This is a genomic window from Pigmentiphaga aceris, assembly GCF_008119665.1.
In the GTDB taxonomy this organism is placed as follows: Bacteria; Pseudomonadota; Gammaproteobacteria; order Burkholderiales; family Burkholderiaceae_B; genus Pigmentiphaga; species Pigmentiphaga aceris.
The window spans coordinates 2,129,827-3,045,366 of sequence record NZ_CP043046.1; the positions used below are offsets into that span (position 1 = coordinate 2,129,827).

Sequence of the window (915,540 nt, forward strand, 5' to 3'; positions counted from 1 at the left end):
GCATCTGGACGATTTCCTGGGCTTGCCCTTCATCGCGCTGGACGACGAAAGCCCCTTGGGCATGCTGGTGCAACAGCGGCTGCGCGATGCCGGGGTAGACGCCGTATCGCGCCTGGAAGTGCAGACCTATTCCCTGGCTCGTGCACTGGTGGAAAGCGGGGCAGGGGTGGCAATCGTCGATCAGAACACGGCGGTCAGCGGGGCCTTCGATGCCTTGACGCTATATGCCATTGAACCACCGCTACGCTTCGATGTGGTGATGCTGCGCGCCGCCCACCGCCCCAGTTCGGTCCTGTCGGACAGCCTGGGCGAATGCCTGCGTGATGCCCAGGCCAAGTTGGATGCCCGCTTGCCACAGGTGATCGATTCGACACCGGTTGCCTGGGAAGCGGCCCCACGCGCCGCATCCGGTCTGACGCAAGACGAATAGTCGGGTTCGGAAAAAAGACGTCAGGCCGCCACGCGTGTCAGCACGTCTGCCAGGTCATCGATCAGCCTGACACGGTCGCTTGGCCAATGCGTGCCAGGCGTATCGATGCGATAAGCCAGCACGTGCACGCCTGCGGCGATGCCTGCTTCCACGCCGGCAACACTGTCCTCGACCAGCAGGCAGCGTTCGGGCGGCAGATCGAACAAGGCGCAGGCTGCCAGCACCAGGGCCGGGTCAGGTTTCCAGGCACCGACTTCATAGGCGCTGACAATCCGGTCTTGGAAATGCGACAGCATGCCGGTGATTTCCAGGCAGGCTTCGATCTTGGCGCGTGGGGCGTTGGAGGCCACACACATCGGCAAGTGCAATGCTTCCACCAGAGCAACCGCACCAGCAATGGGTTGCAAGTGTTGGCGGAAGGTATGCAAGGTACGCGTGCGGAAATCTTCGATGAAGTCATCGGCCACCGCATGGGGGTATGCAGCGCGCAGTTCGTCCACGATCCGCGCAAACTGGCGGCCCCGGTTGCGGGCAAGCATGTCTTCGTAATCGAGCACCACACCATGCTCGGCAAGCATGTCCAGGGCTACCTTGGCAGACAAGGTTTCACTGTCGACCAAGGTGCCGTCGCAGTCGAAAATCACCGCGTCAATGCGGTCAGGGGCAGTATTTGAACTCATGGCATAGGTCCTGGTTCACAGACCGAGGACTATGCCATAGGCGCATGACAGCTTCAGTTTGTCCGCGACAGGTCCGTTGGCTGAGCCTGCGCCGTGCGCGGCAGCCGCACGGTAATGCTGGCTCCACCGGCTGCCGATCGGCCCACCTGCACATCACCGCCTTGTTGGGTGCTGAGCATTTTTACGATGGTCAACCCAAGCCCTGAACCACCGGTACCACGCGATCGTGAAGAATCAGATCGATGGAAGCGCTCGAACAGATGCGCCATCACATCGGGCGGCAAGCCCGGGCCGTTGTCGCTGACGGTCAGTGTGGACCAGTTGCTGTCGGCACGCAGTGCAACTTCCAGGCGGGTAGCACCGGTTGCGTAACGCAGTGCGTTTTCGATCAGGTTGACCAGAATCTGCCGCAGCCGGTCGGCATCTGCCCACGCCACCACATTGTTTGACGAGGTAATCAACACCGCTTCCAGCGCAGACTCGTCAAAACGGTTCTGGTAGTCGGCCAGTACACGGCGGGTGAACTGGGTCAGGTTCAGATTTTCAGGGTGCAGCGACAGGCGTCCGGCATCTGCCAGCGACAAGGTGTGCACGTCATCGACCAGGCGTCCCAGGTGTTCCACCTGTTGCAGCAGCCGGGCAAATTCTTCCGGCGTGGCGGGAATCACATCATCGCAAAGCGCATGCAGCCGCGCGCGCAGTACCGTCAGTGGCGTACGCAATTCGTGAGACATGGCTGCGGCGGTGCTTCGTCGCTCACGTTCCAGCCCTTGCAGCGAATCGGTCATCTGGTTGAAGTCGGATACCAGCTCTGCCAGCTCGCCGCGCGACTGCCCGATGTGGGCGCGAACCGCAAAGTTTCCGCGCGCCACTTCGCGTGCCGCCTGCGCAATCGACCCCAAAGGTTTGGTGACGATGCGCGACAGCCAGAAGCCTGCGCCCAGCCCGAAGGGAATGCAGATCACCAGGCCCATGACCAGTGACCACTTTTCGCCGAACCACAGGTCTTCGCGCCAGTAGTGGCCGTAGATTTCGTAGGCGCGCGGGCTGTCTTCCTGGTCGCTGGCCTTCAACTGGTCGAGTTCCGCGCGCACGTCGCTGGGCAGGCTGTCGTAGAACTCGCGGTATTGCGAATCGGTGAAGAAAAAGACACTGGATGCCAGGATGGCGATGGTGGCGACCACCACAATTGCCATCTGGACGCCAAAGCGTACCCAGATCCGGTCTAGAACGCGGGCCATGTCAGGACTCGGGCCATAAACGGTATCCGATGCCCCGCACGGTCTCGATCAGGTCACCACAGCCGGCCAGCTGCAACTTGCGGCGCAATTTGCTCAGGTGCGAATCCACCACTCGATCCAGCGCATCGCTTTCGGGCATGCAGGCGGTGATCAATTCCGCACGTGAAAAGCAGCGCCGTGGCTGCCGTGCCAAATGGGCCAGCAACCGATATTCGGTCAACGTCAGGGCCAGGGGCTGGGCCACGCCCGCTTCGTCATAAGCCGATGCCGCGTGCGCGGTCTCGTCGATTTCGATGCGGCCGACGCGAATGGTCGCAATTGCCGTATCTACCGGAGAACTGCGCCGCAATACCGCGCGCACCCGTGCCACGACTTCGGCCGGGTTGAAGGGCTTGGCGATGTAATCGTCCGCGCCCATACGCAGACCCAGCAGCTTGTCCACGTCGTCGGTCATGGCCGTGACCATGATGACAGGGGTCAGGCTTTCGGCGCGGATGTCGCGCAGCACGTCCACCCCATCGGCACCGGGCAGACGAATGTCGAGCAAAACCAGGTCTGGGCGCAACTGACGGAACAGTTGCAGGGCGGCGGGGCCGCTGGCGGCGTGATGAGTTCGCAGGCCGTCTCGTTTCAGATAAGCCAGCAGGATGTCCGCGATACCGGGTTCGTCTTCCACGACCAGCACCAGCGGCACGGGGCGGTGCGCATCGTTATGCATGAGTGTCCTTTCTGGCGCAGTACGCATGAATGCCTTGGCTGCATGTACCAGCGTTTGTCTTCTGCGCCTATCTGCGCATTATGCCGATTTTGTCCGGGTTTCAAGCTTGCCCTGGGCAAAGCCATGAGGAGTCGTGGCGCGCTTGCCGCGTTGTTGCACGGCGGCTGCGTGTCTACACGCAGTCTCCACAAAACGTGCACCGCTGCACAAGCTTCGATCGTGAAAATCGCTGCAATGCTGGGTCGATGCTGCGTACGCTGCGGGTGCCTCCGATGATTTCCGGCGCTGTGTCCGGTTTCCCCGGGTGAGTTTGCCTCAGACCGTTTTCTTTCAGATCGCTTGATCGGCCCAATTCTTTCAGCCCAGTTCTTTCAGCCCGATTTCTCCCGCCCCTTCAAGAGCCATCGCCTTGTCTGCCGCCCGTCTCTTGCTCGCTTCGATCGCCGCCGTCGGCCTGTCGGCGCTGGGGGCGTGCGCCAGTGTAGAGCCGGTGGTGCTGCCCAACACCGTGCCCGCTGTCTACCAGCAAGGCGGGGCAGCCAGCCTGAGCGCCGAGCCTGCGCCCGATTTGCGCAGCTGGTGGCAGAGCTTCCACGACCCGGTGCTCGATGGCCTGGTGTCCCAGGCCCTGGAACAGAATCTGGGCCTGGCCCAGGCACGCAGCCGCTTGCGCCAGGCGCGTCAACTGGCTACGCGTGCCAACGTGGGTTATCTGCCGGGCGTCAGCTTCAATACCCGCAATGCGCAGGACGCCTCTGCCATCGACACCTTCTTCCAGGCCAGCCTGGACGCCGTGTGGGAATTGGGCTTGTTCGGTGCGCGCGAAGCCACCCAGATGCAAGGCGAGGGTGCTATTGCAGGCGTCTTGGCCGATACGCAGGCGGCCCGTGTGTCGGTGGTGGCGGAAGTGGTGCGCAATTATCTCGATCTGCGTGCTGCGCAACAACGGCTGGACGGTATCGATCGGCTGCGCGCATTGGAAACCCGGGCGCTGAGCTTGGAAGACGTGCGTGTACGCACCGGCCAGGCTCCGGCCAGCGAGCGCGCGCAGGTGCAGTCACGTCTGGCGCAGCTGGATGCCGAATCTGCCGAGCCACGTGCGGCCATTCACGCAGCCGCACAAGGGCTTGCGGTCTTGCTAGGGCGAACCGCGCCCGATGCGCAGTGGTTCGACACTGCTTCCTTGCCGCAGCTGTCCACGCCGTCGCTTACGCAGGTGCCCGCCGATCTGCTGCGCACACGGCCTGAAATCCGCAAAGCCGAAGCCCATGTGCTGGAAACCGCCGGCGACCTGGGCTTGGCACGTTCGGCGCTGTATCCGCGTGTGGTGCTGGGCGCGTCCTACCTGTATTCCTACAACGTCACTCAGAACCGTCCGGCGCGATTCAACAATCTGCCGATCATCGGCCCGGTGATCGACGTACCTTTGTTCGATTGGGGACGCCGCCGCAGCAACGTGGACGCACAGCAAGCTGCGCTGGACGCTGCCCTGCTGGCCTATCGCGAAGCCTTGGTGGTGGGCGTGGGCGAAACCGAAACCGCGCTGTCTGCATTCGATCAGCAAAGCCGTCGTCTGGCGGATCGCGAACGCGCACTGTCGGTACTGGATGCTGGCGTTGCCTCGCAACGCGTGTTGCAGCGCCAGGGGCTGTCCAGTGAGTTCGATGGGCTGTCTTTGCAGCGTGCGCGTCGTCAGGCCGAAATGGACTTGACCGGCGCGCTGGCCTCGCGCGCGCTGGCCTTTGTTGCCTTGTACAAGGCGCTGGGTGGTGCGCCCTTGCCAAGCGATGCGGACATGGCCGATGTGACCCCGGTAAATACGAACCACCAGCTCGCCACTTCCCAGACTGCAAGCGCCGAGGCAACACCATGATCGCACTCGGCCGCAAAACGCTGATCTACGAATGGCGTCGGTTCCTGCCGGCCGTGTTGGCGGTGGGATTCTGCGGCGTCTTGCTGGCGGTTCAGGCTGCATTGGTGCTGGGAATTTTTGGCAGTGCGGCAATTTATGTCACCGGTTCGTCGGGCGACTTGTGGGCAGGTTACCCAGGCACGCAAAGCGTGAACTTCGGACGCCCGATCGGCCCCGATGTGGAAATGCGACTGCGCATGGACCCGGAAGTCAGCCGCGTCGAACCCTATGTCTGGGTCGATGGCGACTGGCGCGACCGCAGCAATGCGCACGGTGGCGTGTCGGTATTTGTGTCCGGCATCGACACGGCACCTGATGCATCCATGTTCTCGCGTTTCCTGTCCGCTGGCAGCCGCGAACTGCTGCGTGTGCCCGGCACCGTCATCGTCGATCGCGCCGATCTTGAACAGCTTGGCGTCGGACTCGACGGTGTGGGCTGGGTCAATGGTGCCCGGGTGCGGGTGGTGGGTGTGGTCAATGGCCTGCGGGCCTTGGGCGGGGTGAATGTGCTGGCGTCGCTGGACACGGCGCGCGGCATGGTCAGCGGTCCGGCCCCGGCCGACCTGGCCACGTACTTCGTCGCCCGGCTGCGTGACCCGCGTCGTGCCGAAGAAGTGCGCGCCCGCATGCACGCCGATTCCGCATTCGGTCCCTTCGAAGTCTGGACCGCGCGTGAATTCGCGCGTCGCTCGCAGCATTACTGGTTGTTCGGCACTGGTGCAGGTGTTGCCGTGATGTTCATGGCCGGCATCGTATGCCTGGTCGGGGCGGTGATCACCAGCCAGTCCTTGATGGCCATGGTGTTGGCATCTACCCGTGAATACGCCACCTTGAACGCCCTGGGTGCGAGCTTTGCCGCACTCAGCCGCGTGGTGCTTGAACAATCGGTATGGGTGGGAGGCCTGGGAGTGATCGTGGCCACCGCGGCCAGCGCCTTGCTGCTTGCCGTGGCAGCTGGGCGCGATGTACCCGTGGCCATGTCTTTGCAGGTCGGTTTGATCTGCGGCGGTCTGGTGCTTGGCCTGGCGCTGGTGTCCGGGCTGATTGCCGTGCGTGGTTTATGGCGCGCCGATCCGGCGATGTTGCTGCGATGAGTCCCGTGTCGCAACCCGCATTCGGCCACGCCCGGCAAGGTTCACGCGCCGAACCTGTGCTTGCCGCGTCGGTCCTCGCGCCGTTTGCCGATCAGCCGCCTGCGGCCAGCCTGGAAGCGGTGGGCATCAGCAAGTCCTTCGTCGCTGGCGTGGTGCAGGTGAAGGTGCTGCAAAAGCTGTCCGTCGCCATTTTGCCGGCCGAGTTGACCTTGGTGTCTGGGCCTTCTGGCTGCGGCAAGAGCACCTTGTTGTCTTTGCTGAGTGGCCTGCAAGCCCCCGACATGGGCACGGTCGAGGCGTTGGGTCAGTCGCTGTGTGATCTGAACAAACGGGCGCTGGAGCGGTTTCGCCTGCAACACACGGGTTTTGTCTTCCAGGGCTTCAACCTGTTCCCTGCCTTGACGGCGGTGGAACAGGTGCAGTTACCGCTGGGCTATCTGGGTATGTCTGACCGGCAGGCGCTGGAACGTGCCATGTCTGCACTGGATGAGGTTGGCATGACACATCGGGCGCAACTGCGTCCTGCGCAATTGTCGGGCGGCGAGAAGCAGCGCATTGCGATTGCGCGCGCACTAGCCAAGGAACCGCAGCTGCTGTTTGCTGACGAGCCAACCAGCGCGCTCGATGCGGAAAACGGGCAGAACGTGATCGACATTCTGCATCGCATTGCGCGCCGGCATGGCACGACCGTGGTGTGTGTCAGCCATGACCCGCGACTGGTGCGGCACGCCGATCGCGTGCTGAGCATGGAAGACGGTGCAATCCGCAGCGACTGGCGGCCGGGCATGCCGGGCAATCCAGTGGCTTATCCAATGACGCCGATGTCGCCGATGCCTGGCAATGGCGCATTGAATGTGGTTGGGCATTCGTCGGTTGATGCACCGCCATCCACCCAATACCACTCTGACAAAGGCCGTCAGGCATGAAGTCACTATTTTTGCGACTCGGTTTGCGACTCGGCACAGTACCCCTGGCGCTGCTTGCGGCGGCGGTGCTGACCGGCTGCTTCGACGGGGCGGGTGCACGCAACGCACGCGCTGCCGTGCCCACGGCCGCTGCGCCCGTTGCCTACGCGGCGGTTGCGCGTGGCAAGGTCGATGTCGAAGGTGGCTTGCTGGAACTCGGCACGACCGAAGAAGGACAAGTGGAAAGCGTGGCGGTGAAAGAGGGTGCGCGGGTTGCGAAGGGCGATGTCCTGTTCCACCTGGGTACCCAGGACGCACAGCTGGAAGTCGACCTGGCCCAGGCCGAACTGCGCCGCACCGAAGCCGCCTTGCGGGTACAGGGTGCCGGCATGCCCGCCGCCCGCCAGACTGCGCAGCGCCTGGGCGAAGCCGCGCGCGCGGGTGCCAGCGACCAGCAGCGTGCCGACGACGCAACGCGCCATGTGCAGGAAATTGCTGAATCCGTGACGCTTGCGCAGGCCGATGTCGCGATTGCCCGTCAGCGTCTGAGCCTGGCGCGTCATCGTCTGGAACGCCGCACGGTGCGGGCTCCGCAGGCAGGCACCGTGCTGTCGCTGTATGTGCAGCCCGGCAGCATGGTGGGCACGCGCGCCAGCCGTCCCTTGATGGTGTTGTTGCCAGACCGGCCGCTGATCGTGCGCGCTGAGGTCAACGAGAGTTTTGTCGGACGACTGAAACCGGGCATGCGTGCCGAGGTGGCAGTGGTGTCGGACACGCGTGGTGCCCCCATTGCCGGCCAATTGGCGCGGGTCGGGCAGACCTTTTCCCCAAGCCGCCTGGATGACGACGCCGCCTTGCGCGCCAACGTCCGGGTAGTCGAAAGCGTCGTGGTGTTTACCGGGCCTGCCGCATTGCGCATCGGCCAGAACGTACAGGTGACTTTTTATGATTGAACAAACACTCTCCCGCATGAACCCGGCCGCGACGCCCGTGCAACTGGACGCCGATTCCCCGTGGATCGTGCAATGCGACTTCGACGGCACGATCAGCCTGCGTGACGTGACCGACACCTTGCTGCAACGCTTTGCCAAGCCCGGCTGGGAAGACCTGGAAGCCGCCTGGGAGCTGGGTGAGATCGGGTCGCGCGAATGCATGGCCGGGCAGATTGCCCTGCTGGACATGAGTGCCGAAGAGATGGAAGCCCATTTGCAAGGCATCGCCATCGACCCGCACTTTGCCGACTTCGTGGCCTTGGCGCGCAAGCTGGGTGCGCCGGTGCAGGTGGTCAGCGACGGCATGGACCTGGTGATCCGTTACCTGCTGGGCCTGATCGGCCTGGACGATCTGCCGGTGATCGCCAATCGTCTGGTGCAAGTGGGCGAACGCAGCTGGCGGCTGGACTTCCCGTATGCGTCGGAAGACTGCAAGCGGGCCAGCGGCAACTGCAAGTGCGAGCGTCTGGCCGAGCAACTGCAGCACCATGAACACGTGCTGTTCGTGGGCGACAGCACCTCGGATTTCTGCGTGTCTGGCCAAGCCAGCTTTGTGCTTGCCAAGTACCGCCTGATCGATCACTGCGTGGACAACGACATCGACCACGCGCCCATTCAGGGCTTCGACGACGCGATTCGTCTGCTGCCTGCCCTGATTGCTCACGAGCGAGTCACAGCATGAGCATCGTCGACAACGAATTTGTGCTGGAAGGCGGCCGTACCGGCGTGATGCTGATCCACGGCCTGACCGGCACGCCCAACGAGATGCGTGTGGTGGCCAAGGGCCTGCACCGCGCGGGGTTCACGGTGTATTGCGTGCAACTGGCCGGGCATTGCGGCACAGAAGAAGACCTGTTGGCCACCACTTGGCGCGACTGGTATGCCAGCGTCGAAGCCGGAGCAGAGCGCCTGAAAAAACGGGTCGACAACCTGTTCGTCGGTGGTCTGTCGATGGGGGCCTTGCTGGCCTTGCGGCTGGCCGCGCAACGGCCCGACCTGGTTGATGGCGTGGCGGCTTACGCCACCATGTTCCGCCACGACGGCTGGAGCATGCCCGCGTTCACGCGCCTGGCATTCCTGCTGCCGGTGTTCCGCGCACTGGGCATCGGACGGCACCGCAGCTTCCTGGAACAGCCACCTTACGGCATCAAGGACGAAAACCTGCGCAAGCGCATCGTGGCGCAGATGCAGTCGGGCGACAGCAGCGCGGCCGGACTGCCGGGCAACCCCTGGTGGGCCGTGGCCGAGATGAGCGTGTTGTCGTCAACGGTACGACGCCAGCTGCGCGACATTCAGTCGCCATGCCTGGTGGTCCATGCCACGGAAGACGACGTGGCCAGCCTGCGCAATGCGGAATTGATCGCGCGACGTGTCACGCAGGCACCGGTGGAAATGCTGTTGTTGAAAGACAGTTATCACATGGTCACCATCGACCGCGAGCGGCGCACCGTGATCAATAAGACCATTGAGTTCATCAACCGCATCGTCGACGAAAAAGGCAAGGCCATGGGGGCGGCGGCATGAGCACTGAGTTGAGCACCGGCATGCCGGCCATCGCCATCGTGCTGTGGATTGCCAACGTGCTGGTCGACAGTGGCGGGCAGCTTGCCTTCAAGGCGGCTGCCGGTGACCCCGATGCAGGGGCAGGTGTGGCGCGCTGGAAGTGGATGTTGGCGCGGCGTTGGATCTGGGTTGGCATTGCCTGCTATGTGGCCGAGTTCGTGCTGTGGTTGTCCTTCCTGTCGCTGGTGCCGCTGTCTGAAGGCGTGCTGTTGGGTTCGATCAACATCGTGGCCATCATGATCGCCGGGCGCTACTGGTTTGCCGAAAAACTGACGCGCCTGCGGGTGGCGGGCATGGTGTTGATTTCAATCGGTGTTGCCGTCGTGGGGCTTCAGTAATGCGCCGTTTTTACCTGCTTGGTTTTCTGGCGCTGATGGCTTTCGATACCCTGGCCCAGATCAGCTTCAAATACGCTGCTACCCAGGCCTTGCCGCTTGAATTCTCGGCCGACTGGTTGCTGCGTGTGTTTGGCCAGCCCTGGATTTACGGTGCCTTCGTGGGCTACATCGGCGCGTTCTTCGCGTGGATGACGCTGCTTCAGCACGCCCCCATCGGGCCTGCGTTTGCTGCGTCCCACCTGGAACTGGTGTCGGTCATGCTGCTGTCCGTCTACCTGTTCGATGAACGTATCGGGCCGTGGCAAGTGGTTGGCGCATTGACGATCATCGCCGGCATTGTCTGCCTGGCCTTGGGTGAGGCCGAGCTTGGCGGCGAAGCAGGCGACAGCGTGCCGCCAGCCCCTGCCCACGGAACCAGTTCACGTACCCATGCCGACGGTCACGCCCACTAGACCGGGTTTCGACCTGCCCCCGACTGCGGGGCTGCCGCTGACGCTGAGTGATTTGTTGCCCGGCGGGGCGTCGTCCTGGACCGGCGAGCGAGGTGCCGACAGCCTGGAAGATGGGTTGGTGGACATGCTTGGGCTGCCAAATGTGCAGATCACCTGTTCGGGTACGGCCGCGTTGGTGATTGCATTGACGGCGCTGAGACGCCTTGGGGCGCGACCTGAGGCCTGGTCTAACTCACGGTCTCATTCACGCCCCCAATCACGGCATGGCGTACTCCAGCAAGAGTCTGAAACCGGCCCGCATGCTGGGTTTGCTGCCGCATCTACAGGCGTTATGCATCAGGACAGTGAGCGACGCGTCGTCGTTGTGCCTGCCTACACCTGTCCGCTGGTAGCCTTGGCAGTGGCCCATTGCGGACTCGAATTGCGTGTGTGTGAACTGTTGCCAGACAGTCTGGACATGGACCCGGCGCACTTGTCCCAGCTGTGTGATGCCAACACGCTGGCGGTGATTCCCACCCACTTGGCGGGGCGCATTGCCGATGTGCCTACGGCTTGTCGAATTGCCCACGCGTTTGATGCGTGGGTCATCGAAGACGCTGCGCAGGCCCTGGGTGCCACGGTGGAAGGGCGATCAGTCGGCCTGCAGGGCGACGTGGCATTTTTCAGTCTTGCCGTCGGCAAAGGACTGACCATGTTCGAAGGCGGCGTGCTGTTCACGGCGCACGATGCCCTGCGTGCGCCTTTGCATAACGCGGCGTCTACAGAAGCGCCTGCACGTATTGGCTGGGAGCTGCGCCGAAGCGTGGAATTGCTGGGCTATGCCGCCTTGTATCGGCCAGCCGGTTTGCGTCTGGCTTATGGCCGACCCTTGCGGCGTGACCTGGCGCGACATGACTGGATTGCGGCGGCGGGCGACGAATTCGATCTGGATATTCCACTGCATCGCCCCGGCGCATGGCGGCAATCCGTGGCGCGTCGGGCATTGATGCGTTTGCCTGGCTTCCTGGTGCAGACGGCGCAAGGTGCAGCACGATGGCGTGCGTGTCTGCAAAATATCGCCGGACTGACGTGCATGGGTGACGCAGCGGGGCAGGGCGTCTGGCCCGTGATGCTGGTATTGCTGCCTGACCAGACGGTGCGCGATGCCGTGTTGAATCGTCTGTGGGGCAGTGGCTATGGGCTGAGCCTGCCCTTTGTCCATACCTTGCCTGATTATGCGTATCTGCGAGCCGTGGTGCCTGCCGCTGAATCTGACGCGCTGCCTAACGCGCGCGCTTTGGCCGGACGTTTGCTGGCGATCGGCAACAGCCCGTGGGTGACGGATGCCGATCGAACGGTGGTGTGCGAGGTGCTGAAAGAAGCGCTGGCAGCGGCTGTGCGCGGATAATCTTTGCGTCAGCCCTTGGCCAGATTACTGGCCAAGTCTGCGGCCAATAGCGCGTGTTATGCACTTCCCGCTGTTGCCAATAAGACGCATCTGGCGACGGCCTTCGACGTTCACGCCATCGAACACCTGCGTCGGCGAGTTCGCTTCCTGAAGGGCGACCGGAGTCAACATCAATCGGTTGCAAAGGGCGTTTGCAACCGACTATATCTTTCGTTTTCACGCTGAAAACTGAAAATAAAGTCTGTCGCGCAGACCTCAGATTTTTTGCGCCAGATCCCAAATAAACCCGAACGGATCCTGAACTCGCGCTCTCAGATCTCCCCAGAACATTTCCTCTGGCTCGTTCAGCATCGTCGATCCTGCTTGCACCATCTCGCCAGCGAGCGACACCACGTCATCAACATACACATAGAATATGAATGGCGTCGGCGAGCCCGATGTTTGTGGTGCCTTCAGGTCTGAATACCACCCTTCTTTGTTGATAGTGAGGTTCGTTCCGCGATAGCGAATCCGGGCGAACAATAAGTCGCCGTCGTCTCCCTCCATTTCGGCGATTGATGCCATGCCCATTACATCGGTATAAAAATCAAGGGCGGCTCTGACATCGCGAACGTTTAGCGCGGTCGTCAGCCAGGTGATACCCAAACCTTCCCATGGATGAGTCCGGTTTTCGACGTTGTTGAACCAAGTCAATTTTTTCATCATGTGTCCCTCTAGGATCGGGTCTCGTAAAGCGACGAGACGCTGACCGTAACTATACAGGATAGAATGTATAGTTTGAAGCCTTGTTAGAGGCCACTTTTTGCTTGGTCTTTCCTCTTCCGGTTGAGGGTCGCTTGTTAAGCCTGCAAGGTGGGAGCTGGGGATCCCTGACGCGGCACCACAAGCTTGACATCAATCTCACAGCCCATTCCTTCAAGCGAAAGACGGGGAGTAGGAACTAACGTGTTGCAATGCTGGTGATCCCAAATAGTCGCTGACTCTCGGAAGCGATGAGGCTTGCATACTCCCGCTGATCATCGGCGACCAGGACTCAATGAAGTCCGGACGAGGGCGGCGTTTTTTTCCTGGTTCGCTTTGACGTTTGCACCGTGTCTTCGGCCTTAGTTCCATCGGAAGGCGCTGCGCTTGTTTCGAGAACTTTTTCCAGTTCCTTGCCCAAATGCTGGCGAAGCTTTACGTCCATAGGACGCCCAGAGATATAGTCATACGCCCAGAGCCCGTCAGCCGCTAAACGGAGCATGAATCGGGTGAATGCCTGCGGGTCATCTGAAATTTGTGGCTCTGGCGGGGCCCAACGATCAATGATTCGCAGCCACGGCTCGCTCAATGACGGATTTTTGGAAAATTCCAGCAGAAAAAGCAGTTCGGCGCGTGTTGCGGCGCGAGTTCCAACACGAATATATGCCCCTAGTCGTTCGTCGGCCGTTGTTTGCTCGAACGGCTTGCCAGCGCTCTTCTCCAGGTTTTCTTCCCATTGGTTGGCTAGATACTGGTTAAGACCCTGAATCAACTCATCACGGGATGCGAAGTGATAAAGCATGCCGCCTCGTGTCAACGCCGCTTCGGCTGCCACCGAATCGAAGGTGACGGCGGTGACACCTTCACGGTTGATTACTCGGATGGCGGCGTCAAGAATGTTCGTACGCTTGCTCTGGCGCATGGCGGTCTCCTGAGATCGGTGCGTTGCGGACCGCAAGTGTATCGGCCTTGGGCTATGCAGTCGCACATGCTTGAACCCGACGCCTGTCAGATAGGCTTACAGTCGGGTGGGACCACCTGAGCGCTTGTGCGAGGTGTCAATGAAAAGAAAATAGACAGTCTGGAATGTTTAGTTTCAGGGGCCATGAAGCGCGTGCCCTCATCGAATCTCAGCTAGGAAGCGGTCTATCAAGTCAGCCCTTGGCCGAATCACCTGTCAGGTCCTCAGCCAATAGCGCATAAAGCAGGAAGTCGCGCGGCTCATCTCTGACCATGCGATATTGGCGCAGTGTGCCTTCCAGCTGAAAACCGCATTTCTCCAACACCCGAATCGACCGCGTGTTGGTGTCCAGCACATGGGCGTGGATACGGTTCAATCCCATGCAGCTGATTCCCCACTGCACGACCGCCATGCACGCATGTCCCGCCAAACCTTGGCCCCAATAGCCGGGTGCCAGGTCATAGGCAATCTCTGCATGTCGATGTGCCTGCACCACCCCGTTGAAACCAACCGTCCCGACCAGCTTGTCACTGGACAGCGCCACCAACGCAAACCGGATTGGATGATCCACCACTGTGCTCAGATATTGCGCACGAATCTGCGCTTCAAGCTGCGCCTCGCCGCCCAGATTCCAGCTCGTGTGCTGGACCACATCAGGTTCACGCAGATAGTCGTACCAGGCAGTGGCGTCGGTCGCGCAGATCGGGCGCAAGGCGTAGTGCTCAGCCACGGTGGCCGGGAGAATAGGATGGTCCAAACAAGGCTCCGCAGTCGGTGAAGGCTTGACCATATCACCCGGGAGCGTTGGAGTCGGAATCAAGGGGCAATCACGCAGCCCGTGCGCGCGCCAGCCAGTCGATCAACCGCAAGTTCATGGTGTGCTGAGCTGGCCGCCATGCCTCGACCTGCGCATCGCTTAAATCCGCGTCCTGGCCATCGCCCGCGCTGACCCAGCGCTTCCACGCGGTGCTGTAAGTATGGCGCGAAACTTCGCCGGTGATATCGCTTGCTACCACCCGGCCTCGCAGCGCGGCGATCACCGCATCGACATGATTTGCCCGCATCACGCCCTGGTCCCAGTTGGTGCGCAAGACCTCAGTGCTGAACACGTCCTTGTCCACCGACACATAGGCCGGTTCCGATGATCTTCCCAGATCATTCACCAAGGCCTGAACCAGCGCGTCAGCATCGGGAAAGCCGCAGAACGCGCGGCTTGCGCCTACCCAGCGTGACCATCGGGTATCGACACCGATGCTCCAATAGCGCAGCTTGCCCGACCACAGCGGCCGCAAATAGTTTTCCCAGGCATGCGATGCGCCGATGTCCTGGGACGTGATGCCCACCACATCCACCCGGCTTACAAACGGCAAGGCGGTCACGCGTCGCACCCACGAGCCGCAGTGCACGCCGCCGATGAAACGCATGTTGTCAGGGTGGTTGTCGAACACCAGCACGCGCATCTGGCCATGCTGATTCTGCCGCGCGATCAGCGGCCAGCTCAGGTGATGAAAGTCGCCGCTGCCAAGCATGACGGTGTCGGCTGATGCGGGTGCCATGCGGTCAAGCTTGTCCGTCAGCCAGCGCATGCGGGGCAGTGAGCACCCCAGACGCAGCGTTTCATGATGTTCACGCAGATCCAGCCGGTGTGCGTCGGGCAGGTCGCCGACGGAACTGTCGATGTCGAGAATGACGGGTGCAGGTATCACCGGTGTGGACACGACAGCAGACAGGGGCACGGACAAAGGCGATGACACGTTCAGGCTCACGCAGATTCCACCGTGCTTTTTCCCGCAGTTTCTTTCCCCGCCGCTTCCCGTGCATCGCGCCACGCACGATCACTTTCGAAGTGCGACGCGAAACGCTTGGTCAATACACGCAACAGCCGGTTGCGCGGCAGCACCGCGTGCCGCGTGAACGTGAACTGTGCCCCCAACGATGCCTTGACCTCGGGGTCAGTCCAGCCTGCTACATAGAAGCGGCAGCCGTGCGCCAATGCGTATTCCAGGTTGACCATCCAGCTGACGAAGTAAAGGTTGTGGTCGCGCGCTTGCGGGTAAGTGAAGCCCACATATTTGTCGACCAGATTGCCACCGTACTCAAAGCATAGATTGAAGCCGATCAACAGCCCGTCGTGGCGGTACTCGAACACCACGCCGCCGTTGTCGCCATCTTGCAAGATGGCCTCGAAAAACGGCCGGGACAACTGATCGAAGTGCAGCTCGCTTTGCGCGTATACCTCCAGGTATCGCGCATAGTACTGGTCGATCACTGCGGAGTCGTTGAATTGCGCATCACCGGTGCGCACGGTGCTGATCTGCAAGTCTTCGCGTGAACGCAGCTTGCGACGCAGGTTCTTGCGCCGTGATGAAGAAAGCCGGGCCAGATACGTGTCAGTGCTGTCGAAATCGATCGGCACATAAGCCAGCGCCTGGCCTTCCACCATCACCATGCCGGCATCGCGGCATGCGCTTGTCAGTGCCGCTGCATGCGCGCGTTCAGCGGCATCCAGCAATGGCGAATCGTCAGGAATGTCTTTGACGATCAGCAGCCGCTGCTTGCTTGCCGGGCCGTTCATTATCGTGCGCACCCACTCCGCAGCGTGCATCTGTTTCGCGGGTGCAAGCAGATACTCAGAAACCGTCGTGCCCACAAAAGCCGTGCGAATGCGCAGCCACGCAGACCACACACGCGACCCGGGCAACCGCGCAATGCGCGCTTTCAGCGCCGGATCGGCCGTGGTCAGCAAATCGAACGGAGCGATGAATCCCGGCGTGCCCGGGGCCATCTCTTGCGCGACAAAACCCGCAGGCGGGTGCAGGGCAAAGGCCCGTACCAGTCCTGCGGGTTCAAGTTGATTGGCGTGTGAAGCGTCGTCCTCCACACGCACAACTTCTGAGGCAGTCACCGTGTTGCGATCAGCTTTCGCGTTTGGCGCGCGTCAGCAGCTGATCAAGCAAGGTCATTGCCTGATCGATCTCGGCATACGAGATTTCCAGCGACGGGGCAAAGGTGATCACGTTCTTGTAATAACCACCCACGTCCAGCACCAGCCCCGTCTTGCGACCTTCGTATTCCAGCGTGCCCGACAGACCGATGTCGACCATCTTGTCCAGCAGCGCACGATTGGGCGTGAAGCCATCGTCGGTGCAGATCTCGGCGCGCAGTGCCAAGCCCAGACCATCCACGTCGCCGATTTCCTTGTGACGCTTTTGCAGCTGCTTCAAGCCGTCCAGGAAGTAAGCGCCGCGATCGCACACCTGCTTGCCGTAGTCGATCTCGGCGGTCATCTTCAGCACTTCCAGGCCCAGCGCAGTACCGAGCGGGTTCGATGCGAAGGTGGAATGCGTCGAGCCAGGCGGGAACACCGTCGGGTTGATCAGCTCTTCACGTGCCCACAGACCGCTCAGCGCATTCAGGCCGTTGGTCAATGCCTTGGCGAACACCAGAATGTCCGGCGTGACACCGAAGTTCTCGATCGACCACAGCTTGCCGGTACGCCAGAAGCCCATCTGGATTTCATCGACCACCATCAGAATGCCGTGGTCATCCAGCACCTTCTTCAAACCAGTGAAGAAGTTGGCCGGCGGCACTACGTAGCCACCCGTGCCTTGAATCGGCTCGACGTAGAACGCGGCGTATTCGCACTGGTTGGTCTTCGGGTCCCAGATCGCGTGGTATTCGTTTTCGAACTTGCGTCGGAATTCCTTGACGATCGAATCCGAATACTCTTCGGCCGTCATGCCCTTGGGGCGACGGAAGGGGTAGGGGAAGGGGATGAACTGCGCGCGGTCGCTGAAGTGGCCGAAGCGGCGACGATAGCGGTAGCTCGACGTAATAGCCGATGCACCCAGCGTACGGCCGTGGTAGCCGCCTTCGAAAGCGAACATCAGGCTCTTGCCGTTGCTGGCGTTGCGAACCACCTTCAGCGAATCTTCAATGGCTTGCGCGCCCCCAACGTTGAAGTGCACGCGGCCTTCCTTGCCCCACTTGGCGTGGGCGTCCTGCGCAATCCACTTGGCGAGTTCGATCTTGGTCGGGTGCAGATACTGGCTGGCCACCTGCGGCAGCACGTCAAGCTGCTTGCGCATGACTTCGTCGAGCCGCTTGTTCTTGTAGCCGAAGTTCACGGCCGAGTACCACATCTGCAAGTCCAGATACGGCGTGCCCTCGTCGTCGAACATATAGCTGCCTTCGCAGCCCGTGAAAATCTTCGGCGGATTCACATAGTGAACCGTGTCACCGAAAGAGCAGTATTTGGCTTCGTCGGCCAGCAACTGTGCGCGAATATCAGCGCTCATTTCCCACACCCCATATCAGATCGAATCGCGTCGCCGGGTGCACGGTGCGCACGAAGCAGCGACGGAGTGGATTGTGTCCAGGCAAGTTGCCGTATTGATCGACGAAGTGTGTGGAATGTGTGGAGAGGGCAGGGCGCATGCGGATGCCGCTTTTGCTGCATGCGCCCATAATGCCGACTCGACCCAATCCCTTGATGGAGTTGTATTCATGTCCAAGAAGATCGCGCTGGTGACCGGCGCAGGCCGTGGTATTGGCAAAGCCGTGTCGGAAGCGCTGCTGGCAGACGGCTATACCGTGGTGCTGGCTGGTCGCAACGTGGAGTTGCTGAACGCCGTGGCCGATGCGGCTGCGAAGGCGGGTCAATCTGCATTGGCGGTTCAGACCGACGTGACCGATGCGGCCAGCGTCGAGAATCTGTTTGCGCAGATCCAGTCCAACTATGGCCGGCTCGACGTGTTGTTCAACAACGCCGGTATTGGCGCGCCCGCGGTAGACATTGACGAGCTGCCCATCGAAACCTGGAAGGCCGTGGTCGACACGAACCTGACCGGCATGTTCCTGTGCATCCGGGCTGCCTTCGGCATGATGAAGCGCCAGTCGCCCCAAGGTGGCCGGATCATCAACAACGGCTCGATCTCGGCGCATGACCCGCGTCCCAACAGCATTGCCTACACCTCGACCAAGCATGCCGTTACTGGCTTGACCAAGAGCGTGTCGCTGGATGGCCGTCCGTATGACATTGCGTGCAGCCAGATCGACATCGGCAACGCCTTGACCGACATGGCCGCGCGCATGGCCAAGGGTGTCAAGCAGGCCAACGGCACCATCGCGCCGGAACCGTTGATGGATGTCGCCCACGTGGCCAGCGCCGTGAAGTACATGGCCAGCCTGCCGCTGGATGCCAACGTGCAGTTCATGACGGTGATGGCAACCAAGATGCCCTTCGTTGGTCGTGGCTGATGTAATAGTCTGATTGACCGGGTTTTCGCCTCGCTTTCGTGCGCGGGGCGAAAACTCGGCGTGCGTTTCCCAAGCAGTATTCTGTCAAGTGACGGTGTAATTTCAGCTGCTTGGGCATGAAAAGTGCTAAAGCCGCGTTTTGCCACCCGTCGCATCTCTTGTGGCCTGGTCTTTTCTGCGAGCACCCAATGAAAATTCTGATCGTCCTGACTTCCCACGACCGTCTTGGTGATACCGACAAGAAAACTGGCTTCTGGCTGGAAGAATTCACCGCGCCTTATTACGTCTTTCTTGATGCCGGTGCCACCATCTCGATTGCGTCGCCGCGTGGCGGGCAGGTGCCGCTCGATCCCAAAAGCGACGAGCCGGACGCCCAGACCGAGACCACCGCGCGCTTCCGTCAAGACGAAGTCGCCCGTTATGCGCTGGATCACACCTACCCGCTGGCCGATATGCGGCCCGAAGATTACGACGCGGTGTTCTATGCGGGCGGACACGGCCCGCTGTGGGATCTGGCCGAAAGTCGCACGTCCACTGCATTGATCGAATCTTTCTATCGCACAGGCAATCCGGTTGCGGCGGTCTGCCACGGTCCGGCGGTGCTGCGTCACGCCATGTACGAAGGCCGCCCCCTGGTGCAGGGAAAATCGGTAACCGGGTTCAGCAACTCGGAGGAAGCGGCGGTTGGCTTGACGGATGTGGTGCCTTTCCTGCTCGAAGACGAACTCAAGCGTCTGGGTGGTGAGTACTCGAAGGGCGAGGACTGGAAAAGCTATGTGCTGGTCGACGGCAAGCTGATCACCGGGCAGAACCCGGCGTCATCGACCGAGGCTGCGCAAGCGGTATTGCGTCTGTTGAAACCCTGATCTGCGATCGGGATTCAAAAACAAGATTCAATAACCAGATTCAAGAACGATTCATTACTTCGAACTTTCCGAATACACCGTCTTCGGACGGTAGAATCCTTCCTATCGCGGCATTCGCCGCGCGCCCCTTTTCGGAGCAGCAAGGCCGGCCTCACGGCCGGGCCTGCACATCATGACTCAGAACTCCCTGCACGACCGCGTTTTCCTGCTGCTGCTCGCCCTTGTCACCGTTGCCTTTTGCTGGATACTCGCGCCCTTTGCCGGTGCCGTATTCTGGGGCGCGATCACGGCCATCATCTTTGCGCCGGTGAATCGCTGGATTCTTGCCAAGGTCGGCCGGCGTCCTTCTCTGGCGGCGTTGCTGACGCTGCTGCTGGTGCTGGTCATGGTGATTCTGCCGATGATGGCGATCACCGGTGGCCTGGTGCAAGAAGGTGGTGCCCTGTATCAGCGCCTGCGCTCAGGTCAGCTTGATGTCGGTGCGTTCCTGCAGCAGACCTTTGACGCCTTGCCGCCCTGGATACACGAGATGCTGGGCCGCTATGGCTTGCCTGACCTGGCCAGCGTTCAGGAACGCCTGTCTGACGGCGCGCTGCAAGCCAGTCAGTTCATTGCCTCACAAGCGGTCAATATCGGCCAGAACACCTTCCAGTTCATCGTCAGCTTCGGTGTGATGCTGTATCTGATGTTCTTCCTGTTGCGTGATGGAGCCGCGTTGTCGCGCCGCATCCGTCAGGCCATTCCGCTGTCGGAGAACAACAAGGTTCACCTGCTGCAGAAGTTCATGGCCGTGGTGCGTGCAACGGTCAAGGGCAACGTGGTCGTGGCAATCACGCAGGGCCTGTTGGGCGGTCTGATCTTCTGGATTCTCGGCATTCAGGGCGTGCTGCTGTGGACCGTGTTGATGGCCTTCCTGTCGCTGTTGCCGGCCATCGGTGCCGGCCTGGTCTGGGGGCCGGTTGCCGTCTATTTCCTGGTCAGCGGTTCCTTGTGGCAAGGGCTGGTGCTGATTGCGTACGGCGTGTTGGTGATCGGCCTGGTAGACAACATTCTGCGCCCCATCCTGGTGGGCAAGGACACGCGTATGCCCGACTGGGTGATCCTGATTTCCACCCTGGGCGGCATGGCTTTGTTTGGCATCAGCGGCTTTGTGATCGGTCCGTTGGTCGCCGCGTTGTTCATGTCGGCGTGGGATCTGTTCGCAACCAGCGAAAATAACTCAAGTCGGTAATTTTTCGCCGTGGCAGCAGGAGAGGGGAGTTTGGCGATGGGTAAACGGGTGTTGTATGCAGAATTTCTGCACGAGACCAATACCTTCAGCATTCGTCGTACGGGCGAGCAGGAGTTTCGGCAAGGCCGTTTCAACGTAGGCACGGAAGTACCCCGGATCTACACCGGCACGCATACGGCCGCCGGTGCCGCGTTGGAAGCGGCTGCCCGTTACGGCTGGACGCTGGACACCCCGGTGTCTGCCGAGGCCACGCCCTCCGGGCGTGTGTTGCAGAGCTTTTTTGACGCCACCGTGGCGCGCATCGTCGATGCCGCCCACGCGGCACCGGTCAGCGGTGTGCTCATGCATTTGCATGGATCGATGGTTACCGAAGAACTCGAAGATGGCGACGGCGAATTGCTGGCCCGCCTGCGTGCGGCCGTCGGGCCATCGGTGCCGATCATGGTGGTGGTGGATGTTCACGCCACGGTGACCGAGCTGATGGCCAATCATGCCAATGGCCTGATTTCCTATCGCACGTACCCCCACGTCGATATGTACGACCGCACCTGGCAGGCCGCGCATCTGCTTGAACGCGCGATGGCCGGCACAATCCACCCGCAGATCACGGTAGGGCGTGCGCCGCTGCTGTTCGGATGCGACGGTGGGCGTACGCTGAACGGCAGCCCCATGAACCAGCTGCTGGACCGCGCGAACCAGGCAGAACAGTCGGGCGAAGCCTTGGTCGTCAGCATTCAAGCCGGTTTTTCGTCGATGGACGTGCCTGATATCGGGCCTTCGGTGGCGGTGACTACCGATGGCGACCCGGCCACCGGTCAGCGGCTGGCGCAGGTGTTCAGCGAACTGATCTGGGCCACCCGCGATTTCAGCAGCATTTCCTTTACCCCGCTGGACGAAGCCGTAACGCTCGCGCGCGCCGGTGAAGGGGCGGGCAGGCCGTTGATCATTGCGGATTTTGCAGACAACCCGGGCGCAGGTGCCTATGGCGATGGCACGGCCCTGCTGGCTGCCATGCTGCGGGGCGGTTTGCGCAATGCCATCTTGCATGCGATTTACGATCCGGCCGTGGTGAAGACGGCGATCGATGCCGGCATTGGCAGCCAGATCGATGTCGAGCTGGGCGGCAAGACCGACCCCAGTCTGGGCGGCGGGCCGCTGCGTGTGCAGGGCATGGTCACGCGCATCTCCAACGGATGTTTCATTGCCTATGGGCCAATGGGTGGCGGGGCCCCGCGCAACGAAGGCCCCACGGTGGTGCTGCGGATTGGCGACATCGATGTGGTGGTGGCCAGCAGCAACAACCAGGCGAACGATCTGGGCCAGATTTCTTCCGTCGGACTGGACCCGATGCGTGCGTGGACCATCGCAGTGAAGTCCATGAACCACTATCGGGCGGCATTTGCGCCCATCAGCCGGGCGATTCTCGAAGTCGATACCGGTGCGCTGTGCACGCGCAACTTCCTGGCGCGTCCCTATCAGCATATTCGCCGCCCAATCTACCCGTTCGACAGCGTGGAATATGGCGAACAGCACGGTGCGCAATACGGCGAACCCCACGCAGAGCAATGAGCGGCGATCATACTGAACCGCCAGATGCGGTCATGTACAATCGGAGGGCCCTTGCGACGAAGAGCCCGCAGCCTGTCCTGGCGGGCTTTTTTCGCTTCTTTATCTCAGCAAGGGTTTTCCGGATCGACGCATGCTGATTCTCGTTTCCAATGACGACGGTTATTACGCGCCTGGCCTTGCGGCGCTGGCAGACGCGTTGCGTCCGCTCGCCGAAGTGGTGGTGGTTGCACCCGAGGTCAATCAAAGCGGGTCATCCAATTCGCTGACGCTGCGACGCCCCCTGGCCGTACGCAACGCGGCGAACGGCATCCGTTATGTGGATGGCACGCCGTCGGACTGTGTGCACGTTGCGCTCACCGGCTTGATGGATCGGCGTCCCGACCTGGTCGTGTCCGGTATCAATAATGGCGCGAACATGGGCGACGACACCTTGTATTCGGGTACCGTTGCCGCTGCGACCGAAGCCTATCTGTTTGGCATTCCGTCGATCGCGTTCTCGCTGGTCGATCGCAATTGGCAGCATCTCGATGCTGCAGCGGCCGTGGCGCGTCGCATTGTCGAGGGTTTCATCGCCAATCCCTTGCCCGATCGCATGCTGCTCAACGTCAATATTCCCAGCCGGCCGCTGTCGGCGCTGACCGAGATCCGCACCACGCGGCTTGGCAAGCGTCACCCGTCCGAGCCGGTCGTGCGCTCGACCACGCCTTATGGCGAGTCGGTTTATTGGATCGGCGCGGTGGGCGGCGAGTTCGATGGCACGCCTGGCACCGATTTTCACGCGATCTCCGAAGGTGCGGTGTCGATTACGCCGCTGCGCCTGGATCTCACGCATGTCGAGCAGCTCGACACGGTGCGATCCTGGACCGCACAAGCCTGGAATACCGGTCGTTGACATCGTCCAAGTCCTCCTCTGGCAAGCCATCGGGCGCAACCGGTGGCCACACCCCCGGCACGACCGGCTCGGGGCGTTCGTCCACGACCATCACCACCAGCAACAGCAATACGCGGATTGCTGCCGGTCGTATTGCCAGCACGAACAAGGCAAGTGGCCTGCGTGTGGAAACGCCTGCGCGCGCCACCAACAGCAATACGCGCGTGTTGACGCGCACTGGCGTAGTCGCGCAGCCCGTGGTGCGCAGCACCGACAATCCAGGCATGAATTCCGAGCGTCTGCGTGACGCCATGGTGGCGCGGCTGCGCAAGGCCGGCATCAGCGACGAGCTGGTGCTGTCGGCCATGCACGCCGTCCCGCGTCATCACTTCATCGATGAAGCGCTGGCCAGCCGTGCCTACGAAGACGCCTCGTTGCCGATCGGCCACGGACAGACTATCTCGCAGCCCTGGATCGTGGCGCGGATGATCCAGACCGCGCGGGCCAACCGTACGCTTACGCGTGTGCTGGAAGTCGGTACCGGCTGCGGTTATCAGGCGGCGGTGCTGGCGGGCGTGGCACAAGAGGTGTATTCGATCGAGCGTATCCGTGGACTGCACGATGTGGCGCGGGATCGCCTGCGGCCGCTGCGTCTGTCGCGCGTGCGCCTGGCGCTGGGCGATGGCATGCTGGGTCTGCCCAGCGCCGCGCCCTTCGATGCGATTGTGGTCGCGGCGGCAGGCATGGCGATTCCGGATGCGCTGTCAGAACAATTGGCCATCGGCGGGCGGCTTGTCGCCCCCGAAGGCACTACCGAACAACGTTTGATATTGATAGAGCGCACCGGTGCGCGCAACTGGAAGCGGTCCGAACTGGAATCAGTTCGCTTCGTTCCCTTGCGCCCTGGCGTGATCTGGTAATAAGTCTCAGAGGGAGATGCAGGATGCTGAATCGGCGTACGCCTGGTCAGAAGCACGAAACCAAGCCGGCAACGGCACGGCTGGCCGGACTGGTGTATCGGGGCGCAGTCTGCGGCCTGGCCGCACTTGCGTTGGCAGCTTGCACGACGCCGCCCCGCCGTACAGCTGCGCCGGTTGTCGAACACACGGGTTCCAGCCCGGTGATGAGCGCACCGGACACCTCGTCCGGCAGCGCGGCAGCCGCAACCCCGTCCACCGGTGGCGTCTATGTCGTCAAACCGGGCGATTCGCTGCGTCGCATTGCGACGGCTTACGGCGTGGACTGGCGTGACCTGCAGCAGTGGAACAACCTGCCAGATCCCAATCACCTGGTACCCGGGCAGGAGCTTCGCTTGCATGGCGCAGGCGGAACGGCGCCGGTCGCATCAGGCCCGGTGCCTGCTGCACCGCCAGCCGGTACGGTGCAGACCAACCCCATCGGCGGTGGTGGCGCGAGCCAGTCCCGTCCGCTGGACGCCGCGCCTGGAACGGGCGTGAGCGACGGTGCTCCTGCGCCCGCAACCGCCACCAAGCCGCCGGCACCCTCCGCACCGGTGGTGCGTGGCGATGGCCCTGATGAACGCATCGACTGGGCCTGGCCTGCCAATGGCAAGCTGATCGAAGGCTTCAACGAGGCGCGCAACAAGGGCCTGGATATTGGTGGCAACCTGGGTGACCCGGTGCTGGCTGCGGCCGATGGCAAGGTGGTGTACAGCGGCAGTGGCCTGCGTGGCTACGGCAATCTGATCATCATCAAGCACAACAACACCTACCTGTCTGCATACGCGCATAACCGCGCGCTGCTGGTCAAGGAAGGTCAGGAAATCAAGCGCGGCCAGCGTATTGCGGAATTGGGCCAGACCGACGCCGCCACGCCGCGTGTGCACTTCGAAATCCGTCGCCAAGGCAAACCAGTCGATCCGGCCGGTTTCCTGCCGGCACGCTGATCTTTGCTGTGCATTGCTGCTTGAATTTCTCTGGCACGAGTCGTTTCTCATGACGCCGATCCTCATTTTCGACCTGGAAACCATCCCGGACGTCGAGGGTCTGCGCCTGCTTAACGGCTGGTCGCCAGACGTGCCCGATGCCGAGGTGGTCGAACGCGCCTTTGCGGCGCGGCGCGAGGCAGTGGGGCACGACTTCCTGCCGCTGCATCTGCAGAAGATTGCGGTGGTGGGCTGCGCGTTTCGCGACAACGATGGATTCCGGGTGCGCTGCATCGGTGGTCCGGATGACAGCGAAGCCATGCGCATCTCGGGTTTTTTCAAGACCATCGAGCGCTACACCCCCCAGCTTGTCAGCTGGAACGGGTCCGGCTTCGATCTGCCGGTCTTGCACTACCGTGGCCTGATTCACGGCGTGGCCGCTCCCCGTTACTGGGATATGGGCGAAGATGACCGTGATTTTCGCTACAGCAACTACATCAGCCGCTACCATCAGCGCCACGTTGACCTGATGGACCTGCTGGCGAAATACAATGGCCGGGCGAACGCACCGCTCGATCAACTGGCCAAGCTTTGCGGGTTTCCTGGCAAGCTGGGCATGGATGGCAGCCAGGTCTACACCGCCTGGACCGACGGCCGGGCCAACGAAGTACGCGCTTACTGCGAAACTGACGTAGTCAACACCTGGTTGGTGTATTGCCGGTTCCGCCTGATGCGGGGTGTGCTTACCCGCGAGCAATACGACGACGAGATCGCACTGGTCCGTAACACGCTGGCGGCCATCGATGAGCCGCACTGGCGCGAATATCTTGCGGCCTGGCCCGACGCTGGTCAGCCCGCACCCTGAACGACACTGTCCCCACACACCGGCCTGGCCGGTGTGGTGCGCGACACGGCACACTCTCATGACTCACGTACACGACGATTCTTCCGCCAGCCTCATTGCGTCTGGCATGCCTGATGATGACGACACGCCTTTCGCTGCGCGCGAAGGCGGTGCGTCACGCCGTGCAGATGCCATGGCCGAGGTCGCCATCTCGCGCCTGGACGCGCCTGATGCATCCTGTCCGCCGCCCGCTCCGCCGGCCGACGGCAGCATCCTGATCGAATCGCTGGATCAGGATGGCCGAGGGGTAGGGCGGCGCGATGGCAAGGTGATCTTTGTCGAAGGTGCGCTGGCCGGGGAGCGCGTCAGCATCAACGTGTTCCGCAGCAAGTCGTCTTACGAGGTTGCCAACGTCGTTGAGGTGCATCACAGTTCGCCGCTGCGTGTCGAACCGCGTTGCCCGCACTTCAAGGTCTGCGGCGGCTGTGCGATGCAACACGTCGATGCCGGCGCGCAGGTTGCGATCAAGCAGCGCGTGCTGGAAGACACCTTCTGGCACCTGGGCAAGCTTCGCCCCGAACACATGCTGCCGCCGATTCACGGCCCGTACTGGGGCTATCGTCATCGCGCTCGTTTGTCGGTGCGGGCGCTGCCCAAGCCGCGCGGCGTGTATGTGGGCTTCCGGGAAAAGAAGAGCAGCCATGTGGCGGACGTGCGCGAATGCCATATCTTGCCGCCGCATGTGAACGACCTGCTGATGCCGCTGCGCACGCTGATCGCTGCCATGTCCAAGCCCGACCGCCTGCCGCAGATCGAAGTGGCCGTGGGCGATGACGTGACCGTGCTGGTGCTGCGTCACCTAGTGCCCTTGATCAAGCGCGACCTGATCCTGCTGGCCGATTTTGCCGAGAAGCACAAGATTCAGTGGTGGCTGCAGCCCGACGGCCCGGAAACCCTGCATCCGCTGTTGCGTGCCGACCGGGAAGGCCTGTCGTACACCTTGCCGGAATTCGGCCTGCGCATGCCGTACCGGCCGTCCGACTTCACCCAGGTCAATCCTGGCATCAATCGGGTGCTGGTGTCGCGTGCCTTGCAACTGCTGGATGCGCAGCCCACCGACCGCGTGGCCGATATGTTCTGTGGCCTGGGCAACTTCACCTTGCCGCTGGCGACGCAATGTCGTGAAGTGGTGGGTGTCGAAGGTCTGGAGAAGCTTACGCAGCGTGCCCAAGACGCCGCGCGCCGTCACGGCCTGGACGGGCATACGGCGTTTTCCACGCTGAACCTGTTTGAAGTCGATGCGCGCTGGTTGCGTAGCCTGGGGCATTTCGACCGCATGCTGATCGACCCGCCGCGTGAAGGTGCGCATGCGCTGGCGCAGGCCTTGGCTGCCATTGGCAGTGACGGCCCGAAGCGGATCGTCTACGTATCCTGCAATCCGTCTACGCTGGCTCGCGATGCGGCAATTCTGGTGCACGAAGGTGGGTACGTGATCCGCAGTGCGGGTGTGGTCAACATGTTCCCGCACACCGGGCACGTGGAGTCGATTGCCGTGTTCGAGCCGGGTCCGCGATTGTTGGGTGCGCCGGCTTCCTGATCCAGCGGAGCTAACTTGTGGATGAGGCGACGACGCTTACCGGTCGTCTCGCCGAGTCGCAAGGCGCTGGTGCCTGGTGATCCTGCGCAATGGGTGGAGCCAGGCATTTTCATCTGCGACAGGATCCTATATATTAGAATATTCTAATGTTCGAATAAAAATCATGCATTGGTCTCAAGCCTTGCTGGGTGGCATGTTGATCGGCGGTGCAGCAGTCTTGTTGATGGCGGGGCTGGGGCGTATTGCGGGTATCAGCGGTATTGCCCGCCAGGCATTCGGTCGCGGTAAAGGCGATGGCCGTGAAGATCGAGGCTGGCGACTGGCTTTTCTGGCCGGCCTATGGTGTGCGGCCTTGCTATGGCAGCTTGTGCGTGGCGGCGTGAGCCTGGGCGTGCCGCAGGTATCCACGCCTGTGTTGCTGCTGGCGGGCTTGCTGGTCGGGGTCGGGACGGCTTTGGGTGGTGGTTGCACCAGTGGTCACGGGGTGTGCGGCATCGCGCGCTTGTCGCCACGGTCCCTGTTGGCGACGGCGGTCTTCATGTCATTCGGTTTTCTCACCGTCTATGTGCTTCGCCACGGTTTGCCGGGAGCCTTGTCATGAGGCTGGCAATCGGTTTTGTGGCGGGCCTGTTGTTCGGCTTCGGGCTGATCATCGGAGGCATGACCGACCCTGCCCGGGTGCTTGGTTTTCTGGATCTCGCAGGCGCCTGGGATCCAAGCCTGATTTTCGTGATGCTGGGGGCAGTCGTCACTACGGCGCTGGGCTATCGCCTGGTGCTGGCGCGCGCGCATCCCGTGTGTGACACGGGCTTCCATTTACCCGCCGCCAAGCGCGTTGATCGACGCTTGTTGCTGGGCGCGGCGCTGTTCGGGACGGGCTGGGGGCTTGCCGGGTATTGTCCTGGTCCCGTCATTGTGTCCCTTGCCAGTGCACAGAGCGGTGTGTGGATCATGTTCGTGGCAATGCTTGCCGGCTGGTTGCTGGTGGATCGCGTTGTCGCAGCGTCTTGAACAGGGAGGTGTCATGACATATCCGGTCGAAAACCAAGCACCGCAGGTGCAGAGTTTCTTCCACGAGCCAACGTCAAGCTTCAGCCATATTGTGTCTGACCCGGCAAGCGGCCGGGCCGCGATATTCGAGGCCGTGCTCGACTACGACCCGGTCTGCGGCCGCACCTCGCGAAGCTTCGCCGATCAACTGGTGGCGGCTGTGCTGGAGCGTGCCTTGACGGTCGATTGGATCATTGAGACGCATGTGCATGCCGACCACCTGTCGGCGGCACCGTATTTGCGGCAACGCCTGGGCGGACAAATGGCGATCGGCAGCCGAATCACCCGTGTTCAGCAGATATTTGGTGAGCTGTTCAACGCAGAAGATGATTTTCCTCGTGACGGAAGCCAGTTCGATCGACTGTTCGACGATGGGGATACGTACAAGATCGGCCACTTGCAGGCGCGTGTGATGCATACGCCCGGTCATACGCCGGCCTGCACGACGCACCTTGTCGGCGATGCAGCGTTGGTGGGCGATACGCTGTTCATGCCCGACTACGGCACGGCCCGCTGCGATTTTCCTGGCGGCGATGCACGCGCTTTATATCGGTCTATTCAGCAGATTCTTGCCTTGCCGGACGAGACGCGTCTGTTTCTTTGTCATGACTACAAAACCGAGGGCCGGGAGGGTGTCTGTGGCCAGACGACTGTCGGTGCCCAGCGTGCCGCGAATATCCATGTCAGCGGGGCGGCCGATGAGGAGAGCTTTGTGCGTATGCGCCAGGCCCGCGACGCAACCCTGGGCCAGCCCCGCCTGATCCTGCCGTCGGTGCAAGTCAATATGCGGGCAGGGCGCATGCCGCCGCCGGAGTCCAATGGGGTGCGTTATCTGAAGGTGCCGATCGATGTCTTCTGAGATAACCGTGGATACGCCGCAGGTGGGCCTGTTGGTCAAGGCGCCATCTGCCGCGATGCCGCTGGACGTGATGCGGCAGCGTGCCGACGAGGCAGTGGCCCTGCTCAGGTCGGTGGGCAGCACCAACCGGCTGATGATTCTCTGCCAGCTGGTCGAGGAAGAGCGTTCCGTGAGTCAACTGGTTGACGCGCTGGGGCAGTCGCAAAGCGTGGTTTCGCAGCATCTGGCGGTGTTGCGCCGCGAGGCGATGGTAGTGGGGCGTCGCGATGGGCAGTCCATTCACTACCGGATTGCCGATGATCGCGTCCGCGTGTTGATGCAGACATTGTTCCAGTTGTTCTGCCATCCCGACGACAAGGTCTGAGATCAGGCGACACAAAAAAAGCGGACCCCGAAGGGCCCGCTTTTTTTCCGTCAGGCCTTGCGGCCCAGGTTTCTATCCTTACTCGCGATCGCCGCTGGTGATGCCAAGAATGGCCAACAGGCTGGAGAAAACGTTGTACAGCGACAGGTATACGCCCAGCGTCGCCGACACGTAGTTGGTTTCGCTGCCGTTCTTCACGCGCTGCAGATCGACCAGGATGAAGGCCGAGAAGATACCGACTGCCAGCACCGAGATGGTCAGGGTGAGCGCCGGAATCTGCAGGAAGATATTGCCCACGGCAGCGACCATCAGCATGATCGCGCCGATGAACAAGAACTTGTTCATGTTCGACAGGTCACGCTTGATGGTGCTCGACAGCACAGCCATCGTGCCGAAGACTGCTGCGGTGCCGCCGAAGGCGAGCGTGATCAGCGACGCGCCGTTGGACATGCCCAGCACGAAGCCGAGCATGCGCGACAGCATGATGCCCATGAAGAACGTAAACGCCAGCAGCAGGCCTACACCGACTGCGCTTTCCCGATTCTTTTCGATCAGGAACATCATGCCGAAAGCGCCCACCAGGAACACGATGGAGCTTAAGCCCGGACTGGCACCCATGATCTGGGCGATACCGGTGTTCAATCCGACAACCGCGCCGAGCACGGTGGGGATCATGGAAATTGCGAGCAGCCAATATGTATTGCGCAGTACACGATTTTGTACCGCGACCTGCCGGCTTTCACCGGCGGTGCTGACAGATGCCGTGCGGAACTCGTTCATGGAGACCGACTCCTATTGTTTTGTGGCGTTGTCAAAAGTTGCCCCCGCGAGGATGGCATGAGGTTCAGACCCCAAGTATGCATCAGGGTTCCCGTGTGTGCCTAACGGCGTATCTGCCTGCATCGGCCTGTGATCGCCCTTTTTGTCCGGTCGAAAGCGGAACCCTCCCGTTGCGCGATGGCGAATCATGCGTCGGTGTCTGCCTTGCGAAACGACAGCGTGATACAATTTAGGGTTGAGGTAATCCCGAAGCGTAAACTAGAAGTACTTGTTTTTATTGGAGTTTTTATGGCAATTGAACGCACCCTGTCGATCATCAAGCCTGATGCCGTTGCAAAGAACGTTATCGGCCAGATCGTTACCCGTTTCGAGTCGGCTGGCCTGAAGGTCGTTGCTGCTCGTCTGACCCAGCTGTCGCGTGCCGACGCTGAGCGTTTCTACGCTGTGCACTCGGCTCGTCCTTTCTTCAAGGACCTGGTTGAGTTCATGATCTCGGGCCCGGTGTTCGTGCAAGCGCTGGAAGGCGAAGGCGCAATCCTGAAGAACCGCGACCTGATGGGCGCGACCGATCCGAAGAAGGCTGACAAGGGCACCATCCGCGCCGACTTCGCTGACAGCATCGACGCCAACGCCGTTCACGGCTCGGACGCGCCGGAAACCGCTGCTGTCGAGATCGCGTTCTTCTTCCCGGAAATCAACGTCTACTCGCGTTGATCCAGGGAGAGGCTGACGCCTCTCGTTCGACCTGCCGGGACCCGGTCGGCGCATGCCGCCGGGTCTTTGTGCAAGATCGAAAAAGTGTTTGAAGCAACTGTTCGACGCAAGTGCTCGACGCAAGTTGTGTAGAAGTACGTGTTTTGAAAAACCGCTGCGAAGCCTGCAGCACCTCCCAACCGATCAAGGAGAACGCCATGGAGAGGACAGAAACGGGGACGTCCCCGGCGCCGCTCGATACGCGCATCAACCTGCTCGGCATGGATGGTGCGGCACTCGGCGCATTGGTGGCATCGTGGGGCGACAAGCCCTTCCGTGCCAAACAGCTGCAGCGCTGGATTCATCAGCGCGGCGCTGGCGATTTCGAGGTCATGACCGACCTCGCGAAGTCTTTCCGCGCCACCCTGGCCGAGCGTTGCGACATACGCAGCCCCGGTGTGATCGCGGACCATCTTTCTGCCGACGGCACGCGCAAGTGGTTGCTTGACGTCGGTCGTGGCAATGCGATCGAAACCGTGTTCATTCCGGAAGACGATCGCGGCACGCTGTGCATTTCCACCCAGGCCGGCTGTACCGTGGCCTGCCCGTTCTGCTCGACCGGCTACCAGGGTTTCAATCGCAACCTGGGTGTGGACGAGATCATCGGGCAGCTGTGGTGGGCCAAGCGCACGCTGGAAGCCGCGCGCGCCGACATGCCCCCGCGTGCGGCCGATGCCGATCCGCGTGTGATCAGCAACGTCGTGATGATGGGCATGGGCGAACCCCTGCTCAATTACGACGCCACGGTCAGTGCACTGAAGCTGATGCTTGACGACAATGCCTATGGCCTGTCGCGCAGGCGTGTCACGCTGTCCACGTCAGGCGTGGTGCCGATGATGGACCGCCTGTCACAGGACTGCCCAGTGGCCCTGGCGGTGTCGCTGCACGCGCCGAATGACGCGCTGCGCGACGAGTTGGTGCCGCTGAACAAGAAGTACCCGTTGCGCGAGCTGATTGCCGCATGCCAGCGTTATCTGGAATATGCGCCGCGTGACTTCATCACCTTTGAATACATCATGCTGGATGGCATCAACGATGCCGACCAGCATGCGGACGAATTGATCGACATCGCACGGCAGGTCTCGTGCAAGTTCAACCTTATTCCGTACAACCCGTTCCCGCAGTCAGGGCTCAAGCGCTCTTCGTCGGCACGTATCAAGGTATTTGCGCAACGTCTGATCGACGCAGGTATCGTTACGACTGTACGCAAGACGCGCGGCGATGACATCGATGCGGCCTGTGGACAGCTTGCCGGCGAGGTGCAGGATCGCACTCGCCTGAAGGCCCGGCAGGAAATGAACAGCAAGTTCGGACGGATCGTAGAGGTTCATGGATGACGTACCCCGGTGACAACGCGACTGCGCCTGGCGCAGCCGATGCATTTTCGTCTGTTGGTCACGCCTTGCGCGAATTGCGCACGCAGCGTGGCTGGTCGATCTTCGACGTATCGGCGCGCCTGAAGTTTGCGCCGCGCCAGATCGAAGCGCTCGAAAACGAAGAATGGAGCGAACTGCCGCGCGGCTCCTCGTTGCGTGGTTTCTTGCGCAATTACGCGCGCTTGCTTGAAATCGATCCCGAACCGCTGCTGACGGCAGTGGAAGGTCCGGCCCATGCTGCTGCCGCGCCGCGTGTGACCGATGCCGTTGCCAGTGCGGTGGCTGCCGTGTCGTCGGCGGTGCCGGTGTCCTCATCGCGTCGTCGGTCCACGATCGGCCAGCAGCGCCGCCGTGGTGTTGGCGTCTTCAGCATCGTGCTGGTGCTGATCGCTGCGGGCGCTGCTTACGCCGTGGTGCAGGAGCGTCTGCCCGAGCAATGGCGCATTGCGCGCATGCTGCGTAACGACAATGGCAATGCGATCACGCCGCCTGCCACGATTTCCGGCGCACCCGGCACTATTTCGAGCAATGCCCCGATTGCAGCGGCAAATCAGCCCGAAGTGCGCGTACCGCATCCGCTTGAGCCTGCTCCTGCGGCCAATGGCTCAGCAACGCCGTCGTCTTCGTCGGGTACCAGCACGACTACCACGACTACCACGGTGATTCCGCCGTTGAGTCCGACGGCCAATACGTCGTTGACGCCAGCTGCGCCCACACCGGCACCCGGTGCGATCACGCCGCCGGCAACCACGCCTGCACCGACCGCAGCACTGGTTACGCCGCCGGCTGCGACGCCTGCCAGCCCGGCAGCAACTGCTGCGGCAACAGCTGCGCCGCGCGCGGCAGCACCGGCTGGCAGTTCGCCCCTGGTCTTGCGTGTGGTCAACGACAGCTGGGTTGAACTCAAGGCAACCAACGGCACGCTGGTGTCGAAGGTGTTGCCGGCCGGTAGCGAGCACAGCTTCGATGTGGTGCCGCCCGGACGCCTGGTTGTCGGCAATGCCGGTGGTGCCACGGTGTCCTGGCAGGGCAAGCCGATGGACGTGCGCAGCGCACAGCGTGACAACGTGGCGCGTCTGACCTTGCAGTGAAGCAATGGCGTGCTGGAATGGAGTTTTTGACGCTGGGCCGCGCCAAGTCAAAAAAGCGCCCCGTTGGGGGCGTGGCGCGGTAAGCGTGGAAACTTTTCTTCCGGTGGTGAACTTGCATGGATGAGCGGATGAGTACGGAGTCGACCGAATCTACGACGCAGACTGGCTCGTGTCCCGAGCCGCTTCCTTTTCCGGTTGGCCCTGATTTCCGTCGTGTGACGCGACAGGTTGCAGTGCGCTGGGGCAACCGCACGGTCATGATCGGCGGCGATGCCCCGGTTGCCGTGCAGTCGATGACCAACACCGACACAGTCGATGCCATCGCCACGGCCATCCAGGTCAAGGAGTTGTCCTTGGCTGGGTCGGAAATGGTCCGCATCACTGTCAACACGCCGGAAGCTGCCCGTGAAGTGGCAGCCATCCGCGAACAGCTTGACCGCATGGGTGTGGATACGCCGCTGATCGGCGACTTCCACTACAACGGCCACAAGCTGCTGACCCAATACCCGGATTGCGCGCAAGCCTTGTCCAAGTACCGGATCAACCCCGGCAACATGGGCAATGGCAAGCGTCGCGACGACAATTTTGCGCAGATGATCGAAGTCGCCTGCCGCCACGACAAGCCAGTTCGCATCGGCGTGAACTGGGGCAGCCTTGACCAAGACCTGCTGGCGCGCAAGATGGATGAAAACAGCCAGCGCTCGAAGCCGTGGACCGCGCAGGCGGTGATGCGCGACGTGCTGGTGCTGTCTGCCGTGGAAAACGCGCAGCGTGCCGAACAGCTTGGCCTGCCTGGCAACCGCATCGTGTTGTCGTGCAAGGTAAGCCACGTACAGGACTTGGTCTCGGTGTATCGCGACCTGTCGCAACGCTGTGACTATCCCCTGCACCTGGGGCTTACCGAAGCCGGCATGGGCAGCAAGGGCATCGTGGCATCGACCGCGGGCCTGGCGCTGCTGCTGCAAGGCGGCATCGGCGACACTATTCGCATTTCGCTTACCCCCGAACCGGGTGGTGACCGTGCGAAGGAAGTTGTCGTCGGTCAGGAAATTCTGCAAAGCCTGGGCCTGCGCGCCTTCGCACCTGTGGTGGTGGCTTGCCCGGGTTGCGGTCGTACCAGCAGCACGGTCTTCCAGGAATTGGCGTCCAGCATCCAGGAATTCCTGCGCGCACAGATGCCGGTCTGGCGCTTGAAGTACCCGGGCGTCGAAAGCATGAACGTCGCGGTCATGGGCTGTGTGGTCAACGGTCCGGGCGAGAGCAAACATGCCGACATCGGCATCAGTTTGCCCGGCACTGGCGAGACCCCGATTGCACCGGTGTTCGTCGACGGCCAGCGTGTGGTCACGCTGAAGGGCGACAACATCGCCGAGACTTTCCAGGGCATGGTGGAAAGCTACGTGCAGCGCCGTTATGGTGCTGCGGAAACGGTGGATGCCTGAACGGCCCGCCGCACAACGATAAAAAGATGGCAGAAAACTTTCAAAAGCTCACCGCGATTCGCGGTATGAACGACTTGCTCCCCGCCGATTCGGCTCGTTGGGAGCGCCTGGAACGCCTGGCCCGCGACTGGCTGCGCAGCTACGGTTATCGCAATATCCGCACCCCGGTGCTGGAGTTCACGCGTCTGTTCACGCGCGGCATCGGCGAAGTCACCGACATCGTCGAAAAAGAGATGTACAGCTTCACCGATTCGCTCAATGGCGACTTGCTGGCCATGCGTCCCGAGTTCACCGCAGGCACCGTGCGTGCCGCGATCGAACACAATTTGCTGTATGACCGTCCGCAGCGTCTGTTCTCGATGGGACCGGTGTTCCGTCACGAGCGTCCGCAGCGCGGTCGTTATCGCCAGTTCCACCAGATCAGTGTCGAAGCCATGGGTTTTGCGGGTCCTGATGTGGACGCCGAACTGATCGTGATGCTGGCGCGTCTGTGGCAGATTCTTGGCCTGACCGACATCCGTCTGGAACTGAACTCCCTGGGTGCGTCTGAAGAGCGCGCAGCGCATCGCGACGCCTTGATCGCCTATCTGGAAGGTTTCAAAGACCAGCTGGACGAAGACGGCAAGCGCCGCATGTACACCAACCCGCTGCGCGTGCTGGATACCAAGAATCCGGCCCTGCAAGAGATGGCCAACGGCGCACCGCGCCTGCTGGACTTCCTGGGTGCCGAATCGCTGGCGCACTTCGAAGGCGTAAAGCAACGCCTGGACGATGCCGGCATTGCCTACACCATCAACCCGCGCCTGGTGCGTGGCTTGGACTACTACAACCTGACCGTGTTCGAGTGGGTGACCGATCGCCTGGGCGCGCAAGGTACGGTTTGCGGCGGCGGTCGCTACGACGGCCTGATCGGTCTGCTGGGCGGCAAGCCTGCACCCGCAGTCGGCTTTGCCATCGGCATGGAACGCCTGCTTGATCTCTGGTCGCAAGGTGATGCAGCGGAAGCGGAACCTGAGTGCGACGTCTATGTCGTACACCAGGGCGATGCGGCGGCGCGTCGTGCTCAACGCATCGGCGAACAATTGCGCGACGCTGGGTTGGATGTGATCGTCCACGCCGGCAGCGCCAGCTTCAAGTCGCAGATGAAGCGCGCCGACGGCAGTGGTGCCGAGATCGCCGTCATTCTCGGTGACGACGAACTTGCTGCCGGCGAAGCCAGCGTCAAGACCTTGCGCAGCCAGGCAGATGGCAGTCCTGGCACCCAGCGTCGGGTTGCACTCGACGCACTGGCCGACACCTTGATCCAGAGCTTCGACAGCGACGTCGACTGACACAATACGCGACGGCCGGGGCGCGATCCGTTAAGCTGCGCCCCGGTTGCTCCATCGCGCGATTTCCGGATCGGCGCACGCTTTCTTCTTTCCATCTCGCGTTTTAACCGGGACATGCATGGCCTACGATTTTGAAGAACAGGAAAAGCTCGACGCGTTGAAAGCGTGGTGGGCGAAATACGGAACCCCGATCCTTGCCGTGCTGGCACTGGTGTTGATGGGCTTCGCTGCCTGGAACGGCTGGAACTGGTATCAACGTCGCGAAGCCGCGACTGCGATGGTGCATTACGAAGCGCTTGAAAAAGCCGCGCGTGAAGGCAACGTCAACCAGGTGCGTGATGCCTCCGGCACCTTGCTCGACAAGTACGGCCGTACCGCGTATGCGCCGCGCGCAGCACTGCTGGCCGCGCATGCTTTCCTGCAAGCTGGCGACACCAAGGCTGCGACCGAACAACTGCTGTGGGTCGTCGACAAGAGCAAGGACGATGCGCTGATTCCAGTGGCGCGTCTGCGCCTGGCCGGCATCAAGCTGGACGACAAGCAATATGACGACGCACTTGCTCAACTGAAAGATGCGCCTGCCGCCTTTGCAGGCCTTTTCGCCGATCGTCGTGGCGACATCCTGGTTGCGCAAGGCAAGACCGATGACGCGCGTGCCGCCTACAAGTCGGCGCTCGCTACACTCGATCCGGGCAGCGCCTTGCGTCCGGTGGTTCAACTCAAGCTTGACGCCCTGGGTGGCGTGTGACGGGAGTTCGTATGCGTGAATCGATTGTGCGGGGCCGCAGCCTGGCCTTGCGTTCGGCAGCCGTGGTTGGCATGACCATGGTGCTCGGCGGCTGCGCGTGGTTCAGCAGCGAAAAGCCGCGTAACGTGCCGGCAGCGCTGACCGAATTCGCGCCGTCGCTCGCTGCGCGCACCAGCTGGACCGCCTCGACCGGTGGCCAAGCCGGCCTTGGTTTCCAACCGGTCGTGGTGGGCAATGCGGTCTATGCCGCAGACGCAGACGGCAACGTCGGCAAGTTCGATCTGGCCAGCGGCCGCGAAGTCTGGAAGACCTCGGTCAAGACCAAGCTCGCAGCTGGTGTGGGCAGTGACGGCAACATCACTGCCGTGGCAACCACGCGCGGCGAAGTGATCGCGCTGGACGACAGCGGCGCAATCAAGTGGCGTTCGCAGGCAACCAGCGAGATCACCATTCCGCCGGTCGTGGGTGGTGGCATGGTGGTGGTCCGCAGCGGTGACTATCGCGTCCAGGCCTTCGAGATTGAAGGCGGCAAACGTCGCTGGAGCGTGCAGCGCCCCGGCCCCGCCCTGGCACTGCGCTCGGTTGCTGAATTGCTCGTGTCGGGCGGTTATGTCTTCACCGGCTTGCCCGGCGGCAAGGTCATTGCGATCTCGCTCGAAAACGGGGCAGTCCGTTGGGAAGGTACGGTTGCCGTACCGCGCGGCACCAGCGAACTTGAACGTGTCGCCGATGTGGTCGGCGCGCCTGTGATTTCGGGCCGCGAACTGTGCGCAGTAACCTATCAGGGCCGCATTGGCTGCTTCGACGTCGGTTCGGGCAATTCCACCTGGGCGCGTGACTTCTCCGGCGTGTCCGGCGTTGCCGCCGATGTGCGTTTCGCCTTTGCACCCAATGACCAGAGCGTGGTCTTCGGCTTTGCCATCGACTCCGGCGCAAACGTCTGGAAGCAAGACGCCTTGCAGCACCGCAAGCTTTCCGGTCCCGTGTCCATCGGCCGCGCTGTCGCGCTGGGCGATTACCAGGGCTATGTGCATTTCCTTGGCCGTGAAGATGGTCGTCTGCTGGCGCGCGTAGCGACCGATGGCAGCCCGATCGTTACCCGGCCGCTCGCAATCCCCCAAGGCGTGGTGGCTCAGACCTCACGCGGAACGCTGACCCTGATCGGTGTCGGCGAATAAGGCACTTTCGATGAAACCCGCAGTTTTCAAACCCGTGGTTGTACTGGTTGGCCGTCCCAACGTGGGCAAGTCAACCTTGTTCAATCGTCTTACCCGTTCGCGCGATGCGCTGGTGGCCGATCTTCCTGGCCTGACGCGTGATCGTCACTACGGGGAAGGGCGGGTCGGCGACCATCCTTATATCGTCGTGGATACCGGCGGGTTCGAACCCATCGTCAAGGAAGGCATCCTGGCGCAGATGGCCAAGCAGACGATGCAGGCCGTGGCCGAAGCCGACGCGATCATCTTCCTGGTCGATGGCCGCGTCGGTCTGACCGGCCATGACCGTGAAATCGCCGATCGGCTGCGCAAGTCGGGTCGCAGTGTGCTGCTGGCCGTGAACAAGGCCGAAGGCATGCAGCACGCATCCGCCTCGGCTGAGTTCTACAAGCTCGGCTTGGGTGAACCGCACCCGATTTCGTCTGCGCACGGTGACGGTGTGGTTGACCTCATCAATGAGGCCTTGCTTGAGTTCTATCCGGAAGAGCCGGAAGAAGAAGTGCCGGAGAACGGCTACATCATCGAACCGGAAGCCCCTGCGCCCGATCTCGACGGCGAAAAGGACTTCCGTCCCGCTATCGAGCACCGCGTGCGTCTGGCGATTGTCGGCCGTCCGAACGTAGGCAAGTCCACCCTGGTGAACACCTTGCTGGGCGAAGAGCGTGTCATCGCCTTCGACCAGCCGGGCACCACGCGCGACGCCATTGAAATCGAATTCGAACGCGGTGGCCGCCAGTACACCTTGATCGACACCGCTGGCCTGCGTCGTCGCGGCAAGGTCTTCGAGGCAGTCGAGAAGTTCTCCGTCATCAAGACCTTGCAGGCCGTCGAGGCCAGCAACGTAGTCTTGCTGATGCTGGATGCCCAGACCGAAATTTCGGATCAGGACGCGCACATTGCCGGCTTCGTGCTGGAAACCGGCCGGGCGCTGGTGGTGGGCGTGAACAAATGGGACGATCTGGATTCCGACCAGCGCGACCAGATCAAGCGTGATTTCGAGCGCAAGCTGCGTTTCCTGTCGTTTGCCAAGGTGCACTTCATCTCGGCGCTGAAAAACGAAGGCGTGGGCCCGCTGCTGAAGTCGGTCAACATGGCGCACGCTGCGGCATTTGCCCGTCTGTCGACGCCGAAACTGACACGCGCGCTGCAACTCGCGCTGCAAAAACAACAACCGCCGCGCAAGGGCATTTTCCGTCCGAAGATGCGTTATGCCCACCAAGGCGGGCAGAATCCGCCGCTGATCGTGATTCACGGATCGGCGTTGGACCAGATCCCGGATTCGTATCGCCGTTATCTGGAAACCACTTTCCGCAACGAGTTTTCGCTGGCAGGTACACCGCTGCGCATCGAATTCCGCGCGTCGAAAAATCCGTACAGCTCCAAGGATTGATATTGCGTGCCGCCGCCCCAAGCTGTTGAGCAAGGGGAGCGGGCACGGATTGTGCAGTGGTCACGTAGTCTCGTCCGGGAAAACCCGGTAGAGTAATCGGGCTGGCGTCCGCCAAAAACAACATACATAGGAGCCCACACGATGAGCAATAAAGGGCAATTGCTACAAGACCCGTTCCTCAACGCACTGCGTAAAGAGCATGTGCCGGTATCGATCTACCTGGTGAACGGCATCAAGCTGCAAGGTCAGATCGAGTCTTTCGATCAATACGTCGTCCTGTTGCGCAACACGGTGACCCAGATGGTTTACAAGCACGCCATCTCGACCGTCGTTCCGGCACGTCCGGTCAACTTCCAGGTAGACGCTCCTGCTGAATAATTTCGCTTGCCCGCCGCCGACCGGGGTGACGCCGGCGGCGACTGTCGAGGGCATATCATGCGTGCTGTAGTTGTCAGTATCGATTTCGGCAAGCCCGACTTCGAACCGCAAACCGAAGAATTCATCATGCTGGCAAAAGGGGCTGGCGCCGAGATCGTCGATACGATCATCGCGCGCCGTCCGCGGCCGGACGCCAAGTTGTTCGTGGGTACCGGCAAGGCCGATGAAATCGGTCTTGCCGTGCAGGCGCATGATGCCGAGATCGTGCTGGTCAATCATGCCCTGTCGCCCGGTCAGCAGCGCAATCTCGAGCGTGTATTCAATGTGCGCGTGGTCGATCGCGTGGCACTCATCCTCGACATCTTCGCGCTGCGTGCGCAAAGCCACGAAGGCAAGCTGCAGGTCGAGCTGGCCCAGCTTCAGCATCTGATGACCCGCCTGACCCGCATGTGGTCCCACCTGGAACGCCAGCGCGGCGGTATCGGCATGCGCGGTCCGGGTGAATCGCAGCTGGAAATGGACAAGCGAATCATCGGCGACAAAGTCAAGCGGCTGCACGAGCGCCTTGAACTGTTGACGCGTCAGCGCCATACCCAGCGTCGGGCGCGCGCGCGCAGCGGCACCTTGTCGGTGTCGCTGGTCGGCTATACGAATGCCGGCAAGTCGACGCTGTTCAACGCGTTCACGCGCGCTGACGTCTACGCAGCCGACCAGCTGTTCGCCACGCTCGACACCACCAGCCGGCGTATCTGGGTGGATGGGGCAGGGCAGGTCGTGGTGTCCGACACCGTCGGATTCATCCGCGAGCTTCCCCACATGCTGGTCGCCGCGTTCAAGGCGACGCTCGAGGAGACCATCAATGCCGATCTGCTGCTGCACGTGGTCGACCATTCAAGCCCGCAGCGTGACGAACAGATCTCCGAAGTGAACAAAGTGCTGAAGGAAATCGGGGCCGATCACGTGCCCTGCATTCTGGTCTATAACAAGATCGACATGGCCGGTCTCGATCCCGCAGTGGAAAGAGACGAGCATGGTACGATTTCGCGGGTATTTGTCAGCGCAAGCGAGCGCTCCGGACTCGATTTATTGCGCGGGGCAATGGTCGAGTTCAGTCAGCGCGCGGCCGTCGCCGAGGTTCCCGAAGAGGACCCGCGGTTCGACGCACGCCGTTCATCCATCAGCCCCCCCTAGTGGGGTCCGTTCCTGAGGGCGGGATTCCCGTCCGCCTCTCTGCGTACAAGAAAAGATGCTTCTGACTTCGATTTCAAGACTATTCAATCTGAACGATTCGAACTGGGGCCGCGGTGGCTCCGGCGGCAATTCCGGCAATGAACCGCCGCGTCGCCCTCCGGGCGGCGGTGGTAATAACAATAACGGCGGACCGCCGGATCTCGACGAACTCTGGCGCGATTTCAATCGCAAGCTGGGTGGCATGTTCGGCCGTAAAGGCGGTGGCAACGGGAATGGTGATGGCTCCGGCGGATCGCCGCGCTATGCGCCGCCTTCGCCGCGTCGCGCGCGTCTGGGCCTGGGTCTGGTGTTGCTGGTCATTGCCCTGATGTGGCTGGGCAGCGGCTTCTTCATCGTCCAGGAAGGTCAGGTTGCTGTCATTACGCAATTCGGCAAGTACGAGCGCACCACGCGTTCGGGCTTCCAATGGCGTCTGCCGTATCCGATCCAGGCTCACGAAACCGTGAACCTGTCGCAGTTGCGCACCATCGAAGTCGGTTTCCGCAACAACGCCCGTACCAAGGTCGGCCGTGAAGCGCTGATGCTGACCGATGACGAAAACATCGTCGATCTGCAGTTCGTGGTCCAGTACCGCCTGCGTGAAGATGGCGCACGTGCGTATCTGTTCGACCACCGCGCGCCTGACGAAGCCGTGATGCAAGCGGCCGAAACCGCCATGCGTGAAGTCGTTGGCAAGAAGCCCATGGACTTCGTGCTGTACGAAGGCCGTACCCAGGTTGCCGCTGAAGCCGTCGCACTGATGCAGCAGATCATGGATCTGTATCGCACTGGTGTGCTGATCAGCAGCGTGGCCATCCAGAATGCCCAGCCGCCGGAACAAGTGCAGGCAGCGTTCGATGACGCGGTCAAGGCCGGTCAGGATCGTGAGCGTCAGATCAACGAAGGTCAGGCTTACGCCAACGACGTCGTGCCGCGTGCCCGAGGCATGGCCTCGCGTCTGCTGCAGGAAGCCGATGGCTACAAGCAACGTGTGGTGGAAACCGCAGAGGGTGATGCAGCTCGCTTCGGCCTGGTGCTGACCGAATACCGCAAAGCCCCGCAGATCATGCGTGACCGTCTGTACCTGGACACCATGCAGCAGATCTTCACGCACACCAGCAAGATCATGGTTGATTCGCGCAGCGCCAACAATCTGTTGTATCTGCCGCTCGACAAGATCATGCAGCAAGCATCTCAGGAGTCCCTGTCCGCGGTCCGTGGCACGGGTTCGGCAAGCGTTCCGGCTCCCAGCCCATCGCTTCCGTCTACCAACGCGCCCGCACCCGAGAGCAATCGCATGCTCGACGGCCTGCGTAATCGCGACCGTACCCGCTGATAAGGAACGCCAATCATGGATCGTCTGATTCCCGCTGTAATCGGCCTGCTTATCGCGCTGGCCGCGTTGTCCTCTTGCATGTTTGTCGTCAAGGAACGCGACTACGCTGTCGTGTTCGCGCTGGGCGAGATCAAGGAAGTGATTCGCGAACCGGGCTTGTACTTCAAGCTGCCGCCGCCGTTCCAGAACATCGTCTATTTCGACAAACGCATTCTCACCATCGACAATCCGGATGCCGAACGTATCCAGACCTCGGAAAAGAAAAACTTGCTGATCGACTCGTTCGTGAAGTGGCGTATTTCCGATCCGCGCACCTTCTACGTCACCTTCGGTGGCAACGAGCGTAGCGCGCAAGAGCGTCTGTCGGCCCTGGTACGTGATGCCATGAACGCGTCGATCAATCGTCGTACCGTCAACGACGTGACCTCGAAAGAACGCGACAAGATCATGCAGGAAATCCGTACCAACGTTTCCGTACCGGCCAAGGCGCTGGGTGTGGAAATCATGGATGTGCGTCTGAAGCGTGTGGACTTCGTGCCGGAAATTTCGGAATCGGTCTATCGCCGCATGGAAGCCGAGCGCAAGCGCGTGGCCAACGAGCAGCGTTCGATCGGTGCCGCAGAAGGCGAGAAGATTCGCGCCGATGCCGACCGCCAACGTGAAGTCATCCTGGCGGAAGCTTATCGTCAAGCCCAGCAAGCCAAGGGTGAGGGCGACGGCGCTGCCTCGTCGATCTACGCCAATGCATTCGGCCAGGATCGTGATTTCTACAACTTCTACAAGAGCCTGGAAGCCTATCGGGAATCCTTCGCCAACAAGAGCGATGTCCTGGTGGTCGATCCTAGCTCGGAGTTCTTCAAGTACTTCAAGGCCCCGGGCGCAAGCTCGGCAGCACCTGCGCGTTAAGGCATGACGCTGCTTTACTGGCTCGGCGCTGCGCTGGGCCTGATGCTGGTGTTGGAAGGTTTACTGCCGTTTGCTGCGCCATCCCGGTGGCGCAGCGCGGTCAGACGCTTGGCGGAGTGCAGCGACGCACAGATCCGTTTTGGTGGTCTGACCGCCATCTTGGGAGGCCTCTTGATTTTGTGGCTTTTCGAGTAGACAATAGCGTGTAAGCCAAGGCTTGGGATTTTGCTCGCGTGTTTAGACCGCGCAGCAACCCGATCAGGCGGTTGGATGGGCTTGCACTCGATGCACCCTCACAACCGCTTTTTTTTCGTCCGCGTGTTTTGAAGCGCGGTTCCAGGTTTCTGTTTTGTACGGTTTTTACCCCGTACGCGAACACCCTTTTTCTCCAGGATATCGGTCCCGACTATGGGCAAATGGCTGTTGCCTGAAAGCTTGGCAGACATACTGCCGGCCGAGGCACGACGCATCGAAGAGTTGCGCCGTCTGCTGCTCGATCTGTATCGCACGTATGGCTATGAAATGGTCATGCCGCCGCTCGTCGAGTATCTCGATTCGTTGTTGTCGGGCAGCACCCGACACGATCTGGATCTGCGTACCTTCAAGCTGGTCGATCAATTGTCCGGTCGCTCGCTTGGCGTGCGTGCCGACATGACGCCGCAGGTCACGCGCATCGACGCGCACTTGTTGAATCGTTCGGGCGTCACGCGCCTGAGCTACTGCGGCAGTGTGCTGCATACGCGTCCGCGTGGTCTGTTCTCCACCCGCGAACCCCTGCAGATCGGCGCCGAAATCTACGGCCACGTCGGCCCCCAGGCCGATATCGAAGTCGTGCAGTTGGCGCTCGAAAGTGTCAGCCGGGCCGGCATCATTGGCGCGCGACTCGATCTGGGTCATCCGGGCGTTGTGCGCGCCTTGCTCGACGACGATCCGGCTGCCGCACCGCTGGCAGAAGACGTGTTCTCGCTGCTGCGGGACAAGGATGTCCCGGGCCTGGAACGACTGGTTGCCGCGTTGCGCCCGGACACCGCTGCCGCGTTGCTCGCGCTGCCCACCTTGTACGGTGGGCGCGAAGTGATCGTCCAGGCGCGTGCCAAGCTGCCGGCGCTGACGCGTGTGGCAGAAGCGCTGGATGCGCTGGAAGCCGTCGCGCTTGCGTTGCCAGGCGTGGATGCCGGCATCGACCTGGCCGACGTGGGTGGTTATGGCTATCACTCCGGTGTGATGTTTGCCGTGTATTGCGATGGCTGGCCCGACGCCGTGGTGCGTGGCGGCCGCTATGACGATGTGGGACGCGCCTTCGGACGTGCGCGGCCTGCGACTGGATTCAGCCTGGACTTGCGGGTGTTGGCGGGCTTGTTGCCGCCGCCCAGTATTGGCCGGGCAGTTCGTGCGCCGTGGGGGCAGGATGCCGCCTTGGCGAGCGCTGTGGCGGCATTGCGCGCGCAGGGCGAAATTGTTGTGCAGGCATTGCCGGGGCACGACAACGACCAGCAGGAATTCATCTGCGATCGTGAGCTGGTGCTGATCGACGGCACCTGGCAGCTGACGACGCTTAACTGACAGGTTCGCCGGCAGGGTGCTGGTTGACCACGACTTGTAAACGCGCAGATTGCGCGCCGACATCGGGCAGGAATATGGCTAAGAACGTAGTAGTAATCGGCACCCAGTGGGGTGACGAAGGCAAGGGCAAGATCGTCGATTGGCTGGGTGAGTCGGTCAAGGGCGTCGTGCGCTTCCAGGGCGGCCACAATGCCGGCCACACCCTGTGGATCAACGGCAAGAAGACCATTCTTCGCCTGATTCCCTCGGGCATCATGCACCCGTCGCTCACCTGCTACATCGGCAACGGTGTGGTGTTGTCGCCGGAAGCGCTGCTGAAGGAAATTTCGGAACTCGAAGCCGCTGGCATCGAAGTGCGCTCGCGTCTGCGCGTGTCCGAAGCCTGCCCGCTGATCCTGCCTTACCACGTTGCCATCGACCAGGCACGTGAAGCCAAGAAGGGCGATGCAAAGATCGGCACGACCGGTCGCGGCATCGGCCCGGCCTACGAAGACAAGGTTGCCCGCCGCGCCCTGCGCGTGCAGGACATGTACGACATGGCTCGCTTCGATGAGAAGCTGGCCGAAGTGCTGGACTATCACAACTTCGTGCTGACCCAGTACCTGGGCGCAGCCCCGATCGACGCCGCCATGGTGCGCGAGCAAGTGCTGGCGCTGGCCCCGCTGCTCAAGCCGATGGTCGCCGACGTGGCCGAAGAGCTGTATGCCGTGCAAGCCAATGGCGGCAACCTGCTGTTCGAAGGCGCACAAGGCGCACTGCTCGACGTCGACCACGGCACCTACCCCTTCGTCACCAGCAGCAACTGCGTGGCCGGTGCTGCGTCGGCTGGCGCAGGCGTTGCGCCGCAATCGCTGCACTACGTGCTGGGCATCACCAAGGCCTACACCACGCGCGTCGGTTCGGGCCCGTTCCCGACCGAACTGATGGACGAGACCGGTACTCACCTGGCTACGGTCGGCAAGGAATTCGGTTCGGTCACCGGCCGTCCGCGTCGCTGCGGCTGGTTTGACGGCGCTGCCCTGAAGCGCTCGGTTCGCCTGAACGGCGTGTCGGGCCTGTGCATTACCAAGCTCGACGTGCTTGACGGTCTGGAAACCCTGCGCATTGGCGTGGGCTACCGTGATGGCGATACCGTCCGTGAAGTGCTGCCCTATGGTTCGTGCGCAGTGGCGGCCTGCGAGCCGGTGTTCGAAGAAATGCCGGGTTGGAGTGAATCCACCGTTGGCGTGACCGAATTCGACAAGTTGCCGGTCAACGCCCAGCGTTACCTGAACCGTCTGGCTGAAGTCACCGGCGTGCCGATCGCCATGGTGTCGACCGGCCCGGATCGCAACGAAACGATCTTGCTGCAGCACCCCTTCAAGGACTGAAGCAAGCGCAGCGGCCCCGGTCGCTGCTGAAAAAAACCTGCCCTGGGGTCATTCCCTTCGGCAGGTTTTTTTTCGTCGTGTCAGTGCCCTCGTTGCGGCGTAGCATCGCTGTGCCAACGCCGATGCACATAGTGTTTTCAGCAGAATTTCCGCAGGGTAGTATGCCCAACCATTGATCGATATTGTTATGCCACCCACGAAGCGAAATCATGAGCGCCATTGAACTGCCGCGTAACGACGTGCTGCTCGGCCATCTTTACGACTCCGTGATGGCGCCGGGTGGCTTCGACAGCTTCATCGCCTTGTTCTGTGAAGCCTTCATGCTCAAGTCGGCCACGCTGATGGTCCGCAACGCACAGACCCAGGAAATGACGGGCTTGTGGATTCACGGCATCGAGGTGAAATGGCTGGAAAGCTATGCCCTGGACTTTGCGACCGAGGACATTCTTGCCCACCATATCGTGACGCAGCCGATTGCGCTCTTCTACGCCAGCAATCTCGATCTGCCGCATCCAGAGCATTTTGCTGACTCGCGCTTCTTCCGCGAGTGGGTGCAGCCGCAGGGGGTGGCATATGCTGCCGGCGGCATTGTGTTGCGCGAAGGTGCGTGGATGACGCAGCTGATCATGCAGCGTTCTCCCGAGCAGCCTCCGTTTGATCGCGCCGAGATGAATCGCTTGAACGAGCTGGTGCCGCATCTGCAGCGCGCGATCCAGATGCGGCAGCGTTTTGCTGAACTGCAGCTGGGGCAGAATTTCATGGCCGGCAGCCTGGACGTGCTTGCCATGCCCACGCTGTTGTTCGATGAAAACAGTCGTGTGATCCACACCAACAGCAGCGCCACGGCTTTGCTTGGTCAGTCTGGCAGTCTGTGGCTGGACAACAAGTACCTGCTTGCCCGTGATCCGCAGGTCACCCGCAATCTCAATCTGGAACTGAGCAATGCGATTCGTTCCAGCCGGGGGAAGGGAGGCGAGCCCACTGGCGTGGTGCTGTTGCCGCGAGTCGGTCGCATGCCCTTGATGCTGATGATTGCACCCTTGTCCCTGAGCGGTGCTTCCGCGCAGGGAGCCGCCTTGCTGTTTGTGTTCGATCCAGAGACCGTGCCGGCGATAACGCATGACCTGATCCGCAAGCTTTTCGGATTGACCGAAGCCGAGGCCGAACTGGCCGTGGCCTTGTGCAGCGGCAAGACCCTGGACGATGCCGCTACCGAGCGCGGCACCTCGGTTCACACCACCCGCAGTCAGCTCAAAAGCATTTTCGGCAAGACCGGTACCAAGCGCCAGGCCGACCTGGTGTCGTTGCTGTTGGCCAGCCCGGCGTACTTTCTTGCGCAGGCTCCGACGGTTGAGCAGTAGGGTTTGCTGCCGACGGGCCTGTTTTAGCCTTTGAGGGCTGGCCCGGCTGCGGCAATGCTTGGTTATGCTGTGAGTTCTTCCCAGCTTCGCGAGGCCTTGCCCGATGTCGACATTGCACAACCGCTTCAAACAAGATTTGCTTGATGGCAAGCCGCAGATTGGCTTGTGGATGGGGCTGGGCAATGCCTATTGCGCAGAGATTTGTGCTGGTGCAGGTTTCAACTGGCTGGTGATCGACGGAGAACACAGCCCCAACACCCTGACCACGGTGCTGTCGCAATTGCAGGCAGTGGCTGCCTATCCTGATGTCGAACCCGTGGTGCGCGTGGCGTGGAACGATTCGGTGCTGCTCAAACAAGTGCTGGATGTCGGTGCGAAGACGGTGTTGGTGCCCATGGTGCAATCGGCCGAAGAGGCGCGTGCGGCAGTGGCTGCTGTGCGTTATCCGCCGAATGGGGTTCGGGGTGTGGGCAGTGCCTTGGCCAGGGCTTCACGCTGGAATCGCATTCCCGATTACCTGACGCGTGCCGATGCGCAGATGTGTCTGCTGGTGCAGATCGAGACACCAGCCGGCCTGGCGGCACTGGATGAGATCCTGGCCGTGGAGGGGGTGGACGGCGTGTTCATCGGCCCGGCTGACTTGTCTGCCAGCATGGGGTATCTCGATCAGCCAGGTCATCCGGTTGTACAAGCTGCCATCGAAGACGCCATCAAGCGGATTCGCGCGGCAGGCAAGGCCCCTGGCATTCTGTACAGCGACAAGACACGCGCGCAGCACTATCTGTCCCTGGGGGCCTTGTTCGTGGCGGTAGGCGTCGATACCAGCGTCTTTGTGGCGGGCCTGGATGCCTTGGCGTCGAGTTTCAGGCCTGATGCGCAGGGCGGGGCGACTATACAAAAAGAACGTGGGCCGTATTGAGATCGGTGGCGGGGCCGGACGTGGATCGCATCCGGGTCGCATCGGGGTCGCATCGGGGTCGCGTCAGTACGGCATCCTCATCGTCCCTCGGCTTGCACCCCCGAGTTTCCACCCCGGCTTACAATCCGCCTTTATGTTTTTTTGCGCCGCGCGCTGAGTGCGGCGAAGCCAGGCCATGCCTCAATCCACTGACAAAGACCTTTGGGTCAACTGGGACGATTACCATCGTCTGATCGAAAAACTCGCGCTCACCGTGCATGAGTCGGGCTGGAAATTTGACCAGATCGTCTGTCTGGCGCGAGGCGGTGTACGAGTCGGCGATGTGTTGTCACGCATCTGGGATGTGCCGCTGGGCATCCTGGCCACCAGCAGCTACCGCGAGGCCGCGGGCACGCAGCAAGGTGAATTGGACATCGCGCAGTTCATCACCATCACCCGTGGCAGCCTGGGTGGACGGGTTTTGCTGGTCGACGACATGGTCGATACCGGCATGACCTATGACCGTGTGCGCAAACACCTGATTTCGCAATTCCCGGCGATTACCGAATTGCGCACAGCTGTGCTGTGGTTCAAGTCGCATTCAACGGTGGTGCCCGACTACTACGTCGACAAGCTGACGACCAACCCTTGGATTCATCAGCCTTTCGAGGACTATGACAGCTTGCGCCCGGCGCAGCTGGATGCCTGGGTGCGCAGAGGGCAGGGCTGAGGGGTAAAAAGCTGGGGCGCAAGGCTAGTGCGCAATGCCAATGGGGCAAGGCCAAATGACCTGACTAAAAACCAGGCGGGCCGCCCCGGCAATCTGAGCACCTGATTCCGAGCGCCCAATGCAAAACGGGGAACACTGTTTCCAGTATTCCCCGCTTCGTCTTAATTGGTGCCCAGAAGAGGACTCGAACCTCCACACCTTGCGGCACACGGACCTGAACCGTGCGCGTCTACCAATTCCGCCATCTGGGCTTAGCCTGCTAAAGGCCGGTACTGCTTTGCTGATCGCTATGTTTCCGCGTCAGCAGGTTTGTATTATATACACAAACCGAGACTTACTTTCTTGCGTCTTCGTACATTTTGCTTTTTCTGAGTTTTTCAAATCAGGGAAAACAAACTGCTTTTTGGTCAAATCTCTTGATCAAATCGGACTGCTGTTTCCGGCAATTCGCTTTGTCTTGATTGGTGCCCAGAAGAGGACTCGAACCTCCACACCTTTCGGCACACGGACCTGAACCGTGCGCGTCTACCAATTCCGCCATCTGGGCTTTGTCTTGCTGGCCTTGCTTTTTCTTCTCTTGCTTTGCTGCGTCGCTTTGTTTTCGCGTCAGCAGCCCTGCATTATAGGATAAAAATGAAGCTTGTGCAGTGAATCAGGGTAAATCCGACTAAAATTCTCTTCGACCGGTCGATCTGATGATTGCTGGACCGGTCTGGGCGAAAACTTACGTAGAATTTGCCCAAGGCGGCATCTATACATGCAGCCAATGGTTGATGGCAGGCAAGGGCCTGTTCCCGTTGGTGGTGTGGGTGGTGCTGCCAGATCTGTCGTCCGGGGTTGTTGGTTTGTCCCGATGATTTGATCTGCGGTGGTCGTTCCGGTCTTTGAAGCATCCTTGACGGTCTTTCAAAGCCATCTGCCGCTGCTATCCCGCTTTCGCCCCGTCGGCTGGCATGACAAGCCATGCGCATGGTCGCGATTGTGGATGTAATAAACCGGTGTACTAATGGGCATAGCAATCCCAGTCCCCGGTTCTAACCCCTCGGCGGGTGTGCGAACCTTGTGGAAAGCACTGGCAGTTTTCCACAGGGTTTGCACACGGTGTTGGTTGTACTGCGTGTCCCCCAGGTTGCGTGTCGATGGACAGCAGCGTGGTGTGGTCAGGCAGATTGTGTGGGCGGTTCACCGCATGTCGCGTATTGGCGTGTAGCCAGCGCGCGCAAGCCAATTGCCCACCACGCGCACCGAAGGTCGTTTGCTGCAGCCGCTTAAAAAATTCCGCGGCCAGCAGTGACTCGTTGAGGTTCCACCCTTGTTCAAAGGCCACCAGATGAAATCGACGCTTTTGCGTTCAAAGCAGGCAAGAAAAAACGGGGCACCGCTTTCGCAGTACCCCGTCTCTTGTCTTGCATTCTGGTGCCCAGAAGAGGACTCGAACCTCCACACCTTGCGGCACACGGACCTGAACCGTGCGCGTCTACCAATTCCGCCATCTGGGCCCCGTCGCGTTGACCGCGACAGAAGCTGCGCATCTTAAAGAGAAAAAACCCTTTTGGCAACTCGATCCAATAATAACGCTCCGGGCACTCCGCCCGATTACGATCCCGACGTCCCCAGCCGGGAAGAAATTCTTGCGGCGCTTCGCAAAGCCGACAAGCCCTTGTCGCCGGACGAACTGGCCGACGTGATGGGCGTTACCCGCGACGCCACCTTGATCGGCTTTGACCGCCGACTCAATGCGATGGAACGCGACGGGCAATTGCTGCCCAACCGCAAGGGCGTCCTGCTGCTTGCGACCAAACTTGATTTCATCGCTGGCCGGGTGCAAGGGCACCGTGACGGCTTCGGTTTCCTGATCCGCGACGATGGCGGTCAGGATGTGTTCCTGTCGCCCAAGGAAATGCAGAAAGTGCTGCATGGCGACCGGGTGCTGTTGAAGCTGTCCGGTGGCGACTACCGTGGCAAGCCTGACGGCATGATCGTGGAAGTGATCGAGCGTCGCACCAACAAGCTGGTGGGGCGCTTCCTGAATGAGCGCGGCGTGTTCATCGTCGTGCCTGAAGACCAGCGTATCAAGCACGACATCCTGGTGCCGCCGGGCGAGCAGGGCGATGCTGAACACGGTCAGGTCGTGTCCGTGGAAATCGTCACGCAGCCCACGCGCCATTCGCAGCCCTTGGGCCGTGTGGTTGAAGTGCTGGGTGAGATCGATGATCCCGGCATGGAAATCGAAATTGCGGTGCGCAAGTTCGACGTGCCGCACGAGTTCTCGCAAGCCGCGCTGGACCAGGCTGCCCGCTTGCCCGATGCCGTGCGCCGCGCCGATTTGAAAGGCCGCATCGACCTGCGCGACGTGCCGTTGATCACCATTGATGGTGAAGACGCTCGCGATTTCGACGATGCTGTGTATTGCGAACCGGTTGAACTTGGCACTGGCACGCGCAAGCGTCCGGGCTGGCGGCTGATCGTCGCCATTGCCGACGTCAGCCACTACGTCACGCCCGGCGATGCGCTGGATCACGATGCGGTCGAGCGCAGCACCAGCGTGTACTTCCCGCGCCGCGTGATTCCGATGCTGCCCGAAAAGCTGTCCAACGGGCTGTGCTCGATCAACCCTGAAGTCGACCGCCTGGTGCTGGTCTGCGACATGGTGATTCCGGCCACTGGTTCCAAGGCGGGCACGGTGCAGGCCTACCAGTTCTACAACGCCGTGATGTATTCACATGCCCGCACTACCTATAACGAGGTATGGGGCGCGTTGCAGCAACCGGGTGGTCCGGCTGCCCGCAAGCACAATCATGTGCTGCCGCAGATCCACAACCTGTACTCGCTGTATCAGTTGCTGGCGGCGGCGCGCAAAACGCGTGGTGCCATCGACTTCGATACGGTCGAAACCAAGATCGTCTGCAATGAACTCGGCAAGATCGAACGCATCGTCGCGCACACGCGCAACGATGCGCACAAGGTGATTGAAGAGTGCATGCTGGCGGCCAACACCTGCGCGGCGGACTTCACCGAGCGCAGCAAGCACCCCGGCCTGTATCGCATTCACGAAGGTCCGACGATCGAGAAGCTGCAATCCTTGCGCACCTTCCTGAAGACGATCGGCCTGACGCTGGGTGGTGGCGAGAAGCCCACGGCGGCAGACTATTCGGCCTTCCTGGACAGCATTCGCGGTCGTCCCGACCACGCGCTGTTGCAGACCATGTGTCTGCGGTCCATGCAACAGGCCATGTACAGCCCCGACAACGTCGGTCACTTCGGTTTGGCCTACCCGGCCTATGCGCACTTCACGTCGCCGATCCGTCGTTATCCCGACTTGCTGACGCACCGTGCGATCAAGGCCTTGCTGGTCGGCCGTCGCTATGTGCCCGAGCCTGTCGGCGATACGACGATCACGTCCAAGAACATGAAGGAACACGAACACGGCATCTGGGAACGCCTGGGTCTGCAGTGCTCGTCCAACGAGCGTCGCGCCGACGATGCATCGCGTGACGTGGAAGCGTGGTTGAAGTGCTGGTTCGTGCGCGAGCGCGTGGGCGAGACCTTCACGGGTACCGTCACTGGCGTGGCTACCTTTGGTGTGTTCATCACCCTTGACGAGCTGTATGTCGAAGGCCTGGTGCATGTGTCCGAGCTTGGCACCGACTACTTCCAGTTCAACGATTCGCTGCATGAATTGCGCGGCGAGCGTACCGGCATCCGTTATCGCCTGACCGACAAGGTTCAGGTGCAGGTTGCCCGGGTCGATCTGGAAGCGCGCCGCATCGAGTTCAAGCTGGTGCAAGGGGTCAGCTACGACGGTCTGCGCAAGCAAGCCCAGCGTGAAAGCGAACCCGAGCATCGCGTGCGCAAGGCGGCAGGTGCAAAGCCGGATCGTGGGCAGCTGGGTTATGGCGGCGAAGCGCGCAGCGCCAAGACTGGCAAGCGTGCTGCTGCATCCAAGCGCTCGGCGCGCAAAAACCGTTAAGCCAAGTGGCGGCTTGTGCAATCGCGCCGTGCTGTCAGACAGCGTGGTGCGATGCACGACCGGCATGTCTTTGTCGTAAAGATCCGCCGCTGACATCAGCGGCGGTTTCATTTGTGCAAGCGCGCTCGCGGGCGCATTGCGCAAGCAAACAAGCAATTGCGGTTTAATGTCGGATTCCCGACCCGCACTGAAAAAAGGACTTCCTATGGCTGCCAGCCAGGTACTCGCCGGTTTCCACGCCGTGGCCGCGCGTCTTCGCCACGCGCCGGCATCGATCAAAGATATTTACGTTGAAGCCTCCCGGCGCGATCGCCGCATGCTGACCCTGATCGAGCAGGCTGAACAAGCTGGCCGTCGCGTGCATCCGGTCGAAACCATGCGCCTGGACGGTATCGCGCGTGGCCAGCGTCACCAAGGCGTCGTGGCCCTTGCCGAGCAAGTCGAACTCGCCGTCGATCTGGACGAGATGCTCGATGACGCGACCGATGTGCCGTTCCTGCTGATCCTCGACAGCATCACCGATCCGCATAATCTGGGCGCGTGCCTGCGTACCGCCGATGCCGCTGGCGTGAACGCCGTGGTCGCTCCGCGTGACCGCGCCGTCGGCCTGAATGCCACGGTGCAACGTGTCTCGTGCGGCGCTGCCGACTCGATCGCCTACATCACGGTCACCAATCTGGCACGCACGCTGCGCGCGCTGAAAGAGCGTGACATCTGGGTCGTCGGTACTGACGACCAGGCAGAAAAGACCGTGCACGACATCGACTGCACCCGCCCCATCGCTTGGGTCATGGGTGCCGAAGGCGAGGGCATGCGTCGCCTGACCCGCGAAACCTGCGACGAGCTGGTTCGCATCCCGATGCTGGGTTCGGTGGAAAGCCTGAACGTCAGCGTGGCATCTGCCGTCTGCCTGTACGAAACCGTGCGCCAGCGCACTGCCAAGAAGGCTTGATGCGATGATTTTCGGCAGCGACAACATGCTGGGCGCATCCCAGCAGGTGCTGGATGCAATCGTGCGCGCCAATGCCGGCCTGGCGGCCTCTTATGGTGCGGACGACTGGTGCGCGCAGGCCACTGCACGCATCGCCGAGCTGTTCGAGTGCCCGGTGGAAGTGTTCTATGTGTCCACCGGCACCGTTGCCAATTCGCTGGCGCTGTCGGCGCTGGTACCGCCCTGGGGCTCGGTGCTGTGCCACCACCAGGCGCACATCGTCAACGATGAATCGAGCGCGCCTGAATTGTTCAGTGGCGGTGCCCGGCTGGTACCGATTGTCGATGCCAGCGGCAAGCTGGGGCCGGCTGCCTTGTCGCAAGCCTTGGCGACAGCACCGCATCCGCCACACAACGTGGTGCCTCGTGCGCTCAGTCTGACCCAGGCCACGGAATGCGGACTGGTCTACACGCCTGCCGAGATTTCGGCGTTGACCAAACTGGCGCATGAAAACGATTTGTACGTTCACATGGATGGCGCGCGTTTTGCCAACGCCGTCGCATCGCTGGGTTGTTCCCCTGCGGATGTGACCTGGCGCGCTGGTGTCGATGTGCTGTGTCTGGGGGCGTCGAAGAATGGCGCGCTGATGGCCGAGGCAATCGTTTTCTTCGATACCGCACTGGCCGAAGATTTCGCCTTCCGCGTCAAGCGGGCAGGGCAGATGGCCGCCAAGGGCCGCTTGTTCGGTGCGCAGTTCTGTGGCTGGCTGGAAAACGGCCATTGGCTGGACCTGGCACGCCACGCCAATCACATGGCGCGTGACCTGTCTGCGGCACTGAACCATGTGCCGGGCGTAGGTACCGTATGGCCGGTCGATGCCAACGAAGTATTCGTGGTCATGCCGCATGCACTCGCCACGCGCCTGCGTGTCGATGGCGCGGTGTTCTACGACTGGCATCCTTCGGCATTGCCAGCAGGCAAGACCTTGGTTGCCGGTGAGGTGTTCGTGCGACTGGTCTGCGGCTTCGGTACCCAACCCGAACAGATCGCAGCGCTGATTGAAGCGGCGTCAAAGCACGGGGTTTGAGCCTGGTGTGCGGTTGATGGGTGCGGTTGATGTGTTCGGTTGATACGTTCAGGCGGGATCGTTTGCCAGGGCGCTTCCGTTCAACGGGGTGCCCGATCAGCGTTCCTGATTGAACCGTCAATCTGCATTTCAAGCGCGTGCTGCCTGATGATGCTGCACCCTCACGGTGCAGCATGACAAATTTCGTCCCGAAAACACTAAAGTCCTGACGATTCCTGCCGTAAGCATGGAGGTCCTGGACTTTATTTTGCGGTCGCGCCTGACTTTATTGTCCGGCCGGATTTACCGCATGCCTCGGGGGGCTGTTTGCATCGCGCTGTGCCGAACTTGGCAAACCACGTTTTTGTAGTGCCGGCCTTATTGGCCGCGCTGATTTTGCTGCTCTTGCCGGCGACCGCGTCTGCGGGTGCCTTCTACCAGACACTGTTGGCCGTGCTCGCCTGTGTGGCGGGTGGCTTGGCCCTGCTGTATGGCCGTCTGCGCATTCTTTTCATGGTGCTTGTCACCTATCTGGGTTTCCTGCTGCTGAGCGGGCAGACCGACGCCTACTTGCGCGATGGTCGTTTTGCGCCGCACGCGTCGCTGGTGTTCAACGGCGCATCGGTGTGGCTGCCGATGATGTTTGTGCTCAATGGCGTGTGGCACGAGCGCGGTCAACCGATCGTCGACGTCATCAAACGCGCGCTGTATCAGACCGTGGCCCTGGGTGTGTTCCTGCTGCTGGCCGCCTGGCGACCCGATCACATGGTCGCGCTGGTTGCTGGCGCGCACCTGCCCACCATGCCCTTGCAATGGAGTTCGTTGCCGGCATTGCCAACGTTGTCGATCTACGCTGCCGTGATGGTGTTGGGCATTCAGGCTGTGTGGACGCCGCGCACGGAGCACACTGCCATGTTGCTGGCAGCCGTGTGTCTGGCGGTGATGTTGCCGCGCGCTTTTCTGGATGCGGCGGTGGTCCCGGTGGGATGCAGTTTCATCCTGCTGCTGTTTGCTGGTTCCATCGTGCAGGAAACCTTCCGCATGGCTTTCCGTGACGAGCTGACGGGCTTGCGGGGGCGTCGTGCCTTGAACGATGTGCTGACGCGGCTGGACGGTAACTACAGCATTGCGATGGTCGATATCGATCACTTCAAGGCGTTCAACGACACTCATGGTCATCAGACGGGTGATCAGGTGTTGCGTCTGGTGGCGGCGCGTCTGAATCGGGCGGGTGGTGGCAGTCGTGCGTATCGGTACGGTGGCGAAGAGTTTGCGTTGGTATTTTTCGGCAAACTGGCGCACGAGTGTCTGGAGACGCTTGAGGGCGTGCGCATGGTAATTGAGTCGTCGCGCATGCGTTTGCGTGATGAGGCGAGTCGTCCGCAGTCTGAGGCGCAGGGGCGGGCGAAGCGCGGCAGTGGTGGTGAGCGGCCGGGCCTGCGGGTGACGGTGAGTATTGGTGTGTCGGATAGCCGGTTGTCGCCTGATGGTCCGGTGGCGGTGATTGCGGATGCGGATACGGCGTTGTATGCGGCGAAGGGGGCGGGGCGCAATCAGGTGAAGAGTGTGGTGCCGCCGAAGAATGCGCGGGTGAAGGCGGCGGAGGCGAAGGCTGCTGCGGCCAAGGCGGCGTCGGCGAAGCCGCGTGAGCCGGAGGCGAAGGTGTTCAGAACTCGGGCGACGCGTCAGCCTGCTGAGTGATTTTTGGTTTTTGCGTTGGGGTTAGTCGCGGTTTGCTCGTAACGGTGCTTGGTGCTTTTGCCAGTCGCGGGTGCCGGGGGCGCGTCGCCTGCCCCGCTGGACTTACGCGTCGGGTCTCCCGCCCTCCACGTCGCCCAGAAGGGCAGCCGCCACGCCCCCGGCACCCACGCCTTCAAAGCGGCTTGGTTAAAAGCGAATCCCGCCTTTGGGTGGGCTGCAATTCTCTGGCTGCTTGGTGCTGGAATCGGTTCTCGGCATTTGATCGTCACCATCCTTGATCGTCACGCGGCTGGCTATGGGGACTGGCTGCCCAGGTCGCCACGAAGCGATCTCTCCGGCTCACGGTTCGGTTGGTTCTTCAGCGGCCTTTTACGGCAGCGCCACTCAAGGAAATTCGCGCGCCTGCTTGGTGGTGGGGTGACACGGAAGCGGGTGGCCGCGCACCAGGTAATGCGACGAAAAAGCGGGACGTTGAAGGATGGCGTTTTGAAGGCTGCGCATTGAACGTTCGAAGCGATGAAGAACGGTGTGAGCGGTGATAAATACTGATTGCAAGGCGCGTCCAACAGATCCCCGGCACGCCGTTGAGCGCAATGGGCCGCGGACGTCCTGGTGGTGTCGCTCTCGCGCAAAACAAGCGCCTCGACTAACACGCAGCACAAGCGTTTTCACGAGATCAGCCGCCAGCGCCACGATTGTCGCCGCTGCTCTCTGCATGCCGTGACGCGGCGGCCACCCGCTTCGGTGTCACCCCACCGCTAAGCAGACGCACAAATTTTCTTGAGTGGCGTTGCCGTAAAAGGCTGCTGAAGAACCCACCAAATCGTGAGCCGGAGAAATCGCTTCGTGGCGACCTGGCCAGCCAGTCCCCAAAGCCAGCCGCGTGGCGGTCAAGACTGGTGGCCATCGCATGCCGAGAACCGCATACAGCACTTGGCAGCCAGAAGAATGCAGGCCATCCAAAGGCGGGATTGGCTTTTAACCAAACGACTTTGAAGGCGTGGGTGGTGGGGCCGGGTTGGCTGCCCTTCTGGACAAGGTGGAGGGCGGAGACCCGACGCCTAGGTCAAGCGGGGCAGCCGAGCCGGCCCCACCACCCGCGACTGGCAAAAGAACACAAACACCCGTCACAAAAAACCGAACTCAACCATCAGCCCGCCGCCGCCGAGTAACTGCTTTCGAGCGAACCAGCGTATCCACATACTCAGGGCCGCGCTGCAACGCCACGCCCACTGCCAGAATGTCGCATACCGCCAGATGCCCAATGCGAGACCGCATCGGCGTATAGACATCCGGGTCTTCATTCACATCTACCCCGATCGCCACCGTCGCCAAACCCGCCAACGGCGAATGACTGCGCGTGATCGCAATCACCGTCGCCCCCGCCGCACGCGCCAGATTTGCCGCCTCCAGCATCTCGCGACTACGTCCCGTGTTCGAAATGGCCACCACCGCATCGCCCGGCCCCAACAGCGTCGCCGACACGCAATACACATGCGGGTCCACATAGGCCACGGTTGGCATGCCCAGACGGAAAAACTTGTGCTGCACATCGTGCGCCACCAAGCCTGATCCACCCGCGCCGTAAAACTCGATGCGCCGTGCCTGCGCCAGCAACGCAATGGCCTCACCCACGGCGTCTGAAGACAGCGAATCACGCACGCTCTGCAAGGCCGCAATAGTGCGATCGATCACCTTGCCTGCAATGCCCGATACCGACTCGTCGGCCTGCACATCCTCGTGCACATACGCCACGCCTGCCGGCAGGCTCTGCGCCAGACGAATCTTGAACTCCTTGAAGCCGGACAAACCCAGTGCCTTGCACAGACGTGCAATCGTCGGCTGACTCGACTCGGCGCGTTCGGCCAGTTCGGTCATGTTCAGGTGAACCACCTCACGCGGCGCGGCCAGCACGTAGTCGGCCAGACGCCGCTCGGAAGGGCGCAGATGCGGCAGGACGGATTGCAGGCTGGTGATCATGGTGGTCCGCAGACGGGCTTAATGGGGCAGGGCGGAACGCTTGTTGCAGGCGGTTGCCTGCCAAGAGATGGTCTGGCGCGATACTGGTCAGCTTGATCCAACGCGCCACTTTCTTCAACGGACGTCAGGGGCTTGTAAACAAATAAGGGCTACAGACAAGGCTAGGCTGGTAAGTCAGACAGCACTCGTGCCTAAGACGCTTGCATGCAAACGCCTACGCCTACCCATACACAGGCCCGCATGTCAGTCTCCGATTGTACAAAAACTACGGCGTCTTTGTAGTTTTTCTACTAAACTAACCTCAATCGACTTTGCAGGTGATATCAATGAGCACGTTACATGCCGTCCTAGATCGCGTCACCAACCGGGTGATCGAACGCAGCCGCCAGTCGCGTGCGCTGTATCTCACTCGCATCGAGCACGCGCGTGCACAGCATGCGCCGGTACGCACGGTGCTTTCCTGTGCCAATCTGGCACACGGTTTTGCTGCCGCCCCGGCCAATGACAAGCTGGTCATCAAGGAATTGCGCAAGCCGAACATCGGCATCGTGACGTCCTACAACGACATGCTGTCGGCGCATCAGCCCTACGAACGTTTCCCTGAACTGATCCGCGCTGCCGCGCGCCGTGTCGGTGCGACCGCCCAGGTGGCTGGCGGCGTGCCGGCCATGTGTGACGGGGTCACGCAGGGCAATCCGGGCATGGAGATGTCGCTCTTCTCGCGTGAAGTGATCGCGATGAGTACGGCGGTTGCGCTGTCGCACAACATGTTCGATGCCGCGCTGATGCTTGGTGTGTGCGACAAGATCGTGCCGGGTCTGTTGATCGGTGCGCTGCAATTCGGTCACTTGCCCGTCATTTTTGTGCCGGCCGGCCCGATGACCAGCGGCCTGTCCAATGACGACAAGGCACGCATCCGTCAGCAGTTCGCCAAGGGCGAAGTGGGCCGTGATGCTCTGCTGGAGGCTGAATCGCAGGCCTATCACGGTGCGGGTACCTGTACCTTCTACGGCACGGCCAACAGCAATCAGTTGTTGATGGAAGTCATGGGCCTGCATCTGCCGGGCGCAGCCTTCATCCATCCGAATACTCCCTTGCGTGATGCGCTGACCGCCCGGGCGGCAGAGCGGGTGCTGGAACTGTCGGCGATGGGCAATGAGTACACGCCGATTGGTCATGTGATCGACGAACGCGCCATCGTCAACGGCATTGTCGGCTTGCTGGCCACGGGTGGCTCGACCAATCACACGCTGCACCTGGTGGCTGCTGCACGCGCCGCAGGCATCGTGATCGACTGGACTGATTTCGACGACCTGTCTGCGGTGGTGCCGCTGCTTGCACGCATCTACCCGAACGGCAAGGCTGACGTGAATCACTTCCACGCGGCAGGTGGTCTGGCGTTCCTGATCCGTGAATTGATTCAAGGTGGTTTGTTGCACGAAGACGTGCGCACCGTGGCGGGCAATGGGTTGTCCCATTACGCCGAAGAACCGCGCCTGCTGGAAGATAAACTTTCGTGGGTGCCGGCAACTGCACAGACGCTGGACGACAAGGTGCTGCGTCCGCGCGCCACGCCGTTTGCCGCAGATGGTGGCTTGCGTCTGGTCGAGGGCAATCTCGGGCGTGGTGTGATCAAGATTTCTGCGGTGGCGTCGCAGCATCGCAAGGTGCACGCACCGGCCATCGTGTTTGACGATCAGGAAGCCGTGCAGCGTGCCTTCGATGCAGGCGAATTGAACCGCGACTTCGTAGCCGTCGTCCGCTTCCAGGGCGCGCGTGCCAACGGCATGCCGGAACTGCATCGCCTGACGCCGCTGCTGGGTGTGGCGCAAGACGCTGGTTTCCATGTTGCCTTGGTCACCGACGGCCGTATGTCGGGCGCGTCGGGCAAGGTGCCTGCCGTCATTCACTTGTCGCCGGAAGTGCTGGCGGGTGGCCCGCTTGGCCGCGTGCGCACTGGCGACATGATCGAACTCGACGCCGATGCGGGTATTCTTCGCGCCCACGTGCCGGACGAAGTCTGGGCAACGCGCGACATTCATGCCATGCAGGACGAAGCATCCACCTGGGGCTTTGGCCGCGAGCTGTTCGCGGTGTTCCGCCAGGCAGCCGGGCCGGCAGAAGAGGGCGCGTCGGTATTTGGCATGTATCCTGCCGCAGCCCACGTGGCCACAAGCCCTGAAATCACCCCATCATCCATCAAGGAACAAGCATGAGCATGCTCGACATCGATCACGTAGCCGCACTCGGACCCGTCATTCCGGTACTGCAGTTCGACTCGGTCGAGCAGGGCGAACAGACTGCACGCGCGCTGTATGAAGGCGGCGTGCGCGTGCTGGAAATCACCCTGCGCACCCCCGCTGGCCTGGGCGTGATCGAACGCATGGCTAAGTTTGCCGACGACCTGGTGGTCGGTGTCGGCACGCTGACGCGCCCCGAGCAAGTTGCTGCCGCCGTATCCGCTGGCGCACGTTTCGGCGTGTCGCCTGGTCTGACTGACGCCCTGGCCAATGCCGCCAAACAGCAAGGCCTGGCGCTGTTGCCCGGTGTTGCCACCTCGTCGGAAATCCTGATCGCGCTGGAACACGGCTACAAGACCGTCAAGTTCTTCCCGGCTGAACAAGCGGGCGGCGTGGCAATGCTGAAGGCATTCGGCGGCCCGTTCGGCGACGTGCGTTTCTGCCCCACGGGCGGCGTCACTGCGGCTACGGCACCGAATTACCTGGCCCTGCCGAATGTGGTGTGCGTCGGTGGCTCGTGGCTCACCCCCGCTGCCATGATGCGTGCCGGTGACTGGGCTGGCATTACCCGCTTGGCACGTGAAGCCAGCGCGCTGCGCCCAGCCCAATAACGTCGACCCCATTCCGTCAGATAAAGGAAAGGCACATGATCCTTGTACTCATGGGCGTGTCGGGCTGCGGCAAGACGACCATCGGTGAACACGTGGCGCAACGGCTGGCCTGCGAGTACCAGGATGCGGACAGCTTCCACAGTCAGGCCAACATCGACAAGATGCATCGCGGGATGCCGCTTGACGATGACGACCGTGCGCCGTGGCTGGCGGCCATCCGCCAGGAAATCGAAGCCTGTCATCGCGACGGCCGCACGCATGTGTTCGGCTGTTCGGCCTTGCGCCAGCGCTATCGCGACGTGTTGTCGGATCACGGTCGCGATCGCGCCGTGGTCTTTGTGCACCTTGCCGGTTCGTTTGAATTGATTCGCGACCGGCTTGCTGCCAGAACCGATCACTTCTTCGATGCCAAATTGCTGCGCAGCCAGTTTGATGCGCTGGAAGTGCCGGCAGATGCCATCACGGTCAGCATCGATCAATCCGTCGAAGACATCGTGAATGAGATCCTGCGTCGCCTGCCCGCTGCGGATCAGGATCACGCTGGCGGGTTTACCCGCAGCGACGTTTAGATCGATCTAAATTACAGTGCGTGGCATTGCGTATAAGTGGCAGGAAATTCATTCATGAGCCAGGTTTCTGGACCCGGTCGTCGCACAGCGGTGACGCTCGAAGCGGTTGCCAAGCACGTCCAGGTATCACGCGCCACCGTATCGCTGGTCTTGCGCGGCAGCCCGCTGGTTGCTGCCGCCACGCGCGAGCGTGTGCAGGCCGCCATGGCCGAGCTGGGCTACATCTACAACCGTGGTGCAGCCAAGCTGCGGGCGTCCAGCAGCAAGGTAATCGGCGTGCTGATCGCCGATTTGAGCAACCCGTTTTTCGGCGAAATGACAGCGGGCGTGGACAATGCCTTGTCGGGGGCGGACTGGGCAGTCTTTCTTGCCAACACCGACGAATCGGTGGCCAAGCAAGACAGCATGTTGCGCCGCATGCGCGAACACGGGGTCGATGGCGTGATCCTGTGTCCGGCTGCAGGCTCTGACGAACGCCTGATCCACCAGCTTGCCGACTGGGGCCTGCCTTGCGTGCAGGCATCGCGTTACGTGTCGCTCGATGCCAGTGACTGCGTGACGACGGACTATGCGCGCGGCATGCGTGAGGCAACCGAACATCTGATCGGTCTGGGGCACCGCCGCATTGCCTTGATCGGCGGTGATCGCCAGCACTCGGCGACTTCGGCGCGTTGCGAGGGTTACCAAGCCGCCATGCGCCATGCAGGTCTGGCTGACGATCTGATCATCGGCGTGGCGACAACACGGCAGGCAGGGGCCGATGCCTTGAACGCATTGCTCGATTCACCGGAAGCGCCCACGGCTGCGGTTTGTTATAACGACTTTGTTGCGCACGGGGCCATCACCGCGCTGTCGGACCGGGGCATGCTTGCCGGCCGGGACTTTGCGCTGGTGGGGTTCGACGACATGAACGAGGCGTCGTTCTGCCGCCCCCCGCTCACGACGGTCAAGACCCGACCCTACGAAATCGGTGAACGGGCAGGGCAGATGTTGCTGGCTCGCATGGCCAACCCCGATCGGCCCATCGACCGTGTGGTGTTCCCGGCAGAACTGGTCGTGCGGGCGTCCTGCGGTGCGGCACTTGGCGTGAACCTGGCCAACGCGCACAATGCTCGCCAATCCGTCGGGGCATAGGCGCTCAGCCTTGCGTGCACACGCTTTTCGATTATCAGCTGTTTTTCCGGAACGTTCTCATGACTTCTTCCGCTTTCGCCAGCCAGCCCACCGCTGGCTTCGATCCCGCCGCCACCGCTGCCGTGCTGGCAGCCGCACGAACCGGCCTGCGTCCGTTGGAGTTATCGACGGACCTGCGCCCGCCTACCTTGGCTGACGCTTACCTGGCGCAAGACATCGTGGTGCTTGGCCGTGGCGAAGTGGCAGGCTGGAAAGTCGGTGCCGATACACCCGAAGCCGAACCCCTGCGAGGCGCACTGGCTACCGATTCGGTCTTTCAAGGCCGTGCTGTGCGGCTCGATGCCAATACCTTCAACGTCATCGGCGTCGAAGCTGAATTGGTCTATCTGGTGGGCAAAGACCTGCCGCCACGCGCAACGCCTTACACCGAAGCGGAAGTGCTGGACGCTATCGCGTCGGTGCACGCCGGTATCGAAATCGTCGACACCCGCTTTGCCGAATGGGGCAAGCAGGACAAGTGGAGCCGTACCGCCGATCAGGCCAACCACGGTGCATTGATCGTCGGTGAAGGCCACGCGAACGTGCGCGCCATCACCTCGACTGCGCAACCGGTTCGTCTGCTGATCGATGGCGAAGTTGCCGCCGAACACGTGGGCGGCAATTCCGCCGGCGATACTGTCCGCCTGTTGGTCTGGATGGCCAACTTGGGTGCGGTCAGTCTGGGTGGTCTGCGGGCAGGCCAGTACATCACCTCGGGCTCGACCACGGGCAGCATTTTTGTTGCGCAAGGCGCGCAGGTTATCGCCGAATTCCCGGGCGTCGGTCGCGCAGAACTGCTGCTGACCTGAATCAAAAAATCCGCGTAGTGACTTGAAAACCCTAGGTTGGCGCACACCAACCTAGGGTTTTCCTTATTGTGAAATTAGATCGATCTAATCACAATGCGGCCAGCCTGCTTCATGCAGGATTTTTTCTGGTACGTGACTGTTTATCCAAACGGTCAGCATTTCAAAGCGACTGGCGCAGCGCCGGCGTGCGCGGGGGAGCAGGTTGAATTACACCTTTCAGTTCGGCGACGTATTCGCCGCTTGGCCGGATCTGTTGCAGGGCGCATGGCTGACGATTCGCCTTTCGCTGTACGCAATGGTCCTGGGTCTGCTGGTAGCCATTACCTGTGCGGTGGGCAAGACGGGCGGGCCACGTCCCATTCGCTGGTTGATCAACGCCTACATTGAAGTCGTGCGCAACACGCCTTTCCTGGTTCAGATCTTCTTTGTCTATTTCGGATTGCCCGCTGCAGGCATCCGCGTGTCGGCTGACACGGCTGCCCTGATTGCCATGGTGGTCAACGTCGGTGCATACGCAACCGAAATCATCCGCGCCGGTATCGAATCGATCAGCCGTGGTCAGATCGAAGCCGGTCTTGCGTTGAATCTCAGCAAGTTCAAGGTATTCCGCCACATCGTGCTCAAGCCCGCCTTGCGCACCGTGTATCCGGCACTCACCAGCCAGTTCATTCTGCTGATGCTGACCTCTGCCGTGGTGTCCGCCATTTCCGCAGACGACCTGACCTCGGTCGCAGCCAACCTGCAATCGACGACCTTCCGCAGCTTCGAGATCTATATCGTGGTGACCGGCATTTACCTGCTGATGGCCATGGCGTTTTCTTTTTTGTTTCGCGTCATTTACCGGATCAGTTTCAACTATCCGGACCGGCGATAAGGAGCGACGGGCATGATTCGCGAATTTGGTATTAACGAAGTCTGGTTCATCGTCGCGGCAGTTCGCTGGACGCTGCTGCTGTCAATCATCGCCTTTGCTGGTGGCATCGTCGGTGGCCTGGTGATTGCGCTGTCGCGCACCTCCGAGATCAAGGCGTTGCGTGTGGCCGCCATGGCGTTCATCCAGGTGTTCCAGGGCACGCCCTTGCTGATGCAGCTGTTCCTGGTGTTCTTCGGTGCACCGCTGCTGGGCTGGGACCTGAACCCGTGGGTGGCTGCTGCCATTGCACTGATGCTGAACGCCAGTGCATTCCTGGGCGAAATCTGGCGCGGTTGCATTCAGGCTGTGCCGCGTGGTCAGTGGGAAGCGGCTGAAGCGCTGGGTCTGCATTACAAGTCGCGCATGCGTTTTGTGGTGCTGCCGCAAGCCTTCAAGATCGCGTTGCCGCCGACGGTTGGTTTCTTGGTGCAACTGATCAAGGGCACGTCGCTTGCAGCCATCATTGGTTTCGTCGAGCTGACGCGCGCCGGCCAGATCATCAATAACGCGACATTCGAGCCGTTCCTGGTGTTCGGTCTGGTCGCAGCGGTTTATTTTGTGTTGTGCTGGCCCCTGTCACTGCTGGCTGCCCGTATGGAACGGCGCTACGCAGCGGCCTTGGCTCGCTGACCCTTTTATCCGAGGCGCATGCCGCTGGCTGCGCCGCCTTCACGCTGTTCTACGCAGTTAAAAGGAATTTCATGGCTATCTCGTTTTCGCGACGTTCGTTTGCGCGCATGATCGCAGTGGCAGGTGTTGCCGCCGCTGTCACGCTGCCCCTGTCGGTATCGGCACAAAGCGTTGCCGACATCACCAAGAAGGGTGAATTGGTCGTCGGCATGTTGGTCGACTTCCCGCCCTACGGCATTCTCAACACCAGCAACGAACCCGATGGCTACGATGCCGACGTGGCACGCCTGCTGGCCAAGGATCTGGGCGTGAAGCTCAAGATCGTGCCGGTTGCCGGCCCGAACCGCATTCCCTTCCTGTTGACCAACAAGGTCGACATGCTGATCGCATCGCTGGCCACCACGCCCGAGCGCGCCAAGCAGGTTGATTTCTCGGAAGCCTACGCCGGTGCCAGCATCGTGCTGTACGCACCGAAGGCCAAGGCCATCAAGGCACCGGCTGACCTGAAGGGTGTTGCTGTTGCCGTTACCCGTGCCAGCACCCAGGACTTGGCAGTGACCGCGATTGCACCGGAAGGCACGCAGATCCGTCGTTTCGACGATGACGCCACCGCCACGCAAGCGCTGCTGTCGGGCCAGGTTGACGCTATCGGCGCCTCGACCCTGGTCGTGGCACAGATCGCCAAGATCGCCGGCAAAGACAAGTTCGAAACCAAGTTCCTGCTGCGCCAGCAATATCACGGCATCGCCCTGCGTCCGGGTCAGACCGAACTGCTGGCTCGCGTGAACAAGTTCGTGGCCGACAACAAGGCCAATGGCGAGCTGAACAAGCTGCACCAAAAGTGGTTGGGCGTGGATCTGCCCAACCTGAAGCAACCCTGATTTTTTGAGGTAGGCGGATCATGAGTACAGTCCAGCCCAACGGATCTGTCCCCGAGCGTGGGCAAGACCAGACCATCATCCGCATGGAGGGGGTCCAGAAGTGGTACGGCGACTTCCAGGTGTTGAAAGACATCAACCTCGATGTGCGGGCCGGTGAGCGTATCGTCGTGTGCGGGCCGTCGGGCTCGGGCAAGTCCACGCTCATCCGCTGCATCAACCATCTGGAAAAATTCCAGAAGGGCAAGGTGGTGGTCGACGGTATCGAGTTGAACGACAAGGCCAACAATGTCGATGCGATCCGTCGCGAAGTCGGCATGGTGTTCCAGCAGTTCAACCTGTTCCCGCACCTGACGATCCTGGAAAACTGCACGCTCGCACCGATCCAGGCGCGTGGCGTGTCGAAAGAGGAAGCCGAAGCCACGGCAATGAAGTATCTGACCCGTGTGCGGATTCCCGACCAGGCCAAGAAGTACCCGAGCCAGTTGTCGGGTGGCCAGCAGCAACGTGTGGCAATCGCCCGCGCGCTGTGCATGACTCCGAAGATCATGTTGTTCGATGAGCCGACCTCGGCGCTTGACCCGGAAATGGTGAAGGAAGTGCTGGACACCATGATCGGCTTGGCCGAAGACGGCATGACCATGCTGTGCGTGACCCACGAAATGGGCTTCGCCCGCAAGGTCGCCGACCGCGTGATCTTCATGGCGGATGGCCGGATCGTCGAGCAGGCACCGCCTGAGACCTTCTTCAGCAACCCGCAGCACGAGATGACCCGGAATTTCCTGGGCCAGATCCTGACGTCGGGTCACTGATCGGCACAATGGGCTCGCGCAAGCGGGCCCGCGATGTTTTCGGGGGAGCGACGTTTCGACGTGCGCTCCCTTTTTGTTTTTGGGCTTGGCCGCGTGACGGTGTGACGGATGCGTCTGAACCGGCGTGTGCCTGGTCAGTTTTTGGAAAGAGATGACGATGACAATGACGAATGCAGATGCTGGTAAGCCCGAGATCATTCTGGTCGAAGCGATGATGCCGCAGGTTGAATCCGCGCTGGACGCCGCTTACGTGGTGCATCGCGCTTTCAAGGAAGACGACAAGGACGCCTTCCTGGCGCGCGTGGGTGCCAACGTGCGCGCCGTGGTGACGGGTGGTGGATCGGGCATGAAGGCATCGTGGTTCGATGCGCTGCCCAAGCTGGGCCTGATCGCCATCAACGGTGTCGGCACCGACGCTGTTGATCTGGTGCAGGCAAAGGCCCGTGGCGTGCGCGTGACGACCACGCCGGGTGTGTTGACCGACGACGTGGCCGATATCGGCATGGGGTTGATTCTGTCGACCTTGCGCAAGTTGGCGCAGGGCGATCGTTTTGTGCGCGCCGGGCAGTGGGGCAAGCGCCCGTTCCCGCTGGGCAGCAAGGTAACGGGCAAGAAGCTTGGCATCTTCGGCATGGGCCAGATTGGCGGTGCAATTGCCAAGCGTGCGGCAGGCTTCGACATGCCGGTTGCCTATAGCAATCGCAAGCCGGTGGAAGGCAGTTCGCACCAGTTCTTCGCATCGTTGACCGAGCTGGCGGCGTGGTCTGACATTCTGGTGATCGCGGCGTCGGCCAGCCCGGCGACGCGGGGTGTGGTGAATGCCGAGGTGATGGATGCGTTGGGCCCGCAGGGTGTGCTGGTCAATGTGGGTCGTGGCGCGATCATTGACGAGCCGGAGTTGATGAAGGCGCTGGCTACGGGTCGTATTGCTGGTGCGGGCCTGGATGTGTTCACGAACGAGCCGAATGTGCCTGCAGAATTGTTCCCGCTGGACAATGTTGTGCTGCTGCCGCATCAAGCTAGCGCGACGCTGGAGACACGTCTGGCGATGGGTGATCTGGTGGTGCGAAATGTGCAGGCGTTTTTTGCGGGTGAAGAGGTGTTGACGCCTGTGGTTTGAGGGTTTTGGTGCTTGGCCGGTGAGGTGTGGCGTTCTTGAGGCAGTCGCTTCTTGGCTATGACGACTTGGTCGTTCGTGACCGTGTTTCGTGTTTTAGCCAGTCGCGGGTGGTGGGGCCGGGTCGTCTGCCCCGCTTGACTTTGGTGTCGGGACTCCCGCCCTCCACCTCGTCCAGAAGGGCAGCCAACCCGGCCCCACCACCCACGCCTTCACGCTTTCTTGGTTAACCGCACATGCCGCCTTTTGGCGGCTTTTGTGTTTCTGGCTACTTGGTGCTGGACTTGGTTCTCGGCATTCGTTGGCCGCCGTCCTTGATCGCCACGCGGCTGGCCTTGGGGACTGGCTGGCCAGGTCGCCACGAAGCGATTTCTCCGGCTCACGATTTGGTGGGTTCTTCAGCAGCCTTTTACGTCAGCGACACCCACCGAAATCGCGCTCCTGCTTGATGGTGGGGTGACACCGAAGCGGGTGGCCGCCGCGTCACGGCATGCGGAGAAGGGTCGCGGCAAGCGTGGCGCTAGCGGCTGAATGTGGAAGTTGAAAGCTGAATGTGGACGTCGATTGCTCACCTGAAATTGACGAACGCGCTTGGCCAGCAAGGCATGGTGGTAATCGAACGAGATGGCCCCAGTGCTGAGGACGTGTTCGAGTTTTTGTGGGCGGGGCGTATCGGAAACGAGTTTTGCACTCGTCCTTGCCAGTGAAGCGCTTGCCGAAGAGGATGGCGAACCTGCTCATGGCAGATTTCCAATCGTAGGCGGCGCGTATTTCTTTGGCCAGCACGTTTCGTAGCGCGAGCCACAGCGGGCCCGTCACGATGTTCTGCCAGCAGCAGCTCGCTGCCAAGAGCGTGTCCGTCAGGATGCCTCCGTACTCAAGCCGCCGCCCGCCCGATCACTGCAAAACCTAAAAAGCACAGCTCGCCGACGCCCCGCCTTTTCGTCGCATTACCTGGTGCGCGGCCACCCGCTTCCAAGTCACCCCACCACCAAACAAACGCGCAATTTCCTTGCGTGGCGCTGCCGTAAAAGGCCACTGAAAGACGGCCTGAAACGTGAGCCGCTGAGTCGCTTCGTGGCGACCTGGCCAGCCAGTCCCCAGGGCCAGCCGTGTGGCGATCAAGAATAGTGACCAACGCATGCCGAGAACCTCGTCCAGCACCAAGCAGCCAGAAAATTGCAGATCGTCCACAGGCGGGATCAGCTTTTAACCAAGCCGCTTTGAAGGCGTGGGTGGCGGGGGCGTGGCGCATGCCCTTCTGGACGACGTGGAGGGCGGGAGTCCCGACGCGTAAGTCCAGCGGGGCAGGCGACGCGCCCCCGCCACCCGCGACTGGCTCCATAGCGCCAAACCGTCGCGAGTAAACACGACCAGCAACGCACAAACACTGAGTAACGAAACCCTCAATATTCACCAGCCCCAACAAATAAGCCCTGTGGTTTTTTCGCCCATCAAGCATATTCGAACAAGCTCAAAACCCCCGCCCACCGGGCTTTCCAGCGCGTAATGTTTGACTTTCCTCCGCGATCCCGGAAAATGGCGACACGGCGTATTCGCCGTCCCTCCAAAGGGGAGTAGTTCGCGGGGTCAGCCCGTGCATGCAATCGTCAATACGTGGGGCACACAGCCCCTCCGGTTGCATGGACCGTCATCTAACGGTTGAACAAGACCTTTGCAGCCTGGTTCCATGGCTTGCATCGGTTGCTCCCGCATCCCGTACGCCATGTTGCCAGCCGAGGTTCAACCGTCTGGAGACCAATATGGAATGGATGTCCGCGCTAGCCGCCGAAGTTTTCACTACACAGTTTTTCTTTGCCCTCATGGCGATCGTAATGATCGACATCGTGCTGGCCGGCGACAACGCGATCGTCATTGCCTTGGCCGCCCGTAACCTTCCGCCCGACCTGCAGAAAAAAGCCGTGCTCTGGGGCACGGTTGGCGCAATCGTCGTTCGTACCCTCATGACCATCGTTGTGGTCTGGCTGCTGAAGATCCCCGGTCTGCTGCTGGTGGGTGGCTTGGCACTGCTGTGGATCGCGTACCGTCTGCTGACGTCTGACGACGATGGTCACGGTGATCATGGCGGTCAGGCAAGCTTCGCAGCTGCCATCAAGACCATCGTGATTGCAGATGCGGTCATGGGCGTGGACAACGTGCTGGCTGTTGCCGGTGCCGCCAACGGCAGCTTCCTGCTGGTGGTCCTGGGCCTGCTGATCAGCGTGCCGGTGATGGTGTGGGGTAGCCGCCTGGTGCTGAAGCTGATGGAACGTTATAGCTTCATCATCTACATCGGCTCGGCTGTGCTGGTCGTCACCGCTGCCAAGATGGTACTGAGCGAGCAACTGCTGAAGGGCTGGATCACGGATAACAGCTGGATCGTGTGGCTGGTCTACCCGGTCGCACTGATCGGCGTACTGGGCTCTGCATGGCTGGTTCGCAAGTCCACGGAAGCCCGCAAAACCAAGACCACTGGTGAAGCGGTGTTGGTGAAGTAAGCGGACTGATGTTGATCGCCGGATGCCTGCCTCGGGCATCCGGTCACGCTGCCTCCGACGGTTTTTTTCCTGCCTGCCACGCATCCCCGCAGATGTTTGGCAGGCAGTTGTCTTTGGCAAACCGCATTTAGCGCGCTGCATTTAACAGCCCGCAATGCACAAACTGCGCTTGGCAAGCCACGATCAGAAATCCATCGCCGCCAGTGGCTTGAATGTACGCACTGAATCCAGCGCCAAGCTGGATTCGCAGGGTCAAGCCAACAGACTCAAACTGCTGCGCGTCGCAAAGTGAAGGGCCACGGCGAGCGCATTTTCATGCGTGAGGGCACAATCGGCGCGGTCTGAGCGCTGGGGGCCTTGGCCTGGACGCTGGTACCAGCATCATCTTCAACCGGTCTTGCATCGATGCGGTCAAGCGGCAACTGCGGCACAACAATGCCGGGGCGCAGCGCGATATCGCGCGAGACGGCGATGCGTCGTGCTGCACGCACCAGCAAGGTCATTTGCAGGCGTTCGGCACCATCGGCCTGCATGATGACGCGCAACGCAGCAGGGCTAGCATCACGGGCAGCCGACAGCGGGCGGAACAGCAGGCAGATGCCTTGTGACTGGCGCATGGCACGGTCAAGCCGATGCATGGCTTGATCGTTGGTGTCTGCCGGTGCCCAGGCAACCAGCGCGCCAAAGTCGTCACGCGCTGCTGCTTGTTCGATTGCCCACAATTGTTCCGAGGCGCGATTGCCGCCAATGACCAGCAGACGTGAGCGTGCCACGCCCATTTTTGCCAAGGCAGAGACGCAATCGCCGGGTGGGTTGAGCAACAACACGGTGCGGCTGCTGCGTGTGAGCATGTGCAGTACGGGCACTACTGCATGCAATTCAGCCAGGCCGTCGTCGGGGACCAGCAGTTCGCTCAGGCGCGACACCGGCCACCCGCCACCGGGCAGCTCACGATCAAGTTCGTCATGGCCGGTGGCCAGACAACGATTGCCCGAAGGATCTACCCGCGACTGCGGATTGGTTTCGACAAAGGGACGGAAGGCCGGCGCGGCCGATGTATGTGCAAAAGCGGCAACACTCATGGCGACACTCATCATCGTTCTCCTTAATGGATCAGGCCGGCGCGGATCAGGCCGACAGCTATGCCTTCCAGTGCGAAGTCGTCACGGTCGCCCACGACGATTGGCTGGAAATCCGGATTTTCGGGAAGCAGTTCCACCCCGCCGGGCAGCAGACGCAGACGCTTCACCGTGACTTCATCGCCCAGGCGCGCCACCACGATCTGGCCGTCACGGGCGACGGTGGCTTTGCGCACTGCCAGCAGATCGCCTTCGAGAATGCCGATGTCGCGCATGCTCAGGCCGCGTACCTTCAACAGGTAGTCCGGGCGTTCGTTGCCGAACAGGATCGGATCGACCCCGATGTGGGCGTCGATATGTTCAGTGGCAAGAATGGGGCTGCCCGCTGCCACGCGGCCGACCAGCGGCAACATCCATTGGGTGGTGGCTGGATGGGGCAGGTCGGCCGGAACATCGGGGATACGCGTGGTGGGTTGTACGGCAGACCCAGCCGGGCGCGTATCGGGTGCGGGGGCTTTGATGCGGATACCGCGTGAGGTGCCGGCAGTGAGTTCAATGGCGCCTTTGCGCGCCAGGGCCTTCAGATGTTCTTCCGCAGCGTTGGGCGATCGAAACCCCAGCGCCTGGGCGATTTCTGCGCGCGTCGGCGGCATGCCGTTGCTTGCAATGGAATCGCGGATCAGGTCAAAGATTTGCTGTTGTCGCTCGGTAAGCTTTTGCATGGGGGCTCCATCGCTTGATTGACTGTATTTTTATACAGTATTCGATCCCTGGCAAGCACTGGTTGAAATGCGCCTTTATGATTGCGCACCAACCTAACTGCGGACCTTTCCATGCCCGTCTCCCTGCGTGTCCTTGCCACTGGTGGAACCATTGCCGGCGTTGCGTCGTCGTCTGCATCCAGCACCGACTACCAGCCCGCCGCCCTGGGTATCGACACCTTGCTCGACGCCGTGCCGGCGCTGCGAGATGTGGCCCAGGTAGACGGTCGGCAGATAGCCGCCATCGATAGCCGCAATGCGTCACCGGAATTCTGGAAAGTGGTCGGTCGCGCCGTGCAGGACGCGTTGGATGATCCTGCCATCGATGGGGTGGTGGTCACGCATGGCACCGATACGGTGGAAGAAACAGCGTGGTACCTGCACCTGACGCTCAAGAGCAACAAACCCGTGGTGATGGTCGCGGCCATGCGCCCCGCAAGCTCTTTGTCTGCCGACGGTCCGCTGAATCTGTTGAACGCGGCACGTGTCGCTGCTGATCCGCGCGCGGCCGGGCGAGGTGTGATGCTGGTGTTGAACCACCAGATTTTCGGCGCACGCGGCACACGTAAAACCCACACCATGCGACCTGACGCATTCAGTTCCGTCGATGGCGTGTTGGGGCAGGTGCATGACGAGGTGATCGACTGGACGATCCGCAGCGAATATCCGCACACTATGGCCACGCCGTTTTCCATCGACACCCCCTTGGTCGATGTCGAGATACTGATGGCCTATACCGGGGCCAGCCCGGCACTGATCGATGCAGTGCGCACCAGCGGGGCAGGGGGGCTGATCTGGGCAGGGTCGGGCAACGGCAGTGCCAGTGACGATGCGCTGGTCGGGCTGCGTCGGGCGGCCTCGGCTGGCCTGGTGGTGGTGCGCGCCAGCCGTACCGGAGATGGTCCGGTGCACAAGCAGGAAAACGATGTACCCGAGGCAGAGCGTCTGCTCAATGCCGGGACCTTGAATCCGATACAAGCGCGCATTCTGTTGATGCTGGCGCTGGGGCATGGCATGTCAGCTGCCGAGGCATTCACAAAATTTTGAATGATCGTGTTCAGCCGGCGCGTAGCGCGTCGGCTTGAATGGGCGACCACCTGCAGATCAACTGCGACAAGGTGCTGCTCCCTGGCACCACACCTGGGTCGACGCTTCCGGGTATCGCATTCCAGATGCCCAGCCTCTCTGACAAAAAGCATGGTTTCCCGCCACAAACTTGATCCCACTTTGCTTTTTTGCTAGGGGCCGTGCATAATCACTGGCTAAGCCCAAATTTTCCCTTGCCCGATCCCGGTTAGACGCCTGGGCGGGTTTACATCGGCTTAAGACCATTCCTTTTTGCGCTTCGTTGGAAGTGTTGGGGAATGGGAATGGGGGCCGGTTAGTATCCATAAGGAGCATCAATGCGTCACTACGAAGTAGTTTTCATCGTCCACCCGGACCAGAGCGAGCAGGTTCCGGCAATGGTCGAGCGTTACAAGACGCTCATCACCAGCCAAGGCGGCGTTATTCACCGCTTTGAAGACTGGGGCCGTCGTCAACTGGCATACCCGATCCAGAAGCTGGTGAAGGCGCACTATGTTGCGTTCAACATCGAAGCTGGTCAGCCGACCATGGACGAACTCGAGCACGCTTTCCGCTTTAACGACGCCGTGCTGCGCCATCTGGTCATCAAGCTCAAGAAGGCTGAAACCGCTGCTTCGCCGATGATGAAAATCGTCGAACGCGAAGAGGCTCGCAAGGCTGCGCCCGAAGCGGGCACCGCTACGCCGGCTAACGCGACCGCCATCTGAGTTTCTGGCCATCAGTAATACCCACCTGGCCGTAGCATCGTGGCTTGCTTGACTGCAAGACGCGCCAAGCGGCTTCCCAAGGTGTTGAAGTGAACCGAATCGAATTGATCGCGCAAGCGGTCGAGTGCACACCACTCAGATTCACGCCTGCAGGAATGCCGGTGCTGGAAATGACACTGGCACACGAGTCGGAGGTAATCGAGGCAGGCAGAAGTCGCCGTGTCGAGATGACCATCGCTGCCATCGCCATGGGAGACCTCGCCAGAATGCTGGAGCGCACAAGCCTCGGCAAACGGATGAAGGTCACGGGATTCCTGGCGGCCACCAGAAAAGGTTCCAGCCGACTGAGGTTGCATATTCAGGCTTTTGCCGCAGTGTCCGACGCTAACGACACGCCAACTGTCTGAAACGCCACAGTCGTCATATAACGGATTGAATTCGAGGTAAATCATGGCCGCATTCGGCAAACGCAAGGAAAAGAAGAAGTTTGGTCAGCAAAACCCGCTGTTCAAGCGTCGCAAGTTCTGCCGCTTCAGCGCTGCAGGCGTTGACCAGATCGATTACAAGGATGTCGACGTGCTGCGCGACTTCATCCAGGAAAACGGCAAGATCATCCCGGCTCGTCTGACCGGCACCAAGGCGCACTACCAACGCCAGCTGGACACCGCGATCAAGCGTGCGCGTTTCCTGGCGCTGCTGCCCTACACCGACAACCACAACTGATTGCCGGGAGCTAAATAACATGCAAATCATCCTGCTTGAAAAAGTCATCAATCTCGGCAACCTCGGTGAAGTCGTTCGTGTGCGTGATGGTTACGCCCGCAACTTCCTGATTCCCCAGAAGAAGGCACGTCGCGCTACCAAGCGTGCCCTGGAAGAATTCGAAGTCAAGCGCGCCGAACTCGAAGCCGCCCAAGCTGAAAAGCTGGCAGCCGCTCAAGCGGTTGGCGAGCGCCTGGAAGGCCAAACCATCCGTGTCTCGCAAAAAGCGGGCGTGGACGGCCGTCTGTTCGGCTCGGTCACCACTTTCGACATCGCTGACGCGCTGAAGAAAGCTGGCTTCGAAACCGTCGAAAAAGCCTTCGTGCGTCTGCCCAACGGCCCGCTGAAGACTGTCGGCGAATTCCCGGTCGAAATCGCACTGCACACCGACGTTCTGGCCAACATCTCGGTCATCGTCGTCGGCGAAACCGCCTAAGCTTTTTCTGTCGGGCCGGTTCGCCGGCCTGAAAGACTCAGCTTGGTGGCTACCGCAGCCGCGAACAACCCCCGTCCTTCTCTGAAGGTCGGGGGTTGTTTCATTTTGGATTGCCTGATGACGGGCAGCTGCCATACCAGGCAGCCAAGCCGTCAACGGCCTCAGACACTTTAGCCGCTAAATTTTTCAGACCGGGCAGATACGATAAACTGCCTGTCCCAACTGCCGACCGCCAGCTTGTCCCCTGCGCCGCATGCGCCCATGCTCTTGCATGGTGCGGGCAATCGCTTAGGTTGCGCCTCGCTTCACACAGGTCCGCCATGAACGCCCCCCTAGATCCCCAATTGGAATCCCTGCGCGTCCCGCCGCATTCGGTCGAGGCCGAGCAGTCGGTGCTGGGCGGTCTGCTGCTCGACAACGCTGCCTGGGACCGGATTGCCGATGTGGTGAAAGAAGACGACTTCTATCGCTTCGATCATCGGGTGATCTACCACCACATTGCGCGCCTGATTGGCTTGGCCCGGCCGGCTGACGTGGTGACGGTGTATGAGTCCTTGCAGACAGCAGGCAAGGCCGATGACACCGGGGGCTTGGCCTATCTGAATTCCCTGGCGCGCAATACGCCGTCTGCTGCGAACATCCGGCGCTATGCGGAAATCGTGCGCGACCGAGGTGTGCTGCGCAAGCTGGTGACCGTGGCCGACGAGATCTCATCGGGCGCGTTCAACCCACAGGGCAAGGACACGCGCCAACTGCTGGATGAGGCCGAGTCACGCATCTTCCAGATTGCGGAGGAGGGCTCGCGCGGCATGGCGGGTTTCCAAGTGATCCAGCCGCTGCTCACACAGGTGGTCGAGCGTATCGACGAGCTGTATCACCGCGACAGTGATTCCGAGGTTACCGGCGTGCCGACCGGCTTTGCCGACCTGGATCGCATGACTTCAGGTTTGCAAGCCGGTGACTTGGTGATCGTGGCAGGCCGCCCGTCCATGGGTAAAACCGCGTTCTCGATGAACATCGGCGAACACGTGGCGGTGGAAGAGGGTTTGCCGGTTGCCGTGTTTTCCATGGAAATGGGTGCGGTGCAACTGGCCATGCGTATGCTGGGTTCGGTCGGTCAGCTTGATCAGCACCGCATGCGTACCGGCAAGCTGACCGACGAAGACTGGCCGCACCTGACCCATGCCATCCAGAAGATGCAGGATGCCCAGGTCTACATCGACGAGACGCCCGCGCTCAGTTCCATGGAACTGCGTGCGCGCGCACGTCGCTTGGCGCGGCAATGCGGCCAGCTTGGCCTGATCGTGATCGACTACATCCAGCTGATGGCAGGTAACTCTGGTGGCGAAAACCGTGCGACTGAAATCTCGGAAATCAGCCGGTCGCTGAAGGGCTTGGCGAAAGAATTGCAATGTCCGGTGATCGCACTGTCCCAGCTGAATCGAAGCCTGGAGCAACGCCCGAACAAGCGTCCGGTGATGAGCGACTTGCGGGAATCGGGCGCAATCGAGCAGGACGCGGATGTGATCCTGTTCATCTACCGGGACGAGGTCTACAACCCCGACACCCCGGACAAAGGCTCGGCCGAAATCATCATCGGCAAGCAGCGTAACGGCCCGATCGGTACTGTGCGCCTGACCTTCCAGGGCGCGTACACCAAGTTCCAGAACTTCTCGTCAGCGCAGTACTGACTACTGAAGCGGCTCCATCAGACGCGACCGTATCGCCCATGCCACCAGAAGTCTGATTCCACACCGTTCTGTGGCGTATTCGCAGCCTATTTGCGGCATATGCAACGACCAGCAGACACCAGCCGGAAGGCTGGTGCCGCTCTGCTAAACTCGCGCCTTCAAAAATATGTCATGTCATCGTATTGTCACGTTGGCGTCACATATGAAACGAGGATTCGATGTTTTCACGTCTGATGCCCAAAGGGGCGCGATTTTTCGACCTGTTCAACGCCCATGCAGCGCTGGCCAAGGAATGTAGCCGCCACGTGGTAGCGCTGTTGAGCAACATGAACGAGCGCGAAGCCCTGGTGGCCGCCATCGAGTCGTGCGAAAAGAAGGCCGACAAGGTCACGCACGACACGGTCGAACTGCTGCATCGTTCGTTCATCACGCCGCTGGATCGTGACCAGATCCACAAGCTGATCATCACCATGGACGACATCCTCGACCTGATGGAAGACGTCGCCCAGTCCCTGCACCTGTATGACATCCGCACGGTGACGCCGGAAGCGCGTCAGCTCGCCGAGATCGGTGTGCAGTGTTGCGACCGTCTGGGCATGGTGGTCGGCATGATGCATGACCTGAGCGATACCGCCGGCATCATGAAGATCTGCGGCGAAATCGACCAGCTTGAATCCGACGCCGACCGTGTGATGCGTTCCGCCATGGCGCGCCTGTTCCGTGACGAAGCCGACACCCGCCAACTGATCAAGATGAAAGCGGTGTACGAAATGCTGGAAGAGATCACCGACCGTTGTGAAGACGTCGCCAACCTGATCGAAGGCATCGTCCTCGAGAACGCCTGACATGAACACCTTGACGATGAGCATGACCGTCCTGGTCGGGCTGGTGGCGCTTGCGCTGCTGTTCGATTTCATGAACGGCTTCCATGACGCCGCCAACTCGATCGCCACGGTGGTATCGACGGGCGTGCTCAAGCCCCATCAAGCGGTGGCCTTCGCCGCTTTCTTCAACCTGCTGGCCCTGTTCGTGTTCCACCTGAAGGTGGCATCTACCGTGGGCACAGGCATCATCGACGTGTCCCTGGTCGATCATTACTTGATCTTCGGTGCCTTGGTCGGGGCGATAACCTGGAGTGTGATTACCTGGTACTTCGGCATCCCGTCGTCGTCCTCCCACGCCCTGATCGGTGGTCTGGTCGGTGCCGCGCTTGCCAGCGCAGGCCCGGGCGCGCTGATCAGCTCCGGTCTGATCTGGATCGTTGCGTTCATCGTGATTTCGCCAGTGCTCGGTTTCCTGCTGGGCGGATTGATGATGCTGGCGGTGTCGTGGATCTTCGTGAGTGTTCGGCCGCTGAAGGTCGACAAGTGGTTCCGTCGCCTGCAACTGGTGTCGGCCGCGCTGTACAGCCTGGGTCACGGTGGCAACGACGCACAGAAAACCATCGGTATCATCTGGCTGCTGTTGATCGCTGCCAACGTGCCCGGTGCCCGTGAACAGGTGCCCGCGTGGGTGGTGGTCAGCTGCTACGTGGCGATTGCGGCAGGCACCATGTTCGGGGGCTGGCGGATTGTGAAGACCATGGGTCAACGCATCACCAAGCTGAAGCCGGTTGGCGGTTTCTGCGCCGAAACGGGCGGCGCGATGACGCTCTTCCTGGCAACCATTCTGGGTGTGCCGGTGTCGACGACCCACACCATTACCGGCGCGATCGTCGGCGTGGGTGCCAGCCGCAAATTCAGCGCAGTGCGTTGGGGCCTGGCGGGCAGCATCGTGTGGGCCTGGGTGTTCACGATTCCGGCCTCGGCGATAGTGGCTGCGATTGCGTGGTGGATCGGCAAGCTGATTTTCTGATCTGATTGTTTCGTCAGGTCTGCCAGATGGGCAGTCCGGCTTTGATCGCCGGGCTGCCCATGTTTTTTTTGGAACCAGGCCGCAAGGCCTGTTACTCAACCAGGACCGGATTTCCCGGACAGGAGAGTAAGCATGAGCAGCCCGCAAGACGGCGTAATCGTCGATGTCAGCACCCCGGAAGGACTGGTTGACGCGTTCGTGAACCACGGTGTGACCTTGGCAGCGCTTAAGGGTGTGAGCGAAGCACAGCTTGAGGCCTTGTACACCGTGGCCCACGGACATCTGTCCGAAGGTCGTGTCGACGAGGCGCTGGATGACTTGCTGCTCCTGGTCACCAACAACCCGTGGGATCGCCGTTTCCAGTTTGCCTTTGCGCTGGCCCTGCAAATGTCGGGTCAGTACAAAGAAGCGGGCGAACACTATTCGCAGGCGCTGCTGCTCGACGCCACCGATGCCGCGTGCGTGATGCGCATGGGCGAATGCCTGGAAGCCACGGGCAATGCCACGGAAGCTGAAGATGCCTTCCGGGCATGTATTCAACTGAGCTATCTCAAACCCGAATATCACGACGTGCGCGCCCATGCCGAGGCGCGCCTGGCCGCTTTGAGTGGAGGTGCAGCATGAGCAGCATTCCTGTTGGGGGTGGCGCATCGCCCATCTCTGCCTCCTTTTTGCACGATGCCGCTCCAAGCGGCGTAGCCGCCGAATCGGCTACGGTATCCACGCAAGCCCCTATCTCGCTGACCTTGCCGGCACCGGCATCAGAGAGTGCCGTGGGTGGTCTGGTTCACGACCCGGCGAGTGGCGACATCCGCGAAACGGCATCGGCGGCCCGCACTGCGCTTGCTGGACCGGTCACCGTTTCATCGACGCCCTCACGCGCTGCCGATCGCACAGAAACCTTGAATGACGCAGCGCAGTCTTTGCAGACCAGCAAGGACGTTGGCGTAGACACCTCCAAGCGATCTTTCTTCACCAAGCTGGCCGGCGCGGTCGTCAGCGGGGTGGTGGTCGGGCTTGCAGCGGCGTTGACGGCAGTCACGGCCGGTGCTGCCGCACCGCTGCTTGCCGTGGCATGCGTGAACCTCGCTGTGTCGGTCGGTGACGCAGGATGTGCGTACAACAACCTTCAGCATGCCAAGGAAGTGGCGCGCGGGGACAATCCACCGAAGCATTCTCTGATGCCGATGGGCAACAGCTGCGTCGACAATTTCATTCATGGCACCTTGACGCGTTGCGGCGTCAGCGCAGACACGGCAAAAACTGCCGCCACCTGGGTCGGCCGCGCCGTGAGTCTGGGCATTGGTATTGCAGGCGTCCTCGTCAGCGGTGGCGCATCGCAGATCGGCTCGGCACTCGAGATTGCCAGCACGGCGACCAAGGCGGTGGGCGCAGGCATCAAGCTCGGCGTGGCAGGCGGCGGTGCGATCATGGACAAGGTGCTGGGTGACGAAGTGGTTCGTCAGCAGAAGCTTGAAAAAGAAGAATCCCGGCATGCGGCTTTCTTGCGTGATCCGGCAGGTGCCAGGATGGCCGATCAACTGGAGGCCGCGGTATCTGGCACGGCAAGCAAGACGCCGCTTCCGCACGAGACGGCTGCCGATCAGGCCGGACTGATCAAGACTGGTTTGGCGGGCGCGTTTTCGGTTGCCAAGATGACGGGCGTCGTGTCCATGGCCGCGACTGCCAGCATGGACTTGTTTCACGCGATGCGGGGCTGATCTGCGCCGACGGCATGCGGTGTGCCCGCCTTGATGGCGGCGCACGCATAAAAAAGGCTGGGTCCGATCTGGACCCAGCCTTTTTTGTTTGTTGCCAGTGCGCCTCCGCGCACGCGTGTTTGCGTGTGCGGGGGGGACGGTTTACAGCGCGTCTGCCGCGTAATCCGCCAGCCTTGAACGCTCACCGCGCTGCAAGGTGATGTGGCCCGAATGCGCCCAGCCCTTGAAGCGGTCGACCACGTAGGTCAGGCCCGAACTGCCTTCCGTCAGGTAAGGCGTATCGATCTGCGCAATATTGCCCAGGCAGACCACCTTGGTGCCGGGACCGGCACGGGTGATCAGCGTCTTCATCTGCTTGGGCGTCAAATTCTGCGCTTCGTCGATGATCAGGAACTTGTTCAGGAAGGTACGGCCGCGCATGAAGTTCAGCGACTTGACCTTGATGCGTGAGCGGATCAGGTCCATGGTGGCCGCGCGACCCCAGTCGCCGCCGCTTCCGCTGCCGCTGCTGTGTTCGCTGTCACCCATGTTGAGCACGTCGAGGTTGTCTTCCAGCGCGCCCATCCAGGGCAGCATCTTTTCTTCTTCGGTACCTGGCAGGAAACCGATGTCTTCGCCCACCGGCACCGTGACACGGGTCATGATGATCTCGGTATAGCGTTTGGTTTCCAGTACCTGCGTCAGCCCCGCCGCCAGCGCCAGCAGCGTCTTGCCTGTACCCGCCTGACCCAGCAGCGAGATGAAGTCGCATTCCGGGTTCATCAGCAGGTTCAGCGCGAAGTTCTGTTCGCGATTGCGGGCGGTGATGCCCCACACATTGTTCTTGTTGTGGGTGAAGTCACGCAGGGTTTGCAGCACGGCGGTCTTGCCGACCACTTCGCGCACCTGCGCGTACAAGGGCATGCTGCCCTCGAAGTACACGAACTGGTTCACTGCAAATTGCGCGCACAGCGGGCCGGTTACCCGGTAGAAGGTGCTGCCGCTTTGCTGCCAGGACTCGATGCCCTTGCCGTGCTTGTCCCAGAAGTCGTCCGGCAATTGCAGCATGCCGGTATACAGCAGGTCTGAGTCTTCCAGCACCTGGTCGTTGAAGTAGTCCTCGGCCAGCAGGCCAAGTGCACGCGCCTTCAGGCGCATGTTGATGTCTTTCGACACCAGTACCACTTCGCGGTCCGGGTATTTGATCTTGACGGCGCTGACGACACCCAGAATCTGGTTGTCGGCCTTGCCCACCGGCAGGCTGTCGGGCAGTTCGCCGGTCATGCTGGTGGTCTGCAACAGCAGGCGGCCCAGCGCATCGCGGTTGCCCAGCTTGTCGAGCGGAATACCGTCGTCGATCTGCTCGCTGTTGACCACCAGCTGGTCAAGCAGGCGGCTGACCTGGCGGGCGTTGCGTGCGACTTCCGACACGCCTTTCTTGTGGTCGTCGAGTTCTTCCAGCGTGATCATCGGCAGGAAGACGTCGTGCTCGGCAAAGCGGAAGAACGAGCTGGGATCGTGCAACAGCACGTTGGTGTCCAGCACGAAGATGCGTTTGGCATCGGCGTGCGCACGCGCCGCGCGGCGTGTGGTTTCGACGCTCGGACGGCTGCGCGCCGCCGGGCGTGCCGTGGCGGTGGGTGCCACGGCGGCAACAGCTTGCTGTGCGTCGGCTGCCGGTGCGGCTTTGCCAGCTGCTTTGGTCTTGGGTGTTTTTTCCGCAACGGCAACGGGTGCGGCGACTTCTTTGGCAACCCGCGCAGACTTGCGCGCCGGTGCGGAAGGCGCGTCGACCGGCAGCGCAGCTGCGGTCTGAGCCAGGGGCTGGGCAACCGCGGGAGCAGCGGGTGCTGCGCGCTTCGCTGCGCTGGACAGCAACACGGCATCGCTGCCGCGTTTCGGACGTGCGGACTTGGCCGGCGTGGCACGCATGCCTGTCAATTCGGGCTGTACAAGAGGAGGGGAGGGGGGAACAACAACTTCCGGCTCGGTTGCAGCCGGCTTGCGTTTGGCGCGCGTCACGGCTGCTGCAGGTTCACCGTCCGACGCACTCAGGATCGAGGCGGGGCGGGTGGGCATCTTGGGAAGCGGCATGAATACAGGTCTCCTCGTCAGGAGCCTTAACGATACTGCACTTCCATGGCGGATTTATGGAGCAAGACCGTGCTTAGGTTGGATTTGGCAACCAGCATTGTCGTAATTCATCAGTCGGCCAACTATTAAGCTTTGATTAAGCTTGCCGTTAGTCACGCATTGCGTACGCCGGGGCGATCATTGCCGGAAGTATTGCCACGCGCAAGGCGCTTCTTTTGGAGGACGTGCATGGCTATCCAGACATCCAATATTGCCAATAGCAACACCAGCAGCACCACCCATCCCGACGCCACCAGCGCGTCGGCCTCCGCCAAGCCCGCGCCAACCGCTACCGAAGCGATGGCGCGCAACAAGGCACAAGTGAATACGCAGATCGTGCAAGCGTCGTTGACGGTGTCGATCAGCGCTGGAAACGAGTCGCAGCAGCTGGTGCTGCGCAATGTGGTCGACAAGCTCAATGAACTGCTGGACGACGGCAGCGGCATTCCTGCGCTGCAAACCGCGTCTCAGCAAGACAATTCACCCGAGGGTACGGCTGGGCGGATTGTGAGTCTGGCGACTGGTTTCTACGAGGCTTTCGCCAAGAAACATCCCAATGCAGACGAATCCGAGACGGCCGCGGCCTTCATGGAGACGATTCGCAGCGGGATCGAGCAGGGCTTCAAAGACGCGCGTGGCATTCTCGAAGGCCTGAGCGCGCTGCAAGGCGATGTGGCCAGCAACGTGGACAAGACCTACGAGCTGGTGATGAAGGGGCTTGACGAGTTCATGGCGAAATTCCAGCCCAAGGAGTCTACTGAGGCGGGTGCTCAGGCAGGTACTCCGACCGAAGCAAAGGCTGGCGTTCAGTCTGACAGCACCAAACCCGCAGCTTGAGGGTGACAAGGGCAGGGCTCGTCGCCTGAATACGGAAACGTTTCTGCCCTTGGCCACAAGGCTTTGTCGATCATGTTCTTTGATCGTGCTGTACGTCAGCCGGGTACGTCAGGCGGGTCTGCGGACCCGCCTGTTTTACGTCTGGACCTATATATATTCAGCCCAGTGCCTGCACGGCTGACAGCACCTCGTTCACATGGCCCGGCACCTTCAGGCCACGCCAGTCCTGCACCAGCAGACCCTCGGCGTTGATCAGGAACGTGCTGCGTTCAATGCCACGCACCTGCTTGCCGTACATGTTCTTCAGCTTCATCACGTCATAGGCCAGGCACACGGCCTCGTCCGGATCGGACACCAGCGTGAATTCCAATTCCTGCTTCAGACGGAAGTTTTCGTGCGACTTGATGCTGTCGCGCGACACGCCCAGCACCACCGCACCTGCTGCCTTGAACGCCTCGGCCTGGTCACGGAAGTTCTGTGCCTGGGTGGTGCAGCCCGGTGTGCTGTCCTTGGGATAGAAATACAGCACCACGGGTTTGCCGAGGAAATCGCTCAGGCTGATTTCGCCCTGGGTGCTGGCGGCGGTGAAGCCCGGCGCGGGACGGCCGACGAGGGGACGCATGCAGATTCCTGTGTGTAAGTCAGTGTGTAAATGAGGGTCTGGGAAGGGGATGGGCGGACTACGCATCCTGCTCGGGAATCAGCGCGATGCGAACACGCCGTCCCTCGGCAACCAGGATGTTGAAGGTGCGTGCTGCCGCCTGGGTAGTCATGACTTCAACGCCGATGCCGGCCTTCAGCAAGGGCTTGATCAGCGGCCCGGTCAGGAAGCGCTGGCGTGAACCTGTGCCGATCAACAACACTTCCGGCTGGTCTTTGGACGCCTGTGCAAGCGCGTCGGCGTTGATGTCGTCGACAGACGTCACGGGCCAGCGCTCGACCGTGCCGCTGGTGCCGAAGGTCACCGCGTAGTCGTGGCGCACCTTGTTGATGTCCAGATAGCCGGAACCATAGGCAGTGATGGTATTGGCGTTGGGATTGGAGTCGACGTGCAGTCTCATGCTGAATTCCGCAAAGAATGACGGGAAATGGCGGTATGTGGCGGTGCGGCGATTTGCCGGGGCCAAGGGCTTCCGATAGATTATAGGGTTAGCCTCGCAAGGTATCTGCGTGGCTGTTCCGCAAGGACGGGCGGCTGCCCACAGGATTGTCGCGGGGACGGACCCCGCGATCCCATTTTTGCGGAATCGGTGAAAGCTGGTTCCGCCGTGTGATTCAAAGCTTACGGAAAGTCAGATGGAACCCATTCGAGTCGGCCTGCTGGGCCTTGGTGTAGTTGGCGGCGGTACCTTCAAAGTGCTGGCACGCAATGCCGAAGAAATCGCGCGTCGCGCCGGACGCCGCATCGTGGTCACCAAGGTCTCCGCACGTGACCTGACTCGCGCCAAGGAACGTGTCGGCAATGACGCCGAGGTCGTCACCGATCCGTTCGAGATCGTGCGCGATCCGTCTATCGACATCGTGGTCGAACTGATTGGCGGCACCGGCATTGCCCGTGACCTGGTGCTGGAAGCGCTGGCTCAGGGCAAGCACGTGGTCACGGCCAACAAGGCCCTGCTGGCCAAGCATGGCAACGAAATCTTTGCGTTGGCCAGCAGCAAGGGCCTGATGGTGTCCTTCGAAGCGGCAGTTGCCGGTGGCATCCCGATCATCAAGGCCATTCGCGAAGGCCTGACCGCCAATCGCATCGAATGGGTTGCCGGCATCATCAACGGCACCACCAATTTCATCCTGTCGGAAATGCGCGACCGTGGCCTGCCGTTTGCCGACGTGCTGAAAGAAGCACAGGCACTCGGTTACGCCGAAGCCGACCCGACCTTCGACGTCGAAGGTGTGGACGCTGCGCACAAGCTGACCTTGCTGGCATCGATTGCCTTCGGCATTCCGGTGCAGTTCGACCGTGCCCACATCGAAGGCATCAGCCAGTTGTCGGCCGTGGACATCAAGTACGCCGAAGAACTGGGCTATCGCATCAAACTGCTGGGCATCACCAAGCGTCGTGCCGATGGCATCGAGCTGCGCGTGCACCCGACGCTGGTGCCCAGCAAGCGCCTGATCGCCAACGTCGAAGGTGCGATGAATGCCGTGCTGGTGAAGGGCGACGCCGTCGGCGACACGCTTTACTACGGCAAGGGCGCGGGCGAAGAGCCCACCGCATCGGCCGTGGTGGCCGACCTGGTCGACGTGACCCGTCTGCACACCGCCGACCCGGAACACCGTGTGCCGCATCTGGCCTTCCAGCCGGATTCGATCTCGGATGCACCCATCCTGTCGATCGATGATGTCAGCACGTCTTACTACCTGCGTGTGGAAGTCCAGGACGCCCCTGGCGTGCTGGCCGATCTCGCCCGCATTCTGGCCGATGCCTCGATCTCTATCGGTTCGATGATCCAGAAGCCAAGCGCCGATGCCCCCCCGCGTGCCGAGATCATCTTCCTGACGCACGAAGCCGTCGAGCGCAACGTCAATTCCGCTATCGCACTGATCGAGGCCCTGCCTACCGTGAGCTCGAAAGTCACGCGTCTGCGCCTTGAAAACCTGGGCTGATTCTTACCATGCGTTATCTCTCGACCCGCGGCGGCATGGCCCCGCAAGCGTTCACCGACATCCTGCTGGAAGGCCTGGCGCCTGACGGCGGTCTGGCGATTCCGGAAACCATTCCCCAGGTCACCGGTGCCCAGCTGACTGCCTGGCGTTCGCTGTCGTATGCCGACCTGGCCTACGAAATCCTGCGTTTGTTCGTCACCGACATTCCGGCCGATGACCTGCGTGCGCTGACGCGTGCTGCGTATCGTGCCGAGGTCTTCGGCAACGAAGCCATCGTGCCGCTCAAGCCTATCGATGGCGGCGTGTCGCTGCTGGGACTGTCGGAAGGCCCGACGCTGGCCTTCAAGGACATGGCCATGCAGCTGCTGGGCCACTTGTTCGAATACACGCTGACCAAGCGCGGCACCAGCATCAACATCCTGGGCGCAACCTCTGGCGACACCGGCTCGGCAGCCGAATACGCCATGCGTGGCAAGCAGGGCGTATCGGTCTTCATGCTGTCGCCGCAAGGCCGCATGAGCGCCTTCCAGCGTGCGCAAATGTACTCGCTGCAAGACGCCAACATCCACAACCTGACCGTGCCCGGCGTGTTTGACGACTGCCAGGACATCGTCAAGGAACTGGCGAGCGACCTGGACTTCAAGGCCAAGTACCGCATCGGTGCCGTGAATTCCATCAACTGGGCGCGCATTGCTGCCCAGGTCGTGTACTACTTCCACGGCTGGCGCATCGCCACCCGCAGCGAGAACGAGCAGGTGTCGTTCACCGTGCCCTCGGGCAACTTCGGCAATATTCTGGCTGGCCACATCGCCCGTCAGATGGGCCTGCCGATCAAGCGCCTGGTGCTGGCCACCAACGAGAACAACGTGCTGGAAGAGTTCTTCCGTACTGGTATCTACCGCCCGCGCGGTGCTGCCGAAACGCATCTGACCTCCAGCCCGTCGATGGACATCTCCAAGGCGTCGAACTTCGAGCGCTTTGTGTTTGATCTGGTCGGCCGCGACGCCGCCCGCGTCAAGGCCTTGTGGGAATCGCTGGCCAAGGACGGCCAGTTCGATCTGTCCGCCCAGCATGACGAATTCGCCGGCAAGTTCGGCTTTGGCTGGGGCACCAGCAACCACGCCGAGCGCATTGCCACCATCCGTGCCGTGCATGCGGCAACCGGCGTGGTGATCGATCCGCACACGGCCGATGGCGTAAAGGTTGCCCGTGACTTCGTCGAAGAAGGCGTGCCCATGCTGGTGCTGGAAACCGCCTTGCCAGTGAAGTTCGGGGAGACCATCGAAGAAGCCCTGGGCATCGTGGCACCGCGTCCGGCAGCGCTGGAAGGCATCGAGCAACTGCCGCAACGTGTATCGCCGGTCGAGCCCACGGCAGCCGCCGTCAAGGCCTTCCTGATTGCACATCAGGGCAGCCCGGCATGAGCCCGCTGCTGCGCGTCCTGCTGGTGGTTGGCGGCGTTGCCGCGGGCGTGCTGGCCGTGGGCGCGCGTGCAGCTTCCGAGCCTGCGCCGGGTGACCGGCCGCGCGTGGTGTTCGATGCAGCAGGCAAGCCGAAATTCATCGGCATGGCTGGCTGGGTCGAACTGTCGCGCACCGAGCAAGACGGCCGGCAGGTCGTCGAGTATCGATTCCCGCAGCCGGGCACCAACGGCCAGGAAGGCATTCTGCGGGTGATGTTGCAGACGGTCGCGCGGTCCACCAGGTTCGCAGACCTGAGCCCCGATGAACGAATCGCCGTCGAGGCTTCGCGTGACGCGGCCGTTCAGCACATGATGGATGAAATCGATGCCATGCCCGGTGTCGACTTCCTGTCTGGTGGTACGCAGTTCACGTTCACGGCGCTGGACGACGCCAAGCGCTACTACTACGTGCATCACTTCGCCATGAAAGGCATCGATCAGCCAGGCAACAAGCTTCGTCCGGCGGTGACCATCGATTTCCGTTGCCGGAATGCCATCGAGGTAGCAACGCCGGGCTACGACACGTCGATCGAGCCGTTCGAAGAGTTCTGTCGAGACGCACTACTGGACATCAACAAGCCCGATTGAGCGCTTTTGATTGACTGCTTTTCTTATTGAAGATCGCCTGTGAAAACCATCAGCAAATCGAGCAAGCTGGCCAATGTTCTGTATGACATCCGCGGACCCATCATGGATCGGGCCAAGCAGATGGAAGACGAAGGCCAGAAACTCATCAAGCTCAATATCGGCAACCTGGCGGTATTTGGCTTCGATGCCCCCGAGGAAGTCCAGCGCGACATGATCCGCAACCTGCCCAATTCGGCCGGCTACTCGGACAGCAAGGGCATCTTTGCCGCGCGCAAGGCGGTCATGCACTACACCCAGGCGCAGGGTGTGCAGGGCGTGACGCTGGAAGACATCTACCTGGGCAATGGTGCGTCCGACCTGATTGCGATGTCGGTCAATGCGCTGCTCGAAGACGGCGACGAACTGTTGTTGCCGGCACCCGATTATCCGCTGTGGACGGCGGTGGCGAGCCTGTCGGGCGGTACACCGGTGCACTATCTGTGCAACGAAGCCAAAGGCTGGTTGCCCGACCTGGACGATATCCGTGCCAAGGTCACGCCGCGCACCAAAGCGATCGTGATCATCAACCCGAACAACCCGACGGGCGTGCTTTATCCCGACGAGGTACTGCTGGGCATCATCGCCATCGCACGTGAATTCGGGCTGGTCATTCTGGCCGATGAGGTCTACGACAAGGTGCTGTACGACGGCATCAAGCACACCGCCATCGCAAGCCTGTCTACCGATGTGCTGACGCTGACCTTCAATTCGCTGTCCAAGAGCTACCGTGCCTGCGGTTTTCGTGCGGGCTGGCTGGTGGTGTCGGGCGACAAGCCCGCCGCACAGGACTACATCGAAGGCCTGAACATGTTGGCCAACATGCGGCTGTGCGCCAATGTGCCGGGCCAGTGGGCAATCCAGACTGCGCTGGGGGGCTACCAGAGCATCAACGAATTGGTTGGCGAGGGTGGACGCTTGCGCCGCCAGCGCGATCTGGCCTATGAGCTGATCACCGCAATTCCAGGTGTTACCTGTGTCAAGCCGCAGGCCGCGTTGTACATGTTCCCCAGGCTCGACCCCGAGGTGTATCCCATTGCAGACGACCGACAGTTCTTCCTGCAATTGCTGGAGTCAACCCGGGTGATGCTGGTGCAGGGCACGGGCTTCAACTGGCCGCAGCCCGATCACTTCCGTATCGTATTTTTGCCGCATGAACCGGATCTGCGCGAGGCCATCAACCGCATTGCCAAGTTCCTGGAGGAGTACCGCATCAAGCACCGCCGCAAACCGGCGGAGCCGTTTGATGACGGCGCGGAGAACCTGCCTGCTGTGGTGCCTACCTAGCTCGCGGTAGACGTGGTGTCACGCGGCTGGCTGGCCCGCGTGAGCCAGCGCCGGGGCATCCATCGGCCCCGGTACCTTGGGCTGCCAGCCTCGCGATTGTTCGGCGATTGTTCCGCGATCGCTTCGTGACTGGCTCGTGGTCGCCGGTGGCAGTCTGCATGCCGAAGAAATGCCCATCACCCCAGCACATGCCCGTCACGGGTATCGATCCAGGCTTAGAACATCCCGTTCGCGTGCGCCATGGTTTCCGGGATGGCTTGCGCCACATCCCAGTGCTCGACGATCTTGCCGCCTTCAAGCTTGAAGATGTCCACAATCGCGGTGCCGCGCGTACCCGGTTCGCGCACAGCATGCACATGAAGAATCACCGTGTCACCGTCCACGAATGACGCCTTGATCTCGCTGCGTGATTGCGGGAATTTGTCCTTCAGGAAACTGACGAATTTGCGGAAACCCTCGGGGCCATCGGCTGCATTCGGGTTGTGCTGCACATACCGATTGCCAACATACTTCAGCGCCTCATCGGCATTCTTCTGATTGATCCCTTTTTCGTAGAACGCGAGTACCGTCTGACGATTGGCTTCTTCTTGCGCCGTGTGGGCAGGTGCCTGCGCGAAGGCGGGCGACAGGCCCATCAAGGCGGTGGCGGCAAGGGCAACGAGCAGACGTTTTGACATGATGGTCCTGGCGAAAAATGCGGGAAGGCGATTGGAAGCTTGGGTGTGCCGACATGCGGAACATCCTGATGTACACAGCGAACATAGCCCGCAGCTTAGTGCGCAAAAAATGAACAAAAAATGTCGATTTCGGTCATAGTTTGTTGCGCAAATCGTTATAAACCCAGCGCCGCCGTGCGCGCACTTCGCTCCCATCATGGATCGCATCACTGCCATGCAAGTCTTCGTCACCGTGGTCGATCTCGGCAGCCAGTCCGCAGCTGCCGAACGGCTGGATCTATCGCGGCCGGCCGTATCGCGTTACCTGGCGGAATTGGAAGCGTGGGCAGGGGCACGGCTGATGCACCGGACCACCCGCAAGCTGGGGCTGACTGCGGCGGGCGAGGAAATGTTGCCCCGCTGTCGCCAAGTCTTGGAAACCATATCGGACATGCGCACCGCCGTCGCGGGGCCGCCCGATGTGCCGCACGGCCTGCTGCGCATCTCGGTCAGCAGTTCCTTCGGGCAGGCGCAGTTGGCGCAGGTGGTCGCCGACTACCTGCGGTTATACCCACGCGTGACGATCGATCTGATGCTGTTGGATCGTGCCGTGAATCTGGTCGATGAGCGGGTCGATCTGGCGATTCGCATTACCAACGAACTGGATCCGAATCTGATCGCCAAGCGCTTGTCGGTGTGTCGTTCGGTGCTGTGCGCATCGCCCGCCTACCTGCATGAGCACGGCACGCCGCGCAGCCTGGAAGACCTGAGTCAGCACAACTGCCTGACCCATTCCTATCATGGCAAAAGTCTGTGGCACTTCACACGAGATGGCGAGCCCACGACGGTGGCGGTTGGCGGCAATATCAGCGCCAACGAGACGCCCTCGCTGGTACAGGCGGCGCTGGCTGGTGCCGGGGTGGCAATGCTGCCGACCTTCCTGGCCATGGACCTGGTTCGTGAAGGGCGGCTGATTGCACTGCTGCCCGAGGCCACGCCGCGCGAATTGGCCATCTACGCGGTGTACACCTCACGCAAGCACATGACCGCTGCATTGCGCACCATGCTGGACTTCCTTGCCTCCCGGTTCCCGTCCGAGCCGGTGTGGGATCAGCAGGGCTGAACGTCCATTCGCCCATAAAAAATCCGACATCAGCGCGGTCTGCGCCAATGTCGGACAGGTCTTGCTCGGACAGGTCTTGCTGGGCTGAAGCTGGCGGGTCGAACTACAGGGTTGAAAACATCTCTCGACCCTGTACGCCCAAGCTCAGAAGCCCGAACTTACTGCATTCAAGCCGCGCCGCGCTTGGCGTCCAGGCTCCACACGCCGCCGCCGGCGACCGCGAAGTACAGGAACACGAAGCAGAACAGCACTGCCGATTCGCCGCCGTTCATCATCGGCGACCACACGAAGCCCTTGCCAGCGTGGCCGATGAAGTAAGCGAAGGCCAGCAGGCCCGACAGCACGAAGGCAACCGGACGGGTGAACAGGCCGATCAACAGCAGCACGCCACCAACCAGTTCCAGGATGCCGGCAACGCCGATCAGCGAGAAGATTTCCAGGTTGGCGAAGAAGGGCACCACGGGGAATTTCAGCAGCTTGGCGGTGCCGTGCTGGATCAGCATGAACGCCGACACAATGCGCAAGATGGACAGAACGCGCTGGGCGAGGAGCGGAGAGGCGGTGAAGGACATGATTGGCCGTTTGAAGAAGAATCGAAAGAGGGCAGGATGCCGGCAAAATATGGCATCCCTGTTAGCGCGAAGCTTAATTGCTATGGCGCAAGGAACAAAGCTGAAAAAACAGGATGGTTTGTTTCATTAATCGATCCAATACACGCTTCGATTACGAGAACTTTTATTGCGTGGCCGAGGTCGTGGGGGCTTCGGGGTGGTGCTTCCAGGTAGTGTTTCCAGTTGGTGCTTCATGCTGCAGTTCGTCACTCGGCTGACTTAAGCTGTCGCCCTGACTGATCTTCGCTTTTCCCTTCTCCTTTCTCTTTCCTTTTCTTCTTCATATGGCTTTGTCTGTGCTGCCTACCTCTGACGTGCGTACCCTGTGGTTCACCGGCTTGTCCGGCGCTGGCAAAACGACGCTTGCTCAAGGGCTGCTGGCGCGTTATCAGGCCGCTGGCCGACCAGCCCTGGTGCTCGACGGCGATCAGATGCGGCAAGGTCTGAATCGTGACCTTGGTTTTGCCCGCGAAGACCGGCTTGAAAACGCACGCCGCCTGGCGGAAGTCGCCAAGCTGTTGAATGCCGCAGGCGTGACGGCCATCGTCGCCATCATTTCGCCCTATGCTGATGACCGCGCCATGGCACGCAAGATCGTGGGCGCACCGTTTGCGGAAATTCATCTGGATGCATCGATCCAGGTATGCGCCGCGCGTGACGTGAAAGGCTGGTACGCGCGGGCTGCGGCGGGGGATCTGCCAGGGTTCACCGGCGTGTCGGCACCTTACGAACCGCCGTCGCAACCCGACCTGGTCGTGCACACGGGTGGAGATTCCGTTGACGCTTGCTTGGCAACCTTGGGCGGTTTCCTGCGGGTGTAAGGCGGGCAGCTAAGGCAGGCTGGGAAGGCAGGCAGCTAAGGCGGACTGCCCAAGCCCTGCACACGGACCGCCTTTACAGCGCCGTCATCATGATGCGGCGTGGTGTCGATTGAGCCGCTGGCATCGTGTCTGCCGCCCCCTGGTAATGCCAGGCGCGCGGTACGCGCATCAACAGGCCGTCACCAAAGTCATCCACAAAAGGCAGGTCGCGCCGTTGCGCATAACCGATGTAGCAGTCGCACATGCGGCGACGGCAACTGCGTTCGTTCAGCAGCTCGGCGATCGGTTGTTCGTACAGGTTGCCCAATACCTGCGGCAGAAAATGGCAGCGGCGCACGCTGCCGTCACCATCCACGCTGATGGCGTCGCTGCCTGCACGACAGGGTCTGCCCGCACTGCGTGAAGGATGGGCATTGAAATCGAACCAGGGGTCGATGCGCTGCAGCCAGGCCTGTTCGTCGTCGCTGTAGTAGCCCGGGCCCAGATCGTTGTAAGCATTGAGCCAAAGATAGACATCAGCCGGCAGCGCCGCGCGCAGCGCACGAATCTCGTCGAAGTGCTGGCGCAAGGCCACCACGCCCACACTGTAGCGGGCACCACTGGCCGATACGCGGGCGCAGCGCTCGACAAAGCGCGCCAAGGTGGTCTCGCCTGGATGGTAAGTGCACCACAGCCCGATCTTGCCTGGCGGCGCGTCGTGCAACCACTCGGTCGGGCCGCTCAGGTTGGTCTGAATTGATACCGTGCGCACGTGCGCGCTGGCGGCCAGGGTCAGCATGGCCTGTCGGTACGGCTTGCGGATCATGGCCTCGCCCCAGGGCGTGAACAGCACCTGCAAGGGGCGGGTCTGTGCCAGCGCCCACGCGACGAAGCGTTGCAAGTCGGCGGCGTCGCGCGCCAGCGCTTCGCGCGAATCACGGCGCTTGGCAAACGGGCAGTAGCCACACGCGTAGTTGCAGCTTGCCAAGCGGCCGCGATACAGCACGGAAAGCACGGGCGTCGGAAGTGCAGAAGTTGGAAGTGCAGGCGTTGGAATTGCGGCGGATGAAATGGGTGTCGAAGCGGTTGTTGATGCGGGCATTGACGCATGGATTGACGCAGGCATTGAAACCACAGCCGTAGAAAACCCCGGCGATTCAACATCCGCCAACGCCTCACCCCGCACCGCCTCAAGGACTTTCATGCCGCCTCGTAGGCCTGCATCAAAGCACCCGCTCGTGCAGAAATCAGCCACGGGCCGATTACATCGGCCGCCGCCATGCCTTCAGCGGTCAAGGCCAGCAGGTCACCGTCGAAGGCGGCAAGCTTCAGGCTCAGCAACTCGTCGAGCTGCGGCATGGTCGCCAGCACATCGTCACCAAAACGCGCGTGATACGCCGACAGGCTCAGCCCTGGCCACGTCAGTAAAGACTGAATGACAAAGCGTCGGCGCTGGTCTTCCTCGTCAAGCGCATAGCCATACGAGGCATAGGCGAAGTCTTTTGGGTCGCGGGTGTTGTAGGCCTGCAGGATGTCGTTGATGCGCATGCGGCCAACGCCGTATTCCTCGGAATAATGCACGCTGCGGGTGTACGACCGCGCACCGCAACCCACGCCGATCATGCCGTCGTCCTGGCAACAGTATTCCGGTCCGTTCTGGGCCGGTGCATGGGGCGCGCGGAACATGCGCATCGACACCTGCTCGTAACCTTGTTCGACCAGGAAATCGCGCGCGGCGCGATACAGGGCAGGGCGCGGGTCGCCGGCCTGCATCAGCGGGATCGTGCCGCGCCGTTGGCGTTTGTCCAGGCCGGTCAGCTCGCGAACGTACAGGGGATACAGGTACAGCTCTTCGGGGGCATAGGCCAGTGCCGTCTTCAATGACGCGATCAGGCTTTCCACGGTCTGGCCGGCAATGCCGTAGATCAAATCAAGATTCAGGGTCGGGAATTCATTCTTGCGGATCAAGGCAATGGCGTCTTCGACCTGCCGATTCTGCTGGGGTCGTACCAGGGCCGAGGTCTCGTGCGGCAGGAAGCTCTGCACACCCATGCTGACCCGATCGATGCCTGCCGCGCGACAGACCTCCATGCGGTCGGCCGTCACGGTTTCGGGCGAGACTTCAATACCTGCTGGAATCTCGTTGGGCGCACGCCGGGTGAGACGTCGGGCACCTTCGAACAGGCGTTCCAGCTGGGCGGCTTCCAGGAAGGTCGGCGTGCCGCCGCCCACCGCAAACCGCGAGAACTGGCGCTCCCCCAGTACCTCGTCCAGCACACCCATCTGCGCGATCATCTGATCGACATAGCGGTTAACCATGTCGTCGCGCGGCTGGGCCAAGGCGAACAGGTTGCAGAAGCCGCAACGCATCGTACAGAAGGGTACGTGCAGGTATAAAAACAGCGAGCTGCGATCTTCCTGCGCCCACAGCGGCGCGAGCGGGCGCGGCGGAGTCAGGCTGCGATACGCAGTCTTGTGCGGATACGAGTACGAGTAGGCCTCGTACGGGTTCTGCGACAGTCGTTGAGAAAGTGACAAGGGCATCAGCGGCCTACAAAAAAGTGGGTGTAGGGCACGGTCCAGACGGTGTCGTGCGCAATGCGGTGACCGCGATAACCGTCTTCACCGTACGCGCCACCGTGGTCGGCGCAAACGATGAACAAGGTGGGCGCACGCCGCGCGCAGGTATCCAACAAGGGCGCAAGCGCAGCGTCCACATATCGCAAGGCAGCCGCGTGGCTGGCCAGCGAGTCCTGTGTGCCACGCTCGCCCGCAGCTTGAAAGATTCGATTGGGCGAATGGATGGCAGACACGTTCAGGAACAGCATGACGCGCTGTTCAAGCGCGGCCAGGCGTTCACAGGCCAGGGAAACCTGCACCTCGGTCGAGTGACGGCCTTGCACGCCCATTGCAGGTGACCAGTGCGATTCCTGGAACAGCGCGGGAAGCACACGGCCTAGCGCGGTTTCAGGATTGAAGAAGCCAACACCACCAATGCAGATCGTGCGATACGCCCGTGCAGCCAGCCCTTCGATGAAGCTGGCTTCGTCGAAGACGGCGGTATGCGACACGGTGGTTTCACTGCCGCCAAATGCCGTGGCGAACAGGCGTGGGTGGCGGCCAGGCTCAGCAGGCGTCGGCAGGAAGCCGGCAAAGAAAGCGTGGTGCGCGGCGTAGGTGAAGCTGCCCGGCGTGTGGCGACGTTCCCAGCCTTCAGGCGGCAGGTGGGCTTGCAATACAGGCAATCGCCCGGCATTGAATTCGGCTTGCGCAACGTCGTAGCGCAAGGTGTCCAGCGTGATGAACACGATGTCGTGGCTGCCCACCACCTGACGCATGTCGGGGATGCGGCTCATGACGATGCTGCGGGCGTGGGTCGGGGCTGGACCTGTGATGGTGCGACAGGCAATATTGGATGCTGCGGGGCTGGAATCTGCTGATCCTGATTGCGCTGCACATGCTTCGGAAAAAGCGCGTGCAATTGCGCGTCGTAGGTATCCCGGCCTTGCCAGTGCAGGCGCGGCAACAAGTCCCCAAAGGCATTCGCTTCCAGCACCCAGGCGCGCTCGCCGCGCACCACGATGTCCAGGCCCATCATGCGGCTGCGCGGGAAGGTGCGTGCCGCTGCGCGGGCCGTATCCACCAAGGCTTGCAGGGCCACATCGTTCAGCAGGTCTTCTGCCTGCGCGCGCTGTGCGTCCAGATGCAGATTGGTCATTGGGGCGTTGTTGACGCGTGCCACCCGATGCTGCGGTTCACCATCCAGGGTGACGACGCGGAAGTCATACCCGCCGCCCTGGGTGCGGGGTTTGGGAATCCACGCTTCGGCGTAGGCCTGATCGGCAGCCAAGGTGTCGATCAGGGCTGCAATCTCTTGCGTGTTCGTATATCGACGCATGCGCTTGGCATTGAAGTGCTGCCCGTTTGCGCTGTGCACGGTGCTGACGGCCAGTTCATTGCCACGACGGTTGCGGCGATAGGCCACCACACCCGCTGCCGACGAGCCATAACGCGGTTTGATGAACGCGTTGTCCACGCCCGCCTGGTCGAGCAAAGCAAGCAGATGGCCGTAGCCCGAGACCGCACCAAGCAAGGGCGGAATAGCCACGCCATGTGAGCGAAGATGTTGCTGGCAATTCAGCTTGTCGGTCATCAACAAGATGTCTTCGACTGGCGACAGCGGCGCGGCGGTTTGTGGTATCGCACGCAGGAATTGCGCAAAGCCGGCATACCAGTCGCGCGTGGGCATGAGTTCACCCTTGGCGACGGGTTTGGGCGGTAGCACAGTGGTGCTTATCGTTGGACTGGCGGCGGTGCAGTCATGGGTGATGTCATCAGAGCCTTTGCCACCGGACACCACGTTATCGGGCATCGGCTTTTCAGCCATGCCCGAACCCGCTTCCCATCCACGCAGGCACAACTGGTGTTGCACCCAGGCATCGTCGCCAGGTGAATCTATTTTCAGCGCCATGCCCGTGGCGGCCATGGCGTGCAGGGCAGTCGGGTCGCGCATTGCGTCGGCGTAATCGACGCAATGCAATACCACGTCACCGTGCCGCTGGGCGGCGTCCTGCAGCCCGCGCATGCGCTTGCCGCCAGCCACGCCGAGCACCAGCAGCGAGTGCACGTTTACTCCGACACGGCGACGTAACGGTCGCCATCCTCGTCGGCTTCTTGCGGGTCGCTCAAGTCCACCGCCAGGGGCAGGGCTTTCAGCTTGGCTTGCACAGCCGGGCTGATGTAGTGATGCGACAGCTTGAGTTCAGCCAGTTCGCGGATATACGGGCTGGCTGCCAGCGCTTCGGCACCTTCATCGCCCAGCGTGCCCATGGACAGATCAAGCGTGTCCAGTTCGGCCACCCAGGGCGTAGCTGCCAGCCACACGGCCAGCTCGTCTGCGATCTCGGAATCGACCAGGCCCAGCGAGCGCAGGGCTGCCGGCTTGCCGTTGGCGAACAATTCATCGCGGAACAAGGCCACATTGCCGTCGAAACCGTAGCCGTCTTCGCCCAGCCACAGTTCCAGATGTTCCAGTGCAGGCAGGATCGACATCGCCACATTGCGCACGATCTGGCTCGGCAGGCCACCGGTCTGCACGGTCAGACGCTTCAGGTGCTCATGCTTGAAGGGGCCAAGATCCAGGTCCGTGCCGCCGCGAACCACCAGCTCTTCCAGCTTGGGGTACGCATTCATCAGGCCGTCGTAGTTGCCTTGCACGATCCACGAAATTTCGCAGTCTTCCACCGTCATGTCGCCCACGAACAATGCGCGCAGGTTCACCAGGGTGTCGGCCTTGGCGGCCAGTGCATCGAGCACGTGCTGGGCCGAGGCGTCGAAGGGTTCGTTCCAGGCACCGATCACCAATGCATCGACGCTTGCCGGATCTGCCTCTGCCAGGAACTGGTCCAGCAGCGCATCCATGCCGGTTTCGCTGTCGTACTCGACGACCAGACGATAGGCATACTGGCTTGCATCGACCGGTTCGCCGGGTGTGTATTCCTTGACGGGTTTACCTGCGAAACGTTCGGAGTGATCGGAGATGGTCATTAGTGGGTCCTGGTTGCATGTCAGCCCCGCGAGGGTAGCAAAGCTTGCATGACGTCTCTTCATTCAAGCGTTTGATTTGCCTGCCTAAATTGCGACCTATCGTTTCATCCGTAGATGGTCTGATACAGCGATTGACCCATCCATGAAATCTCTGCTTTGCTGCCTTCGCCGCCGCACCGCGTTCCGCCACCCACCTGCGCGCGGCCCAAGGAAGCTTCATGATCATCGGTATCGATCTCGGCACGACCAATAGCCTTGCGGCGGTCTGGAAAGATGGCCGCCCGCATCTGGTGCTGAATGCGCTGGGTGCCTATCTGACACCATCGGTCATCAGCATCGACGAAGATGGCAGCGTGCTGGTCGGCCAGGCCGCCCGCGATCGCCTGCAGACTCATCCCTCGCTGACCGCATCGCTGTTCAAGCGCTACATGGGCAGCGACAAGACTTTTCAGCTCGGGGCGCGTCAGTTCCGTGCCGAGGAACTGTCATCGCTGGTATTGCGGGCGTTGAAAGAAGACGCTGAAGCCATGCTGGGCGAACCGGTGACCGAGGCTGTGATCACCGTGCCCGCCTATTTTTCGGACAGCCAGCGACGCGCCACCCGCGTGGCCGGGCAACTGGCCGGGTTGACGGTGGAGCGTCTGGTCAACGAACCCACGGCCGCGGCGCTTGCCTACGGGCTGCATCAGGACGAAGATGCGACCCAGTTTCTGGTGTTCGACTTGGGCGGCGGCACCTTCGATGTGTCGATTCTTGAGATGTTCGATGGCGTGATGGAAGTGCGCGCCACCGCGGGCGACAATTTCCTGGGTGGCGAAGACTTCGTCAACCAGATCGTTGATCTGTTCTTCACCGAATCCGGCTTGCCCGCGCATGCACGCGATGACGGCGCGTTCATGCAGCAACTGGTGGCCCGTGCGGAGACGGCCAAACGACTGCTGTCGATGGCAGATGTGGCCAACATCGTGGTGGTCTGGCAAGGCACCGAGCACCGCTTCGAGCTGACCCAGGAGCGGTTCCGCAGTATTTGTGAGCCCTTGCTGGCGCGGCTGCGTTCGCCGGTGGAACGCGCGCTGCGCGACGCCAGCATCCGGGCCAACGAGATCGACAATATCGTGCTGGCGGGCGGGGCCACCCGTTCGCCCATCGTGCGGCAGATGGTCACGCGCATGTTCGGTCGCTTCCCGGCGATGGAGTTGAACCCCGACGAAGTGGTGGCGCTTGGCGCAGCCGTCATGGCCGGGCTGAAGGCGCGCGATGAAGACCTGAAAGAAGTTGTGATGACCGATGTCTGTCCCTATACCCTGGGTGTGGAGACGATGCATCGCATGCCCAATGGCGGACGGGTAGATGGCTATTTCTCGCCGATCATCGAACGCAATACCGTGGTACCTGCGAGTCGGGTGAAGGGGTATGTGCCGGTCGAGCCGGGCCAGCGTGTGTTGGGCCTGGAGGTCTATCAGGGCGAAGCGCGCCTGGTGCGTGACAACATCAAGCTCGGTGAGCTGGAAGTGCCCTTGCCGGGCCTGCTCAATGGCGATGCCGGCGTGGATGTGCGATTCACCTACGACGTGAACGGCTTGCTGGAAGTGGAAGCGACTGTGCGTGCCACCCAGGATGTGCATCGCCTGGTGATCCAGGGCAACAGCGGTGTGTTGAGCGAACTTGAAATTGCTGCCCGGCTGGCTGCCTTGGCCGAACTGAAAATACACCCTCGCGAGAAGGCCGAGAATCGTGCGTTGATGGCGCAGTCCGAGCGCTTGTATCAACAACTGCGAGGCGAGCCGCGCGATCAGTTGGGTGAAGAGATTTCGCGCTTTGAGCAGGCATTGGAAAAGCAGGAGGATCGTGAGATTCGCACAGCTCGCGAGCGTTTGCGCAAGGCTGTCGGATTCTTCGAGCACGACAGCTTCTTCGATCCTGATTTCGTCTTCTGAGTGTTGAGCCAACATGCCTGCACCCTGGTTCTTTGATCGCCTTGGCATTGCGCCGACGCGCGACGCCAAGCAGATCAAACGCGCTTACGCATTGGCCTTGAAAGCCATCGATCAACAGACTGAACGCGAAGCGTTCGAGACCTTGCGCTCGGCGTATGAGGCGGCGCTGTCGTGGGCGCGTGAGGCAGGGCGGTATGATGATTCAGCTGACTTGGTGTCCGTGCCAGGATCGAACCAGGTTGTGCCTGGTGCGGGGGCACCTGTTCACGAAGGTGCTGGTCCGGTTCCGCATGATGTGGAAGCAGGTTCAGCGGGTTTGCATGTCGATCCTGGCGAGCCGCGACTTGATTCCGACACTATCCTGCCGCCCGGGGGGCAGGTGGGCCCAGGCGTAGGGGCATCGGTGGAGTCACCAGCCGGGTCAGAATCGGGACCACACTCGGGACCACAGACTGACTCGCAGAACGAGTCAAAGGCCGACCCAAACGTCGACCCAAACGTCGACCCAAACGTCGACCCAAACGTCGACCCAAACGTCGACCCAAACGTCGACCCAAACGCTGACCCACAAGCGTCCTTGCCAGTGGCCTCACAAGCCGCTTCACAGACTGTCTTGCAAACCGCCGCCCCCGTTGACGGCACGCCTGTACCCGCGCCCCCGGTTGACAACCCAACAAGTCCATCGCCGGCACCGGCTGCAAGCACGCTTATTTCCAACGAGTCTTATGGCGCGAGCCGAGTAGCCATCCGGCAGTGGATCAAGCGCCTGTTCAATCCGCAGCAGACACCGTTGGCCGACATATTCGATCAGGCCCTGAACGATCCGCGCCTGACGCATCTGGACAGCAGAACGCAGCTTGAAGCCCAGCTTATCGAAGCCTTGTATCGCGACCGGCCTGGTCACGCAGACCTGTTCATGCTTGCTGCCGAGCGCTTTGGCTGGGCGGAACGCAATGCGCGGCCTGCCGGATCGGCGCGTGAGGCAGAGTGGGTGTATCGCGTCGTCAACCATCAGTTGTCGTGGGCCTTGCAGCCAGCAGAGCTGATTGCCCCACAGCAGGCGGCCATCGACGCTGCGATTGCCAGCGCCACACCCACGCGCCAACAGGCGTTCAACCACTACGAGGCCTTGCAGGAATTCAACGAAGGTTTCAGCGGCTGGGCAGAGTTGGTCTTGCCTGCCGGGCGCGTCGATATCTGGCGTCAGGCCTACGACAAACTGTCTGAAGGCTGGCTGCGGGCTGCACGGGTACGTCAGCAGTTACCTCGCAATTTTTCGCGCTTCGCCGCGACACTGGCGCTGCTGATCGTCGTGGGCAGCCTGGTATATGGCATGTTGAAGCCGACGCGCGTTGCCGCGCCAAGCGAACCGCCATCCTTGGCGGCAGAAGTGCAGGCAGCGATGTCCAAACCACCGCCACCAGGAAGTGGTCCGGTGCTGGCCTATGAATTTCTGGGTGCCATCACCAAAGACAGTTGCGACACCGCGCATGAGTTCATGCACGAGTCGAACTGGCTGCAGGTCAATGATGCCGATGCAGTGGCCTTGCTCAGCACACGCGCCTTCCTGTGTCAGGACCACAAGCTGTGGCCGCAAGCCAAAGACCCCTTGATGGACTGCTTGCGTGCCGAGCGCGGTGCGGCCTTCACGGCCGGACGCCCCGAGCTGCCTGCGGCCTGCGAAGCAAAGCAGTCCGCCGGGAAATAGACAGCAGCGAATAGATAAAAGGACAGGGCACGTGTTGCCCGACGCGCATGCATTCACCTTGGTTTTTTGACCTGCTTGGCATTTCCGCCACCTCAGATGACAAACAGATCAAACGCGCTTATGCGCAGTCCCTGAAGACGATTGATCAGCAGCATCAACGCGAGGCCTTCGAGCGCCTGCGCATGGCCTATGAGCAGGCGCTGGCCTGGGCCAATAATGTGCGTGCAAACAACGCATCGAATGCGTCGATCGATTCGGCCAACGTAATCGTCACCTGCCACCGGCACAACTCAACCGACGTAAACACCGGTACACGTGTCACGCACGACCCGCATGCCCGCGCCAGATCGGCCTTGCATCGATGGGTGGCAAGGTTGATGAACCCCTTGGATTGGCCAGACGGCAGCCCGTCGGCACCGTTGTCCGCGCCGTCGCGTGAACAATTGATGGATCAGGCGCTGAGTGATCCTGATCTGTCGCACCTGGACGCCAGACAGGAATTTTCGATGCTGCTTGCCAACGCCCTGTACCGCGCTCCGTTGGGGCAGCGCGAGCTGTTCGCGGTGGCGTCAGCGCGGTTTGGCTGGGCATCGCAAAAAGCGTTTTCCCGACAAAATGACCCCCAGACAAGCTGGGTGTCGCAGTTGATCGATCAGTCCTTGTCCATGGCTGCGCTGCCTGCGGCAGCGGCGGCTGGTTATGCTGACGCGGTCGCAGCTGCCTCAGCCACTGAGCGGCCTATGCACGCACAGGCGTACACCCATTACACCGCCCTGAGCACGCTGGCCCGGGACTTTCCGGCATGGTCCAGCCTGTGGCTGCCATCCGGGCGCATTGATGCCTGGCGAGCCGCCTACGACGGTTTGCCCGCCGATTACGTGTGGCGAAGGCGTGCCAGAGGGACCATTATTGCAGGCGCGAAGTGGGTGGGGCGCAGCCTGTTCGCGGTGCTCAAATTTGTGATCGGGCTGTTCGATAACTGGATCTCCCGGCTGATGATCGGCATTGTGGGGCTCTCGCTCATCGTGACCGCATTCACGGGTCAAGACCCCCGATCTGCTGCGCAGCGGGTGTCGGACAATGTGATGCTGCTGGCGTATGCAAACGCCCAGCGTTCCGCTGCGTTGCCATCACAAGCCGTCGGGACGGAAGCTGGGCAAGTTCCGGTGCCGCTGTACGAACTGCCGGGCAGGATCAACACGAAATACTGCACCGCCACGCACCAGGTGCTTCACGAGCGCGAGGCGCGTGTGTTTGATGATCCCGCACTCATTGCCTCCTTAGGCACGCATGCCATGCTGTGTGTGGCGCAAAATCGTTGGCCGGCGCTCAGCGATCCGATCGTTCGTTGTCTGCAGGACGAAACCTGGGCGGCCAATAGTCAAAATCGGCCGCAGAACAATGCGCACTGCGCAAAGGCGGTGGCATCTAAATAGCCGTCATGCGGGCACGCCCTTTGCAGCGGCTGCCCATTGCCGGAATCGGCCGGCATTCCTCGTCGAGGTCCGCTGTGAGCAGACTCAAGATCGCCACGTTCAACATCAATGGCATTCGTGCACGGCTGCCTGCGTTGCTGGCATGGCTGGCGCGTGAATCACCGGACATTGCCTGCTTGCAGGAACTGAAAGCGGCACAGTCGGAATTTCCCATCGACGAGATTCGCGCCGCAGGTTACGGGGCCATCTGGCACGGGCAGAAGTCCTGGAATGGGGTGGCGATTCTGGCGAAGGGGGCTGAGCCGCTGGAAGTGCGACGAGCGTTGCCCGGATTCGAAGCCGATTCGCACAGCCGTTATCTGGAAGCTGCTGTGCATGGCGTGCTGGTTGCGTGCTTGTACCTGCCAAACGGCAACCCGCAGCCGGGGCCGAAATTCGACTACAAGCTGGTGTGGTTCGAGCACTTCATCAAGCATGCGGCCAGCTTGTTTGAAACCGGCCATCCGGTCGTGCTGGCCGGGGACTACAACGTGGTGCCCACCGATGAAGACATCTACAACCCGCGTTCCTGGTTGAAAGATGCGTTGCTGCAACCTGAAAGCCGGGACGCTTATCAACGCCTGTTGGCGCAGGGGTGGACCGATGCGCTGCGCGCGCAATATCCCGACGAACGCATCTACACCTTCTGGGATTATTTCCGCCAGCATTGGCAGAAGAATTCAGGGCTGCGAATCGATCATCTGCTGTTGAGCAAGGCGCTTTCCCCAACCCTGATGGATGCGGGCGTGGACCGCTGGGTGCGTGGTGAGCCGCATGCCAGTGACCATGCGCCCACGTGGATCATGCTTGAGCAAGGGGTGGCTGAAAAAGCGACTCGCAAGAAAGCGCCCGCCAAGCAAGCGACTCCCAAGAAAGTCACTTCAAAGAAGGCTACCCCTTCAAAACCCTAGTCTGAATCTGCTGAACAACAGAACAGCCAACACACTGCAACCACCACGCGTCTACACCGGCTCCATTGCCCGATACGGCAATTTGGGCAGTTTCACGATGATCCGGTCGCCCGCCTTGATCTCGCCCGCTGCGCTGACAATACCCATGACGCCCGCCTTGCGTATCAGCTTGCCGTCGGGGGTGTGATCCAGCACTGCCTTCATCAGCCCTCGCTTGAAGCGGTCGATCTGCACGCAGGGGTTGCGCAGGCCAGTGAGCGTCACGACCGCATGTTTGCCCAGTCGCAGCCGGGTGCCGGCGGGCAGGGCGAGCAAGTCGATGCCTTGCGTGGTGATGTTCTCGCCCAGGTCGCCGGGCAATACGTCGAATCCCTGGCTCGCTAATTCGTCAAAAAGTTCTGCGTGGATCAGGTGCACCTGCCGCAAGTTGGGCTGGAATGGATCGCGTGCGACGCGCGAGCGGTGTTTCACCGTGACGCCACAATGCGCATCACCTTCCACGCCCAACCCGTCGAGCAGCTTGATGCTGGGCGCGGTGTCTTTGGAAAAACCGTGTTGTGGATTGACATGCACGGCCACCACACTGGCGGCGCGTGCGCACGATGCTGCCATTTTTGGGGGCGTGTCGATACGGCTCCTGGCACCTGACGCGGCAGTTGGATCGCGGTCAGCACCAAGGTCAGCACCAACGTTCAGTGCTGCGTCCGGCTCAGGAAGTAGTCCAGCACTCAGCTCAGTATCCAAACCTGATTTCAGTACGATCTTCGCTCCTACCTTTGGCCCCATCACCGGTCTCCCTTGAAGATGACCAATCCTACGCCACCCACAGTCATGACCAGGGTCGCCACTTCACGCACGCCCAGGGGTTCGCCCAGCCCGGCAACACCTCGGGCGAACAACGGAGGCAGTTCCAGCATCAACTGCTTCATGGCCGGCCAATTCAGGCCCCACCCGACGGCAGTGACCAACAGGCAGGCAATGCCGGTGCCGTAAGCGTTGGGCTTATTCATGTGACAAGGGAGGTAATGCGAGAGGCAATGCGGAAGGCGATACAGAAAGCAGCAATACAGGACGGCAAAGGGGGCAAAACACCGGGCAGAACACCGGACAACACAAAACGCGACACATTGGCGATCAAACCCGGCCCAAGAAAAATTCCGCCCGGGAAATGCTTCATTAATTGAGACGGCTGCAAAACTGACGCACAGAACCGACAGATCAGCGTCGAGGATAATCGACCCACGCCGGAGTTTTTGCCATCGACGCACGATATGGTCCATATTGGAGCCAATCTTGTCTATCGACTGTCCGCGCATCCCGATTGCCCTGCATATCGGCGGCCGGCTTGCCGTGGAATTTTCCAGTTGTTCTTGATCTCGTTCCTGCTTTCTCTCCAGCCCTCCTTGCTTCGCCGACGCTTGGCATCGGTGCATCGGCGGTGCTTGCTCGGTATCTCGATACTGGCGATTTCGCTGTGTGCCACAAATGCCAGGGCACAGGATATTGCCCTGGTTCAACCGTCGCTAATCGAGCAGCAGACCGCTGCGGTCAAGGACGTTGTGCTGGGCCTGCTCAGCTACGTGCGGTGGCCGACCGAACCTGCCGGTATCCAGCTTTGTGTGGTGGGGCCCACGTCTTATGCCGACGGCGTCATGCGTGGCATGGTGCAGGCCACCGGCCGCAAGGTACTGGCGCAACGTCTGTCTTTCGATGACGCGCGGCTGGGCGAACGATGCAATGCGGTCTATCTGGGTCTGCTGACCGATGCCGAGCGCCTGGCCTTGTTTCACGCGCTGGAAGGGCATGCGGTGCTGTCGATCAGCGAACGTGACCTGGGTTGCAGCGTGGGCAGCGTGTTCTGCTTGAATGTAGGCACCCCGCGCGTCAGTTTCGAGGTCAATCTCGACTCCATGGCGCGCAGCGGCCTGCGCGTGCATCCCAGCGTGTTGCAGCTGGCCAAGCGAAGCGCCAGGCCCTGATCATGTGGCACTGGTCTCTTCGCAAACCTCAGTTCAGGCTGCCGCTGCGGCAGGTGCTGTATCGCGGCCATCTTGGCATGGCGCTGGTGGCGATCTTCCTGGCCGGGCTGACGGTCAGTCTGGTGTGTCTGTTCACCTTGCGCGCCTACACCGAACACAACCTGGCGCTGACCGCGCGCTCGCTGACATTCACGGTGGAAGCTGCCGTGGTGTTCGGGGACGATAGCGCGGCGTTCGATGCGCTCAAGCTGATCGTCTCGGGCGATGAAGTGGCCCGCGTGGCGGTTTACAACGACCAGGGGCGACGCATGGCGAGCTGGTCGCGCCCTACCGATGGCGCACGTGGCCGGCTCGAACAACTGGTGGCAACCTGGCTGCTGCCGCCCGAAAACATCGAACCGATCTTGCACGACGGTACCAAGGTTGGCGAAGTGCGGTTAAGTGGTTCCGGCGGGCCGCTTACCCGTTTCCTGCTGGCCGGGCTTGCTGGCATGTGTGTCAGTCTGGCCCTGACGGCGCTGGGTGCGCTGTACTTATCGCGGCGGATGGTGAGCGACATCGTTGGCCCGCTGGAGCGCCTGGCGCAGGTTGCCCACGCCGTGCGCCGTGACCGTGACTTTGCCCAGCGTGTGCCGTTTGCGCCTATCACTGAACTCGATGAGCTTGGCAAAGACTTCAACGTGCTGCTTGACGAGCTTGCGTCCTGGCAAACCCATTTGAAGACCGAAAATGAAACCCTGGCACACAAGGCCAGCCACGACAGCCTGACGCATTTGTCCAACCGCGCCGCCTTCGAGCAAAGCCTGAGCATCGCCTTGCGCAATGCGGCGGAAGATAATCGGCTGGTGGCGGTGCTGTTCCTGGACGGGGATCATTTCAAGGCGATCAATGACCAGCACGGTCATGCGGCAGGAGACGTGGTGCTGATCGAAACCGCCGCACGTATCCGCAGCCAGCTCCGCGGCAAGGGTGTGGGTGCCCGCTTCGGTGGCGACGAGTTCGCCGTCTTGTTGGCGCCGTTGTCCGAAGTGGGGGATGCAGCCCGCATTGCCGACGATATTCTGGGCAGCATGGCCCAGCCGATTTACTTGCCTGATGGAACAAGCGTCGTCATGTCGCTGACCGTCGGCATCGCGGTCTATCCTGACCACGCCCGTAGCCCGGAGGCGCTGTTGAAGCGTGCCGACCAGGCTATGTATCACGCCAAGCGACAGTCCCGGGGGACGCGTAGCCTGGCAGACCAGACAGAGGGCAAAGACCCTCGCCAACAGGAGATTGCGCTTGTCTCAGACCCCCTGGTTCTCGACCCGACTGCTCGCACCGTGTTTGTCGGGCCTGGCCCTGGCTCTGACCTTGAGCGCATGCCGGGCTCCGGTGCCGCAGCCGCCGCTCACCTCGATGGCAGTACCCCCGAAAAATTTGTCGCAGGATCAGATCGAGCTTCTTAAAGACCAGGGGTTTGCGCTGAAGGAAGAGGGCTGGACTTTCGATATCTCCAGCAAGGTCTTGTTCGAAACCGATAGCCTGCATCTGACGCCGGCCAGCCGGCCTGCGCTCGAACGGGTGGGCAAGGCCTTGATGCGTGTCGGCATCAACCGGTTGCGGCTGGAAGGGCATACCGACAGCCAGGGCAATGTCGATTACAACCGCAGGTTGTCGGTGGCTCGTGCCCAGTCGGTGGCCGAAGCGCTGATTGCGGTCGGTATCAACCGGGATCACATCACCGCGCGCGGGCTGGGCATGAGCCGGCCGGTGGCCGACAACCGCACCGCAGCAGGGCGGGCCGAGAACCGGCGTGTTGCCATCATCGTGGCATCGGAATAAACGCAGCGGTCTGGCGGCAGACCGCCTTCAGGCAAACAGCGCCACCCGCAGGCCCAGGGCGATGAAGGTCACCCCGGCCAGGCGATCCAGCCAGACACCGGTACGCGGTCTGCGCTTGAGCCAGGTGCCGATCATGCCGGCACCCAGGCCAATCGAGGCAAAGACAGCAAACGCCTGCAGCATGAAGATGCCGCCGAGTGCGAACATCTGCAGCATGACGCTGCTACCGCTTTCTGTGTTGATGAACTGGGGCAGGAACACGATGAAGAACAGGGTGACCTTGGGATTCAGCATGTTGCCCACCACGCTCTGCCAGAACACCGACGACAGCTTCTGTTCGTTGCCGGCGTGTGCACTGCCTATTCCCTTGCTGCGCAGCGCCTTGAAGCCGATCCAGATCAGGTAGAGCGCCCCGGCGATCTTGACGATCTCGAAGGCCAGCGGCGACGACTTGATCACGGCCGCCACGCCAAGCGCTGCCAGCGTGGTGTGGAACAGCACGCCCGCGGCAAACCCGGCCGCTGCCGTTACCCCGGCCGCGCGTCCTTGCGAAATGCCACGCGCCAGCACCTGAAGATTGTCCGGGCCGGGCGCAATGGTGATGGCCAGCGATGCAAGCAGAAAAAGGAAGAAATCGGGCATGTCTGGCGGGGTGGGGTCTCGGTCTTCAGGTGTTGAGGGTCAGGTTTCAGGCAAACGCGCAGACAGCATCACGGGGAAAAAACCTTGGTCTTGGTTCTTGGGCTTAATCCTGGGTCTTACTCCTTGGCCTCAATCATCGCCATTGCGCAGCTCGTGTTCACCGCGCAGCCGCGCTTCTTCTTCCAGACGCGCATCTTCGATGTCCTGCATCAGCTCGTCCAGATCCACCGGCGTGTCATCAACGGCGACGATGCCCGTGAGCGGTGAATCAAGCGTCAGCGTGCCGGCTTCGTACAACCCCCAGATTTCCTTGCCGTAGTTCAATTCCAGCAACTTGGGCGCAAAGCGGCCGAAGTAGGCTGCCAGATTGTCGACGTCGCGTTCCAGCATGACGGCGGCTTCGCTGTTGCCGGCTGCGTCCACCGCCTGCGGCAGGTCGATGATCATCGGGCCGTCGCCGGCCAGCAAGATGTTGTATTCGGACAAGTCACCGTGGATCATGCCGGCCAGCAGCATGCGCACCACCTGGCCCAGCAACATGGCGTGCAACTCGACCGCCTGTTCCTCGCTCATGTCCACGTCGTTCAAGCGCGGCGCAACGTTGCCGTCCTCGTCAGTGACAAGGTCCATCAACAGCACGCCGTCCGTACAGATGTAGGGCTGCGGCACGCGCACGCCGGCGTTGGCCATGCGGAACAAGGCGTCCACCTCGGCGTTCTGCCACATCTCTTCCTGCATCTGCCGACCGTAACGTGTGCCTTTTTCCATGGCACGCGCCTGACGGCTGTTCTTGACCTTGCGGCCATCCAGGTAAGACGTGGCTTGCTTGAAGCTGCGCTGCTTGGCGTCTTTGTAGACCTTGGCGCACCGTTTTTCGTCGCCGCAACGCACCACATATACGGTGGCTTCCTTGCCGCTCATCAACTGGCCAAGCACTTCGTCGATCAGTCCTTCCTCAAGCAAAGGCTCAAGCCGCTTGGGTACCTTCATGCGAACACCGGTTGCGCGGTGGCACAGAGACAGGTGGGCAGGGCGCGGGGCGTATGACGCAGCGCGGCGCAAAATGCGGCTGGGGAATGTGAAAAGCTCATTACCCGATTATAAGGAGCCACGGCCGAGCTGCGGATACCCCGGGTTTTCGACAGCGCGGCACTTGGTGATTGGATCAGAGTTCTACCAAAGTCTTGAAACCGCCGAAGAACATGCGCTTTCCATCGAAGGGCATGTTTTTGGGGTCCATCATCGAGGCCAGCCGTGGATCGTTCATGACCTTGGCATTGATTTCATCCCGCTTTTCGCGCGACTCATAAACGATCCAGGAAAACACCACGACCTCATCTTCCTGCAACTGCACACTTTGCGGGAACGATGTGAGCTTGCCCGGTTTCACATCGTCGGCCACACACTCGATGTATTCGAGTGCGCCATGTTCCATCCAGATCCGTCCCGCCTGCTCGGCCATCTGTCGATAGGCGTCCAGATTGGCGCTCGGCACGGGAAGCACAAAACCATCAACGTAACGCGACATGATCGATCTCCTGACTGGTTCGCAAGGTATACGGATGTGTGTTGCGGGGCGGGAATCGTCGGCGCACCGCACGTGTTGTCTGCGTGCTCAGGATAGCCCTCCTGATGGCAATAGCCGATATCAGCAATAATTCCTTTCTATCGCGGACTGCACCACGCAGGAGAAGCAGATGAAAGTATTCGGCGTTGCTGGTTACAGCAACTCGGGCAAGACCACCTTGATCGAACAACTGATTCCGCGCGCGGTTGCACGCGGACTGCGCGTGTCGCTGATCAAGCACGCGCACCACGAGTTCGATGTAGATCAACCCGGCAAGGATTCCTGGCGTCACCGCAAGGCGGGTGCTGCCGAAGTGATGGTAGTGTCAGGCAAGCGCTGGGCGCTGATGCACGAGCTCCGCGGCGCGGACGAGCCCGCGCTCGATGAATTGATCGCCAAGCTGGCACCCTGTGATCTGGTGCTGGTCGAAGGCTACAAGGCATCGCCCATCCCCAAGCTTGAGGTCTGGCGCGCTGAAAATGGCAAACCGCGTCTGCCCGACGACGACGCGCACATTGTGGCGTTGGTGACCGATTCCCCGGCTGCGGCGGACGAATCCCGCCTGCCTGTGCTCGACCTTGACGATCCTGACGCGGTGCTTGCCTGGATTCTCGATTATCTGGCGTGGCCCGAAGATGGTGCCGAATCGCTATTACGGAGTGCTTTATGAGTTTGATGTCCTTGGACGATGCCCTGGTCCGCCTGCTGGCCGGCGCGGATGCCTATCTGCAGACCGTGCCCCATGCTGCGCGGGTGCCGGCGTCGGTACCGCTGTCCGATGCACTGGGCCGGGTGCTGGCAACGGATATCGCGTCGTCCATGTCCGTGCCTTCGGTCGAGAACTCGGCCATGGATGGATACGCATTGCGAGCCGCCGATGTGGTGGCGGGTGGCCCTGGCTTGGCGATATCGCAGCGTGTCGCGGCTGGTCAGGTGCCGACCCCGCTGACCCCGGGAACGGTGGCCCGCATCTTCACTGGCGCGCAACTGCCCGAAGGCGCAGACACCGTCGTGATGCAGGAAGACGTGCGTCTGGTTGACGGTTTGGCCTGCTTCGATGCCGTGCCGCAGGCAGGCGCGCACGTGCGCGGCATTGGCTGCGACATCATGGAAGGCAGCGTCATCCTGAAAGCCGGCGACCGGCTTGGCCCCGCCCACATTGCGCTGGCTGCGTCCACCGGGCTGGATCGCCTGCCGGTGTGGCCGCGTGTGCGGGTGGCTACGTTTTCCACCGGTGATGAACTGGTGATGCCGGGCGAGCCGCTGGTGCCGGGCAAGATCTACAACTCCAATCGCTTCCTGTTGCGCGGTCTGCTGGCCGGGCTGGATGTGCTGCATACCGATCTGGGCATTGTCGAAGACTCCCTCGACGCGACCCGCGAGGTATTGCGCCGGGCGGCGGCCGATCATGACTTGATCGTCACCACCGGTGGCGTGTCGGTGGGCGAAGAAGACCACGTGCGTCCGGCCGTCGAAGCCGAAGGCCGCATCGATCTGTGGGCGCTGGCCATCAAGCCGGGCAAACCGCTGGCCTTTGGTGCCATTCGTCGTGAGGATGGTGCCGAAGCCTTGTTCATCGGCCTGCCCGGCAATCCGGTATCGAGCCTGATCACCTTTGCGCTGTGCGTGCGGCCCGTCTTGCTGCGCCTGGCCGGGATGGCAGACGTTGCCCCGGTACGGATTGCATCGCGTGCCGATTTCTCGTGGCCGCGTGGCGACCGCCGGCGCGAATTCCTGCGCGCGCGACGCAATGCACAAGGCGGGCTGGACCTGTTCTCCAATCAGTTGTCGGCCGTGCTGACGTCGACGGTGTGGGCAGACGGCATTGTCGACAACCCATCGGGTCAGACTATTGCGCCGGGCGACACCGTGCAATTCATCGCGTTTTCGGATCTGCTGTCATGAAGCTCGAACTGCGCTTTTTTGCTTCGGTACGCGAGGCTTTGTCTTGCGATGCCGAATCGGTTGATGTCCCCGCCGAGGTCGGCACGGTTGGTGCATTGCGCGACTGGCTGGCGGCACGTGGTGACACCTGGTCGCGCGCATTGGGCGCGGGCAAGTCTGTGCGTGCAGCAGTCGATCTGGACATGGTCGGTGCCGATGCCCCTTTGCACGAAGGTGCAGAAGTGGCGTTCTTCCCGCCCGTGACGGGGGGGTAATGACAGCCATGACGACCCGTGTTTCCATCAGCGTCCAATCGGAGGACTTCGACGTGTCAGCCGAGCTTGTCGCACTGCGGGCAGACGACACTTCTATTGGCGCGGTCGTGAATTTCGTCGGCTTGGTGCGTGATCGCAATGACGGTGCGCAGGTATCCGCCATGACGCTGGAACACTATCCCGGCATGACCGAACGGGCGCTGGAAAAGATCGTGGCCGAGGCTGCTCAGCGCTGGTCGCTGGCGGCGGTGCGGGTGATTCATCGCGTCGGCACCTTGCGCGCACCCGATCAGATCGTGCTGGTTGCCACTGCCAGCATGCATCGTGGTGATGCGTTCGAAGCCTGTGCGTTCATCATGGATTACTTGAAGACGCGTGCGCCGTTCTGGAAGCGCGAAGACACGCCAGCGGGATCGCGCTGGGTGGAGGCGCGGGAGTCCGATGATGATGCGGCGGCGCGCTGGGATACGCCTGGCACCAACGCTTGATGGCGCTTGGATAGTGTCTAGGGCATGAAGCCCGACCCGGGTCGGGTGGCTGCCTGTACCAGCGCGTCCACCACCACGCGCAGCTTGGGGTGGATGTATCTGGACTTCGGCCAGACCACATGGATCGGCATTTCCGAGCCGGCGAACTGATCCAGCACAGTGGCCAAGGCACCGGATTGCAGTTGCCCACCGACAAGCCAGGTGGGCAGCTGGCACAGTCCGCATCCGGCCAGCACCGCGGCCACCATCGCATCGCCATCGCTGAATTCATGGCGAACGTTCACTTCCTGCGCGTAGCTGCGGCCGTCCTTTTCTTTCAGCAGCCAGGTCGGACGTGCCTTCCGACGCCAGCCAATGATGCAGTCACGGGTCAACAGCTCTGACGCCGCTTGCGGGTGGCCGTGTTGGTCAAGGTAGGCAGGCGATGCGCAGATGACGAGTTTCTGGGTGCCCAGTTTGCGTGCCACCAGGTCTGCATCGTCGTCCAGGCTGCCGATGCGCACCGCCACGTCCGCCCCTTCATCAACGACGTCGATGGTGCGCTCGCTGAACATGACCTTGAAATGCAAGCCGGCATGTTCGCGGGCCAGGGCGGTCAGCAGCGGCATGACGTGGCGTCGCCCAAACGCGGCGGGCAGATCGATGCGTACTTTGCCGACCACCGCATTGCGGCCACTTGCCAGATTTTTCTCGGCACCATCGAGCTGTCCGAGAACCGCCAGACACGTCTCCAGGTAAGCCTCGCCTTCGTTGGTAAGCGTGAGCCTGCGAGTGGTGCGGTGAAGCAGCTTGGTGCCGACCCGTGCTTCAAGGCGTGACACGCTTTTTCCGACTGCCGATGGGGTCAGCTGCAATATCGCGCCTGCCGCAGTGAAGCTGCCTGCGCGCGCTGTCTCTACAAATTCGGCAAGTCCGTCAAAGCGTTGAGATAGGTCTGACATTCTGGAATCTCAGGATCGAATGATTGGAATTTTAGGTGGATTATCAATTCCAGGCTAAGTAATTAGCATGTCAGCTTCACATGCAAAGAAGCTGAGCAATGACCCTGATTTTTGATTCCTACGACCTGGCCGGTTTGCAGTTGCCTAACCGCATCGTCATGGCACCCATGACCCGGGCCCGCGCCCCCGAGGGCATCCCGGACGATATGACAGTGCTGTACTACCGTCAGCGGGCCAGTGCCGGACTCATCATCAGCGAAGGCGCGCCGGTATCCACGGAAGGGCGTGGATACCTGTTCAATCCTGCGCTGCATACCGCCGAGCAGGCGGCAGGGTGGCGGCGCGTGACCGATGGGGTGCACAGCGAAGGCGGGCGCATTTTTGCTCAGCTTTGGCATGTGGGCCGCCTGTCGCATACGTCTTTGCAGGTGGATGGGCGTGCACCCGTATCGTCAACGGCAACCCGCTCGGCAACCGCCAAGGCCTTCGCCTACGACGAGAACGGCGCGCCCGCCATGGTGCCCGTGAGCGCACCTCGTGCTTTGGCGACTGATGAGATTGCACGTGTTACGCAGGACTTCGTTCGGGCGGCACAGCTGGCGATCGATGCCGGCTTCGATGGTGTCGAAATTCACGGCGCAAACGGTTATCTGTTCGAGCAATTTCTTAACGGCGGTGTCAACGACCGAACCGACCGATACGGTGGCTCGATCCCCAATCGCTTGCGCTTTTTGCTTGAAACCTTCGATGCGATTGCCGCTGCAATCGGTTCGCATCGTGTAGGCATTCGCATCTCGCCGTTCGGACGGCTGTACGACATGCCTGCTTTTGAGGGCGAGGCCGATACGTGGCTGGCCCTGGCCGAAGCCCTGGCACCACGCAAGCTGGCCTACGTGCATCTCAGCGACCAGCTTTCGCTGGGCTGCGAAAAGATTCCGAGCGACTTCAGTGCGGCATTCCGGCGCGCCTATCCGGGTACCCTGATCGCAGCGGGCAACTTCGATAAAGCGTCTGGCGAACGCGCGCTGCAGTCGGGCGAGCTTGATCTGATCGCCTTCGGCCGACCGTTCATCTCAAACCCGGACCTGGTCGAACGCATGAGGCACGATTGGCCAATCGCACCCGCAGACCGCGCAACGTTCTACGGCAGCAGCGGTGCAAAAGGCTATACCGATTACCCGCGTTATCAGCCTGCGGCACTGCCCCAAGATGCGGATGTTTCCTTGGTGAACCCGGCATGATGCAAACACATCAACGCTTGGATGCCGGGGCGGACGACAAGCTGAAGGCGGTGCTTGACCGAGAGGAAATCCGCAATCTGCGCAGCCTGTACGCCCACTTCCTGGACGGCAATCTGCTGGACCGTCTGGACGACATCTTCACGGTGGATGCGGTGGCAGATACGGGCCGTGGTCAGTGGAACGGGCGGCAAGAGATTCGCGATGGATTGCGCGCCGCTTTTCAGGAGTACGACCGTGATGGCCAGGGTCGTTATCCGTTCATGCACGCCGTGACCAATCACTGGATCGAGATACTGGGGCCGGATATCGCCGAGGGGCGTTGCTACCTGATCGATTTCGAGACCGCGTCCAAGCCTGATCCCAATCCGCTTTTGCTGCTTGGCATCTACGCCGACGAGTACAAGCGCGTCGATGGCAACTGGCGCATCAGCCGGTCTCGTCTCGAACACATCTGGCCGCAGCGCAATGGCGGGGGCGGCACGCCAGGAGACGGGTTGGTCCTTCCTGAGTAGAAGGCTGGGTGTTTGTTGGGGCGAACATATCTGGCAGAGGTGCCGCCAGATATGCCCCGACACCTCAAGCCTTCAACGTGCTGATCCTGTCAGCCCGCCCTGACCAAACTCGCGTGCCCCGCACCCAGGGGCGCGCGGCGCGTGTACAGGTGCACGTGCAAGTTGCCCTGGGCAAGCGCGGCCAACTGGTCGGCGCGCAACGACACCTCGCCGCTGGCAGCCTGCTTACCGGCCTTCAGCAAGGTCAGCTGCACGGGGCCGGCGTGTCCGTCTGTCCAGCGCTGCAAGGTCAGTGCAATCACGGCATCGTCATCGGCGTGGTTGACGGCGGCATTGAAGCGCATCACTCCTGTGGTGGGGTCGATGTCGTAACGCAGGCTGGCCGATGCACCGCCTGCGGTGGTGGCGTCGATCTGCGCAATCCCGCTGCGTGATCGTGGCGCGCGGCCATTAACCAAGGGCGGGGTCGAGAACGGTGCGCGGCGCGGCTGGATCGCGCGTTCCCAGTGCAAGGCATAGTTCAACAGGTCTTGCTCGGCATAGGCCTTGCCCAGCATGTCGATGCCAACGGGCACGTAGTCAGCCGTGAACCCCGCCGGCATGCACAGCGCGGGCAAGCCGCTGCCCGGGCTGAGCGGGCAATTCAGTTCCGACTGGATCTCGCCGATGATCACGGGTTTTTTGCGCAGCATCGGGTACACCAGCACCTCGACACCATTAGTCTGCATGGCCTCGTCGACCGCATGGCGCAGTTCGATGCGTTTGGCCAGGCCGGCCTGATAGGCTGCCTCGTCGCGCTGCGATGCCACATTGCGGCGGCGGAAAATGCCATCCAATTGTTCTTGGTTCAAGCCCAGATCCAGAATCTGCGTAAGTGAACCGACAGGGGCGTCTTCGTGCCTCGCCAGATAATCCGCCAGGTCGAATTTGAATTCGTGATGAATCACGTTGCTGTCGCGCATCAACGCCATCAGGTTCGGAATATGCACGTCTACCGCAATCGCCCCCAGGGCTTCCATGCTGCGGATTGCACGGCGGACGATGGTCGATACTTCGTCTTCATCAGCATGTTCACCGAAAAAATCATGCAGCACGCCGATACGCAAGCCAACCAGCGCGTTGTCGCGCAGACCATCCAGATAAGAAGGCGGGATATGGGCGTCGGCATCCAGGGTAGAAGCATCGTCCGGGTCGCCGCCAACGGTTGCATCAAGTACTGCTGCCAGATCGTGCACACAGCGCGCCATCGGGCCGGCGCTGTCCATGGTGCTGGACAGCGGAATGACGCCCGCGCGGCTGGATAAGCCACGCGTGACACGAATGCCCACCAGGTTCTGATTGGCAGCCGGCACGCGGATCGACCCGCTGGTGTCGCTGCCCATGCCGGCCGCAGCGAACGAGGCGGCCACCGCTGCGCCAGTGCCACCGCTTGAACCACCCGGCACGCGGCGCAGATCGTAGGGATTGCGGGTCGGGCCGGTCAGCGACGATGCGTTGGTAATGCCAGCCGCCAGTTCGTGCATGGTGGTCTTGCCCAGAATCACCGCGCCGGCCTTGCGCAACTTGGCAACCTGGAAGGCATCCCGGGCGGGTTGCAGGCTTGCCAGCGCCAACGAGCCGCCTGAGGTCGGCATGTCGGCGGTGTCGTAGTTGTCCTTGATCAGCAGGGGAATGCCATGCAGCGGGCCACGCGGGCCGCTGGTCTGGCGCTCGGCATCCAGCGCATCGGCAATGGCCTGGGCCTGGGGATTCACGGTAACGATGGCGTTGATGCCAGGCCCGTGCTGGTCGTAGGCGTTGATACGAGCCAAGTAGGCATCTACCAGTTCGCGCGATGTGGTGCGTCCGCTGCGCATGGCATCTTGCAATGCCGCAATCGAGGCTTCGTGAACGTTTATCTTGTTGCCGTCCCGGGACGCATCTGCTGCATCGTGATCGGCCGTGAGGAAAACGTCGGGCAGGGCGGGGAAAGCGGCAGAGGTCATGGGCGGCAATAAGCTGTTCAATGATGCGATGGACTTAAGTTATGCGCACGGGCTGCCGACATTATGAAAGGGGCGGACTTATCGTGTGGGCACTTCTTGCACAGGTACGTGTGGCTTACCTGCCTGCTATGTAAGTGCCAGAACCGAATATGCCGTCAAAACATCATTGCGGATTTCCGGGGCTGGTCGGCGCGGCGGCGCGCTGGCATCATCGTCTCAGGAAAGGCCGATAACCGTGGGCTAGCAGCTTGGTTTCGACACCGCCAGACAATGGCCGCTGATTGTTTTTCTTCACGCATCGCTGCGCCATGACCTATCCGCACAAACACGCCGATCTGTTGGCACACGCGCAGGCCTTGCTTCAGGCGGGCCAGGGCGAGGATGCATTGTCCAGTGCGCATGCCGCGCTGGAACAAGCTTGCGAGTCTGGCAAGATCCAGTCCCAGGCCGAGGCCATGCTGTGTCTGGCTTCCATCGAATTACGCCTGTTCGGCCGGTTTGCGCATGCGCTCGATTGGGCGCAGAACGCGGGCAGGGCGTTCGAACGGGCAGGTTTGGTCAGCGGCGAGTGCCAGGCCTTGTCTACCCAGGCGGTGGCCGCTGCACGGCTGGGGCACTACGGCCGTGCAATCGAAAACGCGCTGCTGGCGGTGCGTCTGGCGCGCTGGCAAGGCCTGGGGCGTGAGCAACTGCAGGCGTATCGGGCGGTGGGGTTGGCGGCCTTCAACGCGCGCAATTTCGACGAGGCACGCAACGCATACACGCTGGCGATCCAGCTTGCGCTACGCTGCGATCCGTCCATCAGCCCTTTCGAGCTGCACGTCGGACTGGCCGCCAATGCGGCGGCGCATTATTTCTGTGAACGCAGCCTGGGTGCGCAGGGGCCGCTGCAACCTATCCTCGATTCGTTGGCGCGCCATGTCGGCGATTGCCGCAGCCTGCTGGCTGCCGACGATGGTGACATCAGCCTGACGCCTGGCAGTCATGCCAACAATCTGATACTTGTGGCGACTACCGAGGCGCAGTTGCGGATCTGGCAGAACCGCCTGCCGCAGGCGCATGAATCGATGGCCGAGATGCTGACCCTGACCCGTCGCTTCGCGTTGCCGTGGCTGGCGGCTAGCGTGCAGTGGGTGCAGGCGGAATTGTTCCTGGCTGAAAACAAGCTGGTGCAGGCACGTGGCGCTGCCGCCAGCATGATCGAAGCGGCCAAAGCGCATGACTACGAATCCCTGACCTGGATCGGGCTGCAGCTTGCCAGCCACATCGACCACGTGCGTCAGGACGACAGCGCTGCCTTGCGTGCCTTGCAGGAATTGCTGCGCCGCGAGCAGTCCGCCCGTGCACGCAGCCTGGAAACACGTATTGAAGTCATCGACTGGCAGCTGGAATTGCGTCAAAGTCGTCTGAATCTGGCGCAGGCGGAAACCGATTCACGCTTGTTCGAACGCTTGGCCATGGAAGACCCACTGACGGGCCTGCCGAATCGACGCCACATTGAAAAAGCCTTGACCACCTGTCTGGCGGCGGCCAATGCGCCGCTGTGCGTCGCGCTGGTCGATGTGGATCGCTTCAAGCGGGTCAACGACGATTATTCCCATACCGTGGGCGACGCCGTGCTCAAGGCGATTGCTGGTTTGCTGCAAGGCGCGCTCAGGGAATGCGACTTTGTCGGGCGTTTGGGTGGGGATGAATTTGTGTTGCTGCTCGATGGCATCAGCATCGATGCCGCGCAGGACATCTGTTCGCGTATCGATCAGTCTGTTCGCACCCACGGCTGGGAGACCTTGGCGGCGGGTCTGAAGGTGACCTTGAGCATCGGGTTGACCGAGGCTTGCGCTGGCGACACCGCAGAGCACGTGCTGGCACGCAGCGATGATCAGATGTATGCGGTGAAACGGCGGGGCAGAGAACTGCACTAAGGGGTACACAGAAGGGATGACGTTGGCGCAGAACCTGCTGTGGCCGACGCTTTGGCAAACTGCCAGGACATCCGTTCGTGCCCCTTATCAGATTCCAGTCCGATCAGGCGGCACGAACGGTATGAACGACACGAACGGCACGAACGGCAAGAACGTGGCGTCGCGACCTTATTGCAGGCGCGACAGCGTCTTCTGCGCGGCTTTCACACCACTGCGCACCGCGCCTTCCAGTACCGACGGGTAACCGGTATCGGTCCAATCACCGGCAAACATGATGCGTTCCCATGGGCTGGCGACCCCTGGTCGGGCCAGGCCACGCACCGCAGCAAAGGTGGCGCGCTTGTCCACGAACAGCTCATAGGCGGCAATGGCAGGCAGCGGTTTGGCCGAGCGCGCCGCCCACTGTTCTCCCAACTGCGCCAGCAGCCCGTTGATGACCTCTTCACGTGACAGGCTGATCAGCTGTTCGCGTGCGCTGACGACAATGGTGAATTCGCCGTTGACCGGCGGCAGGCCCAGCAACGCACCGCGATCGAACACCCACTGCCCAAGATGCTGGCGCGCGGGATTTTCGTGCAGCATCATCATCGGTAGCGGCAGGCGTACCGGTGATGCAAAGCGCACATTCAGCGTTGCAATCGGCAGGTACTGGAAGGCATTGAGCTGTTCCAGCAGGTAGTCGACGTCCTGCATGTCGGCCAGCATGCGGCGCGTGGCCGATGGTGGTGTGGCCACGATCACCGCGTCGTGGCCGACGTAGTCCACGCCTTCGGCGGTCACGGTTTCCACCGCCACGCCACCTTCGATCAAATGCAGCTTCTGCACTTTCACGCCATAACGCATGTTGCAGCGTTTGACGGCGGCATCTGCCCACAGCGCCGACAGGTCGGTACGCGGGATCAGCAAGTCGCTGTTTTCAGTTGCGCCATCCAAACTGTCACGCAGCACCCGCGCAAAGATCACGGCGCTGGCCTGGGTGGCCGGCGTGTTCAGCGCGGCCAGGCACAGCGGTTCCCACAGCAACTGCATGCTGCGCGGCGTCTGGCCCAGGCTGCGCATCAGGTCGGCCACGGTATGGGTGTTGTCGACCGCCCAACTGCGTTGGCGCAGTCTGGCCATGCCGATGATCGCCTTCAGACGATCGCCCACGCCCAGTCCCTGCGCCGTAGCCAAGGCCATCACGCCGTGCCAGGGAGCATTCATGCGCGGGGCGTGCAGGCGAAAGCGCCCGTCGAGCGCCTGAAGCGTCAGCGGAATGCGGCGCAGCAGCTTGTCGGGGTTCTGCCCCAGACGGCGCATCAGCGCCAGGGTCTGGGTGTAGGCACCCAGCATCAGGTGCTGGCCGTTGTCCATCGGGCGCACACTGGCATTGCTGTGGTTGTCGACCCGCCGCGCGCGGCCGCCTGGGGTATGGCTGGCCTCGTAGACGGTGACCTCGATGCCTGCGTCGCACAGGTCGGATGCCGCCGCCAGCCCGGCCCAGCCTGCGCCGATGATGCCAACGCTGACGGCGCGATGGCCGTTGTCTTCTTCCGCTGGCGGTGGGGCTTCTGGTTCTGGCTCGGGCTCAGATTCCGGTGTGGCCGGTACTGCGTTGGGATCGCTTGCGCCCGCATCGGACATCCGCGCCAGAATGGCGAGGTCCTCATCGGTCATGTCGGCGTTGTGGCGGTTCATCCTCGCAGCTTCCTTACCAGCGGCCTGCCGCCGCTTACATAGGTTTTCCAGGCCAGCCACAGCTTGCGCACCGGCGTAAGCGATATGCGCTGATGCAACACCTGATAGTTGTCACGCTCGATCTCGTCGAGCAGGGCGTAATAGATCGCGGCCATCATCAGACCGGTGCGCTGCGCGCGAATATCGGCGTCGGGCAGGGCACGCATCGCGTCGCGATAGGCGTCGCGGGCACGCGCCACCTGGAAACGCATCAGGTCCGGGAAACCATCGGCATACCGGGCGTTGAGAATGTCGGCGGCTTTGACGTTGAACTGCTGCAACTCGTTGACCGGCAGATAGATGCGGCCACGGCGCGCATCGTCGCCCACGTCGCGAATCACGTTGGTCAGCTGGAACGCCAGGCCCAGCTTGTCGGCGAATTCCAGGGTGCGCGGATCGGTGTAGCCAAAAATGCTGGCCGACAGTTCACCCACCACACCAGCCACGTGCCAGCAGTACTTGCGCAGCGCCGGGTAATCCAGATAACGGCTCTGGCTCAAATCCATTTCCATGCCATCGATGATGGCTTGCAGACGTGTGCGCGTCATGTCACAGGACACGATGTGCGGCTGCATGGCCTTGGTCACCGGGTGGGTGGGCGCGCCTTCGAACATGCGGTCGATCTCGCTGCGCCACCAGGCCAGCTTGATATGGGCGACCGATTCGTCGCTGACTTCGTCGACCACATCGTCGACTTCGCGGCAAAAGGCGTACAGCGCGGTGATCGCACGGCGACGTTCGGGGGGCAGGAACAGGAAGCTGTAATAGAAGCTCGATCCGCTCTTGGCGGCCTTGTCCTGGCAGTACTCATCAGGCGTCATGGTTGTGGCGTCTTGAACGTCTCGGGGGCGTCAGTCAGAGGCCGTGCGGGCAACCAGCGCCACGCATGCCAGATTATCCAGGCCCAGTCACGGGGGCCAAGCGTCGGGCGGGCGCGGAACACGTCGTAATCCGCGCGTTCGATGCGGTGGAGAATCCGCAAGCCGCCCATCACCACCAGGCGCAACTCCCAGCCAATTCGGCCCGGAAGCCGCCGCGCCAGTGGGGCGCCGCAGTGTAACAGTGCCCGGGCGCGCGAGACCTCGAATTGCATCAATGCGCGCCATCGATCGTCAACCTGTTGCGCGGCGATATCGGACTCGGAAACACCGAAGCGCGCCAGGTCTTCCTGTGGCAGATAAACCCGCTGTTTGTCCCAGTCGATGGCCACGTCCTGCCAGAAGTTCACCAGTTGCAGGCCGGTGCAGATAGCTGACGATTCCGCCAGGTTCTGCGGCGTGGCGGCACCGTATAAGTGCAGCATCAGTTCGCCAACCGGGTCGGCAGAGCGCGCGCAGTAGTCTTTCAGCGTGGCGAAGTCGGCGTAGCGAGTCTTCACCACGTCTTGACTGAAGGCCGACAACAACGCGTGCATCGGGGCAACCGGCAGGGCGTAATCACGTACTACCTGCGCCAGCGGATAGAAAACCGGGGCCAATGCACTGGCCTGATCCACTGGCAGCTGCCTCGCTTCAAGATTTCTTAATGCCCTGGTGTAATCATCCAGCGCCGCCAGCCGCGTTGCGGCATCTGCATCACCTTCGTCGGCAATGTCGTCGGCACTTCGCGCGAAGCGATACAAGGCGACCACGGCCGGACGCAGCCGTGCTGGCATCAGGACGGAAGCAACCGGGAAATTCTCGTAATGATCGACGGCCATGGAACATTGCTGGACAGGGGAAAGCGATGATACTGGCTCGATGCTGCATGGCGGCGAATTCCTTGCAGTATCACGCGCATGTTCACTTGGATGTTCAGTTAATGACTCGTCGGTCAGTTATAATCCTTGGGTTCAGAGCGGTGCGTGTATGAGTGCGTTCGTGGCGTATGTCGTCACCAACCGCGACATGCTGATTCCCTTGTCACCAGGTTCTCTTTCAGTACAGAACCCAGTAAGTGGTGCCACCCGCCCACGCGTTCATTCCACCTCATACCCATGACCCCCATGCCGCCCCGATTTGCGATTCCCGAACCCCATCAACATGGTTTTTCTGGAAGACACGGGGTGCGCGGCGTCGTCGCCGTGCTGGCCTTGATCGTGCTTGCTGCATGCAGTCGTGAGACGCCTGTTGCACCGGAACCACCGCGTCCGTTGCGCACCTTGGTGTTGCATGCGCAGCAAATCAACTTGGTTGGTGAATTTCCTGGGCAGGTGCAGCCGCGCGTTGAATCAGGCCTGGGCTTCCAGGTGGCGGGCCGAATCGTGGCGCGATCGGTACAACTGGGCCAACGCGTGAAGCGGGGAGACATCCTGGCGCGCATCGATCCGGCCGATCTGCGCCTGGCGGAAAACTCGGCGCGTGCGCAGCTGTCCGCTGCAGAAGTGGATCGCAAACAAGCACAGGCCGACCTGGTGCGCTACCGCGAACTGCGCGATCGCGGGTTCATCAGCGCGGCCGAGTTCGAGCGCCGCCAGGCTACGGTCGATGCCGCCATTGCCCGGTCTGCACAAGCAACGGCCGGTCTGGATGCGCAGCGCAATCAGTCTGCCTACACCAGCTTGAAAGCCACGGCCGATGGCGTAGTCACCGGTATCGATGCCGAGGCAGGGCAGGTGGTCAGTGCCGGCCAAGTGGTGGTGCGCATTGCTGAAACCGCCGACAAGGAAATCGCGTTCCAGATTCCCGAGAACCGCCTGGCCCAGATCCAGGCGATTGGTACAGGCGAGGTCCAGTTGTGGTCTGGCGGCGCGCCGCTGCGGGGCAATTTGCGCGAAGTGTCGCCGTCGGCTGACCCTGCCACCCGCAGTTTTGCCGCGCGTCTGAGCTTGCCGCAGGCCCCTGCCGATCTGGGGTTCGGCATGACGGCCACCGTGCGTTTCAGCGCCCGCAATGCACAGCCTGCGTCGCGGATTCCTTTGTCGGCGCTGTTGCGCGCAGAAGATCAGACCTGGGTCTGGACGCTGGATGGCAAGGACATGAGCGTGCATCGCCGGCCCGTGCGGGTAGCCACCGTCGGTGACACCGACGTAGTGCTGGCCGAGGCACTGCCCGACGGCATCGAGATTGCCACTGCCGGGGTGCATTTGTTGCATGAAGGCCAGGTCGTGCGTCGTCTGTCGTCGGCGACGCAAGATGCCAACGCGCCGGCAGCGCCCGCTGCGTCCCTGATGCCGCCTGCCGGGAATGCCGCTGCGGCAGCCCCCGCCACGGCACCTTGAACGGGCGGCCTCGATGACTGAACGTAATTCCGAAGCGGGCAAAGGCACGCCAGACACCGCTGAAACATCTACTACCAGCACCCGTCGCAGCAGCTTCAATCTGTCCCGCTGGGCACTGGAACATCAGCCGCTGGTGCGTTACCTGATGGTGGTGTTGCTGCTGGCCGGCGTCTTTTCCTACTTTCAGCTTGGTCAGGACGAAGACCCACCATTCACCTTCCGGGCGATGGTGGTGCGCGCTTACTGGCCGGGGGCCACGGCACAGCAGGTTGCCGAACAGGTCAGCGACCGCATCGAACGCGCCTTGCAGGACGTGCCTTACGCCGACAAGATCCGCACCTACGCCAAGCCCGGCGAAACCTTCGTGGTCATGCAGCTGAAAGAATCCTCGAAGGCAAGCGAGGTGGGGCAGAGCTGGTACCAGGCACGCAAGAAGGTCGGTGACATCGCCGGCACCTTGCCGGCCGGAGTGATCGGGCCGTACTTCAACGACGAGTTCGGCGACACCTTCGGCGTGATGTTCGCGTTCTCGGCCGACGGCTTCACCTATGGCGAATTGAAGGACTACGTTGACGACGTGCGCCAGCAGTTGTTGCGCGTTAAAGACGTCGCCAAAGTCGAATTGTTCGGCGTGCAGGACGAGAAAATCTATATAGAGATGTCCAGCCGCCAGATGGCGCAGCTTGGCGTGTCTGTCGATCAGATCGCCGCGCAGATCAATGCGCAGAACGCCATCGGTGCGTCCGGCACGCTGACCTTGCCCGCTGAAACGCTATGGGTACGGGTCACTGGCGAGGTCACTCAGCTGGACACGCTGCGTGACCTGCCCATTCATGCCAACTCGGGCAATGTGCGCCTGGGTGACATCGCAAAGATCAGCCGTGGTTTTGTCGACCCGCCGCTCAGCAAAATGCGCTTTGGCACCTCGGCCGGCAGCCAGGAGGTCATCGGTCTGGGCGTGTCTATGGCACGCGGTGGTGACGTGATCGGCTTGGGCAAGAACCTGGATGCCGCCGAAAAACGCATCAACACCGGCCTGCCGGTAGGCATCCAGATGCGCAAGATTTCCGACCAGCCGCGCACGGTGGCCTCGTCGGTCAATGAATTTGTGCAGACGCTGATCGAAGCCGTGGTGATCGTGCTGGCCGTCAGTTTCCTGGCGCTGGGCATGCACACCAAACCCTTCCGCATCGATATCCGTCCGGGCCTGGTGGTGGGTCTGACGATTCCGCTGGTGCTGGCCGTGACCTTCCTGTTCATGTCGGTCATGGGCATCAACCTGCACAAGATTTCTCTGGGGGCGCTGATCATCGCGCTTGGCCTGCTGGTCGACGACGCGATCATTGCGGTCGAGATGATGGTGCGCAAGATGGAAGAGGGCATGGACCGCGTGTCTGCCGCCAGCTTCACCTACGAGTCCACCGCGTTTCCGATGCTGACCGGCACCTTGATCACGGTGGCGGGTTTCTTGCCGATTGCGCTGGCGAAATCGACGGCGGGCGAATACACCTTCTCGATTTTTGCGGTCACGGCGCTTGCGCTGATCCTGTCCTGGCTCGCAGCGGTGATTTTTGTGCCCTACCTGGGTTACCTGTTGCTGCGGGTCAAGCCCCATACCCCAGGCGATCACAGTCAGGACGTGTTCGATACCCGCTTCTACCGGGGCCTGCGTCGAACGGTGGATTGGTGTGTGCGTTTTCGCTGGATCACCATCGGCGTGACCGTCGTCGCACTGGCGCTGGGGGCCTTCAGCTTCAAGTTCATCGAGCAGCAATTCTTCCCCGATTCCAACCGGCCCGAGCTGGTCGTAGACCTGTGGCTGCCCGAAGGTTCCAGCTTTGCGGCAACGGAAGCTGAAGCCAAGCGCCTGGAAACCTGGCTGTCGGCGCAGCCGGAATTGGAGGGCTACATCAGCTGGCTGGGCGTCGGCACACCGCGCTTCTACCTGCCCTTGGATCAGCAGTTCAATCAGCTGAATCTGGCCCAGCTGGTGGTGACGCCGCACGACCTGAAAGCGCGCGACATTCTGCGTGCCAAGCTGGAAAAGCTGTTCCAGGAAGACTTTCCCAATCTGCGCGGCCGGGTGAAGCTCTTGTCCAGCGGCCCGCCAGTGCCTTACGCGGTGCAATTCCGCGTGCAAGGCCCGGACATGGCGGTGGTGCGCAAGATGGCCGATCGTGTGAAGCAGGTCATGTACGACAACCCGAACACCGTGGGTGTGAACGACAACTGGAACGAGCCGGTGAAGGTCTTGCGCCTGGATATCGACCAGGACAAGGCGCGTGCGCTTGGCGTGACCACGCAGTCCTTGCAGCGCACGGCGCAGACGCTGTTGTCGGGCGCGCCGATTGGCACCTTCCGCGAAAACGACAAGCTGATCGACATCGTCATCCGCCAGCCGGCTGACGAACGTGCCGCCATGACCCGCCTGGCAGATGCCAGCGTGCCCACATCCAATGGCCGTTTTGTGTCGCTGACCCAGGTGGCCAGCATCAAGCTGGTATGGGAACCGGGCGTGATCTGGCGGCAGAATCGCGATTACGCGGTCACGGTGCAAAGCGAGGTTCGCCAGGGCATCCAAGGGCCGACCGTCACCGCACAGATCAATCCCAAGCTTGACGCCCTGCGTGCTGAACTGCCGGACGGCTACCAGATTGCGGTGGCGGGTGCGACGGAAGAGTCCAGCAACGCCCAGGCGTCCATCGTGGCCAACGTGCCTTTGATGCTGTTCATCGTGCTGACCTTGCTGATGCTTCAGCTGCACAGCTTCTCGCGCGCACTGATGGTTTATCTGACCGGGCCGCTGGGCATCATCGGGGCAGCGCTTGCACTGCTGCTGTTGCGCGCGCCTTTCGGTTTTGTCGCTCAGCTTGGGGTGATCGCCTTGCTGGGCATGATTATCCGCAACTCGGTGATTCTGGTTGACCAGATCGAGCAGCACGTGCGCGAAGGCGAACATGTCTGGCATGCGATTGTGGAATCCGCCGTGCGGCGCGCCCGACCGATCATCTTGACGGCCGCTGCTGCCGTACTGGCCATGATTCCGCTGTCGCGCAGCATTTTCTGGGGACCGATGGCGGTGGCCATCATGGGTGGCTTGATCGTGGCCACCTTGTTGACGCTGCTGTTCCTGCCTGCCTTGTATGCGGCTTGGTTCCGGGTAAAACGCCCGACCGAGGCGGAGACGGCGTAAACCAATAGGCATCTACCGAAACCCGCCGAATCAACACCACGCGAATCAGGACAAACTGAACCAGACGATCCGAAGCAAAGACGGCGTAAACTTCTCGACCATGCCTCGTCCCATATCCGCCTCCATTTCGCGTGCCGCATTTGCGCACAATCTTGCGACCGTCCGTCGCCATCTTGCGGCCGCTGCCGCCACTGCCGGGAACGCGCCGCCGCGTATCTGGTCGGTGATCAAGGCCAATGCCTACGGGCATGGCATCGAGCGCGCCGTCGCGGGCTTCTCCGAGTCAGACGGGCTGGCCATGCTGGATTTGAACGAAGCGGTACGGTGCCGCGAAGCTGGCTGGGTCGGTCCCATCTTGCTGCTGGAAGGTTTCTTCCAGCCGGCCGATCTGGACTTGGTCAGCCGTTACCACCTGACTGTGTCGATCCATTGCGACGAACAACTGCGCATGCTGGAAGCCGCCCGCTTCAGCCGCCCGGTCGATGTGTTCGTGAAGCTCAACAGCGGCATGAACCGGCTTGGCTTCAAAGGCGGCTATTTCCTGGCGGCCCACCGTCGCCTGAGCGCCTTGCAGCAAAGTGGTGTGGTCGGTTCAGTAGGGTCGATGACGCACTTCGCCACGGCCGACGGCCCGGAAGGCATTGCCGATCAGGCCACCCGTTTCCGTGCGGCGGTCTCTGGTCTCGAAGGCCCCTTGAGCCTGTGCAATTCTGCCGCCACGCTGCGTTTCCCTGAATATGCGGCTGACTGGGTACGACCCGGTGTCGCCTTGTACGGCGCGTCTCCCTTCAATGACCAGACTGCCGAGCAGTTCGGTCTGCGCCCGGTCATGACGCTGCGTTCCGAATTGATCGGCACGCAGACGCTGGACGCTGGCGAAGCCGTGGGCTACGGCCATCGCTATCGTGCCGAACGCGGTACGCGGATCGGGGTGGTGGCCTGCGGTTATGCCGACGGGTATCCGCGCCACGCACCCACCGGCACACCGATCGTGGTGGGCGGCGTGCGCACGCAAACCATCGGACGTGTGTCGATGGACATGCTGGCGGTGGACCTGAGCAATGTGCCTGACGCCGTGGTGGGAACGCCTGTCGTTTTGTGGGGCGAGGGTGGCCCGTCGGTAGACGAGGTGGCACAGGCCGCCGACACCATTGGCTATGAACTGCTTTGCGCCCTGGCTCCGCGCGTCCCCGTGCACGGGGTGGATTGATTCATGGCCAAGGCAAAAACGGTATACACCTGCACCGAGTGCGGTGGCACCAACCCGAAATGGGAAGGCAAGTGCCCGCACTGCGGTTCCTGGAACACCCTGGTCGAAGGGATTGCAGAAGCATCGGGCGCGGGTGCCGCGCATCGTTACGCACCGCTGGCAGCCAGTGCCCCGGTCCGCAAGCTGTCCGAAATCACGGCCCGCGAAGAGCCGCGCTTCTCCACCGGCATCGATGAGTTCGATCGGGTGCTGGGCGGCGGCATGGTGGCCGGTGCAGTGATCCTGATCGGCGGCGATCCGGGCATTGGCAAGTCGACACTGCTGCTGCAAGCCGTGGCTGCCTTGTCGGCCAGCCGTAAGGTTTTGTATGTCACGGGTGAAGAGTCTGCAGACCAGGTGGCTTTGCGCGCCACGCGCCTTGGTCTGGACAGCGGCGATGTGGCCTTGCTGCCCGAAATTCGCCTGGAAGCCATCCAGGCGGCGCTGACAGCAGAAGCGCCCTCAGTGGCCGTGATCGACTCGATCCAGACCATTTATTCCGACCAACTGACTTCTGCCCCCGGTTCCGTCTCGCAAGTACGTGAATGCGCGGCGCAACTGACCCGCATCGCCAAGCAAACCGGCACATCCATGGTGCTGATCGGCCACGTGACGAAGGAAGGCGCGCTGGCTGGTCCCCGTGTGCTGGAACACATCGTTGATACCGTGCTGTATTTCGAAGGCGATACGCATTCGTCCTACCGCTTGGTGCGCGCCATCAAGAACCGTTTTGGTGCCGTCAACGAGTTGGGCGTGTTCGCCATGACCGACCGGGGTTTGCGCGGCGTGGCGAACCCGTCGGCACTGTTCCTGTCGCAGCACGAAGAGCAGGTGCCGGGTTCCTGCGTGATGGTCACCCAAGAGGGCACGCGTCCGCTGCTGGTTGAAGTGCAGGCCTTGGTGGATACGGCCAACATGCCGAATCCGCGTCGTTTGTCGGTTGGCCTGGAAGGCAATCGACTGGCCATGTTGCTGGCGGTGCTGCATCGTCATGCGGGCGTGTCGGCTGCCGACCAAGACGTGTTCGTGAACGCCGTGGGTGGCGTTCGCATCAGCGAGCCGGCATCCGACCTGGCGGTGCTGGCGGCGATTGTTTCGTCCCTGCGCAACAAGCCTTTGCCGCGTGGCTTGATCGCGTTTGGTGAAGTCGGCCTGGCGGGAGAAATCCGCCCGGCACCGCGCGGCCAGGAACGTCTGCGTGAGGCGGCCAAACTGGGCTTCAGCATTGCGCTCATCCCCAAGGCAAACGCGCCGCGCACGCCGATCGAAGGGCTGGAAATATGGGCGGTGGATCGCCTGGATGCCGCGCTGGACAGACTGCGCGGCTGACCGGCCTGCACTACTGATCAATGCAGCAGTAGTGAAGGCCAAAGAATGATCAAGGGTGCTTCGGCACCCTTTTTTGTAGCCGCGTGCCTGGTGTTTCGATGCACCTTTGCTTGCCCTGTGGGCTTAATGGCTTGTCAGCCGCAGCTCAATCGAAGCGATGCTCATGCAGCGCGGCGTCTACCTGCTGGACAACACCCGCCCAGTCGCCGGGTGCCTGCTGGCGGAACAGTCGCAGGTGCGGATACCAGATGCTGCGGTCCTTAAGGCGTTCCAGCCAGCGCCAATCCGCATCCCATTCCAGCATGATCCAGGCAGGTTTGCCCATTGCACCAGCGAGGTTGGCGATGCCGGTGCAGGTGGTAATAAGCAAGTCCATTTGGTCGAGCACGCAGGCCGTGGCGGCCCAATCGTCGAGTGCTGAACCAAGCGCGGCGATGGGAGCTTGTGCAGCTGACATTTCGCCAGCCAGGGAAGCGGACAGGTCACCGCACAACTGCACTTCGGCGGCTCCTTTCTGCAGTGAATACCAAGCAATATCCTGCTGGGCGAGCAGGGGCTGGACTTGTGCAAACCGCATCGAGCGCTGCGCATCGCCGGCGTAGTCCGGGTTGCCGGCCCACACCAAACCCACGCGCGGGCGTTTGTCAGTACGCGCTGGCAAAATTGGCATCACCTCGCGTGGCGTGCGTAGGTAAGCCGTGGCGGGCAGATTGTCCGCACGTGTGCCCAGCCGATAAGGCAGTGACCCGATGGGGATATGCAGATCAAAGGCAGGCAGCGCATCACCGCGCCGCACGACTGCGTCAGCCATGCCTTGTGCCGCGATCAAGCCATGCAAGGCGTTATGCACTTCCACAATGACGCGTGCACCCAGTGCCCGCAGCTGCGGCAGAAAACGCAGAAACAGAACCTGATCGCCCTGGCCTTGCTCGGCATGAACAAACAAGGTCTTTCCCGCCAGCGGCTCTCCTGTCCATGCAGGTTGGTCAAAGCGCCGTGCCTTGGTCGGAAAGCCGGTGTGACGCCAGCGCCATTCGTATTCTCGAAAGCCCGCAATCAAGTCGCCTTGTGTCAGCAGCGAGCGGGCCAGGTTCCAGCGCGCAGTGCCGTTCTGCGGCTCGCGTGCAATGGTCTCGCCGTAGTCGTGCACCGCCTCATTCAGTCGGCCCATGAACTTCAGCAGGTTGGCGCGGTTGTAATGCGCCGCCGCCCGCGTTGGTTCCAACGCAATCGCCTGGTCATAAGCCGCAAGCGATGCATCGAAACGACCCAGGCGACGCAGGATTACGCCTCGGTTCACGTGGGCATTTGCGTGGGTCGGTGCCGCTACCGCAGCGCGCTCGCAGGCGGCCAGCGCGTCTTCCGCGCGGCCTACCGACAGCAGCAGCTTGCTCAGTTCCAGCAGGGCAGATTCGTTGGCGGGGCAGCGCGCGATGGCGGCATTGGTCAAGGCTTGGCAGCGTGCCGTATCGCCTTGCGCATGCAGCAAGACCGCCAAGTGTTGTTGAGCCTGCCTGTTGCCAGGAGCCAGATTCAAGACCGCCTCAAAGGCGAGCGCGGCCTCGGCAGGCCTGCGCTGCGCACGCAGAATTTCGCCACGTTCCATGTACAAATCGGCGAAGGTGCCGGGCATGGCCAGCCCTTGGTCGATCCATGACAAGGCCTGTTCAAGATCGCCGCGCCGCCGTGCACAAATCGCCAGTGCCCGGAAGCACCACGGATTGCCAGCACCTTGATCCAGCACGAGACGCGCCGCTGCTTCTGCGTCGGCCAGCATGCCGGCTGCAACGGCATAGCGGGCCACTCGTGCCACCACCTTCAGGTTGCCCGGCTGACGCGCGTAAACACTTTGCACCAAGGCATAAGCCGCTGCGTGTTTGTCCGCGCGAGCAAGCGCGTGCAATTGCCGGTCAAGCTCGTTCAGGTCGTGGGGTAGTGGGGGCGCTTGCACATGACTCGCGGACACGCCTGGTGGATGGTTGGCCGCGCCATTTTCCTGCGCCACCACAGGATGTGGTTCGTGGCTGCCGCGCATCGTCATGAGGTACTCGCCAGCGATATCGTCTCGGTGTCACGCGGGGGCAGTGCACCCGTTGCCAAGTCTTCCAGCAGCCGGCACAAGGTCGGCACGCATTGTCGCTGGTCGTAAGCCGACACAATGGTCGCCCTTGCCGCCGCCCGTAGCGGTCGTAATGCCTCGCGATTTTTCAAGGCATCTGCCAGCGTATCCGCCAGTGCGTTGGCATCGAAAAAGTCCGTCAGCAGCCCGTTTTCGCCATGACGAATCAGTTCACACACCGGTGCCGTATCACTGCCGATGACCAGGCAACCGGTGCTCATGGCTTCGGTCATCGACCACGACAGCACGAAGGGAATGGTCAGGTACATGTGCGCAGAAGACACCTGCAAGGCCCTCAGATAGTCGTCGTAGCCAAGCCTGCCGAGGAAGTGCGTGCGCAGCGGATCGAGATCGATTTCTTCCAGCAGCGTCTCTTTCCAGCTTCGCCCGTCGTCGGGCAAGCTGCCGTAACCCTTGCCATCGCCGCCGATGATGAGCACACGTGCCGACGCCCGCAAACCTTGCAGACGCGCGGCTGCACGCAGTGCGGTGGGTGTGCCGCGATAGGTATCCAGGTTGCGCGCCACATAGGTCACCACCTCGTCCTCGGGTGTCAGCACGATGCCGTTCGGCAAGGTGAAGCACGCTTGCGAGTCGGGCTTGAACATGTCGGTATCGATGCCCTCGTGCACCACGGAAATTCGGGCTTGCGCCTCGGCCGGGTACAAGGACTTCTGCCAGAAGGTGGGCGACACCCCCCAGTCCATCGCCGCCAGCGCAACATGCAGCCCCGTGTTGCGCGCACGAATCGCCATGCTGCTTTCGAGCGATGCCGGTTCCAGAAATCCGTGGTCTGCGCCGTGCGTGCGGTAGAAGTATTCGCAGTGGTGCAGCAAGGGTACGTGGGGAAACACGTCTTTGGCGAACATCGATTCGCCCCACGCCGGATGCGCGGCGATCACATCGGGTATGAAACCTTCCTGCTTCAACTGTTGCAAGACACGAGCCACCGCCAGGCCGTGGGCGACGAAGTTTGCGTACGCCTCGGCCGATGGTGCCGAATCACCCCGTTCGTGCTTGGCGTCCACGGTGTAGACCCGGAATTCCGCGCCAGGGATCTCGGCACGCCGATGCTTGCCGATGAGAATGACGCGGTGTAGCCCGCTTGCCGCAAGATGCCGCGCCACATGCCGCCACTGCCCCGGCGCGTTTTGGTGAATGAAGACGATATTCACGGGCTGTCCCGATATAGAGTTCGTCGTGCGCCGGGGAGCAGGGCTGGGGTGTCAGCCCCGGTTCCAGGTTTGGGTCCAGGTCCAGGTCCAGATCCAGATCCAGGTCCTTATGCGGGTGCAGAAACGGGGCTGACTTCTGCCGCCGCATCTTTCTTGATCACCGCATAGATCACTCCCGTGACCACGCTGCCTGCCGCGATTGCAGCCAGGTACAGCAAGGCAGGGGTGATCGCGCCCGGAATCAGCAACACGAACATGCCACCGTGCGGTGCGACAAGCTTGCAGCCGAAAAACATGCTCAGGGCACCCGTCAGGCCGCCGCCGATCAGGCTGGCGGGGATCACGCGCATCGGGTCCTTGGCGGCAAACGGAATCGCTGCTTCCGAGATGAAACACATGCCCAAGACCAGTGCCGCCTTGCCCGCATCACGCTCGCTCTGTGCGAACTTGCGGCGCGCCAGCAGGGTAGCGATGCCCATGCCGATCGGCGGCACCATGCCACCGGCCATCGCGGCAGCCATCGGGGAATAGCTCTGCGACGCCAGCAGGCCTACCGAGAACGCATAGGCGGCCTTGTTGATCGGTCCACCCAGGTCCACGCACATCATTGCGCCCAGCAACAGGCCCAACAACACGGCGTTCGACGTACCCATGGTGTCCAGGAAAGTTGTCAGGCCAGCCAGCGCTGCGGCTACCGGCTTGCCAACGATGTAGATCATCACCAGACCGGTGAACAGACTGGCCACCAGCGGGATGATCAAAATCGGTTTGAGCGCTTCCAGGCTGGTCGGCAGGCGCACCCAGCGGGTGATCGCAAGCGTCGCATAACCGGCAATGAAACCGGCTGCAATGCCGCCCAGGAAACCTGCGGCCAAGGTGCTGGCCAGCATGCCACCGATCATGCCCGGTGCCAGACCCGGACGGTCTGCGATGGAATACGCGATGTAACCCGCCAGCATCGGCACCATCAGCTTGAAAGCCGTGTCGCCGCCGATCTGCATCAGCGCGGCGGGCAGGGTGCCGGCTTCCTTGAAGGCTTCGATACCAAACACAAAGGACAGTGCAATCAGCAGGCCGCCTGCCACCACCATCGGCAGCATGAAGGACACGCCGGTCAGCAAGTGCTTGTAGACGCCGCGTTTCTCGCTGCTGGCACCGCTTGCCGCAGCGCTGCTCGTGCTGGATGCGCCAGCGCTTTCCTGCACCTTGGCTTCAAGCAGCGCGCGTTCAATCGTCTGCTTGGGCTGCTTGAGCGCCACGCTGGTGCCGCAGCGGAACACCCGCTTGCCTTTGAAGCGCGACAGGTCAACTTCGATGTCGGTTGCCAGCAGCACGATATCGGCGGCGGCAATGGTGGCCGCATCCAATACATTGCGGGCACCCACGGAGCCTTGCGTCTCGACCGAGATATCAACGCCCATCTGCCCGGCAGTGTGCTGCAAGGCTTCGGCCGCCATGAAGGTGTGCGCAACGCCCGTGGGGCATGCGGTCACGGCCACGATGCGGGGTGCCACAGCAGAGGCCGCTGGTGTTGCGGGTGCTCCGGTACTTGCCGATGCCTCTTCCTGCCACACCTTTGCGTCGCGGTCGGCGTTCTGCAAAAACGCCGCAGGGTCGGCAAGAGCTTCGGCCGGCGTGGCACGGTGTACGCGTTTGCCTTGGAAACGGGTCAACGGCAACGCGCCGGTATGCACGGCGACGACCAGATCGGCGTCGGCAATCTGCGCATCCGACAACAGGCCGTTGCCTTGTCCCGAGCCGTGGGTTTCCACATCTGCTCGCCAGCCAAGCCGCGTGGCGGCGGCAGCGAGCAAGCGGGCGCTCAAAATGGAAGTCACCTTGCCGTTTGGGCAAGATGTGATGATGACGACGTGCATGGACGACCTCTGCGTGAGGGATTCGGACTGGCGATCAGGCGGGGTGTCAGGGAAGCTCATGGGCGGCTCGCATGGGCATCGCGCGCCAGCGGCCGTACTTCCACCTGCTGTTCGAGTTCAGTAATCTTGGAAACATCGCGCACGCCGACACCCACCTGGGTGACGGCATGGGCGGCAATTGCAGTGGCCAGGGCCAGCGCGCGTTCGGGGGGCATGTCGGATAGCAGACCGTGCACCATGCCGGCCAGCAGCGAATCGCCTGCGCCCACGGTGCTCAGCACTGTCACACGAGGTGGCTTGGCGCTGAGCGCCAAGCCATCGCCAAACCAGCACACGCCTTGCGCCCCTTGCGACGCCACCACGTGCTGAATGCCCAGTGCGCGCAGTTGCGCAGCCAGCGTGTGCAGGCTGCTTTCATCTTCCGCGGGCTGGCCCAGTGCATGCGCCAGTTCCTCGGCGTTAGGCTTGACCAACCAAGGCTTGGCCCGCAGCGCCGCTTGCAAGGCCGCGCCGCTGGTATCGACTGCAACCCGCAGGCCCAGCTGACCAAGTTCCGTAATCAATGCAGCCAGCCAGACGGGTTCCACACCACGCGGCAGGCTGCCCGCGATCACCACGGCATCGTGGCCCGGGGCAATGGCCTGCAATTGCTTGCGCAGTGCCGCCTGCATGGTCTCGTCGATCTGCGGGCCGGGACCGTTCACGTCGGTGACACGGCCGCTGTCCTCGGCGATCTTGATATTGCTGCGGGTCTCGCCGGGCACGCGGACAAACGCATCGGTCATCCGGTATTCAGCGAACAAGGCTTCGAACGGCCCGGCGTTGTCCTGTCCCAGGAAGCCCGACACCGTTACCGTGTGGCCCAAGTCAGCCAGCACACGTGCCACGTTGATGCCCTTGCCAGCCGGATGCGTGCTCACGGCGCTCGACCGGTTGACCTCGCCCGGCTCCATCACCGGCAGGCGAATGGTCACGTCAAATGCGGGGTTGAGCGTGATTGTCAGAATGCGCGCCATCAGTCGAATGCCTCCACCAGTGCACGCACGTCGCCAGGCCCGGCCATGTCCAGTGCCTGCTGGGCAAGTGCCCGGGTCTTGGTCATATCCAGCTCGCGCACACGGGCCTTCACCAGCGGCACACTGCGCGCCGATACGCTCAGCTCGTCAACATCCAGTCCCACCAGAATCGGCACCGCATGCGGGTCTGCGGCCAGCTCACCGCACACGCCCACCCATTTACCGTGGGCATGCGCAGCCTTCACGGTCATGTCGATCAGCTTCAATACTGCTGGGTGCAAGCCATCGGCCTGCGCCGACAGCACCGGGTGGCCTCGGTCGATGGCCAATGTGTATTGCGTCAGGTCGTTGGTGCCGACGCTGAAGAAGTCCACCTCGGCCGCCAGCACCGGGGCCAGCAGGGCAGCGGAAGGCACTTCCACCATGATGCCCAGCTGCAAGTCTTTTACTGGTGTATCCAGCGCCACCCGACGCGCCATGTCACGTGCCTGTCGCCATTCCGTCACGCTGCCCACCATTGGGAACATGATGCGCAAGGGCCGTGAGTCGGCAGCTCGCATCAGCGCACGCAGCTGGGTCTCCATGATCTCGGGGCGTTGCAGCGTCAATCGCACGCCACGCAAGCCCAGGTAAGGATTTTCTTCCGCAGGGATCGGCCAGTAGGGCAGGGGCTTGTCGCCACCCACGTCAAGCGTGCGAACCACCAGCGGCCGGCCTTCCAGTGCATCCATCACCTGACGGTAATCGGCTTCCTGCGCGGCCAGATCGGGGGCCTTGGCGTGTGCCATGAACAGGAACTCGGTGCGCAACAAGCCAATGCCTTCAGCACCGTAGGCGATGGCAGCCGGGGTGCCTTTGATGTCGCCCTGGTTTGCAAACACCTCTACCGCGTGGCCGTCCAGCGTAATGGCCGGTTCCATGCAACGGGCATCCGCCGCCTGCTGACGAGCCACCCGCGCCGCGCGTTCTTCCTGCGCGCGGGCCAGGGTGGCCGCGTCTGGCGCAACGCGCAACATGCCCCGGTCGCCGTCCAGCAGCAAGGGCGTACCGGCTGCCAGTGACAGCACCCCCGCACCCGCACCGACGAGCGCCGGAATACCAAGGGCGCGCGCCACGATTGCACTGTGCGAGGTGGCCCCGCCGCGTGCCGTCAGAATGCCGGCGACCCGTGCGGTGTCCAGCTTCGCCACATCTGACGGCCCGACTTCGTCCGTCACCAGAATGTAGGCGTTGTCGGGTTCAATCGCGTCTTCAGCCCCGCACAGGCGAGCCAGCACACGTCGTCCCACGTCGCGCAGGTCGGCGGCGCGCTCCGCAAGCAGCGCGTCTTCCAGGGCTTCCTGGGTGCTGGCAGCCTCGTTGATGGTTGCCATCCAGCCAGCCTCGGCGCTGGCACCTTGTGCCAGGCGGGCGTCTGTGTCTTCGACCAGCGACGGGTCTTCCAGCATTTCCTGGTGGGTGACAAAAATCTCGCGAATGGCTTTGACCGGGCTGCGATGAATCAGCGAACCCAGTTCCGCGCGTGAGGCATGGATGGCATCACGCAGACGCGTACGCTCGACCTCTGGCGACACGCCGTGGTCGGCGTAGGTGAAGCTGCGTACCGTGTGCAGATAAGCCGGTCCCACCGCAATGCCAGGCGAGGCTGCGACGGCGTGCCAGGTGCTGCCAGCGGGCGGCGGCGGCACGGCTTCAATCGCGCTGGGGGTGTCGTCCACCAAGGCCTCGATCGGATCGCTGGTCACCGCATCGGCCCGCGCCAGGTCTTGCTCGGTCAATGGCTCCACCGGCTCGCCCAGGCCGCTTTGCACGGCAGCCAGCAGGGCGGGCAAGGCCTCTTGTGCCACCAGCGGTTCGGCCAGGAATTCCAGCGTCTGGGCGCGGCGTGCACCCAGGCTCAGCAACTTGCTCAGGCTTTTCACCGACACCGGGGCTGCGTCGCTGCCTGCAATGCGCACCCGAATATCGCCATCAAAACGCTTGGCAATCTGCGTCAGCACTTGTGCCGGGCGGGCATGCAGCCCGTGCGCGTTGGCTAGCGGCACGGTTGCGCTCGGCCAATCGGGTGCTGCTTCTGCACCCAGGGCAGCAAGGATCTGGGCCACGGTCATGCCACCGGCAAGCGCGGCACCGTGTCCGGCCGCAAGCAACTCGCATACACGTTCCAGCAAAGCCTCATGGCCCTCGCCACCCGTGGCCAGGCAGAACAGACCCTTCACCGGCTGGCCTTCATGGCTCAGCACGGTCGCAGGCGTCACGAATGCCAGCCCAGGGCGCTTCACGCGGCGCAGGCCATGCACCCACCACAAACCATCACCCAGCGGCAGCGGAGCCGCGTCATACAGTGCACCTGCAAACCCCTCGGCAGCGCAATCTGCCTGTCGCAGGCGGCGCGCCGCAATGGCAATCAGATCGTCCAGGTCTTCAGCCGGCTGCGCCAATGCAATCAACTGCGGCTCGACCACGATGGACTGCGGCGTGCGCTGAAGAATCGCCAACACGTGCTCGGAGGTGCTTGCCTCGCGCAGCGAAGCTTCCAGCGAATCTTCGCCCAGCACCCGCGTCAGTGCCTGCAGCAGGCTCAGATGTTCGTCCGACTTGGCTGCAATGCCAACCGCCAGGTACACCCGTTGGCCATTGCCCCAATCCACCCCTTCCGGGAACTGCAACAGTCGAATGCCCGTCTGCCTCACCGCGTCTCGGGTATCAGGCGTACCGTGGGGGATGGCAATCCCCTGGCCCAGATAAGTGGAACCCTGCGCCTCGCGCGCCTGCATGCCGGCCAGGTAACCCTTGTCGACAAGGCCCTCTTCAAGCAGGAATCCGCCCATCAACGCCAGCGCTTCAGCCTTGTCGGCGGCTCGTTGCCCCATTTTCACCTGGCGGGTGTCCAACTCCAGCATAAGTTCTCCTGTACTGCGATCGGCACTGCCGGCCGTCGCACGTTGCCTTCCGATATTGCCCGAAGGCCCGTCCTGCATGTTGCGCATTTGCGTCACCGCTTGAAACGACAAAAGGGTGCCCGCATGTCATGACTATCGGACCGATAGCGGTCCCCTTCTTACTGACTCATTACTCACCGGGAAATCATGCGATTCGACCGTCTCACTACCAAGTTCCAGCAGGCACTGGGAGATGCCCAGAGCCTGGCCGCCCGCCGCGACAACCCCTATATGGAAGGCGTCCACGTGCTGGCCGCCATGCTGGCCGACGCTGACAGCGGCGCGCCCAGCCTGCTGGCCCACGCCGGCGTGGCCGTGCCCAAGCTTCAGGCTGCCGTCGAGTCGGCCATGGCGGGCCTGCCGCAAGTGCAGGGCGGCGAGGCTAACATCCAACCCAGCCGCGACCTCGTGTCTTTGTTCAATAAAACGGATAAAGAAGCTGCCCAGCGTGGCGACACCTACATTGCAGGCGAATTGTTCCTGCTTGCGCTTGCCGACGACAAAGGTCCGGCAGGCACCGCACTGCGCAACGCCGGCCTGCAACGCAAGGCCCTGGAAACGGCCATCGAGGCCGTACGTGGGGGCGGTAACGTCGATTCCCAGGAGGGCGACGCAAATCGTGAGTCGCTGAAGAAGTACACGCTTGATCTGACCGAGCGCGCACGCCAGGGCAAACTCGACCCGGTGATCGGCCGCGACGACGAAATCCGTCGTGCGATCCAGATCTTGCAGCGTCGTACCAAGAACAACCCAGTGCTGATCGGTGAGCCTGGTGTCGGCAAGACCGCCATCGTGGAAGGCCTGGCCCAGCGCATCGTCAACGACGAAGTCCCGGAAAGCCTGAAAGGCAAACGTGTGCTGTCGCTCGACATGGCTGCGTTGCTGGCGGGTGCCAAGTTCCGTGGTGAATTCGAAGAGCGCCTGAAGGCTGTCCTGAAAGAGCTGTCGCAAGATGCTGGCCGCAGCATTGTCTTCATTGACGAGTTGCACACCATGGTGGGTGCTGGCAAGGCCGAAGGTGCGATGGACGCCGGCAACATGCTCAAGCCCGCGCTTGCGCGTGGCGAACTGCATTGCATCGGTGCCACCACGCTGGACGAATACCGCAAGTACATCGAGAAAGACGCCGCGCTCGAACGTCGCTTCCAGAAAGTGCTGGTGGACGAACCCTCGGTGGAATCGACCATCGCCATTCTGCGTGGCCTGCGTGAACGCTACGAACTGCACCACGGTGTCGACATCACCGACCCGGCGATTGTGGCCGCGGCCGAGCTGTCGCATCGCTACATCACCGATCGCTTCCTGCCCGACAAGGCCATCGACCTGATTGACGAAGCCGCTGCGCGCATCCGCATGGAAATCGATTCCAAGCCGGAAGTGATGGATCGTCTCGACCGTCGCATCATCCAGCTGAAGATCGAACGGGAAGCCGTGCGCAAGGAAACCGACGAAGCCTCGCGTCGTCGCTTCCAGCTGATCGAAGACGAACTGGCCAAACTGGAACGCGAATACAACGACTTCGAAGAAATCTGGAAGGCTGAAAAATCGGCGGTGCAAGGCTCGCAGTCGATCAAGGAAGAGATCGAACGCGTGCGTGCCGACATGCTCGACCTGCAACGCAAAGGTCAATTCGACAAATTGGCCGAGCTGCAATACGGCAAGCTGCCCGAACTGGAAGCACGCCTGAAGTCGGCTGAAAGCGGCAAGGAAAACGTCGAGAAGACCGCAACGGAACGTCCGCGCCTGCTGCGCACCAGTGTCGGCACCGAAGAAATTGCCGAAGTCGTTTCGCGCGCCACCGGTATTCCGGTGTCGAAAATGCTGCAAGGCGAACGCGGCAAGCTGCTGAAAATGGAAGAAAACCTGCACAAGCGCGTGGTCGGGCAAGACGAAGCCGTGCGCCTGGTTTCTGACGCCATCCGCCGTTCGCGTGCAGGCCTGGGTGACCCCCAGCGCCCCTACGGTTCGTTCCTGTTCCTGGGCCCCACCGGCGTAGGCAAGACCGAACTGACCAAGGCTCTGGCCAACTTCCTGTTCGACGCCGACGACCGCATGGTGCGCATCGACATGAGCGAATTCATGGAGAAGCACTCGGTATCGCGCCTGATCGGCGCGCCACCGGGATATGTCGGCTACGAAGAAGGTGGCTACCTGACCGAAGCCGTGCGCCGCCGCCCGTACAGTGTGATCTTGCTGGACGAAGTGGAAAAGGCACACCCGGACGTCTTCAACGTCCTGCTGCAAGTGCTGGACGATGGTCGTCTGACCGACGGCCAAGGTCGTACTGTGGACTTCCGCAACACCGTGATCGTGATGACCTCGAACCTCGGTTCCAGCCACATCCAGACCATGGCCGGCCAGCCCTACGACGCGATCAAGGACGTGGTGTGGGAAGAGGTGAAACAACACTTCCGCCCGGAATTCCTGAACCGTATCGACGAAGTGGTGGTGTTCCACGCGCTGGATGTGAAGAACATCGAAGCGATTGCCGGCATTCAGTTGCAGCGCCTGGCTGCGCGGGTCGAACAGATGGACATGCGCCTGGAAGTGACCGACGCCGCCGTCACGCAGATTGCACGTGCCGGTTTCGACCCCGTGTTCGGTGCGCGGCCGCTCAAGCGCGCCATCCAGCAGGAGATCGAAAACCCAGTGTCCAAGCTGCTGCTGGAAGGCACCTTCGGACCAAAGGACGTCATCCCGGTGGACTGGCGCGACGGACACTTCGTGTTCGAACGAACCCTGCAGTAAGCGCAGGGGAGGGCCGCCAGCGTGCGACCTCGCAAGGCTTAGAAGGCGCGCAGAGAAATTTTCTGCGCGCCTTTTTGACAGCACGATTTCAACTTGCTATAGTTTTGGTCTTGCAGCGACAAACACCGAACGCGGTGTCGGCGCAGTGGAGACACCACCGCGCAAGGTCAAGGCAGCAGTTTTAAGCAGTGCGAGTTTTGCCAGGGTTCCTGAGAAGGAATTGTTGGGGAAATTCAAAAACGTGATTAAAAACAGCAACCTAGATCAAAACGACGAGCGAAAAATCGGATAGAATGTCGACATCGCTTGCAGCGAAACACGCAGCAGGCGAGCAAGAAAAAGGGCGTTAAGTAGCAAGGCAGTTGCCCACTGCGTACCAAAAGTTGCGGCGAATTTGATAAAATTCAGTCACGACAAATGCGGGAATAGCTCAGTTGGTAGAGCGCCACCTTGCCAAGGTGGAGGTCGCGAGTTCGAGCCTCGTTTCCCGCTCCAAATTCGAAGGGAAGCTACAAATCAGCTTCCCTTCTTGCTTTCTGGCGGAATGGCAGAGTGGTTATGCAGCGGATTGCAAATCCGTGTACGTCGGTTCGATTCCGGCTTTCGCCTCCAGAATTGTCCTTGTAGATCAAGGAATAAAAAAACGCGCCTCGGCGCGTTTTTTCGTTTCTGGCGTCAGATCAGATGGCTACCAGTCCTGAGAAATAGTGAGCCTCGGCGGAGCGTCGAATTCACTGGCAGTGTCGGCAACGGAAGGGGCCTGCTCACTTACAAGCCGCGATTTTCCTTCGCCTTCTCTTCAGCGTTGCATTGCTGCACATTCATGAAGTGGTACCCAAGCCCGATTTGTGCAACTACGGGGCTTTTTGCTGCGGCCGAAAGTCTCACGCTGTACAGCGAAGCGGGCAAGGGTTTGGTTTTCGAAGATTCCCAGAGTGTGTCCAGCATGCGTTCCTCGTTAAGCAGGCCCATCATGAAGTCCTCGGGATTCTTCCAGATGCTGCCACGCCGCACCCCGTCGATGTGCATTTCCGGTTTGCCATATCTTGCGGTTAACGCGTCTTTCAGCTTCGTAAAATCCTGGTGCAGCGATTCGCCGAACGAATCTGTCCTCTTTTCGTGGCCGATAGCTATGACGGAGCAGAGGCCGTGTGTGGCTGAAATTTTGAGAAGGTAACGGGAGAACGCAGAGTGTGGGACGGGAAGGGTGTCGGTCGAATAACTGAGCGAATCCCTAATGCGTTCGAGCTTCACCAGCTTTTCAATCTCGGCCTTTGTCATGCCTTGCCTCAGACCGAACGGACCACTCGTTTCTTGCGCGCCAGCAGCGTTTGCAAATACCGCAAAGACAAGGGTTGCGACGACATGCGCCACGATAATGGGTGCACGGCGCATGGTGCCTGGGTGTGACTGCATTTGTTGTATGGGCCTGAAATGGCCGGCACATGGCCAGCTTGGATAATCGAAGGATTACCAGCGGGGCCAGCCCGTGTCGGCAAATCCTTCCGATCAAGACAACCCACCCGCGATACGTGGGCCGCGCTCACCTTCCAAGCGTGGATTGTATGACGTGAGAAATGACCGATGGCGGGCGATCCGCGCAGCGTGGCTGATACGCGCGCGTAGCCGATGATGACTTGCTTCCAAGCAGTCCAGAACTTCAGCAATCGCACTATCGCGCCTGAATCGAAAACCCCATGAAAGTTGGTTCATGTTTGCCGGCATTCTGCAGTGCTTCCAGCGTCTTTGCGCTTACCAGCAAGCGTTCAAGCGGCTCCAAGCCTTCCTTGGCCGCAGCAGTGCGCAACAGATCGACCTGCGTCTTGAGCGCTTCGGGGTCCAGATCCTGGGCAGACAAATCGAGTGTTTTCATGGCGTGTCCTGGGTCGGTGCGAAATGTGATCATCCCGCTCAAAGCAAGCGACGCGCCAGCGACAAATAGCAGCTGAAGTAAAACTCAGTTGAGTATGCCCGTCACCAGCAATCGGTCTGCATGGTTGCTGCACATCCCCATGGTCAGCCTGAATGCATCGTCGTCGAACGATGCAATATCGCGTGCACCCAATAAACCGTAGTCCATCAATACCATTCGCACGCGGCCTTCCTCGCGCATGATCCTGCCGGCTACACATTGGCAGGCGCTGGTGGCCGTGCGTTGCGCGTGGTTCATGTCCAGCGTGGCGCGGGTCAGTTCGTGGGCGGGGGCGGCTTCCAGTGCGCGTCGGTAGGCAGTGTTGGTGCCGGTCACGCAACCGTCGACGACGGCTTGCTGGGTTTTCGGGGCGGCGACACTGATGGCCATGAAAGCTGCCATGGCCATCAGGCCGAAGGTACCCAATACGTTGCCGGTTTGCATGGTGACGCCTCCGAAAGGGGAAGCGCCAGTATCCGGCAAGGGCTGCGCAAGTCTGTGCTTGCGTTAGCCCTTGTTGACCTTCTGTGTCGACTTGGTGCCGATGTGAAATGACTTACTTGATCCCGACGAAGGGCATGGCCGCACCGGGAATCTGGGTCGTCGGCAGCTTGCCGTCCCACTTGTCGATGGCATTCAGGTTGACCAGGTTGGTGTTGGTCGCCAGCGCTTCCGCACGCGCACGAATTGCGGTTGCCTCGGCTTCACCACGCAGCTTGATACCGTCGGCTTCAGCCGTGAATTGCGCGCGCAGGGCATCGGCATCCGCCTGGGCACGCAGCACCTGGATTTCAGCGTTGATGACGGCGGTGTCTTTCTGCTGGCGCGTGGTTTCGATCTGCACCTGCGCAAGCATGCGCTGTTCGATCGACTGCTCGTAGGCGGTCGAGAATCCGACTTCTTCAATCTGCACGCCAGCAATCACCACAGGCGTTTCGCCCATGGAAGTACGCACTGCGGTGTTCACATCCACGCCCAGTTTTTCGCGGTTTTGAATCGCGCTCACGGCAGTGAACTTGCCAAAGACGTTCTTGACCGCATCGAAGGTGCGTCGCTCAAGCACGCGGCTTTGCAGATTTTCAAGCGTGCCGTATTCCGAGTAGAGGTCGTCTACGCGGGCTTCCGGCACGCGGTAGGTGACCGACACGCGCAGCGTGGCCGGTTGCTGGTCGTAGCTGTAGGCTTCCAGCTTGTCGAAGGTGAAGGTGTGTTCGCGTACCGACACAGTCTTTACGCTGTCGATGAATGGCACCTTGAAGCCCAAGCCTGGTGCGGCAATGCCGACCAGTTTGCCGTTGCGCAGCACCACGCCACGTTCACCCTGATCGACCTGGAACCAGGAACTCATGGCGCACATGATCAGGACAAGAAAGACTACGCCAGCAGCGGCAAAAGTTGTGGTCGACTTATTCATTTGAGTTTTTTGTTTTCCTGGGTTTGGCGGCGTTCGGCCCGGACTGCTTGGAATCCCTTGACGATCAGGTACGCGACTACCGCGGCCCCAACGATGATCAGCATGGTTCTCATGGCGTTTCGACTCCTTGCGTGGGCGCTCTGATTTACGTTTGAACAATGGCTTACTGCTCGCTGAAACAAAGCGGTCCAGCAGTTTAAGGCACAGGCATTGCTCCTATCTGTTTCTGAACCGTTTCTAATCCGTTTTCGAATGACAGGGGCGACTTATGACACGTGCTCAACGTGATTTCAGTTATCCAGGAACTGGTGGTGCCACTTACGGCGTGCGGGTCATTCTGGACCGCAATGCCGAGACGGGCATGTATAGCGGCCATGCAGAAATCTATCGAGGGGAGGTCGAGAACAGTGCGTTTTTAAGCAATGACGTCACGATTTCGCCTTTCGTGGCTGCGTCGCGAGACCATGCGCTCAATCTGGCTTATGAAGGCGCGTGTGCCCAAATCGACCAATTCGAATGGATTGCTCGGGACGTTAACGTCTAAGACCCAGGCGCAAGACGACCGGGCGTATCATCAAGTTCGCCACTCACTTTGCGCGAGCGCCATGCTATCCAGGTTTTCCCATTGGGCTGACAGCCGACGGATTGCTCACGACGATGCGCGCTTGGGCGTGTGCCTGGCTTTTGTGGCCGGTGCTGCCAACGCAGGTGGATTCCTGGCAGTAGGGCAGTACACCTCGCACATGACGGGTATGGTCTCTGGTATGGCTGACCATCTGATCCTGTCGAATACGCGCTTGGCGCTTGCAGGCTTGGCGGCAGTCAGTGCATTCACTGCAGGTGCAATGGTCACCGCAATTCTGGTCAACTTTGCACGCCGACAACGTCTTCACGCACGTTTTTCCATTCCACTGTTGGTGGAAGCTGGCCTGCTGCTGATGTTCGGCCTGATGGGTGCACAGCTGGCGGCGCATACGGGCTTGCTGTTGCCGCTTACCGTGCTGCTGTTGTGCTTCCTGATGGGGCTGCAAAACGCGGTGATCACCAAGGTGTCACGCGCAGTGATCCGCACCACACACACCACTGGCCTTATTACCGATATTGGTATCGAGCTCGGCAAGCTGGTCTACGTTAATCGGCACCAACGGGGCGCGACGGAACCCGTGCTTGCCAACCGCAAGAAGCTGCAACTGCACAGCATGCTGTTGGCCGCGTTTTTCAGTGGCGGACTGATCGGCGCGGCGGGCTTTCAATGGATTGGCTATGCGGCAACGATACCGCTGGCAGTATTGCTGCTGTTGATCGCCATGCCGCCCCTGGGCCGAGACGTGCGCGCACGGCTCAGGCTGCGCCGGCGTATCGCTGCCAAATGAGTATGGGACGTACTTGAGCAACTGAAGTACGTGGCCGACCCGGTTGGCCTACCTGAATCGGCTTACCTGATTCGGCTTACCTGCTAGGTCACTGATATCAGCGCAGGGTGATCTGAATCATCGCAGCAAAGAAGGCAAAAGCTACACCTACCGCGATGAAGACCACCCAACCCATACCAAGTGGCTCGCATTCCTTGACGGTGCTTCGCCTGCGCATCTTGGCGACACGCTTACGGGGGATCCAATGGCCGTGGCCGGCGTGGACGTGACTGGCGTGGGTGCCGTGTGAAGCGTTCATGCGTCTGTACATGGTGTACCTCCGACTGACGCTTATTTTGTATCACCGCTGCACGCGCTTTCAAACGGTGTTTATACCGAGACAGCTGGCATGGAATTCGCTCCCGATCATTCTTGTTCAGCAGGAGCGCACACATGCAGATCGAACCCGATGCAAGACACGACATGGTCCTGATCGACGGCGGCGAGGGCGTTGGCCTGACACTGCACATCGCAGGCCTTGGCCCGCAGCAATTCTTCATCACGCGAGCTGCACTCGTTGGTCGGCTGGGTGCCGTTTCGTCTGATGAGGGCTTGCTTGCCGCTTGTCGTCGCGGCATCGTTGATATCGAAGCAGCAGCCGAGATGAAGATCGGCACGTCCATCGGCGACGTTACCGTACTGGACGTCGCCGACTTTCCTCAGCGTTAGTTCAGGTCGGCGCGTTCATGCACGAGGGTTTTCGTTTGACTGCTGGTGCCGTCCCAGCATGGCCCCAAATCTGACCGCAGTCATGAACACCGTGCCGACCACAATCGCAAGTGCGCCCAAGGCCAGCAAGCTGGGGGCGGGCTCAGCCTTGCGGCCTGGGTTGGGCGGATTGCCAAGCAGTGTCTGACGCTTGGCAATCCACTCGGGACTGCCGATTTCAAGTTGCGCAAGGGATTTGTTGGACATGGTTTGGCTCCAGTTGAGACCAACGACATGAGCAATAAACGTGCTTGTTCTGGTACCTGCTTTGGCACCTGGGAACCGCCGATCGGCATTCACCACGCCCGTTTTATGGAACACGGCTTGCTGTTGCCGATGCATGTGCTTCCAAGCTGAAGGACACGTTCACGATCATTCAAGGGGTTCACCATGAAGACGACATCTTCCGCCACAAGTCAGGCAAGCAAGCAGCACAACGAACATGGCAAGGACTCGCTTCCAACTTATCAAGAATCTTTGGATGAGGCCTTGGACGAGACGTTTCTCGCGAGTGACCCAATTTCTCCGAGCGCGGCGCTTCATGCGGAGGAGCGTATTCAGACCGCCAAGGATGAGGTCGATTGGAAGACCAAGCCAGGAGCCAAGTCAGCGCAGACAAAGCCCGGCAGCAAGCCGTAGTAGTGGTCGAGGTATCAGGCAGGTAAGTTTCCAGAGCTCAGTGATCCACAGCGCAATGATTCACAGTCTGACGACCCATCGAGGACGAAGTGATGCCTGACGAAGATTCGGACAGCCCGTACGGCGACGGCCTGGTCGTCAGAATTTACGCGCGGATAACCGGCGGTGGTTATCGTGGTGCGGTGGGGATACGACGTGCCACCGACGACGACACGCTCGAGCTGGCTTGTGAGCTGCCTGAGATTTTTTCGCGCTCTGAGCTTGCTTGCCAGGCTGCTGCCGAATTCCTTGGGCGAGCGAGTATTTCTGGCGTGCTGTTGCATATGCTGGAGAGCTGGGAGGGCGTCGATCCTGGTGCAATCAGAAGCCCGTAAAAAAAGCCGCTACCCGAAAAAGTAGCGGCTTTTTGCATCGGCTTTCGATTCCCGGCTGGAGGCTTCCAGCCGGTCGTTCTACTCAACTTCGAGCGATGTCCAGAGTGGCCAGACTCAACGACCGCCGGCGGGACCGCCGTATCGATCACCAACCGGCCTTGCTCCATCGGCATACACCGACGGAATTGGCTGCTGAGCCGGTGCCTGAACTGTCTGCAGGGGCTGCTGATATTGTGGGTCTTGATACTGAGGCGTCTGATACCGCTGGTTGTTCTGCTGAGCACGCGGAGGCGCATCCTGCCGTTGAGCGTAATTGGGCTGTTCGTTGTAATAGCCCGACGACGGCTGCGGGGCAGGCTCACGGTAGACAGCGGGCGGGGGTGCATAACCAAGCGAATCGCACCGCACATACACGCCACGGTAGCTGTCATAGCAAGAAGCAGGTTCAACGTAGACCCGAGCAGGCTCTACGTAAACGGGCGCGGGCTCTACATAGACCGGCCGCTCGACCACAACTTCGCGGTTGTTTGCGTTGCTGATGATGGACCCCGCGACGACGCCCAGAATGGCACCACCAAACAGCGCGGCAGCAACATTTCCGCCACCGCCGCCGTGATAGTAACCACGGCCGCCATGGTAGCCGCCGCCATAGCCGTAGCGTCCGCCCGGGCCAGCCAATGCTTGGCCTGCCACTGCAAGGCTGCCAACAGCAAATATCACTAACGCAATGCGCCGCATGTCCTTCTCCACGCCCCACGAAGGGGGCAAACCTGCCTGATGCATGAGCTTGATGCTGAAAAGAGCATCTTCCTGGACTCATGCGTACTGCAATGTTGCTTGAGGGTGCCTGAGATCAAGCACCAGTTATCCGAATTCTGCGCCTGTCAGGTGCAGCAATGATGGCGTGCCCGTAAGCAGATATGACAGCTTACGTTGTGGACGAGCTTTTACGGGCCGCAGTGTTCGTTGGGTGTCACTTGGACGGGTGTTGTCAGCCAGATGTTGCGCAAGCGGCCTGATCTGCTGTGCTCAATTGAAAAAATATCAAACTGAGCCAAAAAACAAAAAAGCCCGACAACGTAATCACGTATCGGGCTTATTTGAGCCAGGCTTGTTCAAGTTATTACTTGAACTTGCTGCTCGGACTTGCATCTTGCGGTTGTGCTTTGCTGTTTATTGACTCGCAACTTAAGCGTCTAAAACTACAAAACATCTGAAACTGGTTGCGGGGGCAGGATTTGAACCTACGACCTTCGGGTTATGAGCCCGACGAGCTGCCAGACTGCTCCACCCCGCGTCTGAGAAATGAATCATACACCAGATTCATCTTGCTTGTCATCTGAATGTTCCAAATCGTGCAGTTTGGGTGCCTGCTTGGGCAAGCAATGAATCAAGCGGCCGAGATAATCCAAGATAAGCACGCGGCCGCCTGAGAAAAGCGGATTTATTTAAGCAAGCTGTAAGTTGCCATGCTTGTTGGGTATTTCAACCGCAATGGAAAGGACAGGGCAGGGCAGGGCAGGACTTCGTCGTGCGGCAGGTTCAACGCGCAAACCTTCTGAGCAAAACAAAAAGCCCGACAGCGTTTTCGCGTATCGGGCTTATGTCTGGCGTATTTCTTCTTGGACTTGCTGCGCTGCCTTGCGATTCACAGGAATAAAACTACTTGTGCGCCTGCAAACTACAAAACATCTGAAATTGGTTGCGGGGGCAGGATTTGAACCTACGACCTTCGGGTTATGAGCCCGACGAGCTGCCAGACTGCTCCACCCCGCGTCTGAGAAATGAATCATACACCAAAATGGGGCGAAATGCCTAGCTACTGACCGGTCAGCCACGACAAATAAAACAGCACTTCACTGCAAACGCGTCAGCAGGTGCGAATCAGACACTGAGCCAAGCATCGATCAATGCGTAAACCAAACCGGTTGCCAAGGCGAAGCCAACCAATATGGCGATGCCGGACAACAGTTGTTCCGGGCTTAACCCGCCGTCCTCTTGGGCGTCAGGAGAGTGGCTATCGTGCATGGGCAGGCGATGGTGGGTGCGCAGCATGATTGAACTCCGTTTGTCAGGCAGTGGTTGGCGGGTTGGGAAGGTGGTTGGCGCTGGGCCAGAGATGTCGATGGGTTTCCAGCGCCTTGGCAATTTCGGTGGCTGCACCAAGCAGCTCGTAACGAGACAATTCATCCGCAGATTCCTGGGCGGCTGCCAGCAGTTCGCGGGTAGCAAGCAGTGCCGCCTGATGGGCGGCGATGAGGTGAACCGAAATGATGGATTGCATGGCAATTCCGAAAGGCTGTTTGAACGCCAATCAGCAGGTTCTGTGCCTGCTTGAGCAGGCGGGAAAACGGCTGAAAAACGCGCGCACAGCGCTGCACGTAAGCGCTACCTTCGCGGGTGTGGTCTTTGCTGTGTTCTGCCCAGACTTAGCGCAACAACCGTCGGGTATTTCCAACTAAACGCTGAAAATCCTGGCGGCGCGCCATGATGCGGCACACTGCTTTCAAGCTTGGTTCTATCTTGCATCAGGTGCTGCGCCCTCAAATACGCCCACATTCATTTGTTTTGAAAGGAGCTTTCATGACTTCCACAGGCTTGAATCCGGCTTCGGCCCAGACCCATCACTCCACTATCTATGTGAGTGGTGACGGCCGTGTGTTGGCGCGAAAAATTGATGGCACGCTTGTCGAATTGGGCGTCATGAAGCCTGATGCCGATGGCTTGGCCTATCAGCTGCATGTCGAGGGCCTGTATGGGCTTGGCCTGCCGACAGCCGAAAGGCTGTTGCAGGACGTGGCGGCCAAGCTGGCGGATGTCGATCTTGACGCCTTGTACGATGCGCTGCCTCGGTACACCGGGCATGCAGCGGTAGATCTGGAATTGGATCCGCATCTGGAAGTCTGGACTGGTCCGCTGACCGACAGGCAGTGAACACAGCCAGGGCCGTGACCAGGCGCTGAACATGCGTTGAACATGCGTTGAACAAGCAGCGCCCATCTGCTGAACGCCCGCTGAACATGACTCATGTTGCGGGGCAGTAAGAATCTGCGGCTGCCAAGGGTTTTTCACGATAACCCTTATTAAGATTTCGGGCATCCGTTGATGCGCTGCGTCTAAGTAAAAACCCAGGCTTATCGTAGCGAGGCGCGACCTATAGTCTCGTATGACCACCGCTGTATCTGGATGTTTCACGTGGGTGAAAGCGGATATTGCGGTGCATCGAGGTTATCAATCCATGTCCGCCTTTGCCGGTCTGTCCCGCAAGCCCCTGTCTCGTCAGGTGCTCTATGTTGCGATCGGTGTCACCTTGCTGGTGACTTGCGCAATCATCGCAATCATGTCGGTCTTGGTGCTGAACGAGGCAAAACGCAGCACGGCATCCGACATGAGGTCCGTGCTGAATCTTGTGTCTGGCCAGCTACAGGAAAACGTGGCGGCGGCCACCGCTCGCTCGGAACGTCAGCTGCCGATTTTCATGAAGATTTTAGGCGGCAAACCCGAGCTGGATGGCTCTCGCACCGAGACCGGCCCGGCTGGCGAAGTGCCCACGCTGCTGGCGGGCGGCTTTGCAGTGAACGGCGACTTGCTGTCGCTCAAGACCATGAAGGACATGACCGGCGTCGAGGCTGCCATCATCGTTCGTGACGGTGATCGCTGGGTACGCGTATCGACGCTGTTGTCGGATGCCTCGGGCAATTCGATGGTGGGCAGTGTGGTGCCGCCCCAGGATTATCTGGCGCGCACGCTGGACGCCAACAATGGCGGAACGGGCATTGTCCAGCGGGCAGGGCGTTGGAGCACGATCAGCGTGCTGCCGTTCAAGGATGCGAGCGGCAAGACCTACGCAGCGGTTACTGCCCGCAGCGACATTTCGGAAGACCTGCAGCGCACCATTGCCCGTCTGAGCGATGTGCGGGTCAGCGATGTGGCGCGCCTGATGATCATTGCCCCCGATGCTGCCGGCAAACGCTCGGTGCTGTTGCACCCCGACCCCGCGTTGATGGGCAAGACACTGGATGCCGCATTCACCAATCCACAAGACCTGGCTTTCTTCAATGGCCTGGCCACGGGTGAAGGAGTGGTGCCTGTCAAATTGAGCGGCAGCGAGTCGACCGCATTGGTGGGATATCGCCAGGTGCCGGGCTGGGACTGGACCTTGATCGCAACGGGTCTGGAAAGTGGTCTTTATGCTGAGCAATATAGCCAGCTCGCGATTCTGGTCGGTCTGATGGCCTTGGGTGGTTTGGTAACGACCGTGCTGATGGTGTGGCGCACGTCGGCCGCGCTGCGCCCGGTGCGCGGTGCCTTGGACGGAATTTCCCGTTTGGGCAATGGCGACCTGACCAGCGACGTGCCGGCAGGCCCGGCCGGGTCGACCAATGAAATCCATCGTATGGGCGAGCAGATCAACGTGACGCGTTCGCGTATTGCCGATCTGGCCCGCCAGATGAGCAGCACCGGCGCGCAGGTATCCAGCGCCAGCAACCAGACCTTGGAGGCCCTGCATCAGATCGACCGCAGTACCGACGTGCAGGCGCAGGCCGCAAGCGGCGTGGCGGCGGCGGTCGAGCAGATGTCTGTGTCGATTTCGCAGATTGCCGACAGCACCAATGAAGCGCGTAATTACTCGCGTGAGTCCAGCGGGGCAGCAGCCGAAGGCGTCGACGTGGTCGATGCCACGGTGCGTGACATTGAACGCATGGCCGAACGTGTGGCGAATTCTGCAAACGTGGTGCAGGAGCTTGAATCGTCTTCGCGAGAGATTTCCGAAGTGGTGAAAACCATTCAGGAGATTGCCGAGCAGACCAACTTGCTGGCGCTCAATGCTGCAATCGAGGCTGCACGCGCAGGCGAAGAAGGCCGGGGCTTTTCGGTGGTGGCCGACGAGGTGCGTCGCCTTGCCGAACGTACCAAGACCTCGACGGGCTTGATCGCATCGGTGATCGCGTCGGTGCAGCAACGCACCAGCCAGGCTGCACAGGCCATGCATGCCGTGAACGGCGACATGCAGGCATCGGCGCAGACGGCGCGTCAGGCCGGCACGGTGCTGGAAAAGATCCGCGTGGCAACGAACAAGACGGCAGACATCATTGCCGACATCGCCAATGCATCGGTCGAGCAGAAGTCTGCGTCTGAACAGATTGCCAGCCGCGTGGAACAGATCGCGCAACACACGGAACAATCGGCTGCAGCTGTACAGCAGTCGGTGGTCGCCGCCAGCAGCCTGCGTGAGCAGGCTGGCATGCTCGATGAAACCATTCGGGCGTTGAAGACCTGATCGTCGTGTAATCAGGTAGGAAGGGGCAGGCCAAGAAAACGCTTGGCCTGCGTCGGGTGGGGAATCTGCGCTGGGGTACTGACGGGTGGTGCCGGTGCGCATATCTGCGTCGATCGCGCTTCGCATCAAGTGGGTATTCGCTGAATCCAGCGTCAACGACGCTAAGATTCGCTTGCCACCTTCCCACCCAGGAATTCCATGTTTGCTCGTTCATCACGCACGGTGTTCAGCACCGTTCTTGCACTCGCGTTGACGGCATGCGCCGCACCGACCACCCCCACCCAGCAAGCTACCGCTACCGCTACCGTGCCTGGTGCAAGCGCATCGGTGCAGCCGATTTCGCAATTGGCCAGCTGGAATGCCGGCAGCAATCGAGATCGGATCGTTGATTTCGTTCGCCGTGTGACCACACCGGGTTCGCCGGATTTCGTCGCACCTGTGGACAGGCTTGCAGTCTTTGATAACGACGGCACCTTGTGGGCGGAAAAGCCCCAATATCCGTCTGTGTTCTTCTACTTCGACCGCATTCGTGAACTGGCACCAGCCAACCCCACTTGGCGCGACGACAAGGTGCTGCGCGCGATCATTGATCGTGACGATGCCGCGCTTGCCAACATCTCCATTCCCGACATCTTGCGCATTGCAACGCTTGCAGAAACCGGCGTGTCGCAAGAAGAATTTCGGGCTTATGCCACGCGCTGGCTTGCGACAGCAAAGCACCCCGTGCTGGGGCGTCCGTATACCCAGTTGGTGTACCAGCCCATGCTTGAGCTGCTGGACTACCTGCGCGCCAATGGCTTCAAGACCTATATCAGCACCGGTGCATTTGAAGAGCTGACGCGCGTGTTGGCACCGGTGTACGGCATTGCGCCAGAGCAGGTGATTGCATCGCGCTGGAAGATGCGTTTCGAGACTACTTCGGAAGGCACGCGTGTGGTTCGTCTACCCGAGGTCGATTTCTACAACAACACGGCAAACAAGCCCGTCAGCATCGAACAGTTTCTTGGTCGCCGGCCGATATTGACTGTAGGAAATTCAGATGGTGACCTGGGCATGATGGCCTACACGGCAGATCGGAAGGGGCCGTCGCTGGCGATCTTGATCGATCACGATGACGCTGCGCGTGAATACCAGTACACGGCAGGTGCCGAACGTGTGGTGACTCAGGCCACACAACGTGGCTGGGTCACGGTCAGCATGCGCCGCGACTGGCGTACGGTGTATCCGCCTGCACGCTGAGTCAGCTGGTCGCGCATCCCACAACTGACTCGGATACTGTTCAAGCGCGACGGCCACGACTCACAATCTGGATCATCGCGCCGGGCATCGAATCACCGCGTGTATTTCATCAACCGTTGTTGATCGAGGTACGCGCGGTTTTTTTATGCGGATCGGCGTCAGGAGAGTCCGCCCAGCTGGTTGTGTTGCCACGTGGATCGCTCAGGTCCGGGACATCTGCAGGCTTGGCGACTGGGGCAGGCATGCGTGGCACGTCAACCGGGCTGTCTGGCGGAAGAATCTTCGCACCCATCGGAACCTCTGCGGATGTAGCCTGCGCGGTGTCCCTGGCTGGCGGTTTGCCGGCATGGGTTGCCGGCTTGGACGATTTGTCTGATGAAGAATGCTGCATGTTTCGCTCCAGATAAAATTAAGGGGACGTTTCTGCGCGTTTCAGAGGGTAAGACCCATCGCTTCCACAGCAAGGTGACAGGATGATGAACCTCCTTCTTCACATTGCCGAGGTAAGTGGTATGTCAACCGAATTGGCTAAGGAAACTCCGCCCACCGTCGTTGGAGACGCGATTCGCTTCAATGCGCGTTTCGAAGGTCGTGCGACACAGCAATTCGAAATCTCAGGCGATGCCTTGGTCGAATACTTCGGCGCCAAGGCGCGTACGCAAGATGCGCTGTTATCGGCCTTCAAGCACGGCAAGGCTGCGATCATCGATGCAGCAGAAAAGTCCCAAGGCATGCCGGTCAACGATGTGGTGCTGCTCGGCACCGGTGATTTTCCACAAGGATAAGACTGCGTGGCGGCGTGATCTGCGCGATCCGCGTGATCGCGCCGCCTTGGTCCCTCTCGTTTTTCACGCCTGATTTTCAGGCTTTCCAATGCCGGCCATGTGCCGGCTTTTTGTTGAGCTTGCGGTGCTGGGTGAGTCTGATTTCACCGCACCAGCGCGTGCCGCCTTGTCGTCAGACACCAGCGGCGCTTCAGGTGACGCAGTGGATACGCGAGCATCTGCTTGGTCGGATGAGGGCGCAGGAGACTCAAGCACATGCCCAGCCAGGCTTGGCAAGTCGCTGCTTTTAAGCTCTGAAGGTTCACCCGCATCATCCATGCGTTCGCTTTGTGGCACGTTCAGCAGCGCTTCGCTAGGCGTAGACCAGCTCGGTTTTTCAGTGGCCGTTGTCATCACATCCTCCGAGTTGTAGGCAAGGCTTGGTGAAGCCTCAAGACAACGGTTCGCAGCAAAGCCTGTGCCATTCCCCAAGGTGTTCAAGATCGGTAAGCGCGATGGATGAAGTCACGGATGCCATCGACAAATGCTCCAGGTGAAAGCCCGATCAGTGAAAACGTGAGCGCCGTGCGAGTCAGCATGGGCACACGCATTGCTGAAGGGTAGGTTCCAAACAAGCACTGTCAGGAGCACCACATGAACACCACCCAAGCCATCAAGACGACTCTTTTCGCCGCTGCGCTCGCTGTGGGCGCATCGACTGCTTTCGCACAAAGCACCACCACGCCGCCCGTTGGCACGCCGAACCCCACCGAGAAGGGGCCGGGTAGCCAAGGTAATCAGAACCCGGGCACGCCGCTGCCGGGTCAATCGGGCGCTGGTCCGAAGGCCGGTACCACGCAAGGTGGTATGACCCAGGGTGGAATGACCCAAGGCGGCATGAACCACAGCAGCGGTTCCACCATGCACAACAAGACCGATCGCACTTCGGGTGACGCATCGCCGTCGTCGGAAACGCGTGGCGTGCCTGACTCGGAATCCAAGAGCACGCCGATTCCGTCGGCTCAGCCCGGCAAGCGTTGATGAATAGCCGATCCGCCCCATTACGGGGCTGATTGGCGGCCAGGCAGGCGGGAGTCAGATCGACATGCGCAATTCGCGTGTCGGACTGACTTCCGTTTTTCTATGGCTGGGCGATTGCGCTAGTGGCGCGACGGAGCTGATGTATGAGCGTATGGCAGGAAGTCGTATCGACCGTCCAGCAAGAGTTTTCCGACATTCCCGATGTGTCGGACCTTACTCGTATCGTGCTTCGCCTGACGATGGCCATCGTGCTCGGCGGCATCTTGGGATATGAGCGCGAGACACGTGGCATGGCTGCGGGCTTGCGCACACATATGCTGGTTGCGCTGGGGGCTGCCATGTTTGTGATGGTGCCCGCTCAGGCAGGCATGGATGTGGCAGACATGAGCCGTGTCTTGCAAGGGGTCATTGCCGGCATCGGTTTTCTGGGTGCGGGCGCAATCATCAAACTGCGCAACGAACACGAGATTCGCGGGTTGACCACGGCCGCCAGCATCTGGCTGACGGCGGCAATCGGCATTGCCGCCGGCATGGGGCGCGAAGCCACTGCCGTGCTGAGCACCTTGATGGCGCTAGTGATTCTGAGCATGTTGCGCCGCTTCAGTCTGCATCGAGACATGATGCTGGAAAGAGCCAAAGACCAGGCTGCTGCAGACAAGGCCGAATAAGAAGGTCCGATAAGACAAGGTCCAGTGAGTACTGGCTGAGCAGTGCCTGCCCTGGAGGGCAGGCACTGCTTCAGAAGCCCAGCTTGCGCGTGTTGCGCGCCAGCGCCTGCGAGGCACCGTCCACAATGGCTTGTCGTTCTGTCGGGGTAGTGGGTGCCGCGTCGTACCACACGAAGTCGTACAGGATTTCGCCGTTGTCCAACTCCAGGTGGAAGCCGAGCAGGGCAGAAGCGTCGTCATCTACATCGACTTTGCAAATAAAGCGCGGTGCGCCGACATGCACCAGGTATTCGAACTGGCTGTCGGTACCTTCGCCGATGATCCAGCGATCGGTACGAACGCTATCTGTGACGACAACAGCGTCTTCTTCAGCCGTGTCTGCAAAGTGAGGAAGTTTGGACATGAGCTTTCCTTGTTGCCGATGAGGGCGTCAGATGAAAAACGTATTCTAATGTGCTAGAATCTTTTTCTTCGCTGCAAAAACAGCACTTCGCAAACAACGAAGTGAGTGGCGGAGTAGCAAGAAGCTGAAAGTAGCTATGCAGGAAAAGCTAAATGCAGCTAAGTAACTTGGTTGGACTATCGGTGGTTATCGTTTAACCAAGCGTTTAGTTAAACCACACTGTTAAAGAGTTAGTGATTTGAACTGCCGTTCTATATGAGTCAGTTTCAGCATTAATTCCAGGTGGGTAAATATCCGGGTTGCTGGTGCAGCAAATAGTTTGCAAAGCTGGCTTGCAGATGAATAGAAAGCGTGTAGAATTCGCCGCCTTGAAGGGAGAGCCACTTAAGTGGAAACCCCAAAAGCAGATTTGAAGAATGTCGATAAGTTTTCGATGTTCGGGTAAATCAAAATGTTGATGTATAATGATCAACGTTGCTTTGAGAGGCAAGAAAGCGAAAGCAAATTTCGAATTCAAAGCTTCTTGGTAAGGCAAGCAAGAAAAGAAATAATGCTGTAAAATTTACGGCAAGCAAGACAAAGCGGGAATAGCTCAGTTGGTAGAGCGCCACCTTGCCAAGGTGGAGGTCGCGAGTTCGAGCCTCGTTTCCCGCTCCAAATTCAGAAAAGCCCTTGATGATTATCAAGGGCTTTTTCCATTTCAAATAGCCTCGATCCGTCGAGGCTATTTTGCGTTTGTTGACGCATCAGGCCTCAGCCTCGCTTGCATGCCCTGAATCGCGTCATCCGCGCCACTCACTGATAGCAGCGGCAGATGAGCACGGCAAGTTGTCAGTGTTTCAGATTGGCGAAGCCAAGGTTGGCAACGCAAGATGCGCGCGCAATGTGTCGCCAGCGTAGGCGGTTCGATACACACCGCGCTTTTGCAGCGCTGGCACCACCAGATTGACGAAATCTTCCAATCCGCCAGGCAAGTGTGGCCACATGATCGCGTAACCATCCACCAGGCCGGCATCGAACCATTCCAGCAATTGATCGGCTACCTGTTGCGGATCGCCGACCACCACGCGATGCCCGGCTGCACTGGCTACGCGCTCGATCACCTGTCCAAGATTCATCCCTTCTCGTTTCGCCATGTCGTGCAGTAATTCGTAGCGGCTTTTGATGCCTGGAATACTGGCAGGATCAAGGGTCGGGAAAGGGCCGTCGAGCGGCCATGCCGACAAGTCCACGCCAATCAATTCATACAGGAAAGCCAGGCCTGCCTGCCGGTCGATCAGTTGTCCCAGCGCTGCCTGTTTTTCAAGAGCCTGTGTTTCAGTCTCGGCAACAATGACCAGCACGCCGGGCAGAAGTCGAACATGGTCGGGTGAGCGGCCGTGCGTCTGTGCCAGGCGCTTGATGTCCGCACCGATCCGCTTTGCTTCTGCCGCCGTTTGTGCGGCGAAGAACACGGCGTCTGCCGTCTGGGCGGCGAAACTGCGGCCAATATCAGAGGCTCCAGCCTGGAACAGCACCGGATGACCTTGCGGCGGCCGGGGCACGTTGAGCGGTCCTTCAACATCGAAGTACTTGCCGTGGTGGTGAATGGCCCGCACCCGCGATGCATCGACATAACGTGCGCCTGCCTTGTCGTCGATGATCGCGTCGTCCTGCCAGCTGTCCCAGAGTTTGCGGACTACGTCGACGTACTCCTCGGCGCGGGCATAACGTGCTTCGTGCGCTGCCAGGGAAACGCCGAAGTTGCGTGACTCGGCTTCGCTGGCAGTGGTGACGATGTTCCATCCCATCCGCCCATTGCTCAGGTGGTCCAGCCAGGCAAAGGTACGGGCTACGTTGAACGGCTGGGTGTGGGCGGTGGACACCGTGCCTACCAGGCCGATATGTTCGGTCACACCCGCAATCAGTGCCAGCGTGCTGATCGGTTCAGCCCGGAATGGGATATTGCTGGAAATTTGCTGAAACCCGACATCGTTTCTGTCTTGGGCGACAGCAAGCACATCAGGGAAGAAGATCAGGTCGAACAAGCCACGTTCAGCCAGCCTGGCGAATTCCTTGAAGTAGGCCGCAGTCAGGACCTGGGCCGAGGCGGTGGCAGGATGGCGCCAAGAGGCAGTGTGGTTGCCTCCCAGCGCGCCGAAGGCTGCCAAATGCAGCTGGCGTTGAGCAGTCATACATCAATCCTTGGGATGGGGGGCTTAGCCGACGGTCAGCGGCGATTCGTGGATGTCATGCGGCTTGGGTCTTTTCCCGGAAATGCGGGAAGACACCCAGGCGATGAAAGACTGCAGCAGGTCACTGACGACGTAATAGAACGCAGCAATCAGCGCGTAACAATGCAGTGGGGCGATCACCCGGTTGTTGATCAGAACGGACGTCCGGAAAAAGTCAGTAATGCCCAGTGGGTACAACAAGGTAGACAGCTTGAAAACGACGATGGATATCGCACCCAGAGCCGGCACACATGAAACCAGGGCTTGCGGCAGCACGATGCGCGTGAACACGACACGGCGCGAAAGCCCGGTGATATCTGCTGCGTCCACCTGCAAGCGTTCAACTCCTGCAATCGCGCTGCGCAGCGCTTCGCAGTAGTAGCTGCCGCCAATCATGGCCAGTGCAAATACGGCGGCCTGTGCGGGCGTGACCCGAAAGGGCAGAATTTCGGGCGATACCAGATATGCTGCGCTGATGATGAACAGGGGTGGCACGGCCTGCGTTGCGGCAACGAGGGTGCTGCTGGCAAACGCCGCTACGCCTCCCGCCAGTCGCAAGGCCGCCAGGCAACCGCCCATCATCAGCCCAAGTGCCACGCCAATGGTGGAATAAACGGCCGTGGTCTGTAAGCCTTTCAAAAAAAACGGCCACGAGGGCGCAAGTTCTATCCAGATGGGATCGACGCACATCCAGATGCCAAAGGTGCCAAGGATCAGCAACAGACGATATCGGCGCAAGGTTTCAAGCCAGCGTTTCATGCATACCTCCTGAGCCTGTGCTCCATCCAGTGACCTGCTGCCATCAAGGGAAGGGTCAGCACCGCATAACATGCCGTGGCTGCGCAGAAACCACTCAGGTATTCGAAAGTCTGAGATTGAAGCGTTTCAGCGGCTCCGGTCAGTTCGACAATACCGATCAAGGACACGATCGACGTGTTCTTGACGATTTCGGCTGTCTGCAAGACCAGGGACGGAGCTACCAGTCGCAGTGCTTCCGGAACCCGGATCGACAGCGCAATGCGCCACGGCTGCAACCCGGTGCTGATCGCGGCGTCCTCGTATTCCGACGGCACAGCAGCAAGGCCACCTTTCAGAATCTCGGCGCAGTAACCTGCCTGATGCAGCACCAGCGCAATCACGCCGCAAGCCGATGGGTTCAATCGCAGCAGGTAAAAGCAGATGAACAGCTTGACGATCAGCGGGATCTTCATCGAGAGATCGACGTAGGCGCGTACCCACATCGACCTGCCGTGCAGTGCGAGCGCAAGTGGCGTGCTTGCTGCTGCCGTAAGGAGCAGGCTGACGCCGGCCAGCAGCAGCGTCGTCACGAAAGCCGACGCGAACTGCGCGCCCGCTTCGTTCAGAAACCAAGTCATTTTTCGATACCCGGCTGAAGTCGGGCATCGGACCACAGCTTGAATTCCGGCTTGTAGCCGAAGTTCTTTTCGTACAGGGCGGCGAATTCGCCGCGTGCCCAGATACGTTGCAGGGTGTGGTTCAGGAAGTTGCGCCAACGTGAATCGTTTTGGCGAACCACAATTGCCTGGGGGTCGGTAAAGAACGCTTCGCCTACCTGCAGGCTGTCGCCATAACGTTTGGTGTAAGCCTTGGCCGAAAAACTGTTCAGCAATACCGCATCGGCTTGATTGGCACGCAGTGCATCGACCGAGTCACTGTAGTTGTCGAAGAACACCACCTGTCCGGTTGGAACCAGGTCTTTGAACAATTGCGCGGCGTAGTTGTTCTTGGAGGTGGCCACGCGTTTGGGCGGCGTGTAGGTCTTGATGTCTCCACTGTCCCCCTTCCTGACAAGTGGAACCACATAATCCCAGTTGTAGACGATGGTGAAATCGAGCACGTCTTCCCGCTTTACGGTGGGCGTGGTTGAGCCGAACATCGCGTCGATATCGCCGTTCTTGATGGACGGAATTTGAATCGTGCCGGTAATCGGTTTGAATTCGATGGCAACGTTCAACTCCTTGGCGACGACACGCGCCAGGTCGGGGGCGAAGCCGGTGGCTTGGCCGTTTGCATCGAGCTGGGCCATGGGCGGGGCGCTGGGATCTACGCCAATCACCAGCTTTCCACGCTGTTTGACTTGATCCAGTATCGATACGGGGTCGGCGGCAAATGCCGGCGTGGTAGCCAGTGAGGCGACGGCAAGCGCTGCAGCCAAGACACGCTTGTGCACGAACATATTTGGTTGATGCTTCATAGGTGGATGGAATTGATCAGGGGTGAAGAATGCTTTCGATGAAACGCGCCGCACGCGGGCTTCGAGGGCTGCGGAAGAAATCTCTGGTGGCTTGGGTTTCGATGTTTCTGCCTTGGTCGAAAAACGCCACGTCATGCGCAACTTCACTGGCAAAGCCCAGTTCGTGCGTGGCTACGGCCATGGTGGTGCCGCCGTGTGCAAGCGTGCGAAGCACTTCCAGTACTTCGTGAACAAGCTCCGGGTCGAGGGCAGAGGTGGGTTCGTCCAGCAGCAGTACTTCGGGCTCAAGCGCCAAGGCACGGGCAATCGAGGCACGTTGTGCCTGGCCGCCTGACAGCGTCGAGGGCCATGCATGAATCTGGTCTGCCAGATGCACCTTGTGCAGCATGTCGTACGCTTTTTCTTCCGCTTGTCTGCGGCTGAGCTTTTTCACCTCGACAAGTGCAAGCGTGATGTTTTCCAGTACGCGCATATTTGGATACAAGGCCGGGCGCTGAAAAACGAACCCGATTCTTCCCCGAATACTGGGATGCCGCAGCGCCTTTCTATTGATTGCTGTGCCGTTCAGCTCGACAGTACCCTTGCTGGGCGCTTCCAGGCCGCTGATGATTCTGAGCAAGGTGCTCTTGCCACATCCGCTGGGACCGCAAAGCGCAAGCACCTTGCCTTTCTTCAATGTCAGGTGAATATCCTCAAGGACCTGCTTCTTGTCGAAAGTCTTGTGTATTCCACTGGCGCGAATGACGTCTCCAGACGCTGCGGATGATGAATCAGAGGTCAATTTTTTTCTCGTGCGAATAGCGGTGCTTATCTGAATCCTTATTTTAATGATTATGTTTTTGTGTCAGAAAGACATTAAAATAATATTCTTAGCAATATTTTTCTGCCAACCTGTAAGGCAATTTTACGTTTTCGGAGAAGAACGCCTTTCTGCGCAAGAGCGCGCTGCCAGATCATGGAATATGATTGCGGCAGTACTGGTGCTAGTCAAATCAGGCAGTTTTGACCAGCCGGTAAGGTTGGTGGGTGTTGGCGTTTCGATAGTTGAGATCTCTACGTGATGATGGGCGGAAAAATGTCAGGGGTGAATGGCGTGGTTGAGGAAATTCATCAGGTCTTTGATGAGTTTTCTGAGAGCGGCCAGGTTATTCCGATGGAGAATTTCAAATATTTTCATGAGCTCGATCTGGTCTGGGATCTATTCTCAGTCCTTGTGGACGAGGGTGAAGTTTCGCTGGCGATTTATGACGATGAAAAATTGGTGGTAATTCGTGGTTCAGGCCATGTCCCGGATTCGCTGCCGTCAAGCCCGAATAATCAGATTGAACCGGTGCGCGTGCAAGCTGATAGCGGGCTACTGCTGATATGGCGACGCAGCGTTCATACACGTAGTTTGGCGCTGCTTGTATCCATACCTGACGACGGGATGGCCAGGCAAAACGATAAAGCTCTGCTGGCGCTGGGTAAGACGGGCATTCATTTGGTGGCGCAGGCGTTCTACGTCCATTGGCTGTCCAGACGTGTACGCCAGTCTGTTCGAGAACGTGACGTGGTCAGCGGGCTTATCGGAGATGGATTGCTGGTATTGGACCAATCAGGGTTTCTCAGGTATATCAACGATCTGGGAAAGAAAATTCTGCGAATCGATGACGAGCGCCAGAAATTTCGAGACTTGCTTGGCTTCGAACCCGTCATCAGCGACGTTTTTCAGCGGCGTGAGGGTTATGTTGACAGAAAGGTCATCATTCCAGTCAAAGGCGTGAACACCTCATTGACAGACACTGCCATTCCGATCATGGACGATCACGGTGCGATTGTGTCGGTGGTCAATATATTCAGAAAGTTGGCACCGGAACAGGCGTTGGCAGAACAGTCCATCAAGAAAGAAATGGGCGTTCGAATTGTTGCCATCATGGGCGAGTCCGATACGGTAAAAAACATGAAGGACTACGCGCTGCAAGTCGCGAGGTCCACTGAGAACGTGCTGATATACGGCGAGCCAGGTACCGGTAAAAGTCTGCTGGCCAAGGCTATTCATGGCGAGAGTGCCAACAAAGAGCGGCACATGATGGTAGTGGACTGTGCCAGATTGTCTGTGCACGAGTTTGAGAGCCATGTGCTCAGTTCACGTGCCGTACGGGGTGAGCCGGGCTGGGTATTAAACTCGGATATATCGGGTGCCAGCGATGTAGCCACCTTGCTGTTTGAGGGAATAGATTTTTTACCTATTTCCACGCAGCTGCGCCTGTTTTCGGCACTGGTGGCGTATCGCCAGTTGGAACAGCCTGCGGGGGTGTCCGGCCCACCTAGGCTAAGAATCATGGCATCGGTTAGCGACGCCATTGGCGTGATCATTCAAGAGCAGCGTCTGCACCCGAAGTTGCATGGTTTTTTAAGTGAGATGAACATATTGGCCCCTCCGTTGCGAAGTCGGGAGGGCGATCTTCCTCGGTACGTGGCGTCCTTCCTGCAACAGGAAGCCGCAGGTGCAGCCGAGTCCGCAGTGTCTGGCAAGCTGTTGAGGTTTCTTGGCAAGCAGGCTTGGGTTGGAAATCTGGTGCAATTGAGATTTGTCGTGCGTGAATTGCTCAGAAGCAATGCGGGGTCGGAATCCGACAGAAGAATGATCGGGAAAGTGGAAGAGATTATGGGTGTTTCCCATATTCCATTCCATTTTTCAGTGCAGAATTTCGAACGCCTGTCGATGAGCGAGGCGGAAAAGCAGGCGATATATCTTGCGTTGCAGGCTATGGACTTCAATTTGTCCAGGGCTGCGCAGGTGCTGGGAATCAGTCGGCCAACGCTTTATTCTAAGATGAAGAAGTATAAGCTGGGTCAATGACTGTGATTGCGCATTCATTATGTGCGCTGGTGAATTAATGCTTGTCTATGGTAGCGTGAAATATGATGGAATTGATTGAGTGGAATGATTTTGCCAAGGTGGAACTTCGCGTAGGAAAAATAATTGAGGCGGAGCCATTCCCCAAGGCACGCAAGCCTGCCTATGTTCTGCATGTTGATTTCGGACCGGAAATCGGTATCAGGAAGTCCAGCGCGCAAATCACTGATCTATATACTCCGGAAAATCTGATCGGAAAATTGGTGGTTGCTGTCGTTAATTTTCCGAAGAAGCAGATTGGGCCTTTGCAGTCCGAGTGTCTGGTTACAGGGTTTCACGACGAAGCGGGGCGAGTAGCTTTGTGCGTTCCTGATCAATCCGTGCCTTTGGGAACAAAACTTTTATAAGTAGATAGATGTGAACCCGCAAATTTTGCAAATTGTGCCCGTTCAAGGGCGGGGCCATCGGCTCTGTTAATGTCTTGCCATCCGTTGAATCGCTGTGGAGATAGTGATGGAAGACTGGCTTGACCTGCTCCAATGGCCAGCCATGGCAGCATCGTTGATCGCCGCTTACCTGGTTGCGTCGCGTGGCACAAACAAGCGCAACACAGGTTTCTGGATTTTCTTGTCAAGCAACGTCTTGTGGGTGGTGTGGGGTTGGCATACCCAGTCGTACGCGTTGATTGCATTGCAATTTGGCTTGGCTGTGTTGAATTTCAGAGGGGTGTCGAAGACGGACGAACATGAGTGATGCGTCCCCACCCGGGCATGGAACTATCTGAAATCGCGCGCATACCCCGAGGTCCATAGTGGTTTGACGCACCTTCCAGTGCCGTCAAACCAGTGGCGCTGGATCAGCCTCATTTCGCCTTGGGTCCTTCCCGTTTTTCCAGTATCTGCGGTATGTCGTCCTGCGGCTCAAAAGTGCCGGGATTAGGCTCGTTACGATCGGTTTCGCCAGAGCCATCATATTGAGTAGCTGGGCGACGCATTGGTTTGTCAGGCGTCGGCTCGGTTGCCGGCGCGCTACCGGGTACCAGGTCGGGTGGTGGCGCAAGAGCGTCTGGATTCAGATCGGTGCGGTCGTTACGGGTCATGGCGTTGCTCCCAGGAGTGTTGCTCCATTAGTCGGATGAATGTTTGAGCAGGCGTAGTTGCCCGGTTGGGTAGTCATACAGTTGGCAACCAGCAGATACGACGTTGTCAGCTACGCTGGTCAGATCAAGCAAACTACGTTCCGCATGGCAGGGCTGGCCAAGCTGGCACCGCTTTACGGACGGCCTGCAATTTGCTGACCCACGTGACCTGTTTTCATGGATGAGAAATATGCCCACCAGTCCCACTCGGCAGTTCACCTTGTATGCGTCGCAGGGGCGCGTTTATGCAGAAAATTCCGCCGGAAAGTTGATTGATCTGGGTGCCGTGCGCAAGGAAGGCAATGTATTCACGTATCGCCTGGATGCTGATGGGGTGTCAGGCGAGGTGAGCGAGAGCATTGCGCGTGCACTGGCGGATATCGAAAATCAGGTGACAGACGTCTATCTGGACGGGCAGTTCATTGCTTTGCCGGATCTGAAGGACAGCATCACGCTGGCGGATGACGTGCCCAAAGCGGTCATCTCACTGGCGGATTCAGTGTCGCCACCGACGAGCAACGGCGACACCCCGCACATTTTTTGACTCGGTACGCGAACGCGACTGATGGGGTCACACGAGTTGTCGCTTCACAGAAATCGTTGATTCACACCAGTCGCCCAGCCGGTCAAATACATCAGACCGGCTTGTTGCGTGCAGCATCGCCAGGCCGGTGGCCGGGCAGCTTGCTGGTGTCTGCAGGTTGGTCAATCTCGCTGCCCGGGTCTTCGCTGCCCGTGGATTCCGTTTGAACGTGCACCTCGTCAATGGTCGAGTCGGCAGGAGATGCTTCCGGATCAGACAAGGGCGGGGTGGTAGGGTTGGTGTCGTGATGGCTTGGCATGATGAATTCCTGATCTGAACGCGCAAAGGGGTGGTAAAGCTTCGCCAGTGCACGTTCGCAAGCTTTGTGCCGTGTGGCCACCACAGCCCTGGCACCACGGCTGCCATCAGGAACCGCCTGCTCGTAACCCATACAATCAGCTTGGTATTTTGCTCATCCGTTTGGTGGCGTCATGTAGTGATGTCATGCAGCAAAATCAGGCAACAGCGTTATATGCGGTGGCAGTCCCTGACGCTGCCCGCTTGCGCGGCTCAAAGGAGTATCGATGCGAGCATATGTCCAACGATTCGGTCGCAATCTTCATGGGCGCGATATTGCCGTTGGCGATATTCACGGGCATTTCCTACGCTTGGAATCTGCGTTGGCAAAGATCTCATTCGATCCACGCCAGGACCGCTTGTTCAGCGTAGGCGATCTCATCGACCGAGGACCCGATTCCATCGCCGCGTTGGAATGGTTGTCCAGGCCCTGGTTCCACGCCGTGCGCGGCAACCATGAAGATTACGCAGTCCGGTATGAAACGGTGGACGTGGATAACTGGGCCATCAACGGTGGGGCGTGGTTTCAGCTTTTGAGCGATGTACAAAAAAGGCAGGTTGCTGATGCATTTGCCGCTTTACCGTATGCAATGGAGATAGAGACGGCAGCAGGGCTTGTCGGCGTGGTACACGCGGATTGCCCCAGCGTGGATTGGCAAGATCTGGCCACGGTGCTGATGCAGCGCCGCAAACGAGTCCAATGCATCTGGTCGCGCGACCGAATTACCGCTGGCGACGCTACTGAAGTCGCTGGTGTGCGTGCCGTCGTGGTTGGGCACACGCCGCTGATATCGCCGGTCACCTTGGGAAATGTCTATCACATAGACACTGGCGGCTGGACCCCGCATGGGCATTTCAGCCTGCTGAACCTGTCAACCATGACAGTCGAGGTTTGACTCGCAGGTATACCGATTGGAAAGCCTTGCTTGGTCTTTTTTTCTCTGTCAGGCTGATCGACACGTCTTGTAGAAGCTGTACTCGGGCGCGGGCGTTTCGGGATTTTCACGCCAAAGCAGGGGTAATCTGTGCGCGCCTATGAGCTAGCCGAAGTACGAGCTGCCAAGACCATGAATGTTCTACACACGGCTGAGCGCGCACACCGCTTTGACTTGCGATATGCGGGCGTCGAACTACGGAGTCGTTCCACGCCGTACTTTTACGACGTACTTACGCAATTGATTCAGGTGGCGGCCGATGTCCAGCGCGCGGGTGGCGTTCCGCGCATTGCGTTGCGACGTAACGCAGCTGTGTCACCGCGCATACTGCTTGACGTGCGCATTCATGGCCGTGACTTTGAATTTGCATCGGTTGTCGATCTCGAAGGACAAGCCTATGCCGTCTGCCATGAGTCAGGTGCTGCGCGCAGAATTCCATGGATCAAGCGTTGGGCCCTGGGTTGTTTCGACTCGCCAGCCGCCGTACAGGCACATCGCGTCGCGTTGGCAGAATTCAATGCAGAAATGCAGCTGAGTGTGGCGATGCCAACATTGACGAAGCACCAGTGATCGTTCGTTTTACGGCATATGCGTTGTCACCTGAGGTAGCACCTGAGGTAGCACCTGGGTTAGCACCACTACGCCATCGGAATCGATGACAACAAATTCGCCTGCGCGGATGACAATGCCCCCAATGGATAGGTCGACACCGACTTCTCCGCTTCCATCACCGGTACCGCGCACAGGTACCACCGAAGGATTGCCAAGCTGCGACGCACACTCGGGCAAGGGGTTCCTGGTCACACAAGTCGGCCGTACGCATCGACATCAGTTTCTTAGTCCAAGGTTGCGCCGGACTGCTTGACCAGCTTCTGGTGCTTGTCCAATTCAGACTGGAAGAAAGCGGTAGCCTCTTTCGGCCCGATGTTCAGCACCATCAGTCCCTGACCAGAGATCACGTTTTTTGCCTCGGGTGAATCCATGGCGGTTCTGATTGCAGTGGCGTAGTTGTCCACGCTTTCCTTCGGCAGTCCGGCAGGTCCGACCACGGCGATCCACGCATCGAAGTCGTATTTCGGTACGCCGGCTTCTGCCAGGGTTGGCAAGTCGGGCAGGGCGGTCGAGCGTTTTGTCGTGGACAGGGCAAGCGCGCGTAAGGAACCCGCCTTTACGTGCGACATCACTTGAGAGATCGAGACAAAGCCCATCTGCACCTCCCCGCTGAGCAGGTCGATGACCAGTTGGCCGGTTCCTCGATACGGCACGTGCTTGATGTCGATGCCGGTCTGGTTGACCAGCAGTTCACCGGCCAGATGCAGGGTGCTGCCATTGCCTGCCGACCCGTAATTCAGCTTGCCCGGATTTGCTTTGGCGTAGGCAAGCAATTCCTTCACATCCTTGGCCGGCACCTTGGGATTCACCACCAGGACCAGGGGTACCGTGGCCACGACAACAATCGGTGTGATGTCTTTCAAGGTGTCGTAGGGGACGTGTTTGTAGATGCCGGGATTGATCACGTGGTTGGACGAGATCATGCCTATGGTCAAACCGTCTGGGGCCGCTTTGACAAGCTGAGTGGTGCCGGGAATACCGCCCGCACCCGCAAGATTCTCGACGATGAACTGGTGCCCGGTTGCGCGTGCCAGCCCGGGGGCAATCGATCGTGCAACGGCATCGACAGTCGAGCCAGCGGCAAGGGGTACGACCATTCGCACGTTCTTGTCGTTGGCGGGTTGGGCGATGGTGCTGATGGGCAGCGCGGCCATCGATATGAACGCCGCGTAGATGGAAAGGCGTGTGATTCGGGAGATATTCATGGGGTGTCTCCTGCTTTTATGGGTGTTTCTTTTTATGGGTACTGCTGTCCAGCTTCTTTTGATCTTCACTTCTTCAAGCGTGCTTCTGCTTGAGTTCTGCGAAGCTCGTCAGCTGACCTGCGATGGCGCTGGCCGCCACCGTGGGCGGGCTGGCCAGCCACACGTTTCCGGGGCCGCCGCGACCGGGGAAGTTGCGATTGATGGCGCTGACCGTGACCTGATCGGCACGGGATGAGCCGCCTGGCCCGCAGTTGCCACATGCGCCGCAAGACGGCTGAAGCAGGCGCGCACCGACGCGCTCGAAGGCATCGAGATACCCGGCGGCAATGCAGTAGTCGCGCACGGCAGTGGTGCCGAACTGAAGGAATAGCTGAACGCCCGGTGCAATACGCAGGCCGCGGTCGGCTGCCCAGCGCAGCACCTCGTGATAATGGTCGAAGTCTTCGCGCTTGCCCGCCGTACAGGAGCCGCCGTAGGCAATGTCCACGCTTGTGCGGTGCTCGACCTGGTCAAGGGCAATGCCGTTGCCTGGGTCGCCGGGTGCGGCCACCATCGCCGGCACTGCCGAACAATCGATGCGGATGGTTTCGGCGTAGCTGGCACCGGCATCGCTTTGCATCCACGCTTCAATCTGGAAGTCGATGCCTCGGCGTTCTTTCAGGAATCGAACCGTCTCGGCATCAGGTGCCACAATGCCCGTGAAGCCGCCCAGTTCCGCGCACATATTGGTGAAGGTGGCGCGTTCGTCGGTGCTCAGATGGGCAACAGCAGGTCCTGCGAATTCGAATACCTTGCCCACGCCACCGCCCGATCGGATGTACGGCTGGGCAAGCAGGTGCAACACCACATCCTTGGCCGTGATACCCGTCTCAATCCGCCCGTCCAGGATGACCAGCAGACTGGGCGGAACCGTCAGGCGCACCGCACCGGTGACAAAGGCGTTGGCCATGTCGGTCGTGCCCACGCCAAAGGCCGCACAGCCCAGCGCGCCGCTGTGCGTGGTGTGCGAATCCGTGCCGACGACAAGCTGTCCGGGCAGAGCGTAATGCTCGGCCATCATGGCGTGAGAAATGCCCGCCACGTTGCTGCCGTCGTCCAGGCGCGCTTCGGCTTCGGTCAGGGTGCGATGGGTGCGCAAGCGGTAGTCGCTGGCGAAGTTGCGCTGCGCCTGCACCATCCGGTGCACATTGGGGATCAGGCCGCCGATGACGTGCGCGGGGCTTTCTTCGACGTACGAGGTGTGGTCCTCGAAGACGATGATCGATTCGGGTTCTTTCAGCGTCAGCGGTTTGCCGAAGGCTGCATGCAGCATGTGCGCGGCCATACCGGTGTAGTACTCATGAATGAAGCGCCAGTCCGCGCGCACAAACGCGCCATCGCCAATGGCAGGTGACGCCGATGTCACCGTTGTGCTCAACGCATGTCTGGCGACAATCTTCTCGAACAAGGTCTGGGGTGTTGTTGCCGTGGCTGTGTGCGCCGGGGCGACGTTGCTTAAATGTGCTTTCCCGAAAGCAAGCAGGCCACCACCGCGAAGAATGGCAGCGGCCAGTGCATCGCGCCCGGCAACCAGTTCTTCCAGGTTGATGGTTTCACCGGCCCGGATACGATCCACCAGGCTGAAGTCGGTTGAAGTCAGCAGGCCGATGTTGTCGGCGTTCTGGCGATAGATGCGCTCGAAGCTTTTTGCGATCACCAAACGCACGCCGGCAAGCCGTTCGGCTGCCGGACTGTGCTCACGGGACGACCCCTTGCCATAACGCTTGCCCGCCACCACGACCTCGATGTCGCTGGCGCGGATGGCATCAACAGGAATAGGCGTCTGACCCGCCACCCGGAACCCCGTGTAGGGGTACGCACCCAGCTTCTCGTCGAAGTGGGTCAGGATCGCAATCGGGGTGATTTCGTCAGTGGAAACGTCGTCGCGCAAAGGCTGCGCGTCTTCCAGGGCAAGGGCTTGGCCGCTCAACGCCGCAGTAATGACCTCGGGCGTCTGGCTCAGGTACAGAATATGGGGCGAAAAAAGAATCGTGGGGGTAATGGCATGCATACCCCATGATCGGCCCGACTGAGGGCACCGAGAAGCGCTAAGTCGGCACAGGGGGTCACGCCACAGGCGCGATCCGGGTTTACGTGTCCGTGATTTCCAGCACCTCGATCAGCGCCTGCACCGCGCGGGGTTGGGGATGGCGTCGCAAGGCATACAACATCAGCGTGCGTTCGGCCCAGGGTTCAGCCAGCGGACAGTGGATGAAGAAAGGCTTGCCGCCAGCGGCTGGTATGGCACTCAGCGGAACCACGGCAATGCCCAATCCCGCCTCGACCATACGGTGCACGGCATCGAAACTATTGACCGTTACCTCGGGCACAAAATGCTGGTGGATCGCCGCCGCGCGATCATGCAGCAGACGGTCAAGCGCGCCGCCCTGATGGACGCCGATCACGGGATAGTGCAGCACCTGGGAATAGGTGACAGAGGTCTCGCCCGCCAGCGGATGGTCCACCGGAAACACCACTTGCAAAGGATCAGTGGCGAAAACCCACGTATCCATGCCCGGCGGCACATCCGACTGCACGCCGATGCCCAGATCGGCGCGGTCATCCAGGCAGGCCCGGATCACATCCTTGGTATCCGCTTCATGCAGCGCCACGCGTACGCTTGGATAGGCCTTCTTGAACCGCCGCAAACGTTCCGGCAGCGCACCAACGACTGACGACATATTGGCGTACAGCCTGACAGTGCCCGCCAGCTCGTCACCCTGGCTTTGTATCAGTCGAACCAGCCCCTGCAGTTCATCGTCGATGCGCGCCCCTTGCTCGAAGAGCAGGCGTCCTGCATCGGTCAAGGTGACGCCGCGCGGGGATCGCACCAGCAAGGCGGTGCCGAACGTCCGTTCCAAGTCTGCCAGGCGCCTGCTGAGCGCAGACGCCGCGATGTTTTCCTCAGTGGCCGCACGCACGATCGAACCTGCTCGGGCTACCGCCACGAACAAGTGCACGTTGTAGGAATCGATTCGTTTGGTCACGATGACACCGTTACCCGTGTGGAAAGTGGGCGGGGATCACGGGGGAGAAGAACATGAGGATGGAATTCGTGGTGCGTCCGGCCGGAATCGAACCGGCATGCCTTACGGCGGCGGATTTTCTTACCTGCTACTGCTCGCGCAGCCAGACGTGGCGGCTGCCACCTCTGTTTGGGGTCTGGACTCTGTCTTGACCGTCCCGAACATGCCGTTCCCGGTTGGAACGTTGAATACATGTTTGGCTTAGGTCCTCGCCGTCGAGTCTCTACACACGCCTGGCCTTGCAATGCCGATGCTGCATTGCAAGTTGAGATCGACCGCTCGATCTCTGCCTGCTTGGCTCGGCGTTCCCGTGCCAGGGGTTCACCGAATTTGACGAGTTCTACTCCCGGCCTTTCGCCCGGGGCACTCCGTTTACCTGGAAGTCCGCTACGTCTACCAATTTCGTCACGGACGCACTGGGCGGCATTGTCGCACAGCCGCTCGTCGGAAACGCCTCATTTCGACAGCTTCGATGCCGCATCGCGCAACGCCGTGCGCAATGCTTCTTCGATGGTGGGGTGGTAGAAGGGCATGGCAAGCAAGTCGGCCACCGTCTGGCCTTGCTGGATCGCCCATGCAAGCAGGTGCGCCAGGTGTTCGGCATCCGGCCCCATGCCTTCTGCGCCCAGCAACTTGCCGTCTTTGCGGGCGATGTAAACATGCAACAAGCCGCGGTTCTTGAGCATGATTCGACTGCGTCCCTGGGTCTCGAAGCTGACGCGGCCAGTCACGAAGGTGTCCGCCTCCAAGTCGGAATAAGGCTTGCCAGCTTGAATCAATTGCGGTTCGCAGAACACGATCGACAAGGGCGTTACGTGTTGAGCTGCTTGCAGCGTTGGGAAATTGCCTGCGTTGGTGCCGGCAGTCAGCCCGTGCTCGTGCGCCACGTGCAGCAGGGGCAGCATGTCGTTGGCGTCACCGGCAACGAAGATGGGGGTCGTGCCCGCCTGCAAGGTGTCGGGGTCAACGATAGGAGTGCCGTGCTTGTCCACGGGCACCTGGGTATGTTCCAGGCCCAGCTGGTCCACATTGGGAACGCGGCCCGTGGCCACCAGCGCGATATCGAAATGTTCGGTGCTGGTCTTGCCCGCGCTGTCTTTCCAGGTGATCTCGATGCCGTCATCCTGGCGCTGTGCGTTCACCACTTCCACGCCCAGACTTAATGGGAATTCTTCTGCCAGCGCTTGTGCCGCGTATTTCTGAATGGCAGGGTCTTGCAGCAGGCTGATGCTGGGTTTTTCACCGAACAGGTGAATGCTGACGCCCAGGCGATGCAGGGCCTGACCAAGCTCCAGCCCGATGGGGCCGGGGCCGAAGACCGCGACACGTTTGGGCAAGCCTGACCATTCAAAGATGTCGTCGCTGGTTTGCAGGCGGTCTCCCAACGGTTTGAACACGTCGGGAATCAGCGGGCGTGCACCGGTGGCTATTACCACGCTGCGTGCCTGCACCTCGGTGTCGTCGCCGACTTGAAGCACGGTGTTGCTCAGGAAGCGTGCGTGACCGCGCAGACGATTTTCCGCAGGAATCTCGTGGACTTCCTTCAGCACAAAGCTCTCGAAATGGTCGCGCTCCTGCCGCACGCGCGCAAAGACGGCGGCGGCATCCACATGGACCTCGCCAACCTGCACACCAAAGTCCTTGGCGCGTCGTGCTTCGTGCGCTGCGTTGGCCGCCACAATCAACAGCTTTGACGGCATGCAACCGACTTTCACGCACGTGGTTCCATACGTGCCGCCTTCGATCAGCACCGCATGTCTGCCGGTCTTGGTAGCGGCGCGATAGGCGGCCAGACCGGCCGTGCCCGCACCGATGATGGCAACGTCCACGGAGAGTTTTTTCATGAAAACCTTTTGATTTGACGATGCCGAAGCCTTGCTCGTGGCCTGCGTCACTGCAACTGCGTTCGTCTGTGAAAACGACGAAGACAGCCGCAGTGTTACTGCTTACCGCAACGTGTACTGCAACTTATTTGATGACCGCGCAGCCAACGCGCGCGCCTGCGCCGCCAATCGGCTGCGTGTGGTGGTCGTCTGCGTTGGCGTGGATGATCAGCGCCGAGCCATCGGCATCCTGCAAGCCCTTCGCCCCCTTCAACAGCGTCGGCGACGATACTTCGGCGTTGACCGAGCCATCGGCGGCAGCAAAGACATTGGGCAAGTCACCCTCGTCCGGGCCATCCGGGTTGAGCAGACCGTGTTTTTTCTGCGAATGGTTCACGTGCGATTTGGATGCCTCGAACTTTGCGGTATCTGCGCAATCACCCACCGAATGGAAATGGATACCATGCCAGCCCGGCGTGAGCGCACCTGCCTGCAATGCGATACGCACCACGGTGCCGTGTGCACCGCCCTGGAAGTTTGCCGTGCCGATGGTCTGGCCTTGGTTGCCCACGACAGGAGCGGAAAGCGTGGCGATGTCGGGGGCCTGGGCCATGGCACCTGCGCTCAGACCAAGAGTGAGTGCAAGGGCGGCGATTTTATGAATGGACATGCAAGACTCCTGTAAGTGGAAGATCGAGAGCTAATCTAGCTTATCTGTGGGTGCCCGGATGACCAGCAGCAGATGTAAGCAGACAATGCCCGGGAGGCGCATCCTCACGTCTGGTCCCCAAATACCAGACGGGAACCAACTGTGGCTGTGACGACTTGGTCATTTCGGGAAACTTTTCGAGCGACAAGGCATGAGAATTCTGCTGGTGGAAGATGACGCCATGATCGGCGAGGCGGTGAAAGATGTGCTGCGGTCCGAACATTACGCAGTCGATTGGGCGCGCGATGGCGACGCGGCAGATACGCATTTGCGCACCGCCACCTACGATCTGGTTCTGCTGGACTTGGGCCTTCCCCGACGAGACGGGCTGGCGGTGCTGAGTGCCTTGCGGGCTCGCGCCGATCGCACCCCTGTCGTGATTGCCACCGCACGTGATGCCGTCGCCGATCGGATTGCCGGGCTGGATGCCGGTGCGGACGATTACGTGGTCAAACCCTACGACGTGAACGAATTGCTGGCGCGCATCCGGGCCCTGGTGCGACGCAGCGTGGGGCGGGCCGAGCCGGTGTACGTGTTGGGTAACGTGGCGATCAAGCCAGCCACTCGCGAGGTGAGTGTGGATGGCATGGCCGTCACCCTGTCGGCGCGTGAATGGGCGGTGCTGGAACCCTTGGTCGCGCGCCCTGGTGCGGTGATGTCGCGTGCGCAATTGGAGGAGAAGTTGTATGGCTGGGACGAGGAGGTAAACAGCAATGCCGTCGAGGTCTACATTCACGGGCTGCGACGCAAGCTGGGTGCTGGCCTGATTCAGAACGTGCGGGGCGTGGGTTATGTGGTGCCGAAATCTGTGGTGCCGAAATCATGAATATGCTTCGTTCGGTTCGCGCGCGTCTGCTGGTGTTTCTGCTTGCCGCGATCGTGTTGTTTGCCATCGTGCAGGCCGTGGTGGCCTATCGCAGTGCCTTGTCGCAGGCCGACGAGATGTTCGACAACCACTTGCAGCGCACGGCAGTGTCGCTGGCGCGGGGGGCACCCATGTCGCCTGCCTTGGCCGGCGAAGAAGCAGGGGCCAATGACGAAGACCTGCTGATTCAGATCTGGAGCGCGGAAGGGGTGCGCATCTACCGTTCTACCCGCCGTATCGTGTTGCCCGAGCAGATCGTGTTGGGCATGTCGACGGTGACGACCGCGCAGGCCAGTTATCGGATGTATTCGGTCGCCACGCCAACCCGCATCATTCAGGTGGGACAGGATCTTGCCGTGCGTCAGCGCCTGGCGGGTGGATTTGCCTGGCGAGCCGTGCTGCCCACCGCGGCGATGGCACCGCTGCTGATGATCATCGTCTGGTGGGTGGTCGGGTCGTCGCTCGCCCCGGTGGATCGGGTGCGACGGCAGCTTGCGCAGCGTCAACCGGGCGACTTGCCGGGGATCGACGAAGGCGATGTGCCCGACGAAGTGCGACCGATGATCGCCGAGATGAATCTGCTGTTCGCCCGGGTGGACCGCGCATTCAGTGCGCAGCGGCAGTTTGTTGGCGACGCGGCGCACGAACTTCGGACCCCGCTGACTGCGCTGAAATTGCAGATTGATGCCTTGTCGCGAGCGCCGGATGAGGCGGCCCGCGCGCGGGCCGTGGCGCGGCTGGAAGAGGGCGTTGAACGTGCCCGGCGACTGGTCGAACAATTGCTGTCGCTTGCTCGGCAAGAGGCCGCGCCGGTCGGCACTGTGGTGGCTGCAAATATCTCGCTGACAGATGCGGTTCGCTTGGCGATTGCCGACGCGGTGCCGCTGGCGCAGGCCCGCGACATCGATCTGGGCATGGTGCGTGACGATGCTGCGGTGGCGGCAATCGCCCCGGACGCCTTGCGCATGTTGCTGAGCAATCTGCTGGACAACGCGATCAAGTACACCTCGGCTGGTGGGCGCGTTGACGTTGGCGTGGCCAATGAGCCGGGCGCTTGCCGGGTATGGGTCGAAGATTCTGGGCCGGGCATTCCGGTTCGGGATCGCGCCCGGGTGTTCGAACGTTTTGTGCGCCTGGATGGCACCTCGGGCGAGGGGACCGGGCTGGGGCTTGCCATCGTCAAGGCGATTGCCGATCGCGAGGGCATTGTGGTGACGCTGGATGAGTCGGAGGCGCTGGGAGGCTTGCGCATCACGCTGCGTTTTGCGGCGCATGGTGCGTCTCCACCTGGTCAAGCTGCACTTGGTTAAGCGGGCGTGATTCATTCCACTGACACCATTGGATACCAGTCGCCAAGGCTGACGTGGCTGTCTTAAGTTTCGGCTAAGTCTCCGGGGAGAGGATGCGTTCATCGAACTGAACTTACCCCCGGAGACCCACATGAAAACGCTTTCGCTTACTCGTACCCGTCTGATGGCCGCGCTGGCGACAGCGGGTATTGTCGGTGCCGCTGGCACGGCAATGCTGCAACACGACGTGCACGCCCAGGCTGCACCCGCACCGTTGGTACAGACCAGCCCCTCGGTCGCCTTGCCCGACTTCGCTCAGCTTGCCCAGCGTGTCGGCCCTGCTGTGGTGAATATCCGCGTCAGCGGTGTCACCAAGATCAGCCGCGAAGAGGCCGCCCAGGAAGACCCGTTTGCGCAATTCTTCGGCCGCATGCCTGGTCAGCAGGCACCGCGCGAACGTCAGATGCGTGGCCAGGGCTCGGGCTTCATCGTTGCCAACGACGGCGTCATTCTGACCAACGCGCACGTGGTCAAGGGTGCTAAAGAAGTCGTGGTCAAACTGACCGATCGCCGCGAATTCCAGGCCAAGGTGCTGGGTATCGATGAGAAGACTGACATTGCCGTGCTGAAGATCGATGCCAAGAATCTGCCGGTGGTGCAGATTGGCAAGGTATCTGACGTGCAGGTGGGTCAGTGGGTGGTGGCCATCGGCTCGCCCTACGGCCTGGAAAACACCTTGACTGCCGGGGTGGTCAGCGCCACCGGCCGTTCCTTGCCCGATGACAGCGCCGTGCCGTTCATCCAGACCGACGTGGCGGTGAACCCGGGTAATTCGGGTGGCCCCTTGTTCAACCTGCGCGGCGAAGTGGTGGGCATCAATTCGCAGATCTACAGCCAGACGGGTGGATTCCAGGGCCTGTCCTTCTCGATCCCGATCGATGTGGCCTCGCGCGTTCAGACGCAGATCCAGCAGAACGGTCATGCATCCCATGCTCGCATGGGGGTGACAGTGCAAGAGGTCGATCAGACCCTGGCCGAATCCTTCGGTCTGGATCGTCCGACGGGTGCGCTGATTTCGTCGGTGGAACCGGACAGCCCGGCATCCAAGGCCGGCTTGCGCTCGGGTGACATCGTGCTGGAAGCCGGTGGCAAACCGGTGACCTCGTCGGGCAGTTTGCCGGTGCTGGTTACGCAGGCTACGCCGGGCGAAAAGCTGCCGTTGCGCATCTGGCGTGAAGGCAGTGCCAAAGATGTGCAGGTAGTGCTGGCCGATGCGGCCACCCCGGCCGAGAAAAAGGCCAGTGCCGGTGCGGCCAGCCAGGGGCGTCTGGGCTTGGCGCTGCAAGCCTTGCCACCGGGTGCATCGGAAGAAGGTGGCTTGCTGATCGCCGGCGTGGCAGGTGCTGCGGCACAGGCGGGCGTGCAGCCTGGCGACGTGTTGCTGTCGATCAACGGCGTGCCCGTGAAAGATACTGCGCAGGTCCGTGGCCTGATCACCAAAGCAGGGAGTTCGGTGGCATTGCTGATCCAGCGTGATGACGCCAAGATCTTCGTGCCGGTGCGCTTGGGCAAGGAAGTGGGTTGAACGGCTGGGGCACTGGGCTGATCGAATCACCCCTCGGTGAAATACGGCATCAGGTCCGGCAATCCAGGACTTGATGTGCGAAGCGGCGGTGCGATATCCCGCCGCTTCGGCGCTACACTTCCGGGCATGCCGCTCAAAGTATTCGACCTTCAGTGCACCCATCACCATGTTTTCGAGGGCTGGTTCCAGTCGCGCGAAGAATTCGATTCGCAACTCGAACGCAAGGAGATCGCGTGCCCGGTTTGCGGTGATACGGGCATTGAACGAAAGTTGTCGGCTCCCCGTTTGAACATTGGCCATCTGCAAGCGCCGTCGCCCGGCAATATCGATCCGGCCATCGCGCGCCGCGAACTGATGCGCCAGGTGCGCGAAGTCATCAAACAGACCGAAGACGTGGGCGAAAATTTCGCCGACGAGGCGCGCCGCATTCATCACGGCGTGGTGCCGGAACGGGCAATTCGTGGTGTGACGACTCCAGACGAACGCGAGGCCTTGGCCGACGAAGGCATCGAAGTCGTATCGCTGCCCAATATCGTGGACGACGACAAGCTGCATTGATGCGCATGAACGCACTCGACAGGCTGTCACAACACGCGCCCGATCTCAGCTTTGAATTGCCGGATGGAAAGCCGGTGGTCAAGCTTGGCCTGATCCTGACGCTGTACTTCAAAAACGGCTACACACGCGACACCAAGGAACGGCTGCTGGCCTGCTTTCGGCGTTTTCACGAGGCTTATCGGCCGGCGCTCAACTGCTTGATCTACAGGCGTCATCAGAAGCTGACCGACCCAGCATTTGAGAAAGCTTGCGACGCCATTCTGAAGCTTGGCGGCCATGAGGAATTCAGCCTGTGCCTGAGCAGCGCCGCCGATGACACCCAGGCAGCCGACTATTCGCTGACCGCCTTGAACTCTGCCGAGATACACGGCGATGGGTTGCGTTCCTTTATCAAGATGGTGATGCCTTGGCACATGCTTGCCGACCTCGATGGTCGGGCGACATTTCTGGCCTGGGCGCAATATCTGTGTGATCAGGTCAAGGCCGAGCACGGCTACGGCGGGCTATCGAGCGTTCTGCCCCATGACTATCACGGCTATCTTCCCGCCGAGTATCAACTGGCCCAGCAGTATTCAGGGCTGGAAGTCGATTCCATGCCGCATGCATCAAGCATCGAACTGCTTGATGCCGTGAAAGGAGTGAACTGGTTGACCGTGCTGGGACAGGACTTTTTGCAGCGCGTGGGTGGGGAACATGCAATTGCTCAGGCGCTGCATGACCATGAAGATAGCGACGTGCTGACTTACTGCAATGGGTTGATCGTGCAGGCAGGGGGCTACCCCGAACTTGGACGGGACGAACTTCCTGCCGCCTATGTTGCTGTGAACAAAGTGGTCCGACCGATACGAATCAAGCAGCCAGATCAGCTGCATTTCGATACTACGGGCGGAAAAAGCTTTGACCAGGCAGACACTACGAAATGGTATGCACGCTTTGACCAAGACGATGCACGACAGGACTGAAAGCGGCCAGCGCATGCTGGAAAATCTGCTTGCTCACGCGCCGAACCTGGAATTCACGCTGCCGGATGGCACCCCGGTGGTCAGGCTTGGCCTGATCGCGACAATCTACTTCAAAGAAGGTTATTCGCATGAAAGCAAAGCACGGGTAGTGGCTTGTTTTCAGCGTTTCAAGGACGAGTTTGGCGCGCACTTGCATGCGCATTTTGATGGACGTTATCGGGTCTTGACCGATGCCGGTTTCAACAAGACCGCGCAGCAGATTCTAGGTACCCACGCCAACGAACAATACGAGTGGCACGTGTCTAGCGCGCCGGCAGCAACCCAGGCTGCTGAATACAGCTTGTCTGTGTTGAATTCTGTCGAGGTGCACGGCGATCGCAAGCGGTCGTATCTGAAGATCAGTTTGCCCTGGACGCTGTTGCAAACTCCTGATGGGGTGGCACGGTTTCAGGACTGGCTGCTCTATCTATGCGATCAGGTGAAGGCAGAGCATGGGTACGGCGGTCTTTCCAGCGTGTTGCCCTATGATTTCGACGCCTACATGCCGACGGAATATCAGCTCGCCCAGCAATTTTCGGGGCTTGAGGTAGATTCCATGCTGCCCAACTTCAAGCGAGAGCTGCTGAACCATATCAAGGGAGTGAACTGGTACACCGTGCTGGGTGAGCGCTTTGTCACGCAGCTTTATGGCGAAGCGGAATTACGGCACAGGCTGGGGCAGGGCGATGTCCCAGGCGACGTGGCAGTGCTGCCTTACGCGCACGGATTGATCATTCGTGCAGGTGGGCTGCCGCAGTTGGGCGCGCAATACGAACCGCTTCCTGCCCAATATGTAGCGGTCAACCGGGTGGTTCGCGCTGTGCGTATTCCCCATCCCGATCCGCTGCACACGTATTCGCCGTATGGCGATTGCTTCGACGCGGAAAGCACGGCCAAGTGGTATGCGCGGTTCGATCAGCCTGAGTGATGCGTTGATAGTGATGTCTTGAATGACATCCTGAATGAAGAACAGCCGGCATGTGCCGGCTGTTCTTCATTAAAAAGCCTTGATATATAAGGCTTCTGTCTTGCTGTGCTTAGCGAACGCGGCTGCGGTATTCAGCAGTGCGCGTGTCGATTTCGATCTTGTCGCCGATTTCGCAGAACAGCGGCACGGGGAGTTCCCAGCCGGTGTTGATCTTGGCGGGCTTCATGACCTTGCCCGAGGTGTCGCCACGGACAGCGGGTTCGGTGTAGATGATTTCGCGAACGAGCATGGTCGGCAGGTCGACCGAGATTGCCTTCTCGTTGTAGAACACCACTTCGACGGGCATGCCTTCTTCGAGGTAGTTCAGTGCGTCGCCCATGCCTTCGGCTTCGACTTCGTACTGGTTGTACTCGGCGTCCATGAAGACGTACAGCGGATCGGCGAAGTACGAGTAGGTGCACTCCTTGCGATCGAGTTGCACGACTTCGAACTTTTCGTCAGCCTTGTAGACAGCTTCCGTGCCCGACTCGGTGAGCAGGTTCTTCAGCTTCATCTTGACCACAGCCGCATTGCGACCGGACTTGTTGTATTCGGTCTTCAGCACGACGAGCGGGTCTTTGCCGACCATGATCACGTTGCCGACGCGGAGTTCCTGGGCGTTCTTCATGTGGGACTAACCTAACTGTTGGATTTCGAGGATGTTGCGCGGGGATGTTGATGGCCTTGCGCAGAAAACCGCACAAGGCTTGCCCCACACACGCTGACTACGGGTTGAATCCCGGTTGAATCAATGACCAACCATGTAGGCAGATCCAAGATCCATGAGTGCAGCAAAACGAACTATTGTATACGCATGGCGCTTGCAGATCGATTGCGGGCAAAAGTCATCAGCCGATCGGCAAGGTCGGGCTGTTGTGCCAGCGCCTCAGTGAAGCCTTTTGTCGCCGTGGTCCATGCCGTGTGCAAAGGCTCGGAAAGCGCGTTGGCAAGCCCGTTTGCAAGCCCGTTCGCAAGCCCCTTTGCGAACGAGTCTGCCGCAGATGCCTGCTGCGTCACCAGACCGTTCCAGCTGCGATTCAATACTTCGATTTCTGCGGGCATGCCGGCATGCGACAACCATGCGTCAAGCTTGGCCCAGTGCGCATCTTCGTCCTGCGGATAGATCTGCCACAGCATCGGCCGACCCGCCCAGTGTGCACGTACAAACGAATCTTCTCCGCGCACCAGGTTCAGATCGGCCGTCCACAACAGCCGATCGAAATCTTCCTGCGGCACGAGCGGGTAGCGGGCTACCGTAACGTTGTTGAAGCGGCCCGCCGTCAGACTGGGGGCAGCACCTTGGGGGACTGCGAGCAAGGTTTCACCCGGCGCATCGGCCAAGCCTGCCAGCAAGGCATCGACAGGTGCTTGCGGATAGCAGAACAGCGTGACCAAGCGGGTGTCCGGTGTGCGGGCGGGCAAACCCAGGCGGGCGAGCAACTCGGCCTGGGCGGCAGGGTTCTGTTGCCACGCGTCGCGTTCCGCAATCAGGCCCGGTTCGCGCAACAGGCCACCGGTACGCGGGGTGAAGCCGGGGAAGAAAAAGTACTTCAGCGTGCCATCGGGCCGGTGCGAGGGCAGGGCGTGACAGTCTTCGATCCAATTTTCTGCGCTCAGATATTCCAGATTGAGCCAGATCGGCTGCGGACTGGCCGCGCGCAGCCGGTCGACGAAGCGCGGTGGCGGGTCGCAGGCAAAGGCTTCGATGACCATGTCGCCAGGCAGCAAATCGGGCGCATCTGCCGTCCAATGCACAACATCAATGCCTGCTACCTGCTGTTGGACCGTGCCAACATCCACCCCGGGCTGAATGCGGGAAAAACTCGCCAGATCGTCGACCCACAGGCGCACACTGGCCCCGTGGTCGTGCGCCAGCCTGCGGGCAAGCCGCCAGCACACGCCGATGTCGCCATAATTGTCGACAACGCGACAGAACAGATCGATCTGCAAATCACCACTCCGTAAGACCCGTTGTGCGGGCGGGTGCCTAGGATAACCGCCCGCCCTGGATGAGCGCATTGCTGCCTATGGATTGCGGTATTTTTGCCGTTTCGTAGCTTTCGTGCTGCTTTCCACTGCTACCGAAGCTAATTGTGGGGAAATATTGGAAATGCCCATGCATATTGTTGCAGCGCGGAACCCAAGCGCGCTGGTTACAGTCTTATTGCTATGAACACCGCCACCTCGCCCATGAAAAAGATCATTGCTCGTCCTCGACGCTGGATAGCGGCGGCGATTGTTGCCGTGCTGGGCGTGACCGGATGTAATTCGTTCGATGCCTGGCAGCGCAAGACCATCTTCTCGGTAGCGACTGACAGTCGCTGGTACCAAGAGCCCACGCGTGGCACGGAAGAGTTCAACATTCCCCTGGCCAATGGCGATCAGGTGCATGCCTGGTACTGGAAGAATCCCGATCCCAAGGCTGCCACGGTCCTGTACCTGCACGGTGCCCGCTGGAACCTGAATGGCAGCGCCTTCCGCTTCGATAACTGGACCGAGATGGGCTTCTCGGTGCTGGCCATCGACTATCGCGGTTTCGGTAAATCGACCAACCGGTTGCCCTCGGAAGATACCGCCTACGAAGACGGTCTGGCAGCCTTGAAAGAACTGGCCAGGCGCGAGCCGGACCCGGCCAAGCGCTTCGTCTACGGCCATAGCCTGGGTGGCGCGGTGGCGGTTCACCTGGCGGCCTACAACGTCAAGGCCGAGCCCTTTGCCGGGCTGATCGTGGAGTCGAGTTTCACCAGCATTGCCGACATGGTGCGCACGCTGCGCTGGGGCTGGATTCCCGGTCTGCCTGCGCTGGTAACGCAGCAGTTCGATTCGCGCAGCAAGCTCTCGCGTGTCGATACGCCCTTGCTGCTGCTTCACGGTACGGCCGATGGGTTTGTTCCGCTGCGAATGAGCGAAGAACTGCTGAAAGCCGCAACCTCGGTGCCGGATGGCTACCGCCGTCTGGTGAAGATCGAGGGCGGCAACCATTCCGGCAGGCGCGGGATCGGCGATCAGTTCTATCGTGATCCGATCCGCACCTTCGTGCGCGACGCGGGCGCTCGCTACAGCGCCACGGCGGCTACGTCAGGCTGAGCGCCTGGAACATCTCGCTGGGCCGTATCAGCTGATCCTGTGCGGCCACCAGCGGCAGGTCCCGCTTGCCTGGCAGGGTGCGCGACACCAGCGCATACAGGCTGCTGACGCCAAGCGCAGCGGCCTGTTCAATCGGCCGACCGTTCACCACGTGCCCCAGCACCACCGCCGAGAACACGTCGCCCATGCCATTGGGCAGCGGATCGAGGTCGATGAACGGGGTATGTATCACCCACGCGTGATCGGCCGTAACCACCAGTGTGCTCAACTGATCTGACGGCAGGTCCGCAGTGCGCAGGCTGGTGATGATGACGGTCTGCGGCCCCGGATTGCGGGGGTTACCCAGCAATTCGCGCGCAGCATCGACAGCCGCCTGGGTCGACTCGATGGAGGTGCCGTGCAGCAGTTCGAACTCGTAGTGGTTCGGCGTGATGATGCTGGCGTATTGCAAGGCCCGGCTGCGCAGGAAGTCCGGGATGCCTGGACGCACGAACACACCACGGCCCACATCGCCCATGACCGGGTCGCACAGGTAGACCAGCTCGGGCCGCTGCTTGCGGATTTCCTGGACGGCCGACAGGATCACTTCTCCGATCGCGGCATCGCCCAAGTAGCCCGACAACACGGCCTGGCAACGTTCCAACACGCCACGCGCACGTAGTCCATCGAGCACATCGTTGATGTGCTCGGCAGAAAACACCTGTCCCTTGAATTCGCCGTAACCGGTGTGGTTGGAGAACTGCACCGTATGAACGGCCACCGGCTGCGCACCCAGCAATTGCAGTGGCAACATGGCCGCTGCGTTGCCAACGTGGCCGTAAGCCACATGCGATTGAATCGACAGCACCAACGGCGGGGTCACAATGGCGCTCATCGTTTTTGGTATTGCTGTGCGCCGAACAGGGCTTCGCGGGCCTTGTCGTCGGTGATCGGGCGGCGCAGCTCTGCCAGCACGGCCACGCCACGCTGCACAGCCGGGCGTGCGGCAATGGTTTCGAACCAGCGTTTCACGTTCGGGAATTCTTCCAGCACGATGCCTTGGTTCTCGTAAGAACGAACCCACGGCCACGCCGCGATGTCGGCGATGGTGTATTCATCGCAGCCCAAAAATTCGCTTTCGCCCAGGCGCTTGTCCAGCACGTTGTACAGGCGCTTGGTTTCGTTGGTGTAGCGGTTGATCGCGTACTCGATTTTTTCGGGCGCGTAGTTGCGGAAATGGTGCGTCTGACCAAGCATCGGGCCAAGCCCGCCCATCTGGAACATCAGCCACTGCAAGACGGTGAAGCGTTCTGCATCGGTCTCGCCCAGGAACTGGTTGGTCTTGCTGGCCAGATACAGCAGGATCGCGCCCGATTCGAACAGCGCGAACGGCTCGCCATCGGGGCCATTCGGATCGAGGATCGCCGGGATCTTGTTGTTCGGGCTGAGCGCCAGGAAGTCGGGGTCGAACTGGTCGCCCGCGCCGATATCGATGGCGTTCACGCTATAGGGCATGTCCAGCTCTTCCAGCAGGATGTGCACCTTGTGACCATTGGGGGTGGGCCACGAAAACAGCAGCACTGGCAGCTCGTCAGCACCGTTGAGGATTTGCTTGCGTTGAGATTTCTTGGACATCGGGTCTCCGGCTAAACGGATGGTGGCTGCCACGGCAGCCCGGGTTATTCCTGATTATGTGCCAAACCTTCGCAGGCGGGAAACCCGTGAAACGGGCGGCATAATCGGTCGAGACCAATTTTGTCCAGGAGCAGCAATGCAGGCGATCGTATGCAAGGCGTGGGGCCCACCCGAAGATCTGGTGTTGGAATCGGTGGTTCTGCCGGCTTTGCAGCCCGGCCAGGTGCGCATTCGTGTGCGTGCAGCTGGCGTGAATTTCCCGGACGTGCTGATCGTGCAGAAGAAGTACCAGCAGCAACCGGCCTTGCCCTTTACCCCTGGCAACGAAGTTGCGGGTGAGGTGATCGAGGTTGCGTCCGATGTGGTGCACCTGCGCCCGGGTGACGCGGTGGTGTCCTTCTGCAATCTGGGTGGGTTTGCCGAGGAGGTCATTGCGCCTGCTGACGCGACGCATGCAATGGCGCCAGGATTGAGTTTCGAGACGGCTGCGGCATTTACGTTGACCTACGGCACGTCGTGGCACGCGCTGTGTGATCGCGCTGCATTGAAAGCGGGCGAGACGGTGTTGGTGTTGGGGGCCTCAGGCGGCGTGGGCTTGGCTGCGATCGAGATTGCGCGCGCGGTGGGTGCTCGGGTGATTGCGGCGGCGTCGAGTGCTGACAAACTGGCGCTGTGTCGTGAGCACGGGGCCGATGCGTTGATCAATTACGAGGAAGAGGATTTGCGCGAGGCGATCAAGCGCCATACGAATGGGCGTGGGCCGGATGTGGTGTTCGATCCGGTGGGCGGCAAGTATGCGGAGCCTGCTTTCCGCAGTATTGCGTGGCGGGGGCGGTATTTGGTGGTGGGCTTTGCGAATGGGCAGATTCCGGCAGTACCGTGGAATTTGGCTCTCTTGAAGAGTGCGTCGTTGGTGGGTGTGTTCTGGGGCGAGTTTGTGCGCCGTGAGCCGTTGGCGCATGAGGCGGGGATGGCTAGCTTGTTGGGCTGGCTGTCGGAAGGGAGGTTGCGGCCGCATGTGTCGCGGACGTATACGCTGGCGGAAACGGCTCAGGCTTTGATTGATCTGCGGGATCGGCGGGCGACGGGGAAACTGGTGATTGTTCCCTGAGTTGGGGTTTGTTTGTGACGGTGTGGTTGTTCTTCTGCCAGTCGCGTTTTTTCTTGCGACAGCGTGGTCGTTCTTGAGCCAGTCGCGGGTGGTGGGGCCGGCTCGTCTGCCCCGCTGGACTTTGGCGTCGGGGCTCCCGCCCTCCACCTTGTCCAGAAGGGCAGCCAATCCGGCCCCACCACCCACGCCTTCAAGACGGCTTGGTTAAAAGCAAATCCCGCCTTTGGGCGTTTGCCGTTTTGCTGGCTGCTTGGTGCTGGACTTGGCTCTCGGCGTTAGCTGGCCACGATTCTTTAACCACCACCCGGCTGGCCTTGGGGACTGGCTGGCCAGGTCGCCACGAAGCGGTTTCTCCGGCTCACGATTCGGTGGGTTCTTCAGCAGCCTTTTACCGCAGCGCCACTCAAGAAAATTTGCGCGTCTGCTTGGTGGTGGGGTGACTTGGAAGCGGGTGGCCGCGCATCAGGTAATGCGACGAAAAGGCGGGGCGTTGAAGGTCAGCGTATTAAAGGCTGCGCACTGAACGTTCGAGGCAGTGAAAAAAGTTCGGAACGATGCAGAACGGTAGTAAACGCTGATGCTGCTAAGCGTGTGCGAAAGCCTTCGTACGTCCGTTGAACGCATGTATCAAATCAGCCGCCAGCGCCACGATCGTCGCTGCCGCTCTATGCATGCCGTGACGCGGCGGCCACCCGCTTCGGTGTCACCCCACCACCAAGCAGAGGCGCAAATTTTCTTCAGTGGCGCTGTCGTAAAAGGCAGCTGAAGAACCTACCGAATCGTGAGCCGGAGAAATCGCTTCGTGGCGACTTGGCCAGCCATTCCCCGGCGCCGGCCGTTTGGCTTGCAGGAATGGTGGCCGATGTATGCCGAGAACCGCTTCCAGCACCAAGCAGCCAGAAAAACAGAAGCCGCCCAAAGGCGGCATACGTTTTTTCACCAAGAAAGCTTGAAGGCGCGGGTGGTGGGGCCGGGTTGGCTGCCCTTCTGGACAAGGTGGAGGGCGGAGACCCGACGCCTAAGTCAAGCGGGGCAGCCAATCCGGCCCCACCACCCGCGACTGACTCAAGAACGACCACACCGTCACAAGCAAAAACGCGGCTGGCAAAAGAACGCGAAAACCGTCACAACCAAAACCGCAATCAATGAAAATGCGTAGGCGCCGTATCCGCTTCCTGCGGCATCTCCGCGTGCACCAGCTCCCCCGTCGGATCCGGGAAAAACGGCACGCCGCAATCGTCACAAAACTCAGGCCGCAACAGCTCACCAATCCGGCGAACATCAGACACGCCCAAGGAATTTAGCAACTCCACAATCTCATCCTGCGGATCCGCGTCAGGCGCAGCATCGTCCTCGCGACCGTACACCGGCCACACCGTCCCATACACCACCTCATTACGATTGCGAGCCGTAAACCCAATCCGGTACTCCTCGACCTGCGACTCCCCGCAGCCCGCAATCACCGCCCGAATCTGCGACGCCTCAAGCGTCAACGCACCCGCCAACCACGCCACCGCCGCCCGCACCGACAGCGGACGCACACGACGATCCGCCTCGCGGTTGCTCACGTAATACGCGTCCGGCAACAGAACCTCGATGCCGCAACCCGGCAGCAAACTCGCAAACGTCGGCTCTGCCTGCGCCACCCAGGCAGCCAGGCAACTTTCCCGATTCGCCTCACGCCCCATGTTCTCCTGCCAGCGGAAGAACGCACCGCCTTCCTTCACCGCAATCGCACCCACCACATAACGCGTATCCGCCAACAGATTGGCGATCTCCTCGTTACCGGAGCGCAAGGACGTGAAGGGCAGGCCCAGGGCTTCAGAGCCCAGTTGCTTCAACCACTGGCGCGTGGTGCCGAAATTGCGCGGCATCTGATCGATGCTGTAGAGCGTCGGTGCCAAGGCCAGCGACACGTCGGCGGCCAGAATGTGACCGTGCAACTGCGCGCGCAGGGCATCCAGGGCATCGCTGCGAATCGGGCCGACCGGGATGGTGTAACGCGTCCAGGCTGCCACGGGAGCCACGATCAGCAGCACGTCGTAGCGCTCGCCATCACGCTCCAACACAATCGACTCGGACAGCGTCTCGGCGATTTCGACCAGCATTTCGTAGCCGCCCGGGTGCTTGGGCAACAGGTGGTCCAGCGCCTGATCGAGAGCGCCGTCTTGCTCGGACTGCAACTGCTTGGTCACCAGGGATTCGAGTTCACGCTCCCAGAACCGGTCTTCGACACGACTGCCAGAGCCGTCGAGCGCGAGGGCCAGTGCGATAAGGCGTTCGGCATCGCGGCCGAGACGGGGACGAACGGGATTGCGGGAACGGGCCATGAAGGTCAGGCTGCTTTGATTGAAAATTCGGCCTCCAGTTTACCGCGCTCGCCCCCTGCCTACGCCCGTACTTACGCCGCATCGGCCGCAAGCTTGCGCCAGTTGTCCCAGTCGGGGCTTGGTCCGAATGCTTGCGTCAGGAAATCCAGCAGCACGCGCAGTTTGGCCGACATATGGCGGCGGCTCGGGTAAATCGCGTAGATGCCCATTTCCGGCATTTCCCAGCCGGGCAGCACCTCCACCAGCTTGCCCGCCGCCAGGTCGGTGCCGACCAGAAAAGAAGGCTGCGCGATGATGCCCTGGCCAGCAAGTGCAGCGGCGCGCAAGGTGTCGCCGTTATTTGCATGCACGCGCCCGGTAACCCGCACCTTCTGGGCTTCGCCTTGTCGACACAGCGTCCAGTCGTCTCCGGGCGTCATATAACTGTTCGACATGCACAGATGCTCGGTCAGATCTGCCACCACGCTTGGCGTGCCGTAGCGGGCCAGATAGGCGGGCGAGGCGCAGACCACCATGCGTGCAGGGGCCAGTTTGCGGGCGACCAGGCTGGAGTCGATCAGGCGGCCCACCCGTATGGCGGCATCGAAGCCGTCTTCAAGCAGATCGACCAGGCGATCGGTAACGCTCAGTTCCAGGAAGATATCTGGGTGGCGCGACAGGAAGTCGGGCCAACGCGGGGCCAGGTGATGAATGCCGAAGCTGACCGGCACGCTCAGCTTGATGACACCTTTCGGCTGCACGGCCGCAGCACCTACTTCTGAGTCTGCATCGGCCAGGTCTTCCAGAATCTGCCGGCAGCGGGCGTAATAGGCGCTGCCTCCTTCGGTCAACGACAGTTTGCGCGAACTGCGCTGAATCAGGCGGATGCCCAGACGTTCTTCCAGATGCGCCACGTACCGGGTCACGCTGGCGACTGAGGTACTCAGGTTCCGCGACGCGGCTGAAAAGCTGCCGGCATCGACTGCCTGCACAAAAATCTCCATCGCACGTATTCGATCCATTGCTTGTTCCGCCCTTGCTTTGCCAACCCATCAACCGTTCAAAAGCATGAACGCCGCCGGTATTGAGCCTGTAAACCGCCAGCAAGTTCGTGGCGCTTTTGCAGGATTTGCAACAAAGCTCGCGAGTTCGGGGCAAGTTCTACGGTAGCGTCACATTTGGCTAAAACCTGGACCGTGTCTTGGCACAAATCGGCACACTACAATGATGCCGTGCCCATGCTGCGGGGGGCGCATCGGGCGATTGCCATCTTTGCCGCATGCGTTGGGGCAGTCCGTGAGTCAAATCCGCTTTCGAAAAATGCACGGTCTGGGCAATGATTTCATCATCATCGACGCGCGTGTTCAGCTCGTCGATGCGCTGACGCCTGACGTGATCGCCGCTGTGTCTGACCGTCAGCGGGGTATTGGCGGCGACCAGGTGGTGGTGCTGGAAAGCGCCATGCGTTCAGACGCAGATGTGTTCATGCGCATCTACAACCCCGACGGTCGGGAATGCGAAGCCTGCGGCAATGCCACACGCTGCGTCGGTGCCCTGATGCTTGCCGAAACCGGTCGTGATCGCGTGGCCATCCAGACCGTGGCGGGCATGCTCTACGCCTGGCGACAGGGCACGCATTACGCGGTTGACATGGGTGTGCCGCAGACGCAATGGGATGCCATTCCGCTTGCTCAGGCTACCGACACGCTTCATGTGGACGTGGCCCTCGGCCCCTTGGCCGACCCGGTCGCCACCAGCATGGGCAATCCCCATGTCACCTTCTTTGTTCCTGATCTTGCCGCCATCGATATGACGGCGCTGGGCGCACCGCTTGAGCGACATCCCATGTTTCCGCAGCGTGCCAATATTGGCGTGGCCCAAGTGCTGGCTTCTGACCGGCTGCGATTGCGCGTCTGGGAGCGTGGTCCGGGGTTGACGCTTGCTTGCGGCACGGGTTCGTGTGCGGCTTTGGTGGCGGCGCATCGCCGCGGCCTGACTGATCGCCGCGCGACGGTTGAACTGGATGGCGGCGCGCTTGTGATCGAGTGGCTGGACAATGGCAGGGTAGAGTCCACGGGACCGGTGTCTTACGCATTCGAAGGCGTGTTCGAGACAGCCGACTATGTGGTGCAGCGCGAGGCCTTGGCCGTAGCGTGAAGCCAGCCTTGTTGAATTGCCGTATATGGTTTGGGTGCTTGGAAACTGACGGAAACGCAAATCAAAAACGGACGGGCGATACGAACAGGAAATATGGTCAGGAACATTTTTTGCTGCTTTGCTTCCTTTTGTTTAACCGCTCCGTCAATAGTTTTACGCTCCAGTAAGTTCGCTAGAATGTCAGGCTTTGCGACGTTTATCTCATCACGCGATTGCTGTGTCTTGCGTGGATCAGCGCCCGTGCCACCGCCTTGGGCATTCGCCCGCTTCATCCATTTTTCTTCGGGAAATCATGCTTTCTGACGACGCCATCGCGCAGCTCGAAGCAAATTGCGCGCGGGAGCCGATCCAGATTCCAGGTGCGATCCAGCCCCATGGATTTCTGATTGCCTTTGTCGAACGCGATGGAGTGGTGCGGCACGTCAGCGGCAATTTATCCACGTTTCTGGCGGTGACGCCAGAAAACCTGATCGGCCAATCGGTGGCGGTATTACGCGGAGAGCTGGGCGCGTCGCTGAAAGATGCGGCCGAGCAATTGCTGGCTGCCGCAGATGGCCCGATGCATGCCGGATCGATCAACCTGCTGGGGGCAAGCGGGCTGCGTGAGCGGTTCGAGTTGCTGTTGCATCGGCGTGGTGACCTGATCATTGCCGAGCTGGAGCCAGCGGCAGCGCCCTCGCAGGCGCAGTTTGCGTCGATGTACCCGGTCGTGAATGCCTTTGTGTCGCGCATTCAGGCAGCGCAGACTGTGGACGCCATCTGTGCCACGGCGGCGGAAGAGGTCAAACGCCTGACCGGTTATGGCCGCGTGGTGACCTACAGCTTCGATGCCGATGGCCACGGCTACGTCAATGCCGAAGTGATCGATGAGGGCTACGAATCTTTCCTGGGATTGCGGTTTCCCGCGTCGGACATTCCGACGCAGGCACGCGCGCTGTATTTGAGTAACCGCATCCGGGTGATCCACGACGCTGACTACGTGCCGTCTCCCATCGTGCCTGCCCATGACCCGGACACGAGTCTGCCGCTGGACATGAGTCTGTGTGGCTTGCGCAGTGTGTCACCGGTGCATTTGCAGTACATGCGCAACATGGGCACGCTTGCGTCGATGTCGGTTTCCATCATCGTCGAAGGACGTTTGTGGGGCTTGATTTCCTGCCATCACGCCACGCCGAAACCGGTGTCCATGCACACCCGTTCTGCATGTGATGTGCTGGGTCGCATGCTGTCTCTGCAGGTCGAAGCCAAAGAGGCCAACAGCGATGCGCTGCGCCGCCTGGAATTGCGCAACATCATGGTGCGCATGCTGTCGGCCATGTCTGACCGTGATCGTCTGGGCATTGGTCTTACGCGCTCGTACCAGCCCATTCTGGAATTTGCGCGTGCCGGCGGCGCTGCCGTGGTCTACGGTGCCGATTGCGATATGGCCGGTGCAACGCCTGCTCGCGAGGTGGTGGTAGATATTGCTCGCTGGTTGTTCGAACGTGGCGAACGCGAGGTGTTTCACACTGACAGCTTCCCCCGGATCGCACCGGAATTCGCAGCGTCTGCCGACGTGGCAAGCGGTCTGCTGGCAATCTCGATCTCGGAACGCCACCCGAACTATGTGATGTGGTTCCGCCCCGAGGTGCAGCGAACCGTCAACTGGGCAGGTCGGCCGGAAAAGAACGCCGATGATCTGGGCAGGCTGTCGCCGCGCACCAGCTTCACGCTGTGGGAAGAGATTCTTCGCGAACGGTCTTTGGCCTGGCAACGTGCCGAGATCGATGCCGCTGCCGAGATGCGCACCACGGTGCTTAGCGTGGTGCTGCGCCGCGCTGAAGAACTTGCAGAACTGGCGCTGGAACTGGGGCGGCTGAACAAGGAGCTGGAGGCGTTTTCCTACAGTGTGTCGCACGACTTGCGTGCCCCGTTGCGCCATATCGCCGGTTATGCTGAATTGCTGAGCGAGATGGAAGGCGACAAGCTGGCTGACCGGTCGGCGCGCTACCTTGAACACATCAACGAGGCTGCGCAGTTCGCTGGCCTGCTGGTAGACGGGCTGTTGACCTTCTCGCAGATGGGCCGATCAGCCCTGACCATGCGTGAGGTCGATGTCGACGCCCTGGTGCAGCAGGTGATTCGTGAACTTGCACCCGATACCCAGGGTCGTAATATTGAATGGGTGATCGGTGAGCTGCCCAATATGTATGGGGACGGCTCATTCCTGCATCTTGCCTTGCGCAATCTGCTGTCGAACGCGATCAAGTACACCCGCACCCGGCAGCAGGCACGTATCGAGATCGGCAGCAGTGCTACCGATTTCGAGCAGGTGATGTATGTGAAAGATAACGGCGTGGGTTTCGACCCCCGCTTTGTGGGAAAGCTGTTCGGCGTATTCCAGCGTCTACATCGCATGGAAGATTTCGAAGGCACCGGCATCGGGTTGGCAAATGTTCGGCGTATTGTCGAACGCCACGGTGGACGGGTGTGGGCCGAAAGCGAAGAAGGCATGTCCGCCACGTTTTACCTGGCATTGCCGAATGCCGAGACGGCGCAGGCCTTGGCCAAAGACGAAACTTTACCGAACTGATTATGCTGAAACCGATATTGCTCGTCGAAGACAACCCAAAGGACCTGGAGCTGACCTTGCTTGCGCTGGAGCGCAGTCAGTTGGCCAATGAAGTGATCGTGGTGCGCGATGGCGCAGATGCGCTGGATTGCCTGCTGCGTCGCGGCGCGTTCGAAAGCTGGCTGGATGGCAATCCAGCCGTGATCCTGCTTGATCTCAAGCTGCCCAAGGTCGACGGCCTGGAGGTTTTGCGGACGATTCGCGAGCACGCGAACCTGCGCAGCATTCCTGTCGTCATGCTCACGTCTTCGCAGGAAGAATCCGATCTGGTGCAGGCGTACGAATTGGGCGTCAATGCATACGTGGTCAAGCCTGTCAGCTTCCCTGATTTTGTTGCAGCGATCTCCGAGATCGGTGTGTTCTGGGCCGTTGTGAACGAGCCGCCACCGGGCTCGATGCGCTTGCTGCGCGACGCCAGACAATAGGAGAAGGAATGTTGTTGCCTTCTGGCGATCCGGGCGAGATGTCTGGTGCTGCTTCCGTGAAGACCCGTTTGTTGATGGTCGAAGACGATGCGCGTGACGCCGAACTGGCGTTGTTCAAGCTTGAGCGCGCTGGTCTGGATATTGATGCAACCACGGTAGACAACGAAGCAGCCTTCCGTGCTGCCTTGTCGAACGACCGGTACGACATCATCGTGTCGGACTTCCATCTGCCTTCCTTTACCGGCGCAGCTGCGCTGCATATTGCCCAGACCCTGGCACCACAAACCCCGTTCATCGTGGTTTCTGGCATGTTGGGCGAAGAGCGTGCCGTGGACATGGTGCGCAGTGGGGCGACCGATTACGTGCTGAAGCAGCGCCTGGAGCGCTTGCCGATGGTGGTCACCCGGGCGCTGGCCGAGGCGCAGGAGCGCAGTCGCCGTGCGCTGGCTGAAGCTCGCCTGTCCGACCGGGAAAGCTACTTTTCCCAGCTGGTTGAAACCCTGCGCGACTTCTCGGTGTCATCGCTGAATGAAGTTGGCGTCATCACCAGCTGGAACGCCGCTTCGGAACGGATCTTTGGTTATTCGGCAGTCGAGGTGGCAGGCCAGACCTGTGACCTGTTCGAAGTGCCTGACAGTACCGACATCAGCCCGCGCGACGAAATGCAGGCGGCGACCGACGCCGGCAGTATCTCCAGCGACCGCTGGTTGCGTCGCCAGGATGGCACCCTTTTTCACGCAGCGATTGTCACGACTGCCATCGTGGTCGACGGCAAGCCCCGGGGATACTCGCGCATTGTTCGTGACACCACGGATGCGCGGCTTGCCGCGGATTTGCTGGTGGCCGCCAAAGAGCAGGCCGAGATCGCCAATCGTGCCAAGGACCGCTTCCTGGCCGTGTTGTCGCACGAGTTGCGCAGCCCCTTGAATGCGATCTCTGCGGCGGTCGGCATTCTGGCTTTCGACGGTAGTCTGTCGGAGATCAACCGACGCTCGGTAGAGCTGATTCAGCGCAATGTGCGGGCCGAGGCCCGTCTGTTCGATGACCTGCTGGACATTTCGCGCATCGTCAACGACAAGCTGCCGATTACGCTCGATGTGGTTGATCTCTCGACCCTGTTGCGCAATACCGCCGACAGCTTCCGGCCGGAAGCGCTGGCAGCGGGCATCACCATGCGCGTGGCGGCCGATACGGGGGTGATCAATGTGTGGGCCGACGCGCTGCGCCTGCAGCAAATCCTGTCCAATCTGCTGAAGAACGCGATCAAGTTTTCGTCACGTGGTGACCGTGTTGACGCCAGCCTGACAGTTCAGGGCGACGAAGTGCAGGTGCGCATTACCGACACCGGCATTGGTATTTCCGAGTCGGATTTCTCGCGCATTTTTGTGGCGTTCGAACAAGGCGAAGAAGACCCCCAGCGCCAGCGGGGCGGTCTTGGGCTGGGCCTGGCCATTGCCGATTCCCTGGCACGCCAACACCGGGGTCGCCTGAGTGTCAGCAGCCCGGGCATTGGCCGTGGGTCCAGCTTCACGCTGGTGCTGCCGGTCTACGACAAGCAGATTTCTGAATTGCAAGACGAGGCCTCAAACGTGCAACAGTCCCAGGGCAACCTACGCATTCTGCTGGTGGAAGACAGCGAAGATGCGGCCGAAATGATGAACGAGTTGCTGTCGTTGATGGGCTATGAATGCACCGTTGCCAGCCGCGTGAGCATTGCGAAGCGCGTGCTGTCGCAACAGGATTTCGACGTCTTGCTGTGCGACATGGGCTTGCCCGATGGCGACGGCATCGACGTGTTGAAAGACTTCGACATGACGCTGGGTCAGACGGCAATTGCCATCACCGGCTACGGCATGCAGCAGGATATTCAGCGCAGCATTGCGGCAGGTTTTTCGGAACACATGACCAAGCCGATCGACTTCGACCGGCTGGAGCGGGCATTGATGTCGGCAAAGCGCATCGAGCGCCGGAATCTGGCATGAGTGATGTGAAGGCAGAAGAGCAGGTTTCCGCGCTGGAAGCGCTGCGTGCAGGCACCAGCAGCAACCACGCAACGCTGGACGCGTCGCTTGATCTGATGCGTGACGATTATCGGCCCGAGGAATACCTGCGCACGCTGGCGGCCTTCTACGGCTTTGTTGCAGCCTGGGAGGCTCAGGTACTGCCGCAGGCCGTTGAAGCCGGCCTGAGCCTGCAGGCGCAGGCCGGCAAGCTGCGACAAGACCTTGAGGCCTTGGGTGTGGATGCCGATCTGCTGCCGCTTGCGAGCGGCGATGCGCTGCCCGACACGCATACCCGTGCAGGGCTCTACGGCAGCAGCTACGTGATGATTGGTTCGCGCCTGGGCGCGCGCATCATCGGCCCGCGTCTGATGAAGCATTTCAACATCGACGAGAACAGTGGCTGCGCCTACTTCGGTGGCGACATTGAAGCCACAGGCCCGGCCTGGCGACTGTTCCGTCAGCAGCTGGAAGCCGCGCTGCAACCGCATGAACATGCAGTTGCAGTAGCTGCCGCCCGTGCAACCTTTTCGCGATTCCACCAGTGGTTGGTCAGCCACGGCGCAGCGCGAGCCGCTCAGCCGGTGTGAATTCTGGATTGGCGCAGGCGTTTCAAGATGTCTGCGCCGATACGGTGTGATCCTTCTCAGACCCCGTAGAACCATGCTGCTGCGTTGGGCAGCAGCCACGGCGTAAGCACAGCAGTCAGCACGCCGTTCAGGCCCATGCCCAGTCCGGCAAACGCTCCCATCTCTGCGTTCACCTGAAAAGCCCGTGCGGTGCCAATGCCGTGAGATGCCACGCCCAATGCAAAGCCCCGAATTTCGGGCGTGCGTACGCGCAAGGCGTTGAAAAGGAAGCGGGCCGTGATCGCACCAAAAATGCCGGTGCTGATGACCAGCACGGCAGTCAGAGCCGGCAGACCGTCAAATTGTTCCGCAACAGCCATCGCAATCGGCGTGGTGGCGGATTTCGGTGCGGCCGACACCGCCAACTGCCGCCCACCACCTAGAAACGCCACGATGCTGACCGACGACAGGATGGCAGTCGCCGAGCCCGCCAGCAGGCCTGCCATCAGCGCAATGAAATTGCGGCGTAGACGTTTGATCTGGCGTGCCAGCGGAATCGCCAGGGCCACCGTGGCCGGCCCGAGCAGGAAGTGGACAAACTGAGCACCGGAAAAGTAAGACTGATAGGACGTGCCAGTCAGGCTCAGGATGGCCACGATGATGGCGATTGCAATCGCCACGGGATTGGCCAGCGGAGAAAAGCGCAGGCGTCGATAAATCGAAAAAGCGATGACGTAGGCGCACAAGGTCAGCGTCAAGCCCATCAGGGGCGATGCCGACAGGTAGACCCAGATCGAGGAAAGTTCGTAGAAGTGCGGCATGGTCAGGGGGCTTGTGTGGGCGTAACCGCGTTACCGACAGCCTTGGTCACGGTCGGTCGGGCAGAGGCTGATGGTGCCTCGCCAGAGGAAGCCGTACTTGAGAATCCTGCCGATGATTGAGCATCGCCCACAGCGCCCTCAGTCGGCGTATCGCGCCACAACAGCCGCAACACCAGCGCCGTGACAGTCAGGGTCAGCGTCGTCCCCAAGATCAGCGACGCCAACACAGCCAGCCAGTGCCCCTGCACGCTGCTAGCGGCCGCCACAATGCCGACCCCTGCCGGGACAAACAGCAAGGACAAATGGCTGAGCAAGGCATTGCCCGTGGCCTCCATGCGCTCCATCAATGCGGGTGAGGCGAGCAGGGCAATGAACAGCAGCAACATCCCGATCACAGGCCCTGGAACAGGCAGCGCAAGGGCGTGGCTGATGCCTTCGCCCAGGCACTGGAAGATCAGCAGGGTGGCAAACGCGGCGAGCATGAAACGGGTCTCCGTGGTGGGCTAACGCAGTTCTGAGCGGATCCGTATGAGGATGTCTGTCGCTCAATAAAAAATATTCGCTGTCGAGTCTCAGGCCAAGTGTGCTCACGCACCCTTCCACGCTGCAACACCAATCCCGATACATCATGGGGCCTCATAGATTGGCACGCATTGCCATCGACGTGGCGCATTTTGCATGTTTCCAATTATCGTGCGGCGCTAAGCTTGTCCCTTGCCAGATCCGCGTCTGGTCATCATCGTTTCCAGGGGCATTCGCATGGCACGCAAGCTCACCTTTGCATTGAACATCGGCTGGCGCACGCTGCTGACAGACTTCGGCATGAAGCATGAGCATGTGCTGCGCAAGGCCGCGCTGCCCGAAGACCTGTTCTCTCACTCGGAGCGCGGTCTTGATACGGAGGAGTATTTCCGCTTCTGGCGTGCATTGGAGCAGGAAGCGGGAGATCCCATGTTTCCGCTACACCTGGTCGACAAGGTGTCGGCCGAGGTATTCGTCCGCCCCTGTTCGCCGCCTTGTGCAGCGCCAACCTGATGCAGGCAGTGCAACGCCTTGCCAAATACAAGCAACTCGTAGCGCCCATGAGTCTGGAGGTGGACGTGAACGGGGAAGGATCACTTACCGTGTCGCCGCGCTGGCTGTCGGTGCAGACCGAGGTGCCGTACTCGCTGCAGGTGGCCGAAGTGGCGTTCTTTTTGCGCCTTGTACGGATGGCGACGCGCGAGCCGGTCGAGGCGCTGCGTGTGGAACTACCGCAACTTGCGCCCAGCTCCTGCGCACGTCGCTACGACAGCTTTTTCGGTGTCCCCGTGCAGCGCGGAGATGTCCCCAGCATCCGCTTTGCCGCAGCGGATGCGCTTCGACCATTCCTTACCGTGAATGAGGGCATGTGGCGCGTGTTCGAACCCGACCTGCGCCGTCGGCTCAGCGAGCTGAATGCGACAGCTACCACGGGCGAGCGCGTGCGCGCAGTACTGCTGGAGCTGCTCCCTGGCAACACGGCCACCGTCGAAAAAGCCGCCGAGCGCTTGGGGATGAGTAAGCGCACCTTGCAGCGCCGCCTTGAAGACGAGGGGGAGAACTTCCGCGCCCTCGTCAACACCACACGGGAAAGTCTGGCTCGCCACTATCTCGGGAGCACCACGATGACTGGCGGTGAAATCGCTTTCCTGCTGGGCTTCGAAGATCCCAACTCCTTCTACCGCGCTTTCCTGGAATGGACTGGTCAGACCCCAGACACCGCTCGCAGCGCCATGCGCCTGAACTGAGGACTACCCAATCACACGGCAAGAGCCGCCTCGCAAAGTGCGGCTGACCAACCAGGCGGTCGGGGCCTCATCTATGGAACCCTCAAGGCCCTGCGTGGGCATCTGCAACGCGGTCACGGAGCTGGTACGGAGAGAAAGATTGGCGCAGTCTGCTGGAAGTCTGGCGCGACTTGCTGGTTTCCTGGCGTCTCTTGCGTCCTACAGTGGGAAGCACAGAAAGCGAACCTTATCCGGGTCGCCATGCGCTTCAACCCATCGAACCAAGGATTTCCGACATGACCACCCCAGTTGCCCTCGTCACAGGCGCGTCTTCCGGCATTGGCGAAGCCACCGCGCTGAAGCTCCAATCTCTCGGCTACACGGTATATGCCGCGGCCCGTCGGGTAAGCCGCATGCAGTCCTTGGTGACGGCGGGCATCCATGTGCTGCCGATGGACGTCACGGATGACGACTCGATACAGGCCGGCATCCAGCAGATCATCGCCCGATCGGGTCGCATCGACGTGCTGGTCAACAACGCTGGCTACGGCTCCTATGGTGCCGTCGAGGATGTCTCCGTCGACGAGGCCCGTGCACAGTTTGACGTAAACGTCTTTGGTGCGGTGCGCCTCACGCAGTTGGCGCTTCCACACATGCGCAAGCAACGCTCAGGCACCATCGTCAATATCACCTCCATGGGCGGGAAGATCCATACTCCGCTGGGTGCCTGGTACCACGGAACCAAGTTCGCTCTGGAGGCAATCAGCGACTGCCTGCGACTGGAAGTAGAGCCCTTCGGCATCAATGTGGTAGTGATCGAGCCCGGTGGCATTAAGACCGAGTGGGCGGGTATCGCTGCAGACAAGTTGCGCGAGACCTCGGGCCAGGGTGCCTATGCCAGCCAAGCCAACACGATGGCTGAAGCGATGGTGGGCGAGGCTAGCCGCAAGCGCCAGTCGCCGCCTCAGTTGATCGCGGATACGATCGGCAAGGCCGTCAGTGCCCGCCGGCCCAAGACGCGCTATGCCGTCGGCTTCGGTGCCAAACCCATGATCTTCATGCGCCGCTTGCTTTCCGACCGGGCCTTCGACGGTTTCATCCGCATGGCGACAGGGATTTCTCGCAAGGCTGCTTGAGCTGCTGCATTGTCGAACACCGGTCGAGTTCTCTCTGCGCAGTCTCATCGCCGAGAAACGCGACGGATGTTCGGGACCCATCCGTTCCTTCATCGTCACCACGGCGCGCAGGTGAAATGAAAAAGGCCTTCCCGAAGGAAGGCCTCTCAGCTTACTGCTTCATCTGGTGGTGGATCTCAACGACTGACCTGATCCACTGAGTCCACCACCGACACCTGCGCACGGGGCGCAGGTGCCTTGGCAGCAAGCTTATGCAGCAGCCAGCAACTGACGCAGCACGAAGGGCAGAATGCCGCCGTGTTGGTAGTAATCGACTTCGATCGGGGTGTCGATGCGCAGCAGAACCTGGATGCGCTTCTCGGTACCGTCGTTGGCGCGAACCACCAGCGTCACGTCCTGTTGGGGCTTGATGCCGTCTTCCAGGCCGATGATGTCGTAGGTCTCTTGACCAGTGATGCCGTGGGTCTGCACGCTTTCGCCTGCCTTGAACTGCAGGGGCAGCACGCCCATGCCGACCAGGTTGCTGCGGTGAATACGTTCGAAGCTGCGAGCGATCACAGCCTTCACGCCCAGCAGCTGGGTGCCCTTGGCAGCCCAGTCACGCGACGAGCCCGTGCCGTACTCTTCGCCGCCGAACACGACGGTAGCCGTGCCTTCTGCCACGTACTTCATGGCGGCGTCATAGATCGACATCAGTTCGCCGGTGGGCTGGAACAGGGTGTCGCCGCCTTCCACGCGCGAACCGTCGGCCTTGGCCGGGATCAGCAGGTTCTTGATACGTACGTTGGCGAAGGTGCCGCGCATCATGATTTCGTGGTTGCCGCGACGCGAGCCGTAGCTGTTGAAGTCAGCCTTCAGCACGCCGTTGGCCGACAGCCACTTGCCTGCGGGCGACGAATCCTTGATCGAACCGGCCGGCGAGATGTGGTCGGTGGTGATCGAGTCGCCGAACAGACCCAGGGCACGTGCGTTGCGCACTTGCGGCATGGTCTTGGGTTCCATGCCGAAGTCTTCGAAGAAGGGCGGCTCGGCGATGTAGGTCGAATCGGGCCAGTTGTATACCTGACCGCTCACGCCCTTGACCTTCTCCCACAGCTTGCCCGGGTTGTCCTTGACCTGTGCGTAGTTTTCCTTGAACACCTTCGGGTCCAGGGCGAACTTCAGCAGCGCATTGACTTCTTCCGAGGTCGGCCAGATGTCGCCCAGGTACACGTCGCCGTTCTTGCCGCGGCCGACCGGTTCGGTCATCAGGTCGCGGGTGATCGTGCCGGCGATGGCGTAAGCCACGACCAGCGGGGGCGAGGCCAGGAAGTTGGCCTTGATGTTCGGGTGAATACGGGCTTCGAAGTTGCGGTTGCCCGACAGGACGGCCGCGCAGATCAGTTCGTTCTGGCTGATTGCTTCGTTGATTTCCGGGGTCAGGTCGCCAGCGTTACCGATGCAAGTCGTGCAGCCGTAGGCAGCCACGTCGAAACCGAGCTTTTCCAGGTAGGGCAGCAGACCGGCCTTTTGCAGGTATTCGGTCACCACGCGGGATCCAGGAGCCAGCGAGGTCTTGATGTGCTTCTTGACCGTCAGACCGGCTTCCACAGCCTTCTTGGCCACCAGACCGGCTGCCAGCAGCACGCTGGGGTTCGAGGTGTTGGTACAAGAGGTGATGGCTGCAATCAGCACGTCGCCGTTCTGGATGTCGGCACCGGTGCTGGTCTTGAAGACCTGACCGAGTTTTTCCGGGGCTTGCGAGAAGCCGTTTTCAGCAACCGGCTTGCTGAACAGGTCAGCGAAGTTGGTCTTGACGTTGCCGATTTCGATACGGTCTTGCGGGCGCTTCGGGCCTGCCAGCGACGGGGCAACGGTGCTCAGGTCGAGCGTCACCAGCTTGGTGAAGTCGATATCTGCAGCGTTGGCCACGCCGTACATGTTCTGGGCGCGGAAGTAGGCTTCGAACGCAGCGATTTCTTCAGCGGTACGACCCGTGCCCTTGAAGTATTCGATGGTGCGGTCGTCGACCGGGAAGAAGCCCATGGTGGCGCCGTATTCCGGTGCCATGTTGCCGATGGTTGCGCGATCGGGCAGCGACAGGGTCGCGGTGCCCTCGCCACAGAACTCGACGAACTTGCCGACAACCTTTTCCTTGCGCAGCATTTCCGTGATGGTCAGCACCAGGTCGGTAGCGGTGACGCCTTCACGCAGCTTGCCCTTCAGTTCCACGCCGACGACGTCGGGGGTCAGGAAGTACACGGGCTGGCCAAGCATGCCGGCTTCAGCTTCGATACCGCCCACGCCCCAGCCAACGACGCCAATGCCGTTGATCATGGTGGTGTGGCTATCGGTACCCACCAGCGAGTCCGGATAGTAGACGTTTTCCTTCTTGTGCACGCCGCGAGCCAGGTATTCCAGGTTCACTTGGTGGACGATGCCGAAGCCCGGGGGCACGACGCCGAAGGTATCGAAGGCTTGCATGCCCCACTTCATGAACTGATAGCGTTCCTGATTGCGCTGGAACTCGAGCTTCATGTTCAGGTCGAGGGCTTTCTGCGAACCGAAGTAGTCGATCATCACCGAGTGGTCAACCACCAGGTCCACCGGCACCAGCGGCTCGATGGTCTTGGGGTTCTTGCCCATGGCTTGTGCGACGTTGCGCATGGCGGCCAGGTCGGCCAGCAGCGGAACGCCGGTGAAGTCCTGCAGCACGACGCGAGCGACGATGAACGGGATTTCGTTTTCACGTGCAGCGGTGGGCTTCCACGCGGCGAGTTCGCGGACGTGTTCCTCGGTGACCTTCTTGCCGTCGACGTTGCGCAGCACTGCTTCGAGCACAATCCGGATCGACACCGGCAGGCGCTCGACCGCGACGCCAAGCGCCTTGCCCAGTTCGGGCAGCGAGTAGTACTGACCGGTTTTCTTGCCGATCTTGAATTCTTGCAATGTATTGAAGCTGTTATGCGGCATGAAAGCCTCCGTAGGAATTTCCGCTGATATTTCAAGCAACCGATTTGCGTCGGTAGCCCATAAGTCGACGTGGCCGGCGTGCGGGGCGCCGGCCACGTGGGGAAGTCAAATTACGTACAGGTCGACGTATTCGTGCACCGGGGTGTTCTCCAGTGCCTGTTGGTCGAGCGACACCTTCAGAATGGCGTCCTGTTGTTTGGTCGGGAAGCTGCGCGCCAGATTGGTACGGAACTTCGCTTCCAGCAACGGAATGCCATCGTGACGACGACGTTTATGGCCGATCGGATATTCGACAACGATTTCGTCCAACTTGCTGCCGTCCTTGAATTCGACAGTCAGCGCATTGGCAATCGAGCGTTTTTCCGGGTCGTGGTAATCGGTCGTGAATGCGGGGTCTTCCACACACACGATTTTCTCACGCAAGGCGTCGATACGCGGATCAACGGCCACTGCATCTTCATAATCTGCTGCAGTCAGACGGCCAAACAACACTGGCACGGCAACCATGTACTGAATGCAGTGATCGCGGTCGGCCGGATTATCCAGCGGGCCTTGCTTGTCGATGATGCGGATGCACGCTTCGTGGGTACGAATGGTGATCTTGGCAATGTCTTGCGCCGAGCGCCCCATCGCAGCCAACTTTTCGTGGATGCTGATCGCGGCTTCGACGGCGGTCTGCGAATGGAATTCCGCCGGGAACGAGATCTTGAACAGCACGTGTTCCATCACGTAGCTGCCGTAGGGACGCTGAAACTTGAAGGCATTGCCCTTGAACAGCACGTCGTAGAAGCCCCAGGTCTTGGCAGACAGCACAGACGGGTAGCCCATCTCGCCGGTCTTGGCGATCAATGCCAGGCGCACGGCGCGACTGGTGGCGTCGCCGGCTGCCCAGCTCTTGCGTGAACCGGTATTGGGGGCGTGACGATAAGTGCGCAGCGCCTGGCCGTCAACCCAGGCCAGCGATACCGCATTGATGGTTTCTTCGCGGGTCAGGCCCAGCAACTGGGAAACCACTGCGGTAGATGCCACCTTGACCAGCAGCACATGGTCCAGGCCCACCCGGTTGAACGAGTTTTCCAGCGCAATCACGCCCTGGATTTCATGGGCCTTGATCATGGCCGTGAGCACGTCGCGCATCAGCAGCGGCTTTTTGCCTGCTGCGACCGCGTTGCGTGACAGCCAGTCGGCGGTTGCCAGAATGCCGCCCAGATTGTCCGAAGGATGACCCCATTCGGCGGCCAGCCAGGTGTCGTTGAAGTCCAGCCAACGGATCATCGCGCCGATATTGAACGCGGCCTGGATGGGATCGAGCTGGAATTGGGTACCCGGCACCTTGGCACCATTGGGCACCACGGTGCCAGGCACAACCGGGCCAAGCAGCTTGGTGCAAGCTGGATATTCCAGCGCCTCAAGCCCGCAGCCAAGCGTGTCGATCAGGCAATTGCGCGCAGTTGCATAGGCGAGTTCGCTCCCGATCTCGTAGTCGAGAACATAGTCGACGATGTCGACCAGCACCTGATCGGCTTCTGGGCGGATATTCGACACGGGGGCGGACATGCTGTGGCTCTCCTAGCGGTTGCGCGTTGATGGCCAGCGTCGTCTGGGTGGCGGGGCAGTTGATGCCCCGCCGGCTGACGCTGCCTTGGCTGTTGCCTGAGTCTTTTTGCCTGCTTGCTTGCGTTATTTCCTGTACTTACTTGCGTTCGCCGATCGGCACGAACTTCAGATCTTCCGGGCCGGTGTAGTTGGCGCTCGGGCGGATGATCTTGTTGTCGATGCGTTGCTCGATGATGTGCGCCGACCAGCCGGCCGTACGCGCAATCACGAACAGCGGGGTGAACATGGCGGTGGGCACGCCCATCATGTGATAGCTGACCGCGCTGAACCAGTCCAGGTTCGGGAACATCTTCTTGATTTCCCACATGACCGTCTCAAGGCGCTCGGCAATGTCGTACATCTTGGTGCTGCCCGCTTCGTCCGACAGCTCCTTGGCGACTTCCTTGATGACCTTGTTGCGCGGGTCGGAAACGGTATAGACCGGGTGACCGAAGCCGATCACGACTTCCTTCTTTTCCACGCGCGCACGAATGTCGGCTTCGGCTTCGTCAGGCGTGTCATAACGCTTCTGGATGTCGAAGGCCACTTCGTTGGCACCACCGTGCTTCGGGCCGCGCAGCGCGCCGATGCCACCGGTGATGGCGGAATAAATGTCCGAACCTGTGCCAGCGATCACGCGGCTGGTGAAGGTCGATGCATTGAATTCGTGTTCTGCGTACAGGATCAGCGAGGTGTGCATCGCCTTGACCCAGCTTTCCTGCGGCGTCTTGCCATGCAGCAGCGACAGGAAATGACCGCCGATGCTGTCGTCGTCGGTTTCGACGTCGATGCGGGTGCCGTTATGGCTGAAGTGATACCAGTAGAGCAGGGCGGAGCCCAGCGATGCCAGCAGACGGTCGGCGATGTCGCGCGCGCCGGGGACGCTGTGATCGTCCTTCTCGGGCAGCACGCAACCCAGCACGGACACCGCGGTGCGCATCACGTCCATCGGGTGGCTGGCGGCGGGCAGGGCTTCCAAGGCGAGCATCAGGCTGGCAGGCAGACCGCGCAGGCTGCGCAGCTTTGCCTTGTAGCCGCGCAACTCGGCCTCGGTCGGCAGCTTGCCGTGGACCAGCAGGTAGGCAATTTCTTCGAATTCGCTGGTGTTGGCGATGTCGAGAATGTCGTAGCCGCGATAGTGCAGGTCGTTGCCGCTGCGACCGACGCTACACAGCGCGGTATTGCCAGCGGTGACACCAGACAACGCAACGGATTTCTTGGGTTTGAAGCCAGCGGGTTGTTCGTTTTTTTGTTCGCTCATACTTGTCTCTCCTGGGTGATCGTTATTCGTCTTGCTTGATACGATGCTTGGTCGATGACGATGCGTGCTGCCGGACTGATCCCGCTTCAGCCGTGCTTCTGGGCGTACAGGGCGTCCAGATGAGATTCGAACTCGTGATAGCCGATACGTTCATACAATTCTTCGCGCGTCTGCATCTGGCCGACCACATTTTTCTGATGGCCGTCCAGACGGATCGCGGTGTAGACGGCTTCGGCAGCCTTGTTGGCAGCACGGAACGCCGACAGCGGATACAGCACGATAGACACGCCTGAACCGGCCAGCTCCTGCACCGAGAACAGCGGCGTCTTGCCGAATTCGGTGATGTTGGCCAGCACCGGCACCTTCACGGCATCAACAAACTTGCGGTAGCTGTCCAAGTCGTAGGCGGCCTCGGCGAAGATCGAATCGGCACCGGCTTCCACATAGGCCAGCGAGCGTTCGATCGCGGCGTCCAAACCTTCGCTGGCGATGGCATCCGTACGAGCAATCAGGAAGAAGTCCGGATCGGTCTTGGCATCTGCCGCAGCCTTCACGCGGTCAACCATTTCCTGCTTGCTGACAATTTCCTTGCCCGGACGATGGCCGCAGCGCTTGGCACCGGCCTGGTCTTCGATGTGGCAGGCGGCAGCACCGGCCTTGATCAGGCTTTTGACCGTGCGCGCAATATTGAATGCCGACGGGCCGAAACCGGTGTCGATATCGACCAGCAACGGGGTATCGCAGACATCGGTGATGCGGCGCACGTCGATCAGCACGTCGTCCAGCGTATTGATGCCCAAGTCAGGCAATCCCAGCGAGCCAGCGGCAACCCCGCCACCCGACAGGTAGATCGCCTTGTAGCCGGCACGCTTGGCGAGCAGGGCGTGGTTGGCGTTGATGGCCCCGATGACTTGCAGGGGCTGCTCGGCGACCAGCGCCTCGCGGAAACGTTTGCCGGCTGACATGGTTCAAATCTCCTGGAAGAACTTGTTATTGATATTCGAGGACAGGGCAATGCCGGCCGCGCGAGCGCGGCGTAGCACATCCCAGTAATAGCGGTAGCTGGCGCGGTCATGCAGCCGCGAGGCCTGGCCCGACGCATCGCTGTCGCGGATCGGGCCCCAATCGGCTTCAAGCGCTGCCAGCAAGATGCGTTCAGCATCCGCCACGTCTTGCGACGAGGGCGAAAACGCCGACACGATCGGAGCAATCTGTGCCGGATGGATACTCCACATCCGGGTGAAGCCGAACTGGGCATGTGCCTGTTGTGCGGCCGTGGCAAGCAGATCGGGCTGGTCAAGTTCCATCACGACATTGTGTGAGGGCACTTTGCCATAGGCATGACAGGCGGCAGCGATCTCTGCCTTGGCACGTGCAACCAGCGTGTGCGAGAACTGGCCTTGCGCCGTCAGCGCGGCAGCGGGAATCGCGCCACGATGAGACGATACGAAGTCCATCAGCCCGAACGACAGGCTTTCGACGCGTGGGTGCGCGGCGATACGGAACACTTCGCGCAAGGCACCGTGCGTTTCGATCAGTACATGGACGGGCAGGGGCGTTGTGCGCCCGGCGACCATGCTGAGGTGGTCTACCGCATCGACGGCACTGGTCACGTCGCTTGCAGTATTGACCTTGGGAATCATGATGTAGGCTAGGCGGTTGGCCGCCAGGCCCAGGATGACCTTCAGGTCTTCCATGAATGCGGGGTGGTGCACGCTGTGCACCCGGACGCCAACGCGTCCGAACTTATTGGCGTCGCTGGCGGCAAGCTCACCGACCAGCGACGCGTGCTCGCGTTCCAGGCCCACGGCCGCCCCGTCCTCACAGTCGAGCGTGACATCGAAGTCCGGCGTGCCGGATTTCGCGCCGCGCTCGGCCTGCAGGGCGAGGCTCTTGCGCATCAGTTTCTCGGAGCCAGCATAGTGGTCGCACACTGGCAGCACGACCGGCTGCCGGCCTGCTTCATGCAGTACCTTGGAGGGATGCGTCATCGTGGGCCGCGCGCCTTAACCGAGCAGGTGCTTGACGCCGTCGCGCTCTTCGAGCAGCTCGTTCAGCGTGAAGTCCAGACGTTCGCGCGAGAAGCTGTCGATTTCCAGATCCTTGATGCGCGTGTACTTGCCGTTCTCGGTCGTGACCGGCACGCCGTAGATGATGCCTTCGGGGATGCCGTAGGAACCATCGGACGGAACGCCCATGGTGACCCACTCACCGTTGCTGCCCAGCACCCAGTCGCGGATGTGGTCGATGGCGGCGTTGGCAGCCGAAGCAGCCGACGACAGGCCACGGGCTTCGATGATGGCTGCGCCACGCTTGCCAACGGTCGGCAGGAAGGTGTCGCGGTTCCAGGCTTCGTCGTTCACCAGGGTCTTGGCGTCCTGGCCGTCGATCGAGGCGAAACGGTAGTCGGGGTACATCGTGGGCGAGTGGTTGCCCCAGACGACCAGCTTCTTGATCGACGCCACCGGCTTGCCAGTCTTGGCGGCCAGTTGCGACAGTGCGCGGTTGTGATCCAGACGCAGCATCGCGGTGAAGTTCTCGGCCGGCAGGTCCGGTGCCGATTGCTGGGCGATGTAGGCGTTGGTGTTGGCCGGGTTGCCGACCACGAGCACCTTGACGTCACGGCTGGCGACGGCGTTCAGTGCCTTGCCTTGAGCGGTGAAAATCTGTGCGTTGACGGTCAGCAGGTCCTTGCGTTCCATGCCGGGGCCGCGCGGACGGGCACCGACCAGCAGGGCAATGTCTGCGTCCTTGAAGGCGGTCAGCGGATCGCCGTGTGCAGTGACTTCCTGCAGCAGCGGGAAAGCGCAGTCATCCAGCTCCATGATCACGCCCTTGAGCGCCTTTTGCGCCTTTTCGTCGGGGATTTCGAGGAGTTGGAGAATGACCGGCTGGTCCTTGCCGAGCATTTCGCCGGAGGCGATGCGGAACAGCAGGGCGTAGCCGATCTGGCCGGCGGCGCCGGTTACGGCGACGCGCACAGCGGGCTTGGTCATGTATATCTCCGAAGCGGGAAGAAGGGGGTGGGGGTCAAAGTGTACTGCCGTGACCATGCCGCAGACGAGTCAGCGGGGGTATCGCGGCAGATGGGGGAATAATGTAGATCAGGGGACGCGCCGCCGGCGCTGGGGAATAGGTCGCCCTCGTGAGGGCACGCCTGGGAAAAGGCGTAACGCAAGGTGGCTCGGCGGGCATTCATGAACATGGCTACCCAGTGTAGGAAAAGAGCCTGGGGGCGTCAATATTTATATCTTATGTCTTATGTAAGACATGGGTCTGAATGGACACTTTGATGCCGGCTGTGACACAATCGCTGCATGTCAGCAATCCGTACTCCCCACGCCGCCTCCCGCCGAGCACGCGGCCAGGACGCCCGCGCACCACGCGCTGGAAGCGCCACGGGAGCCGCATTCAGCCCGCTTTACCGTCAGATCAAGGCCCTTATCCTGCAGGGACTCGACCGTGGCGAGTGGAAGCCAGGCGAGGCAATCCCTTCCGAGATGGATCTGGCAGCCCGATTCCAAGTCAGCCAGGGCACCGTCCGCAAGGCGGTCGATGAGCTGGCTGCCGATAATATCCTGGTCCGTCGGCAAGGCAAGGGCACGTTCGTTGCAACGCACCATGAAGAGCAGGTGCGTTTCCGTTTCCTGCGTCTGGCTCCCGACAACGGCAACCCGTCACCTGCGTCCAGTCGCGTCCTGGAATGCCGCCGTCTGCGTGCGCCGGCAGACGTTGCACGCATGCTTGAGCTGCGGGCGGGCGACAGCGTGGTACAAGTTCGCCGCGTGCTGTCGTTCAACGACGTGCCGACCATTCTCGACGAAATCTGGCTGCCCGGTACCTTGTTCAAGGGTCTGAGCTACGAACGCCTGTCTGTGTACCGCGGGCCGATGTACGGATTGTTCGAGACCGAATTCGGCATCAGCATGATCCGTGCTGAAGAAAAGATCCGTGCGGTAGCCGCCTCTGACGCCGATGCAAGCGTGCTTGGCGTTGCCGCCGGGCTGCCGTTGCTGTCGGTCGAGCGCGTCTCCTACACCTATGGCGACCGTCCGGTCGAGCTTCGTCGTGGCTTGTACATCACGGCGGATCATTACTACCGGAATAGTCTGAATTGATACGCCAGGATGTGCCGCGGATGAAACGATTTGATGCAAGGGGGGCGATGCGCGAAAATAGCGCGTTTTTCTGAATTCGGTCGCCCGCCAACGTTGGAATCATGCGATTCCTGCGTATGGGCTGCAGCCTGCTGCTGCGCAATGTAACGGGAAGCGTGCATCATGCGCACGCCGATGGTGTCAGGTGTTTCTGTCTGTGCCATGTGTCTGTCCATCCCGCCCGCAGCCGGCACCAAGCTTGTCACTTTCTCTGAGGTCGTAATGTCCGACTCCGCTGCAAAACCCCGTCCGCAGTTCCGCAATCTGTCGCTAACGCAATTGGCGTCGTACCGCTTGCCGCTCGCCGGCAAGGTGTCGATTCTTCATCGCATCAGCGGCATCGGTCTGTTCCTGGCTCTGCCCATCATCCTGTTGCCCCTGTTCGAGAAGAGCGTGCTGTCCGAGACGTCCTTCATGCAGTTCCGCGACATCGTGTCATACCCCCTCGTCAAGCTCGTGGCCCTCTGTTTGATCTGGGCGTATCTGCATCACTTCTGTGCAGGTATCCGTTTCCTGGTGCTCGACATGCACATCGGAACCGAAAAGTACGCCGCGCAAAAGAGTGCCGCTTCGGTGCTGGTGGCCAGCCTGCTGCTGACCCTGGTATTCGGTCTCAAGTTGTTCGGAGTGTTCTGATGTCTGCGAAAAATTTTGGTTCCAAGCGCCTCGTCGTCGGTGCGCACTACGGTCTGACGGACTGGATCGCCCAGCGCGTCACCGCCATCATCATGGCGGTCTACACCCTGGTTCTGCTGGTCGCCGTGCTGATCATGCCGGAATTCACCTACTCGAACTGGGTACGTGTTTTCAATTTCACCGTGCTGAGCTTCCCGCTCGGCAAGATGCTCGCGTTCCTGACCTTCGTGTCGCTCGCTTATCACGCCTGGGTTGGCGTGCGTGACATCTGGATGGACTACGTTCGCCACCTGGGCCTGCGTCTGTTCCTGACGGTGTTGACCGTTCTCTGGCTGGTGGCGTCTGTCATCTATGCCGCACAAATTCTCTGGAGTATCTGAGCCGTGGCCGCAGTCAAGAAATCTCTCCCGCGCCGCCAGTTCGATGTGGTGGTAGTCGGTGCCGGCGGCTCCGGCATGCGTTGCTCGCTGCAACTCGCCCAGGCTGGCCTGAATGTCGCCGTGCTGTCCAAAGTCTTCCCGACGCGCTCGCATACCGTTGCCGCGCAGGGTGGTGTGGGTGCATCGCTGGGCAACATGAGCGAAGACAACTGGTACTGGCACATGTTCGACACCGTCAAGGGGTCGGATTGGCTGGGTGACCAGGACGCCATCGAATACATGTGCCGTGAAGCCACCAATGCAGTCTACGAGCTTGAGCACTTCGGCATGCCGTTCGACCGCAACCCGGATGGCACCATCTACCAGCGTCCGTTCGGTGGGCACACCGCGAACTTCGGCGAAAAGCCGGTGCAACGCGCCTGTGCTGCTGCTGACCGTACCGGCCACGCACTGCTGCACACGCTGTATCAGCGCAACGTCGCTGCGCGCACCCAGTTCTTCGTGGAATGGATGGCGCTCGACCTGATCCGCAATCAGGCCGGCGACGTGCTGGGCGTGACCGCGCTGGAAATGGAAACCGGCGAGATCTACATCTTCGAAGCCAAGACCACGGTGCTGGCCACCGGCGGTGCAGGCCGCATCTGGCAAGCCTCGACCAACGCCTTCATCAACACTGGTGACGGCCTGGGCATGGCGGCACGTGCAGGTCTGCCGCTGGAAGACATGGAATTCTGGCAATTCCACCCGACCGGCGTGGCCGGCGCGGGCGTGCTGATTACCGAAGGCGTGCGTGGCGAAGGCGGCATCCTGTTGAACAAGGATGGCGAACGCTTCATGGAGCGCTATGCGCCCACGCTGAAGGACCTGGCACCGCGTGACTTCGTGTCGCGCTCGATGGACCAGGAAATCAAGGAAGGTCGCGGTGCAGGCCCCAACGGTGACTACGTGCTGCTGAAGCTCGATCACCTGGGTGCCGACGTGATCCAGAAGCGTCTGCCGTCGATCCGCGAAATCGCGATCAAGTTCGGCAACGTCGATCCGATCAAGGAACCGATTCCGGTCGTCCCGACCATTCACTACCAGATGGGCGGCGTGCCGACCAACATTCACGCCCAGGTGGTCACGACCATCAATGGCGAGAACAAGGTGGTCAACGGTCTGTATGCAATCGGCGAATGCGCCTGCGTGTCGGTCCACGGCGCAAACCGCCTGGGTACCAACTCGCTGCTCGACCTGATCGTCTTCGGTCGTGCTGCAGGCAACCACATCGTCAAGTCCGAAGCCGTTCATGCGCATGCGCATCAGCCGCTGCCGGGCGACGCCGCCGACTTCACGCTGGGCCGCACCTCGCGCCTGGAATCGCGTACCAGCGGCGAAAAGACGCAGCTGGTCGCTGGCGACATCCGCAAGTCGATGCAATACCACTGCGGCGTGTTCCGCACCCAGGAATTGCTCGACAAGGGTGTGAAGGACATCTACGAAATCACGGCTCGCGCTGCCGACATCTACATCGACGACAAGTCGAAGGTGTTCAACACCGCCCGCGTGGAAGCGCTGGAAGTCGACAACCTGATCGAAGTGGCCAAGGCAACCATCACCTCGGCAGCTGCACGTGACGAAAGCCGTGGCGCACATGCGCACCGCGACTTCCCGAACCGTGACGACCAGAAGTGGCTGCGCCACACCCTGTGGTACTCGGAGAACAACCGTCTCGACTACAAGCCGGTGCAAATGCAGCCGCTGACCGTCGAATCGTTCCCGCCGAAGGCCCGTACGTTCTAAGCGCAACGACTTTCCTGGCCGCGGACGGACACCGTCCGCGGTTCAACTCGCAGTTCAAATAATTCCTGTCGAGCCGGCCTCATCGGGCCGGACGACAACGCAGGGGCAGCCATGAGCACCAAACGTGTCATGAAGTTTGAGATCTACCGCTACGATCCGGACAAGGACGAGCGTCCGTACATGCAAAAGCTCGAAGTCACCCTCGAGCCGACCGACAAGATGTTGCTCGACGCACTGGTGCGCATCAAGGCCGACGTGGACGACAGCCTGGCGCTGCGTCGCTCGTGCCGTGAAGGCGTGTGCGGTTCCGACGCCATGAACATCAATGGCAAGAACGGCCTCGCCTGCATTACCAACCTGCTCGAACTGAAAGAGCCGGTTGTATTGCGTCCGCTGCCGGGTCTGCCGGTCATTCGCGACCTGATCGTCGACATGACCCACTTCTTCAACCAGTACCACTCGGTGAAGCCCTTCCTGATCAACGATTCCATCGCGCCCGAGAAAGAGCGCCTGCAATCGCCGGAAGCGCGCGAGGAACTCGACGGCCTGTACGAGTGCATTCTCTGTGCCTGCTGCTCGACGTCCTGCCCGTCGTTCTGGTGGAACCCGGACAAGTTCGTGGGCCCGGCCGGCCTGCTGCAAGCCTATCGTTTCATCGCGGACAGCCGCGACGAAGCCACTGGCCAGCGCCTGGACAACCTGGAAGATCCGTACCGCCTCTTCCGCTGCCACACCATCATGAATTGCGTCGACGTCTGTCCCAAGGGTCTGAATCCGACCCGTGCGATCGGCAAGATCAAGGAATTGATGGTCCGGCGGGCTGTCTGATGATTGATATGGAAGGCGTCAAGCCTACCGACCGCGTGCGTTTGCGCTGGCGTTCACGCCGCGGTTTGCTCGAAAACGACTTGATCATCACCCGGTTTCTGGACGCCCACGAAGCGTCCTTGACCCAGGATGACGTCGTCGCGCTCAGTCAGCTGCTCGACCTGACCGACACCGATTTGCTCGATTACATCCTGGGCAAAAAAGAGTTGCCGGTCGGGGAATATGATGCGGCTGCCCGAGCCATGCTTGACCGATTGCGCCAGGCCTGACCGATTCGCCGACGCATGGGTGCGCCCCGCGACCCTATCCGGGCAGGGGCGTTCCGTAACCACACTATTCGCGAGAAGGAAGTATCGATGAAACTGTCCGACAAAAAAGCCACCCTGAGCTTTTCAGATGGAAGTCCCAGCGTCGAGTTTCCCGTCTACCAGGGTACGGTTGGCCCGGACGTCATGGACATCCGCAAGCTGTACGGCGCGACGGGTATGTTCACGTTCGACCCCGGCTTCATGTCGACCGCTGCGTGCGAATCCGCCATTACCTACATTGACGGTGACAAGGGCGAGCTGCTGTATCGCGGCTACCCGATCGAACAACTGGCCACCAACTGCGACTTCCTCGAAACCTGCTATCTGATTCTGAACGGCGAACTGCCGAACGCAGAACAGAAGGCTGATTTCGACAAGCAAGTCACGCAGCACACGATGGTCAACGAGCAGCTGCAGTTCTTCCTGCGCGGCTTTCGTCGTGACGCACACCCGATGGCCGTGTTGACCGGCCTGGTGGGTGCACTGTCGGCTTTCTATCACGACTCGCTGGACATCACCAAGGCAAGCCACCGTCACATCTCGGCAATCCGTCTGATTGCCAAGCTGCCGACCCTGGTCGCCATGGCGTACAAGTACTCGATCGGCCAGCCCTTCGTGTACCCCAAGAACGACCTGAGCTACACCGCCAACTTCGTGCGCATGATGTTCGCAACCCCTTGCGAAGATTACGTGCCGAACGACGTGGTGGTCCGTGCACTGGACCGCATCTTCATCCTGCACGCTGACCACGAGCAAAACGCGTCGACCTCGACCGTTCGCTTGTGCGGCTCGTCGGGTACCAACCCGTTCGCAGCCATCGCCGCTGGTGTTGCTTGCCTGTGGGGCCCCGCACACGGTGGCGCCAACGAAGCTTGCCTGCAGATGCTGGAAGAGCTGCAAGCTGCTGGCGGCGTGGCCGTTGTCGGCGAGTTCATGGAGAAGGTCAAGGACAAGAACTCGGGCGTTCGTCTGATGGGCTTCGGTCACCGCGTCTACAAGAACTACGACCCGCGTGCCAAGCTGATGCAGGAAACCTGCAAGGAAGTGCTGGAAGCCCTGGGCCTGGAAAACGACCCGCTGTTCAAGCTGGCCATGGAACTGGAACGCATCGCTTTGTCCGATCCGTACTTCGTCCAACGCAAGCTGTACCCGAACGTCGACTTCTACTCGGGTATCGTTCAGCGCGCCATCGGCATCCCGACCTCGCTGTTCACCGCGATCTTCGCGCTGGCTCGTACCACCGGCTGGATTGCCCAGTGGAACGAAATGATCTCGGACCCGGATTACAAGATCGGCCGTCCGCGTCAGCTGTTCACGGGTCACGAAACCCGCGACGTGAAGCCGGTTGCTCAGCGTTGATATGGAAGGTGGCTGCTAAGCGATCACTGGCAATTGCCGGCGTGACTTAACAATCGCCAAAGCGCTTTTCGAAGCGCATCCATGATGAGAAAGCCTCCTTCGGGAGGCTTTCTCTTTTTTTGTGCTTCTTTAAGCCATCTTTTTCAGTTCATCTTTCGAGAAACTCGAAAACTGATTTGCTCGCCCGGCTGATTATCGCCGGCAGGACCGCGCTGCATACTTTTGTCCATCAACCTGAATGGACAAAGGACGGTGCCATGAAAATCGATTTCACAGGCAAGCTTGTTTTAGTCACCGGATCGACCAGTGGTATAGGGTTCGCCGCCGCTTCCGGCTTTCTTTCTGCTGGCGCAAATGTCGTGATCAACGGCCGCAGCGCGGCAAGTGTGGAAGACGCCTTGGCCAGATTGCGTCAGCGCAATGCAGGCGTGCCCAGCGCCAATGTTCAAGGCTTTGTTGGCGACCTGGGCAAGCCAGACGCCTGCGACCGCCTGATCGCGCAACACCCCGCATTCGACGTAGTTGTGAACAACATCGGTGTCTACGGTCCGCAAGATTTCTTCGATATACCCGACGACGAGTGGGAACGCTTCTTCCAGACCAACGTGATGTCGGGCGTCAGAGTCGCGCGTGCCTACGCGCGCGCAATGGCTGAAAAAGGCTGGGGCCGGATCGTGTTCGTGTCCTCGGAATCCGCGCTGAACATTCCCGCCGACATGATCCATTACGGTTTCACCAAGACCGCGCAGCTTGCCATCTCACGTGGCTTGGCGAAACGCCTTGCTGGCACCGGGGTGACCGTCAACGCGGTCTTGCCGGGGCCGACGCTTTCCGAGGGTGTGGCTGCCATGTTGCAGTCGGGCGATGTGCACCCAGGCAGCAGCGTCGAGAAACTGGCCGTTGATTTCATTGCGGAAAACCGTCCCACCTCGATCATTCAGCGCGCATCGACCGTGGAGGAAGTGGCAAACATGATCGTGTATGTCAGCTCCGAGCAGGCCTCGGCCACCATGGGTGCCGCATTACGCGTAGATGGCGGTGTGGTCGACACCATTGCGTGAGCGGCTGCACTGACAGCCACCACGAATCGCTTTCCCTTCATTCACATCCACGGAAAACGCATGCCCCATCCGATCATCACCGCGATTGAAGAACGCCGCACTACCGTCCTGTTTGACGCATCACGCCACCTCAGCGATGAGCAAATTGCTGAATTGATTCAACTGGCGACCCGTGCACCCACCGCATTTAATCTGCAAAACTGGCGCTTCATCGCCGTGCGCACCCCCGAAGCCAAGGCGCGGCTGCGCGCCTTCGCATGGGATCAAGAGAAGGTCACCGCAGCGGCAGTCACCTTCATCATCTGCGGTCAGTTGGCAGATGCCCAGACCTTGCCCGCCCGCCTGGCTCCTGCCGTAGACGTTGGCATCATGCCTGCTCAGATGGTCGACGGCTGGGTGGCCGGTGCGTCTGGTCTGTACGACGGCCAGCCCTGGCGTCAGCGCGATGAGGCCGTGCGTTCGGCAGCATTCGGCGCAACCACGCTTTTCTATGCCGCCCACGCCATGGGCTTGGGCGCTGGGCCGATGATCGGTTTCGACGATGCTGCCGTCGCCCGTGAGTTCGGTTTGGCTGCCGACGAAATACCGGTGCTGCTGGTGGCCGTGGGCTACGGCAAGCCGGATAATTGGCCGCAGAAGCCTCGCCGCCCGCTGCAGGAAGTGTTGAGCTTCGTGTAGCCCGGCCGGCAGGGCAGGGGTAGAGGCTCTACAGGAAAAGCAAAAGCATGGACCGCATCGACGCACTGCGCTTGCTGCTGGATATCGCTGACGCGGGAAGTTTCTCCCGCGTGGCAAGACAACGTGCCATGGCAACGTCCACCGTCGCGCTGGCCGTCAGTCAGCTGGAAGACGAATTCGGCGCACGCTTGATGACTCGATCAACGCGCAAACTTGTCTTCACGCACGAAGGCGAAACGCTGCTGGCGGACGCGCGTCGCATTGTTGCCGAGTGGGATGCGGCCTTGAACGGTTTCCGTGAAGACGGCCCGCTGGCCGGGCCGATCAGAATCACCGCCACGAATGATTTCGGGCGCACACATCTTCGTCCCTTGCTGGACGCGTTTCAGACGCGTCACCCTGGCATCCACATTACCTTGCTGCTTGGCGACAACGCGCTCGACCTGATTGAACATCACATCGATCTGGCGATTCGTAGCGGGCCGCTGCCAGATTCCACGCTACGAGCGCGCTTGCTTGTGAAGGGACACCGCTTGGTGTGTGCGTCTCCGGCATACTGGGACAGGGCAGGGCGGCCCAAGCATCCGCAAGATTTGATGCGGCACAACTGCATCATTCTGGCGCGTCCGGGTGCTCCGCTTGCACCGTGGCCTTTTCGCGAAGCAAACAAGTCGTTCAGCGTAAAAGTGCGTGGCGATCGTGAGACCAGCGAAGGTGACCTGTTGCGCCAATGGGCGCTGGAAGGTCACGGCGTGATCCTCAAGAACCAATGGGACATCCGGCAAGATCTTGATGCCGGACGACTGGAAACCGTGCTGGACGAATTTTCTGCCGGTCAGGTCGATTTGTTCGCCGTGTATACCAATGGTCCGACCAGCCGTCGCCTGGCTGCGCTGGTGGATTTTCTTGTCAGTGCGCTGGACGCGCCGCAGCCAGCCTAGGCAACCGGGTTGGGGATGTCGGTGCGGCTGGTGCAGGCGTTCACCCCAAAAAACGCGTCGTGCATCTTGAAGGGATGGGCGTAGCTGGCCGGGTCGATCAACGCGCGCTTCAGTGCGTCGACAGTCGCGGCACCGCTGGCATCAACCAGGAAGCGTACGTAGTCCGACTGCGGCAGCAAACTGCACAACCAGTGCAGCAGCAGAAAGCGATGCACGTTGTCGTCGTCCGTATCGATGCTTGGCTTGGCGAAGCGGTAAACCGCTTCACCCAGCGACTGTTCCAGACGCGCTGCGATCGTGCGCATGCGATTGCGCCAGGCATTGAACTGACGCGTGTTGGCTTCCAGATCGCCTTGGTATTCCCAGGCCGGCGCGGGTACGAACTCGATCATGGCGGTCGGCGGGGGTAGGGCGGGCAGACTGTTCAGCGTCCAGGGCACACCGTGGTCGTCCAGCCCGGTGAAGCGCACGCTGGCTGGAATGGCATTGATGGTCGTTCCCATGAAGCTCATCAAGGCTGCTGGCACTGCGCCTGTGCGGTTCAAGAAATTCAGCAGGGCAGACGCCGGTACGCACAAGGGGCTGTTCGGTTCCATGTTGTCGTAGAACCGGGTCTTGTCTGACGCGGGAAGCTCGGCATACAGCGTCTGGCTGTCGGCCCTGGCGCGGGTCGATGCAGTTTCAGCAGATTGGCCCAGGTGACGGTAGAGCACGCTCAGGGTGCGAACTGGGTCCATGAAAACTTCGCGCTGACCGGCTGGCGGCTCCAGCAACCAGATGCTGCTGGGTTCGTAGGGAAGCCAGTCAGCAATGCCGTGCGCAAATCCGTCGATGATCCCCATCAGTTGTGGACTCAGTCCGCTCACCGGTTGGGTGCGCAACAAGGCTGTCATATCAAGCACCGCGATGTCCTCCTGATGGGTCGAAACAAAATGTTCAGTTCTGCTGATTGTGTAGCGACGCATGACGCATCGCCGTTCAGCATCGATAATGAATGCTGACTACCAACTGAATGGAGTATCGATGAAGCAGTTTCTGATTGCACTAGCGTTCCTGTCGCCGGCAGGCGTTGCCTTGGCTGCACCCGTTCACTACGACATCGATCCCGATCATACCTACCCAAGCTTTGCCGCCGATCACATGGGCGGTCTGTCTACCTGGCGCGGCAAGTTCACCAAGACCGCCGGCACGATCATGCTTGATCGGGCAGCCAAGACCGGTTCGGTCGACATTACCGTAGATACAACGTCGATCGACTTCGGTCACGCAGAGATGAACAAGCACGCGAAGGCTGCCGACATGTTCAATGTTGCCAAATTCCCCACGGCAACCTATCGCGGCAAGATCACCGAGTTCAAGGGTGATGTTCCCAGCAAAGTGGAAGGCGACTTCACGCTGATGGGCGTGACCAAACCCCTTGTATTGACGATAAATAGCTTCAAATGCATGGAAAACCCGATGACGAAGGCACCTACTTGCGGTGCTGATGCCACCGGCAATTTCAACCGTGGCGATTTTGGTTTGAACTTTGCGTTGAACATGGGGTTCAAACCCGAGGTCGCGCTCAACATCCAGATCGAAGCGACGCAGAAAAAATAGGGTAATTCCTGTCGTTTCGCGTATAAAAAGGCCCGACGTCTACATGCGATAGCCCTTGGTCGGTGCTATCCTTGTCGGCGTTTTAGACGCCTGGCCAAAAACACTGGCTTTATAAGTCACGCCGCCTTCTGCAACACCTGCGATCCGCTATCCGGCTAAGCCGTGCCGCGGAAGGTCCATCCTGCATCTACCGGGTGAAACACCCGTCACGGTGAAGCGCAATTCATGACACATGCTCTAGATCCTTCCTCATACCTTTTCGGAAGTAATGCGCCCTACGTAGAAGAACTCTACGACGCGTATCTCGACAATCCTGGTTCGGTGCCCGACAACTGGCGCGCCTACTTCGATCAGCTTCAGCATTCCCCCGCCGTTGACGGCAACGAGTCGACCCGTGACCAGGCCCACGCGCCCGTCATCGAATCGTTTGTTCAACGCGCTCGCGCCAATACCCTCCTGACCCGTCCCGCCGCTGAAACCGATCTGTCGGTTGCCAGCCAGCAGGTGCACGTGCAGTCGATCATTGCCGCCTACCGTTTCCTCGGTAGCCGCTGGGCGGTGCTCGACCCCTTGCAACGTCAGGAACGTCCGATGTTGCCGGAACTGGAGCCGTCGTTCTACGGCCTGACCGAAGCCGACATGGACAAGGTTTTCTCGGCAACGAACACCTACTTCACCACCGCCGAGCACATGACGCTGCGCGACATGGTGAAGGCGTTGCGCCAGACCTACTGTGCCTCTATCGGCGCAGAGTTCATGCACATCTCCGATCCGTCGGTGAAGCGCTGGATCCAGCAACGTCTGGAAAGCACGCTGGCCACCCCGGCCTTCGATGCAGACAAGAAAAAGCACATTCTCGGCCGCGTGACCGCAGCCGAAGGCCTTGAGCGTTACTTGCACACCAAGTACGTCGGCCAGAAGCGTTTCTCGCTGGAAGGCGGCGAAAGCTTCATCGCGTCCATGGACGCCCTGATCCAGCACGCCGGTACGCGTGGCGTGCAGGAAGTCATCATCGGCATGGCTCACCGTGGCCGTCTGAACGTGCTGGTGAACACCCTGGGCAAGATGCCCAAGGACCTGTTTGCAGAATTCGAAGGCAAGTACGACGAAACGCTGGCCGCTGGTGACGTGAAGTACCACAAAGGCTTCTCCAGCGACGTGTCGACCCCGGGAGGCCCGGTCCACCTGTCGCTCGCGTTCAACCCGTCTCACCTGGAAATCGTGAACCCGGTGGTCGAGGGCAGCGTGAAGGCACGTCAGGAACGTCGCGGCGACGCCGTCGGCGCACAAGTGCTGCCGGTGCAAGTGCACGGTGACGCGGCCTTCGCAGGCCAGGGCGTCGTGATGGAAACGCTGAACCTGGCACAGACCCGCGGCTACGGCACGGGCGGCACGGTTCACATCGTCATCAACAACCAGATCGGTTTCACCACTTCCGATCCGCGCGATTCGCGTTCGACGCTGTATTGCTCGGACGTGGTCAAGATGATCGAAGCGCCTGTGTTCCACGTGAACGGCGACGATCCGGAAGCCGTGGTGCTGGCAACAGAACTGGCGCTCGACTTCCGTCAGGAATTCCGCAAGGACGTGGTTGTGGACATCGTCTGCTTCCGCAAGCTGGGCCACAACGAGCAAGACACCCCCGCACTGACCCAGCCGCTGATGTACAAGCGCATCGGTCAGCATCCGGGCACGCGCAAGCTGTACGCCGACAAGCTGGCCACGCAAGGCGTGATCGCTGCTGACGGCGGCGACGAGTACGTGAAGGAATACCGCGCGGCAATGGACGAAGGTCGTCACACTGTCGACCCGGTCCTGACCGACTACAAGAGCAAGTTCGCCATCGACTGGTCGCAGTTCCTGAACCGCAAGTGGACCGACGCGGCCGATACCGCGATTCCGCTGGCTGAACTCAAGCGCCTGGGCGAACGCATCACGACCGTGCCGGAAGATTTCAAGCCGCACTCGATCGTTGAAAAAGTGCTGGCCGACCGTCGCAAGATGGCACTCGGCGAAATCAACCTCGACTGGGGCATGGGCGAGCATCTGGCCTTCGCCAGCCTGGTGGCATCGGGCTACCCGATCCGTCTGACCGGTCAGGATTCGGGCCGTGGCACCTTCACCCACCGCCATGCCGTGCTGCACGACCAGAAGCGCGAGCGTTGGGATGATGGCGTGTATATCCCGCTGCAGAACATCTCCGAAGGTCAGGCACCGTTCGTGGTGATCGACTCGGTGCTGTCGGAAGAAGCCGTGATGGGCTTCGAGTACGGTTACTCGGCCGCTGATCCGAACACCCTGGTCATCTGGGAAGCCCAGTTCGGCGACTTCGCCAACGGTGCCCAGGTCGTGATCGACCAGTTCATCAGCTCGGGCGAAGCCAAGTGGGGCCGTCAGTCCGGCCTGACCTTGATGCTGCCGCACGGCTACGAAGGCCAAGGCCCGGAGCACTCGTCGGCACGTATCGAGCGCTTCCTGCAGCTGTGCGCCGACAACAACATGCAAGTGGTCCAGCCGACCAATGCCGCGCAGATCTTCCACCTGATCCGCCGTCAGATGATCCGCCCGTTCCGCAAGCCGCTGGTGATCTTCACGCCGAAGTCGCTGCTGCGTGCCAAGGACGCTGGTTCGCCGCTGTCCGAACTGGCCAACGGCCACTTCCAGACCGTCATCGGCGAAACCGACGACACGATCGCCGCGGACCGCGTCAAGCGCGTGCTGCTGTGCTCGGGCAAGGTGTACTACGACATCGTCAACTCGCGTCGTGAACGCGCCATCGACGACGTCGCGGTCATCCGCCTCGAACAGATGTACCCGTTCCCGCACAAGGCCATCGCCACCGAGCTGAAGAAGTATCCGAAGCTGGCGGAAGTGGTCTGGGTGCAGGACGAGCCGCAGAATCAGGGCCCCTGGTTCTACGTGCAGCATCACCTGCTCGAAAACATGGCAGATGGTCAGAAGCTTGCATACGCCGGACGCGCAGCGTCGGCGTCGCCGGCAGTCGGCTACATGTCGAAGCACCAAGAGCAGCAGAAGGCCTTGCTTGAAGCAGCCTTCGGCCGCCTCAAGGGCTTTGTGCTCACCAAGTAATGACGCCTGCATCGTCCCGCCTGGTCCATTGACTGGCGGACGATGCCCCGGAAGGGCCGGTTTGCAAGCATTGCGCCGGCCCCGTCTCGATTGAATATCTCGCGGAAGAAACAGACATGGCATTGATCGACGTTGTAGTCCCCCAGCTCTCCGAATCCATCGAAGAAGCGACCCTGCTGACCTGGAAGAAGAAGCCGGGCGAAGCCATTGCAATCGACGAAATCCTGATCGAAGTCGAAACCGACAAGGTCGTGCTGGAAGTGCCGGCACCGGCCGCTGGCGTGCTGTCGGAAATCGTTCAAGGTGACGGCGCAACCGTGACCTCGGGCCAGGTCCTGGCGCGCATCGACACCGCCGCTACCGCAGGCGCTGCTGCTCCGGCCGCCGCCGCACCGGCTCCCGCTGCTGCTGCCCCGGCACCGGCTGCTGCCGCCGCTGCACCCGCACCCGCCACCTCGATCGCCATGCCCGCTGCTGCCAAGCTGCTGGCCGACAAGGGCATCGACCCAGCATCGGTCGACGGCACCGGCAAGGGCGGCCGCATCCTGAAGGGTGACGTGCTGGCCGCTGGTTCCGCACCGGCTCCGGCTGCTGCCAAGGCTGCTGCGCCCTCCGTTGACGCCACGACCCTGGTCGATGGCCGTCCGGAACAGCGCGTGCCGATGACCCGTCTGCGCGCTCGCGTGGCAGAGCGTCTGCTGCAATCGCAAGCCGAAAACGCCATCCTGACCACCTTCAACGAAGTGAACATGAAGGCGGTCATCGACCTGCGCAATTCGTACAAAGACAAGTTCGAAAAAGAACACGGCGTGAAGCTCGGCTTCATGTCCTTCTTCGTCAAGGCCGCCGTTGCTGCCCTGAAGAAGTTCCCGCTGCTGAACGCATCGGTCGACGGCAAGGACATCGTCTACCACGGCTACTTCGACATCGGCATCGCAGTAAGCAGCCCGCGTGGCCTGGTTGTGCCGATCCTGCGCAATGCTGACCAGCTGTCGCTGGCCGGCATCGAAAAGAAGATCGCTGAATTTGGCCAGAAGGCCAAGGAAGGCAAGCTGGGTCTGGATGACCTGACCGGCGGCACCTTCTCGATCTCCAACGGTGGCGTGTTCGGTTCGTTCTTCTCGACCCCGATCATCAACCCGCCGCAATCGGCCATCCTGGGCGTGCACGCCACCAAGGATCGCCCGGTTGTCGAAAACGGCCAGATCGTCATCCGCCCGATCAACTACCTGGCACTGTCGTATGACCACCGCATCATCGACGGCCGCGAAGCCGTCCTGGGCCTGGTCGCAATGAAGGAAGCCCTGGAAGATCCGCAACGTCTGTTGCTCGAGATCTAAGGGGATAAGGACATCATGGCAAAGCAATTTGACGTAGTCGTCATCGGCGCAGGTCCTGGCGGTTATGTAGCCGCGATCCGCGCAGCCCAACTCGGCCAGACGGTCGCCATCGTCGACGCTTGGCAAAATGCCAAGGGCGGCCCGGCACCCGGCGGCACTTGCACCAACGTCGGCTGCATTCCGTCGAAGGCACTGCTGCAATCGTCGGAACACGTCGAGCAGGCACAACACCACTTCGCCGACCACGGTATCTCGGTTGGTGACGTGTCGGTCGATCTGGCCAAGATGGTTGGCCGCAAGGCCACCGTCGTGAAGCAGAACAACGATGGCATCCTGTTCCTGTTCAAAAAGAACAAGATCACCTTCTTCCACGGCCTGGCATCGTTCACGGCACAGGTTGAAGGCGGTTGGGGCATCAAGGTTGACGGCGCAGCACCGGAAGAACTGGTTGCCAAGCACGTCATCGTGGCCACCGGTTCGAACGCACGTGCCCTGCCGGGCGCAGCCTTCGACGAGAAGGTGATCCTGTCGAACGATGGTGCACTGAACCTGTCGGAAGTGCCGAAGCGCCTGGGCGTGATCGGCGCGGGCGTGATCGGTCTGGAGCTCGGCAGCGTGTGGCGTCGTCTGGGCGCGGAAGTGACCATCCTCGAAGCACTACCGGCCTTCCTGGCTGCAGTGGACGAGCAGGTCGCCAAGGAAGCCCAGAAGCAGCTGACCAAGCAAGGTCTGAAGATCAACCTGGGTGTGAAGATCGGCGAGATCAAGCCGTCGGAATCGTCTGTGACGGTGGACTACACCGACGCAGCCGGTGCCGCGCAATCCGCTACCTTCGACCGCCTGATCGTGTCGATCGGCCGCGTGCCGAACACCAACGGTCTGGGCGCTGACACGGTTGGCCTGAAGCTCGACGAACGCGGTTTCATCGCCGTTGACGAAGACAACAAGACCAACCTGCCGAACGTCTGGGCAGTGGGCGACGTGGTTCGTGGCCCGATGCTGGCACACAAGGCCGAAGAAGAAGGCGTGGCGGTTGCCGAGCGTATCGTGGGCCAACACGGCCACGTGAACTTCAACACCGTGCCGTGGGTGATCTACACCAGCCCCGAGATCGCGTGGGTCGGTCAGACCGAACAAGCCCTGAAGGCTTCGGGTCGTGCCTACAAGGCCGGCAACTTCCCGTTCCTGGCCAACGGTCGTGCGCGCGCGCTGGGTGACACCACCGGCTTCGTGAAAGTGCTGGCTGATGCCACCACCGACGAAATCCTGGGCGTGCACATCATCGGCCCGCAAGCATCTGAATTGATCGCAGAAGCCGTGGTCGCGATGGAATTCCGTGCATCGTCGGAAGACATCGGTCGTATCTGCCACGCGCATCCTTCTTTGTCGGAATCGATGAAAGAAGCGGCGCTGGCCGTTGAAAAGCGGTCGCTGAACTTCTAAGCGCCGAAGGCTGCGATCCCGGGGCAGGTACCCGGGCGCGGCTTTTGCAGACCCCGGTGCGTCGCGCCGGGGTCTTTTCAATTCGGCCTTCCTTTTTTCTTGCGTCGTCGATCAGTCGCCATTCAATGACTGGCAGTCGTCGATGACGGCGCATCGCTCGAACTCCTCCCGAGTGCATTCAAAGAGTCGCCCATGAACGTACGCGAGTACTACGAGAACATGCTGGCCGAACGTGGCTTCCAGCAGGACGAGGCCCAGCGTGCCGCCATCGAGCGCTTGCAGCGCTTCTACGAGGAATGGGTTGCCTACCAAGGCCAGCAGAAAAGCCTGATGCGCTTTCTGCGCAGCAAACCCGAATCGCCACGGGGCGTGTACCTGTGGGGCGGGGTAGGGCGCGGCAAGAGCTTCCTGATGGACTCGTTCTACGCCACGGTGCCGATCGATCGCAAGACGCGTGTGCACTTCCACGAATTCATGCGCAGCGTTCATCGTGAACTTGATGAGGTCAAGGGCACGCAAGACCCGCTGGATGAAGTCGCGCGCCGTCTGGCCGAGCGTTATCAACTGGTCTGTTTTGACGAATTCCATGTGTCCGACGTGGCCGACGCCATGATTCTGCACCGCTTGCTGCAGGGCATGTTCCAGCATGGCGTGTCGTTCGTGATGACGTCCAACTACGAACCGTCGCTGCTGTACACCGATGGATTGCACCGTGACCGCATCTTGCCCGCGATTGCGCTGATCAAGGCAAAGATGGATGTGCTGAACGTAGACGCAGGCGTGGACTACCGACGTCGTGCGCTGGAGCAGGTGCAGCTGTATCACACGCCGCTGAATGCCGAAGCAGATGCTGCTTTGCAGACCGCCTTCAACCAGCTTGCCGACACCGCGCCGCAGGAACCGATTCTGCACGTCGAACATCGCGAGATTCACGCGCATGCCTTGGCAGGCAGTGTGGTGTGGTTCGATTTCGCCACCTTGTGCGGTGGCCCGCGTTCACAGAACGATTACCTGGAATTGGCCAGCCGCTTCCAGACCGTGATCTTGTCGGGTGTACCGCGCATGGGGCCGCGCCAGGCGTCTGAAGCACGACGCTTCACCTGGCTGATCGACGTGTTCTATGACCACAAGGTCAAGCTGATCATGTCGGCAGAGTGCGAACCCGAGGAGCTGTACACCGAGGGTGCCCTGGCCAATGAGTTCCACCGAACGGTGTCGCGCATTCTGGAAATGCAATCGCGTGAGTATCTGGACGCGCAGCGCCGCGACGCCACGTCCTTGTGATGTCCATGCAAGATCACTGCGCAGCCGTCTGACCCAAGCGCACTGATCGCTGCCCGTCGCTGGGCTGTTCTACCTGTGCCCAGCGACGATTCGCGTTGGTTTTCACGCCCAACGTCGCTTTCAAGAGACAAAGAGCAACAAAGACCCTGACGACAATCTGACTATTCTTTAGTTCCGTATTGATAGTAATTATCATTGCGGAAATCATTAACGATTAGTTAATGCCTTGTCGATCTGTCTTTGGAGATAGTCTTTTGTTCCCGTCCTCTATCGAGCAAGCACGCATGCCGCTTTCCAGCGGTGCCCGTGCACTTGCCATTGCCCTGTCAGCCTGGGCTGCCGTTGCTGCCGCACCCGCCGCACACGCGCAGACTGCACCCCCGGCAACCACCAACCGCGCAAGCACCTTGCCGGTTGTGACGGTAGAGGACACCGCCGAGACGGCAACCGCGCCTACCGTGGGCTACGTGGTTCGCAACAGCAGCTCTGGCACCAAGACGGACACGCCGATCGTAGAGACCGCACAATCGATCTCCACCGTGACGCGCGACCAGATCCGCGAACAGAACGCACAAAGCCTGAACCAGATGCTGCGCTACACCCCGGGTGTTGCCGTGGAAACGCGTGGCGCAACCGCCACCCGCCTGGACCAGTTCACCGTGCGTGGTTTCAGCGCCAGCTCTTATCTGGATGGCCTGCGCAACCCGGGCAGCCGCGACGCGCTGCCCCAGGTGGACGGCTACCGCCTTGAACGCATCGACGTGCTCAAGGGCCCGTCGTCGGTGATGTACGGCCAGGGTGGCCCCGGCGGTATCGTCAACATGATCAGCAAGCGTCCGACGGAAGACGGCGTGCGCGAAATCCAGTTCGGTCTGGGTAACTACAGCAACCGTTCCTTGGGCTTTGACTACGGCGATCGTCTGGACAAGGAAGGCAAGCTGCTGTTCCGCGTCACCGGCCTGGCCTATGCCGCCGATGGTCAGATCGACCACACCAAAGAACGCCGCTACTTCATCGCCCCGTCGTTCACGTGGAAGGCCACGCCCGACACCACGCTGACCGTGCTGGCCAACTTCCAGCGCGATCCCGACATGGGTTCGTACGGCGCAGTGCCTGGTGTGCGCAGCCTGTACCGCGCGCCCGATGGCTATTACCTGCCGTCGAGCTTCTACGACGGCGATGCCAATTTCGAAAAAAGCGATCGCAAGAACGCATCGATCGGTTATCAGTTCGATCACCGCTTCAACGACACCTTCAGCTTCCACCAAGGCCTGCGCTACCAGAAGGCTGAAGGTATCTACCGCAGCATCTACAGCGGTGGTTACGCCGATGGTGCCCCGAACTATTCGCTGATTCGCCGCTCGGCCATTGCCACCAATGTGGAAATCGATGCATTCACCATCGATCAGAACCTGCAAGCCAAGTTCGCCACCGGCCCGCTGTCGCACACCGCCTTGGTAGGCTTTGACTACCAGCGCACCGAGACCTCGACGCTGTCGGGCAGCGGTGTCAACGGTGGTGCACCGGCGCTGAATGTCTTCCGTCCGAACAACTTCATGCAGATCCCGGTCCCGGCCTTCACCGCCGACGCACTGGCCAAGGCTTTCCAAAGCGGCCTGTACGTGCAAGACCAGATGAAGTTCGGTCGCCTGACGGCAACCCTGGGTGGCCGTTATGACTGGTCCACCACCAGCAACACCACGCGCACGATCGCAAACAACCGCGTCACCAGCACCGGCCTGAAGCAAGAAGCCTTCAGCGGTCGCGCCAGCCTGTTGTACCTGTTCGATAACGGCATTGCGCCATACGCCAGCTACAGCGAATCGTTCGAACCGCAAAGCGGCACCGGCTTCAACGGCCAGCCGTTCGAACCGATCCGTGGCAAGCAGAACGAAATTGGCGTGAAGTATCAGCCGGTTGGTTCGCGTTCCCTGTTCACGGCCGCGCTGTATGACGTGCGCCGCAAGAACACCACGACCACCGATCCGGACCCCACCCACCTGTGCAATGGTGCGCGCTGCAACATCGCAGCCGGTGAAGTGCGCACGCGTGGCCTGGAGCTGGAAGCGCGTACCGAACCGGTTCGCGGCCTGAGCCTGATTGCCGGTTACTCGTACAGCGACAACGTCTACACCAAAGACAATTCTGCCGTTGCTGGCGTGAATCTGGAAGGCAAGACCCCTGGTTCGCTGCCGACCCACCAGGCATCTGCATGGGCACGCTACCAAGTGCAGGAAGGCCCGCTGGCAGGTGTTGGCTTCGGTGCCGGCCTGCGTTATGTCGGTTCCACCTACACCAGCACCTCGAACCTGTACAAGACGCCGAGCCGTGTGCTGGTCGATGCCTTGCTGGACGTAGACCTGGGCCGTGTGAATCCGCAGCTGAAGGGCTGGAACGCGTCGCTGAACATCAGCAACCTGTTCGACAAGACCCACGTGGCATCTTGCCTGGGTGACTTCGACTGGTGCTACTACGGTTATCAGCGCGCTGTGAAAGCGAACGTGCGCTACACCTTCTAAATCGGTGTCGGGTCAGTGTGAAGCGCTGGCCCAGCTGATGGGAAAAAAACGCAGTGCTGGACGCGAGTCCGGCGCTGCGTTTTTGCATGTGGCGAAGCTGTCAGGTCACCGACTGACGATCATCGGTCATTGCATAATCGACGGATGCCAATAGCAACGATCAACTCAACCCCCGTGTATCTGCTTGATGACGCCAGGCAGAAGACGCGCGTCCGCGCCATTCTGACGCAGCGCGGTCTGGCGTCACACATGAACAATACGAAGTGGCGCGAACTCTGTGTGGGTATGCGTGCGCTGCCTTTTCCGCCTGCGTACCAAAGCAAGGATGTATTCAACGACCTGCCTTGTCCGGTGAATTTTCCCCACGCGCCTGACTATTGGGGCGATTGGGCTTGCACGCCGGAGGCGAGTTTGGGCTTGCATATCGAGTGGCTGAAGATCGCACCCCGATTCAGACGCAACCGGGGCCGCTTGATTGCCCCAGAGATACTGGACTGCGCTGGTGAAGTGATCGCACTGCTGAAGCAGGTCGGTCTTCCGGTGATCGAACAAGATGGTTTTTTTGTGCTGTACGGACACAGCTCGGGATCGATGTCGGCTTGATCCCGGTGTGATCTTGATTCGATTTTCATCCAGTGGCGGGCGACACGTTTGCGCGCTTGCGCAACGAACCGCGCTTGGAACACGACGGGGCGCACGCTGCTGGGTGGTGCGACAACCTGAGGCGTAACGCGGGTCGATAGTCAGCGCAGCATGGCGATTGCCGCCGCGTCCTGCATGGCCCGACCGAGCTGCTGCAAGGTGCTGGAACGCACGGCGGCATGCTGCCAATAAAGTGGCAGGTCCAGCCATCGCGCGGCATCGATGTTCACCACCGTCTGCGCTGCCAGCGCATGTTCGATCAGCGATTCCGGTGCCAGACACCAGCCCAGACCACGTGCGGCGGCCTCGACAAAGCCGGTCGCCGACGGAAGGTAATGCACGGGCGGTGTGATCCGGGCGCGAGTAATGCGTCGCACGAAACGCCATTGCAATGCATCTTTGCGGTTAAAAACGATCATCGGTGCATGGGCCAGCGCAGCCGCATTCACCCCTTCCGGGAAATGGCGCGCGACAAACGCTGGTGAAGCAATGGCGCGATAACGCATGGTGCCAAGCAACTGCGCATTGCAGCCTTGCAATGCTGTGGCTTCGGCGGTCACCGCACCCAACACCGCACCGCTACGCAGCAGTTCAAGCGTGTGATCCTGATCGTCGACATACACGTCGAACAGGTAGCCGTGTTCTTCGTGCAGGCGCGCCAGTGCGGCGACGAACCAGGTGTGCAGCGAGTCGTCATTCACTGCAATCGGAATGGTGCGTGCGGAGGCCGCAGGCGCGTCGGGCAGAAAGTCGGCAAGGGCTTCGGCTTCCAGCGCCTGCATGGGGCGCACGCGCCGCAGCAAGCGTTCACCGGCAGGTGTCGGTCGGCAGGGCGTCTGCCGCACGACAAGTACCTGCCCCAAGCGGTCTTCCAGCGACTTGATGCGCTGGGAAATTGCCGACGGCGTCACCGACAACCGCTGGGACGCTGCTTCGAAGCTGCCTTCTTCCAGCACGGCGGAAAAGGCGGCAAGTTGGGGATGGATGAGGTCCATGAATACCTTTCGATCAGGTGCCTGGGCAAGGTCGCAGACCAACTTGGCGATGGGGTGACTTCGTGGTCTGGCGTCGTTTGCTGAGGTCTGTTTGCGTACTTCTTATGAGTACGTTTTATGAGCACGCCTTATGTGCAGCGTCCTTGTTGGCAGCGTCTTCTGGATAGCGGCTCCGCCAAGCATGCCATTGAATATCGCGGTCACAAGAACAGTTTTGCTTAACTGACCAAAGAATAATTAGTTTGTCTTGATCGTTGTCGGCAGCCAGCATAAGCCCGATTCTTCATTTTTCTTCGGCAATCAGTTATGTATTTCGCAGCCAGCGCCGCCGGTTTCGTTGCCGGTGGCGGTCTCATCTTTGCCATCGGTTCACAAAACGCCTTTGTGTTGCGCCAAGGCTTGCAGCGCCATCATGTCGGGCGAGTGGTGCTGATCTGCGCGTTGGGAGACATCACACTGATCCTGGCAGGTGTCGGTGGGGCGGGCGTGGTTGTGCAGCAATGGCCTGGGCTATTACAAGTCTTGCGCTGGGCAGGTGCGGCCTTCCTGGCTACCTACGGGTTGATGGCAGCGCGCCGGGCCTGGCAGGGTACCGGGGCATTGGATCCGACTGCTGACCAACAGAAGGGCGCGCGCCACGTCATCCTGGCTTGCCTGGCCTTTACCTTTCTGAACCCGCATGTCTACCTGGACACCATGGTGCTGCTGGGCAGCCTGTCTACCCGTTATGCGGGGCTTGCGCGCTGGGCATTTGCGCTGGGCGCGTGTTGCGCCAGCGTGCTGTGGTTTACGTCTTTGGGGTACGGCGCGCGGCTGCTGTTGCCCGTGTTTCGCAACCCGCGTGCATGGCGGGTGCTGGACGCACTGATTGCCATGTTCATGCTGGTGCTTGCACTGGGCCTGGTGTTTCATCGCGGCTGAAGCACCGGTCCTCAACGAGCCTCAGTGTTCCTTGCGTCGCCGACGGGTCGCCCATGCTGCGATTGCCGTGAACGCCAGCACAATGTTCACCACGATCCAGAAGCCATGTTCGTGCTGTGCCAAGGGAATGCCGCCCACATTCATGCCAAACAGGCCAGCAAGAATATTGATGGGCAATGCGAGCACCGTCACCACCGTCAGCACGTACAAGCTGCGATTGTTTTCCTCGTTCACGTAGGCGGCGATTTCTTCCTGCAGCAGTTTGATCCGTTCCTGCAGCGCGCCCATGTCACGCAAGACAACAGAAAATTCCTCGGTCGAGCCACGCAGCGTCACCACATCGGATTCGACCATCCACGGCGGTGGATTCTGCAGCAGGCGAAACAGCGCTGCCGGTTCGGGTGCCAGCAGGCGTTGCAGCCTGACCAGCACACGGCGCAGCACGCCCAGCCGACGCGGGCTGTGCCCACGTTTATCTGCAAGCAGATCGTCTTCGATCACATCGACCTGTGCGGTCACGCCACGCACGATGTTCACCAACACGTCCGCCTGATCGCGCAGCAGATGCGCCAGCAAGTCGGTGGTCGAGCAGGGCGCATCACCTGCTCGAACGGCGGTGCGCAGGGCATCGACCGAGCGCAGCGCCTTGGTGCGTGCCGTGACCACCACGCGTGGCCCCAGGCTGATCCACAAGGTGGCAATCTTGGCCGGATCGAAGTCGAAGTCAAAGTGCACGTCGTTGATCACCGCGATCAGCGCATCTTCGGTGCTTTCACGGTGCTTGCCATCGCCACGGGTGTTGATGCGCTCGATCTGGGTTGATCGGGTGCCTTCATGCAGGGTTTCAAAGAACTCGTCGGGCAAGTGGGCGTGGGCATGCAACCAGCGTTCGGCCTGGGCATGGCTGAGGTTGAAATGCAGCCACAGGTATGCGCTGTTTGGCGCGCCGTCCGCCCGGTTTTTTGTGATGCCATCTTGCCCCGTAGCCGGGTCTTGGTGTGTCGCCAGCCAGGCTGCTGCCTGCACCGAATCGACCGCGCGGGCGGGGTCTGGCGCATCGGCGTCGAAGATATAACCGCAGATCAGACCGGCCTCGTCACTACCATAGGCGTTGCCGGGCAAGTCGTGCGGTGAATGGTTGGAAGCGGGCGTGGCGGGGGCGCTCATGGGTCACACATGACAAGATGGCAACGGGTCATGGTGAGCTTGTCATATGGCTGTTTTGTGACCGATTGACGTGGTCCCATGTCTTGTCATCGGACTGTCATGGTCTTGTCATGAAAGCCGCTTAGCGTTCGGGTTTTCTTCTGCCTTTTACCCACCATGAGCAATCTCGACGCGTTCAGCAGCCAGGGCATCGACCGCGATGCCGATATCCGGCGATTCATGCACGACTTGGTCGACAGTTACGACGAAGAGCTGGAACTGGAGATTGACGACGGTGAGTCTGGCGGTCTGGTCGACCGCGAAGCGCGCCGCCTGTATTTCCGCGAGCTGTTCCGCCTGCAGGGTGAACTGGTCAAGCTGCAGGACTGGGTGCAGCATACCAAGCAGAAGGTGGTGATTCTGTTTGAGGGGCGCGATGCGGCAGGCAAGGGTGGCGTGATCAAGCGTATTACGCAGCGGCTGAACCCGCGTGTGGTGCGCGTGGCAGCCTTGCCGGCACCGAACGATCGTGAGCGCACGCAGTGGTATTTCCAGCGGTATATCGCGCACCTGCCGGCTGCGGGCGAGATGGTCTTGTTCGATCGCAGTTGGTACAACCGCGCGGGTGTCGAGCGGGTGATGGGGTTTTGTTCGGACGAGGAATATGAAGAGTTCTTCCGTACCGTGCCGGACTTTGAACGCATGCTGGTTCGTTCGGGCACGGTGCTGATCAAGTATTGGTTCTCGATCACGGATGAGGAACAGCATGCGCGTTTCCTGGGGCGTATTCATGATCCGCTGAAGCAGTGGAAACTCAGCCCGATGGATTTGGAGTCGAGGCGTCGGTGGGAGGAGTACACCAAGGCGAAGGAGATCATGCTGGAGCGCACGCATATTCCGGAGGCTCCCTGGTGGGTGGTGCAGGCGGTGGACAAGAAGAAGGCGCGGCTGAACTGCATCAGCCATTTGCTGGATCAGCTTCCTTATGCGGAAGTGCCGCACGATCCGGTGTTGTTGCCGGCGCGGGTGCGCAATGCAGACTATTTCCGGCATCCGGTGCCGGCGGAGATGTATGTGCCGGAGAAGTATTGATTTTCTTGGGCAGGTTTTTTCGGCAGGTTTTTTAGCGGGACGGTTTTTGTTGGGGTTCTTGCTGTGTGTTTTTAAGTCAGTCGCGGGTGGTGGGGCCGCGTCGTCTGCCCCGCTGGACCTACGCGTCGGGTCTCCCGCCCTCCACGTCGTCCAGAAGGGCAGCCGTCACGGCCCCACCACCCACGCCTTCAGAACTGCTCGGGTTAAAAGCTAATCCCGCCTATGGGCGTTTGCCGTTTCTCTGGCTGCCAGGTGCTGTACGCGGTTCTCGGCATGCGATGGCCACCATTCTTGAGTGCCATGCGGCCGGCCCCGGAGATTGGCTGGCCAGGTCGCCACGAAGCGGCTCAGCGGCTCACGCATCGGGCCGTTCTTCAGCAGCCTTTTACCGCAGCGCCACTCAAGAAAATTTGCGCTTCTGCTTGGTGGTGGGGTGACTTGGAAGCGGGTGGCCGCGCACCAGGTAATGCGACGAAAAGGCGGGGCGTTGATGGTTGGCGCTTTGAAGGCTATGCATTGAACGTTCGAAGCGGTGAAGACCATTCGGAGCGATGAAGAACGGTAATGAATGGTGGTAACGCTGATGCTGCTGCTGGGCGTTTCCTAAAATCATTACACGTCCGCTGAGCGCATGTATCAAATCAGCCGCCAGCGCCACAATTGTCACGGTCGCTCTCCGCATGCTGTGACGCGGCGGCCATCCGCTTCGGTGTCACCCCACCATCAAGCAGAAGCGCAAATTTTCATGAGTGGCGTTGCCGTAAAAGGCAGCTGAAGAACCCACCGAATCGTGAGCCAGAGATACCGCTTCGTGGCGACCTGGCCAGCCAATCCCCAAGGCCAGCCGCGTAGCGATCAAGATTGGTGGCCCACGCATGCCGAGAACCGCGTCCAGCACCAAGCAGCCAGCAAAACGGCAAACGCCCACAGGCGGGATTCGCTTTTAACCAAACGTCTTTGAAGGCGTGGGTGGTGGGGCCGGATTGGCTGCCCTTCTGGACGACGTGGAGGGCGGGAGTCCCGACGCGAAAGTCCAGCGGGGCAGACTAGCCGGCCCCACCACCCGCGACTGACTAAAGCACACCCACACCGTCACAACAAAAAAGCCAGCCGCATCAAAAAAACGCAACTGGCTTCAGTACTTCACTTGGCTATAGAACCAGCCTCAAGCAGCCTTGGCTTCATCCAGCGTCGGGTAGTCCGTATACCCGTGCTCACCGCCACCGTAGAAGGTGCTTTGGTCCGGCGTATTCAGCGGTGCCTTCTCCTTCAGGCGACGCACCAAATCCGGGTTGGCAATGAACGCCTTGCCGAAAGCAACCGCATCCACCTTGCCATCCGCCACCGCCTTCTCAGCCAGTTCACGGTCATAGTCATTGTTGCCAATCCATGCCGCCGCACCACCAGCCTTGGTATACGCAGTCCGCAACGCCGCGTAATCAAACGGCACATCGCCTTGCTGGAAATCACGCGGGCCGCCAGTTGCACCCTCGATGATGTGCACAAACGCCAGCTTGTGCGCCGCCAGCTTCTCCACCACATGCGTGAACAGCGCCTGCGCATCCAGATCGCTTGCGTCGTTGGCTGGCGTCACGGGCGAAATACGGATACCAGTGCGGCCCGCGCCAATCTCGGCCACGATGGCATTCACCACCTCACCCAACAAACGGGCACGGTTCTCGATGCTGCCACCGTAAGCATCAGTCCGCACGTTGCTGCCGCTGCGCAAGAACTGGTCGATCAGGTAGCCATTGGCCGCATGGATTTCCACGCCGTCAAAGCCTGCATCGATCGCAGCACGCGCAGCGCGGCGGTAGTCTTCGACAATGCCGGGCAGCTCGGACAATTCCAGCGCACGCGGGGCCGAGGTCGGCACAAAATCACCGGAACCGTCTTCCTTCAAGATGAAGGTCTTGGCCTTGGCGGTGATCGCTGACGGGGCAACCGGTGCGCCGCCATTCGGCTGCAAGGACGTGTGCGAAATACGGCCCACATGCCACATCTGCACGACGATCTTGCCGCCTGCAGCATGCACGGCGTCGGTGACCTGTTTCCAGCCTGCCAGCTGTTCTTCCGAATACAAGCCCGGCACATCGGCGTAGCCCTGGCCTTGATGCGAGATTGCAGTTGCTTCCGTGATCAGCAAGCCGGCCGTGGCGCGCTGCGCGTAGTAGGTGGCGGTGATCGGCAGCGGCACGGCGCGCGGGGAGCGGTTGCGGGTCAGGGGCGCCATCACGACGCGATTGGCCAGGTGCAGGTCACCGGCAACCAGGGGATCGTAGAGCGTAGTCATGAAGCAGTTATCTCCCAAGGAAACGAAAGGTCGGCTGACAGAGGTCATCGACGAGTAATTCAGAACGTAGTGAAGGCCCGGTCAACGCGTTCAACCGACCGTCCACCCTGCGTGTCATTCAGCAGTTCAATCCATCACGGGCGTAAGCGCCGCCGTGCCGCGCGAGCGTGAGGTCAGCACCGCTGCGCCAACACCCAGCAACGCGAGTGCCGCACCGACCAGCGGAATGGCATCCAGGCCAAAGCCACGTTGCAGCACCAGGCCACCCAACCACGCGCCCAGCGCATAGACCGTGACCAGCCAGCCCGCGCCGGGAATCGACACACCCAGGTCGAGCGCCACCTCGGGCAGCAAGCCCATGATGACAAATTCGGTAGTGCCGATCGCAAAAGCGCTGAGCGCCAGAACTAGCATTGGAAAAGGCATGTTGCTCACATTTTCGGAGGGGCAGGGCGTGTTTGGTGTGGAGGATCAGCAGTGTTGAACTGAAGAAACGCAGTTCAAAGATCCCGATCCAGATGCTTCACAAACGCCTCGATGGTCGGTTCATTGCGCTTGTAGAACACCCATTGCCCGATGCGCCGCGTGATCACCAGGTCTGCCCGCTGCAATACCGCCAGGTGAGAAGACACGGTGGATTGCGACAGACCGCAGCGCTCGAAACTGCCGGCGCATACGCCCACTTCAAGCGGATGATCCTGCTGCGAGAAATGCTGATCCGGCTCTTTGAGCCAGCGCAGCATGTCGCGTCGAACGGGGTTGGCAAGCGCCTTCAGAATTTCGTCGGGGTCCATGGCAGCAGCAGAAAAAAGGGTGTTGTCGATGTAGAACCATGCAAGGACTGTCAGCCTGCAACGGATTTCATCGATTCAAATATCGTGATTTCACGAATCATAGATCGAAAATATTCGATATGAAAGGGGTTAACCCGTAACTCTTTTCACCCGACGTTATGCAAATCTTGCATAACTGGATGCACCGACAGCATTGGGCAAAGTGGCCTGGTGTCGCTAAGCTCTCGCCATTCGTCAACTCCGCGAGTCACCATGAACGCCCCCAGCGTACCGGCCAAAACCATTGCCGATCCCAACGCACTGCCGTCCTACCTCAACGCCGACAACCTCGGGCCTTGGGGCAACTATTTGCAGCAGGTCGATCGGGTAGCTCCTTACCTGGGGTCACTGGCGCGCTGGATCGAAACGCTCAAGCGCCCGAAACGCGCGCTGATCGTTGATGTGCCGATCGAACTCGACAACGGCACCGTGGCCCACTTCGAGGGCTACCGCGTGCAGCACAACCTGTCGCGCGGTCCGGGCAAGGGGGGGGTGCGTTTCCACCAGGACGTCACGCTGTCTGAAGTGATGGCACTGTCGGCCTGGATGTCGGTGAAGAACGCCGCCGTGAACGTGCCTTACGGCGGTGCCAAGGGCGGCATCCGTGTCGATCCGAAGCTGCTGTCGCGTGCCGAACTGGAACGCCTGACCCGTCGCTACACCAGCGAAATCGGCTTCATCATCGGCCCGAACAAAGACATTCCCGCGCCCGACGTCAACACCAACGAACAGGTGATGGCATGGATGATGGACACCTACTCGATGAACTCGGGCAGCACCTCCACCGGCGTGGTCACCGGCAAGCCGATCTCGCTGGGCGGTAGCCTGGGTCGCAAGGAAGCCACCGGCCGCGGCGTGTTCGTGGTGGGTACCGAAGCAGCCAAGCACCTGAACATCGACATCGTCGGTGCGCGTGTGGTGGTGCAGGGCCTGGGCAACGTGGGTGGCGTCGCCGCCAAGCTGTTCCATGAAGCCGGTGCACGCGTGATTTCCGCGCAAGACCACAAGGGCATCGTCTACGCCCCCAATGGCATCGATGTGCCGGCACTGCTGGAACACGTGTCGCGCCACGGCAGCGTCGAAGGCTACCCGACCGAACCGCTGGATTCGGACGCGTTCTGGGCACTGGAATGCGAATTCCTGATCCCCGCCGCGCTGGAATCGCAGATCACGGAAAAGAACGCCCCGTTCGTGCGTGCCCGCATGGTCATCGAAGGTGCCAACGGCCCGACCACGCCGGCCGCCGATGACATCTTGCGCGAGCGCAACATCCTGGTCGCCCCGGACGTGATCGCCAATGCTGGCGGCGTGACCGTGTCGTACTTCGAGTGGGTGCAGGATTTCTCCAGCTTCTTCTGGAGCGAAGACGAGATCAACCAGCGCCTGGTTCGCATCATGCAAGAGGCCTTCGGTGCCGTCTGGCAAGTCGCCCAGGACAACCGCGTGACCTTGCGTACCGCCACCTTCATCGTGGCTTGCACGCGCATTCTGCAAGCGCGTGAAATGCGCGGTCTGTATCCCTGATTGTGAATTTGATCGGGGCGGGACATGTTCCCGCCCGGTAGTCATGCAAAAGGCAGCTTTCGGGCTGCCTTTTTCTTTTTGCGATACGTATTTCCGCCTGGCATCCGGCGCTTGCGAACCTTGAACGCTCTGGCACACTTCACCAAAATCAATCTTTTCGCCAGACCTATATATGGGGCTTTTGCAATGGACCTGAGAGATCTTCGCTACTTCGAGACCATTGCCGAGTTACAGCATCTGGGACAAGCATCAGTCAGGTTGCATCGGACTCAGCCTGCGCTGACGAGCAGTATCCGTCGTCTGGAGGCTGATTGCGGCACCGCGCTGTTCGAGAAGGCAGGTCGTGGTATCAAGCTGACCGAGGCGGGCAAGGTGCTGCTGAAGTGGGCGCAGCGCATGCGCTTTGATGTCGAAGACGCCAAGCATGAAATCGAGACGATTGGCTTGGGCTTGGCGGGCCATGTGCGCCTTGGCATCGTGCCCACGGCTGCCCAGTTTCTGCTTCCCTCCGTTGCCCGTGATCTGTTGCGACAAGCACCCGAGGTGACCCTGCGTACCGAGGTCGGACTTGTCGACACGCTGATTCCGCATCTGCGTGCAGGCGAGCTGGATATGGTCGTTGGCTCCGAGGGCACCAGCGAGGCAGGTTATGTGTCGCGCTTGCTGGCCGAAGACGTCATCGTCGTCGCGGCGAGCGAACACCATGAAGTGTTGGGCCGCTCCGTCACGCTGAAAGACCTGACGGCGTATCGGTGGGCGCTTCAGCCGCCTGGTGCGCCCACGCGAGACTGGCTTGATCAGACCTTCGAACGAAAGGGGTTGCCGCGTCCGAAGGTGCAGGTCGAGACAACCATGTTGCTCATGCTGCCCGACTTGGTCGCCCAGACCGGCCTGCTCAGCTTTGTCTCGCGGCATCACCTTGAAGGGCGTGCTCGCTTGCTGGGACTGAAAGAGGTGTCTGTCAAAGGTGCCTCCATGCGGCGGCGCATTGTCGTCACTTATCGCGCCAACAGTTTCCTGTCGCCCGCTGCGCGTCGTCTGATCGATCTGTTCATACAGGCCGCCCCAAACGCCTGACGCGCACATCCACCCCGGCGTAGGCATGTCGCTGGTGGCATGTCGCCATGCTGTCTTCTGTTTGCTCAGCTTTCTCTCGGTGTTCACCGCGGTGCGAAGGTGCTGAAACTTCGACCATATTCAGCGCGTATTAAGTATTTATTCAGTGCATATTCAGTATTAATTCAGCTTATATTCAGAGTGCGAATCGGGTATTAACTTTTCCATGCATTGCAGCTGTTTTTCGGCGCTAGGGGATTCCCTAGTTCTTGCTGATGCTCAATATGCAAGCGGCACATGGTGCATCTGCGTAAAGCCCTTCTGGCAGTTGGGTTGAACTGCAAAGCGCTGCATGACCGCAAAAGTTTCATTGATGGATTTTCAGAAATTATCGATTGGACCGCGAATTTCCGGACGCCAATACTGAAATCACAACAACGACAAGCAGATCGAGTTGCCCCAGCAGCTCAAGGAGATTTTCCAATGTGCGGTCCCCCGCATTGATGACCGAGCTCGTGATATCGAGCCTGGTCGACGCCGACATGCGCAACGCCTGGGCATAACGCCAAGCCCGCACCTCGGACCGCATGCCTTTCTGCTGCGCTGAATATAAAACCCCCGTTTGTCAAAACCCGCTTGTTCAAAGCGGGGTCACTACCTGTCAATGGATTAACCATGCAAACTGCCCAACACGAGGTATCTGCCTTGGAAAAGGAAACGATGCGCCGCGTGACGCTGCGCCTTATTCCTTTTCTGATGCTGTGCTATTTCTTCGCGCTGCTGGACCGGGTGAATGTCGGTTTTGCCTCGCTGCAAATGAACCAGGACCTTGGCCTGTCGGCCTCAGTATTCGGGCTTGGCAGCAGCCTGTTTTTCGTTGCGTATTTCCTGGTCGAGGTGCCCAGCAATCTGGCGCTTGAGAAATTCGGTGCACGACGCTGGATCGCACGCATCATGATTACCTGGGGCCTGATCTCGGCGGGCATGGCTTTGGTGGTCGGCCCATACTCCTTCTACGCAATGCGGCTGTTGCTGGGTGCTGCCGAGGCTGGGTTCTTCCCTGGTGTGCTGCTGTACCTGACCTACTGGCTGCCCGGTGCTTACCGTGGCCGCATCATCGCCATCCTCATGGTGTCTGTGCCGGTGGCGAGTTTCATTGGATCGCCGTTGTCTGCCATGCTGCTTCAGCTGGATGGCTTGTATGGCCTCCACGGCTGGCAATGGTTGTTCATTGTCGAAGGCTTGCCAGCCGTGCTGCTGGGTATGGCCTGCTTGCGTGTGATGACCGATCGCCCCGCCTCAGCGCAGTGGCTGTCTGCTGAACAGCGCGAGTGGTTGAGCCAGCGCATTGCAACGGAAGGTGCGAAGAAAGTGGCAATCGGTCATCTGACCATCTGGCAGCTGCTTCGCAACAAGCAGTTTCTGGCCATGGCAATGATCTGCGCGGGTGCATCGGCAACGGGTTCTGCACTCGCCGTCTGGCAGCCCCAGCTGTTGAAGAGCTTCGGTCTGAGCACCATGCAGACAGGTTTTGTGAACTCCGTTCCTTATGGCATTGCAGCCGTGCTGATGGTGTTTTGGGGCCGACACTCGGATCGTACCGGCGAGCGTCGCTGGCACACCGCCTTGACGCTGTGGCTGATTGCAGGTGCGCTGGCAATTCTGGCCATTGCGCAGGGCAATCTGGTGATGACGGTGGGTCTGTTGTCGTGCTGCCTGATTGGGGCTTACTCGTTCAAAGGACCGTTCTGGGCGCTGTCTTCGACATGGATGTCGCCGAAGACTGTGGCAGCCGGTCTGGCGGGTATCAATGCCATCGCCAACCTGATGGGGGGCGGCGCGATCTCGCTGATCGGCTGGGTCAAGCAGACGACGGGAAGCTTCACCTTGGGCTTGCTGCCTTTGATGCTTCTGACCCTGATGGGGGGTGCCGCCGTGCTGTTGCTGGCTCGTCAGACGGCTGCGCCAACTGCCCCGATCAACGCAAGCACCACTCCGTCTGTCTGACGGCCAGTGCTGGGTTCGCGGGCTCAGGGAAGAAAAAAGCGTAGATGGTGGGCTGCTTGGTGCAATGGGTTGTGCCAAGCGGCAGATCGCTTATGCGGTATGGGCATGTACATATGCAAGGTCGACGCTTTACGATAGTCGTTCGGCCGCGCTCTAATTGTGCTTTCCATATGTTTGATGCGCGTTTGATGCGCGGGCCGATGTTTGGCCCCGATCCGCCTCAAACTTTCGACAAGGCCCCACCCATGACCCGCTACAAACTCCTGCTTGGCGCAGCCGCGCTGTGTGCTTTTGGTCAAACCGCCGTCGCCGGCCCCACGCTGGACTCGGTCCGCGCCAAGGGCTTCGTGCAATGCGGCACGACCACGGGCTTTGCTGGGTTCTCTGCGCCTGACAGCAAGGGCGAGTGGAAGGGCCTGGACATCGACCTGTGCCGCGCCATTGCCGCGACCGTGTTCGGTGACGCCACCAAATTCAAGGCCAGCCCGCTGAACGCCCAGCAGCGCTTCACCGCGCTGCAATCCGGCGAAGTGGACGTGCTGACCCGCAACACCACCGTGACCCAGCAACGCGACACCGCGCTGGGCTTGCTGGGTGCCGGCATCAACTACTACGACGGCCAGGGTTTCATGGTCCCGAAGAAGTTGAATGTGAAAAGCGCCAAGGACCTGAACGGTGCCACCATCTGCTTGCAGACCGGTACGTCCAACGAAGCCAACGTGGCTGACTGGGCGCGCGCCAACAAGGTCGAGTACAAGCCGGTCGTGATCGAGAAGTTCGACGAAGTCGTGCGTGCTTTCATCGCCGGCCGTTGCGACGCCTTCAGTACCGATGCGTCTGGCCTGGCATCGATCCGTTCCTCGCAGACCACCGCGCCGGACGACTACGTGATCCTGCCGGAAATCATCTCGAAAGAGCCGCTCGGCCCGCTGGTGCGCCAGGGCGATGACCAGTGGCTGAACATCGTCAAATGGTCCTTGTTCGCGATGATCGAAGCCGAGGAATACGGCATCACCAGCGCCAACGTGGATGAGCAGACGAAAAGCGCCAACCCCAACATTCAGCGCATCCTGGGTGTGACGGCAGGTGGCGGCAAGAACCTGGGTGTGGACGAGAAGTGGGCCTACAACATCGTCAAGCAAGTGGGCAACTACGGCGAAAGCTTCGAGCGCAACGTCGGCAAGGGCAGCCCGCTGAAGCTGGAGCGTGGTTTGAACGCGCAGTGGAACAAGGGCGGTCTGTTGTACGCGCTGCCGATCCGCTGATTGGGGTGTTGATGGCGAGATGACCGCCATCGCGATGAATACGAAACAGCCCGGAGGCCTGTGTCTCCGGGCTGTTTTTTTTTATTCAGGTGGCAGAATTCGGGTTCTATTCGACGATTGCGGCGAAGACGGCTGCCTCGATGAATCGCATCATCGCTAAGAATCGTGCCCTCGACGCTCAAACGTGCGTCTTTGCAGACGAAAGAACCGCCGCGCACTTGCGCGGCATCTCGAAAGGAAAATGTAGATGACGGCTCATGACTACGATCTGTTCGTGATCGGCGGTGGATCGGGTGGGGTCAGGGCAGGGCGTGTGGCTGCCTCATTGGGCAAGCGCGTCGCCATTGCCGAAGAACATCGTTTTGGCGGCACCTGTGTGATTCGTGGTTGTGTGCCGAAGAAGCTGTTTGTCTACGCGTCTCAGTTTCACGAACACTTCGAAGATGCTGTCGGCTACGGGTGGCAGGTTGGCCCGACCAGCTTCGATTGGCCCACCTTGATGGCAGCCAAGGACCGTGAAATCGCTCGGCTTGAAGGCTTGTATCGCCGAGGGTTGGAAAACAACGGCGCAGAGATCATCGACAGCCGTGCAGAACTGATCGATGCGAATACCGTGCGCCTGGTGTCATCCGGCAAGACCGTCACGGCGGAGAAGATCCTTATCGCCACGGGTGGCACACCGAACCCGCACGTAGCATTGCCAGGCCATGAGCTGTGCATCTCGTCCAACGAGGCATTCACGCTGCCCGCGCTGCCGCGCTCGATCCTGATTGCAGGCGGCGGCTATATCGCGGTCGAATTCGCCAACGTCTTCCACGGGCTGGGTGTGGACGTAACGCTGATCTATCGCGGCAAGGAAATCCTGTCGCGCTTCGATCTTGATCTGCGGCAGGGTCTGCACCAAGCCATGGTCGACAAGGGCATTCGGATCATCCTGACCGATGTGATCGAACAGGTGACCGAGACGGCTGATGGCGGGCGTCTGGCGAAGACGATGTGCGGCGAGTCCATTTCTGTCGACACGATTTTGCTGGCGCTGGGCCGTGAGCCGAATACGCGCGGCCTGGGGCTGGAAGCGGCGGGCGTTGAGTCAGACGAGCTTGGTGCGATCATCGTGGACGATTATTCGCGCACCAACGTGCCCAGCATTTTCGCGCTGGGCGACGTGACCAACCGCGTGCAACTGACCCCGGTCGCCATCCACGAAGCCATGTGTTTCATCGACACCGAGTACCGCGATACGCCGACTTCGCCCGATCATGAACTGATTCCCACGGCAGTGTTTTCGCAGCCGGAAATCGGCACGGTGGGCTTGTCGGAAGAAGAGGCAGGCAAGCAGTACGCCGACGTCGAGGTCTATCGCGCGCAGTTCCGGCCGATGAAGGCCACGCTGTCCGGCCGCACGGAAAAGATGATCATGAAGCTGGTCGTTGATGCCCGCAGCCGCAAGGTGCTTGGCGCGCACATTCTTGGCCACGATGCGGGCGAGATGATCCAGCTGCTTGGCGTGAGCCTGAAAGCGGGTGTCACCAAAGATGATTTCGACCGCACCATGGCGGTTCACCCCACTGCGGCGGAAGAGCTGGTGACGATGTATCAGCCCAGTTACCGGCTGCGTAATGGTGATCGGGTCTGAGTTCATCGTCTGGGTTCAGTCAGGCGAGCAGTATCTTGACGCCAACCCGTAAGACCAAGAACAACCTGACCTCACATGCGTTCGCAATGACAAACGGCCCAGCGCTTTACACGGTGGGCCGTTTGTCATTGTCAGTACCGATCTTTGATCGGGTATTTCACGCGCATTGCGCTGCGCGGCTTCAAACCAGTTCTGCTTCCTTGATGCCCGCAACTTCCGCGATGATCTCGAATGACTTCAGGCGCTTTTCCTGGTCATACACGTCCGACACCACCATCAGCTCGTCGGCACCGGTGCGGTTCAGCAGCGACTGCATGCCTGCACGCACAGTTTCCCGGCTGCCGATGATGCTGCACGCAAGCATCTGCGACGCCTGGGTCTTCTCCTGCGGGCTCCAATAGCTATCGATGTCCTGAATCGGCGGCTGGGTCAGACGGCGCTTGCCACGGAACATGTCGGCAAACGACATCTGCTGCGATGTCGCCAGCACACGCGCTTCTTCATCGGTATCGGCCGCGATGATGTTCACGCCCACCAAGGCGTAGGGCTTGGCCAGTTGCGCCGACGGCTTGAAACGGTCGCGGTAGATGCGCAGCGCGCCGTCCAGGGCTTGGGGTGCAAAGTGCGAAGCAAAGCCATAGGGCAGGCCAAATTCTGCCGCCAACTGCGCACCGAACAGGCTCGAACCCAGAATCCACAGCGGCACATTGCTGCCAGAACCCGGTATGGCCTCGATGCGTTGTCCTTCCACGGCTGGGGCCAGGAAGGCCTGCAATTCACGCACGTCCTGCGGGAAGTGCTCGGCGTTGTTCGGGTCACGGCGCAAGGCCTGCAAAGTCAGCTGGTCGGTGCCGGGTGCGCGTCCCAGACCCAGGTCGATACGACCGGGGAAGAGGGTGTCCAGCGTGCCGAACTGTTCGGCGATCACATAGGGCGCATGGTTCGGGAGCATGATGCCGCCCGCGCCCACACGAATGGTTTTGGTGCCGGCCGCGATGTGCTGGATCACCAGCGATGTAGCTGCTGTGCTGACGCCCACCATGTTGTGGTGTTCCGCCACCCACAGGCGGCTATAGCCCCAGGCTTCTGCATGGCGGCCAAGATTGCGTGCATCGTCCAGCGCCGCACGTCGGTCGGCACCTTGTCGAACACGTCCAAGTTCAAGAATCGATAAAGGAATCATCTGATCTACCCCGCAAGGTTTTTTCTAATCATACACTTCTGTATGAATATGTCTATGCATAGGTAGATAAGTGGTTCAGTTGGCGGTCGTTGCCTGTCTGTGTGATGGGCTTACGTCAAAGGAATCGATCAACTGGTTGATGCAGGCAGCCCCCACCGAGCACACGTCAAAACGTTCCGGGGCGCGCAGCCATTGGTCCAACAGGCCCATCAAGGTGCTGTAAAGCGTGGTCGCGGCAACCGGCGGCGTCCACGCGGGAGACAGCCTTCCCGCCGAGGCGGCACGTTCCAGCAAGCGCTGGTAGGCATAGCTGGACCGGCAGATCTCGTCGCGGCGTTCCTGTGCAAGCGGCTCCAGGTCGCCCAGGGCGTCACGTCGCTGCATGACGATGCCGAACATGCGCTGACGCAGCCGGTCTTCGACAAAGCGTTCCAGCACGCCCAGGCAAAAGGCGCGCAAGACGGCGAGCGCATCGGCATCATCACCATCTTCGCTGCTGGGCAGATCGACTTCACGCGCGCGTGCACGCGCCAGCAGCGCTTCGAAAACCGCTGCTTTGTCTTTGAAGTGGTAGTAAAACGCGCCGCGTGTCAGCCCTGCGGTGCGGGCAATGTCGAGCACCGAGGTGTTGACCGCGCCTTGTTCCCAGAACAGCGTTTCTGCCGCGTCGAGCAAGGTCTCGCGCGTCTGTTCCATCTCGGCTTTAGTCTGGCGCATGGTGTGTTTGTGTCGTACTCATGCCCGCATCTTGCCGGGCGAGCGGGTGAAACGCAAAAAGGGGCGGTCACTGGGTGACTGTTGCCGGGTGGCCAGGTTGGTGCTGACGCTGACCGACTGCTTGGTCACGAACTGTGGAAGCCTTGTCTTTTTCATTGGCAACTGGCGTATCTTCCTTGTGATGCAGGCGGCTTTTGCCGCTGTGATCAGTCAGGGGAAACCTGTGAAACTTGTGCTCAATGTGCTTGGCGTCCTGCTCGTGATCGTCGGCGTCGTGTGGTTCCTGCAAGGCATCAACGTGTTGCCGGGAAGCTTCATGACGGGGCAGACGAAGTGGGCGATCAATGGTGGGATCGCGTTTGCTGTGGGGCTGGGGATGTTGGTGGCGTCTCGGCGAATTCAGCGGCCTTGAGGCGACCTGAATTTGACTGGCTTGACGCATCACAGGCAGTCTTTTTTGTCCCACGAAATCAGCGCCCAACGAAGCGGCCGTCCGGCGCGTTGCGCGGGTGTTGCTGCATCGAACCAGTTACGCAAGCGATCACGTTCCTCGTCGCTCAAGCCGCGCGCAGATTTGTCTACGCGCTGGGCAAGGGTCTCGAAATCAGGCGCGGTCGCTGGTCCCGTCTCTGCGTCGATGTAGTCCAGCTTTGGCTGAACCCCCATCGCATGCAGCACATTCACCAGATAGATATAGTCCGGCAGCGCGGGCAGGCGTCGGCCAATGGCCCGTTGAATGGCAGGGTCAAGAAAATGTCCGCCGACCAGGTGCGTGACATAAACACGCTGGCGCGCCTTGGCATGCAGACGCGCCAGCGCATCCCCGATATCCACGACCAGCGACGCGCGTGAAGCGACCACGATGTCGCATTCAGGTACGTCGCGCCAGTCGTCATCCCAGGCGCGTTCAATCGTGTCAACGTTGCTCAATCCTGCTGCGTTTGCATTGGCACGCAGCGCGGCCAACATGCCAGCGCTGTAGTCCAACCCGATGACACGCTGCAAGCGGTCCGCCACGTTCAGACAGATCGTGCCGGCCCCGCAGCCGACATCCAGCAATGAGTCCGCACCGTCGAAATCCATGCGTGCGATGACCGCGTCTGCATAGTCGCTGCGCAGCGACTTGCCGACCAACCGTGCCGCCTGCGCGTCCCAATCGCTGGCCGGTTTGGGCGGGCGTCCAGACGCAACCATGTGCGAGCGCCACAGCGCCGAGAAATCGATGTCGTCGATGGTGTTCATGGGTGTCGCTGCCGAGCAAAGTACGTGATGATATTGGTGCCAGCCAGCCATTGCAGTGTTAGCGCGTTTCCCGCTCAGATGGTTGTTGCGGGGCGCGCTCGGACAGGAATTCATTGCTTACGGTAGGACCACCCAGGAAAAAGCTGTCCCAAGTCTGGCCAATCGGCGTGATGATGCGCTCATTGCCTCTTACGCGCACTTCCACCTTGAGAACACCCGTTGTAAAATGCGCATCCTGCGGCAGTCGAACTGCCTGGATGCTGTTCTCGATGAAAACAGTGCCTATAGACATTAAAAGCCTCTGAAAGAAATTTCGTGGCTATTGTTTATAGCCCGCTAGTCGGCACCAGGGTGCCATTGTCAGTGGCTTGTTGATACACGCTTGATCTGCCGTTGAACGCCTCTGCGTAGTCGCTGCTGATTGATTCGCCAGCCATGCCCCCTGCGCATCCCAGTCGCCGGCTAGTGTGGTCGGGCGTGTAAACGACGCCATGTGCGAGCGCCAGAGCGCAGAGAAATCGGCGTGTTCGACAACCAGCGCTTACAGATATTGGCGATAAAAACTGGTGAGCTTTGCGGTGGCAGGCACGACAAACTGTGGCTTGTCATACATGTCCATGTGCGTGGCACCCTTCACCACAAACAGCTCTTTGGGCTCCTGCGCCTTGGCCAGCACTTCGTCACTCCAGAACTTGGTGTCGGCCAGTTCGCCAGCAATCATCAAGATCGGACGCGGCGAGATCGTTTCGACCTGATCGAACGGGAAGAATGCCATCTGCAGCGGCAGGCTGGAGAACGCGTACCGATTCGGTGAGTTCGGGTGTTTTGCCCGTGCTGTCACGTAGTATTCGTGCCCTTGTCGATACAGGTCCGGTGTCTTGTCCGTGAACTCAGCCGCTGATTCAGGTACCACCGGCACCAGGCGAACCGGTTCACCACGCGCCTCTTTGCTGCGTTGTTCGGACGCGTCTTTCAGGCGTTTGATCCGTTCTTCGTATGAAAGCAGGCCCATGGCGTTGCGGCGCGCGTCACCCAGGTTGAACATGCTGACCGTGGCAATGGCTTTTACGCGCAGTTCGGTCTGGGCGTTGCCCATGGCATAGCTGCCCCCCGCGCAGATGCCCAAGGACCCGATGCGTGCGGCATCCACGTAGGCTTGTTGGGCCAGGAAGTCGATGGCGCAACTGATGTCGTCCAGGCGCTGTGCCGGAACTTCCATCAGGCGTGGCTCACCGCCGCTCTCACCTTGGTAGGACGCGTCGTATGCCAGGGTGACAAAGCCTTGTTCGGCCAAGTGCATGGCATATAGGCCTGCGGTCTGTTCTTTCACGCCGCCAAACGGGTGGGTCACCACGATTGCTGCATAGGTCTTGCGCTGGTCGAAACCAGCAGGTTTGAACACGTTGGCAATAATGCTCGTGCCCATGTTCCGGGCAGGGTAGGTCACGCGTTCTATCTGCACGCCTTTGGTGTTGGGATATCCGATCACCGCAGGTTCTTTGACGTTGCCGCCAGGCTGCGCTGCAGATGCCTGGGCTGATGCGATCAGGCCTGTGCCGGCCACCGCCACGCCTGATGCCGCAGCCATCGATGCGCCAAGGAATCGGCGGCGGTTGTTGAAGAGGTTCATGTTGCTGATTTCCTGTTTTCAATGGAAAAGGGCGGTTCTCGGCCTGCGGCAGGGTTTGCCGGGCCTGAGAACGTCCGTGCTTTGTCTGTTGACGTGTCAGTCGAGTTTTTTGTCGGCCAGGAAGGCAGACACCAGGTCTGCAATCTGAACGTTGTTCAGATCGGAGAACGGGAAGTGCGTGTTGCCCTTGATGCCGATTTCCGGCAGATGCACCAGGGTCACGTCCCCACCATGCTTGTTCACGGTGTCGCGCCACAGACGCGCCATTTGCAGGCGGGCGCGCCACGCATCCTGCGTCGGCAGGGACACGGGCTGCGCCGGGATGTTGTCGCCGTACACGACCAGGATCGGAATCCGCGTCAAGGCCATGAATTGCTGCATGGCCACCGGTGCGCCTTGCACCGTGTCAAAGGCGTTGACGATGGGCGGGGGCACTTCGTTTTCAGGAAAAATGAAGTTGCTGCCGGGCTCAAACGCCACAATGGCTTTCACCTGTGGGTTCTTGATCGAGGTCAGCCAGCCGGGGCCACCGCTTTGTGAATGGGTGAACAGAATTCCCGGACCTACGCGATCAAAGACAGCAGACACGCCATCAGACACAACGTCCATGTCGAACGGCCCGGTGTTCGGGGTCATCGCCCGGAAATACTGATTCAGGGTTTCGGGTTTGCGATCAAATTGCACGCCATCGAAGTAGTCTGGCCATACGCCAACGCGAAACTGGTTGAACCAGAACTGTTCGTCCGGCATCGGTTTGATCGTCGCCTCGAGCATGCTGCGACCGGCGTTGCCACGTCGCGGCTGGTCAATCAGGTAAACGCCGAAATGGCGACGCAGGAAAATGTTCTGAAAGCCCTCGCGGCCATTGGCAGTGGTCTTCCAGGTCTTCGAGAACTGTCCCGCGCCGTGCCACATCACGATCGGCAGCGTTCGTGCATTCACCGGGATCTGGTACGACGCGTAAGCATGGTCACCGTGGAAGCTCTGTCCGGCAGGGGCCAGGGGCTTGGCGGGATCGAAGCTGCCCGCAGCAAGCACGACCTTGCCGCCTGCGGCGAAGCTACCTTGTTCCTGAATCATCAAGGGGGTGCTGGAATGCGTCGAGTTGACGGGTGTGTTGCTGGACGTGCTGACGCAGCCGGCAAGCACGGCCGTCAGCACAAGGGCAAACAAAGGCGTGATACGCATCATGGTCAACGCCCCGCAAGCTGTGCCAGTGCTTGTGTCAGCGCAAGGCTGGCACGTGCGCCTGCTTGCGCATCGCCGTGTTCGTCCAGCACTTGTGCCAGTTGACGAAGTTGCGCGGCGCTCAGACCCACTCGCATGCTCGCGCGCATGTGCGAACGCAGTTGCGCCTCAGCCTCGGGCGTTGCGGCCAGCGCACCGACCGTTGCCAGCTCGCGGCTTTGCCAGTCCAGATTGTTGCGCGCGAAAATATCGCCGAACAAATGGGCTTGCAGGAACTGATTGATGACGGGTGCAAAGTCGAACAAGGGGCCTTGCACCGGCCCACCCGAAATGCGGGTCTGAGTGTCCTTGCCTGCGGCAATCAACGCCTCCCCGATGGGCACCTGACTCGTCGATTCAGGGCCGGTGACGTCTTGGATGCCGCGCTGCGCGCGTGCATCCACCACTTTCTTCAACTCGCCCAGCGCATTCAGGCTGCGCGGGAAACCTGCATACGCGTAAAGCTGAACCAGCACTTCTTTTGCTTCGTTGATGCTCAAGCCCGCATCCAGCGCGTCGTTCAAGGCGACGTTCAGCCTTGGCATATCGCTCGCGGCCATGAAGGACGCAATCAAGGGAATGGACTGCTGTCGCGCAGTCAGCGTCTCCGAGATTGCCGGGGGGCTGCTCATGCTTTGCGGTCCCACGATCTGTTGCGTGGCATGGGCCGACGGCATGGCCAAGCCAATACCCAGTGCGAGGGCTGCGCCCGCAAAACCCGCGCTGCGGTATCTGGCGAAATTTGCGTCGATCATCCGGGACCTGCTCCATTCATTGAGTGCCTCAACCAACCCGTATGGATGCGGTCAGAGAATCACTGCGATTGCTGAAGGTAGGAAACGATGTCGTTGCCGGTAATCGCCCCGTTCCTTACAAGAAAATGAATGGTATGGGCGCAGAAGAATTTGAATAAGCCCATAAATCTGCAATTACTGCTGAGGCGTATTCATATATAAGGGTGCGACGTTGCCTCACGGTCGACCGGGATAGGGCCGACCTTGAGCAGCTTCAGCTGCGGTGACGCAAGGCGTCGATCACAACCGTCAAGGCGCGCGACGACTGGCGACGGCTGGGGTAATAGAGGTAATAGCCCGCGTAAGGCTTGCACCAGTCATCGAGCACACGCACCAGTTTTCCCGCTGCAATGTGCGCCAGCACCATGTCTTCCGGCACAAAGGCAATGCCGTAGCCTGCCAGGCAGGCCCTGACAATCGGCGAGCTGCTGTTGAACACCCATTGGCCTGCCGGCCGGATCTTTATCGTCTGACCGTCTTTTTCGAAATCCCACGGAAGCAGGCCGCCATGCGTGGGCAAGCGCAGGTTGATGCAGCTGTGCTGAGCAAGGTCTTGCGGTACGTCTGGGGGGCTTCGGTTGGCGAAGTAGTCGGGCGACGCGACGACGGCAATACGCAGGTCCGGGCTGATGCGAACCGCGATCATGTCCTTGGCGACCTGGTCGCCCAGCCGCACGCCTGCGTCGTAGCGGCCCGCGACGATATCGGACATCGTGTAGTCCACTGTCACCTCGACATTGATGTCGGGGTAGCGATGCAATAGCTCGGACAGTTTGGGCCAGAGCACGCTGTTGGCCGCATGTTCGGCCGAGGTGATGCGGACGGTTCCCACCGGCTGGTCATGCAACTCTTCGACGGCAGCGATTTCGGCATCTATCTCGTCGAAGCGCGGCGCGACGCTCAGGTAAAGCCTTTGCCCGGCGTCAGTGGTGGCAATGCTGCGTGTGGTGCGCGTCAGCAATTGCACATCCAAGCGGGTTTCAAGGCCCCGAACGGCGTGGCTTACTGCCGATGGTGATACGCCAAGTGCCGCTGCCGCTCGCGTAAAACTGCCTTCCCGCACGACGTGGACGAAGGCCAGCAGGTCGTTGAAGCTTTCTATTGCCATGTGTGGCCTGGATTCATTCGTGGCTCGGATTCATTCGTCCAGTGACGCATCGGTGTGACGCAATGCGTCGATCAACACCGTCATGGCGCGCGATAACTGTTTGCTGCTTGGATAGTAGAGGTGGTAGCCGGGAAAGGTGGGGCACCAGTCTTCCAGCACCTGCGTCAGCTGTCCGGTGCTGATGTACGGACGGGCAAGTTCCAGCGGCACATAGCTCAGGCCAAAGCCTGCAAGCGCCGCATGCAGCATGGGCCTTGTCCCATTGAAGACGAGCTGCCCTTCGACACGCGCCTTTATCTGCTGACCGTCTTTCGCGAACTCCCAGGCGTACAGATCCCCGTGGCTCATCAGGCGGAGATTCACGCACTCGTGATCGAGCAGGTCCTGGGGTTTTATGGGTGCAGCATGTGTTGCCAGATAGCCCGGTGACCCCACTACGGCAAACCGCATATCGGGGCTGATGCGCACCGCGACCATGTCCTTGGCAACATCATCGCCAAGGCGAACGCCCATGTCGTAGCGTTCCGCAACGATATCCACCATCCGGGGTTCGACGGTGACTTCGACCTTGATCTGCGGATAGTCGGGAAGCAAGGCCACCAGCTTCGGCCAGACCACCGTTTCAGCAGCGTTTTCCGAGGCCGTGATACGGATGGTGCCTGCGGGTTTGTTTCGAAGTTCGCCGACTGCAGCCAGTTCCGCTTCAATCTCCTGGAAGCGCGGGGCGACGTTTTGCAGCAGTCGCTGCCCCATTTCTGTCGGGGACACGCTGCGCGTGGTGCGCGTCAGCAGACGCACGCCCATCTTGGCTTCCAGCGCGTTGACCGAATGGCTCAAGGCTGACTGCGACACGCCAAGTTGTGCGGCCGCGCGGGTAAAGCTCTGTTCGCGGGCCACTGCCAGGAAAGCCATCAGGTCGCTATAGCGTTCTCTTGCCATTTATGAGTGCACCTCACAAGTTCTTGCCGATCCTACCATCTAGTTGCATGAGTCCGTGATCGCTACAGTGATTTCCAAGGGATTTGCAGCGCATGCCGCCAGCAAAAAGCCATGCCATTGAAGGCGCAACTGTGTTGGCGCTTTTGCATCCGCGATGCAGCCTTCGCCAACTACCTGGGTAAATCATGAAAATGCGCAAACTTGGAAGCGGTCTGAGCGTCTCGTCCATCGGACTTGGCTGCATGAGCATGACTTCCGTGTATGGGCCGGCTGCCAACAAGCAGGACATGCTCACACTGATTCGCAGTGCATACGATCGGGGCGTCACCTTCTTCGACACTGCTGAGTCCTACGGTCCTTTCGTCAACGAATCTCCTGTCGGAGAAGCCGTCGCGCCGTTTCGCGACCAGGTTGTCATCGCCACCAAATTCGGCTTTGACATCGACTTGAAGAGCGGTGAACGCGGCAGCGGTCTGAACAGTCGGCCGGACCACATCAAGGCGGCGACCGATGCCTGTCTCAAGCGACTGGGGACTGATCACATCGATGTGCTTTATCAGCATCGCGTTGATCCCGCTGTGCCGATTGAAGAGGTTGCCGGTGCCGTTGGGGACTTGATCGCGGCGGGCAAGGTGAAGCACTTCGGCTTGTCTGAGGCGGGTGTCGAGACGATCCGCCGTGCGCACGCCGTGCAGCCGCTGGCTGTGGTGCAAAGCGAATATTCGCTTTTCTGGCGTGGCCCCGAAGCAGATCTGTTGCCTGTTCTTGAATCGTTGGGGATTGGCTTTGTGCCTTTCAGCCCCTTGGGTGCGGGTTTTCTGACCGGCCAGATCGACGAAACCACCCAGTTCGATGCAAGCGACTTCCGCAATGCCGTGCCACGTTTCTCTCCCGAGGCGCGCAAGGCCAATCTGGCATTGGTGGATGTGGTCAAAACTGTTGCCGCGCGCAAGCACGCCACACCTGCGCAAGTTGCCTTGGCATGGCTGCTTGCACAGAGGCCCTGGATCGTGCCGATTCCCGGCACCACAAAACGCCATCGCATGGAAGAAAACCTGGGTGCCGTCAACCTTGAGCTGAGCGCGTCGGATCTTGCAGACATCAATCAGCAGATGTCCAAGATTGACGTCCAGGGCGAACGTCTGCCTGAAGGTGCGCTGCAGATGACGGGGCGATGATGCGGATCACCATGCGTTCGTTGCTTCGCCTGGCGGTCATGGGCTGGCTGGTGCTGTTGGGTGGACAGGTGTCGGCCGAAAGCAATCGTGTGCAGTTTCCTGACCTGAGCAAGCAGGTGCACTACACCACGGTCAAGCGCGGCGAGGTGACTGAACACATCTCCACCACCCGCGAAGCCATCGAGGCAATGCAGAACAAACAGCCGATTCCGAATGGCACGCAGTTTGTCCTGGCCGACTATCGCAACGGCAATATTCACCGCTATTTCGTCATGGAAAAGGGGCAGGGGTGGGGCGACGATTTCGACGAACGCACACGCACTGACGACTGGCAATTCCAATGGTTCTGGCCCGACCAGCAAATCAATCTGAAGGAAAACACCACGCGATGCATGTCGTGTCATCGTGCGCAACGCGAGCGAGGTTATCTGTTCACCGGCGGCCGTATTCTGGACTTCCGTGGCACACCGGTCGAGTAGGCCCGTGACCGCGCGCCGAAGGCACGCACCTTTGTGCTTCGTCTGATCGTTGTGGGCATTGCGCTGGCGGGCATCGACGCATGGTCTGCGCTGGGCGTAGGCGCAAAGCTCACACTTGAACTCAGCTTGGACTGGTGGAATTTCGAGGAGTCGGCAATCGGTTTTTTTGCCTACTGCTTTGCTTTCCTGGGGCTGGGGGTGGGGCTGGTCTACTACGCGATGCAGGTGTTCTCTTCTCGGAAGCCGCAACTTGGCGAGAGTACGTCTGACCAGACGCTACGCGTGCCTGCGCGTGAATGATGAGGCGATCTGACAATGCCATCTGACAGGCGTTGAAAAGCAATAAGCCACCTTGCGGTGGCCTATTGCTTGGTTCACATCACAGTGTTCAGCGTTTCAACTTCGCAAACGCTGCTGCCATCGCACCATCAGCCGCTGGCGGTGCACCACGACCAGCAGGTGCCGATCCACGACGCTGGCCATTGTTGTTGCCACCGCCGTTCGAGCGCGGCGCATCACCGCTGCGACGCGCCGGCGCACTGTCATCCTTCAAGCGCATGGTCAGCGCAATGCGCTTGCGGTCCAGATCGACTTCCTGAACCTTGACCTGCACCGTCTGGCCAACCCGCACCACATCGCGCGGGTCTTTCACGAAGGTTTCCGACAGGGCCGATACGTGCACCAGACCATCCTGATGTACGCCGATGTCCACGAAGGCACCGAAGGCGGCGACGTTGGTGACCACGCCTTCCAGAATCATGCCGACCTGCAGGTCTTTCAGATTCTCGACGCCGTCGGCGAACTTGGCCGTCTTGAATTCCGGGCGCGGATCGCGGCCGGGCTTTTCCAGTTCGGCAAAGATGTCCTTGACCGTGGGCAGGCCGAAACGCTCGTCGGTGAATGCCGTGGGCGACACGCCTTTCAACGCGTCCTTGTTGCCCATCACGGCAGGCAGATCGGCCTTGATCTGCGCCAGGATGCGTTCAACTACCGGGTAGGCTTCCGGGTGAACCGAGGAACGGTCCAGCGGGTTCACGCCATCAGGAATGCGCAGGAAACCTGCGGCCTGTTCGAAGGCTTTTTCACCGAAGCGCGGCACGTCTTTCAGGTTCTTGCGTGACGGGAATGCGCCGTTGGCGTCGCGATAGCTGACGATGTTCTTGGCCAGCGTGGCGTTCAATCCCGACACGCGCGTCAGCAGCGCAGCAGACGCGGTGTTCACGTCCACGCCCACCGCGTTCACGCAGTCTTCCACCACCGCGTCCACGCTGCGAGCCAGCTCGCGCTGGTTCAGGTCGTGCTGGTATTGGCCAACGCCGATGGACTTCGGGTCGATCTTCACCAATTCGGCCAGCGGGTCTTGCAGGCGGCGTGCAATCGATACGGCACCACGCAGGCTTACGTCCAGATCGGGGAATTCCAGCGCGGCCAGTTCCGATGCGGAATACACCGATGCGCCGGCTTCCGACACGACGATGCGGGTCAGGTCCAGGTCGGGGTAGCGCTTGCTCATGTCGGCGACCAGGCGCTCGGTTTCACGCGAGGCCGTGCCGTTGCCAATGGCAACCAGCTTGATCGAATGACGACGAACAATGCGGGCCAGGGCTTCGATCGAACCGTCCCAGTCGCGGCGCGGCTCGTGCGGGAAGACGGTGGACGTTTCCACCATCTTGCCGGTGGCGTCGATGGCGGCAACCTTCACGCCGGTGCGAATGCCCGGGTCCAGGCCCAGCACGGCTTTGGGGCCGGCAGGCGCGGCCAGCAACAGGTCTTTCAGGTTCATCGCAAAGACCTTGATGGCCTCGGTTTCTGCGATATAACGCAGACGACCCATCAATTCGGTCTCGAAGCCCGGCAAGAGCTTCACGCGCCAAGTCCAGCGGCACACGTCGGCCAACCAGCGGGCGCGTTGGCTCACGGTCAGGTCGAACAGGTTGCCCAGTTCCAGCACGTCGGCAATGCGGCGCACGCAGGGGTGCGGCAGCATGGCTTCCAGTTCGGCATCCACGCCCACGCGCAAGTCCAGCACGCCTTGCTGGCGGCCGCGCATCAAGGCCAGAATGCGGTGCGAGGGCAGGGAGCGCAGGGCTTCGTTGAAGTCGAACCAGTCGCGGAAGTTCGCGCCTTCGGTTTCCTTGCCTTCGGCCACTTTTGCGTACAGCAGGCCGGTGCTCCACAGGTGCTCGCGCAGGTCGGCCAGCACTTCGGCGCTTTCGGCAAAGCGTTCCGACAAGATGTCGCGCGCGCCGTCCAGCGCTGCCTTCAGGTCAGCCACGCCGCCCTCGGGGTTGACGTACTCGCCAGCCAGGGTCTGCGGGTCGGCGTTGACATCGTCCAGCAGACGATTTGCCAAGGGTTCCAGCCCGGCTTCACGCGCGATCATCGCGCGGGTGCGGCGTTTCACCTTGTACGGGGTGTACAAGTCTTCAAGACGCTGCTTGGTGTCGGCTGCCTGAATATCGGCAGCAAGTGCCTCGGTCAGCTTGCCTTGCTCGGAAATCGACGCAAGGATGGCTGCGCGACGACTTTCCAGGTCGCGCAGGTATTCCAGGCGCACCTCAAGATTGCGCAACACGGTGTCGTCGAGACCGCCCGTCACTTCCTTGCGGTAGCGCGCAATGAACGGAACCGTTGCGCCGCTATCCAACAACTCAACCGCCGCGGCAATTTGCGCCGGGCGTGCACCGAGTTCTTGGGTCAACTGAGCGATAATGCGGGATTGGGCTTGCGCCTCGGGCGCTGATGATGCGCGCCAATCCTGGCCGTCGACCGTCGTCATAGGATCTGTCCTGCCTTGAAAGGAAGCCGCGGATTTTGCCACAAGCTATCTTGAGTTCTGAAATCGCCGCCGGGCAGGCATCTGCCGCCCACGCCGTGAATCTGTCTACCTCCGTGCAAGTGCGCGGCGGCAGCCGTGCCCTGCGCGCACGTATCGTCTGTGCCGTGCTGGCGCTGGGCGGCTCGGTGCTGCTTGCGCCAGCATTTGCCCAGGATCTGCCTACTACCTGGAACTCGGTTCCAGAAGCCAAGGCCACCAGCGAAGCTGTTACCGCACGTATCAGCGAGCTTGATGCTCGTTACGATGCCGACGAAGCGGCTTGCATGAAGACCTTCTTTGCCAACGCCTGCGCCAACCGCGCGCGCGAAGCGTATATGAAGCAGAAGGCCGACCTGCAGCGGATCAAGCAGGGTGCCGAGCTGTATCAGCGTGTCGATGCCGACAATCAACGGCGCGCCCGCGTCGCGGCCAATCTGGCGGAAGCAAAGGAAGACCTGGCCCGCCGCCAGTCGGCCGCGCCAACTGAGCCCAAAGCGCCGAAACCGCAAAAGACGCCCACGCCGCCCAGCAAGCCGTCCGCCACGCCTTCCGCTCCCGTCGGTGAGCCAGGCTCATCGCCGCTGACCGATCTGGGTCCGATGCCCACGCTGCCTACGGAAAGCCGCCAGCCGGCCCCGCTGGTTCGCACGCCGCCCGCGCCCAAACCCGACGACAGCGCACAACGTGCCGCCAATCGGGAGACCTTCGAGCGCAAGACGGAAGAAGCGCGTCGTTATGCCGAACAGCACGAGCCGCGTGCCGCCAAGGCGGCTGCTGATCGTGAACGCCGTCGCGCCGCGCGCGAAGCCGAAGCCAAGCGTCTGGAGGGCAACGCCCCGCCCGCCGGCCCGGCCGTGGTCGCCCCGGCGGGATCGACACGATGAGCGACTTCATCAAGCCGGTCAACGGTCAGCCCGTGGCAGACGGCAGCAACGTCGAAGTTGTGGATTTCACGGAGCGAGACGCGTCGGCAGCTGCCGGTGACACTGCCCGCGAACCTTTGCGCGACGTATCTGCCGACGCCGGTGGCCAGCCCTTGCCGGCCCCGGACCACGACGCGCGTCAGGCTGCAATCGATGCCCCCAAACGCGAGCGCATTGCCGAGTTGCAGCTTGAACACCGTGACTTGGACGATGTGATCGAGCGCCTGGCAGACCAGCCTGGTGTGGACGACCTGCGCCTGCGTCGGTTGAAGAAGCGCAAGCTGCAGATTCGTGACAGCCTTGAACGCCTGCAAATGAGCATCACGCCGGACATTCCGGCATGAGTGTGGAAGATGATGTGGCGGTGGACGCGGCAATCGACGCGCCGCTGCCAACCGCAGTAAGCACTTCTATCATGGCCGTGTTCGCCCAGGGCGGACCCTTGCAGCGCGCCATGCCCGGTTACTCGCCACGCGCGCAGCAACTGGAACTGTCCTGTTGCATCGGCGAGGCAATCGCCGAGCGCGGCACCTTGGTGGCAGAAGCGGGCACGGGTACCGGCAAGACCTTCGCGTATCTGGTGCCCGCCTTGCTGCACGGTGGCAAGGTATTGATCTCCACCGGCACCAAGACCTTGCAAGACCAGCTGTTTACGCGGGACTTGCCCTCTTTGCGCGCCGCACTTGCGTTGCCGGTTACGGTGGCTTTGCTGAAAGGGCGGGGCAACTATGTTTGCCATCATCACCTTGAGATGACCTTGCACGACAGCCGCCTGGCGTCGCGTACCGAGGTTGCCCAGCTGCGCAAGATCGAGGTCTTTTCCAAGCAGACCCGGCGTGGTGACAAGGCCGACTTGGCCGACGTGCCCGAAAACGCCGAAATCTGGAACCGTGTCACGTCCACCCGCGACAACTGTCTGGGCTCGGAGTGCAGTTTCTATCGTGACTGCTTCGTGATGCGCGCGCGCAAAGAGGCGCTGGAAGCCGATGTGGTGGTGGTCAACCACGCCTTGTTCCTGGCCGACTTGGCGCTGCGTGATGAAGGCATTTCGGATCTGCTGCCGGCTGCCGATACCGTGGTGTTTGACGAGGCCCATCAATTGCCTGCTGCCGCCACGCGCTTCCTGGGCGACTCGGTGTCCTCGCACCAGTTGTTGGACTACGCCCGAGACGCCACCGTTGCCGGCCTGAGCCATGCTCGCGAAAGCGCCGACTGGGTCGCGCTGGGTCAGGCGGTCGAGCAGTCTGCGCGCATCTTGCGCCTGGCCTGCGCCGCGGTTGAAAAAATGCCTGGGCAACGTTGCAGCATCGATGCCTTGCCCAATCGTGGCGAATTCGGCACCTCGGTGCAGGGCGTGGTCGACAGCATCCACAAGCTTGGCCGCATTGCGGCAGCCGCAGGCAGTCGCCACCCGGACCTGGAAGCCATTGGCCGCCGTGGCCCGGAACTGATTGGCCGCTTGGCGCGCTGGTTGGCCGGTGGTGTGCCCACCGCGATGACCGCGCCGCACACGTCAGACGCCGCCGACGGTACGGCTAGCGATGCAGAAGGTGGTCAGGCGCTGGCTGCCAACGTGCAAGCCACTGGCCAAAGCGCGCTGTTGATGGATCACCCGCCGATTGCGCCTGCTGCCGAGTCGGCTTGGCCCGATACGCCCGCAGCAAGCCCTGCGTCGACGGATGAAGCGGCTGACCCCGATGACGAATGGGTCCGCTGGGTGGAAGTCGGTGCCAACTTCATGCGCCTGCATGCCGCGCCGCTGTCGGTCGCCAAGCTGTTTTCGCAGCATCGACGGGTCGGCCAGGCCTGGATCATGACCTCGGCAACCTTGTCGGTACATGGCGATTTCACCCATTTCACGCGGCAATTGGGTCTGTACGACGCGCAGACGGGTTGCTGGGAATCGCCGTTCGACTACGCGAATCAAAGCCTGTTGTACGTGCCGCACGGGGTACCCGCGCCGCAAGATCCGGCTTTCCTTGACGGGTTTGTCGACGCCTTGTTGCCGCTGCTTGAAGCCAGCCAGGGTTCGGCGCTGATCCTCTGCACGACCTTGCGCGCAGTGGACCGCATCGCCGCCCGGCTTCAGCAGGTCTTTGAGGATCGTGGCTGGGAGTGGCCCTTGTTCCGCCAGGGCGAGCGTTCACGGCGCGAATTGCTCGACCGCTTCCGCGCCAGCCCGCATGCGGTGTTGGTGGGCAGCACCAGCTTCTGGGAAGGCATTGACGTGCCCGGCGACGCGCTGACTTTAGTCGCCATCGACAAACTGCCTTTCGCGCCGCCGGATGACCCGGTCATCGACGCCCGCATCAAGGCCAGCAAGTCGCGCGGTGGCAATCCGTTCTTTGAATACCAATTGCCGGAAGCCGCCATCGCACTGAAGCAGGGTGCTGGTCGCCTGATTCGTACCGAGCGTGATTGGGGCGTATTGATGGTGGGCGACCGCCGTCTGGTCGAAAAGCCTTACGGCAAGCGCCTGTGGCGGGGACTGCCGCCGTTCCGTCGCACGCGCAGCGAAGATGATGCGGTGGGATTTTTTGCTGCGAATCGTCCGCTGGATGAGGCTGACGACAAGGGCTGAGTGCGGATCGGTCGGTTATGTACGTGGCCGGCATCGAACGACCATAAAAAACAGGAGCCCGCAGGCCCCTGTTTTTTTATTGCGGCGCGTTCACAGCACTGATCATGACGATCAGAAGATCTGCCACCACGGCTTGGCCCGTTCGTCGAAGCCACGCTGCACAAAGCGGCTATTCGGGAAGTTCAAGGTCAGCACGCGACGTGCATCGTCACGCAGGTCGTTCATGCCAAGCTTGTCGTAAGCCAGCGTCTGGATGTAGAGCGACTCCTCGACAGCCGGCGTACCTTGGAAGTCACGCACCACGGTCTGCGCACGGTTGATGGCAGCCAGATGGGCGTTGCGCTCGTAGTAGAAACGAGCAACGTGCACTTCGTTTTGCGCAATGCCATTGACCAGATAGGTCAGACGTTGGCGGGCGTCGGGCGCGTACTTGCTGTCCGGGAAGCGGGTAACCAGTTCCTTGAAGGCGTCGAAGGATTCACGCGCGCCCTTCGGATCACGTTCGCTGGGGTCTTGGCCTGCCAGGCTGGCCAGGAAGGGTGAGTCGCGATAGAAATTGATCACGCCCTTCAGGTACAGCATGTAGTCCAGGTTCGGATGGCTGGGGTGCAGGCGCTGGAAGCGCTCGATAGCCGCCAGGGCCTCGGCCGGATTGCCGTCTTTCCAGTTCACGTACGCGATATCGATCTGTGCCTGCTGGGCGTAGACGCCGAACGGGAAGCGCGATTCAAGACGCTGCAACTGTTTGAGCGCCTGCGGCCAGTTGGACGCACCCATCTCGTCCTTGGCATCGCGATACAGGCGTTCCACCGTCCAGTTGGTGGTCGGGTCATATTCTTTGGCGGGGCTGGCGCAGCCTGCCACCACCACGGCCAGCATCGCAAAAGCGACGCCAACTGCCAGGCGCCGGGTTGCGGCGGTCCAGACTGAGATCAACTGCATTGGGAAATCCTCACCTATCGGAGCGTCGATTATATCGGCCCGGCCGCATCGCGGGTGGCTCGCGGCGCGATATGCTCGGGGAATCTTCAACTTGCCGCTGGTCCCGCCTCTTCCTGATGTCGTTTATCCCCGATTCCCCGCTCGACCACGATGCCTCCGAGCCCGCCGAACCCGCAGAATTCGCTGATGCGCCCGAAGCGGTGGTGCACGAATTTGTGCTGCCCGAGACGCTGAAGCCCGATCGTCTGGACAAAATCCTGGCGCAATTGATGCCTGAACACTCCCGTGGACGCCTGCAGGGCTGGATCGAACGGGAGCACGTCAAGGTCAACGGTGTGGTGGCGTCTGGCGTGCGGCACAAGATCTGGCCCGGCGACAAACTGACCGTTACCGAAGAAGAACCGCCAGAATCGCGCGCGTTCAGCCCGGAACCGGTGGATTTCCCAGTGGTTGCTGAAAGCGACGACTGGCTGGTGGTCGACAAACCGGTCGGCCTGGTCGTCCATCCGGGGGCCGGCAATTGGTCGGGCACCTTGCTGAACGGCTTGCTTCACCGTTATCCGACCTTAAGCCAGGTGCCACGTGCCGGCATCGTGCACCGTCTGGACAAGGACACTTCTGGCTTGATGGTGGTGGCGCGCACGATCCAGGCCCAGACCAATCTGGTGCGGCAACTGCAGGCGCGCACCGTCGGACGTCGCTATGTGGCACTGGTCATGGGGCATGTGATGCAAGGCGGCCGCGTCGATCTGCCGATTGGCCGCGATGCCCGCGTGCCGGTGCGTATGAGCGTGGACCGTGCAATTGCGCCCAAACCGGCCATCACGCATTACCAGCCGCAGCGCTTCGGGGTGCTCAATGGCGTGAACGTGACGGAAGTCATGTGCAAGCTGGAAACCGGGCGCACTCACCAGATTCGCGTTCATATGGCCAGTCTGGGGCACCCCCTGCTGGCAGACACCTTGTACGGCGGCAAGGCCATTGCACCGGCCGCACGGCAGATGCTGCACGCCCGTGCCTTGCGTTTCCAAGACCCAAGCGACGATCAGGACAGGGAATTCACCGCAGGCCTGCCGGCCGACATGCAGGCAGCCATGGATTCAATCGAGTGGATCGATCTGTCGGCGGAACGGGAATGAGTATGCCGACTGAGGGGCGAACAGCAGACAAGGTCGACACAGCCATGCTGCCTGCCTTCGCGAAGTGGGCCGGGCCATCCTGGCCGGGTGTCAGCGCCTTTTGCAGCGAGCGGGCAGGGGGTGTCAGCCAAGCACCGTATGCCGGAATGAATCTTGGCATTCATGTGGGTGATGACCCATCTGCGGTGGCGGAAAATCGTGCTCGTCTGCGCACCCAGTTGCCCGCAGACCCGTGCTGGTTGGATCAGGTGCATGGCACGGAGGTCTTCGATGCAGATGCGTCATCTGAAGCCCAGCAAAGCACACTGGTCAACGACTCGGTATCGGTCTGGCACCCGCCTCGTGCCGATGCTGCGATCACCCAGACGCCCGGCCGTGTCCTTGCCATTCTCACCGCCGATTGCCTGCCCGTCGTGATCGTCGACGAGGCCGCGACCATCATCGGCGCTGCACACGCCGGCTGGCGTGGTCTGGTCGGTGGCGTGCTGGAATCGACCCTGACCCGCATGGCGCAGGCCACTGGCGCATCGTCTTCATGGAAAGCCTGGATCGGCCCGGCCATTGGTCCGCAGGCCTTTGAAGTGGGTGCCGACGTGCGCGATGCGTTCCTGGCTGACGATGCCGGCAATGACGCGTGTTTCGTGCCTCGCCTTGATGTCCCGGGCAAATGGTGGGCAGACTTGCCCGAGCTGGCGGCCAGACGCTTGCGCAGGGCAGGGGTGGCACAGGTCGAGCTTAGCGGCCGTTGCACCGTCAGCGAGCCTTCGCGCTATTTCTCTTACCGGCGCGATGGCACGACCGGGCGGATTGCGACGCTTGCCTGGCTGAATGCCTGAGTTTGGATAATCATCGCCATCCTTCGCCGCCTACGGGTTTGATGATTGTTTGGCTTCCTCGGCTGCGCCCGCTTCGCGGGCAGCCGCATCGGCGGCAGCTTCCCGGGCGATGCGGCGACGGCGGCGCAGTGGTGCGGTCATGATGTACATCAAGATCCCGGTCGGCAGCAGACCATAAAACAGCAGGGTGGCAATGGCAGCCAACACGGTCGGCTGAGACGCTGCCATGAGTACCGTGACATACAGCCAGCCGATAGCGACGATGATTGCGATGGACATGCTTTGTGAATTTCCAAATTGACACACATGCCACCGACTATGCACTATCTCTAGACGAAGCCCAGCCACAAGGTGTCGAGCGTGAGTCAGCAGTTTTTCAAGCCGGTCCTGCCAGATCTATCCGCGGCGTTCGCCCCGCTGCTTCAACCGGCCGCTGTGCCGGATGGCGTTGCGCTGTCACCCGAGCGTGTCTCGGCGATCCAGCATTCTTTCAACGAAGACTGGAAGCGCCTGTGCGAAACCGCCGCGCGCGGCCAGCTGGCGCCGGTCACTGATCGTCGTTTCTCATCGCCCGCATGGCGCGACAGCCAGCCGCATCTGTTCATGGCACATGCGTATCTCAACACTGCCAATGCCATGCGCCAACTGGCAGACAGCGTTGAGGCCACACCGCACGTACAGCAGTGCATTCGCTTTGCCGTAGACCAGTGGATCGACGCCACCGCGCCGTCCAACTTCCTGGCCTTCAACCCCGATGCCCAGCGCACGCTGATCGAAAGCAAGGGTGCCAGCCTGCAAGCCGGCATCACCAACATGCTTGACGACATGCGTCGCGGGCGTATTTCACAGACCGACGAAAGCGGTTTCCATGTCGGTGAAAACCTGGCCACCACGCCAGGCAGCGTAATTTTCGAAAACCGGCTGATTCAGCTGATCCAATACGCACCCACCACGCCGAACGTATATACGCGTCCGCTGCTGGTCGTGCCGCCTTGCATCAACAAGTTCTACATTCTTGATCTGCAAGCGGGCAACTCCTTCGTGCGTCATGCGGTCGAGGCTGGCTTTACCGTCTTCATCGTGTCCTGGCGCAACCCCTTGCCCAGCGATACCGATGGCATCTTGCAAGCCACCTGGGACGACTACTTGTCCGAAGGCGTGCTGGAAGCGATTCGTGTCGCCGGCGAAGTATCCGGTCAGAAGCAGATAAACGCCCTGGGCTTCTGCGTAGGCGGCACCTTGCTGGCATCGGCGCTGGCCGTGGCCCGCGCACGGGGTGACGATCCAGTCGCCAGCCTGACCTTGCTGACGACGCTGCTTGATTTTTCCAACACGGGTGTGCTTGACGTCTTCATCGACGAAACCCACGTTCGCATGCGCGAACAGCAGCTTGGTGCGGGTGGCCTGTTGACTGCCGGTGAACTGGCTTCCACTTTCTCGTTCCTGCGTCCCAACGAGCTGGTCTGGAACTATGTCGTCGGCAACTACCTGAAAGGCGAGAAGCCACAGGCATTCGACCTGCTGTACTGGAACGCTGACAGCACCAACTTGCCCGGCCCGCTGTTCACCTGGTATTTGCGCAATACCTATCTGGAAAACAAGCTGCGACGCCCGGACTGCCTGGTCTCTTGCGGACAGTCCATCGACCTGGGGCGTCTGGACATGCCCAGCTACATCTACGGATCGCGCGACGATCACATCGTGCCTTGGCAGGCGGCATACGCCTCCACGGAAATCGTCGGTGGCGACGCGCGTTTTGTGCTCGGTGCATCCGGGCATATTGCAGGCGTGGTCAACCCGCCCGCCAAGAAAAAACGCAGCCACTGGCTGCTCGATACCCCAGACGCCGCGTTGCCGGAAAGCGCCGACGACTGGCTTGCCAGCGCCACGGAATACCCTGGCAGCTGGTGGGACGATTGGACGACCTGGCTCGCCAGCCATGCCGGTCGCAAGAAAAAGGCATCTGCCACCCAGGGGAGCACTGCTTATCCCGTGATAGAACCCGCACCGGGACGATACGTTCAGGTGCGTGCCATCTAGCGCAGAAAGGAGTTTTACCCCCACAATAAGCCCTGTCCCACTGAAGGCTCAGGCACGTACCAGGAGAAGCAACAATGGCAGGCAAAGTAGCGTATGTAACCGGTGGTATGGGCGGTATCGGCAGCACGATTTGCCGACGTTTGGCGAATGATGGGTATACCGTGGTGGCGGGCTGCGGCCCCAGCCGCGACTGGAAGCGCTGGATCGAAGAGCAGGCGGCGGAAGGCTTCACCTTCCATGCATCGGTTGGCAACGTCGGCGACTGGGAGTCCACCCAGGAAGCCTTTGCCAAGGTCAAGGCAGAGCACGGTCCGGTGTCTGTGCTGGTGAACAATGCGGGTATCACCCGCGACGGCTTGTTCCGCAAAATGTCGCTGGAAGACTGGCGTGCGGTGATCGACACCAACCTGAACAGCATGTTCAACGTGACCAAGCAGGTCATCGATGACATGGTGGCAGCCAATTGGGGTCGCATCATCAACATCAGCTCGGTCAACGGACAGAAAGGCCAGTTCGGTCAGACCAACTACTCCACTGCCAAGGCGGGCCTGCACGGCTTCACCATGGCATTGGCACAGGAAGTCGCCAGCAAGGGCGTGACCGTGAATACCGTGTCGCCGGGTTATATCGGCACTGACATGGTTCGTGCGGTCAAGCCGGAAGTGCTGGAAAAGATCGTTGCCTCGATTCCGGTGCGCCGTCTGGGCACGCCTGAAGAAATCGCGTCGATCGTCAGTTGGCTGGCGTCGGAAGAGTCCGGCTTCTCCACCGGTGCCGACTTCTCGGTCAATGGTGGCTTGCACATGGGGTAAGTGTGTAGGCAGTCCGCTCGGGAAAGCCCCATGCCCGGGCGGGCGTATGCAAGCATGCCATGCACTACACTCGAAGCAGGTGTTCGCCGTAACGGCGACACCTGCGGCTACCCCACCACGCGAGGACGACCCCCATGGCACAGCAACCGGGAACCGGTCAGGGCCTTCGGCTGATCAAGAAATACCCGAATCGCCGGCTCTACGATACCGAGACCAGCACCTACATCACGCTGGCCGACGTCAAGCAACTCGTGCTCGACAACGAACCTTTCCAGGTCCTCGACGCAAAAAACGGCGAAGAATTGACCCGCAGCATTCTGCTGCAAATCATCCTTGAAGAAGAAACCGTCGGTTCGCCGATGTTCACGGCCCCCATGCTGGCGCAAGTCATCCGTTTCTATGGTCATGCCATGCAAGGCATCATGGGTTCCTACCTGGAAAAGAACATCCAGGTCTTCATCGACATTCAAAGCAAGCTTGCCGAACAGTCCAAGGGCATGTACGGCTCGCAGCAGTTCGGTCCTGAGGTCTGGGCGCAGTTCATGAACGGCCAGACGCCCATGCTGCAAAGTGTGATGAGCAACTACATCGAACAAAGCAAGAACCTGTTCGTGCAGATGCAGGATCAGATGCAGAACCAGACGAAGAACATGTTCACGACCTTCCCGTTCCCGAATACACCGGGTAACGAGCGGAAGTAAACGACCAGAAGTAAACGAACCGAAGTAAACGAACAGGCCGATGCGGGTAAGCAGCGAATAAGAAACGCACTACGCGCAAAGACTGCATCGCAGGCAAAGACCGCATTAAAACGGGCCGGCATCAAGCGTCGGCCCGAATTCATTTACTCAGTCGACTATATGATCTATCGCCACATCATCGGTGCCTGTTTCCTGCTGGGCGTTGGAAACGCGGCCCATGCATACGACATCCGCACGTACTGCAAGAGTGTCTCGAACGCCGTAGGCGGAAGCTACCAGATCGAAGAAATGTGCCGGACCATGGAGCAGACTTCCCGCGACAATCTCGGGCGTGTCGTGCTTCCCGAGCGCATCGAGAAGTATTGCGAAGACGTCGGAAAAGCGGTGGGCGGAAGCTACCAGATCAAAGAGTCCTGCGCCAAGCAGGAACTGCAGGCCAGAAGCCGATTGCAGTAAGTGATGCCATGCGCCATGCAATGCATGGCTTAGCTTGATTTTGATCTGGTGATTGCTTCTCACCACCCATCAAAGCGCAAAGGCTTCACAGCTTCACGCCGTTGACCTTGTGTGCTTCGATTACATGCCCCGTGCCTGTAATCAGCGGCTTCGCCGGCCCCTTGGCTTTTACAGTGTCGCCAATCTTCAGGCCCAGCCCATCGAAGCCGCCCGGCTTGGTGTGAATGAAATCGCCGTTGTCGAGCACAACGCCATTCACAGCACCATGCTTGGCGTAATTGAAGCGGACCACCACACCGGTGGAACTGTCAGGGCGGCGCGGTGCCTTGGGCGGCTCGCCATCGACGGACGCGACGCGTTCGAACGCATACACCACATGCGCAGGCTCGCCCTTGGGTGAGGGGTCTGCCAGACAGCCTTCCAGCACCAGCGCTTGACCGGGTTTCAGGCCAGCAAACTGTTCGGTTGTGCTCGGATCGTTAGGGTCCAGCACGAACTGTGTGGGCACCCCGTCGGTGTCGATCAACACGCCTTCAATGGCTCCTTTGGGGCTGAAAATCAGCTGCGAGAAGCGGCCCTCAACAGACCAGACGTCGATTTCTTCATGAGAATTTGGCATGGCTGCTGCGTCAAAAAATGTGATGAATACAGCTGCCAATATGCCTGATCCGGCCTGATAAAGCCCTGACTTTTCCAGACTGAATACAGAACAACTGCTACGACTCATGACGGCGCGATTCGGTCGATGTCGGGCCTTGCCCGCTCGCCTGCGCCTGGCTGCTAGAGCGGCGGCACCACGCCTTCCGTCAAAGTCTTCAGCAGGCGCGCACGCCGCCGCTCCAGGTCGGCAATCTGGCGCTCGATATCGGCCAGCCGCTTGCGCTGCGCGTCGGTGGTTTCCGGGCACATGGCGGCACCTTCCAAAAGCAGCATGCAGTCGGGGAAGGCACGGATTTCGGCCAGGCTGAAGCCGGTGGCGATCATGCGTTGAATCTGCTTGACCTGTGTTACCGCTGTCTCGGCGAAAGTTCGGTAGCCATTGCTGGCGCGCTGCGAGCTAAGCAAACCGTGTTCGTCGTAATGACGGATGGACCGGACGCTTGCGCCGGTCTTGCTGGCAAGTGTGCCAATGCTCAGGGGCGTGCATTGTGCAGTGGGTGAGGGCGCGCGCTGAACTGTGCGTTTGCTGATCGGCGCAGCAGCTTGCTCAGCGGCCAGCTTATTGGGCTGCTCAGGGGTGCGTTCTACAGGATGCGAAATAGCGTCAGTCATCAAAAAAGCATAACGCGTTTTTTCGCTTGACCCTCACGCCAATGTGAGGCTCGACGCTGGTGGAACTTCTTCAACCAGAGTTCGTGATGTCTATCTCAATACCCATGTTCAAACGCGCAATTTCCGCGTTGTTGTTCTCTGCCGGCTTGTTGCTTGTGTCGCCATTCGCCTCTGCACAAAACAAGGCCTACACCGTGACATCCTCGGACGGCGTGCCCATCGCTGTCCAGGAATCCGGTAATCCTGACGGCCCGCCGATCATCTTCATTCATGGCCTGCTGGGCAGTCGTCTGAATTGGGACGCCCAGGTACAAAGCACGCAGCTTCAGCGATTCAGGCTGATTACTTACGACATGCGCGGTCATGGGCTGTCAGGCAAGCCGGTGGATGCCGCGTCTTACACAGACGGCAGACGCTGGGCAGATGACTTGGCCGCGGTCATCGACGCTGCTCAGGCGGGTGGTCAGGCCGAAGTTCAGTCCAGTACTCAATCCATTACTCAGCCGGGTGGTCTAGTGGGTGACCAAGCCCGCAATCAGGCCCGCGACCAGCCCCATCATCAGGCACATGCTCAGGCCCACGATCAGTCGACCAAGCACCCCAGCAAACCCGTGCTGGTCGGCTGGTCGCTCGGTGGAGTCGTGATCTCCAACTACCTGGCCAAGTACGGCGATGGCCGTATTGCGGGTGCCATGTATGTGAACGGTGTGATCGAGATGAAACCGGACCAGATCGTGTCTCACCCGACCATCTATCGCGATCTGGTATCCCCAGACCTGAAAACCCATCTCGACACCGTGCGCGATTTCCTTCGCCTGTGCTTCCACACCCAGCCCGATGCACCCCTCTTCGAACGCCTGCTGGCCAATGCCGCGATGGCCTCTTGGGACATGCAGCGTGCCGTCATGTCTATATCTGTAGAAGCTGCCGAAGGTTTGGGGAACGCGCGCGTGCCACTCTTGTTGCTGTACGGCGAGCGTGACGCGCTGGTGCAGGCAAGGCCGGCCATTGCTCGCGCCCAGCAATTGCGCCCCGGCATTCAGAGCGAGCTGTACGCAGAATCGGGCCATGCGCCGTTCCTGGAAGAGGCCACCCGGTTCAATGCTGATCTGTCTGCATTCGTCGATGCCATCCGCTGAACACATTCTTTTGCAGCGCTGAAGCCCCCGCAAGCTTCATCAGATACCATCGCGCACCTTGGGTGCCGCAGGCAGGCATCCGTCATTACGCCGTCGGATGGGCATATGTGTTCATTGCTCAGCCGGACGGCCAGTCAAGGAAGCAATCTGGTGTCTGGTGAAATCATCCTGATGCGGCATGGCAAGCCGGCTCTTGGTCCGATCAGCAAGGTGTCGGCACGGGACATGAAGCAATGGATCGAGCAGTACGACCTGGCTGGGATCGTGGATGAATCGGTCCCTCAAGCAAGCCAGGCACTGGCCCGCCGGGCCAATATTGTAGTGTCGAGCAGCGCCCCGCGCGCGCTTGCGTCGGTCGCGGCGCTGGGCTTGTCGCCCAGCTTGATCGACGCAGTGTTCTGCGAGGCGCAACTACCGCACGGGCGATGGACGCAGCCCCGCCTGTCGCCGTTCACCTGGGCCTTCATGCTTCGAATGGCATGGCTGGGCGGTTTTGCTCCGACGGTCGAGTCTGCGCGAGATGCCGGCTTGCGTGCCGATCAGGCCATGCAACAACTGCAGACGCTTGCGGGCGAAGAAAACGTGCTTTTGCTTGGGCATGGATTCATGAATCGCATGATCGGTAAACGTCTGGAACGAGCCGGATGGGCTCGTCACGAAAGCAGCGGCAGCCGTTACTGGAGCGCGAGCACGTATCGAAAGCCCGAGCCCAAATAAGCTTGGCGAAGGCTGTGTCACAACCCGTACAAGCCAAGACGATAATCGCGAGCCTTATGCGGCATATGCGTTCACGCCGGATCGCGGCGTGCCGACAGCTAAACTAGCGGGTTGTGAGCAGCCAGATCAGACTGCCGCGCAGGACTCGGTGAGATAGTTGGACATAGTGGAAAAATCAGTGATGCATGCCCATCTCCGTGATGGCAAGGCGCTTCGCATGGCGTCGTTCAAGCTGGGTGTTCGCAGTATCTGCAACAGCAATTCAGGCACCGTGTTCGCATGAGCAAGTTGTTTCTCGCCCCGATGGAGGGGTTGGCTGACTGTGTGATGCGCGACGTGCTGACCAACACAGGCGGGCTTGACGGGTGCGTATCGGAATTCGTGCGCGTAACGGGTTCGGTCCTGCCGCAAAGCGTGTACGAACGAGACACGCCCGAAGTGCTGCACGGTGGCTACACCCCCAGCGGCACGCCGATGGTGATCCAGCTGCTGGGCAGCGATCCGGAATGGATGGCAGTCAACGCCGTCCATGCGGCCAAGCTGTCGCCGCACGGTATCGATCTGAACTTCGGTTGCCCCGCCAAGGTCGTCAATCGGCACGGCGGCGGTGCCATGCTGCTGGCGCACCCGGACAAGCTCTACAGCATCGTTTCTGCGGTTCGCATGGCGGTTCCTGCCCACATTCCCGTTACGGCAAAGATGCGTCTTGGTGTCTCAGACACCTCGCGTGCCTTGGACTGTGCACGCGCGCTGACCGAGGGCGGCGCGGCCAGCTTGGTCGTACATGCCAGAACCCGCGAAGACGGCTACAAACCGCCCGCTCATTGGGAATGGATTGCCCACATCGATGCGGCGGTGGATGTGCCGGTGATGGCCAACGGCGACGTCTGGACGGTGGAAGACTGGGAGCGGTGCAGGGCGGTCAGCGGCTGTGAAGACGTGATGATCGGCCGCGGGGCGGTGTCAGACCCGTTCCTGGCTTTGCGTATCCGGGGGCTGATGGCGCGGACCCCGTCCAGCGAGGAATGGCCGGCTGTGCTGGCGCAGCTTGCCGATTACCTGAAGAAACTGAAGATTCGTGTCGCGGTCCGCCACGAACATGGTCGCGTCAAAATGTGGCTCAGTTATCTGAAGCGCACTTGGCCGCAGGCGGTCGAGTTGCACGACGCCATTCGTCGCCTGCACGATTCGCACGAAATTCTTGAAGTGATCGAGCGCGCACAGGCAAGCTGCGGTTTGGCACCACTTCCGTTTCCCCCCGGCAACGAACCCGCATAGGCGGCGCGACACGAGCATGGCCAAACCGGTAAAATCCGCGTTTTCCCTTTGATGGTGCCGCGGTAGTGCGACGGTGCCTGCCGCAGATGTCATCAGTTGTCGCCCCGCCGTCCCAGCCGTACTTGTCAGCACCCAAAGTGGGATTTGTCTCACTTGGATGCCCAAAAGCACTCACGGATTCGGAACAAATCCTGACCCAGCTGCGTGCAGAAGGGTACGAAACCTCGCCCAGCTACGAGGGTGCAGACCTCGTCATCGTGAATACCTGTGGGTTCATTGACGACGCCGTGCGCGAAAGCCTGGACGCCATCGGCGAGGCGCTGAACAAGAACGGCAAGGTCATCGTCACAGGCTGTCTGGGGGCCAAGGCTGGCCCAACCGGCGGCAACCTGATCGAACACGTGCACCCCAGCGTGCTGGCTGTAACCGGCCCTCACGCCACGACCGAAGTCATGCAGGCGGTGCACGAACACCTGCCCAAGCCGCACGACCCGTTCATCGACCTGGTGCCGGACCACGGTATTCGCCTGACGCCCAAGCATTACGCCTATCTGAAGATCTCGGAAGGCTGTAATCACCGCTGCACCTTCTGCATCATCCCGTCGATGCGCGGTGACCTGGTGTCGCGCCCCATCCATGACGTGGTGCGCGAAGCCGAAAACCTGGCCAAGGCCGGTGTGAAAGAACTGTTGGTGATCTCGCAAGACACCAGCGCCTATGGCGTGGACGTCAAATACCGCACCGGTTTTGTGAACGGCCGTGCCGTGCGTACGCGCATGACCGACATGGTCCGCGAACTGGCGACGCTGGGCATGTGGGTGCGCCTGCACTATGTCTACCCGTATCCCAGCGTGGACGAAGTCATTCCGCTGATGAACGAAACCCATGCCAGCGGCGGCCGTGTCTTGCCGTATCTGGACGTGCCGTTCCAGCACGCGAACCAACGCATTCTGAAGCTGATGAAGCGTCCGGCTTCCAGCGAACGCAATCTGGATCGCATCCGCGCTTGGCGCGAGGCCTGTCCGGAACTCACCATCCGCAGCACCTTCATCGCTGGCTTCCCGGGCGAAACCGAAGAAGAATTCCAGGAACTGCTGGACTTCCTGGTGGAAGCCCAGCTCGACCGCGTGGGCTGTTTTGCCTACTCGCCGGTGGAAGGTGCTACCGCCAATGAATTGCCCGATCCGGTGCCGGAAGACATCCGCAACGAACGCGTTGCGCGTTTCATGGCGGTTCAGGAAAGCATCTCGCGCAAGCGTCTGGCCAAGAAGGTTGGCAAGGTCGTGAAGTGCCTGGTGGACGAAGTCAACGCCGACGGCGGCATTGCGCGCTCGATGGCTGATGCACCGGAAATCGACGGCAGCGTCTTCATCTCGCCGGCTGAAAAGCCCTGGAAGCGCTACAAGGTGGGCGACATCGTGTCGGTGCGCATCACCGGCTCGGACTCGCATGATTTGTGGGGCGACGTGGCCTGACGCGGGTTAATCCGCAGGTCTGTCTGCTCGTGTGAAAGGGGTGGCTACGCTATCGTATCCACCACCTAAAACGAGGAGACAGGCATGCGTGATGTTGTCGTGGTGGCGGGCGCTCGCACCGCAATTGGTAGCTTTGGCGCGAGTCTGAAAGACTTCACGCCCAGCCAGCTGGCTACCATCGTCACCAAGGAAGTCTTGTCGCGCGCCGGGCTTGGCGGCGACGAGGTCGGACACGTGGTGTTCGGCAATGTCGTGCAGACCGACCCGCGCGACATGTACCTGGCCCGGGTAGCGGCCATCGACGCGGGCATTGCCGTTCACACGCCTGCGCTTACCGTCAATCGTCTGTGCGGATCTGGCCTGCAGGCCATCGTATCGGCAGCGCAGGGCATCTTGCTTGGCGAGTACGACACAGCCATTGCTGGCGGCTCGGAAGTCATGAGCCGCGCGCCATACCACCTGCCCAGCCACCGCTTTGGTGCACGCATGGGCGACACCAAGGTCGTCGACATGTTGCTCGGCACCTTGCATGACCCGTTCCACGGCATCCACATGGGTGTCACGGCAGAGAACGTGGCGGCAGAAAACCAGATCACCCGTGAAGACCAGGACCAGTTGGCATTCCTGTCGCATCGGCGTGCCGCCGCAGCCATTGCGGCCGGCTACTTCAAAGACCAGATCGTTCCTATCAGCATCAAGAGCCGCAAGGGCGAGGTCATCTTCGACACCGACGAGAACCCGCGCGCCGACATTTCGCTGGAAGAACTGGCGAAGCTGCGCGCGGTGTTCCAGAAAGAAAACGGCACCGTCACGGCGGGTAATGCGTCCAGCATCAACGACGGGGCGGCGGCCATCGTGCTGATGGAAGCAGAGGAAGCCAAGCGGCGTGGCAGCAAGGTGCTGGGCCGACTGGTCGGCTATGCCCACGCGGGGGTGGACCCGCGCACCATGGGCATTGGCCCGGTACCGGCCACCCGCAAGGTATTGGAGCGTACCGGCATTCGTCTTGATCAGATTGACGTGATCGAGGCCAATGAGGCCTTTGCGGCCCAGGCGTGCGCGGTGACGCGTCAGTTGGGCTTGGATACTGCGAAGGTGAACCCGAACGGCAGCGGCATTTCGCTGGGTCATCCGGTGGGTGCGACCGGAGCCATCGTGACGGTGAAGGCGCTGTACGAACTGGAACGCATTGGCGGCCGTTATGCGCTGGTCACGATGTGCATCGGCGGCGGGCAGGGGATCGCGGCGATCTTCGAGCGGGCATAAGCGGGCAGATACGGTCCGATGAGGCCTGATGCGGCCCGAATCGCGCGCCACGCTATCGATTGATGAACATCGTGGCGCGCAGCGACTCGGCGTCGACAAAGACGTAGCACGTGCCGTCCGAGCAGAAGTTGCCGAAGCTCACATCATGTTCGGCATCTTCGACCTCCAGAAACTGATCGATCTGCAGCAGGTAGGCAAACGGTGCATTGGGCACCTGCTGCGGCCCGTTTCCCGTCCACCAGGGCACGCCACCCAGCTTCGTCCGATGCGTTGCTGGAAACAGCATGTCGTCAGTGAAATCGTTGAGCCAGCGGATCGGATCGTTGACCGCTTCCGCCAGCTCTGGCGGTACCGGGTCTTCAAACGGCTTCCAGCCGGTCACCCATAGCTCCGGCAAGATTTCCGTCGTGCTCTCGGGAGCAGCGGTGTAACCCTCACGCAGGTCATTGCGCGACAGGAAGAAGGCGGCATTGGTGCCGATATCCGGGTTCCAGAAGCTGCAGACATCTTCACCTTCGCACTTGAACAGATGCAGCACCAGATCGCTCAGCTCGCTTTGGCCTGCCAGCGGTCCCAACTGGTCCAGTGCATCCCGCACCGGCAGTTGCGCCACCAGACTCATGGCCTGTCCGCATTCCTTGCAGACAGGCCAGAGCGAAGTCGATAAACCCCAAGGCAGTCCCCCCAGTTTGGGTGCCAGGCCGGTAGACGTGGCCGGGCGGGTGACGTGCAGGGTGGGAATCAAGCTACGCATGCAGAAAGGCTCCTTGGAAAACACAGGGTTGGCGCGCCCGAGCATGCCATGCAATAAGTGCCTGTGTTCGGCTGGAAAACCCAGCTTTCCGATTCAAACGTTTGGTCACGCCCGGGCTTTCGACTCGGCCTTTTGAGATAGGTCGTCACGACCAGAACATCCAAGTCGCATACCAAACGTGCAATACCTGCATGGTGCTCCGCATCAAAATTCGGCATGGCACGTTGTCGCGTGAAGCCATGAGCATCAAGGGTTTCGGACCGTCGCCTGCCCGGCACCGTCCATCCGGTCGCTCGCCTTGAAGCAACACGCTGAACCCGTCGGAATACATCATGACAAACGCTGATTTGCCCACCGCCTTCGAGCAGGACCGGCGAAAGCTGCTTCTCGCTGGCGCGGGAACCCTGGCTATCGCAGGTCTGCCGTTCGCAGCACACGCTGCCGGCTCAAACACGCACCGCGCATCCGCGCACCCTCAGAAAGGACAGTACGCTATGAACACGATCACCACCAAGGACGGCGTAGAAATCTTCTACAAGGATTGGGGCCCGAAGAATGGCCAGCCGATCATGTTCCACCACGGTTGGCCGCTGTCCAGCGATGACTGGGATGCGCAGATGCTGTTCTTCGTCAGCCAGGGCTATCGCGTCATTGCGCATGACCGTCGTGGCCACGGTCGCTCGGCCCAGGTGAGCGAGGGTCATGACATGGACCACTACGCCGCTGACGCGTTCGCGGTGGTCGAAGCGCTGAACCTGACCAAGGTGTTCCACGTCGGTCATTCGACCGGTGGCGGTGAAGTGGCACGTTATGTGGCCAAGTTCGGCCAGCCCAGCGGCCGCGCCGCCAAGGCCGTGCTGGTCAGCGCAGTTCCCCCGCTGATGCTGAAGACCGCGAACAACCCGGAAGGCTTGCCGATGGAAGTGTTCGATGGCTTCCGTGCAGGCGTTGCTGGCAATCGTGCCCAGATGTTCCTCGACGTGCCCGCCGGCCCGTTCTACGGCTTCAATCGCGAAGGGGCCAAGGTTTATCCGGGCGTGATTCAGAACTGGTGGCGTCAGGGCATGATGGGCAGCGCCAAGGCCCATTACGAGGGCATCAAGGCATTCTCGGAAACCGATCAGACCGCTGACCTGCAAGCGATCACCATCCCGACCCTGGTGTTGCATGGCGACGATGACCAGATCGTGCCGATTGCCGATGCCGCGCTGAAGGCAATCAAGCTGCTGAAGAATGGCTCGTTGAAGGTGTACAAGGGCTATTCGCACGGCATGCTGACCGTCAATGCCGAGGTGCTGAACGCTGACCTGTTGGCCTTCTTCAAAAGCTAAGTAGACCAACTGACAGACGTCAAGCAGACAGACGTCAGGCCGACAAATGCAAACGCCGCCTTCCGTGGATACGGAAGGCGGCGTTTCTCATGGTTCACGGTTGCGGCATGCGGCGCGGCCCTTCGGTCTCGGTACGCTGCACCTGGCGGTCTGCTTCGTTCTCGTCGTGGGTCGAATCCGCCGGTTGGGCCTCGGCGTCCTTACCAGAAGCAGGCGTGGGCTTGGGTCTATCCTTATCAGCCGTATCGGGCTGATTCGGGTCTGGGATCGTGGTCATGATGGGCCTGTAAACGAGTGGTTTCAGGCCCGATTACCGCAATTTCCGTTCCCCTTGAGGCAGACAATCCATGCTTCAAGAACGACGACAGGCTTATGCCTTCCGACGCACCTTGTCGATCAGGAAGTCGGTCACGGCCAATGCCTGGGGATGACCACCTGCCGTGGCAGGTGAGGTCAGGAACTCACCTTGCACAATGAACGTGGGCGTGGAATCCACCCCGTAATCGGTCAGCATTTTCTTTGCGCGAACCATGCTGTTCTGCACGCCGAAAGACTTCGTGGCGGCCAGAAACGCCTGCTTGTCGCCACCGTTTTTCTCGACCAGTGCGGCGACTTCATCCGGGGTTGCCAAGCGTTGCCGGTTCACGTTCATTGCGGTGAACATCGGGGCAGTCATCTTGTCGACAATGCCCAGCGACTCGAACGCAAAATAGCTGCGCATCAGGTTGTCGGCGCTGGCCAGGAAGGGCACCGGGATGCGCTTGAAGCTCACATCTGCAGGCAGCTTTTTGGCCCAAGGCTCAAGATAGGTTTCCAACGCGAAGCAGTGCGGGCAGGCATAGGAGAAAAATTCCAGAACTTCGATCTTGCCCGGCACTGACACCGGCTGCGGTGTAGCCAGTTTCACGTACTGCGTGCCCTCGGCGGGTTGGCTGCCCTGGGCTGAAACGGAAGCGGTCCAGGCAGACAGGGCGGTCACGCCCGCTGCGGTGCCAGCAAGTTTGCCCAGGAAGGCGCGTCGATCTACTTTCATCATGGTGTCTGCTGCACGAAGTCGATAAAGGTGGCGACCGTATTCCGGTCGGTGGTCCGGGGTCGCATACAGACTACGACCATGCGAAGGCGAAAAGCGTTCCGCTTATGTTGCGTTGATCGCGTCGCACAGGAATGATCAGCGCACGATGAAACGGTCGTCAATCGTCCGATACGCATATTCGCGCACGTGGGTGATGAAGGCCTGCAGCAGCAAAGACGGTTTTCTGTCGATGGGTGTCAGTACCGAGAAATTCGCCTTCATCGCGGGTTCGAAAGGAATGAACCGCACCTTGTCCCCCTTGTAGACCGATGCGGTGATCGCTTCCACCAGCGATACGCCCAAGCCTGCTTCCACGAAGTGACAGATCGACATCGACACCTGGCATTCGATCCGTGACTGAAGCTCTACGCCGTGAGCGGCAAACATGGAATCGGTTTCCAGGCGGGTGTGAATCGTCTTGGGGTGAGCAATGAAGGACTCTCCCACGAAGTCGTGGGGATAGATCACCTCACGGTCACACAGGCGGTGGTTGGCAGGGACCGCACAGACCAGGCGAGCGGCGAACAGCAGCTCTCCGTGGGTACTGCTCATGTCCAGAGACAGGATAGGGAAGCCGACATCGCAGCGCTGGCCCTGCACCATGTCCACCACGGTTCGCGAACTGTGCATCAGCAGCGAGATGTTCGCGTCCGGCCGGGTGGCGACGAATTCGGCAATCGCGTGGGGCAGCAGGGAAATCGCGATGGCGGGTGCCGCCGCGATTTGCAGGCTGCCACGCTGCTGAGTGCGAATGTCCTCTGCGGCGCGCGCGATGCGCTCCACCCCCACCAGTGAACGCAGGACTTCCTCGTATAACGACTCTGCCTCTGGCGTGGGATACAGTCTTCCACGGGCACGAAGAAATAAAGGAAAGCCGACGCTTTCTTCCAGGTCGGCAATCAGGCGCGTAGTGGCGGGCTGTGAGATGTGCAGCGCCTCGGCCGCACGCGTGACGGTCTGGTATGCCATGACGGCGCGAAAGGCTTCGAGCTGGCGGATTTTCATGCAGATTCCTTGGCGGATGCGTGCAACGGTACCCGCATTGGTGCATAGGCGTCATGCAGGGTTGAATGTAACGACCCTATGCGAAATAGGCATTGAAACGCCAAAAAAAAGCATTATTCCTTAAAGTCGAATGCCCCTACGCTAGTCGCAGGTATGAGTTTTTCTGAACATCCGGTAGCCCAGCAACACAACAAAGGGACCGGGAGTTCTTAACCAGCGTTCACGGAGGGGACTACGATGAAACGCAATGTACTGAGCGCGGCAGTGCTTTTGGCAGCAACCCTGGCAGCAAGCGGTGCGGCAGTGGCGCAGACGCCCACGCTGTACCTGGGTTCTTACGGCGGTTCGACCGAAAAGCTGTTCAAGGAAAAAATCATCCCGGCCTTCGAGGCCAAGCACAAAGCCAAGATCGTCTACGTGGCAGGCAACTCCACCGACACGCTGGCCAAGCTGCAAGCGCAGAAGGCTGCACCGGAACTCGACGTGGTGCTGGTCGATGACGGCCCGATGTACCAGGCCATGCAATTTGGCTTCTGTGACAAGGTTGCCGACGCCCCGATCTACAAAGACCTGTACCCCTTCGCCAAGCTGGGCGACACCGCAACCGCCGTTGGTGTGGTCGCCACCGGCCTGATGTACAACACCGAAGCGTTCAAGAAGCTGGGCCTGCCGGCACCGGATTCCTGGACCATCCTGACCGACAAGAAGTTCTCGCAAAAGATCGTCATTCCGCCGATCTCGAACACCTATGGTCTGCAGACCCTGGTGAAGTTTGCCGAGCTGAACGGCGGCAATGCGAAGAACATCGATCCGGGTTTCAACGCCATCATCAAGCAGGTGAACCCGAATGTGCTGGCCTGGGAACCCTCGCCGGGCAAGATGACCGAACTGCTGCAAAACGGTGATGCCATCCTGGGCGTCTGGGGCAGCGGCCGTGTGCAGGCGCTGAAGGAAACCGGTTTCCCGGTTGAATTCGTATTCCCGAAGGAAGGCGCACCGGCGCTGATGATCGCGGCTTGCCCAGTCGTGAAAAGCGATGTGCCGGAACTGTCGCAGCAATTCATCCAGTATTTGCTGACGCCTGAAGTCCAGGCCGATCTGGCCGCAAGCCAGGGCTTCGGTCCGGTCAACCGCACTGCCAAGCTGGAACCGGCGGTCGCGGCCAAGGTGCCTTACGGTGAAGCACAGGTGAGCAAGCTGCAGGCGTCCGACTGGGACACCATCAATACGCAGCGTACTGACTGGACCAACCGCTGGAACCGCACGGTCGAACGGTAATCCGTTCAGGCGGGGTCGCAAGCCAACCCCGCCCGTCGTCCCATCCCCCCACTTGGGTTCCACGCAGCACATGCTGCTGCGCGTGGACGACCGACGTGCAACGCGTCGCCTTTGAACAGCAAATCGGATGTGAATATGAGCTTTCTGAAACTGGAAGGGCTCGCCAAGTCTTTTGGCGATTTCAACGCGGTCCAAGGACTGAGCCTGGCCGTCGAGCGCGGCGAGTTCATTGCCTTGCTCGGCCCCTCGGGCTGTGGCAAGACGACCACCCTGCAAATGGTCGCCGGGTTTGTCGACCCGTCAGCCGGCAAGGTCATTCTGAACGGGCGTGACATTACCGATGTGCGTCCGGAAAAACGCGGCATGGGCGTGGTGTTCCAAAGCTACGCGCTGTTCCCGCACATGACCGTGGGCCAGAACATCGGCTTCGGTCTGGAAATGCGCGGCATGGGCCGCAGCGAGCGCGACAAACGAATCTCGGAAACCTTGTCGCTGGTTCGTCTGGACGGACTGGGCGAACGGTATCCACGTGAACTGTCGGGCGGTCAACGCCAGCGCGTCGCCATTGCACGCGCCTTGGCGATCCGTCCCGAAGTGCTGCTGCTGGACGAGCCGATGTCCAATCTGGATGCCAAGCTGCGCGAAGAAATGCACATTGAACTGCGCGCGATTCAGCGCTCGCTGGGCATCACCACCATTCTGGTCACCCACGATCAGGTCGAAGCAATGACCATGAGTGACCGCATTGCCGTGATGCACGGCGGACGCATCGTCCAGCTGGCCACACCCTACGAAGCCTACGAGCGCCCGGTATCGACCTTTGCGTCGGGCTTCCTGGGCAAGACCAATGTCTTGCGCGGTGAAGTGCAGGCCAAGAAAGAACGCTGCTGTGAGGTCCGCCTGGGCGATCTGGTGGCCCAGATTCCGCACGAAGGCAAAGACCCGCGCGGCACGGTCAACGTGTATGTACGTCCTGAGAAAATTCGCATCGCCGGGCCAGGCGAAGCCGGCCTGGCCGCGACGGTTCGCACCCGTCTGTTCCTGGGCAGCCACTGGATGCTGGAAGTCGACAGCAAAGTCGGCAGTCTGCGCATGAGCTTGCCGAACACCGGCACCGTGCCGCCGGAAGAAGGCACCGCCATTGTGGTGAACTGGTCCGACGATGACCTGCGCATGCTGTCTGCGGAGGCTGCACATGCCTGATGCCGCCGTGCTGAACACGCCGGTGGCCCGTACCAGCAAGCGCAGTCTTGCGCCCTGGTACCTGTCCGGCCCCGCGCTTGTCGTCTATGTATCGCTGCTGTTGGTGCCACTGGCACTGACCGCCATGCTGTCCTTCAATGCCTTTGATGGCACGAAGGGCATCTTGCCCACGCACACGCTGCACAACTACATCGAGATCTTCTCGGACGGTTATTACCACGAGATCTTTCTTCGCACAGGGGGGCTGGCGCTGGCGGTCACGGTGCTGTGTGTGGTGTTTGGCGTGCCGGAAACCATCATTCTGGCGCGCATGAAAAGCCCGTGGCGTGGCCTGTTCCTGGTGGTGATTCTGGGCCCGCTGCTGATCTCGGTGGTGGTGCGCACGCTGGGCTGGTCGATCCTGTTGGGCAACAAGGGCCTGATCAACGAAATGCTGCTGGCCATTGGTGCCATCGACTCGCCGATCCGGATGGTCTTCACCATGACTGGCGTGGTGATCGCGCTAACCCACGTGTTGATTCCCTTCATGGTGATCGCCGTCTGGGCAACGCTGCAAAAGCTTGATCCGCAAGTGGAAAACGCGGGTCTGTCGCTGGGCGCATCGCCCGCCACGGTGTTCCGTCGCGTGATCCTGCCGCAGATTCTGCCGGGTGTGCTGTCGGGCAGCATCATTGTCTTTGCACTGGCCGCGTCGGCTTTCGCCACCCCTGCGTTGTTGGGTGGGCGTCGCCTGAAAGTGGTGGCCACTGCCGCCTACGACGAGTTCCTCAGCACCTTGAACTGGCCGCTGGGGGCGGCGATTGCCGTCATCCTGCTGATCGCCAACGTGGTGATCATCATCGGCTGCAACCGCCTGGTGGAACGTCGCTTCAAGCAAGTCTTCGACAGTGGAGCCCAAGATGCGTAAAAACGGATGGTGGTCGATCGCGTATCACACGCTGTTCATCGGGTTCATCGTCGCGCCCTTGCTGACGGTGGTGGTGGTGTCGTTCACGCCGCTGGGCTACATCTCGATGCCCACCGATGGTCTGTCGCTGCGCTGGTTCCGGGCAATCTTCGAGGCCAACGAAATCATCAACGCCTTCTGGCTGTCACTGGGCTTGGGCCTGGTGTCGGCAACCGTGTCGGTGGCGCTTGCGGTACCTGCGGCCTTGGCGCTGACGCGTTATCGCTTCCCGGGGCGGGGCGTGCTGGCGGCGTTCTTCATGTCGCCGCTGATGATCCCGCACGTGGTGCTGGGCGTGGCTTTCCTGCGCTTCTTCAACCTTGCAGGCATGTCGGGTTCCTTTGTGTGGCTGGCCTTCACGCACGTGATCGTCATCATGCCGTATGCCCTGCGACTGGTGCTGTCGGCCGCAGTGGGCATGGACCGCGATGCCGAGCGTGCGGCGCTGTCTCTGGGCGCAAGCCGCTGGACCGCATTCCGTCGCATCGTGCTGCCCTTGATCTTGCCGGGTGTGGTGGGCGGCTGGATGCTGGCCTTCATTCAAAGCTTCGACGAGCTGACGATGACGATCTTTGTGGCAACCCCAGGCACGACCACGCTGCCGGTCGCCATGTACAACCAGATTGCCCAGACGATCGATCCGCTGGTGGCGTCGGTGTCGACACTGATCATCGCGGGCACGGCCATCATGATGATCCTGCTTGATCGTCTCGTCGGTCTTGACCGCGTGCTGATCGGCAAACAATAAAACAAGGTCGGAAACAAACCATGAACACGAGCGATTTGCTGGTGATTGGCGGTGGCCTGGTCGGTGCTTCGGTGGCGCTGGGTGCCGCACGCAGCGGCCTGAAGGTCACCGTGCTGGACGAAGACGACGTGGCGTTTCGCGCCTCGCGCGGCAACTTCGGCCTGGTGTGGGTACAAAGCAAGGGCTTCACCTTGCCTGACTACGCACGCTGGAGCCTGGCGTCGGCACAAAGCTGGCCGGAACTGTCCGCCTACTTGAAAGAACGCACTGGCATCGATGTCGAATTGAAGCAGCCGGGCGGCCTGCACCTGTGCTTGTCCCAGGAAGAAATGGACACGCGCAAGGAACGTCTGCAGTGGCTGCAGGACGAGGTCGGCCCGCACTACCAATTCGAGATGCTGGACTACGACGAGTTGCGCAAGCGTGTGCCCTTGGTGGGACCGGATGTGGTCGGCGCGACCTACACACCGATGGACGGACACACCAATCCGCTGAAGCTGTTCCGCGCGCTGTACGACGCGGCAGGCAAGGAAGGCGTGCAGTTCAAGACCGGTTGTGGCACCGAGGACATCTCGTATGCCAACGGCATCTTCACGGTGAAGGCAGGCGGCAAGGTATGGCAGGCACCGAAGCTGGTGCTGGCTGCCGGCCTGGGCAACAACAAGCTTGCACCCAAGGTTGGGCTGTATGCCCCGGTGGAACCGAATCGTGGCGAAGTGCTGATCAGCGAACGGCTGCGCCCCATGCTGTCATACCCCACCAACTTCGTGCGCCAGACGGACGAAGGCACGGTGCAGATCGGTGATTCGCATGAAGACGTAGGCTTTGACGACGGCACCATCACCTCGGTATTGGGCGGCATTGCCAAGCGCGGCATCAAGTGCTTCCCGATTCTGGCCAACGCCAATCTGGTGCGCGCCTGGGCCGCCTTGCGCGTCATGAGCCCGGACGGCTACCCCATCTACCAGGCGTCCGAGTCGCACCCCGGCGCGTTCGTTGTCACCTGCCACAGTGGCGTCACGCTGGCTGCCAACCACGTCATGCGCATTGCGCCGTGGATTGCTGGCGGTGCGTATCCCGACGCGATCCGCGAGTTCAAGGGCGATCGTTTCCTCAATAAAAATCTGGTGTTCACCAATGGCCACTAATAGCCTGTTCCGTCCGCTGCAAGGACCAAGTTCCACGCCGGCGCGGTCGGTCAAGATCGAATTCGACGGCCGTGCACTGCAGGTGCAGGAAGGCGTATCCGTGGCCGCCGCGTTGCTGTCGGCCGGGGTATCGCGCTTTCGTACCTCGGTGGTCAGCGAAACCCCCCGCGCCCCGTACTGCATGATGGGCGTGTGCTTCGAATGCCTGGTCGAGATCGACGGGCAGGCCAGCCGCCAATCCTGTCTGGTGCAGGTGCGTGACGGCATGAAAATCCAGACGCAGCGCGGTCCGCGTGCCCTGACTGACGGCACGGAGGCCGGCAATGAGTGATATTCAAACGGGTGACCGATACGACCTGGCCGTAGTTGGCGCAGGCCCCGCCGGCATGAGCGCCGCCATTACCGCGCGGGCGCGCGGTTTGAACGTGGTCCTGCTGGACGAACAGGAAGCCGTGGGCGGTCAGATTTACCGCAACATCACACGCGCCAACCCTCGTGCCCTGGACGTACTCGGCCCGGACTATGCCTCGGGCGCGCGCATTGCCGATGCCTTCCATATCAGCGGTACGGTGCACCTGACGGGCGCGTCCGTCTGGCAGGTGGGCCGCGACGGCACTATCAACTACCTGCGCGGTGGCAAGGTCAGTTCGTTGCATGCCACGCAAGTCGTGCTGGCCAGCGGTGCCATGGAACGCCCGTTCCCCATCCCGGGTTGGACACTGCCCGGCGTGCTGGGCGCAGGCGCAGCGCAGATTCTGTTGAAGAGCGCAGACCTTGCGCCATCCGAGCCCGTGATATTGGCTGGCTGTGGCCCCTTGCTGTACTTGCTGGGCTGGCAGTACCTGCGTGCCGGTGTGCCGATCAAAGCGGTGATCGACACCACCGACACTACCGATTACGTGCGTGCTGCCGGTCACCTGATCGAAGCACTGGCCGCATGGCCCATGTTGAAGAAGGGCCTGAAGCTGATGAGCGCGCTGAAGAAGGGCAAAGTGCCTTTCTATCGCGGTGCGACCAACCTGGCGGTTCAGGGTACGGATGCGGCTACCGGCCTGCGCTTTACCGTTGGCGGCAAGGACATGCACGTGGACAGCAAGGTCATCTTGCTGCATCAGGGCGTGGTGCCCAATACTCAGTTCACGTGGTCGCTGCGCGCCAAGCACAGCTGGAACGACGTGCAGCTTTGCTGGACGCCGGATGTCGATGCCTGGGGCAGGCTTGAAGGGCTGCCCAACATCTATGTGGCCGGTGACGGCCTGGGTATTGGCGGTGCGTTGGCTGCTGCGGTGCAGGGTCAGTTGGCAGGGTTGGAAGTGGCTGCCGTGGCCGGCAAGATCGACGCGGGTGCGCGCGACTCGGCTGCTGCCCCCTTGCGTGCAGAACTGGCCAAACAGCTGCGCATTCGCCCCTTCCTGGATGTGTTGTATCGCCCGAAAGACGCCAACCGTGTGCCTGCCGATGCGGTCACGGTATGCCGCTGCGAAGAGGTCACCGCAGGCGACATTCGCGGCTACGTGGCGCTGGGTTGTTCCGGTCCCAACCAGACCAAGTCTTTCGGCCGTTGCGGCATGGGACCGTGCCAGGGGCGCTTGTGCGGGTTGACGGTGACCGAGGTGATTGCGCAGGCGCGTGGCGTGTCGCCGTCAGAAGTCGGCTACTACCGCATCCGTCCGCCGATCAAGCCGGTGACGCTGGGCGAGTTGGCCAACGAGGCCTGAGATGGTTTCGCAGACGCCTGATCTTTCCAAACGCGAGGCAGACGTCATCGTCATCGGTGGCGGGCTGCATGGCATGTCCAGCGCCTTCCACCTGGCGCGTCGCGGCAAACGGGTGATCGTGCTGGAGGCCGATTACTGCGGCCGGCACGCGTCTGGCGTCAACGCCGGGGGCGTGCGAACGCTGGGCCGTGATCTGGCAGAAATCCCGCTGTCCTTGGCTTCGCGCGACATCTGGCATGAGCTGGGAGAATTGCTGGGCGACGATGCTGACTTCACGCCCAGTGGCCAGTTGCTGGTGGCCGAGAACGAAAAAGATATCGTCACCATCAACAAGCGCGTGGCCTTGCTGGAATCGCATGGGTTCACGCACGAGAAGATCATTGACGGCAAGACCGCGCATGAACTGGTGCCGACGATTTCGCCGCATGTGTGCGGTGGCATTTGGGTGAAGGACGATGGGCATGCATTGCCTTACCGGGCCGTGACTGCCTTCCGTCTGGCCGCTCAGCGCATGGGCGTGGCGGTGCACGAAACCACGCCCGCGCAGCGCCTGGATTGGCGTGACGGCCGCTGGCATGTGACCACACCGCGCGGTACCTTCAGCGCGGAACACGTGGTCAACAATGCGGGTGCCTGGGCAGGGGAGTTTGCTGCGCAGGTGGGTGATCCGGTGCCGCTGGAAATCGGCGGGCTGATGTTGATGATTACCTACCGCTTGCCTGCGTTTGTGAAGCCTGTGTTGGGCGCAGCGGGGCGTCCGTTGTCGTTCAAGCAGTTTGCGAATGGCACCGTGCTGATTGGTGGTGGTTTGCGTTGTCCGGTGGATGTCATCGGGCGTCATGGCGAGGTGGATTTCATCCGCCTGGCCAGCAGTGCGCAGACCGTGACGGACTTGTTCCCGCATTTGCGCGAATTGCCCGTCAACCGCGCGTGGGCGGGGGTTGAGGCCTTCATGCCCGACAATATTCCGGTGATCGGCCCGAGTCTGTCGTCGCCGAACATCGTGCACGCATTTGGTTTTTCGGCGCACGGATTCGAGCTCGGCCCGATCGTTGGCCGTATCGTGTCCGAGCTGGTGTGCGACGGTACAACCGCGCACCCCATCGCGCCATTTTCGGCAGGGCGTTTCCGTCCTGTCACAGCGACCGAGGCAGGCGCTGCCGTCCCGGTCCCGTTTTCTATCCCAACAGGAGTTCCCCGATGAGCGACATTCAACGCCTTGATTCGAACAAGCGCCTTTCCCGCGTCGTGATCCACAACGGTGTGGTGCATGTGGCTGGTGTGACGTCCAGCGACCTGTCGGAAGACATTGGCGTGCAGACGCGTGATGTGTTGACCAAGATTGATGGTTACTTGGCTAGCGCTGGTACGGATAAGTCGCGTTTGCTGACGGTGCAGATCTGGCTGAAGAATATTGACCGTGATTTCGAGGGCATGAACGCGGTGTGGGGCGAGTGGGCTGATATCAACAATATGCCGACGCGTGCGACGGGTGAGGTGAAGCTGGCTCGGTCGGAGTTGCTGGTTGAGATTATTGTGTCGGCAGCGAAGTAAGTAGCTTGGCGTTGTGGCGGTCCAGGGCTTGGCTTTGGTTCGCTGCATTGCGCTTCTGTAGGACTAAGGCTCTCTAGTTATGGAGGGCCTTTTGCTTTTGTGATGCTGTTGGTTCTTGCGTTGGCGGCGGCGAGGGTGTCAGCCGTGCCCAGCGGGCTCCGGTCCTGGCTGCGCCAGGACTTCCCGGATTTGAGCAGGTGCGCGGGGCGGTCGCGGACTCGCGGGGTGAACAAGCCCCGGCTTGTTCACAAGCGTCCCGCTCAAACATGCGCTCCCTTGCCTCCCCGCGCACCTGCTCAAATCCGGCGGGCCCAATGGGCACGGCTGACACCCTCGCCGCCGCCTTGGAAATGTGGGTTCGGAAGGGGGCTTGGCTGGGGCGTCGGTTGAGTTTGCTGTGTTGTTAGTGGCACAAGCGCTTGGCTTTTCAGGCTGATGTTGGCCTGCCTGATCTGTCGGCAGTTTGGTGATGGCGTCGTTCGGCCTGAGTCTGCTGTGCTGGTATTCCCGTGAAATCAATCTTGACGAGCGTGTGAAGACGCCACTAAATTGGTTTCACCATGAGCCGCCGCCTCGTCCTTGTTTCTCTCGATCTCACTGCGAACCAGTCGCAGGCGGGCGCGCGCGCGAAATCCAAAAAACAGTCGCTCATCTGACCGGAGCGCGCTGTTCCGTCAGTTGAGCGACGGAACAGCATCAGTAGAAGACGGTCTGCCAATTCCCCCTTACTGTCTTGAGTACGTTTGCTTCGTTGCTTGCCTGCACGGTTTCCGAATCGGTCGATACGGAGCATGCAATGCAAGAAACGAAGTATCTCTATCGTGGTATCTGGCTACCTCTGGTCACCCCTTTTCGCAACGGCGAGGTGGATTACGTCGCCCTGCGACAACTGGTGTCCCATTACCGCTGTAGCGGCCTGACGGGATTGGTGGTGTGCGGCACCACTGGCGAAGCCGCCGCACTCGATGAAACAGAACAGTTGGCTGTGCTGGATACGGTGCTGACTGAGGCCGGGGATTTGCCGGTCATGATGGGTTTGGCGGGCAACAATCTTCGGCATGTGTTGAGCCGTCTCGCCACTATCGGCGAGCGGCCATTGGCTGGGGTTCTGGTACCCGCGCCGTATTACATCAGGCCGTCACAGGAAGGCTTGAAGGCGTACTTCCGCGCATTGGCCGATAGGTCTCAGGCACCGCTGGTGCTGTATGACATCCCTTACCGAACCGGTGTGACGCTAAGCGCCGAGACACTGCTCTCGCTGGCGGACCACGGCAATATTCGCGGTATCAAAGACTGCGGTGGTAACGCTGAAACCACGCGGGCGTTAATCGCCGATGGCCGTTTGGCAGTCCTGGCCGGAGAAGATCAGCAATTGCTTGCCACGCTGTGCATGGGCGGTCAGGGTGCGATCCTTGCATCAGCGCATATTCGGCCAGATCTTTTCTCGGCCCTGTGGCGCGCAGTGGCAGACCAACGCCTGCATGTCGCCCGTGACCTTTTCCACGCGTTGATGCCGATGATCAGGCTTATGTTTGCAGAACCCAACCCGGGACCGGTCAAGGCTTTGCTGGCTGGATACGGCTTGATGTCCGATGAGCTACGTTTGCCCATGACGCCGATTTCAACGGAGCTCGCTCGACAATTGGCAATCGTTCGTGAGGCTTTGGACTTGGTAGAAGCGGACGCGTTGTAAAAGGTCAGCCTGATACAGGCGGGCGCATGCGCGTCATCAGTCGCATGCGCTTGCCCGTTTGCTCTCGTTTCACGAGATTGGCCGGCGGACCTTGTCACTGTAGAAAAGGCCTCACCGCAGTTGGCCCAGGATCGACGCCGCCAGCGGGATGTTGCTTGCGCCTTTCGACAGTGTTGCTCCGTCGAGACGCTGACATAAAGCAAGTGACCTGAATGGCGACGAGTTGGTAGAGGCGCTCACGCTAGCCCGGACAAGGGGTTCAGCAACTTGGTGATGGTGCACTTGCCTTTGGATGTGTGATTTATCTCCCGCTGGCGGACTTTTATTCGGCCTGACTCGAAGCTGAAGCTGGCATACTCAGTCGTATCAGTTTGTGAGCGCTGTATTATTAGTTACGACGCCTGAGCGTTACCACTTCTGTTCGTCAGAACCCGGTGGATGCGATGTCGCTCTTCTTCGTCCGGCGCGGACCATTAACTCCGATATTGTCTGCCGCACATGCATATTCGATTCCGATTACGCCGCCCAACTTGCTGGTCCGCTGCGAAGCGCTGCCTTGTTGCATGGATCACGTTGCCGGCGTTGCTGTTCAGCGCATCTGCCCTGCAGGCTCAAACCACGGCTGGGGACGTGGCCCCCGAGACGCCGGTAGCGATGGCCGCGCCTGTCAGCGTTGTCGAGCCCGCAACGCGCTTGCCAAAAAAGAAGGTCGATGTGACCGAGAAGGTGTGGTCGCAATTCTCGGTGTCGGAGCGTGCTGCGATCATGGCGCACGATATCGAGATCGCCATCATTCCTTCCGCGCAGGTTGGAATCGTCCAATCTGCCCAACTCGTCAACCGGTCGCAAGCCGGCACAAACTCGGGCGCGTTGCTCGGTGCGGCAGTTGCGCAATCGATGTATATCGATAACCGTCTGCGCGACGGTGGATCGAACTATTCGGCCTCCACGCAGATCGGTATCGGCCTCTTGGGCGCTGCGCTTGGCAGTTCCCTGGATAGTGCACCGGTGCGCAAATTCATCATCAACTACGGCATTCAGACGCTCGATGGCGAAGTGTCGCAGGTGCTGGTGGAATCTGGCGACGAGTTCGTCGCACCTACCGGGCGCTGCGTTTACCTGCCTGGTGTCGAGCCGGCACCGAGCAGCCTGTGCAACAACGACAAGCTGGCCTTCCTTTCCCGCCTGAGTGTGCTTGGCCAGGCGGATCCCAATGTCGTCGTGTCGGAACAACCGCTGGGAATACAGGTGAATTGCCGCGTCCCCGCAGTCGGGCTGATGAGCCTGGACCGTTCGATGTGTACCCAACTTAACGGAACGATTGAAAAATGAGTTTTTTGCGCCCGCTTCTTTCTGTATTGGCTGTGGTGATTCTGGCAGGGTGCGCTGCCAAGCCGCAGTTGACCGGCGAAAGCGCCATGCAACCCAAGCAGTTGTCATTCCCCGCGGTAGATGCGCCTGCGGTCGCCGCCAAGGGGGGCGTGGTGCATCTGCGCGCCAACTACCTGGGCAGCTATACCTATCGCCTGCGCGACACTTTGTCAGTGGGGTTCATGCTGGGTCGACTCTCGGTAACGTCTGCCAACGAGTTGCTGGAAGCTGAGCTGCAAGGCGAGCGCATGTATTGCACGCAGCAACGTGTGTTCTCGGCCATGTTGGAGGGACCCAGTAAACACGCGTGCTTTGGCCGTGGCCCCACCGACGGCGTCTTCAACCGTGTGCGCGTCGCGCCCGGTGAATACTGGTTCACCAAAGACCTGCCGCAAGGCGTGCCCTATGTGAGTACCGAGCGCGGCGTGTCGGTGGACGGCAGTCCGTTGAAGCGCGAAATCTATTTCGAAGGCAGTGAAAACGGCGTCGTGCTGTTCACCGTCAAAACTTACGACCAGAGTCTGGATGGTCAGGCTCGCATGCGCCCAATCATGTTGCCGGTTCCTACCTTGCCCGCCACGGTCGATGTAGATGGCGCGCAGATCTTGATCGAGAAAGTCACGCCCAACGCGCTGACCTATCGACTGAAAAAAGGCTTCCTTTGAATCAGTGATGTTGGCATACGGAAAGCGGTAAACCCAGCAACGACAGCGGCAGTCCCATCTGCACAAGGTCAATCCCGTTGTGCAGATGGGTACAGATTCCGGCTACTTGACCTTGGTCTGCAGCCAGTTGTTGATCCACGCGGCCACGTCGATATTGTTCTTTTCGAGCATGACCATGTGACCGTTGCCACGTATGCCAACTTGCTCCAGGCGAACCATGTCGTTCTTGACACCGGCCTGGGTCAGCCAGTTCGACAGGCAGTGGTCGTATTGGGCGTGATACGAAGATTCCGTGATCAGGACAAGAATGGGTCGTCCGCCGACATGGCTCAGACGGCGAGCTGGCTCTTTCTGACGCCAGCATGCGACCAGATCGCTGCGGGAGGGCGTGGTTTCCTGCTCCAGCGCCAGGTCGCTTGCGTCGCGGATGGGCGGGTCGTAGGTGATCGGAATGTCCGACACGCCGAACGCGAGCTGTTTGCCTGCGCCGAAGACAGGCGATGCCTGAATCGGCGGGGCATTCGGTTCGACGGCGACGATTCCTTTGACGAGGTCGGGCCGTGCGTCGGCCAGCAGCCAGCCGAACGGCCCTGCCTGTGAGTGCGTCACCAGAACGGCCGGACCGATCCGATCCAGCAAGGCCTGGCCTGCCTGACGAACCAGGGTCTGTGTTTCTGCGTTCGAGGCCAGATACTCGACTTGGCTGGCATAGAACTGATCGAACACCGGGTCGCCCCGGCGGCCGGTGCCAGGCCACTGCGTGTGCAGCTTGGCTTGCGGCCATTTAGCCAGGTCGGCGGATGCTGTGAAGAGCTGCTCGATGACGGGTGCCGGGAAGTTGCGCAGCGCCCCGTCGATACCCGGATGCCATGCGGACCGGCCGCGCGCCGGCTGGTCTACCAGATAGACATCGTAGCCCTGTGCCACGAAATACTGCGCCCACCCTGGCCGCCCGTCAGGCGTGCTGATCCAGTTCATCGACGTCTGGGCCGCCCCGTGGAAGAAAACGAGAGGGTAGGGCTGAGTACGGTGGGTAGGTCGCAGATGCTCGACATACATCGCCCCCTGCATCACTTCTTTGCCCTTGTCGCCAACATAAGTGCCGCCTGCGTAGAACGCCGAGCGATCGGACGAGGTATTGCCAGTGGGCGCTGCGCATGCGCCGAGCAGACTGGCGGCTGTCAGCGCGACAAGGCTTCGCGCAAGCGTGTACAGAGGGGGATTCATCACAACTCCTGGGTGAGCACGGACGTCTTTGCGTCAGCTTGTTGCATGTTCTTTTGGATAGAACTTTGATCTATTGTGAAGAACTCTACAGCGGCGCACGATGAACCTGTTATCGGTACCAACCCCAGTTACGGTCTGGCGCGCATGTGCCACGACACTTTGCGAGCGTATGGTCCTTTGGCCTTGCAGGCTTGTAAGCAAGGCGTGGTGATGCCTGCGCTGGAACACATCATCAAGGCAAACACGCTGCTGTCCGGGCTGGGGTTTGAACGCGGCGGATTGGCTGCGGCACACGCCATTCACAACGAACCCTTCCCGGTCACACCCTTACCAACGTAGCAATCTAGGCCCGATCAACGCACCGAGCAACGCGGGCAGGCTCATCCCCGCCACGTACCAGACTGCCAGAAACGGCGCCGCCATTTCGGGGCAGTGCAGGGCGTAGATTGCTGCGCCTGAACCCGATGACATCGCGCCGGCTGCTGCGCCTGCGACGGCGGGCCTGGTGGGGGCCAAGCGCTTGAGTGACCATAGCGCCGCCACAAAGACAGGTGCTGAAATCGCAGTGATGCTGAAGGCGCAGCTGCGCCATGTCTGACCCATGATCAGCGCGGCGCGGTCTGCTGGAGGAGCGGTCATCAACACAATCACGCCCAATGCCCAGATGAACAATATTGGGGCAAGCAACCCCATCCAGGTTTGGCGCACGAGCACACCGGGCCGCGCAAGACGTTGCGTGACCGTAAAGCCAAACACGGCAACACAGGCGGGCACCAGCAGCTTTACCCAGAACATGGGCCATCCGATGGCGGTCGACAAGTCGCTGCGTACGCCGTAACCCATTGCCAGCAACAGGAACGACAGTGGCAGGCTCGCTGCCAGCGCCAGCCCGATCTGTCGTGATGCCGCCTTGGGCGAGACCGCCTCTACATTTGCGGCCAGCATGGCCACCAGGTTTTCCGTTTTCATTCGCGACTCCGAATTTTCAATGCCAGGGCTTTCAGCCCCCGGTGGATGCCAACCTTGATGGCAGATTCCGACATGCCGGTGCGTTGCGCGGCCTCCACGATCGACAGGCCTTCCAGCTTTACATGCACGATGGGCAGACGCTGCCGGTCGGGCAGTGTGTCCAACAGTCCGTCCAGGTCACGCTGGGCGTCGCTTGCTTCGGTTGCCGAATCGGTGAAGACATCCAACTCGTCATCCAAGGGGTCGTGCAACGCTTCTCGTCCGGCCTTGGCGCGCAGCAGATCGATCATCTTGTAGCGGGCAATGGCATGCACCCAGGCTGTCAGCGGCTGCTCGGGCTGGTAGGTGTGCCGCTGGTTGTGTACGGCAATCAGGCATTCCTGAAGCAGATCTTCCACTTCGTCGGGCCAGCCAAAAAGCCGACGGCGCAAATACGCGCGCAGGTGTGTGCCAAGTGCCGTCAAAAAGGCGTGATAAGCCTGTGCGTCGCCGCCCAAGCCCTGTATGAATAGATCGCGAAGTAACTGCTCGGCATCACTTGGCCCCATCTGGACCTCCTGATTGGTATTCGTGTCGATCGGGCTTTGGGTTACAGCAAACGCCAAATTTATTTATTTATCTTTTTTTCGATGGTGCTGTAACCGGCGTGATGCTTGGCCAGAACTAACAGATGACTGCGCCGCATTGGCCTGTCGCCAACCATAGTTTCAGCCGGAGTATCACCATGTCCACCATCACTACCCGTTCGATCGCTGCTACCGCTTTGGCCCTGGGCGCACTCGCTGCAGGGGCCGCAATGGCTGCGGATACCAAACCCATGACCGGCAACATGCCCAAGGTCGAGAAGTGCTACGGCGTATCGATGGCCGGCAAGAACGACTGTGCCGCCGGCCCTGGAACCACCTGCGCCGGCACGTCGAAAATGGACTACCAAGGCAACGCCTGGAAGAACGTGCCCACCGGCACCTGCACCTCGATGAAGACGCCGCGCGGCATGGGCTCGCTCACGCCGATCAAGTCCTGATCGTACACGTCAGTCTTCCTGGGCGACCAACCATGCACACCACTCTTACCGCAGGTCTGGGCTTGAAACCCGCGCATTTCGATGCTGCCTTGTCCTGCTGCGCGCCGGGCCTGTGGTTTGAGGTGCATCCCGAGAACTATATGGTCGAGGGCGGGCCACGTCTTCGCTGGCTGGACGCCATACGAGGATCGCACGCAGTGTCCTTGCATGGTGTGTCCTTGTCGCTGGCCGGCGACGAGGCCCCCGACGCTGCGCACCTGCGACGCTTTGCCGCGTTGGTACAACGCATTGAACCCGCGCTGGTGTCCGAACATTTGGCCTGGTCTGCATGGGGGGGCGAGCATTACCCCGACTTGCTGCCGTTTCCGCGCACCACCGCAGCCTTGCACCGCATTGCTGCCAATATCGAGCAGACGCAGGCAGCGCTGGGCCGCAGTATTGCCATTGAAAATCCCTCGCATTATTTGCAGATCGAACAGCATGCGTGGGATGAGATCGAATTTCTGACCGAGTTGACCCGTCGCACGGGTTGCAGCTTGTTGCTCGACGTCAATAACGTGTACGTGTCTGCCTGCAATCTGGGGTTCTCGGCTGAAGCCTATCTCGACCGGTTTCCGGGCTCGGCCGTGGCCGAAATTCACTTGGCCGGATACACGCCAGACCCGACGCTTGGTGCCGCCATGTTGATCGACTCGCATGATGCTCCCGTGGCACCCGAGGTGTGGGCACTGTATCGCCGCCTGGTCACGCGCATCGGCGCACGGCCCACGCTGGTCGAGCGCGATGGCAACGTGCCGCCGTTTGAAGACCTATTGGCCGAGCGCACACAGGCTGCTGATGAGTTGCAGCGGGTGGAGGCTCTTGAAAGCAAGGTGGCAGCATGAATACCGACACCAGCTCGCTCGGCGAATTTCAAAGCGCTTTTGCTGCTGCGCTGTTTGCTGATGACTGCAGCTTCGATCCGATTGCTGCGCTGACGCGGCAACCCGCTTTTGCGATCTATCGAAACACCGTGCGCAAAGCCTGTATCGATGCGCTGGAAGCAAACTATCCCGCCGTGGCAAGACTGGTGGGCGAAGAATGGTTTCGTGCAGTTGCTTCCATCTACGCAGTCAGCACGCCGCCGCGTGATGCACGCCTGATGCACTACGGTGCCGATTTCGCAGATTTTCTGGCGAACTTCGAACCCGCTGCGTCACTGACTTATCTGCCCGATGTGGCTCGACTCGATCGCCTCTGGACCGAAGCGCATGTGGCTGCTGGCACCACCGTTTTGGACGGCAGCGCATTGGCAAGCCTGCCGCCTGAATCGCTTGGCGCGATGGTGCTTGCGCCGCATCCCGCTGCACGCTGGGCATGGTTCGACAATGAACCTATTCACACCATCTGGCACCGCAATCGAGCCGATGAGCACGACACCGCCGACATTGCCTGGCACGGTGAAGGCTCGCTGCTGACCCGGCCGCAAGACAGCGTGTGCTGGTTTGAACTTGATCGCGGCGATGTTGCATTTCTGAATGCCTGTGAAGCAGGGCAGACGCTTGCGGACGCGGCTTCCGCAAGCTTGCAGGCGCAGCCCGACGTAGACCTGTCGACACTGCTTGCCAAACTACTGCGCGCCGGTGCCTTCGCCGGTATTCATTGACCCCGCTGGAAGGAGGTCGCCATGACGATCACCACAAGCCGTATTCCTTCTGCAACCGCTCTTGACGATGCTCCACATGGCCTGCGCGCGCATTGGAACCATGCGGCCGACTGGCTGACTTGGCTGGTGTCGCACAACCTACTGGCACTCGCCACCCGGGTGGGTATTGCAGCAACCTTCTTTTTATCCGGCAGGACCAAGGTCGAGGGATTTCTGACCCTAACCGAAGGCACCTACGAGCTGTTCCGCACGGAATACAAAGTGCCGCTGTTGCCGCCCGAGATTGCTGCCCATCTTGCGGCCTACGCCGAGCATCTGTTTCCCGTGCTGCTGGTGCTTGGGCTGTTCACGCGAGTGTCGGCGCTGGCCTTGCTTGGCATGACCTTCGTCATTCAGGTGTTCGTCTATCCCGACGCATGGCCGACGCATCTGTCCTGGGCGGCGATGTTGCTGTACTTGGTTGGGCGTGGCGGTGGGGCGTTTTCGCTGGATAGAGTGCTGCGTATTGCCTGAGTCGTTCGGCGCATGAAGGGTGCGAAGGAATCGGCTTGGTTGCAGATCGATCCTGCAAATCCACAATGCAAATCAACCAGGTACTTTGGCGATGGCTGACGCAACATCTGTGCGCCAGCCATCGCCTGTTCACACTGCCGGCTTCTTCTTCATCAGCGCCACCAGCAGCCCAGCCACCACCAAGGCCCCGCCGAACCACAGCGCCATAGTCATCGGCTCATCAAGTATCCACACGGCCTGGGTCAGGCCAAGCACCGGTGTGAGTGCGACGAACATCTGCGCTTTTGCGCCCAGGTAGCGGACCGCCAGCGTGAACAGCACGCTTCCCGCAACCCCTACACCCAGGCCGAAGTACAGGCCCTGGCCGACGACGGCGGTCCAGGCGGCGTGGTGGATGCCAGTGTCGAAGAACAGCAGGTAGGCCAAGGCAACGGGCAGGCCGCTGAGCTGTACGCCGATGACGCCGTCTACGACGGGGATTGCCCAGCGTCGCAGCAAGATGGTGTAGCCCGCCCAGACGAAGGCGGTGGTGACGAGCAGCAGGTCGCCGAACCAGGCCGTGGCGGTGTTTTGCGACAGGGTGGTGAAGATGTCGAATTTGGCGCAGATGACGCCGGTGATCAGCAGTAGCAATGCCAGGGTGGGCGTGCGGTCTGCTGCTGACAGCGCGCGGCGAGCGATCAGCGCGGTGAAGACGGGCGTCAGCGCCGGGAAGATCAGGGCGGAGTGGGACGCCGGGGCGTAGACCATGGCACCAACGAAGGCCATGACGTAGAGCGGACCGGCCATCAAGGACAGGACGGCCAAGCGTTTCATGGAGATACGCAGGAAGCGGCGCTGGTACAGCAGCCACCCCAGCGCTGGCACCAGCACCATACCGGAGAACAGGTAGCGCAGCATGGTCAGGTCTACCGGGCTCAGACCCTGCTGTGCGCCAAAGCGCCCGGCAACGGCTTGCGCCGAGAAGATCGTCACGGCGGTCATGCCGCAAAGAATCCCTGGGTTCATGGTGCGTGGGGTGTGGTCGTTCGCGGGTCACGCAGCAAGGCGTGACCGTGCAGATGATTATTGTTTGGGTGCGCGCAGGCTGGTGTCAGTCGGGCGTCGGCAGAGGCGTGTCTTGCGCAGGGCAGCTTCATGCAGATCCTGAATACGCACGGCGGTCGCTACGCAAAATCATGTCGGCGTGGGAAGTGCACGGCTGCCGCTTCGCATCTTCATGCCGAGCCTCATGTGCTCGGCATGTTCAGCGGGCAACCGATGAAGTGATGCTGCGTCCGATGGAGAACCATTTCCGCCAGACCGGCAGCTTGCGCCATCACGCACTGACGTCGTCGAACCAGGCCAGCATGCCATCCAGGCCACTGACGTTCAGTGCTTGTGATGCGGTATGACGCACAACCGGCTTGGCGTGATAGGCCACGCCCATGCCTGCGGCCGCCATCATCTTCAAGTCGTTTGCGCCGTCGCCCAGGGCAATGGCTTGCGAGGGCTGTGCGTCGTACTTGGCGACGAAGGCGCGCAGGTGGGTGGCCTTGGCCTCGGCGTCCAGAATGTCGCCTACCAGCTTGCCGGTCAGGTGGCCATCGGCTTCGGCCAGCGTGTTGGAATATGCGGCGGTCAGTTGCAGGCGATTGCGCACGCGGTCGGTGAAGAAGGTGAAGCCGCCCGATACCAGCAAGGTTTTCAGGCCAGCGGCGTGCACGGTTGCGATCAGGCGTTCTGCGCCGGGGTTCAGTTGCAGGCGTTCTGCATACACACGGCTCAGCGCATCCACCGGCGTGCCTTCCAGCAGCGCCACACGACGGCGCAGGCTTTCCTTGAAATCGATCTCGCCGCGCATGGCCGACTCGGTGATTTCCGAGACTTCCGCCTTGCGGTTGATCATGCCGGCGATCTCGTCGATGCACTCGATGTTGATCATGGTCGAGTCCATGTCCATCACCAGCGCTTTCCACGACGACAGCAGGAATTCGTCGGGAATGAACGCGGCGTCGATGCCCATCTCGAAGGCGGTGTCGCGCACTGCAATGCGCGTGGCCTCGTCGTCTGCCACGCCATGCAGGCGCAATACGGTCTCGGTGACGCCTTCTTCGCGCTGCGGGCGTGCCAGGGCAAGAATGGGGGCGACGCGTTCGCTGTCGAGGTCGGGGGCTTGGAGGACGAGACGGGTCATGGTGAGGTCAGTGGCTGAAGATTGACGGCAGAGCAGGCCGAATTAAGGTTTTTAGCGCGATCCGCAAGAGTTGGCGTTTTGCGGATCGTGTCGTATGTCTTTGAATTTGGATGAAGAAACGTGCTGCTGACGAACAGCGTGGTCGAATGGTACGGGTAGTGCGGGCTGAAAAATCGTCCAGCAAACGGGTAAGTGTCATCCCACGGACAACATCAGATCCACGCGGTGGGCTGACGCGGTCTTCATTAACCGTGCCCACCCGCACACACCACTTACACCAAGGATCGCATCAGCGCCCGCACCGCATCGACCCGAGCTTTTATATCCGTGCCCTTGATCTCGGCACGCAAACGATCCTGGCCGACGATGCGAACATTTTTGTTCTTCTGCACCAGCTGCATGATGCGCAGCGGGTCAATCGGCGGATTCGGGATGAATTGCAGCACGGCAGTCGACTCACTGGCGTCGATCTTCATAACACCCAGCGGCTTGGCGTCCAGACGCAGGCGGTGGATTTCGATCAGCGCGCGCGTGGCGTCCGGCAGCTTGCCGAAACGGTCGATCAATTCCTCTTGGATGGCAATGATCGCATCGGCATCCTGGCAGTTGGCCAGGCGCTTGTACACCGACAGGCGCGCATGCACGTCACCGCAGTAATCGTTCGGCAACAGGGCAGGTACGTGCAGGTTGATCTCGGTCGTGACCGACATCGGCGCGTTCAGATCGGGTTCCTTGCCATCGCGCAGGGCGCGCACGGCTTCGTTCAGCATGTCGTTGTACATCTGGAAGCCGACTTCCTGGATGTTGCCCGACTGCGAATCGCCCAGCACTTCACCCGTGCCGCGAATTTCCAGATCATGCATGGCCAGGAAGAAGCCGGAACCCAGTTCTTCCATCGCCTGAATTGCTTCCAGCCGCTTCTTGGCATTGCTGGTGATCGCATCTTCACCCGGCGTCATCAGGTAGGCATAAGCTTGGTGGTGCGAACGCCCCACACGGCCGCGCAGCTGGTGAAGCTGCGCCAGGCCAAAGCGATCAGCGCGGTGAATAACGATCGTGTTGGCAGTCGGCACATCAATGCCGGTTTCGATGATGGTGGTACACAGCAGCACGTTGAACTTCTGCTGGTAGAAGGCCTTCATCACCTGTTCCAGCTCGCGCTCCGGCATTTGCCCGTGGGCCACCGCAATACGCGCTTCCGGCACCAGTTCTTCCAGCTTCGCACGACGATTGTGGATGGTGTCCACCTCGTTATGCAGGAAGTAAATTTGCCCGCCGCGCTTCAGTTCGCGCAGCAAGGCTTCACGAATGGTGCTGTTGTCTTCACGGCGCACGAAGGTCTTGATGGCCAGGCGCTTTTGCGGCGCGGTGGCAATCACCGAGAAGTCACGAATGCCTTCCAGCGACATGCCAAGCGTGCGCGGAATAGGCGTGGCGGTCAGGGTCAGCACATCCACTTCAGAGCGCAATGCCTTCAGCGCTTCCTTCTGACGCACCCCAAAGCGATGTTCCTCGTCGATGATGACCAGGCCCAGGCGCTTGAACTTCACCTTGTCCGACAGGATCTTGTGCGTGCCGATTACGATGTCCACGCGCCCATCGTTGATCTGCTCGATGGCTGCGCTGATCTCCTTGGCTGACTTGAAGCGCGACAGCTCGACGACCTTCACCGGCCAGTCTGCAAAGCGATCCGAGAAGTTCTGCGCATGTTGCTCGGCCAGCAGCGTGGTCGGGCACAGAATGGCAACTTGCTTGTCGTTGGCCACCGCCATGAACGCGGCGCGCAAGGCGACCTCGGTCTTGCCAAAGCCCACGTCGCCGCATACCAAGCGGTCCATGGGCTTGCCCGACACCATGTCGGCCAGCACAGCCTCGATGGCCGCGGCTTGGTCCACGGTTTCTTCGAAACCGAAGGAATTGGCGAAAGTTTCGTAATCCGCCAAGGGCAGCTTGAACGCAAAGCCCTGACGCGCGGCGCGGCGGGCGTAGATGTTCAGCAATTCCGCAGCGGTATCGCGCGCCTGCTGCGCAGCCTTGCGACGTGCCTTTTCCCACTGGCCTGAACCCAGCGAATGCAGCGGCGCGGTTTCCGGGTCGGCACCGCTGTAGCGGGCGATCACATGCAACTGCGACACCGGCACATACAAAGTGCTGCCACCCGAATACTCGAGATGCAGAAACTCCATCTCGCCTTCGCCAATGTCCATCGTCACCAGGCCGTGATAACGCCCGATGCCATGCTGCGCATGCACCACCGGGTCGCCCACACGCAACTCGGACAGATCGCGCACCATCGATTCGATGTCGCTGGCGCGTTCCTGGCCGCGCTTGCCACGGCGGACTGTATGACCGGCGAACAAGTCCGCTTCGGTCAACACACTTAAATGCTGCTTGGGCAGCACAAAGCCAGACGACAGCGGCGCAATACCAATAGAGAAGGGCGTCGGCGCATCCAGGAAGGCCGGGATATCAGCCACCGGTTCCGGGTGCAGGCCGAAGTCGCTCAACATCTGCGTGATGGTTTCACGGCGACCGGCAGATTCCGCACACAACAAGACCTGCGCATCGGGCTGGCTGACCAACGCGCGCAGACGCGACACCGGGTCATCGGCCTTGCGATGCACCGACACATCGGGCGGCAGGCGGAAATCCGGGTGCGTGCGCTCGGCGGTGAATGCCAACCGTGCAAACGCACGTAGATGCCCATACAAACCTTCCGTATCCAGGAAAATCGATTCCGGCGGCAACACAGGGCGCTCGCGATCGCTTTTCAGGAAGTTGTAGCGAGTGGCAGTGTCTTGCGCAAAACGGCGAATGGCATCGTCCAGATCGCCAATGGTGACGGTAATGCTCTGGTCCGACAGATAATCGAACAGCGTAGCCGTCTGGTCAAAGAACAGCGGCAGGTAATACTCGACACCCGGGAACGCAATACCGTTGCCAATATCCTTGTAAGGCAGTGCCCGCGACGGATCGCCCTCAAACACCTCACGGAAACGCGCGCGGAAATCATTGCGTGCCGACTCGTCCATCGGGAATTCACGGCCCGGCAGCAACTGCACGGTCTTCACCGGATACAGGCTGCGCTGCGTATCGATATCAAACGCACGAATCGACTCGATCACGTTGTCGAACAAGTCTAGCCGATACGGCACAGCCGAGCCCATTGGGAACAAGTCGATCAAGCCCCCGCGAATGCAGAACTCACCCGGCGCAGTGACTTGCGTCACGTGTTCGTAATTGGCCAGCGTCAACTGCGTGCGCAAGGCCTGCTCGTTCAGCTTGTCACCCTGCTTGAACGAGAACGTGTAGGCCGCCATGAACGCAGGCGGCCCCAGGCGATGCAGGGCGGTCGTCACCGGCACCGTCAACACGTCCACCGCGTTCAGCGACAGCGCATGCAAGGTCTTCAACCGCTCGGACACCAAGTCCTCGTGCGGCGAGAACGCGTCGTAGGGCAGCGTTTCCCAGTCAGGGAACTGATGCACCCGCAATTCCGGCGCAAACAAGCGCACTTCCTCGGCCAGGCGCTGGGCGTCCAGCGGGTCAGCACTAAGAATCACCAGCGGGCGCTTGGCCAAACGAGCCAATTCCGCCAGCAACCAGGCATCACCCGCGCCCGCAGGGCGGGGCTGCGCGTAGCGCTCCCCGGACTTCAAGCCAGCCAGAATCGACCGGGCAAGATCGGCAAGCGGGCTGGCAAAAGAAGTGACAGACGCGTCTAGCGGGTTGGCTAGTGGTTGGGAGGAGTCAGACATCAGCAGGTGGGGACGGGCCAGAACTTCGGCGGCCGGGGAGGCAAAAATCTATTATAGGAGCGTCAGGCCGGGCTGGGCGGCATGCCCCTGCGGGGCTTGTGCGAATGCGTAACGCCCGTTGGTGATGGCCGTGACGCAGGTTCCAGCGCTGGGACACCTTGGACAAAACAGGACACTTCAGAGGACACACCAGATGAGCATCTCGATCTACTACAGTGCCGACCGTGACCACCCGCTGTCCGAGGCCGAACAACGCAGCATCGACGCCTGCATCGCGAAATACCCGCCACCCGCACCAAAACGCCGCTTCTTCCTGTTCAAAGGCGAAGCATGGGAAAGCTTCTGCGTCTACGCCCGCACACCACGCACCGACGCAAACCGCATCTTCCAGGGCGCAACCAAACTATCCGGGCCGGGCGCGGAAGACATCTGGGAAGGCGTCCAGCACTGGTGCGCGTTGTTGACCGAAATCCGCCGAGTCGTACCTGACGCCCAGTGGGACGTATCGGTAGACGACCAGAAAATCGTCTGGGACGACGAAGCAAGGATGTATCGGCCCGAACTCGAATGAGAATGGTGTAATAGGACTGGCGCGGTGAGCCGCTCGCTTTTGAAGCGGGCAGTGCTCCAGGGAGCTGGATACCTGACCACCGCGCTGCCCCATTGATTCAAAGAGACCGAATGTCGCACACCGCATCCAGGATGATCGCCATCGTGCCCGCCGCCGGCGTCGGCGCGCGCGCCGCCCAAGACACCGGAACCGCGTCGCCCATCCCCAAGCAATACCGCCTGCTGCACGGCCAACCCATGCTGCGCCACGCCGTGGCCGCGCTATTGGCCGAACGCCGCATCGCCCGCGTCATCGTCGCTGTCAGCCCCAGCGACGCCTGGGTAGACACTGCATTGTCCGGCTTGCCACGCACCGACGTCTTCGCCTGCGGCGGCCCCACCCGGGCAGAAACCGTACAAGCCGCGCTACGCGCCAGCGGCTGCACCGAACACGATTGGGTCCTGGTCCACGACGCCGCCCGCCCAGGCCTGCCGCTGGCCGCACTGCAGCGCCTGATCGACGCCTGCGTACGCAGCGGCACCGGCGGCCTGCTGGCCATCCCTGTGGCCGACACGATCAAACTGCAAGACAACGACCCGTCGCCCGCCGACGACGACATGCCCCAACTGCGCCGCGTTGCTCAAACCGTACCGCGCGCCGGCCTGTGGCAAGCCCAAACCCCCCAGATGTTTCAAGCCGGTGTATTACGCCGCGCATTCGCCGAAGCCATATTAGCCGGCGTGGACATGACCGATGAAGCCAGCGCAGTAGAAGCGCTGGGCCAGCCGCCCTTGCTGGTGCAAGGCTCGCCCCGCAACTTCAAGGTCACCTGGCCCGAAGATTTCGATTTGATGGAACGTTGGATGTCATGAGCAATACCACTTCGAATTTGTCGCAGTTTCCGTTTCGTGTGGGGCAGGGGACTGATGTCCATGCCTTGGTGACTGGTCGGCCGCTGATTATTGGCGGAGTGATCATTCCTCACACGCATGGTTTGGCGGGGCACTCAGATGCTGATGTTTTGCTTCATGCGATTACGGATGCGATTTTGGGTGCTGCGGGGCTTGGGGATATTGGCAGGCACTTCCCTGATACCGATCCTACTTATAAAGGCGCAGATAGTCGGGTATTGTTGCGTGTCGCTTACGAGCGAGTTCAGGCGGCGGGGTGGGGCGTGGTGAATGTGGATGCGACAGTGCATGCGCAGGCACCGAAGATTGGGCCGCATGCGGCGGCGATGGTGGCGAATATTGCTGCGGATCTGGGGATTGATCCGGGGTGTGTGAATGTGAAGGCCAAGACCAATGAGGGGATTGGGCACATTGGGAGGAAGGAGGGGATTGGGGCTAGTGTTGTTGCGATGGTGGCGCGGCCTTGAAACTACGGCGTGATGCCGAATAAACTAAGACTGAGTTTCTTGAGGTTGCTTGGGTCGTGGGTGATAATGGATTTTATTTTCCGGTGGGGGCGCCGAGTCGAATTTCCTATTTCCGTTGCTTCCGTTGATAGCGGGAGGCATTATCAAAGTGTAGCCGGTTTGGCTGATTGGAATACGTCTTGGGGGGAGGTGATATGCGCTTGGAGGCTGTTAGCATTAGCAATTTCCGCTGCTACGCAGAAGAGATTCGAGTCGAGCTCGACGATTTGACAACTTTTGTCGGTCGAAATGATATAGGAAAGTCAACGATCCTAGAGGCATTGGAGATATTCTTTAATGGGGATATCGTGTCAATGGAGCAAGGTGATGCACACGTTCACAATGCCGATAAGAATGTACTAATCACCTGCGAGTTTTCGGACCTCCCGCGCACGCTTACCCTGGACGCTGGCGCTGAGACAACCTTAGCCGATGAATACTTGTTGGCTGAGGATGGGCGGCTGAAGATCCGGAAAATTTTCGATTGTTCAAACAAAAAGCCGTCTGCAGATGTCGTAGTCATCGCTTACCATCCTACCGCTGCCGATTGTGGAAATTTGCTAGAACTAAAAGAAAAAGACCTTCAGAAGAAAGTCAAGGATCTCGGACTGAAAGTTGCTTTGAAAGGAAATCCGGGAATGAGGCGCGCCATCTGGGAAGCCGTCGGTGATTTGCAACTTCAAGAGGTCGTTATTCCGGTAGGTCGTTCTAAGGAGGATGTGAAGCGGATCTGGGAGCAAATCGACCCACACTTGCCCATATTTGCGCTCTTCCAGAGCGATCGGAGTAGCAGAGATTCCGACGATGAGGTCCAAAGTCCTATGAAAGCCGCAGTGGCCGCTGCCATTGCGGAGGTTCAGGATGACATTGCACGAATTCAAGCCAAGGTGCGCGAGAAGGCGGAAGAGATTGCGCTAAATACGCACGCTGCATTAGCCACAATCGATCCAAATCTAGCCCGCGAACTTGTGCCTGAGTTCACCCCACCTACCGCATCAAAATGGCAAGGTCTATTTGCCCTTGGCCTAAATACCGACGATGGAATACCGTTGAATAAGCGAGGTAGCGGTGTGCGGCGGTTGGTTCTGGTGAGCTTTTTTAAGGCAGAGGCGGAGCGTCGTCTTAAGACCAGCGCTAAACGTAGCATCATCTACGCCATCGAGGAGCCGGAGACCGCGCAGCACCCGAACAATCAGCGCATTCTCATTGAGTCATTTAAAGCGCTAGCAGAAGATTCTGGTTGCCAAGTGCTCTTGACAACTCACAGCCCCGGGTTTGCTTCCTCGCTTCCCCAGGAGAGTATCCGATATGTTTCGCGCGATTCTGAGACAAAAAAGCCCGAGATCCAGTCCGGAGTCGACGTGTTCGACCAAGTTGCAGCAGCACTTGGAGTAACGCCTGATAGTAGAGTTCAAATTTTAGTCTGTGTCGAAGGACCCACCGACGTTCTCGCTTTGAAAGCCCTGTCCAAAGCACTGCATCAATCTGACTCGACCTTACCAAACCTGGCCCTTGATGGACGCCTGGCCTTCGTTGTTCTTGGCGGTGGCACTCTGGAACATTGGGTCAATCAGCATTACTTGCGTGGCCTAAATAAACGCGAAGTGCATATCTACGATGCAGACGTACCTGATTATGCTGAGTCAGTAAAGCAGGTCAATGCGCGAGGAGACGGCTCTTGGGCGGTGATTACTGCCAAGCACGAAATTGAAAGTTATTTGCATAAAGCTGCTATAGCGCAGGCCTTTAGCTTTGCCATCGAGGTTACGGACCATCCAGTTGGGGGTAAAGCAACACCCAAGGTTTTTGGAGAAGCGTTTGCGGCACACGTCGGCCATGGAAAACCTCTCAAAGACTCCACCGCAAAAAGAAAGCTTGCTCAACAAGCATTTCCATATATGACAGCGGCAATGCTAGATGAAAGAGATCCAAATGGAGAGGTTCGCGAATGGTTTCGTCGAATGGGAGCAATGCTTAGTTAGAGAGCCAATTGGGGGGGGCTTGGCAGTAAGTGCCGTGTTTGAGTCATGCGCGTCGTATGCTTCGGGCGAATTTGTCAAGTCATTCCCGTCGATATGATTCTAGTTTTTTGGCAGTAATAATGTCGTCAAGCCGATCAGCGGTTCACGAGATCGTCCGAGAAAAAACCGGACGGGGTTTATGCCGACAAGTATACGACGACAAGATGTACAGTAAAGCGCTACGGCGACGAGCATTCAAGACAGAGTTGCGCGACGAGTATCGAAAACAGCAAGCGACTCGGACGTCGTCTTTATCTGTCGAACGAAAGCCCGCGTTTGATCCCCAAGGGGAGCATAATATGCGGGTCGGCTTCGAGCGCCAACCAGAAAGGCGCAGGAACCATTGGAATGCAGCACTTGCGAATGTTGTACTTTTAGAGACTAGCCACTTGCGCGCTATCTATCCTAAAGTCCCTTTTATCGCAATTCCTCTCGGTATTTGTAGATCGTCGAACTTTGCGGAAGTTATATTCCGATCTCCAGTTGTACACCTGAATAGTTCTAAGAAGAACCGATATGATGTCAGGTTGCAAGAGTCATGCAGAATACGGCTGCTTGCTCCTGCGATCTTCGTCGCAGAAGCACATCGCATCTCTGATTTTGTATAGTTAAAAACGAACGAAGCCGGTGTAATGCTAAGCATTTTGTCGCACTGGGCGGCGAGTTCTTTGTGGCTTGCAACGGTCATCGTTGCACCATCATCAATCCTCTTTGATTGAATAAGAACGCCTTTTGAGTAAGTTAGCTGGCGTGTCTTAATTGAAACGTGAAACAGCATATCGGCGCCAGCTTTCTTCTCTTGTGCTGCCACTCCTTTACGGTGCCGAAGAATGGATGAGGACCATGAGACGCCACCAATCTTCTGGTCAAATGCGGAGTCAAGCCGACCTATTAATGCCCCTGTGATGTCGTCTTCGTCGGTGATTAGTTCATCAGCATACTTCTGCATAGCAGCGCTGACGGCACGATCTGCGGCATGTGCCGCTGCACGAAAAGCTTCTTCGAGCCTGTTTTCCATCTAAGCTCCAAGGCAAGCCGAGTATTCACACGGCGTCAATAAATTGATTTTTATTGCTTGAGTCGATTTAATTTATCTTTTGTCAACGCTGCTGCATATTTACGATTTTCCTCTGACGCAGGTAGTTCTTCAACTGCACCGTTAGGGAAAATTAACTGAATAATTTCCTCGTAGTCTGACGGGTTTCCTGATTGGTCGACCGATTTGGCTCGGAATTTTCCCGTGATGATGGCTGTTATGTTTTTTGCGGAAATCGGGCCAATATTTGTGTGTTCGAACTGATATTTTTCGGACATAAGTTTCCAGGTAAAAGTCTAATTTTTGATGTCTGTCGAATGAGCTATATGTTAGTCTGTTTTCGGATCGGCAAATAATTTAATTTGAGATGCCTGTTGATATATAAAAGCCCATTTTTTTATCAGCCAATAAAAGATGCCAGATGAACTTCTTGGTAGTTGTATTTCAGGAACTGCAAAAGGCCGTCGTAGCTCTTAAGGAGTTTGTTGAGGCAATCCTCAATATCTTGATTTACTTCCTGTCGCTGCTCATAGGTCAGCTTTCTTGATATGTGTAAATTTTTAAAGTCACCATTACTAATCTTATACAAGGCACTGTGATTGTAGCTGGTTGCCCGAACGTAGTTGTTTAAGTGGCAGAGATCAGACCAGAATGCGTAGAAGTGACCTTCTAAGTGGCTGTCAAAGAAAGGGCGGCAGTGCGGAAAGTCTTTGCCGAAATTCTCACAGACCTCTTCCACGGTAAAGAGATTCATGTTGAAGATTGCAGGCAATCCGTCCACTAGGGCAGGCGTTTGGATAAGGGGTAAGTATCTCATTAATCCCACAAGCGCACCAATATCCATCGATCGCGCTTGCGTTCGATGCTTGAACACTTGACTCACGTAGTATTCGTGCTCATTTTTTAAACGATGCAACTTTTCTGGCGGATAGTTGGCTTCATCGTTATCAACCTCTGTGTGGTGATTCGGGCACAAAAGAATAAGATTTTCGTAGTCGTCTCTATGTCCATTAAACGGAAGATCGCCGCGCGCCCCTCCAGTATTTTTGGCGATGATGTGCGCCATCTCTCCAATTTTCACGCGGTGCTTAACGACAGGCTCCTTGCAAATGCTGCACCGCCCCGCTGCCAATCCAAATAGTTTGGACACCGTATGAATTGTTATGGCCACAACCTCACCCCCGTTTCGAAGAAATATCCGTTACATATTAGCATTGACAGCAGGTCTGCACTCGACGTGCCGTGATTTTTGTATCACCCTAGCGTGGTGCGATTTGCTTAAGAATATGTAATGACTTTTCGGCAGTAATGCAGGCAACAACGTCAAGCAGGCCGCATAGACACAAGACATCGACTTGCAGATCGTCAAGCTGGCTGACGCCAAGAAGGCTTTGTCCAGCGCGCTACGCAGATACTGTCCACAGCGGGAAGTTCGTAACACGCGCCAGATATGGGAGTGGTTTGTTGTAGCCATTTATTGTGAGCTAGTCGGTGGTTTCGGTCTTGTGAATAGTTTCTCGCTTTATTCGTTGCAGAAGGTTGCTATTTTCTGATGAAAATTTCCATGAATAGGCTATGCAAAATAAGCCGAATAAGATGCTGGTGATCTTTATTGCGGTCCAAGTTGCGTAAGTGGTTGGCGGGATGGAATCAACAGCTGTAGATAATGTTAGCCAGATACTTGCTGAGAATCCTATCGACGCTGATCCAAGCGACAGGAAAGTTGCTGCATGAGTACGTAATGTTCCGATGTTATCTAAGGTTTCGTCTGTGACAGCGTACTCCTTCACCTCTCGCCGGCCAGAAACATGGCGAACCGTACTTCCTTGGGGGAGGAGGGGCCTCTTTCAAGACCGTTTTTCATCAGGCTTGCTTTCCGTCGTTAAAACGTCGATCCCCAGAACACGTGCTACGAAATGGGTCGCGTGCCCACATTGTTTGCAGTACGTCACCACTGTAGGTAGCCGACTATGCGGGGCTATTACGGAAACGGTGTCTGATCGATTTGCAAGCAGAGCGGGATGTATAAAAAATTCTTGTGATCCACAGGTTGGGCACGGTGGCTTGCCAGAGGGAAGCCGGTTCCAAAAGCTTGTTAATTTTTGTACAACTGTACTGAATTCATGGTCAGTGAGGGTCCCATCCGGTCGGGGCATAAAGGCCTTCTTGAAAATTTGACGTGATGACACTGGGAGTTTATTTGATTTTAGCCATAGTTTGCCTCAGGTAGGCGTAATTAAAGGGGACGTGCAAGTCTTATTGACCGTGCTCTTGGTTCAATGCATTTTCCCACTCAAAGCTCGCGCCGCCGTAACAACCCTCTGTACAAACCCCTCTGGCATCCAATCAGAAAACAATCTGGAGATATGAGTCGCCCCCAGCGGTTCCCACGCGCACCTGTTCCACCAACTCTCGAATCCTCACCGGATCGGTAATCGTGAACCGCGTCATCGGCTTCAACAGCACCCTCGCCAAATATCGTCTACCTGCTCGGAAGATAAGTGCAAAATGATCACCCGCCCTCCGGACGAAGAGGGAACGGGCATGCGGCAGGAGTTGCTGGCGCTGACCGCACAGCAATTGAATTCAGCGGTGCAAGACGGCGCATTACAGGAGATCTGCCATGACTAAGCCCAAAGCAAAAAGCCGAATTCTGGATGCGATCCAAGAGACGGCTGGTGATCTGCACCGTTTGGGTTTCATCGAAAAGCGCAAGCAGGAAAAGCTGGAGGTGCTATGCCTCCCACCAATTCCGCCTTATAATCGCGCGCGAATCCGTGCGTTGCGCGAACGATTGCAGCTAAGCCAGACGGTGCTCGCATCGGTGCTCAACATAAGTCCGTCCACGTTACGTAAGTGGGAGATTGGCGAAAAGCACCCTAGCGGGGCTTCGCTGAAGCTGCTTGATCTGCTGGCGCGCAAGGGCTTGGAGGCAGTGCTTTGAATGATGCCGTGTCTTATTTGAAGTGCACGGGCGAGGTGCAAAAGGCGATTGGCCTCGACAAGAAGGCGCTTGCCGAGGCATCGCCGGCTTTGTCCCCGTTGGGGCATTGGTATGTCCACCGTTTTTCGGTGGGGCGGACGAAATTTTTCTTGTTCATGAGCGAGGTTTCTCTTCTTTCCTTCGTCCTCCAGAAGAGCAAAACGCCAGTCACAACCAAGACTTTGCCCACCCTGTTCCTGCTAGGGCTTAGCCAATTGCTGTCCATGAAAGGCATTGACGCCGCCACAATTGAAAAAACCGTGGCACCTTATCTTTCCGGTCGCTTTGCCAAAACCGATAGCCGCAAGACCTTGGGCTGCATGAACGATCTCGTGTTCCAGTACACGGCGATGGTGGAGCAGGGTGGTGGCGCGGCCTCTTGCGACCTGTCGGACGTCATCTGGCGGGCCAATGAAATACCGCAGCGGACGCTGGGGTGGGAGAAGTCTTGGGTGGTCACTCAGTCGCTTATCGAGGGTACAGACCCAGTCCTCAAGTCCGCTTCCAGATAAACGCCCGCGCCGCCGTAATCCTCATCGACCTTTGACTTTGTCAACAGTTTGCGGATCGTGGCCGGGTCCGTGATCCTGTATCGCGTAAAGACTTCAAAGATGAACGCGCAATAACATCGTCCATATGCTCGTCCGGGAAGTACGCCATGACGGCGCGCCTATCGGGTGCACAGAAGACCGGCATGCTACGGCCTAAAAGCTTCGCAAAGCACGGCTGCCGCTAGCTCTGCATACGCAGCGCATGAAACGATGTCCAGGTCGTCGAAGACGCTCAGGTCTGCAAAGCAGTACCTTGCGCTTGGATGCTCGCATGCAACGCATCTGGCGCTAGGTCGACCTCGCCCAGCCAAGTCACCGCGCCGTGATCAACGTAGACTTGCGCAAATATGCTGAGATCGCGCAGCATGGCAAAGACGCCCGCATCTTCTGAGCAAATCAAATCCTTCAAGTCAGCTACCCCACGAAGTCCGTCTTGAAAGACAACTTCAATTTTCCACGCTGACACCACTCTCACAGAAAGCACATGCCAGGGCGGTGGGTTCTTGCTCATGGCAACGGGCGAATCTTGCGCGGTGCCTGTCTCATCTCGCATAGCTTCCAATCCTCCATCAGTTCCGCCCGATGTTCTTGCGCCCATTCCAGTACAAGCGCATTGGCTCTGCGCGGCAACTGACCTTCGATCACGGTAAGCGTTCTGATGTCTATCAGCGCCTCTGCGTCAGCATACAGCGCGTGGAAATGAGGTGGTGCGTGATCCTGGAAGTACATCTTGATCAAAATTCCGTAGAACGCACTGATCGTCGGCATCGTTAACTGGTGAATTTTAGAGCTGCAGAATGCCCGCTCCATCACACATGAGCTTATTTGGCATGTCTGCGTGCTTCAACGCCGTTTGTAGCTTGATGTCCTAGGCAGATCGCATATGGTCGAGGTGAGCAGGGCGTGAATCGCTCACCCAAATCGCCAAACCTGCGATTTTAGTTCCGCTTCAAGCTAGTGCTTGCCCTGCCACCCGCCCATTCTCCACCCCGCCAGCTGCATCGCCGACACCCGCGCAAACAAACTCCGCAACGCCCGGTCATTGGCAGAATCCTCTGTCTTCCGCGTCATCATTCGACCCCAATCCGCTGCCAGCCATTTGCCCGAAGACGAATGGGAAACGCTGTACCGATGCGCTGACCGGCTGCTTTACGAGGCGAAGCGCAGTGGCCGGAACCCGGTGGTCCATGGTAGAAGCAGCCTTACCCCTATGACGATTTCGGAAGTTCCCACATGAGCATCATCCTCAAACAGCCCCTGACCGGTCCCGCCACATGGCGCGGTGCCGACCTGGTCAACGACACGTCCTGGATCAAGCACCTGTCAGCCGACATGATTGCCGAACTGGATGCGGCGCTGGCTGAAGTGAAGCGACGGGGCTTGTCGTTCCCGAATTTCTCTGCCGACGATTTCCCGATCCAGACGCTCAAGCCCTTGCTGGATGCCATCTCTGAAGAACTGGAGAACGGCCGCGGCTTTTCTTTGCTGCGTGGGTTGCCGGTGGAACGCTATAGCGACGATGAGATCCACATCATCAACTACGGCATTGGCCTGCACATGGGTGAACCGGTGCGGCAAAACGCCAAGGGTGATTTGCTGGGCTTGGTGCAGCACGTCGGCGACGTGACCAAGAAGGAAACGCGCGTCTATCAGACCAACCTGTACTTGCCGTATCACTCTGACCCGTCGGACGTGGTGGGCCTGCTGTGCGTGCGCAAGGCGAAGCAGGGCGGGGTCAGCAGTTTGATCAGCGTGGGGGCGATCTATAACGAGCTGCTGAAGAACAGCCCGGAATACTTGGGGCTTTACTACCGCCCGATGTTCTACGCCCACCTAGATCAGGACCTGCGCTCGCCGCTGTTCAGCTACCACGCGGGCAAGCTCAGCTGTCGCTATTTGCGGCAGTACATCGAGCTTGGGCACGAGCAGAACAATCGGCCCTTGTCGCAGGTCGAAGTGGAAGCGCTGGACGCGTTCGATGCCGCCATGCAGAAGCCGGAATTGCGGCTGGATATGATGCTGGAACCGGGTGACCTGCAGTTCGCCAATAATTATGCGGTGCTTCATTCGCGCAATGCGTTCGAGGATTTCGAGGAAGAAGACAAGCGCCGCAAGATGTATCGGCTGTGGTTGAAGATGCCGAATGCGCGCGCCTTGTCGCCGGAGTTTCCCGGGCGTAGTGGGTTCTCGGGCGTTGCTGCTGGCTGAATAAGCGCCAAATCATGCGAGAGCAAGCCTAGTGCTACCGCCGCCTTGCAATGGCTTGGTCGATTTCCGCAAAAGCGGCTCTAGGATGGGATCAAAGTTTGTGTTTCATTGCTGGGCAGCGACAACGCTGCCATTCAAGAGAAACACCGAGGACCATCATGTACTTGCCCGCCCACTTCGAAGAGAATCGCGTCGAAGAACTCCATCGCATCATTACCGAATTTCCATTTGGTGCGTTGGTGATGAACGGTCCGAATGGCTTGGATGCGAACCATTTTCCGTTCATGTTCGACGTGCAAGCGGGCGGGCAGGGCAAGTTGCTGGCGCACGTGGCACGCAACAATCCGGTCTGGCAGGACGCCTGTGATGGCGACGATGTGTTGGTGATCTTCCGGGCGGGCCAAGCGTATGTGTCGCCGAATTGGCTGCCCAGCAAGCATGAAGAGCATCGTCAGGTTCCCACCTGGAATTACCAGGTGGTGAACGTCCACGGCAAGATCACCATTCGGGACGATGCGCGTTTTCTGCGGGGCTTGCTGGCGCGGTTGACCCGCACGCACGAAGCGCGCATGGGTGAGGCCAAGCCCTGGAAGATGGGCGATGCCGACCCTGCATTCATCGATGGCCGGTTGGCTGAAATCGTCGGCATCGAGATCGACATCACGAAGATCGTTGGTAAATCCAAGCTCAGTCAGAACAAGGACGCGCGTGACCGCGCGGGCATCGTGCAGGCTTTGCGTGCGCGGGGTGAGGATGACACGGCGAACGCGATGCTGAATACGTAGCAGCGTCGGGTGCTGAAAAACCGCCGAGGTGAACGAAAACGCATACCTCGCGCGCCCATTGGCACCCTCACGATAAAAGCAATTGCTACCAAGATTTGCGATGGCGCTTGCGGGTGAAGGCGGCCGCTAGAATGGCGCGCCCGTCAGCGCCTCTCAACCGGTGCTGGATTTCACCGAACACCTTGTTTTCATCGACCATCATGTATCCCTTGTTGAGCGCCGTCGTGTTGTGCGTGTTGCTGCACACGTTCGTCATCGCCTTGTGCGCAGCAGCCTTCGGCATCAAAGTGCGCGAGGTGTCTATTGGCCTTGGACCTACCGCGTTCAGCATTGGTCGCCTAACGCTCCGCGCGCTTTCTTTCGGCAGTTCTGTGCGCTTCAAGGATTCGCGGGAAGAAGAACTCGACGAGTCCGACATGCACGATGCCTTTGACGGTCGCTCGGCGTTGGTGCAAATGTTGATCGGTCTGTCTGGCTGTATCGCACTGGTGGCCTTGTCTGCTGCTATCTGGCAGTCCGAAGCCATCCGCTTGGTGTTGGATGGCTTCGTGCAGATCTTGTGGGGTGCTGCGTCGCCGCGTGTGAAGGCGCAGGCTTTCTTGGCGCAGGCGGAACAGGTGCTGGCTGGGCTGCCGTTTCTGGCGGTGCTTGGCTTGGTGGCAGCAAAGCTGGCTGCGTTCAACTTGCTGCCTTTGCCTGCGGCAAACGGTGGCTTTGTGCTGGCGACCTTGGGCCGCGTGTTTGGCATTGCCCAGCAGTGGCCGGAAAAGCTGACCTCGGGTTTGCTGCTGGTTTATTTCGCGATCGCCTTGTCTTGGTTGGCAGCCTTGGTCATGTATCTGCTGCGCTAATGCATTACGTCTGAGCCACCGCCATCGCCGCAAGGATGGCCAGTGCGATGAGAAAGCTGATCAGCATTTGCTTTTGCTGACGCATATCGGTGGCAAGCACTGCACCCTTTGAGCGCGCATCGCGTATGACGCTGATCTGGCGATTCTGCAGCAACTGACGCCAGTCATCGTCGGTCATCCAGCAGGCCGCCAGGTTCTCGGGTTCGCCAAGCGCAATGAATACGTCTCGACACGGCACGGGGCCAAGCGAAAACTGAGATTGCCGAATCGAGTCCTCCAGGTGCAAATGGATCATCGGGCGAGCATCGCTGGCATCGCTCTGTGTCAGATCAGGGATGGAAATCTCAAAGCCCGTTACACGCGCTTCCGTTGCGCGTATCAAAGCCTGTCGGGCGAATGTCGCTATTTTCTTGAAGAGATAATAATAAGCAAGGCCGCACAGCGCCACCATGGCGAGGAAGGCCAGCCCAAGAAAGCCAAGAAGCAAGACGAGAAACACCGCTTCGAAGAATGTTCCCATCAGAGTTTCCAGAAAAGCAGGAAAGGTGCTGTCATCCAGCTGGCAGCAATCAGTGCCGCGATGGCGATCAGCCCATAGAATAGTTGGCTAGTATTCGCTTCTGCACGGGCATTGCCTGGCTGGTCGTGCGGAACGTAAAGGGTGAGGCTGCGCGCCTGCTTATCCAGATTTACGTTGTTTTCTTCCGTGACCAAGTACTCGATCTCATAAATTCTATTATCGAATTCATATCTCAGAAGATAGATATTTCGTACGCCAATTCGGCTTATTTTTCTGGCATGAATGCGGGCGCTGATTTTTCTTTGGTCCACGATCTGCGCTTCGATCAGGCTATGCGGTCGGAACATATCGCGCGCACCTTCGACTACCCAGCTTCCCAGCCCGCTCATCAGCAGCAGCCAAAAAGACAGCAATAGGGGCGCAGCCAGCAATGTCATCAGGCCCATCGATACGTTGAAAATGTCGTCCATGAAATATCGCTTCGTTGAAAAATCGACGGATTTTGCCGTAATAGTACCGGTTGCTTTCTGAAGCTGAACGCAAGCCCCCGGCGGTTCGTCTAGCGTTGCTTGTTGGCAGACCCAGGGATGATAAATTCAGTCTCTGCCTCCACTGTGATGAGTTCACGCCATGCCATTTATCACCGTTCGCCAAGCCGTGCTTTGTGATTTGGATGCATGCGCTGTCCTGTTTGACGAGTATCGCCAGTTTCAAGGGCGGGAAAGTGATCTGCCAGCAGCGCGTGCGTTTATCCGTGCGCGTGTCGATCATGGTGAATCGGTGATCTTTCTGGCGTACGAGGGTGATACGCCGCTGGGTTTTACGCAGCTTTATCCAATCTTTTCGTCGGTGTCGATGGCGCGTGTTTTCATCCTCAACGATTTGTTTGTGCGTGAGGCTGGTCGCAGAAAAGGGGTCGCCTCTCACTTGCTGAATGCGGCAGAAGCCTACGCGCGCGAGTTGGGAGCGGTACGTCTGTCCTTGGTTGCTGCGGTCGACAATGTCTCCGCTCACCAGCTGTACGAATCGCGGGGCTGGAAGCCGGATCAACAGTTTGTGGCATACCACCAGGCGCTTCAGTCATAGAACGCACTACGCGCGACGTTTGCGTCTTGCTACATCTCGTGCACGCTGAAAACGCGTGATTTTTCTCGACCGCCATTACAGTCACGGCAGTACCGATCTGGAGTGCAGCGAATGACCAATGCCTTGTCTACCCCCGGCTATCAACGCCTGCTCGAACTGCAAGTGAATCTGCTCGGCGTCGCGCAGGAAACCGCCGCCGAATACGATTTGGATGTGACATCCCCGAGCCATCCTCTTTGGGCGGTGCAGTACTCGTACCTGAGCATGGCACCCATGCGCAACGGACTGCACGTTGAGTATTTTGGCGGTACCTGGGGTGATGAGCTGGACATGACGCTGGCTTGCCTGGCCCGTCAGGACGTTGCGGATGTGATCAGCTCGTTGGCATTTTCCGGGCCGGATGAGGGTGCCAATGGCACACGGGAGTGGACGCTGGAACCTTTACTGCGTGCCAACGTCAGTTTTCCGATTCTGCGCTCGCTATACATCCGGCCGACTGAGCCTGATCACCACAATAGCTCGCTGATCTCTCACGACGGCAGCATCATGGACGAAGGCGGCGACATTGCTCGCCTGGTCGCAAAGATGCCTTTCCTGACCGAGATGACCGTGCCCAATGCGCCCGATGCAAGCTTCTTCCAGCAGGCTTTGCCACATCTGAAGACACTGCGCATTGGTGGAAATTTCAATACGCAGAATTTCATTCGAAACCTGGCCGGGGCAAGCAACTTGCCCAGCCTGACGAGCCTGGACTTCACAGAATCGACCGAGCTGCAGATGACGTGGGCGAAGGATCGCGAAGATGCATACGTCACTTCATTCGACGCCTATGAGCAGTTGTTCAAAAGCCCGATCGGAGAACAGCTGAAGGTCTTGGTGCTGCGGAACACAAGGCTTAGTCGCGAGGAACTGGAACACCTGCAATCTCTGCGCAAGAAGCTGCAATTCATGGTGATCCAGGCTGCGCAGGGCGGGTATGTGAGCCACTTTGCACATAACGCCTTCCCGTGGAAGCACTTGGTGCAGGCAGACCCGGGCGTTAATTGATCCAAGGCAATCGCGGCGGCTGAACTTGAATCAGCTGCCGGCCACGCGCCCACATCTACGCAGCTTTCATGGACCACCTTCACGCCATCCGTGTTTTTCTTCGCGTTGTTGATGCGGGCAGTTTCACGCGTGCGGCTGACACCATGGGCATGCCGCGTTCTTCAGTGACCAGCTTGGTCAAACAACTGGAAGCACACGTAGGCGTGGTGCTGATTCAACGCAGTACACGCAGCTTCAGCCTGACTGAACAGGGCGAGCAATACCACCGTTATTGTGTCGACGTGCTGGCTGGTCTGGAGAACATGGAAGCGAGCCTGCGTGGGGATACTGCCAAGCCGCGTGGGCGTGTGCGCGTGGACATGCCGGGTGCGCTGGCGCGGGCATTGGTGTTGCCGCAGATGAAGGAATTTCAGCAGCGGTATCCCGACATCGAAATAAGCCTTGGCCTGAATGACCGCAATGTCGATGTGATTGGCGAAGGCATTGACTGCGCAGTGCGCACTGGGCCGCTGCCGGATTCCAGCTTGGTTGCCAGGTCACTTGGCAGCTTGCAGTGGATCATCTGCGCGGCCACGACGTATTTGAATCAGCATGGCGAGCCGGAAAATCTTGAACAGCTTCGCCAGCACGAGATCGTGAACTACGCGTCGGCCACCACAGGACGTGCGCGTGAATGGGTGTTTCAGGTGGACGGGCAGAACGCGGCAATCGCGTTGCCCGGGCGATTGCTGGTGAACGAAACCGATGCCTATCTACAGTGCGCATTGGAAGGCCTGGGCATGATCCAGCTGACGGAATTCCTGGCTCGCCCTTACTTGCAAAGCGGTCGGCTGCGTGAGGTGCTGCGCCACTTGCGCCCGCCACCCATGCCAGTGTCCGTGGTGTACGCCAGTCGGCAACACCAGCCGCAGGCCGTGCGGGTGTTCATCGAGTGGCTAACCGAGCTGGTGGCGCAGAACCCGCTTTCCAGTGATGGGGCTGATTGACGACTGACCCAGCTTCGGCAGCAGGGCGTCGCGCATGAAGTCCTCGAAGTGAACCGACCCTGTGCTTTGCGCGCCTCTAGGCTGTTCCGCCCGAATCAATCCGCTGTTGATCCCGGCCACGACTTCGGTCATCAGCCCGATGATGTTCTCGGAAGCACCTGCCTCGCGCAGCGATTGGGCGAATGCTGCTTCGGTGATCTGCCGGAAGGGTAGATCGGGTCGGCCAATGGCTGCGCCGATCTTCTTTGTGACCTCCAACAAGCTCAAGTCTTCTGCACCATGAAGCTCCTGCACGTGCTTGCCGCTGAAGTCCCGCAACAGCAGGTGTTCTGCGGCGGCTTGCGCGACGTCTTCCGTAGCGATCAGCGGCAGCTTCAGATCACCGTTGAAGGGGCTAAGCACCGCCCCATGGGACAGAATCGAATCCACAAACGGCAAGGTGTTTTCCATGAAGTAGCCGGCGCGCAGGTTCATCACATGCAAGTCGTCATGACTGGACAACATCTGCTCCATGGCATGCAACCCCGCCACGGGGCCGTTGCCACGGAACAAGCCTGCACCCCAGCTGCTTAACGCAACCACGTGTTGGACGGATGATGCGGCGAGCGCTTCCGACAGGGCGGCGATGATGCTGTCTTGAAACGCCCGGAAGTCGGGGCTGTCCAGCACATAGTTGGGTTGCAGCATGACCCACGCGGCGTCTGCGCCATGAAAGGCTTGTACAAGTGCCTGGGCGTCGGCGGGGTCTGCTTCAAAAGCCTGTGCGCCCAGGTCGACCAAGTCTTGCAGGCGGGCGGCGCTGCGCCCGATCACACGAACAGCTTTGCCTTGTTGCAGCAGATGGCGGGCGATTTGCGAGCCGGTTCGGCTGGTGGCTCCGGTGATGACGTACATGCAGTTTTCCTGGCGGTGTTGGACAGCCGCCAGACTAGGTCAGGGCGCGGCCGGCATTGTTCGTCATGCATGAACACAGTTCGCCGCAATGGCGAACCTGCCTGGCCTTTTACTCTGCCCAACTCCCTTACCGCTGCACCATGCCTGCAAGCTCTGCCGCGCGGCTGGCGGTGGCATTCATGAAGCACACATTGGCGCTGACGCTGGCCAGCGTGCCGCCATTCGGATCTGCATAGAATTTGCAGTTGGCCTCCCGATACTTCAGCCACATGCGCTGCACCTCGGTCAGCTGCTTTTTGCGCGCCGGGGTTTGCGCGTCCATCACGTTTTTGTAGGCCTCGTTGAGCGTTACGTCCTGGCGTTTGGTTTCCGCGCTGATGCAGTCTTGCATCTTGACGGTGACACCCCCTGAATTGTCCATGCACGCGGAATATTGCTTGCTGAGCAAGTCGTCGCCGTTGGCGGCGTGTGCGCCGATATGTGCGCCCATGGTGGTACTGAGTGCGAGTGCGCCAAGCAAAAGGTGAATACGCAAGGTGTTGCTCCGTCGGAATGTAGCGATGGCAGCACTTCAGCAGCGTTCATGCCGCCCCGCTGAAACCAATGGTGAAGGCGCGCAGCGCAAGGATTCAGCCTTCAAGAATGCTGTCTTCAACCTTCCGCCCCAAAAATTCCATCACGTCGGCCGGTTATTCTGTCCGTCCCGGCGCTACGAGAGTCCCCGTGCTAATTGTCGAGAACGTCTGCAAGTCTTTCACCACCGCCCAAGGCGTGTTGCCGGTATTGCGCGGCGTTGACCTGGAACTGCCGCAGGGCCAGAGCCTTGCCCTGATGGGAGAATCGGGAAGCGGCAAAAGCACACTGCTGCACTTGGTGGCCGGGCTGGAACGGCCTGACAGCGGGCGCATTCTGGTCGATGGAGTGCCGCTCGATGGCCGCCGCGAAGCAGACTTGGCGCGCTGGCGGCGCGAAGGTATTGGCCTGGTGTTCCAGCAGTACAACCTGATCAGCAGCCTGACGGTGGCGTCGAACCTGGCTTTCCAGGCGCGACTGGCGGGGCGTCATGATCCGAAGTGGGTCGATTATCTGGCCGAGCGGCTGGGCCTGAGCAAGTTGTTGCAGCGCTACCCGGAACAGCTGTCTGGCGGGCAGCAGCAGCGCGTCGCCATCGGCCGGGCGCTTGCGGCAAAACCTGCGTTGGTGCTGGCTGACGAACCGACTGGCAGCCTGGACGAAGCCAGCAGCGAGGCTGTCATTGCCTTGTTGCTGCAATTGGTGGCTGAAGCTGGCAGCAGCCTGCTGATGGTGACCCACAGCGCCTTGCTGGCGTCACGGCTGTCACGCAGTCTGCATCTGCATCTGGGCCTTGTCACCGCGCAGGACGCATGATGGCAACGCTGCGCATTACCCTTGCCGCGCTGCTGAGCCATTGGCGACGGCACCCGCTGCAGTTCTTCAGCATTCTTACCGGCCTGTGGCTGGCAACCGCTTTGTGGACCGGCGTGGAAGCGTTGAACAGCCAAGCGCGCGCCGATTACGCACGTGCCAGCGCAGTGCTCAGTGGGCCGTCGCAGGCGCAGATCGTGCCCAGCAAGGGCGAGCGTTTCGATCAAGCTGCTTATGTGCAGTTGCGCCAGCGTGGTTGGCAGGTGTCGCCCGTGCTGGAAGGGCGTGTGAGATTCGCCGGTGGCGAAGACACCGCACGCATACAGGTGCTGGGCATCGAACCACTGAGCCTGCCGCACGGCACATCTGTTGCCGGTCAGCCAGGCAGTTCGCTGGATCTGGGGCCGTTCATGGGCGAACCCGGCCAGTCGTGGATTGCGCCAGATACCCTGCAACGCCTGGGTTTCAACGCGGGTGAACAACCCGTCACCACCGAGGGCAAGCGCTTGCCGCCCTTGCAGGTTCATCCCCAGTTGGCCCCGGGTGTGGTCATCATGGATATCGGGCACGCACAGACGCTGCTGCAAGCGCCAGGGCAGTTGTCGCGGCTGTTGCTCGGCACCGATTCCCTGACCAAGCAAGCCGAGCTGCCAAGCGATTTGGCCAGTCCGCTGGAAATACGCCAGTCTTCTGATAGCGGCGACCTGCAACGCCTGACCGACAGCTTCCACCTGAACCTGCGCGCCTTGGGCATGCTGGCCTTTATCGTCGGGCTGTTTATCGTCAACGCGGCCATCGGGCTGGCGCTTGAACAGCGCCGTGGCCTGTTGCGTACTTTGCGGGCGTGCGGCATCAGTCTGCGTAGTCTGATCACGGCGCTGGCCATCGAGTTGGGCCTGTTTGCTGTACTCAGTGGTTTGGCAGGCGTGGCCAGCGGTTACCTGTTGGCCAGTGTGCTGCTGGGCAATGTCGCCGCCAGCCTGCGCGGCTTATACGGTGCCGAAGTGGCAGGGCAGCTCAGCTTGTCGCCACAGTGGTGGTTGGCAGGCATTGCCATCAGTCTGTTGGGTGCCTTGCTGGCCGGTGGCAGCAGCCTGGTGCGTGCGGCGCGCCTGCCGATTCTGGCGCTGGCACAGGCCCAGGCGTGGCGGCTGGCGCAAAGCGTGTGGTTGAAGCGGCAAGCCATGGTGTCGGTGCTGCTGGCCGTATTTGCAGCGCTGTGCTGGCGCGTTGGCGACAGCCTGCTCAGCGCATTGTTGATGCTGGGTGCCATCTTGTTGGCCGGGGCCTTGGCGCTGCCCGCGTTGCTGGACGGCGCGCTGGCGGTGTTGTCCCGCTACTGCCGCAGTCCGCTGTCCGAGTGGTTCGTGGCGGACAGTCGTCAGCAGTTGCCTGCCGTATCACTCGCCTTGATGGCCTTGTTGCTGGCCTTGGCCGCAAGCGTTGGCGTGGGCAGCATGACGGAAGGTTTTCGCAAGACCTTCATTGGTTGGCTGGACCAGCGTTTGTCTGCCGATCTTTATCTGACGCCGCGTGACACCGCGCAGTCGCTGGAGATCAGTACGTGGCTGAAGACCCAGCCGGGCGTCACGCTGGTGTTGCCACGTTGGCATATCGATCAACGTCTGCAAGGCTGGCCGGTGCAGGTGGAAGGGGTGGTCGACGACCCCAGCTACCGCAGGCAGTGGCCGCTGCTGTCGCAGACCACCGGCGCGTGGTCGCAACTGGCTGCGGGGCAGGGCACGATGCTGAGCGAGCAGTTCGCCAGGCGCTTGAAGCTGGACTTGGGCGATACCGTGAAGGTACCCGCCGTGGATGGTGAGAAAACGCTGACAGTGGTGGGCTTGTACGCGGACTACGGCAATCCGCGCGGGCACATGCTGCTGAACGCAGACTGGTTGCGTCGATATTGGCCAGATGCCACCTTGGCCAATCTGGGTGTGCATGTCATGCCAGACCAGATGAACCCGCTGCGCGCGCAGCTTGAACAGCGCTTTGGTCTGGACAGCACCCGCCTGATCGACCAGACCTCGCTGAAACGCTGGTCTACCGAGGTGTTCGAACGCACGTTTGCGGCCACCGGTGCGCTCAATGCGCTGACCTTGGCGGTGGCGGGCATTGCCTTGTTCATCAGCCTGCTGACACTTGGGCATAGCCGCTTGGCGCAATTGGCACCGCTGTGGGCCTTGGGTGTCAATCGTGGGCGGCTGGGTTGGTTGAGTCTGGGGCAGACCTTGATGCTGGCTGGTCTTACCGTGCTGCTGGCCATGCCGCTGGGCCTGTTGTTGGCGTGGTGCATGGTGGCGGTGCTGAACGTGCAGGCCTTTGGGTGGCGATTGCCCTTGCAGATATTCCCCGACCAGTTGTTGCGACTGGGTTTGCTGGGCCTGTTCACCAGCCTGTTGGCCGCAGCCGGCCCCTTGTGGCAGGTGGCGCGTCGCCAGCCCGCAGATTTGTTGAGGCAGTTTGCCGATGAGCGTTGATATGTTGATGCGTGGATCGACAAGATCCCTGCGGGGTTTCGGGCTGTGCCTGATCTTGCTGGCAAGCCTGCTGTTGGGAGCGTGCGGTGACAAGTCTGCGCCGTCCAGTGGGTTTGCCGGGCTGGGCCAGGAGGCCGGCGACTTCAACAAGGTCGAACGTGGTCGGGTGCTGCAATTCCCGGTCGATCATGGGCAGCACGATGGCTATCGCATCGAGTGGTGGTACATCACGGCCAACTTGAAAGATGAGGCTGGCCAGGACTGGGGTGTGCAGTGGACGCTGTTCCGTTCTGCCTTGCGCCCGGGTCAGGAACAGGCCGGCTGGAACAGTCCGAACGTCTGGATGGGGCACGCGGCCCTGAGCAGCCCGAACGGCCATCAGTTTGCGGAAACCTTGGCGCGTGGCGGCGTGGGGCAAGCTGGTGTCGAGGCCCAGCCCTTCAAGGCCTGGATCGATGATTGGGCGCTGCAAAGCACGGGTGGCGAGGGCATTGACCAGCTTCAGATGCGGGCTGCGGGCAAGGATTTCCGTTATCAGCTGGAACTGCTTGCCCAGGGGCCGCTGGTGCAGCACGGCGATCAGGGATACAGCGAAAAATCAGGGCAGGGGCAGGCTTCTTACTACTACAGTCAACCGTTCTACCAGGTGAAAGGCGAGGTCGAACGCGACGGGAAAAAGCACCGGGTTAGAGGCCAGGCCTGGCTGGATCGCGAATGGAGCAGCCAGCCTTTGTCCAAGTCGCAGCAGGGCTGGGACTGGTTCTCGCTGCACCTGGATAGCGGTGCGAAGGTAATGCTGTTCCAGGTGCGTCAGTCAGACGGCAAGCCTTACCGTGCGGGGACCTGGATCACGCCAGACGGCAAAGCGCAGCCTTTGCGCGGCGACCAGATTTTGCTGACCGATCAGGCTACGACCACGCAGGACAACCAGCGCAAAGTGCCTACCCGCTGGCGGGTGCAAATTCCCGACTTCAAGCTTGATGTGCAGACCGAGGCGATCCAGCCACGCGCGTGGATGGGGACATCGTTTGCGTACTGGGAGGGGCCGGTCAGCCTGACAGGCAGTGCTGGTGGGCGTGGGTATCTGGAGATGACGGGGTACTGATCAGAGAAAATCGCAATCGGAAGGAAAGGCAGAAAGAACCGCGAACGAACGCCGATCTTCAGACCGCCCCGAATTGCCGCAGACCCACCCAGACTATCGCAACACACAGCACTGCCAACAGCACTTGCGCGACGCGTTTGGCAACACTGGTCTGCGGCACCGCACCGGGTGCAAGGGAAGGGTCTGTCATCGTTTGGCGAGCCGGGGACGCGCCTATTTCGCTCGTTGCGGCGCTCTGACTCTCCGCCGCAGCCATGGCCGTGACCTGCTCAAGCAATTGCTTCAGATTGCCATCCGCGTCCATACCCTTGCGCAGGCTTTCAATCCGCTCGCGGTCAGCCGCCGGCACCGCGTCCATGCTGTCGTACCAAGTACCGTTGACCAGCACTGACCCGTCCTTGATCTCTGCCGAGAATGTGTCATTGGGGCCTGCGCCGTTCCCCTTGGACTCGAACTTTTCAACGCTGCCTTGCCGCGAGGATGACAGTCCGTTGATATTCCAGCTTCGGGTCGTGGTGACTGTCATGCGTCGGGTGAATGGTTCGTCGGCCATGGGGCAAGACCTTCAATAAAATCGTGTGGGCTGGCGACAGGATATCGCGCCGCTTGTGCAGGGATGTTGTGCAGCTAAGTTGTGTAGTTATTTTGCGTAAGTAAGCATGCTGACATGCGTGCTGTGACGGTCAACGAAGTGAGCGGGTGTCAGGACATCGACAATCCGGCCCATGCATCCCAATCATCCCCTTGATGCGGCCTCGCACCGCAACCCGTATCCCTATTACCGGCATCTGTTGACCCGCGCGCCGCTGGTCTACAACGATGATCTGCGCCTGTGGATCGCCGCGCGATCATCGACTGTCTACGAGATATTCGAGCACCCGGCGTGTCGCGTCCGGCCAGCCTCCGAGCCGGTTCCCTTGAGGCTTGATCGACCGCAGCGGCGCATATTCGGTTTTGGCCGGGGTGCCCATGCCTGCCCGGGGCAGTTACTGGCCACCAATATCGTCAGCACCGCGCTGGCGGTCTTGTTAGATAAGCTGGACGAACAGGACTTGGCGCACCTGAATTGGCATTACCTGCCTTACTCCAATGGCCGTCTTCCGCAATTTACGGCCGCCAAGCCCCGATGGCCGCTATGATTCCAGCTCATCCCACCGGAGCGCTTCTGTGCACGAATACACCGCCAATGTCGTCTGGTCGCGTGGCGATCAGCATTTTCTGGACAATCGCTACAGCCGTCGTCACCTGATTTCGTTCGATAGCGGTGTGGAAATTCCGGGGTCATCATCCCCGCATGTCGTGCCCTTGCCGATGTCGGACGAAACGGCTGTAGACCCGGAAGAGACCTTTGTTGCGTCCCTGGCCAGCTGCCACATGCTGTGGTTCCTGGGCATCGCCGCCAAGCGTAAGTTCTGTGTGGATCGCTATGTCGATCATGCCAGCGGCATGATGGGGGCCAACGCGCAGGGCAAGGTGGCGATGTTGTCGGTAACGCTGCGCCCGGAAGTCAGTTTCTCTGGCGAGCGCCAACCTGATCGCGCGCAGCTGGATGCCATGCATCACCAGGCGCACGAGCAGTGTTTCATTGCCAATTCGGTGCTGACCGACGTGCGCTGCGAGCCAGTGCTGCCTTCTGCTGCTTGATGGCACCACATGACACTGTCATATGACAGCCTGATTGCGTTGATGGCACTTTGATTTTATTTATCCCTGTCAGTTCTGGCAGGGTTTCCGCAGGTCTGGCCCGGAAGCGCCACCTATCAAGAGCTGGTTATATAAAAATCGGCGGGCCTTGATAATGGTGCTCCCGCTTTGATTTCCACGATTCTCGAATGGTCGATCCCGCTGGCATTCTGGTTGTCGGGGATCGGCTTTTTCATTCTCAGCAAATTCGGTTTTGATACACGCCGCTGGGCGTCGGCGTTTTGTCTGCTGGGAACCGGCTATGGGTTGATGACGTATCGGCTGGATCATTGGTCAATCTTCAAGCCGTTGCTTGAAGACTTGTTCCTGATGCTGGGCACGGTGGGCATGACGGCTGCGTTATCGCACCGGTTTGCAGCGAAGCCCAAGTGGCGAATCAAGGCCGGGATCATCGCGGCATCTATCGCCGGAGCCGCTTGGTGTCTGGCGGTCTGGCACAGCGTCCGTCTGGAAACCTTTGCCATACAAAGCGGCTGTGTGCTGATCGTGCTGACAGCATTGTTGTCCCGGGATGCGCGCCCGCTGAGCAAGGGCGACCGGGTGCTGTACGTGACTTTTGCGGTGGTCTGCGCGGCCTTGTTCCTGGAATGTGTAGGGTATTTGTTTGCGCCAGAAATGGGGCATAAAACAGGTGCCTGGCGGGCATCGATCTGGGGCTTCATGATGCAGCTGACGGGCGGAATCATCGCGGTCAGCCTGAGCTTTGCCATCTTGCTGGCGGTCAGTCTGGACGTGATGGACAGACTGCGCCTGGTGTCTCAAACCGATGCGTTGACCGGTCTGTTGAACCGTAGTGGCATGGAAGAGGCCTGTACGCGGCTGCGTAAATCAGCGCGTGGAAAGCTGCCGCTGGCAGTCATTCGTGTGGATCTGGACCAATTCAAGCGGATCAATGACAGTTTCGGGCACGAGGCCGGCGACACCGTGATCGTGCGCATGGCGCAGCTCTTGAAACTCGCGGTGGATTCTCGGGGCGAAGCCGGGCGGACAGGTGCCGATGATTTTGTCGTGATCGTGCAGGATCACGATCTGGAGGCCGCAGCGGCGCTGGCGAACCGGGTGAAGAACGCGTTTTCGCACATTGTCTGGCCGTTTGACCCACTGGGTGCTGGCCGGACAGCCAGCTTTGGCATCACCATGTTTGCGCCTGAGGACACCTGCGCGACGGTAACGGCGCGTGCCGAAGCCATGCTCTATCTGGCCAAGCATTCCGGCCGCAATCGCGTGATGTACCACGAGACGTCTGAGCAAGCGCCGGTGATCTCGGGCGGTTCTGCCTCGGCGCGTACCTGACGGCATGTATGGATAACATGCATGGACAACATGCACGGGCAATATGCAGCGCTTCCTATCGCAGCGAATTTTCCTGCGCAGCTTCCACCCGTGCACGCACCGCATCCATGTCTGCATCGCTGTCGCGAAAACGGTCGGCAACCTTGCGGAACTCGGTTTCCAGCTGCAGAAACGCGTCCAGCACGTCCGGGTCGAAATGGGTGCCGCGACCTTTCACCATGATCTCGCGGGCCGCGTCGTGTGACATGGACGGTTTGTAGACGCGACGGCTGATCAGCGCGTCGTAGACGTCTGCCACGGCCATCAGGCGGGCAGACGGCGGAATGTCTTCGCCAACCAGGCCTTGCGGGTAGCCCGAGCCGTCCCACTTCTCCTGGTGCCCGTAGGCGATTTCCTTGGCGTAATAAAGAAAATCCACCTTCATGCCAAGCTGTCGTTCGGCGTTTTCGATCGTCTCCAGCCCCAGCGTGGTGTGGGTCTTCATGATCTCGAACTCTTCCGGCGTCAGACGCCCCGGTTTCAGCAGAATATGATCCGGGATGCCCACCTTGCCGATGTCGTGCAAGGGGGCAGATTTGAACAGCAAGTCGATGGTGGCAGGCGTCAACCAGTGCTTGAAGCGCGGGTGGTCGCACAGCTGTTCCGCCAGCAGCTTCACATAATACTGCGTGCGCCGGATGTGATTGCCGGTTTCGTTGTCGCGGGTCTCTGCCAGCGACGCCATCGCCATGATGGTGACGTCCTGAATCGCCTGAGCGTCTCGGGTACGGCGCTGGATTTCGCGTTCCAGATAATCGTTCTGATCGCGCAGGAAGTCTGCATTGGCTTTCACCGCCAAGTGCGCCTTGATACGCGCCAGCACAATCGGCGGGCTGATGGGTTTGGCGATGTAGTCCACCGCCCCCAGTTCCAGCCCCACCTGTTCGTCTTCCAGGTCGCTGCGCGCCGTCAGGAAAATGACCGGGATGTCGCGCGTGGCCAGGTCTGCTTTCAGTTGGCGGCAGACATCGTAGCCATTCATCTCGGGCATCATCACATCGAGCAGAATCAGGTCGGGCGCTTCTGTGCCACGTGCGATCTGCAGCGCGCGTGCGCCGCTGTTGGCCACCTTCACGCGGTACAGACCTCGCAGCAGGCGACTCATTAAGGCCAGGTTGTCGGGCGTGTCATCGACGACCAGCACGATGGGCAGTGCGGGATCGAGTTCGGACATCATGTCTCGGCATCCTCAAGAGCAATGGCAAGGGCTGCGCAGGCCTCATGCAGAAACGCCAGCGCAGCAGCAAAGTCGTAGCTTCGCATGGCAGTGGCAATGCGGGGGTAGTCCGTGCCAAAAGCGGTGCGAAGCAGGGCGTGATGCAGGTCGAACAATTCCAGCGCTTCGGCGTCGTCTTGCCGCAGGTAGTTGGCCAGGTCACGGCATACACGGACCAGGGCCGGGCGGTCTGCAATATGGTCTGTCGATGTGCTCGGCATCGACAAGGCCTGATCGAGTTGGTCGACCAGTGTTTGCAGCATGCTGACGACGGTATCAACGTGGGCATGCAACGATGCATCTGCCGAACCTCCGGTGGGTGGCGCATGCCGCAGCTGGTTTTCCAGACTTGCCGCCGCCGTCTGCAAGGACACTGCACCGATGTTGCCGGCGCTGCTCAGCAGCGTATGGGCAATGTGCTCCGTAGTTGCCCACTCGCCCGCGGCAAACGCAGTGCGCAAGGCGTGCGCAGTCGTCTGGTGGCCGCTGGCGAACTTGCGCAGCATACTCAGGTAAAAATCGCTTTTGCCCATGACCCGGCGCAGTCCCAGGCTGACATCCACACCCGTCAGTTGGTGAATGCTTGCCGGCAGGCTGACGATCTCGGGGGCGGCCGTGCTGACACGGTCGGGGCGCGCGACGTGGTTGCCAGTCCAGCGTGCCAACGTGGCCAGCAATACCGTCGGTTCGAAAGGCTTGGCAATGAAATCGACCATGCCGACATCCAGACAACGCTGGCGGTCAGCGTCGCGCACGTTGGCGGTCATGGCAATGATCGGCAAGTCATCAAGGGGCTTCATCTGGCGGATGGCGGTGGTGGCGCTCAGACCGTCCATCACCGGCATCTGCAAGTCCATCAAGACCAGGTCATAAGCGTGCTGCTGCACGCGTTCCACGGCGATGGCACCATTGCCGGCAATGTCCACCGACATGCCTACGTGCTCAAGCAGCAGGCGAGCCACTTCCTGATTGAGTTCGTTGTCTTCGACCAGCAGCACCCGTACCCCGGCCAGGCCATCGATCTCGGACGCGTGTTGCGTGGGTGACGTAGTCAGGTCCTGCGCTGCATCCGCTGCTTCGGCATCCTGCGAAATGCCCAGCCGCGCGGTGAACCAGAAGGTGGACCCCTGGCCTGCCACACTGCGCACGCCCACCGTGCCACCCATCAATTCGGCCAGACTGCGCGAAATCGCCAGGCCCAGCCCGGTACCGCCGTATTTGCGTGTGGTCGATGTGTCGGCCTGCTGGAAGCTCTGGAACAGTTGGGCTTGCTGTTCCGGTGTCAGCCCGATGCCCGTGTCACGTACTTCGAAACGCAGCACGGCGTGGGTGTCGCCGGTTTCGTGCGGATGCACGCAGATTTCGATCTCACCGCGCTGGGTGAATTTGACGGCGTTGTTGACGTAGTTGATCAGCACCTGACCTAGTCGCAAGGGGTCGCCGATCAACGAACGGGGGACGTCGGGTGCCACATTCAGAATGAACTCCAGTCCCTTGTCGCTGGCCTTGTCGGCCATCAGGTCAGCCACGCCGGACAACACGTCGTCCAGATCCAGCACCGTCGTTTCCACCGACAGTTTGCCGGCCTCGATCTTGGAGAAATCCAGAATGTCGTTGAGCACACCCAGCAGGTGTTGCCCGGACTGCTGGATTCTTTCGATGTAGCTGCGCTGCGTCTGGTCCAGATCGGTTTCAGACGCCAGGTGCGACATGCCGATGATGGCGTTCATCGGCGTGCGAATTTCGTGGCTCATGTTGGCCAGGAAGTTGCCCTTGGCCTGGCTGGCGGCGTCGGCGCTTTCCTTTGCCTGCTGGATCAGGCGTTCGGCTTCTTTCTGTTCGGATATGTCCACGAAGGTGCCCACCACACCGCCCGGCGAGCCGTCGCCCAGCTGGAAGCCTGAACACCAGTACAAAGCGTGGTGCAAGTGGCCATCAGGGCGCTGGAAAACAGCTTCGCGGCGTACGCTGCCGCCTTCCAGTATCAGTCGCCGGTCTTCGTCGTGATAGATGCGCCGGTCGGCTTCGGGCAAGTAGTCCAGGTCCAGAACTTCCTTGCCGAGCAAGGGCGTGGTGTCGATGCCAAAGTACGCGTCGTAGGCCTGATTGAATGCCGAGAAGCGGCCGTCTGCGCCTTTGACGAACACGGGGTAGGGGATCACGTTGAACAAGACTTTCTGGAAGGCCAGTTGTTCGTCCAGCGCCAGTTGTGCGCGTTTGCTGGCGGTGATGTCCTGGCTTACGCCGTAGATGTCGATCACCGTGCCATTGCTGTCTCGTATCGAGAACCCGGCCGTCTGCAACCACACCACTGCGCCGTCGTTGGGCCGCTGCATGGGGTAGCGCGCCTCGTAGCGCTCGATATCACCTGCGCGCAGCGACGCCAGCAGGCGGCGCAGTTTTACGGCATCGTCGGGGCTGACTGCCGCCACGTGGGCGATCCAGTCTTCTTCAATGCGATAACGAAAATCAGGGGTGTCGGCCTGTTCGCCGTAGATGCTGGCAATACGGCTGGACGACAGGAAGTAGTCCGGCGTCTGCATGGGGATATGCCAATACCCCGCGCGGGTCAGCGCCAGGGCGTGATCCGCCATGAAGTTGCTGTGGTGGATTTGCGCTTCCATGGCCCGGTGTTCGGACACATCTACGATGGACACGCAGACATAGGCTTCCTGATTGCCCATGCCGGGCAGGAACGCCAGGCCGACCGACAGCAGCACATGACTGCCGTCTTTGCGCACCCCTTGAATGTCGCGGCTTTTCGCACTGGTGGTCAATGCGCCGTGGCGCAGGCAGTCTTCGCGGAAGGACTCGCCCGTGCGCGGCATGATCTGCGGAATCAGGGCCTCGACATTCATGGCCAGCAGTTCGCCCGACGTATAACCGAAGATGCTGTCCAGCACCGGATTGCTGAGCATGATGTCGCCGTCGGCGGTGGCAACCAGCATGCCGTAGGGTGCAGATTCGATCACGCTGCGGTACCAGGCCTCGGCTTCTTCAAGCTGGATTTTCTGCGCTTCCAGCTCGGCCGTCTGTTCTTCCAGGTCGTTGGTCTGTGCGGCCAGCTTGTCTGACTGCTCGCGTGTTTCTTCCAGCAGACGCCACGCTTTCTCGGTGCGTTCCTGAATCGCCATGTTCAAGGTCATGACGGGCAGCAATTCATCAAGCAGCGTTTGTGCGCGCTCGGTGAGCGTACCCACCACGGCGAATTCAACGACGCCGAACAGGCGTTTGTTCAATGCCAGCGGGATGAAGTGCAAGGTGTCGGGCACGGATGAACCCGTGGCAGAACCAAACGCGTAGTGCGGCGGGACGTGTTGCAGCACGATGGGCTGACGATCCATGGCAGCCTGCCCCACCAGGCCTTGCCCGAAGGCGATGGGCGCTTCCGATTGCCGATTGGCGTCAAGCCCGTAGCCGTGCAGCAGATAAAGCTGCGCGCGCTCTTCGTCGTGCAGGTAGACGGCTCCGTGACTGATGTTCAGCAGCGGTGCCAGACGTGTCAGAAAGACCCGGGCAAGTTCGTCAGCGTGTTCGGCCTGCTGCAATTGCGTCGAGATGATCGCTACCTGGTTCTTCACCCAGCGCTGATCCTCCAGCCGCTGGTAGACCTCGCGCAGTCGCTGTAGACCACGTGCAATGTCGCCCAGTTCGTCGGGGCGATCAGGGTAGGGGATGGCGATGTCGAGCTGACCTTCGGCAATGCGACTGATGCTGGTCTGCAGGCGACCCAGTGGGCGGCTCAGGCGGTATAGCCCAGCGAAATAAGTGCCGATCAGCGCGGCACCCAGCAGCGCCAAGGATCCGAACACCGCAGCCATGTCCCAGCGCGTTTGTGCCGATACCTTGGCAAAGGTCTCGGTCATCCGGGCTTCAGTGCGGGCGTTGAAGGCATCGATGGCGTCTTGAACGGCATCGGCTGATGCTTCATAGACCGGGTTGAACAACAGGGGCACCGGATCGGTCGAGGCAAGGTCTGGGACAGCGCCTGTCGTGCTGTCGGGCGTGGCCTCGTCTGTGCGCTGATTGCCATCGTTATGCCCGACCGCGCGGAAGGCGCGCCGCTCGGTGCGATTCAATTCATCCGCAAGCCGGTTTGCTTCTTCCAGCAGTCGCAGCTCATCGGGCGCAAACCCGTGTTTGCGCAGCAAGTCATTGAAGGCAATCGTGGACCCATCGGCGCGCGGTGCCTTGCCCGCATGCGCAGCGACAAGCTGTTCGTATTCCTGCTTGTAGCGCGCTTCGCGGGTCACCACGTAAGCGCGGGCCAGCCGAACCAGGTCACGTGAATGCGCACGAAGTTCTGCGCCAAGTGATTGGATCTTGATGCGCTGACTGGAAAATTCGGTCAGGGTTTGCTGGTTGTCGGCAATGCGCAGCACCATCCACCATGACAGCAGAATGGCCAGCAACAAGGGAATGAAAGCCACCTGAATCAGGCGTTGAATACTCATATGGGGAAAACGGGCAGGTGGAACAGCGGGTGTCGGTTGCCGACGAAATCCCGCCAGGGGATATTCGAGAACTGCCGGAATTTTTGCGTGGCTTCAGTGATGTAACAGATATGCTGTTTTGTTACAAGGAGATACTGTGCCGAAGGCGTGCCCTTGGTAATGGTGCTTCACCCTGGCTCGCCCTTAAAGTGACATGGATGCCGCGCATTGCACATCGGCCAAAGGAGACATACCCGTGACAGATTCCATTCACCTGGTGCTGATAGACCCGCAAAATGATTTTTGCGATCTGCCGGCGGGTTGGTGTGGGAGTGATCCGTTGAGCGAGTCTGCGGGTGGTCTCACGGCGGGTCTTACAACCGGTCCCCAGACTGCCGCGTTCATCGGTTCCCTGGTCGATCCGCTCGCTGATCCCGCTGGTCCCACCGCTGCAAAGCTACATGCCCCCGCCTTGCCTGTCCCCGGCGCGCACCAGGACATGCTGCGCATTGCCCGTCTGATCGATGAGGCCAGCGAGCGCATCAGCGCGATCACCGTCACGCTGGATTCTCATCACCGTCTGGATATTGCGCACCCGGGGTTCTGGACGACCCGGGACGACTTGCCTGTCGCTGCATTCACGCAGATCACCGCGGCACAACTACGTGCTGGGGACTATCGGCCACGCGACGCAACTGCCTTGGCACGTGCGCAGCGCTATCTGGACGAACTGGAACAACGCGGGCGCTACACGCTGATGGTGTGGCCGGTGCACTGCGAAATCGGTAGTTGGGGGCATAACGTGCATCCGGCGGTGAAGGCCGCCTATAACCGCTGGGAAGATCAGCACCTGCGTGTGGTCGGCAAGCTGAGCAAGGGCAGCAACCCCTGGACCGAGCATTACAGCGCGGTACGGGCCGAGGTGCCTGATGCCAACGACCCGGCAACGCAGCTGAACGCGGCGTGGTTGGCCGAGCTTGATCGCGCGGATCAGATCGTGATTGCAGGCGAGGCGGGCAGCCACTGCGTGCGCGCCACGGTGGAAGATATCGCTGACCATCTGCCGTCGCAGCGCTTGGACAAGCTGGTGTTGCTGACTGACTGCATGAGCCCGGTTGGTGGGTTCGACGCCCAGCAGCAGACTTTTCTGGACAACATGCGCAAGCGAGGGCTGCGTCTTTGCAGCAGTGCGGACTTTCTGTCGGCCGTTGCGGCGCGCAGGGCATGAGGCTTCGGCAGCCTGAAGCTTCAGGCCTGCTGCTTGAAGGATGACTCCAGGGGCATGATGTTTAAAGCACATCCCCCCAAAGACTTGACCCTTGGTAAATCGTCTCTGACGCAAAGCCGATGAGGGTCTATGCTGCGGCTCTTGATGTCATCGTCTTACAAGGAACCGCATGAATCGCGTCCGTCGCCTGCTCGATCCCGCCACCGGTAAAACCTGGTCCACCCGCTGTGATGGGGAACTGGTCATCATCAGCAATGGATTTCCCGGCAAGGAAAAGCATGCCGACAAACCCAAGGCGGACGCCGAGACGGCACGCATCTGGGCCGAGAAAGAGGAATGGGCGCGACTGAAAAAGAACATGGTGCTGGTCACCCCCGACGCAGCCCCTGGCGAACCGCGCATGCACTGCTACCTAGGTGGTGCCTACACCGGTTCACTCGCGCTGGCCGATGTCGGTGGGCGGATCATGTGCAGCCGCAGCGGCGACAGCGAACACTTGGTGTTTGTCAGTGCCGACGGCGTGATCAGCAAGCCGATGGACCTGCCGCCGAATCGCCTGGCGTGGAAAATCATCCATGCGCCGGCCCTGGACCGCGTGTTGGTGCAGGCCGATGACCAGGTCATAGCCTGGTCTGATGCCAGCGGGGCCTTTGAAGCGCTGACCGAATCGCGTGCCAGACATGGCAGCTTCCTGGATGCGGCAGGCACACGCATCGCGTGGTACGACGCGCCCGATGTGGTCGTGAAAGACATTGCCACCGGCAAAGAACTGTTCCGCCGCAAATTCGAGGCGCAGATCTACAAGGGCAGCGTGCAGATGACGGGTGCGCTGTCACCCGATGGCAGCACGGTGGCTGCCTGCGCGCAGGAAGGCGAGGTGGTGTTGTTCGATATTGCCAGCGGCGAGTCGCGCACCTGGCAGGGCAGCTTCACGCAGATCGACAAGCTGGAATTTTCTGGCGACGGCCGTTGGCTGATTGCCAAGGGACGTTATGCCGGCTGGGGCTTGCATTGCTTTGACGTGGCCGCGGGCGCAGCGCGCACTGACTGGCCGGACTTGGGTGACCTGGGCAATGGCGATTTTGCCATCGACCCCACTGGCACACGCTTGGCCGTCACGCATCGTGGCCACATCGAGGTCTTCGATCTGGCCACGATGCAAAGCGTGCTGCGTTTCCGGGTCGAGCACATCGTGCGTCGTGCCGATATTGCGTGGATGGGCACTGACACCATCGCGGTGCGCACCGATTATGCGTGCGCAAGTTTGTACGCGGTGTAATACAGCCATGCTTGTATGGCTGATCTGAATCCAGACTCAAGCCAGCAAGCATCGCGGTGGGAAATCTCAGCTAGCAATTGCAGTTGAACTTCGATTTGAACGGCGCGGCTGCACCGCCGTTCAAATTCTCAGTTGACTTTGACGGCGCTGACCTACGCAACGCCAATATCAACGCAGCCGATCACGCCGCCTGCGCAGCAACCTTCGCACCCGCGTACCGGCTGACCGGCCTGCGCAAGCCCAGATTCTCACGCAGGGTCTTGCCTTCATATTCCGTGCGGAACAGGCCGCGGCGGCGCAGTTCTGGCAGCACCAGTTCGATGAAGTCTTCCAGCCCGCTGGGCAGCGATGGCGACATGATGTTGAAGCCGTCGGCACCTTCTTCTTCGAACCACTGCTGCAACTGGTCTGCCACCTGCGTGACCGACCCCACCACCTGTTGATGCCCACGCGCCCCGGCAATGCGCAGATACAGATCGCGGATGGTCAAATTGTCGCGTCGAGCCAAGTCCAGCAGCAGACGCTGGCGGCTCTTGCCGCCGTTGGTTTCGGGAAGTTCCGGCACCGGGCCATCGATCGGATAACCCGACAGATCAACGCCGCCAATCATGTTCGACAACAGCGACAGGCCCACGTCCGGGTGGATCAGGTCTTGCAGGCGACCGAACTTGTCTTCGGCCTCGGCCTGCGTGCGGCCCACTACGGGGAAGATGCCGGGCATTACCTTCAAGTCATCGGGATGGCGGCCGTAACGCGCCAGCCGTCCCTTGATGTCGCGATAGAAATCCTGCGCCTCGCCAAAGGTCTGGTGCGCCACAAAAATCACTTCCGCTGTGCGTGCCGCCAGTTCCTTGCCGGCTTCCGATGCTCCCGCCTGCACCACGACCGGCCAGCCCTGCGGCGGTCGCGCCACGTTCAAAGGGCCGCGTACCTGGAAGTGTTCGCCCTGGTAGCCCAGCACATGCAGCTTGTTCGGGTCGTGGTAGATGCCGCTTTCCTTGTCGCGCAGAAACGCGTCGTCGTCCCACGAGTCCCACAGCCCAGTCACCACGTCATAGAACTCGCCTGCGCGTTCGTATCGCAGACCATGCTGAAGATGCTCGCTGCGGTTGAAGTTGTGCGCCTCGCCGTTGCCGCTGGATGTGACCAGATTCCAGCCTGCGCGCCCGCCGCTCAGGTGATCCAGCGACGCAAACTTGCGCGCCACATTGAAAGGTTCGTTGAAGCTGGTGGAAACGGTGGCGATCAGACCGATGCGCTCGGTCACCACCGACAGCGCCGACAGCAAGGTCAGTGGTTCGAAATGATCGCTGCGCGCGGTGCGGTGCAGAGAGGTCGGGTCTTCATTGCGCACACCTACTGAATCGGCAAAAAAGATCGTGTCGAACTTGGCGGCCTCGGCTTTCTTGGCCAGCTCGGCAAAACGCTTGAAACTCTGTCCGTCATCGGCATGGGTTTCGGGCAGACGCCAGGCGGCGATATGGTGCCCGGTCTGCATCAGAAATGCGCCTAGCTTGATTTGTCGGGGAGTCTTGGGCATGGCGATATCTCTGATGGAAGCGGTGGCGGGAAGGTGTCAACCTGAGCCGGGCGGGGCAGGTCGCCCACCCATCGATGCATCCTAGAAGCGCAGTCGATCGGAACCAACGAACGATTCATCCTATCCAAATAAGTGATAAAGACATGCAAATCGGACGATTGCCTCGTCCGGCTTGGGTTCATAGTTGCACTATCCCTTCCTGAGAGAGAACAGACACATGCCGATCGTCAATGGTTACGCCGCTCCCGCCGCAGGCGCTCCGCTGCAACCCTTCAGTTTCGAACGCCGCGAGCTGCGCGACGATGACGTCGATATCGCCATCCACTATTGCGGCGTCTGCCACTCCGACATCCACCAGGCCCGCGACGAGTGGGGCGGTTCGATGTTCCCGATGGTGCCGGGCCACGAGATCGCGGGTGTCGTGACGGCAGTCGGCAAGGCCGTCACCAAGTTCAAGGTGGGTGACCGCGTGGGCGTGGGTTGCTTTGTGGATTCGTGCACCAAGTGCAAGACGCGCGACGTCGACAACGAGCAATACATGGCTGGCCTGATCCAGACCTACAACAGCCTGGAAGCCGATGGCGTCACGCCCACCTTTGGCGGCTATTCCTCGCGCATTGCGGTCAAGGAAGGCTACGTGCTGTCCATTCCCGATTCGCTGCCGCTGGACGCTGCTGCGCCGCTGCTGTGCGCCGGTATCACCCTGTATTCACCGCTCAAACACTGGAAGGTCGGGCCGGGCAAGAAGGTTGCCATCGTGGGCCTGGGCGGGCTGGGGCACATGGGGGTAAAGCTGGCGCACGCGATGGGTGCCGAAGTCACGGTGTTGAGCCAGACGCTGAACAAGGAAGCAGACGGCAAACGCATGGGTGCCGATCACTTCTTCGCGACCAGCGACCTGCAGACCTTCGTTGATCTGCAAGGCTATTTCGACGTCATCATCAACACGGTTGGCGCAAGCATCGACTGGACCGACTATCTGAACCTGTTGGCGCTCGACGGCAGCATGGTGCTGGTTGGCATCCCGGAATCGCCTGCGCCGGTGCATGCGTTCGCACTGGTCGGTGGCCGCCGCTCGCTGTCCGGGTCGATGATCGGTTCGATCAAGGAAACCCAGGAAATGCTCGATTTCTGCGGCGAACACGGCATCGTGTCCGACATCGAACTCATCAAGATTCAGGACATCAACGAGGCTTACGAGCGCGTGGTGCGCAGCGATGTGCGCTTCCGCTTTGTGATCGATATGAGTTCGCTGGAAGCGGCGTAATCAACGTGCTTGATTCACTGCGTTGATCGACACATCGTTGATCGACACATGGAACCTGCGAATGCGCAGGTTCCATGTAGCACGGTCGGCGTGTCTGCGTGTTTTCTGTCTTCTGTGCCTGAAGCAGATCGCGCGCAGCAATCACAGACAGCAGGGCTGTGGTGGCCGACGCGCTGGCCGACGCGCTGACAAACGACGGCTGGACAAGCCGCCGTTTGCCAGCGAAGTTGCAGATACTGCTATGACCGGTCAGGCTGCGTTGCGAGGGGCAGCAGGCAACACCACCCGGCCAATCAAGCCGCCACCAGGACGCGGCAGCAGTTCAATTGTGCCGCCAACCCGTTGCAGCAGGCGTCGCACAATAGCCAGGCCCAAGCCCGCGCCACCCGCATCGGTGCGCGCCTCGGACCCACGCGTGAACGGACGCAGCATGCGCGGCACATCCGATGCCGGAATGCCCGGGCCACGGTCGCAGACATCGATATGAATATTGCCCTGCGACGCATGCAAGATCAGATCGATGGCAACCGGACGACCTTCGTCATGGCCATACTTGCGCGCGTTTTCAACCAGGTTGCAGACCGCGCGTTCCAGGTCGGACGGTGCCACGCGCGCTTTCAGATCGCCCGCCACATTCGCGACCAGCGTGCCGCCCATCAATTCCGTGTGCGCGCGTTCGCGTTCGGCCAGATCAGTAATCAGCCCGGACACATCGATGACCTGATCAGGCGTGGTGGCCGGACGCGCATAGACCATGAACTGGCCAATGGTGCGGTCAAGCTGCGCTACGTCTTCGTCAATGGCGTGCCGGCTTTCTTCGGTCAGGCCGCTGAGTTCCAATTCCAGGCGCAGACGCGTCAAGGGCGTGCGCAGATCGTGCGAAATACCGGCTAGCATCAGTGCGCGATCGGCTTCCGCACGATCCAGTTCTTCCACCATCCGGTTGAAGCTGGCGTTCACGCTGCGGATCTCGTCCGGCCCCATTTCGGGCAGGGGAGAAGGCTTTTCACCCAAAGACAGGGCTTGCGCTGCACGTGCCAGCCGCGACAGCGGCCGGTTCACGAAGCTCACGATCATGGCTGCGCCAAGCAGCGACAACAACAAGGCTGCCGCACCCCAGCCCAGCCATTCCACGCCGGGTGCACGTTCCACGCGGTCGCGTTCGATCACGACCCAATAGTCGTCGTCATCGATGGCAAAGCTGACCCACAGGCCAGGGATGCGATTGACCTCCCAGACCACCTGCGCGGTGGGACCAAGACGGTCGATCACATAGACGGCGACCCGCTGCAGGATCTCGCGATCCGGGATGGGTTGCGTCTTGTCGGTGGTTTCACGGGGATAGACCTGAATACCTTCATTGGTAGCCAGATCCAGCATCAGATCGCGACGTACGCGGGGAGCGGAATGGACCAGCGCCGCACGCGTGATATTGACCACGGTCACGATCTGCTGGGCGATTTGTTGTGCCCGCGGCTCGATTTCCATGTTGCGGAAGGCTTGAAGCCATACGGCAAGGCTGGCCGTCATCAACACGGTCAACAACAGGAAAGTGCGGCCGAACAGGCCTAGGCGAGAGACTACGCGAAGGGCGACCGACATCGGGGGGAACTCGGAAAGGCTAGCGCCAATACGACAAACGGCGACTCGGGTCGCCGTTTGCACTCATGACGGAGAAAGAACGTTCAACCGCCGTCGGGAACAAAGACGTAGCCAAGCCCCCATACGGTTTGAATGAAGACGGGTTTGGCGGGATCGGGTTCGAGCAGTTTGCGCAAACGCGAAATCTGCACGTCCAGGCTTCGATCGAAAGCTTCGTATTCGCGACCGCGTGCAAGCTCCATGAGCTTGTCGCGCGACAGCGGGATTTTGGGGTGACGGGCAAACACTTTCAGGACCGAGAACTCGCCAGTGGTGAGCGGAACTGCTTCGCCACTGCGGGTCAGGGTGCGGGTTGCCAGATTGAGCAGGTAGGGGCCGAAGCTGACCGTCTCGTTGTCCTGGCTAGGCGCGCCCGGATGTTCGTCCGGACCTTTGCGACGCAGCACAGCGTTTACGCGGGCAAGCAGTTCGCGGGGGTTGAAAGGTTTGGGCAGATAATCATCCGCGCCCATTTCGAGCCCGACGATGCGATCCACGTCTTCGCCCTTGGCGGTCAACATGATGATCGGGGTGTTATCCCGGGCACCACGCAGACGGCGACAGATGGACAGGCCATCTTCACCAGGAAGCATCAGATCGAGGACCAGCAGGTCGAAGCGCTCGCGTTGCCATAGCTTGTTCATGCTCTGGGCGTTTTCGGCCACCCAGACAGAGAAGCCTTGCTCGGCGAGATAACGTCGAAGCAGGTCGCGGAGACGCACGTCGTCGTCGACGACGAGGATTTTTTTAGGGGCGTTGGCGAGTGACATGGCAGAAATGTATCCGAGACTAGTGGGCGAATCAGTACGGGTCATTGCTTGTTACAGAAATCAGAAGCTCGTCACCGGCAAGCGCCAAATCGCGTTAAAGATGCGCTTTATCATTGAGTTGTGAACATTGTCGCCCACCTCCCATCGCGAAATCCAAGCGCTTGCGTGTCTGACGCAGGACGTCTTCTTGCTACGGTCATCCTTGGTGTAGCCGGGGTGTCTGCCGTATTGCCTGTGCGTGCTCAGAATAATGCACTCCCGGGCACACTTTCGCTATCGAGTTCTGCTGTGCAGTCATCGAGCGTGTCGGGTGGCGATCAAACTGGCCGTTCCGGGTCTCGGGTGATCCTGTCCACAGGAGCTTCACAGGCGTCCTCGTCTTCCGCACCTTCAGCGTCTTCTTCTGTTTCCAATGGCCAGAGCGTAAGCAGCCTCGCGCCTCCTACACCTGCTTCGCAACCACCTGCCTACGGTACGGGCGGTGTGGTGTATGGGTCGAGCAATGGCGATCTGGGTTATATCGGTGTGGTGCCCCACGCAGTAATGCCGCATACCGTGATGCCCGGTCACGCGGATTCCGACTGGGCAGGCCCGGTGCTTCCCGGCGAGCGCGTGCACGTGCCCAAGCGCCTGTCTACGGAAGAACGTTTGCGTTTGCGCAGCGATATTCGAGACGCGTCGCGCAATATGTACGAGCATCCTCGCAGTCGCTGATTGATGGCCATGCCTGGTCATGATTGTTGGCCATTGGTCGCCGCGTTAACACCGACGCGTGTTTGGCCGTCAGCGTTGGCTGCTTAGCTCGTACAATTCCATTCATGACTCAATACATTCTTGCCCTGGAAACTTCCGGTGCGTGTTGCGGCGTTGCGCTCTTGTGCGACGCAAGCGGTGCGCAGCGGGTCGTGTTGCGCGAGCATCACGGCACCAAAGAACATTCCGAACGCCTGTTGCCGATGGTCGACGAAGTCTTGGCCGAGGCGGGCATTGCTGCCACCGCGCTCAGCGCGATTGCCTTCGGGCAAGGTCCTGGCGGCTTCACGGGCTTGCGGGTGGCGTGTGGTGTGGCGCAGGGCCTGGGTTTTGCACTTGAACTGCCGCTGGCGCCCGTGGTGTCGCTGGCGGCGCTGGCATTGGCAAGCGAAGCCACGACTGGCCAGGTGGTACTGGTGGCCATGGATGCACGCATGGACGAGGTGTATGCCGGTGCCTACCGCATCGTCGATGACGCGGGCTGGCGCGACGTGGTGGCGCTCGATGGACCGATTCTGCTGGGTGCTGCCGACCTGCTGACCTGGGCACGCATGCAATCCTGGTGGACCGACGCCGTGCTGCATGTCGGTGACGCGGCGCTTGCTTATCCGACGCAGGTCGGTCTTTCTGATACCGCCCCGCGTTCCGAAATTGTTCGACCGACTGCCGATGCGGTGGCCTTGCTGGCGGCGGGCATGTTGCGTCGTGGCGAGTGTGTGCCGGCCGATCAGGCAAGCCCGCTTTATGTTCGCGACAAAGTGGCTTTCACCACCGCTGAACGGGCATCCGGTCTGGGTGGGAATCCTCGTGTCACCTTGCCGCAGGTAGGGGTGGCAAACGGAGTGGCAGGATGAATACGCAGCCTTTCAACCGACCGGACGCATCGAACACGAACACGCGTGAAACCGTGGCGGGCTTGCCCGCATCGTTGTCTGTCGCGCGCATGCGCGAGGAAGACCTCGATGAAGTCATGATCATTGAGCGTCGCATCTACGAGTTTCCCTGGACCCGTGCCAACTTTTCTGACTCGATCGCAAGCGGGCACAGCGTCTGGGTAGCGCGAAGCGCGGAAGGGCTTGAAGGCTATTGCGTCATCATGGTGGTGCTCGATGAAGTGCACCTGCTCAATCTCAGCGTGGCCCCGCTTGCACAGGGCAAGGGGGTAGGGCGCGGCTTGCTGAACTGGACCGAGGTGGTGGCGGGTCGATACCTGGCGTCCAGCGTGTTGCTTGAAGTCCGCCCAAGCAATCTGCGAGCGTTGGGTCTGTATGAACGTATCGGTTATGAACGCGTCGGCATTCGACGCGGTTACTACCCTGCCACCCGGGGCCGTGAAGATGCGATCGTCATGCGCAAACCCCTGCATCGGGCAGGGCCGGCATGAGCGTGGCACCGGATGTCTCCTCGCCCTTGCGTCGTGCCTGGTTGCGTGAGCTGGGTATTGAACGTGTCTGGGCCGCGACGCCGCCCGCGCAGGTAGCAAGTCAGGCACCACAAGTCAGTGCGCAAGCGCTTGCCGAAGCACCTGCCGAGACTGCTTCGCCAGCCGCTGCATCTGTCGTCGCGCCGCCCGCTCGCATGGAAAGTCCTGCGGCAGCTGCTCGTCCGGCCGAGGGTGGTGCTCGTGCCACCACACCGCGCACGACCACTGGCCGTATGGGACCTGCCCAGGTACACCGAGACGCGCTCGCCAGCATGGTCGCAGCACCAAAAGCGAACGCGGCACCGCCCGTGACGCAGGCGCAGGCAATCGAATGGGCCTCAGGCGATCCGGAAGCCGCCTGGGCTGCCTTGCAGGCGGAAGTGTCGGTCTGCACAAAATGTGCGCTCAGCAAAGGCCGCACGCAGTCGGTGTTCGGATCCGGGCCGCGCAGTGCGCAATGGCTGCTGATTGGCGAAGCACCCGGTGAGCAAGAGGACCGCCAAGGCGTGCCTTTTGTGGGGCGTTCGGGCCAATTGCTGGAAAACATGCTGGGTGCGATCGGCGTGCAACGTGCGAAGGGTGATGCGTTCGTCACCAACATCGTCAAATGCCGGCCGCCGAACAACCGCAATCCTGAACCCGAAGAGGCCGCTGCCTGTCGACCCTACCTGGAACGTCAGGTAGCGTTGCTCAACCCACAGCGCGCGTTGGCGGTGGGTCGGGTGGCCGCGCAGAACGTGCTTGGCACTGATGCGACCATCGGCAGCCTGCGCGGTCGTGTGCACAGGCTGGGGCTGGGCGGCAAGGATATCCCGATGGTGGTGAGTTACCACCCCGCTTATCTGCTGCGCGCGCCACTTGAAAAAATCAAGGCATGGCACGATCTGAAGCTGGTGTCCGGCATTGGCGAGCCGCAATAGGCCGTCGCCGGCTAACGATCGGATCGCGCCTAGACGACCTTTGCGTCGCGCCTCCATTCAAAGATTTCTTGGGAGAACCCATGCGACTGATACTGGCCATTTTGCTTCCCTGGCTGCAGTTCTTCACCATTGGCCGGCCGTTTGCCGGCATCATCTGCCTGATTCTGCAGATCACGCTGATCGGCTGGATTCCCGCTGCGATCTGGTCGGTGTATGCGCTTAGCCAATACACCACAGACCAGAAGATTTCGCGTGCAATTCGCGGGACGCGTTGATCCTCAGGTTTGATGCTTAAGTAGTTCGGGTTCTTCAGCGACCTGACTCCTTGGGTCGCATCTGAAATCTGAAGCGCGAGACAAAAAATAACAGCCCCGAATCGGGGCTGTTATTTTTTGCGCCACCGTTTCCAGTGGCGCATGCCTTCACTTGGCGTCAGTGCTTGTGCGCTTTTTCGTCGCCGCTCAATGCAATGCCATGTGCGTGGCTGCCGATCAGTTCATCAAGGTTCGGGAAGCGGCGATGGTTGTGCCGGTTCCAGGCCATGATGATCAGCATCAACCCGGCCACCAACAGGCCGAAGATCACGATGATGGCGTTGACCGATACGTTCAGCGCCAGCAGCAGCGAGTACGAAGCTACCATCAACAGGATGTTCAACTGCTCGTTGAAATTCTGCACGGCAATCGAATGGCCTGCCGACAGAAGCACATGGCCGCGATGTTGCAGCAAGGCGTTCATCGGGACGACAAAGAACCCGCCCAGACCGCCGATCAGGATCAGCAGGGTATAGACGAACCAGCGGTCGTAGGCCACCGGCATCAGCATCACCACGAAGCCCATCAGCACACCAAAGGGCAGTACCTTCAAGGCTGCATGCAGCGGGATGAAGCGCCCGGCGATGATTGCACCGAAGATCGTGCCGACCGAGGCAACCCCCATCAGGATGGATGCCTGGTTCAGCGGCAGGCCAAGTTGCACGCGGCCCCACTCGATCACGATCAGCTGCAGCGTGGCACCCGCGCCCCAGAAGAGCGTGGTGACGGCCAGCGAAATCTGGCCCAGCTTGTCGTGCCACAGGGTGCGAATGAAGCCACCGAAAGTCTTCACCAGACGGATCGGGTTCTTCTGCTGCTTCGGGTAGACCACACCGGTGTCCGGAATCGTCAGGTTGAAGCCGGTCGCAATCAGATAGATCACGGCAATCACAACGATGGCAGCTTCAGCCGGCGGCGTGCCGCTGTGCATGCCCGGAATGAGGTTCAGATTCAGCAACCAGCTGGACACGGCAGGGCTGATCAGCGCACCGCCAACCACCACCCCCAGGATGATGGAGACAACTGTCAGGCCTTCGATCCAGCCATTGCCCTTGACCAACTGGTCTGGCGGCAACAGCTCGGTGATGATCCCGTACTTGGCAGGTGAATATGCTGCCGCCCCGATACCGACCAGCGCATAGGCCAGGCAGATCAGATAGACCTCTTGATGGGAGGGCAAGCCAAGGCTGCCGTACAGGAACATCAACAGACAGCCACAGATCTTGATCGCGTTGGTCGCGAACATGACCTTGCCCTTGGGGTAGGAGTCGGCGAATGCGCCGACGAAGGCTGCAAGCAGTACGTAGGACAGCGCAAATGACCATTTGATCATTGGCGTCATCCAGGCTGGGCCGTGGAGTTGCTGAATCAGTGCAACGGCTGCAATGAATAGGGCGTTATCGGCGAGCGAAGAAAAAAACTGCGCTGCCATGATTCGGTAAAAGCCTCGTTTCATCGGATCCCGTATGTCGTGCTGCAAGTCGGAGTGGAAAGTGCGAAGTCCGGCTGGCCGCATGGCCTTAGTCGATGCCGACGCCGCGAGTTATAGCACGCGATTACGCCCGATGGCATGCTTCTGCGCACCATTGGTGCAAGCCGGCAGAAAGTCTGCCAGTGTGGGCGTGCCGGCTCTTGACAACAGCCGGCTGCGAAGTGTTCGGCTGACGCTTCGCGATGCGGGCTTATCCGCGCATGTTGCCGTGCGGCAGGCTGTCGAATTGATGCAGTGCCACAGCGGGGGCAGGGGTCCAGCCCGGCTTGCGGTGTTCAGCGACGACGGTAGTGAAAATACCGCCACGCACGTACCACTTGGCCGTCAGGCGGAAGTAGCGCGGGTCGAGTGCGGCAACCAGATCGTCCAGGATCTTGTTGGTCACGGCTTCGTGGAAGGCACCCTCGTTGCGGAAGCTCCAGGTGTACATCTTCAGGCTTTTCAGCTCGACACAGCGTTCGTCGGGGATGTAGTCCAGCAGCAGCACTGCGAAATCAGGCTGTCCGGTCAGCGGGCAGAGGCAGGTGAATTCGGGGACTTCGATGTGAATCTGATAGTCGCGCCCGGCATTCGGGTTCGGAAAAGTATCGAGGGTCTTGCTGGGCAAGGAAGGCATGGCGGTGTCCAGAAATCGGTAAATGGGACTCAAGTGAGCCTTTATCGGCCTTTGCGCGCCGGTGCGCGCGGCGAAAGGTGGTCCCTTTGGTATTATACGAAGCGCTTCGCATACCCGCCTCGGGCATCAACGGTACGCCGTTAACCAACACTTTCTACTGCCTCGTATCGGTGCGACTCACCCAGATCAAACTCGCGGGCTTCAAATCCTTTGTCGACCCGACTGCTATTTCAGTTCCCAGCCAGCTGGTAGGGGTCGTCGGCCCTAACGGTTGCGGCAAGTCGAACATCATCGACGCCGTACGCTGGGTGCTGGGCGAATCCAAGGCCTCTGAGCTGCGTGGCGAATCCATGCAGGACGTGATTTTCAATGGCTCCGGCCATCGGAAGCCGTCGGCGCGCGCGTCTGTCGAACTGGTGTTCGACAACGGCGAAGGACGGGCTGCCGGCCAGTGGAGCCAGTACGCGGAAGTGGCCGTCAAGCGTGTGCTCACGCGCGATGGCAACAGCAGCTACTACGTCAATCAGCAGCAGGTTCGCCGGCGCGACATTCACGACATATTCCTGGGTACCGGCCTGGGTGCACGCGGCTACGCGATCATCGGCCAGGGCATGATCAACCGGATCATCGAGGCGCGCCCTGAAGAACTGCGGGTGTTCCTGGAAGAAGCGGCTGGGGTGTCGCGCTACAAGGAACGTCGCCGCGAAACCGAGAACCGCCTGGGCGACACGCGCGAAAACCTCACGCGCCTGGAAGATATCGTGCGCGAACTCACGTCGCAGCTGGACAAGCTCGAAGTGCAGGCCGAAGTGGCGCAGCGTTTCCAGAATCTGCAAGGCGACCACGACCTGAAGCAGCGCTTCCTGTGGCTGCTGCGCAAGCGCGAGGCCGATGCCGAGCGCCATCGTTTTGCGCTGGAAATCGAAAAAGCCCAGCTTGAACTCGATGCCTCGATGGCAGATTTGCGTCGCATCGAAGCGCAGCTTGAAAGCCAGCGCCAGGCCCACTACGAGGCCGGTGACGCCGTTCATACGTCTCAGGGCAAGCTCTACGAGGCCAATGGCGAAGTCAGCAAGCTGGAAGCTGAGATCAAGTACGTGGTGGAATCGCGCAACCGCATGCATGCGCAGTTGCAGCAGTTGCAAGAACAGGCAGCGCACTGGGCAGAGCAAAGCGAAACCGGTGCGGAATCGCTGGCCATGGCTGAAGAAAGCCTGATCGAGGGTGAAGCGCGCGCGGAAGAATCGCGCGGCATTGCCGAAGATGCGCAGGCGCGGCTGCCCGATACCGAAAACCTGTTGCGTGACCAGGCGGCTGCGCTTGCCGCCATGCGGGCATCGCTGGCGCAGGTCGAACAGGCGTTGGCGCTCAGCGCCCAGGCCCAGCGTGATGCCGACCGGCAATTGCAGGCCCTGGCGCAACGGCGCGAGCGCCTTGACCTGGAATCGCGCAACCTGCAGCGGCCCGATACCGACCGTCTGGAACAACTGACGGGCGACTTGGCCGACACCACGCAGCGCGTGGCGCAGGCCAAGGAAGAACTCGAATCGCTGGACGTGCAGATGCCGCAAGCCGATGCACAGCGCCGACAAGCCCAGGAAGCCGCCCAGACTGAAGCGCGGGCGGTAGCCCAGTTGGAAGCCCGTCTGTCGGCACTGACGCGCTTGCAGCAGGATGTGCAGAAACAGGGTGCCCTGCAGCCCTGGCTGGAAAAGCACGAGCTCGACAAGCACGGCCGGCTTTGGCAGAAGCTGCACATCGAAGCCGGATGGGAAGCCGCGCTGGAATCCATCCTGCGCGAGCGCATGACCTCGCTGGAGATGAGCAAGCTGGACTGGGCGCGTGCGTTCTTCTCGGACGCCCCGCCAGCCCGACTGGCTTTCCATCAGATGCCGGTCGCAGGCGGCACCCCCGAGTCCGCAAGCGGCCTGACGCCGCTGACCAGCTTGCTGCGCCTGAGCGATCCGGCGCTGCGCAGCTTGCTGAACGACTGGTTGCGCGATGTCTACATCGCAACCGACGCCACGCAGGCCATTGCTGCACGCGCGCAACTGCCGGATGGCGGCTGTTTTGTGGTCCGCGAGGGGCATCAGATCAGTGCCCACAGCGTGCGGTTCTATGCGCCGGATTCCGAGCAGGCCGGCATGCTGGCGCGCCAGCAGGAAATCGAAAACCTGCAACGCCAGTTGAAAGCCCATCAGCTGATCAGCGACGAAGCGCGTTCAGGCGTTGCCCGCGCCGAAGCCGCCTACCAACAGGTTGCCCAGGCGCAGCCAGCGGCGCGCCAGCGTCTGTCTGAAGTCACCCAGCGACTGCATGCCATCCAGCTGGAACACTCGCGTCTGTCGCAGCAGGCGGCGCAATCTGCCGAGCGGGCAGGGCGTATCGACGAAGAAATCGCCGAAATCCGCGCGCAGCAGGAAGAATTGCTGATCGTCAAGGAAGAGGCCGAGGCGCGTTTCGAAAACATGGATGCCGAGCTGGGCGACAAGCAGTCTGCTTTCGAAGATGCCCAGATGGCCCAGGAAGCGCGGGAAGCCGAGGTACAGCGCGCACGTGACCAGCTGCGTCAGCTGGAACGGGCGGCCCAGGAGGCCACATTTGCCGAGCGTGGCTTGCGTGCCCGCATCGATGAATTGCGTCGCAGCCTGCAATTGGCAGGCGAGCAGGGCGCACGGGCGGCCAGCGAGGCTGCACGGGTGCAGGACGAAGTGAAGGTGCTGGATGACGCGGCGGCGCGTGCCGGATTGCAGGCGGCACTGGCCTTGCGTACCGAGGCCGAGCAGTCTCTGGCGCGGGCGCGCACTGAACTCGACACCTTGACGGCACAACTGCGCGATGCCGACGAACAGCGCCTGACGCTGGAACGCTCACTTGAACCGCGCCGGGCACGTATTACCGAATTGCAGTTGAAAGAACAGGCCGCGCGTCTGGCGCAAGAGCAGTTTGCTGAACAACTGACTGCGCAGCAGGTCGATGTTCATGGGCTGGGCGTGCAGCTGGATGCCTTGCCGCGTGAGTGGCAGCGGGCGGCGTGGTTGCAGTCCGAATTGGGCCGCATCACGCAGGAAATCGCCTCGCTGGGGGCGGTCAACCTGGCGGCGCTGGAAGAATTGACCATTGCGCGCGAGCGCAAACGCTTCCTGGACGAGCAGCACGCGGACGTTTTACTGGCAATTGACACCCTGGAAGACGCGATTCGGAAGATTGATCGTGAAACCCGACAATTGCTGCAAGAAACCTTTGATACGGTTAATCGTCACTTCGGTGAACTGTTTCCGTTACTGTTTGGTGGAGGCGAGGCACGTCTGCAAATGACGGGCGATGAAATTCTCGATTCGGGCGTGCAAGTGATGGCGCAGCCGCCGGGAAAACGAAACAGCACAATTCACCTGTTATCGGGTGGCGAGAAGGCGTTGACCGCGACGGCGCTGGTGTTTTCGATGTTCAAGTTGAATCCGGCTCCGTTCTGCCTGCTTGACGAGGTGGATGCGCCGCTGGACGATGCGAATACCGAGCGTTACGCGAATCTGGTCAAGCGCATGAGCGAACATACGCAGTTCCTATTCATATCCCATAACAAAATCGCAATGGAAATGGCCCATCAATTGGTCGGTGTGACGATGCAGGAGCAAGGCGTGTCGCGTATCGTAGCCGTCGACATTGACTCGGCCATGCAATTGGCGATCGAAGACGCTGCCTGAGGGCGGCGCACAAACCACGGAACTCTGGACATCTGGCATGAGTGATTTACAGATCGGATTGATCGCATTGGGCGCGTTGGCGATCCTGATTATTCTCTGCATCAACTGGTGGCAGGACCGCCGCGCTCGCACGCAGATGCAGGCGCGCTTCCCGGTCGGCGAGCATGATGCACTGCTGAAAGACGCCGCACCGGCACCGTTCACCGAGATCCAACGACGCGAACCGAACTTCGGTGCACAACAGGCGGCAGCTGCCGCGGCTGCTGCGGCAAAGGGTGCTCCTGCGGCCAAGCCGGAACGTGCCGAGCCGGTTGTCTCCAGTGTTGAAGAGGACCTCAATGCAACGGTCTTGCCGGTCGATGAAGCTGCGTTGGCACCGGAAGTGGTGCAGCACGACGCCGACGAGCCCGATGCTGCCTGCGAAGCCGTGATCGACGTGGTCTTCAACGAGCCGGTGGCCGGCGACGAACTCGCCCCGTTCACGCTTGGCCTGCGCCATGCCGGTCACAAGCCCCTGCGCCTGTTCGCCGAAACGGCAGGTGGTTCGCACCACGCGTCACTTCGCCCGGACGCACGTTATGCCTCGCTGCAGGTTGCTGTGTTGCTGGCCAATCGCAGCGGCCCGCTGACCAGCGGCGAGTGGGCCGAAGCCCTGTCGCGTGCGCGGGTGCTGGCCGATCAGTTCGAGGGCAACGTCGAAGCGCCGTCCGAGCCGGCCGTGTTCGAGCATGCCCGCCAGCTTGATGCCGTATGCGCCGCGCTGGATGTGCAGGTTGGCCTGACGCTGGTGGCACGCACCGAGCGCTGGAGCGCGTCCGACGTCTTGACCGCCGCTCACCAAGTGGGCTTCGCACCGCTGTATGACGGTCGTCTGCCGTTCCTGGACAAGCAACAACGCGTGCGTTTCACGCTCACGCGCGGCGACAACCTGTCCTTTGAATCTGCTGCCAACACGACGATCAGCCAACTGAACCTGTTGCTGGATGTACCGCGCAGCCCGGCCGATCCGACCGCATTCAGCCAGATGGCGGCTGTGGCACGTCGTCTGGCTGCGGTCTTGAGTGCAGACGTGGTCGACGATGGCGGCCGTCCGCTGGCCGACGGTGCGGTGACGGCAATCGATCGCCAATTGCTTGAACGCGTCGAGCGGCTTGAAAAAGCAGGGCTCGAAGCAGGGTCGGTGCGTGCACGCCGGGTCTTCGGATAATTGTTCAGAATGAATTTTTCGGGGCCGTACCCGTGCATCTTCCTGCGGGATGATGCACGGGCGGCCCCGATTGTTTTACGGATGTCGCATGACTGATCTGCCTGCCGGCCAGGATGCCGAAACCCTTGCACGCACCCGCGTGACAGCGTTGCGCGAGGATATCGAAGCACATAACCACCGTTATCACGTGCTCGATGCACCGATCATCAGCGATGTCGAATACGACAAGCTGTTCCGCGAGTTGCAGGCGCTGGAAGCCGAATTCCCGCTGTTGGCCGATCCTGATTCGCCCACGCAGCGCGTAGGTGCCGCGCCGCTAGCCCAATTCGACGTGGTGCGTCACCGTGTGCCCATGCTGTCCTTGGGCAATGGTTTTGAAGACGCGGACGTAGAGAGTTTCGATGCACGTGTGCGTGACGGCCTGGATCGTGATTCTGTCGATTACGCCTGTGAATTGAAATTCGATGGCCTGGCGATCAGTCTGCGTTATGAAAACGGCCGTTTTGTGCAAGCCGCGACGCGCGGTGATGGTGAGGCTGGAGAAGACGTCACCGCCAATATCCGCACCTTGCGTGGCATTCCACTGAAACTGCGCGGCGAAGCACCTGCCGTGCTGGAAGTGCGCGGTGAAGTGCTGCTGTTCCGCGAAGATTTTGCCAAGTTGAATGCCGCCCAGGGCGAGCGCGGTGAGAAGGTGTTCATCAATCCCCGCAATGCCGCGGCCGGCAGCCTGCGTCAGCTTGACCCGCGCATCACCGCGCGCCGTCCGCTGCGTTTCTTTGCGTATGGCTGGGGCGAGATCGAAGGCCAGGTGCCGCACACCACGCACAGCGCGATGATGGGCTGGCTGGAAGCGCTTGGATTCCCGGTCAATGGCGAGCGCAAGGTCGTCACAGGTGCGCAAGGTTTGCTGGAATTCTACCGAGACATCCAGACGCGTCGTCCTGATCTGGCCTACGACATCGACGGTGTCGTCTACAAGGTGGACAGCCTGGCCGCGCAACGCACGCTGGGCTTTGTTTCGCGCGCACCGCGCTTTGCACTGGCGCACAAATTCCCGGCCGAAGAAGCCACCACCGAGCTGCTGCGGATCGAGTTCCAGGTGGGGCGCACCGGTGCAATCACGCCGGTTGCGCGACTGGCCCCGGTGTTTGTCGGTGGCGTCACTGTGACCAACGCAACGCTGCACAACGAGGGTGAAATCCATCGCAAGGATGTGCGTGCGGGCGACACCGTGGTGGTGCGACGCGCGGGCGATGTGATCCCCGAAGTCGTTGCCCCCGTGCTCGAAAAACGCCCGGACGGGGCGGTGCCGTTTGTGATGATCAGCCAGTGCCCGGTGTGCGGCTCGGCGGTTGAAAAGCCCGAAGGCGAGATCATTGCCCGCTGTACTGGTGGCCTGTTCTGCGCAGCCCAGCGCAAGCAAGCCGTGTTGCATGCGGTGCAGCGCCGCGCCTTGGATATCGAAGGCCTGGGTGAAAAGCTGATCGATCAACTGGTCGACACCGATCGCGTCAAGACGCTGGCAGACCTGTTCACGCTGAATGCCGAGACTCTGGCCGAACTGCCGCGCATGGGTGCCAAGTCTGCCGAGAATGTGGTGGCTGCCATTCAAGCCGCACGCACGCCGCCCCTGGGGCGTTTCCTGTTCTCGCTGGGCATTCGCCACGTGGGCGAATCCACCGCGCGCGACTTGGCCAAACGCCTGGGCTCGCTGCAAGCGGTGATGGACGCAAGCGAAGCGACTTTGCTGGAAGTGCCTGACGTCGGCCCGATCGTGGCCGCATCGATTCATCGTTTCTTTGCCGAAGCCCATAACCGCGAAGTCGTGCAGGCCTTGCTCGACAACGGCGTGACACCGGGCCAGGAAACCGTGGCAGCAAGCGGTGGTGGCGCGCAAGGCGTACTGGCCGGCAAGACGCTGGTGCTGACCGGCAGCCTGCCAACGCTGTCACGCGATCAGGCCGCCGAGCTGATTCAAGGTGCGGGCGGCAAGGTCAGCGGTTCGGTATCGAAGAAGACCCACTATGTGGTGGCTGGCGAAGATGCCGGCAGCAAACTCACCAAAGCTCAGGAACTGGGCGTGACCATTCTGGACGAGGACGGGCTGCACGCCTTGCTCGCCGGATCGACGGAGTAGACGCATGTACGCAATTATCGGGGGCAGTGGGCTGTATCAGCTGGCCGGCTTCCAGGCGACCCGCCGTCAGGTCGTCCGCACACCTTATGGCGAGCCGTCGGGTGCCTTGACCTTCGGCCGCATCGGCGATGGCGACGAACTGGTTTTCCTGGCGCGTCACGGTTATGGCCACACGCAGGCCCCGCATCGAATCAATTACCGCGCCAATCTGTGGGCCTTGAACGAAGTCGGTGTGGAAAAAATTCTGTCTGTGGCCACGGTTGGTGGTGTGTCGCCGGACTGCGGCCCGGGTCAGTTGGTGGTGCCAGATCAGATCATCGACTACACCTACGGCCGCGCCAACACCTTCTTCGATGGCGGCGATCAGCCGGTCGTCCATGTCGATATGACCTTGCCGTATTCGGAAGTCGTTCGACAGGAATTGTTGCAGGCCGCAAAAAGTGTCGTTGCCATTCGCGATGGCGGCGTTTACGGCTGCACCCAAGGCCCACGTCTGGAAACCACCGCCGAAATTCGCCGTCTGGCGCGTGATGGCGTCGATATCGTTGGCATGACCGGCATGCCGGAAGCTGCGCTGGCTCGCGAGCTTGATCTGCACTATGCGGCATTGTGCGTGGTAACCAATCACTCGGCTGGGGTGGGCAGCAGTCTGACCGAAATCTCGCTCGACGATATTCGCGTGACGCTGGATCACACCATGCAGTCGGTGCATCGCATTCTGGGGCAGATGTTGGGACAGCCGCTGGTCAATCGCGATAGTTGATTTCAACGGCCACGATGACAAAAGGGTGCCGATCGTTGATCCGCACCCTTTGTCATTTGCAGCACTGATTACTCGAAGCCTCGACTACAGCGCTTCCAGCAAATCCTTTTCGAACTGACGCTGTCCGCGCGGGCTGTTCAAGGTCTGTCCGCCAATCAGGAAGGTATCTTCGACCCGCTCGCCCAGCGTCAACACCTTCGCCGTCTGCAGCGTGATCTTGTGCTGGCCAAAGGTGCGTGCCAAGGCATACAGCAAGCCATTTCGGTCTGTGGTGATCACCGACAGAATCCAGAACTGATTGCGCTCATCGGGACGAAGCTCCACGCTTGGCTGCACCGGGAACAGGCGCGACTGGCGTGAGGCTCGGCCCGCCACCGGCTCGCAGATCGTGGAAGTCGAACCGGCAAGCTCGCTGCTCAAGGCATGCGCCAATTCGTGTTCCACCAGGGTGGTCATCGCCCGGTGATCGCTGGCACTGCCCGGTGCCAGCACCATGAAGGTGTCCAGCGCCCAGCCGTGGCGGGTGGTGTGGATGCGCGCATCCTGCACGCTCAGGTTCTTGCCGGCCAGGTACGCGCAAATGCGCGCGAACAGATCCGGCTGATCGCGCACATACACCATGATCTGCAAGCCCACGCCTGCCGGGCCCAGACGGGCGCGCACGACGGCTTCTTCGTTGTTGACCTTGTTGTACAGGTGGCGGGTCTGCCAGGCGATGTCATCGGCCTCGTGGCGCAGGAAATACGCCACATCGAGCTGTTTCCAGAACGCATCCCGTGCGTCGTCGCGCAGACCGCGCAGCCGCAGCAATCGTAGCGCTTCCTGCCTTCTGGCTTCCAGTACGGTGTTGGAATCGACGCGTTCGCCGCCCAGCGCGCGCATGGTCAGGCGGTACAGGTTCTCCATCAGCTGCGCTTTCCAGGCGTTCCACACCTTCGGGCTGGTGCCACGCACGTCCGCCACCGTCAGCAGATACAGACCGGTCAGCTTGCGCTGATCGCCCACCAGGGCGGCAAAATCGTTGATGGTGTCGGGGTCGGACAAGTCCTGCTTTTGTGCCACGCTGGACAGCATCAGGTGATTGCGTACCAGGAATTCGATCAGCTCCGCGTCTTCCGCCGCTAAGCCGTGGTCGCGGGCAAAACGCCGCACTTCCACTGCGCCAAGCACCGAATGGTCGCCGCCACGCCCCTTGGCAATATCGTGGAACAGAGCAGTGGCATACAGCAACCAATGGCGGTCGAAGTCCAGCATCAGCTGGCTGCAGAACGGGTATTCGTGCGCGTGCTCCGGCATCGTGAAACGACGCAGGTTGCGGATCACCATCATCGTGTGCTGATCGACGGTGTACACGTGGAAAAGATCGTGCTGCATCTGCCCGACAATGCGTCGGAAGGGCGGCAAGTAGCGCGGCAGGATGCTCAGTTCGTTCATGCGCCGCAACTCGTGCACGATGCCGCGCGGCTGCTGCAGAATTTCCAAAAACAGCTTGCGATTCACCGGGTTGCGCCGAAACTGCGCATCGATACTGCCCTTGGCGTGCCAGATCGCGCGCAGCGTGCGTGCCGACATGCCTTTCAGCGATGAGTGCTGCTGCATCAACAGGAAGGCGCGCAGCAACAGCGTCGGATTGCGGGCAAAGGCGTCGTCTTGGCGCACATCCAGGCGGTCGTGCAGGCTCTGGAAGTCCTCGTCGATATCGACAGCGGCTTCGCCCGGCCGTGGGAACAGTCGCTCTTCCAGGTTCTGCACCAGGATCGTGTTCAGCTGGGTGACCAGCTTGGCGGCCCAGTAGTAGCGTTGCATCAGCACTTCGCTGGCACGCCGCGTAGGTGTGCCCACGATGCCGTAGGCGGTTGCCAAGGTCGATTGCACGTCGAACAGCACACGATCTTCGCGACGATTGGTGGTCAGGTGCAGTTCAATGCGCAGACGCTTGAAGGCTTGCTCGGCACGTCGAAGCTGGCGGGCTTCATCAGGCGTCAGCAAGCCTGCCCGGGCGATCTGGCTCCAGCTTTTGCCATAGCCGGCAGCGCGTGCCGCCCACAGGATTACCTGCAGGTCACGCAGGCCGCCGGGGGATTCCTTGCAATTGGGTTCCAGCGAGTAGGGCGTGTCCTGGTACTTCGTGTGCCGCTGCTGCATTTCCAGACGCTTGGCGCGGAAAAACGCGCGCGGGTCCAGGTGTTCGCGCATGGCGGCTTCCAGGCGACGAAACAGCGCCCGGCTGCCCGCCAGATAACGGGTTTCCAACAGCGCGGTTTCCACCGTGATGTCTTGCTCTGCCTCGGAAATGCATTGGGCAATCGTGCGCACGCTGTAGCCGGGCTCAATCCCCATGTCCCACAGCGCGGTCACCAGATTGGCGATCAGCGTCTCGTCGTCGGGCGAAGGCTCGCGGGCAAGCAGGACCAGCACGTCAACGTCGGAAAACGGGTACAGCTCACCGCGCCCATAACCGCCAACCGCGCCCAACACGGCACCGGGCGGCAGCGGCATGATCTGCAGCAAATCGATCAGCGCGTGGTCGACCACCCTGCGCAGGGCGGTCAACAGCGTATCGGGACGCAGATGCGTGCGGAAAGCGGCGATGGCTTCGGCGCGTTGTGTCTGCAGGCGTGCACGCAGGGCCGGCACACTGCTGGCCGGTTGAGTCAGATCGTTCATCGCAGTCTCTCCATCTGCGGCACCATGACGGCAGATGCCGGCCACCTGGGTAGCCGGTCTGGTCCGGGGCGGTGGTCGGTGTCTTCAGGCCGCCTGGGAAGCAACGAAGGCCGGCGGCGCGGGCATGCCCGGCGACACCGTCAGAATTTCATAACCGGTTTCGGTCACCACCAGCTGCAATTCCCATTGCGCAGACAGGCTGCGATCACGCGTGGTGATCGTCCAGCCATCGGGCATTTCACGAATTTCACGGCGACCGGCGTTGATCATGGGTTCGATGGTGAACACCATGCCCGGGGCCAGGACTTCGCCCGTGCCCGGACGGCCGTAATGCAAGACTTGCGGGTCTTCGTGGAAGCGTGCGCCAATGCCGTGGCCGCAGAATTCGCGCACCACGCTGAAGCCAGCCGCTTCTGCATGCTTCTGGATGGCGGCACCGATGTCGCCCAGACGGTTACCCGGACGAACCTGTTCAATGCCACGCCACATGCATTCATACGTGACCTCGCTCAGGCGACGGGCCTGAACAGAAGGTTCACCCACGAAATACATGCGGCTGTTGTCGCCGTACCAGCCGTCCTTGATGACGGTCACGTCGATATTGAGCACATCGCCATTTTTCAGGGCCTTGGGGCCGGGAATGCCATGGCAGATGACATGGTTGACCGAGGTGCAGACATGGCCGGTAAAAGGCGGGTAGCCCGGCGGGGCATAGCCAATGGTGGCCGACACGACGCCGAGTTCGTCCATGTGTTCCTTGCAGAGCCGGTCGAGTTCACCCGTGGTAATGCCTGCGCGGACGTGCGGTTCGATGAAATCCAGGATGCTGGCTGCGGCACGGCCGGCTGCACGCAATGCTTCGATTTCCTGGGCGTTCTTGATGACGATACTCATGCTTGACGAAATTTCCGGTCTAGTTGGTGACGGGTCTGACGCTCAAATTCAACGCCAAACCACGTGCAATACGGTGCGCAGCGCATGCAGCTTGAGTACATGGCGCGGAAAATAGTAGAATTATAGGCTTGCTCGAATTTTCGGGCAGGAAACTCGCGTGTCGCCACAATGAGGGTGTCTTACCTGACTGGTCTTCGAAAGAAGATTGGGGCGGGTCCGGACTGGTCGCCGAAAAATTTTCGCAAGAAGATTTCGCAAAAGCGTTCGATAAGAGCGTTGGCCGGGTAAGGGGATAGATGCAGTCGGCGATACCAGACCCAACCCTTGGAGTCATACTATGTCCGTCACTATGCGCGAAATGCTGGAAGCCGGCGTCCACTTCGGACACCAAACCCGCTTCTGGAACCCCAAGATGGCCCCGTACATCTTCGGTCATCGCAACAAGATTCACATCATCAACCTTGAAAAGACCCTGTCGCTGTATCAGGATTCTGTCAAGTTTGTTCGCCAGCTGGCTGCACGCAAGGGCACCGTCCTTTTCGTGAGCACCAAGCGCGCAGCGCGTGAAGTCATCGCCGAAGAAGCAAAGCGTGCTGGCATGCCTTACGTCGACAGCCGTTGGCTCGGCGGCATGCTGACCAACTTCAAGACGGTCAAGACCTCGATCAAGCGTCTGAAAGACATGGAAATCATGCTTGCTGAAGGCGCAACCGAGCGCATGAGCAAGAAAGAAAGCCTGATGTTCCAGCGCGAAATGGACAAGCTGAACAAGTCCATCGGCGGTATCAAGGACATGAACGGTCTGCCCGACGCCATCTTCATCATCGACGTCGGCTATCACAAAATTGCCATCACCGAAGCCAAGGTTCTGGGCATTCCGGTCGTCGGCGTGGTCGATACCAACCACTCGCCGGAAGGTGTGGCGCACGTGATCCCGGGTAACGACGACTCGGCCAAGGCTATCGCTCTGTACGCACGCGGCATCGCCGATGCAGTCATCGAAGGCCGCGAGCAATCGCTGCAAGAAGTGGTCGAAGCCGTTACCGAAGGTAGCGACGAGTTCGTGGAAGTCGAAGGCGAAGCCTGATTTCCCGTCCGGTTCCTGCCGGAGACATCTGATTGCCATCGCTCGCGTTCATGATGTGACGCGGGCTTTGGATGCGCGGCGGGGGAGTGCGAAAGCACCCCTCGGCTCGCCCGGATCCCGGTTGGTCCCGCACTTTCGTTCACCTGTCCTTCACGGGCCCTGCGGGCCGCATCGTGGCGACAGGCTGAAATCTCCCCCAAAGAATTCAATTATCAGGAGCTAGCATGGCTGTTATCACCGCTGCGTTGGTCAAAGAGCTGCGCGACAAGACTGACGCGCCCATGATGGAATGCAAGAAGGCACTGACGGAAGCCGACGGCGACCTGGCACGTGCTGAAGAACTGCTGCGCGTCAAGCTGGGCAGCAAGGCAAGCAAGGCTGCTTCGCGTCTGGCTGCCGATGGCCTGATCGGCCTGTACGTCTCGGACGACGCCAAGGTTGCTGCGGTTGCTGAAATCAACAGCGAAACCGACTTCGTTGCCAAGAACGACGACTTCGTGCAATTCACGCAAGACATCGCTCGTCTGGTTGCTGAAAAGAACCCGGCTGACCTGGCTGCACTGGGCGAACTGCCCCTGGGCGAAGGCACCGTTGAAAGCGTCCGCGCTGCCCTGATCGGCAAGATCGGCGAAAACATCAGCATCCGTCGCTTCGAGCGCGTGCAGACCGAAGGCCGCGTGGCGTCCTACGTGCACGGCGGCAAGATCGGCGTGCTGGTCGACACCACCGGCGACGAGGCCCTGGGCAAGGATCTGGCCATGCACGTCGCGGCCACCAAGCCGAAGGCGCTGGACGCTTCGGGCGTGCCGGCTGCAGACATCGAAACCGAGCGCTCGGTTGCCGAACAAAAGGCTGCTGAATCGGGCAAGCCTGCCGAGATCGTTACCAAGATGGTCGAAGGCGCTGTTCAGAAGTTCCTGAAAGAAGTTACCCTTCTGTCGCAGCCGTTCGTCAAGGACGACAAGCAGACCGTTGAACAACTGCTGAAGAGCAAGGGCGCGAAGGTTTCGCAGTTCGTGCTGTACGTGGTTGGTGAAGGCATTGAAAAGAAGACGACCGACTTCGCTGCTGAAGTGGCTGCTCAAGCCGCTGCTGCACGCGGTTAAGCCGTCTGCAAGGACAGGCCCGCCGCACCGTCGGCGGGACAGGTTGGCGTAAAGGCCTTCCGAAGGGCTGGTGTCCTCTAGTGGGACATCGGCCCTTGTCATAAACGATGCGAGCGCCGGTGCCGAGCTGGCCTGGTGCCGGTCGTGAATGGTCGCGCAGCCGGGCGCGCCATCGAAGCAGTGCATAAAAGGAAAACGACTGTGACAGCCAGCAAATACAAACGGGTACTGCTCAAGCTCTCCGGTGAGGCCCTGATGGGCGACGACGCGTTTGGCATCAACCGCCAGACCATCGCTCGCATGGTCGAGGAAATCGTCGACGTCGCACGCCTCGGCGTCGAGCTGGCCATCGTGATCGGTGGCGGCAATATCTTCCGCGGTGTCGCGCCGGGTGCCCAGGGCATGGACCGCGCGACCGCAGACTACATGGGCATGATGGCCACCATCATGAACGCACTTGCACTGCAAGACGCGTTGAAGCGCAGCAGTGTCGATGCGCGCGTGCAATCCGCGCTGAACATCGATCAGGTGGTCGAGCCTTACATCCGCCCGAAGGCCCTGCGTTACCTGGAAGAAGGCAAGGTGGTCATTTTCGCCGCCGGCACCGGTAACCCGTTCTTCACCACCGACACGGCAGCCGCGTTGCGCGGTGCCGAAATCGGTGCCGAGATCGTGCTGAAGGCAACCAAGGTCGACGGCATCTACACCGCCGACCCCAAGAAAGACCCGACGGCTACGCGTTACAGCCGCATCAGTTTCGACGAAGCAATCAATCGCCGTCTGGAAGTCATGGACGCCACGGCCTTTGCGCTGTGCCGCGACCAGAAGCTGCCGATCAAGGTGTTCTCGATCACCAAGCATGGCGCGCTGGGTCGCGCGGTGATGGGCGAGGACGAGGGCACGCTGGTCCACGTCTGAGCGTGGTCGGCCGAGGCCGACCCGAACGAATGCAATTTAGGAGTTAGTAATGAGCGTATCCGACGTCAAGAAGGTTACCGAGACCAAGATCGGCAAGTCGATCGACACCCTCAAGACCAATCTCGCCAAGATCCGTACGGGCCGCGCCCACACCGGCATCCTGGACCACATCCAGGTCGATTATTACGGCTCGCCGGTTCCGGTGAACCAGGTTGCGAACATCACCTTGTTCGACGCCCGCACCATCAACGTCCAGCCTTTCGAAAAGAAGATGGGCTCGACCATCGAAAAGGCGATCCGCGATTCCGACCTCGGTCTAAACCCGCAATCCTTCGGCGAATCGATCCGCGTTCCGACCCCGGCCCTGACCGAGGAGCGTCGTCGTGATCTGAACAAGGTCGTGAAGAACGAAGGTGAAGATGCCAAGATCGCCGTGCGCAACCTGCGCCGCGAAGCCAACGACCAACTGAAGAAGCTGGTCAAGGACAAGAGTATCTCGGAAGACGACGAGCGTCGTGGCCAGGACGACGTGCAGAAGCTGACCGACAAGGGCGTGGCTGAAATCGACCGCCTGATCGCGCAGAAAGAAGCCGAGATCCTGACGGTCTGACAGCCCTCGTGCGCAAGTTCGTCTCCTCTCTGAGCAGCTCCACGCTCGCCGTCCCCGGGTCGGCGGCGGTGCCCCGGCACGTCGCCATCATCATGGACGGCAATGGGCGCTGGGCGTCGCGTCGTCTGCTGCCCCGCGTCGCAGGTCATACACGTGGCGTGGACGCCGTGCGCACGGCGGTCGAAACCTGCGCGCGGCGCGGCGTGGAATACCTGACGCTGTTTGCCTTCAGTTCCGAGAACTGGCGGCGTCCGGCCGACGAGGTGTCCTTGCTGATGCGCTTGTTCGTCGTCGCGCTTCAGCGCGAAGTCGGCAAGCTGCACGCCAACGGCATCCGGCTGCGGGTGGTGGGCGATATGTCCGCGTTCGAGCAGCGTCTGCAAGACCTGGTTCGTGAAGCAGAAGCGCGGACAGCCGGGAATACCGGGTTGACACTGACAATCGCCGCCAACTATGGTGGGCGTTGGGATGTGTTGCAGGCCACGCGGCAAATGCTGCAAGACCGGCCAGAACTGGCAAGTGAGCCTTCGCTGATAGATGAGGCGGCGCTGACGCCTTATCTGGCAATGGCTTACGCTCCCGAGCCAGACCTGTTCATCCGCACGGGCGGTGAACAACGCATTTCGAATTTCCTGTTGTGGCAGCTTGCTTATACCGAGCTCTACTTCACCGATTGTTTCTGGCCGGACTTTGGCGAAGCTGACGTCGACCAGGCATTCGAGTTCTACCGTACGCGCGAACGCCGCTTCGGGCGCACCAGCGCCCAATTGGTCGATCCGCGGGTTTCTTCCACGCCGGCCGACGCCGGAGTTTCATCCAAACCGGGCTGACTTTGCTTCGAGAACGCGTAATCACCGCGCTGGTGTTGTTTGCCGTATTGGCCATCACCTTGACCTTGCCGGGACCGATACCGTTCGCGCTACTGTCGGGTGCCTTCCTGAGCTGTGCCATGTGGGAATGGTTGCGCCTGACCTGGGGGCCTGCCAAGCCGGGCACGGTGTTCGTCCCTGGGGTGGTGGCTGCACTGGCGCTGGCGTGCATCTTTCTTGCCATCCAGTTTTCGGGCGCTGATGCCTTTGACCTGGTTCCGGCCACGTTCGGATTGTGGATCGCAAGCTCTGTCGTCTGGGTCGGGGCGATTTTGCCCATGCTTACCCGGGCGCGCGCCGATGCAGCCCCGCGCAATGCCATCTGGAGCGCATTTTCCTGGGTGGCACTGATCGCAACCTGGACGGCCTTGAATGTGGCCTATACGCTTGGTCCGCTGTTCCTGCTGAGCCTGGCTGCGGTCGTCTGGGTGGCCGACATCGCCGCCTACTTCGTGGGCAAGAAGTTCGGTCGTCGCAAGCTTGCACCCCACATCAGTCCGGGTAAAACCATTGAGGGCGCGATTGGTGGCGTGGTTGCCGCCGTGGCCTTGATTCTGATCAGTGCGCAATTCAAGGACACTTTCGGTGCTGCCCTGAGTCACAAGTGGGGAATGCTTGGCGCAGCATGCTTCGGCCTGCTGCTTGCCGCATTGTCCATTGCGGGCGATCTGTTCGAGTCTTTGCTGAAGCGTCGCGCCGGCATGAAGGACTCAAGCGGCCTGCTGCCCGGTCACGGTGGTGTGTTCGATCGGCTCGATGCCTTGTTGCCGGTTCTGCCGCTGGCCTTGTTGCTGGTATAACCACAGCCACGCAGTGCCGCTGCCCCCATTTCTATCGAAGGCTTCGTGACGTCAACGCTTTTTCCCCTGCTTGCTGAAGTTCCCGAGGCCGATCAACGGCCACGCCGGGTCACCATCCTGGGTGCAACGGGATCGATTGGTCAGAGCACGCTCGACGTCATCGCTCGTCATCCTGATCGTTTTTGTGCCTATGCGTTGACAGCGTTCAGTCGCATGGACGTACTGGCCACATCTGCTGCTGCGTCCAATGCGGCGGTCGTGGTCGTTCCCGATGATGACGCCAGCGCGCGTTTCGCGCAGCAATGGGCGTCCGTGGGTGCAGGCAAACCCATACCCGAGATTCGCGTCGGTGCACAGGCACTGGCCGATACCGCTGCTGACGCCGAGACTGATGTCGTCATGGCCGCAATCGTAGGTGCGGCAGGACTGCCGGGCGCACTGGCGGCTGCCGCCGCGGGCAAGCGCGTGTTGTTGGCCAACAAGGAAGCACTGGTCGTCGCGGGCGGTCTGTTCATGGAAACCGCGAGGCGCTACGGTGCCGAGCTGCTGCCGATCGACAGCGAGCACAACGCGATCTTCCAGTGCCTGCCGCAGCGCAGCGATGCGCTGGCGGGCGAGGGCGTACCTGCCACCGTCAGGCGACTGATTCTGACCGCCTCTGGTGGGCCGTTCCGTGAACGTGCCATCGACACGCTGCGCGACGTGACGCCCGACGAAGCCTGCGCCCATCCGAACTGGAGTATGGGCCGCAAGATTTCGGTCGATTCGGCCACCATGCTCAACAAGGGCCTGGAAGTCATTGAAGCGCACTGGTTGTTCGGTGTGCCGGCCGACCGCATTTCCGTCCTGATCCACCCGCAAAGCGCGGTGCACTCGATGGTTGAATACGAAGATGGCTCGACACTGGCCCAGCTCGGCCAGCCGGACATGCGCACGCCGATTGCCTACGGCCTGGGCTTCCCGGAGCGTATTGAATCGGGTGTCGGCCTGCTTGATCTGGCCAAGCTCGGGCGATTGGACTTCCAGGAGCCCGATCTGACGCGTTTCCCCGGTCTGCGCCTGGCCTTCGATGCCTTGGCAGCGGGGCAGGGGGCCTGCATTGCGCTCAACGCCGCCAATGAAGTTGCGGTAGATGCCTTCCTGCAAGGCAAGCTCCGTTTCACCGATATTCCTGCAGTAATCGAAGAAGTGCTGGCGCAGGTCGATGCCGTCGACACCGCTGGCACCCCCACGCTTGACGCCTTGCTTGCTGCAGATGCACGCATGCGGGCGCTGGCCGAGCAGTTCGCGGCGCGTCGTCCGCGCACGCCTTGAGCGAGTTCTTCCCATGCTATTGACCCTCGCCGCTTTCGCGCTTGCCCTCGGCATCCTGATCGTCGTCCACGAGATGGGCCATTACCTCGTCGCGCGTGCCTGCGACGTCAAGATTCTGCGTTTCTCCGTCGGTTTCGGTCGTGTGCTGATCAAGCGCACTGACCGCCACGGCACCGAGTGGGCCTTGTCGCTGATCCCGCTTGGCGGCTACGTGAAGATGCTGGACGAACGTGAAGGTTCGGTCAGCGCTGCCGAGCGTCCGCGCGCCTTCAACGCGAAAAGTGTCTGGCAGCGCATCGCCATCGTCGCCGCAGGCCCGATCTTCAACCTGGTACTGGCCGCATTGCTGTACGCGTCGCTGAATCTGGTGGGGGTAGAAGAGCCCGCACCAGTGGTAGGCGCACCCGCAGTAGACAGCATTGCCGCACGCAGCGGCTTGCAAGCCGGCGACCGCATCACCGCCGTGGACGGCAAGCCCGTAACTGCCTGGAGCGAAGTGCGCTGGATGTTGCTGGATCAGGTCACCCATCGTGGCAGCGCGCGTGTATCGGTCACCACTGCTGCAGGTGCCACGGCCGAACGTCAGCTGGACTTCTCGTCGATCAATCTCGATGACATGGAAGGCGATGTGCTGGGCCGTAACGGGCTGAAGTTGGTCGATCCGAAACCGGTCGTGCGGGGCCTGATCGAAGGCGGTGCTGCTGCGACTGCCGGCCTGAAAGCCGGTGATCGCATCGTGGCTGCTGGCGATGTGACGGCGCCTGGTGCCACCCAGTTCATCGAAATCGTACGTGCCCATACCGACAAGCTGCTGACCGTGCAGGTGCTGCGTGACGGTGCCGCCTTGTCCATTCCCGTGCAACCGCAGGTCGTCACCGACCCGGCAACCGGGCAGGCGGCGGGCCGAATCGGCGCGCAGATCGGTGGCGACATCGAGATGGTAACCCTGCGCTACGGTCCCGTTTCCAGCCTGATCAAGGGTGTTCAACGTACCGGCGAAGTGTCCTGGTTCTCGTTGCGGATGCTGGGAAAAATGCTGATCGGTGACGTATCCTGGCGCAACCTGAGCGGCCCGGTAACCATTGCCGACTACGCCGGACAGACCGCGCGGCTGGGGCTTTCGTACTACATCGCCTTCATGGCGCTGGTCAGTGTCAGCCTCGGGGTATTGAATCTCTTGCCCATCCCTGTACTCGACGGTGGGCACCTGCTGTATTATTTCGTCGAAATCGTGCGGGGTAGTCCGCCGCCGGAGCGTTGGGCCGATATCGGGCAGCGCGCCGGGTTCGGCATCCTGGTGGCTCTGATGGCAGTTGCATTGTTCAACGATATCGCACGTTTGCTGACTTAGGACGCTGGCTTGTCCGCCAGTTAGACCAGAGGGGGGACGCCGTCCAGGCGGCGTTCGTGATTTCCCGCTTTACATAGATAACCCAGGATTACGCATGTCTAACCGCGTCCGGCGCCTGCCGCGTCTGCTGTCCGCCCTTTTTGCCATGGCGCTCGCGCCGCTTGCCCACGCTTTCGACCCGTTCGTAGTGCGCGACATCCGTGTCGAGGGCATCCAGCGTACCGAGGCCGGCACGGTATTCGGCTACCTGCCCGTGAAGGTAGGTGAGCGTTTCACCCAGGAACAGGCGACCCAGGCAGTGCGTGCACTGTTCGGTACCGGGTTCTTCCGCGACGTGCGAATCGAAGTCGACAGAGATGTGGTGGTGGTCGTCGTTGATGAACGTCCGGCAATCGCATCCATCGAATTCAACGGCATGACCGAATTCGACACCGCTGGCGTGACGAAGTCGCTGCGCGAAGTCGGTTTCGCCGAAGCGCGCATCTTCGACCGCTCGCTGCTCGAACGCGCAGAGCAGGAGCTGAAGCGCCAATACCTGTCGAAGGGCAAGTATTCGGTCGAAATCGTGTCCACCGTGACCCCGCTGGAACGCAATCGCGTCGGCGTGACCTTCGACGTGTTCGAAGGCGATGTAGCCCGCATCAAGGCCATCAAGATCATTGGTGCCAAGACCTTCCCCGAAGACGATCTGCTGGGCCTGTTCCAGCAGAGCACGCCGGGTTGGATGACCTGGTACACCAAGGCAGACCAGTATTCGCGCCAGAAGCTGCAGGCCGACATCGAAACGCTGCGTTCGTATTACCTGAACCGCGGTTATCTCGAATTCAACGTCGACACCCCGCAGGTCACGATTTCGCCCGATCGCAAGGACATTTTCATCACCTTGTCGATCAGCGAAGGTGAGCCCTATCGCGTCAGCGACGTGAAGATGGGTGGCGACCTGCTGGGTCTGGACGACGACCTGCGTCGCCTGATCACCGTCAAGCCCGGCGAAATGTTCTCGGCCGAAAAGGTCAACGCATCGAGCAAGGCCATCACCGACCAGCTGGGCAACCTGGGTTACGCGTTTGCGAACGTGAACCCGAACCCGGTGCTCAATCGCGAGAAGAAAGAAGCGGAGCTGACGTTCTTCGTCGACCCCAATCGTCGTGTGTATGTGCGTCGCGTGAACATCGGCGGCAACACCCGTACCCGTGACGTGGTGGTGCGTCGTGAAATGCGCCAGTATGAAAGCGCCTGGTACGACGCGCGCAAGATCCAGCTGTCCAAGGAACGTGTGGACCGCCTGGGTTACTTCAACGACATCACGGTTGATACCGCCCCGGTCACCGGCAGCCCCGATCAGGTCGACGTCAACGTCAACGTGACCGAAAAGCCCACCGGCATGATCTCGCTGGGCGCGGGTTTCAGCAGTACCGACAAGCTGGTGCTGTCCGCTGGCCTGAGCCAGGACAACATCTTCGGTAGCGGCACCACCGCAGGTATTGAAGTCAATACGTCCAGTACCAACCGCACGATTTCGTTGAGCCAGACGAATCCGTACTTCACGGCCGATGGCGTCAGCCGTTCGACCAACATCTACTACCGCACGCTTGAACCGCTGACCATCAACGATGGCGATTACCGCATCAAGACGGGCGGCCTGGGCGTCACCTTCGGTGTGCCGTTCTCGGAAACCGACCGCGTGTTCTTCGGCGGTACGGTTGAAACCAACTCGATCGATCTGTTCCAGAACAGCCCGGGCGTCTACGAAGACTACGTGGACACTTTCGGCAAGACGAGCAACGCCTTCATCGGCTCGGTGGGCTGGTCCAACGACCAACGTGACAGCGGCATTGCGCCCACGCGTGGTACCTACAAGCGTGCCAACGCCGAAGCATCGGTGCTGGGCGATCTGCGCTACTACAAGCTGACCTATCAGCACCAGTACTACTGGCCGCTGTCGCGCAGCCTGACGCTGGCCTTGAACGGTCAGGTGGACTACGGCAAGGGTTATAGCGACAAGCCGTATCCGTTGCTGAAGAACATGTACGCCGGTGGTATCGGTTCGGTGCGTGGTTTCGAAGCAGGTTCGCTCGGCCCGCGTGACCGCAAGAACAACGACAGCATCGGTGGTGCCAAGCGCCTGATCGGTAATGCCGAACTGCTGTTGCCGTTCCCCGGTACCCAGCAAGACCGTACGCTGCGCTGGTTCCTGTTCGCTGACGTCGGTCAGGTCTACGGCGATAGCCAGAACATCGACTTCGGTTCGCTGCGTTATTCGACCGGTGTCGGCCTGAGCTGGCAGTCTCCGATCGGTCCGCTGAAGGTCTCGATCGGCCAGGCGCTGAACGCGAAGGAAGGCGACAAGAAAGCAGCCTTCCAATTCCAGATCGGTACCGGTTTCTAAGCTGCGGTTGGCGGTAAACTCCACGTTACCGCCATCGCAACCGATTGCTACAGCCACTTACGGTTGACGTTCCCCATTTTGGGCACGCGTCAACAGGAAATGGCAAAATAACAAATTAATTTTTGAAGCCAGAGAGAAATACATGATCCGCATGCTTCTGTCGTCCGCCAGCACTCTGGCCCCGAGCGCTGCCAAGGCCTCCGTCCGAGTGCTCGCCGGTGTCGTTCTGGCTGGGGCCGCTGTCAGCGGTGCTCATGCACAGAACGCTAAGATCGGGTTCGTCAATACCGACCGCATTTTCCGCGACGCTGCACCTGCCAAGGCTGCACAAGCGAAAATCGAAGGCGACTTCAAAAAGCGCGATGCCGAGCTGCAAGATATCGCTGCTCGCCTGCGCACCTCGTCCGAGCGTCTGGACAAGGACTCGGCTGTCCTGTCGGAAACCGACCGTGTTCGTCGTCAGCGCGAGCTGAGCGACCTGGACAAGGACTTCCAGCGCAAGCGTCGTGAGTTCCAGGAAGACCTGAACCAGCGCCGCAACGAAGAATTGGCTACGGTTCTGGATCGCGCCAACCGCGTGATCAAGCAGATCGCCGAGCAAGAAGGCTACGACCTGGTGCTGCAAGAAGCCGTCGTCGTGAGCCCGCGTGTTGATATCACCGAGAAAGTGATCAACGCGCTGAACAACGGCGCCAAGTAAGTCAGTACCAAGCGTTGGTCCGGTGTGGCCTGGCGCCATACCGGATAGATGCCGATCGCATGCCCATACTTCTCGCTCCCGATCAGGCACCGACGCTTGATGAATTGCTCGCAGCCGCTGACACCAGCGGCCTGACGTGGCAAATCGAGTCCAGCGCCGATGTCTTGCCTCGCATCGCCGGCCTCGGCACGCTTGCTGGTGCCGGCGCGAGTGAACTCGCGTTCCTCGCCAATCCCCGCTACCAGTCTCAGCTCGAATCCAGCCAGGCCTCGGCGATCATTGTCGCGCCCGATGTCGCTGCATCGCACCGCGCGGCACTTGCTGCGGCCGGTGTGGCGGGCTGCCCGCTGGTGGTATGCAGCGAGCCCTACCTGCTGTATGCGCGCATTGCACAGTGGTTTGATCGCGCCATGCGCGGCCAGCTGCCGCGCGATGTGCATCGCACAGCGGTGGTGGGTGACGTCTCGCTGGGTAACGGCGTGTCGGTCGGGCCTTTGGCCGTGATCGAAGACGGTGCCATCATCGGTGACGATGTGGTCATCGGGGCCGGCTGCTTTATCGCGGCAGGTTCTCGCATCGGTGCGGGCAGTTTCCTGCATCCGCGCGTAAGCCTGTATCGCGGCGTCACCATGGGTGAACGCACGCTGATCCAGAGCGGCGCGGTAATCGGCGGAGACGGATTCGGATTTGCGCCCGATAAACGCAACCCGCGCGGTCTGTGGAGCAAAATTCCGCAGTTTGGCGGGGTGTCGATCGGAAACGATGTTGAAATCGGTGCCAATACGACCATCGATCGGGGTGCGTTGGAAGACACACGCATCGGCGATGGCGTGAAGCTCGATAATCAGATTCAGATCGGCCACAACACCCAGATCGGGGCGCATACCGCCATGGCCGGATGCGTGGGGGTGGCCGGTTCTGCAATCATTGGTGAACGATGCACCTTCGGCGGAAGCGCGATGGTGCTGGGGCATCTGACGATCGTGGACGATGTCCACATTTCAGCGGCCAGTCTGGTCATGTCAAGCATCGACAAACCTGGCCGCTACACCGCGGCGTTCCCGCTCGCGGAGCATCGCGACTGGGAAAAAAACGCCGCAGTACTGCGACAACTGGCGCGTCTGCGCCGGCGTATTCAGGCACTCGAAGAATAAAATCGTGCCGGTGGCATTGCCGCCGGTCATCCAAGCTCACGGAACTGCCATGGATATCAAGAAAATCCTCGAACACCTCCCGCATCGTTATCCGATGCTGCTGGTCGATCGAGTGCTGGAAATGGAGTCGGGTAAGTCGATCACCGCACTGAAAAACGTGACGATCAACGAACCGTTCTTCCAAGGTCATTTCCCCCATCACCCGGTGATGCCTGGCGTGCTGATCCTGGAAGCGCTGGCCCAGACCGCGGCCATCCTGTCGTTCACGTCCGCCAGCGAAACCGCCAACAGCAACGCCGTGTATTACCTCGTCGGCATTGACGGCGCGCGTTTCAAGCGTCCGGTGGTGCCGGGCGATCAGTTGATCCTGAAGATCGATGTGCTGCGCATCACGCGCGGCATCTGGAAGTATTCCGGCAAGGCGCTCGTCGACGATCAGGTCGTTGCACAAGCCGAGATCATGTGCACCATGCGTCATATCTCCGACGACGAGTGAGCGACATCTTTTGCTGCCGCCTGGCCGGTCTTCGGACGCGGGTCGGGCGGCTGTCTTACCAGGAGGCGCGCGCATGACGCGGATTCACCCCACCGCCATCGTCGATCCTGCTGCACAGCTCGACAGCAGTGTGACCGTTGGTGCCTATACGCTGATCGGTCCCAATGTGCGCATCGATGCGGGTACCACCATCGGGCCGCATTGCGTATTCGACGGCCACACCACGATCGGTCGCGATAATCAATTCTTCCAGTTCAGCTCGATCGGTGCAGTTCCGCAAGACAAGAAATACCGGAACGAACCCACGCAGCTGATCATCGGTGATCGCAACGTCATTCGTGAGTTCGCGACTTTCCACGTCGGCACGGCGCAAGATGACGGCATAACGCGCCTGGGTGACGACAACTGGATCATGTCGTACGTGCACCTTGCGCACGATTGCAAGGTCGGCAACAACACGATCTTCGCGAACAACGCAGCCTTGGCTGGCCACGTGAAAGTGGGCGACTACGTGATCCTCGGTGGCTTCACCACCGTGCACCAGTTCGTGCAGATCGGCGCGCACGCCATGACTGCCATGGCGTCGGCCTTGCTGCAGGACCTGCCGCCCTACGTCACGGTCGCTGGAAACGTTGCACGCCCCTATGGCATCAACGTGGAAGGGCTGAAGCGTCGGGGTTTCTCGTCCGAGGAAATCGCTGCATTGCGCGCCGCCTTCAAGCACCTGTACCGCGAAGGCCATAGCCTGGCCGACGCGCGCGCTGCGATCATCGAACGCCAAGCCACGCAGCCAGCGGCTGCCGGTGTCTTGCAGACCATGCTGGACTTCCTCGATTCCGCATCGCGCGGCATCGTGCGCTGACTTGCGTTGACCAGATTGACGACTTCATCCGACAAGGCTGCTGACGACACTGCAATCGGCATGGTCGCTGGAGAACCCTCCGGCGATCTGCTGGCGGCCGCCGTCATCAGTGGTCTGCGTGAGCAGGCCGGTAATCTTCCGATTGCTGGCATCGGTGGGCCGCGCATGGAAGCGCAGGGCTTCGATACCTGGTATCCGATGAGCAAGCTCGCGGTGTTCGGTTATGTCGAAGCACTGCGGCACTACCGTGAAATCGTCGGCATCCGCAATGCGGCACGTGACCGCTGGCTGGCATCGCCGCCATCGGTGTTCGTTGGCGTCGATGCACCCGACTTCAATTTCGGCCTGGAAGAATCGCTGCGCACGCAGGGCATTCCCACGGTGCATTTCGTCAGTCCGTCGATATGGGCATGGCGCGGCGAGCGCATCCACAAGATCAAGCGTGCGGTATCGCACATGCTGGTCATGCTGCCTTTCGAAGAAAAGATCTACCAGGACGCCGGTATCCCGGTCACTTATGTTGGCCATCCGCTGGCCAGCACGATTCCCCGTGATCCCGATCGTGCGGCCGCGCGCGCACGACTTGGCCTGAGCGATTCCGACCGCGTACTGGCCTTGATGCCAGGTAGCCGACGTGGCGAGTTGCGCCACCTTGTGCCGCGTTTCCTGGAAGCGGCCCGCTTGCTGCGCCAGCGCGATCCGGCACTGAAGGTGCTGGTGCCGATGGTCAACGCCGAGCGCCAGGCGCAATTCGACGCGTTGGCCGCTACCTTGCCGCAACGTGTTGACGTGCAATGTGTAGCAGGCGGCACGCACGATATTCTGGCGGCCTGCGACGCTGCCTTGGTGGCAAGCGGTACCGCCACGCTGGAAACCGCTTTGTTCAAGCGGCCCATGGTGATCGCCTACGCGGTCAGTCGCCTGAGCTGGTGGTTGATGAAGAACAAGGGTTATCTGCCTTGGTATGGCTTGCCGAACGTACTGGCCAACCAATTCGTGGTGCCCGAATTGATGCAGGATGCCGCCACGCCGCAGGCACTGGCAGAGCAGACCTGGCGTGCCCTGACCGACGATGCACAGGCAGAATCGCTGCGCCAGCGCTTCACCATCATGCACGACGACCTGCGTCGCGACACTGCCGTGCTGGCCGCGCAGGCAATTCTCGCCACTGCGCAGGCGAAGGCATAGCATAAACACCTCGACGGCTTTGCTCGCGGCCCTGGTGGCTGCGGCAGCCGTTCTGGACGTATCGACATGACCAAGCTCAAAACCCCTGGCCGGCGGGCGGCAAAGCCCGTTGCAGCGCCTCAGCAATTGCTGGATTGGAATACGACCGCCGACGGCGATGCCATTGCGATGATCATTGCCGGTGTCGACGAGGCCGGTCGTGGCCCGCTGGCCGGGCCTGTGTACGCTGCGGCAGTGATCCTCGATATCTCCCGCCCGATTGCTGGCCTGGCCGATTCCAAGATCCTGTCCGAGCCGATGCGTGATGCGCTCGCGCTCGAAATCCGCGAACGCGCGCTGGCCTGGTCGATTGCCAGCGCAAGCGTCGAAGAAATCGACGAGATCAACATCTTGCAGGCAACCATGCTGGCCATGGAACGCGCCGTGGTTGGCTTGTCGACCTTGCCCGACTTGGTGCGCGTAGACGGCAACCGACTGCCGCGTCTGTCCTGCCGGGGCGAAGCTATCGTGAAGGGCGACGCCACGGTGCCCGCCATTTCTGCGGCATCGATTCTTGCCAAGACCGCGCGTGATGCCGATCTGCGGCTGCTGCACGAAGCCTATCCCGCCTATGGGTTCGATCAGCACAAGGGATACGGCACTGCCTTGCATCTGAGCCAGCTTGCGTCCCTGGGGCCATGCCCGGCCCACCGTCGCAGCTTTGCGCCCGTGCGCAATGCTTTGAGTGTGGCGATTGGCACCACAATCAGTCTTTCTCCGAGCGCGACATGAAACACATTGCATCGCGCGACAACGCCGAATTCAAGGCTTTGCGACGCCTGGTCGAACAGGCTGGCGCACGCCGAAAGGCCGGTGCCGCCGTGCTGGAGGGCGTGCACCTGTGCCAGACCTGGTTGGCCGTCAATGGTCCCCCAGAGCAAGCAATTGTGGACGCCCGGCGTGCCGACCGGCCAGAGATCGCGGCACTGTTGGCAGCACTGCCCGACGCCTGCATTCGCGTGCTCGATGCCGGCTTGATCGACGCGCTGGAAAGCGTACCGGCAGGGCAGGGCATCTTGTTCGTCGTGCCCACGCCAGCGCCCGCGCTGCCTTCGGGAATCGGTGAAAACTGCGTGTTGCTCGACCGTATCCAGGACCCGGGAAATGTGGGGTCCATCCTGCGTTCCTGTGCTGCGGCGGGCATCCGTCGGGTGTTCCTTTCGGAAGACACGGCGCATGCCTGGTCACCCAAGGTCTTGCGTTCCGGCCAGGGCGCGCACTTCTCGCTCACCATCCACGAAAACGTCGATTTGCTGGCCTTGGGCGACCGCCTGGAAGTGCCGATGATTGCCACCGCGCTGGACAACGCCGACAGCCTTCACTCGGTCTTAATGCCCGCTGCGGTAGCCTGGGTCTTTGGTAATGAAGGACAAGGCGTTCACCCAGCGTTACAAAGCCGGGCCATGCGTCGCGTGTACATTCCTCAGGAGGCTGCGGCCGAGTCGCTCAACGTGGCCGCCGCAGCTGCGGTCTGCCTGTTCGAGCAGCGCCGCCAGCACTTGTTCGCGCGCTGACGCGTGCATTTTTGCAGGCGGCCTGATCGGGCGGGTGTGTTCTTACCCCGACGATCTCGCTTGAATGCCTATTTCCCCCACGCATGACTCCGCCGCAGCCGTGGCGCGCCAGCACGACGAGCATGTGTTGGAAGCGCCGCCGCATACTGTGCAAACCCTTGTCGCCTGCCACGAGTGCGACGAGCTTCAGTATTTGAGTCCGCTGGCGCGTTGCGAGGTCGCGCATTGCATTCGTTGCGGGGCAACGATTGCCGAGGGTGAGCGCTGGCGTCCCGAGCCCTTCGCGGCGTTTGTGCTCACCACGCTGATCGTATTCCTGATCGCCAACGCCTTCCCCATCGTCAGCCTGCAGGTGCAGGGGTCCGAGACTCAGACCACCTTGTTCGGTGCGGTCTACACGCTTTACGACCAGCATCAGGACTTCATCGCTTTGCTGGTGCTCGCCACCACCATCGCCTTCCCGATGCTGGAACTGGCATTGATGTTCGGCGTGCTGCTGACGCTGCGCCGCTTTTACGCCACGCGCTGGTTCAGGCTGTCGCTGCGTCTGATCCAGGCGATACGCCCGTGGAAGATGATCGAGGTGTTCATGATCGGCGTGCTGGTGACCCTGGTGAAGCTGTGGTCGATTGCCACCATCATCCCCGGCGTGGCGCTGTGGGCGTTTGCATTGCTGACCTTCATGCTGGGCGGCGTGGCAATGTTTGATCCCGCACAGCTTTGGCGTCGCGTGCCGCTCGCGGACGAAGCCACATGAAGCACGACGCCGCATGAAGTTCTCTTTGTTCCGCCGCCGTCGGGCATCCGACAAAAAGGCACCGCCAGCCGCATTGGCAACCATTGCCGACGACGCGCCCTTGGCTGCCTCGGCCGCCAGCCACGGCATGACGGGCTGCCACGTATGCGGCCTGGTGCAACGTGTCACGCCAGGGCAGGCCGCAACCTGCCCGCGTTGTGAAGCTCGTGTCCACATGCGCAAGCCCGACAGTCTGTCGCGCAGCTGGGCCTTGTTGCTGGCCGCCTACGTCTTGTATATCCCCGCGAATCTGCTGCCGATGATGGTCACGTCCACCATCTTCGGTGTGCAGCAGGACACCATCATGAGCGGCGTGGTGCTGTTCTGGACCTCTGGTTCCTGGATGCTGGCGGTCATCGTATTCACGGCCAGCATTCTGGTGCCTTTGCTCAAGCTCTTTGCCATGACCTACCTGCTGCTGACAGTTGGCCGTCGGTCGGCGGCCGAACCGGAATCCCGCACCCGGCTGTACCGGATCGTTGAACTCATCGGCCGCTGGTCCATGCTGGACGTGTTTGTCGTGGCCCTGGTGGTTGCCCTCGTTCAGATCCGCTCCCTTGCAACCATCACGGCGGGGGCGGGCACCACCGCCTTCGGCGCGGTGGTTGTGTTGACCCTGCTTGCCTCACGTTGTTTCGACTCCCGATTGATCTGGGATCACGCCCGCCAAGAGAACTCCCATGACTGACCCCGGTCCGATCCGTCCCGCTTCCGATCCCGCTCCCGATCCGGTTTCCAAGCCCGCGCCCGACGTGCCCCAGGCGCGTCGTGTGACGCCCCATCGACGCATTCCCTCGCTGATCTGGCTGGTGCCCATCCTGGCCGCCGTGATCGGCCTGTCGCTGTTCATCAAGTCAGTGACCGATCGCGGGCCCGAGATCACCATCAGCTTCCTGAAGGCCGAAGGTCTGGAAGCAGGCAAGACCAAGATCAAATACAAGGACGTGGACATCGGCAACGTCACCAGCGTGCGCCTGTCCGCCGACAAGTCGAAAGCGCTGGCCGTGGTGCGCCTGAACAAGGATGCATCCAGCTTTGCCGTGCAAGGCAGCCGCTTCTGGATCGTGCGTCCACGCGTGGGTGCGGGCGGCGTAAGCGGGTTGGGCACGCTGCTGTCGGGAGCCTATCTGGGTGTGGATGCCGGCAAGTCGCAGGAAGCGGCTGACGAGTTCACCGGCTTGGAAGTGCCGCCCCCGATCACGACCGATGTTCCGGGTAAACAATTCGTGCTGCAAAGCGCGGAATTGGGTTCGCTGGATATCGGTTCGCCGATCTACTACCGTCGTCTGCCGGTGGGGCAGGTGATCGGCTTCGGTCTGGACAAGACCGGCCACGGCATCGAGGTGCTGGCTTTCGTCAACGCCCCCTACGATCGCTACGTGACCCAGGACACCCGTTTCTGGCATGCCAGCGGCCTGCAGATCGACCTGACGGCGTCTGGCCTGAGTGTGGATGCGCAATCGGTTGCCAGCGTGCTGGCAGGTGGCATTGCCTTCCAGGAACCACCGGGTACCCAGCTGGGTGAGCCGGTCGCCGAAGAAACCGAATTCACCCTCGCCGAAAATCAGGCCGAGGCAATGAAAAACGATGCCAGCGCCATTACCGCGCTGACCTTCTACAACCAGTCTCTACGCGGCCTGTCCGTGGGGGCGCCGGTGGACTTCCGTGGCGTAGTGGTGGGCGAGGTGGTGTCGGTCGACATCCAGTTCGACCGCGAAAAGAAAACCTTCGTGCAGCCCGTCACCTTGCGCATCTACCCCGAGCGTTTCTTCAAGAGCGCGGCGCGTGACAGCCAGGCCATTCTGGCCGGCATGGTTGAACGAGGCTTCCGCGCACAGCTGCGTCAGTCCAGCCTGCTGACCGGTCAGTTGTACGTGGCGGTGGACTTCTTCCCGAAGGCACCGGCAGCCAAACTGGCTGTTGCCGACAAGACCGTCACCTTGCCGACCATGCCTGGCGGGCTGGATGAGCTGCAGGCCGCCGTGGAAGAGATCATCGGCAAGGTTCGCAAGATTCCGTTCGACACCATCGGCCGCAACGTCGACAAGACCCTGGTCACCGCAGACAAGACACTGACCACGATCAACACGCAGACATTGGTGGAGATCAACAAGACGCTGGCACAGGCCCGTGACGCCATCGCGCGTGTCGACAAGGAATTGACGCCCGAGGCACGGGGTGTGCTTGCCGAAGCTCGCCGCACGCTGCAATCGGCCAGCACGACCTTGTCGCCGGACGCCCCGCTGCAAGCCGACGTGCGCGATACCTTGCAGGAACTGTCACGCACTGCGCGCTCGCTGCGCAACGTTGCCGATTATCTTGAACGCCATCCCGAAGCCTTGCTGCGCGGGAAACCTGGAGAAGTGCCATGAAGTCAGTCGCCCCCTTGACCATCCGCAATGCAGAGTACGTCGTGGGCGACGCAGACAGGGGCGTCAATGCCGCCCCGCGTGCGGGTGGTCTGCGGCGCGCAGGCGCAGTGGGCCTGGCTGCGCTTGCCGCCCTGGTCATCGCCGGATGCGCAAGCTCGCCCAAGTCCAGCTTCTACACCTTGAGCGGCGACGCACCGCCCGCACCAATCGGCGCACCGCGTTATTCCGTGGCCGTCATGGTGGCATCGATTCCTGACAGCATCGACCGACCGCAAGTCGTGCTGCGCACCGGCAACGGCCGGGTCGAGATCCGGGAAGAACAGCGCTGGGCGGGTTCCTTGAAGGATGACATCGGCCAGACCTTTGCCGATGACTTGGCGCGTGCCTTGCCCGATGCATCGGTGTACACGCAGAACCGCGCTGGCGCAGGGTCTGACCCGACCTACCGCCTGGCAATCGGCGTGCAACGCTTTGACTCGGTCCTGGGCCAGCGGGTTGACGTGGATCTGCAATGGACCCTGACCGAGAAAGGCCAGGCGCGTCTGCAATGCCGTCAGGCAGCGAGCGTGCGGGTGGCGGCTGCAACCGACGAAGTGGAGGCCCTGGTGGCCGCCCATCGTCAGGCCATCGAACAGGTTGCCGAACGTGCCGCTGCCGCCATCGTGGACGTGCGCACTGCGCCCGCAGGGATGACGGGTCTGTGCGCCAGTTGACCGCGTTCTGACTGCGGTTCTTGTTGGCAAAACGCCTCGCAATGCGAGGCGTTTTGTTTGAAGCTTATCAGGTCGATGCCACCAGTTGGCCCGACCCTGCCGGTTCAATAACCCCGACGATCCAATCCGATTTCCTGCAACACCGTCGTCGCAATCTCTTCAATCGACTTGGTAGTGGTCGACAGCGAGCGGATGCCTTCCACGCGCATCATGCGTTCCGCCTCGGCAACCTCGTAGCGGCACTGGGCCAGCGTTGCGTACTTGCTGTCCGGGCGGCGCTCGTGACGCACTTCGGCCAGGCGTTCCGGCTGGATCGACAGGCCAAACAGCTTGCTGCGGAAGGCCAGCAGGCCAGAGGGCAGGGCACCGCGCTCGAAATCGTCCGGAATCAGCGGATAGTTGGCAGCCTTGACCGCATATTGCATCGCCAGATACAGGCTGGTTGGCGTCTTGCCGCAGCGCGACACCCCCACCAGAATCACATCGGCCCGTTCCAGGCCGCGCACCAGTTGGCCGTCGTCATGCGCCAGGCTGAAGTTGATCGCCTCGATACGATTCTTGTAATTTTCCACGTTCGACATGGTGTGCGAACGGCCGATCGAATGGCTGGAACGCAAGCCGAGTTCTTGCTCGATCGGTTCAACGAAGGTCTGGAACAAGTCCAGGAACAGCCCGTTGGCCTGACGCACGCGGGTGTTCATCTCCGGGTTCACCAGCGTGCTGAACACGATGGGGCGCGTGCCTTCCGACGCAAAACTCTGGTCGATACGGGCAGCCGCCGCTGCGGCTTTGTCAACGGAATCGATGAAAGGGATGCGAATCTGGCGAAAACGCGCCGTATCGAACTGCGACAGGACAGAATTGCTGAAAGTCTCTGCCGTAATGCCGGTACCGTCGGATACGATGAAGACGGTGCGTTCCGGCAGGGGGGCAGCGGCGATTGGCGTGGGGTCGGACATGGTTTCTCACAAAGATCAGGGCCAGGATCACACCGCTGGACCGCTGGGACGCGGAAAGGAGCTCTGCCTGTCTTCGCGCCTCGTAATACAATCGGGAGCGCTCAAGACACGAGAAGACGTTATTGGTAAGTTTGAACGGAAGTCTGGATGCCTGGAAGCCCGAAAAGCGGGAAAATCCAGCGTCCGAAAATTCCATCGTTCCAAGGCAGGTTTGGCCAGCGTACCCGTACAAGCGGCAGGCGCGTTGGCCAAACATGCTTTCATACCATTGTAATAGGTGACTTTAATGTCTTATGTCGTGCCTTTCGAGCAGCTTCGGGCAACCGATGTCGACACCGTTGGCGGCAAGAACTCGTCTTTGGGCGAGATGATCAGCCAGCTGGCTGGCGCAGGCGTTCGCGTGCCGGGCGGCTTCGCCACCACCGCACAAGCCTTCCGCGATTTCCTGTCCGCCTCTGGCCTGGATCGCAAGATCCGTGACCGCCTTGAAACCCTGAACCCCGAAGACGTGCGCGCGCTGGCCGAAACCGGCGGCGAGATCCGCCAGTGGATCATTGACGCCCCGTTCCCGGAACAATTCGAGCGCGAAGTGCGTGAAGCCTTCGCCAAGCTCGACGCCGACGGCCTGGGTTCGTTTGCCGTGCGCTCTTCGGCTACCGCCGAAGACTTGCCCGACGCCTCGTTCGCCGGTCAACAGGAAACCTTCCTGAACGTGGTCGGCATCGACGATGTTTTCGAAAAGATCCGCCACGTTTTCGCCTCGCTGTACAACGACCGCGCCATCTCGTACCGCGTCCACAAGGGCTACGCGCACGCTGACGTCGCCTTGTCGGCCGGCATTCAGCGCATGGTGCGTTCCGACACCGGCGCAGCTGGTGTGGTCTTCACGCTGGACACCGAATCGGGCTTCCGCGACGTGGTGTTCATCACCTCGTCCTACGGCCTGGGCGAAACCGTGGTTCAGGGTGCCGTGAACCCCGACGAGTTCTACGTCTACAAGGGCACGCTGGAATCCGGCCACTATCCCATCGTCAGCCGTCGTATCGGCTCGAAGATGATCAAGATGGAATTCGATCCGGAACGCCCGGGCGGCCGCGCTGTGCGCACTGTCGACGTGGCCCCGGAACTGCGCAACCGTTTCTCGCTCGACGACGCCGATGTGATCGAACTGGCCCGCTACGCGGTCATCATCGAAAAGCACTACGGCCGTCCGATGGACATCGAGTGGGGCCGTGACGGCGCCGACGGCAAGATCTACATCCTGCAAGCTCGCCCGGAAACCGTGAAGTCGCAGCAGACCGGCGCAGAAGTGCAGCAGCGCTATCGCCTGAAGGCCACCGGCAACGTGCTGATCACCGGCCGTGCAATCGGCCAGAAGATCGGTTCCGGCCCGGTTCGCCTGGTCGGCGACGTGTCCGACATGGACCAGGTTCAGCCCGGCGACGTGCTGGTCACCGACATGACCGACCCGAACTGGGAACCGGTCATGAAGCGTGCCTCGGCCATCGTCACCAACCGTGGCGGCCGTACCTGCCACGCGGCCATCATCGCGCGTGAACTGGGCATCCCGGCTGTCGTGGGTTGCGGTGACGCCACCGACGTGCTGAAAGACGGCGCGCTGGTGACCGTGTCTTGCGCCGAAGGCGACGAAGGCCGCATCTATGACGGCCTGATCGAGACCGAAGTCGAAGAAGTGCGTCGTGGCGACATGCCGCCGATCGGCATCAAGGTCATGATGAACGTGGGCAACCCGCAACTGGCCTACGACTTCGCACAGATCCCGAATCACGGTGTGGGTCTGGCCCGCCTGGAATTCATCATCAACAACAACATCGGCATCCACCCGAAGGCAATCCTGGACTATCCGGGCGTCGACGGCGAGCTGAAGAAGGCGGTTGAATCGGTTGCCCGCGGCTACGCCAGCCCGCGCGCGTTCTTCGTGGACAAGCTGGCCGAAGGTATTTCGACCATTGCTGCGGCGTTCTTCCCGAAGACCGTGATCGTGCGCCTGTCGGACTTCAAGTCCAACGAGTACCGCAAGCTGATCGGTGGTTCGCGTTACGAGCCGGAAGAAGAAAATCCCATGCTGGGCTTCCGTGGCGCTGCGCGCTACATCTCGGAAGACTTCGCAGAATGCTTCCGCATGGAATGCGAAGCGCTCAAGCGTGTGCGCAACGACATGGGCCTGACCAACGTCGAGATCATGGTGCCGTTCGTGCGCACCCTGAAGCAGGCTGAGAAGGTCATTGAACTGCTGGCCGAAAACGGCCTGCGTCGCGGTGAAAACGGCCTGCGCGTCATCATGATGTGCGAAGTCCCGTCGAACGCCGTGTTGGCCGAGCAGTTCCTGGCTTACTTCGATGGTTTCTCGATCGGTTCGAACGATCTGACGCAGCTGACGCTGGGCCTGGACCGCGATTCCGGTATGGAAATCCTGGCTGCCGACTTCGACGAGCGTGATCCTGCGGTGCAGGCGCTGTTGAAGCGTGCGATCTCGGCTTGCCTGGAAGCGGGCAAGTATGTGGGCATCTGCGGCCAAGGCCCCAGCGACCATCCCGACCTGGCAAGGTGGCTGTTGGACGAAGGCATCCTGTCGATGTCGCTGAATCCGGACACGGTGGTGGATACCTGGAAGAAGCTGGCTGAGTAAGCAGTTTCCGGGGCGGCGTCATGATGACGCTGCCCGAATGGCAAGACTCAAGGCCCTCCGTCTGTTGGAGGGCCTTTTGTTTTGTTGCGCTGACAGCGGGGGGTTGAAAGCGGGGTGGCGAAGTCCTGCGTTCAAGGTGCTTCTTATGCGCAATCCGCACCTTGCCCAGTAGCTGATCTGCTTTTTTTGACGGTAAGCTCACAGTAAGGATGAGCCCAGGCGGACGCTGCGCCGGGCAAGTAGTAACGAGCCACTGAGATGTTGACCATGCCCAACTCTATGACGGAGCGCTGGTCTTTCACAGACGCTCCTCAGGCACAGGAAACTCTGTGCCGCCGATTTGGCCCGCTTCGAATCGGCTCCCGTCAGCCACCAGGGTGTGTGCTGGATCTCACCGTACACACCTACGCTTCCGGTGTGTTGCTGTTCACCGGGTCATCGCCATCCGGTTTCAACCTGGCATTGGAGCATCGCTGCGCCGGATGCTTGCTGGCCATCAGCCCTGCGTCTCGTATCGAGGCGGTGCTCGATTGGCCCGGATGCGAGGTGCATGGGGGCAGCAGCTTGCTGATCGACATCCGCGACGTGCAGACGTGGCGAATGCATGCCGGCACCTTTGACTGCCTGGTCTTCCCGATCGATCTATTGAATCGGCGGCTATCGCATCTGCTGGATCGTCCGCTGATCAAGTCCGTGGTCTTCAAGCCGCTCGATCTGACGACGGTGCCAGGCTTCCCGCAGATTCTTGAATTGGTCCGCGTCATCTGCCGAATCTACGAGACTGAATCTCCGCTTACGCACGTGCGTTCCATCACGAGCGGTTTCGAAGACATGATGCTCAACTTCATGCTGGAAGTAGTGCCGCACAGCTATTCGCAGCTGCTCAAACGCAGCCCGGCTGCCATTTCGCCGCGTCATGTGCGCCGGGCGGTGGAATACATCCAGGCCAACGCACGTCGGGCAGAACGCATCCGCCTGGAAGATATTGCCGAGGCCGCCAGCGTCAGCGTTCGATCCTTGCAGACTGGTTTTGCCAGTGCCAAGGGCATGTCGCCAATGGAATACCTGCGTACGGTCAGGCTGGAAGGCGCGCGGGCAGAACTGCTGAATCTGAGCGCGTCACGCTCGGTGGCAGATGTTGCGGCTGCCTGGGGCTATCCGCATTCAGGCGTGTTTTCTCGCCTGTATCGGGCAGCCTTTGGGGAGCTGCCCTCGCAAACCATCAAAAACAAAGGCTAGGGCTGACAGGCGTCACGTCCATGTCGAGGTATCGGCCAATGCCGATATCTCGTCCATCGACAACACCTTGTCCACGTCAAGCAGGATCACGAACTTGCCGTCCACCTGTGCTCTCGTTTTCAGTGGGACTTCATTTCATTGGGGCGTCAGTAGTCAAAGACGTGACACGTCGTCGGCCCATTCGTGCACCGTGGGCGGATCAGTGTGGAAACGCCCTTGTTCTCGATCTGACCTGTCTGGTTGCTGCGGCCAGCACATCCAGGTCGAGCACCAGCGCCACGTCGCCACTGCCGAGAATGCTCAGCGCGGCAACCGCAGGGGTGGCCGCAAACAAGGTCGGTGTGGGTCTGAGCTGCGTCTGGGCATCGCCCAGCAACGCGTCGACCACCACTCCAAAGCGTTGCCCTGCACGCTTGATGATCACCAGGTTTTCTCTGGCATCCGCAGCGCCGGTAATGCCGAAGTAATCGCGCAGGCGCAGCACCGGCAGCACCTGCCCGCGATGGGCGACATAGCTGGCCGATGTGGAACCGGTGAACATCACGCATTCGTAGATGGCGTCCATGGGCACCACGAAGACGGTGTCTCCCACGCTCACCTGGAAGCCGTCGATGGTGGTCGCTGGTCGCCTCGCTTGCCTGATCCGCAGATGTGACGAGGGTGCGCTGATGAGCGGCTCTGGTGCGCCGACGATGCGCAGGGACTCGTGGTCAGTGGATTCGAACGCAGCTTCGATGATGGCCAGACCCGCCAGGCTGCTGAATGTCAGCGCAAAGCCCAGATAGCAGGATCGCGGGTCGAATTCGTCCAGTACCGGCACGGCATCGGCCACGGTGACGACGCGCTCGATGGTGCCCAGCGTGTTGAGGTAGTGCAGGATAGACAGGGGGTCCGTCCCGTGGCGAAGCATGTCGCGGCCGCAGTCAAAAGTGATGTGCCACTGACGCAGCCCAGGCGGGCGGACCGGATACTGTCCGTGGCTGTACTTCAGGTACAGGCGCAATTGTTCGATCAGATCGTTGCCAGGGTCCGCCGTCTGTGGCTGACCGATCGAACCCGCATTCATCAGCCTGCGGATGTGATCGCCGCATTCCAGCAACAAGGCCACCAGACGCTCGGTCAAGGGAATACCTCCCTGGTGGACGTAGTTCAGCACGCCTTCCACCACCTGAACGAAACTGACGACGTGGTGATGGGACAGCACACCTGCAGCGTCCTTGATGTCGCGGACTATCTTCAGGATGGCACCGCGAGTCGCGGTGGGCACATTAGTGGGACTGCCCGTATCGACATCGAGCAGGGCGGCCTCCATGTCATCAAGCAACTGTCGGCTGTCGGTCATGCTCCGTGGTCGCCTCCGTTCGATGTTCATACTGCGCAGCTGGATCGATCAGGTGCTGGTGGCATCGTCTGGCGCAAGCCTGGGCGAGCGGGCGGCACACGTATCGGATCACCAAAGTAGGCGACCAGGTCCAGCAGCGCGAACACCGCCAGCACTTCACTGCTGTGTTCCACCAGCTCCAGATGTTTCCCGCTTGCCTGCGCCGTGCGTTTGGTGGCCATCAAGAGCTGAATCCCCGTGCTGTCGATCTCCGTGACGTTTGCGAGTGTCAGTCGCAGCGTGTCTGCATGGGCAATCGCATGGAGGAATCGTTGGCGCAGTTCGACCGCCCGATCCATCGTCAGACCTCCATCGATAGCCAGCGTCTCTATTCGTGTCATGCCGTCTGTTCCCAAGGTAAGGTGGCCGGAAGGCCATAGGGAACATATCGGTGCAATGAAGCTGCCTGCAGAGGGGCGGCGCGGCCAACTTCAACACCGACGCGGCCATCATTGGATCAATCCAGATCGGTGGTTGCCGCTTCGCTTCTTGCCGCCGACACCGAGCGTCCGGTCCAGCGTGTGAAGGCACGTCTGAAACTTCGCACGTCTGCAAACCCCGCTTCGGTCGCCAATTCACGCAGGCCCAGCCTGCTGGACAGCACGAGTTCGATGGCGCGAGACTTGCGCCCATCATTGACCATCGCCTGATAGGTCATGCCCGATTCCGCCAGCTTGCGTCGAAGCGTGCGTTCGCTGATGTTCAGCAGGCGCGCAAGCTGCGCAGGCTCTGGCGGATGCGGCAGGCCCTTGTTGATCAGGCGTTCCACCGCCAGCGTGATGGTGGATGTCGCGCTTGCCTGCTCACACTCCTTTTGCATCAGCTGGCAGGCGAACTGGTAGGACGTCGGTGATGAGGTCGCCAAGGGAACATCCATCCAGTGCGCAGGGGATATCAACTGGTTTTGCATCGCGTCGAACCTGACGGTGCAACCGAAGAAGTCCTCGTAGACACGCAGATTCCCACCAGGGCAGGCATGCATGAATTCGACCAGACTGGGTGCATAGTGGCGGCCCAGCAGCACGCGTCGTATCTTCACCATGCTGGTGAACATTTTTTCCGTCAGAAACGGTACGTTGGCGTGATTGCCGTGCAAGGACGCGGCAGTCTCGACGTAGCCTGCGGCCTCGTATTCGCCGCAGGTGTGCAGCAGCAAACCCGCACTGGCCGGGAACTTCAGCTTGAGTTTGATGGCGTCGCCAAGCGTCGGGCTGGCCATCAATCCCAAGGCAAGTGCACCTCGGTTGACGATGTTGCAACGCATGCCCAGTTCCAGGCCCAGGAACGGTCTTCTCAACGCCTCGATGCCACGACGGATGACGGTGTTGGCTTCGGCGTGTGACAAGACAAAGCCCGGGTTCTCCAGGTCTTTGCACTCAAAGCCCAGGCCACGGCACAGGCGCGCGCAGTCGTGTCCGTCGCGTTGTGCTGCGTCGAGCACCGGGCGTACAAAGACCGGTGCCACGCACACGAGGTCACGCCGTTTGCCAGGCAGAGCAGGGCTTGGCTCGATGGTCTTGCTTGCTCTCGTTGGCGCAGTGCTTGTTGTCGGGCTCGCATGCACCACGCGTGCATAGCTTGCGTTTGATGAATCCACACTTGCCTCGCCGCTCTGATCTATTCAAATCGTGGCGGTGTGCAATGTGTGTGCACCTGCCCGCCACCGCAACGATTTTCAGGTGGGCCGAAGGCGTGCAACGTACGGAAAACGCACTTGAGGTGCGATTGGCGCAGAGATGCGTGATGTGAAAGAGATACAAGCGTATATCTGTCGCCTGAGTCACTTCGAATTGCTGTAGGGCCTGATATTCGGGGCGGCCTGGAGGGTCTTGTGAAAGGCTTGTCGGAACGCTTGTTCGAACCAGCTGCTCGGAACGCTTATTCCGGGCAATTCTCCACCGCATACCGAATCAATTCCGCCTGCCCCTCAATCCCCAGTTTGCGCTTGATGTTCAGCCGATGGGTTTCCACCGTACGCACGCTCAAACCGACTTCGGCGGCAATCTGCTTGTTCGCCATGCCTCGCCCAATTCTGGCAAGAATGTCGTTCTCGCGGGCGGTCAAGGTATCGCGTGGATCGGTGGACGCCGTCGCCTGAACCAGGCGGGCGGCAATGGCCGCACTGTAGTACATGCCGCCGTTCATAACGGTGTCGATGGCAGTGACGATTTCGTGCGCGGGCGCATCTTTCAGCACATACCCGCGCGCGCCGGCCTGGGCGGTCTGGCGCACGTATTCCAGGTTGCCGTGCATGGACAACATCACCACCGCAATGTCGGGAAAGCGGGCGTGGAACAGGCCGGCGAGTTCGATGCCGTTGACGCCTTTCATGCCGATGTCCATCAGCGTCAGGTGTGGCTTGACGCTGTCGGCCAGACGCAATGCTTCGGATGCGTTTTCAGCTTCGCCCACCACCGTGACATTGGGCATGGCGTCCAGTCGCGCCCGCAGTCCGTCGCGCACAAGCGGGTGGTCATCCACCAGCAGAATGCGGGTGGATGTGGTGACGGAAGCAAGTGACTCAAATGACATGGGGGGTGTTTTAAAAGCGTGCGCAGTGATTGGGTCGACGACTGTTTGCCAGCCAGCCCAGGTATCCAAGATCAGCAGCGCATCACCTGCAACTCATCACTTGCAACACACCACCACGCTACGCAGGCTCAGCCGACCTTGCATGGATGCTGGCCAACAGTTCGTCGCGGTCGTCGTCAGTAGCAATCGCGTGTTGCATCGGAATCCAGGCCGAAATCCGGGTGTCACCATGCATGCTGGTGATTTCCAGCTGGCCACCAACCGAGTCCAGGCGTTCGCGCATGTTGCGCAAACCCAGGCCGCGATGCGGGTCCTGGTGGACCTGAGCGGGATCGAATCCCACCCCGTCGTCGGTGACGCGCAATTGTACGCCGCTGCGGGTGAAGCCCAGCTCCAGCTGAATCTGCTGCGCCGCTGCATGGCGCTCGATGTTGGTCAGGGCTTCCTGAGCGATACGGAACAGCACCGTCTTTGCCATGTCGTTCAGGTCAACCGGGTTGCCGCTGACCTGCATCAACACATCGATGCCGGTCATTTCGCCGGCTTCACGAGCCAGTTCAGACAGCGCGGCGGGCAGGCCCAGGTCGTCCAGCATGGTCGGGCGCAGACCGTGCGAAATGCGGCGAATCTCGCCCAGTGCCCCGTTCAGCCGGCCATGGGCACGGGCCAGCGTTTCAGGCACCGGGCCGGTCGAGGTGCCAAGCCGGGCAATCGAGGATTCAAGCAAGAGCTTCACCGACACGAGCCACTGGCTGATGCCATCGTGCAGCTCGCGTGAAATGCGCGCGCGCTCGGTTTCTTGTGACAACACCACTTGCTGGGCCAGCCTGCGCAGCTTGGCATCAGACGTCTTGTGCTCGGAAATATTCAGCACCAGGCCGCAGCCCACCACGGCCAGCAGACACACCAGCGTGATCAAGGCGATCAATATCAAGGTGTCTTCGATATGGCGTTTGGCCTGCTGGTCATGGCGTTGCAAGGCCGCGTCCACGTCGTCCAGGTAGATGCCGCTGCCCAGCATCCAGTTCCAGTCCGTCAGGGGCACCACATAGCCCAGCTTGGCCACATGGCGATTCAAGGATGGCTTTTCCCACAGGTAACGCACTGCACCGCCGCCGTTGAACGCTTTCTCGGATAACTGCTGAATCGTGGGCGCGCCGGTTGGGTCGCGCAGGTTCCAGAGGTTGCGGCCGATCAGGTCCGGCTGACGCGGGTGCATCAGACTCTGGCCCTGCATGTCATAGACGAAGAAATAGCCGTCCTGGCCGAAGTCCATGCGCGCCAGCATGGCCAGGGCGCGGGACTGCGCATCGGGAATGTTCTTGCGTTCGGCGTACAGCGGTTCGATGGCGGTGCGTGCCAGTTGCACGTAATGGCTCAGTTCTGCTTCCTTGCTGGCCAGGTAGGTCTGTTCGAGTGCCTGGTACTGCTGCTGCGACAGGGTGGTTGCCTGTTGGCGCACGGTCATGGCAATCGCCAGCATGGCCAGGCCCAATGGAACCAGGGCCAGCAGGATGAGCTTGTGGCGGAGTTTCATAAGCATTTTTGGCGCTGATCGAGCTAGGGACTTTCCCCAGGGCTTCCCAGGGAATTACGTAATCGTACGTAGGGACGCTGCGTAGTTTCGCGCTTGTGACGCATTGTCCCCCCTGCGAATACTACGCCGCGCCAACAAACGTCGGGACCTGTTCGTTTTACCGGTCACCGCGCTATCACCCACCGTAGTATGTCCGCGCCAGACGCGGCCGCACACACGCAGGAGTTTTCATGAGCCGTCCCTGGCAAATCGTGCCGTGGATCGGTGTCGCCATTCTGGGGGCCTTCGCCCTTGGCATGGTGGCACTGAGCCGCGGCGAACACGTCAACGCCCTCTGGCTGGTCATCGCCGCGGTGGCGACCTACACCATCGCGTATCGCTTCTACAGTAAGTTCATCGCCGACAAGGTGTTGCGCCTGGATTCCACGCGCATTACCCCGGCGTACAAACATAACGACGGCCTGGACTACGTCCCGACCAACAAGAACGTGCTGTTCGGCCACCACTTCGCCGCCATCGCAGGCGCGGGCCCCTTGGTCGGCCCGGTGCTGGCCGCCCAGATGGGTTACCTGCCCGGCACGCTGTGGATTCTTGCTGGTGTCGTGTTCGCTGGCGCGGTGCAGGATTTCATCGTGCTGTTCGTGTCGACTCGCCGTGACGGCCGCTCGCTGGGCGATCTGGTGAAGTCGGAACTGGGTCAGATCCCGGGCGTGATCGCACTGTTCGGTGCCTTCCTGATCATGATCATCATCCTGGCGGTGCTGGCGCTGATCGTGGTCAAGGCCCTGGTCGGTTCGCCCTGGGGCACCTTCACCGTGGGTGCGACGATACCAATCGCGTTGTTCATGGGCGTGTACATGCGCTACATCCGCCCAGGCCGCATTGCCGAAGTCTCGGTAATCGGCTTCGTGCTGTTGATGGCAGCCATTCTGTTCGGTCAGTCGGTGCACGACAGCGCCACGCTTGCACCCTGGTTCACCTTCGACGGCAAACAGCTCACCTGGGCACTGGTGATCTACGGTTTCATCGCCGCCGTGCTGCCGGTCTGGCTGCTGCTGGCACCGCGTGACTATCTGTCCACCTTCCTGAAGATCGGCACCATTCTGGGCCTGGCCATCGGCATCATCGTCGTGGCACCGGAACTGAAGATGCCGCAGGTCACGCGCTTCATCGACGGCAGCGGCCCGGTGTGGTCGGGCAACCTGTTCCCGTTCCTGTTCATCACCATCGCTTGCGGTGCGGTGTCGGGCTTCCACGCGCTGATCTCGTCGGGCACCACGCCCAAGCTGCTGGACAATGAAAAGAACGCACGCCTGATCGGCTACGGCGGCATGTTGATGGAATCCTTCGTGGCCATCATGGCGCTGATCGCCGCGTGCGTGATCGAACCCGGCATCTACTACGCCATGAACAGCCCGGCCGCGCTGATCGGCACCACGCCGGAAGCCGTGGCGCAGGTCGTGTCCAGCTGGGGCTTCGTGATCTCGCCCGACGTGCTGATCCAGACCGCGAAAGACGTGGGTGAGAACACCATCATTTCGCGCGCAGGCGGCGCGCCCACGCTGGCAGTCGGCATGGCGCACATCCTGCACCAAGTGGTCGGCGGCCCCGGCATGATGGCCTTCTGGTACCACTTCGCCATTCTGTTCGAAGCGCTGTTCATCCTGACCGCTGTGGACGCAGGCACGCGTGCCGGCCGCTTCATGCTGCAAGACTTGTTGGGCACCTTCGTGCCGGCCCTGAAGCGTACCGACTCCTTGCCCGCCAACCTGATCGCCACCGCCTTGTGCGTGGCCGCCTGGGGCTACTTCCTGTACCAAGGTGTGGTCGATCCGCTGGGTGGCATCAACACCTTGTGGCCGCTGTTCGGCATTGCCAACCAGATGCTGGCTGCGATTGCGCTTACGCTGTGCACCTGCGTACTGTTCAAGATGAAGCGTGATCAGTACACCTGGGTCACCATCGTGCCGACCATCTGGCTGCTGATCTGCACGCTGACCGCCGGCTTCCAGAAGATCTTCGATTCGGACCCGCGCGTCGGTTTCCTGGCCCACGCCGCGCGCTACAAGAAAGCGCTGGCCGAAGGCACCGTGCTGGCACCCGCCAAGACCGCAGAAGAAGTGAACCGCATCGTGTTCAACGACTACGTGAACGCCACGCTGACTGCTGCCTTCGTATTCGTGGTGCTGAGCGTGGTGATATTCGGTACCCGCACCATCTTGAAGGCCCGCAAGCAGCGTGACCCGCACTCGAAGGAAACGCCTTACGAAAAGATGCCTGCGGATGCGCAAGCAGTCTGATCACGACGTAAAGAAAGGAGGCACGCATGCTTGAAGAAATCAGCAAGGCTGGCAGGTATTTGAGCCAGACGCTGCGCCTGATGGTCGGCGTGCCTGACTATCCCACCTACGTGGCGCATATGAAGGCCACGCACCCTGACATCGCACCGATGAGTTATGAGGAGTTCTTTGTGGAACGTCTGAACGCTCGGTATGGGGCGAAGGGCAGGGCGAGTTGTTGTTGAGGTAGCAGCCCAAGCCACCTGGATGGCGTAAACCGCATTCCGACAGCCAAACGCAAGTTTAGGCTGTTTTTTTTGTCTGAATTTGTGGTTTAGTGTGGCGTAGCTTACTACGGGTGGATCCTGTTGAAGCTGCGGATGGAGGCACGATTCTTTAAGTGGATAAACAGTCATTTTTAGATAAAAAAAGAAATTCCACTAAGGCTATGATGCGTATTTATTGGTTTCTTTGAAAGGGGAAGTGGTGTCGGTAAAGATATCTAACATTTGCCTTCGTAATTATCGTGGGTTCAAGTTCTTTGATATGCATTTGGATTCGCGTCTTACAGTTATTGTTGGTGAGAATGGAGCTGGGAAAAGTTCATTGATTGATGCCTTTCGGCTCTTGATTTGGTCATATATCAGATATTTTTCCCCAGAGGCTAAATATGTGAGAAGACCGAAGCTTGTTAAGTCTGATGTTTATGGGAAGAGTAGTAAGCACTGCTATGTGTATGGATCAATGGAGGGAAATTCTATTGATGGGTGGGGTGATGAGGATTTTCCTAACTGGATCGGAGGTTTTGGGTGCGTCTTTAAGGGTGGTCGGACCTCGTGGGTTGATATGGAGCTCGGCGGTGATGCACTATTGAAAAAGTTCGATCTAGATCTACATGAGCTTGGTAAGTTAATTGATCCAGATGTCCGTTTGGGAAATTTGGATGTTGTGAATTTACCGGTCATTTGTTTTTTTGATGTCAACAGGTTATGGGTGCGGAGGCGTGGTTCAAGAAAACTGCCTGTTGGTTCCAGTCGGCTCTCGGGGTATGATGGAGCGCTTAATAATAATTCCCGTCTATTTGATGTTAATTATTTTATTGAAATAATGCTTGAGAAAAAGGATGTTAATTCTAGTGTCTATGATTATATGAGCGTTGTTTCTGGGGCGGTGCTGCATGTGACTGGTTGGCATTCCGTCTGGGGGAAAGATCTCGCGTTGTATTATCATAGAGGGGGTGTTTATCTATCTTTTTCTCAGCTGGGGGCTGGTTTGCAGAGCTTGGTTCTTATGGTCTCTGAGCTGGCGGTGCGTTGCCTCTTGTTAAATCCTCATTATGGAAAAAATGCGCTCGATAAAATAGATGGGATTGTCCTTGTTGACGAAATTGATCTTCATTTGCATCCTGGTTTACAGCAAACTGTTCTTATAAGAATGCAAGAGTGTTTCCCTTGTGTTCAGTTTATTGTTACTACTCATAGTCCGCAAGTTCTCACCAGTGTGGATAGAGAATGCATTAGGGTTATTGAGAGTTTTTCAAGTCCTGATTCTGGTGAGCGCGAAACCGGGTTGAGAGAGGTTGAATATCAGACAAAAGGGGTGGCTAGTTCTGAGTTGCTGTCGCAGATAATGGGCGTGCGCCCGGTGCCCGATGTGAAGGAGGCTACGTGGCTTGATGAGTACCAGGCTTTGGTCCAGCAAGGGCTGTGGCTTTCAAAAAAAGGGGTGGAATTGCGGAATAAGTTAGATAATCATTTTGGAGAGGGGCATCCCGTAATTCTTGAGTGCGAGCGAATGATTCGGTTGCAAGATTTTAAAATAAAAATCTCTAAAAAAAGAGAGGGGAAAAGTTAAAGTGCACTTTTTGTCTAGGAGTTTAATACCACCCGTGGGGCTGGCTAAATATCGAAGCGGAGTGCACAAGTGGGGTGGCGGTGTGCCTAGCTTGGACGAAAAGTCCGAAATCTGGACTAGATTGCACGAAATGCAGTTAAATAGGTGTGCTTATTGTGAGTGTCGCCTGGAGACGGCTAAAGGGCATATCGAACATTTCAGGCAGCGAAGTCGTTATAAGCAAGGGGAGTTCGAGTGGGCTAATTTATTTGGGTCTTGCAGCAAAAAAGAGAGTTGTGGGAAATTTAAGGATGATTTTGGGAATTATGATTTTGGTATGTTAATCAAGCCAGATGATGATGACCCTGAAGAATTTTTATTGTTTTTGCCAAACGGTGCGGTTGTTCCTCGAGATGGGATTGGCAACGAAAATCATAAGCGGGCTGATTTAACGATTAAGGTTTTCGGGCTTAGGGGATGTCTTGATCAAATTCGCAAAGTGGCTATTTCTGGTTATGTTTCCACGCTTGAGTCTATTAAAGACTTGGCGGAGCAGGAGCCAGATGGTGAGTGGCGCGAATTTCTTATGGATGAGTTGAATAAATCTTCCGCTCTTCCTCATGCTACTGCGATAAAGCATGTTTTAACGATGGACGGATTTCTTCTTGGTGTGTAAGTGGTATCTTGATAGGGTTTATTGATGTGGAATATCTTCCGACATGGGCTCGCGTGGTTGTGTACATCTAATAATTTTGTATGGTGCCATAGCTTTTTTTATCTCAGATCGCGCTGATGTCGGCGCAATCATTCTCTAGCTTGATCTAGCGACGAGATCAAGGTTAAAAAGGCGTGACTGATGACTAGCCTGGATATCAGCCGATTGCAAGGCTAACCGAATAGCATAAAGCCCAGCGGAAACTTATCAAAAAGAAGGGCGTTAAGTAGCATAAATTTCCCCACTACGCGACACGCTCACCCGATCAGCTCAATAGGTAGGGGCGGGACGGCGGTTGGATCTTGGGGATACGTGCTGCCTTGATGCTCGCAAGGTTTCCGTCGACGGCATGTCGTGTTTATCAAAGCGGCAGCACTTGCATTCGACTGTAATATTCGTCAGTCAGTCCCCTGTGTAATATTGAATTGGCTCGCCAGTTTTATTAAGGCCCGCACGTAGTCTGGCGGTGTCGGCCTCGCAGGCCCACAGAAGATCTGCTTGGCGATGCCGCGCGCGCTTGGCGCACCGCACCACGTCGATCTTGGCGGCGTATTCTCGACCAGCCAGTGTGGCCACCCCGCTGCCGCTGGCCACCATCATGCAACGATGTCGGTGGTTTCGATCGCCTTGTGACGCCTGGGCGTGACCCCGGTGGGCAGCAAGAACTAGTTGTGATGTCCACGCTCGATGTCTGCCGGGTAGCTGTGAGCACTTCCTGGGTGATCTGCAGGGATTTCACATAGACTACCGAAGCTAGGACAAGGCTCTTTGCCACGACCAGTACCTGTTTGTAGTCAAGCACGTGTTTGAACGTCAGTTCCTGCTTGAGCAGCGGATCGGGCGTGACCAGCAGGTCGATCTCGTAGCCGAAAAGCGCACCGATCCCGCCGAACTGAAACTTCTGCTTCATGCCTACATCCACATCGGGCCAAGTGGCCAGATACGGCTATACCATCTTAAGCAGCCACTGGCAGCAGGGGTTGTACTCCATGCGCCAATACGCAACGCGCCTCACTCACCTTGCGCGAACTGGTCTAGGCGTTCTTCCGCCAGGTCCAGTTGCGGCAGCACTTGGTTCGCGACTGCCAGCAGGTATTGGCTGGTCTGCGTCAGGCACCGGTTGCGCCCTTGGCTTTCTATTAAGTGTGCGACCTGCTTGCGACTATACCAATCTGGAACTCATCGGCACGATGGAGACCTTCCAGAAAAATTTATCGGCCTGTGATCTACACCGCCAATTCCGCGGCGGGGAAGTTCTATCAGCCGAGTTTGATGAATCAGGATTATTCCCTGACTCAGATTGTCTACGACCGGGAAGAAAGCAGAGAGTTGGCGGTCATGCAGGGCAAGTTCACCGAAGAGCGGTTCATCAAGCTCTACCAAAACATGCTTGAAAAGTGGTTTGCCGACTACGCGCTCTGATCAGCAAAAAATTATTCGTATTCATCATGAAAAATTGTTGCCCACATCCACTGCCCGGTAGTTTGTCCAAACCTTCCGGGCTCGCCCAACCTGAAAAGCTTTCGTCGTCCTGGAAGTTGGAAAGCGAGGAATTGCTTGGCGGCAAACAAGATGCACTGCGTCTGGCGCTGCTGAAACAGCAACAGGCAAGTATAGATACTGTCAGTGATGGCGGGCAGACGCGTCAACACTTCGTCCACCTTCATCGAGCATCTCGACTGCGTGGATTTCGAAAAGCGTGAAACCGTCCGCATTCGTGGTCGTTACGAAGCAAGCGTGCTGACCGTGGTCGGTGTTTTTCGACGATGCCAAGTTCCTGCGTCAGTAAACCACGCAGTCCATCAAGTAGGCCGTGCGGGGCCTCATGACGATGATCGATACGCTTTACGACGCTCACTACAAGAGCCGCGAAAAACTGGCCTGGGAATTCGTCAAGATCCTGAAATCAGGAAGCCAAGGAATTGGAGGCTGCCGGTGTCGATATCATCCAATTCGACGAACCTGCGTTCAATGCGTTCTTCAACTAGGTGAACGAGTGGGGCATTGCCACGCTGGAACGCGCAATCAAGGGGCTCAATTGAGAAACCGCTGTGCATATCGGCTACGACTAGTGCATCAAGGCCAATACCGACTGGAAGAAGATGCTGGGTCCGAGAGGTGCCAGTATGAGGAGTCCTTCCCCAAGCTGCAGAAGTCCAGCATCGACATCGTTTCGCTGGAATGCCGAACTTGCATGTGCCGATCGATTTGATCGAACTCAGTCGTGGCAAGAAGGAGGTATTGGTGGCCATCGACGTGGCCACCAACACCATCGAGACGCTCGAGGAAGTCGCCAACACCCTGCGCAAAGCGCTGCAGTTGATGGACGCCGACAAGCTCTACCCTTGCACCAATTGCGGCATGGCACCTTTGCCGCGCCACAGGGCGCGCGGCAAGCTGAATGCAGTGAGTGCCGGCGCAGAGATCATCCGATATGAGTTTTCGGCTTGATGGGGGGCTCCCATCGGTATGGGCACGCTATTGCGCGCTCACCGCGCGCAAATGCCTGACCACGTGGTCAACAACGCTGGGCAGAACCCCCTTGAAGAAATGATCCACGCCCGGAACCACCACCACGGGGTGGTGGCTGGCACGCGCCCAATCCAGCACCTGCGACAGCGGTGCCATCGCGTCGTCCTGGCCGTGCAGCAGCAGGCTGCGGGCAGGAATGGGGAAGGCTTCGTACTCACGGCCGCCTGGGGTTAAGCCAACCGGCATGCCCATCAATACGATGGCGTCCGCAGGCGCATTTGCTTCCAGTGCGCAAGCCACCCGAGCATAGACATGCGCACCGAATGAAAAGCCAACCAGCGCAAGGGGCAAGTCGGGATACTGCACGCGCAGATGTTCCGCGATGAGGACCGCATCCTCGGTTTCGCCGATGCCTTCGTCGTAGCTGCCAGCCGATTCGCCCACGCCGCGAAAGCTCGGCCGCACAGCGATCCAGCCTTCTGCGACCAGGCGCTTGGCAATCGAATGCGGGACGATATGCCGGGGGTTGCCGCCCAGCAAGGGCTGTGGGTGGCTGATCATTGCGATGCCCACCGGGGTACCGGCGGGCTGCTCGATCAGTAGCTGGATATGGCCGGCCGGGCCGATCAGTGAATCGATCATCGGGTTGCTGCAATGTGGTTGCGGAAGGACTCGCAGCTTAATCCATGCATGCCAGCGGTGCTGGGCTGGTTAGGTAATGCGCTCAGGTTTATGACCGCGATCTGCCGAGCACCAGCAGCACCGCAACGCCCGCCGACAATCCGGCCAGCAGCCACATCGACGCACCGTAGCCAGCCAGGAAACGCACGTCTGGCGCGGCTCGGGTAGCACCTGACACCGTCTGGTGAATGACTGTTGCCAGCGCCAGTCCAATGGCACCGCCCAGGTTGTGCAAGGTCCATGAGGCACCCATGGCCACGCCGCCAAGCCTGGTTGGCACCGACGCCAGCGCCGCGACAGTCGAGGGGCCGAGGATCGCGCCCCAGCCAATCCCCATGGCTGCGAATGCCGCCAGCACCTGCCACCAAGCGGTGTCGGGGCCAAAGCCGGCCTGCAGCAACGCCGATATCGTCAGGCACACAAAGCCCGCTGCCAGCGCCCAGGTCGTGCCAATCTGATCCACCAGCTTGCCGATCTGGGGTGACACCAAGGCCATCACGGCAGTCGTCGGCAGCAGCAGCAAACCAATGGCGGCGGCGTCCTGATGCCGGATCTGGCCCAGGTACAGCGGCATCAGGAAGAAGGCCGCGCAGTAGAAGCAGGCGAGGGTGGCGGTGGCCAGGCTGGCGAGCAGGAAGCGCCGGTTGGCGAACAGGTCGATGCGGATCAGCGGATAGGCCATGCGGCTTTCCACGCGCGACAGCGCCAGCAGCGCGAGCAGGGCGACCGCTGCCGAGGTCAGCGTGGCTATCGAGGTCCAGCCCCACTTGCCGCCCTCGGCGATGGCCAGCAGCAATGCGGTCAAGGCCACGGCCAGCAGCACCAGTCCGGCTACGTCCAAGGTTTCATGTTCGTCGGCACCGCGCGATTCTTCCACGTGACGCAGGCACAGGGCCATGCCCACCAGGATCAGGGGCACATTGACCAGGAACACCCAGCGCCAGCCCGCCGCCGCTACCAACAGTCCACCAATCACCGGGCCGATTGCCAGGCCAAGGCCGTTGGCGCTGAACAGCAGGCCGATGGCGCGACCACGTTCCGTTTCTGAAAAAGCATGCGCCACGATGGCGGTCGATGCCGTGTACAGCGTCGCGCAGGCCATGCCTTGCACCACGCGCCAGGCGATCAAGGTGGCCATGCCGTTTGCCAGGCCTGCTCCCAACGAGGCCAGTCCGAACACGGCCATGCCGATCAGCATGATCCGGCGTCGTCCGTGCAGATCGGCCAGACGCCCAGCCGCCACCATGCAGGCCGACAAGGCCATCACGAAGCTGCTCACGATCCACTGCGAGCGGTCGATATCGGCACCGAGCGATTGCTGGATGTCGGGAATTGCGGTGTTGACGATGGTGAAATCGATGCAGCCAAGAAAGCTTGCGATGGCCACGCCGGTCAGTGCCAGCCAGCGGTTGCGGGAAATCGGAGGGGTGGGCAGAGACAACACGAAACTCCAGGACGAGAACGCCGGGATGCGTCCCCTGGTCGGCTGGAGTCTATCTGTGAGAAATGGGCGGCAGTTGTGGCGCTTTGTCGAAACACTTGAGCGTTTTAGTCTCAAGTGTTTGATTGTTCCTGGCGAGCAGCAAGTTGCCTCAGCCGTGGGACAGCACGGTCGGCCGGTCGGCAAACACGGCCTGCAATGCCTGCGCCATGTCTGTGATCGCACCCAGGCCAGGGTGCAAGTCGATGATCAGGATGCCGACTTCCTGGCACCACGGCGTCGTGGTCGAAAAATGGAATGTCAGGCGGTCTGGCGCGATCTGCACGGCATCAATGCCGCCGTAACCGGCCAGCGCCTGTCCACCCAGCGCTTGTCCACCCAGCGTTGCATGGTAGGTGTCCATGCCGAGTTCGGCGTCCTGTTCGTCGTCTTCCTGAGATCGCTGCAGGATCAGATAACACGCTGGATCGGGATCGGTGCTGTCGGCGAGGGCAACCGTCAGCACCTCGTCTTCGGTGTAGGCGGTGTAGACCTGCGCGGGAAAGTGAAGTGTCATGGGAGTACCTGTGATTTGGAGTGCACCTGTCGTGCAGCGGCATGTGCGGCGCAGATTACCCGCAATTTTCTACACTGGTGACTTCCTGTCCCGATTCATGCAGAGGTACGCCCAGTGGTGATGTCGATCGAACGCTTCAACGGTGTGCGCGCTTTTGTGCAGGCCGCGCAGGCGGGCAGCTTCAGCGAGGCAGCGCGACAACTGGGGCAGTCGCCATCCAGCATCGGCAAGGCAATTTCCCGGCTGGAACAACGCCTGGATGTGCGCTTGTTTCACCGCACCACGCGCAGCCTGTCGCTGACCGACGAGGGCCTGGCCTTTCATCGCAGCTGTGTGTTGGCGCTCGACGAACTCGAACACGCCGAGGCCGCCTTGTCGGCACGCAGACACATGCCAGCCGGGCGGCTGCGCATCGCACTGCCGGTATTGTTCGGCCGGTATCAAGTAATGCCGATATTGCTGAAGCTGATGCAAGTCCATCCTGCCCTGGAACTCGAAGCCGTCTTTTCCAATCGCCCGGTGGACTTTGCCGAAGAGGGGATTGACCTGGCAGTGCGAATCGGTGCCCTTGAGGACAGCCCCAGCTTGGCCGCACGACGCATCGGTGCGCAGGGCCTGGTGGTGTGTGCAGCGGCGTCCTATGTCGCCCGCCGTGGCTTGCCGTTAACGCGCGATGCGCTTGCCGACCACGATTGCATCGGCATGCTGCGTGACGGGCGTATCGAACCCTGGCGGTTCGACACCGTAACAAAGGAATTGCCCGTCACGCCCAGGCTGCGTCTGGGTGACCTGGAATCGGTACTGGCCGCTATGCGTGCCGGTCATGGGTTTGCGCAATTGCCCACGTGGTTGGTGGCGACGGAATTGGCCAATGGGGAACTGGTGGCCGCGCTGCCCCAGCAGGCTGCCGACAAACTGCCCATTCACGCAATCTGGCCTGCCTCTCGGGCAATGAGTGCCAGGCTGCGCGTGACGATCGATGCCTTGCGGGTCGACGCGGGGTCATTGCCCCGTAACTGACCTCGGCCTCACGCCGACATGCTCGGCGCCATGCGCCCCAGAATCTGCGACTGCACCGAAATCAGATGCTGGCGCATCGCGGAATCTGCGCCATCCGGGTCACGCGCCGCAATCGCATCGGCAATGGCTCGGTGTTCACGGTCACGTTGCATCACGCGGTTCGGGCATTCCGGTTCACGCCGCTTCACATGCAGGCGCGCGTCCGATCCCACGCGTCGCAACAAGGCATAGAAATCGGCCGCAAGCGTATTGCCGGTCGCCATCGCCACCGCTTTGTGAAACGACAGATCGGCCGCGCCCCGTTCGGCACCTGCTGCGGTCGTGGCCGCTCGCTGAATGCGCACGATATCCAGCGGCGTGGCGCGCAAGGCGGCCAAGCGTGCCAAAGCCGGTTCCAACGCCAGTCGCAGCTCAATCACTTCAATGGGATTGGTGCTGCGAATCAAGGCCTCGCCCCGTGCTGCGCCAGGTTCGCCACGGCGCGGCTGGGCAGGCTCAAGCTGCCCCTCGGTCCGCAATATCTCCAGCGCCCGCCGCAATTGGTGACGTTTGACACTCAGGCGCTCTGCCAACAAACGCTCCGACGGCAGGTTGCCGCTTTCGACCAACAAATTGCGCAATGCATCAACCAGCTGATGAATATCAGTGATGGTTGAGATGTTGGTTGAGTCTGGTTGGATGCTGACGTTCATCGTTATTCCTTGCGGTTGACTGGTTTTCGAACCCAGTTCGTTCATGGTGCACCACGGCAATTTTCTTGATCCAACATGGTGCCGGCCATTCTACCGCGCACCATGTTGGCGTCGCCTGCGATCCATTATCCATGTTCAACCAAAATCAACCAAGTATTTGGTTGACATGGTTGGTCGATGACGGTTGAATGACACATCGGCGCTGTCAAACAAGCAGCGCCGCGGTCGCCCCCCAACGTCCGAGTCGAGTCAACTCCTGGAGATCGTCAGATGAGCACGACCAGCGCAGCCCCTGTGGACCAAGCCTCTCGCGAGGCCGAATTGAAGGCCATGTACGACGCCATCCACAAGGGGAACATGTTCCCGTTCTGGGCCAAGCGCTCGGATGTCGAGCACGACGAGATCAAGCAGTTGATGGACGGGGTCAAAGCCGTGCCCTATCGCTGGGGCTACAAAGACCAGCTTGAAGGCCTGCTGCACACCTCTGCACGATTGATCACCGCCGAAGACACCGACCGCCGTTCGCTGGTCTTGGTCAATCCCGGCCTGGCTCCCAAGCGCGCCACGGTGTCTACCATGTATACGGCCTACCGCCTGAACGATCCCAACGAAGTCATGCCGCCGCACAAGCACACGGCCAGCGCCATTCGCTTCGGCCTGACCGGCAAGCAGAACTTCACCGGCGTGGAGGGCGAAGACATCACTTTCGGCCCCGGCGACATGGTGCTGACCCCGCGCGACACCTGGCACAACCACGGCAATACCGGCGACGAACCGGCGATCAACCTGTCGGTGCTGGACTACCCGCTGGTGGAAACGCTGAACGCGTTGGAGTTCGATCACGACTACGCCGAAAAGGGTGAGAAGCGCAAAAAGCAGAGCGCGCGTTATCCGTCGGAATACTCGGCCAAGGTATATGGCTCGGGCGGTCTGATGCCGCGCTTTGTGGATCACCATCGCGGTGTGGACGCGTCTTCGCCGATGTTCGTGTATCGCTACGAGCCCATGCGCGAGATGCTGGAAAAGCATCGTGAGTGGTGCGAGAACCCGCACGAAGGTCTGTTGATCGAATACGTGGACCCCTTGAAGGGCGGGCCGGTGTATTCCACCATGACCTTCTTCATGCAGATGCTGCGCCCCGGCGAACGCACGCTGCCGGTCAAGCAGACGGCCAGCCTGCTGGTGTCCCCCTTTGAAGGCAAGGGCCACGCCATCATCGACGGTCAGCGTTTTGCACTCGATCAGTTCGACACAGTGGCCGTGCCGGGCGGTGTCTGGGCCGAATACGTCAACGACAGCGCAACCGACCCCTTGATCGTGTTCATTGCCAGTGATGAGCCGGCCTTGAAAGCCTTCGGCCTGCTGAAACGATGGGGCCGCACGGAAGGCGGCGACATCATCAGCCTGATCTGACGGGAGCGCATCGTGTCACGCGCCTGGAACACCCGCCGTATCAACCATGTCGACTGCGATGGCGGCGGTCAGGTGTGGGTGGATGGCACCACGATGTATGTGTCGCACATGCGTCCGCCGGAAGGCACGTCCATCTACGACGTGGCTGACCCTGCCAACCCGAAGCTGCTGGCCACGCTGGCCGTACCCATGGGCTGGCACTCGCACAAGGTGCGGGTGAAGGACGGGATCATGGTCGTCAATTACGAAAAATTCCGGGAAGGCGCGCCGGAATTCGGCGGCGGGCTGGGCATCTATGACGTGTCCAACCCGGCCAAACCCAAGCTTATTACGCACTGGAAAACAGGCGGCGAGGGCGGGGGGGTGCATCGCTACGACTTCGATGGTCGTTATGCCTACATCTCGCCCACGGCTCCGGGTTACGTCGGCAACATCGTGATGATTCTCGACCTGTTGAACCCGGCCAAGCCCGAAGAGGTGGGGCGCTGGTGGATACCGGGGCAGCACGTGGCCGGTGGCGAGGAATACCTGTGGGACGACTTCGTGCGACCACGCTGCCACCACCCCTTGCGCGAAGGCAACCGCCTGTACGTGTCCTACTGGCATCACGGCATGTTCATTCTGGATATAGAAGACATGAGCCGCCCCAAGCTGATCTCTGGCGTGAACAGCAGCCCCGCGCATCCGCACCCCACGCACACGGCCATGCCAGTGCCGGGCTTGCTCAAGGGTCGCAAGATCATGGTGGTGGCCGATGAAGACGTGGCCAAACTGCGGCCGTCGCCGCCGTCCTTCACCTGGTTCTACGACATCACCGACGAACAGCAGCCGATGCCGATATCCACCTTCCAGGTGGCCGGGTTGGACCCGGACGGCGCGCCGCAACCCGCCATGATGGGCTGTCATCAGCCGTCCGAACGCTTCACGGGTTCGATCTTGCCGTTTGCGTGGTTCGCGCAAGGCCTGCGCCTGATCGATATCGCCGATCCGTTCGCACCAAAAGAAGTGGGCTTTTTCGAGCCCGATACCCCGGCTGGCTGTGAACGGCCGTCGTCCAACGACGTGACCATGGACGACCGTGGCCTGGTCTACCTGCTGGACCGCCAGCGTGGCGTCGACATCATTGAGTGTTTCCCGTCCTGAATTTTGTTCTGAATTTTTTTGCACACCCCCATTTCGCAATCATGTGGAGAAGACAGTGAGCAACCCGCTGATCCAGGTTTACGGCAAGAAAAATCCCAACCTGCCGTTCCATCCCGCCGTGCGCGCCGGTGACTTTGTTTTCGTCTCAGGTCAGGTCGCCAAGGATGAAAACGGCGTCATGATCGGCGGCACCATCGAGGAAGAAACACGCGGCACCATCGAAGCCATGAAGCGTGTATTGGCCCAGGCGGGTTGCACGCTGGATGACGTGGTCAAGGTCACCACCTACCTGGAAGATGGCCGTGACTTCGGCCGCTACAACGGCGTCTTCAAAGAGTATTTCCCGGAAGGCCGACTGGCGCGCACCACCGTGGAAGCCCGCGCCGCGATCACCACCCGGATCGAGATCGAATGCACGGCGTACAAGCCGCTGTGAAGGCAGCATGGATTCATGCCGATGCCCTGATCGCATCGAAGTTGAACCCAACACCTTGAACCTACAGAACACCCAGGAGACCCTCATGTTGCAACTGCTTGGCCGGGCAACGTCCGGCAACGTCCAGAAAGTGCTGTTCCTGCTTGAAGAACTGTCCGTGCCCTACGAACGTCAGGACTACGGCCGCTTGTTCGAAAACACCGGCACGCCCGAATACCTGGCGATGAATCCGACGAAAAAAGTACCTACGCTGGTTGATGGTGAACTCAGCATCTGGGAATCGAACACCATCTTGCGTTACCTGGCGACCAAGACCAGCAGCCCGCTGTACCCCACCGACCCGGCCGCCCGCACCCAAGTGGAACGCTGGATGGACTGGACCTTGGCCGCACTGAATCCCGCCTACCTGGGCGGCTTCAAAGACGCCAAGAAAGCCGAGGCTGAGCGCGCCCCCGACACCGTGTCCAACCTGACTGCGGAACTGAAGCTGCTGGAGGCCAATCTGGCTGCGCATCCGTATGTGGCCGGGCAGGAATTCTCGCTGGCCGATGTGGCGCTAGGCCCGATTGTGCGCCGCTGCGTGGCCTTCCCATTCGGCATGCCGGCCTTCCCGGCGATCGCCGCCTGGCTGGCAAAGCTGAACGCTCGCCCTGCCTTCCAGAAAGCAGTCGCCGCTGGCTGACCTCACGCTCGTTCGATCCCCCGCGCCCCCCCGACCGGAGATGCACGTGTCCACGATTCTTAGCCCGGCAATGACCAGCGCCCGTGCGGCGGTGCCAACGGGTGCCACCAGCAGCGCGGCCCGCGCTGCCGCCCCCGCATCCTGTCCCGATGCCCCGCACATCTGGGCGCGCGGCGTCTCGATGGACTTCCATGTGGCAGGCCGCATTCATCGGGTGCTGCACGACGTGGATCTGCAAGTGCCCAAGGGCGGTTTTGTGTCCTTGCTGGGGCCATCGGGCTGCGGCAAAAGCACTTTGCTGAAGCTGCTCGCGGGCCTGTTGGCCCCCACTGAAGGAGAGGTCAGCGTGGGGGGCATGACACCGATGGAAGCCGTGCGTCAGCGGCGCATCGGCATCATCTTCCAGGAAGCCACGCTGCTGCCGTGGAAGACCGCGTTGGAAAACGTCGAGATGCTGATGGAAGTCACCGACAAGCGCCGTCCGCGTGCCGAAATCCGCGACCGGGCGCGCGAGATGTTGCGCCTGGTGGGACTTGAGCAGGCCGAGGACAAGCGCCCGGCGCAATTGTCTGGTGGCATGCGCCAGCGCGTATCGATTGCGCGTGCGCTGGCACTCGATCCGGAAGTCTTGATGATGGACGAACCCTTCGGAGCGCTCGACGCCATTACTCGCGAGGAAATGTGCGACTTCCTGCTGGAAATCTGGGAACGCACCCGCAAGACGATTGTGTTCGTCACCCACACCATCGACGAAGCCGTTTTCCTGTCGCGCAACGTGGTGGTGATGGGCACCAACCCTGCGCGTGTGATCGAGAACATGCCGATCACGCTGGACTATCCGCGCAACGAGGACACCTACGCCATTCCCGCATTCGGCCAGACCACCGCACATCTGCGCCGCATCTTGAAAGAAGGCCATCGCGCCGGGAGGTCGGCATGACCACGCAAGCTACCCAGGCCAGCGCGCCGGCACCCGCCAAGCGGCGTCTGATGAAGCATCCGCGCTCGCGCTTCGCAGGCATCATCCCAGCGATTCTGCTGGCAATCGGCATGTTGCTGATCTGTGAAGTGCTGGTGCGCGCCTTCGACTTGCCTGAATTCGTGATGCCGGCACCCTCCGCAGTATTCGAGGTGCTGTTCACCCACCAGGCCCAACTGTTTGCGGCAACGCTGGTCACGGCCGAAGAAGTGGCATACGGCTTTTTCATGTCGGCAATTGTCGGCGCGCTGGTGGCCTTGGTGATCGCGCGTTTCGACCGTTTCGGCCAAGCCCTGTACCCGCTGGTGGTGCTGTTCCAGACGGTGCCGAAAATCGCCTTGGCACCGCTTTTCATCCTGTGGTTCGGCTACGACCTGGCTCCCAAGGTCACGCTGATCGTGGTGATGGCGTTTTTCCCGGTTGCATTGAACATGCTGGTGGGCTTGCAGTCAGTTGACCCCAATCTGGTGGCACTGCTGCGATCTGTCGGTGCCTCGCGCAGCGAAATTTTGCGGCGCGTGCAGATTCCGCATTCCTTGCCTTACCTGATGGCGGGGCTGAAGGTCGCCGTCACCTTGGGCGTCATCGGTGCAATCGTCGGTGAGTTCGCCGGCGCATCCGCCGGCCTGGGCTACATGATCCAGTTCGCGTCCACGCAGATGCAGACCTCGCTGGTATTCGCCGCCCTGATTCAGGTGTCGGTGCTGGGCCTGATTTTCTACTACCTGGTTGAACTGGCCGAGCGCCATTACATCGACTGGATTCCCCGTCCGAATGGACCTTGAGCGCGGCCCCTGAACGCGGCCCGTAACGGGCAGGGCACTGAAGCACCAGCAAGCCAATTATCGACACCAACCCGCTGCCTTCCGTTCCCCTTCGGCAAGCAGCGCAACCCCCACCGTGGCACGCCCACCGGGTAGCCACGACCCCAAGTCCTTGAAGTCCTTCCCCACGAGGTGATGTGATGCAGAACGTGACGCAAAAGCCCAGGCGGTTCCCCCGGCTCACAGTCGGTGTGTTGGCATTGAGCATGTTGGTTGCCGCGCCGTTTGCGCAGGCTGCCGACGCCGTAACCGTGCAGCTCGACTGGATCGTGCGCGCCAATCACGCCATGTTCTTCGTCGCCAAGGACAAAGGGTATTTCAAGGACGCCGACATCGACGTAAGCGCCATTCGCAAGGGCACCGGTTCCACGGACGCTTTGCGGCTGGTGGCAACCGGCAGCGCGCAGTTCGGCTTTGCCGACTTGCCCACCTTGCAGGTAGCACGTGCGCAGAAAGTGCCGGCAGTGGCCCTGGTGGCCGTGAACCAGCACAGCCCGCTCGCGGTGATATCGGTCAAGGCGCGTAAGCCGATCACCAAACCTGCCGACCTGAAAGATTTCAACTTCGGTGTCCACCCGTCAGGCTCAACCTATATCTTTCTGAAAGCCTTCCTGGCCGCCAACGGCATGCGCCTGGCCGACATGAAGCAAAGCACGGTGGCACCCCCATATGAAAGCTATCTGGTCATGGGCCGTGTCGATGCCGTACCGGGCTACATCGATGCCGAAGTGCCGGAACTCGAAAGCAAGACCGGTGGCCCAGGATCGCTGTCGATCCTGCAAGGCTCGGACTTTGGCTACAAGGCTTATGGGTCGGGCATGTTCACGTCGGAAAAACTCATTGCCGACAACCCCGGTCTGGTGCAGCGCTTCACGACTGCCTACATGAAGGCCTTCAAAGACGTGATCGAGAACCCCAAGGAAGCGGTCGACATCATCGTCAAGCTGAACCCCGAATTCAAGGGCAAGGAAGACGTGCTGAGCAAACAGCTGGACGCCGACATCAAGCACACCTTCTTCAGCGACTACACCAAGCAGCACGGTATTGGCGCGATCTCGGCCGAGCAGTGGAAGCAGACTGCCGACACCTTGCTTGAACAGGAAGTGTTGCCCAAGGGTGCCAGCACCACAGAAGGCTACGACAACAAGTTTGTGCAGGCCGCCAATGCCTTGCGTCGTTGATCCCATGACAGCCATTCATCCATCGGTTTGCAAGGGGCAGCCATGACAGTGACCTCACTGGACGCAGATGTCGGCCATAGCGTGGACAGTGTCATGCCCACGCACACCGATCTGTTCTACGGCGGCGCGTGGCATGCGCCGCTGTCGGGCGACTATGCGGACGTGTTCAACCCCGGCAACGGGGCGCGCTTGGGCCGCGTGGCCGTGGGTGGGGCAGCAGACGTGGATGCCGCAGTCGCCGCATCCCGGCAGGCGTTTCTGGCATGGCGCGATGTAGCGCCCCTGGAGCGCGCCCGCCAGCTTCGTGCAGTTGCCATGGAACTGCGCAAACACGCCAAACCCCTGGCTTTGCTGGACGCTGCCGATTGCGGCAACCCGGTTGCAGAGATGGGTGCCGACGTGATGATCGCGGCAGCCTTGTTCGAGTTCTTCGCGGGCCTGGTTACCGAGATGAAAGGTGCATCGATCCCCATGGGCCCGAACGCCGTCAACTTCTCGGTGCGTGAACCGGTGGGCGTGGTGGCGCGCATCGTGGCCTTCAACCATCCCTTCCTGTTTGCCGCCGGCAAGATGGCTGCGCCGCTGGCCGCTGGCAACACCATCATCATCAAACCACCCGAGCAGGCTCCCTTGTCTGCGCTGCGTCTGGCCGAAATCATCGGCGGCATGTTGCCGCCCGGCGTCGTGTCGGTGCTGCCCGGCGGGGTGGAAGTGGGCAGCGCGCTGGTCGCACATCGTGACGTCGCCATGGTCGGACTGGTGGGCAGCGTGCAGACCGGTCGAGCGGTAATGCGCCAAGCGGCAGAGCGCCTGAAACCCGTGCTGCTGGAACTCGGTGGCAAGAACCCGTTGATTGCCTATCCCGATGTCGATCCCGACGAGGTGGCGGCCGGCATCGTGGCGGGCATGAACTTCACCTGGTGCGGGCAGTCCTGTGGCTCCACCAGCCGTGCCCTGGTACACGACGACATCTACGACGAAGTAATTACGCGGGTAGTGGCGCGCTGCGCGGCTTACGTGCCGGGCGACCCGACCGACGCGGCCACCACCATGGGGGCCATCATCAGCAAGGCCCAGCACGAGCGAATCATGGGCTTCATCCAGTCGGCCAAGGATGAAGGGGCAAGATTGGTGTACGGCGGTGGGCCGCCTGCCAACCCGGCCTTGTGTGATGGGTTCTTCATCGAACCCACCGTGTTTGCCGATGTCACGCCAGCTATGCGCATCGCCCAGGAAGAAATCTTCGGTCCGGTGCTGGCCATCATGCGCTGGTCCGATGAGGCGGCGATGCTGGACTTGGTCAACAGCGTGGACTATGGCCTGACGTGTTCCATCTGGACCAATGACCTGGAAAAAGCCCACCGCACGGCGCAACGCGTGCAGGCCGGGTTTGTGTGGGTCAACGAGGTGGGCAAACACTTTTTGGGCGCGCCGTTTGGCGGGGTGAAGCAGTCTGGCATCGGGCGCGAAGAGTGCCTGGGCGAGATGCTGTCGTTCACGCAGGAAAAGAACATCCACATCAGCCTGCGCCGCGTGGCGCGCTGATACCGACTTTGACCAGACGGACTGCGCCATGAACAAGCAAGAGACATACGACTACATCATCGTTGGCGCGGGGTCGGCCGGATGCACGCTGGCCAATCGCCTTTCGGAGGATGCCGGAGTGCGGGTATTGCTGCTGGAAGCCGGTGGCTGGGACCGTGACCCATGGATTCACATTCCGCTGGGCTGGGGCAAGATTCTGCAAAAGCGCCTGCACGACTGGATGTACTTCGCCGAACCAGAAGACAACGTGGGCGGCCGTGCGGTGGAATGCGCGCGTGGCAAGGTGGTGGGCGGGTCATCGTCCACCAACGCCATGGCCTACGTGCGCGGCCATCGGTCCGACTTCGATCGCTGGGCATCCTTCGGCCTGCCCGACTGGAGCTTCGACAAAGTCTTGCCGTATTTCCGCAAGCAGGAAACCTGGGAAGGTGGTGAAGACAGCTGGCGTGGTGGTTCCGGCCCCATCGGCGTGCAGCGCTGCAAGTATCAAGACCCGCTGATCGGCGCGTATCGCACGGCCGCCATGGCTGCTGGCCACGCTTGGACCGAGGACTACAACGGTGCGCGGCAGGAAGGCTTCAGCCAGCTGCAGATGAGCATCCGCAATGGCCGCCGCTCCAGCACCGCCACTGCCTATCTGCGCCCGGTCTTGTCGCGCCCCGGCCTGACGGTGAAGGTAAATGCACTCAGCACCCGCATCGTGCTCGAGGGCGGACGGGCAGTGGGCATCGAGTATCAGCAAGACGGTGAACGCCGAGTTGCCCGCGCCGAGCGCGAAGTGTTGTTGTCAGGTGGCGTGATCAACACCCCGCAGCTGATGATGCTGTCGGGCATTGGCGACCCTGCGCAACTGGCCATGCACGGCATTGACGTCAAGCTTGCCGCGCCGATGGTGGGCCGCAATCTGCAAGATCACGTGTCCGCCATCGTGATGTATCGCCGCAAGGAAACCGGGCCGTTCCACCGCATGATGCGGGTCGACCGCATTGGCCGCGAACTGATCCGCGCCTATACCACTGGTAAAGGTTTTGCCGCCGACGTGCCGGGCGGTCTGGTCGGGTTTTTGAAAAGCAGTCCGGACATCAGCACGCCTGATCTGCAGATGCTGCTGACCGCCGCGCCCTTGGGTGCTTGGCCCTACCTGAAGCCGTTTCGCCAACCCTTCCCGGACGGATTCGCATGCCGCACGGTGCTGCTGCACCCGGAAAGCCGAGGCTCGGTCAGCCTGCGGTCCACCGATCCGGCCGCCGCGCCGCGCATTCATCAGAACTTTCTGGCAACGGATTACGACTGGAAAGCGCTGCGCAGCGCCATCCGCATGATCCGCGAGATTGCGCAGCAACCCGCGCTGTCTCCCTTTATTGGGGCCGAAATCGCCCCGGGGCCGACATTGAACACTGACGCCGAGATCGATGCCTTCATCCGCAAGACGGCGATCACCGTGCATCACCCGGCCGGCACCTGCCGCATGGGTGCCGCGGGTGATCCACGTGCGGTGGTGGACGGACACCTGCGTGTCTTTGGCATCGACGGGCTGCGAGTGGTTGATGCTTCGGTCATGCCCGATCTGACCACTGGCAACATCAACGCCCCGGTGATCATGATTGCGGAAATGGCTGCCGACATGATTCGCGGTCGCGCCTTGTTGGGTGCCGGTCAACCCGCCATGTCCGCTGCCGCGCCTGCAGCGCTGGCCGCTTGAGGCCACGACGATGCGAGCGGGTGGTATGGGTGGTTTGACCTTGGCGCGGCATCGCGTGGTGTGCACATGGGCACTGCCGCCCGCCGTGCACGCGCGACTCGACCGATTTTTTGATGTGTCCTGTGCCGACACGGCGTTTGACGGTGCATCAGCCTTGTTGATCGACGAGCGCCTGTGTGTGGATGCCGAACTGCTGTCGAAACTGCCCTTGCTGCGCGCCGTGTGCAGCGTGGGGCCGGCGCACCTGCATCTGAATCTGGGCATACTGACTCAAGCGGGGGTGATTGCCACCAACACGCCCGCGTTGGGCGAGGAAGAAGCCGCCTGGGCTGCGGCTGAAAACCTGATTGCGGCCTTTGGCTTCGGGCGTCTGGGGGGATATCCGTCGAATCTGCTCAACCAAGACTTGGCCTGCATGGGATGCTGTCTGTAGGTGCTTGCTGATTGTTGAACCTGCGGTGCTGTCTTCAATAAAGAACTGTCGCTGATCAGCGCCAACGCTTCAGCAACGCTCTACCACCGAGCAGTCCTTTTGGGGGCTGGTTCCGCCGCCCGTTCCAGACGATGATCCGTTGAGGATCGATGGCGATCCACGCTGGTTGAGGATTGACCATGGCACATCCGCGAATGGCAGACGCGTTTCCGATTCTGGGCGCACACGATATCGAGCGCACTGCGGCATTCGGCTCGCTGCGAAATTACGAGAAAGATTCCCGCCTGTTCCACTCAGGGCAGACGGGCGATGGCCTTTTCCTGATCCTGTCCGGACACGTGACGCTGTGCCAGCGCGATGGCCTGGGTGCCAGCGAACCCATGTACGAAGCCGGGCCAGGCCAGTTTCTGGGTGAAATCGGCCAGTTGTCGGGCAACCGGGCCTTGGTGGACGCCATTGCTCAAGGCGAGGTCAGAACGCGCTTGCTTACGCCAGGCTGCCTGCGTGAACTGGTTGTTATTGACGCCAGCCTGGGCGAACGCATCATGCGGGCACTGATTCTGCGTCGGGTCATGCTGATCGAACGCGGCATCGGCGGCCCTTTGCTGATCGGCCCGGGCGGCTCCAGCAACATGACACGCATCCGGGGCTTTCTGACCCGCAATACCTTGCCGCATCGGGTGCTGGACCCCGCGTCTGACGCACGCGCCAAAGCCATGCTGGACGCACACTCACCATCACAGGAAGAACTGCCTTTGGTGGTCTGCCCAGACGGCACCATCTTGTGCAATCCCGCCGAAAACACGTTGGCCACCCACTTGGGCATGCTCGACTTGCCCGACGAAGACAAGGTGTACGACGTGGCCATCGTGGGGGCCGGCCCCGCCGGACTGGCCACGGCGGTGTATGCAGGGTCGGAAGGGCTGTCGGTCATCGTGCTGGACGGACGATCGTTCGGCGGCCAGGCAGGAGCCAGTGCCCGTATTGAGAACTACTTTGGCTTTCCAACGGGCATTACCGGTCAGGCGCTGACTGCCCGCGCTTTTGTTCAAGCACAAAAGTTCGGCGTGAAAATGCGCATCCCCACCCAGATCAAGCACCTGGATTGTTCACGTAAAGACGGCGATCTGTTGATCAAGGGCGAAGCGGGGAGCCAAATACGAGCCAGGACCGTGGTGGTGGCAACCGGTGCCCGTTACCGTCGGCCAGACATTGCGCAACTGTCCACCTTCGAAGGGCGAGGGGTCTGGTACTGGGCATCGCCTATCGAGGCGAAAATCTGCGCCGATCAGGACGTGGTGCTGGTGGGCGGCGGCAATTCTGCCGGGCAGGCGGCGGTTTACTTGGCTGCGCACGTCGCCAAAGTGCGCATCATGATTCGGCGCGAGTCCTTGGTGGCCACCATGTCCCGCTACCTGATCGACCGTATTGCCGCCACGCCAAATATCGAATTGATCGCCAATGGCGATATCGTTGCCCTGGAAGGAGATGCCGACGGCCATCTGATTGCGGCTCATTGGCGCGAACGGGGTAGTGGCACGGAACATCGGCTACCCACCGCCAATGTGTTCCTCTTCGTCGGGGCCGATCCCGAAACCGACTGGCTGGCCGATTGCGGCGTTGTTCTGGACAAGTCGGGCTTTGTCGTCACGGGCGTTGCCTCAGAGACGAACCCCGCACCCGCAATGCTGGAATCGTCTGTGCCCGGCGTGTTCGCGGTTGGGGATGTGCGCTGCGGTTCCGTCAAACGTATTGGCGGGGCAATAGGAGAGGGCGCGCAAGTTGTGCCGGCGCTGCATGCCTTTGTGGCGGTCGCGGCAAGCGTTTAGCGCTTGAGTACCGCATCGCCGACATCTCACGGCCGTAAACTCGGCCATCTTTTATTTCAAACTATCGAAATCAAAAAACTCATCAATATGAATGAATAAAAATGCGCCAATTGGCGCATTTTTTTGTTCTGAACATTATGGGTGATCAGTAATTCATAATATTCAAATATTTGCCTAGGCTGCGATCAGAAAAACAATAATAATTTTTCGTAGCAGGTATATGGAGTTCCCGGAGAGGATGTCATGAATCGTCAGATAGATCGGGGGCTTACCCTTATTGTTGTGCCGAATCATCGGTAGAGAAAAATATTTTCTGGGCTTCGCATCCACGAAACCAACTCGGCCGTATCCTTACCTGACGAAATCTGACGCCGACAAAATCGAAACTATCTTTTGTTCGTAATGATTGACTTCTGATTCGTTGCCTAGTCCGCGTTCTTGTTTTTACCCCTTCGATAATCTCTGGCTCGCCTGCTGGCGGCGTGCCTCACTACCTTGTGTCCGATGAATCGTCTCTGTCTGTTCACCGTCTGTTCGCTGATGTTTGCGTCGTCTGCCTCTGCACTGGAACTGGAAACATCCTGGTTCGAAGGCGCGTCGTTCCGGCAAGCCACGCACCTGATCGAACTGCGCCAAGGTTCTTACCTGTCGCGCAACGCGGCGAACCTGCGCAACGGCGGTTATCAGCTGGCGGGCGGTGACCAGGTGAACATGAACCGCTGGTACGACACGAAGTGGGTAGATGTCGGCGCAAGCTGGATGACGCAGCTGACCGACAATGTCGGCCTGATCTACGGCCTGAGTACCGGCGAACAAGCGCAGAAATACAAGATTGCTCCCAGCCTGAAGCTTGGCCTGGTGGCACAGATCAAACCGGCCTCGAACATGGTGGTGTCCTTCCGGGCCACGACCATCCTGGGCGGCGCATTGAACGAAAAAAGCTGTACCGCTGATTACGGCGACATTGGTGGCGTGCAACAAGTGAACTGCCGCCTGGCCGCCTCCACGCTCGCCCCGCAAGAAACCCTGAATTACCTGATCCGACAACGGCCGCTCTATCGCAACGAAGTGTCCGTCACCTTCAACTGGAAGTTTTGAACTTCAGTCTCCTTTTCCCTGCACAGGAATGAATCACATGAAAGCCATTGCATTTGCTGGTTTGCTTACCCTCGCTGCCATCCCCTTCGCCACGCACGCACAAACTGCCCAGTCGTGGATGCACTCAGACGTCAAAAGCGCCTGGAGCCAAGGCTACAAAGGTCAAGGCACAACGATCACCGTGATCGATGACTACACCAGCAACAGCATGCTGACCGGCAACTTCGGAACCGGCACCAAGACCCAGCGTCATGGCGACTTCACGCTGCTCGAAGCCAGCATGGTTGCCCCGTCGGCCAACGTGCGCGCCATGGACTTCAGCAACACCGGCGCGGTGGGCTTGAACAAGGGCCTGAACGTGTTGAACGCCAGCTACGGCATGTACGCCGCCAATGGTTATGCCAACAACCAGATTGGCTGGAGCGGTCGCGAAGCCTCGATGATTTCCTACGCCAAGACCGGCGCAGCCGTAGTCGTGAAGGCAGCAGGCAATGACAGCGTGGCAGTGACCGGCGTGAATTCCGCTGGCAACGCCGACTACCTGAACCGCGCGCTGGTCGGTGCCCAGTCGGCTATCTTCGTGGGCGCACTCAGCCGCAATGGCAGCAACATGATTCTGTCGCAAGCATCGCTGGCTTCGTATTCCAACTTCGCCGGCAGCGACAAGTCCGTGCAGAACAACTTCGTGGTGGTCGGTGTCGATTCGTCGCAAACGCGCTTGCAGGGCACTTCGTTTGCCGCACCGATCGTCAGCGGCTACGTCGCCATTCTGGGCAGCAAGTTCACCCAGGCATCGGCCACGCAGATCACCAACCAACTGCTGAACACGGCACGTACCGACACCATCGCCAACTACAACGCCGCCACGCACGGCCGAGGCGAAGCCAGCCTGTCGCGCGCGCTGGCCCCTGTGGCCATCAAGTGATCGACGGCATCAATCATCCAGTATTGATTCAAGCTTAGTGATTCAAGCCCGTACCGCGTCGACCCGCTGTTGCAGGTCGACGATGAAGGCCTCGCGTTCGCGCGGGGAAACCAGTTGGGTGCCGTGTCTGAAGTTGATCTTCACACGGCGAATTGACAGCGCCGGAGCCGACAACAAGCTGCGGCTCGGCGCGATGCCGGTAATGTCGGCATAAGCAATGCGTTGGCGGATCATGCCGCAACGAATCAGCAAATGATTTTCTTCCAGTTCGTAGCGGCATGGCATCGTCATCACCGCTACGATTGCGCCTGTGAAAATGGCCACGCCTAGCGAGATCAGGGCTGCCAGCGGCGCGGTCCGCAGCAGCAAAACGCCGTGCGTCACCACCAGCCCGATCGTTCCGCCAATCACCAGCACCAGCCATGCATCAATGCGTGAAGGATAGGCGTGCGTCATGGCGGGGTTCCGGTAATTAATCGCAGCGCGAGTGTACGGTGTCCTGACATCGGGTCGATGCCGTTCACCGCCATCAGCCCATCAGATGGCTTCGTCAATGCAAGCATCGGTGTGTCTGCGTGAAGCCAGCCCATCTTGTGAGTGATAATGGCAGTCGATACGCCGTGGGCGGCGAAAGGATGAATCGATGAGCTTGTCGTGGATCTGGTTTGGCCTGGCGGTGTTGGCCTTGATCGGAGAGGTACTCAGCGGGACGTTTTACCTGTTGGTCATCGCTGCGGCCTTTGGCCTGGCAGGTTTGGGCGCGTGGTTCGGCCTGACCTGGGCGCTGCAGATGGCAATCGTCGCCGTCGCCGCCATACTGGGCGTGCTGGTGCTGCGCCGGGCAGGCGTATTGCGCAAAGTGCGCAGCACGGATGACCGTCGTGACGTAAACGTCAATCTCGATATCGGTCAGGTTATTCATATAGATGCCTGGCGCGACGACGGCACTTCTCGCGCGCGTCATCGCGGTGCGCAATGGGAAGTCAAACTTGTGCCCAACGTGCCGCAGGCCCCTGGTTTGCATCGAATCGTTGAAGTTCGCGGCAGTCAGTTCCTGGTAACGCCGCATACGAGCTTGAATACCCCCGCGCACGAAACCCACACGTAATACCGCTGGCACGCGCTGCCACTGGCAGCCGAGACATTGCAGAAACCCCGTTCCGCCTGCAGGCAGAACGCCGACGACTTTTCTTAAATAGGGCAGGCCGATGATTCTGGACGTCTTTTCGATCGTATTGATCTTTTTTGTAGTCCTCGCCGTCTTGATCGTCTTCAAGGCGATCGCAATCGTGCCGCAGCAAAACGCGTGGGTGGTAGAGCGCCTGGGCAAGTTTGACCGGGTCCTGTCGCCCGGCGCGGGTTTTGTGATTCCCTTCATCGAACGCGTGGCCTACAAGCACTCGCTGAAAGAAATCCCGCTGGATGTGCCCAGCCAGGTGTGTATCACCAAGGACAACACACAGCTGCAAGTCGACGGCGTGCTGTACTTCCAGGTGACTGACGCGATGCGCGCGTCTTACGGCTCATCGAATTACATCGTGGCGATTACGCAGTTGTCGCAGACCACGCTGCGTTCGGTCATCGGCAAGATGGAACTGGACAAGACCTTCGAAGAACGCGAGTTCATCAATCACAGTATCGTGTCGGCGCTGGATGAAGCCGCGCTGAACTGGGGTGTGAAGGTCTTGCGCTACGAGATCAAGGATTTGACGCCCCCGAACGAAATTCTGCACGCCATGCAGGCGCAGATCACGGCTGAACGTGGAAAGCGCGCGCTGATCGCAGCGTCGGAAGGTCGTCGCCAAGAGCAGATCAATATTGCAACCGGTGAACGGGAAGCATCGATTGCGCGCTCGGAAGGTGAAATGCAGGCGCAGATCAATCAGGCCAAGGGTGAAGCAGCCGCCGTGCTGGCCATTGCCGAGGCTACCGCCAGCGCCATCACGCAAGTGGGTGAAGCCGTGCGCGCACCTGGTGGTATCGAGGCCGTGAACCTGAAGGTGGCCGAACGTTATGTGGATGCCTTCAGCAACCTGGCCAAGACCAACAACACCTTGATCCTGCCCGCCAACCTGGGCGATGTAGGCTCGCTGATCGCGTCTGCGATGACGGTGGTGAAGGGCGTATCGGTGCCGGGTTCGTCGATCGGTTCTTCGATTGTGCAGAAGTGATTGGCTGAGGTCAGGGTGCAGAAGTAGCGCATACCTGGCGCACCGGTAATGAGTGCGGAAGTAAAATTCGGGGGCTTGCTGGCAAGCCCCCGAATTCATTTTTACGCGTTTCATCATGCATATCTCGCACATTCCGACCCGCTGTGCCTGGGTCGGTAACGATCCCTTGATGCAGTCCTATCACGACGAAGAGTGGGGCGTGCCGCTGCACGATTCCCGCATGCTTTGGGAAATGCTGATGCTGGAAGGTTTCCAAGCGGGGCTGTCGTGGATTGTGGTGCTGCGCAAGCGCGAGGCGTTTCGCAAGGCATTCGCAGGCTTCGATCCCGTCAAGGTGGCCAAGTTTGACGAGGCAGACATCGAACGTCTGATGGGCGACGCAGGCATTGTCCGTGCACGTGCAAAGATCGAAGCCACAATTCGTGGCGCACAGATCTATCTGGACATGCAGGCGCACGGCGAAAACTTCAGCGACTTCTGCTGGTCGTTCACCGACGGCAAAGTCATCACCACCGAAGGCGGGCCACGGCTGACCTTGTCGCCCGTGTCGGAAGCTGCGTCCAAAGAGATGAAACGCCGGGGCTTCAAGTTCGTCGGGCCAACCATCGTTTACGCGTGGATGCAGGGCGTGGGCATTATCAATGACCACTCGACGGATTGTTTTCGGCGCGCTGCGCCCGAAGTCGTCGGTAAAAGGTGCTGCGGCTAAGCCCCATGGCACGTGCGGCTGCGCTTGCGCCGCCGTGCTGGCGGATGAGGTCATCGCAGTCTGGTTCCCGGTCGTCAGACTGCGCGGCAGTTGACGTGGTCTGGTCCGAGCGCATTGCCCCGAGCGATTTTCCGCGTGTCGGCTTGGTTGTATTTGCGGCTGTTTGGCTGCCCGTTTCTTCGCCGATTTTCCCGCTTTCTTCCTCATAAACGAGCGGAGCCATCGCGCCACCGCGCATCTCGGCAAACAATGCCACCGGCAGGTCTTCGATATGGATCGTGCCACCGTCATCACACAAGGCCAGCAAGGTCGCCACCAGGTTGTCCAGCTGGCGCAGATTGCCCGGCCACGCGTAATGCAGGAAGGCTTGCCGTAGCGGCGGTGACAGCAGAATGTTTCGCTCATGGGCATGGTGCCGTCTTGCGACTGCGTCGATGATGTCGGCCAAGCCCGGCCGCTCGCGCAAGGGCGGCAGGGTCAAGGGATAGTGGTTGATCCGATAGAACAAGTCCTCCCGGAAGCTGCCCGCTGCCACCAGCGCAGGCAGGTCGCGGTGGGTTGCGCAGATCAGCCGGAAATTGGCCTGGCGCGGCCGCCCGCCGCCCAGGGGTTGGACCACGCGGTCTTGCAATACGCGCAGCAGTCGGGTCTGCATTGCAAGCGGCATGTCCCCAATCTCGTCCAGAAACAGAATGCCGCCGTCGGCTTCCACGAGCCGGCCCGGCATGCCCTTGCGGCGCGCGCCCGTGAACGCACCTTCTTCGTAGCCGAACAGTTCAGCTTCAATCAGGCTTTCCGGAATCGCAGCGCAGTTGATGGCCACAAAGGGACGTGCGGCCAAGGGGCCGTGGTCATGCAACCAATGCGCAAGCACGTCCTTGCCGGTCCCTGTTTCGCCGTGCAGCAGCACCGGTATGTCCGCAGCCAGCAACCGCTGCGCTGTGTCGAGCAGCCGCTGGCTCAGGCCGGGCAGGGGAGTGGGTGAGGTTGCTTGTGAGGACGGCAGAGCCGGGCTGATTGCAGTAGAGGAACGGGCTGCTTCATCGGCCGAGTGCGCGGTCGATGACGCTGGCTGAGCCGTTGTATCTTGCTGATCAAGACCACGTGCAGATGAAGAAGGGTTGTTCAGCCAATCCGAGCCGCCACCTGATCTTTGGTTTGATCCCTGCGGATCTGCTGTCTGTGCTTCAGATGTCCGTACTTCAGACGTCCGACCTGCCACCCCCCACGCGCCTGACCCACTTGTCGACGCGTGCTGACCGTAAGCCCCACGTTCAATCGCCGGCCGCAGCAACTGCGCATGCACTCGTGCCTCCGCCAATCGCTGCGGCGAACGCCCGCGTTGCAAGCTGTCCACCAAGCGTCCCAAGCCGTCTTGGCACCATTGCGCCAGGGCTTGCGCAGCCAACGGCGATTGCGCCTCCCTAAGCTGGCTGATCCCCAGAATCACCCCATCCCGGTCGACCGCCAGCAACTGCGCATCCGGCATGCCCAGCCGAGCCGGGTCAGCATGCAGCGCAATGATGTGCGCATTGGGCCAAGCTGCCAGAAACAGCTGCTGCTCGATAATGGCACTGGTCTCGCAGACCCGGTTCAGCAGGTCGTCGGGCGCGCGCTCGGGCGGGCCAGACACGTCGATCAAGCCGGCCAGACTGCCATCTGCGTAGTGGAAGGGCGCAGCCGAGCAAGACAAGCGATGGTGACGACGAATGAAGTGTTCGTTGCCGTGCACCCGCACCGCAGCGCCCGTGGCAATACCCGTCCCGATCGCATTGGTGCCACGCGCAACTTCGCTCCAGCAGGCACCCGGCCGCAACGCCAGGCGCTCGGCGTCGCGCAAAAAAGCCGCATTTCCCAAAGAGGCCAGGATCATCCCTTCGGCATCACACAGCACCGCCACCTGTCCGGCCGTTGCCACCTGCGCGTATAGCGATTGCAGCAGCGGGCGGGCACTGCGCAGCATGTCGCCGGCGGCTTCCTGCCTGATGCTCAGTTCGCCGTGCGTCAGCAGACTGGGATCAGGCCGCGTTTCGGTATCCAGACCAGCGCTTCGGCAGCGGTGCCACGATCCGACAATGGCATCGTGCATGAAGGTGCTTGCTGTGCGCGCGGTGTGTCGCAGGCCAGGGGCAGCGCGGGTGCTGGCGTGGGCGGCCGTGGACGGGCCTGCGGAATTGCCTGTGAATTTGCTTGCGGGCGCAGGTGTGGGCGTAAAGGCTGACGTGAGTGCGGGCGTGATCGCGGACGCGCTTGCAGACCTGCCGGGGGAGCGATGGGACATGGCTTCTCCTGCGATGGCCGGTGCTCGGGGCACCGATCTTGTTGTCGTGCCAACTGTGTCATCCGGTTCAGGTTGACCAGCTATCCATGGCATCAGTGGAACAGGTGTGACACAGCTTTCAGCGCGTGGGTCGAAGCGACCTGCTAAATGTCAGCAAGCCTGTCAGTGCTGGTCATGGATGGCAGCACCCTAACCGCGAGTCACGTGCCATAGCCCGTGCTTTGACACACCACGTGGCACACCTGACACAGCAACAGCGGTGGCTGACACACTTCAGCGAACGATCATCGGCTTTTTTGGCACGCCGATCAATCAGCCTGGACCCGCACATCTGCTGCGCTGCCGCAGGTTTTTCGCTGCTTTCCCATCACAGCAGCAATATCCCCTGATTGCACCGCAGCACAAGGCGACCCGGCATGGATTTCGCTCTATTGCTCTGCGTGGAATCACCCCGAATCGGACTTACCCCAGAACCGAACAGGAGCAGAGCATGGATAGCAAAACACAAGTCACGCCGGACAAATACGGCACACCCATCCATCTGAAAGCCCGCTACGACAACTTCATCAACGGTCGCTGGCAAGCGCCCGTGGAAGGCCGTTACTTCGACAAGGTCACGCCGGTGACCGGTGCTTTGCTTGCACAAGTGGCACGGTCCAGCGACAAGGACATTGAGCTTGCGCTGGATGCCGCCCACGCCGCCGCGCCCAAGTGGGGAGCCACCTCGGTGGCCGAGCGGTCTCGCATACTGAACCGCATTGCGGATGTGATCGAAGAAAACCTGGAACTGCTGGCCACGGTCGAAACCTGGGACAACGGCAAACCCATCCGCGAAACCCGTGCAGCCGACCTGCCGTTGGCCGTTGACCATTTCCGCTACTTTGCAGGCGTCATCCGCGCCCAGGAAGGCGGCATCTCGCAGATCGACAACGACACGGTGGCCTATCACTTCCAGGAACCGCTGGGCGTGGTCGGCCAGATCATCCCCTGGAACTTCCCGCTGCTGATGGCAACGTGGAAGATCGCGCCCGCGCTGGCGGCCGGCAACTGCATCGTGCTGAAGCCTGCGGAACAAACGCCCGTATCAATCCTGGTGCTGGCCGAACTGCTGGCCGACATCCTGCCTCCGGGTGTGCTGAACATCGTCAACGGCTTTGGCCTGGAAGCAGGCAAACCGCTGGCATCCAGCCGCCGTATTGCCAAGATCGCGTTCACCGGTGAAACCACCACCGGTCGCCTGATCATGCAGTACGCATCGCAGAACATCATCCCCGTCACGCTGGAACTGGGCGGCAAGTCGCCCAACATCTTCTTCGAAGACGTGGCCTCGAAAGATGATGCTTTCTTCGACAAGGCCATCGAAGGCTTCGTGATGTTCGCGCTGAACCAAGGCGAGGTCTGCACCTGCCCCAGCCGCGCACTGATTCAGGAATCCATCTATGACAAGTTCATGGAACGCGCCCTGAAACGCGTGGCCGCCATCAAGCAAGGCAACCCGCTCGATGCCGACACCATGATCGGTGCCCAGGCATCTACCGAGCAGCTGGAAAAGATCCTGTCCTATATGGATATCGGTCGCCAGGAAGGCGCAGAAGTGCTGGCGGGCGGCGCGCAGGCGAAGTTCGACGGCGATCTGGCCGGTGGCTACTACGTGCAGCCCACGGTCTTCAAGGGCCACAACAAGATGCGCGTGTTCCAGGAAGAAATCTTCGGCCCGGTGGTGTCGGTCACCACCTTCAAGAACGCCGAAGACGCCTTGGAACTGGCCAACGACACCTTGTACGGCCTGGGCGCAGGCGTGTGGTCGCGCGATGGCAATACGGCATATCGCATGGGCCGGGCGATCAAGGCAGGTCGGGTCTGGACCAACTGCTATCACGCCTATCCGGCGCACGCAGCCTTCGGTGGCTACAAGCAGTCCGGCATCGGCCGTGAAAATCACGCGATGATGCTGAACCACTATCAGCAGACCAAGAATCTGCTGGTCAGCTACGCCGAAAGCAAACTCGGGTTCTTCTAAAAGCAGGGGGCGACATCATGGCAGTCACTACCGCACGTGTCGTCGCCACCCCCGCCGCGCTGGTTTTCATCGAACAGTTGCGGGCCAAGCATGGCGACCTGATGTTCCACCAGTCGGGCGGCTGCTGCGACGGCAGCGCCCCCATGTGCTACCCGCTGGGGGAGTTCATGGTGGGCGGGTCCGACGTGTTGCTGGGCGAGATCGGCGGCACCCCGTTCTATATGGGAGCCGACCAGTTTGAGTACTGGGAACACACGCAACTGATCATCGATGTGGTGCCCGGGCGCGGCGGGGCGTTCTCGCTGGATAGTGCGGAAGGGCAGCGTTTTTTGACGCGGTCACGTCTTTACACTGATGAAGAATGGGCGGCAGTGACACCGGTGGCGCGGGCGGGGTGAAGGACAGATGAAGGTTCTATGTTGAAGGTGGCTTGAAGGACATCGTCTGAGCTGTTCCGTATTTCCGTGACTTCGCCATCAGTGCCAGACCACGCCCCAGCATCTGGATACCATTCAGGTGATGGGGCGTTTTTTCATCTGGATGCGTCCGTCGCCAACCCGGCACCTGGCTGGTGCCTGGACGTGATTTCAACGCCTGTCCGTGCACACTTTCCGCGCACCGATCCCGTCCCCACAGATGCAATCAATCAGGGCACGCAACGCGCGTCTTTTTGCTTGCGCACGGGGGCATCTTCGGCAGCATCTGCTACTGACCCCGGCTTAGACTAAAGCCTGAAGCAGCCTCGTTTGGCTGCACGCAGGAAACGTGAAGCATGAGTCGAGTAGTCATCATCGGTGCCGGTATCGTCGGCCTGTCCACCGCCCGCGCAGCAGTCAAGCGCGGGCACGAGGTGGTCTTGCTGGAAAAAGGCCCGATGCCCAATCCGCAAGGCGCGTCCTTCGACCTGCACCGGATGATCCGCGCCCACTATGGCGCAATGGAAGGTTATGCACGCATGATCGCCCCGGCCTTCGATGCCTGGGACCGCGTGTGGAACGACCTGGGCAAAGAACACTTCGAAAACACCGGTGCCGTGGCAATCTCGCTGTCCCCGGACGACTACGCCGATAAAACGCTTCAAACCTTCCGCAAGATCGGCCTGGATCATGAAGTGCATGATCGTGCCGGCATGGAAGCGCTGGCACCACATCTGGATTTGCCGGAAGGTGCCTGGGGCGTAACCGGTGGCCGTGGCGGCCCGCTGTTTGCCAGCGCCATCGTGACGGAACTCACTGACTGGGTACGCCGACACGGCGTCGACATGCGCGACAACACCGAAGTGAAAGCCATCGACCGTGCAGCCGGCATCGCCGTGCTGGCCGACGGCACCACGGTGCAAGGTGACCTATTGGTGATCGCAGCCGGTGCATGGGTGTCGAACCTGCTGCCCGAACTGGACGGCAACCCGGTGTATCGCCAGGCCCTGTGCTACGTCGAGCCGCCCGCCGACTACAAGGAAAGCTGGCGCAACGCGCCCGCCATCGTCGCTATTGGTGACCACGGCGGCTACACCTTGCCCGATCGCCGTGGTGCCGGCCTGAAGTTCGGCCACGGTGGCCATCGCCGCCTGCAACGCCCTGACATCACCGGTTTTGGGTCCGACCTGAAAGCCGAAAGTGACATTGTGCTGGGTGCCTTCCGCCCCTTCCTGAAGCAGCCCGACCACTACACGCCGCAGCGTATGCAGGTGGGCTACTACGTGCTCGACCCGTCGCGCCGTTTCAAGGTCGAGACCAACGGGAAGAGCGTGTTGGTGACCAACTGCGATGGGCAGATGTTCAAGTTCGGCCCCCTGATGGGCGAGCAGATCATGCGCGCCTTCCACGGCGAGCAAAGTGCAGCAGAACTGACGAATTGGGCTGCTGCCTATTGACCAAGCCCTGAACCAAACCTGATCAGAATTCCTGAGATGCATCGGCCAAACCACCCGTGCATCGCACCTTAACCGTCATTCCAATCCCCGCAAGCCGTCATCTTGCCGCCAGCCAGCGGTCGACGCGCACCGATCCCCAGGAGCGTTTTCATGTCGTTCAAGACCCCGAAATTCATCACCTTCGACTGCTACGGCACCCTGACCAACTTCGAGATGGGCCCGGCGGCGCGCAAGCAGTACGCCAACCTGGTGCCGGCCGACAAGATGGATGGTTTCGTTGAATCCTTCCGTGGTTTCCGCCTGGACGAAGTCCTGGGTGCCTGGAAGCCCTATTCGGAAGTGGTGCACAACTCGATCGAGCGCACCTGCAAAGTGTGGAACGTGAAGTTCGATGCCGCCGACGCCCGCGCCATCTACGAATCCGTGCCCACCTGGGGCCCGCACCCCGACGTGCCGGCTGGCCTGGCAAAGATCGCCCACGAAATCCCACTGGTCATTTTGAGCAACGCCGACAACAGCCAGATTCAAAGCAACGTCGACAAGCTGGGCGCGCCGTTCCACAAGGTGTTCACGGCAGAAATGGCCAATTCGTACAAGCCGCGTCGCCAGGGCTTCGAATACATGCTGGACCAACTGGGCTGCGGCCCGGAAGACATCATGCACTGCTCGTCCAGCTTCCGTTATGACCTGATGACCGCTTACGACATGGGCATCAAGAACAAGGCCTGGATCAACCGCGGCCACGAACCGGCATGCCCGTTCTACGAGTACCGCGAGATCAAAGATGCAGGCGGCTTGGCAGGGCTGGTTGGTCTGTAAGCCGTAGCCTGTGGATCGGCCGATTGTCTGCGTGTGAAATCATGCAGCGTTGGCCGATTCATGGTTGCCGGTGTGAACGGGCCTTGAATTGAACAAGGGTAGGGCGCGCACAGGTCGCGCCTGACTCACAATGCCCCTGGCAACAGCACGTTCAATACATGTAGTTCACGATCACCTGACTGCGCTCGCCGTAGATCGGCGTCATCCGGCCCGAGCCTTCCACGCGATACATCAGCAGAAATGCTCCATCGGCAGGGCGACCCGCAAACGCCTGCGTCATGGCCTTGCCGTAAGACGTGACCGGCACGCAGTCCTGCGCGGTTCGATAGCAGAGCTTCACTTCCAGCCCGCTTATTTGGCTTGATACGCCCCAACGCCACGACACCGTGGTGATCTTCCCATCACGCGGCGGTGATCCCACGGGCGGATGCACGGTGGTGTACCAAACCTTTCGGTTCGGCATGACAGGCCCTGCAGCCTCGGAGCTATAGCTGCCCGCAGCAGCGTGCACATTGCATGCAGCCAGCACCGAAGTGATTGCAAGCAGGGCAGCACCAATGCCGGGGATTGCCCCTTGCATGGATGTGTGCCCGGCTGTTCTTCTCGTACCCACGTCAATCAATCCGCGCGGCGACGCGTGTCGTGCTTCATGATGGCGTTCTTCTCGCGCTGCCAATCGCGTTCGCGCTCGGTGTCACGCTTGTCGTGCAGTTTCTTGCCCTTGCCCAAGCCGAAGTCCAGCTTGATGCGCGAGCCTTTGTAATGCAGATTCAACGGCACCAGCGTATAACCGCGCTGTTCGACCTTGCCGATCAGCTTGCTGATCTCATTGGCCTTCAGCAACAGCTTGCGCGTACGCGTGGCGTTGGGGTGAATGTGGGTAGATGCCGTTGGCAAGGGGCTGACGTGCGCGTTGATCAGGAACAGTTCGCCATCACGCACGATGACGTAGCCTTCCTTCAGTTGCACGTGGCCTGCACGGATCGCTTTCACTTCCCAGCCTTCCAGGACCAGACCGGCCTCGAAAGTCTCTTCAATGAAGTAATCGTGTCTCGCCTTCCGATTGTCGATGATGCTCATGCGGCGCGACCAGTAAAATAGATCATTCTATCAATACCACTGGGTTCTTTACGCATGCATACCGTCCAACGTTCGGTGCTGGTCCCGTACAGCGCTGCACAGATGTTCGACTTGGTCGCCAAGGTCGAAGACTATCCCGCCTTCATGCCTTGGTGCGGGGGAACGGAAGTGCACGCGCGCGACGAACACGGCCTGGATGCGTCGGTCACCATCGCCTTCGCCGGCCTGCGCCAGACCTTCCGCACGCGCAACACCCACGACTTCCCCAAATCCATCACCTTGAAGCTGGTCGATGGCCCGTTCTCTGCGCTCGATGGCCGCTGGGAATTCCAGCCGCTTTCTGAGGACGCCTGCAAAGTCCTGTTCACGCTGAACTACTCGTTCTCCAGCCGCCCGCTGGAAATGGTCATCGGCCCCGTGTTCAACCGCATCGCCACCGGTTTCATCGACGCCTTCACGCAGCGCGCCGACGTGGTCTACGGCGGATGACGGTCCAACCCGACGGCGGGGCAGCAGGGCGGCGCGCCACACGCGGTTCCATCTCACAATCCGGCTCGGTGTGGGTGTCGGCGCTGACCGATCCAGCCGTGCGCAACGTTGCCCAACCCGATGTCGATGCCCCGGCTTTGCTGGTGTCCCTTTGTTATGTGTGGCCGGAAGGTAGCTGGACGCAGTCTGTGCGTATGCCGCCCGGCGCGGTGGTGGCGCAGGCCGTGTGGCTTAGTGGTTTTCTGACCGAATTCCCCAACATCGACCTGTCCACGGGCGGCATCGGCATCTTCGGGCAGCTGTGCGGTCCCTATGAAGTGCTGGAAGATGGTGACCGGCTTGAGGTCTATCGCGCCCTGCATTTCGACCCGCAGGAATCGCGTTTTCGTCGCGTGCAGCACAAGTTAAAGCAACAACGCAGGGAAAAGTTCGGCCCTCGGTAGCTGAGGGGAAGCCCCAATGTGCGTATAATCTTGCTTTGGGCCAGGGGTTTACCGATGCGTCTCGTTCAACAAGCGCTCACCTTCGACGATGTGTTGTTGGTTCCCGCGTACTCTGACGTGTTGCCGCGCGACACCGATCTTCGTACGCGTCTTACTCGTAATATCACTCTTCAGATTCCGCTGCTGTCGGCAGCCATGGATACCGTAACCGAAGCACGCCTCGCCATTGCCATGGCGCAGGAAGGTGGCATCGGCATCATCCATAAGAATCTTTCCGCCGACGAACAAGCCCGCGAAGTCGCACGCGTCAAGCGTTACGAATCCGGCATCGTCGCCGATCCGATCACCGTCTCTCCCGCGATGAAAGTCCGCGATGTCATCGCGCTGCAACGTCAGCACGGCATCTCGGGCCTGCCCGTCGTGGAAGGCCGTCAGCTGGTCGGTATCGTCACCAACCGCGATCTGCGTTTCGAAGACCGTTTCGACGAGCCCGTGCGCCTGGTCATGACCCCGCGCGAACGGCTCATCACCGTGCGCGAAGGCGCGTCGCTGGACGAGGCCCAGGCACTGATGCACAAGCACCGCCTGGAGCGCGTGCTGGTCGTCAACGACACCTTCGAGCTGCGTGGCCTGATGACCGTCAAGGACATCAACAAGACCACCGAACACCCGAACGCATCCAAAGATGCCCAAGGCAAGCTGCGCGTCGGCGCTGCGGTCGGCGTTGGCGCAGGCACTGAAGAACGTGTCGAAAAGCTGGTTGCCGCAGGCGTGGACGTGCTGGTTGTCGACACCGCCCACGGCCACTCGGCAGGCGTGATCGAAGGCGTTCGCTGGGTCAAGAAACACTACCCGCAAGTCGAAGTCATCGGCGGCAACATCGCCACCGGCGCAGCCGCGCTGGCGCTGGTCGAAGCCGGTGCAGACGGCGTCAAGGTCGGTATCGGCCCGGGCTCCATCTGCACCACGCGTATCGTGGCCGGCGTAGGCGTGCCGCAAATCACCGCCATTGCCAACGTGGCCAAAGCCCTGCAAGGTTCGGGCGTGCCGATCATCGCCGACGGCGGTATCCGCTACTCGGGCGACGTCGCCAAGGCGCTGGCTGCTGGTGCCTACACCGTCATGATGGGCGGCATGTTCGCCGGTACCGAAGAAGCACCGGGCGAAGTCGTGCTGTACCAAGGCCGTTCGTACAAAGCCTACCGCGGCATGGGTAGCCTGGGTGCCATGACCGACGGTTCCGCCGATCGTTACTTCCAGGACCCGGCCAACAACGTCGACAAACTCGTGCCCGAAGGCATCGAAGGCCGTGTGCCCTACAAGGGCAGCGTGCTGGCCATCGTATACCAACTGGTCGGCGGCGTCCGTGCCTCGATGGGTTATTGCGGCTGCGCCACCATCGACGACATGCGCAACAAGGCAGAGTTCGTCCAGATCACCTCGGCAGGTATCCGCGAGTCGCACGTCCACGACGTGCAGATCACCAAAGAAGCCCCCAACTACCGGATGGAGTAAGTCGACCGGCAGTACGGGCGGCCCGGCGCGCAAGCGCCGGGCCGCTTGTGTTTTCGGCGCCCACACATATGCACGATAGAATCCTGATCCTCGACTTCGGTTCACAAGTCACCCAGCTCATCGCCCGCCGCGTGCGCGAAGCCTCGGTCTACTGCGAAGTCCACCCCTGCGACGTCACGGATGACTTCATCCGCGAAGAACAAACCAAAGGCCTGAAGGGCATCATCCTGTCCGGCAGCCACGCGTCTTCCTACGAAGACGGCTCCATGAAAGCCCCCCAAGCAGTGTTCGAAGCCGGCGTGCCCGTGCTCGGCATCTGCTACGGCATGCAAACCATGGCAGCCCAACTGGGCGGCAAAGTCACCTACAGCGACCACCGCGAATTCGGCTACGCCGAAGTGCGCGCCCACGGCCACACCAAACTGCTGGAAGGCATCGAAGACCACCGCACGCCGGAAGGTCATGGCATGCTCAAAGTCTGGATGAGCCACGGCGACCAGGTCACCTCGCTGCCCCCCGGCTTCAAGGTCATGGCATCGACCCCGTCGTGCCCCATCGCTGGCATTGCTGATGAAGAGCGCGGCTACTACGCCGTGCAATTCCACCCCGAAGTCACGCACACCGTGCAAGGCATGGCCATGCTCGCGCGCTTCGTGCACGAGATCTGCGGCTGCGGCACCGACTGGAACATGCCCGACTACGTCGAAGAAGCGATCGAAAAGATCCGTGCCCAAGTCGGTTCTGATGACGTCATCCTGGGCCTGTCCGGCGGCGTGGATTCATCCGTTGCAGCTGCACTGATCCACCGCGCCATCGGCGACCAACTGACCTGCGTCTTCGTTGATCACGGCCTACTGCGCCTGGACGAAGGCAAGCAAGTGATGCAGACGTTCGCTGAAAACATGGGTGTGAAAATCATCCACGTCGACGCAACCGAACAGTTCATGAGCAAGCTGCACGGCGTCACCGACCCCGAAGCCAAGCGCAAGATCATCGGTCGTGAGTTCGTCGAAGTGTTCCAGGACCAGGCATCGAAGCTGAAGAGCGCGAAGTGGCTGGCACAGGGCACCATCTATCCGGACGTGATCGAATCTGCAGGTGCGAAGACCGGCAAGGCCGTGACGATCAAGTCGCACCACAACGTGGGTGGCTTGCCGGATACCTTGAAGCTGTCGCTGCTGGAACCGCTGCGTGAGCTGTTCAAAGACGAAGTACGCAAGCTGGGCGTAGCACTTGGCCTGCCGCCGGCGATGGTGTATCGCCATCCGTTCCCTGGACCTGGTCTGGGTGTGCGGATTTTGGGCGAAGTGAAGAAAGAGTATGCCGACCTGCTGCGTCGTGCGGATGCGATCTTCATTGAAGAGCTGCGCAATACCGTTGATGCCGCGACTGGGAAGAGCTGGTATGACCTGACTTCGCAGGCGTTTGCGGTGTTCTTGCCGGTGAAGTCTGTGGGCGTTATGGGCGACGGGCGGACTTACGACTATGTTGTGGCGCTGCGGGCTGTTGAGACTTCGGACTTTATGACGGCTGGATGGGCGGAGTTGCCTTATTCGCTGTTGGGGAAGGTTTCGGGGCGGATTATCAACGAAGTTCGCGGGATCAATCGGGTGGTTTATGACGTGAGTTCTAAGCCGCCGGCTACGATTGAGTGGGAATGATTCGGGAAGGCGCAAAGACGCGCATTAACGAGTAAGAGACGAGACTAAAGCCCTGTTTTTGCAGGGCTTTTTTCTTGGCAGGGCGAAACGAGGCGCAACGACGCGCAGCGTTAGGCAGTTTCTTTTGCTGGTTTGTGCGTTGGTACCTTGCTTCGGCGGTACCAGCACAGCGCAGAAATACCAGCATCTGAAAAGCTGCGCGATGATGGTACCGAACCAGGCTAACCAATTGATTATTAAGGGAAAATTTCCCAAAAAACAGCGGTTGATAATGATGGTACGGACATGGATCAGGCACAATGCTCACAGAAACGAAGCTCAAGAATCTCAAGCCCGGTGCGCGAGCCCACGAGCGCCGCGCGCTGGGCGACTGTTGCCGCCTCCTTGTCGAACGTCGGCGGCGCCAAGTCTTTGGCGGCCGCACGCAGTTGCTGGCTGTTTATCACGTGCGGCTCTGGCGGCGAGCGCAAGCGCTCGCTTCGACGACGGTAGTCATCGGCAACTCCTTGGGGGATGAGTATGATTGGCCGGGTTTGCGGAAGGAGGCCCGCTGCCTAGTAAGCGAATGCAGCGAAGCTGCTACGCCGCCTGCATCACAAAGTGCGTCAGCAATTTAACCAAATTAGGTTGGAGTACGGACAGCGATGGAAAGACTGGGAGAGGGTGCCGTTAACACCTTCATGGCGTTTCTAAAAACGCCTGAGGACTTTAAAAGGTATTTTGATGCAGGCGGGATTGGTTCCGTAGAGGCCAGGATTGAGCGGCTATTTGGAACTCGGCTGAAAGCGCTTCAGCGGAAGGTAACCATCTTGCTCGAGTGTCCTGCCGATGACGGATTTACCTCGGATTTGTTGGTGGACTCTATTCTTGTCGACTGCCGCGCGCTTTTCTTGGAGCATCCAAATCAAAAGAAAAATGCGACGTTGCAAACGGTTTACCGCACACGAAGAATGGACGAAGCTGCTGCTAGCGTGGATTCATTGTTCGACACGGTCGTGTCGGACGATCAGTCAGTTCGGCAGGTTTTAAAGGCTTGGGTCGACAAACGGATCGTCCATATTGACTGGCTTTGGGAAGACGAAGAGGAGAAAATGCTTGCTAACGTGAAGGCTCTTCTTTTCGGTGACGGTACGGTTGGACTTTTGGAGGTGCTTGATCGGATTGTCGAAGAGTATGAATACGTGAAGCTAACTTTCGGCGAAAACTACCGCGCCCAGATCGACAGGGCCTTTGAATTATTCACCGGTGATCCAGACGATTCGCCGAGCGATATGAGTCGGTAGAGCGTGATTCTTTCAGAACGAAATATCGTCGGCCAGGTCGTCGAAGTTCGGTGCTGGGCAGAATGTCTGGCTCGGGCGGCTGTCGCCCAACGCCTGGCGCTGCGACGGCGGCCTTTGGCCGCGCTTTGTTCTTGATCCGCGTCATTACGGCCACCCAGCATCTGTATTTCGTTCGCCACGATATCGCTTCTCTTCATTGGCGATGGGTATGATTGCCGCGTCTACTTGGGAGTGGTAATGGACAATGCGTGGAAAGACTGGCGGTACTGGATGATGCTTGTCATCGGGGTCGTTGCCGGCTGGATCTGCTCGACATGGCCCAGTCCGAGCCGCTTGTTTCCCGACAAACCATGGGAGGCTGCCGCTGCATTGGCTGGTGTCTTAGGCTCGCTCGTCGCTCTCCACCTCGCTGGTAGAGAGCGACGTCAGCGAGAGATAGATAGGAAGCGGAGGTCTGCGATCGTTCGGGAAATCGTTGCTCCCGAAATTGACCTCATGTTGAGCCACGTGTCGAGATCGCTCACCAGGATCTATGTGACGCTTAGGCGCCTGCCCGAAAGTAAGGATGTGTCAGGGCTACTAAAGGGCCTAAGTGATTACGCTAGATGTATCGACCTTCCTGTATGCAGAGCAGAGAGATCTGAGTTTTCAATATTGCCGGAGGCAGAAGCGCTGGCGTTGGCAAGCTTGATTGGGCGGGTCGCCACATATCGGGAATTTCTCCAAGAATGCGCGAGCTCAGATGCTGATACCCTGCCTGCGCTGATTGAACTTTCGAGTCCCGGCCCAGATGATGCAGGCGCTGAGCTCTTGAGACTTGCAAATATGGTTGTGCCGGGGCGTTTCGGTCGAAGGCTCGGATTGGGTGCGATCGCGGGAGAGCTGAAGGCTTGCTTTAAACGACGAGAGGATCTCGTATTGCAGCGGCGTGTCGAGCACATCCCCTAGCACGGAATATCGTCGTACATGTCGGCGAAGTTCGGCGCGGGAGCAGGCTCAGGGCGTGCAGCCTGGCGTGGTGCAGAAGTGCGGGGCGCCGAACGCTGCTGCGGGGCCAGGCTTGCCGCTCCTGCTGCTGGCCACCACCAGAGAACTCCGGGCTGCTGACGCGGCCAACGAGCTCACGCATTGGCCTCCGCCGTTTTTGTCGTAGGTCTCGATGTGGACATCGTCGACGCTGACGCACAGCGCCGTGCCCTTCAGCATGTGATCTGCCAGCGCCTCGACGCGCGCGCTCCACAGCGAGGCCTTGGTAGGCCGGTTGCCGTCGCCGTCCCCCGGCCGTGGCGCAGCTCCGCATCGCGGCCAAGCCGTGAGAATCCGAACAGTTGGGGCATAAATTTTCCTGTGGTGAAGTGGGTGATCAGGCCGCGAGCGGCTTGGCGATCTGGTATGAGCGGGCAAACTCGGCGATGACTTCCGCGAAATACTCGCGGGCGTAGAGCACCTTCTGGAAGATCGCAACTTTCTTCGCTGCGTCGCGGGTGATCGACGGGGTCGTGAAGCGCAGCGCCTCGTGGATGTGCGAAACGACATGGAGCTGGAAGGGCTCGTAGCCGATCAGCTTCTCCAGGGTGTCGACGAGAGCTTAGTTCACCTCCCACTCGTCGGCGTCCCACAGGGCCATGTAGCCGCGCATCTGCCATTCGTACAGCTTGTCCTCGCAGTCCGCGATGGCGAATGTGGCGATCAACCACGACGACTTCAGGCCGTGGCCGCGGCGCCGGCTGGCGTCGAACGAGTCGCGCTCTCCGGTGATGAACCCGTTGTTGCGACGCTCGGTGTTTTTCTCGATGCCCAGGCCGCGCACCTGGTTCAGCAGCGCAAAAAGATCTCGGTGAGTTCGCCGACTTCACCCGAAAGGGCCATGACTAGGTTCTTCGGTGAGTGGAACTGCTGCCAATCACGCTCTTCCGCAAATAGCCTCAGCGCCTGCGCTGCGCCGTCGACGTTAATCAGGGTCTTTTCCATGTTCTGCCGATATCAGAGCGTACGGGGAAATACTCTAATCTGTGTGTACTATGGATCACACGGCTTAGTACAGCGCAGCCACGCGCAATGCCCTAGCAACCGCATGAAACCTCGCTGCTGCAGTTGCCCACTTGTGCAGAACTCAGCGACCATGCAGTGCGCTTTTTTAATCCTACCGATTTGCCCTCATGGTCAACAACGCTTGCCCGTTTTGTGCCTTACCCACGTCCAGAATTCTGGGGCAGAACGATCACGTGTTTTGGATGCGTGACGGCTTTCCAGTTTCTCCGGGTCACAGTCTGGTCATTCCGAAGTGTCATGTCGGCTCATTCTTCGAAATCGGCGAAGCGCAGCGGTCGGCATTGCTCGATCTCTTGGACGAAGCCAAGAAAGCGGCAGACCAAGAGTTCCGGCCTGACAGCTACAACATTGGCATCAACGATGGCACTGCTGCCGGCCAGACTGTCCCGCATCTGCATATCCACCTGATTCCCCGATTCGAAAAAGATCTTGCCGATCCACGAGGTGGAGTTCGCTGGGTGATCCCACACAAAGCTGACTATTGGACTGATCGGTCTTGAGCATGAGCGCACCGACGCCTTCGGCAGAAACCCAATTGGCGTTCCTCACGAAGATTCAACGTCTCTTTGCCGAAGGGGACTTCACCGCAACCTACAAGTTTGCGCTGTTGGTGACGCTCGCCGACTTGGCTGTGGAGTTGGGCGCTGACGATGGCGCGGCACTGCCACTGAGCAATCGCCAGATTGCCGAGCGATTCATTCAGCTGTACTGGCGGCATGCAGTGCCATATGGCACAAGTGGCAATGACACTGCGTCAGGTGTGCTAATTCAGAACGCTGGGACACAAGCCGCAGTGTTGACGGCAATCGCAAAGTTCAGGGCGGTTTCTCGCGCGAACACGGTGCAGCAGGCTCGGACCGAGCCTGCCTACCGTGCGTTGCTTAGCAAAGTGGCGACGGTTGTCTCCGCCCAGCCTCTGAACTATCTGCAGAACTTCGGCGGCATTACGGATCCGTTTCTGTATGAAAGAGCGGCACCTGGACATATTTTGCTTAAACCAGGTGTCGCCTACTGTTTAAGGCGTTTTTATCCCTTAGTGCAGCAGTTGTGTCGCGTCCATTGGGTTGATCACATCAAAGGCAATCGTCAAAATCACGAGATCCTGGGTGATGCTGGCGACTTGGAAGATTTCCTTTTCAGCATATCTCGGCAGTCTCTGACCATCATCGGTTCGGAGCTTCTAAAGCTTGATGGGCCGAAATGTTTTTATTGCGGTCTGAGTCTTCAAGACGCTGAGGTGGATCACTTCGTGCCATTCTCGCTCTATACCAGGGACGTTGCACATAACTTCGTTCTTGCCCACGCTACATGCAATCGAAGCAAATCCGACTCACTTGCTGGTAGTCAACATCTCGAAAAATGGCTGGAGCGACTAACCAGCTACTCAAGTCAATTGGACGAAATCGGATTCGCGGCGGGTGTGCCTACAAGTAGGGCTACCGCACATCGAGTCGCGGCCTGGGGGTACGGAAATGCCCAGTCGGTAGGGGCCCGCGCTTGGGTGAAGCCCTTGCACTATGAGCTTGTCGATGACCGTCACAGGGATCTTCTGGTTTCCCGATAGACAAGGTGGAGAGATACTTACTATCGCCAAACTGAGATGAAGCTCGTGCGAGAGATAATGATTCCGATTTCGATAGCGACACATTTAATTGCAAGGCGGAGTAACTTACTCCGTCTCGCATGCATACTGCCAATCGCATTCTGCGTTCACGCCCAGCCAGCGAACATCGACTCAGCGCGTTTCGATAACGCCCAACCAGCCCTTGAACGCTTTATCGCAAAAGTAGAACCCCGTCCCTCTGGCGATCAGAATTTCTGCGTCGTCACCTATCCAAGTAGCGATGGGTACGCCTGGGTGCACTGGCTGCAAGGAAACAAGTTGATTTATTGGCTTGGGGCAGCAGGCGAGCCACCGGACGACACGCTTGTGTTTTCCACTCGCAAGCTGGACCTGACAAAAGATGTCGTCGAATATGACAGGGATATTTCTGGTAGCACTTATCTCGTCAGCCGAAAATGGGTACGCGACCGTCTTGCTGATTGCCAAGCTCGCGGTAAGCGCTACGTCATTCGCGGTTTCTGAGGCTTGATCGGCGGAATGCCCATCCAACCGCCGGGTGTTTCCCCTGCCTGTCATCGAATCCAGGACAATTAGATGCGCGACGATAAAGTTCGCGCGCCCAATGTCGATATCACTGCTGTAGTGACCCGCTTCGAGCAAATTTGCGCCGGGTTCACTCATCTAACCCATTGGGCAGTGCTAAATAAGATGAAAATAAAGAACAAACTCGTCCTTGCCTTCGTATTCGCCGCATTCATTCCCGTCACTCTGATCGCGGTGATCTCAGTCCTCAACACCCGGGCTGAAGCGTTCGAAGAGTTCATGGACGGCAGCACCCGCGAAATTCGCCAGATCGATGGCAACATCCGGCAGTTCTTCGACGGCACCCAGCAAAACGTCGATCAAATGGCTACCGACCCCGTCTACACGTCCGTCGCCAGCCTGAAAGACTACACAGGTGCCGATGCCGCCAGCCAGCCCCTACCCGAGTCAGCTAAGCAGGTCATCGACGCGTTTGCGCGCTATGGTCAGACGCATCCGGCAGCGGCGATTCTGTCCATTGGTCTGGAAGACGGCACCTACGCGAAATGGCCGGATGATCCGCAGCTGTCGAAGTACGATCCGCGCGTGCGCCCCTGGTACAAGGCCGCCATGGCCAGCCCTGGTAGAGCGGTAAGAACGGCGGCCTATTACTACGATAAGGATGCGGTAGCGCTGGTCGGTAGCGCCCGCGCCATGCTTGACGCAGCAGGTAAGCCCAAGGGCGTGTTTGTTGTCAGCGTGTCGCTGAAGAACCTTACCGAATTGGTCAAGAGCATCAAGCTCGGCGCAAGTGGCTATGTGATGTTGATTGAAGACGGCATCGTGCTGGTCGATCCGCGTAATCCGGGGCACAACTTCAAGCAGCTCAAGGATCTGGGCGAGCCTTATGCCAAGTTGGCTGCTACGACGCAGGGTGCCACCGAGGTGGAAATCAATGGCGCCCGGTACATGGCCAACGTGTGGACATCGCCGGGTCTGGGCTGGCGTTACGTGGGCTTGATCGAGCACAACGAAGTCATGGCCGACGCCACGCGCATGACTTATCTGACGGTCGCTATCGTGGTGGTGCTGGTCCTGCTCTTTGCAATGCTGGCAGCGGCCTTCGCCAGGGTCATCGTCAAGCCTATCGGTCAGGTCAGCACCGGTTTGCAGTCGATTGCGGCAGGTGAGGGCGACTTGCGCCGGGATCTTGATGTGCAGGGCAAAGACGAAACGGCGGAACTGGCAGGCTGGTTCAACAAGTTTCTTGCTGCCATACGCCAGTTGATCCAGAGCATCAGCGCGGCGTCGACCAACTTGCAGGAAGCGTCACACGTCAACAGTGAAGTGGCCAACAACATGAACCAGGCGGCTGGCCGCCAGCGCGAGGCGGTGGAATCGGTGTCTACCGCCTTCAATGAAATGGTCACCACGGCGAATGAAGTGGCGCGAGCCTGTAGCGCTGCGGCCAACTCCGCGGATAGTGGACATCATCTTGTCAGCGAAGGCAAGCAGCAGATGGACATGACCACCGACCACGTCAATCGTCTGGGTCGTCGACTGACTGAGTCTTCGCAGGCCATGCTGGAGCTGGAAGAGGGCAGTCGCAGTATCAACCAGATTCTGGGCACCATACGGGCCATTGCCTCGCAGACCAACCTGCTGGCACTGAACGCCGCGATCGAAGCGGCGCGGGCCGGGGAGCAAGGCCGAGGGTTTGCTGTGGTGGCGGATGAAGTCCGTGCGCTGGCGCAGCGTGCGTCGGATGCCACGGGGGAAATCGACCAGGTGCTTGGTGCGCTCAGCAGCAAGACCCAGGAAGTGTCGAAGAAGATGGAAAGCTGCATGGATTTGTCGCGTGCCAGTGTGTCTTCGATTGAAAGTGCACGCGAGAGCTTTGAAGGCATCCAGCAGTCAGTGGATGAAATCAGGGATCAGAACCTGCGGATATCGACCGCCGCCGAAGAGCAGCACAGCGTGGCGGAAGAAATCAACCGGCATATCCGGCAGATCTTGCACGAGGCGCAACTGGTCGAAGGCCTCGCCAGTGCGGCGCAGGAAGACTCGGGTCGGCTTTCACATCTGTCGAATGATCTGAACGGGCTGGTCGGGCGCTTCAAGTCGTAAGCGGCACGGTAAGGAATGATCTGTGCAACGCAGATCATTCCTGCTTCAACTTCAGCGCACATTCTCGAAAGCGCTGCGCCGCTGCATTGTGGCCGGCCAGGCGCGACGCGACGGCCAGTGATATCCCGGCCGATGCTGGCAGGCCATCGATCGGCCGGAACACCACGTCACGTGCCGCCAGACGCGCGCTTACCGATGGGACCAGCGCCACGCCCATGCCGCTCTGAACCAGGCTGATCACGGTCTGCACCTGGGTCGCTTCCTGCGACACGCGGGGGGACAGTCCTGCCTGCTGGAACGCCAGCATCACCATGGCATGAAGACCCGGCACGCGGGTCGAGGCATAGTCGATGAATGGCTCGCTGGCGAGCATCGCGAGCGTCAAGCGCTTCTTCTTTGCCAGCGCATGGCTAGCGGGCAGCACCGCGCAGAACACATCGCGTTCGACTACCTCGAAGCGCAGTGCGCTTGCTGAACCGGTCGGGTACCGCACCAAACCGATGTCGAGTTCACCGCTCTCTAGCTGTGCGAGCAATTCGAGGTTGGCCGATTCGCGCAGCACCAGCTCTACGTCTGGGTAACGCTGACGGAACAAGGGCAGCAGCCGCGGCATCAGCGCATAGGTGGCAGACCCCACGAATCCGACCCGCAAAAGGCCGCGCTCGCCGCCCGCCGCGGCCCGGGCAGCATCACGCAACGCATTGGCAGCGAGCAGGCATTGGTGCGCCAAGCCAAGCGCAGCGACGCCAGCGGGCGTCAGTGCGACGCCGCGCGGCTGCCGTTCGAAAAGCTGGGCACCGACCTCTTCCTCCAGCTTGCGGATGGCTACAGAAAGCGGTGGTTGCGCCATGTGCAACCGCTCGGCGGCACGCCGGAAGTTGAGCGTCTCGGCCACGGCGATGAATTGTTGCAGCTGACGAAGCTCCACGAGTGACTTACCTTTTATGTATCGCAAATGACATGAACGGTATTGGACGCGTTAAGCCTCCATTTCTACCATTCATGCATTCCCGAACAACGAGGCGGCGCAATACTCCGCTACTTACGATGACAACTGGATCGAACCTGCCCCTTGAGGGGGTGCGTGTGCTCGACCTGAGTACCGTCGTGCTTGGCCCCTACGCGAGCCAGAATCTGGCCGAGTACGGTGCCGACGTAATCAAGATCGAGCCGCCCGAAGGTGACTCCACACGCCGCACCGGCCCCAGTACCGAGCCCGGCATGGGTGCCATTTTTCTGGGCGTGAATCGCGGCAAGCGCAGCGTGGTGCTCGACCTCAAGCAGGCCGATGCGCGCGCCGCGCTCTTCAGACTGGTTGATACTGCCGACGTGCTGATGCACAGCATCCGTCCGCAAAAACTCGCTGCCATCGGCCTCGACCCGGACACCTTGCTGGCGCGCAATCCGCGCCTGGTCTACGTCGGTCTTCACGGTTTCGCCGAAGACGGCCCGTACGGCGGCATGCCAGCCTACGACGACATCATTCAGGGCCTGTCAGGCTGCGCGGCGCTGATGGAGCGGCAGTCGGGCGCACCGCAGTACTTTCCGACGATCGCGGCCGACAAGACCTCTGGCTTGGTCGCCACACACGCCATCCTGGCTGCGCTCTTCCGACGCGAGCGCACCGGCAAGGGTGGCTACGTCGAAGTCCCGATGTTTGAATCGATGGCCTCGTTCAATCTGGTCGAACATCTATACGGCCATCACTTTTCGCCGCCGCTTGCCGACACCGGCTATCCGCGCCTGTTCGCCCAGCATCGCCGGCCGTATCGCACGGCCGACGGTTACCTGTGTGCCATGCCCTACACCGATGCGCACTGGCAGCGATTTTTCATCGAAGGCGGCATGCCCGACGCAGCGGCCGATGCGCGCTTCGCCAACATCACCGAGCGCACGAAGCACATCGACGCGCTCTACACGCTGGCCGCGCAGGTGATCGAAACGCGTAGCACCGAGGCGTGGCTCGACGTTTTTGCGCGTCTTGAAATCCCGGCCTCGCGCATGAACCGGCTGGAAGTCCTGATGGACGACCCGCACCTGAAGGCGACCGGCTTCTTCAAGACCATCGATGACGCCAGGATGGGCCGCCTTCAGTTCCCCGGTTCGCCCGTGCGCATCGACCGTCGTCAACTGCCCGTTGGCATGGCACCGCGCCTGGGCGAGCACACGCACCAGGTGTTGACCGACGCCGGCATTGCACCGCTCGGCACCGCACCAACATCGCAAGGAGCGCCGATATGACTGCACCGCAATCTTCCTACCCATTGCTGGGCCACGGCTTCTTCTGGCAAGACCTGAAAGTTGGCCAGAAATTACAGACCTTCAACCGCACCGTGACCGAGACCGATCTGGTCAATTTCATTTCGTGCACCGGCATGCTGGAAGTCATCTTCATTGACGCGGAAGGCGCGGCGAGCGCGATTGGCGGACGCCCGGTGCCTGCAGCGCTGACCTACTCGCTGATCGAAGGTTTTATTTTGCAGACCATGATCCAGGGCACAGGCATGGCGATGCTTGAGTGCACACAGAAGGTGCTGGGCCCGGTGCGGGTGAATGACACGATTCATGCGGTGGTCGAGGTCGCTGGTGTTAAGCCGACCTCAAAAGGCAACCGGGCCATCGTCGACTCCAACGTTGACGTATTCAACCAGCGCGGCGAGCCCGTGTTGCGCTACACGGCCCGCCGCATGCTCGCAGGCCGCCCCGACGCGTCTCGGACAGACAGCAAGGACTCTGGACAATGAACACCACCGTGCAATCTCGCGCCGCTTCTGTCCGCGATCGCGTGAGCGACGCCGAATGGAAAGTCCGCACCGACCTGGCCGCCTGCTATCGGCTGGTGGCGAAGTACGGCATGAGCGATCTCATCTACAACCACATCACGGCCAAGGTGCCGGGCGATGCCGCACATTTTTTGATCAACCCCTTCGGCTTGCTGTACACCGAAATCACGGCCTCGTGCTTTTATACGCTCGACCTCGACGGCAACATTGTCGACAAGCCCGAGGGCGAGTTCGGCGAGTTTCCGGTGAACCGCGCCGGCTTCATGATTCACAGCGCCGTGCACGGGGCGCGCAGCGATTTGACGTGTGTGATGCATACTCACACGCGCGCCGGCATGGCGGTGTCGGCGATGAAAGACGGCCTGCTGCCGATTACGCAGACCGCAATGCGCTTTTACGGAAGAGTTGGCTTCCACGACTACGAGCAGCCGACAGTCGACATGGGCGAGCGCGACCGCATTGCGCGTGATCTCGGCCCACACAGCACGCTCATCCTGCGCAACCACGGCCTGGTGGCGTGTGGCCCGTCGGTGCAGGACGCATGGAACCTCATGTACTGGCTTGAGACCGCCTGCAAGGTGCAGGTCGACGTGCTGTCCAGCGGTGCCGAGATCAGCATGCCCAGCCACGAGCTTGCGGCCACGATGGCCACGCGTTATGGCCCCGACGGAAAGATCAATTTCGCGCCGATGGAGTGGCCGGCCTTGCTGCGGCAGCTCGATCGCGAAGAACCGTCGTACAAGACTTGAATGAAGACCTGAATGAAGACTTGAACCAAGACCAACGCTGCCAAGCGGCTCCTCAAATCATTACTAGAGACAATCATGTCCATCAAGCCCTTCGCACTCACCCTGGTTGTTGCGGCCGCCTGTGCTGCGCCGCTGTCCCACGCGGCAGATGTTTACCCGTCCAAGCCCGTCAGAATCGTCGTGCCGTATGCGCCTGGCGGTCCTAACGACATCGTTGCGCGTCTGCTTGCACAAAAGCTCGGCGAGATGGAAAAGCAGCCGTTCATTGTTGAAAACAAGGCCGGTGGTGGCTCGAACATCGGCGCTGACATCGTCGCCAGGTCGCCGGCCGACGGCTATACCTTGTTGATCGTCGCCACCTCGCACGCGATCAACATGACGCTGTTTCCAAAGGAGCAGCTCAAGTACGACCTGTTGACGGACCTGACGCCCGTGTCGATGATCATGACCGGCCCGCTGGTGCTCGTGACGCGGCCCGGCTATCCGGCCAACAACCTGAAAGAGCTGGTTGCCGCCGCCAAAGCCAAACCGGGCGAGTTGTCATTCGCCTCGTCGGGCAACGGCTCGTCGACCCACCTGGGCGGCGAGATGCTCAACACCGCAGCTGGTATCAAGACCATCCACGTGCCGTACAAAGGCAGCGGCCCGGGCCTGACCGATGTGATAGGCGGCCAGACCACCTACATGCTCGACACCATGATCTCGGCGACGCCCTTCATCACCTCCGGCAGGCTCAAGGCGCTGGCGGTTACCAGCAAGGCGCGCTCGCCCGTGCTGCCCGATGTGCCAACGGTGGCTGAGCAGGGCTATCCCAACTTCGAAGCGGTCGCCTTCATCGGGATGATGGCACCGGCCGCCACGCCCAGGCCGATCGTGGACAAGATCAATGCCAACTTGCAGACCGTGCTGGCCATGCCCGACATCAAGGAGAGGCTCGCGTCACAAGGCTTTACCGCCGAATGGATGAAGCCGGCCGAGTTCGGCAGCTACCTGCAAAAGGAAGTCCTCAATTGGGGTGCGATTGTGAAGCGCAGCAACGTCAAGATCGATTGATCGACGAGGCGCGGAGCAGTGGTTTTCTAGCCGGAGGGCGATGGATGGTCAGGCCATCATGCTTGGCACGCTGGGCAGGCTAGGTGGCCGACATCCGGGCCACTACAGGATGGCTGGTGGTGTCGCAGTGGAGACGCTCATATCCTTAACAGCCGCTGCTAAAGCGTAAGATGTCCAAAATATCGGACAAATCTGGAGGCGAAGTGAGTTATCTCTCTGACATAGGCCGTGCTGTACGCGCCCGTCGGGCTGAACTCGGTTTGTCGCAGAACCAATTGGCGCATCTGAGCGGACTGTCTCGGCAGACCTTGGTCGGGCTTGAGAACGGACGGCTCAGCGATCTTGGTGTGAATCGAGTAGCCCAGCTCGCATCCGTGTTGGGACTTGAAGCGGCTCCGTTAAGCACGGCAGGGCGTCTTAAAAAACGCGGTCTTTGGATGGCTGCCAAGACAGCCAGCGTCAGTTATGCGAGCGAACTTTCACCAGAAACCTTGTGCGAAATCCTGGTTGCTGGCGATGTGCCTGCGTCCTTTGTTCCCCACTTGGCCTCTTTGCTTGACGAGGCTCCCGTGCCGGTAGTGGTCATGGCCGTGGAGGAGGCCGCTGCGCTTGCCAATACCCCGCCCAAAGCAATCTGGCTCAATGTCGCCAAGCTGGCGAAGGCCGTTTCGGTTCACCGGCAGGTACTGTGGTCATGATGAACAGGACATTGCCGGAAGGACCCTGGAAAACACTCTTCCCTCGAGCGCTGACCTTGATTGAAGAGATCCGCCGTTATGGCGGTGTCGAAGATCCGTTCTGGACTTTTGGCGGTGGCACAGTGCTGATGTTTCGGTATCAGCATCGCATGAGCAAAGATATCGATATCTTTGTACCGGATCCTCAGTACCTGGGGTATGTGACTCCACGCCTGAGTGATATCGCTGCGGAGATGACGCAGGACTACACAGAGTCAGGCAAGAGTTTCGTCAAATTGCAGTTCGAGGAAGGCGAAGTCGATTTTGTCGCGTCCCCGAATTTGCTTGCAGACGCGTGGGAGCTCTGGGATATCGACGGACATGCGGTCAAGGTCGAGACAGCTGCGGAAATTGTCGCCAAGAAGCTGTATCACCGCGGCAACCGTGCGACGGCGCGAGACCTGTTCGATATTGCGCTTGTTGTCGAACGCGAGCCTGAGCAACTGCGCCAAGCTGAGCCGTTTCTAGTGAAACACCGCGACGCTTTTCTAAGCCAGGTGCGTCAACCGCATCCCAGCTTGCGAGCGGCGTTCGACGCGATTGCTGTACTGGACTACCGACCCAGCTACGAGCACTGTGTGTCGGTAGTCGACGAGTTCTTGACGCAGTGGTGAGCGGTAATCAAGGGCGAGAGGCCCGCCCCTGGCTACGCAGCGCCTCGCGCTGCGCATCGCCAGCGCGCTAGCGCTTCGGCAACACCCAGCCGGGGCGGGGAAAGTGGCAGGTATACCCGTTCGGGTACTTCTCCAGATAATCCTGATGCTCGGGCTCAGCCTCCCAGAAATCGCTCACCGGCTCAACCTCAGTAACCACCTTCCCATCCCACAGCCCAGACGCATCCACATCGGCAATCGTCTCTTCCGCGACGCGCTTTTGCTCCTCGTCGACGTAGTAGATGGCCGACCGGTAAGACAGCCCGCGATCATTACCCTGGCGGTCCTTGGTCGACGGATCGTGGATCTGGAAGAAGAACTCCAGGATGTTCCGATAGCTCGTCACCGCCGGGTCGAAGATGATCTCGATCCCCTCGGCATGCGTGCCGTGATTGCGATAGGTGGCATTCGGTACATCGCCGCCCGTGTAACCCACACGGGTCGTGATGATGCCGGGTTGCTTGCGGATCAGATCCTGCATGCCCCAAAAACATCCGCCTGCGAGAACAGCGCGCTGATGCATGTCAGATCTCCTCTACCTGGTCGATATATTCGCCATACCCCTGGCTTTCCATCTGCTCGCGCGGGATGAAGCGAAGGGATGCTGAATTGATGCAGTAACGCAAACCGCCGCGGTCGGCAGGCCCGTCAGGAAATACGTGGCCAAGATGGCTGTCGCCGTGTGCAGACCGGACCTCTGTGCGGATCATGCCGTGCGTACCGTCTTGCAGCTCGTTCACGTTTGCCGGCACGATCGGCTTGGTGAAGCTGGGCCAGCCACAACCGGAGTCGAACTTGTCCGACGAGGCGAACAGCGGCTCTCCCGATACGATATCGACGTAGATGCCCGGCGCTTTGTTGTCGTTGTACTCCCCGGTGAAAGGCCGCTCTGTACCCGACTCCTGGGTTACCCAGCGTTGCTCGGGAGTGAGGCGATCAAGTGCTGCCTGCGACTTTTCAAATTTCATGACGGTCTCCGATGCGGTTAGAGGGCTAGCCACTCTGTATTCACCACTGTATCAGTCATGGCGTCGACCAGCGCGGCGGCGGTCCGCTTGAGACGGAGGGTGTCTTGGGCGTTCGCGGGGTGATGCACGTTGTGCAAGGCATAGCAAAAAGCTTGCCGGGAAATCCGGCTAGCATGACTGTCAGCCGTTTTGTGTACCCCCCATGCCGATTGATTCCGCCCGCATCGAGAAAGCGATCTTCGACCTGCTGGACGAGCGCGCCCCCGACAAAACCATCTGCCCCTCAGAAGTCGCTAGACAGCTGGCTCCGGATGATTGGCGTCCGTTGATGCCGCAGGTGCGAGCGGTGGCAGTCGCGCTGGCTGACAAGGAAGCGCTCAGTATTTTTCAGAAGGGGCTTGTCGTCCCTCACGATTTGCCGTTTCGCGGGCCGATCCGCCTGGGTCGCCGCGCAGGCTCGGCCGGCTCAAAGCACAAGGACACGAAGTAGGGGGGTACCTTCCAATCCTTCTGCATGCGCAGGTCAATGTTGCGACTACTCAGTCATACGCTCGCAAGGCAGGCCAGCAAACCCGCGAGACAGGGTTTGGCTACGCCCCCACATACGCCGCCAATTCCTCCGCCGTCCCCTCCGGAAACGCCTCCCTCAAATACTCCAAAAACGCCGACACCCGCACGCTCAACAACCGTCGCGATGGATACAGCGCCCACAACGCAATCTCCGGCCCGGGCACATCGCCCCAGTGCACCAAGGTGCCTACCGCCAAGTCATGACTGACCAACGATATCGGCAAGCGCGCAGCCCCTACGCCCGCCCGGACAGCATCCCGGACCATCAGCAGTGATGCCAGGTGCAAGACAGGTTCCACCGCGATACGTGACGGTCCACTTGGGTTCTCGACATCCCACGACGTGCGCGTATCGCCGGTTCCGTGCATGACGGCAGGCACTGCGCCACCAGAAGCCTGCACAAGCCCAGGACTGGCAACCACCACCTGCCGGTCACGCAGAAATATCCGACCGACCAGGTTTTCGTCTGGAGCTGGGTTGACCCGAATCACCAGGTCATAAGCCTCTTCCACCAGGTCAACGGATCGGTCTTCTGTGGTGACCTCCAGCCGAACTTCTGGATACCGCAGCGCGAAGCCGGCCGCGAGTTTGCCCATGGCGACTTGTGAGAAGAGCATGGGTGCGCTGATCCGCAGGCGGCCACGCGGCATTTGTCCACCGGACGAAATCTCGGTCGCTGTTTCTTCCAGCTCGGTTAGCAGCACGCTGGTCTTCTCGTGAAGCGCCCGACCCTCATGCGTGAGTTTCAGCACGCGCGCGCCGCGCTCGAATAAGCGCACCCCCAGGCCGCTTTCCAGCTCCGCTACCCGACGCGACAAGGTTGCCTTAGGCCGCCCAGTCGCCCGTGCAGCGCGTCCGAAGCCTCCGTGGCGGGCAACGAGGTTGAAGTCGGTCAAGGCAAGCAGGTCCATAGTGTTCCACTGGTAAGACAGTCCGTCCAATTATGAGGTCTATCGGCCCGTCTGTGAATCAATCAAAGTGGAGACATCAACCAACCAACACCGGAGAAATTCCATGACCATCCTCGTTACCGGCGCAACTGGCGCTGTCGGCCGCCAAGTAATCGATCAACTCGTCAAGCGCAATGCTCAGGTTCGTGCGCTGGTTCGCAATCCTGCCAAGGCTGATTTCCCTTCAAGCGTCGAGGTCGTGCAGGGCGACCTGCTGGACGTCGATGCACTGCGCAAGGCCTTCGCAGGGGTGTCCACGCTGTTCCTGCTGAATGGGGTAGTGCCTGACGAGTTCACGCAGGCGTTGATCGCGCTCAACGTGGCACGTGACGCGGGCATTCAGCGAATCGTCTATCTGTCGGTGATCCACAGCGACGTCTACGTGAACGTGCCGCACTTTGCGGGCAAGTTTGGCGTGGAACGCATGATCGAGCAGATCGGCATGAGCGCCACGATTCTGCGGCCGGCGTATTTCATGCAGAACGACCTGACGATCAAGGATGTGGTGCATCAGTACGGCGTGTATCCGATGACGATCGGCAGCAAGGGGTTGGCCATGATCGACGTGCGTGACATTGGCGAGATCGCGGCCATTGAGCTGGTTCGCCGTGAACAAGCGGTAGCGCCGTTGCCGCTTGAGCGGATCAACCTGGTTGGCCCGGACTCGTTGACGGGTGCAGGTGTTGCGGCGATCTGGTCGGAAGTGCTGGACCGTCAGATCTCATACGGTGGGGATGACACTGCCGGTTTCGAGCAGAACCTGAAGCAGTTCATGCCGGCGTGGATGGCCTACGACATGCGTTTGATGAGCGAGCGTTTCTTGAGCGAGGGCATGTTGCCCGAGGCTGGTGACGTGGACCGCCTGACCCGCATGTTGGGTCGTCCGCTGCGGTCTTATCGCGACTTGGCGGCCGAGACGCTGGTCTCCGCTTGATTGCCCCTGCAACGCTTCAACAAGGAGTTCATCATGATCTATTCGACTGCCACGGTGCCGGTGAACCCGGCAGGTGAGACCCCACTGACCCGCGCCCAAGCCTGGCAAGGCTTGGTGCTGAAGGCGCGCGACGCTCGCCTGTTCCTGCCGCCTGGCCTGTGCACCCATTGCGAGGTCGTGGAAGAAAGCGCCACGCACATCGTGCGCGAGGCGACGATTGCCGGGGATGCGCTGCGCGAGATCATCAGCTTCGCGCCCGAGCGCAAGGTGACGTTTTTCCAGGTCTCCGGCCCACGCGAGGGTGCGATCATCAACGAGCTGTTCGAAGACGAAACCGGCGCGTTGCAGCTTCGCTTCTATTGTTATCTGGGCCTGCGCGGAAAAGCGCCGAATGGGCCGGAAGAGCAGGCCGAGCAAGCCTGGATGGATAGCGACAAGGGGTATCGCAGCGCTTTGCTGGCGACGCTGAAGCGCACTCGGGAGCTGGTGGCGGGCGGCGCAGAAGCCGCTTTGCAATAGTCACGGGTGACAGGTGTCGGCGGCGTTGGCTGCGTGTTGGCATAACGCCGCCATCCCGTCCCTTCAGCCCGGCCCCTCGCTCCCAGCCGCTAGCAACGGCACCACGAAATCACTGATCGGCGTGGCAATCCCATGCACCCGTCCGCGTCGCTGCACAACCCCGTTCCGAATATCCCATTCCAGCGGTTGGCCAGCCTGCCGATCCGCAAGAATCGAGGTCCCCATATCCGCCGGTGCCTTCTGAAAACCATCGAGGATTTCCTGCGGCACCTCATCACCCAAGGTCGCGCCTTCTGCACGGGCAACGGCCAAGCATTCCTGCAGATACGCCAGGCCCAGGTCAGCAATGTCAGGGCGTGAAAACATCCCGGCGCGACGCCCCGTCAGCACCATCAGGCCCGCCACCGCGTTGACCAGCAGTTTCCGCCACGCCACAGAGGTGAAGTCCGCCGTCGTATCGACCGCACATCGTGTGCCCTGCAAAGCCGTAACCACCGTCTGCGCAGCTGGCGTATCCGGCAAGGTCAGCCGCGCTGCCCGACGCAGCCAGACCGATGCATCCGGCTCGCGCTGCGCGGGGAACCACACCACCGAGGGCAGCACTTGTTCGCTGGACAGGTAGGGCGCGAATAGCTCGTTCTGCTCGACACCGTTCTGCAGCACGCAGACAACTGTTTTCGCATCGCATAGTGCAGACAACCATGGGGCTGTTGCGGCTATCTGCGTGGTCTTCACCGCGACGAAGACCAGGTCGAAGCTGTGCTTGATCTGGGCAGGATCCGTCTGCACCGGCCCGGGCACAACGATGCTGCCGCCATCGAAGCGCAGCGACAGTTGTTCGTAGGCTGTGCGCCCGCAAATCGTCGGCGTCCGCCCGACTTCATGCAGGGCGGCTGCGATGGTGGTGCCGATTGCGCCCGGTCCGATAAGGGCGATGCGTGGGTATTCAAAGCTCATCGTTATCCTGTCTTGATTGTCGTTGCTGCCTTGTTGGTCGCGTGGCAACCATCAGCTTGCAGTTGATACGCCAGCGTCTTTTTAGCGGACGCCGGCCATGATGAACTACAGCGACCCCCACATGTACAGTCCCTTGCCCTGCGTCAAGGCTTCACCAGAAAGCTCAACAAGCGCCCGCACCACCGGCAATATGGCTTCCGCTTCGCAGTTCAGCTCTTCAGACGCTCCCCATTCCTGCGCGGCGGCTTGCATGCCCTCAGCGTCAAGCGCAGCAAGCAATCGAAGGTACTCGTTCTGGAATTGATGCAACCACGATTCGTTGTCCTCGCCGAACGCCACGTCGATCAGCATGTGGCGGTCGACGTCCCATTCCTGCTTTTCCAGAATGGCCCAGAGCGTGCCGAATTCCAGGCTGGTAAGGCCTTTGAACTCACGGACCGACACACCCTCGGATCGGTTGTCGGCACCTTGGGCCGCCTTGTGGGCGTAGGCCAAGGCTGCGTCGTGGTCGGCGGTGAACAGATCGCACAGTAAACCCATTGATGTCAGTCCTTCAAAGCAGACCGTTAAAGCAGCCCGTTCAGCACGGTCGATGTTCGGATCCAGATCACGCTGCAAACAACAGAATTTCTTTGGATTCAGCAGCTTTCGCCAAGGTACCGGGATGACTGACATCGACACCGATCAGGTCTGCCTGGTAGGAAAGCGCGGGCACCACCTCTTTGCCGCTTCGCAAGAAGCCACGCACATTCCTGTATTGGTCTTGCGTTACCCTTGAAGCAAACGCGTGGTCAGTCGTCAGGGCCTCTATGCGCGTCTTGTTCAGATCGACAATATCCTCTGCCAGCCCGCGAAGCGCTGCCTGTGCGTACACCGGTGTGCCAGCGCGTAGCTGAACATGGGCGAGCATGAGTCCCATGTTGATAAGCCGATTCTGAAGCAGGGAGATGTCGTCGAAGCGGTCCACATTGCTCGCTGCCGAGCGCGCGTGTTTTTGCAGTACCAGTTTGGTGAACTGATACTCCTTCGTGAAGGGCAGGACGAGCGATTTCAGCTGTGCGACATCAACATGTTCGCAAAACTGCTGTGCCGTCATTATCAGAGAACGGAACTGCGCCTCGTCGCCCAACAGGCTTCGATCGTGCGCCTCACCGACCATCTTCAATGTTTCGATGATTCCCTGCGACTGCGCCTGTATTTTTGCGCTAAGGGCATCCAGCTTCTTGCACACTACGATGAAGCCTGCGGTGGACACCGCCAGGTTCAAGCCGGAAAGCGCAAGATTGGCCACTTGCAGACCTTGAAGCACACCCATGCTCTGTTGGACTTGGTCCAGCCCGCCTTGCAAAGAGCCTAAGCCTTCCTCAATCACCGTCTGGAGTTTTTCGATGCTTTGCTGCGTTTGCTGAGCATCGCCAGGGAACAAGAGGTGGCCGACAATCTGGCCCCCTTGCTCTGTTCCGGCTGCGTGACGAACCACGCCGCCATGCAGGGTGTACTGGCCGTTTGCGATCTTGTCCAAGACGTCGGGCAAGTCGGGTAGTGTGCGCCACAGGGCGTCATCCGTCAGAGGCATTCACGGAGTCCTTCGCAATAGGTTTCGAGGTCGGCGTCGAATCGCGCACGACGAATGATGGCTACTTGCAGCACCGCTGGAACGGTAATGCGGAATGCAGGCCCGACGGCTTGGAAAAGAGTGAGGCCGGCAATGGCAATCGCAGCAGGCGGAAGGGCTAGCGCGGCTGCGCGGCCGCCAACGGCCCCAACGATTGCAGCCGTTCCTCCTGTGGCCGCGATGCCCGCCACGGTGCTCGATGCGCCAGCCAGGCCCGCGACTATTTGCTTCAGCAACTCCGACACAGCGGCGCGACTGTAAAACGGCGACTCGCCGCCCTCTGGCACGAATTGGCGGATGGACTGCTCAATGATGATCTCTTCAATGGCAAGGACGTCATCATCTGGCTTTGGCTTGCCATCGAGCTTTTTGGCCACATCGACCGCAATCTCGCGATAAGTGACGCCGCTGGACCGAAACAAATTAATCAGGCTGTTGCCACCGAAGGCTCGAATCTCAGCCTCCAGCACGCTTGCAATCTCACACAGCGTCTTCTGCTCGCGGTGTTTCAGGATGGTGGTTTTCACTTGACCGTCCAGAGCAACTCGGCCGTTGCCCTTGTCTGTGATGAGGTCGGCCAGAACCTCTAGGTCTGGAGGGATGGCCATTGAAAACAGGTCGGTCAAACTCCGATCGCGTGGCACGATCAATTCCACGGTTCCCCCGTTATTGATGATGTTGGTGTAGCCCCTGTGTTGCAGTCTTCAGTGGCTTCTGGGGGATTTTAGCGACATGGCGCAAGGCCATGCGCGTGGGATGTGGGCAAAACTACCGCTGCGATCAAATGAAACCTAGCGTTGACGCTTCTCCAGCCGCAGCGCAGGAGAAGCGTCAATGTCAGATCAGGAATGCACCCAATGCTGATCTTTCGGACAACGTGCTATCCGTCACTTTCGAGGATCTGCAATGATCCGCGCAGGTGAGCCGTAAAGAACAAGAACGCGGTCGCCGACTTGGAAACTCGCTTCAGGGCCTTGTACCAAGGTCATGAGATTGCCATTCTCTGTCTGTACGACGTACTCCATGCCGATCTGTTTGGTCGCATTTTGCTCAATCGCAGCACCGGCCAGCCCACCCACGACCGCGCCACCAATCGCGCCCAACAAGTTTGCACGCCCACTGCCTCCGATTGCAGATCCGGCAACCGCGCCGGCACCCATGCCAACCCCTGCACCGGTTCCTGTCGTGCCTGAGATGTCGACCGGACGGGCGCTGATGACGTTGGCGGAAATCGTGCGGTTGACCTGTCCAACCGCCTCCACCGAGTAAGAATGTGGGCTAACGTTTGTCGCGCAACCTGACAGGAATCCGAGGGTCAGCAGCCCGGCCGCGATGCTGACTTTTCTCATTGCTGCGTTGGGGCAGGGAACATGGGCTTGTTCACGTCTACAGATCCCAGGGCCTGCAAGAACTGGGAGATATTATTTTGCACCGAGCGATTAATTGATTCTCGTGCTCGGACAACGCCCACGAAAGCGTGGTTAGCCGGCACTACGCCATCGGCAGCAATTTCCTGCGTGTAGATAATGCTGCCGGTAGCACGGTCAATGATTTCGTAGCGTGCAATGGTTTTGGTGGTAAACGATGCACCAAATACAGGAATATTCAAGGCCAGTACTTTTACCTGAATATTGACCTTGCGCGCTGCGTCGTCTTTGAAGATTGCCATGCGATCAATGGCTTCTTGCAGTGCTGTCTGCCACATAGCCGTCGTAGCTTCGATCCCCATCGGAAGATCTCCCTTGGCCTCGTCAGGGCGACCAAGTGTCACTGTCATCGACCTCAGTTCAGCATCAATTTTTTTCGGACTTACGCCGACATTGGGAACCGAAAAATTCAAAGGTGGCATGGGCGTGCAACCGCCAAGCAGCAGGAAAAAAACAACGACAAGAACTTTATTCACTAAAAACTCCAGAGTGCAAAGCCAGTCGGCAGCGATAAAAACCAATGCAGTTCAAAGAAACAATATGTCTTCATTATGACATATGGTTACATTGAGATCGTAAAAAAAGCCGGCTGCTTTGCCGACTCTTGATCGATGGTCTCATTTGAACTGATTGGCAGCAACTGAATTTACATGTCGGTCTTGATGTGACTTGCGGACTCATGTCTGCCTTGGTTTCTACAAAACCTCCAATCGCCCGCGCAGTTCCGCAGCTCGCGCACGCAATCCTTCTCGCTGCGCCTCCGGCATCTTCTCCAACTGCCGATACACAAACACCAGCCGTGAATTCCCCTCGAACACCGACGCGTGCCGTTCGAAAAAGTCCCAATACAGTGCATTGAACGGACAAGCACGCTCGCCGATTTTCTCGCCTGGATCGTAGGCGCAGCCTTTGCAGTAGTCGCCCATGCGTTGCAAGTACGCAGCGCTGCTGACATACGGTTTGGTCGCGATCACGCCGCCATCGGCGCGCTGACTCATGCCCAATGTGTTGGGCAGTTCCACCCACTCGAAGGCATCGATGTAGATGCCCAGGTACCAATGGTGCAGCTCCTGGGGTGACAAGCCGGCCAGCAACGCAAAATTCCCGATCACCATCAGCCGCTGAATGTGGTGCGCATGGGCGGTCTGCAAGGACTGGGTGATGGCCAGGTGCAGGCAACGCATGCGGGTGTCGCCGCTCCAGAACCAGTGCGGCAGCGGCAGGTGGTGGGCCAGCGCATTTTGCGTGTCGTAGCCGGGCATGTGCGCCCAGTAAATGCCGCGCACGTACTCGCGCCAGCCCAGAATCTGGCGCACGAAACCCTCAACCGCTGCCAGCGGCGCTTGGCCTGCACGCCAGGCTTGTTCGGCACGCTGGATGACTTCCAGCGGGTGCAGCATCTTTACGTTCAGCGCGAACGACAGCAGCGAATGGAACAGACGTGGCGCACTGCTGGCCAAGGCATCTTCAAAATCGCCAAAATTCGGTAGTGCCGTGGTGATGAAAGCATCCAGGCAGGCCAGTGCTTCGCTGCGATTTAAGGGCCAGCGCAAGGCTGCCGCTTGCGGGTCGCCAAAACTCGCTACGCCCGCACGCTGCACCATGTCCCACAACGCGCTGTGGTCGTGCTGGGGCCGCCAATCCACGGGCTCGGCGGGTGTGCCGGGCCAGCGTTTGCGGTTGTCTTTGTCGAAGTTCCATTGCCCGCCTTCCGGTGCACCTTTTGCCGTCAGCAGCACTTGCCAGCGGCGTCGCATGTGCTGATAGAAGTGTTCCATCAGCCACTGTTTGCGCCCCTGCATGAAGGCTTCAAGTTCGCTGCGTTCGGTCAGGAAATGTTCGCTGTCCACGGCTTCACAGCTCAGGGTCTGCGCATGAGTCTGAGTCTTGCCCCAGTCTTTCAGTTGCGCGTCCAGCCGCCACTCATCGGGATGCTGCCATTGCACTTGCCCGGCACCGTAGTGCGTGGCCAGCGCGGCCAGGTTGTCGGGGATGGATTGGCGGTTGCTTGGGTGGTCCAGCGCCACGTAACGCACGCGATGTCCTGCTGCGCGCAGGTGGCGGGCGAAGTCGCGCATGGCGGCGAAAATCGCCAGGATCTTCTGGGCGTGGTGCAGGACGTAGTCGGTTTCCTGGCGCACTTCCATCAGCACGTAGACCACGTGTGGGTCTACCTGGGCAAACCAGCTGTGGTTGGGGTTCAACTGGTCTCCCAACACCAGGCGCAGGGTAGATGCAGTCACGCCGTGCCCCACAGGTGTCGGTATGCGCCATCGGGATCGTAAGCGGTGGCTTGCTGCTCGGGGTTGAAGCGGCGGCCACCTTGGGGGTCGGTGCCTCGGCCTGCGATGTACAGCCAGTTGCCCTGGTTGCTGTAGACGTCGTAATCCACCAGATGATGTTCAAACCATGCCGCGCCGACACGCCAGTCGCAGGCGAAGTCGTTCACCAGATAGCTTGCGGCCACTTGGCGCACGCGGTTGCTCATGTAGCCAGTGGCGGCCAGTTCGCGCATGGCCGCATCGACCAACGGCTGACCTGTCTGGCCCGCGCACCAAGTAACAAACCGAGCTGGGTCGTGCGGGGTGTCCCGTGCCGAGCCAAGCCCGCGAGCGCGATACAGCGCGCGACCATGCTGTAAATGCAGGAAGCGGAAGTAGTCGCGCCACAGCAGCTCGAACCAAAGCCAGTAGCTGCCGTCGCTTGCTCCGTGTTCGGCTTCGAACTGGTTCAGCTGCGCCATGGCTTGTCGTGGTGACAACGCACCGGTAGCAAGCCAGGGTGACCACTTGCTGGAATAGTCCATGCCGATCAGGCCGTTGCGCGTGCGTTTGTAGTCGGTGGGCAGACCGCGTGCCAAGTACTGCGTCAGGTGGTTCAGTGCGGACTGCTCACCGTCGTTTTGCGCGGGCTGCTGGTAGGGAAAAGCACTGCGCACATCCAGGGCAGGGCGCGCGCCTGCAAATGCGGCCAGGGTCTCATCCTGACCATGCAGATAGTTATCGGGCACACCCTTGGGCCAGGGCGGCAGGCTGGTGGGCGCAGGCAGTGGTGCATCCGGACGCAGACGCGCCTTTTCAACCGCCTGCCGAAACGGCGTGAAAACACGCGGCAGTTGCGACACCGGCCAAGGCAGCCGGGCCGGATCGAGAAGGCTGCTTTGCCAGACGGTGCGCACTTGCAGGCCGGCAGCGCGCAATGCATGCACGTCCGCCTGTTCTTCGGGCGCGGCAATGTCTTCGCACACAATTGCGTCTGCACCCACGGCTTGTGCCAGCGCGGGCAGGGCGGTGGTGGGTGCTTCCGTACAGACCAGCAGCGGACAGCCCAGGGCCTGCAAATTCTGGCGCAGGTTTTCAATCGTGGATGCCCACCAGGCACGCCGGTGCGGCCCCATGCGTGCAAAACCCCAGCCGCTGTCTTGCGCGGCGTCGGGCAGGCACAGCACGGGCAACAGGTGTTGGGTGCCCTGCGCACAGGCCGCGCGCAACGCCAGTTGGTCGTGCAGACGCAGGTCGTTGCGGAACCAGAACAGCACCGTGCTCATGGTTGAGTACTTTGCGACGGCGAGCTTGCCCGGTTACGGCGGCAGCGCTCGGAACAGTATTTGACCTCGTCCCACACCTTCTCCCACTTCTTTCGCCAGGCAAAAGGTCGGCCGCAGCATAGGCAGGGCTTCTGGGGGAGATGCGGTTTGCGGTGCATGGCGTGAAAATCCGGGTTGCGCAGCAGGGGGCACGGGTTGCCCCACCTGGCCGCCAATCATCACACCGGGCGCTTGATCCAGGTTGGCGCAAGCGTATCCCCCTGCAACCACTCAACCTTGCAAAGCCGGCTGCCAGGGTTCTTGCGCCGCGTTGCTCAGGAACTGTGCGGGTCGACGCAATGCCGGATCGAAGGGATTCAGCTGTGCGCTGATTGCCGCCGCCTCCTTGCCCAGCGCCTTCACAATCTGCGGCAAACGCTCCGCATTCACCCGTTCCGCCAGCGTCCCGATACTGATCGCCGCCATCGCCGTCCCCTGCTGATCCAGAATCGGCACCGACACACCCGCCATCCCCGAAATCGGCCCCTCCCCATGGTCCGTCGCGGCATACCCCAGCGCCAACGTCTTCTCCACGCTCGCACGCAGATAGATCTCATCGAAATACGCCAGGTTGTGCAGCCTCGGCACATTGAAGCGAATGATCTCCTCGCGCTCCGCCTCGGGCATATAGGCCAGCATCAACAGCCCCGCCTGGCCCACGCCCAGCGGCACCCGGCCACCGATATCACCCGTGTACGACCGGATCGGCAGCGGCCCATCCACCCGGTCCACGCAGATCGCATCCACCCCCGCCCGCACCAGCAGGAACACTGTGTCCTTCAGCATGCCCGACAGCCGCAACAGGGCAGGGCGGCACAAGGCTTTCAAGGTGCTGTGCCGTCCGCCTGCGCGCGCCGCCAGCGAGAAGAATTCCACGCTCAACCGATACGACTTGCCGCCTTCGGGTTGTTCCACCATGCCTTCCAGCGTCAGGCTGCGCAGAATCCGGTGCGCGGTTGCCTGAGCAAGGCCGGCCTGGGTGGCGATCTCGGTCAGTCGCAATCCTTCGCAGGGCGAGTTGGCCAACGCCCGGATGATCGCAAAGCCGCGCTGCAGCCCGCCTTGCGAATTATCGGAATCTTCAGAAGCCTGTTTGGCCATCTGCTGCCTTTTTTCGGAAATAATTTTGCAAAGTATAAGTCTCAATTCCGTTGAATGGAAAAATTGCCAAATAAATTCTGTCTGTCGGAATATTTGTTGACGCTCGACAAGGCTGATTTTTAGACTGCATGCATACCAAACGTAATTGCGGGGCAGGACTCATGGCGTTTCTCCGACTGGACCGAGTGTCCAAGTACTACGGCGACAACTGTGTCGTCGCCGACTTCGATCTGTCGGTGGAAAAGGGCGAGTTTGTCTCGCTGCTGGGCCCGTCGGGCTGTGGCAAGACCACGACCTTGCAGATGATTGCGGGCTTTGCTGACGTGACCAAAGGCCGCATCGAACTCGACGGCCGTGACATCACCCATGTGCAGCCGAACACGCGCGGCCTGGGCATCGTGTTCCAGAGCTACGCGCTGTTCCCGCACATGACCGTGTCGGACAACGTCACCTTCGGTTTGAAGATGCGCAAGGTGCCGAAGGAAGAGCGTGTGGAACGCACGCGCGAAGCGCTGGCGCTGGTGAAGCTGGACAAGTTCGGCGACCGTTATCCGCGTGAAATGTCGGGTGGTCAGCGCCAGCGCGTGGCCCTGGCGCGCGCCTTGGTCATCAACCCGCCGGTGCTCTTGCTTGACGAGCCGCTGTCCAACCTGGATGCCAAGCTGCGCGAAGAAATGCAGTACGAGCTGCGCCGCATTCAGCGCAAGGTTGGTACGACCACCATCATGGTGACCCACGACCAGGCCGAGGCGCTGTCGATCAGCGACCGCGTGGTGGTGATGCAAGACGGCCGTGCTACGCAAGTCGATGCGCCTTACCAGATGTACGAACATCCGCGCTCGGAATTCATTTCTACCTTTGTGGGCAAGACCAATCTGGTTGCCGGCAAGGTGGTGGGCTTGGCGGGTGGTCAGGCAACTGTGGAAAGCGGTGCCTTGCATGTCGAGGTGGACGGCGCAGGTCTGGCCTTGGGTGACGCGGTGCAGATTTCGCTGCGCCCGGAAAAGCTCATCGTGGTGCCGGCAGGGCAGGGCAAGTTGCCCTGTTCAGTCGCCGTGCGTTATTTCCTGGGCACGCAATGGATGTACGAACTGGACAGCCCGCTGGGCCGCCTGACGGTATTGGCTCCCAACGACGGCAGCCGCCGCCCGCAAGACGAAGGCGACGCGGTGGGCCTGGACTGGGCCGCAGGCGTAGTGCGCGTGCTGGCAGCAGGGAGCGCGAAATGATCTTGTCTGCAACCCTGATTCGCGGGGTGCCGGTATGAACACGGCTACCCACGCTTCCGGTGCGCCGGCAGCTTCCAACAAAATTCCGGCCACGACCAAGGTCGCCATTGCAGGTGCCTTGCCGCTGACCATTGTCTTCCTGACACTGGTACTGGCCCCGCTGATACTGACGCTGCTGCTGTCGTTCAGCCAATACGATTTCGCCAAGGGCATTCAGCCCGGCTACACGGTTGCCCACTACTGGGCCATCGTGACCGACGATTATTTCCTGAAGATTTTCTGGCGCACTTTCTGGATCGCCGGCCTGACGACGCTGTTCTGCATTTTGATCGGCGCACCGGAAGCCTATGTGCTCAGTCGGATGAAAAAGCCCTGGCGCTCGATCTTCCTGCTTGTGGTGTTGTCGCCCTTGCTGGTCTCGCTGGTGGTGCGTGCCTTCGGCTGGAGCATGCTGCTGGGTCCGCATGGCGCAGTGGGCGCGGTGGCCGACAAGCTTGGGTTTGGGCCGCTGCTGTACACGCCGACCGCCATCATCATTGCCTTGGTTCACGTGATGTTGCCGTTCATGGTGATCCCGGTCTGGACCTCGCTGCAAAAGCTCGACCCCACGGTTGAACAGGCTGCGTATTCGCTCAACGCGTCTCGCTTCCAGACACTGTTCAAAGTGGTGATGCCGCAAGCCATGCCCGGCATTCTGTCCGGCAGCCTGATTGTGTTCGGCTTGGCCGCAAGTTCCTTCGCCATTCCCGCACTGCTGGGTGGCCGTCGCCTGAAGATGGTTGCCACCATTGTTTACGACGAGTTCATGACCGAACTCAACTGGCCGCTTGGCGCCGCCATCGCCATCCTGCTGCTGATCGCCAACGTGATCATCATGCTGGCCTACAACCGTGTGGTCGAGCGCTCGTACAAGCGCAGCCTGGGCTAAGGAGGCCGACATGCTCAAGAATGGCCCGATCGCACTGGCGTTCAATTTCCTGGTGGTGGTGTTTGTATTGGCACCGCTGGTCATCGTGTGTCTGGTGGCGTTCACGCCCGAGACCACCTTGTCGGTGCCGACCACCAGCTTCTCGCTGCGTTGGTTCGAAGCCGTGTTCCAGCATGGCGACTTCATGCAGGCGTTCAAGAACAGCCTGTGGCTGGCAGCCATCTCAGCCACCATCTCCGTGGTGCTGGGCGTGCCGGCAGCATTGGCGATTGCCCGCCACAGTTTCCCCGGCCGCGATGCGCTGAACGCATTGTTCCTGTCGCCGCTGATGATTCCGCACTTGGTGCTGGGCGTTGCGCTGCTGCGTTTCTTCGCGTTGATCGGCAGCGCGGGCAGCTTTGGCTGGCTGGTGTTTGCGCACGTGGTGGTGATCACGCCCTACGTGTTGCGACTGGTGCTGGGCGCGCTGATCGGCTTCGACCGCAGCATTGAACATGCAGCCTTGTCGCTGGGTGCAAGCCGCACCACGGTGTTCTTCCAGGTCACCTTGCCGCTGATCATTCCTGGCGTGTCGGGGGGCTGGTTGCTGGCCTTCATCAACAGCTTCGACGAGCTGACGATGTCGGTGTTCATTACCGCACCGTCTACCGTCACGCTGCCGGTGCGCATGTACATGTATGCCACGGAATCGATCGACCCGATGATGGCCGCAGTGTCTGCATTGGTGATCGCGCTGACTGCGGTGACCATGTTCCTGCTTGATCGCATCTACGGTCTGGACCGGGTGCTGGTCGGCTCGAAGTGACGGTTGCGAAATGATGTTTGCGAAATGATGTCTGTGAAGTGAATTCGGCCACGATCCGCTTCATGCCTGTTCTTCTTACCTGTTCGAATCAGAGCCGTGGGCACGTTGCCCCGGTTCTGGCCACCATGCCTGAGAGCGTGTTCCCATGTCTTTGCTGAAGCGCCTGGTCGATACCGAGCGCGCCCCCGTGGCATTTGTGCTGGATGGCAAAGCCTGCCAGGCCTTGCTAGGCGATACCGTCCTGACGGCGGTGCTGACGCAGGCCGATCGCCTGCGGCAGTCTGAATTCAGCGGGCGTCCGCGCGCCGGTTTCTGCATGATGGGGGCCTGTCAGGATTGCTGGGTACGCACGGAAGATGGCCGTCGTCTGCGCGCTTGCTCGACCTTCATCGAAGAAGATATGCAGGTGGTAACGACGATTGTCCAGGTGCCGGTGGCAACGCAGGCTGCCGCTTGGCCGGAGGATGAAACGTGATCGGCACTAACAACGACGCCACCGCGATTCAGCCCGTTATCGTTGGAGCAGGCCCGGCTGGGGTGCGTGCAGCCGAAGCGCTGGTGGCAGCCGGTCTGCGGCCCATAATGCTGGACGAAGCGGCGCGTGCCGGCGGACAGATCTATCGCCAGCCGCCGCCCGGGTTCAAGCGCCCGAAGTCGGCTTTGTACGGGTCGGAACACCACAAGGCCGATGGCGTGCATCGCAGCATGGATGCCTTGGCCGGCAAGATCGATTACCTCACCCAAGCACTGGTCTGGCATTGCGAAGGCAATGTGCTCGACGTGCTGGTCGATGGCGTCACACGCACGATTCCGTATTCCCATCTGATTCTTGCCACCGGTGCAACCGATCGCGTGTTGCCGTTCCCGGGTTGGCTGACACCGGGTGTTTACACCCTGGGCGGCTCCCAAGTGGCGTTGAAGTACCAAGGCTGTGCGATTGGTGCCGACGTAGTGTTCGCGGGCACCGGTCCTTTGCTGTATCTGGTGGCTTATCAATACGCCAAAGCCGGTGCACGGGTTCGGGCGGTGCTGGACACGGCACGGGTATCGGACCATGCAGCAGGCTTGACCGGCATGCTGCGTGCGCCCGGTCTGTTGGCCAAGGGCCTGTATTACATGGGCTGGCTGCGCGCACATGGCGTACCCATCCATAACGGGATTCGTCCGGTGCGCGTGCTGGGCGACGAACGTGTCAGCGGCATCGTCTGGCGTGACGCGCAAGGCCGCGAACTACAAGTGGAATGTGACGCCGTGGGCTATGGCCTGGCCTTGCGGTCCGAGACCCAGCTGGCAAGCTTGGCGGGTTGCCAATTCGACTTCAACCGGCAAGACCGAGCATGGCTGCCCACGCGTGACCGCGCCGGTCGCAGCTCGGTATCGGGTGTCTACGTGGCGGGTGATGGCGCGGGCATTGCCGGTGCCGATGCGGCCGAACTGGCTGGTGAACGTGCAGGTCTTGCGCTGATTGAAGACCTGGGCATGAAGGTGGACGCGGCACGTGCGCAAGACCTGGAAAAACAATTGGCTGGCATCGGCCGGGTGCGTCAGGCGCTGGAGCGTTCATTCCCGTTCCCGACCGACTGGGCAGAAAGCGTGCAGGACGACTTGGTGATCTGCCGCTGTGAAGAAATCACGGCAGGCACTTTGCGAGCCTGTGTGGCGGAAACCGGCGCACGCGAGATGAACCGTGTTAAAGCCTTGACCCGCGTAGGCATGGGCCGTTGCCAAGGCCGCATGTGCAGCGCGGGCGCGACCGAGCTGTTGGCGCACGCGCTGAAAGTCGGCCCGGAACAAGTGGGTCGCTTGCGCAGCCAGCCGCCCGTCAAACCGTTCCCGATTCGTGTGATGGTCGAGGAACAATCATGACCGAACATCTGCGAACCGAGGTTGCGATCATTGGCGGCGGCATCGTCGGCGGCAGCGCGGCGCTGTTCCTGCGCAAGCGCGGCATTGACGTCACCTTGCTGGAAACCGCCGTCTGCGGTGCCAAGGCCAGTGGCGTGAACTACGGCGGCGTGCGTCGTCAGGGCCGTGCGGTGGATCAGTTGCCGCTTGCGCGACGGGCGCATGCGCTGTGGGCAGAACTGCCTGCGCTGATCGGCACCGATGGTGAATACGTGCGCGCCGGGCACTTGAAGCTTGCGCGCAATGAAGAAGACCTGGCGCTGCTGGAAGCCTATCGCGCCAAGACGCGCGGCTATGGGTTGAACCTGGAAATCATTGCCGGCGAACGCTTCCGTCAGTTGTACTCCTGGCTGGGCAAGGGCGTGATCGCAGGGTCCTTGTGTCCCGAAGACGGTCATGCCAATCCACGCTTGGTTTCACCCGCGTTTGGTCGTGCAGCAGCCCGCTTGGGTGCACGCGTGCTGGAAAACCACCGGGTCACGGCAGTGCATCACGACGGCAAGGAATTTGTGCTGCGTGTGGGCGATGCGCTCGAAATCCGCGCGCGCGTGTTGCTTAATTGCGCAGGAGCCTGGGGCAACGAGTTTGCCCGTGCATTCAATGAGCCCGTGCCCGAAGAAGCCATCCATCCGCTGATGATGGTGACGGAGCCGTTGCCAGTGTTTTCCGATCTGAGCCTGGGTATTCAGGGCGGCAGCATCTACGCGCGCCAGGTTGCGCGTGGCAACGTCATCATTGGCGGTGGACGCGGCATCAGCGCTGGCCCGGACTTCGCACAACCTGATTTTGCCCGACCCGGTCGGGCAGCCATTCCGACATTGCTGGCAGCAGTAGGGCGTGTCATGCCCGCGCTGGCCAATGCGCATGTCATTCGTTTCTGGTCGGGCGTGGAAGGAAATATGCCCGATCACAATCCGGTGCTTGGCCCCAGCGGGACCACGCCCGGTCTGTTCCATGCTTTCGGTTTTTCCGGTGCCGGTTTCCAGATCGGTCCGGCGGTGGGAGAGGTGCTGGCCGATCTGGTCACCACCGGCACAAGCGCCATTCCCATCGACACCTTTGGCATTGCCCGATACGCCACGTCCACCCGGACGCAGGTTGATCAATCCCATCCCGCTGGAACCCACGAGGAGACAACATGAAACACCAATCCCTGACTGTCAGCGCCCTTGCCGGCGCAATCAAGTGCCTGGCGGGCGCAGCCGTGCTGGCTGCCGTGTCGACCGGTGCCATGGCACAGACCAAGACCCTGTATGTCGGCATGAACGGCGGCGACATGGAGCGCGCGTTCACGCAGCACGTGTTCCCCGATTTCGAGAAAGCCAACGATGTGAAGATCGTGGTGGTTCCGGGCACCTCGGCCGATATTCTGGCCAAGGCACAAGCCTTCAAGGACAAGCCGCAAATGCACGTCATGTTCCTGGACGACGGCGTGATGGTGCGTGCCGCGTCGATGGGCCTGTGCCAGAAGCTGGGCGACGACCCGGTGATGAAAGAGGTCTACCCGACGGCGCGTCTGAACGGTGACATGGCTGTCGGCATCGACATGGGCATGACCGGTCTGGCCTACAACACCAAGATGTTCAAGGACAACGGTTGGGCACCCCCGACGTCGTGGATGGATTTGGCTGACCCGAAGTACAAGGGCAAGGTCGTGTTCCAGTCGGCCGCGTCCAGCACTTTCGGTCTGCATGGCTTCCTGATGTACAACCGCATCAAGGGTGGCGACGAGAAGAATGTGGACCCGGGCTTCAAGGCTTGGTCGGGTGATGTGGGCAAGAACGTGCTCGAATACATCACGAATTCGGCCAAAATTGCTGAGATGGTGCAGACTGGTGAAGCGGCGATTTTCCCGCTGACGCCGACTGCTGTGGGTCGTCTGCAGAAGCGTGGCATTCCGGTTGAGTATGTGCAGCCGAAGGAAGGTTCGGTGATTCTGATGGTGGCTGAGTGTGTGATCGCGAACAATAGCGAGCCGGAATTGGCGCAGAAGCTGGCTCACTATCTGTTGTCGGCACCGGCTCAGGCTAAGGCGCTTGAGTTCGGCAATCACTTCCCGTCGAATACGAATGTGACGGCGTCTGGTGAGGCCAAGCCGTATCTGGATAAGTTCCAGGGCTATATGAAGACGGCGACGGTGCTTGATTGGGATCTGATCAATGCAAATCGTCAGCAGTGGAATACGCGTTGGAATCGCGCTGTAGAGCAGTGATTTTTTGCTGATCTGCTGATGGTTGTGTGAACGGCTTCTGGGTTTCTGGGAGCCGTTTTTTTATGGGCGTTTTGTTTGTTCTTTTGCCAGTCGTGGGTGGTGGGGCCGGGTTGGCTGCCCCGCTTGACTTAGGCGTCGGGTCTGCGCCCTCCACCTTGTCCAGAAGGGCAGCCAACCCGGCCCCACCACCCACGCCTTCAAAGACGTTTGGTTAAAAGCTGATCCCGCCTTTGGGCGGCTGCCGTTTTTCTGGCCGCCGGGTGCTGGACTTGGTTCTCGGCATGCGTGGGCCGCCATTCTTGATCTCCAAGCGGCTTGTCTCGGGGATTGGCTGGCCAGGTCGCCACGAAGCGGTTTCTCCGGCTCACGGTTTGGTGGGTTCTTCAGTTGCCTTTTACGGCAGCGCCACGCAAGGAAATTTGCGCGTCTGTTTGGTGGTGGGGTGACACCGAAGCGGGTGGCCGCCGCATTACGGCATGCGGAGAGGGGTAGCGACGATCGTGGCGCTGGCGGGTGATTTGCGTAAAGGCGCTTGTGCTGTGTAGGTCGAGGCACCTGCCTTTGGTGCCTGAAGCCGTCTTTATTGGAAAAAATAACTTATAAATCAATAAGATACGATCTTAAAAAGTACTTTTCCGTTTCGGGAAAAATTCATCGGCCCTATCAACTGGTGCACAGAGGAAGCCTGTCTTGACTGCTTTAAAATACTGTATAAAAATACAGTATTGGTAAAAGGAGTTCCGATGATAAATGGCAGTTGCTGCTGCGGCGCAATCAAATTTCAGTTGACTTCACCTCCTGGCATGATGGGCATGTGTCACTGCTCTCGCTGCCGTAAGGTTGGGGCAAGTGCTTTGGCATTCGTAGATAAAGGCTCATTCAACTTACTTGAGGGGAAGGAGTTTATTCAACGATATGAGCCGGAAGCACCTTTTAAGTATGCAAGGACTTTCTGCAAAAACTGTGGGACTTCATTGGGTGAAATTGGCTCGGAAAGTGAGTCATTTCCAATTTCAGTCAATTGCTTGGATGATGACCCAGAGGTAAGAACACAATTTCACGTATATGTTGGTTCCAAGCCTGCTTGGTATGAGATTTGCGATAGCGCGAAGCAATTTGAAGAGAGTGCTGCCTAATAAAAAACCATTTATATAACTGGATTTTTATTCTCTATTGCATACTTGGCAATATCTAGGTTTCCAATATAAGTGCAATATCAATCCCCTGACTGGCATTTCGATGCTATTAAATTCAGGCTGATTGTCAAGGCCGAATAAAAATTAAATTGCCCTGGCGAGAAATTGTCAGGGCAATTTTTCTATGCACCAGTTAATTCTCGCGGTTCGAGAAATTGCTAACGCGAATGGCTGCTCAGTTCTTCTTCTAACTCCACACTTTACCGTTCATCACTGCCTCGAACATTCGTCATCGCTCCGAACGTTGATCATCAGCCCGACCGCTCAATGCGCAGCATTAAAAGCGCGAATCTGCAGCGCCCCGCCTTTTCGTCGCATTACCTGGTGTGCGGCCACCCGCTTCCAAGTCACCCCACCACCAAGCAGGCGCGTGACATCGTTAAGTGGCACTGCCGTAAAAGGCCCCTGAAAGACGGCCCGAGACGTGAGCCGCTGAGTCGCTTCGTGGCGACCTGGCCAGCCAATCCCCGAGGCCAGCCGCGTAGCGATGAAGGACGGTGGCCTACAAAGGCCGAGAACCGCATCCAGCACCAAGCAGCCAGAAAATTGCAGATCGCCCAAAGGCGGGATTGGCTTTTAACCAAGCCGCTTTGAAGGCGTGGGTGTCGGGGGCGTGGCGGCTGCCCTTCTGGACGACGTGGAGGGCGGGAGACCCGACGCGTAGGTCCAGCGGGGCAGCCGCCACGCCCCCGACACCCACGACTGGCAGAAGAACCACCACACCGTCACAAAGCAACAAAACAAGAAGCGCAAACGCCCCTCAACCCTCACATCAACCGCGCTGATCAACACCATCTTCAGGTACAGGAATGCGAGTAACCGCCTTGATCTCACGTAAGGCCAAGCTGGACTGGATCGCGGTAATGCCCGGCTGTTTGCGCAAGACTTCTTCCACGAAGCGACCGTAGCTTTCCAGGTCGGTTGCCAACACGCTGAGCATATAGTCGGCGGCACCCGTCACCTTATGGCAAGACAGCACTTCGGGATGATCGAGGATGATGCGTTCGAAGTTATCGGGTGCATTGGCGGAATGATCGCCGAAGGTGACCTGCGCAAACGCGAGCACGTCGTAGCCTAACTTACGCCTGTCCAGATTGGCCTGATAGTCCTTGATGATGCCCTGATCTTCCAGACGCTTGCGGCGACGCCAGCACGGGGTGACGGTCATCGACAGACGTTCTCCCAGCGCTGCGCTGCTCAGACTGCCGTCTTCCTGCAAGTGATGCAGCAGGGCACGATCTGTCTCGTCTAGCTCAATCAAGGGTAAGCATTTGCTCATTTTGATGGGTATCGGCGAATAATTTTGCCGTAGTGACAAATAGTGGACAGTTTAAAGCAAAGCTTTTTCCACGCGCCGCCACCATAATTTTCCGTTCGCAATCTGCTTTCGAACAGGAATTTTCGTGATCACCGTTTTCAGCACCGCCCACCGTCTGCACCATGGCTCCGAGCTGAAAGACGGTGCGATCAAACCCTCTTTCGAGGCACCGCAACGCGCCGAGATCGTGCTGGATCGTGTGCAGCAAACCGGGCTTGGGCAGGTGCTGCCGGCGCAAGAATTCGATCGCACCTGTTATGTCGCCGCGCACAGCGAACGTTACGTGCGCTTTCTGGAAACAGCCTGGTCTGAATGGGCGGCCACCGGCAAGACGCACCATGCCTTGCCGCTGGTGTGGCCCGTGCGTGATCTGGCCACTGATCAAGAGCCGGGCTTCATCGATGGCAAACTTGGGTTCTACGCCATGGATGCTGGCGCGGCAATCACGCCGGGAACCTGGGATGCGGTGCGCGGCAGCGCAGACGTCGCGCTGACTGCTATGGAGCAGGTCATTGATGGCGCAAAAGGTGCGTTTGCGCTGTGCCGTCCACCGGGGCATCACGCTGCACGGGAATACATGGGTGGCTACTGCTATCTGAACAATGCGGCCATTGCGGCGGAACGCTGCCTGAGTCGTGGTGCAGAAAGGGTGGCGGTGCTGGACGTGGACTTCCATCACGGCAACGGCACGCAGAACATTTTCTACGACCGCCCGGATGTATTTTTCGCGTCCATCCACGGGGATCCGCAGGTGTCCTACCCGTACTTCTCGGGCCACGCTCATGAACAAGGGGCGGGTGCGGGGGTGGGCTTCACGGCCAACTATCCCCTGGCCAAGGGCACGGCGTGGGACCGCTATCAAGTTGCTTTGAAAGATGGGCTGGGCCGCATTGCCGCGTTCAAGCCAGCGTTCCTGGTGGTGTCCTTGGGTGTCGATACTTTTGAAGGCGATCCCATCAGCCATTTCAAGCTGACCAGCGACGACTTTCTGCGTATGGGGGCGATGATTGCCAGCATCGGCATTCCCACAGTGTTCGTGATGGAAGGCGGATACATGGTGGATGAAATCGGCGTCAATGCCGTGAACACCTTGCAAGGCTTTGACGGCGACAGCTGATTATTGGTGAAGCACGGTGTGCCCCGCGAGGCCATGATGCCTGCCTGGTTCATGACTCGCGGAGCAGGGCTGGTCACCCGACAGGCGAAAGGCCCTATGCTCGGCAAGTACGCCATGCTTACCGAGGGCATGGCTTGTGAAAAAAGGCTTGTCACACGACAAGCGACAAGCCTATGTCATCACGCCAGCCGAATCAGCACATCACCGCTGCTTTCCTCGGCCAGCCCTCCAGACATTCCAGCGCATCCAGCAATTGTTCGCCAGCCTCATCCAGCGTGCTGTCGTTGCGGATCTCGATTGCGCCCGCGCCCATCGGCCAAGCCAGATGCGCAGCCCGTGCAATGCGCGCTTCGACCATCTCTGGTGTTTCACGGCCACGCGACAGCAGACGCTGACGCAAGGTGTCTGCGCTTGCCGTGATGTGCAGTACGGTCAGGCCGGGAAACTTTCTGGCGGCTTGCGGCAGATGTGCCCGCGAGCCGTTCACCAGCACCCATGCGCCGTCTTGCAAGGGTGACAACTCTGCTTCGCGCACGCCGTATTGCAAGTCGTTGGCGGTCCAGTCGAACACGAATGCCTTGCGTGCGCGCAAGTATTCAAACTCGTTGGCATCCACGCTTTCATGCGGCTCGCCGCCGACATGCGACGGTCGGCTGACGGTGCGGCGGGCCAAGTGAACCGGGGCGTTCGATGGCAGGTTGCTGCGCAGCCAACCAAGCAGGCTGTCTTTGCCCGCACCCGACGGTCCTACCGTGTAGATCAGACGATTCATGCACCCAGCTCCATGCGATCGAGATAAAGGAAATCCGCACCCGGGGTGGGTTCGGCAAACAGCGATACGGCGTCGACACGCAGCGGGGGCAGGGCGGCGAACCACTGCTCTGCTGCGTCTTGCAAAGCGGCTATGGTCTCTGGGGCTACGTCACGCAAGGAACCAGTCAGCGAGAAGTGCAGCCGGAACTGGTCCATGACGTAGGGGTAGCCCCAGCGTTGCAGCAGTCGGTCTTGTTCGGGTGTCAGGCCGCTTGCGCGTCGGCGGGCGAGTTCGGCTGGCGACAAGGGGGCGGCCAGCGCATGCAGGTGGCTGACGCAGCTGCGGGCCAAGGCGTCGCTGTCGCGGGTGTTGTCGGCATTGTCGCTGTCTTGCGTCTCGCCTGCTGTGTCTGCCGGCACCAGCGCCAGGAAGTCGCCAAGCAGCGCCACGCGAAGCGGCAGCAGGAAAGACCGACGCTCGCGGCACAGCGCGGTAAGGCGACCTTGCAGCATCACCGCGTCGGCATCCTCGGCCAGCGTGAACGGGGCTCGCAGAGTGGCGTGCCAGCCGTAGCGGCGCGGGGCTTCCGTCAGGCGTTGCTGCGTGGACATCGACACGCCCGGAATCAGCGGTTGCGACACCACTTGTCCGGTAGCTGCGTCGCGCCCAAGCCAGCTGCTGCCTGCCTTCCACCACGCGGTGTCCGGGGCAGGGGAAAGGTAGATGGCAAAGCGGTGCATGGGCACCGGACCAGGCGGCCGGATCTCCGGGCCTTCCTGGTAGGCGGCGTTTGCGGCGGCAATCAGCTGGCCGCTGCTGGTGTTGGTGGCGTTGGTGATTCGGGGGCCAGCCTTGAAAGCGCTGCGCGCCAACAAGGATTGCTGACGCGCCTGGTGGGCATCACTGTAGTCCGCAACGTTTGCCAGCGCGGGGTTCGACAGCCCCGATCCGGTCGCCAAACCCCGGGACGCCAGCTCGCCAAGCGGCGAGGTTCCGCCGCTCGCACCGCTCGATAATCCCGCACCAGCCATTGGTCCCGCCTTCGCCACCGATTCACGCGGGGTTTGCTCGGCCAGCGGCTTCACCGTGCCATCGGCGCGTCGTGTCGGGTCTTGTTCACGCATCGTGGCTCACCGTCAATGTGATGCGGTCGCCCGCAAACCAGGCGGTGGCGAACTCGATGGGCACGCCGTCCATGTCGGTGTTCACGCTTTCCACCATCAGCACAGGCCGATTCATGGGTTGGCGCAGTCGCCCGGCCAGCGTGGCGTCGGGCATCTGGGCGGTGATACGGCTTTCCGACCGCGTGTAGTCGGACACGCCACGGGCATTGAACGCGGCGGTGATCGACCCGGTTTCGCGCACCACATCTTCCAGCCCGGCAAAGCGTGGCAACGGGAAAAAGCGCTCGCTGACATGCAGCGGTTGCGGTTGGGACTGGGCCTGTGCCAGCACATGCAGGCACAACAAGGTGCTACGTGCTGGCACTTTCAGCGCGCGTGCCTGCACGGCGTTTGCGCGCACGTTGCTTGCGTCGATCACTTGCAGCCCCCCACGCAGCCCGGCCATTGCCATGTTCTGTTGATGACGCGTGCGTTTGGCCAGCACCAGGTCCACCGCGAACTCCTCGACGTAGGTGCCGCTGCCTTGCGTAACGCGCAGCAATCCCTGGTTGCACAGACTGGCCAGCGAGCGCCGGATGGTGTGGCGATTCACCCCGAATTGTTCTGCCAGCGCGTGCTCGGACGGCAGTCGTTGGCCAGGCAGGTAGGTGCCATGGGCAATGGCTTCGGTCAGGTCGGCGGCGATGCGCGGCCAGAAGCTGCCGCGGCCTGCTGGGGCTGCGGGAGTGGCGATTTGGGGAGGGGTCATCACTGTCATCAAACCTACATGCACGCCTTTTAATCTGGCGTCAGTTATTCAACTTGTCTAGACAACTTGTCCCATTTGTCTACACAAATTCGAGAGTACTCATTCCATGTTTCAAGCCTCTGACAGCGCTGGCACCACGCGGCCCCTGGATCGGACCACGAGCAGTCACCTGACGCGACCGCAGTGGATGGCTTTGTTGGCACGAGCGCCGATCGACTTGCTTGAACCTGCGCTGGGCAGTCATGCAAGTGTCGCACCGCAATGGCTACGTATGCCTGAAACCGGGTTGATGATGGTACAGGGTCGTGCGGGCGGAACGGGCGAGCGTTTCAATCTGGGTGAGGTCACCGTGACACGTTGTGCCCTGCGTCTGCCGGATGCCGTGCCAGGTCAAGCTGCCGTTGGCGTGGCTTATGTAATGGGACGTTCACACCGCCACGCCCGGCTTGCCGCGTTGGCCGACGCGCTGCTGCAAGACCCGGCAAAGCAGGCAGCACTGGACGCTGCGCTGTTGACGCCTGTGCGCGCGCACTTGGCGCAGCTGCGCACGCAACGTCAGGCACGTGCCCAGAGCACCAAGGTTGAATTTTTCACGGTGGCGCGCGAAAGCAGCGGCATCGAGGGCGACCAGGAGGAAGACGCATGAGTTCAGTGATGACTGTTGGACAGATGGTTGGGCAAGCGACCGAATCTACGCGGTCTGCCGCATCGCACGCGGTAGGTTCTGGCGCAGTCGACCTGTCGACCTTGGGTGCCGGCTTCGTTGACTTGGCACGGGGAAGCCAAGCCGTGTTCCGCACCACGTTGGAAGCCTTGTCGCACCCTGGTCGCCCGCTGCCCTTGCGGGCCGATGTGCAGGCTCCGCAGCATGGCAATACGGCCGCCGCGGTGTTGTTGCTGGCTTTGCTCGATGCCGACTGCAGCTTGTGGTTGTCGCCCTCGTTGGCTGCGGGCGACGCAGGCGGGTGGTTGCGTTTTCACACGGGATGCGTGCTGGTGGCCGATGCTTCGCAAGCGCAGTTCGTCTGGGCCACGCATGCAGAAATGCCGGATCTGACGACCTTGCCGATGGGTAGCGAGGCCTACCCCGATCAATCGGCCACCTGCGTGATCGACGTGCCCGATTTCCTGAGCGTGGGTGATGGCATCGACATCGGGGCCTGGGTACTGCGCGGCCCGGGCATTCGCGGTGAAACCCGCTTGCATATTGCCAACCTGGCACCCGCCACCACCGCCGACTTCCTCGCGCAGCGCGCCGTCAACCACGCCAGCTTCCCGCGCGGTGTGGACGTATTCCTTGCCTCGTCAGACCGCATTGTCGGCCTGCCGCGCAGCACCCAGGTTTCAGAGGTCTGAGATGACACGCTTCCCACGTTCAACGTCTGTGCCGGGGGCATTGCAGCCTTGCCAGGCAGACTCGCGGAGCTGATATGTACGTTGCAGTCAAAGGCGGTGAGACCGCCATCCGCAATAGCTATCGCCGGCTTGCCGAGCAGCGCCGTGGTGACACGTCCGTGCCGGAACTGTCGGTCACGCAGATTCGTCAGCAGATGAAGCTGGCGGTTGATCGGGTCATGACCGAAGGGTCGGTCTACGACCCGGAATTGGCCGCGCTGGCCATCAAGCAAGCCTCGGGGGATCTGGTCGAAGCCATTTTCCTGCTGCGCGCCTACCGTGCCACCTTGCCGCGCCTGGGTACGACCCTGCCGCTGGACACCACGCGTATCGAGATGGACCGGCGTGTGTCGGCGACCTTCAAGGATCTGCCCGGTGGGCAGGTGCTTGGCCCGACTTACGACTACACCCAACGGCTGCTGGACTTCTCGTTGCTGGCAAATGCGGACCAAGTTGCACAAGACCTGCCCGATGACGAAGCCCCGGCCGCTATTGATGCACCGTTGCCCGTCATCCCGCGCGTAGTCACCTTGTTGAATCAGGAAGGGCTGATCGAGACACACCCGGTGCCGCCAGACGATCCGGCACCGGTTGACCTGACACGTCAGCCCCTGCGTTTCCCGGCTGATCGCGCGACGCGCCTGCAGAATCTGGCACGTGGCGATGAAGGTTTCTTGCTGGCCATGGCCTATTCGACTCAACGTGGCTACGCCCACAGCCACCCGTTTGTCGGTGAAGTGCGCCTGGGCAGCGTCGAGGTCGAAATCGCGCCGGAAGAGCTGGATTTCACCTTGTCGATCGGCGACATGGAAATCACCGAATGCGAAATGGTCAACCAGTTCGGTGGCAGCAAATCCGAGCCGCCGCAATTCACGCGCGGATACGGCTTGGCCTTTGGCCACTGCGAACGCAAGGCAATGGCCATGAGCCTGGTCGACCGGTCATTGCGGGCGGACGAGCTGGGCGAGGCCATCGTATCGCCCGCGCAGATGCAGGAATTCGTGCTGTCCCACAGCGACAGCCTGGAAGCATCGGGCTTTGTGCAGCATCTGAAGCTGCCGCATTACGTCGATTTCCAGGCAGAACTTGCCCTGGTTCGGCAGATGCGCGCGGCGATGGTCACGCAGGGCTCGACAGCCGATACCGACCTTGATGCATTCCCCGACACCGGCATCAACACAGACCCGCTTACGACCCGGAGCGCCGCATGAACGCCCCGCATGATTTCCCGCAAGACGCGGTGACCCAACGCCAGCCAGGCACGCCCTGGTCGGAGCCTGCCGACACCGGCTCCGAGATCAACTTTGCATACCTGGACGAACGCACCAAGCGCATGATCCGCCGCGCCATCCTGAAAGCCGTGGCGATCCCCGGTTATCAAGTGCCGTTCGGCTCGCGCGAGATGCCCTTGCCCTATGGCTGGGGCACGGGCGGCATTCAGGTGACGGCGTCTGTCATCGGTCCGCAGGATGTGTTGAAGGTCATCGACCAAGGCTCCGACGACACGGTCAATGCGGTCAACATCCGCAGGTTCTTCGAGCGCACCACGGGCGTGGAAACCACCACCGTGACTGAAGCTGCCACGCTGATCCAGACGCGTCACCGCATTCCGGAAACGCCGCTTGCCGAAGGCCAGGTGCTGGTCTATCAAGTGCCGATGCCCGAGCCGATGCAGAAGCTGGAACCGCGCGAAACCGAAACCCGCACGCTGCACGGCCTGGCCGAATACGGCCTGATGCACGTGAAGCTGTACGAGGACATCGCGCGCTACGGCCACATTGCCACCACCTACGATTATCCGGTGCTGGTGAACCATCGCTACGTGATGTCGCCGTCGCCGATCCCCAAATTCGACAACCCCAAGATGCACATGAACCCGGCGCTGCAGTTGTTCGGTGCCGGCCGTGAAAAGCGCATCTACGCCGTGCCGCCGTACACCGCCGTGGAAAGCCTTGGCTTCGAAGACCACCCCTTCGAGGTACAGCGCTGGGACGTACCCTGCGCCATCTGCGGATCGACCGAGAGTTTCCTGGACGAGATCGTGACCGACGACGCCGGCACTCGCATGCACGTGTGCTCGGATTCGCATTACTGCCAGTCGCGTCCGCCGGTGCCGGACTTGGTCGACATACCTCGCGCCGTGCCGGGGATCGCATGAGCGCCGTCGACGTTTCCCAAGACATCGCCGCGCTCACACTGCGCGTGGCCAACCCCGCCGACTTGCCCGCCGTGCTGGGTTTGTACGCGCAGCCCGGTATGGACGACGAGACGCTGAGCGTCACGCAAGCCGAGTTCGTGCTGGCGGAGTTTTCACGCTACCCCAGCTACCGCTTGTTCGTGGCTTGCGAGGCCGACGGCAGCATTGTTGGCACCTACGCACTGCTGATCATGCACAACCTTGCGCATAACGGCGCACCATCGGCCGTGGTCGAAGATGTGGTGGTGATCGCCGGACGGCGCGGGCAGGGCATCGGTCGTCAGATGATGGCCCATGCGATTGCCGAGGCACGTGTGGCGGGTTGCTACAAGCTGGCGCTGTCGTCCAACGCCAAACGCGTGGGCGCACATGCCTTCTACGAATCGCTCGGCTTTGCGCAGCATGGCCTGAGTTTTGTGATCGAGCCTTGATAGGGGCCAGCCGATGAATTCTCTGAAGCAGTCGATGACGGCGTCCGGTACCAGGCACGCCGCATTGCAGCCTGTTGCCCCTTTGCTGCAAGTGCGCAATATCTCCAAGCGTTATGGCGATCGTGTGGCCTTGCGCGATGTGTCCTTCGATCTCTGGCCCGGTGAGGTGTTGGCCGTGGTCGGTGAATCAGGTTCCGGCAAATCGACCCTGCTGAACGCCGTGGCGGCCCGCAATTTGCCTGATGGCGGCAGTGTGAAGTTCCAACTGCGTAACGGTGAGCTGCAAAACGTGTTCGCGATGAATGAATCGCAGCAACGCCTGCTGGCCCGTACCGACTGGGGCTTTGTGCACCAGAACGCAGCAGATGGTCTGCGTATGGACGTATCCGCAGGGGCGAATGTCGGCGAACGTTTGATGGGCTTGGGCGAGCGCCACTACGGCCGTCTGCGCGCCACCGCCATCGACTGGCTGACTCGCGTCGAGATTGATCCCGCGCGGATTGACGATGCGCCTCGCAGCTTCTCTGGCGGCATGCGTCAACGCCTGCAGATCGCGCGCAATCTGGTTACTCAGCCGCGCCTGATCTTCATGGACGAGCCCACGTCGGGCCTGGACGTGTCGGTGCAGGCACGTCTGCTCGACATGCTGCGCCAGCTGACCCGCCAGATGAACCTGGCCGCGACCATCGTCACCCACGACCTGGCCGTTGCCCGACTGCTTGCACATCGCATGATGGTGATGCAGCGCGGTCTGGTGGTGGAAGCCGGTTTGACCGATCAGGTGCTGGACGACCCGCAGCACCCCTACACCCAGCTTCTCGTTTCCTCGGTCCTGCAACCATGAGCACCGCTGCCATGACTTTTGCCACCCCGACTTCCGCTGCACAGGCATCTGCCCGGCACGTTGCTGCATCCTTGCCGCTGATGGCAGACGGCGCGCCCGCGCCTGCCTTGTTGCAGATGCGCGGTGTCGCCAAGCGCTTCGTGCTGCACAACCAGCAGGGCGCATCCTTGTCGGTGCTAGACGGCGTGGACCTGAGCATTCACGCCGGTGAATGCGTCGTTCTCGACGGGCCATCCGGCATGGGCAAAAGCACCTTGCTGAAGCTTGCCTACGCCAACTACCGGGCAAGCGAGGGCAGCATCACCGTGCGTCCGCTGGATGCGCCCGCAGTCGAAATAACTGCCGCCACGCCCCGCGAACTGGTTCGGCTGCGTCGCGACACCATCGGTTATGTCAGCCAGTTCCTGCGCGTCATTCCGCGTGTGTCGGCACTGGACGTAGTAGCCGAGCCGCTGACCGAAGACGCTGGCGAAAACGCAGCCGCCATCGAAGCAGCGCGCGAGCAAGCCCGCACGTGGCTGACAAGGCTGCGCATCCCCGAGCGGCTGTGGCATCTGCCGCCAGCCACGTTCTCCGGTGGTGAGCAGCAACGCATTAATATCGCCCGCAACATGATCAAACCCAAACCCCTGCTGTTGCTGGACGAACCCACGGCCTCGCTCGACGCGGCCAACACCCGGACCGTGATCGATCTGATCCACGAAGCGGCTGCGCGCGGCGCTGCCATCGTCGGCATCTTCCACGATGCCGAGGTAGGAGACGCAGTTGCCACACGGCGCATCAACGTCGCTGAATTCAGGGGGCAGGTATGACGGCCAATATGAAAGCAATGGACCGCATGAAAGAAAGCAGCGCCAGCGGCGAAGGCACGCGTACCGGGCTGGGCGGCAACGTGGTGTTCCGCAACGCGCGCATGGTGTTGCCCGATGAGGTGGTGCCTGGTGCTTTGTCGGTGCTGAACGGCCGTATCGTTGCCATTGACGATGGTGGCACCTCAATAGCGGGTGCCATCGACCTGGGTGGCGACTACCTGATGCCAGGCATGGTCGAAGTGCATACCGACAACTTCGAGCGTCACCTGATGCCTCGTCCCAAAGTGCGATGGCCCGAATTGCCGGCGCTGCTGACGCACGACGCGGAAGTGGCAGCGGCCGGCATCACCACCGTGTTCGATGCCCTGGGTGTGGGTGAGGCCGATACCGACAGCCTGCGTGGCAGCGCATGGCACGACGTGCTGGCCGCGCTTGAGCTGGGCGCAAGCCAACACTTGCTGCGTGCCGATCACCACCTGCATGTGCGCTGCGAGCTGCCGGCACCCAACACGATTTCGCTGTTCGAACCCTTCCAGCATCACCCACGTCTGTCGCTGATCTCGCTGATGGATCACACGCCAGGCCAGCGCCAATGGGAAAACCTGGACCAGGCGCGTGTGTACTACACCGGCAAGAAAGGCTGGAGCGCTGAGAAATTCGAACGCCAGGTAGCGGCAGCCGCAGAATTGCAGGCGCAATACGCCGAGCCGCATCGCGCCTATTTTGTCGACTATTGCCGAACGCATGGCGTTGCGCTGGCCAGCCATGACGACACCACGGTCGCCCACGTGATGCAGGCGCATGGCGAGGGGGCCAGTATGTCGGAATTCCCGACGACACTCGCCGCCGCGCAGGCCGCGCGTGCGCATGGTTTGTGTACGGTGATGGGCGGACCGAACGTGGTGCGTGGCGGCTCACACTCGGGCAATGTGTCGGCAAGCGAGCTTGCCCGTCACGGATTGCTGGATATTCTGTCTTCGGACTACGTGCCTGGCAGTTTATTGAGCGCAGCCATGCGATTGGTGAGCGACGGACATTATTCGCTGCCGAAGGCCGTGGCAACGGTAACGCGTGCACCTGCGCTGGCAGCTGGGTTGGCTGACCGGGGAGCTTTGCAGGCTGGGCTACGCGGGGATTTGCTGCAAGTGCATGTAGCGCAGTTGCCCAACGGCGGGTCGCATGCGGTGGTGCGGGCGGTGTGGCGGGAAGGGCGGCGGGTGTTGTAGATCCGACTTGGATTTATCCGTATTAGTTCTGCGCGGGTAGGTAGTTCTGCGCGTCACACCGAGCTATTCATTTTCAGTCAATTACGATAAAACCATTTCCTGCACGCGCTTCGCTTCACGTTTATCAAGATGGGTTATTCGCGTCGTTATCACGCCAAACAATGACGTCACGTCAGGCCCCGTCTTGCAACGAGCAGTTCCGATTGGTCTCATCGTGGAGAGCAGGAAATGGGAAGTTCCGCCAAGATCCGGGTCATGCTGTCGAGCCGTTGCAATGACCCGTTTTCTGATGACGGCAAGACGACGCTGAGCGATATCCGCCGAGAACTCAAAAAAGAAATCGAATCCCAGAAAATTCTGGGCCGGTCTGTTTTCGAGGTGTGGATCAATGAAGATGCCCCGCCGGCTGACGCTACCCATGATAGCTGGGAAGCCTGCATGCAAGCCGTTCGAGACTGCGATGTGCTTATCGTGCCGTCCAACGGCAATGCGGGTTGGGCCAAGACCGGGGGCGATATCGGTATCTGCCATGCCGAATACACCGAAGGCTTGGCGCTGGCTCGCGGCAAGGTTCGCCTGATTGCGCTGCCTTGGGTTGCACTGGGCACTGGCGATCAGGGCGCAAGAAACCAACGTTTCAGAGACGAACTCAACCGGCAAACTGCGTTTCGCGGTGGTGAGGTCAAGTCAATCGATGACCTCAAAAAACGCGTCTTTGAAGCGCTCGCCGATGCTGTGGTTGTCCTGACCCAGCGCGGGGTGAAGTCAAGTGCCTCCAGTCGCTTTGGCATGGGCCAGGCATTGGATTGGACCCGCCTGGATTTCGGCGCGCGCAAACGCGAAATGGAAAATGTGGTTCGCAACGCATTGGCTATGCAGCCCGGCGCAAAGGCGCTGGGCGATGATGTCGTCCTGCCTTTGGGTGGCCAGAATATCGGTGTCGTGGTGCATGCCATCCCGGCTGCGTTTACGGTAGCAGCCGCTCGGGAAATGGTAGGGCGTCCATTTCTGCGCGACCACGAACGAACCAGTTTGCTCGCCAAGGCGCAAGGTCCTTTGCACCTGATTGCCTGCCACCGGACAGCGACAGAAACCCAGGCCAGAGCATTGCTGGGATTTCCAGACGCAATTGTGGTCAGTGACTTGTTCGGTGTTTATGTCGCAGACGAAGTCCAGAAAGTGCAGTTTGCTTTTCTGGTTAATTGCCGCGACGACGCGCAGACGCGTCATGCGCTTCAACGCTTTCTGGAATGGCTGGATCAGTCCGCAGAAGTGCAGCGGCTGGCAACTCGCGCGCAGTCCCGAGCAAAAATCGTGCGTGTGATCGCAGCAGAGAACAAGAACACATAACAAAAACGCATAACAAGAACACACAGGGGCGTGCTCATGGCGAAAGAGATCTTCACGGTTGGTCCGGTTCTATCATTCCGAGGCATTGTGGGTGATCGCTGGCGCGTCACTGCGTTGATCGGTACGACCAGCGATGTCGTTGCGCCGGCATTTGAGATCGAAGGGCGTGATTGCGACGAACCAACGCTGCTGCTGGCGCACAAAAAGCAGTGCTTCTGGCGTTACGACCTGAGTTGCGACTTGCAAGCCGCCGAAAGAAAAGTGGCGTTCGGGTTACGCGGCGGGCCGACCTGGGCGTTCACCGTGCCCGGCAAGGGCTTTGCACCTCGGATGGCCTACGTTTCATGCAATGGGTTTTCCGATCCAAGTGGCATGCGCAAGCTGGTGAAGCCAGAAAGCGCGGTCTGGGCTGACTTGGTCGGTAATCATGATCGCGAGGCGCGAGACCCTGATTTCAAACTGGATAAAGAACAGCTCTGGCATGAGGCGCGCACCCAGGACAAGGGTCTGCAACGCTTTCACCTGATGTTGATGGGCGGTGACCAGATCTATTTCGACTCCATCTGGGAAGACCTGCCTAAACTCAAGCAGTGGGTCGGTCTTCCGCGCAGCGAACAGTTGACTTTCCCGGTTACGGCCACGCTGGATAAGGAAATCGAAAACTACTACTTCAGCCTGTACGCCACGCGCTGGTTATCGCCCACGCGCAAGCCGTGGGGCGCGGGGTTGAACGGGGATGCTGCGGATGCCATGGCCCGGATTCCTACCGTGATGATGTGGGATGACCACGACATCTTTGACGGCTGGGGGTCTTACAGCGAGGCCATGCAGCACAGCCCCTTGTTCCAAACCCTGTTCAAGCATGCACGGCGTGCATTCTGGGTGTTTCAGATGCAGCACGTGCTTGAGGATTTGCCTGAACTGGTGGAACGCGACGTGCCGAGGTTGTCGCGCAAAGATCCGCAGTTCGAGTCTATCGATTGGCAGCATCATCAAGCCCAGGACGCTTTGGCGCTGCCGCTGCTCGACAGTCAGCCTGGGTTTACTTTTGCCCATCAGGTCGGCCCGGTATCAATTGTTGTGGCTGACCTCAGAACCGAGCGTTCCCGCACGCAGATTCTGGGTATGAACACTTGGAGCGAGCTTCAGAAGTGGTTGGGGGCCTTGCCCGGTGCGGAAGACCCGGTGTCGAACGCGAACTGCCAGCATCTGCTGTTCTTGTCGTCGGTACCGGTCGTGCATCCGAAGCTGAGCCTTGCAGAAGGTTTGATGGATACGTTCGGTCAGGACCACGTGCTGGACAGCAGCGCGGACGACCTCAAAGACCATTGGGCGAACGACGACCACGAGGGCGAGCGCAAGCGTCTGCTGGAAACACTGGCCAAAACGGCAAACGACAAGCTGCTGCGGGTATCCATTGTGTCGGGCGATGTGCACGTGGCGGCGTGGGGCAGTGCGTATCGGCGCGACATCTCGCCGACTGCAACCTGGGCCCACATTCAACAATTCACGTCGTCAGCAGTCGTGCACCCATCTTTGCTGGGCGTGGCCGAACGCCTTTTTCTTTACTTGCTCAACAGCACGGCCAGCAAGCCGCAGGTCATCGATGTTCAGCATGTCGCGGAAATGATGCTCTTTCCAGGGCACAACCGTTATGTCATGCCCGCGCGTAACTGGCTTGCGTTGGAGCTGGACCTGGGAGCGGAAGGGAAGGGCTGCAAGTTGTGGGCGACTTGGCGTTGCGAGGCGGAAGTGGGTTTTTCGAACCACCTGCAGGCCGTTCAACCTGCGCAGCGGTAGCCCTGCTGGGAATGACTGAATCCGCCTGTTCCATCTGGGCCAAGCAGATGGATCAGGCGGACGACTTTCGCGGCGCTACCGAAAATTCCTTGGTTTTGGAATACCGGCTTACTCCACCGCTACCTTCGCTTCTTTCACCAGCCCGGCAAATTTCTCGGTCTCTTCCTTGATCTTCTTTGCCATGTCTTCCCGGCTGTCCCCAATCGGCTCTGCACCCAGTTCGCCCATGCGCTTCTTGAACTCTGGCGACTGAATGATCGTGACCATCTCGGTGTTGAGCCGAGCAACCAGGTCCTTGGGCGTGGCTGCTGGTGCCAGCACCCCGAACCAGGTTCCGATATTGAAGCCCTTCAGTCCCGCTTCATCCAGCGTTGGCACATCAGGCAGTGCCGATGACCGGGTGGAGGTCGATACTGCCAGTGCCCTGAACTTTCCGTTCTTGATGTGCTGCAAGACCGGCGTGATCGTGTCGAAGGACATGGTGATCTGACCGCCCAGCAGGTCGGTGGTCAGCGGGCCGCTTCCTTGATACGGCACGTGCAGCAAGCTGGTACCCGTGATGTTCTGGAACTGCGTGCCGATCAGGTGTTGCGCGGTGCCATTGCCGTTTGACCCGTAGCTGAGTTTGCCCGGCTCTGCCTTGGCCAGCGCCATCAGCTCGGCCACGTTTTTGGCTGGTGTATTGGCGTTCACCACCAGCACATTCGGCACGTTGGCAATGGTGGTGATCGGCGCGAAGTCTTTCTGGAAGTCGTAGGGGAGCTTTTTGTAGACGCTGGTGGCAATGGTGTGGTGGACCGCGCCCACCAGCAGGATGTACCCGTCCGGCGCGGCTTTGGCGACGTAGTTTGCGCCTACGGTGGCACCTGCACCCGCGCGGTTTTCGACGATCACGGGTTGGCCAAGGCGCTGTGACAGCTTCTCGCCTAGCGCGCGAGCCAGTGCGTCGGTAGTGCCGCCTGCGGGGAAGGGCACAACCAGGGTGACTGGTTTAGTGGGTCAGGTCTGCGCCATGGCCCCACTGGCGGAAAGCGCCAGGCCCAGGGCAAGGGCTTGCAGGATTCGACGGCGATAAACGGGGTGGGTGCTTGTCATGCTTGTCTCCAGTTCGGTTTTTGTTATGAGGCCGACTGTGTGGCGTAGCAGGTCGCCATCTGCGGCCGCGTCACGGCGGTCTTGCCGCCATGACGGGTCAAGCATCTTTCTGGGGTTGATGCAGGGTCAGGCTGCCTTGCGCTGTGACTGGCCGAGTGCCTCGCACACCGCTTGGGTGACCTGAACGGTGGTTGCCTTGCCACCCAGATCGCCGGTGTGCAGCGCCGGGTTGGCGGTGACTTGTTCAACGGCTTGCATCACACGCGCAGCAGCTTCCGTTTCACCCAGATGCTCCAGCAGCATCACCACCGACCAGAACGTGCCCACCGGGTTGGCCAAACCCTTGCCCATGATGTCGAAGGCCGATCCGTGGATGGGTTCGAACATGGACGGGTAACGGCGTTCCGGGTCGATGTTGCCGGTGGGTGCGATGCCCAGGCTGCCTGCCAGGGCTGCTGCCAGGTCGCTCAGAATGTCGGCGTGCAGGTTGGTGGCGACGATGGTGTCCAGCGTGGCCGGGCGGTTGACCATGCGCGCGGTGGCCGCGTCCACCAGTTCCTTGTCCCAGGTAACGTCGGGGAATTCTTTGGAAATCTGTACCGCGATTTCGTCCCACATCACCATGGCGTGGCGTTGGGCGTTGCTCTTGGTGACCACGGTCAGCAGTTTGCGGGGGCGGGACTGGGCCAGTTTGAAGGCGTAGCGCATGATGCGTTCGACCCCTGCGCGGGTCATCATCGATACGTCGGTGGCGGCTTCGATGGGGTGGCCTTGGTGGACGCGGCCACCGACGCCTGCGTATTCACCTTCGGAATTTTCGCGCACGATGACCCAGTTCAAGTCATCGGGACCACAGCGCTTCAGCGGGCCGTCGATGCCGGGCAAGATGCGGGTGGGGCGCACGTTGGCGTATTGGTCGAAGCCCTGGCAGATTTTCAGGCGCAGGCCCCACAGCGTGACGTGATCGGGAATGTCCGGGTCACCGGCCGAGCCGAACAGAATGGCGTCCTTGTTGCGCAGAGCATTCAGGCCGTCAGCCGGCATCATCACGCCGTGCTGCCGGTAGTAATCACCGCCCCAGTCGAAATTCTCGAAGTCGAAGCGGAAGGTGTCGCTCGATGCGGCCAGGGCTTCCAGCACCTGTTGGCCGGCGGGAATCACTTCCTTGCCGATACCGTCTCCGGGAATGGTCGCGATGGCGTAGCGTTTCATGGCGTTCTCTGCTTGATGGAATGCCACGACTGTACGCAGACAAGTCCTACTTGATTCGCGATCGATTTCAATCCATTGTTTACTTGAAATTAACAATGCGAGGCGTTCATGAGCGCGACGATTCAGCCGGCCGATCTGGGGTTCTTCTCGGTGCTGGCTCGTGCAGGCAGTCTGAGCGCAGCCGCGCGGGAACTTGGCATCACCACGCCGGCCGTCAGCCGGCATCTGGCCTTGATGGAGTCACGGGTAGGCGTGTCGCTGGTCAGCCGCACCACGCGGCGCATGCGCCTGACGCCGGAAGGCGAGTTGTACCTGGAGCATGCGCGCCGCATTCTGGGTGACATTGACGACATGGCGCAGTTGCTGGGGGCGTCCAAAGCGGTGCCGAAAGGACTGCTGCGTGTCAATGCCACGCTGGGTTTCGGGCGTAGTCACGTGTCGCCGCTTATTTCCAGCTTCATTCGGCAGTACCCGCAGGTCGAGGTGCAATTGCAGTTGTCGGTGAACCCGCCACCACTGACCGATGATTCTTTCGACGTCTGCATCTGCTTCGGTGCGCCGCCCGACGCGCGGGTGATGTCACGCCTGCTGGCGGCGAACCGGCGTTTGCTGTGCGCGGCACCGTCCTACCTTGCCAGGCACGGCATGCCGAAAGTTCCGAACGATTTGACCAGGCACAACTGCATTGGAATCAGGCAGGGCAAGGAAGCCTATGGGGTGTGGCGACTGACAAGCGACAAAGGGCGCAATGCCTCAGTCGAATCGGTGAAGACGCGCGGCAACCTGACGACCAACGACGGCGAAATCGCGGTCAATTGGGCGCTCGATGGGCACGGCATTTTGATGCGCGCAGAATGGGATATCGAACGCTACTTGCAGAGCGGACGCCTGGTGCAGGTGCTGCCGCAATACAGCACGCCCGATGCCGACATTCACGCGGTGTATCCGCAGCGGCATCAGTCCACAGCACGAGTGCGCGCGTTTGTGGACTTCGTGGCCTTGGCGTTCGAGAAGAAAGCGTAGCAATCTGCTGACTGGCTGTTTTCGCGGACGTTGGCACGCAGCAAGGGGCTTGTCGCGTGCCAACGCCACGGTGTGCCTGCGCGCCGGCACGGATGATAATCCTGTCAGCAGATTTCCCTGATCACGCACAGATCCTGGCTCAGATCGATCAGGCGGCCGGCAACACAGCCAGCGCAATACCCGGCACGCCAGCAGCGATCAAGCGTTCACGTCCACAACAGTTCGTCCCTGAACCTTGCCCGCCATGACCTGGCTGGCAAGCTCGGGCACGTCTGCCAAGCCGATTACCCGGGTGGTCCGCGCAAGCTTGTCCAGATCCAGGTCACTGGCCAAGCGCGACCAGGCCTGCAGCCGTACCGATTGCGGCGCATTGACCGAGTCGATGCCTGCGAGGCTAACGTTTCGCAGAATGAAGGGCAGGACCGATGCGGGCAGGTCTGCGCCTTGTGCAAGGCCAAAGGCCGCGACCACGCCGCGATACTTGATCTGCGCCAGCACGTTCGCCAAGGTATGGCTGCCAACCGAATCGATGGCGCCGGCCCATTTTTCCCTGGCGATCGGTGCGCCGGCTTCGGACAAGGTGTTGCGGTCGATGATCTCTGCCGCGCCAAGCGCCCGCAAGTAGTCGGCTTCGTCGAGGCGGCCGGTGGATGCGATCACCCGATAGCCCAGGCCCGATAGCAGGGCGATCGCTACCGAGCCCGCACCGCCATTGGCTCCTGTCACCAAAATGTCGCCACGCTCCGGCGTCAGGCCACCGTGTTCCAGTGCCAATACGGACAGCATCGCGGTATAGCCTGCGGTGCCGATGGCCATGGCGTCGCGAGTTGTGAAGGCATCTGGAATCTTCACCAGCCAGTCGCCGCTCACGCGCGCCTTCTGTGCAAAGCCGCCGTGGTGCGTCTGACTCAGGCCCCAGCCATTTGCCAGCACACGGTCGCCTGCGACAAGACCGGGATAAGTCGATGACTCGACCACACCGGCAAAGTCGATACCCGGAATCAACGGGAACTTGCGAATGACCGGAGAGCTGCCGCTCAGCGCCATCGCGTCTTTGTAATTCACCGTTGAATAGTCGATTGCGACGGTGACATCGCCCGGCATCAGGTCTTCTTCCTGGAAGTCGACCAGGTGAGTCGAAATGGTGTCCCCAGCCTTGCTGGCGAGTAGTGCCTTGAACGTCATGTGCTGCCCTTTGGGTTGGCTTCCTGTCGGGGCAATGATGTCAACGCCAATCTTTGCTGTCAAGATTTAAGATTATGATCGACATCAATGATGGCGATGCACGATCTAGCCGAACCTCAACGTCATCACCCCAGCCACCACCAATCCGGTACCCGCCGCGCGTGTCCATCCGAAGCGCTCGCCCAACAACAGGGTGCCGATCAGCGCGGCGAAGATCACCGACGTTTCGCGTAGCGCGGCCACCAGCGCCACCGGGGCATGCGCCATCGCCCACAAAGCAATGCCGTAGCTGCCCAGTGAAGCGGCGGTGCCGCCGATTGCCAGCTTGACCCGGCCCAGCATGTAGCGCACTGCGTCACCGCGTGCCGGGCCTAGGCACCACATGACCAATGCCATGTAGGGCAAGCCATCCAGCAGGAAGATGGCCGCCGCATACGCAAACGGATCGCCGGCCGCGCGCACCCCCATGCCGTCGACAACGGTATAGCTGGCGATGATGCAGGCGTTCGCCAGCGCAAAACCCAAGGCCTTGCGACGATTGCCGCTTTTGTCCGAATGATTGACCCGTGCAAGCCCCACCGTCAGTACGCCGATCGACAGCAACACAACTCCGATCCACGCCTGCGGTGACAGATGGTCGCCCACCACGGTGGTACCGACCACCGCCACCAGCAGCGGTGCCGAGCCACGCATGATCGGGTAGGTCAGCCCCAGATCACCGTGCCGATACGCGCCCGCCAGGGCAACGTAGTACGCCACGTGAATGGCCGATGAAGCCAGGATGTAGGGCCAGGCCGCTGCCGCTGGCAGGCCGAACCACAGCACGGCCGGAATGGCGAACACCACGCCCAGGCTGTGGATCAAGGCGGTGTCCAGCGATTTGTTCGGGCCTGATTTGATCAGCGCATTCCAGCTGGCATGCAGCAATGCCGCGAACAGGATGGCCAGCACCAGCGGAACGCTCAGGCTCATGACAGGCAGCAGCGGGCGGCGATGCGCAGATAGTGGTCCAGGGCTGGCGTTTGCAGGCCTTCGATCTTTGCCCGATCGTCCCACAGCCGCAACTGCACAGCGTCTGTGGCATGTGGCCGGGCGATGAAGGCGGCGGCTTCTTCAGGCGAAAACACACCGCCTTGAAGCACCAGACTGCGCTGGGAATCTGCGGACAAGGCCGCCTGATATTCCGGCCGCGTTGCACAGAGATAACGCTTGGCATCCACATGCCAACGAATCACATCCAGTACCCGGTCGGGGAACACCCCGCGCAGGAAGGGCAAGGCGCTGTATTGATGCAGGTCGTCAATGCCGCGCGCGGTAGGCGTCTCGCCGTGGTCGTGCAGCAGGTGTCCCAGGTCGTGCAGCAAGGCTGCGGTAATCAGCTCGTCATCGGCACCGGCCTGTTCGGCAAACCAGGCAGTTTGCAGTGCGTGTTCGGTCTGGGTGACGGGTTCGCCGCTGTACTGCGTGTCGCCGTGCTGCTTGAACAGGTAGGCAATGTCATCGAAGGCCAGGGCCATGATGTCAGGCCTCTACCGCAGCGCGGGCCGCACGTTTGCGGGCAGGGACGGGTTGTACAGGCTGTTCGCTGAAGTTCTGCAGCGTGCGTTCGCGACTGTTCATCACGTGGTCGAACATGGCTTGGCCGGCAGCTTCGGTGTCGTGGGCAGCGATTGCCTTGACGATCTGGCGGTGTTCGCGGGTGTAGACGGTCATGGATTCGACAGTCAGGTTCTTGCGACGAATCAGCGACAGCTCCTTGGTCAGCCGTCGATAGTTCGCCTCGAACTTGGTGTTGCCGACAAGCTGCAGCAGGCTGTCGTGAAACGCCAGGTTATGGCGATGGAAGTCTTGCGCGTTGCCCGCCTTGACGGCGGCATCCATGGCATCTACCAGCGCGCGCAGGGGTTTCACCTGCGCCGCCGTGGTGGTCTCTGCCAGCTTGCGGCCGATGTACATCTCCATCACCGCACGCAACTCGAAGATTTCCAGCGCCTCGTCCAGCTCGATGGCGCGTACGAACACCCCGCGATTTTTCTCCGTGCGTACGAGGCCGGCTTCATCAAGCATGCGGAAGGCTTCGCGCACCGGGCCACGCGATACGCCCAACTGTGTGGCAATGGTGAGTTCGGTCAGCTTGCTTCCTGGCGGCAGCTCGCCCGCCAAAATCATGCGTTCAAGCTCGTTCTGCACCAAGCCGGCGAGCGAGTTGCACTGGAGTTGTGCAATGGTCGCGCTGATGGGGCTGTCGACAGGATTCTTGAGGACAGGCTTGGACACTTCGGTAGACATGAATACGTTCCCGCGAGAAGGCTGGTTTTCCAGATTGTCTACGATTTACAAAAAACTTTCTACAAACTGGCCTCCATTTTGCTTGGTGTCACACGGATGAAATGCGCGACCACCACAGTTCGATTCGTCAACATTGGAGCCTCAAGATGAAACGCATTCGGCAGATTCTTTCCACCACATTCGGACTTGTTCTGGTCGCCTCGGCCGGCGCTGCCTTCGCGCAGAAGCAGCAGCTGGTGGTCTACACCGCGCTTGAAACCGACCAGCTCAAGGCCTACCAAGAGGCCTTCAACAAGACCAACCCAGACATCGAAATCAAGTGGGTACGGGACTCGACTGGTGTCATCACCGCCAAGCTGCTTGCCGAGAAGGGCAACCCGCAGGCCGACGTGATCATGGGTGTGGCAGCGACCAGCCTGGCGCTGTTCAACCGCAACGGCATGCTCGAACCCTTCGCGCCGGTCAATCTGGACGCGATCATGCCGGCTTACCGCGACAAGAGCAGCCCGCCGGCCTGGTTCGGCATGGACGTGTTCGGTGCCACCGTCTGCTTCAACACGGTGGAAGCCAAGAAGAAGAACATCCCCATCCCCACCACCTGGAAGGATCTGACCAAGCCCGAGTTCAAGGGCCAAGTGGTAATGCCCAACCCGGCTTCGTCGGGCACGGGTTATCTGGATGTCGTGTCGTGGTTGCAGATGTGGGGCGATGAAGGCGGCAAGGGCGGCGGCTGGAAGTACATGGACGCGCTGCACGAGAACATTGCCCAGTACACGCACTCGGGTTCCAAGCCTTGCAACATGGCAGCGTCGGGCGAATACGTGGCCGGCATCAGTTTTGAGTACCGTGGCCACACCAACAAGGCCAAGGGCGCGCCGATTGAACTGGTGTTCCCGAAGGAAGGCCTGGGCTGGGACCTGGAAGGCTTTGCCATCTACAAGGGCACCAAGAAGCTGGAAGCCGCGAAGGCGCTGGCCAACTGGGCATCGTCCAAAGACGCAATGATCTTGTACGGCAAGAACTTCGCCATCACTGCCCAGCCCGGTGTTGCGCCCAAGCTGGCCAACATCCCGGACGATTACGAGTCGCGCCTGATCAAGCTGGACTTCGACAAGGCTGCAGCCAGCCGTGATACGACGCTGGCCGAATGGTCACGCCGTTACGACGCCAAGAGCGAAGCGCGGAAGTAATCTTCATGGACACGGCTTACCTCACACTGCGTGGCATCCACAAACGCTTCGGGGCATTTACCGCGCTGAACGATATCGATCTGTCGATTCAGAAGGGCGAATTCGTTTGTTTCCTGGGGCCGTCAGGCTGCGGCAAGACCACGCTGTTGCGCATTGTGGCGGGGCTGGAGACGCAGACCTCGGGTGCCATCGTGCAGGCAGGCCGTGATATCTCGGTGTTGCCGCCGGCCGACCGGGATTACGGGATCATGTTCCAGTCCTATGCGCTGTTCCCGAATCTTACTGTCGCAAAAAACGTCAGTTATGGATTGGTGAACCGCAAGCAGGGCAGGGCACATATCGACGCTCGGGTGACAGAACTGCTGAAGCTGGTCGGGTTGCCCGGCAGCGAGGCGAAGTTTCCGGCGCAGATGTCGGGTGGGCAGCAGCAGCGCATCGCCCTGGCGCGGGCGCTGGCGACCTCGCCGGGCTTGTTGCTGCTGGACGAGCCGCTGTCAGCGCTGGACGCCACCGTGCGGGTGCATCTGCGCAATGAAATCCGCGACCTGCAGCGCAAGCTGGGCGTGACCACCATCATGGTGACCCACGACCAAGAGGAAGCGCTGTCGGTGGCCGATCGCATCGTGGTGATGAACCACGGTGTGATCGAGCAGGTAGGCACGCCCATGGAGGTGTACCGAGAACCGGCATCGCCCTTCGTTGCCGACTTTGTCGGCAAGGTCAACCGGCTGCATGCGGTGGCCGAGGGCGACCACTGGTTCCGGTGTGGTGACAGGCGACTGCAATGTTTGCCTGGCGCGGGTGCAGATTTCCGTCCGGGGGCCAAGGTGGCGCTGTACTTGCGGCCGGAAGACCGCATCGTGGGTGGCGTGCATGAACGTGACCCGCTCCGCTGTCAGGGCACGGTGCGGCATATCGAGTTTCTGGGCGGCAATTGCCTGGCGGCCGTGGAAGTCGATGGCCTGGGCGGCCAGCGTATGCAAGTGCAGTATTCGCTTAACCAGATGGACGAGTTTCATGTGCATGAAGGTGCCCGCGTGAGCTTTGCGCTGCGCGCTGACCGGTTGCGGGTGTTCTGCGCAGCGGGTGGCGCATGAGTCCGACAGTCGTGGCGGTGCGCAGCGCGCCTTTAAGACAGCGGGTGCACTGGACCGATCGCCTGGGCAACCTGGGCCTGTTGGGCATGTTGCTGCTGCTTGGCATCGGCCTGGTTGCACCGCTGATCATGATTTTGTCGAAAGCACTCGATGCGCCTGAAGGCTCGGCAACATCGGGGCTGACGGCGTTTGCCAGTTACCTGGCATCGCCGGCTTTGCTGACCAGTCTGTGGCACAGCGTCTGGGTGTCCTTGCTGACGACCGCCATCGTGGTGCCGCTGGCATTTACCTTTGCATACGCGCTGACCCGCAGCTGCATGCCGGGCAAACCGCTGTTGCGCGCACTGATGTTGTTGCCGCTGCTGGCCCCGTCACTGCTGTCTGCGATTTCGCTGATCTACTGGTTCGGCAACCAGGGCGCGGCCAAGGAATTCTGGCAGGCACTGGGTTTCAGCAGCATCTATGGTGCGCCGGGCATTGTGCTGGCCGAGTGTTTTGCAGTCTTTCCGCATGTGTTGATGATTCTGGTGACCGCGCTGTCTTTGGCCGACGCACGCCTGTACGAAGCAGCCGATGCGCTGGGCACCAGCACTATCCGCAAATTTTTCACCATCACCTTGCCGGGTGCCAAGTACGGCCTGATCTCGGCGGCGCTGGTGTGTTTCACCTTGGTGATCACCGACTTCGGTATCCCAAAAGTGGTGGGCGGCAACTTCAATGTGCTGGCTACCGACGTATTCAAGCTGGTCATCGGCCAGCAGGACTTCCAGCGCGGCGCGGTGGTGGCCTTGCTGCTGTTGCTACCCGCCGTGCTGACCTTCGGCATTGACTGGCTGGTGCAGCGCAAGCAGACCGCCACGCTGACGGCACGCGCCGTGCCCCTGGTGCCCAAACCTGCTCGCGGGTTCGACGCGGCCATGCTGGTGTATTGCCTGGTCATCGTGGGCCTGGTGCTGGCCATGTTCGGCATGGCGGTGTTCGCGTCCTTTGCCAAGCTGTGGCCCTACAACCTGACGCCCAGCCTGAATCACTACATCTCGGGTTTGGTCGATGCAGAACTGGGCGACGCGCTGATCAATAGCGTGAAGCTGGCCGCCAGCACGGCCGTGGTCGGTACCGTGGTGGTTTTCGTCGGTGCCTATCTGCTTGAGAAGACGCGCGGCTTCGATGCACTGCGGCCGGTGATACGCCTGGTTGCCATGTTGCCAATGGCAGTACCCGGCCTGGTGCTGGGCCTGGGCTACATCTTCTTTTTCAACGCCCAGGCCAATCCGCTGAATTTCATGTACCAGACGTTGCCGCTGATGGTGTTGTGCACGGTGGTGCATTTCTACACCACGGGCCATCTGACCGTGGTGACCGCATTGAAAGCGCTCGATGCCGAATTCGAAGCGGTGTCCGCGTCTTTGAAAGTGCCGCTTTACAAGACCTTCTGGCGTGTGACCTTGCCGATCTGCATGCCAGTGCTGCTGGACGTATCGCGCTATTTCTTCATCAACGCCATGACCACGATCTCGGCAGTGGTGTTCCTGTATTCACCCGACACCAAGCTGGCCTCGGTCGCCATTCTGAACCTGGACGAAGCCGGCGACACCGGGCCTGCCGCGGCAATGGCAGTGCTGATCGCTGCGACCTCGGCGGTGGTCACGCTGCTGTACATGCTGGTCGGCCGCCTGGTGGATCGTCGCACCCAGGCCTGGCGAGCGCCCGCGCGATGAACGGTTCTCAACGCTTCTTGATCAAGATATGAACAACAACACCTTTGATGTGATCGTCGTCGGTGCCGGCATCGTCGGCCTGGCTCATGCCTACACCGCTGCCAAACGCGGCCTGAAAGTATGCGTCGTCGAGCGTGATGCGGCGTGCGTGGGCGCATCGATCCGCAATTTCGGTTTCATCACCGTCACCGGCCAAGGCGCAGGCGACACCTGGCGTCGTGCGCGCCGTGCCCGCGAAGTGTGGGGCGAAGTTGCGCCCCAGGCCGGTATCGAAGCCGTACACCACGGCCTGTATCTGACCGCGTTCCGGCCGCAGGCCTTGACGGTGCTGGAAGAATTCATGGCCACCGAGATGGGCGAATCCTGCGAATTGCTCGACGTGGCCGAGGCTGCCAGGCGCGCGCCTGTGCTGGAGCTGGATGGCGCGCAAGGCGTGCTCTACAGCCCGCATGAAATGCGCGTGGAGTCGCGCACTGCCATCGGCCTGCTTGCCAAATGGCTGGCCGATGCCCACGGCGTGGTCTTCCGGTTCAGCGAGGCGGTGTTGGAAGTGGCCACGCCGCGCGTACAGACCTCGCGCGCGGTGCTGCATGCAGAACGTGTGGTGGTCTGCACCAACACCGACATCAACGGCTTGTTTGCCGAACGTCTGGTGCCTCACAACCTGCGCCTGTGCCTGCTGCACATGCTGCGTGTCATGCCGGAACCCGGCTTCAAACTGCCCGGTTCCGTCATGGCCGACCTGAGCCTGGTGCGCTACCACGGCTACAGCAAACTGCCGGCCGCAGAGAAGCTGCTGACGCAGATTCGGGCAGAAGAAGGTGAGTCGCTCGACAACGGCATTCACCTGATCGTGGTGCAAAGCGCTGATGGCTCGCTGGTGGTGGGAGATTCGCACCACTACAGCGCCGCGCCGGAACCCTTCGCCAGTCAGCGCGTGGACGAACTCATTCTGCGTCACCTGCACGATACCTTGAAGCTGAAAGCATCGACAGTGACCGAACGCTGGGTGGGCATCTATCCGTCTGCGGCCCACACCGACTGCATCATCGACAAGCCCGACGATGCCACCCGATTGGTGATCGTTACCAGCGGTACTGGCGCAAGCACTGCGTTCGGCATTGCCGAAGACACTTTTGGCGACTGGTAAGCCTGCTTGGGTAAGCCGCTCCAGTAAGCCGTTCCAGTAAGCCTGTTCCACCTGGATTCATCATGACAAACACCCAACCCTCCCGCACTGAGCTCAGCGCCGTCGTTTTCGATTGGGCCGGCACCATCATGGACTTCGGTTCATGCGCACCCATGGGCGCGTTCGTGCGCTTGTTCGAGCAGTTCGGCATCGATATCAGCATCGAACAGGCGCGTGGCCCGATGGGTGTGGCGAAGTGGGATCACATCAAGGCATTGAGTCTGCTCCCCGAGGTTGCCGCGCAATGGGAAAACAAGCACGGCAAGCCTTTTTCCGATGCCGATATCGACCACTTATACAAAGTCTTCACGCCGATGAACGCGGCAGTGGTGGGCGACTTCGCCGACTTCATTCCGGGTGCCTTGGACACCGTGGCAGCCGTGCGTGCGCGCGGTCTGAAAATCGGCTCGACCACTGGTTACAACCGTCCGATCATGGACATTGTCACGCCGCTGGCTCAGGCGGGCGGATACCTGCCGGACAACCTGGTGTGTGCCGGTGATCTGGTGTCTGGCCGACCGTCCCCGCTGATGATGTACCGCTGTTTTGCCGACCTGGGCGTGTGGTGGCCGGCTACCGTGGTGAAGGTGGACGACACCGAGGTCGGCATTCTGGAAGGCTTGCATGCAGGCACCTGGACGGTTGGGGTGTCTGTCAGCGGAAACGCAATGGGCCTGCAGTTGCATGAGTGGGAGGCGCTGTCGCCTGCAGAGCAGCAAACTCGCCGCGAGATTGCGAGCGCCAAACTGCGCGACGCTGGCGCGCATTATGTGATCGACTCAGTAGCCGACTTGCTGCCGGTAATGGACGAGATTGCCGAGAAGCTGGCAAAGGGCATCAAGCCCTGACGGTGTTGGTGGCGACTGTTGCATCAGGTGAGGGATGGGCAGTTGCTTTCGTCTTGGTGAATGGACGCGACGACGGTGTGGCCATAGGTGCTGGCGTAGATCACTGGCGTTGACATAGATCACAGAAGGCGCAGCGCGTGCGCCGGCTGATGGTGGATGGCGGGATATAGTCAACGCTGACCCTGCCAGCCCATGACGACGAATGACGCAGCCCCTTACCCCCGGCAATGACTTCTGCACCGAGGCCGAAGTCACCGCGCTTGTACATACCTTCTATACGCGCGTGCGCCAAGATGAGGTGCTCGGGCCGATCTTCGACGCCCACATCGACGATTGGGACAAACACCTGGCGAAGCTGGTTGACTTCTGGTCGTCCATCCTGCGCCGCACCGGCCGGTTTTCTGGCACGCCGATGCCCAAGCATGCGGTGTTGCCGGGCTTGTCTGAAGCGCTGTTCCAGCGCTGGCTGCATCTGTTCCGTGAGAACGCGGCGACGCAAAGCAATCAAGTGATGAGCGAACACGCGTGCGCAATGGCTGAGCGTATTGCGCAAAGCCTGTGGTTTGGTTATCAGATCAGCCGTGATCCCGACGGGTTGGCAAAACCGCTTGGTCAGGACTGAGCGGCGAGATCGCCCCCAGAGAATCCGACACATGCGAACCTGCTTCATTCGGGCCTGTTGCACGCACATCTACCGCGTGGATTTTTGCTGCACGCAAGGCCGCTGCGCGCGTGTGCAGCACAGGCAGCCTCAATGAACTACGGCGTATTGCTCGCATTGCATCTGCTCGCCGCGATTGCATTCGCAGGCACCGTCTTCTTCGAAGTCATTGTGCTGGAAGGTGTCCGCAAGCATCTGCCGCCCGGGATCATGCGTGCCGTGGAGGCGGCGATCGGCAATCGCACCACCGCCGTCATGCCCTGGGTGCTGTTGACGCTGTATGCAGCGGGCCTGGGTCTGGCCTGGCAACACCGTGCTGCGCTGGCGCAACCGCTTGCCAGCAGCTTCGGGCTGTTGCTGACGATCAAGATCGCGCTTGCGGCAAGTGTCTTTGGCCACTTCGTCGCCGCAATGTTGTGGCGGCGGCGCGGGGTATTAGGTGGGCGGCGTTCGCACAGACTGCATCTAAGTGTGTTCTGCCACGTGCTGACCATCGTGGTGCTGGCCAAGGCCATGTTCTATCTGCAATGGTGATTCATGGCACTGGCTGACGTCTATCCGTTGATCAAGGCAAGCCACATCGGGTTGGCGATGCTCAGTGGCGGCCTGTTTGCGTGTCGTGGTGTGGGTGTGTTGCTGGGAGCAAGCCTGCCCATGTCGACGCCGGTGCGCCGTGCAAGCCAAGTGATCGACACCGCCTTGCTTGCCGCAGCCTTGCTGCTGTTGGCCACTTTGCAGCTGAATCCGTTCGCCACGCCGTGGCTGCAAGCCAAGCTGGGGCTGCTGGTGGCCTACATCGTGTTCGGCACCCTGGCGCTGAAGCGCGCACCCAGCAGGGCGGGCAAGGCGCTGGCGTTCATGGCGGCGCTGACGTGTTTTCTGATGATGATCGCGATTGCGCGAACCCACGATCCATTGGGTTTTCTTCGGATCGTGGGCTTGGCGTATTGAACTTACAGCCGTGAGCTTACCGGCCTGAGCTTGCCGTCCTGCGCTTACCGTCATCAACTCAGGCAGGCGGCAATAGCCTCTCGATCATCGATCCAGATCGGACGCCTGATGCCGTTCAGGCAACTGATCCGCCTCATCGCCCCAGGTGCGATTGACGCGCTTGCCCCGAATGACGGCAGGACGGGCGGCGATCTCATCGGTCCAGCGCATCAGGTTGGGATACTCGTGCACCGACAGGAATTGCGCCGCGGAATAGACCTGATTCTTCACCAGCGCGCCGTACCACGGCCACACGGCGATATCGGCAATGGTGTAGGTATCACCGGCTAAGTAGCGGCTTTCTGACAGCCGGCGATCCAGCACATCGAGCTGGCGCTTGGTTTCCATTGCAAAACGGTTGATGGCGTATTCGAACTTCTCGGGCGCATAGGCATAGAAGTGCCCGAAGCCACCGCCCAGATAGGGTGCCGACCCCATCTGCCAGAAAAGCCAGTTCAGTGTTTCCGTCCGGCCTGCCAGATCAGAGGGCAGGAAGCTGGAAAATTTCTCGGCCAGATAAAGCAGAATCGATCCAGATTCGAACACCCGCACCGGCGTGTCCGCGCTTCGATCCACCAGCGCAGGAATTTTCGAGTTCGGATTGATGTCGACAAAGCCACTGGAAAACTGGTCACCGTCCGAGATGCGGATCAACCAGGCGTCGTATTCGGCACCGGTGTGCCCCAGCGCCAGCAGTTCTTCGAGCAAGATGGTGACCTTCACCCCGTTGGGCGTGGCCAGTGAATAGAGCTGCAAAGGGTGCTTGCCGACGGGCAAGACCTTGTCGTGAGTAGGGCCGGCAACAGGGCGGTTGATATTGGCAAAGGTGCCGCCCGACGTGACGGGTTGCCAGACGGCGGGCGGGATGTACGGAGTGGTGCTCATTCAGAAACCTTGGGATGGTTGAGGGCGATTACGCCATTTAGCCAGCTTACAGGGCGAGTGAGGCAATGAGCCATGCTGGTTAGCGTTCGACCTGCATCGTCCACCATGTCGCACCCGCATGCGGCGCATCCAGAGCCAGCCGCTCGCCCATCACGGGTGTAGCCAACTGCACGCCACGTGCATTTGCCAGCGCCTGAATCCGCTCGAAAGGCTCGCTCCAGGCATGCAGTGCCAAGTCGAAGGTGCCGTTGTGCACGGGCAGCAACCAGCGGCCTTTCAAGTCCAGATGCGCCTGCAGTGTTTCTTCCGGCTGCATGTGCACATCGGCCCACTGCAGGTCGTAGGCACCCGTCTCGATCATCGTCACGTCAAACGGACCGTAGCGGTCGCCGATGGTCTTGAAGTCTGCGTGGTAGCCGGTGTCGCCGCTGAAGAAAATCCGCAGGTCGCCGGCCATGATGACCCACGAGGCCCACAACGTGCGATCGCTATCGGTCAGGCTGCGGCCGGAGAAGTGCTGTGCGGGTACGGCCGCAAGCCTTACGCCACCGACGGTGGTGGTGTCCCACCAGTCCAGTTGCCGGACACGTGCGGGGTCGATGCCCCATGCGATCAGACGCTGGCCCACGCCCAGCGGGGTGACAAACACCTCGACCTTCGGTGCCAGGCGTTGCACGGCAGCGTAGTCCAGGTGGTCGTAGTGATCGTGCGACAGGATCACGCCCTTGATCGGGGGCAGGTCGTCGATGTCGATGGGCGGCGCATGGAATCGTTTGGGACCGGCCCACTGCACAGGCGACGCACGCTCGGAAAATACCGGGTCGGTCAGCCAGAATTCGCCATCCAGCTTCAGCAACAGGGTCGAATGACCCAGGCGGAACAGGCTGTTGTCCGGTGCATCGAGCAGCGCCGCGGTGGTCAGCGCCTGGACCGGAATCGGCATCTGCGGCACGGTGTTTTCTTTCTTGCCGGTCAGGAATTTCCAGCTGATCGCCAGGGTCTTCAGAAACCCGATGGGGGCGCGCGGCACGACGTTGTGATAACTGCCGTCGCGTTGCTGCGGCGATTGGGGATTGGCGGTCGGCGTGGTGACGCAGGCGCATAAAGAAAACACGGACATGGCGAGGATTCCTATCCAGAGAAGATGGCGAGACGTGCGCGTCAGTTCGTGGGCACAATCGGCGCGGTGGGGCCTGGCTGGCCGAGTATCAGGCGCACCGCCGTGCGGATGCCGGCTTCATACTCGTCTTTGGTGCGTGCGTAGTGCTTCAACCCATGCGATGCCGCGTGCAGGTGCTGCGCAAGCGCCTTGGCTGTCAGGCCGGCCTCGCGCCACGGGGCGTCTGCGCCACCGGCCTGGATTGCCTGCGTCAATGCGTCGACCAGCGTTTGATCGAATGCTTCCAGCACCGGCCCGACCAACTGCCGCGCCGTCGCAACGATCTCGTTCATGTGTTCCAGCGACATCTGCGACCCGTCGCGCTGCGCATGCAAGGCGTCGAATGCGCCGATCAATCGTTCTTCCAGTGAAAGATCTTCACGCGCCAGCGCCGCCTGCATGGCAGCAAGGCCTTGCTGCGCAAACCAGGTGGCGGCCTGTGTGAAGAGTTCGTCTTTTGACGGGAAGTGCAGGTACAAGCCCTGGCGAGAGATGCCAGCGGCGCGCGCCAAGTCGTCCATCGATGTCTTTCGATAGCCGTAGCGCAGGAACACGCCAACGGCCGATTCCATGATGAGCACGCGTCGGTCGGTGTTGGGGGCCATCATTGGATGGGCTCGGCAACACCGCCGCGGATGGGTAGCGCAGTGAACGCAGGGTAGGGAGCGGGCATGGACAAACCTGACAGATGGTGCATAACGCACACAGTCCACCTGTTGGATCGCCCATGTTTAGCGAGCGCGTCAGCAGATGGTGCAGGTCACCATATTTACAATATGGACCTGATTTGTCAATTTTGTATTCTCAGGCACGCTCGGATGTAGACGTCGCCTCGGGTTTCACCCCCGCCAAGCCGCCTCGATCTTCGCGACATCGATTTTTCGCATTGTCATCATGGCCTCGAACGCGCGCTTGGCCGCGGCGCGATCCGGGTCGGCGATGGCGGTGGTCAGCACGCGTGGCGTGATCTGCCACGACAGTCCCCATTTGTCCTTGCACCAGCCGCACTCGCTTTCCTGGCCGCCGTTATCAACGATGGCGTTCCACAGGCGGTCGGTTTCGGCCTGGTCGTCGGTGGCAATCTGGAATGAAAAGGCTTCGCTGTGCTTGAAGATCGGCCCGCCGTTCAAGCCCAGGCAAGGGATGCCCATGACGGTGAACTCGACCGTCAGCACGTCGCCCGCTTTGCCGTCGGGGTAATCGCCGGGCGCTTGGTGGACGGCGGTGACCGCACTGTCGGGGAAGGTGTTGGCGTAGAAGTTTGCCGCGTCCAGCGCGGTGCCGTCGTACCAGAGGCAGATCGTGTTTTTGCTGGCCATGTCGCTTCTCCTGGGAGAATCACACTTTGGATCGTAGCCTCGATCTTGACAACGACGACTGCGATAGGCGGTAGCATGGCTCTTCCACTTGCTTCAACCAAGAATCACATAATGGGTTTGCTAAAGCGTATTGACTCGGTTGTCTTGTTTGTTCTTGATATTGCTGCGGCAGCTGGTTGGTATGCCGACATATTTGATGTCGATGTTGAATACGAAAACCCATGCTATGCATACGTTGTCTTGCCTGACATGACGCTTGGCTTCCACCCCTTGGACAAGAAATGTCCTGGAGGGGCTGGCGGTACCACCGTCTACTGGCAAGTCGACAGCATGGATGAGGCGATCCTGTTCTTGGTGAACAAGGGTGCGACTTTATATCGCGGGCCAATTCAGACGGCGCCAGGGGGCAGGGCAGCCATGCTGCTTGACCCGTTCGGTTGCACTATCGGCCTGAATGAAGTTGCGATGCAACGCTAATCAAGCAGCGCGCCAGACGCTTTCGAACAGCAAGGGTAGCTGCGCCGCCAGGCGGCGCAGCATGCACTATCGCGGCAGGAGGCTCTGCGTCAATTGATCATCATGTGGAAGTGCATGCTCCAGATGATCCAGATCGACAAGGCCACCACGATGAACAGAATCACCAGCGTGAACACAAAGCTTGCCAGGTTCCAGCCGCCTTCGGACGATCGGTTCATGTGCAGGAAGTAGACCAACTGCACCACGATCTGCGCAACGGCGAAGCCCACCAGCACCAGCATGGTCGACGGGCGCGACAGCACCGGATACATCACCAGCATGAAGGGCACGATGGTCAGCAGTGCCGACAGCAGGAAGCCGGTCCGATAGGATTTCGCGCTGCCGTGGCTTTCACCGGCGCGCGTGGTCGATGTGTGTGGATTGGCTGCGTGGCCCATGTCAGAAGACTCCGAACAGATAGACAAAGGTGAAGACGCAGATCCACACCAGGTCAAGGAAGTGCCAGAACAAGCTCAGGCAAGACAGACGCGTGACGTTGGTGGCAGTCAGGCCACGGCGATGCAGTTGGTGCATCAGCACGGCCATCCAGATCAAGCCGCCGGCCACGTGCAGGCCGTGGGTGCCCACCAGCGCAAAGAAGGACGACAGGTAGGCGCTGCGGGTCGGGCCTGCGCCGATCGAGATCAGGTGATGGAACTCGTAGATTTCCATAGCGATGAAGGCCAGGCCAAGCGTGAAGGTGACACCCAGCCAACGCATGGCGCTGGTCTTGTCGACACGATGCACCGCAAGCATGGCGTAGCCATAGGTGATGCTGGAGAACAGCAGCACGAAGGTTTCGACCAGGATGAAGGGCAGCGAGAACAGCTCGCTGCCGGTGGGGCCACCTGCGAAGGCGTTGCTGAGCACCGCATACGAAGCGAACAGCGAACCGAACAAGATGCAGTCGGACATGAGGTACACCCACATGCCCATGACTTTCATCGAACCTTGGTCGTGTGCGTGATCATGCGCGTGGTCATGAGCATGCTCACGAACGTCCGCATGGGGATCAGCCAGAAACGCGCCGTCCGATTCTTTGTAGGTCAACGTCGACATGATCAGCCCTTGTATTCGAGTGCGCTGATGCGCAGGTTTTCAATACGCGCCACTTCGTCCGAGGGCACGTAGTAGTCCGTGTCCTCGTCGTAGGAACGCACGATGAAGGTGGCGATCATGGCAACGAAGCTTGCGCCGGCCAGCCACCAGATGTGCCACACCAACGCAAAGCACAGCGCCAGAATCCACACGTTGACGATGAACGGCACGCCGGTATTGCGCGGCATGTGGATGGGTTCGTAGCGGCTGGGTGCGGGCGGCAGGCCACGCTTCTTGGCTTCGTGGAAGGCGTCAAGGGCGTTTACCTTGGGCACCACCGCGAAGTTGTAGAAGGGCGGGGGCGATGCCGTCGCCCATTCCAGCGTGCGGGCGTCCCAGGGGTCGCCATTGGTGTCGAGATTCTGTTTGCGATCACGCACGCTGACGTAGATCTGCACCAGCAGGAAGACGATGCCCGCCAGGATGAACAGCGCGCCGGCAAAAGCCGTGTACAGGTAGGGCTGCCAGGCAGGATTGTCGTGCTGGTTCAGGCGACGCGTCATGCCCATGAAGCCCAGCATGTACAGCGGCATGAAGGCCAGATAGAAACCGATGATCCAGCACCAGAATGAATACTTGCCCAGGCGCTCGTTCAAGGTGAAACCGAAGACCTTCGGGAACCAGTACACCAGGCCGGCAAAGTAGCCAAACAGCGCACCACCGATGATGGTGTTGTGGAAGTGGGCAACCAGGAACAGGCTGTTGTGCAGCAGGAAGTCGGCACCCGGAATCGCCAGCAGCACACCGGTCATGCCGCCGATGGTGAAGGTGACCAGGAAGGCCAGCGTCCACAGCATGGGCGTGGTGAAGGTGACGCGCCCGCCGTACATGGTGAACAGCCACGTGAATATCTTCACCCCGGTCGGGATGGCGATGATCATCGTCATGATGCCGAAGAAGGCGTTGACGCTTGCGCCCGACCCCATGGTGAAGAAGTGGTGCAGCCAGACGACGAAGGACAGAATGCCGATGGCAAGCGTCGCCCCCACCATGGATGTGTAGCCGAACAGCTTCTTGCGAGAAAACGTCGCCGTGATTTCCGAGAAAATGCCAAATGCAGGCAGCACCAGGATGTAGACCTCGGGGTGGCCCCAGGCCCACACCAGGTTTACGTACATCATCGGGTTGCCGCCGAGCGTGGTGGTGTAGAAGTTGAAGTCCAGATACCGATCCAGCGTCAACGCGCCCAGTGCCACCGTCAGAATCGGGAAGGCGGCAATGATGATTACGCTGGTGACGAACACCGTCCAGGTGAAGACCGGCATTTTCATCAGCGTCATGCCTGGCGCACGCATCTTCAAGATGGTGATGAACAGGTTCACGCCGGTCAGCAGTGTTCCGACCCCAGACGCCTGCAAAGCCCAGATGTAGTAATCGACCCCCACCCCCGGACTGAACTCGATGCCCGACAGCGGCGGATACGCCACCCAGCCGGTCATGGCAAATTCACCGAGCGCCAGCGAGATCATCATCAGTGCTGCGCCGACCACGAAGATCCAGAAACTGAATGCGTTCAGGAACGGGAAGGCCATGTCGCGTGCGCCGATCTGCAGCGGCACGATGATGTTCATCAAGCCCACCACCAAGGGGGTGGCCACGAAGAAGATCATGATCACGCCGTGGGCGGTGAAGATCTGGTCGTAGTGTTCGGGCGGCAGGAAACCATCGCTGCCCGGGCCCGCTGCGGCAAGTTGTGCACGCATCAGCAGAGCGTCGGCAAAGCCGCGCACCAGCATCACCAGGGCAACCACCACGTACATGATGCCAATGCGCTTGTGGTCCACGGTGGTGAACCAGTCGCGCCACAGGCGGCCCCATTGTTTGAAGTAGGTCAGGGCTGCCAGCAGCGCAGCGCCGCCCAGCACCATGGTTATCAGGGTGACCACGATAAGCGGGTCGTGTGTGGGAACCGCGCCCAATGTCAATTTTCCGAACATGACGGGCTTACTCCTTCGATGTCTCAGACGGCTGGACGTGCATGGCCGCCTGGGGGTTGGCGTTCTCGCCAACGCCGGTGAATTGGTCGATCACTTTTTTGAACAGTCCGGGTTCCACTTGCGAGAAATGCACGACGGCATGACCCTGCGTGGGTTTTGCAATGCGTTGGAAGGCCTCGAAACCCAGATGCACCGGACCGCTGCGAACCTGGTTCACCCAGCGTTCGAAGTCGGCGTCCGAGGTTGCCGTGGCGGTGAATTGCATCTTCGAGAACCCGTGCCCGCTGTAATTGCCCGACAGGCCACGGAATTCACCGGCTTCGTTGGCGACCAGGTGCAGCTTGGTGCGCATGCCGGCCATGGCGTAGACCTGTCCACCCAGTTGCGGGATAAAGAAGGTGTTCATGGTCGAGTTGGACGTGATGTCGAATACCAACTGACGACCAACCGGGAAATGCAGCTGGTTGATGGTTGCGATGCCCAGGTCGGGATAGACAAACACCCACTTCCAGTCCGTGGCAATGACCTCGACATGCAGGGGTTTGCCGGCAATGTCCAAGGGTTTGTAGGGATCGAGTTCGTGCGTCGAGCGCCAGACAATGACGGACAGGATGGCGATGATGATCAGGGGCACACCCCAGACAACGGCTTCAATGCGCGTCGAATGTGACCAGTCGGGGGTATAGCGAGCCCGTTTGTTCGAGGCTCGGAAGTGCCAGGCGAATGCAAACGACAGCACGATGGCCGGGACCACGACGAACAGCATCAGCCCGATGCAGACGATGATCAGATCGCGCTGGGCAATGCCGACGGCACCCTTGGAGTTGAAGAGCGCCCAGTCGCAGCCGGCAAGGCTCAATAGGACGAAGGCGGCAAGCACATGGCGTATGCGGTTCCAGCAAGTGTTCATGCGTAGACCTCGTAGAGGTGGGTTGCGAGCGGCGGGGCAGGGCGAGTCGTTACACTGGCGCAGCGCTCACCCGGTGACAGGTAGCCATGCAAGGCTAAAACAAAACCATACAAAATAGAATTGTATGGCATTCATGTACGGATTCAAACAGGAGGCATGACCTCGCATGGACAAGCAGTCCCCCGGCCGCAAGCTCAAGAACCCCAATCGCGCCTGGATACGGCCGTTCGAAGACGGCGCTGGCTCTCGTTATCTGCAGATCGCGCGTCAGATCATTGCGGCGGTCGATGACGGCGTGCTGCGTCCGGGTGACAGGCTGCCGCCCCAGCGGGACTTGGCGCAGGCCATGGGTGTTGATCTGACGACGGTTACCCGCGCCTACACCGAGGTGCGAACTGCGGGGTTGCTGGATGCGCATGGGGCAGGGGGCACGTTCATTGCCAGTTCGGTGTCGGACGGCGACAGGACCGTCGATCTGGGCATGAACATTCCGCCGCTGTTGATGAGCCCCGCGTTCACACGGCTGATGGACACCGGTATGACGAGCCTTCGCGAGCAATTGGGCGGCGGCGATCTGATGAGCTACCACGTGGGGGCAGGGGCGCGCACCGATCGCGAGGCGGCCGCTGTCTGGCTACGGCCGGTGCTGGGTGCAGTCAGTGCCGATCGTGTGGTGGTCTGTCCGGGTGCCCAGTCGGCATTGACGGCCTTGATGCTGGCGCGCACACAACCCGGCGACATGATTGCGGCCGACGGCCTGACCTATCCCGGTTTTCTGGCGGCGGCACGGGTGCTGCAGCGGGGGGTGGCACCGGTTGCGTCAGACGACGAAGGCATGTTGCCGGATGACCTGGACCGGGTTTGCCAGACGGCGCGCCCGCGCCTGATCTACCTGATCCCGACCATTCACAACCCGATGGCCACCACGCTGTCCGCGCAGCGGCGTGCAGACATCTACAAGGTGGCCAGCCGGCATGGCGTGGCGATTGTCGAAGACGATCCGTACTGGCTGCTGGCCGGCGATGCGCCGCCACCGCTGGCAACCCTGCAATCCGGCGAAGGCGCGCCGGTGTTCTATATATCGACCCTGTCCAAATGTCTGGCCCCGGGCCTGCGCACCGGTTACCTGGTGGTGCCGCCATCCGAGCCGCTGGAACCGATTCTGGACGCATTGCGTGCGGTCACCCTGATGGCTCCGCACGCGATGGTGGCGATGGCGACGCACTGGATAGGCACGGGCCAGGCTGGCGATATCTTGCAGAAAATCCGCCAGGAACTGGCCCAGCGCCAGAAAATTGCCGCGCGGATTCTTCCCGGCATTTTGCATTCTCATCCTTACGGCCTGCACCTGTGGCTTGGGCTGTCGCCGAAGCTGGACCAGTACCGTCTGATCCAGACTGCACGCGAGCGCAATCTGGGTGTGGCCAGCTCGGACGCGTTCAGCTTCGAGGATGTGCCGCCGCATGCCATTCGTGTGTCGCTGGGCGGTGCAAGCGATCAGGCCAGCCTGAAGGCTGCACTGGAAAAACTCGCCGAAATTCTGGCCAGCGATCCGCGTCAGCGTACCGGGGCGATTGTCTAGTCGCCGTATCAGCCCGCAGGGGTCAGGTTCTGGCCGGTCTGCGGGCTCAGCCGCAATTCCTCGCCTGTAGCCAGCACAACCAACACCCCGTTGGCCTGCTCACGTACGTGTGAATGGTCGTAGTGATACCGACGACTGGTCTCGTCCTCTTTGCCAGGGCGTTGAACCAACACAGTCTGACACTCGACGCTTACCTGCTGGCCTTGCGCATCTACTGCCGCGACGCGGCTTGTCTGGATGTTTACGGTGGCGGTCATCCGCGTCCTTCATTGATTGCTGAAACAATTGCGCAGCTTGGCGTCGACATCTTGTCTGCGCGTTGTCCATACAAAATAATCTTGTTTGTGGAACAATATAATCTTGTATGGATTTTCGTGGGTAAGCAATGTCTGCCACTTTTCGGCACGAGCGCGCAAAGTTTCACGTGGTGATGGCAGCCTGTGGCGGCTTTGTGTTGTTGATGCTCGCGGCCTTGGTTTATGTGTGTACCCGTCCGCAGACCGCAGAAGTTCAGGCCGCCGAAGCGCATGCCGTCCGTCAATGCTGGACGCGCAGCACGGACCCGGATCGATCTGCCATTTCCCGTAGTGCGCAGCACGACGCTTGCCGCGAGATGCAAAAGCAGTACGTCTACAAGTTTGGTGAGAGGCCCTGAGCATGGCTTTGCACCTGTCTCTTTTCGCACCCAGCAGCTTGCTGCGGCGTCACGCTTTCCGCATTTTTATTGTGATGGGCATTGCGATCATGAGCGTGGCAGCAATTGCCCTGTGGCAATACTTCGGCATGGGCGGGCAACGCGCTTTTTCTGAAAAAGCGGTTGTCTTTGGCGATGCCGATTTGCGTCTGCCCGCAGCGCTGGCAGGCGCAACCGGACGCATTCGCCTGGTCCATTTCTGGGACCCGGAATGCAGCACCTGCAACCGCGAGACCAGTGCGCATCTGAGCTATCTGATCAGCATGTACCGCCGCGCCAACATTGACTTCTACAGCGTCAGAAAACCGGGAACCACTGGAGAATTGCCTGCCTTTTTGCAGGGCAAGCTGCAAGCCTTGGATGCGATTGACGGCATGGCCAGCATTCCGGCCAGTCCGTTTGTTGCCATCTGGGATGCAGAAGGCAGGTTGGCCTTTGCCGGCCCTTACAGCCTGGGTGTGGTCTGCACGTCCGCCAACAGTTTTGTTGAGCCAATCATCGACAAGCTGGTGGCAGGAGAGACGACAGAACCATTTGGATTGCTGGCAATCGGGTGCTATTGCCCTTGGGCAAAAACGTGAGGTTCAGTCTATGCGTGTTGCTCCATGCTTGACCCGGCCCGCTGACGCAACAGGAACTACAACGTCGTGAAAAAAATCGACACGCTTCATCGCCTTCGCACGTCCCGAATCGTTGCCGTCATTCGGGAATCCAACCCAGACGCTGCCCATCGGACAGCCTTGGCCTGCATCGACGGTGGGATCGACTGCCTTGAAATCGCGATGACGACGCCTTGCGGCCTGGATGTCGTCGAAAGCCTGGCCTTGCTTGGCGGCGGTTTGACGATTGGTGCCGGCACGGTATTGGATGCGCCAACCGCGCGTTCAGCCATCCAGATGGGGGCGTCTTTTGTGGCGTCTCCAGTGGTGAACGCCGATGTCGTGCGCATGTGTTCACGTTATGGCGTGGTGTCCATGCCAGGCACATTCACGCCAACGGAAGTCGTCACGGCGCTGGAAGCCGGTGCCGACATCGTCAGGATTTTTCCTGCGGCCAGCCTTGGGCCACAACACCTCGCCCATTTGATCAGCGCGTTTCCGCAAGCCGTGTTCATGCCCGGTGGCGGGGCCGGGCTGGCAACGCTGAGAGACTGGCTGGTGCCTGGTGTGATCGCCGTTGCCGTCGGCGCAGACCTGACCACGCATATGGGCGACGACTATGGCGCGGTCACGACCCGCGCGCGGCAACTTATGGCAGCCGCAAAGGAAACCACCGGACGGGTCTATTTGCTCGACAACCGGAACCGCAATCCTGGCTCGGCACGTTCGGCAGTCAGCTGCCAGCCATGAGCCAGCGCAATTTCCTGGCAGATAGCCAGACCCAGCCCCGCGCCAAGATCGCGTCGGTGTTTGGCGCGCCAGAATCGCTCGAACAGCAAGGGGATTTGCGCCGGGTCTACGCCAGGCCCCATGTCTCGCACGGTCATGGCGTCGTGCTGTATGTCTATGCTGACAGTGGTCTGCGCCGGGGCGTGCTGGATGGCGTTTTCCAGCAGGTTTTTCAATAGGGTGAACAGCGCGCCGCGATCGGCTTGCCAGGTGACATCGGCGTTAGTTGCCGTCACCACCAAGCAGACATCAGCGGCTTCGGCCATGCGCTGCAAGTAAGAGACGGCCTCGTTGGCGGCATTTTCCAGGCGGACGACCGTGAAAACGTAGTTGCGGACTTCGCTTGCCTCGGCCAGCAGCAGCAACTGCTGCACTTGGCGCGTCATGTACTCGACGTCGCCCAGCAGAAATTTGCAGTCTTCGTTGCCGTCGCCCATCAGTTCGATCTGTGCCCGAATCAATGCAAGCGGGGTCTTCAGTTCGTGGGCGGCGTTGCCGAGAAATTCCTTTTGCACGCGGTAGCCCTGTTCAAGGCGTTCCAGCACCCGATTGAAGCTGTCCACCAACGGTGCGATCTCGGCGGGAATGGTCCGTGTATCAAGCCGGGCGTGCATGGAACGTGGCGAAATGGCGGCGGCAGAATCCGATACTTTTCTGAGCGGCTTCAGGGTGTAGCGCAAGCTGATGTAGGCACACAGACCCAGCGCCACCAGCAGAATCAGGCTGAACACGATGATGCCCGTGACAACCAAGGGCATGGCAACACGGTGCAGCAAGCTCATCATTCGGTGGCTGACGGCCAACTGGAAATACCAGGTCTTTCCGTCGTGCACGATGGGCTCGGTGGCAGCAAGCATATCGGTGCCATCGCGCTTGAGATCAAAGCGCAAGCGCTTCAACTGGCGCACATCTCCTTCATTTGGCCAGAGGGTATCGTCCGCATTCGCCTGAAAGGCCACTTGTCCGGTGTCGTCCAGCACCCGATAGGCGATTTCCCGCCGCAGGCTATCAAGCACCCACAACATGTCGTATTCGTCGGGGTTCATGCCAACGGGTCTGCCGTTGCTGTCGAACCTGAGGTCCTCGGCCATTTCGCTGGCCAGATCGGCAAAGTCCAGTCTGACCAGCACATTGCCTTGAACCGCCACGATGCCTGCCAACAGCAGCAGCACCATGCTCATGACCAGGCCGGCAACGTAGGCCAGCAGGACTTTCGTGCGCAGGCTATTCATTTTCACGAAGCGCATACCCCAAGCCCCTGACGTTGACGATGCGCTGGCATGAATCGATGGCCAGCAGCTTGCGGCGAATGCGGTGCACCGCGACATCGAGCGCATTCGGGGTAACCGCGTCGCTCAGTCCCCATGCCGCCGCTTCCAGCGCGCTGCGACGGACAACCTCGCCGGGTTTGCGCAAGAGCAGCAGCATGATGTGCACCTCGGCAGGGGCCAGGGTGACGCGCTCGTCCCCGTTTGACAGCTCGCTGTTGCTGGTGTGCAGCGTCAGGTCGCCGTGACTGGGATCCAGCGAGCGGAAATCCACGGGACGGCGCAGCAGCGCACGCACGCGCGCCACCATTTCGTCCATCGCGAAGGGCTTGGGCAGGTAATCGTCTGCGCCGGCATCCAGGCCTTCGATGCGGTCATGCAAGGCATCGCGCGCCGTCAGCACCAGGCAGGGCACGCGATGCCCGGCATTGCGCAGCTTTTGCAGCAAGGCCAGCCCGTCGCCGTCGGGCAACCCCCGATCGAGGACCAGAGCGTCATAAGGCATCTGTTGAAGCGATGTCCACGCCGCATCGATACGGTCGCACACGTCGACACCAATGCCTGCTGCGCTCAGGCCCTTGTGTATGAGCGTGGCAAGACGCTCATGGTCTTCGATCAGGAGGATTCGGCTCATTGGAAGCGGTAGGTATATCCAAGCATCACGCGGTTCTCGGTGGAGCTGTCGACCAGCGAGCTGTTCTTGATGCTCTTTGGCAGGCTCGACATCGCAAGGTCTGCGAACAGGGAGTGTCGTTGATCGATCATGTAGATGGCACGCAGTCCGACTTCAGCGGTGGTGCCGGATTTGCCGGTATAGGCAGCACGGCCCACGCGGGCTTCGCTGTCGCGTACGCCGAAATAGTAGTCGACGTATTTATCGTCTTGCCAGATGGCCCCCGCACGCGGCGTGAGCATCAGTTTGCCGCCCACCTTCCAGGTTCGTTCCACCCCCAGGCTGAACTGCTGGCCTTTGCTGTTGCCCGACAGATCGCCCAGCCACGCGGCTTTCACGTCGGCCAGATCGTTCTTCCATTCCACTTCGGCGCCACCCCAGAAGCCTCCCTTGCGTTCGCGCATGCCGTTCAGGATCGCCGCATCTTTGGCTTCGTAACCGCTGCCGTCGTACTTGGCCACCAGGTTGAAATTGAGTTGGTTGGATGCGTTGATATTGAAGCTGGGCAGCTTCAGTCCGATCTTGGGGCCGAATATTTCGATGTACTGGTTTTCGAACTGCACCAGCGGCAGCACCTTGTTGTCGCGACTGATGTCGGTGTAGGGCTTTTGCGCGCTGATGACACCCGCGCCCACCGACCACGTGGTTGACGGCTGACCGTTGCCGCCCGGTGCTTGCGCCATGGCGGGCAGGGTGCAGCTCAGTGCGGCGGCAAGCGAAGACAGGCGCGCCAGATTGACTGCGCGTCGGGCGTGTCTGGCGCGACGGGATGCCGGAGTAATTCGTGCATCGCTGAGTGTGGTGCTGCCTGAAACACCAGTCAGGGCGATATCTCGGGCGGAATGCGTGGCGGGATGCATGGCGATTTGCCTTGGCGGCTGTTGAAAGACGCCATGCTCGTGCTGCCCGTCTTACACAACACTTACCCGACTTCGCACTGAAAAAATACGTTCGCAACCTCATTCGATTGGCTTTCAGTAAGTGTCCGGAAAGTTGCCCGGTCCGATAGTGCCGTCCATTGCAGACCAAGGCGCATGCGCTTTCGACATCTCAGCCAATGAACGTCCTATCTCGATTTTCATCTTTCATGTCTTGCAGGCAGCCGCGCGAATTCAGCGTAGATGCGGTCCCGGCAGAGGTGCTTGCTCAACGCCCTGATATCTACGCGGCCGCGCAGGATGTCGTGGCTGCCAGTGCTGCATCCGTGCAGGCAGACGCACAGCGCAGCGGCAACGCCCAGGCTGCGGCCAACGGATTCGATCGTGCCTACCAGGCAACGGCAGCAAGTTATCGGGCTGGTGCTACCAGCCTTTTCGATCTGGAAGATGCGCGCCGCAGTCTGGTTGCTGCGCAGAACACCATGATCGATCTGCACCGCGAGCGCCTGTTTGCCTGGATTGCGCTGTATCGCTCGGTGGGCGGTGGGTGGACGTCCACGCTGCCGACACCGCTTGCCCAACATCCGAATACCCGCGTCGATGTCCCCGTGGCGTCGCACCCCCACCCGAGACACCCCGCATGAAAACATCACACAAATATTCGCTGGCCATTGGCCTGGCGCTGACGAGCGCGACCTTGGCCTACGCGTTGGCGATGGAGAACCCGGAACCCGTTGAAGCGGAAGTGCCCGCGGTAGTGCAACCGGCCCTGACCGTGGCCACCGCCACGCTGCAAGCGGCAAGTTTCCCGGTTCGTGTCAGCGCCAATGGCAACCTCATGGCCTGGCAGGAAGCGAGCATCGGTGCCGAGGCCAATAACCTGCGGCTGAACGAGGTCAAGGTCAATGTTGGCGACAAGGTGCGCCGTGGGCAAGTGCTGGCAAGCTTTGCCGCAGCCACGGTGGATGCCGAACTGGCGCAAAGCCGAGCCACGGTCACTGAGGCAGAGGTGGCGCTGAGCGAAGCCGCCGCCAACGCCGAGCGCGGGCGCATGTTGCAGGAAACCGGCGCGCTGGCGGGTCAACAGATTCAGCAATATGCATTTGCCGAACGCACGGCACGGGCTCGGCTGGATGCCGCCAAGGCTGCCGAGAAAACCCAGCAGCTGCGGCTGGCTCAGACGCGAATCCTTGCACCGGACGATGGGGTGATTTCTGCGCGCACGGCGACGGTGGGTGCAGTGGTGCCCGCTGGCCAGGAACTGTTTCGTCTGATTCGAGGCGGACGGCTTGAGTGGCGTGCCGAGGTGGCAGCGGCCGATCTGGCCAAGCTCAAACCGGGACAGATCGTGTGGGTGACGCCTACAGGCGGTGATCCGATCGAAGGGCGTTTGCGTGTGTTGGCACCGGTAACCGACATTCAGACCCGCAATGGGTTGGCCTATGTGGACCTGCCTGCAAATGAAACTGCCCGCGCAGGCATGTTCGCGCGGGGTGAATTCCAGCTGGGCAATACCGAGGTGATGAGCCTGCCACAGCGCGCGGTGCAGATACGTGAGGGTTTCAGCTATGTCATGCGAGTAGGGCCGGATTCCCGGGTCATCCAGACCAAGGTGATATCGGGCCGTCGTTCGGGTGACCGCATCGAAATCCTGGCTGGTCTGGAGGCGAATCATCGCGTGGTGGTGTCCGGGGCGGCATTCATCGGGCAGGGCGATCTGGTGCGGGTGAATGAAGAAGGCAAAACAGAACGCGCAATAGAACTCTCGACAACGGGCCACCGCGCAGCGCAATGAACATGAATATTTCTGCGTGGGCGATCCGCAACCCGATTCCGGTCATTCTGCTTTTTGTATTGATGACGCTTGGCGGACTGATGTCGTTCGCCGCGATGAAGATCCAGAATTTTCCCGACATGGATGTGCCGACCGTGACGGTATCGGCCAGCTTGCCGGGTGCTTCACCGTCCCAGATGGAAACCGAGGTTGCCCGCAAGATCGAGAATGCGCTGACAAGCGTGCAGGGCATCAAGCACATCACGTCCACGCTGACGGACGGTGAAGCCAATATCACCGTCGAGTTCCGGCTGGAAAAGCCCACGCAGGAAGCGGTGGACGATGTACGCGACGCGATTTCCCGTGTGCGCGCCGATCTGCCCGCCAACCTGCGCGATCCGGTGGTCAAGAAGCTGGAACTTGCGGGCACCCCGATTCTGACCTACACGCTGGCCTCGGCGCACATGGACGAAGAGGCCCTGTCCTGGTTTGTCGACAACGAGCTTGGCAAGACTCTGCGTGCAATACGCGGCGTGGGGGCAGTCAACCGTGTGGGCGGCGCGACCCGTGAAATACGGGTCGATCTGGACCCGCATCGTTTGTTTGCCCTGCACACCACGGCTGCCGACATTTCGCACCAATTGCAGGGCGTGCAACAGGAAGCCTCGGGTGGGCGCGTGGGCCTGGGTGGGGCCGAGCAGTCGGTGCGGGTGATCGGCACGGTACAGACTGCCGACGCACTGGGCGCCATGTCCTTGAGCTTGAGTGACGGGCGACGTATCCGCTTGGACGAAGTCGCGACCGTCAGCGATTCAATTGCCGAGCCGCGTGCTGCGTCCTTGTTGAATGGCGTACCTGTCGTCGGGCTTGAGATCGTGCGTGCGCGTGGGTTCGGTGAGCTGGATGTGGCCGACGGCGTGCGCACGGCCCTGGCCTCGCTGCGTGTCAAACATCCCGACCTGACGATCACCGAAGCCTTCAATTCCATCGATCCGGTGATTGAAAACTATCAGGGATCGGTGCGTTTGCTGTTCGAGGGCGCAGCGCTTGCCGTGCTGGTGGTGTTCCTGTTCCTGCGTGACTGGCGAGCCACCGTGGTGGTGGCGGTGGCCTTGCCGCTATCGATCATTCCGACCTTTGCACTGATGCACTGGATGGGATTCACGCTGAACATGGTGACCTTGCTGTCCCTATCCCTGGTGGTGGGGGTGGTGGTGGACGACGCCATCGTCGAAATCGAGAACATCGAACGCCATCTGCGGTCTGGCAAAACGCCGTTCGCTGCGTCGATGGATGCTGCGACCGAGATCGGGCTGGCGGTAGTCGCCACCACCTTCACCTTGATCGCCGTGTTTTTGCCGACTGCCTTCATGCCGGGCATGGCCGGACGATTTTTCGTTCAGTTCGGCTGGACGGCGGCGGGCGCGGTGTTCTTCTCGCTGGCTGTTGCCCGCTTGCTGACACCCATGATGGCGGCGTACTTGCTGCGATCGCCTGCCAAGCACGTGGCCACTGAGCCTGCGTGGGTGCGTCACTATCTGATTGCGGCGCGTTGGTGCCTGCGGCACCGTGCCATCACGGCAACGCTTGCAACGCTGCTGTTCGTCGGCTGTCTGGTGCTGGCCGTTCAATTGCCGTCTGCGTTCATTCCACCGGAGGACGATGCCCAGACGCAAGTCAGGCTGACGCTTGCGCCCGGCAGCGAGTTGCGTGACACGATTGCAATGGCCGAGCGCGCAAGGCTTTTGCTTGCGCAACAGGCTCACGTGCGCCTGGTCTACGCCGCCATCGGTGGCGGAAACACCGGAGGCGACCCGGTTGAAGCCGTGGCGGCATCTGCGTCAGATGTGCGCACCGCCGTGCTGACGCTGAACCTGACGCCGCGTACTGAGCGCAACGGTGTGCGCAAGCAGCAGATCGAACGACAACTGCGCCAGGCGCTGGCCGTACTCGCTGGCGTCAGGGTTTCGGTTGGCATGCCGGGGTCAAATGAACCTTACGTGCTGGTGCTTGGCGGGGAAGACAGTCGTGTGCTTGAACGGCACGCCTTGCAGGTCGAAAGAGAGCTGCGCGCCATTCCGGGGATCGGGGCGGTGACGTCCAGTGCCAGCCTGGTGCGGCCCGAACTGACGGTGATGCCGGACTTTGCACGGGCCGCCGACCTGGGCGTGTCGTCATCGACCATTGCTCAGACCTTGCGTGTTGCCACCGTTGGCGACTACGAACAGGAACTGGCAAAACTGAATCTGGGCGAACGGCAGGTGCCGGTGCTGGTGCGCTTGCACAACGCCGCGCGCGAAGATATCGACACGCTCAAACGCCTACCGGTGCCCGGCGCGCGTGGGCCGGTGGCCTTGGAAAACGTGGCAACGTTGGAAATCGGCAGTGGGCCGGCCGAGATCACGCGTCATGACCGCATGCGCAATATCAATATCGAGATTGAGGTCAGCGAGCGTTCGCTCAGTGAGATTGAAGATGCCGTGTTGACCTTGTCCAGCTTGCAGCAACTGCCCACAGGCGTCACGCGCAGCGTGGTGGGTGATGCCGAATCCATGAACGAACTGGCAACCGGCTTTGGCATCGCGATGCTGACCGGCGTGCTGTGCATATATATGGTGCTGGTGCTGCTGCTGAGAGACTTCGCGCAGCCAGGGACGATTCTGACGGCATTGGTGCTGGCGGTTCCCGGCGCGGTGCTGGCCTTGTTCCTGACCGGGTCGGCACTGTCTATGCCATCGATGATCGGCTTGATCATGTTGATGGGCATCGCCACGAAGAATTCGATTCTGCTGGTCGACTACATCATCATCGCGCGCCGTGAACACGGCTTGAACCGCATGGATGCCATGATCGACGCCTGCCGCAAGCGGGCACGCCCCATCGTCATGACCACGCTTGCAATGGGTGGCGGCATGGTCCCCGTGGCAATGGGGCTGATCGGCGACCCGAGTTTCCGCATGCCGATGGCAATTGTGGTGATTGGCGGCTTGATCAGCTCCACTGTACTGAGCCTGTTGGTGGTGCCAGTGGTCTACAGCTATGTGGATGACGGGATGCGATGGGTGTTCAGGCGGGGGGATGCATAAGCACCACAGGTATTACTCCCAGCGTTGTTGATACGAGAACGTCGGCAGCTTCCAGCCGAAGCGCAGCGCCAGCATGCGCATCGCAATGCCGACGACAAAGCTCAACACGGTGGTCAACTCGTGGTTCACGTCCAGCGCGCGCAAGCCCAGGAACAGGCAGCACACCACCAGCGACACACTGGCGTACAGCTCGCGCTGGAACACCACGGGCATCTGGTTGCACAGCACATCGCGCAACACCCCGCCAAAAATGCCGGTGATCATGCCGGCCATGATCACCACCGGCAGGGCGTAGTTCATGCGCAATGCAATGTCGCAGCCGATCAAGGAGAACGCCACCAGGCCCATCGCGTCCAGCGCCAGGAATAGGCGCTTGAGTCGGTGCATGTGCGGGGCCACCAGCACCGTCAGCAGGCCCGCGCTGATCACCAGCGCGATGTAGCCAGGGTGTTGTGTCCAACCGATGGGGAAGTTGCCAAGAATGACGTCGCGCACCGTGCCGCCGCCCAAGGCGGTGACAAAGGCAATGACCGCCACGCCGAACACGTCCATGTTGCGGCGTCCGGCGGCCAGCGCGCCGGACATGGCCTCGGCAGCGATGGCAACCAGATAGATGAAGGTCAGCATGCCGGCCCCCGCAGGGAAACAGGCGTGGCGATGGCAGAACGGGTGTGCAGCACAGGAGGCTCCAGGTAGGGAAGGGCGCGCGTGGCCGCGAGCCCGGTAATGCCTCTCCCCCTGTCCTTGTTACCTGAGAGTTCGAGCTGCTGCGCAGCCTGCCCCTTCGGTGGACCCGATCATGCACCAGCAGTCGGGCCGCTCTCCAGTCGGCGATCTATTTCTGCGGTCCGTTTACCTGAGCGATGATGGGAGTTTGCGCCTTCGGTGGGCGTGCTGCTGCACGCCGCTCTCCCGCAGAGAAGCTGACATTATCCACGGTCAGGGCCGGCCTGCCCAGCCCAGGACGCGCGCCCAAGTCATCTGCGCAACGCTCCGGGCCGGCATCGTCGTTATCGGCATGGCGGCTGTCAGCCGGTACTGCCGATCTGGCAACCGCAGGTCAACGGGCGCTGTCGATGATCATGCCGCCATCCGGGGTCAGGCTGTAGCCGGTCAGGAACTGCGCGTCCTTGCTGGCCAGGAACAGCACGACCGGGGCGATGTCTTGTTCGGGCGAGCCGTAACGGCCAAGCGCGTTGCTTGGTGGTGGCACGTCGGCATTGCCCCAGGTTTGCGCAACCGGCAGCACATTGTTCACCGTGATGTTGTCCGGTCCCCATTCGCGTGCGGCTGTGCGCGTGAGCGCCCGTACCGCTTCCTTGGCCATGTTGTAAGGCGCATAAGGGGGCAGACCTGAGATACCCGCCAAGGACGCAAAGTTGATGACGCGGCCCGCGCCACTGGCTTTCAAATGGGGGTGGCATGCCTGCATCATCAGCAGGTAAGAGATCGGCCCCATATCAAAATTGCGCTGCAACGTGTCAACCGACAAATCCAGTACGGAAGAAAACACCACCGATGCATCAAACGCGTTATTGACGAGGATATCGACGCCGCCGAAGGTGTCGACGACCTTTGCCACTGCGGCCTGAATCTGGCTGGCGTCGCTCGTGTCGCACACGACACCAAGTGCGACGCCGCCTGCGGCTTCAATATCCGCGACGACACGGTCGACATTTGCCGGCGTGTACGACAGCACCGCTACCTTTGCACCTTCAGCGGCAAACAACTCCGCCGTGGCGCGGCCGATGCCACGGCCGGCTCCGGTGACGATCGCGATTTTTCCTTCGAGACGAGACATGATGCGTTCCTTACTTGAATGTGGATAGAACCGCAGGGGCGGTGGGTGCATAGGCTGCCGGTACGTCGCGGGCGGCGTTCTGGGTCAGAAACGATGCGCTCAGCAATAGCAAACCGATGAATGCAGGCAGTGCCCCCTTGGGTTTGCGCGCACCGACATGCGCGAGTGCCGCCAATACCAAGTGATAAAACATGCCGGCATAAGCGAGCTCACTGAGCGCCACGTTGAATCGCGACAGCACCGCCACCGGGGCCGCAATTTTCACGATGATCAGAAACGGCACCAGGTAGGCGGGATACCCCAGCTTGGCTATTTCCAATCGCACCCAATCGCTTTTGCTCAGATATAAAAAAGCAGAGATGAAGAACGGCAGGCATAAAAATGCAGTGCTGATCCAGTATGTGTAAATAGCAGTCATTGGTTATTTCTGGGTGATTTTTATATCGACGGTGCCCAGAATGTCGCCTAAGATTAAAGTGCGCAAGTAGGATGAATTAATAGGGCTTGGTATGGAAAAGCAGACTAATGGAAGTCAGGTTGATCAGGTTCCCCCAAATACGGCAGGGCCAGCGAAAAGGGATGACGTAAACATGCATGAGGAAATGCGCCGGGCGTTTTCCTTGCTGTCGGGTAAATGGAAGCTGGAAATAATGTGGCTACTGAATCAACGCATGTATCGCTTCGGTGAGCTACGCAAAGCCATCCCTGGCGTTACTCAGCACATGCTGACCGCCCAGTTGCGTGAGCTGGAAGCCGATGGATTGGTATCGCGCACCGTGTTCGCAGAAGTGCCGCCGCGTGTGGAATATGAGATTACCGCCAAGGCGCGCGGGCTTGGCCCTACCATGGAGGCGCTGACAGTGTGGTGGAATGAATATGGAAAAACGGTGCCGGTGAAGCCAGGCGCGCGCGGTAGAAAGGCTAAGGGGATTTAGCCTTTATTTGCGGTGGGTATGGCTGCGGATAAATCGGAAATATGCACCATCAATGCCCGCACGCCATAAAGCATGGGATATTGCTCCAGCACCGGACGCCATCGTGCAGATTCCAACAGCGCTTGCCATACTGGTTCAAGCTCGTTTGGCTCGGCAGTCTGGTTTTTCACAAGTTTGTCGGCGAATGCCAAACTGGCCTCGCTGGACAGCAATTGCATTCGGCTGGCAGCGTTAAGCAGTCGTGGTGCCGCTTCAGCAGGACCGTCACAGCAATACAGCACGTCGTTGGCCAAGTCCGATTCGTCGGTGCTCAGTGCGGCCAATGATGCCCCAGTGATGCGTACGTCGCCCTGCTGGGTGGCAAACGTGTAAACCGTGTCGCGTGCTGCACTTGCCAGCAGTTGCAGGCCGCGCAGCAGGCGCGGGAAGTCGGTGGTGGCAGCGTCGACCGAGGCTTTCACTTCCACCAGCAGGCACACGTCCCAAGTGTGTTCATCATTGCCTGCGGTCTGACTCAGCAAGACGGCATCCCACTCGCTTTTGGCGCGCTCGGTGTTGCCTGGGATAGAGGCCGGTACCCGCAGCGAGGTGACGACGCGGTAGGTGGTACCCGTGTCAGTGGCGGCGTCAGTGTTGGCGTGATCCGTCTCGTTCAGTCGCTGCGCCAGCGTATTCAACACCTGCGCTGCTTTGGCCTCTGCGGACGCCCCCCGCTGTTGGGCGATGCTGGCCTGAGCAATGGCCGCTTCACTTCCTGATCTTGGAAAGTGCCGATCCAGCAAGCCTTGGTAGCGTTGCACGGCAGGGTCGTTCAACAGGCCCGCAAGTCGTTCCAAGCGCCGTAGTTCGGGGCTGGCAACCAATCGGGTCAAGGATTGCACCAGGGGTGTGTCTGGCTGCGCTTCGTCTTCGATCAGTTGGTGTGCCGCACTGGCCAGCGTTGACCAGGATGTCGATTCGAGCGCGGTGTGCAATTCGGTCAATGCGTTGCGCTGGGCACTGGGCGGCTGCCGCTGCAGTTTGGCCGGATGCGCAACAGAATTGACGATGGCGTAGATGGCGCGGCGGTCTTGGTCGTTCTGGGCGGACAGTGATGCGTAATCCTGTACGTGTGCGGTTTGGTAGCGAAGCAGCATCGCCTGAAATGAAGCGTCTCCGCTGACGGGGTGGGCGGCTTCGCGTATCAGGTTGGCGAAGGCGGAGAGAAACTGCTGTTTCAGGCGTGGGTCTGGGGCGGTGCCGCGGGTGATGGCGATCCGGGTTTGTTCGATGGTGATCGCGAGCGTGGTTGCCGGGTCTTGGGATGCGGTCGTATCGGGGAATGATAGCGTTGCGGGCAGTTGATACCGACGTGCAACCTTGCGCAGTGTGTCGGCAAGCAGGCGGGGATGCGGTTGCGGGCACATTGGCGGTATTCCGTTTCCTGGGATGCTTGAGCTGGTGCGCAGTTGTCGAACGTTCTTGTTGTGTTCAAGCTTAACTGTACCGGCTTGTGGGTCGCGATTTATCGGGAAGCTGTTTTGTTGGTAGTTTGGTGCGCTTTTGGGGGCTGTGTCGCTGTGTAGCCAGTCGCGGGTGCCGGGGGCGTGGCGTCTGCCCCGCTGGACCTACGCGTCGGGGCTCCCGCCCTCCACGTCGTCCAGAAGGGCAGCCGCCACGCCCCCGGCACCCGCGCCTTCAGAACGGCTTGGTTAAAAGCGCATCCCGCTTTTGGGCGACTCGATTTTTCTGGCTGCTCGGGTGCTGTACGCGGCTCCCCCGTATTGGCGTTTGTGGCTCTTAAGTTCCGAACCAGCTGGACTTGGGGACTTGGCTGGCCAGGTCGTCACGAAGCGATTCAGCGGCTTACGTTTCGGCCGACTTTTAAGTGACCTTTTAGCGCAGCGACACTCAAGGAAATTGCGCTCCTGCTTGGTGGTGGGGTGACACCGAAGCGGGTTGTAGTGGTCCAATAAAAGTGGACACCTCGATAGGGGGATAATTTCTCCAACGAGGACACTGACGATATGACGACACCTAACCGCAGAACGTTCGATGCAGCTTTCAAGCTGCAAGTGGCACAGATGATTCGTGACCAGGGTTTAAGCGTAATGCAGGTCTGCAAGGACCTGGGCTTGGCAGAAAGCCCGGTCCGCCGCTGGTTGGCCCAGTACGATGCCGAGCAGCTTGGCCAGCCTGGCCTGGGCAAGCCGTTGACCGCTGAGCAGCAACGCATCCGTGAACTGGAGCGAGAGAATCAGCGTCTGCGTGAGGACGTGTCGCTGTTAAAAAAAGCATCGGCCTTCTTCGCCCGCGAACTGAAGTGATCCAACGGATCATTCACCAGTGGCAGGAGAAGGCCAGCGTGACCCGTTTGTGCAGATTGTTGAGCGTCAGCCGCTCCGGGGTGTACGCAGCACGCCGACGGCGTGCTGCGCCCAGGCCCTGTGCCTTGGCAGCCCCCGTTCAGGCCGCCTTCGACGCCAGCGGTGGCAACTACGGCAGCCGACGTGTGCGGGAAGCCCTGAACGCTGATGGGTTGATGGTAGGTCGCTATCGGGTTCGTCGGTTGATGAAACAGCTTGCGCTGCAACCTCGCTGGAAGCGCAAGTTCGTGCATACCACCGACAGCCGACACGACCTGCCGATCGCCGCCAACGTGTTGAACCGACAGTTCAGGCCGGCTGCGCCGAACCAAGCGTGGGTGGCCGACATCACGTATATCCGCACCGACCAAGGCTGGCTGTACTTGGCCGCCGTGCTGGACTTGTACTCACGCAAGGTGGTGGGCTGGTCGATGGCACCGGCCATGCCTGCTGAACTGGTCTGCAACGCGCTGCAGATGGCGATCACACTGCGTCAGCCCAAGCCTGGCCTGATCGTGCATACCGACCGTGGCTGCCAGTACGCAAGCCATGCCCATCGTGACTTACTGGCCAAACATAAGCTGGTCGCCAGCATGAGCCGAAAGGGCAACTGTTGGGACAATGCCGTGATGGAACGCTTCTTCCTGAACCTCAAGATGGAGCGGGTGTGGCAGCGCCGTTATGCCAATGCGGCTGAAGGGATCGTCGACATCAATCACTACATCGTGGGCTTCTACAACACCCATCGGCTGCACTCGACGCTGGGCTATCAATCACCGGCTGACTACGAGAAAGTTAGCCACTGAACACCCTATCTCCGTGTCCATTAAAACTTGACCACTACAGGTGGCCGCACGTAAACGGCTCGCGGGAGAAAGGCTGAGGGGGCGGCGGTTTCACGTTGCTACTCAGTGCTCGGTGCGTCAGTTGCGTGGTAGACCACTTAGTGTTCGGAATACGCCTATTCGTTGCCAGAGCGCGCTGCGCAGTTACCGTCCAGCATTCAGAAAATCGGCTCGGCGCTCACTCCTTGACGTGGAACGCTCGTCCCGAACGGGTCTGGCCAGCGGCCGTCTGCACCCCAGTCATTCTCCGCATGCTATTACCGTGCGGCCACCCGCTTCGGTGTCACCCCACCCTTGAGAAAATAGGAGACACATCGAGCTGCCGCAACGTAAAAGGCCTCTGAAGGACGGCCCTAGCCGTGAGCCGTTAAATCGCTTCGTGGCGACCTGGCCAGCCAATCCCCAACGCCAGCCGCGTGGCAATTAAGAATGGCAGCCCACGAATGCCGAGAACCGATTCCAGCACCAAGCAGCCAGAAAATCTCACGCTGTCCAAAGGCGGGATCAGCTTCTAACCAAGCAGTTTTGAAGGCGCGGGTGGTGGGGCCGTGGTGGCTGCCCTTCTGGACGAGGTGGAGGGCGGAGACCCGACGCCTAAGTCAAGCGGGGCAGCCACCACGGCCCCACCACCCGCGACTGGCAGAAGAACAAAAAAACCTAACTACAAATAAGAAAAGGGCTACGACAACACTCCGTCGTAGCCCCAGACCTACTGGCGCTGATTCAACCCAGCACCCCAGTCATCACCGGTAATAGATCTTTGAATCGATCTTCTGATCCACCGCCGTCTGCAACCACGCCGGCAGCGTAGGCAGCGGGCCGGTCGGGTGGTTCACGTCCTGCGCAAACCTGAACGCATTCGTCGGATCGTACTTCTGCTTCACCGCATACAAACCAGCCTGCGCATCACCCCAGTAAGCCTGACCGTAATTCGTCTGACCAACTTGCGGGTAATTCTGGTAGATCTCGCCATTCCACATGGGTGCCATGTAGTTGATCCAGTCTGCCAGGAATTTCTCCGAAGCAGCCTTATCCTGCTCCTTCGTCTTGCCGTCGTACCAGAATACATCCAGCACAGCATTGAACGCCGCAGTGCGGTGAACGAAAGCGTTGCTGCCCTCGGCCGGGTAGGCCGGGAAAGCATTGATCGCGCCGCCGTAGAACTCCATGTAGAAGTAAGACGTCCAATTCGGCGAGGTGACGAACAGCCGCAGCAGACCGTTCCACTCATCGCTGGTCAGCTCACGCGTCACATAACGGCAAGCCTTGTCCTCATACGGCATGATGTTGTTCGGCAGGCAAGGCAGACCATACGGAACATCCAGCAGCGCGCCGTTCAGGTTGACGAAGCTGTCCACCTTGGTCCACTGGGTAACCGCGCCAGGCAGATTGCACAGCGGCTGAATCGCGGCCTGGCCGGCAGCTTGGGTGCCGACGTAGACGCCACGCACCATCAGATACGGGTACTGCGGGCCGGTGACCGGCAGGCCAGCTTCGATGCCGGGCTGATAGCACAGCGACACCTGGATGTTCAGTTCCTTGGGCAGCTTGTCCAGCATGTACTGTGACTGCAGCAGCATCAGCGCATCGGTGCCGTTCTGGAAATCGGTGTCGGTCTGCAGCGGCCAGATCAGGGCCCAGCCGAACACATCGCCAAGCGGACGCAGTTGCAGGCGCGCCGTCAGCAAAATGCCGAAGTTGCCGCCGGTGCCCCCACGCATGGCCCAGTACAGGTCGCTGTTGACCGTGGGGCTTGCGGTAACGATGGTGCCATCGGCCAGCATGACGCGCATGTCGATCACGTTGTCGCAGTTCATGCCGTAGGTGACGGACGTAAAGCCGTAGCCGCCGCCTTGCATGTAACCGGCCAGGCACACGTCGGGGCATTCGCCGCCCGGGACGTGCAGCTTGTAGGTGTCGAGCAGCGGGTCAAGCTTGCGGAAGGGGCATGCTGCGCCCACGGTGGCGATCTGGGCCACGGGGTCGACGGTCGCGTCGTTGAGCGCGCTCACGTCGATCAGGGCACCGAAACCGGCCGAGAAGCCAGCTGTGCAGTGGCCGCTGGAGCGAACGGTGAAGGGGATGTTGAGCTTGTTCTTGGCCAGTTGCAGCGCGATTGCGACGTCGGCTTCGACGGCGCAATAGATGATCATGTACGGAAGCGGATTGAATACCGGATTGAACAGCTTGCGATCTTGGTTGTAGAGCGGGTCAGTCGGGAAGACAATGTGACCTTGCAGCTTCGTTTGCGCTGCTTTGATCTCTTCCAGCGACACTTTTTCAAAGACGGGGTGATTCAGCTTTTCCCACTCGTTGAACAGGGCGAGGTCGCGATGGTACTTCTTGGTGTATTTGATCGTCATGAGCAGTACGTAAAAGCATGAATGAAGTGACCCATCCGCATGGCTGAATAAATATCACCATGTGCCGCGGACGCATTTAGAAACATATGTGAACCGTTCGTCGGATGCAAGTGTCAGCTTTGCGCGTGTCAACTCGGCGACATTGCGAATAATCATGCGAAAAGGGGACATATTTCTTTAGTACGATACGTATGTATACGTAGAGGAGCTCAGCCGTTCGGAATCCGGAGTTCGATTTCACGCTCGAACCCATCATTTGCCGGTTTGCCGGTGCGGGGGACGGTCTGCCAAGCGCTTGGCATGTCGGCCCCGAGTGTGTGAATGAGAGTAGATTTGCTTGGTTTCCTCAGACAACTGCTGCGCAGCGCCGAGTGGCCGGAAGGTGCCGTGTGATGCGTAGTCTTATTCTTGGTGCCCCGCTCGATACAGCTGACGGGTTGCTTGCTGCCGCTCACCGGGCATTGGAGAACGGACAGGTGCAACAAGCGCACGACCTCGCAGTAACTGCTCTATCCATGGCGCGCGATGTCAATCCGCGCCTCGAAGCGCGCGCCTTGGCGTCGCTTGCGCATTGCGATCGCATCAGTTCGCGCCTGCGACTTGCCACCGAAGCCAGTCGCCGTGCCGCTCATTTGTTCGAGCAATTGGGTGACGCGCAGGGCGAGGCCAATGCGCTGATCACACTTGCTCACGTGTGTATCTTGCTGGGCCGTAATGACGAGGCCGTGGAAGCTGCTTTGCTCAGCGTCCGGCTGTGCGAGACCAAGGCTCCGCAACCGCAACTGGTGTTGGCCTACAACTGCCTGGGCATTGCCTATTCCTGGGCAGGTGACCACGATCGCGCCGATGCGTCGCTGGCGGCGGCAATCAAGGTTGCGCAGCATTGCGTGCCGGTGGCGAGTGCCTATCAGCCCTTGTTGAATCAGGTCTGGGTCGAGGCCTCGCGCCTGATCGATGAGCGTTTCCAGACCGGCACCATGAGCAGTCTGTCGCGACTGGAAGCCTTGGCCGCAGAGTGCAAGGCGCTTGAAGCGGCGGGGCTGTCCTCGTCGCTGTTGCCCGGCCTGCAGTCCATGGGCGAAGTGATCTCGAATGCGTCGTGGGCGCTGCTGGAAGCATGGCAGGGCGATATCGCCGCAGCTGACAAATCGGTTGCGTTGGCAGTTCAGTCGCTGGCCAAGAATGTGACGTGGCTCGACGCCTTTGTTCGATGGGCCGCGGCCGAAATCGCGTGGGCCAGACAGGATTGGGAAAAGACCCAGATCGAGCTTGAGTCGATGCGGGTGTTGGCCTTGAGCGTAGAGCACGAACAACTGGCCTGCCGTGCGCACCTGTTGCTGGCTCAGGCCTTCGAGATCCAGGGGCGGCACGAAGATGCGCTGCGCGAAAACCGCGCACTGCGTCGGCGCGAGCAGCGGGTGGTTGCTGACGGCCTGGTCAGCCGGGAGGCCCTGGTGTCCTGGCGTCTGGATGCGCGTCAAAGTCAGCGCCATTTGCAGCAGGCCTTGATCACTTCCAAGCAGTTCGAGCGCTGGTCGCTGGAAGATGCCCTGACCGGGATCGCGAACCGCCGTAGCTTCGAGCGTGCACTGGAACAGCGCCTTCAGGTGCAGACGTCCACCGGCCGGCCCTTGACGGTGGCACTGGTCGATGTGGATCGTTTCAAGTCGGTGAACGACCGCTTCACGCATCAGATCGGCGACCGGGTGCTCAAGACTGTTGCCGCCCTGATGGCGTCCAGCGTGCGCGAGCAAGACTTGTCGGCGCGTTGGGCGGGCGACGAGTTTGTGATCCTGTTTGACAACACCACCACCTCGGTCGCGATCCAGGTGTGTGAACACGTGCAGTTGGCCGTTGCCGGATTCGACTGGGAGGCCATCGCACCGGGCCTGCAAGTGTCGGTCAGCATCGGGCTGAGCGAGGCCCAGCCGGGGGACGCCGCCGAAGCGGTGATTCACCGCAGCGACAAGTCCATGTACCTGGCCAAGCTACGGCCTTGCTCGGCGTAAGCGTGGGCCTGATGCATTCAGGCTCACGGGTGAATCAGGCCTGCATGTAATTCACATCCGTGCCTGATTCAGCCCTGAACTTGCTTCGACCCTGAATCTGCTTCAACCCCACGCGTAAGTCCGCGCGTGTTCCAGAAACGCCTTCATGGCTGTGCTCGGATGGCGGCGGTTGGGGTAGTACAAAAACCAATTCGGCAGGGTGGGGCTCCAGTCTGGCAGCAGTTCCACCAGTTGCGCCTGCGCGAGCGGCTCCTTGGCATAGTCTTCGAAGATGTGGGCAATGCCCTGGCCAGCCAGCGCCGCCTGCAGTTCTTGGTGCGCTGAGCCCAGCGTCAAACGTCCTTCGGGCGTGACAGTCAGCGCCTCGCCATCTTTTTCGAATTGCCAGGTCATCAGCGTGCCACCCGGGAAACGTCGCCGGATGCAGTCGTGTCCAAACAGATCCTGGGGTGTCTTGGGCGTGCCGCGTGCGCGCAGATACTCGGGCGAAGCGACGATGGCGTAACGCAGGGGCGGCCCGATCGGTGTGGCGATCATGTCTTGCGCCAACTGTCTGCCAAAGCGCACGCCTGCATCGAAACCCTGATCGACAATATCCACGATGGCCGCGTCGCTGACGATCTCGACATTGACCTCGGGATACGCCCGCATGAAGTCGAAGGCCAAGGGGCACAGCACGTGGTCTACGGCCGGGCCGGGTGCGTTGATGCGTATGGTGCCGGACGGCGTGGATCGGAGCTGGTCCAGGTCGGTCAACGCCAGGCGAATGTCGCGCAGAGCCGGTTCCAGCTGTGCCAGCAGCCGTGCACCGGCTTCGGTCGGCGAAACGCTGCGTGTTGTTCGATTCAGCAGCCTGATGCCAAGCGCCGCCTCCAGTGCATTAAGGCTTTGACTGAGCGCGGAAGACGAAATGCCGCGTTCAAGCGCTGCTGCACGAAAACCGCCGCAGCGCACGATGGATGCGAACGTCTCAAGACTGTCCAGGCGTAGTGGGGTCATCAGGCTTTGTCTCAACCAATTGCGTAGTTTTTCTTATCAGCGTGTTCTCGTTTGTGCATCTTATCAGCGCGATCAAGCGTGGCCATAGTGACGGTCAGGTTGGCGTTCTGCATGGTGCAGGCAATTGCCGACGACTTGAGTCGAGGACAACACATGACGATGGAAACGCTGACGCGGCATCGCCGCAAGTTCATGCTGTCGGCGGTCGCCGGGGCATCGGGGCTGGCGCTGGGAAGTGGTTTTGAGCGAACCGCCCTGGCGCAGACAGCAGCCCCGTCGCCCGCGATGCAGGCCGGCAATGCCGCCCACTACCAATTCCGCGTTGGCGATATTCGGGCAACCGTGGTGAGTGACGGAGTAATCGGCGGGCCGCCACGCATATACGCCAGCGACGCGCCCGAGCTTGACCTGCAGGAAGCGCTGCGCCGTGCCTTCCTGCCGCCCGATCACCTGACGCTGAACCTGAATACGCTGCTGATCGAAACCGGCGGGCGGCGCATTCTGCTGGAAGCCGGGGCAGGGCAGACCATGGGGCCGAATGGCGGCCGCATCTTCGCCAACCTTGCTGCCCTTGGTTTACGTCCCGACGACATCGATGTGGTGGTCGTGTCCCACACGCATCCAGACCATGTCGGCAACTTGCGCGCTGCCGATGGCGGCAAGGCCTTTCCCAAGGCAACGGTGTTTGCGCCGCGCGCAGACTGGGATTTTTTCGTGCGCGGTGAGCCTGATCTTTCCTACATGCCGGTGCCAGAGGATTTCCGACGGCGGTTTGGTGCGGCGATCAAGCGGAGTGTCGAGCCGGTGGCGGCCGGCATCGAACTGTACGAGGCGGGTACGGAGATCGTGCCGGGGCTGACCACGATTGTGGCCGCTGACCACGATTGTGGCCGCTGGCCACACGCCAGGCATGGCAACCTTCCTGGTGCACTCGGGCGATGCGCAGCTATTGCTGACGGCAGACTTGGCCTATCACCCGGTCGTCAATATCAATAATTCTTGGCTGCTTGGCCCGGATCGGAACAAAGAGACTGCGCGGGCGGCACGGGTGCGCATCTTTGATCGGGCTGCCAGCGAACGCATGTTGGTGTTGGGCTTTCATTATCCGTTTCCCGGTTTGGGAAGGATGCTGAAGCTGGACAACGCCTATGCTTGGGTGCCGGCCAACTGGCAGTTTTGAAAAGGCAGCGGCAAGCGATGAAACTGTCGCTCGCCGCTGCCTTGCGCGATGCTGGGACCGCACAGGTGAAGAGGATCTATCCACGCCGCAGGCAGGCAGCACTAGCCCCGTACCGGTGCCCACGGGAAGCTCTCGGTGCTGGCGTCCAACACCACGCCGCTTGCCACCAGGCGCTGGCATTGTTCGGCATCCAGGCCTGCTTCGCGCAGCACTGCAACGCTGTGTTCACCCAGCTCGGGTGGGCTCAGCGTCGCGTTGGCCTGTTCGTTGTTGGGGTCATCGCCCGCATCGCCGGCATACAGCCGCGGAAACTCCGGCACCTCAAAATCCAACCCGCGATATTGAACCGCGCGCAGTTTCCCCGGCTGATGCGCCTGCGGCACTTCCAGCACGCGCTCCAGTGGCAGCACTTCCGTGTTGCCTACGCCTGCCGCGCTCAGACGGGCAGCGGTTGCGTCGAAAGGATGGGCAGCAATCGCTGCTTTCACCAAGGCTTCCACTTCCTCGCGCCGCTTCTTCCGATCACGCAGCATTGCCAGGGACGCATCGTTTGCTTCGGGCAGATTCATGGCCTGGCAGAACTTCAACCAATGCGCGTCCGTCAGCATCAACAGGTACATCCAGCGTTCGTCTGAACTCATGTACGCGCCGTAGCCCGGCATGCTGAATTCGCCATGCGGCTCGCGTTCGGGCCGGCCCAGCAGCTGCGTCTTCAACTGAATGCCAACCAGATCGCGGGACGCAACGTGCAGGCCGGTTTCGTACAGGCCAACCTCCACATGGCGGTCAGCCGCGTCCGGGCTAAGCATCTTGGCCAGAATGCCGATCACTGCGTAAGCCCCGGCGAACTGGTCATGGTAGGACGGCCCAAGCCTGCTTGGCCGTCCGTTGATGCGGTTTGCTTCCATGACGCCAGTAGCTGCTTCGGCCACCGGGTTCGATGCCAGGTCGTCTTCCTGTGGCCCGTTGGCATATCCTCGGATGTGGCAGTAGATCAGCTTCGGGTTGATCGCTTCGCAATCCGCCTGGGTCAGGCTCAATTTGCGCGCAGCCTTGGGTGCCAGGTTGTGTACCAGGGCATCGGCACTTTCCAGCAGCTTGCAGAACGCGGCATGGCCGTCGGGATCGGCCAGGTCGATGCACACGCTTTTCTTGCCGTGGCTGTACGCGATGAACGTGCCGCTGGGGCCGCCACGGACCAGCGCGCGGGTCGGGTCACCGCGTGGCGGCTCGACTTTGATCACCTCGGCACCCAGCTGCGACAGGATGTGCGAGGCAAACGGGGCCGCCAGCATGGTCCCCAATTCGATGACACGACGGCCCGCGAGGGGAGGGTGCGACATGGTGATCTCCTGCTTTATCTGCAAAAGAATGCATTCTATATTTTAAGATGTGCTGCGTAATCACATAAAATTATGGGGTAAGCCCGTATTTCTAAGCCGTTCCAAAAATATAGAATGCATTCTTATGTCGTGCAGAGAACGCGGCAGCCCCAAAAATGACCAGGAGATAGAACGTGCACAGAAGAACGTTTCTTTCCAGTTGTGCCGCCGCCACTGCCTCGATCGCACTTCCAGGCCTGGCACGCGCCCAAGCGGTTTCCCCCGGCATCGATATGGCCAACAAGACGGTCACGGTCGGTGCGTTCACCCCCATCACGGGGCCTGTGCCGTTCTACGCAATCCTGACCCGGGCCGCCGAGTCCTGCTTCAAGTGGGCCAACGAGACTGACGCGCTGAAGGGCTGGAAGATCAACTTCGTCACCTATGACGATGGCTACGAGCCGTCACGCAGCGTGGCCGTCACACGCCGCCTGGTGGAAGAGAACAAAATTTTTGCGCTGGCCGCGCCCGTGGGCACCGCCCAGTGCACCGCTGTCATTCCTTACGCCAAGGAAGTGGGCCTGCCGATGTTGGGGCCGATCGGCGGTGCGTCGGCGCTGTTCGCCGAACGTCTGGTGTTTCCGCTTCTGCCTGACTACGGCTGGTCTGCTGCGTCGAACCTGGACTACGCCTTCAACGACCTGAAGGCCAGCCGTGTGGCGCTGCTGTGGGAAAACGATGAGCTTGGTCGTTCCGCCAAGCGCGGCTTCGATTTGCTGATGGCCAGCAGCAAGAAGGAAGCGGCCGAATCCATTCCGTTCGAGGTGCGCAGCACCGATTTCACGCCGCACATGCGCCGCATCGCCAATGCCAAGGCAGAAGTGGTGATCCTGTTCGGGTCGAACGCCAACCTGGCGGCCGCACTGAAAACCGCCGAGCGCCTGGATTTCCAGGGCAAGTGGATGGCCCCGTTCTTCACGGCCGACCCTACCACCTACAAGTTGGCTGGCCCCTTGCTCGATGGCACCTATTTCTCGTCGTGGCTGATGCCCGTCGGTGCTGACGACGCGAACATCAAGGCCTACCGCGACACCGTGGGCAAGCTTTACCCCAACGACCCGATCGGCGTGTTCGGTTTGAACGGCTGGAGCAATGCATCGCTGTTCGTGAAGGGCTTCCAGCTGCTGCTGGAAAGCGGCAAGCCACTGACCCGCGCAAATCTGGTCGATGTCATGGAAACCATGAGCAACCAGACGGTGGGTGGCGCACGCGGGGTGACCTTCAAGGCCAATGACCATCGTGGCACGCGCCAGGAAGGGATCATCCAGGCAACCTCTGGCGGCACGTTCAAGCTGGTGCGGGACTTCAAGCCGTACCCCACCGATGTTTTCGACGCAAAGATCTAAGGGAGCGGCCGCGTGAGCACTGCTTATGACGATTGGGTGGGACGGACCGAGGAACGTGTCGAACGCATCGGCGCGCCAGCGGTTCAGGCCATGGCGGCAACGCTGGATCTGGATCATGCACCGACTGCCGGCGAGGCGTTGCCGCCGGGCTGGCAGTGGCTGTACTTCAATCCGCCCGTTCGTCGTGGCGGCCTGGGTGGCGATGGGCATCCGAAACGCGGCGGGTTCTTGCCGCCCATCGACTTGCCCCGCCGCATGTGGGCGGGCAGTCGAATTCGTTACCTGGCCGATTTGCCGATCGAGGCACAAGCCACGCGCCGCAGCCGCATTGTGAAAGTGGAAAACAAGGTGGGCAAGCGCGGCTCGCTGTGGTTCGTGACGGTTGAACACACCATTTCCGTCAATGGCCACGACTGCATCGTGGAAGAGCAAGACATTGTTTACAGAGATGCCACGCCACCCGGTCAGGCTGTCGCTGCACCCACAGCCCCGGTTCGGCACGACGGCGAGGCGCAATGGGGCAAAGCGTTCGAGCCTGACACCACGGTGCTGTTCCGATATTCAGCGCTGACTTTCAACGGCCACCGCATTCATTACGACCAAAGCTATGCACGCGATGTCGAGGGCTACCCGGACCTGGTGGTACACGGGCCGCTGACGGCCACGTTGCTGCAACAACTGGCGCTGGAACACAGCGGCGGTCGGGCCTTGGCGAGTTTCGACTTCCGGGGTGTCAGCCCTTTGTTCGTATCGCGCGGTTTTCAGCTGGAAGGACGCGAACTTGATGACGGCAGCCTGAACCTGTGGGCACGCGGGCCGGATGGCGACCTAGCGATGTCCGCCATAGCGACTTTGCGCTGAACCTGCGACAACACTTCTACCTATAAAAACAGCATCAGGAGATTCAGGAGATGGCACAGCATTTGAGTGGAGCGGCAAACCTCGATGGCCAGGTGGCCTTCATCACGGGCGGAGCCGGTTCCATGGGACGCGCGATTGCCACGGCATTTCAAGCCGCTGGGGCGCGTGTGATCGCGACGGATCGGGCCGAACATGAAGATATTGGCGAGGGCATCGACTACCGCCAGTACGACGTGACCTCGCGCGAGCAGACCGACACGCTGATCGATGCGGTGCTTGCCGAATACGGCCAGGTCGACATCCTGGTGCTGTGCGCGGGGATCATTGCGCGCACGCCGCTGGCCGACAGCACAGACGACGAGTGGGACGCGCTGATGTCCGTCAACGTGCGCGGCGTGGTGAACCCGGCGCGCAAGCTGTTTCCGCTGATGTGCGATCGCGGATTCGGAAAGATTCTGGCGGCAGGTTCCATCGCTGCCAAGAACGGCGGTGTGGCGTCTGGCCCGGCCTACGTGGCGTCCAAGGCGGCTGTGCACGGGATGATGCGCTGGATCGCCAAGGCCGGCGCGCCGCATGGTGTGTACGCCAACACGCTGGCACCGGGGCCGGTGGAAACCGCGATGTGGGCAAGCGTGACGGGCGGCCAGGCACCTTCTGCCAATGGCTCGGTGCCGCTGGGCCGTTACGGCAACACGGAAGACATTGCGCAGGCGGCGCTGTTCCTGTGTTCGCCAGCATCGAACTGGATCACGGGCACGTCGCTGGATGTCAGCGGCGGCATGTGGATGGCCTGAGGCGAGGAGCCGAGCATGGCAACAGCAATGACAGCAGATACCACCCCGGTGATCGGTTTCATCGGACTGGGTGTGATGGGCGGGCCGATGTGTCGCAACATGGCCTTGAAGCATGCGGGTGACGTGCTTGCCTTCGATATGTCCGCCGACGCATTCAAGGTCTTGGACGGCACCAAGGCACGCCGTGCGAGCACGGTGGCAGAACTGGCCGCGCAGGCCGACGTGGTCTTCCTGTCCTTGCCGGGCGGCCCGCAGGTTGAACAGGTTTGTCTGGGCAACACCGGCTTGAGCAGCGCCGCGCGCCGGCCAGCAATCATCGTGGACCTGAGCACCACCACGGTGGCGTCTGCGCGCTCGGTGGCCGAGCGGCTGGCTGCGCTGGATGTGGCCTTTGCCGATGCACCGGTGGCCCGTACTCGTGAAGCTGCGCAACGCGGCGAGCTGAGCATCATGGTGGGGGCGGACGAAGCGCTGTTTGCCCGCATCGAACCGCTGCTGCGTTATATCGGTTCTGACGTGACACGCTGCGGTGAAGTCGGCTGTGGCCAGGTGGTCAAGCTGATCAACAACGCACTGGTGTTCGAGAACACGGTGGCGCTGGCAGAAATGATGGTGTTGGGCGAGCGCGCCGGGGTCGATCCGGCCACCTTGCTGGATGCCGTGTCCAAGGGTTCCGGCGACAGCTTTGTGCTGCGCAATCATGGTCGCAAATCCATGCTGCCGCGCGAGTTTCCCGAGAAAGCCTTCCCGCCGGAATATGCCTTGAAAGACCTGGGTTATGTGCTGGAACTGGCCGACCAGACGGGGCTGGATGCGCGCGTGGTCGAACTGGCAAAGCGTTATTACGCCGCGACCGCCAGCGGCGGATGGAGCGGCCGCTACTTCCCGTCGGTGATTGCGCTGATCGACAGCGGGCAGGGGCCGGCAGCGGTGGATGCGGGCGCGGCAGTCAAAGCGGCTTCGGCGGCTTCTGCGTCTAGCCCGGCCAACCCTGCCGGCCAAGCGTCCGGCACCGTATCAACGGCCACCGCCCCGCTAGAAGAAAGGAGCCACGCAAATGGCTGACCTCATCGGCCTGATCTGGGCGGGCATCATCAGCGGCTGCTTATACGCCATGGGCGCAATCGGCATCGTGCTGATCTACAAAAGCTCCAACGTCGTGAACTTCGCGCACGGCAACCTGGCGGGCCTGTCGGCTTTCCTGGTGTTCGGGTTCACGGCCGGCCTGTTCGCCGAGATGGCCTGGGGCGCAGCGGTGTTGCTCACGCTGGTCATCATGGTGGCGGTGATGGCGGTCAGCTACCTGCTGATTGCGCCGCTGGTTTTCAAGTCGGACCTGACCAGCACCATCGCCACACTGGGGGTGGGCTTGCTGGCCCAAGGAGTGACGCAGTTGCTGTTCGGCTCCAGCGTGGTGGCGCTCGATTTGCCGCTGCCGTCATGGCGCGCCCGGCTTGGGCCGCTGCACATCACCGCCTACGACCTTGCTGTACTGGGCACGACGATGCTGGCGATTGGTGTGCTGTATCTGCTGATCGAACGCACCCGCATCGGCATCGCGTTCCGTGCGGTGTCGGCCAACCCGTTCGCCAGTCGCGTGTGTGGCCTGAGCCTGCGCCGCGTGCATCTGTTCTCGTGGGTGACGGCGGGCTTGCTGGGGCTGGTGGCGTCGCTCTTGATCGTGCCCACCACCTTCCTGTCGTCCACCAGTGTGGCGTCCTTCATGTTGCAGGCGTTTGCGGCGGCGGTGGTCGGAGGCTTCAATAGTCTGCCTGGCGCGATTGTGGGCGGCATTTTCATCGGGGTCATCATGAACCTGCTGTCGTTCTACCTCGCGGCCGAGTTCAACAACACCTACCTGTTGCTGACCATGCTGGTCGTACTGAACATCTTCCCGAAGGGCTTGCTGGCTGTGCGCGGAGGTCTCCGTGTCTAGTGTCATCACATCTTCTCGCGACGTGTCTGCCAGCGCCGTGCAGGCAAACCAGGCGGCAGCATCTGCACGGCGGCGAACTGCCGGGCTGGGCATCATCGGTGTGCTGGTTCTGATGGCATTGCCCCTGGTGGCAGGCGGTTACTGGACCTTCACCCTGGGCCTGTGCTTTGCCAACGCGATTGCCATCATCTCGGTCAGTTTCCTGGTGCGTTATGGCGGCGAAGTGTCGATTGGTCATGGTGTGTTCGTTGCTGCCGGGGCCTACACCGTGGCGCTGGTGGAAAAATACCTGGGCCTGCCGCTGCTGGTCAGCCTGCCGATTGCCGCCTGCGTGGGTGCCTTGCTGGGCGTGATCTTTGCGTTCCCATCACGCCATCTGTCCGGCATTTATCTGGCCGTTGCAACCATGGCCTTGGCGCTGGCCTTGCCCGAAGTGCTGCTGCATTTCTCGTCGGTGACGGGCGGCTACGAAGGGGTGTACGTCAAGCTGGATGCACTGCCTGGCTTGTCGAAAGAACTGCAACGGTATTACCTGCCGCTGGCAGGTCTGGTGTCGGTGTCCATATTGCTGCGCCACTTCCGCCGCTCACGCCAGGCCGCGGCACTGATGCTCAGCCGGACTTCCCCTCATGCTGCCGAATCCTTTGGTGTGCGCCGCAGCTGGGCACGCCTGTCCTGCATGGCGATGAGCGCAGGGATTGCCGCGATTGCCGGCGCGCTGCTGTCCTTCAGTTCATCTACGGTGTCGCCCAACAGCTTCACCTTGTGGACCTCGATCTTCCTGCTGGTGGGCTCGGTTGTCAGCTTGTATTCGCTGTCGATGTTCGGTGCGCTGATCGGTGGGCTGTTCCTGACCATGATGCCCATGCTGCTGGCCGGCGCGGGCAACTGGGTGCCGATTCTGTATGGCGCTGCGCTGCTGGTGGTGGTGCTGGGCTTCAACGCCCTGCCCGAAGCATGGCGCAATCGCCTGATGGGAGGACAAGCATGAGCGCAGCTGTTGCTACACCGGTTGCCAGTGCGGTTGCAAACGCGGTTGCCCGTGAACCGCTGGTGGTTGACGATCTGTCGCTGTCTTTCGGTGGTATTCGGGTCTTGCAGCACGTGGGCATGCATCTGCGTGCCGGCGAAATCACCGGCCTGATCGGCCCCAACGGCGCAGGCAAGACCAGCTTCTTCAATTGCCTGACCGGTTTGTATTCGCCGCAGCACGGCAGCATCTGCCTGGGCACCAAGCACCTGGAACGCATTCCCTCGTCGGGACGCGCTGCGCTGGGCTTTTCGCGCAGTTTCCAGCACGTGGCCTTGTGCCCCGAATTAAGCGTGATCGAAAACGTCATGATCGGCCTGGACCGGCAGTCCTCGGCCGGTTGGCTGGACGCCTTCCTGCCGCTGTCTGGCGGGCGAAACGAACGGGCACATAACCGCGAACTGGCGATGGCTGCCTTGACCCGCCTGGGCGTGGCCGAGGTCGCCGACCTGTCACCTACCCAGTTGCCGCCTGGTGTGCTGCGGCTGACCGAGATCGCCCGTGCGATTGCCGGCAACCCGCGTGTGCTGCTGCTGGACGAACCGGCTGCAGGCTTGAATTCCGTGGAAACCGGTGACCTGTCTGCTGCCTTGAAACGGCTGCGCGCACCCGACCTGGTGCTGGTGGTGGTGGAGCACGACATGGACCTGATCATGGACGTCTGCGACACCATCCACGTGCTGAATGTCGGGACGTTGCTGGCGTCCGGCAGCCCTGAACAGATTCGCCTGAATCCCGACGTGGTGCGCGTGTACCTGGGAGACGAAGATGCATGACATCGATACAGGGTCGGACAGCAACACCTTGCTGCGCGTGGAAGGGCTGACGGTGCGTTATGGCGCAGGGCCCGTGGTGCACGGCATCGGCCTGGCGGTGCGCACCAGCACGGTCGTGGCCTTGCTGGGTGCCAACGGCGCGGGCAAATCCAGCACACTGCGCGCCATTGCGGGCCTTGAGCCGGCGCAAGGGCAGGTGTTCTTCGACGGGCAGGATATCTCCAGCCTGTCGGTGGCCGAGCGCTTCAAGCTGGGCATCGTCTACGTGCCTGAAGGCCGGGCAATCGTGACCGACCTGACGGTGGCCGAGAACCTGAAGCTGGGGTCCTACTTCGTCGATTCCGCCACGCGCAACAAGCGTGAACAGATGGTGATGGATTTCTTCCCCGAAATCGCCAATCGCCGTCGTTCGCCGGCCGGGCTGCTTAGCGGTGGTGAACAACAGATGTTGGCAATCGGTCGCGGGTTGATGTCCGGCCCGCGTCTGATTCTTCTGGACGAACCTTCGCTGGGCTTGGCTCCGTTGCTGGTGGCGCGTGTGTACGAACGCCTGGCGGCAATCCAGAAAGAACAGAAGCTGGCGGCCTTGCTGGTGGAACAGAGTTTTCACGTGGCCGCCAAGCTGGCCTCGCATGCCTGGGTGCTGCGTCATGGGCACATTGTTGGTGAATTGGACGAGGCCGCATTGCGAAGCCGGGAAGGGCGGCAGGCTGCGATCGACGCCTACCTGGGTGCGCGCAAAGAGACGCCGGCTGCCGATGCAAGCACGCGCGGTGCAGAGCAAGACCCACAGTCGGGGGTGCACGTATGAGCGCGCAACAAGCAAGTCAGGCCGAGATGAGCACGGCTGCTTCGAACAGCGCGATGACTGGTGCCGCCATGACCCAGGCAGGCATACCGGAAACCAAGGCCACGCCCATGACAAAACAGTTGAGCCTGCAAGGCGAGGTCATCGCCACCGGCTTGAAATTCCCGGAAGGCCCGGTGGCCTTGCCCGATGGCAGTGTGCTGGTGGTCGAGATCGCCGGTGGCCGCTTGATGCGCGTGTCGCCCACGGGCGAGTTGCAGGTCGTGGCTGAACTTGGCGGCGGCCCGAATGGTGCGGCACTTGGCCCCGATGGACACTGCTATGTCTGCAACAACGGCGGCTTCAGCTGGCGCACTGACGCGGGGTTCTCACGGCCCACCGGCCCGGCTGCCGACTACGCAGGCGGCTGCATCCAGCGTGTGAATCTAGACACCGGTGCAGTCGACACGCTGTACACCCATTGCGATGGCATTGCGCTGCATGGCCCTAACGACATCGTGTTCGATGCACACGGCGGCTTCTGGTTCACCGACTTCGGCAAGACCTTTGAAGACCGCATGTTGCGCGGTGCGTTGTACTACGCGCGTCTGGATGGCAGCTTTATCCGTCGCGCCGCCCATCCGGTCCTGACCCCGAATGGTGTGGGCCTGTCGCCAGACGGCAAGACGCTGTACATGTCCGAAACGGAGACCGCCAGGCTCTGGTCCTACCCGGTGCTGTCGCCCGGCGAACTGGGCCTGGAACCCTGGCCGTCGCCCAACGGTGGCCGCCTGGTGCATGGTCTGCCCGGTTATCAGCGATTCGATTCGCTGGCCGTGGAAGAAAACGGGAACATCTGTGTGGCCACACTGGTTCGCGGCGGCATCAGTGTGATTTCACCCGACGGCAACCTGCTGGAATTCCACGCCGCACCCGAAGGCTATTGCACCAACATCTGTTTTGGCGGGGCTGATCGGCGCACGGCGTTCATCACGCTGTCGGGTTATGGGCAGTTGTTCGCGGCACGCTGGCCACGCGCCGGTCTGGCGCTGGAGGCTTGACGATGGCAGATGCAATGACAGACACCGCTGCAATGGCAAACGAGGACACGTCCATGACCGAACATCAAGGCACACGACGCAAGTTGTTGACCGCTGCGGCAGTCGTGAGCGGTGCAAGCGCGCTGGGCCTGCGACCCGCCTGGGCGCAATCTGCCCCAGCTATGCAGTCATCTTGGCCGTCCAAGCCCATTCGCATCATCGTGCCGTATGCAGCCGGGCAGGGTGCAGACGTGTTGACCCGACTGGTGGCCCACGAGTTGACCAAGACGCTGAATCAGCCCATCTACATCGAGAACCGGGCAGGAGCAGGCGGCAACATCGGCGCGGCCGCTGCGGCTCGGTCGGATGCTGATGGCTACACCTTCATGCTGGGCACCAACGCCATCAATGCGGCCAACGAGTTCCTGTACAACAACCGGGGCTTCGAGCCCAGCGACTTTGTTGGCGTGGCCATGATCGGCCTGCTGCCGATGGTGATCTGCACATCGGCCCCGGACCTGCCCACCAATGGCTTGGCTGAACTGATTGCGCGTGCCCGCGCCAAGCCGGGCACCTTGAACGTCGGGCTGCCCAGCACCACCGCACAGGTAGTGTTTGCAGAGTTCGTGAAGTCAGCCCAGGCCCCGCTGTTCGGCGTTATGTACAAGGGCTCCAGCCAGTCCTTGACCGACACGATCGGTGGCCAGATTCCCTTGGCCATCGACACGGTGACCGCATCACGCGCTTATGTCGCGACTGGCAAGCTGCGTGCATTGGCGATCACCTCGCTTGCCGCCAGCGACATGCTGCCGGGCGTTAAGCCGGTGTCAGAACAAGGCGTTCCCGGTTTTGATGTAGTGGCCTGGGATGCATTGTTTGCCCCGCGCGCCACGCCGCCCGAGATCGTCGCCAAGATGGGCGAACACATCCGCATGGCACTGCAAGCGGCCGATGCACGCCGCAAGATGATGGACATCGGTGTGGAACCGCTGGTGATGGGGCCAACAGAGCTGGACGCGTTTGTGAAAACCGAACGCACCAAGTGGGGCAGCATCATCAAGACAGCCGGAATCAAGGTGGAATAGCTAATACCCCTGAAACGACGCCAAACTACGCGGTTTTCAGATCATCGACACTCTCGGGTCGCACAACAACCCATCCAGAAAAACGCAACACGAATCGCACTACAAACTGCGGTACTGAACCACACCGCTTGACCGAATAAAGCACCAACGAATACGCAAGACCAAGACATCAACGCAAGGCCTCAATCCCGATTGACCAAGAATGCATTCTGCATTGTTTATCTGAGCCAGGAGATTCACTGTGAGCACTGTCATCAACGCCCCCCAGTCCGACGTCGGCAACGCACCTGCCGAGGGCCTTATCACCGACGAGGCAGTCGCCGCCGCACGCGCCATGATTGGCCTGCATCTGCGCCCGGAAGGCCCGTATCTGCAAGACGCTACCGCCGACACGCTGCGCAACTGGTGCAACGGCATTGGCGACCTGAACCCGCTGTATCGCGACGTGGGCTATGCATCGAGCACGCGTTACGGGTCCATGATCGGCCACCCCATGTTCCCGATGGCCTTCGGTTGGCTGGGCCGCACCCGCTGGGGCCTGCCGGGCGTGCACGGCTTCTACGCCGGCAACGACTGGGAACTGTTCCGCCATGTGCGTCCGGGCGACCGCATCACCTCCATTGAGCGCGTCGTCGGTGTCGAAGAAAAGGAAAGCAAGTTCTCTGGCCGCCTGGTATTGCAATACGTCGAAGCCAGCTACTTCAACCAGCGCGGCGAACTGGTGGCGCGTGCCTTGGGCACATGCACCCGGCATGAACGCAAGGCTGCACGCGACACCGGCAAGTACAAGGAAATCGTGCTGCATGAATACACCAACGAAGAGCACGACCGCATCGACGCCATGGTGCTGAACGAACCCAAGAACATTCGTGGTGCGAACGTGCGTTATTGGGAAGAAGTGGAAGTGGGCGAAGAACTGCCCACCATTGCACGCGGCCCGCTGTCCTTGATGGACACCATGGGCTTCCTGGTCGGTTGCGGTCGTGGCCACACCCACGGCGTGGTGTTGCAGGCAGCCGCCAAGCATCCCGGCCACTTCTTCCGCAACCCGGAAGCAGGCGGTGGCGTGGAATACACCGGCATCGGCCACCACCGCGAATCGGTCGCCAAGGAAGTGGGCGTGCCGGGCACCTACGACTACGGTCCGCAGCGTTCGTCGTGGATGTGCTCGCTGATCACCAACTGGATGGGCGATGCGGGCGTGATCAAGCGCGTGCGGACCGAGATGCGTCGCTTCAACATCATGGGCGACACCACCTTCTGCAAGGGCAAGGTAATTCGCAAATATGTGAAGAACAACACCGGCCTGGTGGACATCGAGATCGCGGCCGAAAACCAGCGCGGTGAAGTGACCACACCGGGTATTGCCACGGTGGCCTTGCCCTCGCGCGATGTGCGTCTGCCGGCCTTCCTGGATGGCTCGGCAATCGATCTTGAACTGCCGGTGACACGCTGAACGTGTACGGATTGAGCGTGCACCGATAGCGCGGACTACGCCCACCCCTTGCCAGAGAGTAGCTATGCAGTTCAACGATTCGCCACACACCGCCGCGCTGCCCTTGTCGGGCTGCCGCGTGCTGGAGCGCGCAAGCACGGTAGCCGCCGCCTATGCGGGGCGGCTGCTGGCCACCATGGGCGCGCAGGTCATCATGCTGGAGCCACCGGGTGGGTCACCGCTGCGGCGGGCCGCGCCCTTGCTGGATGACGGCGGAGAGAGCGCGCTGTTTGCCTACCTGGCGGTGGGCAAGCGCAGCATGGTCTGCGATCTGGCGAGCGCCGAGGGCAGGGCGCTGCTCGATCAGGAGCTTGAACACGCCGGCATGCTGATCGACGACACGCCCGTGGCGGGGCGGGAAGCGTTTGGTCTGGCACCGGACCGGCTGAGCATGCGCTTTCCGCATCTGGTGCATGTCAGCGTATTGCCCTTCGGTGCATCCGGCCCCAAGGCGGGGTGGGATGCGGCCGAGGTCAACCTGATCCACGCGGGTGGGGAGGGATACTTGCTGCCCAACGGCTTGTCCAATGAGTTGTTCCCAGACCGGGCACCGCTGAAGATCTACGGCCATTTCAGCGGTTATCAGGGCGGGGCGATGGCCGTGCTGTGTGCCTTGTCGGCATGGTGGGCGGTGCCGCAATGCGGCGGGCAATACGTGGACGTATCGGTGCAGGATGCGGTGTTGTCGGTGGGCGCGTTTGCGTTGCAACGTCTGGGCGATGGCTCGCTGGAACATCGCGCCACGCGCCGATTCCGATATGGCGGCGTGTTCGAGGCGCAAGACGGCTTCATTGAATTGCTGACGCTGGAAGATCGACAGTGGAGTTCGCTGGTGGCCTTGCTGGGCAGCCCCGACTGGGCACGTGATGCCGGCTTGCTTGACCCCTTGGAACGCAGCCGGCGCGGCAGTGAAATCAACGAACACATCCGTGGCTGGATGGCCAAAAACACGGTGGAAGACATCGTGCGTTGGGCACAAGAGCTGGGCGTGCCGGCCGGCAAGTACCGCACGCCTGCCGAGGTGGTCGACGGCGCGCAGGAACGGGCGCGTGGCCTGTTTGCGCCGTCCAAGCTGGAAAACGGTCAGCAGACCGATGTGTTGGTTGCCCCATTCCAGTTCCGCTGCACGCCGCTTGCCGGCGGCGGCTGTGTGCCCGCGCTGGGCGAGATGACCCAGGAGGTCCCGGTATGAACGCCCCTTGCGCACGTCGCGCGCCCTTGGCCGGTGTGCGTATCGCCGACTTCACGATTCATGCAGCAGGGCCGTTCTGCACGCATCTGCTGTCACAGCTTGGTGCTGAGTGCATCAAGATCGAAAGCCGCACGCGGCCCGATGCGTTTCGCAAACCGCACGCGGTGTACGGCCGTATGTCGGCGGCCACTTTCGATCAGGTATCTGCCAACAAGCTGTCGGTGCGCCTGAACCTGAAGCAGCCCGAGGCGATTGCGCTGGCCAAACGGATTGTCTCTGCCTCCGACATTGCGGCCGAGAGCTTCCGCCCTGGCGTGATGAAACGCCTGGGCCTGGGTTTCGATGACTTGCGGCAAGTGAAAGAAGACCTGGTATTCCTGTCCTTGTCGTCGTGCGGACAAAGCGGTCCCGACTCGCACTTCGCTGGCTACGCCCCCTTGTTCGGTGCCTGGGGCGGGCTGGGCTGGATGAGCGGATACAGCGATGGCCCGCCCGTGGAAATGCGGCACGTGATGGACCACTCGGCAGGTATTCACGCTGCCCTGGCCACCATGGCCGCGCTGCATCAACGACAATGCACAGGTGACGCGCAGCATGTAGACCTGGCCGCGCGTGAAGTGGCGTCGGCCATGATCGGCGACGCCCTGGTGCTGGCTAGCCTGGGCCTGACACCCGAACGGCCTGGCAACGCCGACCTGGGCATGGCACCGCATGGGGTGTACGCAACGGCGCAAGATGATCGCTGGCTGACGCTTGCGGTAAGAAGTGATGCTGAATGGCGCTTGTTGGCGCAGGTATTGGGCTTGAATGCGGATGACATGCGCTTTGTCAGCACCGCAGGCCGCCTGCGGCACCGTGAGGCTTTGGACGGCTTGCTGCTTGCGTCTTTTGCCCAGTGCAACGCCGACGACATGGCGGCCCGCCTGCAGGCGGCGGGCGTTTGTGCCCACGTGTCCTGGAATATGGAAGACATTGCCGCCGACCCGCATCTGCGGGCGCGCGGTGCCGTCACGGAAGTCAGCGCACCCGACATCCCAGCCAGGTTGGCAGTTGGCGCGCCTGCACGCTTCAGCCGTACCGGAGACGTGGGTATTCGACGCCTGACGCCAACGCTGGGCCAGGATGAGGAGTATGTTTTCGGTGAACTGCTTGGCCTGAGCACTGCGCAGCGCGCTGACCTAGAGGCACGCGAAGTCATTCTGTGACCCGGTTTGTGATTCCCCAATTCGATAAAGGAAGTTGACGATGAGCGATTCGATTTACCTGGTGCTGGACATGGAAAACGACTTGGTCCACGCCGATGGCCCGAACGGCAAGGCGGCCTACGGTGACCAAGTGCGCGGCCGGAATATTCTGGTCAACACCCGCCGCGCGCTGGACAAGGCCCGCGCGGCAGGCGTGCTGATCGGTTTCGTACGCGTGGGTTTCTCGCCCGACTACCGCGAGTGCCCGCCCAATTCGCCGATCTTCTCTGGCGCGCGCAAGAATGGCATCTTCAAGCTGGGCGAGTGGGGCACCGAGGTGCACCCCGACCTGGGCCAGCAGCCGGGTGACTTCGACATCGTCAAGCATCGCGTCAGCCCGTTTTATGCCACCAATCTGGAAGCCATCCTGCGCGCCAAGGGCATCAAACGCATCTACTGCTCGGGCATTTCCACCAATGCTGTGGTCCAGGCCCTGGTGCGAGAAGGCCATGATCGCGACTACGAGATGATCGTGCTGGAAGACGGCTGCTGCGGCGTGTCTGCCGAGGAACATGACAACGCGATCAAAGGCTTGCAGCGCTTCTGCCGCACGACCAACTCGCAAGATGTTGTGTTCGAGTAAGGCTATGTCTAGCCTACCCGCCACCCCAACCGTCAATCCACCGGTCAGCCTACCCGTGCCCCAGCTTGCGCGCAGTCTGCTGTTCGTGCCCGGCGACCGACCCGAGCGCTACGCCAAGGCCCTGGCTAGCGGCGCACACGACGTGGTCCTGGACTTGGAAGACGCCGTGGCCCCCGCCGCCAAAGACGCGGCGCGCGAGGCGGTAGGTGCTTGGCTGCGCGAGGGCAACCAAGCGCTGGTCCGCGTCAACGCCATCGACACCCCCTGGTTCGATGACGACATGGCCATGCTGCGATCCGTGCCCGGCGCAGGCGTCATGCTGCCCAAGGCCGACACTGCATCAACGGCCCACACGTTACGCGTGCTGCCCGGGCGTCGTGTGATTGCCTTGGTCGAAACCGTGGCGGGTTATCTGGACCTGAAAGCCCTGGTAGCGCTGGACGGCCTGGCCCGCATCGCTTTTGGCAGCGTGGACTTTTCTACGGAAAGCGGCATTGCCGACGAAGGCGACGCCATGACCGCCATTCGCACAAACATCGTGTTGGCATCCTGCCATGCCGGACTGGAAGCACCGGTTGATGGCGTCAGCCTGGAATTCCGGGACGAAGCCATCATGCGTGCAGACGCCCTGCGGTCGCGACAACTGGGCTTCGGCGGCAAATTGTGCATTCATCCCAACCAGGTTGCTGCGGTGAATGGTGCCTACCAACCCACTGCGGTCGAGCGAGACTGGGCGCAGCGTGTGCTGGCTGCCTTCCAGGAAAGCCGAGGGGCAGCCACGGCGGTAGACGGAAAAATGATCGACAAACCCGTGGTGGAAAGAGCACGGCGCATTGCAGCCACGCCTTCAGTGATGGATAGTGCATCATGTGAAAAACGGCCGTCTGCGGGGTAATTCATCAGCGGCCGACAACAGGTCTTCCCGCAGGGAAGGCCACTCAGGCTCAAGATATGGAATACCGAACCAAAGAAGAACAGGTCGCAGACTACCTGCGCGAGCGCATCATTTCTGGCGTGTACCCGCGCGGGTCACGCCTGAAGCAAGCCGAGATCGCCGAACAGCTGCACCTTAGCATCACCCCCGTGCGCGAAGCGCTGAAGCTGCTGGCGGCCGAAGGCTACGTCAGCGGTGACTCCTACCGTGGCGCGCGCGTCGTCCCCTTCGATGCGGGTGCATCGGCCGAAATACTGCAACTGCGCCTGCTGCTGGAATCCCAGCTGGTGCGCGGTGCGATGGAAAAGATCACCACAGAACACATGGCCGGCCTGCGTGCCCTGGCCGATGAGTTCGCCAACGCCTTCTCCACCGGCGACCGCGCCAGCGCGCGTGGGGTGAACTACCGTTTCCATCGCTACTTCTATGACATCGCGGAGATGCCGCAGACGCTGCATTTTGTGCAGATCCTGTGGGCAAGATACCCCTTCGATGTGATCAATTCCGCCACCGATCGCGGCAAGGATGCTGTGCGGGAACACGAAGAGATTCTGCAGGCCGTGTCGGCTGGGGATACCTCGACTGCGATGCTGGCGATGAGAAAGCATATCGAGTCGGGGTGGGGGGTGTTGAAGGCGATGAGCGAGTAAGCGTTTCCTGGCGTTTGCTAATTCTGTAGGGCTTCGTTTGCGTCGCAGAGACGCTTCAGGACCACGGAGTCCTCCGTATAAAACACTTCTGGGCAGGGCTCCTTTGGCCGGATCATGTTGACGATGATCTGGCCAAGGCGGAGATCGGGATTCGCCTGCCAGTAGCGGTTCAATTCGCTGAGTATTTCGTCAATGCGGGCGGGATCTCTCATGCTTGTACACCGGGGGCCACCGGGCCGGCAGAGATTGCCTCCAAGAACATTTCTCGCCCGCTCTTATTCTTGTATTTTCTCATTTTGGTGTGCCACCACCTTGTGCTTGGGTGCACTGCGCGTTTGACGGCAGTGATATCTTCGAGCGCTTTGATTGTTTGTGTGCTGGCCGCTGCTCGCCAAGCAAGCGTGCTGCAAAAAACAATCATGTCGGGTTTGAGGCAGCTGGCGACGGCCAGGATCGTTGATGCGCTGACCAAGCGATCCTGCGCGGTGTGGACCAGCGACTTACCGCTTTGCTGGGCGGGCCGCTGAAAGTAATTCATAAATGCGACGTGCGAGAAGGCTGGTTCATCGACACCAAGTTGCCGCTCACCGAGTGCCTTGTCGATGTTCTTGAAGATCAGTTTGGAACGCTCCTTCCAGCCTGTTTCGATGCCTTTTGTGATAACGCCGCGAGTATTCAGCCAGGCACAATCGTCTTCCTGGATCGCGGTGTTTGCATACCAGTTAGCTGCATCATGGTGATAGGTGACCGTCTCTTTTAAATAATGGCTTTCACCTATTAAAAGTAGTTTCAGCGGGTTGCTCTGATAGTTTTTTCCAACCCATGGCAGAAGTGTCGGATACCTCACGTAATGGTCGATCAATGCCATTCGCTGTCGAAATCAGTAGTTTTGTACATTTTTATTTAAATGGATTTAGAAAATTCTGCTGGGCAATGCCAGCTTTCGAGAAGTGTAATTAGCGTGACACTCAGGTTTGCCCTGTGGCCCCTCGATTCACCGCCTCCATGATCGCCACATTGATCCCCTGCATCACCTCGCGATACGCATCCAGCCGGGCTGGCGCAATATCGTCGGCCACCAGGTCCATCTGATGGTGAAATTCGTTGGCCAATGCCCGTGGGTCCGGGTGACTGGCGATCAACGCATATCCCAGGCGGCGCGAGGCAGTCAGGTGAACGGTCAGGTCCGCCGTCAACGCAGCATTTTCGGTATGCAGGCGCACCATTTCTTCCAGAAGCCGGCCGTGGCGGTCCAGACGTTCGATGATCGGATCGATAGGCGCAGGAGAAGGCAGGGAAGGAGACGGATCTTGAGGCATGAGTTTCTCGGTTCGGACGGGCTGTGATCTTTTATAGCCCGTGACGCGTTGTTGTGGCGCATGGAAGCTTACTGCCGACGCCTTTGCAGGGCTGACCACACGGCTGACTACATGGCTTACTGCGCCGCAGCCACATCCCAAACACCCATCACCTGGGATATGGCGGCTTCCATGGCTTGAATGCCAACCCCATCCCTGGCCAACGTGGACAGGCCAAGCAGAAAGCTGTCAAAAACCATGCTCAATGCACGTGCATCGACATCGGCCCTGAGCGTGCCATCGGCAATGCCACGATCGATGCAGGCCTTGATCCCGGCACGTGTGCGTGCGCGTGAGCGGGTTAGCGGAGCAGTGACCTCGGACAGCTCGGGCGACGGCGCGCTCATCGCACCTAATGCCACCATGCAGCCTTTGGGGTGCCCGCGCTCGCACTGCATGCGCGCCGAGCGTCGCAGCGACAGTTCAATTGCTGCTTTGGGCGCAATGGTTTTGTCCCACAGGCAGTCGTTGACCTGGGCATAGGTGGCCAGGTAACGCGCCATGCATTCCTGGAATAGCGCTTCTTTGGACGCGAAGGCCGCATAGAAGCTGGGTGCCGAGATGCCGCCACCTATCGCGGCTTTCAGCTGGGCAAGCGATGTGGATTCGTAGCCCTGTTCCCAGAACAGGTGCAGCGCCTGATCGACGGCCGCGTCTCGGTCGAAGGTTCGTGGTCTGCCCATCTGCGCCATGACTGTCTCCTGTGATGGAGATAAAGACTAGTCGATACATAAGTCGTTGACAAGAAATCGGTGCGCATCTACATTTCATATCGATCGATACATAAATGGCGGCCAGAAGTGAGCTTTGGTCTGTTGCGTCAATGACGATCTGTGTTGATCGCAGCAAGGGCTCGCCGCGAGTCTGCCGCCTACCGTGCACCACCAGGCTGCCGCCTACACCGGCAATTTTTTTACCTACATATGTACTGATCGATATTTATGTGTGGCGCGTGTCAGCCACGTCCGCCTTTCACTATTCCGAACATTTCAGGAAAGAACGTGAATCTAACTAGCTCCACCACCGCTGCGTCCACTGACCAGCTTCCCATCGCCGCTTTGCTGGCATTGGCCATGACCGGTTTCATCTGCATCGTCACCGAGACCTTGCCTGCCGGATTGCTGCCGCATATCTCCGACGGCCTGGGCGTGACGGCCTCGATGGCTGGGCAGACTGTGACGGCCTACGCGCTTGGCTCGGTACTAGCTGCCATTCCGCTGACCATTGCCACGCAACACTGGCGGCGGCGCAATGTGCTGCTGCTGACCATCGTGGGTTTTCTGGTGTTCAACACCATCACTGCGCTGTCGCAAGACTTCTGGTTGACGATGGCTGCGCGCTTCTTTGCGGGCATGGCGGCAGGTTTGGCCTGGAGTCTGCTGGCCGGTTATGCGCGACGCATGGTGCAGCCGCATCAGCAGGGCAGTGCGATGGCGATTGCGATGGTAGGCACGCCCATCGCGCTGTCTTTGGGGGTGCCGCTGGGCACGTGGCTGGGCGGCATCATGGGGTGGCGTAGTGCGTTTGGGGTGATGTCCGGGCTGACCTTGCTGCTGATCGTGTGGGTGTTGGCCAAGGTGCCTGATTACCCCGGTCAGTCAGGTCGTGAACGCATGGCTTTGCGCAAGGTGTTCACCACGCCGGGCGTTCGTCCGGTGCTGGCAACCGTCATGGTGTGGATGCTGGCCCACAACATTCTGTACACCTACGTCGCACCTTTCGTGGCGCAGGCGGGTCTGCTTGATCGCATCGACGTGGTGTTGCTGACCTTTGGCATGGCAGCGTTGCTGGGCATCGCGATTACCGGCCGCTTGGTGCAGCATCACCTGCGGGGCGCAGTGCTGACCAGCCTGGCGACCTTCTTCATGGTGGCAGTGGTGTTTGCCTGGTCGGCATCGGTGCCGGCCGTGATCTACGCTGGCGTGGCCGTGTGGGGGCTGAGCTTCGGTGGCGCTGCGACCTTGTTGCAGACCGCGTTGGCCGACACCGCAGGCAAGGGCGCAGATGTGGCCTTGTCGATGAATGTGGTGGCCTGGAACAGCGTGATTGCGGGTGGTGGTGTGCTGGGCGGCATCTTGCTGGATCGGTGGGGCGCACATACCTTCCCCTGGGCACTGGCCGCACTGACGGCGATTGGCCTGGTCATCGTATGGAGCGCCCGGGTGCATGGATTCCGTCCCGGTTCGCGCACTCCTGTCGAGGGTCATTGAGCCAACCTGACTGCGCGCTTGTCAGCCCTGAGTTGCTAACGCTGGCTTGCCAACGCTGGGCGGGCCTGAATCGCACCGATATCTGGCAAGTGCAGGAGGTCTGAATCGGGTTCCAGACGGTGGCATATCCTGACGTATGTGTCAGCACCGCTTGATAGACTCCTGGCCAAACAATCAGGAGATGTCATGAACACCCATCGGACACCCACGCTTGCCGGGCAAGCTGCTTCGCCGGCAAGCGACAGCCGGCTTGTTGAAGCCCACCCCAGCAATCTGCCAGGCGCGATGCCGATCCAAAAGCAGTCGGTGGAAAAGAAGTCGGTGATCGTCAGCGATGGAACCCGGCTCAATTATCTGGAAGTCGGGCAGGGGCAGACACTGTTGATGGTGCCTGGTTGGTCTCAGACCGCAGAACAGTTCCGCTTCCAGCTTGAAGGGCTGGCCAGCCATTACCGCGTGATTGCCGTGGATATGCGCGGGCATGGCGATTCCGACAAGCCCGCTCACGGATACCGCATTCAGCGACTGGCCAAGGATCTGGACGACGTGATGGCTGCGCTGGGTCTGACAGACGTGAACCTGCTGTGCCATTCGATGGGCAACAGCGTGGCATGGTGTCACCTTGACATGTTCGGATGGTCGCGCATTGCCAGGTACCTGTGCATCGACCAACCTACGTTCCTGGTGCCGGACCCCGCCTGGACCCCGCAGCAGGTGGCCGATTACGGTGCGATCTTCCAGGACGCAAACCATGCGGCCAGTGTCGTGGCCGCCGTGGCGGCCGATCTGGGCAATGCCGAGGCACCGACCACCACGGCGTTCCTGGCGTCAATGACGCGGGGCATGTCGGCCGAGCTGTGCGAATGGATCAAGGCCGAAACCCTGAAAATGCCGCGTGACCTGGCAGCCCGCCTGCTGCAAAGCCATTGCTACCAAGACTGGCGCGATGTGATCCCCCGCATCGACAAGCCGACGCTGTTCGTCGGCGGCACCGTCAGCAACGTGCCGCACCCGTGCGTGCAATGGCAGCACACGCAAGTGCGCAATGCGCAGATCCGAATCTTCGAGGAAGCCGAGGGTGGATCGCACTTCATGTTCATCCAGAATTCCGCTGCGTTCAACGCGATGGTGCACGAGTTCATCGGCTAGGCGTGCATGCATTTGCATACACACCTGTTTGCCAACTATCCGACCCGCCACGCGGTCTTGCGGTAGGCTCTGCGTTTTCCATTTTTCGCCTTTGACCGGGCAGCCTGCCGAATGCGCAAACGCTTTGCTGCGATGACGCCAACGATCCTGGATGGCCGGATCGAGTCGCTGCGCGTATCCGTACCGCTCGTCATGGGCGACATTCACCTGCGCGTGGATGGCGTCCCGGTGACAGGCACGATCGAAGACGCAGCAAAGATCAGAACCTTGCGCGGCTTGCAGGAACAGGCCGCGCCGGTGCGTATCGGTGTGCTCACCGACAGCAAGGGTGACCACCACTTTGCATGGCTGATCGCGCGCAAGGGGCCAGGGGTACCGCCACGTTTCTATCGCGACGAGAAACGCAATGCGTGGCGCACTACCGGCATCGGCTTGACCATCGCCGTGCTGGCCATAGCTGGTGCGTGGCTGCTGGGCCTGAGTTCGGCGTGGCGGGCGGTCGCGCTTGCGGTGCTGCTTGCCGTTGCGCTGATGGGCGTCATCATTGCGGGCCTGTCCTTGCACGGCTTGTGGTTCAACCGTGTGCATCGTGCGGCCATTCTGAAAAGCGAAGCGGCTTACCGGGATCACTCAGGAAAGCCGCTGTCGGTGATGCCAGCGGTGACACCGGTTCAGAATGCCGTGCACAAGTCCGGGTCGGCGCCAGTTCCCGACCAGCCCCACATACAAGCTGCCGATACACAAGCTGCCGATACCGAACCACCGCCGATGCAGCGCGTTCAGGGCACCTTGACCTCATTGACCCACGAAACGCGACGCTCGGTGAATTCAGGTCCGTCCTTCGGTGTTTTCCGCTTCCTGGTCGGCCGACAGGCCTACATCATGACGGTGGGCGAGAACCTGGGCGACGTGAAGCCCTTCCTGGCCGAGGGCGACCGGGTAGACATGGCGGTGCTGGCGCAGGATGTACCCGGAGGCGGGCCGCACAGACTGGTCTACGCCATGCGCAATCTGGAGGATGGCCGAGTGTATGTATGCCATCACGGATTCCGGGGTGGCAATGGCCACATCGCGCCAGTTGGCGTCGGACTGGCGCAGCGCGTGCCCCTTCTGAAAACGGTGGGTGGCCTGCTGCTGTTTACCTGGCTGCTACTGATCAGCATCAGCTATTTCGACAGATCGCCCGGCGATTACGACGACTTGGCCGCGCTTGGCACCTATTCGCTGCTCGGTTTCGTGGCTATCTGGTTCTGCTTTGCGCTGCCCTTCGTGTACCTGGACTGGCGCTGGCGCAAAGGCCGGCCGACCAAGCGACAGCGTATTGTGGAACGCGTCTACCTGACGCTGGGCCTGGGCACGCCCTTCGCCCCCACCGAGCGCATCGAAGAAGTCTAGGCCGTATCGCCACCAGGCTTGGCCTGGTCAAGTGCCAGATAGCTGTCGTCGCCATCCAGGCTGCAATCCAGCGTGCTGGGCGGCACATCGCGTTCCAGCACGGCGAACATGCTGTCGACGAAATCCATCAAGCCGTCGGACGCAGCAATCGCGCTGTCCACGTCGCCGCTGGCGACGGCCGAAATCACCGAGATATGACCGGCCACCGTGCGCTGCAGATCGACCTTGTCGGGCGCGTGCATGTGATAGATCCAGCCGATGCGCCGGAAGATCGTATGCAGCGGCCGTAGCGTGCCTTCCACAAACGGTTCCTGTGCGGCTGCCAGGAACAGCTGATCGATCAAGCGGTCGGCCACGTTGAATTGCTCGATAGTCATGTGCGCGCCGTGCTCGATCAGTTGCCGCTTGATGTGCTGCATGCGGTTGCGTTCGGACGCCCCTGAGCGTTCCGTCGCCAACCGGATCACGAACCTTTCCATGTCGCGACGCAGTCTGAGCAGCACACGATCCCGCGTGAGGTCGATGGGCGTGATGCGAATGCCGTGACGCGGGGTGATCTGCACCAAGGTGTCTGCGGCCAGGCGGTTGAGTGCCTGATGTACCGGCGTGCGGCCGTAACCCACCATGGTTTGCAACTCGTGCGTGGCCAGGAAACGGCCCGGTGCCAGCTTGCAGCAGATCAGCAGTTCTTCAATACGTTCATAAGCCTGATCCGACTGGTTCGCAGGATTTCTGCGTGGCGCAGGTGCACCTGCGTCAGCAGCCGGCGGCGCAGTTCTGGCGGTTGAGCGGGTTGCCATCAAATTCCCTCTGTTTCAAGCCTTAAGCATAGCTGATATGCCAGAGCATGCGTACTGGAATGCCCAGTATTCATGCGCTTCTTCGCCTATCAGCTTATGCGTGTCGAGATCGGGTATTCACTGATAAATGTTGTGATATATCACGATATTATTGCGCTTCAATTCAAAAGAAAGCGGCCACGACGCCGCATCAAGGAGATCGGCATGACAACACTCATGAGCCTTCCCAGCCTTCGTGCCGGCGCGCGTGCGCTGGGAGTGGCAGCGGTTTTTGCGGTGGCTGTACCGGGTGCTGCGCATGCGCAGGCGAAGGAAACCCTGAGCTTTGCGGCGGCAACGTTTGCGGAGTCGGGCCGTGGCGACAAGCTGAAGCTGTGGGTCGAAAAATTCAACAAGAGCCAGTCCGCCATCGAGGTGCAGCCGCTTGCCTTGCCGTTCTCGACGCTTGCCAAGACGGTCTTTACCCAGATGGGCGGCGGGGCAGGGCCTGACCTGGTTCGCTTTGATCTGATCGACTATTACGCCGCCGCCCAGGCGCAGCGCATTCTGCCGCTCGATGCCGATATCAAGGCCAGCGACTACAAGCTGACCGAACCGAACAAATATCTGGTGATCGATGGCAAGCGCTACGGCGTGCCCTTCGAGATCAGCAACTACCAGCTGATCTACAACCCGCAGTTGCTGAAGGGCGGCAAGCCACCCGCCACCTTTGACGAATTCCTGACCGCCGCCAAAGACGCCACGAGCGACCAGGTGTTCGGCTTCGCCTATCGCGCCACCATGGCCGAGAGCAACGGCTTCTGGCAGGACCTCTGCAACTTCGTCTATGGCTTTGGCGGACGCTGGAGCGATGACCAGGGCAACCTCACGATCAACAGCCCCAAGGTGGTCGAGGGTGTGATCGCCTACAAGAAAATGTACGACCTGGGTGCCACGCCCAAGGGTGCCGACGCGGCGACCTACCGTCGCATGTTCTGGGAAAAGAAGCTGGCCATGGAGATCGACAACGGCGGTGTCGCCGGCATCTTCAGTCAGCAGGCCCCCGACTTGCCATTGCAGGCGGCGCCATCGCCGTTCCCCACCCGTGCGCAAGGGCTGATCCTGGCTCCGCTTGCGATCAACAGCAACACCAAGCACAAGGAAGCAGCCGTTACCTTCGTAAAGTGGATGATGCAGCCGGAAAACCAGAAAGACCTGCAGGCGATTCTGGGTGCGGCCAACGTGGCAACCGTGATCGAACGTACGCCTGAAGAACTCGCGGCCCGCCCGTGGCTGAAGGTCTATGACGATCAGTCGCCGCACAGCGTGCCGCAACTGGTGAAGGGCTTCGAAGCGCGTACGCCCGAGATCCAGCAGGTGATTCTCGAGCAGGTCTTGCGTGTGCTGCAAGGCGGTGCCGAACCGCAAAAGGCCATGGATCAGGCACAACGTCTGGTCAGCACCCGCGTGCTTCGCAAGTAAGCCGGAACACGCATCGTCATGGCTGCCGACAAACAAACAGCAAAGGCGCAAGCCGCAGCGGGCGGGGTGGGATGGGCGCCCTACCTGTTCTGCGCGCCCGTCATGCTTTATCTATTGGTCTTCCAGGCCTATCCGCTGCTTCAAGAGCTGTATCTGAGCTTCACGCAGACCTCGTTGCTGTCACCCGGGCAGCACGATTGGGTGGGCTGGCGCAATTACACCGATCTGTTCGAACAGGAAGAGTTCAGTCAGGTGCTGGTGGTGACCCTGGTCTACACGGTTGCCTGCGTGGTCTTTGCCATCGGCATCGGCCTGGGCACGGCGCTGTTGTTGAACATGCCGTTTCGCGGCCGGGGGATCGCGCGTTCGCTCATCACCATTCCGTGGGCAGCACCCCCGGTGGCGGTGGCGCTGGTCTTCATCTGGATGTTCAACGGCCAGTACGGCGTGTTGCAGCATCTGCTGAATTTCCTTGGCCTGTCGTCTGGCATGGAGGGGTGGCTGGACAACCCGTCGCGCGCGTTGACGGCGGTGCTGCTGACCACCGTCTGGCAGATCTTCCCGTTCACGTCGGTGGTGATCCTGTCGGCGTTGCAAGGGGTGTCGAACGACTTGCGTGAGGCCGCGGTCATCGACGGTGCAGACCGGTTCAGCGTCTTCGGTGCGGTGGTGTGGCCGGCGATCCGTCCCACGGTCATGTTGCTGACACTGTTCATCACGATCTGGTCGCTGCGCCGTTTCGACCTGATCTGGCTGATGACGCAGGGCGGTCCCATTGGCTCGACCAACACCCTGGTGATCGAGTTGTATCGCCGTGCCTTTACCTACCGTGAGCTAGGCGAAGCCGCAGCTGTCGGCATGGTGGGCCTGTCACTTGCACTGGTCATCACCGTAGTTTATTTCCGGCTGACGGTACGCGCCGAGCGCGCCGCGGGGCACTGATGAAAACGACAACCCTGGACTGGCGCCAAGCGCTGTTGATGATCGTGATTCTTGGCATGCTGGGCATCACGGCCTTCCCGATCTACTGGATGCTGGTTACCTCGACCACCGCATCGACCGACCTGTTCGCCTCGCCGCCGCACTTGTTGCCCGGCTTGTCGCAGTGGCATGTGTTCCGCGAGGTGTTCAACACCACGGACGTGGGCAACTGGCTGATCAACAGCGCAATTGTGGCCGTGGGCACCACGGTGCTGAGCCTGTTGCTGGCTGTGTTGCCTGCGTATGCCTTGTCGCGGTTTCGCTTCGCGGGCATTGCCATCGTGGGGCTGGCGCTGTTCGTCACGCAGATGCTGCCCGAGGCAATGCTGGTGGTGCCGCTGTACGCGATCTTTGGCCAGCTTTCGCTGCTCAACACGCTGACCGGGCTGATCCTGGTGAACACGGCCTTCACGGTGCCGGTGATCACCTGGATTCTGAAGGGAGCCATCGACGGTGTGCCGATAGACATCGAAGAAGCCGCCAGCATCGACGGGTGCTCACGGATCGGGACGGTGTTCATCGTCGTGATTCCGCTGATTGCCCCGACGCTTGCGGCCACGGCGGTGATCGCCTTCTTCCACGGCTGGAACGAGTACGTGTTTGCGCAGACCCTGGTCAGCGCGCCCGAGTTGCATACCGCATCGGTGGGGCTGGCCGGCTTTGTCGGTGAACTGAGCACGCCGCTGCACTCGGTGATGGCCATCGGGCTCATGTACACCTTGCCCGCCGTCTTTTTCTATCTTCTTGTGCAGCGCTATGTCGTTGCAGGAATGACCGCCGGCAGCGTCAAGGGCTGACGGATCATCAAGGATTGCATCGTGTCATCCATTTCCCTGAAAAACGTCACCAAGACCTTTGGTGCAAAGACCGTGCTGGGCAATATCAATGTCGATGTGCCCGCTGGCGAATTCCTGGTGTTGCTGGGTCCGTCGGGCTGCGGCAAGTCGACCTTGCTGCGCATGCTGGCCGGTCTTGAAACCGTCAGCAATGGCGAAATCCATCTTGGTACGCGCCGCGTGGATACGTTGCCGCCGAGTGCTCGCGACATGGCCTTCGTATTCCAGTCGTATGCGCTTTACCCGCACATGACGGTGCGGCGCAATATCACCTTCCCGCTGATCATGCGCAAGTTCCGCTGGTGGTTCCACATTCCGCTGCTGGGCCACTTTGCCAAGCGCCGGATCGAGACATCTCCCGAGGTGCGTGACCTGGTCGATCGCACGGCCAAGATCCTGTCGCTGACCGAGATGATGGACCGCCATCCGCGTACCTTGTCAGGTGGGCAGCGACAGCGGGTGGCCCTGGGGCGTGCAATGGTTCGTCAGCCCGAGGTCTTTCTGATGGACGAGCCGCTGTCGAACCTGGACGCAAAGCTGCGTTCGTCGATGCGTGCCGAAATCATCAAGCTGCACCGTGATCTGGGCGGCACGTTTGTATACGTGACGCACGATCAGATCGAGGCCATGACCATGGGTACCCGCATTGTGCTGATGCATGCAGGCGAAGCGCAGCAGATCGGTACGCCGCGCGAGATCTACACCAACCCGGCCAACACCTTTGTGGCGCGTTTCATTGGCACGCCTGCGATGAATCTGCTGCAAGCGCGCATCGACGGCGGGCAATTGCGCATTGGTGACATGCAGCTGCCTTTGCCACCGCATTTGGGCGTGGAGCGCGCCAGTGGCACCGACGTGCTGGTGGGGGTTCGACCGACTGCATTGTCGATTGGCGATCAAGCATTGCAGGCTGCCGGTTCTGCAAGCCCTGGCCTGGCCGGCACCGTGGCACTGGTCGAGCACGTGGGTGCCGAGTCCATCGTCACCATCCGGCTGGACAACGCACTGACCGCACACGACCGTGATGGCGGCGTAGCCAACGAAGTCATGCTGACCGAGGCGGGCTACAGCACGCTGCGTATCGGCAGCCAGGTAAAGGTCTTGTTGGACTTGACGCAGGCCGTGGTGTTCGACGCCGCGTCGGGCAAACGGATCTCGAACGACATCGCCTTGCCCGAAGACACCGCTTCACCGCTTCCTACCCGGCACTGACAGACATATTCATGGCAACACTCATTTCCGATGTGAAAGTCATCCTCACGGCCCCCCAGGGCATCAACCTGGTGGTCGTGAAGGTGGAAACCAATCAACCGGGCCTGTACGGCCTGGGTTGCGCAACCTTTGCCTATCGCCACCTGGTGGTGCAGTGCCTGGTCGAGCAATACCTTAAACCGCTGCTGATCGGTCGCGACGTAAGCGCGATCGAGGACCTGTGGCAACTGATGCACCAGAACGCCTATTGGCGCAACGGCCCGGCCGAGAACAACGCCATTTCGGGCGTGGACATGGCCTTGTGGGACATCAAGGGCAAGATGGCCGGCATGCCGGTCTATCAATTGTTCGGTGGCAAGGTGCGCGAAGGGGTGCCGATCTACCGGCATGCCGACGGCCGCGACCTGGCGGAACTGTGCGACAACATCCAGGCGTATCAGGAACAAGGCATCACGCACATTCGCTGCCAAAGCGGCGGTTACGGCGGCAGCGGCTTCGGGCCTGCACCAGCCAGCGCGCCGCGTGGTGCACCGGACGGCATCTACCTGCACAGCCGGCGCTACATGCGCGAAACGCTTAAATTGTTTGACGGCATTCGCAGCAAGGTGGGCTTTGACGTTGAACTGTGCCATGACGTACACGAACGTCTGAGCCCGATCGACGCGATCAAATTCGCCTGCGAAATGGAGCAATTTGAACTCTTCTTCCTGGAAGACGCCATTCCGCTGGAAGAGGGCAGGTGGCTGCGCCAGCTGCGCGAGAAGACGCGCATTCCGCTTGCGCAGGGCGAGTTGTTCAACAATCCCTACGAGTGGAAGGGCTTGATCACCGATCAGCTCATCGACTTCATTCGTGTGCATTTAAGCCAGATCGGCGGGATCACGCCTGCGCGCAAGTTGCAGATATTTGCCGAGCAGTTCGGGGTGAAGACGGCCTGGCACGGCCCGGGCGACATGTCGCCGATTGCGCATGCGGCCAACATTCATATCGACCTGGCTGCGCGCAATTTTGGTGTGCAGGAATGGTCGGGCATACAGCCCCCCAACTTCGTGATCCAGAACCTGAAAGGCCCACCCGACGCGCTGACCGAGGTGTTCCCGGGCTTGCCCGAGTTCAAGGACGGCTACGTCTACGCCAACGACAAGCCGGGCTTGGGCGTGGATATCGATGAGGCTCAGGCCCGCAAGTATCCCTGCGAAAACACCGTCACCACCTGGACGCAGACCCGCCTGATCGACGGCACCCTGCAAACGCCCTGAGAGAACCATTTTCATGTCTACCCAACTTTTCAGTCTGGCGGGTAAAACCGCACTCGTCACCGGTTCTTCGCGTGGCCTGGGTTTTGCCATTGCAGAGGGCCTGGCCGCTGCTGGCGCGCGTCTGGTGATCAACGGCGTGGACGCCGCTCGGCTCGATGCGGCTGCGGCCGCATTGCGCGCCAAGGGATACACCGTCGATGCCCACGCCTTCGATGTCTGCGACGAAGCCGCCGTGGTGGCTGCGTTCGAGCAGCTTGATGCTGCCGGCATCGCCGTCGACATTCTGGTCAACAACGCGGGCGTGCAGTTCCGCAAACCGATGGTCGACCTGGCCACTGAGGACTGGCAGCGTGTGATCGACACCAACCTGACCAGCGCGTTCGTGGTCGGGCGCGAGGCGGCGCGACGCATGATTCCGCGCGGTCACGGCAAGATCATCAACATCGGGTCGCTGACCAGCGAACTGGCGCGCGCCACGGTTGCGCCTTATACGGTGGCCAAGGGCGGCATCAAGATGCTGACGCGCGCCATGACGGCCGAATGGGCAAGCCACAACATCCAGGCCAATGCCATTGGCCCGGGGTACATGCTGACCGACATGAACCAGGCCCTGATCGACAACCCAAGCTTCGACGCATGGGTGAAGGGCCGCACGCCAGCGGGGCGCTGGGGCAAGCCGGAAGAACTGATCGGCACTGCCGTGTTCCTGGCTTCCGGCGCGTCCAACTACGTAAGTGGGCAGATCATTTTTGTCGATGGCGGCATGGTGTCGGTGCTCTGACGGCAGGCATTGATCTGCCTGATACCAAGCAGATCAGCCCTGATCGACACACATTCAACTCAAGAAAAACAGGCCACAATCATGGAAGCGCTTGTCATACACGGCCCCGGCGACCTGCGCGTCGAGGCATTCGAAACCGCGCCACTGGGCGCAGGCCAGCTTCAGGTCAGGGTGCGAAGCGGCGGCATCTGCGGGTCGGATCTGCACTACTACCAGCACGGTGGTTTTGGCACCATTCGCATCAAGCACCCGATGGTGTTGGGCCACGAAGTGGCGGGGGTGATCGAGGCTGTGGGTGCTGACGTCACAGGATTTCGTGCCGGCGAACGCATCGCGATCAGTCCAAGCCGCCCATGCATGCTGTGCAAGTATTGCCAGCAAGGCTTGCAAAACCATTGCCTGGACATGCGCTACTACGGCAGTGCCATGCGCAACCCCCATGTTGATGGCGCGTTTCGCCAGCAGATCGTCATCGACACGCATCAGGCGCACCGCCTGAACGATTCGGTCAGCGACGCTGAAGGTGCCTTGGCAGAACCGCTTGCGGTGGCCTTGCACGCCGTGCGCCGTGCTGGTCCGTTGCTTGGCAAGAACGTGCTGGTCACGGGTTGCGGTCCGATCGGCGCCTTGCTGGTGATTGCCGCTCGGCGAGCCGGAGCCGGTTATATCGTCGCGACCGATGTTGGCGCGTTCACGCTGGCGAAGGCGCTGGAAATCGGTGCAGATGAGGTCGTCAATGTTGCCGAAACGCCGGATGGCCTGGCGCGTTTCTCGGCCGACAAGGGCACGTTTGACGTGCTGTTCGAAGCCAGTGGCAATGCCCGTGCATTGGTGGGTGCCTTCGATGCGCTGCGTTCACGCGGCATCATCGTGCAGGTGGGCCTGGGCGGCGAGATGACCTTGCCGGTGAACACCATTGTGGCCAGAGAGTTCGATCTGCGCGGCGCGTTTCGTTTCCACGAAGAGTTTGCCGTGGCGGTCGAATTGCTGAACAAGGGCTTGGTTGACGTCAAACCCTTGATATCCGCGACGCTGTCCTATCGCGATTCGACTCAGGCTTTCGAGCTGGCGGGGGATCGGTCCAAGGCACTGAAGGTGGTGTTGGACTTCAATTGATTGATTAATTGAGCGATCTGCTTGCCTTGCAGCGGGGACTATCAGCCGTAGTCTCAACGACAGTCCGCGCTGCAAGCCATCACCCTAGATCGACGACAGCGACATCACCGCGGCCAGTTGCCGCTGTCCTGCGCTGCGCTCGGCACATACGATCTCTTCGACCGCGCGCAGGCTGGCCTGCACGATGTCCGAGGCATCGACCTTGACCGGTGCGTCGTCGTCGCCGACACCATCCGACCCAAGCGTCACATAACGTCGCCCGGGCGGCATGAAGGCGCGAACCAGTTCCGGCAGGGCGCGTCCGTGGTCGGTGGCCGCCACGATAGGGCCGGATGTAGGGGCCAGGCGTTGTTCGATCCAGCTGTCCACGCTGGTCTGGTTGCCATTGCGCCAACGGCGTTCCTGGTCGATACCCTGGCGCGCCAATTCTATGTAGCTGGTCACGCTCCAGATATCGGCGGCAATGCCGTGGTCGTTTTCCAGGCGCGCGGCGGCCTGGAGCACTTCGCGCATGGTGGCACCGCTTCCCAGCAACTGAACCCGCTTTTCACGGGCTGAGCCTGAGCGCAGCAAGTGCATGCCGCGAATGACGTCGGCGAATGCCGACGTGGGCAGATTCGGGGTGACAAGTTTGTCGTCGGTGACCGTGAGGTAATAGAACTCGTCGTATTGCGCCATCAGCATGCGGCGCATGCCGTGGTCCACGATCACGGCCAGCTCGCCAGCAAAGGCGGGGTGGTAGGCCCGACAGTGGGCAAGCGTGGACGCGAACAGATGGCTGGCACGGTCCCGCTGCTGGGGGCACTCGCTGCCAAGATGGGTGTGACTGGAGGCCATATTGATCAGGAATCCGCGCGCACGTGCGTCGGTGGCGGCTCCCATCAGGTCGCCTACATCACGAAAGCCGAAGCTGCTGCTGGAAATATGGAAGGGCAGCAGGGGCTGACTGTGCGTCCAGTGTCTGGTCGCGGCCTCGGTCCAGGCGGACAAGGCGTCGGTAACCTCAGGCTGTGCGTCGCCGCTGTCGGGTTTTGCGGCCGCTTGTTCCGCGGCTACTGGTTTTGCATCTACCTGCGGCTGGCCTGACTCGACCACCGCCACATCCAGACCCGCTTGGGAAAACAGGCTGGATATGTCGGGCACTCGGGCCGCATCACCCAGAATCGGCACGATGTATTGCCCGATTTGCGGGTCTTGCTCCAGCGCTGCCAGTTGCCGCACGAAGGCCATGGTGCTTTGCATGGCCTCGCCGTTTGCCTGGAGTGCAAACGCAGCAAAGCGTTCAATGGGCGGGACGGGTACGGCAGGTGCCGAGGCCTTGCGTGCCGCCGCTGGCGTAGTGGCGGCAACCGAGCCAGCGCAGTCAGGTAATTCCATTCATTCCACCTCGCTATCAGTTAGAACGGATGTCGGTGTCGTGAACCGCTGCTTACCTGCCGCGCCTGCAGTGCTGGCTGTGTGCGCTTAGCCGTTGCGGAAGATGAAGCTGTACGCGTTCAGCGCCGGTACGCCACCAAGGTGTGCATACAAGACTTTGGAACCTTCGGGGAACTCGCCCAGACGCACCTTCTCGATCATGCCATGCATCGACTTTCCTTCATATACCGGATCAGTCAGCATGCCTTCCATGCGCGCGCACAGACGGATGGCTTCGAGCGTGCCTTCGTTGGGCAAGCCGTATTCTGGACCACCGAAGCGGGTATCGAGAACAATGTCCTTCTCGGTAATTTCCCGGCCCAGTTCCACCAGGTTGGCGGTGTTCTTGGCGATACGCAGGATCTGGTCGAAGGTTTGCTGCGGCTTGGCCGACGCGTCGATACCGATCACGCGGTCAGCGCGGCCGTCTTCGGCAAAGCCCACCACCATGCCAGCCTGCGTGCTGCCGGTAACGGCGCAGACAACGATGTAGTCGAACTTGAAGCCCAGTTCGGCTTCCTGCTGGCGCACTTCTTCGGCGAAGTCCACGAAGCCCAGACCGCCTTTGGGGTGCTCGGAGCAACCAGCCGGAATCGGGAAGGGCTTGCCGCCAGCCTGGCGCACGCTTTCCATTGCGTCTTCCCAGCTCTTGCGGATGCCGATGTCGAAGCCAGCGGCATCCAGGCGCACGTCTGCGCCCATGATGCGCGACATTTCGATGTTGCCGACGCGGTCATACACGGCGTCAGAATAGTTGACCCAGTTTTCCTGAACCAGCACGCACTTCAGGCCCAGGTGGGCGGCAACGGCGGCCACTTGGCGAGTCTGGTTGGATTGGATGCCACCGATGGACACGAGCGTGTCGTAACCGCCTTCCAGCGCTTCGGGGATCAGATATTCCAGCTTGCGGGTCTTGTTGCCGCCGAATGCCAGGCCGCTGTTGCAGTCTTCGCGCTTGGCATACAGTTCAACCTTGCCACCCAGGTGGGCGCTGAGGCGTTTGAGCGGCTGAATCGGCGTCGGTCCGAAGGTCAACGGATAGCGCGGGAATTTTTTGAGGTTCATGAGACTGCTCCTTGGAAGTCGACGACTAAGCAGCCTGTAGCATAAGAATATTCAGAAGAAACGTGCTTGCGAAAATGTGGAAAATTTTGGCGTTAAGATTGGTGGAACGTTGATTTGGCTTGGAATAATTTTGCAGATGTTATTTTTTAGACAATAAAATTTCCTGCTGCGACTGTGTGTTTTCCCGCACAGAAAAACCGCGAAATTTCCGCTTTTTTCATCGCCTGTTTCCACGTTTTCAAGGGTTTTTGATGAGTACCACCAAGCCACGTGCGCAGGCAGCCTTGCCGGCAGAGTCGTCAAAAGAGACCTTGGACCGCACCGACCGCGCAATTCTGAAAGTGCTGCAGCGCGACGCATCGATCTCCAACGTGGCGCTGGCCGCCAAAGTGAACCTGAGCGCACCCGCGTGCCTGCGACGGGTAGAGCGCTTGAAAGAAGCGGGATTCATCAGCGGTATCGTGGCGCTGTTGAACCCGCGTGCGCTGGATGTCGGTACGCTGGTGATGATCGGTGTGGTGCTGGACCGATCAACGCCAGACTCCTTCACCAACTTCGAAAAAGCGGCGCAGAAGGTGTCCGGCTGCCTGGAATGCCACGTGGTCACTGGCGAATTCGATTACTTCATGCTGGTGCGCACCAAGGACAACGACAGCTTCAACAAGCTGCACGCAGAACAGTTGCTGTACCTGCCAGGCGTGCGGCAGATTCGCACCTTCATGGTGTTGAAGCAGGTGCTGTCTACGACGCAGTTGCCGATCTGAAGACGCGACGCCGATAACACAGCGTTGAAAACGCAACATGGCGCTGGATTGCGCCAGCGCCATGTTGTTGATACTTCGGAATCAGCAAAGCACGTGCTGCGTTACGACGAAAGCCGCTGCTACGCTCAGCCCGCCCGTCGCTGCAACGACAGTCGCTGTACCACCGCCAACAACCTGTCTATTTCTTCAAAGGTGTTGTAGAACGCCAGTGAAGGTCGCACCGTGGTCTCCAGGCCAAAACGACGAAGAATAGGCTGTGCGCAATGGTGCCCCGTGCGCACCGCAATGCCTTCCTTGTTGAGCGCCTGACCGACGTCTTCCGTGCTGTAGCCGGCCAGCACAAAGGACATCACGCTGGCTTTTTCAGCTGCAGTACCCACCAGGCGCACGCCTTTGATCTCGGCCAGGTGCTTCATGCCGTAGACCAGCAGGTCGTGTTCGTAGCGACCGATGTTCTCGATGCCAAGTCGGTTGATGTAGTCGATGGCCGCCCCCAAGCCCACCGCGTCTGCGATATTTCCCGTGCCCGCTTCGAACTTGTTCGGAATGGGTTGGAAGATGGTTTTCTCGAAGGTGACGTCAGCAATCATGTTGCCGCCACCTTGCCAGGGCGGCATGTCTTCCAGGACCTCGCGCTTGCCCCAGACCACGCCAATGCCGGTGGGACCGAACAGCTTGTGGCCGGAGAACACAAAGAAGTCGGTGCCCAGGTCTTGCACATCGACCCGCATGTGCGACACCGATTGTGCGCCATCAACCAAGGTCTTGGCACCCGCCCGATGCGCGAGTTCGACGATTTCCTTGATCGGGGTGATCGTACCCAGCGCGTTGGAAACCTGCGTGACGGCCACGATCTTGGTGCGGTCGTTCAGCAGCTTGCGATACTCGTCCAGCAGGATCTGGCCGGAGTCATCTACCGGGATCACGCGCAGACGGGCACCTTTCGCGGCTGCCAACTGCTGCCAGGGCACGATGTTGGCGTGGTGCTCCAGGTTGGAGACGATGATCTCGTCGCCTTCACCCACGTGCTGCGCGCCCCAGCTTTTGGCCACCAGGTTGATGGCCTCGGTGGTGCCGCGCACGAAGATGACTTCGTTCACGTCCGGGGCGTTCAGGAAGTGCCGGACCCGTTCGCGCGCACCTTCATAGGCATCCGTGGCCCGTGCCGCCAGTTCGTGCGCGGCGCGGTGGATGTTGGAGTTTTCGTGCGCGTAGAAGTAGGCAATACGGTCGATCACCGACTGCGGCTTGTGCGTGGTGGCGGCGTTGTCGAACCACACCAGCTGACGGCCGTTCACACGTTCCTGCAGCACCGGGAAATCACGCCGAACGGCATTCACATCGAAGGGCTGACGCTGGCTTTGCCCGGCTTGCGGAACATTGCCGCGCGGGTCTGGCTTGGCCGGCGTGACGTATCCACTGGGCAAGACCACCGAGTCGACAAAGTAGTACTTGGGTTCGGCCGACGCGCCTGCTGCCCCGACGCTCTGGGTGGGCAGGCCGCGCGAGGACGGCTGCGCGTGGCTGAGCGGGCCTACCGAGTCTATCGGGCCACGCAATGCCTGGCTGACCAAGTCGTCGCGAATCACGGTGCCACCCAGCACATTGCCTGGCGCAGCCGGTGCCGATTGGTTGCGTCCAGGTTCTCCGTGGAAACCGTCCAGGAAGTAGTACGGCGTCTCGGGCGATGCGGGATAAGACTGCACCGATGTGGCTGGTGGTACGCCCGTCACGCCACTGCCAAAGCGCGGTTCGTAAGCCGGGACTGCGCTGTAGACATTATCCGGCACGCCATTGCCGGCTGGCGCATGTGGCAGCAATGCCGGTGCGCGATGCGCCAGCGAGGGCAACTGGGCTGGCGACGCGGGCAGCAGGTTGCTACCCGGAATCTGCCCTTGCGGGATTGGCGTACCCGGCACGTTCGGCCCGAAGCCAGCCGGGCTGACCAGGGGAGAACCTGCAGGTGCGACATTAAGCGGAGCCTGCACGCCGGGCGGCACGGACTGCGGCAATGACAAGGCCGCCGCTGACGCTGGGGGCGCTGCGGGCAGACCACGCGCCGCGCTTACGCCATCAAGATTGGCAGACTGCCCTGGCAACGCAGAAAAAAATGCCGTGGCCATGCGCGCCAGCACGGCCGGATCAATGGGCGCTTCCGGGGCGTGCGGCACGCCGTCCGGAAGCTCGGCAAACCGAGGAGGGGAAGCAGGGATGCTCATCGCTCGGTTTACTTATAGGTGTCGGGATAGTCGTGGTACTTGCCGATTTCCACGTCATCGAGCACAGCCAGCGCGTCGGTGGTCAATACGGCCAGCGAGCAATACAGCGAAATCAGATAGGACGCGATGGCGTGGTTGTTGATGCCCATGAAACGCACCGACAGCCCCGGGCTTTGTTCGCCGGGCAGGCCGGGCTGGAACAGACCCACTACGCCTTGGCGCTTGTCGCCCACGCGCAGCAAGATGATCTTGGTCTTACCATCGGCAACCGGCACCTTGTTCGACGGGATCAGCGGAATGCCGCGCCAGGTGATGAATTGCGAACCGAACAAGCTGATGGTCGGCGGCGGCGTGCCACGGCGCGTGGCTTCGCGGCCGAAGGCAGCAATTGCCAGCGGGTGCGTCAGGAAGAAAGCGGGTTCTTTCCAGACCTTGGTCAGCAGTTCGTCCAGATCGTCAGGGGTGGGGGCACCGGTCAGCGGGAAGATGCGCTGTTCTTCGGTGACTTGCGCCAACAGGCCGTAGTCCGGGTTGTTGATCAGCTCGCTTTCCTGATTTTCCTTGATCGTCTCGATCGTCAGGCGCAGCTGTTCCTTGATCTGGTCATGCGGGCTGCTGTACAGGTCCGAGATGCGGGTGTGTACGTCCAGCACGGTGCTGACGGCATTCAGGAAGTATTCGCGTGGGTTTTCTTCGTAGTCGACGAAGGTCCGCGGCAACTGGTTTTCGGCTTCGCGAGCGGTGCAGGTGACCTTGATGCTTTCCGGGTTCTTCACCTTGTTCAGGCGGTAAATGCCGGCTTCAACGGGCACCCATTGCAGCAGGTGGGTCAGCCAACGGGGGCTGATGGTTTCCAACTGAGGGACGGTCTTGGTCGCGTTGGCTAGCTGTCTTGCCGCGTTGTCGCCCAGTGCGACGGTCCCACCTACTGTTGCAGTCATCTTGCGCTCCGTAATAAGCAAATAAGTAAATCAGTCAAAAAACCGAGGCGAGTTTGGGCCTGCCGCGAGGCACGATCAACAGGCTATAGCCGTCAATGCGAGACTTCTGTTTCTCGCTGTTCTGCTGCGGTCTGGCAGTGTTTCAACAAGGTGGCGATGTCCAGGCCAAGTGCCTGGGCCAGCTTGTTTGCGGTGACAAGCGAGGGGATGACACGAGCGCGTTCCACCTCGCCGACATAGGACCGATTCAGGTCGGACCGTTCTGCCAGTTGTTCCTGTGACCAGCCCTGCGTTTCCCGCAACTGGCGCACGGTGGTGCCGAAGACTTCGACCAGTGTCTTGCTCATCAGGCCGACTCCAGCGCTGTGCTTGCGGGCGCAAGTGTGTCCCTGAGTGGTGTGCTTTGCAGGCTGGCCTGGGTCACGCTGGCACCTGGTGCCACGCTTTGTGTGACCCACACATTGCCGCCGATGATGGCACCGGTACCCAGTGTCACGCGGCCCAGAATGGTGGCCCCCGCGTAGATGACCACGTCGTCTTCAACGATCGGGTGGCGAGGCAGACCTTTTTCCAGATGGCCTTCTGCGTCCGTAGGGAAGCGCTTGGCTCCCAGCGTGACAGCCTGATAGACACGCACCCGTCGCCCGATGCGCGCGGTCTCACCGATGACCACGCCGGTGCCGTGATCGATAAAAAATCCTGCGCCGATCTGCGCGCCTGGATGGATGTCGATGCCGGTTTCGCTATGCGCCAGCTCGGCTACGATGCGCGCCAGCAGTGGCAGGCCAAGAATGTAGAGTTGGTGCGCCAGCCGGTGATGAATCAGGGCAAGCACACCCGGATAGCACAGCAGCACTTCGTCCACGCTGCGTGCGGCCGGGTCCCCCTGGTAGGCGGCCAGTACATCGGTGTCCAGCAGGCGACGGATGTCGGGCAGGGCGCTTGCAAAGGCGCGTATGGCTTCCAGCGCCTTGCGTTCGATCTCGGATTGGTCCGCAGGCTCGTGACGAGCGACGTATTGCAGTTCCAGCCGGGCCTGGGCTAGCAGACCTTGCAAGGCTTCATCCAGCGTATAGCCGACGTAGAAGTTTTCGCTTGCGTGTCGCATGTCCAGCGGCCCCAGGCGCATCGGAAAAAGCGCGCCTTTCAGCTTGCCGGTGATCAGCGAAAGCGCTTCACGCGAGGGAAATTCCCGTGCGCCGGGTTCACGCGCACGCTGTTGGGAATCCCGCCAGGTACGGCGAATGTCGTCCAAGGCCTGAACAACGCTGTCAACATCAAAATGAGCCATGTGTCTTCCTGTAGGTTCCTGGCTTTGTCTTGCACATGGCACTCGGCTGTGGGACCTGTCATGGCACGCGGATGGGTCTTGATGGGGTACGCAAAAACAGGGGAGGGGGTGTCAGTCCTGCACCCAGGGCAGGCCGTGGAAGCGCCAGCCATCCTGGCCGCCACGGTGCTCTTCGGCATCGAGTTCACCCTCGAAGCCTTCCAGCACATTGAATACGTGGGTAAAGCCAGCTTTTTCAGCGGCTTCGGCAGCCAGCGCAGATCGTTTACCGCTGCGGCACAGCAGCAAGACGACGGCGTCCTTGCCGCCTTCCTTCGCGACCTTGGCTTCCAGTTCGCGCACGAAACGTGGATTGCGGGTCAGGCTGGTGCCGGTGGCCCAGGGCACGTGAACGGTGCCCGGCACGTGACCGACGAACTTGCGTTCTTCGGCGGTACGGACGTCGACAAGCACGGCTTGGCCAGCTTGGGAAAGCTGCCACGCCACGGGCGGCGTGACGCCACCGGCATGGGCAAGATTGGCTTGTGATGCGGCTGCGCGAGCTTGTTCCAGCGCTGCGGGCAGGGCAATGTCGGATACTTCGTAACTCATGGGGGCTCCGGATAAAAACCATCACGGTGGTGGCGATAGACACCAATCTAGAGCGATACCCTGAGATTACGAACGAATAAAAAGTCGGTACTTAAGAGCTTGGAACTATTAGCGGCTTGGCCGCATCCGACGCGACGCGTCATGCTGGCATCGCGTTGCACGATGCCAGTGTCAAAACGGACTACTTTGATTGAGCTATTCCGATCAGGCTGGTTCGGTGGCTGTTATTTGGCGGCCGTTACTTGGTGGTTGTCGTCCGGTGGCTATTATTCTGTGCCCGTCATTGCCTGACGAACTAGCAGCGTGTCGGTGAACTGCTCGAAGGCCACCACGACCCCATCCTGCAATGTCCAGATGTGGGTCACGCGTGCCTGCATGGCTTTCCCGGTCGCACGATACACCCCGTGATAGCTGCCTACTCCTACGATCTGCTCACCGCCATCGATCAAGGTCTGCAGCTCGAAACGGTAATTTTCCCAGTCCCGGCCCAGTACCGAAAACACGTTTTCGACAACGGCCGTGGGCCCGATCCACGTCCCTGCACACGGAAAGCCTTGCATCTCCGTCCAGCGCACCTGCGGCGACACATTGGCCATCATCGCGTCGAGATCGCGCGCTGCCGATGCGGCGTAATGCGCGCGGATGATCTCGACGTTGCTTGGCGAGGCACTCACTGGACACATCCTTGAACGGTATTTCTGACGTGATCGGATGCGAGCTCAGCGGTGGCATTGATCTGCTGACTGAGCCAATCGCGCCAGGCTTCCGGCTGGCCGAAATACGCCGTGATATCCAGCGCGGAAAAGACGCCATCACGCTCCAGCACCAAGGCTGGGAATCCGTAGGCACCGGTCTGCTTCATGAACGCACGGGCGCTGGCCATGTGCGCTTGCGTGGCATCCCCTGCAATTTGTTCGAACGCATGATCGAACTGCGAGACATCAAGCCCGATATCTGCAGCAAGCTCGCGCAGCACGTGCGGATCGGAAATGCGCCTGCCTTCGACATAGTGGGCGGTTTGCACGCGCGCCAGCAATGTCAGCCCAGCACCAGCAATCTGGTCTGCTGCCAGGACTGCCGTAATGGGCGGCTCGGAATCGAACACTGCACCTTCGTCACACAGCAATCCATTGCGATAGGCCTCGCCAAAGGCTTGTCCGCTCAGGCGCGCGATGCGGGCATCGTGCGGAGTGACGAAGTTGCGCAATTCGGGGGTGACCGGACGCCGTCCGCTGCCAACCATCAAGCCACCTGCATGGGCTTGAGTCGGTGCGAGGCTGCACGCCACATCAATCAGTGGCGCGGCACCGTAACACCAGCCGCACAACGGGTCGTACACATAATGCAGTCTGACTTGGTTCATGTGTTCATCCTGAAATAAGCAGGCGGGCGGCTGCGACTGGGGGGCGGTGAAGCAAGACATCGCATCACCACACCTGGCTACGCCGAACGCGCAGCCGCCGTCGCCATTACCACTTCATTTCGCCCTTGTTCACCTTGGCACCGATGTCGAGTGCGATCAGCAGACCGGCGTCCGGGTAGGCGGCTTTCAAGGTGCTGATCAGCTCGCCGCTGTTTGCCGCCTTCGGCAGTTCAGTCTCGAAACGGGCCAGGTAGGTCTGGGTCCATTGCACTTGCGACACGTCTTGCTTGACGCCCGGCAGGCTGTGGCCTGGGATCACGCGGGCCGGTTGCAGGGCGATCATGTCGCTCAGCTTCTTGTTCCAGTCGGCACGTTCCTGCGCGCTTTGTGCGTCGGCGGTCCACAGGTGCAGGCCACCAAACACATTCACGCCGCCGGCAATCGTCTTGATCGACGGAATCCAGACATAGCTGCGATGCGGCTGGGCTTCCAGGCCCTTGATCTCAAGCTTCTCGCCTTCAAGCGTGATGCTGTCGCCTTCCAGCACGGTGGGCAGCGGCACGGACTTCGGGGCATTGGCACCCATGCGCGGTCCCCAGACCTGCAGCTTGGTCGCCAGGGTGGCTTCGATCTTCTTCAGCGTCGGGGCCGTCGTGACCACCTGAGCGTCGGGGAAATACTGCTTCAGCACTTCGATGCCAAAGTAGAAATCGGGGTCGGGTTGGCTGATGTAGATGGTTTTCAAGGTCTTCTTGCTGTCCAGCACCATGGCCACGATGCGCAGCGCATCGGCGCGGGTGAAACCGGTGTCCAGCAGCACGGCGTCGGTCTTGCCCGACACCAGCACGGCGTTCATGTGGAAGCTGTTTGCATCGGCGTTGTAGACCTGCACATTCAGCGGCGCGGTTTGCGCAGCGCCGTCGGCGACAACGCCAAGGGTCAGTGCAAACGGCGCGATCAGGCGGGCAAGGGTTTTGGCGGTGAAAGTCATGTCGCGTTCCAGATTGGAGAATCAATGACGAGACTTTATTAGCTTGTTATATGTGAATAAACAGTAGACTTGTAGATGGTTTGTCTACTGAATCGGGTAAATCTTGGATCGTTTCACTGCCATGCAAGTGTTTGTGGAAATTGCCGAGCGAGGCAGCCTGACCGAAGCCGGGCAGGCGCTGGATATGTCGCGGGCAATGGTCTCGCGCAATCTGGAAAGCTTGGAAGACTGGCTGGGCATACGCTTGCTGCACCGGACCACGCGCCGCGTCAGCCTGACGGAAGCAGGAGCCGAGGCCTTGCAGCGCTGTCGCCAGGTGCTGGAATTGACGGGCGATGTCAGGGCAGTGGCGGGGGCTCGTCAAAGCGCACCCAGCGGTCGATTGCGAATCGCCACCGCCACCTCGTTTGGGCAGGCCTGCCTGGGCGATGTGGTCGCCCAGTTTCTGGCCCGCTATCCCAAGGTGGAAATCGAATTGTTGGCTCAGGAACGCACGGTGAATCTGGTGGAAGACCGCATCGACCTGGCCGTGCGTATCGGCAATCAACTGGACGAGTCCTTGATTGCGCGCCGACTGGGCGATTGTCGCTCGGTGCTGTGCGCCTCGCCTGCCTATGTGGCGGCATCCGGCATGCCCATCGAGCCGGAATCGCTGGCTTCACATCGTTGTATTACGCATGCGTATGTAGGACGTAACGAGCTGCGCTTGCGCCAGCACGGCCAAGACATCAAGGTGCCGTTTCGAGGTGTGCTGAAGACCAATGAATCGACGATTGCGCGCAGCGCAGCCCTGAGCGGGGCGGGCATTGCCTTGTTGCCTACCTACCTGGTCAGCGAGGATCTGCAGCAGAACAGGCTCGTTCGGGTGCTGCCTGACTACGAGCCCGAGACCTTGGGCATTCACGCGGTGTATTTGTCACGCCATCACCAGCCGCCCTTGTTGCGGCTGATGCTGGATCACCTGGCGAGTTACTTCAGTAAACCCGTGGCACCCTGGGATCAGGTTCTGTCGACTGAGTCGGCTGGCGGGTAAGCGACGCTACCCGAGCGCCGTGCTACGACTGGCCCGCACCGATCAGGTATGAAACGCTGGCAGCACGTGCTCGGCCAATTCACCCAGCACATCTTGCAGCGGGCGGCGCACGCCGCTCAGGTTCAGCGTGACATGGTGGGTACCGCTGGCCCGCATCTCTTTCAGCACTTCGACCAAGCCCTTGCTGCCGGTTCGATAGCCCAGGTCGATGGGGGTCGGAGCCGCTTCCGGATCGTCGCTGAGTTCAAGGCGCATGGCGGTGCCGAACATTTTGAACGCACCCGGTGTCGCCCGATCGACAGCGGCGCGCCACATGTTGTAGCGTGCGCGCTGTTGTTCGGGTTCGCGGTGGTAGGTCATCCAGCCGATGGCATTGCGCGCGATCCAGTCTACGCTTTGGCCGCCTGAGCCGACCGCCAGCATGGGTGTGGTGGTGTCAGGCGTGGGCAACAGGAAAAAGTCGGGCGCATGCTCGGGGGTTTGGTCTGGAACCACCTTGGGATGCTCGGCCAGGGCGGCGGCCACCACGTCCCAGTTTCTGGCGTAGGTCTTGCGGCGCTCAGTGGCATCCTGGCCGAATGCTGCATATTCTGGCGGGCGGTCGCCCGATCCCAAGCCCAGGATGAAGCGTCCGCCCGACAAGGTGTTGACCGACACCGCACCCTTGGCAATGTGCAGCGGGTGCCGCAAGGTGAGCACGATCGCACCACTGATGAGGGCGATGCGCTGGGTATGCGAGGCGAGTGCGCCCAGCAGCACCCACGGGTCCAGATGACCGACCGGGTCGGGGTAGTCGGCACTGTTCAGCGGCACGTCCCGTACCCACAGCGCGGCAAAGCCCAGTTCGTCGGCGTGTTTGGCCAACGCGATCTGCGCACTGAAGTCGGCGACGATATTGCCCTCGGCGAGCAAGGGCAGAGACAGTCCGATGGACAGCCGTTGTGGGGCGAAGAGGCGGTGTAGCAGATCCGCCGAGGGTGCTGCCGTCGAGCTTTGCATCAACAGTCCTGTAAGAACGACCCTGGTGAGACAGCGCAATATGTCGTCATGTTGCGTGCCGGTGGCCGGTGTGGTCTGACTGTACAGGCAGATGATTGGTTCATCGAACTGCTTGCGTGCAGGTGTCGAGTGCTGTGGATGCCGATTACTGTGCATGCCTACTACTGTGCATGCCGATCACTGTACACGCCGATTACGATTGCTTGGTTGCATCCTTGCCTGGCGCGAGTATCGCAAGCGCGATCAATACCAATACGACCGCCGCCGCGAATGTCATCCGCATCCCCATCGCCATGGATGCCGCGTGGCCGCCTGCCAAGTCGGCAGACCGTGACCCGAAGGCAAATACTGCGCCCATCAAGGATGCGCCGGTGATCAGGCCCAGATTGCGCGACAGACCCAACATGCCGGACACCACGCCGCGCTGATCGGGCATCACATGCTTCATGGCCGAGGTATTGTTGGCCGTCTGAAACAGCGCATAACCCGCCGCCAGCAGGGCAAGCGGGGCCACATAGCCGGGGATGCCGGCTTGCATCGGCAACATGCTCAACAACAGGCTGCCGGCCAGCATGGCAAGCAGACCGGCCAACGCCATGCGATGGGCACCGAATCGATCCACCAGCCGCCCGGCAGGCACGCCGGTCAATGCTGCCGCCAGCGGACTGACAGACATAACCAGCCCCAGATGCGCAGCGTCCAGCCGCAATGCGCCCGACAGATAGAACGGGCCGACCACCATGGTTGCCATGACTACTGTCATGACCAGCGTACTGCTGGTGAACGCCTTGCTCAGCACCGGACTGTGGAAAATCGCCAGGCGGATAAGCGGCGCGGGCGATCGGGTCTCGATCAGTATGAACAGACTCAGCCCAAGGCATGCCAGACACAGCAGGACCAGGTTCAGCATCCCCAAGCCGTCTTGGGTCAGCGTGACAGCCAGGGCGTAGGCGGCAAGCGTCAGCGCAAGCAGGAGCGTGCCCAGGTAGTCGAAACGCATATCGCGCTTCCGATCCTGATCTGCGTCAGCCGGCAGGAAGCGATATGCCAGCCCCCATGCCAGTACGCCGAGCGGTACGGTTGCCAGGAAAAGCGCCGTCCAACCAAAGGCTGACAGCAACAGACCACCAAGCGTCGGCCCCAATGCCGTGCCCACTGACGACATGGTGGCAAGCAGCCCTATGGCACTGCCTGTCTTGGCTGCGGGCACGGTGCCGGTCACTAACGCCGTGGTCAACGCCATCATGATTGCCGCCCCCAGGCCTTGCACCCCGCGTGCAACGATCAGCAGGGGCAGCGAAGCTGCCATACCGCACAAGGCCGAGGCCAGCGTGAACAGCGCTATGCCGGTGAGCAGCAGGCGGCGTCGCCCGATCATGTCGCCCAGGCAACCGACGCTGACAATCACCGTGGTGATAGAGAGCAGGTACGCCAGGATCACCCACTGCACTTGCTGGAACGAGGCGTTGAACGCCTGTGCCATTGTCGGCAGGCCGACGTTGGCGATGCTGGCTCCCACGGACGACAGCAGCATCGACAAGGACAGGCTGGCCAGTGTCCATCTGAGGGCAGACGGGCTGGTGTGCAGGGTATTGATATGAACGGGTGTGGTGCTCATGAGCTTGTTCCGCAGTGACTGGTTCGGCCCGGAACGGATGCCAATCAAGGCAGGTGTCAATCAAGGCCGATACACGAATGCATGCAGCGTAGTCAGCGCAGTGGTGTGGCGGAAGGCGCACGATTTGCACTTAATCAGTGTGTCTGAGGCCATGTCAGTGTTGGCCGTGATACGGTTGATGCATGTCGCGACCCGATCTGAACCTGCTCATCACCCTTGATGTTCTGCTTGCGGAAGGCAATGTTGCGCGTGCTGCCAGGCGCTTGAACCTAAGCCCGTCGGCAATGAGCAGGTCCTTGGCAAGACTGCGCGACACCACGGGCGACCCCTTGCTGGTCAGGGCAGGGCGCGGGCTGGTGCCGACGCCGCGTGCACTTGAATTGCGCGAGCAGGTAAGCCAGCTGGTGCACGATGCCGAAGCTGTGCTGCGGCCAGCGCAGCTGCCCGATCTGACACAGCTGGTGCGAACCTTCACGCTGCGCAGTCGAGAACGTTTCGTCGAAACCTTTGGTGCCGCGCTGGTTGCGCGCGTGGCGTCCGAAGCGCCTGGGGTTCGGCTGCGTTTCGTGCCCAAGCTGGATCGCGAAAGCACGTTGTTGCGCGATGGCCTGGTTGACCTGGAAACAGGCGTGGTGGGCACCACAATGGGGCCGGAGGTGAAGGTTCAGGCTCTGTTCCGGGACAGATTCATTGGTGTCGTGCAAAGGGGGCATCCGCTGGTTCGCCATCCGGTCACGCCAGCCCGCTACGCAGCCGCCCGGCATATTCACGTATCGCGGCGCGGATTCGACCACGGACCGGTGGACGAGGCCCTTGTGCCGCTTGGTCTGACACGCAATGTCGTGACCATCGTTGGCGAATTTTCCAGTGCGGTAGCGCTTGCGCGGGCCTCGGACATGGTGGCCACCGTGCCTGAGCGGCACACAGGCAATCTACGCGACGGCATGCAGAGTTTTTCGCTGCCGGTTGCCGTGCCCGATATTACGGTGTCCCTGCTGTGGCACCCGCGTTCCCATGCCGACCCGGTGCATCGCTGGTTGCGCGATTGCGTGCGTGAAGTTTGCGCAAGCGACATATAACGGCAGGCAGGCGTTTCCCCTACTCGTCGGAACCGGCGTTCGCGGTGAATATCCATAGGGCAGGATATCTATGGCAGGACCGTTTCTTGCCCTGTTATTTCAACCGGCGTGGCCGGCCTTTTTAATGGAGGATGCTGATGCGTGCGCAATCCGATTTTCCGCCGACTGAACAATGCCCTCCAATCGACCTGAGCAAGCAGTATGAACTGCGCTACTGGTCCAATCGGCTGGGTGTCAGTCAAGACGCACTTCGTGCTGCCGTTGAGGCGGTAGGAACACATCCTGTCGATGTGACGAAGTACCTCTCGAACATCGAACAGACCTGTGTGTGCCCGGTGGGCCAAGACCCAGATGCTTCAATGCGCTGACTCATTCTGACATGGCGCTGAATGCAAAAAATCACTTTTTGCGTCGCGATAATGATTGTTTGTCTAGCGCACGAGCGTTCGCCTGACGTTGCCCCATAATTGGTGCGTGATGACAGCGACGAGGTGTGTGGTGGCCAGTGAAAAACCGGTGTTTCCGGTAGAAGGAATTGCATCAGAGCGCGTGTTGCTCCGATCGGCAGACCCGTCGCTTACTCATGAATTCCGGGCCTATCTGATTGATAACCACGCTTATCTGCAGCCCTGGGAGCCGTTGCGCGACGATGCGTTTTTCGATCCCGATGTGGTGTCTGAACGCCTGCAGTCGATGGCGCAGAAAAACGCCAATGGCGATGCCTTGTTGTTGCTGATGTTCACGCGCGAAAGCAATCGACTTATCGGCACCTGCAACTTTGCGAACATCGTGCGTGGTGCGTTCCAAGCTTGTCATCTGGGGTTCTCGGTTGCAGAAGACCTGCAGGGGCGTGGCCTGATGGCAGAGGGTTTGCGTCTGGCGCTGGCCTATGTCTTTGACCAGATGGGCCTGCATCGCGTCATGGCCAATCACCGGCCAGAAAACCATCGCAGTGCGCGTCTGCTGGCGCGATTGGGGTTTCAGCGTGAAGGCGAGGCGCGTTCGTATCTGAAGATCAATGGGGTGTGGGCAGATCATGTATTGACGTCACTGATCAATCCGAAAGAGGTTGACGGTGGCGTGCAAGCCTTGCCGGTGTGCGAACAGCGCCCCCAAGAAGTGGTTTCATGAAGAGCTTTCATGAAGCTCGTTCATAAGTCCATTCAAATTCCGCTACCTAGTCGGTGCCTGGTGCGACCTGTAGATTGCTGACTGTCAGCTGACTGCCATATTGCGGTCAGCCACTGCAGTCATGCGCATTGCCGGCATGCCCGCAATGCGCCAGCAACAAGGAGGTACGCATGCGCCCCAAGATCATCTGTCATCTGGTCAGTTCAATTGACGGCCGCTTGCTGGCCGACCGCTGGGTTCCGACCGACACGCCGTCGTGCGTGGTGACTACATCCACACGTCGGGCACGACTCGGCACCCGATTGGATTCCGATGGATTCATCGTCGGCAGCAGCAGTCTGGCGGCATTGCCTTCCGTGATGGCGGGTTCAGCCAAATCGGGCACGCGCCGCGTGGCCCTTGGTGGCAAGGACACCGGGCAAGGCGACCATTACGGCGCACGCAATGGCCGCAAGCTTGCCGTCGTCATCGACCTGGACGGCACGCTGCATTACGACAGTGACGACGCCGATGGCCACCACATCGTCACCCTGCTGGGTGACCACGTGCCGGAGACGTATTTGGCCGAGTTGCGCGCAGTGGGCGTGTCGTATCTGTTTGCAGGCCCGGACGGGCGCAATCTGGCCGATGCGCTGGCACAGCTTGGCGAAGATTTCGGTGTAGACACCCTGTTGCTTGAAGGCGGAGGGCGGCTCAACAGCACCTTCATGCATGCCGGCCTGATCGATGAGATCAGCTTGCTGGTGTGCCCGGTCATCAATGACTTGCCGGGTGGCATCAACACCTGGGAATACACCGGCACCTTGGATGAGCAGGTGGTGGCCAGGCGATACCTGAGCCACATGGCAACGGAAACACTGAATGGCGGCATGGTCTGGCTGCGGTACGCCGTGCTGGAACCTAAAGCTTCTGACGTGGCATGCACCGTCTATGCGGACGATGTGTTCTGCGACTATTCGCGCTGCTGAACAGGGCTAACTCTGCCCGTTGCATTCCACGACATCTTGCGACAGGACGGGCAGGCTGGATTTGCTATGGTGTCCCTCCGACATGACAAGAGGTGACCGTGGCAACAGGTGGCAAAGCCCCATGCAGCAAGGCGTTCGACATGCTGGCGCGATCGATTTCGCTTCGTGCGGAAAGCGAAGCGCAGCATGGCTAAGCGCGCGCCTGCATCTACCGTGCCGGAACCGCTTTTTCATGCATTCAAGCGCGACGTACCTTCTGCCGCTGAATGCCTGAACCGGCTTTACGAGGTCTACGCGCACACGACGGTGTCATACGGGTGGTGCCGCCAGTGTTTCGATCTGGAACAGGAACAGCAGATGCGAGGCCTGCGCGCCGTGCGCGAAGCACCGCTGGCGGCTTTTTCCGGCATTTATTTCGAGCACCCCAATTGTTCCGGTGGCGCGTCCACCTTCCTGCATTGGCTGCCGCGCGGTCTGGAGCTGGGGTTCTTCGACCCGGACATCGATCCAGACCTGATCGAACAATCCATGCGAGTTGGCTTATGGCATCGGCCGACAGAAGAGCAGGCGGCCTTGCGCGACGTTTTCTGTCGCGTCGCGATCAACTGGTTTGCGGCAGGCAATACAGCGCCTATGCAGGTTCCTGATTCGGCATCTGGCGTGCTCTACGGCCCGTCGTTCATCTCCCGCCGAATCATCACCGCCTTGCTGTATCTGCGTGTCGATCCGGCGGAATTGTTCGACTGGCTGATCGCGCTGGAAAGCAGCAGGGCCTGGCACTGCCTGCTCGACTTGGTCCAGGAGAACTGCGTGGTGCAGGGCCCGGTCTATTACGTGTTGGAAGACGAAGCGAACAAGGTGCTGATGTTCAAGGCCCACGCCGCGCTGGATCGCCTGGTTCGCAATGCGCTGCATGCAGCCGTGACGGATGACCGTCTGGCCGAGTACTGGTTGAGGTGGCAGGAAAACGAGCCTGCCTTGGCGCAGCGTGCGGCCGACGCAGAGTCGATGATCGCAAGCTACGCGTTTGAACTGAATGCGGATGAGCGCCGTGCGGACGAGCAACTCATCCGCACGGCGCTTGATACGGCGATGATCGGTTAAACGCCGGTATGGGCAGGGCAGCGTGCCGAGCGTGCGCCGACGGTAGCCAGGACGACCAGCAACACTGGCCATCCTGCCGCTCAATCGTCTTTTTTCTCGCCGCCGCGATAGCCGAGCGCGATACTGAGCACGATGCCCGCACCGGTGCCGATGAAAAGATTTTCGGTGGCGAGCCCGAGGGCAACGCCGACGGCGATGCCTATTGCCAAGCTGGTTCGTTGTGTCATGCCGAAAGTATAACGAGCCAGCCAGACGAAGCCGGGTGCAAGCCTATGCGCACCGATCACTGGCCGTCATATATCGGGCTTCACCATAAGGCTGGGTGTCATAGCCACCCCCCGCGATCCGGTCCCAGCCAGGACTCGGTATCTGCTCTGGGCGGCCTGGCACCTTGGATGCCGTTGGAAATCGTCGCACCTACCGACAGCAGGCGTTCACGATCCGTGGCCCCCATGGTGATGCTGGCGCGTGCGATGTATTCGGCCAGCACGCGCATGGCGGCCTCGGGGGTAGGGGCGGCACCGCCATCGGCGATACCGGTCATCAGCGATAGACATTCGTTGCTAGTCATGGCAGTCCTCTCGAAGCTCGTCGGGATGAGTCTGCCAAAAAAAGCAATTTGTCATCTTAAACATTGCGCATTGGCGTTATGAACGCCAGCGCCTGCGGCTTAACGCCCCGTCAATGCGTATTCCTGACCCCAGCGCGTGCTGTTGGTGCTGCCGGGCCTGGCAAAGATCTTCGGCTCGCGGTATTGGATACGCTTGAGCACCTCGCCGGTGGCCGGCAAGCCAAGCTCTGCCGCTGGCGTGGTCTTGCTGAAGTCCTGCAGCGAGGTCGGGATGCGGATCATGGTGAACTTGTTGAGTTCACAACTGACCTTGGTAGACGCCACGCGCTCGCAGTCTTTGTCGGTGAAGCTGGCGGTGGGCGCATCGCCGTAGAATCCGTCGACCAACACCACTTCGCCCTTGGCTACCGAGAAGCTGGCAAACGGTTTGCGAAGCGACACGAAGGCCCAGACCCCGGGCACTTCCTTGGCCGTGGTGGTCGAGGCATAACCGGCCGCGCTAGTCTGGGTGACCTGGTCATACGATGCATCGGCGGTAGAGGCACACTGTCCGCTGGCAACCCGCACTGCGGTGCAAACCGTCTGTTTGACGCGATCCGTTCTGTAGGTTGCGTCACGCCATACCTGGCCTCGGCCATATTCGGTGAAGGTGGTTTCGTCCATGACCACGGTGCCCAATGCCGATGGGCGGATTTTCGCGTTGGCAGCCGGGTTGGCAAGCACGGTGCGCGGCATGGCATTGCTGCCGCCTGCCAAGGTGTAGTTGCCGGGTTCGACCACAAACACCTGATAAAGCGTGCGGCCGAATGTCACCTGCATATGCGAGCCTTTGACGCTTTTAATCTCAATCGCAGATTGGCCGTTGCCGACTTTGAAGTTATGCGCCGGATTATCGACATTTCGCCATTCCGTTATGCCATGACGTTGTCGGGCAAACTCCGCTGACACATCCGCGTTGGACAAGTCTCCCCATTGCTGACTGTCCAGATTGACAGTCGTTGTCACCACAATTGCCTTGCCGGCTTGGATTGCACCTGACAGCAGCTGGTCGGTTGCCTCGGTCATGCTCTTTTCTGCTGCCTGCCGCTGTTGCTCGCGAGCGGCCATTTGGTCCGTGACGCTGGTCATCGTTGGCGTGGGTGCCGCGCAACCGCTCAATACCAGAACTGCCAAGGCAGGAATGCTGCCGAGCGTGATGGCTCTGCGAATATGCGTCAAGGTGGTCTCCGGATATTGTCCCGTTTGGCATGCGGGAAAGGGTGGGCGGATCGCGCGTTTCATATAGCAATGAAGCGCGAGCAACGAAGTGCGGGAAAATCAGCGGCCGATCGTATCCCGCGATACCCTGGCAGACAATATCGACTTAGTTAATCGTGTGACAAAACCCTCATTGGTTCGAATGGTAGTCTGGTAAATAGCGGGCCTGTTTTCGCATCGTCATTATGTTTTATTGATTTGATGCGTATTTGTAGCGAAAAGAAAATGGCGGCATTTTTCGGCAGCGACAGGCGAAAAAAATCCCGCCGAGGCGGGATGGATTGACGCATGGCCCTAAGGGCACGTCAGGCGTCAGCGCCGTTCTTCAGGCCAGCAAGACGGGCCTTTTCCGAGGCCTGGTTTTCCAGGTCGGACAAGCGCAGCTTCAGGCGGGGAAGTTCTGCGGTGCACAGGCTGGCAACCGAGAAGTTCTTTTCTTTCAGCGCCGCGATCTTCAGTTGTTCGAGGTGCTGAATACGTTGCGCGACTTGGTCGATCAAGCCGTTGGAGGAAGACATGGTGCGTTCTCTATGAATGTTGATGCCCTCCAAGGGTAGTCGATTCGGCGAGCCAAGGCTTGCAGCGCGTAAAATTACGCGTGTTCAGGCGTTGTTTTGGGTGTTGTCTGGGCTTTGTTCAGGCGCTTCTTTGCTCAGTTCTGCGTCGATCAAGCCGTTTTTTTCCGATGATCTGGTTTCTCATGAATTTTTCGAAGGCCGTGTTTCGCTGGCTGGGTGTTGTCTCAGTCCTTGCCCTGGCCTTGCTGAGTGCTCCCACGCTGGCAGCCGACGCCGTCAAGCCTGGCCGGTCGGGTCAGGCTATCTATAGCGTCAGCTGCGTGTCCTGCCACGGATTCGGCATGCGCGGTGCGCCCAAGGTCAGTGATTCCGCAGCCTGGGCTCCCCGGCTGGCGCAAGGCAAAGACAAGATGTACCAGCACGTGATCGACGGCATGGGTTGGATGCCCCGACGCGGCACCTGCTTTACCTGTTCCGATGACGAGGTAAAGGCGGCGGTGGACTATATGGTGTCGCAGGTGAAGTAGTGCGACGGCATGGAGAATGATTACGATTTCCTACCTGTCGTCGCACGGAACTGATTTAAAACGGGCGGTCGTGTTGTCCAGACGGCTTGCTGTCTGTCGATCAACGACCGATACCTGCCCGTTTGTTTCGGAAGCCACGTCATGCCCGACACCCTTGATGCCACAACCCTGCTGACCCGCTTTATTGATGATGAAGATGCCGCGCTCGCAGCAGGGCGGCAAGGCAAGTTCTGGCCTGCCAATCACTATCAGATATCTCCCTTGTTCACCAAGGCTGACCGGCTTCTGGAGCCGACGCAGCGGGTTCGCCTGTACACGCATGTCATGCGAATCGCGGGTCTGGTGCCGGCAGTGTCCGACAAGGAATTGCCTTTGTTGACCGAGGCGTATCGCGTCTTGTTGGTGCAGATCGATGAAAACAGTTTCGGCCATTTGGCAGGCCGGTTGGAATTGCTGTTCTGTTTTGGTTTTGATGACCAGGGTTATCTGCCCAGCGGGCCAACGAGCAGTGCGGCAGAATTGAAAGCGCGCTTGAAACTGGTGAACCAGTTGGGCAAGTACACATCCCTGCCTGGGCAACGCGACAAGCTGAAGAACTTGCAGGCGTTCAGCGGTGAGGCAGTTCGGGTGCTGGAAGTCTTGCGGCACTTGCGCTATCGACACACAAGGCGAGCCGATCACGACGAGCACGACTGGTCAATCAGCCTGATGTTCTGGGGCTTTGTGCTGATCGGATTGCTGTCGCCATCTACACGCGTGGCGCTGGTGCAAGACCTGATCGGCAACGTATACGCCTTGACGCATCAGGATCGCCGTCTGGCCATCTTGCACGAGACGGTTCAAGCGGTCTTGCCACTTGCCGAGGACGATGCCGATTTTGTTGCGCAGGCCGCCAAACTTGCCGCGATTGCCAAGGCACGACGCGATGCTACCGAATCGGTGGCGCTGGTTCGCAATCTGAATTTGCCATTCGGCGACGACGAGGACTGGCGTATTCATATTGTTTTGCAACGCGACAGCAATCCTGACAAACGTTCCTATGCGCCGGACCTTTCCCTGGAAATCGCGCCCGAGCCCGACTATCCCTGGCGGCTACGCGTCGAGACCGAGGCTGGCCAATATTCCGAATGGGCGGGCCATGTGACGCAGAACGATCTTGGCATTACCGCGCTGGGGGCAGGGCAGTTGCATGCCTTCCCCGCGTGGTTGACGTCCATGCGCGACAAGCACGGCCTGAACTTTGTGCTGGCCGAGCCAGGCGACATTCGCTGCGGGCGCAAACGCGCCGCAGCCAAGCTCATCGAGAAGTGGCTGGCGTTGCCGGATGCTTGATGGTCGACCACGCCTGGCATGACACGATGCTGTGTTCGTGCTGGCGCGTTGTCGTGCAGCGCTGGCCGACTTCCGCCACCCCATCTTTGAAGGGATACGCAAAGTCGTAGGTGGCCGGAATGACAACCTGGCCTGCTTCGTCGAAGAAGCCTGTCTTGCCGTCCTGGATGAAGCGGGACAGGCCTTCGACAAAGTAGTCGGGACCGTTGTCGTAGATCATCGGGCGCAGCAGAAATCTGCCTTGGCGATCTATGTAATACCAGCCTGTGGCGTCCAGCACGGCCGCAATTCCACCTGCAGTGAAATCATCGGCAACCCGATACTGTGCGGGCAGCCCGGGGCTGCCATCACATTGCAGGTAGCCGTAGCGGTCCTTGGCTTCATCGTGGAACGGCGCGCATAGATTCAAGGCGGCAGTGGCCATCGCGACCATCAGGCTGGCAGCCACCTTTACAGCGCCTTCACCGCGTCGGGAATGACGTAGCGTTGCCCGTCGAAGACGAGGGTGTGCTGGGTGCGCTCTTTCTTCACGATCGATTCGTTGCAGTCGCTGCCGGCCGGCACGAGTTGTGTGGTGCTGTCTTCGCTGTTCTTGGTGGCGCGGATATCGAAGAACCCGTTGCTGACCTTGCTGGTCATGCTCAACACCGTCTTGGACTTCGTGAATTCGCCCTTGCAGTTGGTATCCCACTCGCCATTCATGCGCGATACCGATGCACCGTCCAACACAATGCGCAGCGGACCTGAATCGCCATTGCGCATGGCAAACAGGCGCAAGGTCACTTCATTGAACGGGTTGGGGCGAGAAGATCCGCTGTAGCTTGCGCGCAGACCAAAGGCTTGGATACCGGGGGCGAGCACGTAGCGGGCCGTGTCGAATTCCATCTGTTCAAGCCGGATGGCATCGTCAGTCATGGCGTGGTCGACGGTGGTGCGCTGCTTCACTTTCAGTGTGGCCCGATCAAGCACCAGAATATCCAGATCGCCTTCACGATCCATGTCCAGCTCTGCACTGACAGCCATGCGCGGCACGCCAACCAGCAGCAGTTGATCATGCGCCGGCCATACCTTGCAGAACATGAACGGCACGCTACCTGGCGTGCTCTGGGGCAGCATCAGCTTGTGATCGCCCAGCAGGTAGCCAGCGGGCTTGCCTTGATCGGGGTCCAACTTTGCCGCGGGGTAGGCGTTCTGCAAGATGGTCGCTGGTTGCGGGCAAGCCTCTGCGGATGTGGCCGATTGCGCCTGCACAGTGGCGGCTAGACTGCTCAGCGCGATGGCGAGCGCGGCGGCCAGATAACGAGGGCGGGCGACCGTGTTGTGGGACTCAGGATGACTGGTATGGGCGAGCATGGCAAATGTCCGGGAGGCGGGTAATGCTGATCCGTTTGGCGGATCGTGAGGTCGTAAAGCAGGTGGCGCGAGATATCAATGGCTTTTCAAGCTTGCAGGAACGACGTAGCGCTTGCCGTCGTAGGCCAGGGTCTGCTGTGTTTTCTTGGTTTCGCTGGCCGTTTCCTTGCATTCCTTGTCGGGGCCGGTCAGCTCGGCTTTGCTGCTTACGTATTCTTGCGAGACTCGAATGTCGTAGCGGCCTTGGTGCTGCTCGTTGCGCATCGCCAGGACCAGATTGCGTTCATGGAACTCGCCTGTGCAATTGGTATCCCACTCGCCGTTCGAGCGCGAGACAGAGAGCTTTTCAAGCACGGGAGCCAAGGGGCCTGAGCCACCATCGCGCATGGCAAACAGGCTCAACGACACTTCGTTGAACGGATTGGCGCGCGATCCACTATTGCGCATAGTGCGCAGGCCGAATGCCTGAATGCCGGGCGCAATCACGTAGCGGGCGGTGTCGAACGCAAGGCCTTCGATGCGGATGGCATCGTCCGACATGGCATCAGCCAAGCTCAGGCGTTGCTGCACCTTCAGGCTGGCGCGATCAAGCACAAGAATATCCAGATCTCCCACCCGGTCATGATCCAGCGATGCTTTTGCACTCATGCGCGGCACGGCAACCAGCAGCAGGGTGTCGTGCGCCGGCCAGACCTTGCAGACCATGGAGGGTGCATCGCCCGAGGAATTGCCGGGCAGCATCAGCCACTGTTCGCCAAGCACATAGCGCTTTGGCCCGGTCTTGTCAGGATCAGGGCGAGCGTCCGGGTAGGCATTCTGCAGAATCGTCGTTGCCTGGGTGCAGGCATCCGACGGCCACTGCGACTGTGCCTGGGCGACAGGCGCAACAGCGCTTAGTCCGAGGCCGATCAGTGCAGCACTGATCCCAAGGGAAAGTGTGCCCAGCAGGTGGCGCGTGTGTCGCATTTGTCTGGGTTTCGCGGCGGCATTGCGGCGGCCCAGGTGGGAAGTGACGGCTGGCATGCGGGTGTCCGAAGTTCTGGGGTAACGGACCGGGCAATACGGGTCGAAAAGGCCGGTTGAACGAGGCCGGTCGAAGCAAGTCTGTGGAAGCAAGTCTGTAGAAACAACCAAGCCCGCAGACCATCGACACCATTGCGCGGTGCCCGATGCTAAGCCAATTTTTCTGGCGAGGCAGGCCACTCGCCGCAGTTTCCATCGGGAAATGACGCTTGGGTTGCGTCGCTTACAGCTGTTTTACAGCTGCGCCTTCGTCACTGGGCTTCTACAAACCAAGTTCCGCCAGCCGGGGATGGTTTGCCGGTCGTGCACCTAGCGGCCAGCGAAACTTGCGCTGGTCTTGGGTGATGTGCGTGTCGTGGTTACGAACGTGGCGATGGGTCATCACGCCGAATTCGTTGAATGTCCAGTGTTCCGTCCCGACAGACCGAACCCAGCCGCCTTCGCCATCACGCCATTCGTAGGCATATCGCACGGCAATCTTGGCACCGTCTGCATGTTCCAGTTCCATCATCAGGCGATACAGACGCTGGCGTGACCAGCGCGAAGTAGTGATGTGCCAATGTGTGCCGACGGCATAGGCGGGCTTGGCGCGTGGCAACTGGCTGGTGTTCAGCGCGTCTTCTTCCTGGCGGATCTTGCTTTGCGCGGTGACGTCGTTGAAAGGAGGCAGTGGCGGAAGATATTGCGGCATGCGTGATAGACCCCGGGGTGCGACCCGTTCATGGTATCGACGCCGACCGGCGTGCAACTTGCGCTGGATCATGCCGAGCTGGGATTTGCCGCCGTGTCAGGTGTAAGTACCGATACGGTGAGCATGGGTCCGCAAGGACGTACAAAGGCCGGACCGACCGTGTTCGAAGCAGGTCTATCGCCCAAGTTTATCGACCTGCTTGCGTTGCTGGCCCGCGATACGCAAGGATTTCTGTAGCTTGAGCCGCCCCTGCTGACTATAATGAGAACAAGTTTTATTCAGCTTTTGTTTTCAGGGTTCATGGGCACACAAAACTTGTGGGCACAGAAACTCATGAGTCAGCAATTCATGTGGACAGCGATGTCCGCCGCCGGAGGATGCCGTGATGGCAACCGAGTCTGCCTTGCACCAACAGATCCACGGGATCTATCAGGATCACCACGGCTGGCTGCAGGGCTGGTTGCGCAAAAGCCTGGGCTGCTCGCAGCACGCTGCCGACTTGGCACATGACACCTTTCTGCGCCTGCTGAATCGGACGGACCCGGTCGCCATGACTGAGCCGCGTGCCTACCTGGTGACGATTGCACGTGGGCTGGTCGTAGACTTCCGCCGGCGTCGTGCGCTTGAGCAGGCGTATCTGGACGTGCTGGCCAGCTTGCCCGAACCCGAGCACCCATCGCCCGAAGCGCGGGCCATCGTGCTGGAAGCACTGGTGGCGATGGACGCCATGCTTGACGGCATGAAACCCGCCGTCAGGCAGGCCTTTCTGCTGTCGCAACTGGACGGCCTGACCTATACCGAAATCGCGGCCGAGCTGCGGGTGTCGGTGCGCACGGTCAACAACTACATGCTCAAGGCAATCGAGCATTGTTATCTGCTTGCTCCATGAATGCTTCGGTGATGGCCCATAGCACTGGTGCGGCCGCAAGCCGCGACGAAGAAGCGCTGCGAAAAACCGCCGTGCGCTGGTACGTGCGCCTGTGCTCGGGTGAGGCGAGTGCGGCCGACCACTTGGCCTGGCAGCAATGGCACGCCGCGCACCCGGATCACCAGCGTGCCTGGCAACGCATTGAATCCATCCGCAACACCACGCAAGGGGTACCTGCCGCGATTGCCCGTCCGACGCTGGCCGCAGCCAACGAGCGCCGACGCCATGTATTGCGCAGCCTGGTCTTGCTGGGGTCGTTGGGTGCGTTTTCCTATGGTGCCTACCGCGTTGGCGGTGCGCGCACCGGCGTGGCTCCGTGGGCCAGTTTGCTGGCCGACTTCCGCACCGCGACTGGAAAGCAGCGCGAGTTGGACCTGGCCGATGGGTCACGCATGGTGTTGAACACCGGCACCGCCGTGGATGTGAGCTTTGATGGCGCGCAGCGGCTGGTTCGATTGCTTGCGGGCGAAGTGTTGATTGAAACTGCGAAGCGGCGAGGGCTGTCGGATACCGGCGCGTCTCAAGACTCACGCCCCTTCATGGTCGAGACCGCACACGGTTCAATTCGGGCCTTGGGCACCCGTTTCATCGTGCGTGACGACGATGCGCGAACCCGCGTCACGGTGCTTCAGGACAGCGTCGAAGTCACGCCTGCTGACGGTGCAGGCGGACCGGTTCTGCTGCGCGCAGGCCAGCAACTGAGTTTCAGCCGCCACGCCGCCATGTCTCCCGGTCCCGCAGACCCGGCTGCCGACGCGTGGACGCAAGGCAGCCTGGTGGTCAACGACTGGCGGCTGGGCGATGTGATTACAGAATTGGCGCGTTATCACACCGGGCACCTGGCCTGCGACGCTGCGGTATCCGACATCCGCGTCTCTGGCGCCTTCCCCATTCACGATACCGACAAGGCTTTGGCGGTCATCATGCGTGCGTTTCCGGTTCGGGTATTGAGCCTGACTCGATATTGGATTAAGGTCGTTCCGGTTTAAGCGGTTTTGAATTGATTTCCTGAATCGACTGCTGGCGTTCGTCAGCGTCAATGCGTTACCTCGTCTGCCTTCCAATGCTGCTACTGCGGCACCCTTGAATACGGTTGCTGTTGTTGACCACAACAGATGCGCTGTTCCGGGGTGCATTTCATGTCTTGACGTGTGCTTGCAAACTGATTCCTGACAGACGCTGCTTGATTCGGCTCTGTCATCTTTTTGCTCAAGTGTTCCGGTAAACATTAGCTTCCGCAGAAAGAGGAAAGGGTTTCATGCCATTCATTTCCGACATCTTTGCTCGCTCCCCAGAGATCGCGCTTTTTCTGGCGCTGGCAGGGGGTTACTGGATAGGAAAGTTTCAGTTCGGCAAGTTTCAGTTGGGCGGGGTGGCAGGGTCTCTGCTTGTGGCGGTGCTGTTAAGCCAGTTCGGCGTGAAGATCGATAACGGCATCAAGGCGGTGCTGTTTGCACTGTTTATTTATGCCGTCGGTTTCGAAAGCGGTCCTCAGTTTTTCCGATCCCTGGGACGCCAGTCCATTCGCGAGATTGTCATGGCGGCGGTGCTGGCGCTCAGTGGGCTGCTGACCGTGATCGTGCTGGCGCGGATATTCGGCTTGGACAAAGGGCTGGCGGCCGGCATTGCCGCTGGCGGATTGACCCAATCAGCGATCATCGGCACCGCAGGGTCAGCCATTGAAAAACTCGGCCTGGCTGCGGACGAGACGCAGCGCTTGCAGGCCAATGTGGCCATTGGCTACGCGGTGACGTATATCTTTGGGTCGTTCGGCGCGATCATCGTCTGCGTGAACATGCTGCCGTGGTTCATGCGGCGAGGCATCCGCGACGATGCGGTCAAAGCCGAGGCGGAAGCGTTGAAGGGTGCACGCGTATATGCCCCTGGTGAGGCTTCTGCACTGCCCGAGCTGGTAGGCCGGGTGTATCGCGTTGACGCGGCGGCCGGCCAGCGCATCGGGCAGCTTGAAGCCGCAGTGACCACCGGCCAGATCACGGTGGAGCGCGTGCAGCGTCAGGGCAAGCTGGTTGGTGTCGATCCCGGCCTGGCACTGGAAGCGGGTGACCTGCTGCTGGTGGTCGGACGTCGCAGCGGCGTGGTGGGTCTCGATGCCCTGATCGGCCCCGAGACACTGGCTGCCGACGGCATGGAACTGGTGGTCACCACACGAGACGTACTGGTCAGCGGCAAACAGTTCGTGGGCCAGACGGTTGCCGCCATCGTGTCGCGCAGCACAGACCTGCGGCATGGCATCTATCTGCTGAGTGCGACGCGTGGCGGGACCCGGCTGGACCTGAAGGACGATACGGTCATCGAGGCCGGCGACGTGATCACGGTGCACGGGGTGCAGGAAGACCTGCAGCGTCTGGCCGGGCAGGTCGGCCCCACGCTTGTACCCAGCGACAAAACGGATTTCATCTTTCACGGTCTTGGCTTGGTGGCCGGACTACTGGCCGGCCTGCTGGTGCTGCGCGTCGGCTCCATTCCGCTGACCTTGGGCGCGGGTGGCGGTGCGCTATTGGCAGGGCTGGCCTTCGGCTGGTACCGGGGCCGCCACATGACCGTGGGCAACATGCCCAGCGCCGCCACGACCTTGCTGCGTGATCTGGGGCTTGCCGGCTTCGTGGTCGTGGTTGGCCTGCAGTCCGGGCAACAGGCGGTGCACACCATTGCACAAAACGGCGTGTCGATCTTCCTGATCGGTGTGGTCGTGACCATTCTTCCATTGGTCCTGACCATGCTCGTTGGCCGCTATGTGCTGCGCTACGACAACGTGGCGGTCTTTGCCGGTGCCTTGTCGGGCGCACGCAGTGCCAACCCGGCCTTCGGCGAGATATTGGACAAGGCCGGCAATGCGGTGCCGACCACATCCTTCGCAATTACCTACGCCCTTGCCAATGTGTTTCTGACCCTGCTGGGTCCCTTGGTTGTGGCCTTCACCTGACATCAACATCGACCCGGAGCAGCTTAGATGACCGACTACAACCAATTCGCCCAGCTCAGCCCCTTTGAACTGAAAGACGAGCTGATCAAGCTTGCCTCGGGCAAGGCGGACAAGGTGATGCTGAACGCTGGCCGGGGCAACCCCAACTTCCTGGCCACGGTGCCCCGCCGGGCGTTCTTCCGGCTTGGGCTATTTGCCGCTTCAGAGTCTGAGCTGTCTTTCTCGTACATGCACGATGGCATTGGTGGATTGCCGAACATCGCTGGCATCGAAGGGCGCTTCGAGCGTTTTCTGAGTGACCATCGTGACCAGGAGGGCGTGAATTTTTTGCGCAAGGCGCTCAGCTACGTGCGTGACCAGCTTGGGCTGTCGGCCGCAGAATTCCTGCATGAAATGGTGGAAGGCATTCTGGGCTGCAACTACCCCGTGCCGCCGCGCATGCTGCGTGTCAGCGAAAAGATCGTGCGGCAGTACTTGATGCACGAAATGGTGGGCGGCCGTGTCTCGGCGCAAGACGTGGACATCTTCGCGGTCGAAGGCGGTACCGCCGCCATGACCTATATCTTCGATGCGCTGAAGCAGAACCGGCTGATCAACAAGGGAGACAAGGTAGCCATTGGCATGCCGGTCTTCACGCCCTACATCGAGATTCCGCAGCTTGACGCCTATGGCCTGGAAGCCGTGGCAATCAATGCCGACCCCGATGCCGGCTGGCAATATCCAGACCACGAACTGGACAAGCTCAAAGACCCAGCCATCAAGATCTTCTTCTGCATCAACCCGTCAAACCCGCCGTCGGTGAAGCTTGATGATCGTTGCCTGCAAAAGATCGCCGATATCGTCAAGAACGACCGGCCCGACTTGATGATCTTGACCGATGATGTCTACGGCACCTTTGCCGATGGCTTCCGTTCGCTGTTCTCGGTGTGCCCGGCAAACACCATGCTTGTCTATTCGTTCTCCAAGTACTTTGGCGCCACGGGCTGGCGGCTTGGCACCATTGCGCTGCACCAGGACAACGTGATCGACCAGAAGCTGGTCGCATTTTCTGCAGACGACAAGGCCGCGTTGCACCACCGTTATGCCTCGATCACGACAGACGTCGGCGCGTTGAAATTCATCGATCGGCTGGTAGCGGACAGCCGCACCGTCGCGCTGAACCACACCGCGGGCCTGTCCACGCCGCAGCAAGTGCAGATGGTGTTGTTCTCGCTGTCAGCCCTGATGGACGAAAGCGACAGCTATAAAACCGCGCTGAAGGGGCTTATCCGTCGGCGGCAGGCGGCGCTGTACGCAGAACTGGGCATCGACATGCCTGACGACAAGAACTCGGTGGATTACTACACGCTGCTTGATCTCGAAAAAATCTCGTCTCGCTTGTACGGCGCGGAATTCGCGGCCTGGGTGAAGACGACTTTTGTGGCTAACGAACTGCTGTTCCGCATTGCCGATGAAACCGGGATCGTGCTCTTGCCAGGGCGTGGATTCGGGACGACGCACCCCTCTGGCCGCGTGTCGCTGGCCAATCTCAATGAATACGAATACGCGCGCATTGGTCGCGCCTTGCGCGGCATGGCTGACGAGTACTTCGCGGTGTGGAAGCGGCAACAACCGGGTGGCTGATCGCGTAAAAGGGCGTCTCTATGCACGGCGGTGTATAGAAGCTCTGCTCTGTCAGCTCGCCACGCGGTAGTGGGTGCACCCGCTTTTTTGCCGCCGTGTTACCCGGCAGCGCACTCCCTACCTATTCGCCCACCGCCACCGTTACAAATTTCCTGCGTCGCGCTTTGCATGTTTTCAGGTTTCGTCCGGCATCAAGGGAAGAACCACATTCATTGCGCTACCCAAGGAGTTTGTATGTCTGATCGCCGCTCATCACCCGGCCTCGTCTCGCGCCGCCCTGCGGGCACCCGTTTTTCCTTGCGGATGACGACGCGTGCGGTCAATGGCGCATTGCTTTGCTTGACGGCTGCAATGCTGGCCCCTGCGGTGGGCGTTGCTGCCGAGCTGCCGGCAGCGTCTGCCGCGCGCGAGAGCGCGGCCAGACAATACAGAATCGACGCCGGGCCGCTGGCTACCGTGCTGGGCCGGTTTGCGGCAGCGGCGGGCGTGGCCTTGTCCTTCGACCCGGCCAGCACGCGTGATCGGACATCGACCGGGCTTGATGGCAATTTCACGATTGATGCCGGCTTTGCGCAGTTGTTGTCTGGCACTGGGTTGGAAGCAGTGGATGGTGGTGGCGGCGCATATACCTTGCGCGAAGCCCGCTTGGTCAGCGCACCCGCAGCTACGCTGGCTGGCACTGCCACTACGCTCGCCACAGTGCGCGTGGTGGCCCGCGCAGCACCCGCGCCGGTCGAGGCGGACGACAGCTACCAGCCCACGCCGGACGCATCCACCTTGCGCACGACAGCTTCCACGCTGGAAATTCCGCAGGTGGTCAATGTGGTGCCGGCCCAGGTGATCCGCGATCAGCGGCCGCGCAATATCGACGACGCCTTGGTCAATGTCAGCGGCATTACGCAGGGCAATACGCTGGCTAGCACGCAAGACACCATCATGAAGCGCGGCTTCGGTGCGAATCGTGACGGTTCGATCATGCACAACGGCATGCCGTTGGTGCAGGGCCGTGGCATGAACGCTGCCGCCGAAAGCGTAGAAGTATTGAAGGGCCCGGCCTCGATGCTGTACGGCATCATGGACCCGGGTGGCGTGATCAACGTGGTCAGCAAGAAACCCCAGCTGGAACAGAAAACCAAGCTGTCCTTGGGAGGATCTGGTTACGCGGGCGGCCGCAACGGCGGCAATGCCACGGTGGACACCACCGGGCCGATTGGTGACAACGGGTTGGCTTATCGACTGGTGGTCGACCATATCGACGAAGACTATTGGCGCAACTTCGGTACCCACCGCGAGACCCTGGTCGCGCCGTCGTTGGCCTGGTATGGCGACGATACGCAGATTGTGGCTTGGTACGAATACCGCAAATACCTGACGCCGTTCGATCGAGGCACGGCCTTGAGCCCGGCGACCAGGAAGCCGCTGGATCTTCCCAAGCGCCAGCGGCTGGATGAGCCCTACAACGAGATGAAGGGCGAGACGCACCTGGCCCAGTTGTCGGTTGACCATCAACTGGGGGGCGGTTGGGCAGCCCACCTGAACCTGAGCTACAACCGCGAGACCTACGACGCCAACCAACTGCGCATCAACGGCGTGAACACCGCGCGCGGCACGCTTACGCGCAACAACGATGCGACCCACGGTGCGCTCAGTACTGACACATACGGCACGGTTTATGTCGACGGCAAACTGCAACTTGCTGGCATGCGTCACGAGGTGCAATTCGGTGGGGATCTCGAATATCGCAAAATCTATCGTGCCGATCTGATCCGTGGTGCAAGTTCCACCAACTTCAGCTACCTGAACCCGGTCTATGGCCTGGTGAGTCCGTCGAACGCGATGTCGGCCAGCGACAGCGGGCAAAGCGACCAACTGCATAACCAGGCGGCCTTCTTCCAGGACTCGATTCACCTGAGCGATCGCCTGATTGCCGTGGCGGGCCTGCGTTACCAGGCTTGGCAACAACTGGCAGGGCGTGGCCGTCCGTTCAACACGAATACCGACACCGACGATTCCACCTGGTTGCCGCGCGCCGGTTTGATCTACAAGCTGACCGACACCGTGTCGCTCTACGGCAGCTATACGGAATCGCTGCGACCGTCTTCCACCATTGCGCCCTTGGCCAGCGGCCAGGTGATCACCAGTGGCATCGAGCCAGAGCAGGCCAAGTCCTGGGAAGTCGGGGCGAAGCTCGACATCCCGGGCAACCTGACCGGCACGCTGGCCTTGTTTGATATCAAAAAGAAGAACGTGCTGGTGTCGCAGTTCAACGATGTCACCAAACTGACCGACTGGCGCACCTCGGGTGCAGCGCGCTCGCGCGGGCTGGAATTGGACCTGGCAGGCCAGATCAATGCGCGCTGGAGCATGATCGGCAGCTACGCCTATCTGGATGCCAAGACCACGGAAGACCCGCTGTACGCAGGCCTGCGCCTGTGGAACACGGCACGCCAGACCGCATCTTTGTACGCCGTCTATAACGCCGGCCAAATCTTTGGTGACGGCCAGTTGCGTCTGGGTGGCGGGGCGCGCTACGTGGGCAACCGGCCGGGTGATTCGGCCAATAGCTTCACGCTGCCCAGCTACACCACGGCCGATGTGTTTGCCACCTACGACACGCGCATCGGTGGTCGAAACGTGAAGTTCCAGCTGAACGTGAAGAACCTGTTCGACAAGACTTACTACCCCTCGTCGGTGAACACCTATTTCGTGTCCATGGGCGATGCGCGTCAGATCTCGTTCCTGACCAGCATCGAGTTCTGATCGTATGCATGGACGTTTTGTGTTGCCGTGGCTGGGGCTGAGTGCGCGTATGTATTTGCGTATGCGCTTGCGTGGATATGCGGCGCTTGTGATTGCCGCGTTGATGGCTGGTGTGATGGTGTCTGGCCCTGTGCTTGCGCAGGCGGGTGCAGCGCCGGGCCTGGATGCGGGAGCTGCCGCAGCCAAGCCCGGTGCAGGCCGCAAGGTACTGCTGCTTGTCCAGCAAGCCGGAGCCAGTTTTGCCATCGATGAAAAAGTGCGCGATCACCTGATCGAACGCGGATATGTGGTCACAGTAGCGGATCAAAAGGCCAGCCCGTCGGTCGGGGCCGACGCCAAGCTGGTGGTGATCTCGTCCACGGTCGCCGCCAAGGACGTGGATCGCGGATGGCGGCAATTGCCGGTGCCATTGCTGACATGGGAGAACGATTTCCTGGACGATCTGGCCATGACGGGTAAGCGCCATGACACGGACTTCGGGGAAGTCGAGAAGGAACGTCACCTGTGGATCGTCAATGCGCCGCATCCGATGGCAGGCGGTGTGCCGGCCGGTGTCGCCAACGTGTACGTGAAGCAGGCAGGCATGAGCTGGGGCAAGCCGGGGCTGGGTGCGGTCACCATCGCCACGGTTTATGGCCAGCCGGAAAAGGCAGCGATTTTCTCTTACGAGAAGGGCGCGACCATGGACTACGAGTCGCTGGCTCCGGCGCGACGCGTGATGTTCTTTCTGGGCAATGACACGTTCACCAATCTGTCGCCGGTGGGACGTCAGTTGTTCGATGCCGCCGTGGATTGGGCGGCTGCAGGACGCTGAAGGTCATGGCGTCACGTGGGACGATGTTTGCGGCATGGCCGAGTGGCAGACAGATCTGGTTCCAGCTGCATTGGTTGATCGGCATTGTGGCCGGCACGGTATTGATGCTTATCGGGCTGAGCGGTGCCGTGCTGTCGTTCCGCGAGGAATTGATCGATCTGATCAATCCGGGCGCGCGTACGGTAGCGGTTCAAGCTGCGCCGACCCTGTTGCCCCCGCAGTTGCTGGCTGCGGTGCGCGAGCAGTTCGCCAACCAGCAAGTGGGCACGCTGGCTGTGTTCGCCAAGCCGGGTGCGGCGGCGCGGGTGATCTTTGCGCCGGGGCAGGGCGAGCGGCGTGGGGATACGGTCTATCTGGACCCATATTCCGGCAGGGCGCTGCCGCCGATTGCCGGCGCTGAATTCTTCGAATGGGTGGAGACATTTCACCGCTGGTTGCTGCTGCCGCGTGAGGCCGGGCGGGTGGCAACCGGTGTGCTGGCCGCCTGTCTGTTGTTCCTTTCCTTGTCCGGCCTGTATTTGCGGTGGCCGCGCCGCGTGTGGGACTGGCGCGCGTGGCTCAGCGTTGATCCGTCTTTGAAGGGCAGGCCGTTCTTGTGGGGCCTGCACTCGGTGGCGGGGACGCTTGCGCTGCTGATGTATCTGGTTTTCGCGGGCACCGGCATCTACTGGGCGTTCGATGCGGTGCGCGAGCAGGTCGACGCCTGGGCAGGCGAGGTGCGAATGGCGGGCCGACTGTCACGGGCGGGCGATGGTCCGACTGGGACTGCACGAACGACGACTGAATCCACGACCACTGAATCTACGGCTACTAGGCCGACCACGGCTGCGCCTTCCATCTCTGCGCTTTCCGCGACTGCTGTTTCCGGCGCAGCACCTGCGCCCATCGCCACGCCGCGTATGCGCAATGTGCCGCGTGGCGATGCCGGGGCCTTCTACATTCAGCCTGCCTGGACGACCTTCGAGAAAAGCGCGCAGGCCACCGGCGGCTGGAGCGAGCTGATCCTTCGTGTGCAGGTCGACGGTCGCCCGTCCGTCCTTTTCACCTGGCTGGACACCGCGCCGGCGCATGAACGGGCGCGCAATCGCACCGTGGTGTCACTGTCCGGTGGCGAGATCGTGCAGGACGAACGCTACGCAGCCAAGTCGCAAGGTGGGCGTTTCATCGCCGCGATCTATCCGCTGCACATGGGTAGCTACTTCGGCCTGCCCGGGCGCATCGTCATGACGCTGGCAGCGCTGATGTTGCCGCTATTCGGCATTACCGGGTGGATGCTGTACTTGGATCGGCGTCGAAAAAAGCGCGCGCTGCAAGCCGAGCGTACCGCAATGGCAGCGGTGCCCAACCCAGCAGGTCGCCCCATGTCGCCCAATAAGCCTGACGGTGTACTGGTGACCTACGCCAGCCAATCCGGCACGGCTGAAGGCATCGCCCTGCGCAGCGCAGCCGTGCTGGAGGCCGCAGGCATGCCGGTCAAGATCATGCCGCTGAACAAGCTTGACCCGGCACAACTGCAAGACCAGGGTTGTGTGCTGATCGTGGCCAGCACCTTTGGTGAGGGTGAGCCACCCGACATGGCAAGGCGCTTTGCCCGACAACTGTCGCAGGCCAGTGGTTTGACGCTTCCACATCTGCGATACGGTTTACTGGCGCTTGGGGACCGGCATTACGAAAAATTCTGCGGCTTCGGTCATACCCTTGACCGCGCCCTGGCCGCTGCTGGCGCGCAAGCACTTTTCCCAATGCTCGAAGTCGACGGGGGCGATGGCGAAGCGCTGGCCGCTTGGTCGCGGCAGTTGCAGTCCTTGGCCGGTGTCGGCGGCCAAGTCAACGACTTGGCCACGCTTGATTCAACAATCGATTCGGTCGGCCAATGGAGATTGGCGACACGAACCTTGGTGAATGCTGGCAGCCAAGGCAACCCGCTGTACGACATTGCTTTTTTGACGACGCAAGCGAAACTGCTCAATTGGCAACCTGGTGCGCTGGTTGAATTGCGGCCCCCGAACACGGCTGTGGGTGCTGTCGGCGGATCGAATTCCAGTGCACCAGACGGCACCATTGGGTTGGCACCACGTCGCTACTCCATCGCCTCGTTACCGCAAGACGAGCACCTTCGGTTGTTCGTGCGGCAAGCTCGCCATGCAAACGGGCTTGGCATTGCGTCTGGCTGGTTAACCGAACACGCACCGCTGGACACAACGCTCGAATTGCGGGTGCTGCGCAACCCAGGCTTCGAACTGATCGAAACCGTTGCTCCCTGCATCTTCATCGGCAATGGCTCGGGTTACGCCGGACTGCGCGGCCACCTGCGAGCCCGCATCGCGCGCGGCCATCGTCGCAACTGGTTCCTGTTCGGTGAACGCCATCGCGCTCACGATGCGTTCTGCGCGGACGAGGTCGAGCAATGGCATGCACAAGGACACATTGAGCGCGTCGATCTGGTATTTTCGCGCGATCAGCCTGAACGCCTGTATGTACAAGACAGGCTTCGCGACGCCGCCGCAGCATTGCGTCATTGGGTAGGGGAGGGCGCGGTGATCTACGTCTGCGGCAGTCTGTCTGGCATGGCTGCCGGCGTCGATCTGGTGCTGGAAGAGACGCTAGGTCAGGCAGTATTGAACGATCTGGTCGCAGAGGGACGTCTGCGCCGGGATGTGTACTGACGGCGTGGACAGGGGCTGCACCTCTGATAATCAATGGGCGCAGTCGTGGTGAGGGCAAGCTGAGAAGTCGTGAGGCCGACATCAATCACACCCTTGACAATGTTGTCAGCAAAATAAGTCCGAGTTGTGGTCATAGTCGTTTGATGAAAAAGGGTTATCCCTTAAGGGTGTACACTAGGTCAACCATGAAGCGATTCCTCGGCCTAGTAGCGATTAGCATCAGCCCTCCACCCGATCCGGGCTTGGCGGGCTGCTAGTCGTAAGCGCATCCCATCACGATCGTTCGCCGACTACCAGCCTCTCAGAACAAGCCCGCAAGCGTTGCCGCTGCGGGCTTTTTTGTTGCGTGACGGATCAGTGATTCGTCCGCATCGCCTATTTCGGTATTTCCATGGATTCGTCAGCAGCACCTACCCCGCGCCCCTTGGGTCGGGACGATTACAAGACACTCAGCCTTGCCGCCTTGGGCGGAACCCTTGAGTTCTACGACTTCGTCATTTTTGTCTTCTTCACCAAGGTCCTGGGGCATCTGTTCTTCCCGCCGACCATGCCCGACTGGATGGTGCAGCTACAGACTCTGGGCATTTTTGCGGCCGGTTATCTGGCGCGCCCGGTGGGCGGCATCATCATTGCGCACTTCGGTGACAAGCTGGGTCGCAAGAAGATGTTCACGCTGTCGATTTTCCTGATGTCGTTGCCGACGCTGGTGATCGGCATCATGCCGACCTACGCCACCATTGGCATTGCCGCGCCGCTGCTGCTGTTGCTGATGCGCGTGCTGCAAGGCGCTGCCATTGGCGGTGAAATGCCGGGTGCCTGGGTGTTTGTGGCCGAGCACGTGCCCAAGCATCGTTATGGTTTTGGCGTGGGTACGCTGACGGCAGGCATCACCGGCGGCATTTTGCTGGGTTCGCTGATCGCCATCCTTATCAACAAGGTGTTTACGCCCGAGGAAGTGTCGGACTTCGCATGGCGCATTCCCTTTGTGATCGGCGGCGTGTTTGGTTTTGTGTCGGTATATTTGCGCCGTTTCCTGGGCGAGACGCCGATCTTCAAGGAACTGGCTGCCAAGCGTGAACTGGCCAGCGAGATGCCGGTGAAGACCGTGATCCGCGACCACCGTCTGGCCTGCTTGATTACCGCCGCATTGACCTGGTCCTTGTCGACTGCCGTGGTCGTCGTGATTCTGATGACGCCCAATCTGCTGCAAAGCGCGTATGGCATCTCGGCCAGCGCAGCCATGGCGGCCAATTGCGTGGCCACGCTCACGCTCACCATCGGCTGCATTTTGTTCGGGTATCTGGTCGATCGCATCGGCACCCGCCTGACCATGCTCATCTGCTGGGGTGGGTTGGCCGTTACCAGCTATATCTTCTACTTGAACCTGCCGGGCATTTCCGACGGGCAGCTGATGTTCAACTATGGCTTGGTGGGCTTTTTCTGCGGGTCGATTGCCACCATGCCCATCGTGGGTGTCCGTGCTTTCCCGCCGGCCATCCGCTTCTCGGGTCTGTCCTTCGCCTACAACATGGCGTATGCCGTGTTTGGCGGTTCCACGCCTGTGCTGACCCAGCTGTGGTTGCAGCAGGATCGTCTGGCCGGTGCGCACTACGTGGCGGCGGTGTCGATTCTGGCCGTTGTCGTGGCGATGATGCCGCTGGCTGTGCGCGGTTGGCAGGAACGCAAGGGCGGGGCATCTTTGGCGTAAACGGTACTGCCTGGGAACGTTACTGCAAGGGACGGCTTCTACATCGGCATACGCCGCAAGTCCGAGCCGTCTCTTCAGGCAAAAAAATGGGCGACTGCCGGTATCGACAGTCGCCCATTTACCTTCTTCAGCTGATTGCCTGAATGGCCGTGCAGCTTACTTCGTCAGCTTGTCCAGCTTGCCGGCACGTGCTTCTTCGATGGCTGCCTTGGCGTCTTCAGGCAGCAGCAAACGCGCACGGACCAGTTCATTGGCGCTGGCGATTACCGCAGCTTCATACGCTGCCGCGCGCGGATAACGTTCCTCGATCGACAGACGCGGGTCTTGCTTGGCCTGGCGAGCGTCGCGGGTAGCCGCAAAGGGAACCGCGCTGCCCATCTGCGTGCACAGGCCGTCGGGGTTGTTGGACTTGGGATTCCAGCCCACGTAGGTTGCGCGCGCGGCTTCGATGATGGGCAGGCGCACGCCACCGACGGCGTTGCCGTCCTTGTCCACGGCCGGCATCAGCAAGGGGTACTCGCCCTTGACTTGGGGCAGGGGTGCGCCGTCGACGATCAGTCGTGCTTCGCCGTAGATGCCCTTGTAGGGCAGGCCGGGAATGGCGGGGTATAGCCCTTGTGCGGGCACCAGGGTGCCTTGCGCCAGGGTCGGATAACGGCTGGCCGGCGGCTCGGTGCCATTGGTGACCCACGCGTTCAATGCCGTCAGCAGTGCGCGGCCGACCGGTGCCGGGTTGACCGGGCTGGACGGCAGGCTGCACGTTGCCACCGCCTGCGACACGGCCGAGGGGAAGTGCTGCGTGCCCACGACCATGTATGCGCGCGCTTCGGCGGGCAGGGGCAGGTCACGGCCGTTGCCATCGGTGACGACCTTGCTGGCATGGGATGACCAGAACTCGTATTCCGAATCCATCTGCATGATGCGCGGGCAGGTGTTGGTCTCGCGGCAGCTTTTCAGCAGGCCTTCGGTCTTGCCGGTCAGCGGGTCGGTGCTGGTCTCGAATGCTGCCGGGAATTGGTCCACCGGGTACAGGTCGTCAGCATGCGGGCCAGGGTTGCGCGACAACTGCGAGAAGCGCGAGTTGGTGAAAGTGCGGCGTCCGCCCGGGATTTGTACCAGCATGCCGTCGAATACCTGGCGGCCCAGCTCGTCCTGGTTGAAGCCCTGGTACAGATAATCACGCATCAGGCGACCGGACTGCGAGATGCCCATGCCAATGGTCTTGTTGACCGTGGACTTGCCTGCGTCGGCCAGCGGGTTGGCGCTGCTGGTGTCGCGCGCCAGGAAGGCGGTCACGTCACGCAGGGCCGCAAAGCCGATGGCCATGACCTGCGGGTCGCGCGCGGTGTAGGTGAATTCGTAGATTGCATCGACGGGCATGCCGGCAGGGCGGGTGATCTCGATGGTGTTCGGGTCGATGACCTTGAACGCCAGATCGGCGGGCGTTGCGCGTGCATCTTTGCGCTGTGCCCGCACCGTGAGTTTTGCACCGTCTTGCGTGGCAAGCGGATACGCGAGCTTCACGCGTTCCGTGGGGCTTGCCTTGGTGAAGATCCATTCGTCGCGCGACGGGCCGGTGACGCCAGCCAAGGTGGGCACGTGCAGACGCATGCCTGCGCCGGCCGGCACATCTGCCTGCCAGCCAATCCATGCCAGCGTATAGCCCTGCGACAGCAGGAAGCCATTGCCGGCATCTTCCGGGGCTTGCAGACGGCTGCTGTTGGCAATGCTGGATTCTTCAAGCATGGTGCCGATCAGCTTGCGGCCGCGATTCGGCGCTTCGACGATCAGGGTGCCGTTCGGCTTGGCCGGTCGCAGAATCACGACATCGGCGCGCGCTTCGACTTTGCCTGCGGCGTTGCGTGGGGCAAGCCCGATATCGGTAATGCCTGCGTTGTGGGCATCGGTTGGGTCCAGGCCAATGGTTGCTGTTCCGGTGATCTTTTCGGCTACACCCGAGGCACCGAACACGCGGCCTTCAAGGGCCGATGCCTGGCGCGATTGCAGCTCGAAACCGGTAACGCCTGCAATGGCAGCCGGCGCAGCGAACACGCTCGACACCAACGTGGCGGCAACAGTGGCTTGCAGCAGCGTCTTGCTGCGTGCAGTGGTGGAGCGGGCAGGGGTCAGAACAGGATTCAAAACAGCTTTTCCTCTAAAAAAAGCCGGGACATGCGTAGGTGGCTCGTCTCGGTTGGCACTTGCAGCGGGCGCGTACTGCGCCTGAAGCTGCGGCGCAGTGATCTTGCAGCTTGATACGTTTGATGGCAAGCGCTGGTGACGCAATCTGGTCGAGTTGGTGCAGCATCTGGTGCTCGGCTCGGATGGACACAAAAGTGAAACTCGGCATCGCGGTGTTGGCGGGGTTGTTATCGACAGGCACGGTCATGGCCTTCGACGCAGCGGGTCTGAATTTCCCGCCGTTGATCCACGGTCATCAGCATGCGAGCGGCACGGGGTGTCCTGCGATTCGTGTGCTCAAGCCTGCGGAATTGCCGGTGCCGTGGCGTGATGCGATTGCACGCATCACGATGACCTGCGAACCGATGGCGGGGATCGACAAGGAGCCCGACGCCAGCACGATCAGCGTGGCTGCGTTGCGCCCCGGAAGCGTGAGCTTGCGGGGCGTTCCCGTTGTTGAACTGCGTCACAGCGAGTCGTGGGCACACGGCGATAGTCAGTATGTGCTGGATGCGCCCTATGCCGAGGTGTTCGACACGATGGGAAGTTATGGCAAGGCACAGTGCGTGGCCGGGCTTGGCACAGATACTTTGGCGGGCGAGACCTGCAATCCTGAGTTCGATTCGGTGGGTGGCGGGTTCCGCATCAACACCAGCGAACTGGGCGGGATTCGGTTCTCTCCGGATCCCGAGAACCCACGCCGTTCGATCCTGGCCGAGTTCTGGGCGGATTAAGCCTGCGTAGCGGTCTGGACTGCCATCGGAAAAGGGGCGGGGCGTTCCCTGGATGCATGCGCAAAGTGGCTGCGGTCCAGATGAAACCTGCGCGGATTACAATCAAATGAGAACAGTTCTTAGCGTCTCCCGTTCTTCGCGTCGATCTTGCCGCGTCGCACCCGTAACGCCTTTGCACCGCGCTTTCTGAAAACACCAAGGCAATCTTCCTGATGCATCCAGATATCCCCACGACCGAGGTCACCGCGCGCGAAGCCGCACTCGATCTGCTGTTGAGCCGCCATTCTCCGTGGCCCCTGACCGAACCCGCGCCCTCGGCTGCGGACCTGAAACTGGTTTTCGATGCCGCGATGCGTGCGCCCGACCACGGCCAGCTTCGCCCCTGGCGCTTCATCACTATTCGTGGCGATGCACGCGTGAAACTGGGCGAGGTCTATGCCCAGGCTGCGCGTGAACGCGATCCAGGCAGCGATGGCGAGCGTTTCCGTATCAAGGCCATGGCCGCGCCGATGATCATTGCCGTCGTCGCTCACCCCACGGTGCCGCACAAGGTGCCCGTGGGCGAACAAGAGTTGTCGGTGGCTGCGGCCGCAATGAACATGCTCAACGCCCTGCACATGCTGGGCTGGGGTGGTTTCTGGGCGACCGGCCCGAACAGCTACGACCGCCGTGTCTACAAGGCCTTGGGTGTGGGTGATGCCGAGCGCCTGTTGGGCTTCCTGTATGCAGGCACTCCGAAAGAACCCAGTCAGCCGCCGTCGCGCATGGCGTCCGAGCCGTTCGTGACTGAATGGACCGGTGCGGTCGGCGAAGCGCCGGCAGTCTGAATAAATCGCGGGTAGCGGGCAGAAATGTGGGGCTGAAAACCGTTAGCATCCATTTCTTGCCAGAGCATCCCGTTCTGGCGCAGCCATATGGGAGCAGGGGCGATGGATGGGTGGATTCGACGCGGGGTCGCAATCAGTCTGGTATTGGGTGCGACCACGCTTGCTCACGCCCAGGAAACTTACCAATCCATGTGCGACGCTTCTGCTGCCGTCTCGCTTGGCGGCGGCCACTTTGTGGTGGCAGATGACGAAAGCGATGTGCTGAAAGTCTATCGCCGAGGCGCAAGCCAGCCGCTGAATGAATTGCGCCTGACGCGTTATCTGAATTCCATCGAGCGCAAGACCACGGTGGCCATTGCCGGTGAAAGCGATATTGAAGGTGCGGCCGCAGTGGGGGATCGCATCTACTGGATCAGTTCGCACGGTCGCAAGCGCGACGGTTCGATGGACCCGCAGCGCTGGCGTTTCTTCGCCACAGATATCGACCGCCGTGCACCGACGCCGTCGGTCATGCCTGTGGCCGGCAAGCCCTATAAGTCTTTGTTGATCGACATCGCTACCGACCCGCGTCTGGCCTTCCTGAAAGTGGCTGCAGAGCTGCGTCCGGAAGTGCTGGGTGGGCTCAGTATCGAGGGGCTGGCAGCCACCCCTGAAGGCGGCATGCTGATCGGGTTCCGCAACCCGCAGGTAGACCGCAAGGCCGTGGTGCTGCCGATGCTCAACCCGGCAGACATGGTTGATCGAGGTGCCAAACCCAAATTCGACGAGCCCATCTTCCTCGACCTGGGTGGGCGTGGCATTCGCAGTATGGAACGGGTCGGCAACGAGTACCTGATCGTGGCAGGGCCTTATGGCGACGCTGCCAGCAGCAAAGCCATACCTGCCTTTGCCATGTTCCGGTGGTCTGGCAAGCCTCAGCAGGCACCCGAACTGGTGCGTTCACTCGACTTCGGCAGCGTCCGCACCGAGGCCTTGTTTTATGACGCCGATGCCAATGATCTCTACCTGCTGAGCGATGACGGCAACGAGCAGATCAATGGCAAGGACTGTAAAGACAAGAAGCGGCCCGCAGAAGAAAAGTTCTTCCGTGGCCGCGCGATGGGTGTGCCGAAGTAAGCGGCGTTGGGTGCGCGGCGGTGTGGTCGGGCTTGCTTAGGCGTTTAGACCAGCTTAAAGCCATTCACACCGCTTTGGCACCCGAAGCCCAGTGTGCCGGGAACTTCTCGGCACGGATCGCCGGGTGGCAGGCCTGGATATCGAAGGCTGCCACTTGCTGAATATCGAATGGGTCGTTGGCGATCAAGTCCTGGATGTCCGAGATGTTTTCGGCAACTGCCAGGATGAATCCACCAGGGCCTGGTTCCAAGGGACCGGCAAACAGAATGTGCCCTGACTTGATGGCTTGAACCAGCCAGTGTTTGTGTGCGTCCAGGTGCACCTGGACTTCTTCGATCGGGCGAATGTAGTTGAGCGTGATGGCAAACAGCATGGCTTGGGACTCGGGCGGGTGACTGGTTCGATGGGTTTGTGCGTGCCGGACTGCGTTCAGGCGCTGGCCGATTCGGCTGGTGTCTGGATACCCACCAAGACCTGAGAAATGCTGGCCGTGGCTGCCGCGATGCCCGTATTGCGCACCTGTTCGCCTTTCGACGCGCCCTCGGCCCGGACGAAACGCACGTCGGTGATGCCCAGGAATCCGAAGAACGCCTTCAGATAGGTTTCCTGGAAGTCCAGCGGGGCCAGTGGCCCTTCAAGGTAAAAGCCCCCACGGGCCGACACCACGATGACCCGTTTGTTGCCTGCCAGCCCGATCGGGCCAGTGGCGGTGTACTGGAAGGTTCGCCCGGCCTGCGCCAGGCGATCCAGCCAGGCCTTCAACTGGCTGGGTACGGAAAAGTTGTACATCGGTGCCCCCACCACGATGACATCGCTGGACAGAAACTCGGTTACCAGCAGTTCAGAAATCTGATGCTCCAGCATCACTGCTTCGTCGGTCGCGGCTACGCCCGTGGGGCGAAACCCGGCTGCAATGGCGCCGGTGAGATGTTTGATTTCGTGGCTGGCGACGTCACGGTATTGCACCACTGCGCCCGGGTAGTCGGCCCTGATCCGGGCCACGACAGCGGCAGACAAGTCTCGGGTAATCGAGCCGCCTTCCAGAATGCTGGAATCGATATGCAGAACGTTCATGTTGATCTCACACGTGCAGGGGTTGAGGGTGGGGTGTAATGGAGTCGGGCGTCAGCAGGTTCAGTGATGCAGCGATCGCGCTGCCCAATCGATCAGTCTCGCCACCTCATCCGGGTGGGAAATCATGGACAGGTGGCTTGACCCAATCGACGTGACACGTGCGCCAATGTGCTGCGCAATGGCTTTCTGCACAGACAGTGGGAGCGCCTGGTCGTGCTGGGTTTGCAGGTACCAGCTGGGCTTTTCCTGCCAGGCTGCGTGCTGAACCTTGGCCGTAAAGGCGCGCGCAGCGATTGGCTGCTGGATGGCGGCCAGTTCCTGCGCTTTTTTCACGGAGATGTCCGCCGCCATCACTTGATGAAACTGCTGCTCGGCATTCAGCCAGATCAGGCCTTCGGCGTCAGGTGTCAGGGCGCTCATCGGCGCGTTCAAGCGTTGCAGCAAGCCGGCAACCGACTCATTGCTGTCGGGCACCAATGCAGACAAATAGACCAAGCCCTTCACATTACTGGCGTTGCCTGCCTGGGTGATGACTGCGCCGCCCCAGGAGTGACCCACCAGCAGCACATCACCTGTCTTGCGTTGCAATACGCGTTCGGTGGCAAGCACGTCGTCGGCCAATGCGCTCAGCGGATTCTGCACAGCGGTTACGTGATAGCCCATGTCCTGCAAGCGGGTGAGCACGGGCAGCCAGATCGAGCCGTCCGTGAACGCACCATGCACCAATACGATGTTGCGCACGGCGGGGGCGGGCGTTGCCGCGGTAAGCGGTCTGGCCACGCTTGTCATTGCCAATCCGAGGGCAAGCGCCAGCCATGTCGTCGCGGCAATGGCGCGCCACCTGGGGCCAAGCGGTGTACGGGGTAGATGATGGGAAGCGGGCAGAGATTTCATGATGAATGTCTGGTGGCGTGCTTGCAGCGGCACCTGTATGCCGGGACTGAATCAAGTCTAGGCACTCCACTCCCATCACGTCAGGTGGCAAACAAGTCATATTTCATGCAAAACTCGCCAACCGCTTTTATTGCTCAGGGGCGCTATCTTGCGAATCGCGATCATTGCCGTGGATGGCAGCATGCTGTCTGCGGTTGCCGGCCTGGCTGACTTGTTCTGGATCACCAACCAGACCTTGCGTGCGCCCCCGAGTGGTGCCGCACGTGGCATGCGTGACCAGGCCGGTCTGCGGGTGGACGAAGCGCAAACGATCTCGTTTGATGCCACCATCGTCAGCGCAGACGGGAAAGCGCGGGTCGATCCGCAAGGCAGGTCATTGCCAGTGGAAGGGTCCTTGCACGATCTGGATGACTGCGACCTTGCCCTGGTCACGGGTATGGCCTTGGGCCATGACGGATTGCCACCGGTGTCGGACGCCATCCTGCAGACCGCAGCGTGGCTGGAGAAGATGCACAACAGGGGAGCGTTGATCGGTGCCGCCTGTGCCGGAACTTTTGTGTTGGGCGAAGCCGGTCTGCTGGATGGGCGACGCTGCACCACCACATGGTGGTTGCATCATGCGTTCAAGCAGCGCTTTCCGAAGGCACAGCTGGTCTGGGGAACAGCGGTGGAAGAGCAAGACCGCGTGGTCACCACGGGCGGGCCGCTGTCGTGGGTCGATCTGGCCTTGCATGTAATCCGGCGCGAGGCGGGTGCCGATGTCGCCAGGCTTGCCGCCGACATGTCGGTAGCCGACAGCGTGCCCTTGCCGCAGCTTGTGTATGCCCCACGCGGTTTCGTCAACGCCGCAGACCCCTTGCTGTTGCAAGCCGAACAGATCATTCGCCACGGACGACCGGGGCTGAGCGCGGAGGGCTTGGCCAAGGCCTTGAACTTGAGCGGGCGGACCTTGCATAGACGGCTGACGGAACTGACCAACGAGTCGCCCAAGGCGTTCATTACCCGAGTCAGAATCGAGACAGCCTGCGTGCTGCTGGAAACACCCAGCGCCAGTGTCAAACAAGTGGCGCTCAAGTGCGGATATCGGGAAGAAACGGCGTTTCGTCGCGCCTTTATCCAGACTACCGGCATGACGCCCGCCGATTACCGACGCTGGTCCAATGGCCGCCAGCGTGGCGTGCTTGCTCGGCTTGAGGACGATCCCGGCTAGGCAAGGCAGAAGCTGGACGGCAACGTTCTACACTCAGGCGGTGAGATCACTCTTGGAGGCAGCGCTTGAACGGACCCAATCCATCCAATCCGCATCCCATGGAAGGTTTTCCGCAGGTGTGTTTCATCAAGAACACCGTGCGCAACCCCAACATCGTGGTGGGCGACTACACCTACTATGACGACCCCGAAGACGCCGAGAATTTCGAACGCAATGTGCTGTATCACTTCCCGTTCATTGGCGACCGGCTGGTGATCGGGAAGTTCTGCGCCATTGCGCGCGGTGCCAAGTTCATCATGAACGGGGCCAACCACAAGATGTCTGGCATCTCTACTTACCCCTTCCAGATCTTCGGCAATGGCTGGGAGAAGGTCATGCCGGCACCGGGCGATTTGCCCTACAAGGGCGATACGGTCATCGGCAACGATGTGTGGATCGGTTTTGATGCGCTGGTCATGCCCGGCGTGTCGATCGGCAATGGCGCGATCGTCTCGGCGCGTTCTGTGGTGGTCAGTGACGTGCCTGCCTATACCATCGTCGGCGGTAATCCTGCCAAGCCATTGAGGCAGCGTTTTTCCGATGCGGTCATCGCGGAACTGGAAGCCATTGCCTGGTGGGACTGGCCGGTCGAGAAGATCACGCGCCACATGCCGCTCATTGTGGCGGGTGATGTGGCGGCCCTGGCCCTGGCGGCTGGCCGCGACCACGCATGAAGCTGAGTCAGCGTTTTTCGGTCGAGCCGTTGCCGTATTTGAATGACACCACGCCGACGAGAGCGCGGGTGCTTATGGATGGCCAGCCCAGCGCCTGCATCGTGGACGGCGAGTTGCTTGAGGCGGCGATCGAGTGGGAAGACAAGTTTGTGCTGATCCTCAGCGATGGTGTCATCTGGGAAGAAGGCTTGAATATCCATCTGCTTGGGCCGGATCTGCAGCCTGTCGACTCCCTGTCGATGGGTTGGCCCTACACCCCCGGTCTGTTCGGGGATCTGCACCTGTATGCCCCCGACCGCTTCGAGTTCAGCTTCCCCGGCCCCACACGTTGGCGCGTTCGCCTGCTGTCCAAGCGTCGGCTGGCGATGCCAAGTCTCGACTGGTTCAACGGCATCTCTCGGCCGCTGAGCCTGTGGCGTCGGTTGGAGCTGGTTTGCCTGGGTGATTGAGCGTGAGTCCGATACCGGGGTGGTGTACGAGCCCTTTCGCAGACAGGATCGAAACTTGCTCGGCGTTGCTCATCTTTCTTCAGATCCTCACGAGGAGCCTCAGATGAGCACCATGACGCTGGCAGACCTGTCGGAAAAAATGCGCGACATCGACTTCACGATGCTGTTTACCCGGACCGAGAACGGGCAACTGGCCGGCCGACCCATGAGCAACAACGGAGACGTGGAGTACAAGGGCGACTCCTACTACTTCACGTTCGACGCATCCCGCACGGTCAGCGACATCGAGCGGGACGCCACGGTAGGCCTGTCTTTCCAGGGCAGCAAAGGTTTGCTGGGCGGTTCGCCCCTGTTCATTTCGGTTGAAGGGCAGGCGGAGTTGATCCGCGACAAGGCCGCGTTTGCCGAGCACTGGACCAAAGATCTGGATTACTGGTTCGAAGACGGCATTGACACCCCGGGCGTGGTGTTGATCAAGGTGCACGCGACGCGCATCCATTATTGGGATGGGAAGCATGAAGGGGAAGTGCCGCTGGCGGCGTGAGCAGATAATGTGAACGACCGCCCAGGAGAATAGGTCGGAAACTTTGCGTGCCGGCTGGCTTTGAATGCCAGCTGGTGGTGGACATTAATCAAGAGTGTCAGGTTTCGTCGGAATTAAAAACAATTTTTAATCCGAAGCTGACAGCGGGATTACATCCTACCTATTCCCTGGCCTGTATCGCATACCGGCAATGAATACAGGCGATCAGGCCCCGGCGCGAAGCCGTCTGACCGCCTGTGTATCAATCAAACAACCATTGCAGCGTGGCTCCGACAACACCGATGATCGCCAGCAAACTGATCACCATCAAGAAGGTTTGCCAGTTGTTGGTATCGGGGGTAGTCGTGGTGGTGTAACCGTTGCGGGCAGTCTCAGGTTTGTCAGACATGCAGGTCTCCGATGAGTGATGTGCAGGCGCAGGTCGAGATGCTGCAGCTCGGTACCGACGTTCGACAGCAGACGTTCGATATTCAGAATCCGAGATTTGAAATCTGGAAATTGAAAAAGTTCGTCATCGAAACTTGGTCATCGAGCCTTGCCATACCCTGCCCAATCCAATATCTGGAGTCTTCGATGTCTAGCTGCATCAGGCCTGCACGGAAGCCAGCAGCCAGGTCCGAAACGCATTCATGGCGGTGGTTGGCAATTTGGACTTTAATCGAGTCAGCCAATAATCACCATCCGTAATTTCCAGACCAAAGGGCCGAATCAATCTTCCCTGCTGTAGTTCACGGGTAAACATTCTGGTTGGAAGCAATGCAATACCTGCTCCTTGTGCCACTGCTTCTGCCATGGTCAGCGAAGAGTCGAATACTGCACCGCGAATCAACGGACAGGCAATTCCTGCTGCGGCAAACCAATCTGCCCATTCGTCCGAGCGGTATGAACGCAGCAAGGTTTGACCAGCCAGATCGGCAGGGGTTCTCAGCAGGGGCGCAATGCCCGGCGAACACACCGGCGACAAGGGGGCGGCCAACAAGCGTTCCGCATCTGTCCCATGCCAGGCACCGTCACCAAACCGAATCGCATAATCCAGCCCCTCGCCAGCAATATCTACCCGGTTGTTATTCGTAAATAATCTGAAATCGACAAAGGGGTGCGCCTGCTGAAAATCGCGCAGGCGGGGCAGCAGCCAGCCAATGGCAAATGTACCCACTACCCCTACCGTCAACACCTCTCTGACCCGCCCGTCGCCGAATTGCGCCAGCACATGGCCAATGCGGGCGAAAGACTCTGCCAGCACGGGAAGCAAGGCAATGCCTTCGTCTGTCAGCGCCAGCCCCCTGGGAAGGCGGCGGAACAGCGGTGCGCCCAGCTTGTCTTCCAGATTCTTGACGTGTTGGCTGATCGCCGTCTGCGTGACGTTGAGTTCGCTGGCGGCACGGGTGAAGCTCAGGTGGCGGGCAGATGCTTCGAAAGCTCGCAAGGCGTTCAGGGGCAGGTGCATGGCAAGGACGGAGGCATGTAAGCCCCAGTTTTTCTTATGGGAAGACGCAATTATTGCCGTTTGTCGTGTTTGATGGCGATCGCCATCATTCAGCATCTTTCACCTGTCCATAAAAAGAAAACATGAATAAACGGCGTCAATTCGTTTTTGCAGCCTGTCTGACCACCATGGGTCTTGCCAGCGCACAGGCTCAGAATATGTTGGGACGTGCCGCCAAGGCATCACCCGTGCAAGCCGAACGATTCCGTACCGAGATTGCTCGGATCGAGGCTGCCAGCGGTGGACGTCTGGGGGTTGCCATACTCGACACGCACGATGGTGTCTTCTACGGTCATCGGGAAGACGAACGCTTTCCGATGTGCAGCACCTTCAAGTTCTTGCTGGCAGCGCACGTGCTGGCGCGTGTAGACCGCAAGGAAGAGCGCCTGGACCGGCGGGTGGCGGTGCGAACTGTCGATTTGGTGGCCTATTCACCCGCTACGCAGCCGCATGCCGACGGCGAGCCGATGTCGATTGCGGCCTTGTGTGATGCCTCGGTCACGCTCAGCGACAACACCGCTGCCAACCTGTTGCTTGCGAGCGCAGGCGGCCCGGCCGGCTTGACTGCCTACCTGCGTCAACTGGGCGACGCCCATACTCGCCTGGATCGCAACGAGCCTAGCTTGAACACCGCGCGCCCCGGGGACCCGCGCGACACCACCACGCCTGCGGCCATGCTGGGGTCGATGCGCAAGCTGGTGTTGGGGGACGCGTTGTCACCCGCTTCACGTACACAACTGACCCGTTGGCTGGTCGACAACAAGACTGGCGACGCCAGGCTGCGCGCGGGTATTCCAAAGGGATGGAAGGTGGGCGACAAGACCGGGTCGGGCGCGTATGGCACCAACAACGACATTGGCGTGATCTGGCCCTCGGGCCGCGATCCGGTGCTGGTGACGGCTTATCTGACCGGAACGGTGGAACCTGTGGCGACACGCGAACGTGCGCTGGCCGAGGTGGGCAAACTGGTGACGTCGCTGGTCTCAGCCAAGCTTGCCTGACGTTGATGCGCGCCTGGCAGAAACATGGGTGGCGCTGCGTTGGACCGGGCTGCTGCTTACTGAGTGAGGTTTTTAGTGACGTTTACGTCATACGCGATGTTGCAGCCGTGCCAAAACGACGCCGCGTCGGGATGCTGCGCCGTGGTCTCGCCCTGCAAAAGCAGCTTAATCCAGCGTGAGCTTCAGCCGCTCGATCACCGCCCCCAGCGTCTTGGTCTCACTGACAATGCGTGCGCTCAGTTCTGCGGGCGTTGAACCCACCGGCGTGAAGTATTGCGAGGCCAGACGATCTTGGACGGTCTTGCTGCCGATTGCCTTCACGATTTCGGTGTTCAGCCTGTCAACGATAGGTTGTGGCGTGCTGCTGGGCACCAGCACGGCCTGCCAGGAAATCACCTCGAATCCCGGCAGACCTTGTTCGGCCATGGTCGGAATATCGGGCAAGGACGGGCTGCGCTGCAGGCTGGTCACGGCAAGCGCCTTGACCTGACCCGTCTTCACCTGGGGCATGGCAATCGCCGGCACCATGAAGCCCGCTTGCACGAAGCCGCCAAGCATGGCGGTGATCACCTGCGGGAATCCGGGGTAGGGCACATGCTGGATGTCCAGATTCTCGCGGTTCTTCAACAACTCCATGGCCAAGTGAGCCGAGCTGCCTGCGCCGACTGAGCCATAGTTGAGCTTGCCCGCCGACTGCTTGACCTGATCGATGAACGCGCCGGTAGTGGTCACGTTCATGGCCGGGTTCACCACCAACACGTTCGGGCTGGTGGCCACCAGGGTGACAGGCGCCAGGTCTTTCAAGGGCGCGTAGCCAAGCTTGCGATACAGCGCCGGTGCCGTCACCAGCGGGCCATTGATCGTGAACAGCACGGTGTAGCCGTCCGGTTCCGCCTTGGCGACAGCCGCCGTGCCGATGTTGCCGCCGGCTCCCGGGCGGTTGTCCACCACCACGGGTTGGCCAAGCGCCTCGCGCAGCGGTTCTGCGATCAACCGTGCAATCACGTCAGGTGAAGACCCGGGCGGGAAGGGAACGACCAGACGGATCGGTTTGCTGGGCCAGGGATCTTGCGCGATGGCGGGTGCCACCATGACAAGGCTGGCTGCCAGGCCTGCAAACACGGTTTGCAGAAGCTGACGGCGGCGTGCAGTGGGGCGGCGTTGATGCGGGTTCATGGTGGCGACATACCTGAGATGCCCGGCCGAGCGGATGCCGGAGGCAGGCATGTTACCGCAGCGCAGATCACGTTAAAGGTGCGCGATTGCCGAGAAAATCAGGCTGCCACCCGCAGCCAGCATCAGCGCACAGACCAGCCAGCGCACCAGGTAGGCTGGCAGCTTGGGTGGGTACTTGGCATGCAGCCAGGTGACAACTGCCACCAGCGGCACGGCCATCAAGCCCAGGTACAGCGACGACAGGGCAAAGGTGCCTGCGTAAACCACCAGGCCCAGCCGGATGATCACGGCCGAAATGAACATCACCACCAGACACTGGCGAATCACGATAGGGGCCAGCGGCTGTCGGTACAGGTGATAGACCATCGGTGGGCCGGGCGTGGCAAACAAGCCGCCCAGCAGACCGGACAGCAAGCCTGCGGTGTAGAGCGCGCGCTGACCGGACATGGTGGCGCGCGGTTTCTTCTGCGCGAACAGCAACATGGCACAGGCCACGATGGCAGCACCCAAGGTCAGGCTCAGGCCGGCGATGGCGTGATTGCTGAGCAAGGACAAGGTGCCTACGCCTATCAACACGCCGATCACGCTGCTGATCAACATGGGCTTGAGCAGCGTCCAGTCGGGTTTGAAAGGGTGAGTGCGGATGTACACCGCGCCGTTGGCAATCGACATGATGGTGGCGGCGTTGGCGGCTTCGCTGATGGGCATCAGCGACAGTGCACCCACCAGGCCGACCAGAATCAGGCCGAAGGCAAACCCAGTGAGGTTCTGGCAGAAGGAGGCCAGCGCCACGATGGCAAAAAACAGCAGATAAGCGTGGATGGACACGAGGATTTCTACGGAAAGCTTGGCCAACACGATCGGGCTGTCAGTGTTGGCGGTTATATGCATATAACCAATCACCGTAGTTTACTCCTGCCCTCATGTGCCAGACACACGGATTTCACGCATGTGCGGACGACTTGTGACCGTTACATGTCGGGTATGCTTCGCCCGCGCCGTACGCCTGAAATGCGTCTGCAAGCCGCGATATGCGCGGCTTTTTACATTGAATCCGTTCGAGGAAGTGCTGGAGCATGCAAGCAAGGTCACTCGCATATGCTGGTTATTGGCGCAATTCGCTGGCTGATGCCGAGTTGGGACAAGGAAGCTTTTCGCACAGCGCAAGCGCCAAGTTTCTTTCATGGTCCCGTGCTGGATCGCCGGTAGGGCAGGTCGGCAAGCAGATCATCGACACCTGTTTTCAGGGTGAAGACGCAGCTACCCAGACGGTGGACGTGGTCATCCGCCACAAGGTCTATCGTGCCCGGCTGGAACATGGCCAAGCGCGCCAGAACGGCCAGCCCCAGACCATCACGCCGCTGATCACGCCTGCCTTGCTTGCCCGTGACGGCAGGCTGTACCCGCTTGACCGTACCGTCGTCGCGCGGGATCTGCTCGACCCGCTGCTGCAAGGTACCTACGCGCTGGGCGACGTGGCTGCGCTAGATCGGTTTTTGAGCACCGCACACGTGCCCGGGGTCGGCTATGTGGCCGGCGACGTATCGCCGGCCGGTGCGGCGCGTTTCAGCGCGCAGTGGCAAGACCACCTTGCAGCCTGCGAGCGTCTGTTCTCGGCGGTGTGCCCAGGTTGGCCCGCTGCGACAGACGCCTATGTGCTGGCCGATGAGAGCTACCTGCTGAAACAGGAATCCGTTTCCGGCGCCAGCCGGCACATCGTGGGTCTTTACGACCATTTGCAGCAGCGCGGGGCATCAACGCCCTTGTTCGACCGCTACGCAAGCGAGACGATCGACCCGCCGGAAACCTGCTTGCCTGCACACGCGTCTTTCACGTCCCGCCTGGGTCATGCCAGCGACGTCTACCCCCTGGCGGTCGCCCAGCGCGACGCCTTGGGCCATGCGTTGGAGGGCAAACACGGCGACATACTGGCGGTCAACGGGCCGCCCGGTACCGGCAAGACCACCTTGCTGCTGTCGGTGGTGGCCTCATTGTGGGCAAAGGCCGCGCTTGCGGGTGGCGAGCCACCGGTGATCATCGCGTCATCGACCAACAACCAGGCCGTGACCAACATCATCGATGCCTTCGGCAAGGATTTCAGCGATGGCAGCGGCCACTTTGCCGGCCGTTGGCTGCCGAACATCGCCAGCTTCGGCGCGTACTTCCCGTCGCAGAGCAAGGAAGCGGTTCACAGCAAGAAGTACCAGACCCAGAGCTTCTTTGCAGGTATTGAGACGCCCGACTACGTGGCGTCGGCGACCGAACATTTTCTTGCGCACGGTGCCAAGGTATTCCCGTCGCTGGGGTTGCCGGGTTTGTCAGCCAGCATGTCGGTCAGTGTGTCTGACATTGTCGATGCCTTGCAGCAGTGCCTGCGCGAAGAGGTCGACAAGCTCGCCACCATCGAGAAAGCCTGGGCCAATCTGTCAGACGCCAAAGCGCAGTTTGCGGCCGACAGCAAACAGCACAAGCCGCAGCCGGAAGCAGGCAACTGGCAGCGTGAATGGGTGACGCTTGCCCAGCGCTACGACGTGTTCCGTGCGCAGGAATCGCTTTTTTACGCGATCTTTTCCTGGATACCGTCGGTGGCCGCCAAGCGGCTTCGCTTGGCGCGGGTGTTTCTGCAAAGCAACTGGCCGGCAGCAGTGCCCCAGCAAGACTGGCGTGATCTCGACCAGATCGAGCGCGCCATCGCGGCCGGGGTTGCTGAATCGCGCCGAGCAGCGGAAAGCGAAGCGGCCAGGGCGGCACAAGGCCAGGCCGTGCGCCAGCGACTGGAATTGCGTCAGCGCGAATGGGCCAATGCGCTGGCCCCGCTGGGGCTGGATGCCGAGGCGCAGACGCTAAGCCTGGCTGCGGTCGACGAGCGCGCAGACCAACTGGTGCGGTTCCACATCTTCCGTCTGACCACGCATTACTGGGAAGGACGCTGGTTGCAGGACATGCATGCAGCGCTGCCCACGCTTGCCGCAGACGCCAAGAAAACGGGCAGGGTGTCATTGGAAAAACGCTGGCGTCGGCGCATGAAACTGACGCCGTGCGTGGTGTCCACGTTTTACATGCTGCCGTCGATGATGAAGGTCAGCCGGTTCGATGCCGGTGGCTATGTCGATGACTACCTGTACGACTTCGCCGACCTGCTGATCGTGGACGAAGCCGGGCAAGTCTTGCCCGAAGTGGCCGGGGCTTCGTTTGCCTTGGCAAAACAGGCGCTGGTGATCGGCGACACGCTTCAGATCGAACCGATCTGGTCGATTCCTGCCCACGTGGACGCCGGAAATCTGGCGCGCGCCGGCCTGCTTCCCCGAGGCAGTGACGAAGCCACCTACGAACGTTTGATCGCCAGTGGCAAAACCTCGGCGGCGGGCAGCGTCATGCGCATCGCGCAATGCGCCAGCCGCTGGCACTACGACCGCGCCTTGCCCCGTGGCTTGTTCCTGTACGAGCACCGGCGTTGCGTGGACGAGATCATTGCGTACTGCAATGCCCTTTGCTACCAGGGCAAGTTGATCCCCAGGCGCGGCGACAAGTCGACCATTCTGGCGAACCCCAATGCGGCCATCGATGAGATGGCGGCCATGACCTACCTGCATGTGGATGGCATCTGCCAGCGCAGCAGTGGCGGAAGCCGGGAAAATCTGCATGAAGCGGCTGCGATTGCCGGTTGGCTTGTGGCAAACAAGGCCACCCTGGAAGCTACGTATCGCCTGAAATTGCACGAGATCGTCGGCGTGGTCACCCCGTTCAGTGCTCAGGTGCGTGCCATTGCCAAGGCATGTCAGGCGGTGGATATCGAGGTCGGGTCCGAGCCGGGGAAGATGACAGTGGGAACGGTGCATTCCCTGCAAGGCGCAGAGCGCCCAGTGGTGATCTTCTCGGGCGTCTATTCCAAGCACGCCGATGGCGACTTCATCGATGCCGGCAAAAGCCTGTTGAATGTGGCGGTATCCAGAGCAAAAAACACCTTCATGGTATTTGGCGACATGGATGTGTTCCAGCTTGCACCGCCATCCAGCCCGCGTGGCCAGCTTGCGCGGCTGCTGTTCGGTCACGATGCCAACGCGCTGCAATTCCATTCCCGTCCGCGTCCGGACTTGTCTCGCGACGAAACCGGCGTGATGCAGCTTGTCGATGCCGAGATGCACGACGCATTCTTGGCGTCTTTGCTGGCCAATGCCATGTCCGAAGTACACATCGTCAGCCCGTGGATCAGGCTGGAATGCGTGCAGGAAACCGGCGCGCTGGCCGCGATGCAAGCTGCCGTGCAGCGCGGGGTGGCCGTGCATGTCTATACCGATGGCGACTCGAACACGTCTTCACGGGACGAGTCCGAGAAGGCGGACAAGCGCGAAGCCCTGAACGAGGCGATAGCTGCGGTGCGCGCGGTGGGGGTTCAGGTCAGTGTGGTGTTGAAGGTGCACAACAAGATCGTGATCGGCGACAAGAACGTCTACTGCGTGGGCTCGTTCAACTGGTTCAGCGCGCGGCGTGAATGGAAAATGAAGCGCCACGAGATTTCGCTGGTGTATCGCGGTGCGGCGTTGGGCGGTGAGATTGAGACGGCGAAGCGATTCTTGCAGGAGAAGGCGCATCCTGAGTGGGCGTGATCGGCGGGGAAGGGGTCGGTCGCGTGCTTGGGTTCAGGCGTTCTGGTCCGGTACTGATGGTCGAACGTTCGTGGCCAAACGCTTGTGGACATGAACGCGTATAGCCAAGCGTTCATGCCCAAGATTCACGACTATGGATTCACGCCCAAGCGCTCACGGCCTTGTCGATTCGGCCAGACGCTTCAACTTGTCTGGATTGCGCATGATGTAGATGTTGCTCAGCTTGCCCGCGTGATCGTAGGCAAAGCTGACCGACGCATATACCTCATCACCCGCTTCAAGAATCAAGCCACGACCGCCGTTGATGTCGGCTGTGCGCCAGCGCATACCCCCCCAGAACCGGTGCAGGGCACGGCTTACAAACGCCAGCACACGCTTCGATCCACGCACAGTACGAGGCACCGTCACGACCTTGCCGCCGCCGTCGGCGCACAAGGCAATGTCTTGCGACAGCAGCCGCGCCAGGGGGGCGGGATTGCCATCGGCAATCACACGCTGGAATGCGGCCAATAGTTCGTCTTGGCGTTCGCGAGGCGGCATGTGGTGTTGGTGATCGCTGCCCACGTTGTCACGAGCACGAGACACCAGCTTGCGACAGGCCGCCTCCTGCACACCCAGGGACTTGGCCACATCGGCATAGTCCATGTCGAAGATGTCACGCAGCAGATAGGCGGCTCGCTCTTTCGGGCCAAGCCGCTCAAGCAGCAGCAGGAAGGCTGTCGACAAGGACGACGCGAGCTCAACCGCCGCCTCGGGGGAATCATCCGTGGCGGTTTCCAGCGGTTCCGGCAACCACGTGCCCACGTAGTCCACCCGCGCCCGGTGACCGGCACGCAACTGATCGATGCAATGCCGGGTGCAGGCCGTTGTCAGCCACGCACGCGGTGTGTCGAGCACCGTGCGATCGGTCTCCTGCCATTTGATGAAGACATCCTGCACGGCGTCTTCCGCCTCGGCGCGTGACCCCAGAATGCGATAGGCCAAGCCCAGCAGAAAGCGCCGGTGTTCCTCGAAGCTGCTTGTGTCGGTGGATGTGGTCACAGATGTGGCTGCTGGTGTGGAGAATTGCAGTGATCAGTGCGCAGAAACCTGAATGCGGTTCCACAGGTTGATCATGCCGATGGTAGCGGTCAGCACGCCAACTTCCTGTTCACTGAAATGCTCGCGCAGCTTGCCGCGCAGGGGCGCGAAATCGGTCTTGGGGTCGAGCACCGTCAGCGCTTCGGTCCAGGCCAGTGCCGCACGCTCTTTCTCATTGAAATCGCGAACGTGCTGCCAGACCACCAGGCGGTCCATGCGCTCATTGGTTTCACCATCGTCACGCGCTTCCTTGGTGTGCATTTTTACGCAGAAACCACATTGATTGATCTGCGAGGCACGCAGCACCACCAGATGATGCAGGCTGGGTTCCAGCCCGGCTTTATTGATGGCGAGCTGGGTCTGGTAGAGCGTGTCGAACAGTTCGGGGATGCTCTTCGGGTAGTCAAACGGGCGGGTGGTGTTCATCACAATGCCTTTGAAGGAGAGGGTTACCTTCCTATGACGAACCGGCCTGTGGGTTTGTGACGTGCTGCGTGAAATGACGTGTGAGATGACGCCATTCAGAAGTGATTCATCTGAAACGACGTATCCGAAACGACTTATCTGAGATGACCCATCAAAAATAACTCGCCGGAAGTGATCGTGAACAGGTAACCGATGAAGTGGCTGTGAAAGGCTCACGAAGCGGCTTGTGACATGGTCCATGCCGCGATCGGCAGAACAATCCGGCATTGCCGATATCATCGCTTCAGTTCAACCCTGCCAGGAGCGCCCCTGCGCCATGTTTCACCTTGTTCTGCTGCTGGCCTTCGTCTATGTGGCTGTGCGCTTTGTTGCGCCGCTGCCGTGGTCGCTCGGCGCTCGTATCGCCTTGGGCACCGTATTGCTGCTGATTTCCAAGCACCATCTTATTCAGCACTGGGTCTACGGCAACATGTTTTCGCCTGAAGTCCCCCGCCTCCTGATCTTGGTGGTCGGTGTGCTGTTCTGTACCTTCGGTTTTCTGTTCGTGTTTGTCGTCAGCGCCGACTGTGTGCTGCTGGCCGCTCGCCTGGCCAAGCGAGCGCCGGTGTTCGACGCACACACGCGTACCCGCGCCCGTTATGTGGCCGCTGCTGTGGCGCTGCTGCTGTCGGCGGGGGCGGTGACGCATTCCCTGCGTGTGCCGGATGTAAAGCGGGTCGAACTGACGATGCGCGATCTTCCACCCGAGTTGGACGGGTTCCGGGTGGTCCAATTGACTGACTTGCACAGCAGCCGCCTGCTGGCCACGCCCTGGGTGCGTGGCGTGGTGGAGCGCACCAATGCGCTGAATCCCGACCTGATTCTGTTCACCGGCGACGTCATCGACGGCACCCCGGATGCTCGGCGTGAGGATGTGCGGCCGTTGGGGGATTTGCGTGCAAAGCACGGCGTCATTGCTGCCTTGGGCAATCACGAGTATTACTTCGATGGGGCGAAGTGGACGGCGGAGTTCGAGGCACTGGGCATGAAGATGCTGCTCAATCGGCATGTTTCCGTTGAGGTCAATGGGCAGTCGCTGATCGTGGCGGGGGTGACTGACCCCGTTGCTCGGCTGTATGGGATGGATGTTCCGAATATTGAGCAGGCGCTGGCGGGGGTGCCTGCGAATGCGCCGATAATTTTGTTGAGTCATCGGCCTGTTCGCAGCAGTGAGCATGCGAAGGCGGGCGTTGATCTGCAGCTGTCGGGCCATACGCATGGCGGGGTGGTGTTGGGTCTGACGTTGGTGGTGATGTTGGCCAATGATGGCTTTTTATCCGGTGCCTACGATATCGATGGCATGTGGATGTACATCAGTAATGGCACCGGAATGTGGAATGGCTTTCCGATTCGCCTGGGTGTGCCGGCAGAGATTACCGAGATTGTGTTGAGGTCGCCGGGGAAGTGATCTGTGCTGGCGATGGGTTTGTTTAGCCAGGGTGGGGTGCTTCGTGTGTCAGTCGTCGGTGGAGTATGTTCTTGTGCCAGTCGCGGGTGCCGGGGGCGCGTCGCCTGCCCCGCTGGACCTACGCGTCGGGACTCCCGCCCTCCACGTCGTCCAGAAGGGCAGACACCACGCCCCCGACACCCGCGCCTTCAAGGTCGTTTGGTTAAAAGCAGATCCCGCCTGTGGGCGATCTGCAATTTTCTGGCTGCTTGGTGCTGGATGCGGTTCTCGGCATGCGGCGGCCACCGTCCTTAATCGCCAAACGGCTGGCCTTGCGGACCGGCTGCCCAGGTCGCCACGAAGCGACTCAGCGGCTCACGTTTCGGGCCGTTCTTTAGAGGCCTTTCAGAGCAGCGCCACGCAAGGAAGTTACGCGCCTGCTTGGTGGTGGGGTGACTTGGAAGCGGGTGGCCGCGCACCAGGTAATGCGACGAAAAGGCGGGGCGTCGACCGATTATTCAGCTAGGTATGCGGTAAACGCTCGAAACCGTATATTCAGCCGCCAGCGCCACGATCGTCGCTTCCGCTCTCCGCATGCCGTGATGCGGCGGCCACCCGCTTCGGTGTCACCCCACCACCGAGCAGAAGCGCGAATTTTCTTAAGTGTCGCTGCCGTAAAAGGCAACTGAAGAACCCACCGAATCGTGAGCCGGAGAGACTGCTTCGTGGCGACCTGGCCAGCGAATCCCCCCGGCCAGCCGTATGGCGATCAAGAATGGCGGCCACCGAATGCCGAGAACCGCATCCAGCACGTGGCAGCCAGAAAATCACGGCACGCCCACAGGCGGGATTAGCTTTTAACCAAAGCAGTTCTGAAGGCGTGGGTGGTGGGGCCGGCTTGGCTGCCCTTCTGGACGAGGTGGAGGGCGGGAGTCCCGACGCCAACGTCCAGCGGGGCAGACGAGCCGGCCCCACCACCCGCGACTGACTAAAGAACGCAAAAACCATCACCCCTAGTCACCAAGCGCTTCCATGAAAAGCGCCGCAGCATCCCGTTCAGTCAAGGGCCGAGGGTTAGTCGGCGTCGAATGATCCGCCATCGCCCCAGCGACAATGCGGTCCACCACATTTGCCGACACGCCAAGTTCACGAAGCGTAGACGGCATGCCGATACGGGTATTCAGCGCCGCCACCTCTGCCGCCAAATCCGCATCGGCTGGCAAGCCAAACGCCTGCTTCAAACGCGCGTACTTGTCACCAACATGACCAGCGTTGAATCGCAATACCACCGGAAGTAATACCGCATTCACCGTCCCGTGATGCAACATCGGCTCAATCAACGCCCCTAAGGGATGCGCCAGCGCATGTACCGCGCCCAGTCCCTTCTGAAACGCAAGTCCGCCGTGAATACCCGCCATCATCATCTCCCACCGCGCCTGCGCGTCGTTGGGGTGCGTCACCGCCCGTTCCAGCCAGCGCCACGCACGCGCTGCGCCGTCCAGCGCGATGGCTTCTGCCGGTGGATTCACACGCGGAGACAAGAAGGTTTCCACACAGTGCGTGAAGGCGTCCATGCCGGTGCCTGCCGTCAGTGCGGCCGGCATGCCCAAGGTCAGGTCGGGATCGCACAGCGCGCGTTTGGGCAGCAGATGCTGGCTGACGAACACCAGCTTTCGTCCATCTCGCAGACAGATCAAGGCACCACGGCCGACCTCGCTGCCGGTGCCTGCTGTCGTGGGCACCGCAATCATGGGGACGGCCTGCGGGCCGATCAGCGGCATGGCTGCCATGCCGGCATAACGGGACAGCGGACCGTCGTGGGTAGCCATCAAGGCAACGCCTTTGGCCAAGTCGATGGGTGATCCGCCGCCGATGGCGATCAAGCCATCACAGGCGTGTTTCCGGTAGAACTCGGTTGCCAGCTCGACCGCTTCTTCAGTTGGATTCGGTGGAGTGTCCGTGAAGACCGCCGCGCTTTGTTCTGCAGACAGATACGCACAGATCCGCGTCAGAATGCCCGCGCGCGCAATGCCGGCGTCGGTCACCAGCATGGGCCGTTTGATGCCCAATTCTTCCAGCACTTGCGGCAGACGCTGGACTGCGCCTGATCCGAATTCAATCGACGTCAGGTAGTTGATGGTGATCATGCCAGCTTCCGTTCCGCCAGTGCTCGCTGCTCACCCACGATGTAATCCACCACCACGCCGGTGGCCGGCACATAGCCCGGCTCGCTGTTGACGATGTGCTCGGCCAGCACCTTGTTCAGTTTGGGCAGGGCGTGGAAGGGTACCGCCGGATAGGCGTGGTGTTCCACGTGATACGGCATGTTCCACGCGAAGAAGCGGATGAAGGCGTTGGTATAGGTGGTGCGTGTGTTTTCCAGCATGTCGGGGGAGTGCGGACAGGCGGTGTGTTCGGCCAGCAGGTAAGGGCGCAGAAACCACTGGCCCACTGCCACCGGCAGCAACCACAGCCACACTGCCGCCAACGACTGCGTGGCGATAGACGCGATCAGCACCAGGGCATAGGCCAGCACGTAATACCGCGCTTCCTTCACGATCAGCGGACGCTGTCGTTTCGGTACCCAGGGCGCACTGACTTTGCCAAGCAAGGCGTGCCGATACAGCATCTTCACGCGGCTTTTCCAAGTGGGGATGCCGGTCCAGAACCAGGCCAGACCCAGCGCCGTTGTGGGCAGGGGAACAGACAGCTCCGGGTCTTTTTCCAGGTCTTGCGTGAACCTATGGTGATCCCAGTGAAAGGCGCGGTAATACTCGTAAGGCAGCAAGATCACGAACGCCGAGAAATGCCCTAGCGCGTAGTTCAGCGCCTTGCTGCGAAACGCGGTCTTGTGCGCGGTTTCGTGCAGGGCGGTGAACAGGAACGCCAGAAAATAACCAAGCAGCGCAGTCAGTGGCACCGCCCACCAGGTTCCCAGCGAATGCCACAGTGCCGTCGCGCTGGCGGCAATGGCACCGAGGTGCCCCAGCGCCCGCCAGGCACCGGCCGTGTCGGACTTCGCCGACAGAAGCATCAGATCAGGGGCTTTCAGACGGAACCGGGCGGGTTTTTCCATGGTGTTTGGCTGACTCGTTCTGATGTGACGTTGGACTTGGCGGGCAAAATGCTGACCGTCTGTGTGGGTCCTACAGGTCTATGCAGGCCTACGAGGCCAGTAGCGCCAGCACATGGCTGTCGATGAACTCGCGGTCGTCGGGCTGGTTCATCGGGTTGCCGGCACGGTGGCCCCAGACCGACGGAATCGGGCTGAGCGTGGCGTGGCGCAGGTGCTGCATTTCCTGCCGGTTGTCCTCGACCTGGAAGTACAGGTCCTCAGATCCCGGCATCAACAGCACGCGCGCTTCGATGGCGGCCAATGCCTTGGGCAGATCGCCGCCATACAGCGCGTTGGCGCTGATGTCGCCGTGCTGCCAGGTCCAGAATTGCGCCAGCAGGTCCGATGGATCACGGCGCGCAAAAGTGGTTTCCCAGTTGGTCACCAGGAAGTCTTCAAGCGATGAAGCACCCAGTTGTCGCCACAGTTCCTCGCGATAAAACGTCTGCGACAACGCCCATCCTGCATACACCCGGCCCATTGCCCGGAAGCCGCGCACCGGGCGTTCCTTGAACACGCCATCTTGATAGGCCGCATCGGCCATCAACGCATGTTTGGCACCCTCGATGAACACGTGGTTGTGCGGCGCGCAGCGTGCCGACCCGCACACCACCGCAATGCGCTCGACCGCCTGCGGAAACAGGGCTGCCCAGTGATACGCCTGCATGCCGCCCATCGACCAACCGTAGACCAGCGCCACACGCTCGATGCCCCACAGCTCTGCCAGCATGCGCCGCTGCACGTGCACCGCGTCGTAGTAGGTGACGTCCGGGTAACGCGTGCCGACATCCGGCCAAGGCGTGTTCGACGGCGAACTGGACAGACCATTGCCGAACAGATTGATGATGACGATGAAATACTTCGTCGGGTCCAGCGCGCCGCCTTCGCGCACCATGAACTGGATGTCGTAGTGCTGCGCCGCGTAGGACGTCGGGTAGACGATCACGTTCGACTTGTCGGCGTTTAGCGTGCCGAAGGTCTTGTAGGTCAGCGCCATGTTGCGGAACGTGCGGCCGGACTGCAGCACCACGTTGCCTGCGTTGAAGGTCTCGTAATCGTGCCGGGTCTGGGCTTGCGTCATGGGCGGGTCGCTGGGCGTGTGGTGAAAGAGGGGCGGCGTCGAATCAGGGCATCAGGCGACGACGTGTGCTAATAAGTGTACGATCAGTACAGTATTTATGAGTACAGTATTTCTCACTACGTCAGTCATGGCAAGGAATTTTGATGTGTGCGTCGATGGTCGATGAAACGAAGGCTGAGGACACTTTCGTGACGGCACGCCCACGCGGCCGACCGCGCTCGGAAGCGGCGACGGTTGCCGTGCTGGATGCTGCTTATCGGCTGTGTGCGGCCGAAGGCCTGCGCGGGGCAACGATGCAGGCGATTGCCACCCAGTCGGGGGTGTCGAAAATGACCATCTATAAATGGTGGGACAGCCGCCTTGCGTTGTTGATCGACGCCTACCTGCGGCACGCCACCTTGATGCTGCCGATCTCTGAAACCGATCCCCCCGTGGCCGCCATTCGCGCCCATGCGCTGCGCTACGTCGAGGCATTACAGGGGGACTTGGGTCGGGTGCAGATGGCGGTGCTGTGTGAATGCTGGGCCGAAAACGGTAATGCCAACTTGTTTGTGGCGCGATACCTGAGCATTCGGCGCGAGCTGGGTGTCGGCGTGATTCGTCGGGGACAGGCGAATGGGGATATTCCTGCAGGCCGTGCTGCCGAGGCGCTGTATGACCAGATCTACGGGACGATTTTCTATCGCTACCAGTTTGGCCTGGGTGGCATCGGCACGCAGGAGGTCAACGACATGGTGATGAGCGTATTGCGTTGACCGGTGATCTGGCGTCTGCTGCTTTTTTGTCAGACAGATGTAGGATGGTTTTGTCCTTTCAGACAAAAAATTGAACGTAGTTGTACTTATGTTTTTGTGTCTGTCGCGTTGCTATGCTGGCGCACCGAATTAGCATTTACTCGGTTTAATTAATTTGCTGCTCGGGTGCTTGTGTTTATTGAATCACCCGGCAGTTGATGCGAGGCCGTCTCAAGGTAGCCGTCGCTTCCTATCATCGAGTTCAGTGTGAATTATCGTTTTCTGACGCCAGTATTCATATTGGCGCTGGCGGCGTGCGCCCAAAATACGCCGACCAGTAGTGCGCCATCCAATACCGTACGCATCTGTGATGACCTGGGTTGCTCCCAACGCCCGAAAAGCCAAATCACTGCTGATTTGGTCGACAGATCGCAGGATGCCCCGTCCAACCCGCAATTCGACAAACTGAGGCAACTGGCCGAAAGCGACCCGCGCGCGGCTTACGACTTGGGCCTGCGTTACTTCCGTGGCGATGGCGTACGCCAGGACAGCTATCAGGCGCTGGTCTGGATGCGCAAAGCGGGCGAGGGTGGTGATCTGCAAGCGCAAAAGGCGCTGGGTGGGTTTTACCTTGCCGGTCTGGAAGAAATGGGTGCCGATCCGCGCGAAGCCGAGAAATGGCTGACGCTGGCGGCAGGGCGGGGCGATGAGGAATCTCGCGCCTTGTTGGCGCAGGCATCTGAGGCCAAAAGATCCGAGCAAGCTGCTTATAAATGGCATGCGCACTGGCGTAGCGTTTACCACCGTTATTGGTATTCCGGTTATGCGTATCGATGGCACTGGCGTCAGTATGGTTGGTATTGGAATTAAAAACGACAGTCGTTTCGATCGTTTTGTCTCTTTCCGCCTATATCGCAATTTATCTTCAACTCACACCATGAATATCATTTCCAAAACCTCGGGCCTGAAAAGCATCTTTGCCATTACCTTGGTCGGCTCGCTCACCGCATGCGGCGGTATGGTCACCACCGGTAATCAAAACTTCGGCGTGTCCGGTGCCGCGTCGGGTGCAGCCAGCGCCGGTGCGAACGAATCCCTGGAACGTTGCGCTGCGCCTTTGGGCACGATTGCCGTCGATGATGGCCGCAATGCCGACTGGTACGGCCCCTTTGGCAGCGCCACGCAAGTGACCAGCATCGACCCGTTGCTGCGCCTGGCGATCCAGCAATCGAATTGCTTCGTGATCACCTCGATCGGCAACCAGAAGACGGATTCGCGCTTGTCGCGAATCACCGACCTGCAGCGCAATTCCGGTGAATATCGCGCAGGCTCCAACCAGCAACGCGGCCAACGGGTGGCGGCTGATTACTACCTTGAGCCGCAGATCGTGATCAGCAATTCCTCGGTCGGCAATGTGGCCGGCATGGTCAGCGGTTTCCTTGGCAACGGCCTTAGCCAGATCGCGGGCGGTTTGCAGTCGAAAGCGTCGGTGGTCACGCTCAGCTTGTTCGACGTGCGATCAGCGGTCCAGATTTCCGCCGCAGAAGGTAGTGCCACGTCTACCAACTATGGCGCGGCGCTTGCAGAATTCGGCGGCGGCGCGGCAGGTGCACTGGGTGGTTTCTCGAAGACGCCGGAAGGCAAGGCAACCGTGGCTGCCTTCACCGACGCCTGGAACAAAATGGTGGTGTCGCTGCGCAGCTATAAGGCGCAAGACGTGCAAGGTGGCCTCGGGCGTGGCGGCCAACTGCGCGTGCAGTGAGGTAGTTCGACTGTCAGCGGGTTGTTTGTCCGCATTACTTAGTTGCAGGGTGTCTGGCACTAACCTCGCCATGTGGCCTCCTGGCGTGTTTTAGCGTCACAAGGTGTCGACTGAAGAGATTGATTTAATTCTCAGTCAATCTTGTAGTTGTCTTTTTGTATACGGTTCGGCTTGCGCTCGGGGCGTTCTGTGTGCTGATTGATCGGGGAGATATATGAATTTTTTAGTGGCTAACCGGGCAGCTTTTCTGGATTTTTTGAGAAACATTCCGGTGCAGGCTTTAATACTGGCTATGGCATTGATTGCTTTTCGGAAGGCGCTAAGCCTACAGGGTTTCAGCTCAGAGTCGTTCATGGCTTGGTTTTTTTGCTTGTTTCTCTTTGCCACCTGGGTTTACGCGTTTTTCGCTAACGTCTCCATCTTCGTTGAGAAATCGTTCCCTATTGTTGAGAAAGTGAAAAGAGCTCAGCGATGGGTAAACAGACGAGCTACGCGACAGATTTCAACACCTAAAGGCCGACGTGGGCATCCTGAACTGGCGAAACCGCGGAGGATGTTCTCCACGAGTTGTGCTTATGTTTGGCGTTACTCACGGTCGACTTTTTTGCAGGCCGTGGTCGTAGCTATTGTCATAACGTTCACGGTCAGCGCCACCATCTTGCTAGCCGTAAGTTCGATGGAGACGCTGGTTAAATTGCAAGCGTAGACCGTGGTGCGCGGGCATAAACGGATTAAAAAATCGCGCCGACAGAGCCGGGTTGTGTGGCTTTGAGGTGGATTGAGGCTTCATGCCAAAAGACGGTCTGCTTAACGATGTCTTTACGACCACTACCTCATTGGCCTGTGTGGCGCAGCCTAACGCGATTTCCATTCTGGGCAATGACTCATTGCAGCGGTACTGGTGCTCCCAAACCCGCCTGACGCCGGCGTGCGTATAGCCCGTCCAGATTATGTCGGCTGGTTTGCAGTTCGACACTGCGCGCCACGGTACGCAATGCAATGCATTGCGCATGGCCTTCCGATTGGGTGCTGCCGGCCAAGGCGCAGAAGGCATCCCGGTACCGAATCCATGCTCGCTGCGCTTGGATCAGTGCCGCCCGGGCTTCCGGCGGGATGTTGTCGCGCACCGCCTGGAATTCTTGGTTCAAGAACACGTCCCAGCGCTTGGCCAGATAAGGCCAGGGACTGAGGCGGATCAGGTCGGTGTCGGTGGCGTCGAGCAGGGGTAGTTCGGGCTGGTCGGCGGCGGTGCGGTTGCCGCCGTAGCTGGTTTCGAGCGCGATCTGTAGTTCTGCTTCACCGGGTTGCGGTCGATTGGAGTGATACCGCAGCCACAGGAATTGCTCGGCGCTGCGCGCCTGGATCGGGGCAGTGACTTGCCCGCGCAGGGTTACCGGGACGCCCGATTCTTCCAGTTGTTTGACGCGCCAGCATGCACGCGCCGGGCAATCGATCTTGCTGTATGGGTTCGGCAGGGCGGTGCTGTCGTCCAGTCCACTTTCACTGCCTTCATCTTCCAGCCGCAGCAACACCCGAACCTCGGGCCACGCGCCCAGGTCGACGGCTTCCAGACTGGCACGGAAGAAACCTTCGGCTTGGACCGGGGCAGGGGTCAGGGCCAACAGCGAGGCAGCCAATAAGGACGCGGCAAATCCGGATGCGGCAAACAGGGCGCGCAGCGTCATTGCACGCCTCGTGCCTGGCGGAAGGCTTCGTATTGGGCGCGGATATGGTCGTAGCGGCAGGTCTGCGTGTCTTTCAAGCCGCTGAGAGCCTGGGCCTGGCAATCGCGCTCGGTAAAGGTTGCCCATTGTTCGCGCATGACTTCGCGCTCACGCGAGGCCGGCAAGGATTCTTCCAGTTTCCGGATTCGGGCTTCTGCGGTGGGCAGAATGAAAGGCCACGGCGATTCAGCAATCTGCGCCTGCGCTGCTTTCTGTACGTCCAGGGTGTTGCCATCGGCGTGCAGCGGCACCGGGCTGATCACGCCCTGGCGCTTCACCATCGACAGTTTCAGCGCAATTGGCGTCTGCGCGGCGGGTTCGCCACTTGCCTGGTAGACCAGCCACAGGTATTGAATACGCAGGCGATCCAGGGTCGGAATGGCCTGCTGTTTTTTCACTGGCAAGACTTTTGCGCCCATTTTCAGCGTGACCTGCCAGCATCGTGGTTCCACGTGGCCGGTCGAGAAGCAATCAAATGGGTTCAGCGGGTTCGGCAGGCTGGTGTCGTGGCTTTTGCTGTCACCGCCGTAGGAATCCAGGTCGGTGATCTGCACCAGCACGGCAACTTCCGGCCAGCGCGTCGCATCCTGAGCAAGCAGATCGGCGCGTGCCCAGGGCACATCGGCGGCGGTGGCTTTGTCGGTTGTCAACCCGGCCAACCCTACCAGGCCGGCAAGCAACAGCACTGCCCGACAACGAGTACGCATGCTCAGGATGTCCATTAGCTCAGTGTGCCCATTACGAAAAATAGCCCATGAACGCGGTGATGATCACGGCGTTGAAAAAGTCGATGAACAGCGAGCCCACCAAGGGGATCACAAAGAATGCCTTGTGCGATGGGCCGTTCACACTGGTGAAGGCCTGCATGTTGGCCATGGCGTTCGAGGTCGCACCCAGGCCGAAGCCGCAATGGCCCGATGCGATCACTGCTGCATCGTAATCGCGTCCGACCATACGGAAGGTGATGAAGTACGCATACAGGAACATCAGCACGGTCTGCCCGATCAGAATGATCACCAAGGGGCCGGCAATGTCGGCCAGTTCCCACAGCTTCATGGACATGAGCGCAATCGCCAGGAAGAAACTCAGCGACACCACGCCCACCACATCAAGCTGCCTGACCGGCAAGTGCGCGCCGCGCCAGTCCAGGACATTGCGAATGACTGCCGCAACCATCATCGGACCCAGATAGGCAGGAATGGCCACGCCCGCATCGGCCAGCAGATCGACCAATACCGTACCGATTCCGATCGAGAAGGCGATCATCAACACGGCATACATGGCCGTGCGACCCAGGTTTTCATCACCTTCGTCGTGATGCACGGTGGCCTTGGTGCTCGTGTTTTCGCTTTTGCTGCGTCCGGTCAGGCCGTGACGGCGCATCAGCAGGGAACCCAGCGGACCGCCAATGGCGCAGCCGGCAACCAGGCCCCAGGTGGCGGCGGCAATGGATGCGGGCAGGGCACCGGTGGCACCGGCCTGTTCCATCAACGGGCCAAAGGCTGCAGCCGTTCCGTGTCCACCGGTGAGCGCAACAGAGCCTGCTGCCAGTCCCAAGAGCGGATGAATACCCAAGGCCGAGGCCAGGCCCACACCCAACGCGTTTTGCGCCAGCACCAAGCCGATGGCCGCGATCAGGAACACCGAGACAGCGACGCCGCCTTTTTTCAGCAGTTCCAGGCTGGCAGAAAAACCGATAGTGGTGAAGAACACCAGCAGCAGGAACGAGCGCATCTGCGCATCGAACTGAATGGTGAACCAGCCTGCCTGATGGCAAGCGAAGGCAAGCAGGGAGAAGATCAGGCCGCCGATGACGGGGCCGGGAATGAAATAGCGTGCGAGCAGATCCACTCGGCGGCGCAGAAATTCGCCCAGAACCAGGACGAAGGCGGCGACGCCAACGGTTTGGGCGATATCGAGTTGAACGATCAGCAAGTTCGGGCTTCCTCTTGAAACGGTAGGCCGGTTGGCGACATACACACCAACCGCCGGCCGCATTCTAGAGGAGGCTTGACGTCTCTTTGATTAATAAGGGTATACCCTTATGTTTTTTGCTTCATACCTCACGCCTCGCCGGGCACCCGCACCCAACCTTCCATCAAGACGCGCGCGCTGCGGCTCATCACTGCTTTGGTGACGGTCCATTCGCCGCTGTCCTGATTCGCTGCCGCACCCACGCGCAGCGTGCCCGAGGGATGGCCAAAGCGAACTTCGTCACGCTGCCCGCCGCCCGCCGCCAGGTTCACGACGGTGCCGGGCACGGCCGCCGCAGCCGCGATTGCCACCGACGCGGTGCCCATCATGGCGTGATGCAGTTTGCCCATGGACATGGCTCGGACCAGCACGTCCACATCACTGGCAGGCACGGGCTTGCCGCTGGATGACACGTAGTCGACCGGCGATGCCACAAAGGCGATCTTGGGGGTGTGCTGACGCTTGGCTGCTTCCTCCAGGTTCTTGATCAGCCCCATGCGCAGTGCGCCGTGAGCGCGGATGGTCTCGAAACGGGCCAGTGCCTCGGGCGAGCTGTTGATGTCGTCCTGCAGTTCGGTACCGAGGTAGCCCAGTGCCTGCGCGTTCAGGAAGATAGTGGGAATGCCAGCGTTGATCATCGTGGCCTGGAAGCTGCCCACGCCCGGCACGTCCAGATCATCGACCAGGTTGCCAGTGGGGAACATCGATCCGCCGTCTTCGCCTTCCTCGGCCGGGTCCATGAATTCCACCTGGATTTCAGCCGCCGGGAAGGTAACGCCGTCGAGTTCGAAGTCGCCGGTTTCCTGAACAGCGCCGTCGCGCATGGGTACATGCGCGACGATGGTCTTGCCGATGTTCACTTGCCAGATACGCACCGTGGCAAGGCCATCGCGCGGCACACGCGCCGGGTCGATCAGGCCATTGCTGATCGCAAATGGGCCAACCGCTGCAGACAGATTGCCGCAGTTGCCGCTCCAGTCCACGAAGGGCTTGTCGATCGACACCTGACCGAACAGGTAGTCGACGTCGTGTCCTTCGCGTTCGCTTTTCGACAGGATCACTGTCTTGCTGGTGCTGGACGTGGCACCGCCCATGCCGTCAATCTGCTTGCCGTAGGGATCGGGGCTGCCGATCACGCGCAGCAGCAGTGCGTCGCGCGCGGCACCGGGCATCTGCGCTGCCGCAGGCAAGTCCGTCAGCTTGAAAAACACGCCTTTGCTGGTGCCACCGCGCATGTAGGTGGCGGGAATGCGGATTTGGGGTGCGTGGGCCATGGTCATCGCAAAAAAGAAGGAAGGGCGGGGTGCGGGCACCCCGGTTGAATCAATGCAGCTGGATCAGCCTGCCTTGGCCGGTGCGTTCTGTGCCGACTCCGCCAGGAAGTCATCGGCGAAGCGCTGCAGTACACCGCCTGCTTCGTAGATCGACACTTCTTCGGCGGTATCCAGGCGGCAGGTCACGGGCACTTCCACCACGTCGCCATTCTTGCGCTCGATGCGCAGTGTCAGGTCAGTGCGCGGGGTGCGTGCGCCAGTCACTTCATAAATTTCGGTGCCATCCAGGCCCAGCGTCAGGCGGTTGGTGCCCGGTTTGAACTCCAGCGGCAACACGCCCATGCCGATCAGGTTGGTGCGGTGGATACGCTCGAAGCCTTCGGCGACGATCACTTCCACACCCGCCAGTCGCACGCCCTTGGCTGCCCAGTCGCGCGACGAACCCTGGCCGTAGTCAGCGCCGGCCACGATGATCAGCGGCTGCTTGCGCACCATGTAGGCCTCGATGGCTTCCCACATGCGCATGACAGTGCCGTCCGGTTCCACGCGGGCCAGCGAGCCTTGCTTCACGGTGCCATCTTCATTGCGCACCATTTCGTTGAACAGCTGTGGGTTGGCGAAGGTGGCGCGTTGCGCGGTCAGGTGGTCGCCGCGATGGGTGGCGTAGGAATTGAAGTCCTCTTCCGGCAAGCCCATCATCGCCAGGTATTCACCGGCTGCGCTGTCGCCCAGAATGGCGTTCGACGGCGACAGGTGATCGGTGGTGATGTTGTCACCCAGCACGGCCAGCGGGCGCATGCCACGCAGCGTGCGTTCGCCTGCCAGCGCACCTTCCCAATACGGCGGACGGCGGATGTAGGTGCTCTGCGGACGCCAGTCGTACAGGGGCTTGACCTGCGCACGCGCGCGCTGAATGCCGAACATGGGTTCGTAGACATTACGGAACTGCTCGGGCTTGACCGCTGCGGTGGCCACGGCTTCGATTTCTTCGTCGCTGGGCCAGATGTCCTTCAGGCGAATCTCGCGGCCGTCGGGCGACACGCCTAATACGTCTTGTTCGATATCGAAGCGAATCGTGCCTGCAATCGCATAGGCCACCACCAGCGGCGGCGAGGCCAGGAAGGCTTGCTTGGCATACGGGTGAATGCGGCCGTCGAAGTTGCGGTTGCCCGACAACACGGCGGTGGCGTACAGCTTGCGGTCGATGATCTCTTGTTGAATGACCGGGTCCAGCGCGCCCGACATGCCGTTGCAAGTGGTACAGGCAAATGCCACGACACCAAAGCCCAGCGCTTCCAATTCCGACGTGAGGCCGGCTTCGTCCAGATACAGCGCAACCGTCTTCGATCCAGGCGCAAGCGAGGTCTTGACCCACGGCTTGCGGGTCAGCCCGGCGCGGTTGGCATTGCGTGCCAGCAGGCCGGCTGCAATCACGTTGCGCGGGTTGCTGGTATTGGTGCAGCTGGTAATGGCGGCGATGATGACGGCACCGTCGGGCATCAGGCCGGGTTCGTTTTCCACCTTGCCGGTAATGCCGCGGGCGGCCAGGTCGCTGACGGGCAGGCGGCGATGCGGGTTGGACGGGCCAGCCATGGTGCGTACGACGGTGGACAGGTCAAAGCGCAACACACGTTCGTATTCCACCTTGGCCAAGCTGTCGGACCACAGGCCGCTGGTCTTGGCGTAGTTCTCCACCAGGCGCACTTGCTCGGGCTCGCGGCCGGTCAGGGTCAGGTAGTCCAGCGTCTGCTGGTCGATCGAGAACATCGCGGCGGTCGCACCGTATTCCGGGGCCATGTTCGATATGGTGGCGCGGTCGCCCAGCGTCAGGCTGGATGAGCCTTCGCCATAGAACTCCAGATAGGCACCCACGACCTTTTCCTTGCGCAGGAATTCGGTCAAGGTCAGCACGATGTCGGTGGCGGTAATGCCCGGTTGACGACGGCCAGTCAGTTCAACGCCAACGATGTCGGGCAGGCGCATCCACGATGCACGACCCAGCATGACGTTCTCGGCTTCCAGGCCGCCCACGCCAATGGCGATCACGCCCAGCGCATCGACGTGCGGCGTGTGGCTGTCAGTGCCGACCAGGGTGTCGGGATAGGCCACGCCGTCGATGGCATGGATGACCGGCGACATTCTTTCCAGATTGATCTGGTGCATGATGCCGTTGCCCGGGGGCACGACTTCGATGTTCTTGAAGGCTTCGCGCGTCCAGTCGATGAAGTGGAAGCGGTCTTCGTTGCGGCGGTCTTCCACCGCACGGTTCTTCTCAAAAGCATCCGGGTCGAAACCGGCGTGTTCCACGGCCAGCGAATGGTCCACGATCAACTGCACCGGCACCACCGGGTTCACCTTGGCCGGGTCACCGCCTTTGTCGGCAATTGCGTCACGCAAGCCTGCCAGGTCCACCAGTGCGGTCTGACCCAGAATGTCATGACAGACCACACGCGCCGGGAACCAGGGGAAGTCCAGGTCACGCTTGCGGTTGATCAACTGGCCAAGTGCATCGTTGAGCAGCGCCGGATCGCACCGTCGCACCAGGTTTTCAGCCAGCACACGCGAGGTGTAGGGCAGGGTGTCATAGGCACCCGGCGTGATCGCCTCGACCGCGGCACGCGCGTCGAAGAATTCCAGCGAGGAATTGGGCAGGGGCTTGCGGAATTGAGAGTTCATGCCTCGTTGCGCTGCAGGTTGCCCTGCGCGATTCTCTGTTCGATGTTGAGTCGGGATGCACGGATATGCCGACGCATCAGCAGGTCGGCCAATTCACCATCGCCATCGGCGATGGCGTCAAGAATGCGGTGGTGCTCGGCGAACGCGTGGCGCGGTCGATTGGGGGTGCCGGCGAATTGAAGGCGGTACATGCGCGCAAGCTGGTAAAGCTCGTCGCACAGCAGGCGGATCAGCATCTGATTGCCGCTGCCTTGCACGATGCGGTAGTGGAAGTCGTAGTCACCTTCCTGCTGGTAGTAGCCCAGCCCCGCCTGGAAGGCCGGATCGCGCTCGTGGGCGTCGAGTACCTGGCGCAGATCGGCGATCTCGCTGGCCGGCATGCGTTCCGCAGCAAGGCGACACGCCAGTCCTTCCAGTGATTCACGGATTTGATAAAGCTCGCACAGCTCGGCCTGGCCCAACGAGACGACGCGCGCGCCGACGTGCGGCACACGCACGATCAGCTTCTGTCCTTCCAGCCGATTCAAAGCCTCGCGCAGCGGCCCCCGGCTGATGCCGTGCACCCGTGCAAGTTCCGGTTCCGAAATCTTGCTGCCGGGCGCAATGTCGCCCCGCACGATCGCTGACTGGATCTTGCGGAACACGTTGTCTGACAGCGTTTCGCTCTCAGCGGTCGGGGCAGCACTTGCGGCAGTGGGAAGGTCGATGATTTTTGTCATGTGTCGACAATCTGGTCGGTTTTTCTGGTGAAAAACCGATTTCAAGGTCGTTTCGATCTTGGATTGTAGACAATGTTAGCTGCTCACGCGAGTCCTGCCACTCCGTGAATTCCCTGGCGCGATATCAGATCGACTGGCCCTTGCTGCCTTGATCCCGGTCGAAACGCGGTGAAGCTTCCGCCGCTTCATCGTCCTTGCGCTGGTTTTGCGCGCGCTCTTGCGCGGCGCGGTCGGCTTCATTGAGCCAGCGGCGGGTAGTGTCTTGCGCATTGTCGATGCCGCGATTGACGGCCTCGCCCGTGGCCTGCAAGGCCTTGCGGGCTTCTTCGCTCGCGATCCGTCCGACCTCACGGGTCACGGATTCGGTGGCCTGCTCGGCGCGTTCGCAACCTGCGAGACCGATCAACAGCACTGCACCCAGCGCGACGAGGGGGGTTCTGAAGGCGTGATTCATAAGGGTGGGCATCCTGATCAAAGGGAGAAGTAAGAAATCGGGTCGATGGCGGCAGAAATAAAGGGCTGCTCATCGCAGGATTCAATCAGGCAGAAGCTGTGCGGCGCGTGCAAGCACGACCGAAAGCAAGGCTGGGCTGTCTGTATTAAGACCCGTTGAGACCCGTCCGCGCGGTGGAGGTTTCGCGTCTTCCATTCCGCTTACATCCTTGTTCATGCAGTTTCCAAAGGCATCATTCGTTGCGATGCCTGCGACCCTGCCCGCAGAATGTGCCGCCTTGCTTGAGTCTCCCTTGCTTGAGCCATGTTAGGAGTCGAAGATGAAAGATTTGCTGTCGCGCTTGAAATCGATGTTTGGCGGCGGGTCGGAGCCAGTCGAAAGCACGGTTGCTGCGCCAGCGACGGTTGGCACGCCCGAGCCCGGGGCCAACACCGTATTGATCAACGCCTACTGCACCGTCGGCATCCTGCCGCCTGCAGACTTCGTGCACACGCCGATTGCCCGGCGTGACCTTAGCGATCCGGCACTGGCCGATCACCTGAAGGGTTTTGTCGGCTACATCGCCGGGCGTGGCGACGGTCAGATGACCAGCACGCGTTACCACCTGATTCGGCACGTTCAGCGCGTGCGCCAACACCTGAGCCTGGAAATTCCGACCACCGGCATGGATGCATTTGCCGACTGGGCCTTGCGTGCCAACGCGCTGGTCTTCCTGCCGGACAGCAGCATTCGTGACCCCTTCGGTCGCATGTTGATGGACGCTGAAGGCAACCCGCCCGACCCGGAAGCAATCGTGCCGTATCCGCAGGATGCGTGGGAACGCAAGGCAAGAACCGAAGCCCAGCTTGCGTCACGCGGCTGGCGCTTGCCGGCCCACTTGCCCCCCTTGCCGGGCGAAGCGGAAGTACGCCTGCGCCGTGCCGACGAAGTGCTGGGCCGCGTCAGTGCCTTGTGTGCAGTGGCGTTCCGCGCCAAGACCGTGCATTCCGACGACCCGATTCCGGTCGGTGAACTGTTCGAACGCCTGCCGCATGGCAGCGATTGCCTGACCCCGAACGAAGCCGCCTTCATGGCCAACCCCATGCCCGACCAGTCGACTGCCGCTGAACTGAGCTGGCGTTTCGAATGTGTGCCCGTGCTGGAATGGGCGCTGGGCCTGCGCGAAGACCTGCCGTTCCCCGATGGCAGTACGGAACCGCAGCTGGCTTTGCTGGAACTGTCTTCGGATCAGATGGCTGAGCTTCCGCCCAAGGTGCGCCTGCGGCCCACGGCTGAGATTCTGGACGCGTTGGATCTGCATTACCGCGCCCATTGGCTGGTGCGTCAGGCGCGTGTGGACGACCGCCCGCCACCAGAAGGCCTGGTGCCCGGCATCGTGGCCGAGCGTCACTATGCACTGAACTGGCTGGTGCATTTTGAAGATGCGGAGTGGGATGAGGTGGATACGCCTACTTGATGGGGTCGTATCGAGTTTGCCGGGTTTGATGAGGACTGATTGCCGTATTGGAAGGAACTCTGGAAAGAACCCGGCAATGGAAAGAACCCGGCAATAACTGCCCTGGCGAGCTGCTGGCATCAATGCGCGCGGTGCTACGCCGATGCCTTCAGTTGGTCTGGTAAATATCCGCCTTCAGTATTTCCATGAAGCGCGGCGGGCTTGCAAGGGGTTTGAATCCGAACTGGCTGTACAGGCCATGAGCATCTAAAGTCAGCAGCAACAGGCGGCGGATGTGTCGCAGGTCTTTGTGTTCCATCACGCTGGCCATCAATGCTTTGGATAGCCCCTTGCCGCGATGTGGGGCCAGGATGAATACGTCGGCCAGCAGTGCAAAGGTCGAATAATCCGTCACCAAACGAGCCAAGCCGACCTGCTCGGTGCCGTGGTAGACACCAAAGCACAGCGAGTTCTGCACCGAGCGTTCAACGATGTCGCGCGGTACGCCGGTCATCCAGTAGCTGTCTTCGCTCAGGAATTTGTGGATCACGTCCATGTTCAAGCGTTGCGGATCGGTGGAAATTTCGTAGCCGTCCGGCAATTGCTTGAGCACTTGTTCACTCGCGCCGGTCGTGATTGATCCCACCATGTTCTGCGTCTGCATGCGTGCTTCGTCCTTTTCGGTTTGATGCCGGTGTTGCCCGGTCTGCGCGACGGGCCGGTGTGTTCCGGCCTGCCGCAAATGTCTCCTCGGAAAGCATACCCAGACAGGCCCTTGCTACTCCAGCGATTCCCGGTGTTGAAGATGGATTGGCGTATCTGCGTCAACGAACGTTGCACCCATGACAGCAAGCCCGCTGCGTCAACCAAAGCTTGCACCACCCATCGTCTTTAACCACTAGCGTTGCTTCCTTGCGACCTAATTCGGCCGCGCATCAGGTCACCTGTTTCCACGAGGACTTGGCATTGGTGTTGGTTTTGCACTTGCTGTCGCCTGATGAGTTGACCGAGGTAGCAGATCGGCTTGCGCAGATGCCGGACGAGCAGGGCACCAAACCCGTCCATTCTTTCCTGACGTAGCGCGCGTTACTCAGGCCACCGCATCGTTAGCCGCCATTCCCTGCCGAAAGGGCCGCGTTTTGACGAAGGGGGAAAGACTCGCTGGGCTGGGCCTTCAATGCGCTGGGCTTGCATGATTGCGCCAAGCACTTGGCCATGCTGCATTTGAACGACCTAGCCGATGTGCTGCGCGACAGCGTTGACCCGCGCTTGGTGTTCCGAGTCGCGGGCAGAGGACCTTCGATCCTCTGGCGGCCGCTCAAGCTCTTGTGTTTATATATGGCGTACAGGGTGCGCGTGAGTATTCCGCGTCGTACTCACAGCTAATTTTCGTCGACGTTCTTCGGCTTACAGGGTTACGCCACAAAAAAAACCGCCCGGCCTGTTTCGGGCGCTAGTTGAAATTATTGGCTCGTTAGCTAAGTAGTCGGAACCAATCCCTTACGGTAAGTCGTAATCGGATTATTTCGTCTTCAGTGATTGGGCAGCAGTGCGCAATAGGCGCGCGCAAGGTATTTAAGCTGCTCATCACTTTCTCAACAGCTTTTTGGCTGTTAAATACAGTGGTGAAAATCATCCAGTTAGCGGTGATAATTACTGCAAGCTCGCCGAAAGTTGTGTAGTCGAGAGGAGCATCAGACCTGCGAGTCATCCCGCTATCGAGTTCTCTTTGTTGGCGGTCTCGGACCCCTTGGACAATAGCAGGGGGGATCTTGCCGCTTGTCCACCATGTAGCGCCGTCACAGTCCTTAAGTATTTCAGTTATCAGCCCGCGAATAGAACGCTCAAGACAATAGAAGACCTCGAAGTGGCGTGCCATCTCCGCAGCCTCTGCCCGGACTTCGTGTTCGAATTGAGGATAATAGTCAATTGGATTCTCGACAGCGTGTGGCTCAACATGGCCAAGTTCAATGTTGAACTGCTTCTCTATGACCCTAAGTTCTTCAGTGAGCAGGTAGCCCGACATCCCAAAAGAGCGGAGTTGATTCTGGGCATCATTCATTGGATGCCTTCAGAATATTTTCTCTCAGGCTTTTAAAGATCGCGTTGAAAACGGCAATATCTGATGTAGCAGGAAGGTTCAGGTTAATGGTGTAGGCGAGATTTAATCCAATTCCGTCAGGTTTTCTTGAAAATTGGATTTCTTCCGGCCTCTCCGGCTTGTCATCTTGTCTATTGATACCTTCTCGGCTTATGTTTTCAATTGTGGTCTCAATAAAATTAGATCTTTTGGTGGAAAAATCGGCGTGCTTTTTTAACGCTTTTATGCAATTTAGAACTAAACTGGCAACACTGGAGTCACCGCCGGTTCCTGTTTCCTCTATAACGAGTCCTTTTAGTTTCTCGTCCGAGAGTGAATGCATATATTCGTTTCGGGTATATAGAGGGGCGTAGCCAATCCTTAAAGCCTCTGCCACTGCAGCGCCGGATATCTCTGGGTCTGTGTTGCGAAATTTAGTATACAAATTTGTGGGGCTTCCATCTTGGGCAACAAATCCAATTTTTCTCAAAAAAGATGTCATTTGGGAGCCCGATCCTCCGGGAATACCTAGAATGGTCTTCACAAAGTCTTGTCCTACAGTTGAAGGCGTGGCCGCATTTTTTATTGCTGTAAGGGTGCGATCTATGTTGCCTGTCGCTGTGACATATGGAAGTCCCGCCATGATTTCATCCTTTTGCAAAATTAATGTCTAGGCCGGCATTGGTGTTGGCTTGGGCCATGTTTTAGTGTCGGTCGCCGAGGGGTTTTTAGTACCATATTATTAATGTCTAAAAAATTCAGGCGCTTAGGATTTTAGTGGTGAGTCTTAAAATCTCGCTGGCATGTTTTTCTTGTCCCGTCCCCTCTCCGCAACGGCGAAGGTCCATATTTCGAAATTTGAGCCGTACCGGGTACCGATGGGACATTCATCCGTGCGGATGCATCTCGAATTTTATGCCGTAAGCGACTTCTGTGTGTAGTCGCCGTATCAGCGGCATAACTAAAAAATTTGAGCCGTAATGGCTACCTGAGAGATCCTCAGCTCCACCCGGTATAATTACGAGTTGTACCCCCTTTGCGAGCCTCCGGCCGCGCATCATGTCCGCTGTAGCTCCCCTTCGTGTGCTGTCCTTCATCCCCCCGATGACGCAGCTCAACACCCCGTACCCGTCCACTGCCTACCTGACTGGCTTCCTGCGCTCGCGCGAGATCACCTGTTTTCAGGAAGACCTGGCGTTGGCGCTGGTGTTGCGTCTGTTGTCGGTTCAGGGGCTGACCGAAGTCGCGGATCGACTTGCGCAGATGCCGGACGAGCAGCGCACCAATCCCATCCATTCGTTCCTGGCGCAGCGAGCGCGGTATCTGGCCACCATCGGGCCGACCATCGCGTTTCTGCAAGGGCGTGACTCGACGCTGGCTCACCGCATCGTCAGCCGTCATTTCCTGCCGGAAGGGCCGCGTTTTGGCTCGTTGGACGTCTACATGGACGAAGAGGGTGGGGACCCGCTGGGCTGGGCGTTTGGCGCGCTGGGCTTGCATGACCGTGCAAAGCACCTGGCCACGCTGTATTTGAATGACTTGGCCGATGTGCTGCGCGATGGGATCGATCCGCGCTTTGAATTCGTGCGGTATGCCGAGTCTTTGGCGGCGAGTCAGCCGACTTTTGATCCGCTGGCGGCAGCTTTGTCTGCACCGACCAATCTGGTCGATGACACGCTGCGTGAGCTGACCTTGGCTGCCATCGAGCGGCATCAGCCCACGGTGGTTCTGTTGTCGGTGCCGTTCCCGGGGTCGGTCTACGCCGCGTTCCGCATTGCGCAGACGATCAAGGCGCGGCATCCGCATATCGTGACGATGCTGGGCGGTGGTTTCGTGAACACGGAACTGCGTGAACTGGCCGAGCCACGTGTGTTCGATTTCTTCGATTACGTGACGCTGGATGCCGGTGAGCGGCCCTTGTTGGCGCTGCTTGATCACATCCAGGGCAAGCGCTCAAAACAGCGCTTGGTGCGCACGTTCATCCGCGAGGCCGACACCGGCCAAGTGCGCTACGTGAACATGGTGGAGCCCGACGTGGCCTTTGCCGAAGTCGGTACGCCGACGTGGGACGGTCTGCCGCTGGACCAGTATCTGTCCTTGCTGGACATGCTGAACCCCATGCACCGCCTGTGGAGCGATGGCCGCTGGAACAAGCTGACGGTGGCGCACGGTTGCTACTGGAAGAAGTGCAGTTTCTGTGACGTGAGCCTGGACTACATCAGCCGTTACGAGGGCGCGTCGGCCTCGGTATTGGCTGATCGTATTGACAGCATCGTGCGCGAGACGGGGCAGACGGGTTTCCACTTTGTCGATGAAGCCGCGCCGCCGAAGTCCTTGAAAGCCTTGGCGACGGAACTGATTGCGCGCAACACCGGCATTTCCTGGTGGGGCAACATCCGCTTCGAGAAGACGTTTACGCCCGAGCTGTGCGATCTGCTGGCCGACAGCGGCTGCATCGCGATTTCTGGTGGCTTGGAAGTGGCGTCAGACCGGCTGCTTACGCTGATGAAAAAGGGCGTGTCCATCGATCAGGTAGCGCGCGTCACGCATGCGTTCACCGAGTCCGGCATTCTGGTGCACGCCTACCTGATGTACGGTTTCCCCACGCAGACGGTGCAGGACACGGTGGATGCGCTGGAATACGTGCGCCAGCTGTTTGCCAACAACTGCATTCAGAGCGGCTTCTTCCATCGCTTTGCCTGTACGGTGCATTCGCCCGTGGGCCAAAGCCCCGAGGAATATGGGATTCGTCTGCGGCCCTTGCCGCCCGTGAGTTTCGCGAAGAACGACATCGGCTTCGATGATCCGACCGGGGTGGATCACGACGCGCTTGGCGTGGTCTTGCGCAAGGCGATCTACAACTTCATGCACGGCATCGGGCTGGATGAAGACGTGCGCAACTGGTTCCCGTACAAGGTGCCGAAGACGACGGTGTCGAGGAATCGGATCGAGCGGGCGTTGCGCGAGCGGGGTTGAACGCTGGGGGGCGTCAGAGCTTCTACTTCATAGCCGCGTCGCGTTCAACATACTGTTTGAGTTCGTGCAAGGGCAAGGCCTTGGAAAACAGCCAGCCCTGCGCGTACTGCACCCCGCTTTGCTGCAGATAATCGGCCTGGGCTTGCGTCTCGACACCCTCCGCAACGATGCTCAGCTGCAGGCTATGAGACATCTGGATGATGTGCGGTAGCACCACGCTGGTAACCGAATCCGTGGCTACGGTCTGCACGAACGAGCGGTCGATCTTGATGGTGTCTAGCGGCAGCTTCTGCAAGTACTGCAGCCCGCAGTAACCGGTGCCGAAGTCGTCTATGGCCACCTGGTAACCCGCTGCTCTGGCTTGGGCCAAGGTGCTGTCGGCGGCGACACCGACAGCTACGCAACCCCGTTCCGTCACTTCCAGCCACACCTGGGCGGGCTTGATGCCTGCGGCCTCCAGCTGTGCCCGCAGCGTTTTCAACGCGTTCGGGTCGGTTATATCCTGCGCAGACAGATTGATGGACACGTGCAGCTGCGGGTGCGCACGCAACACGTCCCGCAGGTCGGCGGCCACCATTTTGAACACCACTGCCGTGATGTCGGAGATCACGCCGTGCTCTTCGGCCAGCGGAATGAACAGGTCGGGCCTGACCGTGTCGCCGTCCGGCCGTTGCCAGCGGATCAGCGCCTCGACGCCATGCAGGCGGCCGTTGGTCAGATTGACGATGGGTTGGTAGTGCATCAGGAATTCTTTTCTGCGCAGGGCCAGGCGCAGTTCGGCAAGCGGCGACAAGCGTCGGCGAGACAGTTTCACCACCAGCACCAGGGCAATGGCGGCCGACAGCAGCCCGACAGGCAGCAGCAGTTCCAACTGCAGGCCGATTTCACTACGCGATTCCGATGGACCGATGGCAACGGCCGACCAGCCGTCGAAATCCACCTTGCGTAGCAAATGACCGTCCTCATCGATTGGCGTTTTGCCGCCTGCGACCTGGGTGAGCATGTCTTCGGGCATGTCCCGGGTATGCGACAACACCGGGCTGCCCGACCGTAGAAACGCAAGTTGGACGCCAGCGGGCACCGTGATGTCCGTGAACCGTTCTGCGTTGACCAGCACAAGGTAGTGGTTCTTGCGCAATCCGAGCATCGGGGCGCTGCCCGGAATGTGGGAGTGCATGCCGACAAAGGCCTGCACATCACCATTCAGCACGAAGTCTGCGCCCCGGGCGGGCTCGTCGAAGTAACTGTCTGCCCAGGTGGTGCAGCGCACCTGCGAGCCGTCCATGTAGCCTATTTCTTCAACCGACAACGTGTTGAGTGTGAATCGGCGCATCAACGCGATGTGCTCGGCAGAGCAGGGCGTGTCGTCCGAGGCCGCCAGTCCTTCCAATGCGGCGTTTGCCTGGACCAATGCAATGCGCGCCCGTTCTGCAACTTTGGATGCCACCAGTTCCAGGCGCAATTCCTGGGCTTCGCGGGCACTGCGCCAAGCGTAATAGCTGGACGTGGCGATCGGGAAGATCAAGCCGAGTGCGGCGGCGATCGATGACACGATGGCGATGCGACGCCTGCGGTTTGCACGGGGACGGATGGAGGCGTTGGTCATCAATGAGGGGGCGTCGGGTCAAATGGCAACTGCCACGATTCTGCATGCAGCCACATCGCATGCGCGTTGAATTCGTGGCTGAATGTCAGTTGATCACAACATGCGGTTTGCTATCGATTCACGCGTAGGCCCCACGTGTATCGATGGGTACGACCATGTCTCCCTGGCAAGCTGCCGCTTGTTCCTCGTCCCTTCACCCGATCACAAGTGCTTGTAGTAGAACGTCGTCCCGCACAGTTCTCCGTTCGGCATCAACGCGTACTTCGGCACATCACCCGCACGCTGCCAGCCTGACCGGGCATACAGACGCTCTGCGTCCCCGCCTGTGACCGTATCCAGCACCAGCACGGTCTTGCCTTCTTTCAGGGCTTCGGTTTCCACGGCGGCCATCAACTGCTGTGCAATGCCGCGTCGTCGTGCTTTGCGGTGCACCAGCATTTTGGCGATGTCGGCGCGATGGGGTTGGTTGTCGGGCTGGGCGGTGACCAGCTGCACCGTGCCCACGACATGGCCATCGGCATCTTCAGCCACCATCAGCACGCGTTCGTCTTTGGCGACGCTTGCTGCCACGCCACGCCAGAATGTTTCGGCTTTGTCTCGTGACAGCGGCAGCATGAAGCTGACCGAGGCACCGCCTTCCACACAGTCGATCAATACATCTGCCAGGGCCGGAACCTGATCGAGCGCATCTTGCGCGCTGAGGCGTCGCACGCATATTGCATCAGGCGTGTGGGCAATGGTGGCTTGCGCTGCTGACTCGTTCAATCGATCGCTCATTCCGGTCTCCGGTTGTGGGTGAAAGGATAGGTGGCTAGCGCAACCAGGTACCGCGCGCTGTGTTCGGTGGGATTGCGATAGGCCATGGGGCAGTCCAGGCGCATGGCCAGACAGTCACCTGCTTCCAGACGCCAAGTGTCCTGATCGACGACGACTTCCATGACGCCTTCGATCATCCATATCTGTTGGTAAGTCTCAGTCGCGCGCGTGGCACCGTCGTAGGCCAGGTGCTGGCCAGCAGGGAAGTGCACTTCCACCAGCTGAATGGGGGAGGGCTGGGCCGGCGACAGGTTGCGGCGAACGTAGCTGGACACGGGGTCGGTCCACACGGCTTGGTCAGCGGCACGTGCCACGGGCGACGGTGGGGCTGTGCCAACCGCGCTGTCTTCAAACAGTGATGCCAGCGTCACGCCCAGCGCGGCGGACAGCTTGTCGAGCACCACGGCGGTGGGGCTGCTTTCCGCGCGTTCGATCAACGAGATGGTTGAACGACCGACTTTACTGCGTGCCGCCAGGGCGTCCAGCGACAGGCCGCGTGCATCGCGGAGTTCGCGCACGTTGCGCGCAATGCGAGTGTTGATATCCATAAATCCAGTTTAGCGGAATATATATCCGTAAGACTGGAATTTGCGGAGAAATTTAGGACATGAACGCCGTGGTTTCAGGCGGTACAGATCAGCTGAATACGTCTACGGGAGCGAATGCAGCACTTTTCCCGTCGGTTTCCACGGCAATGAAACGCGTGCCGTCACCGGGCAACGGCACGCGCAGTGCAAGACCTTACGCAGACTTCGCCAGTTGTCGATCCACTGCGGCCAGCAGCGCGGCATCGTCTGCCGTCACGTCCGGCGCGAAACGGCCAACCACCTTGCCATCACGTCCCACCAGGAACTTCTCGAAATTCCACAGCACTTCCGGCACCGGGTTGGGCGTCATGCCGTATTGCTTCAGCTTTTCGCGCATCGGGCCTTCGCCGGTGGCGTCGGGTTGGGCGCTGGTCAGTGCCTGATAGAGCGGATGCTTGGCATCGCCCACTACCGAGATTTTCGAGAACAGCGGGAAACTTACATCGAAGTTGGTCGAGCAGAAGCTGGCGATTTCGTCGTCCGTGCCCGGTTCCTGGCCCGCAAAGTCGTTGGCCGGCAGGCCGATGATTTCCAGCCCGGCTGCTTGTTTCGCGCGATACAGCTGCTCAAGTCCTTCGTATTGTTTGGTCAGCCCGCACTTGGAGGCAACGTTGACCACCAGCAGCACTTTGCCGCTGAAGTCACCCAGCGTGGCTGCCTGGCCGTCAATGCGTTTCAAGGGAATGTCGTAGAGGTTCATGGTTGTCCTGAGATCACTGGGGTTGTGCGGCATCGGGCAAGGATACCGGCTGCTTCCACTCCTGCAAGGCCTGGCGGGCCTGGCCGGCGTTGAAGTAGGCGGCCAGGGTTTCAAGCAAAACCTGCGCGCTGAGCGACTTGCCTTCGATGCACGCCTTTGCCATCACCAACTGGATCATGCGCTTCTTCTTGAACAGGCGTGCACCCGGCATGCCGGTCTTGCGCTTCTTGAAGACTGGCAGCGGCGCATCCGGGTCCAGTTCGAAGCGAATGAGGTAGAAGTTCCCGTGCACGGTCAGCGAAACGTCCGCCAGGTGCGAGATTGGCAGGGGGGCGGTGCTGTTCGAGAACCACAGCGTGTCAGGCGTCATGACCAGTGCCGCTTCTTTTGCGTATTTGACATACAGCCAGCCGCGTATCAGCAGCCATAGTCCGATCGCCCCCACGACTGCACCGCCAAGCATGAAGAGCATCAACTGCTTTTCATTGGCTTTCATGTTCAGCCACAGGTGGCCGGTAGCCAGCACCACGGCTATGCCCAGGAAGCAAAGACCGAGCAGTGCCAACACGACACCGCGTACACGCGCACCTTCGTGCAAGCGGCATTCGCCGTCCACGGCTTTTGCGTGACTTTGCAGTACCTCGACGATCTCTGCGTCGTCGGCCACCAGTCTTGCGCGCAGATCGGCGCTCAGACCACGGCGAAGGGCGGGGGCATCGGCAAAGTAGCCATCAAGCGTTGCCAATACTACAGCCGGGTCCACTGGGCGGATGCCGGTTTGCACCACGCTGTCCAGCGGCAGGGCAAGCGCGTTGATGCGAGTGAGCGTGGGGGGGTGAGAATCACTCGGGTGGGGCAGGGACTCTTCCAGCAATTCCGAGGGCATGGACAGCGGCTGGGCAGCGACGTCATTGACGACGGCCAGCAACATGTCATCAGGGGCCGACTTGGGATCGGTCAGATGGGTGCTCATGCTGGCGTGCACAGCTTCCGCCGACGAGGCAACGCGCACCAGTGCCGAACCAGCGGCAGCTTGTCCGGCAGCTTTTGCACCTGCCGCATCAGCGGCGATTTCGCGTTCGCGGCTCCAGTGGTTGACCGCGTGATCGAAGGATTCCATGAAAAACAGGCCGAACAGGAAGGCCGGTTTCATCAGGGTGCGCTGTAACCAGTCGGCTTCCAGAATCGACACGTGCACCGCAGTCAGGCTGCGGGCCACGCCGTCGTAGATCGGCAGGAAGCGCATGGTGTAGTCGGTGTCGGCACCGGCGAAGTGGCCCAGTTCGTGACCGATGACAGCCCCGGATTCGGCGCGGTCGAGCAGCGCAAGATGCACCAGCGGCACGTGCAGGGTTCGGCCGCGCAAGGTGACGTTGGCGGGTTCCACCAGCACGTCGGCGGCGGTGACGTAGAAGCCGTCCACCATGCCGACCACGATGTGATCGGGCGGCAGTGCGCCCAGCTTGGCAGCCAGGGCGCGAACATGCGTCCACAGCCCGGGGGCCTCGGCTTCCGAGACCACACGCCCCAGAACATCCATGGGTGTCGGTTCGAACATGCTGCGCATGGCTTTCAACTGGCGCAGCATTTGCCAGACCGTCCACAGGCAAGCCAGGCCCAACAGGCCCGCGAAGGCCATGCCCTTGAAGTCGCCGCTGGACATCTTGCCCAGGTGCCAGAGCGCCAAGGCTTCATAGATTACAGCGGCTGCTACCGCCAGTGCCGTCAGCGAGATGTGGCTGACCAGCACGAACGGCAGCACACGACGGCCTCGGCTGAACACGCGCAGCAGGTGGTCCCGCGATTTGCGGGCGGTCTTGCCGGCTGCCTGAGTGGCAAGCAGGGCACCTAGACCGATCAGGGCTGTCAGGACACCAAAGCCCATGACGGCGCTTGCCAGGCCAGGACGCACGGCGGCGATGGCTTGGGTGGTGCCAAGCTGGTTCTGGGCTTTTTCGAGCCTGTCGATGGCAATCATGACTGCCACCTTTTCACCGCCCAGATTGACGATGGTCATCTTGCTGCGGTCGGCAATGGCACGCAGCTCTGGCAGTGCGCTTTGTACGGTCGTTTCGAATTCCGCGAGGTCGGCGATTTCTTCGGTTGCACGCTGGTGTTCCCACACGCCGACACCGGCGAGCAAGATCGGGAACAGCACGAGCATGGCGAATAGTTTGAGTCGTTTCATCTAAGACGTGGCAGAGCCTTCGGATGCGGGGGCTGAATCCTAGCAGTGCAAGTTTGTCCGACGAACGGTATTTATCTGTGGTTACTTCGGGCTTCCGTTTGTGACAAAACCCTGGTCAAACGACTACAGCGTCTTGATCCGTGGTGGTGATGCTGGCCTGTGCCTGGATACGGGTGCCTGCTTCTGGCAAAGGTTCTGGCCGGTGTACGACATAACCCTGCGCGAAATCCACACCCAGCTTGCGAAGTGCGTCCACGACCGATTCCGACTCTGCGTATTCGCCTACCGTCTGCAGGCCCATGATATGCCCGACGCGATTGATGGTGTCGACCATTGCATGGTCGATCGGGTCGTGATCGATGTTGCGCACAAAACTGCCGTCGATCTTCAGATAATCGACCGGCAGGGTGCGCAGATAGGCCAGCGAACTGGTGCCGACCCCGAAGTCATCGAGCGCGAAGCTGAAGCCCAGCGCCTTGGCTTCGCGCATGAACTCGGTAGCCGCACGCATATTGTTGATGGCTGCGGTTTCCGTGATCTCGAAGCAGATCGCGCCTGGGGGCAGGGCGTGCATCACGGCCCGTTCGCGGATGAAATCCAGAATGCCGTCGGACGTAAGTGTGGTGCTCGACAGGTTGATGCAGCAGGTCAGTGGCGTACCCATTGATTCCACCAACTGGTGGTAACGCTTGAAGACCGAACCGATGACCCATTGGTCGATGGTGGGCATCAACTTGTAGCGTTCAGCCGCTGGCAGGAAGCTGCCCGGCGCGACCAGGCTGCCGTCTTCGTCGATCAGGCGAAGCAGAATTTCGATGTGCCTGCCCTGCGCGCTGTTGCTGCCCAGGGCCAGGTAAGACTGGTAGTACAAGACCAGACGTTCTTCTTCCAGCGCTCGTTCAAAGCGACCGGCCCAGCTCATTTCATTGCGACGCTGCGCAATGTGCGCATCGGTGCTGTGATAGACGCAGATGCGGTTGCGACCTTGCTGTTTGGCGGAATAACAGGCGGTGTCTGCGCTGCTGAGCAATTCATTGCGGCAGCCGCTGTCGGCGGCAATCGCGACCAAGCCGATGCTGGTGCCCACCACAAACGTCCGGCCATCACGCACGAACCGATGTTCGCGCACGGTGTTAAGCAGCACGGATGCCGTGACCCGCGCCTGTTCCACGGAACAGTCTTCCAGCAAGACGCCGAATTCGTCGCCCCCCAGGCGGCTGAGGGTGTCTGACGGGGATAGTTGTTCTTGCAGTACCTCGGCCAGTTCTTTCAGCAACGCGTCGCCCGCTGCATGGCCGCAGGCGTCGTTGATGATCTTGAATCGATCCAGGTCCAGATAGCACAGCACGCTGTCGTGCTCAGCGCTTTGTGCCCGTTGCCAGGCCATTTCCACGCGGACTTCGAATTCACGGCGGTTGACCAGGCCGGTCAAGGGGTCGTGGGTGGCGGCCCAGGCAATGCGCTGCGACATGCGGCGCGGGCCGCTTACGTCCCGAAAGACCATGGCTCCGCCAATGACCCAGCCGTCTGCATCGCGAAGCGGGGCAGCCGAGTCTTCGATTGCCAGCGATGCGCCGTCGCGGCGGATCAGGGCGACGTCTTTGCCGCTGAAGGGGCATTGCTGACCTTCGCGCATTGCCCGCGTCACCATGGGGGTGAGTGGCAGCATGGTGGCTTCGTCGACCAGGGGGCAGACATCGATCAGGTGTTTGCCGCGCGCTTCATCAAGCGACCATTGGGTCAGGCGCTCGGCAACCGGGTTCATGTAGTCGATGCGTTCGTCGGCATCGGTGGTAATGACGGCATCGCCAATCGACTGCAGGGTGACACGTGCGCGCGCCTGCTCTTCGCACATGGCCTCGGCGATACGGCGGTTCTTGCTCATCAGCTGGCGCAGCATCAGAAACGCAAAACCGCCAGCCAGCAGACCGATCAGCGCGGCCACGCCGGTTTCCAGCAGCAGATCGCGGATGGAACCGCGTACCTCGATGCTGCCGACCAAGGCATCCCCATCGAGCAGCGACTCATTCTGCGCCACGGTTGGCCACTGCAGTTCGCGGTTCGAGCTGGCGATGACTTCACCCGTCGGTGACAGCATGGACGTGCGCTCGTCCGGCAACTCGGCCGGCGTGCGCGTCAGCAGTTCAGACAGGCGTGTTTCGTCTGCAGGCAAGGCAATGGCCGACCGGGCGTTGGCCTGCGTGACCAGTTGCGCCTTGACGTCGGCCTTGATGTTCAGCTCGGCCAGGCGCGCGCTGTAACCGACGGCGAAGTAGCCCAAGGGCAAGCCAAGCAGCGGCAATGCAAGTACCAGCCACGCCAATGCATGCTGCAATCTGCTGGCGCTGCGAAAAGCGGCAAGCAGTACAACAGGCTTTTTCTTCGCGCGCATCACGATGGGTGCACAGTACAGGCGTCAGCCAGCAGATGCACGGCGTCTGAGCTTGCACTGGTCTTGCGGACAGCAATGGTCAATGCGCACGGAGGGCGGGTGACCATGCTGCCTACTACACGTACCGCCGCGCAGGCCGATGCGCGTCGTGATGGGTGAATCCACATACAGACTTCTACACGTTCTAACGACAGTGAAATCGGCACCAGGGCCATTGCTTGCCGTTCGGACGGCTTATCGGAATATATCGGCTAACGGCAGCATTTCCGGAGACTTGATAGCTAGTGCTTAAGGAACACTACCGTTCGTCGGAAAGCAGGGGCCAGGGGCGACGATATAATCCGGCACCGCTTGTGCGGGTGGTGTGCGTGTTCGCGCGCACAAGCCTCTTTTCCCTCATCCCTGCGCGCCGATATGGCGTGGCAGCTTGCCGTCATGCGCGGCGAACCTGGAACGTTTTTGGTCGACTCCGCATCCGCTCCCCACGTCCAGCTCGACCAGGTCACGCTGCGGCGAGGCATCACGACGGTTTTTCAGGGCCTGTCCTTGACGCTGGCCGAACCTCGCATCGGGTTGATCGGGGACAACGGCGCGGGCAAAAGCAGCTTGTTTCGCCTGATCTGCGGGCTGGAGACGGCGGATGCCGGGTCGGTGGCGGTATGCGGCCACGACGTGCGCAAGGACCGGGCGAAGTTGCCTGCGCTGGTGGGGCTGATGTTTCAGAACCCGGACGACCAGATCATTTTTCCGACAGTGGTCGAAGAACTGGCCTTCAGTTTGTCGCCCAGTGGGATATCTCGCAAAGAGGCCAGGGCACGAGCAAGTGCGTTTCTGGCGGCGCGTGGCCTGACTGCCTGGGCAGATCGTGCCGTTGAAGGCCTGAGCCAAGGGCAGCGGCAGCATGTCTGTCTGCTGGCGCTGTTGATCGCCGCCCCGCGCATTTTGCTGCTGGACGAGCCTTTTGCCAGTCTGGACCTGCCCGGCCAGGCGTCGTTGGCAGCCGATATCGATGCCAGCGCGCAGCAGGTGATCGTTTCCACCCATGTGCTGGCGCACGTCCGGCATTTCGACCGTGTGGTGTGGCTGGATCGTGGCGCAGTGAAAGGCGACGGGCCGGGGGCCGAGGTATGCGCGGCGTATGAGGCCGATGTTGCTGCGCGGCCGCGGCGCATGAATTCGGTACCTGCCGAGATGGCCTCGTGATGGGGCGGGTCAGCGTCGCCATCTGGCGGGCAGGGACACATGCGTAGTCTTTATAGCGAGCGGCCAACGTGGCTGCATGCCGTGCCGGCGTGGCTCAAGCTGCTGAGCATCGCCATGCTGGGCACGGCGTTTTTCATGATCGATACGCCGGTGTGGCTGGCGGCGGGTGCGCTGTTGGTGGTGCTGGCGTTTGCCTCGCTGGGACGCGCCACCCGACCGGCGCTGCGGCTGGTCGTGTCGGTGGTCATCGTTGCGTTCATGATTGCAGGCTTTCATGCGTGGATGGGGCAAGCCATGCTTGGACTGGTCAGCGCGTTGCGGCTGGCCAGTGCTTGCCTGCTGGGGGCGATGCTGACCTTGACGACGCGTTTCGACGAATTGCTGAATGTGTTCGAGACGCTGCTGGCCCCGCTGGAAAAAATCGGCGTGAAAACCGGACGCTTGTCCTTGAGCCTGGGTTTGATGCTGCGCTTTACCGAGCACTTCTTCGTGCAATGGCGTCGTCTGGACGATGCGCACCGGGCGCGCACGGGCCGGGCGGGGGGCTTTAAACTGTTGGCTCCGCTGACCATTCGCATGCTGGTGACGGCAAGGCGGGTGGGGGATGCGCTGGTGGCGCGGTTGGGGCAATAAACCGTGCGGTGGCGGTGTTTGAACGTTGGTGGGGCCGTTTCCTGAAGGCCGCACGGTCAAGTTCGGCCAATAAACCGCAGTCGCAATAAACTCAGATTTCCAGGTCATGAAGCATTTGCGCGGCAGGCGGTTAAGCTTGCGCGCTTGGCGTCTCGCCAATTCGCTAATTCGATTCAAGCTCGACGATATCGACGATAGGTATTCCCATGTCTTCTGCTGCATCCGGTTCCACGGGTTCTTCGCGCTCCTTGTCGCTGGTGGCCTTGTTTGCTGCCTTGCTGGCTGTGTTCGGGCTGATCCCGAAGATTGACCTGCCGTTTGGCGTGCCAATCACCATCCAGACGCTGGGCGTAATGCTGGCGGGCTGCCTGCTTGGTCCCAAGCGGGCGTTCCTGGCGCTGGCCTTGTTTCTGGTGGCGGTGGCGTTTGGCCTGCCCTTGTTGTCCGGTGGGCGCGGCGGCTTGGCGGTGTTCGTTGCACCGTCCAGCGGGTTTCTGATCGGCTGGCTGTTTGGTGCGGTGGCCGCCGGCGCAGTGATGTGGGCCTTGCCGGGCAACAGTCCGCGTGCCCTGGCATTGCGCGCGCTGCTGGCGTCGTTTGTCGGGGGCGTGGTGGTGGTGTACGCCTTTGGCATTGCCGGCCTGGTCTTGCTGGCGAAGCTGTCCGTGTCGCAGGCGTTCATCGCCTCAATGGCCTTTGTGCCGGGTGACTTGCTGAAATGCGCGCTGTGTGCCGGCCTGGTCCATACCGTGGCGCGTGGCGTGCCTGACTGGGGCTTTGGCGGCCGCCGCGCTGCGTGAGCGACGCTGCCAGCTTCACAACGGTCGATGCGCCGATCGCCTTCTGGGCACGCCATCGACCTGACGCGATTGCCATCGATGACGGCACGCGTCGCCTGAGCTTTGCGCAACTGGCCGACGAAGTGGCCACGCGTGCCGCGAGGCTGATCGCGCAGCAGGCACCCGCCACCGTGTGGGTCGATGACAGCTCGGACTTGCCTGCGCGATTGGTGGACTTTCTGGGCATTGTCGCCAGCGGCCGCAGCGCGGCGGTTGGTGACCCTGACTGGCCGCCTGCCGTGCGTGAACAGGTATTGGCGTCGATCCCGCAAACCTCGGCTGATTTGCCTTTGCCCGGCCCGGAAACTGCTTTTTACGTCGGTTTCACGTCGGGTAGCACGGGCTTGCCCAAAGGCTTTCAACGCCATCATCGGTCTTGGACCGAGAGTTTCCGCGTCTGTGTGGACGAATTTGGCGAAGGTGCCGCTACGCGGGTGCTGGCCCCGGGTCGCAGTTCACATTCCTTGTTTTTGTTCGGCATGTTGCTGGGCTTGTGGACCGGGGCAGGTGTGGTCGTGCAAGAGCAGTTTTCCGCCGGGCGCGCATTGGATTCGCTGGCGCAGGGCACCACGCCGTGCCTGGTGGCCGTGCCCAGCCAGTTGCTGGTGATGCTGGCGCTGGCGACACGCCGCAAGCTTGCGCCCATGCCTGAAGTGCAGCAGATCATGATCAGCGGTGCACGCTGGATGCGCGACCGCACGCCAGAACTGCGCGCCTTGTTTCCTCGGGCGCGCATCGTGGAGTTCTACGGCGCGTCGGAAACCAGTTTTATTGCGTGGATCGACGCGGATGCCGAGACGCCGCCCGAGGTGGTGGGCCGACCGTTTGGCAATGTGGAGATCGATATTCAGGGGGTGAGCGAGCGCAGTACCGATGGTGACCGCGATGCTCGGCTTGATGGCCAGGCAGCGTCCCAAGTGCTCGCCCCTGTACCTGACAGAGTGCAAGCCCAGCACAACACACCAAATCCGTCACCCGGCGAGCCGGGCCTGATCTTCGTGCGCAGCCCCATGTTGTTCATGAATTACGTGGGCGGAGACAAGGACGAGACAGCCGCCTTGCGCGATGGCGATTGGTTGTCGGTGCGCGATGTCGGGTTCCTGGACCATGCTGGCCGTCTGTGCCTGATGGGCCGCCAGAAACGCATGATCGTCACCCAGGGAAAGAACCTGTTTCCCGAAGAAGTTGAGACGGTGTTGGGCGCGCATCCCGATGTGCTGTCAGCCTCGGTGCATGGCGCGGCCGATGCCTTGCGCGGCACGCAGGTGATTGCGGTGCTGGACCTGAAGGCGGAATCGACCCTGGATGCAGCCGCCTTGTCTGCCTGGTGCCGTGCTCGACTGGAAGCGTTCAAGACGCCCAGGTCGTATTTCGTCTGCACGCCGTGGCCGCTGACTGCCAGCGGCAAGACCGATCATGCGGCTTTGGCCGGCTTGGTCGCCGCATCTTCACCGCCCGTCGACGATGGACAGCCATGCCTGATGCCACTGCGCTGATATTGGGTTGGGCGCGCAGTGCGGTCGCGCCGCACGGCGGTGTCTTCAAAACCCTGCATCCTCACGACATTGCGGCCCCGGTGGTTCAAGGGCTGCTTGCTCGTGCTGGCATCGCTGCCGACATGGTGGATGCCGTGGTGGTGGGCAACGCTTTGGGCGCAGGCGGCAACCCGGCGCGCATGGTGGCGCTGGCTGCCGGTCTGCCTGATCGATCCGCTGCTTACTCAGTGGACACGCAGTGCTGCGCGGGGCTGGATGCCGTATCGATGGCCGTTGGTTTGCTGGCATCTGGCAATGCGTCAGTAGTGATCGCCGGTGGGGTAGAAGCCTGGAGCAGGGCACCCATTCGCCAGCATCGACCCATGCATGTCGGGGAAGCGGCGGTGTCTTATGAGCGGCCCGCTTTTGCCCCTGATCCGGCCCGTGACCCGGATATGCTGCTGGCTGCCGCGCGTTATGCGGCGCGGCGTGGTTACACCCGGGTGGCGCAGGATGCCTATGCGATTCTGAGTCACGAGCGTGCGCTTGCCCGCGCGGATACGGTTGCGCAGGAAATCGTGCCGGTGGCGGGGCTGGACCGGGATGCATATCCGCGGCACATCAAGTTGTCGCGGGCGGCGCGCATGCCCGCAGTGGCGGTGTCGGATGAGATTGCGCAAGCGGGCGAGCAGGCGGGTGCAGAAGCAGGAGTACAGACGCGTTTATGCGACACGCCGCCTGCCTTTGCCCCGGATCATTCATTAAGCGCGCTGTCGATTGCCCCCAGGGCCGACGGTGCGGCGTTTGTCGTACTGGCCAACCCTGACGCCTGTAAGCGCCTGGGCTTGCAAGCGCGTGCAACCTGGATAGGATCTGCATCCATCGGCGCGGCACCGGAAACCCCGATGCTCGCGGCGATTGCTGCCAGCCAAACCGTGCTTGCCCGCGTCGGCCTGTCGATGGGTGATATGGCCGCTGTGGAACTGCACGATGCTTTTGCCGTACAGGCGCTCAGCTTTTGTGATGCATTGGGACTGAAACCCGCAGCCCTGAACCGGCGCGGCGGCGGACTGGCGCGTGGTCATCCCATCGGGGCATCGGCAGCCATTGCCTTGGTGCGCTTGCTGGCAGACTTGGAGCGCGACGAAGCGCCCGGCGCATTCGGGCTGACCGCCGTGGCGGGGGCGGGTGGCATTGGTGCGGCGGCGGTGGTGGCACGCGGGCAGTGAGCTGCATGTGCTCCCTTGCCTGATGCAGGGTGGTCTATGTGTAGCAACGCTGCCTAAGCGTGGGTGACATGCAACGCGACCTGCTTAAGGTGCCACCTTCAAGACGGCAGTTCGCACAGACCTGCTCAACGAATCGTCGTGAAGTAATCGTCCAGCTCGCACCGGGTGGTGGTCGTCTGGTTGACCGGGGCAGCCGGGTCCGCATAACCCAGGGCGACGCCGCACACGATGGACGAGCGCTCATCCAGGCCAAGCGTCTGGCGGATCAAGCCAGGGTACGAGGCCAGCGCGCCAATCGCGCAACATCCCAAGCCTTCACGATGTGCGGCCAGCATCAGGCCGTATAGCGTCATGCCCAGGTCCATGTACCCGCCCGCGCCAAAGTCACGGTCGATGGTGACGATCAGTGCCACCGGCGCGTCGAAGAAATTGAAATTGCGTTCGAATTGCTTGTCGCGGCCTGCGCGATCGTGGCGCTCGACGCCCAGGGCACCGTACAAGGCCTGCGCCGCCGCAAGTTGCCGGCGCTTCAGGTGCATGGGCATCGGTCGCGGAAAATAGTCGTAGTCCTCTGGTTCGGCTTGGCCCGCACGCCATGCCTCGACCAAGGCAGCCGACAGGCGTGCACGCGCATCGCCTTCGACGGCAATGAATTTTCCCGGTTGCAGGTTGGCACCGCTGGGTGCCCGGCGTGCCGTCGTCAGCAAATGCGGCACAGTGCCGTCAGGAAGCGGCGCATCCAGAAACGCCCGCGTCGACTTGCGCAGGCTTGCCAGGTCGCCTGCGTACAAGCCATCGGGATCGCCGGGCACATAGGCCTCGATCTCCAGCGGAGACAGGGAAAGAACGTCGAGCGGCAGGCAAGGGCGGAAGTTGGGCATGGCGTGGCGGCGTGCCGCTGAAAGCGCGGCGCTGTCTGAGGCGATTTACCTATTAGAACAGCCGCCGCGTAATTGGCTGCTGATCGAGCGCAAGTCGAAGCCAAGGACAGTACAAGTCCAGCCTGCCCAAGTCCAGCTTGATCAATCCAGCCCAAGTCGGAACAGTCCAAAGCTCGGCTACCCGCGTCTCTAACCGTGATCAGCCTTTCGCGCGGGGAATATCCAGGCCACGCGTCACGGCCGGGCGTGCGACGAAAGCATCCAGCGAACGCTGCACGTTCTTGAAGTCTGCCAAGCCAACCAGGTCGGCTGCCTCGTAGAAGCCACCAAGCAGGCGCACCCAGGGGAAGATCGCGATGTCGGCAATCGTGTATTCATCGCCCATGATCCAGGCGCGATCAGCCAGACGCTTGTCCAGCACGCCCAGCAGTCGGCGGGATTCGGCTACGTAGCGGTCACGCGGGCGCTTGTCCTCGAATTCCTTGCCGGCGAATTTATGGAAGAAGCCCAGTTGACCGAACATGGGGCCGACGCCACCCATCTGGAACATCAACCACTGGATGGTTTCATAGCGCAGCGCGGGGTCTTGCGGCAGGAACTTGCCGGTCTTTTCTGCCAGATAGATCAGAATCGCCCCGGATTCGAACAGCGCCAGCGGCTTGCCACCCGGCCCGTTGGGGTCAAGGATGGCCGGAATCTTGTTGTTCGGGTTCAACGACAGGAACTCAGGCGACAACTGGTCGTTCGTGTCGAAGGCGACACGATGCGGCTCGTAGGGCAAGCCAAGCTCTTCCAGCAGAATCGACACCTTCACACCATTGGGCGTGGGCAGCGAATAAAGCTGGATGCGCTCGGGGTGTTGCGCGGGCCATTTTTGGGTGATGGGGAAGGCGGACAGCGAAGACGGATTGGTCATGCGAAGTTCCTGTATGCGGGCGACGTTGAATCGGCGTTCGCGGGTGGTCCGGCGAACGCGGGCGCGTGCTTGCGCCTGAGCTGCAAACAGGCACGTGGGGACGCAAGCCCGGCTTGCAACCCGACGCGCGATAGGGGAATTGAGCGGATTGCGTGCGCATGGGGATTGCCAGGGATACCGCCAGCAGCCAGCGATTGGCTGATCTGATCGCTGCCTGATCCTCACGCCGCCCACACAGCAGCCTTATCCAATTCACCAAGGCCAACGCGCAGACGACGTGTTACCCCATTCAGTCCGTCCGCATTGCCTTGTTCGCCGCCCAATCCTGCGCAATCTCAGCGGCCGTCTGTTCACCCAGATTAGGTGCCAGGCGTCGAATGCTGCCCGGCGTTCGCGAGAAGGTCACCGGAATGCCAATCGTCTTCAGCGGCCCTTCCGTCGGGTGTTCCTGCTGCTGCACCAGGCCCACATCGGCCAGATGCGGATCGGCCACCACCGTATCCAGGCTGAACACTTCCGAATGCGGAATATCCGCGCTGGCCAGCAGTTCCAGCCATTGTGCCGTGGGCTTCAAGGCCACCACGTCGGCCAGCATGCCGTACAAGGTATTGATGTGCTGGCTGCGCTGGCTCGGGTCCATGAAACGCGGATCTTCGGCAACGTCGGGCCGGTCGGCAAGCCGGAAAAAGCGCTGCCATTGCGCGGTGGTGTAGGGCATTAAGGCAATGAAACCATCTGCCGTGCGATACGGCCTGCGCCATTTCGACATCAGGCGCTGGTAGCCCATCGGGCCTTCGGCGGGCTCAAAAGTGCTGCCCGCCAAGTGTTCCAGCATGCCAAAGGACACCATGGTTTCGAACATCGGCACTTCAATCGACTGGCCCTTGCCCGAGCGTTCACGCTCGAACAGGGCCATGGCCACGGAATAGGCCACGGTCAGGCCGGCGGTCTTGTCGGCCAGAATGGTATTCACGTAGGCCGGTTCGTTGGTGACCGGATTGGTCTGCACTGACGCCAGCCCGCTCATGGCCTGAATGATGTCGTCAAAGGCCGGGCGACCGGCATAACGGCCTTTTTCCGAGAAACCGTACGCGCCGCAGTAGATCAAGCGCGGGTTCAGGGCTTGCAAGGTGTCGAAGTCCAAACCCAGCTTTTTCATCGAGCGCGGGCGGACGTTATAGACCAGCACGTCGGCCTCGGGAATCAGCGCAAGCAGGCTTTGCACGTCATCGGGCTTTTTCAAGTCCAGCACGACGCTGCGCTTGTTGCGGTTGAAATTGATGAAGGCTGCGCCCATGCCCGTGTGTTTTGCCGGGGCGGCGTAGCGGAATACATCGCCCTCGGGCGACTCCACCTTCACCACATCGGCCCCCATGTCGCCCATGATCTGGGTGGCGTAGGGACCCATGGCGACCGAGGTCATGTCGATCACACGAATGCCTTGCAGCGGACCTGTCATGGCGGCTTACTCCGAGGCGAGAGAAAGGGCGCGCACGGCGGCGTCGACGCCGCCACGGCCATAAGGAATGCCGGCGTAAGACAGCGCAGCTTCAAGCCCGGCCAGGCAACCCAGCACCGTAGGCGCATTTATGTCGCCCAGGTGCCCGATGCGGAAAGCCTTGCCGCCCATCTGGCCCAAGCCGCCTGCAATACCCACCTGGAAGCGGTCGCGTGCCAGCGTGCGCAGGGCTTCTGCGTCAATGCCGGGGGCGACACGAACCGTGGTCACCGATACTGAGCGTGCTTCCGGCACCTTCACAAAGAAGTCCAGCGCGCCGCCTTCGCTCCAGCGCGACACGGCAGCCTGCACGGCAGTGGCCAGACGGCGATGGCGGGCCAGCACTTCGTTCAGCCCTTCACGGTGGATCAGGCCCAGCGACGCTTCCAGGCCCATCAGCAGTGCCTGCGGCGGCGTGCCGCAGAACTTGCGATAGCTCAGCGGGCTACGGCGGCGTTCCCAGTCCCAGTAATAGCGAGGGGTGGTATTGCGGCGCGATACCTCCATGGCGCGTTCGTCAACGCCGACGATGGCCAGGCCCGAGGCCACCATCAAGGCTTTCTGCGAAGCGCCGATTGCTACGTTCACGCCCATCTCCTGCATGGAGAACGGCGCTGCGCCCAGCGATGCCACTACATCGGCGACCAGCAGTGCAGGGTGGCCGGCGGCATCAATGGCGGCGCGGAAGGCCTTCACGTCATTGGTGACACCGCTGGCGGTATCTGTATGGACCAGGAAAACCGCCACGATCTGATGCTTGTCGTCGGCACGCAACGCGGCTTCTACCTCTTTTGGATCGGCCGGCAGCCCCTCTTGCCAGTCGGTTCGAACTACTTTCAGTCCCATGGCGTCCGCATGTTCGGCCCAGGCGTCTGAAAACGTGCCGCTGCCCACGATCAATACGCACTGTCCTGGTGCAGCCAAATTGGCAATCGTGGCTTCCCAGCCGCCGTGTCCGTTCGAGTTGAACAGGAAAACATCACCCCCTTCCAGCCCCAGTACCGGACGCAATTGCGTCTCGCACGTGGCGATCAAGGCATCCACTCCCGGGTCGCCGAGTTCCATCGGCTGACGGCTCATGGCGTCGGTGACCTCCTTCGGAATCGGGGTCGGGCCAGGGGAATGGAGAAAGGAAATGCCAGAGCGGCGAGTGGGGGTAAACACAGTCCTGTCCTTTGGGGTGGGGTAGGTAAGCCGGCGTGCGCAACTGCTGAGGGACGACATAACTGGGATCTGCTGTACGGCTTTAAGCACAAAAGTACGTGCAGAAGGGAATGCGTCCTGTCGCCCTAGCATAAAGCTTGCTTAATTTATTCGCCATGCAATTCATATGTATTGAATAGCAATATATGCACAGCTATGGTGCGCGTTTCCAATACTGTCTTGCCAGCGTAATAACCCCTATCGCCACGCTGAACAGTGCTGCTATCATTTCGACATGCAATACGTAATGATTGCAATGCAATACTTAATAAGCCATTTCAGGCCGCACCCAACAACGCGATTCTTATCCGGTAGCCATGACCATGACGCAGATGACCCCTCAGGAATATGACCAGCTCGACGGCCTGGCGCAGGCCGACCTGGTGAAGCGGGGCGATGTCTCGTCTGCCGAACTCATGGCCTGCGCCATCGACGCTGCAAAGAGAAACGCCGACTTGAACGCGCTGACCTTCGAGCAGTACGACGAGTCCATGGAAATCGCCCGCTATTGGCAGCAGCGCGGCGTGTTTCACGGCATTCCGTTCCTGCTGAAAGACTCCGGGCTGCCGTCTACCCGCTTCCCCTCCAGCATTGGTTCGCGCCTGTTGGAAGGCACCACCTACCCGATCAACGCAACCTTGGCGAACCGTTTCGAAGACGCCGGTTTGATTCCGTTTGCCCGCAGCACGGTGTCCGAGCTGTGCATGGGCCCATCTACCGAAGCCATTCGCAACGGCGGCCCGACGCTCAATCCCTGGGACCGCAGCCGTTCGGTGGGCGGTTCAAGCGGTGGCGCGGCGGCTGCGGTGGTGGCCGGCATCGTGCCGGTGGCGCACGGCAGTGACGGCGGTGGCTCGATTCGCCTGCCGGCTGCGTCTTGCGGTGTGTATGGACTGAAGCCATCTCGCGGCCGCGTGCCGATGGGACCGCTGCGTGGCGAAGGCTGGGGCGGCATGGCGGTGGAAGGGGTGTTGAGCCGCACGGTGCGTGACACCGCTGCCGCGATGGACGCCATCAGCGGGTACGAGCCGGGTGCGCCGTACAACGCGCCGACCAAGACCGGCAGCTACCTGGAACTGATCAATCAGCCGACGCCGCAGCGCCTGCGCATCGGCGTGTGGCGTCATGCATGGAACGATATCGCCATCGCCCCCGATTGCCTGGCGGGCATTGAATACGCCGTGCAGCTATGCCGGGACATGGGCCACGAGATTGTGGAAGTGCCGCTGCCCGAGATCGATTACGAGGGCTTTGTTCGCGCCCACGGCACGGCGCTGGCCAGCAACATCGTGATCGCCGTCGATGCACGGCTGAAGTTGAAGGGCCGGGCGCTGGGCAGTGAGGACATCGAAGACGTGATCCGTGATGGTTATGACATCGGCAAAGGCCTGTCGGCCACGCAGTACATCGATTCGGTGCAGCGCTTCCACGCCATCGGCCGCCAGATCGACACCGCCATGCGGGATTGCGACATTGTGATTGCCACATCGTTGACGCAGTTGCCAGTGAAGCTGGGTGAACTGGCGCTCACGGGTGGCTTCTGGGACTTCCGCAAGAAGGTGTCCCGCTATGCAACCTTCCTGGCGGTCATCAATGCATCGGGGCAGCCGGCCGCGTCGCTGCCGCTTACCGCCACGCCGGAAGGTGTGCCGGTGGGCACCCAATTGATTGGCCGCTTCGGTCGTGAAGACCTAGTGCTGAGCCTGTCCGCGCAGCTTGAAGCCGCCGCGCCGTGGTTCGCGCGTCGGCCGGGTTGAACCCGATACCGCATCGATCCAAAACCAAATTTCCCCCCCAGCAGCAAATTTCCACGTACCCCCAAAGGATCAGGCATGAAAAAGTCTCTGCTATTCATGGCCGCGGCAATGTGCGCGGCAGTCGTGATGCCGGCATCGAACGCGCTTGCCGATGTGAACATCAAGATCGTGCAGCACGGCCCGCTGCGCGTGCTGGACCCCATCTTCACCAGCGCCTACGTCACGCGCAATCACGGCTACATGATCTTCGACACCTTGTTTGCGATGGACGCCGCAGGCAAGCCGCAGCCGCAGATGGTCGATACCTTCACCGAATCGCCCGACAGGCTGACCTACACCTTCAAGCTGCGCAGCGGCCTGAAGTTCCACGATGGCGCGCCGGTGACATCGGACGACGTGATCGCGTCCTTGCAGCGCTGGGCGCAACGCGACGTGATGGGCACGCGCCTGATGGCCGTGACTGAAAAGCTGAGCGCTGTCGACGCCAACACCTTCACGCTGCAATTGAAGAAGCCTTATGGGCAGGTGCTGGACTCCTTGGCCAAGCCCGGTTCGCCCGTGCCTTTCATCATGCCCAAGCGCCTGGCCGACACACCTTCGTCGCAGGCGATCACCGAGATGATCGGCTCTGGTCCGTTCAAATTCGTGCAGGGCGATTTCCAGCCCGGTGTGAAGGCAACCTATCTGAAGTTTGCCGATTACGTGCCCCGCGCTGAACCCGCCAGCAACTTTGCGGGCGGCAAGGTGGTGAAGCTGGATCGCGTGGAAGTCGTCAACATTGCCGACGGCCAAACCGCCGTGAATGCCTTGCGCAATGGCGAAATCGACTTCATCGAAAACGTGGCCCCCGACCTGCTGTCGCAATTCGACGGCGTGAAAAGTGTCACCGTCGAACCGAAAAGCCGCGAATCCAATATGTACACGCTGCGCATGAACTGGCTGCAGCCGCCGTTCGACAATGTGAAGGTACGCCGCGCTGCCATGGCCGCGCTGTACCAGCTGGATTATCTGGACGCGTCCGTGGGTGACGAGAAGCGCTACACCGTGTGCGGCGCGGTGCTCAGCTGCGCCTCACCCTACAAGTCGGAAACCGGTGCCACCCAGACCAAGGCACCCGACCTGGCGCGTGCCCGCCAGTTGTTGAAGGAAAGCGGCTACAAGGGCGAAAAAGTGGTGGTGCTGCATTCCACCGACTTGCGTGTGCTGGTCAACATCGCCCCGATCACCGCGCAAGCCCTGCGTTCCATCGGCATGAATGTGGACATGCAAGCCATGGACTTCACCACGCTGCTGGCGCGCCGTACCAAGAAAGACCCTGTCGAAAAGGGCGGCTGGAGCATCTTCCAATCGTCATTGACCACGCTTGATCTGAGCAACCCCCTGGTCAATCCGAACCTGGATGCGCGTGGCGAAGCCGGTTACCCGGGATGGACCAAGGACGACACCATGGAAAGCCTGAAGGATCAGTTCGCGGTCGAAGGCGACGAGGCCAAGCGCATGCAGTTGGCCGAAGCAATTCAGGCCCGTGCGGTTGACCAGGTGATGTACGTGCCGCTGGGCGAGGCCATCGAATACAAGGCGTATTCGGCCAAGGTGGGCAAGCTGGTGGACGCGCAGCTGCCGATGTTCTGGTCGGCCAAGTGATTGTTGACGTGACTGTTGACGTGACCATGGGCATTTCGGAGATCGCGCCGTGCTGAGCCTCATCATCCGGCGGCTGTTCGCCGCCATCCCCGTGGTGCTAATCGTTGCCACGGTGGTCTTCCTGTTGCTGCGCATGGCGCCGGGTGACCCTGCCCGGGTCATTGCCGGCGACATGGCCAGCGAGGAAACCATTGCGCAGATCCGTAGCAACCTGGCGCTGGACCAGCCGCTGATCAAGCAATACGCGCTGGCCATGGGCAAGATGTTGCAGGGCGACCTGGGCACCTCGATCATCTCGCAGCAGCCGGTGAGCAAACTGATCTCGGCACGGCTTGGCCCGACGGCGGCATTGGCCAGTACGGCCATGCTGCTGACCATTCTGCTGGCGATTCCGATTGGCGTGCTGTCGGCATGGTGGCACCGTCGCTGGTTTGACCGGGTAGCCACGGCATCCACCATTCTGGCCTTCTCGGTGCCGGCCTTCGTGGTGGGTTACGTGCTGATCCTGGTGTTCTCGGTGCAGCTGAACTGGTTGCCGGTGCAAGGCTACACACCGCTGGCCGATGGCGTCGGGCCGTTCCTGTATCGCCTGGTGCTGCCCAGCCTGACGCTTGCCACGGTGTTCGTTGCGCTGATCACCCGCATCACGCGGGCCAGCATGCTGGACATCCTGGGTGAAGACTTCGTGCGCACTGCACGTGCGAAAGGCGTACCGGAAAAGTACGTGCTGTTCCGACATGCCTTGCGCAATGCCGCCGCACCCATCGTGACGGTAATCGGCGTGGCCATCACCACCCTGATCAGCGGCGTGGTGGTGACCGAGACGATCTTCAACATCCCTGGCGTGGGCAGCTTGATTGTTGACGCTGTGCTGGCGCGTGACTACCCGGTGGTGCAGGGCACGATTTTGTTCTTCTCGTTCATCTACGTCTTCGTCAACCTGGCCATCGACTTGATCTATGTGCTGCTCGATCCCCGCATCCGGTATTGACCAGGAGCCGTCATGAGTCAAGTTTCCAACCAAGTTCCCACCCAAGCTCCTGTTCAAGCCAAGGTAGCCGTAGCGCCCGTCGCTTCGGCACCCAGCACGTCGCGCCTGCGTGCCGCGCTGCGGGTGGTCGTGAGCGATCGCATCATGCTGTTCTCTTTTCTGCTGCTGGCCCTGCTGGTCGCGGTGTCGGTATTCGCACCCTTGATCGCAGTGCACGACCCCTTGCAGCTGGCACCGCGCGTGCGTCTGCAAAGCTCGTCTTCCATTTATTGGTTCGGTACCGATTCCCTCGGCCGCGACCTGTTTTCACGGGTGCTCTACGGCGGTCGCCTGTCGATCTCGCTGGCCTTGCTGGTGTGTGTGTCGTCGGTCATCGGCGGACTGATCGTGGGCATCTTGGCGGGTTATTTCCGCAAGCTGGACTCGATCATCATGCGGGTGATGGACGGCATCATGGCCATCCCCGGCTTGTTGTTGGCCATTGCGATGGTGGCCCTGGGCGGTGCGCAGATTTCCACCATGGTGTTTGCGATTGCCGTGCCGGAAATTCCGCGTATTGCCCGCCTGGTACGCAGCGTGGTGCTGTCGGTGCGTGAAGAACCCTTTGTCGAAGCGTCCTTCGGCATGGGCTCGTCCACCATCCGCGTGCTGGGCTGGCACATTCTGCCCAGCACCATCAACCCGCTGGTGATCCAGGCCGCCTACGTCTGTGCGGCCGCCATTCTTACCGAGGCCGTGCTGGGCTTCCTGGGCGCGGGCTTCCCACCAGAAGTGCCCAGCCTGGGCAGCATCATTGCCGAAGGCCGCCCGTTCTTCCAGCGTGCGCCCTGGATCATTCTGTTCCCCGGCGCGTTCCTGGCGCTGTTGATCCTGGCCATCAACCTGTTCGGTGACGCCTTGCGCGACCGACTCGATCCGCGCCTGGCGCGCAAGACCAAGGGCTGAGCCATGACAACCAACGCTACCTCCACTGTCGCCAGCCCGGCGTCATCTACCGCCCCGATTCTTGAGGTCCGCAACCTGCACGTGCGCCTGCCGGGCACCAGTGATCGGGTCTATGCCGCGCAAGACATCAGCGTCACGGTCGGGGCCAAGGAAATCGTCTGCATCGTGGGCGAATCCGGGTCAGGCAAGTCGGTCACGGCCAGCGCGGTGATGGGCTTGCTACCCAAGGACGTGCTGACCTTGGAACGCGGCCAGATTCTGCTGGAAGGGCGTGACATCACGCATCTGAGCCGCACCCAACTGCGCGAACTGCGAGGTGATCGCATCGCGATGATCTTCCAGGAGCCGATGACGGCGCTCAATCCGCTGATGCGGGTGGGCGACCAGATTGCCGAGGTGTTCCAGTTTCACGATGCCTCGCTGGACAGCCGCCAAGTGCAGGCCAAGGTCCTGGCCTTGCTGGAAGACGTGCACCTGCCGTCGCCGCAGACCTTGCGCTCCGCGTTCCCGCACCAGTTGTCGGGTGGTCAGCGCCAGCGTGTGATGATCGCGATGGCCTTGGCGATGAAACCGGCGCTGATCATTGCCGACGAGCCCACGACTGCGCTTGACGTGACGTCCCAGGCCCAGGTGCTGCGCCTGCTGGGAGAACTGCGTGCCAAACACGATAACGGTGTGCTGTTCATCACCCACGATTTCGACGTGGTGGCGGAAATTGCCGACCGCGTGATCGTGATGCAGCACGGGCGCATCGTGGAATCGGGCACGGCGCGTGAGGTCTTGGACAACCCGCAGCAGGACTACACCAAGCAGCTACTGGCCGCCGTCCCGCGCGGCGAGTTCGGTGCCCGCATCGACACCGCGCACGACGAACCGGTGTTGCAAGTGAAAGACCTGGCCGTGCGCTACGAGACGGCCAGCTTCTTCAAGTCCCGTCGTCGAGTGGTCAATGCATTGGATGGTGTGTCGCTGACGCTGGGCAAAGGCGAAACCCTGGGCATCGTTGGTGAATCCGGTTCCGGCAAGACCACCCTGGGCCGCTGCCTGGCGCACATGGCACAACCCACGGGCGGGCGCATTCTGCTGGGCGATGTCGATGTCACGCATCTGAGCCGTGGCGGGTGGCGCGCGCACTGCAAGCGTGTGCAGATGATTTTTCAAGACCCGTATCGATCCTTCAACCCGCGCATGACCATTCGCCATTCCCTGGCTGAAGGGCCGATGAACTACGGGGAAACCAAGGAACAGGTGCAGGCACGCATGTTGGCGATGCTGGCCTTGGTGCGTATCGACCCAAGTGCCTTGGATCGTTACCCCCACGAGTTCTCGGGCGGTCAGCGTCAGCGCCTGTCGATTGCGCGCGCGCTGATGATGGAACCCGAAATTCTGATTGCCGACGAAGCCGTGTCGGCACTGGACGTATCGGTGCAAGCGCAGATTCTGGACCTGTTGGAAGAGATCCGTGAACGCCTGAACCTCAGCATCGTGTTCATCACGCACGACCTGCGCGTGGCTGCACGCCTGTGCCACCGCATTGCCGTCATGCAACGCGGCAAGGTGGTGGAACTGGGCACCGCGCGCCAGGTGTTCCAGCAACCCAGTGCCAATTACACCCGTCAATTGCTGGCGGCCATTCCCGGTCGCCACAACCACATCGACCACATCAGCCAACAGGCGCTTGAAGCGTCCACCATGCCATGACCCGCGTCGCATTGATCAGCAAGTCCGCCAAGCTGGGCTATTTCGGCCCGCTGTTGCAAGCCCGGGTGCCCGGCCTGGACGTCGTTGTCTGGCCGGACGACGGTTTTCAGGACGCAGAGGTGGCGGTGTGCTGGAACGCGCCGGCCGGCGTCTACGCCCAGATGCCCGCCTTGAAGATGATTCACAGCATTGCTGCGGGTGTCGACAACGTGGTGGCCGAGCAGGACACACGCGGCCTGCCTGTGTGCCGGGTCGTCGATCCCGGTCTGGTCAAAGGCATGATCGAGTACGTGTTGTGGTCGGTGCTGTACTTCCACCGTCGCCTGGACTTCGCCCTGGCCAATCAGCGCGAAGGGATATGGAATCGCCCGCCCCAAGCCGCCGCCGAGCAGTGCCGCGTCGGCATCATGGGTGCCGGCAACTTAGGCAGCGCCATCGCCCGCAAGCTGTGCGAGATGAGCTACCAGGTAGGCGTGTGGTCACGCAGCCCGCGCGACATGGAAGGAGTTCAAACCTTCGCCGGCCCGGACGCGTTCAAGACCTTTCTGGGCCAGAGCGACATCCTGATCTGCCTGCTGCCTTTGACTGACGAGACACGCTGCATCTTGTCCAAGGACACCTTCGATGCCTTGCCGCCCGGTGCAGCCATCGTCAACTGCGGTCGGGGCGAACATCTGGTGGTGCCCGACCTGCTGGCCGCGCTGGAAAGCGGGCAGCTGCGAGGAGCCGTGCTGGACGTCTTCGCCAGCGAACCGCTCGCCGCCGACGACCCGCTGTGGCGCACGCCCGGCGTGGTAGTCACGCCGCACATGGCCAGCATGGCTTCGCAGGCAGTGGTCGCCACGCAGATCGCCGACAATATCAACCGCCTGGTGGCGGGACATCCCCTTCACAACGAAGTGGACATGCAGCGCGGCTACTGAGCCGAGTGCCAGCAGGTCCCATTACCCATTCGTTTACGGAGCAATCATGAGTTTTGAAGATCCCGCCGTCTCGGTCCCGATCCCGCCACGTTCCGCGCTCGACCCGCAGGTTGCCGAGTTCGTGCGTGCCATGGCCGAAGACAGCGCTGCGTTCGCCCCACGTGAAACCCTGCCGATCGCAGAAGGCCGCATCAACGCCGAAAAAGTGCGCGCGCGCTGGGCCAAAGGCGGCCCCGACATGACGCTCACCGCTGAACACCTGGTGCCTACCCGGCACGGCGACGTGCGCATTCGTGCCTATTACCCGCAATCCCGCAAACTGCCGGGTGTGTTCATCTACTTGCACGGTGGCGGCTTCGTGTTGGGCAGCATCGAAACGCATGATCGCATCATGCGTGAATACGCGCATCGTGCCGGCATTGTGGTGGTGGGGGTGCATTACACCCGTGCCCCGGAAGCCAAATTCCCGCGTCCGATGGAAGAATGCCTGGACGTCACTCGCTGGGTGGCTGCCAACGCTGCATCGTTGGACGTCGATGGCAGCCAGCTGTTCATCGGCGGCGATTCGGCCGGGGCCAATTATTCGATGGGCGTCAGCCTGTCCTTGCGTGACGCGGGCGAACGCATTGTGCAGGGCATCGTGCTGAACTACGGCAGCGTCAGCAGCAACCTGTATCGCAATTCCGTGATCCAGTACGGCGGCGGTGCCTACGGCCTGTCGCTGGTCAGCATGATGTGGTTCCGCGCGATGCACATCACCACGGCGGCTGACATTACCGATCCGCGCGTGGACATTCTGCGCGCCAAGCTGCACGACCTGCCGCCGACCTGCATGGTGGTGGCCGAGTGCGACCCCGTGCACGACGACATGATGGACCTGGACCGCATGATGCGGGAGGCTGGCAACCAGGTGCAGACCAAGGTCTACAAGGGGGCGGCACACAGTTTCCTGGAAGCGGTGTCGATTTCGGACCTGGCTGTGGAAGCATTCGAGGACACTGCGGCCTGGCTGCACAAGCGGTCTGCGGGTTTGTCGCGGGAAGGGGAGGGAAGCACTCCGTCAGTCACTGAGACACCTGTGCGGTCCGCCACACAATCGTCGCATTCAGCAGCCTAGGCCAACGGGAAACAACCATGTATCACCAAGCCGCCTACGCGGAAACCGACTTGAATGTCTTGCACGACTGTATGCGTCAGTGGAGCTTCGCCACGCTGGTCACCAGCGGCACAAAAGGCATTCAGTCCACCCCGTTGCCGTTCCTGCTGAACACCGATGGCGCTGGCAATGGCTCGCTGACCACCCATCTGTCATTGGCCAACCCCATCGTGCCGGATTTACGTTCAGGCGCAGAAGTGCTGGTGATCTTCCAGGGACCGCATGCATTCATCTCACCCAGCTGGTATCAGGACCAGATGACCTTCCCGACCTGGAACTACACGCTGATCCACGCGCGCGGCGTGCCGGTCGTGAAGGAAAGCGAAGATGAAGTCATGGCGGTGTTGCGACGCACGGTGGCGATTTATGACACCCCGCTGGGTGGGGAGTGGGATTTCGAGAAGATCCCGATGTCCCACACCGGTTCGCGCCTGAGCCGGATCGCCGCGATCGAGATCCCGATCACCACGCTGGAAGGCAAGCTGAAACTGAATCAGGACAAGTCAGTTGCCGACCGCCTGGGTGTGATCGCCCAACTGTCGCGTGGCGATGGCAATGCCCAGGGCGTGGCCGAGATGATTCGTCGCCAGAAGGACATGGCCTGAGGTGATCTACGACAGCCCGACCTTGCCACTGAGTTCTTTCGCGGCATTGACCACCAAGGGCGAGAAACGCGTTTCGAACTCATCGCGCGTCCAGTCCGACAACGAGGCCGAGATGTGCACGGCCGCAATGGGCAATTGCTGATGATCGAGAATCGCACATGCCAGATTCACTTCACCCAGCGCGCTTTCTTCCGAGGACAGCGCGTAACCCTTGCGGCGCGCGGTGTCGATCTCGGCGCGGATCAGATCGTGGTCGGTGATGGTCTTGGGCGTGAAGGGCTTGGTGGTGGTGTCGGCCAGGATTTGATCGACCTGATCGGCGGGCAGATGGGACAGCACCGCACGCCCGCCAGCCGTGTAGATAGTCGGCAGACGGCGGCCGATCAAGGTCATGGTGTAGGCCTGGCGCTTGGTCTGCCGGCGCAGCGCAAAGATGATCGTCAGCCCGTCGAACAGGCTGAGTTCCACCCGTTCGGCCGATTCGCGCTGCAGTTCCACCATGATGGGGGTCGCGCGTTCCAGCAGCGGGACACCGCGCAGATAATCGAAGGCACGATCCAGGGACTTCTTGCCCAGGACATAGCCTCGGCCATTGGCACCACGTTCCAGGTACCCCATGGCGACCAGCGTATGGGTCATGCGCTGCACGGTGCTGCGATCGACCTCACAGGCTTCGGCCAGGTCGTTCAGGCTCATGGGCGAGGGCCGGTCCGCAAAACATTCAAGCAGGCGCAGGCCCTTGGCAAGGGACTGCACAAAAAGCGAGTCGGTTCGTTTCGACATGGTTCTTCAGGAAAGAGCGGCATCATCGTGCCAAACACGTGCAGCAGCATCGCCATGCCCACGCAACCTGCGCTTAACGCGCTGAAAAAAAGTGCGTATCGATTTTAAGTCATTGCCAGTCGATACACCAAGCGAATCACCCCAGCGTTCTTTGAAAAGAACGTTCTTCATTCCGAGAGGCCCACGTGCATTCCGATTTCCCGCAGTCCAGCGTCGAAGCCAAGACCCGCCACGACCTGGCGCAGCTGTATCGCCTGATCGCGCATTTCCGCATGACCGACATCATCGACACGCATATCAGCGCGCGTGTGCCGGGTACCGAAGACCACTTTCTGATCAACCGCTACGGCGTGTTGTTCCATGAAATGCGCCCGGAAGACTTGGTCAAGATCGATACGGCAGGCAATCCGGTCGACCCCATCGACCCGGCCGATGCAGAAAGCAGTAAGGTCAACGCGGCGGGTTTCACCATTCATTCGGCATTGCACATGGCGCGTCATGACCTGGCTTGCGTGATCCATACGCACACGGCAGACGGCATGGCGGTATCTACACAAAAGCATGGCCTGTTGCCGATTACGCAACATGCGCTGCGCTTTCATAATCGACTGGCTTACCACGACTACGAAGGCATTGCGCTTGAATTGGAAGAACGCGAGCGCCTGGTGGCCGACATGGGCACACACAACGCGATGATTCTGCGCAATCATGGACTGCTTGCTGCAGGCCGCACCATTGCCGAAGCCTTCGTGAATATCTACTACCTGGAACGCGCGTGCCAGGCGCAGATCAAGGCCACCAGCGGCGGCGCAGAGCTGGTCATCCCATCTGAAGAAGTGCGCGAGCGCACCGCAAAACAATTTGAGCGCCCGACGGCCTTGCAATATTGCGAGCGCGTGTGGAATTCGGCGATTCGGTTGCTTTGAATTCGTCTGTGTTGATATTGAAGCCGAAGTTGGCTGGGCATCTGTAGTGATAGTCGCGTCTACAGCCGTTTTCCAATCGTTTTGGCAGATGCCTGGCTAGTTGCTTTGATGCCCATGTTGGGCCGTGTTGATTCTCGCTTCGCCCCGCCTTGATATACCCGCCCGGAGCTTTGCCATGAAGCTGATCGCCTCCATTTTTGCCCACGTGCCGAAGATCGTTGCGCTGCGCCGCGACCTGCATGCGCACCCGGAACTGGGCTTCAAGGAGTTCCGCACGGCCGACGTGGTGGCAGCAAAGCTGACCGAATGGGGCATTCCGATTCACCGGGGGCTGGCCGGTACGGGTGTGGTGGGCATATTGCGGCAAGGCACCAGCAGCCGAGCCATCGGCCTGCGAGCCGACATGGACGCCTTGCCCATGACCGAGCTGAACACCTTCGCGCATGCAAGCCAGCACGCGGGCGTCATGCACGCCTGCGGCCATGACGGGCACACGGCAATGTTGCTGGCGGCGGCCCAGCACCTGTCTATGCACAGCGACTTCGACGGCACCGTCTACCTGATCTTCCAGCCTGCCGAAGAAGGCGGCGGTGGTGCACGCGAGATGGTCAAGGAAGGTTTGTTCGACCGGTTCCCAATGGATGCCGTGTTCGGCATGCACAACTGGCCAGGCATGGATGTAGGCCAGCTTGCGGTCAGCCCCGGCCCGGTCATGGCGTCGAGCAATGGTTTTCGGGTGACGATAAAAGGCAAGGGCGGCCATGCAGCGCTGCCGCACGCGTGCATCGACCCCATTCCGATCGCATGCGAAATCGTCCAGGCGTTTCAGACCATCTTGACGCGTCGCAAGCATGCGGCCGACCCGGCGGTGATCTCGGTCACGACGATTCACGCGGGCGAGGTCACCAACGTGATTCCAGACAGCTGCGAAATTCGCGGCCAGGTGCGCACGTATTCGATGGCTACGCTGGACTTGATCGAATCCAAGATGCGGACGATGGCCGAGCACATCTGCGTGGCCCACGACGCGCAGTGCGAGTTTCAGTTTGTGCGCAACTATCCGCCTACGGTCAACACCGTGGCCGAAGCCAATTTCGCCAAGCAGGTGTTCGGCAGCGTGGTTGGTGCGGAAAACGTGGTCGATCAAGTTGCCGCGATGACGGCAGAGGATTTCTCTTTCATGCTGCTGGCGCGCCCGGGTGCCTACATCTTCATCGGCAACGGTAACGGTGCGCACCGCGCTGCCCAGCACGGGGGCGGACCGTGCACCTTGCATGGCGCAAGCTACGACTTCAACGACGCGTTGATTCCCATCGGGGCAAGTTGCTGGGTGGCGCTGGTCGAGCGATTTCTTGCTTTGGATACAGGGTCTTTGTAGTTGGCGAATGTCGTTATTCGGTATGAGCTGCCGGACAGAGTCGAACTGATTCAGTTTCCAGTCAGGGTCGACAGGCATCTGTTTCGTCGGTAAGCACATGTCGCGCTGCGGCTATCCAGAAGGGCTAGCCGGCCGTTCTACGTGAACTCGGCCCGTAAAATAACGCCCTTAAGGCATGCCTCACTTCAGGCTTGAAGTTAGGCCGTCAAAGCCTCGGTTCGGGCACGCTCAATGTGGCGGAGCTGCGCTCCTGTCCTTATTGCTAACCACATCAGCATGCTCAGCCAACGCCACACTCGGGCGTTGTTGGCGTAGCCATTACTGCTGCCTGCAATGTTGTTTATCTCTCTATTTTTGTCAGACGAACAAGGAAGGTTTTGGATTCCATCGGCATCACTCTGGTCATGTTCCTGGCCGTCATCGCCAGCGGCATTTTCGTTCGCGCCTTGCCAATCGCCATTCCGCTTCCTTTGGTACAGATCGCCCTGGGCGCGGTGATTGCCGGCGTGTTCAACCGTGGGGTGAGCCTGGAGCCCGATCTATTCTTCCTGCTTTTCCTGCCCCCGTTGCTGTTCCTGGACGGCTGGCGCATTCCGAAAGAAGGCTTGCTGCGCGACCGTTTCACCATTCTTGAGTTGGCGCTGGGGCTGGTGATCTTCACCGTAGTGGGGCTCGGCTTCCTGATCCATTGGATGATTCCGGCCATGCCCTTGCCAGTCGCGTTCGCGCTGGCAGCCATCGTGTCCCCAACCGACCCGGTAGCCGTCTCGGCGATCACGGCGCGTGTGCCGATTCCCAAGCGTGTCATGCATGTGCTGGAAGGCGAATCCTTGCTGAACGATGCCACCGGTCTGGTGGCATTCCGGTTCGCAGTGGCAGCAGCGGTCACCGGTAGTTTTTCGCTGACTTCGGCCACGCTGTCCTTCCTGTGGGTGGCGATTGCCGGCTTGGCGATCGGCGCGGTGTTCACCTGGGTCGTTGCACGTGCCAAGGCCTGGATCAGCAAGCGCCTGGGAGAAGAGCCGGGTTCAGAAATTCTGCTTAGCCTGTTGATTCCTTTTGGTGCCTACGGCTTGGCCGAGCACGTTCATGCCTCCGGCATTCTGGCCGCCGTGTCGGCTGGGGTGACCATGAGCCTGGTCGAGCTGTCGGGCCGTTCCTTGGCAACCACGCGTGTGCAGCGCACGGCAGTGTGGAACACCGTGCAGTTCACCTTGAACGGCATCATGTTCGTGCTGCTGGGTGAGCAATTCCCGGCGATTTTCCGGGGTGCCGTGCGTGTGGTCGAAGAAACCGGCCACGACAATCCCTGGTGGCTGCTGGTCTATGCGCTGGCAATCAACCTGGCCCTGGCCGTGCTGCGCTTCACCTGGGTATGGGTGTCCTTGCGCATCAGCCAAGCCGTTGCCGCTCGTACGGGCCGTGAAGCACCGCGTGCCGGTCTGCGCCTGACCTTGGCAGTGTCGATCGCGGGGGTGCGAGGTGCCATCACCCTGGCAGGTGTGCTGACCCTGCCGCTGGTGATCGCAGACGGCACGGAATTTCCGGCGCGGGATCTGGCTATCTTCCTGGCCGCAACGGTGATCGTGGTGTCCTTGGTCGTGGCCAGCGTGGGGCTGCCAAAACTGCTGAACGGCTTGCCTGTCGCGCCCGATACCGAACACTACGAACAAGAACAGATCGCCAACGCCGCCGCCCGCGAAGCGGCATCGCGGGCGGTGGAAAAACACCTGCATGACATGGTGGCCGCCGACCCGGAAGGCGACCCGAAGGTCTACACCGACGTGGCCAGCCGCCTGATGGACAGCATGTCGCAGCAGGCGCGTGGTGGCCTGGAGGGCGACGTGCCGCCCGAGGTCTTGAAGCGGCAACTGGCTATCGAGCAGGCCATGCGTCTGGTAGCGCTGGACGCTGCGCGCAGCGAGCTGTTCCGCCTGGCCCGACGCCGCAAGATTTCCGACGACGTCTGCCGCGAAGCCGTGCGGCGGATTGACTTGCAGGAAGCGCGTGTGGGGAGGGCGTGAGAGCTGGCCAACGAAGCTTCGCCAGATAGTTGATAGATCGGGCAATCAAACAGCAGCCAGTGCAGTCGACAAGCCAGTGACACCGCTGCCGACGACGCCAAGTACATCGGCATGCAGATGCTGGGGCAGCGCGTCGGCGATGGTGCAGGCGGCGATCAATCGGCCGATCAGGCCGCTACAAGCGCTCTGGCGCTCAGTTCGAGGAAAAGCGCATTCCGCCATCCACCGGCATGACTGCCCCGGTGATGTACCGAGCAAGCGGAGAAGCCAGGAAAGCCACCAGATTGGCGATATCTTCCGGCTCGCCGAAGTAGCCGATCGGAATCATCTTGGCGATGAATGCCTGGCGGTTTTCCTCGGTCGGGTGCAGACGGTTCAGAATCTGCTCGCTGTTGATGCGACCGGGCGGAATGCAGTTCACGGTCACGCCATCAGGAGCCACGTCACAAGCCAGGCCCTTGGCCCAGGTATGCATCGCTGCCTTGGCGGCGGTGGCCGAGTTCAGGGATCGTGGCTCCATCGAGCCGCTGATGTTCACCACGCGGCCCCAGCGTCGTTCACGCATTGCGGGCAACAGTGCCTGCGTCAACCTGCGGGCAGAGGTGAAATTCAGCGCAAAGGCTTCGTCCCAGTCCGAGTCTGGGGCATCGGTCTTGATCGGACGCGAGCCGCCTGCAGCGTTCACCAGAATGTCGACCTGACCCAGCGCAGACGTGGCTTCAGCAGCAATACGCGCCACATCGGTCGCGTCGGTGATGTCGCCCAGGATGATGACAGGGCGAACCGCGCCTGCATCTTCGATTTCCTTTGCCAGTTGCTCCAGCAATTCGCCACGCCGCGCGGTGATGGCGACTCGCACGCCTTCGCGTGCCAATACGCGCGCAATCCCTGCGCCGATGCCCATGCTGGCACCGGTTACCAATGCGGTTCGTTCCTGAAGCTGCAAATCCATTTTTATCTCCTGTTTGTCAATGCCTCGAAGGCCTGGACGCAGTGTGATTCAAAACTGGTAGGCACATAAATAGCGATAAAATTGATTCACTTATTAGTCAGAGTGTGGAATGTGGTCGCCGTTTTCCTGCGATTGCGATTGCTCATGCGTTGACTGCTTCTTCTCATCACGTAGCGTTCTGTTCGCCCCAGATCTTGTGACTGTTGAGCATTGAACAGTAAGGAACCTGCATGGACCTGCTCGGCAGCATGAAAGTTTTTGTCCAGATCGTCGATCGGGGCAGCCTGAGCGCAGCGGCGGCGGCCAGTGGCATTTCGCCCACCATGGCGGGCAATCATCTGCGCGCGTTGGAACAACGGCTGGGCATGAAGCTGCTGAACCGCACCACGCGCCGCCAGCAGCTGACCAGCTTCGGGCAGGACTACTACGCGCGTTGTCAGGAAATCCTGCGCTTGATTGCCGATGCCGACAGTCAGGCGCACGACCTGCAGGCCACCCCCACGGGCCAACTGCGCGTGACGGCACCGGTCACTTTCGGCACCGAGGCCTTGATTCCTGCGCTGGCTGAGTATCTGGCGCAGTACCCGGATATTCATATCGATCTGGTCTTGAGCGACCGGGTGACGCACTTGGTGGAAGAGGGCTTCGACGCCGCCATTCGCATTGGGGATTTGCCCGATTCGGGTCTGATCGCGCAGACCCTGGCACCGTATCGGCTGCTGGTTTGCGCGGCACCGTCTTACCTGGCAAGACGTGGGACGCCCACCAGCCCGGACGACCTGAGCGCGCACGAATGCCTGTCGTTCAGCCACACGGCTTTTGAGCAGTGGCGAATGCAGAATCACGAATCCGGCGCGCGGGTGCCTGGCTCGGCGCGATTGCAGCTCAACAATGGCCAAGCACTGCGTGTGGCCGCGCTGCACGGGCTGGGCATCGTGCTGCAACCCGCCGCGCTGTTGCAAGCCGATATCGCAGCCGGACGTCTGATTCAACTATTCCCGTCCTACCCGCTGCCGACCCGCCAGATGAGCATTGTCTATCTGCCGGATCGGTATCGTTCGGCGCGGCTGCGCAGTTTTGTGGACTTCGTGGTGACGCGGTTTGGCGGGATGTAGGGCGGCGATGCGGATTCAGTGACGTCCGCGTATCGACATCCCAGGTCCATCACGCTGCCGTACGAATTCAGCGTAGTTGACCCGGCGTTACCTGATCCCGCTCAACGCCGCAGTTCCAACACATCGAAATTCGATTCTGCGGTGGGCGAGGGCAGCTCAAGCCGCATGTGTTTGGCCGACAAGGGGACCAGATACCCCACCTCGTTGCTGTCCTGCGATTCGCCATACCGCGTGACACGCTTCTGATCGCCCAGCGACACCGCGCCCACATATGCCAGCTTGTTGTCGTTGATGTCGTAGAACGTACCGTTGGTGCGTTGCGAGCCGGTCAGCTTATGCAGCGCCAGGCCGGCACCGTCGTCGGTGATGCGGCAGCGGAAATCGTTGTACGCAATGATCGGCAGGTTCGGCTGCTTGGATAGTTTGATGACACGGCAGCGCCAGTCGCCCGCAATCTTTGCCGCATCGATTTTTTTCGCATCACCTGCCATGACGGCGTTGACCATCTTCACATCCGAAGGCGAACCGTGGGCGCGGACATAGTCGAGCGTGGTCTGGCGGACTTCTTGATATCCATCAAGACGCGCCTTGTCCTGTTCCGTCAGCATCTTGGGGAAGGAGCCATCAGCCAATACGGGGGCAGCGGCAAACATGCCGACGCAGAGAGCGAGGCTGGCGAAAGCAAGGCTGAAGCGATTGCTGGGTGGGCGGCCAGTGCGGGAATCATTGGCGCTGGGGGCGACAGGGTTCAGATCACCGAAGCTCAGTTCATTGAAATTTGGTTCACCAACATGCGGTTCACCGATGCGGGGGCGAAGATTGGCGTGGGTCAACTTGAAGACTCCGTTGGCGGGGCCCCCATGCTGACATGCGAAGCCATGACTGGATGCTTCAAGGCGCATCGATATCGTACGGTCGGGTTTGGTGGCGACAATGTCGGCATTCGCACCAGGACTGGCATGTCGGCAGGCATTGACGAGGATACAGAGACCCGCATTAGTACCCGTGCATGTAAGAGCGCCAGAGCTCGAGTCCGCAAGCGCTCAAATGCCATCGCGCCCTTAGCCGAGCTTTTTCAGCGCCTCGCCTTTGTGAATCGCCGTTTTTCCGCTTTTGGCGCTTTTGACCCGGTACTGGGGTTCGTCGGCCGAGGCTTTGGCAACGTGGCCGCCTGCCTTGGCGGTGCCGGTTACCTTCGCGGTGATGGTGCCTTCGGTTTCACCCTGGGCTGTATTCCAACGAACCTTGTCGCCTGTCGAAAGCTTGCTCATGCCGATCTCCTGAAAAGGCTGATCGATCAAGAGCAAGCGCGATGCCCGGATGTTGCGCGCACGCTTACCACTGCGCGTCCGCGAGGCATTTGGTCGCCCAGTTGGCCATCGACTTCGCCGTCCGGTCCGACGCTTGACACGCTATCCAGCCAGCTATTTCACCCGCTGTTTTTCCAGCTTTCGCGCAAGCGTCCTTCGATGCATGCCAAGACGCCTTGCGGTTTCAGAGATGTTGAATTCCGACGCCGCCAAGGTCTCGTGAATGCGTTCCCATTCAAGCGTCTTGATCGAGGTCGTGCGTTCGGTCAGCGGCACCTCCACGTCACCCGTGGCACGGTCGAATGCAGCTTCGATGTCATCGGTGTTGGACGGCTTGGCCAGGTAGTGACAGGCTCCCAGCTTGATGGCCTCAACCGCCGTCGCAATGCTGGCAAAGCCCGTCAGCACCACGATCAGCATCTCGGGGTTGTGGGCGTTCAGCGCCTGCACACACGCCAGCCCCGACGCCTCGCCCTTCAGCTTCAGGTCGACCACGGCATAACCCGGGGTGTGCTCATCCAGCGCGGCCACCACCGATTCCAGGCTGCAGGCATTGTGCACCTGGTACCCGCGGCGCTCGAACGAGCGGGTCAAGGTGCGCGCAAACGCCGCGTCGTCCTCGACGATGAGCAGACTGCGCTCGGGGTGCTGCGGGGTAATGTCGTCAATCTCCATCCACATCCTCTTCAGTTTCCAGCGCCACGGCGGCCAAGGGCAGGGTCAGGGTCACCACGGCACCGCCTTGCGGCCGGTTGCGCGCGGCAACACTGCCGCCCAGCGTGCGCGCCACATTGACGACCAGGAACAAGCCCAGGCCACTGCCGGGCCGGCCCTTGCTTGACTGATACGGCTTGCCGAGCCGGTCGAGCATCTCTGTCGGAAAGCCCGGCCCGTCGTCAGTCACGTCGATGATCAAGTCTTGCCCGTCACGCGTGGCATCGATGCGCACCCATCGGGGTGATGCCTCGAGCGCATTGTCCAGCACGTTGCAGATCATCTGCTTCAGCGCCGAGTCGGACACGATACGCATGTCCTGGCCAAAGCGATTGTCGTACAGCAGGGTGTTGGCCGGGCGCGTCGTGCGCCATTCCACCACCAGATCGTCAAGAAAGTTGCGCACCGTGGTTTCGACCGGCGCTTCGCCACGCGCTTCGCCCGCCGACAGCAAAATGCCACTGACGATCGATTTGCAGCGCAAGACCTGCGCTTGCATCTCGTCCAGTTCCTGGCGCAATTCAGGGTCGGACGTGAATGCCTTCATGTGACCCCAGTCACCCAGGATCACGGCGAGGGTGGCCAGCGGTGTGCCAAGTTCATGCGCTGCCCCGGAAGCAAGCAGACCCATCCGAACAATATGCTCTTCTTCGGCAGCGCGCTGGCGCAGATCGGCCAGACGGTTGTCGCGCGCGCGCAGATTTTTACTGATCCGGGTGATGAAGCTTACCAAGAGCGCAGCATTCAGGCCGAAGCAGATCAGCATGCCTTGCAGATAGGGGCTGGCCAGGCCTTGGTCGTGCGCCAGCGGCAAGGCAAGGGGCTGCCCGAACATGGCCAGCCCGGCAAAGCAGGCCGCCGTGATGCCCACCATGGTCCAGGTGGTCCACGATTCCAGCAGTACTGCCGCCAGAATGACCTGCAGCAGGTACAGGAAGACGAAGGGGTTGCTGGCACCACCGCTGAGATAAAGCTGGGTGGTCAGCATGGCCACGTCGATCAGCAGCGCGACAAAAATCTCGGCGTTGGTGATCTCGCGGCGAATGCGGATACGAAGATGGCTGGTGATGTTGAACGCCACCAGGCAGCCCAGCACGCCCAGCATGTATTCCAGCGGCAAGGAAATGCCAAAACCGAAATGCACGACGCTGATGGTCGCAACCTGACCAAGCACCGCTATCCAGCGCAGCTGGATCAGAATCTGCATGTTCTTGCGGCCGGTCGCGTCGTCCTTGCCCGCAGCGGGCGGCTTGGCACCGGGCAGGCCTGGACTGGTGGAGGTCTTGCGACTGCCGGCTTGGCTGGCTGTCGTGCCCGGCTTACCCGGCGTATTACCGGTCGGGTTGCGGGGCGAATCACCAGCAGGGTGGGGCAACGCTGGTGTTGCCGTCTGACCGGTATTTGGCGGCTGCGCCGGTGTGGGCGCGGGTATCTGGGGCGGCATCTTCACTTCTCCGTGGAAGCGAAGTGTATGCCAAGAGAAGTGAATGCCCGGACGGGAGGCCAGGAAGCGGGTGGCTGGACGTGAATCCGAGACGTGACTACCTGGAAGTGACTACCTGGAAGTGACTACCTGGAAGTGACTACCGGGAAGCGACTACCGGGAAGCGACTACCGGCAAGCGAGAAGCGAATACCAGGAAGTGCATACCCAGAAGGGTCTGCCCTCAGCGCGTACCGCGTTCCCGCCGTTCATAGCGAGCCACATACCAGGTCACGCCCGCCACCATCAGCGCAAGCAGGTACCAGGTCACTGCATAGACCAGGTGATTGTTCTGGAAGTCGATCACCGTCAGCCCGCCCACCGGCCAGACCGTTTCGGCTTGTTTGGATTCAACCATGCGGGCCTCGGCCAGCCTGGGTTCTGCAGGTTTCTGCTGCGCCAGCACCGGCACCGTGTCGGCATCGACAAAGTAAGGGGCAATGTTGCTCAGGCCACGCGCTGCTGCAATAGCGGCCACATCGCGCGAGTACCAGCGATCGGCACCCGGTTCGTTGCTGCGCAGGAAACCGCCCTTGGGCTGGGTGATGCGAAGCAGGCCGGTGACGCTGGTTTCGCCCTTGGGTTCGTTGGCCGACCGCGTGCTGCGGTCACGCCGCTCTTGCGATACGAAGCCTCGGTTGACCAACAAGGTGGTGCCGTCGGCCAACTGCAAAGGCGTCATGACCCAAAAGCCACTTCCCAGGTCCGACACCGCTTGCACCAGCGTTTCGCGGTCATGAAGGAAGACGCCGGTGGCCTGCACGCGGCGATATTCATCGTTTGCGGCGTTGATGCCCGCCCATTCGGACTGCGCAGGCAGCGCGACAGCCGGGGCATGGGCGCGCTGATCGACACGCGCAATCAGATCAAGCTTCCACGACAGACGTTTCACCTGCCAGGTACCGAGCGCGACAAACCCGCTGAAGAGCAGGGCGGCGATCACGGCCAGGGTGACCAGCACGCCTTTGCTGCGCGGGCGGCGGCCACCTGTCTGCGGATTGTCTTGCGCGGCGTGTGAAGCTTGCATGTCGTGCTGCCTGGTTCTTGATAGGTAAGGGTGTGGTTTGACGGCGGGTTTCGGAAAAAGTGCACTGACTGGCTGCTGTCGAAAATCCGTGCTCGGAAATTCGCCTTCGACACCCGCTTTCAAAAGCCGTTTTCAGAAATGTGCTCGGTCAAAACACACTTCTGAAAACGACTGCGGGTCGCTCGATGCGACCCGCAGGTAGTGCTGAAACCGGCAATGTGATTACCGGTCGCCTTGGCGCCAGGCGCTCAAGGCATCTTCTTTACATGTTCTTCATGTCATGCATCATGCCGGGCATCATGTTCTGGTTCAGGTGGAACATGACCCAGATCGAACCCGCCAGGGTGATCACGACAATCACCAGCGTGAAGATCAGCGCCAGCATGTTCCAGCCGCCCTCTGAACGCGCATTCATGTGCAGGAAGTAGACCATGTGCACAACGATCTGCACGGCAGCAAAGCCCATCAAGATCAGTGCGGTGGTGCTGGACGATTCAAAGACCTTGCCCATCACCAGCCAGAACGGGATCACCGTCAGGATCACGGCGAGCACGAAGCCCGTCATGTATCCCTTGAGGGTACTTGGTTCGTGGCCGTCATCATGGTCATGACCATGATCATCATGCCCGTGGTGACCGTGGTGACCGTTGGCAAGGGTATTGGTATGCGCGCTCACGGCAGCACTCCCATCAGGTAGACGAAGGTAAACACACCGATCCAGACCACGTCCAAGAAGTGCCAGAACATCGACAGGCACATCATGCGGCGGCGGTTCTCGGGGATGAAGCCATGCTTCTTCAGCTGAACCATCAACACGATCAGCCAGATGATGCCGAAGGTGACGTGCAGGCCGTGGGTAGCCACCAGCGCGAAGAACGCCGACAGGAACGCACTGCGCTGCGGGGTCGCACCGACGTGGATCAGGTGAGCGAATTCATACAGTTCGAGACCGATGAAGGCTGCGCCCAGCAGGCCGGTGATGCCCAGCCACAGCAAAGTGGCGTTCAAGCGCTTGCGTTGCATTTCCAGCATCGCAAAGCCGAAGGTGATGGACGACAACAGCAGCATCGACGTGTTGATCGCGACCAGGGTCAGATCGAACAGGTCGGCACCTGACGGGCCTGCTGCATAGCTGCGCCCGACCACGCCGTACACGGCGAAGAGGCAGGCGAAGATCAAGCAGTCGCTCATCAGGTAGAGCCAGAACCCCAGCAGGGTTCCGTTCTGCGGATGGTGTTCACCGGGGACGTAGAAACGCAGGTTGTCTGCTGCGTGCACGCTGTCGGCGGCGGGGTGGACTGAAGTATTAGACATGGTTGGACAACAGGCGGGTGCGCTCTGCCTCGGTACGGACGACGTCTTCGACCGGAATGTAGAAATCGCGCTTGTAGTTGAAGGTGTGATAGATCGAACCAGCAATCAAGGCCACGAAGGACACGCCAGCCACCAGCCACATCTGCCAGATCAGGGCGAAGCCAACCAGCACGCTCATACCCGCGATGATGATGCCGGCTGCCGTGTTCTTCGGCATGTGGATCGGCAGGAAGCCTTCGGAAGGACGCTGATAACCGCGCTGCTTCATCTGGTACCAGGCGTCGCCATCATGCACTTCAGGCGTGAATGCGAAGTTGTAGTTCGGCGGGGGCGACGAGGTCGACCATTCCAGCGTACGGCCACCCCACGGGTCGCCCGTGTGGTCACGCAGTTCCTCGCGACGACGATAGCTGACGACCAGCTGGATCAGGAAGCTGCCGATGCCGAGTGCAATCAGGACTGCACCGAACGCAGCGATCTGGAACCAGATCTGCAGCGAAGGATCAACGAAGTGGTTCACACGACGGGTGACACCCATCAGGCCCAGCACATACAGCGGCATGAACGCGAAGTAGAAGCCGATGAACCAGAACCAGAACGAGCACTTGCCCCAGAACGGATCGAGCTTGTAGCCGAAGGCCTTCGGGAACCAGTAGGTGATACCAGCCATCATGCCGAACAGCACGCCGCCGATGATCACGTTGTGGAAGTGAGCAATCAGGAACAGGCTGTTGTGCAGCACGAAGTCGGCCGGGGGCACTGCCAGCAGCACGCCGGTCATACCACCGATGGTGAAGGTGACCATGAAGCCAACCGTCCACAGCATCGGCACTTCGAAGCGGATACGACCGCGGTACATCGTGAACAACCAGTTGAAGATCTTCGCCCCGGTCGGGATCGAGATAATCATGGTTGTGATGCCGAAGAACGAATTGACGCTTGCACCCGAGCCCATGGTGAAGAAGTGATGCAGCCACACCAGGTACGACAGCACGGTGATCACGATGGTTGCGTACACCATCGATGCATAACCGAACAGACGCTTGCCGCTGAAGGTGGACACAACTTCCGAAAACACACCGAATGCCGGCAGGATCAGGATGTAGACCTCGGGGTGACCCCAGATCCAGATCAGGTTCACGTACATCATGGCGTTGCCGCCGAAGTCGTTCGTGAAGAAGTTGAAGCCGGCGTAACGGTCAAGCGACAGCAGGCCCAGCACAGCGGTCAGCACCGGGAAGGCGGCAACGATCAGCACGTTGGTGCACAGCGAGGTCCAGGTGAAGATGGGCATCTTCATCAGGCCCATGCCCGGGGCGCGCATCTTGACGATGGTGACCAGCAGGTTGATACCGGAAAGTAAGGTTCCTACCCCCGCTATCTGCAATGACCATATGTAGTAGTCGACCCCCACATCCGGGCTATGGAGAATCCCCGACAGCGGCGGATAGGCCAACCAGCCGGTCTTGGCGAATTCACCGACGAACAGCGAAGCCATCACCAGGATTGCGCCACCGGCGGTCATCCAGAAGCTGAAGTTGTTCAGGAAGGGGAAGGCCACGTCGCGGGCACCGATCTGCAGCGGGACGATGAAGTTCATCAGCCCGGTGACCAGCGGCATTGCGACGAAGAAGATCATGATCACGCCGTGGGCGGTGAAGATCTGGTCGTAATGGTGTGGCGGCAGGAAGCCGGCCGAATCGCCGAAGGCGATGGCCTGCTGGGCGCGCATCATCAGTGCGTCGGCAAAGCCGCGCAACAACATCACCAATGCAAGGATGATGTACATGATGCCGATTTTCTTGTGGTCGATACTGGTCAACCACTCGGTCCACAGGTAACCCCAGACCTTGAAATAGGTCAGGGCACCGAGCAGCGCCAGGCCGCCCAGCACTACCATCGCGAATGTGGCGATCAGGATCGGCTCATGCAGGGGAATCGCTTCCCATGACAAGCGGCCGAGTATTAACTTGGTCAGGTCTAGTTGCTCAAACATCTTGGATATCGTGGCCAGTGGCGCAAGGTAAATGGTGAGTCGGGCAGCCGATCAAAGCGCTGGGTCCGACGATGCAAAGCCTGCGCCCAACAAATCTTGGGGAGTGCACAAGGCGCCGATGTAAGTGCGTGTCGTGGCACTGTCGAGCCCGAGCCGATCACGCGTGTCGGTGTTGAGCTGGGCCAGGTTGTAAACGCCGGGCATGCCCAATCCGCCTTGCGCGTCGACCTTCATCATGTCGTGCATGCACATGCGATTGGCTTCGACGCAGCGATTCACGATCGCGGTGAAGAGGCCATCAGCCACGCTGCCGTAGCGACGCACCGGCTCACGCTCGCTGGGCTGCTCAAGCTGCAGGTAGGTTTCGCGGCTGAGCGCGTCCTTGCTGCCCTTGTTCTGTGCAATCCACGCGTCGAAGTCGGCGTTGCTCAGGCCATGGAACTTGAAGCGCATGCCAGAGAAGCCTGCACCGCTGTAGTTGGCCGAGATGCCGTCATAGATGCCGGGCTTGTTGATCACTGCGTGCAGCGTCGTCTGCATGCCCGCCATCGCGTAGATCTGACCAGCCAGCGCGGGGATGTAGAACGAATTCATCACCGAGGACGCAGTCAGCTTGAACTGAATCGGGCGATCGACCGGTGCAGCCAGTTCGTTGACGGTAGCGATGCCTTGCTCCGGGTAGACGAACAACCACTTCCAGTCCATGGCAACCACTTCGACCACCAGCGGTTTGACTTCAGCTGGAACAGCGCGGCCAGGGGCAACGCGATCGAGGGGGCGGTACGGGTCAAGCAAGTGGGTGCTGGTCCAGGTCATTGCGCCTAGCGCAATGATGATCAGCAGCGGAATGGACCAGATCACCAGTTCGAGCATCGTCGAATGGTGCCATTCTGGGTCATAGACCGCTTCTTTGTTCGACGCACGATAGCGCCAGGCAAACAGGAGTGTCAGTATGATCACCGGAACGATGATCAACAGCATGAGTCCTGTGGACCAGAGGATCAGATCGCGTTGTTGGGCAGCAATGTCACCGGAAGGGGACATGGTTACCATATTGCAACCTGAGAGCAGTACAGCGGCGGGGAGCAGGAGCAGTCCGCGGGGGAGCTTGATGGAAGGCATCACCGGACAGGGAAAGAGGACTACGGGAATAGGCCGCAAATGTACGCCTTAAGGACTTTCCCTGGAATTGGACATTTTGTCCTATGGCGGGATTGACTTCCAGATGAGATGCTAGGGGGTAGGTCCTAAAATCTCCGAATAAACGAGCCAGCACGATGTCCAGTACGACTCAATCCCACGAAGAACCTTCATCGCGCCAGCTAGAGCATGACGCCAGGCGGCTTACCGCCGACCATACCAAGGTCGCCCCGGGCGAAATTGCCATTGGTGTGGTGATCGGCCGCGCGTCCGAATACTTCGACTTCTTTGTCTTCGGTATTGCATGCGTGCTGGTGTTCCCGGCCGTGTTCTTCCCCTTCAAGGAACCCCTTGAAGGCACGCTGTATTCCTTCACGCTGTTCGCGCTTGCCTTCCTGGCACGCCCGTTCGGTACCGCGTTGTTCATGGCCATCCAGCGTCGCTGGGGTCGTGGCACCAAACTTACCGCTGCACTGTTCCTGTTGGGCACGGCTACCGTCGGCATGGCGTTCCTGCCTGGCTACGCCACCCTGGGCACCACGTCCATCGTACTGTTGGGCTTCTTCCGCATTCTGCAAGGCGTTGCCTTCGGTGGATCGTGGGACGGCCTGCCTTCGCTGCTGGCGCTGAATGCACCGAAAGAACGCCGCGGCTGGTACGCCATGCTGGGACAACTGGGTGCTCCGGTTGGTTTCCTGGTGGCCAGCGCGCTGTTCCTGTTCCTGCATATCAGCCTGTCCAACCAGGACTTCCTGGATTGGGGCTGGCGCTATCCGTTCTTCGTGGCTTTCGCCATCAACGTGGTGGCGCTGTTTGCGCGTCTGCGTCTGATCGTCACCCACGAGTACACCAAGCTGCTGGAAGAGGGTGAACTGAACCCGATCAGCGTGCACGAATTGGTGAAGACCCAGGGCTACAACATCTTCATCGGCGCATTCGCGGCCTTGGCCAGCTACGCGCTGTTCCACCTGGTCACGGTGTTCCCGCTGTCGTGGTTGGCACTGCGTTCCTCGCAGTCGATCGCCAATGTGCTGGTGGTGCAGATCATCGGTGGCTTCATCGCCATCGTCGGTACGATTGCGTCGGGCTGGATCGCCGACCGCTTCGGTCGTCGCAACACCCTCGGCACGCTGGCTGTGCTGATCGCCATCTTCAGCTTGTTTGCCCCGACCATGCTCAATTCGGGTGAAGTCGGCCAGGATGCGTTCATTCTGATCGGTTTTGCACTGCTGGGTGTGTCTTACGGCCAGGCTGCCGGTACCGTGACTTCGAACTTCGAATCGCGCTTCCGTTACACCGGTGCAGCACTGACCTCTGACTTCGCATGGTTGTTCGGCGCGGCTTTCGCCCCGCTGGTCGCCCTGGGTCTGTCGGCAAACTACGGTCTGGGCTTCCTGAGCGCCTACCTGATGTCGGGTGCGGTCTGCACGCTGATCGCGCTGCGTATCAACCGTCGCCTGGAAACGCGCGACCTTTGATCTGCGCTTGAACGACAAGACTTGAAGCACCGGGTTAAATCCGGTGCTTCGAGAAAGAGAAAGGCCCCGGTGCACGTCGTGCAGCCGGGGCCTTTCTCTTTTCTGCCGTCGGGTCAGGCGACTGTTTTCGTCTGTACCAGATGGCGCAGGTACATCGTCACGCCAAGCGTCAGTGCCAGCAGCATCAGCGAGAAATTCGCAATCGCTGCCCAGCCGCCGTGTTCCCAGAACCAGCCGCTGACCGAGCCAAGTACGCTCGATCCCAGGTAATAGGCCAACAGATAGAGCGATGATGCATGCCCACGCGCTGCGCTACCCATGCGGCCAACCCATCCGCTGGCGACGGAATGGGTCATGAAAAAGCCAATGGTCAGCAAGATGATGCCGCTAATGATGGCAGGTAGCGGGGTGGCAATGGTCAGACCAACCCCAAGCGCCGCCGTCAGAATGCCGGCGATCAGCACGGGTGCACGTCCGAAACGGTCGGCCAAGGCACCCGCAGCGGGCGAGGCCGCCATGCCGGCCAGGTAGGCGCTGAATATCAGGCCAACCTGGGTCTGACTAAGTGAATACGGCGCTGCGGTCAGCCGAAAGGTTGCATAGTTGTAGATCGCCACGAACACGCCCATGACCAGGAAGGCGGTCAGGAATAGCAGCGGCAACCCCCGGTGCCTAAGGTGGCCACCCCATGCCGCCAGGTGATGGCCAAGCCCCAAGGCACGTTTCTTCACAAAACGCCGGGACGGCGGCAGCAGCCACAGGAAACCCAGCGCCGCCAGCAGGTCGATCACGCCGATGGCAGCCATGGCAGTCCGCCATGAATACAAGTCGGTCAACAGGCTCATGCCCACCCGGCCGATCATGCCGCCGAAGGCCGTCCCGCCCACATACAGCCCCATGGCAAAGCCCAGGCTGCGGTGGTCGATCTCTTCAGCAAGATAAGCCATGGCAACTGCCGGCACGCCGCCCAGCACCAGTCCTTCCAGCGCACGGGCAACCAGCAAGGCAGACCAGCTGGGTGAGAACGCCGCGATCAGGTTCAGCAGCGCCCCCAGCATCATGGAGATGAACATCAGCCCGCGCCGGCCTGCGCCCTCGGACAAAGCTCCCGCACAGAAAATGGCAATCGCCAGGCAACCAGTGGTCAAAGACAGGGCAAGCGAGCTGGCTGCCGGGCCGATGTTGAACTCGGCCGCAAACTCGGGCAGCAGCGGTTGCACGCAGTACAGCAAGGAAAACGTGGAAAAGCCGGCCAGGAACAGGGCGAAGGAGATTCGGCGGTATTCGGGGGAACCGCGTGACACGCCGTCTGGAAGGGAGGTTTGAGCGCTGCGGGATGACAGGGTGGCTGTGGTCATGAGCGTGACCTGGAAACCGCCCGTGCGGTGAATGGATTCGGGGACTGCATTGAAGCGCTGCTTGAGTTGGATGGGTCAGGCAATCATTCTTGAGCTTGGCTTGGATATCTGTCAAATATATGATTGATATCGATTTGATCTGTTTTACAGATACCTGTCGGGAATATTGCTTCTGTTCATCTGCCGGTAGCCGCGTTCAGTCGTGACGCGAAGCGCCGCCAAGTTCAGGAGTGACCGGATCGCTTACCTATCACTATCCGCATCACTTTCAAGAAGGCCACGCGTGGAACTTCGTCATCTTCGTTATTTCCTCGCGGTTGCAGAGGAGCTGAATTTCACCCGTGCGGCCGCCCGACTGGGTATCGGTCAGCCTCCGCTCAGTCAGCAGATCAAAGACCTGGAACAGGAACTGGGTACCGCCTTGTTCCGCCGAACGCCACATGGGGCTGAATTGACGGCGGCTGGTGTGGCCTTTCTGCCCGAGGCGCGCCTGGTGCTTGGCAGTGCTGCACGCGCACGTGCCTTGGCACAGCGGGCAGGGCGGGGAGAAAGCGGACAGCTGCGTATCGGATTCTCAGGGTCGGCCGCCTTCAATCCGCTGGTATCGACGGTGATCCGTAATTTCCGGCGTGCCTACCCTGATGTGCAGTTGACCCTGATCGAGATGAACACCACCGGCTTGCTGGAGATGCTGGCACAACAGACACTGGATGTCGGCTTTGTGCGTCCCGGGCCGAATGCGCCGACCGGCATGGACTTGCAGCCCATGGCGGATGAAGCCATGAAAATCGTGCTGCCGAACAGCCACCGCTTTGCGTCACGCAGGCATTTGTCGCTGGCCGAGTTAGCGGGCGAGCCTTTTGTGCTGTTTCCGCGCGGTGTGGGTCTGAGTCTGCACGATGAAATTGTCGATGCCTGCAGGCGCGCTGGGTTTGAGCTTATCGTCAGCCAGGAGGTACCGCAGATTTCGTCGGTGGTGAACTTGGTGGCGGCGGAGTTCGGCGTGTCGGTAGTGCCTGCGTCGATCAGCCAATTCCATATGGCTGGCGTCTGTTATCTGGACATCGACGACGCGCAGCCGCCCGTTGCGCGCATGGCATTGGCAACACGGCCCGGGCAAGACGCGCCGTCTGCACATAATTTTCTGGCGTTGGCGGCTAAGGTGCCGAGTGCCAACCTGCCTGAATAGTTGATCGATGACGAAAATGTCTTATTGGTATCTGAATATTAACTTTTGGCAGTCATATTGACTGGACCATTCACTGCAAAAACTTGCGTGTGATGCCTGCTGCCTACATAGTCCGAAAACGTGCTTCCGAATCTCGACTTTCAAGGGGTTTTGTCATGGCTTTTCGATCTTTCAATACACGTCTGAATAAATGGGTTGCGGGTATAGGGCTGACGGGCTTGCTGGTTGCCAGCGCGGCGGCTCACCACGGCTGGAGTTGGGCCGATTCCGAGCAAGTAAAGCTCAACGGCACAGTTCGAAAGGTCGAGATATCTCCGCCGCATCCGTGGCTTGATGTGGAAACTGCAAACGACGGCATGTGGCGGGTTGAACTGGGCAACCCAAGCCAGACCGAGCGCTCGGGCTTTGTGGCGGGGTCTGCCAAGCCTGGCGATACCGTGCAGGTAAACGGCAATCGCGCGCGGGATCACAAGGAAAAGCGCATGAAAGCCGTGCAGATCACAGTGGGAAGCAAGACCTACGACATTTACCCCGAACGCATTGGAAAGTAGGGGGAACGTAATCGGATGAAAATTATCAGGGCAAAATCGATGTCATTGGGAATAATGGCGATCGTGCAGGGGCTGTAGCCCGGCTGTCGTCCTGCTGTAGTCTGTTTTTAGCTTGGGTGTGACGTTCGCGCCCAGTTATCGGTCACCATCAAGTCGCCATCTACGCCGTATGCGGATAACGCCGTATATCTGATTGGAACCCGATGGACATCATCTGGACGTGGTTGGGGCAGCTGCCCCACGCCCTGTTACTGCAGCGCTCGAGTACGAGCTACCTGCTGGTGAATGCTGCGCATATTGCCGCGTTGGGGGTTCTGCTTGGGTCGATTATGTCGCTCGACCTGCGCTTGCTTGGCGGTTTCCGCCAAGTGCCTTTGGCCGTAATCGGGCCTTTTCTGTCGCGCATGGCGGCATGGGGTCTAGGCCTCGCGGTGCTGACCGGTTTCTTGCTGTTCTCGGTTCGGCCTGCGGAATACGCGGATAACCTTGCCTTCCTTTGCAAAGTGGGCCTGGTGGCTTTGGCTGTCCTCAATGCCTGGGCGGTGCACGCCGGGCCGCGATGGCGTGAAGCGCTTGCAGCGGGTAAGGCATCTTCCGGCCTGCGCGTGCAGGCCTTGTGTTCGATCGTGTTGTGGCTGGCAGCAGTGGTGGCCGGACGCTGGATCGGTTTTCTTTGATTGAAAAAGTGGGTCTGATAAACCCGGAAAGACAGGACGTTCACGAATGCGATTGCGATGTGGCCTGCTGGTGGGCCTGGTGTTATTGCTTGGGTGCACGAAGCAGGCAGATTCAGAACAAGCCAGCGGCAAACAGGCCAACAAAGAAGAGATCTATTTCGTCAGACAGCTGACGACAGTCAAGCACGGCGGCAGGGGCATGCCGGTTGCGCAATCGAGTTTCAGCGGTATCACAGTATCCAAGCAAAGCGACGGTGCGCTGACCACGCGCCAACGCACGCTCTGGTCCTGGCAGGCTGGCGGCGGAAGCGCCTCGGGCACGCTGAGCCTGAACCCCAATGATGCGGACGACAAGCAGGTGCTGGCGCTGTTGGGCAGCGGCTTCGAGGCGTCGTTGAACAAGGACGGTAGCCTGAAAACCCTGAAAGCTGTCGATCAATCAGCATTTGACTCGCTGGTGCAGGCCAAGCCTGAAGCCGCTGCCATCTTCACGTCGCGCGATTCGAGTTTGACTTCGGGTGTCATGCCCTTGACCCTGCCTGAGCAGGTGCGGGTAGGTCAGGAGTTTGTGCGCCAGGAACAGTCTGGCAAATTCGGCACGCTGAGTTCACGCATGCGCGTCACAGCGCTGACCGACGAGGTAGCGCTGGTCGATATCGAACTGAGCGGCGGCGGTGTTCAAGGTGGCGGGCAGCAAGCCATTCGCCGCCGTGACGGCATGCCTATCGAACTGCAATTCGAACTGACGCGCGAGGCCGATGACAAGCAGCCTGCCATCAGCATGCAACTCACCGCCAACAATATGGCGTATTCGAATTACATGACAATCGGCGCGGATGCGACGCTGTATAAAACGCATCGCCAGGCCTTGCAGCGAATGCTTGCCAAGCCGCCATTTTCCGCCCAATCCGACGACCCCAAGGTGTATCGCTTGCAGCCTGCTTCCGAGGCCGACATGCCAAGCTGGATGCTATCGACTGCCGCACTTGATGCCATCGAGAAAGGCCTGAGCTTCGGGCTGGACAAGGATCACAACGCCCACCGGCCCCTGATTGTCTTGAAAGGAAAGATGCCGGGCAGCTCGCCTGCCAGCTTCAGGGATGCACCGACACAACCACTGCTGCTTGCCGAGTTGCGCAAGGCAACATTGATGGACGCGTCTGGCCGCGAATTACCTGATCTGGCAACGATCCCGACGCACCGCAAGATCCTGTTCATGGACAGCTATCGTTCCACGGAATTGGACATCGATTTCCCCTTCCGTTTGCCCTTGCAGACCCGGGCGGCGCAACTTACCGAGCTTGACACCATTCGGCTGGATGTCGGCGTAGAAACCTACGCATTGTCAGGCACCGAGACGCTGAAGGTCGGCGCGCAGTCCAAGGACAATGCCCAGCTTCGCATCGAGTGGCTGGGCCCGCAGCGCGTGACCCTTGCGCAGACGCGAGGGCACATGCAGACCAGCAAGGGAACCTGGACCGTTGCCGTACCGCTGGATGCAGACGGGAAGCAGATTCCTTCCGCCGCACTGCTGGCGAGCGCATTCGTAGATCAAGACGATCCGCAGCGTCCTTACGTCCATGCTCCCTTGGACTGGGAGCTGCGCAATGTGTCCTCGGATTCGCATATTGCGACGGCGCAGCCGATCGCCGCGCTGCAGCTGCGTCATTACGCCTGGGAACAGGTGCCGCGTCAGTGGAATATCCGCGCCACGCCCTAGTCAGGCAGTGATGGGCTGCTTGCGCCGGGCACAACGGAATCGGGCAAATGTGTTTGATGGATCGAAGACGAAAGGACGTTAACGAATGCGATTGAAATGTGTTGTATTGCTTGGTCTGGTGCTGTTGGCCGGATGTTCGAAGCAGGCTGTTGATTCGCAAGCTGGTGTGGGAACACCAGGCAAGGAAGAAATCTACTTCGTCATGCAGGTCATCACCGTAGATACGGGAACCGTGCATATTCCGATCACGCAGCGCAGCTTCAGTGGTATCACTGTCTCCAAGCAAAGCGATGGCACGCAGACCATGCACCAGCGCACGCTGTGGTCACGGCAAGTCGGCAATGGAAGTACCTCGGGCACGCTGGGCATGGACCCGGACGACACCGACGGGAAGCAGGTGCTGGCACTGTTGGCGAGCGGCTTCAATGTGACCGTCGACAAGGACGGCGGCGTGAAAGAGATTCGCGCGGTCGATCAGCAGGCGTTCTCTGCGCTGGTGCAGCGCAGACCGGAAGCCGCTGCCATGTTTACCCCGCAAAGTTCCAACGCAGGGCTGCGCCCGATCGCGCTGCCAGACCGCCTGAGCGTCGGCCAGGAATTCACGCGTCAAGACCACGCTGGCAGCGCCGGCGCGGTTGGCGCACGCATGCGCGTCACAGCCTTGACCGACGACGTGGCAGTGGTCGATGTGCAGGTGGAAGGCGAGGGTGTCAGTGGTGGTGGTCAGCAAGCTATTCGCCGCCAGGACGGCATGCCGATCGAGATGCAATTCGAGCTGAGGCGCGAGGCCAAGGACGGCCAGCCCGCCAGTACGGTGCGGCTCAGTGCCATCAACATGGCGCAGCCGCCGGAACTTGAGATCGAAGCCGATGCGAACATGTATCGCATCAACACTGACTTTGCTAAAGAGGCATTCGCCAAACCGCCGTTTTCTGCGCCTTCGGACGATGCAAGCCTCTACCGTCTGATTACCGAAAAAGAGGGTGAGCTGGCTCCCTGGATGCTGTCGCCTGCCGCCCTCGATCAGATCGACAAGCACATCTATTTTGGGGCACTCGATGAGCACAACACATCTCGTCCGGTGATTGCGATCGGCGGGAAGTTGCCAGCGGTGTCGTCCAAGGAAGTGGGCAATGAAGGCGCAAACGGCAGCGACGCTGATCGGTTTGGCCCCTTCGTGATGGCTCAGCTGCACAAGGCAACGCTGCTGGATGCAGCAGGCCGGGAACTACCTGGTCTGACGACGGTGCCCGTGCACGCCAAGATCATGTTCATGGACGAGTACCGCAAGACTGAATTGGACGCGGATTTCCCGTTCCGTCTGCCTCTGCAGACCCGTGCTGAACAACTGACCAGCCTGGAAACCCTTCGCCTGGATATCGGCGTCGAGGCCTACACCTGGGCGGGTAGCGAGACGGTCAAGGTCGGCGCGCAGTCGAAGGACAATGCTCAGGTGCGGATCAAGTGGACTGGCCCGCAACGGGTCACGCTGGAACAGAACAGGACGCCGTTCGGTACGCGCCAGGGAAAGTGGACGGTCGCAGTTCCAGTCGATGCCGAGGGACGCCAGATTCCTTCGGCGATCATTGAGATGGCCAGCTACCTTGATAACAGCGATTCGCCGCGCCAGGAGGATCTGCCGCCGTTGAGCTGGTCTCACCGTACGCTGCCCATCAACCAGGATATTGCGGCATCGCAGCCCATCGCGGCGCTGCAATTACGCCACTACAACTGGGAGCAATTGCAGCGCCAATGGAATCTTCGCAATGCTCGGAACGTGCCGGAGCCTGGGAAGCAGGGCGGTCAATAGGGCTTGCTGGCCTCAGCGTGCCAAGTTCGCCGATGCCAGCAACAGCCCGAAACTCACCAAGAGGCCGCCAAACGCGCGGTCAATCCAGTGGCGCACGCGAAGCAGGCGCAAACGGATGGCCCCGCTGGAAAAGAACAAAGCCACCAGCGCAAACCACAGCATGTGGGCGGCCGAGATGAACGCGCCGTAGCCGATCTGCACCAGAATCGGCGTACTGGGCTGCACCACCTGCATGAACAGGCTGACGATGAACACGGTGGTTTTCGGGTTCAGCGCATTGGTCAGAAAGCCAATGCGCAGCGCAGCCAGGTCTGACATGGCTGGGGGCGCGGCAGTCTCCACGCCCATATCAGGCTTGGCACGCAGCATCTTGATGCCCAGGTAGATCAGGTATGCCGCGCCTGCCAGCTTCAACAGATCAAACAGCCAGACCGACTGTTTGATCAGCAGACCAATCCCCAACAAGGTGTAGCTCACGTGAACAACCACGCCCAGGCCGATCCCCAGGGCGGTGAGCACACCTGCGCGGCGCGACAGCAGCAAGCTGTTTCGCGTGACCATTGCAAAATCAGGGCCTGGACTGATCACGGCGAGTATCGTGATGGTGATTACGGCTAACAGTTCTGTCACGATAGTTACTGGGGGCCATGGATAAGGCCCGAACATGAGTAAGGCCCCAACGATAAGCGGGTTCACATCAAATGAATAACGATGAGTTCTGACATGAATGGTGAGCCAAACTCACAATTGAAATCACAGTCGCCGACCTGGCGATTGCCTTCGCTTGCTGGGTTGCGCTGCTTTGAAGTCGCCGCCCGCACAGAAAATTTCAGCCGCGCGGCCGACGAATTGCATTTGACGCACGGGGCCATCAGCCGCGCCATTCGTGCGGTCGAAGACGACCTGGGCATTGCCTTGTTCGAGCGCCGCAGCCGCCGCGTGTTTCTGACCGACGCTGGCCGCAAGCTGGCCAAGTCGGTGAATCAGGGCTTCGGCCTGATCCACGACACCGTGCGCGAACTTCGTACCCCCTCGCGTGTTGCACCGCTGGTGGTGTCATGCGAACCAACGCTATTGATGCGCTGGCTGATTCCGCGTTGGCCGGATTTCCAGGCGCGACACCCAGACATGCCAGTGCACTTGGTGGCCGGAGGCGGGCCGTTTCGTTTTGGCGATGGCATCGACCTGGCAATTCGCCGCAACGACTTTACGTGGCCGGCATCCATCCACGCAACGCCGCTGTTCGCTGAGCAGGTCGGCCCGGTGTGCAGTCCTGCCAAGGCACAGCAGTTTTTTCGCACGGGACGCAAACCCGGCATTCGGGCGGGGGCGCTGCGCCTGCGCACCAACACCCGCCCGGGCGCATGGTCAACCTGGGCAGCCAAAGCCGGGCATAAACTCGATGAGGAGCCCGAACAGGTCTTTGAGCATTTCTATTTCAGCCTGCAAGCCGCCGTGGCTGGCCTGGGGATGGCAATCGGCCCGTGGCATATGGTTTGCGATGACCTTGAAAGTGGTGTGCTGGTGGCCCCGCTGGGCTTCGTCGAAGACGGTTCGAGTTACTACCTCTTGTCCCCACGCGAATCAAGCGTGCATAGTCCGCAAGGACAACTACTGGGCTGGCTGCGCGAGATCGCGGCCTGATGAAGATGGATACCCTGACGCTGGACAACATTCCCGAGGCGCAATGGGGGGCGTTCATGCATGCCCTGGCGGGTGCTGGTTGGACGCTGACCAAGGGCGGCGGGCTGGATCATTCCTGGGCCACGTTAACCAATGCTGCAGGTTCGCAGATCGACATGGTCTACGACATCTGGATGCAGGGCGAAATCACGATTACGTCTGCGGATCTGGACGAGGTCAGCGCGGCGTTGCCCGTGGATCTGAGAAAGCTGCTGGGCGGCGATGTGGCGGGGGCTGATCCTATTGACGTGAGATAGATTTCGGTTGATCGCGCTGTCTGCTGATGTCTTCCGGCGAGCCGTAGTCTGCAAGCACTTCAACGTCCGCTTTTAAACACACCGTCACATTCCTCTTCGTCCACATCATTGACGTGAATTTCGGTGCGGGCATATGATGAATTCACTTCATGGGGACAGACTCCATGACGCCAATCACTCTTGAGGGAGCCTCATGAGCACCGTAGTCAGCAAGACCAATAAAAGCACGTCTGTCAGTTCTTCCCATGCCGATTCGTCCAGCACGACCTCGTCTGGCATGGCTGCATCCGATTCGAACACCAAGCGCTTCGACGCCTTGATTTTCATCGGCCGGTTTCAGCCGCCGCATCGTGGGCACATTGATGTCTTGCAACGCGCGCTGCGCCAAGCCGACCGCGTCTGCATTCTGATCGGTTCCACCGACAAGCCCCGTACCGTCAAAGATCCGTTCTCCTTCGACGAGCGCCGCGAAATGATTTCGTCGGTGTTAAGCGAAGCAGATCGTGCACGTGTGTTGATCGCGCCTGTGCAGGATTCGACCTACAACGACGGCGACTGGGTGCGCTGGGTGCAGGACGCAGTAGCTGCCTTGCTGGGTGACACCAGCGGCCGCAAGATCGGCCTGATCGGCCACGAAAAAGATGCCTCCAGCTATTACCTGCGCATGTTCCCGCAGTGGTCGTTGGTCGATGTCGATGCGACCGAAGACATCTCAGCCACCGAGATTCGCGAACAACTGTTTGCCGAACGCAGCAACAGCTTCGTGTCCTGGGCCGTACCAGCACCAGTGCGTGACTGGCTGGATGCATTCCGCGTCAAACCAGAATTTGCGCAGCTTGCGGCTGAATTCGAATTCATCGCCTCGTACAAGAAGGCGTGGGCAGCAGCGCCGTACCCAGTGACGTTCGTGACGGTCGACGCGGTGGTGGTGCATTCCGGCCATGTCCTGCTGATTCGCCGTCGTGCCGAACCCGGGCGCGGTCTGTGGGCGCTGCCGGGTGGCTTCATCGAACAAGGCGAGCGCCTGGAAGCGGCTTGCCTGCGCGAACTGCGCGAGGAAACCGGCCTGAAGTTGCCAGAACCGGTGTTGCGCGGGTCTTTGAAAGACATGCATGTGTTTGACCACCCGCATCGTTCGCAACGCGGCCGCACGATCACCCACGCGTTTTTGTTCCACATGCCCACTGGTGAACTGCCGCGCGTGAAGGGCAGTGACGACGCCGACAAGGCAAAGTGGGTGCCGCTGAATGTGTTTGCGCAGATGCGCAACGTGATGTTCGAAGACCACTTCGACATCACCTACTACTTCCTTGGCAAGCTGTAGGCGCTGATCCCGTCAGCCACGCACGACGAATACCTGCTTTCCCCTGCCGGGACAGACCCGGCAGTTTCTCCAACGGTCCAAGAGGAGCTCTTGACCATGCAAAACGACTATTCCGGCCTGTCGTCTTTCCTGTCGAATCCCATTCTGAATACCGATTCGTACAAGGCATCCCACTTCCTGCAATACCCCGCTGACGCCAGCGCGATGTTCTCGTATGTCGAGTCGCGCGGCGGCCGCTACGAACGCACCGTGTTCTTCGGCCTGCAGATGCTGTTGAAGCAGTACCTGTGCAAGCCGATCAACGACGACATGATCGACGAGGCCAAGGCCTTCTTTGCGGTGCACGGCGAACCCTTCAACGAGGCTGGCTGGCGCTACATCGTGACGCAGTACGGCGGCTACCTGCCGGTGCGCATTCGTGCGGTGCCGGAAGGCAGCGTGGTCCCCACCGGCAATGTGCTGATGACTGTCGAATGTGACGACCCGCAGGTGTTTTGGCTGGCGTCCTATCTGGAAACCATGCTGCTGCGCGTGTGGTATCCCATCACCGTCGCCACGCAAAGCTGGTACGTGCGCCAGACCATTCGCCGCGCGCTTGAAAAAAGCAGCGACGACATGACCCAGCTTCCTTTCAAGCTGCACGACTTCGGTGCCCGGGGCGTGTCCAGCGCTGAATCCGCAGCCATTGGCGGTGCAGCGCATTTGGTCAGCTTCATGGGGTCGGACACGGTGCTGGGCGTCATGGCCGCCAACCGCTATTACCGCGAAGACATGGCAGCGTATTCCGTGCCGGCAGCAGAACACAGCACCATCACCTCATGGGGGCGTGCCGGGGAAATCGATGCCTACGCCAACATGATTCGCCGCTTTGCCAAGCCGGGAGCGATTGTCGCCGTGGTGTCCGATTCCTATGACCTGTTTGCCGCCTTGGAAATGTGGGGCACGCAGCTGAAGCAAAGCGTGATCGACTCGGGCGCGACCCTGGTGATTCGCCCGGATTCCGGCGACCCGCAGACCATCGTGATGGAATCCCTGCGCAGGCTCGACGGCTTCTTTGGCAGCACCGTCAACGGCAAGGGTCGGCGCGTGTTGAACCACGTGCGTGTGCTGCAAGGTGATGGCGTGAACCCGGACACCATCGAACAGATTCTGGCGGCGGCCGATCAGGCCGGTTATGCGGCCGACAACCTGGTGTTTGGCATTGGCGGTGCGCTGTTGCAGCGTGTGGATCGGGACACGCAACGCTTCGCAATGAAGTGCTCCGCGATCCGCCTGGGCGACACCTGGCACGACGTGGTCAAGGACCCGGTCACCGATACCGGCAAGCGTTCCAAGGGCGGGCGACTGACGCTGCTGCGCAATGCGCGCACGGGTGCCTATCGCACCGTTGCCGAACCGCGTCGCTGGGAAGAATCGATGATCGAAGGCGAGTGGGAGGATGCCATGCACACGGTGTTCGATACGGGTCGGCTACTGGTGGATACGTCCTTGGCTGACGTGCGTGTCCGTGCCCAGACGGAGGAATCATGAGCTTGTTCGATTCGATTGCGCTTGATCGCGGCAGGGTGGTTGATAGACAGCCCAGGGCGGTGGAGCCGCGTCACCAGGCTGATTCGTCTGCAGGCGACCGTGTGCATACGTCTGCACAGCCCCGGGCCGCCAGCATCGTGCCGATTCCGATTGTGCCGTTCCAGGCTGCGCAGGGCAGGGCACCCCTGATCGAAGCCAGCGCCGCCTATCTGCAACTGCGCGCGCGTTTCGGTGAGCTTGCCTTGCGCGAGCCTGGGGAAGACGAACAGCATCGATGGCTGGCCCATGTATTGAACGGTCAGGCTTATCGCTTCGCCCAGCCGCTGACCTTCACGCCCTATGCGTCTGCCCGCGCATGTTCGGCACGCTGCCGCTTCTGTTCAGAAACCTTGATCGATGAGTCTGCGTCTGGGCCGATGTCGGCCTCCTTGCGGCCCGGTGCCGATTACTTTGATGGCTTGAGTCGGGCCTTGCGTGCGTTGCGCGGGGTGCCGTTGTCGTACTCCTTGTCGGGCCTGGAAAACACGGATGACCCGGACTGGTTGCTGAGCTTACTGAGCACGCTAACCCAAGTAGGCACCGCCGGCCCGGTGATTGAAGATCGCGTGATGTACACCAACGGCGCGGGGCTCGCGACCGATGGTGCGCGCCTGCTGCCCGCACTGCGCAACTTCGGGCTGTCCTGGCTGGAGTGGTCGCGGCACCATGACGATGCCGCGGCAAACCAGCAAATCATGCGGTTCCGTCATGACGAAGCCGTCATGAACCAGGACGTGTTCGAGCGCACGCTGGCCACCGCGCAGCAGGCTTTCCCGGTCAAGCTGATCTGCATCGTGCAACAAGGCGGTATTGCCACTGCTACGGATGTCTTCCGCTACCTCGACTGGGCGCGCGACCTGGGAGTGCAGACGGTCATCTTCCGAGAATTTTCGGTACTGCCAGATCGTTACCGGCGCAACGTCACGCGCCGCTATATTGATGATGCACGCGTGCCCATCGACACCTTGCTGACAGCATGCATGGCGGACCCGGCGTTCAATGCGCAGTTCCAACCGCTTGCGCTCACCGGTGGGTATTACTTCTGGAACGCGCGTTGGCGTGGTCCGCAAGGCATGGAAGTGGTGTTCGAGACCTCGGACTATGGCGCGATGCGGGCGCACGAGGAATCTGGCGCGGTCTACAAGCTGGTGTTCCACGCCAACGGCAATCTGTGTTCAGGCTGGCAGCCATCGCGCGACGTTTTGTGGAGCGCCCATGAACAGCAATAGTTGGCTGAAGCTCGACACGCAAGACCCACGTTATCAGCTGCCGGCCGAGTTGCAGGCCCAGGACCTGCGCGCGGCGCGAGATTGCGGCTGGGTCGAGCAGATGACCCCGTTCATCCAGCACTACGCGCAGCCCGGTGACTGGGTGATCGACCCATTCTGCGGCTTTGGGTCCACGTTGGTAGCGGCATCGATTGCCGGGCGGCCTGCGCTGGGTGTGGAACTGGATGCGCAGCGTGTCGCGCTGACGCGCGCGCGGCTGGACGGCTTGGGGCTGGATGCCAAGCGATATCCGGTGTGGCAGGGTAATCTGGCGGATGCTGGCACGCAGGAGCGATGCAGGGGCGGGCTGGGTAGTGTTGCGGGTGATGTGATGCCAGCGTCGTCGAATACGGCCCAATTTGTCGACAGTGCCTTGCCTACGCAAGGCGTTGCCGCCTCGCGTATCGGCCTGTGCCTGACCAACATCCCGTATTTCGGTTGCGATCCAAACGAGCAGGGCGCACCAGACCAGCTTTATCACGCGCGTTATTACGAACCCTATCTGCAAGGTTTGCGCGACGTGTTCAACGGCATACATGCTGTGCTGGCACCCGATGCCTGGTGCGTGGTCATGGTGCAGAACCTGCGTCTGGGCGGACGCTTCGTGCCGCTTGCGTGGGATGTGGCCAAGCTGCTGGACGAGCGGTTTGTGCTGCATGAGGAACGCATGCTGATTTATGAGCGTGGTGGGGAAGCAGTTCGGGATGCTGTTCGTGAGTCCACACGCGATCCTGTTCACGACGCTGCAAGACCGGGTCTGGGTGGCTTGTCTGTCACCAACCGTGCACACGAATACGCCTTGGTGTGTCGCAAGCAATCACGTGGCTTGAATATCAACGCTGGGCTGGACTTGCTGCGAGCGCTGAATCAGGACGGTTTTGCGTTTGTGCTGTACGGCAGTTTTGCAGACTACCTTGACCATCATGCAGCTGCTTCGGGGCAGTCGATCACGTCATTGGGCGACCTGCTGTCGATGCGCGAATCTGCGTCGGCGCAGCGGCATCGTGCGGACCCATCCGCCCCGCGCGAGCCGAACGATATCGACCTGATCGTTCCTCCCGACGAGGCAGAACTGTCGCGCCTGATGCAGCGCCTGGAACGTGACGGCTTTCGTCTTGAATCGTGGAACGCGCGGGTCAATGCCCCGGTGGCAATAAAGGCACTGGCGTATCGCTACTATTTTCGTGCGCGCCGTGTGGATCAGGCCGGCCATGCCATGCAGTTGGACATCGCCGTGGCCGAGACGCAGGCAGTCTTTGACGATCAGCGGATGAAACGCTGTTCCACCACTTCCTTGCCCCACTGACTACCGGGTTGTTCTTCTGCCAGCTTGAAACCGGCTTCTTCATAAAGCCGCCTGGCTGCATCCAGGCTTTTGAAGGTCCACAAGTGGACGGCGGCAAAGCCCTGGCGATCGCAAAAGTCCAGGGCTTGCGCCAGCAACTGGCGGCCAAGACCTGCACCACGCAGGCCGTCGTCAACGATGAACCAGCGTAGATGCGCAAGGTTTTGGCCGAGGTCTTCACCGTCGATAGACACGCTGCCCACAATCCGGTCGCCTTGCGTGGCGATCCACATGCTGTTGCGTGGGTTGCCAAGCCGGCCGGTGAACTCGGCCAGTCCAGCCGCTACCTTGCTTTCAAAGAACTGTCCGAAGCCTGCGTGTCGGGCGTAGAAGCGGGCATGCATTTCCGTGATCCGTCCGATTGCGCCTGCCTGGTAACCGGGGGCAATCTGTATTGCGGATGCGGTCTCGGCGTTGATTGCCTTGACGCCGATTGGCTCTGCACTGGTTGCGTGTGCATCAGTTGCGTCTGGGTGCAGGGCTTTCGCGTTGCTTGCTGCCATATTGGCTGCTGCGATGTTGGTTGCGACACTGCTCGTTGTGATGCTGTCCACGGCCGTGCTGATCGCTTCACCCAATCGATGCGCTTTCAAGGCACCGGCGTAGGCCGTCAACCCCTGACCAACTGCTTGTTGCTGATCGGCCCGCAAGTGTGCCAATGCGGTGGTGACTTGTTGCCGACCAAAGTCTTGAATGGACGCCCTGGTGTGTTCTCCCCTGGACGTCAAGCTAAGCAGTTTGGCACGGCCGTCTTGGCCGCTGGCGGTTTCTTGCAGCTCGCCCGCTTCGACCAGTTTGCGCACCATTCGGCTGACGCTGGATTTTTCCAGGCCTAGAAAATCCGACAGTTCTGCGGCGGTCATTGACCCACGTGCCCCGATTTCCAGAATGGTGTGCACTGCTGACGCGGGGTAGTTTGTCGCGGCCAGGGTTGCCTGCATGAAGCCCAGTTCTCGCACCATCTGACGCGAAGCGGCGCGGATCGTATCAACAAACTCGTGCTTGGACATTTGGGGTTACTCGCTGGGATAAAGTTGTGCAATACAACTATATTGCTGGATAAGGTTGTTTGATGCAACTATCTTTTTATTGGTGGTTTGCAGCGTTGAGTGCGTTCTTTTGCCAGTCGTGGGTGTCGGGGGCGCGTCGCCTGCCCCGCTGGACTTTCGCGTCGGGTCTCCCGCCCTCCACGTCGTCCAGAAGGGCAGCCGCCACGCCCCCGACACCCACGCCTTCAAGGTCGTTTGGTTAAAAGCAGATCCCGCCTGTGGGCGATCTGCAATTTTCTGGCTGCTTGGTGCTGGATGCGGTTCTCGGCATGCGGCGGCCACCGTCCTTAATCGCCAAACGGCTGGCCTTGCGGACCGGCTGCCCAGGTCGCCACGAAGCGACTCAGCGGCTCACGTTTCGGGCCGTTCTTTAGAGGCCTTTCAGAGCAGCGCCACGCAAGGAAGTTACGCGCCTGCTTGGTGGTGGGGTAACTTGGAAGCGGGTGGCCGCGCATCAGGTAATGCGACGAAAAGGCGGGGCGTCGACCGATTATTCAGCTAGGTATGCGGTAAACGCTCGAAACCGTATATTCAGCCGCCAGCGCCACGATCGTCGCTTCCGCTCTCCGCATGCCGTGATGCGGCGGCCACCCGCTTCGGTGTCACCCCACCATTAAGCAGACGCGCAAATTTTCTTAAGTGGCGCTGCCGTAAAAGGCAACTGAAGAACCCACCGAATCGCGAGCCGGAGAGACCGCTTCGTGGCGACCTGACCAGCGAATCCCCCCGGCCAGCCGTATGGCGATCAAGAATGGCGGCCACCGAATGCCGAGCACCGCATACAGCACCAAGCAGCCAGCAAAACGGCAAACGCCCAAAGGCGGGATCAGCTTTTAACCAAACCGCTTTGAAGGCGTGGGTGGTGGGGCCGGATTGGCTGCCCTTCTGGACGAGGTGGAGGGCGGGAGTCCCGACGCCAACGTCCAGCGGGGCAGACGAGCCGGCCCCACCACCCGCGACTGACTACACAGCCCCACACCCTTGCAGAAAAAATCAACGCATCACAAGCACGACATCTCATTAGTCAGTTATCAGCCAATAGCTCAAACCGCCCGCCACCGCAAAGGCAGTGCGTTGGCTCGATACACCACTTGCCTTGGCGTGAATCGCCACAGCCGTTCAGCACCTGGGAAATCAGCCGTGCCCACGCGGTCCGGCATCACCTCCGCGTCACCGGTCAAATGCAGCAAACTGCCCGACGCAAAATCAACGAACAACAGGCCAGCCCTCGGATTCACCAGCAAATTCCCAAGCGTGTTGAAAAACCGATTCCCCGCATAGTCGGGAATAGTCAGCACTCCATCATTGCCGACATGCACAAACCCCGCGCGCCCACCGCGGTGCGACACATCAACCTGACGGCCATCATCCGTGTCGGCATACGACGCCACAAAAAAGGTATCAGCCTGCGTCACCATTGCCGCCAACGCAGGATCAAGCTGAGTCATGTACTGCGCCCTGCGCACCGTCACATCCGCAGCCGGCGCGTGCTGCTCAATGTGTCTCGGATGGATGTACTGCGGGCAATTACCAAAACTCTGCGCAACTTCGATACTGAAGCTGTCATCCGTCGTGCGACGCACCTTGCCATTGACCCGAATACGATGACGATGGGCCAGATCAATGCCCAGCAATCCCATCGACAGACCATCGCTCATTCCAACATCGGCTGGGTCGCTCGCGTCGCGCGGCATGGCAATCGACACGTGCCGGGCGTCAGTGGCATGCACAAAACCCGCTTCGCCTGCCAGCAAGCTTGCCCAGGCGTTCCCCTCTGCATCGACCGCACCTACGACAACAAAAGGCAGATACGACAGGAAATCCTGAAACTGCTCAGGCACAGTCTGACGAATCCATCTCGGCCCCAACTCCAGCATGCGCTTGGCAACGCCGACGCGTTGTTGAAGCTGGATTTCACCCGCATGCCAGGGGAACGTAGGCGAGGTGGATGCATCATGCATGGTGGAGCTCCTGAGTCGGCGGGTGGCGTTGAAAAGTGCATCACAATCAACATGGCAAGACGCTTTAGCACTGCTGTACTGACGCTTGGTCGTAAGTGCAAAACACGTTCATCAACGTATTAGCCATTCTTTCAATTTCCCTGGAGGCGGTGAATCCGCTGCATCAGCAATTTATAATTTCGCCCAATGAAATTATCTCGGCCTACGGCATTCGCCCATGCCCGGTCGTCTGGAAGGAATGCACATGGACCGTCTGCAGGCCATGAAGGTCTTCGTGAAGGTGGCCGAAACGCAAGGCTTTGCGGAATCTGCCCGACAGTTGCTGATGAGCCCGCCTGGCGTAACCCGGGCCATCGCTGCGCTGGAAGCGGGTATCGGTGCGCGGTTGTTCACCCGGACCACGCGGTCGGTCAAACTCACCGAGGCAGGTGAGCGCTACTACGAAGATTGCCGCCGCATTCTGGGCGAGATCGAAGAGGCGGAAGCGGCGGCGGGTGGCTCTTATGCCACGCCGGCCGGCACATTGACGGTCACGGCTCCCGTGCATTTCGGGCAGCTGCATGTCTTGCCGGTATTGATCGATTATCTGGATCAGCACCCAGCAGTCACGGTACGCACCATGTTCGTGGATCGCCTGGTCAATCTGGTGGATGAAGGGATCGAGGTCGCAATCCGCATCGGCCACTTGCCGGATTCCGGGCTTCACGCGGTGGCGGTAGGGGAGGTGCATCGGGTCTTGTGTGCGTCACCCAACTACCTGGCGAATGCCGATCCGCTGACCGAGCCCGCCGATCTGGCAGCGCATCGCATCGTTGCATCGACGGGGGCTTGGTCATCGACTGAATGGCGCTTCGGGCTGGAGAGCAAAACCACGATTAATGTAAAACCGCGTCTGCTGTGCAATACCAATGACGCTGCGATTGCGGCGGCGGTGTCGGGGTGGGGCATCACACGGGTGCTGTCGTATCAGGTTCGCCAGCATGTGAATGAAGGCCGCTTGCAGATATTGTTGCCGCAATATCAAGAGGCAGCCATGCCCGTTCACATCGTCTACAGCGCCGGGCGCAAGGCGTCGGCGAAAGTCAGGGCATTTGTGGATCTGGCCGCGGCACGCTTGCGGGTTGCGTTGGCTGCTTGAGCTCAACAGCCAAGACACCACAACCATCACCGACACTATCAACGCACACCAAGGAGCCCGACCATGAGCATGGAAACCATTGAAATCAAGGCCTTTCTGCCATCGCAGGACTTCGACCTATCCATCCGTTTCTACACCGATCTTGGTTCACGGTGGCCTGGGTGGAAGAGGGCGTGGCCTATCTGCGTGCGGACAAGTCGAGCTTTCTGCTGACCCGTTACTACCAGAAGGAGTTCGCCGAGAACTGCATGATGCATCTGCTGGTCAAGGACGTGGAAGCCTGGTGGCACCATGTCGAGATGCAGCAGTTGGGCCAGCGTTATGGCGTGCGGGTGAATCCGCCAGAAGACCGGCCCTGGGGGCTGCGCGACTTCACGATCGATGACCCGTGCGGGGTGTTGTGGCGCATTGGGCAGGTGATTGAAGCGCGTGATCCGGTTGATCCCCGCGATGCGGGTCTGAAAGACAATCCCACCGACTGAAAAAACGTTTGCGGGAATGTCTGATCCAGTCCGTTTGCATACATTCATCTGCATGTGCGGATGTGCTCATGGCTTTGCACTCAGCGGTCTATGCCGACCGCCAACACAAGATCATCAACGGTCCCGCAACAGGAACGGCAACGCATGCTCAAGCAGCGCGTCGGGCGCTTCTTCGGCAATGTAGTGACCGCAAGGCAGCGCTCGGCCTTCAACCTGGCGGGCGACGCGCTTCCATTCTTCCAGCGGCTGGAAGCACTTGTGCACCACGCCTTGTTCTCCCCACAAGGCCAGCAGCGGAGTCTCCAGCAGGCGTCCAGCGTCGCGGTCGGCGCGGTCGTGTTGCAGGTCGATGCCAGCCGCTGCGCGATAGTCTTCACAAATACCGTGGGCAGTCCCCGGCAGCGCGATGCAGCGCTGATACTCAGCCAGCGCACGCGGATCGAACGGGGCCAGGCCAGCACTGCGACGACCCATGACGTCGCGGATGTAGGCAGCCGGGTCGGCTTCGATCAAGCGTTCTGGCAACGGCGCGGGCTGGATCAGGAAGAACCAGTGCCAGTACGCCCGCGCGAACGCATCGTTGGTCTGTTCGTACATCGCCAGGGTGGGTGCAATGTCGAGCAACACCATGCGCTTGACGGCTTCCGGGTGGTCCAGGGCCAGCCGGTGCGCTACACGCGCGCCACGGTCGTGCGCCAGCACGTGGAATTCGGCAAAGCCCAAAGACTGCATCAGTGACAACTGGTCTTGCGCCATGACCCGCTTGGCGTAATTGGCATGGTCAGCCGTACCCGCTGGTTTGGATGAATCGCCGTAGCCGCGCAGGTCGGCTGCCACCACGGTGAAGTGTTTTGCCAGCGCAGGTGCCACCCGATGCCAGATCGCGCGCGTTTGAGGATGCCCGTGCAGCAACAGCAAGGGTGGCCCTTCGCCACCAACGATTGCTTCGATGCGGATGTCGGTATCGACCTGCATGGTGTGTGGCGTGAAATCGGGGAACAAGGCCTGAAGGGCATTGGTCGAGACGGACATCGGGGCTCCTGGCGGCAAACAGAGGGCAATAACGCTGCGGTGACTATGCAATCAACGCTGCAATGCTAATCGCAGTGGGCACGTGCCGTCTTGGCGGCGTATGGCACAAGCAATACGCATGCGGTTACCTGCTTGTTCAACGGGCGCAATGTCCACAAACCCCCGGTCCTGGTACCCATTTGGATCAAGTTCCCCGACCCGGTCCAGTCCCGCTTTCCATGTCAACCAGAAGCACCGTACATCCGAAAAACGGACTTCAGAAAACCGATGGGCAAACCCGCCGAGGCCCTTGATCTATAACGCTTTCGCCACTCGTCGCTGAGCTTTCTGTCAAGCTGCTACCCGTCGGTAATTTTCGCTGTTGATGTGGGAGAATTCCGGCACAGGTCGGCATTTCAGGCCAGTTTGTGCGGTAGGTTCACATGATTGATCATCAGCACTACATCCTTGATTTCGCGACCTCGGCGATCGCGCGCTGGGGCCATCTGACCCCTTGGGAACTGGTGGCTGCATCGGCGGACGTGGTGCGCCAGCTGCTGGCGGAACTGCCGCCAAACGAGTATCTGACCTCGGACGAGATCGCTGCGCACCCCACGGCCATTGTCGAGCGCGGGGCGGTGTTGAAAGGACCACTGATCTTGGGACCAGGCTGTTTTGTGGCCGCTGGTGCTTATCTGCGTGGCGGCTGTTGGCTGGCGCGCGATTGCATCATCGGGCCCAGTTCAGAGCTGAAGTCATCCTTTGTCTTTGCGGGCAGCCGGCTGACGCATTTCAACTTTGTCGGTGATTCGATCCTGGGTGCCAACGTAAATCTGGAAGCGGGCAGCATTGTTTGCAATGCCCGCAACGAGCGTTCCGACAAGGAAGTGCAGGTGCGGCTTGGCGAACATCTGCATCGCACCGGCAGCAACAAGTTCGGCGCGCTGCTGGGCGATGGGGTCTGTATCGGGGCCAATGCGGTGCTGGCACCGGGCAGCATCCTGCGGCCGGATACGGTCGTGCGACGCGCGAGCCTGTGTGATCAGGAAGCTGCCTGAGCCTGGGCCATATCAGTCCGCAGCCAGCGCCACGTCAGCGCGCTTCCACAATGCTGACCCATACAATTCTTCGCCAAAATCGGGCGGCACGTGGGTGCGAATGCGTTGCTCGTGTCGCGCCAGATCAGCCAGGACCAGGTCTTGGCTGATGCGGGCAACGGTTGCGGGAATGTCCCGACGCATGCATGGCACGTCGCCCAGGGGAACGCCGACACTGGCAAAGCCGCCGGGGTTGTGCACGTGGACGTCGCGCAGCCAGGGTGCACTGCCAGGGACTTTTTCCAGGTATTCCAACCCCGTGCCCAGGTAGGGCGAGGCACCCAGTTCATCGTCGCGCGCGTTGTCTGCGGGGTGATAACGATCGCGCCAGCGCAGAATGTGGGGCGCAATGTCGGCCAGTTCCGGGCGCACGGCGGGGTCAACCAGATAACCCGTGCCTGCGATGGCGAAGTCGAAGGGCAGGGTTTCGTCGCCAACCTGGGCGAGCAAGCGGCCAGACTGCGCGTCAACACTGCGCCAGTCGGCGTTCAGATGCAGATGGAAATTGGGGAAGGCCAGCACCCGCGCGATGGAGTCGGCAGGCGGGGTCGATCCGGCACGGCGGTATCGCAGGGCTTGTTCCCATCGCAGGGCATCGGGCAAGGACAGATAGTTGTCGTAGATGCCCGGGTAGGCGCGAACCTTGATGACCGGCGTAGCGGCAATATGATCTCGGCGGGCAAACAGGTGCACGGCTGCGGCACCCGCTTCCAGCGCCACGGCGGCTGCATCGAAAGCGGAAGCCGCCGCGCCCAGCACGGCCACCGTCTTGCCTTGCAAGGCGTCGAAGTCGATCGGGTCGGCGGTATGTGCAACCAGCCCGGCTGCCTGTGCCTTGGCCAAGACGGCGGGAACGAACGGCGTACCGTTGCCCGCCACACCGTTGGCCAGAATGACCTTGCGGGCGGTTTCGACACGCGTCTCGCCCTGGTCTTTCAGGTGCAGGCGGAAGTAGGACACATCGGCGTCGGTGACGGGTTCGATGCGCAGCACTCGCACGCCGTAACGCACTTCAATGCCAAGAAATTCGCGGTACCAGTCCAGATAGTCGGCCCAGACCGTGCGTGGGATTCGGTCGATGCTGGCGTAAGCCTCGGCTCCGTGACGCGCTTCGTACCAGGCTTGGAAGCCCAGGGTGGGCAGGCCGAGTTCCGGCCCGACCAGACTTTTCAAGGTGCGCAGCTTGTGCATGCGGGCCCGGTTGCGCCATACGCCGGCGCGTGATCCATCCGGGGCGGCGTCCAGCACGGCTACCCGACCAATGCCCGCACGCCTGAGCGCAAACGAATACGCGCTGCCGCTTTGGCCGCCGCCAATGATGGCAACGTTGTGGTCAATGCCAGGATGGTCGGGCACCCAGTTGTCGGGGGCAGGCCCAAGCAGGCGCAGTGTTTCGCGCGCTAGGTGGTCGGGGTCGGGTCGTTGGGTGGACAAGGTATCGGTCATCAGGCAAGGGCCTCGGCTGGCTGTAGGGAGGAAACGGCTGCAGCGGTGGTGGACGGGCGTGCAAGACCAAAGTGATCGCGCAGCGTGCGACCTTGGTACTCGGTTCGGAACACGCCGCGTTTTTGCAGAATCGGAACAACGCCGTCGACAAAGTCTTTCAGGCCATCGGGCAGCGCATCGGGCATCAGGTTGAAGCCATCGGCCGCGCCGTGCTTGAACCAATGCTCGATGTCGTCGGCGATCTGTTCGGGTGTACCCACGATCACCCGGTGCCCCCCGCCGCCTGCCAGCTCATGCACCAACTGGCGCACGGTGAAGTTGTTGCGCCGGGCAAGCGCCAGGGTGGCGTTGAAGAAGGTGTGATTGCCGTTGCCATTGGCGGGCAAGCTCAAGTTGTCGGGCAGGCGTTCGTCCACCGACAGGCGTTCCGGGGCAATGCCCAGAATGCCGGCCAGCCGTTTGATGCTGTAGTCCCAAGGCATCAGTTCCACCAAGTCGTCGCGGCGGCGGCGCGCCTGCGCTTCGGTTGCGCCGATGATGGTCGTCAGGCCCGGCAATACGCGTATGGCGTCAGGACCACGCCCCAGTGCCTGCGCACGTGCCTTGATTTCGCGGCTGTAAGCCAGGGATTCTTCAAAGGACTGCGATGCTGAAAACACCGCTTCTGCATGTCGGGCAGCAAGCTCACGGCCATCGGCCGAGCCGCCTGCCTGCAACACCACCGGATGGCCTTGCGCCGAGCGCGGCAGGGTCAGCGGGCCGTGCACGTCGAAGTGTTCACCATGATGCGCAATGGGCCGAACCTTGTCGGCATCGACAAAGTTGCCCTGGATCTTGTCGCCCACAAACGCATCGTCATCCCAGCTGTTCCACAGCGCCTTCACCACCGACGCAAATTCCGCCGCGCGTGCGTAACGCTGGCCGTGGTCGGGGGCGGCCTCGCGCCCGAAGTTGCGGGCCGATGGCACGTCGGCAGTGGTCACAGCATTCCAGCCCGCACGGCCGTTGCTGACGTGATCCAGCGTCATGAAACGACGCGCAATGTTGTAGGGCTCGTTGTAGCTGGTGGATGCCGTGCCGATCAGGCCGATGTGGGTGGTTGCCGCCGCCACCACCGCCAGCAACACCGTCGGCTCCAGCGCGGTGATCGGCCGGAAATTGATCTGGTCGATGATGGCCGCATTGTCGGCCAGGAAAATCGCGTCGAGCTTGCCGGCTTCGGCAATCTGCGCCACGCGGACATAGTGCTGCACGTCGACAAATGCGCGCGGATCGCTGTCCGGCAGCCGCCAGGCCGAGGGTAGGAAGCCCGAGTGCAGAATGTTGACGTTCAGATGCAGCTGGCGGGGAGGGCGGGCAGCGCTCATTGATAGGTTCCTGGTTGCGGGTAGCCTTCCCCCAGCGCCCAACTGCCTACGTTGCGCGTCTTGTATTCGGCCGGGTTGTGAAGCGTGTGAATGCGGGCATTGCGCCAGAAACGATCAAGGCCGTGTTTGCGGACGGCCGAGCGTGCGCCAGTCACTTCGAAAATCTCGCTGGACACCTGCAACGCAACCTCGCCCGCCAGCACATTGGCCGCCGCGATGCGGATGGCCGCATCGCCCCGTTCTTCTGCGGTCAGTGCCTGGCCGCGTGCGAACACGTGGTCAAGTGAGATCAGTGCGCGGTCGGCCAATGCGGTGGCTGCGCGGGTCTTCACCAGCAGCTCGCCATACTGGCGCTGCACCCACGGGTCGTCGACATGACGGGCCACACCAGAGTGAAGCCAGGGGCGCGACTGATTCACCGTGTAGTCGCGCGCGGCAAGCAGCGCGCCTTGCGCGGTGCCGATGAAGACATTGAGCAGCACGCTTTGCTGCTGCAAGCCGGTGATGCCGCGCCAGATTTCAGCCGGAGCGGCCAACGGGTCCAGTTGTGCCGGTTCACCCAGGACTTCGTCTTGATGGATACGCACGCCGTGGTACGACACGCGACCGCTGCCCGTCTGACGTTGGCCGATGCCATCCCAGTCGTCTTCGATCACGATGCCTGTGCGGTCTGCCGGAATGGCAGCAAAGCGACGTTCGTTGGTGTCGGCGTCTTCCCAGGCAACCGCCAGAAAGTCCGCCACGTGTGACCCCGACGTGAACGGCCGGAAGCCGTCGAGCACAAAGTAGTCACCGTCGCGGCGGCCGAACAGACTCTTGGAGAAACTGTTGGCGTTGTTGCCCCAGAACCAGCGGGCCTTGGCTGACCTGCGCCACAGGTCATCGGTCTGGGCGGGCGCGTTGCGCAGTCGTGGGCTGAGCAGGCTGCCGTAGTGGTACCCGTACAAATGGCCCAAGGAGCCATCGACTTGCGCAAACAGGCGCACGATCTGTAACGCAGTCGACCAGGGCTCGCCCTGGCCGCCATGCGTGCGCGGCAGCAACAGCGCCAGCAAGTCATTTTCTTTCAGCAGCTCAATCTGCGCGGTGGGACGGCCGCCAGCGCGGTCGCGCTCGATGGCGTCTTCTGCAAAGCGCTCGCGTAGCGCTGCGGCGCGGGCAATGAACGGATTGCGAGTGTCTGGGGCAAACAGCTCGGGCAGGCTGTCGGCCTGCGCGTGGAGGTATGCGGGATCTGCGGACATGATGTGGGCCTTTGACTGAGGTGGACCGTTACTGGCTGGGCGCTTGCGGCCCTTTACGCGGCACAGACCTTCAACGATAGGGAGCCGGCACGGGATGGCCGCCGCCCAGCACCCAGTTGCCGACAGCGCGCTTTTTATATTCGGCTGGGTTGTGCAAGGTGTGCGTGCGCACGTTGCGCCAGAAGCGGTCAAACCCGTTGGCAACTGTGGCCGATCGGGCACCCATGACTTCGAAGATGTCGTTGGACACGGCCAGCCCGGTTTCGCCGGCATACAGGTTGGCGGTGGCGATATCGATGGCGGCCTGGCCTCGGCGTTCCTGAGTAAGGGCCGGGCCGTCGGGGTAGATTGCATCCAGGCTGTGCGCAGCCTGATCGGCCAGTTCGATGGCGGCCAGCACACGAATGCTTAGTTCGCCGTATTTGCGTTTGATCCACGGGTCGTCCACGTGGCGATCTACGCCGGAATGAATCCAGGGGCGCGAGCGCGTGGCGGTGTAGGCGCGGCCTTCGTCCAGCGCGCCCTGGGCGCTGCCCAGAAATACGTTCAGCAGCACGCTTTGCTGAAGCAGGGATACCAGCGATGCATACGGTGTCAGCGGGTCATCGGCGCGACCCAGCAATTCATCGTCATCTACCCGCACATCCTTGAAGGTGACGGTGCCGCTGCCGGTCTGTCGTTGGCCGATGCCATCCCAATCGTCCTCGATGACAATGCCCGCGCGGTCGGCGGGCACCAGCCCGGACACGCGGTGGCCCAGCGCGTTTTCCCACGACACCATGATGACGTCGGCAACATGGCTGCCACTTGAGAACGGCCGGAAGCCGCTGATCAGCCAGCCTTGGTCGTCTGGCGCTCGTCGCGCAGATGAGGTCTTCGATAGCGCGTTGCCTGAATTGCTCCACAACCATTGATCACGCACCGCCGCGCTCAGCAGTCGTTGCTGTTGTTCCGGTGTGGCGCGCGACAGCACGTTGTGTTGCGGCAGATGGTGATAGCCGAACAAGTGAGCCAGCGAGCCGTCGGTGTGCGCGATCTCGCGTACCGCACGCAGGACGGACAGCCACGATGCGCCCGTACCGCCGTACTGCGTTGGAATGGCCGCAATCAACAAGCCGCTTTCTTTCAGCAGTCGAACCTGGTCCACCGGCCGCCCGCCAAGCTGGTCGCGTGCTGCGGCATCGACCGCGAAGGCATCACGCAAGGCTGCGGCCTTGGCGACGATGGGGTCGCTCAGATCGGGCTGGAAGGGGGATGACAGGTACGGGGAAGAAAACAGCGCGGCGATATCGCCGGAGACAACACCCATGAACCTCTCCACTGATAACCATGCGGCGATGGGCACGGCCAGGGGGCCGCGACAAGATGCCGGATGCTGCCGCCAAGGCAGAAGTGAAAAAGCATTCTAGGAGTGCGCACTTTCAATGCGAACGAACGATTACGCGCTTGAATATCCGCTGTAGCTATATAGGGCGAGCCGCATTTTTTCGCATATGAATATGTGTCATGGTGCTCGGGGTGGCAAGTCAGGATTTGCTGCCTGGATATCAGGGCTTATCTCATTCATTTATACGAATACAGATAAGCTCGATTTCTGCTTTGCATTATCGAAAAGGCAGGAAAGCCGCTTTTTCAAGTCATCTGATCCTCGGATGCCCCTGGATTTCCGCGTAAAATCTAGGTCCGATGCGATTTGTAACGCCTGGGAACCGATGTAACCCCTGGGTGTCGCGTGCCATGGATATACTCCACCGCTGATGAGAAGCCGTCTTATTTGAATTGTGAAGTCTACGAATTCGAATTCAAGACGCCTACCCACAACTTAATAAAATTAGACCAATGAAAAAATCGGTAGGGATTGGGGCCGGCGTGGCCGTGGTTGTCGTTGTCGCAGGCGGCTGGATCGGCGGGGCTTGGTACACCGGAAAGCGTATTGAAGCCGAGTCGGTGAAAAAGCTGGAAGAGGCGAATGCCTTCCTGACCGCCAAATACCCGTACCTGGGCCTGAAGCTGGTTGCCGACCGCTACGAGCGCAATCTGTTCAGCACCAACGCCCGCTATGTGTTGCTCGGCACGATGTCGCCCGATGCGGCCAAGCCGAATCGTCTGGACATCGACGCGCGCATCGACCACGGCCCGTTCCCTTCCGGTGCACTGTCGTCCGGACACCTGGCTCCGCACGCGGCCTACGTCCGTGCAGCGATCAGCAATACCGACGTCACCAAACCGGTCTTCGACATTACGAAGGGTGTTTCCCCCCTGACGGCCAATGCGCTGGTTTCCTACAGCGGCAACACCGCTTTCGATTGGTTGGTGCCTGCCATTGAACACGCCGACGGCGGTCGCAGCTTGAGCTTCTCGGGCGCTCGCGGCAAGGGCACTTTCGATCGCAGCACCCTGGCAGTCAACGGTGACCTGCGCATCGACCTGCTCAAGTTCCAGGGCACCGAAGCCGAAGAAAAAGCCAACGTCGAAATCCACGGCATCGGTGGCAAGTTCGACAGCCGTCCAGGCAAGTTCGGTATCTCGATCGGCACTGGCGACATGGGCTTTGACCGTGTCGTGGTCACGACCAAAGATCCGAAGCAAAGTGGCTCGATCGAGAAGGGCAACTACCGCGTCAAGATCGACGAGAACGACAAGTTCATCAATGTCGAAGCTGCGTATGCCGTCGGCGCGATGAAGCTGGGCACCGTGGATCTGGGTTCCCTGCAGACCACGCTGAAGTTCGCGCAGCTGGACGGCGCGTCGCTGAAGGTGCTGTCTGACTTCTACGCCAAGCTGCCGGCAACGCTGAGCACCACCGGCAGCAGCAGCGACGACGCATTGAAAAGCGGCATGACCGCGTTGATGGGCTCGGGTCAGCAGTTGTTGGCGGCCAACCCGACCTTCAGCATCGATCCGCTGTCGTGGAAGACGGACAAGGGCGAGCACCGCGCGTCGCTGTCCGTGCAGTTCGATCGTTTCCCGGTTGAACAAGGCTTCCAGCCCGATACGGCCATCAAGGCATTCAAGCGTGTGGATGCGTCGTACACCCTGTCCAAGACCATGGCCCAAGACCTGGTGACCAAGATCATGGTCGAACAGATGGGTGAGTCACCTGCAGATGCGCAGAAAACGGCTGCCGAGCAGATCGAGCAAGTCGTTGCCATGGCGCAGATGATGAACGTGGGCAAGGTCGAGGGCGACAACCTGGTTGGCCGTCTGAGCCTGGTCGATGGTGTGGTCGACGTGAACGGCACCAAGACACCGGTCGAAGAATTTGCCGATCAGTTCGGTCTGCGTAACAGCAGCTTCGGCAGTGACGACGACAGCAGCGACGTGGAAGTGGACACGGTGTCGCCTGCGATGCCCAGTGGCTACATGAACAGCGTTGATACCGATGTCATGGGCGAGATCCTGGACGATTTGGGCTACGCCTACACCGTGGATACCGATAGCGCTGGCGATCCGAAAATCGTTATTGAACCGGGCGACCTAGGTGCCAAAAGCGTTGAAGTCGAGTACTACAACTGCACGGGTGACAGCAACCAGAACTGCGAAGACTTCTTGATGAAGGCTGTCTTCAAGCCCAGCAAGGGTGCAACCCTGAAGGTCTTGAACGAATTCAATCGCGAAAATCGCTGGGTTCGTGTCTACCTGGATGATGACAACACGGCCGTGGTCGAGATGGACGTGAACGCCGACGGCGGTCTGGGCCGCGAATCGCTCAAGATCCTGGTGGATCTGTTCTTCAGCGTATCCGGGGACTTTGCCGAGGCCATCAAGCCGGCAGCTGCGCCCGCTCGCCGTTAAGCCAAACGGCAACAGCCTGTCGAACCGGCAGACTGTGCGCGCGTGGGAAAGCAAAGCGCCTCGATCGAGGCGCTTTTTTACGTCGACTGAAAACGCAGTCCAGCTTTCAGCTGGTATCGCGAAAAACACAGGAGATACATGACGATGCTGCCCATGTTTTTCTACTGGAACGACGCAGTCTTCCTGCCTGCTTATGCAGCGCTGCTTGTCGTGACGGTACTCGGTCACCGTGCCTGGTTGCGCTGGCGCAATCGCCCGCAGGCTCCGAGCGCGACCAACCCCTCGCCACTGACCGATCCGTATGCCGTGGCCTACTTGCGCGGTGGCGCTGAAGAGGCTGTGCGCACGGCGGTGTTCGCGCTGTTGTATCGCGGTGCGCTGACGCGGATCGTGAAGAATAATCTGCAGCGGGCCCAACACGTAGACGAAACGGCACTGCGGTCGCTGGAGGCGCAGGTACTGACGCGTTTCGACACGCCGCGATCTGCGGAAGGCCTGCTGTGGGAATCGTCATGGATTCGCCAGACGGTCGGGGACTATGCACGACGTTTGGAGCGGGCCGGGCTGTTGAACAAGCGAGGCCTGCTGGAGCGCCGGGTGTACACCACGCTGGTGATCCTGCTGCTTGTGGTGACGATCGTCCGCAGCTTCGTTTCGACGCAGATGGGTTTCACCGGCTTCCCCTTGATGATCGGCGCAACCTTGATTGCATGGTTTTTCCTGCGGCCATTCTGGCGCATGCAGACGCCGCTTGGCCTGCGTGTGCTCGACCAGCAGAAACAAGCGCATCAACGCTGGATGAATGGGGCGAATAATGTTGACGACGCCACCTGGGTCGCGGCTGCATTTGGGGTGGCTGCCTTGTCGGCACTGGCTTACCCGATGGCAATGTACGCCATGCCAATGATGCGCAAGCCGTCGTCCAGCAATGGGGGAGATGGGGGAAGCAGTACCAGTGGCGGCGATTCTTCATCGTCCAATGGCAGTGGATGCAGCAGCGATTCAGGCAGCAGTGACGGCGGCAGTTGCGGTGACGGAGGCGGGGGAGGGAGCAGCGATTAATACGGTCATCGGGCTACTCCTGGGTAGCGAGGCATGCTTGACTGACTGCGTGATAGGCTGCTCGCGGACACCCTGTACCCGTCGTGGTACTCCCCGTTCTACCCACATGTGCGATTCGGATGTCCCACTGATTTTTCTCGCTCGCACATGACCTAAACATCATCTGTGAAGGGAGCCCAGCTGTGTACGAACTGATCATCGCCAACAAGAACTATTCGTCGTGGTCTTTGCGGCCCTGGATCTTGCTCAAGAGCCAGGAGATTCCGTTCAAGGAAACGCTGATCACTTTCGGGGATGGGTTCGACGATCCGGCGTTTCGCGCCTTGTCACCTGCCGGCAAGGTGCCGGTGCTGATCGACGGTCCAATCCGGGTGTGGGATTCGCTGGCGATTATCGAGTACCTGGCAGAACGCCACGGCGGCGTCTGGCCGCCCGATGTAGCAGCGCGTGCGTGGGCACGGTCGGCTGCGGCAGAGATGCATTCGGGGTTTTCCGTGCTGCGTGAACGCTGTTCAATGAGCTGCGGCATCCGCGTCAAGCTTGCAGAAATGCCCGAGGCCTTGATGCAAGACTTGCAGCGGATCGAGGCGCTGTGGGCAGAGGGCTTGGCCCGATTCGGTGGCCCCTTTTTGGCGGGCTCGCATTTCACTGCGGTCGATGCTTTCTTCGCGCCCGTGGTTTTTCGTATCCAGTCTTATGGTCTGCAACCCGGTCCTGCAGCAAGCGCGTATGTCCAGACCATGCTGGCGCAGCCCGCCATGCGCGACTGGTACGACGCCGCGTTGGCTGAAACCATGCGCGACGAGGCGCATGAAATATCGCTGCGTGCGGCAGGAACCTGGACCGAAGACTTGCGGGCAGCATCGCGTATCAGCCTGTCGTCAAACGGCTGATGGTCGCCTGAAACCCCGACGATTTTCCGTCTTGGTGCAGATTCGCAAAAGCAATCGACAGCCCGTGCATGGACGCCACGCGCTTGGCAATCGATAGGCCAAGCCCGCTACCTGATTCTTGTTGACCCGGTGCGCGGAAGAAACGATCGCCTAGCCGTGCCAGGAGATCCGGCGGCACGCCAGTACCCTGGTCCGTCAGTGTTATGCCGTCAGGTTTGAAGTGCACGGCGACCATTCCCCCGGGCGGGCTGTAACGAATTGCGTTGTCCAGCAGATTACGCAGCATCAGCCCGAGCAGATGTTCGTCGCCAGTCAGTGGTAGCGGGGCGATGCCGTCATCCGGCCAGAACAGTTCCACGTCGACCTGCTTGCTTGTCGCCAGCCACAAGCTGTCAGACAACGCATGCCCGCTGATCTCCGGCCAATTCGCGGTGTCGGAAAAGCTGGTTTTCGTCCCGCTTTCCAAGCGCGACATCGCCAAGAGTTGAGATACCAAGCGGTTCAAACGTTGTATGCCCAGGGCTACCTTGGCATCTGCTTCTGCGCGTTCTTCGACATTCACCGCGCGTTGTGCCACTTCCCATTGCACATGCAGGGCGGCAAGTGGCGTGCGCAGTTCATGCGCGGCGTCCGCTGTCAGGCGGCGCTCATGTTCGATTGCTGACGCCACACGTCCAAGCAGGCGATTCATGGCCACGACCAATGGACGCAACTCCCCGGGGGCAAGGCTGGGGTCGATGGGCACGGGATCGTTGGGATTGCGTCGTTCGAGCGCCATCGACAGCGCGTTGACTGGTTTCAGTGCCTGGCGGACACCGCCGACCAGCATCAACAGCAACAAGGGTAGTGCGAATAGCCAGGGGAGTATCTGGCCCAGTAGATATGACGATACAAGTTCCTCTCGTTCTCCTAGCCGCTGACCCACCGCCACGCGAGACGCATCAATGCTGTTCTCCAGGTAATACACGCGCCAGGTCACGTTTTCAACGTCGGTATTGGTGAAGCCCTGTACGCCTGGTTGGCGTGGCAAGGGATCGCCGTCTGGATCGATACGCAAGGCCCGGCCGTCGGGAAGCCAAGCCGCAACCGCCAGGTCTCCAAGGTGGGCCTGACCCAGATCGCCCACTTTGGGGGGAGCCGTGGCGACACGACCAGGCGGCGGTGCGCCGAATACGTCGAGCAGGTCGTACAAATGCTCGGCCATTCGAACCATGTCAGTGTCGTACAGCTCGTTGATTTCCTGCTGCGCACGAAAATAGGTCACGCCGATGGTCAGCAGCCAGGCAAACGGTGCCGCCACCAGAACGGCGATGATGAGCCTTCGTTGCAAGCTCATGCAGCAGTCTCGACAACACCAAGGGCATAACCTGAACCACGCAGGGTACGAACGATTTTCGGATGGATTTTCTTTCGGAGGTGATGGATATGTACCTCCAACGCATTGCTCTCGATGTCTTCGTTCCAGCCGTACAGCTTTTCGCGGATGAAGTCGCGTGTCAGTACCCGATTCGGATGCATCAACAGCAGTTCAAGCAGCATGGCTTCGTGGCTCGTCAGGCTAACTGGCTTGCCCTGCCACGCAGCGTCGCGCGAGGCTGGTTGATACACCAGATCACCGTGCGTCCACACCGGTTCGGGCATGCCGGCGCTGCGGCGAGTAACGGCACGTAGCCTTGCTGCAAGCTCATCCAGCGTGACGGGTTTGATCAGGTAGTCGTCGGCACCAGCGTCCAGTCCGCTGATGCGGCTCTCGATCGCGTCACGGGCAGTCAGGACGACCACGGGCGTTCCCCGGCCCGACCTGCGCCAGCGTGCAAGAAGACTCATCCCATCTTCGCCCGGCAGCCCAAGATCCAGCACCACGGCATCGTAATGCACCACTTGTTGCGCACTGTCGGCTTGCGCAGCGCTGGTGAACCAGTCGATGGCGTAGCCCAATAGTCGCAGGCCCTTGCTCAAGCCGTCGCCAAGCAGGGGGTCGTCTTCAACGATAAGAATTCTCATATCGCTCCAGCATTGAGCCAAACAGGACATTTCAATCTCGCCTGCTCAACTTAATGTGACGTTAAGGTTGGGTTCCTATTCTGCGTCCACGCCATTCAGGACGCCAGCCATGCCCGCGCATTCTCGACATTCCCGCACCATTTCCGGGGCTGCCTCTACATTTTCTACAGGGACGATCAGACCAGCGCAGCCCTACGCCAGCACCGAACTGAAAATACACCCGGTCGGTGCACCCGGGCGAGCCGCCATCGAAACATTCATTCAACAACGATACGCGCAGCGCTATGCCGCGCATGTGCAGGAATGGCCGCCATTCCTGGCCAGCCTTGAGCTTGATGGGGAGACGGTGGCCGCAGCGGGATATCGCGGTGCGAGCGAAAGACTCTACCTTGAGCGTTATCTGCCCGCACCGATCGAAGCCTGTCTGACGCAGCCGCTTGCCGGCCCGCCGTCGCGCCTGCGTATTGTCGAGGCAGGTACGTTTGCCGCGACGCAGTCAGGTGCGGGCCGACTTCTGGTACCGCTGCTGGCAACGCATCTTCACCAGCAAGGGTACGAGTGGGCCGTCACCACCGTTACGCAGACGCTGCGCCACTTGTTCTCGCGTTTGGGGCTGTCGCCTCAATTGCTGGGAGATGCGCGCCGCGATCAGTTGCCACTTGAGGAGCAGGCGGGCTGGGGAACTTACTACGATCATGCCCCGGTTGTGCTGGCCGCGCGGCTGGACGCGGTCATTGGCAAGCTGGTGCGCACATGAATACCGCAGATTTCTTCGCCCGGCTTGAATCGCATGCCGAAGACGCCGAACGCATTGCCTTGATCGGTAAAGGCACGACGTTGACCTACGCGGATCTGACCGCAGCCGTTGCCGAGCGCGCGAAGTTTTTGCGATCCGTGGGTATCAAGATGCTTGCTACCTTCAGCGACAACGACCCCGCTTGGATCGTCACTGACCTGGCCGCGTTGGCGGCCAATGTGCCCCACGTGCCCTTGCCGCTATTTTTCACGCCCGCGCAGATAGCAGCCACGCTGGCTGCCACTGCCGCCGACGCGGTGATTGCGCCGATGGGTATGGCCAGGAGCTTTCAGGCACTTGGTTTCACCATCGTGGATGAGTTTGACTATGTGCTGGTGCTGCTGCGCCGGATCAGCGTCACGCCCAGTCTGCCGGCAGGAACGACAAAGATCACGTTTACCTCGGGCTCGACGGGTAACCCAAAGGGCGTCTGTTTGAGCGCGCACGCCATGTTTGACGTCGCTGACGCCATTGCACAGTCGACTACTGAGCTAGGTATCACCAGGCATTTGAATGCCTTGCCCTTGCCGGTTTTGCTCGAAAACATCGCTGGTGTATATGCACCGCTGCTTCAGGGCGCAACGTGTGTCGTGCTGCCTTTGGTCGACGTCGGGTTGAGCGGTTCATCGAGCTTCGATCCGGCGCTCTTCCACGCTGCCCTGGTCCGATATCGGGTGCAAAGCGTGATCACGCTACCGCAGATGCTGCAGGCTTATGTCGCCAGCTTGCAGCGAAACGAGGAGCGCTCCCCTGCTGATTTGGCGTTGGTCGCCGTGGGCGGAGCCAGGGTCGGTGACGCATTGCTTGCCCAGGCTCAAGAGCTCGGCCTGCCGGTGATGGAAGGGTACGGATTATCCGAAGGGGCGTCGGTACAGACACTGAACCTGCCAGGAAAAAGCCGCTTCGGCAGTGCGGGCAGAGCGCTGGGACACGCGCGCCTGCGTGTTGCGTCAGACGGAGAAATCGAAATTGCGGGCAGTCTGTTCCTGGGTTATCTCGGCGGGCCCGTCGTCACCGAACAATGGCTGCCTACGGGTGATCTTGGTCATCTGGACCAAGACGGCTTTCTGTTCGTCAGTGGGCGCAAGAAAAATGTGTTGATCACCGCCTATGGTCGAAACGTATCGCCGGAATGGGTCGAGGCTGCATTGCGTGACCATCCCTTGATCGCACAGGCGGTCGTGCTTGGCGACGCCGAACCCGTTCTGGGAGCCGTGCTCTGGCTCAAGGATTCAACGCTGTCGGACGATGCGGTGCAGGAAGCCATCCACGAGGTCAACAGCGGTCTGCCCGACTATGCGCGCATTGGACCATGGTGTCGCGCCGTCGCCGACTACTCGGTGGCGACAGGGCTGGCTACTGCCAACGGCAGGCCGCGTCGCCAACACATCTTTGACCTACATAACACGTTATTCCGTGCCGCCCATCTCAATTCATTCGCTCGCCAGCACTAAGAAGGACATTGTCATGCCGCTTTTCGATCAACTCGTCGCTCGCACGCAAGATGCACGTCAACATCTCGTGAGTGCACCCATCGTGCTGGATTGTCTGCGCGGTGAGGTATCGCTGGAAAGCTATCTGGCGTTTCTTCAAGAGGCCTATCACCATGTTCGTCATACCGTTCCCTTGCTTCGGGCCTGTCGTGCTGCGTTGCCCGAGCATCACGCGTGGCTTGCCCCGGAACTGGATGAATACATCGAAGAAGAAATAGGCCACGATGTGTGGATTCTCGATGACATTGCGGCCTGTGGTGGCGATGTGGATGCGGTCCGTCGGGCCGGTCCGGGGGCGGCTACTGAAGTCATGGTCGCTTACGCATACGACACCATTGCACGGGGTAATCCGCTCGGATTCTTCGGGATGGTGCATGTGCTTGAAGGCACGAGTGTCGCGCTTGCGCTGGCGGCTGCCGACAATATTCAGACAGGCCTGGGCCTGCCCGATTCGGCCATGAGCTATCTGCGTTCACACGGCACGCTGGATCAAGAGCACACGGCGCATTTTGCCGACTTGATGGACATGATCGACGACGCCGATGATCAACGCGCAATTGTGCATGCGGCCACGATGTTCTATCGCTTGTATGGCGATATCTTCCGCAGCTTGCCCTTGTCGCGCATGACGATGGAGTCAAGCGTATGAAACTGTCTCAGACGTCGGTGGTTCTGACGGGCGCATCAGGTGGTATTGGATCGGCAACAGCACGCCTGCTCATTCACGAGGGAGCCAAGGTGTTGCTCGTCGGACGCTCCAAAGACAAATTGATGAAACTTGCGTCGGAATTGGGTGCAGGCGCGTCGGATCGCAGCCGGCTCGATGCGTTGGTGGTCGACATCACGACCGATGCCGGACGCGCAGCCATTCGTGATGTCGCGCAGGCCAGAAATGTCAACGTCCTGATCAACAACGCGGGGGTGCCTGGTTTTGGCCCTTCCATTGAACTGAGCAGCGTTGACGCGCAGGCAATGGTCAACACCAATCTCCTGGCCCCCATGTTGTTGACGTCGTGCCTGTTGCCACAGTTGATGAAGCAGCCGCGCGCTCAGGTAATCAATGTCGGATCGACGCTTGCCCGTATCGGGGTGCCTGGTTTTGCCGCATATGGCGCGACGAAAGCTGGCCTGCGTGCATTTTCTGAATCGCTGCGTCGTGAGCTGGCGGAAACCTCGGTGAAGGTTCAATACTTTGCCCCACGTGCGGTCGATACGCAGTTCAACGATGCGCGGGCAACGACCTTCAACACGGTCACTGGATCGCGAACCGACTCTGTCGACAAGGTGGCCGCCGCGATTATCGAGATGATCCGCAGCGAGCGGATCGAACGCGGAATCGGATGGATAGAACAGCTCGCGGCGCGATTGAATGCACTGTGCCCTGGCGCAATGGATGGCGCATTCACCAAGCATCGGCACGCGTTGCAGACCTTGCCTTCTTCTCTGACTCAATTGAACCGGAAGCCATCATGAACTTTCCTGTTGCAGATGTTCTGGCTGTATCCCTGCGGCGCGTGTACGTCGCCGCCGCGCTTTTTTCCTTGTCTGCTGCGCTGCCGGTGCTGGCGCAGCCCGCTGCGCTGGACAACGGCATTGCTGACATCCAGCGCGAATGGTCGATCATTCAGTACCAAGCGCCTGAAAAAACACGAGAAGACAGGTTCGCGGTCTTGTCGACCAAAGCGCAGGCATTGGCTGATCAGTTCCCGCAGCGTGCAGAGCCGCATATCTGGGCTGGCATTGCACTCAGTTCCTGGGCGGGTGCCAAGGGCGGCCTGGGTGCACTTGGTCTGGCCAAGCAAGCACGCGAGCAATATGAGCAGGCCATCGCAATCGACCCGAAAGCACTTCAAGGTTCGGCGCAGAACAGTCTTGGGGTGCTGTATTTCAAGGTGCCAGGCTGGCCCATCGGGTTCGGCGACGACAACAAGGCGGAAGCATTGTTGAAGGAAGCATTGGCCATCAACCCCGATGGCATTGATCCCAACTATTTTTATGCGGACTATCTGGTTCAGAAAAACCGCAAGGCCGATGCGGCGGTGTATCTGGAACGTGCGCTGAAGGCACCGCCGCGGCTGGGTCGGGAAATTGCCGACGCAGGACGTCGCGAAGACATTGCGAAACTTCAGCAGAAGTTGCCATAAGGAGTAAGGCTCGGCCTGTCTGCCAAATTCCATTCAGTACGGCAAGATTATTCATGATACTTTTCCTTACCTGTTTCACCGTGTCCAGGTAAGGGTGCCTTACATGAATGATTACACCGCCGACATCCAAAAGCTCTATATCGCCTATTTCGGCCGTCCGGCCGATCCGAATGGCTTGGCCTTCTGGGAAGCGCAGGCTGCCCGGGACGGAAACGTGGCGGCGGTCGCCAAGGCCTTCACCACGTCGCCCGAATACCAGGCCTTGTATGCCGGCAGGACGAACGCGCAGATCGTTGACGCCATCTATGTGAATCTGCTGGCGCGTCATGCGGAACCTGCAGGGCTGCAATACTGGGTCGGGCGGCTTGATTCGAACGCGCTCGAGGTCAGCAGCCTCGTGATTGCAATCATGTCTGCGGCACAGAATTCGGAGACCATTGCCGACAGGCTGGCCATGAGCAACAAGGTGGCGGCCGCCTTGCAGTTCACGGCCAGCGTGGACACGGCCGCAGAGATCAACGCGTATTCCACCAATGCGGGTGCCGCGATTGCCAAGACCTGGCTGGCGGGCGTCACCGACAGCGCGTCGAGTCTGGCGGCAGCCACGGCCTCACAAGACAGCACGATCTCCAGGGTGGTGGCCAGTACCTTGCCTCCGGAAGAGGTCCCGCCTGCACCCCGACCGATTACCTTTACCTTGACGACCGGTGCAGACACATTCACCGGCGATAGTGAGAACGATAGGTTTGTCGTTGCCGCCGGGACCTTGAACGCGGGCGATGCGTTGAACGGCGGTGGTGGGTACGATGTGTTGAGCGTAACGGCTTCTGGCCAGACGTTGGCAGGCACACTTACCTCGATCGAAGAGATCCGTCTGGTCGATGGCGGCACCTTCAGCGCCGCGGCGTCCGCGTTGGGCAAGATGGCTTTCGGTCACATGGATACCAAAGACACGGCTGATGTGACGCTTATCATCGACGTGGCATCGTCGGCGACTTTTGACCTGAGCGGCGTCACGGCAGGGCAGGAGGGTGCCGCGGGTTCGCGCATCAGAGCCGTCTACACCAACGTTGCGACCAGTGCCTTGAACGTCACCTTGAGCGGCCTGGGCGACACCTTCACCGGATCGGCCAATGCCGACATCATTCATGGCGGCGCGGGTGATGACGTCATCACGGGTGGTGACGGCAATGACACCATCGAAGGCGGTACCGGTGCGGACAACCTCAATGGCGGTGATGGTGACGACGTGTTTGTCGGCTTTGACGGGCAGGACTTTGTCAATGGCGGCACAGGCACGAACACGCTCAGACTAACCGCCACCTCGGCCGACCTGAACACAGCTAACGATGCACAACTCGTGCTTGTGCAGCAAGTGGACGCCTCGACAGCGGCTGTCGGCGTAACGGTAAATCTCTCATCTCAGTCCGAAGGAATCTCCGTCTTCGGCTCGGCCCAGGCCGATGTGCTGCAGGGCGGCGCGGGCAACGATCAACTCAGCGGCGGCGCTGGCGACGATACCTTTGTTGGCTTCGAAGGCGCTGACACCATTGATGGCGGTACGGGAACCAACACGCTCAGGCTGACCGCCACCTCTGCCAGCCTGAACGCCTCGGTAAACGGTGCCCTCGTGAACCTTCAGCGGGTAGATGCCTCCACGGCTGCTGCTGGTGTGACCGTGAACCTCTCGGCCCATAGCCCAGGCTTTACCGTCACGGGCTCCGCACATGACGATTTCTTGAGTGGCAGTGCGGGCAATGATGTGCTGATGGGGGGTGACGGCAACGATCTGCTCGTGGGTGGCCCAGGTGCCGATACGCTTATCGGTGGCGATGGTGCAGATACCTACGCCTACGATGCCAACACCGAAGGGGGAGACATCATCGAGAACTTCGGTGCCGGAGACAAGGTTGCGCTTCGTGGTGGGCAGTTCTCAGGCATCAATCAAGCTGACCATATCAAAGCCATCTCCGGCGCTAATGCGTACAACGGCGGCTTTGGCTACAGTTTTGACGGAGGGGCATATGCGCTCATCTATACGGACACTGCCACAGGTAAAACCAGCCTGATCATCGATGACAACGGTAACGACACCAGTGGCGGTTACACCGTGCTGGTGTCTGAATTCAAGACGGCCATCGTCGGCCCGGTTCCAGGCGATATCCAGATCGTCCCTTGAACAGCGAGTTCAGCTCAGCTTGGAAGGCGGTCATCGTGGTGTACACGTTGGCAGTAGGCAGCAGATGGCTATTGCTAACTTGCAACACAGCGCGCACGGATGTTGCGTTCGTTTGGCGACGGAGTAGTATGCGCTCCGTGTATATTTCTTTAATCGGGAAATCGCCGTGAGCGTTCCGCAGCAAAGCCTTCTTCGCGACGCCATGCGCCGCCTCAACATGACCCGCGACGCGTTTGCCGACCGCATCGGGGTAGGCCGCAGAGCACTGGACAGCTGGCTGCTGCCGGAAGAGTCGCAAGAGTCGCGCGCCATGCCGGAAATTGCCGGGCGTTTCATCGCGGAAATCCTGACAGCGGCCGCCAGCGCCGAGAACGCTACGCAAAGTGTATATTCGACTGATCCGCAAAAGCCGATCCTGTTCGAAGGCAAGCCGCAGCTGCTATCCGTAGACCAGTTCTCCCGCGATGGCGTAGATGCCTTGTTCCGCGTGGCTGACATCATGCAACCCATCGCACGACGCCGGAAAGTTTCACGCGTGCTGGAAGGTGCCGTGTTGGGCAACCTGTTCTTCGAGGCCAGCACCCGTACTCGAGTGTCGTTCGGCGCGGCCTTCTGCCGACTGGGCGGCTCGGTGTGTGACACCACTGGCTTCACGTTTTCGTCGATGGCCAAGGGTGAATCCATTTATGACACCAGCCGGGTGTTGAGCGGTTACGTAGACGCCCTGGTTATCCGTCACCCGGACCAAGGCTCGGTGGCAGAATTCGCACGTGCCACCAATTTGCCGGTCATCAACGCAGGCGACGGCCCGGGTGAACACCCCAGCCAGGCCTTGCTTGACCTGTACACCATCCAGCGCGAATTCTCGCGTCTGGGCAAGATCGTGGATGGTTCGCATATCGCGCTGGTCGGTGATCTGAAATACGGGCGCACGGTGCACTCGCTGGTCAAGCTGCTGAGCTTGTATCGCGGCCTGAAATTCACGTTGATCTCGCCGCCGACGCTTGAATTGCCCAGCTACATCGTTGACCGCATTTCGCGCAATGGCAACGTGGTCGAACAGACCAATGACCTGCGTGCAGGGCTGAAGGGCGCGGATATCGTCTACGCCACGCGCGTACAAAAAGAACGCTTCGCGGACGAGTCATTCGAGGGCTATTCGCCAGACTTCCAGATCAACCAGGCGCTGGTCGATGCGGTGTGTGGACGCGATACCCTGGTCATGCACCCGCTGCCGCGCGACAGCCGGCCCGATGCCAATGATCTGAGCGTGGATCTGAACCACGATTCCCGGCTGGCGATCTTCCGCCAAACCGATAACGGGATTCCGGTGCGCATGGCGATCTTTGCGGTTTTGTTCGGTGTGCAGAACCAGGTGCAGCACTCGATGCGCGACGCCACGTGGCGCCCGCCCACCCAGCTGGGTCCGGACGACGCGCCGTTTCACGGGATGGATTGACGCGTTTGCTGACCTGGCGTGTGCATGACGCATGTATGGCTGCGTCAGGCACGCGCTACGATTACTTGGTTAAACGTTTGAGAAGCCCATCGACCTTTTGCTTGGTCAGTTGTTCTGAACGGGCTTTGTCGGCTGGGCTGGCCGCCGCGTCGCGACAGGCATTGGCCATGTTGGAGAAACGCTGGCTGCAGGTTTGTGCCATGCGTTTGGCTTCATCCCAGCCACGCAGCGGGGCGTAGAAGGCAATGGCATCTGGCCAGGCATTGGCTGCGTCGCCAAAGTATGCGAACCCTTGGTCCATGACCTGCTGCGCCTGCTTGCTTTTGCCTGCCGAATTCAGTTGGCTGCTGCGTTCGACCACACTCAACCATGCCCGGTCTGCGGTTGATGCAAGATTTGCGTCAAGCGTCGTGCCTGGGTCGGCGGGCAAGCGACGGTTATTCGACGAGGCTGCTTGCGCGGCTTGTACCTTGTACAGCGCCACAAGCGGGTAGGCATGCGTGGCCGTGGTGCCGCTTGCAGCTTCGCGTGCGTATGTCATCGCATCGGGTGCTTTGGGATCTTCAAGCGCCTTCGCGGCGAGTTGATAGTGGGCGAGCGTCTTTGCTGTGTCACGACTACGCTGTGCGGCCAACCACGGTGCAACGGTCGCCGTTTCGCTGATCTGTCCTGGCGGCACGGATTCCGCCGTCGCCGCCAAAGCATCCATGCGAGCAATGGTCTCCGGATGCGTGCTGGACGACTTCTTCCATAAGTCGCCGATCCCTTGTGTGCCGCTGTGCACAATGCCGCCAAAGGCCGCGTGGAGTTGCGCCAGCTGGCTGTACATGACGTCGGTGACTTCAGACCTGGGGCCCTTGTTGCTCGCCATGACAGACGCCGCAGCCTTGGCTTTTACCTCGTCCAGTGCTGCTTGCTTGGCCTTCTCTTGTCTTGCAGCATTGCTTTCATCCCATGCTGCCTGTCGTTCCAGAAACGCCTTGAACCCCGCTTCATAGCTGTAGCCAAGCAACAGGCTGATTTTCAGACCCAATTCGTCTGCCGCCGATTCCTGCGAACGGCCCCAGGCTGACGCAGCCAGTTCACGTCCAAGCGCATAGCCCGCAACCAAGCTGTCGACCTGAGTCCATCCAGCCGCGTTGGCGGTTTTCTTTGCCAAGGTCATGCCTACGGCGACCAAAACCGCTGCCTGATCGCCAGTCTGGATTGCACCTTCAAGCTGATGATAATGAAGATAAACGTGAGAAAACTCGTGACTGAGCAAAGCAACGATTTCATCTTCGCTCTCTGCAGATGCGAGCCACGTGTGCGAGACATAAATGTTGCCCGCCGCCGTTGCATAGGCATCAAGGGCAGGAGACGCAAGAACATATACTTCGCCAGGCCACTGGGGTACGCCAGCCTGCGTTTTTATTTTGTTCAGGAGGCCAGTGAGATAACCCTGCATGGCGGGCATTTGCGCGACGCCGTATCCGCGTGCACGTTGATTCAGTACATCAACGGCCGGGTCTGGCCAGGATCGGGGTTCGGGCGCGGGCAGGGGAGCGCTCAACACCAGCGGCGCTGGGGCTGCCACTCCTGGTAAAGACAGTGTCGAGATGGCTTCCGGCATGGTTTTGCAGCCCGCAAGCAGGGCAATTATGACTGTGCCTGCCAAGTGGGAAACCCGCCACGCGGGTCTGCGCTGCGTTGGGGTTGCTTGCAGCCGGCTCACTTTTATTTGGCTTACTTGCATGCGTTGGCACCCGCGCCCGGCGTCGACGCAACCGCCTCCAGTCTGGCTGTGCGCTCAGGTGCAATGCCGGTATTACACGACGCTTTGGATTCACGCAGCGAGCGCACCTGTGCGTTGCGCAACCAGACCTGTTTTCCGCCGAGGTCGACAGCGCTGTATCCACTTTGCTGTGCACTGACTGCCAAGGGGAACGTGATGGTCGAGGTATTGACCTGCTCGATGGCTTGCATGGAACCGGGTGCATCGTACAGGTCAAGTTTGTCGCGCGTGCTGGGACTTGGGCCCAAAATCTGGCCTTGCGCCAGCGCGCTGCTGCCAAAGGCAATGCCCGCGAACAAAATCGAGGTCAAGACGGTGCGCTTCATAAACTACCTATGCGTTCAGGGTTTGTGAATACCAGGAACGTTGTCCGTTCCGGGCCAAAGGAAAAGGCGAATTTTTTTCAGGTAGTCAAACGCTTCGATGAAAAGCGTCATGCCAAGCAATTCGACGACTGGCAACATGCCGATGCGAAAGCACATCTGAAGCGCTGAGATCAGCAATAGCGCAAGTCCTGCTTGAATACTGAGCCGCAGCATCCATGCGAAAAGCTGTAATGCCCCTTTGAGCAAACGCGAACCTGCCGCGCTGGCGATCTGGCGTGGAGACGCTGCTGGGTCGATTGCTGCGTCGTCCGTCAGCCATTGAACTTTTGCCGCCAGCCTGGCATGCCGTGAAAGGAACACGCGCAGTCGGATCGACAGTCTTTCCCGCAGCGCTCTGGTCGCGATGTGGATCGCAAACACGATGAAGATGGTCAGCAGGCCCGCGCCGATCAGCCCGGCGGGCGGGAATGGATACCACGCACTGTTCTGTTTGTACTGGTCACCGTAAGTCAACAGATTGTCCAGTGCCATGGCGTGCAGATAGACGCCTGGGATCAGTCCGTGAACCGGGGAATTGACCAGGTCGTTGTAGCCAGCGACCGCGGCGCCCACCATGACATACCGATCGACAAGATAAGGAGCAAGCGCCTCCTCGCTCATGGTCTCGGTCTGGATCATCGACAAGGTCTGATGAATCGGGCAAGGCGGAGGAATCTCATCGCTGTCCTCCCAAAGTTGCCGCAACAGGTCCGGTATAAGACGCGTCCCGCTGAACGTACTGGCTTGGCAATAGGAGAGCAGGTCCGGTTTGTCGATCTCTTGTTGAATGCCGGGCCGGCCTGCCGCCCAGATCAAGGCCATGGGCTCGGTTTCCACACCCAGGTCGATGCCGGCGACGTCTTGGGCGATGGCCATTGCCGCACTTCGGAAAGATGCCGGGTCGCTGGCGGGGCCGGGGTTCCATTGCTTACCCGCCAAGTGGGTGCTCAGTGGGTAATTCCACGCATGGCGATCGATCGGATCGGGGGTGTAACGCACGCCGACCAAGCTCACGCATGGTGTGGCATCAGGCAACGTGGCAGCCTGTATTTCAGGTCGGGTCTTGAGCTGGCCATCGACAGGGGATGGCAATGCGGCCAGAAAAATCGGGACCCCATATTCGCCCCTGATTCTGCATAGGGTTTGAATCAGGCTCGGGAGGCTGCGGTCATTGCGCTGCTGCCCGAAGGTAATGTCCAGAAAAATGGCCTTGGGCCGGCCTGCCGGATTGGTTGCGATACGTTCGAGCCAATCGCCATGATCCATATAGGAAAGCGGCCAGGCTGATTTTTGTTCGTTCAGAAATTGCGTGTCATACATCAACACGGTTATCTGTTCTCTGGCGGCAAGAGGATATAACTCTGCGCCAATTGGGGCTTGTGAACTCGCCATATAACGAGTCACCGCCAGGCTGTCACTATTGATCTTCGTGCCAACGATCAGCATCGCAAACGACGCCACAATCAATATGACAAGTCGTATAAGCAGCGATGACACATCAAAGTCGGAAGGATGGTCCCGGAGTGCCTGCTTGAATAGATGCGGCCACGAGCGAGAGGGTGCAGAAGGTCCTGCACTGGGCACCGACTTGGGTGTGGCTGACATTATGTGACAAAAGAGACATTTTGCAATGATCTATCATGCCACGGATCTATCGGTTTTTGCCCGTGACTAATTAATGTGTGCGTCAGAGCCCACGCATAAAAGACGTGCCGCGAATATGTCGTCAGCGCTCTTGACGAGCAGGCCCAAGATACTTAGGCGTTCTGCGCCAAGCAGCCAGCGCGCGACTGGTCTTGAGATTTGCCCGCACGTCTTTCACCAGACAACTGCCGTCTGGCGATCAGCCCAGCCGTCCCGGCCAGCAACAGGCCGATCAACACACCCAAAGGCAGCTTGTCTCGCAGGGCTCGCTCGACGTATTCATCGATTATCGAAATCGGCATGGCCGCCAGCGCGGCGAATTGGCCGTCATCCGACGGATGCATGTCGACCAGATAATCGCCGTCCGAAAACGTAATGGCGTCACCCTGGTAGCGTTCAAGCCAGGCTGGTTTGAAGACGCCTTTGGTGCGGAACCAGGTGCCTGAGCCGATGCCGATCTGGGCCAGCGAGATGCGCCCGTCAATGTCCAGGGTGGCTCCGACGAGATCGGGCACGGTAATGGCCGCATGACCATTGGTGGCGCTGATGTTGAATTGAATGCCAGGGATGCTGGGCAGCGTGATGCCGTTCCAGGTTTTCGATCCGTCAGGCCCGATCTGATCGGCGGGACCCAGGGCTACCGTCTGCTGGATGTTGTTCAGCGTGGAGCAGACGAGTGCGTTGTTTCGCACGTAGCCCAGGCCCTGCACATAGGTGGACCCGGCCAGCAGCCGGCTCATCTGCTGGATTTGTGATGGAGTACAGGGCGCGTAGGTCGTTTCCGCATTCAGAGCGCCGACTGCCGCATCGATCTGCGCGCGGGTACCGGCTGCCTGGCGTTGCACGTGGGACGTCAGTCGCTCCAGCTCGGTCACGGCAGCTTGGCGACCCGTGATCAAGGCGCTGTATCCGGTGATGCCGATAGGGGCGAGCAGCAGTACACCGATGACCGCTGCTACGATCCATTCACGCCGTTTGCGCATAAGCCATTCGCCTGTGCTTGTTTGTATTTTTATGTGTCAACTGACCCGGGAATCGAGTCTACGCTGGCCGATCGTGTGATGGTAAGTTGCCTGTTTGCGCGACGCGCACGGTGTTGCATTTCTGCTTGTTCAACTATTTGTAAGCTATCGTAAGTATCAGGATTGTTTCTGTGCCGGTCGCGTCCATTTACATGATGCGAGGGGACGAGGTCTCTTCGCCATGTAGCAGTACATCACTGGTTCAGGAGCTTTTAATGAATAACGAAGACCGGATTGCGATCGAAGGCGTTTTCTCGCGACTTCAAGAGGTCGAGCGTCAAGGCGGGCCACGCGAACCGGAAGCCGAGCAGTTCATCCGCTCGCGCATCGATGCACAACCGGGTGCAGCGTATTACCTTGCGCAAACCGTGCTGGTTCAAGAGCATGCGTTGAAATCCGCGCAGCAGAAAATCACTGAGCTGGAACAGCGTGCCGCCGCGCCGGCACCCGCGCCTGCGCCGCAGGCAGGGTTTGCTGCGGATACGGCGCGGCCGTCCGGTTTGTCCGGTCTGTCGGCTGGATTCTTCGGCCGTTCGCCACCTGCGTCGCAGCAGGGCTCACAACCTTTGTCCGCAGCGGGCACGCCCCTGTCGGCAGCCGGCACCCCCTTGCAAGGCGGCACGCCGCCGGTGGGTAGCCAGTTCGGCCAATCGGCACAGCCTGCTCAGCCGCAGGCACCCAGCCGCGCGGGCGGCTTCCTGGCCGGTGCTGCGCACACGGCAATGGGCGTTGCGGGCGGCATGATGCTTGGCAGCATGCTGGGGAACATGTTTGGCGGTGGGGCTGACAAGACTGCCGAAGCCGCCGCAGCAGAAGCCAAGCCGGAACCGACTGCCGATGCTGGCGCGCAGTCCGACTCGCAATTCGACACACCGAATGATGCGCCGTCGGATGTGGCCTACGACAACAGCGACTCGGGCTTTGGGTTCTTCGACGACGGCGGTGACTTCGACGAAGTCTGACGCAATGCATGTGGCCTGCTGTACATGAACCGGCAGCTTGGTGATCTTCAAGATCACCAAGCTTTGGCTACCCAAACATGGCGCGTACCATCAATGGTGCGCGCCATGTTTGTTTATAGCCCCAGCATGTTCTTCAATCGATTGTCGGGCGACTCGGCCTTGACGCAGATGTTGCGCTCCAGGTCGCGCAGGTGACTGTCCATCAGCCTGGCCGCGCCATCGGCATCGCCGCGTTCCAGGCAGTCGACGATGGCGTCGTGCTGTTCATGTTCGCAGCAGGCGTTGCCGGGCGGCTGGTACAAAGCGACGATGAGCGAGCAGCGCGACACCATCTCGATCAGATAGCGTTGCAGCACCGGGTTGCGGCCAAGCTCGCCCACTTTCAGGTGGAACCCGCTGGCAAGTCGCACCCATGCCGGTTGTTTGAACCGGTGCATGGCGGCGTGCTCTTCTTTCAGCTGCAAGCGCAGGGCGGCCAGGTCTTCTGGCGTGGCGCGTTCGGCAGCCAGTCGAACCAAGGTGTCTTCCAGACCGCGTCGGGCTTCGAAGATGTGCCGGGTTTCTTCCAGCGTGGGCACGGCAACGATCGCCCCACGATTGGGCCGTAGTTGCACGATGTGATCGTGGGCCAGACGCTGCAAGGCCAGGCGCACCGTGGAACGGCTGGCACCGAACAGTTCACACAGTGAGGCCTCGGGCAGTTTGGTGCCAGGGGCCAGGCGCTGGCTCATGATGCTGTCGAACACCGTGCGGTAGATGCGACCCTCGGCACTGTCGTCGCCCACCACGCTGGCCAACATGCCGCTTGGATCGGCGTCGGGCAAAGGTGTGTGCTCCAACGCGGGTTCCGGGGTGGGCTGCTTGCGGGTGTGAGCGGGCATAGTGTGATGGCGGTGCGGGTGAATCAGGTCTGAAGGCCGCTGACTTTGCATCCGGTGTGCTGAAAGCTGCGCCACGGCCTTGGCCTGAATTATCGTGTGACGGCACTTTGCCACAAAGTGTCGACCTCGGCAGACAGCGCCGACTGAGTATGGCGGCAGATCTCGCCCGGGGTGGCAAACCATATCTCGCCCCGGTCGCGCGCGGCGGCCAGATGCTCCAGCGCACGCCGCAGGTGCCGCAACCGATAGGGCTGGCCAACAATATAGGGGTGCAGCGCCACGCCCATCACCAGTGGCTGCGTGCGTGCCTGAAGCTGCATTTCATCGAAGTTGTCGACGATCATCTGCGCAAACGCGCTGGCATCCATGCGACGCGCGACGATGGCCGGGATGTCGTTCAGTTCCTGGGGATAGGGCACCGACCAAAGCAGCTTGCCGTTACGCGTGCGCATGGGCAGGGGCTGGTCATCGTGACACCAGTTCAAGGTGTAGTGGTAGCCCGTCTCGGTCAGCAGGTCGGGCGTAAGCGGACTCTCTGATATCCACGGCGACAGCCAGCCGCTGGGCGCAACACCGCTGTGGGTCTGCATGCGGTCGCGGCACAGTCCCAGCAAGCGGCGTTCGCCTGCTTCGCTAAGCGTGCCTTGGCGCTCTGCGTTGGTATGGCCGTGGCCGACCAGCTCGTCGCCGCGTGCCACGCAGGCTGCCACCAGCTCGGGGCAGTGGTCGTACAGCGCAGTGTTCACGATGGCGCTGCTGGGCAGGCCCAGGCTGTCGAACAAGTCCAGGCAGCGCCAGGCTCCGACGCGGTTGCCGTACTCGCGCCATGCGTAGTTCAGCACATCGGGTTCTGGTGACACCGGCCCAATCGCCGCGCCCATGCCTTCACCGAAGGCGAAGTGTTCCAGATTGAAGCCCAGGTACACGGCCAATCGCGCGCCGTTGGGCCAGGTGTAGTCCGGGCGCTTGGTGATGGGCAGGTAGTCGAAACGTCCGTGAGCGGGCAGCAGACTGTCGTAAAGCAAGGTCATGGTGTGTTCACGCCTTTGCCGCGTTGGCGGCATTTGCTTCGGCGGCCAGGCCCGGCGTGAGTATCCATTCGGCGCTGTCGTTCCAGACATCCATGTGGGTGATCAGGCCGTTGCTGACGACATAGCGATCTACATAGCGGTTGCCCTCGAAGGGTGTGCCATCGGGCCACTCGCCATACAGCGTGCCAAGGCTGTAGACGATGGTCTCTGAAGGGGTGCCGCCTGCCACCACGTCAGTGCGTGCAATGCGTTTCTTCACCCAGGCATATCGGCCAGCGTTGAACACCGTGCAGTCCGATGGCTTGTTCATGGCGCGGCCGCCTGTGAAGCGGATGCGCATGACGGGGGCGATCAGGTGTTGTGCGCCTTCAGGGTCGGGAATCATCACGATGCGCAGGTACTCGTTGACCAGGTCGCCGGCAGATTGCGGATCGAAGCTGGCGAGGGTTGCGTTGAGGCGGGGTGACGCCTCGTCGCGGGGCATGTCCAGGCCCTGTTTTGATGCATTGCTCATGTTGGTTCTCCGCATTGGTGCGTGTCTGGGGTGCTTGGTGTCCGGTGTCGTGCTCCCCCAGATCGTGAGCAAAGGCTATGCCATATTGTCGACATATTGATATAGAGAGTGTTGTCAATATTTCATCGATTATGTGGACGTTGGCATGGTGTTTGCATTGTTCAGGGACGAACCAAGCGCGTTCAGACCGCTCCCCGACTTGCCCAACCCCATCCCTGGAGATTCACGATGACCCATGCCACTCGCTCTTCCCACCGTGCTGCCCGTCGTCGCCTGTTGGCTGGCACTGCCGCCGTTCTGGCCTGCGGTATCTGGTCTGGCGGTGCGTATGCCGCCGATCCCATCAAGATCGGCCTGGTCACGGCCTTGTCGGGTCAGTCTGCATTGGCGGGAGAGGCCATCACCCGGGGCATGACCATCGCCATCGAAGAGATCAACGCCAAGGGTGGGTTGCTGGGTGGACGCAAGCTGGAACTGGTGCGTCGTGATGACGAAGGGAATCCGGCCAAGGGCGTGACCGCCGCGCGTGAACTGATTCACCGCGAAAAGGTGGCCGTGTTGTTCGGTGGTCTGGACACGCCGGTGGCCATGGCCATCGTGCCGCTGATCAATCAATCGAAGATGCCTTTCATGGTGCCGTGGGCGGCTGGCACGCCCATCACCAAGAACGGCGCAAACCCGAATTTCTCGTTCCGCGTGTCGGCGGTGGACGAGATCGTGGACGTAGGCATGCTTGCGTACGCGCAGGCCAATTTCAAAAGCGCCAAGCCGGGCATGATCCTGATCAACAACCCCTGGGGCGAGTCCAACGAGAAGGGCTTGAAGGCAGCCTTGGCAGCCAAGGGCGTGGCCTCGGCCGGTGTTGAAAAATTCGAGATGAACGACGTCGACGTGGTGCCGCAACTGACCCGTCTGAAAGCAGCCGGTGCCGACACCTTGTTCATGGTCGCCAATGTGGGCCCGTCTGCACAGGTGGTGAAGTCGCTGGATCGCATGGGCTGGCAAGTGCCGGTGGTGTCGCACTGGGGACCGCTGGGAGGGCGTTTCACGGAACTGGCCGGACCGAGCGCCAAGAACGTTCACTTCGTGCAGACCTACAGCTTCTTCGGCAAGGAAACGCCGGTGCGCGACAAGGTGGTGAAGGCCTTGATGGCCAAGTACCCCGACGTCAAAGGCCCGGAGAACATCACGCCTGCCGTGGGCGTGGCCAACGCCTACGACGCGGTGCAACTGAGCGCGCTGGCGATTGCCGCGGCCGGTTCCACCGAGGGTGATGCGGTGCGCGAAGGCTTCTACAAGATCGATCGCTACGAAGGCCTGATCAAGACCTACGTGAAGCCATTCACCGCCACCCAGCACGACGCCTTGGGCGCGGAGGACTACGTGTGGGCGCAATTCATCGGCGACAAGATCGTGCCGGTGGCGTCGGGCAGCTAAGACAGCTTGCTTTGCTTGGACCACACCGTGTTGTCTAAAAGGATGTCTGCATGTTGTTGATATCGGCGCTGATCAGCGGCCTGGGCCTGGGCAGCATGTACGGGCTGATGGCGCTGGGTTTCTATGTGACCTACGCGGTGTCGGGGACGGTCAATTTCGCGCAAGGCAGTTCGATGATGCTGGGCGCGGTATTGACCTTCACCTTTGCGCAGACGCTGGGGTGGCCGCTGGTGCCGGCGATTCTGCTGGCGCTGGCCTTGTGCGCCGCATACGGCCTGGTGGTCGAGGCCGTCGCCGTGCGGCCGTTCGCCAGCCGGGGGTCGGACGCGTGGCTGATGGCAACCGTGGCGCTGGGCATCGTGCTGGACAACCTGGTGATGTTCACCTTCGGCAAGGAACCGCGCAGCCTGCCATCGCCGCTTGCCCAGACGCCGTTGGATATTGGTGGCCTGGGCCTGGGCATCTATCCCTTGCAGGTCTTGATCCCGGTGGTTGGCCTGGCGCTGGCCGGCGTGCTGCACACCGTGTCTCGGCGCACGCGCTGGGGCACGGCCATGCTGGCCGTGGTGCAGAACCGCTCGGCTGCCAGGCTGATGGGCATTCCGATCAAGCGGGCGATTGCGGTGGCTTTCGCTTTATCAGCCTTGTTCGCCGGGATTGCGGGCGTGCTGATTGCACCCTTGTTCAACGTGCAGTCTGACATGGGCACCTTGTTTGGTCTGAAAGCCTTTGCGGTGGCGATTCTGGGTGGCATCACCAGTGCCTGGGGCGTGATGATCGCGGGCTTGCTGTTCGGCATCATCGAAGCCTTGGTGACCGTCACACTGGGCTCGGGGTACACGCAGATCGTCACCTTCGGCTTGGTGATTGTGGCCTTGGCAATCCGACCCAACGGTCTGTTTGGCCGCGCGCAAGTGAGGAAGGTATGAGTCAGGACGCTTCGGGTATTGGCGCGCGCCTGGCCGCGCGCGCGCAGGCTGTCGGGAAGGCTGCGCCGTATCGTGCAAGCACGGGTGGCACAGGCTCTGGTACCTGGTTTGGTCTGAGCTCACCGGCACAGATTCTGTCGGTGCTGCTTCTGCTAGGTGTAGGTGCCGGGCTTGCGCTGACCGTCAACAGCTACTACGTATTCGTGCTGGCCAGCGTGGCCTTGTTGGCGGTGGTCGGCATTGGTCTGAACGTATTGTTGGGGCTGACCGGGCAGGTGTCTTTTGGGCACGTGGGTTTCTACGCCATCGGTGCCTACACCGTGGCGATCCTGACTACGAAAGGCGGCTTGAACTTCTGGCTGGCATGGCCCGTGGCGGTGTTGCTGAGCGCGGCTGTGGGTGCCTTGCTTGCCTTGCCGGCGCTACGTGTGCGCGGGCCGTATCTGGCCATGATCACCATCGCATTCGGCTTTGTGGTGGAACATGCCATTGTCGAATCGGCCAGTTTGACGGGCGGGCAGAACGGCATCATGAGCATTCCGTCGCCAGCGCTGGGCCCCTTGGTGGAAGCGGAACGGGTCATCGCCTTGCTGGCTTTGGTGACCGTGGGCGTGGTGTCGGCTGCGTTTGCATGGTTGTCGCGTGGTACCTGGGGTGCAGCGATGCGCGCGGTGCGCGACAGCGAAACCGCTGCCGAGTCGCTGGGCTTGAACCCGCTGGTGGTGAAGACCGTGGCGTTTTCGGTGTCGGCCGGTTGCGCAGGCGCGGCGGGGGCATTGTTCGCGCCCTTGTCGAGCTTCGTGACCCCACACACCTTTGGGTTTTTGCAGTCGATTCTGTTCGTGCTGGTGGTGTTGATCGGCGGGGCAGGGTCGGTGGCGGGTCCGCTGGTGGGAGCCTTGATCGTAGGTGTGCTGCCGGAAATGCTGGCCAGCCTGGAGGAATACCGACTGCTGTTCTTTGGCGTATTGCTGCTTGCCGTACTGCTGGCCGCGCCGGATGGCGTGGTCGGGCTGGTGCGTCGCATCTACGCAAAGCTGCTGCCGGCCCGTGCTTCGACGGATTGGTTCAGTGACGAGCATGTGGTGCCAGATGAAGACATCTTGTCGCGGCGGCCTCGCCAGTCGTTGACGGCACAAGGGCTGACCATGCAATTCGGTGGCGTGCGTGCCGTCGACAGCCTGAGTTTCGTGGCCGACAGCGCACGGGTCACTAGCCTGATCGGCCCGAACGGCGCGGGTAAATCCACTGCCTTGAACATGTTGAGCGGGTTCTATCTGCCCACCAGCGGCAGCTTCACGCTTGGTGCGCAAACCCTTGCCGGCATGACGGCGCTGAAGATTGCGCGGCTGGGCGTGGCACGTACCTATCAGACATCACAACTCTTCGGCACGCTGAGCGTGGAAGACAACGTGGCGCTGGCAATCAACCGTGGCCAGCTGGGCAGCTTGTTTGGCGCGACACGGCTGCGCTCGCCTGCTCAACAGGCGCGGGCACGTGCCTTGTTGGCCTGGTGTGGCTACACCGGGTCGCCAGATACGCCCGCCGCCGACCTGGCGCACGTCGATCGTCGTCTGGTTGAGATCGCACGTGCGTTGGCTCCCGACCCGGATGTCTTGTTGCTGGACGAACCTGCTGCCGGCCTGTCGCGCGAAGACAAAGTGAAGCTCGCAGACTTGTTGCGGCGGATTGCCGATGCGGGCGTGGGTGTGCTGATCGTCGAACACGACATGGCCTTGGTCATGGGCATCTCGGATCACATCGTGGTGCTGGACGCCGGCAAACACCTGGCTGCGGGCACGCCAGCCGAGATTCAGGCCAACGTCGCCGTGCAACAGGCGTATCTGGGTGAAGCCGTGGCCTTGGGCGACGACCAGCCAATAGCGGCGCGCCCCGCACCCGGCCCGGAGATGCTTGGCGTTGGTGCGCTGGTGGCGGGTTACGGTGCCGATCCGGTCTTGCACCATATCGACTTGCAGGTACGGCGCGGCGAAGTGGTGGCCTTGCTGGGGGCTAACGGCGCGGGCAAGTCCACGCTGATGCGTGCGCTCAGCGGCCTGCATCGCCCGGTGATCGAAGGTGGCATTCACCTGGAAGGACAGGAACTGACAGGCGAAGGCCCGGAGTCGATTGTTGCGCGCGGCATGGTGCTGGTGCCTGAAGGCCGGCAGGTATTCCCGGAACTGTCTGTGCTGGACAACATTCGCCTGGGCGCTTTCCTGCAATCCGAAGACCGCGAGGCGCAGGTTGAATCCATGTTGCAGCGGTTTCCGCGTTTGCGTGAACGCCAGCATCAGCGTGCCGGCCTGTTGTCGGGCGGGGAGCAGCAGATGCTGGCGATTGCGCGCGCGCTGATGTCGAAGCCACGCATTCTGTTGCTGGACGAGCCCTCGCTTGGCCTCGCCCCCAAGATCATCGCGGAACTGTTTGCGGCCCTGGATCAATTGCGCAAAGAAGGCATGACCTTGCTGCTGGTCGATCAGATGGCGGGGTTGGCGCTGGCACTGGCAGACCGGGCCTACGTGATGGAAAGCGGACGCATCGTGGCGCAGGGCACCTCGGCAGAAATTGCAGCCGATGGCGCGCTGGCACAAGCGTATTTGGGTGAACAGGCGGCCACTGCAGACATGCCTGCTGCGCAGTCGAAGGTGGCATCTCATGTTTGAAACTCTGCGTGCGCAACGCTGACGATTCCCTCAGCTTCTCGTCAGAAGCTGGATGAGGCGTTGGTGCGGATGTCATTGGCCGTTGATCCCGTGTCACTCAATGTGTGATGCTGTAGCTTGGAGTGTTCTTTTTCCAAAGAAAGGAATCCCGGAACTAGGTGGTATTGGATTAGAAATAAAGTCGGCTCGGCGCTCAGAAACTCAGTCAATTGCGGGGATTAGCAAAAGGGTTCACTAGCCTATGGGTAGGTAGCTAGTTGCGGTCTAACGGATATATGAAATCGGTTGGCGCGGTTTAGTCCTGTACTGCTAACAGAGTAAAAATCAGCCGGAGGTTGCGTCGCTATGAGGCCAAAGTGACCGATCGGCATGAAATTGGTCGTATAAAGTAGCAGTCATAGTACATAGCAGTTAATGCGGTGTCTAAAATTTAGATCTTGAGGAAAAGATGGAAGCTGGTTTGCTTATATTAATATCAGGTGTAATGTGGTGGTGTCTTTTTCATATGCAGAGGTTAGGTGCTTTAGATCCACATCACGTGGAGGCAACGCCAGGTAAGCCGGCAATTTTGTTGAGGTCGGGTGCGACGTTGCTAGCGATTTTGCTAATTCCCATTTTTCATGAAGTGAACCCGCAATGGATGCAGTTTTTCGCAATGTTTGCTTTGGCGCAAACAGTGGCCGTGGCGTTTACATCACCTGATAGATATAGGGAGGATGAGCAATCAGATAAGGTTCAGAATTTTATCGATCGCTTTAAAAGTTCATTGGCTGGGGCTGTTATTGCGAAAATTTTGGCTATAGTTACAGCTTTTTTGTTGGGTCGAATAATTGGGGAATGGTGGTTTATTGTTTTTGTGGTTATCGGTTTTTACGTGATAAGTAGTAAGGGGTCGGCTGCCTTGGATGCTATTAAAGCTGGAGGGGGCGGATTTTCTTATTTAACAAGAGTTGGAAGAGCTAATAAGGTGCATGAATGGGGGGCGGTCATTAATAAGGGGAGGTTTGCGTATTTTTTTGGTTGTACTACGTTTGGTTTCGCAATTTTGCAGTTCGCTAGCCTCGAGCCTTTGAATTGGATGAGTTGGTCAGGGCTGATTGTTGGGGCAGTACTAAACGCGGTTTTGTCCAATGTGCGATTCTGATTTTTCGCCTAGGATAGGTTGGGTTTTTTAATATGCTTAGATTTTCTTGTTGTTTTCTCATCGGTTTTTTAAAAGGTGTTGTTTTGTTGTGTTGATCTTTACCACGCCATCCTTTTAAAGGGGACTGCCTGGGTGAGGCTCGCAGTTCGGTCAAGTTTGATTGGCTATGCACCAAGCTTCCCGTAGGCCGCGTTGCGCAGCCGGCCGATATCGCCAGCGCCAGTTTGACGGGTTGGCTGACGGGTTCGCTGAATTGACGCGACCCCGCTGAACATTTTCTGTGAACCGCAGACAGATCGCTGCGGACATATTCTTCAACGTGCTCGCGGAGCCGATATGAAACTCCTGAACGTCCCTGTCATCGACATTTCTCCGTTTCGTCTGGGTGGCGAGCAGGAAAAACAGGCGGTAGCCCAGGCGGTTGACCGGGCCTGCCGGGATATCGGTTTTCTGGTGATTCGTGGGCACGGCATCAGCCCTGAACTGATCGAACAGACTCGTTCGGTATCTCGCGATTTCTTCGACTTGCCTGCCGCCGACAAAATTCGGGTCGCCCGTCCTTCAGTAGATGTGGCGCGGGGGTACATCGGGGTGGATGAAGAATCCTTGGCGCGGTCGCGCGACCCGGCCGCCTACGGCAGCGACTTGAACGAAAGCTTCATGATCGGCCCGGTGGACCTGCCGCCCGCCGACTACGCCTTTGCGCCGGCTGCCGGCAAACACTTTGCGCCGAACATCTGGCCTGGTGCTCCAACTGGCTTGGGCGAAGTCTGGCGCACCTATTACCGCAGCATGGGGTCGCTGGCAGAATTGCTGATGCAGATATTTGCTCGCGCCTTGAACCTGCCCGAACATTATTTCGACAACAAGATAGACAAACACATCAGCCGCTTGCGGGTGCGCAACTACCCGGAACAGCGCGTCACCCCCGAACCCGGGCAGATTCGTGCAGGCGCACATTCCGACTACGGCAGCCTGACCATTCTGGCGACTGAAGACAAGCCGGGCGGCCTGCAGGTGTGCAACGCGGCGGGCGAGTGGGTGGACGTGCCAATCGTGCCGGATTGCTTCATCATCAATATCGGCGATCTGCTGGCCCGCTGGACCAACGACGCCTGGGTGTCCACGTTGCACCGTGTGGTGAACCCGCCAGCCGGTGCCGGGGCAGGCAGCCGACGCCAGTCGCTGGTCTTCTTCCATAATCCCAATTACGACGCCGCCATCGAGAATCTGGTGGCGGGGGAAGCGGCCAAGTATCCACCCACCACCTCGGGCGACCATCTGCGCAAACTGTATGTGGCGACGCAGAATGCTTGATGGTGGGTTGCGAGGACTGGTGCCTCGCGCCTGATGCTTAGGGCAGATGCCCGATGCTCAACCACTGTCCGCCATCCGACCAACCAACTCAATCAATCCACACACAGGACAACCCGCAATGACCGTTCAATCCGCCGAGATCAATCTTCCCGATATCGTGGCAGAGGTGGATGCGGTATTCGCCGCCTACGAAAAAGCACTGGTCGGCAACGATGTGGCCATGCTCGACGCCTTGTTCTGGAACGCGCCGCAGACCTTGCGTTACGGCGTGGGTGAACATCTGTACGGTTTCGAGGCGATCCAGGCGTTCCGGCAGGGCCGCCCCAGCCAGGGCCTGGCGCGTGAAATCACGGCACGCAGTGTGACGACGTTTGGAAGTGATTACGCCGTGGCCAACATCGAGTTCGTGCGGGCAGGCAATCCCCGCACGGGTCGTCAGACGCAGACCTGGGTGCGCTTCCCGGAAGGATGGAAAGTGGTGGCCGCGCATGTAAGTCTGGCGGGGTGATTGGCTGGACGCGGTTTAAGGCCGCTTGGCACTGACCGCACCGCCTTGACGACAGCGCGATGGTTTTGCGACGGCCCTCGACGACCGTCTGGGGACTACAAAGTTCATCTGCCTTGATGAATCTGCCACGACCTGTTGCCAATATGTCCTGCTTGACGCAGTTTGAATGAGAAGAACTCGTATATAAGCTTGGGCTGATGTGGGTCAGCGTGGCCTGCGTCCAAGTCCAAGGACAGACATGCACTGGGTGTTGCTGGTAATCGGCCTGGTGGCCGGCATTACGGTTGGCGAATCGGTGGGCGGGGCAATAATCGGGGCGTTGTTGGGCTACGCCATCGGTCTGGCCTTCGCGCTGAAGAAATTGTCGCAAGACCATGCGGCGGTGTTGAAGCGTCTGGTCGAGATCGACAAGGAAGTGAAGGGCTTGCAAAGCCGCGTTGCGTTGGTGGAAGCAGGCGGGGCTGCGGTATCTGCTGCGGTCGGCCAGCACGCCAGTTTGGCGACCGGGCCACACGCTGATGATGCAGCAATACCTGCCGACATCGCGGCGGGTTCGACAGCGTCCCCGAACGTCAGTACGCCGAACATCACTTCGCCGAACTATCAGCCCGCTTCGCAAGCCCCTGCTTATCAGCAGACGGTCTTTGCACCGACTCCGGGCATGTCTACCGCGCCCGAGCATGAGCTGGTGCTGAGCGCCAGGAAAACCACCGAGCTTCCCAGCATCGTTATTCCCGCGGGTGCACGCACGGCACCTGCTGACGCAGATCGCACAGCGACAACTGGTGCTGACGGCTTCACATTCGCCGGTGCCGTCTGGAAAAATGGTGTCCCTGCAGACGTCGCGGGTCGCGATGGCATTCAAGCCGAGTTGGCTGCAAAGGCTTCTGATGAACGCGCAGATCAAGCGCCGGGCGCGGCCGCCAATCAATCTGCCGACGACGCACTGCTGACCGCACAAGCCGGTGGTGCTGCGGTTCCGCCGACACCTCCTGCGCCTCGCGGCCCGTCCTTTATCGACCGTGCAGTCGCCGGTGCCCGAGCCTGGTTGTTCGGTGGCAATACCGTGCTGCGGGTCGGCCTGGTGCTGCTGTTCCTGGGCCTGGCGTTCCTGCTGCGCTACGCCACGGAAGGCATGGACGTGCCGGTGGAACTGCGCTACGCCGGGGTGGCCGCTGCGGCAGTCGCGTTGATCGGCTTGGGATGGTGGCTGCGCAAACGCAATGAAAACTACGCCTTGCTGATGCAGGGCGGCGGCATTGCCGTGATGTACCTGACCGTGTTTGCCGCCATGCGCCTGCACCCCTTGCTGTCCTCGGGCATGGCTCTGGGGCTGCTGGTGGCGGTCACGGTGTTTTCCGCCATGTTGGCGGTCTTGCAGAATGCCTTGGGACTTGCCGCAGCGGCAGCACTTGGCGGGTTTGCTGCTCCGATTTTGACGTCCACCGGCTCAGGCAATCACGTTGCACTGTTCTCGTATTTTGCATTGTTGAACGCCGGCATCTTCGCGATTGCCTGGTTCAAAGCCTGGCGCTTGCTGAACCTGATCGGGTTTGTGGGAACCTTCGGGATCGGTTTTGCCTGGGGCCTGCGGTCCTACACATCGGAACTGTTCGCCAGTACCGAACCCTTCCTGATCCTGTTCTTGCTGATGTACGTGGGCATCGGCCTGCTGTTCGCGCGTCGCAAGCTGCGCGACGCCGAGGCAGTGCCGGAAGATCGCAACGCCTTGCTGCGCTGGGCGGTAAAGAAGGGCGACTACATCGACGGCACTTTGCTGTTTGGCGTGCCGGTCGTCGCATTCGCGCTGCAATTTGCGCTCATTCGTCACCTGGAATTCGGGCCCGCATTCAGCGCGCTCGCACTTGGCCTGTTCTACATGGGGCTGGCACGTGTGGTGGCAGGGCGGTCGGTCGACCGTGCCTTGCTGCTGGTCGAGACTTGCCTGGCGCTCGGCGTGATCTTCGGCACCCTGGCGATTCCGCTGGGCCTGGACGCACGCTGGACATCCGCCGCCTGGGCCGTTGAAGGCGCGGGCATTTACTGGCTGGGCTTGCGTCAAAGTCGCCCGATTGCACGCGGCTTTGGCCTGTTGTTGCAGCTGGGCGCAGCGCTGATGTTCCTGGCTGAACTGCGCCTGGGGGATGGAACCACCATCTTGTCGGGCGTGCCTTTGGGTTCACTGATGCTTGGCGCGGCCATGCTGGTCAGCTTCTGGAACCTGCGTCAAAGCCGTGATCCGTCTTTGCATGCCTGGGAAGCGTGGTGCAAGCCAGTATTGGCGGCCCTGGGATGCTTCTTCCTGTACCTGCTCGCTCCCTTGCTGCTTGGCATCAACGCCACCGCCATCGTGCTGGCGGTGGCCGGGCTGGCAACCCTGTTCGCGGGCCTGCGTTTGGGCGAACGTAGTCTGCTGTTCAGTGCCTTCGGCGCGCAGCTTGGCGGCGGAGCCTTGTTTGCAGGCTTCTTGCGTCTGGATGACCTGGGCAGCGGCGGGGTCGGCTGGGGTGGCTTGTTTGCGGCGTCGATGATCGGCCTGTCCCTGGTGGGCGGCATGGTCATGGCTGCCCGCGACGAAAAAGTGCAGCGTGATCCGGGCTTGATGCGTGGTCTGGCCATCGTGTTGCTGGTTGGTCTGGTGTTCCTGAACCTGGCGGTGTTGTTCGTGCTGCCGTGGCAACGCGCCAGCGCCGTCTGGGCGGGCAGCGGTCTGTTGATTCTGTGGCTGAGCCTGCACCTGCAACAGCGCGCCAGTTTTGTGTTTGGACTGCTGCTGCAAGTGGTTGGCGGCCTGAGTTTCATCGGCTTGTGGCTGCTAGCGGGGACGGGAGTGGAGCGCGAGGGCCTGCCGTTCCTGCAAGCCAGCTTCTGGACGCCATTTGCGATCAGCCTTGCTGCGCTGATCGGTGCCTGGCGCTTGCAGCGTGGGTTGGGTGACGAACACAAGCTTGGGCGCAAGCCCAGACGCGCCCTTGCAGACCTACCTGGTGTCGCACAAGCCGGTGTTGATTCTGTGGTTTCAGGCGCACTGGCGTCAGATGCGGAGTCTTCTGGGAATCCCGCTGTGAATGTCCAGACATCGGGCAACGTATCTTCAGACCACGCCATCAAACCAGCGTTGCCACGTTCGTTAATCTTCGGCGCACGCGCGCTGATGAGCTTGTCGCAGATTCTGATGGTCTGGGGTGCCGCCTGGTGGGCACTGGCATTCGTCAGTGAGGCCGCAAGCTTCCTGTCCTGGCAGACCGCCGCCCAAGGCACCTTGATCATCGCCGCAGGCACGACCGCGCTGTGGGCTGTGGTGGCCCGCAGCACCAACTGGCAGGGCCTGGCCCTGCTGTCAGTGTTGCTGGCCCCGGTTGCCGTGGTGATTCTGGCCGTTCGATGGGACAGTGATTACCATCCTGCCGCCCAGTTCGGCTGGCTGGCGTGGCTGGCGGTCTTTGCGGCCCATTTCTTCGCGTTGCATCGCGTGTCCGGGCTGCTGCCCAAGGCGGTGTCGGCCGCGGCACACGTGCTGGGCTGCTGGTTGTTGATCACCGTCCTGTCGCTGGAACTGCGTTACGTGCTGATGTTGCTGTCTGACAGCTATAACGCGTGGCGTTGGCTGGGTTGGGCCTTGGTGCCAAGCCTGTTCCTGTTTGCCATGTCACTGCCGCGCAGGTGGCCGTGGCCGGTTGCGGCAGCCCCCACGGCGTACCGTCTGTGGGCACCGCTGCCGGTGGCCGGGTTGATGTTGGCCTGGTTCTGGACGGCAAATATATTCAGCGACGGTGCTGCCGACCCGCTGCCGTACCTGCCGTTGCTCAATCCGCTTGAACTTGGCATGTTGTTCGCGCTGCTGGGTTGTTATCTGTGGTCTTTGTGGGCCATGCCCCGACTGCGCGCCAACGACATGGTGCAACGCTGGGCACCGCAGATCGTGGTCGGTGCGTCCCTGTTCGCCTTATTCACGGCCACCGTGTTCCGCACGGCGCATCACTGGGGCGATGTGCCTTTCCAGCTGGACGCGATGCTGTCGTCAATGCTGGTGCAGGCAGGTCTGTCGATTGTCTGGACGACCTTGGCCCTGGCACTGATGATCTTCGGGCATTTGCGCATGCGCCGTGAAATGTGGCTGATCGGTGCCGTATTGATCGGCGTGGTGGTCGCAAAGCTATTCTTTGTCGAACTGAGCAACCAGGGTGGGCTGGCGCGCATCGTGTCCTTCATTGGCGTGGGCGTGTTGCTGCTGGTGGTAGGGTATTTCGCACCATTGCCGCCACGGCGCACCGCCGCTGCGCCGGTGGAACTTGATCGCCAAGGGGATGCGCCATGAACTTCCTGTCTTTGGGTGCTGAACCGAGGCGGATCGCCGTGTTGAATTCCATGCATCCCACGACGCCTGATCGTGCAGCCTGCGCGACGTCGATCCGCTCCTTGTGCTTGCGTGCAGGCGTGGCCGCGTGTATTGCCTTGGCGTTGCCAGTCGCTGCCCAGACGCAGCAGTCCTCCCAGACCGGCAAGACCGAACGGATTGCCGACTTCCCGGACAGCTTTCCCATCCACATGCCTTTGACGGTACAGGGCGAGGGGCCGTGGTATCGGCTGCCTTTGCCGCTGGCGATCCGGTGGCAGGCCGCCCACGCCGACTTGCGAGATCTGCGGGTCTTCAACGCGGAAGGCGAAGCGCTGGCGTACGGGTTTGTGCAGGCCCGTGCGCGGCAACTGCGTGAAGAGCACCAGCACGCTGTGAAGTGGTTCCCGCTGCGCGGCCCTGCCGATGCAAGCGGCAAACAACCGGGCATCAGCGTTCAGCGCAGCGGCGACGGCACCTTGATCCAGGTAGTACCGGACCAGCCTGCACCTGTCGAAAAAACGGTGGTGCGTGGCTGGTTGCTGGATACCAGTGGCATTGCCGCGCCCTTGCAAAAGCTGTCGCTGGACTGGCAGGGCAACGCCGAGGGTTTCCAGCGCTTTCGCGTTGAAGCCAGCGACGACCTGCAGCAATGGCGTAGCTGGGGTGACGGCCAGGTTGCTCGCCTGTCGTTCGAGGGCGAACGCATCGAGCGCCGTGAAATCGAGTTACCCGGCTCACGTGCCCGTTATCTGCGGCTGACCTGGGAAACCCCACGAGAAGCGCCAACCTTGACGCAGGCCGTGCTGACCAGCACCAGCAATAACGAAATCCTGCCTCCGCTGGAATGGTCTGACATGATTCAGGCCGAGCGTAACGGTGATGAATATCAGGTAAGCCTGCCCAGAAGTACGGTGCTGGAGCGCGTTCGGGTGTCGGTGTACCAACCGAACACGCTGGCTCCGGTGTCCCTGTTTATGCTGGACGCTGGCAACAGCACCACTGGCACCACCAGCAACACCCGTCGCGACGCCCGTCGTCCGCCGTCGTGGAATCCGATCGCCACGGGCTTGCTCTATCGGCTGATGCAGGACGGCAAGGAGATCCGCAATTCTGAACTCGAACTGCCCATGGTACCGATCAAGGATCTGAAGCTGCGCGTCGATGGGCGCGGTGGTGGCCTGGGTGATCCTGTGTCCTTCCGTGTGGCGGCGCGCGGCATGGAAATGGTGTTTCTGGCGCGCGGTACGCCGCCCTATACCCTGGCGATGGGCCGTGCCGTGACGCAAGACAAACAATTGCCGCTGGCCGTGCTGGTGCCGGGGTATGAGCCAGATCGACTGACCACGATGGGCACCGCGCAGGCAAGCGCGCCGGTGGTGTCCACGGTGCCAAGGCAGACGCCAGCGCCGTCCAACCACTGGAAGAAGCTGGGGTTGTGGGCAGTGTTGCTGCTGGGCGTGGGTTTGCTGGGCTTGATGGCGGCCAGTTTGTTGAAAGGGCAACGCAAAGCGCAGGAACCCAAGTAGTTTTAATTCGATCCCGGTAATATCGCGGGCGCGCCGCCGCCTGCTTTGCCGGAATCTGCGACATTCCCGAGATCTACAGACATCCTGCAATTCCTCGGGGCTGATCGGAACTCATGGAGGTTCCGCAACCCAGGCGATCAAGGCGACCACGCTCCCACCTCGACGTCTGGAAGACCCGTGAGTCAATCCGAAACCAAAACCCTGCTGTCGATCAGCGCAGGCGTATCGATGGCGATCGCTGCCTCGATCGGCATTTCCTTCATCGAAACCCTGGTGGTTGCCCAACTCGGGGCCCAGGCGCTCGCTGGCGTCACCATTGCCCTGGCGCTCTACAGCTTGGTGTTCGTAGGCTGTCTGGGTGTGGTGGTGGCGATCAACCCGATTCTGTCTCAGGCGGTGGGGCGGGGTGACAAGGCGGCGATCCGCAGCAACGCCCAGCAGGCAGGGTTTGTGGCGTTGGCCATGTCTTGCGTAGGCCTGCTGGTTTTTGCGGCATCGCCCTATCTGCTTGCGTTGACGGCCAGCGACCCGCAACAGCTTGATAAGGCTGTGACTTACCTTAAGGGCGCGGCAGTGGGGCTGCCGGCGTGGGTCTTTTATATCGCGCTGCGTTCGGTGCTGATGTCGCTTGGCAGCGTCCGCATTGCCACCTGGACCATGCTGGCATCGGTGCCGTTTCATGCGTTGCTGGCATACGCATTAACACACGGCACGCCTCTTTCGCCGGCCCTGGGCGTGTTGGGTGCAGGCATTGCCCACAGCGCCATCTCATATCTGACCGTAGTGGTGATCCTGCTGGCAATGCGGCGCTCGCGCAGCCCGGCCGTACGCAACGTGATGCAAGGGCCGATACGCTTCGATGCGCCCGTATTCGGCGCGATTTTTCATCTGGGTGCGCCCATGTGCGCGCGCATTCTGCTGCGCGAAGGCATGTTGCCGGCAAGCGTGATGCTGGTTGCGCCAGCGGGTGCGTCCATGGTGGCGGCCCACGCTGTGGCGCTACGGGTCGTGGGTTTCGCCGGCATTGTCAGCTTTGGTCTGGGCAGCGCAACCATTGTGCAGGTAGGCGCGGCAATCGGGGCCAAGGACTGGACGCGGGCGAAGGCGATCAGCGGATTGGCAACGCGCTTGTGTATCGGGATCGGTGCCCTGGTTTGCGTAGGCATTGTGCTGGGGGCCACGTCGATCGTTGGGCTCTTCTTGCCCGCCGACGACACGATCACGCCCATGACGGCACGCCTGCTGGCCGTTGCGTGCCTGTTCGTGTTGATCGATTGTGTGCAAGGACCTGTCGGTGCCGCACTGGTCGCCATGCAGGACGCCCGGATGCCACTGGTGATCTACGCAGTGTGCGTCTGGCTGCTGGGTTTTCCGCTGGCCTATGTTTTCTCGCACGGAATGTCTGTTGCCGCGGAAGGCGTGTGGCTGGGTCTGAGCGTGGGGTCTGCATGCGCCACCGCCATGCTGGTGCTGCGGCTGCGGAAAAAGTTCAGATCGCAGTCGATAAGACCAAAGGATAATTGACGCGTTGCTGCGGCTGTCACGAAAATCCCCCTCCGTGAATGGTCGCCTTATTTAAATCAGCTGCGGGATGCTTTTTTGTTCTGACAAATGCTGACAAAGCATGGATGTGTCACAAAGGCTTGATTAAGCTCGGTCACATCGAGTGTGCAGAACGAATGCATGCTCCAGCCGGGATCGGTCATCTAGTTTAATTAGATGATATCAGAGCATGGTTAAGGGGGGAGGGTGGAGATTTTCATCTTGATCGTCATAATGCCCGTGACGATTGGCGCACTGCTGATTGTGTTTGTCAAACATCTCAGCATCCAATTCGGCAAGAGCAAGGCAACCCGCCTCTCCGTTGGCGAATCGCGTTTTTTATGGGTGTCATTCGTATTCAACGTCGCGGTATTGCTGGGTTTGAATATGCATCGATTGTTCTGAACGAAATTGAGTTCGATTGAGCTTAAGTTCCGAGTTTGAACTTGAGCCTTGATTTCCATACAGCCGGCAGTCTTATGATGTCTGAAGTGTACGTAGTATCCGATAGGCTATTGCGTTGCCAAGAACATCTACCGTTATTTCAGGCCCAGCCTTTTCGCCAGTCTATTTAAATTTGCGCGGTCCAAGCCAAGTTCTCGTGCCGTTGCCGCCAGATTATGCTGATTGCGTGCCAGGCTGTCTGACAACAATCTTCTTTCGTAAGAAGTCACCGCTTCCCGAAAACCGCCATTCGGCAAATCGCTGCCTATATCCGGCACAGTCGTTGTCACGACGCTATCGGGTCGAAAGCCAAAATCTTTTGCCGTCAGCGTCAAGATCTGCGGCCGTTGCGCCTGCCGCCCCAAGGTTTGCAGCGCCGTCCGCCCGATCAAATGTTCCAGCTCGCGAATGTTGCCGGGCCACGGATAGCTCAGCAGTGCATCTTGCGCGTCGGCACTCAGCCGAAGGCTGTGCAGGCCTAGCCGCGCCCGGTTCTCTTCCAGGAAGAACCCGCTCAGCAGCAAGATGTCGTGGCCGCGTTCGCGCAGGGGTGGCACATGCATGGGGTACACGCTCAGGCGGTGGTAGAAGTCGCTGCGATAACGGCCTTCGCGCACCTCCGCTTCCAAGTCGCGATTGGTGGCGGCAATCAGTCGAACGTCCACATGGCGTTCTTCGTCCGAGCCCACACGCTGAAGCTGCCCACTGGCCAGTACACGCAAGAGCTTGGCCTGAACCACCAACGGCAATTCGCCCACTTCGTCCAGAAACAGCGTGCCGCCATGCGCCAATTCAAACTTGCCACGCCGATCGCTGACTGCACCTGAAAACGCGCCGCGCACGTGGCCGAAGAGTTCGCTTTCCACCAGTGTTTCCGGCAGCGCCGCGCAGTTGATGCTGATGATCGGTTTGCGCGCGCGCGGGGACGCCGCGTGCACGGCGTTGGCGACCAATTCCTTGCCGACACCCGTCTCGCCGGTGATCAAGACAGTCATGTCGCTGGGGCCGGCAAGCCGGATCTCGTCCATCAATCGCTGATGCGCCGGGCTTTGCCCGATCAGTTCACGGCGGCTTTGCCCGGCTGCCAGCCGGTATGCGTCTGCACGCATGCGTTCCTGTTCAGAATCCAGAGCCAGCATGCTGATGCGTTCAACCACGTTGACGGTGGCGGCAGCCAGACTGGCAAAGGCTTGTAGCGACGCCATGTCCACGTGCTCGAAACGATCGGGGGCCAAGGCGTCCAGCGTCAGAAGCCCCCACGGCCGGCCGTTCATCAAGATCGGGCAGCCCATGCAGTCATGGACTTCCAGCACGCCATCATGGGCATGCACCAAGCCGTCGTAGGGATCGGGCAGGGATGAATCAGCGGGGAAGCGAGTGGGGCCTTCGTGGTCGAGCAGGGCAGCAAAGCGCGGATGTTCCTGGACTCGAAAACGGCGACCCAGCGTGTCGTTGCTGAATCCGTTGATGGCCAAGGGCACCAGCGTGTCGCCGGTCAAACGCAACAAGGCAGCGGCATCACAGGGGAAGAGCGCTTGCATCGTATCGACCAGGCGCTGGTAACGCTCCCCGTCGGCCAGATCACGAGACAAGTCGTTCACCAGGGGGATCAGGGCATTCAACAAGGTCTTGTGTGTCATGGCCGTCAGAAAGTCGACAAGGGGGGAGTCAATCGGACTATATGTAGTCTAATTGACTCATGTCAATATGACAAGATAGAAGTGCAAGTCATTGATCTATATCAATATTTTAGTTGGCATGAATGTTGATTACTTAAAGCCGGGGAAAGGCTGATTTCAGCGTTTTGCCTGCATTTCGTTCACTACCAAAGGTCATTCATGCTGTCCGATGCTCACCGCGCGATTGTCAAAGCCACCGTACCGATTCTGGAGACCGGCGGCGAAACCCTGACCACGCACTTCTACAAGATGCTGCTGCGGGACTATCCGCAGGTGGTGCCGCTGTTCAACAAGGCGCACCAAAGCTCGGGTGATCAGCCGCGTGCGCTGGCCAATGGCATTTTGATGTACGCCAAGAACATCGACCGGCTGGAAGCGTTGGGTGACTTGGTCGGGGCCATCGTCAACAAGCACGTGGCGTTGCAGATCCTGCCCGAACACTATCCGATGGTGGGCGACTGTCTGCTGCGCGCGATCCGCGAGGTGCTGGGCGCAGAGATCGCGACTGACGAGGTGATTGCGGCCTGGGCTGCCGCCTACGGCCAATTGGCGGACATTCTGATCGGCGCAGAAAAGCAGGTTTACGACGACACCGCAAAAGCTGAAGGCGGTTGGCGCGGCACGCGCGATTTCGTGGTGACCAAGAAGGTCGCGGAAAGCGATGAGATCACGTCGTTCTATTTCGAGCCGGTAGACGGCAAGTCTGTCCTGCAATTCCAGCCCGGCCAATACATCGGTCTGCGTGTCATCGTGGACGGCGAAGAAATGCGTCGTCAGTATTCCCTGTCTGCGGCGGCCAACGGCCAGCATTACCGCATCAGCGTAAAGCGCGAGCCAGGCGGCAAGGTGTCGAACCATCTGCACGATCACGTGCATGAAGGCACGGTGGTGCAACTGATGCCGCCATCAGGCCAGTTCACGCTTGCCGCCAGCAACAAACCCCTGGTCTTGCTTAGCGGTGGCGTAGGCATCACGCCGATGTTGAGCATGCTCGACGCCGCCTTGAAAACCGGACGCCCGGTGCACTTCATTCATGCGGCCCGGCACGGTGGTGTGCACGCATTTCGCGAGTATCTGGATACGCAAGCCGCACAGCATCCGCAACTGAAAACCTACTTCTGCTACGAGCAGGCGCGTGAACAGGACAAGGCACCGCATGCAACCGGGCTGATCGACCAGGCCGTGCTGCGCAACTGGCTGCCGGCCTCGCCGGATGTGGATGCGTATTTTGTCGGCCCGAAGCCCTTCATGAAGGCAATGAAGCAGCACCTGGCGGCGCTCGGTGTGCCCGCCGAACAAAGCCGCTACGAGTTCTTCGGACCGGCGTCGGCGCTGGCCTGAGCTGCGCGAAGGCATATCGCCACCTGCAAACGGGGTGGCGACAGGTCGACAACGCGGGGGCTGGCAGCGGCTTAGATCAGGCCCATCATATTGGCGGCCAATGCAGCTGCTGCGGCCACCAACACGAGCGCAATCAGCGTGCGTTTGATTGCCTTGGCAGGCGAGCCTACATGGCCGGGTGTGCTGTCGTCGGTAAAGCCAAGTCCGCGAAACTCTTCGCCCTTGGTGAAATCCTTGTGGTCGGCAGCACTTGCCGCCGCATTGGACAGGCGGTCCACCGTCTCATCCGCCTTGACACTGGAAAACTGCGAGGCTGTGGTGTTGAAGGTGGTGGTAACCGGGACGCCGTCCACGGTCACCGGCTTGGCCGGCATGCCATTGAAACTGGCTGATGCGGCACCCGGCCAACCTACCACCATGCCACGCTTCAACTGATCTATTTTTACGTCGCTGAGCAGCAGGCCCACGTGATCGCCGACCGCGGCTTCGTCAACCAGCTTGCGGAACATTTCTATACCGACGACAAAGGTCTGTGCAACGGCCAGACCGTTGTGCCTGATTTCGATCTCGTCACCCACCGCCAGAAAGCCCGATTCGATTTTGCCGACAGCAACCACGCCACGACCTGTGATGTGGAATACATCGTCGATGGTCATTCGCAGGTCGTCGTCGATCAGGTCGGGACTGTGCCGATTACCGGGCGTCATGCTCATGTTGTTGTCCTTCATGCAGGCTCCTGGAAAGGCGGGGGCGGCCAAGGGGCGTCGGTCAGTGGCACGCGGGCCAAGGCCATGTAGCGCGGGCCGTCTTGTGTGGCGGTGCGGCAGTAAAGCCCGATCTCGTCCACTTGGGCGGGGTGATCACGCGTTGGACGCATCGGCACATCGCATGCCTGCGCGGTTCGTGGAAAACGTGCCAGCGTGATATGCGGGCGAAACGGGCGTCCGTCCACCGGCAGGCCAGCGCGCGTCAGCACGGCCTGGATCTGTTCCACAAGCTTGCGCATGGGATCAGGCAAGGTGTAGGCGGCCACCCATACACGGGGTCGGTCGGGAACCGGCCAGACCTCGAAGCCGGTAAATGCCAGCAGGGGAATCGACCTGGCGAGTTCGGCAAGCGCGGGAAGGGCGGCAGCCAGCGCATGGCGTTGGGGCTCTGAAATGGCACCGATAAACGCCAGCGTCAGGTGCAGGTCTTCCACCTGAGTAGGCTTGACGCCTGGCAATGCGGGCACGGATGCCAGGTGCGCGCGGGTCGCGGCGTTGGGGGCCAGCGCCAGAAAACTGCGCGGCCACAGGATGGCTGCGGAGTCGTCAGGCGTGACGCACATGGCGGTCCGCATGGACAGAAGTGGTGGTGCCTGGCTGCCAGCACGTCCAATTGCGCAGCTGTCGCCGCGCCTGCCAACACGCTTGCCAGCCCCTCATCTGCAGGCAAGTCAGCGGTAGGTAACTCAACTGCAGGCAACTTATCTGCAGGCAACTCATGGCGTGCGTATCCGATAACGCGCCATCCAGTCGGTGACCGCGCCCCGCACCATGCGCCAGTGCGCCATGTGCTCGCGCTTCATGTCCACGCTGATGTCCGCGCCTTCAACACGGAAGTGCAGGCTGCACACAGCGTAGCTGACCCCGCGTACGCCTGGTCGTGAGCACCCCAGCACCGTCGTCGGGTGGCGTTCGTCTCCTTCAATGAACAAGTCGGGATAGCGGGCGCGCGCAATCGCGGCCGGGTCACGCAAGACCACCCGTTGCAAGCCACCCAAGGCGGGCGAAAGTTCTCGCGCAGCTTCGGACGTACTGCCGTTGATATCCAGGTCGCCGGCGTAGGCGCGGTAGTTGGCAAGCAGGTTGTCGCGACGCGCCGTGTCGGGATACACCTGCATGGACTCGACCAGAATCACCAGACGGCGCGCGGCCGCTTCCGATGGGTCGTCTACCTCGACGATGCGGGTGCCCGGCGGCGACACTTCGGACAACCATGCGGAAAACAGCACCGCGCGCTGGCGATCGCCGGCCGTCTCAAGCGGGCCGTAGAAAAAGGCGTCGGGAATGGCGTAGCGGGCATCGCCCAAGGTCAAGGTTCGTGTTGACGCTTTGGGATTGGGGGCTTCGCGCTGGGCCGGCTCGTGTGCGGTGGCAGACAGCCGAACCTCGGCCTGTGCAGGGCCTGCCAGGCACGCCGCGCTCAGACAAGCGAGTAGCAGAAGGCGAACGTATGGCCCGTGGCGTGTGGACGGCGACTGGTGCATGGGATGGGGCAAGAGTAGGTTGGCTACGCTACCACTGCCCGCGTTCGACGGCTGTATCAAATACCAACGATGCACTTACTGATTCCGCGGCCAGACAAATGCATGAGACGAGCTTTTCAATCGATCCCGATTCCTGCTCGACGGTCACTGGCGGCCGTGATGAGGCAGGTGGAAAAGCCTCGGTCAAGTGGCGATAGTGCAGGGCGTTTTCGGAATTTTCGGACCAAGGCCTGCCTTGGCACACCCTATGCAACAGAAGCTGTGCGCGCGATAAATCGCGTGATTCAGCCACTTTCGAAGGACCTATTCGATGAGCCCGCAACAAAATCAGCAAGACCAGCAAAACCAGCAAGGTCAACGCAACCAGCAAGGCCAACAGGATCAGGCGAACCGGCAAAATCAACAGCAAGATCAGCAGCAAGACCAACGCAACCAACGTCAACAGCAGCAAGAACAGCAAAACCAGCAGAACCGCAATGAACAAGGCGGTAACCAAAATCAGCAGAACCGCAACACCTGATCGGTGACTGACTGATGACAACGCGGCAGAAATCGTGATTTTCTAGCCTGATTTTTCAGCCGCTTGCCCCGATCACCACGTTGGTGATGGTCGGGGCGTTCTACGTTGAAGGCCAGTGTGATTTCAAGCTGCCATTGCCGCCTGATTTACTTAATTGGAGCTTGCTTGTTTTGCTGTGTGGAGGCCTCTGTCACCAAATGCTGATCCACCCATCGCGTCACCCATTCAACGATCCGAGACATGGTGTCTTGCCGGTGCGACGGTTTGCCAGTGCTGGTGAATTTGTGCGTCCCGCCCGGGTACAGCACCATTTCACAAGGCGTGTCGGTCTCTCGGCGAATCGTCACGAACAGCTCTTCTGCCTGACTGCGCGGGCATCGCTCATCATTCGTGCCTTGCAAGATCAAGGTGGGCGTAATTGCTTGATGGACATAGTGCACGGGTGACACCTTGCGGATCAGTGCGTGCGTTTCGGCGCGATTGCCTTGCATGGTGTAGCTGTCCGAGTAATAACCGCTGTCCGACGTGCCGTAGTGCGTTTCCATGTTGGCTACCGGGGCCATCACAACAGCTGCCCGGAACAGGGTGCTGTTGCCCACTGCCCAGGCGCTCAGGTAGCCCCCGTAGGACTTGCCTGCAATGCAAACGCGATCATCTGCAATGCCTTCCGCTTGCAACTGGGCAACGGCTGCTGTGTATTGGGGCAGATCTATTTCGCCCCAACGCTGATTCAAGCGGTCTGCAAATGCTCGTCCGTAACTGGACGACCCAACCGCATTCAGCGCCAGAATCGACCAGCCTTGTGACCAAAGCACCGGCCAGTAAGCGATCACCGGATAATCGAACAAGGCATAACTGGCCGGGCCGCCGTGGGCGTCCATCAATAATGGTGCGGCACCTTTCGCGCCTACCGGACGAATCAGCCAGCCGTCGATGGTTTCAGTGCCGCCGTCGCCGTCGGGCACCACGAACTGGCGTCGCTCCATCGTGGCCGGGGCGCGATCGCACCACCAGTCATTGAAGTGACTGACCGCGCGTTCGTCTTTGCCGTCGTGCCGACATGCATGGATTTCCATCGGCAGCACCGAGTTCTCAGACGTATAAGCCACGTAGTCAGGCGTGCAGCAGAGCTTAGACAAATGCCGATCGCCATCGGCCAATACCTTGATCTGGCCATCTGGAATGCTGATTTCACAGACATGCTGGATGCCCCGTGACGCCAGCACGGCCAGCAGCTTGGACGCATCTTTGCCAACAAACTGCATGCTGTCGGCCTCGAAAGACAATTCGATGTCCTCGTCGCCCAGCGCCTGCACCTTGCCGCTGGCCACCTCAATCAGCCACGGGCGCACCTTGGCATCACCTTCCTCAATGGTGCCCGCGAACACGATCCAGCGTCCGTCTGGCGACCACAATGGGTACAGCACCTGGGCATGATCCGTGGTCAGTTGGCGGGCATGGTGGCCGTCGGTGTCCATGACCCACACATCGGTGCGATGACTCATGTCGCCTTCGCGAGTGCGAACATAGACCAGCTGTTTGCCATCAGGCGACCAGCGCGCTGCTTTCACGTCGAAGGGACCGTCGGTCAGCGGGGTAGCTTCACCGCTTGCTGCGTCGATCATGAACAGGCGCATCTCGCGGTTCAGGATGTAGCCCACGCCATCCATCTTGTAGGGCAGCTTCCAGACGACTTGCGGGCCATCGACAGGGGCGGGTACCGCATTGGGGTCGGGGCGTGCACCCCGCAGGCTTGGGTCGACCGTTACCGCGCAGACCGCCGCAATTCGACTGCCGTCCGGGCTCCATTCGTAAGACACCAGGCTGAAATTGCCCTGCGACAGCTGTACCGCTTCGCCGCCATGCCGGGGCATCACAAACAGCTGGTAATTACCTGCGCGATTGGAAATAAAGGCAAGCCGTTCGCCGTCCGGGGACCATTGGGGCGTGTTGTCGATACTCCCACCCTGGGTCATTTGCCACGGAGCACCGGCGTCCAAGGGGACTGCCCAGATGGCGCTGTTTTCGCCATCGGTGGCGGAGTTCAACGACGTGACGGCGCAGGCAAGCAGGTTTTCGCTTGGCGAGCCGTTGGTACTGGAGATCGTTCGATGATTGAAAATGTCGCTTGGGGTGAATGGCGTAGTCATAAATGCCTTTGGGATGAGTGCAACCTGCGACCATTTGTTGTGCTGTCGCGGGCTTCAAGCAGATTCATCGCACCAAGAGGCAAGGGACGTGCCGGATACTCAAGCGTTCAGATGGCGAAGTTCTGAGGCTGAATTCGGGTGTCGGCGTACAGCTATTGAGGTTCAGCGAACGGGCCTTGTTCAAGCAATCGTCGTCAAACCGGACCAAGTCCTTTCAGCGCAGATGCCAGGTGAAGCAGCCCGCGCGACAGAGGTTTGTCCCGCCGCATGACCACTGCAAGCTTGCGATGCAAGGGCGGACTGAGCGAACACACCGTCAAGGCCGCGCGTGCCCCTGGTCCAGATACCGCCAGGCGCGGCAGCACTGCGCAGCCAAGGCCGGCCGCCACGATTTCTTTCATGGCTTCGGTACTGCCCAGTTCCATCGTTGGGCGCGCTTGCAGACCGGCAGCTTCGAACCAGTCATCCACCAAGCGTCGCGTAAGTGCACCCGGTTCGAACAACACCATCGGACGTGCCGCCAGCACCGCAGGCGTCACCCGGCTGGGTGGTGTGGCACCATCGCTGGGGAAGATAGCCACGAATTCATCGTCCATGATTGGTGTGACCTCGAACATGCGACCCGGCGCGGGCAGTGTGACCAGGCCGATATCCAGGCTGTTGTGTTCGATGCCTCGCAGCATGTCACCGGTATTGCCGGTGCTGACAACGACTTCCAACTCTGGGAAACGTTGCTTCAAACTCGCCAGCAAGGGCGGCAGCAAGTAGGTGCAGGCGGTCGCGCCCGTGCCCAACCGCAAGCGCCCATGCACCTCGGCCGCGTGGGCACCCACAGCGTCGAATGCCTGAACCACGGCGGCATCGATCGCGCGGATGTGCATCAGCAACTCAGTACCCGCTGCGGTGGCACTGACGCGCCGGCCCACGCGTTCAGCCAGGCGCACACCAAAGCGGCGTTCCAGCTGACGCACTTGTTGGCTGATGGCGGGTTGCGTCAGGTGGTGCTTCTGGGCGGCGGCGGAAAAGCTGCCGAGTTCGATCACGTCCAGAAAAGCACGCAAGTGGTCCAGATTCAGGCCGCGGGTATCCATGGTTTAGCTTATGCATTGCATAAAAAACCAAAGCTTCCCTAATTCGACGGCCGCCTGCAAGCTGTGTGTCTTCTGAGATTTTCGATTTGCATCCCATGTCCTCCGTTCCAGGCGTTATTCAGCCCGAATCCGTCCAATCCGAACTCGTTCAACCTGAAGTCGTTCAGCCAAAGCTTGTCCTGCGCGACAGCGAGGCGCTTGATGTGCCCGCGATCCAGGCCATCTACGCCCACCACGTGCTGCATGGCACGTCGTCGTTCGAGATCGACCCGCCCAGCCTGCGCCAGATGCAGCAACGCCGCGAGGAAGTACTGGCGCTTGGCCTGCCTTACCTGGTGGTGGAACGAGACGGGGAAGTGGTGGGGTATGCCTACGCTTCGTTATATCGACCTCGCCCGGGCTATCGTTTCACCATCGAAGATTCGATCTACCTGCGCGACGGTTGCACGGGGCAGGGCATCGGCAGCCTGCTGCTGGCAGCGCTGATCGAACGTTGCGCGCAAGCAGGATGGCGGCAGATGGTGGCGGTAGCCGGTGGTGCCGGGGCAGCGTCGATTGCCTTGCACAAGCGTCACGGCTTCGAGTTGACCGGGATTTTGCGCGCAGTGGGTTTCAAGTTTGGTGAATGGCGGGATTGCGCACTGTTGCAGCGGTCCTTGGGCGATGGCGATGCAAGCTTGCCAACGCATGAGGCTGGGGCGCGTAGCGATGTGGAAGTGGTGCCGTTCAAACCAGCGCTTGCATCAGACCAAGCCACGGAAAACAGCCCCACGCCGCACGCGTCCAGATGATCTCCCGCCAGACTGTGATCTGCCTGGGTCTGTCGCAACTGATCAACTGGGGCATTTCGTATTACCTGATCGGCAACTTCGGCCCGGCCATGGCGGACGACCTGGGCATGGGCACGACGGCCATCTACGCTGGCCTGTCACTTGCTTTGGTCGTGATGGCGGCTACCTCTCCCTGGACGGGTCGCTTGATCGACCGGCTTGGCGGCCGACGTGTTCTGCCCGTGGGTGCCGTGTTGAACGCGCTGGGCTGCGTGGTGTTGGCGGTGTCGCAGTCGGCGTGGACCTACTACGCTGCGTGGATTTTCCTGGGCATTGGCATGCGCTTGTGCCTGTACGAGGCCGCGTTTGCCACCTTGGCGCGCATCGGTGGCGTTCAGGCGCGGCGGGCCATCGGACAGATCACCTTGTTTGGCGGTTTGGCATCGACGGTGATGTGGCCGGTGGGCCATGCGCTGGCGGGCGCAATGGGGTGGCGTGGTGCGCTGTTGGTCTATGCCGTGTTCTCGCTGGCCACCTTGCCGCTGTATCGCGGGTTGCCGCCAGACCGCCGCGTGACGGTCACAGCATCGGCTGCGGCATTGCCTACATGGCTGGCCCGCACGCCTGCGCAGTATCGACAAGCCGCCATCTTGTTCTCAGTCATCGCCATGCTCACCAGCTTTCTGGCCGCTGGCAACGCCGCGCACATGCTGAACATCTTGGGTGGCATGGGCTTGGACCCGGCATTGGCCGTTGGCATCGCCGCCTTGTGGGGCATAGGCCAAGTGCTGGCCCGACTGGGCGAATTCCTGTTCGGCCAACGGATAGATCCGCTGAAGCTGAATCTGCTGATCGCCTGTTTGTTGCCGCTGTGTTTTCTGGCGGGGCTTGCGGCAAGCGTACCCGTCGCCGCAGCGATTTTTTCGTTCTGCTATGGCGCGTGCAACGGCTTGTTCACAATCAGCAAAGGGACCTTGCCCTTGGTGCTGTTCGACCATCGGCGCTACGGTGCGCTGACTGGCCGCTTGCTGGTTCCGAGCTTTCTGCTGACCGCCACCGCGCCCTTGCTCTACGCGGCAATCATCACCAACGTGGGTGCAAAGGCTGCCATGGGCATGGCCTTGGCGGTAGCGTGTGTGGTGCTGGGTGCATCGGCGTGGCTGGTATGGATGTTCCGCCACCGCGCCTAACAGAACTGCGTCAGGCTTCCGCTTTTTCTACCTGATAACGCATCCACACCGTGCCGCCTTCCAGCGTCTCGGTGGCAACGTGTCGCAGCGATTGGCCGGCAGCTGGCTTTTCGTTCTCTTCGCCCGCGTAGTCGAAGATGCTGGGCACACCGGCCAGGCCATCGATGCTGGCAGTCACCAGCAGGCTGACTTCGTCGATCAAGCCGGCTTTCAGGAACGCGCCGTTGATGCGGCCGCCGCCTTCCAGCAAGATGGCTTTTGCGCCAAAGACCTGGCCAAGCGTGTCCATCGCCAGGTGCAGGTCATCGCCGTCTTCGCCCGCGAAGCAGTACGACACCCCTGCGGTGCGTAAAGCCTGCAGATACGCATCCGACACCTTCTCGGACAGCACAGCCAGAATGTGCCCGCCGCTGGCGGTATTGTCGGAATAGTGAAGCTTGCCTTTCGGGTCGATCACTACTGAAAGGTCTTTGCCTTGGCGATCTGCCTGGTGCGCATCACGCTTGACGGCTTGGCCCAGCGTAGGCTCGCGTTCGGTGGCGACTGAAAACTCGGCCATGGTAGTGCGGCCGATGATGAAACCCTTGGCGTCGATGCGAGCGGCAACGGCTTCATATTGGGCAGACACATCGAAGGAAACGCCCTTGGCGGGCGGTGTCCAACGGCTGGGCAGCAGGCGGCCATCGATGGAGCTGACCATGTGGCAAATAATCTTGGGGCGCATCTGTGTTCCTTGAAAGCGGCCGACGCGGAAGGCTTGGCCCGACTTGGAACAGCATAGTTAGTACCGTAGTCCCCGACTAGACGCCATAATCGATATGAACCTATGAATAAAATTCATTAAAGATGCGTCTGCTCAGTGTTACCAGCTTGTGTGCAGTGCCTTCCAAGGAACTTGGGGCACCGCGCTGGCACTTAGCCAAGCTTTACCGTCTGACCCAGCCACTGCAAGAAGTCATCCGCCATCTCGGCAGACAGCCCGTGGCCAATGGGGTAGTGCTTGGCCAGGTGCGGCACGCCCAGCGTGGTCAACCATTCCGCTGCACGCTCGGCCCAGGAAACCGGCAGCTTGTCATCAAAGCTTCCGTGACCGATGAACGCCGACAACTTGGCAAGGTCTTCGCGCGGCGCGATCTTCGCGGCGATCTCGGGCAAGATCCGGCCGCTGAGCACCGCAAAGCCGGCTACATCGGCGGGTGCCGTCAGGCCCACGCTGGCGCTCAAAATCCCGCCTTGGCTGAAGCCAGCGATCACAGGGGGCATACTTGTAGCCAAGCCACGAATCAATCGAATCAATAACTCACGACTCTGATCAGCCTGCGGCGCATTGATCGACGGACCTTGCGGGCCGAACTGCACCTGGAACCACGCAAACTGCTGCGGCCCCAGGGTGAGCGGACCTTGCACGAACAGAATTTCGACACGCGGGTCAACCAGCGCACCCAGCGCGATCAGATTGGTTTCATTGCCCCCCACGCCGTGCAACAGCAACAGCCGCGCAACAGGCGCATCGCCCTCGGCGGCACGAACGCGATACTTCAGGCCAGAGTGGCTGTCTTCAATCAGGGCACTGACGGCGGGGGCTGCTTGGGAACTCATATCGGTCTCGCGAAAAGTGAAAACACACGCATCAAGGCGTGCGTCACCCTGTGCACGATGGCGCGCAGGGGACATCAAAACAGGGGAGGGGCAGCCTGTTCAAGCCGCCCGGTAGATCAAGCCGCGACTGGCTCTTTGGCCAACTCGCCGATCACAAACGCATCCATGGCCAACACGCCGTAGGTAATGCCACCGTCCAGGAACTCCACCGGATCAGCCGGCACCGTGGCACCCAAGGCCACCAGCAGCGGCAGGAAGTGATCTTCGCTGGGATGAGCGCGGGCCGCGTGCGGGGCAAGCTTGCGGTACGCAATCAGACTGTCCAGATCGCCGGCCACGACAGCCTGATGCACCCAGCGGCTGAACTCCAGCACATAGGGCTCCTTGCCATCATCATGGCGACGGAACTCGTACAGGTTGTGCGTCATGCTGCCCGAGCCCATGATCAGCACCCCTTCGTCGCGCAGCGGGGCCAACGCACGACCCAAGGCCACACAGCCGGCGGCGTCCAACTGATGCGGCAAGGACACCTGGAACACCGGCACATCAGCCTTCGGCAGCATGTGCATCAACGGCACCCAGGCCCCGTGATCCAGACCGCGAGCCGGGTCCGGACGAACCGGGAAACCAGCAGCTTCCAAAACATCGGCAGTGCGTTTGGCCAAAGCCGGATGACCCTTGGCGGGATAGCTCAGCTCGTACAGGGCACGCGGAAAACCACCGAAATCATGAATGGTCTCGGGCTGAACGGCTGTCGACACCCGAACTTCGCCATCGGTCTCCCAATGCGCCGACACCATCAGAATCGCCTTCACAGCAGGCAGGCGTTTGCCGACGGCATTCAACAGCGGGCCGGTGCGACCGGGTTCCAGCGCAAACGTCGGCGCGCCGTGGGAAACGAAGATGACAGGCAGCGTAGTGGACATGATGATCTCTTGGCACGGCCGCAGCGGAAGCCGCAGCCCGGAAGCTTCGCGCAGTGCGTTGGAAGCCAGTGAGAACAGTGTATTGATCCATTCCGTGCAGATAAACCGTATCGCCAAAGACTAATAGTGTCGATAATCGGGACAATCAGGGATTCGCCATCAACCACCTTTTTTGGACAAGCTCATGGACCGCTTCATGGAAATGAAGACCTTCATCGCCGTCGTCGATGCCGGCAGCTTCATCGGTGCCGCCGATCCGATGGGCATGAGCAAAGCAGCCGTGTCGCGTCATGTCAGTGACCTGGAAAACCGACTTGGTGTGCGACTGTTGCAACGGACCACACGGCGGCTGTCGCTTACCGATGAAGGGCAGTCGTTCTACGCGCGGAGCAAAGAAGCCTTGGCGTTGGTGGACGAGGCGGAAACCGAGATTCGATCGCGCTCGATAGAGGCCAGCGGCGTTGTGCGTGTGAACGCCCCGCATACTTTCGGGGTGTTGCACCTGGCCCCGCTGTGGGGCGGGTTCATGGACGCAAACCCACGTGTATCGCTTGAAGTGACGCTAAGCGACCGAGTGGTGGACTTGGTGGATGAAGGCTTCGACTTGGCAATTCGGATCGCGGTCTTGCCGAACAGCACCTTGGTCAGCCGGAAGCTCGCGTCCACACGGATGATGCTGTGCGCGTCGCCCGATTACCTTGCACGTGTAGGTACCCCGTCGCATCCGAAAGACTTGGCCTTGCATCAGGTGATCGCGTATTCGTATTGGGCGACACGGGATGAATGGACGTTTACGGGGCCAGAGGGCGAGGTGTCTGTCCGGACGCACGCAAGGCTGTATGCCAACAATGGGGACACTTGTCTGGCAGCGGCATTGAGTGGACAGGGGATTATTTTGCAGCCGAGTTTTCTGGTGGCTGAGGATGTGCGGGCGGGGAGGTTGGTGGAATTGATGCCCGAATACAAGTCGATTGAATTGGGGATTTATGCGGTGTATCCGACGCGAAAGCAGCTGGCGTTGAAGGTGCGGAGGTTGATCGACTTTCTGGCGGACGCATTGCAGCGTCCGGTGTGGATGACATAACGCGCAGCGTGGCAGCACATCGGGCTTCTTTCGCAAGATGAGCCTTGGGCCAGCTTGTTGTGATCAGGTTTTGATGCGTAGCTCCTTGCAAGTATTGATGAGTTATTAATTATTTATTAATGGCTCTGAAACTTTTGATGTTGCATGTTAAGAATTTTAACCGGATGAAAATGTTAAGCTCGCCGCCTTCTTAATTATTGCCATCCATTCATGCGCGCCATTATTTTCCCCTTGCTTGCTACAACGCTGTTTGCCGCCTCTGTCGTTCACGCAGCCGACATGCCTACCCAGGCGCAGATTCAAGCAGCCGTCGACAAGGGCATTGCAGCTACGCAGGCCAAGTCGTCATCGTCGATGCCAATGCCCTTCGCCATCAAAATTTCCAAGGTCGTAGGCTGCAAGCCGTCGCCGGAAGTCAAAACAGAAGTTGTCTGCTTGGTTGGCATGAGCACCGGCAGCAGTGATGCCTATCGGGTCTTGCCCTTGCGCGTGGACGGCAACACCTGGGTAGGCGTCGAACGTAAAGACGCGGTGTTCCCGCCACCGACACCTGCCGAGGCGATTACGGCCATGCGTGCATGGGCAGAGCAGTTGGTTATCGACAAACCCGAAACCGCCAATGACAAGCAGATTCAAGAACTTCGCACGAACATGAAAGTGAAGTCGGTTGGGCATTGCGGAATCGGACGTAAAACGGGTTATCTCGAATGCGATTCAACATTGGAAATCCCGGGAAAGCCTGATGTGAAGGCTGAGTTGCTGTATTCGCTGGAAGGCGATACGTGGAAGTTTGTAGTGGATAAATAATGTCAGTTGATTGATTCTGTGAGTGGTGACAGGCAGGAAAATTGTTGCAGTGGATAGCTACGCCACTGCAACACCAGCTTTTCAAACCAGTTTTTCCCAGTGTGCTCGGCAGGCTTCGAATTCGCTTTCCCGTTGCGTGGCTCCCGTATTTCCAATGGCGGGAGCCACGCCCACGACGCCGATTTCACCAATGCCCTTGTTGCCCAAGGTACTGGCTTGCATGTCCGGGATACCCACAGAAATCACCTGAATATCAGGCACATCTGCGTTCACCGGAACGAGATATTCCTCAAAATTCGCGTGTCTTCGAAGATGGGACGCCGATTGATGAGGCCGATACTGATGAAGCCACCTTGCGACGCATGTTGAAGCTGCCGGCGGCATAAGCGGAAAAGGTGATGCGCTGTTGAACAGCACGTCACCTTTTCTTGCCTCACCCGACACAAAATCGCCCAGCAAAAAAACGGGACATCTGCAGTTCAGCAAGATGTCCCGTAACCAGGAGGAGCTATCTTGGCCAGGCACTCTCCTGGATATAGCTGAGTGCCTGCCGCCGTCTTACTTCAGATTCTTGTTGAAGAATTCAGTGATCTTGTCGAACGGGATCTTGTCCATCTGGTCATACAGGTCAACGTGGTTCGCATTCTTGACGATCACGAGTTCCTTGGGTTCGCCCGCTGCCTTGTAGGCGTCTTCACTGAAATAACGCGAGTGCGCGTTTTCACCTGCAATGAACAGCACCGGGCGCGGCGAAATTTCGCTGATGTAGGTCAGCAACGGCATGTTCATGAACGACATCGGGCTGGTACCGGTGAACGCAGCGGACGAAGCCACCGAGTTCTTGTGGAAGCCGCGCGGCGTGCGGTAGTAGTCAAAGAACTCTTTCAGGATCGGGTGTGGATTTTCCGGCAGGGTTTCGGGGAGAATTCGCGTGGGAATCGTCACGTTGCCTTTGGCGTCGACGTAGAAGTCGTGCGCGCCCGGGGCCGGCTTGCCGTTTTCGGCATCCTTCCAGCGTTGCAGGCTCAGGTTGGTCAGAATCTTGGTGCGATTTTCCACCGTCAGGCTGTCACCGAAGCCCTTGGCCATCACGCGGGACATGTCATACATCGTGGCGGCAACTACGGCTTTTACGCGCTTGTCCACGGCGGTTGCGTTCAGACCCATGCCACCGAAACCACAAATGCCGATGATGCCGATGCGCTCGCGATCCACTGCCGCATGCAGGCCCAGGAAATCGACGGCGGCCATGAAGTCTTCGGTGTTGATGTCGGGCGATGCGACGTTGCGCGGTTCACCACCGCTTTCGCCGGTATAAGACGGGTCGAAGGCGAGCGTCACATAACCGCGTTCTGCCATGGTCTGCGCATACAGGCCGGAAGCCTGTTCTTTCACCGCCCCGAACGGCCCGCTGATAGCAAGTGCGGCCAAGCGTTGATTGCCGCGATTCTTCGGCATGTACAAATCGGCCGCAAGCGTAATGCCGTAACGGTTCTTAAACGTCACCTTTTGATGATCGACCAGATTGCTCTTGGCAAATGTCTTGTCCCATTGCTGGGTGAGTTCCAGAACATTGGCAGCAGATGTCGCTTGCGTATTTGCGGCCACTGCGGGCGCGGCATTAATGAACATGGCTGCACACGCGATGATCGCGCCATGAATCAGGGTTTTGCGAGACAAGGAATAAGGCATTTTTTTCTCCTGGATGGTTTTATGTGGATTGCGACGTGGTAATGCGTTTAGCGCGAAGAAACCGGAACCAGCTCGGCGGTGGCCAGGCTGTTGGCGTTGAGCAAATAACCTACAAGCGCGCCGCTTGATTCCTTGTCGACGGGAATCGATTCGACGTTCAAGGCCCAGACCTTGAAGCGATATCGATGCGTGCCAACGGGCGGGCATGCCCCGCCATAACCGGTGTTTCCGAAATCGGTGCGACCTTGCACGGCACCCGCCGGGACATTCGCCTCGTTTCTATTACCGGCGTCTTGCGGCAAAGTGGTCGTGGTCTTGGGGATATTCACGAGCGTCCAGTGCCACCAGCCGCTGCCGGTTGGCGCGTCGGGGTCGAACATGGTGATCGCAAAACTCTTGGTTGCAGTCGGTGCCCCCGACCACGACAGCTGCGGCGAGATATCGCCACCGACGCAGCCAGACCCGTTTTGCAGGTGCTTCTCGCCCATTTGTTTTCCATCTTCCACGTCGCGGCTGGTCAGGCTGAAGTTCTGAGCCTGGGCGCTGACGCAGAGCAAGGCGATGAACGCACCGATGATTGGCTTATTCATTTTCTGTCCCGTGCTTAGCAATGAACGCATGCTAAGTGGGGCATGACACCGTGATAAGCGGCTTAAATTTTGATGAATTAGTGAGGCTATTTCAGCAATGGGCGCCAAGTGGGGAGCTGGCGTCTTGCGGCTAGGCTGGTGACTGGGCAGGGGATGCCGAGGAGTGTCAGTACCAAGCGAGGTAGGGCCGGTGGGATGGCCCGTCTGCTGAACGGAGTAGGGCGCGGTGAGTGGCACATGCGCCAACATCGGCACATGTGCGCTGGATCAAAAGATGTCTTCAGCTCGCGAGCAGCCAGCGATATCAATATCCAAAAATCGCCTTGGTTTCCAGGTATTCATCGAATCCGAACACGCCCCATTCGCGTCCGTTCCCGGATTGTTTGTAGCCTCCGAATGGCGCACTTGCGCTCGATTTGCTGCCGTTGATATGAACCATGCCGGTTCTCAATCGGCGGGCGACTGAGCGTGCGCGATCAACGTTTGCTGAGCTTACATAGCCCGACAATCCATAGACGCTGTCATTCGCAATCGCCACGGCCTGGTCTTCCGTGTCGTAGGGAATGATGGCCAGCACCGGGCCGAACACTTCTTCGCGCGCGATCGTCATGCTGGGGTCGACGTCGGCAAAGATAGTCGGCTGGACGAAGTAGCCAGCGTCGATGCCTGCTGGTCGGCCGGGGCCGCCGATCACGACGCGGCTGCCTTCAGCAATCGCCTGTTCGATCAAGTGCTGCACGCGGGCAAATTGCGCGGCGTTGGCAACCGGGCCGATGACGGTGGCGGGATTGCTGTCGTCGTATCCAAGTTCCTGCGCAACGGACACGGCAATCTCAATGGCTTGTTCCTGCAATACCCGTGGAACCAGCATGCGTGTCGGGGCATTGCACGATTGCCCGGTGTTGCGCATGCAGCCCAGCACGCCTTGGCGCACGGCGTTTTCCAGATCTGCGTCGTGCAGCAAAATGTTGGCAGACTTGCCGCCCAGTTCCTGGGACACACGTTTGACGGTGTCGGCGGCGGCTTTGGCCACGGCTACGCCCGCTCGCGTCGAGCCGGTAAACGAGACCATGTCGATGTCTGGATGGCTTGCCAGCGCTGCGCCTACGGTGGGGCCGTCACCGTTCACCAGATTGAACACGCCCTTGGGCACACCAGCCTCATGCAGAATGTCGGCAAAAATCATGGCTGACAATGGCGAGCGTTCGCTGGGTTTCAGCACCATGGTGCATCCCACCGCGAGTGCCGGGCCAACTTTGCAGGTCAGCTGGTTCAGTGGCCAATTCCACGGTGTGATCAACCCGCATACGCCGATGGGTTCGCGGGCGATCAGCGCTGTGCCCAGCATGCGGTCGAAGGGGTAATCCTGAAGAACCTTCAGCGCTTCGGTCAGGTGGCGCAAGCCGGCTGGTACGTGGGCGTTCTTTGCCCAGGATGCTGGCGCGCCCATTTCATGCTGGACGGCGTCCACGAGTTCGTCGCTTCGGCGTTGGTACGCACTGATAATTGCCTGAAGCAGATCCAGTCGATCTTGCACCGACATCTCTGCATAGCCGGCAAATGCCGCTTTCGCGGCAGCGACGGCACGGTTCACATCGCTATCGTTGCCCATGGCGATGCGGCCGACGACTTGTTCGTTGCGTGGGTCGATGACGTCTTCAGTGACGAGCTTGTCGGGTGCCACCCAGGCACCGTCGATATAGAAATTCAGTAGGTCTGTCATCGGGGGCCTGGGTCCGGTCAAAGGGTGTTGAGCAGGGCGTCCTGCAAGGTCTCGAACACTTGCGCAATCTGTGCGTTGGTGATGACCAGGGGCGGGGAGATGACGATCACGTCTCCCGACGCGCGCACCAGCACGCCATGATCGAAGCACCACGCGGCAACCTCGGCACCACGGGCACCGGCCGCATCCGGTCGCGGTGCAAGTTCCACGGCACACAACAGGCCGATGGCGCGTGCATCCACGACATGCTTGACCCCTTGCAGCGCCAGCGCCGCCGCTTGCCATTCAAGGGCGGCTGCCGCTGCCTGTTCGTTGATGCCAAGTTCCTGGTGCAGCTGGATGGTTGCCAACCCGGCCGCGCACGCCAGCGGGTGGGCCGAGTAGGTGTAGCCGTGCATCAGTTCCGGGACATTTTCCGGGCCGCGCATGAAGGCTTCGTGCACGGCGCTGCTGACGATGACGCCGCCCATGGGCACGGCTCCGTTGGTGAGCCCTTTGGCGGTGGTCATCAGGTCTGGCGTGACACCGAATGCTTGTGCCGCGAAACTTGCGCCAACTCGACCAAACCCGGTGATGACTTCGTCAAAGATCAGCAACACGCCGTGACGTGTGCAGATGTCGCGCAGCTTTTGTAGGTATCCATGTGGCGGCGGATACACGCCACCTGAACCAGTTACGGGTTCGACAATGACGGCAGCCACGGTGCTGGGATCTTGCACATCAAGCAATTGGGAAAGCGCGTCGGCGTAGTGCGCACCCTGTTGCGGCTGGCCGGCCGAGAAACGCATGCTGGCGTCATAAGGCAGCGGCAGGTGCGACACCTCGCCCAGCAGCGGACCGAAGTCGCGTTTCTGGCGTCCCAGCCCAGACACCGACAGTCCGCCAAACCCCATGCCGTGATAGCCCTTGGCCCGCCCAATGAACTTGGTACGACGGCTGTCGCCACGAGCCTGATGGTAGGCACGCGCGATTTTCAGCGCGGTATCCACGGCTTCGGAACCCGAGTTGGTGAAAAACACCTGTTCCATGCCGGCCGGGGCAATGTCGATCAGGCGTTCGGCCATCTCGATGGCCTGCGGGTGGCTCATCTTGAAGGACGAGACGAAGTCGAGGCGTCCGGCGGCTTCGCGGATGGCTTCAACGATCTTGGGCTGGTTATGGCCGGCGTTGACGCACCACAGGCCCGCCATGGCGTCCAGAATGCGGCTTCCGTCGGTGGTGGTGTAGTACATGCCGTCGGCGCTGGCAAACATCATGGCTTGTTTGCGGAACTGGCGCATGGGCGTAAACGGCGCCCAAAAGGCCGCTGGCGATGCCTCGGCTGCGTGCTCGGTCGATACGGAATTCATAGTCGTTCCTTGAATGATGTTCAGGCGGCCTGGCTCAGGGCCGGGCGCAGGCGGTAACCGCCGTCGGGCAGGCGTTCCAGCGGGCTGGCTGCGGCGAGCAGCTTGCGGGTATAGGGGTGCTGGGGGTGATCGAAGATCTGGTCGCGCGGACCGATTTCCACGATGTGCCCCTGGTTCATCACCGCTACGCGGTGCGCGATTCTTTCCACTGCCGCCAGGTCGTGCGAGATGAACAGGCACGCAAAGCCGTATTGCTTCTGCAGGCGCTCGAACAGTTCCAGAATCTGTTTCTGAATGGTCATGTCCAACGCCGATATAGGTTCATCGGCAATCACCAGGCGCGGACGCCTGACCAAGGCCCGGCCAATCGCCACCCGCTGGCGCTGACCACCGGAAAGCTGGTGAGGGAAGCGATCTGCAAAGTGGGCGGCAAGGCCCACATCGACCAGGGTGTCAGACACCCGCGCAGCCCGAGCCGCCGCATTCATGTCCGGCTCGTGTCGAAGCGGTTCGGCCAGTATGTCGCCCACCTTCATGCGCGGATTCAAGGACGAGTACGGGTCCTGGAAGATCATCTGGCATTGCAGACGATGCACCCGGTTTCCGGCTTTCAGAATGTCTAGGCCTTGAAAGCTGATCTCACCCGCGCACGGGTTCACCAAGCCCACGACGGCTCTGCCAAGCGTCGTTTTGCCAGAGCCGCTGCCGCCCACCAATGCCAGCGTTTCGCCGGGCGCGATGCTCAGATCCACGTCGTGAACGACGCGGTTCGGCTTGCTGCGCCGGAAGAAGGCGCGCGGGCCGGGATGCTCGATGCTGACGCCTGTGACGTCCAACAAGGGCCGGGCGTGCTCAGGCAATGCAGCCAGTGCACCCCGGCGTGGCAGGGCGTCCAGCAACTGGCGGGTGTACTCGGCCTTGGGAGACAGCAGAATGTCTTGCGTGCGGCCTTGCTCTACTGCTTTGCCGTTGCGCATCACGATCACTTTGTTCGCGTATCGCGCCACCAGCGACAGGTCGTGACTGATGAACAGTATGGCCGTGCCTTGCTCACGGGTAAGTTCCAGCATCAGCTCGATCACATCCAGCTGTGCCAGACAGTCCAGCGCTGTGGTCGGCTCGTCGGCAATCAACAGGGCAGGGCTCAGCAGCATTACCGAGGCAAGCATGATGCGTTGGCGCATGCCACCCGAGAATTGATGCGGATACGAGGCCAGGCAGCGTTCGGCGTCCTTGATGCCAATGCGTTGCAGCATGGTCAGGCAACGCTGCCGTATGTCGTTGGCGTTGAGCTTGGTGTGCAAGGCCAGCGCTTCGCTCATCTGCCGGCCAATGGTCAAGGCCGGGTTGAGCGACACCATGGGTTCTTGGAACACCATGCCGATGTGCGCGCCACGCACTCGGCGCATTGCTTTGGCATCTGACGCATCAAGCCTTGCGCCCTGAAAGGTGATGCTGCCTGCGCAGACCTGCATGGGGGCCGGCAGCAGTCCGATGGCTGAGCGCGCAGCCATGGTCTTGCCGCTGCCGGATTCACCCACCAGGGCAACGATTTCACCGGCAGCCATGGTGAAGGACAGGTCGTCCACGGCCAGGGGGCCGTCCACGCCTGCGCGAATCTGCAGGTTTTCTACGGTCAGCAGGTTGGCTGGGGTTGCCATGCTCATTTCCTCATCCGAGGGTCCAGACGATCACGCAGCGCATCGCCGAACAAATTGATAGCCAACAAGGTCAAGCTGATGAACAGGCCCGGGAACAAGCCCAGCCATGCCGCGGTTTCGATGTGGGGGCGGCTTGCGGCCAGCATGCTGCCCCAGGTGGCGGCCGGGGGCGGCACGCCCAGGCCCAGGAAGCTCAGTGCGCTTTCCGACAGCAAGGCCCAGCCGAACATGCTGGTGGCCAGCACGCACAGCGGTGCCAGACAGTTGGGCGCAATGTGGCGGAACATGGTGTAGAACTCGGAATTGCCGATGACCCGAGAGGCCTCGATGAATTCCAGCTCGCGCAGCGACAGCACGCTGCCGCGCACCACCCGCACAACCGAAGGCGTGTAGGCCGCGCCCAGGGCCAGCACGATGCCGTATTGGCTTGCGCCGATCACGGCCATGATGCCCAGCGCCAGCAAGATGCCCGGGAAGGCCAGCAGGGCGTCGTTGACCATCATCAGCACGCGGTCGGTCCAGCCGCGCAGGTAGCCTGCCATCATGCCGATGATGCTGCCTGCAATCACGGCCACCGTGACCGACAGCAGGCTGACCCACAAGCTGGTGCTGGCCCCCATCATCAGACGGCTGAGCGCATCTCGGCCGAACTCGTCGGTGCCCAGCCAGTGGGCAGCGCCAGGCGGCTGAAAGCGCGCCAGCAGATTGAGTTTCAGCGGGTCGTATGGGGTCCAGACCGCGCCCAGCAAGGCCATGAAAATCAGGCCGGCCAGCAGGCCGCCGCCAATCAGGGCATTCAGCGGCGGGCTGCGCCAGGCAGTGCGCAAGGGCGGGGCCGCCACGACCGTCGCCGGGTTGGTGGAGAGCTCCGTGCTCATAGTTTCACCCTGGGATCGAATATCGGATACAGCAGGTCGACAAGCAGGTTGACGACCACGTAGATGAAGGTAATCAGCAGCAGGCAGCCTTGAAGCACCGGATAGTCACGCGCAAAGATCGCGTCGACCATCAGCCTGCCGACGCCGGGCAAGGTGAAGACGGTTTCCAGTACTGCGATGCCACCCAGCAGGTTGCCCAGGATCAGTCCCACCAGTGTCCACGTCGGGGCAAAGGCGTTGCGCAGGGCATGGCGCCACAGCACAGCTGCCTCCGACAAGCCCTTGGCGCGGGCATGTGCGATGTATTCCAGGCGCAGCACTTCAATCGTGCTGGCGCGCGCCATGCGAGCGATAGACCCGAATTCGACCAAGGTCAGGGTGACAATCGGCAGCATCACGTAGGTCAGCGCCTTGAGCGGGCTTTCACCGAAACTGACGTAGCCCACCACCGGCAACCAGCCCAGCTTGATACCGAAGGCATATAACAGCAGCAGACCCAGCCAGAAGCTTGGAATCGACAGCATCAGCGTGGCCACGGCAACCAGGCCCAGGTCCATGGCGCTGTTCTGCTTCCACGCGGCCAGCAAGCCGACCGGAACCGCCAGCAAGGTAGCCAGCGCCACGGCCACCAGCACGATGGTGGCGCTGACACTGAAGCGATCCAGAATCAGCGGCAGTACGGGCTGGCGGGTGGTGATCGAATGGCCCAGGTCGCCGCCCAGCACCGCTTTCATCCAGACAAAGTACTGGGTAGGTACCGAGTGATCCAGGCCCAGGGACTGGCGCATGTCCGCCAGGCTTTGCGCGTCTGCCATGTCGCCCAGCATCAGCAGCGCCGGGTCGCCGGGGATGAAGCGGATCAGCGCGAACACCATGATCGAGATCAGCAGGAATGTCGGGACTGCCATTCCCAACCGTTGCGTGATGAATCTGAACATCTGCCAGGCCTACTTGGATGCGTCGGCGATCGACACGCCCCAGAGGCGGGGCTTGGCGATGGGCCAGGAGCGGTAGCCGTCCAGCCTGTCGCGCAGTGCGGCGATGTTGGTGCCGTTGTAAAGCACGATCATCGGCACATCTTCGATCATCATGGTGTGCAACTGGTCGAGGATTGCTTGTCGTTTGGCGGGGTCGGATTCTTGCATCGCCTGGCGCATCAGGGTGACAGCAGCCGGGTTGTCCCAGACCTTGCGCGTCTCCTTGGCCTTGTCGCCCAGGATCGATTCGAAGCTCAGCGCGGCATCGAATCGCGGCGAGTACGAGAACGCCATCGTCTGGTAGTTGCCGCTTTGATAGCGTTCAAGCTGGGTGCCCCATTCCAGGGTTTCCAGTTCGATCTTCATGCCGATCGATTCCGCCATGGCCTGACTGAGCACGCCCATGTCGAACATCTGCGGGTAGCGCTTGTTGACGATCATCTTGATCGGCTGGCCCTTGTAGCCGGCTTCACGCAGCAGACGACGGGCTTCGTCGATGTTCGGCTTGTAGCCTTGGCTGGCGACTTGCTTGTAGTACGGGCTGGTATTGGGGATGGCCGAATTGTTGGCCTTGGACAGCCCGTTCGACAGCACAGCCACCATCTGCGTGTAATCAAGCGCCAGTGCCAGCGCACGGCGGATGCGCACGTCTTTCAACAGTGGGTCGCGTGTCTGGAACAGCAGACCGTTGATGGTCATGACCTGGCTCGTCTGCACTTTCAGGCCTGCTACGCGTTGCAGCTCGGCTGCATCGGTGCCCGTCACGTCGGGCAGCAGGTCGATGCCGCGCGACAGCAGTGCGGCCTTGGCAGACGCGTTGTCCGGCACGATGAGGAAGCGAACCTTGTCGACCTTGGCCAGCTTGTTGCCGGTATAGCCATCGGGGCCAGCTTCAGAGCGCGGCGTGTAGTCCTTGAAGCGGTCCAGTTCGATGTACTGGCCTCGCTTCCAATCGCCCAGGGTGAACGGGCCGGTGCCGATGGGCGCTTTCCAGCTGCCGTCGGCCGCCAGGGAATCGGCGTGGTAGATGCCGCTGCCACCACAGTCGGCGCGTGCCATCGACGCGGTGAACAAGCTGTTGGGCTGGTCCAGCCGGAACACGACGGTGTTGGGGCTGGGCGTGTCGATGCCCAGAATTTTGGCAATGCCGCGGCCATCGAAGTCCGACAAGCATCGCCACTGGGTTTTTGGGTCCAGATAGCGCTGCCAGGTCCATTTCACGTCGGCCGACTTCAGGGTCTTGCCATTCTGGAACTTCACGCCGTCACGCAGGGTGAAGGTGTAGCTCAAGCCATCTGCGGACACGTCCACCTTCTGCGCCAACATGGGACCGATGCTGGCGTCTTCCCGATACGCCACCAGGCCTTCAACCAGGTGCATGACCAGCGCATCGGAATTTTCTTCCCGGTTCACACCGGGTTCCGTGCTGCGAATGTCGCCGTTGATGCCGACTTTGATGGTCTGCAGGTCCGCTGCATGGGCGGCTGGCAAGCCAAGCGCGATCATGGAAAACGAGATGGAAACCGAACAAGACAGCGCTTTTTTGACGTAGCTGTTCACGGGAGGGTGTCTCCTCGAAGAAGGTGTTCTTGGAATTTTGGGTTGGTCGTGTGGGCTGGCCGTGTTGGCCGTGTGCGTCAACGCGCGGCGCGACGTTTTTCCTGCAGCACTTTCGCAAAGAAGTCTTGCGCGGCTGGCATGGTCTTGATGCCCATGTGCGGCACATTCGGCAGCAGATCGAAGCTGACCTTCACACCTGCGGCCTCGAAACTGGTCTTCAGACTGGCAAGGCGTTCCGGGCGGGTGCGACCGGCGTCATTGGCACCGGGCATATAGTGTTTGCCGCCCACGCGGTGGGTGATTTCCCAGGTTTCCAGGTCGGCGTCGCCGACGACCATGTGCACCGGCACCTTGCGCAGGGCTTCGTGGTCGATGGCCTTGCCGAACTTTGCCTCGACATCGCGTACGCCAACCCACCAGTCCTTGTCGGCATCCAGCAAGGTGACCGATCCCGGTGCGCCGATCGATGCTGCCCATAGTTTTTCCGGGTGCAGATAGCAAAAACGGTGTGTGAACTGCCCGCCGCCCGAATAACCGAACAGCGCAAACGTATCGAAGTTGCGTTGATAACGGGCACCCACGTTGGCGACCATATCCAGCAGTACCTGGTCATAGCGAATATCGCCCTCGATCAACTGCTTGTAGCCGTCGCCATTGTTATCGCCCAGCACACCCACCGGAAACAGCGGCGACAGAATCACACAGTCATTCCAGCGGCCGAATTCTGCGAAGCCATTGCGATAGATTTCCATGGCACGGGTAGAACCGTGCAAGGACACCACCAGGTCAATCTGCCTGTTCGGGTCTTCAATGCCTTCCGGAACATAAAGCGTGTAGGCAAAGCGGCTGTCCTGCGGGTGCGAATAGACCGTGGTAATGCCCAAGTGGTAGATGTTCTTGGCAGCGCGGGTTGCGATGGCGTCAGCATCTTTTTGTTCAAGGTCGGTCGGCTTGGTCGTCATGTTCTCGTCACCAGATTCGGATAGGTCTGGAGTATTCATGATGCCAAAAAGAAATAAAAACTAAATTAATTTTAGGCTGAGTAAAGAATTTCTTTACACTGGGTTGACGCCTTCATCCGACGCCTTCATCCGACCTCGCCAATGAGCAGCATCCGTTTTCTGAAGACCTTCATCGCCGTTTCTGAGTACGGCAGCTTTGCCGCCGCCGCCGATCGTGTTGCGCTCACCAATGCGGCGGTCGGCCAGCAAATGCGCGCGCTGGAAGAAGAAATGCGGCGGGAACTGTTCGACCGCAGCCATCGCCAGATCAGGCTGAGCCGTGAAGGCCTGCTGCTGTTGCCCAAGGCAAAACGCCTGGTGGCCGACTACGAAAAGATGTTGGCCGACACGTCCGCTGACGCGCAGATGGAAGGCGAGGTGACCATCGGCGGCATTACTTCTGCGATGGGCTTGCTGGCGAACTGCCTGGTCAAACTGAAGCTGGTGCACCCGCGCGTGTCGGTCACCCTGACCACGGCCAAGTCTGACGAGCTGACCCGCCTGGTGATATCAGGCGAGCTGGATGCAGCCTTGATAGTCGAAGCCACACGCCAGAATTTCAGCGCACTGAGCTGGACCCGGCTTTACGAAGAACCTGTTGTACTGCTCGCCAACGCCAGCCAGACCGCAGGCGAAGATGACGTGGTGCAGTTGCTGCGAACCATGCCCTTCATTCGGTACGACAAATCGACTGCAATCGGCAGGAAGGTAGATCGCGTTTTCAAGAGCGCTGACATTGTTCCCGAGCAGATACTGGAGTTGAATTCGATTATTGGTATTGCGGATCTGGTGAAGCAGAAGGTGGGCGTGACGATTGTGCCCTTGTTGAGGAATTACGAATGGGAGAATGACCCGGCGTTGCGGGTCTTGTCCCTGCCGGGTGACCCGGAGTTCCGTCGCATTGGCATGCTGGAACATGGCAGCAAAAGCATGATCACCAGTGAGATCCGCAGTTTTTTGCTGAAGGCGATTGGGCGGTGATTGAGGCAGGATGAAGTTGGTGGATACGTTTGCACCAAGGTAAGAGGGTTCTGGCCCTGTTTGCCAAATTGGCGGCGTAAGACGTATCAGAAAAACATGAAAATTCCTACCCTCAATGCGACGTTGAGCAAGGCCTGCACACGTTTCAATGTGGCTCGACAGGCGGTAGTGACCTGCTAAACGAATCTTTCTTGACCCGCGAATTGCCCACCTACACAATATGAATGAGTGCGGCTGGTGCAGCCGCTTTGTCTTCAAAGAAATAGCTGCTTCAAAAGTTGGTTCGCTGGATTTCTGGCGGGTCGGCTGTCGGCTGTCGTTTGTCCTGATTAAATGCATATTTTTGTGCAGCCCTTTTTTGCTAATTGAGAATTTTATTGGTTTTAGTTGTACTAATGCTTTTTTGCGTTTATCAACTTTAACTTCTTCCTTGGTCTGCAAGAAATTGTCGCGTAAGGCAGCGGGCTAAGTGTTTTGCAGGTGATGCTTTCCGGGGGTTTGGTGCAAGAGTTAATAAAATCGTCTTGAGCGATAGGGGGAAGTAATGCGCGGAACTCAGAGTGTTTTGATCTTGATGGCATTGTTTTCAACAGGTTTTGCGGAAGGCGTAGTTGCTCAACCTGGCTTCGATTGGAAAGTCGTTAATAATTTCCCGTTCTTCAAAACGCAAGGCGCGCTAGATCTATATATGCAGCGAGCGGGTTCGTCGATTGGTGAGGGTGAGTCGGTTACATCGACGTTGGACCGATCAATGCCTGATGATTTTCTTGATCAGGTAAGGCGAGTTAATCAGCCTGCTGATATCAATGCGATCTTCCACAACAAGGCGGTGAAAATCGAGGTCACTTGGAGTGGCGGCGGCAGTGGTCGTTGTGTGCTACGTCAAATTGATGCGAATTTCTCGTCGACCGTAGCATGTTCTGATGGACGGGCCGAGCTGGACGCAGAGGTTGGACAGCCGTGGCGTGTGAGTCTGGTAGCCGAATCAGGTGTACTTCAAGGAAATCTGAGTGGAGTTGTTCGCGACCTGACCTTGGTCGGCATTGGTGATTCTTATGCCTCGGGCGAAGGGAATCCGGATCGTCCGGCAGTAAATACCGTTCACCTCAGCGGCCACATGAGCGAGTCGGGAGCGGTAAATTTCTCCGCATTGAGCGGCTTCGGATGGACAAAGACCTATTTGCCCAACACATCCGCCGAGTGGCTAGATGCAAAATGCAATCGCTCGATCTATTCATATCAGGTGATGAGCGCTGCGTACATAGCGGCTAAAAATCCAAAAACACTGGTACGTTTTGCGCACTGGAGTTGTACCGGTGCAGAAGTGTTTGATGGATTGCTCTTCCCACAGGGAATCACCCCCAAAGTGGACAGCGCAGGACTCAGTCAGGCAGGAATTCCATCTCAGCTGGATCAGCTTGTCTCAGCGTTATGCAAAACACAAACAGGCCGGAAAGTAATAGATTTATCACCTTACGAAAAATATCGAAGCATAGATCCGAAGCAGCGCGTTCGCCATTACAATGCGATGGCTTGCCCAACAGGTAATTTGAAGAAACCTGACGCTATCTTATTAAGCGTGGGCGGAAATGACGTACATTTTGGTCGGGTTGTGATGCATGTTCTGGCTCCCGCCGGGGGAGGCCCTCTGTGGCGTGAAGGTGGCTTGAGAGTAATCAGTCCTATGTCTCCGGGTGAAGCAAGCGAGGCTCTGCAGAACGGCTGGCTCAGACAAAGATACGATATTCTTGATAGCGTGCTGCTTGCCCAGTTTGGTGACATCACAGCACCCATGCCCAGTGTGTTCCAGCTCAATTATCCTAACCCATTGCTTCGTGAAACTGGTTACTGCCGCACACAAGGAAGTTTAGGTACGGACTCTCTTGCGGAAGTTTTTTCTGCAAATGGGTCTCGAGGCTGGAATATCACGGAATTAGAAGCAAAAAATACGACGAAATTGGTGATCGAACCGTTGCAGCTTGCTGTTCGTGCAAATGCAGCCCGTCCTGGCTGGGTGATAGTAGATGGTCATCTTGACGAGTTCAAGAAACATGGATTCTGCAGCCCAGAGAATCAAGATGCGAGGAGAGTGGAATATAATTTTCCAGAAGTACGCATTGCCGGCGGGGGCAAAGCTCAGTGGCGAAATATTACGCCTGAAGACTGGAAGCCGTATGCGCAAACGGCACGTTGGATAAGAATGCCGAACGACTCATATCTGACGCAATTCAACCATCGTTTGGGACGCTTGTTGCCCGATGATCGCCGGTTTTTGGGTACGGCTCACCCGAATTCATGGGGTCATGCAAGCTTTGCTCAAGCAACAGCGCAACGTATCAGCAAGCAAATTCAGATTCCGTCATATCAGCAATAATTGACGGTGGTGATACTAGCCAGGCGCTGACTGGATAGTCTCGAAAACATTGCTTTGACTTTCCGAGAAGATCGACGTTTGCAAGTTTGAATGTAGAGCTCCCCGCGGCTACCTATGTCAGGTTTACCGCGGGATCTATGATCGTCCTTGATTTTTATGTGGTGGCGCTGTGCTGTATTGAATCAATCTATGGTTTTTCAACGGGCGGTTCTAAGCTTCGAAAAAATGCTTCAAATCATCGGCAACGACCGCGGCTTCTTCCCACGTGGAAACACCGCATCCAGCACCTGAAAATCCGCATCCGACAACATCAACGCTGCCGCCCCCGCATTATCTTCCACGTGCTTCGCATTCGACGCCTTGGGAATTACAAACACCGACTCCCGCCGCGTCAGAAACGCCAATGCCACCTGCCTGGCGGTTGCGCCATGCCCACGTGCAATCTGAGCCAACGCCTGCCCCCCGGCGCTATCAGGTTCCGGAAAATCATCATGTCCAAACGGGCTGTACGCCACGACCGCCACTCGATGTTCCTCGCACCACGGAATGACCGCATGTTCAATCGCACGTTCGTTCAGGTGATACAGCACCTGGTTGCAGGCAAGCTTGCCGTCGCCAATCAAGTCAACCGCTTCTTCCAGGTCATCGATATCAAAATTGCTGACCCCGTAGGACAGAATCTTTCCCTGCTGCTGTAACGCTTCCAGCGCCTCAAACGTTTCATCCAGCGGATAGTTGCCGCGCCAGTGCAGCAGGTAGCAGTCCAGGCGGTCGGTTTTCAGGTGTTTCAGCGAACGTTCGCAGGCGGCGCGGGTGCCGGAACGCGATGCGTTGGAGGGCAGCACTTTGGACACCAGGAATGCTTCGTCGCGGCGGCCGGCGATGGCGTCGCCGATCAGGGCTTCGGCGGCACCCGATCCGTACATTTCTGCGGTGTCGATGTGGCGCATTCCCAGGTCCAGGCCGCGCCGCAGGGCTGCGATGGCGTCTGCTCGCCGGCTTGCGTCGAGGTACCAGCTGCCTTGTCCGATGACGGGAATGGCTGCCTGGGTCGAACCGAAACGCGCTACTCGCATGCCTGCTCCTGGGGTGCATATAGGTGATGGATGAAGACGAGTATGACCGCTTCAGCTTGTCGTTGCAGCAGGTTCGCCCCTGGGTTTGCTGCGTAATGAGAGGCGTTTGATTAAACGATGTTTATCGCGACGGTAGTGCGGCGTCCATGCATCGTTCAAACGGCTATGTGAAGCGGTTTGCTGCGGTCAATTTCCTTGGCAGATGTGTGGTTTTTCCATCCGTTGCTTCAAAAAACAGCATCACATTGACGTAGGTTTATCGGCGCAAGGGTAGTCTTTGCATGTGCCATCTGCATGGCTGCATGTGCTCGACCCCACCCGCTTGAAACCCACCCGAATTGCACGAGGCGACGATGTTCAGCTTTGGATCGAAAGAAAAGATGGCGGCCCTTCAGGCTACGGTGAACGATCAGGCCACACTGCTGGCCGCGATAGATCGTTCGATGGCATCGATTGAGTTCGACACCCAGGGACAGATACTGCGTGCCAATGACAACTTTCTGAGCTTGTTCGGTTTTCAGTCGAGTCAGTTGGTGGGCAAGCCGCACAGCAATCTGTGCCCACCGCAAGTTACCCAGAGTCGTGATTACGCCGATTTCTGGAAGCGCCTGGCTCAGGGCGAGTTCATCTCGGGGATCTTTCCGCGTGTGAATGCAAGCGGCAAGCTGGTGTGGCTGCGTGCCAGCTACAACCCTGTGCTGGATGATCAGGGGCGCGTGGCAAAGGTGGTCAAGTACGCGTTGGACATCACCAACGAGGTTGAACGCGACAGCGAGGCGCAGAGCAAGTTGCAAGCGCTGGATCGCGCCATGGCGACGGTGGAGTTTGCGCTGGATGGCAGTTTCATTGATGCCAACCAGAATTTCCTGAACGTGATGGGTTACACGCGCAATGAACTGGCTGGTGTGCATCACCGTTTGTTCTGTGAGCCAAGTCTGGCCAACAGCCCTGAATACGCGGCTTTCTGGAAGCGTTTGAATGCGGGCGAGTTCGTGCGTGGCCAGTTCAAACGCATCGGTAAACATGGCGGCGAAGTGTGGCTTGAGGCCAGCTACAACCCGGTGTTCGATGCGGCCGGGCGTTTGTACAAGATCGTGAAGTACGCAAGTGACATTACCGAGCGTGTGAAGCAGCAGGAAACCGACGCTCTGGGTGCCTCGCAGGCTTATCACATCTCTAAGGAAACCGAGAAGACGGCCGCGCATGGCACGCAGATCATCCAGTCCGCCGCCGCCGAGATGCGTGAGATCGCGTCCAGTGTCAGCGCGTCGGCGAACATCATTGGTCAGCTGGGGCAACGTTCCGAGCAGATTACGGCGATTGTCAAAACCATTCGTGGCATCGCGGACCAGACCAATCTGCTCGCGTTGAACGCCGCCATCGAAGCCGCACGTGCGGGCGAGCAAGGGCGTGGGTTTGCCGTGGTGGCCGATGAGGTGCGACAACTTGCCGGGCGCACCAGCACGGCGACGGCTGAAATTGCCAAGATGGTTGGCATGATCGTGTCCGAGACGCAGGAGTCGGTCACCAGCATGAATGACACACACACGCGCGCTGCCAAGGGGGTAGAGCTTGCTGACCAGGCCGGCGCAGTGATCGTGGAGATTCGCAACGGAGCCAGCAATGCCGTGCACGCGGTGAGCGTGTTTGCTAGCAAGACGGATCAGCCGGGTGCGCGGCGAGCGACAGCGTAAGGCGTCTTCCAAAACCTCATGTTTTGCTACGGGATCAAGTCAAGGTAAAGGCCGTTAGGAAGCCTTAACGCACATGAATAAAAGCAGGCATTCTCGTTGACAAGATCAGTCGAATTTTTGGCAGCCAATACCGCGCAATTGACCAGCGTGTTTCCGGCGGAATGGTCTCCACGTCAAGCAACTACATGGCTACGCAGGTGCCCAAAGCAACTAGTTCGTGCTTGTTTAAAGCTCATCGCACCAGCCTATGTAATCAGTTAAGATGAGTCGCACAGCCCATTAATAGGCTGCGCGACTCATCTTGGGCAACTGCCGATACTGTTTTTTGCCGGAATGAAGGGGCTGGCCGACTCATGTCCATCCAACTGCAGCCAGAGCAGTCCTTGGCGCTCGACGCAATTATCGCGTTCATGAACAATCCGGATCAGGACGCTTTCATATTGCGCGGGAGTGCAGGAACTGGCAAAACCACGCTGATTGCCCAGTTGGTTTCCGCGATTGCAGAAATGAATCTCTCGTGCTCGCTAATGGCTCCCACAGGACGTGCCGCGCGCATTCTCAGCAACAAGATCACTCAAATGATCGGCAGCAGGGCCGAGCAAGAATCCAAGACCGCAGCCGTCCTGGCTTGCCCCGATAGTGGCGTGCCATTGGCGTCGACTATCCATGCCACCATCTACACACGGACCGACGTCGAGTTGAACGAGGAGGCCGAGTCGGCCAACGATCCAGGCGTGCGTATCGTTTTTGGCTTGAAAAAGGACGAACCGCTGGGGGGCTTGTTCATAATTGACGAATCATCGATGGTCGGTGACAAGGAAGCCCACGGCGATTTCATGCAGTTCGGTTCTGGCCGATTGCTTAAAGATCTGGTTACCTACGCCAGGATCAGACGGCAAGGTCGAGCCACTGACAATTTGCCAAAGTTGTTGTTTGTCGGCGACCCGGCGCAGTTGCCGCCTGTAGGTGAAAATTCCTCTCCAGCATTATCCGAGGCTTATTTGCGCTCGGAATTCAGTCTGCGTGTAGGTACATTTGACTTGCTCACGGTTATGCGTCAAGCACGCGGGAGTTCGATTCTGGACCGCGCGACTGCCCTGCGCGACGCCATCCGCACCGAGCGCTTCAATACGTTTTCCTTGAAACCAGATGGACAGGAAATCGTGAAGGTTGAAACGGCCGTCGCGGTAGAACGGGTAGTACAGAGCATTCGTGCGAAAGACACGACGGTCGTGGTTGTACAGTCGAACGCGACAGCGCTCGATTACAACCGTAATGTCCGACAGCAGCTTTGGGGAGATGCCAGTTTGCCGATGCAAAGTGGCGATACGCTGCTGATCAATCGGAATTCTCCTTTGCACATGCTGAGCAATGGCGACTTGGTAAAGGTAATGCAGGTAGCACCGCAAGCTATGCAGGTGTCGGTGCCCTTGAAAGGCGGCCATCACGTCGAACTGCGATTTCGCGACGTTAGCCTGGCATTTCGTGCAGGCGATGGCAGTATTGTGCAAACGCAGTGTTTCTTGTTGGAGAACCTGCTTGACTCGCCCCACAGGGAGCTTACGGCGCTGGAACTGCGTGCATTGCTGGTCGATTTTCGTCGGCGCAATCCCGAATTGCGAGCCAAGACGCCTGAGTTCAATCAGGCAATTCGTACCGACCCGTTCTTTAATGCGCTACAAGTGAAATTCGGCTACGCCATGACATGTCATAAGGCGCAGGGCGGCGAGTGGAATACGGTCATCGTCGATTTTCCCGCTGGTGCCGGCGTTCGCCATGCGGGTTTTTTCCGCTGGGCTTACACCGCCATTACCCGCGCTTCCCGGACACTGATGGTGGTTTCTCCGCCTGATTTCACTGCCCTGAGCGGCCTTTGGGCGGAGAGCACCAATCCTGCTGTGGGCGCACCCACTGCGGATATCGCCGCAGTCGACCCGTTTATCAGCGATCCTGATTGGCATCGCTTTTCCTTCTCTGCAGCGACAGCGCCTTTGATGCACATGCATCAGCAATTGCGTGCGGCATGGGAGGCGCAGGGCATTCATGCCGAGCAACTGCAGCACTTGCAATACTGCGAACGGTATACCGTTACGCGCCAAGGCAAGCGTGCCTCACTGCAGTATTACTACGATAAAAAACATAAGTTGAGCCGGGCTGCATCAGTACCGAGGGCGGGTTTCGACGAAACACTTGCCGATGACGCGCTGGCGGTCTTGCATGCACTGGCCGGTAAACCGAGTTCATCGGTGACAGCGGTTTTTCTTCAAGAATTTCTTGATCTGCTGGATGCGTCACTTGCGGGTTCGTCGATCCGACGGACCGACTACAAGGCGATGCCGTATCGGTTGCGGGTGAGCTTTGCCGATGGCCACCGACAAGGCGACATCGATTTTACCTATGACGGGACAGAGACCTGGACCAACGCTGTCGAAGTCGGCACGCCCGGAAGCAGTATGGGTCTGTATGAAGCGATTCAGCGCTCCATGCTTATGCATCAGGCCCTGCAGTAATGGGCGCTAAGGAAATATTTGCGCTGCGCAAACAGCAACGCATAGCCGATGCCTTGGAACAAGCGCGGACTGAATATCCGGCTAACGTTGGCGACGTGTGGTTTTTGCGAGCGTACGCGTGGGCGCTCTATGACCACGCCAAGGAAGTCGTCGAAGCCTATGAAAAGAAGCAGCTATCGCCGGCTGCGTTGAGTGCCCGCTTTACCCCGTGGATGCGCGAGTTCGCCAAGATCGGTGGTCCGCTGCGAAAAGACAGTGCCTTTTCGCAAATGCTCCGGCTGACGGGCAAGGTGTCGCGGGACTGGCCGGAATTTCTAGGGTTTGCCCGTTGGGCCGGTCTGGATGATTTCTCGGACGAAGACAAGCTCGCTTTTGTCAACGAGCAGGGCAAGACCACCGACAGTCTGCAAAAAAGGTTTACCCGCGCAATTGCGCGGGAAGCCGCCGAGGGCGCGCTCGCCGCAGGCATCGACAAAACTGCTGTCGAGTGGGGTTTGAGTACTCTCGAACAAGCCTTGCGTGACGATCCGAATGACCAGTGGTTGAACTATTACCGCAGCAAGCTGCATCTTGCCCATGGTGAATCGGCACTGGCGATCAAACGATTGGCACCTGTGTTGCGCCGCCAGTCGCGGGCCGCCTGGCCGTGGGGGCTGCTCGGCGAGATCCTGGAGGCGGAGCGGCCAGTCGACGCGCTTACGTGCTGCGCACATGCGGTAAGCCTGGCTCGTGAAGAGCAGGAAGTGGCGAAGCTACGTATTCATCTTGCCACCCGGTTATCGCTCGCCAGCCGCTTTGCCGAGGCAGCAGAACAGGCCAAACTGGCACTCACATACCGGGAGCAACATGGCTACAAAGTACCGCCGGCCTTGGCCCAACTGATCGCCAGCGATTGGTACCAGGAAGCGCTCGCGAGCGGCCAGATGCAGGTGCTCGCCAAGGTCGATGCCGCTGCCAAAGCCTTGTTGGAAGAACTTGATGCACAGACGCTAAGCTATTCACCAGGAGTGATCGACCATATAAACGTCGACAAGGCGCTGAGTTATGTCGCGACTGGAGTCGATACAGGCTATGGCCTGCTGCACCGCAAGTTTCCAAAAGTGGCCGGCCTGACGCCGGGCACTATTGTCGAGGTGGGTATTGCAGCGCCTGACGGGCCGCCGCTGGATTGGAAGTTATCGGCAAGTCAGGCGATTCGCGGCTTGTGCGAAACACTTTCCGGTAGTCTGGAGCGTCGTGAGGGCAAAGGTTTTGCTTTCATCCGCACGGCCGGCGAGGCAGTCTTTGTGCCGCCTGCGTTGGCAGAAGGCTTTGCTCCCGGCCGTCCCTATGCCGTCGACTGCCTTGCGATCCGCCGTACTAACAAGGAAGGCAAGACGGGCTGGCGAGCCGTCAGCGTGATTGAAATCGCAGATCGATTGGCTGATGCTGGCTAAGGCGTTGGGCAGATTGTGTTGGGAGAGTAGGGCACCAGGAAACCTGGATTCTGGCTACGCTGGCACGCGAAGATTACGACGGTGCGCTCTAGGCCGCCTGCATCGACTCAGGCCTGAAAGTATCGCTGCTGAGTTGCCGACACGTGGTGTCAACGAGCAATAACAAGTCCTCGACGATGTTGGCTTGTGCGGTCAGATCGACAGTTGTGACACTTAGGCGTTCAGCACCGCCCGCTATGCCGAACACGCCGCGGACCGCACTGGCTTGCTGGGGCAATGACGGATAGAGCAGAACAAGATTCTTGCAATCGTAGAGCCTGGCGTAGGCCATCATTTGATAGACATCAGCCTGCGACATCCCGTGTTTGCGATCAAGTGGGTCGGCTGACAGCTTCTTCCACTTTGTGTCGATGATTGCAAACGGGCGGTCGTCTGAGCCGCGAAGGATGATGTCCGGCTTTGTCTGGAACAGATCGGCGCTGCAGTTTGCATCGTCCCGCCACTCGCCCAGGCAGTATCTGCGTCCGCCCTGTTCAACCACCTTGATGCAAGATCCTGCCAGCGCCTTGCGTAGCTGAGCGGCGATATAAGCTTCGAACAAATCATTCATGGGAAACAGCAAGCTGATTCCTTCGCCTGCCTTGTCTTCATGATGCGTGGCTTGCCACTTCCTTCGTAGAAACAGCGCTGCCAAGTCGAAAAGACGCTGCCAGCGTCGATTGCTGCGATCAATGCGGACCTGTGCCCAGGGAAGCGATCGTATCGGCACGTCGGGAATGTCGGCCAGCATGTATCTGATCTCGGCCAGTTGGCGCTGCGTTTCCATTCTGCGTGCATGTCGACCGAGTGACACGACACACGCCTTCATGATGCGCATCAGCGGCGTGTCTGCTTCAAGCGCGTCGAATCGGCAAGCCAAGCGATCAGGGCGCACGGCATGGAAAGTGAATTGGCGCAGGACGTCCATGTTGCCGCGAAGCGCTGAGAGATCATCCCGGTGTTCAGCGTACCGGCGAGGCAGACCACGGCGGACCTCCGCCAGCAGGCAGTCGGCGAACAGGCGGATCAGGATATCGAGCAGCGTTTCATCCTGCCGGGCCATTGCTGCCGCATGTCCTGTCGACAGGTTGAGTCCGAGCGTAATGTCGAGCATATGGACCAGACGCGTGCGAATTGTGTTCGCGTCCTCGTCGGGGGCTGCCGGGTCGATTTTCGGAAGAATCTCAAGGCCGCAGCCATTTGCTGCCAGTACACCTACCACCTGTTTCGCGGTGAGATGTTTATGGTGGTCTTCCAAAATGCGGGTGCCTTCGCGGCCGCCGCTTGGATGGCCACGAGCTGCGGCAAGCAGAGCATTGGCTTGCGTGCGCGTGAACCCGCCTTCGCCTACCGCCACTCGTCCCCATTCATGGACACACAAGTACGTCACGTTGTCGGTGCCCCTTGCTTGTTTACTAGCCGATCGTAGGCGTCGGGTGCAAACTCCTCGCGGACTCGCCAGCTTGGTCGGAGTTCCCCACCAAGCCCAGTCGGATCGGGCAACATGCGGCATTCAAGGAAGCTGCCGCCCCGTTCTGGCAATTCGTTCAATACGGCGGCCAAGCGGCTCCAGTCGTCGAAGAAGTACTCTTGGAGCAAGGGAATGACCTTGTCGCGCATGGTCGAGTCGATCGACGTGCGGCTGTCACCACCGCTGCCCATGAAGAACGCGTGGCCGATGCGGTGATCTCTGTCGATCAGATATTCGATACGGTCATTGATCGATTCGAGCACCCGACGCAAGGACACTCCGTCCACGTCTGCAGGCAGCTGAGACGGATCAGGCGCGACCTCGCGGAACTGGAATCGTCGCCGCAGCGCAGTATCGAGCAGCGCGATCGAACGGTCCGCAGTGTTCATCGTACCGATGATGTGGAGATTCGCCGGAACGCCAAATTCCTGCTTGGAGTAGGGCAGGCGCAGTGTGATGGCATTCGGCATGCCTAATCGTTTGTCGGGCTCGATCAGCGTAATCAGTTCGCCAAATACCTTGGAGATATTCGCACGGTTGATTTCGTCAACGATCAGTACGAATTGGTCTGCCGCCACCGGGTTTTCCGTATCAGGCACTGTCGTTTGATTCGATGTAAGCAAGCGGGCAAGTGCTGTTTGATAAACGCGCTTGGCGGTCAGCGGATATAGCGTGCGCATCGTGAAGTTGCCTTCCACGATGGTATCGAGCGGCAGTGGGTCTTCCAGTTTCAATAGCCATTTGACCTTGCGGCGGTGGGCGTAATAGCCCTCCGCCGACGCGTCGAAATAGTAGTCTCCAATGACTTCAGCGACCGCTCTGAATGCTGTGTTTCCGTAAGGGACGATAACAATGTCACCGGTCTTCATTTCCGAACGGAAAGCGTGCACTTGTGTCCAGTTGCTGGGTGACACGTCGCTGGGCTTGCGGCCTAGCCATTCGGTCTTGATCGCATTCTGGGTGGAGAACTGCGGGGCGCTCCAATCTACTGCACCGCCCCAACCCAAGGTGATGTAGTTGCCTTCAATGGCTTTGTCGTAGACATCATCTTCGGAACCAATCGCGCCCTGTCCCATCTTCCAAAAGCGTTTACCGATCAGCGCTATGCCACAGTCGGCACTATCCGGCCCTTTAGGGTGCAAGCGTGCGTGATCTGCCAAGGCGCTGATCTCGCGAAATAAGCCTGGCCTGGCTTCCAGGCGAAAGCCCGCACCATTGCCATCCTGATCAGAAGTTTCAGGCCGAAGCCCTTCGACGAAGGTTTCGTAATCATAACTCTGGTGAAACGTGACAAAACCAATGCGTTTTTCTTGACGAAGGGCTTCATACCTGCGGACGACAGCGGCGCGACCGTCGGGCACCACACCATCGCACAACCGCACAGCTTCCTCTGCAGTCGTGAACGTTTTTCCGGTGCCTGGCGGTCCGTAGAGAATAAGGTTTGTCGGCGTGTGAGTGGAGACAGCCTGAGCAAGCCGTTCAGGCGACGTAGATTCGGCAAACCGGCGGTAATACTCAATAGTCCGTCGGTACGTTGCTAGGTTGTCGTAAAGACTTCCTTCCATAGAAAATTTCGCCGGATTTTCTCTACCAGCGCGTTCATCATCTCTGGAGTATGCCAACTCTTGATATAAGCGAACCAAGCCACCGTCTAGATAGAGCGCGTCGAGGTCTCCGTAAGTACGATCCAGGCGTTTTGCGTCTGAAAGAACAGTGGAAACAGTATTGGGACTGTATTTCTCTGTTTGCATCCACGTCTTGAATTCGATCTCGCGCATTTTCTTTTCGCCTCCGGCTGTGTGAGGCAAATCATACCAATTTGTAACTGCGTAGAGTCGAAGATTGCTTAGGTATCCACCCTAGGCCTATCGTCAATTCATTTGGTCTTTGTCATTAGGGCTTGTCCACGAGGTCTAGATCAGAGCGGATCAAACATAAGCCCTCGCATTCGCGCATGCACGGGCATCGGTGTCTGCACAGTTGCAGTATTGCAGACTTGGTTGACAGGCTGAGTCAGCTTCCGCTCGACTGCCAACCACCCCCCAGCGCCCGATACAAGTCCACATGTACCGTCAACAGCGCAGCCTGCAACTGCACCAGCGTCTGCTCCGCCGTATAACTGCTGCGCTGCGCATCCAGTTGATCCAGATACGACGCGTACCCATTGCGATACCGATTCTGCGCGATCCGCAAGGCTTCACGAGCCGCATCGCGGCGCGCCTGTGCCTCGGTAATCTGTTCGCGCAGCAGGTCTATTCCTGACAAGGCGTTTTCTACTTCGGCGAATGCAGTGAGCACCACTTGGTCGTAAGCGATCACGGTCTGATCGCGCAAGGCGGCGGTCACGTCGGCTTGCGCGCGCAGGCGGTCGCCTTGGAAGACGGGCGCCAGCACGCTGCCGCCCAGGCTCCACAGTACGGTGGGGGCGTCAATCAGTTTGCCCAGCGTCAAGCCTTGCAAGGTCAGAGATGTGCTTAGTTGGACTGAGGGCAGCAATTGGTCGCGTGCGGCGGCGTAAGTGGCGTCGGTCGAGACAATGCGCTGTTCGGCCTGGGCGATGTCCGGACGGCGGCGCAGCAGTTCAGAGGGTAGGGCACTTACCAATGGGGGCGGGGTCAGGCCGTCCAGTCCCTGGCCGCGTGCGATCGGCCCGGGGTTGGCTCCGACCAGCAGCGACAGGGCGTTTTCCTGTTGGGCGATGGTGCGTTCCAACTGGGGCACTGCGCCCGCAGCGGCGCGGTATTCGGATTCGGATTGCAGCCATTCCAGGCGCGAGTTGTAGCCGGTGTCGTACAGGTGTTTGGCGCGGTTCAGGGATTCGGTGCGGGATGCCAGCGTGGCCTTGGCCACCGCCAGTTGTGCATCCAGACCGCGCAGGTTCAGGTAGCCGGATGCGACGTTGGATGCGACTGACAGTGCGGCCGCGTCGGTGGCGTAGCGCTGGCCTTGCAGGTCGGCGATGGCGGCGGCTTCGAGTTTGTCCAGGCGGCCCGAGATGTCGACTTCGTAGCTGGCCTGGGCACCGATCTGGAAGAGGGTGGTTTCAGCAATTCTTCCCGTAGAGCCACGTGCGCGCGAACGTACCGGCCCGGCGCTGGCGTTGAAGGATGGCGCGTGGGCAGCCTGAGCTACCCGCAAGCGGGCCTCGTATTCTGCGATGCGGGATGCAGCGGTGCGCAGGTCGGTGTTGTTGTCCAACGCCTGGCGAACCAGCGCGTTCAGGGCCGGATCGTTGAAGGATTGCCACCACGCTTGTTCAACTGGGGAAACCGGGCCGATATGGGTACGCCAGTCGGCGGGTACCGCCACGGTGGTGGGCGGTGCGGGTTTGGGGTCTACCGCGCAGCCAGCAAGCAAGGCCGCCGACAGACCGGCCGACAGCAGCATGGCCTGGATGCGCCGTGCGCAGCCTTTGCCAGTCGACATTCGCCGTGGTGCATCAGTGTCAGCGCATTCGTGCAGCGTGTGTGCATCATCGCGCCGATATGCAGACGCGCGCGCACCAATGCGGCAAGCCGTCTCATCGTTACGACGTGCCATCACTGACCACCCTTGGCACCCGCCGGCGTCACGCTGGTATCGATGCTGACCACGACCGACATGCCCGGGCGCAGCCGCTCGGCCAGCGGCTGATCGGCGTCGATGCTGATCCGCACGGGAATACGCTGCGCGATTTTCACGAAGTTGCCGGTGGCGTTGTCGGGTGCGATCACGCTGAATTCTGACCCCGCTGCGGGCGAGATGCGTTCCACCGCGCCACGAAGCTTGGCGTGTTCCAGTGCATCGACCGTGAAGCTTGCCGGTTGACCAGGCTGGATGTTCGCCATCTGCGTTTCTTTCATGTTGGCCACGATCCATTTCTGCGTGGGCACCAGCGCTGTCAGCTGGGTGCCTGCGTTCACATACGCGCCCAGGCGCACACCCACCAAGCCCAGCTGACCATCGACCGGCGCGCGGATCTCGGTGTTGGCCAGGTCGATACGAGCCAGTTCCAGTGCTGCTTCGGCGTTGGCAACAGCGGCTTCCAGCGCTTCCCGGTTGACCGTCACGCTGCGCAGGTTTTCTTCGGCAACTTCAACCGCCGCGCGGGTTTGCAAGGAACCTGCCACGGCCGTGGCTTGCGCGGCGCGTGCCTGGTCTCGTTCGCGGATCGACAAGGAACCGTCTGCCACCAGTGCATCGATACGCTTCAAGTCGGCAGCAGCTTTTTCGGCTTGCGCGCGGGCGTTGGCGATACCTGCGCGTGCCTGGTTGATGGACGCCTGTGCGCTGCGGCTTTGTTGTGCGGAATTGCTCAAGGAGGCCTTCTGCGCGGCGACCTGTGCTTCGGCCTGCGCCACTTTTTGTTTGAAGATGCGGTCGTCGATCTTCACCAGCAGGTCACCTTGTTTGACCCACTGGAAGTCTTGCACCGTCACCTGCGTGATGTATCCGCTCAGCTGCGGGCTGATCAACGTGACCTGGCCACGCACCTGGGCGTTTTCAGTGCTTTGCAGCGGGGTGACAAAGGGTGGCAGACGCCATGCATACAGCACGACCAGAATGCCTGCCAGGGCGATCAGCGCAAAGACGATGATGGCAAAGATGCTGCGCGGCGGCACTGCGGGGGCGGGGGCAGGTGCCGGGGCAGGCGTCGCTGCTGCGGGCGTTTGCGCAGGTACCGATGTCGGCGCAGGGGTCGGACGGGCACTGCTGTCGGGGGGGCGGCTCATGGGCTTATACGGTATCGGAAAGCGGCGTCGTGTCGATGCGCGAATTTGCCGTCGGGGAAGTGGATGAGGTAGGTGACACGGATGTATTGGCCGTGGCCGTGGTCGATGTGTTGGGCGTGTTGGGTGTATTCGGCATAACCGGCGTCACGGTCGCAGCAGGGGCGGGCGCGGCCGGTGCCGACGCACGCAGCTTGGTGCGCAAGGCGTGTCCAACGACGAAGAGCAAGGTCAATGCCGCGACAGCGGCAACCAGCATGAAAACTTCGTTGTAGGCCAGCACGTTGGCCTCGCGTGTGATTGCGGTGGACAAAGACGCGCTGCCACGTGCATTGCGCAACGCGGGGTCGGTCATGACGCGACCAAAAGCACCTGCGCCTGCCTGGATACGCGCGACAACATCCGGGTCCAGCAGCGTCATCTGCTCGGTCAGCACGTTGGAATGGAATTTTTCGCGCACGATCTGAAAGGTGCCCACCGCAGCCGAGCCAATCAGCCCGCCCAGGTTCTGGCTGATCCCGAACAGCACCACGAAGCCCACCAGGTTTTTGGGCTGGCTGATGATGCTGCCCAGGTTGGCGATCATGGCCGGTGCCAGGAACATGCCGCCGCCGAATGCCAGCAGGAACTGGCTGAGCAACATGTCGGCAGGGCGTTTCAGGTTGGTAGAGTCGGCGTCCATCAAGGCACCGGCGATCATGCAGACCAGGGCCAGCGCAATGATGGCGTCCACCCGTTGCGGGGTGACGATCAGCGCGCACACCACCGTGCCGGCCAGGGTGCCCAGCAACACGTAGACAAACACGATGCGCAGCTGATCGCTGCCCATGCCCAGGGTCTGCATGAAGGCGACCACGCCAATGCCTTGTTCGGACAGAACAATGCGCACCAGCATCATCACCAGGAAGAAGCGCAGCATGGCGGCGCTGCTTAGCCAGCGGGTGTTCAGCAGCGGGTTTTTGCGATAGTGCTCGATGATGAACGCAGTGGTCAGCAACACGATGCCGCCCACAATCGCCATGCCTACCCAGGGCGCTTCCAGCCACCACACGGTGCGGCCCAGGCCGATCGCGGCCACCAGCAAGGCCATGCCCGGCGCAAACAGCGCAAAGGTCAGGAAATCCAGCTTCTCGAAGGTGTTGAAACGATCGCCGGGCGGCAGTTTCAGCCACAACACGCAGCCCATGGCGGTCAGCGCCAAGCCGAATTCGAACATGTACAGCCCGCGCCATTCCGCCACTTCCAGCAACGTGGTGGGCATGATGTAGGCAAGTGGCGTAGCAATCTGTGTGATGCCCAGCGCCAACACCAGCCCCTTCATGCGGTGCTTGGCGGGGAAGGCCTGCAAGATGTAGTACAGCCCCAGCGAGCTGAGCGCTGCGCCGCTCATGCCGTGAGCGGCCCGCACGGCAATCGCCGAATTCAGGTCATTGACGAACAAGTGGGCAAACGCGATCAGCGCGTACAGGCCCAGGAAAATCTCGGTGAACAGCCGCATGCCGAACTGCTGGCGAAACTTCACCAGCAGCAGGTTCATGGACACATTGGTCATCACATACACGACCGGCAGCCAAGCCGCTTCGGCCGCGTAGACGCCCAGCGCCCCCTGCAGGTTCAGCAGGTTGGCGCTGACCAGCGCATTGCCCAGCCCGCCAGTCAGCGACACCAGAATGCCGATCAGCAGGTAGGCGACACGCAGCGGCGGTGAGTGCAGGGGCGTCGATGGCGAGCCCGGCATCATCGGCCGCTCGTGGGGCAGCCATTCTCGTGGGGGCGTTGTCATGGCAGGTTTGGCCGCACGGCGATGCGCCGTGCGTGGTCCGAAAGTCTTGCGGGAAGCGCGATCGTCGTATGAAGTGAAACGTGAACAGACGCGCAACCGAGCATCTTAAAACGAAGTACCTGAACCTTATCTGTCAGATCTCGACCGCAGGGCCTGGTAAAGCTGTAAGTGTTTTTGCAAGCCCGTGACCCTGCTAGGTCGGTGTTCTGGGCATATGGGGAATGTGTGGTTGAGCACCTTCAGATCATCGCGCCTGAACTGATAGCCGCTGTGCTCAACCCGCTCCAGCCCCTTTTGACCAGGTCAGCGGTGCAAGGACAAGCCCTTTACCGCCTTGTCGACCGCCTTCTTCGGTCCACGCAATGCCAGCCCGACCAGGTTCAGATTCGCAGGATCTTCGGCCAGAAAGACTTCCCGATTGGCCTCATCGTGCCCGGTGGCGAACATCGCAAACACATAGGGCTGCATGGTCAGTTCACGCTCGCGACCGACGCGGTGCGCAGCCTGCAGGCCGGGCAGATCGGCCTCGAACACCAGCATGGGCTGACCAAGCATGCTGCCGTAGCGGTGGCCGCTGGCATCTACGTAGGGTTCGCCCAGCGCGTCGGGCGCGGCGGCGGCGATGCCGGTGGCCAGGAAGGCAACCACGTTCAAACGCTGCCACGTGGGCAGATCGTTGCGGACGATCAGGGCTACTTTGGTATCGAACACGAAAACATTCCAATCAAGGTCAGGGCAGCCATGATCGGAGCGTGCGTGTTTTCAATCTAGAACGTTTGTGCAGTGGCGTCGGTAGGCGGCGGGCGTGATGCGGTACGCGCGCTGGAACCAGCGGCCCATGTGGCTTTGGTCGGCAAAACCGACCTCCAGGGCCACTTGCGCCGGGTCTTGGCCGCCCGCAAGCAGGGCGCGCGCTTTGCGCAGTCGCAGCCTGACCAGGTAGGCGTGGGGTGACAGGCCAAAGCTTCGGCTGAACTGCCGGCTGAGCCGAAACCGGTCGATGCCGGAATGGCTGGCCAGCTCGTCCAGACCAATGTCGCGGCCCATCTGGGCGTGCAGAAATTCCTGTGCGCGCCCCAGCTGGGCCGCCGAATCATTGCTGTCCAAGGGAGCCCGGGTATGCAGATGCGTCGACATCAGCCCCATCATCCGGTCCAGACTCTGATCTCTTGCCAAACGGCCTTCGCTTTGATGTATCGCCAGAAAAGCTTGTTGAATGGCCTTGCTCAACAAGGCATCGTCGGTCAGCGTATTGCGAAAGGCCGGCAAAATGGCTGACGCATCCCACTGACCCAGCCGTTGCATCATGCTGGCCACCCATGCTTGCGGCAGGTACAGCATGCCGTAAGTGAAACCGACGTCTTCCGGTGCATGTCCATCATGGACCGCGCCCGGTTCGATCAGCATGGCGCGCCCCGGCGTGCTGGTGTGAACGGAACGATGGCAGCGAAAGCGCTGGACGCCCTGGTGGGTGATGCCGACCAGCACTTCGTCATGGTCGTGCGGGTCGTAGGCGTGACCACGGAAGTGCGCGTGTACGCTTTCAATGCCGGTGTCCGGGTCGCGGCGGATCTGGACCCAGTCTTCGTTTGCCGTGCGCCGCTTGCCGGTGCTCATGTTGCGTGCGTCCCTGTGCGTGAAATGCGCGGGCGACGCGGCGGGTTCTTGGTTCAGAACACGCCCGGATACCCGCCGCCGTCGATCAAGATGTTCTGGCCGGTCACAAAACCCGACTGCGCCGAACTCAGGTAAGCGCAAAGGTCGGCAAATTCTTCTGGCGTGCCGAAGCGTTTGGCGGAATTGGTGGACGCGCGGTCGCGCCACACTTCCTCGATGGTTTGCTCGCGCGCCTTTGCCAGTGCATGGCCGTGTTCTACCTGGGTCTCAGTCGCGAAGATGCCCGGCAACACGGCGTTTGCCGTGACATTGTAGGGCGCGGCTTCGCGTGCGATGCCTGCCATGAATCCGGCCAGACCCAGGCGTGGGCTGGTGGACAGCGCCAATGACAGAGGCGGTTCTTTCACGAAGCGTGAGGTCACGGCGATGATGCGGCCGAAACGGCGTTCGATCATGCCGTCCAGCACGCCTGTGATTAGCTCGACGGGCCCAAGCAGCATGGCGTCAGTCGCAGCCAGCCAGTCGGCACGGGTCCATTTGCGGAAGTCGTGGCCCCAGGTGGTGGGCCAACCGCCGTTATGCACCAGGATGTCCGGATTGGGCGCGGCCGCCAGCAAGGTGGCGCGGCCGTCTGGGGTGGACAGGTCGGTGACCACGGTGCGCACTTCTACGCCGTGGGCCGCCCGGATTGCCTGGGCCGCGTCTTCCAGCGGACCGGCGCTGCGGGCGGCCAGCACCAGGTTCACGCCTTCGGCGGCAAGTCGGGTGGCAATGGCTCGACCCAGTCCACGGCTGGCACCGCAGACGATGGCAAGCCGGTTTTGAATACCAAGATCCATGAGTGAGTCTCTGGGGGGATGGTTGTCTTGATCAGGTGACGAGGTGGCAGCGCACCACGCGGTCACCTACCTGTCTGGCCAAGGGCGATTCGCTGCGGCAACGCGCGATTGCCTCGGGGCAACGCGGGTGGAAGCGGCAGCCCGAGGGCGGATTGGTGGGGCTGGCGGGCTCCCCGACGGGCTCGGCCGTGTTCCAGGCTTGCTGGTCGCCATCGGGCGTCAACACTGACGCAAACAGCATGCGTGTGTAGGGGTGGCGGGGCTGGGTGGCGATGCCGGCTGCCGGGCCGGTTTCCAGCAGTTCACCGCAATACATCACTGCAATCACGTCGCTGATTGCGCCGACTGCAGGCAGGTCGTGCGCGATGAACAGGTAGGCCAGACGGTGTTTCTGCTGCAGCTCGGCCAGCAGATTCAAAATCTGCGCGCGGATGGACACATCCAAGGCTGAGATTGGCTCGTCCAGCACCACCAGCGAGGGTTTCAGAATCAGGGCGCGGGCGATCGCTACGCGTTGACGTTGGCCGCCAGAAAACTGGTGCGGATAGCGCTGGGCAACATCGGCGGGAAGTTCAACTGCCGCCAGCGCCTCGGCCACGCGTTCGGCGCGCTGCGAGGCGCTCAGACGTTCGTCTGACGCCAGCAGCGGCTCGGCAATGGTTTCGCCGATGCGCAGGCGGGGATTCAGCGACGCATAGGGGTCTTGAAAGACGGCCTGCACCTGCTGGCGGAAGGGCTTCAGTGCGCGTCCCTTCACGCCCTTCAGCGATTCGCCCTGGAACCGCAGTTCGCCCGATGTGGGTTCCTGAAGTTTCAACGCCAGCTTGGCAATCGTCGATTTGCCACTGCCGGATTCGCCCACCAAGCCTACGGTCTGGCCGGGTTGGATCGACAGCGAAACGCCATCGACCGCACGCACCACGTTGCGCGTTCCCCGCACCGGGTAGTGCATGGTGATGTCTCGAAGTTCCAGCAGGGCGCTCATGCGTGTGCCTCTGCGGGAACTTGGGTCAACCAACAGGCGGCCAAGCTGCGACGGGCGCGCGTGGTGGCGGTTGACGCTGGTGATGATGGGACAGGTGATGAGGCAACCGAGGATGCAACTGAGGAGTCAAGTGACAGATCAGCAGCCACGGAGGCCAACAAGGTCGGCGATGCTTCCCGGCACTTCGGCATCACATGCGGGCAGCGCGGCGCGAACGCACAGCCGCCTGTCACCTGACCCGGCCGTGGTGGCTGGCCGGAAATTGCCCGCAGCGACCCAGCACGTTCGCCGATGCGCGGCAGTGAGTCCAGCAATGCACGGGTGTAAGGATGGGCGGGCGTCTTGAAGATATCGGCAGTTGTGCCCAGTTCAACGATGCGACCGGCGTACATGACCGCGACCTCGTCGCAGATATTGGCCACGACGCCCAGGTCGTGCGTGATGAAGACCATCGAAAATCCATGCTCGCGCTGCAAGCCTTTCAGCAGACGCAGGTATTGCACTTGCACCGTCGGGTCGAGCGCAGTGGTGGGTTCGTCGGCGATCAGCAGTTTCGGGCTGGCCGCCAGCGCAATCGCGCCAGCCACGCGCTGGCGCATGCCGCCCGACAACTGGTGCGGATATTCGCGCAGGCGCTGCGCCGGTTCCGACAGCCGCACGCTGGCCAGCAGCTCGCGCGCACGGTCCCAGGCACTGCGGCGCGGCAGCTTCAAATGCCGTTGCGACACTTCCGCGATCTGCGTACCGATGCGCAGCAGCGGGTTCAGCGACGACAAGGGGTCTTGCAGAATCATCGCGATGTCTTTTCCGCGTATGTCGCGCAGCGCGGTTTCCGGCAAGGCAGTCAACTCACGGCCGTTGAAGTCGATTCGACCGCCAGTGCGCACCGCGCCCGCAGGCAGCAATTGCACCAAGGCTTGCGCCAGCGTGCTTTTGCCACAGCCGGATTCGCCAACCACGCCGAGCGTGCGCCCGGCCGCCAGCGAGAAGGACACGCCCGACAAGACGGGGATGCGTCCACCGTCGTAGGCGACGCCCAGGTCCGTGACCGAGAGCAAAGGCGCGTCGGACGTGCCCGTAATGCTGTTGATCTGCTCGCTCATGACAGCGGCCTCAGAGACGGGTCAAGGCGGTCGCGCAGCCAGTCGCCAATCAGGCTCGCGGCCAGCACCACCAACATGATGCACAGGCCGGGAAACACCGTCAGCCACCAGTAGCCCGCCATCAAGCCCTTGCGGCCGTCGGACAGCATCAGCCCCCAGGCCGGGCGTGGTGGCGGTACGCCTACGCCCAGGAAAGACAAAGATGCTTCGGTCACGATCACGGAACCCAGCATCAAGGTGGCCAGCACAATCGCCGTGTTGGCGACGTTGGGCAACAGATGACGCGCCATGATGCGCGACGGCGACGCACCGGCCACGATTGCCAGCCGCACGAAGTCGCGTTCACGCAGGGATAGCACCTCGCTGCGCACCACCCGTGCGTATCGGGTCCAGTAAACGGCCGCCAGAATCACCACCAGATTTGTTTCGCTGGGGCCGACAACTGCCGCCAGAAAGATGGCGAACACCAGCGAAGGCAGCGCCAGCCAGGCATCCACCAGGCGCATCATCACCTGATCGAACCAGCCGCCCAGATACCCTGCGGCAATGCCGATGGCCGTGCCCAACACGCCCGCGATGACGACCGACGTACCGCCCACGATCAGCGAGATACGGGCACCGAAAATCAGTTGCGACAACACGTCACGCCCCAGGTGATCGGTGCCAAGAAAGTAAGCAGCGCGTCCGCCGTCTACCCAGGCGGGCGGCAGGTAACGCAAGGACAAGGCGGCGCGTTCGGGGTTGTGCGGGGCAATGAAATCTGCGCCCAATGCCATGATCAGGAACACACCCAGGATGGCAAAGGCGATATACGGCAAGCCGCGCCAGCGCGCCTTTCGGGGGGCGGCGGGCACTGCAGCGGAAGCGGGAAGGGCGCTCACAGGCGAATCCTTGGATCGAGCGCGGACGACAGCAGGTCAGCCAGCAGGTTGACGAGAATGATCATGACGCCGGACAGCAGCACGGTGGTCTGAATGACGGGGAAGTCACGGAAGGAAATGCCTTCGTACAGCAGCCGGCCAATGCCCGGCCAGGCAAACAGCGTTTCCACCACCACGGCCGAATTCACCATCGACACCAGGTTGATGGCGGCCAGGGTCAGCACTGGAATCACGGCATTACGAAACGCGTGCTGCATGATCACGGTCCACGGACGCAGGCCTTTCAGGCGGGCCAGTTTCACGTAATCGGAAGACAGCACTTCCAGCATCGACGAGCGGGTCAGCCGCATGTAGGCCGCCGAGAAGTACCAACCCAGGGTGATGACGGGCATCACGAAGTTGGCCCAGCCACCGTCGCCAGACGAGGGCAGCCAGTCAAGCCGGACCGAGAAGAACAGCACCAGCAACATGCCCAGCCAGAATGGCGGCATGGCCAGTCCGCCCAAGGCCACGAAGCGGATAGCGTGGTCCCAACGGGTATTGGCGTACAAGGCCGCCAGCACCCCACAGGCCAGGCCAAGCGCCAGCGACCAGATGAAGGCCAGACCGGCAAGCATCAAGGAATTGGGCAGTCGTTCCAGGTACAGGTCGATCACGGGCATGCCGTGATAGATGGATGTGCCGAAGTCACCCTGCAGCGCGTCCACGACAAAGAACCAGAACTGCACGGGCAGCGAGTGATCCAGGCCCAGGCGAGTGCGCAGCGCGGCAATGTCTGCGGCGCTGGCACCAGGTTCGAGCAACATCAGGGTGGGGTCGCCGGTGAGACGGGTGAGCAGAAAAACTGTCAACGTCAGCACGAACAGCGAGACGACGGCATAGCCGACGCGGGTGTAGAAAAACCGAAGCATGAATCTGAAGAAGTGGCTTTGTTGGCACGAAAAGCCGGTGGGCCTGTTGCGTGTCCAGCCCCGATTGCGACGGGCGGTCAGCAGCTGCCCACGCGATTAACACGGCCGTGATGACGGCAGGTGGGCCGGGGATCGCGTGCCGCATGCTACGGCGTGCTGCTGCTACATAACAAATAACCGTTATGGATTTACTAACAAGAAATTTACTAATAGAAATTGCGTCGATATAAAGCCGCGCGCTGCTTGATACATTCCGCCAGCTTCATCGACTCGCTTCGCATTATGTTCAACACCTTCGCGTTCAATAAATTCGTCCGTCGTATCGCCGCCGTGTCTGCCGCCACGCTGATGTTCGGCGCTGCGCCCAATGCGGCAGCGCCTGCTGCGCCCCAGGGCACCCTGACCTGGGGCCTGAGCCTGTCGTTGACCAGCACCTTCTTCGATCCGGGCGAGACCCCGGGAACCGGCGCGCCCCTGTTGTTGCAATATGCGCAACACGATGCAGTGATCCGACCGATCGCGGGCAACCCGTCGGGCCTGAGCCTGGCGGACAAACTTGAACAAAGCGATGACGGCCTGACCTACACCTTTACGCTGCGTCCGAATCTGAGATTCCAGAATGGCGATGCGTTGACTGCCGAGGACGTGAAGTTCTCGTTCGACCGCTATCGCGGTGCCGGTGCGAAGCTGTTGAAAGACAAGGTGGCGGAAGTCGCGGTCCTTGATCCTTTGCGCGTGCGCTTCAAGCTCAAAGAGCCGTGGCCCGATTTCCTGACCTTCTACGGCACGACCGCAACCGGCGCAGCCTGGGTCTTGCCCAAGAAATACATCGAAGAAGTGGGCGATGAAGGCTTCAAGAAAGCACCGATCGGTGCTGGCCCGTACCGCTTGAAGGCATTCAAACCCGGCATCGAATTCAACTTCGAGGCCTCTGAGCACTACTGGCGCAAGACGCCGAACGTGAAGAACCTGGTGTTCCGCTACATCCCCGACCCGGCCACGCGACTGGCGGCGATCAAACGCGGCGAAGTCGATTTTGCCTACGCGCTGACCGGTGCACTGGGCGAGGAAGCCCGCCGTACCAAGGGCCTGACGCTGAAGACCGCGAATATTCCGGTGACGAATTTCATCGTTTTCGCCAGCCAATACGACGAGAAATCGCCCTGGAGCAATCCGAAAGTGCGCGAGGCCGCGGACATTGCGGTGGATCGCAAGGCGATCAACGATGCGTCGTACATGGGCCTGGCCCGCGAGTCGTACAGCGCCATTCCGCAAGCCATGGCCTTCTACTGGAACCCGCCGCAGTCGGTCTACGACCCAGCCCGCGCCAAGAAGCTGCTGGCCGAAGCGGGATACCCGAATGGCTTCGATGGCGGTTTCCTGCACACCGATGCCAGCGACCAGATTGGCGAGCCGGTGCAAAGTTACCTGGCCGAAGTCGGCATTCGTGTGCAGCTTCGCCCCAGCGAACGTGCGGCGCATTTGAAGCAGGTTGCCGAGAAAAAGCTGACCGGCCTGGTGTTGACCGGCTCTGGCGCGCCGGGCAATGCGGCTACGCGTCTGGACCAGTTTGTACGCACTGGCGGATCGATGTCCTACGTGAAAGATGCCGACATCGACACCTTGCTGGACCAGCAATCGCGCGAACTGAACAAGGAAAAGCGTACAGCCCAGCTGGCCCAGGTGCAGACGCTGCTGAGCGAGCGTCAGCGCTTCCTGCCGGTGCTGGAATACGCATTCGTAATCGTGACTGGTCCGCGTGTGGGCGTGGATGGTGTCAACCTGATTCCGGACAACCCGTACACCGGCCCGTATGAAGATCTGACCATCAAGCCGGGCCAGTAATGTCGGTGGATGCAAGCGTGGAAACCCGCCCGGTGACCAAGCAAAGCCAGGATTGGGCCTATGCCGATCTTCGGCAAGTGGTGGCGGCTTTGGCAGCAGGGCAGGTCACGGCAATCGACCTGCTGGAGCGCGCCTTGGCACGCATTGCCGAGCGCGATGGCGAGATCAACGCCGTGGTGGTGCATGACGCTGCCCGCGCACGGGTGGCCGCGCGTGCTGCCGACGCGGCCTTGCAGCGCGGCGAGCGTCTGCCCCTGCTGGGCGTGCCGGTGACGGTGAAAGAGTCTTTCGACGTGGCCGGCTTGCCGACTACGTCGGGTGATCCGGCCTACCGCGATTTGGTGGCTACGAAGGACGCTGCCGTGGTGGACGCGCTGCGACGCGCGGGTGCCATCATCGTGGGCAAGACCAACGTGCCGCTGGCCTTGGGGGATATTCAGTCCTTCAACGCCATCTACGGTCGCAGCGACAATCCGTGGAACCCCAGCACCACACCGGGCGGGTCTTCGGGCGGCTCGGCGGCGGCAGTGGCTGCGGGGTTTGTGGCGCTGGAGGTGGGCACTGACATTGGCGGGTCCATTCGCATTCCGGCGCATTTCTGCGGGGTAGCGGCGCACAAGCCGACTTACGGCATTGTGTCGATGGTGGGCAACGGCGTGCCGCCTGGGCGGTTTGCGGAACGTGACCTGTCCTGCGCCGGCCCCTTGGCGCGGCGTGCGGCAGACCTGTCGATTGCGCTCGACGTATTGATCAACAACGACCCGCTTGCGCGCAAGGCGATTCACGTCAGCTTGCCGCCTGCGCGCCACACCGCGCTGCGCGACTTCCGGGTACTGGTGCTGCGCGAGCATCCATTGCTTGCCGCCAGTGACGACGCCACGCTGCCGCTGGATCGGGTGCAGGCAATCTTGTCAGATGCCGGTGTAAAGGTGGACACCACCAGTGATCTGTTGCCCGATCTGGTGGCTTCGCACAAGGTCTACCAGCAGTTGCTGATCGGCACCAGCCTGGCCTACAAACCGGCCGCGTTCTTCGATACGGCACGTATTGCTGTCGATGCGTTGGCACCCGATGACGACAGTTTTGAAGCGGTGCGGGTGCGGTCCTCGTTCCTGAGCCATCGCGATTGGCTGCTGGCCAACGAGGCGCGTCTGGCCCTGCGTGATCGCTGGGAAAAGCTCTTCGAGACTTACGATGCGGTGTTGACGCCGGTGTCGGTCAGCGCAGCGTTCGCGCACGATCACAGCCAACCGCGTGATGCGCGGTTTGTCGATGTGCACGGCAGTGCGGTGCCGTATCTGAATCTGTTTGTGTGGGTGGGTGTGCCCACGGTGGCGGGCTTGCCTGCAACCGTGATTCCTGTGGCGCGCAACGCCAAGGGCTTGCCGGTGGGTGTACAGATCATTGGCCCGTACCTGGAGGACAAGACACCGTTGGTGTTGGCGGAATTGTTGGAGCAGCAACTGGGTGACTTTGTGCCGCCGCCGGGGTGGTAAGGCGGCTGCAAATCAAGCCTGTAGATCGAGCACGATCTTGCCTTGGGCTTGTCCCGTGGCCACGAGCTTCAATGCATCAACTGCCTGCTCAAGCGGGAAGCGCTGCATGATGCGGGGTTTCAGCTTGCCAGCCTCGTAAAAGCCATCAACCGTCTCCAGCGTTGAACGATCGCGATTGCCGAAAATGCGGTAGGCACGAACGCCACGTGCTGCCGCTTTCTCGGCTGAGGGCTCTGCGACGAGACTGACCAGCACGCCACCCGGCCGCAGCATCATCCAAGACCGCTCCTGGGCGGATGGGCCATACGCGTCGATGACCACGTCGGCATCGCGAATTTCCGTATCGGCACCGGTGGTGCGATCGACCACCACATCGGCACCGAGTGCAGTCACGAAATCGAGATTGCCCGTAGACGCCAATGCGGTCACATGGGCACCACGCGCTTTGGCCAACTGGACGGTGATCGACCCGACGCCGCCGGCCGCTGCGTGAATCACCACGCGTGTACCGTTGCCGACCTCTCCGCGATCAAGGGCTGCCGCAGCCGTTGCGGCAGCCGTCGGCAGCGCCGCCGCCTCGGCAAAGTTCATGTCCGCAGGCTTTCGCACCGCTGCTGCCGCAGGCACCAGCGCATAGTCCGCAAAGGCGCCCGCGATGCCCAGCAGCGCATGTATCTCGTCACCCACTTGCCAGTCGCTTTCGCCTTCCCCCACTGCTGCCACGACGCCGGCAATTTCGCCGCCGACGACGCTTGGCAGGTCGAGCGGAATCATCTGTTGCAGCATTCCTAGCGCCACGACGATATCCACCGGGTTTACACCCGCTGCGTGCACGCGGACCAGCAGTTGCCCAGGGCCAGGCTGCGGGACGTTTACTTCGTTCACACGCAGTGTTTCAAAGCCTTCAAAGGCTTCCAGTACCACGGCTCGCATTTTTGCTTGGTTCAAGTGTTCTTTTTTATCGCTGCTAATTTCAGTCTGTTGATGTTCGTTATTGCTCATGATCTTGTCCTTTGGGAATGTGTAGACGTGACAGTTCTGGCCTCTCGGGTGTGAGACCGTAAACCTTGAATTCGATTGGATGTGCCCGTTGTTTATCCGGGCAGGAAATTAGTCCCTGGCAATACCGCGCAGATGACTTGCAAATTCGGAGATGGCAACGCCGATTTCATTCGGGGCGGTTTCCTGAATATAGTGATAGCCAGGCACCGTCACCTCTGTCTGATTCGGCCAGGTTTTGGCGATGTCATAGAGACGATTCTTTAATAAGTAGCCTGGATCGGCCTTGATCATGAGCTTGGGAATTTCGCTGGTTGCCAGCCAACGCGAATATGCTTCTGCGACAGGTATTGTTTCCTCCGACATTATTTTCAGCGGCAGATCGATCGAAATCATCGGCCGACGATCTTCGCCGGGGTTGAGGAAGGGGGCACGGTAATAGGCCTTTTCGACGTCGGAGAAGTCGCGCGCGCCAAGCAGGAAATTGTCCAGAAAATCAAGTCCTTGCAGCGATGCCTCCATGGCATCCGGCGTAATCTGATTGATCTGCTGCTGCACGTAGTCGGGGAAGTCCGTCACTTCCAGTGGCGCGACGATCGATTCCATGTAGACAATGCCCTGTACGCGGTCGCTGTGCCTGCGCGCCCAGTCGAAGCCCCGAATCGAGCCGACATCGTGCAAGACCAGAATCACCTTGTCACCCATGTGCAGTGCGTCTAGCAGGCCGGACAGGTATTTGCTCTGTTCGCCGAATGAATAGCGCGATGGCCCAAGCGCAGGATCGAGTTTTTCCGAATCTCCCATTCCCATCAGATCAGGAGCGATCAGCCGGCCCATGCCTTTCAGATGCGGCATGACATTGCGCCAAAGGTATGAAGATGCGGGGTTTCCGTGTTGGAAAACGATCGCGGCACCTTCGCCCTCATCGATATAGGCCATTCGATGCCCATGAATATCGAGGAATTTCTTGGGGGCAAAGGCTTGAGCGGATGGCTGGTTCATTTTTACCGTCTAATGGAGTTATCTATCGATCAGATATGGATTATTTGCTCCAATAATCGGTGTTTCAAGTAGGATGAATTATCGACGCTAAGTATGGTTTTTATGACTAATGAGTTTGCAGAACAGCAATGCCCGCCGCTGGGCGCTGCCATTCTGCGAGTCCGCGTCAGATTACGCTGCCAGTCTCCGGCGTATCCGCCAAGGCCAGCGCTTCGGCAGCCGCCAAATTGGCTTCGTGCCAATCGGCATCTTGCAGGAACAGGCTGCGCGAGATGCCCTCTACCAGGCGCGGCGGGCCGAACTTCATGCCCGGCACGCCCAGGCTGACACGCCCCATGCTCAGCAGTGATGCAATGCCGAAGTCGTGGATGTGGTCCAGCCACGGCGCGACGTGCCCCGGCTTGGCGCAGTACTCGAAGTGCGGTCCCAGGTAGGGGGCTTGCGCCAGACTGTTCACCAGATCGGGCCGATCGTCAGCTGGTGGCGTGTAGCAATCGCGCCAAAGCGCGATGTCGTGGGCGACGCCCGCCAATTCTGGGCGGCGCGCCACGTCCACCGAGAAGCCCGTGCCCAGAATGATGAAATCGACCTCGTGTACACCGTGCGAGGTATCGATGCGAACCACGTCACCGTGCCCCTCGTGCTGTACCTGATTCCAGGTACACGATGTCGTCATGCCGAAGTTCTGGTGCCGCGTGCAGCGTTCAATGCTGTACGGCGGTGGCGGCGTACTGTGCCGGGCCAGGCGGCGCATGATGCGCCAGCGCTGATCGTCACCCAGGTCACGGAAGTACCGGTACAGGCCGGCAAATTCCAGTGGCGTCTTGATGGCCGGTTGCTCGATGCGCGCCCGGCGGGCGAACAGATGCACGCTGGCAGCACCGTGTTCCAGCGCGACTGCAGCATTGTCGAACGCTGATGCACCCGCGCCCAATACCGCCACGCGCTTGCCGCGCAGTGCGTGGAAATCGATATCGTCGGCGCTGTGCGCCCAGGTATGGCGGGGAAGGTTTTTGGTGAAGCCCGGCAGCAGTGGGCCAGCACTCGGCAAACCCGTGGCGAGCACCAGCTTTCGGGTGTGCCAAGTCTGCCGCACGCCGTCTTGCAGAATGTCCAGGGCCAGTAGGTTTCCTGCGGGCTGCACACCCAGCAGTTCAACGCCATTGCTGACCGGAATACCCGCCACACGACGGAACCACACCAGGTAGGCCATGAAGTCGGTATTGCTTGCCAAGGTCAGGGATTCCCAGGCGGCATCGCCATAGACGGCGGTGTACCAGGCAGGAAACGACAGGCTGGCGACACCAAGGTCGGGGCCGACCAGGGTTTTGGCAGTACGCAGTGTCAACATGCGCGCGTAGGTCAGCCAGGGGCCTTCGACGCCTGCCGGTGCGCGGTCGATGACCTCGATGTTGCTGATCTGTTCGCGCAGCAGGCCGAATGCGATGCCCAGGCCGCTCAGACCCGCGCCCACGATGACCACGTCGCGCACGCGGGCACCGTCCACGGTCTGTGGCCGCACCCATTGCTGGTGTGGAAAATCCCGATAAAGCAGTTCAGCTTGCGCGCGCGCTTCCAGCGCCGCCAGGGCGGCAGGGGTGACAACGCTCAAGATTCAAGCCCTCGCGGCCAGCGCGCGATCCAGGAAATCAAGGCGGTCCTGGCCCCAGAAGATTTCGCCATCCAACACATAGTTGGGGGTGCCGAAGATTCCCAGCGCAATGGCGTCTTGTTTGTTCTTGTCCCACTCGGCACGCACTTCATCGCGCGCAGCGTAGGCTTCAAGCGCTTCGCCATCCAGCCCGGTTTCGTTGGCGACCGCAATGCGAACTTCCGGCGCACGCACGTCGCGGTCGTTGGCCCACAGCGCTTCCAGCAGCCTGAGCGAAAGCGCGTTGGCATCCACACCCAACTGGCGCGCGGCGATCACCATCAAGCAGGAACCAAGCGGGTCGGTGGGGTAGAAGGCCGGCTTGAGTTTCAGCGGCAAGTTCAGGAATTTGCGCCAGCGGTCGAGTTCCAGCGCATGGTAATTCTGGCGCGCATCGGGGCGACTGCGCAGCGGAATACCGCCGTTTTCCTGCTGAACGAAGATCGGACGGGGCACGATGGTTGCCCCGTGTTTGGCTGCAATATCGTAGAACCGCTGCCCTCCCAAGTATGCCCAAGGCGATGACAGGGAGTGGAAGTATTCAATGATGAGAGCCATGGCGATCTACGCGACACATAATGTTCGGAAAAAGAAATTATCGCGTCAAAAGCATAAGGTAGGCAGCCAATTTCATTATCGTGTGGTTAATGAATATGCATATAACAAATCAATATTGATATTGGCTTGTGCATGGAATTTCCGGCACCCGTTGATTTTCTTTGGCAGCCCTTGCCAGACGAAAATCCTCAAGGGCTGAAGTGCTGCCGGATGGCCGCACTCAGCAAGTCGGTGATCGGATCTGTGTGGGCATCGGGCGCGCGCAGCAGCACGACTTCATGCGGCGGAGCGGCGGGCAGGTCTTCCAGCACGCGCATCAGCGGGCTAACGCGAGACCGGTCAACCATGCTGATTGCCATGCCGGCCTCGACACAGGTTTCCACCGCCTGCGAAGACGGGCTGCTGAGCACCACCCGCCAGGCGCGTCCGGACTGCGCCAGCGTGTTCAGCATCACTTCCCGATAGGGGCAGTCTGCCACGTGCATGGCAAGTGGCAGTGGTTCGTCCACAGACACGGGCAACGAATTTGGCGTACTTAGCCCGCGCGTCGCGCTGCCTACCCACACCGGTGTGGTTGTTGCCAAGGCATGGGGATCGGGACGTTTGCCAGTCGGCTGTATGGCCAAGGCCAGGTGCAGCCGTCCGCGTGCGATCTGATCGCGCAGGGCCAGACTTGCTGCAATGGTGATTTCCAGGACGACATTCGGCCAGCGTTCGGTGAACAGCGGCAGGATGTGCCGGATGACGTTCTCCGCGTATTCATCCGACATGCCAAGTTTTACGTGCCCCGTCAGGCTGCTGCCGTGCAGTTCACTCAAGACCTTGTCATGGGTGCGAAGCAATTCGGCGGTGCCCGCCAGCAGGCGCTGGCCCAAGGGGGTAAGCGACACAGACTGATTGTCGCGTTCCAGCAGCCGTCCGCCTGCCACTGCTTCCAGGCGTTGAATGTGCATGCTGACCGCAGCGGGGCTGCGGTTGACATGGTCCGCCGCCGCCCGAAACTGGTTCAGGCGCGCAACGGCGTGAAAGGTACGCAGCAGATCGATGTCCAGGGTGGCGCTTATGCTGGCATTCATGATTTCGATTTTCGATATGACTCGGTCAGTATATTTTGCTTTATTGAATCACGCTGCACTTTTAAGGTCATGGCAAAGGAGATTTGCGTATGACCCAGTCCACTTCGATTTCCAAGGCATGTAGCTATCCCGGTGACCCTTCGCATGACGATCACGACACGCGGACGTCCGCCGTTTGTTCGGCAAGCGCACGCAGCACGGCTTGCGTTGAGGCTCGCACGGTGTCCCACGCATGTTCCGCATCAAGCCCCCCGGCCGCGCCCAAACGCCTTGCGCTTGCCGCCGTACCGTTGATCGTGCTGGAAGCAGCGCTGGTAATCGCCTGGAGTTCGGGTTTCATCGGCGCACGTTTTTCCATCGACCACGCGCCCATCTTTTTGGTGGCGTTCTGGCGCTGCGTGGTGGTCGCCTTGTTGCTATTACCCTGGGTGGCAGCCGAGTTGCAGCGCACGCGTCCTGCCGTGCTGCTTCGCCATGCGGGTATCGGTGTGCTGGCGATTGCTGGCTACCTGGCAGGTATTGGCAAAAGCATCGAATACGGCGTGTCGGCCGGGTTGACCGCGCTGATTGCCGATCTGCTGCCCATCGGCACGGCAGTGCTGGCAACGCTTGTCTTGGGGCAGCGGCTTGGCCTGCGCACATGGCTGGGCCTGTTCGTGGGATTGGCTGGCGTGTTGCTGGTGACCAAGGACGCCTTGGCGTGGAGCGATGCGCCGTTGTGGGCATACAGCCTGCCTTTGTTGGGCATGCTGTCGCTGGCCTTGGCCACGCTTTGGCAAAAGCGCACTGAAGCTGGCGGCGTGCTTGGGTTGCTGCCAAATCTGTGTCTGCAATGCGCAGTCTCGGCACTGGTCTTCGCGGTGGTCGCGGGCATGGAAGGTAGCCTGCTGCCGGTTGCCAGCACAGGTTTTGCGGTCAGTGTGCTCTGGACGGCGTTGCTGCCCATGTTGGGTGGATACGCGTTGTACTGGATCTGCCTGCAACGCTCGTCACCGACGCGGGTGGCCAGTGTGCTGTACCTGAGCCCGGCCGTGACGCTACTGTGGGCATGGGCAATGTTCGACGAACCGCTGTCGTGGCTGATGCTGGTGGGAACAGTGGTGTCGGGCGCAGGCATCTGGCTGGTTACCCGCGCAGCGCGCCGCTGAGGTAGCGGCGCGCTGCAAGGTCATGCCGTGGCTGGGGTTCCAAAGGGCTATGTCAGACTGCGGTTCACTTACCCCGCGCCGCATCCATGCGTGACGTCTGGTACGCAAGCACCGATGCGAGCACCAGCAGCGCGACACTCGCCATGAAGGTCATGCGATAGCCAAAGCCGTCGTACAGCAAACCGCCCAGCGTCGATCCCAGCGCAATGCACAGCTGAATCACCGCCACCATCAGGCCGCCGCCTGCCTCAGCGTCTTTGGGCAAGGCCTTGGCCAGCCACGACCACCAGCCCACGGGCGCAGCTGTGGCCACCAGGCCCCACACGCCCAGCAGCATGAAGGTCGCGATCAGATTGCTGCCGAAGGTGATGAGCGCCAACGCGATGGCGGTCATCACCAGCGGAATCACGATCAAGGTGCGGTACATGCTCATTTTCAGAAACGTACCGATCAGCGTGGTCCCTGCAAAGCCACCGATTCCCATCGTCAACAGAATCATCGACAAGGTCGGTACATCGGCACGGGTCACGTTTTCCAGGAACGGCCGCACGTAGGTGAACAGCACGAATTGCCCCATGAAAAACGTGCCCACGGCCAGCATGCCCAGCAACACCAGCGGGTTTTTCAACAAGGTGACGACGTTGTTCGTGCCTGTTTCATGTGCTGCGGCTTTCATGGGTGGCAGGCTGATCCATTGCCAGGCCAGCGCAATAATTGCGACAGGAATCAGGCAGAAGAACGCACCGCGCCAGCCAATAACGCCGCCAAGATAGCTGCCCAAGGGCGCTGCAACCACGGTCGCCAAGGCATTGCCGCCGTTGAAGATCGCCAAGGCCTTCGGCACGCTGCCGGTAGGCACCAGTCGCATCGCAACAGCAGCTGACATGGACCAGAAGCCGCCCACCACCACGCCTATCAATGCACGGCCAATCATGTAGGTGACATAGTTGGGGGCCATGGCAACCACAAGACCGGATGCGCACATGACCGCAGTCAACAGCAGCAACAGTGTCTTGCGGTTCATTGTGCCGGCCAGGGTCGAGATCGACAGACTGGTCAGCACGGCGAAAGCACCCGAAATGGCAATGCCGTAACCGGCCAGGCCTTCGGTAACGTTCAAGTCTGACGCCATGGGTGTCAGCAGGCTGACCGGCATGAATTCCGAGGCGATCAGCGCAAAGACGCACAGCGTCATCGCAAAGACGCCGCTCCAGAAAGCGGGTTCCCCAGCCCGGTACGCGCCTGCGGCGGAGCCGATTTGAGAGGGAGAATGTTGAGCAGTCATGACACGATCACTATTCAAAAAAACTTTGCAGCAAGGGCCAACCGACACGACCTGTCGTCGACCGGCCCGCGCAGGCATGCCGCGAATAACGGAGATTTCGTTCAGGCTTTCAGGTGCTGCGTGAAGAAGGACGTGAGCTTGGTCCACGGAATCAACGGGCTGCGGTCGTACAGGTCGACGTGACCCGCGCCGGGCACCCACACCAATTCCTTGGCTGGGCCGGCAACCTGCATGTTGTATTGGTTTTTGAACGTGACTTTCTGCACAGTCACGTTGTCGCTTTTGAAGAAGTTGTCGGCACCAGCCGGCGCACGCGACAAATTTCCTGCACCCGCTGCCAATGCAGCACCCCCGTTGAGCGATAGGAAACCCAGTGCGGCCAAGCCTGCGCCGGTGGTCTTCATGAAGTCGCGGCGGTCTGGATTCTTGGTGTTTGCTGCCTCGATCTGCGGGTCGATGCCTGGTGTCGTGGTCATGGTCGATGGAGCCTTTTAAATTAGGATTCCATCTTGCGGGATCAGGCGGTATTGTTTTAGTGGGTACAATCTTGATGAAATTGTGAGCTAAATTCAGCAATGTCAAATCTGAAAGTCAATGACCTGCAGGCCTTTCTGGCCGTTGCCCGTGACCAGAGCTTTACCAAAGCCGCGGCCAGGCTTGGCATTACGCCATCGGCGGTCAGCCATACCATCAGGGCGCTGGAGGAAAGACTGGGGGTGCGCCTGCTGGCTCGGACGACGCGCAATGTGTCGCCCACCGAGGCAGGCGAGCGCCTGATGCGCTCGATCGCACCCTTGTTCGATCAGATTGCGGCAGAGGTCGATGCGCTCAGCGAGTTGCGGGACAAGCCGCGCGGCACCATCCGGGTGACATGCACCGATGACTCGCTGGAATTGTGTGTGCGGCCCATGCTGGCCAAATTTTTGGCCGAATATCCAGACATCACGTTGGAGTTCTATGTCGATTACGGCTTTACCAACGTAGTCGAAGAACGATTCGACGCTGGGATTCGTATGGGCGAGGCCATCAGCAAAGACATGGTAGCGGCGCGTATTGGCCCGGACTGGCGACTGGCCTTGGTGGCGTCGCCTGGCTATTTCGAGAAGAACCCGGTGCCAGCGACGCCGCACGAGCTGACCAAGTACGCCTGTATCAATATCCGGCATCGCCCAGCAGGGTCGGTCTACGCGTGGGAGTTTGCCAAGGACGGCGACGAATTCACCGTGAGGGTGGAAGGGCAGTTGGTGTTCAACAGCATGATGCATGTGCTGAACGCTGCGCTCGACGGTATCGGGCTGGCTTATGTGCCGGAGCAGTTGGTAGCGCCTTATCTGGCCGATGGCCGGCTCAAGGAAGTGTTGGCCGAGTGGTGCCCGACGTTTCAGGGCTTTCATTTGTACTACCCGAACCGACGCCAGGCATCGCCAGCATTTTCAGCATTCGTGGATGCGCTGAGATACCGGCGATAAGCTCGCGCTGGCGTGGCTGCTTAGGTGTTTGGGCACCATGCCAGCCAGCGCTTTGTCAGTAACGACGCCCTCGGCCACTCAGCCGACTTTCACCACCGGTACGTTGCGGTGGCGATCGCCTTGCGCGGTTCTCCATAGAAGCACCCGTAGGTGCAGCTCGCCACATAGGTCTTGTCCGTCAGATTGGTGATGTTCAAGGCCAGTTTCCACGGGCCGGTGGTGTAGCTGAGCATGGCATCGACCAGCAGGAAGGACGGCACCGTTACGCTGTTTCCGTGCGCCGCACCCCGAGTGCTGTCGACATATCGCACGCCTGCGCCGATGCGCAGCCCCGGCAGGCCGAAGTCACCGAATCCATAGTCGCTCCAGACCGACAGCTGGTTGTACGGGACGCTGTCCAGTCGTTTGCCATTGTCTTCTGGGGTGGCCGGGCTGGCCTGGGTCGTGCGTGCGTCTGTGTAGGCGTAGGCGGCGATCAGATTTGCGTTGCGACCAATGCGGGTGCGTGCTTCAAGTTCCAGCCCGCGAGAACGGGCTTTGCCGGCCTGGATGTTGAAGTCGCTGTTCTGCGGGTCGCTGACAAGCACATTGCGGCGTTCCAGTTGGTAGACGGCTGCAGACAGCATGGTGCTGGTGCCGTTTGGCTGGAAGCGCAGGCCGGCTTCGATCTGCCTGCCCTTTGAGGGTTCGAAGCGATTGCCGTCGCGTCCCACGCCGGTGCTGGGCTCGAAGGATTCGCTGTAGCTGGCGAAGGGTGCCAGGCCGTTGTCTGCCAGGTAAACCAGGCCGGCGCGGCCAGTGAAGGCGTGGTTGCGCTCGTTGTCGGCCCGGACGCCACCGAATACGCCCACGTCGTCGTAGCGCACGGTGTCGTAGCGGCCACCCAGCAGCACGACCCACTTGTCGGCGATCTTGAGTTGGTCCTGCATGTACACACCCAGGCGCGTGGCCTTGTTTCGGTACGAGAAGGTGTTGGGGATGCGTTCGGTGCCGATGGCCCCGGTGTAGATGGGCGCGAACAAATCGAGCGCAGAGGCTTCCAGTGTGTAGCGCTCGGTTTCCTCACGCGGCGCGGAGTAGTCCAGCCCGACCAGCACGGTGTGCTTCACCGGGCCTTGCGTGACACGGTATTCCACCGACGTATCGGACACGATGGACGAACTGTTGTCTTGTCGAAGGGTGGCCCAGCGCATGCCGGTGCGGCGCTGATCGTCGCTCACGCCACCCCAGATCTCGACATACGGAAAGTCGTTGTCCATGCGCGTGTAGCGCAGACTGTTGCGCAGCTTCCATTGGGCATCAAAAGCATGCTCGAACTGGTAGCCAACCGACACACGCTTGGTCTCGAAGCGGTCGAAGCCTGGCTCGCCAACAAAGCGATTCCGGGGAATGCGGCCGTTGATGTTGGGCAGGACAGTGCCTTCTGCGGGCAGGCCGTAGACGTAGACGGTCTTGTCCTTCTGATACTCGGCAAGCAGCGTCAGCGACGTTGCTGCGCTGGGCTGCCATTTGAGGGCACCCGACAGGTAGTCGCGGTCGTCGGGCACGTGGTCAACGAAGCTGTTGCTGTCGCGCTTCAGGCCGGTCAGGCGATACGACCAGACGCCGTCGTTGTCCAGAGGACCACCGAAGTCACCCGAGATCTGTTTGCGCTGGAACGAACCTGTCTCCACGTTCAGTTCGCGCAGGGGCTGGGCAGTAGGGCGTTTGCTGACGGTGTTGATGATGCCGCCCGGCGCGGCCGCACCGAACAACACCGACGATGCACCCTTGAGCACCTCGACGCGCTCCAGACCGTAGAGTTCCTGACGCCCGTCGTAGCGCGTGACACCGTAACGCAGACCGTCGCGATACATGGTGCCGAGGTCCGACGTGGCCTGGAAGCCGCGCAGGAAGAATTGGTCGGTGGTGCGGTCAGCGGCTTCGTTGCGCGCAACGCCGGCAACGTAGCCAAGCACGTCTTGCAGGCCCTGGGCCTTGAGCATCTCGATTTCTTCGGTGCCGACCACGCTGATGGACTGCGGCGTCTCTACGATTGGCGTGTCGGTCTTGGTGGCGGTGGCACTGCGCCGGGCAACGTAACCGTATACGGGGCCGGTGGGGGATTCCTGTTCGGTGTCGGCGGTCACGGTGACGGTGGGCAACACGGTGTTCCGGGGTGCTGCCGCCTCGGGCCTCGGCGGCGCAGCGCGCAGGCTGTAGTTGCCATTGCCGCTCGACACGATTTCAAGACCGCTGCCGGTCAAGGCTTGCGCGAAGGCTTGTTCAACGCTCAGGTTGCCGCGCACGGGCGCGCTGTTGCGACCACGTACCAGCGAAGGATCGACGGCGATGATGCGGCCGGCGCGGCGCGCAATGCCGGTTAGCGTTGCGTCCAGCGGACCGGCGGGCAAGTCGTAGGCGGCGAGCTGGTTGGCATTGGTCTGAGCACTGGTCTGCGCATTGGCACCGTGTCCGGCCAGCGCACCCGACATCAGGATCAACGTGGCAAACGATAGTGGTTGCAGCGCGCGAAAAGCTGCGGTGGGACGGATTCGGGTGTGCATGCGGTTCTCTGGATGGATGAAGAAGGCCGGAAACAGGTGCTTCATAAGCCTTGAACCGCGAGCGAAGAAAAGTGACAGGGCTGGCGCAAACTTTTTTTATTTGATGTCGATGGACACCCACCAATCGGTACGCCGCTGAACGGTGATCGGCAGTGCCTGTTCCAGCGCAGCCAGGGTGCGGTCGCTGTCGTCAAGCGGGAAACTGCCGGTAATGCGCAGGCGCGCGGCCTGCGGCGAGACGCGCAATAGCCCGGTGCGGTATGGGCGCAAGGCATCGACCACCTCTTCAAGACTGCGGTCGTGTACCTCGACAAAGCCGTCGGTCCATGCGCTTGCAGCGCGCGGCGTCATGGCGTCCAGCGTGGCACCCTGAGCGGTGAAGCGCGCGCTTTGACCTTGCTTGATGTTGATGGCCGCGCCGTGCAGCGGTTCGATGCGCACCGAGGAATGCAGCACCGCAACCAGCGTGCTGCCTTCGTGCTGGCTGACCATGAAGCGCGTGCCCAGCGCGTGCACGCGGCCTTGTGCCGTGTGCACGACAAAGGCGCGTGCAGCGTCTTGGGCAACGTCGACGATCAACTCGCCGCTGCGCAGATGCAACCGGCGCATACCGCCATCGAAGTCCATGTCGACCACGCTGCGTGCATTGAGCCACAGGCGGCTGCCATCGGGCAGTGCAATGACACGGCGCTCGCCGGTACCCGTCGTGAAATCGGCGACCAGGGCCGACAAGGGGCGCTGTCGCTCAGCCCAGAGCAGACCAAGCGCACCGCCCGCCAGCAGCAGACTCAATGTATTGCGCAGTCCGCGACGGCGGTTGGCACTGGGCAGCAGGCTGCGGCGCATGGCCTGTCGCCCCGCCGAACTGTCGGGAAGCTCTCTTATCCGGCCAAGCGCGTGTTCCATGTGGGTTGCCGCGGCCTCATGGCGAGGGTCTGCCTTGCGCCACGTGTCGAAGTCGGCACGATCACGCAAGGTGGCCTCGCCAGAGCGCAGGTGCACGGCCCAGGCAATGGCCTGCGCGGCAATCGGGTCCGGTGCGCCGCTGGCAGGAAACGCATCAGGGGGTGGACCGCTTGCCTCGGCTTCAAAGCGCCGCATAACAACGTGTCAGGGCGTCGGCCATGTACTGACGGACGCGGCTGGCCGATACACCGAGTTCGGCGGCAATTTCGGCATAGGTCAGCCCGTCCAGTTGGCTGAGCAGGAAAGCACGTCGTGCTTTGATCGACAGACCATCGAGCAGAACGCTGATGGCAAGCAGCGTTTCCAACATGATCGCCCGGTCCTCTTCTGATGGCACCAATGCTTCGGGCACCAGCGCTAGTTCTGCCAACCAAGCTTGTTCGAGTTTCTGGCGTCGCTGATGATTCAACAGCACGTTGCGCGCAACGGTACTCAAATAGGCGCGCGGCTCGTCCAGATCGGCCGGCATGCGCGAGGTAAGCAACCGCAGAAATGTGTCGTGCGCAAGGTCGGCCGCGCGATGGCTGCAGCCCAGTTTCCGGCGCAGCCAAGCCTGCAACCAGCCCTGATGCTCGCTGTAGAGCGCGTCGATGTGCGGGTAGGGCTGGGATGGCACGGCGGCAGCTTCCATGAGTGTCGATGCGAACGATTCGTATTTTACGATTCGACGCAGCGTAGCAAAGCTGGTGCACGGACGCCAGGGGATCGAATCCGGCGAGAAATAAAAAAGTCGATTCCGATGCAATTCGGAATCGACCCTTGTCTTGCTGGACCCGCGTCGCTATCGAGCGAGGCACAGGCCCGTGTCACACACCATGCGAATTATTCGGTTTCAGCCGAGACTTCGTCGGTCTTGCGGTTGTACTTCAGCGTGATTTTGTTGATTTCGCACAGGTCGAAACCCTTCCACACGACCTCAGAAGCGTCGTCGTCGAAGACCACTTTCAGGTCTTGCTTGCAAGCGGCGCTATCGCGGAACTTGAACAGACGCGACTTGTTTTTTTCCAGCACGACGTCGCCCATGCGGTCGACGCCCCACGAGTTGCGGTTGCTGGCCGACAGATAAACTTCGCGGATGTCGTAGCCGGTGCGGTTCAACAGCGTGAAGTCGGCGTCGCCTGCGAAAGCTGCCGAAGAGGTCAGTGCGGCAACGGTTGCCACAGCCAAAAGAGTGCGTTTGATGATCGACATGGGTGACAGCCTTTATTGTAAAAAAACCGGGTGGTTGACGAGCGAATTCTAGATAGCTATTGCAAATAAAAACTGGTTGTATCCAAGTATTTTTGCGCGCTCGTTGTATGGTCCTGACACCGATGTTTTTGGCATATTTATTTGCTGTCTCATCTGCCTGAATGAGGCGCTTTCTGGTAGTGGAAAAGCCCGCTGCTACGGGCTTTCAGGCCGATTGCTTCACGCATTTGGACGGGTTTTTCAGGATTTCAGTTTGCCGTCAGCAAGTCGGAAGCAATCAGTAACTCAGACGATTTCAAATAGCCCTGCAGCACCCATTCCGCCGCCCACGCACATGGTCACGACCACGTAGCGAGCACCCCTTCGTTTGCCTTCGATCAGCGCGTGTCCGGCCATCCGTGCGCCTGACATGCCGTAGGGGTGACCGATGGAAATCGCGCCGCCGTTCACGTTAAGCAATTCGTCGGGAATGCCAAGCTTGTCCCGGCAGTACAGCACCTGGCAGGCGAAGGCTTCGTTCAGTTCCCACAGGCCGATGTCGTCCATGCGCAAGCCGTGTTGCGCCAGCAGTTTGGGGACGGCAAGCACCGGGCCGATGCCCATCTCGTCGGGTGCGCAGCCCGCAACCGCCATCCCTCGGTAGATGCCCAGCGGTGCCAGGCCAAGGCGTTGGGCCTCGGCAGCTTCCATCAACACGCAGGCCGTTGCGCCGTCCGACAATTGCGATGCATTGCCCGCGGTGATGAAGCGACCTGCGCCAACTTGCTGGCCGCCTTTGAAGACGGGTGCCAAGGCTTGCAGGCTTGGCAAGCTTGTGTCGGGCCGATTGCCTTCGTCGCGGGCCAGGGTGACAGGGGTGTGTGTGATTGCACCAGTTGCTTTGTCCACGTCGCGGCGGACGGCTTGCATAGGGGCGATTTCATTGTCGAAGCGAGCAGCGGCCTGCGCGGCTGCCGTGCGCTGCTGTGAACGCAGGGCGTAGGCGTCTTGGGCCTCGCGCGACACGCCATAACGGTCGGCAACCAGTTCGGCGGTTTCCAGCATGCTCATGTAGACCGCAGGGCAGTCGCGCATCAGGTCCGGGTCGTGCCAGCGCGACAGGTTCATCTTGTCGTTCTGCACCAGCGAGATCGACTCCAGACCACCTGCCACGGTGATGTTCATGCCTTCATGCAGGATCTGGCGCGCAGCAATCGCAATAGCCATCAGGCCGGACGCGCATTGCCGGTCCACACTCATGGCAGGCACGCTCACGGGCAGGCCGGCGCGCAACGCGGCCTGGCGGGCGATGTTCATGTGGGTGCTGCCTTGTTGCAAGGCCGCGCCCAGGATCACGTCTTCAACCTGGGCAGGGTCGATGCCGGCGCGCTGCACGGCGTGGGCAATGGCATGGCCGCCGAGCGCGGGTGCCGTGGTGTCGTTGAACGCGCCGCGATAGGCTTTGCCGATGGGCGTGCGCGCCGTGGAGACGATGACAGCTTCTCTCATGGAAGTTTCCTGAGTCAGTATCGATGGGTGTGTGGGATCGCAGCGTTGCTGCTCTGGATGGCAGGCGGTCTTTCAGGAAGACCGCCTGCAGGCGTTACGAAGCGATCAATGTCTGCAAAGCGGCTTTCAGATGTGCGGGCAGTTCGACAGGGCGGTTGTCGGCGCGGCCCACGTAGGCGTGGGTGAAGCTGCCTTGCGCGGCGGCCAGGTCATCGTCTTCGCGGAACATCGCAAATTCGTAGGTGACGCTGGTGCGCCCCAGACGTCCGACGCGCACGCCGATCGTGACCCGGTCGGGAAAGGCAACCGGGCGGAAATAACTGGTGTTGGTTTGCACCACCAGGCCAATGATTTGGCTGTGCACCAGATCGAGCACACCCAGCTCGATCAAGGTTTGGTTGACGGCGGTGTCGAAATACTCGTTGTAGACCACGTTGTTCATGTGGCCGTAGACGTCGGTGTCGCGCAGCCGTGTGGTCATGGGCAGCAGGCGGGCATAGGCGCGCCGATGGCTGGCAACCGGGCGGGGCGATGCACTGGTGTTTGCCGGTTGTTCCGAGTCGCCCTTGTTGTTGAGGACACCCGATTTTTGGGCAGTGGCGGTATTCACGCGCGGCCCTCTGCCTGCTTGGCGCGCGTCAAGATGCGCGACACATGGGCGAAGCCTTCGGGTGTCTCAAGAATCTTGTCCAGGCTGGCAATCTCGTCGAAATGGGCGGCGATCTGCTCGGGGGTGCGCTGGTCCGGTGGCAGGTAGACGCCTTCGGTCTCGACCACGGCAAGCCGGGCATAGGTGCCGGCACCTGCCAGCAAGGCGGTGCGGCTGGGGGCTGCTTCGCCCACCAGGAACAAGGCGGCGGGTGTCACGAAGCTCGGGTCGAGCGCACGCAGGCTGTCGGCGTCGAACAGTTCTGCCGTCATGCGGGTCGCGGCGGTGGGCAGCAAAGCGTTGACCTTGATGCCATAACGCAAACCTTCCAGGTGCAGCACGTTCATCAAGCCGATCAGGGCCGTCTTGGCCGCGCCGTAGTTGGCCTGGCCGAAGTTGCCGAAGACCCCGGATGTTGAGGACGTCATCAGAATGCGGCCGTATTCCTGGGCGCGCATGGTGGGCCAGACGGCGCGGGCGCAATTGGCGGCACCCAGCAGGTGCACGTCCACCACGGCGTTGAAATCGTCGGCGCTCATTTTCGCGAAGCTCTTGTCGCGCAAAATGCCGGCGTTGTTGATCAGGATGTCGATGCGGCCCCAGGTGTCGAGCGCGCGTTGGGCCATGGCCTGCACGGCGTCCGGGTCGCAGACGTTGGCACCATCGGCAATGGCCTGGCCACCCGCCGCCACGATTTCATCGACCACCGCCTGGGCGGCAGCCGTCGATGCACCAGCCCCGTCGCGGCCCCCGCCAAAGTCGTTCACCACCACGCGGGCACCGCGCGCGGCAAGTTGCAGCGCATGGTTGCGGCCAAGGCCGTTGCCCGCGCCGGTGACGATGGCCACGCGGTCGTCGAAGCGTTGCTCGGTTTGGGTTGAGGAAGCTGTTGTCTGGGAAGCAGTGGTCATCGGGTCATCCTTTCAGAATGGTCATGGTCAGCCACTCGGCGGCCAGCGCGGGGCGCTCGGCGGCGTCGATTTCAACGGTGACGCTGTAGCGGGTCATAAATTCGGTGGGTGTGCGGGGTGTCAGTGCCGCCAACGTGAAACGGCCGCGCACGCGGGTGCCCACACGAACCGGCGTCAGGAAGCGCACCTTGTCGAAGCCATAGTTGATGCCGATCGAACCCGGAATCTGCGGCAGCACCTGAAAGCTCATCGCGCTGAGCAAGGACAGCGACAGAAAGCCGTGTGCGATGGTCCCGCCGAACGGGCTGTCACGCCTTGCACGTGCAGGGTCAACGTGAATGAACTGGAAGTCCTGGGTGGCTTCGGCAAACATGTCGACCTGCGTCTGGGTGACCACAAACCAGTCGGACACGCCGAGCTCGTGGCCTACCCGGGCGGATAAATCGCGCACGGCAGGGTCGGCGTAGATCAGATCTGGAATTGCAGGTGACGGGGCGGAATCACTGGGCATAATGACCATTTCTCCATAAAAACATACTGAGTAGTATAATTTGTGGGCTGTGCGGGTTATTCATGTTTGATTGGAAGCCTGATGATTAATGACTCAGCAGATCAATCGAGCAACACGCAAGCGAAAATCGGCACAGAAGCTGGCAATAAGCGCTGCCGGCAACGCACTGGCAGCGTACTTACAAACATACTTGGCGGGAACAACGGAGAAGTTCAGCATGAAAATCGACGCAGCGGCCACGGCCCCGCGCACCGATGGGGCCGGCAATATCGAAATTCTGACTGCGGCCGCCGAGTGCTTCACAGAACAAGGTTTTCACGCTTCCAGCATTGATGACGTGGCGCGTCGGCTGGGTGCCACCAAGGGCCGTGTCTACCATTACTATCGGTCCAAGACCGATCTGTTCTTCGATGTACATCGCGAAGGCATGCGGCGCAATTTCGACGCGGTGCGGCCGGCTATGAAACTGCCCGGCACGGGTGCCGTGCGGCTGGCGCACATGCTTCGGCATCACGCCTTGTCCATGATGGAAAACCTGGCTTTCGAGACGGTGGTGGTGCAGGGCGTGCACATGCATCGCCTGGGGGCGACCACGCCTGCGCAACGACGCACCTTGGCTGAACTGATGACCATCCGCAACGACTTCGAGGCGCTGTTCAAGGGGGTTGCCTACGAGGGCGTGGAAGACGGGTCGCTGCGCATTCCGGACGTATCTATCGCCATCAAGGCCGCGCTCGGCGCAATCAACTGGATTGCCGTGTGGTACCGGCCGCGTCTGGGTGAAACCCGCGATGACCGCGAGATTCTGGCGGAAAAGCTGGTGGATACCCAGATGTCGGGCTTGGCCGCGCGAACTTGATTCGGCGCGCAGCGGGCGTGATGCGTCCGCTGCGCGTGTGCATGCGGTTGCCATGCTTGGACGACTGCATGGATGACTGCGGTGCTCCCACCATGCACGGCCGCATGGAAGACAAAACGAACGACCAAACGGACGACCAAGCGGACGACCAAGCGGTCGAACAAATGCCGGCACCGACGAGGCGCTCCGCTTGCGTTGCATGACCCGCACGATCAAGCCAGACGCTCACGTTGTAGACGGATTCCCGCGCGTTCCCGGTCCCAGGAGTCCGTGGTCAGTCCCTCGCCACGCAGCACGTGCTTCTGCAGTTTGCCACTGGCCGTCTTCGGCAGTTCCTTCACGATACGAATGAAGCGCGGCACCATGTAATGCGGCACGCGTGTGGCCAAGAACGTGATCAGCTCTGCCGGGTCTATTGTGGTCCCGTCAACCTGTGTAATGACTGCCAGCACTTCGTCTTCGCTGTGCTCGCTGGGCACTGCCACCACCACGGCTTCGTGCACGCTGTCGTGGGCGCAGATTTCGCCTTCCAGCTCGAAAGATGAAATGTTCTCGCCTCGGCGGCGAATCACGTCCTTCAGCCGGTCCACAAAATAAAAGTTGCCATCCGCATCGCGTCGGAACGCATCGCCGGTGTGGAACCAGCCGTTGCGCATGGCGGCCACGGTTGCCTCGGGGTTGCGGTAATAGCCCGAGAACAAGGCCCACGGCCGATGCGAGCGGATCAGCAATTCGCCCACGTCGCCGTCGGGCAGGCTGCGGTCGTGCGCATCAGCCACGCGCAGATCAAACCAGGGGCGGGGCTTGCCCGCGAGCCCTGCCTGGGTCAGTCCCGGCCCGGCATGCAAGGGGCTGGCGATTTCGGTCATGTTGTAGACGGTATAAAGGTCGCAGCCAAAACGCGTGCGGAAGTTCGGCGCTTCTTCGCCAAAGGGCACGATGAACACCTTCTTCAGCGGATGCTCTCGGTCACGGGGCGAGGGTGGCTGCTTCAACAGGAAGCTGGCCATGACCCCCAGCAACAGCACTACGGTGCTGCCGGTGTCGCGGATGGCGTCCCAGAATTCAGCGGTGCGAAACTCCGGCACCATGGCAATCGAGCCGCCGCAGGCCAGCATGGCGTAGACATACAAGGTGCTGCCGCAATGGAAGATCGGGCCGCAGATCATGCAACGGTCTTCAGCGGTCATGCAGTCGAAGGCGTCCGGGCCCATGGTGTAGAGCTGCACGTATGACGTGACCACGCCCTTGGACATGCCGGTGGTGCCCGAGGTGTACATAATCGACTGCACATCCCAGGGTTCGATGGGCGCATCGGTTTCCAGCAATGCATCGGGGGCCACGGGGGGCGTGACGAAGGCAGCGATGTCCAGGCCTGCGATATCGGTTGCGGTCGCAGTGCCGCCGACAGTGCGCACTTGCCGCAGCGCGCCCGGTGCCACTTCCGCCAGGCGCGGCAACAGGGCCGGGTGCGCCAGCATCAATGCAGCCTGGGCGTTTTCCAATACGTGTTCAAGCGGGCGTCCGCGCAGCCCGGTATTGAGCGGAACGTAAACCGCGCCCAGGTAATTGATCGCAAACCAGTTGGCCAGCAGGTCGGGACCATTGCCCATCCAGCACAAGACCCGGTCGCCTTGCTTTACGCCCAAGTCGCGCAATGCGGCGGCGCGCTGACGTACCTCGCTCAAGGTCTGGGCGTAGGTCCATGCCTCGCCACGGTGAAATTGCACGAAGATTCTTTCCGGTATCTTTTTGGCCTGAGCATCGAGCAGATAGCGCAGTACGCACTGTGTTGCCGCTGGCATGCTGCTTTGGTCCGCGTCCATGCATCCTTCTCCGAAAATTGCTGTTAAGTGCCTGTTTCAGCCACTTTACTGCGGTGCAGCGTAGGCATCACCCAAGGATTTACCCGGCCCCAGGGGGCGGGAAAGTGCTTATCATCAACTGCTTTCAAGTCAAAAACATACTTGGTAGTATATTTTTCGTCGGCAAACCCATCGGTATGTCGGCCGATGCAACGATGCATCGGCACTCGGGAGAGCAGGAATGGTGACGATCGAACGCCACGGAATGATTGCCGTGGTTCGTTATGTACGCGGAGCCAAGGCCAACGCCTTGAGCCTGGCTGCGGCAAATGCCTTGCTGAATGCCGCTCGTGAATTGGCAGACGACAAGACGCTTCGGGCGGTGGTCCTTGCAGGCAGCCCGAAGGTTTTCAGTGCTGGTATTGATCTGTCTGACTCGGGTTGGTGGGGCGCGGATGACCCGCTTGCTACCCAGCAGGCCCTGGCCCGAGGCGAGCTGATGTGCCGCGCCTGGGCAGAATTGCCCATGCTGACCATCGCCGCCATCGAAGGTGCGGCGGTAGGTGGCGGGGCCGTGTTGGCGAACTGCTGCGACCTGCGCGTAATGGGCGATGGCGCATTTGTGGCGTTTCCAGAAGTCAGGTTGGGCGTGCCGTTGGCGTGGGGCGGATTGCCGCGTTTGGTGGCGCTGCTTGGCCCGGCTCGTGCCAAGCGCCTGCTGTTCAGCGACCTGCGCCTGGACGGTGCGAGTGCAATGGAGTGGGGCCTGGCCGATGCACTGGCTCCCGCTGGTCAGGCAGTCGATGTTGCGCTTGGCCTGGCGCGCGAAGCGTCCGAATGCCCACCGATTTCATTACGGCTGACCAAACGCGCAATTGACGCGCAGGCCTATCCAACCGCACCAGCCCATGCGCAGGGTGACCAATTTCTGCTTTGTCATCTGTTGGCCCAGCGAGCAAAGATCGTGGGTGCAGTCGAGGCCGGTTGAACCGCTCTTGCACAAACAGGCGTGACCCGCACGCTGCCCCGAGGCTATTCCGCTTTTTCAATACCGCCGACGCCGCTTGGCGTCGGCCTTTCAGAACCGTCTTTCAGAACCGTCATAAACGGTCGATCACCCACGGAGAATCACCATGACCCACTCATCGTCCGGCCCGTTACTCGCTCGTTTATCTACCCGCTTGTTGTCCGCGCCTCTGCTATCTGCATTGTTGGTTGCCAGTGCGTTTGCATTGCCGATGCAAGCCCGGGCTCAAACCACCGAGCCGATCCGCATCGGTGTGCTGACCGATTTGTCCGGCATGAACGCCGACTTGTCTGGCGCAGGCGCGGTCGACGCGGCCCGCATGGCAGTGGAAGATTTTGGGCCGACCTTGTTGGGCCGCAAACTGGAAGTGATCTCTGGTGACCACCAGAACAAGGCCGACGTGGGGTCTGCGATGGCGCGTACCTGGATCGATCAGCAACAGGTCAAGGCGATTGTCGACGTGCCGACCTCGTCCGTGGCCCTGGCCGTGCAGGAAGTCACACGCAACGCGAACATCGCGTTTCTGGCCTCTACCGCAGGCAGTTCGGAACTGACCGGCAAGGCTTGCTCGCCGACGACAGCGCAATGGACCTACGACACCTACGCATTGGCCAATGGCACTGGGCGTGCACTGACCGAATCGGGCGTGAAACGCTGGTATTTTCTGACCGCCGATTACGCGTTCGGCAACGCGTTGCAAGCCGACACCGAAAACGCTGTGAAAAAGGCAGGCGGGCAGGTGATGGGCGCGTCCCGCCACCCACGTGCGGCCAGCGATTTTTCATCCTTCCTGTTGCAAGCCCAGTCGTCAAAGGCCGAGATCATTGCGCTGGCCAATTCGTCTGGCGACACCACCATGGCGATCAAGCAGGCCAACGAATTCGGCCTGATCGCGGGCGGCCAGAAGCTGGCTGGCATGTTGATGTTCCTGACCGATATCGACGGTGTCGGCCTGGAGCAAGCCCAAGGCTTGATCTTGACCACCGGTTTCTACTGGGACATGGACGAACGCACGCGCACCTGGTCCAAGCGTTACGCGGCACGCAATCGCGACCGTATGCCGACCATGGCGCAGGCAGGCGTCTATTCCGCAGTCATGAACTTCCTGCAGGCGGCCAAGACCAGTGGCAAGCTGGAAGGCGACGCGGTGATGAAGCAACTGCGCAGCGGCAAGATCGACGACATGTTCGCGCGTAACGCCTATCTGCGTGAAGACGGGCGTCTGGTGCACGACATGTATTTGGTGCAAGTGAAGAAGCCGTCGGAATCGAAAGCGCGCTGGGATTACTACACGATTCTGAAGACGATTCCGGGCGATGAGGCATTCCGTCCGCTGGCGGAAGGGGGATGCCCGCTGGTGTCGGCGAAGTAAGGTCTTCTGCAGGGCAGGCGTAAGCAGAACAAGCTTGGGCAGGGCATGGCTTGGGCCGACCTTGGCGAACAAGCCTCAGCCCTGGCAGTCGCGTGTTTTTGCGACTGCCAGGGCTTGTCCGTTCACCCCAGACACATCTTCAGATCACGAGCAAAACGCTGCGCCTGTCCGTCCTGCAACTTGGACACCGTGACACGGATCGCCTGCGACTGGCCCTGCACATCAAACGCGCTTCCCACCCGGACCAGCCAGCCTTTTTTGGCCAGTGCGTAGGCAACATCCTTAGGATCGCGGGCCACTGGCACCCATAGGTTGAACCCGCCCGTGGGGGTCGGCACGTCAATGCCTTGTGCCAGCAATGCGGCGTGCAATTCCTGGCGACGGGACGCGTATTGATCGCGCGCCTGATCAACCTGCCGACGCACATCAGGCGAACCCAGGCAGACGCCAACGATGGCTTGCAGAATATGGCTGACCCAGCACATGCCCGGAGCCAGGCGCGTACGCAAGCGGGTTGCCGTTTCGATGTCGCAGGCGACGAATGCCAGGCGCATGTCTGGCCCCAAGCCCTTCGACACTGAGCGCACCAGCGCCCATCGGCTGGTGGATGCCGGAATCACCGAGCAATAAACGGTTTCTGCCAGCAGCGCGAAGTGGTCATCCACGATGACCAGCACCCCAGGGTGGGCTGCCAATACCCGCTTCAATGCCTCGGCCCGTTGCGGGGTCAGACCCCAGCCGGTGGGGTTGTGGGCACGGGGCGTCAGCAGCACTGCGCGCGCGCCTTTGTCCAATGCCGCGGCAAGCGCCTCGGGCCGCATGCCGGCTTCATCGATACCCACGCCCACAGTCTGCATACCGGCCAGACGCAAGGCGTTGATCGAACCCAGAAAACACGGATCTTCCACCGCCACCTTGTCTCCCGGCACCAGGTGCGCGGCAGCCAGGCGTTCGATGGCGTCCACCGCGCCGTGGGTCAGCTCCAAGGTCCAGCCAGCAGGGCAGTCTGATGCAAACCAGGCCTGGGCGTGCTCACGCAAGCTGGGCAGGATGGTGTCGTCGCCGTACAGGAACGGCCCGGCAAGCTGCTGGGCGAAGGCACCGGCCAGTTTGCCTGCGAGCAGCTCGGCGGGGTTGGGCAGCCATTGCGGATCGGGATTGCCATCGGCCAAGTCGATCAAGGCCGTGCCGATGCTCAAGCCTTCCTGTTCGCCCGCCTGCGGTGGCGCGCAAATGGTCGTGCCCAGCCGCCCCTGGGTGAGCGCAAGGCCGGCCTTGGCCAATCGTTGATAAGCCGCTGCCACCGTGTTGCGATTCACCGACAAGGTGTCGGCCAAGTCGCGCACCGGGGGCAGGGCGTCCCCAGGCTTGAGCTTGCCGTTCTGCACCATGGCGCGAATGCCATCGGAAATCTCCAGCGCCGTTTTTCCGGTGATCTTCAATTTTGTCCTATGCCAATGTATGATTTGTTCACAGACAATATTAACGCGGGCAGGACAGAAGCACATGCTTGGCCAACAGACCGATTCGGCGTTCCCCAGTGCAAGCACCCGCGAGGACTTCGTGCGCAACCTGGCGGCGGTGCGTGCCCGTATCGCGGCAGCCTGTGCCCGTGTGGGCCGTGCGCCTGACGAGGTGCGGCTGTTGCCAGTCAGCAAAACCGTGGATGAGGCCCGCATTCGTCTGGCTTACGACGCGGGTTGCCGGGAACTGGGCGAGAACAAGGTTCAGGAAGCCATGCAGAAGTGGGAAGCCATGTCGGATCTTGATGGCGTGCGCTGGTCGGTGATCGGTCATTTGCAGACCAACAAGGCCCGGCACGTGGCGCGTTTCGCATCCGAATTTCAGGCGCTGGACAGCCTGCACGTCGCCGAAGCGCTTGACCGCCGCTTGCAGCACGAGGGCCGTTCGCTGGATGTCTTCGTGCAGATCAATACCTCGGGCGAAGCCAGCAAATACGGGCTGGCACCCGAGCAGGCAGCGGCCTTTATTCAGGCCTTGCCTGCCTACACCAGCCTGCGTGTGCGGGGCCTGATGACCCTGGCCGCCTTGTCTGCGGATCAGTCGCGGGTGCGAGACTGCTTTGTGTTGTTGCGGTCTTTGCGTGCGCAGCTGCAACAGGACGCCCCGCATGGGGTTGATTTACATGAACTGTCGATGGGCATGTCCGGCGACTTTGAAGTTGCCATTGAAGAGGGTGCGACCGTGGTTCGGGTCGGACAGGCCATCTTTGGTGCACGCAACACGCCGGACAAGTTTTACTGGCCGGATGCTTCGCCGTCTTCAGACGAGACGGTCTGAACAACCGTTGCCTGCACAGCCGTCTGGCTGTGCAGACTTTTTCGCTGGCCTTTGCCGTTGCACTACCCGATTCCCAACCCCGTCTTCCCTTTATTCCGAGTTTTCATCCAGGAGTTTCAAGCATGTTCACCGGCCTTAGCGCGTTCCCCTTGACCCCCATGAACGAAGACGGCATCGATGAGGCCGGATTCATCACCTTGGTTGAGCGTCTTGCCGCCGCCGGGGTGGATTCGATTGGCGCGCTCGGTTCCACCGGCAGCTATGCATATTTGAGCCGCGCCGAGCGTGCCAGGGTGGCGCAGCTTGCGGTGGCGCATGCGGGGCAAACTCCCGTCATGGTGGGTATCGGTTCATTGCGAACCCGCGACGTGCTGAACCTGACGGAAGACGCACAGAAAGCAGGGGTGTCCGGTGTGCTGCTTGCCCCAGTGTCTTATCAGAAGCTGTCTGCTGACGAAGTGTTCGGTCTGTTCGAGACCGTCAGCCGCAATCTGTCTGTGCCGCTGTGCGTGTATGACAACCCGGGCACCACGCATTTCGAATTCACCGACGAACTGCACGGCCGCATTGCGCAGTTGCCGAACGTGGCGTCGATCAAGATCCCTGGCGTACCTGCCGACCCGGCTGCGGCCAAGGCCCGTGTGGACCGGCTGCGCGCCCTGATCCCTGAGCACGTCACCATCGGCGTCAGTGGCGATGCCTTTGGTGCCACTGGGCTGAATGCCGGTTGCGATGCCTGGTACTCGGTGATTGGCGGGCTGTTCCCGAAAACCACGCTGGCCATCACACGTGCGGCACAGGCCGGCAATGCAGCCGAAGCCACACGGCTGTCCGAGCGTTTGAAGCCGCTGTGGACGCTGTTTGCGCAGTACGGCGGTAGCCTGCGTGTGGTCGCAGCCGCCGCCGAACTGGAAGGCCTGGTCAAGCATCCTTGCCTGCCGCTGCCGCTGAAAGCCGCCAATGACTTGGCAAGACGCCAGATCGTTGACCTGATCAAGGAGCTTGAACTGTCCTGATCAGCCGCGCGTGTTACTGGAAGAGCTGGCCCAGTTTCATGGCCAGCATCATCTCGCCCGTGACCTTGATCTTGCCGCTCATGAAGGCCCGGGTCGGGTCCATCTGACCGTCAAGCATGGCCAGGAAGTCGGTGTCGGTCAGGCCGACCGTGCACTGCGCTTGCTCGGGGGCCTGGCGCACACCCGCCGTTCCCGGTTTGAAGTCGACAATCCACGTACCGCCCTGGGGGCCAGACAGATCGAAACGAAAGACCGCATTGATTTTCTTTTGCAGATCGGCGTTGGCGGTCTTGTTGGCGATGCGGGTTTCGAAGATGTCTTTGGGCGTGCTCATTGGGCAGTGTGTCCTGGTTGGCGGAGTCGGCGGATTCTACAGGTTCCGGCAGTGCGCCGCCGACCAGGATCACAGTGAGGGGGCGGCTTGTGGCACACCTCGCGGGATAATCGATCTACGCGTTCAAAAATCGAAGGTGGCCGACAAACGAATGGTGCGCGGTGACCCCATGGTCAGTACACCACGAGACGCCGCCGCCCAGTAGTTTCGGTCGAACACGTTATCGATCTGCAAGCGCAGCATCATCGGCGTGTTGAATGCCTTGGTGGCGTAACGCGCGCCCACGTCGTAACGAGTCCAGGCAGGAATGCTGCGGGCATTCGTGTTGGTCAGGTCGATATATTCCCGCGTGGTGTGCAGGGCCCGACCCGTCAGCGTCAGGCCGGCTACGCCAGGCACGTCCCATTCCGTACCGATATTGATGTTGGCCCGTGGCGCGCCGCGCGCCCGCTTGCCGTCGTTGATGCCGCCTTGTGTCTTGGTCATTTCTGCGTCCAGCAGCATGAAACCACCCAACACACGCCAGCCGCGCACCGGTTCGCCAAACACGTTGAATTCCAGGCCGCGATGGCGCTCTTCACCATCTTGCGCCAGGGTCGGTCGGCCGCCCGAGGTAATGCTGGCAACTTCAAGCGAGCTGGGCACGCTGACATCGAAAAGGCTCGCCGTGGTGGTGACCGACCCGAAGTCATACTTCACGCCGGCTTCTTTTTGCTTGGTGACGTAAGGCGGCAAAATCTGCCCGCTGTTTGCGTAGAAGGTACTGACGGTGCCGCCCGGATTCAGCGACTCGATGTAGCTGCCGTATACCGACAAGCCGGGCAACAGCTTGTAGACCAGGCCAACCGAGGGCGAAATGCGATCCTTGGTGTAGCCAGAGGTCGCGGCACCGGTGTTGTAGTTGTAGTTGGTGAAGCCCAGCTTCTGCTGGCGTGCCCCAGCCATGATTACCAGTCTGTCGTCCAGCAGCTTCATGATGTCGGCAACCGCAATGCCGGAATAGTCGTAGCGCGAAGTCATGCGCACGGCCGAACTGTTGAGCCCGCTGATATTCGGAGCCGGGAAATAGCTGGGGCGGTAGATATTGCTGGGCAGGGAATTGTTGCCGTAGCCCGGCACGTCATACGTAAGCTGGCCGCGCGAAGCCTCGTTTTTCGAGGCGATCACCGACAGATTGTGCGACACGAAACCCGTGTCGAACTTGCCCTTGAGCGAGATTTCCTTGGTGGTGTTCTTGCTTTGCGCCGGAATGAAATAGGGCGTGCCAGACTTGTTGCCATTGACGTTATTGATGCTGTCGATGGTCAGCAGGTACTGCTCGTCAGACGTGTTGTCACCGAACGCCGCGCCCGCCGTCCAATTAGGCGTCAGGTCGTATTCCGCACGGATCATCGCGTAGCGATTCTGGCCGTCGAAGAATTCCCACGGTTGCTTGGAATTGATCGTGGCTTCCGGGGCATCGGGAATGCGCACGGTTGACCCGATACGGGTGCTGCTCCAGCCGCCACGCAACATGCGGTCCTGATAGCCAAAGTCACCGAACAGGCGCAGCTTGTCGCCGCGATAATCCAGCGCCAGTGCCGCCATCGATTCCTTGTTGTTGGTGTGGTCCACACCCAAGTCGCCATCGCGGTGCACGGCATTCAGGCGCACGCCGAATTCCTTGTTCTCACCGAAGCGCCGTCCCAGGTCGGCATGTGCGCCCAGTTGCCCGCCGCTGGCGTAGCTGGTGGTCAGGCGGGTCAGCGGCGTATCCTCAGCGCGCTTGAGCACATAGTTGATCGACCCGCCCGGCGAAGAACCCCAGGGGCTGACGCCATTGAGCATCGCACTCGGCCCCTTGTGGATTTCGATGCGTTCCGCTGCTTCGATCATGGTGCCGCGATTGTCGGCCATGCCGTACATGCCATTGACGATGGCTTCGCGGCCCGTAAATTCGAAACCACGAATCATCAGCGAATCGGTTTCTGCCCCGCGTGGCGAGCTGGCACGTACCGATGGATCGTTGTCCAACACATCCTTCAGCGACATCGACTGGGTGTTTTCAATCAGCTCGCTGGTGTAGCTGGTGACGTTGAACGGCGTTTCCATCGCATCGACATTGCCCAGCAACCCCAGCCGCCCGCCCGTCGCCACCTGGCCACCGGCATAGGCGCGCGGCAGCGTGTCAGGGCTGGCGGTCACGGTCACCGTGGGCAGGGTAGCCCGTGCACCCACTTGCGGGCGATCCAGGGTATAGGTGTCGCCGCTTTGCGCGCGCACCACCAGCCCGGTGTTTGCGGTCAGGCGCTCCAACGCTTCGCGGACTGTGAGCGTGCCCTTCAGGGCAGGAGCCTGACGCTGCGCAGTCAGTTCCGTCACGAACACGATCTGCACACCGGCCTGGCGTGCCAAGGTCTGCAATGCGCGGTCCAAGGGCTGCGCCGGCATGTCCAAAGATAAGGCAGGGCTTTGTGCCAAGGCATTGGCCGCAACCATCATGGCGGCGAAAAGCGCAGTCCACTTGGCGCGGCTGCGTCGTGTGGGGCGGGGGGCTTGTCTGGCGTGGATCACATGCATCTCCTGTTGCTGTCAGGAGGTATGCCGTTTGGATGTGGGGCGATGTACACCTGGGGTGGAAAAATTTTTTTGCGATTCGTGCAAGTGGCTGTTGGCGCTCAGCGACGCACCGGCCTTGCATCAATCCGCACGGAACCATCCGGGCGGCGCTGCACCTCGACCGGCGTCAGGCTTGGCAGCAAATCGATAAGCTGATCCAGGCGTGACAGTTCGAACTGGCCGGACACGCGAATATCGCCGATGCTGCCTTCCTGCAAGATGACGGGCGTCTGGCGATAGCGTTGGATCTCTTCAACGACATCGCGCAACGGGGTGCCATTCAGCACCAGCCGGCCGTCGCGCCAGTCAGCAGCATCGCTTCGCACATCGGCGCTGGACAGGTGGCCATCGCGTGTTGCTGCAGCTTGGCCTGCATTCAGCTCGCGGCTCATGCCGTCTTCTGCCTCTACCCGCACGCGGCCATGCAAAACGCTTACGTCTACCCCGGTGTCTCGGGTGCGCACGTTGAAGACGGTACCGATATCGTGAACCATCGTTCTGTTTGCCGTCACCTTGAACGGACGTTCCAGCGCGCGTATTGGTGCGTGGGCAACGTCGAACAGCGCTTCGCCGTGTACCAAGGTCATGCGGCGCGAGCGCAGGTGCATGGCTACCGTCACTTGTGATCCGGTGTTCAGCGTCAAGATACTGCCATCATGCAAATGCACGGTGGCGCGCTGGCCAATGGCGGTTGAAACGGTTTCGGTCTGGTAGGCCGGGTCCAACCATACCAGGCCGGCGCACAAGGCTCCCAATGCCAGAACAGGCAGAACCGTTTTGCTGCGTTTGGCCATCTGTTTGCGCGCGGCGGCGTCGCGCAAGATGTCGTCGGCGCTGCGCAATTGCAGCCGCAAGCCTTCCTCGAACGGGGCCAGCGCGTCTTCCAGAGCACGGGCGTTGGAAGGCTGGGCTGGGTCGCTGGCGGATGAGCGCCCGTCGTACATTGACATCGGCTTACTGGCCTTCGTGCAGGATGGGTGCCAGGTCTTCGTAGGCACGCGCCAAGTGGCGGGCGACCATGCCGCGAGAGATGCCAAGCTGTTCGGCAACTGCCGATTGAGGCATGTGATAGAGCTGGGTCAGGATGAAAACGTCTTGGCTGCGTGGCGGAAGCCCGCGTACTGCGTGCAGCAGCGCAGTTTCCCGCTGGCGAAACGCCACAGCCAGCTCAGGCACCGAATAGCTGGCTGCGCCGCCCACATCACGCGGATCGTCTTGAAATTCCAGCACTTCCGCTTGCGTGCGCTGAGCACGGCGGCGATCGATGGCCAGGTGCATGGCAACGTGGCGTAGAAATGCCATTGGCGTACGGACCGGCTCGGTGGGCGGTTTTTCCAGCACCCGTATGCAGACGTCGTGGACCACTTCACGTGCAAAAGCCTTGTCACCGAAGCGCCCGCGCAAATGCTCGACCAGTTCGCCGTATCGGGAGGAAAGCGTGGCAACCAGTGCCGAATCTTGCGTCGGGCTGCTGGACACCTGCGCCTCGGAGACAAAACTAAAGTGCGTCAGTATATTTCAAGTGATAAGCATTCGCATTATTGTTCGGGTGAGATTCTTGTCCATGCGGCAAAAACGCGGGCCTTGCTGAGTACGCCGTCCAGGCTGTCTGTGGGCCTCACCCCTTGCCGCGTTCAACGCGCTGGTTGGCAGTTTGCGGAATGCATCGTCAACCAGCCACGTGTACGCTTACGCCGACAAGTCCGGCAACCGCGCCGCCGTCGATGCTGGCAGCTCGGTTCTGGCGCTGTTCATCACCATCGACAACATCGCGTAGTAGCCATTGACGCCCACCAAGTCCATGGCACCAGCTTCACCAAACGCTGCGACCGTGGCCGCCCAGGTCGGGTCTGACACCCCGCGATTGCGGTGCAGTTCGATGCTGAAGTCATGCACCAAGGCTTCGTCTTCCGGCATGTTGGCAGGCCGGCGGCCTTGCGCGATCGCTTCCACGGTGTCGGCCGACACCCCTTCGCGCATGGCAATAGGCGCGTGGATGGCCCATTCGACCTGCTGTGACCATTGCCGGGCTGTGACCAGAATGGCCAGTTCCGATAGGCGCAAACCCAGCACGCTGCGATAGCGCAGGTACTCGCCCATGCGCTGCGCGTGCGCCATCAGTTCGGGGCTGCGCATCAGGGGCACGAAAGGCGAGATCACCGCGCCGCGCGGGCCGTCGATGATTTCCTGGGCGTAACGGCGTTGGTCCTCGTTCCAGTCTTCAGGCGGGATGGGCGGAAGGCGGTCGCGGCTCATGCGGGTTCCTTGATGCTCAGCAGGGCGGTGTCGATGGCATTGGCCAAGCGGTCGACGATCTGGTCCAGATCGTCTTCGGTGGCGATGAAGGGCGGGGCGATCAGCACATGATCGCCGGTCTGGCCGTCGATGGTACCGCCCATCGGGTAGACCAGCAGGCCGTTGCGCATGGCCTGGGCCTTGATGTGGGAGTGCAGTTTCAGCGCAGGATCGAAGGGCGTTTTGTCGGCCCGGTCGCGCACCAGTTCCACGCCCATGAACAGGCCGCGTCCACGGATGTCACCAACCTGGGCATGCGTACCCAGCCGGTCATTCAGAGCGGCGCGCAAATACGCGCCACGCGACAGCACTTGCGGCAGCAGGCCGTCGCGTTGGATCACCTGCTGCACCGCCAGGGCGGCTGCAGCGGCCGTCGGGTGTCCGATGTAGGTGTGTCCGTGCTGGAACAGGCCGCTGCCTTGGCTGATCGGATCCACCACCTTGGAAGTGGCAAGCACGGCACCGATCGGTTGGTAACCACCGCCCAGGCCTTTGGCGATGGTCATCAGGTCGGGCACGATGCCTTCCTGTTCCACCGCATGCAAGGTGCCGGTACGGCCCATGCCGCACATGACTTCATCGGCGATCAACAGAATGCCGTATCGGTCGCATAGTGCCCGCACGCCCTTGAAGTACCCAGGCGTGGGTTCCAATGCACCAGCGGTCGCACCTACCACGGTCTCGGCCACAAAACCGATGATGCGCTCGGGGCCGAGCTGCTGGAAGGTAGTTTCGATCTCGGCCAGCAGGCGCTTGGTGTAGTCGTCCTGGCTTTCGTCGGCACGACGGTCGCGGTATTCGTAGCAGGGGGCGACGCGGCCGACGTCCATCAGCAAGGGCGCGAACTGGCGACGCCGCCATTCATTGCCGCCCACCGCCAGCGCGCCCAGCGTGTTGCCGTGATAGCTCTGGCGGCGCGCCACGAACAGGGTGCGCTCGGGCTGGCCGATTTCGACGAAATACTGGCGTGCCAGCTTCAGCGCAGCTTCGATGGCTTCGGAGCCACCGGACACGAAGTACACGCGGTCCATGCCGGCCGGCGCGTGCGCCACCAGGTTGTCGGCCAGCGCCTCCGAGACCTCGCTGGTGAAGAAGCTGGTGTGCGCATAGGCAAGTTTGTCGATCTGCGCGTGCAGGGTCGCCAGTACCTCGGGGTGGCCGTGGCCCAGGCAGGACACGGCCGCGCCGCCGCTGCCGTCGAGATACGTCTTGCCGTGTTCGTCGGTGATCGTGATGCCTTGGGCACTGACGGCTTTCAGCGGCACGGTGCGCAACGCGCGATGGATGATGTGGCTCATGGCGGTGGAGGAAAAGGTCGACTTAGCAGCTGGTCGCGGGACTGGCAGCACAAGCCCCGGTTTGCCGGGCTGCGCGTGGCTGGTCGCGCGAACCTGCTCAGGCGGGTTCGGTGAATGGGAAGTTGCGCTGCATATCGACGTGGCGATAGGGCAATTGCCGAAGCTCGGCCAGGCCGTAATCGGGCGTGTCGACGATCAGGATCTCGGCCGCAAGAGGTTCGTAGAAGGCCCGGAAGTGGGTCTTGGAACGCAGCACCAATATGTCGAAGTCTTCGGGCCGCTGGCCAAAAATGGTGAAGGCGTCGCCATCGACGGCAAACGCAAAGGCGCTCACCACGCTGACCGAGATGCCGTCGATATCCAGCAAGGCGGTCATGCCCAGGTCGACCGGCATGCCTTGCATGTAGGTACCAGACACCCGGTACTGCTTGGGCCCGGCCCATAACACCCGCGCCGTCACGGCCAGCGTGGGGCCTGCTTTGTCGGAACTGTGTCCGCCCAGCTGAAGCTGCACGGTATTGCCCGCGCCAGCGTCGGAAGCCTGCTGGGCCGCTGCGGCATCCCACAGGTACGGCACGCCGATACGGATGGTGCCCGCGCCGCGTTTCAGCAAGGCGTCCAGCAGGTAGGTCGAATCGTTCATGCGGTCCGCATGTTCGAGCAGCACGTAGGGTTTGCCGTTGGCGGGTGCCTGGGTCAGGCGAGCCAGCACATGGTCAATGGCTTCGTCTACCTGATAGACCGGCAGCGGGCGATACAAAGCCTGGCGATGATCATGGATGCGTGCCGACAAGCCGTCGGCGACAGTCTGCGCGCGCGGGGCATCGGCATCGGTCACGCACAGCACCGAAAAACCGGTGTTGTGCGCATCCGCGTAAGAAAAGCCGGCCATCACGGTGATGTCCGTATACGCAGGGCTGCTTGCTTCGATGCTCGCCGCGTCCTCGATGATGTCGGCCAGCGGGCGCAAGGCGGTGGCGCTGAAGATGCTGGGCACCAGCACGCCGGGTTTGGCAATCGCCCACACCGGCGAAATCTCGCCCCGCAGCGTGCGCACCATGCAGCGGGCTGCGCGGCGGCCGGTTTCGCCGGTATCGGTGTGCGGCGACTTGCGATAGGCGAAGGCGGCGTTGACCGAGGCCAGGCTGTCGGCGTCCAGGTTGGCGTGGTAGTCCAGCGCGACCATCAATGGCTTGTCGGGGCCGAGAGCCGCGCGCACCCGATCCAGAATGAATTTTTCCGGGTCGGGGTAGGACGGTGCCCAGCAGGCGCCATGCAGGAACAGCAAGACACCATCCAGCGTATCGGCCGCTTGCCGCACGCCCTCGGCGATCTCGGTGGCGTAGTGCAGCACCGCGTCGTCGGTGGCCGGGCCGACCGCGCCCAGCGCGGTGTGGACGATAGGCAGCATGGCCATGTCCTCGGCTTCACAGATGTCGACGAAGCCGCCTATCACGGTATTGGTGCCGCGCAGCTGCGTGATGATCTCGTCGCCCCGCAAGGCCACATCTTCAAAATCGGCCAGCGTCGAGGGCACGGGCAGGAAGCTTACGCACTCGATATGGAAGCTGGCGATGGCGATACGGAAGTGGGCGCTCATGGTGTGACGCCACGATCCACGTCGTCGCGGGCGTAGACATCTGGACGGCGGTCAGTCATCAGGCCGACGAAGCTGCGATAGCGTGCAACCTCGCTCAGATCCCGCTCGGTCTGGATGATTTCTTCGCCTTCTGAGTGCGATTCGGCCAGCGTGAACTGAGTCACGAAACGGGACAGGCGCATGGCAGATTTCCTGGCGGACTGGGATGACGAAGTTTATGGAACAAATGAATCTTCATCAACCATTTTGAAACAATTGCGCCAGATGAGAAACACGCGGAAGGGAAGTGCCCAGTGGTTGGAATCTCGTTGATATTGCTAAGGAAAGGCGAATTTGAACGCAGCTTTGAGTGACGCCGTGTGCCGGCTCTGATTCAACGTGGATGATCTGCTGCGATTGATCTGCGCAACAAATGTTGCATTGCTAGACGACATTCACCGAGGTCGCACGTGACCACTGAAACGGTGCCCAGAAAGTGCGTTGTTCCAACCGTGGGGCCGGAAATCGTGCGGTGTCGTAGCCGAAATCAGTCTTTGTGGCTGCGTCGTTTGGCGCTTGGCGGCAAGTAAGCGCCAGATTCCAGCAGCCGCTTTTCGGCGTTGCCGATGCGTGCGGCGACCTGGTCACCACCGTTGGCGACCAGCAGTTCCAGCAGCGCTTCGGTCACTGCGACAGCGGCGGCTACCGAAGGGAAGAAAGACGGGCTGTCGATGGAGAACAGCAGGGTCGCATTCGCTGCAAGCGCAAGCGGGGACGCGTTGCTGTCGGTCATGGCCAGAATGCTGGCACCGGCGTTGCGCGCGGCTTTGATCACGTCCATGCATTCGCTGGAATAGGGCGCAAAGCTGATCGCGACGACCACATCACCCTGCTCGATGGGCCGCATCTGCATTTCCAAGCCACCTTGGCCATCGATCAGGTGCACCGAATTGCGGAACAGGCGATAACCGTAGACCAGGGAATAGGCAATAGGGAAACTGGCCCGAAAGCCCGCCACGTGCACGGCGCGAGCACCTGCTAGCAGACGCGCCGCGTCGCGCAAGGCACCAGTGCACAGCGCCTCGGTGCTTGCCAGATTGCGTTGCTGGGCGATGAACATCTCGCCAAGCAGATCGGTGCTTTGGCTGCGGGCCGCCAGGTTGCGGGCGCGCTCGCCATAACGTTCGCCATTCAGACCCAGGTCATCGGCAAAAGCCGACTTCAGTTCCGGCCAGCCGGCATAACCCAATTGCTGCGCCAGTCTAACCAGGGTGGCGGGCTGCGCGCCGGCCCGTTCTGCCAACGCGCGCATCGATGCGATCACGACTTCGTTCGGGTGATCGACAGCAAAACGGGCGGCGACCTGCAGCTTGGGGCTGAGCGAGTCGAACTGGGCCAACATTTGCGCGCGCGCATTCATGCATGTCTCCGTCGTGGGCGAGTCGGGCCGCAGCCGGCCGAACAATGCGCGGGTCGCCATTATGCGACAGGGATGCGGTGATGACCGACGGCCGTCTGCCCGGACTCGCAACCGCCGGAGGTTTCATGACGCGCTGCGCGACGGCGCAGCGCAAATCATGTCCTTTTACAGATTGCTCATCCCTCCATCGATTACCAGTTCACTGCCCACCGTGAAAGCCGACTCATCGGACGCGAGGAACACGATCGCCTTGGCAATTTCGCTGGGTTCACCGAACCGCCCGGCTGGGATCTGGCCCAGGATGGCACCGGCCAGCTTTTCCAGCTCGGCCGCTTCCAGCCCCATTTTCCCGTAGATCGGCGTGGACACCGGCCCCGGGCTGACGGCGTTCACCCGAATCCCACGGCCGATGAGTTCGCCCGACAAGGTACGTGCCAGCGAGATCAGTCCCGCCTTGGTCGCGGCGTAGACGCTGGAGTTCGGCATGCCGATACGGGCGTTGATCGAGGTGTTCAGCACGATGGACGCCGGGTTGGCCAGCAGCGGCAGCAGTGCTTGCACCAGGAACAGCGGACCTTTCAGATTCACGGCGATTGAACGGTCAAAACCGGCTTCGTCCCACTGTTCCAGCGGCCGGAAGTCGGCCACGCCGGCGTTGATGAAGACGGCATCCAGGCCACCAAAAGCGTCTTGCACGGCGGTTGTGATCTTTGCCTGATCGGCGACGCTGCCGGCGTCGGCGCGGACAATGACCACCTTGTCGCCCAGTGCTTGTCGGGCTTGTTCGAGCGTCTCGGGATTGGTGCCGGTGATGGCGACGCGCGCGTCTTCGGCAAGAAATTGCCGTGCGGTTTCCAGGCCGATGCCGCTGCTGCCGCCAGTGATCAGCGTGCGTTTGTTGGTGAGTCGGGTCATGGCGCGGGTTCCTGTGGAAAGAGGTGGGTTCAGCTCAAAAATTCGACGAGTGCGGGAATGACGACCTTGGGCGCTTCTTCCATCAGCCAGTGGCCGGCGTTGGGGACGATGCGGCCGTCGACTTGAGTGGCGACCAGCTTGGCTTGGTCGATCAGCACCTGACCCGACGCCTTTTCGCCCGTCAGCACCAGTACCGGCATACCCAGTTTGTTGGTCGACAACGCGGCGAAGTCCTTGGCGTCTTGCTCGAAGTTTTTGAAGTACGCGAACCCCGCCTGCATGCCACCCGGTTGTACGTAGGCCTTGGCGTACAGCTTCCGGTCGGCTTCAGGAATCGACCGTTTCGGGTCGGCGGCAAAGTCGTTCCAGAAGTGTTCGAAGTAGATGCGTTCGCGGCCTTGCACCAGGGCGAGCGCCGTTGGGCCGGTGAAGTGGAAGTGCCACAGGTCACGCAGCAGCCATACGTCCTGCCAGTTGCCAATGCCGGGCAGGAAGGCGTCCATCAACACCAGACGTTCGGTTTCCTGCGGGAATTGCGCGGCGTAGGCGTAGGCCACCATCAGGCCGATATCGTGGCCGACGATGCGAACCTTGTCGAAACCCAGCGACTTCACCAGTTCGTGAATGTCCACCGCCATGTTCTTTTTGTCGTAGCCCGTGGTGGGTTTGGCGGAATCGCCTGCGCCGCGAAGGTCGGGGACGATGACGGTGTGATTCTTCGCCAGCAGCGGGATCAGCGGGGTCCACATGTGGCCGGTTTCGGCATAGCCATGCAGCAGCACGATGGCACTGCCCTGGCCTGCAATGCGGTAGTGCAGTCGCACGCCGTTCACGGTGGCGTAGCGGTCTTTGATCGCTGGGCCGGTCACGGCGGCAACGGCAGAAGTGGTCAGGCTGCCAAGCGAGGCCATGGCGGCCAAGGCAGGGATGGTTGCCAGCACTTGGCGGCGAATGATGTTGAAAGAAATAGTGGTCATGTCGTCTGCTCCTGGGGAGGTGGGCTGCGTGTGCAGCGCCGATGACGAACTTTAAGATTCATGATCACGATCAGGAAGGCCGTTAATATTGATTATTCATTCAGTTTTTATGAATCATCAGGGTAGCCATGGACCGCTTGCGCGCATTTGAAGTCTTTGTGACCGTGGTGGCGCGGGGCAGCTTCGTGCGAGCGGCCGAGGCCATGGACACATCCCCGGCCAACATCACGCGTTATGTCAGCGACTTGGAGGCCCACCTGGGCACACGACTGCTGAATCGCAGTTCACGCAAGTTGTCGCTCACGGAAAGCGGCGTCGCCTTCTACGAGCGCACCCGGTTGATCCTGGACGAAGTTGCCGAAGTTGAAGCCCTGGCTTCAGCCACCGCCTTGCGCCCGCGCGGACGCCTGCGCATCAACGCGCCCTTGAGCTTTGGCATCGTGCACCTGGCACCGCTGTGGCCGCGTTTCATTCGGCTGTATCCCGATGTGGAACTGGACGTGGTGCTGGCAGACCGGGTGGTAGATATCGTCGAAGAAGGCTTCGACTTGGCCATCCGCATTTCGCGCGGTGGCTCAACCACCCACGTTGCCCGCAAGCTGGCCACCTCGCGCAACATTGTCTGCGCGTCTCCCGGATACCTGCTTCAGCACCCAGCCCCCAAGGTGCCTGCCGACCTGATCCACCATGCGTGCCTGGGCTACACGTACTCGCAGACCGCCGACGATTGGCATTTCGTCGGTCCCGATGGCGCGGCAAGCAGCGTGAAGGTGCGCTTCGGCATGCAGACCAACAACGGCGACACCGCGCGGGCAGCCGCCATTGCCGGGGCGGGTGTGATCTGGCAGCCAACTTTTCTTATTGGTGAAGACGTACGCGCTGGTCGTCTGGTGGAACTGATGCCGGGCTACCGCATGCCCGACATCGACATTCTTGCCGTCTACCCAAGCCGTCGGCATCTAAGTGCCAAGGTACGTGTGATGGTGGACTTTCTGGCGCAGTCCTTTGCGGGGACGGCGGCCTGGGAGGGTGGGGCGGCCGCGTTGCATGGCTGACACCGGGTGGGTAGCGTCGCTCAAGCACCGCACAGCGATCGCTCAAGAAGCGATGGGTCGAGGGCCGACCAGTGATAAGTACATATTGTCGATAGCTGAGCGGTGCCCGCTTTCAACCCGAAGCACACCCCTAACCACCCAAAAACGGCGGCTTGCAGGTGTCTACTAGACCAGGAATGCTTCAGATGGTGAGAGTTGTCGAGAGCGATAATTCGCCCCGCTTGCTTTAAAAGGCAAACATCGAGGCGAGCGCCACGCCTGAAAGAACCACCGCGACAAGAGCCACGGCCTGCTGCCGCAGCCAGCCCGGTTTGTCCAGCAACTGCGCTTCTAGTTGCTTGATTTGAGCCAGGGTTTGTTCCTGGTTTTTCAGTAATTCGCCCATCTTCGACTCGGCGCGTTCCAGACGCTGGGCTAGCGCCTCGCTTGCATCGTTCACTTTTTTCAATGATCCCGTCATAGAGATCGACAGGCGCTCCCTCGTTTGGATTTCACCATCGAGCTGCGTGGCTACTTGCTCTACCAACTGCTTCTGGGTTTGCTGAACCTTCTCCTGGTGGGCTAGCTGACGCGAGGACTCCGCGTTGAGTTGTTCCTGCTTCCGGGTGTCGTCCGAGAAGGCCAGGCTCAACGCCTGCAACTTCGCCTCATGGTTGTTCTGCTCGGTGGCTAATTGGTCCACTGCATGCAGGCAGTACTCATAATTGTCTGCCAACGCCAACTGTTCGTCGATCTGATACTTGAACTCGTAGAGCACCACCAACGCCCCGTTCTGGTTGCCGTCCAAAGTCTTTGTATCCGCTTGCAGGCGCTCGATCTCGCGTACCAAGGCATCATTGAAACCGCGCAATACATTGTTGTTCACGGTATGCACTTGGGTGACCAGTTGCACCACGCTCTGCGTAACCTCAAGGCTTGCGCCAAATTCGGTCAGCAATTTGGCCAGATCTTTGTCATTCCTGCCCGACAACCCCCCCCAGAAAGAGTCCCAACCGTCCTGGTTCTGAAAGTCGTTCAATTGCGCTCTGGTCTTCGACCCACGCTGTATCGCGTCGTTGAGCTTTCGCAGGCCTTCATGAAAATCTCTCAGCTGGTTCTCTTCAGAGCGTGGCGCCGGCAGCAACCGCTGTACCGGTTGGGGGGCTACGTTATCGGCCGGCGACCCAATAAGTACGGCTCTGTTACCGAGAAACTTGAACACGTCAGGACTCCTGCGAAATACGTTTAGTTGGCAAAAGTGCCGAAAAATCGATTGCACGCACACTCGTGTGCCGGGCCAGCCGTTCGCGGTGGTCTATTGCTTCCTTGGCGAGCAAATTTACCGACTGCGCGTATTCGACCAGACCTTCAGCCATCAGCCATTCGTTTTCCTGCGCCTTGATAAGCTGCAGTGCCGCCTCTCGTTTGGCCTCTAGTGACTCGTTCCACCCGGTCTTGAAGTCCACCAAGTAGGCAACGATAGGAGGGACGAGGTTCTGCAAGTGATAACTGCATAGCCCGAAACCGATGGCCGACAACACGCAGGAAATATAAGGCGCTGCCACCCCGGTGAGCGGAATCAATTGCGACTCGATCGCCGGCTCCAGTCCGTCCCAAAGCACCAGCGTGCCACTGACGATTACGGTCTCGACGATCTTCTGAATCAACTCTTCCCGGCTCATCGATTGCGCGCCTTTGTACAGTTGCCAGGTGCCATGAGCGAGGTCGAAAAGATTACGGGCGAGGTTGTAGACCTGACGTATCGCCTTGGACAAGGCATTGACAATGAACTCGACGATACCGTTGAGTAGTTTCAGGGGGGCCGCGATGATTTTTTCGATCACCCCCCAGATCTTTTTGAGAAAGCGCTCCACGCGCTGTTTTAGGCGAGCAGCGCCACCCATGAATACATCGACCAGTTCGTCTTTTACGGCCATGATCGCGGCTGAGGTTAGTTGTTCCAGCAATTGCCAACCTGAGTTTTTCAGTGCTTCTTTGCCAGCACCCAGCGCAACGTCAGTAGCATTGCCCAGAGTTTCTTTGAGCTTTTTGGCTTCGATGTTGCTGCGAGTGCCTTGTTCCTGATCCAGTTCCTGGCGCTTGTTGATGGGCGGGTTTTCGGTTTTGATGAGGTACGCTTCCAAAGCAGCAGCTGTTTCGGCCGAGTCCATGGTCACGAACTTCACCTTGCACCCCGCTTCCAGTTGCTCAGAAAGCTTGTAGGGTTCCCCCTTTTTGTTGCCATTGCGATGGTCGTTCAGATGACCGTCTTGCCAACGCTGTCGCATGTTGGTGCTATCGCCGATATAGACCGGCTTGCCGCCCGTGTCATACACCACATAAACACCTGGCTTTTCGGGCAGTTGGCTGGTACTGGAGGTGTCGGCAGCGCTGAGATCGAACTCTCCATCGAACTGCAAAGTAGCAAGTGAACCGATTCCAGCTGACAAACTTTTGAGCAGAATCTCCTTCCACGCAACCCCTCGATTGGCAACGTCCATCGCACTCTTCGACGACGTGGCAGCAAGGGTGTCCTTGCCAGCCTGCAATGGGTCGGCTGTCTTGGCGTTCGGGCGAGAGTTTTTCTTGTTGCGAAAGCCTGCAATCAGTTTTCGATTGGTGTTCTCGATCGCGCGATCAACGATAAGGTTCGCCAATGGAGATAGCGATTTTTGCTCGTGTTGTGGAGCCATGATTACTTCTCGAAAAATTTCCTGTGTGAGGGGCAAACCACGGGCATGGAAGTTGTCAGCGCGACACTAATGCTCCACCCGAAAATGGCGTGTTTGAAAAAACTTTGTTCAGGGTTTTGTCAACGAAGACCGTGCAGTCAGAAGCTTTACCGAAAATGGATGCACGCAAAGTCTGAATTGCCCCGGATACCCTAGACACCTTGAGCTATTAGAAATGCGCCTTTCGAACTCTACCTGGGAATTACTGCCGGTGCTGCTGTGACGCTGCGCCGGATTATAAAAAATCTTGATGCATTTGAATACATCAGCTTTGGCGTCCTCGCGGCTCGTGTAGATTTAGAGGCGGATTCGTTCGCGCTTGTGAACCGCCCCGAGTTCCGCGGCCACAGCGAAGTCTGCTTCGTTGCTCAGTCCCCGTCACTCGCAATCTTGAGACTGAGCCACAGCAACAGCCGAAGCGGTGCGGCTGGCCACCTCTCTCTTTACTGCAAACGCTCAGAAGTGACTGTTAATACATCCTGTCGAATTTCCGCTTCCGGCCGAATGCGGGCATAGGTATTGATAAATCGTGGAAAGGATTGACGGCCGATCAACGGCAAGCCGCCAGGAGCCCTAGCCACCGACTGCTCACCCTAGCACACCCTTGATGTCCTCGAAGATATCCTTCCATTCGTCTTCGTCGATCTTTATGAACCCGCAGAAGCGCAGCAGAAAAACGCCTTCGGTGGCCAGGAACGCCAAGCGCAATCCCCGGCCTTCCGAGGTCCTCAAATCAATATCCGCCACCCGCTTCGCGTACCAAGCCTGCGTCCACTTCAGTGGATCGGGGCTTTGCAGCAAAGCGCCGAACAAGGCCGCCGATTTGCTCCTGGATGCTGCCGTCTCATTTGCCGTTACCGTCACATGGGCATTGATCGCATCGCGCCCGTTGCCGGGGCGCACGCCGACCTGTTCGATCTGGCTGTCGTAGAGCAAAGCCCAACGATCAAGCATGGCTTCGATCAGCGCTTCCTTGTTCGCATAGCAGGACTGCACGCCACCTTTTGAGATGCCCGCAGCTTCCGCCACCCCGTCGATGGTCATTGCACTCGAGCCCTGGGTGGCGCTGACCCGCTCGGCCGCTTCCAGCACCGCGTCCCAGTCGATGGTCTTTCGACGTCCCATCACAACCCCCAGTAGGAATACGTTCGGATTCTTATCCGTCGACGGCGCTGTCAAGCTGCGACTGCTTGGTCAACGATGGAGAAGAAAATGAGTTGGTTGGTCCTTTTGCTGGGTGGTGTATTCGAGATCGGTTTCACCACCTGCCTGCGCTACACGGACGGCTTTCGCAATGTGTCTTGGACCGTGGGTTTTGCAACCTGCGCGCTGATCAGCTTTCTGGCGCTGGAACACGCAACCAAGGTGATTCCGCTGGGTACGGCATACGCTGTCTGGACAGGGATCGGCGCGCTCGGCACGGTGGTGATCGGCATGATCTGGTTCAGCGAGCCGGCAACAGTCGTGCGCGGCTTGCTCATCCTGCTGCTGGTCGGGAGCATCGTCGGCCTGAAGATCACCTCGGGGCACTGAGGCTGATCTTAGGGGGGAAGGCGTCGTCAGGCGTCGAAGTCTCCTTTACACTGATTGTCACTTTTCCTCGGTAGCACCCCCATGAATCTGCTTGAACCGATTGTTGCGTGGCAAAACGACCTGGCCGCGATTCGTCGCGACTTCCACATGCATCCCGAACTGGGCTACGAGGAATTCCGTACCTCGGACATCGTCGCCGCCAAGTTGCAGGAGTGGGGCATCGAGGTGCACCGCGGCCTGGCTGGCACAGGTGTGGTCGGCACGATTCGCGGCAATCTGCCGGGTAGCCGCAGCCTGGGCTTGCGTGCCGACATGGACGCGCTGCCCATGGATGAAGTCAACACCTTCGAGCACGCCAGCAAGAACCCCGGCAAGATGCACGGCTGTGGTCACGACGGCCACACCACCATGCTGCTGGCCGCTTCGCGTTACTTGGCGCAGTACCGCAACTTTGCCGGCACGGTGTATGTGATTTTCCAGCCCGCGGAAGAAGGCGGCGGTGGTGCCAAGCGCATGGTCGATGAAGGCCTGTTCGACCTGTTCCCGATGGATGCCGTGTTCGGCATGCACAACTGGCCCGGCATGAAGGTCGGCCAGTTCGCGGTGGCTTCCGGCCCGATCATGGCGTCGAGCAACACCTTCAAGATCACCATCGACGGCAAGGGTTGCCATGGCGGCATGCCGCACATGGGCATCGACCCGGTCATGGCAGCCGTGCAGATGGCGCAGTCACTGCAGACCATCATCACGCGCAACCGTGATCCGATCGATCCGGCCGTGATCAGCATCACGCAGATCCACGCCGGCACTGCCGACAACGTGGTACCGACCGAGGCAATCTTGCGCGGCACGGTGCGCACTTTCACGCTTGAGACGCTGGACTTGATCGAGCGCCGCATGGAAGAGATCAGCCGTCACACGGCCGCCGCCATGGGTTGCGAGGTGAACTTCGAGTTCCGTCGCCTGTATCCGCCGACCATCAATCATGCAGCGGAAGCCGCGTTCTGCACCGAGGTCATGCGCGACATGGTGGGTGCCACCAACGTGAATCCCGAAGTCAAACCCAGCACCGGTGCCGAGGACTTCTCGTTCATGCTGTTGGAGAAGGCCGGTGCCTACATCTGGGCAGGCAATGGTTCGGGCGATCACCGCGACGCTGGCCACGGCATGGGTCCGTGCATGCTGCACAACGGCAGCTATGACTTCAATGATGAATTGCTGCCGGTCGGGGCGACCTACTGGACGCAATTGGCCTTGCGCTGGTTGGCGCAGCCGGCTGCCTGAGTCGGGTTGAGTGCTGTAGACGCAGTCGCGCTGAGTCAGGTCTAGCGATGAGAGTCTGCTGAGACGGGTTCGATAAGCCTGATGATGCGCTAGGGTCTTGAGCTGCATGCGTCATCGGTAAGTGAAAACGGGGAGTTCGTTTGCCAGCTTCGATAGCTGGGCGTACGAACTCCCTGTTTGTTTTAGCGCTTCACCGCTTGCAGCCAGACAGCTTGATTGCCTTGCCGCTTTCTAACTTCACCGAGTGGCTAATCAGCCCTTCAGTGCATCCGCCACCACCGCTTTCAAAGGCGTGGTCGGACGGCCGATCAGCGCGCTCAAGCTACGGCTGTCGTCAAACAAGCCGCCCTTGGCCGCACCTGCGTCCGAGTCGGACAACAGCGCCGCTACGTAGTCGGGCAGCCCCGCACCGATCAGCGCCGCCTTGAAATCGGCTTCCGGCAGATCCTTGTAGATCACCGGCTTGCCCGACTGTGCAGCTACTTCCGCCGCAAACTGGGTCAAGGTGTAGGTGTCGTCGCCTGCCAGCTCGTAAATCTTGCCCGCTTGATCATCACGCGTCATCACGGCAGCAGCAGCTTCTGCGTAATCGGCGCGGGCGGCCGAGGCAATGCGGCCGTCTTGTGCGCTGCCCAGCAATGCGCCGTGTGCCAGTGCCGGCGGAATGCTGGCGGTGTAGTTCTCCGTATACCAGCCGTTGCGCAGCACCACGAAAGGCAAGCCGGACGCGGCCAGTGCGGCTTCGGTGTCCCGGTGTTCGCCTGCTAGGCCCAGCGGTGAGGTGTCTGCGTGCAGCAGGCTGGTATAGGCGATCAGCTTGACGCCGGCTTGCTTGGCGGCGGCGATCACGGCCTGGTGTTGAACCAGGCGTTGACCGACTTCGCTGGACGAGATCAACAGCAGCTTTTCTGCGCCGGCAAATGCGCTGACAAGCGTTGCGGGCTGGGCATAGTCGGCTTGGCGAACCAGCACGCCCAAGGCGGCCAGATCGGCGGCCTTGGCCGGGGTGCGAACTGCGGCAACGATTTGCGAGGCGGGCACGGTCTTCAACAGTGCGGCGATGACCAGGCGGCCGAGTTGGCCAGTTGCGCCGGTGACAACGATCATGATGGATTGCCTTGTTCTGACGATGAGGAAACCGCAGAATATCGGGGAAGCTAACTTTTCGTAAGTACGTACTTAAAGGTTAGTGTGGTGTCCATGTTGGGTTGCTGCGAGGCTCGTGTGGCGTGCAATTCAGGACAGTCGATGTTCCACGTAATCCCTGCGGCTAGGAGCCGTCAACGGCACAATCCGAAAGGCGATGTGAGAGGCTCTATGGAGGAGAAAGGCATGCAGGAAAAAAACATGCAGAAGAAAATCAAGCAGGAACAAGTCACGCACGAGGCCGTCATGCCGCAAAAAGTCCTGCAGCAAGACCACCTCGCGCACGAAATTTCCCAGGTGCCCGCCTACGCAGGCCCCCCGAGCCTTGCCGAACAGCTACGCCGTGGTGAACTCTTTGCCGCCGCATGCCCGTCACGCGATGTGCTCAAGCACCTGACCAGCCGCTGGGGCGTGCTGGTGCTGGTCGCGCTGATGGCGGGTACGCATCGTTTCAGTGACCTGCGTCGCAAAATCGGTGGCGTCAGCGAAAAGATGCTGGCGCAGACGTTGCAATGGCTGGAAAGCGATGGCCTGGTCGATCGGCACGCATATCCGGTCGTGCCGCCCCATGTGGAATACCGGCTGACTGCGCTTGGCATGGAAGCAGCCGTCCGCGTCGAGGCCCTGGCCGATTGGATCGAGGGCAATTTGCCCCGCATCATGGCGTACCGCGAAGGGCGCGCAGATGCAGAGATCGATGCCTGAACGCACGGGCCGGCACCGACTTTTTTCGCGGCCTTACAACTGCACGCGTCCGACAATACAACTGGTGGAATTGCCGCCAATCCAGATATCTTGACCCGCCTGGGTGACATGCACCCGGCCTGCACGCTGAAGCGCCGCGCCCTGGCTGGCCACATAGTCGCCAGATGCGATGCCCGTGCCCAGCAGCCACTGCGCAATGCCCGCATTCAAACTGCCGGTGACCGGGTCTTCCTGCACACCAAACCCGGGCGCAAACGCACGGACTTCAAAACTGGCTTCAGTCCCATCGACAGCCGGGTTCCATGCACCGACCACGCCGACCTTAAAACGTCCCATCGCGACAAAATCAGGCTTCAGCGCCAATACTTCCGCGCGCGAACCCAGCATCACTGCCAGCCAACCAGGGCCGTTATCGACCCAGCGTGCGCGCAAGATGGTCTCTGGCGCAATCCGCAGGCTGTGTGCGACCTGCGCCAAGATATCGGCATCAACTTCGTCAGAACGGATCTGCGGGGGTGCTGCAAAGGCCAGACGACTGCCATCGCGACGAATGCGGATCAGCCCGGCTTTGCATTCCTGAATGACTTCTTCTGCGCGCGGTTTGCCACCGGCTTCCAACCAGGCGTGACAGGTGCCCAAGGTCGGATGCCCGGCGAACGGCAGTTCGCTCGTCGGCGTGAAAATGCGCACCCGGTAATCAGCAGCCGGGTTGGTCGGCGTAAGCAAGAACGTGGTTTCGCTCAACCCAGTCCACCGCGCAAACGCCGCCATCTTCGCCTCGTCCAAGCCATCAGCGCCATGCACCACGGCAAGCGGATTGCCCTTCAAGGCATCGGCGGTGAAGACATCGACCTGACGAAAATCGTGCCATTGGACTTGGGGTGGGTGCTGCATGAAAACTCCTGAATTGTGTTGTTAGCTGGTTGATGTGGTGGTCACCGTCGGCATCTTGTCAGGCCTGATGCTGATGCAGACCGTCCAACGAAAAGCAAGTGGCCGAACTGAAAATGCTACCTCATCAGGAAAGCCGCGAATCGACCAACAGTGAATAAGCCTTTCGAGTGAAGTCGCGGTCTACAGGCAACGCTGAAAGCCATTTTTCTGAGCTGAATGCTATCGTCGGCATAATCAAGACTGCCACCTTCACAAAGGCGGTTGCCATTCCCCATTATTCAGATGACACGAAATCACAAAAAGCCGCTCTTATATCGCAAAGCGAATACGACGGCGCATATCGTCAATTTTCATCATAAGGATTTCAACGACGAACGCCACACCAAAATCCGTGAAAAGCGGCTGGCGTTCGATCATGCTCGCGAGCATATGAATTCCAGCAACTCGGGCATTGGTCGGGATTACACCCCGTTATTCAAATTTTTGTTGGCGAAGGTCGGCGAGCCTTGGGCGGCAGTCTATGCTGAAGCTGTTTCCCGTCTGGACAAACCAGAGCCTGTCTTCTGGATGGTTCAGCTGCGCCAGCGCGAACTTTCCTCAGTGGTCCGGATGGGTGAGAATTCGTACTACAGCGGCTTGTATGTTGACGATGCGGGCCTGCTTCAAGTGGTGGACCCTTCTGCGAGCGAAGCCACCCAGGTGCCATCTTGTTCGTGCTGTACCCACACATTCAACGGCAAGCCATTTGCTAGAGCCGCGACGTCTTCGCTTGAAACTAAGGCTTGAATGCCAGTTCAACGACGTGCTGTAGGTGCATATGTTGAGTGCGATGGATATGTCTGAACAAGCATAATTAATGCGTCTCACTAAAAAACGTTGAGCGTCTTACCCTAGAAATATTCTTAAAAATCAAACCAGTAGCGTCATCGCAACGCAAATCTGTGCATTTTCGTGTTGTTTTAAGGCAGGAATTCGATAATCTGAATGAAAGATGTGTTTAGCATAAAAAAACCGCATCCAAGACCGCTACTCGACCGTAATTGCCGACAGTGAACGTCGCCCTATCACCCTCGGAGTACGATGCAATGCCCGCTTTCTCGGCCAAGTCCGCCGCTGCAAGAACACTTGATGATTTATTGGCCGCCCGTGAAGTGCAACGTGCGCGTGGTTCCCTGCTGAAGACGTGGGGCACTTCGCTGGACGGGCTGACGCTTTCGCCGTCGCCGCAGCCCTTTTACACGCCGCGTTCATCTGCCGTTGGTGCTGAGTTGGCCAACTGTGTTGCGAGCCTGTCTTTACGACTGGCTCAAGCCGAGGCGGCGCGTGATTGTTTGCGGGTGGCCAGCCGGCCGCATGCGCCCGGCACGCAAGAGGGCATGTGGGAAGTTCTGTTGGCGGCCGATGGTGTGGTCGATCCGGCCAGCCGGTTCTGGTGGTCGCCGGAGTTTCGCAGCCTGCTTGGCTTCGACACGGCGGAAGAGTTTCCCAATGTATTGGGAAGCTGGGCTTCGCATGTGCATGCCGACGATATAGACGGCGCTCTGGACGCGTTTGCTGCGCATCTGGACGACCGCAGCGGCGCAACGCCGTTCGATGTCTGCTACCGGATGCGATGCAAGGACGGCGAATATCGCTGGTTCCGCGCGCGCGGGCAGGCCAGGCGTGCCGCTGATGGCACACCCATGCATGCACTCGGGGTGTTGCTGGCAATCCCGGCAGCCCAATAGGCGTCGTACAAACGCCAGGAAGCGCCGCAGGCGCAGCAATGCGCGTGCGTAAGCAGACGGCTGGTCCTGCGTCATGCGCGGGGCCGGGCAAAGCTATGGTGGCGTCGAGGGAAATAAAGCGCGTACAGACCACAGCAACTGGGGCCAGATGCCACCAGTTGCTGAAGCAGTGAGATCGTCAGGGGATGACGACCCGCCATCGCGTTCGGCGGGCGTGCCGCCAGACAGGGGGCGGACGCGGGAACGCGAGGTTTACAACATTGCGCAAGGTACCAAGACCTGCAGATATCTGCGCATGGATCAAACGGAATATCCGACGATCCGAAAGCTGCCTACGCTTGGCTTGCTGATGATTGGTAAAACGCCAATCCAAATAACGACTGTCGGGATGACAATCGGTACGCCAACAAGCAAGCTGCCGACAAGCAAGCTGCCAACAATCAACGATTGCGGTTAGCCGGCGGGGTGTGGGTGCGGCCTTCGATGTGGCGGAACTTGATGCGTCCCTTGCCCAGATCGTAAGGCGACAGTTCCAGCGAAACGCGGTCGCCCTGCAGGATGCGGATGTGATGCTTGCGCATACGGCCGGCGGTGTAGGCGATCAGTTGGTGGCCGTTTTCCAGGGTTACGCGGAAACGCGAGTCCGGAAGCACTTCCGCCACGACGCCACTCATTTCAATCAGTTCTTCTTTGGCCATGTGGTGCTCCTAAGGTTTACAACAGGGTCTGCCGCACGATCCGTTCCGGAGCGCGCCACGGCAAAACCGCGGGTTCGAAAAAGGTTAAAACGCCAGACACGACCGGTCATCCGGAAGTGCCTGTCAAAGGCCGGACCACGACACCGGTAACGAGATTCGCGAGGGCACCACAACGTGATGCCGAAGGCGGGGATAGATCGTGGTCGTCAAGGCCGCCCTACGGGCGCGACCCACGCGATTACGAGGCTTGGCTATTGGTTTCTCTGCTGAAAACCGGCTTCGCGGGGAAGGGCGAAGCGGAACGGGCATCAACAAGGTAGTTAGAGAAATAGCCAGCTGCCTGTATTAACCCGCTGTGAACCTACTAGGGTTCCAACAATGTTTACCAACAGCGCTTACCACCAATGAATGTAGCAAACGCGATTGAAGGATTATATCACTCCAGGTCGCGCAAGTACATTTTTCCTGCACGAAATCCGCTCAGTACGCAACACCTTATACAAACCTGAAAAATGCCTGCAACGTGAAGCGATCCTCGCGTCAGTCCGTCGTTTCGCGCTCAAGCAGACTGCGTTTTCGCGCCACTCCCCAACGATAACCAGACAGATTTCCGTCACTGCGCACGACCCGATGGCATGGAATGGCGACCGCTATCGTATTTGCGCCGCAGGCTTGGGCAACCGCGCGGACGGATTTTGGCGAGCCGATGCGTACTGCAATATCGGTGTAGCTGGCCGTGGTGCCCGCCGGAATTTCACGCAAGGCTTGCCAGACGCGCTCTTGAAATGCTGTGCCGCGAACGTCCAGCGGCAGATCCAGGCCCAAGGACGGCGCTTCGACAAAACCTACTACCCGGGCTACCAGCTGTTCGAAATCGGCGTCCGCACCAACCAATTCGGCCTGGGGGAAGCGGTCTTGCAGTTCACGGGCAAGCAGGTCCGGGTCATCGCCCAGCGAAATGGCGCAGACGCCGCGCGCACTTTGGGCCACCAAGATGGCTCCCAGCGAACACTCGCCGATCGCAAAGAAGATGCGTGTGTTGGTGCCGCCAGCACGGTAGTCAGTGGGGCGCATGCCCAGCACGCGATCTGCGGCTTCGTAGAAGCGGCTGTTGGAGTTGAACCCGGATTCATAGATGGCGTCGGTCACCGAGCCACCCGCAGCCAGTTGCGCCCGCATGCGTCCGGCGCGGTGGGCTGCGGCATAGGCCTTCGGCGTCAAGCCCGTGACAGCCTTGAATACACGATGGAAGTGGTAGGTGCTCAGTCCGGCATCGGCGGCCAGGCGGTCCAGTGCGGGTTCAGTCTCGGCCGTTTCAATCTGCCGGCATGCGGCGGCGACAAGCGCGGCGTGCTGGGCAGCAACGGCGCTGCGGTCTGCCGCATGGCGACGGCTGGGCCGATAACCTGCTGCTTCGGCGGCCTTGGCGTTATCAAAGAATTCCACGTTTTCAAGCCGGGGCAGGCGGGAAGGGCTGCTCGGGCTGCAATACACGCCGGTAGTCTTCACGGCATAGACGAAGCTGCCGTCGGCGCTGGCGTCGCGGGCTTGCACTGCCGCCCAACGAGCAGCGCGCTGAATACTGGCGTGGGCTGCCTGGATGGTGTCGGTGTCGGTGTCGGAATCGATGTCGGTATCAAGTGTGACTGCTGGCATGTCCATGATTTTTGTCCCTTTGTGTTGATGATGGGACTGTATGGCTCAGGCTTCAAGCGCACACTCCGGGTCTTGCGGTCAAATTCCAGGTCGGGTTTCTGGGCGCATCAGCCCAATGCCCGCACAAGCCTCAACCCGCTTTTCGAAACGTGATGTTGATGCGTTTCTCGCCCAGCACCGGGTGACTGGCTGGTTTCAAGGGCAGCACGCCGTGAAAACGTAGCCGATCCACGCCACCCCAGACCACGACATCGCCGTGTTGTAGCGGCACGCGTTGCGCCTTGTCGCTGCGGGCATGGCCGCCGAACTGGAAGATGGCGGGTATTCCAAGTGACACCGAGACAATCGGCCATGCAAAGTCTTGTTCGTTGCGATCCTGATGCAAGGACATGCGCGTACCTGGCAGATAACGATTGATCAGACAGGCATCGGGTACGAAATCTGGGAAGCCGGCGCGGTCGGCGGCATCGTGAGCCAATTGCAGGAATACGTCGGGCATGGGCGGCCAGTCGCGTCCGGTTTCAGGGTCATGGCGGCCATAACGATAGCCTCGGCGATCTGAAATCCACCCCAAGTCGCCACAATTGCTGAGTGCGACCGACATGGTGAAGCCCCCAGGCGTGACCATGTGCCGAAAAGCTGCCTGCGCCACGATGTCGTCCAGGGCGGGCAGCATCGCGGCCACGTGGGGCAAGGCAAAGCCGCGCAAAACCCAGGCTTGTTCGCCCAGGCGCTCGTCGGCCTGCGCAACAGGGGCAAGATCGCCAAAAAGGTCAAAAGTCATGGATGAAACCTTAGCAGGGCTGAAGTTATAGCCTGTGCAGGCAACGGTTATGCGGTAACGCTTATACGGCAATGAGCATGCGGGAGCGAACATCCTGCCATGACGCCAGCGTTGCTTTGACACTGCGTGACCGGCAGCAAGTCTTGAATCCAACCCCTGACCTAATCACTACGGAAATCACGTGGCATCGTGAAAAATGATGCCCAGCGTATGCCGCTGGCCGCTGCGTAATGCGCTGACTCCGTGACGCAATGTCACCCGGTAGCTGCCTCGCGTGCCATTCACCGGTCGATTATTCACGGCAAACGCCACCGCATCGCCCTGACGCAAGGGTACGACCATGACACGCGACTGTGCCCTGGGGCGCTGTTCGGTCAATACGAACTCACCGCCGGTAAAGTCCTCATCCGGTTCCGATAACAGCACTGCTACCTGAATCGGAAACACGTTTTCTCCGTACAGATCCTGGTGCAGACAGTTGTAGTCACCTTTGCGATATCGCAAGATCAAAGGCGTTGGCCGTTGCTGCCCCGCATCATGGCAGCGCCGGATGAAATCAGCATGCTGAGCCGGACACCGCACATCAAGCCGCATCGCGTCGTTCCAGTGATTGGCAATCCCAACGAGTCTGGCGTAGAGCTCGTGGCGCAAATCTGCGATAAGCGACGGCAGGGGATACGAAAAATACTTGTATTCACCTTGGCCAAAACCGTAGCGACCCATATCGATGCGGCTGCGGTAAATCGCTTCATCGTCGTAAGCGGCAGCGATGGTCTGGCAGGTTTCGCGGTCAAGCAAACTGGGCAGAATCGCGTGGCCCTGGGTGTGCAACGCGTCTTCCATGCCAGCCCAATCCTGACTTTCGACGCGCGTTTTTGCAAACCTTGCGGTTTCAATAGGGGAGTGCGGAGCGTTCATCAAGCTTCCTGGCAAAGTTGCGCAACATGCCAGTCTAGGTAAGCGGGGGTGCGATACACACTCCGAGTCTTGCGGCCGAATTCCCGCCAGACCCGGATGCCTGGCACCGCCCCCGCATACCCTGCATTACGCCGCCACTGATACCGGCGGGTCCATCAGCTTTTCCAGCGTAATGGGCAACTGACGCACGCGTTTACCCGTCGCGTGATAAACCGCATTGGCCACTGCGGCAGCCAGCCCCGTCGTGCCAATTTCTCCGATACCGCGTGCACCAAATTCGTTCAAGCCATAGTCCGGGTAGTCGAGCAGGATCACGTCGATCTCGGGCTGGTCAGCATGCACGGGAACGACATATTCGGCATAGTTGTTATTGACCGGCAGGCCAGTTCGTTCGTCGTATTCCGTTGCCTCGAACAAGGCCATGCCAATTGCCATGACCACTGCACCTTCCACCTGGTTGGCGGCGGTTTTGCTGTTGATGATGCGGCCAACGTCGATGGCGCTGACCACGCGGCTGACGCGCAGGCGCGAAATGCCAGCGTCCCAGCGTACTTCCACAAAGTGGGCACCAAAGGATCGGAAAGACAGCTTGTCATTGGTGTTGGCGTCGGTATGCGCCTCGGCTTCGGCGGCGGCCACTTTCTGCGACTTCAGCACCTCGCCAAAATCCACGCTTTGCTTGCCATCGGTCAGTTTCCCGCCTTCAAGCTTCAAGGTATCTGGCTTGGCTTTGGCAAACGGGCTATCTGCGCCTGCCGCAATCACCTTCAACTGGTCGATGGCGTCGCGAGTCGCCTTGGCCACCGCCGGCAACACGCTGGCCGTGGCCCACGATCCGCCAGACACCGGGCCTGCTGGGAAGCTGGCGTCGCCTAATCTGACCTTGATGCGCTCAAGCGGAACGCCCGTGACCGCGCTGACCGCTTGCGCCACGATGGTGTAGGTGCCTGTACCGATGTCCTGCACGCCGCACGTGACCTCGATCGTGCCGTCGGCGCGCAAGCCTACGCGTGCGTCGGCAGGCGTGCGGAAGGCCTCCCAGTTGCAGGCTGCCATGCCGTAGCCGATGACTTCCGAGCCCTCGCGCATGGATCCGACTTCGGGCAGGCGTTTGTCCCAGCCGAACTTGGCGGCCCCACGATCGTAGGCTTCCAGCAGATGATTGCTGGACCACGGCAGCTTCTGGCTTTCATCCATTTCCGCGAAGTTGCGTTTACGGAACTCAAGCGGGTCCAGGTTTGCTGCCAGTGCCATTTCATCGATGGCGGATTCCAGCGCAAACAGTCCGGGCGCAGCACCCGGTGCGCGCATGGAAGTCGGTGTGCCGTGATTCACCTCAGTAGTGCTGTGGCTGACCAGCACGTTCGGGCAAACGTACAGTCCTTGCGTAACGCCGCCGCAAGTCTCGGTGTACTGATCGATGAAGGACGTGGTGTTGATCGATTCATGCCGCACCGAACTCAGCTTGCCGCCTGCATCGGTAGCCAGGCGCATGTGCTGCCGGGTTTCGGGCCGGTGGCCAGTGGTGGTGAACATCTGCATGCGCGGTATGACCAACTGCACCGGACGGCCGACTTCACGTGCGGCGGCACTGGCTGCAATGGCGTGCGGCCACGCCCACAGCTTGCTGCCGAAACCCGAGCCGATGAAGGGTGCTTCCACATTGACCCGGTCAGGGGTCACGCCAAACACCCGTGCCAAGGTCGCGCGGTGCACCACCACACCTTGCGTCGATTCGTAGACGTGCAGCTTGCCATCTTTCCAACTGGCAACAGTGGCATGCATTTCCATCGGGTTGTGGGTCTCGACCGGCGTGCCGTAGGTGGCATCTACCTTCAGTGCGGCTTGGTCGAAGGCTTCCGCGGCGTTGCCGCGCTCGTGACCCGATCCGGCTTTTTTCACGCCGTGGGCTTTTACGGCTTGATCAAGGTTGGCGATGACCGTACCAGCTTCGTAGCTGACCTTGACAGCGTAGGCGGCTGCGCGTGCCTGCTCGAAGGTCTCGGCCACCACCAACGCGACAAACTGGCCCGCGTGGCTGACCTTGTCATCCTCGAAAGGCAGGCGATGTTCGTCGACCACGGCAGCGTCCAGCTTGCTGGTGGGCGAATCTTTGGTCTTGGGAACCCGGTAGAGGTTCGAGAAATGGCCGCGATGAAAGATATCGATCACGCCCGGCAGTTTGCGCGCGGCATCTGTGTCGATCTTGCTGATGCGGCCGCTGGCAACCGTGCTGAAAACGCCATAGGCGTAGGCCATGCCTTCAAGATGATGGTCAGCGGCGTACTTGGCCGCGCCCGTGACCTTCAGGCGGCCGTCTACACGACGCGTGGCGGCGCCGATTGCCGAGCGGTCTGCGTTTGCTTGGGAAGTGTTGTCTGACATTGTGTTCTCCAGGGTTCAGGCGACCAATGTCGACAGGTTGCGCACGATGGCCTGCTGGCCCAGCGGAATCTTGTAGGCGTTGTGCTTTTGCGGAACGGCCGCGCGGAAAGCGATGGCTGCTGCCTGCTCGATGTGTTCTTGGGTGGCCGTCTGGCCGAGCAACGCGGCTTCTGCTTCCGTGGCACGCCAGGGTTTGGTACCCACGCCACCAAGCGCGATCCGAATCTCGCGGATCACCTGACCTTCACGCACCACGATGATCGCGCTCGATGCCAGCGCAAACTGGTATGAGGCGCGATCACGCAGCTTCAGGTAGGCAGACTTGCTGCCCGCCAGCGGGGCGGCGAGCGTGACATGGGTGATCAGTTCATCGGCAGCCAGCGCGTGTTCCTTCCACGGCGTCTGGCCGGGCAGCAGGTGGAAATCGAGAAAATCGATGTCACGCGTGCCGCGCGGGCCTTGCACCTGAATCGTGGCTCCGATGGCGGCCATGGCCACACACATATCCGAGGGATGCGAGGCAATACAGGCGTCACTGGTGCCCAGTACCGCGTGCACCGCGCGGTTATGGCCGTCGATCGCTGCACAGCCCGAGCCAGGTTCGCGCTTGTTGCAGGCCGACACGCCATCGCGGAAATAATTGCAGCGTACGCGCTGCATGATGTTGCCAGCCGTGGTGGCCTTGTTGCGCAGCTGCGTGCTGGCACCTGCCAACAGCGCCTGCGACAACACCGGGTAACGCGACACCACGTTCCGGTCATGGGCAACGGCAGTATTGCTGGCCAATGCACCGATTCGCATCCGTCCATCGGCGAGCACTTCAATGCCATCCAGCCCTTTGATGCGCATGATGTCCACCAGCGCGGGTGGCTGCATCACATCGATCTTCAGCAGATCCAGCAGGGTAGTTCCACCGGCGAGAAAGGCTGCGTGCGCTTGCGTGGCTTTCAGACTGGCATCTTGCGGACCATCGGATGTTGCGGCCTGTTTGGTGTTGTCGGCCTGCAGTACAGCACGGGCGTGCGTGGCGACAGCCTGGTCGATGCTGTCTGCGCGGGAGTAGGTGAAGTTACGCATCAGGCAGCGCTCCCGATCTTGCCGCGTGCAGCCTGAACCGCCGCGAGGATGTTCTTGTATGCGCCGCAGCGGCAGATGTTGCCGCTCATGGCTTCGCGCACGCTGGCGTCATCCGTGCCGATACGGGCGTCTTTCAGCAACGCGCAGGCGCTCATCATCTGGCCGGGTGTGCAGTAGCCGCACTGATAGGCGTCGTGTTCCCAGAAGGCTTCCTGAATCGGATGCAAGGTGCCGTCTTGTTCCAGGCCTTCGATGGTGGTGATTTCATCGCCTTCATGGCTGACGGCCAAGGAAAGACAGGAATTCACGGCAGTGCCGTTCACGTGCAGGGTGCAGGCCCCGCATTGGCCGTGGTCACAGCCTTTTTTGGTGCCAGTCAGGTGAAGCCGGTCACGCACGACATCCAGCAACACGGCATTCGGCGGCACATTCACCGTCACCGCACGACCGTTGACTTTCAGGTTGACGGGCACTGTTCCGTCAGCAGGGGCAGCTTGGTTCGATCCAGGCTCTACCTTGGTCGGTGCCTCTGCGTGAACCGGTGCGTTGACCACGGGAATCATGCCCAGGCCGGTCGCAGCCAACCCCGAACCACCCATGGATTTCAGGAAATTGCGCCGTGCGGTCGGACAGGTAGCCACGGTTGCGGCGTCTAGGGTGGGCTTGGGAAGCGGGGTCTTCGATCCGTTGTGGTGGCTGGGTTGGTCTTTCATGAGAAGCCTCGGCGCGGGAGCGGAATTTGCAGAAGCTCTCGCCTCAGCAAGTCATGGACCCGGCCATGCCTGGGTCTGGTCCTGTTTTGTATTCCCGCAACGGTAGAATTTCGTCATGCGGCCCTCTGATTCTTGTATTGCTGGTATCGATTTCTTGGCCTCCTCTGAGCAGGTGGCGCAACAGCTGATTGGCGTGACAGTACTGATCGACGGCGTGGGCGGGCGAATTGTCGAGACCGAGGCCTACGACCGGGAAGACCCCGCATCGCATAGCTTTTCCGGCCCGACTGCGCGCAATGCCGCCATGTTCGGGCCACCGGGACGGCTATATGTGTACCGGTCCTACGGTATTCACTGGTGCATGAACTTTGTGTGTCGCGAGCAAGGACACGGTGCAGGGGTACTGATCCGTGCGATTGAACCGACGCATGGCCTGGATGCCATGCGCGCACGGCGTGGGCTGTCTGATGCGCGACTGTTATGCAGTGGGCCGGGGCGGGTAGGGCAGGCGCTGGCGATCGATCACGGATTCAACGGACAACCGCTGGATCAGCCACCGCTTCAGTTGCTTGCTGCCGACGGGCCGGTGGCAGTGGTGACAGGGCCGCGTATCGGCATCTCGAAAGCGGCCGATGTTCCCTGGCGATTCGGCTTGGCGCAGTCGAAGTTCTGGAGCAAGCGGTTTTGAAAGCTTGGCGGGACGTCAGGCCTGGCTGTCGCATCTGACGCGCATCGATCAATGTGCGCTTTAACGTCTGCCTGGACGCCTGACCACATTAACGCTTGAACCGCGCCCGCAGCGTTCGGATGCCTGCACTGCTTGCCAACACCATGATCGTCAATCCGTAGCCATAGGTGGCATAGGTCAGCCCGATCGTGCTTGCGGCCAGCCCGGCGAGCATGGCGGGCAGGCTCATGGCCAGGTAGCTCAGGGTATAGAACACGGCCAGCAGGCCGGCGCGTTCGTGCGGCGCAGCCAGGGGCATGATGCTGCGCATTGCGCCCAGAAATCCCGAGCCGAAGCCGATACCAGCCAGCAGAGTGCCACCGAACAATACCAGTGCCTGGCCCAAGGCCACGCCAATCAAGGTGGTGCCAATGCCCGTTACCATCATTACCGATGACAGGCTCAGCGATATGCGTGGATCACGATTGCGCAAGATCAGAATGACCAGCCCTGCGCTCAAAGTCAGCGCGCAGACCAGCAATCCACCGATGATGGGGGTGTCGATATGCGTCACACTGCGTGCCAGCGATGGCCCCAGCGACATGTAGAACCCACCCGTCATCCACAAGGACGCGTTGAGCGGCATGACTTTCCACATTCCCTGACTGGCGTGTCGGGCCACCCGAAGATCAGGCCGCAAGGAGCCCCAGGCACCCGGGCGGCGTGTGACGGTTTCCGGCATGAAGTACGCCGCGATGCCGAGCGACACCAGCGTGACCAGCAGCAAGGCGTAGCTCAGATGCATGGGCAAGGGCGCGTACTGCACGAGCAGACTGGTACCCAATGCGCCGATCGCCATGCCGACCATCGGCGCAATGCTGTTGACCACCGAGCCCTTGACGCGATCGACGTCCAGCAAGGCGGCACCCAATGCGGTGGTAGCGGCTCCGGTGGCAATGCCCTGAACCACGCGCGCCAGGATCAGCCCGCCGATGTCTTGAGCACTCAAAAACAGTACCAACGCCAGCGCTTCAACCATCATTGCGCCCAGCACCACGGGACGACGTCCTACGTGGTCTGACAAGGAGCCAACGATCAACAGCGATGCCAGCAGGCCGAAGGCGTAGACGGCGAACGCCACGGTCAGCATCAAGGGTGAAAAGCCCCAGGCGTCCCGGTACACGCCATAAAGCGGCGTGGGTGCGGCAGACGCGGACACGTAGGTGAACAGAATGCTGGTCAACAGGACAAACGTGACTCGGGGACTGAGCGTGCTTGACGTGTTGCCGTGGCTGGCAAGAGAGGAAGACGGCATGAGGCGGTTTGCTGGAGACGGCGAAACTGGCTTGGTCAATGGCGCTTGAGACGTGTGGTCAGGCGGCAATGATCAAAAAAGCGCTGGCCAAAAAAAACGCTAAAGCAAAAAATTTGCGTTAGTGCATTGGCGGATTGTGCGCCTGTCCATTTCTTAAAGCAAATTCTTTGCGTTAACATCCTCGCATGACGAGCAAAAATACAGTGGACAAGGGCGTGGCTGATAGCGATCTGACTGACGACGCGCTGGTCGACACAAGCTTGGTCAATAAAGACCTGACGGATAAAGACGCCGTCAACAAAGACTCGACCAACAAAGGCGCGGGCAGCAAAGAAACTATCCGCCCGGGTGGCCGCAGCGCACGGGTTCAGGCCTCGGTGCATCGCGCAGTGCGTGATTTGCTTGCCGAGCGTGCCCGCGCGGACGTCACGGTCCCTCTGATTGCCGCCCGCGCCGGCGTCACGCCGTCCACCATCTACCGACGCTGGGGCGATCTGCCCGAACTGCTGGCTGACGTGGCGGTGGCACGCATGCGCCCCGATTCGCCGCCGGCCGACACAGGCAGCCTGCGTGGCGACTTGCATGCCTGGGTAGAGCAGTACGTGGAAGAGATGTCGTCTGCGCCCGGTCGCGCCATGTTGCGTGACACCTTGGCCAGCAGCGTGCCCGACGCTTTGCCGATCCAGTGTGCAAGCTTCACTGCCGACACCATGGAGTTGATGCTGGCGCGCGCTCGGATCCGGGGCGAAAACGTACCTACGGCCAACACCTTGGTGGATGGCGTAGTGGCCCCGCTGGTGTACCGCTTGTTGTTCAGCACCCAGCCCCCGGGCCTGGACTATGCGCGAGGACTGGTCGACGCCGCCTTGAAGTAAATGGCGGGTCCTTGCTTAAGTTGCGCCGTCATTCGTTGCGCCGTCATTCGCTGAGCACCCGCATGCCACGCTGCACGGCAGGCCGATTGCCCACGCGTTCCAGCCACTGCTGTACCGCAGGCACTTCGTCCCAGGTCGAACCCAGCAGTTCTTCCATCATGGTCGCGGCGGCCATCATCCAGGGGTAGGCAGCAATGTCGGCGATCGTATAGTCGTCACCCGCCAGGTAAGGCATTTCGCCAATCGACAGACGACGTTCCATTACCTGCAACAGCCGATCAGCTTCTTCGGTAAACCGCTCGACCGCATCGGGTGAGCTTTCGCGGGCACGCAACGCAAAATAGCCAAGTTGCCCCAGCATCGGTCCCAGGCTGCCGACCTGCCAGTGCAACCATTCCAAGGCGCGATAGCGCGCATGGCCGCTGGTTGCAAGAAACTGGCCGCTTTTCTCTGCCAGATAGGTCAGGATCGCGCCGCTTTCGAACACGCTCAACGGGCCGCCTTCGGCATCATGGTCCACGATGGCCGGAATCTTGTTATTGGGCGAGATGACCAGGAACTCCGGCGCAAACTGCTGTTTCTTGTTCAGGTTCACCGGCTTGACCTCGTACTTCCAGCCCAGTTCTTCAAGCATGATCGGCACTTTGCGGCCGTTTGGGGTGGTCCAGGTGTGTACGGTAATCATGGCTGACTCCTCGCGTGGTGGCGGGGCGCTGCGTGTCGCGCCGGGGATGAGGCGTGCGGACGTGACGTGCGGTGGGGCGTAAAAGAGCGCGAAGGCAAAAGACAAGCAAAAGCGTCCTAGCTTGGCGCAATCGTGTTTACCGAACATGCGCTTGCTACCGGTGCTTACGAACGTTACCGGGCGGCCAAACGGTTGATGGGCAACGAAGTCGAACAGCGTCTTCAGGCCGATCTGGCCCTATGGACGATGGGACGCCAATCACATCCCGCTATATATTTAGTGCGCGGCTATCGGTTTTGCTCTTGCTTAAGTGGATCAGGCCACCACATGAAGGCACGGGCCGAATTCCTTATTGAATTCTTCGATTCCCCCGCAACCGCTATTCAGTAACCCGCCTGCGGCATGTTGCCGCCAGGCCCATCACCGGAAGTCACAACCAGAGACTGTCATGACCCGCAAAACTCCCATCGAGCGATATCGAAACATCGGCATCAGCGCCCACATCGACGCTGGCAAAACCACGACCACCGAGCGCATCCTTTTCTACACTGGCGTGAGCCACAAGATTGGGGAAGTGCACGAAGGCGCGGCAACGATGGATTGGATGGAGCAAGAGCAGGAACGCGGCATCACGATCACCTCGGCAGCCACCACCTGCTTCTGGAAGGGCATGGCGGGCGACCGTGCGGAACACCGCATCAACATCATCGACACGCCGGGACACGTGGACTTCACGATTGAAGTCGAACGGTCCATGCGCGTGCTCGACGGTGCGGTCATGGTCTATGACTCGGTGGGCGGCGTGCAGCCGCAGTCGGAAACCGTCTGGCGTCAGGCCAACAAGTACAAAGTGCCGCGTGTGGCCTTTGTCAACAAGATGGACCGCATGGGCGCAGACTTCTTCCGCGTGCAGCGCCAGATTGGCGACCGCCTGAAAGGCGTGGCCGTGCCCTTGCAGATTCCGATCGGTGCCGAGGAAGGTTTCCGTGGCGTGATCGACCTCGTCAAGATGAAGGGCATCGTGTGGGATGAAGAATCCCAGGGCGTGAAGTTCGAGTACATCGACATTCCGTCGGAATTGCAGGCGACTGCCGAGGAGTGGCGCGAAAAGCTGGTGGAAGCGGCTGCCGACGCGAATGAGTCGCTGATGGAAAAGTACCTGGGCGGCGAGACGATCTCGGAATCCGAGATCATGGCCGCGATTCGCCAGCGCACCGTCGCCAATGAAATCGTGCCGATGTTGTGTGGCAGCGCGTTCAAGAACAAGGGCGTGCAAGCCATGCTCGACGCGGTGATCGACTACCTGCCGTCCCCCATCGACGTGCCCGCCATCATGGGCCACTCGATGGACGACGAGGAAATCGAGCGCCACCCGAGCGATGACGAGCCGTTCTCGGCCTTGGCTTTCAAGATCATGACGGACCCGTTCGTGGGACAGCTGATCTTCTTCCGTGTGTATTCGGGTGTGGTCAATGGTGGCGACACGGTCTACAACCCGGTCAAGGGCAAACGCGAACGCCTGGGCCGCATTTTGCAGATGCATGCCAACGAACGCAGCGAGATCAAGGAAGTGCGCGCCGGTGACATCGCTGCTGCCGTGGGCTTGAAGGATGCGACCACGGGTGACACCTTGTGTGACCCGAATCACATCATCGTGCTGGAACGCATGGTGTTCCCGGAACCGGTGATTTCGCAGGCGGTGGAACCGAAGACCAAGGCTGACCAGGAAAAGATGGGCATTGCGCTGAATCGCCTGGCGCAGGAAGACCCGTCGTTCCGCGTGGCGACCGATCAGGAGTCTGGCCAGACCATCATTTCCGGCATGGGCGAGCTGCACCTGGAAATTCTGGTTGACCGCATGCGTCGTGAGTTCAACGTGGAGGCCACGGTGGGCAAGCCGCAGGTGGCCTACCGCGAAACTATCAAGCAAGCTGTGATGGATGTGGAAGGCAAGTTCGTGAAGCAGTCGGGCGGGCGAGGCCAGTATGGTCATGCGGTCATCAACCTGGAGCCTCAGCCTTCGGGCAAGGGGTATGAGTTTGTTGATGCCATCAAGGGTGGCGTGGTGCCGCGCGAGTACATTCCGGCGGTCGACAAGGGTATTCAGGAGACGCTGAAGTCGGGCGTGCTGGCTGGGTATCCGGTGGTGGATGTGAAGGCCACGCTGGTGTTCGGGTCTTACCATGATGTGGATTCGAACGAGAATGCGTTCCGTATGGCGGGTTCGATGGCGTTCAAGGAAGCGATGCGCCGTGCGAAGCCGATCTTGCTGGAACCCATGATGAGCGTGGAGGTGGAGACGCCGGAGGATTTCATGGGCAATGTGATGGGTGACTTGTCGTCGCGCCGTGGCATTGTGCTGGGCATGGAGGACATTGCGGGCGGTGGCGGCAAGCAGGTGCATGCCGAGGTGCCGTTGTCTGAGATGTTCGGCTATTCGACGACGTTGCGTTCGTTGACGCAGGGTCGGGCGACTTACACCATGGAGTTCAAGCGCTACGCTGAGGCGCCTGCGAACGTGGTGGAGAAGATCGTCAAGAAGTAAGGTTGGGTTGAAAGGGGGCAGTTGGCCAGATGTGTCGACTGCCCTTTTTTATTGTTCGTTCTTATTGCCGTTTTTCTGGTGGCTGGTTGTGTTCTTCTGCCAGTCGCGGGTGTCGGGGGCGCGTCGCCTGCCCCGCTGGACTTTCGCGTCGGGACTCCCGCCCTCCACGTCGTCCAGAAGGGCAGCCGCCACGCCCCCGACACCCGCGCCTTCAGAACTGCTTTGGTTAAAAGCTAATCCCGCCTGTGGGCGTGCCGTGATTTTCTGGCTGCCATGTGCTGGATGCGGTTCTCGGCATGCGGTGGCAACCGTCCTTAATCGCCAAACGGCTGGCCTTCGGGACTGGCTGGCTAGGTCGCCACGAAGCGAGTCAGCGGCTCACGGCTCGGGCTGTTCTTAACGGGCCTTTTACGGCAGCGCCACGCAACGAAGTCACGCGTCTGCTTGGTGGTGGGGTGACTTGGAAGCGGGTGGCCGCGCACCAGGTAATGCGACGAAAAGGCGGGGCGCTGAAGATTGGCGCTTTGGAGGCCGTGCATTGAACGTTCGGGGCGATAGAGAACGTTCGAAGCGGTGAAGAGCGTTCGGACCGATGAAGAACGGCGATGAGTGGCGGTAGCGCTGATGCTGCCAGGCGTTCCAAAAAGCCTTCAAACGTCCGTTGAACGCGCCGAGCTGCCGACGCCCTGGCGGTGTTGCTATCGCCGCATGGCAAGCGCCTCACCAACACGCAGCACAAGTGTCTTTACGCAAATCAGCCGCCAGCGCCACGATCGTCGCTGCCGCTCTCCGCATGCCGTAACGCGGCGGCCACCCGCTTCGGTGTCACCCCACCACCAAGCAGACGCGCGACTTCGTTAAGTGGCGCTGCCGTAAAAGGCAACTGAAGAACCCACCGAATCGAGAGCCGGAGAAACCGCTTCGTGGCGACCTGGCCAGCCAGTCCCGAAGGCCAGCCGCGTGGCAATCAAGAACGGTGGCCAACAAATGCCGAGAACCGTATCCAGCACCAAGCAGCAAGCAAAACGGCAAACGCCCAAAGGCGGGATTCGCTTTTAACCAAAGCCGTTTTGAAGGCGTGGGTGGTGGGGCCGGCTTGGCTGCCCTTCTGGACGAGGTGGAGGGCGGAGACCCGACGCCTAGGTCAAGCGGGGCAGACGAGCCGGCCCCACTACCCGCGACTGGCAGAAGAACAACCACACCGTCACAAGCCAAGCAGCTATCGATCAGGGACTTACCGGAATCCCACGCACATCCGCACCGCGACGTGACATTCCCAGCTTGCACACCAACAGTCCCAGCGCAGCGACACCGCTCAAGGCGACAAAGGCCGTGTGATAACCGTAGTGCTGCGCCAAAAACCCCGCAAGTGCCGGACTCAACGCAGCCCCAACGCCTTGCACCGCCATCACCGCCCCCAGGCCCACATTCACGTGCCCGCTGCCACGCAGAATTTGCGCCACCAACCCCGGCAGCGCAACGCCCATCAACCCGGCACCCACGCCATCCAGAATTTGCACCGGAATCAGCGCCCACGGCGAATTCCAGTAGCCGGCAATTACGCCACGCACAGGCAACGCAAGCAACGCGACGATCACCAGAATCCAATAACCATGCTTGGGCGCAAGTCTGCCCGCCAACAACGCCATCGGAATCATCACCAATTGAGCCACGATAATCGTGGCAGCAGTAAATGCGCTGGGGTCCGCCATGCCCTGCGACACAATGGACTGGCCCAACAACGGCAACATGGCGGCATTGCCCAGGTGGAACAGCAGCATCGTGACGGCCAACAACTGCAAAGGGGCGGAGCCGGTCAACACGCGGAAGGTGGATGCGGCCGGCTTGTCGTGCGTGTGTTGAGTGGTGGGCTTGGCTGAGTGGCTGTCGACCGTGCTGTTTTCGCCTGCGCCGCTTGTGCTGTCACGACCTGTACTGTCACGGCGCGTACTGTCATTACCCTTGCTCCCGCTGCCCGTACCTGCACGGTCAATACCGGCACTGTTCTCATCCGCACCTTGCTGAACAACGGCAACCTCCAATCCCCGCGCGACATCATGGTCGATGTCTTGCGGCCGGATCTTGGCGATGCAGAACAAGGCACCTACCGTCATCAAGGCCATCAGCACGAACACGGCGGGCAGGCCCCAGTAGTAGCCAGCCAAACCTGCCAGCGCCGCTGACGCCACGTTGCCCGCATGGTTCCAGGCCTCGTTGATACCCAACTGATGGGCCAGGCGGTCTTGTCCGACAATGCCCAGCGTGATGCCCATGACCGCAGGGCCGATGATCGCGCCGACCAGCGCGGTACCGATCTGCGACGTGGCCGTCACCCAAAAGGACGAGGAAAGCAGCAAGGCCATGGTGCCGGCAATCAGCAGTACTGCGCTTAATACCAGCAGCAGGCGCTTGGATCGCGACGCGTCGATCAGTGCGCCCATGGGCGCAATGGCCAGCATGGCTGCGATGCCGCCGATGGTCATCACGTAGCCGATGTCATCGGCCTGCCAGCCGTGGCCCAACAGGAACACGCCAAGAAAAGGTCCCAGCCCGTCGCGCACGTCGGCTAGAAAGAAATTCAGTCCGGGCAGCCAGGCGGCCGAGCGCGAACGTGTCTGCGCAGTTGTCATGGTGACCTCTGGGTGAAACCGTGCCTGAATGAACGTGGGAAGGGCAAAAAACGCTTGGCTAAAGAACGCTTGGCCAACTCGTCCGCGCTCCCGCAAGCCCTTAGCTGAACGGGCCTTTGAATACGAAGAACGCGCCCACGCAGATGAACGCAAAGCCCACCAAGTGGTTCATGGTGAGTTGCTCGCCCAGGTACACGACCGAGAAGATCGAAAACACCACCAGGGTGATGACTTCCTGCATGGTCTTCAGCTCGGCGGCGCTGTAGACGCCGTGGCCGATGCGGTTGGCTGGCACGGCAAAGCAATATTCGGCCAGTGCGATCATCCAGCTGGCCAGGATCACGACGTACAAGGGCTTGTTCTCGAACTTCAGGTGGCCATACCAGGCGATCGTCATGAAGGCGTTCGAGATGATCAGCAGAACAATGGGCAGAACTTTGGGTGACATGGGTGGGGCTTCGGTAGTGGCGTCGATAGGGGCTTCGGTGATGTCGACACAATCGTGTGCGGGTGGCTGCGCAACGCGAGTGATCGCGGGACGGGACGCAAATCAAGTTGCGATCAGAATGCAAGTCAGCACGCGATCAAGGCGCGCGGTTGTACAGCGGTTGAAGCGCAGACAGACGCGTGCCGATGCTGATGACTTCCAGCGATGTGCCGTAGCCGTTGCGTGTGCCCAGCCCGGCTGCGGCAAAAGGCTCGCCTGGGCGCAAGGTGACGGGCACTGTGTCAGGCGAGAAGCGGGCGATGCTGCCGTCGGTCAAGATGACGCCGTTGGCTTCACCTCGACGGTCCACCAGCACCTTGTCGATATAGCCTTCCACACGTTGTTCCTGCAGTTTTTGCGCACGCAGATGGGGTGGAAGCGGTCGGGCGGCCCCTGCAGCAGGGGGCTGGTCATACACGGTCTGTGCCGTGGCGATGTTGATGATGGCATCAGCCTTGACGATGCCGGGGGCATCCAGCCGGCCAACGATGCGCACGGTCTGGCCCGGTTGGGCGATGCGAAGCAGCTCGTCGGCCAGGTGCGGCGGGAATTTCACGATGGTGCCGTCGGCCAGTCGCAGTCCGTCGATTTCTCCGAACGGATTGATGAGCATGCGTTTGACTTCGCTTTGCGCAAGCGGACGGGCCATGGCGTCGGCGTCGAGTGCCGAGGCAGCGGGCGGCTCAACCGCAAATGAAGGCGTGAAGGGCGGCGGGGGCGCAAGGGGTGGAGCAACCGCCGACGACGGGGAGGTCGGCGCCGCCGCTGGCGGGGTTGCCTGGGCATTCAGCACACAGAAACCAAGCCCCAGGCTGATGCTGACGCTTAACCCGAGGGCTGCTGCACTGACTGTGAGTGCGTTGGACATGAAAGCTCCTTGAAGGAAAAGCGGGCACGTGTCAGGTGAGTGCTTTCCTTCAATGCAAGCCTTATGCCAATCTGAAATATCAATAAAATCAGATGCTTACGGCGCAGTGGTGACTGTTTTTCGATAAAAGTGTCCGGGCTGGATACAGCCGAGTGTCACGAGATCGGACAGTGTGCGTGATTGACCCTGGATTGGATGTCGATTTGCCGTAGCGCGGGACGCGGCAGATTCAGGCGGGTCATGCGTTAACAGCCATCACATCGGAAGTCCATCAAGCCCGGCGTCACTCCAGCCCAAACTCCGCCAGCTTCCGATACAGCTGCTGACGCGACAGCCCCAGCCTGCGGGCGGCGTCGGCACGGTTGCCGGTGGCAGACGCCAGGGCACGTACGATCATCTCCCGTTCGACATAGGCCACGGCTACAGCCATGCTGCCGTCCCAGTTGATATCGGGTTGGGCAACAGCCGCCGCATTGGTCTGCAAGTCGATATTTTCTACGTCAATGATCTGGCCCTGGCTCAAAATCGCCGCGCGTTCCATGGCATTGCGCAATTCGCGGACATTGCCGGGCCACGTGTGGCCCACCAGCAAACGTGCGGCGGCAGGCGTCAAGCGTTTGGGTACGTCGCCGCCGATCAGACGCAGAAAGTGTTCGGCCAGTTGCAGCACATCGCCAAGTCGGTCGCGTAGTGGGGGCAAGACCACGGGCACGACTTGAAGGCGATACCAGAGGTCTTCTCTGAAGCGACCTTCCTTCACCGCAGCGGGCAGGTCGTGGTGGGTGGCTGCGACGATGCGCACATCGACGGATACCACCTGGCTCGCACCAACCGGCGTCAACTCACGTTCTTGCAGCACACGCAGAATCTTGGCCTGGGTGGGCAGGGGCATGTCGCCGATTTCGTCCAGGAACAAGGTGCCACCTTGGGCCTCGCGGAAGCGCCCGATGCGCTCGCCCAGTGCCCCGGTGAATGCACCTTTGACGTGACCGAAAAGCTCGCTTTCCATCAGCTCTGAAGGAATGGCGGCGCAATTGACTGCCACAAAGGGCTTGTCCGCCCGGGGGCTGTTGCGATGCAGGGCGCGCGCTACCAACTCTTTGCCGGTACCGGTTTCACCCAATACCAGCACCGTTGCTTCGCTGCCCGCGGCAAGGCCGATGCGCTTGAACACCTGGCGCATGGCCTCGCTGCTGCTGACCAGCTCATGGGGGTCGGCGGGCGCATTGTGGGCGTCATGACCCGCGGCAGGGTCTTTTTCTGCCTGAGAAATCGACCGCTGTTGCAGCGCGCGCGCCAAGGTTTCCAGCAAGGTGGCTCTGGCCACGGGTTTGGTCAGGTGATCGAACGCACCCAGGCGCATGGCCTCGATGGTGTTGCCGCCGCTGGCGTAGGCGGTCAGCATGATGCATGGAACCGGCGACACCGTTGACGCTTGCCGCAGGAAGGCCAGACCGTCTTCGCCGGGCATGCGCAGATCGACGATGGCCACATCGACGGCTTGTGTGCCAAGCAGGTGCAGCCCGGCCGGCGTGCTGTCTGCTTCCAGCACGACATGGTTCAAGTCGTGCAGCATGTCGGCCAAGCCGCCACGAAACGCGGCGTCATCATCAATGATCAGGATGCTGGCCACGGGAATTCCATATCGATTCGGGTTCCTGATGATTTGCTGGCCTTGGTTGCTTCACCCAAGGGCGGATCAGCCAAAAATTCATCCGTGTCCGCGTTTGTTGCCCGCGATGTGTCGGCCAGGCTCACACGGCCGCCATGCGCCTGCACGATCTCCCGCACCAGGGCCAAGCCCAGCCCGGTGCCGCCTGCACGTGCCGTAGTGAACGGCTCGAACAGGTTTTCGCGCAGGGCCTCGGGGATGCCCACGCCGTCGTCGGCCACCCACAGCAGCAGTGCGCCATTGGCCGTGCGCCGTGCACCGATTTCTATCGTGCCACCGTACGGCGTGTGTGCCAGCGCGTTCAGCAACAGGTTATCCAGCGCGCGGTCCATCTGCAGCGGGTCGAGCAGGGCAAGTGGCTGTGCATGTACCGCCGTTTCTTCGTCGATCTTCAGCACCATGCTGATGCCATGTTTGACCGCTGCGTCGGCATGGATCTGCACACGTTCTGCCAACCACAGACGCAGATCGAGCGGCTTGCGGTCCACGCGGAAAGGTTGGGTCAGCGCCAGCAAGCTGGACACCAGGCCCTCCAGCCGTTCCGTCTGGGACAGCACCGATTCCAGGGCACTGGCCACCCGCTTATCCCGTACTTCAAGCGGCGCTGCCAGTGCGTTTTCTGCCTTCATGCGCATGGTGGCCAGCGGGTTGCGTATCTCGTGAGCCAAGCCTGCCGAGATGCGGCCAAGCGTAGCCAGCCGTTCAGACTGTGCCAACTTGCCCGACAACTGCGCAGCATGCCGTCGCCAGCGCGCCAGCGTCCAGCCCAGCCAGGCACCCGACACGATCACTGAGCCCAGCAACAGCGTCATGGCGGTGGTCAGCTGGTTCACGACTTCAGCGCGGATCACCGAGACACGTTGCAAGGTCCAGGCAATCAGTGCCGTCTTGTCAGTTGCAGCATCGGGCAATGCGGCCCGGGTCGCGATCGTTGCGCCCGTATCCACGGGGCAGGCCGCAAACACCACCGCTTCGCGCAAGCCGGGGCGCACATCAATGGTCAGGCTCGCAGCGGCCTGCGCGCGCTGTGCAGTCGCACCGATGCGGTCAAGTTCGGCGGCAGGCGGGTCGCGTTTGATGCCACTGCCGTCATAGGTAGGGAAAGCATAGGCAACTACGCCCTGATCGGCTCGCCAGATACCGCCTTCCACCCCGGCTTGATCGCGCAGCGCAAGGTCGATCACCGCCTGTGCTGCCGATGGGGGAACCTCCCCGGCCGCGCCATAACCGGGCGCGGTCGCGGCGCGTACGCGTGCGGCACCGACGCGGATCGTCTCGCAACTGACCGCCGCCTGCTGACGGGCGTTTTCGATCTGTGCTGCCGCCCCTTGTTGGCTCAATTGCAGCATCAGCCAGGTCAGCAGCAGCGCCACGAAGGCGATTGAAATCCATAGCACCAGCAGATCGCGTTTAATGGTCTTTTGAAGCAACAGGGAATCTCCTGCGTTCTGCACGCGCTTGTGGTGATAAATGCGGTGATAAATGCGGCGTAAGGGTGGATGCCGGATGCTACTCCGTTGTGCCTGGGCTGACACCGTTGAAAAGCACACAACTAGATCGGGAAACGGTCGATGGTGTCTCGTACCTGCATCAGTACCGACCTGAGTTGCGCAGTCGGCAGCGAACTCAGGCCCAGCCGCAACGCATGGGGCGCGTGCCGGGTCGTTGCATAGGCCTGCGCCTTCGACACGGCAATGCCGCGCCTAGCCAAGGCCGTGGCGATGCGGTCCATGCGCAGATCTTCGGGCAAGTTCATCCACAAGAACATCGATGCCGGATGGGTAATGATGTCCATGCCCGCCAGCACCTCGCGGGCGATTGCCTGTCTGTCGAAGGCATCCTGGCGCAACATGGCTTCCTGGCGGGCCACGGTGCCATCTGCAATCCAGCGTGTGGCCATCGCGGTTAACAGACTGGGCATGCTCCAGTAGCTGGCGCGGATTGCCGACTTGATTCGACCCGCACACGCGTCGGGTGCCACGACAAAGCCGAAACGCAGGCCGCTGGCCAAGCTTTTCGACAGGCTGGACACGTAGACCGTGCGTTCAGGCGCAAGCGTGGCCAACGCGGGCGGTGCCGGGTCGACCAGGAAAGCGTAGGACGCGTCTTCGATCAGCAGGCAGTCATGTTGGCGGGCAATGCCTACCAGGCGTTGCCGTTGTTCGGTGCTCAACACCCAACCCAGCGGATTCTGCAGGGTGGGCATGGTGTAGATGGCGCGTATCCGGTGCTGACGGCAGATGTTCTCCAGCGCGTTGAGATCAGGGCCATCGGGGTGACCGGGTATCGGCTGCAAGTGCAGGCGCAGGTGTTCGGCCAGCATCCGAAAGCCGGGGTAGGTCAGGGCGTCTACGGCGACCTTGTCATGCGGTTCAAGCAAGGCGCGGGCGACGATGTCCAAGCCCTGTTGTGCGCCATTGACCAGAAAGACGTGGCGCTCGTCCGCGTCAATGCCACGTTGGGATGTCAGAAAATCAGCCACGATCTGCCGTTCGTGGCGGCGTCCGCCAGGGGGCTGCTGACGCATCAGCGTGGCCAGGTCACCCGATGCCGCCAAGTTTCGCAACATGGTTCGCAGCAAGTCTGCCTGTCCGGGCCAGGTGGGATGATTGAAAGACAGGTCTGTGGTGTTGGCGTTCAGCCGCGCTTCGTCGCTGCTGTCCCATTCCCGCTGCGCAGGCCGGTCGCGCACAAAGGTGCCGCGCCCGGTTTCGCCCACCACCATCCCCATCGCCTTCAACTGCGCGTATACCTTGCTGGCCGAGGCAATGGCCATGCCGTGGATCGCCGCCAACTGCCGATGCGTAGGCAGCGCCGTACCGGGCGCAAGCTTTCCGCCTTGAATATCGGCAGCCAATTGATCGACTACATAAGCGACGGATGTGCTGGGCATCGGTGTCACTAGGACAATTTTTTGATTGTCCTAGTCTATGCGATCAGACTTGGTGGCATCAATCCCACCGGGAGTTCACATGCATCACCCCGTTTCTTCGTTGCCGGTACTGGCCTATCTGCAAGCCCAGTTAGCGGGGACGCTTGCGGAAGACGCCGCGACCCACCTGCGCTATCCCACTGCCATTTCGCAGTTGCTGGGGTTTCGTATCGTTGCCGTTGGTGAAGCCACGGCTGAACTTGAACTGGACGCCGACGCGGGGCGTCACGGCAATCAGCAGGGCACGGTGCACGGCGGTTTGTTGTGTGAACTGGCCGATGCTGCCATTGGCACGGCCCATTCCACGCTGATGCAGGCAGACCAGAGCTTCACCAGTATTGATCTGAAAGCCACTTTCCTGCGGCCGGTGTGGCGATCGCGATTAAGGGCGCGGGCCTGGGCGGAGCATCGCGGGCGAACGGTCAGCCACTATCAGTGCGAAATTCGCCGGGAAGATCACAAGGTTGTTGCCCGTATCGCCAGCGCGGTGATGACACTTTACGGGGACCATGCGCAAGGGCGTTGAGACGTAAAAAGGGGATGCGCGTAATACGGCATCCCCGTTTTTTGACGAAGCTCAGCTATTGCATGACTTCGGGCTAAGCAGCCCGTTTCACTCAACGCGGCCCGGTTTCAGGCTCGGAAATGGGCGATTCCGGCGTCAGATCGGGGTTGGTCGACGCGCTGGCCACGCCATTGCGGTTGGCCATCCACGCAATCAGCGACGAACGCATGGCTTCTTCCACCGACATGTCGATCGGATGCACCCATTCCGTGGGCACAAACACGGTGTAACCGCCAATCATGTAGCCCATGGGCAGATACACCGCCACGCGGCCGCCCGGCAGGAAGCCTGGCGGAAGGCCTTCGGTGCCATGACGCGTGATCAGGCCGACGATTTCCATCTCGTCACCAGGCTTGCGCAGAATGACCACTTGCTGGCCCTGGCCCTGTTTGGCTCCCGGCGAGAAATAGTCAGCGAAGCTTTTCAGCGACGAATAGACGCTTTTGATCACCGGAATGCTGGTGAAAGGGCGTTCGGCAATCGACAGCGCCTGGCGTACGCGGCGTTTGGACACCAGGTAGCCGATGCCGACAATGCCAAGAATGCCCAGGGCCAGACCCATGCCGGGCACGTAGAAGTCGCCAATGAAGGGGCGAACCATCGCAATTGCGATGGATTCGGTCCACATCAGGAAGATGGCCAGCAGGTAAACCGTCAGCGCCACCGGCAAAATGGTGATCAGGCCGCGGAAAAAATAGATGTACAAGCGCTTCATGAAGAAACTCGCTCCTAAATACGTTGGTAAGCAAGCGTTTGCGTGCGCAGCATAGCAGCCTGTGATGTCGGTTCGTCGCGCTACCATTGAGTTTGTCGCTCTATGGAAGCCCCTATGACCGCTCGTTTCCCGCTTTCTCCCTCGACCGCCGCCGTGCGCCTGACACTTCGACTGAGCATTGCAGCTGCCGCATTCGCTGCCATGACGCCGGTAATGGCGCAGACGCCCGCCGCCACAAACTCGGCCGATGCGCCGCTGGATACCGCCGCCTGCCTGGCTCGCCTGCGACCCGGCGCGCCAGCCGCAGGCGTGTCCGTGGCCGACTTCGACCGCTGGACCGCCAACGCACAGTTGCTGGAAACCACGGTGTCGTCGGCCCGCGCGCAGCCCGAGGGGCGCGAAACCTGGTGGGACTACATTGCCAAGACGGTGGACGATGAGCGTGTCGCGGCGGGCCAGGAAATTCTGGTGAAGTACGGCCCGCAACTGGCCACGGTCAGCAAAAATTATTCGGTCGACCCGGAAGCGCTGGTGGCGATCTTTGGCATCGAAACCAACTTCGGCACGCAGATCGGCAAGACCGACGTGCTGAACGCCTGGCTGACCCGGGGTTGCACCGAGAAAAACCCGCTGTGGAAGGCCAACGCCTACGCATCGGTAAAGCTGCTGCGTGACGGTGTGGTGCCGCCAGAATCGTTCATCGGTTCCTGGAGCGGCGCGTTCGGCATGACGCAGTTCATCCCGACGTCCTTCTATGAACTGGCCGCCGACGGCGACGGTGACGGCAAGATCGACCTGTATTCGTCCATGCCCGATGCGCTGGCATCCACCGCAAACCATCTGCGCAAGCGTCGCGCGCAATGGCAGCATGGCGTGCCGCCCGTGATCGAAGTGAAGTTGCCTGCTGCGCTGTCTGCCGGCATGTCGGCAGACCCGATGGCTGAAATTGTGGCTGACAACGACCGCCGCTCACTGGGCCAGTGGGCTGCGCAAGGCGTGACCCGTGTGGACGGGCAGTCCTTGCAGTCGGCAGGTGCAGAACGGTCGGCGTACCTGTTTGCGCCCAGCGGTTCGCGCGGCCCGATATTCCTGGCAACGGCGAATTTTGACGCCATCCTGCATTACAACCAGTCCAAGAAGTACGGTCTGTCGGTCAGTCTGCTGACCAACCGCCTGCAAGGCGAACCGGCAATCGCCACCCCGTGGCCGACCGACGATCCCGGCCTGTCGCGTCGCCAGATCCGCGATCTGCAAACCCGATTGGCTGCACGTGGCCACGATATCGGCACCGCCGATGGCATTCCCGGTCTGCGTACCCGCGAAGCCGTGAAGGTCGAGCAGACGCGTCTGGGCTTGCCGGTGGATGGCCGGGTCGGTCGCAAGATCTACGACGCGCTGGAACGGGCTGGCGGATGAGCGAGGTGCTTGCGGCAGGCGTTGTGACCGATGCCTTGCCGGTGCTTTACAGCTTCCGGCGCTGCCCCTACGCCATGCGTGCCCGGCTGGCGATCGTCGCCAGCCGGCAGCAATGCGAACTGCGGGAAGTCGTGCTGCGCGACAAGCCCGCAGGCTTGATCGCCGCATCGCCCAAGGCCACGGTGCCGGTACTGGTGCTGTCCAATGGGCAGGTGATCGAACAAAGTCTGGAGATCATGCGTTGGGCGCTGGGCCGGCAGGATCTTGAAGGGTGGCTGCCGACGTCTGCTGATGACGAAGCCACCACCGACGCCCTGATTGCCGAGTGCGATGGCGATTTCAAGCGGCATTTGGATCGCTATAAGTATCCGAACCGGTACGTGGCGTCCGTGTCAGAGCTGCCCGACAGCGATGTGCCCATGCAAGCAGATGCCGCCGATCTTGACGGCTTTGCGCTTGCGCATCGCACGGCGGGGGCCTTGTTCATCGCTTCCCTGAATGCGCGCCTGGGTGGAGCAGGGCGCTTTTTGCTGGGCGAACGCTGGTCGTTAGCCGATGCGGCGATCTTGCCGTTCATCAGGCAGTTTGCGGCCACCGATCCTGCCTGGTTTGACGCGCAACCGTGGGTGGCAGTGCAGGCGTGGTTGCACGCATTTGTCGAGTCACCGCGTTATCTGGCCGTTATGGACAAATACCCGCAGTGGCAGGACGGCACGCCGGGGCTGCGGTTTCCTGGCTGAATTTCGAATGACACGCGGCTTTCATCCCGTCATGTTTTGTGTTGCCGCTTTGTGCTATTAACCCGAACACCTTTAGCTGCAATCGATTTCCCGTGCATATCCATCGCCATTTATTGAACTCATTGTCTCGCCGCGCTGTGGTGCTGGCGTGCCTTATGCTGTGGGCATTCATCAGCCTGCCTGTCGGCACTGCCTTCGCGCAGACCAATGCCGCCGCCACACCGCCGTCCATGGATTCGGTGCTGGACGATGCCCGCAAACAGATCGATTCGGTACAAAAGGGCATCAAGGGCGAGGTCAGTGACGCCGAGCTGACCCGCCTGCGCGGCATTGCCCAGGACGTGCAGGCCACCGCAGAAGATGCGGCCACCAAGCTTGAACCCCAGGTCACCAGCGTGACGGCGCGTTTGACGGAACTTGGCAAACCCGCTGAGGGTGCGCCCGAAGCCGCAGACGTTGCCGAGCAACGCAAGCAGCTGGAAAAGAACCGGGTAGCCCTGGACGCCCAGGTAAAGCTGGCCAGGCTGCTGAGCGTGGAAGCTGAACAGGCGGCCACGCAGATCTCGGCCATGCGCCGGGCCGGCTTCCAGGCCCGCCTGGGTGAACGCACGAATTCACTCGTGTCGCGCCGTTTCTGGTCTGATCTGAGCAAAGACCTTCCGTTCGACTCGATGCGCCTGCGGGCCATCAGCGCCGAGATTCAGGCGGGTGTGCGCGGCACCAGCGGTGCAACCTGGGCCGGGCTGATCGCGGCGATGGCTGCGCTGATGCTGCTGCGCAAATGGGCCGGCAGCCGCATGTTGAAACTGAGTGCGACCAGGGTGCCTGCGGGCCGCCTGCGCCGCTCTTTGCATGCCTTGGTGCTGGTGGTGCTGTCCAGCATTACGCCAGTAATTGTCGCGCTGCTAATCTATGCGGGCCTGCGCGCCAATCCCGCGCTCAGCGACCCGACTGCTGCCTTCCTGTTCGGCCTTTGCGGCGCACTGGGCTTCGGCGGTTATGTGGCTGGCCTGGGTTCTTCGTTGCTGTCGCCGGATCGCAGCTCTTGGCGTCTGCCGACGATCTCTGACGACTTGGCAGCCCGGCTGCGCTGGTTCCCGCTGAACATGGCGATCATCATGGTCCTGATCTGGACCGTGGAGCGCATTTCCGTACTGGCCAACCTGAGCCTGTCCACCACGGTGGCCATCAATTGCGTGCTCGGCCTGGCCGAAGTGCTGATCCTGATGTATGCGTTGGCGCGCAGCAATATTCTGAAGCGCCACGTGTCGGTCGACCCGGAAAATCCCGCACCGCCGCCGCCCTTCTGGTTGTCGGCGCTGGCCGTGATTGCGTGGGGCGTGCTGATCGTCAGCCTTGTCTGCCTGCTGGCAGGTTACGTGGCACTGGGCGGTTTCCTGGTCAAGCAAGCGGGTTGGACGCTGGTGGTGTTGGCATCGACCTACCTGTTCGGCGTGGTCATCGACGACGCGTTCATGACCCTGCGCAGCGCCACGCGCGAAGCCGAAGACGGCCAGGCACCTGCGCTGGCGTCGCCCAAGGCGCGCGACCAGGCAGCCGTGGTGCTGTCCGGCCTGGGCCGCATGCTGCTGGTCATGCTGGCCTTGATGCTGCTGCTGGCCCCCTTCGGCGAAGGCCCAGGCGACCTGCTGCAACGTGTTGATTTCCTGCACAACGGCATTGCGCTGGGTGCGATCAGCATTCGTCCCGCCTCGGTACTTCAAGCGCTGCTGATGCTGGCCGTGGGCGTAATGGCCATCAAGCTGCTCAAGCGCTGGCTGACTGAACGTTACCTGCCCACCACCAGCCTTGACGCTGGCATGCGCGTGTCGGCCACCACGCTGTTCGGATATGCCGGACTGGTCGCGGTCGTGTCGTTTGCGCTGTCGGCAGTGGGTATCGGCCTGGAACGCGTGGCATGGGTGGCCAGCGCCTTGTCCGTGGGTATCGGTTTCGGCCTGCAAGCTGTTGTGCAGAACTTCGTTTCGGGCCTGATCCTGCTGGCCGAGCGCCCCGTGAAGGTGGGTGATTGGGTGGCGCTGGGCGGCGTGGAAGGCGACATTCGCCGCATCAACGTGCGCGCGACTGAGATTCAGATGGGCGACCGGTCGACCGTGATCGTGCCGAACTCGGAATTCATCACCAAGACAGTGCGTAACGTGACGCACACGAACCCGATTGGCTTGGTCAGCTTCAAGCTACCGATGCCGCTGGAAACCGATCCCGAAGTGGTGCGCGATCTGATCAAGGGCGCGTTCATCGAGCATCCCGACGTGCTGGAAACGCCCGCCCCGAACGTGCAGCTGGACAGCATCGACGGACGCAGCATCATCTTCAACGCCAGCGGATTCGTGGCCTCGCCGCGCGTGGCTTATGGCATCAAGAGCCAGATTCTGTTTGAGGTCTTGAAGCGCCTGCGCGACGCTGGCATGACGCTTAGCGCGCCGCAAACCATGATCCTGACTGACAGCCAGGAACGTCTGGCAGCGGCTTCACTGGGTGTACCTGCTGCGGTGCCCACCCCGATGGCAGCAGCTCCCGCACCAAGTTCGCCAACGTAATGACGCGTCAATCCTCGGGCGAACTCGCCCGAGGTGCAAGGCGGGGCTTGCGGCTACGCTGCTGAGCCAGACAACTGTCAGGTGTCTGGTGACAAGACCTTCGCCTGGCTGTTAAGCCAAACCACCAAGCTACCCTCTCAAGCTACCCATCCAGCCGCGCCAACATGCGCGCGGCTATCTTTGCGCTGCTTGGGTTGCCCGTTGTGTGTGCTCGCACGATGGCACCTTCTACGATCAGCAAGGCTTCCTCTGCTGCTTCGTCAGGCGTGACTGCACCCGCGCGCTGGGCCAGCACCGCCAAATACGCCTGCAAGTCTTCCTTGTGCCGCTGAACCACGCCAACGCTGCCTGTGGCCAGGCCGCCATCGCCCATTGCATTGATGAACGCGCAGCCGCGGAAGCTGGGTTCGGCAAACCACTCGCCTAGGGCAACGGCAGCCAGCGCCATGCTGGGCGCGCGCTCCGCGCACAGCGCATCCACACGACTGGCGAACCAGCCCATCCAGTACTCGTGACGCGCCTCCAAAAACGCCTGAACCAAGTCGTCTTTCGCGGGAAAGTGGCGATAGAACGACGCTTTGGCGACTCCGGCTTCGGCAATGATGCGGTCAATGCCGACCCGCAGACCCTCGGCATAGAACAAGGCGAGGGCGGTTTGCAGAATCCGGTCGCGGGGGGATAGGCCGATAGAGGTAGAGGTTGTTGTGATCATGATTAAAGTTTGACAGACAGATCTGTCTGGTGCAAGATTCAGCTATCAAGAAGACAGACCTGTCTGTTTGTTGATCAGGCATTTCTTCTTGCATGTGCGTGCTATCCGTCCGATGAATTTTCTGGTCTTTCCCAGCTGTCATTGATGCGTGATTGCAGCCCATCTTCGCAACCCATTTGGTCGTCCTGTTCCATCACCCTGGAGTCATACCGTGAACGCTTCCCGCTTGCCCGTCCCGCCGTTTACCCGCGAAACCGCCATCGAAAAAGTACGCCTGGCCGAAGACGGCTGGAACTCACGCGACCCTGACCGCGTCGTGTTGGCCTATACCGAAGACACGCGCTGGCGCAATCGTGCCGACTTTCCGGTCGGGCGTGACGCGGCCCGCCAGCTGTTGCAGCGCAAGTGGACGCGCGAATTGGAATACCGGCTGATCAAGGAGCTGTGGGCATTCGACGGCGCACGCATCGGCGTACGCTTCGCCTACGAGTGGCGCGATGACTCAGGCAACTGGTTCCGCAGCCACGGCAATGAAAATTGGGAATTCGATGAAAATGGCTTGATGCACACGCGCTTCGCCAGCATCAACGACCAGCCGATCGCCGAGTCGGATCGCAAGTTCCATTGGCCCCAAGGACGTCGCCCCGACGATCACCCAGGTTTAAGCGATCTGGGTCTGTAAGACGGGTCCGGCCAGGCAGGGACCGGGCCATCAACCCGGTCCACTATTTAGTCCACCAGTCAGTCCCATCCGCCGACACACTCAGTCGGCTGCGTCGTCACCTGCTAGAAACGACGGCAGATACGTCACCATCGCTGCGACTTCCCGCAGCGTGGAATACACATCCCGCCATTCCAACAACTTGGCATGTGCCGTGCGAATCGGTGCAATGCCCTGCGCACGCAAAGCCAGGCGGGTACGCGAAATGTGGAAGTACTGCGTGACCACCGTCGCGCTGGTCAGCCCCTTGGCGCGCATGATGGCCGCGCTATTGCGGGCAGTCGCGCCGGTGTTGTAACCGATGCTGTCGATCAGAATTCGATCAACCGGCACGGACTTCGACACCAAGTAGTCGCGCATCACCTCACCTTCGTCAAAGCCCTCAATGCCCGGACCGCCGCTGACAATGATCAGCGGCACGATGCCGTCCCGATATAGCTGAACGGCCCGATCCAGCCTGGCCGCAAGGCGAATCGACGGCTGGCCGTTGAGTTCGACCTTGGAGCCCAGCACGATGGCTACGTCACTTTTCGACAGATCGTCGGACAAGCCGTCGTAGAGCAGGGCGGCAATGGCAAGAATCAAGGCAGCGAACAGCGACAGGGCAGTGATGCGTACAAACCTGGGAACAGAGGGAAGATGCATTTTGAATCGGTGTGAAATGGGCTTTCTTGCTATATCTGATGGCTTCACGCATTGAACACCATCATGCCAATGCGAGACCCTTTCACATCATAAGGAATCGACATGCCGGAAAAGAAAGCGAGCGTTCATTGGGAAGGTCAGGGCAAGAAGGGCGTAGGCCAGATCAGCACCGAAACCGATGCGCTGAAGGCTTATCCCTACGGATTTGGTAGCCGTTTCGAAGATGATCGCAAGGGTACCAATCCTGAAGAATTGCTGGGCGCGGCACACGCTGCCTGCTTCACGATGGCGTTTTCGTTTGCGGCCGACAAGGCAGGCTTTGCGACTGAAGTGGTGGATACCAAAGCGCGTGTGCGTCTGAAGGTCGATGGCGCAGGCCCGGAGATTGATCGCATCGAACTCGAATTGCAGGCCAAGGTTCCGGGTATCGACGAGGCCAAGTTCCAGGAACTGGCCCAGGGTGCCAAGCGGGATTGCCCGCTGTCAAAGGCACTGAAGGGTGTGCCGGAGATCAACTTGGTGGCAACCTTGATCCAGTAAACCTTGCTCAGCTGACTGAAAAAGGAGCCATTGAACTCATCCCACCACGTTGAACGGTGACGTTGACTTGGCTATCCAAGGGCTGGGTCCGGTATTGCGCCGGGCTCAGCCCTTTCAGTTTTGGCTTGCTCAGATCCTGGTTGTAGCGGTGCTGAGACCTGTATCTGCATGAGGCTAAGCCATTTATTTGTTCCAAGTTCATGAAAAGTGCTCATGCCAGCATTCGAATTTGGGCTGTTCACCGAGTAAATCTCCCCTGTCAACATGCGACCTGATCCCAGCACAGGAGCCACGCATGTCCGACGTAAACAACCATTCCGATCAATCGCTGTCTTCACCCGATCGCCGGAAAGTCCTGGTGAGCGCTGCCGCTATTGCCACCGTTGCGCTGGCAGGACACGGTGTCGCATACGCAGCCGGTCCCGACATGTCGCGCGGCGCGGATAACTTCTACCAGAGCAAAGATGTCGACAGCCAGGAGGTGCGCTACAAGAACGCGCTGGGTCTCGAGGTGGTTGGTACGCTGTTCACCCCCAAGCGTCTGGACCAAAGCAAGAAACATCCGGCGCTGGTCGTCGGCCACCCTTATGGCGCGGTTCGGCAGCGGCGGCGAATTTGTACGCCACCAAGATGGCCGAGCAGGGTTTTGTCACCCTGACGTTTGATCAGTCATTCTGGGGACAAAGCGCGGGCAGCCCGCGTGGCGCAGTAGTGCCTGACGTCTATGTAGAGAACTTCAGCGCGGCTGTAGATTTCCTGGGAACCCGTGCATTCGTGGCCCGGGACAACATTGGCGTGATCGGCGTTTGCGCCAGCGGTGGATTCTCGCTGGCTGCCGCGAAGATCGATCCTCGCATCAAGGCTGTGGCTACGGTCAGCATGTACGACATGGGCGAGTATTACCGGACCGGCATCAAAGGCGAGCGTGCGCGAGAAACCCGCGACAAGGACCTGCAATTGGCGGCAGCGAAGCGGTGGAAGGAGTTCGAGGCTGGTAAGCCCATCCACGGGCCGGGCCAGAACGATCCGGTGTTCCTGGAAGCGGCGGAGTCCAACGATTTCTACCAGACCGCACGCGGCAAGGTGGCGTCCAACGATCGCCGGACCACGCCTTCGACCTACGCGAAATTCATGAACTACTACCCGTTCAACGGTATCGACGCCATCTCGCCCAGGCCGATTCTGTTTGTCGTGGGTGAGATCGCGCCGTCGCGTGGCTACACCGAGACCGCGTTCAAGCTGGCCGCCGAGCCGAAAGAGCTCGTTGTCATCAACGGTGCCAATCGTATCGACCTGTACGACCGTACCGAGATCATTCCCTGGGCCAAGCTGACGTCGTTCTTCAACCAGCATCTGGGCAAGGCGGCGTAAAAACCGATCGTTGCCGGCGTGGACGTACTCGGCGGCGGCACCATCGTGGCGAGCTTGTTGATCGTGTTCTGCCCGAACACGATCGTTGTGCGATTGTAGAAATCGAAGTTTTGCATGGGTATTTCTCCTGGCCAGAATATTCCGCGCTCCAGCCGCCGCAGGAATCTATATCGGCTGCGTAAAGGAGCGAGTGCGAGACCGCCCGAACCTCAAGCCAGCCTGGCACGCAACGCTTCTTGATAGCGTCCAAGAGACTCGCTATCGCCACTGGCACCAAAGAACACAAGTGGCTTTGCGAACTTCATGCCGGTGTAATTCGCGCTGGCTCGCAAAGGCGTGAGCACTTCTTCGATGGTGAAGCCAAGGCTGCCTTCGCGGGAGTAGTCTCGTTCGCTGCCACCAGTCGTGGTGACGACGAGCAGTTCCTTGCCACGTAGTTCAGGCGGGGCACCTGCTCCCCATACGTCATTCAGATACGCCTTCAGCAGGGGCGTCAGATTGAACCAGTGAGTGGGATAGATCAGAACGAGGCGTTCCATCTGCTCGTAACGCTTTCGCTCGGCCGCACGGTCGAAGCTGCTCAGCTTGTTCCCGAAGACCGACTCCATGTTGCGGAACGACGCGTTGGGTGCTTTTTGTGCGACTTCCCATAACGCTTTGTTCACGACCGATCGCTCCGGGTACGGATGGGACGCCAGAATCAGCGTTCGAGCGCCATCCGTGTTCGGTGCTGCATCGGCATTCGAGCTTTGCAGCAGCGGGGCAATGACGGCACCTGCGGCTACGGTGGTTCCTGCCTTCAGTATCTTCCGACGAGTGCGCTGCGTTGCGTCATGCGCTGCTGAGCCGTCAGAAAGGTTCTTGTCTTCGTCATTCATCATCATGCTCCACATGAAATGCGTGCCCCGCACCGCGTTGTGCACGCGTGCGGGGTGAGGTGGCGACACCCCGTGGGGACGATCAGCGTGGCAGGTTCTTCGTGAAGAAAGCGGTCATCGCATCGAAAGGAATCTTGTCCAGACGGTCGTAAAGATCGACGTGGGTCGCGTCTTTGACGATCAGGAGCTCCTTGGGTTGCGCGGCAGCCGCATAGGCGGTCTCGGAGAAGTAGCGCGAGTGAGCCTTCTCACCGTGGATGAACAGAATCGGGCGCGGCGAGATCTCTGCGATATAGGTCAGGATCGGCATGTTCATGAAAGCCTGCGGCGTCGTCACCGACCAGGAATTGCCCGAATTAACCGCACGCGGGTGATATCCGCGCGGAGTCGTGTAGTAGTCGGCATACTCGACCAGGAACTGCGCCTCGCCGCCTTTCAGCTTGTTATAGGCCGGTTGATAGGCAGGCTTGCCGTTTGCAGCGTCTTCCCAGCGCTGGCGGCTCATCTGCTCCAGTGCTTGCGCACGCTGCTCGGGGGTCACGCTGTCGTTGTAGCCCTTGGACATGACGCGGCCCATGTCATACATGGTGCTGGACGCGACGGCCTTGACACGCTTGTCCGCAGCCACAGCGTTCAATGCCATGCCGCCCATGCCGCAGATGCCGATCACGCCAATACGTTCGCGATCAACGTAGGACTGCAGGCCGATGAAATCCACCGCCGCCATGAAATCCTCAGTGTTGATGTCAGGGGACGCGATGTTGCGCGGCTCGCCACCACTTTCGCCGGTATAGGACGCATCAAACGCCAGCGTGACGAAGCCACGTTCAGCCATCGTCTGCGCGTACAGGCCCGATGACTGTTCCTTCACTGCACCGAACGGGCCGCCAACCACAATGGCTGCCAAGCGTTGATTGCCGCGATTCTTTGGCAGATACACGTCGGCAGCGAGCGTGATGCCGTAACGATTCTTGAAGGTGACCTTCTGGTGATCGACCTTGTCACTCTTGGGAAACGTCTTGTCCCAGGATTGGACTGACTGTGCAGATCCTGCCGCAGCATTTGTGCTTTGTGCTGCTGCGGACTCCGTCCCTACCATCGCGATGGAGGCGGCAAGGATTCCGACTTTGAGAAAGTTCAGACGAGAGAGGTTTGAAATCATGGCTTGATTCCTATCAGTACGAATTAAGTTGTGCCCGGCTTAACAGCCGCTTGCGCTTCACATTGGGTTATGCATTGTGGAAGGGCTTACCCAAAGTTCAGTAGCGGATTCCTATGGTTTATTTGCCTGATCCTATGAACTGCATTGGAATAGGTAGGATTTCCATGCGGGCGCATCTACAGTTCGATCCATAGGAGAGCAAGCCCAAATGAGTTCTGAACAGATTCCCAAGCTGAGCGCGAATGACTATCTCGGCGCACTTGTCAGCAACATTGGTGGCCGTACTCCGGAAGCCGGTGACTTCGGTACGGCCATCCCGGGTCTGGACCTGTTTCGCCGAAATGAACCCGCTCCGCCCGCCAGTTGCATGGTTCCTCCCAGCATTGTTCTGGTGGTCGATGGCGCCAAGAAGATGTGGATCGGCGGAGAGGGCTACGGGTACGACACCACGCGATTTCTGGTGACATCACTCGACCTGCCCGCTAACTCTGAAGTCACCGAGGCAAGCACGCGTCGCCCCTGTCTGGGCTTGGCTTTTCAGCTGGATCAACGTGTACTGGCTGAGCTGATCGCGCAGGGCAGCTTGCCGCCACGCAGGGAACGCGCATCTGGCGCAGGGGTTGGGATCGGCACTGTGACCGATGCGCTGCTGGCACCGTTCAGTCGTCTGGTTGCACTACTGGATGAGCCCGAAGCAATCCCGGTGCTTGCGCCGTTGATTCAGCGCGAAATCCACTACAGGCTATTGATGAGTGACCAGACGGCGCGGCTGCGGCAGGTTGCAGCGGCCGATAGTCACGGGCACAGGATAGGGAAGGCCATTGACTGGCTGAAGACGAACATTGCTTCGTCGCTGCGGGTGAACGAATTGGCAAGCCGTGTGCAGATGAGCGCACCGTCGTTTCACCAGCACTTTCGACAACTGACGGGTATGAGTCCACTTCAGTATCAGAAGTGGCTGCGCCTCAATGAGGCCAAGCGGCTGATGCTGAACGAGCAGCGTGACGTGTCCACTGCGGCGTTCGAAGTCGGATACGAAAGTCCATCGCAATTCAGTCGCGAATACAGCCGCATGTTTGGCGTTGCGCCAAAACGGGACATCACCGCGCTGAGAGAAAAGGCCTTGTCTTGAAGGTGTCTGGCGCGTTGCTTGTCCAGACAGTTTGCTTCACGGAGGGCGGCGTGCGCCCTCCGGTCTGCATGCTTACTTCAAGTTGCCCTGGCACAGGTACTTCGTCTGGATGTAGTCATCCAGACCATAACGGCCACCTTCACGGCCATAGCCGGATTCCTTCACGCCACCGAAGGGAGCCATCTCGCTGGAGATCGCGCCTTCGTTGATGCCAACGATGCCGGTCTGCAGGCGATCTGCCACGCGGGCCACGCGCGCCAGGTTTTCCGAGAAGAAGTACGCCGCCAAACCAAACGGCGTGTCGTTGGCTGCTTGTACAACCTCGTCTTCCGTCTCGAATTTGAACAAGGGCACGACCGGGCCGAAAGTTTCTTCGTCGGCCAGTTCCATTGCGGGCGAGGCGTCGCCGATCACAGTGGGCGCGAAGTAGTGCGCACCTTCCGCGCCTTCGGTCAGACGCTTGCCACCGGTCAGCACGCTGCCGCCAAGCTTCACGGCGTCAGCCACGTGGCGGGCGATCTTGTCGACGGCGCGGGCGTTGATCATCGGGCCGATCTGTACACCAGCGGCGTGTGCGGGGCCGACTTTCAGTGCGGCAACGGCTGCCACCAGCTTTTCCGAGAAGCGCTGGTAGATGCCGGCTTGCACGTAGACGCGGTTCGGGCAGACGCAGGTCTGGCCGCCGTTGCGGAATTTCGAGACCATCAGGCCGGCGACTGCCGCATCCACGTCAGCGTCGTCGAAGACGATGAAGGGTGCGTTGCCGCCGAGTTCCAGTGACAGCTTTTTCAGCGTCGAGGCAGATTCCCGAGCCAGGTGTTTGCCGACTGCGGTCGATCCGGTGAAGGTGATTTTGCGCACGCGTTCGTCTTTCAGCCAGGCGTCCACCGTGGCAGGCGTGTGTTCACGCGATGCGGCGACGATGTTGACCACGCCTACCGGGAAACCGGCTTCTTCGATCAGCTTGACCAGCGCCAGCGCGGTCAGCGGGGTGTCTTCGGCGGGCTTGGCGACCACGGTGCAGCCGACTGCCAGCGCCGGGGCGATCTTGCGGGCGATCATGGCCAGTGGGAAGTTCCAGGGGGTGATCGCGGCGACGACACCCACGGGTTCCTTGACCATCATCATTTTCTTGCCCGGGGGCGAGGGGATGATGTCGCCGTAGGTGCGCACCGCTTCTTCGGCGAACCATTCGATGTAGGACGCGCCGTAAGCCACTTCGCCGCGTGCTTCGGCCAGGGGCTTGCCCTGTTCGTGCGACATGATGCGGGCCAGGTCTTCGGTGTTGGCCAACACCAGGGCGTGCCAGCGCTTCAGCAGCTTGGAACGCTCACGGGCGGGCGTGGCGCGCCAGCCTTCGAAGGCGGCGTAGGCGGCGTCGGCCGCATCGGCGGCATCTGCTGCGCTGCTGTCAGGCACGTCGGCAAACACTTCGCCGGTGGCCGGGTTGCTGACCGGATGGCGCTTGCCATCCTGCGCATTGCACCACTGTCCGTCGATGAAGTTCTGGCTGCGCAGCAGTTCGGGGCGCGCCAGTTCCAGCGGGGTGGCTTGTGCGCTGAGGTCGATCACGGTCATGTCGAGAATCCTTGAAGTCGGGGAGGGCGGCGCTGCATATCGATGTCAGACAGTCACTGTGACAGATCGATCGCGCGCTCGGCCAAGCGAGGTACTCAATTCAAACAGATGCAGGCCGGTTGAGTCCGGCCGTAAGCGTGAACACGACGTGCCTGCATGCAGCACGTCGTGTTCATTACACATCATCAGCCTTGCGCAACCAGCTCGGCGATTGCCTTGCCCATGTCGGTAGTCGATGCCTTGCCGCCCAGGTCGCCGGTACGCGGGCCGTCGATCAGCACTTTTTCGATGGCCTTCACGATGACGTCGTGGGCTTCGCGGCCTGCGCCGGTGCTGTGGGTCAGGAAGTCCAGCATCATCGCGCCAGACCAGATCATGGCGATCGGATTGGCGATGTTCTTGCCGTAGATGTCGGGGGCAGAACCGTGCACCGGTTCGAACAGCGACGGGAACTTGCGATCCGGGTTCAGGTTGGCCGACGGGGCCAGGCCAATGGTGCCGGTGCAGGCCGGGCCCAGGTCAGACAAAATGTCGCCGAACAGGTTGGAGGCCACCACCACGTCGAAACGCGAGGGCTGCATCACGAAGCGGGCGCACAAAATGTCGATGTGCTGCTTGTCCCAGGTCACGTCCGGATACTCGCCGGCGATGGTGGCGGCGCGGCCGTCCCACCAGGGCATGCTGATCGAAATGCCGTTGCTCTTGGTGGCCACGGTGACATGCTTGCGTGCACGGCTGCGGGCCAGATCGAAAGCGTAGCGCAGCACGCGGTCGGTGCCGCGACGGCTGAAGATCGAGGTCTGCGTGACGACTTCGTTCTCGGTGCCTTCGTAGCTGATGCCGCCGACGGCGCTGTACTCGCCTTCGGTGTTCTCACGCACGATGAAGAAATCGATGTTGTTGGCCAGACGGTCGGCCAAGGTGGCGGGCACGCCTTCGAAGGTGCGCGCCGGGCGCAGGTTGATGTACTGGTCGAATTCGCGGCGGAACTTCAACAGCGAGCCCCACAGCGAGATGTGGTCGGGCACCGTGTCGGGCCAGCCCACCGCGCCGAAGAAGATGGCGTCCACGCCCGACAATTGCGCCTTCCAGTCATCCGGCATCATCTTGCCGTGCTTGGCGTAGTAGTCGCAGCTCGCCCATTCGATGTGCTCGTAAGCCAGTTCGATGCCGAAGCGCTTGGCGGCAGCGTCGACCACACGCAAGCCCTCGGGCATGACTTCCTTGCCGATGCCGTCACCGGCGATGACAGCAATGCGATAGACCTGGCTCATGAGAAAAATCCTGGAAAGAAGCTGCGTAGCAGCAAAGTCAGCGATTGAGGGACCGCCTGGCAGACCCACAGCGTGATGGGCCGCCAAGGCGTTTCACCTCGGGAAGCCCGCATTCTAAATACATCTGCACAAGATAGAATCCCTACTTCTGTGAACTGATATTCAACGAATCGTGAATAATCTTCCTGAGCTTGGCGATTTGCGGGTGTTTCTGTCGGTCGCACGCAAGTCCAGCTTCTCGGCTGCTGCCGACGAACTGGGCGCATCAGCGGCTTACGTCAGCAAACGTGTACGCATGCTCGAAGATGAGCTGGGGGTGCGACTGTTGCACCGCTCGACCCGCCGGGTCATGGTCACGGAAGAGGGCGAGCGTGTTTACAAGTGGGCGCAGCGCATTCTGGACGACATGGACCATCTGATGCAGGAGGTGTCCACCACCCGTCAGGAACCGCGCGGCGTACTGCGGATCAGTACCAGCTTCGGTTTTGGCCGCAATATCATGGGCCCGGCCATGGGCCGTTTGGCCGAGCGCCATCCGTCGCTGAAGGTGCGTCTGGAAGTGTTTGACCGGCTGGTGGACGTGGCCGCTGAAGGCTTCGATCTGGATGTGCGAGTGGGTGACGAAATTGCCCCGCAGATGATTGCGCATCGTCTGGCGTCCAATGAGCGCGTGCTGTGCGCCGCACCTGCCTATCTTGCGCGACGTGGCACGCCCCGCAATGTGGCCGAACTTGCGCAACACGATTGCCTGGTTATCAAGGAACGTGACCATCCTTTCGGCGTGTGGCGTCTGTTGCAGGGCAGGGAAGAACACACCGTGAAAGTCACCGGCCCGCTGTCATCGAACCACGGGGAAATTGCTGTGCAATGGGCGGTAGATGGCCGGGGATTGATCCTGCGTTCGCGCTGGGACGTGGCGGAACTGCTGGCCTCGGGTGCCTTGGTGCAGGTGCTGCCTGACGTGGTTCAAGAAGCCAATATCTGGGCCGTGCACCCATCCCGCTTGGCCTCGTCGGCCAAAGTGCGGGTATGCGTGGAGTTTTTGCAGGAGTATTTCGCGGAACACCTGCCATCAGGGACGGCCGAGCCGAATCGCCCGGAAATGCGGGGCGGCCGGCTCGACTGATCTGGTTGGCCCGATTGCTATCGACCAGATTTTGACTGATTGGGCGTTGGGCGCTTCCGATGTTCAAGAATGACGTGCCAAAGCGATACGTCAGCCAATACCGACGCCCGTCAACCAATCAATACCCCAACGTCCGATCGATCTCACCGACCATCGGCTCGCCACGCTTGAAGCGTTGCAGGTTGTTCATCAGCACATCAATAGACGTTTCTGCCTGCGAACGGCTCGCCACATGCGGTGTGATCAGCACACGCGGATGCTTCCACAGCGGTGCATCGGCGGGCAGGGGTTCGACCAGCGTCACGTCCAAAATCGCACCGCCCAGTTGACCATCATCAAGCGCTGACAACAGATCGTCCTCGACCAGGTGCGCGCCACGGCCCGCATTGATCAGGATTGCTCCTTTGGGCAGCGTATCGAACAGCTTGCGGTTCAGAATGCCGCGCGTGGCATCGGTCAAGGGCAGCAGGCAGACGAGGATGTCGCAGCGGGCCAGGAAGGCCGGCAGTTGTTCTTCGCCAGCAAAGGATTCGATGCCGTCGACATCGTGGCCAGAACGGCTCCAGCCTGCGACCTGGAAGCCGATGTTGGCCAGCGCCTGGGCGGCCGGTTTGCCCAGCGCGCCCATGCCAAGAATGCCAACGCGACGTGACGACGCCAGCTGTGCCGGAACGTCTTTCCACACCTGGCTGCGTTGTTGGTCGATGTATTGCAGCCAATCGCGGTGCGCTGCCAATACCGTCAGCATGATGTATTCGGTCATGCCGGCTGCCAGGCCGGGCTCGATCATGCGCACGACCGGAATGCTCAGCGGAATGCCGGACAGGTCGAAGTTGTCAATGCCTGCCGCGACGCAGAAGACCAGTTCCAGGTTCGGAAAGGTTTCCATCAGCTTTTCTGGCGGTTGCCAGGCGGCCAGGTAGCGCACGGCCAGCGGGTCGCCGGTTTCGGGCCAGATGTGGAAGGGGATGTCAGGCGCGACTTCGGCAAAACGCTTTGCCCAGACGGCCCCGCGTGCGGGTTCGGATTTGTACAGGAAGCTCATGGGCTGCTAATGGATGGGGCTACTGGTTGAAGGCTACTAATTCAGGATGCGAAAGCGTGCGGATGCCGGACGACCTGTCCAGCACGCAGATCAGTGCAGTGCCTGGCTGACCAAGGAGAACAGCCGCGCTTGCGGATCTGCTTTCGGCGGCGTGCCTTTCACCATGGTAACGCCCGTGTCCACCTGGACCAGGCCCAGTTCAGTCAGCCACGGTGCAAGCCCGGTGCCGTCGGGAATGTCGATGCGCATGAACATGCCGCTATGCGCCGCAATCCAATGGCTGATCAATGCCTTGGCGCGCTCAGTGTCCGGTGCGACGACCGGGCCGATGGTGTAGCCACGGCCAAAGCGGCGCGCAATCGCAAAGCCGATCAGCTCGCCGTCACGGTCGATGGCGACGCCTTCACCTTGTTCCAGCACTTCGGCAATCACGGTCGAGCGGTTGACACCGCTTGCGCGCGAGGCCAGTTCGGCAATCTTGGGGCCGTCACTGGGCACCACGGGGCGCAGTCGTTCGCCTGCGGGCAAAGACACCAGCGGCGGCTGGAACACGGTGCCTTGGTGCTGGAAGATCATGCCGGTTGCGACGAAGCCGAGCTTCTCATATAGCGGCTTGCCGGCTACGGTAGCGTTCAGCATCAGGTTGCGACCTCGGGCTGCATCAAGCACACGCGTCATCAATTCGCGGCCGATGCCGGCACCCTGACGGTCGGGCGATACGATCACCAGGCCGATCGATGCGTAGTCGTCGCCGTAGTTCCAGTACATGGCGGTGCCCAACACGGCTTGCCCATCAGTGGCCACCACGCCGTTGCCGATACGCTGGACCGACTGCCAATCTTCCAGGCGATGCGGCCATTTGAGTACCTGGGTCAATTGATGTGCGGCCGGCATGTCGTCTGCAGACATTGCGCGGTAATCCAGGCTGGTGGTGGCGACGGGGTCAGTCACAGGAAGCTCCTAATAGTAAGCAGTCAATCTGGTAAGCAATCGATCCGATGACTTTGCATCGGATATCCATGCTTGGCTAGGACGATCCTATCGCCGCGCCGAACTGGCGCATCTCGCGCACAATCGGTGCGCGCGCCGCCCTAGTCTGCGGCACACAGCAAGGTGTGCTTGTGATCGACCCGAAAACGGCGCTTTCTGTGCTGTGGAAGTATCAATATGCGATTTTTTCGAGGGCTGCGGATGCTGTAATCCAGTTGTCGGGAAAGTGTCCGCAAGCAGTAAAAAAGATCCGCTAGTCGAACGGTGCAGCGCAAGGCGCTCAGTCCGTGTCGGTAGTTCCATCCACTGCAGGAGACAAGTCACATGAACAATAAGCACAATGAATTTGGCGCAATGCTGGCCCCCGCTGAAAGCGAGCGAATCTTCAATGCAGCAATGGGACGGGGCATGTCGCGACGCGATGCGCTCCGCATGATGGCTGCGGCCGGCGTCGTGATCACGGGCAGCGGCATGCTGGGTGCACCGGGCGCAGCCCATGCACAGAACGCAGCAACGCCTGCAGCCACCCCGAAACGCGGCGGCAAGATTCGTGCAGCAGCACACTCGACCTCGACCGCCGATACGCTCGACCCGTGCAAGGGTTCAACCGCGATCGACTACACCCGCCACAACATGTTCTACAGCGGCCTGACCGAACTGGACGCGAAGCTGATTCCGCATCCGGCACTGGCCGAAGAAATCACGCACGAAGGCGCCAAGGTCTGGCGCTTCAAGCTGCGCAAGGGCGTGACCTTCCATGATGGCAAGGCCCTGACTGCACAAGACGTGGTGTTCTCGCTGCTGCGCCACCAGGACGCCGCACTGGGCTCGAAGGTGCGCACGGTTGCCATGCAGTTCGAAGCCGTCAAGGCCATCAGCCCGACCGAAGTCGAAGTGACCCTGACCGTTGCCAACGCCGACCTGCCGGTGATTCTGGCGGCCTCGCACTTCCTGATCATCAAGGACGGCACCACCGCTTTCGCTACCGCCATCGGTACCGGTCCCTACACGTGCAAGGAATTCCGCGCAGGCGTTCGTTCGGTTGGCGTGCGCAACGAGAACTACTGGAAGCCGGGCAAGCCGTACATTGACGAGATCGAAGTCATCGGCATTCCCGACGAAGCGGCACGTGTGAACGCCTTGCTGTCTGGCGACATTCACATCATGAACAACATGAACCCGCGTTCGGCAACGCGCGTCAACGGCACGGGCACCCACGCCGCGCTGGAAACCAAGTCCAGCCTGTACACCAACCTGATCGTTCGCCAGGACGCCACGCCGGCCGGCAGCCAGGACTTCACGCTGGCCATGAAGTACATGCTGGATCGCGAACAGATCCGCGATGCGGTGTATCGCGGCTTTGCCACCGTGGGCAACGACCAGCCGATTCAGCCGGGTCATCGCTATTACCTGGAAGGTCTGCCGCAACGCAGCTTCGACCTGGACAAGGCCAAGTTCCACCTGCAGAAAGCCGGTCTGGCCGGTGCCACCATGCCGATCGTATGCTCGCCGGCCGCAGAAGGCTCGGTGGACATGGCGGCACTGCTGCAACAATCGGCGCAGAAAATCGGCCTGAACCTGACGGTGAACCGCGTGCCGGCCGACGGCTACTGGTCGAACCACTGGGCCAAGCATCCGCTGGGCTTCGGCAACATCAACCCGCGCCCCAGCGCCGACCTGATCTTCACGCAGTTCTTCCAGTCGGACGCCGCCTGGAACGAGTCGGGCTGGAAGAATCCGCAGTTCGACCAATTGCTGTTGCAGGCTCGTGCTGAATCCGACGATGCCAAGCGCAAGCAGCTGTATGGCGACATGCAGGTGCTGGTCAACGAGAAGTGCGGTATTGGCATTCCGACCTTCATCAGCTTCATCGACGGTTACGACAAGCGCATTCAAGGCTATGGTTCGGTGCCGTTGGGCGGTCTGATGGGTTACGCGTTTGCGGAACACATCTGGCTCAACACCTGATTCGTTCCACGCCAGCCATTTTTTAAGGGAGACCACGCATGCATGCGACGGCCGCCAAACTCATCTTGAACCGGATAGGGATCGGCATACTGACCCTGTTGACCGTGTCGCTGGTGGTATTCAGCATCACCGGACTGTTGCCCGGGGACGCTGCACAATCATCGCTCGGTCAGAGCGCAACACCTGAAGCGGTAGCCGCGCTACGCACCAAGATGGGCCTTGATGTACCGGGCTACATGCGTTATTTCCACTGGCTGGGCGGCATGCTGGTTGGCAACTTCGGTTATTCGCTGGTGAACAACCTGTCGGTAAACGAATTGCTGGCCAATCGCCTGCCGATGTCTTTGATGCTGGCAAGCGTCACGGCCCTGGTGTCGGTGCCGCTGGCACTGACGCTGGGCATCGTGTCGGCCATGAAGCGCGGTTCGCTGGTTGACCGCGCGCTGAACCTGACGACCTTGTCGCTGGTGGCCGTGCCTGAATTCCTGGTCGCCACGATTGCCGTCCTGATCTTTGCGGTGGAACTGCGCTGGCTGTCTGCTTTGTCGTTTGCCAGTGACGTGTCCACGATCGGCCAGTTCCTGAAAGCCTATGCCTTGCCCGTGATGACCTTGTGCTGCGTGATCGTGGCGCAGATGGCGCGCATGACGCGTGCTGCCGTGGTCGACGAACTGAATTCTTCGTATGTTGAAATGGCGGTGCTGAAAGGCGCGTCGCCAACGCGTGTGGTGTTGCGCCATGCGCTGCCGAACGCCATCGGCCCGATTGCCAATGCGGTCGCGCTGAGCCTGTCCTACCTGCTTGGTGGGGTGGTGATCGTTGAAACCATCTTCAACTATCCCGGTGTTGCCAGCCTGATGGTCGACGGCGTGTCCAATCGCGACATGCCCTTGGTGCAGGCCTGCGCAATGATCTTCTGTGCGGCCTATCTCGCGTTGGTGCTGTTTGCCGACCTGGCGGCGATTCTGTCCAACCCGAGGCTGCGTCAATGATGAAATCTTCTAGCTTTGCTTTGCCGCGCATGTTCTCGTCCATGCCGATTTCCGGCCGCATCGGCGTGATCCTGGTGAGCTTCTGGGTAGTGATCGCCCTGATCGGCCCGTTCATTTCCCCGCATGACGGTGGCCAGGTCGTGTCTCAGGATGTGTTCCTGGGTTCCAGCATGGCGTTCCCGCTGGGCACCGACTACCTGGGCCGCGATGTGCTCAGCCGCATTCTGTACGGCACCCGCTATACCGTTGGCCTGGCGCTGACCGCTGCCGTGCTGGCCAGCAGCATCGGCATTGGCCTGGGTCTGTTCGCCACGGTCAATGGCCGTTATGTAGATGCCTTCGTCAGCCGCATCATCGATGCGCTGATCTCGATTCCCAGCAAGATGCTGGCACTGGTGATCGTGGCCGCCTTCGGTTCCTCGATCCCGCTGCTGATCACGATTGCCGCGCTCAGCTTTACGCCGGGCGCATTCCGAATTGCCCGCTCGCTGGCAGTCAATCTGCAGACGCTGGAATACGTGCAGGTGGCCAAGGTACGCGGGGAAGGGCGCTTTTATGTGGCCTGGGTTGAAATTCTGCCGAACATGATCCACCCGATGCTGGCCGACTTCGGCCTGCGCTTCGTGTTCATCGTGTTGCTGTTGAGCGGCCTGAGCTTCCTGGGTCTTGGCGTGCAACCGCCGCATGCGGACCTGGGGTCCCTGGTGCGTGAAAACATTTCTGGCCTGGGACAAGGTGCGCTTGCTGTGATCGCCCCGTCCTTTGCCATTGCAACGCTGACTGTGGGCGTCAATATCTTGATCGACAGCCTGCCACGTCTGGGCTTGCGCACCGGTGGGGAGAGCTGAGCATGCACAATCCTATTCATGCAGCGGTGCCCGGCAACATGCGTGATGGCGCACCAGACGCAAGCGCGCTGGTGCAAGTACGCGACCTGCGCGTGGTGGCCCGCAAGGACTCGGGCGCAGAGTTCGAGATCGTCAAGGGCGTGGACTTTTCCCTGCACCGTGGCGAAGTGCTGGCCCTGATCGGTGAGTCCGGTTCCGGCAAGACCACGATTGCCTTGTCGATGCTGGGTTATGCGCGTCGTGGCTGCCGCATTTCTGGCGGCAGCGTGCGCATTGGCGACACCGAGGTGCTGGGCCTGGACGAAGAAGGCCTGCGCAAGCTGCGCGGCCGTACGGTGTCTTACATCGCGCAAAGCGCGGCGGCCTCGTTCAACCCATCGCGTCGCATCATGGATCAGGTGGTCGAATGCGCCTTGATCCACCAGGTAATGTCACGCGAGGCGGCCGAAGCCAAGGCTGTGGGCCTGTTCGAAGCCCTGGCCTTGCCGGACCCGAAGAACATCGGTTCCCGTTACCCGCACCAGGTGTCGGGCGGGCAGTTGCAACGCCTGATGGCCGCCATGGCGCTGATCACCGACCCGGTGCTGGTGGTGCTGGACGAACCCACCACTGCGCTGGATGTGACCACGCAGATTGAAGTGCTGCGCGCCTTCAAGCGCGTGGTGCGTGAACTGAACACCACGGCAGTCTATGTGTCGCACGACCTGGCGGTTGTGGCGCAGATGGCCGATCGCATCGTGGTGCTCAATGGTGGCGAGATCAAGGAATCGGGCGAGACTGCCCAGGTGCTGCACTCGCCGCGTGACGAGTACACCCGAAGCCTGCTGGCAGCCGTCAAACCCGAAGTGCGGGTGGTACAGGAAGAAAATGCCGCTGAACTACCAGCCCCGCTGCTGGAAATCCGTGGCTTGATGGCTGGCTACGGCATGCGCGATGCGCGCGGTCGACCCAAGGTCACGGTGCTGGAAAATATCGATCTGGTGATTCGCCGGGGCATGACGGTAGGCGTGATCGGGGAGTCCGGGTCGGGCAAGACCACCTTGGCGCGTGTGGTGGCGGGCATGGTTGCGCCCACCCCCGGCAGCCTGGTGCGCTTCGACGGTGCCGACCTGCCGCCGTCGATCGAGACGCGCAATCGCGACCACTTCCGCCGCATTCAGATCGTGTTCCAGAATGCCGATACGGCGCTGAACCCGTCGCATCGCATTGAAGACATCATTGGCCGGCCGCTGACTTTCTATCATGGCCTGACGGGTGATGCCCGCCGTAAACGTGTGCTGCAACTGCTGGATCTGGTGCGCCTGCCTGCGACCATGATCGATCGCCGAAGCAGTGAGCTGTCGGGTGGACAGAAGCAGCGGATCAACCTGGCGCGGGCCCTGGGTGCCGAACCGGACCTGATCCTGTGCGATGAAGTGACCTCGGCGCTCGACACGGTGGTGGGCGCGGCCATTCTGGAATTGCTGGCCGATTTGCGCCGCGATCTGGGCGTGTCCTACCTGTTCATCAGCCACGACATTTCCACGGTGCGCGCCATCTGCGATGAAATCGTGGTGTTGTACGCCGGCCGTACGGTTGAAGTCGGTGCCCGCGAAGCCATGTTGCAGGCCCCGTTCCATCCGTATTCGCACATGCTGATCTCGTCCGTGCCCGAATTGCGACAAGGCTGGCTCGATAGCTTGCCCAAACCGGAAGGCCTGCCGACCATCGGCAACCCTACGGGTGCAGACCTGCTGTGCCCCTTCATCCGACGTTGCCCGGTGCGCGTTGACGGCCGCTGCAATACCGTGGCTCCGCCGCGCAGACGCTTGGCGGACAAAGACATCTTCTGCCACCGTGAACCGGCTGAACTGCATGCCTGGCAGACGGGCAATGGGGTGATTCCCATCGTGCAACAAGCTGCGGTGCAATACTCGGCATGAGCGCAGCAACCGTCCGCAACCCGTCGCAAACCACCCACGGGATCAGTCATGCCTGAATCGGCGGTATGTGTCACGGGCGCGCGGCCGGTCAGCCGCGCCGATTCCCGGGGGGCACGCTCGGTCGAGCTTGCCATCACCTACATCGAACGGCATTTTGCCGAGCGCATTGCATTGGAGAACCTGGCAGACCTGGCACACCTGAGCCTGTGTCGGTTTGCTGCCGTGTTTCGCCGGCAGGTAGGCATGTCGCCGTATCGATACGTGTGCAGCACACGCATCCGCCATGCGCAAAACTTGCTGCGACAAGGCTTGCCGGCGTCAGTCGTGGCGGGCGAGGTCGGTTTTTTCGATCAAAGCCACTTTTCACGCCACTTCAAGAATCACTGCGGCATGACGCCAGGGGAATTCGCAGCGCGCGCGCGTGACGGGAATTGTGAGGAAGCGTGCACCAGCCTTACGAGCAAGGCTGCAAAAGGTAACGCTTGAGCCAACCGTGTGGCCGGCCGTTTATCGGTCGGTAGCATTTAGGGTTCACAATACTGCAGTGCACCATAAGTCCGTTCCGGACTGCCTGGCGGCGCACTGCAGGAGTGACGATGGCACGCAAGCTCTCCACGCTATTTTTTTCCATGGCACAGCGCATGGCGCGTGATCAGCAACGTGTGTTGCGCCGCGCAACGCGCACGGCGGCGGCCGTATCCGGCCGAACGCTGGCCCGTACCGTCAAGAACACCACCGATCCCCTGATCCGCAAGGCCTTCAAGACCGGCCTGACAGCGGTGACCACGCCCCCGTCGGTGGCAAAGCGACGTGCCGCGGCAGCCGCCCCGATTCCTGGCGCGGGCACCTGGCAGGCACACATCTTCAGAGGCTCGACCAGTATCGGGCAGTGGCACGGCAGGCTGGCGTACCACCTGTACATTCCGTCGTCTGCCCCAGCCAAAGGGCCACATGGCATGCCGCTGGTCGTGATGCTGCATGGATGCCAGCAGACTGCGGCGGATTTCGCACGCGGCACACGCATGAACCGCCTGGCAGACAAAGAAGGATTCGTGATTGCCTGGCCGCAGCAGTCGGCCAATGCCCAGAGCCAGCGCTGCTGGCGCTGGTTCAGGCCGCAGCACGGGCACGGTGGCAGCGAGGCTGACGCGATCGCATCCTTGGCCCGTTCTTTGGTCGCGAAGCTGCGCCTGGATGCCGACCGTGTCTATGTGGCCGGGCTGTCGGCGGGTGCCGGCATGGCGGCGCTGGTGGCCTTGCGCCATCCCGACGTCTTTGCAGCGGTAGGCCTGCATTCCGGGGCGGTGATGGGTGATGCCTACGATGCCTCGGCCGGCATGGCCGCCATGCGCCGGGGCAGCAGGCGCGATGTGCTGGAACAGGCCCGCAGCCTGCTTTCGACAGCAGTGCCATTTGCCGGCATGCCCGCGATGATCGTGCATGGCGGACGCGATCATGTGGTCGATGTGCGCAATGCCCGGCAGCTTTTCGAGCAGTTTCGTGATCTCAATGGCATCGACGCCATGCAGCCACCCGTGGTGGCAGCCCTGGCTGCTGGCACGGATCGCGCGTGGCAACGCGAAGATTTGCGTGCCGGGCGACGCACGATGGTGCGCCTGGCCTATGTGCCAGCGCTTGGCCATGCGTGGAGCGGTGGCGATTCCGACGTGAAATTTCACGACGCGGCCGGACCGAACGCCGGACTGCTGTTCTGGCGTTTCTTCGAAGCCAATACACGGGTAGGCGATTCCACGCTGGTATAAACATCTGCCAGCAAAAGCTGCGGACTTGGAACAAATAGGCGAAAATCCAGGGTACTCAGGCTTGGCCTTTGCCCGGTAGTGCGTGTTTCAGACAAGTAATCGATATGGTTTTTCCCCTCTTTGACGCGAAAAGGCGTGTTTGCCTTGATATCGGCGTGGCGACGCGTACCGGCTTCGACATTGGGCAGGTGGTTGGGCGGGTGACTTCGTGACCGACGCCGATCGATTGCGTCTGGACGCCCTGGAGGACGAAAACCGTCGTCTGCGGGCGGCATTGGCGTTGCACCAGGCGCGCCGGGCAGATGACACCGGGTTTCTGGCATCCGGTGAAGACGGCGAACGCCAGGATTTGCCCTGGCCTACCGATGAGGAAAGCAGCCGCGACCCGGCCAGCGTCACGGCAGGCTATGGCAAAGCCTTGCGCGACCGCAATCGCGCACGCAGCAGCAACGAGGTGCTTACCCGCAGCGACGAATGGCTGCGGCTGGCTCAGGAAGCCGCCGGCATTGGCGGTTTCTCGCTGGATATGGGCAGTAACGTCCTGACCGTTTCGCACAAGTTTTGCGAGATATTCGGCTTGCCCCAGCGTGAGCACTGGACGCCCGAAGACATCGAATGCATGTCCACCAGCGACCCCACGCGGCGGCCGTCTACCGTTGACGAGCGGGGCGACGGCACCATGGTGCTGGATACCGAATATCCGATTCTGCGTGGTGACGATTTACAGCAGCGCTGGATCAGCCGGCGTGCACGTTACGTTTATGACGAAACCGGGCAGCGCGTGGGCCTGTTGGGCACCGTGCAGGACGTCACCGACCGCAAACGTGCAGACCTGCGCCAGGAAGCCGTGCTGCGACTGGGCGACGAACTGCGCGTTCTGGAAAGCCCCAGTGCCGTCCACCGGCTGGGTACCGAGGTACTTGGACGGACGCTTGAACTGATTCGCGCGGCTTATGGCGTGCTGGACCCCGCCAAGGGGTGCATGCATGTCCTGTCGGAGTGGACCCGCAACGACGAGACGCCCCGGCTGCCAAGCGAAGTGGTTGTCAACGAAGAGTTCGAGCCTTTGCACGAACCTTTGCGACGTGGCTCGATCGTGGCCATTCACGATGTCTGGTCCGACCCGCGCACCAGCGACTACGCGGACCAGTGGGACGCCTACGCCATTCGCTCGGCGCTGCTGGTGCCGATCACGGACCGCAACAAGCTGATCGCGGTGGTCTTGCTGCACAGCGGTTATCTGCGCCAGTGGACCAGCAGTGACATGGCGTTTGCGCGCCATGCGGTCGATCGGGTGCAGGCTGCGCTGAAGCGACTGACCTCTGAAGCCACCTTGCGGGAAACCGAGCTGCGTCTTCGTTTGAGTCTGGACGCAGCCGCCATTGGCGTGTGGGACTACCGTCCGCAGGACGGCCACGTCTGGTGGGACAGGCAGTTGAAGGAAATCGCAAGCCTGCCCGACATCATGCAGGCAAACACCCTGCAGGCACTGCTGGGTGCCTTCCATGAGTCGTACCAGGACGGCCTGCGCGACAGCTTTGCCGCTGCCGTGCGGGGAGAAAACGGTGGCCGCGTCACGATCGAAGGGCGGCTGAAAGGGTGTCCAGCGGATGCGCGCTGGGTGCAGCTGACGGGTAGCCGTCTGTCCACCGAAGATGGATCGGTGCGTTTGATTGGCGTGGTGCGCGACATCACCGCCGATGTGCGCGCCGCCGAGCTGCTGCGCGAAAAGGCCGATGAGGCCCTGACGCAGCGCAAAATTCTGGTCGACATTCTGCAATGCACGCCGGACCTGATTGCGGCCATTGGCCCGGATTTCCGCTTCCTGACCTTCAACCCCGCTTATCGCGCTGAATTCGAGCGCCACGTTGGCGTGCCCCCACGCGTGGGGGCCACGGTGCACGAGTTCGTGCAGCGTCTACCGATCTCGGAAGCATCGACTGAGATCGAGCGATGGAGCCGGGCGCTGGCTGGTGAAGCCGTGTCCAGTACCCATGCGCTTATCGGATCGGACGGCATCAAACGCAATTTCGAACAACGTTTCACGCCTTTGTATGACGCGCAGGGTGCTCGGCAGGGGGCGGTGCAGTGGTCACGCGACGTGACCGAACGCACTCAGACCGAGCTGCGCCTGATCGAAGCCGAAGCCGCGCTGCGGCAGTCCCAGAAGATGGAAGCCATTGGCTTGCTGACCAGCGGCATTGCCCACGACTTCAATAATTTGCTGCACGGCATGGTGACGGCGCTGTCGATCATCAAGCGTCAGTTGGCCAAGCAAGGTGGTGGGTCGTTGGAGCGGTACGCCGACATGGCAACCTCGGCCGCGCATCGGGCGGCCGCTTTGACGCATCGCCTGCTGGCCTTTTCGAGGCAACAGCCGCTCGACCCCAAGCCGCTCGACACCAATCTGCTGGTGTCGTCCATGGAAGACCTGTTTCTGCGCACCTCGGATTCCAGCATCAAACTGGCCGTCACCCTTGCGCCAGACCTGTGGTTGACGCGCTGCGATGCCAACCAGTTGGAAAATGCGCTGCTGAACCTGGTGGTGAACGCCCGCGACGCCATGCCCCAGGGCGGCATGCTGTGCATCAGCACGGCCAATGCACAGATCGCCGCAGACGATGTGGCACCGAAAGCGGAGCTTGAGCCTGGCGACTACGTGCGCCTGACGGTGGCCGACGCCGGTGTGGGCATGACGCCAGACATCCTGGCACATGCCTTCGACCCGTTCTTCACCACCAAACCGCGCGGGCAGGGCACCGGTTTGGGGCTGTCGATGATCTACGGGTTCGTCAAACAATCCGGCGGACACATCCACGTCGACACCACACCCGGTCAGGGCACCGCCATCGACGTCTACCTGCCGCGTTATATCGGCCGTGCCGCACCCGAGCGCGACCAGGAATCGACGGCCTCACCTGCGGCGGCTGGCAATGGCTACGTGGTGCAGGTGGTTGAAGACGACGATGTGATTCGCGCGCTGACCGTCGAAACCTTGCAGGCTGCCGGTTATCGGGTTTTTCAGGCGCCCGATGGCATGGCCGGCCTGGCGGCAGTCCGTGCGGCCGATCAGTTGGATGCGCTGGTGACCGATGTAGGCTTGCCGGGGATGAACGGCAGACAGTTGGCCGATGCGGCACGCCTGGATAGGCCTAATTTGCCGGTGTTGTTCATGACCGGCTACGCTGAAAGTGCGGTGATTACCAGCGAGACGCTTGGGCCGGCCATGGAAATGATCATCAAGCCCTTCTCGATGGACTTGCTGCTGGAACGGGTGGGGGCCTTGATTGCTCAGTCGATCAAACCATCGACGGAAGCTTGAGCGACGCCGCATCACGCTGACTGAACAACCATTGTCGAACGCTGGCAATCGATTCGCCCGCACTTGGCTTGCGCGGGCTGACGACGTAAAAATCGAGTGGGCCATGCAGGCTCACGCCGAATGGATCGACAAGTCGGCCAGCGGCCAGGTCCGACTCGACCAGAAAACGACTGGCCAATGCGAGTCCTTGCCCTGCGATGGCGGCTTCAAGCGCCAGCGAAGTCTGATTGAAGCGGATATTGCGGGTCGAGCTGGCCGGCGACGACTTCAGCGCATGCGTGATGAAATCCGGCCACAGGCTGTGCCCGTCATGAAGCAGCGCAAAGTGTTCGATTGCCGAGGAAGCAAGGCGAGCATTGCTGCTCGTCTGCTCCCGAGGCAGTCCAGCCGCGTTTTCGGTAGCAGTGGCAACCAGCGCCGGGCTGCATACCGCAATGACATCTTGCCTGAACAGCAGGTCTGCGCTCAGTCCAGGCCCGAACGGCGGACGGCTTTGGCGCACGGCGATGTCAATGCCATCGGACTGGAAATTTGCAATCGCCTCGCTCGCCTGGATGCGCAGATCCAGCATGGGGTAAGCCGTCATGAAAGTGGAAAGGCGCGGAATCAGCCATTTGGCCGCAAAGGTCGGTGTCACGCTGATGGTCAACTGCAATGGCACAGGTCGTAATGCAGCAGTTGCGTCCATGATCAGCGCGAAGGCTTTGCGAATCTGTTCGAGATAATGGCGCCCCGGCTCGGTCAAGGCCAAGGCGCGCGGCAAACGTTCGAACAGCTTGATGCCAAGTTCTGCTTCCAGGCCACGCACATGCTGCGCCACGGCGCTTTGTGTCACGCCCAGTTCCATCGCGGCGAGCCGGAAGCTCAGGTGACGCCCGGCGGCGTCAAATGCGCGCAGGGCATTCAACGATGGCAATTCAGACAAACGTGTACGCATGCAATCGTTTTTCTACACTCAATTGAAAGCCAAACTGCTTTTCTGATTCTCTATAGTAGGTTGTTTCAGGCTATGGAACCTACTGGAGCGTATCGATGACTGTAGAAAAAGTAGAAATTGGCACCGCCGTAGATGAAAAGGTAGCCATCGTCACCGCTGGCGGCAGTGGCATGGGCGCTGCGGCCGCGCGCAAGCTGGCTGCCGAGGGCTTTCGGGTGGCGATTCTGTCTTCCTCGGGCAAGGGCGAGACGCTTGCCGCAGAACTGGGCGGCCTGGGTGTCACTGGCTCGAACCAGTCCAACGAGGATCTGCAACGCCTGGTAGACTTGGTGATGTCGACCTGGGGTCGCATCGACGTGCTGGTCAACAGCGCAGGCCACGGGCCGCGCGCACCCATTCTTGAACTGACCGACGACGACTGGCACCGGGGCCTGGACGTCTATTTCATGAACGTGATCCGCCCGACGCGCCTGGTGACGCCGATCATGCAGAAGCAGGGTGGGGGCGTAATCATCAATATCTCGACCTTTGCCGCGTTCGAGCCCGACCCGGTGTTTCCGACCTCGGGTGTGTTCCGCGCGGGCCTGGCGTCTTTCACGAAGCTGTTCGCGGACAAGTACGCAGCCGAGAATGTGCGTATGAACAATGTGCTGCCCGGTTTCATCGACAGCCTGCCCGAGAAGGAAGTGTTCCGCGAACGGATTCCCATGGGCCGTTATGGCAAGACCGACGAAGTGGCCGCAACGATTGCCTTCCTGGCCTCGCCGGGTGCGGGCTACATCACGGGGCAGAACATTCGGATCGATGGCGGCATTACGCGCTCGGTGTGAGGTGGCGGTGCTGGCCGGGTGGTTTGAACAAGTGGTTTGGACAAGTGCGGTAGTCCAGCCACTTGAACACTGCTTTGGGTCAACATGGAAGGGGCGAGCAATGCCCCTGCAACGTTGACCCCGCGCTGCATGCGTCGTCGCCGTCTTCCGACCGGTGGCGCAGGCAAACGCGTATCCAGTCATCAGAACGCGGTCAATACCACCTGTTCGTGGTTGACCTTCGGTGCTTCGGCGAAGTGCGGGCTAACCAGTTGACGCCACTGCGTGAAGTTGTCGGATTCGCGGAAATCGACCATGTGGTTTTCGATGGTTTCCCAGCCCACCACCAGCGTGTAGGACAGCGGAGCCTCGACCGACTTCAGCAGCTTGAAGCTCAGGCAGCCTTTCGAGCTTTTGAAGAAAGGCGCGGCTTGCGCGGCAGCGGCTTCGAATGCAGCTTCGGAACCGGCTTTGATGGTGAGATGGGCGTACTCGTAAACCATGATGGGTGTCTGTCCTGTGAAAATGGGACCGCAGCGCAATGCGCCGTCAGGGGGGTCTACGATAACGCAGCAAAGCCGATGCTAAGCTCGACCCATCCTGGTTTCATGGGGCAGGTATGTTCATGCACTCCCATCCCGGTGCGATCCGCACCACCGAATCTGGCACAGACTCGGGCACAGACAAGCTGGTGACAGACAAACATGGCGTGATTGACCACACCACTGCGCTGACTGCGGCTCGTCCCGACGCCGCACACCACACCGACCCTTTCGCCGACCAGACGCCACCTGCGCCATCGCCCATGATCGCGCTGGATCGTCTGCGCGACTTGCTGGCCGGTTCACGTCGCTGCTTCGTATTGACGGGTGCCGGGTGCAGCACCGCGTCCGGCATTCCTGACTATCGTGATCTGGACGGTGCCTGGAAGCGTCCGCCGCCCATGCAATACCGGCTGTTCATGGATCAGCCGCTGTCACGCGCGCGTTATTGGGCGCGCAGCATGATCGGCTGGCGGCGTTTCGGGTCTGCCAAGCCCAATGCCGCGCACGAAGCCTTGGCGCGTTTCGAGGCAGGCGGTGCCATGTCGCTGCTGCTGACGCAGAACGTGGACGGCCTGCACGAACAAGCCGGCAATCGTGAAGTGGTGGACCTGCACGGTCGATTGGACCGCGTGCGTTGCATGCAGTGCGAAGCGCGTAGCCCCCGTGCTGAGTTCCAACAACGATTGGAACGCGCCAATCCTGACTGGGTGGCCCTGGATGCAGCTGTGGCGCCAGATGGCGACGCCGATCTGGGCGATTTCGATTTTGGGCAGTTTGTGGTGCCGCCCTGTACCGTTTGCGGCGGCATTCTGAAGCCTGATGTGGTGTTTTTTGGCGAGAACGTGCCGCGCGACCGGGTGGATCACGCCATGCAGCGCCTGGCCGGGTCTGACCTGATGCTGGTGGTGGGGTCGTCGTTGATGGTGTATTCCGGCTATCGCTTTGCGACTGCGGCGGCGGCCAGCGGCATCCCGATCGTGTCCATCAACATCGGTGTGACACGCGCCGATTCCTTGCTGGCCTTCAAGGTCGAGGCCCCTTGCGGCGAGGCCTTGTCCTTGCTGTGGCCGGGGTGATGTGGAGCGTGTCCCAAAAAGCGCCGCAAAAAGTGCAGCGCCATCGGCGTGGACTGCGCCTTACAATGTCTGGCCCGACTTTCCGGATGCGCCATGCCGAAACCTGAATCGCAGCACGCCGACACTTCGCTGTTCGCGGGTTCCCTGTTTGGCGACCCCTTGGTGGACCCATCGTCGGATCCTTTGTTCGATCCAGCCGATCCGCTGGTTGACTCGGGCATCGTAGAGAACGCTGCCACAGTGCTGCCTGATGGCCCTGCAGCCGCGCCCGCCCTGGGTGTTTCTGCCCCGGTTGCCCCCGCACTTTCGCTTGCTCCACCCTTGGTGCCCCCGGTTATCCTGCTGCATCCCGACGACGAGCGACACATGCGCCAAGCCATGCTGCTCGCGCGCCAGGCCTGGGATGCGGGCGAAGTCCCGGTAGGCGCGTTGGTTGTGGGGGCCGATGGCTCGGTGTTGGGGCAGGGGGCAAACGCCCCCATCGGCAGGTCCGACCCCACGGCGCACGCTGAAATCATTGCCTTGCGCTCGGCCTGCGGCCACGCAGCCAACTACCGTCTGCCTGGGGCCACGCTATACGTCACGCTGGAACCCTGCGCCATGTGCATGGGCGCCATGCTGCATGCCCGGCTTGCCCGGGTGGTTTATGGCGCGCCCGATCCCAAGACTGGTGCCTGCGGCGGTGTGATCGACTTGCCCGCAGTGGGCACGTTGAATCATCAGACGACCGTGGTGGGGGGCGTCTTGGCTGATGAGTGCGGCGAGTTGTTGCGCGCGTTCTTCCGGGAACGCCGGCAGCAAAGCCGTGAGGCCCGTGTGCAGGCGGCAAGCGGCTGAATTCGGGGCAATCCCAGGTCAACGCCAAGGCAAATTCAGGTCAATGATTTGTCATTGCTGGCCTTGCGTGCGGGTTCGCGGCGTATCCTCGGGTAATAATAGCGGTCGTCCCTTACTTGCGCTGCCGCGCCCCGCGACCTCCCATGGCCAAAAAGAAAGCCCCGTCCGCCGCTGACGTCACGCCTGCCCACGATCACCAGCACGACCATTCGCATGATCACGCGCACGACCATGGGCACGCGCACCAGCACGACCATGTGCATGGCGACGCCTGCGGCTGTGGTTCGAATGGCGACTTCGAGCTGGCGCACGATGGGGCCTACGATGGCTCGCCGCTGCCGCGCAAGAAGATGGGCATCTACATGGTGTCGCCGTCGGGCGCAGTCGACCCGGAAGCCATTGCCAAGGCGCGTGTCACCTTGGCAGAACAAGGCTTCAAGGTCTCGGTAGACCGCGCTGCCTTGCTGCGCAACCAGCGTTTTGCCGGCACCGACGCGCAGCGTCTTGCTGGCCTGCATCGCGCCGCTACCCAGAAACACGAGATCGTGATGGCCACGCGCGGCGGCTACGGCCTGTCGCGACTACTGCCGCAGATCGATTGGAAGCTGCTGGCCGACAGCGGCAAGAAATTCGTCGGGTATAGCGATTTCACCGCGCTGCAACTGGGTTTGCTGGCCAAGACCGGAGCTGTCAGTTACGCCGGCCCGTGTGCGGCTGGGGATTTCGGTGGCAAAAAAATCGACGACCTGACTTCGGAAATCTTCGCTGAAGTCATGCACGGCGAACTGGAACTGCTCAGCTTCGATACCCAAGACGCGGACCCCGTCGATTGCCGCGGCATTCTGTGGGGCGGCAATCTGGCCATGGTTACCGCGCTGCTTGGCACGCCGTACATGCCCAAGATCAAGGGCGGCATCCTGTTCCTGGAAGACGTCAACGAACATCCCTACAGCATCGAGCGCATGTTTGCGCAACTGCTGCAGGCAGGCGTGCTGGCTAAACAGAAGGCCATCGTGCTGGGCAGCTTCACGGAATACCGCCTGACGGCGAACGATGCCGGCTACGACCTGAAGGAAGCCATTGCATGGCTGCGTCGTGAAAGCGGTGTGCCGGTCATCACCGGTTTGCCCTTCGGTCACACCCCGTTCAAGGTGACCTTGCCGGTTGGTGCCAAGGTTGGACTGGCCACGGAAGATGGCGTCGCCCACCTGGTCATTGATGAGCACCATCACCACTAAGCCCTGCTGCACGGCCAGTTTCAGCCAGTGATTGGCAGGGGCAGTGCACGCCTTCGCGCGGGATTTACGCCCGATGGCCATGCCCCCTGATACAATCACTGGTTGCTTTCGAACTTTCTAAGTTGCCCTCGCTGTGATCTCAACCGCAAACCTCACCATTCAGTTCGGCCCCAAGCCCTTGTTCGAGAATGTCTCGGTCAAGTTCGGGGACGGCAATCGCTACGGGCTGATCGGCGCCAACGGTAGCGGAAAATCGACCCTGATGAAAATCATCGGCGGCGATCTGGAATCCACCGCGGGCAATGTCTCGCTCGAACCCAATACCCGCCTGGGCAAGCTGCGCCAGGACCAGTTTGCATTCGAAGACGTGCGGGTGCTGGACGTCGTGCTGATGGGCCACACGGAAATGTGGCAGGCCATGACGGACCGTGATGCGATCTACGCCAACCCGGACGCAAGCGACGAAGATTACATGCGCGCCGCGGAACTGGAAGCCAAGTTCTCGGAATACGACGGCTACACCGCCGAAGCCCGCGCAGGTGAGCTGCTGCTGGGCCTGGAATTCCCGGTTGACCAGCATCAGCTGCCCATGCGCGAAATTGCGCCGGGCTGGAAGCTGCGTGTGCTGCTGGCGCAGGCGCTGTTCTCGAACCCCGACGTGCTGCTGCTCGATGAGCCGACCAACAACCTGGACATCAACACCATTCGTTGGGTCGAGGACGTGTTGAACCGCTATCAGTCGACCATGATCATCATCAGTCACGATCGACATTTCCTGAACCAGGTCTGCACCCACATGGCCGACCTGGACTACGGCGAAGTCCGCATTTACCCGGGCAACTACGACGAATACATGCTGGCATCGACCCAGGCGCGCGAGCGTCAGTCGAATTCCAACGCCAAGGCCAAGGAACGCATTGTCGAGCTGCAGGACTTCGTGCGCCGCTTCTCGGCCAACAAGTCCAAGGCCCGCCAGGCTACCTCGCGTCTGAAGCAGATCGACAAGATCAAGGCCGAAGCCGTGGTGGTCAAGCCGTCTTCGCGCGTGAATCCGTATATCCGCTTCGAAGTCAAAAAGGTCATGCACCGCCAGGCCGTCGAGCTGCAATCGATTGCCAAGTCCTACGACGGCGTGCCGGTCATCAAGCCG

The 915,540-nt window shown here is 60.6% G+C and carries 846 protein-coding genes, 8 tRNA genes, 9 pseudogenes and 1 riboswitch (2 of these 864 cut by a window edge); of the genes and pseudogenes, 491 read left to right on the forward strand and 372 right to left on the reverse strand.

Annotation, left to right across the window (positions count from 1 at the left end):
- A protein-coding gene (locus tag FXN63_RS08980) for a LysR substrate-binding domain-containing protein (protein WP_148814343.1) crosses the window boundary here: on the forward strand, positions 1-430 show its 3' end. The gene continues 542 nt to the left of window position 1, outside the view; only the last 430 of its 972 coding nucleotides appear in the window; the start codon falls outside the window, past its left edge; it ends in the stop codon at positions 428-430.
- Positions 431-450: 20 nt separating this feature from the next.
- Here the strand turns inward: FXN63_RS08980 and FXN63_RS08985 are convergent, their stop codons facing one another.
- Genes FXN63_RS08985 through FXN63_RS08995 form a run of 3 tightly spaced genes read right to left on the reverse strand, consistent with a single transcriptional unit; the run spans position 451 to position 3,069 of the window.
- Positions 451-1,110, reverse strand: coding sequence for an HAD-IA family hydrolase (locus FXN63_RS08985; RefSeq protein ID WP_148814344.1), 660 nt, complete (start codon positions 1,108-1,110; stop codon positions 451-453).
- A 53-nt stretch (positions 1,111-1,163) separates the two neighbouring features.
- The gene (locus FXN63_RS08990; RefSeq protein WP_148814345.1) at positions 1,164-2,351 is read right to left on the reverse strand and encodes a sensor histidine kinase; all 1,188 of its coding nucleotides are present in this window, start codon (positions 2,349-2,351) and stop codon (positions 1,164-1,166) included.
- A gap of 1 nt (position 2,352) precedes the next feature.
- On the reverse strand, positions 2,353-3,069 hold the full coding sequence (locus FXN63_RS08995) for a response regulator (RefSeq protein ID WP_148814346.1): 717 nt from the start codon (positions 3,067-3,069) through the stop codon (positions 2,353-2,355).
- A gap of 409 nt (positions 3,070-3,478) precedes the next feature.
- On the opposite strand from FXN63_RS08995, the gene FXN63_RS09000 reads away from it, so the two are divergent.
- The 9 genes from FXN63_RS09000 to FXN63_RS09040 all read left to right on the forward strand — a co-directional run bounded on the left by FXN63_RS09000 (position 3,479) and on the right by FXN63_RS09040 (position 11,712).
- On the forward strand, positions 3,479-4,942 hold the full coding sequence (locus tag FXN63_RS09000) for an efflux transporter outer membrane subunit (protein ID WP_187395155.1): 1,464 nt from the start codon (positions 3,479-3,481) through the stop codon (positions 4,940-4,942).
- Positions 4,939-6,075 (forward strand): ABC transporter permease, encoded by a 1,137-nt coding sequence (locus FXN63_RS09005; RefSeq protein ID WP_148814348.1) that lies wholly within the window; start codon positions 4,939-4,941, stop codon positions 6,073-6,075. The genes FXN63_RS09000 and FXN63_RS09005 overlap by 4 nt, the downstream gene beginning before the upstream one ends.
- 5 nt (positions 6,076-6,080) lie before the next feature.
- Positions 6,081-7,001: an ABC transporter ATP-binding protein gene (locus tag FXN63_RS09010; RefSeq protein WP_246165078.1), complete on the forward strand. Its 921-nt coding sequence runs from the start codon at positions 6,081-6,083 to the stop codon at positions 6,999-7,001.
- The gene (locus FXN63_RS09015; RefSeq protein ID WP_148814350.1) at positions 6,998-7,933 is read left to right on the forward strand and encodes an efflux RND transporter periplasmic adaptor subunit; all 936 of its coding nucleotides are present in this window, start codon (positions 6,998-7,000) and stop codon (positions 7,931-7,933) included. The genes FXN63_RS09010 and FXN63_RS09015 overlap by 4 nt, the downstream gene beginning before the upstream one ends.
- Positions 7,926-8,654, forward strand: coding sequence for an MtnX-like HAD-IB family phosphatase (locus tag FXN63_RS09020; protein WP_246165079.1), 729 nt, complete (start codon positions 7,926-7,928; stop codon positions 8,652-8,654). The genes FXN63_RS09015 and FXN63_RS09020 overlap by 8 nt, the downstream gene beginning before the upstream one ends.
- Positions 8,651-9,496 (forward strand): alpha/beta hydrolase, encoded by an 846-nt coding sequence (locus tag FXN63_RS09025; RefSeq protein WP_148814351.1) that lies wholly within the window; start codon positions 8,651-8,653, stop codon positions 9,494-9,496. The genes FXN63_RS09020 and FXN63_RS09025 overlap by 4 nt, the downstream gene beginning before the upstream one ends.
- The gene (locus FXN63_RS09030) at positions 9,493-9,873 is read left to right on the forward strand and encodes an EamA family transporter (protein WP_281290861.1); all 381 of its coding nucleotides are present in this window, start codon (positions 9,493-9,495) and stop codon (positions 9,871-9,873) included. The genes FXN63_RS09025 and FXN63_RS09030 overlap by 4 nt, the downstream gene beginning before the upstream one ends.
- Entirely contained in the window at positions 9,873-10,325 is a 453-nt protein-coding gene (locus FXN63_RS09035) for a DMT family transporter (protein WP_148814352.1), read from the forward strand. The genes FXN63_RS09030 and FXN63_RS09035 overlap by 1 nt, the downstream gene beginning before the upstream one ends.
- Positions 10,326-10,656: 331 nt before the next feature.
- Positions 10,657-11,712 (forward strand): DegT/DnrJ/EryC1/StrS family aminotransferase, encoded by a 1,056-nt coding sequence (locus FXN63_RS09040; RefSeq protein WP_148814353.1) that lies wholly within the window; start codon positions 10,657-10,659, stop codon positions 11,710-11,712.
- Positions 11,713-11,967: 255 nt separating this feature from the next.
- On the opposite strand, the gene FXN63_RS09050 is transcribed toward FXN63_RS09040, so the two are convergent.
- From FXN63_RS09050 to FXN63_RS09075, 6 genes are all read right to left on the reverse strand, one after another.
- Positions 11,968-12,417, reverse strand: a complete 450-nt coding sequence (locus FXN63_RS09050; protein WP_222864014.1) for a VOC family protein — start codon at positions 12,415-12,417, stop codon at positions 11,968-11,970.
- A gap of 328 nt (positions 12,418-12,745) precedes the next feature.
- Positions 12,746-13,375 (reverse strand): TetR/AcrR family transcriptional regulator, encoded by a 630-nt coding sequence (locus FXN63_RS09055; RefSeq protein ID WP_148814355.1) that lies wholly within the window; start codon positions 13,373-13,375, stop codon positions 12,746-12,748.
- A gap of 232 nt (positions 13,376-13,607) precedes the next feature.
- On the reverse strand, positions 13,608-14,171 hold the full coding sequence (locus tag FXN63_RS09060; protein WP_246165080.1) for a GNAT family N-acetyltransferase: 564 nt from the start codon (positions 14,169-14,171) through the stop codon (positions 13,608-13,610).
- Positions 14,172-14,241: 70 nt separating this feature from the next.
- Complete coding sequence (locus tag FXN63_RS09065; RefSeq protein WP_246165081.1) at positions 14,242-15,180, reverse strand: hypothetical protein; 939 nt, start codon at positions 15,178-15,180, stop codon at positions 14,242-14,244.
- Positions 15,177-16,319 (reverse strand): GNAT family N-acetyltransferase, encoded by a 1,143-nt coding sequence (locus tag FXN63_RS09070; RefSeq protein ID WP_246165082.1) that lies wholly within the window; start codon positions 16,317-16,319, stop codon positions 15,177-15,179. Before FXN63_RS09070 ends, FXN63_RS09065 begins: the two co-directional genes overlap by 4 nt.
- A gap of 10 nt (positions 16,320-16,329) precedes the next feature.
- The gene (locus tag FXN63_RS09075; protein WP_148814357.1) at positions 16,330-17,712 is read right to left on the reverse strand and encodes an aspartate aminotransferase family protein; all 1,383 of its coding nucleotides are present in this window, start codon (positions 17,710-17,712) and stop codon (positions 16,330-16,332) included.
- Positions 17,713-17,920: 208 nt separating this feature from the next.
- On the opposite strand from FXN63_RS09075, the gene FXN63_RS09080 reads away from it, so the two are divergent.
- The 13 genes from FXN63_RS09080 (at position 17,921) to FXN63_RS09140 (ending at position 29,809) form a co-directional block, all read left to right on the forward strand.
- Positions 17,921-18,673 (forward strand): SDR family oxidoreductase, encoded by a 753-nt coding sequence (locus FXN63_RS09080; protein ID WP_148814358.1) that lies wholly within the window; start codon positions 17,921-17,923, stop codon positions 18,671-18,673.
- Between the two features lie 188 nt (positions 18,674-18,861).
- Positions 18,862-19,539 carry a type 1 glutamine amidotransferase domain-containing protein gene (locus FXN63_RS09085; protein ID WP_148814359.1) on the forward strand — a complete coding sequence of 226 codons (678 nt, stop codon included), beginning with the start codon at positions 18,862-18,864 and terminating at the stop codon, positions 19,537-19,539.
- 172 nt (positions 19,540-19,711) lie between these two features.
- The gene (locus FXN63_RS09090; protein WP_148814360.1) at positions 19,712-20,770 is read left to right on the forward strand and encodes an AI-2E family transporter; all 1,059 of its coding nucleotides are present in this window, start codon (positions 19,712-19,714) and stop codon (positions 20,768-20,770) included.
- Between the two features lie 36 nt (positions 20,771-20,806).
- Positions 20,807-22,339: a M81 family metallopeptidase gene (locus FXN63_RS09095; protein ID WP_148814361.1), complete on the forward strand. Its 1,533-nt coding sequence runs from the start codon at positions 20,807-20,809 to the stop codon at positions 22,337-22,339.
- A 130-nt stretch (positions 22,340-22,469) separates the two neighbouring features.
- Positions 22,470-23,231 (forward strand): 5'/3'-nucleotidase SurE, encoded by a 762-nt coding sequence (gene surE / locus FXN63_RS09100; RefSeq protein ID WP_148814362.1) that lies wholly within the window; start codon positions 22,470-22,472, stop codon positions 23,229-23,231.
- Between the two features lie 263 nt (positions 23,232-23,494).
- Entirely contained in the window at positions 23,495-24,130 is a 636-nt protein-coding gene (locus FXN63_RS09105; RefSeq protein ID WP_148819111.1) for a protein-L-isoaspartate(D-aspartate) O-methyltransferase, read from the forward strand.
- A 23-nt stretch (positions 24,131-24,153) separates the two neighbouring features.
- Positions 24,154-25,116: a peptidoglycan DD-metalloendopeptidase family protein gene (locus FXN63_RS09110; protein ID WP_148814363.1), complete on the forward strand. Its 963-nt coding sequence runs from the start codon at positions 24,154-24,156 to the stop codon at positions 25,114-25,116.
- A 49-nt stretch (positions 25,117-25,165) separates the two neighbouring features.
- A complete protein-coding gene (locus FXN63_RS09115; protein ID WP_148814364.1) occupies positions 25,166-25,960 on the forward strand; it encodes a 3'-5' exonuclease in 795 nt (264 codons plus the stop codon).
- A gap of 172 nt (positions 25,961-26,132) precedes the next feature.
- Positions 26,133-27,536 (forward strand): 23S rRNA (uracil(1939)-C(5))-methyltransferase RlmD, encoded by a 1,404-nt coding sequence (rlmD, locus tag FXN63_RS09120; protein WP_148819113.1) that lies wholly within the window; start codon positions 26,133-26,135, stop codon positions 27,534-27,536.
- Between the two features lie 163 nt (positions 27,537-27,699).
- Positions 27,700-28,137 (forward strand): YeeE/YedE family protein, encoded by a 438-nt coding sequence (locus tag FXN63_RS09125; RefSeq protein WP_148814365.1) that lies wholly within the window; start codon positions 27,700-27,702, stop codon positions 28,135-28,137.
- Entirely contained in the window at positions 28,134-28,547 is a 414-nt protein-coding gene (locus tag FXN63_RS09130; RefSeq protein ID WP_148814366.1) for a DUF6691 family protein, read from the forward strand. Before FXN63_RS09125 ends, FXN63_RS09130 begins: the two co-directional genes overlap by 4 nt.
- 13 nt (positions 28,548-28,560) lie before the next feature.
- Complete coding sequence (locus FXN63_RS09135; protein WP_148814367.1) at positions 28,561-29,445, forward strand: MBL fold metallo-hydrolase; 885 nt, start codon at positions 28,561-28,563, stop codon at positions 29,443-29,445.
- Positions 29,435-29,809, forward strand: a complete 375-nt coding sequence (locus tag FXN63_RS09140; RefSeq protein WP_222864015.1) for an ArsR/SmtB family transcription factor — start codon at positions 29,435-29,437, stop codon at positions 29,807-29,809. The genes FXN63_RS09135 and FXN63_RS09140 overlap by 11 nt, the downstream gene beginning before the upstream one ends.
- 78 nt (positions 29,810-29,887) lie before the next feature.
- Here FXN63_RS09140 and FXN63_RS09145 read toward each other — a convergent pair whose 3' ends face one another.
- Entirely contained in the window at positions 29,888-30,589 is a 702-nt protein-coding gene (locus FXN63_RS09145) for a Bax inhibitor-1/YccA family protein (RefSeq protein ID WP_148814368.1), read from the reverse strand.
- A gap of 288 nt (positions 30,590-30,877) precedes the next feature.
- Here FXN63_RS09145 and ndk point away from each other — a divergent pair, with 288 nt between their 5' ends.
- The 18 genes from ndk (at position 30,878) to FXN63_RS09235 (ending at position 49,709) form a co-directional block, all read left to right on the forward strand.
- Positions 30,878-31,303, forward strand: coding sequence for a nucleoside-diphosphate kinase (gene ndk, locus FXN63_RS09150; RefSeq protein WP_148814369.1), 426 nt, complete (start codon positions 30,878-30,880; stop codon positions 31,301-31,303).
- A gap of 197 nt (positions 31,304-31,500) precedes the next feature.
- On the forward strand, positions 31,501-32,679 hold the full coding sequence (rlmN, locus tag FXN63_RS09155; protein ID WP_148814370.1) for a dual-specificity RNA methyltransferase RlmN: 1,179 nt from the start codon (positions 31,501-31,503) through the stop codon (positions 32,677-32,679).
- Positions 32,676-33,809 (forward strand): helix-turn-helix domain-containing protein, encoded by a 1,134-nt coding sequence (locus FXN63_RS09160; RefSeq protein ID WP_148814371.1) that lies wholly within the window; start codon positions 32,676-32,678, stop codon positions 33,807-33,809. Before rlmN ends, FXN63_RS09160 begins: the two co-directional genes overlap by 4 nt.
- A gap of 128 nt (positions 33,810-33,937) precedes the next feature.
- Positions 33,938-35,251, forward strand: a complete 1,314-nt coding sequence (gene ispG / locus FXN63_RS09165; protein ID WP_148814372.1) for a flavodoxin-dependent (E)-4-hydroxy-3-methylbut-2-enyl-diphosphate synthase — start codon at positions 33,938-33,940, stop codon at positions 35,249-35,251.
- Between the two features lie 26 nt (positions 35,252-35,277).
- Positions 35,278-36,582: a histidine--tRNA ligase gene (gene hisS, locus FXN63_RS09170; protein ID WP_148814373.1), complete on the forward strand. Its 1,305-nt coding sequence runs from the start codon at positions 35,278-35,280 to the stop codon at positions 36,580-36,582.
- Positions 36,583-36,700: 118 nt separating this feature from the next.
- On the forward strand, positions 36,701-37,330 hold the full coding sequence (locus tag FXN63_RS09175; RefSeq protein WP_148814374.1) for a YfgM family protein: 630 nt from the start codon (positions 36,701-36,703) through the stop codon (positions 37,328-37,330).
- A gap of 11 nt (positions 37,331-37,341) precedes the next feature.
- Positions 37,342-38,508, forward strand: coding sequence for an outer membrane protein assembly factor BamB (gene bamB, locus FXN63_RS09180; RefSeq protein WP_148814375.1), 1,167 nt, complete (start codon positions 37,342-37,344; stop codon positions 38,506-38,508).
- A gap of 10 nt (positions 38,509-38,518) precedes the next feature.
- Positions 38,519-39,937 carry a ribosome biogenesis GTPase Der gene (der, locus tag FXN63_RS09185; protein WP_148814376.1) on the forward strand — a complete coding sequence of 473 codons (1,419 nt, stop codon included), beginning with the start codon at positions 38,519-38,521 and terminating at the stop codon, positions 39,935-39,937.
- 141 nt (positions 39,938-40,078) lie between these two features.
- Positions 40,079-40,315: an RNA chaperone Hfq gene (gene hfq, locus FXN63_RS09190; protein WP_148814377.1), complete on the forward strand. Its 237-nt coding sequence runs from the start codon at positions 40,079-40,081 to the stop codon at positions 40,313-40,315.
- A gap of 57 nt (positions 40,316-40,372) precedes the next feature.
- Entirely contained in the window at positions 40,373-41,506 is a 1,134-nt protein-coding gene (gene hflX / locus FXN63_RS09195; protein WP_148819117.1) for a GTPase HflX, read from the forward strand.
- A gap of 61 nt (positions 41,507-41,567) precedes the next feature.
- Complete coding sequence (gene hflK, locus FXN63_RS09200) at positions 41,568-42,881, forward strand: FtsH protease activity modulator HflK (protein ID WP_148819119.1); 1,314 nt, start codon at positions 41,568-41,570, stop codon at positions 42,879-42,881.
- Positions 42,882-42,896: 15 nt separating this feature from the next.
- Positions 42,897-43,787, forward strand: a complete 891-nt coding sequence (gene hflC / locus FXN63_RS09205; protein WP_148814378.1) for a protease modulator HflC — start codon at positions 42,897-42,899, stop codon at positions 43,785-43,787.
- Positions 43,788-43,790: 3 nt separating this feature from the next.
- Positions 43,791-43,982, forward strand: a complete 192-nt coding sequence (locus tag FXN63_RS09210; protein ID WP_148814379.1) for a DUF2065 domain-containing protein — start codon at positions 43,791-43,793, stop codon at positions 43,980-43,982.
- A 213-nt stretch (positions 43,983-44,195) separates the two neighbouring features.
- A complete protein-coding gene (locus FXN63_RS09215; RefSeq protein WP_148814380.1) occupies positions 44,196-45,350 on the forward strand; it encodes an ATP phosphoribosyltransferase regulatory subunit in 1,155 nt (384 codons plus the stop codon).
- A gap of 74 nt (positions 45,351-45,424) precedes the next feature.
- The gene (locus FXN63_RS09220) at positions 45,425-46,720 is read left to right on the forward strand and encodes an adenylosuccinate synthase (protein WP_148814381.1); all 1,296 of its coding nucleotides are present in this window, start codon (positions 45,425-45,427) and stop codon (positions 46,718-46,720) included.
- A gap of 209 nt (positions 46,721-46,929) precedes the next feature.
- Positions 46,930-48,081 carry a helix-turn-helix transcriptional regulator gene (locus FXN63_RS09225; RefSeq protein WP_148814382.1) on the forward strand — a complete coding sequence of 384 codons (1,152 nt, stop codon included), beginning with the start codon at positions 46,930-46,932 and terminating at the stop codon, positions 48,079-48,081.
- Positions 48,082-48,184: 103 nt separating this feature from the next.
- Positions 48,185-49,000, forward strand: coding sequence for a 4-hydroxy-2-oxoheptanedioate aldolase (hpaI, locus tag FXN63_RS09230; RefSeq protein WP_148814383.1), 816 nt, complete (start codon positions 48,185-48,187; stop codon positions 48,998-49,000).
- Positions 49,001-49,175: 175 nt separating this feature from the next.
- On the forward strand, positions 49,176-49,709 hold the full coding sequence (locus FXN63_RS09235) for a phosphoribosyltransferase (RefSeq protein ID WP_148814384.1): 534 nt from the start codon (positions 49,176-49,178) through the stop codon (positions 49,707-49,709).
- A 166-nt stretch (positions 49,710-49,875) separates the two neighbouring features.
- Here FXN63_RS09235 and FXN63_RS09240 read toward each other — a convergent pair.
- The 3 genes from FXN63_RS09240 to FXN63_RS09250 all read right to left on the reverse strand — a co-directional run bounded on the left by FXN63_RS09240 (position 49,876) and on the right by FXN63_RS09250 (position 51,208).
- Positions 49,876-49,960, reverse strand: a tRNA-Leu gene (locus FXN63_RS09240).
- Between the two features lie 211 nt (positions 49,961-50,171).
- Positions 50,172-50,256, reverse strand: a tRNA-Leu gene (locus FXN63_RS09245).
- A gap of 867 nt (positions 50,257-51,123) precedes the next feature.
- Positions 51,124-51,208: transfer RNA gene (locus FXN63_RS09250), tRNA-Leu, on the reverse strand.
- A gap of 53 nt (positions 51,209-51,261) precedes the next feature.
- On the opposite strand from FXN63_RS09250, the gene rnr reads away from it, so the two are divergent.
- The 4 genes from rnr to FXN63_RS09270 all read left to right on the forward strand — a co-directional run bounded on the left by rnr (position 51,262) and on the right by FXN63_RS09270 (position 57,377).
- Positions 51,262-53,679 carry a ribonuclease R gene (gene rnr / locus FXN63_RS09255; protein WP_148814385.1) on the forward strand — a complete coding sequence of 806 codons (2,418 nt, stop codon included), beginning with the start codon at positions 51,262-51,264 and terminating at the stop codon, positions 53,677-53,679.
- Positions 53,680-53,884: 205 nt separating this feature from the next.
- The gene (gene rlmB, locus FXN63_RS09260; protein ID WP_148814386.1) at positions 53,885-54,631 is read left to right on the forward strand and encodes a 23S rRNA (guanosine(2251)-2'-O)-methyltransferase RlmB; all 747 of its coding nucleotides are present in this window, start codon (positions 53,885-53,887) and stop codon (positions 54,629-54,631) included.
- Between the two features lie 4 nt (positions 54,632-54,635).
- Positions 54,636-55,697, forward strand: a complete 1,062-nt coding sequence (locus tag FXN63_RS09265) for a threonine aldolase family protein (protein ID WP_148814387.1) — start codon at positions 54,636-54,638, stop codon at positions 55,695-55,697.
- Positions 55,698-56,024: 327 nt separating this feature from the next.
- The gene (locus FXN63_RS09270) at positions 56,025-57,377 is read left to right on the forward strand and encodes a GGDEF domain-containing protein (RefSeq protein ID WP_148814388.1); all 1,353 of its coding nucleotides are present in this window, start codon (positions 56,025-56,027) and stop codon (positions 57,375-57,377) included.
- 1,143 nt (positions 57,378-58,520) lie between these two features.
- Here FXN63_RS09270 and FXN63_RS09275 read toward each other — a convergent pair.
- Positions 58,521-59,357, reverse strand: a complete 837-nt coding sequence (locus FXN63_RS09275) for an SIS domain-containing protein (RefSeq protein WP_148814389.1) — start codon at positions 59,355-59,357, stop codon at positions 58,521-58,523.
- Between the two features lie 326 nt (positions 59,358-59,683).
- Here FXN63_RS09275 and edd point away from each other — a divergent pair, with 326 nt between their 5' ends.
- The 11 genes from edd (at position 59,684) to FXN63_RS09330 (ending at position 71,607) form a co-directional block, all read left to right on the forward strand.
- Positions 59,684-61,573, forward strand: coding sequence for a phosphogluconate dehydratase (edd, locus tag FXN63_RS09280; protein ID WP_148814390.1), 1,890 nt, complete (start codon positions 59,684-59,686; stop codon positions 61,571-61,573).
- A gap of 2 nt (positions 61,574-61,575) precedes the next feature.
- Positions 61,576-62,208, forward strand: a complete 633-nt coding sequence (locus FXN63_RS09285; protein WP_148819121.1) for a bifunctional 4-hydroxy-2-oxoglutarate aldolase/2-dehydro-3-deoxy-phosphogluconate aldolase — start codon at positions 61,576-61,578, stop codon at positions 62,206-62,208.
- 35 nt (positions 62,209-62,243) lie between these two features.
- Positions 62,244-62,777, forward strand: coding sequence for a gluconokinase (locus FXN63_RS09290; protein WP_148814391.1), 534 nt, complete (start codon positions 62,244-62,246; stop codon positions 62,775-62,777).
- Positions 62,778-62,831: 54 nt separating this feature from the next.
- Entirely contained in the window at positions 62,832-63,911 is a 1,080-nt protein-coding gene (locus FXN63_RS09295) for a LacI family DNA-binding transcriptional regulator (RefSeq protein WP_148814392.1), read from the forward strand.
- 59 nt (positions 63,912-63,970) lie between these two features.
- Entirely contained in the window at positions 63,971-64,759 is a 789-nt protein-coding gene (locus FXN63_RS09300) for a 2-keto-4-pentenoate hydratase (protein ID WP_148814393.1), read from the forward strand.
- A gap of 202 nt (positions 64,760-64,961) precedes the next feature.
- Positions 64,962-65,633, forward strand: a complete 672-nt coding sequence (locus FXN63_RS09305) for an amino acid ABC transporter permease (RefSeq protein WP_148814394.1) — start codon at positions 64,962-64,964, stop codon at positions 65,631-65,633.
- A 15-nt stretch (positions 65,634-65,648) separates the two neighbouring features.
- A complete protein-coding gene (locus FXN63_RS09310) occupies positions 65,649-66,302 on the forward strand; it encodes an amino acid ABC transporter permease (RefSeq protein ID WP_148819123.1) in 654 nt (217 codons plus the stop codon).
- A gap of 71 nt (positions 66,303-66,373) precedes the next feature.
- Complete coding sequence (locus FXN63_RS09315; protein ID WP_148814395.1) at positions 66,374-67,183, forward strand: transporter substrate-binding domain-containing protein; 810 nt, start codon at positions 66,374-66,376, stop codon at positions 67,181-67,183.
- 20 nt (positions 67,184-67,203) lie between these two features.
- The gene (locus tag FXN63_RS09320) at positions 67,204-67,992 is read left to right on the forward strand and encodes an amino acid ABC transporter ATP-binding protein (protein ID WP_148814396.1); all 789 of its coding nucleotides are present in this window, start codon (positions 67,204-67,206) and stop codon (positions 67,990-67,992) included.
- Positions 67,993-68,149: 157 nt separating this feature from the next.
- Positions 68,150-69,112, forward strand: a complete 963-nt coding sequence (locus tag FXN63_RS09325) for a 2-hydroxyacid dehydrogenase (protein WP_246165084.1) — start codon at positions 68,150-68,152, stop codon at positions 69,110-69,112.
- Between the two features lie 1,760 nt (positions 69,113-70,872).
- Positions 70,873-71,607: a TerC family protein gene (locus FXN63_RS09330; RefSeq protein WP_148814397.1), complete on the forward strand. Its 735-nt coding sequence runs from the start codon at positions 70,873-70,875 to the stop codon at positions 71,605-71,607.
- Positions 71,608-71,873: 266 nt separating this feature from the next.
- On the opposite strand, the gene FXN63_RS09335 is transcribed toward FXN63_RS09330, so the two are convergent.
- Positions 71,874-72,689, reverse strand: coding sequence for a hypothetical protein (locus tag FXN63_RS09335; RefSeq protein WP_148814398.1), 816 nt, complete (start codon positions 72,687-72,689; stop codon positions 71,874-71,876).
- A gap of 23 nt (positions 72,690-72,712) precedes the next feature.
- Positions 72,713-73,408: a transcriptional repressor LexA gene (gene lexA / locus FXN63_RS09340; protein WP_148814399.1), complete on the reverse strand. Its 696-nt coding sequence runs from the start codon at positions 73,406-73,408 to the stop codon at positions 72,713-72,715.
- 111 nt (positions 73,409-73,519) lie between these two features.
- Here lexA and FXN63_RS09345 point away from each other — a divergent pair, with 111 nt between their 5' ends.
- The 10 genes from FXN63_RS09345 (at position 73,520) to FXN63_RS09390 (ending at position 81,704) form a co-directional block, all read left to right on the forward strand.
- Positions 73,520-74,494, forward strand: a complete 975-nt coding sequence (locus FXN63_RS09345; RefSeq protein WP_148814400.1) for an asparaginase — start codon at positions 73,520-73,522, stop codon at positions 74,492-74,494.
- A 356-nt stretch (positions 74,495-74,850) separates the two neighbouring features.
- On the forward strand, positions 74,851-75,240 hold the full coding sequence (gene rpsF / locus FXN63_RS09350; RefSeq protein ID WP_148814401.1) for a 30S ribosomal protein S6: 390 nt from the start codon (positions 74,851-74,853) through the stop codon (positions 75,238-75,240).
- Positions 75,241-75,329: 89 nt separating this feature from the next.
- Positions 75,330-75,647: a primosomal replication protein N gene (gene priB, locus FXN63_RS09355; RefSeq protein WP_148814402.1), complete on the forward strand. Its 318-nt coding sequence runs from the start codon at positions 75,330-75,332 to the stop codon at positions 75,645-75,647.
- A gap of 43 nt (positions 75,648-75,690) precedes the next feature.
- Complete coding sequence (gene rpsR / locus FXN63_RS09360) at positions 75,691-75,963, forward strand: 30S ribosomal protein S18 (protein ID WP_148814403.1); 273 nt, start codon at positions 75,691-75,693, stop codon at positions 75,961-75,963.
- 19 nt (positions 75,964-75,982) lie between these two features.
- Positions 75,983-76,438, forward strand: coding sequence for a 50S ribosomal protein L9 (gene rplI / locus FXN63_RS09365; RefSeq protein WP_148814404.1), 456 nt, complete (start codon positions 75,983-75,985; stop codon positions 76,436-76,438).
- A 320-nt stretch (positions 76,439-76,758) separates the two neighbouring features.
- Positions 76,759-78,129 carry a replicative DNA helicase gene (locus FXN63_RS09370; protein WP_148814405.1) on the forward strand — a complete coding sequence of 457 codons (1,371 nt, stop codon included), beginning with the start codon at positions 76,759-76,761 and terminating at the stop codon, positions 78,127-78,129.
- Positions 78,130-78,347: 218 nt separating this feature from the next.
- Entirely contained in the window at positions 78,348-78,974 is a 627-nt protein-coding gene (locus FXN63_RS09375; protein ID WP_148814406.1) for a DUF47 domain-containing protein, read from the forward strand.
- A 1-nt stretch (position 78,975) separates the two neighbouring features.
- Positions 78,976-79,983, forward strand: coding sequence for an inorganic phosphate transporter (locus tag FXN63_RS09380; protein WP_148814407.1), 1,008 nt, complete (start codon positions 78,976-78,978; stop codon positions 79,981-79,983).
- 132 nt (positions 79,984-80,115) lie between these two features.
- Positions 80,116-80,607 (forward strand): tetratricopeptide repeat protein, encoded by a 492-nt coding sequence (locus FXN63_RS09385; RefSeq protein ID WP_148814408.1) that lies wholly within the window; start codon positions 80,116-80,118, stop codon positions 80,605-80,607.
- On the forward strand, positions 80,604-81,704 hold the full coding sequence (locus FXN63_RS09390; RefSeq protein ID WP_148814409.1) for a hypothetical protein: 1,101 nt from the start codon (positions 80,604-80,606) through the stop codon (positions 81,702-81,704). The genes FXN63_RS09385 and FXN63_RS09390 overlap by 4 nt, the downstream gene beginning before the upstream one ends.
- 141 nt (positions 81,705-81,845) lie before the next feature.
- Here the strand turns inward: FXN63_RS09390 and FXN63_RS09395 are convergent, their stop codons facing one another.
- Positions 81,846-83,777, reverse strand: a complete 1,932-nt coding sequence (locus FXN63_RS09395; protein WP_246165085.1) for a PhoH family protein — start codon at positions 83,775-83,777, stop codon at positions 81,846-81,848.
- 228 nt (positions 83,778-84,005) lie between these two features.
- On the opposite strand from FXN63_RS09395, the gene FXN63_RS09400 reads away from it, so the two are divergent.
- Positions 84,006-84,653 carry a DUF5610 domain-containing protein gene (locus FXN63_RS09400; RefSeq protein WP_148814410.1) on the forward strand — a complete coding sequence of 216 codons (648 nt, stop codon included), beginning with the start codon at positions 84,006-84,008 and terminating at the stop codon, positions 84,651-84,653.
- A gap of 157 nt (positions 84,654-84,810) precedes the next feature.
- Here the strand turns inward: FXN63_RS09400 and FXN63_RS09405 are convergent, their stop codons facing one another.
- The gene (locus tag FXN63_RS09405; protein ID WP_148814411.1) at positions 84,811-85,275 is read right to left on the reverse strand and encodes a peroxiredoxin; all 465 of its coding nucleotides are present in this window, start codon (positions 85,273-85,275) and stop codon (positions 84,811-84,813) included.
- A 58-nt stretch (positions 85,276-85,333) separates the two neighbouring features.
- Positions 85,334-85,714 (reverse strand): Mth938-like domain-containing protein, encoded by a 381-nt coding sequence (locus tag FXN63_RS09410; protein ID WP_148814412.1) that lies wholly within the window; start codon positions 85,712-85,714, stop codon positions 85,334-85,336.
- A 235-nt stretch (positions 85,715-85,949) separates the two neighbouring features.
- On the opposite strand from FXN63_RS09410, the gene FXN63_RS09415 reads away from it, so the two are divergent.
- From FXN63_RS09415 to FXN63_RS09430, 4 genes are read left to right on the forward strand one after another with little or no spacing between them, the layout of a single operon-like run.
- Positions 85,950-87,260: a homoserine dehydrogenase gene (locus FXN63_RS09415; protein ID WP_148814413.1), complete on the forward strand. Its 1,311-nt coding sequence runs from the start codon at positions 85,950-85,952 to the stop codon at positions 87,258-87,260.
- Positions 87,261-87,268: 8 nt separating this feature from the next.
- Positions 87,269-88,684, forward strand: coding sequence for a threonine synthase (thrC, locus tag FXN63_RS09420; RefSeq protein ID WP_148814414.1), 1,416 nt, complete (start codon positions 87,269-87,271; stop codon positions 88,682-88,684).
- On the forward strand, positions 88,681-89,310 hold the full coding sequence (locus FXN63_RS09425; RefSeq protein ID WP_148814415.1) for a hypothetical protein: 630 nt from the start codon (positions 88,681-88,683) through the stop codon (positions 89,308-89,310). Before thrC ends, FXN63_RS09425 begins: the two co-directional genes overlap by 4 nt.
- Before the next feature lie 39 nt (positions 89,311-89,349).
- Positions 89,350-90,633 carry a pyridoxal phosphate-dependent aminotransferase gene (locus FXN63_RS09430; RefSeq protein WP_148814416.1) on the forward strand — a complete coding sequence of 428 codons (1,284 nt, stop codon included), beginning with the start codon at positions 89,350-89,352 and terminating at the stop codon, positions 90,631-90,633.
- 215 nt (positions 90,634-90,848) lie between these two features.
- Here FXN63_RS09430 and FXN63_RS09435 read toward each other — a convergent pair whose 3' ends face one another.
- Positions 90,849-91,310, reverse strand: coding sequence for a nuclear transport factor 2 family protein (locus FXN63_RS09435; RefSeq protein ID WP_148814417.1), 462 nt, complete (start codon positions 91,308-91,310; stop codon positions 90,849-90,851).
- A 196-nt stretch (positions 91,311-91,506) separates the two neighbouring features.
- Here FXN63_RS09435 and FXN63_RS09440 point away from each other — a divergent pair, with 196 nt between their 5' ends.
- Positions 91,507-92,412 carry a LysR family transcriptional regulator gene (locus tag FXN63_RS09440; RefSeq protein ID WP_148814418.1) on the forward strand — a complete coding sequence of 302 codons (906 nt, stop codon included), beginning with the start codon at positions 91,507-91,509 and terminating at the stop codon, positions 92,410-92,412.
- A gap of 167 nt (positions 92,413-92,579) precedes the next feature.
- On the opposite strand, the gene FXN63_RS09445 is transcribed toward FXN63_RS09440, so the two are convergent.
- Positions 92,580-92,984 carry a DoxX family protein gene (locus FXN63_RS09445; RefSeq protein WP_148814419.1) on the reverse strand — a complete coding sequence of 135 codons (405 nt, stop codon included), beginning with the start codon at positions 92,982-92,984 and terminating at the stop codon, positions 92,580-92,582.
- Between the two features lie 335 nt (positions 92,985-93,319).
- Between FXN63_RS09445 and cysC the strand changes: the two genes are divergently transcribed.
- Positions 93,320-93,844 (forward strand): adenylyl-sulfate kinase, encoded by a 525-nt coding sequence (gene cysC / locus FXN63_RS09450; protein WP_246165086.1) that lies wholly within the window; start codon positions 93,320-93,322, stop codon positions 93,842-93,844.
- A 73-nt stretch (positions 93,845-93,917) separates the two neighbouring features.
- On the opposite strand, the gene FXN63_RS09455 is transcribed toward cysC, so the two are convergent.
- From FXN63_RS09455 to FXN63_RS09475, 5 genes are all read right to left on the reverse strand, one after another.
- Positions 93,918-94,838 (reverse strand): STM4011 family radical SAM protein, encoded by a 921-nt coding sequence (locus FXN63_RS09455; protein WP_148814421.1) that lies wholly within the window; start codon positions 94,836-94,838, stop codon positions 93,918-93,920.
- 185 nt (positions 94,839-95,023) lie between these two features.
- The gene (locus FXN63_RS09460) at positions 95,024-96,367 is read right to left on the reverse strand and encodes an STM4012 family radical SAM protein (RefSeq protein WP_148814422.1); all 1,344 of its coding nucleotides are present in this window, start codon (positions 96,365-96,367) and stop codon (positions 95,024-95,026) included.
- Entirely contained in the window at positions 96,367-97,179 is an 813-nt protein-coding gene (locus tag FXN63_RS09465) for an STM4013/SEN3800 family hydrolase (protein ID WP_246165087.1), read from the reverse strand. Before FXN63_RS09465 ends, FXN63_RS09460 begins: the two co-directional genes overlap by 1 nt.
- Complete coding sequence (locus FXN63_RS09470; protein WP_148814423.1) at positions 97,176-98,450, reverse strand: STM4014 family protein; 1,275 nt, start codon at positions 98,448-98,450, stop codon at positions 97,176-97,178. The genes FXN63_RS09465 and FXN63_RS09470 overlap by 4 nt, the downstream gene beginning before the upstream one ends.
- 2 nt (positions 98,451-98,452) lie before the next feature.
- Positions 98,453-99,370 (reverse strand): STM4015 family protein, encoded by a 918-nt coding sequence (locus tag FXN63_RS09475; RefSeq protein WP_148814424.1) that lies wholly within the window; start codon positions 99,368-99,370, stop codon positions 98,453-98,455.
- Positions 99,371-99,588: 218 nt separating this feature from the next.
- Between FXN63_RS09475 and FXN63_RS09480 the strand changes: the two genes are divergently transcribed.
- The 4 genes from FXN63_RS09480 (at position 99,589) to FXN63_RS09495 (ending at position 105,401) form a co-directional block, all read left to right on the forward strand.
- Positions 99,589-101,307, forward strand: a complete 1,719-nt coding sequence (locus FXN63_RS09480; RefSeq protein WP_148814425.1) for a molecular chaperone HscC — start codon at positions 99,589-99,591, stop codon at positions 101,305-101,307.
- A 13-nt stretch (positions 101,308-101,320) separates the two neighbouring features.
- Complete coding sequence (locus FXN63_RS09485; RefSeq protein ID WP_148814426.1) at positions 101,321-103,015, forward strand: hypothetical protein; 1,695 nt, start codon at positions 101,321-101,323, stop codon at positions 103,013-103,015.
- Positions 103,016-103,521: 506 nt separating this feature from the next.
- Positions 103,522-104,451 carry a hypothetical protein gene (locus FXN63_RS09490; RefSeq protein ID WP_148814427.1) on the forward strand — a complete coding sequence of 310 codons (930 nt, stop codon included), beginning with the start codon at positions 103,522-103,524 and terminating at the stop codon, positions 104,449-104,451.
- Positions 104,452-104,525: 74 nt separating this feature from the next.
- A complete protein-coding gene (locus FXN63_RS09495; RefSeq protein WP_148814428.1) occupies positions 104,526-105,401 on the forward strand; it encodes an exodeoxyribonuclease III in 876 nt (291 codons plus the stop codon).
- A 51-nt stretch (positions 105,402-105,452) separates the two neighbouring features.
- Here the strand turns inward: FXN63_RS09495 and FXN63_RS09500 are convergent, their stop codons facing one another.
- Positions 105,453-106,013 (reverse strand): MOSC domain-containing protein, encoded by a 561-nt coding sequence (locus FXN63_RS09500; protein ID WP_148814429.1) that lies wholly within the window; start codon positions 106,011-106,013, stop codon positions 105,453-105,455.
- A gap of 173 nt (positions 106,014-106,186) precedes the next feature.
- The gene (locus tag FXN63_RS26885) at positions 106,187-106,411 is read right to left on the reverse strand and encodes a hypothetical protein (RefSeq protein WP_222864120.1); all 225 of its coding nucleotides are present in this window, start codon (positions 106,409-106,411) and stop codon (positions 106,187-106,189) included.
- A 354-nt stretch (positions 106,412-106,765) separates the two neighbouring features.
- On the opposite strand from FXN63_RS26885, the gene yfiR reads away from it, so the two are divergent.
- The 3 genes from yfiR to yfiB are packed head-to-tail and all read left to right on the forward strand — an operon-like array spanning position 106,766 to position 109,204.
- A complete protein-coding gene (gene yfiR, locus FXN63_RS09510; RefSeq protein ID WP_246165088.1) occupies positions 106,766-107,380 on the forward strand; it encodes a regulatory sequestration protein YfiR in 615 nt (204 codons plus the stop codon).
- 2 nt (positions 107,381-107,382) lie between these two features.
- A complete protein-coding gene (gene dgcN / locus FXN63_RS09515; protein WP_281290862.1) occupies positions 107,383-108,828 on the forward strand; it encodes a diguanylate cyclase DgcN/YfiN in 1,446 nt (481 codons plus the stop codon).
- Positions 108,800-109,204 carry an outer membrane lipoprotein YfiB gene (yfiB, locus tag FXN63_RS09520; protein WP_246165089.1) on the forward strand — a complete coding sequence of 135 codons (405 nt, stop codon included), beginning with the start codon at positions 108,800-108,802 and terminating at the stop codon, positions 109,202-109,204. The genes dgcN and yfiB overlap by 29 nt, the downstream gene beginning before the upstream one ends.
- A gap of 27 nt (positions 109,205-109,231) precedes the next feature.
- Here yfiB and FXN63_RS09525 read toward each other — a convergent pair whose 3' ends face one another.
- The 3 genes from FXN63_RS09525 to FXN63_RS09535 all read right to left on the reverse strand — a co-directional run bounded on the left by FXN63_RS09525 (position 109,232) and on the right by FXN63_RS09535 (position 111,374).
- Positions 109,232-109,846, reverse strand: coding sequence for a LysE family translocator (locus FXN63_RS09525; protein WP_148814432.1), 615 nt, complete (start codon positions 109,844-109,846; stop codon positions 109,232-109,234).
- A gap of 129 nt (positions 109,847-109,975) precedes the next feature.
- Positions 109,976-110,836, reverse strand: a complete 861-nt coding sequence (locus FXN63_RS09530; RefSeq protein WP_148814433.1) for a PA4780 family RIO1-like protein kinase — start codon at positions 110,834-110,836, stop codon at positions 109,976-109,978.
- Between the two features lie 175 nt (positions 110,837-111,011).
- Positions 111,012-111,374: a DUF1428 domain-containing protein gene (locus FXN63_RS09535; RefSeq protein WP_148814434.1), complete on the reverse strand. Its 363-nt coding sequence runs from the start codon at positions 111,372-111,374 to the stop codon at positions 111,012-111,014.
- Between the two features lie 169 nt (positions 111,375-111,543).
- Here FXN63_RS09535 and mobB point away from each other — a divergent pair, with 169 nt between their 5' ends.
- From mobB to moaE, 4 genes are read left to right on the forward strand one after another with little or no spacing between them, the layout of a single operon-like run.
- Positions 111,544-112,083 carry a molybdopterin-guanine dinucleotide biosynthesis protein B gene (gene mobB / locus FXN63_RS09540; RefSeq protein WP_148814435.1) on the forward strand — a complete coding sequence of 180 codons (540 nt, stop codon included), beginning with the start codon at positions 111,544-111,546 and terminating at the stop codon, positions 112,081-112,083.
- Complete coding sequence (locus FXN63_RS09545; RefSeq protein WP_148814436.1) at positions 112,080-113,318, forward strand: molybdopterin molybdotransferase MoeA; 1,239 nt, start codon at positions 112,080-112,082, stop codon at positions 113,316-113,318. Before mobB ends, FXN63_RS09545 begins: the two co-directional genes overlap by 4 nt.
- Positions 113,315-113,572 (forward strand): molybdopterin converting factor subunit 1, encoded by a 258-nt coding sequence (gene moaD / locus FXN63_RS09550; RefSeq protein WP_148814437.1) that lies wholly within the window; start codon positions 113,315-113,317, stop codon positions 113,570-113,572. Before FXN63_RS09545 ends, moaD begins: the two co-directional genes overlap by 4 nt.
- Before the next feature lie 8 nt (positions 113,573-113,580).
- Entirely contained in the window at positions 113,581-114,060 is a 480-nt protein-coding gene (gene moaE / locus FXN63_RS09555) for a molybdopterin synthase catalytic subunit MoaE (protein WP_148814438.1), read from the forward strand.
- A 17-nt stretch (positions 114,061-114,077) separates the two neighbouring features.
- Here moaE and FXN63_RS09560 read toward each other — a convergent pair whose 3' ends face one another.
- Positions 114,078-115,001, reverse strand: coding sequence for a LysR family transcriptional regulator (locus FXN63_RS09560; protein WP_148814439.1), 924 nt, complete (start codon positions 114,999-115,001; stop codon positions 114,078-114,080).
- Positions 115,002-115,099: 98 nt separating this feature from the next.
- On the opposite strand from FXN63_RS09560, the gene FXN63_RS09565 reads away from it, so the two are divergent.
- On the forward strand, positions 115,100-116,242 hold the full coding sequence (locus FXN63_RS09565) for an alkene reductase (protein ID WP_148814440.1): 1,143 nt from the start codon (positions 115,100-115,102) through the stop codon (positions 116,240-116,242).
- Complete coding sequence (locus FXN63_RS09570) at positions 116,239-116,754, forward strand: nuclear transport factor 2 family protein (RefSeq protein WP_246165090.1); 516 nt, start codon at positions 116,239-116,241, stop codon at positions 116,752-116,754. The genes FXN63_RS09565 and FXN63_RS09570 overlap by 4 nt, the downstream gene beginning before the upstream one ends.
- 89 nt (positions 116,755-116,843) lie before the next feature.
- Here the strand turns inward: FXN63_RS09570 and FXN63_RS09575 are convergent, their stop codons facing one another.
- Positions 116,844-118,739, reverse strand: a complete 1,896-nt coding sequence (locus FXN63_RS09575; protein ID WP_222864018.1) for an amidase — start codon at positions 118,737-118,739, stop codon at positions 116,844-116,846.
- A 308-nt stretch (positions 118,740-119,047) separates the two neighbouring features.
- Here FXN63_RS09575 and FXN63_RS09580 point away from each other — a divergent pair, with 308 nt between their 5' ends.
- Positions 119,048-120,661, forward strand: a complete 1,614-nt coding sequence (locus FXN63_RS09580) for a GGDEF domain-containing protein (protein ID WP_148814441.1) — start codon at positions 119,048-119,050, stop codon at positions 120,659-120,661.
- Between the two features lie 168 nt (positions 120,662-120,829).
- On the opposite strand, the gene hpnE is transcribed toward FXN63_RS09580, so the two are convergent.
- Genes hpnE through hpnC form a run of 3 tightly spaced genes read right to left on the reverse strand, consistent with a single transcriptional unit; the run spans position 120,830 to position 124,076 of the window.
- Positions 120,830-122,338 carry a hydroxysqualene dehydroxylase HpnE gene (gene hpnE / locus FXN63_RS09585; RefSeq protein ID WP_246165091.1) on the reverse strand — a complete coding sequence of 503 codons (1,509 nt, stop codon included), beginning with the start codon at positions 122,336-122,338 and terminating at the stop codon, positions 120,830-120,832.
- On the reverse strand, positions 122,335-123,198 hold the full coding sequence (gene hpnD, locus FXN63_RS09590) for a presqualene diphosphate synthase HpnD (protein ID WP_148814442.1): 864 nt from the start codon (positions 123,196-123,198) through the stop codon (positions 122,335-122,337). Before hpnD ends, hpnE begins: the two co-directional genes overlap by 4 nt.
- Positions 123,195-124,076: a squalene synthase HpnC gene (hpnC, locus tag FXN63_RS09595; protein ID WP_148814443.1), complete on the reverse strand. Its 882-nt coding sequence runs from the start codon at positions 124,074-124,076 to the stop codon at positions 123,195-123,197. The genes hpnD and hpnC overlap by 4 nt, the downstream gene beginning before the upstream one ends.
- Positions 124,077-124,421: 345 nt before the next feature.
- Between hpnC and FXN63_RS09600 the strand changes: the two genes are divergently transcribed.
- The 4 genes from FXN63_RS09600 to radA all read left to right on the forward strand — a co-directional run bounded on the left by FXN63_RS09600 (position 124,422) and on the right by radA (position 131,347).
- Complete coding sequence (locus tag FXN63_RS09600; protein ID WP_187395157.1) at positions 124,422-125,576, forward strand: efflux RND transporter periplasmic adaptor subunit; 1,155 nt, start codon at positions 124,422-124,424, stop codon at positions 125,574-125,576.
- Between the two features lie 13 nt (positions 125,577-125,589).
- Positions 125,590-128,769: an efflux RND transporter permease subunit gene (locus FXN63_RS09605; protein WP_148814445.1), complete on the forward strand. Its 3,180-nt coding sequence runs from the start codon at positions 125,590-125,592 to the stop codon at positions 128,767-128,769.
- Between the two features lie 100 nt (positions 128,770-128,869).
- Complete coding sequence (gene alr, locus FXN63_RS09610; protein WP_148814446.1) at positions 128,870-129,979, forward strand: alanine racemase; 1,110 nt, start codon at positions 128,870-128,872, stop codon at positions 129,977-129,979.
- A 3-nt stretch (positions 129,980-129,982) separates the two neighbouring features.
- The gene (radA, locus tag FXN63_RS09615) at positions 129,983-131,347 is read left to right on the forward strand and encodes a DNA repair protein RadA (protein ID WP_148814447.1); all 1,365 of its coding nucleotides are present in this window, start codon (positions 129,983-129,985) and stop codon (positions 131,345-131,347) included.
- A gap of 145 nt (positions 131,348-131,492) precedes the next feature.
- Here the strand turns inward: radA and FXN63_RS09620 are convergent, their stop codons facing one another.
- The 5 genes from FXN63_RS09620 to ptsP form a co-directional block, all read right to left on the reverse strand.
- On the reverse strand, positions 131,493-133,388 hold the full coding sequence (locus FXN63_RS09620) for a tetratricopeptide repeat protein (RefSeq protein WP_148814448.1): 1,896 nt from the start codon (positions 133,386-133,388) through the stop codon (positions 131,493-131,495).
- A complete protein-coding gene (locus FXN63_RS09625) occupies positions 133,385-134,641 on the reverse strand; it encodes a glycosyltransferase (RefSeq protein ID WP_148814449.1) in 1,257 nt (418 codons plus the stop codon). The genes FXN63_RS09620 and FXN63_RS09625 overlap by 4 nt, the downstream gene beginning before the upstream one ends.
- A gap of 107 nt (positions 134,642-134,748) precedes the next feature.
- Complete coding sequence (locus tag FXN63_RS09630) at positions 134,749-136,518, reverse strand: PTS fructose-like transporter subunit IIB (protein ID WP_148814450.1); 1,770 nt, start codon at positions 136,516-136,518, stop codon at positions 134,749-134,751.
- A 56-nt stretch (positions 136,519-136,574) separates the two neighbouring features.
- Positions 136,575-137,534, reverse strand: coding sequence for a 1-phosphofructokinase (pfkB, locus tag FXN63_RS09635; RefSeq protein ID WP_148814451.1), 960 nt, complete (start codon positions 137,532-137,534; stop codon positions 136,575-136,577).
- On the reverse strand, positions 137,534-140,437 hold the full coding sequence (gene ptsP / locus FXN63_RS09640; protein WP_148814452.1) for a phosphoenolpyruvate--protein phosphotransferase: 2,904 nt from the start codon (positions 140,435-140,437) through the stop codon (positions 137,534-137,536). Before ptsP ends, pfkB begins: the two co-directional genes overlap by 1 nt.
- A gap of 186 nt (positions 140,438-140,623) precedes the next feature.
- Here ptsP and clpB point away from each other — a divergent pair, with 186 nt between their 5' ends.
- The 3 genes from clpB to FXN63_RS09655 all read left to right on the forward strand — a co-directional run bounded on the left by clpB (position 140,624) and on the right by FXN63_RS09655 (position 143,836).
- Positions 140,624-143,224, forward strand: a complete 2,601-nt coding sequence (gene clpB, locus FXN63_RS09645; protein WP_148814453.1) for an ATP-dependent chaperone ClpB — start codon at positions 140,624-140,626, stop codon at positions 143,222-143,224.
- A 419-nt stretch (positions 143,225-143,643) separates the two neighbouring features.
- Positions 143,644-143,719 (forward strand) — tRNA-Gly (locus tag FXN63_RS09650).
- Between the two features lie 43 nt (positions 143,720-143,762).
- A tRNA-Cys gene (locus FXN63_RS09655) sits at positions 143,763-143,836 on the forward strand.
- Between the two features lie 156 nt (positions 143,837-143,992).
- Here the strand turns inward: FXN63_RS09655 and FXN63_RS09660 are convergent.
- From FXN63_RS09660 to FXN63_RS09675, 4 genes are all read right to left on the reverse strand, one after another.
- Complete coding sequence (locus FXN63_RS09660) at positions 143,993-144,619, reverse strand: hypothetical protein (protein WP_148814454.1); 627 nt, start codon at positions 144,617-144,619, stop codon at positions 143,993-143,995.
- A 277-nt stretch (positions 144,620-144,896) separates the two neighbouring features.
- Positions 144,897-145,097 (reverse strand): hypothetical protein, encoded by a 201-nt coding sequence (locus FXN63_RS09665; protein ID WP_148814455.1) that lies wholly within the window; start codon positions 145,095-145,097, stop codon positions 144,897-144,899.
- 84 nt (positions 145,098-145,181) lie between these two features.
- The gene (locus FXN63_RS09670; protein ID WP_148814456.1) at positions 145,182-145,580 is read right to left on the reverse strand and encodes a hypothetical protein; all 399 of its coding nucleotides are present in this window, start codon (positions 145,578-145,580) and stop codon (positions 145,182-145,184) included.
- Positions 145,581-145,692: 112 nt separating this feature from the next.
- On the reverse strand, positions 145,693-146,493 hold the full coding sequence (locus FXN63_RS09675) for a prohibitin family protein (protein WP_425468724.1): 801 nt from the start codon (positions 146,491-146,493) through the stop codon (positions 145,693-145,695).
- Between the two features lie 325 nt (positions 146,494-146,818).
- Between FXN63_RS09675 and FXN63_RS09680 the strand changes: the two genes are divergently transcribed.
- Positions 146,819-147,094 carry a hypothetical protein gene (locus tag FXN63_RS09680; RefSeq protein WP_148814458.1) on the forward strand — a complete coding sequence of 92 codons (276 nt, stop codon included), beginning with the start codon at positions 146,819-146,821 and terminating at the stop codon, positions 147,092-147,094.
- Positions 147,095-147,155: 61 nt separating this feature from the next.
- Positions 147,156-147,923 (forward strand): YoaK family protein, encoded by a 768-nt coding sequence (locus FXN63_RS09685; RefSeq protein WP_148814459.1) that lies wholly within the window; start codon positions 147,156-147,158, stop codon positions 147,921-147,923.
- 97 nt (positions 147,924-148,020) lie between these two features.
- Here FXN63_RS09685 and FXN63_RS09690 read toward each other — a convergent pair whose 3' ends face one another.
- Positions 148,021-148,221, reverse strand: coding sequence for a hypothetical protein (locus tag FXN63_RS09690; RefSeq protein ID WP_148814460.1), 201 nt, complete (start codon positions 148,219-148,221; stop codon positions 148,021-148,023).
- A gap of 134 nt (positions 148,222-148,355) precedes the next feature.
- On the opposite strand from FXN63_RS09690, the gene FXN63_RS09695 reads away from it, so the two are divergent.
- Complete coding sequence (locus tag FXN63_RS09695) at positions 148,356-148,631, forward strand: DUF1488 domain-containing protein (RefSeq protein WP_148814461.1); 276 nt, start codon at positions 148,356-148,358, stop codon at positions 148,629-148,631.
- A gap of 15 nt (positions 148,632-148,646) precedes the next feature.
- On the opposite strand, the gene FXN63_RS09700 is transcribed toward FXN63_RS09695, so the two are convergent.
- Entirely contained in the window at positions 148,647-148,877 is a 231-nt protein-coding gene (locus FXN63_RS09700; protein WP_148814462.1) for a hypothetical protein, read from the reverse strand.
- Between the two features lie 183 nt (positions 148,878-149,060).
- Here FXN63_RS09700 and FXN63_RS09705 point away from each other — a divergent pair, with 183 nt between their 5' ends.
- Both FXN63_RS09705 and FXN63_RS09710 read left to right on the forward strand, forming a co-directional pair.
- On the forward strand, positions 149,061-149,309 hold the full coding sequence (locus FXN63_RS09705) for a hypothetical protein (protein ID WP_148814463.1): 249 nt from the start codon (positions 149,061-149,063) through the stop codon (positions 149,307-149,309).
- A gap of 92 nt (positions 149,310-149,401) precedes the next feature.
- Complete coding sequence (locus FXN63_RS09710; protein ID WP_148814464.1) at positions 149,402-149,683, forward strand: hypothetical protein; 282 nt, start codon at positions 149,402-149,404, stop codon at positions 149,681-149,683.
- Positions 149,684-149,797: 114 nt separating this feature from the next.
- Here FXN63_RS09710 and FXN63_RS27025 read toward each other — a convergent pair whose 3' ends face one another.
- The 5 genes from FXN63_RS27025 to FXN63_RS09730 form a co-directional block, all read right to left on the reverse strand.
- A complete protein-coding gene (locus FXN63_RS27025) occupies positions 149,798-150,466 on the reverse strand; it encodes a hypothetical protein (protein ID WP_246165093.1) in 669 nt (222 codons plus the stop codon).
- Positions 150,467-150,903: 437 nt separating this feature from the next.
- Positions 150,904-150,980: transfer RNA gene (locus tag FXN63_RS09720), tRNA-Met, on the reverse strand.
- A 402-nt stretch (positions 150,981-151,382) separates the two neighbouring features.
- Positions 151,383-151,459 (reverse strand) — tRNA-Met (locus tag FXN63_RS09725).
- A 108-nt stretch (positions 151,460-151,567) separates the two neighbouring features.
- Positions 151,568-151,738, reverse strand: coding sequence for a hypothetical protein (locus FXN63_RS26695; protein WP_187395158.1), 171 nt, complete (start codon positions 151,736-151,738; stop codon positions 151,568-151,570).
- Between the two features lie 16 nt (positions 151,739-151,754).
- Positions 151,755-151,967: a hypothetical protein gene (locus FXN63_RS09730; RefSeq protein ID WP_148814465.1), complete on the reverse strand. Its 213-nt coding sequence runs from the start codon at positions 151,965-151,967 to the stop codon at positions 151,755-151,757.
- On the opposite strand from FXN63_RS09730, the gene FXN63_RS09735 reads away from it, so the two are divergent.
- From FXN63_RS09735 to FXN63_RS09750, 4 genes are all read left to right on the forward strand, one after another.
- The gene (locus tag FXN63_RS09735) at positions 151,966-152,145 is read left to right on the forward strand and encodes a hypothetical protein (RefSeq protein ID WP_148814466.1); all 180 of its coding nucleotides are present in this window, start codon (positions 151,966-151,968) and stop codon (positions 152,143-152,145) included. The two genes, FXN63_RS09730 and FXN63_RS09735, sit on opposite strands and share 2 nt — an antisense overlap.
- Positions 152,146-152,266: 121 nt before the next feature.
- Complete coding sequence (locus tag FXN63_RS09740; RefSeq protein WP_148814467.1) at positions 152,267-152,617, forward strand: hypothetical protein; 351 nt, start codon at positions 152,267-152,269, stop codon at positions 152,615-152,617.
- Between the two features lie 304 nt (positions 152,618-152,921).
- Complete coding sequence (locus FXN63_RS09745) at positions 152,922-154,964, forward strand: methyl-accepting chemotaxis protein (RefSeq protein WP_187395159.1); 2,043 nt, start codon at positions 152,922-152,924, stop codon at positions 154,962-154,964.
- 198 nt (positions 154,965-155,162) lie between these two features.
- Positions 155,163-156,203, forward strand: a complete 1,041-nt coding sequence (locus FXN63_RS09750) for an HAD family hydrolase (protein ID WP_148814469.1) — start codon at positions 155,163-155,165, stop codon at positions 156,201-156,203.
- 109 nt (positions 156,204-156,312) lie between these two features.
- Here FXN63_RS09750 and FXN63_RS09755 read toward each other — a convergent pair whose 3' ends face one another.
- Positions 156,313-156,594, reverse strand: coding sequence for a hypothetical protein (locus tag FXN63_RS09755; protein ID WP_148814470.1), 282 nt, complete (start codon positions 156,592-156,594; stop codon positions 156,313-156,315).
- 82 nt (positions 156,595-156,676) lie between these two features.
- Here FXN63_RS09755 and FXN63_RS09760 point away from each other — a divergent pair, with 82 nt between their 5' ends.
- On the forward strand, positions 156,677-156,988 hold the full coding sequence (locus tag FXN63_RS09760) for a DUF1488 family protein (protein WP_148814471.1): 312 nt from the start codon (positions 156,677-156,679) through the stop codon (positions 156,986-156,988).
- Positions 156,989-157,051: 63 nt separating this feature from the next.
- On the opposite strand, the gene FXN63_RS09765 is transcribed toward FXN63_RS09760, so the two are convergent.
- Positions 157,052-157,468 carry a hypothetical protein gene (locus tag FXN63_RS09765; RefSeq protein ID WP_148814472.1) on the reverse strand — a complete coding sequence of 139 codons (417 nt, stop codon included), beginning with the start codon at positions 157,466-157,468 and terminating at the stop codon, positions 157,052-157,054.
- A 153-nt stretch (positions 157,469-157,621) separates the two neighbouring features.
- On the opposite strand from FXN63_RS09765, the gene FXN63_RS09770 reads away from it, so the two are divergent.
- Together FXN63_RS09770 and FXN63_RS09775 are read left to right on the forward strand one after the other, a co-directional pair.
- Positions 157,622-158,008, forward strand: coding sequence for a hypothetical protein (locus FXN63_RS09770; protein WP_148814473.1), 387 nt, complete (start codon positions 157,622-157,624; stop codon positions 158,006-158,008).
- A gap of 143 nt (positions 158,009-158,151) precedes the next feature.
- Positions 158,152-158,676 carry an MgtC/SapB family protein gene (locus FXN63_RS09775; RefSeq protein ID WP_148814474.1) on the forward strand — a complete coding sequence of 175 codons (525 nt, stop codon included), beginning with the start codon at positions 158,152-158,154 and terminating at the stop codon, positions 158,674-158,676.
- 70 nt (positions 158,677-158,746) lie between these two features.
- On the opposite strand, the gene FXN63_RS09780 is transcribed toward FXN63_RS09775, so the two are convergent.
- Positions 158,747-159,079: a hypothetical protein gene (locus FXN63_RS09780; RefSeq protein WP_148814475.1), complete on the reverse strand. Its 333-nt coding sequence runs from the start codon at positions 159,077-159,079 to the stop codon at positions 158,747-158,749.
- Between the two features lie 581 nt (positions 159,080-159,660).
- Between FXN63_RS09780 and FXN63_RS09785 the strand changes: the two genes are divergently transcribed.
- Positions 159,661-159,736, forward strand: a tRNA-Gly gene (locus FXN63_RS09785).
- A gap of 182 nt (positions 159,737-159,918) precedes the next feature.
- Here FXN63_RS09785 and FXN63_RS09790 read toward each other — a convergent pair.
- The 5 genes from FXN63_RS09790 to FXN63_RS09810 are packed head-to-tail and all read right to left on the reverse strand — an operon-like array spanning position 159,919 to position 164,288.
- Entirely contained in the window at positions 159,919-161,253 is a 1,335-nt protein-coding gene (locus FXN63_RS09790) for an LLM class flavin-dependent oxidoreductase (RefSeq protein WP_148814476.1), read from the reverse strand.
- 24 nt (positions 161,254-161,277) lie between these two features.
- Positions 161,278-162,051, reverse strand: a complete 774-nt coding sequence (locus tag FXN63_RS09795) for an ABC transporter permease subunit (protein ID WP_187395160.1) — start codon at positions 162,049-162,051, stop codon at positions 161,278-161,280.
- Complete coding sequence (locus tag FXN63_RS09800) at positions 162,048-162,668, reverse strand: ABC transporter permease subunit (RefSeq protein ID WP_148814478.1); 621 nt, start codon at positions 162,666-162,668, stop codon at positions 162,048-162,050. Before FXN63_RS09800 ends, FXN63_RS09795 begins: the two co-directional genes overlap by 4 nt.
- Entirely contained in the window at positions 162,665-163,489 is an 825-nt protein-coding gene (locus FXN63_RS09805) for a substrate-binding periplasmic protein (RefSeq protein WP_187395161.1), read from the reverse strand. The genes FXN63_RS09800 and FXN63_RS09805 overlap by 4 nt, the downstream gene beginning before the upstream one ends.
- A 34-nt stretch (positions 163,490-163,523) precedes the next feature.
- The gene (locus tag FXN63_RS09810; RefSeq protein ID WP_148814480.1) at positions 163,524-164,288 is read right to left on the reverse strand and encodes an amino acid ABC transporter ATP-binding protein; all 765 of its coding nucleotides are present in this window, start codon (positions 164,286-164,288) and stop codon (positions 163,524-163,526) included.
- 279 nt (positions 164,289-164,567) lie between these two features.
- Between FXN63_RS09810 and FXN63_RS09815 the strand changes: the two genes are divergently transcribed.
- The 3 genes from FXN63_RS09815 to FXN63_RS09825 all read left to right on the forward strand — a co-directional run bounded on the left by FXN63_RS09815 (position 164,568) and on the right by FXN63_RS09825 (position 167,099).
- Positions 164,568-166,349 carry a sigma 54-interacting transcriptional regulator gene (locus tag FXN63_RS09815; RefSeq protein WP_148814481.1) on the forward strand — a complete coding sequence of 594 codons (1,782 nt, stop codon included), beginning with the start codon at positions 164,568-164,570 and terminating at the stop codon, positions 166,347-166,349.
- A gap of 65 nt (positions 166,350-166,414) precedes the next feature.
- Positions 166,415-166,753, forward strand: coding sequence for a tRNA-binding protein (locus tag FXN63_RS09820; RefSeq protein ID WP_148819137.1), 339 nt, complete (start codon positions 166,415-166,417; stop codon positions 166,751-166,753).
- Between the two features lie 106 nt (positions 166,754-166,859).
- Complete coding sequence (locus FXN63_RS09825) at positions 166,860-167,099, forward strand: hypothetical protein (RefSeq protein WP_148814482.1); 240 nt, start codon at positions 166,860-166,862, stop codon at positions 167,097-167,099.
- Positions 167,100-167,208: 109 nt separating this feature from the next.
- Here FXN63_RS09825 and FXN63_RS09830 read toward each other — a convergent pair whose 3' ends face one another.
- Positions 167,209-167,445: a hypothetical protein gene (locus FXN63_RS09830; protein WP_148814483.1), complete on the reverse strand. Its 237-nt coding sequence runs from the start codon at positions 167,443-167,445 to the stop codon at positions 167,209-167,211.
- 229 nt (positions 167,446-167,674) lie between these two features.
- On the opposite strand from FXN63_RS09830, the gene FXN63_RS09835 reads away from it, so the two are divergent.
- Positions 167,675-168,028, forward strand: a complete 354-nt coding sequence (locus FXN63_RS09835; RefSeq protein ID WP_148814484.1) for a hypothetical protein — start codon at positions 167,675-167,677, stop codon at positions 168,026-168,028.
- 91 nt (positions 168,029-168,119) lie between these two features.
- Here the strand turns inward: FXN63_RS09835 and FXN63_RS09840 are convergent, their stop codons facing one another.
- Positions 168,120-168,326, reverse strand: coding sequence for a hypothetical protein (locus tag FXN63_RS09840; RefSeq protein ID WP_148814485.1), 207 nt, complete (start codon positions 168,324-168,326; stop codon positions 168,120-168,122).
- 265 nt (positions 168,327-168,591) lie between these two features.
- Between FXN63_RS09840 and FXN63_RS09845 the strand changes: the two genes are divergently transcribed.
- Both FXN63_RS09845 and FXN63_RS09850 read left to right on the forward strand, forming a co-directional pair.
- Positions 168,592-169,260, forward strand: coding sequence for a metallophosphoesterase (locus FXN63_RS09845; RefSeq protein WP_148814486.1), 669 nt, complete (start codon positions 168,592-168,594; stop codon positions 169,258-169,260).
- Between the two features lie 129 nt (positions 169,261-169,389).
- Positions 169,390-169,869, forward strand: coding sequence for a hypothetical protein (locus tag FXN63_RS09850; protein WP_148814487.1), 480 nt, complete (start codon positions 169,390-169,392; stop codon positions 169,867-169,869).
- 9 nt (positions 169,870-169,878) lie between these two features.
- Here the strand turns inward: FXN63_RS09850 and FXN63_RS27385 are convergent, their stop codons facing one another.
- The 6 genes from FXN63_RS27385 to FXN63_RS09880 all read right to left on the reverse strand — a co-directional run bounded on the left by FXN63_RS27385 (position 169,879) and on the right by FXN63_RS09880 (position 176,674).
- The gene (locus FXN63_RS27385) at positions 169,879-170,103 is read right to left on the reverse strand and encodes an RraA family protein (protein ID WP_148814488.1); all 225 of its coding nucleotides are present in this window, start codon (positions 170,101-170,103) and stop codon (positions 169,879-169,881) included.
- Positions 170,104-170,135: 32 nt separating this feature from the next.
- Positions 170,136-171,065, reverse strand: a complete 930-nt coding sequence (locus FXN63_RS09860) for a Bug family tripartite tricarboxylate transporter substrate binding protein (RefSeq protein WP_187395220.1) — start codon at positions 171,063-171,065, stop codon at positions 170,136-170,138.
- A gap of 124 nt (positions 171,066-171,189) precedes the next feature.
- Positions 171,190-173,166, reverse strand: a complete 1,977-nt coding sequence (locus FXN63_RS09865) for an aconitase family protein (protein WP_148814490.1) — start codon at positions 173,164-173,166, stop codon at positions 171,190-171,192.
- Positions 173,167-173,245: 79 nt separating this feature from the next.
- A complete protein-coding gene (locus FXN63_RS09870) occupies positions 173,246-174,142 on the reverse strand; it encodes a LysR family transcriptional regulator (RefSeq protein WP_148814491.1) in 897 nt (298 codons plus the stop codon).
- A gap of 494 nt (positions 174,143-174,636) precedes the next feature.
- The gene (locus FXN63_RS09875) at positions 174,637-176,025 is read right to left on the reverse strand and encodes a dihydrolipoyl dehydrogenase (RefSeq protein WP_148814492.1); all 1,389 of its coding nucleotides are present in this window, start codon (positions 176,023-176,025) and stop codon (positions 174,637-174,639) included.
- A 124-nt stretch (positions 176,026-176,149) separates the two neighbouring features.
- Positions 176,150-176,674: a superoxide dismutase family protein gene (locus FXN63_RS09880; protein ID WP_148814493.1), complete on the reverse strand. Its 525-nt coding sequence runs from the start codon at positions 176,672-176,674 to the stop codon at positions 176,150-176,152.
- 190 nt (positions 176,675-176,864) lie between these two features.
- Here FXN63_RS09880 and FXN63_RS09885 point away from each other — a divergent pair, with 190 nt between their 5' ends.
- The 6 genes from FXN63_RS09885 to FXN63_RS09910 all read left to right on the forward strand — a co-directional run bounded on the left by FXN63_RS09885 (position 176,865) and on the right by FXN63_RS09910 (position 182,939).
- Positions 176,865-177,539, forward strand: coding sequence for a response regulator (locus FXN63_RS09885; RefSeq protein WP_148814494.1), 675 nt, complete (start codon positions 176,865-176,867; stop codon positions 177,537-177,539).
- On the forward strand, positions 177,536-178,888 hold the full coding sequence (locus tag FXN63_RS09890) for an ATP-binding protein (protein ID WP_148814495.1): 1,353 nt from the start codon (positions 177,536-177,538) through the stop codon (positions 178,886-178,888). The genes FXN63_RS09885 and FXN63_RS09890 overlap by 4 nt, the downstream gene beginning before the upstream one ends.
- Positions 178,889-179,018: 130 nt before the next feature.
- Complete coding sequence (locus FXN63_RS09895) at positions 179,019-180,452, forward strand: Do family serine endopeptidase (protein WP_148814496.1); 1,434 nt, start codon at positions 179,019-179,021, stop codon at positions 180,450-180,452.
- A 126-nt stretch (positions 180,453-180,578) separates the two neighbouring features.
- Entirely contained in the window at positions 180,579-181,010 is a 432-nt protein-coding gene (locus FXN63_RS09900) for a DUF1178 family protein (RefSeq protein WP_148814497.1), read from the forward strand.
- Positions 181,011-181,015: 5 nt separating this feature from the next.
- Complete coding sequence (locus FXN63_RS09905) at positions 181,016-181,972, forward strand: type VI immunity family protein (RefSeq protein WP_148814498.1); 957 nt, start codon at positions 181,016-181,018, stop codon at positions 181,970-181,972.
- On the forward strand, positions 181,956-182,939 hold the full coding sequence (locus tag FXN63_RS09910) for a type VI immunity family protein (RefSeq protein WP_222864019.1): 984 nt from the start codon (positions 181,956-181,958) through the stop codon (positions 182,937-182,939). The genes FXN63_RS09905 and FXN63_RS09910 overlap by 17 nt, the downstream gene beginning before the upstream one ends.
- 109 nt (positions 182,940-183,048) lie before the next feature.
- Here the strand turns inward: FXN63_RS09910 and efp are convergent, their stop codons facing one another.
- Together efp and earP are read right to left on the reverse strand one after the other, a co-directional pair.
- Complete coding sequence (gene efp / locus FXN63_RS09915; protein WP_148814499.1) at positions 183,049-183,606, reverse strand: elongation factor P; 558 nt, start codon at positions 183,604-183,606, stop codon at positions 183,049-183,051.
- A 173-nt stretch (positions 183,607-183,779) separates the two neighbouring features.
- Entirely contained in the window at positions 183,780-184,928 is a 1,149-nt protein-coding gene (gene earP / locus FXN63_RS09920; RefSeq protein WP_148814500.1) for an elongation factor P maturation arginine rhamnosyltransferase EarP, read from the reverse strand.
- A gap of 240 nt (positions 184,929-185,168) precedes the next feature.
- Here earP and FXN63_RS09925 point away from each other — a divergent pair, with 240 nt between their 5' ends.
- Positions 185,169-186,065, forward strand: coding sequence for an alpha/beta hydrolase (locus FXN63_RS09925; RefSeq protein WP_148814501.1), 897 nt, complete (start codon positions 185,169-185,171; stop codon positions 186,063-186,065).
- On the opposite strand, the gene pdxY is transcribed toward FXN63_RS09925, so the two are convergent.
- Both pdxY and FXN63_RS09935 read right to left on the reverse strand, forming a co-directional pair.
- Positions 186,052-186,939: a pyridoxal kinase PdxY gene (gene pdxY / locus FXN63_RS09930; protein WP_148814502.1), complete on the reverse strand. Its 888-nt coding sequence runs from the start codon at positions 186,937-186,939 to the stop codon at positions 186,052-186,054. The genes FXN63_RS09925 and pdxY overlap by 14 nt on opposite strands.
- A complete protein-coding gene (locus tag FXN63_RS09935) occupies positions 186,936-187,679 on the reverse strand; it encodes a glutathione binding-like protein (protein ID WP_148814503.1) in 744 nt (247 codons plus the stop codon). Before FXN63_RS09935 ends, pdxY begins: the two co-directional genes overlap by 4 nt.
- Before the next feature lie 136 nt (positions 187,680-187,815).
- On the opposite strand from FXN63_RS09935, the gene FXN63_RS09940 reads away from it, so the two are divergent.
- Complete coding sequence (locus tag FXN63_RS09940; protein WP_148814504.1) at positions 187,816-188,790, forward strand: NADPH:quinone oxidoreductase family protein; 975 nt, start codon at positions 187,816-187,818, stop codon at positions 188,788-188,790.
- A 1,142-nt stretch (positions 188,791-189,932) separates the two neighbouring features.
- Here FXN63_RS09940 and FXN63_RS09945 read toward each other — a convergent pair.
- Together FXN63_RS09945 and FXN63_RS09950 are read right to left on the reverse strand one after the other, a co-directional pair.
- Positions 189,933-191,120 carry a DUF2863 family protein gene (locus FXN63_RS09945; protein ID WP_148814505.1) on the reverse strand — a complete coding sequence of 396 codons (1,188 nt, stop codon included), beginning with the start codon at positions 191,118-191,120 and terminating at the stop codon, positions 189,933-189,935.
- Positions 191,121-191,191: 71 nt separating this feature from the next.
- Positions 191,192-192,121 carry a LysR family transcriptional regulator gene (locus FXN63_RS09950; protein ID WP_148814506.1) on the reverse strand — a complete coding sequence of 310 codons (930 nt, stop codon included), beginning with the start codon at positions 192,119-192,121 and terminating at the stop codon, positions 191,192-191,194.
- Positions 192,122-192,395: 274 nt separating this feature from the next.
- Between FXN63_RS09950 and dapF the strand changes: the two genes are divergently transcribed.
- On the forward strand, positions 192,396-193,256 hold the full coding sequence (dapF, locus tag FXN63_RS09955) for a diaminopimelate epimerase (protein ID WP_222864020.1): 861 nt from the start codon (positions 192,396-192,398) through the stop codon (positions 193,254-193,256).
- Here the strand turns inward: dapF and FXN63_RS09960 are convergent.
- On the reverse strand, positions 193,220-193,528 hold the full coding sequence (locus tag FXN63_RS09960; RefSeq protein WP_148814507.1) for a hypothetical protein: 309 nt from the start codon (positions 193,526-193,528) through the stop codon (positions 193,220-193,222). The two genes, dapF and FXN63_RS09960, sit on opposite strands and share 37 nt — an antisense overlap.
- A 20-nt stretch (positions 193,529-193,548) precedes the next feature.
- Between FXN63_RS09960 and FXN63_RS09965 the strand changes: the two genes are divergently transcribed.
- Genes FXN63_RS09965 through FXN63_RS09980 form a run of 4 tightly spaced genes read left to right on the forward strand, consistent with a single transcriptional unit; the run spans position 193,549 to position 198,882 of the window.
- Complete coding sequence (locus tag FXN63_RS09965; protein WP_148814508.1) at positions 193,549-195,828, forward strand: ATP-binding protein; 2,280 nt, start codon at positions 193,549-193,551, stop codon at positions 195,826-195,828.
- Positions 195,829-195,830: 2 nt separating this feature from the next.
- Positions 195,831-196,292 (forward strand): response regulator, encoded by a 462-nt coding sequence (locus tag FXN63_RS09970; protein ID WP_148814509.1) that lies wholly within the window; start codon positions 195,831-195,833, stop codon positions 196,290-196,292.
- Between the two features lie 8 nt (positions 196,293-196,300).
- Entirely contained in the window at positions 196,301-198,274 is a 1,974-nt protein-coding gene (locus tag FXN63_RS09975) for a response regulator (protein ID WP_148814510.1), read from the forward strand.
- Entirely contained in the window at positions 198,271-198,882 is a 612-nt protein-coding gene (locus FXN63_RS09980) for a biliverdin-producing heme oxygenase (protein ID WP_148814511.1), read from the forward strand. Before FXN63_RS09975 ends, FXN63_RS09980 begins: the two co-directional genes overlap by 4 nt.
- A 56-nt stretch (positions 198,883-198,938) precedes the next feature.
- On the opposite strand, the gene FXN63_RS09985 is transcribed toward FXN63_RS09980, so the two are convergent.
- Complete coding sequence (locus FXN63_RS09985) at positions 198,939-199,682, reverse strand: LrgB family protein (protein WP_148814512.1); 744 nt, start codon at positions 199,680-199,682, stop codon at positions 198,939-198,941.
- A gap of 122 nt (positions 199,683-199,804) precedes the next feature.
- Positions 199,805-200,164: pseudogene (locus FXN63_RS09990) on the reverse strand (CidA/LrgA family protein); the annotation flags it as partial.
- A 277-nt stretch (positions 200,165-200,441) separates the two neighbouring features.
- Here FXN63_RS09990 and FXN63_RS27260 point away from each other — a divergent pair.
- The 3 genes from FXN63_RS27260 (at position 200,442) to FXN63_RS10000 (ending at position 202,566) form a co-directional block, all read left to right on the forward strand.
- Complete coding sequence (locus FXN63_RS27260) at positions 200,442-200,717, forward strand: AraC family transcriptional regulator ligand-binding domain-containing protein (RefSeq protein WP_281290863.1); 276 nt, start codon at positions 200,442-200,444, stop codon at positions 200,715-200,717.
- Positions 200,717-201,451 carry an AraC family transcriptional regulator gene (locus FXN63_RS27265; protein ID WP_281290864.1) on the forward strand — a complete coding sequence of 245 codons (735 nt, stop codon included), beginning with the start codon at positions 200,717-200,719 and terminating at the stop codon, positions 201,449-201,451. The genes FXN63_RS27260 and FXN63_RS27265 overlap by 1 nt, the downstream gene beginning before the upstream one ends.
- 275 nt (positions 201,452-201,726) lie before the next feature.
- Complete coding sequence (locus FXN63_RS10000) at positions 201,727-202,566, forward strand: oxidoreductase (RefSeq protein WP_148814514.1); 840 nt, start codon at positions 201,727-201,729, stop codon at positions 202,564-202,566.
- Positions 202,567-202,815: 249 nt separating this feature from the next.
- Here FXN63_RS10000 and acnA read toward each other — a convergent pair whose 3' ends face one another.
- The 6 genes from acnA to FXN63_RS10030 form a co-directional block, all read right to left on the reverse strand.
- Positions 202,816-205,518 carry an aconitate hydratase AcnA gene (gene acnA, locus FXN63_RS10005; protein WP_148814515.1) on the reverse strand — a complete coding sequence of 901 codons (2,703 nt, stop codon included), beginning with the start codon at positions 205,516-205,518 and terminating at the stop codon, positions 202,816-202,818.
- Positions 205,519-205,623: 105 nt separating this feature from the next.
- Positions 205,624-207,075 carry a bifunctional 2-methylcitrate dehydratase/aconitate hydratase gene (locus tag FXN63_RS10010; protein WP_148814516.1) on the reverse strand — a complete coding sequence of 484 codons (1,452 nt, stop codon included), beginning with the start codon at positions 207,073-207,075 and terminating at the stop codon, positions 205,624-205,626.
- 136 nt (positions 207,076-207,211) lie between these two features.
- Positions 207,212-208,375, reverse strand: a complete 1,164-nt coding sequence (gene prpC / locus FXN63_RS10015) for a bifunctional 2-methylcitrate synthase/citrate synthase (protein ID WP_148814517.1) — start codon at positions 208,373-208,375, stop codon at positions 207,212-207,214.
- 86 nt (positions 208,376-208,461) lie between these two features.
- Positions 208,462-209,340, reverse strand: a complete 879-nt coding sequence (gene prpB / locus FXN63_RS10020) for a methylisocitrate lyase (RefSeq protein WP_148814518.1) — start codon at positions 209,338-209,340, stop codon at positions 208,462-208,464.
- Positions 209,341-209,343: 3 nt separating this feature from the next.
- On the reverse strand, positions 209,344-210,366 hold the full coding sequence (locus FXN63_RS10025; RefSeq protein ID WP_148814519.1) for an HpcH/HpaI aldolase/citrate lyase family protein: 1,023 nt from the start codon (positions 210,364-210,366) through the stop codon (positions 209,344-209,346).
- A gap of 15 nt (positions 210,367-210,381) precedes the next feature.
- Positions 210,382-211,371 (reverse strand): malate dehydrogenase, encoded by a 990-nt coding sequence (locus FXN63_RS10030; protein ID WP_148814520.1) that lies wholly within the window; start codon positions 211,369-211,371, stop codon positions 210,382-210,384.
- A gap of 321 nt (positions 211,372-211,692) precedes the next feature.
- On the opposite strand from FXN63_RS10030, the gene FXN63_RS10035 reads away from it, so the two are divergent.
- The 10 genes from FXN63_RS10035 (at position 211,693) to FXN63_RS10080 (ending at position 220,505) form a co-directional block, all read left to right on the forward strand.
- Entirely contained in the window at positions 211,693-212,493 is an 801-nt protein-coding gene (locus tag FXN63_RS10035) for a GntR family transcriptional regulator (protein WP_148814521.1), read from the forward strand.
- Between the two features lie 261 nt (positions 212,494-212,754).
- Complete coding sequence (gene sdhC / locus FXN63_RS10040) at positions 212,755-213,168, forward strand: succinate dehydrogenase, cytochrome b556 subunit (RefSeq protein WP_148819143.1); 414 nt, start codon at positions 212,755-212,757, stop codon at positions 213,166-213,168.
- Complete coding sequence (gene sdhD, locus FXN63_RS10045; protein ID WP_148814522.1) at positions 213,165-213,548, forward strand: succinate dehydrogenase, hydrophobic membrane anchor protein; 384 nt, start codon at positions 213,165-213,167, stop codon at positions 213,546-213,548. The genes sdhC and sdhD overlap by 4 nt, the downstream gene beginning before the upstream one ends.
- 3 nt (positions 213,549-213,551) lie before the next feature.
- Complete coding sequence (gene sdhA / locus FXN63_RS10050) at positions 213,552-215,330, forward strand: succinate dehydrogenase flavoprotein subunit (RefSeq protein WP_148814523.1); 1,779 nt, start codon at positions 213,552-213,554, stop codon at positions 215,328-215,330.
- Positions 215,331-215,441: 111 nt separating this feature from the next.
- Entirely contained in the window at positions 215,442-216,158 is a 717-nt protein-coding gene (locus FXN63_RS10055) for a succinate dehydrogenase iron-sulfur subunit (RefSeq protein ID WP_148814524.1), read from the forward strand.
- 8 nt (positions 216,159-216,166) lie between these two features.
- Entirely contained in the window at positions 216,167-216,427 is a 261-nt protein-coding gene (locus FXN63_RS10060) for a succinate dehydrogenase assembly factor 2 (RefSeq protein WP_148819145.1), read from the forward strand.
- Positions 216,428-216,514: 87 nt separating this feature from the next.
- Positions 216,515-217,825 carry a citrate synthase gene (gene gltA, locus FXN63_RS10065; RefSeq protein WP_148814525.1) on the forward strand — a complete coding sequence of 437 codons (1,311 nt, stop codon included), beginning with the start codon at positions 216,515-216,517 and terminating at the stop codon, positions 217,823-217,825.
- 257 nt (positions 217,826-218,082) lie between these two features.
- A complete protein-coding gene (locus FXN63_RS10070; protein ID WP_148814526.1) occupies positions 218,083-218,886 on the forward strand; it encodes an SDR family NAD(P)-dependent oxidoreductase in 804 nt (267 codons plus the stop codon).
- A gap of 60 nt (positions 218,887-218,946) precedes the next feature.
- Positions 218,947-219,564, forward strand: a complete 618-nt coding sequence (locus FXN63_RS10075; protein WP_148814527.1) for a nitroreductase family protein — start codon at positions 218,947-218,949, stop codon at positions 219,562-219,564.
- Positions 219,565-219,611: 47 nt separating this feature from the next.
- On the forward strand, positions 219,612-220,505 hold the full coding sequence (locus FXN63_RS10080; protein ID WP_148814528.1) for a LysR family transcriptional regulator: 894 nt from the start codon (positions 219,612-219,614) through the stop codon (positions 220,503-220,505).
- On the opposite strand, the gene FXN63_RS10085 is transcribed toward FXN63_RS10080, so the two are convergent.
- A complete protein-coding gene (locus FXN63_RS10085; protein ID WP_148814529.1) occupies positions 220,502-221,407 on the reverse strand; it encodes a hypothetical protein in 906 nt (301 codons plus the stop codon). The genes FXN63_RS10080 and FXN63_RS10085 overlap by 4 nt on opposite strands.
- A gap of 121 nt (positions 221,408-221,528) precedes the next feature.
- On the opposite strand from FXN63_RS10085, the gene FXN63_RS10090 reads away from it, so the two are divergent.
- From FXN63_RS10090 to FXN63_RS10120, 7 genes are all read left to right on the forward strand, one after another.
- Complete coding sequence (locus FXN63_RS10090) at positions 221,529-222,104, forward strand: YceI family protein (protein WP_148814530.1); 576 nt, start codon at positions 221,529-221,531, stop codon at positions 222,102-222,104.
- Between the two features lie 225 nt (positions 222,105-222,329).
- Positions 222,330-225,194, forward strand: a complete 2,865-nt coding sequence (locus FXN63_RS10095) for a 2-oxoglutarate dehydrogenase E1 component (RefSeq protein ID WP_148814531.1) — start codon at positions 222,330-222,332, stop codon at positions 225,192-225,194.
- A 116-nt stretch (positions 225,195-225,310) separates the two neighbouring features.
- Positions 225,311-226,534, forward strand: a complete 1,224-nt coding sequence (odhB, locus tag FXN63_RS10100) for a 2-oxoglutarate dehydrogenase complex dihydrolipoyllysine-residue succinyltransferase (protein ID WP_148814532.1) — start codon at positions 225,311-225,313, stop codon at positions 226,532-226,534.
- 15 nt (positions 226,535-226,549) lie between these two features.
- Positions 226,550-227,977, forward strand: a complete 1,428-nt coding sequence (gene lpdA / locus FXN63_RS10105) for a dihydrolipoyl dehydrogenase (RefSeq protein ID WP_148814533.1) — start codon at positions 226,550-226,552, stop codon at positions 227,975-227,977.
- Between the two features lie 192 nt (positions 227,978-228,169).
- Positions 228,170-229,261 (forward strand): cell division protein ZapE, encoded by a 1,092-nt coding sequence (gene zapE, locus FXN63_RS10110; RefSeq protein WP_148814534.1) that lies wholly within the window; start codon positions 228,170-228,172, stop codon positions 229,259-229,261.
- Between the two features lie 284 nt (positions 229,262-229,545).
- On the forward strand, positions 229,546-231,780 hold the full coding sequence (locus tag FXN63_RS10115) for a TonB-dependent siderophore receptor (protein WP_246165174.1): 2,235 nt from the start codon (positions 229,546-229,548) through the stop codon (positions 231,778-231,780).
- A 144-nt stretch (positions 231,781-231,924) separates the two neighbouring features.
- Complete coding sequence (locus tag FXN63_RS10120; RefSeq protein WP_342791252.1) at positions 231,925-232,383, forward strand: DUF6678 family protein; 459 nt, start codon at positions 231,925-231,927, stop codon at positions 232,381-232,383.
- Positions 232,384-232,523: 140 nt separating this feature from the next.
- On the opposite strand, the gene FXN63_RS10125 is transcribed toward FXN63_RS10120, so the two are convergent.
- Positions 232,524-233,417 carry a LysR family transcriptional regulator ArgP gene (locus tag FXN63_RS10125; protein WP_148814537.1) on the reverse strand — a complete coding sequence of 298 codons (894 nt, stop codon included), beginning with the start codon at positions 233,415-233,417 and terminating at the stop codon, positions 232,524-232,526.
- A 306-nt stretch (positions 233,418-233,723) separates the two neighbouring features.
- On the opposite strand from FXN63_RS10125, the gene FXN63_RS10130 reads away from it, so the two are divergent.
- Positions 233,724-234,338: a LysE/ArgO family amino acid transporter gene (locus tag FXN63_RS10130; RefSeq protein ID WP_148814538.1), complete on the forward strand. Its 615-nt coding sequence runs from the start codon at positions 233,724-233,726 to the stop codon at positions 234,336-234,338.
- A gap of 21 nt (positions 234,339-234,359) precedes the next feature.
- Here FXN63_RS10130 and FXN63_RS10135 read toward each other — a convergent pair whose 3' ends face one another.
- Positions 234,360-235,505, reverse strand: coding sequence for a transporter (locus FXN63_RS10135; RefSeq protein ID WP_148814539.1), 1,146 nt, complete (start codon positions 235,503-235,505; stop codon positions 234,360-234,362).
- 219 nt (positions 235,506-235,724) lie between these two features.
- Between FXN63_RS10135 and ppk2 the strand changes: the two genes are divergently transcribed.
- The gene (ppk2, locus tag FXN63_RS10140) at positions 235,725-236,576 is read left to right on the forward strand and encodes a polyphosphate kinase 2 (RefSeq protein ID WP_425468726.1); all 852 of its coding nucleotides are present in this window, start codon (positions 235,725-235,727) and stop codon (positions 236,574-236,576) included.
- A 400-nt stretch (positions 236,577-236,976) separates the two neighbouring features.
- Here the strand turns inward: ppk2 and FXN63_RS10145 are convergent, their stop codons facing one another.
- The 4 genes and pseudogenes from FXN63_RS10145 to FXN63_RS10160 all read right to left on the reverse strand — a co-directional run bounded on the left by FXN63_RS10145 (position 236,977) and on the right by FXN63_RS10160 (position 239,663).
- Positions 236,977-237,243, reverse strand: coding sequence for a hypothetical protein (locus FXN63_RS10145; protein ID WP_148814541.1), 267 nt, complete (start codon positions 237,241-237,243; stop codon positions 236,977-236,979).
- Between the two features lie 498 nt (positions 237,244-237,741).
- On the reverse strand, positions 237,742-238,869 hold the full coding sequence (locus tag FXN63_RS10150) for an alkene reductase (protein WP_148814542.1): 1,128 nt from the start codon (positions 238,867-238,869) through the stop codon (positions 237,742-237,744).
- A gap of 252 nt (positions 238,870-239,121) precedes the next feature.
- Positions 239,122-239,295: pseudogene (locus tag FXN63_RS10155) on the reverse strand (MFS transporter); the annotation flags it as partial.
- A 74-nt stretch (positions 239,296-239,369) separates the two neighbouring features.
- Positions 239,370-239,663 carry an ArsR/SmtB family transcription factor gene (locus tag FXN63_RS10160; RefSeq protein ID WP_148814543.1) on the reverse strand — a complete coding sequence of 98 codons (294 nt, stop codon included), beginning with the start codon at positions 239,661-239,663 and terminating at the stop codon, positions 239,370-239,372.
- Between the two features lie 252 nt (positions 239,664-239,915).
- Here FXN63_RS10160 and FXN63_RS10165 point away from each other — a divergent pair, with 252 nt between their 5' ends.
- The 5 genes from FXN63_RS10165 to gor all read left to right on the forward strand — a co-directional run bounded on the left by FXN63_RS10165 (position 239,916) and on the right by gor (position 247,190).
- Positions 239,916-241,226: a Glu/Leu/Phe/Val family dehydrogenase gene (locus FXN63_RS10165; RefSeq protein ID WP_148814544.1), complete on the forward strand. Its 1,311-nt coding sequence runs from the start codon at positions 239,916-239,918 to the stop codon at positions 241,224-241,226.
- Positions 241,227-241,412: 186 nt separating this feature from the next.
- Positions 241,413-242,303, forward strand: coding sequence for a LysR family transcriptional regulator (locus tag FXN63_RS10170; RefSeq protein ID WP_148814545.1), 891 nt, complete (start codon positions 241,413-241,415; stop codon positions 242,301-242,303).
- 654 nt (positions 242,304-242,957) lie between these two features.
- Complete coding sequence (locus FXN63_RS10175; RefSeq protein WP_148814546.1) at positions 242,958-244,289, forward strand: MFS transporter; 1,332 nt, start codon at positions 242,958-242,960, stop codon at positions 244,287-244,289.
- Between the two features lie 245 nt (positions 244,290-244,534).
- A complete protein-coding gene (locus FXN63_RS10180) occupies positions 244,535-245,554 on the forward strand; it encodes an amino acid ABC transporter substrate-binding protein (protein WP_148814547.1) in 1,020 nt (339 codons plus the stop codon).
- Between the two features lie 247 nt (positions 245,555-245,801).
- On the forward strand, positions 245,802-247,190 hold the full coding sequence (gor, locus tag FXN63_RS10185; protein WP_148814548.1) for a glutathione-disulfide reductase: 1,389 nt from the start codon (positions 245,802-245,804) through the stop codon (positions 247,188-247,190).
- A 181-nt stretch (positions 247,191-247,371) separates the two neighbouring features.
- On the opposite strand, the gene FXN63_RS10190 is transcribed toward gor, so the two are convergent.
- Both FXN63_RS10190 and FXN63_RS10195 read right to left on the reverse strand, forming a co-directional pair.
- On the reverse strand, positions 247,372-248,373 hold the full coding sequence (locus FXN63_RS10190) for an LLM class flavin-dependent oxidoreductase (RefSeq protein WP_148814549.1): 1,002 nt from the start codon (positions 248,371-248,373) through the stop codon (positions 247,372-247,374).
- A gap of 75 nt (positions 248,374-248,448) precedes the next feature.
- Positions 248,449-249,090, reverse strand: coding sequence for a TetR family transcriptional regulator (locus tag FXN63_RS10195; RefSeq protein WP_148814550.1), 642 nt, complete (start codon positions 249,088-249,090; stop codon positions 248,449-248,451).
- Positions 249,091-249,190: 100 nt separating this feature from the next.
- On the opposite strand from FXN63_RS10195, the gene FXN63_RS26890 reads away from it, so the two are divergent.
- Positions 249,191-249,502 (forward strand): hypothetical protein, encoded by a 312-nt coding sequence (locus FXN63_RS26890; RefSeq protein ID WP_222864022.1) that lies wholly within the window; start codon positions 249,191-249,193, stop codon positions 249,500-249,502.
- A gap of 29 nt (positions 249,503-249,531) precedes the next feature.
- On the opposite strand, the gene FXN63_RS10205 is transcribed toward FXN63_RS26890, so the two are convergent.
- The 7 genes from FXN63_RS10205 to FXN63_RS10235 form a co-directional block, all read right to left on the reverse strand.
- On the reverse strand, positions 249,532-250,332 hold the full coding sequence (locus FXN63_RS10205; RefSeq protein WP_148814551.1) for a class I SAM-dependent methyltransferase: 801 nt from the start codon (positions 250,330-250,332) through the stop codon (positions 249,532-249,534).
- A gap of 58 nt (positions 250,333-250,390) precedes the next feature.
- Positions 250,391-250,624 carry a type II toxin-antitoxin system VapB family antitoxin gene (vapB, locus tag FXN63_RS10210; RefSeq protein WP_148814552.1) on the reverse strand — a complete coding sequence of 78 codons (234 nt, stop codon included), beginning with the start codon at positions 250,622-250,624 and terminating at the stop codon, positions 250,391-250,393.
- A 249-nt stretch (positions 250,625-250,873) separates the two neighbouring features.
- On the reverse strand, positions 250,874-251,962 hold the full coding sequence (locus tag FXN63_RS10215) for an alpha/beta hydrolase (RefSeq protein WP_148814553.1): 1,089 nt from the start codon (positions 251,960-251,962) through the stop codon (positions 250,874-250,876).
- 96 nt (positions 251,963-252,058) lie between these two features.
- A complete protein-coding gene (locus tag FXN63_RS10220) occupies positions 252,059-253,150 on the reverse strand; it encodes an alpha/beta hydrolase (RefSeq protein ID WP_222864076.1) in 1,092 nt (363 codons plus the stop codon).
- 5 nt (positions 253,151-253,155) lie between these two features.
- The gene (locus FXN63_RS10225; RefSeq protein WP_148814555.1) at positions 253,156-253,944 is read right to left on the reverse strand and encodes a carboxymuconolactone decarboxylase family protein; all 789 of its coding nucleotides are present in this window, start codon (positions 253,942-253,944) and stop codon (positions 253,156-253,158) included.
- A 253-nt stretch (positions 253,945-254,197) separates the two neighbouring features.
- Positions 254,198-255,091 (reverse strand): LysR family transcriptional regulator, encoded by an 894-nt coding sequence (locus FXN63_RS10230; protein ID WP_148814556.1) that lies wholly within the window; start codon positions 255,089-255,091, stop codon positions 254,198-254,200.
- Positions 255,092-255,121: 30 nt separating this feature from the next.
- Positions 255,122-256,030 carry a LysR family transcriptional regulator gene (locus FXN63_RS10235; RefSeq protein ID WP_148814557.1) on the reverse strand — a complete coding sequence of 303 codons (909 nt, stop codon included), beginning with the start codon at positions 256,028-256,030 and terminating at the stop codon, positions 255,122-255,124.
- Between the two features lie 185 nt (positions 256,031-256,215).
- On the opposite strand from FXN63_RS10235, the gene FXN63_RS10240 reads away from it, so the two are divergent.
- The 3 genes from FXN63_RS10240 to FXN63_RS10250 are packed head-to-tail and all read left to right on the forward strand — an operon-like array spanning position 256,216 to position 257,987.
- Positions 256,216-257,208 carry an aldo/keto reductase gene (locus FXN63_RS10240; RefSeq protein WP_148814558.1) on the forward strand — a complete coding sequence of 331 codons (993 nt, stop codon included), beginning with the start codon at positions 256,216-256,218 and terminating at the stop codon, positions 257,206-257,208.
- An 11-nt stretch (positions 257,209-257,219) separates the two neighbouring features.
- Positions 257,220-257,687 carry a cytochrome P460 family protein gene (locus tag FXN63_RS10245; protein ID WP_246165095.1) on the forward strand — a complete coding sequence of 156 codons (468 nt, stop codon included), beginning with the start codon at positions 257,220-257,222 and terminating at the stop codon, positions 257,685-257,687.
- A gap of 33 nt (positions 257,688-257,720) precedes the next feature.
- Positions 257,721-257,987 carry a hypothetical protein gene (locus tag FXN63_RS10250; RefSeq protein ID WP_148814559.1) on the forward strand — a complete coding sequence of 89 codons (267 nt, stop codon included), beginning with the start codon at positions 257,721-257,723 and terminating at the stop codon, positions 257,985-257,987.
- 88 nt (positions 257,988-258,075) lie between these two features.
- On the opposite strand, the gene FXN63_RS10255 is transcribed toward FXN63_RS10250, so the two are convergent.
- Positions 258,076-260,466 carry a Tex family protein gene (locus tag FXN63_RS10255; protein ID WP_148814560.1) on the reverse strand — a complete coding sequence of 797 codons (2,391 nt, stop codon included), beginning with the start codon at positions 260,464-260,466 and terminating at the stop codon, positions 258,076-258,078.
- Between the two features lie 50 nt (positions 260,467-260,516).
- On the opposite strand from FXN63_RS10255, the gene FXN63_RS10260 reads away from it, so the two are divergent.
- From FXN63_RS10260 to FXN63_RS10270, 3 genes are all read left to right on the forward strand, one after another.
- On the forward strand, positions 260,517-261,389 hold the full coding sequence (locus tag FXN63_RS10260) for a hypothetical protein (protein ID WP_148814561.1): 873 nt from the start codon (positions 260,517-260,519) through the stop codon (positions 261,387-261,389).
- A complete protein-coding gene (locus FXN63_RS27390) occupies positions 261,386-261,772 on the forward strand; it encodes a YdcH family protein (protein ID WP_148814562.1) in 387 nt (128 codons plus the stop codon). Before FXN63_RS10260 ends, FXN63_RS27390 begins: the two co-directional genes overlap by 4 nt.
- Before the next feature lie 71 nt (positions 261,773-261,843).
- Positions 261,844-264,009, forward strand: coding sequence for an ATP-dependent DNA helicase (locus FXN63_RS10270; protein WP_148819152.1), 2,166 nt, complete (start codon positions 261,844-261,846; stop codon positions 264,007-264,009).
- 111 nt (positions 264,010-264,120) lie between these two features.
- On the opposite strand, the gene FXN63_RS10275 is transcribed toward FXN63_RS10270, so the two are convergent.
- Entirely contained in the window at positions 264,121-264,951 is an 831-nt protein-coding gene (locus FXN63_RS10275) for an outer membrane protein assembly factor BamD (protein ID WP_425468686.1), read from the reverse strand.
- 116 nt (positions 264,952-265,067) lie between these two features.
- On the opposite strand from FXN63_RS10275, the gene FXN63_RS10280 reads away from it, so the two are divergent.
- Together FXN63_RS10280 and pgeF are read left to right on the forward strand one after the other, a co-directional pair.
- Positions 265,068-266,090, forward strand: a complete 1,023-nt coding sequence (locus tag FXN63_RS10280; RefSeq protein WP_148814563.1) for an RluA family pseudouridine synthase — start codon at positions 265,068-265,070, stop codon at positions 266,088-266,090.
- Positions 266,091-266,134: 44 nt separating this feature from the next.
- Positions 266,135-266,926, forward strand: coding sequence for a peptidoglycan editing factor PgeF (pgeF, locus tag FXN63_RS10285; RefSeq protein ID WP_148819156.1), 792 nt, complete (start codon positions 266,135-266,137; stop codon positions 266,924-266,926).
- Between the two features lie 30 nt (positions 266,927-266,956).
- On the opposite strand, the gene FXN63_RS10290 is transcribed toward pgeF, so the two are convergent.
- Positions 266,957-267,205 (reverse strand): hypothetical protein, encoded by a 249-nt coding sequence (locus tag FXN63_RS10290; protein WP_148814564.1) that lies wholly within the window; start codon positions 267,203-267,205, stop codon positions 266,957-266,959.
- Between the two features lie 138 nt (positions 267,206-267,343).
- Between FXN63_RS10290 and phaC the strand changes: the two genes are divergently transcribed.
- From phaC to FXN63_RS10310, 4 genes are all read left to right on the forward strand, one after another.
- Positions 267,344-268,966, forward strand: coding sequence for a class I poly(R)-hydroxyalkanoic acid synthase (gene phaC, locus FXN63_RS10295; RefSeq protein ID WP_246165177.1), 1,623 nt, complete (start codon positions 267,344-267,346; stop codon positions 268,964-268,966).
- A 74-nt stretch (positions 268,967-269,040) separates the two neighbouring features.
- Positions 269,041-269,778 carry an acetoacetyl-CoA reductase gene (phbB, locus tag FXN63_RS10300; RefSeq protein ID WP_148814565.1) on the forward strand — a complete coding sequence of 246 codons (738 nt, stop codon included), beginning with the start codon at positions 269,041-269,043 and terminating at the stop codon, positions 269,776-269,778.
- Between the two features lie 134 nt (positions 269,779-269,912).
- Positions 269,913-270,479 carry a polyhydroxyalkanoate synthesis repressor PhaR gene (gene phaR, locus FXN63_RS10305; protein WP_148814566.1) on the forward strand — a complete coding sequence of 189 codons (567 nt, stop codon included), beginning with the start codon at positions 269,913-269,915 and terminating at the stop codon, positions 270,477-270,479.
- A gap of 159 nt (positions 270,480-270,638) precedes the next feature.
- Positions 270,639-270,935, forward strand: a complete 297-nt coding sequence (locus FXN63_RS10310) for a hypothetical protein (protein ID WP_148814567.1) — start codon at positions 270,639-270,641, stop codon at positions 270,933-270,935.
- An 85-nt stretch (positions 270,936-271,020) separates the two neighbouring features.
- Here FXN63_RS10310 and FXN63_RS10315 read toward each other — a convergent pair whose 3' ends face one another.
- Positions 271,021-271,554, reverse strand: coding sequence for a hypothetical protein (locus tag FXN63_RS10315; protein WP_148814568.1), 534 nt, complete (start codon positions 271,552-271,554; stop codon positions 271,021-271,023).
- Positions 271,555-271,715: 161 nt separating this feature from the next.
- Positions 271,716-272,072, reverse strand: coding sequence for a MerR family transcriptional regulator (locus tag FXN63_RS10320; protein ID WP_425468727.1), 357 nt, complete (start codon positions 272,070-272,072; stop codon positions 271,716-271,718).
- A 239-nt stretch (positions 272,073-272,311) separates the two neighbouring features.
- Here FXN63_RS10320 and FXN63_RS10325 point away from each other — a divergent pair, with 239 nt between their 5' ends.
- The 5 genes from FXN63_RS10325 (at position 272,312) to FXN63_RS10345 (ending at position 278,082) form a co-directional block, all read left to right on the forward strand.
- Positions 272,312-273,346 (forward strand): alpha/beta fold hydrolase, encoded by a 1,035-nt coding sequence (locus FXN63_RS10325; RefSeq protein ID WP_425468728.1) that lies wholly within the window; start codon positions 272,312-272,314, stop codon positions 273,344-273,346.
- 150 nt (positions 273,347-273,496) lie between these two features.
- Positions 273,497-274,063, forward strand: a complete 567-nt coding sequence (locus FXN63_RS10330; RefSeq protein WP_148814571.1) for a histidine phosphatase family protein — start codon at positions 273,497-273,499, stop codon at positions 274,061-274,063.
- Positions 274,064-274,342: 279 nt separating this feature from the next.
- The gene (locus FXN63_RS10335) at positions 274,343-275,341 is read left to right on the forward strand and encodes a tRNA dihydrouridine synthase (protein WP_148814572.1); all 999 of its coding nucleotides are present in this window, start codon (positions 274,343-274,345) and stop codon (positions 275,339-275,341) included.
- Positions 275,342-275,427: 86 nt separating this feature from the next.
- Positions 275,428-276,816 carry a 30S ribosomal protein S12 methylthiotransferase RimO gene (rimO, locus tag FXN63_RS10340; protein WP_148814573.1) on the forward strand — a complete coding sequence of 463 codons (1,389 nt, stop codon included), beginning with the start codon at positions 275,428-275,430 and terminating at the stop codon, positions 276,814-276,816.
- Positions 276,817-276,900: 84 nt separating this feature from the next.
- A complete protein-coding gene (locus FXN63_RS10345; protein ID WP_148814574.1) occupies positions 276,901-278,082 on the forward strand; it encodes an acetyl-CoA C-acyltransferase family protein in 1,182 nt (393 codons plus the stop codon).
- 52 nt (positions 278,083-278,134) lie between these two features.
- Here the strand turns inward: FXN63_RS10345 and FXN63_RS10350 are convergent, their stop codons facing one another.
- Positions 278,135-278,836, reverse strand: a complete 702-nt coding sequence (locus tag FXN63_RS10350; RefSeq protein WP_148814575.1) for a DUF1963 domain-containing protein — start codon at positions 278,834-278,836, stop codon at positions 278,135-278,137.
- A 494-nt stretch (positions 278,837-279,330) separates the two neighbouring features.
- On the opposite strand from FXN63_RS10350, the gene FXN63_RS10355 reads away from it, so the two are divergent.
- A complete protein-coding gene (locus FXN63_RS10355; protein ID WP_187395163.1) occupies positions 279,331-280,167 on the forward strand; it encodes an alpha/beta fold hydrolase in 837 nt (278 codons plus the stop codon).
- 94 nt (positions 280,168-280,261) lie between these two features.
- Here the strand turns inward: FXN63_RS10355 and FXN63_RS10360 are convergent, their stop codons facing one another.
- The 3 genes from FXN63_RS10360 to FXN63_RS10370 all read right to left on the reverse strand — a co-directional run bounded on the left by FXN63_RS10360 (position 280,262) and on the right by FXN63_RS10370 (position 282,247).
- The gene (locus FXN63_RS10360; RefSeq protein WP_148814577.1) at positions 280,262-280,444 is read right to left on the reverse strand and encodes a hypothetical protein; all 183 of its coding nucleotides are present in this window, start codon (positions 280,442-280,444) and stop codon (positions 280,262-280,264) included.
- A gap of 93 nt (positions 280,445-280,537) precedes the next feature.
- The gene (locus FXN63_RS10365; protein WP_148814578.1) at positions 280,538-281,203 is read right to left on the reverse strand and encodes a thiol:disulfide interchange protein DsbA/DsbL; all 666 of its coding nucleotides are present in this window, start codon (positions 281,201-281,203) and stop codon (positions 280,538-280,540) included.
- Positions 281,204-281,338: 135 nt separating this feature from the next.
- On the reverse strand, positions 281,339-282,247 hold the full coding sequence (locus FXN63_RS10370) for a LysR substrate-binding domain-containing protein (RefSeq protein WP_148814579.1): 909 nt from the start codon (positions 282,245-282,247) through the stop codon (positions 281,339-281,341).
- A 237-nt stretch (positions 282,248-282,484) separates the two neighbouring features.
- Here FXN63_RS10370 and FXN63_RS10375 point away from each other — a divergent pair, with 237 nt between their 5' ends.
- The 12 genes from FXN63_RS10375 to FXN63_RS10430 all read left to right on the forward strand — a co-directional run bounded on the left by FXN63_RS10375 (position 282,485) and on the right by FXN63_RS10430 (position 294,571).
- Positions 282,485-283,525: an ABC transporter substrate-binding protein gene (locus tag FXN63_RS10375; RefSeq protein ID WP_148814580.1), complete on the forward strand. Its 1,041-nt coding sequence runs from the start codon at positions 282,485-282,487 to the stop codon at positions 283,523-283,525.
- A gap of 135 nt (positions 283,526-283,660) precedes the next feature.
- Complete coding sequence (locus tag FXN63_RS10380) at positions 283,661-284,728, forward strand: ABC transporter ATP-binding protein (RefSeq protein ID WP_148814581.1); 1,068 nt, start codon at positions 283,661-283,663, stop codon at positions 284,726-284,728.
- Positions 284,721-285,635 carry an ABC transporter permease gene (locus tag FXN63_RS10385; protein ID WP_148814582.1) on the forward strand — a complete coding sequence of 305 codons (915 nt, stop codon included), beginning with the start codon at positions 284,721-284,723 and terminating at the stop codon, positions 285,633-285,635. Before FXN63_RS10380 ends, FXN63_RS10385 begins: the two co-directional genes overlap by 8 nt.
- Positions 285,628-286,422 (forward strand): ABC transporter permease, encoded by a 795-nt coding sequence (locus FXN63_RS10390; RefSeq protein WP_148814583.1) that lies wholly within the window; start codon positions 285,628-285,630, stop codon positions 286,420-286,422. The genes FXN63_RS10385 and FXN63_RS10390 overlap by 8 nt, the downstream gene beginning before the upstream one ends.
- A 20-nt stretch (positions 286,423-286,442) precedes the next feature.
- Complete coding sequence (locus tag FXN63_RS10395; protein ID WP_148814584.1) at positions 286,443-287,570, forward strand: NAD(P)/FAD-dependent oxidoreductase; 1,128 nt, start codon at positions 286,443-286,445, stop codon at positions 287,568-287,570.
- Complete coding sequence (locus FXN63_RS10400; protein ID WP_148814585.1) at positions 287,560-287,901, forward strand: (2Fe-2S)-binding protein; 342 nt, start codon at positions 287,560-287,562, stop codon at positions 287,899-287,901. The genes FXN63_RS10395 and FXN63_RS10400 overlap by 11 nt, the downstream gene beginning before the upstream one ends.
- On the forward strand, positions 287,894-289,288 hold the full coding sequence (locus FXN63_RS10405) for an NAD(P)/FAD-dependent oxidoreductase (protein ID WP_148814586.1): 1,395 nt from the start codon (positions 287,894-287,896) through the stop codon (positions 289,286-289,288). Before FXN63_RS10400 ends, FXN63_RS10405 begins: the two co-directional genes overlap by 8 nt.
- Before the next feature lies 1 nt (position 289,289).
- Positions 289,290-290,492, forward strand: a complete 1,203-nt coding sequence (locus FXN63_RS10410; RefSeq protein ID WP_148814587.1) for an NAD(P)/FAD-dependent oxidoreductase — start codon at positions 289,290-289,292, stop codon at positions 290,490-290,492.
- A complete protein-coding gene (locus FXN63_RS10415; RefSeq protein WP_148814588.1) occupies positions 290,489-290,842 on the forward strand; it encodes a RidA family protein in 354 nt (117 codons plus the stop codon). Before FXN63_RS10410 ends, FXN63_RS10415 begins: the two co-directional genes overlap by 4 nt.
- A 796-nt stretch (positions 290,843-291,638) precedes the next feature.
- Complete coding sequence (gene dapA / locus FXN63_RS10420) at positions 291,639-292,535, forward strand: 4-hydroxy-tetrahydrodipicolinate synthase (RefSeq protein ID WP_148814589.1); 897 nt, start codon at positions 291,639-291,641, stop codon at positions 292,533-292,535.
- Between the two features lie 573 nt (positions 292,536-293,108).
- The gene (locus FXN63_RS10425; RefSeq protein ID WP_148814590.1) at positions 293,109-293,867 is read left to right on the forward strand and encodes a hypothetical protein; all 759 of its coding nucleotides are present in this window, start codon (positions 293,109-293,111) and stop codon (positions 293,865-293,867) included.
- Positions 293,864-294,571: a hypothetical protein gene (locus tag FXN63_RS10430; RefSeq protein WP_148814591.1), complete on the forward strand. Its 708-nt coding sequence runs from the start codon at positions 293,864-293,866 to the stop codon at positions 294,569-294,571. The genes FXN63_RS10425 and FXN63_RS10430 overlap by 4 nt, the downstream gene beginning before the upstream one ends.
- Before the next feature lie 102 nt (positions 294,572-294,673).
- Here the strand turns inward: FXN63_RS10430 and FXN63_RS10435 are convergent, their stop codons facing one another.
- On the reverse strand, positions 294,674-295,798 hold the full coding sequence (locus tag FXN63_RS10435; protein WP_148814592.1) for an alpha/beta hydrolase: 1,125 nt from the start codon (positions 295,796-295,798) through the stop codon (positions 294,674-294,676).
- A gap of 75 nt (positions 295,799-295,873) precedes the next feature.
- On the opposite strand from FXN63_RS10435, the gene FXN63_RS27270 reads away from it, so the two are divergent.
- Entirely contained in the window at positions 295,874-296,137 is a 264-nt protein-coding gene (locus tag FXN63_RS27270) for a hypothetical protein (RefSeq protein WP_222864024.1), read from the forward strand.
- On the opposite strand, the gene FXN63_RS10445 is transcribed toward FXN63_RS27270, so the two are convergent.
- Together FXN63_RS10445 and FXN63_RS10450 are read right to left on the reverse strand one after the other, a co-directional pair.
- On the reverse strand, positions 296,126-296,767 hold the full coding sequence (locus FXN63_RS10445) for a DUF1109 domain-containing protein (protein ID WP_148814593.1): 642 nt from the start codon (positions 296,765-296,767) through the stop codon (positions 296,126-296,128). The genes FXN63_RS27270 and FXN63_RS10445 overlap by 12 nt on opposite strands.
- Complete coding sequence (locus tag FXN63_RS10450; RefSeq protein WP_148814594.1) at positions 296,764-297,315, reverse strand: sigma-70 family RNA polymerase sigma factor; 552 nt, start codon at positions 297,313-297,315, stop codon at positions 296,764-296,766. The genes FXN63_RS10445 and FXN63_RS10450 overlap by 4 nt, the downstream gene beginning before the upstream one ends.
- Before the next feature lie 185 nt (positions 297,316-297,500).
- Here FXN63_RS10450 and FXN63_RS10455 point away from each other — a divergent pair, with 185 nt between their 5' ends.
- The 4 genes from FXN63_RS10455 to FXN63_RS10470 are packed head-to-tail and all read left to right on the forward strand — an operon-like array spanning position 297,501 to position 299,949.
- Positions 297,501-297,791 (forward strand): BufA1 family periplasmic bufferin-type metallophore, encoded by a 291-nt coding sequence (locus FXN63_RS10455; RefSeq protein WP_148819160.1) that lies wholly within the window; start codon positions 297,501-297,503, stop codon positions 297,789-297,791.
- A gap of 32 nt (positions 297,792-297,823) precedes the next feature.
- Positions 297,824-298,675, forward strand: coding sequence for an MNIO family bufferin maturase (gene bufB, locus FXN63_RS10460; protein WP_148814595.1), 852 nt, complete (start codon positions 297,824-297,826; stop codon positions 298,673-298,675).
- Positions 298,672-299,436, forward strand: a complete 765-nt coding sequence (locus FXN63_RS10465; protein ID WP_148814596.1) for an HvfC/BufC N-terminal domain-containing protein — start codon at positions 298,672-298,674, stop codon at positions 299,434-299,436. The genes bufB and FXN63_RS10465 overlap by 4 nt, the downstream gene beginning before the upstream one ends.
- Before the next feature lie 21 nt (positions 299,437-299,457).
- The gene (locus FXN63_RS10470; protein ID WP_148814597.1) at positions 299,458-299,949 is read left to right on the forward strand and encodes a DoxX family protein; all 492 of its coding nucleotides are present in this window, start codon (positions 299,458-299,460) and stop codon (positions 299,947-299,949) included.
- 129 nt (positions 299,950-300,078) lie between these two features.
- Here FXN63_RS10470 and FXN63_RS10475 read toward each other — a convergent pair whose 3' ends face one another.
- The 3 genes from FXN63_RS10475 to mfd all read right to left on the reverse strand — a co-directional run bounded on the left by FXN63_RS10475 (position 300,079) and on the right by mfd (position 305,883).
- Positions 300,079-300,957 (reverse strand): DMT family transporter, encoded by an 879-nt coding sequence (locus FXN63_RS10475; RefSeq protein ID WP_148814598.1) that lies wholly within the window; start codon positions 300,955-300,957, stop codon positions 300,079-300,081.
- Positions 300,958-301,267: 310 nt separating this feature from the next.
- A complete protein-coding gene (serB, locus tag FXN63_RS10480) occupies positions 301,268-302,125 on the reverse strand; it encodes a phosphoserine phosphatase SerB (RefSeq protein ID WP_148814599.1) in 858 nt (285 codons plus the stop codon).
- A 272-nt stretch (positions 302,126-302,397) separates the two neighbouring features.
- Complete coding sequence (gene mfd / locus FXN63_RS10485) at positions 302,398-305,883, reverse strand: transcription-repair coupling factor (RefSeq protein ID WP_148814600.1); 3,486 nt, start codon at positions 305,881-305,883, stop codon at positions 302,398-302,400.
- A 193-nt stretch (positions 305,884-306,076) separates the two neighbouring features.
- On the opposite strand from mfd, the gene FXN63_RS10490 reads away from it, so the two are divergent.
- From FXN63_RS10490 to FXN63_RS10505, 4 genes are all read left to right on the forward strand, one after another.
- Complete coding sequence (locus FXN63_RS10490; RefSeq protein ID WP_148814602.1) at positions 306,077-306,454, forward strand: hypothetical protein; 378 nt, start codon at positions 306,077-306,079, stop codon at positions 306,452-306,454.
- A gap of 110 nt (positions 306,455-306,564) precedes the next feature.
- Complete coding sequence (gene ispD, locus FXN63_RS10495) at positions 306,565-307,305, forward strand: 2-C-methyl-D-erythritol 4-phosphate cytidylyltransferase (protein WP_246165096.1); 741 nt, start codon at positions 306,565-306,567, stop codon at positions 307,303-307,305.
- Complete coding sequence (gene ispF, locus FXN63_RS10500; RefSeq protein ID WP_148814604.1) at positions 307,302-307,811, forward strand: 2-C-methyl-D-erythritol 2,4-cyclodiphosphate synthase; 510 nt, start codon at positions 307,302-307,304, stop codon at positions 307,809-307,811. Before ispD ends, ispF begins: the two co-directional genes overlap by 4 nt.
- Positions 307,812-308,005: 194 nt before the next feature.
- Positions 308,006-309,832 carry an ATP-binding protein gene (locus tag FXN63_RS10505; RefSeq protein WP_148814606.1) on the forward strand — a complete coding sequence of 609 codons (1,827 nt, stop codon included), beginning with the start codon at positions 308,006-308,008 and terminating at the stop codon, positions 309,830-309,832.
- Positions 309,833-310,271: 439 nt separating this feature from the next.
- Here the strand turns inward: FXN63_RS10505 and FXN63_RS10510 are convergent, their stop codons facing one another.
- From FXN63_RS10510 to FXN63_RS10520, 3 genes are all read right to left on the reverse strand, one after another.
- A complete protein-coding gene (locus tag FXN63_RS10510) occupies positions 310,272-310,889 on the reverse strand; it encodes a hypothetical protein (protein WP_148814608.1) in 618 nt (205 codons plus the stop codon).
- Between the two features lie 50 nt (positions 310,890-310,939).
- The gene (locus FXN63_RS10515) at positions 310,940-311,185 is read right to left on the reverse strand and encodes a hypothetical protein (protein ID WP_148814610.1); all 246 of its coding nucleotides are present in this window, start codon (positions 311,183-311,185) and stop codon (positions 310,940-310,942) included.
- Positions 311,186-311,307: 122 nt separating this feature from the next.
- Positions 311,308-312,057, reverse strand: a complete 750-nt coding sequence (locus FXN63_RS10520) for an HNH endonuclease signature motif containing protein (RefSeq protein WP_187395165.1) — start codon at positions 312,055-312,057, stop codon at positions 311,308-311,310.
- 1,358 nt (positions 312,058-313,415) lie between these two features.
- Here FXN63_RS10520 and FXN63_RS27275 point away from each other — a divergent pair.
- The 3 genes from FXN63_RS27275 to FXN63_RS10530 are packed head-to-tail and all read left to right on the forward strand — an operon-like array spanning position 313,416 to position 314,402.
- On the forward strand, positions 313,416-313,538 hold the full coding sequence (locus FXN63_RS27275; RefSeq protein ID WP_281290866.1) for a hypothetical protein: 123 nt from the start codon (positions 313,416-313,418) through the stop codon (positions 313,536-313,538).
- Positions 313,531-313,851: a helix-turn-helix domain-containing protein gene (locus tag FXN63_RS10525; protein ID WP_148814614.1), complete on the forward strand. Its 321-nt coding sequence runs from the start codon at positions 313,531-313,533 to the stop codon at positions 313,849-313,851. The genes FXN63_RS27275 and FXN63_RS10525 overlap by 8 nt, the downstream gene beginning before the upstream one ends.
- A complete protein-coding gene (locus FXN63_RS10530) occupies positions 313,848-314,402 on the forward strand; it encodes a DUF6933 domain-containing protein (RefSeq protein WP_148814616.1) in 555 nt (184 codons plus the stop codon). The genes FXN63_RS10525 and FXN63_RS10530 overlap by 4 nt, the downstream gene beginning before the upstream one ends.
- A gap of 271 nt (positions 314,403-314,673) precedes the next feature.
- On the opposite strand, the gene FXN63_RS10535 is transcribed toward FXN63_RS10530, so the two are convergent.
- Both FXN63_RS10535 and FXN63_RS10540 read right to left on the reverse strand, forming a co-directional pair.
- A complete protein-coding gene (locus FXN63_RS10535) occupies positions 314,674-314,952 on the reverse strand; it encodes a DUF2442 domain-containing protein (RefSeq protein ID WP_187395166.1) in 279 nt (92 codons plus the stop codon).
- On the reverse strand, positions 314,949-315,209 hold the full coding sequence (locus tag FXN63_RS10540) for a DUF4160 domain-containing protein (RefSeq protein WP_148814620.1): 261 nt from the start codon (positions 315,207-315,209) through the stop codon (positions 314,949-314,951). The genes FXN63_RS10535 and FXN63_RS10540 overlap by 4 nt, the downstream gene beginning before the upstream one ends.
- A gap of 465 nt (positions 315,210-315,674) precedes the next feature.
- On the opposite strand from FXN63_RS10540, the gene FXN63_RS10545 reads away from it, so the two are divergent.
- From FXN63_RS10545 to FXN63_RS10555, 3 genes are all read left to right on the forward strand, one after another.
- Positions 315,675-316,649, forward strand: coding sequence for a TauD/TfdA family dioxygenase (locus tag FXN63_RS10545; protein ID WP_148814622.1), 975 nt, complete (start codon positions 315,675-315,677; stop codon positions 316,647-316,649).
- A 158-nt stretch (positions 316,650-316,807) separates the two neighbouring features.
- Positions 316,808-317,434: an FMN-binding negative transcriptional regulator gene (locus FXN63_RS10550; RefSeq protein WP_148814624.1), complete on the forward strand. Its 627-nt coding sequence runs from the start codon at positions 316,808-316,810 to the stop codon at positions 317,432-317,434.
- 182 nt (positions 317,435-317,616) lie between these two features.
- The gene (locus FXN63_RS10555; RefSeq protein WP_187395167.1) at positions 317,617-318,285 is read left to right on the forward strand and encodes a site-2 protease family protein; all 669 of its coding nucleotides are present in this window, start codon (positions 317,617-317,619) and stop codon (positions 318,283-318,285) included.
- Between the two features lie 4 nt (positions 318,286-318,289).
- On the opposite strand, the gene FXN63_RS10560 is transcribed toward FXN63_RS10555, so the two are convergent.
- Positions 318,290-318,805 (reverse strand): hypothetical protein, encoded by a 516-nt coding sequence (locus FXN63_RS10560; RefSeq protein ID WP_148814628.1) that lies wholly within the window; start codon positions 318,803-318,805, stop codon positions 318,290-318,292.
- Positions 318,805-319,275: a hypothetical protein gene (locus FXN63_RS10565; RefSeq protein WP_148814630.1), complete on the reverse strand. Its 471-nt coding sequence runs from the start codon at positions 319,273-319,275 to the stop codon at positions 318,805-318,807. The genes FXN63_RS10560 and FXN63_RS10565 overlap by 1 nt, the downstream gene beginning before the upstream one ends.
- A 160-nt stretch (positions 319,276-319,435) precedes the next feature.
- On the opposite strand from FXN63_RS10565, the gene FXN63_RS10570 reads away from it, so the two are divergent.
- The 3 genes from FXN63_RS10570 to FXN63_RS10580 all read left to right on the forward strand — a co-directional run bounded on the left by FXN63_RS10570 (position 319,436) and on the right by FXN63_RS10580 (position 321,924).
- Entirely contained in the window at positions 319,436-319,891 is a 456-nt protein-coding gene (locus tag FXN63_RS10570) for a GNAT family N-acetyltransferase (RefSeq protein WP_148814632.1), read from the forward strand.
- Positions 319,892-320,002: 111 nt separating this feature from the next.
- On the forward strand, positions 320,003-320,938 hold the full coding sequence (locus tag FXN63_RS10575; protein ID WP_148814634.1) for a hypothetical protein: 936 nt from the start codon (positions 320,003-320,005) through the stop codon (positions 320,936-320,938).
- A gap of 68 nt (positions 320,939-321,006) precedes the next feature.
- Positions 321,007-321,924 (forward strand): LysR family transcriptional regulator, encoded by a 918-nt coding sequence (locus FXN63_RS10580; RefSeq protein WP_148814636.1) that lies wholly within the window; start codon positions 321,007-321,009, stop codon positions 321,922-321,924.
- On the opposite strand, the gene FXN63_RS10585 is transcribed toward FXN63_RS10580, so the two are convergent.
- Both FXN63_RS10585 and FXN63_RS10590 read right to left on the reverse strand, forming a co-directional pair.
- Positions 321,874-322,818, reverse strand: a complete 945-nt coding sequence (locus tag FXN63_RS10585; protein WP_148814638.1) for an NmrA family NAD(P)-binding protein — start codon at positions 322,816-322,818, stop codon at positions 321,874-321,876. The two genes, FXN63_RS10580 and FXN63_RS10585, sit on opposite strands and share 51 nt — an antisense overlap.
- Before the next feature lie 127 nt (positions 322,819-322,945).
- Positions 322,946-323,353, reverse strand: a complete 408-nt coding sequence (locus FXN63_RS10590) for a lysozyme inhibitor LprI family protein (protein ID WP_246165097.1) — start codon at positions 323,351-323,353, stop codon at positions 322,946-322,948.
- A 188-nt stretch (positions 323,354-323,541) separates the two neighbouring features.
- Between FXN63_RS10590 and FXN63_RS10595 the strand changes: the two genes are divergently transcribed.
- Genes FXN63_RS10595 through FXN63_RS10605 form a run of 3 tightly spaced genes read left to right on the forward strand, consistent with a single transcriptional unit; the run spans position 323,542 to position 327,792 of the window.
- Positions 323,542-324,207 (forward strand): ABC transporter ATP-binding protein, encoded by a 666-nt coding sequence (locus FXN63_RS10595; protein WP_148814641.1) that lies wholly within the window; start codon positions 323,542-323,544, stop codon positions 324,205-324,207.
- A complete protein-coding gene (locus FXN63_RS10600) occupies positions 324,204-326,687 on the forward strand; it encodes an ABC transporter permease (protein WP_222864026.1) in 2,484 nt (827 codons plus the stop codon). Before FXN63_RS10595 ends, FXN63_RS10600 begins: the two co-directional genes overlap by 4 nt.
- Complete coding sequence (locus FXN63_RS10605; RefSeq protein ID WP_222864028.1) at positions 326,677-327,792, forward strand: lipocalin-like domain-containing protein; 1,116 nt, start codon at positions 326,677-326,679, stop codon at positions 327,790-327,792. Before FXN63_RS10600 ends, FXN63_RS10605 begins: the two co-directional genes overlap by 11 nt.
- 58 nt (positions 327,793-327,850) lie before the next feature.
- On the opposite strand, the gene FXN63_RS10610 is transcribed toward FXN63_RS10605, so the two are convergent.
- Positions 327,851-328,345: a hypothetical protein gene (locus FXN63_RS10610; protein ID WP_148814643.1), complete on the reverse strand. Its 495-nt coding sequence runs from the start codon at positions 328,343-328,345 to the stop codon at positions 327,851-327,853.
- 172 nt (positions 328,346-328,517) lie between these two features.
- On the opposite strand from FXN63_RS10610, the gene FXN63_RS10615 reads away from it, so the two are divergent.
- The 3 genes from FXN63_RS10615 (at position 328,518) to FXN63_RS10625 (ending at position 330,789) form a co-directional block, all read left to right on the forward strand.
- On the forward strand, positions 328,518-328,931 hold the full coding sequence (locus FXN63_RS10615) for a hypothetical protein (RefSeq protein WP_148814645.1): 414 nt from the start codon (positions 328,518-328,520) through the stop codon (positions 328,929-328,931).
- Positions 328,932-328,959: 28 nt separating this feature from the next.
- Positions 328,960-329,436, forward strand: coding sequence for an OsmC family protein (locus FXN63_RS10620; protein WP_148814647.1), 477 nt, complete (start codon positions 328,960-328,962; stop codon positions 329,434-329,436).
- Between the two features lie 168 nt (positions 329,437-329,604).
- A complete protein-coding gene (locus FXN63_RS10625) occupies positions 329,605-330,789 on the forward strand; it encodes a GGDEF domain-containing protein (protein ID WP_148814649.1) in 1,185 nt (394 codons plus the stop codon).
- A 55-nt stretch (positions 330,790-330,844) separates the two neighbouring features.
- On the opposite strand, the gene FXN63_RS10630 is transcribed toward FXN63_RS10625, so the two are convergent.
- Entirely contained in the window at positions 330,845-332,005 is a 1,161-nt protein-coding gene (locus FXN63_RS10630) for a response regulator (protein WP_148814651.1), read from the reverse strand.
- Complete coding sequence (locus FXN63_RS10635; RefSeq protein WP_148814653.1) at positions 332,002-336,498, reverse strand: PAS domain S-box protein; 4,497 nt, start codon at positions 336,496-336,498, stop codon at positions 332,002-332,004. The genes FXN63_RS10630 and FXN63_RS10635 overlap by 4 nt, the downstream gene beginning before the upstream one ends.
- 235 nt (positions 336,499-336,733) lie before the next feature.
- Here FXN63_RS10635 and FXN63_RS10640 point away from each other — a divergent pair, with 235 nt between their 5' ends.
- Both FXN63_RS10640 and FXN63_RS10645 read left to right on the forward strand, forming a co-directional pair.
- A complete protein-coding gene (locus FXN63_RS10640) occupies positions 336,734-337,705 on the forward strand; it encodes a cysteine hydrolase family protein (RefSeq protein ID WP_425468690.1) in 972 nt (323 codons plus the stop codon).
- A 169-nt stretch (positions 337,706-337,874) separates the two neighbouring features.
- Positions 337,875-338,984, forward strand: a complete 1,110-nt coding sequence (locus FXN63_RS10645; RefSeq protein ID WP_148814657.1) for a WD40 repeat domain-containing protein — start codon at positions 337,875-337,877, stop codon at positions 338,982-338,984.
- A 181-nt stretch (positions 338,985-339,165) separates the two neighbouring features.
- On the opposite strand, the gene FXN63_RS10650 is transcribed toward FXN63_RS10645, so the two are convergent.
- The gene (locus tag FXN63_RS10650; protein ID WP_148814659.1) at positions 339,166-340,524 is read right to left on the reverse strand and encodes an LLM class flavin-dependent oxidoreductase; all 1,359 of its coding nucleotides are present in this window, start codon (positions 340,522-340,524) and stop codon (positions 339,166-339,168) included.
- 217 nt (positions 340,525-340,741) lie between these two features.
- Here FXN63_RS10650 and FXN63_RS10655 point away from each other — a divergent pair, with 217 nt between their 5' ends.
- Entirely contained in the window at positions 340,742-341,791 is a 1,050-nt protein-coding gene (locus tag FXN63_RS10655; RefSeq protein ID WP_148814661.1) for an NAD(P)-dependent alcohol dehydrogenase, read from the forward strand.
- A 249-nt stretch (positions 341,792-342,040) separates the two neighbouring features.
- Here FXN63_RS10655 and FXN63_RS10660 read toward each other — a convergent pair whose 3' ends face one another.
- Complete coding sequence (locus tag FXN63_RS10660; RefSeq protein WP_148814664.1) at positions 342,041-343,393, reverse strand: ATP-binding protein; 1,353 nt, start codon at positions 343,391-343,393, stop codon at positions 342,041-342,043.
- An 83-nt stretch (positions 343,394-343,476) separates the two neighbouring features.
- Complete coding sequence (gene ompR, locus FXN63_RS10665; protein WP_148814666.1) at positions 343,477-344,202, reverse strand: osmolarity response regulator transcription factor OmpR; 726 nt, start codon at positions 344,200-344,202, stop codon at positions 343,477-343,479.
- 288 nt (positions 344,203-344,490) lie between these two features.
- Here ompR and FXN63_RS10670 point away from each other — a divergent pair, with 288 nt between their 5' ends.
- The 5 genes from FXN63_RS10670 to FXN63_RS10690 all read left to right on the forward strand — a co-directional run bounded on the left by FXN63_RS10670 (position 344,491) and on the right by FXN63_RS10690 (position 347,573).
- Entirely contained in the window at positions 344,491-344,916 is a 426-nt protein-coding gene (locus FXN63_RS10670; protein ID WP_148814668.1) for a hypothetical protein, read from the forward strand.
- 104 nt (positions 344,917-345,020) lie between these two features.
- On the forward strand, positions 345,021-345,809 hold the full coding sequence (gene tsaB, locus FXN63_RS10675; protein WP_148814670.1) for a tRNA (adenosine(37)-N6)-threonylcarbamoyltransferase complex dimerization subunit type 1 TsaB: 789 nt from the start codon (positions 345,021-345,023) through the stop codon (positions 345,807-345,809).
- Positions 345,810-345,898: 89 nt separating this feature from the next.
- Complete coding sequence (rimI, locus tag FXN63_RS10680) at positions 345,899-346,339, forward strand: ribosomal protein S18-alanine N-acetyltransferase (RefSeq protein WP_148819171.1); 441 nt, start codon at positions 345,899-345,901, stop codon at positions 346,337-346,339.
- Positions 346,336-347,298 carry a uracil-DNA glycosylase gene (locus FXN63_RS10685; protein WP_148814672.1) on the forward strand — a complete coding sequence of 321 codons (963 nt, stop codon included), beginning with the start codon at positions 346,336-346,338 and terminating at the stop codon, positions 347,296-347,298. The genes rimI and FXN63_RS10685 overlap by 4 nt, the downstream gene beginning before the upstream one ends.
- An 80-nt stretch (positions 347,299-347,378) precedes the next feature.
- Positions 347,379-347,573: a YqaE/Pmp3 family membrane protein gene (locus FXN63_RS10690; RefSeq protein WP_148814674.1), complete on the forward strand. Its 195-nt coding sequence runs from the start codon at positions 347,379-347,381 to the stop codon at positions 347,571-347,573.
- Positions 347,574-347,730: 157 nt separating this feature from the next.
- Here FXN63_RS10690 and lplT read toward each other — a convergent pair whose 3' ends face one another.
- Positions 347,731-349,068 carry a lysophospholipid transporter LplT gene (gene lplT, locus FXN63_RS10695; RefSeq protein WP_148814676.1) on the reverse strand — a complete coding sequence of 446 codons (1,338 nt, stop codon included), beginning with the start codon at positions 349,066-349,068 and terminating at the stop codon, positions 347,731-347,733.
- Between the two features lie 226 nt (positions 349,069-349,294).
- A complete protein-coding gene (gene queF / locus FXN63_RS10700; RefSeq protein WP_148814679.1) occupies positions 349,295-349,720 on the reverse strand; it encodes a preQ(1) synthase in 426 nt (141 codons plus the stop codon).
- A 170-nt stretch (positions 349,721-349,890) separates the two neighbouring features.
- Here queF and smc point away from each other — a divergent pair, with 170 nt between their 5' ends.
- The 4 genes from smc to FXN63_RS10720 all read left to right on the forward strand — a co-directional run bounded on the left by smc (position 349,891) and on the right by FXN63_RS10720 (position 357,534).
- A complete protein-coding gene (smc, locus tag FXN63_RS10705) occupies positions 349,891-353,424 on the forward strand; it encodes a chromosome segregation protein SMC (protein ID WP_148814681.1) in 3,534 nt (1,177 codons plus the stop codon).
- Positions 353,425-353,461: 37 nt separating this feature from the next.
- Positions 353,462-354,631, forward strand: coding sequence for a cell division protein ZipA C-terminal FtsZ-binding domain-containing protein (locus FXN63_RS10710; RefSeq protein ID WP_148814683.1), 1,170 nt, complete (start codon positions 353,462-353,464; stop codon positions 354,629-354,631).
- 88 nt (positions 354,632-354,719) lie between these two features.
- Entirely contained in the window at positions 354,720-356,771 is a 2,052-nt protein-coding gene (ligA, locus tag FXN63_RS10715) for an NAD-dependent DNA ligase LigA (protein WP_148814685.1), read from the forward strand.
- Positions 356,772-356,775: 4 nt separating this feature from the next.
- Positions 356,776-357,534 (forward strand): S-methyl-5'-thioinosine phosphorylase, encoded by a 759-nt coding sequence (locus tag FXN63_RS10720; protein ID WP_148814687.1) that lies wholly within the window; start codon positions 356,776-356,778, stop codon positions 357,532-357,534.
- Positions 357,535-357,618: 84 nt separating this feature from the next.
- On the opposite strand, the gene FXN63_RS10725 is transcribed toward FXN63_RS10720, so the two are convergent.
- Together FXN63_RS10725 and map are read right to left on the reverse strand one after the other, a co-directional pair.
- Positions 357,619-360,201: a [protein-PII] uridylyltransferase gene (locus FXN63_RS10725; RefSeq protein ID WP_148814689.1), complete on the reverse strand. Its 2,583-nt coding sequence runs from the start codon at positions 360,199-360,201 to the stop codon at positions 357,619-357,621.
- 84 nt (positions 360,202-360,285) lie between these two features.
- Positions 360,286-361,095 (reverse strand): type I methionyl aminopeptidase, encoded by an 810-nt coding sequence (gene map / locus FXN63_RS10730; RefSeq protein ID WP_148814691.1) that lies wholly within the window; start codon positions 361,093-361,095, stop codon positions 360,286-360,288.
- Between the two features lie 337 nt (positions 361,096-361,432).
- Between map and rpsB the strand changes: the two genes are divergently transcribed.
- From rpsB to FXN63_RS10830, 20 genes are all read left to right on the forward strand, one after another.
- The gene (gene rpsB / locus FXN63_RS10735) at positions 361,433-362,182 is read left to right on the forward strand and encodes a 30S ribosomal protein S2 (protein ID WP_148814693.1); all 750 of its coding nucleotides are present in this window, start codon (positions 361,433-361,435) and stop codon (positions 362,180-362,182) included.
- A 224-nt stretch (positions 362,183-362,406) separates the two neighbouring features.
- A complete protein-coding gene (gene tsf / locus FXN63_RS10740) occupies positions 362,407-363,288 on the forward strand; it encodes a translation elongation factor Ts (RefSeq protein WP_148814695.1) in 882 nt (293 codons plus the stop codon).
- A 201-nt stretch (positions 363,289-363,489) separates the two neighbouring features.
- On the forward strand, positions 363,490-364,206 hold the full coding sequence (gene pyrH, locus FXN63_RS10745; protein WP_148814697.1) for a UMP kinase: 717 nt from the start codon (positions 363,490-363,492) through the stop codon (positions 364,204-364,206).
- 49 nt (positions 364,207-364,255) lie between these two features.
- On the forward strand, positions 364,256-364,816 hold the full coding sequence (gene frr / locus FXN63_RS10750) for a ribosome recycling factor (protein WP_148814699.1): 561 nt from the start codon (positions 364,256-364,258) through the stop codon (positions 364,814-364,816).
- Positions 364,817-364,824: 8 nt separating this feature from the next.
- The gene (gene uppS, locus FXN63_RS10755; RefSeq protein WP_246165098.1) at positions 364,825-365,646 is read left to right on the forward strand and encodes a polyprenyl diphosphate synthase; all 822 of its coding nucleotides are present in this window, start codon (positions 364,825-364,827) and stop codon (positions 365,644-365,646) included.
- A gap of 2 nt (positions 365,647-365,648) precedes the next feature.
- On the forward strand, positions 365,649-366,485 hold the full coding sequence (locus FXN63_RS10760) for a phosphatidate cytidylyltransferase (protein ID WP_148814701.1): 837 nt from the start codon (positions 365,649-365,651) through the stop codon (positions 366,483-366,485).
- Between the two features lie 45 nt (positions 366,486-366,530).
- Positions 366,531-367,799 (forward strand): 1-deoxy-D-xylulose-5-phosphate reductoisomerase, encoded by a 1,269-nt coding sequence (locus tag FXN63_RS10765; RefSeq protein WP_246165099.1) that lies wholly within the window; start codon positions 366,531-366,533, stop codon positions 367,797-367,799.
- A gap of 13 nt (positions 367,800-367,812) precedes the next feature.
- A complete protein-coding gene (rseP, locus tag FXN63_RS10770) occupies positions 367,813-369,150 on the forward strand; it encodes an RIP metalloprotease RseP (protein ID WP_148814703.1) in 1,338 nt (445 codons plus the stop codon).
- A gap of 94 nt (positions 369,151-369,244) precedes the next feature.
- Positions 369,245-371,539 carry an outer membrane protein assembly factor BamA gene (bamA, locus tag FXN63_RS10775; RefSeq protein ID WP_425468691.1) on the forward strand — a complete coding sequence of 765 codons (2,295 nt, stop codon included), beginning with the start codon at positions 369,245-369,247 and terminating at the stop codon, positions 371,537-371,539.
- Positions 371,540-371,690: 151 nt separating this feature from the next.
- Positions 371,691-372,239 carry an OmpH/Skp family outer membrane protein gene (locus FXN63_RS10780; protein WP_148819179.1) on the forward strand — a complete coding sequence of 183 codons (549 nt, stop codon included), beginning with the start codon at positions 371,691-371,693 and terminating at the stop codon, positions 372,237-372,239.
- A gap of 59 nt (positions 372,240-372,298) precedes the next feature.
- A complete protein-coding gene (lpxD, locus tag FXN63_RS10785; protein WP_148814705.1) occupies positions 372,299-373,393 on the forward strand; it encodes a UDP-3-O-(3-hydroxymyristoyl)glucosamine N-acyltransferase in 1,095 nt (364 codons plus the stop codon).
- A 49-nt stretch (positions 373,394-373,442) separates the two neighbouring features.
- Positions 373,443-373,889 carry a 3-hydroxyacyl-ACP dehydratase FabZ gene (fabZ, locus tag FXN63_RS10790; RefSeq protein ID WP_148814707.1) on the forward strand — a complete coding sequence of 149 codons (447 nt, stop codon included), beginning with the start codon at positions 373,443-373,445 and terminating at the stop codon, positions 373,887-373,889.
- Positions 373,890-373,962: 73 nt separating this feature from the next.
- The gene (lpxA, locus tag FXN63_RS10795) at positions 373,963-374,751 is read left to right on the forward strand and encodes an acyl-ACP--UDP-N-acetylglucosamine O-acyltransferase (protein ID WP_148814709.1); all 789 of its coding nucleotides are present in this window, start codon (positions 373,963-373,965) and stop codon (positions 374,749-374,751) included.
- Positions 374,752-374,811: 60 nt separating this feature from the next.
- A complete protein-coding gene (gene lpxB / locus FXN63_RS10800) occupies positions 374,812-375,939 on the forward strand; it encodes a lipid-A-disaccharide synthase (protein WP_148819181.1) in 1,128 nt (375 codons plus the stop codon).
- Positions 375,940-376,107: 168 nt separating this feature from the next.
- A complete protein-coding gene (gene rnhB, locus FXN63_RS10805; RefSeq protein ID WP_148819183.1) occupies positions 376,108-376,710 on the forward strand; it encodes a ribonuclease HII in 603 nt (200 codons plus the stop codon).
- Complete coding sequence (locus tag FXN63_RS10810) at positions 376,707-377,492, forward strand: TrmH family RNA methyltransferase (RefSeq protein WP_148814711.1); 786 nt, start codon at positions 376,707-376,709, stop codon at positions 377,490-377,492. The genes rnhB and FXN63_RS10810 overlap by 4 nt, the downstream gene beginning before the upstream one ends.
- A gap of 64 nt (positions 377,493-377,556) precedes the next feature.
- A complete protein-coding gene (locus FXN63_RS10815; protein WP_148814714.1) occupies positions 377,557-378,249 on the forward strand; it encodes a paraquat-inducible protein A in 693 nt (230 codons plus the stop codon).
- Between the two features lie 127 nt (positions 378,250-378,376).
- Positions 378,377-378,976 (forward strand): paraquat-inducible protein A, encoded by a 600-nt coding sequence (locus tag FXN63_RS10820; RefSeq protein ID WP_148819185.1) that lies wholly within the window; start codon positions 378,377-378,379, stop codon positions 378,974-378,976.
- A complete protein-coding gene (locus FXN63_RS10825; RefSeq protein WP_148814716.1) occupies positions 378,969-380,660 on the forward strand; it encodes a PqiB family protein in 1,692 nt (563 codons plus the stop codon). The genes FXN63_RS10820 and FXN63_RS10825 overlap by 8 nt, the downstream gene beginning before the upstream one ends.
- Positions 380,657-381,373, forward strand: coding sequence for a PqiC family protein (locus FXN63_RS10830; RefSeq protein ID WP_148814718.1), 717 nt, complete (start codon positions 380,657-380,659; stop codon positions 381,371-381,373). The genes FXN63_RS10825 and FXN63_RS10830 overlap by 4 nt, the downstream gene beginning before the upstream one ends.
- A gap of 104 nt (positions 381,374-381,477) precedes the next feature.
- Here FXN63_RS10830 and ppsR read toward each other — a convergent pair whose 3' ends face one another.
- Entirely contained in the window at positions 381,478-382,332 is an 855-nt protein-coding gene (gene ppsR / locus FXN63_RS10835) for a posphoenolpyruvate synthetase regulatory kinase/phosphorylase PpsR (RefSeq protein WP_425468694.1), read from the reverse strand.
- A 286-nt stretch (positions 382,333-382,618) separates the two neighbouring features.
- On the opposite strand from ppsR, the gene ppsA reads away from it, so the two are divergent.
- Positions 382,619-384,982 (forward strand): phosphoenolpyruvate synthase, encoded by a 2,364-nt coding sequence (gene ppsA / locus FXN63_RS10840; protein WP_148814720.1) that lies wholly within the window; start codon positions 382,619-382,621, stop codon positions 384,980-384,982.
- A 381-nt stretch (positions 384,983-385,363) separates the two neighbouring features.
- The gene (locus tag FXN63_RS10845) at positions 385,364-386,221 is read left to right on the forward strand and encodes a helix-turn-helix transcriptional regulator (protein WP_187395168.1); all 858 of its coding nucleotides are present in this window, start codon (positions 385,364-385,366) and stop codon (positions 386,219-386,221) included.
- Between the two features lie 199 nt (positions 386,222-386,420).
- Here FXN63_RS10845 and FXN63_RS10855 read toward each other — a convergent pair whose 3' ends face one another.
- The 5 genes from FXN63_RS10855 to FXN63_RS10875 all read right to left on the reverse strand — a co-directional run bounded on the left by FXN63_RS10855 (position 386,421) and on the right by FXN63_RS10875 (position 391,671).
- Positions 386,421-387,563, reverse strand: a complete 1,143-nt coding sequence (locus FXN63_RS10855; RefSeq protein WP_187395169.1) for a chemotaxis protein CheW — start codon at positions 387,561-387,563, stop codon at positions 386,421-386,423.
- A gap of 26 nt (positions 387,564-387,589) precedes the next feature.
- Positions 387,590-387,943, reverse strand: coding sequence for an STAS domain-containing protein (locus tag FXN63_RS10860; RefSeq protein ID WP_148814726.1), 354 nt, complete (start codon positions 387,941-387,943; stop codon positions 387,590-387,592).
- Positions 387,944-388,059: 116 nt separating this feature from the next.
- Positions 388,060-389,073 (reverse strand): AraC family transcriptional regulator, encoded by a 1,014-nt coding sequence (locus FXN63_RS10865; RefSeq protein WP_148814728.1) that lies wholly within the window; start codon positions 389,071-389,073, stop codon positions 388,060-388,062.
- Positions 389,074-389,480: 407 nt separating this feature from the next.
- Positions 389,481-390,134, reverse strand: coding sequence for a response regulator (locus FXN63_RS10870; RefSeq protein ID WP_148814731.1), 654 nt, complete (start codon positions 390,132-390,134; stop codon positions 389,481-389,483).
- 118 nt (positions 390,135-390,252) lie between these two features.
- Positions 390,253-391,671, reverse strand: a complete 1,419-nt coding sequence (locus tag FXN63_RS10875) for a cache domain-containing protein (protein ID WP_148814733.1) — start codon at positions 391,669-391,671, stop codon at positions 390,253-390,255.
- A gap of 230 nt (positions 391,672-391,901) precedes the next feature.
- On the opposite strand from FXN63_RS10875, the gene FXN63_RS10880 reads away from it, so the two are divergent.
- From FXN63_RS10880 to ptuB, 4 genes are all read left to right on the forward strand, one after another.
- Positions 391,902-393,971, forward strand: coding sequence for a carbon starvation CstA family protein (locus FXN63_RS10880; protein WP_148814735.1), 2,070 nt, complete (start codon positions 391,902-391,904; stop codon positions 393,969-393,971).
- A 26-nt stretch (positions 393,972-393,997) separates the two neighbouring features.
- Positions 393,998-394,195 carry a YbdD/YjiX family protein gene (locus tag FXN63_RS10885; protein WP_148814737.1) on the forward strand — a complete coding sequence of 66 codons (198 nt, stop codon included), beginning with the start codon at positions 393,998-394,000 and terminating at the stop codon, positions 394,193-394,195.
- Between the two features lie 241 nt (positions 394,196-394,436).
- Entirely contained in the window at positions 394,437-395,804 is a 1,368-nt protein-coding gene (locus FXN63_RS10890) for an AAA family ATPase (RefSeq protein WP_281290874.1), read from the forward strand.
- 1 nt (position 395,805) lies between these two features.
- Positions 395,806-396,459 (forward strand): retron Ec78 anti-phage system effector HNH endonuclease PtuB, encoded by a 654-nt coding sequence (gene ptuB, locus FXN63_RS10895; RefSeq protein WP_342791254.1) that lies wholly within the window; start codon positions 395,806-395,808, stop codon positions 396,457-396,459.
- A 437-nt stretch (positions 396,460-396,896) separates the two neighbouring features.
- Here the strand turns inward: ptuB and FXN63_RS27050 are convergent.
- Positions 396,897-397,629: pseudogene (locus FXN63_RS27050) on the reverse strand (LysR substrate-binding domain-containing protein); the annotation flags it as partial.
- A gap of 29 nt (positions 397,630-397,658) precedes the next feature.
- Between FXN63_RS27050 and FXN63_RS10905 the strand changes: the two are divergent.
- Together FXN63_RS10905 and FXN63_RS10910 are read left to right on the forward strand one after the other, a co-directional pair.
- Positions 397,659-397,920 (forward strand): annotated as a pseudogene (locus tag FXN63_RS10905) (putative oxygenase MesX); the annotation flags it as partial.
- 19 nt (positions 397,921-397,939) lie between these two features.
- Positions 397,940-398,949, forward strand: a pseudogene (locus FXN63_RS10910) (methionine synthase).
- A gap of 27 nt (positions 398,950-398,976) precedes the next feature.
- Here FXN63_RS10910 and FXN63_RS10915 read toward each other — a convergent pair.
- From FXN63_RS10915 to FXN63_RS10925, 3 genes are all read right to left on the reverse strand, one after another.
- Positions 398,977-399,612 carry an alpha/beta hydrolase gene (locus tag FXN63_RS10915; protein WP_148814742.1) on the reverse strand — a complete coding sequence of 212 codons (636 nt, stop codon included), beginning with the start codon at positions 399,610-399,612 and terminating at the stop codon, positions 398,977-398,979.
- 88 nt (positions 399,613-399,700) lie between these two features.
- Positions 399,701-401,092, reverse strand: coding sequence for an MFS transporter (locus FXN63_RS10920; protein WP_222864032.1), 1,392 nt, complete (start codon positions 401,090-401,092; stop codon positions 399,701-399,703).
- 151 nt (positions 401,093-401,243) lie between these two features.
- Positions 401,244-401,648, reverse strand: coding sequence for an Imm10 family immunity protein (locus tag FXN63_RS10925; protein ID WP_148814744.1), 405 nt, complete (start codon positions 401,646-401,648; stop codon positions 401,244-401,246).
- Positions 401,649-401,768: 120 nt separating this feature from the next.
- On the opposite strand from FXN63_RS10925, the gene FXN63_RS10930 reads away from it, so the two are divergent.
- On the forward strand, positions 401,769-402,668 hold the full coding sequence (locus FXN63_RS10930; protein WP_222864033.1) for a LysR family transcriptional regulator: 900 nt from the start codon (positions 401,769-401,771) through the stop codon (positions 402,666-402,668).
- An 8-nt stretch (positions 402,669-402,676) separates the two neighbouring features.
- Here the strand turns inward: FXN63_RS10930 and FXN63_RS10935 are convergent, their stop codons facing one another.
- Positions 402,677-403,360, reverse strand: coding sequence for a FadR/GntR family transcriptional regulator (locus FXN63_RS10935; protein ID WP_148814748.1), 684 nt, complete (start codon positions 403,358-403,360; stop codon positions 402,677-402,679).
- Between the two features lie 270 nt (positions 403,361-403,630).
- On the opposite strand from FXN63_RS10935, the gene FXN63_RS10940 reads away from it, so the two are divergent.
- The 13 genes from FXN63_RS10940 (at position 403,631) to FXN63_RS11000 (ending at position 417,550) form a co-directional block, all read left to right on the forward strand.
- Positions 403,631-404,773, forward strand: a complete 1,143-nt coding sequence (locus FXN63_RS10940) for a cupin domain-containing protein (protein WP_148814750.1) — start codon at positions 403,631-403,633, stop codon at positions 404,771-404,773.
- Between the two features lie 12 nt (positions 404,774-404,785).
- Positions 404,786-405,916 (forward strand): LVIVD repeat-containing protein, encoded by a 1,131-nt coding sequence (locus tag FXN63_RS10945; protein WP_187395171.1) that lies wholly within the window; start codon positions 404,786-404,788, stop codon positions 405,914-405,916.
- A gap of 55 nt (positions 405,917-405,971) precedes the next feature.
- Positions 405,972-406,352 carry a RidA family protein gene (locus tag FXN63_RS10950; protein WP_148814752.1) on the forward strand — a complete coding sequence of 127 codons (381 nt, stop codon included), beginning with the start codon at positions 405,972-405,974 and terminating at the stop codon, positions 406,350-406,352.
- 85 nt (positions 406,353-406,437) lie between these two features.
- On the forward strand, positions 406,438-407,034 hold the full coding sequence (locus tag FXN63_RS10955) for a glutathione S-transferase family protein (RefSeq protein WP_148814754.1): 597 nt from the start codon (positions 406,438-406,440) through the stop codon (positions 407,032-407,034).
- A gap of 46 nt (positions 407,035-407,080) precedes the next feature.
- Positions 407,081-407,974, forward strand: a complete 894-nt coding sequence (locus tag FXN63_RS10960; RefSeq protein WP_246165101.1) for an ABC transporter ATP-binding protein — start codon at positions 407,081-407,083, stop codon at positions 407,972-407,974.
- The gene (locus FXN63_RS10965; RefSeq protein ID WP_148814756.1) at positions 407,971-408,798 is read left to right on the forward strand and encodes an ABC transporter permease; all 828 of its coding nucleotides are present in this window, start codon (positions 407,971-407,973) and stop codon (positions 408,796-408,798) included. Before FXN63_RS10960 ends, FXN63_RS10965 begins: the two co-directional genes overlap by 4 nt.
- 245 nt (positions 408,799-409,043) lie before the next feature.
- Positions 409,044-410,018 carry an ABC transporter substrate-binding protein gene (locus FXN63_RS10970; RefSeq protein ID WP_246165102.1) on the forward strand — a complete coding sequence of 325 codons (975 nt, stop codon included), beginning with the start codon at positions 409,044-409,046 and terminating at the stop codon, positions 410,016-410,018.
- Positions 410,019-410,060: 42 nt separating this feature from the next.
- Positions 410,061-411,563, forward strand: coding sequence for an aldehyde dehydrogenase family protein (locus tag FXN63_RS10975; RefSeq protein WP_148814760.1), 1,503 nt, complete (start codon positions 410,061-410,063; stop codon positions 411,561-411,563).
- Positions 411,564-411,591: 28 nt separating this feature from the next.
- A complete protein-coding gene (locus tag FXN63_RS10980) occupies positions 411,592-413,265 on the forward strand; it encodes a GMC family oxidoreductase (protein ID WP_148814762.1) in 1,674 nt (557 codons plus the stop codon).
- Between the two features lie 10 nt (positions 413,266-413,275).
- The gene (locus FXN63_RS10985) at positions 413,276-413,698 is read left to right on the forward strand and encodes a Rossmann-fold NAD(P)-binding domain-containing protein (RefSeq protein WP_148814764.1); all 423 of its coding nucleotides are present in this window, start codon (positions 413,276-413,278) and stop codon (positions 413,696-413,698) included.
- Between the two features lie 179 nt (positions 413,699-413,877).
- Positions 413,878-415,527: an FAD-dependent oxidoreductase gene (locus tag FXN63_RS10990; RefSeq protein ID WP_148814766.1), complete on the forward strand. Its 1,650-nt coding sequence runs from the start codon at positions 413,878-413,880 to the stop codon at positions 415,525-415,527.
- A gap of 504 nt (positions 415,528-416,031) precedes the next feature.
- The gene (locus FXN63_RS10995; RefSeq protein ID WP_148814768.1) at positions 416,032-416,625 is read left to right on the forward strand and encodes a hypothetical protein; all 594 of its coding nucleotides are present in this window, start codon (positions 416,032-416,034) and stop codon (positions 416,623-416,625) included.
- A 37-nt stretch (positions 416,626-416,662) separates the two neighbouring features.
- A complete protein-coding gene (locus tag FXN63_RS11000; RefSeq protein WP_222864034.1) occupies positions 416,663-417,550 on the forward strand; it encodes a S8 family serine peptidase in 888 nt (295 codons plus the stop codon).
- A 42-nt stretch (positions 417,551-417,592) separates the two neighbouring features.
- Here FXN63_RS11000 and FXN63_RS11005 read toward each other — a convergent pair whose 3' ends face one another.
- Positions 417,593-418,006 carry a PH domain-containing protein gene (locus FXN63_RS11005; protein ID WP_148814772.1) on the reverse strand — a complete coding sequence of 138 codons (414 nt, stop codon included), beginning with the start codon at positions 418,004-418,006 and terminating at the stop codon, positions 417,593-417,595.
- 187 nt (positions 418,007-418,193) lie between these two features.
- Between FXN63_RS11005 and FXN63_RS11010 the strand changes: the two genes are divergently transcribed.
- From FXN63_RS11010 to FXN63_RS11020, 3 genes are all read left to right on the forward strand, one after another.
- The gene (locus FXN63_RS11010; RefSeq protein ID WP_148814774.1) at positions 418,194-418,658 is read left to right on the forward strand and encodes an NfeD family protein; all 465 of its coding nucleotides are present in this window, start codon (positions 418,194-418,196) and stop codon (positions 418,656-418,658) included.
- A 100-nt stretch (positions 418,659-418,758) separates the two neighbouring features.
- Entirely contained in the window at positions 418,759-419,721 is a 963-nt protein-coding gene (locus FXN63_RS11015; RefSeq protein WP_425468695.1) for an SPFH domain-containing protein, read from the forward strand.
- A 115-nt stretch (positions 419,722-419,836) separates the two neighbouring features.
- Entirely contained in the window at positions 419,837-420,430 is a 594-nt protein-coding gene (locus tag FXN63_RS11020; RefSeq protein WP_148814776.1) for a DNA-3-methyladenine glycosylase I, read from the forward strand.
- On the opposite strand, the gene FXN63_RS11025 is transcribed toward FXN63_RS11020, so the two are convergent.
- Entirely contained in the window at positions 420,360-422,711 is a 2,352-nt protein-coding gene (locus FXN63_RS11025; RefSeq protein WP_222864035.1) for a sigma-54-dependent Fis family transcriptional regulator, read from the reverse strand. The two genes, FXN63_RS11020 and FXN63_RS11025, sit on opposite strands and share 71 nt — an antisense overlap.
- 490 nt (positions 422,712-423,201) lie before the next feature.
- Here FXN63_RS11025 and adh point away from each other — a divergent pair, with 490 nt between their 5' ends.
- The 4 genes from adh (at position 423,202) to FXN63_RS11045 (ending at position 427,423) form a co-directional block, all read left to right on the forward strand.
- Positions 423,202-424,731, forward strand: coding sequence for an aldehyde dehydrogenase (adh, locus tag FXN63_RS11030; RefSeq protein WP_148814780.1), 1,530 nt, complete (start codon positions 423,202-423,204; stop codon positions 424,729-424,731).
- A 17-nt stretch (positions 424,732-424,748) separates the two neighbouring features.
- Entirely contained in the window at positions 424,749-425,129 is a 381-nt protein-coding gene (locus FXN63_RS11035; protein ID WP_148814782.1) for a DUF779 domain-containing protein, read from the forward strand.
- Positions 425,130-425,503: 374 nt separating this feature from the next.
- Entirely contained in the window at positions 425,504-426,604 is a 1,101-nt protein-coding gene (locus FXN63_RS11040) for an NAD(P)/FAD-dependent oxidoreductase (protein ID WP_148814784.1), read from the forward strand.
- 150 nt (positions 426,605-426,754) lie between these two features.
- Entirely contained in the window at positions 426,755-427,423 is a 669-nt protein-coding gene (locus FXN63_RS11045) for a haloacid dehalogenase type II (RefSeq protein WP_148814786.1), read from the forward strand.
- A gap of 151 nt (positions 427,424-427,574) precedes the next feature.
- Here the strand turns inward: FXN63_RS11045 and FXN63_RS11050 are convergent, their stop codons facing one another.
- Together FXN63_RS11050 and smpB are read right to left on the reverse strand one after the other, a co-directional pair.
- Complete coding sequence (locus FXN63_RS11050) at positions 427,575-428,003, reverse strand: flagellar protein FlhE (RefSeq protein ID WP_148814788.1); 429 nt, start codon at positions 428,001-428,003, stop codon at positions 427,575-427,577.
- Between the two features lie 38 nt (positions 428,004-428,041).
- The gene (gene smpB / locus FXN63_RS11055) at positions 428,042-428,503 is read right to left on the reverse strand and encodes an SsrA-binding protein SmpB (protein ID WP_148814790.1); all 462 of its coding nucleotides are present in this window, start codon (positions 428,501-428,503) and stop codon (positions 428,042-428,044) included.
- 54 nt (positions 428,504-428,557) lie between these two features.
- On the opposite strand from smpB, the gene FXN63_RS11060 reads away from it, so the two are divergent.
- The 5 genes from FXN63_RS11060 to FXN63_RS11080 all read left to right on the forward strand — a co-directional run bounded on the left by FXN63_RS11060 (position 428,558) and on the right by FXN63_RS11080 (position 433,894).
- Positions 428,558-428,992, forward strand: a complete 435-nt coding sequence (locus tag FXN63_RS11060; RefSeq protein WP_148814792.1) for a type II toxin-antitoxin system RatA family toxin — start codon at positions 428,558-428,560, stop codon at positions 428,990-428,992.
- Positions 428,989-429,435, forward strand: a complete 447-nt coding sequence (locus FXN63_RS11065) for an RnfH family protein (RefSeq protein WP_148814794.1) — start codon at positions 428,989-428,991, stop codon at positions 429,433-429,435. Before FXN63_RS11060 ends, FXN63_RS11065 begins: the two co-directional genes overlap by 4 nt.
- Positions 429,436-429,489: 54 nt before the next feature.
- Positions 429,490-430,950, forward strand: coding sequence for an IMP dehydrogenase (gene guaB / locus FXN63_RS11070; protein ID WP_148814796.1), 1,461 nt, complete (start codon positions 429,490-429,492; stop codon positions 430,948-430,950).
- Positions 430,951-431,018: 68 nt separating this feature from the next.
- Positions 431,019-432,611, forward strand: a complete 1,593-nt coding sequence (gene guaA, locus FXN63_RS11075; protein ID WP_148819199.1) for a glutamine-hydrolyzing GMP synthase — start codon at positions 431,019-431,021, stop codon at positions 432,609-432,611.
- A gap of 644 nt (positions 432,612-433,255) precedes the next feature.
- Positions 433,256-433,894: a hypothetical protein gene (locus FXN63_RS11080; protein WP_148814798.1), complete on the forward strand. Its 639-nt coding sequence runs from the start codon at positions 433,256-433,258 to the stop codon at positions 433,892-433,894.
- A 1,588-nt stretch (positions 433,895-435,482) separates the two neighbouring features.
- Here the strand turns inward: FXN63_RS11080 and FXN63_RS11090 are convergent.
- Together FXN63_RS11090 and FXN63_RS11095 are read right to left on the reverse strand one after the other, a co-directional pair.
- Complete coding sequence (locus FXN63_RS11090; RefSeq protein ID WP_148814800.1) at positions 435,483-435,704, reverse strand: hypothetical protein; 222 nt, start codon at positions 435,702-435,704, stop codon at positions 435,483-435,485.
- Between the two features lie 17 nt (positions 435,705-435,721).
- A pseudogene (locus FXN63_RS11095) lies at positions 435,722-435,865 on the reverse strand (nucleoside triphosphate pyrophosphohydrolase family protein); the annotation flags it as partial.
- Between the two features lie 188 nt (positions 435,866-436,053).
- On the opposite strand from FXN63_RS11095, the gene FXN63_RS11100 reads away from it, so the two are divergent.
- From FXN63_RS11100 to FXN63_RS11115, 4 genes are all read left to right on the forward strand, one after another.
- Entirely contained in the window at positions 436,054-436,446 is a 393-nt protein-coding gene (locus tag FXN63_RS11100; protein WP_148814802.1) for an HIT family protein, read from the forward strand.
- Positions 436,447-436,448: 2 nt separating this feature from the next.
- Entirely contained in the window at positions 436,449-437,510 is a 1,062-nt protein-coding gene (locus tag FXN63_RS11105; RefSeq protein ID WP_148814804.1) for an HNH endonuclease, read from the forward strand.
- Between the two features lie 57 nt (positions 437,511-437,567).
- Complete coding sequence (locus tag FXN63_RS11110) at positions 437,568-438,032, forward strand: hypothetical protein (RefSeq protein ID WP_148814806.1); 465 nt, start codon at positions 437,568-437,570, stop codon at positions 438,030-438,032.
- A gap of 186 nt (positions 438,033-438,218) precedes the next feature.
- The gene (locus FXN63_RS11115; RefSeq protein ID WP_148814808.1) at positions 438,219-440,159 is read left to right on the forward strand and encodes a methyl-accepting chemotaxis protein; all 1,941 of its coding nucleotides are present in this window, start codon (positions 438,219-438,221) and stop codon (positions 440,157-440,159) included.
- Between the two features lie 34 nt (positions 440,160-440,193).
- Here FXN63_RS11115 and FXN63_RS11120 read toward each other — a convergent pair whose 3' ends face one another.
- Positions 440,194-441,087, reverse strand: a complete 894-nt coding sequence (locus FXN63_RS11120; RefSeq protein WP_148814810.1) for a LysR family transcriptional regulator — start codon at positions 441,085-441,087, stop codon at positions 440,194-440,196.
- 119 nt (positions 441,088-441,206) lie between these two features.
- Between FXN63_RS11120 and FXN63_RS11125 the strand changes: the two genes are divergently transcribed.
- The 6 genes from FXN63_RS11125 to FXN63_RS11150 all read left to right on the forward strand — a co-directional run bounded on the left by FXN63_RS11125 (position 441,207) and on the right by FXN63_RS11150 (position 446,095).
- Positions 441,207-442,400 carry a CaiB/BaiF CoA transferase family protein gene (locus FXN63_RS11125; protein WP_148814812.1) on the forward strand — a complete coding sequence of 398 codons (1,194 nt, stop codon included), beginning with the start codon at positions 441,207-441,209 and terminating at the stop codon, positions 442,398-442,400.
- Positions 442,397-442,903: a MaoC family dehydratase gene (locus FXN63_RS11130; RefSeq protein WP_148814814.1), complete on the forward strand. Its 507-nt coding sequence runs from the start codon at positions 442,397-442,399 to the stop codon at positions 442,901-442,903. The genes FXN63_RS11125 and FXN63_RS11130 overlap by 4 nt, the downstream gene beginning before the upstream one ends.
- The gene (locus tag FXN63_RS11135; RefSeq protein ID WP_148814816.1) at positions 442,900-443,691 is read left to right on the forward strand and encodes a class II aldolase/adducin family protein; all 792 of its coding nucleotides are present in this window, start codon (positions 442,900-442,902) and stop codon (positions 443,689-443,691) included. Before FXN63_RS11130 ends, FXN63_RS11135 begins: the two co-directional genes overlap by 4 nt.
- Before the next feature lie 75 nt (positions 443,692-443,766).
- On the forward strand, positions 443,767-444,744 hold the full coding sequence (locus tag FXN63_RS11140) for a tripartite tricarboxylate transporter substrate binding protein (RefSeq protein WP_148814818.1): 978 nt from the start codon (positions 443,767-443,769) through the stop codon (positions 444,742-444,744).
- Positions 444,745-444,914: 170 nt separating this feature from the next.
- On the forward strand, positions 444,915-445,442 hold the full coding sequence (locus FXN63_RS11145) for a helix-turn-helix transcriptional regulator (RefSeq protein WP_148814820.1): 528 nt from the start codon (positions 444,915-444,917) through the stop codon (positions 445,440-445,442).
- Complete coding sequence (locus tag FXN63_RS11150) at positions 445,442-446,095, forward strand: nucleotidyl transferase AbiEii/AbiGii toxin family protein (RefSeq protein ID WP_425468729.1); 654 nt, start codon at positions 445,442-445,444, stop codon at positions 446,093-446,095. Before FXN63_RS11145 ends, FXN63_RS11150 begins: the two co-directional genes overlap by 1 nt.
- Before the next feature lie 67 nt (positions 446,096-446,162).
- On the opposite strand, the gene msrA is transcribed toward FXN63_RS11150, so the two are convergent.
- The gene (gene msrA, locus FXN63_RS11155; RefSeq protein WP_148814823.1) at positions 446,163-446,657 is read right to left on the reverse strand and encodes a peptide-methionine (S)-S-oxide reductase MsrA; all 495 of its coding nucleotides are present in this window, start codon (positions 446,655-446,657) and stop codon (positions 446,163-446,165) included.
- Between the two features lies 1 nt (position 446,658).
- Positions 446,659-447,102, reverse strand: a complete 444-nt coding sequence (gene msrB / locus FXN63_RS11160; protein ID WP_148814825.1) for a peptide-methionine (R)-S-oxide reductase MsrB — start codon at positions 447,100-447,102, stop codon at positions 446,659-446,661.
- A gap of 202 nt (positions 447,103-447,304) precedes the next feature.
- On the opposite strand from msrB, the gene FXN63_RS11165 reads away from it, so the two are divergent.
- Positions 447,305-447,592: a DUF3253 domain-containing protein gene (locus tag FXN63_RS11165; protein WP_148814827.1), complete on the forward strand. Its 288-nt coding sequence runs from the start codon at positions 447,305-447,307 to the stop codon at positions 447,590-447,592.
- 100 nt (positions 447,593-447,692) lie between these two features.
- Here the strand turns inward: FXN63_RS11165 and FXN63_RS11170 are convergent, their stop codons facing one another.
- Entirely contained in the window at positions 447,693-448,583 is an 891-nt protein-coding gene (locus FXN63_RS11170) for a LysR family transcriptional regulator (protein WP_148814829.1), read from the reverse strand.
- 103 nt (positions 448,584-448,686) lie between these two features.
- On the opposite strand from FXN63_RS11170, the gene FXN63_RS11175 reads away from it, so the two are divergent.
- Together FXN63_RS11175 and FXN63_RS11180 are read left to right on the forward strand one after the other, a co-directional pair.
- The gene (locus FXN63_RS11175; RefSeq protein ID WP_148814831.1) at positions 448,687-449,556 is read left to right on the forward strand and encodes an NmrA/HSCARG family protein; all 870 of its coding nucleotides are present in this window, start codon (positions 448,687-448,689) and stop codon (positions 449,554-449,556) included.
- A gap of 33 nt (positions 449,557-449,589) precedes the next feature.
- Complete coding sequence (locus FXN63_RS11180; RefSeq protein WP_148814833.1) at positions 449,590-450,075, forward strand: AtaL-like protein; 486 nt, start codon at positions 449,590-449,592, stop codon at positions 450,073-450,075.
- Positions 450,076-450,138: 63 nt separating this feature from the next.
- On the opposite strand, the gene FXN63_RS11185 is transcribed toward FXN63_RS11180, so the two are convergent.
- The 10 genes from FXN63_RS11185 to FXN63_RS11230 all read right to left on the reverse strand — a co-directional run bounded on the left by FXN63_RS11185 (position 450,139) and on the right by FXN63_RS11230 (position 458,761).
- Complete coding sequence (locus FXN63_RS11185) at positions 450,139-451,032, reverse strand: oxidoreductase (RefSeq protein WP_148814835.1); 894 nt, start codon at positions 451,030-451,032, stop codon at positions 450,139-450,141.
- 105 nt (positions 451,033-451,137) lie between these two features.
- Entirely contained in the window at positions 451,138-451,572 is a 435-nt protein-coding gene (locus FXN63_RS11190) for a hypothetical protein (RefSeq protein ID WP_148814837.1), read from the reverse strand.
- A 67-nt stretch (positions 451,573-451,639) separates the two neighbouring features.
- Positions 451,640-452,608, reverse strand: coding sequence for a hypothetical protein (locus tag FXN63_RS11195; protein ID WP_148814839.1), 969 nt, complete (start codon positions 452,606-452,608; stop codon positions 451,640-451,642).
- Positions 452,599-453,303, reverse strand: coding sequence for a YaaW family protein (locus FXN63_RS11200; RefSeq protein ID WP_148814841.1), 705 nt, complete (start codon positions 453,301-453,303; stop codon positions 452,599-452,601). Before FXN63_RS11200 ends, FXN63_RS11195 begins: the two co-directional genes overlap by 10 nt.
- 231 nt (positions 453,304-453,534) lie before the next feature.
- The gene (locus FXN63_RS11205) at positions 453,535-453,996 is read right to left on the reverse strand and encodes a hypothetical protein (protein WP_148814844.1); all 462 of its coding nucleotides are present in this window, start codon (positions 453,994-453,996) and stop codon (positions 453,535-453,537) included.
- A complete protein-coding gene (locus FXN63_RS11210) occupies positions 453,993-454,550 on the reverse strand; it encodes a UDP-N-acetylglucosamine acyltransferase (RefSeq protein WP_222864036.1) in 558 nt (185 codons plus the stop codon). The genes FXN63_RS11205 and FXN63_RS11210 overlap by 4 nt, the downstream gene beginning before the upstream one ends.
- A 219-nt stretch (positions 454,551-454,769) precedes the next feature.
- On the reverse strand, positions 454,770-456,317 hold the full coding sequence (locus tag FXN63_RS11215) for a cryptochrome/photolyase family protein (protein WP_148814846.1): 1,548 nt from the start codon (positions 456,315-456,317) through the stop codon (positions 454,770-454,772).
- Positions 456,314-457,621: a DASH family cryptochrome gene (locus FXN63_RS11220; RefSeq protein WP_148814848.1), complete on the reverse strand. Its 1,308-nt coding sequence runs from the start codon at positions 457,619-457,621 to the stop codon at positions 456,314-456,316. The genes FXN63_RS11215 and FXN63_RS11220 overlap by 4 nt, the downstream gene beginning before the upstream one ends.
- Positions 457,618-457,779, reverse strand: coding sequence for a DUF2256 domain-containing protein (locus FXN63_RS11225; protein ID WP_148814850.1), 162 nt, complete (start codon positions 457,777-457,779; stop codon positions 457,618-457,620). The genes FXN63_RS11220 and FXN63_RS11225 overlap by 4 nt, the downstream gene beginning before the upstream one ends.
- 112 nt (positions 457,780-457,891) lie before the next feature.
- Positions 457,892-458,761: an IclR family transcriptional regulator gene (locus tag FXN63_RS11230; RefSeq protein WP_148814852.1), complete on the reverse strand. Its 870-nt coding sequence runs from the start codon at positions 458,759-458,761 to the stop codon at positions 457,892-457,894.
- Positions 458,762-458,922: 161 nt separating this feature from the next.
- Here FXN63_RS11230 and FXN63_RS11235 point away from each other — a divergent pair, with 161 nt between their 5' ends.
- The 8 genes from FXN63_RS11235 to FXN63_RS11270 all read left to right on the forward strand — a co-directional run bounded on the left by FXN63_RS11235 (position 458,923) and on the right by FXN63_RS11270 (position 466,976).
- On the forward strand, positions 458,923-459,990 hold the full coding sequence (locus FXN63_RS11235) for an ABC transporter ATP-binding protein (protein WP_148814854.1): 1,068 nt from the start codon (positions 458,923-458,925) through the stop codon (positions 459,988-459,990).
- Positions 459,991-460,024: 34 nt separating this feature from the next.
- Complete coding sequence (locus FXN63_RS11240; RefSeq protein ID WP_148814856.1) at positions 460,025-460,918, forward strand: ABC transporter permease; 894 nt, start codon at positions 460,025-460,027, stop codon at positions 460,916-460,918.
- A 10-nt stretch (positions 460,919-460,928) separates the two neighbouring features.
- Complete coding sequence (locus tag FXN63_RS11245) at positions 460,929-461,723, forward strand: ABC transporter permease (RefSeq protein WP_148814858.1); 795 nt, start codon at positions 460,929-460,931, stop codon at positions 461,721-461,723.
- A 145-nt stretch (positions 461,724-461,868) separates the two neighbouring features.
- Entirely contained in the window at positions 461,869-462,198 is a 330-nt protein-coding gene (locus FXN63_RS11250) for a (2Fe-2S)-binding protein (RefSeq protein WP_148814860.1), read from the forward strand.
- On the forward strand, positions 462,195-463,589 hold the full coding sequence (locus tag FXN63_RS11255) for an FAD/NAD(P)-dependent oxidoreductase (RefSeq protein ID WP_246165103.1): 1,395 nt from the start codon (positions 462,195-462,197) through the stop codon (positions 463,587-463,589). Before FXN63_RS11250 ends, FXN63_RS11255 begins: the two co-directional genes overlap by 4 nt.
- Positions 463,586-464,770, forward strand: a complete 1,185-nt coding sequence (locus tag FXN63_RS11260; protein WP_148814862.1) for an NAD(P)/FAD-dependent oxidoreductase — start codon at positions 463,586-463,588, stop codon at positions 464,768-464,770. Before FXN63_RS11255 ends, FXN63_RS11260 begins: the two co-directional genes overlap by 4 nt.
- On the forward strand, positions 464,767-465,840 hold the full coding sequence (locus FXN63_RS11265; RefSeq protein WP_148814864.1) for an ABC transporter substrate-binding protein: 1,074 nt from the start codon (positions 464,767-464,769) through the stop codon (positions 465,838-465,840). The genes FXN63_RS11260 and FXN63_RS11265 overlap by 4 nt, the downstream gene beginning before the upstream one ends.
- Before the next feature lie 743 nt (positions 465,841-466,583).
- On the forward strand, positions 466,584-466,976 hold the full coding sequence (locus tag FXN63_RS11270; protein ID WP_148814866.1) for a GFA family protein: 393 nt from the start codon (positions 466,584-466,586) through the stop codon (positions 466,974-466,976).
- Between the two features lie 832 nt (positions 466,977-467,808).
- On the opposite strand, the gene FXN63_RS11275 is transcribed toward FXN63_RS11270, so the two are convergent.
- Positions 467,809-468,315: an Lrp/AsnC family transcriptional regulator gene (locus tag FXN63_RS11275; protein WP_148814868.1), complete on the reverse strand. Its 507-nt coding sequence runs from the start codon at positions 468,313-468,315 to the stop codon at positions 467,809-467,811.
- A 124-nt stretch (positions 468,316-468,439) separates the two neighbouring features.
- Here FXN63_RS11275 and FXN63_RS11280 point away from each other — a divergent pair, with 124 nt between their 5' ends.
- Positions 468,440-469,471 carry a histone deacetylase family protein gene (locus FXN63_RS11280; RefSeq protein WP_148814870.1) on the forward strand — a complete coding sequence of 344 codons (1,032 nt, stop codon included), beginning with the start codon at positions 468,440-468,442 and terminating at the stop codon, positions 469,469-469,471.
- A gap of 193 nt (positions 469,472-469,664) precedes the next feature.
- Here FXN63_RS11280 and phnN read toward each other — a convergent pair whose 3' ends face one another.
- Genes phnN through phnF form a run of 3 tightly spaced genes read right to left on the reverse strand, consistent with a single transcriptional unit; the run spans position 469,665 to position 472,106 of the window.
- Positions 469,665-470,243, reverse strand: coding sequence for a phosphonate metabolism protein/1,5-bisphosphokinase (PRPP-forming) PhnN (gene phnN / locus FXN63_RS11285; RefSeq protein WP_148814871.1), 579 nt, complete (start codon positions 470,241-470,243; stop codon positions 469,665-469,667).
- Positions 470,240-471,349 carry a DUF1045 domain-containing protein gene (locus FXN63_RS11290; RefSeq protein ID WP_246165104.1) on the reverse strand — a complete coding sequence of 370 codons (1,110 nt, stop codon included), beginning with the start codon at positions 471,347-471,349 and terminating at the stop codon, positions 470,240-470,242. Before FXN63_RS11290 ends, phnN begins: the two co-directional genes overlap by 4 nt.
- The gene (gene phnF, locus FXN63_RS11295) at positions 471,342-472,106 is read right to left on the reverse strand and encodes a phosphonate metabolism transcriptional regulator PhnF (RefSeq protein ID WP_148814873.1); all 765 of its coding nucleotides are present in this window, start codon (positions 472,104-472,106) and stop codon (positions 471,342-471,344) included. Before phnF ends, FXN63_RS11290 begins: the two co-directional genes overlap by 8 nt.
- 97 nt (positions 472,107-472,203) lie before the next feature.
- Between phnF and phnG the strand changes: the two genes are divergently transcribed.
- The 8 genes from phnG to FXN63_RS11335 all read left to right on the forward strand — a co-directional run bounded on the left by phnG (position 472,204) and on the right by FXN63_RS11335 (position 479,002).
- Complete coding sequence (phnG, locus tag FXN63_RS11300) at positions 472,204-472,743, forward strand: phosphonate C-P lyase system protein PhnG (RefSeq protein ID WP_148814875.1); 540 nt, start codon at positions 472,204-472,206, stop codon at positions 472,741-472,743.
- Positions 472,740-473,453, forward strand: a complete 714-nt coding sequence (gene phnH, locus FXN63_RS11305) for a phosphonate C-P lyase system protein PhnH (protein ID WP_246165105.1) — start codon at positions 472,740-472,742, stop codon at positions 473,451-473,453. The genes phnG and phnH overlap by 4 nt, the downstream gene beginning before the upstream one ends.
- Before the next feature lie 74 nt (positions 473,454-473,527).
- A complete protein-coding gene (locus tag FXN63_RS11310) occupies positions 473,528-474,703 on the forward strand; it encodes a carbon-phosphorus lyase complex subunit (RefSeq protein ID WP_148814877.1) in 1,176 nt (391 codons plus the stop codon).
- Complete coding sequence (locus tag FXN63_RS11315; RefSeq protein ID WP_281290868.1) at positions 474,700-475,650, forward strand: alpha-D-ribose 1-methylphosphonate 5-phosphate C-P-lyase PhnJ; 951 nt, start codon at positions 474,700-474,702, stop codon at positions 475,648-475,650. Before FXN63_RS11310 ends, FXN63_RS11315 begins: the two co-directional genes overlap by 4 nt.
- Positions 475,647-476,120, forward strand: a complete 474-nt coding sequence (locus FXN63_RS11320) for a GNAT family N-acetyltransferase (protein WP_148814879.1) — start codon at positions 475,647-475,649, stop codon at positions 476,118-476,120. The genes FXN63_RS11315 and FXN63_RS11320 overlap by 4 nt, the downstream gene beginning before the upstream one ends.
- A 34-nt stretch (positions 476,121-476,154) precedes the next feature.
- Positions 476,155-476,964, forward strand: coding sequence for a phosphonate C-P lyase system protein PhnK (gene phnK / locus FXN63_RS11325; protein WP_148819209.1), 810 nt, complete (start codon positions 476,155-476,157; stop codon positions 476,962-476,964).
- Between the two features lie 80 nt (positions 476,965-477,044).
- Positions 477,045-477,776 (forward strand): phosphonate C-P lyase system protein PhnL, encoded by a 732-nt coding sequence (gene phnL / locus FXN63_RS11330; RefSeq protein WP_148819211.1) that lies wholly within the window; start codon positions 477,045-477,047, stop codon positions 477,774-477,776.
- A gap of 26 nt (positions 477,777-477,802) precedes the next feature.
- Complete coding sequence (locus FXN63_RS11335; protein WP_148814881.1) at positions 477,803-479,002, forward strand: alpha-D-ribose 1-methylphosphonate 5-triphosphate diphosphatase; 1,200 nt, start codon at positions 477,803-477,805, stop codon at positions 479,000-479,002.
- Between the two features lie 81 nt (positions 479,003-479,083).
- On the opposite strand, the gene FXN63_RS27055 is transcribed toward FXN63_RS11335, so the two are convergent.
- Entirely contained in the window at positions 479,084-479,533 is a 450-nt protein-coding gene (locus tag FXN63_RS27055) for a hypothetical protein (RefSeq protein ID WP_246165106.1), read from the reverse strand.
- An 18-nt stretch (positions 479,534-479,551) separates the two neighbouring features.
- Here FXN63_RS27055 and FXN63_RS11340 point away from each other — a divergent pair, with 18 nt between their 5' ends.
- Together FXN63_RS11340 and FXN63_RS11345 are read left to right on the forward strand one after the other, a co-directional pair.
- Positions 479,552-480,352, forward strand: coding sequence for a hypothetical protein (locus tag FXN63_RS11340; protein WP_246165107.1), 801 nt, complete (start codon positions 479,552-479,554; stop codon positions 480,350-480,352).
- 36 nt (positions 480,353-480,388) lie between these two features.
- Positions 480,389-482,152 (forward strand): alkaline phosphatase D family protein, encoded by a 1,764-nt coding sequence (locus tag FXN63_RS11345; protein WP_148814885.1) that lies wholly within the window; start codon positions 480,389-480,391, stop codon positions 482,150-482,152.
- A gap of 108 nt (positions 482,153-482,260) precedes the next feature.
- Here the strand turns inward: FXN63_RS11345 and FXN63_RS11350 are convergent, their stop codons facing one another.
- A complete protein-coding gene (locus FXN63_RS11350; RefSeq protein ID WP_148814887.1) occupies positions 482,261-483,133 on the reverse strand; it encodes a tripartite tricarboxylate transporter substrate binding protein in 873 nt (290 codons plus the stop codon).
- Between the two features lie 240 nt (positions 483,134-483,373).
- A complete protein-coding gene (locus FXN63_RS11355) occupies positions 483,374-484,459 on the reverse strand; it encodes a tartrate dehydrogenase (protein ID WP_148814889.1) in 1,086 nt (361 codons plus the stop codon).
- 108 nt (positions 484,460-484,567) lie between these two features.
- Here FXN63_RS11355 and FXN63_RS11360 point away from each other — a divergent pair, with 108 nt between their 5' ends.
- Positions 484,568-485,482, forward strand: coding sequence for a LysR family transcriptional regulator (locus tag FXN63_RS11360; RefSeq protein ID WP_148814891.1), 915 nt, complete (start codon positions 484,568-484,570; stop codon positions 485,480-485,482).
- Positions 485,483-485,680: 198 nt separating this feature from the next.
- On the opposite strand, the gene acuI is transcribed toward FXN63_RS11360, so the two are convergent.
- The 4 genes from acuI to FXN63_RS11380 form a co-directional block, all read right to left on the reverse strand.
- Complete coding sequence (acuI, locus tag FXN63_RS11365) at positions 485,681-486,667, reverse strand: acrylyl-CoA reductase (NADPH) (protein WP_148814893.1); 987 nt, start codon at positions 486,665-486,667, stop codon at positions 485,681-485,683.
- A gap of 105 nt (positions 486,668-486,772) precedes the next feature.
- Positions 486,773-487,639, reverse strand: a complete 867-nt coding sequence (locus FXN63_RS11370; RefSeq protein ID WP_148814895.1) for an EamA family transporter — start codon at positions 487,637-487,639, stop codon at positions 486,773-486,775.
- On the reverse strand, positions 487,636-488,184 hold the full coding sequence (locus FXN63_RS11375) for a phosphonate degradation HD-domain oxygenase (protein WP_148814897.1): 549 nt from the start codon (positions 488,182-488,184) through the stop codon (positions 487,636-487,638). Before FXN63_RS11375 ends, FXN63_RS11370 begins: the two co-directional genes overlap by 4 nt.
- Positions 488,185-488,188: 4 nt before the next feature.
- Positions 488,189-488,956, reverse strand: coding sequence for a phosphonate utilization associated transcriptional regulator (locus tag FXN63_RS11380; protein WP_148814899.1), 768 nt, complete (start codon positions 488,954-488,956; stop codon positions 488,189-488,191).
- A 146-nt stretch (positions 488,957-489,102) separates the two neighbouring features.
- Here FXN63_RS11380 and FXN63_RS11385 point away from each other — a divergent pair, with 146 nt between their 5' ends.
- The 8 genes from FXN63_RS11385 to FXN63_RS11420 all read left to right on the forward strand — a co-directional run bounded on the left by FXN63_RS11385 (position 489,103) and on the right by FXN63_RS11420 (position 496,610).
- The gene (locus tag FXN63_RS11385; protein WP_148814901.1) at positions 489,103-490,146 is read left to right on the forward strand and encodes a putative 2-aminoethylphosphonate ABC transporter substrate-binding protein; all 1,044 of its coding nucleotides are present in this window, start codon (positions 489,103-489,105) and stop codon (positions 490,144-490,146) included.
- A 5-nt stretch (positions 490,147-490,151) separates the two neighbouring features.
- Positions 490,152-491,243 (forward strand): putative 2-aminoethylphosphonate ABC transporter ATP-binding protein, encoded by a 1,092-nt coding sequence (locus FXN63_RS11390; RefSeq protein ID WP_148814903.1) that lies wholly within the window; start codon positions 490,152-490,154, stop codon positions 491,241-491,243.
- Positions 491,240-492,961: a putative 2-aminoethylphosphonate ABC transporter permease subunit gene (locus FXN63_RS11395; RefSeq protein WP_148814905.1), complete on the forward strand. Its 1,722-nt coding sequence runs from the start codon at positions 491,240-491,242 to the stop codon at positions 492,959-492,961. The genes FXN63_RS11390 and FXN63_RS11395 overlap by 4 nt, the downstream gene beginning before the upstream one ends.
- A gap of 28 nt (positions 492,962-492,989) precedes the next feature.
- A complete protein-coding gene (locus FXN63_RS11400; RefSeq protein WP_148814907.1) occupies positions 492,990-494,111 on the forward strand; it encodes a TIGR03364 family FAD-dependent oxidoreductase in 1,122 nt (373 codons plus the stop codon).
- Between the two features lie 62 nt (positions 494,112-494,173).
- A complete protein-coding gene (gene phnX / locus FXN63_RS11405; RefSeq protein WP_148814909.1) occupies positions 494,174-494,998 on the forward strand; it encodes a phosphonoacetaldehyde hydrolase in 825 nt (274 codons plus the stop codon).
- Between the two features lie 202 nt (positions 494,999-495,200).
- Positions 495,201-495,620: a group III truncated hemoglobin gene (locus FXN63_RS11410; protein WP_148814911.1), complete on the forward strand. Its 420-nt coding sequence runs from the start codon at positions 495,201-495,203 to the stop codon at positions 495,618-495,620.
- Between the two features lie 132 nt (positions 495,621-495,752).
- The gene (locus FXN63_RS11415) at positions 495,753-496,193 is read left to right on the forward strand and encodes a CopD family copper resistance protein (RefSeq protein WP_148814913.1); all 441 of its coding nucleotides are present in this window, start codon (positions 495,753-495,755) and stop codon (positions 496,191-496,193) included.
- 3 nt (positions 496,194-496,196) lie between these two features.
- A complete protein-coding gene (locus FXN63_RS11420; protein ID WP_148814915.1) occupies positions 496,197-496,610 on the forward strand; it encodes a SirB2 family protein in 414 nt (137 codons plus the stop codon).
- An 84-nt stretch (positions 496,611-496,694) separates the two neighbouring features.
- Here FXN63_RS11420 and yghU read toward each other — a convergent pair whose 3' ends face one another.
- The 4 genes from yghU to FXN63_RS11440 all read right to left on the reverse strand — a co-directional run bounded on the left by yghU (position 496,695) and on the right by FXN63_RS11440 (position 500,012).
- Entirely contained in the window at positions 496,695-497,534 is an 840-nt protein-coding gene (gene yghU, locus FXN63_RS11425) for a glutathione-dependent disulfide-bond oxidoreductase (protein WP_148814917.1), read from the reverse strand.
- A gap of 79 nt (positions 497,535-497,613) precedes the next feature.
- Entirely contained in the window at positions 497,614-498,654 is a 1,041-nt protein-coding gene (locus tag FXN63_RS11430; RefSeq protein ID WP_148814919.1) for an MBL fold metallo-hydrolase, read from the reverse strand.
- A gap of 41 nt (positions 498,655-498,695) precedes the next feature.
- Positions 498,696-499,301 (reverse strand): TetR/AcrR family transcriptional regulator, encoded by a 606-nt coding sequence (locus FXN63_RS11435; RefSeq protein ID WP_148814921.1) that lies wholly within the window; start codon positions 499,299-499,301, stop codon positions 498,696-498,698.
- Between the two features lie 231 nt (positions 499,302-499,532).
- On the reverse strand, positions 499,533-500,012 hold the full coding sequence (locus FXN63_RS11440) for a VOC family protein (RefSeq protein ID WP_148814923.1): 480 nt from the start codon (positions 500,010-500,012) through the stop codon (positions 499,533-499,535).
- Between the two features lie 75 nt (positions 500,013-500,087).
- Here FXN63_RS11440 and FXN63_RS11445 point away from each other — a divergent pair, with 75 nt between their 5' ends.
- Positions 500,088-500,489: a VOC family protein gene (locus tag FXN63_RS11445; RefSeq protein WP_246165108.1), complete on the forward strand. Its 402-nt coding sequence runs from the start codon at positions 500,088-500,090 to the stop codon at positions 500,487-500,489.
- An 89-nt stretch (positions 500,490-500,578) separates the two neighbouring features.
- Here FXN63_RS11445 and cyoD (FXN63_RS11450) read toward each other — a convergent pair whose 3' ends face one another.
- The 4 genes from cyoD (FXN63_RS11450) to cyoA (FXN63_RS11465) are packed head-to-tail and all read right to left on the reverse strand — an operon-like array spanning position 500,579 to position 504,473.
- Entirely contained in the window at positions 500,579-500,926 is a 348-nt protein-coding gene (gene cyoD / locus FXN63_RS11450; protein ID WP_148814925.1) for a cytochrome o ubiquinol oxidase subunit IV, read from the reverse strand.
- 1 nt (position 500,927) lies between these two features.
- Entirely contained in the window at positions 500,928-501,587 is a 660-nt protein-coding gene (gene cyoC / locus FXN63_RS11455) for a cytochrome o ubiquinol oxidase subunit III (RefSeq protein WP_148814928.1), read from the reverse strand.
- Between the two features lie 2 nt (positions 501,588-501,589).
- Positions 501,590-503,563 (reverse strand): cytochrome o ubiquinol oxidase subunit I, encoded by a 1,974-nt coding sequence (cyoB, locus tag FXN63_RS11460; protein WP_148814930.1) that lies wholly within the window; start codon positions 503,561-503,563, stop codon positions 501,590-501,592.
- A 7-nt stretch (positions 503,564-503,570) separates the two neighbouring features.
- On the reverse strand, positions 503,571-504,473 hold the full coding sequence (cyoA, locus tag FXN63_RS11465; protein WP_148814932.1) for a ubiquinol oxidase subunit II: 903 nt from the start codon (positions 504,471-504,473) through the stop codon (positions 503,571-503,573).
- Positions 504,474-504,639: 166 nt separating this feature from the next.
- Here cyoA (FXN63_RS11465) and FXN63_RS11470 point away from each other — a divergent pair, with 166 nt between their 5' ends.
- Positions 504,640-506,055 carry an aminotransferase-like domain-containing protein gene (locus FXN63_RS11470; RefSeq protein WP_148814933.1) on the forward strand — a complete coding sequence of 472 codons (1,416 nt, stop codon included), beginning with the start codon at positions 504,640-504,642 and terminating at the stop codon, positions 506,053-506,055.
- 8 nt (positions 506,056-506,063) lie between these two features.
- Here FXN63_RS11470 and FXN63_RS11475 read toward each other — a convergent pair whose 3' ends face one another.
- Positions 506,064-506,312, reverse strand: a complete 249-nt coding sequence (locus FXN63_RS11475) for a hypothetical protein (RefSeq protein ID WP_148814934.1) — start codon at positions 506,310-506,312, stop codon at positions 506,064-506,066.
- 128 nt (positions 506,313-506,440) lie between these two features.
- Here FXN63_RS11475 and FXN63_RS11480 point away from each other — a divergent pair, with 128 nt between their 5' ends.
- The 3 genes from FXN63_RS11480 to FXN63_RS11490 all read left to right on the forward strand — a co-directional run bounded on the left by FXN63_RS11480 (position 506,441) and on the right by FXN63_RS11490 (position 508,098).
- Positions 506,441-506,710, forward strand: coding sequence for a hypothetical protein (locus tag FXN63_RS11480; protein ID WP_148814936.1), 270 nt, complete (start codon positions 506,441-506,443; stop codon positions 506,708-506,710).
- A 2-nt stretch (positions 506,711-506,712) separates the two neighbouring features.
- Positions 506,713-507,330, forward strand: coding sequence for a DUF6436 domain-containing protein (locus FXN63_RS11485; protein WP_222864037.1), 618 nt, complete (start codon positions 506,713-506,715; stop codon positions 507,328-507,330).
- 66 nt (positions 507,331-507,396) lie between these two features.
- Positions 507,397-508,098 (forward strand): beta/alpha barrel domain-containing protein, encoded by a 702-nt coding sequence (locus tag FXN63_RS11490; RefSeq protein WP_148814938.1) that lies wholly within the window; start codon positions 507,397-507,399, stop codon positions 508,096-508,098.
- Here the strand turns inward: FXN63_RS11490 and FXN63_RS11495 are convergent.
- The 3 genes from FXN63_RS11495 to FXN63_RS11505 are packed head-to-tail and all read right to left on the reverse strand — an operon-like array spanning position 508,032 to position 510,938.
- Positions 508,032-509,369 carry a sensor histidine kinase gene (locus FXN63_RS11495; RefSeq protein WP_246165181.1) on the reverse strand — a complete coding sequence of 446 codons (1,338 nt, stop codon included), beginning with the start codon at positions 509,367-509,369 and terminating at the stop codon, positions 508,032-508,034. The two genes, FXN63_RS11490 and FXN63_RS11495, sit on opposite strands and share 67 nt — an antisense overlap.
- Entirely contained in the window at positions 509,362-510,039 is a 678-nt protein-coding gene (locus FXN63_RS11500; RefSeq protein ID WP_148814942.1) for a response regulator transcription factor, read from the reverse strand. The genes FXN63_RS11495 and FXN63_RS11500 overlap by 8 nt, the downstream gene beginning before the upstream one ends.
- Entirely contained in the window at positions 510,036-510,938 is a 903-nt protein-coding gene (locus FXN63_RS11505) for a MipA/OmpV family protein (protein ID WP_148814944.1), read from the reverse strand. Before FXN63_RS11505 ends, FXN63_RS11500 begins: the two co-directional genes overlap by 4 nt.
- A gap of 227 nt (positions 510,939-511,165) precedes the next feature.
- Between FXN63_RS11505 and FXN63_RS11510 the strand changes: the two genes are divergently transcribed.
- Genes FXN63_RS11510 through FXN63_RS11520 form a run of 3 tightly spaced genes read left to right on the forward strand, consistent with a single transcriptional unit; the run spans position 511,166 to position 515,816 of the window.
- Positions 511,166-511,600, forward strand: coding sequence for a TolC family protein (locus tag FXN63_RS11510; protein ID WP_222864038.1), 435 nt, complete (start codon positions 511,166-511,168; stop codon positions 511,598-511,600).
- Positions 511,597-512,751 carry an efflux RND transporter periplasmic adaptor subunit gene (locus tag FXN63_RS11515; RefSeq protein WP_148814948.1) on the forward strand — a complete coding sequence of 385 codons (1,155 nt, stop codon included), beginning with the start codon at positions 511,597-511,599 and terminating at the stop codon, positions 512,749-512,751. The genes FXN63_RS11510 and FXN63_RS11515 overlap by 4 nt, the downstream gene beginning before the upstream one ends.
- Before the next feature lie 2 nt (positions 512,752-512,753).
- Positions 512,754-515,816 carry an efflux RND transporter permease subunit gene (locus FXN63_RS11520; protein ID WP_222864039.1) on the forward strand — a complete coding sequence of 1,021 codons (3,063 nt, stop codon included), beginning with the start codon at positions 512,754-512,756 and terminating at the stop codon, positions 515,814-515,816.
- A gap of 12 nt (positions 515,817-515,828) precedes the next feature.
- Here FXN63_RS11520 and FXN63_RS11525 read toward each other — a convergent pair whose 3' ends face one another.
- The 3 genes from FXN63_RS11525 to FXN63_RS11535 form a co-directional block, all read right to left on the reverse strand.
- Complete coding sequence (locus FXN63_RS11525; RefSeq protein ID WP_148814952.1) at positions 515,829-516,443, reverse strand: trimeric intracellular cation channel family protein; 615 nt, start codon at positions 516,441-516,443, stop codon at positions 515,829-515,831.
- 207 nt (positions 516,444-516,650) lie between these two features.
- A riboswitch (glycine riboswitch) is annotated at positions 516,651-516,741 on the reverse strand.
- Between the two features lie 135 nt (positions 516,742-516,876).
- The gene (locus tag FXN63_RS11530; RefSeq protein ID WP_148814954.1) at positions 516,877-517,617 is read right to left on the reverse strand and encodes an SDR family NAD(P)-dependent oxidoreductase; all 741 of its coding nucleotides are present in this window, start codon (positions 517,615-517,617) and stop codon (positions 516,877-516,879) included.
- 10 nt (positions 517,618-517,627) lie between these two features.
- On the reverse strand, positions 517,628-518,035 hold the full coding sequence (locus FXN63_RS11535) for a DoxX family protein (protein ID WP_148814956.1): 408 nt from the start codon (positions 518,033-518,035) through the stop codon (positions 517,628-517,630).
- A gap of 91 nt (positions 518,036-518,126) precedes the next feature.
- Between FXN63_RS11535 and FXN63_RS11540 the strand changes: the two genes are divergently transcribed.
- Entirely contained in the window at positions 518,127-518,552 is a 426-nt protein-coding gene (locus FXN63_RS11540) for a winged helix-turn-helix transcriptional regulator (RefSeq protein WP_281290869.1), read from the forward strand.
- Here FXN63_RS11540 and FXN63_RS11545 read toward each other — a convergent pair.
- Positions 518,549-519,958, reverse strand: a complete 1,410-nt coding sequence (locus FXN63_RS11545; protein WP_148814958.1) for a 3-deoxy-D-arabino-heptulosonate 7-phosphate synthase — start codon at positions 519,956-519,958, stop codon at positions 518,549-518,551. The two genes, FXN63_RS11540 and FXN63_RS11545, sit on opposite strands and share 4 nt — an antisense overlap.
- Before the next feature lie 600 nt (positions 519,959-520,558).
- Here FXN63_RS11545 and FXN63_RS11550 point away from each other — a divergent pair.
- Positions 520,559-521,703, forward strand: a protein-coding gene (locus FXN63_RS11550; RefSeq protein ID WP_148813868.1) for an IS3 family transposase whose coding sequence is annotated in 2 segments (ribosomal slippage) — positions 520,559-520,829 and positions 520,829-521,703 — 1,146 coding nt in all. Because the reading frame shifts where the segments join, the coding sequence is not laid out codon by codon here.
- Between the two features lie 782 nt (positions 521,704-522,485).
- Here FXN63_RS11550 and FXN63_RS11555 read toward each other — a convergent pair.
- Positions 522,486-524,105: an FAD-binding oxidoreductase gene (locus tag FXN63_RS11555; RefSeq protein WP_148814960.1), complete on the reverse strand. Its 1,620-nt coding sequence runs from the start codon at positions 524,103-524,105 to the stop codon at positions 522,486-522,488.
- A gap of 515 nt (positions 524,106-524,620) precedes the next feature.
- Here FXN63_RS11555 and FXN63_RS11560 point away from each other — a divergent pair.
- Entirely contained in the window at positions 524,621-526,114 is a 1,494-nt protein-coding gene (locus FXN63_RS11560) for a tetratricopeptide repeat-containing diguanylate cyclase (protein WP_187395172.1), read from the forward strand.
- A 102-nt stretch (positions 526,115-526,216) separates the two neighbouring features.
- Here the strand turns inward: FXN63_RS11560 and FXN63_RS11565 are convergent, their stop codons facing one another.
- Positions 526,217-527,113 (reverse strand): LysR family transcriptional regulator, encoded by an 897-nt coding sequence (locus FXN63_RS11565; protein ID WP_148814964.1) that lies wholly within the window; start codon positions 527,111-527,113, stop codon positions 526,217-526,219.
- 153 nt (positions 527,114-527,266) lie between these two features.
- Here FXN63_RS11565 and FXN63_RS11570 point away from each other — a divergent pair, with 153 nt between their 5' ends.
- Both FXN63_RS11570 and FXN63_RS26900 read left to right on the forward strand, forming a co-directional pair.
- Positions 527,267-528,109 (forward strand): MBL fold metallo-hydrolase, encoded by an 843-nt coding sequence (locus tag FXN63_RS11570; protein ID WP_222864040.1) that lies wholly within the window; start codon positions 527,267-527,269, stop codon positions 528,107-528,109.
- The gene (locus tag FXN63_RS26900; protein WP_222864041.1) at positions 528,078-528,293 is read left to right on the forward strand and encodes a hypothetical protein; all 216 of its coding nucleotides are present in this window, start codon (positions 528,078-528,080) and stop codon (positions 528,291-528,293) included. The genes FXN63_RS11570 and FXN63_RS26900 overlap by 32 nt, the downstream gene beginning before the upstream one ends.
- A gap of 101 nt (positions 528,294-528,394) precedes the next feature.
- On the opposite strand, the gene FXN63_RS11575 is transcribed toward FXN63_RS26900, so the two are convergent.
- On the reverse strand, positions 528,395-529,636 hold the full coding sequence (locus FXN63_RS11575; protein ID WP_148814966.1) for a CaiB/BaiF CoA transferase family protein: 1,242 nt from the start codon (positions 529,634-529,636) through the stop codon (positions 528,395-528,397).
- Positions 529,637-529,809: 173 nt separating this feature from the next.
- Here FXN63_RS11575 and FXN63_RS11580 point away from each other — a divergent pair, with 173 nt between their 5' ends.
- The 16 genes from FXN63_RS11580 (at position 529,810) to FXN63_RS11655 (ending at position 545,428) form a co-directional block, all read left to right on the forward strand.
- Positions 529,810-531,021 carry an ABC transporter substrate-binding protein gene (locus FXN63_RS11580; RefSeq protein ID WP_148814968.1) on the forward strand — a complete coding sequence of 404 codons (1,212 nt, stop codon included), beginning with the start codon at positions 529,810-529,812 and terminating at the stop codon, positions 531,019-531,021.
- Positions 531,022-531,033: 12 nt separating this feature from the next.
- Complete coding sequence (locus FXN63_RS11585; RefSeq protein WP_246165109.1) at positions 531,034-531,882, forward strand: HTD2 family dehydratase; 849 nt, start codon at positions 531,034-531,036, stop codon at positions 531,880-531,882.
- A gap of 50 nt (positions 531,883-531,932) precedes the next feature.
- A complete protein-coding gene (locus tag FXN63_RS11590) occupies positions 531,933-532,676 on the forward strand; it encodes an SDR family NAD(P)-dependent oxidoreductase (RefSeq protein WP_148814970.1) in 744 nt (247 codons plus the stop codon).
- Between the two features lie 15 nt (positions 532,677-532,691).
- Positions 532,692-533,741, forward strand: a complete 1,050-nt coding sequence (locus tag FXN63_RS11595; RefSeq protein WP_246165110.1) for an NAD(P)-dependent oxidoreductase — start codon at positions 532,692-532,694, stop codon at positions 533,739-533,741.
- Entirely contained in the window at positions 533,734-534,612 is an 879-nt protein-coding gene (locus FXN63_RS11600; RefSeq protein ID WP_148814972.1) for a branched-chain amino acid ABC transporter permease, read from the forward strand. The genes FXN63_RS11595 and FXN63_RS11600 overlap by 8 nt, the downstream gene beginning before the upstream one ends.
- Positions 534,605-535,603 carry a branched-chain amino acid ABC transporter permease gene (locus FXN63_RS11605; RefSeq protein WP_148814974.1) on the forward strand — a complete coding sequence of 333 codons (999 nt, stop codon included), beginning with the start codon at positions 534,605-534,607 and terminating at the stop codon, positions 535,601-535,603. Before FXN63_RS11600 ends, FXN63_RS11605 begins: the two co-directional genes overlap by 8 nt.
- The gene (locus tag FXN63_RS11610; protein WP_148814976.1) at positions 535,600-536,418 is read left to right on the forward strand and encodes an ABC transporter ATP-binding protein; all 819 of its coding nucleotides are present in this window, start codon (positions 535,600-535,602) and stop codon (positions 536,416-536,418) included. The genes FXN63_RS11605 and FXN63_RS11610 overlap by 4 nt, the downstream gene beginning before the upstream one ends.
- A complete protein-coding gene (locus FXN63_RS11615; RefSeq protein WP_148814978.1) occupies positions 536,411-537,229 on the forward strand; it encodes an ABC transporter ATP-binding protein in 819 nt (272 codons plus the stop codon). Before FXN63_RS11610 ends, FXN63_RS11615 begins: the two co-directional genes overlap by 8 nt.
- 107 nt (positions 537,230-537,336) lie before the next feature.
- A complete protein-coding gene (locus FXN63_RS11620; protein ID WP_148819223.1) occupies positions 537,337-538,266 on the forward strand; it encodes an SMP-30/gluconolactonase/LRE family protein in 930 nt (309 codons plus the stop codon).
- A 53-nt stretch (positions 538,267-538,319) separates the two neighbouring features.
- Positions 538,320-539,330 (forward strand): Bug family tripartite tricarboxylate transporter substrate binding protein, encoded by a 1,011-nt coding sequence (locus FXN63_RS11625; RefSeq protein ID WP_187395173.1) that lies wholly within the window; start codon positions 538,320-538,322, stop codon positions 539,328-539,330.
- A gap of 241 nt (positions 539,331-539,571) precedes the next feature.
- Positions 539,572-540,786 (forward strand): FAS1-like dehydratase domain-containing protein, encoded by a 1,215-nt coding sequence (locus tag FXN63_RS11630; RefSeq protein WP_246165111.1) that lies wholly within the window; start codon positions 539,572-539,574, stop codon positions 540,784-540,786.
- Positions 540,787-540,850: 64 nt separating this feature from the next.
- Positions 540,851-542,017, forward strand: a complete 1,167-nt coding sequence (locus FXN63_RS11635) for a CoA transferase (protein WP_148814982.1) — start codon at positions 540,851-540,853, stop codon at positions 542,015-542,017.
- Positions 542,014-543,222, forward strand: coding sequence for a CaiB/BaiF CoA transferase family protein (locus tag FXN63_RS11640; RefSeq protein WP_148814984.1), 1,209 nt, complete (start codon positions 542,014-542,016; stop codon positions 543,220-543,222). Before FXN63_RS11635 ends, FXN63_RS11640 begins: the two co-directional genes overlap by 4 nt.
- Positions 543,223-543,262: 40 nt before the next feature.
- A complete protein-coding gene (locus FXN63_RS11645; RefSeq protein WP_148814986.1) occupies positions 543,263-543,844 on the forward strand; it encodes a cysteine hydrolase family protein in 582 nt (193 codons plus the stop codon).
- 4 nt (positions 543,845-543,848) lie between these two features.
- The gene (locus FXN63_RS11650) at positions 543,849-544,739 is read left to right on the forward strand and encodes an HpcH/HpaI aldolase/citrate lyase family protein (RefSeq protein ID WP_148814988.1); all 891 of its coding nucleotides are present in this window, start codon (positions 543,849-543,851) and stop codon (positions 544,737-544,739) included.
- Positions 544,740-544,795: 56 nt separating this feature from the next.
- On the forward strand, positions 544,796-545,428 hold the full coding sequence (locus FXN63_RS11655; protein WP_148814990.1) for a GntR family transcriptional regulator: 633 nt from the start codon (positions 544,796-544,798) through the stop codon (positions 545,426-545,428).
- Between the two features lie 17 nt (positions 545,429-545,445).
- Here the strand turns inward: FXN63_RS11655 and FXN63_RS11660 are convergent, their stop codons facing one another.
- From FXN63_RS11660 to FXN63_RS11675, 4 genes are all read right to left on the reverse strand, one after another.
- A complete protein-coding gene (locus FXN63_RS11660) occupies positions 545,446-545,640 on the reverse strand; it encodes a hypothetical protein (RefSeq protein ID WP_148814992.1) in 195 nt (64 codons plus the stop codon).
- Positions 545,637-546,296: a hypothetical protein gene (locus FXN63_RS11665; protein ID WP_148814994.1), complete on the reverse strand. Its 660-nt coding sequence runs from the start codon at positions 546,294-546,296 to the stop codon at positions 545,637-545,639. Before FXN63_RS11665 ends, FXN63_RS11660 begins: the two co-directional genes overlap by 4 nt.
- Positions 546,297-546,396: 100 nt before the next feature.
- On the reverse strand, positions 546,397-546,747 hold the full coding sequence (locus FXN63_RS11670; RefSeq protein ID WP_148814996.1) for a hypothetical protein: 351 nt from the start codon (positions 546,745-546,747) through the stop codon (positions 546,397-546,399).
- A gap of 116 nt (positions 546,748-546,863) precedes the next feature.
- Positions 546,864-547,478 carry a TetR/AcrR family transcriptional regulator gene (locus FXN63_RS11675; protein WP_148814998.1) on the reverse strand — a complete coding sequence of 205 codons (615 nt, stop codon included), beginning with the start codon at positions 547,476-547,478 and terminating at the stop codon, positions 546,864-546,866.
- Positions 547,479-547,859: 381 nt separating this feature from the next.
- Between FXN63_RS11675 and FXN63_RS11680 the strand changes: the two genes are divergently transcribed.
- The 3 genes from FXN63_RS11680 (at position 547,860) to FXN63_RS11690 (ending at position 551,540) form a co-directional block, all read left to right on the forward strand.
- A complete protein-coding gene (locus tag FXN63_RS11680) occupies positions 547,860-548,996 on the forward strand; it encodes an MFS transporter (RefSeq protein WP_222864080.1) in 1,137 nt (378 codons plus the stop codon).
- Positions 548,997-549,182: 186 nt separating this feature from the next.
- Complete coding sequence (locus FXN63_RS11685) at positions 549,183-550,145, forward strand: alpha/beta fold hydrolase (RefSeq protein ID WP_148815003.1); 963 nt, start codon at positions 549,183-549,185, stop codon at positions 550,143-550,145.
- Between the two features lie 111 nt (positions 550,146-550,256).
- Entirely contained in the window at positions 550,257-551,540 is a 1,284-nt protein-coding gene (locus tag FXN63_RS11690) for a hypothetical protein (protein ID WP_148815005.1), read from the forward strand.
- Here the strand turns inward: FXN63_RS11690 and FXN63_RS11695 are convergent.
- Complete coding sequence (locus tag FXN63_RS11695) at positions 551,537-552,340, reverse strand: GntR family transcriptional regulator (RefSeq protein WP_148815007.1); 804 nt, start codon at positions 552,338-552,340, stop codon at positions 551,537-551,539. The two genes, FXN63_RS11690 and FXN63_RS11695, sit on opposite strands and share 4 nt — an antisense overlap.
- 204 nt (positions 552,341-552,544) lie before the next feature.
- Here FXN63_RS11695 and FXN63_RS11700 point away from each other — a divergent pair, with 204 nt between their 5' ends.
- From FXN63_RS11700 to FXN63_RS11730, 7 genes are all read left to right on the forward strand, one after another.
- Positions 552,545-553,801, forward strand: coding sequence for an ABC transporter substrate-binding protein (locus tag FXN63_RS11700; protein WP_222864042.1), 1,257 nt, complete (start codon positions 552,545-552,547; stop codon positions 553,799-553,801).
- Positions 553,802-553,819: 18 nt separating this feature from the next.
- Positions 553,820-554,743 carry a carbohydrate ABC transporter permease gene (locus FXN63_RS11705; protein WP_148815009.1) on the forward strand — a complete coding sequence of 308 codons (924 nt, stop codon included), beginning with the start codon at positions 553,820-553,822 and terminating at the stop codon, positions 554,741-554,743.
- Positions 554,743-555,579, forward strand: a complete 837-nt coding sequence (locus FXN63_RS11710) for a carbohydrate ABC transporter permease (protein WP_148815011.1) — start codon at positions 554,743-554,745, stop codon at positions 555,577-555,579. Before FXN63_RS11705 ends, FXN63_RS11710 begins: the two co-directional genes overlap by 1 nt.
- A 21-nt stretch (positions 555,580-555,600) precedes the next feature.
- Positions 555,601-556,830: an ABC transporter ATP-binding protein gene (locus FXN63_RS11715; RefSeq protein ID WP_148815013.1), complete on the forward strand. Its 1,230-nt coding sequence runs from the start codon at positions 555,601-555,603 to the stop codon at positions 556,828-556,830.
- 11 nt (positions 556,831-556,841) lie between these two features.
- The gene (locus tag FXN63_RS11720; protein ID WP_148815015.1) at positions 556,842-558,089 is read left to right on the forward strand and encodes an enolase C-terminal domain-like protein; all 1,248 of its coding nucleotides are present in this window, start codon (positions 556,842-556,844) and stop codon (positions 558,087-558,089) included.
- 13 nt (positions 558,090-558,102) lie between these two features.
- Positions 558,103-558,870, forward strand: coding sequence for an SDR family oxidoreductase (locus tag FXN63_RS11725; protein ID WP_148815017.1), 768 nt, complete (start codon positions 558,103-558,105; stop codon positions 558,868-558,870).
- 81 nt (positions 558,871-558,951) lie between these two features.
- Positions 558,952-559,986, forward strand: a complete 1,035-nt coding sequence (locus FXN63_RS11730) for an L-idonate 5-dehydrogenase (RefSeq protein ID WP_187395174.1) — start codon at positions 558,952-558,954, stop codon at positions 559,984-559,986.
- A gap of 84 nt (positions 559,987-560,070) precedes the next feature.
- Here FXN63_RS11730 and FXN63_RS11735 read toward each other — a convergent pair whose 3' ends face one another.
- Together FXN63_RS11735 and FXN63_RS11740 are read right to left on the reverse strand one after the other, a co-directional pair.
- A complete protein-coding gene (locus FXN63_RS11735; RefSeq protein ID WP_148815019.1) occupies positions 560,071-561,363 on the reverse strand; it encodes a transketolase-like TK C-terminal-containing protein in 1,293 nt (430 codons plus the stop codon).
- An 87-nt stretch (positions 561,364-561,450) separates the two neighbouring features.
- On the reverse strand, positions 561,451-562,467 hold the full coding sequence (locus tag FXN63_RS11740) for a 1-aminocyclopropane-1-carboxylate deaminase (protein WP_148815021.1): 1,017 nt from the start codon (positions 562,465-562,467) through the stop codon (positions 561,451-561,453).
- A gap of 251 nt (positions 562,468-562,718) precedes the next feature.
- Between FXN63_RS11740 and FXN63_RS11745 the strand changes: the two genes are divergently transcribed.
- The gene (locus tag FXN63_RS11745) at positions 562,719-563,231 is read left to right on the forward strand and encodes an Lrp/AsnC family transcriptional regulator (RefSeq protein ID WP_148815024.1); all 513 of its coding nucleotides are present in this window, start codon (positions 562,719-562,721) and stop codon (positions 563,229-563,231) included.
- A 125-nt stretch (positions 563,232-563,356) separates the two neighbouring features.
- On the opposite strand, the gene FXN63_RS11750 is transcribed toward FXN63_RS11745, so the two are convergent.
- From FXN63_RS11750 to FXN63_RS11785, 8 genes and pseudogenes are all read right to left on the reverse strand, one after another.
- Positions 563,357-565,450: a family 2A encapsulin nanocompartment cargo protein cysteine desulfurase gene (locus tag FXN63_RS11750; RefSeq protein WP_148815026.1), complete on the reverse strand. Its 2,094-nt coding sequence runs from the start codon at positions 565,448-565,450 to the stop codon at positions 563,357-563,359.
- 8 nt (positions 565,451-565,458) lie between these two features.
- Positions 565,459-566,391, reverse strand: a complete 933-nt coding sequence (locus FXN63_RS11755; protein ID WP_148815028.1) for a family 2A encapsulin nanocompartment shell protein — start codon at positions 566,389-566,391, stop codon at positions 565,459-565,461.
- A gap of 75 nt (positions 566,392-566,466) precedes the next feature.
- Positions 566,467-566,738 (reverse strand): annotated as a pseudogene (locus FXN63_RS11760) (helix-turn-helix domain-containing protein).
- A complete protein-coding gene (epsC, locus tag FXN63_RS11765) occupies positions 566,738-567,682 on the reverse strand; it encodes a serine O-acetyltransferase EpsC (protein WP_148815030.1) in 945 nt (314 codons plus the stop codon). Before epsC ends, FXN63_RS11760 begins: the two are co-directional and overlap by 1 nt.
- A 111-nt stretch (positions 567,683-567,793) precedes the next feature.
- Positions 567,794-568,273, reverse strand: coding sequence for a rhodanese-like domain-containing protein (locus FXN63_RS11770; RefSeq protein WP_148815032.1), 480 nt, complete (start codon positions 568,271-568,273; stop codon positions 567,794-567,796).
- 266 nt (positions 568,274-568,539) lie between these two features.
- The gene (locus FXN63_RS11775; protein ID WP_246165112.1) at positions 568,540-568,947 is read right to left on the reverse strand and encodes a nuclear transport factor 2 family protein; all 408 of its coding nucleotides are present in this window, start codon (positions 568,945-568,947) and stop codon (positions 568,540-568,542) included.
- Positions 568,944-569,636, reverse strand: coding sequence for a DsbA family protein (locus tag FXN63_RS11780; protein ID WP_148815036.1), 693 nt, complete (start codon positions 569,634-569,636; stop codon positions 568,944-568,946). Before FXN63_RS11780 ends, FXN63_RS11775 begins: the two co-directional genes overlap by 4 nt.
- 106 nt (positions 569,637-569,742) lie before the next feature.
- Entirely contained in the window at positions 569,743-570,627 is an 885-nt protein-coding gene (locus FXN63_RS11785; RefSeq protein ID WP_148815038.1) for an MBL fold metallo-hydrolase, read from the reverse strand.
- 103 nt (positions 570,628-570,730) lie between these two features.
- On the opposite strand from FXN63_RS11785, the gene FXN63_RS11790 reads away from it, so the two are divergent.
- Positions 570,731-571,660, forward strand: coding sequence for a LysR family transcriptional regulator (locus FXN63_RS11790; RefSeq protein WP_148815040.1), 930 nt, complete (start codon positions 570,731-570,733; stop codon positions 571,658-571,660).
- Between the two features lie 42 nt (positions 571,661-571,702).
- On the opposite strand, the gene FXN63_RS11795 is transcribed toward FXN63_RS11790, so the two are convergent.
- Together FXN63_RS11795 and FXN63_RS11800 are read right to left on the reverse strand one after the other, a co-directional pair.
- A complete protein-coding gene (locus FXN63_RS11795; RefSeq protein ID WP_148815042.1) occupies positions 571,703-572,659 on the reverse strand; it encodes an LLM class oxidoreductase in 957 nt (318 codons plus the stop codon).
- Between the two features lie 193 nt (positions 572,660-572,852).
- Positions 572,853-574,277, reverse strand: a complete 1,425-nt coding sequence (locus FXN63_RS11800) for an MFS transporter (protein ID WP_148815044.1) — start codon at positions 574,275-574,277, stop codon at positions 572,853-572,855.
- Positions 574,278-574,459: 182 nt separating this feature from the next.
- Here FXN63_RS11800 and FXN63_RS11805 point away from each other — a divergent pair, with 182 nt between their 5' ends.
- The 5 genes from FXN63_RS11805 (at position 574,460) to FXN63_RS11825 (ending at position 578,559) form a co-directional block, all read left to right on the forward strand.
- A complete protein-coding gene (locus tag FXN63_RS11805) occupies positions 574,460-575,356 on the forward strand; it encodes a LysR family transcriptional regulator (protein ID WP_148815046.1) in 897 nt (298 codons plus the stop codon).
- A 137-nt stretch (positions 575,357-575,493) separates the two neighbouring features.
- Positions 575,494-575,724 (forward strand): DUF3606 domain-containing protein, encoded by a 231-nt coding sequence (locus tag FXN63_RS11810; protein ID WP_148815048.1) that lies wholly within the window; start codon positions 575,494-575,496, stop codon positions 575,722-575,724.
- A gap of 181 nt (positions 575,725-575,905) precedes the next feature.
- Positions 575,906-576,487: a GNAT family N-acetyltransferase gene (locus tag FXN63_RS11815; RefSeq protein ID WP_246165113.1), complete on the forward strand. Its 582-nt coding sequence runs from the start codon at positions 575,906-575,908 to the stop codon at positions 576,485-576,487.
- Between the two features lie 170 nt (positions 576,488-576,657).
- Positions 576,658-577,455, forward strand: coding sequence for a dihydrofolate reductase family protein (locus FXN63_RS11820; protein ID WP_148815052.1), 798 nt, complete (start codon positions 576,658-576,660; stop codon positions 577,453-577,455).
- A gap of 186 nt (positions 577,456-577,641) precedes the next feature.
- Positions 577,642-578,559 (forward strand): hypothetical protein, encoded by a 918-nt coding sequence (locus FXN63_RS11825; protein WP_148815054.1) that lies wholly within the window; start codon positions 577,642-577,644, stop codon positions 578,557-578,559.
- A gap of 80 nt (positions 578,560-578,639) precedes the next feature.
- Here the strand turns inward: FXN63_RS11825 and FXN63_RS11830 are convergent, their stop codons facing one another.
- The 4 genes from FXN63_RS11830 to FXN63_RS11845 all read right to left on the reverse strand — a co-directional run bounded on the left by FXN63_RS11830 (position 578,640) and on the right by FXN63_RS11845 (position 580,905).
- Entirely contained in the window at positions 578,640-578,846 is a 207-nt protein-coding gene (locus FXN63_RS11830) for a glycine zipper domain-containing protein (RefSeq protein WP_148815056.1), read from the reverse strand.
- Positions 578,847-578,884: 38 nt separating this feature from the next.
- On the reverse strand, positions 578,885-579,130 hold the full coding sequence (locus tag FXN63_RS11835; RefSeq protein ID WP_148815058.1) for a hypothetical protein: 246 nt from the start codon (positions 579,128-579,130) through the stop codon (positions 578,885-578,887).
- Positions 579,131-579,229: 99 nt separating this feature from the next.
- Positions 579,230-580,348: a hypothetical protein gene (locus tag FXN63_RS11840; protein ID WP_148815060.1), complete on the reverse strand. Its 1,119-nt coding sequence runs from the start codon at positions 580,346-580,348 to the stop codon at positions 579,230-579,232.
- A 344-nt stretch (positions 580,349-580,692) separates the two neighbouring features.
- Positions 580,693-580,905 carry a hypothetical protein gene (locus FXN63_RS11845; protein WP_148815062.1) on the reverse strand — a complete coding sequence of 71 codons (213 nt, stop codon included), beginning with the start codon at positions 580,903-580,905 and terminating at the stop codon, positions 580,693-580,695.
- A gap of 182 nt (positions 580,906-581,087) precedes the next feature.
- On the opposite strand from FXN63_RS11845, the gene FXN63_RS11850 reads away from it, so the two are divergent.
- Both FXN63_RS11850 and FXN63_RS11855 read left to right on the forward strand, forming a co-directional pair.
- Positions 581,088-581,432: a c-type cytochrome gene (locus FXN63_RS11850; RefSeq protein WP_148815064.1), complete on the forward strand. Its 345-nt coding sequence runs from the start codon at positions 581,088-581,090 to the stop codon at positions 581,430-581,432.
- Between the two features lie 141 nt (positions 581,433-581,573).
- Positions 581,574-582,764, forward strand: coding sequence for a hypothetical protein (locus tag FXN63_RS11855; RefSeq protein WP_148815066.1), 1,191 nt, complete (start codon positions 581,574-581,576; stop codon positions 582,762-582,764).
- Here the strand turns inward: FXN63_RS11855 and FXN63_RS11860 are convergent.
- The 4 genes from FXN63_RS11860 to FXN63_RS11875 all read right to left on the reverse strand — a co-directional run bounded on the left by FXN63_RS11860 (position 582,730) and on the right by FXN63_RS11875 (position 585,831).
- On the reverse strand, positions 582,730-583,212 hold the full coding sequence (locus tag FXN63_RS11860) for a WG repeat-containing protein (protein ID WP_148815069.1): 483 nt from the start codon (positions 583,210-583,212) through the stop codon (positions 582,730-582,732). The two genes, FXN63_RS11855 and FXN63_RS11860, sit on opposite strands and share 35 nt — an antisense overlap.
- Positions 583,213-583,214: 2 nt before the next feature.
- Positions 583,215-584,117 carry a PA3715 family protein gene (locus FXN63_RS11865; RefSeq protein WP_148815071.1) on the reverse strand — a complete coding sequence of 301 codons (903 nt, stop codon included), beginning with the start codon at positions 584,115-584,117 and terminating at the stop codon, positions 583,215-583,217.
- A 75-nt stretch (positions 584,118-584,192) separates the two neighbouring features.
- Positions 584,193-585,140, reverse strand: a complete 948-nt coding sequence (locus FXN63_RS11870; protein WP_148815073.1) for a PA3715 family protein — start codon at positions 585,138-585,140, stop codon at positions 584,193-584,195.
- A 262-nt stretch (positions 585,141-585,402) separates the two neighbouring features.
- Positions 585,403-585,831, reverse strand: coding sequence for a DUF1348 family protein (locus FXN63_RS11875; protein ID WP_148815075.1), 429 nt, complete (start codon positions 585,829-585,831; stop codon positions 585,403-585,405).
- 30 nt (positions 585,832-585,861) lie between these two features.
- Here FXN63_RS11875 and FXN63_RS11880 point away from each other — a divergent pair, with 30 nt between their 5' ends.
- The 9 genes from FXN63_RS11880 to FXN63_RS11920 all read left to right on the forward strand — a co-directional run bounded on the left by FXN63_RS11880 (position 585,862) and on the right by FXN63_RS11920 (position 599,274).
- Complete coding sequence (locus FXN63_RS11880; RefSeq protein ID WP_148815077.1) at positions 585,862-586,068, forward strand: hypothetical protein; 207 nt, start codon at positions 585,862-585,864, stop codon at positions 586,066-586,068.
- A 148-nt stretch (positions 586,069-586,216) separates the two neighbouring features.
- Positions 586,217-586,720: a sigma-70 family RNA polymerase sigma factor gene (locus FXN63_RS11885; protein WP_148815080.1), complete on the forward strand. Its 504-nt coding sequence runs from the start codon at positions 586,217-586,219 to the stop codon at positions 586,718-586,720.
- An 11-nt stretch (positions 586,721-586,731) separates the two neighbouring features.
- Positions 586,732-587,748 (forward strand): FecR domain-containing protein, encoded by a 1,017-nt coding sequence (locus tag FXN63_RS11890; RefSeq protein ID WP_148815082.1) that lies wholly within the window; start codon positions 586,732-586,734, stop codon positions 587,746-587,748.
- Positions 587,749-588,017: 269 nt separating this feature from the next.
- Positions 588,018-589,703, forward strand: a complete 1,686-nt coding sequence (gene aspT, locus FXN63_RS11895) for an aspartate-alanine antiporter (protein WP_148815084.1) — start codon at positions 588,018-588,020, stop codon at positions 589,701-589,703.
- A 27-nt stretch (positions 589,704-589,730) separates the two neighbouring features.
- On the forward strand, positions 589,731-591,326 hold the full coding sequence (locus FXN63_RS11900; RefSeq protein WP_148815086.1) for a bifunctional aspartate transaminase/aspartate 4-decarboxylase: 1,596 nt from the start codon (positions 589,731-589,733) through the stop codon (positions 591,324-591,326).
- Positions 591,327-591,560: 234 nt separating this feature from the next.
- Positions 591,561-594,086, forward strand: coding sequence for a TonB-dependent siderophore receptor (locus FXN63_RS11905; RefSeq protein ID WP_187395176.1), 2,526 nt, complete (start codon positions 591,561-591,563; stop codon positions 594,084-594,086).
- A gap of 61 nt (positions 594,087-594,147) precedes the next feature.
- Positions 594,148-594,900 carry a hypothetical protein gene (locus tag FXN63_RS11910; protein WP_148819232.1) on the forward strand — a complete coding sequence of 251 codons (753 nt, stop codon included), beginning with the start codon at positions 594,148-594,150 and terminating at the stop codon, positions 594,898-594,900.
- A 5-nt stretch (positions 594,901-594,905) separates the two neighbouring features.
- Positions 594,906-597,566: a PepSY domain-containing protein gene (locus FXN63_RS11915; RefSeq protein WP_148815088.1), complete on the forward strand. Its 2,661-nt coding sequence runs from the start codon at positions 594,906-594,908 to the stop codon at positions 597,564-597,566.
- A 391-nt stretch (positions 597,567-597,957) separates the two neighbouring features.
- Complete coding sequence (locus FXN63_RS11920) at positions 597,958-599,274, forward strand: MFS transporter (protein WP_148815090.1); 1,317 nt, start codon at positions 597,958-597,960, stop codon at positions 599,272-599,274.
- A gap of 156 nt (positions 599,275-599,430) precedes the next feature.
- Here the strand turns inward: FXN63_RS11920 and FXN63_RS11925 are convergent, their stop codons facing one another.
- On the reverse strand, positions 599,431-601,416 hold the full coding sequence (locus FXN63_RS11925; RefSeq protein ID WP_222864043.1) for an alpha/beta hydrolase domain-containing protein: 1,986 nt from the start codon (positions 601,414-601,416) through the stop codon (positions 599,431-599,433).
- A 194-nt stretch (positions 601,417-601,610) separates the two neighbouring features.
- On the opposite strand from FXN63_RS11925, the gene FXN63_RS11930 reads away from it, so the two are divergent.
- The 3 genes from FXN63_RS11930 (at position 601,611) to FXN63_RS11940 (ending at position 604,132) form a co-directional block, all read left to right on the forward strand.
- A complete protein-coding gene (locus FXN63_RS11930) occupies positions 601,611-602,189 on the forward strand; it encodes a hypothetical protein (RefSeq protein WP_148815092.1) in 579 nt (192 codons plus the stop codon).
- 212 nt (positions 602,190-602,401) lie between these two features.
- On the forward strand, positions 602,402-603,016 hold the full coding sequence (locus FXN63_RS11935; RefSeq protein ID WP_148815094.1) for a nitroreductase family protein: 615 nt from the start codon (positions 602,402-602,404) through the stop codon (positions 603,014-603,016).
- Between the two features lie 189 nt (positions 603,017-603,205).
- Entirely contained in the window at positions 603,206-604,132 is a 927-nt protein-coding gene (locus FXN63_RS11940) for a DUF3616 domain-containing protein (protein ID WP_187395177.1), read from the forward strand.
- Positions 604,133-604,196: 64 nt separating this feature from the next.
- Here the strand turns inward: FXN63_RS11940 and FXN63_RS11945 are convergent, their stop codons facing one another.
- The 3 genes from FXN63_RS11945 to FXN63_RS11955 are packed head-to-tail and all read right to left on the reverse strand — an operon-like array spanning position 604,197 to position 606,100.
- Positions 604,197-604,505 carry a YciI family protein gene (locus FXN63_RS11945; RefSeq protein ID WP_148815098.1) on the reverse strand — a complete coding sequence of 103 codons (309 nt, stop codon included), beginning with the start codon at positions 604,503-604,505 and terminating at the stop codon, positions 604,197-604,199.
- A 56-nt stretch (positions 604,506-604,561) separates the two neighbouring features.
- On the reverse strand, positions 604,562-605,206 hold the full coding sequence (locus FXN63_RS11950) for an FMN-dependent NADH-azoreductase (RefSeq protein WP_148815100.1): 645 nt from the start codon (positions 605,204-605,206) through the stop codon (positions 604,562-604,564).
- A gap of 60 nt (positions 605,207-605,266) precedes the next feature.
- The gene (locus FXN63_RS11955) at positions 605,267-606,100 is read right to left on the reverse strand and encodes an alpha/beta fold hydrolase (RefSeq protein ID WP_148815102.1); all 834 of its coding nucleotides are present in this window, start codon (positions 606,098-606,100) and stop codon (positions 605,267-605,269) included.
- Positions 606,101-606,248: 148 nt separating this feature from the next.
- Here FXN63_RS11955 and FXN63_RS11960 point away from each other — a divergent pair, with 148 nt between their 5' ends.
- The 4 genes from FXN63_RS11960 to FXN63_RS11975 all read left to right on the forward strand — a co-directional run bounded on the left by FXN63_RS11960 (position 606,249) and on the right by FXN63_RS11975 (position 609,016).
- Positions 606,249-607,310, forward strand: coding sequence for a GlxA family transcriptional regulator (locus tag FXN63_RS11960; RefSeq protein WP_148815104.1), 1,062 nt, complete (start codon positions 606,249-606,251; stop codon positions 607,308-607,310).
- 65 nt (positions 607,311-607,375) lie between these two features.
- Positions 607,376-608,023, forward strand: a complete 648-nt coding sequence (locus tag FXN63_RS11965; protein WP_148815106.1) for a Vat family streptogramin A O-acetyltransferase — start codon at positions 607,376-607,378, stop codon at positions 608,021-608,023.
- Positions 608,020-608,472 carry a hypothetical protein gene (locus FXN63_RS11970; protein WP_148815108.1) on the forward strand — a complete coding sequence of 151 codons (453 nt, stop codon included), beginning with the start codon at positions 608,020-608,022 and terminating at the stop codon, positions 608,470-608,472. Before FXN63_RS11965 ends, FXN63_RS11970 begins: the two co-directional genes overlap by 4 nt.
- Before the next feature lie 103 nt (positions 608,473-608,575).
- Positions 608,576-609,016, forward strand: a complete 441-nt coding sequence (locus tag FXN63_RS11975; protein WP_148815110.1) for a pyridoxamine 5'-phosphate oxidase family protein — start codon at positions 608,576-608,578, stop codon at positions 609,014-609,016.
- A gap of 241 nt (positions 609,017-609,257) precedes the next feature.
- On the opposite strand, the gene FXN63_RS26700 is transcribed toward FXN63_RS11975, so the two are convergent.
- The gene (locus FXN63_RS26700; protein ID WP_187395178.1) at positions 609,258-609,404 is read right to left on the reverse strand and encodes a hypothetical protein; all 147 of its coding nucleotides are present in this window, start codon (positions 609,402-609,404) and stop codon (positions 609,258-609,260) included.
- A 198-nt stretch (positions 609,405-609,602) separates the two neighbouring features.
- Positions 609,603-610,463, reverse strand: a complete 861-nt coding sequence (locus tag FXN63_RS11980) for a LysR family transcriptional regulator (protein WP_148819236.1) — start codon at positions 610,461-610,463, stop codon at positions 609,603-609,605.
- Between the two features lie 122 nt (positions 610,464-610,585).
- Between FXN63_RS11980 and bla the strand changes: the two genes are divergently transcribed.
- Positions 610,586-611,503 carry a class A beta-lactamase gene (bla, locus tag FXN63_RS11985; RefSeq protein WP_148815112.1) on the forward strand — a complete coding sequence of 306 codons (918 nt, stop codon included), beginning with the start codon at positions 610,586-610,588 and terminating at the stop codon, positions 611,501-611,503.
- Between the two features lie 165 nt (positions 611,504-611,668).
- Here bla and FXN63_RS11990 read toward each other — a convergent pair whose 3' ends face one another.
- Positions 611,669-612,595 carry a Bug family tripartite tricarboxylate transporter substrate binding protein gene (locus FXN63_RS11990; protein ID WP_246165183.1) on the reverse strand — a complete coding sequence of 309 codons (927 nt, stop codon included), beginning with the start codon at positions 612,593-612,595 and terminating at the stop codon, positions 611,669-611,671.
- Between the two features lie 156 nt (positions 612,596-612,751).
- Positions 612,752-613,570 carry a TSUP family transporter gene (locus FXN63_RS11995; protein ID WP_148815114.1) on the reverse strand — a complete coding sequence of 273 codons (819 nt, stop codon included), beginning with the start codon at positions 613,568-613,570 and terminating at the stop codon, positions 612,752-612,754.
- A gap of 185 nt (positions 613,571-613,755) precedes the next feature.
- Between FXN63_RS11995 and FXN63_RS12000 the strand changes: the two genes are divergently transcribed.
- Complete coding sequence (locus tag FXN63_RS12000) at positions 613,756-617,286, forward strand: AAA domain-containing protein (protein ID WP_148815116.1); 3,531 nt, start codon at positions 613,756-613,758, stop codon at positions 617,284-617,286.
- 153 nt (positions 617,287-617,439) lie between these two features.
- Here the strand turns inward: FXN63_RS12000 and sigJ are convergent, their stop codons facing one another.
- Together sigJ and FXN63_RS27060 are read right to left on the reverse strand one after the other, a co-directional pair.
- Positions 617,440-618,327, reverse strand: a complete 888-nt coding sequence (gene sigJ / locus FXN63_RS12005) for an RNA polymerase sigma factor SigJ (protein WP_148815118.1) — start codon at positions 618,325-618,327, stop codon at positions 617,440-617,442.
- 33 nt (positions 618,328-618,360) lie between these two features.
- On the reverse strand, positions 618,361-619,032 hold the full coding sequence (locus FXN63_RS27060) for a carboxymuconolactone decarboxylase family protein (RefSeq protein WP_246165115.1): 672 nt from the start codon (positions 619,030-619,032) through the stop codon (positions 618,361-618,363).
- A 76-nt stretch (positions 619,033-619,108) separates the two neighbouring features.
- Here FXN63_RS27060 and FXN63_RS12015 point away from each other — a divergent pair, with 76 nt between their 5' ends.
- On the forward strand, positions 619,109-620,239 hold the full coding sequence (locus tag FXN63_RS12015; protein WP_148815120.1) for a metallophosphoesterase: 1,131 nt from the start codon (positions 619,109-619,111) through the stop codon (positions 620,237-620,239).
- Between the two features lie 992 nt (positions 620,240-621,231).
- Here the strand turns inward: FXN63_RS12015 and FXN63_RS12020 are convergent.
- The 3 genes from FXN63_RS12020 to FXN63_RS12030 form a co-directional block, all read right to left on the reverse strand.
- Positions 621,232-622,365, reverse strand: a complete 1,134-nt coding sequence (locus FXN63_RS12020; RefSeq protein ID WP_148815122.1) for an iron-containing alcohol dehydrogenase — start codon at positions 622,363-622,365, stop codon at positions 621,232-621,234.
- Positions 622,362-623,294 (reverse strand): fatty acid desaturase, encoded by a 933-nt coding sequence (locus FXN63_RS12025; RefSeq protein WP_148815124.1) that lies wholly within the window; start codon positions 623,292-623,294, stop codon positions 622,362-622,364. The genes FXN63_RS12020 and FXN63_RS12025 overlap by 4 nt, the downstream gene beginning before the upstream one ends.
- Before the next feature lie 88 nt (positions 623,295-623,382).
- Positions 623,383-624,414 (reverse strand): alpha/beta fold hydrolase, encoded by a 1,032-nt coding sequence (locus FXN63_RS12030; RefSeq protein ID WP_148815126.1) that lies wholly within the window; start codon positions 624,412-624,414, stop codon positions 623,383-623,385.
- Positions 624,415-624,602: 188 nt separating this feature from the next.
- On the opposite strand from FXN63_RS12030, the gene FXN63_RS12035 reads away from it, so the two are divergent.
- The 3 genes from FXN63_RS12035 (at position 624,603) to FXN63_RS12045 (ending at position 626,910) form a co-directional block, all read left to right on the forward strand.
- The gene (locus FXN63_RS12035) at positions 624,603-625,169 is read left to right on the forward strand and encodes a TetR/AcrR family transcriptional regulator (RefSeq protein ID WP_187395179.1); all 567 of its coding nucleotides are present in this window, start codon (positions 624,603-624,605) and stop codon (positions 625,167-625,169) included.
- A gap of 246 nt (positions 625,170-625,415) precedes the next feature.
- Positions 625,416-626,018, forward strand: a complete 603-nt coding sequence (locus FXN63_RS12040; protein WP_148815131.1) for a tetratricopeptide repeat protein — start codon at positions 625,416-625,418, stop codon at positions 626,016-626,018.
- A gap of 67 nt (positions 626,019-626,085) precedes the next feature.
- Positions 626,086-626,910, forward strand: a complete 825-nt coding sequence (locus FXN63_RS12045) for a hypothetical protein (RefSeq protein WP_148815133.1) — start codon at positions 626,086-626,088, stop codon at positions 626,908-626,910.
- An 884-nt stretch (positions 626,911-627,794) separates the two neighbouring features.
- Here FXN63_RS12045 and FXN63_RS12050 read toward each other — a convergent pair.
- The 7 genes from FXN63_RS12050 to FXN63_RS12080 form a co-directional block, all read right to left on the reverse strand.
- The gene (locus FXN63_RS12050) at positions 627,795-628,595 is read right to left on the reverse strand and encodes a lysozyme inhibitor LprI family protein (protein ID WP_148815135.1); all 801 of its coding nucleotides are present in this window, start codon (positions 628,593-628,595) and stop codon (positions 627,795-627,797) included.
- Positions 628,592-629,341, reverse strand: coding sequence for a hypothetical protein (locus FXN63_RS12055; protein WP_148815136.1), 750 nt, complete (start codon positions 629,339-629,341; stop codon positions 628,592-628,594). The genes FXN63_RS12050 and FXN63_RS12055 overlap by 4 nt, the downstream gene beginning before the upstream one ends.
- 31 nt (positions 629,342-629,372) lie before the next feature.
- Entirely contained in the window at positions 629,373-630,569 is a 1,197-nt protein-coding gene (gene gltS / locus FXN63_RS12060) for a sodium/glutamate symporter (RefSeq protein ID WP_187395180.1), read from the reverse strand.
- Positions 630,570-630,697: 128 nt separating this feature from the next.
- The gene (prpF, locus tag FXN63_RS12065; protein WP_148815137.1) at positions 630,698-631,882 is read right to left on the reverse strand and encodes a 2-methylaconitate cis-trans isomerase PrpF; all 1,185 of its coding nucleotides are present in this window, start codon (positions 631,880-631,882) and stop codon (positions 630,698-630,700) included.
- Between the two features lie 63 nt (positions 631,883-631,945).
- On the reverse strand, positions 631,946-634,558 hold the full coding sequence (gene acnD, locus FXN63_RS12070) for a Fe/S-dependent 2-methylisocitrate dehydratase AcnD (RefSeq protein ID WP_148815138.1): 2,613 nt from the start codon (positions 634,556-634,558) through the stop codon (positions 631,946-631,948).
- A complete protein-coding gene (locus FXN63_RS12075) occupies positions 634,555-635,277 on the reverse strand; it encodes a GntR family transcriptional regulator (protein ID WP_148815139.1) in 723 nt (240 codons plus the stop codon). The genes acnD and FXN63_RS12075 overlap by 4 nt, the downstream gene beginning before the upstream one ends.
- A gap of 124 nt (positions 635,278-635,401) precedes the next feature.
- Positions 635,402-635,731, reverse strand: a complete 330-nt coding sequence (locus FXN63_RS12080) for a hypothetical protein (RefSeq protein ID WP_148815140.1) — start codon at positions 635,729-635,731, stop codon at positions 635,402-635,404.
- 319 nt (positions 635,732-636,050) lie between these two features.
- On the opposite strand from FXN63_RS12080, the gene FXN63_RS12085 reads away from it, so the two are divergent.
- On the forward strand, positions 636,051-637,187 hold the full coding sequence (locus FXN63_RS12085) for a DUF4272 domain-containing protein (RefSeq protein WP_148815141.1): 1,137 nt from the start codon (positions 636,051-636,053) through the stop codon (positions 637,185-637,187).
- A gap of 148 nt (positions 637,188-637,335) precedes the next feature.
- Here FXN63_RS12085 and FXN63_RS12090 read toward each other — a convergent pair whose 3' ends face one another.
- Entirely contained in the window at positions 637,336-637,830 is a 495-nt protein-coding gene (locus tag FXN63_RS12090; RefSeq protein WP_425468702.1) for a GNAT family N-acetyltransferase, read from the reverse strand.
- A 275-nt stretch (positions 637,831-638,105) separates the two neighbouring features.
- Here FXN63_RS12090 and FXN63_RS27065 point away from each other — a divergent pair.
- Positions 638,106-638,491: pseudogene (locus tag FXN63_RS27065) on the forward strand (radical SAM protein); the annotation flags it as partial.
- 149 nt (positions 638,492-638,640) lie between these two features.
- On the opposite strand, the gene FXN63_RS12095 reads toward FXN63_RS27065, so the two are convergent.
- Both FXN63_RS12095 and FXN63_RS12100 read right to left on the reverse strand, forming a co-directional pair.
- Positions 638,641-639,228 carry a Swt1 family HEPN domain-containing protein gene (locus FXN63_RS12095; protein ID WP_148815142.1) on the reverse strand — a complete coding sequence of 196 codons (588 nt, stop codon included), beginning with the start codon at positions 639,226-639,228 and terminating at the stop codon, positions 638,641-638,643.
- The gene (locus tag FXN63_RS12100) at positions 639,221-639,889 is read right to left on the reverse strand and encodes a DUF5343 domain-containing protein (protein WP_148815143.1); all 669 of its coding nucleotides are present in this window, start codon (positions 639,887-639,889) and stop codon (positions 639,221-639,223) included. Before FXN63_RS12100 ends, FXN63_RS12095 begins: the two co-directional genes overlap by 8 nt.
- Positions 639,890-640,305: 416 nt before the next feature.
- Here FXN63_RS12100 and FXN63_RS12105 point away from each other — a divergent pair, with 416 nt between their 5' ends.
- Positions 640,306-642,222, forward strand: a complete 1,917-nt coding sequence (locus FXN63_RS12105; RefSeq protein WP_246165116.1) for a B12-binding domain-containing radical SAM protein — start codon at positions 640,306-640,308, stop codon at positions 642,220-642,222.
- Positions 642,223-642,244: 22 nt separating this feature from the next.
- On the opposite strand, the gene FXN63_RS12110 is transcribed toward FXN63_RS12105, so the two are convergent.
- The 6 genes from FXN63_RS12110 to FXN63_RS12135 form a co-directional block, all read right to left on the reverse strand.
- Positions 642,245-643,828, reverse strand: coding sequence for an EAL domain-containing protein (locus tag FXN63_RS12110; protein WP_148815144.1), 1,584 nt, complete (start codon positions 643,826-643,828; stop codon positions 642,245-642,247).
- Positions 643,829-644,029: 201 nt separating this feature from the next.
- Positions 644,030-644,605 carry a GNAT family N-acetyltransferase gene (locus FXN63_RS12115; RefSeq protein ID WP_148815145.1) on the reverse strand — a complete coding sequence of 192 codons (576 nt, stop codon included), beginning with the start codon at positions 644,603-644,605 and terminating at the stop codon, positions 644,030-644,032.
- Complete coding sequence (locus FXN63_RS12120) at positions 644,602-645,192, reverse strand: helix-turn-helix domain-containing protein (RefSeq protein ID WP_148815146.1); 591 nt, start codon at positions 645,190-645,192, stop codon at positions 644,602-644,604. Before FXN63_RS12120 ends, FXN63_RS12115 begins: the two co-directional genes overlap by 4 nt.
- A 193-nt stretch (positions 645,193-645,385) precedes the next feature.
- Positions 645,386-645,931, reverse strand: a complete 546-nt coding sequence (locus FXN63_RS12125) for a glutathione peroxidase (protein ID WP_148815147.1) — start codon at positions 645,929-645,931, stop codon at positions 645,386-645,388.
- Between the two features lie 13 nt (positions 645,932-645,944).
- The gene (locus FXN63_RS12130) at positions 645,945-648,119 is read right to left on the reverse strand and encodes a M48 family metallopeptidase (protein WP_148815148.1); all 2,175 of its coding nucleotides are present in this window, start codon (positions 648,117-648,119) and stop codon (positions 645,945-645,947) included.
- Between the two features lie 115 nt (positions 648,120-648,234).
- Positions 648,235-650,511 (reverse strand): EAL domain-containing protein, encoded by a 2,277-nt coding sequence (locus FXN63_RS12135; protein ID WP_148815149.1) that lies wholly within the window; start codon positions 650,509-650,511, stop codon positions 648,235-648,237.
- Positions 650,512-650,946: 435 nt separating this feature from the next.
- Here FXN63_RS12135 and FXN63_RS12140 point away from each other — a divergent pair, with 435 nt between their 5' ends.
- The 5 genes from FXN63_RS12140 (at position 650,947) to FXN63_RS12160 (ending at position 655,890) form a co-directional block, all read left to right on the forward strand.
- Positions 650,947-651,714, forward strand: a complete 768-nt coding sequence (locus FXN63_RS12140; RefSeq protein WP_148819247.1) for an energy-coupling factor ABC transporter ATP-binding protein — start codon at positions 650,947-650,949, stop codon at positions 651,712-651,714.
- A 39-nt stretch (positions 651,715-651,753) separates the two neighbouring features.
- Positions 651,754-652,347, forward strand: coding sequence for an energy-coupling factor transporter transmembrane component T family protein (locus FXN63_RS12145; protein WP_148815151.1), 594 nt, complete (start codon positions 651,754-651,756; stop codon positions 652,345-652,347).
- A 206-nt stretch (positions 652,348-652,553) separates the two neighbouring features.
- Positions 652,554-653,147, forward strand: a complete 594-nt coding sequence (locus FXN63_RS12150; RefSeq protein ID WP_148815153.1) for a biotin transporter BioY — start codon at positions 652,554-652,556, stop codon at positions 653,145-653,147.
- Positions 653,144-654,682 carry an AMP-binding protein gene (locus tag FXN63_RS12155; RefSeq protein ID WP_246165118.1) on the forward strand — a complete coding sequence of 513 codons (1,539 nt, stop codon included), beginning with the start codon at positions 653,144-653,146 and terminating at the stop codon, positions 654,680-654,682. The genes FXN63_RS12150 and FXN63_RS12155 overlap by 4 nt, the downstream gene beginning before the upstream one ends.
- On the forward strand, positions 654,661-655,890 hold the full coding sequence (locus FXN63_RS12160; RefSeq protein WP_148815157.1) for a thiolase family protein: 1,230 nt from the start codon (positions 654,661-654,663) through the stop codon (positions 655,888-655,890). The genes FXN63_RS12155 and FXN63_RS12160 overlap by 22 nt, the downstream gene beginning before the upstream one ends.
- 125 nt (positions 655,891-656,015) lie before the next feature.
- Here the strand turns inward: FXN63_RS12160 and FXN63_RS12165 are convergent, their stop codons facing one another.
- The 4 genes from FXN63_RS12165 to FXN63_RS12180 all read right to left on the reverse strand — a co-directional run bounded on the left by FXN63_RS12165 (position 656,016) and on the right by FXN63_RS12180 (position 660,349).
- Complete coding sequence (locus FXN63_RS12165) at positions 656,016-656,771, reverse strand: nitroreductase (RefSeq protein WP_148815159.1); 756 nt, start codon at positions 656,769-656,771, stop codon at positions 656,016-656,018.
- Between the two features lie 199 nt (positions 656,772-656,970).
- The gene (locus tag FXN63_RS12170; RefSeq protein WP_148815161.1) at positions 656,971-657,687 is read right to left on the reverse strand and encodes a glutathione S-transferase N-terminal domain-containing protein; all 717 of its coding nucleotides are present in this window, start codon (positions 657,685-657,687) and stop codon (positions 656,971-656,973) included.
- Positions 657,688-657,976: 289 nt separating this feature from the next.
- Positions 657,977-659,146, reverse strand: a complete 1,170-nt coding sequence (locus FXN63_RS12175) for a CaiB/BaiF CoA transferase family protein (protein ID WP_148815163.1) — start codon at positions 659,144-659,146, stop codon at positions 657,977-657,979.
- Between the two features lie 6 nt (positions 659,147-659,152).
- Positions 659,153-660,349, reverse strand: a complete 1,197-nt coding sequence (locus tag FXN63_RS12180; protein WP_187395181.1) for a pyridoxal-phosphate-dependent aminotransferase family protein — start codon at positions 660,347-660,349, stop codon at positions 659,153-659,155.
- Between the two features lie 362 nt (positions 660,350-660,711).
- On the opposite strand from FXN63_RS12180, the gene FXN63_RS12185 reads away from it, so the two are divergent.
- The 8 genes from FXN63_RS12185 (at position 660,712) to FXN63_RS12220 (ending at position 670,110) form a co-directional block, all read left to right on the forward strand.
- The gene (locus tag FXN63_RS12185; protein ID WP_342791257.1) at positions 660,712-662,145 is read left to right on the forward strand and encodes an amidase; all 1,434 of its coding nucleotides are present in this window, start codon (positions 660,712-660,714) and stop codon (positions 662,143-662,145) included.
- Between the two features lie 75 nt (positions 662,146-662,220).
- Complete coding sequence (locus FXN63_RS12190) at positions 662,221-663,789, forward strand: ABC transporter substrate-binding protein (RefSeq protein WP_148815167.1); 1,569 nt, start codon at positions 662,221-662,223, stop codon at positions 663,787-663,789.
- Between the two features lie 49 nt (positions 663,790-663,838).
- Positions 663,839-664,780 (forward strand): ABC transporter permease, encoded by a 942-nt coding sequence (locus tag FXN63_RS12195; RefSeq protein ID WP_148815169.1) that lies wholly within the window; start codon positions 663,839-663,841, stop codon positions 664,778-664,780.
- 12 nt (positions 664,781-664,792) lie between these two features.
- Entirely contained in the window at positions 664,793-665,725 is a 933-nt protein-coding gene (locus FXN63_RS12200; protein ID WP_148815171.1) for an ABC transporter permease, read from the forward strand.
- 3 nt (positions 665,726-665,728) lie between these two features.
- Complete coding sequence (locus tag FXN63_RS12205; protein WP_148815173.1) at positions 665,729-667,426, forward strand: ABC transporter ATP-binding protein; 1,698 nt, start codon at positions 665,729-665,731, stop codon at positions 667,424-667,426.
- Positions 667,423-668,349 carry a 2-hydroxyacid dehydrogenase gene (locus tag FXN63_RS12210; RefSeq protein ID WP_148815174.1) on the forward strand — a complete coding sequence of 309 codons (927 nt, stop codon included), beginning with the start codon at positions 667,423-667,425 and terminating at the stop codon, positions 668,347-668,349. The genes FXN63_RS12205 and FXN63_RS12210 overlap by 4 nt, the downstream gene beginning before the upstream one ends.
- A 46-nt stretch (positions 668,350-668,395) precedes the next feature.
- Positions 668,396-669,466, forward strand: coding sequence for an alpha/beta hydrolase fold domain-containing protein (locus FXN63_RS12215; RefSeq protein WP_148815176.1), 1,071 nt, complete (start codon positions 668,396-668,398; stop codon positions 669,464-669,466).
- A gap of 17 nt (positions 669,467-669,483) precedes the next feature.
- On the forward strand, positions 669,484-670,110 hold the full coding sequence (locus FXN63_RS12220) for an FMN-binding negative transcriptional regulator (protein WP_148815178.1): 627 nt from the start codon (positions 669,484-669,486) through the stop codon (positions 670,108-670,110).
- A gap of 6 nt (positions 670,111-670,116) precedes the next feature.
- Here FXN63_RS12220 and FXN63_RS12225 read toward each other — a convergent pair whose 3' ends face one another.
- Positions 670,117-670,893, reverse strand: coding sequence for an IclR family transcriptional regulator (locus FXN63_RS12225; RefSeq protein WP_148815180.1), 777 nt, complete (start codon positions 670,891-670,893; stop codon positions 670,117-670,119).
- A gap of 185 nt (positions 670,894-671,078) precedes the next feature.
- On the opposite strand from FXN63_RS12225, the gene FXN63_RS12230 reads away from it, so the two are divergent.
- From FXN63_RS12230 to FXN63_RS12240, 3 genes are all read left to right on the forward strand, one after another.
- Complete coding sequence (locus FXN63_RS12230; protein WP_148815183.1) at positions 671,079-671,819, forward strand: class II aldolase/adducin family protein; 741 nt, start codon at positions 671,079-671,081, stop codon at positions 671,817-671,819.
- A gap of 175 nt (positions 671,820-671,994) precedes the next feature.
- Positions 671,995-673,197: a M20 aminoacylase family protein gene (locus FXN63_RS12235; protein WP_148815185.1), complete on the forward strand. Its 1,203-nt coding sequence runs from the start codon at positions 671,995-671,997 to the stop codon at positions 673,195-673,197.
- 377 nt (positions 673,198-673,574) lie between these two features.
- Complete coding sequence (locus FXN63_RS12240; RefSeq protein WP_148815187.1) at positions 673,575-675,221, forward strand: Na+/H+ antiporter; 1,647 nt, start codon at positions 673,575-673,577, stop codon at positions 675,219-675,221.
- A gap of 193 nt (positions 675,222-675,414) precedes the next feature.
- Here FXN63_RS12240 and FXN63_RS12245 read toward each other — a convergent pair whose 3' ends face one another.
- A complete protein-coding gene (locus FXN63_RS12245; RefSeq protein WP_148815189.1) occupies positions 675,415-676,173 on the reverse strand; it encodes an SDR family NAD(P)-dependent oxidoreductase in 759 nt (252 codons plus the stop codon).
- A gap of 230 nt (positions 676,174-676,403) precedes the next feature.
- On the opposite strand from FXN63_RS12245, the gene FXN63_RS12250 reads away from it, so the two are divergent.
- Positions 676,404-677,288 carry a LysR family transcriptional regulator gene (locus tag FXN63_RS12250; RefSeq protein ID WP_148815191.1) on the forward strand — a complete coding sequence of 295 codons (885 nt, stop codon included), beginning with the start codon at positions 676,404-676,406 and terminating at the stop codon, positions 677,286-677,288.
- A 101-nt stretch (positions 677,289-677,389) separates the two neighbouring features.
- Here the strand turns inward: FXN63_RS12250 and FXN63_RS12255 are convergent, their stop codons facing one another.
- The 9 genes from FXN63_RS12255 to cyoA (FXN63_RS12295) all read right to left on the reverse strand — a co-directional run bounded on the left by FXN63_RS12255 (position 677,390) and on the right by cyoA (FXN63_RS12295) (position 686,253).
- Positions 677,390-678,121 (reverse strand): DUF4893 domain-containing protein, encoded by a 732-nt coding sequence (locus FXN63_RS12255; RefSeq protein ID WP_187395182.1) that lies wholly within the window; start codon positions 678,119-678,121, stop codon positions 677,390-677,392.
- 228 nt (positions 678,122-678,349) lie between these two features.
- Positions 678,350-678,595, reverse strand: coding sequence for a hypervirulence associated TUDOR domain-containing protein (locus FXN63_RS12260; protein WP_246165119.1), 246 nt, complete (start codon positions 678,593-678,595; stop codon positions 678,350-678,352).
- Positions 678,596-678,712: 117 nt separating this feature from the next.
- Positions 678,713-679,273: a response regulator transcription factor gene (locus FXN63_RS12265; RefSeq protein ID WP_148815195.1), complete on the reverse strand. Its 561-nt coding sequence runs from the start codon at positions 679,271-679,273 to the stop codon at positions 678,713-678,715.
- Positions 679,263-680,756 carry an ATP-binding protein gene (locus FXN63_RS12270; RefSeq protein ID WP_246165120.1) on the reverse strand — a complete coding sequence of 498 codons (1,494 nt, stop codon included), beginning with the start codon at positions 680,754-680,756 and terminating at the stop codon, positions 679,263-679,265. Before FXN63_RS12270 ends, FXN63_RS12265 begins: the two co-directional genes overlap by 11 nt.
- 222 nt (positions 680,757-680,978) lie before the next feature.
- Entirely contained in the window at positions 680,979-681,821 is an 843-nt protein-coding gene (locus FXN63_RS12275) for an SURF1 family protein (protein WP_148815197.1), read from the reverse strand.
- Between the two features lie 262 nt (positions 681,822-682,083).
- Positions 682,084-682,497 (reverse strand): cytochrome o ubiquinol oxidase subunit IV, encoded by a 414-nt coding sequence (gene cyoD / locus FXN63_RS12280; RefSeq protein WP_148815199.1) that lies wholly within the window; start codon positions 682,495-682,497, stop codon positions 682,084-682,086.
- Positions 682,494-683,135, reverse strand: coding sequence for a cytochrome o ubiquinol oxidase subunit III (gene cyoC, locus FXN63_RS12285; protein ID WP_148815201.1), 642 nt, complete (start codon positions 683,133-683,135; stop codon positions 682,494-682,496). Before cyoC (FXN63_RS12285) ends, cyoD (FXN63_RS12280) begins: the two co-directional genes overlap by 4 nt.
- Positions 683,128-685,131 (reverse strand): cytochrome o ubiquinol oxidase subunit I, encoded by a 2,004-nt coding sequence (gene cyoB / locus FXN63_RS12290; protein WP_148815203.1) that lies wholly within the window; start codon positions 685,129-685,131, stop codon positions 683,128-683,130. Before cyoB (FXN63_RS12290) ends, cyoC (FXN63_RS12285) begins: the two co-directional genes overlap by 8 nt.
- A 51-nt stretch (positions 685,132-685,182) precedes the next feature.
- Entirely contained in the window at positions 685,183-686,253 is a 1,071-nt protein-coding gene (gene cyoA, locus FXN63_RS12295) for a ubiquinol oxidase subunit II (RefSeq protein ID WP_148815205.1), read from the reverse strand.
- 155 nt (positions 686,254-686,408) lie between these two features.
- Here cyoA (FXN63_RS12295) and FXN63_RS12300 point away from each other — a divergent pair, with 155 nt between their 5' ends.
- Positions 686,409-687,749 carry an MFS transporter gene (locus tag FXN63_RS12300; RefSeq protein WP_148815207.1) on the forward strand — a complete coding sequence of 447 codons (1,341 nt, stop codon included), beginning with the start codon at positions 686,409-686,411 and terminating at the stop codon, positions 687,747-687,749.
- Between the two features lie 113 nt (positions 687,750-687,862).
- On the opposite strand, the gene FXN63_RS12305 is transcribed toward FXN63_RS12300, so the two are convergent.
- Positions 687,863-689,107 (reverse strand): MFS transporter, encoded by a 1,245-nt coding sequence (locus FXN63_RS12305; RefSeq protein ID WP_148815209.1) that lies wholly within the window; start codon positions 689,105-689,107, stop codon positions 687,863-687,865.
- A 283-nt stretch (positions 689,108-689,390) separates the two neighbouring features.
- Here FXN63_RS12305 and FXN63_RS12310 point away from each other — a divergent pair, with 283 nt between their 5' ends.
- The 5 genes from FXN63_RS12310 to FXN63_RS12330 all read left to right on the forward strand — a co-directional run bounded on the left by FXN63_RS12310 (position 689,391) and on the right by FXN63_RS12330 (position 695,054).
- Positions 689,391-690,296: a LysR family transcriptional regulator gene (locus FXN63_RS12310; protein ID WP_148815211.1), complete on the forward strand. Its 906-nt coding sequence runs from the start codon at positions 689,391-689,393 to the stop codon at positions 690,294-690,296.
- Positions 690,297-690,451: 155 nt separating this feature from the next.
- Complete coding sequence (locus FXN63_RS12315; protein ID WP_148815213.1) at positions 690,452-690,847, forward strand: DUF6152 family protein; 396 nt, start codon at positions 690,452-690,454, stop codon at positions 690,845-690,847.
- Positions 690,848-691,050: 203 nt separating this feature from the next.
- Positions 691,051-691,524 (forward strand): DUF6644 family protein, encoded by a 474-nt coding sequence (locus FXN63_RS12320; RefSeq protein ID WP_148815215.1) that lies wholly within the window; start codon positions 691,051-691,053, stop codon positions 691,522-691,524.
- A 46-nt stretch (positions 691,525-691,570) separates the two neighbouring features.
- Entirely contained in the window at positions 691,571-693,244 is a 1,674-nt protein-coding gene (locus FXN63_RS12325) for a hypothetical protein (RefSeq protein WP_148815217.1), read from the forward strand.
- A gap of 85 nt (positions 693,245-693,329) precedes the next feature.
- Positions 693,330-695,054 carry a hypothetical protein gene (locus FXN63_RS12330; protein ID WP_148815219.1) on the forward strand — a complete coding sequence of 575 codons (1,725 nt, stop codon included), beginning with the start codon at positions 693,330-693,332 and terminating at the stop codon, positions 695,052-695,054.
- A 12-nt stretch (positions 695,055-695,066) separates the two neighbouring features.
- Here FXN63_RS12330 and FXN63_RS12335 read toward each other — a convergent pair whose 3' ends face one another.
- Positions 695,067-695,684: a LysE family translocator gene (locus FXN63_RS12335; RefSeq protein ID WP_148815221.1), complete on the reverse strand. Its 618-nt coding sequence runs from the start codon at positions 695,682-695,684 to the stop codon at positions 695,067-695,069.
- 81 nt (positions 695,685-695,765) lie between these two features.
- On the opposite strand from FXN63_RS12335, the gene FXN63_RS12340 reads away from it, so the two are divergent.
- From FXN63_RS12340 to FXN63_RS12365, 6 genes are all read left to right on the forward strand, one after another.
- Complete coding sequence (locus FXN63_RS12340) at positions 695,766-696,698, forward strand: LysR substrate-binding domain-containing protein (protein ID WP_148815223.1); 933 nt, start codon at positions 695,766-695,768, stop codon at positions 696,696-696,698.
- Between the two features lie 5 nt (positions 696,699-696,703).
- Positions 696,704-696,994 (forward strand): hypothetical protein, encoded by a 291-nt coding sequence (locus FXN63_RS12345; RefSeq protein ID WP_148815225.1) that lies wholly within the window; start codon positions 696,704-696,706, stop codon positions 696,992-696,994.
- A gap of 277 nt (positions 696,995-697,271) precedes the next feature.
- Positions 697,272-698,318: a bifunctional nicotinamide-nucleotide adenylyltransferase/Nudix hydroxylase gene (locus FXN63_RS12350; RefSeq protein WP_148819255.1), complete on the forward strand. Its 1,047-nt coding sequence runs from the start codon at positions 697,272-697,274 to the stop codon at positions 698,316-698,318.
- A 96-nt stretch (positions 698,319-698,414) separates the two neighbouring features.
- Positions 698,415-699,848 carry a nicotinate phosphoribosyltransferase gene (locus tag FXN63_RS12355; protein ID WP_148815227.1) on the forward strand — a complete coding sequence of 478 codons (1,434 nt, stop codon included), beginning with the start codon at positions 698,415-698,417 and terminating at the stop codon, positions 699,846-699,848.
- Positions 699,845-701,116 carry a hypothetical protein gene (locus FXN63_RS12360; protein ID WP_246165121.1) on the forward strand — a complete coding sequence of 424 codons (1,272 nt, stop codon included), beginning with the start codon at positions 699,845-699,847 and terminating at the stop codon, positions 701,114-701,116. Before FXN63_RS12355 ends, FXN63_RS12360 begins: the two co-directional genes overlap by 4 nt.
- Positions 701,103-702,461, forward strand: a complete 1,359-nt coding sequence (locus tag FXN63_RS12365) for a DNA methyltransferase (protein WP_187395183.1) — start codon at positions 701,103-701,105, stop codon at positions 702,459-702,461. Before FXN63_RS12360 ends, FXN63_RS12365 begins: the two co-directional genes overlap by 14 nt.
- Here the strand turns inward: FXN63_RS12365 and FXN63_RS12370 are convergent.
- Complete coding sequence (locus tag FXN63_RS12370; RefSeq protein ID WP_148815231.1) at positions 702,419-703,510, reverse strand: bifunctional helix-turn-helix transcriptional regulator/GNAT family N-acetyltransferase; 1,092 nt, start codon at positions 703,508-703,510, stop codon at positions 702,419-702,421. The two genes, FXN63_RS12365 and FXN63_RS12370, sit on opposite strands and share 43 nt — an antisense overlap.
- Before the next feature lie 1,082 nt (positions 703,511-704,592).
- On the reverse strand, positions 704,593-705,510 hold the full coding sequence (locus tag FXN63_RS12375) for a pyridoxamine 5'-phosphate oxidase family protein (RefSeq protein ID WP_148815233.1): 918 nt from the start codon (positions 705,508-705,510) through the stop codon (positions 704,593-704,595).
- Between the two features lie 244 nt (positions 705,511-705,754).
- Here FXN63_RS12375 and FXN63_RS12380 point away from each other — a divergent pair, with 244 nt between their 5' ends.
- Both FXN63_RS12380 and FXN63_RS12385 read left to right on the forward strand, forming a co-directional pair.
- Positions 705,755-706,648, forward strand: a complete 894-nt coding sequence (locus FXN63_RS12380) for a LysR family transcriptional regulator (RefSeq protein WP_148815235.1) — start codon at positions 705,755-705,757, stop codon at positions 706,646-706,648.
- A 173-nt stretch (positions 706,649-706,821) separates the two neighbouring features.
- Positions 706,822-707,130: a VOC family protein gene (locus FXN63_RS12385; protein ID WP_246165122.1), complete on the forward strand. Its 309-nt coding sequence runs from the start codon at positions 706,822-706,824 to the stop codon at positions 707,128-707,130.
- A gap of 114 nt (positions 707,131-707,244) precedes the next feature.
- Here the strand turns inward: FXN63_RS12385 and FXN63_RS12390 are convergent, their stop codons facing one another.
- Positions 707,245-708,105, reverse strand: coding sequence for an alpha/beta fold hydrolase (locus FXN63_RS12390; protein ID WP_148819259.1), 861 nt, complete (start codon positions 708,103-708,105; stop codon positions 707,245-707,247).
- A gap of 479 nt (positions 708,106-708,584) precedes the next feature.
- Here FXN63_RS12390 and FXN63_RS12395 point away from each other — a divergent pair, with 479 nt between their 5' ends.
- Positions 708,585-709,199 carry an LbetaH domain-containing protein gene (locus FXN63_RS12395; protein WP_148815236.1) on the forward strand — a complete coding sequence of 205 codons (615 nt, stop codon included), beginning with the start codon at positions 708,585-708,587 and terminating at the stop codon, positions 709,197-709,199.
- Between the two features lie 12 nt (positions 709,200-709,211).
- On the opposite strand, the gene FXN63_RS12400 is transcribed toward FXN63_RS12395, so the two are convergent.
- The 4 genes from FXN63_RS12400 to FXN63_RS12415 form a co-directional block, all read right to left on the reverse strand.
- Entirely contained in the window at positions 709,212-710,684 is a 1,473-nt protein-coding gene (locus FXN63_RS12400) for a SidA/IucD/PvdA family monooxygenase (RefSeq protein WP_148815238.1), read from the reverse strand.
- Positions 710,684-712,051, reverse strand: coding sequence for an LLM class flavin-dependent oxidoreductase (locus tag FXN63_RS12405; protein ID WP_148815239.1), 1,368 nt, complete (start codon positions 712,049-712,051; stop codon positions 710,684-710,686). The genes FXN63_RS12400 and FXN63_RS12405 overlap by 1 nt, the downstream gene beginning before the upstream one ends.
- The gene (locus FXN63_RS12410; protein ID WP_148815241.1) at positions 712,048-713,295 is read right to left on the reverse strand and encodes an acyl-CoA dehydrogenase family protein; all 1,248 of its coding nucleotides are present in this window, start codon (positions 713,293-713,295) and stop codon (positions 712,048-712,050) included. The genes FXN63_RS12405 and FXN63_RS12410 overlap by 4 nt, the downstream gene beginning before the upstream one ends.
- Before the next feature lie 70 nt (positions 713,296-713,365).
- Positions 713,366-714,604 (reverse strand): acyl-CoA dehydrogenase family protein, encoded by a 1,239-nt coding sequence (locus FXN63_RS12415; protein ID WP_148815243.1) that lies wholly within the window; start codon positions 714,602-714,604, stop codon positions 713,366-713,368.
- Positions 714,605-715,134: 530 nt separating this feature from the next.
- On the opposite strand from FXN63_RS12415, the gene FXN63_RS12420 reads away from it, so the two are divergent.
- From FXN63_RS12420 to FXN63_RS12430, 3 genes are all read left to right on the forward strand, one after another.
- Positions 715,135-717,090, forward strand: coding sequence for a DUF945 family protein (locus FXN63_RS12420; RefSeq protein ID WP_148815245.1), 1,956 nt, complete (start codon positions 715,135-715,137; stop codon positions 717,088-717,090).
- Positions 717,091-717,228: 138 nt separating this feature from the next.
- Positions 717,229-718,152, forward strand: a complete 924-nt coding sequence (locus FXN63_RS12425) for a TIGR04222 domain-containing membrane protein (RefSeq protein WP_148815247.1) — start codon at positions 717,229-717,231, stop codon at positions 718,150-718,152.
- Between the two features lie 182 nt (positions 718,153-718,334).
- On the forward strand, positions 718,335-719,045 hold the full coding sequence (locus FXN63_RS12430; protein WP_148815249.1) for a glutathione S-transferase family protein: 711 nt from the start codon (positions 718,335-718,337) through the stop codon (positions 719,043-719,045).
- Here FXN63_RS12430 and FXN63_RS12435 read toward each other — a convergent pair.
- Together FXN63_RS12435 and FXN63_RS12440 are read right to left on the reverse strand one after the other, a co-directional pair.
- Positions 719,023-720,381 (reverse strand): ATP-binding protein, encoded by a 1,359-nt coding sequence (locus tag FXN63_RS12435; RefSeq protein ID WP_148815251.1) that lies wholly within the window; start codon positions 720,379-720,381, stop codon positions 719,023-719,025. The genes FXN63_RS12430 and FXN63_RS12435 overlap by 23 nt on opposite strands.
- Positions 720,378-721,049 carry a response regulator gene (locus tag FXN63_RS12440; protein WP_148815253.1) on the reverse strand — a complete coding sequence of 224 codons (672 nt, stop codon included), beginning with the start codon at positions 721,047-721,049 and terminating at the stop codon, positions 720,378-720,380. Before FXN63_RS12440 ends, FXN63_RS12435 begins: the two co-directional genes overlap by 4 nt.
- A 109-nt stretch (positions 721,050-721,158) precedes the next feature.
- Between FXN63_RS12440 and FXN63_RS12445 the strand changes: the two genes are divergently transcribed.
- The 7 genes from FXN63_RS12445 (at position 721,159) to FXN63_RS12475 (ending at position 729,120) form a co-directional block, all read left to right on the forward strand.
- Entirely contained in the window at positions 721,159-721,806 is a 648-nt protein-coding gene (locus tag FXN63_RS12445; protein WP_148815255.1) for a thermostable hemolysin, read from the forward strand.
- Positions 721,803-723,299: an AMP-binding protein gene (locus tag FXN63_RS12450; protein WP_148815257.1), complete on the forward strand. Its 1,497-nt coding sequence runs from the start codon at positions 721,803-721,805 to the stop codon at positions 723,297-723,299. The genes FXN63_RS12445 and FXN63_RS12450 overlap by 4 nt, the downstream gene beginning before the upstream one ends.
- 13 nt (positions 723,300-723,312) lie before the next feature.
- Positions 723,313-723,987, forward strand: coding sequence for an iron-containing redox enzyme family protein (locus FXN63_RS12455; RefSeq protein ID WP_148815259.1), 675 nt, complete (start codon positions 723,313-723,315; stop codon positions 723,985-723,987).
- Complete coding sequence (locus tag FXN63_RS12460) at positions 723,984-724,811, forward strand: SDR family oxidoreductase (protein WP_148815261.1); 828 nt, start codon at positions 723,984-723,986, stop codon at positions 724,809-724,811. Before FXN63_RS12455 ends, FXN63_RS12460 begins: the two co-directional genes overlap by 4 nt.
- Complete coding sequence (locus FXN63_RS12465; RefSeq protein ID WP_246165123.1) at positions 724,808-725,482, forward strand: tetratricopeptide repeat protein; 675 nt, start codon at positions 724,808-724,810, stop codon at positions 725,480-725,482. Before FXN63_RS12460 ends, FXN63_RS12465 begins: the two co-directional genes overlap by 4 nt.
- A gap of 103 nt (positions 725,483-725,585) precedes the next feature.
- Complete coding sequence (locus tag FXN63_RS12470) at positions 725,586-727,661, forward strand: DUF4214 domain-containing protein (RefSeq protein WP_148815263.1); 2,076 nt, start codon at positions 725,586-725,588, stop codon at positions 727,659-727,661.
- A 166-nt stretch (positions 727,662-727,827) separates the two neighbouring features.
- Positions 727,828-729,120 (forward strand): aspartate carbamoyltransferase, encoded by a 1,293-nt coding sequence (locus tag FXN63_RS12475; protein WP_148815265.1) that lies wholly within the window; start codon positions 727,828-727,830, stop codon positions 729,118-729,120.
- 61 nt (positions 729,121-729,181) lie between these two features.
- Here the strand turns inward: FXN63_RS12475 and FXN63_RS12480 are convergent, their stop codons facing one another.
- From FXN63_RS12480 to FXN63_RS12495, 4 genes are all read right to left on the reverse strand, one after another.
- Positions 729,182-730,855 carry a M48 family metalloprotease gene (locus FXN63_RS12480; RefSeq protein WP_148815266.1) on the reverse strand — a complete coding sequence of 558 codons (1,674 nt, stop codon included), beginning with the start codon at positions 730,853-730,855 and terminating at the stop codon, positions 729,182-729,184.
- Complete coding sequence (locus FXN63_RS12485; RefSeq protein ID WP_148815268.1) at positions 730,846-731,220, reverse strand: hypothetical protein; 375 nt, start codon at positions 731,218-731,220, stop codon at positions 730,846-730,848. Before FXN63_RS12485 ends, FXN63_RS12480 begins: the two co-directional genes overlap by 10 nt.
- 15 nt (positions 731,221-731,235) lie before the next feature.
- Positions 731,236-732,756 carry a CHASE2 domain-containing protein gene (locus tag FXN63_RS12490; RefSeq protein WP_187395187.1) on the reverse strand — a complete coding sequence of 507 codons (1,521 nt, stop codon included), beginning with the start codon at positions 732,754-732,756 and terminating at the stop codon, positions 731,236-731,238.
- 260 nt (positions 732,757-733,016) lie between these two features.
- Positions 733,017-733,886, reverse strand: a complete 870-nt coding sequence (locus FXN63_RS12495; protein ID WP_148815273.1) for a CSS-motif domain-containing protein — start codon at positions 733,884-733,886, stop codon at positions 733,017-733,019.
- Between the two features lie 254 nt (positions 733,887-734,140).
- Here FXN63_RS12495 and FXN63_RS12500 point away from each other — a divergent pair, with 254 nt between their 5' ends.
- Positions 734,141-734,887 carry a DUF2076 domain-containing protein gene (locus tag FXN63_RS12500; RefSeq protein WP_148815276.1) on the forward strand — a complete coding sequence of 249 codons (747 nt, stop codon included), beginning with the start codon at positions 734,141-734,143 and terminating at the stop codon, positions 734,885-734,887.
- Between the two features lie 113 nt (positions 734,888-735,000).
- Here FXN63_RS12500 and FXN63_RS12505 read toward each other — a convergent pair whose 3' ends face one another.
- From FXN63_RS12505 to FXN63_RS12515, 3 genes are all read right to left on the reverse strand, one after another.
- The gene (locus tag FXN63_RS12505; RefSeq protein WP_148815278.1) at positions 735,001-735,768 is read right to left on the reverse strand and encodes a GntR family transcriptional regulator; all 768 of its coding nucleotides are present in this window, start codon (positions 735,766-735,768) and stop codon (positions 735,001-735,003) included.
- 89 nt (positions 735,769-735,857) lie between these two features.
- Entirely contained in the window at positions 735,858-736,799 is a 942-nt protein-coding gene (locus FXN63_RS12510; RefSeq protein WP_148815280.1) for a polysaccharide deacetylase family protein, read from the reverse strand.
- A gap of 7 nt (positions 736,800-736,806) precedes the next feature.
- Positions 736,807-737,184 carry a nuclear transport factor 2 family protein gene (locus FXN63_RS12515; protein ID WP_246165188.1) on the reverse strand — a complete coding sequence of 126 codons (378 nt, stop codon included), beginning with the start codon at positions 737,182-737,184 and terminating at the stop codon, positions 736,807-736,809.
- A 357-nt stretch (positions 737,185-737,541) separates the two neighbouring features.
- Here FXN63_RS12515 and FXN63_RS12520 point away from each other — a divergent pair, with 357 nt between their 5' ends.
- The 9 genes from FXN63_RS12520 to FXN63_RS12560 all read left to right on the forward strand — a co-directional run bounded on the left by FXN63_RS12520 (position 737,542) and on the right by FXN63_RS12560 (position 752,703).
- Entirely contained in the window at positions 737,542-738,750 is a 1,209-nt protein-coding gene (locus tag FXN63_RS12520) for an ABC transporter substrate-binding protein (protein ID WP_148815283.1), read from the forward strand.
- A gap of 50 nt (positions 738,751-738,800) precedes the next feature.
- On the forward strand, positions 738,801-739,679 hold the full coding sequence (locus FXN63_RS12525; protein ID WP_148815285.1) for a branched-chain amino acid ABC transporter permease: 879 nt from the start codon (positions 738,801-738,803) through the stop codon (positions 739,677-739,679).
- Positions 739,676-742,345 carry a branched-chain amino acid ABC transporter ATP-binding protein/permease gene (locus FXN63_RS12530; protein ID WP_148815287.1) on the forward strand — a complete coding sequence of 890 codons (2,670 nt, stop codon included), beginning with the start codon at positions 739,676-739,678 and terminating at the stop codon, positions 742,343-742,345. The genes FXN63_RS12525 and FXN63_RS12530 overlap by 4 nt, the downstream gene beginning before the upstream one ends.
- Positions 742,346-742,793: 448 nt before the next feature.
- Positions 742,794-743,489 carry a hypothetical protein gene (locus FXN63_RS12535; protein ID WP_148815289.1) on the forward strand — a complete coding sequence of 232 codons (696 nt, stop codon included), beginning with the start codon at positions 742,794-742,796 and terminating at the stop codon, positions 743,487-743,489.
- A 336-nt stretch (positions 743,490-743,825) separates the two neighbouring features.
- Positions 743,826-744,806 carry an isopenicillin N synthase family dioxygenase gene (locus tag FXN63_RS12540; RefSeq protein WP_148815291.1) on the forward strand — a complete coding sequence of 327 codons (981 nt, stop codon included), beginning with the start codon at positions 743,826-743,828 and terminating at the stop codon, positions 744,804-744,806.
- 118 nt (positions 744,807-744,924) lie between these two features.
- On the forward strand, positions 744,925-745,314 hold the full coding sequence (hpxZ, locus tag FXN63_RS12545; protein ID WP_148815293.1) for an oxalurate catabolism protein HpxZ: 390 nt from the start codon (positions 744,925-744,927) through the stop codon (positions 745,312-745,314).
- A gap of 238 nt (positions 745,315-745,552) precedes the next feature.
- A complete protein-coding gene (locus FXN63_RS12550) occupies positions 745,553-749,632 on the forward strand; it encodes a DUF2339 domain-containing protein (RefSeq protein ID WP_222864044.1) in 4,080 nt (1,359 codons plus the stop codon).
- The gene (locus tag FXN63_RS12555) at positions 749,629-751,179 is read left to right on the forward strand and encodes a DUF3999 domain-containing protein (protein WP_222864045.1); all 1,551 of its coding nucleotides are present in this window, start codon (positions 749,629-749,631) and stop codon (positions 751,177-751,179) included. The genes FXN63_RS12550 and FXN63_RS12555 overlap by 4 nt, the downstream gene beginning before the upstream one ends.
- Positions 751,180-751,356: 177 nt before the next feature.
- Entirely contained in the window at positions 751,357-752,703 is a 1,347-nt protein-coding gene (locus FXN63_RS12560) for an MATE family efflux transporter (RefSeq protein WP_148815295.1), read from the forward strand.
- A 557-nt stretch (positions 752,704-753,260) separates the two neighbouring features.
- Here FXN63_RS12560 and norR read toward each other — a convergent pair.
- Positions 753,261-754,805, reverse strand: a complete 1,545-nt coding sequence (norR, locus tag FXN63_RS12565; protein WP_148815297.1) for a nitric oxide reductase transcriptional regulator NorR — start codon at positions 754,803-754,805, stop codon at positions 753,261-753,263.
- A gap of 198 nt (positions 754,806-755,003) precedes the next feature.
- Here norR and hmpA point away from each other — a divergent pair, with 198 nt between their 5' ends.
- A complete protein-coding gene (hmpA, locus tag FXN63_RS12570) occupies positions 755,004-756,185 on the forward strand; it encodes an NO-inducible flavohemoprotein (RefSeq protein WP_148815299.1) in 1,182 nt (393 codons plus the stop codon).
- Positions 756,186-756,256: 71 nt separating this feature from the next.
- On the opposite strand, the gene FXN63_RS12575 is transcribed toward hmpA, so the two are convergent.
- The 3 genes from FXN63_RS12575 to FXN63_RS12585 form a co-directional block, all read right to left on the reverse strand.
- A complete protein-coding gene (locus tag FXN63_RS12575; protein WP_148815301.1) occupies positions 756,257-756,913 on the reverse strand; it encodes an EF-Tu/IF-2/RF-3 family GTPase in 657 nt (218 codons plus the stop codon).
- Positions 756,910-757,515: an RNA 2',3'-cyclic phosphodiesterase gene (gene thpR, locus FXN63_RS12580; protein ID WP_187395188.1), complete on the reverse strand. Its 606-nt coding sequence runs from the start codon at positions 757,513-757,515 to the stop codon at positions 756,910-756,912. Before thpR ends, FXN63_RS12575 begins: the two co-directional genes overlap by 4 nt.
- A 153-nt stretch (positions 757,516-757,668) precedes the next feature.
- Positions 757,669-758,436 (reverse strand): hypothetical protein, encoded by a 768-nt coding sequence (locus FXN63_RS12585; RefSeq protein WP_222864046.1) that lies wholly within the window; start codon positions 758,434-758,436, stop codon positions 757,669-757,671.
- A gap of 310 nt (positions 758,437-758,746) precedes the next feature.
- Here FXN63_RS12585 and FXN63_RS12590 point away from each other — a divergent pair, with 310 nt between their 5' ends.
- Complete coding sequence (locus FXN63_RS12590) at positions 758,747-758,956, forward strand: hypothetical protein (protein WP_148815307.1); 210 nt, start codon at positions 758,747-758,749, stop codon at positions 758,954-758,956.
- 146 nt (positions 758,957-759,102) lie between these two features.
- Here FXN63_RS12590 and FXN63_RS12595 read toward each other — a convergent pair whose 3' ends face one another.
- Complete coding sequence (locus tag FXN63_RS12595; RefSeq protein ID WP_148815309.1) at positions 759,103-761,106, reverse strand: S9 family peptidase; 2,004 nt, start codon at positions 761,104-761,106, stop codon at positions 759,103-759,105.
- Positions 761,107-761,300: 194 nt separating this feature from the next.
- Positions 761,301-762,197: a LysR family transcriptional regulator gene (locus tag FXN63_RS12600; RefSeq protein ID WP_148815311.1), complete on the reverse strand. Its 897-nt coding sequence runs from the start codon at positions 762,195-762,197 to the stop codon at positions 761,301-761,303.
- A gap of 95 nt (positions 762,198-762,292) precedes the next feature.
- Here FXN63_RS12600 and FXN63_RS12605 point away from each other — a divergent pair.
- Both FXN63_RS12605 and FXN63_RS12610 read left to right on the forward strand, forming a co-directional pair.
- Positions 762,293-762,883: pseudogene (locus FXN63_RS12605) on the forward strand (N-acetyltransferase family protein); the annotation flags it as partial.
- Positions 762,884-762,984: 101 nt separating this feature from the next.
- The gene (locus FXN63_RS12610; RefSeq protein WP_148815314.1) at positions 762,985-764,157 is read left to right on the forward strand and encodes an MFS transporter; all 1,173 of its coding nucleotides are present in this window, start codon (positions 762,985-762,987) and stop codon (positions 764,155-764,157) included.
- Positions 764,158-764,167: 10 nt separating this feature from the next.
- On the opposite strand, the gene FXN63_RS12615 is transcribed toward FXN63_RS12610, so the two are convergent.
- From FXN63_RS12615 to FXN63_RS12625, 3 genes are all read right to left on the reverse strand, one after another.
- The gene (locus FXN63_RS12615) at positions 764,168-764,881 is read right to left on the reverse strand and encodes a dihydrofolate reductase family protein (RefSeq protein WP_148815316.1); all 714 of its coding nucleotides are present in this window, start codon (positions 764,879-764,881) and stop codon (positions 764,168-764,170) included.
- Between the two features lie 191 nt (positions 764,882-765,072).
- Positions 765,073-765,756 carry an alpha/beta hydrolase gene (locus FXN63_RS12620; protein WP_148815318.1) on the reverse strand — a complete coding sequence of 228 codons (684 nt, stop codon included), beginning with the start codon at positions 765,754-765,756 and terminating at the stop codon, positions 765,073-765,075.
- A 116-nt stretch (positions 765,757-765,872) separates the two neighbouring features.
- Positions 765,873-766,682 carry a dioxygenase family protein gene (locus FXN63_RS12625; protein ID WP_148815320.1) on the reverse strand — a complete coding sequence of 270 codons (810 nt, stop codon included), beginning with the start codon at positions 766,680-766,682 and terminating at the stop codon, positions 765,873-765,875.
- 184 nt (positions 766,683-766,866) lie between these two features.
- Between FXN63_RS12625 and FXN63_RS12630 the strand changes: the two genes are divergently transcribed.
- Positions 766,867-767,766, forward strand: a complete 900-nt coding sequence (locus tag FXN63_RS12630) for a LysR family transcriptional regulator (protein WP_148815322.1) — start codon at positions 766,867-766,869, stop codon at positions 767,764-767,766.
- 210 nt (positions 767,767-767,976) lie between these two features.
- The gene (locus FXN63_RS26705) at positions 767,977-768,573 is read left to right on the forward strand and encodes a hypothetical protein (protein WP_187395266.1); all 597 of its coding nucleotides are present in this window, start codon (positions 767,977-767,979) and stop codon (positions 768,571-768,573) included.
- A gap of 81 nt (positions 768,574-768,654) precedes the next feature.
- Here the strand turns inward: FXN63_RS26705 and FXN63_RS26905 are convergent, their stop codons facing one another.
- The 10 genes from FXN63_RS26905 to FXN63_RS12680 all read right to left on the reverse strand — a co-directional run bounded on the left by FXN63_RS26905 (position 768,655) and on the right by FXN63_RS12680 (position 779,965).
- Positions 768,655-768,990 (reverse strand): hypothetical protein, encoded by a 336-nt coding sequence (locus FXN63_RS26905; RefSeq protein ID WP_222864047.1) that lies wholly within the window; start codon positions 768,988-768,990, stop codon positions 768,655-768,657.
- A 141-nt stretch (positions 768,991-769,131) separates the two neighbouring features.
- A complete protein-coding gene (locus FXN63_RS12640) occupies positions 769,132-770,265 on the reverse strand; it encodes an alpha/beta hydrolase (protein WP_148815324.1) in 1,134 nt (377 codons plus the stop codon).
- A 47-nt stretch (positions 770,266-770,312) separates the two neighbouring features.
- The gene (locus tag FXN63_RS12645; RefSeq protein WP_148815326.1) at positions 770,313-770,855 is read right to left on the reverse strand and encodes a YbhB/YbcL family Raf kinase inhibitor-like protein; all 543 of its coding nucleotides are present in this window, start codon (positions 770,853-770,855) and stop codon (positions 770,313-770,315) included.
- Between the two features lie 304 nt (positions 770,856-771,159).
- Complete coding sequence (locus FXN63_RS12650) at positions 771,160-772,578, reverse strand: aldehyde dehydrogenase family protein (protein ID WP_148815328.1); 1,419 nt, start codon at positions 772,576-772,578, stop codon at positions 771,160-771,162.
- A 17-nt stretch (positions 772,579-772,595) separates the two neighbouring features.
- Entirely contained in the window at positions 772,596-773,927 is a 1,332-nt protein-coding gene (gene aptA / locus FXN63_RS12655; protein WP_148815330.1) for an omega-aminotransferase AptA, read from the reverse strand.
- A gap of 20 nt (positions 773,928-773,947) precedes the next feature.
- Positions 773,948-775,588 (reverse strand): ABC transporter ATP-binding protein, encoded by a 1,641-nt coding sequence (locus FXN63_RS12660; RefSeq protein ID WP_148815332.1) that lies wholly within the window; start codon positions 775,586-775,588, stop codon positions 773,948-773,950.
- Positions 775,589-775,590: 2 nt separating this feature from the next.
- Complete coding sequence (locus tag FXN63_RS12665; protein WP_246165189.1) at positions 775,591-776,343, reverse strand: ABC transporter permease; 753 nt, start codon at positions 776,341-776,343, stop codon at positions 775,591-775,593.
- 119 nt (positions 776,344-776,462) lie between these two features.
- A complete protein-coding gene (locus FXN63_RS12670) occupies positions 776,463-777,404 on the reverse strand; it encodes an ABC transporter permease (protein ID WP_148815336.1) in 942 nt (313 codons plus the stop codon).
- Positions 777,405-777,413: 9 nt separating this feature from the next.
- A complete protein-coding gene (locus tag FXN63_RS12675; protein ID WP_148815338.1) occupies positions 777,414-779,003 on the reverse strand; it encodes an ABC transporter substrate-binding protein in 1,590 nt (529 codons plus the stop codon).
- A 77-nt stretch (positions 779,004-779,080) separates the two neighbouring features.
- Positions 779,081-779,965, reverse strand: a complete 885-nt coding sequence (locus FXN63_RS12680) for an alpha/beta hydrolase (RefSeq protein ID WP_148815340.1) — start codon at positions 779,963-779,965, stop codon at positions 779,081-779,083.
- Between the two features lie 141 nt (positions 779,966-780,106).
- On the opposite strand from FXN63_RS12680, the gene FXN63_RS12685 reads away from it, so the two are divergent.
- Positions 780,107-780,985, forward strand: coding sequence for a LysR family transcriptional regulator (locus FXN63_RS12685; protein WP_148815342.1), 879 nt, complete (start codon positions 780,107-780,109; stop codon positions 780,983-780,985).
- Between the two features lie 544 nt (positions 780,986-781,529).
- Positions 781,530-783,359 carry a hypothetical protein gene (locus tag FXN63_RS12690; RefSeq protein ID WP_148815344.1) on the forward strand — a complete coding sequence of 610 codons (1,830 nt, stop codon included), beginning with the start codon at positions 781,530-781,532 and terminating at the stop codon, positions 783,357-783,359.
- Between the two features lie 230 nt (positions 783,360-783,589).
- Here the strand turns inward: FXN63_RS12690 and FXN63_RS12695 are convergent, their stop codons facing one another.
- A complete protein-coding gene (locus FXN63_RS12695; protein ID WP_148815346.1) occupies positions 783,590-784,435 on the reverse strand; it encodes an aldo/keto reductase in 846 nt (281 codons plus the stop codon).
- A gap of 380 nt (positions 784,436-784,815) precedes the next feature.
- Between FXN63_RS12695 and FXN63_RS12700 the strand changes: the two genes are divergently transcribed.
- The 3 genes from FXN63_RS12700 to FXN63_RS12710 all read left to right on the forward strand — a co-directional run bounded on the left by FXN63_RS12700 (position 784,816) and on the right by FXN63_RS12710 (position 790,075).
- Positions 784,816-786,129, forward strand: a complete 1,314-nt coding sequence (locus FXN63_RS12700) for a methyl-accepting chemotaxis protein (RefSeq protein ID WP_222864049.1) — start codon at positions 784,816-784,818, stop codon at positions 786,127-786,129.
- A 353-nt stretch (positions 786,130-786,482) separates the two neighbouring features.
- A complete protein-coding gene (locus FXN63_RS12705; protein ID WP_148815350.1) occupies positions 786,483-788,639 on the forward strand; it encodes an ATP-dependent DNA helicase in 2,157 nt (718 codons plus the stop codon).
- Positions 788,639-790,075, forward strand: a complete 1,437-nt coding sequence (locus FXN63_RS12710; RefSeq protein WP_148815353.1) for a DUF7017 domain-containing protein — start codon at positions 788,639-788,641, stop codon at positions 790,073-790,075. Before FXN63_RS12705 ends, FXN63_RS12710 begins: the two co-directional genes overlap by 1 nt.
- An 88-nt stretch (positions 790,076-790,163) precedes the next feature.
- Here the strand turns inward: FXN63_RS12710 and FXN63_RS12715 are convergent, their stop codons facing one another.
- The 12 genes from FXN63_RS12715 to FXN63_RS12770 form a co-directional block, all read right to left on the reverse strand.
- Positions 790,164-791,471, reverse strand: coding sequence for an McrC family protein (locus FXN63_RS12715; protein ID WP_222864050.1), 1,308 nt, complete (start codon positions 791,469-791,471; stop codon positions 790,164-790,166).
- A 29-nt stretch (positions 791,472-791,500) separates the two neighbouring features.
- Positions 791,501-793,363 (reverse strand): AAA family ATPase, encoded by a 1,863-nt coding sequence (locus FXN63_RS12720; RefSeq protein ID WP_148815356.1) that lies wholly within the window; start codon positions 793,361-793,363, stop codon positions 791,501-791,503.
- Between the two features lie 235 nt (positions 793,364-793,598).
- Positions 793,599-795,011 (reverse strand): efflux transporter outer membrane subunit, encoded by a 1,413-nt coding sequence (locus tag FXN63_RS12725; RefSeq protein ID WP_246165124.1) that lies wholly within the window; start codon positions 795,009-795,011, stop codon positions 793,599-793,601.
- Between the two features lie 113 nt (positions 795,012-795,124).
- Complete coding sequence (locus FXN63_RS12730; RefSeq protein WP_148815358.1) at positions 795,125-796,297, reverse strand: HlyD family secretion protein; 1,173 nt, start codon at positions 796,295-796,297, stop codon at positions 795,125-795,127.
- 4 nt (positions 796,298-796,301) lie between these two features.
- Entirely contained in the window at positions 796,302-798,077 is a 1,776-nt protein-coding gene (locus FXN63_RS12735) for an MFS transporter (RefSeq protein WP_148815360.1), read from the reverse strand.
- A 303-nt stretch (positions 798,078-798,380) separates the two neighbouring features.
- Positions 798,381-798,788, reverse strand: coding sequence for a DUF2000 domain-containing protein (locus FXN63_RS12740; protein WP_148815362.1), 408 nt, complete (start codon positions 798,786-798,788; stop codon positions 798,381-798,383).
- Positions 798,789-798,839: 51 nt separating this feature from the next.
- Positions 798,840-799,694 (reverse strand): AraC family transcriptional regulator, encoded by an 855-nt coding sequence (locus FXN63_RS12745; RefSeq protein ID WP_148815365.1) that lies wholly within the window; start codon positions 799,692-799,694, stop codon positions 798,840-798,842.
- 53 nt (positions 799,695-799,747) lie between these two features.
- Positions 799,748-800,533: an SDR family NAD(P)-dependent oxidoreductase gene (locus FXN63_RS12750; RefSeq protein WP_148815367.1), complete on the reverse strand. Its 786-nt coding sequence runs from the start codon at positions 800,531-800,533 to the stop codon at positions 799,748-799,750.
- 31 nt (positions 800,534-800,564) lie between these two features.
- Positions 800,565-801,518, reverse strand: coding sequence for an ABC transporter ATP-binding protein (locus FXN63_RS12755; RefSeq protein ID WP_148815369.1), 954 nt, complete (start codon positions 801,516-801,518; stop codon positions 800,565-800,567).
- Positions 801,515-802,621 (reverse strand): ABC transporter ATP-binding protein, encoded by a 1,107-nt coding sequence (locus tag FXN63_RS12760; protein WP_148815371.1) that lies wholly within the window; start codon positions 802,619-802,621, stop codon positions 801,515-801,517. The genes FXN63_RS12755 and FXN63_RS12760 overlap by 4 nt, the downstream gene beginning before the upstream one ends.
- Positions 802,618-803,502: an ABC transporter permease gene (locus FXN63_RS12765; protein WP_148815373.1), complete on the reverse strand. Its 885-nt coding sequence runs from the start codon at positions 803,500-803,502 to the stop codon at positions 802,618-802,620. The genes FXN63_RS12760 and FXN63_RS12765 overlap by 4 nt, the downstream gene beginning before the upstream one ends.
- A complete protein-coding gene (locus FXN63_RS12770) occupies positions 803,499-804,413 on the reverse strand; it encodes an ABC transporter permease (protein ID WP_148815375.1) in 915 nt (304 codons plus the stop codon). Before FXN63_RS12770 ends, FXN63_RS12765 begins: the two co-directional genes overlap by 4 nt.
- Positions 804,414-804,695: 282 nt before the next feature.
- Here FXN63_RS12770 and FXN63_RS12775 point away from each other — a divergent pair, with 282 nt between their 5' ends.
- On the forward strand, positions 804,696-806,258 hold the full coding sequence (locus FXN63_RS12775; protein WP_148815377.1) for an ABC transporter substrate-binding protein: 1,563 nt from the start codon (positions 804,696-804,698) through the stop codon (positions 806,256-806,258).
- A gap of 17 nt (positions 806,259-806,275) precedes the next feature.
- Complete coding sequence (locus FXN63_RS12780) at positions 806,276-807,754, forward strand: amidase (protein WP_246165125.1); 1,479 nt, start codon at positions 806,276-806,278, stop codon at positions 807,752-807,754.
- 12 nt (positions 807,755-807,766) lie between these two features.
- Here the strand turns inward: FXN63_RS12780 and FXN63_RS12785 are convergent, their stop codons facing one another.
- From FXN63_RS12785 to FXN63_RS12805, 5 genes are all read right to left on the reverse strand, one after another.
- Positions 807,767-808,756, reverse strand: a complete 990-nt coding sequence (locus FXN63_RS12785; protein ID WP_148815381.1) for an NADP-dependent oxidoreductase — start codon at positions 808,754-808,756, stop codon at positions 807,767-807,769.
- Between the two features lie 108 nt (positions 808,757-808,864).
- A complete protein-coding gene (locus FXN63_RS12790) occupies positions 808,865-809,755 on the reverse strand; it encodes a haloalkane dehalogenase (RefSeq protein WP_148815383.1) in 891 nt (296 codons plus the stop codon).
- A 166-nt stretch (positions 809,756-809,921) separates the two neighbouring features.
- Positions 809,922-811,367, reverse strand: coding sequence for an FAD-dependent oxidoreductase (locus FXN63_RS12795; RefSeq protein WP_187395189.1), 1,446 nt, complete (start codon positions 811,365-811,367; stop codon positions 809,922-809,924).
- A gap of 3 nt (positions 811,368-811,370) precedes the next feature.
- The gene (locus FXN63_RS12800; RefSeq protein WP_148815387.1) at positions 811,371-811,964 is read right to left on the reverse strand and encodes a 2-hydroxychromene-2-carboxylate isomerase; all 594 of its coding nucleotides are present in this window, start codon (positions 811,962-811,964) and stop codon (positions 811,371-811,373) included.
- Positions 811,965-812,152: 188 nt separating this feature from the next.
- Positions 812,153-813,040, reverse strand: a complete 888-nt coding sequence (locus FXN63_RS12805) for a LysR substrate-binding domain-containing protein (protein WP_246165126.1) — start codon at positions 813,038-813,040, stop codon at positions 812,153-812,155.
- Positions 813,041-813,129: 89 nt separating this feature from the next.
- On the opposite strand from FXN63_RS12805, the gene FXN63_RS12810 reads away from it, so the two are divergent.
- Complete coding sequence (locus FXN63_RS12810; protein WP_148815390.1) at positions 813,130-814,188, forward strand: DMT family transporter; 1,059 nt, start codon at positions 813,130-813,132, stop codon at positions 814,186-814,188.
- Positions 814,189-814,252: 64 nt separating this feature from the next.
- Here FXN63_RS12810 and FXN63_RS12815 read toward each other — a convergent pair whose 3' ends face one another.
- Both FXN63_RS12815 and FXN63_RS26910 read right to left on the reverse strand, forming a co-directional pair.
- The gene (locus tag FXN63_RS12815) at positions 814,253-815,383 is read right to left on the reverse strand and encodes an MFS transporter (RefSeq protein WP_148815391.1); all 1,131 of its coding nucleotides are present in this window, start codon (positions 815,381-815,383) and stop codon (positions 814,253-814,255) included.
- A 191-nt stretch (positions 815,384-815,574) separates the two neighbouring features.
- Complete coding sequence (locus tag FXN63_RS26910) at positions 815,575-815,949, reverse strand: hypothetical protein (protein ID WP_222864121.1); 375 nt, start codon at positions 815,947-815,949, stop codon at positions 815,575-815,577.
- 99 nt (positions 815,950-816,048) lie between these two features.
- On the opposite strand from FXN63_RS26910, the gene FXN63_RS12825 reads away from it, so the two are divergent.
- On the forward strand, positions 816,049-816,942 hold the full coding sequence (locus FXN63_RS12825) for a LysR family transcriptional regulator (RefSeq protein ID WP_148815394.1): 894 nt from the start codon (positions 816,049-816,051) through the stop codon (positions 816,940-816,942).
- A gap of 89 nt (positions 816,943-817,031) precedes the next feature.
- On the opposite strand, the gene FXN63_RS12830 is transcribed toward FXN63_RS12825, so the two are convergent.
- The 8 genes from FXN63_RS12830 to FXN63_RS12865 form a co-directional block, all read right to left on the reverse strand.
- Positions 817,032-819,488, reverse strand: a complete 2,457-nt coding sequence (locus FXN63_RS12830) for a TonB-dependent siderophore receptor (protein WP_246165127.1) — start codon at positions 819,486-819,488, stop codon at positions 817,032-817,034.
- A gap of 96 nt (positions 819,489-819,584) precedes the next feature.
- Positions 819,585-820,589 carry a FecR family protein gene (locus FXN63_RS12835; protein ID WP_148815396.1) on the reverse strand — a complete coding sequence of 335 codons (1,005 nt, stop codon included), beginning with the start codon at positions 820,587-820,589 and terminating at the stop codon, positions 819,585-819,587.
- Positions 820,576-821,085, reverse strand: coding sequence for a sigma-70 family RNA polymerase sigma factor (locus tag FXN63_RS12840; protein ID WP_148815398.1), 510 nt, complete (start codon positions 821,083-821,085; stop codon positions 820,576-820,578). Before FXN63_RS12840 ends, FXN63_RS12835 begins: the two co-directional genes overlap by 14 nt.
- Before the next feature lie 191 nt (positions 821,086-821,276).
- Positions 821,277-821,645 carry a hypothetical protein gene (locus FXN63_RS12845; RefSeq protein ID WP_148815400.1) on the reverse strand — a complete coding sequence of 123 codons (369 nt, stop codon included), beginning with the start codon at positions 821,643-821,645 and terminating at the stop codon, positions 821,277-821,279.
- A gap of 285 nt (positions 821,646-821,930) precedes the next feature.
- Positions 821,931-823,133 carry an acetyl-CoA C-acyltransferase gene (locus tag FXN63_RS12850; protein WP_148815402.1) on the reverse strand — a complete coding sequence of 401 codons (1,203 nt, stop codon included), beginning with the start codon at positions 823,131-823,133 and terminating at the stop codon, positions 821,931-821,933.
- Between the two features lie 94 nt (positions 823,134-823,227).
- Positions 823,228-823,614, reverse strand: coding sequence for an acyl-CoA thioesterase (locus FXN63_RS12855; RefSeq protein ID WP_148819277.1), 387 nt, complete (start codon positions 823,612-823,614; stop codon positions 823,228-823,230).
- Positions 823,615-823,739: 125 nt separating this feature from the next.
- Positions 823,740-824,693 (reverse strand): SDR family NAD(P)-dependent oxidoreductase, encoded by a 954-nt coding sequence (locus FXN63_RS12860; protein ID WP_148815404.1) that lies wholly within the window; start codon positions 824,691-824,693, stop codon positions 823,740-823,742.
- A 4-nt stretch (positions 824,694-824,697) separates the two neighbouring features.
- Entirely contained in the window at positions 824,698-825,204 is a 507-nt protein-coding gene (locus tag FXN63_RS12865; RefSeq protein ID WP_148815406.1) for a MaoC family dehydratase, read from the reverse strand.
- Positions 825,205-825,421: 217 nt separating this feature from the next.
- Between FXN63_RS12865 and FXN63_RS12870 the strand changes: the two genes are divergently transcribed.
- Complete coding sequence (locus FXN63_RS12870) at positions 825,422-826,063, forward strand: TetR/AcrR family transcriptional regulator (RefSeq protein WP_148815408.1); 642 nt, start codon at positions 825,422-825,424, stop codon at positions 826,061-826,063.
- Positions 826,064-826,275: 212 nt separating this feature from the next.
- Here FXN63_RS12870 and FXN63_RS12875 read toward each other — a convergent pair whose 3' ends face one another.
- The gene (locus FXN63_RS12875) at positions 826,276-827,793 is read right to left on the reverse strand and encodes an AMP-binding protein (RefSeq protein WP_246165128.1); all 1,518 of its coding nucleotides are present in this window, start codon (positions 827,791-827,793) and stop codon (positions 826,276-826,278) included.
- 316 nt (positions 827,794-828,109) lie between these two features.
- On the opposite strand from FXN63_RS12875, the gene FXN63_RS12880 reads away from it, so the two are divergent.
- Complete coding sequence (locus FXN63_RS12880; protein ID WP_148815412.1) at positions 828,110-828,856, forward strand: enoyl-CoA hydratase/isomerase family protein; 747 nt, start codon at positions 828,110-828,112, stop codon at positions 828,854-828,856.
- A gap of 145 nt (positions 828,857-829,001) precedes the next feature.
- Positions 829,002-830,267 carry an ABC transporter substrate-binding protein gene (locus FXN63_RS12885; protein ID WP_148815414.1) on the forward strand — a complete coding sequence of 422 codons (1,266 nt, stop codon included), beginning with the start codon at positions 829,002-829,004 and terminating at the stop codon, positions 830,265-830,267.
- A 122-nt stretch (positions 830,268-830,389) separates the two neighbouring features.
- On the opposite strand, the gene ptsJ is transcribed toward FXN63_RS12885, so the two are convergent.
- Complete coding sequence (gene ptsJ / locus FXN63_RS12890; protein WP_148815416.1) at positions 830,390-831,709, reverse strand: MocR-like B6 salvage transcription factor PtsJ; 1,320 nt, start codon at positions 831,707-831,709, stop codon at positions 830,390-830,392.
- Positions 831,710-831,773: 64 nt separating this feature from the next.
- Here ptsJ and FXN63_RS12895 point away from each other — a divergent pair, with 64 nt between their 5' ends.
- On the forward strand, positions 831,774-832,568 hold the full coding sequence (locus tag FXN63_RS12895; RefSeq protein WP_222864051.1) for a YggS family pyridoxal phosphate-dependent enzyme: 795 nt from the start codon (positions 831,774-831,776) through the stop codon (positions 832,566-832,568).
- Between the two features lie 122 nt (positions 832,569-832,690).
- Positions 832,691-833,584: a dihydrodipicolinate synthase family protein gene (locus tag FXN63_RS12900; RefSeq protein ID WP_148815420.1), complete on the forward strand. Its 894-nt coding sequence runs from the start codon at positions 832,691-832,693 to the stop codon at positions 833,582-833,584.
- A gap of 13 nt (positions 833,585-833,597) precedes the next feature.
- Here the strand turns inward: FXN63_RS12900 and FXN63_RS12905 are convergent, their stop codons facing one another.
- The 11 genes from FXN63_RS12905 to FXN63_RS12955 all read right to left on the reverse strand — a co-directional run bounded on the left by FXN63_RS12905 (position 833,598) and on the right by FXN63_RS12955 (position 845,000).
- Positions 833,598-833,918: an SCP2 sterol-binding domain-containing protein gene (locus FXN63_RS12905; RefSeq protein ID WP_148815422.1), complete on the reverse strand. Its 321-nt coding sequence runs from the start codon at positions 833,916-833,918 to the stop codon at positions 833,598-833,600.
- Positions 833,919-834,041: 123 nt separating this feature from the next.
- Positions 834,042-836,471 (reverse strand): TonB-dependent receptor, encoded by a 2,430-nt coding sequence (locus FXN63_RS12910; protein ID WP_187395190.1) that lies wholly within the window; start codon positions 836,469-836,471, stop codon positions 834,042-834,044.
- 104 nt (positions 836,472-836,575) lie between these two features.
- Positions 836,576-837,466, reverse strand: coding sequence for a FecR family protein (locus FXN63_RS12915; protein ID WP_148815426.1), 891 nt, complete (start codon positions 837,464-837,466; stop codon positions 836,576-836,578).
- A 4-nt stretch (positions 837,467-837,470) separates the two neighbouring features.
- Positions 837,471-837,995 (reverse strand): RNA polymerase sigma factor, encoded by a 525-nt coding sequence (locus FXN63_RS12920; protein WP_148815428.1) that lies wholly within the window; start codon positions 837,993-837,995, stop codon positions 837,471-837,473.
- 210 nt (positions 837,996-838,205) lie between these two features.
- Complete coding sequence (locus tag FXN63_RS12925; protein WP_148815430.1) at positions 838,206-838,772, reverse strand: carboxymuconolactone decarboxylase family protein; 567 nt, start codon at positions 838,770-838,772, stop codon at positions 838,206-838,208.
- On the reverse strand, positions 838,769-840,109 hold the full coding sequence (locus FXN63_RS12930; RefSeq protein ID WP_148815431.1) for an aspartate aminotransferase family protein: 1,341 nt from the start codon (positions 840,107-840,109) through the stop codon (positions 838,769-838,771). The genes FXN63_RS12925 and FXN63_RS12930 overlap by 4 nt, the downstream gene beginning before the upstream one ends.
- A gap of 97 nt (positions 840,110-840,206) precedes the next feature.
- Positions 840,207-841,709: a M81 family metallopeptidase gene (locus FXN63_RS12935; protein WP_148815433.1), complete on the reverse strand. Its 1,503-nt coding sequence runs from the start codon at positions 841,707-841,709 to the stop codon at positions 840,207-840,209.
- The gene (locus tag FXN63_RS12940) at positions 841,706-841,891 is read right to left on the reverse strand and encodes a hypothetical protein (RefSeq protein WP_148815435.1); all 186 of its coding nucleotides are present in this window, start codon (positions 841,889-841,891) and stop codon (positions 841,706-841,708) included. The genes FXN63_RS12935 and FXN63_RS12940 overlap by 4 nt, the downstream gene beginning before the upstream one ends.
- Before the next feature lie 344 nt (positions 841,892-842,235).
- On the reverse strand, positions 842,236-843,108 hold the full coding sequence (locus FXN63_RS12945) for a MurR/RpiR family transcriptional regulator (protein ID WP_148815437.1): 873 nt from the start codon (positions 843,106-843,108) through the stop codon (positions 842,236-842,238).
- Positions 843,109-843,273: 165 nt separating this feature from the next.
- A complete protein-coding gene (locus FXN63_RS12950; protein ID WP_148815439.1) occupies positions 843,274-844,023 on the reverse strand; it encodes an SDR family oxidoreductase in 750 nt (249 codons plus the stop codon).
- Between the two features lie 29 nt (positions 844,024-844,052).
- Positions 844,053-845,000: an alpha/beta fold hydrolase gene (locus tag FXN63_RS12955; protein ID WP_148815441.1), complete on the reverse strand. Its 948-nt coding sequence runs from the start codon at positions 844,998-845,000 to the stop codon at positions 844,053-844,055.
- A gap of 128 nt (positions 845,001-845,128) precedes the next feature.
- Here FXN63_RS12955 and FXN63_RS12960 point away from each other — a divergent pair, with 128 nt between their 5' ends.
- Positions 845,129-846,055 carry a LysR family transcriptional regulator gene (locus tag FXN63_RS12960; RefSeq protein ID WP_148815443.1) on the forward strand — a complete coding sequence of 309 codons (927 nt, stop codon included), beginning with the start codon at positions 845,129-845,131 and terminating at the stop codon, positions 846,053-846,055.
- A gap of 226 nt (positions 846,056-846,281) precedes the next feature.
- On the opposite strand, the gene FXN63_RS12965 is transcribed toward FXN63_RS12960, so the two are convergent.
- The 3 genes from FXN63_RS12965 to FXN63_RS12975 form a co-directional block, all read right to left on the reverse strand.
- The gene (locus FXN63_RS12965) at positions 846,282-847,256 is read right to left on the reverse strand and encodes a hypothetical protein (RefSeq protein ID WP_148815445.1); all 975 of its coding nucleotides are present in this window, start codon (positions 847,254-847,256) and stop codon (positions 846,282-846,284) included.
- Between the two features lies 1 nt (position 847,257).
- Positions 847,258-848,727, reverse strand: coding sequence for a GIY-YIG nuclease family protein (locus FXN63_RS12970; RefSeq protein WP_148815447.1), 1,470 nt, complete (start codon positions 848,725-848,727; stop codon positions 847,258-847,260).
- Positions 848,728-849,354: 627 nt separating this feature from the next.
- The gene (locus tag FXN63_RS12975) at positions 849,355-849,945 is read right to left on the reverse strand and encodes a TetR/AcrR family transcriptional regulator (protein WP_222864052.1); all 591 of its coding nucleotides are present in this window, start codon (positions 849,943-849,945) and stop codon (positions 849,355-849,357) included.
- 33 nt (positions 849,946-849,978) lie between these two features.
- Between FXN63_RS12975 and FXN63_RS12980 the strand changes: the two genes are divergently transcribed.
- A complete protein-coding gene (locus tag FXN63_RS12980) occupies positions 849,979-850,299 on the forward strand; it encodes a DMT family transporter (protein ID WP_148815449.1) in 321 nt (106 codons plus the stop codon).
- Between the two features lie 81 nt (positions 850,300-850,380).
- Positions 850,381-851,583 (forward strand): M20 aminoacylase family protein, encoded by a 1,203-nt coding sequence (locus tag FXN63_RS12985; protein WP_148815452.1) that lies wholly within the window; start codon positions 850,381-850,383, stop codon positions 851,581-851,583.
- A 252-nt stretch (positions 851,584-851,835) separates the two neighbouring features.
- Here FXN63_RS12985 and FXN63_RS12990 read toward each other — a convergent pair whose 3' ends face one another.
- Positions 851,836-852,690, reverse strand: a complete 855-nt coding sequence (locus FXN63_RS12990) for an SDR family oxidoreductase (RefSeq protein ID WP_148815454.1) — start codon at positions 852,688-852,690, stop codon at positions 851,836-851,838.
- Between the two features lie 285 nt (positions 852,691-852,975).
- Here FXN63_RS12990 and FXN63_RS12995 point away from each other — a divergent pair, with 285 nt between their 5' ends.
- On the forward strand, positions 852,976-853,434 hold the full coding sequence (locus tag FXN63_RS12995; protein WP_148819281.1) for a winged helix-turn-helix transcriptional regulator: 459 nt from the start codon (positions 852,976-852,978) through the stop codon (positions 853,432-853,434).
- Positions 853,435-853,467: 33 nt separating this feature from the next.
- On the opposite strand, the gene FXN63_RS13000 is transcribed toward FXN63_RS12995, so the two are convergent.
- Positions 853,468-854,328 carry a PhzF family phenazine biosynthesis protein gene (locus FXN63_RS13000; RefSeq protein ID WP_148815456.1) on the reverse strand — a complete coding sequence of 287 codons (861 nt, stop codon included), beginning with the start codon at positions 854,326-854,328 and terminating at the stop codon, positions 853,468-853,470.
- A 282-nt stretch (positions 854,329-854,610) separates the two neighbouring features.
- Here FXN63_RS13000 and FXN63_RS13005 point away from each other — a divergent pair, with 282 nt between their 5' ends.
- Positions 854,611-855,114 (forward strand): hypothetical protein, encoded by a 504-nt coding sequence (locus tag FXN63_RS13005; RefSeq protein ID WP_148815458.1) that lies wholly within the window; start codon positions 854,611-854,613, stop codon positions 855,112-855,114.
- A gap of 299 nt (positions 855,115-855,413) precedes the next feature.
- Positions 855,414-856,055, forward strand: a complete 642-nt coding sequence (locus FXN63_RS13010) for a PAS domain-containing protein (RefSeq protein ID WP_148815460.1) — start codon at positions 855,414-855,416, stop codon at positions 856,053-856,055.
- Positions 856,056-856,495: 440 nt separating this feature from the next.
- Here FXN63_RS13010 and infA read toward each other — a convergent pair whose 3' ends face one another.
- From infA to FXN63_RS13045, 7 genes are all read right to left on the reverse strand, one after another.
- The gene (gene infA / locus FXN63_RS13015) at positions 856,496-856,753 is read right to left on the reverse strand and encodes a translation initiation factor IF-1 (protein ID WP_148815462.1); all 258 of its coding nucleotides are present in this window, start codon (positions 856,751-856,753) and stop codon (positions 856,496-856,498) included.
- A gap of 540 nt (positions 856,754-857,293) precedes the next feature.
- A complete protein-coding gene (gene ada, locus FXN63_RS13020; protein ID WP_425468711.1) occupies positions 857,294-858,415 on the reverse strand; it encodes a bifunctional DNA-binding transcriptional regulator/O6-methylguanine-DNA methyltransferase Ada in 1,122 nt (373 codons plus the stop codon).
- 124 nt (positions 858,416-858,539) lie between these two features.
- Complete coding sequence (alkB, locus tag FXN63_RS13025; RefSeq protein WP_148815464.1) at positions 858,540-859,193, reverse strand: DNA oxidative demethylase AlkB; 654 nt, start codon at positions 859,191-859,193, stop codon at positions 858,540-858,542.
- A 177-nt stretch (positions 859,194-859,370) separates the two neighbouring features.
- Positions 859,371-860,111 carry a 2OG-Fe(II) oxygenase gene (locus FXN63_RS13030; RefSeq protein WP_148815466.1) on the reverse strand — a complete coding sequence of 247 codons (741 nt, stop codon included), beginning with the start codon at positions 860,109-860,111 and terminating at the stop codon, positions 859,371-859,373.
- A 126-nt stretch (positions 860,112-860,237) separates the two neighbouring features.
- Positions 860,238-862,496 (reverse strand): xanthine dehydrogenase family protein molybdopterin-binding subunit, encoded by a 2,259-nt coding sequence (locus FXN63_RS13035; protein WP_148815468.1) that lies wholly within the window; start codon positions 862,494-862,496, stop codon positions 860,238-860,240.
- Between the two features lie 15 nt (positions 862,497-862,511).
- Positions 862,512-863,573 carry an FAD binding domain-containing protein gene (locus tag FXN63_RS13040; RefSeq protein WP_148815470.1) on the reverse strand — a complete coding sequence of 354 codons (1,062 nt, stop codon included), beginning with the start codon at positions 863,571-863,573 and terminating at the stop codon, positions 862,512-862,514.
- Positions 863,573-864,286 carry a (2Fe-2S)-binding protein gene (locus tag FXN63_RS13045; RefSeq protein ID WP_148815472.1) on the reverse strand — a complete coding sequence of 238 codons (714 nt, stop codon included), beginning with the start codon at positions 864,284-864,286 and terminating at the stop codon, positions 863,573-863,575. Before FXN63_RS13045 ends, FXN63_RS13040 begins: the two co-directional genes overlap by 1 nt.
- A gap of 115 nt (positions 864,287-864,401) precedes the next feature.
- On the opposite strand from FXN63_RS13045, the gene FXN63_RS13050 reads away from it, so the two are divergent.
- On the forward strand, positions 864,402-864,974 hold the full coding sequence (locus FXN63_RS13050) for a DNA-3-methyladenine glycosylase (RefSeq protein ID WP_148815474.1): 573 nt from the start codon (positions 864,402-864,404) through the stop codon (positions 864,972-864,974).
- 88 nt (positions 864,975-865,062) lie between these two features.
- Here FXN63_RS13050 and FXN63_RS13055 read toward each other — a convergent pair whose 3' ends face one another.
- Positions 865,063-866,268, reverse strand: coding sequence for an MFS transporter (locus tag FXN63_RS13055; RefSeq protein WP_148815476.1), 1,206 nt, complete (start codon positions 866,266-866,268; stop codon positions 865,063-865,065).
- Positions 866,269-866,483: 215 nt separating this feature from the next.
- On the opposite strand from FXN63_RS13055, the gene FXN63_RS13060 reads away from it, so the two are divergent.
- Positions 866,484-867,143 (forward strand): TetR/AcrR family transcriptional regulator, encoded by a 660-nt coding sequence (locus FXN63_RS13060; RefSeq protein WP_342791262.1) that lies wholly within the window; start codon positions 866,484-866,486, stop codon positions 867,141-867,143.
- Between the two features lie 43 nt (positions 867,144-867,186).
- Here the strand turns inward: FXN63_RS13060 and FXN63_RS13065 are convergent, their stop codons facing one another.
- Positions 867,187-867,828: a glutathione S-transferase family protein gene (locus FXN63_RS13065; protein WP_148815480.1), complete on the reverse strand. Its 642-nt coding sequence runs from the start codon at positions 867,826-867,828 to the stop codon at positions 867,187-867,189.
- Positions 867,829-868,276: 448 nt separating this feature from the next.
- Here FXN63_RS13065 and fusA point away from each other — a divergent pair, with 448 nt between their 5' ends.
- On the forward strand, positions 868,277-870,373 hold the full coding sequence (gene fusA / locus FXN63_RS13070) for an elongation factor G (RefSeq protein WP_148815482.1): 2,097 nt from the start codon (positions 868,277-868,279) through the stop codon (positions 870,371-870,373).
- Between the two features lie 1,226 nt (positions 870,374-871,599).
- Here the strand turns inward: fusA and FXN63_RS13075 are convergent.
- The 6 genes from FXN63_RS13075 to FXN63_RS13100 form a co-directional block, all read right to left on the reverse strand.
- Complete coding sequence (locus FXN63_RS13075) at positions 871,600-873,003, reverse strand: MFS transporter (RefSeq protein WP_148815484.1); 1,404 nt, start codon at positions 873,001-873,003, stop codon at positions 871,600-871,602.
- 100 nt (positions 873,004-873,103) lie between these two features.
- Positions 873,104-873,451, reverse strand: coding sequence for a DMT family protein (locus tag FXN63_RS13080; protein WP_148815486.1), 348 nt, complete (start codon positions 873,449-873,451; stop codon positions 873,104-873,106).
- A 136-nt stretch (positions 873,452-873,587) separates the two neighbouring features.
- A complete protein-coding gene (locus FXN63_RS13085) occupies positions 873,588-874,358 on the reverse strand; it encodes a hypothetical protein (RefSeq protein ID WP_246165129.1) in 771 nt (256 codons plus the stop codon).
- 283 nt (positions 874,359-874,641) lie between these two features.
- Positions 874,642-875,991 (reverse strand): sigma-54-dependent transcriptional regulator, encoded by a 1,350-nt coding sequence (locus FXN63_RS13090; protein WP_148815488.1) that lies wholly within the window; start codon positions 875,989-875,991, stop codon positions 874,642-874,644.
- Positions 875,976-877,460: a sensor histidine kinase gene (locus tag FXN63_RS13095; protein ID WP_246165130.1), complete on the reverse strand. Its 1,485-nt coding sequence runs from the start codon at positions 877,458-877,460 to the stop codon at positions 875,976-875,978. Before FXN63_RS13095 ends, FXN63_RS13090 begins: the two co-directional genes overlap by 16 nt.
- A gap of 122 nt (positions 877,461-877,582) precedes the next feature.
- Positions 877,583-878,923, reverse strand: a complete 1,341-nt coding sequence (locus FXN63_RS13100; protein ID WP_148815490.1) for an aminotransferase-like domain-containing protein — start codon at positions 878,921-878,923, stop codon at positions 877,583-877,585.
- Positions 878,924-879,002: 79 nt separating this feature from the next.
- Here FXN63_RS13100 and FXN63_RS13105 point away from each other — a divergent pair, with 79 nt between their 5' ends.
- Complete coding sequence (locus FXN63_RS13105; protein WP_148815492.1) at positions 879,003-879,488, forward strand: PaaI family thioesterase; 486 nt, start codon at positions 879,003-879,005, stop codon at positions 879,486-879,488.
- A gap of 91 nt (positions 879,489-879,579) precedes the next feature.
- Here FXN63_RS13105 and FXN63_RS13110 read toward each other — a convergent pair whose 3' ends face one another.
- Positions 879,580-880,242 carry a DUF502 domain-containing protein gene (locus tag FXN63_RS13110; RefSeq protein WP_148815494.1) on the reverse strand — a complete coding sequence of 221 codons (663 nt, stop codon included), beginning with the start codon at positions 880,240-880,242 and terminating at the stop codon, positions 879,580-879,582.
- Positions 880,243-880,356: 114 nt separating this feature from the next.
- On the opposite strand from FXN63_RS13110, the gene FXN63_RS13115 reads away from it, so the two are divergent.
- The 3 genes from FXN63_RS13115 (at position 880,357) to FXN63_RS13125 (ending at position 884,959) form a co-directional block, all read left to right on the forward strand.
- The gene (locus tag FXN63_RS13115) at positions 880,357-881,658 is read left to right on the forward strand and encodes a lytic murein transglycosylase (protein WP_246165131.1); all 1,302 of its coding nucleotides are present in this window, start codon (positions 880,357-880,359) and stop codon (positions 881,656-881,658) included.
- The gene (locus FXN63_RS13120; protein WP_148815498.1) at positions 881,655-882,398 is read left to right on the forward strand and encodes a glutathione S-transferase; all 744 of its coding nucleotides are present in this window, start codon (positions 881,655-881,657) and stop codon (positions 882,396-882,398) included. The genes FXN63_RS13115 and FXN63_RS13120 overlap by 4 nt, the downstream gene beginning before the upstream one ends.
- Positions 882,399-882,553: 155 nt before the next feature.
- Positions 882,554-884,959 (forward strand): DUF3772 domain-containing protein, encoded by a 2,406-nt coding sequence (locus FXN63_RS13125; RefSeq protein ID WP_148815500.1) that lies wholly within the window; start codon positions 882,554-882,556, stop codon positions 884,957-884,959.
- Between the two features lie 142 nt (positions 884,960-885,101).
- On the opposite strand, the gene FXN63_RS13130 is transcribed toward FXN63_RS13125, so the two are convergent.
- Positions 885,102-885,671, reverse strand: a complete 570-nt coding sequence (locus tag FXN63_RS13130) for a TetR/AcrR family transcriptional regulator (protein WP_148815502.1) — start codon at positions 885,669-885,671, stop codon at positions 885,102-885,104.
- A 211-nt stretch (positions 885,672-885,882) separates the two neighbouring features.
- On the opposite strand from FXN63_RS13130, the gene FXN63_RS13135 reads away from it, so the two are divergent.
- Positions 885,883-886,353: a nuclear transport factor 2 family protein gene (locus FXN63_RS13135; protein ID WP_148815504.1), complete on the forward strand. Its 471-nt coding sequence runs from the start codon at positions 885,883-885,885 to the stop codon at positions 886,351-886,353.
- A gap of 81 nt (positions 886,354-886,434) precedes the next feature.
- Here the strand turns inward: FXN63_RS13135 and FXN63_RS13140 are convergent, their stop codons facing one another.
- Complete coding sequence (locus tag FXN63_RS13140; protein WP_148815506.1) at positions 886,435-887,037, reverse strand: YdcF family protein; 603 nt, start codon at positions 887,035-887,037, stop codon at positions 886,435-886,437.
- A gap of 102 nt (positions 887,038-887,139) precedes the next feature.
- Here FXN63_RS13140 and FXN63_RS13145 point away from each other — a divergent pair, with 102 nt between their 5' ends.
- From FXN63_RS13145 to FXN63_RS13150, 3 genes are all read left to right on the forward strand, one after another.
- On the forward strand, positions 887,140-887,577 hold the full coding sequence (locus tag FXN63_RS13145) for an OsmC family protein (protein ID WP_148815508.1): 438 nt from the start codon (positions 887,140-887,142) through the stop codon (positions 887,575-887,577).
- A gap of 295 nt (positions 887,578-887,872) precedes the next feature.
- Positions 887,873-888,235, forward strand: a complete 363-nt coding sequence (locus FXN63_RS27070) for an alpha/beta hydrolase (RefSeq protein ID WP_246165132.1) — start codon at positions 887,873-887,875, stop codon at positions 888,233-888,235.
- Complete coding sequence (locus FXN63_RS13150; protein WP_246165133.1) at positions 888,193-888,948, forward strand: alpha/beta hydrolase; 756 nt, start codon at positions 888,193-888,195, stop codon at positions 888,946-888,948. The genes FXN63_RS27070 and FXN63_RS13150 overlap by 43 nt, the downstream gene beginning before the upstream one ends.
- Positions 888,949-889,157: 209 nt before the next feature.
- Here the strand turns inward: FXN63_RS13150 and FXN63_RS13155 are convergent, their stop codons facing one another.
- Together FXN63_RS13155 and FXN63_RS13160 are read right to left on the reverse strand one after the other, a co-directional pair.
- Positions 889,158-889,826, reverse strand: coding sequence for an NAD(P)H-dependent oxidoreductase (locus tag FXN63_RS13155; RefSeq protein WP_148819289.1), 669 nt, complete (start codon positions 889,824-889,826; stop codon positions 889,158-889,160).
- A gap of 82 nt (positions 889,827-889,908) precedes the next feature.
- Positions 889,909-890,988 carry an alpha/beta hydrolase gene (locus tag FXN63_RS13160; protein ID WP_148815510.1) on the reverse strand — a complete coding sequence of 360 codons (1,080 nt, stop codon included), beginning with the start codon at positions 890,986-890,988 and terminating at the stop codon, positions 889,909-889,911.
- A gap of 208 nt (positions 890,989-891,196) precedes the next feature.
- On the opposite strand from FXN63_RS13160, the gene FXN63_RS13165 reads away from it, so the two are divergent.
- Positions 891,197-892,120 (forward strand): AraC family transcriptional regulator, encoded by a 924-nt coding sequence (locus FXN63_RS13165; RefSeq protein ID WP_148815512.1) that lies wholly within the window; start codon positions 891,197-891,199, stop codon positions 892,118-892,120.
- Between the two features lie 72 nt (positions 892,121-892,192).
- Here FXN63_RS13165 and FXN63_RS13170 read toward each other — a convergent pair whose 3' ends face one another.
- Together FXN63_RS13170 and FXN63_RS13175 are read right to left on the reverse strand one after the other, a co-directional pair.
- The gene (locus FXN63_RS13170) at positions 892,193-893,698 is read right to left on the reverse strand and encodes an NAD-dependent succinate-semialdehyde dehydrogenase (RefSeq protein WP_148815514.1); all 1,506 of its coding nucleotides are present in this window, start codon (positions 893,696-893,698) and stop codon (positions 892,193-892,195) included.
- Positions 893,699-893,883: 185 nt separating this feature from the next.
- Entirely contained in the window at positions 893,884-894,972 is a 1,089-nt protein-coding gene (locus FXN63_RS13175) for a tartrate dehydrogenase (RefSeq protein ID WP_148815516.1), read from the reverse strand.
- A 172-nt stretch (positions 894,973-895,144) separates the two neighbouring features.
- On the opposite strand from FXN63_RS13175, the gene FXN63_RS13180 reads away from it, so the two are divergent.
- Complete coding sequence (locus FXN63_RS13180) at positions 895,145-896,098, forward strand: LysR substrate-binding domain-containing protein (protein WP_187395191.1); 954 nt, start codon at positions 895,145-895,147, stop codon at positions 896,096-896,098.
- Between the two features lie 118 nt (positions 896,099-896,216).
- On the opposite strand, the gene FXN63_RS13185 is transcribed toward FXN63_RS13180, so the two are convergent.
- Positions 896,217-897,143 carry a 2-hydroxyacid dehydrogenase gene (locus tag FXN63_RS13185; RefSeq protein WP_148815518.1) on the reverse strand — a complete coding sequence of 309 codons (927 nt, stop codon included), beginning with the start codon at positions 897,141-897,143 and terminating at the stop codon, positions 896,217-896,219.
- Positions 897,144-897,233: 90 nt separating this feature from the next.
- The gene (locus tag FXN63_RS13190; RefSeq protein ID WP_246165134.1) at positions 897,234-898,094 is read right to left on the reverse strand and encodes a GNAT family N-acetyltransferase; all 861 of its coding nucleotides are present in this window, start codon (positions 898,092-898,094) and stop codon (positions 897,234-897,236) included.
- A 363-nt stretch (positions 898,095-898,457) separates the two neighbouring features.
- On the opposite strand from FXN63_RS13190, the gene FXN63_RS13195 reads away from it, so the two are divergent.
- From FXN63_RS13195 to FXN63_RS13225, 7 genes are all read left to right on the forward strand, one after another.
- A complete protein-coding gene (locus FXN63_RS13195; RefSeq protein WP_148815520.1) occupies positions 898,458-900,101 on the forward strand; it encodes an ABC transporter substrate-binding protein in 1,644 nt (547 codons plus the stop codon).
- A gap of 38 nt (positions 900,102-900,139) precedes the next feature.
- On the forward strand, positions 900,140-901,093 hold the full coding sequence (locus FXN63_RS13200; RefSeq protein ID WP_148815522.1) for an ABC transporter permease: 954 nt from the start codon (positions 900,140-900,142) through the stop codon (positions 901,091-901,093).
- Complete coding sequence (locus FXN63_RS13205; RefSeq protein WP_148815524.1) at positions 901,090-901,941, forward strand: ABC transporter permease; 852 nt, start codon at positions 901,090-901,092, stop codon at positions 901,939-901,941. Before FXN63_RS13200 ends, FXN63_RS13205 begins: the two co-directional genes overlap by 4 nt.
- A 38-nt stretch (positions 901,942-901,979) precedes the next feature.
- Positions 901,980-903,863 (forward strand): ABC transporter ATP-binding protein, encoded by a 1,884-nt coding sequence (locus FXN63_RS13210; RefSeq protein WP_148819294.1) that lies wholly within the window; start codon positions 901,980-901,982, stop codon positions 903,861-903,863.
- Positions 903,864-903,911: 48 nt separating this feature from the next.
- Positions 903,912-904,349: a helix-turn-helix domain-containing protein gene (locus tag FXN63_RS13215; RefSeq protein WP_148815526.1), complete on the forward strand. Its 438-nt coding sequence runs from the start codon at positions 903,912-903,914 to the stop codon at positions 904,347-904,349.
- 110 nt (positions 904,350-904,459) lie between these two features.
- Positions 904,460-905,626, forward strand: coding sequence for an extracellular catalytic domain type 1 short-chain-length polyhydroxyalkanoate depolymerase (locus FXN63_RS13220; RefSeq protein WP_148815528.1), 1,167 nt, complete (start codon positions 904,460-904,462; stop codon positions 905,624-905,626).
- A 208-nt stretch (positions 905,627-905,834) separates the two neighbouring features.
- Positions 905,835-908,948, forward strand: coding sequence for a PAS domain-containing protein (locus FXN63_RS13225; RefSeq protein ID WP_148815530.1), 3,114 nt, complete (start codon positions 905,835-905,837; stop codon positions 908,946-908,948).
- Here the strand turns inward: FXN63_RS13225 and FXN63_RS13230 are convergent.
- Positions 908,926-909,885, reverse strand: a complete 960-nt coding sequence (locus FXN63_RS13230; RefSeq protein ID WP_148815532.1) for a LysR substrate-binding domain-containing protein — start codon at positions 909,883-909,885, stop codon at positions 908,926-908,928. The two genes, FXN63_RS13225 and FXN63_RS13230, sit on opposite strands and share 23 nt — an antisense overlap.
- Before the next feature lie 95 nt (positions 909,886-909,980).
- On the opposite strand from FXN63_RS13230, the gene FXN63_RS13235 reads away from it, so the two are divergent.
- A complete protein-coding gene (locus tag FXN63_RS13235) occupies positions 909,981-910,715 on the forward strand; it encodes an SDR family oxidoreductase (protein WP_148815534.1) in 735 nt (244 codons plus the stop codon).
- 182 nt (positions 910,716-910,897) lie between these two features.
- On the opposite strand, the gene FXN63_RS13240 is transcribed toward FXN63_RS13235, so the two are convergent.
- Positions 910,898-911,197: an antibiotic biosynthesis monooxygenase family protein gene (locus FXN63_RS13240; protein WP_148815536.1), complete on the reverse strand. Its 300-nt coding sequence runs from the start codon at positions 911,195-911,197 to the stop codon at positions 910,898-910,900.
- Between the two features lie 302 nt (positions 911,198-911,499).
- Here FXN63_RS13240 and FXN63_RS13245 point away from each other — a divergent pair, with 302 nt between their 5' ends.
- The 4 genes from FXN63_RS13245 to FXN63_RS13260 form a co-directional block, all read left to right on the forward strand.
- Positions 911,500-912,315 carry an NAD-dependent protein deacetylase gene (locus tag FXN63_RS13245; RefSeq protein ID WP_148819296.1) on the forward strand — a complete coding sequence of 272 codons (816 nt, stop codon included), beginning with the start codon at positions 911,500-911,502 and terminating at the stop codon, positions 912,313-912,315.
- Between the two features lie 243 nt (positions 912,316-912,558).
- On the forward strand, positions 912,559-913,152 hold the full coding sequence (gene tadA / locus FXN63_RS13250) for a tRNA adenosine(34) deaminase TadA (RefSeq protein ID WP_425468730.1): 594 nt from the start codon (positions 912,559-912,561) through the stop codon (positions 913,150-913,152).
- Positions 913,153-913,295: 143 nt separating this feature from the next.
- Entirely contained in the window at positions 913,296-914,390 is a 1,095-nt protein-coding gene (locus FXN63_RS13255; protein ID WP_148815538.1) for an LD-carboxypeptidase, read from the forward strand.
- Between the two features lie 133 nt (positions 914,391-914,523).
- Positions 914,524-915,540 carry the 5' portion of an ABC-F family ATPase gene (locus FXN63_RS13260; RefSeq protein ID WP_148815540.1) on the forward strand. Its footprint extends 588 nt past the window's final position, so the window shows 1,017 of its 1,605 coding nt (coding positions 1-1,017); it begins with the start codon at positions 914,524-914,526; the stop codon falls past the right edge of the window.

Bases quoted from the DNA above. Each gene is read 5' to 3' on its own strand.
- FXN63_RS08985 (WP_148814344.1), bottom strand. From the start codon at position 1,110: ATGAGTTCAAATACTGCCCCTGACCGCATTGACGCGGTGATTTTCGAC.
- FXN63_RS08990 (WP_148814345.1), bottom strand. From the start codon at position 2,351: ATGGCCCGCGTTCTAGACCGGATCTGGGTACGCTTTGGCGTCCAGATG.
- FXN63_RS08995 (WP_148814346.1), bottom strand. From the start codon at position 3,069: ATGCATAACGATGCGCACCGCCCCGTGCCGCTGGTGCTGGTCGTGGAA.
- FXN63_RS09005 (WP_148814348.1), top strand. From the start codon at position 4,939: ATGATCGCACTCGGCCGCAAAACGCTGATCTACGAATGGCGTCGGTTC.
- FXN63_RS09015 (WP_148814350.1), top strand. From the start codon at position 6,998: ATGAAGTCACTATTTTTGCGACTCGGTTTGCGACTCGGCACAGTACCC.
- FXN63_RS09020 (WP_246165079.1), top strand. From the start codon at position 7,926: ATGATTGAACAAACACTCTCCCGCATGAACCCGGCCGCGACGCCCGTG.
- FXN63_RS09025 (WP_148814351.1), top strand. From the start codon at position 8,651: ATGAGCATCGTCGACAACGAATTTGTGCTGGAAGGCGGCCGTACCGGC.
- FXN63_RS09030 (WP_281290861.1), top strand. From the start codon at position 9,493: ATGAGCACTGAGTTGAGCACCGGCATGCCGGCCATCGCCATCGTGCTG.
- FXN63_RS09035 (WP_148814352.1), top strand. From the start codon at position 9,873: ATGCGCCGTTTTTACCTGCTTGGTTTTCTGGCGCTGATGGCTTTCGAT.
- FXN63_RS09040 (WP_148814353.1), top strand. From the start codon at position 10,657: ATGCATCAGGACAGTGAGCGACGCGTCGTCGTTGTGCCTGCCTACACC.
- FXN63_RS09050 (WP_222864014.1), bottom strand. From the start codon at position 12,417: ATGATGAAAAAATTGACTTGGTTCAACAACGTCGAAAACCGGACTCAT.
- FXN63_RS09055 (WP_148814355.1), bottom strand. From the start codon at position 13,375: ATGCGCCAGAGCAAGCGTACGAACATTCTTGACGCCGCCATCCGAGTA.
- FXN63_RS09075 (WP_148814357.1), bottom strand. From the start codon at position 17,712: ATGAGCGCTGATATTCGCGCACAGTTGCTGGCCGACGAAGCCAAATAC.
- FXN63_RS09080 (WP_148814358.1), top strand. From the start codon at position 17,921: ATGTCCAAGAAGATCGCGCTGGTGACCGGCGCAGGCCGTGGTATTGGC.
- FXN63_RS09085 (WP_148814359.1), top strand. From the start codon at position 18,862: ATGAAAATTCTGATCGTCCTGACTTCCCACGACCGTCTTGGTGATACC.
- FXN63_RS09090 (WP_148814360.1), top strand. From the start codon at position 19,712: ATGACTCAGAACTCCCTGCACGACCGCGTTTTCCTGCTGCTGCTCGCC.
- FXN63_RS09095 (WP_148814361.1), top strand. From the start codon at position 20,807: ATGGGTAAACGGGTGTTGTATGCAGAATTTCTGCACGAGACCAATACC.
- surE (WP_148814362.1), top strand. From the start codon at position 22,470: ATGCTGATTCTCGTTTCCAATGACGACGGTTATTACGCGCCTGGCCTT.
- FXN63_RS09105 (WP_148819111.1), top strand. From the start codon at position 23,495: ATGAATTCCGAGCGTCTGCGTGACGCCATGGTGGCGCGGCTGCGCAAG.
- FXN63_RS09110 (WP_148814363.1), top strand. From the start codon at position 24,154: ATGCTGAATCGGCGTACGCCTGGTCAGAAGCACGAAACCAAGCCGGCA.
- FXN63_RS09115 (WP_148814364.1), top strand. From the start codon at position 25,166: ATGACGCCGATCCTCATTTTCGACCTGGAAACCATCCCGGACGTCGAG.
- rlmD (WP_148819113.1), top strand. From the start codon at position 26,133: ATGGCCGAGGTCGCCATCTCGCGCCTGGACGCGCCTGATGCATCCTGT.
- FXN63_RS09125 (WP_148814365.1), top strand. From the start codon at position 27,700: ATGCATTGGTCTCAAGCCTTGCTGGGTGGCATGTTGATCGGCGGTGCA.
- FXN63_RS09130 (WP_148814366.1), top strand. From the start codon at position 28,134: ATGAGGCTGGCAATCGGTTTTGTGGCGGGCCTGTTGTTCGGCTTCGGG.
- FXN63_RS09135 (WP_148814367.1), top strand. From the start codon at position 28,561: ATGACATATCCGGTCGAAAACCAAGCACCGCAGGTGCAGAGTTTCTTC.
- FXN63_RS09140 (WP_222864015.1), top strand. From the start codon at position 29,435: ATGTCTTCTGAGATAACCGTGGATACGCCGCAGGTGGGCCTGTTGGTC.
- FXN63_RS09145 (WP_148814368.1), bottom strand. From the start codon at position 30,589: ATGAACGAGTTCCGCACGGCATCTGTCAGCACCGCCGGTGAAAGCCGG.
- ndk (WP_148814369.1), top strand. From the start codon at position 30,878: ATGGCAATTGAACGCACCCTGTCGATCATCAAGCCTGATGCCGTTGCA.
- rlmN (WP_148814370.1), top strand. From the start codon at position 31,501: ATGGAGAGGACAGAAACGGGGACGTCCCCGGCGCCGCTCGATACGCGC.
- FXN63_RS09160 (WP_148814371.1), top strand. From the start codon at position 32,676: ATGACGTACCCCGGTGACAACGCGACTGCGCCTGGCGCAGCCGATGCA.
- ispG (WP_148814372.1), top strand. From the start codon at position 33,938: ATGAGTACGGAGTCGACCGAATCTACGACGCAGACTGGCTCGTGTCCC.
- hisS (WP_148814373.1), top strand. From the start codon at position 35,278: ATGGCAGAAAACTTTCAAAAGCTCACCGCGATTCGCGGTATGAACGAC.
- FXN63_RS09175 (WP_148814374.1), top strand. From the start codon at position 36,701: ATGGCCTACGATTTTGAAGAACAGGAAAAGCTCGACGCGTTGAAAGCG.
- bamB (WP_148814375.1), top strand. From the start codon at position 37,342: ATGCGTGAATCGATTGTGCGGGGCCGCAGCCTGGCCTTGCGTTCGGCA.
- der (WP_148814376.1), top strand. From the start codon at position 38,519: ATGAAACCCGCAGTTTTCAAACCCGTGGTTGTACTGGTTGGCCGTCCC.
- hfq (WP_148814377.1), top strand. From the start codon at position 40,079: ATGAGCAATAAAGGGCAATTGCTACAAGACCCGTTCCTCAACGCACTG.
- hflX (WP_148819117.1), top strand. From the start codon at position 40,373: ATGCGTGCTGTAGTTGTCAGTATCGATTTCGGCAAGCCCGACTTCGAA.
- hflC (WP_148814378.1), top strand. From the start codon at position 42,897: ATGGATCGTCTGATTCCCGCTGTAATCGGCCTGCTTATCGCGCTGGCC.
- FXN63_RS09210 (WP_148814379.1), top strand. From the start codon at position 43,791: ATGACGCTGCTTTACTGGCTCGGCGCTGCGCTGGGCCTGATGCTGGTG.
- FXN63_RS09215 (WP_148814380.1), top strand. From the start codon at position 44,196: ATGGGCAAATGGCTGTTGCCTGAAAGCTTGGCAGACATACTGCCGGCC.
- FXN63_RS09220 (WP_148814381.1), top strand. From the start codon at position 45,425: ATGGCTAAGAACGTAGTAGTAATCGGCACCCAGTGGGGTGACGAAGGC.
- FXN63_RS09225 (WP_148814382.1), top strand. From the start codon at position 46,930: ATGAGCGCCATTGAACTGCCGCGTAACGACGTGCTGCTCGGCCATCTT.
- hpaI (WP_148814383.1), top strand. From the start codon at position 48,185: ATGTCGACATTGCACAACCGCTTCAAACAAGATTTGCTTGATGGCAAG.
- FXN63_RS09235 (WP_148814384.1), top strand. From the start codon at position 49,176: ATGCCTCAATCCACTGACAAAGACCTTTGGGTCAACTGGGACGATTAC.
- rlmB (WP_148814386.1), top strand. From the start codon at position 53,885: ATGGCTGCCAGCCAGGTACTCGCCGGTTTCCACGCCGTGGCCGCGCGT.
- FXN63_RS09265 (WP_148814387.1), top strand. From the start codon at position 54,636: ATGATTTTCGGCAGCGACAACATGCTGGGCGCATCCCAGCAGGTGCTG.
- FXN63_RS09275 (WP_148814389.1), bottom strand. From the start codon at position 59,357: ATGATCACCAGCCTGCAATCCGTCCTGCCGCATCTGCGCCCTTCCGAG.
- edd (WP_148814390.1), top strand. From the start codon at position 59,684: ATGAGCACGTTACATGCCGTCCTAGATCGCGTCACCAACCGGGTGATC.
- FXN63_RS09285 (WP_148819121.1), top strand. From the start codon at position 61,576: ATGCTCGACATCGATCACGTAGCCGCACTCGGACCCGTCATTCCGGTA.
- FXN63_RS09290 (WP_148814391.1), top strand. From the start codon at position 62,244: ATGATCCTTGTACTCATGGGCGTGTCGGGCTGCGGCAAGACGACCATC.
- FXN63_RS09295 (WP_148814392.1), top strand. From the start codon at position 62,832: ATGAGCCAGGTTTCTGGACCCGGTCGTCGCACAGCGGTGACGCTCGAA.
- FXN63_RS09300 (WP_148814393.1), top strand. From the start codon at position 63,971: ATGACTTCTTCCGCTTTCGCCAGCCAGCCCACCGCTGGCTTCGATCCC.
- FXN63_RS09315 (WP_148814395.1), top strand. From the start codon at position 66,374: ATGGCTATCTCGTTTTCGCGACGTTCGTTTGCGCGCATGATCGCAGTG.
- FXN63_RS09320 (WP_148814396.1), top strand. From the start codon at position 67,204: ATGAGTACAGTCCAGCCCAACGGATCTGTCCCCGAGCGTGGGCAAGAC.
- FXN63_RS09325 (WP_246165084.1), top strand. From the start codon at position 68,150: ATGACAATGACGAATGCAGATGCTGGTAAGCCCGAGATCATTCTGGTC.
- FXN63_RS09330 (WP_148814397.1), top strand. From the start codon at position 70,873: ATGGAATGGATGTCCGCGCTAGCCGCCGAAGTTTTCACTACACAGTTT.
- FXN63_RS09335 (WP_148814398.1), bottom strand. From the start codon at position 72,689: ATGAGTGTTGCCGCTTTTGCACATACATCGGCCGCGCCGGCCTTCCGT.
- lexA (WP_148814399.1), bottom strand. From the start codon at position 73,408: ATGCAAAAGCTTACCGAGCGACAACAGCAAATCTTTGACCTGATCCGC.
- FXN63_RS09345 (WP_148814400.1), top strand. From the start codon at position 73,520: ATGCCCGTCTCCCTGCGTGTCCTTGCCACTGGTGGAACCATTGCCGGC.
- rpsF (WP_148814401.1), top strand. From the start codon at position 74,851: ATGCGTCACTACGAAGTAGTTTTCATCGTCCACCCGGACCAGAGCGAG.
- rpsR (WP_148814403.1), top strand. From the start codon at position 75,691: ATGGCCGCATTCGGCAAACGCAAGGAAAAGAAGAAGTTTGGTCAGCAA.
- rplI (WP_148814404.1), top strand. From the start codon at position 75,983: ATGCAAATCATCCTGCTTGAAAAAGTCATCAATCTCGGCAACCTCGGT.
- FXN63_RS09370 (WP_148814405.1), top strand. From the start codon at position 76,759: ATGAACGCCCCCCTAGATCCCCAATTGGAATCCCTGCGCGTCCCGCCG.
- FXN63_RS09375 (WP_148814406.1), top strand. From the start codon at position 78,348: ATGTTTTCACGTCTGATGCCCAAAGGGGCGCGATTTTTCGACCTGTTC.
- FXN63_RS09380 (WP_148814407.1), top strand. From the start codon at position 78,976: ATGAACACCTTGACGATGAGCATGACCGTCCTGGTCGGGCTGGTGGCG.
- FXN63_RS09385 (WP_148814408.1), top strand. From the start codon at position 80,116: ATGAGCAGCCCGCAAGACGGCGTAATCGTCGATGTCAGCACCCCGGAA.
- FXN63_RS09390 (WP_148814409.1), top strand. From the start codon at position 80,604: ATGAGCAGCATTCCTGTTGGGGGTGGCGCATCGCCCATCTCTGCCTCC.
- FXN63_RS09395 (WP_246165085.1), bottom strand. From the start codon at position 83,777: ATGCCGCTTCCCAAGATGCCCACCCGCCCCGCCTCGATCCTGAGTGCG.
- FXN63_RS09400 (WP_148814410.1), top strand. From the start codon at position 84,006: ATGGCTATCCAGACATCCAATATTGCCAATAGCAACACCAGCAGCACC.
- FXN63_RS09405 (WP_148814411.1), bottom strand. From the start codon at position 85,275: ATGCGTCCCCTCGTCGGCCGTCCCGCGCCGGGCTTCACCGCCGCCAGC.
- FXN63_RS09410 (WP_148814412.1), bottom strand. From the start codon at position 85,714: ATGAGACTGCACGTCGACTCCAATCCCAACGCCAATACCATCACTGCC.
- FXN63_RS09415 (WP_148814413.1), top strand. From the start codon at position 85,950: ATGGAACCCATTCGAGTCGGCCTGCTGGGCCTTGGTGTAGTTGGCGGC.
- thrC (WP_148814414.1), top strand. From the start codon at position 87,269: ATGCGTTATCTCTCGACCCGCGGCGGCATGGCCCCGCAAGCGTTCACC.
- FXN63_RS09425 (WP_148814415.1), top strand. From the start codon at position 88,681: ATGAGCCCGCTGCTGCGCGTCCTGCTGGTGGTTGGCGGCGTTGCCGCG.
- FXN63_RS09435 (WP_148814417.1), bottom strand. From the start codon at position 91,310: ATGTCAAAACGTCTGCTCGTTGCCCTTGCCGCCACCGCCTTGATGGGC.
- FXN63_RS09440 (WP_148814418.1), top strand. From the start codon at position 91,507: ATGGATCGCATCACTGCCATGCAAGTCTTCGTCACCGTGGTCGATCTC.
- FXN63_RS09445 (WP_148814419.1), bottom strand. From the start codon at position 92,984: ATGTCCTTCACCGCCTCTCCGCTCCTCGCCCAGCGCGTTCTGTCCATC.
- FXN63_RS09460 (WP_148814422.1), bottom strand. From the start codon at position 96,367: ATGCCCTTGTCACTTTCTCAACGACTGTCGCAGAACCCGTACGAGGCC.
- FXN63_RS09465 (WP_246165087.1), bottom strand. From the start codon at position 97,179: ATGAGCCGCATCCCCGACATGCGTCAGGTGGTGGGCAGCCACGACATC.
- FXN63_RS09475 (WP_148814424.1), bottom strand. From the start codon at position 99,370: ATGACCATCTCCGATCACTCCGAACGTTTCGCAGGTAAACCCGTCAAG.
- FXN63_RS09480 (WP_148814425.1), top strand. From the start codon at position 99,589: ATGATCATCGGTATCGATCTCGGCACGACCAATAGCCTTGCGGCGGTC.
- FXN63_RS09485 (WP_148814426.1), top strand. From the start codon at position 101,321: ATGCCTGCACCCTGGTTCTTTGATCGCCTTGGCATTGCGCCGACGCGC.
- FXN63_RS09490 (WP_148814427.1), top strand. From the start codon at position 103,522: ATGCTGCTTGCCAACGCCCTGTACCGCGCTCCGTTGGGGCAGCGCGAG.
- FXN63_RS09500 (WP_148814429.1), bottom strand. From the start codon at position 106,013: ATGGCAGCATCGTGCGCACGCGCCGCCAGTGTGGTGGCCGTGCATGTC.
- FXN63_RS26885 (WP_222864120.1), bottom strand. From the start codon at position 106,411: ATGAATAAGCCCAACGCTTACGGCACCGGCATTGCCTGCCTGTTGGTC.
- dgcN (WP_281290862.1), top strand. From the start codon at position 107,383: ATGTGGCACTGGTCTCTTCGCAAACCTCAGTTCAGGCTGCCGCTGCGG.
- FXN63_RS09525 (WP_148814432.1), bottom strand. From the start codon at position 109,846: ATGCCCGATTTCTTCCTTTTTCTGCTTGCATCGCTGGCCATCACCATT.
- FXN63_RS09530 (WP_148814433.1), bottom strand. From the start codon at position 110,836: ATGAAGGTACCCAAGCGGCTTGAGCCTTTGCTTGAGGAAGGACTGATC.
- FXN63_RS09535 (WP_148814434.1), bottom strand. From the start codon at position 111,374: ATGTCGCGTTACGTTGATGGTTTTGTGCTTCCCGTGCCGAGCGCCAAT.
- mobB (WP_148814435.1), top strand. From the start codon at position 111,544: ATGAAAGTATTCGGCGTTGCTGGTTACAGCAACTCGGGCAAGACCACC.
- FXN63_RS09545 (WP_148814436.1), top strand. From the start codon at position 112,080: ATGAGTTTGATGTCCTTGGACGATGCCCTGGTCCGCCTGCTGGCCGGC.
- moaD (WP_148814437.1), top strand. From the start codon at position 113,315: ATGAAGCTCGAACTGCGCTTTTTTGCTTCGGTACGCGAGGCTTTGTCT.
- moaE (WP_148814438.1), top strand. From the start codon at position 113,581: ATGACGACCCGTGTTTCCATCAGCGTCCAATCGGAGGACTTCGACGTG.
- FXN63_RS09560 (WP_148814439.1), bottom strand. From the start codon at position 115,001: ATGTCAGACCTATCTCAACGCTTTGACGGACTTGCCGAATTTGTAGAG.
- FXN63_RS09565 (WP_148814440.1), top strand. From the start codon at position 115,100: ATGACCCTGATTTTTGATTCCTACGACCTGGCCGGTTTGCAGTTGCCT.
- FXN63_RS09570 (WP_246165090.1), top strand. From the start codon at position 116,239: ATGATGCAAACACATCAACGCTTGGATGCCGGGGCGGACGACAAGCTG.
- FXN63_RS09575 (WP_222864018.1), bottom strand. From the start codon at position 118,739: ATGACCTCTGCCGCTTTCCCCGCCCTGCCCGACGTTTTCCTCACGGCC.
- FXN63_RS09580 (WP_148814441.1), top strand. From the start codon at position 119,048: ATGACCTATCCGCACAAACACGCCGATCTGTTGGCACACGCGCAGGCC.
- hpnE (WP_246165091.1), bottom strand. From the start codon at position 122,338: ATGAACCGCCACAACGCCGACATGACCGATGAGGACCTCGCCATTCTG.
- hpnD (WP_148814442.1), bottom strand. From the start codon at position 123,198: ATGACGCCTGATGAGTACTGCCAGGACAAGGCCGCCAAGAGCGGATCG.
- hpnC (WP_148814443.1), bottom strand. From the start codon at position 124,076: ATGGCCGTCGATCATTACGAGAATTTCCCGGTTGCTTCCGTCCTGATG.
- FXN63_RS09605 (WP_148814445.1), top strand. From the start codon at position 125,590: ATGACTGAACGTAATTCCGAAGCGGGCAAAGGCACGCCAGACACCGCT.
- alr (WP_148814446.1), top strand. From the start codon at position 128,870: ATGCCTCGTCCCATATCCGCCTCCATTTCGCGTGCCGCATTTGCGCAC.
- radA (WP_148814447.1), top strand. From the start codon at position 129,983: ATGGCCAAGGCAAAAACGGTATACACCTGCACCGAGTGCGGTGGCACC.
- FXN63_RS09620 (WP_148814448.1), bottom strand. From the start codon at position 133,388: ATGACGATGCGCGGCAGCCACGAACCACATCCTGTGGTGGCGCAGGAA.
- FXN63_RS09630 (WP_148814450.1), bottom strand. From the start codon at position 136,518: ATGCACGTCGTCATCATCACATCTTGCCCAAACGGCAAGGTGACTTCC.
- pfkB (WP_148814451.1), bottom strand. From the start codon at position 137,534: ATGGCGCGCATTCTGACAATCACGCTCAACCCCGCATTTGACGTGACC.
- ptsP (WP_148814452.1), bottom strand. From the start codon at position 140,437: ATGCTGGAGTTGGACACCCGCCAGGTGAAAATGGGGCAACGAGCCGCC.
- clpB (WP_148814453.1), top strand. From the start codon at position 140,624: ATGCGATTCGACCGTCTCACTACCAAGTTCCAGCAGGCACTGGGAGAT.
- FXN63_RS09660 (WP_148814454.1), bottom strand. From the start codon at position 144,619: ATGCGCCGTGCACCCATTATCGTGGCGCATGTCGTCGCAACCCTTGTC.
- FXN63_RS09665 (WP_148814455.1), bottom strand. From the start codon at position 145,097: ATGAAAACACTCGATTTGTCTGCCCAGGATCTGGACCCCGAAGCGCTC.
- FXN63_RS09670 (WP_148814456.1), bottom strand. From the start codon at position 145,580: ATGCAAACCGGCAACGTATTGGGTACCTTCGGCCTGATGGCCATGGCA.
- FXN63_RS09675 (WP_425468724.1), bottom strand. From the start codon at position 146,493: ATGTGCGCCATGAGTTCCTGGTTCCAGGTCGATCAGGGTGAACGTGGC.
- FXN63_RS09680 (WP_148814458.1), top strand. From the start codon at position 146,819: ATGACACGTGCTCAACGTGATTTCAGTTATCCAGGAACTGGTGGTGCC.
- FXN63_RS09685 (WP_148814459.1), top strand. From the start codon at position 147,156: ATGCTATCCAGGTTTTCCCATTGGGCTGACAGCCGACGGATTGCTCAC.
- FXN63_RS09690 (WP_148814460.1), bottom strand. From the start codon at position 148,221: ATGAACGCTTCACACGGCACCCACGCCAGTCACGTCCACGCCGGCCAC.
- FXN63_RS09695 (WP_148814461.1), top strand. From the start codon at position 148,356: ATGCAGATCGAACCCGATGCAAGACACGACATGGTCCTGATCGACGGC.
- FXN63_RS09700 (WP_148814462.1), bottom strand. From the start codon at position 148,877: ATGTCCAACAAATCCCTTGCGCAACTTGAAATCGGCAGTCCCGAGTGG.
- FXN63_RS09705 (WP_148814463.1), top strand. From the start codon at position 149,061: ATGAAGACGACATCTTCCGCCACAAGTCAGGCAAGCAAGCAGCACAAC.
- FXN63_RS09710 (WP_148814464.1), top strand. From the start codon at position 149,402: ATGCCTGACGAAGATTCGGACAGCCCGTACGGCGACGGCCTGGTCGTC.
- FXN63_RS27025 (WP_246165093.1), bottom strand. From the start codon at position 150,466: ATGCATCAGGCAGGTTTGCCCCCTTCGTGGGGCGTGGAGAAGGACATG.
- FXN63_RS26695 (WP_187395158.1), bottom strand. From the start codon at position 151,738: ATGCTGCGCACCCACCATCGCCTGCCCATGCACGATAGCCACTCTCCT.
- FXN63_RS09735 (WP_148814466.1), top strand. From the start codon at position 151,966: ATGGCAATTCCGAAAGGCTGTTTGAACGCCAATCAGCAGGTTCTGTGC.
- FXN63_RS09730 (WP_148814465.1), bottom strand. From the start codon at position 151,967: ATGCAATCCATCATTTCGGTTCACCTCATCGCCGCCCATCAGGCGGCA.
- FXN63_RS09740 (WP_148814467.1), top strand. From the start codon at position 152,267: ATGACTTCCACAGGCTTGAATCCGGCTTCGGCCCAGACCCATCACTCC.
- FXN63_RS09745 (WP_187395159.1), top strand. From the start codon at position 152,922: ATGTCCGCCTTTGCCGGTCTGTCCCGCAAGCCCCTGTCTCGTCAGGTG.
- FXN63_RS09750 (WP_148814469.1), top strand. From the start codon at position 155,163: ATGTTTGCTCGTTCATCACGCACGGTGTTCAGCACCGTTCTTGCACTC.
- FXN63_RS09755 (WP_148814470.1), bottom strand. From the start codon at position 156,594: ATGCAGCATTCTTCATCAGACAAATCGTCCAAGCCGGCAACCCATGCC.
- FXN63_RS09760 (WP_148814471.1), top strand. From the start codon at position 156,677: ATGATGAACCTCCTTCTTCACATTGCCGAGGTAAGTGGTATGTCAACC.
- FXN63_RS09770 (WP_148814473.1), top strand. From the start codon at position 157,622: ATGAACACCACCCAAGCCATCAAGACGACTCTTTTCGCCGCTGCGCTC.
- FXN63_RS09775 (WP_148814474.1), top strand. From the start codon at position 158,152: ATGAGCGTATGGCAGGAAGTCGTATCGACCGTCCAGCAAGAGTTTTCC.
- FXN63_RS09780 (WP_148814475.1), bottom strand. From the start codon at position 159,079: ATGTCCAAACTTCCTCACTTTGCAGACACGGCTGAAGAAGACGCTGTT.
- FXN63_RS09790 (WP_148814476.1), bottom strand. From the start codon at position 161,253: ATGACTGCTCAACGCCAGCTGCATTTGGCAGCCTTCGGCGCGCTGGGA.
- FXN63_RS09795 (WP_187395160.1), bottom strand. From the start codon at position 162,051: ATGAAACGCTGGCTTGAAACCTTGCGCCGATATCGTCTGTTGCTGATC.
- FXN63_RS09800 (WP_148814478.1), bottom strand. From the start codon at position 162,668: ATGACTTGGTTTCTGAACGAAGCGGGCGCGCAGTTCGCGTCGGCTTTC.
- FXN63_RS09805 (WP_187395161.1), bottom strand. From the start codon at position 163,489: ATGTTCGTGCACAAGCGTGTCTTGGCTGCAGCGCTTGCCGTCGCCTCA.
- FXN63_RS09815 (WP_148814481.1), top strand. From the start codon at position 164,568: ATGATGGGCGGAAAAATGTCAGGGGTGAATGGCGTGGTTGAGGAAATT.
- FXN63_RS09820 (WP_148819137.1), top strand. From the start codon at position 166,415: ATGGAATTGATTGAGTGGAATGATTTTGCCAAGGTGGAACTTCGCGTA.
- FXN63_RS09825 (WP_148814482.1), top strand. From the start codon at position 166,860: ATGGAAGACTGGCTTGACCTGCTCCAATGGCCAGCCATGGCAGCATCG.
- FXN63_RS09830 (WP_148814483.1), bottom strand. From the start codon at position 167,445: ATGACCCGTAACGACCGCACCGATCTGAATCCAGACGCTCTTGCGCCA.
- FXN63_RS09835 (WP_148814484.1), top strand. From the start codon at position 167,675: ATGCCCACCAGTCCCACTCGGCAGTTCACCTTGTATGCGTCGCAGGGG.
- FXN63_RS09840 (WP_148814485.1), bottom strand. From the start codon at position 168,326: ATGCCAAGCCATCACGACACCAACCCTACCACCCCGCCCTTGTCTGAT.
- FXN63_RS09845 (WP_148814486.1), top strand. From the start codon at position 168,592: ATGCGAGCATATGTCCAACGATTCGGTCGCAATCTTCATGGGCGCGAT.
- FXN63_RS09860 (WP_187395220.1), bottom strand. From the start codon at position 171,065: ATGGCCGCGCTGCCCATCAGCACCATCGCCCAACCCGCCAACGACAAG.
- FXN63_RS09865 (WP_148814490.1), bottom strand. From the start codon at position 173,166: ATGCATGCCATTACCCCCACGATTCTTTTTTCGCCCCATATTCTGTAC.
- FXN63_RS09875 (WP_148814492.1), bottom strand. From the start codon at position 176,025: ATGAAAAAACTCTCCGTGGACGTTGCCATCATCGGTGCGGGCACGGCC.
- FXN63_RS09880 (WP_148814493.1), bottom strand. From the start codon at position 176,674: ATGTCCATTCATAAAATCGCCGCCCTTGCACTCACTCTTGGTCTGAGC.
- FXN63_RS09885 (WP_148814494.1), top strand. From the start codon at position 176,865: ATGAGAATTCTGCTGGTGGAAGATGACGCCATGATCGGCGAGGCGGTG.
- FXN63_RS09890 (WP_148814495.1), top strand. From the start codon at position 177,536: ATGAATATGCTTCGTTCGGTTCGCGCGCGTCTGCTGGTGTTTCTGCTT.
- FXN63_RS09895 (WP_148814496.1), top strand. From the start codon at position 179,019: ATGAAAACGCTTTCGCTTACTCGTACCCGTCTGATGGCCGCGCTGGCG.
- FXN63_RS09900 (WP_148814497.1), top strand. From the start codon at position 180,579: ATGCCGCTCAAAGTATTCGACCTTCAGTGCACCCATCACCATGTTTTC.
- FXN63_RS09905 (WP_148814498.1), top strand. From the start codon at position 181,016: ATGAACGCACTCGACAGGCTGTCACAACACGCGCCCGATCTCAGCTTT.
- FXN63_RS09910 (WP_222864019.1), top strand. From the start codon at position 181,956: ATGCACGACAGGACTGAAAGCGGCCAGCGCATGCTGGAAAATCTGCTT.
- efp (WP_148814499.1), bottom strand. From the start codon at position 183,606: ATGAAGAACGCCCAGGAACTCCGCGTCGGCAACGTGATCATGGTCGGC.
- FXN63_RS09925 (WP_148814501.1), top strand. From the start codon at position 185,169: ATGAAAAAGATCATTGCTCGTCCTCGACGCTGGATAGCGGCGGCGATT.
- pdxY (WP_148814502.1), bottom strand. From the start codon at position 186,939: ATGAGCGCCATTGTGACCCCGCCGTTGGTGCTGTCGATTCAATCGCAT.
- FXN63_RS09935 (WP_148814503.1), bottom strand. From the start codon at position 187,679: ATGTCCAAGAAATCTCAACGCAAGCAAATCCTCAACGGTGCTGACGAG.
- FXN63_RS09940 (WP_148814504.1), top strand. From the start codon at position 187,816: ATGCAGGCGATCGTATGCAAGGCGTGGGGCCCACCCGAAGATCTGGTG.
- FXN63_RS09945 (WP_148814505.1), bottom strand. From the start codon at position 191,120: ATGGCCCGTTCCCGCAATCCCGTTCGTCCCCGTCTCGGCCGCGATGCC.
- FXN63_RS09950 (WP_148814506.1), bottom strand. From the start codon at position 192,121: ATGGATCGAATACGTGCGATGGAGATTTTTGTGCAGGCAGTCGATGCC.
- FXN63_RS09960 (WP_148814507.1), bottom strand. From the start codon at position 193,528: ATGAAGCGGGCGAATGCCCAAGGCGGTGGCACGGGCGCTGATCCACGC.
- FXN63_RS09965 (WP_148814508.1), top strand. From the start codon at position 193,549: ATGCTTTCTGACGACGCCATCGCGCAGCTCGAAGCAAATTGCGCGCGG.
- FXN63_RS09970 (WP_148814509.1), top strand. From the start codon at position 195,831: ATGCTGAAACCGATATTGCTCGTCGAAGACAACCCAAAGGACCTGGAG.
- FXN63_RS09975 (WP_148814510.1), top strand. From the start codon at position 196,301: ATGTTGTTGCCTTCTGGCGATCCGGGCGAGATGTCTGGTGCTGCTTCC.
- FXN63_RS09980 (WP_148814511.1), top strand. From the start codon at position 198,271: ATGAGTGATGTGAAGGCAGAAGAGCAGGTTTCCGCGCTGGAAGCGCTG.
- FXN63_RS09985 (WP_148814512.1), bottom strand. From the start codon at position 199,682: ATGCCGCACTTCTACGAACTTTCCTCGATCTGGGTCTACCTGTCGGCA.
- FXN63_RS27260 (WP_281290863.1), top strand. From the start codon at position 200,442: ATGGCACGCAAGCTCACCTTTGCATTGAACATCGGCTGGCGCACGCTG.
- FXN63_RS27265 (WP_281290864.1), top strand. From the start codon at position 200,717: ATGCAGGCAGTGCAACGCCTTGCCAAATACAAGCAACTCGTAGCGCCC.
- FXN63_RS10000 (WP_148814514.1), top strand. From the start codon at position 201,727: ATGACCACCCCAGTTGCCCTCGTCACAGGCGCGTCTTCCGGCATTGGC.
- acnA (WP_148814515.1), bottom strand. From the start codon at position 205,518: ATGCCGCATAACAGCTTCAATACATTGCAAGAATTCAAGATCGGCAAG.
- FXN63_RS10010 (WP_148814516.1), bottom strand. From the start codon at position 207,075: ATGTCCGCCCCCGTGTCGAATATCCGCCCAGAAGCCGATCAGGTGCTG.
- prpC (WP_148814517.1), bottom strand. From the start codon at position 208,375: ATGAGCGAACAAAAAAACGAACAACCCGCTGGCTTCAAACCCAAGAAA.
- prpB (WP_148814518.1), bottom strand. From the start codon at position 209,340: ATGTCAGCCGGCAAACGTTTCCGCGAGGCGCTGGTCGCCGAGCAGCCC.
- FXN63_RS10025 (WP_148814519.1), bottom strand. From the start codon at position 210,366: ATGACGCATCCCTCCAAGGTACTGCATGAAGCAGGCCGGCAGCCGGTC.
- FXN63_RS10030 (WP_148814520.1), bottom strand. From the start codon at position 211,371: ATGACCAAGCCCGCTGTGCGCGTCGCCGTAACCGGCGCCGCCGGCCAG.
- FXN63_RS10035 (WP_148814521.1), top strand. From the start codon at position 211,693: ATGTCAGCAATCCGTACTCCCCACGCCGCCTCCCGCCGAGCACGCGGC.
- sdhC (WP_148819143.1), top strand. From the start codon at position 212,755: ATGTCCGACTCCGCTGCAAAACCCCGTCCGCAGTTCCGCAATCTGTCG.
- FXN63_RS10055 (WP_148814524.1), top strand. From the start codon at position 215,442: ATGAGCACCAAACGTGTCATGAAGTTTGAGATCTACCGCTACGATCCG.
- FXN63_RS10060 (WP_148819145.1), top strand. From the start codon at position 216,167: ATGGAAGGCGTCAAGCCTACCGACCGCGTGCGTTTGCGCTGGCGTTCA.
- gltA (WP_148814525.1), top strand. From the start codon at position 216,515: ATGAAACTGTCCGACAAAAAAGCCACCCTGAGCTTTTCAGATGGAAGT.
- FXN63_RS10070 (WP_148814526.1), top strand. From the start codon at position 218,083: ATGAAAATCGATTTCACAGGCAAGCTTGTTTTAGTCACCGGATCGACC.
- FXN63_RS10075 (WP_148814527.1), top strand. From the start codon at position 218,947: ATGCCCCATCCGATCATCACCGCGATTGAAGAACGCCGCACTACCGTC.
- FXN63_RS10080 (WP_148814528.1), top strand. From the start codon at position 219,612: ATGGACCGCATCGACGCACTGCGCTTGCTGCTGGATATCGCTGACGCG.
- FXN63_RS10090 (WP_148814530.1), top strand. From the start codon at position 221,529: ATGAAGCAGTTTCTGATTGCACTAGCGTTCCTGTCGCCGGCAGGCGTT.
- FXN63_RS10095 (WP_148814531.1), top strand. From the start codon at position 222,330: ATGACACATGCTCTAGATCCTTCCTCATACCTTTTCGGAAGTAATGCG.
- odhB (WP_148814532.1), top strand. From the start codon at position 225,311: ATGGCATTGATCGACGTTGTAGTCCCCCAGCTCTCCGAATCCATCGAA.
- lpdA (WP_148814533.1), top strand. From the start codon at position 226,550: ATGGCAAAGCAATTTGACGTAGTCGTCATCGGCGCAGGTCCTGGCGGT.
- zapE (WP_148814534.1), top strand. From the start codon at position 228,170: ATGAACGTACGCGAGTACTACGAGAACATGCTGGCCGAACGTGGCTTC.
- FXN63_RS10115 (WP_246165174.1), top strand. From the start codon at position 229,546: ATGCCGCTTTCCAGCGGTGCCCGTGCACTTGCCATTGCCCTGTCAGCC.
- FXN63_RS10120 (WP_342791252.1), top strand. From the start codon at position 231,925: ATGCCAATAGCAACGATCAACTCAACCCCCGTGTATCTGCTTGATGAC.
- FXN63_RS10125 (WP_148814537.1), bottom strand. From the start codon at position 233,417: ATGGACCTCATCCATCCCCAACTTGCCGCCTTTTCCGCCGTGCTGGAA.
- FXN63_RS10130 (WP_148814538.1), top strand. From the start codon at position 233,724: ATGTATTTCGCAGCCAGCGCCGCCGGTTTCGTTGCCGGTGGCGGTCTC.
- FXN63_RS10135 (WP_148814539.1), bottom strand. From the start codon at position 235,505: ATGAGCGCCCCCGCCACGCCCGCTTCCAACCATTCACCGCACGACTTG.
- ppk2 (WP_425468726.1), top strand. From the start codon at position 235,725: ATGCACGACTTGGTCGACAGTTACGACGAAGAGCTGGAACTGGAGATT.
- FXN63_RS10150 (WP_148814542.1), bottom strand. From the start codon at position 238,869: ATGACTACGCTCTACGATCCCCTGGTTGCCGGTGACCTGCACCTGGCC.
- FXN63_RS10160 (WP_148814543.1), bottom strand. From the start codon at position 239,663: ATGGACCCCGACGAAATTCTGAAGGCGCTTGCCAACCCCGTTCGACGC.
- FXN63_RS10165 (WP_148814544.1), top strand. From the start codon at position 239,916: ATGAACGCCCCCAGCGTACCGGCCAAAACCATTGCCGATCCCAACGCA.
- FXN63_RS10170 (WP_148814545.1), top strand. From the start codon at position 241,413: ATGGACCTGAGAGATCTTCGCTACTTCGAGACCATTGCCGAGTTACAG.
- FXN63_RS10175 (WP_148814546.1), top strand. From the start codon at position 242,958: ATGCAAACTGCCCAACACGAGGTATCTGCCTTGGAAAAGGAAACGATG.
- FXN63_RS10180 (WP_148814547.1), top strand. From the start codon at position 244,535: ATGACCCGCTACAAACTCCTGCTTGGCGCAGCCGCGCTGTGTGCTTTT.
- gor (WP_148814548.1), top strand. From the start codon at position 245,802: ATGACGGCTCATGACTACGATCTGTTCGTGATCGGCGGTGGATCGGGT.
- FXN63_RS10190 (WP_148814549.1), bottom strand. From the start codon at position 248,373: ATGATTCCTTTATCGATTCTTGAACTTGGACGTGTTCGACAAGGTGCC.
- FXN63_RS10195 (WP_148814550.1), bottom strand. From the start codon at position 249,090: ATGCGCCAGACTAAAGCCGAGATGGAACAGACGCGCGAGACCTTGCTC.
- FXN63_RS10205 (WP_148814551.1), bottom strand. From the start codon at position 250,332: ATGAACACCATCGACGACATCGATTTCTCGGCGCTGTGGCGCTCGCAC.
- vapB (WP_148814552.1), bottom strand. From the start codon at position 250,624: ATGTCTATAGGCACTGTTTTCATCGAGAACAGCATCCAGGCAGTTCGA.
- FXN63_RS10215 (WP_148814553.1), bottom strand. From the start codon at position 251,962: ATGAACCTCTTCAACAACCGCCGCCGATTCCTTGGCGCATCGATGGCT.
- FXN63_RS10220 (WP_222864076.1), bottom strand. From the start codon at position 253,150: ATGCGTATCACGCCTTTGTTTGCCCTTGTGCTGACGGCCGTGCTTGCC.
- FXN63_RS10225 (WP_148814555.1), bottom strand. From the start codon at position 253,944: ATGATCGACGCAAATTTCGCCAGATACCGCAGCGCGGGTTTTGCGGGC.
- FXN63_RS10230 (WP_148814556.1), bottom strand. From the start codon at position 255,091: ATGGCAATAGAAAGCTTCAACGACCTGCTGGCCTTCGTCCACGTCGTG.
- FXN63_RS10235 (WP_148814557.1), bottom strand. From the start codon at position 256,030: ATGGCAAGAGAACGCTATAGCGACCTGATGGCTTTCCTGGCAGTGGCC.
- FXN63_RS10240 (WP_148814558.1), top strand. From the start codon at position 256,216: ATGAAAATGCGCAAACTTGGAAGCGGTCTGAGCGTCTCGTCCATCGGA.
- FXN63_RS10245 (WP_246165095.1), top strand. From the start codon at position 257,220: ATGCGTTCGTTGCTTCGCCTGGCGGTCATGGGCTGGCTGGTGCTGTTG.
- FXN63_RS10255 (WP_148814560.1), bottom strand. From the start codon at position 260,466: ATGACGACGGTCGACGGCCAGGATTGGCGCGCATCATCAGCGCCCGAG.
- FXN63_RS27390 (WP_148814562.1), top strand. From the start codon at position 261,386: ATGAGCGACTTCATCAAGCCGGTCAACGGTCAGCCCGTGGCAGACGGC.
- FXN63_RS10270 (WP_148819152.1), top strand. From the start codon at position 261,844: ATGGCCGTGTTCGCCCAGGGCGGACCCTTGCAGCGCGCCATGCCCGGT.
- FXN63_RS10275 (WP_425468686.1), bottom strand. From the start codon at position 264,951: ATGCAGTTGATCTCAGTCTGGACCGCCGCAACCCGGCGCCTGGCAGTT.
- FXN63_RS10280 (WP_148814563.1), top strand. From the start codon at position 265,068: ATGTCGTTTATCCCCGATTCCCCGCTCGACCACGATGCCTCCGAGCCC.
- pgeF (WP_148819156.1), top strand. From the start codon at position 266,135: ATGCTGCCTGCCTTCGCGAAGTGGGCCGGGCCATCCTGGCCGGGTGTC.
- FXN63_RS10290 (WP_148814564.1), bottom strand. From the start codon at position 267,205: ATGTCCATCGCAATCATCGTCGCTATCGGCTGGCTGTATGTCACGGTA.
- phbB (WP_148814565.1), top strand. From the start codon at position 269,041: ATGGCAGGCAAAGTAGCGTATGTAACCGGTGGTATGGGCGGTATCGGC.
- phaR (WP_148814566.1), top strand. From the start codon at position 269,913: ATGGCACAGCAACCGGGAACCGGTCAGGGCCTTCGGCTGATCAAGAAA.
- FXN63_RS10310 (WP_148814567.1), top strand. From the start codon at position 270,639: ATGATCTATCGCCACATCATCGGTGCCTGTTTCCTGCTGGGCGTTGGA.
- FXN63_RS10315 (WP_148814568.1), bottom strand. From the start codon at position 271,554: ATGCCAAATTCTCATGAAGAAATCGACGTCTGGTCTGTTGAGGGCCGC.
- FXN63_RS10325 (WP_425468728.1), top strand. From the start codon at position 272,312: ATGTTCAAACGCGCAATTTCCGCGTTGTTGTTCTCTGCCGGCTTGTTG.
- FXN63_RS10335 (WP_148814572.1), top strand. From the start codon at position 274,343: ATGAGCAAGTTGTTTCTCGCCCCGATGGAGGGGTTGGCTGACTGTGTG.
- rimO (WP_148814573.1), top strand. From the start codon at position 275,428: ATGTCATCAGTTGTCGCCCCGCCGTCCCAGCCGTACTTGTCAGCACCC.
- FXN63_RS10345 (WP_148814574.1), top strand. From the start codon at position 276,901: ATGCGTGATGTTGTCGTGGTGGCGGGCGCTCGCACCGCAATTGGTAGC.
- FXN63_RS10350 (WP_148814575.1), bottom strand. From the start codon at position 278,836: ATGCGTAGCTTGATTCCCACCCTGCACGTCACCCGCCCGGCCACGTCT.
- FXN63_RS10355 (WP_187395163.1), top strand. From the start codon at position 279,331: ATGAACACGATCACCACCAAGGACGGCGTAGAAATCTTCTACAAGGAT.
- FXN63_RS10360 (WP_148814577.1), bottom strand. From the start codon at position 280,444: ATGACCACGATCCCAGACCCGAATCAGCCCGATACGGCTGATAAGGAT.
- FXN63_RS10365 (WP_148814578.1), bottom strand. From the start codon at position 281,203: ATGATGAAAGTAGATCGACGCGCCTTCCTGGGCAAACTTGCTGGCACC.
- FXN63_RS10370 (WP_148814579.1), bottom strand. From the start codon at position 282,247: ATGAAAATCCGCCAGCTCGAAGCCTTTCGCGCCGTCATGGCATACCAG.
- FXN63_RS10375 (WP_148814580.1), top strand. From the start codon at position 282,485: ATGAAACGCAATGTACTGAGCGCGGCAGTGCTTTTGGCAGCAACCCTG.
- FXN63_RS10380 (WP_148814581.1), top strand. From the start codon at position 283,661: ATGAGCTTTCTGAAACTGGAAGGGCTCGCCAAGTCTTTTGGCGATTTC.
- FXN63_RS10385 (WP_148814582.1), top strand. From the start codon at position 284,721: ATGCCTGATGCCGCCGTGCTGAACACGCCGGTGGCCCGTACCAGCAAG.
- FXN63_RS10390 (WP_148814583.1), top strand. From the start codon at position 285,628: ATGCGTAAAAACGGATGGTGGTCGATCGCGTATCACACGCTGTTCATC.
- FXN63_RS10395 (WP_148814584.1), top strand. From the start codon at position 286,443: ATGAACACGAGCGATTTGCTGGTGATTGGCGGTGGCCTGGTCGGTGCT.
- FXN63_RS10400 (WP_148814585.1), top strand. From the start codon at position 287,560: ATGGCCACTAATAGCCTGTTCCGTCCGCTGCAAGGACCAAGTTCCACG.
- FXN63_RS10405 (WP_148814586.1), top strand. From the start codon at position 287,894: ATGAGTGATATTCAAACGGGTGACCGATACGACCTGGCCGTAGTTGGC.
- FXN63_RS10410 (WP_148814587.1), top strand. From the start codon at position 289,290: ATGGTTTCGCAGACGCCTGATCTTTCCAAACGCGAGGCAGACGTCATC.
- FXN63_RS10415 (WP_148814588.1), top strand. From the start codon at position 290,489: ATGAGCGACATTCAACGCCTTGATTCGAACAAGCGCCTTTCCCGCGTC.
- dapA (WP_148814589.1), top strand. From the start codon at position 291,639: ATGCAAGAAACGAAGTATCTCTATCGTGGTATCTGGCTACCTCTGGTC.
- FXN63_RS10430 (WP_148814591.1), top strand. From the start codon at position 293,864: ATGAGTTTTTTGCGCCCGCTTCTTTCTGTATTGGCTGTGGTGATTCTG.
- FXN63_RS10435 (WP_148814592.1), bottom strand. From the start codon at position 295,798: ATGAATCCCCCTCTGTACACGCTTGCGCGAAGCCTTGTCGCGCTGACA.
- FXN63_RS10445 (WP_148814593.1), bottom strand. From the start codon at position 296,767: ATGAAAACGGAAAACCTGGTGGCCATGCTGGCCGCAAATGTAGAGGCG.
- FXN63_RS10450 (WP_148814594.1), bottom strand. From the start codon at position 297,315: ATGGGGCCAAGTGATGCCGAGCAGTTACTTCGCGATCTATTCATACAG.
- bufB (WP_148814595.1), top strand. From the start codon at position 297,824: ATGCACACCACTCTTACCGCAGGTCTGGGCTTGAAACCCGCGCATTTC.
- FXN63_RS10465 (WP_148814596.1), top strand. From the start codon at position 298,672: ATGAATACCGACACCAGCTCGCTCGGCGAATTTCAAAGCGCTTTTGCT.
- FXN63_RS10470 (WP_148814597.1), top strand. From the start codon at position 299,458: ATGACGATCACCACAAGCCGTATTCCTTCTGCAACCGCTCTTGACGAT.
- FXN63_RS10475 (WP_148814598.1), bottom strand. From the start codon at position 300,957: ATGAACCCAGGGATTCTTTGCGGCATGACCGCCGTGACGATCTTCTCG.
- serB (WP_148814599.1), bottom strand. From the start codon at position 302,125: ATGACCCGTCTCGTCCTCCAAGCCCCCGACCTCGACAGCGAACGCGTC.
- mfd (WP_148814600.1), bottom strand. From the start codon at position 305,883: ATGTCTGACTCCTCCCAACCACTAGCCAACCCGCTAGACGCGTCTGTC.
- FXN63_RS10490 (WP_148814602.1), top strand. From the start codon at position 306,077: ATGAGCATCTCGATCTACTACAGTGCCGACCGTGACCACCCGCTGTCC.
- ispD (WP_246165096.1), top strand. From the start codon at position 306,565: ATGTCGCACACCGCATCCAGGATGATCGCCATCGTGCCCGCCGCCGGC.
- ispF (WP_148814604.1), top strand. From the start codon at position 307,302: ATGAGCAATACCACTTCGAATTTGTCGCAGTTTCCGTTTCGTGTGGGG.
- FXN63_RS10505 (WP_148814606.1), top strand. From the start codon at position 308,006: ATGCGCTTGGAGGCTGTTAGCATTAGCAATTTCCGCTGCTACGCAGAA.
- FXN63_RS10510 (WP_148814608.1), bottom strand. From the start codon at position 310,889: ATGGAAAACAGGCTCGAAGAAGCTTTTCGTGCAGCGGCACATGCCGCA.
- FXN63_RS10515 (WP_148814610.1), bottom strand. From the start codon at position 311,185: ATGTCCGAAAAATATCAGTTCGAACACACAAATATTGGCCCGATTTCC.
- FXN63_RS27275 (WP_281290866.1), top strand. From the start codon at position 313,416: ATGATCACCCGCCCTCCGGACGAAGAGGGAACGGGCATGCGGCAGGAG.
- FXN63_RS10525 (WP_148814614.1), top strand. From the start codon at position 313,531: ATGACTAAGCCCAAAGCAAAAAGCCGAATTCTGGATGCGATCCAAGAG.
- FXN63_RS10535 (WP_187395166.1), bottom strand. From the start codon at position 314,952: ATGAGCAAGAACCCACCGCCCTGGCATGTGCTTTCTGTGAGAGTGGTG.
- FXN63_RS10540 (WP_148814620.1), bottom strand. From the start codon at position 315,209: ATGCCGACGATCAGTGCGTTCTACGGAATTTTGATCAAGATGTACTTC.
- FXN63_RS10545 (WP_148814622.1), top strand. From the start codon at position 315,675: ATGAGCATCATCCTCAAACAGCCCCTGACCGGTCCCGCCACATGGCGC.
- FXN63_RS10550 (WP_148814624.1), top strand. From the start codon at position 316,808: ATGTACTTGCCCGCCCACTTCGAAGAGAATCGCGTCGAAGAACTCCAT.
- FXN63_RS10560 (WP_148814628.1), bottom strand. From the start codon at position 318,805: ATGGGAACATTCTTCGAAGCGGTGTTTCTCGTCTTGCTTCTTGGCTTT.
- FXN63_RS10565 (WP_148814630.1), bottom strand. From the start codon at position 319,275: ATGGACGACATTTTCAACGTATCGATGGGCCTGATGACATTGCTGGCT.
- FXN63_RS10570 (WP_148814632.1), top strand. From the start codon at position 319,436: ATGCCATTTATCACCGTTCGCCAAGCCGTGCTTTGTGATTTGGATGCA.
- FXN63_RS10575 (WP_148814634.1), top strand. From the start codon at position 320,003: ATGACCAATGCCTTGTCTACCCCCGGCTATCAACGCCTGCTCGAACTG.
- FXN63_RS10580 (WP_148814636.1), top strand. From the start codon at position 321,007: ATGGACCACCTTCACGCCATCCGTGTTTTTCTTCGCGTTGTTGATGCG.
- FXN63_RS10585 (WP_148814638.1), bottom strand. From the start codon at position 322,818: ATGTACGTCATCACCGGAGCCACCAGCCGAACCGGCTCGCAAATCGCC.
- FXN63_RS10600 (WP_222864026.1), top strand. From the start codon at position 324,204: ATGATGGCAACGCTGCGCATTACCCTTGCCGCGCTGCTGAGCCATTGG.
- FXN63_RS10605 (WP_222864028.1), top strand. From the start codon at position 326,677: ATGAGCGTTGATATGTTGATGCGTGGATCGACAAGATCCCTGCGGGGT.
- FXN63_RS10610 (WP_148814643.1), bottom strand. From the start codon at position 328,345: ATGGCCGACGAACCATTCACCCGACGCATGACAGTCACCACGACCCGA.
- FXN63_RS10615 (WP_148814645.1), top strand. From the start codon at position 328,518: ATGCATCCCAATCATCCCCTTGATGCGGCCTCGCACCGCAACCCGTAT.
- FXN63_RS10630 (WP_148814651.1), bottom strand. From the start codon at position 332,005: ATGATGTCCGAACTCGATCCCGCACTGCCCATCGTGCTGGTCGTCGAT.
- FXN63_RS10635 (WP_148814653.1), bottom strand. From the start codon at position 336,498: ATGAGTATTCAACGCCTGATTCAGGTGGCTTTCATTCCCTTGTTGCTG.
- FXN63_RS10645 (WP_148814657.1), top strand. From the start codon at position 337,875: ATGAATCGCGTCCGTCGCCTGCTCGATCCCGCCACCGGTAAAACCTGG.
- FXN63_RS10650 (WP_148814659.1), bottom strand. From the start codon at position 340,524: ATGCCCAAGACTCCCCGACAAATCAAGCTAGGCGCATTTCTGATGCAG.
- FXN63_RS10655 (WP_148814661.1), top strand. From the start codon at position 340,742: ATGCCGATCGTCAATGGTTACGCCGCTCCCGCCGCAGGCGCTCCGCTG.
- FXN63_RS10660 (WP_148814664.1), bottom strand. From the start codon at position 343,393: ATGTCGGTCGCCCTTCGCGTAGTCTCTCGCCTAGGCCTGTTCGGCCGC.
- ompR (WP_148814666.1), bottom strand. From the start codon at position 344,202: ATGTCACTCGCCAACGCCCCTAAAAAAATCCTCGTCGTCGACGACGAC.
- tsaB (WP_148814670.1), top strand. From the start codon at position 345,021: ATGACTCAATACATTCTTGCCCTGGAAACTTCCGGTGCGTGTTGCGGC.
- rimI (WP_148819171.1), top strand. From the start codon at position 345,899: ATGCGCGAGGAAGACCTCGATGAAGTCATGATCATTGAGCGTCGCATC.
- FXN63_RS10685 (WP_148814672.1), top strand. From the start codon at position 346,336: ATGAGCGTGGCACCGGATGTCTCCTCGCCCTTGCGTCGTGCCTGGTTG.
- FXN63_RS10690 (WP_148814674.1), top strand. From the start codon at position 347,379: ATGCGACTGATACTGGCCATTTTGCTTCCCTGGCTGCAGTTCTTCACC.
- lplT (WP_148814676.1), bottom strand. From the start codon at position 349,068: ATGAAACGAGGCTTTTACCGAATCATGGCAGCGCAGTTTTTTTCTTCG.
- queF (WP_148814679.1), bottom strand. From the start codon at position 349,720: ATGCCTTCCTTGCCCAGCAAGACCCTCGATACTTTTCCGAACCCGAAT.
- FXN63_RS10710 (WP_148814683.1), top strand. From the start codon at position 353,462: ATGAGTGATTTACAGATCGGATTGATCGCATTGGGCGCGTTGGCGATC.
- ligA (WP_148814685.1), top strand. From the start codon at position 354,720: ATGACTGATCTGCCTGCCGGCCAGGATGCCGAAACCCTTGCACGCACC.
- FXN63_RS10720 (WP_148814687.1), top strand. From the start codon at position 356,776: ATGTACGCAATTATCGGGGGCAGTGGGCTGTATCAGCTGGCCGGCTTC.
- FXN63_RS10725 (WP_148814689.1), bottom strand. From the start codon at position 360,201: ATGAACGATCTGACTCAACCGGCCAGCAGTGTGCCGGCCCTGCGTGCA.
- map (WP_148814691.1), bottom strand. From the start codon at position 361,095: ATGAGTATCGTCATCAAGAACGCCCAGGAAATCGAAGCATTGCGTGCA.
- rpsB (WP_148814693.1), top strand. From the start codon at position 361,433: ATGTCCGTCACTATGCGCGAAATGCTGGAAGCCGGCGTCCACTTCGGA.
- tsf (WP_148814695.1), top strand. From the start codon at position 362,407: ATGGCTGTTATCACCGCTGCGTTGGTCAAAGAGCTGCGCGACAAGACT.
- frr (WP_148814699.1), top strand. From the start codon at position 364,256: ATGAGCGTATCCGACGTCAAGAAGGTTACCGAGACCAAGATCGGCAAG.
- rseP (WP_148814703.1), top strand. From the start codon at position 367,813: ATGCTATTGACCCTCGCCGCTTTCGCGCTTGCCCTCGGCATCCTGATC.
- bamA (WP_425468691.1), top strand. From the start codon at position 369,245: ATGTCTAACCGCGTCCGGCGCCTGCCGCGTCTGCTGTCCGCCCTTTTT.
- FXN63_RS10780 (WP_148819179.1), top strand. From the start codon at position 371,691: ATGCTTCTGTCGTCCGCCAGCACTCTGGCCCCGAGCGCTGCCAAGGCC.
- lpxD (WP_148814705.1), top strand. From the start codon at position 372,299: ATGCCCATACTTCTCGCTCCCGATCAGGCACCGACGCTTGATGAATTG.
- fabZ (WP_148814707.1), top strand. From the start codon at position 373,443: ATGGATATCAAGAAAATCCTCGAACACCTCCCGCATCGTTATCCGATG.
- lpxA (WP_148814709.1), top strand. From the start codon at position 373,963: ATGACGCGGATTCACCCCACCGCCATCGTCGATCCTGCTGCACAGCTC.
- lpxB (WP_148819181.1), top strand. From the start codon at position 374,812: ATGGTCGCTGGAGAACCCTCCGGCGATCTGCTGGCGGCCGCCGTCATC.
- rnhB (WP_148819183.1), top strand. From the start codon at position 376,108: ATGATCATTGCCGGTGTCGACGAGGCCGGTCGTGGCCCGCTGGCCGGG.
- FXN63_RS10810 (WP_148814711.1), top strand. From the start codon at position 376,707: ATGAAACACATTGCATCGCGCGACAACGCCGAATTCAAGGCTTTGCGA.
- FXN63_RS10815 (WP_148814714.1), top strand. From the start codon at position 377,557: ATGCCTATTTCCCCCACGCATGACTCCGCCGCAGCCGTGGCGCGCCAG.
- FXN63_RS10820 (WP_148819185.1), top strand. From the start codon at position 378,377: ATGACGGGCTGCCACGTATGCGGCCTGGTGCAACGTGTCACGCCAGGG.
- FXN63_RS10825 (WP_148814716.1), top strand. From the start codon at position 378,969: ATGACTGACCCCGGTCCGATCCGTCCCGCTTCCGATCCCGCTCCCGAT.
- FXN63_RS10830 (WP_148814718.1), top strand. From the start codon at position 380,657: ATGAAGTCAGTCGCCCCCTTGACCATCCGCAATGCAGAGTACGTCGTG.
- ppsR (WP_425468694.1), bottom strand. From the start codon at position 382,332: ATGTCCGACCCCACGCCAATCGCCGCTGCCCCCCTGCCGGAACGCACC.
- ppsA (WP_148814720.1), top strand. From the start codon at position 382,619: ATGTCTTATGTCGTGCCTTTCGAGCAGCTTCGGGCAACCGATGTCGAC.
- FXN63_RS10855 (WP_187395169.1), bottom strand. From the start codon at position 387,563: ATGACCGACAGCCGACAGTTGCTTGATGACATGGAGGCCGCCCTGCTC.
- FXN63_RS10860 (WP_148814726.1), bottom strand. From the start codon at position 387,943: ATGACACGAATAGAGACGCTGGCTATCGATGGAGGTCTGACGATGGAT.
- FXN63_RS10870 (WP_148814731.1), bottom strand. From the start codon at position 390,134: ATGTCATTTGAGTCACTTGCTTCCGTCACCACATCCACCCGCATTCTG.
- FXN63_RS10875 (WP_148814733.1), bottom strand. From the start codon at position 391,671: ATGAAACTCCGCCACAAGCTCATCCTGCTGGCCCTGGTTCCATTGGGC.
- FXN63_RS10880 (WP_148814735.1), top strand. From the start codon at position 391,902: ATGAGCCGTCCCTGGCAAATCGTGCCGTGGATCGGTGTCGCCATTCTG.
- FXN63_RS10885 (WP_148814737.1), top strand. From the start codon at position 393,998: ATGCTTGAAGAAATCAGCAAGGCTGGCAGGTATTTGAGCCAGACGCTG.
- FXN63_RS10915 (WP_148814742.1), bottom strand. From the start codon at position 399,612: ATGATCGATTCACTGATCGGCCCGGCCGGCCATATCCAGCTACTGATC.
- FXN63_RS10925 (WP_148814744.1), bottom strand. From the start codon at position 401,648: ATGACACTTCACTTTCCCGCGCAGGTCTACACCGCCTACACCGAAGAC.
- FXN63_RS10930 (WP_222864033.1), top strand. From the start codon at position 401,769: ATGTCGATCGAACGCTTCAACGGTGTGCGCGCTTTTGTGCAGGCCGCG.
- FXN63_RS10935 (WP_148814748.1), bottom strand. From the start codon at position 403,360: ATGAACGTCAGCATCCAACCAGACTCAACCAACATCTCAACCATCACT.
- FXN63_RS10940 (WP_148814750.1), top strand. From the start codon at position 403,631: ATGAGCACGACCAGCGCAGCCCCTGTGGACCAAGCCTCTCGCGAGGCC.
- FXN63_RS10955 (WP_148814754.1), top strand. From the start codon at position 406,438: ATGTTGCAACTGCTTGGCCGGGCAACGTCCGGCAACGTCCAGAAAGTG.
- FXN63_RS10965 (WP_148814756.1), top strand. From the start codon at position 407,971: ATGACCACGCAAGCTACCCAGGCCAGCGCGCCGGCACCCGCCAAGCGG.
- FXN63_RS10970 (WP_246165102.1), top strand. From the start codon at position 409,044: ATGTTGGTTGCCGCGCCGTTTGCGCAGGCTGCCGACGCCGTAACCGTG.
- FXN63_RS10975 (WP_148814760.1), top strand. From the start codon at position 410,061: ATGACAGTGACCTCACTGGACGCAGATGTCGGCCATAGCGTGGACAGT.
- FXN63_RS10980 (WP_148814762.1), top strand. From the start codon at position 411,592: ATGAACAAGCAAGAGACATACGACTACATCATCGTTGGCGCGGGGTCG.
- FXN63_RS10985 (WP_148814764.1), top strand. From the start codon at position 413,276: ATGCGAGCGGGTGGTATGGGTGGTTTGACCTTGGCGCGGCATCGCGTG.
- FXN63_RS10990 (WP_148814766.1), top strand. From the start codon at position 413,878: ATGGCACATCCGCGAATGGCAGACGCGTTTCCGATTCTGGGCGCACAC.
- FXN63_RS10995 (WP_148814768.1), top strand. From the start codon at position 416,032: ATGAATCGTCTCTGTCTGTTCACCGTCTGTTCGCTGATGTTTGCGTCG.
- FXN63_RS11000 (WP_222864034.1), top strand. From the start codon at position 416,663: ATGAAAGCCATTGCATTTGCTGGTTTGCTTACCCTCGCTGCCATCCCC.
- FXN63_RS11005 (WP_148814772.1), bottom strand. From the start codon at position 418,006: ATGACGCACGCCTATCCTTCACGCATTGATGCATGGCTGGTGCTGGTG.
- FXN63_RS11010 (WP_148814774.1), top strand. From the start codon at position 418,194: ATGAGCTTGTCGTGGATCTGGTTTGGCCTGGCGGTGTTGGCCTTGATC.
- FXN63_RS11015 (WP_425468695.1), top strand. From the start codon at position 418,759: ATGATTCTGGACGTCTTTTCGATCGTATTGATCTTTTTTGTAGTCCTC.
- FXN63_RS11020 (WP_148814776.1), top strand. From the start codon at position 419,837: ATGCATATCTCGCACATTCCGACCCGCTGTGCCTGGGTCGGTAACGAT.
- FXN63_RS11025 (WP_222864035.1), bottom strand. From the start codon at position 422,711: ATGTCCCATCGCTCCCCCGGCAGGTCTGCAAGCGCGTCCGCGATCACG.
- adh (WP_148814780.1), top strand. From the start codon at position 423,202: ATGGATAGCAAAACACAAGTCACGCCGGACAAATACGGCACACCCATC.
- FXN63_RS11035 (WP_148814782.1), top strand. From the start codon at position 424,749: ATGGCAGTCACTACCGCACGTGTCGTCGCCACCCCCGCCGCGCTGGTT.
- FXN63_RS11040 (WP_148814784.1), top strand. From the start codon at position 425,504: ATGAGTCGAGTAGTCATCATCGGTGCCGGTATCGTCGGCCTGTCCACC.
- FXN63_RS11045 (WP_148814786.1), top strand. From the start codon at position 426,755: ATGTCGTTCAAGACCCCGAAATTCATCACCTTCGACTGCTACGGCACC.
- FXN63_RS11050 (WP_148814788.1), bottom strand. From the start codon at position 428,003: ATGCAAGGGGCAATCCCCGGCATTGGTGCTGCCCTGCTTGCAATCACT.
- smpB (WP_148814790.1), bottom strand. From the start codon at position 428,503: ATGAGCATCATCGACAATCGGAAGGCGAGACACGATTACTTCATTGAA.
- FXN63_RS11060 (WP_148814792.1), top strand. From the start codon at position 428,558: ATGCATACCGTCCAACGTTCGGTGCTGGTCCCGTACAGCGCTGCACAG.
- FXN63_RS11065 (WP_148814794.1), top strand. From the start codon at position 428,989: ATGACGGTCCAACCCGACGGCGGGGCAGCAGGGCGGCGCGCCACACGC.
- guaB (WP_148814796.1), top strand. From the start codon at position 429,490: ATGCGTCTCGTTCAACAAGCGCTCACCTTCGACGATGTGTTGTTGGTT.
- guaA (WP_148819199.1), top strand. From the start codon at position 431,019: ATGCACGATAGAATCCTGATCCTCGACTTCGGTTCACAAGTCACCCAG.
- FXN63_RS11080 (WP_148814798.1), top strand. From the start codon at position 433,256: ATGGAAAGACTGGGAGAGGGTGCCGTTAACACCTTCATGGCGTTTCTA.
- FXN63_RS11100 (WP_148814802.1), top strand. From the start codon at position 436,054: ATGGTCAACAACGCTTGCCCGTTTTGTGCCTTACCCACGTCCAGAATT.
- FXN63_RS11105 (WP_148814804.1), top strand. From the start codon at position 436,449: ATGAGCGCACCGACGCCTTCGGCAGAAACCCAATTGGCGTTCCTCACG.
- FXN63_RS11110 (WP_148814806.1), top strand. From the start codon at position 437,568: ATGATTCCGATTTCGATAGCGACACATTTAATTGCAAGGCGGAGTAAC.
- FXN63_RS11115 (WP_148814808.1), top strand. From the start codon at position 438,219: ATGAAAATAAAGAACAAACTCGTCCTTGCCTTCGTATTCGCCGCATTC.
- FXN63_RS11125 (WP_148814812.1), top strand. From the start codon at position 441,207: ATGACAACTGGATCGAACCTGCCCCTTGAGGGGGTGCGTGTGCTCGAC.
- FXN63_RS11130 (WP_148814814.1), top strand. From the start codon at position 442,397: ATGACTGCACCGCAATCTTCCTACCCATTGCTGGGCCACGGCTTCTTC.
- FXN63_RS11135 (WP_148814816.1), top strand. From the start codon at position 442,900: ATGAACACCACCGTGCAATCTCGCGCCGCTTCTGTCCGCGATCGCGTG.
- FXN63_RS11140 (WP_148814818.1), top strand. From the start codon at position 443,767: ATGTCCATCAAGCCCTTCGCACTCACCCTGGTTGTTGCGGCCGCCTGT.
- FXN63_RS11145 (WP_148814820.1), top strand. From the start codon at position 444,915: ATGTCCAAAATATCGGACAAATCTGGAGGCGAAGTGAGTTATCTCTCT.
- FXN63_RS11150 (WP_425468729.1), top strand. From the start codon at position 445,442: ATGAACAGGACATTGCCGGAAGGACCCTGGAAAACACTCTTCCCTCGA.
- msrA (WP_148814823.1), bottom strand. From the start codon at position 446,657: ATGCATCAGCGCGCTGTTCTCGCAGGCGGATGTTTTTGGGGCATGCAG.
- msrB (WP_148814825.1), bottom strand. From the start codon at position 447,102: ATGAAATTTGAAAAGTCGCAGGCAGCACTTGATCGCCTCACTCCCGAG.
- FXN63_RS11165 (WP_148814827.1), top strand. From the start codon at position 447,305: ATGCCGATTGATTCCGCCCGCATCGAGAAAGCGATCTTCGACCTGCTG.
- FXN63_RS11170 (WP_148814829.1), bottom strand. From the start codon at position 448,583: ATGGACCTGCTTGCCTTGACCGACTTCAACCTCGTTGCCCGCCACGGA.
- FXN63_RS11175 (WP_148814831.1), top strand. From the start codon at position 448,687: ATGACCATCCTCGTTACCGGCGCAACTGGCGCTGTCGGCCGCCAAGTA.
- FXN63_RS11180 (WP_148814833.1), top strand. From the start codon at position 449,590: ATGATCTATTCGACTGCCACGGTGCCGGTGAACCCGGCAGGTGAGACC.
- FXN63_RS11185 (WP_148814835.1), bottom strand. From the start codon at position 451,032: ATGAGCTTTGAATACCCACGCATCGCCCTTATCGGACCGGGCGCAATC.
- FXN63_RS11190 (WP_148814837.1), bottom strand. From the start codon at position 451,572: ATGGGTTTACTGTGCGATCTGTTCACCGCCGACCACGACGCAGCCTTG.
- FXN63_RS11195 (WP_148814839.1), bottom strand. From the start codon at position 452,608: ATGCCTCTGACGGATGACGCCCTGTGGCGCACACTACCCGACTTGCCC.
- FXN63_RS11205 (WP_148814844.1), bottom strand. From the start codon at position 453,996: ATGAGAAAAGTCAGCATCGCGGCCGGGCTGCTGACCCTCGGATTCCTG.
- FXN63_RS11220 (WP_148814848.1), bottom strand. From the start codon at position 457,621: ATGAGCACGGTGCTGTTCTGGTTCCGCAACGACCTGCGTCTGCACGAC.
- FXN63_RS11225 (WP_148814850.1), bottom strand. From the start codon at position 457,779: ATGCACCGCAAACCGCATCTCCCCCAGAAGCCCTGCCTATGCTGCGGC.
- FXN63_RS11230 (WP_148814852.1), bottom strand. From the start codon at position 458,761: ATGGCCAAACAGGCTTCTGAAGATTCCGATAATTCGCAAGGCGGGCTG.
- FXN63_RS11235 (WP_148814854.1), top strand. From the start codon at position 458,923: ATGGCGTTTCTCCGACTGGACCGAGTGTCCAAGTACTACGGCGACAAC.
- FXN63_RS11240 (WP_148814856.1), top strand. From the start codon at position 460,025: ATGAACACGGCTACCCACGCTTCCGGTGCGCCGGCAGCTTCCAACAAA.
- FXN63_RS11245 (WP_148814858.1), top strand. From the start codon at position 460,929: ATGCTCAAGAATGGCCCGATCGCACTGGCGTTCAATTTCCTGGTGGTG.
- FXN63_RS11250 (WP_148814860.1), top strand. From the start codon at position 461,869: ATGTCTTTGCTGAAGCGCCTGGTCGATACCGAGCGCGCCCCCGTGGCA.
- FXN63_RS11260 (WP_148814862.1), top strand. From the start codon at position 463,586: ATGACCGAACATCTGCGAACCGAGGTTGCGATCATTGGCGGCGGCATC.
- FXN63_RS11265 (WP_148814864.1), top strand. From the start codon at position 464,767: ATGAAACACCAATCCCTGACTGTCAGCGCCCTTGCCGGCGCAATCAAG.
- FXN63_RS11270 (WP_148814866.1), top strand. From the start codon at position 466,584: ATGATAAATGGCAGTTGCTGCTGCGGCGCAATCAAATTTCAGTTGACT.
- FXN63_RS11275 (WP_148814868.1), bottom strand. From the start codon at position 468,315: ATGAGCAAATGCTTACCCTTGATTGAGCTAGACGAGACAGATCGTGCC.
- phnN (WP_148814871.1), bottom strand. From the start codon at position 470,243: ATGAATCGTCTGATCTACACGGTAGGACCGTCGGGTGCGGGCAAAGAC.
- FXN63_RS11290 (WP_246165104.1), bottom strand. From the start codon at position 471,349: ATGCGTGAACAAGACCCGACACGACGCGCCGATGGCACGGTGAAGCCG.
- phnF (WP_148814873.1), bottom strand. From the start codon at position 472,106: ATGACAGTGATGACCCCTCCCCAAATCGCCACTCCCGCAGCCCCAGCA.
- phnG (WP_148814875.1), top strand. From the start codon at position 472,204: ATGTTTCAAGCCTCTGACAGCGCTGGCACCACGCGGCCCCTGGATCGG.
- phnH (WP_246165105.1), top strand. From the start codon at position 472,740: ATGAGTTCAGTGATGACTGTTGGACAGATGGTTGGGCAAGCGACCGAA.
- FXN63_RS11310 (WP_148814877.1), top strand. From the start codon at position 473,528: ATGTACGTTGCAGTCAAAGGCGGTGAGACCGCCATCCGCAATAGCTAT.
- FXN63_RS11315 (WP_281290868.1), top strand. From the start codon at position 474,700: ATGAACGCCCCGCATGATTTCCCGCAAGACGCGGTGACCCAACGCCAG.
- FXN63_RS11320 (WP_148814879.1), top strand. From the start codon at position 475,647: ATGAGCGCCGTCGACGTTTCCCAAGACATCGCCGCGCTCACACTGCGC.
- phnK (WP_148819209.1), top strand. From the start codon at position 476,155: ATGACGGCGTCCGGTACCAGGCACGCCGCATTGCAGCCTGTTGCCCCT.
- phnL (WP_148819211.1), top strand. From the start codon at position 477,045: ATGGCAGACGGCGCGCCCGCGCCTGCCTTGTTGCAGATGCGCGGTGTC.
- FXN63_RS11335 (WP_148814881.1), top strand. From the start codon at position 477,803: ATGAAAGAAAGCAGCGCCAGCGGCGAAGGCACGCGTACCGGGCTGGGC.
- FXN63_RS27055 (WP_246165106.1), bottom strand. From the start codon at position 479,533: ATGGCAGATACCGATATCGCCCCCGGTCTTGGCCCAACCCGCATTGCC.
- FXN63_RS11345 (WP_148814885.1), top strand. From the start codon at position 480,389: ATGGCGAAAGAGATCTTCACGGTTGGTCCGGTTCTATCATTCCGAGGC.
- FXN63_RS11355 (WP_148814889.1), bottom strand. From the start codon at position 484,459: ATGAAACGCTACGCCATCGCGACCATTCCCGGAGACGGTATCGGCAAG.
- FXN63_RS11360 (WP_148814891.1), top strand. From the start codon at position 484,568: ATGAGCGCGACGATTCAGCCGGCCGATCTGGGGTTCTTCTCGGTGCTG.
- acuI (WP_148814893.1), bottom strand. From the start codon at position 486,667: ATGACGTTCAAGGCACTACTCGCCAGCAAGGCTGGGGACACCATTTCG.
- FXN63_RS11370 (WP_148814895.1), bottom strand. From the start codon at position 487,639: ATGAGCCTGAGCGTTCCGCTGGTGCTGGCCATCCTGTTCGCGGCATTG.
- FXN63_RS11375 (WP_148814897.1), bottom strand. From the start codon at position 488,184: ATGGCCCTGGCCTTCGATGACATTGCCTACCTGTTCAAGCAGCACGGC.
- FXN63_RS11380 (WP_148814899.1), bottom strand. From the start codon at position 488,956: ATGTCTACCGAAGTGTCCAAGCCTGTCCTCAAGAATCCTGTCGACAGC.
- FXN63_RS11385 (WP_148814901.1), top strand. From the start codon at position 489,103: ATGAAACGCATTCGGCAGATTCTTTCCACCACATTCGGACTTGTTCTG.
- FXN63_RS11390 (WP_148814903.1), top strand. From the start codon at position 490,152: ATGGACACGGCTTACCTCACACTGCGTGGCATCCACAAACGCTTCGGG.
- FXN63_RS11395 (WP_148814905.1), top strand. From the start codon at position 491,240: ATGAGTCCGACAGTCGTGGCGGTGCGCAGCGCGCCTTTAAGACAGCGG.
- FXN63_RS11400 (WP_148814907.1), top strand. From the start codon at position 492,990: ATGAACAACAACACCTTTGATGTGATCGTCGTCGGTGCCGGCATCGTC.
- phnX (WP_148814909.1), top strand. From the start codon at position 494,174: ATGACAAACACCCAACCCTCCCGCACTGAGCTCAGCGCCGTCGTTTTC.
- FXN63_RS11410 (WP_148814911.1), top strand. From the start codon at position 495,201: ATGACGCAGCCCCTTACCCCCGGCAATGACTTCTGCACCGAGGCCGAA.
- FXN63_RS11415 (WP_148814913.1), top strand. From the start codon at position 495,753: ATGAACTACGGCGTATTGCTCGCATTGCATCTGCTCGCCGCGATTGCA.
- FXN63_RS11420 (WP_148814915.1), top strand. From the start codon at position 496,197: ATGGCACTGGCTGACGTCTATCCGTTGATCAAGGCAAGCCACATCGGG.
- yghU (WP_148814917.1), bottom strand. From the start codon at position 497,534: ATGAGCACCACTCCGTACATCCCGCCCGCCGTCTGGCAACCCGTCACG.
- FXN63_RS11430 (WP_148814919.1), bottom strand. From the start codon at position 498,654: ATGTCCGTGTTTTCTTTATGCGCCTGCGTCACCACGCCGACCGCCAAT.
- FXN63_RS11435 (WP_148814921.1), bottom strand. From the start codon at position 499,301: ATGATGGCCCCCAACACCGACCGACGCGTGCTCATCATGGAATCGGCC.
- FXN63_RS11440 (WP_148814923.1), bottom strand. From the start codon at position 500,012: ATGGCCAGCAAAAACACGATCTGCCTCTGGTACGACGGCACCGCGCTG.
- FXN63_RS11445 (WP_246165108.1), top strand. From the start codon at position 500,088: ATGGCTCTTCCACTTGCTTCAACCAAGAATCACATAATGGGTTTGCTA.
- cyoD (WP_148814925.1), bottom strand. From the start codon at position 500,926: ATGGGCCACGCAGCCAATCCACACACATCGACCACGCGCGCCGGTGAA.
- cyoC (WP_148814928.1), bottom strand. From the start codon at position 501,587: ATGTCGACGTTGACCTACAAAGAATCGGACGGCGCGTTTCTGGCTGAT.
- cyoB (WP_148814930.1), bottom strand. From the start codon at position 503,563: ATGTTCGGAAAATTGACATTGGGCGCGGTTCCCACACACGACCCGCTT.
- cyoA (WP_148814932.1), bottom strand. From the start codon at position 504,473: ATGAACACTTGCTGGAACCGCATACGCCATGTGCTTGCCGCCTTCGTC.
- FXN63_RS11470 (WP_148814933.1), top strand. From the start codon at position 504,640: ATGGACAAGCAGTCCCCCGGCCGCAAGCTCAAGAACCCCAATCGCGCC.
- FXN63_RS11475 (WP_148814934.1), bottom strand. From the start codon at position 506,312: ATGACCGCCACCGTAAACATCCAGACAAGCCGCGTCGCGGCAGTAGAT.
- FXN63_RS11480 (WP_148814936.1), top strand. From the start codon at position 506,441: ATGTCTGCCACTTTTCGGCACGAGCGCGCAAAGTTTCACGTGGTGATG.
- FXN63_RS11485 (WP_222864037.1), top strand. From the start codon at position 506,713: ATGGCTTTGCACCTGTCTCTTTTCGCACCCAGCAGCTTGCTGCGGCGT.
- FXN63_RS11495 (WP_246165181.1), bottom strand. From the start codon at position 509,369: ATGAATAGCCTGCGCACGAAAGTCCTGCTGGCCTACGTTGCCGGCCTG.
- FXN63_RS11500 (WP_148814942.1), bottom strand. From the start codon at position 510,039: ATGAGCCGAATCCTCCTGATCGAAGACCATGAGCGTCTTGCCACGCTC.
- FXN63_RS11505 (WP_148814944.1), bottom strand. From the start codon at position 510,938: ATGCATCCCGCCACGCATTCCGCCCGAGATATCGCCCTGACTGGTGTT.
- FXN63_RS11510 (WP_222864038.1), top strand. From the start codon at position 511,166: ATGTCTTGCAGGCAGCCGCGCGAATTCAGCGTAGATGCGGTCCCGGCA.
- FXN63_RS11515 (WP_148814948.1), top strand. From the start codon at position 511,597: ATGAAAACATCACACAAATATTCGCTGGCCATTGGCCTGGCGCTGACG.
- FXN63_RS11520 (WP_222864039.1), top strand. From the start codon at position 512,754: ATGAATATTTCTGCGTGGGCGATCCGCAACCCGATTCCGGTCATTCTG.
- FXN63_RS11525 (WP_148814952.1), bottom strand. From the start codon at position 516,443: ATGCTGACCTTCATCTATCTGGTTGCCATCGCTGCCGAGGCCATGTCC.
- FXN63_RS11530 (WP_148814954.1), bottom strand. From the start codon at position 517,617: ATGTCTCGTCTCGAAGGAAAAATCGCGATCGTCACCGGAGCCGGCCGT.
- FXN63_RS11535 (WP_148814956.1), bottom strand. From the start codon at position 518,035: ATGACTGCTATTTACACATACTGGATCAGCACTGCATTTTTATGCCTG.
- FXN63_RS11540 (WP_281290869.1), top strand. From the start codon at position 518,127: ATGGAAAAGCAGACTAATGGAAGTCAGGTTGATCAGGTTCCCCCAAAT.
- FXN63_RS11545 (WP_148814958.1), bottom strand. From the start codon at position 519,958: ATGTGCCCGCAACCGCATCCCCGCCTGCTTGCCGACACACTGCGCAAG.
- FXN63_RS11555 (WP_148814960.1), bottom strand. From the start codon at position 524,105: ATGACGATCAAATACACCAAGAAGTACCATCGCGACCTCGCCCTGTTC.
- FXN63_RS11560 (WP_187395172.1), top strand. From the start codon at position 524,621: ATGGCGCGCGATGTCAATCCGCGCCTCGAAGCGCGCGCCTTGGCGTCG.
- FXN63_RS11565 (WP_148814964.1), bottom strand. From the start codon at position 527,113: ATGACCCCACTACGCCTGGACAGTCTTGAGACGTTCGCATCCATCGTG.
- FXN63_RS11570 (WP_222864040.1), top strand. From the start codon at position 527,267: ATGACGATGGAAACGCTGACGCGGCATCGCCGCAAGTTCATGCTGTCG.
- FXN63_RS11575 (WP_148814966.1), bottom strand. From the start codon at position 529,636: ATGTCGCACCCTCCCCTCGCGGGCCGTCGTGTCATCGAATTGGGGACC.
- FXN63_RS11590 (WP_148814970.1), top strand. From the start codon at position 531,933: ATGGCACAGCATTTGAGTGGAGCGGCAAACCTCGATGGCCAGGTGGCC.
- FXN63_RS11595 (WP_246165110.1), top strand. From the start codon at position 532,692: ATGGCAACAGCAATGACAGCAGATACCACCCCGGTGATCGGTTTCATC.
- FXN63_RS11600 (WP_148814972.1), top strand. From the start codon at position 533,734: ATGGCTGACCTCATCGGCCTGATCTGGGCGGGCATCATCAGCGGCTGC.
- FXN63_RS11610 (WP_148814976.1), top strand. From the start codon at position 535,600: ATGAGCGCAGCTGTTGCTACACCGGTTGCCAGTGCGGTTGCAAACGCG.
- FXN63_RS11615 (WP_148814978.1), top strand. From the start codon at position 536,411: ATGCATGACATCGATACAGGGTCGGACAGCAACACCTTGCTGCGCGTG.
- FXN63_RS11620 (WP_148819223.1), top strand. From the start codon at position 537,337: ATGACAAAACAGTTGAGCCTGCAAGGCGAGGTCATCGCCACCGGCTTG.
- FXN63_RS11625 (WP_187395173.1), top strand. From the start codon at position 538,320: ATGACCGAACATCAAGGCACACGACGCAAGTTGTTGACCGCTGCGGCA.
- FXN63_RS11635 (WP_148814982.1), top strand. From the start codon at position 540,851: ATGCAGTTCAACGATTCGCCACACACCGCCGCGCTGCCCTTGTCGGGC.
- FXN63_RS11640 (WP_148814984.1), top strand. From the start codon at position 542,014: ATGAACGCCCCTTGCGCACGTCGCGCGCCCTTGGCCGGTGTGCGTATC.
- FXN63_RS11645 (WP_148814986.1), top strand. From the start codon at position 543,263: ATGAGCGATTCGATTTACCTGGTGCTGGACATGGAAAACGACTTGGTC.
- FXN63_RS11650 (WP_148814988.1), top strand. From the start codon at position 543,849: ATGTCTAGCCTACCCGCCACCCCAACCGTCAATCCACCGGTCAGCCTA.
- FXN63_RS11655 (WP_148814990.1), top strand. From the start codon at position 544,796: ATGGAATACCGAACCAAAGAAGAACAGGTCGCAGACTACCTGCGCGAG.
- FXN63_RS11660 (WP_148814992.1), bottom strand. From the start codon at position 545,640: ATGAGAGATCCCGCCCGCATTGACGAAATACTCAGCGAATTGAACCGC.
- FXN63_RS11665 (WP_148814994.1), bottom strand. From the start codon at position 546,296: ATGGCATTGATCGACCATTACGTGAGGTATCCGACACTTCTGCCATGG.
- FXN63_RS11670 (WP_148814996.1), bottom strand. From the start codon at position 546,747: ATGCCTCAAGATCCGTCTCCTTCCCTGCCTTCTCCTGCGCCTATCGAT.
- FXN63_RS11675 (WP_148814998.1), bottom strand. From the start codon at position 547,478: ATGGCGCAGATGGGCAGACCACGAACCTTCGACCGAGACGCGGCCGTC.
- FXN63_RS11680 (WP_222864080.1), top strand. From the start codon at position 547,860: ATGACCGGTTTCATCTGCATCGTCACCGAGACCTTGCCTGCCGGATTG.
- FXN63_RS11685 (WP_148815003.1), top strand. From the start codon at position 549,183: ATGAACACCCATCGGACACCCACGCTTGCCGGGCAAGCTGCTTCGCCG.
- FXN63_RS11690 (WP_148815005.1), top strand. From the start codon at position 550,257: ATGCGCAAACGCTTTGCTGCGATGACGCCAACGATCCTGGATGGCCGG.
- FXN63_RS11695 (WP_148815007.1), bottom strand. From the start codon at position 552,340: ATGGCAACCCGCTCAACCGCCAGAACTGCGCCGCCGGCTGCTGACGCA.
- FXN63_RS11700 (WP_222864042.1), top strand. From the start codon at position 552,545: ATGACAACACTCATGAGCCTTCCCAGCCTTCGTGCCGGCGCGCGTGCG.
- FXN63_RS11705 (WP_148815009.1), top strand. From the start codon at position 553,820: ATGGCTGCCGACAAACAAACAGCAAAGGCGCAAGCCGCAGCGGGCGGG.
- FXN63_RS11710 (WP_148815011.1), top strand. From the start codon at position 554,743: ATGAAAACGACAACCCTGGACTGGCGCCAAGCGCTGTTGATGATCGTG.
- FXN63_RS11720 (WP_148815015.1), top strand. From the start codon at position 556,842: ATGGCAACACTCATTTCCGATGTGAAAGTCATCCTCACGGCCCCCCAG.
- FXN63_RS11725 (WP_148815017.1), top strand. From the start codon at position 558,103: ATGTCTACCCAACTTTTCAGTCTGGCGGGTAAAACCGCACTCGTCACC.
- FXN63_RS11730 (WP_187395174.1), top strand. From the start codon at position 558,952: ATGGAAGCGCTTGTCATACACGGCCCCGGCGACCTGCGCGTCGAGGCA.
- FXN63_RS11735 (WP_148815019.1), bottom strand. From the start codon at position 561,363: ATGGAATTACCTGACTGCGCTGGCTCGGTTGCCGCCACTACGCCAGCG.
- FXN63_RS11740 (WP_148815021.1), bottom strand. From the start codon at position 562,467: ATGAACCTCAAAAAATTCCCGCGCTATCCGTTGACCTTCGGACCGACG.
- FXN63_RS11745 (WP_148815024.1), top strand. From the start codon at position 562,719: ATGAGTACCACCAAGCCACGTGCGCAGGCAGCCTTGCCGGCAGAGTCG.
- FXN63_RS11750 (WP_148815026.1), bottom strand. From the start codon at position 565,450: ATGAGCATCCCTGCTTCCCCTCCTCGGTTTGCCGAGCTTCCGGACGGC.
- FXN63_RS11755 (WP_148815028.1), bottom strand. From the start codon at position 566,391: ATGACTGCAACAGTAGGTGGGACCGTCGCACTGGGCGACAACGCGGCA.
- epsC (WP_148815030.1), bottom strand. From the start codon at position 567,682: ATGGCTCATTTTGATGTTGACAGCGTTGTTCAGGCCTTGGACGACATT.
- FXN63_RS11770 (WP_148815032.1), bottom strand. From the start codon at position 568,273: ATGAGTTACGAAGTATCCGACATTGCCCTGCCCGCAGCGCTGGAACAA.
- FXN63_RS11780 (WP_148815036.1), bottom strand. From the start codon at position 569,636: ATGAACCAAGTCAGACTGCATTATGTGTACGACCCGTTGTGCGGCTGG.
- FXN63_RS11785 (WP_148815038.1), bottom strand. From the start codon at position 570,627: ATGACTTTCACCGCCAAAACCCTTGCCCGCCTGATCGCGCCGTTTGCA.
- FXN63_RS11795 (WP_148815042.1), bottom strand. From the start codon at position 572,659: ATGCAAAGCTCGACGGCAGCACCCTCGGCGGATCTGCTACACCGCCTC.
- FXN63_RS11800 (WP_148815044.1), bottom strand. From the start codon at position 574,277: ATGAGCACCACACCCGTTCATATCAATACCCTGCACACCAGCCCGTCT.
- FXN63_RS11805 (WP_148815046.1), top strand. From the start codon at position 574,460: ATGTCGCGACCCGATCTGAACCTGCTCATCACCCTTGATGTTCTGCTT.
- FXN63_RS11810 (WP_148815048.1), top strand. From the start codon at position 575,494: ATGCGTGCGCAATCCGATTTTCCGCCGACTGAACAATGCCCTCCAATC.
- FXN63_RS11820 (WP_148815052.1), top strand. From the start codon at position 576,658: ATGCGCCCCAAGATCATCTGTCATCTGGTCAGTTCAATTGACGGCCGC.
- FXN63_RS11825 (WP_148815054.1), top strand. From the start codon at position 577,642: ATGGCTAAGCGCGCGCCTGCATCTACCGTGCCGGAACCGCTTTTTCAT.
- FXN63_RS11835 (WP_148815058.1), bottom strand. From the start codon at position 579,130: ATGACTAGCAACGAATGTCTATCGCTGATGACCGGTATCGCCGATGGC.
- FXN63_RS11845 (WP_148815062.1), bottom strand. From the start codon at position 580,905: ATGTCTTCCTCCAACGGCTTGATCGACCAAGTCGCGCAACGTATTCAG.
- FXN63_RS11850 (WP_148815064.1), top strand. From the start codon at position 581,088: ATGAATTTTTCGAAGGCCGTGTTTCGCTGGCTGGGTGTTGTCTCAGTC.
- FXN63_RS11855 (WP_148815066.1), top strand. From the start codon at position 581,574: ATGCCCGACACCCTTGATGCCACAACCCTGCTGACCCGCTTTATTGAT.
- FXN63_RS11865 (WP_148815071.1), bottom strand. From the start codon at position 584,117: ATGCTCGCCCATACCAGTCATCCTGAGTCCCACAACACGGTCGCCCGC.
- FXN63_RS11870 (WP_148815073.1), bottom strand. From the start codon at position 585,140: ATGCCAGCCGTCACTTCCCACCTGGGCCGCCGCAATGCCGCCGCGAAA.
- FXN63_RS11875 (WP_148815075.1), bottom strand. From the start codon at position 585,831: ATGCCGCAATATCTTCCGCCACTGCCTCCTTTCAACGACGTCACCGCG.
- FXN63_RS11880 (WP_148815077.1), top strand. From the start codon at position 585,862: ATGGTATCGACGCCGACCGGCGTGCAACTTGCGCTGGATCATGCCGAG.
- FXN63_RS11885 (WP_148815080.1), top strand. From the start codon at position 586,217: ATGGCAACCGAGTCTGCCTTGCACCAACAGATCCACGGGATCTATCAG.
- FXN63_RS11890 (WP_148815082.1), top strand. From the start codon at position 586,732: ATGGCCCATAGCACTGGTGCGGCCGCAAGCCGCGACGAAGAAGCGCTG.
- aspT (WP_148815084.1), top strand. From the start codon at position 588,018: ATGCCATTCATTTCCGACATCTTTGCTCGCTCCCCAGAGATCGCGCTT.
- FXN63_RS11900 (WP_148815086.1), top strand. From the start codon at position 589,731: ATGACCGACTACAACCAATTCGCCCAGCTCAGCCCCTTTGAACTGAAA.
- FXN63_RS11905 (WP_187395176.1), top strand. From the start codon at position 591,561: ATGTCTGATCGCCGCTCATCACCCGGCCTCGTCTCGCGCCGCCCTGCG.
- FXN63_RS11910 (WP_148819232.1), top strand. From the start codon at position 594,148: ATGCGCTTGCGTGGATATGCGGCGCTTGTGATTGCCGCGTTGATGGCT.
- FXN63_RS11915 (WP_148815088.1), top strand. From the start codon at position 594,906: ATGGCGTCACGTGGGACGATGTTTGCGGCATGGCCGAGTGGCAGACAG.
- FXN63_RS11920 (WP_148815090.1), top strand. From the start codon at position 597,958: ATGGATTCGTCAGCAGCACCTACCCCGCGCCCCTTGGGTCGGGACGAT.
- FXN63_RS11935 (WP_148815094.1), top strand. From the start codon at position 602,402: ATGCATCCAGATATCCCCACGACCGAGGTCACCGCGCGCGAAGCCGCA.
- FXN63_RS11940 (WP_187395177.1), top strand. From the start codon at position 603,206: ATGTGCGACGCTTCTGCTGCCGTCTCGCTTGGCGGCGGCCACTTTGTG.
- FXN63_RS11945 (WP_148815098.1), bottom strand. From the start codon at position 604,505: ATGCTGTTTGCCATCACGCTCAACTACATTCGCCCGATCGAAGAAGTC.
- FXN63_RS11950 (WP_148815100.1), bottom strand. From the start codon at position 605,206: ATGAACGTTCTGCATATCGATTCCAGCATTCTGGAAGGCGGCTCGATT.
- FXN63_RS11955 (WP_148815102.1), bottom strand. From the start codon at position 606,100: ATGAAATCTCTGCCCGCTTCCCATCATCTACCCCGTACACCGCTTGGC.
- FXN63_RS11970 (WP_148815108.1), top strand. From the start codon at position 608,020: ATGAAGCTGAGTCAGCGTTTTTCGGTCGAGCCGTTGCCGTATTTGAAT.
- FXN63_RS11975 (WP_148815110.1), top strand. From the start codon at position 608,576: ATGAGCACCATGACGCTGGCAGACCTGTCGGAAAAAATGCGCGACATC.
- FXN63_RS26700 (WP_187395178.1), bottom strand. From the start codon at position 609,404: ATGTCTGACAAACCTGAGACTGCCCGCAACGGTTACACCACCACGACT.
- FXN63_RS11980 (WP_148819236.1), bottom strand. From the start codon at position 610,463: ATGCACCTGCCCCTGAACGCCTTGCGAGCTTTCGAAGCATCTGCCCGC.
- bla (WP_148815112.1), top strand. From the start codon at position 610,586: ATGAATAAACGGCGTCAATTCGTTTTTGCAGCCTGTCTGACCACCATG.
- FXN63_RS11990 (WP_246165183.1), bottom strand. From the start codon at position 612,595: ATGGTGGCACCCGCCATCGCGCAAGATCCCTGGCCCAGCAAACCGATC.
- FXN63_RS11995 (WP_148815114.1), bottom strand. From the start codon at position 613,570: ATGCATATAACCGCCAACACTGACAGCCCGATCGTGTTGGCCAAGCTT.
- FXN63_RS12000 (WP_148815116.1), top strand. From the start codon at position 613,756: ATGCAAGCAAGGTCACTCGCATATGCTGGTTATTGGCGCAATTCGCTG.
- FXN63_RS27060 (WP_246165115.1), bottom strand. From the start codon at position 619,032: ATGGACCATGTCACAAGCCGCTTCGTGAGCCTTTCACAGCCACTTCAT.
- FXN63_RS12015 (WP_148815120.1), top strand. From the start codon at position 619,109: ATGTTTCACCTTGTTCTGCTGCTGGCCTTCGTCTATGTGGCTGTGCGC.
- FXN63_RS12020 (WP_148815122.1), bottom strand. From the start codon at position 622,365: ATGATCACCATCAACTACCTGACGTCGATTGAATTCGGATCAGGCGCA.
- FXN63_RS12025 (WP_148815124.1), bottom strand. From the start codon at position 623,294: ATGGAAAAACCCGCCCGGTTCCGTCTGAAAGCCCCTGATCTGATGCTT.
- FXN63_RS12030 (WP_148815126.1), bottom strand. From the start codon at position 624,414: ATGACGCAAGCCCAGACCCGGCACGATTACGAGACCTTCAACGCAGGC.
- FXN63_RS12045 (WP_148815133.1), top strand. From the start codon at position 626,086: ATGAATATCATTTCCAAAACCTCGGGCCTGAAAAGCATCTTTGCCATT.
- FXN63_RS12050 (WP_148815135.1), bottom strand. From the start codon at position 628,595: ATGACGCTGCGCGCCCTGTTTGCCGCATCCGGATTTGCCGCGTCCTTA.
- FXN63_RS12055 (WP_148815136.1), bottom strand. From the start codon at position 629,341: ATGCGTACTCGTTGTCGGGCAGTGCTGTTGCTTGCCGGCCTGGTAGGG.
- prpF (WP_148815137.1), bottom strand. From the start codon at position 631,882: ATGGCCCACGCACCCCAAATCCGCATTCCCGCCACCTACATGCGCGGT.
- acnD (WP_148815138.1), bottom strand. From the start codon at position 634,558: ATGAACTCTCAATTCCGCAAGCCCCTGCCCAATTCCTCGCTGGAATTC.
- FXN63_RS12075 (WP_148815139.1), bottom strand. From the start codon at position 635,277: ATGACAAAAATCATCGACCTTCCCACTGCCGCAAGTGCTGCCCCGACC.
- FXN63_RS12080 (WP_148815140.1), bottom strand. From the start codon at position 635,731: ATGAATCACGCCTTCAGAACCCCCCTCGTCGCGCTGGGTGCAGTGCTG.
- FXN63_RS12085 (WP_148815141.1), top strand. From the start codon at position 636,051: ATGAAAGATTTGCTGTCGCGCTTGAAATCGATGTTTGGCGGCGGGTCG.
- FXN63_RS12090 (WP_425468702.1), bottom strand. From the start codon at position 637,830: ATGCAGACGCAGAACATGGTGGGATCAATCACGACCGGCGCGAGTGAA.
- FXN63_RS12095 (WP_148815142.1), bottom strand. From the start codon at position 639,228: ATGAATGATGCCCAGAATCAACTCCGCTCTTTTGGGATGTCGGGCTAC.
- FXN63_RS12100 (WP_148815143.1), bottom strand. From the start codon at position 639,889: ATGGCGGGACTTCCATATGTCACAGCGACAGGCAACATAGATCGCACC.
- FXN63_RS12105 (WP_246165116.1), top strand. From the start codon at position 640,306: ATGTCCGCTGTAGCTCCCCTTCGTGTGCTGTCCTTCATCCCCCCGATG.
- FXN63_RS12110 (WP_148815144.1), bottom strand. From the start codon at position 643,828: ATGACCAACGCCTCCATCCGTCCCCGTGCAAACCGCAGGCGTCGCATC.
- FXN63_RS12115 (WP_148815145.1), bottom strand. From the start codon at position 644,605: ATGAGCGATCGATTGAACGAGTCAGCAGCGCAAGCCACCATTGCCCAC.
- FXN63_RS12120 (WP_148815146.1), bottom strand. From the start codon at position 645,192: ATGGATATCAACACTCGCATTGCGCGCAACGTGCGCGAACTCCGCGAT.
- FXN63_RS12125 (WP_148815147.1), bottom strand. From the start codon at position 645,931: ATGAACCTCTACGACATTCCCTTGAAACGCATTGACGGCCAGGCAGCC.
- FXN63_RS12130 (WP_148815148.1), bottom strand. From the start codon at position 648,119: ATGAAACGACTCAAACTATTCGCCATGCTCGTGCTGTTCCCGATCTTG.
- FXN63_RS12135 (WP_148815149.1), bottom strand. From the start codon at position 650,511: ATGCGCGCGAAGAAAAAGCCTGTTGTACTGCTTGCCGCTTTTCGCAGC.
- FXN63_RS12140 (WP_148819247.1), top strand. From the start codon at position 650,947: ATGCGCGGCGAACCTGGAACGTTTTTGGTCGACTCCGCATCCGCTCCC.
- FXN63_RS12145 (WP_148815151.1), top strand. From the start codon at position 651,754: ATGCGTAGTCTTTATAGCGAGCGGCCAACGTGGCTGCATGCCGTGCCG.
- FXN63_RS12150 (WP_148815153.1), top strand. From the start codon at position 652,554: ATGTCTTCTGCTGCATCCGGTTCCACGGGTTCTTCGCGCTCCTTGTCG.
- FXN63_RS12160 (WP_148815157.1), top strand. From the start codon at position 654,661: ATGCCTGATGCCACTGCGCTGATATTGGGTTGGGCGCGCAGTGCGGTC.
- FXN63_RS12165 (WP_148815159.1), bottom strand. From the start codon at position 656,771: ATGCCCAACTTCCGCCCTTGCCTGCCGCTCGACGTTCTTTCCCTGTCT.
- FXN63_RS12170 (WP_148815161.1), bottom strand. From the start codon at position 657,687: ATGACCAATCCGTCTTCGCTGTCCGCCTTCCCCATCACCCAAAAATGG.
- FXN63_RS12175 (WP_148815163.1), bottom strand. From the start codon at position 659,146: ATGACAGGTCCGCTGCAAGGCATTCGTGTGATCGACATGACCTCGGTC.
- FXN63_RS12185 (WP_342791257.1), top strand. From the start codon at position 660,712: ATGACGCAGATGACCCCTCAGGAATATGACCAGCTCGACGGCCTGGCG.
- FXN63_RS12190 (WP_148815167.1), top strand. From the start codon at position 662,221: ATGAAAAAGTCTCTGCTATTCATGGCCGCGGCAATGTGCGCGGCAGTC.
- FXN63_RS12200 (WP_148815171.1), top strand. From the start codon at position 664,793: ATGAGTCAAGTTTCCAACCAAGTTCCCACCCAAGCTCCTGTTCAAGCC.
- FXN63_RS12205 (WP_148815173.1), top strand. From the start codon at position 665,729: ATGACAACCAACGCTACCTCCACTGTCGCCAGCCCGGCGTCATCTACC.
- FXN63_RS12210 (WP_148815174.1), top strand. From the start codon at position 667,423: ATGACCCGCGTCGCATTGATCAGCAAGTCCGCCAAGCTGGGCTATTTC.
- FXN63_RS12215 (WP_148815176.1), top strand. From the start codon at position 668,396: ATGAGTTTTGAAGATCCCGCCGTCTCGGTCCCGATCCCGCCACGTTCC.
- FXN63_RS12220 (WP_148815178.1), top strand. From the start codon at position 669,484: ATGTATCACCAAGCCGCCTACGCGGAAACCGACTTGAATGTCTTGCAC.
- FXN63_RS12225 (WP_148815180.1), bottom strand. From the start codon at position 670,893: ATGTCGAAACGAACCGACTCGCTTTTTGTGCAGTCCCTTGCCAAGGGC.
- FXN63_RS12235 (WP_148815185.1), top strand. From the start codon at position 671,995: ATGAAGCTGATCGCCTCCATTTTTGCCCACGTGCCGAAGATCGTTGCG.
- FXN63_RS12245 (WP_148815189.1), bottom strand. From the start codon at position 676,173: ATGGATTTGCAGCTTCAGGAACGAACCGCATTGGTAACCGGTGCCAGC.
- FXN63_RS12250 (WP_148815191.1), top strand. From the start codon at position 676,404: ATGGACCTGCTCGGCAGCATGAAAGTTTTTGTCCAGATCGTCGATCGG.
- FXN63_RS12265 (WP_148815195.1), bottom strand. From the start codon at position 679,273: ATGGAGATTGACGACATTACCCCGCAGCACCCCGAGCGCAGTCTGCTC.
- FXN63_RS12270 (WP_246165120.1), bottom strand. From the start codon at position 680,756: ATGCCGCCCCAGATACCCGCGCCCACACCGGCGCAGCCGCCAAATACC.
- FXN63_RS12275 (WP_148815197.1), bottom strand. From the start codon at position 681,821: ATGCAAGCTTCACACGCCGCGCAAGACAATCCGCAGACAGGTGGCCGC.
- cyoC (WP_148815201.1), bottom strand. From the start codon at position 683,135: ATGTCTAATACTTCAGTCCACCCCGCCGCCGACAGCGTGCACGCAGCA.
- cyoB (WP_148815203.1), bottom strand. From the start codon at position 685,131: ATGTTTGAGCAACTAGACCTGACCAAGTTAATACTCGGCCGCTTGTCA.
- cyoA (WP_148815205.1), bottom strand. From the start codon at position 686,253: ATGCCTTCCATCAAGCTCCCCCGCGGACTGCTCCTGCTCCCCGCCGCT.
- FXN63_RS12300 (WP_148815207.1), top strand. From the start codon at position 686,409: ATGTCCAGTACGACTCAATCCCACGAAGAACCTTCATCGCGCCAGCTA.
- FXN63_RS12305 (WP_148815209.1), bottom strand. From the start codon at position 689,107: ATGACCACAGCCACCCTGTCATCCCGCAGCGCTCAAACCTCCCTTCCA.
- FXN63_RS12315 (WP_148815213.1), top strand. From the start codon at position 690,452: ATGGCTTTTCGATCTTTCAATACACGTCTGAATAAATGGGTTGCGGGT.
- FXN63_RS12320 (WP_148815215.1), top strand. From the start codon at position 691,051: ATGGACATCATCTGGACGTGGTTGGGGCAGCTGCCCCACGCCCTGTTA.
- FXN63_RS12325 (WP_148815217.1), top strand. From the start codon at position 691,571: ATGCGATTGCGATGTGGCCTGCTGGTGGGCCTGGTGTTATTGCTTGGG.
- FXN63_RS12330 (WP_148815219.1), top strand. From the start codon at position 693,330: ATGCGATTGAAATGTGTTGTATTGCTTGGTCTGGTGCTGTTGGCCGGA.
- FXN63_RS12340 (WP_148815223.1), top strand. From the start codon at position 695,766: ATGAGTTCTGACATGAATGGTGAGCCAAACTCACAATTGAAATCACAG.
- FXN63_RS12345 (WP_148815225.1), top strand. From the start codon at position 696,704: ATGGATACCCTGACGCTGGACAACATTCCCGAGGCGCAATGGGGGGCG.
- FXN63_RS12350 (WP_148819255.1), top strand. From the start codon at position 697,272: ATGGCTGCATCCGATTCGAACACCAAGCGCTTCGACGCCTTGATTTTC.
- FXN63_RS12355 (WP_148815227.1), top strand. From the start codon at position 698,415: ATGCAAAACGACTATTCCGGCCTGTCGTCTTTCCTGTCGAATCCCATT.
- FXN63_RS12360 (WP_246165121.1), top strand. From the start codon at position 699,845: ATGAGCTTGTTCGATTCGATTGCGCTTGATCGCGGCAGGGTGGTTGAT.
- FXN63_RS12365 (WP_187395183.1), top strand. From the start codon at position 701,103: ATGAACAGCAATAGTTGGCTGAAGCTCGACACGCAAGACCCACGTTAT.
- FXN63_RS12370 (WP_148815231.1), bottom strand. From the start codon at position 703,510: ATGTCCAAGCACGAGTTTGTTGATACGATCCGCGCCGCTTCGCGTCAG.
- FXN63_RS12375 (WP_148815233.1), bottom strand. From the start codon at position 705,510: ATGCATGATGCATCCACCTCGCCTACGTTCCCCTGGCATGCGGGTGAA.
- FXN63_RS12380 (WP_148815235.1), top strand. From the start codon at position 705,755: ATGGACCGTCTGCAGGCCATGAAGGTCTTCGTGAAGGTGGCCGAAACG.
- FXN63_RS12390 (WP_148819259.1), bottom strand. From the start codon at position 708,105: ATGCAGGTCGATACCGACATCCGCATCGAAGCAATCGTTGGTGGCGAA.
- FXN63_RS12395 (WP_148815236.1), top strand. From the start codon at position 708,585: ATGATTGATCATCAGCACTACATCCTTGATTTCGCGACCTCGGCGATC.
- FXN63_RS12400 (WP_148815238.1), bottom strand. From the start codon at position 710,684: ATGACCGATACCTTGTCCACCCAACGACCCGACCCCGACCACCTAGCG.
- FXN63_RS12405 (WP_148815239.1), bottom strand. From the start codon at position 712,051: ATGAGCGCTGCCCGCCCTCCCCGCCAGCTGCATCTGAACGTCAACATT.
- FXN63_RS12410 (WP_148815241.1), bottom strand. From the start codon at position 713,295: ATGTCCGCAGATCCCGCATACCTCCACGCGCAGGCCGACAGCCTGCCC.
- FXN63_RS12415 (WP_148815243.1), bottom strand. From the start codon at position 714,604: ATGGGTGTTGTCTCCGGCGATATCGCCGCGCTGTTTTCTTCCCCGTAC.
- FXN63_RS12420 (WP_148815245.1), top strand. From the start codon at position 715,135: ATGAAAAAATCGGTAGGGATTGGGGCCGGCGTGGCCGTGGTTGTCGTT.
- FXN63_RS12425 (WP_148815247.1), top strand. From the start codon at position 717,229: ATGACGATGCTGCCCATGTTTTTCTACTGGAACGACGCAGTCTTCCTG.
- FXN63_RS12435 (WP_148815251.1), bottom strand. From the start codon at position 720,381: ATGAGCTTGCAACGAAGGCTCATCATCGCCGTTCTGGTGGCGGCACCG.
- FXN63_RS12440 (WP_148815253.1), bottom strand. From the start codon at position 721,049: ATGAGAATTCTTATCGTTGAAGACGACCCCCTGCTTGGCGACGGCTTG.
- FXN63_RS12445 (WP_148815255.1), top strand. From the start codon at position 721,159: ATGCCCGCGCATTCTCGACATTCCCGCACCATTTCCGGGGCTGCCTCT.
- FXN63_RS12450 (WP_148815257.1), top strand. From the start codon at position 721,803: ATGAATACCGCAGATTTCTTCGCCCGGCTTGAATCGCATGCCGAAGAC.
- FXN63_RS12455 (WP_148815259.1), top strand. From the start codon at position 723,313: ATGCCGCTTTTCGATCAACTCGTCGCTCGCACGCAAGATGCACGTCAA.
- FXN63_RS12460 (WP_148815261.1), top strand. From the start codon at position 723,984: ATGAAACTGTCTCAGACGTCGGTGGTTCTGACGGGCGCATCAGGTGGT.
- FXN63_RS12465 (WP_246165123.1), top strand. From the start codon at position 724,808: ATGAACTTTCCTGTTGCAGATGTTCTGGCTGTATCCCTGCGGCGCGTG.
- FXN63_RS12470 (WP_148815263.1), top strand. From the start codon at position 725,586: ATGAATGATTACACCGCCGACATCCAAAAGCTCTATATCGCCTATTTC.
- FXN63_RS12480 (WP_148815266.1), bottom strand. From the start codon at position 730,855: ATGCAAGTAAGCCAAATAAAAGTGAGCCGGCTGCAAGCAACCCCAACG.
- FXN63_RS12485 (WP_148815268.1), bottom strand. From the start codon at position 731,220: ATGAAGCGCACCGTCTTGACCTCGATTTTGTTCGCGGGCATTGCCTTT.
- FXN63_RS12495 (WP_148815273.1), bottom strand. From the start codon at position 733,886: ATGCGCAAACGGCGTGAATGGATCGTAGCAGCGGTCATCGGTGTACTG.
- FXN63_RS12500 (WP_148815276.1), top strand. From the start codon at position 734,141: ATGAATAACGAAGACCGGATTGCGATCGAAGGCGTTTTCTCGCGACTT.
- FXN63_RS12505 (WP_148815278.1), bottom strand. From the start codon at position 735,768: ATGCCCGCTCACACCCGCAAGCAGCCCACCCCGGAACCCGCGTTGGAG.
- FXN63_RS12510 (WP_148815280.1), bottom strand. From the start codon at position 736,799: ATGACCTTGCTTTACGACAGTCTGCTGCCCGCTCACGGACGTTTCGAC.
- FXN63_RS12515 (WP_246165188.1), bottom strand. From the start codon at position 737,184: ATGATTCCCGACCCTGAAGGCGCACAACACCTGATCGCCCCCGTCATG.
- FXN63_RS12520 (WP_148815283.1), top strand. From the start codon at position 737,542: ATGACCCATGCCACTCGCTCTTCCCACCGTGCTGCCCGTCGTCGCCTG.
- FXN63_RS12525 (WP_148815285.1), top strand. From the start codon at position 738,801: ATGTTGTTGATATCGGCGCTGATCAGCGGCCTGGGCCTGGGCAGCATG.
- FXN63_RS12530 (WP_148815287.1), top strand. From the start codon at position 739,676: ATGAGTCAGGACGCTTCGGGTATTGGCGCGCGCCTGGCCGCGCGCGCG.
- FXN63_RS12535 (WP_148815289.1), top strand. From the start codon at position 742,794: ATGGAAGCTGGTTTGCTTATATTAATATCAGGTGTAATGTGGTGGTGT.
- FXN63_RS12540 (WP_148815291.1), top strand. From the start codon at position 743,826: ATGAAACTCCTGAACGTCCCTGTCATCGACATTTCTCCGTTTCGTCTG.
- hpxZ (WP_148815293.1), top strand. From the start codon at position 744,925: ATGACCGTTCAATCCGCCGAGATCAATCTTCCCGATATCGTGGCAGAG.
- FXN63_RS12550 (WP_222864044.1), top strand. From the start codon at position 745,553: ATGCACTGGGTGTTGCTGGTAATCGGCCTGGTGGCCGGCATTACGGTT.
- FXN63_RS12555 (WP_222864045.1), top strand. From the start codon at position 749,629: ATGAACTTCCTGTCTTTGGGTGCTGAACCGAGGCGGATCGCCGTGTTG.
- norR (WP_148815297.1), bottom strand. From the start codon at position 754,805: ATGACACACAAGACCTTGTTGAATGCCCTGATCCCCCTGGTGAACGAC.
- hmpA (WP_148815299.1), top strand. From the start codon at position 755,004: ATGCTGTCCGATGCTCACCGCGCGATTGTCAAAGCCACCGTACCGATT.
- FXN63_RS12575 (WP_148815301.1), bottom strand. From the start codon at position 756,913: ATGAAGGACAACAACATGAGCATGACGCCCGGTAATCGGCACAGTCCC.
- thpR (WP_187395188.1), bottom strand. From the start codon at position 757,515: ATGTGCGTCACGCCTGACGACTCCGCAGCCATCCTGTGGCCGCGCAGT.
- FXN63_RS12585 (WP_222864046.1), bottom strand. From the start codon at position 758,436: ATGCACCAGTCGCCGTCCACACGCCACGGGCCATACGTTCGCCTTCTG.
- FXN63_RS12590 (WP_148815307.1), top strand. From the start codon at position 758,747: ATGAGCCCGCAACAAAATCAGCAAGACCAGCAAAACCAGCAAGGTCAA.
- FXN63_RS12595 (WP_148815309.1), bottom strand. From the start codon at position 761,106: ATGACTACGCCATTCACCCCAAGCGACATTTTCAATCATCGAACGATC.
- FXN63_RS12600 (WP_148815311.1), bottom strand. From the start codon at position 762,197: ATGGATACCCGCGGCCTGAATCTGGACCACTTGCGTGCTTTTCTGGAC.
- FXN63_RS12610 (WP_148815314.1), top strand. From the start codon at position 762,985: ATGATCTCCCGCCAGACTGTGATCTGCCTGGGTCTGTCGCAACTGATC.
- FXN63_RS12615 (WP_148815316.1), bottom strand. From the start codon at position 764,881: ATGCGCCCCAAGATTATTTGCCACATGGTCAGCTCCATCGATGGCCGC.
- FXN63_RS12620 (WP_148815318.1), bottom strand. From the start codon at position 765,756: ATGAGTTCCCAAGCAGCCCCCGCCGTCAGTGCCCTGATTGAAGACAGC.
- FXN63_RS12625 (WP_148815320.1), bottom strand. From the start codon at position 766,682: ATGTCCACTACGCTGCCTGTCATCTTCGTTTCCCACGGCGCGCCGACG.
- FXN63_RS12630 (WP_148815322.1), top strand. From the start codon at position 766,867: ATGGACCGCTTCATGGAAATGAAGACCTTCATCGCCGTCGTCGATGCC.
- FXN63_RS26705 (WP_187395266.1), top strand. From the start codon at position 767,977: ATGCGCGCCATTATTTTCCCCTTGCTTGCTACAACGCTGTTTGCCGCC.
- FXN63_RS12640 (WP_148815324.1), bottom strand. From the start codon at position 770,265: ATGCCTTATTCCTTGTCTCGCAAAACCCTGATTCATGGCGCGATCATC.
- FXN63_RS12645 (WP_148815326.1), bottom strand. From the start codon at position 770,855: ATGAATAAGCCAATCATCGGTGCGTTCATCGCCTTGCTCTGCGTCAGC.
- FXN63_RS12650 (WP_148815328.1), bottom strand. From the start codon at position 772,578: ATGACAGACCTACTGAATTTCTATATCGACGGTGCCTGGGTGGCACCC.
- aptA (WP_148815330.1), bottom strand. From the start codon at position 773,927: ATGAATTCCGTATCGACCGAGCACGCAGCCGAGGCATCGCCAGCGGCC.
- FXN63_RS12660 (WP_148815332.1), bottom strand. From the start codon at position 775,588: ATGGCAACCCCAGCCAACCTGCTGACCGTAGAAAACCTGCAGATTCGC.
- FXN63_RS12665 (WP_246165189.1), bottom strand. From the start codon at position 776,343: ATGGCCTTGCTGGGCGCGGTCTGGACCCCATACGACCCGCTGAAACTC.
- FXN63_RS12670 (WP_148815336.1), bottom strand. From the start codon at position 777,404: ATGTTCAGATTCATCACGCAACGGTTGGGAATGGCAGTCCCGACATTC.
- FXN63_RS12680 (WP_148815340.1), bottom strand. From the start codon at position 779,965: ATGACGACCAAGCCGACCGACCTTGAACAAAAAGATGCTGACGCCATC.
- FXN63_RS12685 (WP_148815342.1), top strand. From the start codon at position 780,107: ATGAGCAGCATCCGTTTTCTGAAGACCTTCATCGCCGTTTCTGAGTAC.
- FXN63_RS12690 (WP_148815344.1), top strand. From the start codon at position 781,530: ATGCGCGGAACTCAGAGTGTTTTGATCTTGATGGCATTGTTTTCAACA.
- FXN63_RS12695 (WP_148815346.1), bottom strand. From the start codon at position 784,435: ATGCGAGTAGCGCGTTTCGGTTCGACCCAGGCAGCCATTCCCGTCATC.
- FXN63_RS12700 (WP_222864049.1), top strand. From the start codon at position 784,816: ATGGCGGCCCTTCAGGCTACGGTGAACGATCAGGCCACACTGCTGGCC.
- FXN63_RS12705 (WP_148815350.1), top strand. From the start codon at position 786,483: ATGTCCATCCAACTGCAGCCAGAGCAGTCCTTGGCGCTCGACGCAATT.
- FXN63_RS12710 (WP_148815353.1), top strand. From the start codon at position 788,639: ATGGGCGCTAAGGAAATATTTGCGCTGCGCAAACAGCAACGCATAGCC.
- FXN63_RS12720 (WP_148815356.1), bottom strand. From the start codon at position 793,363: ATGCGCGAGATCGAATTCAAGACGTGGATGCAAACAGAGAAATACAGT.
- FXN63_RS12725 (WP_246165124.1), bottom strand. From the start codon at position 795,011: ATGTCGACTGGCAAAGGCTGCGCACGGCGCATCCAGGCCATGCTGCTG.
- FXN63_RS12730 (WP_148815358.1), bottom strand. From the start codon at position 796,297: ATGAGCCGCCCCCCCGACAGCAGTGCCCGTCCGACCCCTGCGCCGACA.
- FXN63_RS12735 (WP_148815360.1), bottom strand. From the start codon at position 798,077: ATGACAACGCCCCCACGAGAATGGCTGCCCCACGAGCGGCCGATGATG.
- FXN63_RS12745 (WP_148815365.1), bottom strand. From the start codon at position 799,694: ATGAGCACCGGCAAGCGGCGCACGGCAAACGAAGACTGGGTCCAGATC.
- FXN63_RS12750 (WP_148815367.1), bottom strand. From the start codon at position 800,533: ATGGATCTTGGTATTCAAAACCGGCTTGCCATCGTCTGCGGTGCCAGC.
- FXN63_RS12755 (WP_148815369.1), bottom strand. From the start codon at position 801,518: ATGAGCGCCCTGCTGGAACTTCGAGACATCACCATGCACTACCCGGTG.
- FXN63_RS12760 (WP_148815371.1), bottom strand. From the start codon at position 802,621: ATGAGCGAGCAGATCAACAGCATTACGGGCACGTCCGACGCGCCTTTG.
- FXN63_RS12770 (WP_148815375.1), bottom strand. From the start codon at position 804,413: ATGCTTCGGTTTTTCTACACCCGCGTCGGCTATGCCGTCGTCTCGCTG.
- FXN63_RS12775 (WP_148815377.1), top strand. From the start codon at position 804,696: ATGTTCAACACCTTCGCGTTCAATAAATTCGTCCGTCGTATCGCCGCC.
- FXN63_RS12785 (WP_148815381.1), bottom strand. From the start codon at position 808,756: ATGAGCAATAACGAACATCAACAGACTGAAATTAGCAGCGATAAAAAA.
- FXN63_RS12790 (WP_148815383.1), bottom strand. From the start codon at position 809,755: ATGAACCAGCCATCCGCTCAAGCCTTTGCCCCCAAGAAATTCCTCGAT.
- FXN63_RS12800 (WP_148815387.1), bottom strand. From the start codon at position 811,964: ATGGCTCTCATCATTGAATACTTCCACTCCCTGTCATCGCCTTGGGCA.
- FXN63_RS12805 (WP_246165126.1), bottom strand. From the start codon at position 813,040: ATGAATGCCAGCATAAGCGCCACCCTGGACATCGATCTGCTGCGTACC.
- FXN63_RS12810 (WP_148815390.1), top strand. From the start codon at position 813,130: ATGACCCAGTCCACTTCGATTTCCAAGGCATGTAGCTATCCCGGTGAC.
- FXN63_RS12815 (WP_148815391.1), bottom strand. From the start codon at position 815,383: ATGACGCTGTGCGTCTTTGCGCTGATCGCCTCGGAATTCATGCCGGTC.
- FXN63_RS26910 (WP_222864121.1), bottom strand. From the start codon at position 815,949: ATGACCACGACACCAGGCATCGACCCGCAGATCGAGGCAGCAAACACC.
- FXN63_RS12825 (WP_148815394.1), top strand. From the start codon at position 816,049: ATGTCAAATCTGAAAGTCAATGACCTGCAGGCCTTTCTGGCCGTTGCC.
- FXN63_RS12830 (WP_246165127.1), bottom strand. From the start codon at position 819,488: ATGCACACCCGAATCCGTCCCACCGCAGCTTTTCGCGCGCTGCAACCA.
- FXN63_RS12835 (WP_148815396.1), bottom strand. From the start codon at position 820,589: ATGCGGCGCTTTGAAGCCGAGGCAAGCGGTCCACCCCCTGATGCGTTT.
- FXN63_RS12840 (WP_148815398.1), bottom strand. From the start codon at position 821,085: ATGGAAGCTGCCGCCGTGCCATCCCAGCCCTACCCGCACATCGACGCG.
- FXN63_RS12845 (WP_148815400.1), bottom strand. From the start codon at position 821,645: ATGTCGATCATCAAACGCACTCTTTTGGCTGTGGCAACCGTTGCCGCA.
- FXN63_RS12850 (WP_148815402.1), bottom strand. From the start codon at position 823,133: ATGAGAGAAGCTGTCATCGTCTCCACGGCGCGCACGCCCATCGGCAAA.
- FXN63_RS12855 (WP_148819277.1), bottom strand. From the start codon at position 823,614: ATGACCACACGGCTGCGCGACACCGACGTCTACGGCCACATGAACAAC.
- FXN63_RS12860 (WP_148815404.1), bottom strand. From the start codon at position 824,693: ATGACCACTGCTTCCCAGACAACAGCTTCCTCAACCCAAACCGAGCAA.
- FXN63_RS12865 (WP_148815406.1), bottom strand. From the start codon at position 825,204: ATGCCCAGTGATTCCGCCCCGTCACCTGCAATTCCAGATCTGATCTAC.
- FXN63_RS12870 (WP_148815408.1), top strand. From the start codon at position 825,422: ATGAAAATCGACGCAGCGGCCACGGCCCCGCGCACCGATGGGGCCGGC.
- FXN63_RS12880 (WP_148815412.1), top strand. From the start codon at position 828,110: ATGGTGACGATCGAACGCCACGGAATGATTGCCGTGGTTCGTTATGTA.
- FXN63_RS12885 (WP_148815414.1), top strand. From the start codon at position 829,002: ATGACCCACTCATCGTCCGGCCCGTTACTCGCTCGTTTATCTACCCGC.
- FXN63_RS12895 (WP_222864051.1), top strand. From the start codon at position 831,774: ATGCTTGGCCAACAGACCGATTCGGCGTTCCCCAGTGCAAGCACCCGC.
- FXN63_RS12900 (WP_148815420.1), top strand. From the start codon at position 832,691: ATGTTCACCGGCCTTAGCGCGTTCCCCTTGACCCCCATGAACGAAGAC.
- FXN63_RS12905 (WP_148815422.1), bottom strand. From the start codon at position 833,918: ATGAGCACGCCCAAAGACATCTTCGAAACCCGCATCGCCAACAAGACC.
- FXN63_RS12915 (WP_148815426.1), bottom strand. From the start codon at position 837,466: ATGTCAATGTACGACGGGCGCTCATCCGCCAGCGACCCAGCCCAGCCT.
- FXN63_RS12925 (WP_148815430.1), bottom strand. From the start codon at position 838,772: ATGAGCCGCGACCGCCTTCCGCCCATCCCGCCTGAAGACTGGAACGAG.
- FXN63_RS12930 (WP_148815431.1), bottom strand. From the start codon at position 840,109: ATGAGCCACATCATCCATCGCGCGTTGCGCACCGTGCCGCTGAAAGCC.
- FXN63_RS12935 (WP_148815433.1), bottom strand. From the start codon at position 841,709: ATGAGCGCCCACTTCCGTATCGCCATCGCCAGCTTCCATATCGAGTGC.
- FXN63_RS12940 (WP_148815435.1), bottom strand. From the start codon at position 841,891: ATGCGCCTGTCCCGTTTCGTGACTCAGTTCACGCTGGCCGAATCGCAC.
- FXN63_RS12945 (WP_148815437.1), bottom strand. From the start codon at position 843,108: ATGAATGCGCGCGCGCAAATGTTGGCCCAGTTCGACTCGCTCAGCCCC.
- FXN63_RS12950 (WP_148815439.1), bottom strand. From the start codon at position 844,023: ATGACCCGACTCACCAACAAACGCACGCTGATCACTGGCGGCAGCAGC.
- FXN63_RS12955 (WP_148815441.1), bottom strand. From the start codon at position 845,000: ATGACCACTATTTCTTTCAACATCATTCGCCGCCAAGTGCTGGCAACC.
- FXN63_RS12960 (WP_148815443.1), top strand. From the start codon at position 845,129: ATGGACCGCTTGCGCGCATTTGAAGTCTTTGTGACCGTGGTGGCGCGG.
- FXN63_RS12970 (WP_148815447.1), bottom strand. From the start codon at position 848,727: ATGGCTCCACAACACGAGCAAAAATCGCTATCTCCATTGGCGAACCTT.
- FXN63_RS12980 (WP_148815449.1), top strand. From the start codon at position 849,979: ATGAGTTGGTTGGTCCTTTTGCTGGGTGGTGTATTCGAGATCGGTTTC.
- FXN63_RS12985 (WP_148815452.1), top strand. From the start codon at position 850,381: ATGAATCTGCTTGAACCGATTGTTGCGTGGCAAAACGACCTGGCCGCG.
- FXN63_RS12990 (WP_148815454.1), bottom strand. From the start codon at position 852,690: ATGATCGTTGTCACCGGCGCAACTGGCCAACTCGGCCGCCTGGTCATC.
- FXN63_RS12995 (WP_148819281.1), top strand. From the start codon at position 852,976: ATGCCGCAAAAAGTCCTGCAGCAAGACCACCTCGCGCACGAAATTTCC.
- FXN63_RS13000 (WP_148815456.1), bottom strand. From the start codon at position 854,328: ATGCAGCACCCACCCCAAGTCCAATGGCACGATTTTCGTCAGGTCGAT.
- FXN63_RS13005 (WP_148815458.1), top strand. From the start codon at position 854,611: ATGACACGAAATCACAAAAAGCCGCTCTTATATCGCAAAGCGAATACG.
- FXN63_RS13010 (WP_148815460.1), top strand. From the start codon at position 855,414: ATGCCCGCTTTCTCGGCCAAGTCCGCCGCTGCAAGAACACTTGATGAT.
- infA (WP_148815462.1), bottom strand. From the start codon at position 856,753: ATGGCCAAAGAAGAACTGATTGAAATGAGTGGCGTCGTGGCGGAAGTG.
- ada (WP_425468711.1), bottom strand. From the start codon at position 858,415: ATGGACATGCCAGCAGTCACACTTGATACCGACATCGATTCCGACACC.
- alkB (WP_148815464.1), bottom strand. From the start codon at position 859,193: ATGACTTTTGACCTTTTTGGCGATCTTGCCCCTGTTGCGCAGGCCGAC.
- FXN63_RS13030 (WP_148815466.1), bottom strand. From the start codon at position 860,111: ATGAACGCTCCGCACTCCCCTATTGAAACCGCAAGGTTTGCAAAAACG.
- FXN63_RS13035 (WP_148815468.1), bottom strand. From the start codon at position 862,496: ATGTCAGACAACACTTCCCAAGCAAACGCAGACCGCTCGGCAATCGGC.
- FXN63_RS13040 (WP_148815470.1), bottom strand. From the start codon at position 863,573: ATGCGTAACTTCACCTACTCCCGCGCAGACAGCATCGACCAGGCTGTC.
- FXN63_RS13045 (WP_148815472.1), bottom strand. From the start codon at position 864,286: ATGAAAGACCAACCCAGCCACCACAACGGATCGAAGACCCCGCTTCCC.
- FXN63_RS13050 (WP_148815474.1), top strand. From the start codon at position 864,402: ATGCGGCCCTCTGATTCTTGTATTGCTGGTATCGATTTCTTGGCCTCC.
- FXN63_RS13055 (WP_148815476.1), bottom strand. From the start codon at position 866,268: ATGCCGTCTTCCTCTCTTGCCAGCCACGGCAACACGTCAAGCACGCTC.
- FXN63_RS13065 (WP_148815480.1), bottom strand. From the start codon at position 867,828: ATGATTACCGTACACACCTGGACCACCCCAAACGGCCGCAAAGTGCCG.
- fusA (WP_148815482.1), top strand. From the start codon at position 868,277: ATGACCCGCAAAACTCCCATCGAGCGATATCGAAACATCGGCATCAGC.
- FXN63_RS13075 (WP_148815484.1), bottom strand. From the start codon at position 873,003: ATGACAACTGCGCAGACACGTTCGCGCTCGGCCGCCTGGCTGCCCGGA.
- FXN63_RS13080 (WP_148815486.1), bottom strand. From the start codon at position 873,451: ATGTCACCCAAAGTTCTGCCCATTGTTCTGCTGATCATCTCGAACGCC.
- FXN63_RS13085 (WP_246165129.1), bottom strand. From the start codon at position 874,358: ATGTCCAACGCACTCACAGTCAGTGCAGCAGCCCTCGGGTTAAGCGTC.
- FXN63_RS13100 (WP_148815490.1), bottom strand. From the start codon at position 878,923: ATGCCCAGCACATCCGTCGCTTATGTAGTCGATCAATTGGCTGCCGAT.
- FXN63_RS13105 (WP_148815492.1), top strand. From the start codon at position 879,003: ATGCATCACCCCGTTTCTTCGTTGCCGGTACTGGCCTATCTGCAAGCC.
- FXN63_RS13110 (WP_148815494.1), bottom strand. From the start codon at position 880,242: ATGAAGCGCTTGTACATCTATTTTTTCCGCGGCCTGATCACCATTTTG.
- FXN63_RS13115 (WP_246165131.1), top strand. From the start codon at position 880,357: ATGACCGCTCGTTTCCCGCTTTCTCCCTCGACCGCCGCCGTGCGCCTG.
- FXN63_RS13120 (WP_148815498.1), top strand. From the start codon at position 881,655: ATGAGCGAGGTGCTTGCGGCAGGCGTTGTGACCGATGCCTTGCCGGTG.
- FXN63_RS13125 (WP_148815500.1), top strand. From the start codon at position 882,554: ATGCTGTGGGCATTCATCAGCCTGCCTGTCGGCACTGCCTTCGCGCAG.
- FXN63_RS13130 (WP_148815502.1), bottom strand. From the start codon at position 885,671: ATGATCACAACAACCTCTACCTCTATCGGCCTATCCCCCCGCGACCGG.
- FXN63_RS13140 (WP_148815506.1), bottom strand. From the start codon at position 887,037: ATGCATCTTCCCTCTGTTCCCAGGTTTGTACGCATCACTGCCCTGTCG.
- FXN63_RS13145 (WP_148815508.1), top strand. From the start codon at position 887,140: ATGCCGGAAAAGAAAGCGAGCGTTCATTGGGAAGGTCAGGGCAAGAAG.
- FXN63_RS27070 (WP_246165132.1), top strand. From the start codon at position 887,873: ATGTCCGACGTAAACAACCATTCCGATCAATCGCTGTCTTCACCCGAT.
- FXN63_RS13155 (WP_148819289.1), bottom strand. From the start codon at position 889,826: ATGAATGACGAAGACAAGAACCTTTCTGACGGCTCAGCAGCGCATGAC.
- FXN63_RS13160 (WP_148815510.1), bottom strand. From the start codon at position 890,988: ATGATTTCAAACCTCTCTCGTCTGAACTTTCTCAAAGTCGGAATCCTT.
- FXN63_RS13165 (WP_148815512.1), top strand. From the start codon at position 891,197: ATGAGTTCTGAACAGATTCCCAAGCTGAGCGCGAATGACTATCTCGGC.
- FXN63_RS13170 (WP_148815514.1), bottom strand. From the start codon at position 893,698: ATGACCGTGATCGACCTCAGCGCACAAGCCACCCCGCTGGAACTGGCG.
- FXN63_RS13175 (WP_148815516.1), bottom strand. From the start codon at position 894,972: ATGAGCCAGGTCTATCGCATTGCTGTCATCGCCGGTGACGGCATCGGC.
- FXN63_RS13185 (WP_148815518.1), bottom strand. From the start codon at position 897,143: ATGAGCTTCCTGTACAAATCCGAACCCGCACGCGGGGCCGTCTGGGCA.
- FXN63_RS13195 (WP_148815520.1), top strand. From the start codon at position 898,458: ATGAACAATAAGCACAATGAATTTGGCGCAATGCTGGCCCCCGCTGAA.
- FXN63_RS13200 (WP_148815522.1), top strand. From the start codon at position 900,140: ATGCATGCGACGGCCGCCAAACTCATCTTGAACCGGATAGGGATCGGC.
- FXN63_RS13205 (WP_148815524.1), top strand. From the start codon at position 901,090: ATGATGAAATCTTCTAGCTTTGCTTTGCCGCGCATGTTCTCGTCCATG.
- FXN63_RS13210 (WP_148819294.1), top strand. From the start codon at position 901,980: ATGCGTGATGGCGCACCAGACGCAAGCGCGCTGGTGCAAGTACGCGAC.
- FXN63_RS13215 (WP_148815526.1), top strand. From the start codon at position 903,912: ATGCCTGAATCGGCGGTATGTGTCACGGGCGCGCGGCCGGTCAGCCGC.
- FXN63_RS13220 (WP_148815528.1), top strand. From the start codon at position 904,460: ATGGCACGCAAGCTCTCCACGCTATTTTTTTCCATGGCACAGCGCATG.
- FXN63_RS13230 (WP_148815532.1), bottom strand. From the start codon at position 909,885: ATGCGTACACGTTTGTCTGAATTGCCATCGTTGAATGCCCTGCGCGCA.
- FXN63_RS13235 (WP_148815534.1), top strand. From the start codon at position 909,981: ATGACTGTAGAAAAAGTAGAAATTGGCACCGCCGTAGATGAAAAGGTA.
- FXN63_RS13240 (WP_148815536.1), bottom strand. From the start codon at position 911,197: ATGGTTTACGAGTACGCCCATCTCACCATCAAAGCCGGTTCCGAAGCT.
- FXN63_RS13245 (WP_148819296.1), top strand. From the start codon at position 911,500: ATGATCGCGCTGGATCGTCTGCGCGACTTGCTGGCCGGTTCACGTCGC.
- FXN63_RS13255 (WP_148815538.1), top strand. From the start codon at position 913,296: ATGGCCAAAAAGAAAGCCCCGTCCGCCGCTGACGTCACGCCTGCCCAC.